General features: G+C 66.5%; 799 protein-coding genes, 3 tRNA genes, 3 rRNA genes, 27 pseudogenes and 1 riboswitch (1 of these 833 cut by a window edge). Of the genes and pseudogenes, 347 read left to right on the top strand and 485 right to left on the bottom strand.

Annotation, left to right across the window (positions count from 1 at the left end; all coding sequences use genetic code 11):
- Both ACPTTC_RS22960 and ACPTTC_RS22955 read right to left on the bottom strand, forming a co-directional pair.
- Positions 1–1,862: the 5' portion of a beta-glucosidase family protein gene (locus tag ACPTTC_RS22960; RefSeq protein WP_423394042.1), read on the bottom strand. The gene continues 490 nt to the left of window position 1, outside the view; only the first 1,862 of its 2,352 coding nucleotides appear in the window; it begins with the start codon at positions 1,860–1,862; its stop codon lies beyond the left edge, outside the window.
- 495 nt (positions 1,863–2,357) lie between these two features.
- The gene (locus tag ACPTTC_RS22955) at positions 2,358–3,365 is read right to left on the bottom strand and encodes a serine hydrolase domain-containing protein (RefSeq protein WP_423394041.1); all 1,008 of its coding nucleotides are present in this window, start codon (positions 3,363–3,365) and stop codon (positions 2,358–2,360) included.
- Between the two features lie 187 nt (positions 3,366–3,552).
- Between ACPTTC_RS22955 and ACPTTC_RS22950 the strand changes: the two genes are divergently transcribed.
- The 4 genes from ACPTTC_RS22950 to ACPTTC_RS22935 all read left to right on the top strand — a co-directional run bounded on the left by ACPTTC_RS22950 (position 3,553) and on the right by ACPTTC_RS22935 (position 9,306).
- Positions 3,553–5,559: a hypothetical protein gene (locus ACPTTC_RS22950; RefSeq protein WP_423394040.1), complete on the top strand. Its 2,007-nt coding sequence runs from the start codon at positions 3,553–3,555 to the stop codon at positions 5,557–5,559.
- Positions 5,553–6,593 carry an ATP-binding protein gene (locus tag ACPTTC_RS22945; RefSeq protein WP_423392066.1) on the top strand — a complete coding sequence of 347 codons (1,041 nt, stop codon included), beginning with the start codon at positions 5,553–5,555 and terminating at the stop codon, positions 6,591–6,593. The genes ACPTTC_RS22950 and ACPTTC_RS22945 overlap by 7 nt, the downstream gene beginning before the upstream one ends.
- Positions 6,586–8,496, top strand: a complete 1,911-nt coding sequence (locus ACPTTC_RS22940; protein ID WP_423394039.1) for a hypothetical protein — start codon at positions 6,586–6,588, stop codon at positions 8,494–8,496. Before ACPTTC_RS22945 ends, ACPTTC_RS22940 begins: the two co-directional genes overlap by 8 nt.
- A 207-nt stretch (positions 8,497–8,703) precedes the next feature.
- A complete protein-coding gene (locus ACPTTC_RS22935) occupies positions 8,704–9,306 on the top strand; it encodes a hypothetical protein (protein WP_423394038.1) in 603 nt (200 codons plus the stop codon).
- Positions 9,307–9,787: 481 nt separating this feature from the next.
- Here the strand turns inward: ACPTTC_RS22935 and ACPTTC_RS22930 are convergent, their stop codons facing one another.
- Positions 9,788–10,807 carry an IS110 family transposase gene (locus ACPTTC_RS22930; RefSeq protein WP_423394037.1) on the bottom strand — a complete coding sequence of 340 codons (1,020 nt, stop codon included), beginning with the start codon at positions 10,805–10,807 and terminating at the stop codon, positions 9,788–9,790.
- Between the two features lie 723 nt (positions 10,808–11,530).
- On the opposite strand from ACPTTC_RS22930, the gene ACPTTC_RS22925 reads away from it, so the two are divergent.
- Positions 11,531–11,839, top strand: a complete 309-nt coding sequence (locus ACPTTC_RS22925; RefSeq protein WP_175968728.1) for an ArsR/SmtB family transcription factor — start codon at positions 11,531–11,533, stop codon at positions 11,837–11,839.
- 82 nt (positions 11,840–11,921) lie between these two features.
- A complete protein-coding gene (locus ACPTTC_RS22920; protein WP_423394036.1) occupies positions 11,922–12,983 on the top strand; it encodes an alkene reductase in 1,062 nt (353 codons plus the stop codon).
- A 97-nt stretch (positions 12,984–13,080) separates the two neighbouring features.
- On the opposite strand, the gene ACPTTC_RS22915 is transcribed toward ACPTTC_RS22920, so the two are convergent.
- From ACPTTC_RS22915 to ACPTTC_RS22905, 3 genes are read right to left on the bottom strand one after another with little or no spacing between them, the layout of a single operon-like run.
- The gene (locus ACPTTC_RS22915; RefSeq protein WP_423394035.1) at positions 13,081–14,373 is read right to left on the bottom strand and encodes an MFS transporter; all 1,293 of its coding nucleotides are present in this window, start codon (positions 14,371–14,373) and stop codon (positions 13,081–13,083) included.
- Between the two features lie 14 nt (positions 14,374–14,387).
- Positions 14,388–15,560, bottom strand: coding sequence for a porin (locus ACPTTC_RS22910; protein ID WP_423394034.1), 1,173 nt, complete (start codon positions 15,558–15,560; stop codon positions 14,388–14,390).
- 60 nt (positions 15,561–15,620) lie between these two features.
- Positions 15,621–16,808, bottom strand: a complete 1,188-nt coding sequence (locus tag ACPTTC_RS22905) for a M20 aminoacylase family protein (protein ID WP_423394033.1) — start codon at positions 16,806–16,808, stop codon at positions 15,621–15,623.
- On the opposite strand from ACPTTC_RS22905, the gene ACPTTC_RS22900 reads away from it, so the two are divergent.
- Complete coding sequence (locus tag ACPTTC_RS22900) at positions 16,807–17,844, top strand: LysR family transcriptional regulator (protein WP_423394032.1); 1,038 nt, start codon at positions 16,807–16,809, stop codon at positions 17,842–17,844. The genes ACPTTC_RS22905 and ACPTTC_RS22900 overlap by 2 nt on opposite strands.
- A gap of 45 nt (positions 17,845–17,889) precedes the next feature.
- On the opposite strand, the gene ACPTTC_RS22895 is transcribed toward ACPTTC_RS22900, so the two are convergent.
- Positions 17,890–18,417, bottom strand: coding sequence for a GNAT family N-acetyltransferase (locus ACPTTC_RS22895; protein ID WP_423394031.1), 528 nt, complete (start codon positions 18,415–18,417; stop codon positions 17,890–17,892).
- Positions 18,418–18,504: 87 nt separating this feature from the next.
- On the opposite strand from ACPTTC_RS22895, the gene ACPTTC_RS22890 reads away from it, so the two are divergent.
- Genes ACPTTC_RS22890 through ACPTTC_RS22880 form a run of 3 tightly spaced genes read left to right on the top strand, consistent with a single transcriptional unit; the run spans position 18,505 to position 20,531 of the window.
- Positions 18,505–19,116 (top strand): LysE family translocator, encoded by a 612-nt coding sequence (locus ACPTTC_RS22890; RefSeq protein ID WP_423394030.1) that lies wholly within the window; start codon positions 18,505–18,507, stop codon positions 19,114–19,116.
- Positions 19,117–19,159: 43 nt separating this feature from the next.
- A complete protein-coding gene (locus ACPTTC_RS22885) occupies positions 19,160–19,525 on the top strand; it encodes a hypothetical protein (protein ID WP_423394029.1) in 366 nt (121 codons plus the stop codon).
- Positions 19,526–19,574: 49 nt separating this feature from the next.
- Entirely contained in the window at positions 19,575–20,531 is a 957-nt protein-coding gene (locus ACPTTC_RS22880; RefSeq protein ID WP_423394028.1) for an alpha/beta hydrolase family protein, read from the top strand.
- Here ACPTTC_RS22880 and ACPTTC_RS22875 read toward each other — a convergent pair.
- A complete protein-coding gene (locus tag ACPTTC_RS22875) occupies positions 20,528–21,448 on the bottom strand; it encodes a phosphatidylinositol-specific phospholipase C (protein WP_423394027.1) in 921 nt (306 codons plus the stop codon). The two genes, ACPTTC_RS22880 and ACPTTC_RS22875, sit on opposite strands and share 4 nt — an antisense overlap.
- 6 nt (positions 21,449–21,454) lie before the next feature.
- Here ACPTTC_RS22875 and ACPTTC_RS22870 point away from each other — a divergent pair, with 6 nt between their 5' ends.
- Entirely contained in the window at positions 21,455–22,477 is a 1,023-nt protein-coding gene (locus ACPTTC_RS22870) for a LacI family DNA-binding transcriptional regulator (RefSeq protein ID WP_423394026.1), read from the top strand.
- A gap of 32 nt (positions 22,478–22,509) precedes the next feature.
- Here ACPTTC_RS22870 and ACPTTC_RS22865 read toward each other — a convergent pair whose 3' ends face one another.
- From ACPTTC_RS22865 to ypfJ, 11 genes are all read right to left on the bottom strand, one after another.
- Positions 22,510–23,370, bottom strand: coding sequence for a carbohydrate ABC transporter permease (locus ACPTTC_RS22865; RefSeq protein WP_423394025.1), 861 nt, complete (start codon positions 23,368–23,370; stop codon positions 22,510–22,512).
- Complete coding sequence (locus ACPTTC_RS22860) at positions 23,367–24,236, bottom strand: carbohydrate ABC transporter permease (protein ID WP_226195757.1); 870 nt, start codon at positions 24,234–24,236, stop codon at positions 23,367–23,369. The genes ACPTTC_RS22865 and ACPTTC_RS22860 overlap by 4 nt, the downstream gene beginning before the upstream one ends.
- A 34-nt stretch (positions 24,237–24,270) precedes the next feature.
- A complete protein-coding gene (locus ACPTTC_RS22855) occupies positions 24,271–25,509 on the bottom strand; it encodes an ABC transporter substrate-binding protein (protein ID WP_423394024.1) in 1,239 nt (412 codons plus the stop codon).
- Positions 25,510–25,852: 343 nt separating this feature from the next.
- Positions 25,853–27,061: a porin gene (locus tag ACPTTC_RS22850; protein ID WP_423394023.1), complete on the bottom strand. Its 1,209-nt coding sequence runs from the start codon at positions 27,059–27,061 to the stop codon at positions 25,853–25,855.
- Between the two features lie 167 nt (positions 27,062–27,228).
- Positions 27,229–28,167, bottom strand: coding sequence for a helix-turn-helix domain-containing protein (locus ACPTTC_RS22845; RefSeq protein ID WP_423394022.1), 939 nt, complete (start codon positions 28,165–28,167; stop codon positions 27,229–27,231).
- A 63-nt stretch (positions 28,168–28,230) separates the two neighbouring features.
- Positions 28,231–28,818, bottom strand: a complete 588-nt coding sequence (locus tag ACPTTC_RS22840; RefSeq protein WP_423394021.1) for a DUF3156 family protein — start codon at positions 28,816–28,818, stop codon at positions 28,231–28,233.
- Positions 28,815–30,317, bottom strand: coding sequence for an APC family permease (locus ACPTTC_RS22835; protein ID WP_423394020.1), 1,503 nt, complete (start codon positions 30,315–30,317; stop codon positions 28,815–28,817). Before ACPTTC_RS22835 ends, ACPTTC_RS22840 begins: the two co-directional genes overlap by 4 nt.
- Positions 30,318–30,488: 171 nt before the next feature.
- Positions 30,489–31,829 (bottom strand): aspartate aminotransferase family protein, encoded by a 1,341-nt coding sequence (locus tag ACPTTC_RS22830; RefSeq protein ID WP_423394019.1) that lies wholly within the window; start codon positions 31,827–31,829, stop codon positions 30,489–30,491.
- Between the two features lie 72 nt (positions 31,830–31,901).
- Positions 31,902–33,404: an aldehyde dehydrogenase family protein gene (locus ACPTTC_RS22825; protein WP_423394018.1), complete on the bottom strand. Its 1,503-nt coding sequence runs from the start codon at positions 33,402–33,404 to the stop codon at positions 31,902–31,904.
- 320 nt (positions 33,405–33,724) lie between these two features.
- Positions 33,725–34,465, bottom strand: a complete 741-nt coding sequence (locus ACPTTC_RS22820) for a response regulator transcription factor (RefSeq protein ID WP_423394017.1) — start codon at positions 34,463–34,465, stop codon at positions 33,725–33,727.
- Between the two features lie 161 nt (positions 34,466–34,626).
- Entirely contained in the window at positions 34,627–35,508 is an 882-nt protein-coding gene (gene ypfJ, locus ACPTTC_RS22815) for a KPN_02809 family neutral zinc metallopeptidase (protein WP_423394016.1), read from the bottom strand.
- Between the two features lie 415 nt (positions 35,509–35,923).
- Between ypfJ and ACPTTC_RS22810 the strand changes: the two genes are divergently transcribed.
- From ACPTTC_RS22810 to ACPTTC_RS22790, 5 genes are all read left to right on the top strand, one after another.
- Positions 35,924–36,715 (top strand): SDR family NAD(P)-dependent oxidoreductase, encoded by a 792-nt coding sequence (locus ACPTTC_RS22810; protein WP_423394015.1) that lies wholly within the window; start codon positions 35,924–35,926, stop codon positions 36,713–36,715.
- Between the two features lie 197 nt (positions 36,716–36,912).
- On the top strand, positions 36,913–37,959 hold the full coding sequence (locus ACPTTC_RS22805; protein WP_423394014.1) for a LysR family transcriptional regulator: 1,047 nt from the start codon (positions 36,913–36,915) through the stop codon (positions 37,957–37,959).
- Positions 37,960–38,060: 101 nt separating this feature from the next.
- On the top strand, positions 38,061–38,753 hold the full coding sequence (locus ACPTTC_RS22800) for a hypothetical protein (protein ID WP_423394013.1): 693 nt from the start codon (positions 38,061–38,063) through the stop codon (positions 38,751–38,753).
- 78 nt (positions 38,754–38,831) lie between these two features.
- Positions 38,832–40,151, top strand: coding sequence for an MFS transporter (locus ACPTTC_RS22795; RefSeq protein ID WP_423394012.1), 1,320 nt, complete (start codon positions 38,832–38,834; stop codon positions 40,149–40,151).
- A gap of 49 nt (positions 40,152–40,200) precedes the next feature.
- Positions 40,201–40,902, top strand: a complete 702-nt coding sequence (locus tag ACPTTC_RS22790; RefSeq protein ID WP_423394011.1) for a DUF2848 domain-containing protein — start codon at positions 40,201–40,203, stop codon at positions 40,900–40,902.
- A 408-nt stretch (positions 40,903–41,310) separates the two neighbouring features.
- Here the strand turns inward: ACPTTC_RS22790 and ACPTTC_RS22785 are convergent, their stop codons facing one another.
- Together ACPTTC_RS22785 and ACPTTC_RS22780 are read right to left on the bottom strand one after the other, a co-directional pair.
- Complete coding sequence (locus ACPTTC_RS22785; RefSeq protein ID WP_423394010.1) at positions 41,311–42,702, bottom strand: RtcB family protein; 1,392 nt, start codon at positions 42,700–42,702, stop codon at positions 41,311–41,313.
- A 131-nt stretch (positions 42,703–42,833) separates the two neighbouring features.
- Positions 42,834–43,817, bottom strand: coding sequence for an NAD-dependent epimerase/dehydratase family protein (locus ACPTTC_RS22780; protein WP_423394009.1), 984 nt, complete (start codon positions 43,815–43,817; stop codon positions 42,834–42,836).
- 97 nt (positions 43,818–43,914) lie between these two features.
- Between ACPTTC_RS22780 and ACPTTC_RS22775 the strand changes: the two genes are divergently transcribed.
- Positions 43,915–44,817 (top strand): LysR family transcriptional regulator, encoded by a 903-nt coding sequence (locus ACPTTC_RS22775; protein ID WP_423394008.1) that lies wholly within the window; start codon positions 43,915–43,917, stop codon positions 44,815–44,817.
- A gap of 51 nt (positions 44,818–44,868) precedes the next feature.
- Here ACPTTC_RS22775 and ACPTTC_RS22770 read toward each other — a convergent pair whose 3' ends face one another.
- Positions 44,869–45,189, bottom strand: a complete 321-nt coding sequence (locus ACPTTC_RS22770; RefSeq protein WP_423394007.1) for a DUF7660 family protein — start codon at positions 45,187–45,189, stop codon at positions 44,869–44,871.
- A 57-nt stretch (positions 45,190–45,246) separates the two neighbouring features.
- Positions 45,247–46,119: a LysR family transcriptional regulator gene (locus ACPTTC_RS22765; RefSeq protein ID WP_423394006.1), complete on the bottom strand. Its 873-nt coding sequence runs from the start codon at positions 46,117–46,119 to the stop codon at positions 45,247–45,249.
- A gap of 169 nt (positions 46,120–46,288) precedes the next feature.
- On the opposite strand from ACPTTC_RS22765, the gene ACPTTC_RS22760 reads away from it, so the two are divergent.
- Entirely contained in the window at positions 46,289–47,749 is a 1,461-nt protein-coding gene (locus tag ACPTTC_RS22760) for an MFS transporter (RefSeq protein ID WP_423394005.1), read from the top strand.
- A gap of 75 nt (positions 47,750–47,824) precedes the next feature.
- Here ACPTTC_RS22760 and ACPTTC_RS22755 read toward each other — a convergent pair whose 3' ends face one another.
- Positions 47,825–48,022, bottom strand: coding sequence for an oxidoreductase-like domain-containing protein (locus tag ACPTTC_RS22755; RefSeq protein WP_423394004.1), 198 nt, complete (start codon positions 48,020–48,022; stop codon positions 47,825–47,827).
- Between the two features lie 212 nt (positions 48,023–48,234).
- Positions 48,235–48,657, bottom strand: a complete 423-nt coding sequence (locus ACPTTC_RS22750; protein WP_423394003.1) for a hypothetical protein — start codon at positions 48,655–48,657, stop codon at positions 48,235–48,237.
- 94 nt (positions 48,658–48,751) lie between these two features.
- On the opposite strand from ACPTTC_RS22750, the gene ACPTTC_RS22745 reads away from it, so the two are divergent.
- Complete coding sequence (locus ACPTTC_RS22745) at positions 48,752–49,174, top strand: RidA family protein (RefSeq protein ID WP_423394002.1); 423 nt, start codon at positions 48,752–48,754, stop codon at positions 49,172–49,174.
- A gap of 79 nt (positions 49,175–49,253) precedes the next feature.
- Here ACPTTC_RS22745 and creD read toward each other — a convergent pair whose 3' ends face one another.
- The 5 genes from creD to ACPTTC_RS22720 form a co-directional block, all read right to left on the bottom strand.
- On the bottom strand, positions 49,254–50,639 hold the full coding sequence (gene creD, locus ACPTTC_RS22740) for a cell envelope integrity protein CreD (RefSeq protein WP_423394001.1): 1,386 nt from the start codon (positions 50,637–50,639) through the stop codon (positions 49,254–49,256).
- A gap of 104 nt (positions 50,640–50,743) precedes the next feature.
- Positions 50,744–52,195 carry a two-component system sensor histidine kinase CreC gene (gene creC / locus ACPTTC_RS22735; protein ID WP_423394000.1) on the bottom strand — a complete coding sequence of 484 codons (1,452 nt, stop codon included), beginning with the start codon at positions 52,193–52,195 and terminating at the stop codon, positions 50,744–50,746.
- Between the two features lie 15 nt (positions 52,196–52,210).
- The gene (gene creB, locus ACPTTC_RS22730; protein WP_423393999.1) at positions 52,211–52,915 is read right to left on the bottom strand and encodes a two-component system response regulator CreB; all 705 of its coding nucleotides are present in this window, start codon (positions 52,913–52,915) and stop codon (positions 52,211–52,213) included.
- 79 nt (positions 52,916–52,994) lie between these two features.
- Entirely contained in the window at positions 52,995–53,708 is a 714-nt protein-coding gene (locus ACPTTC_RS22725) for an SDR family NAD(P)-dependent oxidoreductase (RefSeq protein ID WP_423393998.1), read from the bottom strand.
- A gap of 106 nt (positions 53,709–53,814) precedes the next feature.
- Complete coding sequence (locus ACPTTC_RS22720; RefSeq protein WP_423393997.1) at positions 53,815–54,723, bottom strand: sterol desaturase family protein; 909 nt, start codon at positions 54,721–54,723, stop codon at positions 53,815–53,817.
- Positions 54,724–55,230: 507 nt separating this feature from the next.
- Between ACPTTC_RS22720 and ACPTTC_RS22715 the strand changes: the two genes are divergently transcribed.
- From ACPTTC_RS22715 to ACPTTC_RS22685, 7 genes are all read left to right on the top strand, one after another.
- Positions 55,231–56,301 (top strand): hypothetical protein, encoded by a 1,071-nt coding sequence (locus ACPTTC_RS22715; RefSeq protein ID WP_423393996.1) that lies wholly within the window; start codon positions 55,231–55,233, stop codon positions 56,299–56,301.
- Between the two features lie 103 nt (positions 56,302–56,404).
- On the top strand, positions 56,405–56,701 hold the full coding sequence (locus ACPTTC_RS22710; protein ID WP_423395700.1) for an EF-hand domain-containing protein: 297 nt from the start codon (positions 56,405–56,407) through the stop codon (positions 56,699–56,701).
- Positions 56,702–56,744: 43 nt separating this feature from the next.
- On the top strand, positions 56,745–57,458 hold the full coding sequence (locus tag ACPTTC_RS22705) for a response regulator (RefSeq protein WP_034198023.1): 714 nt from the start codon (positions 56,745–56,747) through the stop codon (positions 57,456–57,458).
- Positions 57,458–58,804: an ATP-binding protein gene (locus ACPTTC_RS22700; RefSeq protein ID WP_423393995.1), complete on the top strand. Its 1,347-nt coding sequence runs from the start codon at positions 57,458–57,460 to the stop codon at positions 58,802–58,804. Before ACPTTC_RS22705 ends, ACPTTC_RS22700 begins: the two co-directional genes overlap by 1 nt.
- A 388-nt stretch (positions 58,805–59,192) precedes the next feature.
- On the top strand, positions 59,193–59,960 hold the full coding sequence (locus tag ACPTTC_RS22695) for a DUF4410 domain-containing protein (protein WP_423393994.1): 768 nt from the start codon (positions 59,193–59,195) through the stop codon (positions 59,958–59,960).
- 160 nt (positions 59,961–60,120) lie between these two features.
- Complete coding sequence (locus ACPTTC_RS22690; protein ID WP_175968772.1) at positions 60,121–60,813, top strand: dihydrodipicolinate reductase; 693 nt, start codon at positions 60,121–60,123, stop codon at positions 60,811–60,813.
- A 355-nt stretch (positions 60,814–61,168) separates the two neighbouring features.
- Entirely contained in the window at positions 61,169–61,651 is a 483-nt protein-coding gene (locus ACPTTC_RS22685) for a cupin domain-containing protein (RefSeq protein WP_423393993.1), read from the top strand.
- A 103-nt stretch (positions 61,652–61,754) separates the two neighbouring features.
- Here ACPTTC_RS22685 and ACPTTC_RS22680 read toward each other — a convergent pair whose 3' ends face one another.
- Together ACPTTC_RS22680 and ACPTTC_RS22675 are read right to left on the bottom strand one after the other, a co-directional pair.
- Positions 61,755–62,564, bottom strand: a complete 810-nt coding sequence (locus ACPTTC_RS22680) for an SDR family oxidoreductase (RefSeq protein WP_423393992.1) — start codon at positions 62,562–62,564, stop codon at positions 61,755–61,757.
- Complete coding sequence (locus tag ACPTTC_RS22675; protein ID WP_423393991.1) at positions 62,561–63,394, bottom strand: molybdenum cofactor biosynthesis F family protein; 834 nt, start codon at positions 63,392–63,394, stop codon at positions 62,561–62,563. The genes ACPTTC_RS22680 and ACPTTC_RS22675 overlap by 4 nt, the downstream gene beginning before the upstream one ends.
- Positions 63,395–63,564: 170 nt before the next feature.
- Between ACPTTC_RS22675 and ACPTTC_RS22670 the strand changes: the two genes are divergently transcribed.
- The 3 genes from ACPTTC_RS22670 (at position 63,565) to ACPTTC_RS22660 (ending at position 66,271) form a co-directional block, all read left to right on the top strand.
- Complete coding sequence (locus tag ACPTTC_RS22670; RefSeq protein WP_423393990.1) at positions 63,565–64,359, top strand: helix-turn-helix domain-containing protein; 795 nt, start codon at positions 63,565–63,567, stop codon at positions 64,357–64,359.
- A 198-nt stretch (positions 64,360–64,557) separates the two neighbouring features.
- The gene (locus ACPTTC_RS22665) at positions 64,558–65,526 is read left to right on the top strand and encodes a DMT family transporter (protein WP_423393989.1); all 969 of its coding nucleotides are present in this window, start codon (positions 64,558–64,560) and stop codon (positions 65,524–65,526) included.
- A gap of 196 nt (positions 65,527–65,722) precedes the next feature.
- Positions 65,723–66,271, top strand: coding sequence for a permease (locus ACPTTC_RS22660; protein WP_423393988.1), 549 nt, complete (start codon positions 65,723–65,725; stop codon positions 66,269–66,271).
- 96 nt (positions 66,272–66,367) lie between these two features.
- On the opposite strand, the gene ACPTTC_RS22655 is transcribed toward ACPTTC_RS22660, so the two are convergent.
- The gene (locus tag ACPTTC_RS22655) at positions 66,368–66,502 is read right to left on the bottom strand and encodes an entericidin A/B family lipoprotein (RefSeq protein WP_021158165.1); all 135 of its coding nucleotides are present in this window, start codon (positions 66,500–66,502) and stop codon (positions 66,368–66,370) included.
- Between the two features lie 231 nt (positions 66,503–66,733).
- Here ACPTTC_RS22655 and ACPTTC_RS22650 point away from each other — a divergent pair, with 231 nt between their 5' ends.
- Positions 66,734–68,029, top strand: coding sequence for an aspartate carbamoyltransferase (locus tag ACPTTC_RS22650; protein ID WP_423393987.1), 1,296 nt, complete (start codon positions 66,734–66,736; stop codon positions 68,027–68,029).
- 124 nt (positions 68,030–68,153) lie between these two features.
- On the opposite strand, the gene ACPTTC_RS22645 is transcribed toward ACPTTC_RS22650, so the two are convergent.
- Both ACPTTC_RS22645 and ACPTTC_RS22640 read right to left on the bottom strand, forming a co-directional pair.
- Positions 68,154–68,573, bottom strand: coding sequence for a type II toxin-antitoxin system VapC family toxin (locus ACPTTC_RS22645; RefSeq protein ID WP_175958197.1), 420 nt, complete (start codon positions 68,571–68,573; stop codon positions 68,154–68,156).
- Positions 68,570–68,809 carry a FitA-like ribbon-helix-helix domain-containing protein gene (locus ACPTTC_RS22640; protein ID WP_175968782.1) on the bottom strand — a complete coding sequence of 80 codons (240 nt, stop codon included), beginning with the start codon at positions 68,807–68,809 and terminating at the stop codon, positions 68,570–68,572. Before ACPTTC_RS22640 ends, ACPTTC_RS22645 begins: the two co-directional genes overlap by 4 nt.
- Positions 68,810–69,130: 321 nt before the next feature.
- Here ACPTTC_RS22640 and ACPTTC_RS22635 point away from each other — a divergent pair, with 321 nt between their 5' ends.
- The 3 genes from ACPTTC_RS22635 to ACPTTC_RS22625 are packed head-to-tail and all read left to right on the top strand — an operon-like array spanning position 69,131 to position 72,825.
- Complete coding sequence (locus ACPTTC_RS22635; RefSeq protein ID WP_423393986.1) at positions 69,131–71,374, top strand: TonB-dependent receptor; 2,244 nt, start codon at positions 69,131–69,133, stop codon at positions 71,372–71,374.
- Between the two features lie 3 nt (positions 71,375–71,377).
- A complete protein-coding gene (locus tag ACPTTC_RS22630; RefSeq protein WP_423393985.1) occupies positions 71,378–72,145 on the top strand; it encodes a tetratricopeptide repeat protein in 768 nt (255 codons plus the stop codon).
- Positions 72,142–72,825, top strand: coding sequence for a Fe2+-dependent dioxygenase (locus tag ACPTTC_RS22625; RefSeq protein WP_423393984.1), 684 nt, complete (start codon positions 72,142–72,144; stop codon positions 72,823–72,825). Before ACPTTC_RS22630 ends, ACPTTC_RS22625 begins: the two co-directional genes overlap by 4 nt.
- A gap of 78 nt (positions 72,826–72,903) precedes the next feature.
- On the opposite strand, the gene ACPTTC_RS22620 is transcribed toward ACPTTC_RS22625, so the two are convergent.
- Positions 72,904–73,326 (bottom strand): amino acid-binding protein, encoded by a 423-nt coding sequence (locus ACPTTC_RS22620; protein WP_096473850.1) that lies wholly within the window; start codon positions 73,324–73,326, stop codon positions 72,904–72,906.
- Between the two features lie 206 nt (positions 73,327–73,532).
- Here ACPTTC_RS22620 and ACPTTC_RS22615 point away from each other — a divergent pair, with 206 nt between their 5' ends.
- The 4 genes from ACPTTC_RS22615 (at position 73,533) to ACPTTC_RS22600 (ending at position 75,501) form a co-directional block, all read left to right on the top strand.
- Positions 73,533–73,772 (top strand): type II toxin-antitoxin system Phd/YefM family antitoxin, encoded by a 240-nt coding sequence (locus ACPTTC_RS22615; protein ID WP_175953344.1) that lies wholly within the window; start codon positions 73,533–73,535, stop codon positions 73,770–73,772.
- Positions 73,769–74,164, top strand: a complete 396-nt coding sequence (locus tag ACPTTC_RS22610; protein ID WP_423393983.1) for a type II toxin-antitoxin system VapC family toxin — start codon at positions 73,769–73,771, stop codon at positions 74,162–74,164. The genes ACPTTC_RS22615 and ACPTTC_RS22610 overlap by 4 nt, the downstream gene beginning before the upstream one ends.
- A 396-nt stretch (positions 74,165–74,560) precedes the next feature.
- Entirely contained in the window at positions 74,561–75,145 is a 585-nt protein-coding gene (locus ACPTTC_RS22605) for a nucleotidyltransferase family protein (protein ID WP_423393982.1), read from the top strand.
- Between the two features lie 209 nt (positions 75,146–75,354).
- Positions 75,355–75,501: a hypothetical protein gene (locus tag ACPTTC_RS22600; RefSeq protein WP_166896045.1), complete on the top strand. Its 147-nt coding sequence runs from the start codon at positions 75,355–75,357 to the stop codon at positions 75,499–75,501.
- A gap of 77 nt (positions 75,502–75,578) precedes the next feature.
- Here ACPTTC_RS22600 and ACPTTC_RS22595 read toward each other — a convergent pair whose 3' ends face one another.
- The 8 genes from ACPTTC_RS22595 to panE form a co-directional block, all read right to left on the bottom strand.
- The gene (locus tag ACPTTC_RS22595; RefSeq protein ID WP_226195798.1) at positions 75,579–76,337 is read right to left on the bottom strand and encodes an SDR family oxidoreductase; all 759 of its coding nucleotides are present in this window, start codon (positions 76,335–76,337) and stop codon (positions 75,579–75,581) included.
- Positions 76,334–77,881 carry an FGGY-family carbohydrate kinase gene (locus ACPTTC_RS22590; protein ID WP_423393981.1) on the bottom strand — a complete coding sequence of 516 codons (1,548 nt, stop codon included), beginning with the start codon at positions 77,879–77,881 and terminating at the stop codon, positions 76,334–76,336. Before ACPTTC_RS22590 ends, ACPTTC_RS22595 begins: the two co-directional genes overlap by 4 nt.
- A gap of 29 nt (positions 77,882–77,910) precedes the next feature.
- On the bottom strand, positions 77,911–78,999 hold the full coding sequence (locus ACPTTC_RS22585) for an alcohol dehydrogenase catalytic domain-containing protein (protein WP_423393980.1): 1,089 nt from the start codon (positions 78,997–78,999) through the stop codon (positions 77,911–77,913).
- Positions 79,000–79,045: 46 nt separating this feature from the next.
- Positions 79,046–80,059, bottom strand: coding sequence for an ABC transporter permease (locus ACPTTC_RS22580; RefSeq protein ID WP_423393979.1), 1,014 nt, complete (start codon positions 80,057–80,059; stop codon positions 79,046–79,048).
- Positions 80,046–81,566, bottom strand: a complete 1,521-nt coding sequence (locus tag ACPTTC_RS22575; RefSeq protein WP_423393978.1) for a sugar ABC transporter ATP-binding protein — start codon at positions 81,564–81,566, stop codon at positions 80,046–80,048. Before ACPTTC_RS22575 ends, ACPTTC_RS22580 begins: the two co-directional genes overlap by 14 nt.
- A gap of 62 nt (positions 81,567–81,628) precedes the next feature.
- Positions 81,629–82,567: a substrate-binding domain-containing protein gene (locus ACPTTC_RS22570; RefSeq protein WP_423393977.1), complete on the bottom strand. Its 939-nt coding sequence runs from the start codon at positions 82,565–82,567 to the stop codon at positions 81,629–81,631.
- A 118-nt stretch (positions 82,568–82,685) separates the two neighbouring features.
- The gene (locus ACPTTC_RS22565; RefSeq protein ID WP_423393976.1) at positions 82,686–83,645 is read right to left on the bottom strand and encodes an AraC family transcriptional regulator; all 960 of its coding nucleotides are present in this window, start codon (positions 83,643–83,645) and stop codon (positions 82,686–82,688) included.
- 233 nt (positions 83,646–83,878) lie between these two features.
- A complete protein-coding gene (gene panE / locus ACPTTC_RS22560) occupies positions 83,879–84,826 on the bottom strand; it encodes a 2-dehydropantoate 2-reductase (RefSeq protein WP_423393975.1) in 948 nt (315 codons plus the stop codon).
- Between the two features lie 251 nt (positions 84,827–85,077).
- Here panE and ACPTTC_RS22555 point away from each other — a divergent pair, with 251 nt between their 5' ends.
- Positions 85,078–86,631 carry a methyl-accepting chemotaxis protein gene (locus tag ACPTTC_RS22555; RefSeq protein WP_423393974.1) on the top strand — a complete coding sequence of 518 codons (1,554 nt, stop codon included), beginning with the start codon at positions 85,078–85,080 and terminating at the stop codon, positions 86,629–86,631.
- 213 nt (positions 86,632–86,844) lie between these two features.
- Here ACPTTC_RS22555 and ACPTTC_RS22550 read toward each other — a convergent pair.
- From ACPTTC_RS22550 to ACPTTC_RS22520, 7 genes and pseudogenes are all read right to left on the bottom strand, one after another.
- Positions 86,845–86,973: pseudogene (locus ACPTTC_RS22550) on the bottom strand (IS5/IS1182 family transposase); the annotation flags it as partial.
- A 324-nt stretch (positions 86,974–87,297) separates the two neighbouring features.
- Complete coding sequence (locus ACPTTC_RS22545; protein WP_423393973.1) at positions 87,298–87,666, bottom strand: hypothetical protein; 369 nt, start codon at positions 87,664–87,666, stop codon at positions 87,298–87,300.
- 70 nt (positions 87,667–87,736) lie between these two features.
- Positions 87,737–88,384, bottom strand: a complete 648-nt coding sequence (locus ACPTTC_RS22540) for a M35 family metallo-endopeptidase (RefSeq protein WP_423393972.1) — start codon at positions 88,382–88,384, stop codon at positions 87,737–87,739.
- 4 nt (positions 88,385–88,388) lie between these two features.
- A complete protein-coding gene (locus tag ACPTTC_RS22535) occupies positions 88,389–88,925 on the bottom strand; it encodes a PAAR domain-containing protein (RefSeq protein WP_423393971.1) in 537 nt (178 codons plus the stop codon).
- Between the two features lie 9 nt (positions 88,926–88,934).
- The gene (locus tag ACPTTC_RS22530; RefSeq protein WP_423393970.1) at positions 88,935–89,087 is read right to left on the bottom strand and encodes a hypothetical protein; all 153 of its coding nucleotides are present in this window, start codon (positions 89,085–89,087) and stop codon (positions 88,935–88,937) included.
- 4 nt (positions 89,088–89,091) lie between these two features.
- Positions 89,092–89,598: a hypothetical protein gene (locus ACPTTC_RS22525; protein WP_423393969.1), complete on the bottom strand. Its 507-nt coding sequence runs from the start codon at positions 89,596–89,598 to the stop codon at positions 89,092–89,094.
- 121 nt (positions 89,599–89,719) lie between these two features.
- The gene (locus ACPTTC_RS22520) at positions 89,720–90,388 is read right to left on the bottom strand and encodes a LuxR C-terminal-related transcriptional regulator (protein ID WP_423393968.1); all 669 of its coding nucleotides are present in this window, start codon (positions 90,386–90,388) and stop codon (positions 89,720–89,722) included.
- Between the two features lie 389 nt (positions 90,389–90,777).
- On the opposite strand from ACPTTC_RS22520, the gene ACPTTC_RS22515 reads away from it, so the two are divergent.
- The gene (locus ACPTTC_RS22515) at positions 90,778–91,272 is read left to right on the top strand and encodes a hypothetical protein (RefSeq protein WP_226195808.1); all 495 of its coding nucleotides are present in this window, start codon (positions 90,778–90,780) and stop codon (positions 91,270–91,272) included.
- Positions 91,273–91,299: 27 nt separating this feature from the next.
- Here the strand turns inward: ACPTTC_RS22515 and ACPTTC_RS22510 are convergent, their stop codons facing one another.
- The 7 genes from ACPTTC_RS22510 to ACPTTC_RS22480 form a co-directional block, all read right to left on the bottom strand.
- Positions 91,300–91,806, bottom strand: a complete 507-nt coding sequence (locus tag ACPTTC_RS22510) for a hypothetical protein (RefSeq protein ID WP_175968804.1) — start codon at positions 91,804–91,806, stop codon at positions 91,300–91,302.
- 132 nt (positions 91,807–91,938) lie between these two features.
- Positions 91,939–93,300 carry a sigma 54-interacting transcriptional regulator gene (locus ACPTTC_RS22505; protein ID WP_423395699.1) on the bottom strand — a complete coding sequence of 454 codons (1,362 nt, stop codon included), beginning with the start codon at positions 93,298–93,300 and terminating at the stop codon, positions 91,939–91,941.
- A 166-nt stretch (positions 93,301–93,466) separates the two neighbouring features.
- A complete protein-coding gene (locus ACPTTC_RS22500) occupies positions 93,467–94,051 on the bottom strand; it encodes a hypothetical protein (RefSeq protein ID WP_226195809.1) in 585 nt (194 codons plus the stop codon).
- Between the two features lie 156 nt (positions 94,052–94,207).
- Positions 94,208–95,884 (bottom strand): chemotaxis protein CheA, encoded by a 1,677-nt coding sequence (locus ACPTTC_RS22495; RefSeq protein ID WP_423393967.1) that lies wholly within the window; start codon positions 95,882–95,884, stop codon positions 94,208–94,210.
- 44 nt (positions 95,885–95,928) lie between these two features.
- Entirely contained in the window at positions 95,929–96,210 is a 282-nt protein-coding gene (locus tag ACPTTC_RS22490) for a hypothetical protein (RefSeq protein ID WP_423393966.1), read from the bottom strand.
- A gap of 74 nt (positions 96,211–96,284) precedes the next feature.
- A complete protein-coding gene (locus ACPTTC_RS22485; RefSeq protein WP_226195811.1) occupies positions 96,285–96,875 on the bottom strand; it encodes a hypothetical protein in 591 nt (196 codons plus the stop codon).
- Positions 96,876–96,986: 111 nt separating this feature from the next.
- Complete coding sequence (locus ACPTTC_RS22480; protein WP_423393965.1) at positions 96,987–97,310, bottom strand: hypothetical protein; 324 nt, start codon at positions 97,308–97,310, stop codon at positions 96,987–96,989.
- 1,424 nt (positions 97,311–98,734) lie between these two features.
- Between ACPTTC_RS22480 and ACPTTC_RS22475 the strand changes: the two genes are divergently transcribed.
- The 6 genes from ACPTTC_RS22475 (at position 98,735) to ACPTTC_RS22450 (ending at position 105,513) form a co-directional block, all read left to right on the top strand.
- On the top strand, positions 98,735–99,064 hold the full coding sequence (locus tag ACPTTC_RS22475; RefSeq protein WP_423393964.1) for a hypothetical protein: 330 nt from the start codon (positions 98,735–98,737) through the stop codon (positions 99,062–99,064).
- Between the two features lie 115 nt (positions 99,065–99,179).
- Entirely contained in the window at positions 99,180–99,404 is a 225-nt protein-coding gene (locus ACPTTC_RS22470; RefSeq protein WP_423393963.1) for a hypothetical protein, read from the top strand.
- Positions 99,397–100,404, top strand: a complete 1,008-nt coding sequence (locus ACPTTC_RS22465) for a UDP-glucuronic acid decarboxylase family protein (RefSeq protein ID WP_423393962.1) — start codon at positions 99,397–99,399, stop codon at positions 100,402–100,404. The genes ACPTTC_RS22470 and ACPTTC_RS22465 overlap by 8 nt, the downstream gene beginning before the upstream one ends.
- On the top strand, positions 100,401–101,390 hold the full coding sequence (galE, locus tag ACPTTC_RS22460) for a UDP-glucose 4-epimerase GalE (protein WP_423393961.1): 990 nt from the start codon (positions 100,401–100,403) through the stop codon (positions 101,388–101,390). Before ACPTTC_RS22465 ends, galE begins: the two co-directional genes overlap by 4 nt.
- Before the next feature lie 35 nt (positions 101,391–101,425).
- The gene (locus ACPTTC_RS22455) at positions 101,426–102,829 is read left to right on the top strand and encodes a UDP-glucose dehydrogenase family protein (RefSeq protein WP_423393960.1); all 1,404 of its coding nucleotides are present in this window, start codon (positions 101,426–101,428) and stop codon (positions 102,827–102,829) included.
- Between the two features lie 26 nt (positions 102,830–102,855).
- Positions 102,856–105,513, top strand: a complete 2,658-nt coding sequence (locus tag ACPTTC_RS22450) for a glycosyltransferase family 2 protein (RefSeq protein ID WP_423393959.1) — start codon at positions 102,856–102,858, stop codon at positions 105,511–105,513.
- 37 nt (positions 105,514–105,550) lie between these two features.
- Here ACPTTC_RS22450 and ACPTTC_RS22445 read toward each other — a convergent pair whose 3' ends face one another.
- The gene (locus ACPTTC_RS22445; RefSeq protein WP_226195819.1) at positions 105,551–106,474 is read right to left on the bottom strand and encodes an AraC family transcriptional regulator; all 924 of its coding nucleotides are present in this window, start codon (positions 106,472–106,474) and stop codon (positions 105,551–105,553) included.
- Positions 106,475–106,655: 181 nt separating this feature from the next.
- On the opposite strand from ACPTTC_RS22445, the gene ACPTTC_RS22440 reads away from it, so the two are divergent.
- Complete coding sequence (locus ACPTTC_RS22440; RefSeq protein ID WP_175953316.1) at positions 106,656–107,117, top strand: (2Fe-2S)-binding protein; 462 nt, start codon at positions 106,656–106,658, stop codon at positions 107,115–107,117.
- 2 nt (positions 107,118–107,119) lie between these two features.
- Positions 107,120–109,330 (top strand): molybdopterin cofactor-binding domain-containing protein, encoded by a 2,211-nt coding sequence (locus tag ACPTTC_RS22435; protein ID WP_423393958.1) that lies wholly within the window; start codon positions 107,120–107,122, stop codon positions 109,328–109,330.
- A 119-nt stretch (positions 109,331–109,449) separates the two neighbouring features.
- On the opposite strand, the gene ACPTTC_RS22430 is transcribed toward ACPTTC_RS22435, so the two are convergent.
- Positions 109,450–110,652 (bottom strand): Fic family protein, encoded by a 1,203-nt coding sequence (locus ACPTTC_RS22430; protein WP_423393957.1) that lies wholly within the window; start codon positions 110,650–110,652, stop codon positions 109,450–109,452.
- A 414-nt stretch (positions 110,653–111,066) separates the two neighbouring features.
- Here ACPTTC_RS22430 and ACPTTC_RS22425 point away from each other — a divergent pair, with 414 nt between their 5' ends.
- Entirely contained in the window at positions 111,067–111,465 is a 399-nt protein-coding gene (locus ACPTTC_RS22425) for a winged helix-turn-helix domain-containing protein (RefSeq protein WP_175968815.1), read from the top strand.
- A 491-nt stretch (positions 111,466–111,956) separates the two neighbouring features.
- A pseudogene (locus ACPTTC_RS22420) lies at positions 111,957–112,148 on the top strand (lytic transglycosylase); the annotation flags it as partial.
- A gap of 19 nt (positions 112,149–112,167) precedes the next feature.
- Here ACPTTC_RS22420 and asnB read toward each other — a convergent pair.
- Together asnB and ACPTTC_RS22410 are read right to left on the bottom strand one after the other, a co-directional pair.
- Positions 112,168–114,135, bottom strand: a complete 1,968-nt coding sequence (asnB, locus tag ACPTTC_RS22415) for an asparagine synthase (glutamine-hydrolyzing) (RefSeq protein ID WP_423393956.1) — start codon at positions 114,133–114,135, stop codon at positions 112,168–112,170.
- Positions 114,136–114,384: 249 nt separating this feature from the next.
- Entirely contained in the window at positions 114,385–115,218 is an 834-nt protein-coding gene (locus tag ACPTTC_RS22410; protein WP_423393955.1) for a helix-turn-helix transcriptional regulator, read from the bottom strand.
- Positions 115,219–115,502: 284 nt separating this feature from the next.
- Here ACPTTC_RS22410 and ACPTTC_RS22405 point away from each other — a divergent pair, with 284 nt between their 5' ends.
- Positions 115,503–116,411 (top strand): helix-turn-helix transcriptional regulator, encoded by a 909-nt coding sequence (locus ACPTTC_RS22405; RefSeq protein WP_423393954.1) that lies wholly within the window; start codon positions 115,503–115,505, stop codon positions 116,409–116,411.
- A gap of 126 nt (positions 116,412–116,537) precedes the next feature.
- Here the strand turns inward: ACPTTC_RS22405 and ACPTTC_RS22400 are convergent, their stop codons facing one another.
- Both ACPTTC_RS22400 and ACPTTC_RS22395 read right to left on the bottom strand, forming a co-directional pair.
- The gene (locus tag ACPTTC_RS22400; protein WP_423393953.1) at positions 116,538–118,184 is read right to left on the bottom strand and encodes an NRAMP family divalent metal transporter; all 1,647 of its coding nucleotides are present in this window, start codon (positions 118,182–118,184) and stop codon (positions 116,538–116,540) included.
- 116 nt (positions 118,185–118,300) lie between these two features.
- Positions 118,301–118,438: a hypothetical protein gene (locus ACPTTC_RS22395; protein WP_165765561.1), complete on the bottom strand. Its 138-nt coding sequence runs from the start codon at positions 118,436–118,438 to the stop codon at positions 118,301–118,303.
- A 1,081-nt stretch (positions 118,439–119,519) separates the two neighbouring features.
- Here ACPTTC_RS22395 and ACPTTC_RS22390 point away from each other — a divergent pair.
- Positions 119,520–119,789, top strand: coding sequence for a hypothetical protein (locus ACPTTC_RS22390; protein WP_423393952.1), 270 nt, complete (start codon positions 119,520–119,522; stop codon positions 119,787–119,789).
- A 118-nt stretch (positions 119,790–119,907) separates the two neighbouring features.
- Positions 119,908–121,395 (top strand): carbohydrate porin, encoded by a 1,488-nt coding sequence (locus ACPTTC_RS22385; protein WP_423393951.1) that lies wholly within the window; start codon positions 119,908–119,910, stop codon positions 121,393–121,395.
- Positions 121,396–121,491: 96 nt separating this feature from the next.
- On the opposite strand, the gene treA is transcribed toward ACPTTC_RS22385, so the two are convergent.
- Positions 121,492–123,258, bottom strand: a complete 1,767-nt coding sequence (treA, locus tag ACPTTC_RS22380; RefSeq protein WP_423393950.1) for an alpha,alpha-trehalase TreA — start codon at positions 123,256–123,258, stop codon at positions 121,492–121,494.
- A 136-nt stretch (positions 123,259–123,394) separates the two neighbouring features.
- Entirely contained in the window at positions 123,395–124,024 is a 630-nt protein-coding gene (locus tag ACPTTC_RS22375; protein WP_423393949.1) for a TetR/AcrR family transcriptional regulator, read from the bottom strand.
- A gap of 198 nt (positions 124,025–124,222) precedes the next feature.
- Between ACPTTC_RS22375 and ACPTTC_RS22370 the strand changes: the two are divergent.
- From ACPTTC_RS22370 to ACPTTC_RS22360, 3 genes and pseudogenes are all read left to right on the top strand, one after another.
- Positions 124,223–124,570: pseudogene (locus ACPTTC_RS22370) on the top strand (darcynin family protein); the annotation flags it as partial.
- Positions 124,571–124,596: 26 nt separating this feature from the next.
- Positions 124,597–125,985, top strand: a complete 1,389-nt coding sequence (locus tag ACPTTC_RS22365; RefSeq protein WP_423393948.1) for an MFS transporter — start codon at positions 124,597–124,599, stop codon at positions 125,983–125,985.
- Between the two features lie 365 nt (positions 125,986–126,350).
- Positions 126,351–127,565 carry a winged helix-turn-helix domain-containing protein gene (locus ACPTTC_RS22360; protein ID WP_423393947.1) on the top strand — a complete coding sequence of 405 codons (1,215 nt, stop codon included), beginning with the start codon at positions 126,351–126,353 and terminating at the stop codon, positions 127,563–127,565.
- A 51-nt stretch (positions 127,566–127,616) separates the two neighbouring features.
- Here ACPTTC_RS22360 and ACPTTC_RS22355 read toward each other — a convergent pair whose 3' ends face one another.
- Positions 127,617–127,835 (bottom strand): DUF1653 domain-containing protein, encoded by a 219-nt coding sequence (locus tag ACPTTC_RS22355; RefSeq protein ID WP_423393946.1) that lies wholly within the window; start codon positions 127,833–127,835, stop codon positions 127,617–127,619.
- 57 nt (positions 127,836–127,892) lie between these two features.
- Positions 127,893–128,336, bottom strand: a complete 444-nt coding sequence (locus ACPTTC_RS22350) for a GNAT family N-acetyltransferase (RefSeq protein ID WP_423393945.1) — start codon at positions 128,334–128,336, stop codon at positions 127,893–127,895.
- Positions 128,337–128,643: 307 nt separating this feature from the next.
- Here ACPTTC_RS22350 and ACPTTC_RS22345 point away from each other — a divergent pair, with 307 nt between their 5' ends.
- Positions 128,644–129,267, top strand: coding sequence for an HAD hydrolase-like protein (locus ACPTTC_RS22345; protein ID WP_423393944.1), 624 nt, complete (start codon positions 128,644–128,646; stop codon positions 129,265–129,267).
- A 392-nt stretch (positions 129,268–129,659) separates the two neighbouring features.
- Positions 129,660–130,229 carry a DUF4142 domain-containing protein gene (locus ACPTTC_RS22340; protein ID WP_423393943.1) on the top strand — a complete coding sequence of 190 codons (570 nt, stop codon included), beginning with the start codon at positions 129,660–129,662 and terminating at the stop codon, positions 130,227–130,229.
- 132 nt (positions 130,230–130,361) lie between these two features.
- Here ACPTTC_RS22340 and ACPTTC_RS22335 read toward each other — a convergent pair whose 3' ends face one another.
- Both ACPTTC_RS22335 and ACPTTC_RS22330 read right to left on the bottom strand, forming a co-directional pair.
- Positions 130,362–130,961, bottom strand: coding sequence for a GNAT family N-acetyltransferase (locus ACPTTC_RS22335; protein ID WP_423393942.1), 600 nt, complete (start codon positions 130,959–130,961; stop codon positions 130,362–130,364).
- Between the two features lie 57 nt (positions 130,962–131,018).
- On the bottom strand, positions 131,019–131,933 hold the full coding sequence (locus ACPTTC_RS22330; protein ID WP_423393941.1) for a LysR family transcriptional regulator: 915 nt from the start codon (positions 131,931–131,933) through the stop codon (positions 131,019–131,021).
- Positions 131,934–132,042: 109 nt separating this feature from the next.
- On the opposite strand from ACPTTC_RS22330, the gene lysA reads away from it, so the two are divergent.
- Positions 132,043–133,281: a diaminopimelate decarboxylase gene (gene lysA, locus ACPTTC_RS22325; protein ID WP_226195836.1), complete on the top strand. Its 1,239-nt coding sequence runs from the start codon at positions 132,043–132,045 to the stop codon at positions 133,279–133,281.
- A gap of 110 nt (positions 133,282–133,391) precedes the next feature.
- Here lysA and ACPTTC_RS22320 read toward each other — a convergent pair whose 3' ends face one another.
- Positions 133,392–134,279: a DMT family transporter gene (locus ACPTTC_RS22320; RefSeq protein ID WP_423393940.1), complete on the bottom strand. Its 888-nt coding sequence runs from the start codon at positions 134,277–134,279 to the stop codon at positions 133,392–133,394.
- Between the two features lie 126 nt (positions 134,280–134,405).
- Here ACPTTC_RS22320 and ACPTTC_RS22315 point away from each other — a divergent pair, with 126 nt between their 5' ends.
- Positions 134,406–135,884 carry a PLP-dependent aminotransferase family protein gene (locus ACPTTC_RS22315; protein ID WP_423393939.1) on the top strand — a complete coding sequence of 493 codons (1,479 nt, stop codon included), beginning with the start codon at positions 134,406–134,408 and terminating at the stop codon, positions 135,882–135,884.
- A gap of 65 nt (positions 135,885–135,949) precedes the next feature.
- Positions 135,950–136,426: a hypothetical protein gene (locus ACPTTC_RS22310; RefSeq protein WP_423393938.1), complete on the top strand. Its 477-nt coding sequence runs from the start codon at positions 135,950–135,952 to the stop codon at positions 136,424–136,426.
- A gap of 86 nt (positions 136,427–136,512) precedes the next feature.
- On the opposite strand, the gene ACPTTC_RS22305 is transcribed toward ACPTTC_RS22310, so the two are convergent.
- Both ACPTTC_RS22305 and ACPTTC_RS22300 read right to left on the bottom strand, forming a co-directional pair.
- Positions 136,513–137,946, bottom strand: a complete 1,434-nt coding sequence (locus ACPTTC_RS22305; protein WP_423393937.1) for a nicotinate phosphoribosyltransferase — start codon at positions 137,944–137,946, stop codon at positions 136,513–136,515.
- A 73-nt stretch (positions 137,947–138,019) separates the two neighbouring features.
- Positions 138,020–139,060 (bottom strand): bifunctional nicotinamide-nucleotide adenylyltransferase/Nudix hydroxylase, encoded by a 1,041-nt coding sequence (locus tag ACPTTC_RS22300; protein ID WP_175953291.1) that lies wholly within the window; start codon positions 139,058–139,060, stop codon positions 138,020–138,022.
- Between the two features lie 181 nt (positions 139,061–139,241).
- Between ACPTTC_RS22300 and ACPTTC_RS22295 the strand changes: the two genes are divergently transcribed.
- Both ACPTTC_RS22295 and ACPTTC_RS22290 read left to right on the top strand, forming a co-directional pair.
- On the top strand, positions 139,242–139,694 hold the full coding sequence (locus ACPTTC_RS22295) for a type II toxin-antitoxin system RatA family toxin (RefSeq protein WP_175968844.1): 453 nt from the start codon (positions 139,242–139,244) through the stop codon (positions 139,692–139,694).
- 211 nt (positions 139,695–139,905) lie between these two features.
- Positions 139,906–140,793, top strand: coding sequence for a DUF4261 domain-containing protein (locus ACPTTC_RS22290; RefSeq protein ID WP_423393936.1), 888 nt, complete (start codon positions 139,906–139,908; stop codon positions 140,791–140,793).
- Positions 140,794–140,900: 107 nt separating this feature from the next.
- On the opposite strand, the gene ACPTTC_RS22285 is transcribed toward ACPTTC_RS22290, so the two are convergent.
- The 6 genes from ACPTTC_RS22285 to ACPTTC_RS22260 are packed head-to-tail and all read right to left on the bottom strand — an operon-like array spanning position 140,901 to position 144,818.
- A complete protein-coding gene (locus tag ACPTTC_RS22285) occupies positions 140,901–141,287 on the bottom strand; it encodes a hypothetical protein (RefSeq protein ID WP_226195842.1) in 387 nt (128 codons plus the stop codon).
- 26 nt (positions 141,288–141,313) lie between these two features.
- Complete coding sequence (gene speD, locus ACPTTC_RS22280) at positions 141,314–141,697, bottom strand: adenosylmethionine decarboxylase (protein ID WP_423393935.1); 384 nt, start codon at positions 141,695–141,697, stop codon at positions 141,314–141,316.
- Positions 141,694–141,843 carry a hypothetical protein gene (locus ACPTTC_RS22275; protein WP_155291822.1) on the bottom strand — a complete coding sequence of 50 codons (150 nt, stop codon included), beginning with the start codon at positions 141,841–141,843 and terminating at the stop codon, positions 141,694–141,696. Before ACPTTC_RS22275 ends, speD begins: the two co-directional genes overlap by 4 nt.
- Positions 141,840–143,351, bottom strand: a complete 1,512-nt coding sequence (locus tag ACPTTC_RS22270; protein WP_423393934.1) for a DUF4178 domain-containing protein — start codon at positions 143,349–143,351, stop codon at positions 141,840–141,842. Before ACPTTC_RS22270 ends, ACPTTC_RS22275 begins: the two co-directional genes overlap by 4 nt.
- A 9-nt stretch (positions 143,352–143,360) precedes the next feature.
- Positions 143,361–144,404 carry an SPFH domain-containing protein gene (locus tag ACPTTC_RS22265; protein WP_423393933.1) on the bottom strand — a complete coding sequence of 348 codons (1,044 nt, stop codon included), beginning with the start codon at positions 144,402–144,404 and terminating at the stop codon, positions 143,361–143,363.
- 27 nt (positions 144,405–144,431) lie between these two features.
- Positions 144,432–144,818 carry a DUF350 domain-containing protein gene (locus tag ACPTTC_RS22260; RefSeq protein ID WP_011354425.1) on the bottom strand — a complete coding sequence of 129 codons (387 nt, stop codon included), beginning with the start codon at positions 144,816–144,818 and terminating at the stop codon, positions 144,432–144,434.
- Positions 144,819–144,954: 136 nt separating this feature from the next.
- Here ACPTTC_RS22260 and ACPTTC_RS22255 point away from each other — a divergent pair, with 136 nt between their 5' ends.
- The 6 genes from ACPTTC_RS22255 to ACPTTC_RS22230 all read left to right on the top strand — a co-directional run bounded on the left by ACPTTC_RS22255 (position 144,955) and on the right by ACPTTC_RS22230 (position 150,671).
- Entirely contained in the window at positions 144,955–146,469 is a 1,515-nt protein-coding gene (locus ACPTTC_RS22255; protein ID WP_423393932.1) for a polyamine aminopropyltransferase, read from the top strand.
- Complete coding sequence (locus tag ACPTTC_RS22250; RefSeq protein ID WP_423393931.1) at positions 146,469–148,088, top strand: NAD(P)-binding protein; 1,620 nt, start codon at positions 146,469–146,471, stop codon at positions 148,086–148,088. The genes ACPTTC_RS22255 and ACPTTC_RS22250 overlap by 1 nt, the downstream gene beginning before the upstream one ends.
- Before the next feature lie 124 nt (positions 148,089–148,212).
- Positions 148,213–148,965 carry an N-acetylmuramoyl-L-alanine amidase family protein gene (locus ACPTTC_RS22245; protein WP_423393930.1) on the top strand — a complete coding sequence of 251 codons (753 nt, stop codon included), beginning with the start codon at positions 148,213–148,215 and terminating at the stop codon, positions 148,963–148,965.
- A gap of 54 nt (positions 148,966–149,019) precedes the next feature.
- On the top strand, positions 149,020–149,409 hold the full coding sequence (locus ACPTTC_RS22240) for a lysozyme inhibitor LprI family protein (RefSeq protein WP_423393929.1): 390 nt from the start codon (positions 149,020–149,022) through the stop codon (positions 149,407–149,409).
- Between the two features lie 93 nt (positions 149,410–149,502).
- On the top strand, positions 149,503–150,081 hold the full coding sequence (locus ACPTTC_RS22235) for a hypothetical protein (protein ID WP_423393928.1): 579 nt from the start codon (positions 149,503–149,505) through the stop codon (positions 150,079–150,081).
- 65 nt (positions 150,082–150,146) lie between these two features.
- A complete protein-coding gene (locus ACPTTC_RS22230; protein WP_423393927.1) occupies positions 150,147–150,671 on the top strand; it encodes a GNAT family N-acetyltransferase in 525 nt (174 codons plus the stop codon).
- Here the strand turns inward: ACPTTC_RS22230 and ACPTTC_RS22225 are convergent.
- Positions 150,666–151,586 carry a LysR family transcriptional regulator gene (locus ACPTTC_RS22225; RefSeq protein ID WP_423395698.1) on the bottom strand — a complete coding sequence of 307 codons (921 nt, stop codon included), beginning with the start codon at positions 151,584–151,586 and terminating at the stop codon, positions 150,666–150,668. The two genes, ACPTTC_RS22230 and ACPTTC_RS22225, sit on opposite strands and share 6 nt — an antisense overlap.
- A 153-nt stretch (positions 151,587–151,739) precedes the next feature.
- Between ACPTTC_RS22225 and ACPTTC_RS22220 the strand changes: the two genes are divergently transcribed.
- On the top strand, positions 151,740–152,930 hold the full coding sequence (locus ACPTTC_RS22220) for an FAD-dependent oxidoreductase (RefSeq protein ID WP_423393926.1): 1,191 nt from the start codon (positions 151,740–151,742) through the stop codon (positions 152,928–152,930).
- 26 nt (positions 152,931–152,956) lie between these two features.
- On the opposite strand, the gene ACPTTC_RS22215 is transcribed toward ACPTTC_RS22220, so the two are convergent.
- The 3 genes from ACPTTC_RS22215 to ACPTTC_RS22205 all read right to left on the bottom strand — a co-directional run bounded on the left by ACPTTC_RS22215 (position 152,957) and on the right by ACPTTC_RS22205 (position 156,320).
- Complete coding sequence (locus ACPTTC_RS22215) at positions 152,957–154,303, bottom strand: glutamine synthetase family protein (RefSeq protein ID WP_423393925.1); 1,347 nt, start codon at positions 154,301–154,303, stop codon at positions 152,957–152,959.
- Positions 154,304–154,455: 152 nt separating this feature from the next.
- Positions 154,456–155,013 carry a helix-turn-helix domain-containing protein gene (locus ACPTTC_RS22210; protein ID WP_034180557.1) on the bottom strand — a complete coding sequence of 186 codons (558 nt, stop codon included), beginning with the start codon at positions 155,011–155,013 and terminating at the stop codon, positions 154,456–154,458.
- Positions 155,014–155,030: 17 nt separating this feature from the next.
- On the bottom strand, positions 155,031–156,320 hold the full coding sequence (locus tag ACPTTC_RS22205; protein WP_423393924.1) for an NAD(P)/FAD-dependent oxidoreductase: 1,290 nt from the start codon (positions 156,318–156,320) through the stop codon (positions 155,031–155,033).
- 703 nt (positions 156,321–157,023) lie between these two features.
- Here ACPTTC_RS22205 and ACPTTC_RS22200 point away from each other — a divergent pair.
- Together ACPTTC_RS22200 and ACPTTC_RS22195 are read left to right on the top strand one after the other, a co-directional pair.
- Positions 157,024–157,761, top strand: coding sequence for a sulfite exporter TauE/SafE family protein (locus ACPTTC_RS22200; RefSeq protein WP_423393923.1), 738 nt, complete (start codon positions 157,024–157,026; stop codon positions 157,759–157,761).
- A 298-nt stretch (positions 157,762–158,059) separates the two neighbouring features.
- A pseudogene (locus tag ACPTTC_RS22195) lies at positions 158,060–158,389 on the top strand (amino acid permease); the annotation flags it as partial.
- Positions 158,390–158,397: 8 nt separating this feature from the next.
- Here ACPTTC_RS22195 and ACPTTC_RS22190 read toward each other — a convergent pair.
- The 6 genes and pseudogenes from ACPTTC_RS22190 to ACPTTC_RS22165 form a co-directional block, all read right to left on the bottom strand.
- Positions 158,398–158,976, bottom strand: coding sequence for an NnrU family protein (locus tag ACPTTC_RS22190; RefSeq protein ID WP_175953274.1), 579 nt, complete (start codon positions 158,974–158,976; stop codon positions 158,398–158,400).
- A gap of 122 nt (positions 158,977–159,098) precedes the next feature.
- Complete coding sequence (locus ACPTTC_RS22185; protein WP_423395763.1) at positions 159,099–159,623, bottom strand: hypothetical protein; 525 nt, start codon at positions 159,621–159,623, stop codon at positions 159,099–159,101.
- 35 nt (positions 159,624–159,658) lie between these two features.
- Positions 159,659–159,823 (bottom strand): annotated as a pseudogene (locus ACPTTC_RS22180) (TfoX/Sxy family protein); the annotation flags it as partial.
- A gap of 95 nt (positions 159,824–159,918) precedes the next feature.
- A complete protein-coding gene (locus ACPTTC_RS22175) occupies positions 159,919–161,028 on the bottom strand; it encodes a malate/lactate/ureidoglycolate dehydrogenase (RefSeq protein ID WP_423393922.1) in 1,110 nt (369 codons plus the stop codon).
- A gap of 68 nt (positions 161,029–161,096) precedes the next feature.
- The gene (locus tag ACPTTC_RS22170) at positions 161,097–162,551 is read right to left on the bottom strand and encodes a M20 family metallopeptidase (RefSeq protein WP_423393921.1); all 1,455 of its coding nucleotides are present in this window, start codon (positions 162,549–162,551) and stop codon (positions 161,097–161,099) included.
- Positions 162,552–162,631: 80 nt separating this feature from the next.
- Positions 162,632–163,702 carry an NAD(P)H-dependent flavin oxidoreductase gene (locus tag ACPTTC_RS22165; protein WP_423393920.1) on the bottom strand — a complete coding sequence of 357 codons (1,071 nt, stop codon included), beginning with the start codon at positions 163,700–163,702 and terminating at the stop codon, positions 162,632–162,634.
- 431 nt (positions 163,703–164,133) lie between these two features.
- Between ACPTTC_RS22165 and adiC the strand changes: the two genes are divergently transcribed.
- Entirely contained in the window at positions 164,134–165,666 is a 1,533-nt protein-coding gene (adiC, locus tag ACPTTC_RS22160) for an arginine/agmatine antiporter (RefSeq protein WP_423393919.1), read from the top strand.
- A 3-nt stretch (positions 165,667–165,669) separates the two neighbouring features.
- A complete protein-coding gene (locus tag ACPTTC_RS22155) occupies positions 165,670–168,009 on the top strand; it encodes an Orn/Lys/Arg decarboxylase N-terminal domain-containing protein (RefSeq protein WP_423393918.1) in 2,340 nt (779 codons plus the stop codon).
- A 76-nt stretch (positions 168,010–168,085) separates the two neighbouring features.
- Here the strand turns inward: ACPTTC_RS22155 and ACPTTC_RS22150 are convergent, their stop codons facing one another.
- Entirely contained in the window at positions 168,086–168,838 is a 753-nt protein-coding gene (locus ACPTTC_RS22150) for a hypothetical protein (RefSeq protein ID WP_423393917.1), read from the bottom strand.
- A gap of 140 nt (positions 168,839–168,978) precedes the next feature.
- Positions 168,979–169,953, bottom strand: coding sequence for a transcriptional regulator FtrA (gene ftrA, locus ACPTTC_RS22145; RefSeq protein ID WP_226195886.1), 975 nt, complete (start codon positions 169,951–169,953; stop codon positions 168,979–168,981).
- A gap of 111 nt (positions 169,954–170,064) precedes the next feature.
- Here ftrA and ACPTTC_RS22140 point away from each other — a divergent pair, with 111 nt between their 5' ends.
- Together ACPTTC_RS22140 and ACPTTC_RS22135 are read left to right on the top strand one after the other, a co-directional pair.
- Positions 170,065–170,484: a rhodanese-like domain-containing protein gene (locus tag ACPTTC_RS22140; protein WP_423393916.1), complete on the top strand. Its 420-nt coding sequence runs from the start codon at positions 170,065–170,067 to the stop codon at positions 170,482–170,484.
- A gap of 101 nt (positions 170,485–170,585) precedes the next feature.
- Positions 170,586–170,912 (top strand): superinfection immunity protein, encoded by a 327-nt coding sequence (locus ACPTTC_RS22135; RefSeq protein ID WP_226195888.1) that lies wholly within the window; start codon positions 170,586–170,588, stop codon positions 170,910–170,912.
- A 15-nt stretch (positions 170,913–170,927) separates the two neighbouring features.
- Here ACPTTC_RS22135 and ACPTTC_RS22130 read toward each other — a convergent pair whose 3' ends face one another.
- The 7 genes from ACPTTC_RS22130 to ACPTTC_RS22100 form a co-directional block, all read right to left on the bottom strand.
- A complete protein-coding gene (locus tag ACPTTC_RS22130; protein WP_423393915.1) occupies positions 170,928–172,103 on the bottom strand; it encodes a cytochrome P450 in 1,176 nt (391 codons plus the stop codon).
- Positions 172,104–172,204: 101 nt separating this feature from the next.
- Entirely contained in the window at positions 172,205–172,471 is a 267-nt protein-coding gene (locus ACPTTC_RS22125; RefSeq protein ID WP_423393914.1) for a YodC family protein, read from the bottom strand.
- A gap of 339 nt (positions 172,472–172,810) precedes the next feature.
- Positions 172,811–173,671, bottom strand: a complete 861-nt coding sequence (locus ACPTTC_RS22120; RefSeq protein ID WP_423393913.1) for an isocitrate lyase/PEP mutase family protein — start codon at positions 173,669–173,671, stop codon at positions 172,811–172,813.
- A 171-nt stretch (positions 173,672–173,842) separates the two neighbouring features.
- Positions 173,843–175,510: an ankyrin repeat domain-containing protein gene (locus tag ACPTTC_RS22115; RefSeq protein WP_423393912.1), complete on the bottom strand. Its 1,668-nt coding sequence runs from the start codon at positions 175,508–175,510 to the stop codon at positions 173,843–173,845.
- Between the two features lie 195 nt (positions 175,511–175,705).
- Positions 175,706–176,131, bottom strand: a complete 426-nt coding sequence (locus tag ACPTTC_RS22110) for a GNAT family N-acetyltransferase (RefSeq protein WP_423393911.1) — start codon at positions 176,129–176,131, stop codon at positions 175,706–175,708.
- A gap of 55 nt (positions 176,132–176,186) precedes the next feature.
- A complete protein-coding gene (locus ACPTTC_RS22105) occupies positions 176,187–177,047 on the bottom strand; it encodes a MurR/RpiR family transcriptional regulator (protein WP_423393910.1) in 861 nt (286 codons plus the stop codon).
- 55 nt (positions 177,048–177,102) lie between these two features.
- On the bottom strand, positions 177,103–177,456 hold the full coding sequence (locus tag ACPTTC_RS22100) for a YgiW/YdeI family stress tolerance OB fold protein (RefSeq protein WP_301801215.1): 354 nt from the start codon (positions 177,454–177,456) through the stop codon (positions 177,103–177,105).
- Positions 177,457–177,688: 232 nt separating this feature from the next.
- On the opposite strand from ACPTTC_RS22100, the gene ACPTTC_RS22095 reads away from it, so the two are divergent.
- Both ACPTTC_RS22095 and ACPTTC_RS22090 read left to right on the top strand, forming a co-directional pair.
- Positions 177,689–178,351 carry a response regulator gene (locus tag ACPTTC_RS22095; RefSeq protein ID WP_423393909.1) on the top strand — a complete coding sequence of 221 codons (663 nt, stop codon included), beginning with the start codon at positions 177,689–177,691 and terminating at the stop codon, positions 178,349–178,351.
- A gap of 5 nt (positions 178,352–178,356) precedes the next feature.
- Positions 178,357–179,724: an ATP-binding protein gene (locus ACPTTC_RS22090; RefSeq protein WP_423393908.1), complete on the top strand. Its 1,368-nt coding sequence runs from the start codon at positions 178,357–178,359 to the stop codon at positions 179,722–179,724.
- A 145-nt stretch (positions 179,725–179,869) separates the two neighbouring features.
- Here the strand turns inward: ACPTTC_RS22090 and ACPTTC_RS22085 are convergent, their stop codons facing one another.
- Complete coding sequence (locus tag ACPTTC_RS22085) at positions 179,870–180,487, bottom strand: hypothetical protein (RefSeq protein WP_423393907.1); 618 nt, start codon at positions 180,485–180,487, stop codon at positions 179,870–179,872.
- Positions 180,488–180,552: 65 nt separating this feature from the next.
- On the opposite strand from ACPTTC_RS22085, the gene ACPTTC_RS22080 reads away from it, so the two are divergent.
- The gene (locus tag ACPTTC_RS22080; RefSeq protein WP_423393906.1) at positions 180,553–180,999 is read left to right on the top strand and encodes a MarR family winged helix-turn-helix transcriptional regulator; all 447 of its coding nucleotides are present in this window, start codon (positions 180,553–180,555) and stop codon (positions 180,997–180,999) included.
- 39 nt (positions 181,000–181,038) lie between these two features.
- Positions 181,039–181,407 carry an antibiotic biosynthesis monooxygenase family protein gene (locus ACPTTC_RS22075; protein ID WP_423393905.1) on the top strand — a complete coding sequence of 123 codons (369 nt, stop codon included), beginning with the start codon at positions 181,039–181,041 and terminating at the stop codon, positions 181,405–181,407.
- 401 nt (positions 181,408–181,808) lie between these two features.
- Here the strand turns inward: ACPTTC_RS22075 and ACPTTC_RS22070 are convergent, their stop codons facing one another.
- From ACPTTC_RS22070 to ACPTTC_RS22030, 9 genes are all read right to left on the bottom strand, one after another.
- On the bottom strand, positions 181,809–182,063 hold the full coding sequence (locus ACPTTC_RS22070; protein ID WP_080334425.1) for a PAAR domain-containing protein: 255 nt from the start codon (positions 182,061–182,063) through the stop codon (positions 181,809–181,811).
- Positions 182,064–182,094: 31 nt separating this feature from the next.
- A complete protein-coding gene (locus ACPTTC_RS22065) occupies positions 182,095–183,147 on the bottom strand; it encodes a hypothetical protein (protein WP_423393904.1) in 1,053 nt (350 codons plus the stop codon).
- On the bottom strand, positions 183,144–184,112 hold the full coding sequence (locus ACPTTC_RS22060; protein ID WP_423393903.1) for a hypothetical protein: 969 nt from the start codon (positions 184,110–184,112) through the stop codon (positions 183,144–183,146). Before ACPTTC_RS22060 ends, ACPTTC_RS22065 begins: the two co-directional genes overlap by 4 nt.
- The gene (locus ACPTTC_RS22055) at positions 184,102–184,404 is read right to left on the bottom strand and encodes a hypothetical protein (protein ID WP_423393902.1); all 303 of its coding nucleotides are present in this window, start codon (positions 184,402–184,404) and stop codon (positions 184,102–184,104) included. The genes ACPTTC_RS22060 and ACPTTC_RS22055 overlap by 11 nt, the downstream gene beginning before the upstream one ends.
- A 32-nt stretch (positions 184,405–184,436) precedes the next feature.
- The gene (locus ACPTTC_RS22050) at positions 184,437–185,405 is read right to left on the bottom strand and encodes a hypothetical protein (RefSeq protein ID WP_423393901.1); all 969 of its coding nucleotides are present in this window, start codon (positions 185,403–185,405) and stop codon (positions 184,437–184,439) included.
- A 78-nt stretch (positions 185,406–185,483) separates the two neighbouring features.
- Positions 185,484–186,455 (bottom strand): hypothetical protein, encoded by a 972-nt coding sequence (locus ACPTTC_RS22045; RefSeq protein ID WP_423393900.1) that lies wholly within the window; start codon positions 186,453–186,455, stop codon positions 185,484–185,486.
- The gene (locus ACPTTC_RS22040) at positions 186,445–188,994 is read right to left on the bottom strand and encodes a hypothetical protein (RefSeq protein WP_423393899.1); all 2,550 of its coding nucleotides are present in this window, start codon (positions 188,992–188,994) and stop codon (positions 186,445–186,447) included. Before ACPTTC_RS22040 ends, ACPTTC_RS22045 begins: the two co-directional genes overlap by 11 nt.
- Before the next feature lie 35 nt (positions 188,995–189,029).
- Positions 189,030–191,252 carry a type VI secretion system Vgr family protein gene (locus tag ACPTTC_RS22035; RefSeq protein ID WP_423393898.1) on the bottom strand — a complete coding sequence of 741 codons (2,223 nt, stop codon included), beginning with the start codon at positions 191,250–191,252 and terminating at the stop codon, positions 189,030–189,032.
- Between the two features lie 63 nt (positions 191,253–191,315).
- Complete coding sequence (locus tag ACPTTC_RS22030; RefSeq protein ID WP_423393897.1) at positions 191,316–191,999, bottom strand: TagK domain-containing protein; 684 nt, start codon at positions 191,997–191,999, stop codon at positions 191,316–191,318.
- Positions 192,000–192,536: 537 nt separating this feature from the next.
- Here ACPTTC_RS22030 and ACPTTC_RS22025 point away from each other — a divergent pair.
- Positions 192,537–193,740: pseudogene (locus ACPTTC_RS22025) on the top strand (IS3 family transposase); the annotation flags it as partial.
- 671 nt (positions 193,741–194,411) lie between these two features.
- On the top strand, positions 194,412–194,612 hold the full coding sequence (locus tag ACPTTC_RS22020) for a hypothetical protein (RefSeq protein WP_175953251.1): 201 nt from the start codon (positions 194,412–194,414) through the stop codon (positions 194,610–194,612).
- Positions 194,613–195,090: 478 nt separating this feature from the next.
- On the opposite strand, the gene blaPEN-bcc is transcribed toward ACPTTC_RS22020, so the two are convergent.
- On the bottom strand, positions 195,091–196,032 hold the full coding sequence (gene blaPEN-bcc / locus ACPTTC_RS22015) for a PEN family class A beta-lactamase, Bcc-type (RefSeq protein ID WP_423393896.1): 942 nt from the start codon (positions 196,030–196,032) through the stop codon (positions 195,091–195,093).
- Positions 196,033–196,160: 128 nt separating this feature from the next.
- Between blaPEN-bcc and penR the strand changes: the two genes are divergently transcribed.
- Complete coding sequence (penR, locus tag ACPTTC_RS22010) at positions 196,161–197,051, top strand: beta-lactamase transcriptional regulator PenR (protein ID WP_423393895.1); 891 nt, start codon at positions 196,161–196,163, stop codon at positions 197,049–197,051.
- Between the two features lie 495 nt (positions 197,052–197,546).
- On the opposite strand, the gene ACPTTC_RS22005 is transcribed toward penR, so the two are convergent.
- The 5 genes from ACPTTC_RS22005 to ACPTTC_RS21985 all read right to left on the bottom strand — a co-directional run bounded on the left by ACPTTC_RS22005 (position 197,547) and on the right by ACPTTC_RS21985 (position 210,900).
- Positions 197,547–197,798, bottom strand: coding sequence for a hypothetical protein (locus tag ACPTTC_RS22005; protein ID WP_011354368.1), 252 nt, complete (start codon positions 197,796–197,798; stop codon positions 197,547–197,549).
- 96 nt (positions 197,799–197,894) lie between these two features.
- Complete coding sequence (locus ACPTTC_RS22000) at positions 197,895–200,117, bottom strand: glycogen debranching N-terminal domain-containing protein (RefSeq protein ID WP_423393894.1); 2,223 nt, start codon at positions 200,115–200,117, stop codon at positions 197,895–197,897.
- Positions 200,118–200,267: 150 nt separating this feature from the next.
- Complete coding sequence (locus ACPTTC_RS21995; RefSeq protein ID WP_423393893.1) at positions 200,268–208,325, bottom strand: autotransporter-associated beta strand repeat-containing protein; 8,058 nt, start codon at positions 208,323–208,325, stop codon at positions 200,268–200,270.
- A gap of 640 nt (positions 208,326–208,965) precedes the next feature.
- Positions 208,966–209,625, bottom strand: a complete 660-nt coding sequence (locus ACPTTC_RS21990; protein WP_423393892.1) for a YdcF family protein — start codon at positions 209,623–209,625, stop codon at positions 208,966–208,968.
- Positions 209,626–209,859: 234 nt separating this feature from the next.
- A complete protein-coding gene (locus ACPTTC_RS21985) occupies positions 209,860–210,900 on the bottom strand; it encodes a rod shape-determining protein (RefSeq protein WP_089426971.1) in 1,041 nt (346 codons plus the stop codon).
- 270 nt (positions 210,901–211,170) lie between these two features.
- Between ACPTTC_RS21985 and ACPTTC_RS21980 the strand changes: the two genes are divergently transcribed.
- The gene (locus ACPTTC_RS21980; RefSeq protein ID WP_423393891.1) at positions 211,171–213,567 is read left to right on the top strand and encodes a patatin-like phospholipase family protein; all 2,397 of its coding nucleotides are present in this window, start codon (positions 211,171–211,173) and stop codon (positions 213,565–213,567) included.
- 57 nt (positions 213,568–213,624) lie between these two features.
- On the opposite strand, the gene ACPTTC_RS21975 is transcribed toward ACPTTC_RS21980, so the two are convergent.
- The 3 genes from ACPTTC_RS21975 to ACPTTC_RS21965 all read right to left on the bottom strand — a co-directional run bounded on the left by ACPTTC_RS21975 (position 213,625) and on the right by ACPTTC_RS21965 (position 216,463).
- Positions 213,625–214,248 carry an FMN-dependent NADH-azoreductase gene (locus tag ACPTTC_RS21975; protein ID WP_423393890.1) on the bottom strand — a complete coding sequence of 208 codons (624 nt, stop codon included), beginning with the start codon at positions 214,246–214,248 and terminating at the stop codon, positions 213,625–213,627.
- Positions 214,249–214,557: 309 nt separating this feature from the next.
- Entirely contained in the window at positions 214,558–215,688 is a 1,131-nt protein-coding gene (locus ACPTTC_RS21970; protein ID WP_175015217.1) for an ATP-binding protein, read from the bottom strand.
- Positions 215,689–215,752: 64 nt separating this feature from the next.
- On the bottom strand, positions 215,753–216,463 hold the full coding sequence (locus tag ACPTTC_RS21965) for a response regulator (RefSeq protein ID WP_166961862.1): 711 nt from the start codon (positions 216,461–216,463) through the stop codon (positions 215,753–215,755).
- Positions 216,464–216,682: 219 nt separating this feature from the next.
- Between ACPTTC_RS21965 and ACPTTC_RS21960 the strand changes: the two genes are divergently transcribed.
- Both ACPTTC_RS21960 and ACPTTC_RS21955 read left to right on the top strand, forming a co-directional pair.
- Positions 216,683–217,597 carry a glutaminase gene (locus ACPTTC_RS21960; protein ID WP_226195914.1) on the top strand — a complete coding sequence of 305 codons (915 nt, stop codon included), beginning with the start codon at positions 216,683–216,685 and terminating at the stop codon, positions 217,595–217,597.
- 109 nt (positions 217,598–217,706) lie between these two features.
- Positions 217,707–218,546 (top strand): hypothetical protein, encoded by an 840-nt coding sequence (locus ACPTTC_RS21955; RefSeq protein WP_423393889.1) that lies wholly within the window; start codon positions 217,707–217,709, stop codon positions 218,544–218,546.
- 99 nt (positions 218,547–218,645) lie between these two features.
- Here the strand turns inward: ACPTTC_RS21955 and ACPTTC_RS21950 are convergent, their stop codons facing one another.
- On the bottom strand, positions 218,646–219,101 hold the full coding sequence (locus ACPTTC_RS21950) for a hypothetical protein (protein ID WP_423393888.1): 456 nt from the start codon (positions 219,099–219,101) through the stop codon (positions 218,646–218,648).
- A 357-nt stretch (positions 219,102–219,458) separates the two neighbouring features.
- On the opposite strand from ACPTTC_RS21950, the gene ACPTTC_RS21945 reads away from it, so the two are divergent.
- A complete protein-coding gene (locus ACPTTC_RS21945) occupies positions 219,459–219,836 on the top strand; it encodes a cytochrome c (RefSeq protein WP_423393887.1) in 378 nt (125 codons plus the stop codon).
- 199 nt (positions 219,837–220,035) lie between these two features.
- On the opposite strand, the gene ACPTTC_RS21940 is transcribed toward ACPTTC_RS21945, so the two are convergent.
- Both ACPTTC_RS21940 and ACPTTC_RS21935 read right to left on the bottom strand, forming a co-directional pair.
- Positions 220,036–220,545 carry an AAA family ATPase gene (locus ACPTTC_RS21940; protein ID WP_423393886.1) on the bottom strand — a complete coding sequence of 170 codons (510 nt, stop codon included), beginning with the start codon at positions 220,543–220,545 and terminating at the stop codon, positions 220,036–220,038.
- Positions 220,546–220,605: 60 nt separating this feature from the next.
- Entirely contained in the window at positions 220,606–220,992 is a 387-nt protein-coding gene (locus tag ACPTTC_RS21935; protein ID WP_423395697.1) for a VOC family protein, read from the bottom strand.
- A gap of 334 nt (positions 220,993–221,326) precedes the next feature.
- Here ACPTTC_RS21935 and ACPTTC_RS21930 point away from each other — a divergent pair, with 334 nt between their 5' ends.
- The gene (locus ACPTTC_RS21930) at positions 221,327–221,962 is read left to right on the top strand and encodes a cysteine hydrolase family protein (RefSeq protein ID WP_423393885.1); all 636 of its coding nucleotides are present in this window, start codon (positions 221,327–221,329) and stop codon (positions 221,960–221,962) included.
- 63 nt (positions 221,963–222,025) lie between these two features.
- Here the strand turns inward: ACPTTC_RS21930 and ACPTTC_RS21925 are convergent, their stop codons facing one another.
- Entirely contained in the window at positions 222,026–222,700 is a 675-nt protein-coding gene (locus ACPTTC_RS21925) for a TetR/AcrR family transcriptional regulator (protein WP_423393884.1), read from the bottom strand.
- Between the two features lie 149 nt (positions 222,701–222,849).
- Between ACPTTC_RS21925 and ACPTTC_RS21920 the strand changes: the two genes are divergently transcribed.
- Both ACPTTC_RS21920 and ACPTTC_RS21915 read left to right on the top strand, forming a co-directional pair.
- Positions 222,850–224,379, top strand: a complete 1,530-nt coding sequence (locus tag ACPTTC_RS21920; RefSeq protein WP_423393883.1) for an FAD-dependent monooxygenase — start codon at positions 222,850–222,852, stop codon at positions 224,377–224,379.
- 91 nt (positions 224,380–224,470) lie between these two features.
- Positions 224,471–225,424: a fatty acid desaturase family protein gene (locus tag ACPTTC_RS21915; RefSeq protein ID WP_423393882.1), complete on the top strand. Its 954-nt coding sequence runs from the start codon at positions 224,471–224,473 to the stop codon at positions 225,422–225,424.
- Between the two features lie 16 nt (positions 225,425–225,440).
- Here the strand turns inward: ACPTTC_RS21915 and ACPTTC_RS21910 are convergent, their stop codons facing one another.
- The 3 genes from ACPTTC_RS21910 to ACPTTC_RS21900 are packed head-to-tail and all read right to left on the bottom strand — an operon-like array spanning position 225,441 to position 229,118.
- Entirely contained in the window at positions 225,441–226,577 is a 1,137-nt protein-coding gene (locus tag ACPTTC_RS21910; RefSeq protein ID WP_423393881.1) for a Rieske 2Fe-2S domain-containing protein, read from the bottom strand.
- Positions 226,578–226,581: 4 nt separating this feature from the next.
- Complete coding sequence (locus tag ACPTTC_RS21905) at positions 226,582–228,180, bottom strand: GH3 family domain-containing protein (protein ID WP_423393880.1); 1,599 nt, start codon at positions 228,178–228,180, stop codon at positions 226,582–226,584.
- On the bottom strand, positions 228,180–229,118 hold the full coding sequence (locus tag ACPTTC_RS21900) for a fatty acid desaturase family protein (RefSeq protein ID WP_423393879.1): 939 nt from the start codon (positions 229,116–229,118) through the stop codon (positions 228,180–228,182). Before ACPTTC_RS21900 ends, ACPTTC_RS21905 begins: the two co-directional genes overlap by 1 nt.
- Positions 229,119–229,213: 95 nt before the next feature.
- Here ACPTTC_RS21900 and ACPTTC_RS21895 point away from each other — a divergent pair, with 95 nt between their 5' ends.
- Both ACPTTC_RS21895 and ACPTTC_RS21890 read left to right on the top strand, forming a co-directional pair.
- Complete coding sequence (locus tag ACPTTC_RS21895; RefSeq protein ID WP_423393878.1) at positions 229,214–230,101, top strand: metal-dependent hydrolase; 888 nt, start codon at positions 229,214–229,216, stop codon at positions 230,099–230,101.
- Positions 230,098–230,997 (top strand): hypothetical protein, encoded by a 900-nt coding sequence (locus ACPTTC_RS21890; protein ID WP_423393877.1) that lies wholly within the window; start codon positions 230,098–230,100, stop codon positions 230,995–230,997. Before ACPTTC_RS21895 ends, ACPTTC_RS21890 begins: the two co-directional genes overlap by 4 nt.
- Here the strand turns inward: ACPTTC_RS21890 and ACPTTC_RS21885 are convergent.
- The gene (locus ACPTTC_RS21885) at positions 230,985–232,100 is read right to left on the bottom strand and encodes a hypothetical protein (protein WP_423393876.1); all 1,116 of its coding nucleotides are present in this window, start codon (positions 232,098–232,100) and stop codon (positions 230,985–230,987) included. The genes ACPTTC_RS21890 and ACPTTC_RS21885 overlap by 13 nt on opposite strands.
- A 7-nt stretch (positions 232,101–232,107) precedes the next feature.
- Entirely contained in the window at positions 232,108–232,818 is a 711-nt protein-coding gene (locus tag ACPTTC_RS21880) for a hypothetical protein (RefSeq protein WP_423393875.1), read from the bottom strand.
- A 61-nt stretch (positions 232,819–232,879) separates the two neighbouring features.
- On the opposite strand from ACPTTC_RS21880, the gene ACPTTC_RS21875 reads away from it, so the two are divergent.
- On the top strand, positions 232,880–234,340 hold the full coding sequence (locus tag ACPTTC_RS21875; protein ID WP_423393874.1) for a fatty acid desaturase family protein: 1,461 nt from the start codon (positions 232,880–232,882) through the stop codon (positions 234,338–234,340).
- Positions 234,341–234,388: 48 nt separating this feature from the next.
- On the opposite strand, the gene ACPTTC_RS21870 is transcribed toward ACPTTC_RS21875, so the two are convergent.
- The 3 genes from ACPTTC_RS21870 to ACPTTC_RS21860 all read right to left on the bottom strand — a co-directional run bounded on the left by ACPTTC_RS21870 (position 234,389) and on the right by ACPTTC_RS21860 (position 237,466).
- The gene (locus ACPTTC_RS21870; RefSeq protein WP_226195931.1) at positions 234,389–235,120 is read right to left on the bottom strand and encodes a ribonuclease T2; all 732 of its coding nucleotides are present in this window, start codon (positions 235,118–235,120) and stop codon (positions 234,389–234,391) included.
- Between the two features lie 267 nt (positions 235,121–235,387).
- Positions 235,388–235,966 (bottom strand): hypothetical protein, encoded by a 579-nt coding sequence (locus tag ACPTTC_RS21865; RefSeq protein WP_423393873.1) that lies wholly within the window; start codon positions 235,964–235,966, stop codon positions 235,388–235,390.
- A gap of 96 nt (positions 235,967–236,062) precedes the next feature.
- On the bottom strand, positions 236,063–237,466 hold the full coding sequence (locus tag ACPTTC_RS21860) for an HdeD family acid-resistance protein (RefSeq protein ID WP_423393872.1): 1,404 nt from the start codon (positions 237,464–237,466) through the stop codon (positions 236,063–236,065).
- Between the two features lie 342 nt (positions 237,467–237,808).
- Here ACPTTC_RS21860 and ACPTTC_RS21855 point away from each other — a divergent pair, with 342 nt between their 5' ends.
- The 9 genes from ACPTTC_RS21855 (at position 237,809) to ACPTTC_RS21815 (ending at position 247,672) form a co-directional block, all read left to right on the top strand.
- Positions 237,809–238,447, top strand: a complete 639-nt coding sequence (locus ACPTTC_RS21855; protein WP_423393871.1) for a hypothetical protein — start codon at positions 237,809–237,811, stop codon at positions 238,445–238,447.
- An 82-nt stretch (positions 238,448–238,529) separates the two neighbouring features.
- Positions 238,530–239,096, top strand: coding sequence for a helix-turn-helix domain-containing protein (locus ACPTTC_RS21850; protein WP_423393870.1), 567 nt, complete (start codon positions 238,530–238,532; stop codon positions 239,094–239,096).
- A gap of 116 nt (positions 239,097–239,212) precedes the next feature.
- The gene (locus ACPTTC_RS21845; protein WP_423393869.1) at positions 239,213–239,422 is read left to right on the top strand and encodes a hypothetical protein; all 210 of its coding nucleotides are present in this window, start codon (positions 239,213–239,215) and stop codon (positions 239,420–239,422) included.
- A 107-nt stretch (positions 239,423–239,529) separates the two neighbouring features.
- On the top strand, positions 239,530–240,105 hold the full coding sequence (locus ACPTTC_RS21840; protein ID WP_423393868.1) for an HD domain-containing protein: 576 nt from the start codon (positions 239,530–239,532) through the stop codon (positions 240,103–240,105).
- A 1,003-nt stretch (positions 240,106–241,108) separates the two neighbouring features.
- On the top strand, positions 241,109–241,867 hold the full coding sequence (locus tag ACPTTC_RS21835; protein WP_423393867.1) for a DUF3658 domain-containing protein: 759 nt from the start codon (positions 241,109–241,111) through the stop codon (positions 241,865–241,867).
- 44 nt (positions 241,868–241,911) lie between these two features.
- Positions 241,912–242,637: a DsbC family protein gene (locus ACPTTC_RS21830; protein ID WP_423393866.1), complete on the top strand. Its 726-nt coding sequence runs from the start codon at positions 241,912–241,914 to the stop codon at positions 242,635–242,637.
- A gap of 373 nt (positions 242,638–243,010) precedes the next feature.
- On the top strand, positions 243,011–244,204 hold the full coding sequence (locus ACPTTC_RS21825) for an efflux RND transporter periplasmic adaptor subunit (RefSeq protein ID WP_423393865.1): 1,194 nt from the start codon (positions 243,011–243,013) through the stop codon (positions 244,202–244,204).
- Positions 244,205–244,206: 2 nt separating this feature from the next.
- Positions 244,207–246,285, top strand: coding sequence for a MacB family efflux pump subunit (locus tag ACPTTC_RS21820; RefSeq protein WP_423393864.1), 2,079 nt, complete (start codon positions 244,207–244,209; stop codon positions 246,283–246,285).
- Between the two features lie 13 nt (positions 246,286–246,298).
- Complete coding sequence (locus ACPTTC_RS21815) at positions 246,299–247,672, top strand: efflux transporter outer membrane subunit (protein WP_423393863.1); 1,374 nt, start codon at positions 246,299–246,301, stop codon at positions 247,670–247,672.
- A 51-nt stretch (positions 247,673–247,723) separates the two neighbouring features.
- Here the strand turns inward: ACPTTC_RS21815 and ACPTTC_RS21810 are convergent, their stop codons facing one another.
- Positions 247,724–249,262 carry an MFS transporter gene (locus ACPTTC_RS21810; protein ID WP_423393862.1) on the bottom strand — a complete coding sequence of 513 codons (1,539 nt, stop codon included), beginning with the start codon at positions 249,260–249,262 and terminating at the stop codon, positions 247,724–247,726.
- 175 nt (positions 249,263–249,437) lie between these two features.
- Between ACPTTC_RS21810 and ACPTTC_RS21805 the strand changes: the two genes are divergently transcribed.
- Positions 249,438–250,367, top strand: a complete 930-nt coding sequence (locus ACPTTC_RS21805; RefSeq protein ID WP_423393861.1) for a LysR family transcriptional regulator — start codon at positions 249,438–249,440, stop codon at positions 250,365–250,367.
- Between the two features lie 30 nt (positions 250,368–250,397).
- Here the strand turns inward: ACPTTC_RS21805 and ACPTTC_RS21800 are convergent, their stop codons facing one another.
- The 6 genes from ACPTTC_RS21800 to ACPTTC_RS21775 form a co-directional block, all read right to left on the bottom strand.
- Positions 250,398–251,537 (bottom strand): enoyl-CoA hydratase/isomerase family protein, encoded by a 1,140-nt coding sequence (locus ACPTTC_RS21800; protein ID WP_423393860.1) that lies wholly within the window; start codon positions 251,535–251,537, stop codon positions 250,398–250,400.
- Complete coding sequence (locus tag ACPTTC_RS21795; protein ID WP_423395696.1) at positions 251,534–252,325, bottom strand: enoyl-CoA hydratase; 792 nt, start codon at positions 252,323–252,325, stop codon at positions 251,534–251,536. The genes ACPTTC_RS21800 and ACPTTC_RS21795 overlap by 4 nt, the downstream gene beginning before the upstream one ends.
- Positions 252,325–253,224 (bottom strand): 3-hydroxyisobutyrate dehydrogenase, encoded by a 900-nt coding sequence (gene mmsB / locus ACPTTC_RS21790; protein ID WP_011354325.1) that lies wholly within the window; start codon positions 253,222–253,224, stop codon positions 252,325–252,327. Before mmsB ends, ACPTTC_RS21795 begins: the two co-directional genes overlap by 1 nt.
- Before the next feature lie 18 nt (positions 253,225–253,242).
- Complete coding sequence (locus tag ACPTTC_RS21785) at positions 253,243–254,766, bottom strand: CoA-acylating methylmalonate-semialdehyde dehydrogenase (RefSeq protein ID WP_423393859.1); 1,524 nt, start codon at positions 254,764–254,766, stop codon at positions 253,243–253,245.
- Between the two features lie 101 nt (positions 254,767–254,867).
- Positions 254,868–256,574, bottom strand: a complete 1,707-nt coding sequence (locus ACPTTC_RS21780; RefSeq protein WP_423393858.1) for an AMP-binding protein — start codon at positions 256,572–256,574, stop codon at positions 254,868–254,870.
- Positions 256,575–256,779: 205 nt separating this feature from the next.
- The gene (locus ACPTTC_RS21775; RefSeq protein ID WP_175953212.1) at positions 256,780–257,913 is read right to left on the bottom strand and encodes an acyl-CoA dehydrogenase family protein; all 1,134 of its coding nucleotides are present in this window, start codon (positions 257,911–257,913) and stop codon (positions 256,780–256,782) included.
- A gap of 137 nt (positions 257,914–258,050) precedes the next feature.
- On the opposite strand from ACPTTC_RS21775, the gene ACPTTC_RS21770 reads away from it, so the two are divergent.
- From ACPTTC_RS21770 to ACPTTC_RS21760, 3 genes are all read left to right on the top strand, one after another.
- Positions 258,051–259,085, top strand: a complete 1,035-nt coding sequence (locus ACPTTC_RS21770) for an AraC family transcriptional regulator (protein WP_423393857.1) — start codon at positions 258,051–258,053, stop codon at positions 259,083–259,085.
- A 116-nt stretch (positions 259,086–259,201) separates the two neighbouring features.
- Positions 259,202–260,755 (top strand): NfeD family protein, encoded by a 1,554-nt coding sequence (locus tag ACPTTC_RS21765; protein WP_423393856.1) that lies wholly within the window; start codon positions 259,202–259,204, stop codon positions 260,753–260,755.
- Complete coding sequence (locus ACPTTC_RS21760; protein WP_226195965.1) at positions 260,752–261,525, top strand: slipin family protein; 774 nt, start codon at positions 260,752–260,754, stop codon at positions 261,523–261,525. The genes ACPTTC_RS21765 and ACPTTC_RS21760 overlap by 4 nt, the downstream gene beginning before the upstream one ends.
- 81 nt (positions 261,526–261,606) lie before the next feature.
- On the opposite strand, the gene ACPTTC_RS21755 is transcribed toward ACPTTC_RS21760, so the two are convergent.
- Complete coding sequence (locus tag ACPTTC_RS21755; protein WP_423393855.1) at positions 261,607–262,884, bottom strand: haloacid dehalogenase-like hydrolase; 1,278 nt, start codon at positions 262,882–262,884, stop codon at positions 261,607–261,609.
- 616 nt (positions 262,885–263,500) lie between these two features.
- On the opposite strand from ACPTTC_RS21755, the gene ACPTTC_RS21750 reads away from it, so the two are divergent.
- From ACPTTC_RS21750 to ACPTTC_RS21725, 6 genes are all read left to right on the top strand, one after another.
- On the top strand, positions 263,501–264,397 hold the full coding sequence (locus ACPTTC_RS21750) for a M24 family metallopeptidase (RefSeq protein WP_423393854.1): 897 nt from the start codon (positions 263,501–263,503) through the stop codon (positions 264,395–264,397).
- Positions 264,398–264,449: 52 nt separating this feature from the next.
- Positions 264,450–266,237, top strand: coding sequence for an SDR family oxidoreductase (locus ACPTTC_RS21745; protein ID WP_423393853.1), 1,788 nt, complete (start codon positions 264,450–264,452; stop codon positions 266,235–266,237).
- 30 nt (positions 266,238–266,267) lie between these two features.
- Positions 266,268–267,173, top strand: coding sequence for a metal-dependent hydrolase (locus tag ACPTTC_RS21740; protein ID WP_423393852.1), 906 nt, complete (start codon positions 266,268–266,270; stop codon positions 267,171–267,173).
- Positions 267,174–267,251: 78 nt separating this feature from the next.
- Positions 267,252–267,539, top strand: coding sequence for a hypothetical protein (locus ACPTTC_RS21735; RefSeq protein ID WP_423393851.1), 288 nt, complete (start codon positions 267,252–267,254; stop codon positions 267,537–267,539).
- Positions 267,540–267,790: 251 nt separating this feature from the next.
- Positions 267,791–268,168 (top strand): DUF2917 domain-containing protein, encoded by a 378-nt coding sequence (locus ACPTTC_RS21730; protein WP_423393850.1) that lies wholly within the window; start codon positions 267,791–267,793, stop codon positions 268,166–268,168.
- 327 nt (positions 268,169–268,495) lie between these two features.
- Positions 268,496–268,870, top strand: a complete 375-nt coding sequence (locus ACPTTC_RS21725; protein ID WP_423393849.1) for a DUF2917 domain-containing protein — start codon at positions 268,496–268,498, stop codon at positions 268,868–268,870.
- A gap of 160 nt (positions 268,871–269,030) precedes the next feature.
- On the opposite strand, the gene ACPTTC_RS21720 is transcribed toward ACPTTC_RS21725, so the two are convergent.
- Both ACPTTC_RS21720 and ACPTTC_RS21715 read right to left on the bottom strand, forming a co-directional pair.
- Positions 269,031–269,309, bottom strand: a complete 279-nt coding sequence (locus tag ACPTTC_RS21720; RefSeq protein ID WP_006480752.1) for a hypothetical protein — start codon at positions 269,307–269,309, stop codon at positions 269,031–269,033.
- Between the two features lie 238 nt (positions 269,310–269,547).
- Positions 269,548–269,961: a hypothetical protein gene (locus ACPTTC_RS21715; RefSeq protein WP_423393848.1), complete on the bottom strand. Its 414-nt coding sequence runs from the start codon at positions 269,959–269,961 to the stop codon at positions 269,548–269,550.
- Positions 269,962–270,104: 143 nt separating this feature from the next.
- Here ACPTTC_RS21715 and ACPTTC_RS21710 point away from each other — a divergent pair, with 143 nt between their 5' ends.
- Complete coding sequence (locus ACPTTC_RS21710; protein WP_175953199.1) at positions 270,105–271,406, top strand: NCS2 family permease; 1,302 nt, start codon at positions 270,105–270,107, stop codon at positions 271,404–271,406.
- A 500-nt stretch (positions 271,407–271,906) separates the two neighbouring features.
- On the opposite strand, the gene ACPTTC_RS21705 is transcribed toward ACPTTC_RS21710, so the two are convergent.
- Both ACPTTC_RS21705 and ACPTTC_RS21700 read right to left on the bottom strand, forming a co-directional pair.
- Positions 271,907–272,194: a DUF1488 domain-containing protein gene (locus ACPTTC_RS21705; protein WP_011354308.1), complete on the bottom strand. Its 288-nt coding sequence runs from the start codon at positions 272,192–272,194 to the stop codon at positions 271,907–271,909.
- Between the two features lie 240 nt (positions 272,195–272,434).
- Positions 272,435–272,710: a DUF2964 family protein gene (locus ACPTTC_RS21700; protein ID WP_240674446.1), complete on the bottom strand. Its 276-nt coding sequence runs from the start codon at positions 272,708–272,710 to the stop codon at positions 272,435–272,437.
- 339 nt (positions 272,711–273,049) lie between these two features.
- Here ACPTTC_RS21700 and ACPTTC_RS21695 point away from each other — a divergent pair, with 339 nt between their 5' ends.
- The 7 genes from ACPTTC_RS21695 (at position 273,050) to ACPTTC_RS21665 (ending at position 277,974) form a co-directional block, all read left to right on the top strand.
- Positions 273,050–274,954 carry a sigma-54-dependent Fis family transcriptional regulator gene (locus ACPTTC_RS21695; protein WP_423393847.1) on the top strand — a complete coding sequence of 635 codons (1,905 nt, stop codon included), beginning with the start codon at positions 273,050–273,052 and terminating at the stop codon, positions 274,952–274,954.
- Positions 274,955–275,042: 88 nt separating this feature from the next.
- On the top strand, positions 275,043–275,345 hold the full coding sequence (locus ACPTTC_RS21690) for a 2Fe-2S iron-sulfur cluster-binding protein (RefSeq protein WP_089426933.1): 303 nt from the start codon (positions 275,043–275,045) through the stop codon (positions 275,343–275,345).
- A gap of 27 nt (positions 275,346–275,372) precedes the next feature.
- On the top strand, positions 275,373–275,867 hold the full coding sequence (locus tag ACPTTC_RS21685) for an SRPBCC family protein (RefSeq protein WP_423393846.1): 495 nt from the start codon (positions 275,373–275,375) through the stop codon (positions 275,865–275,867).
- Between the two features lie 92 nt (positions 275,868–275,959).
- Entirely contained in the window at positions 275,960–276,337 is a 378-nt protein-coding gene (locus ACPTTC_RS21680; RefSeq protein ID WP_423393845.1) for a DUF2946 domain-containing protein, read from the top strand.
- A 257-nt stretch (positions 276,338–276,594) separates the two neighbouring features.
- Positions 276,595–277,041: a copper chaperone PCu(A)C gene (locus ACPTTC_RS21675; RefSeq protein ID WP_423393844.1), complete on the top strand. Its 447-nt coding sequence runs from the start codon at positions 276,595–276,597 to the stop codon at positions 277,039–277,041.
- Between the two features lie 31 nt (positions 277,042–277,072).
- Entirely contained in the window at positions 277,073–277,246 is a 174-nt protein-coding gene (locus tag ACPTTC_RS21670; RefSeq protein ID WP_423393843.1) for a hypothetical protein, read from the top strand.
- Between the two features lie 98 nt (positions 277,247–277,344).
- On the top strand, positions 277,345–277,974 hold the full coding sequence (locus ACPTTC_RS21665) for a LysE family translocator (RefSeq protein ID WP_423393842.1): 630 nt from the start codon (positions 277,345–277,347) through the stop codon (positions 277,972–277,974).
- A 51-nt stretch (positions 277,975–278,025) separates the two neighbouring features.
- Here ACPTTC_RS21665 and ACPTTC_RS21660 read toward each other — a convergent pair whose 3' ends face one another.
- Complete coding sequence (locus tag ACPTTC_RS21660) at positions 278,026–279,351, bottom strand: protein kinase (RefSeq protein ID WP_423393841.1); 1,326 nt, start codon at positions 279,349–279,351, stop codon at positions 278,026–278,028.
- Between the two features lie 146 nt (positions 279,352–279,497).
- Between ACPTTC_RS21660 and ACPTTC_RS21655 the strand changes: the two genes are divergently transcribed.
- Positions 279,498–279,582 (top strand) — tRNA-Leu (locus ACPTTC_RS21655).
- Positions 279,583–279,751: 169 nt separating this feature from the next.
- Here the strand turns inward: ACPTTC_RS21655 and ACPTTC_RS21650 are convergent.
- Positions 279,752–280,624: a LysR family transcriptional regulator gene (locus ACPTTC_RS21650; protein ID WP_175953189.1), complete on the bottom strand. Its 873-nt coding sequence runs from the start codon at positions 280,622–280,624 to the stop codon at positions 279,752–279,754.
- 139 nt (positions 280,625–280,763) lie between these two features.
- Here ACPTTC_RS21650 and ACPTTC_RS21645 point away from each other — a divergent pair, with 139 nt between their 5' ends.
- The gene (locus tag ACPTTC_RS21645; RefSeq protein WP_423393840.1) at positions 280,764–282,005 is read left to right on the top strand and encodes an MFS transporter; all 1,242 of its coding nucleotides are present in this window, start codon (positions 280,764–280,766) and stop codon (positions 282,003–282,005) included.
- A 147-nt stretch (positions 282,006–282,152) separates the two neighbouring features.
- Here the strand turns inward: ACPTTC_RS21645 and ACPTTC_RS21640 are convergent, their stop codons facing one another.
- From ACPTTC_RS21640 to ACPTTC_RS21620, 5 genes are all read right to left on the bottom strand, one after another.
- Entirely contained in the window at positions 282,153–282,959 is an 807-nt protein-coding gene (locus tag ACPTTC_RS21640; RefSeq protein ID WP_423393839.1) for an alpha/beta fold hydrolase, read from the bottom strand.
- Positions 282,960–283,049: 90 nt separating this feature from the next.
- Complete coding sequence (locus ACPTTC_RS21635; protein ID WP_226196010.1) at positions 283,050–284,267, bottom strand: pyridoxal phosphate-dependent aminotransferase; 1,218 nt, start codon at positions 284,265–284,267, stop codon at positions 283,050–283,052.
- Positions 284,264–284,908, bottom strand: a complete 645-nt coding sequence (locus ACPTTC_RS21630) for an RraA family protein (RefSeq protein WP_423393838.1) — start codon at positions 284,906–284,908, stop codon at positions 284,264–284,266. Before ACPTTC_RS21630 ends, ACPTTC_RS21635 begins: the two co-directional genes overlap by 4 nt.
- Positions 284,908–285,588 (bottom strand): RraA family protein, encoded by a 681-nt coding sequence (locus ACPTTC_RS21625; RefSeq protein ID WP_423393837.1) that lies wholly within the window; start codon positions 285,586–285,588, stop codon positions 284,908–284,910. The genes ACPTTC_RS21630 and ACPTTC_RS21625 overlap by 1 nt, the downstream gene beginning before the upstream one ends.
- A gap of 29 nt (positions 285,589–285,617) precedes the next feature.
- Positions 285,618–286,277, bottom strand: a complete 660-nt coding sequence (locus ACPTTC_RS21620) for an RraA family protein (RefSeq protein WP_423393836.1) — start codon at positions 286,275–286,277, stop codon at positions 285,618–285,620.
- Positions 286,278–286,476: 199 nt separating this feature from the next.
- Here ACPTTC_RS21620 and ACPTTC_RS21615 point away from each other — a divergent pair, with 199 nt between their 5' ends.
- Positions 286,477–287,409 (top strand): LysR substrate-binding domain-containing protein, encoded by a 933-nt coding sequence (locus tag ACPTTC_RS21615; RefSeq protein WP_423393835.1) that lies wholly within the window; start codon positions 286,477–286,479, stop codon positions 287,407–287,409.
- Positions 287,410–287,415: 6 nt separating this feature from the next.
- Here ACPTTC_RS21615 and ACPTTC_RS21610 read toward each other — a convergent pair whose 3' ends face one another.
- The 10 genes from ACPTTC_RS21610 to ACPTTC_RS21565 all read right to left on the bottom strand — a co-directional run bounded on the left by ACPTTC_RS21610 (position 287,416) and on the right by ACPTTC_RS21565 (position 308,282).
- Positions 287,416–288,663 (bottom strand): RhtX/FptX family siderophore transporter, encoded by a 1,248-nt coding sequence (locus tag ACPTTC_RS21610; protein WP_423393834.1) that lies wholly within the window; start codon positions 288,661–288,663, stop codon positions 287,416–287,418.
- Positions 288,664–288,685: 22 nt separating this feature from the next.
- Positions 288,686–290,197 carry a PepSY-associated TM helix domain-containing protein gene (locus ACPTTC_RS21605; protein WP_423393833.1) on the bottom strand — a complete coding sequence of 504 codons (1,512 nt, stop codon included), beginning with the start codon at positions 290,195–290,197 and terminating at the stop codon, positions 288,686–288,688.
- A 1-nt stretch (position 290,198) separates the two neighbouring features.
- On the bottom strand, positions 290,199–290,462 hold the full coding sequence (locus ACPTTC_RS21600) for a hypothetical protein (protein WP_175953185.1): 264 nt from the start codon (positions 290,460–290,462) through the stop codon (positions 290,199–290,201).
- Positions 290,462–292,687 (bottom strand): TonB-dependent siderophore receptor, encoded by a 2,226-nt coding sequence (locus ACPTTC_RS21595; protein ID WP_423393832.1) that lies wholly within the window; start codon positions 292,685–292,687, stop codon positions 290,462–290,464. The genes ACPTTC_RS21600 and ACPTTC_RS21595 overlap by 1 nt, the downstream gene beginning before the upstream one ends.
- Before the next feature lie 113 nt (positions 292,688–292,800).
- Entirely contained in the window at positions 292,801–294,582 is a 1,782-nt protein-coding gene (locus ACPTTC_RS21590; protein ID WP_423395695.1) for an ABC transporter ATP-binding protein, read from the bottom strand.
- Positions 294,582–296,303 carry an ABC transporter ATP-binding protein gene (locus tag ACPTTC_RS21585; protein WP_423393831.1) on the bottom strand — a complete coding sequence of 574 codons (1,722 nt, stop codon included), beginning with the start codon at positions 296,301–296,303 and terminating at the stop codon, positions 294,582–294,584. The genes ACPTTC_RS21590 and ACPTTC_RS21585 overlap by 1 nt, the downstream gene beginning before the upstream one ends.
- Positions 296,300–297,352 (bottom strand): Gfo/Idh/MocA family oxidoreductase, encoded by a 1,053-nt coding sequence (locus ACPTTC_RS21580; protein WP_423393830.1) that lies wholly within the window; start codon positions 297,350–297,352, stop codon positions 296,300–296,302. Before ACPTTC_RS21580 ends, ACPTTC_RS21585 begins: the two co-directional genes overlap by 4 nt.
- Entirely contained in the window at positions 297,349–302,823 is a 5,475-nt protein-coding gene (locus ACPTTC_RS21575) for an amino acid adenylation domain-containing protein (RefSeq protein WP_423393829.1), read from the bottom strand. The genes ACPTTC_RS21580 and ACPTTC_RS21575 overlap by 4 nt, the downstream gene beginning before the upstream one ends.
- The gene (locus ACPTTC_RS21570; RefSeq protein WP_423393828.1) at positions 302,820–307,217 is read right to left on the bottom strand and encodes an amino acid adenylation domain-containing protein; all 4,398 of its coding nucleotides are present in this window, start codon (positions 307,215–307,217) and stop codon (positions 302,820–302,822) included. The genes ACPTTC_RS21575 and ACPTTC_RS21570 overlap by 4 nt, the downstream gene beginning before the upstream one ends.
- 123 nt (positions 307,218–307,340) lie before the next feature.
- Positions 307,341–308,282: a helix-turn-helix transcriptional regulator gene (locus ACPTTC_RS21565; RefSeq protein WP_175953178.1), complete on the bottom strand. Its 942-nt coding sequence runs from the start codon at positions 308,280–308,282 to the stop codon at positions 307,341–307,343.
- 217 nt (positions 308,283–308,499) lie between these two features.
- Here ACPTTC_RS21565 and ACPTTC_RS21560 point away from each other — a divergent pair, with 217 nt between their 5' ends.
- The 4 genes from ACPTTC_RS21560 to ACPTTC_RS21545 are packed head-to-tail and all read left to right on the top strand — an operon-like array spanning position 308,500 to position 312,660.
- Positions 308,500–310,152, top strand: a complete 1,653-nt coding sequence (locus ACPTTC_RS21560) for a (2,3-dihydroxybenzoyl)adenylate synthase (RefSeq protein WP_423393827.1) — start codon at positions 308,500–308,502, stop codon at positions 310,150–310,152.
- The gene (locus tag ACPTTC_RS21555) at positions 310,149–310,922 is read left to right on the top strand and encodes a thioesterase II family protein (RefSeq protein WP_423393826.1); all 774 of its coding nucleotides are present in this window, start codon (positions 310,149–310,151) and stop codon (positions 310,920–310,922) included. The genes ACPTTC_RS21560 and ACPTTC_RS21555 overlap by 4 nt, the downstream gene beginning before the upstream one ends.
- Positions 310,919–311,224: an isochorismate lyase gene (locus tag ACPTTC_RS21550; protein ID WP_175953175.1), complete on the top strand. Its 306-nt coding sequence runs from the start codon at positions 310,919–310,921 to the stop codon at positions 311,222–311,224. Before ACPTTC_RS21555 ends, ACPTTC_RS21550 begins: the two co-directional genes overlap by 4 nt.
- Positions 311,221–312,660, top strand: coding sequence for an isochorismate synthase (locus tag ACPTTC_RS21545; RefSeq protein ID WP_423393825.1), 1,440 nt, complete (start codon positions 311,221–311,223; stop codon positions 312,658–312,660). Before ACPTTC_RS21550 ends, ACPTTC_RS21545 begins: the two co-directional genes overlap by 4 nt.
- A gap of 25 nt (positions 312,661–312,685) precedes the next feature.
- Here ACPTTC_RS21545 and ACPTTC_RS21540 read toward each other — a convergent pair whose 3' ends face one another.
- Positions 312,686–313,570 carry a LysR family transcriptional regulator gene (locus ACPTTC_RS21540; protein ID WP_423393824.1) on the bottom strand — a complete coding sequence of 295 codons (885 nt, stop codon included), beginning with the start codon at positions 313,568–313,570 and terminating at the stop codon, positions 312,686–312,688.
- A gap of 98 nt (positions 313,571–313,668) precedes the next feature.
- Here ACPTTC_RS21540 and ACPTTC_RS21535 point away from each other — a divergent pair, with 98 nt between their 5' ends.
- Entirely contained in the window at positions 313,669–314,970 is a 1,302-nt protein-coding gene (locus tag ACPTTC_RS21535) for an aspartate aminotransferase family protein (RefSeq protein WP_423393823.1), read from the top strand.
- 81 nt (positions 314,971–315,051) lie between these two features.
- Here the strand turns inward: ACPTTC_RS21535 and ACPTTC_RS21530 are convergent, their stop codons facing one another.
- Positions 315,052–315,801 carry an SDR family oxidoreductase gene (locus tag ACPTTC_RS21530; protein ID WP_423393822.1) on the bottom strand — a complete coding sequence of 250 codons (750 nt, stop codon included), beginning with the start codon at positions 315,799–315,801 and terminating at the stop codon, positions 315,052–315,054.
- A gap of 41 nt (positions 315,802–315,842) precedes the next feature.
- Here ACPTTC_RS21530 and ACPTTC_RS21525 point away from each other — a divergent pair, with 41 nt between their 5' ends.
- The 3 genes from ACPTTC_RS21525 to ACPTTC_RS21515 all read left to right on the top strand — a co-directional run bounded on the left by ACPTTC_RS21525 (position 315,843) and on the right by ACPTTC_RS21515 (position 318,284).
- Positions 315,843–316,820 carry an AraC family transcriptional regulator gene (locus ACPTTC_RS21525; protein ID WP_423393821.1) on the top strand — a complete coding sequence of 326 codons (978 nt, stop codon included), beginning with the start codon at positions 315,843–315,845 and terminating at the stop codon, positions 316,818–316,820.
- Between the two features lie 154 nt (positions 316,821–316,974).
- Entirely contained in the window at positions 316,975–317,832 is an 858-nt protein-coding gene (locus ACPTTC_RS21520; protein WP_423393820.1) for an AraC family transcriptional regulator, read from the top strand.
- Between the two features lie 44 nt (positions 317,833–317,876).
- A complete protein-coding gene (locus ACPTTC_RS21515; RefSeq protein WP_205785209.1) occupies positions 317,877–318,284 on the top strand; it encodes a DUF2000 domain-containing protein in 408 nt (135 codons plus the stop codon).
- 30 nt (positions 318,285–318,314) lie between these two features.
- Here ACPTTC_RS21515 and ACPTTC_RS21510 read toward each other — a convergent pair whose 3' ends face one another.
- From ACPTTC_RS21510 to ACPTTC_RS21495, 4 genes are all read right to left on the bottom strand, one after another.
- Positions 318,315–318,665 (bottom strand): VOC family protein, encoded by a 351-nt coding sequence (locus ACPTTC_RS21510; RefSeq protein WP_175971615.1) that lies wholly within the window; start codon positions 318,663–318,665, stop codon positions 318,315–318,317.
- Positions 318,666–318,733: 68 nt separating this feature from the next.
- On the bottom strand, positions 318,734–319,660 hold the full coding sequence (locus ACPTTC_RS21505; protein ID WP_423393819.1) for a DMT family transporter: 927 nt from the start codon (positions 319,658–319,660) through the stop codon (positions 318,734–318,736).
- 13 nt (positions 319,661–319,673) lie between these two features.
- Complete coding sequence (locus ACPTTC_RS21500; protein WP_423393818.1) at positions 319,674–320,660, bottom strand: 2OG-Fe(II) oxygenase; 987 nt, start codon at positions 320,658–320,660, stop codon at positions 319,674–319,676.
- A gap of 29 nt (positions 320,661–320,689) precedes the next feature.
- Entirely contained in the window at positions 320,690–321,670 is a 981-nt protein-coding gene (locus ACPTTC_RS21495; RefSeq protein WP_175971612.1) for a hypothetical protein, read from the bottom strand.
- A 132-nt stretch (positions 321,671–321,802) separates the two neighbouring features.
- On the opposite strand from ACPTTC_RS21495, the gene ACPTTC_RS21490 reads away from it, so the two are divergent.
- A complete protein-coding gene (locus ACPTTC_RS21490; protein ID WP_423393817.1) occupies positions 321,803–322,657 on the top strand; it encodes a LysR substrate-binding domain-containing protein in 855 nt (284 codons plus the stop codon).
- An 82-nt stretch (positions 322,658–322,739) separates the two neighbouring features.
- On the opposite strand, the gene ACPTTC_RS21485 is transcribed toward ACPTTC_RS21490, so the two are convergent.
- From ACPTTC_RS21485 to ACPTTC_RS21465, 5 genes are all read right to left on the bottom strand, one after another.
- The gene (locus tag ACPTTC_RS21485; protein ID WP_039366289.1) at positions 322,740–323,441 is read right to left on the bottom strand and encodes an ABC transporter ATP-binding protein; all 702 of its coding nucleotides are present in this window, start codon (positions 323,439–323,441) and stop codon (positions 322,740–322,742) included.
- A complete protein-coding gene (livG, locus tag ACPTTC_RS21480) occupies positions 323,441–324,214 on the bottom strand; it encodes a high-affinity branched-chain amino acid ABC transporter ATP-binding protein LivG (protein ID WP_423393816.1) in 774 nt (257 codons plus the stop codon). Before livG ends, ACPTTC_RS21485 begins: the two co-directional genes overlap by 1 nt.
- Entirely contained in the window at positions 324,211–325,482 is a 1,272-nt protein-coding gene (locus tag ACPTTC_RS21475) for a high-affinity branched-chain amino acid ABC transporter permease LivM (protein ID WP_423393815.1), read from the bottom strand. The genes livG and ACPTTC_RS21475 overlap by 4 nt, the downstream gene beginning before the upstream one ends.
- A gap of 11 nt (positions 325,483–325,493) precedes the next feature.
- A complete protein-coding gene (gene livH, locus ACPTTC_RS21470) occupies positions 325,494–326,420 on the bottom strand; it encodes a high-affinity branched-chain amino acid ABC transporter permease LivH (RefSeq protein ID WP_072441879.1) in 927 nt (308 codons plus the stop codon).
- A 184-nt stretch (positions 326,421–326,604) separates the two neighbouring features.
- The gene (locus tag ACPTTC_RS21465) at positions 326,605–327,723 is read right to left on the bottom strand and encodes a branched-chain amino acid ABC transporter substrate-binding protein (RefSeq protein WP_059584440.1); all 1,119 of its coding nucleotides are present in this window, start codon (positions 327,721–327,723) and stop codon (positions 326,605–326,607) included.
- A 981-nt stretch (positions 327,724–328,704) separates the two neighbouring features.
- Here ACPTTC_RS21465 and ACPTTC_RS21460 point away from each other — a divergent pair.
- The gene (locus ACPTTC_RS21460; RefSeq protein WP_423393814.1) at positions 328,705–329,160 is read left to right on the top strand and encodes a hypothetical protein; all 456 of its coding nucleotides are present in this window, start codon (positions 328,705–328,707) and stop codon (positions 329,158–329,160) included.
- Between the two features lie 93 nt (positions 329,161–329,253).
- Here the strand turns inward: ACPTTC_RS21460 and ACPTTC_RS21455 are convergent, their stop codons facing one another.
- Positions 329,254–329,472, bottom strand: coding sequence for a hypothetical protein (locus tag ACPTTC_RS21455; protein ID WP_175953161.1), 219 nt, complete (start codon positions 329,470–329,472; stop codon positions 329,254–329,256).
- 915 nt (positions 329,473–330,387) lie between these two features.
- Here ACPTTC_RS21455 and ACPTTC_RS21450 point away from each other — a divergent pair.
- Positions 330,388–333,675, top strand: a complete 3,288-nt coding sequence (locus ACPTTC_RS21450; RefSeq protein WP_423393813.1) for a metallophosphoesterase family protein — start codon at positions 330,388–330,390, stop codon at positions 333,673–333,675.
- 359 nt (positions 333,676–334,034) lie between these two features.
- Here the strand turns inward: ACPTTC_RS21450 and ACPTTC_RS21445 are convergent, their stop codons facing one another.
- From ACPTTC_RS21445 to ACPTTC_RS21365, 17 genes and pseudogenes are all read right to left on the bottom strand, one after another.
- Positions 334,035–334,493 (bottom strand): hypothetical protein, encoded by a 459-nt coding sequence (locus ACPTTC_RS21445; RefSeq protein ID WP_423393812.1) that lies wholly within the window; start codon positions 334,491–334,493, stop codon positions 334,035–334,037.
- 169 nt (positions 334,494–334,662) lie between these two features.
- Positions 334,663–334,947: a hypothetical protein gene (locus ACPTTC_RS21440; protein ID WP_423393811.1), complete on the bottom strand. Its 285-nt coding sequence runs from the start codon at positions 334,945–334,947 to the stop codon at positions 334,663–334,665.
- A gap of 1 nt (position 334,948) precedes the next feature.
- On the bottom strand, positions 334,949–335,101 hold the full coding sequence (locus ACPTTC_RS21435) for an RES domain-containing protein (protein WP_423393810.1): 153 nt from the start codon (positions 335,099–335,101) through the stop codon (positions 334,949–334,951).
- Positions 335,102–335,240: 139 nt separating this feature from the next.
- The gene (locus tag ACPTTC_RS21430) at positions 335,241–335,684 is read right to left on the bottom strand and encodes a hypothetical protein (protein WP_423393809.1); all 444 of its coding nucleotides are present in this window, start codon (positions 335,682–335,684) and stop codon (positions 335,241–335,243) included.
- A 79-nt stretch (positions 335,685–335,763) separates the two neighbouring features.
- Positions 335,764–336,582: an RHS repeat domain-containing protein gene (locus ACPTTC_RS21425; protein WP_423393808.1), complete on the bottom strand. Its 819-nt coding sequence runs from the start codon at positions 336,580–336,582 to the stop codon at positions 335,764–335,766.
- A gap of 67 nt (positions 336,583–336,649) precedes the next feature.
- Entirely contained in the window at positions 336,650–336,916 is a 267-nt protein-coding gene (locus ACPTTC_RS21420; protein WP_423393807.1) for a MafI family immunity protein, read from the bottom strand.
- Positions 336,917–337,020: 104 nt separating this feature from the next.
- Positions 337,021–337,800, bottom strand: a complete 780-nt coding sequence (locus tag ACPTTC_RS21415) for an RHS repeat-associated core domain-containing protein (protein ID WP_423393806.1) — start codon at positions 337,798–337,800, stop codon at positions 337,021–337,023.
- Positions 337,801–338,167: 367 nt separating this feature from the next.
- On the bottom strand, positions 338,168–338,656 hold the full coding sequence (gene comJ / locus ACPTTC_RS21410) for a competence protein ComJ (RefSeq protein WP_423393805.1): 489 nt from the start codon (positions 338,654–338,656) through the stop codon (positions 338,168–338,170).
- Positions 338,649–339,569 (bottom strand): annotated as a pseudogene (locus tag ACPTTC_RS21405) (RHS repeat-associated core domain-containing protein); the annotation flags it as partial. The pseudogene ACPTTC_RS21405 and the gene comJ, both read right to left, overlap by 8 nt.
- Positions 339,570–339,713: 144 nt before the next feature.
- A complete protein-coding gene (locus ACPTTC_RS21400) occupies positions 339,714–340,118 on the bottom strand; it encodes a barstar family protein (protein WP_423393804.1) in 405 nt (134 codons plus the stop codon).
- Between the two features lie 3 nt (positions 340,119–340,121).
- On the bottom strand, positions 340,122–344,420 hold the full coding sequence (locus tag ACPTTC_RS21395; RefSeq protein ID WP_423393803.1) for an RHS repeat-associated core domain-containing protein: 4,299 nt from the start codon (positions 344,418–344,420) through the stop codon (positions 340,122–340,124).
- On the bottom strand, positions 344,417–344,875 hold the full coding sequence (locus ACPTTC_RS21390; RefSeq protein ID WP_423393802.1) for a DcrB-related protein: 459 nt from the start codon (positions 344,873–344,875) through the stop codon (positions 344,417–344,419). Before ACPTTC_RS21390 ends, ACPTTC_RS21395 begins: the two co-directional genes overlap by 4 nt.
- A 13-nt stretch (positions 344,876–344,888) precedes the next feature.
- Positions 344,889–347,027, bottom strand: a complete 2,139-nt coding sequence (locus ACPTTC_RS21385) for a type VI secretion system Vgr family protein (RefSeq protein WP_423393801.1) — start codon at positions 347,025–347,027, stop codon at positions 344,889–344,891.
- A 21-nt stretch (positions 347,028–347,048) separates the two neighbouring features.
- Complete coding sequence (locus ACPTTC_RS21380) at positions 347,049–347,492, bottom strand: type VI secretion system baseplate subunit TssF (protein WP_423395694.1); 444 nt, start codon at positions 347,490–347,492, stop codon at positions 347,049–347,051.
- A gap of 157 nt (positions 347,493–347,649) precedes the next feature.
- Positions 347,650–348,159 (bottom strand): OmpA family protein, encoded by a 510-nt coding sequence (locus ACPTTC_RS21375; RefSeq protein WP_226196460.1) that lies wholly within the window; start codon positions 348,157–348,159, stop codon positions 347,650–347,652.
- An 87-nt stretch (positions 348,160–348,246) separates the two neighbouring features.
- Positions 348,247–349,515, bottom strand: coding sequence for a diguanylate cyclase domain-containing protein (locus ACPTTC_RS21370; RefSeq protein WP_423393800.1), 1,269 nt, complete (start codon positions 349,513–349,515; stop codon positions 348,247–348,249).
- Positions 349,512–350,216 carry a YfiR family protein gene (locus tag ACPTTC_RS21365; RefSeq protein WP_423393799.1) on the bottom strand — a complete coding sequence of 235 codons (705 nt, stop codon included), beginning with the start codon at positions 350,214–350,216 and terminating at the stop codon, positions 349,512–349,514. Before ACPTTC_RS21365 ends, ACPTTC_RS21370 begins: the two co-directional genes overlap by 4 nt.
- Before the next feature lie 307 nt (positions 350,217–350,523).
- Between ACPTTC_RS21365 and ACPTTC_RS21360 the strand changes: the two are divergent.
- Both ACPTTC_RS21360 and ACPTTC_RS21355 read left to right on the top strand, forming a co-directional pair.
- Positions 350,524–350,811 (top strand): annotated as a pseudogene (locus ACPTTC_RS21360) (GTP-binding protein); the annotation flags it as partial.
- 288 nt (positions 350,812–351,099) lie between these two features.
- On the top strand, positions 351,100–352,341 hold the full coding sequence (locus ACPTTC_RS21355) for an NAD(P)/FAD-dependent oxidoreductase (protein ID WP_423393798.1): 1,242 nt from the start codon (positions 351,100–351,102) through the stop codon (positions 352,339–352,341).
- A gap of 23 nt (positions 352,342–352,364) precedes the next feature.
- Here the strand turns inward: ACPTTC_RS21355 and ACPTTC_RS21350 are convergent, their stop codons facing one another.
- The 9 genes from ACPTTC_RS21350 to ACPTTC_RS21310 all read right to left on the bottom strand — a co-directional run bounded on the left by ACPTTC_RS21350 (position 352,365) and on the right by ACPTTC_RS21310 (position 361,545).
- Positions 352,365–353,120: a FadR/GntR family transcriptional regulator gene (locus ACPTTC_RS21350; RefSeq protein WP_175953151.1), complete on the bottom strand. Its 756-nt coding sequence runs from the start codon at positions 353,118–353,120 to the stop codon at positions 352,365–352,367.
- Between the two features lie 68 nt (positions 353,121–353,188).
- Entirely contained in the window at positions 353,189–354,079 is an 891-nt protein-coding gene (locus ACPTTC_RS21345) for an amidohydrolase family protein (protein ID WP_423393797.1), read from the bottom strand.
- A 60-nt stretch (positions 354,080–354,139) separates the two neighbouring features.
- A complete protein-coding gene (locus tag ACPTTC_RS21340) occupies positions 354,140–355,081 on the bottom strand; it encodes an ABC transporter substrate-binding protein (protein WP_011354234.1) in 942 nt (313 codons plus the stop codon).
- Between the two features lie 89 nt (positions 355,082–355,170).
- Entirely contained in the window at positions 355,171–356,208 is a 1,038-nt protein-coding gene (locus tag ACPTTC_RS21335) for an ABC transporter permease (protein ID WP_423393796.1), read from the bottom strand.
- Between the two features lie 16 nt (positions 356,209–356,224).
- The gene (locus tag ACPTTC_RS21330) at positions 356,225–357,763 is read right to left on the bottom strand and encodes a sugar ABC transporter ATP-binding protein (RefSeq protein ID WP_423393795.1); all 1,539 of its coding nucleotides are present in this window, start codon (positions 357,761–357,763) and stop codon (positions 356,225–356,227) included.
- 12 nt (positions 357,764–357,775) lie between these two features.
- Entirely contained in the window at positions 357,776–358,552 is a 777-nt protein-coding gene (locus ACPTTC_RS21325; RefSeq protein WP_423393794.1) for an SDR family oxidoreductase, read from the bottom strand.
- Between the two features lie 43 nt (positions 358,553–358,595).
- A complete protein-coding gene (locus tag ACPTTC_RS21320) occupies positions 358,596–359,873 on the bottom strand; it encodes an L-fuconate dehydratase (RefSeq protein ID WP_423393793.1) in 1,278 nt (425 codons plus the stop codon).
- A gap of 23 nt (positions 359,874–359,896) precedes the next feature.
- Positions 359,897–360,739 (bottom strand): ureidoglycolate lyase, encoded by an 843-nt coding sequence (locus ACPTTC_RS21315; RefSeq protein WP_089426870.1) that lies wholly within the window; start codon positions 360,737–360,739, stop codon positions 359,897–359,899.
- A gap of 41 nt (positions 360,740–360,780) precedes the next feature.
- Positions 360,781–361,545: an SDR family oxidoreductase gene (locus ACPTTC_RS21310; protein WP_423393792.1), complete on the bottom strand. Its 765-nt coding sequence runs from the start codon at positions 361,543–361,545 to the stop codon at positions 360,781–360,783.
- A gap of 660 nt (positions 361,546–362,205) precedes the next feature.
- Between ACPTTC_RS21310 and ACPTTC_RS21305 the strand changes: the two genes are divergently transcribed.
- The 3 genes from ACPTTC_RS21305 (at position 362,206) to ACPTTC_RS21295 (ending at position 364,161) form a co-directional block, all read left to right on the top strand.
- Positions 362,206–362,496: a DUF3331 domain-containing protein gene (locus ACPTTC_RS21305; RefSeq protein ID WP_175953142.1), complete on the top strand. Its 291-nt coding sequence runs from the start codon at positions 362,206–362,208 to the stop codon at positions 362,494–362,496.
- Between the two features lie 167 nt (positions 362,497–362,663).
- On the top strand, positions 362,664–363,650 hold the full coding sequence (locus tag ACPTTC_RS21300; RefSeq protein WP_423393791.1) for an oxidoreductase: 987 nt from the start codon (positions 362,664–362,666) through the stop codon (positions 363,648–363,650).
- 214 nt (positions 363,651–363,864) lie between these two features.
- Entirely contained in the window at positions 363,865–364,161 is a 297-nt protein-coding gene (locus ACPTTC_RS21295; protein WP_175953140.1) for a DUF4148 domain-containing protein, read from the top strand.
- Positions 364,162–364,363: 202 nt separating this feature from the next.
- Here ACPTTC_RS21295 and ACPTTC_RS21290 read toward each other — a convergent pair whose 3' ends face one another.
- From ACPTTC_RS21290 to ACPTTC_RS21265, 6 genes are all read right to left on the bottom strand, one after another.
- On the bottom strand, positions 364,364–365,563 hold the full coding sequence (locus ACPTTC_RS21290) for a TauD/TfdA family dioxygenase (RefSeq protein WP_423393790.1): 1,200 nt from the start codon (positions 365,561–365,563) through the stop codon (positions 364,364–364,366).
- A gap of 22 nt (positions 365,564–365,585) precedes the next feature.
- A complete protein-coding gene (locus tag ACPTTC_RS21285) occupies positions 365,586–366,542 on the bottom strand; it encodes an alpha/beta hydrolase (RefSeq protein WP_423393789.1) in 957 nt (318 codons plus the stop codon).
- Between the two features lie 33 nt (positions 366,543–366,575).
- Positions 366,576–367,064, bottom strand: a complete 489-nt coding sequence (locus ACPTTC_RS21280; RefSeq protein ID WP_423393788.1) for a thioesterase family protein — start codon at positions 367,062–367,064, stop codon at positions 366,576–366,578.
- A gap of 12 nt (positions 367,065–367,076) precedes the next feature.
- Positions 367,077–368,042, bottom strand: a complete 966-nt coding sequence (locus ACPTTC_RS21275; protein WP_226196130.1) for an L-carnitine dehydrogenase — start codon at positions 368,040–368,042, stop codon at positions 367,077–367,079.
- Positions 368,043–368,129: 87 nt separating this feature from the next.
- Complete coding sequence (locus ACPTTC_RS21270; protein ID WP_175953135.1) at positions 368,130–369,059, bottom strand: 3-keto-5-aminohexanoate cleavage protein; 930 nt, start codon at positions 369,057–369,059, stop codon at positions 368,130–368,132.
- 79 nt (positions 369,060–369,138) lie between these two features.
- Positions 369,139–370,092, bottom strand: a complete 954-nt coding sequence (locus tag ACPTTC_RS21265; protein ID WP_069260569.1) for a choline ABC transporter substrate-binding protein — start codon at positions 370,090–370,092, stop codon at positions 369,139–369,141.
- Between the two features lie 609 nt (positions 370,093–370,701).
- On the opposite strand from ACPTTC_RS21265, the gene ACPTTC_RS21260 reads away from it, so the two are divergent.
- A complete protein-coding gene (locus ACPTTC_RS21260) occupies positions 370,702–372,285 on the top strand; it encodes an isocitrate lyase (protein ID WP_175971580.1) in 1,584 nt (527 codons plus the stop codon).
- A 182-nt stretch (positions 372,286–372,467) separates the two neighbouring features.
- Here ACPTTC_RS21260 and ACPTTC_RS21255 read toward each other — a convergent pair whose 3' ends face one another.
- The 7 genes from ACPTTC_RS21255 to ACPTTC_RS21225 are packed head-to-tail and all read right to left on the bottom strand — an operon-like array spanning position 372,468 to position 377,973.
- Positions 372,468–373,973, bottom strand: a complete 1,506-nt coding sequence (locus ACPTTC_RS21255) for an aldehyde dehydrogenase family protein (RefSeq protein WP_423393787.1) — start codon at positions 373,971–373,973, stop codon at positions 372,468–372,470.
- 33 nt (positions 373,974–374,006) lie between these two features.
- Positions 374,007–374,549, bottom strand: coding sequence for a c-type cytochrome (locus ACPTTC_RS21250; protein ID WP_423395693.1), 543 nt, complete (start codon positions 374,547–374,549; stop codon positions 374,007–374,009).
- Positions 374,549–375,049, bottom strand: coding sequence for a c-type cytochrome (locus tag ACPTTC_RS21245; RefSeq protein ID WP_423393786.1), 501 nt, complete (start codon positions 375,047–375,049; stop codon positions 374,549–374,551). The genes ACPTTC_RS21250 and ACPTTC_RS21245 overlap by 1 nt, the downstream gene beginning before the upstream one ends.
- Positions 375,046–375,591, bottom strand: a complete 546-nt coding sequence (locus tag ACPTTC_RS21240; protein ID WP_423393785.1) for a methylamine dehydrogenase light chain — start codon at positions 375,589–375,591, stop codon at positions 375,046–375,048. Before ACPTTC_RS21240 ends, ACPTTC_RS21245 begins: the two co-directional genes overlap by 4 nt.
- Before the next feature lie 39 nt (positions 375,592–375,630).
- Positions 375,631–376,257: a methylamine dehydrogenase accessory protein MauD gene (mauD, locus tag ACPTTC_RS21235; RefSeq protein WP_423393784.1), complete on the bottom strand. Its 627-nt coding sequence runs from the start codon at positions 376,255–376,257 to the stop codon at positions 375,631–375,633.
- Positions 376,254–376,808, bottom strand: coding sequence for a MauE/DoxX family redox-associated membrane protein (locus ACPTTC_RS21230; protein WP_423393783.1), 555 nt, complete (start codon positions 376,806–376,808; stop codon positions 376,254–376,256). Before ACPTTC_RS21230 ends, mauD begins: the two co-directional genes overlap by 4 nt.
- Before the next feature lie 7 nt (positions 376,809–376,815).
- Positions 376,816–377,973, bottom strand: coding sequence for an amine dehydrogenase large subunit (locus tag ACPTTC_RS21225; protein WP_423393782.1), 1,158 nt, complete (start codon positions 377,971–377,973; stop codon positions 376,816–376,818).
- Positions 377,974–378,215: 242 nt separating this feature from the next.
- Between ACPTTC_RS21225 and ACPTTC_RS21220 the strand changes: the two genes are divergently transcribed.
- The 5 genes from ACPTTC_RS21220 to ACPTTC_RS21200 all read left to right on the top strand — a co-directional run bounded on the left by ACPTTC_RS21220 (position 378,216) and on the right by ACPTTC_RS21200 (position 384,390).
- Entirely contained in the window at positions 378,216–379,178 is a 963-nt protein-coding gene (locus ACPTTC_RS21220) for a helix-turn-helix domain-containing protein (protein ID WP_423393781.1), read from the top strand.
- 127 nt (positions 379,179–379,305) lie between these two features.
- Positions 379,306–380,250, top strand: coding sequence for a GlxA family transcriptional regulator (locus tag ACPTTC_RS21215; RefSeq protein ID WP_423395692.1), 945 nt, complete (start codon positions 379,306–379,308; stop codon positions 380,248–380,250).
- A 489-nt stretch (positions 380,251–380,739) separates the two neighbouring features.
- Positions 380,740–382,452: a M36 family metallopeptidase gene (locus tag ACPTTC_RS21210; protein WP_423393780.1), complete on the top strand. Its 1,713-nt coding sequence runs from the start codon at positions 380,740–380,742 to the stop codon at positions 382,450–382,452.
- 79 nt (positions 382,453–382,531) lie between these two features.
- A complete protein-coding gene (locus ACPTTC_RS21205; protein WP_423393779.1) occupies positions 382,532–383,785 on the top strand; it encodes a M20/M25/M40 family metallo-hydrolase in 1,254 nt (417 codons plus the stop codon).
- A 242-nt stretch (positions 383,786–384,027) separates the two neighbouring features.
- On the top strand, positions 384,028–384,390 hold the full coding sequence (locus ACPTTC_RS21200; protein WP_423393778.1) for a YbjQ family protein: 363 nt from the start codon (positions 384,028–384,030) through the stop codon (positions 384,388–384,390).
- Positions 384,391–384,403: 13 nt separating this feature from the next.
- Here the strand turns inward: ACPTTC_RS21200 and ACPTTC_RS21195 are convergent, their stop codons facing one another.
- From ACPTTC_RS21195 to betC, 5 genes are all read right to left on the bottom strand, one after another.
- Positions 384,404–385,654 (bottom strand): MFS transporter, encoded by a 1,251-nt coding sequence (locus ACPTTC_RS21195; RefSeq protein WP_423393777.1) that lies wholly within the window; start codon positions 385,652–385,654, stop codon positions 384,404–384,406.
- A gap of 227 nt (positions 385,655–385,881) precedes the next feature.
- Positions 385,882–387,294 carry a cysteine--tRNA ligase gene (cysS, locus tag ACPTTC_RS21190; protein ID WP_423393776.1) on the bottom strand — a complete coding sequence of 471 codons (1,413 nt, stop codon included), beginning with the start codon at positions 387,292–387,294 and terminating at the stop codon, positions 385,882–385,884.
- Between the two features lie 387 nt (positions 387,295–387,681).
- A complete protein-coding gene (locus tag ACPTTC_RS21185) occupies positions 387,682–388,821 on the bottom strand; it encodes a porin (RefSeq protein ID WP_423393775.1) in 1,140 nt (379 codons plus the stop codon).
- Between the two features lie 258 nt (positions 388,822–389,079).
- On the bottom strand, positions 389,080–390,045 hold the full coding sequence (gene choX / locus ACPTTC_RS21180) for a choline ABC transporter substrate-binding protein (RefSeq protein ID WP_423393774.1): 966 nt from the start codon (positions 390,043–390,045) through the stop codon (positions 389,080–389,082).
- A gap of 45 nt (positions 390,046–390,090) precedes the next feature.
- Positions 390,091–391,626, bottom strand: a complete 1,536-nt coding sequence (gene betC / locus ACPTTC_RS21175) for a choline-sulfatase (protein ID WP_423393773.1) — start codon at positions 391,624–391,626, stop codon at positions 390,091–390,093.
- 275 nt (positions 391,627–391,901) lie between these two features.
- On the opposite strand from betC, the gene ACPTTC_RS21170 reads away from it, so the two are divergent.
- Both ACPTTC_RS21170 and purU read left to right on the top strand, forming a co-directional pair.
- Positions 391,902–392,807, top strand: a complete 906-nt coding sequence (locus tag ACPTTC_RS21170) for a choline sulfate utilization transcriptional regulator (protein ID WP_423393772.1) — start codon at positions 391,902–391,904, stop codon at positions 392,805–392,807.
- A 169-nt stretch (positions 392,808–392,976) separates the two neighbouring features.
- The gene (purU, locus tag ACPTTC_RS21165) at positions 392,977–393,861 is read left to right on the top strand and encodes a formyltetrahydrofolate deformylase (protein WP_423393771.1); all 885 of its coding nucleotides are present in this window, start codon (positions 392,977–392,979) and stop codon (positions 393,859–393,861) included.
- Positions 393,862–393,880: 19 nt separating this feature from the next.
- On the opposite strand, the gene ACPTTC_RS21160 is transcribed toward purU, so the two are convergent.
- The 13 genes from ACPTTC_RS21160 to ACPTTC_RS21100 all read right to left on the bottom strand — a co-directional run bounded on the left by ACPTTC_RS21160 (position 393,881) and on the right by ACPTTC_RS21100 (position 410,175).
- Positions 393,881–394,873, bottom strand: coding sequence for a DMT family transporter (locus tag ACPTTC_RS21160; protein WP_423393770.1), 993 nt, complete (start codon positions 394,871–394,873; stop codon positions 393,881–393,883).
- A gap of 166 nt (positions 394,874–395,039) precedes the next feature.
- Positions 395,040–395,657 carry a TetR/AcrR family transcriptional regulator gene (locus tag ACPTTC_RS21155; protein ID WP_423393769.1) on the bottom strand — a complete coding sequence of 206 codons (618 nt, stop codon included), beginning with the start codon at positions 395,655–395,657 and terminating at the stop codon, positions 395,040–395,042.
- A 198-nt stretch (positions 395,658–395,855) separates the two neighbouring features.
- On the bottom strand, positions 395,856–397,511 hold the full coding sequence (locus ACPTTC_RS21150; protein ID WP_423393768.1) for an APC family permease: 1,656 nt from the start codon (positions 397,509–397,511) through the stop codon (positions 395,856–395,858).
- A gap of 225 nt (positions 397,512–397,736) precedes the next feature.
- On the bottom strand, positions 397,737–398,600 hold the full coding sequence (locus tag ACPTTC_RS21145; RefSeq protein ID WP_423393767.1) for a glycine betaine ABC transporter substrate-binding protein: 864 nt from the start codon (positions 398,598–398,600) through the stop codon (positions 397,737–397,739).
- A 133-nt stretch (positions 398,601–398,733) separates the two neighbouring features.
- Positions 398,734–399,882, bottom strand: a complete 1,149-nt coding sequence (locus ACPTTC_RS21140) for an FAD-binding oxidoreductase (protein WP_423393766.1) — start codon at positions 399,880–399,882, stop codon at positions 398,734–398,736.
- A 30-nt stretch (positions 399,883–399,912) separates the two neighbouring features.
- Positions 399,913–401,154, bottom strand: a complete 1,242-nt coding sequence (locus ACPTTC_RS21135; RefSeq protein WP_423393765.1) for an aromatic ring-hydroxylating oxygenase subunit alpha — start codon at positions 401,152–401,154, stop codon at positions 399,913–399,915.
- A gap of 52 nt (positions 401,155–401,206) precedes the next feature.
- Complete coding sequence (locus tag ACPTTC_RS21130) at positions 401,207–401,992, bottom strand: electron transfer flavoprotein subunit beta/FixA family protein (protein WP_423393764.1); 786 nt, start codon at positions 401,990–401,992, stop codon at positions 401,207–401,209.
- A complete protein-coding gene (locus tag ACPTTC_RS21125) occupies positions 401,989–403,158 on the bottom strand; it encodes an electron transfer flavoprotein subunit alpha/FixB family protein (RefSeq protein WP_423393763.1) in 1,170 nt (389 codons plus the stop codon). Before ACPTTC_RS21125 ends, ACPTTC_RS21130 begins: the two co-directional genes overlap by 4 nt.
- 4 nt (positions 403,159–403,162) lie before the next feature.
- Complete coding sequence (locus ACPTTC_RS21120; RefSeq protein WP_423393762.1) at positions 403,163–405,088, bottom strand: (Fe-S)-binding protein; 1,926 nt, start codon at positions 405,086–405,088, stop codon at positions 403,163–403,165.
- Positions 405,089–405,091: 3 nt separating this feature from the next.
- A complete protein-coding gene (locus ACPTTC_RS21115) occupies positions 405,092–407,155 on the bottom strand; it encodes an NADH:flavin oxidoreductase (protein ID WP_021160633.1) in 2,064 nt (687 codons plus the stop codon).
- A 68-nt stretch (positions 407,156–407,223) separates the two neighbouring features.
- A complete protein-coding gene (locus tag ACPTTC_RS21110; RefSeq protein ID WP_226196165.1) occupies positions 407,224–407,757 on the bottom strand; it encodes a DUF5943 domain-containing protein in 534 nt (177 codons plus the stop codon).
- Positions 407,758–407,897: 140 nt separating this feature from the next.
- Complete coding sequence (locus ACPTTC_RS21105) at positions 407,898–408,869, bottom strand: dipeptidase (protein ID WP_175953109.1); 972 nt, start codon at positions 408,867–408,869, stop codon at positions 407,898–407,900.
- Positions 408,870–408,900: 31 nt separating this feature from the next.
- Complete coding sequence (locus ACPTTC_RS21100) at positions 408,901–410,175, bottom strand: serine hydroxymethyltransferase (RefSeq protein WP_175953108.1); 1,275 nt, start codon at positions 410,173–410,175, stop codon at positions 408,901–408,903.
- Positions 410,176–410,623: 448 nt separating this feature from the next.
- On the opposite strand from ACPTTC_RS21100, the gene ACPTTC_RS21095 reads away from it, so the two are divergent.
- Positions 410,624–411,649: a GlxA family transcriptional regulator gene (locus ACPTTC_RS21095; RefSeq protein WP_423393761.1), complete on the top strand. Its 1,026-nt coding sequence runs from the start codon at positions 410,624–410,626 to the stop codon at positions 411,647–411,649.
- Positions 411,650–412,523: 874 nt separating this feature from the next.
- Positions 412,524–413,012, top strand: a complete 489-nt coding sequence (locus tag ACPTTC_RS21090; protein ID WP_423393760.1) for a hypothetical protein — start codon at positions 412,524–412,526, stop codon at positions 413,010–413,012.
- 764 nt (positions 413,013–413,776) lie between these two features.
- On the opposite strand, the gene ACPTTC_RS21085 is transcribed toward ACPTTC_RS21090, so the two are convergent.
- On the bottom strand, positions 413,777–415,189 hold the full coding sequence (locus ACPTTC_RS21085; RefSeq protein WP_423393759.1) for a discoidin domain-containing protein: 1,413 nt from the start codon (positions 415,187–415,189) through the stop codon (positions 413,777–413,779).
- A gap of 269 nt (positions 415,190–415,458) precedes the next feature.
- Between ACPTTC_RS21085 and ACPTTC_RS21080 the strand changes: the two genes are divergently transcribed.
- Both ACPTTC_RS21080 and ACPTTC_RS21075 read left to right on the top strand, forming a co-directional pair.
- Complete coding sequence (locus tag ACPTTC_RS21080) at positions 415,459–416,880, top strand: PLP-dependent aminotransferase family protein (protein WP_423393758.1); 1,422 nt, start codon at positions 415,459–415,461, stop codon at positions 416,878–416,880.
- Positions 416,881–417,143: 263 nt separating this feature from the next.
- The gene (locus ACPTTC_RS21075; protein WP_423395691.1) at positions 417,144–417,899 is read left to right on the top strand and encodes a hypothetical protein; all 756 of its coding nucleotides are present in this window, start codon (positions 417,144–417,146) and stop codon (positions 417,897–417,899) included.
- A 102-nt stretch (positions 417,900–418,001) separates the two neighbouring features.
- On the opposite strand, the gene fdhA is transcribed toward ACPTTC_RS21075, so the two are convergent.
- From fdhA to ACPTTC_RS21030, 9 genes are all read right to left on the bottom strand, one after another.
- Complete coding sequence (gene fdhA, locus ACPTTC_RS21070; RefSeq protein ID WP_059525191.1) at positions 418,002–419,198, bottom strand: formaldehyde dehydrogenase, glutathione-independent; 1,197 nt, start codon at positions 419,196–419,198, stop codon at positions 418,002–418,004.
- A 187-nt stretch (positions 419,199–419,385) separates the two neighbouring features.
- Entirely contained in the window at positions 419,386–420,318 is a 933-nt protein-coding gene (locus ACPTTC_RS21065; RefSeq protein ID WP_423393757.1) for an SDR family NAD(P)-dependent oxidoreductase, read from the bottom strand.
- Positions 420,315–421,505 carry an HlyD family efflux transporter periplasmic adaptor subunit gene (locus ACPTTC_RS21060; protein ID WP_423393756.1) on the bottom strand — a complete coding sequence of 397 codons (1,191 nt, stop codon included), beginning with the start codon at positions 421,503–421,505 and terminating at the stop codon, positions 420,315–420,317. The genes ACPTTC_RS21065 and ACPTTC_RS21060 overlap by 4 nt, the downstream gene beginning before the upstream one ends.
- On the bottom strand, positions 421,505–423,361 hold the full coding sequence (locus tag ACPTTC_RS21055; protein ID WP_423393755.1) for an efflux transporter outer membrane subunit: 1,857 nt from the start codon (positions 423,359–423,361) through the stop codon (positions 421,505–421,507). Before ACPTTC_RS21055 ends, ACPTTC_RS21060 begins: the two co-directional genes overlap by 1 nt.
- 8 nt (positions 423,362–423,369) lie before the next feature.
- A complete protein-coding gene (locus ACPTTC_RS21050; RefSeq protein WP_423393754.1) occupies positions 423,370–424,308 on the bottom strand; it encodes a glycosyltransferase family 2 protein in 939 nt (312 codons plus the stop codon).
- Positions 424,309–424,318: 10 nt separating this feature from the next.
- Positions 424,319–425,914, bottom strand: coding sequence for a DHA2 family efflux MFS transporter permease subunit (locus ACPTTC_RS21045; RefSeq protein WP_423393753.1), 1,596 nt, complete (start codon positions 425,912–425,914; stop codon positions 424,319–424,321).
- The gene (locus ACPTTC_RS21040) at positions 425,911–427,194 is read right to left on the bottom strand and encodes a glycosyltransferase (RefSeq protein ID WP_423393752.1); all 1,284 of its coding nucleotides are present in this window, start codon (positions 427,192–427,194) and stop codon (positions 425,911–425,913) included. The genes ACPTTC_RS21045 and ACPTTC_RS21040 overlap by 4 nt, the downstream gene beginning before the upstream one ends.
- A gap of 17 nt (positions 427,195–427,211) precedes the next feature.
- A complete protein-coding gene (locus ACPTTC_RS21035) occupies positions 427,212–427,781 on the bottom strand; it encodes a methyltransferase family protein (RefSeq protein ID WP_423393751.1) in 570 nt (189 codons plus the stop codon).
- A 67-nt stretch (positions 427,782–427,848) separates the two neighbouring features.
- Entirely contained in the window at positions 427,849–428,751 is a 903-nt protein-coding gene (locus ACPTTC_RS21030) for an alpha/beta fold hydrolase (RefSeq protein ID WP_226196189.1), read from the bottom strand.
- A gap of 722 nt (positions 428,752–429,473) precedes the next feature.
- Here ACPTTC_RS21030 and betI point away from each other — a divergent pair.
- From betI to betA, 3 genes are read left to right on the top strand one after another with little or no spacing between them, the layout of a single operon-like run.
- Positions 429,474–430,058 carry a transcriptional regulator BetI gene (gene betI, locus ACPTTC_RS21025; protein WP_226196190.1) on the top strand — a complete coding sequence of 195 codons (585 nt, stop codon included), beginning with the start codon at positions 429,474–429,476 and terminating at the stop codon, positions 430,056–430,058.
- 32 nt (positions 430,059–430,090) lie between these two features.
- Positions 430,091–431,560, top strand: a complete 1,470-nt coding sequence (gene betB / locus ACPTTC_RS21020) for a betaine-aldehyde dehydrogenase (RefSeq protein WP_175954620.1) — start codon at positions 430,091–430,093, stop codon at positions 431,558–431,560.
- 16 nt (positions 431,561–431,576) lie between these two features.
- Complete coding sequence (gene betA, locus ACPTTC_RS21015; RefSeq protein ID WP_423393750.1) at positions 431,577–433,277, top strand: choline dehydrogenase; 1,701 nt, start codon at positions 431,577–431,579, stop codon at positions 433,275–433,277.
- 82 nt (positions 433,278–433,359) lie between these two features.
- Here betA and ACPTTC_RS21010 read toward each other — a convergent pair whose 3' ends face one another.
- The 10 genes and pseudogenes from ACPTTC_RS21010 to ACPTTC_RS20965 all read right to left on the bottom strand — a co-directional run bounded on the left by ACPTTC_RS21010 (position 433,360) and on the right by ACPTTC_RS20965 (position 441,523).
- The gene (locus ACPTTC_RS21010) at positions 433,360–433,944 is read right to left on the bottom strand and encodes a dual specificity protein phosphatase family protein (RefSeq protein ID WP_423393749.1); all 585 of its coding nucleotides are present in this window, start codon (positions 433,942–433,944) and stop codon (positions 433,360–433,362) included.
- A 13-nt stretch (positions 433,945–433,957) separates the two neighbouring features.
- Positions 433,958–434,452 carry a hypothetical protein gene (locus ACPTTC_RS21005; RefSeq protein WP_423393748.1) on the bottom strand — a complete coding sequence of 165 codons (495 nt, stop codon included), beginning with the start codon at positions 434,450–434,452 and terminating at the stop codon, positions 433,958–433,960.
- Complete coding sequence (locus ACPTTC_RS21000) at positions 434,449–435,591, bottom strand: MGDG synthase family glycosyltransferase (protein ID WP_423393747.1); 1,143 nt, start codon at positions 435,589–435,591, stop codon at positions 434,449–434,451. The genes ACPTTC_RS21005 and ACPTTC_RS21000 overlap by 4 nt, the downstream gene beginning before the upstream one ends.
- 416 nt (positions 435,592–436,007) lie before the next feature.
- Positions 436,008–436,598, bottom strand: a pseudogene (locus tag ACPTTC_RS20995) (hypothetical protein); the annotation flags it as partial.
- 415 nt (positions 436,599–437,013) lie between these two features.
- Positions 437,014–437,160: a hypothetical protein gene (locus ACPTTC_RS20990; protein WP_423393746.1), complete on the bottom strand. Its 147-nt coding sequence runs from the start codon at positions 437,158–437,160 to the stop codon at positions 437,014–437,016.
- Between the two features lie 348 nt (positions 437,161–437,508).
- Complete coding sequence (locus ACPTTC_RS20985) at positions 437,509–437,952, bottom strand: T6SS immunity protein Tli3 family protein (RefSeq protein WP_423395690.1); 444 nt, start codon at positions 437,950–437,952, stop codon at positions 437,509–437,511.
- Complete coding sequence (locus ACPTTC_RS20980) at positions 437,924–438,139, bottom strand: hypothetical protein (RefSeq protein WP_423393745.1); 216 nt, start codon at positions 438,137–438,139, stop codon at positions 437,924–437,926. The genes ACPTTC_RS20985 and ACPTTC_RS20980 overlap by 29 nt, the downstream gene beginning before the upstream one ends.
- A gap of 5 nt (positions 438,140–438,144) precedes the next feature.
- Positions 438,145–438,873: a T6SS immunity protein Tli3 family protein gene (locus tag ACPTTC_RS20975; protein ID WP_423393744.1), complete on the bottom strand. Its 729-nt coding sequence runs from the start codon at positions 438,871–438,873 to the stop codon at positions 438,145–438,147.
- Positions 438,870–440,846 (bottom strand): T6SS effector phospholipase Tle3 domain-containing protein, encoded by a 1,977-nt coding sequence (locus tag ACPTTC_RS20970; protein ID WP_423393743.1) that lies wholly within the window; start codon positions 440,844–440,846, stop codon positions 438,870–438,872. Before ACPTTC_RS20970 ends, ACPTTC_RS20975 begins: the two co-directional genes overlap by 4 nt.
- Positions 440,843–441,523: pseudogene (locus tag ACPTTC_RS20965) on the bottom strand (DUF2345 domain-containing protein). The gene ACPTTC_RS20970 and the pseudogene ACPTTC_RS20965 overlap by 4 nt, the downstream one beginning before the upstream one ends.
- A 196-nt stretch (positions 441,524–441,719) precedes the next feature.
- Between ACPTTC_RS20965 and ACPTTC_RS20960 the strand changes: the two are divergent.
- Positions 441,720–441,917: a hypothetical protein gene (locus tag ACPTTC_RS20960; RefSeq protein ID WP_423393742.1), complete on the top strand. Its 198-nt coding sequence runs from the start codon at positions 441,720–441,722 to the stop codon at positions 441,915–441,917.
- 117 nt (positions 441,918–442,034) lie between these two features.
- Here the strand turns inward: ACPTTC_RS20960 and ACPTTC_RS20955 are convergent, their stop codons facing one another.
- The 7 genes from ACPTTC_RS20955 to ACPTTC_RS20925 form a co-directional block, all read right to left on the bottom strand.
- Entirely contained in the window at positions 442,035–443,156 is a 1,122-nt protein-coding gene (locus ACPTTC_RS20955) for a hypothetical protein (protein ID WP_423395689.1), read from the bottom strand.
- Positions 443,157–443,388: 232 nt separating this feature from the next.
- Entirely contained in the window at positions 443,389–443,658 is a 270-nt protein-coding gene (locus ACPTTC_RS20950) for a hypothetical protein (RefSeq protein ID WP_423393741.1), read from the bottom strand.
- A 182-nt stretch (positions 443,659–443,840) separates the two neighbouring features.
- A complete protein-coding gene (locus ACPTTC_RS20945; RefSeq protein ID WP_069260616.1) occupies positions 443,841–444,344 on the bottom strand; it encodes an activator protein in 504 nt (167 codons plus the stop codon).
- 121 nt (positions 444,345–444,465) lie between these two features.
- Positions 444,466–445,290, bottom strand: a complete 825-nt coding sequence (locus ACPTTC_RS20940) for an OmpW/AlkL family protein (protein ID WP_089462135.1) — start codon at positions 445,288–445,290, stop codon at positions 444,466–444,468.
- Between the two features lie 73 nt (positions 445,291–445,363).
- The gene (locus ACPTTC_RS20935; protein ID WP_423393740.1) at positions 445,364–446,617 is read right to left on the bottom strand and encodes a DUF2957 domain-containing protein; all 1,254 of its coding nucleotides are present in this window, start codon (positions 446,615–446,617) and stop codon (positions 445,364–445,366) included.
- A gap of 71 nt (positions 446,618–446,688) precedes the next feature.
- Positions 446,689–448,293 (bottom strand): DUF2957 domain-containing protein, encoded by a 1,605-nt coding sequence (locus ACPTTC_RS20930; RefSeq protein WP_423393739.1) that lies wholly within the window; start codon positions 448,291–448,293, stop codon positions 446,689–446,691.
- Between the two features lie 617 nt (positions 448,294–448,910).
- On the bottom strand, positions 448,911–449,207 hold the full coding sequence (locus ACPTTC_RS20925; RefSeq protein ID WP_423393738.1) for a cupin domain-containing protein: 297 nt from the start codon (positions 449,205–449,207) through the stop codon (positions 448,911–448,913).
- 435 nt (positions 449,208–449,642) lie between these two features.
- On the opposite strand from ACPTTC_RS20925, the gene ACPTTC_RS20920 reads away from it, so the two are divergent.
- The 4 genes from ACPTTC_RS20920 (at position 449,643) to ACPTTC_RS20905 (ending at position 453,346) form a co-directional block, all read left to right on the top strand.
- Positions 449,643–450,587: an ABC transporter ATP-binding protein gene (locus ACPTTC_RS20920; protein ID WP_423393737.1), complete on the top strand. Its 945-nt coding sequence runs from the start codon at positions 449,643–449,645 to the stop codon at positions 450,585–450,587.
- 3 nt (positions 450,588–450,590) lie between these two features.
- Positions 450,591–451,352 (top strand): ABC transporter permease, encoded by a 762-nt coding sequence (locus tag ACPTTC_RS20915; RefSeq protein WP_011354149.1) that lies wholly within the window; start codon positions 450,591–450,593, stop codon positions 451,350–451,352.
- A 160-nt stretch (positions 451,353–451,512) separates the two neighbouring features.
- Positions 451,513–452,934, top strand: coding sequence for an MFS transporter (locus tag ACPTTC_RS20910; protein ID WP_423393736.1), 1,422 nt, complete (start codon positions 451,513–451,515; stop codon positions 452,932–452,934).
- 97 nt (positions 452,935–453,031) lie between these two features.
- Entirely contained in the window at positions 453,032–453,346 is a 315-nt protein-coding gene (locus ACPTTC_RS20905; RefSeq protein ID WP_423393735.1) for a hypothetical protein, read from the top strand.
- A gap of 53 nt (positions 453,347–453,399) precedes the next feature.
- Here ACPTTC_RS20905 and ACPTTC_RS20900 read toward each other — a convergent pair whose 3' ends face one another.
- Positions 453,400–453,630 (bottom strand): hypothetical protein, encoded by a 231-nt coding sequence (locus ACPTTC_RS20900; RefSeq protein ID WP_027790668.1) that lies wholly within the window; start codon positions 453,628–453,630, stop codon positions 453,400–453,402.
- 212 nt (positions 453,631–453,842) lie between these two features.
- Here ACPTTC_RS20900 and ACPTTC_RS20895 point away from each other — a divergent pair, with 212 nt between their 5' ends.
- Positions 453,843–454,274, top strand: a complete 432-nt coding sequence (locus ACPTTC_RS20895; protein WP_175954645.1) for a YciI family protein — start codon at positions 453,843–453,845, stop codon at positions 454,272–454,274.
- 68 nt (positions 454,275–454,342) lie between these two features.
- Here the strand turns inward: ACPTTC_RS20895 and ACPTTC_RS20890 are convergent, their stop codons facing one another.
- Positions 454,343–454,939: a TetR/AcrR family transcriptional regulator gene (locus ACPTTC_RS20890; protein WP_423393734.1), complete on the bottom strand. Its 597-nt coding sequence runs from the start codon at positions 454,937–454,939 to the stop codon at positions 454,343–454,345.
- A 182-nt stretch (positions 454,940–455,121) separates the two neighbouring features.
- On the opposite strand from ACPTTC_RS20890, the gene ACPTTC_RS20885 reads away from it, so the two are divergent.
- From ACPTTC_RS20885 to ACPTTC_RS20855, 7 genes and pseudogenes are all read left to right on the top strand, one after another.
- Positions 455,122–455,892: an alpha/beta hydrolase gene (locus tag ACPTTC_RS20885; protein ID WP_175954649.1), complete on the top strand. Its 771-nt coding sequence runs from the start codon at positions 455,122–455,124 to the stop codon at positions 455,890–455,892.
- Positions 455,893–455,979: 87 nt separating this feature from the next.
- On the top strand, positions 455,980–456,786 hold the full coding sequence (locus tag ACPTTC_RS20880; protein WP_423393733.1) for a DinB family protein: 807 nt from the start codon (positions 455,980–455,982) through the stop codon (positions 456,784–456,786).
- Positions 456,783–457,523, top strand: a complete 741-nt coding sequence (locus ACPTTC_RS20875) for an alpha/beta fold hydrolase (protein ID WP_423393732.1) — start codon at positions 456,783–456,785, stop codon at positions 457,521–457,523. Before ACPTTC_RS20880 ends, ACPTTC_RS20875 begins: the two co-directional genes overlap by 4 nt.
- A gap of 109 nt (positions 457,524–457,632) precedes the next feature.
- Complete coding sequence (locus tag ACPTTC_RS20870) at positions 457,633–458,511, top strand: alpha/beta hydrolase (protein ID WP_423393731.1); 879 nt, start codon at positions 457,633–457,635, stop codon at positions 458,509–458,511.
- 10 nt (positions 458,512–458,521) lie between these two features.
- A pseudogene (locus tag ACPTTC_RS20865) lies at positions 458,522–458,673 on the top strand (LysR family transcriptional regulator); the annotation flags it as partial.
- Positions 458,674–458,805: 132 nt separating this feature from the next.
- Positions 458,806–459,132, top strand: a complete 327-nt coding sequence (locus ACPTTC_RS20860; RefSeq protein WP_423393730.1) for a carboxymuconolactone decarboxylase family protein — start codon at positions 458,806–458,808, stop codon at positions 459,130–459,132.
- A gap of 51 nt (positions 459,133–459,183) precedes the next feature.
- Positions 459,184–460,191: an aldo/keto reductase gene (locus ACPTTC_RS20855; protein ID WP_423393729.1), complete on the top strand. Its 1,008-nt coding sequence runs from the start codon at positions 459,184–459,186 to the stop codon at positions 460,189–460,191.
- Positions 460,192–460,288: 97 nt separating this feature from the next.
- Here ACPTTC_RS20855 and ACPTTC_RS20850 read toward each other — a convergent pair whose 3' ends face one another.
- A complete protein-coding gene (locus tag ACPTTC_RS20850) occupies positions 460,289–460,519 on the bottom strand; it encodes a hypothetical protein (protein WP_423393728.1) in 231 nt (76 codons plus the stop codon).
- 207 nt (positions 460,520–460,726) lie between these two features.
- Complete coding sequence (locus ACPTTC_RS20845; RefSeq protein ID WP_423393727.1) at positions 460,727–461,626, bottom strand: hypothetical protein; 900 nt, start codon at positions 461,624–461,626, stop codon at positions 460,727–460,729.
- A 78-nt stretch (positions 461,627–461,704) separates the two neighbouring features.
- Here ACPTTC_RS20845 and ACPTTC_RS20840 point away from each other — a divergent pair, with 78 nt between their 5' ends.
- Positions 461,705–462,043 (top strand): helix-turn-helix domain-containing protein, encoded by a 339-nt coding sequence (locus ACPTTC_RS20840; protein WP_011354126.1) that lies wholly within the window; start codon positions 461,705–461,707, stop codon positions 462,041–462,043.
- Positions 462,044–462,217: 174 nt separating this feature from the next.
- On the opposite strand, the gene ACPTTC_RS20835 is transcribed toward ACPTTC_RS20840, so the two are convergent.
- Positions 462,218–462,907: an alpha/beta fold hydrolase gene (locus ACPTTC_RS20835; RefSeq protein ID WP_423393726.1), complete on the bottom strand. Its 690-nt coding sequence runs from the start codon at positions 462,905–462,907 to the stop codon at positions 462,218–462,220.
- A 121-nt stretch (positions 462,908–463,028) separates the two neighbouring features.
- Between ACPTTC_RS20835 and ACPTTC_RS20830 the strand changes: the two genes are divergently transcribed.
- Complete coding sequence (locus tag ACPTTC_RS20830; protein WP_423393725.1) at positions 463,029–463,259, top strand: hypothetical protein; 231 nt, start codon at positions 463,029–463,031, stop codon at positions 463,257–463,259.
- Between the two features lie 34 nt (positions 463,260–463,293).
- Here the strand turns inward: ACPTTC_RS20830 and pbpC are convergent, their stop codons facing one another.
- Together pbpC and ACPTTC_RS20820 are read right to left on the bottom strand one after the other, a co-directional pair.
- Positions 463,294–465,708 carry a penicillin-binding protein 1C gene (gene pbpC, locus ACPTTC_RS20825; RefSeq protein WP_423393724.1) on the bottom strand — a complete coding sequence of 805 codons (2,415 nt, stop codon included), beginning with the start codon at positions 465,706–465,708 and terminating at the stop codon, positions 463,294–463,296.
- Between the two features lie 54 nt (positions 465,709–465,762).
- Positions 465,763–471,765, bottom strand: a complete 6,003-nt coding sequence (locus ACPTTC_RS20820) for an MG2 domain-containing protein (protein ID WP_423393723.1) — start codon at positions 471,763–471,765, stop codon at positions 465,763–465,765.
- 300 nt (positions 471,766–472,065) lie between these two features.
- On the opposite strand from ACPTTC_RS20820, the gene ACPTTC_RS20815 reads away from it, so the two are divergent.
- Positions 472,066–473,319, top strand: coding sequence for a lipoprotein-releasing ABC transporter permease subunit (locus ACPTTC_RS20815; RefSeq protein WP_423393722.1), 1,254 nt, complete (start codon positions 472,066–472,068; stop codon positions 473,317–473,319).
- Between the two features lie 39 nt (positions 473,320–473,358).
- Here ACPTTC_RS20815 and ACPTTC_RS20810 read toward each other — a convergent pair whose 3' ends face one another.
- Positions 473,359–474,171, bottom strand: coding sequence for a hypothetical protein (locus ACPTTC_RS20810; RefSeq protein WP_423393721.1), 813 nt, complete (start codon positions 474,169–474,171; stop codon positions 473,359–473,361).
- A gap of 592 nt (positions 474,172–474,763) precedes the next feature.
- On the opposite strand from ACPTTC_RS20810, the gene ACPTTC_RS20805 reads away from it, so the two are divergent.
- Positions 474,764–476,728, top strand: a complete 1,965-nt coding sequence (locus tag ACPTTC_RS20805) for a Xaa-Pro dipeptidyl-peptidase (RefSeq protein ID WP_423393720.1) — start codon at positions 474,764–474,766, stop codon at positions 476,726–476,728.
- A 100-nt stretch (positions 476,729–476,828) separates the two neighbouring features.
- On the opposite strand, the gene ACPTTC_RS20800 is transcribed toward ACPTTC_RS20805, so the two are convergent.
- Complete coding sequence (locus ACPTTC_RS20800) at positions 476,829–477,758, bottom strand: 2-hydroxyacid dehydrogenase (RefSeq protein ID WP_423393719.1); 930 nt, start codon at positions 477,756–477,758, stop codon at positions 476,829–476,831.
- Positions 477,759–477,922: 164 nt separating this feature from the next.
- Between ACPTTC_RS20800 and osmF the strand changes: the two genes are divergently transcribed.
- The 6 genes from osmF (at position 477,923) to ACPTTC_RS20770 (ending at position 483,040) form a co-directional block, all read left to right on the top strand.
- Complete coding sequence (osmF, locus tag ACPTTC_RS20795) at positions 477,923–478,846, top strand: glycine betaine ABC transporter substrate-binding protein OsmF (protein ID WP_423393718.1); 924 nt, start codon at positions 477,923–477,925, stop codon at positions 478,844–478,846.
- Positions 478,843–480,021 carry an ABC transporter permease gene (locus ACPTTC_RS20790; RefSeq protein WP_423393717.1) on the top strand — a complete coding sequence of 393 codons (1,179 nt, stop codon included), beginning with the start codon at positions 478,843–478,845 and terminating at the stop codon, positions 480,019–480,021. Before osmF ends, ACPTTC_RS20790 begins: the two co-directional genes overlap by 4 nt.
- Positions 480,018–480,956 (top strand): ABC transporter ATP-binding protein, encoded by a 939-nt coding sequence (locus tag ACPTTC_RS20785; RefSeq protein WP_175954676.1) that lies wholly within the window; start codon positions 480,018–480,020, stop codon positions 480,954–480,956. The genes ACPTTC_RS20790 and ACPTTC_RS20785 overlap by 4 nt, the downstream gene beginning before the upstream one ends.
- Entirely contained in the window at positions 480,953–481,729 is a 777-nt protein-coding gene (locus tag ACPTTC_RS20780; protein ID WP_423393716.1) for an ABC transporter permease, read from the top strand. Before ACPTTC_RS20785 ends, ACPTTC_RS20780 begins: the two co-directional genes overlap by 4 nt.
- A 219-nt stretch (positions 481,730–481,948) precedes the next feature.
- Positions 481,949–482,620, top strand: coding sequence for a lytic transglycosylase domain-containing protein (locus ACPTTC_RS20775; RefSeq protein ID WP_423393715.1), 672 nt, complete (start codon positions 481,949–481,951; stop codon positions 482,618–482,620).
- A gap of 21 nt (positions 482,621–482,641) precedes the next feature.
- On the top strand, positions 482,642–483,040 hold the full coding sequence (locus tag ACPTTC_RS20770; RefSeq protein ID WP_423393714.1) for a lysozyme inhibitor LprI family protein: 399 nt from the start codon (positions 482,642–482,644) through the stop codon (positions 483,038–483,040).
- A gap of 30 nt (positions 483,041–483,070) precedes the next feature.
- On the opposite strand, the gene ACPTTC_RS20765 is transcribed toward ACPTTC_RS20770, so the two are convergent.
- Positions 483,071–483,946: a LysR family transcriptional regulator gene (locus ACPTTC_RS20765; RefSeq protein ID WP_423395688.1), complete on the bottom strand. Its 876-nt coding sequence runs from the start codon at positions 483,944–483,946 to the stop codon at positions 483,071–483,073.
- A 171-nt stretch (positions 483,947–484,117) separates the two neighbouring features.
- Here ACPTTC_RS20765 and ACPTTC_RS20760 point away from each other — a divergent pair, with 171 nt between their 5' ends.
- Positions 484,118–485,191, top strand: coding sequence for an alkene reductase (locus ACPTTC_RS20760; protein ID WP_423393713.1), 1,074 nt, complete (start codon positions 484,118–484,120; stop codon positions 485,189–485,191).
- Between the two features lie 132 nt (positions 485,192–485,323).
- Here the strand turns inward: ACPTTC_RS20760 and ACPTTC_RS20755 are convergent, their stop codons facing one another.
- From ACPTTC_RS20755 to ACPTTC_RS20725, 7 genes are all read right to left on the bottom strand, one after another.
- On the bottom strand, positions 485,324–485,647 hold the full coding sequence (locus tag ACPTTC_RS20755; RefSeq protein WP_226196251.1) for a helix-turn-helix domain-containing protein: 324 nt from the start codon (positions 485,645–485,647) through the stop codon (positions 485,324–485,326).
- A 233-nt stretch (positions 485,648–485,880) separates the two neighbouring features.
- Positions 485,881–486,321, bottom strand: coding sequence for a dihydroneopterin aldolase (locus ACPTTC_RS20750; RefSeq protein ID WP_423393712.1), 441 nt, complete (start codon positions 486,319–486,321; stop codon positions 485,881–485,883).
- Complete coding sequence (locus tag ACPTTC_RS20745; RefSeq protein ID WP_423393711.1) at positions 486,318–486,950, bottom strand: sarcosine oxidase subunit gamma; 633 nt, start codon at positions 486,948–486,950, stop codon at positions 486,318–486,320. The genes ACPTTC_RS20750 and ACPTTC_RS20745 overlap by 4 nt, the downstream gene beginning before the upstream one ends.
- Positions 486,940–489,951: a sarcosine oxidase subunit alpha family protein gene (locus tag ACPTTC_RS20740; protein ID WP_423393710.1), complete on the bottom strand. Its 3,012-nt coding sequence runs from the start codon at positions 489,949–489,951 to the stop codon at positions 486,940–486,942. Before ACPTTC_RS20740 ends, ACPTTC_RS20745 begins: the two co-directional genes overlap by 11 nt.
- Positions 489,948–490,247, bottom strand: a complete 300-nt coding sequence (locus ACPTTC_RS20735; protein ID WP_069260676.1) for a sarcosine oxidase subunit delta — start codon at positions 490,245–490,247, stop codon at positions 489,948–489,950. The genes ACPTTC_RS20740 and ACPTTC_RS20735 overlap by 4 nt, the downstream gene beginning before the upstream one ends.
- Before the next feature lie 14 nt (positions 490,248–490,261).
- Positions 490,262–491,506: a sarcosine oxidase subunit beta family protein gene (locus tag ACPTTC_RS20730; protein WP_006480591.1), complete on the bottom strand. Its 1,245-nt coding sequence runs from the start codon at positions 491,504–491,506 to the stop codon at positions 490,262–490,264.
- Between the two features lie 16 nt (positions 491,507–491,522).
- Positions 491,523–492,908, bottom strand: coding sequence for an L-serine ammonia-lyase (locus ACPTTC_RS20725; protein ID WP_175954692.1), 1,386 nt, complete (start codon positions 492,906–492,908; stop codon positions 491,523–491,525).
- A 285-nt stretch (positions 492,909–493,193) separates the two neighbouring features.
- Here ACPTTC_RS20725 and ACPTTC_RS20720 point away from each other — a divergent pair, with 285 nt between their 5' ends.
- The 8 genes from ACPTTC_RS20720 (at position 493,194) to denD (ending at position 501,363) form a co-directional block, all read left to right on the top strand.
- Positions 493,194–494,267: a GlxA family transcriptional regulator gene (locus tag ACPTTC_RS20720; RefSeq protein WP_423393709.1), complete on the top strand. Its 1,074-nt coding sequence runs from the start codon at positions 493,194–493,196 to the stop codon at positions 494,265–494,267.
- Between the two features lie 201 nt (positions 494,268–494,468).
- Positions 494,469–495,173, top strand: coding sequence for a FadR/GntR family transcriptional regulator (locus ACPTTC_RS20715; RefSeq protein WP_046549676.1), 705 nt, complete (start codon positions 494,469–494,471; stop codon positions 495,171–495,173).
- 61 nt (positions 495,174–495,234) lie between these two features.
- Positions 495,235–496,125, top strand: coding sequence for an L-threonate dehydrogenase (gene ltnD / locus ACPTTC_RS20710; RefSeq protein ID WP_423393708.1), 891 nt, complete (start codon positions 495,235–495,237; stop codon positions 496,123–496,125).
- Between the two features lie 19 nt (positions 496,126–496,144).
- Positions 496,145–497,440 carry a 3-oxo-tetronate kinase gene (otnK, locus tag ACPTTC_RS20705; RefSeq protein ID WP_423393707.1) on the top strand — a complete coding sequence of 432 codons (1,296 nt, stop codon included), beginning with the start codon at positions 496,145–496,147 and terminating at the stop codon, positions 497,438–497,440.
- Complete coding sequence (locus ACPTTC_RS20700; RefSeq protein ID WP_423395687.1) at positions 497,440–498,078, top strand: aldolase; 639 nt, start codon at positions 497,440–497,442, stop codon at positions 498,076–498,078. The genes otnK and ACPTTC_RS20700 overlap by 1 nt, the downstream gene beginning before the upstream one ends.
- Positions 498,079–498,192: 114 nt before the next feature.
- Positions 498,193–499,518 (top strand): MFS transporter, encoded by a 1,326-nt coding sequence (locus ACPTTC_RS20695; protein WP_423393706.1) that lies wholly within the window; start codon positions 498,193–498,195, stop codon positions 499,516–499,518.
- Positions 499,519–499,586: 68 nt separating this feature from the next.
- Positions 499,587–500,363, top strand: a complete 777-nt coding sequence (gene otnI, locus ACPTTC_RS20690; protein WP_423393705.1) for a 2-oxo-tetronate isomerase — start codon at positions 499,587–499,589, stop codon at positions 500,361–500,363.
- 28 nt (positions 500,364–500,391) lie between these two features.
- Positions 500,392–501,363, top strand: a complete 972-nt coding sequence (denD, locus tag ACPTTC_RS20685) for a D-erythronate dehydrogenase (RefSeq protein ID WP_423393704.1) — start codon at positions 500,392–500,394, stop codon at positions 501,361–501,363.
- A 28-nt stretch (positions 501,364–501,391) separates the two neighbouring features.
- On the opposite strand, the gene ACPTTC_RS20680 is transcribed toward denD, so the two are convergent.
- From ACPTTC_RS20680 to ACPTTC_RS20670, 3 genes are all read right to left on the bottom strand, one after another.
- On the bottom strand, positions 501,392–502,480 hold the full coding sequence (locus ACPTTC_RS20680; RefSeq protein ID WP_423393703.1) for a lysylphosphatidylglycerol synthase domain-containing protein: 1,089 nt from the start codon (positions 502,478–502,480) through the stop codon (positions 501,392–501,394).
- On the bottom strand, positions 502,477–503,646 hold the full coding sequence (hpnI, locus tag ACPTTC_RS20675) for a bacteriohopanetetrol glucosamine biosynthesis glycosyltransferase HpnI (protein ID WP_423393702.1): 1,170 nt from the start codon (positions 503,644–503,646) through the stop codon (positions 502,477–502,479). Before hpnI ends, ACPTTC_RS20680 begins: the two co-directional genes overlap by 4 nt.
- Before the next feature lie 62 nt (positions 503,647–503,708).
- Positions 503,709–504,023, bottom strand: a complete 315-nt coding sequence (locus ACPTTC_RS20670) for a hypothetical protein (protein ID WP_423393701.1) — start codon at positions 504,021–504,023, stop codon at positions 503,709–503,711.
- 329 nt (positions 504,024–504,352) lie between these two features.
- Here ACPTTC_RS20670 and ACPTTC_RS20665 point away from each other — a divergent pair, with 329 nt between their 5' ends.
- From ACPTTC_RS20665 to ACPTTC_RS20650, 4 genes are all read left to right on the top strand, one after another.
- The gene (locus ACPTTC_RS20665) at positions 504,353–505,012 is read left to right on the top strand and encodes a response regulator (protein ID WP_423393700.1); all 660 of its coding nucleotides are present in this window, start codon (positions 504,353–504,355) and stop codon (positions 505,010–505,012) included.
- A 32-nt stretch (positions 505,013–505,044) separates the two neighbouring features.
- Positions 505,045–506,463 carry an ATP-binding protein gene (locus ACPTTC_RS20660; RefSeq protein ID WP_423393699.1) on the top strand — a complete coding sequence of 473 codons (1,419 nt, stop codon included), beginning with the start codon at positions 505,045–505,047 and terminating at the stop codon, positions 506,461–506,463.
- 70 nt (positions 506,464–506,533) lie between these two features.
- Positions 506,534–507,061: a cytochrome b gene (locus tag ACPTTC_RS20655; protein ID WP_175954718.1), complete on the top strand. Its 528-nt coding sequence runs from the start codon at positions 506,534–506,536 to the stop codon at positions 507,059–507,061.
- Positions 507,058–507,189 (top strand): hypothetical protein, encoded by a 132-nt coding sequence (locus tag ACPTTC_RS20650; protein ID WP_423393698.1) that lies wholly within the window; start codon positions 507,058–507,060, stop codon positions 507,187–507,189. Before ACPTTC_RS20655 ends, ACPTTC_RS20650 begins: the two co-directional genes overlap by 4 nt.
- 139 nt (positions 507,190–507,328) lie before the next feature.
- Here ACPTTC_RS20650 and ACPTTC_RS20645 read toward each other — a convergent pair whose 3' ends face one another.
- Complete coding sequence (locus tag ACPTTC_RS20645) at positions 507,329–507,604, bottom strand: DUF4148 domain-containing protein (protein WP_423393697.1); 276 nt, start codon at positions 507,602–507,604, stop codon at positions 507,329–507,331.
- A gap of 71 nt (positions 507,605–507,675) precedes the next feature.
- Positions 507,676–508,020, bottom strand: coding sequence for a DUF4148 domain-containing protein (locus ACPTTC_RS20640; RefSeq protein ID WP_423393696.1), 345 nt, complete (start codon positions 508,018–508,020; stop codon positions 507,676–507,678).
- 243 nt (positions 508,021–508,263) lie between these two features.
- On the opposite strand from ACPTTC_RS20640, the gene ACPTTC_RS20635 reads away from it, so the two are divergent.
- On the top strand, positions 508,264–508,953 hold the full coding sequence (locus tag ACPTTC_RS20635; RefSeq protein ID WP_423393695.1) for an aspartyl/asparaginyl beta-hydroxylase domain-containing protein: 690 nt from the start codon (positions 508,264–508,266) through the stop codon (positions 508,951–508,953).
- Between the two features lie 25 nt (positions 508,954–508,978).
- Here ACPTTC_RS20635 and ACPTTC_RS20630 read toward each other — a convergent pair whose 3' ends face one another.
- Positions 508,979–509,935: a LysR substrate-binding domain-containing protein gene (locus ACPTTC_RS20630; protein ID WP_423393694.1), complete on the bottom strand. Its 957-nt coding sequence runs from the start codon at positions 509,933–509,935 to the stop codon at positions 508,979–508,981.
- An 80-nt stretch (positions 509,936–510,015) separates the two neighbouring features.
- On the opposite strand from ACPTTC_RS20630, the gene ACPTTC_RS20625 reads away from it, so the two are divergent.
- Positions 510,016–510,414 (top strand): nuclear transport factor 2 family protein, encoded by a 399-nt coding sequence (locus tag ACPTTC_RS20625; RefSeq protein ID WP_423393693.1) that lies wholly within the window; start codon positions 510,016–510,018, stop codon positions 510,412–510,414.
- Positions 510,415–510,483: 69 nt separating this feature from the next.
- Here the strand turns inward: ACPTTC_RS20625 and ACPTTC_RS20620 are convergent, their stop codons facing one another.
- Positions 510,484–510,849: an ASCH domain-containing protein gene (locus ACPTTC_RS20620; RefSeq protein WP_423393692.1), complete on the bottom strand. Its 366-nt coding sequence runs from the start codon at positions 510,847–510,849 to the stop codon at positions 510,484–510,486.
- Between the two features lie 269 nt (positions 510,850–511,118).
- Here ACPTTC_RS20620 and ACPTTC_RS20615 point away from each other — a divergent pair, with 269 nt between their 5' ends.
- From ACPTTC_RS20615 to ACPTTC_RS20605, 3 genes are all read left to right on the top strand, one after another.
- Positions 511,119–511,388 (top strand): MoaD/ThiS family protein, encoded by a 270-nt coding sequence (locus ACPTTC_RS20615; RefSeq protein ID WP_423393691.1) that lies wholly within the window; start codon positions 511,119–511,121, stop codon positions 511,386–511,388.
- Between the two features lie 52 nt (positions 511,389–511,440).
- Positions 511,441–512,589, top strand: coding sequence for a WD40/YVTN/BNR-like repeat-containing protein (locus ACPTTC_RS20610; protein ID WP_423393690.1), 1,149 nt, complete (start codon positions 511,441–511,443; stop codon positions 512,587–512,589).
- 145 nt (positions 512,590–512,734) lie between these two features.
- Entirely contained in the window at positions 512,735–513,460 is a 726-nt protein-coding gene (locus ACPTTC_RS20605) for a hypothetical protein (protein ID WP_423393689.1), read from the top strand.
- A 52-nt stretch (positions 513,461–513,512) separates the two neighbouring features.
- On the opposite strand, the gene ACPTTC_RS20600 is transcribed toward ACPTTC_RS20605, so the two are convergent.
- Positions 513,513–514,436 (bottom strand): LysR substrate-binding domain-containing protein, encoded by a 924-nt coding sequence (locus tag ACPTTC_RS20600; RefSeq protein ID WP_423393688.1) that lies wholly within the window; start codon positions 514,434–514,436, stop codon positions 513,513–513,515.
- Positions 514,437–514,583: 147 nt separating this feature from the next.
- Between ACPTTC_RS20600 and ACPTTC_RS20595 the strand changes: the two genes are divergently transcribed.
- Complete coding sequence (locus ACPTTC_RS20595; RefSeq protein WP_423393687.1) at positions 514,584–515,009, top strand: PACE efflux transporter; 426 nt, start codon at positions 514,584–514,586, stop codon at positions 515,007–515,009.
- A gap of 61 nt (positions 515,010–515,070) precedes the next feature.
- Here ACPTTC_RS20595 and ACPTTC_RS20590 read toward each other — a convergent pair whose 3' ends face one another.
- From ACPTTC_RS20590 to ACPTTC_RS20560, 7 genes and pseudogenes are all read right to left on the bottom strand, one after another.
- Entirely contained in the window at positions 515,071–515,529 is a 459-nt protein-coding gene (locus tag ACPTTC_RS20590) for a hypothetical protein (protein ID WP_423393686.1), read from the bottom strand.
- On the bottom strand, positions 515,483–516,001 hold the full coding sequence (locus tag ACPTTC_RS20585; RefSeq protein ID WP_423395686.1) for a M35 family metallo-endopeptidase: 519 nt from the start codon (positions 515,999–516,001) through the stop codon (positions 515,483–515,485). The genes ACPTTC_RS20590 and ACPTTC_RS20585 overlap by 47 nt, the downstream gene beginning before the upstream one ends.
- A gap of 90 nt (positions 516,002–516,091) precedes the next feature.
- Positions 516,092–516,718: a trimeric intracellular cation channel family protein gene (locus tag ACPTTC_RS20580; protein WP_226196320.1), complete on the bottom strand. Its 627-nt coding sequence runs from the start codon at positions 516,716–516,718 to the stop codon at positions 516,092–516,094.
- Positions 516,719–517,017: 299 nt separating this feature from the next.
- Positions 517,018–517,965 carry a choline ABC transporter substrate-binding protein gene (locus ACPTTC_RS20575; RefSeq protein ID WP_175954746.1) on the bottom strand — a complete coding sequence of 316 codons (948 nt, stop codon included), beginning with the start codon at positions 517,963–517,965 and terminating at the stop codon, positions 517,018–517,020.
- Positions 517,966–518,063: 98 nt separating this feature from the next.
- On the bottom strand, positions 518,064–519,062 hold the full coding sequence (locus tag ACPTTC_RS20570; protein ID WP_423393685.1) for a GlxA family transcriptional regulator: 999 nt from the start codon (positions 519,060–519,062) through the stop codon (positions 518,064–518,066).
- Positions 519,063–519,168: 106 nt separating this feature from the next.
- Complete coding sequence (gene choW / locus ACPTTC_RS20565; RefSeq protein WP_174950511.1) at positions 519,169–520,065, bottom strand: choline ABC transporter permease subunit; 897 nt, start codon at positions 520,063–520,065, stop codon at positions 519,169–519,171.
- Positions 520,058–521,351, bottom strand: a pseudogene (locus ACPTTC_RS20560) (quaternary amine ABC transporter ATP-binding protein); the annotation flags it as partial. The pseudogene ACPTTC_RS20560 and the gene choW, both read right to left, overlap by 8 nt.
- A 482-nt stretch (positions 521,352–521,833) precedes the next feature.
- Between ACPTTC_RS20560 and ACPTTC_RS20555 the strand changes: the two are divergent.
- The 3 genes from ACPTTC_RS20555 to ACPTTC_RS20545 all read left to right on the top strand — a co-directional run bounded on the left by ACPTTC_RS20555 (position 521,834) and on the right by ACPTTC_RS20545 (position 527,370).
- On the top strand, positions 521,834–525,241 hold the full coding sequence (locus ACPTTC_RS20555) for a DUF2339 domain-containing protein (RefSeq protein WP_423393684.1): 3,408 nt from the start codon (positions 521,834–521,836) through the stop codon (positions 525,239–525,241).
- Positions 525,238–526,596 (top strand): DUF3999 domain-containing protein, encoded by a 1,359-nt coding sequence (locus ACPTTC_RS20550; protein WP_423393683.1) that lies wholly within the window; start codon positions 525,238–525,240, stop codon positions 526,594–526,596. Before ACPTTC_RS20555 ends, ACPTTC_RS20550 begins: the two co-directional genes overlap by 4 nt.
- Positions 526,597–526,722: 126 nt before the next feature.
- Entirely contained in the window at positions 526,723–527,370 is a 648-nt protein-coding gene (locus ACPTTC_RS20545) for a lytic transglycosylase domain-containing protein (RefSeq protein ID WP_423393682.1), read from the top strand.
- A gap of 8 nt (positions 527,371–527,378) precedes the next feature.
- Here the strand turns inward: ACPTTC_RS20545 and ACPTTC_RS20540 are convergent, their stop codons facing one another.
- The 3 genes from ACPTTC_RS20540 to ACPTTC_RS20530 all read right to left on the bottom strand — a co-directional run bounded on the left by ACPTTC_RS20540 (position 527,379) and on the right by ACPTTC_RS20530 (position 531,308).
- Entirely contained in the window at positions 527,379–528,077 is a 699-nt protein-coding gene (locus tag ACPTTC_RS20540) for a winged helix-turn-helix domain-containing protein (RefSeq protein ID WP_423393681.1), read from the bottom strand.
- 64 nt (positions 528,078–528,141) lie between these two features.
- A complete protein-coding gene (kdpB, locus tag ACPTTC_RS20535; protein ID WP_423395685.1) occupies positions 528,142–530,199 on the bottom strand; it encodes a potassium-transporting ATPase subunit KdpB in 2,058 nt (685 codons plus the stop codon).
- A 311-nt stretch (positions 530,200–530,510) separates the two neighbouring features.
- Positions 530,511–531,308 carry a GNAT family N-acetyltransferase gene (locus tag ACPTTC_RS20530; protein WP_423393680.1) on the bottom strand — a complete coding sequence of 266 codons (798 nt, stop codon included), beginning with the start codon at positions 531,306–531,308 and terminating at the stop codon, positions 530,511–530,513.
- 279 nt (positions 531,309–531,587) lie between these two features.
- Here ACPTTC_RS20530 and ACPTTC_RS20525 point away from each other — a divergent pair, with 279 nt between their 5' ends.
- The 11 genes from ACPTTC_RS20525 (at position 531,588) to ACPTTC_RS20475 (ending at position 552,288) form a co-directional block, all read left to right on the top strand.
- Positions 531,588–531,893: an NIPSNAP family protein gene (locus tag ACPTTC_RS20525; protein WP_423393679.1), complete on the top strand. Its 306-nt coding sequence runs from the start codon at positions 531,588–531,590 to the stop codon at positions 531,891–531,893.
- A 310-nt stretch (positions 531,894–532,203) separates the two neighbouring features.
- Positions 532,204–532,854, top strand: a complete 651-nt coding sequence (locus ACPTTC_RS20520) for an NADPH-dependent FMN reductase (protein WP_027790596.1) — start codon at positions 532,204–532,206, stop codon at positions 532,852–532,854.
- A 240-nt stretch (positions 532,855–533,094) separates the two neighbouring features.
- Positions 533,095–533,313: a hypothetical protein gene (locus ACPTTC_RS20515; RefSeq protein ID WP_043180681.1), complete on the top strand. Its 219-nt coding sequence runs from the start codon at positions 533,095–533,097 to the stop codon at positions 533,311–533,313.
- Between the two features lie 95 nt (positions 533,314–533,408).
- Positions 533,409–534,311, top strand: a complete 903-nt coding sequence (locus ACPTTC_RS20510; protein ID WP_423393678.1) for a ferritin-like domain-containing protein — start codon at positions 533,409–533,411, stop codon at positions 534,309–534,311.
- Positions 534,312–535,364: 1,053 nt separating this feature from the next.
- On the top strand, positions 535,365–545,108 hold the full coding sequence (locus ACPTTC_RS20505) for an ESPR-type extended signal peptide-containing protein (protein ID WP_423395684.1): 9,744 nt from the start codon (positions 535,365–535,367) through the stop codon (positions 545,106–545,108).
- A gap of 124 nt (positions 545,109–545,232) precedes the next feature.
- Positions 545,233–545,895, top strand: coding sequence for an OmpA family protein (locus tag ACPTTC_RS20500; protein ID WP_423393677.1), 663 nt, complete (start codon positions 545,233–545,235; stop codon positions 545,893–545,895).
- 402 nt (positions 545,896–546,297) lie between these two features.
- Positions 546,298–547,443, top strand: coding sequence for a DUF2827 domain-containing protein (locus ACPTTC_RS20495; protein ID WP_423393676.1), 1,146 nt, complete (start codon positions 546,298–546,300; stop codon positions 547,441–547,443).
- A 14-nt stretch (positions 547,444–547,457) separates the two neighbouring features.
- Positions 547,458–548,612, top strand: coding sequence for a DUF2827 domain-containing protein (locus ACPTTC_RS20490; RefSeq protein ID WP_423393675.1), 1,155 nt, complete (start codon positions 547,458–547,460; stop codon positions 548,610–548,612).
- A gap of 25 nt (positions 548,613–548,637) precedes the next feature.
- Positions 548,638–549,102, top strand: a complete 465-nt coding sequence (locus ACPTTC_RS20485) for a DUF4019 domain-containing protein (protein ID WP_423393674.1) — start codon at positions 548,638–548,640, stop codon at positions 549,100–549,102.
- Between the two features lie 31 nt (positions 549,103–549,133).
- A complete protein-coding gene (locus tag ACPTTC_RS20480) occupies positions 549,134–550,270 on the top strand; it encodes a DUF2827 family protein (protein ID WP_423393673.1) in 1,137 nt (378 codons plus the stop codon).
- Between the two features lie 26 nt (positions 550,271–550,296).
- Entirely contained in the window at positions 550,297–552,288 is a 1,992-nt protein-coding gene (locus tag ACPTTC_RS20475) for an FkbM family methyltransferase (protein ID WP_423393672.1), read from the top strand.
- A 98-nt stretch (positions 552,289–552,386) separates the two neighbouring features.
- On the opposite strand, the gene ACPTTC_RS20470 is transcribed toward ACPTTC_RS20475, so the two are convergent.
- From ACPTTC_RS20470 to ACPTTC_RS20415, 12 genes are all read right to left on the bottom strand, one after another.
- On the bottom strand, positions 552,387–552,803 hold the full coding sequence (locus ACPTTC_RS20470) for a hypothetical protein (RefSeq protein ID WP_423393671.1): 417 nt from the start codon (positions 552,801–552,803) through the stop codon (positions 552,387–552,389).
- A gap of 93 nt (positions 552,804–552,896) precedes the next feature.
- Positions 552,897–553,700, bottom strand: a complete 804-nt coding sequence (locus ACPTTC_RS20465; protein ID WP_226196352.1) for an EAL domain-containing protein — start codon at positions 553,698–553,700, stop codon at positions 552,897–552,899.
- A gap of 788 nt (positions 553,701–554,488) precedes the next feature.
- On the bottom strand, positions 554,489–555,631 hold the full coding sequence (locus tag ACPTTC_RS20460) for a DUF2827 domain-containing protein (RefSeq protein WP_423393670.1): 1,143 nt from the start codon (positions 555,629–555,631) through the stop codon (positions 554,489–554,491).
- Between the two features lie 370 nt (positions 555,632–556,001).
- A complete protein-coding gene (gene tssJ / locus ACPTTC_RS20455) occupies positions 556,002–556,511 on the bottom strand; it encodes a type VI secretion system lipoprotein TssJ (protein ID WP_423393669.1) in 510 nt (169 codons plus the stop codon).
- A gap of 17 nt (positions 556,512–556,528) precedes the next feature.
- Positions 556,529–558,382: a type VI secretion system baseplate subunit TssF gene (tssF, locus tag ACPTTC_RS20450; RefSeq protein WP_423393668.1), complete on the bottom strand. Its 1,854-nt coding sequence runs from the start codon at positions 558,380–558,382 to the stop codon at positions 556,529–556,531.
- On the bottom strand, positions 558,379–561,927 hold the full coding sequence (locus ACPTTC_RS20445) for an ImcF-related family protein (RefSeq protein WP_423393667.1): 3,549 nt from the start codon (positions 561,925–561,927) through the stop codon (positions 558,379–558,381). The genes tssF and ACPTTC_RS20445 overlap by 4 nt, the downstream gene beginning before the upstream one ends.
- Positions 561,893–563,125, bottom strand: a complete 1,233-nt coding sequence (locus ACPTTC_RS20440) for a hypothetical protein (protein ID WP_423393666.1) — start codon at positions 563,123–563,125, stop codon at positions 561,893–561,895. The genes ACPTTC_RS20445 and ACPTTC_RS20440 overlap by 35 nt, the downstream gene beginning before the upstream one ends.
- 95 nt (positions 563,126–563,220) lie before the next feature.
- The gene (locus ACPTTC_RS20435) at positions 563,221–563,481 is read right to left on the bottom strand and encodes a PAAR domain-containing protein (RefSeq protein ID WP_423393665.1); all 261 of its coding nucleotides are present in this window, start codon (positions 563,479–563,481) and stop codon (positions 563,221–563,223) included.
- Between the two features lie 239 nt (positions 563,482–563,720).
- On the bottom strand, positions 563,721–564,308 hold the full coding sequence (locus ACPTTC_RS20430) for a hypothetical protein (protein WP_423393664.1): 588 nt from the start codon (positions 564,306–564,308) through the stop codon (positions 563,721–563,723).
- A 32-nt stretch (positions 564,309–564,340) separates the two neighbouring features.
- Entirely contained in the window at positions 564,341–566,686 is a 2,346-nt protein-coding gene (locus ACPTTC_RS20425; protein WP_423393663.1) for a peptidase M23, read from the bottom strand.
- Between the two features lie 5 nt (positions 566,687–566,691).
- Positions 566,692–569,043 (bottom strand): type VI secretion system Vgr family protein, encoded by a 2,352-nt coding sequence (locus ACPTTC_RS20420; RefSeq protein WP_423395683.1) that lies wholly within the window; start codon positions 569,041–569,043, stop codon positions 566,692–566,694.
- Between the two features lie 53 nt (positions 569,044–569,096).
- Positions 569,097–569,372, bottom strand: coding sequence for a hypothetical protein (locus tag ACPTTC_RS20415; protein WP_423393662.1), 276 nt, complete (start codon positions 569,370–569,372; stop codon positions 569,097–569,099).
- Positions 569,373–569,464: 92 nt separating this feature from the next.
- Between ACPTTC_RS20415 and ACPTTC_RS20410 the strand changes: the two are divergent.
- Positions 569,465–570,778: pseudogene (locus ACPTTC_RS20410) on the top strand (galactosyl transferase GMA12/MNN10 domain protein).
- Between the two features lie 79 nt (positions 570,779–570,857).
- On the opposite strand, the gene ACPTTC_RS20405 reads toward ACPTTC_RS20410, so the two are convergent.
- From ACPTTC_RS20405 to ACPTTC_RS20380, 6 genes are all read right to left on the bottom strand, one after another.
- Positions 570,858–572,972 carry a phosphocholine-specific phospholipase C gene (locus ACPTTC_RS20405; RefSeq protein WP_423393661.1) on the bottom strand — a complete coding sequence of 705 codons (2,115 nt, stop codon included), beginning with the start codon at positions 572,970–572,972 and terminating at the stop codon, positions 570,858–570,860.
- A 42-nt stretch (positions 572,973–573,014) separates the two neighbouring features.
- On the bottom strand, positions 573,015–573,218 hold the full coding sequence (locus tag ACPTTC_RS20400; protein WP_226123890.1) for a hypothetical protein: 204 nt from the start codon (positions 573,216–573,218) through the stop codon (positions 573,015–573,017).
- 317 nt (positions 573,219–573,535) lie between these two features.
- A complete protein-coding gene (locus ACPTTC_RS20395) occupies positions 573,536–575,533 on the bottom strand; it encodes an acetyl-CoA carboxylase biotin carboxylase subunit (RefSeq protein ID WP_423393660.1) in 1,998 nt (665 codons plus the stop codon).
- Between the two features lie 45 nt (positions 575,534–575,578).
- Positions 575,579–576,364, bottom strand: coding sequence for an enoyl-CoA hydratase/isomerase family protein (locus ACPTTC_RS20390; protein ID WP_423393659.1), 786 nt, complete (start codon positions 576,362–576,364; stop codon positions 575,579–575,581).
- Positions 576,365–576,383: 19 nt separating this feature from the next.
- Positions 576,384–577,991, bottom strand: a complete 1,608-nt coding sequence (locus ACPTTC_RS20385; protein WP_423393658.1) for a carboxyl transferase domain-containing protein — start codon at positions 577,989–577,991, stop codon at positions 576,384–576,386.
- Positions 577,992–578,022: 31 nt separating this feature from the next.
- On the bottom strand, positions 578,023–579,204 hold the full coding sequence (locus ACPTTC_RS20380; protein ID WP_021163017.1) for an isovaleryl-CoA dehydrogenase: 1,182 nt from the start codon (positions 579,202–579,204) through the stop codon (positions 578,023–578,025).
- Between the two features lie 170 nt (positions 579,205–579,374).
- On the opposite strand from ACPTTC_RS20380, the gene ACPTTC_RS20375 reads away from it, so the two are divergent.
- Complete coding sequence (locus ACPTTC_RS20375) at positions 579,375–580,121, top strand: TetR/AcrR family transcriptional regulator (RefSeq protein WP_226196382.1); 747 nt, start codon at positions 579,375–579,377, stop codon at positions 580,119–580,121.
- Positions 580,122–580,209: 88 nt separating this feature from the next.
- On the opposite strand, the gene ACPTTC_RS20370 is transcribed toward ACPTTC_RS20375, so the two are convergent.
- Positions 580,210–580,656: a hypothetical protein gene (locus ACPTTC_RS20370; RefSeq protein ID WP_423393657.1), complete on the bottom strand. Its 447-nt coding sequence runs from the start codon at positions 580,654–580,656 to the stop codon at positions 580,210–580,212.
- A gap of 401 nt (positions 580,657–581,057) precedes the next feature.
- On the opposite strand from ACPTTC_RS20370, the gene ACPTTC_RS20365 reads away from it, so the two are divergent.
- Together ACPTTC_RS20365 and ACPTTC_RS20360 are read left to right on the top strand one after the other, a co-directional pair.
- Positions 581,058–583,232 (top strand): TonB-dependent siderophore receptor, encoded by a 2,175-nt coding sequence (locus ACPTTC_RS20365; RefSeq protein WP_423393656.1) that lies wholly within the window; start codon positions 581,058–581,060, stop codon positions 583,230–583,232.
- Positions 583,233–583,738: 506 nt separating this feature from the next.
- Positions 583,739–584,941, top strand: coding sequence for a multidrug effflux MFS transporter (locus ACPTTC_RS20360; RefSeq protein WP_423393655.1), 1,203 nt, complete (start codon positions 583,739–583,741; stop codon positions 584,939–584,941).
- A gap of 33 nt (positions 584,942–584,974) precedes the next feature.
- On the opposite strand, the gene ACPTTC_RS20355 is transcribed toward ACPTTC_RS20360, so the two are convergent.
- The 4 genes and pseudogenes from ACPTTC_RS20355 to ACPTTC_RS20340 form a co-directional block, all read right to left on the bottom strand.
- The gene (locus tag ACPTTC_RS20355; RefSeq protein ID WP_423393654.1) at positions 584,975–585,850 is read right to left on the bottom strand and encodes a LysR family transcriptional regulator; all 876 of its coding nucleotides are present in this window, start codon (positions 585,848–585,850) and stop codon (positions 584,975–584,977) included.
- A gap of 467 nt (positions 585,851–586,317) precedes the next feature.
- Positions 586,318–588,240 (bottom strand): SMP-30/gluconolactonase/LRE family protein, encoded by a 1,923-nt coding sequence (locus ACPTTC_RS20350; protein WP_423393653.1) that lies wholly within the window; start codon positions 588,238–588,240, stop codon positions 586,318–586,320.
- Between the two features lie 466 nt (positions 588,241–588,706).
- A pseudogene (locus ACPTTC_RS20345) lies at positions 588,707–588,838 on the bottom strand (aldehyde-activating protein); the annotation flags it as partial.
- Between the two features lie 157 nt (positions 588,839–588,995).
- Entirely contained in the window at positions 588,996–590,189 is a 1,194-nt protein-coding gene (locus ACPTTC_RS20340) for a porin (RefSeq protein ID WP_174917102.1), read from the bottom strand.
- A gap of 305 nt (positions 590,190–590,494) precedes the next feature.
- Here ACPTTC_RS20340 and ACPTTC_RS20335 point away from each other — a divergent pair, with 305 nt between their 5' ends.
- The 4 genes from ACPTTC_RS20335 to ACPTTC_RS20320 all read left to right on the top strand — a co-directional run bounded on the left by ACPTTC_RS20335 (position 590,495) and on the right by ACPTTC_RS20320 (position 593,186).
- Positions 590,495–591,127 (top strand): LysE family translocator, encoded by a 633-nt coding sequence (locus tag ACPTTC_RS20335; RefSeq protein WP_423393652.1) that lies wholly within the window; start codon positions 590,495–590,497, stop codon positions 591,125–591,127.
- A gap of 12 nt (positions 591,128–591,139) precedes the next feature.
- A complete protein-coding gene (locus ACPTTC_RS20330; RefSeq protein WP_423393651.1) occupies positions 591,140–591,676 on the top strand; it encodes a GNAT family N-acetyltransferase in 537 nt (178 codons plus the stop codon).
- Between the two features lie 110 nt (positions 591,677–591,786).
- Positions 591,787–592,521, top strand: coding sequence for a metallophosphoesterase family protein (locus tag ACPTTC_RS20325; RefSeq protein ID WP_423393650.1), 735 nt, complete (start codon positions 591,787–591,789; stop codon positions 592,519–592,521).
- A 53-nt stretch (positions 592,522–592,574) separates the two neighbouring features.
- Positions 592,575–593,186: an alpha/beta fold hydrolase gene (locus ACPTTC_RS20320; RefSeq protein ID WP_423393649.1), complete on the top strand. Its 612-nt coding sequence runs from the start codon at positions 592,575–592,577 to the stop codon at positions 593,184–593,186.
- A gap of 96 nt (positions 593,187–593,282) precedes the next feature.
- Here ACPTTC_RS20320 and ACPTTC_RS20315 read toward each other — a convergent pair whose 3' ends face one another.
- A complete protein-coding gene (locus tag ACPTTC_RS20315) occupies positions 593,283–594,605 on the bottom strand; it encodes an ATP-binding protein (protein WP_175971568.1) in 1,323 nt (440 codons plus the stop codon).
- The gene (locus ACPTTC_RS20310) at positions 594,602–595,342 is read right to left on the bottom strand and encodes a response regulator (RefSeq protein ID WP_175971567.1); all 741 of its coding nucleotides are present in this window, start codon (positions 595,340–595,342) and stop codon (positions 594,602–594,604) included. The genes ACPTTC_RS20315 and ACPTTC_RS20310 overlap by 4 nt, the downstream gene beginning before the upstream one ends.
- Positions 595,343–595,569: 227 nt before the next feature.
- Here ACPTTC_RS20310 and ACPTTC_RS20305 point away from each other — a divergent pair, with 227 nt between their 5' ends.
- The gene (locus ACPTTC_RS20305; protein WP_423393648.1) at positions 595,570–596,151 is read left to right on the top strand and encodes a thioredoxin family protein; all 582 of its coding nucleotides are present in this window, start codon (positions 595,570–595,572) and stop codon (positions 596,149–596,151) included.
- 55 nt (positions 596,152–596,206) lie between these two features.
- On the opposite strand, the gene ACPTTC_RS20300 is transcribed toward ACPTTC_RS20305, so the two are convergent.
- Positions 596,207–596,845 (bottom strand): FMN-binding negative transcriptional regulator, encoded by a 639-nt coding sequence (locus ACPTTC_RS20300; protein WP_423393647.1) that lies wholly within the window; start codon positions 596,843–596,845, stop codon positions 596,207–596,209.
- 123 nt (positions 596,846–596,968) lie between these two features.
- On the opposite strand from ACPTTC_RS20300, the gene ACPTTC_RS20295 reads away from it, so the two are divergent.
- Both ACPTTC_RS20295 and ACPTTC_RS20290 read left to right on the top strand, forming a co-directional pair.
- Positions 596,969–598,474, top strand: a complete 1,506-nt coding sequence (locus ACPTTC_RS20295; protein ID WP_423393646.1) for a PLP-dependent aminotransferase family protein — start codon at positions 596,969–596,971, stop codon at positions 598,472–598,474.
- A 124-nt stretch (positions 598,475–598,598) separates the two neighbouring features.
- Complete coding sequence (locus ACPTTC_RS20290) at positions 598,599–600,827, top strand: penicillin-binding protein 1A (protein WP_423393645.1); 2,229 nt, start codon at positions 598,599–598,601, stop codon at positions 600,825–600,827.
- A gap of 46 nt (positions 600,828–600,873) precedes the next feature.
- On the opposite strand, the gene ACPTTC_RS20285 is transcribed toward ACPTTC_RS20290, so the two are convergent.
- The 9 genes and pseudogenes from ACPTTC_RS20285 to ACPTTC_RS20245 all read right to left on the bottom strand — a co-directional run bounded on the left by ACPTTC_RS20285 (position 600,874) and on the right by ACPTTC_RS20245 (position 614,445).
- Positions 600,874–602,784: a WG repeat-containing protein gene (locus ACPTTC_RS20285; protein WP_423393644.1), complete on the bottom strand. Its 1,911-nt coding sequence runs from the start codon at positions 602,782–602,784 to the stop codon at positions 600,874–600,876.
- Positions 602,785–602,938: 154 nt separating this feature from the next.
- Positions 602,939–603,217, bottom strand: coding sequence for a hypothetical protein (locus ACPTTC_RS20280; RefSeq protein WP_423393643.1), 279 nt, complete (start codon positions 603,215–603,217; stop codon positions 602,939–602,941).
- A 17-nt stretch (positions 603,218–603,234) separates the two neighbouring features.
- Positions 603,235–603,582 (bottom strand): annotated as a pseudogene (locus ACPTTC_RS20275) (nucleoside hydrolase); the annotation flags it as partial.
- A gap of 3 nt (positions 603,583–603,585) precedes the next feature.
- On the bottom strand, positions 603,586–604,905 hold the full coding sequence (locus tag ACPTTC_RS20270; protein ID WP_423393642.1) for a hypothetical protein: 1,320 nt from the start codon (positions 604,903–604,905) through the stop codon (positions 603,586–603,588).
- Positions 604,906–605,293: 388 nt separating this feature from the next.
- Positions 605,294–606,721, bottom strand: coding sequence for an MFS transporter (locus tag ACPTTC_RS20265; protein WP_423393641.1), 1,428 nt, complete (start codon positions 606,719–606,721; stop codon positions 605,294–605,296).
- A 331-nt stretch (positions 606,722–607,052) separates the two neighbouring features.
- Entirely contained in the window at positions 607,053–607,583 is a 531-nt protein-coding gene (locus tag ACPTTC_RS20260; protein ID WP_423393640.1) for an imm11 family protein, read from the bottom strand.
- Between the two features lie 726 nt (positions 607,584–608,309).
- Positions 608,310–608,888 (bottom strand): hypothetical protein, encoded by a 579-nt coding sequence (locus tag ACPTTC_RS20255; protein WP_423393639.1) that lies wholly within the window; start codon positions 608,886–608,888, stop codon positions 608,310–608,312.
- Positions 608,889–609,113: 225 nt separating this feature from the next.
- Positions 609,114–609,800 (bottom strand): Imm43 family immunity protein, encoded by a 687-nt coding sequence (locus tag ACPTTC_RS20250; RefSeq protein WP_423393638.1) that lies wholly within the window; start codon positions 609,798–609,800, stop codon positions 609,114–609,116.
- Between the two features lie 7 nt (positions 609,801–609,807).
- Positions 609,808–614,445 (bottom strand): RHS repeat-associated core domain-containing protein, encoded by a 4,638-nt coding sequence (locus ACPTTC_RS20245; RefSeq protein ID WP_423393637.1) that lies wholly within the window; start codon positions 614,443–614,445, stop codon positions 609,808–609,810.
- Positions 614,446–614,912: 467 nt separating this feature from the next.
- On the opposite strand from ACPTTC_RS20245, the gene ACPTTC_RS20240 reads away from it, so the two are divergent.
- Positions 614,913–617,360: a DUF3772 domain-containing protein gene (locus ACPTTC_RS20240; RefSeq protein WP_423393636.1), complete on the top strand. Its 2,448-nt coding sequence runs from the start codon at positions 614,913–614,915 to the stop codon at positions 617,358–617,360.
- A 105-nt stretch (positions 617,361–617,465) separates the two neighbouring features.
- Here ACPTTC_RS20240 and ACPTTC_RS20235 read toward each other — a convergent pair whose 3' ends face one another.
- Positions 617,466–618,977 carry an aldehyde dehydrogenase family protein gene (locus ACPTTC_RS20235; RefSeq protein ID WP_226201439.1) on the bottom strand — a complete coding sequence of 504 codons (1,512 nt, stop codon included), beginning with the start codon at positions 618,975–618,977 and terminating at the stop codon, positions 617,466–617,468.
- Positions 618,978–619,612: 635 nt separating this feature from the next.
- On the opposite strand from ACPTTC_RS20235, the gene ACPTTC_RS20230 reads away from it, so the two are divergent.
- The 3 genes from ACPTTC_RS20230 to ACPTTC_RS20220 all read left to right on the top strand — a co-directional run bounded on the left by ACPTTC_RS20230 (position 619,613) and on the right by ACPTTC_RS20220 (position 623,396).
- Positions 619,613–621,193: an amino acid permease gene (locus ACPTTC_RS20230; RefSeq protein WP_423393635.1), complete on the top strand. Its 1,581-nt coding sequence runs from the start codon at positions 619,613–619,615 to the stop codon at positions 621,191–621,193.
- A gap of 143 nt (positions 621,194–621,336) precedes the next feature.
- Positions 621,337–622,605, top strand: coding sequence for an NAD(P)/FAD-dependent oxidoreductase (locus ACPTTC_RS20225; RefSeq protein ID WP_423393634.1), 1,269 nt, complete (start codon positions 621,337–621,339; stop codon positions 622,603–622,605).
- A gap of 116 nt (positions 622,606–622,721) precedes the next feature.
- Positions 622,722–623,396: a TetR family transcriptional regulator gene (locus ACPTTC_RS20220; protein ID WP_085042517.1), complete on the top strand. Its 675-nt coding sequence runs from the start codon at positions 622,722–622,724 to the stop codon at positions 623,394–623,396.
- A 75-nt stretch (positions 623,397–623,471) separates the two neighbouring features.
- Here ACPTTC_RS20220 and ACPTTC_RS20215 read toward each other — a convergent pair whose 3' ends face one another.
- Together ACPTTC_RS20215 and ACPTTC_RS20210 are read right to left on the bottom strand one after the other, a co-directional pair.
- Positions 623,472–625,259, bottom strand: a complete 1,788-nt coding sequence (locus tag ACPTTC_RS20215) for a phospholipase D-like domain-containing protein (RefSeq protein WP_423393633.1) — start codon at positions 625,257–625,259, stop codon at positions 623,472–623,474.
- 105 nt (positions 625,260–625,364) lie between these two features.
- On the bottom strand, positions 625,365–626,123 hold the full coding sequence (locus ACPTTC_RS20210) for a DeoR/GlpR family DNA-binding transcription regulator (RefSeq protein ID WP_175954879.1): 759 nt from the start codon (positions 626,121–626,123) through the stop codon (positions 625,365–625,367).
- Between the two features lie 208 nt (positions 626,124–626,331).
- On the opposite strand from ACPTTC_RS20210, the gene ACPTTC_RS20205 reads away from it, so the two are divergent.
- From ACPTTC_RS20205 to nadE, 3 genes are all read left to right on the top strand, one after another.
- Complete coding sequence (locus tag ACPTTC_RS20205; RefSeq protein ID WP_060083291.1) at positions 626,332–626,517, top strand: hypothetical protein; 186 nt, start codon at positions 626,332–626,334, stop codon at positions 626,515–626,517.
- Positions 626,518–626,697: 180 nt separating this feature from the next.
- Entirely contained in the window at positions 626,698–627,567 is an 870-nt protein-coding gene (locus tag ACPTTC_RS20200; RefSeq protein ID WP_423393632.1) for a DMT family transporter, read from the top strand.
- 241 nt (positions 627,568–627,808) lie between these two features.
- Positions 627,809–628,657, top strand: coding sequence for an ammonia-dependent NAD(+) synthetase (gene nadE, locus ACPTTC_RS20195; RefSeq protein ID WP_175971552.1), 849 nt, complete (start codon positions 627,809–627,811; stop codon positions 628,655–628,657).
- Positions 628,658–628,731: 74 nt separating this feature from the next.
- Here the strand turns inward: nadE and ACPTTC_RS20190 are convergent, their stop codons facing one another.
- From ACPTTC_RS20190 to ACPTTC_RS20180, 3 genes are all read right to left on the bottom strand, one after another.
- Positions 628,732–630,408 carry a S10 family peptidase gene (locus ACPTTC_RS20190; protein ID WP_423393631.1) on the bottom strand — a complete coding sequence of 559 codons (1,677 nt, stop codon included), beginning with the start codon at positions 630,406–630,408 and terminating at the stop codon, positions 628,732–628,734.
- 75 nt (positions 630,409–630,483) lie between these two features.
- Positions 630,484–632,079: a S53 family peptidase gene (locus tag ACPTTC_RS20185; RefSeq protein ID WP_423393630.1), complete on the bottom strand. Its 1,596-nt coding sequence runs from the start codon at positions 632,077–632,079 to the stop codon at positions 630,484–630,486.
- Between the two features lie 248 nt (positions 632,080–632,327).
- The gene (locus ACPTTC_RS20180; RefSeq protein ID WP_027790530.1) at positions 632,328–632,954 is read right to left on the bottom strand and encodes a LysE family translocator; all 627 of its coding nucleotides are present in this window, start codon (positions 632,952–632,954) and stop codon (positions 632,328–632,330) included.
- 134 nt (positions 632,955–633,088) lie between these two features.
- Between ACPTTC_RS20180 and ACPTTC_RS20175 the strand changes: the two genes are divergently transcribed.
- Complete coding sequence (locus tag ACPTTC_RS20175) at positions 633,089–633,553, top strand: Lrp/AsnC family transcriptional regulator (protein WP_011353982.1); 465 nt, start codon at positions 633,089–633,091, stop codon at positions 633,551–633,553.
- Between the two features lie 126 nt (positions 633,554–633,679).
- Here ACPTTC_RS20175 and ACPTTC_RS20170 read toward each other — a convergent pair whose 3' ends face one another.
- Positions 633,680–634,591: a LysR family transcriptional regulator gene (locus ACPTTC_RS20170; RefSeq protein WP_423395682.1), complete on the bottom strand. Its 912-nt coding sequence runs from the start codon at positions 634,589–634,591 to the stop codon at positions 633,680–633,682.
- Between the two features lie 139 nt (positions 634,592–634,730).
- On the opposite strand from ACPTTC_RS20170, the gene speB reads away from it, so the two are divergent.
- The gene (speB, locus tag ACPTTC_RS20165) at positions 634,731–635,687 is read left to right on the top strand and encodes an agmatinase (protein WP_175954891.1); all 957 of its coding nucleotides are present in this window, start codon (positions 634,731–634,733) and stop codon (positions 635,685–635,687) included.
- Between the two features lie 54 nt (positions 635,688–635,741).
- Positions 635,742–637,067, top strand: a complete 1,326-nt coding sequence (locus ACPTTC_RS20160) for an MFS transporter (protein ID WP_423393629.1) — start codon at positions 635,742–635,744, stop codon at positions 637,065–637,067.
- A 164-nt stretch (positions 637,068–637,231) separates the two neighbouring features.
- Here the strand turns inward: ACPTTC_RS20160 and ACPTTC_RS20155 are convergent, their stop codons facing one another.
- The 3 genes from ACPTTC_RS20155 to metE form a co-directional block, all read right to left on the bottom strand.
- A complete protein-coding gene (locus ACPTTC_RS20155; protein ID WP_423393628.1) occupies positions 637,232–637,459 on the bottom strand; it encodes an epoxyqueuosine reductase QueH in 228 nt (75 codons plus the stop codon).
- Positions 637,456–637,761: a hypothetical protein gene (locus tag ACPTTC_RS20150; protein WP_423393627.1), complete on the bottom strand. Its 306-nt coding sequence runs from the start codon at positions 637,759–637,761 to the stop codon at positions 637,456–637,458. The genes ACPTTC_RS20155 and ACPTTC_RS20150 overlap by 4 nt, the downstream gene beginning before the upstream one ends.
- A 188-nt stretch (positions 637,762–637,949) precedes the next feature.
- On the bottom strand, positions 637,950–640,244 hold the full coding sequence (gene metE, locus ACPTTC_RS20145) for a 5-methyltetrahydropteroyltriglutamate--homocysteine S-methyltransferase (RefSeq protein WP_423393626.1): 2,295 nt from the start codon (positions 640,242–640,244) through the stop codon (positions 637,950–637,952).
- 128 nt (positions 640,245–640,372) lie between these two features.
- Here metE and ACPTTC_RS20140 point away from each other — a divergent pair, with 128 nt between their 5' ends.
- A complete protein-coding gene (locus tag ACPTTC_RS20140) occupies positions 640,373–641,281 on the top strand; it encodes a LysR family transcriptional regulator (RefSeq protein WP_423393625.1) in 909 nt (302 codons plus the stop codon).
- Positions 641,282–641,303: 22 nt separating this feature from the next.
- Here the strand turns inward: ACPTTC_RS20140 and ACPTTC_RS20135 are convergent, their stop codons facing one another.
- Positions 641,304–642,026 (bottom strand): CbtA family protein, encoded by a 723-nt coding sequence (locus tag ACPTTC_RS20135; RefSeq protein WP_423393624.1) that lies wholly within the window; start codon positions 642,024–642,026, stop codon positions 641,304–641,306.
- 13 nt (positions 642,027–642,039) lie between these two features.
- Entirely contained in the window at positions 642,040–642,249 is a 210-nt protein-coding gene (locus ACPTTC_RS20130; RefSeq protein ID WP_011353973.1) for a CbtB domain-containing protein, read from the bottom strand.
- Between the two features lie 33 nt (positions 642,250–642,282).
- Positions 642,283–642,420: riboswitch (cobalamin riboswitch) on the bottom strand.
- Positions 642,421–642,469: 49 nt separating this feature from the next.
- Here ACPTTC_RS20130 and ACPTTC_RS20125 point away from each other — a divergent pair.
- The 3 genes from ACPTTC_RS20125 (at position 642,470) to ACPTTC_RS20115 (ending at position 645,893) form a co-directional block, all read left to right on the top strand.
- Positions 642,470–643,057, top strand: coding sequence for a histidine phosphatase family protein (locus ACPTTC_RS20125; RefSeq protein WP_423393623.1), 588 nt, complete (start codon positions 642,470–642,472; stop codon positions 643,055–643,057).
- A gap of 186 nt (positions 643,058–643,243) precedes the next feature.
- A complete protein-coding gene (locus tag ACPTTC_RS20120) occupies positions 643,244–644,836 on the top strand; it encodes an inorganic phosphate transporter (protein WP_423393622.1) in 1,593 nt (530 codons plus the stop codon).
- Between the two features lie 313 nt (positions 644,837–645,149).
- Complete coding sequence (locus tag ACPTTC_RS20115; protein ID WP_423393621.1) at positions 645,150–645,893, top strand: 2OG-Fe(II) oxygenase; 744 nt, start codon at positions 645,150–645,152, stop codon at positions 645,891–645,893.
- A gap of 276 nt (positions 645,894–646,169) precedes the next feature.
- Here the strand turns inward: ACPTTC_RS20115 and ACPTTC_RS20110 are convergent, their stop codons facing one another.
- Positions 646,170–647,594 carry a DHA2 family efflux MFS transporter permease subunit gene (locus ACPTTC_RS20110; RefSeq protein WP_423393620.1) on the bottom strand — a complete coding sequence of 475 codons (1,425 nt, stop codon included), beginning with the start codon at positions 647,592–647,594 and terminating at the stop codon, positions 646,170–646,172.
- A 578-nt stretch (positions 647,595–648,172) separates the two neighbouring features.
- On the opposite strand from ACPTTC_RS20110, the gene ACPTTC_RS20105 reads away from it, so the two are divergent.
- Both ACPTTC_RS20105 and ACPTTC_RS20100 read left to right on the top strand, forming a co-directional pair.
- Positions 648,173–649,087, top strand: coding sequence for an alpha/beta fold hydrolase (locus tag ACPTTC_RS20105; protein WP_423393619.1), 915 nt, complete (start codon positions 648,173–648,175; stop codon positions 649,085–649,087).
- A gap of 31 nt (positions 649,088–649,118) precedes the next feature.
- Positions 649,119–649,514 (top strand): hypothetical protein, encoded by a 396-nt coding sequence (locus ACPTTC_RS20100; protein ID WP_423393618.1) that lies wholly within the window; start codon positions 649,119–649,121, stop codon positions 649,512–649,514.
- Positions 649,515–649,563: 49 nt separating this feature from the next.
- On the opposite strand, the gene istB is transcribed toward ACPTTC_RS20100, so the two are convergent.
- Positions 649,564–650,430: an IS21-like element ISBcen28 family helper ATPase IstB gene (istB, locus tag ACPTTC_RS20095; RefSeq protein ID WP_124681121.1), complete on the bottom strand. Its 867-nt coding sequence runs from the start codon at positions 650,428–650,430 to the stop codon at positions 649,564–649,566.
- Complete coding sequence (gene istA, locus ACPTTC_RS20090; RefSeq protein ID WP_423391356.1) at positions 650,427–651,683, bottom strand: IS21-like element ISBcen28 family transposase; 1,257 nt, start codon at positions 651,681–651,683, stop codon at positions 650,427–650,429. Before istA ends, istB begins: the two co-directional genes overlap by 4 nt.
- On the opposite strand from istA, the gene ACPTTC_RS20085 reads away from it, so the two are divergent.
- Both ACPTTC_RS20085 and ACPTTC_RS20080 read left to right on the top strand, forming a co-directional pair.
- Positions 651,604–652,491: a sensor histidine kinase gene (locus ACPTTC_RS20085; RefSeq protein ID WP_423393617.1), complete on the top strand. Its 888-nt coding sequence runs from the start codon at positions 651,604–651,606 to the stop codon at positions 652,489–652,491. The two genes, istA and ACPTTC_RS20085, sit on opposite strands and share 80 nt — an antisense overlap.
- Complete coding sequence (locus ACPTTC_RS20080) at positions 652,488–653,219, top strand: LytR/AlgR family response regulator transcription factor (RefSeq protein ID WP_423393616.1); 732 nt, start codon at positions 652,488–652,490, stop codon at positions 653,217–653,219. Before ACPTTC_RS20085 ends, ACPTTC_RS20080 begins: the two co-directional genes overlap by 4 nt.
- A 475-nt stretch (positions 653,220–653,694) precedes the next feature.
- Here ACPTTC_RS20080 and rrf read toward each other — a convergent pair.
- The 12 genes from rrf to phnS all read right to left on the bottom strand — a co-directional run bounded on the left by rrf (position 653,695) and on the right by phnS (position 666,746).
- A 5S ribosomal RNA gene (gene rrf, locus ACPTTC_RS20075) occupies positions 653,695–653,807 on the bottom strand.
- Between the two features lie 189 nt (positions 653,808–653,996).
- Positions 653,997–656,878, bottom strand: a 23S ribosomal RNA gene (locus ACPTTC_RS20070).
- A gap of 293 nt (positions 656,879–657,171) precedes the next feature.
- Positions 657,172–657,247, bottom strand: a tRNA-Ala gene (locus tag ACPTTC_RS20065).
- Positions 657,248–657,284: 37 nt separating this feature from the next.
- Positions 657,285–657,361, bottom strand: a tRNA-Ile gene (locus ACPTTC_RS20060).
- A 64-nt stretch (positions 657,362–657,425) separates the two neighbouring features.
- Positions 657,426–658,958 (bottom strand): 16S ribosomal RNA (locus ACPTTC_RS20055).
- Together the 16S, 23S and 5S rRNA genes with 2 tRNA genes alongside form the textbook arrangement of a ribosomal RNA operon.
- Positions 658,959–659,460: 502 nt before the next feature.
- Positions 659,461–660,012: a phosphonate degradation HD-domain oxygenase gene (locus ACPTTC_RS20050; RefSeq protein WP_423393615.1), complete on the bottom strand. Its 552-nt coding sequence runs from the start codon at positions 660,010–660,012 to the stop codon at positions 659,461–659,463.
- A 4-nt stretch (positions 660,013–660,016) separates the two neighbouring features.
- Positions 660,017–661,471 carry a phosphonoacetaldehyde dehydrogenase gene (gene phnY, locus ACPTTC_RS20045; protein WP_423393614.1) on the bottom strand — a complete coding sequence of 485 codons (1,455 nt, stop codon included), beginning with the start codon at positions 661,469–661,471 and terminating at the stop codon, positions 660,017–660,019.
- On the bottom strand, positions 661,468–662,775 hold the full coding sequence (gene phnA / locus ACPTTC_RS20040; RefSeq protein WP_423393613.1) for a phosphonoacetate hydrolase: 1,308 nt from the start codon (positions 662,773–662,775) through the stop codon (positions 661,468–661,470). Before phnA ends, phnY begins: the two co-directional genes overlap by 4 nt.
- A complete protein-coding gene (phnV, locus tag ACPTTC_RS20035) occupies positions 662,772–663,632 on the bottom strand; it encodes a 2-aminoethylphosphonate ABC transport system, membrane component PhnV (protein ID WP_423393612.1) in 861 nt (286 codons plus the stop codon). The genes phnA and phnV overlap by 4 nt, the downstream gene beginning before the upstream one ends.
- A complete protein-coding gene (gene phnU / locus ACPTTC_RS20030) occupies positions 663,622–664,542 on the bottom strand; it encodes a 2-aminoethylphosphonate ABC transporter permease subunit (protein ID WP_423393611.1) in 921 nt (306 codons plus the stop codon). The genes phnV and phnU overlap by 11 nt, the downstream gene beginning before the upstream one ends.
- Positions 664,520–665,623 (bottom strand): 2-aminoethylphosphonate ABC transport system ATP-binding subunit PhnT, encoded by a 1,104-nt coding sequence (phnT, locus tag ACPTTC_RS20025; RefSeq protein ID WP_423393610.1) that lies wholly within the window; start codon positions 665,621–665,623, stop codon positions 664,520–664,522. The genes phnU and phnT overlap by 23 nt, the downstream gene beginning before the upstream one ends.
- 34 nt (positions 665,624–665,657) lie before the next feature.
- Positions 665,658–666,746 carry a 2-aminoethylphosphonate ABC transporter substrate-binding protein gene (phnS, locus tag ACPTTC_RS20020; protein WP_423393609.1) on the bottom strand — a complete coding sequence of 363 codons (1,089 nt, stop codon included), beginning with the start codon at positions 666,744–666,746 and terminating at the stop codon, positions 665,658–665,660.
- Between the two features lie 260 nt (positions 666,747–667,006).
- Between phnS and ACPTTC_RS20015 the strand changes: the two genes are divergently transcribed.
- The gene (locus ACPTTC_RS20015; RefSeq protein WP_423393608.1) at positions 667,007–668,116 is read left to right on the top strand and encodes a 2-aminoethylphosphonate--pyruvate transaminase; all 1,110 of its coding nucleotides are present in this window, start codon (positions 667,007–667,009) and stop codon (positions 668,114–668,116) included.
- A 106-nt stretch (positions 668,117–668,222) separates the two neighbouring features.
- Here ACPTTC_RS20015 and ACPTTC_RS20010 read toward each other — a convergent pair whose 3' ends face one another.
- From ACPTTC_RS20010 to aroQ, 3 genes are read right to left on the bottom strand one after another with little or no spacing between them, the layout of a single operon-like run.
- The gene (locus ACPTTC_RS20010; RefSeq protein ID WP_226197492.1) at positions 668,223–669,566 is read right to left on the bottom strand and encodes an MFS transporter; all 1,344 of its coding nucleotides are present in this window, start codon (positions 669,564–669,566) and stop codon (positions 668,223–668,225) included.
- Positions 669,567–669,597: 31 nt separating this feature from the next.
- Complete coding sequence (locus tag ACPTTC_RS20005) at positions 669,598–670,452, bottom strand: shikimate dehydrogenase (protein ID WP_423393607.1); 855 nt, start codon at positions 670,450–670,452, stop codon at positions 669,598–669,600.
- A complete protein-coding gene (gene aroQ / locus ACPTTC_RS20000) occupies positions 670,449–670,904 on the bottom strand; it encodes a type II 3-dehydroquinate dehydratase (RefSeq protein ID WP_175965002.1) in 456 nt (151 codons plus the stop codon). Before aroQ ends, ACPTTC_RS20005 begins: the two co-directional genes overlap by 4 nt.
- Positions 670,905–671,162: 258 nt before the next feature.
- Between aroQ and ACPTTC_RS19995 the strand changes: the two genes are divergently transcribed.
- Together ACPTTC_RS19995 and ACPTTC_RS19990 are read left to right on the top strand one after the other, a co-directional pair.
- Positions 671,163–673,055, top strand: coding sequence for a bifunctional sugar phosphate isomerase/epimerase/4-hydroxyphenylpyruvate dioxygenase family protein (locus tag ACPTTC_RS19995; RefSeq protein ID WP_423393606.1), 1,893 nt, complete (start codon positions 671,163–671,165; stop codon positions 673,053–673,055).
- A 264-nt stretch (positions 673,056–673,319) separates the two neighbouring features.
- Positions 673,320–673,583, top strand: coding sequence for a hypothetical protein (locus ACPTTC_RS19990; protein WP_174933418.1), 264 nt, complete (start codon positions 673,320–673,322; stop codon positions 673,581–673,583).
- A 78-nt stretch (positions 673,584–673,661) separates the two neighbouring features.
- Here the strand turns inward: ACPTTC_RS19990 and ACPTTC_RS19985 are convergent, their stop codons facing one another.
- Positions 673,662–674,456 carry an AraC family transcriptional regulator gene (locus ACPTTC_RS19985; protein ID WP_175952512.1) on the bottom strand — a complete coding sequence of 265 codons (795 nt, stop codon included), beginning with the start codon at positions 674,454–674,456 and terminating at the stop codon, positions 673,662–673,664.
- A gap of 668 nt (positions 674,457–675,124) precedes the next feature.
- Between ACPTTC_RS19985 and ACPTTC_RS19980 the strand changes: the two genes are divergently transcribed.
- Both ACPTTC_RS19980 and ACPTTC_RS19975 read left to right on the top strand, forming a co-directional pair.
- The gene (locus ACPTTC_RS19980; RefSeq protein ID WP_423393605.1) at positions 675,125–676,261 is read left to right on the top strand and encodes a branched-chain amino acid ABC transporter substrate-binding protein; all 1,137 of its coding nucleotides are present in this window, start codon (positions 675,125–675,127) and stop codon (positions 676,259–676,261) included.
- A 316-nt stretch (positions 676,262–676,577) separates the two neighbouring features.
- Positions 676,578–677,888, top strand: coding sequence for an MFS transporter (locus ACPTTC_RS19975; RefSeq protein WP_060224768.1), 1,311 nt, complete (start codon positions 676,578–676,580; stop codon positions 677,886–677,888).
- A gap of 105 nt (positions 677,889–677,993) precedes the next feature.
- On the opposite strand, the gene ACPTTC_RS19970 is transcribed toward ACPTTC_RS19975, so the two are convergent.
- The 4 genes from ACPTTC_RS19970 to garD form a co-directional block, all read right to left on the bottom strand.
- The gene (locus ACPTTC_RS19970; protein ID WP_006491342.1) at positions 677,994–678,431 is read right to left on the bottom strand and encodes a DoxX family protein; all 438 of its coding nucleotides are present in this window, start codon (positions 678,429–678,431) and stop codon (positions 677,994–677,996) included.
- Positions 678,432–678,623: 192 nt separating this feature from the next.
- Entirely contained in the window at positions 678,624–679,079 is a 456-nt protein-coding gene (locus ACPTTC_RS19965) for an RbsD/FucU family protein (protein ID WP_423393604.1), read from the bottom strand.
- A gap of 78 nt (positions 679,080–679,157) precedes the next feature.
- Positions 679,158–679,550 (bottom strand): nuclear transport factor 2 family protein, encoded by a 393-nt coding sequence (locus ACPTTC_RS19960; protein WP_226197486.1) that lies wholly within the window; start codon positions 679,548–679,550, stop codon positions 679,158–679,160.
- Positions 679,551–679,777: 227 nt separating this feature from the next.
- Positions 679,778–681,331: a galactarate dehydratase gene (garD, locus tag ACPTTC_RS19955; protein ID WP_423393603.1), complete on the bottom strand. Its 1,554-nt coding sequence runs from the start codon at positions 681,329–681,331 to the stop codon at positions 679,778–679,780.
- Positions 681,332–681,560: 229 nt separating this feature from the next.
- Here garD and kdgD point away from each other — a divergent pair, with 229 nt between their 5' ends.
- Positions 681,561–682,475: a 5-dehydro-4-deoxyglucarate dehydratase gene (gene kdgD / locus ACPTTC_RS19950; protein WP_175952518.1), complete on the top strand. Its 915-nt coding sequence runs from the start codon at positions 681,561–681,563 to the stop codon at positions 682,473–682,475.
- 181 nt (positions 682,476–682,656) lie between these two features.
- Here the strand turns inward: kdgD and ACPTTC_RS19945 are convergent, their stop codons facing one another.
- Together ACPTTC_RS19945 and ACPTTC_RS19940 are read right to left on the bottom strand one after the other, a co-directional pair.
- Positions 682,657–683,208 carry a hypothetical protein gene (locus tag ACPTTC_RS19945; protein WP_175965011.1) on the bottom strand — a complete coding sequence of 184 codons (552 nt, stop codon included), beginning with the start codon at positions 683,206–683,208 and terminating at the stop codon, positions 682,657–682,659.
- Between the two features lie 245 nt (positions 683,209–683,453).
- Positions 683,454–685,031 (bottom strand): aldehyde dehydrogenase (NADP(+)), encoded by a 1,578-nt coding sequence (locus ACPTTC_RS19940; protein WP_423393602.1) that lies wholly within the window; start codon positions 685,029–685,031, stop codon positions 683,454–683,456.
- A gap of 248 nt (positions 685,032–685,279) precedes the next feature.
- Between ACPTTC_RS19940 and ACPTTC_RS19935 the strand changes: the two genes are divergently transcribed.
- Positions 685,280–686,659 (top strand): MFS transporter, encoded by a 1,380-nt coding sequence (locus ACPTTC_RS19935; protein ID WP_423393601.1) that lies wholly within the window; start codon positions 685,280–685,282, stop codon positions 686,657–686,659.
- 78 nt (positions 686,660–686,737) lie between these two features.
- Here ACPTTC_RS19935 and ACPTTC_RS19930 read toward each other — a convergent pair whose 3' ends face one another.
- Both ACPTTC_RS19930 and ACPTTC_RS19925 read right to left on the bottom strand, forming a co-directional pair.
- The gene (locus ACPTTC_RS19930) at positions 686,738–687,463 is read right to left on the bottom strand and encodes a site-2 protease family protein (RefSeq protein ID WP_423393600.1); all 726 of its coding nucleotides are present in this window, start codon (positions 687,461–687,463) and stop codon (positions 686,738–686,740) included.
- Positions 687,460–688,413 carry a DUF2167 domain-containing protein gene (locus tag ACPTTC_RS19925; protein ID WP_423393599.1) on the bottom strand — a complete coding sequence of 318 codons (954 nt, stop codon included), beginning with the start codon at positions 688,411–688,413 and terminating at the stop codon, positions 687,460–687,462. Before ACPTTC_RS19925 ends, ACPTTC_RS19930 begins: the two co-directional genes overlap by 4 nt.
- A 196-nt stretch (positions 688,414–688,609) precedes the next feature.
- Between ACPTTC_RS19925 and ACPTTC_RS19920 the strand changes: the two genes are divergently transcribed.
- On the top strand, positions 688,610–689,458 hold the full coding sequence (locus tag ACPTTC_RS19920) for a helix-turn-helix domain-containing protein (protein ID WP_423393598.1): 849 nt from the start codon (positions 688,610–688,612) through the stop codon (positions 689,456–689,458).
- A gap of 6 nt (positions 689,459–689,464) precedes the next feature.
- Here ACPTTC_RS19920 and ACPTTC_RS19915 read toward each other — a convergent pair whose 3' ends face one another.
- Positions 689,465–690,091 carry a LysE family translocator gene (locus ACPTTC_RS19915; RefSeq protein WP_423393597.1) on the bottom strand — a complete coding sequence of 209 codons (627 nt, stop codon included), beginning with the start codon at positions 690,089–690,091 and terminating at the stop codon, positions 689,465–689,467.
- Positions 690,092–690,258: 167 nt separating this feature from the next.
- Here ACPTTC_RS19915 and ACPTTC_RS19910 point away from each other — a divergent pair, with 167 nt between their 5' ends.
- Positions 690,259–690,723 carry an Lrp/AsnC family transcriptional regulator gene (locus ACPTTC_RS19910; RefSeq protein WP_175965018.1) on the top strand — a complete coding sequence of 155 codons (465 nt, stop codon included), beginning with the start codon at positions 690,259–690,261 and terminating at the stop codon, positions 690,721–690,723.
- Here the strand turns inward: ACPTTC_RS19910 and ACPTTC_RS19905 are convergent.
- The 12 genes from ACPTTC_RS19905 to ACPTTC_RS19850 all read right to left on the bottom strand — a co-directional run bounded on the left by ACPTTC_RS19905 (position 690,720) and on the right by ACPTTC_RS19850 (position 702,083).
- Positions 690,720–692,090 (bottom strand): dihydroorotase, encoded by a 1,371-nt coding sequence (locus ACPTTC_RS19905; RefSeq protein WP_423393596.1) that lies wholly within the window; start codon positions 692,088–692,090, stop codon positions 690,720–690,722. The genes ACPTTC_RS19910 and ACPTTC_RS19905 overlap by 4 nt on opposite strands.
- A 3-nt stretch (positions 692,091–692,093) precedes the next feature.
- Entirely contained in the window at positions 692,094–692,654 is a 561-nt protein-coding gene (locus ACPTTC_RS19900; protein ID WP_175965020.1) for a carbonate dehydratase, read from the bottom strand.
- Positions 692,651–693,232: a 6-pyruvoyl trahydropterin synthase family protein gene (locus tag ACPTTC_RS19895; protein WP_423393595.1), complete on the bottom strand. Its 582-nt coding sequence runs from the start codon at positions 693,230–693,232 to the stop codon at positions 692,651–692,653. Before ACPTTC_RS19895 ends, ACPTTC_RS19900 begins: the two co-directional genes overlap by 4 nt.
- Positions 693,226–694,146 carry a GTP cyclohydrolase FolE2 gene (folE2, locus tag ACPTTC_RS19890; protein WP_423393594.1) on the bottom strand — a complete coding sequence of 307 codons (921 nt, stop codon included), beginning with the start codon at positions 694,144–694,146 and terminating at the stop codon, positions 693,226–693,228. The genes ACPTTC_RS19895 and folE2 overlap by 7 nt, the downstream gene beginning before the upstream one ends.
- A gap of 58 nt (positions 694,147–694,204) precedes the next feature.
- Entirely contained in the window at positions 694,205–695,413 is a 1,209-nt protein-coding gene (gene zigA / locus ACPTTC_RS19885) for a zinc metallochaperone GTPase ZigA (protein ID WP_423393593.1), read from the bottom strand.
- A gap of 69 nt (positions 695,414–695,482) precedes the next feature.
- A complete protein-coding gene (locus tag ACPTTC_RS19880; protein ID WP_423393592.1) occupies positions 695,483–695,665 on the bottom strand; it encodes a hypothetical protein in 183 nt (60 codons plus the stop codon).
- Between the two features lie 191 nt (positions 695,666–695,856).
- A complete protein-coding gene (locus ACPTTC_RS19875; RefSeq protein WP_423393591.1) occupies positions 695,857–697,068 on the bottom strand; it encodes an acyl-CoA dehydrogenase family protein in 1,212 nt (403 codons plus the stop codon).
- Positions 697,065–697,907 carry a hypothetical protein gene (locus ACPTTC_RS19870; RefSeq protein WP_423393590.1) on the bottom strand — a complete coding sequence of 281 codons (843 nt, stop codon included), beginning with the start codon at positions 697,905–697,907 and terminating at the stop codon, positions 697,065–697,067. The genes ACPTTC_RS19875 and ACPTTC_RS19870 overlap by 4 nt, the downstream gene beginning before the upstream one ends.
- A gap of 54 nt (positions 697,908–697,961) precedes the next feature.
- On the bottom strand, positions 697,962–698,618 hold the full coding sequence (locus ACPTTC_RS19865) for a methionine ABC transporter permease (RefSeq protein WP_423393589.1): 657 nt from the start codon (positions 698,616–698,618) through the stop codon (positions 697,962–697,964).
- Positions 698,611–699,798 (bottom strand): methionine ABC transporter ATP-binding protein, encoded by a 1,188-nt coding sequence (locus tag ACPTTC_RS19860; protein ID WP_423393588.1) that lies wholly within the window; start codon positions 699,796–699,798, stop codon positions 698,611–698,613. The genes ACPTTC_RS19865 and ACPTTC_RS19860 overlap by 8 nt, the downstream gene beginning before the upstream one ends.
- 18 nt (positions 699,799–699,816) lie before the next feature.
- Positions 699,817–701,241 (bottom strand): LLM class flavin-dependent oxidoreductase, encoded by a 1,425-nt coding sequence (locus tag ACPTTC_RS19855; RefSeq protein ID WP_423393587.1) that lies wholly within the window; start codon positions 701,239–701,241, stop codon positions 699,817–699,819.
- An 11-nt stretch (positions 701,242–701,252) separates the two neighbouring features.
- Positions 701,253–702,083 carry a MetQ/NlpA family ABC transporter substrate-binding protein gene (locus tag ACPTTC_RS19850; protein ID WP_175952535.1) on the bottom strand — a complete coding sequence of 277 codons (831 nt, stop codon included), beginning with the start codon at positions 702,081–702,083 and terminating at the stop codon, positions 701,253–701,255.
- Between the two features lie 423 nt (positions 702,084–702,506).
- Between ACPTTC_RS19850 and ACPTTC_RS19845 the strand changes: the two genes are divergently transcribed.
- From ACPTTC_RS19845 to ACPTTC_RS19825, 5 genes are all read left to right on the top strand, one after another.
- Positions 702,507–703,871: a 2-hydroxycarboxylate transporter family protein gene (locus ACPTTC_RS19845; protein WP_175952536.1), complete on the top strand. Its 1,365-nt coding sequence runs from the start codon at positions 702,507–702,509 to the stop codon at positions 703,869–703,871.
- 127 nt (positions 703,872–703,998) lie between these two features.
- Complete coding sequence (locus ACPTTC_RS19840) at positions 703,999–705,882, top strand: sensor histidine kinase (RefSeq protein WP_423393586.1); 1,884 nt, start codon at positions 703,999–704,001, stop codon at positions 705,880–705,882.
- Positions 705,872–707,233 (top strand): sigma-54-dependent transcriptional regulator, encoded by a 1,362-nt coding sequence (locus ACPTTC_RS19835; RefSeq protein WP_423393585.1) that lies wholly within the window; start codon positions 705,872–705,874, stop codon positions 707,231–707,233. The genes ACPTTC_RS19840 and ACPTTC_RS19835 overlap by 11 nt, the downstream gene beginning before the upstream one ends.
- Before the next feature lie 22 nt (positions 707,234–707,255).
- Positions 707,256–707,585, top strand: coding sequence for a DUF3579 domain-containing protein (locus ACPTTC_RS19830; RefSeq protein WP_423393584.1), 330 nt, complete (start codon positions 707,256–707,258; stop codon positions 707,583–707,585).
- A 263-nt stretch (positions 707,586–707,848) separates the two neighbouring features.
- Complete coding sequence (locus tag ACPTTC_RS19825) at positions 707,849–708,700, top strand: alpha/beta fold hydrolase (protein ID WP_166890034.1); 852 nt, start codon at positions 707,849–707,851, stop codon at positions 708,698–708,700.
- A gap of 181 nt (positions 708,701–708,881) precedes the next feature.
- On the opposite strand, the gene ACPTTC_RS19820 is transcribed toward ACPTTC_RS19825, so the two are convergent.
- A complete protein-coding gene (locus ACPTTC_RS19820; RefSeq protein ID WP_423393583.1) occupies positions 708,882–709,322 on the bottom strand; it encodes a PACE efflux transporter in 441 nt (146 codons plus the stop codon).
- Positions 709,323–709,421: 99 nt separating this feature from the next.
- Here ACPTTC_RS19820 and ACPTTC_RS19815 point away from each other — a divergent pair, with 99 nt between their 5' ends.
- Positions 709,422–710,312, top strand: coding sequence for a LysR family transcriptional regulator (locus ACPTTC_RS19815; protein ID WP_423393582.1), 891 nt, complete (start codon positions 709,422–709,424; stop codon positions 710,310–710,312).
- 65 nt (positions 710,313–710,377) lie between these two features.
- Here ACPTTC_RS19815 and ACPTTC_RS19810 read toward each other — a convergent pair whose 3' ends face one another.
- Positions 710,378–710,809 (bottom strand): Tautomerase enzyme, encoded by a 432-nt coding sequence (locus ACPTTC_RS19810; protein ID WP_175965037.1) that lies wholly within the window; start codon positions 710,807–710,809, stop codon positions 710,378–710,380.
- Between the two features lie 125 nt (positions 710,810–710,934).
- On the opposite strand from ACPTTC_RS19810, the gene ACPTTC_RS19805 reads away from it, so the two are divergent.
- The gene (locus tag ACPTTC_RS19805; RefSeq protein WP_423393581.1) at positions 710,935–711,531 is read left to right on the top strand and encodes a TetR/AcrR family transcriptional regulator; all 597 of its coding nucleotides are present in this window, start codon (positions 710,935–710,937) and stop codon (positions 711,529–711,531) included.
- 93 nt (positions 711,532–711,624) lie between these two features.
- Here ACPTTC_RS19805 and opcM read toward each other — a convergent pair whose 3' ends face one another.
- The 4 genes from opcM to ACPTTC_RS19785 are packed head-to-tail and all read right to left on the bottom strand — an operon-like array spanning position 711,625 to position 718,527.
- A complete protein-coding gene (gene opcM / locus ACPTTC_RS19800) occupies positions 711,625–713,160 on the bottom strand; it encodes a multidrug efflux transporter outer membrane subunit OpcM (protein ID WP_423393580.1) in 1,536 nt (511 codons plus the stop codon).
- Positions 713,161–713,170: 10 nt separating this feature from the next.
- Entirely contained in the window at positions 713,171–716,371 is a 3,201-nt protein-coding gene (ceoB, locus tag ACPTTC_RS19795; protein ID WP_226197459.1) for a multidrug efflux RND transporter permease subunit CeoB, read from the bottom strand.
- A gap of 45 nt (positions 716,372–716,416) precedes the next feature.
- Positions 716,417–717,634: a multidrug efflux RND transporter periplasmic adaptor subunit CeoA gene (gene ceoA / locus ACPTTC_RS19790; protein ID WP_423393579.1), complete on the bottom strand. Its 1,218-nt coding sequence runs from the start codon at positions 717,632–717,634 to the stop codon at positions 716,417–716,419.
- A gap of 32 nt (positions 717,635–717,666) precedes the next feature.
- Positions 717,667–718,527, bottom strand: coding sequence for an alpha/beta hydrolase (locus ACPTTC_RS19785; RefSeq protein ID WP_423393578.1), 861 nt, complete (start codon positions 718,525–718,527; stop codon positions 717,667–717,669).
- Between the two features lie 174 nt (positions 718,528–718,701).
- Here ACPTTC_RS19785 and ceoR point away from each other — a divergent pair, with 174 nt between their 5' ends.
- Both ceoR and ACPTTC_RS19775 read left to right on the top strand, forming a co-directional pair.
- Positions 718,702–719,706, top strand: coding sequence for a putative multidrug efflux transcriptional regulator CeoR (gene ceoR / locus ACPTTC_RS19780; RefSeq protein WP_226197458.1), 1,005 nt, complete (start codon positions 718,702–718,704; stop codon positions 719,704–719,706).
- Positions 719,707–720,173: 467 nt separating this feature from the next.
- Positions 720,174–720,467, top strand: coding sequence for a DUF4148 domain-containing protein (locus ACPTTC_RS19775; RefSeq protein WP_226197457.1), 294 nt, complete (start codon positions 720,174–720,176; stop codon positions 720,465–720,467).
- Positions 720,468–720,687: 220 nt separating this feature from the next.
- On the opposite strand, the pseudogene ACPTTC_RS19770 reads toward ACPTTC_RS19775, so the two are convergent.
- A pseudogene (locus ACPTTC_RS19770) lies at positions 720,688–720,792 on the bottom strand (hypothetical protein); the annotation flags it as partial.
- Between the two features lie 409 nt (positions 720,793–721,201).
- Between ACPTTC_RS19770 and ACPTTC_RS19765 the strand changes: the two are divergent.
- The 3 genes from ACPTTC_RS19765 (at position 721,202) to ACPTTC_RS19755 (ending at position 723,283) form a co-directional block, all read left to right on the top strand.
- Positions 721,202–721,762 carry a PAAR domain-containing protein gene (locus ACPTTC_RS19765; RefSeq protein ID WP_423393577.1) on the top strand — a complete coding sequence of 187 codons (561 nt, stop codon included), beginning with the start codon at positions 721,202–721,204 and terminating at the stop codon, positions 721,760–721,762.
- Between the two features lie 197 nt (positions 721,763–721,959).
- Positions 721,960–722,514: a M35 family metallo-endopeptidase gene (locus tag ACPTTC_RS19760; RefSeq protein ID WP_423393576.1), complete on the top strand. Its 555-nt coding sequence runs from the start codon at positions 721,960–721,962 to the stop codon at positions 722,512–722,514.
- A 13-nt stretch (positions 722,515–722,527) separates the two neighbouring features.
- On the top strand, positions 722,528–723,283 hold the full coding sequence (locus tag ACPTTC_RS19755) for a hypothetical protein (protein WP_423393575.1): 756 nt from the start codon (positions 722,528–722,530) through the stop codon (positions 723,281–723,283).
- 94 nt (positions 723,284–723,377) lie between these two features.
- On the opposite strand, the gene ACPTTC_RS19750 is transcribed toward ACPTTC_RS19755, so the two are convergent.
- The 3 genes from ACPTTC_RS19750 to selD all read right to left on the bottom strand — a co-directional run bounded on the left by ACPTTC_RS19750 (position 723,378) and on the right by selD (position 726,432).
- The gene (locus tag ACPTTC_RS19750) at positions 723,378–724,457 is read right to left on the bottom strand and encodes a purine-nucleoside phosphorylase (protein WP_423393574.1); all 1,080 of its coding nucleotides are present in this window, start codon (positions 724,455–724,457) and stop codon (positions 723,378–723,380) included.
- A gap of 247 nt (positions 724,458–724,704) precedes the next feature.
- Positions 724,705–725,295, bottom strand: a complete 591-nt coding sequence (locus ACPTTC_RS19745; protein WP_423393573.1) for a LysE family translocator — start codon at positions 725,293–725,295, stop codon at positions 724,705–724,707.
- Positions 725,296–725,367: 72 nt separating this feature from the next.
- The gene (gene selD, locus ACPTTC_RS19740; protein WP_423393572.1) at positions 725,368–726,432 is read right to left on the bottom strand and encodes a selenide, water dikinase SelD; all 1,065 of its coding nucleotides are present in this window, start codon (positions 726,430–726,432) and stop codon (positions 725,368–725,370) included.
- A gap of 114 nt (positions 726,433–726,546) precedes the next feature.
- Between selD and ACPTTC_RS19735 the strand changes: the two genes are divergently transcribed.
- On the top strand, positions 726,547–727,383 hold the full coding sequence (locus ACPTTC_RS19735; RefSeq protein ID WP_423393571.1) for an EamA family transporter: 837 nt from the start codon (positions 726,547–726,549) through the stop codon (positions 727,381–727,383).
- Positions 727,384–727,417: 34 nt separating this feature from the next.
- Here the strand turns inward: ACPTTC_RS19735 and ACPTTC_RS19730 are convergent, their stop codons facing one another.
- The gene (locus ACPTTC_RS19730; RefSeq protein ID WP_423393570.1) at positions 727,418–728,521 is read right to left on the bottom strand and encodes a porin; all 1,104 of its coding nucleotides are present in this window, start codon (positions 728,519–728,521) and stop codon (positions 727,418–727,420) included.
- A 349-nt stretch (positions 728,522–728,870) separates the two neighbouring features.
- Between ACPTTC_RS19730 and ACPTTC_RS19725 the strand changes: the two genes are divergently transcribed.
- Genes ACPTTC_RS19725 through ACPTTC_RS19715 form a run of 3 tightly spaced genes read left to right on the top strand, consistent with a single transcriptional unit; the run spans position 728,871 to position 732,075 of the window.
- Positions 728,871–729,770 (top strand): N-formylglutamate amidohydrolase, encoded by a 900-nt coding sequence (locus ACPTTC_RS19725; RefSeq protein WP_423393569.1) that lies wholly within the window; start codon positions 728,871–728,873, stop codon positions 729,768–729,770.
- Positions 729,767–730,540 carry an IclR family transcriptional regulator gene (locus tag ACPTTC_RS19720; RefSeq protein WP_423393568.1) on the top strand — a complete coding sequence of 258 codons (774 nt, stop codon included), beginning with the start codon at positions 729,767–729,769 and terminating at the stop codon, positions 730,538–730,540. Before ACPTTC_RS19725 ends, ACPTTC_RS19720 begins: the two co-directional genes overlap by 4 nt.
- Before the next feature lie 29 nt (positions 730,541–730,569).
- Entirely contained in the window at positions 730,570–732,075 is a 1,506-nt protein-coding gene (locus ACPTTC_RS19715; RefSeq protein ID WP_423393567.1) for an SLC13 family permease, read from the top strand.
- A gap of 120 nt (positions 732,076–732,195) precedes the next feature.
- On the opposite strand, the gene ACPTTC_RS19710 is transcribed toward ACPTTC_RS19715, so the two are convergent.
- On the bottom strand, positions 732,196–733,707 hold the full coding sequence (locus ACPTTC_RS19710; RefSeq protein WP_423393566.1) for a PLP-dependent aminotransferase family protein: 1,512 nt from the start codon (positions 733,705–733,707) through the stop codon (positions 732,196–732,198).
- A 120-nt stretch (positions 733,708–733,827) separates the two neighbouring features.
- Here ACPTTC_RS19710 and ACPTTC_RS19705 point away from each other — a divergent pair, with 120 nt between their 5' ends.
- Positions 733,828–735,117: a 4-aminobutyrate--2-oxoglutarate transaminase gene (locus ACPTTC_RS19705; RefSeq protein WP_423393565.1), complete on the top strand. Its 1,290-nt coding sequence runs from the start codon at positions 733,828–733,830 to the stop codon at positions 735,115–735,117.
- A 91-nt stretch (positions 735,118–735,208) separates the two neighbouring features.
- A complete protein-coding gene (gabD, locus tag ACPTTC_RS19700; protein ID WP_423393564.1) occupies positions 735,209–736,678 on the top strand; it encodes an NADP-dependent succinate-semialdehyde dehydrogenase in 1,470 nt (489 codons plus the stop codon).
- A 119-nt stretch (positions 736,679–736,797) separates the two neighbouring features.
- Here gabD and ACPTTC_RS19695 read toward each other — a convergent pair whose 3' ends face one another.
- Together ACPTTC_RS19695 and ACPTTC_RS19690 are read right to left on the bottom strand one after the other, a co-directional pair.
- Positions 736,798–738,342, bottom strand: a complete 1,545-nt coding sequence (locus tag ACPTTC_RS19695; protein WP_423393563.1) for a methyl-accepting chemotaxis protein — start codon at positions 738,340–738,342, stop codon at positions 736,798–736,800.
- A 414-nt stretch (positions 738,343–738,756) separates the two neighbouring features.
- Positions 738,757–740,301: a methyl-accepting chemotaxis protein gene (locus ACPTTC_RS19690; RefSeq protein ID WP_423393562.1), complete on the bottom strand. Its 1,545-nt coding sequence runs from the start codon at positions 740,299–740,301 to the stop codon at positions 738,757–738,759.
- Between the two features lie 311 nt (positions 740,302–740,612).
- Here ACPTTC_RS19690 and ACPTTC_RS19685 point away from each other — a divergent pair, with 311 nt between their 5' ends.
- Positions 740,613–741,470, top strand: coding sequence for a class I SAM-dependent methyltransferase (locus tag ACPTTC_RS19685; RefSeq protein WP_423393561.1), 858 nt, complete (start codon positions 740,613–740,615; stop codon positions 741,468–741,470).
- Entirely contained in the window at positions 741,467–742,027 is a 561-nt protein-coding gene (locus ACPTTC_RS19680; protein WP_423393560.1) for a GNAT family N-acetyltransferase, read from the top strand. Before ACPTTC_RS19685 ends, ACPTTC_RS19680 begins: the two co-directional genes overlap by 4 nt.
- A 196-nt stretch (positions 742,028–742,223) precedes the next feature.
- On the opposite strand, the gene pcaF is transcribed toward ACPTTC_RS19680, so the two are convergent.
- Positions 742,224–743,426, bottom strand: coding sequence for a 3-oxoadipyl-CoA thiolase (pcaF, locus tag ACPTTC_RS19675; RefSeq protein WP_175952576.1), 1,203 nt, complete (start codon positions 743,424–743,426; stop codon positions 742,224–742,226).
- Positions 743,427–743,614: 188 nt separating this feature from the next.
- On the opposite strand from pcaF, the gene ACPTTC_RS19670 reads away from it, so the two are divergent.
- Positions 743,615–744,442: an IclR family transcriptional regulator gene (locus ACPTTC_RS19670; RefSeq protein ID WP_413227024.1), complete on the top strand. Its 828-nt coding sequence runs from the start codon at positions 743,615–743,617 to the stop codon at positions 744,440–744,442.
- A gap of 271 nt (positions 744,443–744,713) precedes the next feature.
- Here the strand turns inward: ACPTTC_RS19670 and ACPTTC_RS19665 are convergent, their stop codons facing one another.
- Both ACPTTC_RS19665 and ACPTTC_RS19660 read right to left on the bottom strand, forming a co-directional pair.
- A complete protein-coding gene (locus tag ACPTTC_RS19665) occupies positions 744,714–745,829 on the bottom strand; it encodes a succinylglutamate desuccinylase/aspartoacylase family protein (protein WP_423393559.1) in 1,116 nt (371 codons plus the stop codon).
- A gap of 59 nt (positions 745,830–745,888) precedes the next feature.
- Positions 745,889–746,662, bottom strand: a complete 774-nt coding sequence (locus ACPTTC_RS19660; protein ID WP_423393558.1) for a transporter substrate-binding domain-containing protein — start codon at positions 746,660–746,662, stop codon at positions 745,889–745,891.
- 136 nt (positions 746,663–746,798) lie between these two features.
- Here ACPTTC_RS19660 and ACPTTC_RS19655 point away from each other — a divergent pair, with 136 nt between their 5' ends.
- Positions 746,799–747,719, top strand: coding sequence for a LysR family transcriptional regulator (locus ACPTTC_RS19655; protein ID WP_423393557.1), 921 nt, complete (start codon positions 746,799–746,801; stop codon positions 747,717–747,719).
- 46 nt (positions 747,720–747,765) lie between these two features.
- Here the strand turns inward: ACPTTC_RS19655 and ACPTTC_RS19650 are convergent.
- Both ACPTTC_RS19650 and ACPTTC_RS19645 read right to left on the bottom strand, forming a co-directional pair.
- Positions 747,766–749,096: pseudogene (locus tag ACPTTC_RS19650) on the bottom strand (MFS transporter).
- Between the two features lie 58 nt (positions 749,097–749,154).
- Positions 749,155–750,345 carry a M20 aminoacylase family protein gene (locus tag ACPTTC_RS19645; protein WP_423393556.1) on the bottom strand — a complete coding sequence of 397 codons (1,191 nt, stop codon included), beginning with the start codon at positions 750,343–750,345 and terminating at the stop codon, positions 749,155–749,157.
- 228 nt (positions 750,346–750,573) lie between these two features.
- Between ACPTTC_RS19645 and ACPTTC_RS19640 the strand changes: the two genes are divergently transcribed.
- The 3 genes from ACPTTC_RS19640 (at position 750,574) to ACPTTC_RS19630 (ending at position 752,905) form a co-directional block, all read left to right on the top strand.
- Positions 750,574–751,212 (top strand): TetR/AcrR family transcriptional regulator, encoded by a 639-nt coding sequence (locus ACPTTC_RS19640; protein ID WP_423393555.1) that lies wholly within the window; start codon positions 750,574–750,576, stop codon positions 751,210–751,212.
- A gap of 45 nt (positions 751,213–751,257) precedes the next feature.
- Complete coding sequence (locus ACPTTC_RS19635; RefSeq protein WP_423393554.1) at positions 751,258–752,241, top strand: MDR family oxidoreductase; 984 nt, start codon at positions 751,258–751,260, stop codon at positions 752,239–752,241.
- 85 nt (positions 752,242–752,326) lie between these two features.
- A complete protein-coding gene (locus tag ACPTTC_RS19630) occupies positions 752,327–752,905 on the top strand; it encodes a peroxidase-related enzyme (protein WP_423393553.1) in 579 nt (192 codons plus the stop codon).
- A 177-nt stretch (positions 752,906–753,082) separates the two neighbouring features.
- On the opposite strand, the gene ACPTTC_RS19625 is transcribed toward ACPTTC_RS19630, so the two are convergent.
- Positions 753,083–753,958, bottom strand: coding sequence for an SDR family NAD(P)-dependent oxidoreductase (locus tag ACPTTC_RS19625; RefSeq protein WP_423393552.1), 876 nt, complete (start codon positions 753,956–753,958; stop codon positions 753,083–753,085).
- Between the two features lie 173 nt (positions 753,959–754,131).
- Entirely contained in the window at positions 754,132–754,710 is a 579-nt protein-coding gene (locus ACPTTC_RS19620) for a TetR/AcrR family transcriptional regulator (RefSeq protein ID WP_423393551.1), read from the bottom strand.
- A 202-nt stretch (positions 754,711–754,912) separates the two neighbouring features.
- On the opposite strand from ACPTTC_RS19620, the gene zwf reads away from it, so the two are divergent.
- Positions 754,913–756,388: a glucose-6-phosphate dehydrogenase gene (gene zwf, locus ACPTTC_RS19615; RefSeq protein WP_175952588.1), complete on the top strand. Its 1,476-nt coding sequence runs from the start codon at positions 754,913–754,915 to the stop codon at positions 756,386–756,388.
- Between the two features lie 87 nt (positions 756,389–756,475).
- Here the strand turns inward: zwf and ACPTTC_RS19610 are convergent, their stop codons facing one another.
- Complete coding sequence (locus ACPTTC_RS19610; protein ID WP_423393550.1) at positions 756,476–757,417, bottom strand: LysR substrate-binding domain-containing protein; 942 nt, start codon at positions 757,415–757,417, stop codon at positions 756,476–756,478.
- 111 nt (positions 757,418–757,528) lie between these two features.
- Between ACPTTC_RS19610 and ACPTTC_RS19605 the strand changes: the two genes are divergently transcribed.
- From ACPTTC_RS19605 to ACPTTC_RS19580, 6 genes and pseudogenes are all read left to right on the top strand, one after another.
- Positions 757,529–758,731 (top strand): MFS transporter, encoded by a 1,203-nt coding sequence (locus tag ACPTTC_RS19605; protein ID WP_423393549.1) that lies wholly within the window; start codon positions 757,529–757,531, stop codon positions 758,729–758,731.
- 37 nt (positions 758,732–758,768) lie between these two features.
- Positions 758,769–758,957, top strand: a pseudogene (locus tag ACPTTC_RS19600) (hypothetical protein); the annotation flags it as partial.
- 255 nt (positions 758,958–759,212) lie between these two features.
- The gene (dkgB, locus tag ACPTTC_RS19595) at positions 759,213–760,019 is read left to right on the top strand and encodes a 2,5-didehydrogluconate reductase DkgB (RefSeq protein WP_423393548.1); all 807 of its coding nucleotides are present in this window, start codon (positions 759,213–759,215) and stop codon (positions 760,017–760,019) included.
- A 62-nt stretch (positions 760,020–760,081) separates the two neighbouring features.
- Positions 760,082–761,197 carry an alkene reductase gene (locus tag ACPTTC_RS19590; RefSeq protein WP_423393547.1) on the top strand — a complete coding sequence of 372 codons (1,116 nt, stop codon included), beginning with the start codon at positions 760,082–760,084 and terminating at the stop codon, positions 761,195–761,197.
- A gap of 22 nt (positions 761,198–761,219) precedes the next feature.
- Positions 761,220–762,221 carry an aldo/keto reductase gene (locus ACPTTC_RS19585; protein ID WP_423393546.1) on the top strand — a complete coding sequence of 334 codons (1,002 nt, stop codon included), beginning with the start codon at positions 761,220–761,222 and terminating at the stop codon, positions 762,219–762,221.
- Positions 762,222–762,380: 159 nt separating this feature from the next.
- Positions 762,381–762,911: a DUF3455 domain-containing protein gene (locus tag ACPTTC_RS19580; RefSeq protein ID WP_423393545.1), complete on the top strand. Its 531-nt coding sequence runs from the start codon at positions 762,381–762,383 to the stop codon at positions 762,909–762,911.
- A gap of 117 nt (positions 762,912–763,028) precedes the next feature.
- On the opposite strand, the gene ACPTTC_RS19575 is transcribed toward ACPTTC_RS19580, so the two are convergent.
- Complete coding sequence (locus ACPTTC_RS19575) at positions 763,029–763,694, bottom strand: O-methyltransferase (RefSeq protein ID WP_423393544.1); 666 nt, start codon at positions 763,692–763,694, stop codon at positions 763,029–763,031.
- A gap of 48 nt (positions 763,695–763,742) precedes the next feature.
- On the opposite strand from ACPTTC_RS19575, the gene ACPTTC_RS19570 reads away from it, so the two are divergent.
- The 3 genes from ACPTTC_RS19570 (at position 763,743) to ACPTTC_RS19560 (ending at position 767,142) form a co-directional block, all read left to right on the top strand.
- A complete protein-coding gene (locus ACPTTC_RS19570; protein ID WP_423393543.1) occupies positions 763,743–764,420 on the top strand; it encodes a TetR family transcriptional regulator in 678 nt (225 codons plus the stop codon).
- 528 nt (positions 764,421–764,948) lie between these two features.
- The gene (locus ACPTTC_RS19565; RefSeq protein WP_423393542.1) at positions 764,949–766,337 is read left to right on the top strand and encodes an NCS2 family permease; all 1,389 of its coding nucleotides are present in this window, start codon (positions 764,949–764,951) and stop codon (positions 766,335–766,337) included.
- A gap of 211 nt (positions 766,338–766,548) precedes the next feature.
- The gene (locus ACPTTC_RS19560; RefSeq protein ID WP_423393541.1) at positions 766,549–767,142 is read left to right on the top strand and encodes a hypothetical protein; all 594 of its coding nucleotides are present in this window, start codon (positions 766,549–766,551) and stop codon (positions 767,140–767,142) included.
- Between the two features lie 41 nt (positions 767,143–767,183).
- On the opposite strand, the pseudogene ACPTTC_RS19555 reads toward ACPTTC_RS19560, so the two are convergent.
- Positions 767,184–767,378 (bottom strand): annotated as a pseudogene (locus tag ACPTTC_RS19555) (hypothetical protein); the annotation flags it as partial.
- Between the two features lie 119 nt (positions 767,379–767,497).
- Here ACPTTC_RS19555 and ACPTTC_RS19550 point away from each other — a divergent pair.
- The 3 genes from ACPTTC_RS19550 (at position 767,498) to ACPTTC_RS19540 (ending at position 770,765) form a co-directional block, all read left to right on the top strand.
- Positions 767,498–768,418 (top strand): LysR substrate-binding domain-containing protein, encoded by a 921-nt coding sequence (locus ACPTTC_RS19550; protein WP_423393540.1) that lies wholly within the window; start codon positions 767,498–767,500, stop codon positions 768,416–768,418.
- 225 nt (positions 768,419–768,643) lie between these two features.
- Complete coding sequence (locus ACPTTC_RS19545; RefSeq protein WP_226197421.1) at positions 768,644–769,426, top strand: ABC transporter substrate-binding protein; 783 nt, start codon at positions 768,644–768,646, stop codon at positions 769,424–769,426.
- A 223-nt stretch (positions 769,427–769,649) separates the two neighbouring features.
- Positions 769,650–770,765 carry a succinylglutamate desuccinylase/aspartoacylase family protein gene (locus ACPTTC_RS19540; protein ID WP_175965082.1) on the top strand — a complete coding sequence of 372 codons (1,116 nt, stop codon included), beginning with the start codon at positions 769,650–769,652 and terminating at the stop codon, positions 770,763–770,765.
- 139 nt (positions 770,766–770,904) lie between these two features.
- On the opposite strand, the gene ACPTTC_RS19535 is transcribed toward ACPTTC_RS19540, so the two are convergent.
- Positions 770,905–771,711, bottom strand: coding sequence for a MetQ/NlpA family ABC transporter substrate-binding protein (locus ACPTTC_RS19535; RefSeq protein WP_226197419.1), 807 nt, complete (start codon positions 771,709–771,711; stop codon positions 770,905–770,907).
- 308 nt (positions 771,712–772,019) lie between these two features.
- On the opposite strand from ACPTTC_RS19535, the gene ACPTTC_RS19530 reads away from it, so the two are divergent.
- The 10 genes from ACPTTC_RS19530 (at position 772,020) to ACPTTC_RS19485 (ending at position 781,603) form a co-directional block, all read left to right on the top strand.
- A complete protein-coding gene (locus ACPTTC_RS19530) occupies positions 772,020–773,177 on the top strand; it encodes a porin (protein WP_423393539.1) in 1,158 nt (385 codons plus the stop codon).
- Positions 773,178–773,384: 207 nt separating this feature from the next.
- Positions 773,385–773,645, top strand: coding sequence for a DUF2866 domain-containing protein (locus tag ACPTTC_RS19525; RefSeq protein WP_011548992.1), 261 nt, complete (start codon positions 773,385–773,387; stop codon positions 773,643–773,645).
- Positions 773,646–773,769: 124 nt separating this feature from the next.
- A complete protein-coding gene (locus ACPTTC_RS19520; RefSeq protein WP_175965085.1) occupies positions 773,770–774,153 on the top strand; it encodes a DUF6232 family protein in 384 nt (127 codons plus the stop codon).
- Between the two features lie 210 nt (positions 774,154–774,363).
- A complete protein-coding gene (locus tag ACPTTC_RS19515) occupies positions 774,364–774,591 on the top strand; it encodes a hypothetical protein (protein ID WP_034181704.1) in 228 nt (75 codons plus the stop codon).
- A gap of 245 nt (positions 774,592–774,836) precedes the next feature.
- Positions 774,837–777,104, top strand: a complete 2,268-nt coding sequence (locus ACPTTC_RS19510; RefSeq protein ID WP_423393538.1) for a TonB-dependent hemoglobin/transferrin/lactoferrin family receptor — start codon at positions 774,837–774,839, stop codon at positions 777,102–777,104.
- A 49-nt stretch (positions 777,105–777,153) separates the two neighbouring features.
- Positions 777,154–778,245 carry a hemin-degrading factor gene (locus ACPTTC_RS19505; RefSeq protein WP_423393537.1) on the top strand — a complete coding sequence of 364 codons (1,092 nt, stop codon included), beginning with the start codon at positions 777,154–777,156 and terminating at the stop codon, positions 778,243–778,245.
- Positions 778,242–779,159 (top strand): heme/hemin ABC transporter substrate-binding protein, encoded by a 918-nt coding sequence (locus ACPTTC_RS19500; protein WP_423393536.1) that lies wholly within the window; start codon positions 778,242–778,244, stop codon positions 779,157–779,159. Before ACPTTC_RS19505 ends, ACPTTC_RS19500 begins: the two co-directional genes overlap by 4 nt.
- Positions 779,160–779,174: 15 nt before the next feature.
- Positions 779,175–780,263 (top strand): FecCD family ABC transporter permease, encoded by a 1,089-nt coding sequence (locus ACPTTC_RS19495; RefSeq protein WP_423393535.1) that lies wholly within the window; start codon positions 779,175–779,177, stop codon positions 780,261–780,263.
- A 19-nt stretch (positions 780,264–780,282) separates the two neighbouring features.
- Positions 780,283–781,104 carry a heme ABC transporter ATP-binding protein gene (locus tag ACPTTC_RS19490; RefSeq protein WP_423393534.1) on the top strand — a complete coding sequence of 274 codons (822 nt, stop codon included), beginning with the start codon at positions 780,283–780,285 and terminating at the stop codon, positions 781,102–781,104.
- Between the two features lie 112 nt (positions 781,105–781,216).
- Positions 781,217–781,603: a VOC family protein gene (locus tag ACPTTC_RS19485; protein ID WP_423393533.1), complete on the top strand. Its 387-nt coding sequence runs from the start codon at positions 781,217–781,219 to the stop codon at positions 781,601–781,603.
- A gap of 86 nt (positions 781,604–781,689) precedes the next feature.
- On the opposite strand, the gene ACPTTC_RS19480 is transcribed toward ACPTTC_RS19485, so the two are convergent.
- Both ACPTTC_RS19480 and ACPTTC_RS19475 read right to left on the bottom strand, forming a co-directional pair.
- Complete coding sequence (locus ACPTTC_RS19480; RefSeq protein ID WP_175952611.1) at positions 781,690–782,301, bottom strand: trimeric intracellular cation channel family protein; 612 nt, start codon at positions 782,299–782,301, stop codon at positions 781,690–781,692.
- Between the two features lie 8 nt (positions 782,302–782,309).
- Positions 782,310–784,430: a penicillin-binding protein 1A gene (locus tag ACPTTC_RS19475; RefSeq protein ID WP_423393532.1), complete on the bottom strand. Its 2,121-nt coding sequence runs from the start codon at positions 784,428–784,430 to the stop codon at positions 782,310–782,312.
- 238 nt (positions 784,431–784,668) lie between these two features.
- Here ACPTTC_RS19475 and ACPTTC_RS19470 point away from each other — a divergent pair, with 238 nt between their 5' ends.
- Positions 784,669–785,463 carry an aminoglycoside phosphotransferase family protein gene (locus ACPTTC_RS19470; RefSeq protein WP_423393531.1) on the top strand — a complete coding sequence of 265 codons (795 nt, stop codon included), beginning with the start codon at positions 784,669–784,671 and terminating at the stop codon, positions 785,461–785,463.
- Positions 785,464–785,778: 315 nt separating this feature from the next.
- Here ACPTTC_RS19470 and ACPTTC_RS19465 read toward each other — a convergent pair whose 3' ends face one another.
- Entirely contained in the window at positions 785,779–786,675 is an 897-nt protein-coding gene (locus ACPTTC_RS19465; RefSeq protein WP_423393530.1) for an AraC family transcriptional regulator, read from the bottom strand.
- Between the two features lie 73 nt (positions 786,676–786,748).
- On the opposite strand from ACPTTC_RS19465, the gene ACPTTC_RS19460 reads away from it, so the two are divergent.
- Positions 786,749–787,246 carry a hypothetical protein gene (locus ACPTTC_RS19460; protein WP_423393529.1) on the top strand — a complete coding sequence of 166 codons (498 nt, stop codon included), beginning with the start codon at positions 786,749–786,751 and terminating at the stop codon, positions 787,244–787,246.
- Positions 787,247–787,791: 545 nt separating this feature from the next.
- On the opposite strand, the gene ACPTTC_RS19455 is transcribed toward ACPTTC_RS19460, so the two are convergent.
- From ACPTTC_RS19455 to ACPTTC_RS19435, 5 genes are all read right to left on the bottom strand, one after another.
- Positions 787,792–788,628 carry a bifunctional allantoicase/(S)-ureidoglycine aminohydrolase gene (locus ACPTTC_RS19455; RefSeq protein ID WP_039349877.1) on the bottom strand — a complete coding sequence of 279 codons (837 nt, stop codon included), beginning with the start codon at positions 788,626–788,628 and terminating at the stop codon, positions 787,792–787,794.
- Positions 788,629–789,488: 860 nt separating this feature from the next.
- Complete coding sequence (locus tag ACPTTC_RS19450; protein ID WP_174942025.1) at positions 789,489–789,926, bottom strand: hypothetical protein; 438 nt, start codon at positions 789,924–789,926, stop codon at positions 789,489–789,491.
- A 378-nt stretch (positions 789,927–790,304) separates the two neighbouring features.
- Entirely contained in the window at positions 790,305–790,964 is a 660-nt protein-coding gene (locus ACPTTC_RS19445; protein ID WP_423393528.1) for a methyltransferase family protein, read from the bottom strand.
- Between the two features lie 162 nt (positions 790,965–791,126).
- Positions 791,127–791,291 carry a hypothetical protein gene (locus ACPTTC_RS19440; RefSeq protein WP_011353821.1) on the bottom strand — a complete coding sequence of 55 codons (165 nt, stop codon included), beginning with the start codon at positions 791,289–791,291 and terminating at the stop codon, positions 791,127–791,129.
- Positions 791,292–791,547: 256 nt separating this feature from the next.
- The gene (locus ACPTTC_RS19435; RefSeq protein ID WP_043181059.1) at positions 791,548–791,967 is read right to left on the bottom strand and encodes an HIT family protein; all 420 of its coding nucleotides are present in this window, start codon (positions 791,965–791,967) and stop codon (positions 791,548–791,550) included.
- Positions 791,968–792,229: 262 nt separating this feature from the next.
- On the opposite strand from ACPTTC_RS19435, the gene ACPTTC_RS19430 reads away from it, so the two are divergent.
- A complete protein-coding gene (locus ACPTTC_RS19430; RefSeq protein ID WP_423393527.1) occupies positions 792,230–793,630 on the top strand; it encodes a serine hydrolase domain-containing protein in 1,401 nt (466 codons plus the stop codon).
- A gap of 89 nt (positions 793,631–793,719) precedes the next feature.
- Here the strand turns inward: ACPTTC_RS19430 and ACPTTC_RS19425 are convergent, their stop codons facing one another.
- The 6 genes from ACPTTC_RS19425 to ACPTTC_RS19400 form a co-directional block, all read right to left on the bottom strand.
- Complete coding sequence (locus ACPTTC_RS19425) at positions 793,720–794,343, bottom strand: glutathione S-transferase family protein (RefSeq protein WP_423393526.1); 624 nt, start codon at positions 794,341–794,343, stop codon at positions 793,720–793,722.
- Positions 794,344–794,415: 72 nt separating this feature from the next.
- Positions 794,416–795,915, bottom strand: a complete 1,500-nt coding sequence (locus ACPTTC_RS19420; RefSeq protein WP_423393525.1) for a TIGR01777 family oxidoreductase — start codon at positions 795,913–795,915, stop codon at positions 794,416–794,418.
- Entirely contained in the window at positions 795,912–796,784 is an 873-nt protein-coding gene (locus ACPTTC_RS19415; protein ID WP_423393524.1) for a thiol-disulfide oxidoreductase DCC family protein, read from the bottom strand. Before ACPTTC_RS19415 ends, ACPTTC_RS19420 begins: the two co-directional genes overlap by 4 nt.
- A 100-nt stretch (positions 796,785–796,884) precedes the next feature.
- Complete coding sequence (locus tag ACPTTC_RS19410; protein ID WP_174942012.1) at positions 796,885–797,355, bottom strand: DUF2269 family protein; 471 nt, start codon at positions 797,353–797,355, stop codon at positions 796,885–796,887.
- A complete protein-coding gene (locus ACPTTC_RS19405; protein WP_423393523.1) occupies positions 797,352–798,659 on the bottom strand; it encodes an SDR family oxidoreductase in 1,308 nt (435 codons plus the stop codon). Before ACPTTC_RS19405 ends, ACPTTC_RS19410 begins: the two co-directional genes overlap by 4 nt.
- A gap of 87 nt (positions 798,660–798,746) precedes the next feature.
- Positions 798,747–799,280 (bottom strand): GbsR/MarR family transcriptional regulator, encoded by a 534-nt coding sequence (locus tag ACPTTC_RS19400; RefSeq protein ID WP_011353812.1) that lies wholly within the window; start codon positions 799,278–799,280, stop codon positions 798,747–798,749.
- A 164-nt stretch (positions 799,281–799,444) separates the two neighbouring features.
- On the opposite strand from ACPTTC_RS19400, the gene fabV reads away from it, so the two are divergent.
- Both fabV and ACPTTC_RS19390 read left to right on the top strand, forming a co-directional pair.
- The gene (fabV, locus tag ACPTTC_RS19395; protein WP_423393522.1) at positions 799,445–800,647 is read left to right on the top strand and encodes an enoyl-ACP reductase FabV; all 1,203 of its coding nucleotides are present in this window, start codon (positions 799,445–799,447) and stop codon (positions 800,645–800,647) included.
- 66 nt (positions 800,648–800,713) lie between these two features.
- Positions 800,714–800,956: pseudogene (locus ACPTTC_RS19390) on the top strand (TetR/AcrR family transcriptional regulator); the annotation flags it as partial.
- A gap of 34 nt (positions 800,957–800,990) precedes the next feature.
- On the opposite strand, the gene ACPTTC_RS19385 reads toward ACPTTC_RS19390, so the two are convergent.
- Positions 800,991–801,569: a hypothetical protein gene (locus tag ACPTTC_RS19385; protein WP_423393521.1), complete on the bottom strand. Its 579-nt coding sequence runs from the start codon at positions 801,567–801,569 to the stop codon at positions 800,991–800,993.
- Between the two features lie 285 nt (positions 801,570–801,854).
- Here ACPTTC_RS19385 and ACPTTC_RS19380 point away from each other — a divergent pair, with 285 nt between their 5' ends.
- Complete coding sequence (locus tag ACPTTC_RS19380; protein ID WP_423393520.1) at positions 801,855–802,784, top strand: DMT family transporter; 930 nt, start codon at positions 801,855–801,857, stop codon at positions 802,782–802,784.
- Between the two features lie 3 nt (positions 802,785–802,787).
- On the opposite strand, the gene ACPTTC_RS19375 is transcribed toward ACPTTC_RS19380, so the two are convergent.
- The gene (locus tag ACPTTC_RS19375) at positions 802,788–803,573 is read right to left on the bottom strand and encodes a YhfC family intramembrane metalloprotease (RefSeq protein WP_423393519.1); all 786 of its coding nucleotides are present in this window, start codon (positions 803,571–803,573) and stop codon (positions 802,788–802,790) included.
- Between the two features lie 11 nt (positions 803,574–803,584).
- The gene (locus ACPTTC_RS19370; RefSeq protein WP_423393518.1) at positions 803,585–804,115 is read right to left on the bottom strand and encodes a GNAT family N-acetyltransferase; all 531 of its coding nucleotides are present in this window, start codon (positions 804,113–804,115) and stop codon (positions 803,585–803,587) included.
- A 186-nt stretch (positions 804,116–804,301) separates the two neighbouring features.
- Here ACPTTC_RS19370 and ACPTTC_RS19365 point away from each other — a divergent pair.
- The 3 genes and pseudogenes from ACPTTC_RS19365 to ACPTTC_RS19355 form a co-directional block, all read left to right on the top strand.
- A pseudogene (locus tag ACPTTC_RS19365) lies at positions 804,302–804,409 on the top strand (polyketide cyclase); the annotation flags it as partial.
- A gap of 164 nt (positions 804,410–804,573) precedes the next feature.
- Complete coding sequence (locus ACPTTC_RS19360) at positions 804,574–805,050, top strand: SRPBCC family protein (RefSeq protein WP_423393517.1); 477 nt, start codon at positions 804,574–804,576, stop codon at positions 805,048–805,050.
- A 109-nt stretch (positions 805,051–805,159) separates the two neighbouring features.
- Entirely contained in the window at positions 805,160–805,798 is a 639-nt protein-coding gene (locus tag ACPTTC_RS19355; protein WP_423393516.1) for a 2-hydroxychromene-2-carboxylate isomerase, read from the top strand.
- A gap of 78 nt (positions 805,799–805,876) precedes the next feature.
- Here ACPTTC_RS19355 and ACPTTC_RS19350 read toward each other — a convergent pair.
- A pseudogene (locus tag ACPTTC_RS19350) lies at positions 805,877–805,972 on the bottom strand (LysR family transcriptional regulator); the annotation flags it as partial.
- Between ACPTTC_RS19350 and ACPTTC_RS19345 the strand changes: the two are divergent.
- Positions 805,959–806,400: pseudogene (locus tag ACPTTC_RS19345) on the top strand (MFS transporter); the annotation flags it as partial. The pseudogenes ACPTTC_RS19350 and ACPTTC_RS19345 sit on opposite strands and share 14 nt — an antisense overlap.
- Before the next feature lie 484 nt (positions 806,401–806,884).
- Positions 806,885–807,049: pseudogene (locus ACPTTC_RS19340) on the top strand (phosphoesterase); the annotation flags it as partial.
- Between the two features lie 103 nt (positions 807,050–807,152).
- Here ACPTTC_RS19340 and ACPTTC_RS19335 read toward each other — a convergent pair.
- The 3 genes from ACPTTC_RS19335 to ACPTTC_RS19325 form a co-directional block, all read right to left on the bottom strand.
- Entirely contained in the window at positions 807,153–807,812 is a 660-nt protein-coding gene (locus tag ACPTTC_RS19335) for a glutathione S-transferase family protein (protein WP_423395681.1), read from the bottom strand.
- Positions 807,813–807,938: 126 nt separating this feature from the next.
- Complete coding sequence (locus ACPTTC_RS19330; protein ID WP_423393515.1) at positions 807,939–809,009, bottom strand: rhodanese-like domain-containing protein; 1,071 nt, start codon at positions 809,007–809,009, stop codon at positions 807,939–807,941.
- A 151-nt stretch (positions 809,010–809,160) separates the two neighbouring features.
- On the bottom strand, positions 809,161–809,814 hold the full coding sequence (locus tag ACPTTC_RS19325) for a peroxiredoxin (protein WP_423393514.1): 654 nt from the start codon (positions 809,812–809,814) through the stop codon (positions 809,161–809,163).
- Between the two features lie 1,364 nt (positions 809,815–811,178).
- Between ACPTTC_RS19325 and ACPTTC_RS19320 the strand changes: the two genes are divergently transcribed.
- The gene (locus ACPTTC_RS19320) at positions 811,179–811,646 is read left to right on the top strand and encodes an avidin/streptavidin family protein (RefSeq protein ID WP_175952634.1); all 468 of its coding nucleotides are present in this window, start codon (positions 811,179–811,181) and stop codon (positions 811,644–811,646) included.
- Positions 811,647–812,000: 354 nt separating this feature from the next.
- Here the strand turns inward: ACPTTC_RS19320 and ACPTTC_RS19315 are convergent.
- A pseudogene (locus tag ACPTTC_RS19315) lies at positions 812,001–812,484 on the bottom strand (hypothetical protein); the annotation flags it as partial.
- Between the two features lie 235 nt (positions 812,485–812,719).
- Here ACPTTC_RS19315 and ACPTTC_RS19310 point away from each other — a divergent pair.
- The 4 genes from ACPTTC_RS19310 to ACPTTC_RS19295 all read left to right on the top strand — a co-directional run bounded on the left by ACPTTC_RS19310 (position 812,720) and on the right by ACPTTC_RS19295 (position 814,962).
- Positions 812,720–813,274 (top strand): tyrosine-type recombinase/integrase, encoded by a 555-nt coding sequence (locus tag ACPTTC_RS19310; protein WP_423393513.1) that lies wholly within the window; start codon positions 812,720–812,722, stop codon positions 813,272–813,274.
- Between the two features lie 53 nt (positions 813,275–813,327).
- Positions 813,328–813,633, top strand: coding sequence for a tyrosine-type recombinase/integrase (locus ACPTTC_RS19305; RefSeq protein WP_423393512.1), 306 nt, complete (start codon positions 813,328–813,330; stop codon positions 813,631–813,633).
- Between the two features lie 72 nt (positions 813,634–813,705).
- The gene (locus tag ACPTTC_RS19300) at positions 813,706–814,611 is read left to right on the top strand and encodes an HTH-type transcriptional regulator ArgP (RefSeq protein WP_226197388.1); all 906 of its coding nucleotides are present in this window, start codon (positions 813,706–813,708) and stop codon (positions 814,609–814,611) included.
- A gap of 138 nt (positions 814,612–814,749) precedes the next feature.
- Positions 814,750–814,962, top strand: coding sequence for a DUF1059 domain-containing protein (locus tag ACPTTC_RS19295; RefSeq protein WP_423393511.1), 213 nt, complete (start codon positions 814,750–814,752; stop codon positions 814,960–814,962).
- A 105-nt stretch (positions 814,963–815,067) separates the two neighbouring features.
- On the opposite strand, the gene ltaE is transcribed toward ACPTTC_RS19295, so the two are convergent.
- The 3 genes from ltaE to ACPTTC_RS19280 all read right to left on the bottom strand — a co-directional run bounded on the left by ltaE (position 815,068) and on the right by ACPTTC_RS19280 (position 817,118).
- The gene (ltaE, locus tag ACPTTC_RS19290; RefSeq protein ID WP_423393510.1) at positions 815,068–816,081 is read right to left on the bottom strand and encodes a low-specificity L-threonine aldolase; all 1,014 of its coding nucleotides are present in this window, start codon (positions 816,079–816,081) and stop codon (positions 815,068–815,070) included.
- A 166-nt stretch (positions 816,082–816,247) separates the two neighbouring features.
- Complete coding sequence (locus ACPTTC_RS19285; protein ID WP_423393509.1) at positions 816,248–816,778, bottom strand: hypothetical protein; 531 nt, start codon at positions 816,776–816,778, stop codon at positions 816,248–816,250.
- 13 nt (positions 816,779–816,791) lie between these two features.
- A complete protein-coding gene (locus ACPTTC_RS19280) occupies positions 816,792–817,118 on the bottom strand; it encodes a hypothetical protein (protein ID WP_174952206.1) in 327 nt (108 codons plus the stop codon).
- Between the two features lie 502 nt (positions 817,119–817,620).
- Here ACPTTC_RS19280 and ACPTTC_RS19275 point away from each other — a divergent pair.
- The 3 genes from ACPTTC_RS19275 to ACPTTC_RS19265 are packed head-to-tail and all read left to right on the top strand — an operon-like array spanning position 817,621 to position 820,222.
- Positions 817,621–819,033 carry a cytochrome ubiquinol oxidase subunit I gene (locus tag ACPTTC_RS19275; protein WP_175952640.1) on the top strand — a complete coding sequence of 471 codons (1,413 nt, stop codon included), beginning with the start codon at positions 817,621–817,623 and terminating at the stop codon, positions 819,031–819,033.
- 30 nt (positions 819,034–819,063) lie between these two features.
- On the top strand, positions 819,064–820,071 hold the full coding sequence (gene cydB, locus ACPTTC_RS19270) for a cytochrome d ubiquinol oxidase subunit II (RefSeq protein ID WP_423393508.1): 1,008 nt from the start codon (positions 819,064–819,066) through the stop codon (positions 820,069–820,071).
- A complete protein-coding gene (locus ACPTTC_RS19265; RefSeq protein WP_175965126.1) occupies positions 820,043–820,222 on the top strand; it encodes a hypothetical protein in 180 nt (59 codons plus the stop codon). The genes cydB and ACPTTC_RS19265 overlap by 29 nt, the downstream gene beginning before the upstream one ends.
- Before the next feature lie 99 nt (positions 820,223–820,321).
- On the opposite strand, the gene ACPTTC_RS19260 is transcribed toward ACPTTC_RS19265, so the two are convergent.
- Positions 820,322–820,936 (bottom strand): hypothetical protein, encoded by a 615-nt coding sequence (locus tag ACPTTC_RS19260; RefSeq protein ID WP_423393507.1) that lies wholly within the window; start codon positions 820,934–820,936, stop codon positions 820,322–820,324.
- A gap of 182 nt (positions 820,937–821,118) precedes the next feature.
- Between ACPTTC_RS19260 and ACPTTC_RS19255 the strand changes: the two genes are divergently transcribed.
- Entirely contained in the window at positions 821,119–822,024 is a 906-nt protein-coding gene (locus tag ACPTTC_RS19255; protein ID WP_423393506.1) for a LysR substrate-binding domain-containing protein, read from the top strand.
- A 294-nt stretch (positions 822,025–822,318) separates the two neighbouring features.
- On the opposite strand, the gene ACPTTC_RS19250 is transcribed toward ACPTTC_RS19255, so the two are convergent.
- From ACPTTC_RS19250 to ACPTTC_RS19225, 6 genes are all read right to left on the bottom strand, one after another.
- Complete coding sequence (locus ACPTTC_RS19250) at positions 822,319–822,510, bottom strand: YqaE/Pmp3 family membrane protein (protein WP_175952644.1); 192 nt, start codon at positions 822,508–822,510, stop codon at positions 822,319–822,321.
- A gap of 122 nt (positions 822,511–822,632) precedes the next feature.
- Positions 822,633–823,166 (bottom strand): TIGR00725 family protein, encoded by a 534-nt coding sequence (locus ACPTTC_RS19245; protein WP_423393505.1) that lies wholly within the window; start codon positions 823,164–823,166, stop codon positions 822,633–822,635.
- Complete coding sequence (locus ACPTTC_RS19240) at positions 823,159–823,992, bottom strand: ABC transporter permease (protein WP_423393504.1); 834 nt, start codon at positions 823,990–823,992, stop codon at positions 823,159–823,161. The genes ACPTTC_RS19245 and ACPTTC_RS19240 overlap by 8 nt, the downstream gene beginning before the upstream one ends.
- A gap of 10 nt (positions 823,993–824,002) precedes the next feature.
- Positions 824,003–825,091, bottom strand: coding sequence for an extracellular solute-binding protein (locus tag ACPTTC_RS19235; protein ID WP_423393503.1), 1,089 nt, complete (start codon positions 825,089–825,091; stop codon positions 824,003–824,005).
- A gap of 26 nt (positions 825,092–825,117) precedes the next feature.
- Positions 825,118–826,161 (bottom strand): ABC transporter ATP-binding protein, encoded by a 1,044-nt coding sequence (locus tag ACPTTC_RS19230; protein WP_423393502.1) that lies wholly within the window; start codon positions 826,159–826,161, stop codon positions 825,118–825,120.
- A 7-nt stretch (positions 826,162–826,168) separates the two neighbouring features.
- Positions 826,169–827,020 (bottom strand): ABC transporter permease, encoded by an 852-nt coding sequence (locus ACPTTC_RS19225; protein WP_423393501.1) that lies wholly within the window; start codon positions 827,018–827,020, stop codon positions 826,169–826,171.
- 161 nt (positions 827,021–827,181) lie between these two features.
- Here ACPTTC_RS19225 and ACPTTC_RS19220 point away from each other — a divergent pair, with 161 nt between their 5' ends.
- Entirely contained in the window at positions 827,182–828,078 is an 897-nt protein-coding gene (locus ACPTTC_RS19220) for a LysR substrate-binding domain-containing protein (protein ID WP_423393500.1), read from the top strand.
- A 91-nt stretch (positions 828,079–828,169) separates the two neighbouring features.
- On the opposite strand, the gene ACPTTC_RS19215 is transcribed toward ACPTTC_RS19220, so the two are convergent.
- On the bottom strand, positions 828,170–829,843 hold the full coding sequence (locus tag ACPTTC_RS19215; RefSeq protein ID WP_423393499.1) for an alkaline phosphatase family protein: 1,674 nt from the start codon (positions 829,841–829,843) through the stop codon (positions 828,170–828,172).
- Between the two features lie 321 nt (positions 829,844–830,164).
- Here ACPTTC_RS19215 and ACPTTC_RS19210 point away from each other — a divergent pair, with 321 nt between their 5' ends.
- Entirely contained in the window at positions 830,165–830,389 is a 225-nt protein-coding gene (locus tag ACPTTC_RS19210; RefSeq protein ID WP_027790361.1) for a hypothetical protein, read from the top strand.
- 59 nt (positions 830,390–830,448) lie between these two features.
- Here ACPTTC_RS19210 and ACPTTC_RS19205 read toward each other — a convergent pair whose 3' ends face one another.
- Positions 830,449–834,231, bottom strand: coding sequence for a DUF748 domain-containing protein (locus ACPTTC_RS19205; protein ID WP_423393498.1), 3,783 nt, complete (start codon positions 834,229–834,231; stop codon positions 830,449–830,451).
- A 148-nt stretch (positions 834,232–834,379) separates the two neighbouring features.
- Positions 834,380–835,816, bottom strand: a complete 1,437-nt coding sequence (locus ACPTTC_RS19200) for a DUF1254 domain-containing protein (protein WP_423393497.1) — start codon at positions 835,814–835,816, stop codon at positions 834,380–834,382.
- A gap of 709 nt (positions 835,817–836,525) precedes the next feature.
- Between ACPTTC_RS19200 and ACPTTC_RS19195 the strand changes: the two genes are divergently transcribed.
- Positions 836,526–839,615 (top strand): heavy metal translocating P-type ATPase, encoded by a 3,090-nt coding sequence (locus ACPTTC_RS19195; RefSeq protein WP_423393496.1) that lies wholly within the window; start codon positions 836,526–836,528, stop codon positions 839,613–839,615.
- Positions 839,616–839,757: 142 nt separating this feature from the next.
- Here ACPTTC_RS19195 and ACPTTC_RS19190 read toward each other — a convergent pair whose 3' ends face one another.
- From ACPTTC_RS19190 to ACPTTC_RS19175, 4 genes are all read right to left on the bottom strand, one after another.
- Positions 839,758–840,237, bottom strand: a complete 480-nt coding sequence (locus ACPTTC_RS19190) for a GNAT family N-acetyltransferase (protein WP_175965139.1) — start codon at positions 840,235–840,237, stop codon at positions 839,758–839,760.
- A gap of 157 nt (positions 840,238–840,394) precedes the next feature.
- Positions 840,395–840,550 carry a hypothetical protein gene (locus ACPTTC_RS19185; RefSeq protein ID WP_006481665.1) on the bottom strand — a complete coding sequence of 52 codons (156 nt, stop codon included), beginning with the start codon at positions 840,548–840,550 and terminating at the stop codon, positions 840,395–840,397.
- A 176-nt stretch (positions 840,551–840,726) separates the two neighbouring features.
- The gene (locus ACPTTC_RS19180; protein WP_423393495.1) at positions 840,727–842,121 is read right to left on the bottom strand and encodes a flagellar hook-length control protein FliK; all 1,395 of its coding nucleotides are present in this window, start codon (positions 842,119–842,121) and stop codon (positions 840,727–840,729) included.
- Positions 842,122–842,213: 92 nt separating this feature from the next.
- Positions 842,214–842,912, bottom strand: coding sequence for an MgtC/SapB family protein (locus ACPTTC_RS19175; RefSeq protein WP_423393494.1), 699 nt, complete (start codon positions 842,910–842,912; stop codon positions 842,214–842,216).
- Between the two features lie 114 nt (positions 842,913–843,026).
- Here ACPTTC_RS19175 and ACPTTC_RS19170 point away from each other — a divergent pair, with 114 nt between their 5' ends.
- Entirely contained in the window at positions 843,027–844,136 is a 1,110-nt protein-coding gene (locus ACPTTC_RS19170; RefSeq protein ID WP_423393493.1) for an AGE family epimerase/isomerase, read from the top strand.
- On the opposite strand, the gene ACPTTC_RS19165 is transcribed toward ACPTTC_RS19170, so the two are convergent.
- Positions 844,109–845,728: a methyl-accepting chemotaxis protein gene (locus ACPTTC_RS19165; RefSeq protein WP_423393492.1), complete on the bottom strand. Its 1,620-nt coding sequence runs from the start codon at positions 845,726–845,728 to the stop codon at positions 844,109–844,111. The genes ACPTTC_RS19170 and ACPTTC_RS19165 overlap by 28 nt on opposite strands.
- A gap of 270 nt (positions 845,729–845,998) precedes the next feature.
- Between ACPTTC_RS19165 and ACPTTC_RS19160 the strand changes: the two genes are divergently transcribed.
- Positions 845,999–846,442, top strand: a complete 444-nt coding sequence (locus ACPTTC_RS19160; RefSeq protein ID WP_011353771.1) for a PaaI family thioesterase — start codon at positions 845,999–846,001, stop codon at positions 846,440–846,442.
- Positions 846,443–846,526: 84 nt separating this feature from the next.
- Here ACPTTC_RS19160 and ACPTTC_RS19155 read toward each other — a convergent pair.
- The 7 genes and pseudogenes from ACPTTC_RS19155 to prpB all read right to left on the bottom strand — a co-directional run.
- Positions 846,527–846,733, bottom strand: a pseudogene (locus tag ACPTTC_RS19155) (type II toxin-antitoxin system RelE family toxin); the annotation flags it as partial.
- Positions 846,723–846,971: a type II toxin-antitoxin system Phd/YefM family antitoxin gene (locus tag ACPTTC_RS19150; RefSeq protein ID WP_226197371.1), complete on the bottom strand. Its 249-nt coding sequence runs from the start codon at positions 846,969–846,971 to the stop codon at positions 846,723–846,725. The pseudogene ACPTTC_RS19155 and the gene ACPTTC_RS19150, both read right to left, overlap by 11 nt.
- A gap of 118 nt (positions 846,972–847,089) precedes the next feature.
- Positions 847,090–848,142 (bottom strand): CaiB/BaiF CoA transferase family protein, encoded by a 1,053-nt coding sequence (locus tag ACPTTC_RS19145; RefSeq protein WP_423393491.1) that lies wholly within the window; start codon positions 848,140–848,142, stop codon positions 847,090–847,092.
- Positions 848,143–848,420: 278 nt separating this feature from the next.
- Entirely contained in the window at positions 848,421–849,611 is a 1,191-nt protein-coding gene (gene prpF / locus ACPTTC_RS19140; RefSeq protein WP_423393490.1) for a 2-methylaconitate cis-trans isomerase PrpF, read from the bottom strand.
- A 24-nt stretch (positions 849,612–849,635) separates the two neighbouring features.
- Entirely contained in the window at positions 849,636–852,230 is a 2,595-nt protein-coding gene (gene acnD, locus ACPTTC_RS19135) for a Fe/S-dependent 2-methylisocitrate dehydratase AcnD (protein ID WP_423393489.1), read from the bottom strand.
- 79 nt (positions 852,231–852,309) lie between these two features.
- Positions 852,310–853,482, bottom strand: coding sequence for a bifunctional 2-methylcitrate synthase/citrate synthase (gene prpC, locus ACPTTC_RS19130; RefSeq protein WP_031400290.1), 1,173 nt, complete (start codon positions 853,480–853,482; stop codon positions 852,310–852,312).
- Between the two features lie 212 nt (positions 853,483–853,694).
- Positions 853,695–854,588 carry a methylisocitrate lyase gene (gene prpB, locus ACPTTC_RS19125; RefSeq protein WP_423393488.1) on the bottom strand — a complete coding sequence of 298 codons (894 nt, stop codon included), beginning with the start codon at positions 854,586–854,588 and terminating at the stop codon, positions 853,695–853,697.
- Between the two features lie 170 nt (positions 854,589–854,758).
- Here prpB and prpR point away from each other — a divergent pair, with 170 nt between their 5' ends.
- Complete coding sequence (prpR, locus tag ACPTTC_RS19120; protein WP_423393487.1) at positions 854,759–856,750, top strand: propionate catabolism operon regulatory protein PrpR; 1,992 nt, start codon at positions 854,759–854,761, stop codon at positions 856,748–856,750.
- A gap of 22 nt (positions 856,751–856,772) precedes the next feature.
- On the opposite strand, the gene ACPTTC_RS19115 is transcribed toward prpR, so the two are convergent.
- A complete protein-coding gene (locus tag ACPTTC_RS19115; RefSeq protein ID WP_423393486.1) occupies positions 856,773–857,417 on the bottom strand; it encodes a CGNR zinc finger domain-containing protein in 645 nt (214 codons plus the stop codon).
- Positions 857,418–857,670: 253 nt separating this feature from the next.
- Between ACPTTC_RS19115 and ACPTTC_RS19110 the strand changes: the two genes are divergently transcribed.
- Positions 857,671–858,054, top strand: a complete 384-nt coding sequence (locus tag ACPTTC_RS19110; protein WP_226197364.1) for a VOC family protein — start codon at positions 857,671–857,673, stop codon at positions 858,052–858,054.
- 147 nt (positions 858,055–858,201) lie between these two features.
- Here ACPTTC_RS19110 and ACPTTC_RS19105 read toward each other — a convergent pair whose 3' ends face one another.
- Positions 858,202–859,050, bottom strand: coding sequence for an ureidoglycolate lyase (locus tag ACPTTC_RS19105; RefSeq protein WP_423393485.1), 849 nt, complete (start codon positions 859,048–859,050; stop codon positions 858,202–858,204).
- Between the two features lie 663 nt (positions 859,051–859,713).
- Between ACPTTC_RS19105 and ACPTTC_RS19100 the strand changes: the two genes are divergently transcribed.
- A complete protein-coding gene (locus ACPTTC_RS19100) occupies positions 859,714–860,535 on the top strand; it encodes an IclR family transcriptional regulator (protein ID WP_423393484.1) in 822 nt (273 codons plus the stop codon).
- A gap of 173 nt (positions 860,536–860,708) precedes the next feature.
- A complete protein-coding gene (locus ACPTTC_RS19095; RefSeq protein ID WP_034181621.1) occupies positions 860,709–861,260 on the top strand; it encodes a hypothetical protein in 552 nt (183 codons plus the stop codon).
- Between the two features lie 665 nt (positions 861,261–861,925).
- Here the strand turns inward: ACPTTC_RS19095 and ACPTTC_RS19090 are convergent.
- The 5 genes from ACPTTC_RS19090 to ACPTTC_RS19070 all read right to left on the bottom strand — a co-directional run bounded on the left by ACPTTC_RS19090 (position 861,926) and on the right by ACPTTC_RS19070 (position 867,684).
- Complete coding sequence (locus tag ACPTTC_RS19090) at positions 861,926–864,283, bottom strand: GNAT family N-acetyltransferase (RefSeq protein ID WP_423393483.1); 2,358 nt, start codon at positions 864,281–864,283, stop codon at positions 861,926–861,928.
- Between the two features lie 603 nt (positions 864,284–864,886).
- A complete protein-coding gene (locus ACPTTC_RS19085; protein WP_423393482.1) occupies positions 864,887–865,186 on the bottom strand; it encodes an H-NS family nucleoid-associated regulatory protein in 300 nt (99 codons plus the stop codon).
- A 103-nt stretch (positions 865,187–865,289) separates the two neighbouring features.
- Positions 865,290–865,562: a hypothetical protein gene (locus ACPTTC_RS19080; protein WP_226197358.1), complete on the bottom strand. Its 273-nt coding sequence runs from the start codon at positions 865,560–865,562 to the stop codon at positions 865,290–865,292.
- 61 nt (positions 865,563–865,623) lie between these two features.
- On the bottom strand, positions 865,624–866,151 hold the full coding sequence (locus ACPTTC_RS19075; protein ID WP_423393481.1) for a BON domain-containing protein: 528 nt from the start codon (positions 866,149–866,151) through the stop codon (positions 865,624–865,626).
- 54 nt (positions 866,152–866,205) lie between these two features.
- The gene (locus ACPTTC_RS19070) at positions 866,206–867,684 is read right to left on the bottom strand and encodes a sigma-54 interaction domain-containing protein (RefSeq protein ID WP_423393480.1); all 1,479 of its coding nucleotides are present in this window, start codon (positions 867,682–867,684) and stop codon (positions 866,206–866,208) included.
- Between the two features lie 317 nt (positions 867,685–868,001).
- Between ACPTTC_RS19070 and ACPTTC_RS19065 the strand changes: the two genes are divergently transcribed.
- Together ACPTTC_RS19065 and ACPTTC_RS19060 are read left to right on the top strand one after the other, a co-directional pair.
- Positions 868,002–869,405: a GntP family permease gene (locus tag ACPTTC_RS19065; RefSeq protein WP_423393479.1), complete on the top strand. Its 1,404-nt coding sequence runs from the start codon at positions 868,002–868,004 to the stop codon at positions 869,403–869,405.
- A 247-nt stretch (positions 869,406–869,652) separates the two neighbouring features.
- A complete protein-coding gene (locus ACPTTC_RS19060) occupies positions 869,653–869,916 on the top strand; it encodes a DUF4148 domain-containing protein (protein ID WP_423393478.1) in 264 nt (87 codons plus the stop codon).
- Positions 869,917–869,993: 77 nt separating this feature from the next.
- On the opposite strand, the gene ACPTTC_RS19055 is transcribed toward ACPTTC_RS19060, so the two are convergent.
- The 3 genes from ACPTTC_RS19055 to ACPTTC_RS19045 form a co-directional block, all read right to left on the bottom strand.
- A complete protein-coding gene (locus ACPTTC_RS19055; RefSeq protein ID WP_423393477.1) occupies positions 869,994–870,359 on the bottom strand; it encodes a 5-carboxymethyl-2-hydroxymuconate Delta-isomerase in 366 nt (121 codons plus the stop codon).
- Between the two features lie 74 nt (positions 870,360–870,433).
- Positions 870,434–872,029, bottom strand: a complete 1,596-nt coding sequence (locus tag ACPTTC_RS19050) for a thioredoxin family protein (RefSeq protein WP_423393476.1) — start codon at positions 872,027–872,029, stop codon at positions 870,434–870,436.
- Positions 872,030–872,301: 272 nt separating this feature from the next.
- Positions 872,302–872,802, bottom strand: a complete 501-nt coding sequence (locus ACPTTC_RS19045) for a GNAT family N-acetyltransferase (RefSeq protein ID WP_423393475.1) — start codon at positions 872,800–872,802, stop codon at positions 872,302–872,304.
- 332 nt (positions 872,803–873,134) lie between these two features.
- Here ACPTTC_RS19045 and ACPTTC_RS19040 point away from each other — a divergent pair.
- From ACPTTC_RS19040 to ACPTTC_RS19030, 3 genes and pseudogenes are all read left to right on the top strand, one after another.
- Positions 873,135–874,090 (top strand): annotated as a pseudogene (locus ACPTTC_RS19040) (phospholipase domain-containing protein); the annotation flags it as partial.
- A gap of 269 nt (positions 874,091–874,359) precedes the next feature.
- Positions 874,360–874,629, top strand: coding sequence for a hypothetical protein (locus tag ACPTTC_RS19035; protein ID WP_011353737.1), 270 nt, complete (start codon positions 874,360–874,362; stop codon positions 874,627–874,629).
- A gap of 159 nt (positions 874,630–874,788) precedes the next feature.
- Positions 874,789–875,784: a DedA family protein/thiosulfate sulfurtransferase GlpE gene (locus ACPTTC_RS19030; protein WP_226197351.1), complete on the top strand. Its 996-nt coding sequence runs from the start codon at positions 874,789–874,791 to the stop codon at positions 875,782–875,784.
- A 54-nt stretch (positions 875,785–875,838) separates the two neighbouring features.
- Here the strand turns inward: ACPTTC_RS19030 and ACPTTC_RS19025 are convergent, their stop codons facing one another.
- From ACPTTC_RS19025 to ACPTTC_RS18995, 7 genes are all read right to left on the bottom strand, one after another.
- Positions 875,839–877,299 (bottom strand): OprD family porin, encoded by a 1,461-nt coding sequence (locus tag ACPTTC_RS19025; protein ID WP_423393474.1) that lies wholly within the window; start codon positions 877,297–877,299, stop codon positions 875,839–875,841.
- A gap of 165 nt (positions 877,300–877,464) precedes the next feature.
- Entirely contained in the window at positions 877,465–878,484 is a 1,020-nt protein-coding gene (locus ACPTTC_RS19020; protein WP_226197349.1) for an ABC transporter ATP-binding protein, read from the bottom strand.
- A complete protein-coding gene (locus ACPTTC_RS19015; RefSeq protein WP_423393473.1) occupies positions 878,481–879,473 on the bottom strand; it encodes an ABC transporter ATP-binding protein in 993 nt (330 codons plus the stop codon). Before ACPTTC_RS19015 ends, ACPTTC_RS19020 begins: the two co-directional genes overlap by 4 nt.
- 1 nt (position 879,474) lies before the next feature.
- Entirely contained in the window at positions 879,475–880,377 is a 903-nt protein-coding gene (locus ACPTTC_RS19010; protein ID WP_175952682.1) for an ABC transporter permease, read from the bottom strand.
- Between the two features lie 13 nt (positions 880,378–880,390).
- Positions 880,391–881,329, bottom strand: a complete 939-nt coding sequence (locus ACPTTC_RS19005) for an ABC transporter permease subunit (protein ID WP_175952683.1) — start codon at positions 881,327–881,329, stop codon at positions 880,391–880,393.
- 11 nt (positions 881,330–881,340) lie between these two features.
- Positions 881,341–882,951: a peptide ABC transporter substrate-binding protein gene (locus tag ACPTTC_RS19000; protein ID WP_423393472.1), complete on the bottom strand. Its 1,611-nt coding sequence runs from the start codon at positions 882,949–882,951 to the stop codon at positions 881,341–881,343.
- A 179-nt stretch (positions 882,952–883,130) separates the two neighbouring features.
- Complete coding sequence (locus ACPTTC_RS18995; protein WP_175952685.1) at positions 883,131–883,712, bottom strand: cupin domain-containing protein; 582 nt, start codon at positions 883,710–883,712, stop codon at positions 883,131–883,133.
- 499 nt (positions 883,713–884,211) lie between these two features.
- Between ACPTTC_RS18995 and ACPTTC_RS18990 the strand changes: the two genes are divergently transcribed.
- Together ACPTTC_RS18990 and ACPTTC_RS18985 are read left to right on the top strand one after the other, a co-directional pair.
- The gene (locus tag ACPTTC_RS18990; protein ID WP_175965169.1) at positions 884,212–885,732 is read left to right on the top strand and encodes a peptide MFS transporter; all 1,521 of its coding nucleotides are present in this window, start codon (positions 884,212–884,214) and stop codon (positions 885,730–885,732) included.
- 116 nt (positions 885,733–885,848) lie between these two features.
- On the top strand, positions 885,849–886,055 hold the full coding sequence (locus tag ACPTTC_RS18985; protein WP_423393471.1) for a hypothetical protein: 207 nt from the start codon (positions 885,849–885,851) through the stop codon (positions 886,053–886,055).
- 46 nt (positions 886,056–886,101) lie between these two features.
- Here ACPTTC_RS18985 and ACPTTC_RS18980 read toward each other — a convergent pair whose 3' ends face one another.
- The 3 genes from ACPTTC_RS18980 to ACPTTC_RS18970 all read right to left on the bottom strand — a co-directional run bounded on the left by ACPTTC_RS18980 (position 886,102) and on the right by ACPTTC_RS18970 (position 888,833).
- Positions 886,102–887,223 (bottom strand): OpgC domain-containing protein, encoded by a 1,122-nt coding sequence (locus ACPTTC_RS18980; protein WP_423393470.1) that lies wholly within the window; start codon positions 887,221–887,223, stop codon positions 886,102–886,104.
- A gap of 397 nt (positions 887,224–887,620) precedes the next feature.
- A complete protein-coding gene (rarD, locus tag ACPTTC_RS18975; RefSeq protein WP_423393469.1) occupies positions 887,621–888,520 on the bottom strand; it encodes an EamA family transporter RarD in 900 nt (299 codons plus the stop codon).
- 16 nt (positions 888,521–888,536) lie between these two features.
- Positions 888,537–888,833: an acylphosphatase gene (locus ACPTTC_RS18970; RefSeq protein WP_175952690.1), complete on the bottom strand. Its 297-nt coding sequence runs from the start codon at positions 888,831–888,833 to the stop codon at positions 888,537–888,539.
- Positions 888,834–889,009: 176 nt separating this feature from the next.
- Between ACPTTC_RS18970 and hpnA the strand changes: the two genes are divergently transcribed.
- Together hpnA and ACPTTC_RS18960 are read left to right on the top strand one after the other, a co-directional pair.
- Positions 889,010–890,017, top strand: a complete 1,008-nt coding sequence (gene hpnA, locus ACPTTC_RS18965) for a hopanoid-associated sugar epimerase (protein WP_059780150.1) — start codon at positions 889,010–889,012, stop codon at positions 890,015–890,017.
- A gap of 107 nt (positions 890,018–890,124) precedes the next feature.
- Entirely contained in the window at positions 890,125–891,567 is a 1,443-nt protein-coding gene (locus ACPTTC_RS18960) for a phage tail protein (RefSeq protein WP_423393468.1), read from the top strand.
- Positions 891,568–891,670: 103 nt separating this feature from the next.
- Here ACPTTC_RS18960 and ACPTTC_RS18955 read toward each other — a convergent pair whose 3' ends face one another.
- Positions 891,671–892,858: a glycosyltransferase gene (locus tag ACPTTC_RS18955; RefSeq protein WP_423393467.1), complete on the bottom strand. Its 1,188-nt coding sequence runs from the start codon at positions 892,856–892,858 to the stop codon at positions 891,671–891,673.
- 402 nt (positions 892,859–893,260) lie between these two features.
- On the opposite strand from ACPTTC_RS18955, the gene ispH reads away from it, so the two are divergent.
- Positions 893,261–894,202, top strand: coding sequence for a 4-hydroxy-3-methylbut-2-enyl diphosphate reductase (gene ispH, locus ACPTTC_RS18950; protein WP_423393466.1), 942 nt, complete (start codon positions 893,261–893,263; stop codon positions 894,200–894,202).
- A gap of 12 nt (positions 894,203–894,214) precedes the next feature.
- Positions 894,215–895,375: an adenosyl-hopene transferase HpnH gene (hpnH, locus tag ACPTTC_RS18945; RefSeq protein WP_021158681.1), complete on the top strand. Its 1,161-nt coding sequence runs from the start codon at positions 894,215–894,217 to the stop codon at positions 895,373–895,375.
- A 246-nt stretch (positions 895,376–895,621) separates the two neighbouring features.
- On the opposite strand, the gene ACPTTC_RS18940 is transcribed toward hpnH, so the two are convergent.
- Positions 895,622–896,110: a hypothetical protein gene (locus tag ACPTTC_RS18940; RefSeq protein WP_423393465.1), complete on the bottom strand. Its 489-nt coding sequence runs from the start codon at positions 896,108–896,110 to the stop codon at positions 895,622–895,624.
- A gap of 223 nt (positions 896,111–896,333) precedes the next feature.
- Positions 896,334–896,711 carry a hypothetical protein gene (locus ACPTTC_RS18935; RefSeq protein ID WP_423393464.1) on the bottom strand — a complete coding sequence of 126 codons (378 nt, stop codon included), beginning with the start codon at positions 896,709–896,711 and terminating at the stop codon, positions 896,334–896,336.
- Positions 896,712–897,210: 499 nt separating this feature from the next.
- Here ACPTTC_RS18935 and ACPTTC_RS18930 point away from each other — a divergent pair, with 499 nt between their 5' ends.
- The 3 genes from ACPTTC_RS18930 to ACPTTC_RS18920 all read left to right on the top strand — a co-directional run bounded on the left by ACPTTC_RS18930 (position 897,211) and on the right by ACPTTC_RS18920 (position 899,516).
- Positions 897,211–897,564: a DOPA 4,5-dioxygenase family protein gene (locus ACPTTC_RS18930; protein ID WP_175952697.1), complete on the top strand. Its 354-nt coding sequence runs from the start codon at positions 897,211–897,213 to the stop codon at positions 897,562–897,564.
- A 117-nt stretch (positions 897,565–897,681) separates the two neighbouring features.
- The gene (locus ACPTTC_RS18925; protein ID WP_423393463.1) at positions 897,682–898,113 is read left to right on the top strand and encodes a nuclear transport factor 2 family protein; all 432 of its coding nucleotides are present in this window, start codon (positions 897,682–897,684) and stop codon (positions 898,111–898,113) included.
- Positions 898,110–899,516 carry an MFS transporter gene (locus ACPTTC_RS18920; protein ID WP_423393462.1) on the top strand — a complete coding sequence of 469 codons (1,407 nt, stop codon included), beginning with the start codon at positions 898,110–898,112 and terminating at the stop codon, positions 899,514–899,516. The genes ACPTTC_RS18925 and ACPTTC_RS18920 overlap by 4 nt, the downstream gene beginning before the upstream one ends.
- A gap of 58 nt (positions 899,517–899,574) precedes the next feature.
- On the opposite strand, the gene trhA is transcribed toward ACPTTC_RS18920, so the two are convergent.
- From trhA to ACPTTC_RS18905, 3 genes are all read right to left on the bottom strand, one after another.
- On the bottom strand, positions 899,575–900,195 hold the full coding sequence (gene trhA, locus ACPTTC_RS18915; protein WP_043181237.1) for a PAQR family membrane homeostasis protein TrhA: 621 nt from the start codon (positions 900,193–900,195) through the stop codon (positions 899,575–899,577).
- A 198-nt stretch (positions 900,196–900,393) separates the two neighbouring features.
- Complete coding sequence (locus ACPTTC_RS18910) at positions 900,394–900,600, bottom strand: YbdD/YjiX family protein (RefSeq protein ID WP_048246131.1); 207 nt, start codon at positions 900,598–900,600, stop codon at positions 900,394–900,396.
- Positions 900,601–900,612: 12 nt separating this feature from the next.
- Positions 900,613–902,691: a carbon starvation CstA family protein gene (locus ACPTTC_RS18905; RefSeq protein ID WP_226197333.1), complete on the bottom strand. Its 2,079-nt coding sequence runs from the start codon at positions 902,689–902,691 to the stop codon at positions 900,613–900,615.
- Positions 902,692–903,265: 574 nt separating this feature from the next.
- Between ACPTTC_RS18905 and ACPTTC_RS18900 the strand changes: the two genes are divergently transcribed.
- A complete protein-coding gene (locus tag ACPTTC_RS18900) occupies positions 903,266–904,000 on the top strand; it encodes a lysozyme inhibitor LprI family protein (RefSeq protein WP_423393461.1) in 735 nt (244 codons plus the stop codon).
- A gap of 318 nt (positions 904,001–904,318) precedes the next feature.
- On the opposite strand, the gene ACPTTC_RS18895 is transcribed toward ACPTTC_RS18900, so the two are convergent.
- A complete protein-coding gene (locus tag ACPTTC_RS18895; RefSeq protein WP_423393460.1) occupies positions 904,319–905,809 on the bottom strand; it encodes an alanine/glycine:cation symporter family protein in 1,491 nt (496 codons plus the stop codon).
- A gap of 325 nt (positions 905,810–906,134) precedes the next feature.
- Here ACPTTC_RS18895 and dapF point away from each other — a divergent pair, with 325 nt between their 5' ends.
- Positions 906,135–906,959: a diaminopimelate epimerase gene (gene dapF, locus ACPTTC_RS18890; protein ID WP_423393459.1), complete on the top strand. Its 825-nt coding sequence runs from the start codon at positions 906,135–906,137 to the stop codon at positions 906,957–906,959.
- 203 nt (positions 906,960–907,162) lie between these two features.
- Here dapF and ACPTTC_RS18885 read toward each other — a convergent pair whose 3' ends face one another.
- The 4 genes from ACPTTC_RS18885 to ACPTTC_RS18870 all read right to left on the bottom strand — a co-directional run bounded on the left by ACPTTC_RS18885 (position 907,163) and on the right by ACPTTC_RS18870 (position 911,472).
- On the bottom strand, positions 907,163–907,591 hold the full coding sequence (locus ACPTTC_RS18885) for a PRC-barrel domain-containing protein (RefSeq protein ID WP_175952703.1): 429 nt from the start codon (positions 907,589–907,591) through the stop codon (positions 907,163–907,165).
- 188 nt (positions 907,592–907,779) lie between these two features.
- The gene (locus ACPTTC_RS18880) at positions 907,780–908,754 is read right to left on the bottom strand and encodes a hypothetical protein (RefSeq protein WP_423393458.1); all 975 of its coding nucleotides are present in this window, start codon (positions 908,752–908,754) and stop codon (positions 907,780–907,782) included.
- A gap of 16 nt (positions 908,755–908,770) precedes the next feature.
- Positions 908,771–909,901 (bottom strand): 3-deoxy-7-phosphoheptulonate synthase, encoded by a 1,131-nt coding sequence (locus ACPTTC_RS18875; RefSeq protein WP_423393457.1) that lies wholly within the window; start codon positions 909,899–909,901, stop codon positions 908,771–908,773.
- 254 nt (positions 909,902–910,155) lie between these two features.
- A complete protein-coding gene (locus ACPTTC_RS18870; protein WP_423393456.1) occupies positions 910,156–911,472 on the bottom strand; it encodes a lipase family protein in 1,317 nt (438 codons plus the stop codon).
- A gap of 403 nt (positions 911,473–911,875) precedes the next feature.
- Between ACPTTC_RS18870 and ACPTTC_RS18865 the strand changes: the two genes are divergently transcribed.
- From ACPTTC_RS18865 to ACPTTC_RS18855, 3 genes are read left to right on the top strand one after another with little or no spacing between them, the layout of a single operon-like run.
- The gene (locus ACPTTC_RS18865; protein ID WP_423393455.1) at positions 911,876–912,430 is read left to right on the top strand and encodes a hypothetical protein; all 555 of its coding nucleotides are present in this window, start codon (positions 911,876–911,878) and stop codon (positions 912,428–912,430) included.
- Positions 912,431–912,459: 29 nt separating this feature from the next.
- Positions 912,460–912,882 (top strand): hypothetical protein, encoded by a 423-nt coding sequence (locus ACPTTC_RS18860; protein WP_423393454.1) that lies wholly within the window; start codon positions 912,460–912,462, stop codon positions 912,880–912,882.
- On the top strand, positions 912,882–914,147 hold the full coding sequence (locus tag ACPTTC_RS18855) for a hypothetical protein (protein ID WP_423393453.1): 1,266 nt from the start codon (positions 912,882–912,884) through the stop codon (positions 914,145–914,147). The genes ACPTTC_RS18860 and ACPTTC_RS18855 overlap by 1 nt, the downstream gene beginning before the upstream one ends.
- 90 nt (positions 914,148–914,237) lie before the next feature.
- Here the strand turns inward: ACPTTC_RS18855 and ACPTTC_RS18850 are convergent, their stop codons facing one another.
- Positions 914,238–914,945: a YceH family protein gene (locus ACPTTC_RS18850; RefSeq protein ID WP_423393452.1), complete on the bottom strand. Its 708-nt coding sequence runs from the start codon at positions 914,943–914,945 to the stop codon at positions 914,238–914,240.
- A 363-nt stretch (positions 914,946–915,308) separates the two neighbouring features.
- Here ACPTTC_RS18850 and ACPTTC_RS18845 point away from each other — a divergent pair, with 363 nt between their 5' ends.
- Complete coding sequence (locus tag ACPTTC_RS18845; protein ID WP_423393451.1) at positions 915,309–916,073, top strand: SDR family oxidoreductase; 765 nt, start codon at positions 915,309–915,311, stop codon at positions 916,071–916,073.
- A gap of 53 nt (positions 916,074–916,126) precedes the next feature.
- On the opposite strand, the gene ACPTTC_RS18840 is transcribed toward ACPTTC_RS18845, so the two are convergent.
- The 3 genes from ACPTTC_RS18840 to ACPTTC_RS18830 are packed head-to-tail and all read right to left on the bottom strand — an operon-like array spanning position 916,127 to position 918,560.
- Complete coding sequence (locus ACPTTC_RS18840) at positions 916,127–916,834, bottom strand: MOSC domain-containing protein (protein ID WP_423393450.1); 708 nt, start codon at positions 916,832–916,834, stop codon at positions 916,127–916,129.
- Positions 916,831–917,727: a dihydrodipicolinate synthase family protein gene (locus ACPTTC_RS18835; protein ID WP_423393449.1), complete on the bottom strand. Its 897-nt coding sequence runs from the start codon at positions 917,725–917,727 to the stop codon at positions 916,831–916,833. The genes ACPTTC_RS18840 and ACPTTC_RS18835 overlap by 4 nt, the downstream gene beginning before the upstream one ends.
- 50 nt (positions 917,728–917,777) lie before the next feature.
- The gene (locus ACPTTC_RS18830) at positions 917,778–918,560 is read right to left on the bottom strand and encodes an aldolase (protein WP_423393448.1); all 783 of its coding nucleotides are present in this window, start codon (positions 918,558–918,560) and stop codon (positions 917,778–917,780) included.
- Between the two features lie 134 nt (positions 918,561–918,694).
- Here ACPTTC_RS18830 and ACPTTC_RS18825 point away from each other — a divergent pair, with 134 nt between their 5' ends.
- Together ACPTTC_RS18825 and hutC are read left to right on the top strand one after the other, a co-directional pair.
- A complete protein-coding gene (locus ACPTTC_RS18825) occupies positions 918,695–919,237 on the top strand; it encodes a helix-turn-helix domain-containing protein (RefSeq protein WP_175952713.1) in 543 nt (180 codons plus the stop codon).
- Positions 919,238–919,267: 30 nt separating this feature from the next.
- Positions 919,268–920,005 carry a histidine utilization repressor gene (gene hutC, locus ACPTTC_RS18820; protein ID WP_175952714.1) on the top strand — a complete coding sequence of 246 codons (738 nt, stop codon included), beginning with the start codon at positions 919,268–919,270 and terminating at the stop codon, positions 920,003–920,005.
- A gap of 81 nt (positions 920,006–920,086) precedes the next feature.
- Here hutC and ACPTTC_RS18815 read toward each other — a convergent pair whose 3' ends face one another.
- Positions 920,087–920,935: a phytanoyl-CoA dioxygenase family protein gene (locus ACPTTC_RS18815; RefSeq protein WP_423393447.1), complete on the bottom strand. Its 849-nt coding sequence runs from the start codon at positions 920,933–920,935 to the stop codon at positions 920,087–920,089.
- A gap of 39 nt (positions 920,936–920,974) precedes the next feature.
- Complete coding sequence (locus ACPTTC_RS18810; protein WP_175965197.1) at positions 920,975–921,778, bottom strand: ABC transporter substrate-binding protein; 804 nt, start codon at positions 921,776–921,778, stop codon at positions 920,975–920,977.
- Between the two features lie 476 nt (positions 921,779–922,254).
- Between ACPTTC_RS18810 and ACPTTC_RS18805 the strand changes: the two genes are divergently transcribed.
- Positions 922,255–922,734, top strand: a complete 480-nt coding sequence (locus ACPTTC_RS18805; RefSeq protein WP_423393446.1) for a helix-turn-helix domain-containing protein — start codon at positions 922,255–922,257, stop codon at positions 922,732–922,734.
- The last annotated feature ends 12 nt before the right edge of the window (positions 922,735–922,746 follow it).

Genomic DNA, 922,746 nt, shown 5'->3' with positions numbered 1-922,746 from the left:
ATCTCTTTGCCCGTCATCACGCCAACATTCTCCAATTCGACGGTTATTGTCAGCTCCCCGTTACTGGCGAGCGTGTCATCAGAGAGCCTCATATCCTGGTACTTGAATTCGGTGTAACTGAGCCCAAAACCAAACGGGAATAATGGCGTTAACTGTTTGCGGTCGTAGTAACGGTAGCCAACGTAGATGCCCTCGCTATACAGATGGCGCGAATTTTCGCCAGGATAGGAAAGAAACGCGGGCGTCTCCTCAAGCGTATTCGGAACTGTTGTCGTGAGTTTCCCGCTGGGATTGACAACCCCAAACAAGATCTCGGCCACCGCTCTCCCCATCCCCTGACCGGCATAAAACGTGTCGAGTACGGCGCTGACGTGCGGCAACCACGGCATAATGACCGAATCGCTGTTTGCGAGAACAACGACAACGTTTTTCTGGACGCGTGAGACTTCGTACAACAGAGCTTCATGGGAAGCGAGGACAGAGAGGTTCTCACGGTCGCCGTTTTCACCGTCTTCACCAATTGGCGTGCTTATAAAAAGCACAGCGACGTCGGCTGCCTGTGCGAGTTCAACGGCTTCGCGTAATGCATGTTCGTTCGGAGCCGCGTTCGGCCCAGTGCCCATCGCGTAGGTGATGAAAAAATGGTCGCCCGCGACTTCGACTATCTCGTCGAGAGGCCTGTCAAGCATCCAAGGAGCGGTGGTGGCGCACCCGGACCCCTGAATGATGGGAGTAGTAGCCGGACCGCCGACTACGGCGACGCGTTTGAATCTGTCTGCGCGCAAAGGAAGGACGTCATTTTCATTCTTGAGCAGAACGATGCTTTCAGCCGCAATCTGTTGTGCAAGCCGATGATGGCTGAGGTAGTCTGCCTTGTAACCAGGCAGCTTGTTCGCTGTCGCCTTGGCCACGAGGTCAAGAGTCCGGGCAACCGCGCGATCAAGCACCTCCATTGGCACGATGCCCCTGTTCACGGCTTCCAGCAATTCATGCTTGTCAATAAAATGCTCGGGCATCGACAGGTCATTGCCCGCAAGTAGGGACGCTACACGATTTTTCGTTCCCCACCAGTCAGAAATGACTACGCCTTCATATCCCCACTCTTTCCTCAACACGCGGTCCAACAGCCACTGGTGCTCCGATGCCTGAATACCGTTGAGCCGGTTATATGAAGTCATCAACAGCCACGGGTCCGCCTTTTTGATTACTCGACGGAATGCGTCCAGATAGATTTCACGGAGAGCGCGTTCTTCTACCACAGAGTCCATGGTAGTTCGCTGGATTTCCGAGTTGTTGCAGGCAAAATGCTTCAGGCACGCCCCAACGCCTTTCGACTGAAGACCATTTATAAGTCCTGCGGCGAATTCGCCTGTCAGAAACGGATCCTCCGAGTAGTACTCGTAAGAGCGACCTGCGAGGGGCGTTCGCCGAATATTTATTCCTGGCCCAAGCAGAATGCTGACACCCATCTCTAGGCACTCCTCTGCCAATGCCTCCCCCATTCTTCGGGCAAGGTCGGGATCCCAGGAGCATGCGAGGCTGGAAGCGTTCGGGAAACAGGTCACGGGTCGGCTTTTGCCGAATGGGTATAGTCCCGGCGTTCTAGTTTGTTCGGCATCAGGATCCGGAACATCAGCTGCGCTGCGCCTTACATTCTCATAAAAATCTCGCCTTGACCACGACTGTCCTTGGTCAATCTGGGCCTCGATATATACAACGCCGTGAGTACCATCAGTCATGACAATGGACGGCACTTCAAGCCGAGCAATCGGGGCCGTCCGCCATAGCCCTTTCCCACCGAGCAGCGACACCTTTTCTTCTACGGTCGCTGAATTGATCACTACGTCTTTGTCGAAGGCCATTTCCGGGTCCTGTCTGAAGTCAATGTCGTTACCTCTATGTGACAGGAGTATCGATGACGGAAATTCATGTTGGTAGTCGGTCGTTGCGCGCCGACTTACGTTTTTTTGCATGTACGGGTTTGCACCATGTTTTGTTTGCATCCTCACAATGGGCACGAACGCGCAGGCGAGTATCCGAGCAGCAGGCTTCTGACCTCTTGTGATGCCGCACTTCGATTGGTGAAACCGCAGATGACAAACTCCTGGCGCTTGCACAACCAAAGTTGTAACCATCCATAGCGCACTGCAGCAATTCAGGAGCCCCTTATCCCACAAGGCTGAGAAGCTCCAGTCGTTTCAACTAAACTTGTGTCTACTGCCATCTGGACGTCAACTAAAGTCGTAACGCAGTGCGCGATTTCAACTAATCTTGTGCCGCAATCAGCGGTGGCCGAGGCCGGTGAAGAAAGAGAACCGTTTGGCTGCGACGACGGCGGGATGGCGGCCTGAGCGCACTCACAAACGCCCAATGCGTAGCCATTGAATAGCCGGATGATCGCCGGCGACCGCTTCCGGCACGACCGTATGTATAAGCCGCATCCCACGCGCCGAGTTTGCGAACCATACGACAGCATCCTTGGTTGTTCGATCGGCAAGAATGAACGCCCGGAATCCGGGGCTATTACCCCAATGAAAGAAACAATCCTGAACGGGTTCGAGACCCCAACCTAGCCCCCACGCAACGCAGAGATCAGGCGGGTTTTCGCCATACAAGTCTTCCGCATCGTCGCCTTGCCGCGTGTGGACGTGTGGCAAAAGCCACTGGTCGTAGCTCGTGCTCGTCAGTCCGCGGCCTTCCAGCACATGCTGGACAAACTCAAGATAGTCGGACGCTGTTGTCAGAAGGGACCACGAGGCCTGCGCCGTTCTAACGCGGCATTTTGGCACGGGCTCGCCCTCCCACTCATGCCCCTGCGCGTAGTTTGCCGAAAAGCGCTCCTGCCATTCCAAGCTCGAATGGCGCATTCCCAGTGGTTCGAACACGCTCTCACGCACGAGCGTCTCCAGCGAGCGTCCGGATACCGTTTCCATCGCTCGTTGCAGCCATGCGAATGCGCTGCTGCCGTAGCTGAATCGTTCGCCGGGGTTGAAATATGTCCGAAGCGGGGCCTTGTCGCGAACGATATTGGGGAGGCCGCTCGTATGCGTAAGAACATGGAGCGAGCTTATCTGCCGCGATCTCAAATCGTTCGGCACATACTCGCCGCAGATGTCGAATAGCGGCTGCCGCAGGTCCAGAAGCCCCTCCTCCGCTAACTGAAGGGCGACAAAGGAGACAACCGGTTTCGTGAGGGACGCTGCTTCAAAAACCGTCTGAGCATTTACGAGGGAGCGGTCATGCTCGCCCCGGATTCCGAAGTAGTATTCCGGGCCTCTCCTTCCTGAACGAAGCGTAGCAAGTGACACGCCGGCGATGGGCCCGGTAGCCGTCACTGTCGCGAGAAATTTGCCCAATTCGGTCATTTAATCTCCCTTCGAGCAATTGCGGAGACGGAAATTGTACAGACGGCAACTATGCTCAGGGAGTCGAAAACCGGTACTGGTTTCACAACTTTTCGACCTATGAGCCCATCGTCAACAAGTTGTGGCGCTATGCTCGATCTCAACTAATCTTGTGTCGTAATGGTCGACGCGATGGCGGAGGCGCGAGATGACACGGCGCTCACGGTTGCTGGCAAGCATTGCGGCAAAGGACGGCGAAGCTGAGCTGCCGGGCGACGTCGATCTGGAAAGCTGGCCTGCGGTCGACCCGCTGGCATTGCCTGCTGAGCGTACTGCCCTATATCTGCGGCGCGAGCGCGCGATTCGCCTTTACCTCGAGGGCGCAACCGACATTCAGATCAAAGCGGCATGCGGGATGGGCCGCGGTCAGGCTTATCGACTGCTGACCGAGCGCTGCCTCAAGCCGCATCCCGACGGACATATCTATGGCTGGCGGGGCCTGTTACCGCATGCCCGCGTGAAGGCCTACGAACGGACGGCGCCGCTTGCCCTCAACGCTTGGAGCGGCGGGGCCGTTGGCGCCCTGCAATGGGTGTTCGAGTCGCCCGCGGGGCGCGGATTCGAAGACATGCTGCGCGAACGCATTCTCGGCAAACGTCCTGCACTTGAGGCGTCGCGCCGGCCGCGCATGGCTATCTTTCGCTGGTTTCTCGCCGAACTGCGCGCACGCGGCTTCGAGCGCCGCGGCGAATGGCCGTTCAACGTCGAAAAGCGCGGATACGTGACGCTGGCCCGCTACATCGATCGCGTCCTCGCGGAGCATCCGGCACGGGCCCGCGAACTGGCCGGCGGGCCAGAAGCGACGCGCAAGGCGCGCGCCGGCGATGGCACGCGTCGGCCGCCGCTGGCCCCGTTCGAGCGCGTTGAATGCGATGCGCATAAGCTCGATGCCCGCATGGTGGTCATGCTACCGTCTCCGCACGGCGGCGCTGAACCGCGCATAATTCACCGCCTCTGGGTCATCGTGCTGGTCGAAGTGGCCTCGCGCGCGGTGCTCGGCTATCACCTCAGCCTGCGACGCGAGTGCTCCGCCGAAGACGTGCTGCGCGCAGTCCGCTGCGCCCTCACGCAGTGGACTCCGGGCGACCTGCAGTTCAGCGACGCCGCGTACGTACCGGGCGCCGGCCTGCCGTCGCATGTATTGCCGCAGCTCGCCGGCGCGTGCTGGAACGAATTCAGCGTCGACGGAGCGCTGGCCAACATCTGCGCGCGCGTCGAAAACGTGCTGCGCGACGTGGTCGACGCCAGAATCGTCAAGCCGCAGGATGCTGCAAGCTACAGCAGCCGGCGCAGCAAGGACGACCGGCCATTCGTAGAGTCGTTCTTCGGGCGCCTGGCGGCCGGTGGGTTTCACCGGCTCGCGACGACGACCGGCAGCGCGCCGAGCGACAGGCATGGTGCCGATCCCAACGCCGCGGCCGTGGCGACGCAGTTCCAGCTCGAGTACGCGGAGGAGTTGCTCGACACGCTGATTGCCAACTACAACGCCACGCCACACTCGGGACTGGGCTATCGCAGCCCGCTCGAGCAGCTCGCATGGTTATTGGAAACCGGCACGTGGACACCTCGCCAGGCCGATCCGAACGCAGTGCGTCGCCTAGTTGGCGTGCGCAAGCAGTGTACGTTGCTGGGTGGGGTCAAGACAGGGCGCCGGCCGCATTTCCATTTCGCCAATGCGCGGTATTCGGCCGAGTGGCTGTGCCTGCGCACTGACCTGCTCGGACAGGCCTTCTGGCTGCAGCTCGACAACGAGGACGATGCGCGTTTTGCGACGGTCTCGACACAGCGGGGCCTGTTTCTCGGCGTGGTCCGCGCTGCACCTCCGTGGCATCTGTCGCCGCATTCGCTGTACGTACGCACGGCGATCCGTTCCCTTGAAAAGCGCCGGCTGCTGCATCTGGCGACCCACGGCGACGCGGTTGAAGCTCTGATCCAGTATTGCGAGGCGTCGCCCGGTGGCAAATTGCCGGTCCACCCGGCCTATCTTGAGGCGCGGCGCATTCTGCAACTGAATGCGGAGCGGGTGGCCGCACAGTCGATGGTCAGCCTGGCCAAGCGCCCGGAAACACCGGCGACAAATGCTGAGGTGGCATCCGCCGCGCCTGCGCGCACCAGCGTGCCTTTGCCTCCGATGCGTCGAGCTCAGCAATGGTAACGCCCGCCGGAATCCGGGATCCGCTCGTGGCGGCCCACGTGCCGCGCGATCATCCGGTCGTGACGCGCGACTACTCGCTGTTCACGATCGCGATTCACGACATGGCCGAACGCATCGGCAGTTGGCTGGACGACCAGATCGACGGCGCGACCATTTTCGGGCCGTCGCGTTTCGGCAAGTCGAGTGCCGTCGATCACTGGCTGCAGCGGCTGCTGTCCGAGCGCCATGGAGGTTTCCTGCCGTTGGTGATCTGGAGCCACACGGATTCTGGCAGCAGTCAGGCTGTCGGCAGCTTTTACGCGCACCTGCTCGATGCGAGCGGCCACAGGCTCGCTCAGGCACGGCGCAGCCCGCTGGAACGGCAAACCATGCTGGTCGAGCGCTGGATCGAACTCGCCGCGCAAGGAGGCGGGCGCTTCCTGGTGCTGGTGATCGACGAAGCGCAGGGCATGAGCCAGCGCGAGTGGTTGTGGCTGGTCGAATTGCACAGCTTGCTTGAGAAGCAACGAATTCGGCTGTGCGTGTTTTCGATCGCGTCGCTGCAGTTCTTCGACGAACCGTTCGGCCTCGCGCTCGCGGGGAGCGCTCATGTCGCGGCGCGCTTCATGTTGGCCGCCGAGCCATTTCACTGCGTTCGGACGACCGATGAACTCGCCTATGTGATGCGCGGGTACGACGACAGCAGCGAATGGCCGCCCGGTTCGGGGAAGTCATTCACCGCAGGCTTGGCCCCACGCCCATGGGCTGGCGGGTTCCGAATGGAGCACCAGGCTGCCGCGCTGATGCAGGCGATGCTTGATACGCTGCCGCCGCGCTACGCGGGGCCGATCGACTTCCCGATGAAAACCGTCGCCCAGGCGTGCCGCCACGTGCTGCTGCGCATTGCTGGTGGCGCCGACGTTGACGCCGTGACGACCGCGGACGCGTGGGGCACGACCGTCCGCGACTGCGGCCACCGGGAACTGATGGCGCTCATCTCCGCCACGGCAATGTTGCGGGGCGCGCACGCGCGCCAGGAGGGCCCTCATGCCTGAGCCCAGCCTGACCTGGCATGCGGGCAGCGTGCTGCCCTACGCATCGCTTTGGCACACGGTCCTGCGTGCCTGCGCGCTCAACGCACTGCACCCGCGCGATCTGCCATCGACGCATACGCCCTCACCCAGGGCCGTGCACCTCCTGGATAATCACGCCAGCAACCTCGACCTCCACGCATTCGCCGATCAGCTCGGCGAGTCGCCCGCGGCCTTTCGGTGGGCAACACTTGGTCCGTTATCGTCGCCGCTGCGCGCCGCACTTGTTCAGGCGCGACCGCGCATCTGCTTGGCATGCCTGACGGCGGGATACCATTCCGCGCTGTTTTCCGTCGACCTGCTCGACAGATGTCCCATTCATGGCTCACCGCTGGTTGGGCGGTGCTACTGCGGCGCACCGTTTCATACGACGCTGCGATCCATTGCCGACTTCGGCACCGCCGGCGCCTGCCGATGCGGGCGGCTGCACTTCTTTACGCGTGAAACGTGCCGCCGGCCGACCTTGGCGCCGGAGAGGACGCACGCCTTTGATCCCGTGACGGTCTGGCTGGAAGCCCTTGCGAAATTGATCCGGCCGGGGCGGCTCGACGATGCATTGCTACGACAAGATCCCGATAGTGTGCGCTGGCTGGTCACCACCGCGCGCACGCTTGGCGTGACCTATCCCGCGTGCCTGCGCCCTGTCGCACCGTCAACCCCGGTCGTGCTGGTTCAGCTCGGGACACGTCCGGGCGGCGCCTCGACTCCAGCGCCGCCGCACCCGGAAGAGGAGCGGTCGTTGTACTGGCGAGCCTCGCCGACCACCACGGTGTACCGGGCGCTCGCGCGTCACGTTCGCCGGCATCTGGCGCCCGGCGGCAATCGATGGGTCGCCGGCTTCATTGGCTCCGGCGATCCGCTCGTGGTCGGCCAGCAGGTACGCGCATGTGAGCGCGCGCGACGGGCGTTTGCCGACATGGTCTGGGCGCACACGATCGAGGCCGAGGTCGAACGACGTCGCTGGCCGGACCGGCCGCCGCCGTACGGAGAGGTGGCTCGCTTTACCGCGCACGTGGTGGCCGGCAGCCCCGTGCGTGGGGGACAACATTTGGCAGCCCCTGCGCGGGCTTGGCTGGAGGGGCATGCGGCGCGCGTCAATCTGGCGACCATTTGGCAGGCTGCCGAAGACCGAGCGACGGCGGCCGCCTGTTCAGGCGTCGCCGCATGGGACACGATCACGGAGAATACGACGGGGTGCGAGCGCATCTGGCTCGCGCGCGTCCGGCCCGACGGCTTGCACTTTGCGGCGCCGGCGACGAGGCACTGGACACCGATGCAGTGCGCCGACAAGGCGACCCGTCGGATTCAATACGCCGCTCGTCGACAGGCGCGGCTCGAGGCAATGTGGGCAGCTTGCCGTGGTGCCTGCCTGAGCTGGTCGGAGGACGCCGGCTGGCATGTGATCGACGCGGTCGCCCCTGCGGACGACGACCTACGAAGGCGGCGCCTGCTGGGCGTGAAGGAAGGTCGGCCGTGGTGCTGGCTCTATCGCGCCGGGGATGGTCGATTCGTCGCCCGCTGGGATCAGGCTCGCTTGCAGGTGCTGGCCGGGACGCCGGCCGCGGCCATCGCATCGCTGCGACGTTACGCGCGCGATTACCGGCGGGTCTGCCAGGTCGATTTGCCCGTCTCCCGGCCAATCCCGCTGATCGAACCCGAACACATGGATCCCCACTTGACCGCGGACTACCGGTATTTCGTGGCGGTCATCCGCTACCAGAAAGGGTTTTGGCGGGACGCCGCGGTATTGGCGGACGCCGCCCGCTACCACCAGCGCACCCAAGCCTCACGCGGTGGGCCGCCCGGCGATTCGCCGTGGGTCGAATGGGGGCGCCAGCGGGGCGGCTGGAATCGCATGCGCCGATGAAACCATCACGATAGCTATATTTCAGGCTCAAACTCCGAGAATGGAGACATGGCTCGTGCGGACGAACTTGAGCGATGGTCACTGGTAACGTTTCGACTGACAATGGTTGCCATTTCAAACAGGCAACTTCGCCGACACTAAGCACGAATGGCAGCGTCCATGTGGACCGGGCTGCTATACACCGCTGGAAATAGACAGGGAGGAGCGATGAGGGTATTGCGCAGGTTGATTTCGATCTTAACGGTGGTCACAAGTTCAACAGCAACTGCCGCGACCGTCCAGCACTTCGATGCCGTAGGCATGTCCGTTCTTGTTCCAGACGATTGGGCAATTCGCGCGGACAATCCCAAACACTTGGTCGATGGACGGACGGTGGTGCAGTTTCATGCTCTTCATCTTCAATCGCAATCCCAATCCGTGACATGTGAGGTCAATCGCATTCCGTTGCCTCCGAACTTCGCCCGCTACCCCCAAAGGCAACTGGATGATGCGTATCTCCAGCACCCAATGACGCGTGACGATTGGCAACGCCGGATTCAGCAGACTGTCGGCGTATCAGCGCTCGATCTGGAATTCGGGCAAGGCAAGCTGGGCGGTGATGCGTCCTATTGGTCGGTCACGACTACCCGAACTATGGTCGGCAACGTGGCGCTGAACGTGAAGATCAAGACGTTCTTGAGCCAAACGCCGCACTACGCATGGAATGTTCAATGCGCCACCGGGAGTCTGACAATGGATGAGGCGCAATTGCTCTACCGAACCTATACGCCAACGTTTGAACGCATCTTTCAAAGCTTTCAACACGACTGATCTTCTTACTCGGCCTTTGCTATTCGCCGACGGCACCGATCGGAATGACCGGGATTTGTCTTCGACCGTCCGGTACGTTTGTCAGATGGATCGTTCGCGCCAACATTAGTTGAAATTTAGACACAACTTTAGTTGTGTGAGCGGCGACCGATCCGCGCGCTTGGCACGACGTCCGAAAATAAAGGGTAACATAGCCCTTTATATGAACGCCTCCCGTTTGCGAAGGGTTTTCGTGTGCTCTGACTACGACAGGATGGGTTGCAGCTTTATATCCGGGCTTGTTGCAGCCTGATACGCTGCGGCCCACCATGAAATCCGCTGACCCGCACCTCATTTACTTAGCGAGCTAGAAGCTCGACGGGCTATTCAGGTTTGGCGGGTCCCGGTCCGACCTGTCTTGTCATTACTTACGATTGCCAGCGCAACCTTTCGACGTATCACCCTGTAAAAGTTGATCCTCCTGCTACGCAACGCCGTTCGATCAAACCCGTTTCACACTCACGTAGCCCTTTTCGTACGGCCTGTCATGCGCCAGAATCGCCCAGATCGTGCGGGCTATCCTGTTCGCCTGCGCAACGATCGCCACATTCAGCGGTCGCCGCTTCCTGATCCCTTCAGCCCACGGACCTGGTTCCTTCGTGTGGCACAGCACTGCCCGGGCACCGTGAATCAGCAGCTTGCGCAGATACGTGTCGCCGCGCTTGCTGATTCCCAGCAACTGGACTTTGCCGCCCGAGCCCGTTTGCTTGGGCACCAGTCCGATCCAGGCTGCGAATTCACGCCCGGACCGAAACGTCTTCGCATCGCCCATCGTCGCGACGGCCGCTGTCGCCGTCAGGGGACCTACGCCCGGTATCGCCGCGATCGCCTTACATGCCTTGTCCTCTCTCATCCACATCTGTAAGCGCCGTTCGATGCCGGCAATCTGCTTATCCAGCTCCGCCAGCCCGTTCCACTGCTCGCGCAGCGTGTCGATCAGGATAGCCGGCAGACGATCGACCAGTCGCTCCAGTACGCCCGGTATCGCTTTGTCCAGCGCGGCTCGGCCTTTGCCCATCACTTCGCCGTACTCGGTCAGCAGGCCGCGCAGGCCGTTGATCTGCATCGTGCGGAACTTCACCAGTTGCTCGCGCATCCGGTGCAGACCCAGCACCGCCTGTTGCGTTTCCGTCTTCACCGCGACCGACCTTTCTGCGTGCTGCACGGCAAGCCAGATCGCTTTCGCATCGACCGCGTCGTTCTTGTTGCCCATCACGAACGCCTTCACGAATTTCCCCGGCATCAGCTTCACCTCATGGCCCATCGCCGTGAGCTTGCGGGCCCAGTACTGCGAGCCCCCACAGGCTTCCATCCCAATCAGGCAGGGAGCCCAATTCGCGAAATGCTCGAGGAATACAGCACGCTTCACCGGCTTGTTCACGATCTCGCCCGTCTCTGCGTCGATGTAATGGAGTTGCATCACGTTCTTTGCGATGTCCGCACCCACTGTCATCTGCTTCATGTCGGAGCCTCCGGTTTGCCAGGAAAACCTCTATGGTCTTCCATCTGGGCACTCTGATGCCGTCGGTCCGTGAGGCTCCGGCTTCCTGCCGGCTCCCACCGATCACGGGTGGGAGGCGTTCATATCATTTACTATGTTCCTCTTCATTTCTGGCGATTGAGCGCCACAACGTCGACGAGATGTCACGCGGTCCTGTAAGTCTGTCGTCGCCCGCAAAAGGGCCCATGTTGAGCCACCCGTGCAGTCGGCACCACGTTCGTCCGTGCTCCTCCCTTCGTCTTCTGTCACCCGCGGGGAGAGCGCCAACGTCAGGTCATTCAGCCGGCTCGCATTGAGTGGATTTCCGTCCCAATTAGAAAGCATTGTGAAAGAATATCGCTTTCCCGTGCCACATCGACCTAGTGCGCACATTAATTTAGCGATACCAATCAATTTCCTCGACGGGCAACTTTTGCACGCCCCTGCCGACTCTCGAGCCCTCTAACGCAGCAGGAAATAAAGTAGATTGATATCAATCAGTTACCTCAACTTGTCACATAGTGAAATACGAGGTGCGGTCTTTTTTGAACATTTCCGCCCCCTTCTCCGAAGTACGATCTTTTTTGTATGTCGACAGCTATCAACCCCATAGCCAGCAGTGCTTTCAAACATATCGTCGAATTCCGATATATGATTCGCCCATCGACGATACCCGTCTGCCCGACCGGAACATCTGCTCCACCCATGCCGACCGAAATCGACATCGACGCGATCCTGAAAGCGCTCTCGAACCCCGTGCGTCGGGAAATCCTCAACTGGCTGAAAACGCCGGGCGAGCATTTCCCGAACCAGGCGCTGCCGTACGAACACGGCGTCTGCGCGGGCCAGATCGACGCGCGCTGCGGGCTGTCGCAGTCGACCGTTTCCGCGCACCTCGCGACGCTGCAGCGCGCGGGGCTCGTGACGTCGACGCGGATCGGCCAGTGGGCGTTCTTCCAGCGCAACGAGGCCGTCATCGACGCATTTCACGACGCTTTGCGCCGCGATCTCTAGCCAACCGGCCGTATCGGCCACGCGGGCCCGCGTTGCGCATGACGCGACGGCGCGCCCGCCTTTCGTGAAGAGGTTATTTGCCATGCCCACCCTGTTCGATCCCGTCACCCTCGGCGACCTGACCCTGCCGAACCGCATCGTGATGGCGCCGCTCACCCGCTCCCGTGCCGGTGCGACGCGCGTGCCGAACGCACTGATGGCCCGCTACTACGCCGAGCGCGCAACGGCTGGCCTGATCATTACCGAGGCAACGTCGGTCACGCCGCAGGGCGTCGGCTACGCGGACACCCCCGGCATCTGGTCCGACGAGCAGGTCGAAGGCTGGAAACAGGTGACGCAGGCCGTGCATGCGGCCGGTGGGCGCATCGTGCTGCAGCTCTGGCACGTCGGCCGGATCTCCGACCCGATGTTCCTGAACGGCGACCTGCCGGTCGCACCGAGCGCGATCGCCGCGGGCGGCCACGTGAGCCTCGTGCGTCCGCAACGCCCGTACGTGACGCCGCGCGCACTCGAACTCGACGAAATCCCGGGCATCGTCGCCGCGTACCGCAAGGGTGCGGAGAACGCGAAGGCCGCCGGCTTCGACGGCGTCGAGATCCATGGCGCGAACGGCTACCTGCTCGACCAGTTCCTGCAGGACAGCACCAATCGCCGCACCGATGCGTACGGCGGCCCGGTCGAGAACCGCGCACGCCTGCTGCTCGAAGTGGTCGACGCCGCGATCGACGTGTGGGGCGCCGGCCGCGTCGGCGTGCACCTTGCACCGCGCGGCGACGCGCACACGATGGGCGATTCCGATCCGGCGGCCACGTTCGGCTATGTCGCACGCGAACTCGGCCGCCGCAAGATCGCGTTCATCTTCACGCGTGAGTCGTATTCGGGCGACCACCTGAGCCCGCGCCTGAAAGAAGCGTTCGGCGGCCCGCTGATCGCGAACGAGCAATTCACGCTCGACACCGCACAGGCCGCGCTTGCAAGCGGCAGCGCCGACGCGATCGCATGGGGCAAGCTGTTCATCGCGAACCCCGACCTGCCGCGCCGCCTCGAACTCGGTGCGCCGCTCAACGCGCCGGTGCCGGAAACGTTCTACGCGGAAGGCGAAACGGGTTATACCGATTACCCGGCGCTGAGCGACGCGGCCTGATCGCGCAGCAAGCCATGCACGACGAATGGACCGGCCTCGCCCGTCCGTTCGTCGTGCACACTTCCGGGCGGGCATGCAACACGTTCGCCCCTCCCGCTCACCGCTTGCCGTCCACGGCGGGCGCGTCCACGAACAACGCCAGACCGACCAGGCTCGCCGCGCTGCATCCCAGCACATACCACGCGGGCGCGTAAAAGCTGCCGGTCGCGCGCCACATCGCACCGACGATCAGTTGTGCGAACCCGCCGAAAATCGTCACGCCGAGCGCATAGATCATCCCGAGCGACATCGCCCGCACTTCGGGCCGAAATGCATCGAGAATCATCACGAAGCCGGCGGGACTCGACAGCGTCATCAAGCCGATCAGCACGATCACGACCGCGACCGCGGTGACCACCGACGGCCACAGGCTCATCGCGTAAAACGCCGGCAGTACGAGCACGGCCGACGCGACACACGTCACGCCCACCAGCCGCTTGCGACGCCGCACGCGATCCGCGAGCCGTCCCGCGAGCGGCGAACCGATCAGCAGCACGGCGCCCGCCGCGCAACCCGACAGCAACGACACCGACGCCGGCATGCCGACGGTCAGCGTCAGGAACGATGGCAGGAAAAACACGATCGTATAGGTGGTCGACGTGCCGCCGATCACGAGCAGCGTGCCGGCCACGACCTGCCGCCACGGAACACGCGAACGCTCGCGCGGTGCGCCGGCCGCCGCGTGCGGCAGCGTATCGTCGAGGTGACGCCGCAGATAGAAGCCGACCGGGCCGATCAGCAGACAGAGCACGAACGGTACGCGCCACCCCCACGCGTGCAGCGCTTCGGGCGGCAGCGCGCGCGACAGCGTCAGCGCGACGAACGCGCCGACGAGCGTCGCGCCGCCCTGGCTCGCCATCTGCCAGCTCACCCGCTCGCCGCGCCGGCCGGTGTCGCCCGACTCCATCAGCAGGGTCGTCGCGGCGCCGACTTCGCCCCCCGCCGAAAAGCCCTGCAGCAAGCGCCCGATGACGATCAATAGCGGCGCTGCGATGCCGATCTGCGCATAGGTCGGCGCGAAGCCGATGATTCCGGTGCCGAGCGCCATCAACGCGACCGTCAGCACGAGTGCAGGCTTGCGCCCGGCACGGTCCGCATAGGCGCCGATCGCGACGCTGCCGAGCGGCCGCGCGACGAACCCGACGCCGAACGTCGCCAGCGACAGCATCAGCGCGCCGACGTCGCTCGACGCGGGAAAGAACAGCTTGCCGATCAGGGCGGCAAAAAAACTGTAGACGGTGAAGTCGAAGAACTCGAGTCCGTTGCCGAGTGCGGCCGCAACGACCGTACGGCGCGTCACGCGCGGCGCGGCATCGACCGGTGCGGCGGCCGTGCGATTCAGGGTATGCATCGGAAAATCCCCGCTCAGAAGTTGTGGTACATGCCGAGCGACAGCGTCACGGGGGTCGTCCCGGTGCGTGGTGCGGTGCCGCCCGGCTCGGTCGGCAGCGGGTTGCCGTTCAGCAGCACGGTCGAGATGCCGTAGTTGCGGATGAACCCGGCACGCGCATAGAGGCCCGTGCGTTTCGACAGCAGGTAGTCGTAGCCGAGCATCGCGCCGAGCGCCGAGTCCTTGGCCGGCTGGCCGGCCGCGTCGCGTACGCCCGACGTGTCGCGATAGACGACCGACGCGCGAATCGCATTGACACCGAACGGCACGATCGCGCCGACCGTGTAGACGCGCGCGATGCCGTCGCCGGCCAGCTTCGGCGCGTACTGGTTGAACGATGCGGACAGCACGATCCGCCCCGTGTCGTAGACGGCGCCGAGCCCGTACAGGTCGTTGCGCACCGTGCTCGCCCCGTTGACGCCCCACACCTGGTTGTAGCTCGCGGCCAGATAGGTCGTGCCGTTGTACCACTGCAGCAGCGCGCCCTGCGCGGACGCCGCGGGCGCGCGCCCGGCAACGTTGCTCGGCGCATACATCAGCATCAGCGACGTGGTGCCCGCAACGATCGGCGTACGGTACGTGATGGCGTTGTCGACGCGCGCCGGCAATTGCGTCGCCCCTGGCCCGAGGTCCGAGTTGTAGCCGACGCCGCGACTCGTCTGCACGGCTGCCGCGCCCAGCCACGTATAGACCGAGTTCGTGCCCACCGTGCCGAATACGTCGATGAACAGCGGCAGCCCCGTGCCGATCTGCTTGCCGAGACGCAGCCGCCCGTAGCTGTCCGACGACAGGCCGACCCACGACTGCCGGTTGTAGGTCGACTGATTGTCCTGCTGCGCGCCGTTGTTCGCGAGAAAGCCGCTTTCGAGGTTGAACTCGGCGCGCCAGCCGCCACCGAGGTTCTCGCGGCCGAAGAAGCCGAATTTGGAGGTCCACTCGCCGCCGCTCTGCGTCTGCCACAGCGAACGGCCACCGACCGTCTGGTAGTTGATCCCCATGTCGACCGAGCCGTACAGCGCGACGCCCTCCGTCAGTCGTCCGTTGTACTCGGGCACTGCCGCCAGCAACACGTCCTGATAGGGCACGGCGCGCGCGTTGCCGGCGCCGAGCGCGAGACAGGCCGCACCAAGTGCAAATCGCTTTTTCATTCGTGATCCTTATCGTCAATTCAATTCATGTCCGGCCAGCGCTTCTTCTCTGCGCCGTGGTCAGCCTGCCTTCAGGAAGCGTTCGGCGATACCGGCGAAATAGGCCGCCCCCCAGCTCAGCGCGGAGTCGTTGAAGTCGTAACCCGGGTTGTGCACCGAACACCCGCCCCGCGAATCGACGCCGTTACCGATCAGCACGTAGCAGCCCGGTACGCATTCGGTCATCCACGAGAAATCCTCGCTGCCCATCACGCCGTCGGGTAACAGCGTGAGCGCGCCTTCGCCGGCCAGCGCCGCGATCGTCTCGACCGCGAGATCCGATGCCGCGCGGTCGTTGTCCACGACACGCGAGATCGATTGGTATTCGATCTGCGCGGTCATCCCGTAAGCCTGCGCGTGCGCGTCGACGATCCGGCGGATGCGCGCCTCGATTTCGTCGCGCGTGGCCGCATCGAGCGCACGCACGGACAACTGCAGCGTTGCGGTTTCCGGAATCACGTTCGGCGCGGTGCCCGCATGGAACGTGCCGACGGTCACGACGGCCGGTTTCAGCGGATCGACGTTGCGGGAGACGATCGATTGCAGCGCGGTCACGATTTGCGCGCCCGCGACGATCGGGTCGCTTGCGAACTGCGGCATCGCACCGTGCCCGCCCTTGCCCGTCAAGGTGATCGTCACCGAATCGGACGAGGCCATCATCGGCCCGTAGCGCAACGCGAAATGGCCGACCGGCACGCCCGGCGCGTTGTGCAGCGCATACACGCGTTCACACGGGAAACGTTCGAACAGGCCATCGTCGATCATCCGCTTTGCGCCACCGAGCCCTTCCTCGGCCGGCTGGAAAATCACGTTGAGCGTGCCGTCGAATCGGCCCTGTTCGGCGAGATAGTGCGCGGCGGCCAGCAAGATCGCCGTATGGCCGTCGTGTCCGCACGCGTGCATCGTGTGCGCAACCGTGCTCGCGTACGGCAGCCCCGTCGCCTCCTCGATCGGCAGCGCGTCCATGTCGGCGCGCAGGCCGAGCGTGCGCGCCGCCGCGCCGCGACGCAATTGGCCGACGACACCCGTGCCGCCCACGCCCGTCGTGACGTCGTACCCCCATGCGGCCAGCTGTTCGGCGACGAGCTGCGCGGTGCGGGTCTCGGCGAAACCGAGTTCCGGATGGGCGTGGATGTCGCGGCGGATCGCCACGAATCGGGACTCCGACTCGCGAATCGCCGCGAGTACGTGAGCAAGGTTCTGCGTCATGAATGGCTCCGTGGAATCGGCCGCCTCGCGACCGTCCCGACCAAGCATAGAGACGCGTTTCGGGTCAAAAAACTCACGAATTTTGATGCAGATAACTTTTGGTAATATCTTCCGCATCATGAAAATTCATCAATTGCGCGCGCTCGTCGCAGTCACGACGGCCGGCAGCATCAAGGCCGCGGCCCGGACCCTGCACGTCACGCAGCCGGCCATCAGCAAGGCGATCCAGGAACTGGAGAACGAGTTCGGCCTACCGCTCCTCGAGCGCAAGCCGTGGGGCGTCGTGCCGACACCGGAAGGCGACGCGCTGCTGGGGCGCGCGCAGGCTGTCGTGCGCGAGCTCGAACGGGCGAGCGAGGACATGGCGCACATGAAGGGGCTGCGAGATGGGCGGCTCGTGATCGGCTTCACACCGATCGTCGCGGTGACGGGCTTTGCCGAGGCCTACGCCGCGTTCCGCCGCCGCTGGCCGAACGTCGAGTGCGAACTGCGTGAACTGACGTTCAACCTGCTCTCGGAACAGTTGCGCAATCGCACGCTCGATCTCGCCTTCGTCGCCGTCACGGGCCCCATTGCCGAGTCGGTCGACATCAAGGCGATCCGCACGTTCGACACCGCGTTCGTCACCCGTGAGAACGGACGCTTTGCGGGCGCGACATCGCTCGACGCGCTGCGCGATGCGGAATGGATCCACGCCGATGCGAGCGACAACTTCCCCGCGTATATCCGTGACCTGCATGCGCACGCGGGCCTGCCCCCACCGCGCTGCATCACGCGCTGCACGTCGTATGCGCTGTTCTACAGCCTGATGATGACCAACGATGCGATTTTCTCGTGGACCCGGCTCTCGCTCGCGGAAACCGTGTTCGGCCAGAAGCTGACGCCGCTGCCGTTACCGATGTCGCCGCCACCGCTGCAGTTGTACCGGCTCACGCCGCCGGGGCTGCAACTGACGCGGCCCGCGGCCGACTTTCTTGCACACGTGGAAGCCGCATTCGCATCGCTGCCGCTTACCGGGAGCACGACATTGCGCTGACGCCGGACCGGGCTGCGGCCGGCACCGTGATTCGCCGGGCCTGCGTCAGCCCGGAACGCGCAACCGCATGAATACGCGCTGTGTCTCGTCGAGCCCGAGTGACACGTGATACGCGCGAATGGTACGCAGCATGTCGTCGAGCATCGCGTCGTCGAGCACCTCGAAACCCAGGCGCGCGTAGTACGGCGCATTCCACGGCGCATCGCGAAACGTCGACAGCACGAGCTGAGCGATGCCCTCCCGCGCCGCGCGCGCCGTCACCTGTTCGATCAGGCGCGCGCCGATCCGCTGTCCCGCATGCGACGGCGCGACATCCAGTTCTTCCAGATAAAGCCGCTGCGCATCGAGCAGCCGGTAAAACGCAAATCCGACACACGTGCCCTGCGGATCGACCGCGACATACGCGCGACCGTCGTCGATACGACCGAGCACGGCAGCCGCATCGGTCGGCTCGCCGTCGGCGATGTGGGTCATGCCGATGTCGCGGAACCGCTGCGCGGCGGCGACTTCCACGGCGGCCATCGCGGCCGCGTCTTCCCGCGTGGCGGGACGGATCAGGATCGATGCAGTCATGACGGCAATTCAGGCAGACAGTCTGGAACGGCCGTCACTATAATCGAAACCTCATACGTTTCGAACGCCCCACCCACGAGGTTCGTCATGACGTTGTCCGCGCTCGCCGTCTTCGCCATCACCCTGCTCGTCACCGCCGGCACGCCCGGCCCGAGCGTCGCCGCGCTGGTCGCACGCGTGCTCACGAACGGCGTGCGGGACGTGCTGCCGTTCCTCGCCGCGATGTGGCTCGGCGAGGCGCTGTGGCTCACACTCGCGGTCGCGGGGCTGTCCGCGTTCGTACGCACGTTCGAGACGGGGCTGATCGTGCTGAAGCTGCTCGGCGTCGCGTATCTGCTGTTCCTCGCGTGGAAGATGTGGGCCGCGCCGACGAAAACGGACGCCGACGCGTTGCCGCGCGGCCAGTCGCCGTGGCGCATGTTCGTCGCGGGCATGGCCGTCACGCTCGGCAATCCGAAGATCGCAGTGTTCTATCTCGCGCTGCTGCCGACCCTCGTCGATCTCACGCACGTCGGTGTGACCGCGTGGGCCGAACTGGTCGGCACGATGCTCGCGGTCCTGATCCTCGCCGACTGCTTCTGGTCGCTGCTTGCGTCACGCGCACGGGCGTTCCTGACGTCGGCGCGCGCCAAGCGGATTGCCAACCGCACGAGCGCGACCGCGATGGCTGGTGCGGCGGTAGCGATCGCGACACGCTGAACGGCGCCCCGCCGCACGCCACGGCATCGCCTGAGGGCCCGCCATGTCACAACTCGGCGCACTGCCTCCCGAACTCGCCGCCCAGTCGATTTCCCGTCGCGAAATCGTGCTCCCGCTCGCCGCCGCGCTCGCATGCATCGACTTCTGTGTACTGCATCGCATCCCGATCTACGGCTGGGAAGGCTGGGTTCTGACCGCCGACGGACGGGTCGGACACGGTAGCGCGCCGCAAGGCACCGTCTGCCTCGCAGACTGGCCGCTCGAGGACGCAGCCGAATTCTGCCGCCGCACGATGGTGTCCGACGCCGAGATGTGGCAGATCGAAAATCCCGGAACGACGGACACACTGCATTTCTGCATAACGATCGGCGGCACGCCCGAATCGCCGCGCCCGCGCGGCCGTACCTGACCCGCAAACCAGAACGAAAGTCCGCTCACCGCACCGGAGGGGAATCGACATGAAAACCTGGCTCCCGGCTGTCCTGCTCTGCCTGGCCACCACGGTCGCGCACGCGGCCGGTATCAAGTTCGTCAGCATCCCGGCCGATGCAGCCGGCCCCGAGCTGCGCGCGGCCATCTGGACGCCATGCGCGGCACCCGCGCAATCACTCACGATCGGCCCGTTCCTGCTGAAAGGGCAACGCAACTGTCCGACCGCCGGCGACAAGCTGCCGCTCGTCGTGATTTCGCACGGCCATGCCGGCACGTACCTCGGGCATCACGACCTCGCCGAAACGCTGGCCGACGCGGGCTACGTCGTCGCGGCGATCAACCATCCCGGCGACACGCATACCGACATGAGCCGCGCGGCCGACATTCGGGAGCTCGCCGAGCGGCCGGAGGACATCAAGCGTCTCGTCGACTACATGCTGGCAAACGGGCCCGACGCCGCGCATATCGACCCCGCGCGGATCGGCTTCTTCGGCTTTTCGCGCGGCGGCTATACGGGCCTCGTGCTGGCCGGCGCCAATCCGGATTTCGTCCATGCGCGGATCGCCTGCCCCGACCCGACCTGGCTGATCTGCAAGCAGATACGCGACCATGACCTGCCACCCCAACCGCTGACGCACGACCCGCGGATCAAGGCCTACGTGATCGCCGACCCGATGAACGAATTCCCGACCGCCGATTCGCTGAAGGACGTGCACGCGCCGATCCAGCTCTGGGGGTCCGAAGCCGGCGGCGACGGCGTGGAGCCGGAAACGGTCGCCGCGCTGGCCAGCATGCTGCCGCAACGACCGGAATTCCACGTCGTGCCGAATTCCGCGCATTTCGCGTTTCTCGCGCCGTGCCCCGAACAACTGGCGCACACCTCGTCTGACATCTGCACCGATGCGAACGGATTCGATCGCGCGGCATTCCACGAGACGCTCGACGCGAAGGCGCTCGCGTTCTTCAGCGCCAATCTCCGCTAACAGCGAAACGTCTTGCGCCAGACGCCCGGCTCAGGCGCATGGTCGTTGCACGCGATCAGCGCGCGCACCAGCGCCCAGTCGTCGTCATCGCAGAAGTCGAGCAGCATCGCGCCAACCAGGCCGCGCTGTTCGCGCAGCCGTTCGGCCAGCCGCGCATGAATGCCCCGCACCCTGCCGTCGCCGTGCGCGACCACCGACGGATTCGCCCCCATCCCGGTTCCGCTGCAGAAGTTGATCGCCCAGCGGCCGCTGTCCGGCGAAGGCAGGTTCGTCAGCAGCGCGTCGATCGCACGCCACTTCCAGCCGATCGACGCGGCCACCGGCACGCGATATTCATCCTGGATCACGAATCCGCCATCGGGATGGTCGATCGTGAACGTCGCGTTGTCGGGCCACGCGGTCAGGTCGATGCCGAGCGGCCGGCTGCTGCGAAAGCGGCGCAGCAGTACGATTGCGCCGCGCACGTCGCCGAGCGCGGGCAACGTGCCGCCGGCATGCCAGCGCAGCCGCGGTTGCCGCGCGCGATGCGCGTCGAACGTCGCATCGAAACTGCGCGTACACGCGTGCGCCGGCCATTCGTCCTTCACCGACATCACGATGCATTCGCGCGGATGCACTTCGAGAAAACGCGCACAGGTTGCCAGCACGTCGTCGAACGTCATGCCGAGCGCGATGCCGCCATGATGGATGTCGAATGCATCGCGCACGTGCCCGCAGCGGATGTCGAGCAGCCGCACGCCATGCGCGAGCTGCGCATCGAGCGGCGCACGCTGGGTGCGCACGAGCAAATCGTCGACGGTATACGCACAGGTGTCATGGCTGCCCGGTAGGGTCAGCGTATGCAGCAGCCGCGCATCGTCGAGCGCCGACATCCAGTCGGCGGGCGGCGTGCACGTATCGTGGCTCGAAGGGATCATGAATCGATGAATGACAAGGAAAGAAAGCCGTGGGTCACGGCGTCGGATGTCGCGGCGCGCGCCGGCGTGTCGCGCTCCGCGGTGTCGCGTGCATTCTCGCCGACGGCGAGCATCGCCCCGCAGACGCGTGAACGCGTGATGGCCGCCGCGCGCGCGCTCGGCTACCAGGTCAACCTGATCGCACGCGACATGATCACGCAGCGCAGCAGCATGATCGGCGTCGTGACGGCCGGGTTCGAGAATCCGTTTCGCGCGCGGTTGCTGTCGGACCTGATGGCCGCGCTCGGGCAGCGCGCGCTCACGCCGCTCGTGACCAATGCGGAAGACCCGCGCCAGGTCCGGCAATCGCTCGAACAGTTGCTCAGCTACCGGATCGCGGGCCTCGTAATGACGTCCGCGTCGCCGCCGCTGTCGGTCGCGCAGCAGTATCTCGAACACCGGATCCCGGTCGTGATGATCAACCGCGACGCGAACCTGCCGGGCGCGGACATCGTCGTCAGCGACAACGCGGCAGGCGCCGTCCATGCGGCGCAGCGGCTCGTGCGGGCCGGCGCGCGCCGGCTCGCGTTCGTCGGGCCGCGCGGCGCGAGCTACAGCGCGCAGTCGCGTGCCGCCGCGTTCGAACAGGCGATCGCGCGCGGCGACGTATTCGACGCAACGCTCGCGCACGTGCTCGACACGCCGTCCGACACCCATGCAAGCGGCATCGAAGCCGCGCGGCAACTGTTCGCGAACGCCAAGCGGCCCGACGGCGTGTTCTGCTCGTCGGACCTGCTCGCGCTCGGCGTGATCGACGTCGCACGCAGCGAATTCGGATTGCGCGTACCGGACGACGTGCGCGTGATCGGCTTCGACGACATCCCGGCCGCCGAATACGACGCGTATCGGCTCACGACGCTCCGGCAGGACACGCGCGGCCTTGCGCACGCGGCAGTCGACCTGCTCGCCGACCGGATGCAGGCGTTCGACGGCCCGTCGCGCACGCGCATCGTGCCGGTCACGCAGGTGGTGCGGGCCAGCTGCGCGTAACAAGGGGAGATCCGGCGCGGCGGCGCCGCGCGTCACTTCAGCCCGCCCGCGAACCCGCGCAACAGGTAGCGCTGCACATAGCCGGCCACGGCCAGCGTGGGCAGCGACGCCATCAGCCCCGCGCTCATCAGGTCGCCCCAGTCGATGCCGTTCTCCGTCACGTAGCCGGCAATCGCGAGCGGCAGCGTGAAACGGCTCGGCGTCGACACGAACAGCAGCGCGATCAGGAATTCGTTCCACGCGGCGATGAACACGAAGATCGCGGTCGCGATCAGCCCCGGCGCGCACAGCGGCAGCACGATCTGCACGAGCCGTCGCGCGAGCCCTGCGCCGTCGATGCAGGCCGCTTCCTCGTATTCGATCGGCACGTCGCGCACGAACGCGAGCAGCATCCAGATCGCCATCGGCAGCGCGTAGATCTGGTACGCGAGCATCAGGCCGAGCGTCGAATCGAGCAGGTGCAGCCGCTTCGCGAGCGCGAACAGCGGCACCGCGATCGTGATCGGCGGCATCAGCTTCAACGCGAGCACGAGTACCAGGAACAGCAGGTCGAGCCGCGCCGGAAACCGCAGCCGCACGAGCGCATACGCGGCCGGAAACGCGAACGCCAGCGCGAGCAGCGTCGTGCCGAAGCCGACCAGCAGCGAATTGAACAGCGGCGCGCCAATACCGTTGGACCATACCGATGCGAAATGCTCGAAGGTCGGCGCGGCCGGCCAGAGCCGCAACGGATGATCGAGGCGTTCGAGCGTCGGCATGAAGGCCGCGCCGGCCATCCACAGGCACGGCAGCAGCAACAGCGCGAGCGCGACGATACGCAGCACCCACGGTATCGCGCGACCGAGAGCGGCGCCCGTTCGTGCGCCCGTGATGCCTGCGGATTGCGCCGTCATGCGCGCCGCTTGCGAACCGTCTGCCATACATACCCCGAGACCAGCAGCGCGGACGCCGCGAGCATCAGCACCGACGCGGCGCTCGCCGGCCCGACGTTGAAGAAGCGGAAGCCCGTGTCATAGATATAGGTCGACAGCGTCTGCGTTGCGTTGCCGGGCCCGCCGCCCGTCAACGCATAGACCTTGTCGAACAGCTTGAACGTGTCGATCGAGCGCAGCAGCAGCGCGAGGCCGATCTGCGGCGCCGCGAGCGGCAGCGTGATGTCGCGCAGGCACTGCCACTCGCTCGCGCCGTCGGTGCGCGCGGCTTCGTACAGCTCCTGCGGAATCGATTGCAGCCCGGCGAGCACGATCAGGAACGCCATCGGCGTCCACTGCCACACGTCGACGAGCGCGAGCGACCACAGCGCGAGATGCGGATCGGACAGCCAGCGCACGCCTTCGATGCCGAACGCCGCGAGCAGCGCGTTCAGGAAGCCGTCGAAGTTGAGCCAGTTGCGCCAGATCGCCGAGCACACGAGCGTGGACAGCATCATCGGCAGGATCGCCAGCGGCAGCGCGATGCGCCGCCCCGGAAACGCGCGCACGAACAGCAGCGCGAGGCCGAAGCCCAGCGCGACTTCGGCGAGCGATGCCACGATCGTGAAGCGCAGCGTATTGCCGAAGCCGGCCGTGAACCCGTCGTCGCCGAGCACCGCGCGATAGTTCGCGAGCCCGGCAAACGCACGCCGGCCGGCCGAGTAGTCGACTTGGCAAAACGAGTCGATCAGCACCTGCGCGACCGGATACAGCGCGAGCGCGGCGAGCACCAGCAACGCGGGCCCGAGCAGCGCGACGAACGGCAGGCTGCGGCCGAAGGCTTTCATGCGCGGTGTCCCGGCGAGGGTTCGAGGCGCACCGTCACTTGCCGGCCACGGCCGTCGCCTGCGCGATCTTCTGCTGGGCCTGGCGCAGCGCGGCGTCGGGCGCGGCCTGCCCCGTCAGCGCGAGCTGCAGCTGGTCGCCGAGAATGCTCTCGACCTGCTGCCAGTCCTTCACGCGCGGCCGCGCCCGGCCCGCTTCGAGCGCCTTCAGCTGATCCGGATACCAGCGGTACTGGCGTACCAGCGCCGGATCGTTGAACACGCTGCGGCGGGTCGGCGGAATGCCGATGCCGGCGAGGCGCGTCTGCGTGTCGCGGTTGGTCAGGTACGCGAGGAAATCCTGCGCGAGCTTCGCGTGCGGCGCGTCCTTCGGAATGCCCATCTGCCAGATGCCGAGCATCGGCGCCGGGCCGGCGGTCTGCCCGGGCGGCGGCTGCAGCGCGATCTGCCCGACCACGCGCGACTGCTTCGGATCGTCGAGCGCCGGCACCCACGCCGGCCACACCTCGATCGACTGCGCGGCCGTGCCGCGCTGCAACGCATCGCGCACTTCCGCCGCGCCGTACACGTCGACGTCCTTCGGCGCAGACGCCTTCAGCGCGAGGAATGTCTTCAGCGCGGCCTGCGCTTCGCGCGAATCGATCGTCACGTTGCCGGCATGGTCGAACACGTCGCCGCCGTAGGCCCACAGGATCGGCAGGAAGCCCGTCACGACCGGGTTGCCCTTCGTGCCGCGGAACACGACGCCCGACACGCTCTTGTCCGCGCCGCCGACGGTCTGCGCGATCTTCAGCACGTCGTCCCAGTTGCGCGGCGGCTGCAGCTTGTACTTCGCGAGCAGGTCCTTGCGGTACGCGAACATCTCGACGTTGCCGACGATCGGCAGCGCGTACAGCGCACCGGCCGCGTTGCGGCCAAGCGCGACCGTGGACGGCACGAGATCGGCGTCCGCGAGCGACGCGGGCAGCGGCTTCAGCCAGCCGTTGCCGATGAATTCGGGCGCCCACGTGTCGTCCATCATCACGAGGTCGTACGCGCCGGTGCCTTCGCGCATCGACAGCTTGAGCTTCTGGTACAGGTTCGCGTTCGGCAGCTTGAGCAGTTCGATCTCGGTGCCCGGGTGCAGCTTGTTGAAGCCGGCGACGGCGTCGGCCAGCCCCTTGCCGTAGATGTCGTCGCGGCCCGCGATGACGAGATCCGCCGCGCAGGCGTGCGAGGCGGCGAAGGACAGCGCGATGGCGGCGGACAGTACGCGCAGGCGGCTCAGCAGGGTCATGTGGTCTCTCTCGATCGGCGTGTGTAGCGGGACAACCATGCGTTGCACACGTGTGCAACGCCGGCGACACGTCGGGTCGCCTGAAACGTCGCCATTGTTCACGTCGACCATGAAGGTATTGTGGCAAGCGGCAAGCCGGGCAACCCGAGATGCGTGTACGGTGCCGGACGGAGCGATCCGGTTCCTGATGACAATGGCGGGAAAGCCGCTCCCGACCTTCCGCGCCATCGCTTGCGATACGGGATTTCCGTCGATCTCGACCGTTCAGTTAAGCACACGGGCGATTTTTTTCAAGCATCGCTTTCCACCAGTTGACCGGCGCGCCGCTTCACGCCGCCGGCAATCAGAAGTTCACGCGGATCCCGGCCATCACCGCGAGTTGCCGGATCGAGTTGCTGTTCGCGAGCACCGGAATCTGCGCGTAGTTCACCGCGTTGCCGTCCGCATCGGTGCCGAGCCCCTTCCCGCTCACGATCTGGCCGATCGCGACCGCATACAGCGCCGTGCGCTTCGACAGGCTGTAGTTCGCACCGACGTTCACCTGGTGAAACCGCGTCGTGCCGCGCCCGTCGGTGTGCGCGGCGTTGAAGATATAGGCGACGCCGCCCTGCAGCGCGGGCGTGAACATGTACGTGGCGTTCAGTTCGCCGATATCGAACGTGAACGCCTGCGTGCGCGGCTGCGCGGTGGTCGAGAAATAACGGCTGTCGCCGAGGCGCGTATGCGTATAGGTGAGCGCGATCGTCGCCTCGCCGAACGTGACCGAACCGCCCGCGCCGAATGCGCGCATCGCGCCCGCATCCTGCAGCAGGCAGTACATCGCCCCCGGATTGCTGCACGCGAAATCGCCGATATAGCCGCTCGCGCCGCCGAGCGCCGCATCGAGCGGCTGGTGCAGGTCGAGGTAGCCGACCGAGAACGCGACCGGCGCACGCGTGTACGTCGCGGCCACCGCATAGCCGCGCTTCGCGGAGAAATCGCCGGCCTGCCCGCCGAAGCTGAACGTGCCGCCGAACGTGAAGCCGTTGAAGTCGGCGCTGGTGAACTTCACCGCGTTGTTGAAGTTGAATGCGGCGTTCAGGTTGTCGACGTCGCCGAGGTGCGCGCCGTACGGTGTCGCCCAGTTGTTGCTCGACACGTACGCACCGAGCATGTCGGTGTATGAGTCGTACTGACGGCCGAGACCGAGCGTGCCGATCCCGTCCTGCCGCAGCCCGACCCATGCCTGCCGGCTGAAGGCCGTGCCGCCCTGCAGTGCCTGCCCGCCCGCGGACAGGAACTGCTGCTCGAGCGTGAACACCGCATCGAGCCCGCCGCCAAGCGGCTCGGCGCCCTGGAAGCCGAAGCGCGACGGCACGAGGTTGCCGCCGCCCATCTGCCACGCATGGCCGCCGCCCGTGCTGCCGTCGGCGTGCGTGAACTGCTGGTTCGTCGAGTAGATGATGCCGGTGTCCACGGTGCCGTACAGCGTCACGCTGCCCGAAGTCTGCGCATGTGCGTGCATGCAACCCAGCGTAGCCGCGGCCGCGGCCAGTCGTCGTCCGATCTTCATGTCCCGCCCCTCTGTGGTCATCGATTCGCAGTGCAGATCGATGGGGTTATCGATATGGGTGACAGGACTCTATCCAGCGAAAATTCAGGACTGCTATCGCAAATCGGCAAACGGTGGCGCGCATTGCCCGCGACGGCGCCTGGCGGCGGCGTCGCGCGGCGCGTGCATCATGCGGGGCGCGTCGTCTGGGACGGCAACTCGCCGAACAGGTCGCGATACTCGCGCGCGAAATAGCCGAGATGCGTGAACCCCCAGCTCGCGGCGGCCTCGCCGACGCCGAGCTGCTGCACGGACGTCGTGCGCAGCATGCGCCGCACCGCGTTCAAGCGGATCGTGCGCAGGTAGCCGACCGGCGTGACGTCGGCCACGCGTTGAAAACTCGTTTGCAGCGTGCGGCGGCTGCAACGCAGCGCGCGGCACAGTTCGAGCACGGTGACGGGTTCTTCAGGGCGATCGCGCAGATGCTTCTCGCAACGGCTCACGATGTCGCTGTAAGTGGCGTGCGTGATGTCGCGACGCTCGACGCCGATGCCCTGCTCGAGCGCATCGAGGAACATGCCGAGCATCGCGTCGCGGAACATCTTGCGGGTGGCCGCATATTCGAGCTGGCCCGGATTGCGCTGCGCATCGTCGATCAGCGCCGACAGCCGCACGCCGAGCGCGACACCCTGCTCGTCGGACAGCCGTGTCACGTGGCGCAGCTTGCGCGCGCCGGATGTGCCGAATTCGGCTTCGCACAGCTCGTCGACCATGTCGGACGACGCGCTGATCCCGACCAGCCCCATCCCTTCCGGTGTGTGGAATTCGAAATCCTCGCCGGCGTGCAGCGCGAGCAGCGCATAGCCGTCGACGGGCTGGCCCTGGAACGTGCCCGCGAGCGGCACGGACAGCGGCACCGCGAGCGACGTGCGCCCGGCCGGCGCGAGCCCGGTTTGCGCGACACGCCGGTTGGTCGTTTCGCGAAAGAAGTGGAAATCGTCGTACAGCACCTGCGTGACGGTGCCCTTGAAGCGGCCCGGCGTCATCTGACGGTAGACCTGATGCCAGCCCGCGATCGCGAGCCCGTGATCGTGCACGTCTTCGTGTGAGCGTGACTGGAACAGCATCGGCATCTCCGGTAAAACCCCTAAACGCGGCAACCGGGTTCCCCCGGCGCGCAACGCCATAGCTTACCCGTGCAAAATCCTGCGTAGTGCGGTTTCGAACGCAAGACAGGCCGCCGACAGCGCGGCGGCCTGCTCGCCCGTCAGGCGGACGTAGCGGCGCAACGACGGCATCCGGTTCACGACCTCGCTGCCGCCGAACGGCACGATCGCGAGCGTCCAGCGGCCGTCGCGTGCATCGATCGTACAGTCGGTCAGGTGCAGCGGCCGCAGCGCGTCGGCCAGCGACGGCTCGGCGACCAGCGCGGCCACGGTGTCGACGAATCCGGGGCTGCATCCCCGCACGGCCATCGCATCGATGCCCGTGCGGCGCAGCCAGCCAGTCTGGCGCACCCGCGCACTGCCCTGCGCGGCCGGGCCGCACGCGGTTGCCGTCACCTTCACGCTGACCGTATGCATCAGGAACTGGCGATCGACGCGCTCATCCACGCTCACGCGCACGCCGTTCGGCAGCCGCGCCGTCAGACTGCCGCCCCCTTCGGCGTCGCGCTCGGCGCGCAGGTCGGCCAGCACGCGCGCGGCGATCGCGCCGGGCCGATGGCCGGGCGGCGGCGCATCGGGCGCTGCGCGGCAGCGGGCAAGCGCGAGCGTCACGATGCGACGTGCTCGTTGCGCAGCACTTCCTCGACCGGCACCGGCTTGAACGGATGCCGGCGCTGCACGACGAGCGTCCAGAACAGTGCGTACAGCGCGGTGAGCCCGAGCATCGCGCCGAACGGCACGTAGATGTCGCGCGCATTCATGCCGGGCGGCGTGATGTACCAGATCGCCAGGATGATGCCGACGCTCGATACGATCTGCGGCAGCGGGAACAGCGGCGAACGGTACGGGCGCGGCAGGTCCGGGCGGCGAATCCGCAGCATCACGACCGACGCGGTGACGAGCAGGTAGGCGGTGCCCCACGCGCAGGTCGCGGCGAGCACGAGGTGCAGGATGCTGTCGAGATTGCCGTTGATCAGCCACGCGTGGAAGATCGGCACGATCGCCGCCGCGACGATACCGACCACGGGCGTCTTGAAACGCGGATGCAGGTACGCGAAGCAGCGCGGCAGCGCCCCGTCGATCGCCATCCCGTACAGGATGCGCGGCAACCCGGCCATCAGCGTGTTGATCGTCGCGGCGCCCGCGCACAGGAACGCGATGCCGAACCACACGCGGCCGAAGGGCCCAAGCACCTGCAGCGCGAACGCGGGAATCGCGCCCGGCGTGTCGAGCAGGTGCGTGAGGCCGTCGGGGCTCACCGGCACGTTCGCGACCTGGCGGCGGATCGCCGCGCCGTACAGGAACATGCAGATCGCGACGCCGACGAGGCCGATCGACATCGCGCGCGGAATCGTCTTGCCCGGCGCCTTCATTTCCGGCGCGAGCGGCGTGACGAATTCGCAGCCGACGAACATGAACATCGCCATCCCGACCAGCGACAGCACGGCCGGAATCGATGTGCCGACCTCCGAGCCGCCGAACCAGCCGTCGAGATGGACGGCCGGCGCGGCCGCAAGGCCCAGAATCCCGAAGATCATCAGCGACAGCCACATGCCGGCCGTCAGGACGATCTCGAGCTTGCTGAACACCTTGATGCCGATGATGTTGGTGATCGCGAACGTGACGACGAGGCCGACGCCGACGAGCCAGGAACTGTTGTGCTTCTCGAGCGCGGCGTTCAGCGATTCGAAATTGACGAGCGCCATGATGCCGCTCAGGATCGTTTCCGCCGTACCGGCGAACACGTGCACGAGGAAATACGCGGAGATCGTGCCGGTGATCGCCCAGAAGCGGCCGAGCCCGCACGACAGGTAATCGTAAACCGAGCCGGCCGTCGGCAGCATCGCGGCGGCTTCCGAGAACGTGGTCGCCTGCGCCTGCATCATCACGAACGCGATGATCATCGCGACCGCGAACGCCCAGCCGCCCATCCCGAAGCCCGACGTCGCGGTGAGGATCACCGGGCTTGCCATGATGAGGCCGACGGCGCTCGCCAGTGCGGTCGGGAAACCGACCGCGCCCGCCTTCAGCGCCGTGCCGCCACCCGCTTCAGCCGGCGTGCCGGCGGGCGTGCCGCCCGCTGCGCCGGTAACTCCAGACCATCCCGACATCTTCGTCTCCTTCCTTTGTTGACCCGAACCCGCGCTTGCGCACCCGGGCCCCTTGTCGATCACACGTTGATCCGATGTCGAAAAAATACGCAGGCAAAATAATCCGGTCATAGCGCAAATCGGCAAACCGGCGGCGGCCGCGCCGCCCGCCGCCGGCGTGCCGTCACGCGATCACGCGAACGGCACGGCCTCGAAGCCCGCCGCGAGCGCATCGACGATCCGGTCGAGTTGCTCGCGCTGGATCACGAGCGGCGGCGACAGGATGATCTTCGTGCCGACCGGACGCACCAGCACGCCGTTCTCCCGCGCGACTTCCGCGACCGCGTTCGCATAGCCGGACAGCGGGTCGATCGGCTCGCGCGTGTCCTTGTTCGCGACGAGGTCGAGCGCGAGCATCAGCCCCTTGCCGCGCACCTCGCCGACCGCCGCGAAGCGTTCCGCGAACGGCTGCAGCGCTTCGAGCAGATACGCGCCCTGCTTCGCCGCGTTCGCCGGCAGGTCTTCCTTCACGACGATGTCGAGGCTTGCGATCGCGGCCGCGCATGCGACCGGGTGGCCCGCATAGGTGTAGCCGTGCATGATCGCGCCGCCGAAATCGGCGTTCGCGGCGAACGCGTCCTCGATCCGCGCGTTCACGACCGTCGCGCCGAGCGGCACGTAGCCCGACGAGATGCCCTTCGCGAGACACATGATGTCCGGGCGCACGCCCCAGCCGCGGCTGCCGAACAGGCTGCCGCTGCGGCCGAAACCCGTCACGACTTCGTCGGCGATCAGGAGTACGCCGTAACGGTCGCACACCTCGCGCACGAGCGGCCAGTAGTTGGCCGGCGGCACGATCACGCCGCCCGCGCCCTGAATCGGCTCCGCGATGAACGCGGCGACCGTGTCGGGGCTCTGGAACTGGATCTCGCGCTCCAGCATTTCCGCGCAGATCCGGCCGAGTTCCTCCGGATCCTGCGTGAACGGGTTGCGGTACAGCCACGGCGTCTCGACATGGAAGCAGCCCGGCAGGTTCGGCTCGTAGTTGCGGCGGAACACCGTGTTGCCGTTCACCGACGCGCCGCCGAAGTGCGTGCCGTGATAGCCCTGCTTCAGCGAGATGAACTTCGTGCGGTCGGCCTGGCCGCGCACCTTCCAGTACTGGCGCGCGATCTTCAGCGCGGTCTCGACCGAGTCGGAACCGCCCGAGCTATACAGCACGCGGCGCATGCCTTCCGGTTCGAGCATGTCGATCACCTTCTTCGACAGCTCTTCCGCGCGCGGATGCGAAATACCGTCGAACAACTGGAAGTACTCGAGCTCGTCGAGCTGGCGCGCGATCGCGTCCTTCACTTCCTGGCGGTTGTGGCCGACGTTCACGTTCCACAGGCCCGCGACGCCGTCGACGAGTTTCCGGCCCTGTTCGTCGAATACGTAGCAGCCGTCGCCGCGCACGATGCGGATCGGCTTGCGCTGCTTCATGTCGTTCGGGTGCAGCATCGGATGCCAGAATTTCGCTTCGTTGTAGCTCATTGCAGTCTCCCCTATCGGATCGGTTGAACCTCGATCGCCGAGGTTCGAGGTGGTCGTGGTTGGCGCAGCGCGTCAGTGCGCGATGCAGACGGATTTGGTTTCGGTGAAACCTTCGATCGCGTACTGGCCGAATTCGCGGCCGATGCCCGATTGCTTGTAGCCGCCGAACGGCATCGACGGGTCGAGCGGGATATGGCAGTTCACCCACACGGTGCCGGCCTCGATCTGCGGCACGAGGTTCATCACCCGCTTCAGGTCGTTGCTCCAGATGCTCGCGGCAAGGCCGTACGGCGACGCGTTCGCGAGGCGCACCGCGTCGGCCGCATCGTCGAACGGCACGACGACGATCACCGGGCCGAACACTTCGTCGCGCACGATCGCGCTGTCCGGATGCGGATCGGCGATCACGGCCGGCTTCACGTAGTAGCCGGGCAGGTCGTCGGCCGGGGTGCCGCCCGCGAGGAACGTGAGGCCCGCGCGGCGCGCGCCTTCGATGTGCTGGACGACCTTGTCGCGATGGTGCGCGGAGACGAGCGGGTTGATCTGCGCGGTCGTGTCGAGGCCCGCGCCGAGCTTCATCGACTGCGCGACGCCCGCGAGGCCGTCAGCGAGCTGCGCGAACTTGCTGCGATGCACATAAATGCGCGACGCGGCCGCGCACACCTGCCCCTGGTTGAAAAACGCGCCGGCGGCGACGCCGTCGAGCGCCTGCGCGACGTCGATGTCATCGAGCATCACGATCGGGTTCTTGCCGCCGAGCTCGAGCGAGAAACGCGTCATGTTCTGCACGGCCGCCGCGCCGACCTGCTTGCCGGTCGCGGTCGAGCCCGTGAACGAGATCTTCGCGATCGACGGGTGGCTCGCGAGCGCGGCGCCGCACACGCGGCCGCCGGTGACGACGTTGAACACACCGGGCGGCACCCCGGCTTCGCGCGCGAGTTCGGCCAGGCGCAACGCGGTGAGCGGCGTTTCCGGCGACGGCTTCAGCACGATCGTGCAGCCGGCGGCGAGCGCGGGAATCAGCTTCCACACCGCGATCATCAACGGGAAATTCCACGGCACGATCGCGGCGACCACGCCGACCGGCTCCTTGCGCGTATAGGCCGTATAGCGCGCGCCGGGCGGGAACGGGATCGACACGTCGAGCGTCTGGCCGGTGATCTTGGTCGCCCAGCCGGCCATGTAGCGCGCGTATTCGACGCTCGCGCCGACCTCGATCGCGCGCGACACGTGGATCGACTTGCCCTGGTTCAGCGTTTCGAGCTGCGCGAGCGTTTCGGCGTCGCGCTCGATCAGGTCGGCGAGTTTCAGCAGGATGCGTTCGCGGTCGGCCGGGCGCAGGCCGCTCCACACACGGGTGTCGAATGCGCGCTTCGCGCTGGCGACCGCGCGGTCGACGTCGTGTTCGTCGGCGTCCGCGACCGTCGCGAGCCGCTCGCCCGTCGCGGGGTCGTACACGTCGAGCCGCGCGGCCGCGTGTGCGGGCTGCATTTCACCGTCGATGAAGAGGCCGAAGTCGCGCGCAACGAAGGTGCGCACGGTGTCGCTGACAGCGACGAAATTCGTGGTGCTCATGGGCGTCTCGAGGATTGTCGTGGCTGGACCGCGTGCGTACGGGCACGCGGGCGTCGTTCCACTGTATCGACGAGGGATCGCGCCCGGTGAGCGCAAATTGGTAGCGCGTGGGCGCTGGGGGGGCGGGTTCGAACCCTGCGGGGACGGGGCACGCGCCGCGTCCGGAAACTGGCCCGGTATCGCACGGGCAGACAGGCCGGCGCGCTCGACCGGGGCGGGCATGTCCGCGCCGGTACGGGGTTAGCGCCCGGTTATTGCAAGGCTAGTTTCTGAAGCCATGCGCCACCGGTTCGAAATTCGAACCGCAATTATCCGATGAATTACAGGAACAGCGCCCCGACCAGTTCGGTGCGGTTCGACACGCCGAGCTTGCGGTACATGCGCATCAGGTGCGTCTTGACGGTCGGCTGGCCGAGCGCGAGATCGCGGGCGATCTCCTTGTTCGAGCGGCCGTCGCGCACGAGGCGCGCGATCTGCTCCTCGCGGTAGGTCAGCCGCTCCTCGCAGCCGATCCGGTGGATCCCGCGCCGCACGCGCAGCAGCGGGCTCAGCGCGGCTTCGACCACGGGCTGCAGCCGCGCGAGCGCATCGATCTCGCCGGGCGCGAACCGCCCGGCCGTGCGGTTGGCGGCCACACCGCCGCACGTTTCGCCCGCCCCAAAGCGCAGCAGCGAGAACGCACCGACCGTCCGCCCCGCGTCGCGCAGCCAGATCTCGACGACGTCGGCCACGTCGTGCCGCCGCAGGAAACGGGTCCAGTACGCGGACGCATCGCGTCTTTCGTCAGGCAGTTGGGATTCGAGCGTAACGACCGCGCGTTCGCCCGCCGCGCAGCGCGACGGATGCAGCGGATCGAGCATCCGGTAGCGCGCGACATAGGTGCGATGCATCGATTCCGGCATCCCGAACAGCTCGAAATCGGCCGGCTCGCCGCTCTGGTCGAGCCGGTAGAACACGATCGCTGAAGGGCTCGCGAACGCGTCGAACGCATCCACGCACGCGCGCAGCGCGCGTGGCCAGTCGGCGGCGGCCGGGTCGGCGGGAACGGATGAGGTCGGCATGGTGGAATCGGCGGGCGGGCGAACGGATCGAAGCTCGAAGTCCGGGCCAGCCTACCGGCGCCGAAAAGCGCCGGTGAGCACAAATCGGCAAATCGTCCCGGCCCGGCCGGCATCGCGGGTTCGGCCGGGACGATGCGGGCGCGCGACGGGGCGCGCCGCTTTCAGCGCGCGTTCGCGGCGAACGTGTCGCAGGCGCTCAGCTCGCCCGATTCCATCCCGCGCCGCAGCCAGTACACGCGCTGGTCGCTGGTGCCGTGCGTGAAGCTTTCCGGCACGACATAGCCCTGCCCTTGCTGCTGCAGCCGATCGTCGCCGATCGCGGCGGCCGCCTTCAGCCCCTGCTCGAAATCGCCGGGTTCCATCAGCCGCTGGTTCGCACGCTGCGCGTTGTTCGCCCACACGCCGGCGAAGCAGTCGGCCTGCAGTTCCATCCGCACCGACAGCGCGTTCGAGTGCGCCTGGCTCGCCCGACGGCGGGCGGCGTCGACCTTGTCGGAAATGCCGAGCAGGTTCTGCACGTGATGGCCGACTTCGTGCGCGATCACGTAAGCCTGCGCGAAATCGCCGCCCGCGCCGAAACGCTTGCGCAGTTCGTCGTAGAAACCGAGATCGATATACACCTTGCGGTCGCCCGGGCAGTAGAACGGCCCCATCGCGGTCTGGCCCGTGCCGCATGCGGTCGGCGTCGAGTTCGTGAACATCACGAGCGTCGGCGGCTGGTACTGCGCATGCAGCTGGGTATTGAACACGCCCGTCCATGTGCGCTCGATATTGCCGAGCACCTTGCGCGTGAACACCGCACTCGGTTCGTTCACCGCGGCACCCTGCCGCTGGCCCGGCGCGGGCTGCGCCTGCTGCTGGCGGCCCTGCAGCGCCGATGCGCCTTCGAGTATCACGCGCGGGTCGATCCCGAAAAAATATGACGCGGCGAACGCGACCACGATCGTACCGATGCCGATCGTCGCGCCACGCCCGCCGCCGAACCCGCCGGCGCCGCGGCGATCCTCGACGTTCGTGCTTTCCCTTTCGTCGTCCAGCCTCATTGCCGGCCCTCCCTGTTCTTGTCGATGGTCCGGCGCGCGAGCGCGCAACCGGGCAATAAGCTGTCGTGGCGCGATCCTCGGCCGATGCAACGCGCGCGTGGGGTGCGCGCTCATGCCGGGACCGCCGGCCTGCCGCTCCGCTCGCACGACGGAATCGGCCGGCCGATGCGCCGCAGCGCCGCAGCGCCGCTGCGTCGCTGCGCGGCCCGCCCGCGCTATTCTGCCGGGCTTTCGTGACTTATCGCAAAAATGTGGAGGATAGAGCGATTCGGCGCCGGACATCGTCAGCCTTTGCAAAATGGCCCGCTGCCGTCCCGGCCGTCCGGATGCCGCTCCCGTTCATCCTTTCGGCTGATACCGGCGCTCGCCGGCGCCGCCTAAAGTGACCGGAAACGACACCTTTCCGGAGCCCGACATGACACACCCGCAACCCCGCACGATCGCGATCACCGGCGCGGGCACCGGTATCGGCGCCGCGTGCGCGCGCCGCTTCGCCCGCCGCGGCGACCGCGTCGTGCTGATCGGCCGGCGTCGGGCGCCGCTCGATGCGCTGGCCGCCGAAACAGGCGGCCTCGCGCTGGCCGGCGACGCCGCGAGCACCGCCGACTGGGCCCGCTTCCTGCCGCGGATCGCCGAACGCTTCGGCCGCGTCGACTCACTCGTTGCATGCGCGGGCGGCCACGGGCTCGGCCGCGCGGACGAAACCGACGACGCGCAGTGGCGCGACGCGATGCACGCGAACCTCGACACCGCGTTCGTCAGCGCGCGCGCGTGCCTGCCCGACCTGATCGCGCAGCGCGGCAGCATCGTGCTGGTCGCGTCGATCGCCGCGCTCGCGGCCGGGCCCGGCGTGTGCGGCTATACGGTCGGCAAGCACGCGCTGCTCGGGCTCGCCCGGTCGCTTGCGCGCGACTACGGGCCGCACGGCGTGCGGGCGAATGCGGTATGCCCCGGCTGGGTCCGCACGCCGATGGCCGATGCGGAGATGGCGCCGCTGATGTCGGCGCACGGCGACACGCTCGACGGCGCGTATGCACGCGTCAGCGCCGACGTGCCGCTGCGGCGCGCGGCCGACCCGGACGAGATCGCGGCCGTGTGCGCGTTCCTCGCGTCGCCGGACGCATCGTTCGTGACCGGCGCGACGCTCGTCGCCGACGGCGGCGCAATGGTCGTCGACGTGCCGACGCTCGCGTTCGACAAGCTTTGATGCGCACGGGTGCGCCGCTCGCGTGACACGCGCGTCGCGGGCGGCGTTGCGTGCACGTGCCGCCCTCCACTGCCGGCCCCGCCCCCGCCCCCGCCGCACGTGCACCGCGCCGCCCGCTCGCTTCCCGCCGCCGAAAATCCGCTACCATCGACCGATCCCGCCGCCCCGTCCGGCACCGCCTCACTGTTCGAACGTCGATGAACATCCGGTTTCTTGAAACCTTCGTCTGGCTCGCGAAGCTGGAAAACTTCCGGCTCACGGCCGAAAAACTGCACACGACGCAGGCCGCCGTGTCGAGCCGCATCGCGTCGCTCGAGGAAGCGTTCGACGTGCGACTGTTCGATCGCAACACGCGCTCGGCCACGCTCACGCCCGCCGGGCGCCGCATGCTCGCGTACGCGGAGCGGATCGTGCGGCTCGACGGCGAAATGCGCCGCGACATCGATGCGGCGAGCGACGCGGGCCTGATCCGGATCGGCGTGATCGAATCGATCGTGCACAGCTGGTTCCCGGCGCTGATGGCGCAACTGCGCGAGCGCTATCCGCGCCTCGACGTCGAGATCACGAGCGACACGACGCTGCACCTGATCCGCCTGCTCAGCACCGACGGCGTCGACCTGATCCTGCAGACCGACCCGGTGCCGGGCCCCGATTTCACGAACCTGCCGCTGTGCGAATTCCCGGTACGCTGGGCGGCCAGCCCGCGCCTCGGGCTCGGCGGGCAGCCGCTCGACGCCGCGCGCCTGGCGGCATTCCCGATCATCAGCTTTTCGCGCCACTCGGGGCCGCACGCAACGATCGAGCGGCTGTTCGCGGCCGTCGAGCGGCCGGCCAGCATCAACTGCATCACGTCGGTCGCCGCGATGATCCGCCTCGTCGCCGACGGCTTCGGCGTGGCCGCGCTGCCGCCCGCGATCATCGGGCGCGAATTGCACGAAGGTACGCTCGAACTGCTCGACGTCGAACCCGACTTCCCCGCGCTGCCGCTCGTCGCGACCTACCGCAGCCAGGGCCTGCCGGTCGCCGCGCGCATCGCGGAACTGGCCAGCGAAGTCGCGCGCGCGATGTCGGCCGCCGCGCATCACGCAAAGTCGGTGGCGCCGGCCTCGCCCGATCGCACGGACAAACCGCCCGCCCGCGCCGCGACGCACACAAAAGCCGGCACGCCGGCGAAAACGAAGCGCACGACGCCATCCGCACCGCCCGCCACGCCCCCCGCGAAACGCCGCCCGCGCCGCTCATAAGAAAACCTGTTCACCGCGAATTTGTTTTCTTGTTGGACGGGCGCGGCCCGTCTTCGGGACACTGAGGTTCCTGACATCCCCCCGTCACGAGGAACCCCGCGATGACCCGCCTTTCCCTTCCGCACGGCCAGCTTTGCGTCTGGACGGATATCGACCCCGCATACGAAGCCGATTTCAACGCGTGGTACGACCGCGAGCACATGCAGGAACGTGTCGCGATCCCCGGCTTCACGCATGCGCGGCGCTTTCGCGCGACCGATCGCGGCCCACGCCAATACCTCGCGCTGTACGTGACGGACGCGCTCGACGTGTTCCATGGCGACGCATACCGGCGCGCGTTCACGCAGCAGACCGCATGGTCGCTCGCGAACTTCGAGCGCATGACGGGCACGCAACGACGCGTCGGAGAACTGACGATCGAGGCCGGTGACGGCGAAGGCGCGCATCTTGCGCTGTTCGTGTTGCCACCGGATCGCATCGATGTGCCGACGCTGCGCGAGCGCTTCGACGGCATCCTGCACGAACCGGGCATCCATGCCGCACGGCTCTTTTGCACCGCGCCCGAGCTGTCCGCGCCGATCGGCGCCGACGCGGCCGCGCGCCCGGCCGCCGATGCGCTCGTGCTGATCGAGGGCAGCGATGCGGCCGCGACGCGCCGCGTGGCCGCCTCGCTCGCCGGGCACGACGACGTGCGCACCTTCGACCTGCTGTGGCGCGCCGCCGCACCGCGGCATGCGGCACGCGGCGACGCCGAAACCGAGCCCGCTGCTGCTGCCGCCGCCCTGCCCGCCTGATCGCCCGCGCCGGCCGCACCGCAGGCGCGATGCACGCCAGCGAATCGGCCCGGCACTTGACCCCGTTCCCGCCACGACATGCCCGACACCATGAACACTCTCGCCCAGCCCGCCGCCCACGCGCCCCACCGCGTCCGCAACAGCCGACTCGCGACCGCGAGCATGATCGGCACGTCGCTCGAGTGGTACGACTTCACGATCTACAACACGCTCGCGGCACTCGTCTTCAATCACCTGTTCTTCCCGTCGGTCGATCCGCTGGCCGGCACGATCCTCGCGTTCTCGACCTATGCGGTCGGCTACGTATCGCGACCGCTCGGCGGTTTCGTGTTCGGCAATCTCGGCGACCGCATCGGCCGCCGCGCGGTGCTGATGCTCACGCTCGTGCTGATGGGCGTGACGACCGCGCTGATGGGCGCGCTGCCGACCTATGCGCAAGCCGGCATCCTGAGCCCGATCCTGCTCGTCGCGCTGCGCTTCGTGCAGGGCGTCGCGCTCGGCGGCGAATGGGCGGGCGCGGTGCTGCTGTCGGTCGAGCACGGCGACCAGAAGCGGCGCGGGCTGTCCGCGTCGTGGACGCAGATCGGCCCGTCGTTCGGCACGCTGCTCGGCACCGGCTGCATCGCGCTCGTGACGCTGTCGACCACATCGGGCGATTTCCTGTCGTGGGGCTGGCGCGTGCCGTTCGCGGCCAGCGCGCTGCTCGTCGTGTTCGGGTTCTGGCTGCGGCGCGGCGTCGATGAAACGCCGCAGTTCGAGCAACTCGCCGAATCGCACGCGACCGCCGAGGTGCCCGTCGCCGACGTGTTGAAGTTCCACTGGAAGCGCCTGCTGATCGCGGGCGGATCGCGGATCGGCTCGGACGTGCTGTATGCGCTGATCGTCGTGTTCACGCTCACCTACGTGACGACCGTGCTGCACCTGTCGCGCCCCGTCGCACTGACGGCCGTGATGATCGGCACGGCCTGCAACGCGCTCGCGGTGCCGTTCTTCGGCGCGCTGTCGGACCGCTTCGGCCGCCGGCCCGTGTATCTCGCCGGCGCGCTCGCCGGCATCGTGTGGGCGTTCGCGTTCTTCGCGCTGCTCGATTCGGCGCGCCCCGTCGCGATCGTCGCGGCCGTCGCGATCGGCCTCGTGATCCACGCGGTGATGTACGGCCCGCAGGGCGCGTTCGTGACCGAACAGTTCCCGACCCGCGTGCGCTATGCGGGCTCGTCGCTCGCGTACACGCTCGCCGGCATCGTCGGCGGCGGCTTCGCGCCGCTCGTGATCGCCACGCTGTTCCGGCAGACAGGCACGACGACGGCCGTATCGCTGTACGTGGCCGCCGCGCTCGTCGTCACGTCGGCCGCACTCCTCGTCGCACGCGAAACCGCACACGAGCCGCTCGCTGATTGAGCGTCGCCGCCAGCCGCTTCATTCCTTCGCACTTCAAACGGATACCCGCATGCCAACCCTGTCGTTCAACGTGATTTCCCGGCAACGCGCGCCGGCCACCGTCGACGTCGAGATCGAGCGCGTCGTGATCGCCGGCTGGGCCGGCCGCGATCCGGCCGCGATCCAGGCACATATCGACGAACTCGCGGCGCTCGGCGTTGCACCGCCGTCGACCACGCCCTGCTTCTATCGCGTGTCGGCCGCGCTGCTCACGCAGGCGCCGTCGATCGGCGTACTGGGTGCGCGCTCGGGCGGCGAAATCGAATGCGTGCTGGTCGACAGCCCGGCCGGCACGCTCGTGACCGTCGGCTCCGATCATACGGATCGCGAGGTCGAGGCCTACGGCGTTGCCGTGTCGAAGCAGGTATGCGCGAAGCCGCTCGGCCACGACGCGTGGCTTTACGCGGACGTCGCGAATCATTGGGATGCGATCGAGATGCGTTCGTGGCTGATCTCGCGCGATGGCGAGCGGTCGGCCTACCAGCACGGCACGGTGAGTGGCCTGCTGGCGCCCGAGGTGCTGTGGCAGCGCTTCGACGGCCGCCGCACGGTGCCCGCGCGCGGCGCGATGTATGGCGGCACGGTGGCGGTGCATGGCGCAATCGCGGCGATGGGCGACGGTGATGCGTTCGAGATGGAACTGCACGATCCGGTGCTCGGGCGCAGCCTTCGGCACCGCTATGCAGTGGAGGTGTTGCCGGTCGTGGCGTAACGAAGCACGAGGCGCGGAACACGGGTGCGACAGCGTTCTGTCGCCGCCCATGCCGCTGCTAGTAGGGCTGAAAACAGTGATAGTCCGGAAAGTCGAACTGCGAGTTGCCGCAATACAGGACGCCAACCAGGTTGGTACACCCGCTCAATGCGAACATCATGGCGCCCGCAACCGACACTTTCCATCCGAAATGCAGCATTGCGCCCCCGTTTTCGCTATTTCGACGTTGACCGCCATGATGCTCATCGGACGCGCCCCGGTATGTGGAAAATTGTTGCGCCGCGAGTGCGTCGGTTCGCCGTGACGCCTTCCCGTGCCCGGGCGCAGCCCGAGGCACGGCTAGACGAACGGTGTATCGCCGGCCCTGGCGCAAGCGACAGCGGCGGCCACGGAGCACGCCGCCGCCCGTCACGCCTTGAACGTGATCCATGGCTTCAGCCGGACCGCGCTGCGAATGAGGCCGGCCTGCTCCTGCGCATCGATCACGGGCCCGATCGGCTTGTAGGCTTCCGGCGCTTCCTCGATGCGGCGCTCGTCGCGCAGCGTGACGCAGCGCCACGTGCCCGGCGCCTGCTCCGTGCGCATCCGCCGCACCGCCTGGCGGCGCACGCTGCGACCGGCACCGTGGCTGCATGACCACAACCAGTCGGGATGGCCGAGCCCGGTCGCGAGAAACGACGCATCGCCCATCGATCCGGGAATCAGCGCGAGGTCGCCGTCGCGAGCGGGTGTCGCCCCCTTGCGATGGATGTTCATCCCGTGTTCGCGCAGCACGACGTTGTGCGGCACGTCGACCACGAGGGCCGAGCGGGTCTCGCCGGTGAGTTCCGCGAGTTCCTTGCGCACCATCTCGGCAAGCACGACACGGTTGAGCCACGCATAGCGCGCGGCTGTGCCCATCGCGACGAGGTATTCGCGTGCCAGCTCGCCGGAAAGGCCGTACAGGCCGCTTTCCGGATGCCTGACGCCTGCCGGCCACGCCGCGCGCGCCCGGTCCATCCAGCGCCGCCCGACGTAGAAACCGACATCGCGCGAACCGCTGTGGATCATCACGACGACATCGTCCTTCGCGAGTCCCGCACGGTAGGCCGCATGCCGATCGAACACCGCGTCGACCACCTGCAGTTCGACGAAATGATTGCCCGACCCGGGTGTGCCGAGGCAAGGATCGCGGAATACCTCGCGCGACCCGACGTGGGCATCCGGCGCATATTTCGCGCTGCCGTCGAACCGGTCGAGACCGATGCACGACGCCAGCTCGTCGATCAGCCGGTCGCGGTCGACGTGCTGCCAGAGCCCCTGCGGCGTGACGCGATCGACGAATGCCGCCGGGCCCGCATCGAACAGCGCGCGAAATGCGTCGCTGGCGACGGGCACGTCGCGCCGATCCGCGAGAATCGCGCGCGTCAGCCGCTCGACGAGCGCCGTCTCGTACGGCGCGAGCGCCGACCGCTTGAGGCCCGTGGTGACGAGACGCATCCCGCAATTGATATCGGTGCCGATCGCGGCGGGAATCACGAATGCGTCGTCGGTCGCGACGATCGAGCCGACGGGCGCGACGCCGCCCGGATGAAAATCGGGCGTCGCGCACGCCTTGCACACACCCTGATGGCCATCCGGCGAACGGACTGCCGCGAACGCGAGCAACTGCCGAACGGCCTTCTCCTCGAGCGGGAGCGAATCGGGCAACAGGACGGACGCCTGCGTCAGTTCATTGCGCAGGTGATAGATGCCGGCGTGATAGTCGACATGGATGCCTTGCCGTTGCAAGGCCTTTTTTAAGCGAGGAAAAGTAGACATCGCTGCTGAAAATGAAAAAGGTACGACGCGACCTCCGGCCTTGCGGCGGTCGTGGGTACCTTCCTGCAGCAGCGTCGAGGAAGGGAGCGCGGATCATAGCAGAACGCGATTGCGTTCGCGACCGCCGTTGCTCACTTGAGACACCCGAGCCCCGCCAGCGTCGCCTCCACCGCCGTGTCGAGCGGCGTCACCGGCTCACGGCCGAGCACCGCGGTCACCCGCGTGTTGTCGAGCCGGATCGGCTCGCGCCACAGGTAGCGCATTTCGAGCAATTCGCGCAGCGTCGTGACGAACGGCGCCGCGGCCCACACGAACCACCACGGGAACTTGCGTACCGTCGGGCGCAGCCCGTGCCGCTGCGCGACGCGCCGTACGGCCTCCGCCATCTGCGTGCCGTCCGCATCCCAATGTCCGCCGAGGTGAAAGCGCGCGAACGGTTCCAGCGTGTCGCGCCGCTCGATCAGCTCGACCATCGCGCGCGCGGCATCCGGCACATACGACCATTGATGCCCGATGCCGTCCCGCCCCGGCACGCTGATGGCCGCAACCGGCTGCCCGGCCTTGACGAACCCCGCCGCAAACCAGCTGTTGCCGGTGAGCTTCGGCCCGAAGAAATCGCCGGCGCGCACGATGATCGTGCGAACGCCCTGCGCGGCCGCATCCTGAAGCCGGCGCTCCAGTTCGACGCGGATCGCGCCCTTGCGCGTCGACGGATGCTGCGGCGCATCTTCGTACAGCACCGGAAACGCATCGGCGCCGTAGTTGTAAATCGTGCCCGGCAGCACGACGGTCGCCCGCTCCGCCTTCGCCGCCGCGATCGTGTTGTCGATCATCGGCAGCACCTGCCCGGCCCAGTTCCGGTAGCCCGGCGGATTCACCGAATGCACGATCACGCTGCAGCCGCGCGCGGCCCGGACGACCGCGTCGCGGTCCATCGCGTCGCCGCGCATCCATGCGATGCCGTCGCGCTCCACGACCTCGGCGTCGAGCCCGCGCTTGAGCGCACGCACCTGCCAGCCCGCATCGCGCAACTGCCGCGCGACTTCCCCGCCAATCCCGCCGCTCGCGCCGAGCACGAGTGCCTGTCGTTGCGTCCCGCCTGCGTGGGTCGTCATTGCGCTCTCCTTGAATGAACCGTGATGACCCACATTCTGGCGCGCCTTCTGCTATCAAGGAATTGCCTAACCTGATAGATCAGCTATACATTTATGTATGACCACCGATCTGAACTGGGAGCGCTACCGCACCTTCCTCGCCGTGCTGACGGAAGGCTCGCTGTCCGGCGCGGCGCGCGCACTCGGCATCACGCAGCCGACCGCCGGCCGCCATGTCGCGGCGCTCGAGGCCGCGTTCGGTCAGACGCTGTTCACGCGCTCACCGTCCGGCCTGCTGCCGACCGAGGCGGCGCTCGCGCTGCGCGGTCATGCAGAGGCGCTGCGTAGCGCGGCGGCCGCGTTCGAACGCGCGGCGGCGAGCCACGGCGCCGGCGTGCGCGGCATCGTGCGGATCTCGGCCAGCGACGTCATCGCCGTCGAAGTGCTGCCGCCGATTCTCGCGCAATTGCGGCGCGACCATCCGGGGCTCGTCATCGAACTGGTGCCGACCGACCGCATCCAGGACGTGCTGAACCGCGAGGCCGACATCGCGGTGCGGATGGCGCCGCCCGCGCAGGAGGCGCTCGTCGCGCGGCGCGTCGGCGCGATCGAAGTCGGGATGTATGCGCGCGACGACTACCTGGCGCGCAACGGGACGCCCGAGACGGTCGACGAACTCGCGCATCACGTGCTGATCGGCTTCGATACGATCACGCCGTTCATCCGTTCGGCGAGCCGCAGCATGCCGCAGTGGAAGCGGGATGCGTTCTCGCTACGCACCGACAGCAACCTCGCGCAGCTCGCGATGATCCGCGCCGGCTACGGGATCGGCTTCTGCCAGAGCGGGCTCGCGAAACGCGACGCGCGGCTCGTGCGCGTGCTGGCGGACAGGCTCGCGATGCAGTTGGAAACCTGGGTCGTGATGCACGAGGACCAGCGGTCGAGCCCGCGCTGCCGCGCGGTGTTCGACGCGCTGGCCGACGGGCTGCGTGCGTATGTGAATGGCGAAATCGTCGAATAGACGGTTCGGGGCGGCGGACACGAACGAAGCGAATGCATCGCCCGAGCGGCGCTATTCGTAGATTTTCCCGGCAAAGAGGATGTCCGCCATGCGCCGCCACGGATTGTCCGGCATGGCGTAAAAACGCAGCCCTTCCTCCGACGCTTCGGCCCAGTCGACCATCGCTTCCAGGTACTCGCCGATCGAGCGGTTTTCCCAGCCGAGCGCGGCACGCGCGTACGGCGACGGCGGCAGGTCGGCCTCGAGCTGCCGCTCCTTGTTCCAGTCGTGGCCGAGCACACGCAGGAAATGAATCAGCGAGCGTTCGTCGACCACGCGCTCCAGCGCATCCTGCAGCTTCGCGGCCATCTGGCGTTGCAGTTCGTCGTTCATTTTTGTCTCCTGGCGCGCCTCTCAGTTACGCGCTGCCGCATGTCGTGCGGCGCGGTTTTACATCAGCAATTGCCGCGACAGCACCTCGCGCGCCTGCGTGACGGTTTCGCGTTCGCCCGGCATCGGCGGCGTCAGCGAAAACACCGCGTCGGGCAGCGGCGGCAGACGAAATTTCGCGCCGAGCCGCATCATGCCCTCGCCGATCGCCGACGCGCACAGGCAGCCCACCCCGAGCCCCGCCGCCAGCATCGACTGCAGCCCGGCCACCCCCGACGCGCTGTGCACGAGCCGGTACGGCATGTGCTGCTCGTCGAGCGAGCGCACCGCGACCTGATGCATCATGCAGTCGTCCGGCAACAGCACGAGCGGCAGCGGCTCGGGCAACTGCTCGGCGAGCGCCGGCGACGCGACCCACGACAGCGGCTCGCGCCGCAGCACCCAGCGCGTATCGGCCGACGCCGGTCGGAACGGCCCGCTCGACAGGTTCATCACCACGCCTAGATCGACTTGCCCGCGCGCATGCGCCGCCTCGATATCCGCGCTCTTCATCGCGCTGACGTGCAGGCTCAGCTGCGGGTAGCACTCCCGCAGCCGCGCGAGCAGGCCCGCGACTTCGTTGGTCCGGTAGTAATCGGTGATCGCGACGCGCAGCTCGCCCTTGATCGCCTGCCCGCGCACTTCGTCGAACGCGGCCTCGTTCAGCGCGACGATGCGCCGCGCATGCTGCAGCAGCCGCGAACCGGCGGGCGTCGGCTCGACCCCGCGCTTGCTGCGCACGAACAGCGGCACGCCGGCGCGCGATTCGAGCTTGCGCACCTGCTCGCTGACCGTCGACTGCGACAGGTGCAGCAACGGCGCGGCGGCCGTCAGGCTGCCGGCGTCCGCGACCGCTGCGAAAGTACGCAACTGATCCAGGTCGAAACCGCGCATCGTCATTCTCCAACCATCGAGTTACCCGATGGATGCTACCACCAATTCCCGCTTTTCCGATTCGTCGACACCCACCAGAATGGGGGTCGATCGCCCGTCCACGGCCGAACCGGCGCGCCCGGCGTCGCGTCCGTCTGAACGTGGCACTCATTCTTTCGGATCTGCTTCCATGACGAACGACACCCTTGCTCCCTGCGTGCCGGCCGGCACGGCCGCCGCGGCGACGCCGCGCAGCCACCACGGCTGGGCGCTGGTGGTCCTGCTGGTTGGCGCGATTTTGCCGCCGCTCGACTACTTCATTGTGAATCTCGCGCTGCCGGCCATCCGTGACGGCATCGGCGCGCGCCCGGCCGAGCTGCAGCTGGTCGTGTCGGCGTACGCGTGCGCGAACGCAGTCGTGCAGATCACCGGCGGCCGGCTCGGCGACCTGTACGGCCGCAAGCGGATGTTCATGATCGGGATGGCCGGCTTCGTCGTCGCGTCGACGCTGTGCGGGCTCGCCGGCAGCGGCGTGGTGCTGGTTGGCGGCCGCGTGCTGCAGGGCCTGTTCGCCGCGATCCTCGCGCCGCAGGTGCTCGCGACGATCCGCAGCGTGTTCAGCCCGCAGGAGCAGGTGCGCGTGATGGGTTTCTATGGTTTCGTGTTCGGCCTTGCGGCCGTGATCGGCCAGCTCGGCGGCGGCGCGTTGATCAGCCTGCATCCGTTCGGGCTCGGCTGGCGCGCGATCTTCCTCGTCAACCTGCCGATCGGCATCCTGGCGCTGATCGGCAGCTGGCGCTTCATCCCGGAAAGCCGGCCGCCGAAAGGCCAGCGCATCGACGTGCCGGGCATGGCGCTGCTGTCGCTGCTCCTGCTGATGCTCGTCTACCCGCTCACGCACGGGCGCGAGGCCGGCTGGCCGCTGTGGATGGTCGCGTGCCTCGCCGGCGCGCCGCCCATGCTCGGCGCGTTGCTGGCGCTCGAGGCGCGCCGTCTCGCGGGCGGACACGATCCGCTGCTCGACGTGCGCCTGTTGCGCAACCCGGTCGTCGCGCTCGGGCTCGTGCTGGCGTTCCTGTTCTATACGCTGAGCGCGTTCTTCCTGAGCTACGGGATCTACCTGCAGGGCTGCCTGAACTGGTCGCCGCTCGCGTCGGGGCTCGCGATCCTGCCGCTCGGGCTCGGCTTCCTGTCGAGCCCGCTGCTGATGCCGCGCCTCGTCGGCCGGTTCGGCGGCTATCGCGTGCTCACGCTCGGTTTCGCGATGCTCGCGGCCGGCGTCGCGACGGCCGCCACGCTTGCGGGCGCCGCCGCGCCGGGCCCCGGGTTCTACGCGGGAATCGCGGCGATCGGGATCGGCCAGGGCCTCGTGCTGCCGTCGGTCGTGCGGATCGTGCTCGCGGAAGTCGACACGGCGCGCGCGGGCGTCGCATCCGGCATGGTCACCGCGATGCTGCAGATCGGCGCAGCCGTCGGCGCGGCCACGCTCGGCGGCGTGTTCTTCGCCCGGCTCGGTGCGCATCCGGCCGCGCTCGATTATGTGGAGGGCTTCAGGACGTCGATGTTCGCGCTGACGGCCGTGCTGCTCGGGTGCGTCGCGTTGTCGGCCATGCTCGGGCCGCTGCATCGGCGGCTGCATGCAGCAACGTAAGCGCGACGGGAATCGTCGCGACGGCAGGATCTGACGCGGAAACGGTGCGGCTGCGGCCGCTCGCCGGCATCCGGCTTACGCGTGATGCTTGCGTTGCGCCTGACGCGCCTCCCATTCGGCCAGCTCGACGCGATAGCGCGCGAGTGCTTCGTCGTAGAGATCGAAGACGCAAGGCGAGCAGCCGCTGTTGCAGCAGTCTTCCAGTTCGGGTTGGATGGGCGGGGTCGGACGGGGATCGTCGACGGACGGATCCGAAGAGGCGGTGTCGGGCACGGCGAAAATCGAATGAAGAGACGGGTTCAGTATAAGCGGATGCTGCACGGCATGCGTGGCGCACGGGCCATTCCATGCTGCGTCATATCCCCAGTATCGTCACCTGGTCGTGACGAATCCGGACCTCGCGCGTCCATGCGTCGATTCCGGCGATCACCTCGGCAAGCTCGGCGTAGCTCGCGTCCAGACGGTCGACGAAAGCCTGCCGCGAATCACGGAACACAGAACACAAAGCCGAGCCGGTCGAGTGCCGTCATTCGCTGCGCGGCGTCGCCGAGCAGTCTGCGCGTGTCGTCCAGCTCGCCGACGATCCGAAGCCAGTCCGGCATACCGATGCCGTTGAACGCGTCATGACCGTACTGCGGGATCTGTCGCGCGATCGCCGCTTCGAGCAGGCCGAAGACGTCCTCCCTGAAAAACAGCGATCCTTCATTCCAGCACTTGCGCGCATACGGCCCGCCCATGAGTTCGATGTAGGTGGTGCCCTCGATTTCCGCGAGATCCTTGATGATCCGGATATCGTCCATGGGGTGTCGTCGTTGCCGCCGTCGCGTCGCTGACGCGTCGCCGGGCGTTGATCCATAATGGCGCGATTGTCGGCGAACCCGGCGACGCTGTCGATGTCCCGCTTTCATTGCGTTTCCGGCAGGCGCTCGGCCCGGATCCATCGCGACGCCCGCTGCCCACCCTGCCGCCGCATCCGCCTCATCGCCCCACAGGAGCCGCACGATGGCTGAAGCCGTGAATCCGCCGGAAGTCTGGGCGCCGTTCGGCGCGTTCTCGATGGCCGTGATTCAGGGCGATGGCCGGATCGCGCATCTGAAGGGGCAAGTGGCGCTCGACCGCGACGGCCAGGTGATCGGCCACGGCGACATGCGCACGCAGGTGCGGCAGTCGCTCGACAACCTCCGCGCCGTGCTCGACGCGATCGGCGGACAGATGCAGGACGTGATCTCGCTCGTTCACTACGCGACCGACATCGATGCCTTCATGCAGGCAGGCGACATCCGCAGGACGTACTTCGCCGCGCCCTATCCCGTGACGACGACCGTCCAGGTCGAGCGTCTCTACCATCCCGACCTGCTGATCGAGATCGCCGCCGTTGCCGAGATTCCGCTGGCGCGGTTTCGCCGGCCTGCATCGCGTGCGTGAATCGGCGGCGCGATATCGCGCCGCATGACGCGCCGGTCGTGACGTTCCCGGCCGGCGCGCCTGCTCGCCACCCGCGCGCTTACTTCGCCTGCGCGCCCGGCTTCACGGCACCCGCCTTGTCGCCCAGCGGCTGCCACGCGGCACCGAGCGAATACCAGTCGACGCGGCGCGTGAGCGTCATGATGCCGGCAAGAATCGCGAACAGCAGCAACGAACCGAGCATCAGCGCGTTGTCTTCCGACAGCAGCAGCCCGTAGAGCGCCGCATACAGCACCGCGAGCAGCACTGCGAACACCGCGCCGCGCTTCACGCTGTGCAGCACGAACGACAGGTAGAACGCGAGCAACCCGATGCATGCGCCGCTCGCCACGAGATACGCATAAGCAAACTTGATGTGTTCGGACAGGCTCAGCAGCAGCAGGAAGAACAGCGCGAGCGACAGGCCGACCAGCGCGTACTGGATCGGGTGAATGCGCAGCCGCTTCACGAGTTCGTACATGAAGAAGCTCGCGAACGTGAGCATCACGAACAGCGCACCGTACTTCGTCGCTCGCTCGGCCTGCAGATACACGTTCACGGGTTCGATCACCGACACCGACGCCATTTCGATCGCCCCTGTCCCGTCGCCGGAGGCGATCTGCTCGCGCGCCTTCGTGTTGAACGACGTCACGCGCCAGTTGCCGGTGAAGCCGCGCGCATCGACCGTGCGGTTGTTCGGCAGGAACGCGCCGTCGAAACTCGGATGCGGCCACGTCGATTTCAGCGAGAAATCGTTCTGGTCGCCCACCGGCGCGAACGCGACGGAATCCGCGCCGCGCAGCGGCAAGTCGATGCTGAACGGCACGGCCGCCCCCGCGCTTGCGTCCGCCAGTGCCGCCAGATCGACGTTCGCGTGCACACCCTGGCGCAGGCCGTCCAGCCGCGTGCCCTGCTCGACGTCGAAGCGCGCGCCGCCGATGCGCAGGTCGGGTTGCGCGGTCAGCCCGCGAATGTCGCCGATGCCGATCGAAACATAAGCGTCGTCGACCTTGAAGCTCACATGGCCGTCGGCTTGCGGCAGCTTCTTCAGGTCCGGCAACGGCAGCGTGCCGGTCAACCGGCTCGCCAGCTCGTACACCAGCGCCTTGTGGATGCCGCGATAGCGGACGCTGGTCGTCAGTGTGCCGTCGACGTTCAGCGTCTTCGGAAACACGAGCAGGCGCTTCGTCTCGCTTCGCAGGCTCGTCTTGGCCGCGCCGCCGGCCGGCGAATCGTCGCGCACGCGCGTGACTTCCGTGTAGTGCACGACGAGCACGGGGCCCGCCACCGTCTGCGGCCCCGCATAGCTCGACCAGATGCTCTGCAGCGCATCCCTGCGATACGTGGCGCGTTCCTGCACGATGCTTTGCACCATCTGCAGGGGAATCAGGATCAGCAGCGCGAGAAACGCGGTGATCGCGAATTTGAACAACAGGACTCGATTCATGGCCGACGGGTACCGGAGTAAAAGGGTACGGTCAGCATGAGCGGCCCCGGTGAAGGGCGATTGAAGCCGGTGTGAAGCGAATGTGTGGCGAACGTGAAGCGCGCTCAGCCCGGCGACGGCAGCGTGAGCGTCGCGCACGCGCCGCCTTCGTCGCGGTTCGCGAGCGCGACCTGGCCACGGTGCAGCATCGCGACTTCGCGGACGAAACACAGCCCGAGGCCCGTGCTGCGATCCTGTCCGTCGGGGCGCGGCAGCGAATAGAAGCGCTCGAACACGCGCGCCAGCGCGTAGTCGGGCACGCCGGGGCCGTCGTCGGCCACGCGCACGACGGCGACCTGCGCCCTGCCCGCCGGCCGCCGTTCGAGCGCGATGCGGATCGTGCTGCCCCGCGGCGCAAAATCCAGCGCGTTGTCGAGCAGGTTGACGAGCGCCTGGCGCAGCAGGAACGGATCGCCCTCGACAACCGCCGGGGCGGCCGCGTCGTGCGCGTCGATCGCCAGGTTCACGCCGCGCTGCCGCGCGCGCGGCTCGAGATCGTCGACGAGCTGTTCGAGCACCGGCCGCAGCGCGACCGGCTCACGCACCGACAGGCGCTGCTTCTGCTCGACTTCGGCCAGCGCGAGCAGCTTGCGGATCATCTGTTCGAGGCGGCCGGCCTGGCGGCGGATGTTCTCGGTGAAGCGCCGGCGGTTCGCGACCGGCATCTCTTCCTGCAGCAGTTCGGCCGCGCCGCTGATCGCCGCCAGCGGGCTCTTCATCTCGTGCGTGAGCGTATGGATGTAGGTCTCGACGTACTGCCGGTCCTCCAGCCGCTGATGCATGCTTTCCACCGCGCGCCCGAGCTCGGCCAGTTCGCTCGCGCCCTGCAGCGGCATGTCGGCCCGCTCGCCCGCCGCGATCGCGCGTGCATAGCGCTGCAGGCGCCGCAGCCCGACCACCAGCCACCACGTGCAAGCCACGCCGATCAGGATCGCGCCGCCCATCAGCAGCGCGCCGTACAGCATGATCTTGCGCTGGCTGCGCGCGATGAACGGCGCGACCGTCTGGTTCGGCTTCGCGATCGTCAGCACGCCGATGATCTCGTTGCCGCGCCGGATCGGCGCCGCCACGTGCATCACGGTGCTGCTGTCGTCGTTCGGATCGCTGCGCGTGCTGCGCGCGCCGTACTCGCCGCGCAACGTCCGGTACACGTCGTTCCAGCGCGAATAGTCCTGCCCGACCGCCTTTCCGGACGAGTCGTAGCGCACGATGCCGTGCGCATCGGTGATGTAGAGACGGTAGCCGATCGCGTTCTTCTGCACGCCCCACACGTTCGCGCTGACCGGGCGTTCGTGCAGCTTCGAGAGCTGCCGCGCGAACGCGCCGTCGGCGATGTGGCCGTTCGCCATGTCGTCGGCGGCCAACGTCGCGAGCACCTGCGCGGTATCGACGAGCGTGTCCTCCATCGCCTCGCGCACGCCCGGCTTCACTTCCTGCACGAACACACGCAGCGTGATCAGCGCGGCCAGGCCGACGATCAGGAAAAAGCCGAAGAAGATGCGCAGGCCGATATGCATGGGCGGTGCCGGTCGTTACGGTTGCAGCGAATAACCCATCCCGCGATGCGTGCGGATCGGGTCGCGCTCGGGGTCGATCGCGCGCAGCTTCGCGCGCAACGTCTTGATGTGCGTGTCGACCGTGCGGTCGGCCGAATCGAATGCCTCGTGCCACACGAGGTCCATCAACTGTTCGCGCGAATAGATGCGCCCCGGATGGCGGATCAGCAGCGCCAGCAGCCCGAATTCGTAGCGCGTGAGGTCGAGTGCGTGGCCGAGCCACGACACGCGCGCGCCGTCGGTATCGAGTGTGAAACCCGGTGCGATGGCCGCAGCCGGCGCGGGTACGGGTGTCGCTTCGGGTGCGGCCGTCCGGTAGAAACGCCGCAGGATCACGCGCACCCGTGCCGCCAGCTCGCGCGGCGAAAACGGCTTGACCACGTAATCGTCGGCACCGATTTCGAGCCCGACGATCCGGTCGATTTCATCGTGCCGTGCAGTGAGGAAAATCACCGGCACGTCGGAGAACGTGCGCAGCCGCCGGCACACCTCGAAGCCGCTGAGATCCGGCAAGCCGACGTCGAGCACCACGAGATCGAAGCGCGTGTCGCGCAGGTGGTCGAGCGCCGCCTGCCCGAGCGTGCAATGGACGGTCTGCATGCCGTCGGTGCCGAGGGCGTAGATGATCGTGTCCGCGATCGCCACTTCATCTTCGACGATCAGGATATTGGGCTGATGCATGGTCTCAGGCTGGGCTCGCGCGTTTCCGGTGCGACATTGTACGCACGACCGACCGCGGCGCGAGCCCCTGCGCGTCGCGCTACGCCACGCGGCCCGTCACCGGAATCGACGCGCCGGTGATCGCCTGCGCGTCGGCCGACAGCAGGAACCCGATCGTCGCCGCGATCTGTTCCGGCCGGACCCAGCGCGTGAAATCCGCGTCCGGCATGTCCGCGCGGTTCGGCGGCGTATCGATGATGCTCGGCAGGATCGCGTTCACCGTCACGCCGCGGTCGAGCAGTTCGGCCGCCAGCGCCTCGGTGAGCCGCGCGACGCCGGCCTTCGCGGCCGCGTACGCGCCCATCCCCGCGCCGGCCTTGAACGCCGCGCCCGCGCCGATGTTGACGATGCGCCCGGACGGGTTCGCCAGCAGGTGCGGCAGCGCGGCCTTCGATGCGTTCAGCGCGGTCTTCACGTTCAGTTCGTACATGCGGTCCCACGTGGCGGCGTCGCCGTCGGCGATCGTCTGCCACACGAACGCGCCCGCGATGTTCAGCAGCGCATCGACCCGGCCGAATTCGCGCTGCACGGTATCGAGCGCCTGCGCGGCGGCCTGCGGATCGACGAGATCGATGCCGCCGATGCGCAGCGCATCGGCCGGCACGCCGGGCAGCGCCTGCGCCGCCGGGGCCGCGCCGCGGCCGATCAGCGCGACGCGTGCGCCGCGCTCGCCGAGCCACGCGGCCGTCGCGACGCCCAGATGGCCGAATCCGCCGGTGATCGCGACTGCCTTGCCTTTGAAATCGTGTTCCATCGATGTTTTCTCCTGGATCGAGGGTTGCTTGATGATGCGGGTTGCATGGGTCATGCCGGCCATGGCTTGCGTGCGAGACCGGCAATGCGCCACAGCGTAGCGCCGTTCACGCATCCGTGCGCACGGCGACGAGGCTGCGGCGGCGCAGTTCCTCCGTCGTTTCGCCCTGGTTGTCCGGGCGCCAGCCCGGCGGCAGCATCACGAAGCGGAGCGCGGTCCACGCGTCTCGGGCCGTGGCGATGTCGCGGGCCAGGCTCGCCCAGTGCTCGAGCTCGACGACGAACGGATTGCGCGAGCGGGTCGGTGTGACGAGACCGAAACGGCACGGTTCGTCGGCGCGTTCGGCGACATAAGTGCCGAACAGCCGGTCGAACACGACCAGCACGCCGCCGTAGTTCGCATCGAGATAGTCGAGGTTCGACGCGTGGTGCACGCGGTGCGCGGACGGCGTGTTGAACACGTATTCGAGCCAGCCGAGCTTCGGCATCCACGTGTTGTGCAGCCAGAACTGGTACATCAGGTTGAACGACAGGATCGCGAGCACGGCTTCCGGACGCACGCCGAGCCACACGAGCGGCGTGAAGAACATCGCGGCGCCGGCGATCTTGCCGGTCCAGCCGAGGCGAAATGCGGACGACAGCGTCAACTGGTTCGGCGAATGATGCACCGCATGGGTCGACCAGAAGAACCGCACGCGGTGCGACGCACGGTGATACCAGTAGTAGCAGAACTCCTGGCCGACGAACACGAGCAGCGCGAGCGCTGCGCTGTGGAGCGGGATCGTGAAGAGCCGGTGCGCCCACGCGAGGTCGAACAGGGGCGTGGCGAGCGACAGCGGCACCAGCGCGAGCAGCTTGCGGCCCGCGAGATCGGCGAGCGACAGCCACACCTCGTTCCAGTCGAACGGTTCGGGCCCGCGGGCGCGGCGCCAGGTGAGCACGGCCGCCTCGACGAGCGAGACGGCGACGATGAAGAGCGTGACGTAGTACGCGAGCTTTCCTGTAGTGGTGAGCATGATGGGCCTTTCCTTCGGTTGAGTCGGACGCGTCATCGGCTGCACGGGCTGCCGTCGCGTCGAATGGAACGCACTGTAGTGGGCGCGGTACGGAAAGGCCACGCGGGAAATATGTCGCCGTATGTCGCGGGGAAGGCGTCAAGTGGCGCGTGGCGGGCGCGGGCGCTTGCGGGCTGGCGCCGGGCCGGTTGGTGGCTGCGCGTGAGTGTGTCCGGCGGGAAATATGTCGCCGTATGTCGCCGCGACATACGTTCGCGCCGCGCACGACACGTTCGGCCCCCGCGCCACGGCACCGGCCCTCACGCGGCTGGATCGCCAACAGCCTTGCCCGGCGCGGCATGTCCGCGATCCGCGTGGCCGAGTTGCACATTCGTCGTACCTCGAAACAGCACGACACGTGTAACACCGCGACATCTTTTATGACGCGACGGGCGCGGGTCATCGCCTCTAAAGTTCGTCCCGTCGCCACGCCGCTGCGTGCCCCGAAACGAACCGCAAGGACACCCGATGAAAACCCGCTTCCTCGTCACCACCGCCGCCCTCGCCCTCGCCTGCGCACCGGCCTTCGCCGGCTGGACCGGCCACGGCACCGCGTACACGCCGCGCGGCACCTACAACGGCGCGCATGCCGGCTCGTGCGGCGGCGGCAGCTGCTCGCATGCGGGTGGCGTGATCGGCCCCGGCGGCGGTATCGCGACCAACACGGGCACCGTCACGCGCACCGCACCCGGCCAGTTCTCGAACAGCGGCACGGCCGTCGGCCCGAACGGACGCTCGGTCGAACACAGCGGCGACACGAGCTGCGCGGACGGCACCTGCTCGCACACCGGATCGCTGACGGGCTCGGACGGCCGCAGCGCAACGACGTCGGGCAATGTGACGCGCAACGGCCCGGGCCAGTACTCGTCGAGCGGCACGATCACGGGTTCGAACGGCAACACGGCCAGCCATACCGCATCGACGAATTGCTCAGGCTCGACCTGCTCGCGCTCGGGCACCGTGACGGGCACCGACGGCGGAACCGTCACGCATTCCGGCAGCGCGACGCGCGTGGCGCCGGGTGTCGTGACGACGTCGGGCGGCTCCACGGTCGTACACGGCGGCACGGTCTCGACCGGCGGCACAACGGTGATCCACGGCAGCACGACGGCAGGCGGCGCGGTCGTCGTCGCCGGCGGGACGGTGCCGGTGCCCGTCCCGATGCCGGTGTCCGTCGTGACGCCTCCGCCGGCCGCGGTGGTCGTGACGACCCCGCCACCCGTCGCAACGGTCGCTGTCGCGGCACCGGCGCCTGCACCGGCCGCAGTCGTGGTTACGCCCCCGCCCGCCGCCGTCGTCGTCGCGCCGCCTCCGAAGGTCGTACGTGTTGCGCCGCCGAAGGCTGTCGTCGTGACGCCCGCGCCGCGCGTCGTCTACGTCGCACCGCCGCCGCCGAAGGTCCTGTACCTCGCGCCGCCGCTGCCGCGCGCCGTCTACGTCGCCCCGCGCGCCGTGTATGTCGCTCACCCGCCGCGAGCCGTCATCTGGGTGCCCGCCCACTGGGCTGGCCGCGTGTGGGTGCCTGCGCACTGGGCGTAAGCCGGCGCCCCTTTACTTTGCTTCGTTTCGTTTTCCATCCGTTTCATCAACCACCCGGCCGGCGCAGACCGCTGGCCATGCAAGGAGAAACCCCATGAAGTCCATCAAGAAGCTGATTGCCGTCGTCGTTTTGTGTATCGTCACAGCAGCAGCGTCGGCCCAGCAGGTGCCGCCCGGCGCGGCAAACGGCGCGGCACGCGTCGAACGTGCGCTGATGCAGTTGCAGACCCGCTTCGCCAGCGCGAACACGACGCACGACGGCAAGCTCACCCGCGAGCAGGCCGCCGCGGGCATGCCGATGGTCGCGCAGCATTTCGACGAAATCGACACGCAGCACAACGGCTACGTCACGCTCGAGCAGCTCGCGGGTTTCATGCGCCAGCGCATGGCGGCCCGTTGAACCCGCACGACAGTCCGGCCGAGCACGCACCGGGAGGCAAGCGATGGAACAGTCCTGCAGGATCGTCGTGCTCGACGACGAAGCCGAGCTGCGCAACATGCTGCAGCGCTTCCTGACCGGCCACGGTTTCCAGGTTCGCGCGGTCGCCGACGGCAAGCGGCTCGACCGCCTGCTGCAGCGCGAACCGTACGACCTGCTGGTGCTCGATCTGATGATGGAGCCCGAGGACGGCCTGAGCGTGTGCCGCCGCCTGCGCGCCGAAGGCCAGACGTTGCCGATCCTGATGCTCACCGCGAAAGGCGACGCCGCGGACAAGGTCGTCGGCCTCGAGACGGGCGCCGACGACTACCTGGCGAAGCCGTTTCTCCCCGACGAACTCGTGGCCCGCGTCCGCGCGCTGCTGCGGCGGCAGAAGATGGCGGCCGGCGAGCCGACGGTCACGTCGCAGCGGTTGCGTTTCGGCGCATTCACGTTCGACGTCGGCCAGCAGACACTGATGCGCGACGGCACGCCCGTCGAGATCCATTCGGCGCAGATGCTGCTGTTGCACGCGCTCGGCTCGTCGCCGAACCGCGCGGTGAGCCGCGAGAACCTGCTCGCCCGCGCGCGCGGCCGTGACCATGCCGCACTCGACCGCAGCGTCGACGTGCAGATCCTGCGGCTGCGCCAGATCGTCGAGGACGATCCCGGCAAGCCGCGCTTCATCAAGACCGTCTGGGGCATCGGCTACATGCTGGTGGCCGGCATCGAGCCGTGATGTGCATCCCGCTGCCGCGCTCGCTGCTCGCGCGCAACATCGCGCTGCTGGTGGCGCTCGTCGCGCTGTCGCTCGCCTGTTCGCTCACCGTGCTGCTGCACTACGTGCAGCGCCCGCGCATCGAGCGGGCCTCGATCGTCTTCTCCGACTACGTGCAGTTGCTCGACCGCACGCTCGCCAGCCTGCCGCCCGACGCCGGCCGCGCGGTCATCGCGCAGTTCGGCGGCCAGGCCGCGCTGCCGCCCGCCGCGCCGCCGCAAGCACCGAACCTGGCGGCCTTCTTTCGCACCTGGCAGCGCGACGTGTTCATGCAGGCGCTCGAACGCCACCTGCCGCCCGACCTCCCGGCGCGCTGGCAATCGGGCGACGACGAGCGCCTGTGGATCCGCCTGCATGTGACCGGCTCGCCTGTCTGGGTGCCGCTGCCGATGGCCGCCGACGCGCAGGCGAGCGGCATCACGACGGCGCTCGTGCTGTCGGTCGGGCTGGCGCTGCTCGCGGCGCTGACCGGCTACCTGATCCAGCTCCACCTGAACCGGCCGCTCGACGCCCTGGCGCGCGCGGCGCAGCGCGTCAGCGCGGGCGAGCGCCCGCCGCCGCTGCCCACCGACGGCCCGACCGAAATCGCCGACGTGAGCCGCGCGTTCAACCAGATGGCCGACGCGCTGCAACAGGCGGAAGCGACCCGCTCGCTGATGCTGGCCGGCGTGTCGCACGACATCCGCACGCCGCTCACCAAGCTGCGCCTGGCGATCGCGATGGCGCTGCCGCGCGGCACGCACGACGCGCTCACCGCATCGTCCGAGCATTACCTGGACCAGATCGATACGATCCTGCAGCAATTCATGGACTACGCGGGCAGCGGCGAGCGCGAAGCGCCGCAAACCAGCGACCTGAACGCGCTGATCGGCCAGCTCGTCGCGGATTTCGCGGGGCTCGGCCACGCATTCGACTTCGACGAAGGCGAGGTGCCGGCGTTCGCGTTCCGTCCGATCAGCGTGATGCGGCTACTGATGAACCTGATGCAGAACGCGGTCGTCTACGGCCGGACGGGCCTCGGTGTGCGCACGTGGGCCGAACGCGGCATCGCGTATGCGGTGGTCAGCGATCGCGGTAGCGGCATCGGCGCGGCCGAACTCGAACGGCTCAAGGCGCCGTTCAGCCGGGGCTCGAACGCGCGCAGCCATGCGGGCGGCACGGGCCTCGGCCTCGCGATCGTCGAGCGGATCGCCCGCCAGCACGGCGGCTCGCTCACGTTCCGCGACCGCGACGGCGGCGGGCTGGAGGCCGTCGTCGCGTTGCCGCTCGATGCGTCGGCGGCGGTGCGGCGGTCGTTGTCGGCCTGACGGGCTGGGTGCGTGAGGACTTGTTTGCCTGGCTGCCTGGCTGCCTGGCTGCCTGTTTGCCTGTTTGCCTGTTCGCCTGTCCGCCTGTCCGCCTGTCCGCCTGACTGACTGACCGACTGGCTGACCGACTAGCTGACGGCTCGCCCGTTCGTTCGCCCGTCGGCATGGCGGCCTGCCTGCCGTGCATGTCCGCACACGGCGGCACGTGACATGCGCCGACATAATTCCTGCGTGGCGCATCGCGCCCGGCCTCCGCATACTTGCGCCTGCGTGTTGCGCAACGGCATGAAACCTCTCCCCAGCCAGCGATCACGCCCCGCTTCCGATCGTTCGCGTTCCTGAATGCCGCGACAGTATCGGCAACTTCATCCAGGCCACGGAGATCGACATGTTTTCTTCCCTTCGCGCACTTGCTGCCCATGCCAAACGTCTGACCAGTGTCGCGCTGATCGCCGGCACACTCGCGATGACCGGCTGCGCATCGACCGCGACCACGCCCATGAGCGCCGCGCCGGCAGCCCGCACGCAGCCGCAGGTTCGTGCGGACGTCATCTATGTGTCCCCGTTCGACGTGGACACGACCGACGTCAAGGTCGACGGCGGGATGATCGGCAAAATCGCGACCCTCGCAAGCGGATCGTCCGCCGACGTGCAGCGCCAGCAGAGCGCGCTGAAGACCCGCGAGCAGCTCGCCGACGCCCTCGTGCGCGAACTCCGGTCGCAAGGCATTCCCGCGCTGCGCGGCCCGGTGCCCGACGGGCGCGACGCACTGGTCGTCGAAGGCCGGTTCGAGTCGATCGACGCCGGCAATCGCCGCCGCCGCACGCTGATCGGGCTCGGCGCGGGCAAGAGCGAAGTGAAGGCATCGGTCACCGTGCTGTTCCAGCCGGCGCATGGCGCACCGCAGCCGCTCGGCACGTTCTCGTCCAGCGCGAACAGCGGCCACCTGCCCGGCATGGTGGAAACCGCCGGGGTCGGCGCGGCGGCCGGCCGCCTCGCGACGTCGGCAGCGGTTGGCGCCGGCCTGCATGGCGTGTCGGAAGTGAAGCACGACACGGTGGCGTCCGATACGGACCGCCTCGCACGCTCGATCGCAAAGCAACTCGCGACGCAGAACGCGGCGAATGCATGGCTGCCGACTGTGTCGGCCAGCTGACGCACCGGGCTGCCCACCTGCGAGGCCCGGCGGGCACGCACGCGGGCGGCCGGGCATAATGCTCGGGACCGCTCCGGCGCCCCGCGCGGCGACCGTGCCGTGCCACCCGACGGCCGGCGCCGCTCCCGTCCCGAATCCTGAACCTCAACCCGTCAATTCCATGCAAGTACTCGTCGTAGGAACCGGCAAGCTGGCCAGCGAGTTGCTCGACGCACACCGGCTCGACCCGGCAACCTGTCGCGTGATCCCCTGGTCCGACAGCGCGCGCAACGATGCGCAGCGCAGCGACGCCCGAACGATCGTCGTCCATGCCGGCTCCGGCCGCGAACTCCCCGCTGTGATCGCGTTCTGCGAGGCCACCGGATCGCCGCTCGTCGAGCTATCGACCGGCTCCGAGCTCGAAACCGGCTCGCACGCTTTCCCGGTCGTGCTGTGTCCGAACACGAACATCCTGATGCTCAAGTTCATGAGCATGCTGGAAACCAGCGGCCACCTGTTTCACGACTGCCGGATCAGCCTGACGGAGTCGCACCAGGCCGGCAAGACGTCCGTCCCCGGCACGGCCGTCGGGATCGGCCAGTCGCTCGGCGTGCGGCCGGAAGATATCCGCTCCGTGCGCGACCCGAACGTGCAGCGCAGCGAATTCGCGGTCGCCGACGATCAACTCGGCCGCCACGCGATTCACCGGATCCGCATCGACGACGGTGCGTGCAGCCTGCAGTTCGAATCGCGCGTGGTGGGTGCGACACCTTACGCGGACGGTGTGTCGCGCATCGTCGACGCCGTTCGGCAGAACGATCTCGAGCACCGCCGCTATTCGATCGTCGAGTTCATCCGCAACGGCTGGCTGTAGTCGCGGCGATACGCGGCGGACGATACCCACGCGCCGTATTGCAGACGTTTTTTGCGCAACGCAAGAAGCGGTTCGGTGCCGATTTCCGTGGATGTCGTCGATCCGCCCGATCGGCGACATCCGAGCCCCCCTGGATCCCGCCGACCGGCACCTGACGTGCCGCATGACCGGCGTCAGGATCACCCCAGCCGGCTTCGCCGCCACGGCCGGTCAAGAAATTCGACGCGCAATCGCCCTTCCGAATTCGCTGGTAAGTTATCGGCCGAGGTTCATTCGCCGAGATAGGGCGCGAATCACCGCCAACGTCGGCGCCTGAACCGCTACCCTCGACATCCCCCCGACAGGAGTGCAACCGATGACCCGCCCCGATTTCATCAAGCACTGGACCGAACTCGAAGAACCGGAAGCGCATTGCTATCGCGGCGATACCGAGCCGATGGCGCTGGATGCGCCGCTGTCCGCCAAGCTCGGCATCACGCGTATCGGCATTCATCACGTGAGGCTTCTGCCGGGCCGGCGAACCTCCTACCCACATGCCGAAAGCACCGAGCAGGAGTTTGTGTACGTGCTCGAAGGCAAGCCCGACGTCTGGATCGACGGCGTGCTTTACCCCGTTGTCGAAGGCGATTCCGTCGCGTTTCCGGCGGGCACCGGCATCTGCCACACCTTCATCAACAACACGAAGGACGAAGTCAGGCTGATGGTGATCGGTGAACGTCCGCGCGACGACAACCGCATCCGCTACCCGAAGAACGAGGCGTATGAGCTGACGCGCGCGGACCGCTGGGTGGACTGGCCCGACAGGCCGCTCGGGGACCATGACGGGACGCCGGACTGACGCACGCGAAGAGGCTCCCGACGGGACACGCCGAGCCCGCTGCGCGAACTCGCAGCGGACCGCCGGCGCCGCCCGGTTCCGCCGGCCAATGCCCGCTCCACCGTCACTCACCGCCAAGCACCGCCCCGCTCTCGGGCAACGTCGCTCCGCCATCGACGACGATCGTCTGCCCCGTGATGTATGCGGCATCCACCGAGGCGAGAAACAGCATCGCGTTCGCGATGTCTTCCGGCTCGCCCATCCGTGCGAGCGGAATGTCGCGCGCGATCTGCGCCGCGACCGACGCGTCGCCGAGATTGCCGGCCGCCGGCGTGCGGATCATGCCCGGCTCGACGCCGTTGACCGTCACGTTGCGGCGCGCGAGCTCCAGCGCCGCCGCACGAATGAAGCCGTTCACGCCGGCCTTCGACGCCGCGTAATGCGCGAGCCCCGGATACACGACGCGCGGCCCCGTCACCGACGACGTGACGAGCAGCCGGCCCGCTCCCGCGCGCTCGAACGCCGGCAACGCGGCCTGCGCGAGCCAGAACAGCGCCGACAGGTTGACCGACAGCGTCCGGTCGAGTGTCGGCTCGTCGATCTGCGTGAACGGCGTCAGCGGAAAATACGCGGCATTGTGGACGACGACATCGAGCCGGCCGCCGTCACGCTCGACCGCCGCGACCAGCGCGCCCAGTTCATCGCGGCGGGCGGCATCCACGCGATAGGCGCGCGCCTGGCCGCCCGTGCTCGCGAGCGCATCGGCCTGCGCGGCGGCAGCCTCGCCGTTCAGGTCGGCAAGCGCGACGAACGCGCCGGATTCCGCGAATCGGCGTGCGATCGCCGCGCCGATCCCCTGCGCGGCGCCCGTGACGAGCACGACACGCCCGCTGAAATCCGCGCGCAAGCGGCCGCTGCCCGGCGCGGCATTCATCGCTGCGCCTCACCGCCGAGCGGATGCACGGTGTCGTTCAGCACCTGCGCGTGGGCGCCGATCGGGAAGTTCGACAGCGTGCCGAAATCGCCGCCCTGGTAGCCGAAGATCTTGCCGTCTGTCTTGCGCTGCGCGAGGTCGATCAGCACGACGCCGAGCGTGGGCACCACCTTTTCGCGCCACACGAACAGATACAGTTCATCTGCAATCCTGAAGTAATGGCAGCGGTCGACGTCGGCCAGCCCGCCTTCGACACCCTGCAGGCATTGCCACGCGTAGAAATTCTCGTTCAGGTAGATGTGCTCGTAGCATTCGGTCGGGCTGTAGCGATACATCGTCCGCTTGCCGATCAGCTCGCGCGTGGGCCCGTGCAGCGGCCCCGGCTGCGTGTGGCCGCCGAGCGTGCCGTGCCGGAACCCGGCCTCGACGCCCGTCAGCGGCAGCCCGCGCGCCACCCGTGTGAACGCGTCGATGCGCGTGTCGGCTTCGGTCGGCAGCACGCCGACGACCGACGTCCATACCCCGTTGTCGAGATCGATCACGAGACTGACCGACGTCGCGCGGGCGGCCGAATCGATGTAGTCGACGAAGTACAGCCCGCCGCGCAGCCGCGTCACGCGGCACGGCTCGCGGCCGCCCGTGTCGGTCGCCGCGTCGCGCCACTGCAGCGCGCCGGGCTCGAACGTATAGACGCGCCACGCGCCGGATGCGTCGCCAAGCACAAGCGTACGCCCGGCGAGCGCGTCGACGGATGCGAGGATGTTCGCGCCTGGCGCGAAGCCGTCCGCGAGCGCGCCAACCTGAATGAATACCGGATCCTGTCGTTCCACCTGCCGTCTCCCGTGCAGCCTCAGGCCCGGCGGGCCGTGTACGCTGCTCATGTGCACATGGTGCGGGCTGCGCGCGCCGCGCGGTATCGGCCAAAAGGATGAAGGGCGCACGGCGCCGGAACGCGCTAAAGTGCACGAAATCCGCGCCGCGACCGGCGCGAGGAGCGCACATGCACCGCGTCACCCATTACCGACGGACCGGCGAAGGCATCGAGGCAATCAGCCTCGAATCCGATCGCGCGTTTCCGCGCCACGCGCACGACGAATTCGGGGTCGGCGTGATCGTCAGCGGCGCGCACCGGTCGTGGAGCGGCCGCGGGCAGGTCGACGCACTGGCCGGCGACGCGATCATGGTCAACCCGGGCGAGATGCACGACGGCTCGCCGATCGAGGCCGGCACGGGCCGGCGCTGGCGGATGCTGTACCTCGCACCCGCGCTGGTCGCGGGCGTCGCGGCGGAAGAAGGGCTCGGCGGCGTCGAACTGGCGCACCCGGCCGTGCGCGATGCGCGGCTCGCGGTTGCCGTCGGCCGGCTGCATGCACGTATCGTCGCGGGGGAATCCCCGCCGCTCGCCCGCGACGAAGCGCTCGTGATGCTCGTCGCCGGGCTGCTCGCCCGGCACGCGAGCCGCGCGCTACCGCCGGCGGGCGTCGCACCGGCGATCCGCATCGCCCGGGAACGGCTCGACGCAGCGCCGGCCGCCCCCGTTTCGCTCGCCGAGCTGGCCGACCTGAGCGGCGTCAGCCGCTTCCAGCTGCTGCGCGGGTTTGCCCGCGAACTCGGCATCACGCCGCACGCCTACCTGATCCAGTCGCGTGCGCGGCTGGCGCGCGCGCTGCTCGCCAGCGGCCTGCCGATCGCCGATGCCGCGGCCGAAGCCGGCTTTGCCGACCAGAGCCACCTGACACGTGCGTTCGCGCGCCAGTTCGGGATCACGCCGGGGCGGTTCACGCAGGCCGTTTGACGCCGCCGCCATCCGGCGGGACGCGCCGCCCGGCGCACCGACCTCGAAGGCAGCGGCCCCATCGACGGCAGCGGCAACTATCGCCCGCCCCGTTGGCACAAGCATGCCGAGTTGCGCGCACGCCGTATTCGACGCCCCGCCCGCACGCCGCAATTTCGTTCAAGACGCGCACGGCCGCCGTACGCGACGATGCGGCGCATGAAGACACGACTGATTGGCTATCTCTATCTCGCCGCCGCGATGGCGGGCGTCGGCAGCACCGTCATCGCGAGCCGCCTCGCGGCGGGCGGCCTGCCGCCGTTCGCGGCCACGGCGCTGCGCTTCCTGATCGCGACGCCGCTGCTGTTCGCGCTGATGCGTGCGCAGCGAATGCGCTGGCCGCGCCCGTCCACGCGCGACGCCGTACTGCTCGTCATCCAGGCGGCGGCGGGCGGTGTCGGTTACACGGTGCTGCTGATCTGCGGTACGAAGCTGTCGTCGCCGCTGGATGCGGGTGTGATGCTCGGCACGCTGCCCGCGATGTCGACGCTGATCGCGGCCGTCGTGCTGCGCGAGCAACAGACGCCGCGTGACTGGATGGCCGCCGCGCTGGCCACGGCCGGCGTGCTGTTCGTCACGTTCGCGCCCGGTCAGGCGCTGCCGTCGCTCCAGACGCTTGCCGGCGATGCGCTGGTGCTGGCCGCCGTCGCGTGCGAAGCCGTATTCATCCTGCTCAACCGGCGGCTGGCCGCACCGTTGCCGCCGCTGGCGCTGTCCACCGCGATGTCCGGCCTCGGCTTCGTGCTCGCCCTCGTACCAGCCGCGTTCGAATGGCACGCGGTGGCGACCGGCTGGACCGTGGGCGCCGTGTCGGCGATCGCCTACTACGCGCTGGTGCCGACCGTGCTCGGCTACCTGTGCTGGTATGCGGGTTCGGCGCGCACGAGCGGCACCGAGGCCGCGCTGTTCACGGCTGTCGCGCCGGTTTCGGCGGTGCTGTTCGCGGTCGCGCTGTTCGGCGAAACGCTCAACGGCACGCGGATCGCGGGCATCGCGCTCGTTGTCGCCGGCATGCTCGTCGGCGCGACGAGGCGGCGCGAACCGCCAGCCGAAGCGCGCGATACGCACCCGGCGAATCCGGGTCGGCCGGCCAGCGCCGCGCCCGCCGCGCAGGCCGCCGCCGACTGACTCGCGTTCATCGCGTCGTGGCGGAAACCGCGCGGCTGCGCGCCGCGTAGCTTGTCGATCCTCGCGGTCGCGCCATGCAGCCGGCGACTGTAGGAATGTGTCCGCGCACCGCAAAACCGTTGCGCACCACCCCGCGAGATGCAATATTCGCGTGGCCGGGATCTTTGACAACCATCGAACGACAATCCGCCACGCAATGAACAGGAAGGAAGCCAAAACAAGAATCGCGGTGCTGCTGTCCGCGGGAACGAGGAAGGCCGACGCACTGGCCGAACTGTCCGGACAGGGACTCAAGGATCGCGTGCTCGCGCACCTGATCGCGTCGCGCCCGGATCCCGAACGCTGCCGCCAGAACAAGCTGCACATCCGGATCCTGGTCGCGCTCGGCATCGCCCAGCTCGCGATCAGCCTCATGCTCGCGTACTACTTCTTCGCAACGGGCGCCCCCAACGGCCTCGTGCTGGTGTTCCTTGCGTTGACCGTCCCGCTGTCGCTGCTGTTCATCTGGGGCTTTGCGACCAACCGCGTCGGCGCGTACCACGCGTTCATCCTGCTGTCGCTGCTGCAGTTGCCGAAGACCATCGCCGAACTCGGACGCGATCCGTCGACCGCGCTGCCGAGCCTCGCGATCACGGTCCTGCTGGTGGGCTATGTCTGGTTCGTCCGCAACCGCCTGTTCCCCGACTACGGCTGGCTTACGCCGCGCAAGGTCGAAGGCCGTTACGCGTTCGTCGAGCGCGCCTGACGCCGCTGGCATCGAGCGTCGGCCGCAAAAAAAGCGCCGGGCCGCCCCGCAATCGCGGGACGGCCCGGCGCTTTCTGCATTCCGGAACCGGTCGGCTTACTTGGCTTTTTCAGCCGTATCGCTGATCGCCTGGCCGCCCTTCGAAATGTCCTGTCCCACGCCGGCGACCGTGTTGCAACCAGCGAGCGCGGCGGTCACCACCAGCAGCATTGCAGCAATCGTACGCGTCATTCTCATTCTCCTTGAAATCAACAAGCCCGACGGGCGAATCGTTTGCGGCGTGGCGCCCGGCAAGATGCAGGGCACGGGGCCTGACCTGATTATACGGAGACGGCCGCCGCGCGCCAGTCCGAACCCGCCGCATGTCACACGGCGCACAGCCGGTTCGCGCAGATTTTCCTTGACTTCAACGCGCCAGGAACTAATATACGCACCGCGTATATTTTCCGTCAGGAGCCGCCGATGACCGTTCCCCAGCAAGCCTTCCTCCGCGACGCCATGCGCCGCCTCAACATGACGCGTGAAGCGTTCGCCAATCGCATCGGCGTCAGCCGGCGCGCGCTGGACACCTGGCTGCTGCCCGACGACTCGCAGGAATCGCGCGGGATGCCCGAGATCGTCGAGCGCTTCGTGTCGGAAATCGTCGAGCGCTCGGTACCGGAAGGCGGCAGCTATACGCAAAGCGTAGATAACCAGGGGCTCGCCAAGCAGTTCTTTTTCGAAGGCAAGCCGCAACTGCTGTCGGTCGACCAGTTCTCGCGGGAATCGGTCGAAGCGCTGTTTCGCGTGGCCGACGTGATGCAGCCGATCGCGCGCCGCCACAAGATATCGCGCGTGCTGGAAGGCGCAGTGCTCGGCAACCTGTTCTTCGAGGCCAGCACGCGTACGCGCGTATCGTTCGGTGCCGCCTTCTGCCGGCTCGGCGGTTCCGTGTGCGACACGACGGGCTTCACGTTCTCGTCGATGGCCAAGGGCGAATCGATCTACGACACGAGCCGCGTGATGGCCGGCTACGTCGACGCACTCGTGATCCGCCATCCGGAGAAAGGCTCGGTGGCCGAGTTCGCGCGCGCGACCAACCTGCCCGTGATCAACGGCGGCGACGGCCCCGGCGAGCACCCGAGCCAGGCGCTGCTCGATCTCTATACGATCCAGCGCGAGTTCTCGCGGCTCGGCAAGATCGTCGACGGCGCGCACATCGCGCTGGTCGGCGACCTCAAATACGGCCGCACCGTGCACTCGCTCGTCAAGCTGCTCGCACTGTACCGCGGGCTCAAGTTCACGCTCGTGTCGCCGCCGACGCTCGAGATGCCGGCCTACATCGTCGATCAGATCGCGACGAACGGCCATGTGATCGAGCAGACGACCGACCTCGCGGCCGGCCTGCGCGGCGCGGACGTCGTGTATGCGACGCGGATCCAGAAGGAGCGCTTTACCGACGAGTCGTTCGAAGGCTACACACCGGATTTCCAGATCAACCAGGCGCTCGTCGATGCGGTGTGCAAACCGGACACGCTGATCATGCACCCGCTGCCGCGCGACAGCCGGCCCGGCGCGAACGACCTGTCGGTCGACCTGAACCGCGACCCGCGCCTCGCGATCTTCCGCCAGACCGACAACGGCATTCCGGTGCGGATGGCGATCTTCGCGGTACTGCTCGGCGTCGAGAACCTCGTCCAGCATTCGATGCGCGACGCGACGTGGCGCCCGCCGGCGTACCTCGGGCCGGAGGACGCGGTGTTTCACGGGGTCGATTGAGACCGAGTGATCGAGGCGCTGCCGGTCGGGCGCCTCCGGCTGGGCATCTCGCCCAACAAAAAGCGCGCCGCTTGCCCGGCGCGCTTTCATTTTCATGTGCGCCGAACGATTTGGCGACCGGCGATTACGCCGCCCACGGATCGATCACCCGAAGCCCCATCGCCTCGAACGGCGCGACGTCGCGCGTCGCGACGATCAAGCCGTTCGCCTCCGCTGTCGCGGCAATGTAGCCGTCGGCCGGCGCAATCGCGTTGCCCGCGGCGCGGGCCCGCGCGCGAATGCTCGCGTACGCCTTGCTTGCCGCATCGTCGAACGGCAGGATCCGGCTTCGAAACACCGGCATGACACGATGCTCGATGCTTTGATGCAGCCAGTCCCGCCTGCGCCCTGCCGGCAACATCGCGACACCGAACCGCATTTCGGCGAGGCTGATCGCGGCCAGAAACAGTGTTTCAACGTTCTGGGCGTCGAGCCACGCGATGACGGCCGCGCTCGGCTCACGCCGCAGCGGCTCGGAAATGACGTTGGTATCAACAAGGATCATTCGAAGCTCATCGGATCGGTTGGCGTCTTGTCGCGCGGGACGTCGAGATCGACACCGCCTGCCTCCTGCCCGATTTCCGCCAGCAGCGTGCCAAGCTTGAGACGCCCACCCGGCAGAACGGCCTGCTCGAGGATGTCGCGCACCTCGGCTTCGGTGCTGCGCCCATGCTGGGCCGCGCGGATCCGAAGGGCACGATGGACCTCGTCGGGCAAATTTCGAACGGTGATCACCGGCATGATGCACTCCATTAATATGCTTCCAATGCAGTCATATTAGCATTTTGCTGTCACATGGATTGCACCACGACGCGATCACTCTAACCCGCCCGACGGACCCGCCACACTCGGCCATTCGGCCGTCTCCCACGCCTCAACCGCGCCATAACCACCCCGCAACATTCGTCAACAATCCCCTTACAAACACAAACAAGAACGCTTCTCATTTACTTCGAAATTACATAGAATGCCGTCTGAAAACAAATCGTAATAATTCCCGGCGGCATGCACATTTCCGCAGCGCACCGCCCCCGGGGCCACACCGCGAGGTCGAAGCGCATCATGAAGTCACGTCCCGACGAGCTGAAGCTCGGCAAATTCACCACCCTGTGCGGCGTGCTCGCCGCGAGCCCGGCGTTCGCGGCGGACGGCACGCCGCCGCCTGCCCCGGCCGGCACCGAAGGCCATCTCGCACCGATCGAGGTCCAAGGCAAGGCCGAGCACAGCTACAAGGCCGACTTCTCCGCTTCCGCGAAATTCACCGCGCCGCTCGTCGACACGCCGAAATCCGTCACCGTGATCCCGCAGGAACTGATCCAGAACAGCGGCGCGTCGACGCTGACCGAAGCGCTGCGCACCGTGCCGGGCATCACGTTCGGCGCCGGCGAAGGCGGCAACCCGCTCGGCGATCGTCCGTTCATCCGCGGCTACGATACGCAGGGCAGCATGTTCGTCGACGGCATGCGCGACACGGGCGCGACGACCCGCGAGATCTTCAACACCGAGCGCATCGAGATCACCAAGGGTTCCGACGGCGCGTACGGCGGCCGCGGCGGCGCGGGCGGCAGCATCAACCTGATCACGAAAGCCCCGCACCTCGGCACCACCGCCGCCGCGAGCGCGGGCCTCGGCACCGACCGCTATCGCCGCTTCACCGCCGACGGCAACTGGCAGTTCGCCGATCACGCCGCGTTCCGCCTGAACCTGATGAGCCACAACAACGACGTCGCCGGCCGCGACGCGGTCAACAACGAGCGCTGGGGCGTCGCGCCGTCGATCGCATTCGGCCTCGGCACGTCGACGCGCGTCGTCGCGAGCTACTACCACCTGTCCACCGACGACCTGCCCGACGGCGGCATCCCGTACTACTACGGCTTCAATCTCCCGAAAGGCGTCGCCACCGACGGCCCGGCGCCCGTCGACCGCCACAACTTCTACGGCCTGACCAACCGCGACTTCCGCAAGACGACGTCGGACATCAGCACGCTCAAGATCGAGCACGACATCACGTCGTCGCTGACGATCCGCAACACCACGCGCTACACGGAATCGACGCAGGACTACATCTGGACGCAGCCCGACGACAGCCAGGGCAACGTGGTCAACGGCAAGGTCTGGCGGCGCGCGAACACCCGCAACAGCGCGATCAACAGCATCGCGAACCAGACCGAGCTGTTCGGCGAATTCCGCACCGGCCCGTTCAAGCACAGCTTCACGACCGGCATCGAGCTGTCGCGCGAATGGGGCAAGCGCGACACGTACAACGTCGCCGCCGCGAACGGCAAGATCTGCCAGAACGGCATCGGCGCGGCGTCGGGCTACAACTGCACGAGCCTGTGGTCGCCGAACCCCAATGACCCGTGGGCCGGCTCGATCACGCGCAACAACGACTATTCGCGTGCCCGCACCGTGACGAAGTCGATCTACGGCTTCGACACGATCGAGATCACGCCGCGCTGGCAGGTCAACGGCGGCGTACGCATCGACGACTACTCGACCCGCTTCACCGACACCCGGGCCAACGGCGGCAAGACCACCACGCGTGACGACACGCTCGTGAACTGGCAGGCCGGCCTCGTGTTCAAGCCCGCGCAGAACGGCAGCATCTATGCGTCGTACGCGACGTCGTCGACGCCGGCCGGCATGTTGCTCGGTGAAGGCAGCGAAACGCAGTCGCTCACGCCGGGCCGCGGCGGCGTCGGCTCGAACGCCGATCAGCTGTCGCCGGAGAAAAACCGCAGCATCGAGCTCGGCACGAAGTGGAACGTGCTGAACGACAAGCTCGCACTGACCGCCGCGCTGTTCCAGATCGACACGACGAACGCGCGCGTGACGCTGCCGAACAACCAGTATGCGATGGTCGGCAACAAGCGCGTGCAGGGGCTCGAACTCGGCGTCGCAGGCCAGATCACGAAGCAATGGCAGCTGTTCGGCGGCTATACGTACATGAAAAGCGAACTGCGCGACAACGGCAAGGACACGGCGAACAACGGCAACCAGTTCCCGAACACGCCGAAGCACAGCTTCACGATGTGGTCGAACTACGACGTGACGCCGAAGTTCACCGTCGGCGGCGGCGCGTTCTACATGTCGCAGGTATTCGGCGATACCGCGAACCAGCACGCGGTGCCGTCGTACTGGCGCTTCGATGCGATGGCGCAGTACCGGATCAACAAGAAGCTCGACCTGCAGCTGAACGTGAACAACCTGTTCAACCGCACCTACTTCGACCAGGCGTATCCGGCGCACTACGCGTCGATCGCACCGGGCCGCTCGGCGTTCGTCACGCTGAACGCGCGCTACTGATCGATGGAGGCCGTGTCGCTGAAGGCGCTCGCGTCGGTTTCGCCGCGCGAGTTCGCCGACATCCTGGCCGGGCCGCCCGAGCGCGCCGCCGCGTGGGTCGCGGCGGCGGCCGACCACGGCATCGTCGACGCACAGGCCGTCTACGGGCAATACCTGCTCGACGGGCATGGCGTCGCGCGCGATCCGGCGGCCGCGTTCAACTGGTTCCGGCACGCCGCGCGCGCCGGCCACGCGATGGCGATGAACATGCTCGGCCGCTGCTACGAATTCGGCTGGGGCACGGCCACGTGCGCGCCGGTCGCCGTGTACTGGTACCGGCTCGCCGCGCAGGCGGGGCTCGACTGGGGCATGTACAACTACGCGACGGCGCTCGCGCTCGGCAACGGCATCGACGAGAATCGCGTCGATGCGCTCGCCTGGTTCCAGCGCGCGGCCGCACTCGGCCATGCGAAATCGATCAACCTGATCGGCGGCTTCTACGAGGACGGCTGGGTCGTACCGATCGATCGCGACGCCGCGTTCGACCACTATCGCCGCGCCGCCGTGGCCGGCGATTTTCGCGGCCAGTTCAACCTTGCGCGGCTGCTCGCCGAGCGCGGGTGCATCGACGAAGCGCTCGCATGGCTCGCGCGCGTGCCGGCCACCGCTACCCCCGCATTCGTCGCAAAGATGCACGCGTATCTCGCGTCGTCGCCGATCGACGCATTTCGCGCGGCGGCGCTGCAGATGCAACCGGAACTGCAACCGCACTGCATGGAATCCACATCATGATGCTTCATATCCCCGGCGTGCTGACGAAGGCGCAGGTCGCGCAATGTCGCGAACGGCTCGATGCGGCCGAATGGGTCGACGGCAATGCGACGTCCGGCACGCAGTCGGCGCTCGCGAAACGCAACCGGCAATTGCCGGAAGGCTCGCCGGCCGCACGCGCGGTGGGCAACGCGATCCAGGACGCGCTCGCACGCAATCCGCTGTTCTTTTCGGCGGCGCTGCCGCTCAAGGTATTTCCGCCGCTGTTCAATCGCTACGAAGGCGGCGAGACGTTCGGCACGCACGTCGACAACGCGATCCGGCTGCTGCGCGGCACGGATTTCCGCGTGCGCAGCGACCTGTCGGCAACGCTGTTCCTCGAAGAACCCGATGCGTACGACGGCGGCGAGCTGTGTGTCGACGATACGTACGGCACGCATCGCGCGAAGCTGCCGGCGGGCGACCTCGTGCTGTATCCGGCGTCGAGCCTGCATCACGTCACGCCCGTGACGCGCGGCGAGCGCGTCGCGTCGTTCTTCTGGATCCAGAGCATGGTGCGCGACGACAGCGACCGCACGCTGCTGTTCCAGCTCGATACGCAGATTCAGCAGCTCTCCGCGGACAAAGGTGCGCACGACCCGGGCGTGATCGCGCTCACCGGGATCTATCACAACCTGCTGAGACGGTGGGCCGATACCTGAGCCATGTGGCGGGCTCCGCACCGTCCTGAAACGCGGCTCACTTCCGGCCAAGCCAGTCCACCGCCCAACGCGGCCGCCTCATGCCCGCTGCAGGATATCGATCGCCTTGTCTGCATCGTCCACCGAATCGACCGCGAAATACGCAATGAACTGGGAACCCAGCACGGCGGCCGAGACGCCACGGAGATTGATCGCGCCGTCCGCGAGCATCTGGGTCAGTTGCCCGATGATGCCCATTTGATCCAGACCCATTACGCGGACGGAGTGAACGCTCGGGGTGACGCTGAACCCCACCTGCGTGGCCGCGCGAATCACCGCGTCTCCCTGCAGCGGCGCGACAAACACGACGCCCTTGCCCGGCGCCTCCGATGTGCGGCGTGCGACGATGAACTGCAAATCCGCACCGGCAGTCCGCAGGGCGCCTAATACCGTCGCGAGGCCGCCCGGCTTGTCGTCGATGTTCGCCGCCCAGACATCGACACGTTCTACGCTCAGTTCCATGGCAGTCCCTCCCGCCCGAGATCCCCGATAGAAAAAATCTAGATCACGGCAAGCACGCGAGCAAGGCTGGCAGCGTCGTCCGCCCCCCCGGCATCGACACCCCCTGTCGCGCTTTGCATGCATCCGGTGACGCCTGACCGTCGCGACTTGCCTCCCGCCGCCGCACCGCCATAAAATGACTATCGTCACATGACCAGGTCCTTATCATGATGCCGCACGATCCCGTTTCGAAATCCGAGTTCAAGGCTCGCGCACTCGAATACTTCCGGCTCGTCGAGTCGTCGGGAGAAAGCCTGATCGTCACCGATCACGGCAAGCCGACGCTCGAGATCCGGCCGTATCACGCACGCGAGGCTCAGCCGTTGGACCTATTGCGCGGCTCGGTCATGCGCTACGACAATCCTCTCGATCCGATTGCGGAAGAGGATTGGGAGGCGTCGCGGTGATCGTGCTGGATACGCATGCATTGGTGTGGTGGGTGGCGGGCGATCCGTCGCTCAGCAAGAAAGCGCGAAGCGCGATCGATCGCGCGCGCAGCGAAGGCGCGCTCGCCGCATCGGCGATCTCCGCGTGGGAGATTGCGATGCTGGTGCGCAACGAGCGCCTCGCGCTGACGATGGATGTCGACGCGTGGCTCGCCACGGTCGCGCAGATCGACGGCATGCGCTTCTTGCCCGTCGATGCCGACATCGCCGCGAAGTCCACCGCGCTGCCCGGCACGTTCCACAAGGATCCGGCCGACCGCATGATCGTCGCTACCGCGCGGCGGCTCGGTGCACCGCTCGTCACCCGCGACGAAAAAATCCGCGCTTACGCGCACGTGAAGACGCTCTGGTAAGCGTCGCGTAGCCGCCGGCCAATCCAGACCGCACGCCCACGCCAACTCCGACATGTTGGCAATTCGTCTGACCAGATCGACCATCACTTGCAGGTACAACCGGGCACGCCCGCACTGCCGCGCGCAACCGCCACGTGCTGATCGCCGCGCTGACCGGCGCCGGCCTCACCCATTACCCGTCGGAATGGTGACATTGGTCGTTCGGAGACCGCTATTGGGCCGTCATGCGCGACCAATCGCACGCCATCTACGGCCCCGTCGAGGAAAACATGCTCGACGCAGCCGCGCGCTGACATGCTTTCCTACGAAACGCGCCCGCCTCGGTAACATCCTCACTTGTCGATCCCTGCCCGCTCACGCACAATCGCAGCACCTGCGTCACTCTCCCCCGCGCCGATGTCCTATGCGTCACTCGCCACCGGCGTCCTCCTCGCCGCCGGCCTCGGTCAACGCTTCGACCCGACCGGCCTGCACAGCAAGCTGCTCGCGTTGCTTCCCGACGGCACGCCGGTTGCGGTGGCGGCCGCCCGCCATCTCGCGGCGGCCACGGCCGACGTGATTGCCGTCGTGCGCCCCGGCGCCGAAAAACTCGCGATGCTGCTGAACGAAGCCGGGTGCCATGTCGTCTACGCACCCGACGCCATGCGCGGCATGGGCGCGAGCCTCGCGACCGGCGTACGCGCGACGCCCGACGCGAACGGCTGGCTGGTCGCGCTCGGCGACATGCCGTGGATCGCGGCATCCACCTACGAAACCGTCACGCGCGCGCTCGACGCCGACGACGCGTCGATCGTCGCGCCCGCGCATCGCGGCGTGCGCGGCCATCCGGTCGGGTTCGCCGCGCACCATTTTGACGCGCTCGCCACCCTCGACGGCGACACGGGCGCCCGCGCGCTGTTCGCCAGCGCCCCGGTCAGGCTGCTCGACGTTGATGATCCCGGCATCGTGCGCGACGTCGATACGCCGTCGGACTTGCGCTGACCGGGATCGCACGGAGCACGCGATGCAGCGCGCGGCCCGATCCGCGCGCTGCAGTTACCCGCACGAAAACCGCCCGTGCACGGATTGATTGCACCGACGACAGCCCCTCCGCCCCAACAATCCCGCTGCAAACGCACGCCCGATTGGCTATAACGGAGACGAGGCGCCCCCCGCCGCGCCACCGCCGTCACGCACTGCGCGAGTTCTCCATGACCGACCACACGACCCCGACGCCCGAGCCCCCGGCCGACCCGAACCGCGACCCGGAAGACGATCCGTTGTCGCCACCGTCGCCGGGCCATCATCACGACAACCCGCAGCAACCCGACGGCCCGCCGAGCAAGGATCCGGTCTAGCCGCAAGGCGGCTGCGCCGCGCATCCGCTTCGGGTTCCCGCCATGCGCCGTCGTCGCATGACGCCGTATAACGCCGCCTAGCGCGACGTGTACCCGCCGTCGATCGGCAGCGACACGCCGCTGACCATCGCGGCCGCATCGCTCAGCAGGAACAGGATCGGTTCGACGACCTCGTGCGGCTCCGCGAACCGCCCGAGCGGAATCGCGGCCAGCATCGGCGCACGCTTTTCCGGTTCGCTCCAGGCGAACTGTGCCATCGGCGTGAGCGTGACGGTCGGGTTCACGCTGTTCACGCGAATGCCGTGCGGTCCGAGTTCGATGCACAGCACGCGCGTGATCGCGTCCATCGCCGCCTTCGACGCGCAGTAACTCAGATGCGCGGGCAAGCCGACGAGCGCGGCCTGGCTCGATACGTTGACGATGCTGCCCCGCGCATGCGCGGCGCCGCGTCCGGCACGCGCGATCATGTTCCGTGCGACGGCCCGTGCAACGAGCGCCGCGCCGCGCGCATTGACGGCCATCACGCGATCGAAATGCGCGGCGCTCACGTCGAGCACCGATTCGAGTGATGCGATCCCCGCGCAATTCACGAGGCCGTCGAACGCATCGTGCGCGGCGAGCGCCGCGTCGATCGCCTGCTCGTCACCGCCGACATCGAGGCGCAACGTCTCGCACGCGGTCTCGCCGGCCAGCGCATCGAGCGCGGCCCTGTCGCGCCCGGCCGCGACGACCTGCGCGCCCGCCTGCGCCAGCGCGACCGCGCACGCGCGCCCGATCCCGCTCGACGCCCCCGTGACGAGCACCCGCGAACCGCCGAAATCGAATCGTGTCTTCATGATGACGTGTGCAACCCGTGCATGATCGGCTTGAGCGCCGGGTACAGCGCCGTGTAGCGCGCAAAGCGCGCCGCATACGCTTGCGTGCGTCCGGCATCGGGCCGTGCGCGCTCGACGAGCGTGACCCATCCGCCTTGCGCATCGTCGTGCGACACGAGCCCCGCCCCGACGCCCGCGAGCAAGGCCGCCCCCATCGCGGCTTCGACGTCCTGCTCGATCGTCCACACCGGGAAGCCCGTCACGTCCGCGATGATCTGCATCCATAGTGCCGAACGCGCGGCCCCGCCCACGACGATCAGCCGGTCGTCGAGCGCGGCCGCGCCGCGCCGGCCGGCCTCGATGTTGTGCCGCAATGCGAACGCGACGCCTTCGAGCACCGCGCGATACAGGTGCGCGCGCGTATGCGCGAGACTCAGCCCGACGAACGCACCGCTCGCCTTCGCGTCCCACACGGGGCTGCGCTCGCCCATCAGGTACGGCAGGAACAGCACGCCGTCGGCGCCCGGGGGCACGCTTTCGGCCGCTTCCTCGAGCAACACGTGCGGATCGCCGTGCGGCAGCAGCCGCGCCGCATCGATTTCCGCGTGACAGAACTGGTCGCGAAACCAGGCGACCGATGCGCCGGCCGTGATCGCGCCGCCGAATACGTACAGGTCGCGCTGCCCGTCGAACACATGCGGCATGCTGACGAGCCCGTGACGCGCATCGACGTGCCGGCTCACGTAGCCCCAGCACATGCTGGTGCCGATCATCGCGACATGCTGCCCTGCACGCGTCGCGCCGGCCGCGAAGGTCGCGACGGCCGCATCGACGCCGCCCGCGACGACGGGCGTGCCGGCCGGCAGCCCGAGCGGCTGCGTCCATTGCGACAGCAGCCCGCCGACGACATCCGTCGATTCGACGAGCCGCTCGGGCATCATCGTCGCCGGAATGCCGAGCATGTCGAGCGCGTCGTCGGACCACTCGCGGCGCGCGACGTCGTACACGCCACCGATATTGCCGGCCGAACTGTGATCGACCGCGATCTCGCCGGTCAGCAGATAGATCACGTACGCGTTCGGCGGCAGGAAGTAGCGCACGTCCGCCCACACGTCCGGCCGCTGGTCGCGCAGCCACAGCATCTTCGTGAAGCCGTAATAGCTGTCGACGCCGTTGCCCGTGATCACGCGCAGCCGCTCGACGTTCACGTTCGCGTTGACCCAGTCGACTTCCGCGGTCGCGCGCCGGTCCATCCAGATCAGGCACGGATGGAGCGGCCGCATGTCGATGTCCACCGGAATGCCCGAGCCGCCGTAGAGGCTGCTCACGCACACCGCGCGGATCGCATCGGCCGGCACGCCCTGCGCGCGCGCATCGCTCACGCAGCCGGCGATGCATTCGAGCACCGCGTCGAACCACACCTGCGGCCATTGCTCGGCCCATAGCGGGCGCGGCGTATCGGGCTGGTAGCCGGCCGAGCGCCGCGCGACGATCGCGCCGTGCCGGTCGACGAGCAGCGCCTTGGTGCTCTGCGTGCCGATATCGACGCCTATGACGTATTCCATGATGTCTCCGGTGAGGCGCACGCCGGCCGTCAGCGGGCCGGCTTCAGCAGCACCTTGATCGATTCGGGCGATTTCGCGACGCGGATCGCATCGTCCCAGTCCTCGAGCGCGAAATCGTGCGTGACGATGCCTTTCGACGTGACGAGCCCGCGCGCGAGCAGGTCGATCGCGATCGGATAGCAGTACGGCCCCAGGTGCGCACCGCGCACGTCGAGTTCCTTGCGATCGCCGATGATCGACCAGTCGACCGTTGCATCCTCGCCGAACACGCTGAATTCGACGAAGCGGCCGAGCTTGCGGATCAGGTCGAGCCCCTGGCTCACGCCGACCGGCGCGCCGGTCGTCTCGATGTAGACGTCGCAGCCGTAGCCGTCGGTGAGCGACCGGACGATCTCGCGCGCGTCGTCGCGCTTCGGGTTGATCGTCACGTCGGCGCCGTACTCGCGCGCGAGTTCGAGCCGTTCGTCGATCAGGTCGATCACGACGAGCTTCTTCGGCGTCTTCAGGTGCGCGACCTGGGTCATCATCAGCCCGAGCGGGCCCGCGCCCGCGATCACGACCACATCGTCGAGCTGGACGTCGCCCCGGTTCACCGTATGGATCGCGCACGACAGCGGCTCGATGATCGCGGCATCCTCGAGCGACACGCCGAGCGGAATCTTGTGGACGATCGCGGTCGGCGGAATGCGCATGTATTCAGCCATCCCGCCGTCGGCCACGTCGCGCTGGAAGCCGAAGATGTTGTGCACCTCGCACATCCAGTACTGCCCCGACTTGCAATAGCGGCACTTGCCGCACGGCACGATCTGCTCGGCGATCACGCGGTCGCCCAACGCCACGCCGAAATGCTCGTCCGCGCCGTCGCCGAGCGCTTCGACATGGCCGAAGAATTCGTGGCCGGGAATCACGGGCGCCTTTACCCACGGGCTCGGGCCGCCCCAGAACATCTTCGCGCCCGTATAGCACTTGCAGTCGCTCGCGCAGATCCCGCATGCGGCGATGCGGATCACGAGTTCGTTCGCGCCGGGGCGCGGCTTCGCGACCTGTTCGACGCGATAGTCCTCGGGGCCGTGGCAAACGACCGCGGTCATCCGCGGCGGGGCTTCGGGTGTCGTCATGGGTTGTCTCTTTCGTTGATGATCCGGATACCTGATGAATCGGTCGTTACCGCGACCGTTCGCGGCTGATATAGATCGCAAGCAGGATGATTCCGCCCTTGATCACGTTCTGCACATACGGGTTCACGCCGATCATGTTCAGCCCGTTGTTGAGCACGCCGAGCAGCAGCGCGCCGACCAGCGTGCCGAGGATCGCGCCGCGCCCGCCGGAGATCGACGTGCCGCCCATCACGACGGCGGCGATCGCGTCGAGCTCGAAGCCCACGCCGGCGTTCGGCTGACCGCTCATCAGCCGCCCGGTCAGCACGATCGCGGCGAGCGCCGACGTGAGCCCGGCCAGCGTGTAGACGATCAGCTTCACGCGTGCGACACGCACGCCGGTGAGCCACGTCGCCTGTTCGTTGCCGCCGATCGCATACACGTAGCGGCCGAACGGCATCCGGTCGAGCAGCAGCCATGCGATCGCGTACACCACCAGCATGATCAGCACCGGCGCCTGGATGCCGAGCACCTTGCCGCTACCGAAGAACGCGACCCAGTCGGGCAAGCCGTCGATCGGATAGCCGCCCGTGTAGATCAATGCCAGGCCGCGCGCGATGCCCATCGTCGCGAGCGTGACGATGATCGGCGGCATGCCCGCGAACGCGACGAACACGCCGTTCAGGATGCCGAAACCAAGGCCGACCGCGATGCCGATCGCGAGCGCGGCAACCGCGTTCACGCCCGCCACCATCAACCCGGCCGCCAGCGTGCCCGACAACGCCATCACCGAGCCGACCGACAGGTCGATGCCGCCGGTCAGGATCACGCAGGTCATGCCGACCGCGATGATCGCGTTGATCGACACCTGTCGCAGCACGTTTTCCAGGTTCGCGGCGGACAGGAAGCTCGGGCTCGCGATCATCATCGCGATGCACACGACGATCAGGCCGACGAGCGGATAGAACAGCGTCGAGCGCCGCAGCTGCGCCCACATCGCGCGCGGCGGCGGTGTGTCGCCGTTTCCGTCGGTCGCCGCGAACGTCGTGGAAGGCGTGGAAGAAGAATCAGGCAGGTTCATGGGTCGCTCCTCGCGTGCCGGCCGTGGCATAGGTCATGACCGTGTCGGGATCGATCTCGTCGCCTTCGAGCGTCGCCTCGATGCGGCCCTGCCGGAACACGGCGACGCGATCGCACATGCCGACGATTTCCGGCAACTCGGACGAGATCATGATGATGGCGTAGCCGCGCGCGGTGAGTTCGCGCATCAGCCCGTAGATTTCGGCTTTCGCGCCGACGTCGATGCCGCGCGTCGGCTCGTCGAAGATCAGCACCGACGTGTGATGGTTCAGCCAGCGCGCGATCACGACCTTCTGCTGATTGCCGCCGGACAGCGTCGCGACCTCGGTATGGATCGACGGCGCCTTTACGCCGACGCGCCGCATCACGTCATGCGTCGCGCGCGCCTCGCCGCGACGGTCGATCAACCAGCGCATCGACCGGTACTTGCCGAGGTTGTTCAGCGAGATGTTGTCGCGGATCGAAAACGACGTGACGAGTCCTTCCGTCTTGCGGCTTTCCGGCAGGATGCCGATACCCGCGCGCAGCGCGTCGGCCGGATCGGCGAGCTTCGCCGCCGCGCCGCGCACGCGCACGTCCTTGCGATGCGCACGCGTCGCGCCGATCACCGCGAGCGCGGTTTCCGTGCGGCCCGAGCCGACCAGCCCCGCGAAGCCAAGGATCTCGCCGGCATGCAGCGTGAAGCGGTTCACCGGGCCGCCGCGCTCGATCTGCAGTGCATCGACTTCCAGCAGCCTCGGCGCATCGGCCGCGCGCGCCGGCTTCGGCGGAAAGCTGCTTTCGATCCGGCGGCCGACCATCATCCGCACGAGCTGTTCGACGTCCGTGCGCGCGACGTCGGTCGTCGCCACGTACTGGCCGTCGCGCAGCACCGTGATGCGGTCGCACACCGCGAAAATCTCGTCGAGGTGATGAGAGATGAAGATCATCGCGACGCCCTGCCGCTTCAGCTCGCGCATGATCGCGAACAGGTGCTCGGCCTCGGCCGGCGTGAGCGTGGCGGTCGGCTCGTCGAGGATCAGGATGCGCGCGTCGAGCGACAGCGCCTTGCCGATCTCGACGAACTGTTGCTGCGCGACCGACAGCGCGCGGATCGGCGCATCGAGATCGATCGCCACGCCGAGCCGCGCGAAGATGCCGGCCGCCGCGCGGCGCATCCGCTTGCGGTCGCGTGCGCCCCAGCGGGTGCGCCACTCGCGGCCGAGGAACAGGTTGTCGACGGCGTCGAGGTGCGGGATCAGGCTGAATTCCTGGAACACGATGCCGACGCCCGCCGCGACCGCGTCGCGATAGTCCGCGAAATGGCGTGTGGCGCCATCGATCTCGATCGTGCCGGTATCCGGCTGATGAATGCCGCACAGGATCTTCATCAGCGTCGACTTGCCCGCGCCGTTCTCGCCGAGCAGCGCGTGGATCTCGCCGCGCGCGATCTCGAGATCAATGCCGGACAGCGCCTTCACGCCCGGAAAGCTTTTCGTGATGTGGCTGAGCCTGAGTATCGTGTCCATCGGCTTCTCCGTGCGAAGGGCGCCGGCCATGCCGCCGCCCTTCGCGTCGCATCGCACGTCGTTCACCAGCTGAAGCCCTTCGCGTTGCCGCGATCGACCACCTTCACGTCGACGGGAATCGCCTTCGGTACCGTCGCGCCCCACTTGCGCGCGATCGCGATGCCGAGCGCGATGCGCACCTGGTCGGCCGGGAACTGCGCGGTCGTCTCGATGAATTTCGAATTCGGCTTCTGGATCGCGGCGATTGCCTCGGGAGCGCCGTCGACGCTCGTCAGCTTGATGTCCTTGCCGGAACCCTCGATGGCCGCGAGCGCCCCCATCGAACCGCCGTCGTTCACGCTGAAGATGCCCTTCAGGTTCGGATGCGCGGAGATCAGGTTCTCCGTGACCGACAGCGCGGTCGCCCGCTCCTGCTTGCCGTTCTGCGTATCGACCAGCTTTACGTTCGGGTATTTCGCGAGCCCGGCCTTGCAGCCGCGCACGCGTTCGAGAATCGGCACGACCGGAATGCCGTCGAGGATCGCGACTTCGCCGCTGCCGCCGATCGCCTTCGCGAGGTAGTCGCACGACATCAGGCCCGCGTCGTAGTTCTTCGAGCCGACGAACGAATCGACCGGGCCGTTCGCGTTCGCATCGACGGCCACCACCACCGCGCCGGCCTTCTTCGCCTGCGTGATCGCCGATTGGATGCCGGTCGAATCGGTCGGGTTCACGAGCAGGATGTCGATCTTCTTCTGCAGCATGTCCTCGACGTCGCTCACCTGCTTGCTGACGTCGTGATGCGCGTCGGTGACGACGACCTGCGCGCCGATCGACGCAGCCGCATCGTTCAGCGCTTTCTGCATCGTCACGAAATACGGGTTGTTCAGCTCCTGGAACGTCATGCCGATCCGCAGCGGTGCAGCGTGCGCGGCGGCGGCGGGTAGCAAGGCCGCGAACGCGGCGAGGGCCGCGATCCGGGCGGCGCGGCTGAATGATGAAGCGTGCGATGCGTGCGTCATGACGGTGTCTCCATTTATGTGCAGCTTTTTCGTGGTTGGACGAGCCCCTCGCGACGTGAGCGGCGCGATCGGCTGGGTAAAACGGCGGGGGAAACTCAGGCGGCCAACGGCCCGGCGATCATCCGGGCTGCGGCGCGCGCGCGGGAACGCCGGGCGTGACGACGCGCGGCGGCAGCGGATTGCCGGTGGGCGCCGCGTGCAGCGCGAGCTCGCGGCTGCGCGCATTCAGCCGCTGCAGCGCGCGGAATTCGGACGGCGCCATCCCCTTCACCGCGCGGAACTGGCGGTTGAAGTTCGACACGTTGTTGAAGCCGGCCTGGAAGCAGATGTCGGTGATGCTCGCGTCGTCGGCGAGCAGCATCTGGCACGCGGACTCAATCCGCAGGCGATTCACGTACTGCACGAACGGCATGCCCGTCTGGCGGTGGAACGCACGCGAGAATGCGCTGACGCTCTGCCCGGTCAGTTGCGCGAGATCGGATTCCCGCAGCTCGGACGCGAGGTGCTTGCCGATGTAGGACAGCGCATGGCTGAGCCGCGTCGGCGTGACGTCGGCCTGGTCGTACGCGGGGCTCGCGAGCAGCGTGCGTTCGGCCGCCCCGCAAAGCCGTTCGAGGATCGTCATGAACAGCGCGATACGGCGCATGCCGCGCGCGGCCAGCAGTTCGTCGAACAGCGGCGCGATCGCGGCGCTGGTCGCCGCGTCGAAGCCGACCCCGCGCCGCGCATCGTCGAGCAGCGCCTGCGCGTCGCGGCATTCGGGAAATGCGTCCATGCAGTGGCGCACGAACGCCGGGTCGAACTGGATCACGAGATTGCGGCGCTCGACGGTTTCGCCTTCGGCCATGTCGCTGACCCAGTTGTGCGGCAGGTTCGGGCCGAGCAGCACGAGATGGCCGGGGCCGAACGAGCCGATGTGATCGCCGACGAAATATTTGCCGCGCGTCGCGACGATCAGGTGCAGTTCGAATTCGGGATGGAAGTGCCAGCGGATCGTGCGATACGGATAGCCGTGCGACCAGACCTTGAACGACTCGTCACGTCGCACGTCGACCACTTCCAGATCGGGGTGCATCATTGCTGGCGTCTCCATTCCCATGTCTCGCTGGCCGGTTCGTTGCGCGCGTGCGCCGCGTATTCCAGGCGGCGACGCGACCGGTCGCATGGGAAGCAATGTAGGTCGATCGGGCGCGCGGCTCCACCAACTTTACGCCTGATTTCCGATACTTTTTTGCGCGTTCCGACCAGATACGGCGCCGGACGGCAAATTTGTGCAGCGCGGAACGGCCGGGCGACCGCCCGGCCCGGGGCTTACGCGGCCGCGTGCTCGCGCGCCATGCGCACTTCGTATGCCTTCAGGTGGTTGTACGCGATCCGCAGCAGCGACAGCGCATCGGCCGCCTGCGGGTCGCGGCGCGCGAGCAGGTCGCCGATCACGTGATCGGCTTCGACGCGCGCATGGTTCTCGACGTCGCGCAGCATCGACGCGGTCAGCGGCGACGGCGTCAGCACCATCCGCTGCATCCGCTCGATGGAGGCCGGGTCGGGCCGGTGGCCGTTGTGCTCGGCAATCGCGCTGCATTCGCCGAGCATCGTCTCGAGCAGGCGGCGGCCGTCCGGCGCGGCGAGAATGTCGCCCACCGAGCCGCGGAACAGCGACGTGCTCGCGGCGAGCGTCGCGAGGAACACCCACTTTTCCCACATCCGCGCGACCACGTTGTCGCTGAGCGTCGCGTCGAAACCCGCACCGCCGAGCACCTCGGCCAGCGCCCGCACACGCGGCGACTCGCCGCCCGCGAGTTCGCCGAAGGTGACCCCGTGCGTGTCGTTGAGGTGCACGATGCGCTGCTCGCGATCGAGCGTCGCCGCGATCACGCACAGCCCGCCGAGCACCTGCGCGGCGCCGAACCGGTCGCGCAGCACGTCGAGATGACGCATCCCGTTGAGCATCGGCAGGATCAGCGTCTGCGGGCCGACGAACGGCGCGAACGACAGAATCGCGTCGTCGAGGCTGTACGCCTTGCAGCTCAGCAGCACGAGGTCGAACGGTGCGACGCCGGCACCCGCGTCGCCCGCGCGCACGGTCTGCACGTTCGCGAGTGTCAGGTCGCCGCGCGGGCTGCGGATCAGCAGCCCGTCGCGCGCCAGCGCGGCCGCACGGCCGTCCCGCACCAGGAACGTCACGTCGCGTCCCGCCGCGGCCAGCCGGCCGCCGAAATATCCGCCGACCGCGCCGGCCCCTACCACCAGAATTCGCATCGTTACCTCCTTTCGGTTTCATTCGCCGCCGAGCCGCCAAGCCGGACGTGCGGCGCACGCGCCATCGCCCCGTGAGTATAGCGACACCCGTTATGCATATGCATAGATACCCTTGTCGGCATCAAAGGCATGCGTCTACGGTATCGGTTCCTAGGGATAACCCGTCTACGGCGACGCACGTCGGGCGCCGACAAGACACTTATCCCGTCACGCCGTCAAGGCGAGCTTCCACGACCGACCGACCACACACCATGCGCAACCTTTCCCTGAATCAGAAACTCGCCTCGATGATCGTCATCCTCTGGCTCGGCTTGCTCGTGATCGCCGGGCTCGGCGCATGGCAGACGCGCACATCGATGATCACGGACCGCCGCGACCAGCTCGCGTCGCTGGTCGCTCAGGCTGCGAGCGTGGCCGACCATTACTACAAGCTGTCTCAGCAGAACGCGCTGCCGGAAGCCGACGCGAAGCAGAAGGCGCTCGAGGCGATCGCCGCGATGCGCTCCAGCGCCGACGGCTACATCTCCGTCAACGACTCGAAGCCGGTGATCGTCATGCATCCGATCAAGTCCGAGCTCAACGGCAAGGACGTGTCGAATTTCACCGATCCGAACGGCAAGCACCTGTTCGTCGAGATCGTGAAGGCCGGCAACATGGAAGGCGGCAAGGGCTTCGTCGAGTATCTGTGGCCGAAACCGGGCGCCGACAAGCCGCAGGAGAAAACCAGCGCGGTGCAGCGCTTCGCGCCGTGGGACTGGTATCTCGTGACCGGCATGTACATGAACGACGTGCGCTCGGCCGTGCTCGAAAGCGTCGGCCGCTGGCTCGCGATGACGACCGTGCTCGGCGGGATCGCGACCGCCGTGATGGTGCTGGTGCTGAAAAGCGTGCGCGCGAACCTCGGCGGCGAACTGGAAGTGGCGCTCGACGCCGCGCAACGCATCGCGCAGGGCGACCTGACCGCGCGCGTCATCGTGAAGCAAGACGATCGCGGCAGCCTGCTGCACGCGCTGCACACGATGCAGGTCGGGCTGATCGACATGGTGTCGCGTGTGCGGATGGGCACCGAGAACATCAACGTCGGCGCGAGCGAGATCGCGTCCGGCAACACGGACCTGTCGCAGCGCACCGAGGAACAGGCCGCCGCGCTCGTGCAGACCGCGTCGAGCATGGACCAGATGACCGCGAACGTGAAGCAGAACGCGGACAGCGCCGCGCAGGCCGCGTCGCTCGCCGGCCAGGCCGCGCAGGTCGCGACGCGCGGCAGCGCGGTGGTCGACGACGTCGTGCGCACGATGAACGAGATCACCGGCCGCTCGCACAAGATCGGCGACATCATCGGCGTGATCGACGGGATCGCGTTCCAGACCAACATCCTCGCGCTGAATGCGGCGGTCGAAGCCGCGCGGGCGGGCGAACAGGGCCGCGGCTTCGCGGTGGTCGCGGCCGAGGTACGCTCGCTCGCGCAACGCTCGGCGACGGCCGCGAAGGAGATCAAGTCGCTGATCGTGTCGTCGAACGAGACCGTCGAGCAAGGCGCGGCGCTCGTCACGCACGCGGGCGAGACGATGGCCGAGATCGTGCAGTCGGTGCGGCGCGTGAACGAGATCCTCGACGAGATCAGCCATGCGTCGCGCGAACAGAGCGCCGGGATCGAGCAGGTCAATCGCGCGGTGGGCGAGATGGACCAGGTGACGCAGCAGAACGCGGCCCTCGTCGAACAAGCAGCGGCCGCCGCGCATTCGCTGCGCGATCAGGCCGAGGCGTTGCGGGATGCGGTGACGCGGTTCGCGTTGCCGGCGTAGGACTTGAAAGCGTGCGGGCCCGGTTTTCCTGCGCGTGGCCCGCACGCTCGATCGGCATCGATCGGGATGTCCTCTTGTCTGCACGTCGAGCGCATCTATCAGCGCCCCGCAATATCAATTCGCTGCGCAGCACTTGTTGGGCAATCGGGCAGGAAGGAAATTTCCACGCGCCGCCCATTATCCACGTCGCCACGCATATAAACGCATGTGCTTGCCGAACAGTCCGTTGAGTCGCTTCAGCGCTTGATTGACCAGCAGCCGCAGTGGCCGCAACGGGTGATCGGCCGGCACGAAGTCTTTCAGTTTCACCGTCGTGAACAGCGGCTCTTGCATCTCGTCCATTCCACGCATCGCCCCCCTCCGACCAAGACCATGAACACGTTATCTCTAACGCACCGCCCGCAAAGCCCGTTTACATCGTTCCCAATTTCAACAGCCTGCCAGAACCTGTCCACCTGTTGACAACGTGTCGCCCACAACTGCAATGCGTCGTTTCATTGCTCGGCCCTCTCGGTAACGATGTTCGGTGCTGGGTGACGGGTTCCGATGTCTGGATGTTTGGGGAACCACCATCCACGCATTCTCTCAATCGTGGTCGGTGGCACTGGAAAAGCAGGAACAAGAAAGCCCGCATTGCGCGAGCTTGTGTTGGTGTCCCGTGGTAGGTCACTGCGTCTTCGGTACGGGGTTCAGGTTCGGGCAGCAGTGATTCGGGCACCCCGGACTAACGTTGACCTCGACGCGTCGCCCGGATTGACCAAACTTGTCCGGCTTGAAGGTTTTGCCAGCTAAGGCGCGATTCTCGCCGTGGATCGAATATTGATCCAAGACCGACATCACGCTTTCGGCTCGTCGCGTCGCAAGCTGTTGTGCGTCATGTTCGGTCCGTTCGGCCAACCCGTTCAACCACACGGTATCGATGATCGGAAAGCGCTTGTGCATGTCGATCGACCATTCGGACAACCGTGATAGCTCGGCCGGCGAAATTGCGCTCGAATCCGTATCGAACACAATGTCGATGTAGTGGGCGGGCATGTTCGATGCGTCGTCACATGTGGCGGATGCGTGTACGCAGGTCAACGCGAGCGCGGCGGCAACTGCGAATTTAGTCATCGCCATCGACAACGTACCCCGCAATGCTATCGGCGTTGTTAATTGCCAAGTCAGGATTCGACCGGCCCCAAGGCGCTAGAAACGGTGTGATGGTGTATTTGTCGTCAGTGGAAGACATGGTGTCGTGAAAATGCGTAGCTTCGTGGATGATAGTTGATACGTGAGAATCAGCGCCATCCGTCCACGGGCGCATCGTGCAAAATCGCGCGCTGATTGCAATCGTATGCGTTGCCGTGTCCGGCGCGCATACGTGAGCGGCTTCGTTTTCCGTCCCTCGCGGGTGAGGAGTGCAGCCTGTCGCCAGATCGCCCGCGCTGCCGCTACGGACGACATTGTGTTCGTTGAACCCACGTACCACGGCAAGCACTTTTGTTAGGCCGGTAAGTAGGCGCATGCGCGTGGTTTCGTCGTTACGACCGAACCACTTGGACACGCGATTTCTTTCATCCTGCGACCATCTTTGCAATGCGGTGATGCGTGCGCCTAGCTTCTCAACGGCCGTAACCTGCGCCGTCGCAAAGACGGCCCGAAATTCTGAGTTGGTCATGTTCTCGCAGATCGGTCGTAGGTCAACATCCGCGAACGTCTGCGATCCTGCAATGGTGTTCGTCGTCTCAGCGACGGTGGTTTGGTTCCCCATCCCCTTAATCCTCGATTACAAGCGTCAACGTCTGCGCGCGCTCGGTTCGCACACGCTCGGTACAACCCCGCCCATCGCTCACACCGGATGCAAGCACGTTTCCAGATCGATCTTTGATCCAATAGCGCACGTTACTTAACGGTTCCTTCGTTCGAACGTCGCGGATGACGAATTGATCGTCGTGGGTGCCGCGAGCGGGCGCGAACCGCTCGGGGGAGTATGCGACGTTACCGAAGTACGGCATCGCGTCATTGCGGCCGCCGTCCCCGCCAATGAAAAATGTGCATTCGGCACCTGCGATTAATCGGTTTTTCCCGCACGGACAAAGTACCGGGTCGCCTTCAACCGCAACGCATCGGTTAGATGAGATAACGCTGACAGCACTCCCGGCGATGGCGAACATACCTTCGCAATTTCCGCACGTCGCCCTATCGCCGTTTAACGCGGCGAGCCTGTCGCTAACGACGATGGACGACGTGCCTTCGACGACGATTCCGCCCGTCGTCGTCATGTCGCCAACTCTGATTACTCGTTTGCTCATGGTGTGTCCTCAATCGAAATCGGTAACGATCCATTCGCCGGATTCGGGATCGTAGATCGCGTATTGATCGACTGCGGCCCCGGTAATTGCAATCGTCGGTGGCTTGCATGTCAGTGCTTCGGCCTCTGCGTCGGCTATCTGCTCGGCCGTCCACGTGCGCATTGCGTCAATGCGTTGCGCCGAACCCGGATAACCCGGCGCGCTGATAGGCAATTTCGATTCGCTCGACCACGTCATCCGGAAATTGGATCGTGAAATGGTCGCGTTGATCGAGTGGCACGTCGAAGGAAGAAGCAAAGTAGACCCTCAGGGGGAGTCCAGCATCGGACACAACCAGACGCCCTCCGGTCGCCGCATAGGCATAGTTCACGGCGACTGACAATCGGCCTTGCTGCTCGATGAAATGACGGGTATCGACTTGCCGAAAGTCGATCGGCCAAAAATGGCCGTCGTTGCGCGTGAGCGCTCGGGAACCCATGACCGCATCAAGTGGAGAAAGGTAGGTGCAAATGAACGGATCACGCGTACAGATCATCCGCATGTTGCCGTTGTACGTCGGATCGATCACCTCAGGTGAATCGATCGGTGACGCGTGTAGCTGCTGCACCATCGTATAGAGCTTGATCGATGAATGAAGGAAGTACGGACATTCGGCATGTTCTCTTTGGGTCATAGGCTCGGATACCTTAGGCGTCGACTGACCGTAGACATTCGCCGGTAAGAATTTTCTTGTCTATAGGATCAGTACGATATTTATTCGCACTCCGACTCAATATGTGATCACGCAATGTTCATCAAGCGTCCCTCGACATGCCCGACGCCCCACCCAGCCCCAGCCCCGCCGCTCGCTGGATCAGCTCGACGTCGTTGCTCACGCCGAGCTTCTTCATCGCACTGATCTTCTGCGCGCTGACCGTCTGCTTGCCCTTGCTCAGGCGCTGCGCGATCGTCTTGATCGGCACCCCCGCCAGGTACAGGCGAATGACCTCGATCTCGCGCGCCGACAGCCTCACGGGCGCGTCGCCGCGCTCGCCGAATGCGTCGACCGCGCGCCTGACGAGCGGCGACCGGTAGCACCCGCCGCTATAGCTCGAATGAATGGACGTGACGATATGGCCGACCTCGTCGAACTTGCTGACGATGCTCACCCCGCCGATCGCGAGGATCGATCCGAAGATCAGCGGGTTCTCGTTCGCGACCAGCGCGACGATCCCGACGTTCGGACGCGTGCGCCGCAGCCAGCCGAACAGCGCGAGGCTGTCCATTTGCGCGTCTCCTCGGATCGCATAGTCGACCAGCACGACATCGCAGTCGACGCTGCCGAGCGTCGCGACCAGTTCGGCCACGCTCCGGTAGACCGCGACGATCTCGATCGAGCAGCCGCTCCCCGCGACCTGCTCGATGCCGGCCAGCGTCAACGGCCAGTCGTATGCGACAACGACGCGAACATTGAATTTCCTCATGCGCAGTTCCAGGTGGTTCATCGGCCGCGCGACGCGGAACGCGCACGGCCGGTTTGGCGTTGAAAGAACGTTCAGGCTATTTTTAGCCCGAACGTCGATTCTATGAAGCCACGCACGAACGGGATATCGGACGGCATCGGGATCGGCCGTCCGGGACGTAATACGAGTTTGATATTTGCGCCGGTTCGAGCGCCCGACACCGGACGGCCCGCCTCTGCGGACATCGGCCGGATGGCCAGCGTAGCGGGCCATGTGGGCCAAGCGGCCGGCCAGCAGGTAAAATCGACGCCTTTGCATACTGCGCCGGGCCACCGTCGGCGAGCGACGCGCCGATGCCGGCCGCGCGCCACCGCCCGTTTGCCGGCTGCCCGACCTCCCCCGCTTTCCTCATGACCGACTCCGACCTGCAATCCGACGACACCTCCATCCACGAAGACGGCCTCTGGCGCGACAGCGGCTGGACGGCCCGCATCATCAAGAACGAAGACGACGACGGCTGGGCCGTCGAGATGATCAAGGACGGCGAGTCCGAGCCCGCGCTCGTCGGGCCGTGGACCATGGGCCGCGACAAGAAGAACCCGAAGCCGATGGACGCGAACGCGTTCCGCACGCTCGTGAAGACCGCGACCGAAGTGCTGATGCGGCACGAGCAGCAGCGGCGCGCGATGCTGCACAAGGAGGTGACGGTTCAGGGCGACGACGGCCAGGATGTGTCGGTGACGCTCGACATCGTGCCGGACGAGTTCGAGCCGTACGCGCAGCTCAAGGCATTCGATCCGTATGGCGAGCTGCTGGCCGAAGCGAAGGTGTCGGCCGGATTCAAGCTCAGCAAGGCCGGCGCCGAGCGCTGGGTCGCCTCGGGCTTCGAGCGGCCGGCCTCCTGATCGCGCCCGGCGCGCCGGGCCGCGCGCTCAGGCGCCGGCGCCCTGCCGTGCGCGCCGCAGCCGGCGCGCCGCCAGCTTGCGCCGCACGAGCTGCTCGAACTGCTGCGTCGCGACCGCCGGATCGCGCGCGGCCAGCCCGAGCGCGTTGCGCACAAGCTGGATCGGCGTCAGCACGAGGCCCCACGGCACGCCCCACCAGCCGAACGCGGCCGAGGCAAGCAGCGCGACCGCCTGCTTCCTGCGGCCGCAACGCCGGCAGCACACATGGCGCCGCGTCGCCCAGCGCGTGACGAACAGCAGCGACACGACGCGATGCGACGCATGGACATCGACCGGCTGGTCGTCGCGACGGCAGATCGGGCACGGCCCGTAACGCCAGTCGTGCACGTACTCCCAGACCTTCGCGTCGGGCACCCGTTGCGCCTCGACGACGATCGGATGCGCTTGCGCGCACGCCGGACGGCAATAGCGGTGGCCGTCGATCGACCGCCCGCCGACCAGGAACGTCCTGCCGCAGTGACTGCACTCTGCCACGGTAACCTCGGATAAGCGTGATGCGCCGCGTGCCGGCCGCGCGTGCATTGCTGCACCGGCGATCCGGACGGGCCGTTTCCTGTCTTAACGGCCGGCGTCGCGCAGTCTTGAGCGGCTGTGCGCCGCGGCGCGTCAGCCGTGCAGCCCGTGCGCGGTCATCAGCCGATACAGCGTCGCGCGCGAGATGCCCAGCTCGGCCGCCACGTCCGCATGCTGGTGGCGGTGGCGCATCAGCGTTTCCTCGATCGCGTGCCGCTCGGCCTGCCGGCGCGCTTCCGCGAGCGTCGGCGGCCGCCGCGACGTGTACGGGTGCAGTTCGAGATCGGCGGCCGAGATCATCGGACCGTTCGTCATCACGACCGCGAACCGGATCCGGTTGATGAGCTCGCGCACGTTGCCGGGCCACGGATAGTTGTAGATCGCTTCGATCGCGCACGGCATGAAACCGCGAATCCGGTGCGAACTGTCACCGCGATAGCGCCGCAGCACGTGGTCGGCGAGCAGCATGATGTCGCGGCCGCGCACGCGCAGCGGCGGCTCGTCGATGCGCAGCACGCACAGGCGGTAGTACAGGTCGGCACGGAACCGCCCCGCCTGCATCGCGGCCTCGAGATCGACGTGGGTCGCCGACACGATCCGCACGTCCACCGGAATCGACGCGTGCCCGCCGAGCCGCTCGATCGCGCCTTCCTGCAGGAAGCGCAGCAGGCTCGCCTGGCTTTCGAACGGCATGTCGCCGATCTCGTCGAGAAACAGCGTGCCGCCGTGCGCGGCCTCGATCCGGCCGATCTTGCGCTGGTGCGCGCCCGTGAACGCGCCGCGCTCGTGGCCGAACAGTTCGGCCTGCAGCAGCGTCGACGGAATGGCCGCGCAGTTCACGGCGACGAATGGCGCCTCGGCGCGCGACGACTGCTGGTGGATCGCCGCCGCCGTCAGCTCCTTGCCTGTGCCGGATTCGCCGGCGATGAATACGGTGGCGTCCGTGTTCGCGACCTTGCGGATCGTCGCGAACAGCCGGCGCATGGCGTCGCACGCGCCGATCATCGTGCCGCCGAGGGGCGCCGCATCGCCGTCCGGGCAGCCGTCCGCGAGTTTCAACATCCCGTATGCATGGCCGACCAGATAGCCGATCGTCGTATAGGCGGTCGCACTGCGCACGTAGTCGAAGCAGCAATGGCGAATCAGGCGCGCGATGGTGAGATCCCGCAGCCGCTCATGGTCGGCGAGCGCGACCCAGCTGACGCGCGGATCGCGCAGCAGCGTCTCGAACGACATAGCGTCGGGCGACGCGAAGCTGCCGAAATCGATGATGCCTGCATGCTGACGGTTCGCCCTGACGAGATTCAGTGCGTCCGCAACGGTTTTCGCGCGCCACACGTCCCAGCCGCGCGACGCGAGACAGTCGACGAGCGCCGCATCGTGCTGCTGCGACAGATAGACGAGTGGCCGCGACGGTACGACAGGGTTGCGCCGGACGGCAACGAACGGCGCCATACCCGCCTCGCGTTCGAGATCCTGCGGGCCCGACACCCTGATCTGGCAGCAATAGTTCACGATGGCCTCGTCGCTTGGATGGGTGGTCGAAACGGCCGTTGCCTGATCGCGCAGGGCGGGGCATCGTGGTCCCGCGGCGCCGGGCCGTCCTCGGATTGACGTTTCCTTATCGGCAGAAAACGACGCGCTGCGTGTAGATTTGCGGCTCGACGACCGGCTTCGTGGAACCGTTGAGATCGTCACGATAGGCCCGGTAGGTCTTGCCGTTCACCGTCACTTCCGCCGCACGGGCCGTCTCGATCGAGTTGAGCCCGTTGCGCTGCCACCCGCTCACCTGATCCGCCGCGGTCACGCTCGACTCGCCGGCGATCTTCTGCGTGATCGCGCTGCCGTCGCTCCATGGCTGCGTCTGCATATCCTCGGCATGCTGCATCGCGCCGATCGTCTTGCCGGTCGGCGTCGGCCCGTTCTGCGCTTCGAACGGCGCGCCGCGGCCGTACACCGGCGATCGCCACGACGGTGCGTGACCTTCCTCCGGCATCATGTAGATCATCTGCGGATCGCCGATCATCACCATCGGCGCGCACGCCGTGTTGTCGGCACGACCGAGTGTCGTCAGCGCCTGCTCGACGCTCACTGCGTTCGCGGCGGTCTGCTCGCCCAGGATCACGAAGACCGCCGGGTTCTGGAATACCGCCTGCGCGGCGGCTTGCGCGCTGTACAACAACAGAGCGACGAAAAAGATCCTCATGATTGAGGCCTCCTTGCATCCTCGTCAGGCAAAAAGAGGTGTTGACCTCGGGGATGGGATCAACACCCGTCAAACAGGAAACGACCGTCGGGCTTCGGGTTCGAACGACGCCCGTGCGACCTGCGCTCCGGTCGCACGGGCGTCCGACCCGCGTGCTTACGACGACGTGCTCGTCGAAATGACCGCCGGCGCCGGCACGACCGGGGCAGCCGGGGCAGCCTGCTGGTCGACCGGTGCCGGCGGCAATCCTTGCGCCGGATCGGACAACGCCGGCATGGCGGCGGGCTGCGCAGCGGCTTCGTCCGGCACCTTCGCGTCGGCAGCCGGCATGTCGGCAGGCGCCGCGGCTGCGGCGGGCTGCGCGGCTTCCGGCGCGGGCGCTTCGGCGGCGACCGGAGCCGGTTCGACAGCCTTCGCATCGGCTGCCGGTGCGGGCATCGCGGTCTCGGCCGCGGGCGCCGCGACGACGGCGGCGGCCGGCGTCGTGTCCGCAGCCGGCGCGGCAGCGGCCTGCGCTGCGTCGTCAGTCGCGGCCGGCATCGGCTCCGGCGCCTTGTCGGCGACGGGCTGCACGGGCTCGGGGGCCTTGTCGGCCACTGCCGGCGCAGGCTCCGGTGCCTTGTCGGCGACTGCCGGTGCAGGCTCCGGCGCCTTGTCGGCCACTAGCGGCACGAGCTCCGGTGCCTTCGTGTCGGCGACCGGCTCGGCAGGTGCGGGCGATGCCTTGTCCGCAACTGCCGGTGCGGCGATCACGGCGGCAGCCGGTACGGCCGCGATCGCAGCCGCCGGTACGACCGATGCCGCGGGCGCGGCGGCGACAGCAGGCACGGCAGCCACCGCGGGCGCGGCTGCTGCGGCCGGTGCCGCGGCTGCAACGGCGGGGGCTGCGACGGCCGGTGCGGCTGCGACAGCCGGCGCCGCCACTGCCGGTGCGGCAGCTGCGACAGCCGGTGCGGCGACGGCCGGTGCTGCGGCAACCGGCGCCATCGACGGCACGGGCACCGGTACCGGCACCGACACGGGTGCCGCCTGCACCGAGGTCGTCGCCACCGGACGGGGTTGCGCCGGCGCCGGCGCGGCAGCGCCCAGCGGCGGCAAGCCCATGCGGTCGCGCACGATCGGATCGCGATACTTCACGTCGTCGGCAACCGTCGCTTCTGCGCTCGGCGCCACGTTCGAACGGGCGAGCGGCGCGGTCGTGCCCGGGCACAGGTGGCCGGTCGCTTCCACCGCACGCCGGTTCGCGTCGCTCTGGCAGAGCAGCGCGAGCGCCACGTCGGTCAGGCCCATCGCACGGAATTCACGTGCATCGAGACGCCGGACGCAGGCCTGGTCGACCAGCGTCGTGCCGCCCGTCGCGCCGAACCCCGGGAACGACACGCCGACGCTCACCGACCCCATGCAGGTATCGGACAGCGTGGTCGTGAGGCCCGGCGCCTGGATCGCGGGGTTGGTCTTGATCGTCTGCGTACCCGAGTAATTGACGTTTTCCGCCGACTGGGTGTTGTACGGGTTGGTGCCGGGCGCGCCGGATGACTGCAGCGACTGCGGCGTCACGTTCGTGCCGCCACTCGTGCTGGACGGCGTCGTCACGTTCACGTTCACGCTTGAATTGCCGCTGCTGTGAACCCCGCTGGAGCTGGTAGCGTTGCCGCCGCGCGAGCTCGTGGTGTTCGTGTTCGAGCTCATGCTCGAGCCGCCCCCCTGGCTGACTGCCGTCGACGACGTCGAGGACTGTGCGCTCGAAGTCGAATCGGCGGTTTGCGCTTGGGCGCCGATCGTGGTCATCGCGAACATCGCTGCGCATGCCACCTTGATCTTGTTGCTGTTCATTTCACTCTCCGGACGAGGTTTGACCTCCCACCCAGGCAACCGTACTAATTCCCCTGATTCCCTTCAGCTTTGCCTGCTTCCCCGAACTGTTTCCAGCCGTTACCCAGCTGGGACCATGAGCCGGCCGACATGCCCTGCCACTGCTGGGCGCCTGGTCCGCCGATGGCACTGCCCGAAGAAAGCGTTTGTTGTTCTGACGGTTTGGTTGTCTGGTCAGGGTTGTTTGACGTCTGCAAATTCGATTGCACGTCGTTGGCAATACGGTCAGCGCCATACGCCGTCAGAGACGCGAGCATCAGAGCGGCGGCAATCAGTTTCTGCTTCATGCCAACTCCTTACGTGACAACGATGTGGGGAAAAGAGACCAGCGTCGCTGTGAAACTGGTCCCCCCACACCTGACTAATGACTGCTTCCGGTCGCACTTGCACTGCCCTGGCTTCCGCCCGATGCGGACGGTGAGCCGGCCGAACCGGTACTCCAAACGGTCGACGAGTTGTAGTGATTCGAACCCGTGATCGCGCCTGACCCACCACTGCCGGTCAGCCCAGCGGCACCCGCGTTGGCAACGCCCTGGTCGTTCGCACTCGAAGCCGTGTAATGATTGGCACCAAGGACGATCGTGGCGCTCACCCCGCCCGACAACGCATTCGCGTTCTCGTTCGTGCTGCTGTTTCCACCGTACGAGCCTGCGGCACCGATACCGCCGCCTGCCGCGAACGCGCCCCCGTTCGTGCCCGAACCGCTGGCCGTCGAGGTCGTGTTGTGGAAGGCGGATGCCGTGCCGGCGGAACCAGCGGGTGTCACCGTACTGCCCGCGTTCGCGCCCGCCGTCGAAGTCGAATTGCTGGTATAGCTGCCGGAGCCGACCAGGACCGAACCGGAAACACCCGCCGCAACGGATTGCGTCTGGTTGGTCGTGGAGGAACCCGCTGCCAATGCAGCCGACGATAAGACGGTGAGCGCTGTCGCGAAAATGACTTTGGCTTTCATAGCAATTCCTTGCTGTGAGTAAGTTCGGCGGTGGCGGAGCCGGGTCAACCCCCATCGAGCGGAACCCGGCATCCGTACCGCCAGCCAATGACGAACGCTACGCGTCGCGGCTTAGTGGTGCGTCGTCCAGCCGATCGAACCGGCATTCGCGCCGCTGTCGCCACCCGCTTGCGCGCCACCGAAGCCGAAGCCGCTAACCGACGACGATTGGGTGTGGTTCGTGTACGAGATCGAACCGCTGCCCGGGCCACCGGCCACTGCGCCGGCTGCACCGAGTGCCGAGCCCGAATCGGTTGCGGTGAAATGGCCGAAGCCGGCAACGCCTGCCATCGTTTGGCCGCCGCTCGACGAGCTGCTGCTCGAAACAGTGCCGCTGCCAGCGAACGCTGCACCCGAAACCGCCAGAACTGCTGCTGCAATCAGAAGCTTCTTCATGGTCGACTCCAAAACGGCGTGGACGGAATGAGTCAGGAAGATCGCACGCCATCAACCTTCCTGACTTGAGCAATCCAAACAATTAAGGATCACTATCCAATCAATAAATCACGATGCCTTTTAAATTCGGCTTCCTGCTATTTTTTCAATACGAAGCTTAGCCTCGAGATTTTTAGTTATCGCAATTTTTTGGTAGGTGTTTTCTATTATTTTTATGAACATTTGACTTACACAGAAAACACCATTACCCGACATACCAAAGCGATGCTTACATCTTTCCGGCTTGCGATATTCGATAGCTCGCCGGACGGCATGCCGTAAATCGACATCCCATTCCGGAATCGAAATTCGCGAATATATTAACCACCGCAAAATGCAGCGCCGTTGAAAATACCCCCGTTACCCGGGCGACAACGGGCCTGCATTGCAGCCAGGTGGCATGTCTTCTCCCTGAGCTATCGACGAAAGGTCTTCCGGATAATCCGGCCGACGGGCGTTCGATCTAATCCGGCCGGCGCCGGCATGGGCCAGGCGCGATCGAAGCGACCTTGCACGGCCGAGGACGAATCGGCATCACGCTGTCCGGCACGAGCAGCATGATCCATCCGGGTGAACTGAATGAAAGCGAGTACCGCTGTCGCCCGACTGTCGTGCGGCGCGACAACCGCGCCAGCACGCGAAGCGCGCGGAGGGCAAGAAACCGGGACAGCGCAACCCGCGAAGCTGGCACAGCGTCGCGAGCGTCACCCCGGCCTTTCCGACTACCCCACTGATGCGCAAAGTATGCGCTGATCGAGCTACTGCTTATGGTCTTCATCGCCGTTTCCCCGACTGCTTATTGACGAGTTGGCCGCCCCACCTCTTCGTTACTTCGTGTCGACCGCCCGCCGGTGCGTCCAATACCGCAAGCAGCGTGCCACGTGATATTCCACCGCATATTGGGCTCGGCAAACGACCGCCACGGCGGCATGCAGCGCCTGGAACGACATTTTTTGTTTCAGGAATGTATCGCAATAACAGTTTGACGCCCTCGGCGATCGTTGAGCGCCGCGATGCAATGGCCGGATTTGACGGACGAATCCGGCCCGCAGGCCTGCGCGGGACGGCCGGATGAACGCGTGTTTCAAACTTGAGAAGCGCACATCCGCGCGGGGCGGGCAGCGCAGGCATTTCCGCTTGCAAACCGTGGATCGCGGCGTATGCGCCCCCCTCCCGGGCCATCACAAACGAGAATCGATTCGCCCGACACCTGGCCTCGGGAGCCCGACACCGCAACGTCCGGCAAGCCGTCTGCGCGCGTTTCCTCCGACGACCCGGACGAATTTGATTCATCCGTGAAAATACCGACAGGATCAGACGCCGCCCAAGCGTCGAAATGGGCCATGAAAAAGAAAACTCGCATGCCGGCGTAATAATTAAAACAAATGAAAACTCGTGCCCCTCCGGATCCGGCACATCACTTTTTCATTTTCATTCGCTACACCTTTCACGCACCGAATCACCCGATAAGCAGCGCACTCGGGAAACGTATTCAATCTTTTATCGAAGCATTTCTCATTGATGAAACATTTCCGATCAACACCATTTTGATGAAGCCACTGCCGCAAAAGCCTGATTTATCGCGCGTTTCGTCGTATCGAATCGCACCGATCCGGCAACGGGTCCGCCCGCTTTCCTGTCCCCACGATACACACATGAAACAGAAGCGCGCGAATCGCGCGGCCATCGCGCCATCGCGCCCGTGCGCATCGTGACGGCATCGTTCATGGCATGCCGATTGCCTGATGTCCGACTCTCACCGAGCGGCACGCCAGGGCACAAGATCAAGGCGGCGGCCCGCTCGTCAGTCAGCATGTCGGGGAACAGGCGATGAAGATCACCACCGATCGATCGACGCGTGCGTCGTTCAAGCATCAACGGGGTAGTCAGCGAAACCGGAGCGCCTGTCGCGGCGCTTCGTCGACCTCAGCACGTGCGAACCGGCGCTTGCCGACACGCTCCCCATGCAGCGGGATGGAACGCGTGCGCGCCGCCGTCGAACTGATCGACGTGGGGTTCCCGGAGCTGAACGACGAGGGGGAAAGCCATGAATGACAGGGTCGCGCTCGAGACGCGCGCCGGTCAGCGCGTCCTGGTGACGGGCGGCGCCGGCTTTCTCGGCAGCTACGTATGCGAACGCCTGGTCATGGAAGGCGCGTCCGTCACGTGCATCGACAGCCTGCTGACGGGACGCAAGCTCAACGTGGCCGACCTGAAAGCGTCCGGCCGCTTCGCGTTCGTGAAGGGCGACGTCTCGCTCGGCCTGCCGCAACTGCAGGTGGACGAAATCTGGAATCTCGCGTGCGCGGCATCGCCGCCCACTTACCAGATCGATCCCGTCCATACGATGCTGACCAACGTGCTCGGCATGAACCACTGCCTCGCGCTCGCGCGCAAGACGGGCGCACGCGTGTTCCAGGCGTCGACCAGCGAGATCTACGGCGACCCGGACGTGCATCCGCAGACGGAAACCTATCGCGGCAACGTGAACACGATCGGCCCGCGCGCGTGCTACGACGAAGGCAAGCGCGCGGCCGAGGCGCTGTGCTACGACTACTACCGCACGCACGGCATCGACGTGCGCGTCGCGCGCATCTTCAATACCTACGGCCCGCGGATGTCGCCGCGCGATGGCCGCGTCGTGTCGAACTTCATCGTCAGCGCACTCAACGGCACGCCGCTTGAGATCTACGGCGACGGCAGGCAGACGCGCTCGTTCTGCTTCGCCAGCGACCTGATCGACGGCTTCTTCTGCCTGATGAGCGCCGAGCGCAATATCGGCACGCCGGTCAACCTCGGCAATCCCGGCGAATTCACGATGATCGAGCTCGCGGAAAAAGTGCTCGCGATGACGGGCTCGAAATCGGACATCGTGTTCCGGCCGCTGCCGATCGACGATCCGCACCAGCGCAAGCCCGACATCTCGGTCGCGTCCGCCGAACTCGGCTGGCGGCCGGCCGTGGATCTCGACGAAGGCCTGCGTCGGACCGTCGACTATTTCAGCCGCGAACTGTGGCTCGAGCCGGTGTTGCGCCTGACCGGGGTCACGACATGAAAGTACTCGTGACCGGCGGAGCAGGCTATATCGGCAGCCATACCTGCAAGGCGCTCGCGGCAGCGGGACACGAACCGGTCGCCTATGACAATCTGTCGACCGGCCATCGCGACGCGGTTCGATGGGGACCACTCGTCACGGCCGACATTCTCGACCGCGACGCGCTGTCGAAGGCGTTCGCCGCGCATCGGCCCGACGTCGTGATCCATTTCGCCGCACTCGCCTACGTCGGCGATTCGGTGCTCGCGCCCGAGCGCTATTACACGGTCAACGTCACGGGCACCTGCATGCTGCTGAGCGCGATGCACGCGGCCGGCATCGGCCGGATCGTGATGTCGTCGTCGTGCGCGACGTACGGCATTCCGGACGTGCTGCCGATCTCGGAGCGCACGCCGCAACGGCCGATCAATCCGTACGGCTTCACGAAATACGCGATGGAACGGATGGCCGCCGATTTCGAGCGCGCATACGGGCTGAAGTGGGTCGCGCTGCGCTACTTCAACGCGGCAGGGGCGGATCCCGACGGCGAGATCGGCGAATGCCACGAACCGGAAACGCACGCGCTGCCGCTCGCGATCCACGCGGCGCTCGGTACCGGCAATGCGTTCCAGGTGATGGGCACCGACTACCCGACGCCCGACGGTTCGGCGATTCGCGACTACGTGCACGTCAGCGACCTCGCCGACGCGCATCTGAAAGCGACCGCCTATCTGTGCGGCGGCGGCCTCAGCGTCGCACTGAATCTCGGTACCGGCAAAGGAACGTCGGTGCTCGACGCGCTGCGCGCCGTCGAAGCCGTGACGGGCCGCCGCGTGCCGACGGTCACGGCCGCGCGCCGCCCGGGCGACCCGCCCGAGCTGTACGCCGACGCCACGCAGGCCGCGCGCGTGCTCGGCTGGCGGCCGCGTTTCACCGCGATCGAACCGATGGTCGAACACGCCGCGGCATGGTTTCAGAAAGAACTGCAATTCGCATCCGGCAAGTGAGCCAGTTTCCTTGTACGTCACTCAGGGGAATCATCATGAAGGTACGGATCGCCATCGTTGGCACGGGCTACGTCGGGCTGGTCAGCGGCGCGTGCTTTGCGGATCTCGGGCATGAGGTCGTCTGCATCGACAACAATCGCGGCAAGATCGACGCGCTGAACGACGGCCGCATGCCGATCTACGAACCGGGCCTCGACGCCGTCGTCGCACGCAACGTCGAACGCGGTACGCTGCGCTTCAGCAGCGACCTCGCGGCGAGCGTGTGCGATCGCGACGCAGTATTCATCGCGGTCGGCACGCCGACGCTGCCGGGCACCGACCAGGCGGACCTGCAGTACGTCGAGGCGGCCGCGCGCGCGATCGCGTCGAACCTCACCGGTTTCGCGGTCGTCGTGACGAAGTCGACGGTGCCGGTCGGCACCAACCGGATCGTCAAGCAGATCATCGAACGCTGCGCGCCGCACGGCATCGACGCGGCCATCGCATCGAATCCGGAGTTCCTGCGCGAAGGCTCGGCGATCGACGATTTCATGCACCCGGACCGCATCGTGTTCGGCGCCGAACACCCGCGTGCGATCGAGATCATGAAGGCCATCTATGCGCCGCTTGAAGCGGCCGGCCATCTGGTGCTCGCAACCGAGATCGAAACGGCCGAACTCGTGAAGTACGCGGCGAATGCGTTCCTCGCGGTGAAGATCAGTTACATCAACGAGATCTCGGACCTGTGCGAAGCCGTCGGCGCCGATGTCGAACTGGTCGCGAACGGCATGGGCCTCGACCACCGCATCGGCGCGTCGTTCCTGAAGGCCGGCCCCGGCTGGGGCGGCTCGTGCTTTCCGAAGGACACGCGCGCACTGAAGGCGACGGCGTCCGAACATGCGGTGCCGCTGCGCATCGTCAGTGCGGCGATCGAATCGAACACGCTGCGCAAGGAACAGATCCTGCGCCGCATCGAGAAAGCCTGCGGCGGCTCGATCAAGGACAAGCGCATCGCGGTGCTCGGCCTCACGTTCAAAGGCCAGACCGACGACGTGCGCGAAAGCCCGAGCATCGACGTGATCCAGTTGCTCGTGGGCGCGGGCGCGCATATCCGCGCATACGACCCAGCGCGTCCGCACGAAGCATCGCGGCTGCTGCCGCAGGTGTTCATGGAGGGCTCCGCGATCGACGCGGTGCGCAGCGCGGACGCCGTCGTCGTGATGACCGAATGGAAAGCGTTCGAGGCGCTCGATCTCGCCGACCTCGCGGATCACATGGCCGATCCCGTGATGCTCGACATGCGCAACCTGTTCAGCGAACGGCTGGCCGTCGACAGCGGCTTTCGCCGCTACGAACGCGTGGGCCGCTCGTGCGGCGAACGCACGCCGGCCGACCCGGCCCCGGAACACCAGCACGCCAGCGAGGACCCCCGGCCGCAGCGCGGCCTGCTTCAAGACTGATGGTCTGACCTCGACGGGAGAACACCATGAAGAAGCTGGTTGCGTCGCTTGCGGGCGGCCCTGAGCCGGATACCGCCGACACCGACACTACCGACGCCGACGCGGATCGCACCGCATCGCTGCATGCGGACGTCCCGCTCCTCGTCCCGCTGATGGACGGCGGGACCCGGATCGTATTCCACCTCCTCGCGCTGGGCTGGTTCGTCGCGCTGGGCATCTTCTGGCGCTGGTGGTTGCGCGACGAGCACTACGTCGACGCATTCCGCTTCGGCGTCAACTGCTTCGTGCTGTTCTGGACCACCTTCATCCCGGGCTACTTCATCTTCATCATCCGCTCGGCGGTCATGCCGAATCCCGCGCTGCCGGTGCCGCGCGACTGGCGCGTCGCGATGGTCGTCACCAAGGCGCCGTCCGAGCCGTTCGACATCGTCCGCACGACGCTGCTCGCGATGCTCGACCAGACCTACCCGCACGATACGTGGCTCGCCGATGAAGACCCGTCGCCCGAGACGCTCGACTGGTGCCGCGAGCACGGCGTATTCGTGTCGACGCGGCGCGGCATTGCCGCGTACCACCGGACGAGCTGGCCGCGCCGGACCCGGTGCAAGGAAGGCAATCTCGCGTACTTCTATGACATGGTCGGCTACGACCACTACGATTTCGTGTCCCAGCTCGACGCCGACCACGTGCCGACCCGCACCTATCTCGAGGAGATGCTGCGGCCGTTCGTCGACCCGGAAGTCGGCTACGTGTCGGCGCCGAGCATCTGCGACAGCAACGCGGCCGAGAGCTGGAGCGCACGCGGGCGCGTGAACGTCGAGGGGCCGCTGCACGGCACGATGCAGGCCGGCTATGCGGGCGGCCTCGCGCCGCTGTGCATCGGCTCGCACTACGCGGTGCGCTGCCGCGCGCTGCGCGAGATCGGCGGGCTCGGGCCCGAGCTCGCCGAGGATCACTCGACCACGATGATCTTCAATTCGAAGGGCTGGCGCGGCATGCATGCGCTGAACGCGATCGCGCACGGCGAGGGGCCGCGCACGTTCGGCGATCTGGCCACGCAGGAATTCCAGTGGTCCAAGAGCGTGATGATCATCATGCTGCGCTACACGCGCCACTATTTCATGGGGCTGCCGCTGAAGCTGAAGGCGCAGTTCCTGTTCTGCCAGCTGTGGTATCCGCTGTGCGCGCTCGCGATGGCCGCCAGCGTCGTGATCCCGGTCGTCGCGCTGCTCACCGGCCGCGTGTGGGCGCATGTCGACTTCCTCACGTATTTCACCTACGCGCTGCCGCTGTCCGTGCTGATCCTGTGCGTGGTGACCTGGGTCACGCGTTCGACCCGGTCGTGCCGCCCGCTGAACACGAAGCTGCTGTCGTGGGAAGGGCTGTCGTTCGTGTTCGCGCGCTGGCCGTGGGTCGTGCTCGGCTGCGCGTCGGCGGTGTTCGACTGCGTGCGCGGCAAGGAATTTCCGTTCAAGGTCACGCCGAAGGGCGGCACGATCGAACAGGACGCGCCGCTGCGCGTGGTCGCCCCGTATCTGCTGATCTCGCTGTTCTGCAGCCTGCCCGTCGTCACGGTCGAGAATCCGCGCAACGCCGCCGGCTTCTATCTGTTCTCGACGCTGACGAGCATCCTGTATCTCGTGATCGCCGCCGTCGTCACGGTGAATCACGGCAGGGAGCAAGGGCTCGCGTGGTCGGCGTTCAGGCAGATGTTCTTCAGCCGCCTGCCCGTGCGCAACGCGCTGTTCGTGATCGCGCTCGCGATGGTGCTGGCCGGCATCGGGCTGCGCGCGCCGAAAGGCTGGCAGGCGATGATGTGGCGCTCGGGTTTGCCGGCCGTGGTCGCGCCCGTGCCGGGCGAACCGGTGAAGCAGCCCGAACTCGGCGCATACGATCCCGAAAACACGCTCGCGGGCGACCGGGATCTCGCTTTCGACCATGTGTTCGTGTCGTGGAACGCGCCCGACATCCGCGCGGAAATCGACGCTGCGTACCGGAGCGCGCAGGCGCGCAACCGCTCGCTGATGCTGACCGTCGAGCCCTGGGCAGCCGGCAACACGCGGCCAGGCGCGCTGCTCAAGGATATCGTGCACGGGCGCTACGACGCGCAGATCGCGGCCACCTGCTCGGCACTCGCCGCGTTGAAGGGCCCGGTGTTCGTGCGCTGGGGTCACGAGATGGAGGCCGACACCGGACGCTATCCGTGGGCCATCGGCGATCCGTCCGCCTACGTGGATGCGTACCGGCGGGTCGTGACCACCTGCCGCACGATGACCGACCAGATCCGCTTCGTGTGGTCGCCGGCCGGCAACCGGAACCTTGACGACTATTTCCCGGGCCGCGGCTATGTGGACGACGTCGGCCTGTCCGTGTTCGACTGCCCGCGCTGCGCGATCTGGCCGGCCGGCGGCCACGCGTCCGCCGCGAGCATCCTGCGGACCAAGTACGAGCGGGTGACCGACTACGGGCTGCCGGTGATGGTGACGGAGCTCGGCATCGACGGGTCGAATGCGCGCAAGCGCGAGGAGCTCGATGAATTCCAGCGATCGCTGTGGCGCTATCCGCTGCTGAAGGCCGTGGTGTATTTCAACGCGGTCGATACGCCCGGCGCGTGGCCGGCGCACTACGTGCCGGACTGGCGGATCGCCCCCGCATTCCTGCAGACGACGGTGGTCGCCCGGTGAAACGCGCCGGGAGCGACGGCGCGTCAGCCGTGTGCCGTCAGCCGAGCAGCTCCTTCTTGCGCAACTGCACGACGTCGCGCATCGGCGGCGCGCCGAACAGCCGGCTGTATTCGCGGCTGAACTGCGACGCGCTTTCGTAGCCGACGACCGCGGCCACCGACCCGACATCGCCGCCCTGCCGCAGCAGCAGCCGGCGCGCCTCGTGCAGCCGCAGCTGCTTCTGGTACTGCAGCGGGCTGAGCGTCGTCACGTGCTTGAAATGGTGGTGCAGCGACGACACGCTCATGTTGACTGCCTGCGCGAGCGACTCGACGCGCATCGGCTCCGCGTAGTGATCGCGGATCCATTCGATCGCGCGCGCGATCCGGTGTGTCTGGCTGCCCGCGATCGCCATGTGCCGCAACCGCGTGCCCTGCCCGCTCGTCATCAGCCGGTACAGCAATTCCTTTTCGATCAGCGGCGCGACGACCGGAATGTCGGCCGGCGTATCGAGCAGCCGCAGCAGCCGCAGCGCGGCATCGAGCAGCGGCGGCGTCAGCTCGGCAAGCGCGATCCCCTCGCCTTCGGGGCCCGCGTCGGGCTCGGGCAGCCGCATCTCGGCCGCGAGCTCGACGATGCGCTGCGGATCGAGCCTCAGCGACAGGCACAGGTATGGTTCCTCCGGCGACGCGCGCGTCACGCGCGAGAGGATCGGCAAGTCGATCGACGTAATCAGGCAATTCTGCGTGTCGTATTCGTAAGCGTGGCCGGCCACGATCACGCGCTTCGCGCCCTGGCCCGCGATCACGAGCGCGGCACACGACACGGCGCAGCCGAGATCGACCGGACGCGTATGCCGATGCAGCATCAGGCCCGGCACGGCCGTCGAATGGGAGCCGTCCGCCGGCGCGAAACGGCTGATCAGCATCGCCAGCTCGCGCCGCCCGGATTCGCGCGACGCCACGATATCGGTCATGTCCATGACGCTTCCTCGGTAGATTTCCGCATGTCGCGGGAGCATAGCGAAACCACCCGGAACCTGCCGGGGATTTGCAGGATTGTTCAATAAATTTGCAGGATTGGGTAGACGCAAAAACCGGCTGCTCGCGCACACTCCCCGCTAACCGGGCGCATGCCGGGTTTTCCCCACGGAGACAATCAAAATGCCTACCTCGTTTGTCCTGAACGGCAAGAGCGTCACGCTCGACGCCGATCCGTCGATGCCCGTCCTCTGGGCCATTCGCGAACACGCGGGACTGACCGGCACGAAATTCGGCTGCGGCATGGCGCAGTGCGGCGCGTGCACCGTGCATCTCGAAGGACAGGCCGTCCGCTCGTGCGTGCTGCCGCTCGCCGGCATCGCGGGCAAGCACGTCACGACGATCGAAGGCCTGCAGAGCAAGCCCGCGCAGGCCGTGCAGGCCGCCTGGGTCAAGCTGCAGGTGCCGCAATGCGGCTACTGCCAGTCCGGCCAGATCATGTCGGCCACCGCGCTGCTCGAACAGAACCCGAAGCCGACCGACGCGGACATCGACGCCGCGATGAACGGCAACCTGTGCCGCTGTGCGACCTACGCCCGCATCCGGGCGGCGATCCACGACGCGGCCGCGACGCTGGGAGCCTGACCATGACGATCGAACTCGACAACCCCGGTTCGGTGCGTCCGTCGCGCCGCACGTTCCTGAAAGCCGCCGGCACCGCGGCCGCCGTCAGCCTGACCATCGGCTTCGAATGGGCCGGCCTCGGCCGCCGCGCGCTTGCGGCGACGGCACCTGCCGCCGACTTCGCGCCGAACGCGTTCCTGCGCATCACGCCCGACGGCACCGTCACGGTCATTGCAAAGCACGTCGAACTGGGCCAGGGCGCCTATACGGGCATCGCGACGATCGTCGCCGAGGAGCTCGACGCCGACTGGTCGCACGTGCGCGTCGAAAGCGCGCCGGCCGACGCGAAACGCTACGCGAACCTCGCGTTCGGCACGATGCAGGGCACGGGCGGCAGCTCGGCGATGGCGAACTCGTGGCAGCAACTGCGCGAAGCGGGCGGCAAGGCGCGCGCGATGCTGGTATCGGCCGCGGCGGCCCGCTGGAAGGTGCCGGCCGGCGAGCTGACGACGGCCAATGGCGTCGTCACGCATGCGAAGAGCGGCAAGACGGCCGCGTACGGCACGCTCGTCGCCGATGCGTCGAAGCTGCCGGTGCCCGACAAGGTCGCGCTGAAGCAGCCGGCCGATTTCAAGCTCATCGGTCACCGGATTCCGCGCGTCGATGCGTCGGCCAAATCGAACGGCACCGCGCATTTCACGCTCGATACCACCTTCCCCGGCATGCGCGTCGCGCTGCTGCAGCGCCCGCCGCGCTTCGGCGCGACGGTGAAGTCGTTCGACGCGACGGCGGCCAAGGCCGTGCCGGGCGTCGTCTCGGTCGTACAGGTGCCCGGTGGCGTCGCGGTCGTCGGGACCGGTTTCTGGGCCGCGAAGCAGGGCCGCGACGCGCTGAAGATCGAATGGGACGAAACGAACGCCGAAAAGCGCAGCTCGGACGAGATCATGCGCGAATACCGGCAGCTCGCCGACAAGCCGGGCACGTCGGCGCGCAAGGACGGCGATGCCGATGCGGCGATCACGGGCGCGGCGCGCAAGATCAGCGCGACGTACGAATTCCCGTATCTCGCGCACGCGCCGATGGAGCCGCTCGACGCGGTCGTCAAGCTGACGGCGAACAGCTGCGAAATCTGGGCCGGCGACCAGTTCCAGACGGTCGACCAGGCCAACGCGGCCCGGACGGCAGGCCTGACGCCCGAGCAGGTGCAGATCCATACGCTGTACGCGGGCGGCAGCTTCGGCCGGCGCGCGAACGCGTGGTCGGACTACGTGGTCGAGGCCGTGTCGATCGCGAAGGCGCTCGGCGCGGACGGCAAGCCCGTCAAGCTGCAATGGACGCGCGAGGACGACATCCAGGGCGGCTTCTATCGGCCGATGTACTTCCACAAGCTCGACGCGGGGCTGACCGCGGACGGCAAGCTGGTCGGCTGGCGCCACCGGATCGTCGGCCAGTCGATCCTCGCCGGCACGCCGTTCGAGGCATTCATGGTGAAGAACGGCGTGGATGCCACCTCGGTCGAGGGCGCGGCGAACCTGCCGTACGCGGTGCCGAACGTGTCGGTCGAGCTCACCACCGCCAAGGTCGGCGTGCCCGTGCTGTGGTGGCGCGTGGTCGGCAGTTCGCATACGGCCTACGCGGTCGAGGCGTTCATCGACGAAGCCGCGCACACGGCAGGCAAGGATCCGTACGCGTTCCGCCGCGACCTGCTCGCGAAGGAGCCGCGCATGCGCGCGGTGCTGGACCTGGCCGCGCAGAAGGCCGGCTGGGATCCGGCCAAGCCGCTGCCGAAGGGGCGCGGGCGCGGGATCGCGGTCGCCGAGGCGTTCAAGAGCTATGTCGCGCAGGTCGCCGAGGTGTCGGTCGATGCGGACGGCAAGGTGAAGGTCGAGCGCGTGGTGTGTGCGGTCGATTGCGGCATCGCGATCAATCCGGACATCGTCGCCGCGCAGATGGAGGGCGGCATCGGCTTCGGGCTCGGCGCGGTGATGCACAGCGCGATCACGTTGAAGGACGGCCAGGTCGAGCAGCGCAACTTCGACGGCTACCACGTGCTGCGGATGGCCGAGATGCCGAAAGTCGAGGTGCATATCGTGCCGTCGGCCGAAGCACCGACCGGGGTCGGCGAGCCGGGCGTCGCGCCGGTCGGGCCGGCGGTCGCGAACGCGATCTTCGCGGCGACGGGCAAGCGGCATTACGTGCTGCCGTTCGATTCGGCGGATAGCGCGAAGGCTTGAGGGTAGGCCGGAACGTCGGCGGCGAGGCGCAGACGCCTTGCGGCCGGCGTTTGTGATCACCTCGCGGAAGAGGTAACGCCGACTGGAGTCGAGGCACAATGGCGCCCCCAAGGGAACGCTCAGTCCAGCTCGACTTCAGGCCAGAGTCTCGGAAATAGAAAACGAAGGCCGCTCAGCGGCAATCCGAAAGACAGCTCACCGCGATGCGACGGCGAAGTCAGCAGTCCGAAATCCAGCAGCGAACGGACGATTCGGCGAGCCAGTACATCGCTCACACCCAGCATCTGGGCAAACTCCGCTCGCGTGACCGTTCGGCGCAGTGCCACGAACTCCATGGCCAGCGCCGCGGCTTCCGGTTTGATGACAGATTTTTCCGAACGGATGGTCCACGGATTGGCCTCCAGGTATCGCAGCAGATCCAGCAATCGCCCGGTCACCCCTTCGAACTCCGTCATATGCACCATGAAACCAACCTGGTCCTGACAGCAATCGAGAAAGAACCGGGCAAATTTGACCAGCCCCTCTTGGGATAGATTGCCCCGGCCGTCCAGATCGTTGCGCCTCGTCTGGTCGGCCTCGCTCAGCCTGGCGTAATACTGCTCATGTTCTCGCGCCAGCCCCCGAAGCGGCGACCAAAGACCATGAGTCAGGTCTGCGGCGCGCAGTCCGAGATGTGAATGCAGACGTGCCACCCGGCCGTTGCCGTCCATGAACGGGTGCACCCAGGTCAACCGATGATGCGAACAGGCAATACCGATCAGTTGATATTCCTTCGCACGAATGCGGCTATAACGTGTCGCCCAGGCCTGAAGCAACGTCTCGATCATCTCAGGCTCCGGTGCCAAATGACGCCTCACCGTCACATCCGAGCGGCGAAATTCGCCCGGAACGATTGCTTTCCCTTCATCGGTAAGTCGTTCATCGACAGGCAAACCAGAGAAGAAGCGATCGTGAATGGCCGAAATTCGCGTCGGCTCAAAGAGCGCGGCAACCGGAAGCGTTCGCCACTCCTCCTCGAGTGCCGCTTCCGTCGCGATATGCGCGACCGCGAAGCGCTGTTTCTTGCGCTCGACAATATCGGTCGAATAATCCCGATGCAGCGCAGCCTCGATCTTGGCAGGCGTCGTGTGCTGTCCTTCGATCTTGTTCGTGTAGTACGAATTCATGGCACGCAACTGCGGCACGAGCGCGACGGCCAGCGGGGTATCGCGTACGGCAAGCAACCGATGTGATGAGTCGACGAGCTCGGCGGCCTGCTCAAGCAGCGGATCGAGTACGCGATCCTCGGGAAACAGCGGTTCGAAGGTAGCGACTGTGGTCATGCTTCCCTGTCGGGTTCAATGTAGGGTTCCATGCCGGCAATTATAACCACTTATGTTACTGATTTTTATAAGCTTTTTACATTTTCGTGTCGGGTTGAATGTAGGGTTCCATGTCGGGTTCCACACCCAGCCGTGGCGACGTTCCACCGGCTCCGGTTCCCGCGTCGCCCGCCACGTTACGGCGGACGTAACGCCCGTAACGTCACCCGCCGATGCTACGTAACAATCCTTCACGGTTGTCCCGCCCCCTTTTCTCTCCGCCTCGCGTCTCCCGTTAAAAATTCTTTTAAATTCAAGGCTGCGCGCCGCCTGCAGCGATGCCGCCTCCTGCCGATCCCTGGCGATCCTGTCCCTGGCCCGGAAGTTGCAGCACAGGACCCGCAAACACTCCTTTATGGACATGCGAGGGCCACCATGGATTGCAAATACCTGTACATCGACAACATAAAAATCAACTTCGTGCGCCGCACGATCGAAATCGATAACAAGATCATTGATGTCACGCCGCGTGAATTCGACGTCGTCGAATTCCTGCTCGACAACATGAACAAGATCGTGCCGCGGCAGGCAATCCAGGAAGCCGTGTGGGGCCGTGAACTCGGCGTGTCGTCGCGCACGCTCGACACCCATATCTCGCGTATCCGCTCGAAGCTGCAACTCGATCACGACAAGAACCTGCGGATCATCCCGATCTACGCGGTCGGCTATCGTCTGGTGCTGTTCGGTGCGGCGATGACGCACGTCGAGCGTCACGACGCAGCGCCGATCCTGCGCACGGCGCCGCAGGCCGTGATGGCCGCCGACTACGCCTGACGATTCGCCGGCCCGCCGGCCACGCTCCCCCCACCGCGCTGCGCCGATCCGCAGCGCCTCGCGGCCCGCCCGTCGGGCGCGGCCTGCATGCCGCCCGGCCCGCCAGCCAGTCGCGACCCGACCGCCGCCTCCGGGCGGCGGTCGCTTTTGGATGCCGGCGTCCGCGCATCCTCGTGCATCCTCGTCCGTCACGCTTCGTCGCTTCCGCCCCGGCCACCGCCGTCGATGCCCGCGACGACGGATTCCGGCGTGACACACGACCATTGCCATCCCTACAATCGACCCAGCAGCCGCGCGCCCTCCGCGCCGACGGCCCTGGAGCGAACGGAATGACCCTGAAGATGCGCGATCCGCGAACCGTTGTCGCGTGCCTGTCCGCACTGGCGGCGCTCGCGTGCGCCGTGCCGTCCGTCACCCACGCGGCGAACGACGACGCGCTGCACGTCGCGTCGATAGCGCCGGGCAATCCGGATGAACGCGGCACCGGGCGCGACACGCCGCCCGCACGCCAGCGACGCGTGGATGCCGTCGCAACCACGCCGCCCGATCGCGCGCGCCGGCAAGCGTCGCCGGCAGCGTCCGCCGATCCGCCTTCCTGTCATGCCCGGCCCGTGATGACGATGTGCCGGGGCCTGCAATCGAGCGACGCGAAGCGGCACTGCATGCGCTGCCTCGACCCGTGATGCCGCGCAGCGTGCCCGCTTACGCGGCGCGCTGCGCCTCCAGCCACGCCTGGAACATCAGCACCGTCCATAACTGATGCTGCCAGTTCATCCGGCCGGTCACGTGCTGGCGCCACAGCCGCTCGACCGCGGCCGCATCGAAGAAGCCTTCGTCGCGCAACCGCGACGGCCGCAGCAGCGCTTCGGCCCAGTCGCGCAGCGAGCCACGCAGCCAGTGATCGACGGGCGCGCAGAAGCCCTGTTTCGGCCGGTCGATCAGCGCGGACGGCACATACCGGTCGAGCAGTCGACGCAGCAGCGCCTTCGACTGCCCTTCCGGCAAACGCACCGCCGCAGGCACGCGCCACGCGAATTCGACGACGTGATGGTCGAGGAACGGCATGCGCGTTTCGAGGCTCACGGCCATCGCCGCGCGATCGACTTTCGCGAGGATGTCGGTCGGCAGGTACGTGAGCGTATCGATCGCCATCGCCTGCTCGGCGAAGCTCAGGTGCGCGGGCCACGCGGATACGGTATCGAGCGGCGTCGCCGGCTCCTGCCCCGACAGCGCGAGGCGCTCGGGATGATGCACCGACGACATCAGCAACCGGTACAGCCCGATGCGGCTTTCGGCCGTCATCACGTGGCCGAGCTTGTGCAGGCGATCGCCGATGCGCGTCGCCGATTCGCGTGCCTCCACGCCGCCCCACGCCCCCTGTGCGACCGCCGCGAGCTGGTCCGCGTGATCGGGCCGCAACGCATGCAGCGCGGCAGCGATCCGCGCGCGCACGGCGCCGGGTACGCGATGCAGCTTGCGCCATAGCCGCGGCGTCAGGAAGTAGCGCGTATAGCCGCCGAACAGCTCGTCGCCGCCGTCGCCGGACAGGCTCACCTTCACGTGCCGGCGCGTCAGTTCCGACACGAGAAAGGTCGGGATCTGCGAAGCATCGGAGAACGGCTCGTCGTAGATCGACGGCAGCTTCGGCACGACGCCGAGCGCGTGGTCGGCCGTGACATAGAGCTCGGTATGGCGCGTGCCGAGATGACGCGCGACGGCCTTCGCGTAACCGGCCTCGTCGTAGCCGGCTTCATGGAAGCCGATCGTGAACGTGTCGACCGGCGTCGACGATTGCGCCTGCATCAGCGCGACGATCGTCGACGAATCGACGCCGCCCGACAGGAACGCGCCGAGCGGCACGTCGGCCTCCATCTGCCGCGCGACGGCCTGGCGCAGCACCACGTCGAGCTGGCTGACGGCCTCGTCCGCGTTGCCCTCGAACGGCTGCGCGCGACCGTCCTCGATCGCCTGTTCGAGCGTCCAGTACGCACGCAGGCGCGGCGTGTCGCGCGCGTGCTCGAACTGGATATACGTGCCGGGCGGCAGCTTGCGGATGCCGCGATAGATCGTGTGCGGCGCGGGCACGCTCGACTGGCGCAGGTACAGGCACAGCGCGTCGCGATCGATCGTGCCGTCGAAACCCGGATAGCCGCGCAGCGCCTTCAGCTCGGACGCGAACACGAGCGCGTCGCCGATCCGGCCGTAATAGAGCGGCTTCTCGCCGATCCGGTCGCGTGCGAGCGTCAGCACCCGCGATTCGCGATTCCACAGCGCGATCGAGAACATGCCGGTTGCGCGCCGCAACGTCCCTTCGACGCCCCACGCGACGATCGCCGCGACCAGCACCTCGCTGTCGGAATGGCCACGCCACGCCGGTGCGCGACCCGCGCGCTCGAGTTCGGCGCGCAGTTCGCGATGGTTGTAGATTTCGCCGTTGAAGACCATGACGTAGCGGCCGCACGCCGATGCCATCGGCTGTCGGCCGTGCACCGACAGGTCGACGATCGCGAGCCGCCGGTGGCCGAGCGCAATGCCGGCTTCCGGATCGACCCAGATCCCCTGCCCGTCCGGCCCGCGATGCGCGAGGCTTGCCGTCATGCGCGCGAGCGTGCCGCGCGCTGTCTCCTCATCGAAGGCGACGCTATTCAGAAAGCCGTCGATTCCGCACATTGATTTGTCCGCCCCTGTTGACCATTTTCGTCACGCATGGCGTAACCTCGCGGCCCGCCGTCCGGCGTGACGGTCGAGCCATCTTACGAAGAAATAATTCAGCAATAATTCATAGGTGAATGTCGCAATCACTCGAAAAAAACGCTGTCAAGCATCGTGTGCGCATCGCGACGGCGCCGCGGGCGCAACGGCCCGTCGGGCCGGCGACGATCATCGGGTCACGCGGAGAAAACGGGGGGGCTGATAGCGTCAGGACGGCATCCGGCGCGCCGCCAGATACGCAAGCTGCGCGCGGTTCTGCACGTTGAAGAGTTTTTCGAGCGAGCGGATGTGGTGGCCGACCTTGTGCAGCGACGTGCGCAGCGCGCTCGCGATCTCCTGGTCGGACAACCCGTGTACGAGACGGTCGAGCACCTGCTGTTGCTCGTCGCCGAGCGCGAAGCCGCGCATGCGTGCGATGCGCGCCTCGAGGAACGGCAACGCGACACGATGCACCGCGAGACTGACCGACAGCGCACCGCCGATCACGCGATCGTCGATCCATTCGGTGCCGTGCGTCTCCGACGTCACGTTCACCGTGACACGCAAATCGAGACGCGGCGCCGACAGGCCGAACAGCACGCCGCTGTTCATCGCATGCGCGCGCAGATGGCCGGCGAGCGCCAGCAACTTGCGGTCGCCGCTGCCCTGCGCGGTCGCCTCGATCTCGTCGAGCCGCCACGCGACCGGAAAGCCGCTCTGCCGAACCTGCGCGAACCGCGGGTCGCTGTCGTAGAGCATCCCTTCGACAAACGGCTGCATGAACGTTGCGGGCGCGAGGTCGCGCAGCAGATGCGCGCACAGGATGCGCCGCCCGATCATTTCGAAAGCGCCATAACCGAGTGTACTGAAACCGATTTGCCGCAATCGCGCGTGGCATTGCGCGAAATCGACTGGAGCCAGGTCGGTTTTACCGGATTCAATTTGAGTGCCGGTAAAAACGTCGTGCCCGATTGCCTGATATTCATTCGAATAAGCCGCAGCCGTTGCGATATCGGCCTGCGAAAACCACTCGACGCGTGGTGCGCCGTCAGCATAGGTCATGAGGAGCCCGCCCTTTCCCAATATGTGAAACTGCGCCCCGTCACGATCTGGTCTTTGCCTGATGGATTGTCTGGTCTTCGTTCTATGCGTGCGAATAGGAATCTTCCGCCGCCATTAGTATTACGGCATATTACGCGGACACAAGCATTTTTGTACAATGCCCTCGCGTTTCGTCAGGGATGACGATCGGCGCATATCACACCGATGCTCGACGCGCATCGCCGCGAATGCCGTACACGATACGGCCGCCGCCAGGCGATGCGCGTCGATTCCGAGGATGGCACATGTCCGACATTGCATTGCATGAAGAAGCGGTCGCCTCAACCTTGCCCCGCCCGTCGCACGGGCTGAACGCGTGCCCGGACGTGCCGCGGGAACGCCCCCCCGTGCAGGTCGTCTGGTGCGACGACGTGAAGCGCGGCGACATCATGCAGCCGCACGCGCCGAAGCTCGGCGTCGCCGATACGCTCGCGCACGCGCAGAGCACGGCCGAGCGCAGCCGCATCGTTACCAGCCTGCTGCATCTGACGGGCTTCGCGACGTTCGCGTACTTCGCGCTCGAATTCGCGCACGAGCAAGTCGAAAGTCTCTACCTGCACGAAGCCTTCACGCCGGCCACCTATCGCGGCGACTACGTGCGGCACAACCATCACGACATCGATCCGCGCACGCTCGGCGCGCGCGTATGCAACATGCCGATCGTGTGGGACCTGCAGCAGTTGCGCCGCGAACATCGCGAGCGCGGCGACGGCCCGCGCGTGACGCCGGCCGCGCTCGACGGCTTCCTGCAGACGATGCAGGACGACGGGATGTGCAGCGGCATCATGTATTCGATGGCCGTGCCCGGCACGCGGCTGCACGCATTCATGAGCTTCACCGCACCGCGCCGCACGCGCGAATGGATCACGCCGGCGACGATCGAGCAGGCGCTGTCGATCGGGCTGTCGGTGCACAAGTTCGCGTCCCCGCAGTTGATCTCGACGTCGCGCGAGCGCGCGGTCAACGGGCTCACGCCGTTCGAGCAGGAACTGCTGCTCGGCATCGCCGAAGGTGCCTCCGACAAGGAAATCGGCCGGCGCCTCGACACCAGCGCGCACAACGTCGACTATCACCTGCGCAAGCTGCGCAAGCGCTTCGGCGTCGCGAACCGGATCCAGCTCACGTACCTGACGTCGAAGCTCGAGCTGATCTGACCACCACACCGCCCGTGCGGCGTGCCGCGAACGGACGTGTAAACGCACATGCCGGCCACGGAGGCCGGCATGTGCGGATTGCAGCGCGGCGCCGGGTTCGGCGCCGCTTCGTGAAGGCGGCCTGCGTTACTTCAGCAGCGTCATCTGCACCACCTTGACGATCACGAGACCGACCGCGATCACGAGATAGCCGCGCAGCACGGCCATCCAGACCCGCGTCGCGAGCGTCATGTTCTGCGGCTCGAGCGTGTCGAGCGGCGGCATGCGCCACGTGTCGCGCAACGCGCGATCGACGGCCGGCTCGACCACGCGCTTGTTGCGGCGGATCAATACCGTGGCGAGATAGCCCGTGATCGCGAGCACGGTGCCGCCGACCAGCACGTCGACGATCGCTTCGCCGCTGATATCCGGATACATCACCGACGCCGTGAGGATGATCGACAGCAGCACGAGCACCCAGATCACCGCGCCCGTGAACACGTTGAGCTTCGTCGAGTTGACCCAGGGCCCAAGCACCTGGCGGTCATTGCACAGCACCAGCAGGAACACCGTCGCGCTCGGCAGCAGCACGCCCGCGAGCGTCTGCACGGCTTCGGTCAGCAGGCCGAGCGGGCTGCCCGGAATCAGCACGAGCGTGGCCGCGGCCGCGACGATGCCGAAATACACGAGATAGAAACCCTTCGCATCGGACACGCCGCGGTGCAGCGAGTGGCGGATCTTGAACACGTCGCCGATGGCATAGGCCGTCGACAGCGAGACGGCCGCCGCGCCGATGATGCACGCGTCGAGCAGCGCCACCGCGAACAGCGTCGCGCTCGTGCGGCCCGCATACCTCTCGAGGCCCACGATGATGCCGCCCGCATCGGTAAAGTTGCCGGCTTCCGGATGCCCGTTGAACAGCGCGGCGCTGAAACCGATCATGGCGACCGCACCGACCAGCACGAACACGATACCGATCCACAGGTCGGCCTTTTCATATTTCATGAAGCGCGGCGTGATGCGCTTGTCGATCACGTAGCTCTGCTGGAAGAACAACTGCCACGGCGCGACGGTCGTGCCGACGATGCCGATCACGAGCAGCATCACGTCAGACAGCTTCGCGTGCGCGGGCCAGTTCGGCACGAAGAAATCGCGCGTCATCTGTGCGACGGGCGGGTGGATCGACACGAGCACCGGCACCAGCAGCAGGCTCAGCACGCACAGCCCGATCGCGAACCGCTCGAAGCGCCGGAAATCGCCAGTACTCACCGCGGCCATGGTCAGCGCCGCGGCCACGCACACGCCGGCCACCTTTGGCAGCCCGAAGAAATCCAGCACGAACGTGATGCCGATGAACTCGGTGACGATGGTGAGCGCATTGAGCAGGAACAGGTCGATCACGCTGAACGCGCCCCAGAACTTGCCGAAGCGCTCGAAGATCAGGCGTGCGTGGCCGACGCCCGTGACCGCGCCGAGGCGCAGCACCATTTCCTGGTTCACGTACAGCACGGGTACGAGCAGCAGCAGCGTCCACAGCAGCGTCGTGCCGTAGTTCTGGCCGGCCTGCGTGTAGGTGCCGAATGCGCCGGCGTCGTTGTCGCCGACCATCACGATGAGGCCCGGGCCGATGATCGCGAGCAGCGTGCGCAGGCGAGCCCACCACGTGCCGCGCGAGCCGGTGTCGTGATGCGCGATCGTGCCGAGCGCACCGCGGATGTCGCCCAGGTGGGCTTCGTCGAGCACGGCGCTGCGTTCGGCGGCGATCGGTGAAGAAACGTTGGATGGCGTGGACATGATGTGTTCCGTACAGCGAATGGTTATCTGGTGAGCAGGCAATCTTGGAATGCGCGCGGGGCGACCGCTCGACGGCGGCCGCGTGTGCGCATGCCGAGACGCGCTCGGTGCGGCGTTCAGCGGATCAACGATTTCAGCTGGTTCAACAGGCGGGAGAACACCCGTGGACGGGCATCGAGCGTCAGCATCGCGTCGTAGTGGTTGCGCGATTCCGTGACGTGCGGGAGATTCGACAGCAGAAGGCCGAAGTTCATGATCTGGCTCCGTGCGGCGACGGCAGGCTGCCGGCCGCGTGTTGGGCGCGGGGCCAGTCCGGGGCCTGAACGGCGTGTCAGGCTAGTCGGCCGGATTGCCCCTGCGACCCGGGTTCAAAAGGGTCTGTGCGTACAACGGGCATAAGGGACAACTGTCACTGTCGTTCATGGCGACTCCTGTGCGGTGTTCCGGAGAACACGGTTGACCGCCGTCAGGCGTGCGGGCCGGCACGCGCGGGCCCCGCAAAGGCGTGCGCGAACGCGGCCGCCTGCCGGGCGGCGGTGAAACCGGACGGCGCATGCGAAGACGCATCACGCTAACCGGCGCGAATCAGGGTGCACGTAGGAATTTGCTGCGGAATACTGCTGCGCGCACCGTTTGCCTGGGAGACAAACGGCGGCTTCGATGAGGCGCGGACGTCGGTCGCTCAGGCGGAAATTTCGTTCGAAGATCGACTACTGCAGGCGTCCAAGGCGGCGGCCCCAAGAGTGAAGATGGCGGATTCTATGGACGGCCCGAAAGCGAAGTCAACCCCTCCCAACCCCATTTCCCGAAATAAATTTCCCACCTTGCGGCGCTGAAAGATTTGCCCTTGAAACGACGCGCCGAAACCTTTCAGCGCATCACGATACGGTCCAGGATCCGATGTGTCCGAACAACGGCGTGGCGCCCCGTCACCGTCTCGTCGTCCCGCCCTCGCGCCGCTGCCGCGCCCCGCCGCGCGCATAGCGACACGCACGCCACACACGGCGCCTTTTGCGCGTTTTTTACTTGCGCTGCAGCAAACGACCCGAATACAATCCGCCGCAATTCATCACAGGAGTCCCTCCGTGGACACATGCTCTAGTTGCAGTTCGATGCCGGTCCAGGCCGGCCAAGCCATCGCGAGATAGCAGCCAGACGCATGTCTTACGCCGCTCGCTCGCATTCGTCGGGTTAGCGCGCTTCCTCCCGGGCCGGCCATCGCCGGTTCGTCCGTTGCACGCTCCATTACGTTCCACCCTCCGATCGCAGGCCGCGTCACGCGCCCGCGCTCGATCACGTCGTCCGGCCCGAGCCGGACCGGACGGAGGCAGCGTCATGTTTCTTCAATCGTTCGCGGTCAGACTCAAGCGCATCGTGCATCTCGCATGCAACCGCTCATTCGTTTCCGGCCTCTCGCCGCTCGCCCACGCGTTCAGCAACTGGCGCGGTGCGGCGCTCGCCCACGTGCCGGCAGCGCCTCGCCCGCTCGACTGCCTGCTGTTCGCCGCGATGGCCGCCGCGGTCGCGCTCGTCGCGCTGCTGTGCTCGGCCGCGTCACGCCTCGGCTTCGCACAGGTGTGGCGCATCGGCGGCTGGCTGCCGTAAATCCCCATTGCGCCGCCGTGCCACGCGCCAGGTGCCACCGCGCGATCGTCTCGCCACGCATCCCGCATCACCTTTTCGTTTCGTCAGCCTAATTAATCAAACCGACAACGGAACCCACATGAAGCACTACCTCGAACCCGTCCCGCGCCAATTCCGCGTCCATGCACTCGCCACGCTGCTGCTGTCGCTCGCCGCCGCGCCCGCGTTCGCGCAATCGGCGCCGCCGGCAGCAGCCGAACCGACGGCCGGCGCCGGCGACGCCGCCGCGCCCGCACAACAGGCCGCCGATGCCGCCACGCCCGCCCCCACCGGCTTCCGGGAGCGCTCGAACCTGCTCGGCAACATGGGCGGCCTGCGCGACAGGCTCGGCGATCGCGGTATCACGCTGAGCCTGCAGGAAACCAGCGAGTATCTGTACAACACGTCGGGCGGCACGCATCGCGGCGGCGCGTACCAGGGGCTCACGCAATTCGGTTTCAACGTCGACACGGGCAAGGCGGTCGGCCTGCCGGGCGGCACGTTCAACGTGTCGGCGCTGCAGATTCACGGCACCAACCTCACACAGCGCTACCTGCAGACGCTGCAGACCGCGACCGGCATCGAGGCGAATTCGACCACGCGCCTGTGGGAACTCTGGTACCAGCAGTCGCTGCTCGACGGCATGGTCGACGTGAAGGTCGGCCAGCAGAGCGCCGACCAGGAATTCATGGTGAGCCAGAACGCGGCGACGTTCATGAACGCGACGTTCGGCTGGCCCGTGCTGCCGTCGACCGACCTGCCGGCCGGCGGCCCCGCGTATCCGCTGTCGTCGCTCGGCGTGCGGCTGCGCGTGAAGCCGGCCGACGCGTGGACCGCGATGGTCGGCGTGTTCGACGGCAACACGGCCGGACGCAGCGACGGCGATGCGCAGGTGCTGAACGCGCACGGCACCAACTTCAACCTGCGCAGCGGCGCGTTCGTGATCGGCGAAGTGCAGTACGCGCTGAACGCGCCGCCCGACGATCCGAAGGCGCCGCAGCCGGCCGGCCTGCCGGGCACGTACAAGCTTGGCTTCTGGTATCAGTCGCAGCATGCGAACGACCCGCGCGACGGCACCGACGGCCTGTCGCTCGCGAATCCGGAGAGCAACGGCATCGCCGCCACCCATCGCGGCAACTACGGCTTTTATGCGGTCGCGGACCAGATGGTGTGGCGGCCGTCGGCCGACAGCCCGCGCTCGGTCGGCGTGTTCGCGCGCGTGATGGGCGCGCCGGGCGATCGCAATATCGTCGATTTCGCCGCCAACGCCGGCGTGACGCTGAAGGCGCCGTTCAAGGGACGCGACAACGACGTCGCAGGCATCGCCGTCGGCTACGCGAAGATCGGCTCGCATGCGCGCGGCCTCGACGGCGACACCGGTGTCTACACGACGCCCGGCTATCCGGTACGCCGTGCGGAAACGGTCGTCGAGGCGACCTACCAGTACCAGGTCACGCCGTGGTGGCAACTGCAGGCCGACCTGCAGCACTTCTTCCGTCCGGGCGGCGGCATCCCGAACCCGAACGCGGCCGGTGCGCGCATCGGCGACGAAACGGTGGTCGGCGTGCGCACGACGATCACGTTCTAACGCAAGCCTGATGCAAACCCGGGCGGGACGGCCGCTTGCGCGGCAGTCCGGCCCGTGCGTTCTCGCGCGACGCAGGCGCGCGGCCCGCGCCGCGCTTCACTCGCCGTACAGCCCGAGCAGTTTCAGCGTGACGCCGTTGGTCCAGCCGAAACCGTCCTGCAGCGGATATTCGCCGCCCCCGCCGCCGCCCGTGCCGGCGCCTTCGACCACGTACTTCTCGACGAGCTTGCCTTCGGTCGCATACACATGCTTCACGTCGGACAGGAAGCGCGTGCCGATGTCCTTCGCGAGCGCCGGTTCGCCGTAGCGCCGCAGCCCGTCGATCGCGATCCACTGCAGCGGCGCCCAGCCGTTCGGCGCATCCCACTGCTGCCCCGTGTTCTCGGTGGTCGTCGCGAGGCCGCCCGGCTGCAGCAGCGTCTTGCGCACCTCGCGTGCGGTCGCCTTCGCGCGCTCGGGCCACGCAACACCCGCGAACAACGGATACAGCGCGGCGGCCGTCACGGCGTCGCGCGGCTTGCGCTGCTGCCAGTCGTAGTCGCCGTAGTAGCCGCGGCGGTTCCACAGATAGCGGTTGATCGCGGCCGCACGCCGAGCCGCGCGCGCTGAAAAATCGGTCACGCATGCGACATCGCGCGTGACCGCGCAGCCCTTCACGATCGTGGTTTCGAGATGGAACATCAGGCTGTTCAGGTCGACCGGCACGATCGACGTCGTGCGGATCGTCGCGAGCGTCTTGCCGTCGCCGAACCAGCGCGAGCTGTAGTCCCAGCCACTTTCGGCGCCCGCGCGCAGGTCGCGGTAGACCTCGTTCGCCGGACGCGCCGGCGCCGACTTCGCGGTCGTCACATCCTCGAGATACGACTCGTCGCGCGGGGTATCGCTCGCGTCCCAGTAGCGGTTCAGCACCGCGCCGTCGGGCATCGTGACCACATGGCGCGCGGCCTGCCCGCGCGGCGTCGTGGTTTCGCCCTGCATCCAGTACGCATGTTCCTTGCGCAGTTCCGGCAGGTATTTCCGATAGACGTTGTCGCCTTCGGCCTGCGCGGCGAGCGTCACCATGTACGCGAAGAACGGCGGTTGCGAGCGGCTCGCGTAGTACGTGCGGTTGCCGTTCGGGATGTGCCCCATCGTGTCGATCAGATGGGCGAAGTTGTCGAGCATGTTGTCGACGAGATCCTCGCGACCCGACACCTGCAGCCCGAGCATCGTGAAATAGGTATCCCAGTAGTAGCCTTCGCGGAAACGGCCACCCGGCACGACATACGGCTTCGGCAGCGGGATCAGCGAACTGTAGGGCGGCACCGTCGTGCTCGTGCGCGTGAGCTGCGGCCACAGCCAGTCGATGTGCTGGCGCAGCGTCTGGTTCGGCGGCGGCGTCACGCCGCTTTCGGGTGGCGGCGTGAAATGCTGGCCGACGAACGCCTTCAGCGAGAAGCCCGGCTGCGATTTCTGTTGCTGATACAACTGTACGATCGTCGCCGGATCGCTATCGGGCGTCGCGTCGACGAAGGTCTTCTGGTCGGGATAGATCTGCGCGGTCTGCACCGCGACGAACAGGTCGCCATAGAGCTGGCTCGGCGGCGGTAGCAGCGTGCCCGATGCGGGGACGGCAACCGCGGTCGCGGCAGGCGGAGCCGACTGGGCAGTTGCCTGCGCGGCGGCCTGGTTCGTGTTGTCGGCCTGTGCTGCGCAGCCCGCAACGGCAAGATACGCGACGGCCAATGCGGCGGCCCAGCGAAGACGCGGCAAGGGCGGCGGTGAGCGACGGGGCGGTAAATGCGTAGAGAAGCGGGCCGGGATGCGGGCCGAGAAGCAGGCTGAAAAGCGCGATGCGATCGATGCGGCACGACGTGACGTCATGACGTGTCCCCTCCTTTCGATGGTGAGTGGGTCGGCACGAGGTCTCGTTCGCGCGCGCGCTCGTCTGAATGGCCCTCGATCGATGCGCGTCGTTTTGTGGTGCGAGTAGGTCGGAATGTCGCACGAAACGTGCACATCAAGCAAGTTTCGATTCGCGCGACTCGCGCAAATAACCGCGCATGGCCCGCCACACGCGCGCGTCGAGCGCATCCGCATCGGTCTCGCCGCGCACGCCCGCCGCATCGACGATCCCTTTCACGATCGCGAGCAGATCGTGCGCGACGACGTCGGGCGCCGCGACGCGCGGCGCATCGCGCAGCCCGAGCGCATGCAGCAGCGTCGCGTGGATACGATCCGTGACGCGTGCGGTGCGCGCGCCGAGCGGCAGCCGCGCCTCCTCGAAATCGATCAGCCGCGCGAGCACGGGACGGCGCATCTGGTGCGCGACGGCCGCGCGTACCAGTGCGCGCAGCACGTCGTCGCATGACGACAGCGCGCCAGCCCGGTCGACGTCGTCGAGCAGATGCGCGCTCTCGCGCTCGACGAGCGCGGCCGTCAGCGCATCGCGATTCGGGAAGTACTGATAGAGCGAACCGATGCTCACGCCGGCCAGCGCCGCGACCGCGTTCGTCGTGTAGCCGTCGAAGCCGTCGCGCTCCAGAATGCGAGCGGCGGCCTCGACGATCGCGTCGACGGTGGCCAGCGAGCGACGCTGGCGCGGCGCCTTGCGAGGCGACAGCGGGATTCGTGAAGACGATTCGGCCATGGTCGGAATGCGAGTTTCGAATATGAGCAAACGCTCATATTCTAGAAACACCCTTCCGCCCCGGCAAACCGCAACCTCGCCCACCCTTGTTCATCGCCGTGAAGACGCGCCCCGAATGGCTCGGCGTCCCCATGCCGGAGCGCTTGCGGCCGCTGCGCGAATACAGCGCGCCGATCCGCGAAACGCGAGGCGAACACGCGTCGCTACGCCGCCGCGTTCTACGCGGCACGCGTGATCGATAGGTGTATCGGAGCCGAGCAGGATCACCGCGCATGGGAACGCGCGATCCCGGCGCGTCGAGAGACGACGCGCCGGGATCGGTGCTTCGACATCGCCGAGATCCTGCCGGGTGTCGAGAACGCACATGCGGCCAACGGCGACGCGGTCGCACCGTCTGCCGTCCAGGTGCATGCGGGATCCCGGCGCGATGCAAGCGCCGCGTTTCTACAGTCGTTCTTTTCTTGGCGTCCGCTAACAAAGACGACTGTTGCAACATGCGGAACACCTGTTGTCGTACGTGACTCAACGGTCACAATGTGGGCATAATGGCGTCTTTACCGCGCGCCCAGCCCATGTCGCCCGTCTTTCTAGCACCGCTCATCGTTGCCTGTGCGTTGTTCATGGAAAGCGTCGACGCGAACATCATCGTCACCGCCCTCCCCGCGATGGCGAGGGATTTCGGGCACAACCCCGTCACATTGAACATTGCGATCACGGCCTACGTGGTCGGGCTCGGCGTGTTCATTCCGATCTGCGGCTGGCTGGCCGACCGCTTCAGCGCACGCTCCGTGTTCCGCACCGCGATCGGCATCTTCGTCGTCGGCTCGCTGATGTGCGCGGCATCCAATTCCCTCGGCGTGCTCACGTTCGCGCGCTTCATCCAGGGCGTCGGCGGCGCGATGATGGTGCCCGTCGGCCGCATCATCATCTTCCGCGCCGTGCCGCGCTCGGATCTCGTGCGCGCGATGAACTACCTCGCGATTCCCGCACTGTTCGGGCCCACGGTCGGGCCGCTCGTCGGCGGCTTCATCACGACCTACCTGCACTGGCGGATGATCTTCTTCATCAACGTGCCGATCGGCATCTACGGAATCTACCTCGCGAGCAAGCACATCGCGAACACGCGCGAGCCCGATCCGGGCCCGCTCGACTGGTTCGGCTTCGTGCTGTCGGCCAGCGGCGCCGCGCTGCTGCTGATGGGGCTCACGCTGATCGACGGCTCGCTCACGTCGCGCTCGAACGCGCTCGTCATGTGCGTGACCGGCATCGCCCTGCTCGCGCTCTACGTGCCGTATGCGCGCCGCAAGGAGCGCCCGGTGCTCGACCTCAGCTTCCTCAAGATCCCCACCTATCACGCGAGTGTCGTCGGCGGGTCGCTGTTCCGTATCGGCCTCGGCGCGGTGCCGTTCCTGCTGCCGCTCGCGCTGCAGGAAGGGCTCGGCATGAGCGCGTTCCATTCGGGGCTCATCACGTGCGCGTCCGCGTTCGGCGGCGCCATGAGCCGCTCGACGGCCACCCACACGCTGCGCCGCTTCGGTTTCCGCACGGTGCTGATCTACAACGCGGCATTCGCGGGCCTCGCGATCGCCGCGTACGGCGTGTTCCATCCCGGCATGGCGACCTGGGCGATCTGGCTGATCGTGCTCGTCGGCGGCATCTTCCCCGCGCTGCAGTTCACGAGCCTGAATTCGATGATCTACGCGGACATCTCGCCGCGGGACGCCGGCCGCGCGACGAGCCTCGGCAGCGTCGTGCAGCAGATGTCGCTCGGCCTGGGCGTGACGGTCGCCGGCCTCGTGCTGCACATTTCGCACTGGCTGCAAGGTCATCAGAAGATGGTGTGGTCGGATTTCTGGCCCGCGTTCGTCGTGGTCGGGCTGTGCTCGTTCGCGTCGATTCCGATCACGCGGCGGCTGCCGCCCGGCGCCGGCGACGAAGTCGCGCGCGGCAAGCGGCAATAACGCGCCGACAGACGAACGGGAAAAGACGGAAGGGAACGCGGCTCGCGAAGCAAACCGGGCAATACAAAAAAATCAGCGGACATCCACACGGGGCCGGTGCACAGCCGCATGGATGTCCGCTCAGGGCTCCGGGTCTCCCGATGGGGGTTGAGAATCCCGGATTCGCTTCCTGCGTGCCATGGACATATGTGCGTCGGAAGCAAAATCGTTGCGCGCCTTTGTCGTCGCGCCATGAACTGCACTATAGGGAAACTTGCGAAACGTATCTGTCAACCATTGTCAGACACGTTGCATGGGCACGTCTCACGCGCGCGCCGCTTTCGCGCTAAAGTGGTTCCCGACCATCACTCCCGTCCGCCCTTCCGATGCTTACGCTCTCGCCCGCCGCCGCCCGCGCGCTGCATCTCGCCGCGCAGGGCTTGCTGACGCCGCCCCGCCGCAAGGCCACCAAATCCGACGTGCTCGACACGATCCGCCGGATGGCGCAGTTGCAGATCGACACCATCCACGTCGTCGCGCGCAGCCCGTATCTCGTGCTGTTCAGCCGTCTCGGCGATTTCTCGCCGCAGTGGCTCGACGAGCATCTCGCCGAGGCACGCCTGTTCGAATACTGGTCGCACGAAGCGTGCTTCCTGCCGATCGAGCAGTTCGGCCTGATGCGCTACAAGATGCTCGATCCGTCCGGAATGGGCTGGAAGTACGCGGCCGAGTGGCATGCGCAGAATCGTCCCGATATCGAGCGGCTGCTCGCGCGGATTCGCGCCGAAGGCCCGGTACGGTCGGCCGATTTCGCCCGCGAGGATGGCGTGAAAGGCAACGGCTGGTGGGATCGCAAGCCCGAGAAGCGTCACCTGGAAGTGCTGTTCACGACGGGCGACCTGATGGTGTCGGAACGCCGTAATTTCCAGCGCGTGTACGACGTGCGCGAGCGCGTGCTGCCCGACTGGGACGACGCGCGCGACCTGCCGCCGCGCCACGCCGTGCTGCCCGCGCTGCTCGACTACACGTGCCGCGCGCTCGGCGTCGTGCGCGCGGACTGGGTGGCCGACTACTATCGGCTGCCGCGCCGTTCGTACCGCGCGGAACTCGAGCAGCTCGCGAGCGCGGGCGAGCTGATCCCGGTGGCGATCGACGACTGGAAGGAGCCGGCCTACGTGCATCGCTCGCTCGAAGCGTGGCTGCCCGCCGCGGAGGCCGACACGCTGCGCTCGACGGTCACGACGCTGCTGTCGCCGTTCGACCCGGTCGTCTGGGACCGGCGGCGTGCATCGACGCTGTTCGGTTTCGATTACACGATCGAATGCTATACGCCCGGGCACAAGCGGCGTTACGGCTATTTCTGCCTGCCGGTGCTGCATCGCGGGCGGCTGGTCGGGCGCATCGACGCGAAGGCGCATCGCACGCTCGGCACGTTCGAACTGAAGGCCGTGCATGTCGAGCCGGGCGTGCGGTTCGGCACGGGGCTCGCGGCCGATGTCGCGAAGGCGGTGAAGAAGCTCGCGGCGTGGCACGGCACGCCGGAAGTCACGGTCGGGCAGCAGGCCCCGCCGGAGCTGGTAAAGGCGCTGGCCGGCGCGTAGACGTCCGCCCCGCCGGCTGGCACGGCGGCGGCGCGCGCCGCCGGCCGTCCATCAGTCGCGCAGCTTGCGGAAACGCGGCGTGCCGTCTTCGAGGTTCCCGTTGAACATCGCTTCCGGCCGTACCCACAGACCGCGTGCATGCGGCCACAGGTGTTCGTACACGACCACCGATTCCTCGGTTTCGGAATGGCGGGCAACGCCGATGTAGCGATACCGCCCGCCCTTGTAATGGCGATGCGTCGCGAGCTGTTCGGCTTCCTGTTCGGTCATGATGGGCTTCTCTTCGGCAAAAACGGAAAGCGCGTATTGTATGCGCTGCGCCGTGCGTCAGCGTTTCGCGTAGATGTCCGGGCGGCGGATCTCCATCACCCGCTCGGGGTTCGCCGACGGCCCGAAGCCGACCGGCCGGTACAGCGCGTGCGCATCGGACGTCACGAGCATGATGCGACGCAGCCCCTGCACCATCTCCTGCGCGAACACGTGGTCGATCAGCGCGCGACCGTAGCCGTTGCCGCGTTCGGCCGGCAGCACGAACACGTCGCACAGGTACGCGAACGTCGCGTGATCGGTCACGAGCCGCGCGAACCCGACGAGCCGGTCGCCCACGTAGGCGCCGAAGCACAACGAGCCCTCGATCGCACGCTCGACCACATCGCGCGGAATGCCCTGCGACCAGTACGCGTCGCGATGCAGGAAGTCGAAGATCGCGTCGACGTCGAGTTCGCGCTTGTCGGTGGAAAATCTCAGCGTAGCGGGGGCGGCAGCGGGCACGTCGGTCTCCGGTTGGCGTGGTGGAAGGCGAAGTGCCGACGATACCGCGCGGCGCGAGGGGCTACAAGCGTGACACGTATCGACTACATCCCGACGGACGGGCACCTGCTCGCCCGGCTCACGGAGCCCGCAACGCGCGATCTGCGTTGCAACGTTTCATCGGCAGCGGCCGGGCCGCCACGATCCGCGTGACCTCGCGCGTGCGCGGGTCGATTTCCAGGTCGAGGCATGCGCAACCGACCGTGCGGCCAACGGGCCTCGATTCGGTGACAATGTCGCCTGCCCAATGAACCCGCCACGCCGCTTCATGCCCTATCGCCTCATCGCATTCGACTTCGACGGCACGCTCGCCGATTCGCTCGACAGCTTTCTCGCGGCGCTGTCGGAAGCGTCGCGCATGCACGGCTTTCGCGACGCCACGCCCGAGTTGCGCCCGGCGCTGCGCGGCATGTCGGCGCGCGACATCATTCGCGCGCTCGACGTGCCGATGTGGAAAGTGCCGCGCGTCACGGTCGACATGCGCCGCCTGATGCGGCCGCGCGTCGCCCAAGTGGCGTTGTTCCCCGGCGTCGGCGAAACGTTCGACGCGCTCGCCGCGCGCGGCATCCGCATCGCGATCGCCACGTCGAATACCGAGGAGATCGTGCGTGACCGGCTCGGCCCGCGTGCCAGCAGCCGCGTCGAGTATTTCGCATGCGGCATTCCACTGTTCGGCAAGGCGCGTCGCCTGCGCGCGCTCGTTCGTGAGGCCGGCGTGCGCGCCGATGAAGTGCTGTACGTCGGCGATGAAATCCGCGACGCCGATGCGGCACGACGCGCGCGCATCGCATTCCAGGGTGTCGCGTGGGGCTACACCGCGCCGGACGCGTTGCAGGCGCATTGCGCGACACCGTTGCTGCCCCGCCTCGACGCATTGCTCGATCGCGTGTGACGCACCCGGTGCTTCGTGCGCTTCGTGCGCACGGCTCGATCCGCCGCTCGACGCGCACGACACCTCGGCACGACGACGAAATGCGGACGACACCCACGTGCATTCAGCACATCCCATGCACGCAAGAATTGCCGCCGTCGCACACGCAACAGGTACGCAATACCGGTCGTCACGCTTGCTCGGCGATTCGTCTTACCAACCGTTACACAAACCACAGCGCGGTTGCACCTGCGACCGTATCGCTCTCCTAGAATCGGTCGGGCCGGGCAACACTTCGACCGGCGCCGCGGCAGAGCGGCGGTCGAATCCGGCCCGGGCGCGCCCGGTCTCTCGCACAGCGACGGATCACATGATCCGTTTTTCAACCCGAGCCCCGATCGAAAGGAGGTCCCATGAACCGCTTTCCCCACATCTCGCGCCTTGCCTTGTCTGCCGCTGGCCTGCTTCTCGTCGCCGTGACGGCGACCGCGCAAACCGCACAACCGGCACCGAACGCACCGGCCGCCGCCGCGACGCGCATCCACGAAGCCGACCAGGCCTTCATCACGGACGGCACGAAAACCGTGTCGACGCAGCACGACGCGGCGCGCATCGCCGATTCGCGCACGTCGGACAGCCAGGTCAAGGCGTTCGCGCAACGCGTGTCGACCGACGATGAAAAGATCATCCAGGCCATGCGCGCGGCAAGCCCGCGCGGCGTCGACGTGCCGGCCAACGACCCCGACACTGCCGTGCTGGGCAGCATCAAGAACCTGCGCGGCGCCGAGTTCGACAAGGCGTATATCGAGCAGGTCGCGCTCGCCGGACAGCAGAAGGCCATCTCGGCATTCCAGGCCGAAATCGCGTCTGGCCGCGACACGAAGCTGAAGGAAGTGGCCCGCCAGTCGCTGCCGATCCTGCAGAAGCACTACGCCGACGCGCAGAAGCTCGCGGAACGCCACCACCTCGCATCGGCGCAGTAACGATGCAGCGCCGCGTCTCGTACGCGGCGCACCACTTTCTCGTGCGGTCGCGCAGTCGCCCCCCTGCCGGCTGCGCGATGCACGTCTGACCGCCCGATCCGCAAACACGCGCCACACATCACGCGTTACACGTTACGTCGCGAGCTTCGCCTTCAACCCGGTACGCACGTCAGGCCATTCTTCGTCGATGATGCTGAAGCGCACCGAATTGCGCTTGCGGCCGTCCGGCATGATCCGTTCGTGACGCACGATCCCCTCCTGCTTCGCGCCAAGCCGCAGAATCGCCGCGCGTGATTTCTCGTTCAGCTCGTCGGTCGTGAACTGCACGCGCACGCATTGCAGCACGTCGAACGCATGGCCCAGCAACAACCACTTCGCTTCGGTATTCGCACGCGTGCGCTGCGCCGATTCGCTAAGCCACGTATGACCGATCTCGAGCTTGCGATTCTTGCGGTCGATCTTCCAGAAACGCGTGCTGCCGATCACGCGGCCCGATGCACGATCGACGATCGTGAACGGCATCACGGTGCCGGCCGCGCGGCCCTGCAATGCCGTGTCGATGTACGCGTCGATCGTCTCCGCATCCGGCACGACCGTGACCTTCAGGTTCCACAACTGGCCGTCCGCGGCGGCATCGAGCAGCGCCTGCCGGTCGGATGCTTCGAGCGGCCGCAGTTCGACGCGCTCGCCGGTGAGGATCGGTTGTTCGACGGAAGATGAAGCGTCGGTCATGACGGGTTTCCGGAAAGTGAGGCCGATGGCGGCGAAACGCCCATCATACGGCGCAGTTCAACCGAGGAGCGCGGCCAACCGGCGGCGGATCGTCTTCGCCTCACTGCGCAGTGCGTCGGCAAACGCATCGACGAGCAGGCTCTTCGGCCGGTGCGCGGGCACGATCACGCTGACCCGGTACGGAAACGAGCGCGTAAGCGGCCGCACGTGCAGGTCGCGCCCGACGAAATCGAGCGCCGTCAGCGGATTGACGATCGCCGCACCGAGCCCCTGCCGCACGAACGCGCACACCGACACGGCCGACGGTGTTTCGACGACCGAGCGCGGCGCCACGCCGAGTTGCGCGAACGCCTCGTCGATCAGAATGCGGTACGGATCGTTCAGCGACAGGCTCACGAACGGGCGATCGGCGAGATCCGGCAGATCGATCGCATCCTGCGCGAGCAGCGGATGGCCGTCGGGCAGCACGCACACTTCGTCGACCTCGAGCAGCGGCGTGAGCACGGTGCCGGCCGGCGCGACGTCGTGCTCGGTCAGCCCGAGGTCGTAACGCTGCGCGGTCAGCCACTCTTCGAGCACCGGCGATTCCTGCGTCGCGACCGACACGCTGACGCCCGCGTGGGCCTCGTGAAAACGCCGGCACGCGCCGGGCAGGATCGCGTGCGAGAACGCCGGCAGCGCAATCACCGACAGCTGACCGTCACGAAACTCGCGCAGGCGCGCGGCGGTTGCCGCGACGCGTTCAAGCCCCACATACGCAAGCCGCACATCGTCGAACAGCGTGAGCGCGGCCATCGTCGGCCGCAGCCGGCCATGCGCGCGCTCGAACAGCGCGAAGCCGACGACCTGTTCCATGCGCGCAAGCTCGCGGCTGATCGTCGGTTGCGACGTATAGAGCATCTCGGCCGCGCGCGTCGTGCTGCCGGTGACCATCAGCGCGCGAAAGACCTCGATATGGCGGTGCGTGAGCATGATCTTCTATATCAGATATGAATCGAATGTTGATAAACAGGCATTTTACTGTATAGGCAATCAGGCGCATCATTCACCCTATCCGTTCATTCGACCCGATTCATCCGCCATGTCCCTCGATTCCCGCCAGCTCGCGACGCTCGCGCAGCAATACGGCACCCCGCTGTGGGTGTACGACGCCGACGTCATCCGCGACCGCATCGCCCAACTGCGTCAGTTCGACGTGATCCGCTATGCGCAGAAGGCGAACTCGAACGTCCATATCCTGAAGCTGATGCGCGAAGAAGGCGCATGTGTCGATGCCGTGTCGCTCGGCGAGATCGAGCGCAGCCTCGCGGCCGGGTTCAGCCCTGCCGGCGAGCCGGAAGGCGTCGTGTTCACGGCCGACCTGATCGACCGCCCGACGCTCGCGGCCGTGCTGAAGCACGGCGTGACCGTGAACGCCGGTTCGCTCGACATGCTCGCGCGCATCGGCGAGCACGCGCCCGGCCACCGCGTATGGCTGCGCGTCAACCCCGGGTTCGGCCACGGCCACAGCAACAAGACCAACACCGGCGGCCCGCAGAGCAAGCACGGCATCTGGATCGACGACGTGCCGCGCGCGATCGAGATCGTGCGCCGGTACGGGCTGAAGCTCGTCGGCATCCACATGCATATCGGCTCCGGCGTCGACTACGGCCACCTGTCGCAGGTGTGCGATGCGATGGTCGATCTCGTCACGTCGCTCGGCCATGACATCGACGCGATCTCGGCCGGCGGCGGCCTGTCGATTCCGTATCGCGACGGCGAGCCGCGCGTCGACGTCGGTCACTACTTCAGCCAGTGGGACGCCGCGCGCAAGCGGATCGAACGGCATCTCGGCCACCCGGTGCGCATCGAGATCGAGCCGGGCCGCTTCCTCGTCGCCGAAGCCGGCACGCTCGTCACCGAAGTGCAGGCCGTCAACCGCCGGCCGAAGCACGATTTCGTGCTGATCGACGCGGGCTTCAACGACCTGATGCGCCCGTCGATGTACGGCAGTTACCACGCGGTGTCGGTGCACACGCACGAAGGCGCACTGCCGGCCGGCCGGCCGCTCGTCGATCTCGCGATCGCGGGGCCGCTGTGCGAATCGGGCGACGTGTTCACGCAGGACGCGGGCGGCGTGGTCACGCACCGCAAGCTGGCGCAGCCGCAGATCGGCGACCTGCTGTTCCTGCATGATGCTGGCGCGTACGGCGCGTCGATGTCGTCGAACTACAACAGCCGGCCGCTCGCGCCGGAAGTGCTCGTCGATCGCGGTGTGCCGCGGCTGATCCGCCGCCGGCAGACGATCGACGAATTGCTCGCGCTCGAAACGTTCGAGTAACGCGCTTTCGTCGAGACGAAAGCCAACGGCCAGGCTTGCCGCTACCGGCAGCCTGGCCGTTTTGCCTTTCGGCGCACGGCCAGCCATATGGCGGCATGTGCACCGACGCGTCAGCTCGCCCGCTGCACGGGCGCCATCTTCGAAAAGTACTTCGCGCCCGCCACGCAGCCGACCACGACGGCCGTCACGACGACCATCGACGGTGGTACCGTCTCGTGCAGCAGCCCGGCCGCCAGCAGGAAGCCGAAGAACGGCTGCAGCAACTGCAACTGGCCGACGCCCGCGATCCCGCCGAGCGCGAGCCCGCGATACCAGAATACGAAGCCGATCAGCATGCTGAACAGCGACACGTACGCGAGCCCCCACAGCGCGGCGGCATCGACGCCGTCGAACGACGCGGGCCGGGTGAACCACGTGAGCGGCAGCATCAGCGGCAGCGACAGCACGAGCGCCCACGAAATCACCTGCCAGCCGCCGAGATCGCGCGACAGGCGCGCGCCTTCCGCATAGCCGAGCCCACACGCGACGATCGCGGCCAGCATCAGCGCATCGCCGGCCACCGACGCGTGGCCGCCGTTGCGCAGCGCAAACGCGGCCACCGCGCCGCTGCCGATGATCGAGAAGATCCAGAACGGCGGCCGCGGCCGTTCGCCGCCGCGCCATACGCCGAACAACGCCGTCGCGAGCGGCAGCAACCCGACGAACACGATCGCGTGCGCAGACGTCACATGCTTCAGCGCGAGCGCCGTCAGCAACGGGAAACCGACCACGACCCCGAGCGCGACGATCGCGAGCGACACGGCCTCGGCACGCGTCGGCCGCCGTTGCTTCAGCACGACGAGCAGCAGCAGGCCGAGCGCGCCGGCGATCGTCGCGCGCGCAAAGGTGAGGAACAGCGGGTCGAGCCCCTGCACCGCGACACGCGTCGCAGGCAGCGAGCCACTGAAGATGATCACGCCCAGCAGGCCGCTGAGCCATCCGTCGGTCGTCTTTTGCACGGGAAATCCTGAACGGGGAAAGGGGATCACCGATGATCCGCCGCCCGTGAAAAGCGCGTAAGCTACGGCCCAATACAATTCGGACAAACTGTACTGGACAACCGGCCGTACAGTTCACTCTTCGTCATGAGCCAGACCACCGCGCTTCCCGTTCCGCCCATTCAGTCGCGCACGCGCGTGGAAACCGTGATGGATACGTTGCGCGCACGAATCGCGAGCCGCGCGCTGGTGCCCGGCGCGCGCGTACCGTCGATCCGGATGATGGCGGACGCGCTTGGCGTGTCGAAATCGACCGTCGTCGATGCATACGAGCGGCTCGCGAGCGAAGGCGTGCTGGTCTCGCGGCGCGGCTCGGGTTTCTATGTGTCGGGACACGCGCCACCGCTCGCGCTCGCCGATCTCGGCCCGCGGCTCGATCGCGGGCTCGATCCGCTGTGGCTGTCGCGCCAGTCGCTCGAGGCAGCGCCCACCTCGGTGAAGCCCGGTTGCGGATGGCTGCCGCCGTCGTGGCTGCCGGACGAGAGCCTGCGCCGCGCGCTGCGCGCCGCGTCGCGCGACGAATCCGACGCGCTGACCGACTACGCGACGCCGCTCGGCCTGCCCGCGATGCGCCAGCAGCTCGCGTGGCGGCTCGCGCAGCACGGCATCCAGGCCGAACCCGCGCAGATCATGCTGACCGACGGCGGCTCGCACGCGCTCGATCTCGTCTGCCGCCTGCTGCTGGAGCCGGGCGACACGGTCGTGCTCGACGACCCGTGCTACTTCAACTTCCAGGCGCTGCTGCGCGCGCACCGTGCGCGGATCGTCAGCGTCCCGTACACGCCGAACGGCCCCGATCTCGCGCGCTTCGAGCAGGTGCTCGCCGAGCACCGGCCGCGCCTGTACATCACCAACGCGGCGCTGCACAACCCGACCGGCGCGACGCTCGCGGCGCCCGTCGCGCACCGGCTGCTGACGCTTGCGGCCGAGCACGGTCTGCTGATCGTCGAGGACGACATCTTCGCGGATTTCGAGAGCACGCCCGCGCCTCGCCTCGCGGCCTTCGACGGGCTGTCGCGGGTCGTGTCGATCGGCAGCTTCTCGAAGACGCTGTCGGCCGCGATCCGCTGCGGCTACGTCGCCGCGCGCCCGGAATGGATCGAGGCGCTCGTCGACCTGAAGCTCGCAACGTCGTTCGGCCATGGGCAGATCGGCGCGAACGTCGTACACCGGCTGCTCGTCGACGGCACGTACCGGCGCCACGTCGACAGCCTGCGCACGCGCCTCGCGGACGCGATGGGCGAAACGCTCCGACGCCTCACCCGCGCCGGGCTGAAGATCTGGACGGAGCCGCGCGGCGGCCTGTTCGTATGGGCGGAGTTGCCCGACGGGCTCGACGCCGCGCGTGTCGCGCGCCATGCGCTGGACCACGATGTGGTGCTCGCGCCCGGCAACGTGTTCAGCGCGTCGCACGGCGCGACGTCGTACCTGCGTTTCAACGTGTCGCGCTGCAAGGGGCCGGCGGTGTTCGATGCGATGGCGCGGGCGATGGAGGTCGTGCGTGTCGAAGAATGCAGTGGCATGCAGGCGGATGCGGGCGGACGTGTCCCCGCTCGGGAACACTGAAACCCAGCAATTAGGCAAACAATTACGAAATGGATCGGTACATTTTTCGACGACAGGATTCCGTGGTGACATTTCTTGCACGCGCGATATGCATCGCGATCTGGTCCTGCCTCGCGTTTTCGATGCCATCCACGGCTTGTACGGTTTCCGAAGACATGCTTGACAGCGTCCCGCTCAATTCCGACGCGATCCCTAACGAGGATCGCGTCAAGATTACAGAGATGGTCATTCGCGCGCGCCAATGGCCCGGCGCCGAAATTCGAGGCATCGTCACCGCCGGAGCCTACATCGGGGAAGTCAATCCACAGGGGCTGGCGCTGCGGCGAGCGGCACACCTGAAGGAATTCCTGATACAACTCGGTGTCAAGAGTGAGAACATCTGGTCGGATACCCACATCATCTCGAAACCGTATCCGAAAGACAGCGCCGGTTACGAAGGCTATCTTCAGATCGGTCTGACACTGGTGCCGCTTTGCAACGATGGATGTCGGCACTTGTGCGGCGATCCGCGCATCACGCCGACATCCAGAGCACTTCGCTGAGGCAGCCCGCCGCTAAAAGACCTCGCAATCGCGTCGTATCAGCGACGGCGTGACCCGAGCCTCTCGCTCCGCCTCCGCCTCCCGCATCACACCTCCCCCGCGTGCGCCCTCGCCCGCACTTCCGCGAACGACGTATCGACGAGCAGCCGTCCCGTATCGAACACCGTTTCGAGCGCGTCCTCCCATTCGCCCTCCAGCATCCGGTCGTCCCACGCGGCGGGCAACGTCGTCGTCCGATACTCGCCGGTGCGGAAACTGCGCAGCAGCGTGAGCCGCCCCTTCTTCGAGCGCTTGCCCTGATCGGTGACCGGATCCTTGCGGACGTCGTGCCACACGCCGCCGCGCCGGATCGCCGAGCACTTCATCGCGAAACGCTGCGTATCGCGGTTCACCTGCTGCAGCAGCGCGCCGCCCATGCCGAACACGACGTTGCCGGCCGCATAACCGGCGTCGTCGAGCGCGGAAAGAATCGCATCGATCGACAACTCGTCGACACCATCGCCCTGGATCACCCGCACGCGATTCAGCACACGCCGCCCCTTGCCGTTCACGGTCGAGCCGAACGATTCGTCGAGCGCGCGCACGGTCTGCAGCACGATCGACACGGGGTCGCCCGAATCGGGACGCACGACCAGTGTCGCGCCCGAATCGAGCACGGCCTGCCGAAGCTCGCCGCCCCACAGATCGAGCGCGGCGAACAGATCATAGGAGTCCGACACGACCGACACGATCGCACCGGGCAGGCCAAAGCGGCGAATCATGTTCCGGTACGCATCGGCTTCATGCTCGCGGCCCCACGACGTGATCGTGCTGTGCTCGGCCGCCGGCACCGAGTACGCGGCCATCGGCTCGCGATAGAAGCGGTTCGCGGCCAGCACGCCGAGCACCGTGTCCGAACCCATGAAGTTCACGAGGTGCGCCGCGCCGCCGATCGCGGCCGACTCCGCACTCGATACGCCGCGCGCGCCGAAGTCGTGCAGCTTGAACGGCAGTTGCGCGAGATCGTCGTCGGTCTTTTCGAGGAAGCGGCGGATCGTCTGCCGCAGGTGCCAGCTGCGCGTCGCGACCGTCACCGGATACCACACGCGCAGCAGCATCGTCTCGAGATACGACGCGAGCCAGAACACCTGCGGGTCGTCGCATTCGACCGTCATCAGCACGTTGTGCACCGGCACGACCGAGCCCTCGGGCACCGCGCGGATCTTCACCGGCAGGTAGCCATCGTAGCGTTCGACGATGTAGCGCCACCCCGCTTCGTTGAACGGCTCGCCGTGCACCGTGAAGAAGTCGCGCGCCTCGTCGATCATCGCGTGCGTGATCGGCTTGCACAGATATTCCTTCAGCAGCATCTGCAGGCCGAAGAACACCGTGCGGTCGTAGCGGCCGCCGCGCGATTCGACGTACGAGAACATCGCCGACGCGTCGGGCGGATATTGCAGGAAGTGGGACGCCTTGTACGAATCCGTGTTGAGGATCGGATTGGCGAGAACCGCGGCAAAGCCGCCGAGATCGTTTTGCATGGCTAGAGCTCCTCTAGGCCGTTGAAGTGCCGCCGCGTCTGTCGCGGCGGACGGAATGCGGGGAATCAGCGGATCACAGCTTCCCCAGGAAGTGATACGCGATGTCGAAGTGATCCTCGAACATCACGTTGCGCATCTGCGCGAATTCGTTGAGCGGCACCCAGCGCGCCTTGTCGGCGTCGTCGCTGCCCTTCACGCGCGGCAGCTCGCCGGTCGGGAAGTTGAACAGGCACGCGTGCGTGATCGTGCGGCCGCGCAGCGAACGCGTCGGGTGGTCGAATACCTGGCGATCCTTGATCGAGCCGCGCAGCACGGGCTCCGGCAGCTTCAGGCCGGTTTCTTCACGCAGCTCGCGGATACAGGCCGCGTCGAGCCGCTCGTCCTGGTTCACGAACCCGCCCGGCAGCGCCCACAGGCCGCGGCCCGGTTCGCTGCGGCGGCGCACGAGCAGGATATGGCCCGAATGCACGACCACCGCGTCGACCGTCACGAACGTGACGGGATAAGGCGCGGCCGCCCACGCCTTGCGATATCCGGCGATGAATTCGGCTTCCGACTTCAGCTGCGCGAATTCCGGCTGCGTGCGAAAACGCTCGAGCCAGCCGAACACGGGTTCCGGCACGGCCCACTGCACGAAGCTGTTCGGGCGTTCGGCGAAATACTGGTCGCGGATCTCGGTGGCGGAAATGTCTTCCGTCGCGTCGACATCGACGAGCTCCCATTGCGGGAACATCCGCAGGTAATACGACGTGGCGTCCTTCTCGTGGCCGATCAGCCCGACCTTGCGCTGCGCGATATCGCCGAGCGCGGACGCGACCGCGTCCTGCACCCAGCGCACCCAGTCGCCGTCGTTGTAGGTCGAATCCTGCAACGGCGCGATCGTGACGCGGTCGCGCTCGGACGCATCGAGCAGCGAAGCCAGCATCTGGCGACGCTCGTCGAACGAGAACGGATCCTTGATGGTGCGGGGCTTGTCGGTCGATCCGATCAGCACGCACACGCGCTCGGCCCGGCTCAGTGCCGACTTCAGCACGTTCAGGTGACCACGATGCGGAGGCTGGAAACGACCAATGAAAACGAGCGCGTCGAAGCGCCGGTTCTGTTGCGTACTCATGAGGCTCCCTCAAGAGAGTGAAACGCTTCGGGTCTTTCCCGAAGGGTTGAAACGAATCCTAGGGGAAATCCCGGGGTGCGTCAATCGAACCCATCCTCGACTTGACGAAGTCTGAAGCAATGCGCGTTATTGGCGGGTTACACTCGATTTCATCCCAATCCGCGCCATGGCGCCCGCCATCATGAGGATCTCAGTCAGCCGGACCGTCGGCGTCGATCGCAGACGCCTCTTCACGTGGTCGCAGGATTACGCGCGGCGGCTCGTGTGGGACAGCTTCCTCACCGACGCGTATCTGCTCGACGGCACGACGGCCGGCGTCGGCGTCGACGCGTTCTGCCGCAGCCAGTCGGGCGCGACGATGGTGTCACGCTACATCTCGTACCGTCCGCCGCAGGTCGCCGCCGTCGAGATGGTCGACGGGCCGAAAGTGCTCGAGCGCTTCAGCGGCAGCTGGAACTTCACCGAGCACACGCCCGGCACGACCGAGGTGAAATTCACGTACCACTTCCGCGCCCAGCCGGCCTGGCTGCGCTGGCTGCTCGAACCGCTGATCGGCGCGTTCTATCTCGTGCAGACGCGCCGGCGTCTCGACTCGTTCAAGCGCTGGGCCGAAGCCGAAGCGCTGCCGCACTGATCATCGCTGCCGCGGGCCACGCGGCGTGTCCGCGCCACCTCCTCCCCACGGTTTTCAACCGCGCCACCGCCGCGCCGCCGGACATTCACCGCGCATTTGCCAGATTCGCCGAACCCGGGGAAACTACGGGCGGCCGTCACCCTGACGGCGCGCCCCGACCGAGAGAACGGGGCACTCCTCCCTGAAACGGCTACGACACGAACTTAATCCGATGAGCCTGATATCCCGATTCTTTGGCCGCAACGAAGTACCCGAAAACCCCGTAGCGCTGGTCGCGGCACCCGACGTCGAGAATCCGCTGAGCGTGACGGTCGTCTTCGATGGCCCGCTGAAAGTTGACATCGCCGCACTGACGGCCGCGCTGCGCGCGTACCACCCGAGCATGGAGCAAGCGCGCGTCGAGACCGAGCCGACGCTGGAGCAGGTATTCGGGCTCGCCGGCTGGGGCAACCATGTCGTCCGGCTCGTCGGCTTCGACGCGCCCTATCCGTCCGAGGCGCTGGAAACGTGTGTCGCACCGGCCCACTACGGGCAGGACCTGAAGCAGCAGGTGCGGGCAAGTCGCAGCCACGTGATCCTCTACTACGCCGGGCACGAAGCGAATCCGCTCGACCAGTATGTCGCGCTGGCGGCCGTCGCCGGCGCGCTCGCCGAACAGAACGGCCTCGCGGTGCTGAACGAGCACGCGCACACGTCGCTGCCGGCCGGCGTCTTCAATGCGAAGGAACTCGGCGAGGAAAGCCTCGAAGTGCTGCGGGATATCCCGCTGAACCTGTTCTTCTGCGGCTTCGTGAAATACGAAGTCGAAGGCGTCGACGGCGTGTGGATGCGCACCTATGGCGCCGACGTGTTCGGCCTGCCCGATTTCGCCGCGCTCGCGGAAGGCCATCACGAGGGCGAACGTTACTCGGGCATCTTCAACAACGTGATGCATTACCTGCTGGAAAGCGGCGCGCGCATGCAGGCAGGCGAAACGATGCAGATCGGCACGGAAACGTTCATGAAGCTGCGTGAACCGCTCGAGCACGAGTACTACCTGCAGGGGCCGGCGCCCGTCCTGGTGGCCGAGCTGATTTCGGCGGACGAAATCAATCGCTGATTTCGCCCCGTCGCATCTTGCTGCACGGCGCACGGATTCAAGACTTCGCGAACCGCGTGCGCCGCTGCATGATCTGACGGCGGCGCGACGTTCGCGGCGGCCCGGCCCTAACGTGCGCCGACCCCGCGCAACGGGAACGTTTCCGCCCCCGCATCGCGGCGCAACGTGACCTCCGTACCGGTCAGCCATCCTGACGATTTCAGGATCGGGCGCGCGATCGCGTACAGGCGGTCGGCGCTCGTACCGTAGAAGTACAGGTAACCGTCGTTGCCGTCGCGATGCACTTCGGTCTCGCCCAGTTCGCCGGCGCCTGCCTGCTTCACCGCGCGATCCAGCCGTTGCTCCAGCGCGTGAAGGCGCGCGTTGTCCTTGTCGTAGTAATCGAAGTGAACCATCACGACCGGGCCGGGCGGCTTCGGCGGCACATCGGCGGCGGCATTGCCCGCCAGCAGCGCCCAGCCGAGCAACGCGGCAAATCGGATTCCGTTACGCATATCGGTCAAGAGAGTGAAATGCCCGCTCACGTCGGCGCGCCGCCGCGCGCAACCTGCTGCCGGACTTGCGCCTGCGTGCCGAGCGCGGCGGCGATCGCGTCGACGGCATCGGCCGCACGCGCCGCGCCGCACATGAACGCGTCGACGGCCGCGAAGCGATGCTCGGGCCACGTATGGATCGTGATGTGCGATTCGGCGAGCAGCACGACGCCCGTCACGCCATGCTCACCGCCGAAATGATGGAAATGCGCGCCGATCACGCGTGCGCCCGCCTGCCGTGCCGCTTCGACGAGAAGCGCCTCGAGGCGCGCGGCGTCGCGCAGCAGCGCCGCGTCGATGCCGGCCAGGTCGGCCAGCACGTGCGCACCGAACGTCGCGCGCGGTGGTGCGATCGCGTCGCGCACGGTCATTTGTGCGACCCGTACGACGAGTAGCCGCTGCGGGCCGACGAACTGCCCCAGCCGCTGCCGCCCGAACCGCTGCCGCCGATCGATGCGCAGCTGAACAGCGTGACGACGATCAGGCCGTAGATGCCATAGAGGATGTACCGGATCACGCGCTGCCCCCGTCCGACGCAAAGCTCTTCCACAGCCATTCAGGCAGCCACAGCACCAGCAGGCCGACCAGCACGTAGACGGAGCGGCCGCTGAACGAGAACAGCGAGCCCATGTTCAGGATCACGAGCAGCGCGCTGAACACGAGCGGCAGCGGCGCGAAACTGTGCGGGCCGTTCCGGCCGAACAGGCCCGTCGACGCAGCGGTGCCCGTTGCCGCCGCGGCCGTCGCGAGCGCCGGCGCGCCGAAGCGTTCGGCAAGCGTGCTGCCCGACAGCGGCCGCGCGCGCGACCAGACGATCTCCGCGTCGCTGCGCTCGCGCGTCAGCTTGTCCTTCTGCCAGCCGTAGTCGATGATCGACGTGCGATCGCCCACCTGCACGCGCCAGTTGAACGCACCGACCACGTAGACGACCTCCGAATCGTATTCCTCGCGCAGGCGGTAGGTCTTGCCGCCGTCGGTCACGTCGGACTCGCTACCGATCGTCGGCCATTGGTCGAGCACCTGCACGCGTTCCCAGCGCCCTTCGCTCTGCACGAGCCACAGGAACCCGCGCTTCGGGTTCAGCAACAGGTATTCGTCCCATGTCTCTTCGTCGTCCGGCACGCGGCAACGCATCATCCCGATCACCGTGTACTTCACGCCGTCGAACGTGCCGATCGCGCCGAGCTCCAGCGCACCCTTCACCGCGTCGAGCTTGCGCTGCGCCGCGAACACGGTCTGCTGCTCGGCCGTGCACTGCACGCCCGCATGGCAACTGCCGCACACCACGTAGTCGGCGACGTTCGGCGCATACGACAGCGGCGCGCCGCAGCTCGGGCACGCGAACGGCACCATCTCCGCGCCGCGCTTCTCGCGCGTATCGTTCTCGGTATCGCGCAGCCCGGTGAATGCGAGCGCATCGAATTCGAGCGCTTCGCCCGTGTAGACGGTCGGACTCCCGCCGTTCGAATCGGCGTCGGAATAGTCGTAGGTCGCGAATGCGTTGCCGGTGCGCAGGTCGACGACGCGCGCCTCCCAGCCGGCATCGACGCGGAACGGCAGCTCGCCGTCGCCGCCCGTGCAGCGCGCGGTGCGCACGTCCGACACGAGGAACGCGCGGCCGCCGTGGTCGATCCGCATGCCCGGTTCCAGCGTGCCGAACGCAGGCCACGCGCCGCCGGACGCATCGTCGGGCTCGCGCACCGTGATCGCATACTGGCCGGACGCATCCGACAGCCAGCCGAACGTGCCGTCGTCGAACACGACATACCATTCGCTCCACGCGCCGGCGTCGTAGGTCATCTGGATGCGCCCGAGCACCGTGAACGCACGCTTGCCGTAGCGGCCGGCCGTGCCGATCTGGATCGGCGACGCATCGTCGAGCACCGTGGCCAGTTCGCCGATACGTTCGACGTCGGTGCCGCGCTTGAGCAGCGTGCTGCGACAGGACGCGCAGACGGCCATCACCGCCGCCGCCGAGCGAAACTCGACCGGCGCGCCGCACTGGGGGCACGAGGTACTGAACATGCGCGACGCTTACCGGGTCAGCTTCGCGAGGATCTCAGCCTTCGCGCGCGAATATTCGTCTTCGGTCACGAGGCCCTTGTCGAACAGCGCCTTCAACTGTTCGAGCCGCTGCACGTAATCAGTGCCCTCCGCCGGCGCGGCAGCCACCGGCGCGGCGGCCGGGGGCGCGGGCGGTGCAGCCGGCGCCGCTTGCGCGGCACCCGCCATCTGGCCGGCCATCGCCTGCCCGATCGCCGCACCCGCGGCGAGCCCCGCGCCGATCCCGGCGATGCCGCCCGGGTTCTGCGCGGCGAGCGGAATCGCCTGCGCGGTCTGGTATTGCGTGGCGCGGGCAAGATCCCCGGCCATCCCCGCGCCGATCCGCAGGTCGAGCGCCTTCTGCAACTCCGCCGGCAGCGACACGTTCTCGACCGCGAACGCGTCGAGCGCCAGGCCGTAGCGCGTAAACACCGGCGCCAGCGCCTCGGCGACGCGCTGCGACAGTAGCGACTGGTTCGCGGCCATGTCGACGAACGGTACGTCGGCCGAGCCGAACGTGGTGCTCATCGCGGTGACCACCAGGTTGCGCAGTTGCTGTTCGAGTTCGTCGACCGTGTACTGCGCGCGCGTGCCGCTGACCTCGCGATAGAACGCGCCCGCGTCGACGATCCGGTACGAGTAGATGCCGAACGCACGCACCTGCACGAAGCCGAATTCGCGGTCGCGGATCGTCACCGGCTGCGCGGTGCCCCAGCGCCGGCCGAGCTGCAGCCGCGTGCTGAAGAAATAGACGTCCGACTTGAAAGGCGATTGAAAGAGTTTGTCCCAGTTCTTCAGGTACGTGAGCACCGGCAGTGTGTTCGTTTCCAGCGTGTACAGCCCCGCCTGGAAGATGTCGGCGACCTTGCCTTCATTAACGAAGATCGCGACCTGCGTTTCGCGCACGGTCAGCTTGCCGCCGTAGCGGATTTCCATGTCCTCCATCGGATAGCGCCAGGCCAGCACGCCGTCGGTGTCTTCGGTCCATTGCAGGACGTCGACGAACTGCTTGCGGATAAACGATCCCAGACTCATGTCGGTCTCCTCGAAACGCGTGGCGCGTCAGGTCAGGCAGGCGGCATTGATGATGCCGACGACGAGCGACGCGGTGCCCATCAGGCCGCCCATCGCGACGTTGCGATCCTCGATTGCATGATTCATGCCGGGCATCAGGCGCGTCAGCGCCGCATAGGTGATCAGTTGCACGGCCATCGCGCCGACGGCCCAGATCACGACTTCTCCGAGCGTGGAATTGTGCGCGATGCTGGATGCGAGCGTCAGGCAGAAGCCGATCAGCGCACCGCCGAACGACAGCGTCGCGGCCGCGTTGCCGTCGCGGATCAGCGCCAGTTCGTCGAACGGGGTGACCTTCAGGTACACTGCCGCGAACACGAGCAGCAGCACGAACGCCGACAATAAATGAACCGCATAGAGATAGGCACTATTCATTCTTTCCCTCGGATCTTGTGCTCGGTTCGCCGCCCCGTCGCCAGCCGGCTTGAGCGGGGCGAGCGGACGGACGGCCGCCCCGCAAAAGTCCGCGCCAGTATATCCACATTGCCGACCGCTGCACAACGGACGCACCATGCTGCATAAGCGCGCGCTCGTCCTGTCGATTCTCGTGCTCGCGTCGTGCGGGCTCGGCTACGAACTGATCAGCAGCGCGCTGTCCAGCTACCTGCTCGGCGATTCGATCCTGCAGTTCTCGTCGGTGATCGGCTGCTACCTGTTCGCGATGGGGATCGGCTCGTGGCTCGCGAAGTTCATCGAGGACGACGACGTGCTCGACCGCTTCGTCGACATCGAGCTGCTCGTCGGCCTGCTCGGCGGCGTGTCGGCCGCGCTGCTGTTTGCCGTGTTCGCGTGGCTCGCCGCGCCGTTCCGCGCGGCGCTCTATGCCCTGGTGCTGGCGCTCGGCCTGCTGATCGGGATGGAGATCCCGCTCGTGATGCGCGCGTTTCAGCAGCGGCGCCAGGCGTTCCGCCATACCGTCAGCGAAGTGCTGACCTTCGACTATCTCGGCTCGCTCGCCGTGTCGCTGATCTTCCCGCTGGTACTCGCGCCGCGTCTCGGCCTGTTGCGCACCAGCTTTCTGTTCGGGCTCCTGAACGCGTTCGTCGCGCTGTGGACGACGCACCTGTTCCGCGACGAGATCCGCAACGTGCGCGGCAAGCTGATGCGCGCGTCGCTCGTGATCGGCCTGCTCGTCGCCGGCTTCGCGCTGTCGGACCGCATCACGCACTGGGCCGAGCACGGCGTGTACGGCGACGAGACGATCTATTCGGAAACCACGCCGTACCAGCGCATCGTGCTCACGCAGTGGCACGACGACATGCGGCTGTACCTGAACGGCAACCTGCAGTTCTCGTCGCGCGACGAGCATCGCTATCACGAGGCGCTGATCCACCCGACGATCGAGGCGCTGCCGTGGGCTAAGCGCGTGCTCGTACTCGGCGGCGGCGACGGCCTCGCGGTGCGTGAACTGCTGAAGCACCGCAACCTCGAACAGATCACGCTCGTCGATCTCGATCCCGCGATGACGAAGCTGTTCTCGACGTCCGCACCGCTCGTCAAGCTGAACCAGGGCTCGCTGAAGGACCCGCGCGTACACGTGATCAACGACGATGCGGTGCGCTGGCTCGAATCGAATGCCGACGTGTACGACGCGATCGTCGTCGACTTCCCCGACCCGACCAACTTCGGGCTCGGCCGGCTGTATTCGGTGCCCGTGTTCCGGTTGCTCGCCCGCCACCTGTCGGAGAACGGCTACGCGGTGATCCAGTCGACGTCGCCGTATTTCGCGCCGCACGCGTACTGGACCATCATCGCGACGCTGCATGAAGCCGGGCTCAACACGTGGCCGTACCACTGCTACGTGCCGTCGTTCGGCGACTGGGGCTTCGTGATCGCTGGCAAGCGCCGCGACTTCACGGTGCCGACGCACTACTCGGTGCCAACGCGCTGGCTCGACGCGCAGACGGCCGTCGAGATGTTCCACTTCCCGGCCGACATGCCGGCGCTGCCGATGTCGCCGAACGAACTCAACGACCAGCCGCTCGTGCGCCGTTTCGACGACGACTGGAAACACGTGCTGCGCTGATGGACCGCCGCACGTTCCTCGTCGCGTCGGCGGCCGCGTCGCTCGCCGCCTGCGGGCGCACCGGCTGGATCGAGACGACGCCGCATGTCGACTACCCGGGCATGCGCGAAGGCCATGCGCTGCGCGACCATGCGACGCTGCCGCCGCCGTCCGGCTCGATCGAGACCGACATCGCGATCCTCGGCGCGGGCGCTGCCGGGCTGTCATGCGCGTGGCAGCTCGCGCGTGCGGGACACAAGCGCTTCACGGTGCTCGCGGGCCCCGAATTCGGCGGCAACGCGGCCGGCGGCCGCTTCGGCGATCTCGGCTATCCGAAAGGCGCGCACTACCTGCCGCTGCCATCACTCGAATCCGCGCATCTGCGCGACATGCTCGCCGATCTCGGCGTGATCGAATCGGCGCCGTTCTCCGCGCGCCCCGTGTACGACGAGCGCGTGCTCGTCCACGCGCCCGACGAACGGCTCTTCATCGCCGGGCAGTGGCAGGACGGCCTCGTGCCGACGGCCGGCCTCGGCGCCGACGAACTCGCGCAACAGGCACGCTTCTTCGCGTATACGGACGGGCTGCGCAGCGCGCGCGGCGCCGATGGCCGCAAGGTGTTCTGCATCCCGATCGCGGAATCGTCGCGCGACGCGCACTGGCGCGCGCTGGACCGGCGCTCGTTCCGCCAGTGGCTGCTCGACGAGGGCTACACCGCGAAGGCGCTGCACTGGTACCTGAATTATTGCTGCCGCGACGACTACGGCGCGGGATACGAGCACGTGTCTGCGTGGGCAGGCCTGCATTATTTCTCGTCGCGCGGCGGTCACGCCGGCGATGCGAGCGACGGCGCGGTGCTGACCTGGCCCGACGGGCTGCACACGATGGTGACGAAGCTGAGCGATTCGATCACCGCGCGCACCGGCTCGAACGCATGGTCGCGCGACGGCTTCGCCGTGCACGCGACCGAACGCGCAAGCGGCGTCGACGTGCTATGCGCGCGAATCGGCAACGACGGCGCGCTGTCGACGTTCGTGCTGAAGGCGCGGCGCGTCGTCAGCGCGATGCCGCTGTTCGTCGCGGCGCGCGTATTTCCGCAGCTTGCCGCGTACGGCTTCGATCCCGCGCGCGACCTGCCGCCGCGCGCGCCGTGGCTCGTGTCCAACTTCCTGCTCGACGGCATGCCGGCCGAAGCAGCCGGCGTGCCGCTCGCGTGGGACAACGTCGTCTACGACGGCCCAGGGCTCGGCTATGTCGTGTCGACGCACCAGCTGATTCGCATGTCGCCGCCGACGCGCTCGGTGTTCTCCGCGTACCAGGCGTTGAGCACGCAAACACCGGACGACACGCGCCGCTGGCTCGCGCAGGCCCAACCCGACGCGTTACGCGAACAGGCGGCGATCGACTTGCAGGCCGTCTACGGGCGCGATCTGTGGAAACACGCGACGGCGCTCGAGATCACCGTGCGTGGTCACGCGATGGCGACGCCCGATGTCGGCTTCCTGAGCCGGCCGGGGCTGCTCGCGCTGCGCGATGCCGACGGCCCGGTCGTGTTCGCGCATGCCGATCTGTCGGGGCTGTCGCTGTTCGAGGAAGCGTCGTACTGGGGCATGCTCGCCGCCCGGCGCGCGCTGGCCTGACGGTCGTCGTCCGTCATTGCGGCGCCACCGCCACCCGCTATAATCGCCCGACATTCCGACTGCCTTGAGCAGGCCGACGGTGCCGCACCGCCTGACGCGCCGTATGCCCTCCTCGACAACAACAATGACGAACCGAACCATCCGACGCCTTCACCCGTTCGTGCGCGCCGCCGCGCGCGTGCTCGCCTGCGCCCCGCTGCTCGGCGCGCCGCTGGCGCTCCATGCGGCCGGCACCGACACCGCACCCGCCTCCGGGCGCTACATCGTCGTCGACACCGGCCATACGCCGGCTCACCCGGGTTCCACCGGCGCGAGTGGCCGCGTCGAATACCTGTACAACCTCGACCTGTCCGCGGCGGTCGCCGAGAAACTCGTCGCGCATGGCGACCGCGTGCTGCGCACGTCGGCCGACGGCCGCGAGATCGCGCTCGACCAGCGATCGACGCAGGCGCCCGACGCGAACCTGTTCGTGTCGATCCATCACGACTCGATGCAGCAGCAGTTCATCGACGCAGGCCGCCAGCGCGAATTCCGCGGCTTCTCGGTGTTCGTGTCGGAACGCAATCCGCACTATGCGGAAAGCCTGCGTTGCGCGAAGGCGATCGCCGAGCGGCTGGTCGCGTCCGGCGAGCGGCCGTCGCTGTATCACGCGCAGCCGATCCGCGGCGAGAATCGCCCGCTGATCGACCCGCAACTCGGCATCCATCGCTTCGACGATCTCGTCGTGTTGCGCACCGCGCCGATTCCGGCCGTGCTCGTCGAAGCCGGCGTGATCGTCAATCCGGACGAGGAAGCGCGGCTTGCGCGACGCGAGACGATCCAGACGCTGTCCACTGCGATCGCGGGCGGCGTCGACGCGTGCACCGCGCCGAAATGAATGACGGCGTCCCCCGTCGGACTCAACGGTTTTCACCCAGTCAGGAGCATCACCATGAAAATGAAGAATCTGCTCGCATCCTGCGCGCTGCTCGCGCTTGCCGTTCCGTTCGCCGCGCACGCAGCCGGCTGCGCGAAGCCGCACAGCGCGTTCGACCAGGTGTACTGCAGCAGCACCCAGTTCTCGCAGACCGACCGTGACCTCAACGACGAGTACAGTCGCCTGCGCAAGCAACTAAGCATCGACCAGCAAGCGACGCTGAAGGCCGGCCAGCTCGCATGGCTGAAGCAACGCGACGCACAGTGCAGCGAGACGCGCAACAACGGCTATCTCGTGGATCTCCAGTGCGCGACCGACATGACGCAGTTGCGGCTGTCGTTCCTGCGCGAGCGTGAACGCGAGTGCACGAGCACCGGTTGCGCGACGTCGAAGCTCGGCGAGTAAGGGCTTCGCGCGAGCCGCGCCGCGACGCGTTTCGCGGCGCGGCGCTTCATGCCGTTGCGAACCCTCCGCCTCGGCACCGCGAAAGGAGCGGCGATGCGACAAGCATTCCCTGAAGTCCTCAACGATCTGGTCGACTACTTTCTCGTCGGCGATCTCCTGCTGCTGAAGCGCTTCAAGGAACGGCAGGGGCTGCCGGACGATGTCGCGACGGCGTTCACGACGAGCGACTGCGGCGATCGCGCCGTGCTCGAAGGCGTCGTCATTCCGCTGGCCGGCATCGAGAATCATCCGTATACGATCATCTTCACGCTGGATGACGCGACACCCGAACTGCTGAAGACGGGAAGCCGCCTGCAGCATCGGCGCGGCGGGTACGTGCTGCGCGTCGAACATCGTTCGGTCATGCTCTATACGTGGCGGATTCTCGAACGCTTCAACGACGCAACGGTCGATGCGCTGCTCGCGCGTTACCGCGAACCGGGCAGGCCCGTGATTGAAACCGACAACGGCTGGTATGGCGTCGAGATCCTCGGGGGCGAAGTGCCGCGCAACGGCTGGTTCGAGCCTGCGTTCGAATTCGTGCTGAAGAAAACCGACGTGCCGGGCGACGCATCGCAGGTGGATATCCACTACCGTTTTGCGATCGACGGCAGCCTGGATCCGGCGAATTGAAACCCGCGCGCGACGGCGCGGCACACGGCAACCGATCAGACGGAGCACACAGGACATCGAACACGATGAACATCGACATCCGCCCTGCCACGCCCGCCGATGCCCCGGCCATCGCCGCCATCCACGTCGCATCGTGGCAGGCCACCTACCCGGGCATCATGCCGGCCCCGTTCCTCGCCGGCCTGTCGGTCGAAAAGCGCACCGCTTCGTGGCGCCATGCGCTCGACGCCGGCCGGCCGCGCGTTGCGCTCGCGTTCGCGGAAAGCGGCCCGACCGGCTGGATCGCCTACGGTCCGACGCGCGACACCGACAAGGATCGCGCCTGGGGCGAAATCGAAGCGATCTACCTGCATCCGGCGCATTGCGGGCAACGCGTCGGCGCGGCGCTGGTCGACCATGCATGCGATGCACTGCATGACATGGGCCATGCGTGGGTGTCGCTCTGGGTGCTGGTCAAGAACCATCGTGCACGGGCGTTTTATGAACGCGAGGGTTTCGTTGCCGAAGACGACATCAAGACGTTCGAGATCGACGGTGCGCCGATCGAAGAAGTGCGTTACTGGCGCGCGTTGCCGAAACGAACGTCATGACGGCATCGCTTCCTCCACCGCAAGGCGCGCCTGCATCAACTGCAGCAACGCGCGGATCTTCGCGTTGACCGAATTGCGGCTCGAATAGGCGGCCAGCAGTTCGAGCGGCGCCGGCGTCATCTCCAGCGGCACGCGCACGAGCCGCCCGGCGGCCAGCTCGGCCGCGCATCTTCGTTCAACGAGAATCGCGAAGCCGATCCCGTTCACCGCCGCCAGCCCCGCCATCTCGCCGCTATTGACGCGATACCGGCTGGCGACCGGTATCTTGTGAATCCGCCCGTCGCCGTCGGCGAACTGCCACGGCTGCCCTTTCAGCGTGCTCAACGTCGTGATGCACGGCAATTGCCTGAGCTGCTCCGTCCGGGTCGGCATGCCCGTGCGTTCGATCAGCGACGGCGCCGCCACGACGACGCTCGGCAGGCTCACGAGCGGCCTGACGACGAACGCACTGTCGTCCAGCTTGCCTCGATTGACGATGATCGACAGGTCGATATCGTCGCGCAGTGTCGAGACCCCTGCGAAGCTCGTATCGCAGTCGATTTCGACACGCGGATGGCGGCGGGCGAATTCCGCGACGATCGGCCCGAGCATGCGCGGCCCGATTTCGCCGGGCACGCAGAGCTTCAGCACGCCGCGCAGTTCCGTCTGCTGCGAGGTCAGTTCGAACTCGGCGAGCGTCAGCGCATCGAGCATCGGTTTCGCGCGCTCGTGCAGCAGGCGCCCGGCCTCCGTCATGCGCAGGTGCCGCGTGCTGCGTTCCAGCAAGCGCACACCGAGCCTCGACTCCAGTTGCGCCACATGGCGGCTCACGTTGGAACCGGGTATCGACAGCACACGCGCAGCGCCGGCAAAGCTGCCTTCGTCGACGACCGACACGAACACGCGCACCGCGTTCAGATCCAGCTTGCTGCGCATCATTATCCCGTTTCAGGTATCAAAGATCGCCGCTTTTCACGGCTTATCCCGTCCGCGACCGTAATTTACGATGCGGATCCAGTCAAGGCGTGGCCGCCGACGCACGAACCCGCGACGACGCAAGCACACGCACGAACCTACGGGAGCATCAACATGGATATCGCCATTCTCGGCGCCGGCGTGGCCGGCATGAGCACCGCGCTTGCCCTTGCCGGGCAGGGACACCGGATACGGCTCTACGAACGCAGGCCGTCCGGGACGACGATGGGCGCCGGTGTCGTGTTATGGCCGAATGCCGGCTTCGTGCTCGAGCAACTCGGCCTCCTGCCGGACATCGCCGCGGTCAGCGGCCATCTGCACGCGATGCGGTGCATGGACCGGCACGGCACCCCCTTCAAACGTTTCGATATCGGCGAACTCGACCGCCACATGGGTTTCCCGACGCGCTCGATCCTGCGGCGCGACCTGCATGCCGTGCTGGCCCGGCATGTCGCCGCGCACGACATCGAAGTCTGCTTCGACTACTGCGCGACGGCCATCGACACGGGCACCGACGGCCGCACCGTCGTTCGCTTCGACAACGGCGCGACGATCGCCCCCGATCTCGTGATCGGCGCGGACGGCCGCATGAACTCCGTCGCGCGACGCCATGTGGTCGGCGACGCCACCCCCGTCTACCAGGGTTTCGTCAACTGGATCGGCGTGGCGCAGAGCGACGTGCCGCTGGTCGACGAAGTGTCGATATTCGACTACTGGGGCCAGCGCGAGCGATTCGGCATCGTCGCGGTGGACCGGCATCGCATGTACTGGGCGGCGGCCCGGGCCGAGGCCGATATCGACGACGACAACGACAGCAACAGCGACGCTGCGGCGCCGGATGATCCAGGCCCACTGCTGGAACGGCTCTTTGACGGCTGGCCGGCGCCCATCGCAGACGTGATGCGTGCGACGCCGCCGCACACGATCGCGAAGATCCGCGTGCACGATCTCGATCCGGTCGATGTATGGCATCGCGGAAATGTGCTGTTGATCGGCGATGCCGCGCACGCGCCACTCCCCACCTCCGGACAGGGTGCATGCCAGGCGCTCGAGGACGCATGGCATTTCGCGCGTTGCCTCGACGAGCATGGAAAAGGCAGCGACCTCAATGCCGCGCTCGTGTCGTTCACGGTGCGACGCAGCCGGAAAACCGCAGCGATCACGCTGCGCGCTCGCGAGTTCGCTCACCGGCTGTTCGGCAACGACACGCATGAAGCTGCCCGACAAGCCGATCCGGTCGCCGAGATCGAAGCGCTCGCGAACGCGTGGGGAGCGGGACTGCCGATGATGCAGGCACGGGACTGACAAGCCCCGCAAGCGATGGCATCCGATCACAAGAACCACCGATACTCCCGCGCGCCAATCTCGTTGCGAAAATCCAGTTCCTCCTGCCGCTTGTTCTCGCAATACACCATCACGAACTCGCTGCCGAGCCCTTCGCACACGGCCGCATGATCCCGCATCGACGCGACGGCCGACAGCATCTCCTTCGGAAAGTCGATCCCGCTGCCGCGATCCTCGTTGAGCGGCGCGATCGGCTCGAGCTTCGCCTCGAGCCCGTGCTCCATCCCGGCGAGAATCGCCGCGAGCACGAGGTACGGGTTCGCATCCGCGCTGGCGAGCCGGTGTTCGATCCGCAGGTTGCGCGCATCCGACTCGGGAATCCGGATGCATGCGTCGCGATCCTCGAAGCCCCAGCTCGCGCGGCTCGCCGCGTTCACCATCGACCCGTAACGCCGGAACGCGTTGTGATTCGGCGCGAACACGGGCATGCAATGCGGCAGCAGTGCGAGGCATCCGGCCACCGCATGCCGCAGCGGCCGCTGCGCGTCCGCCGCGAGCAGGTTGCGCCCCGCATCGTCGTAGAGGCTCACGTGCACGTGCATCCCGCTGCCCGGCGCATGCAGGTACGGCTTGCCCATGAAGCTCGCGCGATAACCGTGCTGCAAGGCGACGCCGCGCGTGCTGCGGCAGAACATCGCCGACCAGTCGGCCGCGCGCAGCCCGTCGTCGCAATGGCCGAAGTTGATCTCGAACTGGCCCGGCCCGAGTTCGGCAGTGATCACGGTCGCGTCGATTCCCTGCATGCACGCGACGTCGACCATCTCGTGCAACACGTCGGAGAAGCGCGACAGGCGCTCGATATGCATGTTCGGCTGATCGTCGCGATCATCGGACAGGCGGTCGCGCGGATACGTCGGCATCCCCTCTTCGAGCTGCGCGTCGAACAGGTAGAACTCGAGCTCGAACGCGACGACCGGCCGGATGCCGCGCCGCGCGAACCGCCTCAGCACGCGCGCGAGCACCTCGCGCGGCTCGAACTCGACCGGCGCGTCGGTGCCGTCCGTCGTGATCAGCATCTGGCCGAGCGGCTGCTTCTCCCAGGTCACCGGCTTCAGTGTGCCGGGGACCAGCCGGCGCACGGCGTCCGGGTCGCCGTCGTTGAAACAGTAGTCGCCGATCTTGTAGAGGCCGCCCTGCGTGCCGAGCAGGATGCAGTTCTGCGGCAGCTTCAGCAGCGCGCCGGCCGCCACCTTTTCGAGCGCATCGACCGGGTAGCGCTTGCCGTAGAAATGTCCGGGCAGGTCGAGGCAGATCAGGTCGACATAACGGATCTCCGGGTGCGCCTGCCGGAATGCGCGGACTTCAGCGACCAGCGCGGGAACGACGTCAGCCATGTCTCGTCCTTTCCATGTCTTGTATGGCGGTGCCGCAGCGCGGCGAACCGGATTCACGCGGCGCATTCGGCAACGAACGCCGCATTTAAATCAGTACTGCAAACAGGCTGCGTGGCGCGGCGGCCTGCAGCACCGCCCGCCCCGCCGACAACTCAGGTGAATACCCAGATCACGCGCGTCGGCGCATCGGTCAGGTTGGCATAGCGAAAGCGCTTGTGCGCGGGAAGCTGGAATGCGTCGTTCGGGCCGAGCGTGACGGGCGTATCGTCGCCGTCGATCCAGATCGTCAGTTCTCCTTCGAGCACGAAACCGCCCTGCTCGTCGCTGTCGTCGACGGGCCGCTCGCCGCTGCTCGCGCCCGGCGCGAGATGGCTTTCGAGGACCGAGAAGCGCGAGCGCATGTTCGGCGACACGAGGATGTCGGTAATGCCGGCCGCGTAATACACGGTGCGCCGCTCGTCGGGCCGCGTCACCCACGGCACGCTGCGCGGCTTGCTCAGGCTGTAGAAATAGGTGGTCGGCACGCCGAGCGCCTCGCCGATCGCGGTGAGATCCGCAACCGTCGGGCGCGACAGCCCGCGCTCGACCTGTGACAGAAAGCCGACCGAGCGGCCGATCCGTTCCGCGAGATCGTTGAGCGTGACCTTGCGATGCTTGCGCAGGTCGCGGATCAGGATCGCCAGGCTTTCTATCTCTTCCTGTTCATTCATGGTGGGTTCCGATGCAGTCAGACGGTATCGCGCAGACGGTACCAGGCCTTGCCGATCGCTTCCAGCGGCGCGGCGAGCCGGCCGCCGCCGGGGAAGCGCGGGTTGCGGATGCGCTGGTACTGTGCGAGCAGGCGTTCGTCGCCGAGCACCGCGTCGGCCACCGCGCGCGCACCGGCGAGCGTCGGCAGCACGCCGTGCCCCGAGAACCCCTGCAGCCAGAAACGCTGCCCGTGGCGGCCGATGTCCGGCGTGCGGCGCATGCTGATGTCGATATGGCCGCCCCACGCGTAATCGAGCGGCACGCCGACCAGTTGCGGAAACACGCGTTCGAGGTGCGGGCGCGTCGCCGCCGCGATATCGGCCGGAATGCCGCCGAGATACGTGCAGCCGCCGCCGAACAGCAGCCGGTTGTCGGGGCTCAGGCGGAAATAGTCGGGCACGAACTGGTTGTCGATCACGCAACTGTTCCGCGGCAGCAGCGAACGGGCGACATCGGGCGCGAGCGGCGCGGTCGCGACCTGGTACGTGCCGACCGGCAGCAACCGGCGCGCGAGATCGCGATCGAGCCGGTCGACATACGCGTTGCAGGCCAGCACCAGTACGTCAGCGCGCACTTCGCCGCGCGCCGTGCGGGCAACGTGACCGCCGGCCGTCTCGCGGCACTCGAGCACGCGACTCTGCTCGAAGATGCGGCCACCCGCGCGCTCGATCGTCTGCGCGAGGCCGAGCGCGAGCTTCAGCGGATTCAGGTGGCCGGCCTCGGGATCGTAGAGCGCCGCAAGATAACGCGTGCCGCCGATCCATTCGGGCATTTCAGCCTGGCCGATCACGCGCAGCCGGTCGTAGCCCCAGCGCTCGGCCGCTTCGTCGCGGGCCTGCGCGAGCATCGCGACACGCCGTGGCCGCACCGCTGCCCACAGGCTGCCGGGCCGGTAGTCGATATCGAAACCGTGCCTGGCCGGCAGTTCGCGCACCTCGGCCGCGGCCCAGCGCATGCTGTCCCACAGTAGGCGCGCGCCGTCGCGGCCGAGCGAATCCTCGAGCGGCTGCATGTCGCACGACCAGCCGAGCAGCGCCTGCCCGCCATTGCGGCCCGATGCGGCCCACGCGACGCGGCTCGCTTCGAGCACGACGACGCGCTTGCCGGCCAGCGCCAGGCGCAACGCCGTATGCAGCCCGCTGAAACCCGCGCCGACGACGAGCACGTCGGTGTCGATGCGTTCGTCCAGTTCCGGACGATGCGGGATCGGCGCCGGGTAGGTGCCGGCGTAGTAGCTTGCGACGTGACGGTCGGACTGCACGAACATGCGGACTTCCGTGAAAATTACGCCGTGAAATTTCATGAAAAATTAGCACGGCAATTTCACGGAGGCAAGCGGGTAAACCGCACCCCTGACGTTGAATGTTCGACGAACTAAAGTTACGCTCCTGTTAGCCGATTTCGGCGCTGCCTTCCAACATGCATGACCGTACGGTGCGCGACACACGCACCCCGACTGCGACATTCATTTGCTCCGCCGATACGGCGGAGCAACGGCAACGAAGCGCGGTCGCGTGGCTGCGATCGACACCCGGTCGCCTGTTCGCCCGCCGGCGCACATGTGTGTCCCCCAGGAAAAGGCGCTCCGATTCCGACGCGCCGGCACCGCGTGGCCGGAATCGACCCCGTCAACAGGAGCCGCGTCCCCGAGCCCCCGGGCGCCGGCTGCCCCCAACCCTGCCGGTACTTTCCCGCTGCTCATCAACCAGTCTATTTCGCGCGCATCGTTCGACAACCCGACATTGGCCGCGCGACGTCGTAAGGCCGCCCGTCCACCCGCCCGAGCCGTCATCGACCTTGGTCATGGGCGGTCCGGCACCGTCGCCCGCGCCGGCCAGGAAGGCCCGCAACGACACCGCAATCGCAAAGGTTCACGCCGCCTCCGGTCCTGCATTACCATCGTGCGTTCGCCCGAACCTGCCCGCTTCCGGCAGGCGAGGCCGTCACCTTCCGCTTCCGCTCTCGCTCCGATGCTCGCTCTCGTCATCCTCGCCGGCCTGTGGGCCGGACTGCAGAACACCCTCGCGGGCGGCGGCTCGTTCGTCACGCTGCCCGCGCTGATCGTGTCGGGCATGTCGCCGCTCTCGGCAAACATCACGTCGACGGTCGCGCTGTTTCCCGCGCAGGTCACGACCGGCTGGGCGAGCCGCAACATGGTGCGCGGCGTCGGCAAGCTGTCGTTTCGCGCGATGTTCTTCATCAGCGTGGTCGGCGGTGCGCTCGGCGGGTTGCTGTTGCTGAAGACCCCGTCGTCGATCTTCTCGCGCCTCATACCGTGGCTCGTGCTGTTCGCGACGATCGTGTTCGCGTGGGGCAGCTTCTTCCGCAAGCCGAGCGAAGGCACGGCCCACCTCGGCACCGTCCCCGCCGCGCTCTCGCAGTTCATGATCGCGATCTACGGCGGCTACTTCGGCGGCGGGCTCGGCTTCCTGATGATGGCCGTGCTGACGATGGCCGGGCTCTCGCCACGTCACGCGATGTCGACGAAAAACGCGCTCGCGGGCGTGATGAACGCATCGGCCGTCGTGCTGTTCCTCACGTCGCCGCACCTGCACTGGGGCAAGGCGCTCGCGCTCGGCGGCGGCGCGATCGTCGGCGGGCTGCTCGGCACATGGGCGCTGCATCGCGTGAACGAACGCGTGCTGCGGATCGGGATCGTCTGCATCGGCGCGGCGCTGACCGTCGGGTTGTTCGTCAAACCGATCTGACGCGAACGCGCCTGCCGCCGCTGCGGCAATTGATGAGCAAACGGCAAGGCGTCTTTCGCATATCTCGTTTGCCGTGACGACGGTGTCCGCCCACAATCCGGGGTTGTCGTCGTCATCGCTCTCTCGCGGGCGCCGACCGGCACTTCGCGGCCGCCATTCCGATTCACCGCCGGCGGCCCGGCACATCGCGTCACACACGCTCCCTCGACATCGGCGCCCTTTGCGGCGGCAGCACGCTTGCCGCCGCGCCGCCCGATGCGCTAACGGCCAACGGGCCAACAATAACTAGCGGCAGGAGATGCAGGACAACTCATTGAGGCAAAGCCTCAAGCAGCGGCACATCACGATGATCGCGCTTGGCGGCGTGATCGGCGCGGGCCTGTTCGTCGGCTCCGGCGCCATCATCGCGACCGCCGGCCCCGCGGCGATCCTGTCGTACCTGATCGGCGGCGTGATCGTCACGCTGGTCATGTTCATGCTCGGCGAAATGGCGTCGCGCAATCCCGACAGCGGGTCGTTCTCCACCTACGCAAGCAGCTATCTCGGCGAATGGGCCGGCTTCGCGGTCGGCTGGCTGTACTGGTTCAAGTCGATGATGACGATCACCGTCGAGGCGATCCTGCTCGGCTTGACCGCTCAGCCGAACGGCCGCACGCCGATCAGCCAGCCGTGCAGGAACCGCGCGAAGACGGCCCACACGACGAGCCCGGCCACGATCGCCACGACGTCGCCCGACAGCTTGCCCGCCGGATAGCGAACGCCGTCACGGCGGTCACGCGCGCGCCACACGACGAAATCGACGAGCGACCACACGAAGAACGCGCCGAACAACACGACGGCATGCAGCGTGCCGTTCGCGAGCAGGTGCGCGATCGCCCATACCGCGACGCCGGCCACCATCGGATGGCCGACGAGCGTCTTGATGCGGTTGCCGGGCACGTAGGACGCGGCGATCAGCACGAATGCGATCGCGGTCAGCATGCCGGTGAGGTGGCGCACGCCGACCGGCGACACCCACAGTAGCGTCGCGCCCTGGCGCGCGATGCCGTAACCCCAGACGATCAGCACGAAGCCGATGATCGACGCGATCGAATAGAGGCCCTTCCAGCCTTTCTCGCCGATCCGCTCGATCGTCGCTGACCGCCAGCCGTCCGCGACGATCCGGATCGAGTGCACACCGAGGAAGATCGCTAAACCGAGAATCAGGACGAGCATCGGCTGTCTCCGTCTGGAATGATGAGTGGGGAAGCGTCCCGCGCGGCGTACGATGCGCCGTTCGCGGGGCCGGCGGCGAGGCCGGCGCGGGTCGCACCAGGCACGGGTGCAACCCGCGCCGATCATAAACGCCGAGGCCGCCGTTGTGAAGCATGGGGGATGTGCGGTGCGGCAACGCGGATGATTTTGCGCACCCGTGTGGGCGCGCCGCCGGGTGCCCACCACCCGCCACGCGCGACGCGAATCGCCTCGACACGGCCGAGATCGAAAGAAAGGAAAGCGAAATTCCCGAAGTTTTCGCGTCGCTCGATCGGTATCAAGTTCGCTTGCGCTTTGCCGCTGGTTTCGCCGCTGGTTTCGCCGCTGGTTTCGCCGCTGGTTTCGCTGCCGGTTTCGCCGTCGGTTTCGCCGTCGGTTTCGCCGTCGGTTTCGCCGTCGGTTTCGCCGTCGGTTTCGCCGTCGGTTTCGCTGCCGGTTTCGCTGCCGGTTTCGCTGCCGGTTTCGCTGCCGGTTTCGCTGCTAGTTTCGCTACCGGTTTCGCTGTTCGCTTCGCCGCCGCTTTCCCTTCCGCCACCGGCCTCGCCACCGCCCGTGCCTTGCGCTTCGGCGGCCCCGCCAGCAACGCCGCGCGATACGCACTGCGGCACCAGTCGAACAGCGCGCCTGCGTCCTCGAGCACGTCGGCCGGCGTTTCGTAATAGCCTTCGAGCGACACCGTGCGCGTGGGCCGCTCGTACAAGAATGACCCCATCCCCGCCGCGACGAACGCCGGACGGTTCACGTCATCCACACGCAGGAACAGCGACCCGCGCGACATGAAGCCGAACATCACGCCGTCGAGCCGCATCGCCGCACCGCTGAAGAACCGCACGACCGTCACGTTGCCGAGCGGCGCGAGCTGATACGCGATCTCCTCACCGCGCGCCTTTTCCGATTGCCAGCTCATGCGGATGCCGTGCAGCGCTGCGTCCACGCATCGAGCTCGGCTACGTCGAAGCCGACCGCCGCCGCGCTCTCGCGAATCTGCCGCCACGTCGCGCGATCGACCGGAATGCCGCCGGCACCGCGTGCCGCGCGGCTGGCCTCTTCCGGCTCGCCCGGCACCTGCACCGGCGCGTCGCCGGCCTGCGGCGACGCCTTCGCCCATGCGACGAACGCATCGGCTTCGCGTTCCGCGTCGGCCGCATCGAACGCGTTCGGATCGATCAGCACCGACAGCATTCCGTTCACGATCGCGCTCGTCTTCTGCAACGTGTCGCCGTAGGTCGTGTGCCCGCCGACGAGCGCGCCGCCGAAAATCTCGCACATCGCCGCCAGCGCGTACCCTTTATGCATCCCGAACGGCAGCAGCGCACCGAACGGCTGCTCGTGCATCACGGCCGGATCGTCGGTCGGCTGGCCGCGATGGTCGATCAGCGAGCCGGCCGGCACGCGCTTGCCCTGGTTGTACGCGACGCGCGTCTTGCCGTACGCGATCGCGCTGGTCGCAAAATCGAGCAGCAGCGGCGGCCTGCCCGCACGCGGATACGCGGCGCAGAACGGGTTCGTGCCGAAGCGCGGATCGGTACCGTGCAGCGGCGCGACCAGCAGGTCGCCCGGCACGTTGACGAAATGGAACGATACGAGCCCCGCGCGCGCGCACTGCTCGGCCCAGTGCCCGATACGGCCGAGATGATGCACGTCGCGCAGCCCGATCGCGCAGATGCCCATGCGTCGCGCGCGGTCGATCCCTTCGACCATCGCCTCGAACGCGATCACCTGGCCGAAGCCGCGCCCGCCGTCGATCGTCAGCACCGCGCCGCCGTCGCGAACGATCGACGCGTGCCCGTTCAATTGCAACTGCCCTTCCCGCCACGACGCGACGTAGTTCGGAATCATCCCGATCCCGTGCGAATCGTGGCCCGCGAGATTCGCGCCGACCAGGTGATCGGCGACGAGCCTTGCCTCCCGCTCGCTGCTGCCGGCCTGTTCCCAGAGCGCCGCGACGAATGCATGCAGCGGTTCGGCCCGCATGCGCAGCGGTTCGGTATCGGGCGTCGGCAGTGCGGTCATCGGCAAGGCTCCGTCAGGTCGGGTCGGGCAGTTGTCACGCTAAGCGCTAAACACTCGGCACCAGGCGATCAGCGCGCGGTCGCGATCACGTCCGCGACCGCCGCCGTCAGCTTCTTCGCATACGGCACGTGCAGGAATTCGTTCGGGCCGTGCGCGTTCGACTTCGGCCCGAGCACGCCGCACACCATGAACTGGGCGGACGGGAAACCTTCCTGCAGCACGTTCATCAGCGGGATCGTGCCGCCGAGGCCCATGTACGCGCAGTCGGCGCCGAAGTGGCGGCGCGACGCGGCATCGAGCGACGATGCGAGCCACGGCGCGAGATCCGGCGCGCTCCACCCGGTCGCGGCGCCCGCGTCCGGCTTGAACGTGACCTTCGCGTTGTACGGCGGATCGAGTTCGAGCAGTGCCTTCAATTGCTGCACGGCCTGCGCGGCGTCGACGAGCGGCGGCAGGCGCAGCGACAGCTTGAACGCGGTGCGCGGACGCAGCACGTTGCCCGCATCGGCGAGCGCCGGCAGGCCGGCCGCGCCGGTGACCGACAGCGACGGACGCCACGTCGAATTCAGCAGCGCCTCGCGCGGATCGGTCGTGGTCGGCAGCACCGGCTTGCCATCCGCGCCGCAAGCCCACGGCAGCCCCTTCCACACGGCGTCGCCGAGAATCGCGGCGGCCGCGTCGGCTTCGCGCACGCGGCTGTCGGGAATCTCGCAATGGAACACGCCCGGCAGCAGGTTGCCGTTCTTCGCATCCTCGAGGCGCTCGAACAGCTGGCGCATCACGCGGAAGCTCGACGGCGCGATGCCGCCGAACACGCCCGAGTGCACACCTTCCTCGAGCACCTCGACCTGCAGGTCGCCGGACACGAGCCCGCGCAGCGACGTGGTGAGCCACATCTGGTCGTAGTTGCCGGCGCCCGAATCGAGGCAGACGACGAGCGACACCTGGCCGAGCCGGTCGCGCAGCGCATCGACGTACGGCAGCAGGTCGTAGCTGCCCGATTCCTCGCAGGTCTCGATCAGGCCGACGCAGCGCGGCCGCTCGATGCCCTGCTCGTCGAGCGCACCGAGCGCCGCGAGGCTCGCGTAGATCGCATAGCCGTCGTCCGCGCCGCCGCGGCCGTACAGCTTGCCGTTCTCGTACTTCGGCGTCCACGGGCCGAGGTCCGCGCGCCAGCCGTCGAATTCGGGCTGCTTGTCGAGGTGGCCGTACAGCAGGATCGTGTCGGTGCTGCCCGAACGCGTGGCGGGCGATTCGAAGAAGATCACCGGCGTGCGGCCGGGCAAACGCACGACCTCGAGCTTCAGGCCCTTCACGGGCTGACGCTCGGCCCACTGCGCGGCATCGGTGACGACGCGCTCGAGATAGCCGCGTTTCGCCCAGTCGGGGTCGAATGCGGGGCTCTTCGCGGGGATCGCGATGTAGTCGGTCAGGGCGTGGAGGATTTCATCGTTCCACTTGCGCTCGATGAAGGTAACGAGCTTGTCATGGTCGAGGACGGGGGTAGTGTCGACGGAGGTCATGGTGGGGGTGCCTGGATCGGGCTGACGAAAACCCAGATGATACGCCGATGCTCCCGCGCCAGCGCCCCCTTCCCGGTGGTTCAGACCGCCTGCGGGAACGCGTCGCGCAGCCCCGCCGCGCACGCGAGTGCGTCGCGCCACAGGCGTTGCGTCAGTTCGCCCGCATCCTCTTCACGCGCAAGCGCCGCGGCCTCGCCCGCCCACAGCAGCGAGAAGTCGTCGCGGCCTTGCCGCTCGAACGCGCCGCGCAGCGGATCGACCACCGCCGTCGCGAGCGGGAACGCCGGCGCGAGCGCGCTCATCGGCCCCTGCTCGCGCATGAAGCGCGTCAGCAGCCCGCGCGCGGGGCGGCCCGTGTACAGGTTGGTCATGCGCGTGCCGTCGTCGCGCGCGGCGCGCACCGCCGCGCGATGCAGCGCCGAACGGCCCGCTTGCGGCGTCAGCAGGTAGCCCGTGCCGATCTGCACGGCGCGCGCGCCGAGCGCGAACGCTGCCGCGATGCCGCGCCCGTCGACGATCGCGCCGGCCGCGATCACCGGGGCGCGCACCGCGTCGACGATCTGCGGCAGCAACGCGAACAGGCCCGGCTGCGCGTGGATGTCGTCGGTCAGGAACATCCCGCGATGGCCGCCGGCCTCCGCGCCCTGCGCAACGATCGCGTCGACGCCGCGCGCATCCAGCCAGCGCGCTTCCTCGACGGTCGTCGCGGACGACACCACCTGCGCGCCCGTGCGCCGCACGCGCTCGAGCAGCGTGTCGTGCGGCAACCCGAAATGGAAGCTGACGACGGCCGGCCGCAATGCCTCGACGACCGCGCACATCGCGTCGTCGAACGGCGCGCGGCCGGGGCCGCCCTTCACGTCGGCCGGATCGAGCCCGGCTTGCGCGTAGTAGCCGGCGAGCGCCGCGCGCCAGCGCGCGTCAACCTCGGCATCGGGCGCCGGCGGCGTATGGCAGAAGAAGTTCACGTTGAACGGCGCGGCCGTGCGCGCGCGGATCGCCGCGATCTCGTCGCGCAGTTGCTGCGGGCCGAGCGCCGCGCATGCGAGCGAGCCGAGCCCGCCGGCTTCGCACACCGCGATCGCGAGCGGGCTCAGCGAACCGACCATCGGGGCCTGGATCAGCGGCAAGCGGGAAGGCAGCGTCGTCATCGGAATCGTCCTCGGGGAAGAAGCGAAGCGTGCGCGCGCAGGCAGCGCGCATCAATTGCGCTCGATATTAACCGACAAACCCGCACCCCATTGCTGCGCCATTTACATCACAAATCGATTCAATCGATTCGGAGAAACGATTATTCACGGCAGCTTCGGCGCCGTGATCCCGGCGTCCGGATTCGAGACCGACAGAAACGCCTTCCAGCGTTGCCGCACGGACCACCTCCCCCCGCCTTCAAACGCCGATTTACCGGTTTCAATGACATTCATCAATCTTCAATTTATTAAATACCGGCGTTTACCCTTATTCGAAACCATCCAGGCGATAACATGAACACGTTAATTAAATCGACGATCCGCACCGGAATCGCCGACCGGCGCCCCGCCGCGCCACCTCAACCGCAACACGTCTCGTCAAGGAGCGTCGCATGTCCGATGCCAGCTCGTCCTCCTCCCGCTCCGCCGCCACGCCGGCAGCGACTTCCGCGCCGAAAATCGGCGTCATTCCCGCCACGCTGATGGTCGCAGGCAACATGATGGGCTCCGGCGTCTTCATGCTGCCGGCGAACCTCGCCGCCACCGGCGGCATCGCGATCTTCGGCTGGCTGATCACCGTCGTCGGCGCCGTGTCGCTCGCGCTGGTGTTCGCGAAGCTCGCGGCGATCGACCCGGCCGCCGGCGGCCCGTATGCGTATGCGCGCAAGTCGTTCGGCCCGTACATGGGCTACCAGACCAACCTGATCTACTGGCTCGCGAACGTGCTCGGCAACGTCGGCCTCGCCGTCGCGGGCCTCGGCTACCTCACGCATTTCTTCCCGGTCCTGAAGGACCCGCTCGTGTTCGCGCTCGCGCAGATCTTCGTGATCTGGCTGTTCACGTACGCGAACATCCTCGGGCCGAACGTCGTCGGCCGCGTGCAGTCGGTCACGACGGTCTTCGCGCTGGTGCCGATCCTCGGGATGGCCGTGTTCGGCTGGTTCTGGTTCAGCAAGGATGTGTATTTCGCCGGCTGGAACGTGTCCGGCACCAACAGCTTCAGCGCGATCGGCGCGACGCTGAACTTCACGCTGTGGGCGTTCATCGGCGTCGAGAGCGCATCGGTATCGGCCGGCGTCGTCGAGAACCCGTCGCGCAACGTGCCGATCGCGACCGTCGGCGGCGTCGTGCTCGCGGCCGTCTGCTACGTGCTCAGCTCGACCGTGATCATGGGGATGATCCCGAACAAGGCGCTGCTCGCATCGAGCGCGCCGTTCGCGGATGCCGCGCGGCTCGCGCTCGGCGACACCGCCGCGAACGCGGTCGCGCTGTGCGCCGCACTGGGCTGCCTCGGCTCGCTCGCGGGCTGGACGCTGCTGGTCGGGCAGACCGCGAAGGCGGCCGCCGACGACGGCCTGTTCGCCAGCGTGTTCGCCCGCGTGAACTCGAAGAACGTGCCGTCGGCCGGCCTTGCCATCGTCGCGCTGATCATGTCGGTGCAGGTGCTCGCGACGATGTCGCCGAGCGCCAGCGAGCAGTTCGGCAAGATCGCGTCGATCGCCGTGATCATGACGCTGCTGCCGTACATCTACTCGTGCATCGCGATCAAGGTGCTCGGCTACGGCAAGATGCCGTCGCATCAGTTCACGTTCTACACGATCGTCGGCCTGATCGGCGCCGTCTACGCGCTGTGGGCGATGGTCGGCTCCGACGGCCAGCAAACGCGCTGGTCGCTGATCTTCGTCGTCGCGACGATCGTCTTCTACGAGCTGTCGATCAACCGCCAGCGCGAGATCGAGGAAACCCATATCCATCCGGGCGGCCGCTCGCCGCGCTGGGTTCGCTATCTCGCGCTCGGCGTGACCATCGCCGCGCTCGCCGCCACCTTCTGGATCTCCGTGGGCCGTCACCAGGCCGACACCCTTCACGCGCGCTCGCCGGCCGTTGCCGCGAGCGTCCAGGCAACCCAGCAAACGGGGGAATGACACATGACCGCTTCCTTGACCCAACCGGCCTTCCGCCGCCTCGGCATGAAGGCGCTGCTCGTGCAGCACGACATCGATGAACGCACGGCCACCGGGCGCGCCGCAACGGCGCTTGCCGAGGAGCTGCGCACGCGGCTCGTCGACGTCGTGATCGCGACGTCCGCCGACGATGCGTGCGCGGTGGTCGCCGCCGATCCGGCGATCCAGTGCCTGCTGCTCAACTGGGAACTCGGCAACGATGCCGGGCACGCACCCGCGCAGGCCGTGCTCGACGCGATGCGCGCGCGCAACGCGACCGTGCCCGTGTTCCTGCTGGCGAGCCGCGCGAGCGCGTCCGCGATTCCGGTCGACGCGATGCGCAAGGCCGACGACTTCATCTGGATGCTGGAGGACACCACCGCGTTCATCGGCGGCCGGATCGTCGCCGCGATCGAGCGCTACCGCGAGACCGTGCTGCCGCCGATGTTCCGCGCGCTCGCACAGTTCTCGCGCGTGTACGAATATTCGTGGCACACGCCCGGCCACACCGGCGGCACCGCGTTCCTGAAATCGCCGGTCGGCCGCGCGTACTTCGAATTCTTCGGCGAATCGCTGTTCCGCTCCGACCTGTCGATCTCGGTCGGCGAACTCGGCTCGCTGCTCGACCACTCGGGCCCGATCGGCGAAAGCGAACGCTACGCGGCGCGCGTGTTCGGCGCGCATCGCACGTATCACGTGACGAACGGCTCGTCGATGTCGAACCGCGTGATCCTGATGGCGAGCGTCACGCGCAACCAGGTCGCGCTGTGCGACCGCAACTGCCACAAGTCGGCCGAGCACGCGATGACGATGTCGGGCGCGATTCCGACCTACCTGATTCCGTCGCGCAACCACTACGGGATCATCGGCCCGATCATGCCCGAGCGGCTGACGGCCGCCGCCGTGCGCCTCGCGATCGACGCGAACCCGCTCGTGCGCGGCCGCGACGGCATCGACCCGACGCCCGTGCATGCGCTGATCACGAACTCGACGTACGACGGCCTCTGCTACAACGTCGCGCGCGTCGAGGAGCTGCTCGGCCAGAGCGTCGATCGATTGCATTTCGACGAGGCGTGGTACGGCTACGCGCGCTTCAACCCGATCTACCGCGACCGTCACGCGATGCACGGCGATCCCGCGCAACACGACGCGAGCAAGCCGACCGTGTTCGCGACGCAATCGACGCACAAGCTGCTCGCCGCGCTGTCGCAGGCCTCGTTCATTCATGTCCGCGACGGCCGCAACCCGATCGAGCACGCACGCTTCAACGAGGCGTACATGATGCATGCGTCGACGTCGCCGAACTACGCGATCATCGCGTCGAACGACGTGAGCGCCGCGATGATGGACGGCCCCGGCGGCGAGGCGCTGACGACCGACGCGATCCGCGAGGCCGTCGCGTTCCGCCAGATGCTGGCGCGCCTGCATGCGGAATGCGCGGAGAACAACGACTGGTTCTTCAATGGCTGGCAGCCCGATAGCGTCGTCGATCGCAAGACGGGCCGACGCGTGCGCTTTCACGAAGCGGACGAGACGCTGCTCGCCACCGACCCGTCGTGCTGGGTGCTGCATCCGGGCGACACGTGGCACGGCTTCGGCGATATCGAGGACGACTACTGCATGCTCGACCCGATCAAGGTGTCGATCGTCACGCCGGGCGTCGCATCGCACGGCGGGTTGATGCCGGTCGGCATTCCGGCGTCGGTCGTCACCGCGTATCTCGACCGGCACGGGATCGTCGTCGAGAAGACGACCGACTTCACGATCCTGTTCCTGTTCTCGCTCGGCGTGACGAAGGGCAAGTGGGGCACGCTCGTCAACACGCTGCTCGACTTCAAGCGCGACTACGATGCGAACGCGCCGCTCGAACAGGCATTGCCCGAACTCGTCGCGCGCTATCCGCAACGCTACGGCAAGCTCGGCCTGCGCGACCTGTGCGACCTGATGTTCAGCGCGATGAGCGACCTGAAGACGACCGAGATGATGTCGCGCGGCTTCTCCACGCTGCCGAAGCCCGATTACAGCCCGGCCGAGGCGTTCGAGCACCTGGTGCACAACGACATCGAGATGCTGGAGCTCTCGGAGATGGAAGGCCGCACCGTCGCGACGGGCGTCGTGCCTTATCCGCCCGGCATTCCCCTGCTGATGCCCGGCGAGAACGCGGGGCCGGCCGACGGCCCGCTGCTCGGCTACCTGAAGGCGCTCGAGCAGTATGACCTGCGCTTCCCGGGCTTCACGCACGACACGCACGGTGTCGAAGTCGAGGATGGCGTGTACCGGATCGCGTGCATCAAGCAGAAGCCGCGCGATACCCGCACGCGCTGAGTGCACCGAGTGTGCACGGCGACGCCGCGCCGCCGCCCGGCGGCGGGCGTCGTCGCTCGCAGCCGGCGTCGGCCGTTCAGGCCGCCGGCTGCCCCTTCAGTTGGCCGACCCACTCGGCGAGTTGCGCCGCCCCCTCTTCGTCGAGCTTGCCATCGAGTTCGCCGTACCACGACGCGATCGCGTCGGCCGGCTGCGTGGCCTTCAGGATCTCGAGGCTCTTCTCCAGGAACGACGAGAAGAACGGAATGCCGCGCATGGAGAGGAAGGTCGAATCGGTGATGCGCACCTGCGCGTAGACGTCGCGCATCCAGACGAGATGCGGCAGCGCCTCGCGCAGGTGGCCGCTCTGCATCAATGCGGAAATGAAATTCACGCACGCGGCGACGTCGGACTGCTCGTGCGTGTCGTGATTGACCTGGGCAGCCTTCAGCAGCCACGCTTCGCCGCGCTCCACTTCGCCGCACATCACCGACGTCGTCGCGAGCTGCAGCGCGTTGTGCGCGCTCGGCTCCTGCTCGAACAGCTTGAGCCAGTACGGGAAGGCTTCCGGGTAGCGCGCCATCTCCGAGTACGCGAGCGCGCACAAGCGCGCCGCATCGGCCAGCCGCGCCACGTGCGGCATGGCGCCCGCGATCGCGTCCTTGGGCCGGCCCGCCTGGAACGCGGCCAGCGCGGGGGCGAGTTCGGGGGCGATGTCGGGCTCGCGCGACGCGCCCGGTTCGCCCGGTTCGCCCGGTTCGCCCGGTTCGCCAGCGTCTTGCGTCAACGGCGCAGGCGACGACGCTTCCGCGCGCGGTTTCTTTCCGAACAGCTTTCCCAGCAGGCCCATGATGGTGTCCTTGTCGTTTTCGTCGTGCCGCGTGAACGGCGCAAGCCGGTGACCACGCGACCGGCTTCTCTCAGTGATGCGCGATCTTACGCCACCGCGGCGTCACCCGAGGAAAGCGTCGACAGGAACCGGTACCGCGCTCAAGCGTCCCGCGTGCCTTCGCCGCGACTCATCCCGCGCCGGTACGCGGCCGGGCTCGTCGCCGCGACGCGCCGGAAATGCCGGCGCAGCGATTCCTCGGAACCGAACCCCGCTCGCGCCGCAACCTGCGCGAGCGACAACCCGGGATGGGCTTCGAGCATGTCCTTCGCGACGTTCACGCGTTCGCGGATCAGCCACGCGAGCGGCGACATTCCCGTCGCATCCGCGAACTGACGCTGCAGCGTGCGCGTGCTCATCGCGGCCTGCGCGGCAAGCGACGCGAGCGTGTGCGGCTCGGCCGCGTGCGCGCGCATCCAGTCGATCAGCTTCGCGAGCCGGTCGGTGCCGCCCGGCGCGACCGGGCGCGGCACGAACTGCGCCTGGCCGCCGTCACGATGCGGCGGCAGCACGAGGCGCTGCGCGACCCGGTTCGCGATCGCGCCGCCGTGATCGCGGCGCACGAGATGCAGCAGCATGTCGAGCCCCGCCGCCGATCCGGCCGATGTGATCACCTGCCCTTCGTCGACGTACAGCGCATCGGGATTCACGCGCAGCGCCGGATAGCGCGCCTGCAGTTTCTCCGCATAACGCCAGTGGGTCGTCACCGTGAGGCCGTCGAGCACGCCGGCCGCGGCCAGCACGAACACGCCCGAGCAGATCGAGCAGAGCCGCGCGCCGCGGCGATGCGCGGCCCGCAGTTTCTTCAGCAGCGGTTCCGGCGGCGGTTCGTCCGGATCACGCCAGCCGGGAATCACGATGGTATCGGCGCGATCGAGCGTCGCGAGCCGATACGGCGCGGCGACCGTGATGCCGCCCGCCGCGCGCACGGGCCCCGGCTCGCTCGCGCAGACCGCGAAGCGATACCAGTCGACCCCGAGCTCGGGGCGTTCGAGGGCGAACAGTTCGACCACGCAGCCGAATTCGAACGTGCAGAGGCGGTCGTAGGCGAGCGCGACGACGAGATGATTGTGCATGGCGTGATGTTACCGGAACTTGTCGATCGCGCCACTGCCGCGAAACCTGAGGAACCGCGATACTGCCCCTCATTCCACCGCGTTTTGCGCAACCTTCAGGAGAACTTTCCCATGTCCTACGTTACCGACGTGCCCGCCGCCGACAGCCCCGCCGCCCTCGCGCATTTCGAGGCATCGCTGCGCTTCGAGACCGATTGCTGGGACGTGCACGACGCGCTCGCGTCGGGTACGCCCGATTTCGTGCTGCTCGACGTACGCGGCCCCGACCAGTTCGCCGCCGGCCACGTACCCGGCGCGCGCAACCTGCCGCGCCGCAAGATCATCGAGAGCAAGCTCGCCGGCTATCCGGCCGGCACGCTGTTCGTCGTCTATTGCGCGGGCCCGCACTGCAACGGCGCCGCGCGCGCGGCGATCCGGCTCGCGCGCCTCGGCCGGCCGGTCAAGCTGATGATCGGCGGCGTAACGGGCTGGCTCGACGAAGGTTTCGAGCTGAGCAACGAAGTGCAGCCGGCAGACGCCGAAGCCGGCTGATCGTCATTAAAAGCGCAACAATCAATTGCCTGGGCGCGGCCTGCACGCAGACGGAAAAAGCGCGACAATCAGTCCCATTGCAGTTCGGATGGAGCAGCAACATGCAGAACGCAGTCCTGATTCAAGTGGCCGGTTCGGTCGCCGCGATCGCGATCTATTTCCTGCCGGCGGTCATTGCCGACCGGCGTGGCCGGCACGACAAGCTGACGGTTGCGATGTTCAACGCGCTGTTCGGGTGGACCGGCATCGGCTGGCTGATGACGCTGTACTGGGCCTGCCAGCCGAACCCGCGCACCGATGTCGCGCAGACGATCCTCGCGAAGCGCCGCGGTATCAGCATGCGAACCTTCTCGACCGGTCTCGTCGAACGCGTGCAACGCCGCGTCGCCGCCCAGGAACGATGGGCGGAGAAGCAAGGCTGCCGTTAAGTCCCTCTTTCCCCTTCACCGTGCCGCGTCGAACTTCGGCATCCTGACGTTGGTCGACGCACGGTAATGCCACGCCAGCCCGTCGTGCGGCGCTCCGCCGCCCGCACGCAGCCACGCCCCGAACGCCCCCGCCGTCACCGCCCGTGCGATCCGCTCGCCCGGGCAACCATGCGGCCCCGTGCCGAAGCCGAAATTCGGCCCGGCCGCGCGGTCAGGCATGAACCGGTGCGGATCGCGATGCACGGCCGGGTCGCGATTCGCCGCGGCAAGCACGACGAGAATCGCGTCACCGGCTTCGACGGTCACGCCTTCGATCGTCGTGCGCGATGCGACGAAGCGGCGCGTGTTCTGCACCGGGGAATCGAAGCGCCCGACTTCGGCAACGAATGCGTCGAGCGCGGCATCGTCCGGAACGCCGCGCGCCGCGCTCGCTCCCGCGTCCCCGTTCCACGCCACCAGGGTATTGCCGAGCCACGCGGCGGTCGCCTCGCAGGTCTGCGACAGCAGCCCGACCAGATTCGCGACCAGCGCGCCGCTCGCGTGCCAGCCCGACGCACGGGCCGCCTGCTGCACCGCGGCCACGAGCGTGCCGTCATGGGCCTGCGTGTGCGCGACGCGCTCCGTCATCCGGTCGAGCAGTTGCCGCGCAGCGTCGCTCGCGCGAGCCAGTGCTGGGGCATCCGACAACGGCGAAAGCGCGGCGACGAAGTCGACGACCCGCGCCGCGATATCGTCGAGCTGCGTCTCGTCGAAGCCGAGCAGATCGGCGACCGCGCAGACGGGCACCGTCATGCACCACGCGTTCAGTTCGCCGGCATCGCCCGGCGCCGGCAAGCGCCGCGCGGCAATCCGCGCGGCACGGTCGCCCAATGCAGCCGTGTCGATCGGCGCGAACGCCGTGCGCAGCGCCTGCTTCGGCACGTCGTGCCGCAACGCGCCGTCGTTCATGCGCACGAGCTCGCCGAACAGCGCGCCGGCCGTCGTGCCGCGCAACGCGGGCGGCACGGGTGCGTCCAGCGGGCGAACACGGCAGGCCGGATGGCCCAGCACGGCCGTCACGGCAGCCGCGCGGCTCGCGACCCACAGGCCGAGCGTGGCGTCGAACGCGAGCGGCGGCCCGTCGACGAGCGCCGCATAGTAGGAATAGGGATCGCGGTGCGTGACCGCTGCGATAGGATCGGTCGGGTTCATGCGGACAGTATCGGCGCAGCGCACCGCCGCATGTTTCGGGCCGACGTGAAATGTCGCGGCGCGGGTACCGGGCGCGGCTGCATCGCGACGACAGGTGCTTGTCAGGCAGCCGAGCGGCAGCGATGCGACTGCATGCGCATGCGTACGCGCCCGGCCGAAATCGCGCGCGGCTCGGGCACCACCGTGTCGTGAGGGAACATTTCCTGCCGGAATTCGCCGTTTTCGTCGAACCACTGGCAGATCAGCCAGTCGCCGTCGTCGAATACGACCGGCCCGGCATAGGTGATGGTCATGCGCGGCCCGCCCGTCTTCAGCGTCACGACATCGCCGACACGAAACCTGATGCGTTGATTTTCTCGGTTCGTCATCGCTCTCTCAACATTCTTATATATCGATATTACCGGCGGCTTACCAATCGTTCATTCGAACGTGCCGCAGATTATCAATCAAAAAACCAGCCGGCAACTCCCGCGTTCAAAAAACATCCTGAACGGGGAAATGCAACAATGCGCGGCATCGACCCGCACGGCGGGCGCCCGATCGCCCGATCCGGCGCGGCTTGCGCGCCGGCGAAGGTCGAACGGGATGAATGCGGAGAATAGACGATGTATTTTACGCCGTCACCGATGTTTAATCTTGACGCGAAATCGGTTGATTATAGTCAATTGAAAGTTTCAGCTGGAAACGATCCCACGGTTTATTTACACTTATTCTCCGAACAAAACCGGTGAATTATCGGGTGATGCAAACCAGCGGTTGATATCGCGCCCCGGTACGGCAGCTTGCGAAAACGTAAACGTGCCGTCCTGCGCCATCTCCTTCGCCGCGCGCAGGAATGCGCCGAGCGCGGCCCGCGCCAGCGCGCCGCCGACGCTCACGCGCTTCACGCCGAGCGCCGCCAGCGCGTCGAGGCTCAACAAGCCGCCCTGCAGCCCCATCACGACGTTCACGGGCGCGCCGACCGCCTGCGTCACCGCCGCGATTTCGTCCGCATCGGTGATACCCGGCGCGTACAGCACGTCGGCGCCCGCGTCGCGATAGGCGACGAGCCGCGCGATCGTGTCGGCGAGGTCGTGACGGCCATGCAGGTAGTTTTCGCATCGCGCAGTCAGCGTGAACGGGAACGGCAGCGCGCGTGCCGCGTCGACGGCGGCCGCGATACGCTCGATCGCCGCTTCGCGCGCATAGATCGGCGCGTCGGCGCGGCCCGTCGCATCCTCGATCGAGCCGCCGACCGCGCCGGCCTCGGCCGCGAGCCGGATCGTTTCGGCCACCGTGTCGGGCGCGTCGCCGAAGCCGTTCTCCAGATCGGCGCTCACGGGCAGGCCGCCCGCGGCGACGATCTCGACGATGTGATCGAGCATCGCGTCGCGGTCGATCGCATTGTCGGGCTGCCCCTTCGAAAACGCGTAGCCGGCACTCGTGGTCGCGAGCGCCTCGAAGCCGGCCATCGCGAGCAGGCGCGCGGTGCCGGCGTCCCACGGGTTCGGGATGATGAAGGCGCCGGGGCGCGCATGCAGTGCGCGGAAGGCTTCGGCTTGGCGGGCTTGCAGGTCGGAAAGGGTCATCGCGGACTCCGGAGGGAAGTTGACGACCGAGCTTACGCCGCTCGTGCACGCGACGTTTCAGCGTTCGCCGAAATGTCGTCGTGTGACTGGAAAACCCGGCACGCCGACTGTACGCCGGCAGCCGCCAACGAGCGGGCCGCCGTCGCCTACCCGTCGCCGGCCCACGGTCGTTCAGATCGATGCGCTCGGCCCGTCGTCGATGCCGAGCAACACGTCGGTCACGGCCTCCGAGAAGCGCATCGCGCGACCGTCGATCAGCACGCCGTCCGGATTCGACGGATCCCGCACGGCTTGCGGCACGCCGTGCGCGAGCAGCACCCGCGCGCAAGCCTCCCAGTCGGACGCACCGGCATGCTCCGGTTCGTTGACGGACGCCCAGGACAACGTGCCGAGCGCGTCGCTCCCGAACCCGTGCATGTCGCGCCAGCTCGCGCCGTGCGCGAGCAGGAACGCGAGCAAGTCCGCATCGCCGCGGAACACCGCGTGATTCAGCGCGCTCGCATCCCAGTCGCCGCCCCGCGCGGCGATCGGCCAGCCCAGTTCGACCATGACCTTCACGGCGTCGCCCGAACCCCACGCGGCGGCGTCCGGCAGCAACCGCAGCCGCTCGCCCGGCAGCGCACCGGGCAGGTCGGGATGGCGCGCCTGGATGCGCCGCGCTTCGTCGGCGTCGGCGCGCGCGCAGGCCGCCACGAACGCGTCCTGCGCATCGAGCGCCTCTTCCGCGCCGGCCGCACGCAACAACGCCGCGACGTCGGGCAGCCCGGTCTGCATCGCCAGCCGGTACGCACTGACGCCTGCCGGGGTCCGCGCGCCGGGATCGGCGCCGGCCGCCAGCAGCGCGGCGATGTGGCGCGCCGAGCAGCGCACGCCGATCGCCCGCAACAACGGCGCGCCCCAGGTTTGCGCCAGCCCTGCTCCGGGCGGCTCGTTCGGGTCGCCGCCATGCGCGAGCAGCAGTTCGAGCGCCTCTGCGTCACGCATGTCGAATGCACGCCGCAACGCATTCGTCCCGCCCACCCGCGCGCCGTGTTCGAGCAGCAGGCGCGTACAGGCCGGGTTCTCCACCGAGTGATACAGCGATTCGCCGTCGTTCGGATCGGCGCCGGCTTCCAGCAGCATGGCGGTGAGAACCGGATCGCGATTGACGCCCGCTGCGCCGTACAGGGCCGACAATGGCCCCGCTTCGTCGGGCTCGGCGAGCGAAGCCGGCGGAAAGCGGTTGCCGATCCGCTGGTTCGGATCGGCGCCGGCGTCGAGCAGAAGGCGCGCGCAGGCGCGCAGCCTGGCGGCAAACCCGGGAAGTTGCCCGAGCCGCGAATGCGTGACGGCGACCAGCGGCGGCAGCTTCAGCACGCCGCCGGCGCGCGCGATCCAGCCGGGATCGGCGGCCAGTGCCGCCTTCACCGCGTCGAGATCGCCGGCCGCGCATGCGACGGTCGGATCGGCCGCAACGAGATCGGGATGGTCGAGCAGCAATTGTGCGGCGACGCGCGGCCGGGGTGCGTCGAAGCCGCCGGTCACGTCGCCGCCGTACGCCAGGTCGAGCCAGCGCCGGATCAGCTGCGACCGCGGTTGCCCCGCCAGCGCATGCGTTTCGACGAATGCGCCGAGATCGGCCCATGAGGCAAAGCCGTACTCGCGCGCAATGCAGGATTGCGCGTCATGCAGGCGAAGCCCGAGCGCGAGCGCTTCGTCGTGCGTGCGGTTCGCGGCGGCGGGGAGAAACCGGACAAAGCGCGCGACGGCATCGGCGTCGCCTTGCCGGTACAGGCGCAACAATGCCTTGGCCTGCTTTTTCAGATGATCGGGATTGGCCTTGGGCGGCAGCTTTTTCATGCGAATCCTCGTGCAGTCATGGCCGAAGGTCCGCAATACCGCCAGCACAAAGGACAGGGGAAAGTGAATTTGCCGCGACAGGTGGGTTCAACCCTTTCCGCGGACCCGGAAGCGACCTGCATCGCTGCCCGGTATCCTAGGCGAGCGCCGGCGACCTCGTCAACCGCGCCACGCCACGCCACGCCGCGGCGAGGCTCAGCCCGCGAGCTGCTTCATCAGGAAAATGCGCGTATGTCCGACCGGATAATCCGGCAACTCGCCGAAGCGGACATAGCCGCGCTTCTCGTAGAACGGCCGCGCCTGGAAGTCGAAGGTGTCGAGCCACGCGCTATGGCAGCCGCGCGCGGCGGCTTCCGCCTCGGCCAGATCCATGATGCGCGTGCCCGCGCCCTGGCCGCGCGCGGCCTCGGGCACCACGAGCAGGTCGACATGCAGCCAGCCGTACGCCGTGCTGCCCCACAGGCCGCCCACCACCGCGCCGTCGCCATCGGTCACGACCACGGCCAGCGGACGGGCATCGTTCGGGCCAGCCTGGCTTTCGTTGAACCGGACGAGCGGCGCGACGATCTGCTTGCGCACGTTCGCGTCGCCCGCGTCCGTCACCTCGTATGTGAACGTCATCGGTTGAGTTCGCCTGAATCGAAAACAAGAAACGGTTGAAGCCGTGCGTACCGCGTCAAACGACGTAAGCACCCTTCGCGTGCAGTTCCGCTTCCGTGCGCTCGAGCGCGGCGACCGCATCGCTGCCTTCGAGCGCCAGCAACTGCGCGACCAGCGTTTCGGCGATCGCGTGCGCGGCCACCAGTGACGGGAAGAACGACGGGCTGTCGTGCGTGAAGATCAGTTGCGCATCCGCGTGCAGTGCGATCGGCGACACCGCGCTGTCGGTGATCGCGACGATCCGGCTGCCCTGCGCCTTCGCGGCCTGTGCGACGCGCGTCGCTTCCGCCGAATACGGTGCAAAGCTGACGACGACGGTCACGCTCTGCTTCGCGATCGTCCGCAGCTCCATTTCGAGCGAACCGGCGACGCCGTTGAGCAGCGACACGGTCGGACGGAACAGCCGATAGCCGTACACGAAGCCGAACGCAACCGGGTAGCACGAGCGAAACCCCGCGACATGCACGTGCGACGCCTTGCGGATCAGTTTCGCGGCATCGGCGAGCGCGTGCTCGTTCTGCGCGGCGGTGGCCGACAGATTGTGTTGTTGCGCGGCGAGCAGGTCGTGCGCGAGCGACGCCTTCGCGTCGGGCCGCACGAGCGAGCGCGCCCGCTGCGTGAGCGGCTCGGGGCGCGTGCGCACGCGTGCGACGCACAGGTCGCGCAGCTCGTTCCAGCCGGGGAAGCCGAATTGCTGCGCGAGCCGCACGAGCGATGCGGGCTGCACCTGTGCGCGCTGTGCGACCTTGCGCATCGACGAGGTGGCAACCTCGTCGGGATGATCGAGCAGGAAGGCGGCGCCCGCCTGGAATTGCGGGCTCAGCTCGGAAAATTGCGCCCGGATCCGGGACGCGAGTTCGTCGAAATTGGCGGCCATCTTGGTGGGTACGGGAACCGGTCGTCCATGGTATCACCGGCCCCGCGCGCACCGGTCAGCGCAGCACTTCGACGTGATCGGCGTCGACCTTCACGCTACCCGACCATTTGCGCTCGAATTCGCCGGTCACCTTCACTTCGTTCTTGTCGCTGACGGGCTGGCCGGCCGCCCACAGCTTGTGGTCGATCTCGACGCGGATCGTGCCGGTCGCATCGGCGAATTCGTAGTCCTCGCCGCCGACATGCTTGACGATGCGGCCCTGCAACTGCACGTGCTGGTCGTCCTTGCCGTTCGCGAGCAGTTCCTTCACGGTCGTCGGGGTCAGCGTGGACGGCCCCGTGTATTGCGCGTAGACGGCGGCGGGCAGCGTGGCGAGCGCAACCGTCAGGATTCTGGCCAGGTGTTTCATGATCGTGGTCCTCTTCTTCGATGTGGCGCCGCGCCCCGTTGAACGCGACGGCCCCAGATTACGGACCGTAAGATTAAGCAAACCTGAAGGCCGCACCGAAGCGACACGGTGCCGCATCGAACGCCCGCCAACGCCCGCCGCGCGCCGCCCGCATTTAAGGTGCGCCTAAGACACGGGCGCTTATCATGGGAACCCCGGGTGCCACGGCGCCCCGTTGAAGAGACACCAATTCATGCGCGTATTGCTCGTCGAGGACGATCCGCTGATCGGCAGCGGGCTCGAACAGGGCCTCAAACAGGAGGGCTTCGCGGTCGACTGGGTGAAGGACGGCGACGCCGCGTCGCTCGCGCTGCGCGCGACCGGCTACGGCCTGCTGCTGCTCGATCTCGGGCTGCCGAACCGCGACGGCCTGTCGGTGCTCGCCGCGCTGCGCCGCCGCGACGAAAACCTCCCCGCGATCATCATCACCGCGCGCGACGGCGTGCCCGACCGCATCGCAGGCCTCGACAGCGGTGCGGACGACTATCTCGTCAAGCCGTTCGAGCTCGACGAACTGCTCGCCCGTATCCGCGCCGTAAACCGCCGCCACGCGGGCCGCGCGCAGACGACGCTCGCGATCGGCCCGCTGCGGCTCGACCCCGTCAAGCACCTCGTCTGGCTCAACGACGACGAAGTGCCGCTGTCGCCGAAGGAGTTCGTGCTGCTGCACGAGCTGATGCGCGACCCGGGTGCGGTGATTTCGCGCGAGCAGTTCGAGGAGCGGCTGTACAGCTGGGGCGAGGAAATCGAGAGCAACGCCGTGCAAGTGCACATCCACAACCTGCGCAAGAAACTCGGCCACGACACGATCCGCACGGTGCGCGGCGTCGGCTACCGGATCGGTGACGGCCCGTGACGCGCATGCAACGCGCGATCGCGCGCTGGCGCAACGCATCGCTGCGGCGGCGCCTGCTGACGTGGCTGCTGCCGGCCGCATGCGTGATCGGCCTCGTCGCGAGCGCGGGCACCTACTGGGGCGCGCTGCGCGAGCTCGACGACCTGCTCGACGACCAGATGCGCAGCATGTCGAAGCAGATCGTCGTCGGTCCGAACGGCGAGCTGTCGTTCAGCAACCACGCCAATGGCAAGCACGGTTTCGAAGCGAGCGACCCCGACGCCGTACTGCTGCAGGTCTGGCGCAACGGCACGCTCGTGTATTCGACCGACCGCGATTCGAAACTGCCGCCGCCCGAGCAGAAGGGCATCGCAAGTGTCGACGTTGCCGGCCAGCCATGGCGCACCTATGTGACCCAGCGCGGCGGCACGACGATCCGGCTCGCGCAGGCACGCCATGCCCGATGGGAAGCGATCGCGGGCATCGCCGTGCACCTGCTGTGGCCCGTGTTCTCGATGCTGCCGCTGCTCGCGATCGGCCTGTGGTTCGGCATCGGCGCCGGGTTGCGGCCGCTGCGTACGATTGCATCCGGCCTCAAGCGCAGGAATGCGAACAATCTGGAACCGGTCGACGTCGGCTCGATGCCGAACGAAGTCCGACCGCTCGCCGAAGCGATCAACGACCTGCTCGCGCGCCTCGACCGCTCGTTCACGCTGCAGCGTCACTTCATCGCCGATGCCGCACACGAGTTGCGCACGCCGATCATGGGCCTGTCGATCCAGTCGCAATTGCTGCGGCGCGCGGCGACCGCCGAAGAACGCGAGCAGATCCTCGCGCAGATCCATGCAGGCACGACGCGCCTCGGCCACCTCGCCGAGCAGTTGCTGACGCTCGCTCGCCTCGAACCCGATGCGCAGGCGGCCGCCGCCGTGTCGGCCCCCGTCGATCTCGCCGCGCTGTGCCGGTCCGTAGTTTCGGATCGCACGCGCGTCGCCGACGCACACCGGATCGATCTCGGCGCGATCGTGTCGACGCCGGTGATGACGTCGGGCAATGCGGACACGCTGCGCGTACTGCTGAACAACCTCGTCGACAACGCGATCCGCTATGCGGGCGACGGCGCGCGTGTCGATGTGTCTGCACGCATCGACGGCGCGACGCCCGTGCTCGAAGTCGCCGACGACGGCCCGGGGATTCCGGAGGCCGAACGCACCGACGTGTGGGAGCGCTTCTATCGCGGCGCGGGCGCGCAGGCCGTCACGTCGTCGGGCAGCGGGCTCGGGCTGTCGATCGTCAAGCGGATCGCCGAACAGCATTGCGCAACGGTTGCGCTCGGCACCACGCGCGGCGGGCACGGGCTGACCGTCACGGTGCGCTTTCCGCTGCCGGCCTGACCCGCGCGCATCGCGCGGCTTGTCCACAGATTGTGTTGGCAAGCTTGTGGACAACCGTCCATTAACAGCACCAAGCCATTGATCGGAAAGGGTTTGCCAGGCGTGCGCGGCAAATGCGCCAGCGCGGGTCAATCACGCATCCCGCTCAGCTGTCGTTGACGATTCGCTCGATCCGCAGGCCGGTCGAGGTTTCGAGGATGCTGGCGTGACGCGTCACGACGCAAAACAGCCGGCCCTTGGGATAGTCATCCGGCTTTTGCCGGGTCCGATCCTCGGTGTGCACGACCACGGTTCCGTTGAGCGGATACGCACCGACGTGTTCACCCAGGAAATAGATCTGGCCGTTCAACTGGTAATAGCCATTCCCGAGGTACCAGAACGAATCGTTCCCCGTCGCGATCCGGTCAGTGCCCAGATAGATCCCGTCGCCCTTCCTGACGATCGCATAGAACAGCAAGCCGATTTGCGGTTCGATGACGGTGTAGTGATTGGCACGGATGTCGTCGAGCACCTTGTCGCGAACTTCGTCACTCAGGTAGGTGCTTTCGCCGAAATACTCGGTGTGATGGTAGGGCGGCGTACAGGCATGCGCACTCGTGCCGCATGCCACCGCCACCAACGGCACGGCGATCGCTTTCCGGATCGTTCTCACTGATTTCTCTCCAGGTTCTTTATTGTCGGACCGCCATCCGGCGCGGCAAATGTTACCGGTGCCGGATCGCGTCGCCAGTTTACCGAACCGCTCTCGTTCAGGAAGATGCATTCGCCAAATTGACAACCAGTTGTCCAATACGTAAAGTAGTTGTCAATTCATCCCGCGTATCGAACATGACGAAATCCGCGAAGTTGACCGCCGTCGCGCTGTCCGTATTCCGCTTGAACGGCCTGCTGATCGAATGGGGCAACACCTTTGCCGGGCCGCACGGCCTGACCAGCGCGCGCTGGCAGGTGCTGGGCGCCATCTCGCTGGCGCCGGAAGCCCCGAACATCCCGCAGATCGCCGACGCGATGGGCATCACGCGGCAGGCGGTGCTGAAACAGATCAACGTGCTGACCGACGAAGGGCTGGTTCAGTCGCTGCCCAACCCGGCGCACAAGCGCTCGCCCTTGTATGCGCTGACGCCTCGCGGCGAGGCGGCCTACCAGGCCGTGGTCGGGCAGTGGCAACAGCATGTCCGCGAGATCGCCGGCGACTTCAGTTCGGCTGACCTGGATGCGGCGATCCGCGTGCTGTCGGCGATGTCCCGCGCACATGGTGCCGATGCACCGACGTGAGCGCTCAGCCCCCCCTCACCCTCACCCGCAGGAGTTCCCATGCCTCATTTCAAGCCGCTGGATCCGGCGTTTCCGATCCAGCAACAGATCGCCATCGACGCGGAGCCGGTTGTCCTCGTCAACGTGTTCACGTTGGCCGCCGCCGACGAAGCGGACTTTCTCGCCGTGTGGAAGGACGACGCCGAATTCATGAAGCGGCAGCCGGGATTCATCTCGACCCAGTTGCATCGCGCGCTCGGCGACAGTCCGACTTATCTGAACTGCGCGATCTGGGAATCGACCGAAGCGTTTCGCGCGGCCTTCACGCATCCGGAGTTCGTCGCCAAGCTGTCGGCCTATCCGTCGTCCGCCGTCGCAAGCCCGCACCTGTTCCAGAAAGTCGGCGTCGCCGGTATCTGCACGGCGTGAGGGCATGACCTGCCCGGCGAAGCTTAAGAAAACGTCCTGGCGGCTGGTTGTCCGGTCCAGTAATCAATCGTCCCTGGCGGGCGGCCCGACCCGTTTGCAGAAGCACGTTGTACCCATCCCGGTTGGATGGCTGGATCGTCCCCGGCGGCAAATGCCCTATCCCCAAACACCGATGCGGCTGTTCGGCGTAGCCAAGTGCGTTGCTCTGATCATCGCGTCAAAGTAAGACGCGAAAGCGTGAAGAACTTTGCCTGCCGCCACACAAACGGTAGCCCCCCGCCCTGTCTACTATAGAGAGGCATGCGAACAGCGACAAACTGCGGTGACTCGGCGGACGCCGATGCGTCGCCCGGTGCATGTCTGCTTGGAAGTTGAATCATGGCGTGCTTTCCCTGTTCCGCTCAATCAAGCAACCAGCCGTTATCACCCTCGACCAGCGTGCCGCCGTGGCTGGTAGTGTCACCCTCGCGGGCGACCGCCCGGCCACCAAACGTGGTTACGCCCCCGGTGACGATGACAGCACCGCAACTCGTAGAGTCACCGACACAGGCCGCTTTTCTCCCCCCGACTGTCACGCCGTCCGTGCCGCTGATAACAGTCCCAGGTCCGTGCAATGGACAGACATGGCGATGGCCGACAAGCACAACGGGTCGCATGAAAATCTCCGATGGTGATATTGATCAGCCGTTACTTTCCAGCGGCGGCACTCTGTTCGCCCACGTACTTCCACTGGAAGCTGAAGGGGTCCACGCCCCGGTCCCCCGGCAGGTTCGGCAGTGAATCTCCTTCCTTGACGAACACTTCGTAATAGCCTCCGAGCCGTTCGATGCTCTTGCCCGTCGCGGCCCAATAGCCGGTCTTTGTCGCGTAGTCGCCCGGACGGGCGTACGGCAGCGCGGGGACCTGCGTACTGGCATCCACTTCGCCGAGGAATTCAATGTGCCGCCCCTCACGCGCTTCTTCATCGGTCGGCTTATAGACCCTGAAATAGAGGCGGTTCGACGGTGCGTTATCCGTGATCGAGTACCTCATCCTGCCCCTGCCCTGCGAATCCGGACGTTCCTGAGCCTTGCGGATCTCAGCCCAGTCGTGCTTCGGATGCCAGTAGACGATTTCATAAACGTGATTGCCTGGAAGGAACTGGGTGTTCACGATCACAAACTCACTAGGTATATCTGAAATCCATTGGCTTTTTGCTTTTAGGACACGAGGATTCGCCTCTCTCTCTTCATCCCTAGGGGCCGGCCTGATAGTCATAATGCCGTCATCCTTGGGTGGTGGAGCGGGATCGATGCGCTTGCCTTCTGAATACAATTGTATTCGGGGAACATTCGGTGCTGGCCCATCAGTCCATTTAAAGTCCCTGTCGCTCGAATTGATGTAAGACAGGTAATAATGGATTTCGACGTAGTTGCTGCCAAGCTTTCCGTCACGAAACCTGATCTGCGTAATCAGCGGATTCTTGACCCAACCAACGCGCTCATCCGGGACGACGTCGGTCTGGTTGGCACTTTGCTTGTCAGTCAAGGGACTGGTCGGTAACGGAAAGGCTTGCGATACTGGCGAGGCAAAGCAGGCCGACGCCGCTACAAGCCCCGCTGTCAGAACAACCACTCCGGTACCGCGCATCGTCCGATGGTGATGTCTCATCTTTCGTGCTCTTAATAGAAATGCGATTTCTTTGGTATACACCGGTTCACGATTGGGCATGAATACATCCTGGAAGTAATCTGCTGTCATTGCCCGCTAGCCTGACTGTGGTCGCCCACGTACTTCCACTGGAAGCTGAAGGGGTCCACGCCCCGGTCCCCCGGCAGGTTCGGCAGTGAATCCCCTTCCTTGGCGAACACTTCGTGATAGCCGCCGAGCCTTTCGATGCTCTTGCCCGTCGCGGCCCAATAGCCGGTCTTTGGCGCGTAGTCGCCCGGACGGGCGTACGGCAGCGCGGGGACCTGCGTACGGGCATCCACTTCGCCAAGGAATTCAATGTGCCGCCCCTCACGCGCTTCTTCATCGGTCGGCTTGTAGACCCTGAAATGGAGGCGGTTCGACGGCGCGTTATCCGTGATCGGATACATCATCCTGCCTTTGCCCGTATCGGTACGGTCCAGAACCTCGCGCACGTCGATCCAGTCGAGTTGCGTATGCCAGTAGACCATCTCGTAGACGTGTGTGCCAGGAAGGAACTGGCTGTTCATAATCACAAATTCACCGGGGCCATCTGAAGTCCATTTGCTTTCAGCCTTAACCTTGTTGGCGTACAGTTTTATTTCCTCATCCCGGGGAGCGGCGACATAAGGTTCAATGTCACGATGCTTAGGCGGGGCAGGCTTAATCTCCTTGCCCCCTGAATACAGCCGCATTGCAGGACCATCAGGTGTCGGTTTACCGGTCCACTTAACGTCCTGTTTACTTGGATTGATATAGGAAAGGTAGTACCGCATTTTAATACTGTCGTCACGTACGATTGCGTCATGGAATCTGATCTGCGTGATCAGCGGATTCTTGACCCAGGTTACCCGCTCATTCGGCACGACGCCCGTCTGGTTTCCACTTTGCTTGTCGGTCATAGAAATTTTCGTAGTTTGGTTCGAAGGCGGCACCGCGTGCTGTTCCGCAAGGGACGAGCAGCCGAGCAGCGCCACCATCCCCCAGATCGAAACAACGAGACGGGCACCGTTCATTGTCAGACGGTCAGGCTTCATCCTTCGCGCTCTCGATAAAAAATGCAATACTTTCGGTATTAGTTAATGCCTTGTTGGGCGTGAACTCGGCGAGTACCCGTGCCGCGCGTGCCCCATAGGTAGTCTGTCCGTTGTATCTATCAGGGTCATGTGCCCCGTTAACATCGACCTTCTGGTCCTTGGCATGAGCGGTATTCTGCAAATGCGCCACCTCGTGCAACCGGATTTCCATACAGTTCTGATCGACCGGATCCCTGTTATTAAAGCTTCGGAAGAATGAACCATACTGGCAAGCGATATTGACGTATTCCATCCGGAAGCCTGGATGGTGATAATGATCAGCCGTTACTTTCCGACGGCGGCACTCTGTTCGCCCACGTACTTCCACTGGAAGCTGAAGGGGTCCACGCCCCGGTCCCCCGGCAGGTTCGGCAGTGAATCCCCTTCCTTGACGAACACTTCGTAATAGCCTCCGAGCCGTTCGATGCTCTTGCCCGTCGCGGCCCAATAGCCGGTCTTTGGCGCGTAGTCGCCCGGACGGGCGTACGGCAGCGCGGGGACTTGCGTACTGGCATCCACCTCGCCAAGGAATTCAATGTGCCGCCCCTCACGCGCCTCTTCATCGGTCGGCTTATAGACCCTGAAATAGAGGCGGTTCGACGGCGCGTTATCGGTGATCGGATACATCATCCTGCCTTTGCCCGTATCGGTACGGTCCAGAACCTCGCGCACGTCGATCCAGTCGAGTTGCGTATGCCAGTAGACCATCTCGTAGACGTGCGTGCCGGTGAGAAACTGGCTATTCGCGATTACAAATTCGTCTGCAACCTCGCCTACCCATTTCTCCTTTGCCTTCATCACATAGGTAGATCGCTTTATATCTTCGTCCCGGGGAGCGGCGACATAAGGCTCAATGCCACTGTACTTAGGCGGGGCAGGCTTAATCTCCTTGCCCCCCGAATACAGCCGCATTGCAGGGCCATCCGGCGTAGGCTTGCCTGTTGTCTTAACGTCCCCATCGCTCGGATTTATGTATGTGGTGTAGTACCGTATTTTTACACTGTTATTACGCACAATTGCGTCATGAAACCTGATCTGCGTGATCAGCGGATTCTTGACCCAGGTTACCCGCTCATTCGGCACGACACCCGTCTGGTTTTCACTTTGCTTGTCGGTCATAGAAATTTTCGTAGTTTGGTTCGAAGGCGGCGTCGCTTGCTGTTCCGCAAGGGACGAGCAGCCGACCAGTGCGATCATCCCTCCAATCGAAATAATGGCGCGAACGCCGTTCATTGTCAGACGGTCAAGCTTCATCCTTCGCGCTCTCGATAAAAATGCAATACTTTCGGCATTAGCTAACGCCCTGTTGGGCGTGAACTCGGCGAGTACCCGTTACTTTCCAGCGGCGGCACTCTGTTCGCCCACGTACTTCCACTGGAAGCTGAAGGGGTCCACGCCCCGGTCCCCCGGCAGGTTCGGCAGTGAATCTCCTTCCTTGACGAACACTTCGTAATAGCCTCCGAGCCGTTCGATGCTCTTGCCCGTCGCAGCCCAATAGCCGGTCTTTGGCGCGTAGTCGCCCGGACGGGCGTACGGCAGCGCGGGGACCTGCGTACTGGCATCCACTTCGCCGAGGAATTCAATGTGCCGCCCCTCACGCGCTTCTTCATCGGTCGGCTTGTAGACCCTGAAATAGAGGCGGTTCGACGGCGCGTTATCCGTGATCGGATACATCATCCTGCCTTTGCCCGTATCGGTACGGTCCAGAACCTCGCGCACGTCGATCCAGTCGAGTTGCGTATGCCAGTAGACCATCTCGTAGACGTGCGTGCCGGTGAGAAACTGGCTATTCGCGATTACAAATTCACCCGGCCCATCTGAAGTCCATTTGCTTTTTGCTTTTACTACGCTAGCGTTCGCCTTTATCTCGTCATCTCTGGGGGGAGCCTTGAGAGCTATAATGCCGTCATCCTTACGCAGGGGCTCGGGATTAATGCGCTTGCCTTCTGAATACAACCGAATGACAGGATCATCCGGTGTCGGCATGTCAGTCCATTTAGCATCTTTCTCACTTGGATTGATGCATGAAAATCCGTACCGTATCTTGATGCTGCTGGCACGTACGATGGCGTCATGAAAACTAATCTGCGTAATCAGCGGACTCTTGACCCAGGTTACCCGCTCATCCGGCACGACACCCGTCTGGTTTCCACTTTGCTTGTCGGTCATAGAACTTTTCGTAGTTTGGTTCGAAGGCGGCGCCGCGTGCTGTTCCGCAAGGGACGAGCAGCCGAGCAGCGCCACCATCCCTCCAATCAAAATAATGGCGCGAACGCCGTTCATTGTCAGACGGTCAGGCTTCATCCTTCGCACTCTCGATAAAAAATGCAATACTTTCGGCATTAGCTAACGCCCTGTTGGGCGTGAACTCGGCGAGCACCCGTGCCGCGCGTGCTCCATAGGCAGTCTTTCCGTTGTATCCGTCAGGGTCATGTGCCCCGTTAACATCGACCTTCTGGTCCTTGGCATGAGCGGTATTCTGCAAATGCGCCACCTCGTGCAACTGGATTTCCATACGGTTCTGATCGACCGGATCCCTGTTATTAAAGCTTCGAAAGAATGGACCATACTGGCAAGCGATATTGACGTATTCCATCCGGAAGCCTGATTGGGCGGGCTTGAGTGCCTTGGCCGGATACACCCCCGGCTGCACATAGGCACCTGCTTCAAAACCCAGTGCGCCCTTGACCACCCGTTGCATGGATATATGGCGGAAGAACTCCCGCATGCCTTTCAGGTAGTTATGGACGTGATGCCCGGCAGGCGCGGCCGCAAGCTGGCCGTGCAACGTCTCCGGGGCAGCGATGTCATTGGGCGTTACGCCAAACCAGTATTCGAAGTTTGACCAGAGATCGTGATGGGCAACATTGTGAATCGTTTGCAGAGTCGCATATTCCCTGACGACTGGCGCCCGCGCCGAGGGCGCATCAGGCATGGCGGCATTGGCGTCCGCCCAGGGTTCGAGTTGTTTGAGGCGCTTCTCGATCAGCTTCAGGCAGGTTATCCAGCTCTGCCGGATTTCCAGTTCGAACGCCTCCTCGGACAGCGTTGCGTCCGTTGCGAGACATTCCCGCATCTGGGCCAGAAAGCCCACTGGGTGGAAATGCCAGTTCTTCGTATCCATCGGCGTGGATAGCGGCTTCATGGCATTGTTCACACCGTCCTGCTGTACCTTCGCGTCGCTCCAGAACTGCTGACGCTGAATATCCTGCAAGAACGCCTTGAGCTGGCTGTCGGATAATTGCGGAAGCGGCGGATGGCCACCTTGCTGAAGTTTGTCGTATCGCTTGCCGTTGTTACTGCTGTCCCATTCAGTGTGGAACCGGACAGCGGCGGTGCGCAAGATCGCGTCAACGCCATCCGCGTGAAGATCCTCGAGACTCAGGCTCGCAGAAGACTTGTGTGCGGCGGACAGGATTTTCTGCATGACCGCATCGTCGTCCTCAACGAAGCCGTCGTCTGTCGTGTTCAGTTCGCTATCCTCATAGGCCTGCCATCCCCGCGCTACCCAGTCGCTATCGGTAGTCAGCATCACCCACGCGTCGCGGACAAATTCCCGCCCATCGGCTGCTGCGCTCACTTGATCGGCGTACGCGTAGTAGGTGCTTCCATCCATGCCAAAGAGTTTGAAACATATCAATTCCTCAACTTGAGTTGGCACCGTTCCATCCACCCCGCAGGGGATCGCTCCAAAAAAGCAGGAGCCGGCTGGAAACACTTGCATGCTTGATGCGGATAATCTGCCTTCCCTTGAAAAAACATCTGTTGCCAGCGTCGCATTCCGCGTCAACCACACCTTCCCCATACCATCGCTTCTCTGTCCATCCGCATATTCCTGGTACGACGAACTTGGGTTGATAATGTTCAGCGGAACAAGCGGCTTCATCTGCCTCACCAACTTATTCTCACCCGTAAAAATCTCGAAGTGGAAGCTGTCCGCCACCGGGCCAAGATCGCCGTCCGTTATCCCGGCGTAACCGATCACCTGTCCGGCCCTGACCGGATATTCCATTGAGAAGGTGCGGTCCAACGGCATCCACCGCTTTTCCGTCGGATGACAGCAATACATGAATGAAATGGGGTAGCCCAGCCGGATTTTCTGCTCGGGCCTCAGTGGAGCGCCTGGCTCCACGTCCAGATACATGCGCTCGATCCATCCTTCGCCACTGTTGCGGGTATTGATGTCAGTAATCCTGATCTTGACCATGTGGTGCGCATCATCAATCACCGCGCTTACCGTTACTTCGTCGCCGCGCAACGCGGCAACCGGAACAATTGTATTGGTGGTCGTGAGAAACGGCGGCAGGACTGCCTTGTTCTGCAACTGCTTCTGCGGCAGCAGATTCGCGTAGAGCGAGTAGAAGTGCGCTCCGATGTATCTGGGGATGCTCGCGCTGACACCCTGCGAAACGCCCGCCACGGGCTGCATTTCACCGCCTCCTCTATTGACCTCGCACTCGTGCCGTATCAGTACAAAGCTGCTGCTGAACTGCCGGGGCGGTGACGGCTGCGGCTTGGCTTTCGACGCTGACGCCTTCACGGGTGCGGCCGCCTTGATCTGCCGGTCGAGTTCGCTGTCGATATAGTCCCGATCCAGTCGGAATGCGACGATGGTGCCGTCTGCGACCGCGCGCACCGGCTTTTTTCCGCTCAGGTGTACGCCGCCGTGCCAGAAGCGGTTGCGCCCTACCGGGAATACCCCTCCCGCGACGTGCTTCGCGAGATCAATATATTTGCGGGCAAGTGCTGGCGTACTCAGCGCGGCACTGGCTGATCGCGGGTAAGACGCTGGCTGCGGGGCGCTGTAATAGGGATCGTCTTCAAATGGGAAAGTCACAATCACGAGGCACGGTTCCTTGGTGGAATAAACGGCAGGCGTCAGCCTGAAATCGGGAAGTAGTCCGGTGTGAACGGGTCGCCCTTGTTCACGTCTGAGCGCATGTCCAGGGCATTCTTGACCCAGCCGGTATCGGTCTGGACCGGCCCCTTCAGCTTGATCCGGACTCCTTCAATCGTGACGCCCTCACCGTCGAGCGTGATCTTTCCGGCCGGGCCAATGATTTCAGCCTTGTCGCCCGCGTGTAGCTGGTAGATGCGGGTCTTGCGCTCAATAGCCTGTCCCGCTTCGATCTGGTGACGCCCCTGCACCTTGTGTTCGGCGTTGCCGCCAGTCGTGACCTGGAAGTTGGCCGCAATAGTGTCCTTGCGATTGTTGCCGGTTTCCTCGATTCGATCCTTGCCGATCTGGATGCGGTGATCGCGTCCAACCGAAAGAAACGCATCCTGGCCTATGGTGTGACGACGATCGACACCAATCTCGACCTGTTCGCCTCGGCCGACTTTTTCCGTACGATCGTTGTCAATCGTCACCGATTCGTCATGTCCGACCGTCTTCGCGCGATCATGTCCAACCGTAAGCGATTCATCGTTTTCAACTTCGGTTCGCATATCCCTTTCGGCATGGAACCATATTTCCTCCCTGCCTTTCCTGTCCTCGAACCGCAGCGCGTTGGCGGTTTCGTAGCCGCCTTTATCGGCGGAGCGCGTCAGCGTGCCGCTCTGGGTCGCATTGGCGGGCAACTCCCACGGCGGCATGTTGTGCGCGTTGTAGTGCCGCCCCGTCACAAATGGCCGGTCAGGGTCGCCGTTCTCGAAGTCCACTATCACTTCCGAGCCCACCCGCGGAATGCTGATGGTTCCGTAGTTGTTGCCTGCCCACGGATAGGAGACCCGCAGCCAGCAGGATGATGTCTGATCATGTACTGGCGAGCGGTCCCAGTGGAACTTCACCTTCACCCGGCCGTACTGGTCCGTGTAGATTTCGCTCCCGTCGGCCCCCGTAACAATGGCCGTCTGCGGGCCGGTTGTACGCGGCTTGCTGACCGTGCGCGGTGGACGGAAAACGGTCGTGGCCGGCTGCACTTCAAACTGTGTCCGAATCCGGTATTCGCCGGTATCGGTTGCCTCGTCGAGATCAGCCGCATCCAGCCGAGCCCGGATAACAAGGAATTCGCGGTTTGCATCGGCTTGCGGAAAACCCGCCAGCGTAAAAGTCGTCCCACACACGACGTTCCGCACATTCCCACCGCCCGTACCCCGCTCGCCCAGGGCACGCATTTCCTGCATGCGTATCCGTGCAAACTGCTCACCGGCCTTCAGTTCGGTGTAGTCGCCGGGCCACTCGTAACGTTCAAGCGTATTGTGCGAGGTGTTCTGCGGCAACTGAATCTGTGCCTCGAGATTTGCCCTTGGCCGGGTAAAGTCGAAATCGTTCGTGGTCCACTGACCTGACTGGATACGCGCAGTCGTATCAAAGTTGTCGATGTGCTCCATGTCAACCCTGCGGCCTGGCGGATAGTACGACAGCGTCTGATAGGCTTCACTGTCAACCGGCTTGTGCGCCCCTAACTGGTCCACCAGGACCATGCGATGCACGGTATCTGAATGCTCGAAGAACCAATAAATCCCGTTTTCTTCCATTAGACGCTGGATAAAATGAAAGTCGGTTTCGCCATACTGGACCTGATAGACCAGCTTCGGATAGGACTCGCTTAGCCGCATGTCCCACGAGTAGAGGCAGTGGTCGCTCAGCACTTCGTGAATGATTTCAATAACAGACTTATTCTGGAAAATCCTGTAATCCGAGCGTTTCTCAGCCAGCGCGATCCACGGTTGCAATTTAAGTCGATACCTACTCTGGCGGTTTGACTGCCCGGAAAAACTCACTGCCGTGATAATCCCGCTGATTTCGCGTAACCCGCGTCCGATGTTTGCTGCACCGGTCGCCCCTGGCATTCCACGGACAAAAGTGCCCATGCCGTCAAGCTGGATGGTGACGGTCAGTTCCTTCCCAATCATGTCGAGTGTATTGAGATTCGCCGCCTCTTCGTCACTCAATCCCGCGTCGAGCGAGGTTTTAACCTCCAAATCGTAGGTGTAGATTTTGGAAAGTTCTTCCTCGCCTTCGATCGCAACCAGTTGCAATACAGGTTCGCCATTGGGCGATAACGGAACGGCAGCCCCACTGATAGAGAGCGTTCGGGGCCGGCTGAATTTCTGCATGACCGGATATAGCTGCTGAACATCAAACGCGTTGGACATGGCGATTCCGACAATAAGATGGATCGTATTGGGCTACTCGGCGAACGTATGCAGACTGCCCCGTCAGGATGTTTCGCTATCAGGCAACAACCCGACCGGCAGGGACACGGGGCTATCCATTGCGACCATATGATGTTCACGTCGCGTCAGTTCGGGTGGCCGCTGGGCAGCACGGAGTGATGCGGCAGCAAGGAATTCGGCAGGCGCGAACAGACCCAGCACGTCGTTCCATTGCTCCGGTTCACAGAGGTCCGGTGCCCCACTGAGGTCGCCGAACAGCTGTTCAAGTTTGACCGGAGGCCTGAGTAGCTCCATGATCCCCTCGGGCTTGGCAACCGGCGTAACCGGTTGCGGTGGCAACTCCACCATAGTGAGCAAACCCAATCCCGGTTCAGCCTGCACGGGCAACGCAGATGGAGTGGCTTCCTGTGTATAAGAGATTGCCCGCTCGGCCAATGAAAGCGGATCATCGAGAAATCCAAGGTATTGACTGTACAGTGACGCAATAATATTTGCGTCCTCTACAGCAACGTTATTGTCATCGAGCTCGCGAAGGGCCCCGCTGCCACGAAGGGGCGCTGATGATCCAAGCAGGCCAAATACTGCCCCACCGCCGCATTCGTCACCAGTGGACAGCGCCCGAAATCCCCCGCGCATAACATTGTCTGCGACGTGAACAACCGTGCCGCCGTGATCCGTTGAATCGCCAAAGCGAGCGACATCCTTGTCTGAGGTATTGTCTTTCACGATTCATCTCCGTTGAACGGAATTTCTCCTGCGTCGAATTTACCGAACACATCATGAAAATCACATAAGACGCGTCCGAAATTGACAAAACCTGGCAAAAATCACAGGGTGTGATTTTTTGTTGAGACAATGGACATGCCCCGCGTATAAGTTGCACACACAACGTCTTTACAGCCGAGGCTGGCTCAAGCGGACAACGGCAAGTGACTTGCTGCCTCACACGAACCCAATCGGGCGACTCGGACATATTGCAACCTTCTGGACGCTCCTCCATCATGGCTTGCGCCGTCTGCCGAAGCAAATTCACACCAGCAGAACAACAACCAGCAGACCGAATCAACTACACGACAATTCGATATAAATACTACCCATATCAATAGGTATCCTCACTTCTTGAGATAACAAGACACACTGCCAGCACATCGGATTCAGTGCTGGACGCCTGGAGCAGCCCCCTGAAACGCCGGACACAGTCACCCACTTACAATAACGGGCAGGCATAAGACTGTGTCTTTGACTAACACCTGGCAGGAAGTGATGGAAGTGTTGACGGGCCCGGAGCGCCGGCGGCGCCGGACGGCGGAGCAGAAGCTGGCGATGGTTCGCGAGAGTTTCGAGCCGGGGAAATCGGTTTCGATGGTCGCGCGCCAGCACGGCGTGAATCCGAACCAGCTGTTCCACTGGCGCAAGCTGTATCAGGATGGGAGCCTGTCAGCGGTCAAAGCCGGCGAGGAAGTGGTTCCGGCCTCGGAACTGGCCGACGCGCTCAAGCAGATTCGTGAGCTGCAACGGATGCTCGGCAAGAAGACCATGGGGAACGAGATTCTCCGCGAAGCAGTCGAGTACGGCCGGGCAAAAAATGGATAGCGCACTCGCCCTCGCTGCCGGAGGACGACCAGTGAAACTGGTTTGTGAAGTTCTCGGCGTGTCGCGCTCGAACGTATCGGCACGACTGGCGCGTGCGGCGACGTGGCTCGATGGCCGTCAATCGAGGCAGACTGACGACGCGGTCGCTGTCGAGGAAATCCGCCGGGTCGTCGGCGATTTGCCCAGCTATGGCTATCGCCGGGTTTGGGGCATATTGCGCAACGAGCGCGTCGCGATTGGGCTAGTGCCGTTCAACGCCAAGCGCATCTATCGTGTCATGCGCACGCATGGGTTGCTGATGCAGCGCCGACCGATTCCGCCCCGCCCCCAACGTCGACACGACGGCAAGGTGGTCGTCGCGCGCAGCAATCAGCGGTGGTGCTCGGACGGCTTTGAGTTCCGCTGCGACAATGGCGAGCCACTGCACGTAACGTTCGCGCTGGATTGCTGTGGCCGTGAGGCGATGAGCTGGGCGGCCACGACGGCAGGCCACAGCGGTGACATTGTGCGCGACGTGATGCTGGCTGCAGTGGAAAATCGGTTTGGCAACGACTTGCATATCCCGTCCGAAATCGAGTGGCTGAGCGACAACGGTTCGGGCTACACGGCTGACGACACGCGCCGGTTCGCAGTGCCCATCGGCCTGAAGCCATTGACCACGCCGGTGTGCGGCCCGCAAAGTAACGGGATGGCCGAGAGCTTCGTGAAGACGATGAAGCGCGACTACGTCGCCTTCATGCCGACGCCGGACGCAGCGACTGCTGCACGCGATTTGGCCATCGCGTTCGAGCATTACAACGAGAAGCATTCCCATAGCGCGCTGAAACATCGCCCGCCTCGCGAGTTCCGGCGCTCGATGGATTCAGCAATCCTTAGTGTGATGCCGCGTCCGGTATTACAGGGGCAACTCCAGCGGGGTGTCATGTCAATTCGTCATGCGGGATGGGGGATCGTGTGGGAATGGCCTGAAGCAGCCACACCCCGTTTCGCCACATCGTCTATCTTGCCCGCCAGACAAGAGTTCGCTGCCACCGCCAAAGTTCTCCACAGAAAATGTTGGCAAGCTTGTGGATATCCTGCGCACCGCAACCCTAAGCCCTTGATCCGATGGACTTTGGCACGCGTGATGCAGACAAGCCCCCGGGGATGGCCATCGCATCCCCCGCGTCGCCGCACGACGCATCACAACGCCACGACGATGCACGCCGCAGTCGGTTCTCGCACGTGCCCGCCATGCGCGGCGCACTTACCCACAGATTTTGTTGGCAAGCTTGTGGATATCCTGCGCAAGCCTGCGCTAACCCGTTGATCGGACTACGGTTCATGCGCGGCGTCACGGTTGCGGCACCGTGCGGCCCGCGCACGCGCACAGGCGGACGATCCTCCGCAACAGCAGCGCATCGCCGTCGCCTTGACGCTCGCGCCTGCCTCGCGTCAAGATCACGCGAGCCGCACGCGGACGCGCATCGCCGACTTCGCGCGCCGGCTCGACGGCCCGGCCGTTCCGCCGGCGCCGCACCACGACACTTCACTCCGAGGAAGACCATGGAACACTTCACCGCGTGGCAACTGGTCGTCTCAATCGTGCTCGTCGCCGTCGTCATCTATCCGTACGTCCGCATCGTTCGGCGTACCGGGCATTCGGGCTGGTGGATCCTGACGATGTTCGTCCCGATCCTGAACTTCGTCATGTTGTGGGTGTTCGCGTTCGCACGCTGGCCCACCGTCGACGATCGGCAGCCCTGATCGTCGCCACCACGGCTGCGCGGCTTGTCCACAGATTTTGTTGGCAAGCATGTGGATAGCCTGCGCATACCGCGACCAAGCGCTTGATCCGAAAGACTTTGTCCGTGCCGCTTCAAATGCGGCACGCGGCCGGGAAAGCGCCGCTCGCACGCCCGTTCGCCACGTGACGGGGCGCCTTCCGCGCGTGCGAACCGGCTTGTCCACAGATTGTGTTGGCAAGCGTGTGGATAGCCTGCGCATACCGAGGCCAAGCGCTTGATCCGAAAGACTTTGTCCGCGCCGCTTCAAACGCGGCACGGCGGCCCGCGCCACGCCGGAGGCGGCCACGCGCGGGCTTGTCCACACTTTTTGTTGGCAAGCGTGTGGATATCCTGAGCATGCATGACCTAAGTCGTTGATCGCACAACGTTTGATCACGCAGGTCACGGCCGAGGCACGGCATGCATGCGGATCACACACGCACGCCGCGCCGCCCGCCTCAACCGAATGCGCGGACCACGATGCGTGCGACCGACGCGATCACGTCGTCCTTCGCGCGCGCATCGGCACGCGCCTGCGTGTAGTACACGGCCAGCGCGATCGGCGCACCCGACGGCGACCACGCGACACCCGCGTCGTTGGTGGTCCCGTAGTCGCCGGTGCCCGTCTTGTCGCCGACCGTCCACCCGGCCGGCACGCCCGCACGGAGTCGCTTGTCGCCGACCTTGTTGCCGCGCATCCACGCGACGAGCTGCGCACGCTGCGCGGCCGGCAGCGCGTCGCCAACCATCAGCACGCGCATGCTCGCGGCCATCGCGGCCGGCGTCGTCGTGTCGCGCGGGTCGCCGGGCAGCGCGGTATTCAGTTCGGTCTCCCATCGATCGAGCCGGAACGTGTCGTCGCCGATCGAGCGCGCGTAGGCCGTCACCGCCTGCGGGCCGCCGAGCAGCTTCATCAGCAGGTTCGCGGCCGAGTTGTCGCTGTACTGGATCGCGGCCTCGCACAGCGCGGCAACCGTCATGCCCTCACCGACATGCTGTTTCGACACCGGCGAATAGTTGACGAGGTCGGCCTGGATATACGTCACGCGCTGTTGCAGCAACGCGGGGCGCTCGACGCTCTGCGCCAGCACCGCCGCGCTCAGCATCGCCTTGAACGTGCTGCAGAACGGGAAGCGCTCGTTCTGGCGATGTGCTACGCGCCGGCCGCTTGCGATGTCGATCGCGCACACGCCGAGGCGGCCGCCCGCGCTGCGTTCGAGCGCCGCCAGCGCATCAACCGTCGCCGCGTCGAGCGGGGCCGCCCCGACCGCGGCGGCGGCCTCGCTCGACGACGGGTCCGGCGTAGCAGTCTGCCGCGACGCGCACGCGGCGACGGTCAGGGCGAGCGGCGCTGTCGCAGCGGCCAGCAACAAGGTTCGACGTTTCGATGAGTGGGTCATGTCGGTTGTCTCGTGGAGGAATGTGAGCGAAAGGGGGTTGAACGCGCCCGGCCGGCGAGACAGCACTATCGGGACTTTACGGTTGCCTGACAAGCAACGATAATTGAGCGCTGACAAAAGAAATCCTTATGACTAAGCTCCGCCCTCATCTTCCGCTCAATGCGCTGCGCGCGTTCGAATCGTCGGCGCGCCACCTGAACTTCACACGCGCCGGCCTCGAGCTGAGCGTGACCCAGGCCGCGGTCAGCCAGCAGGTGCGTTCGCTGGAGGAGCGGCTCGGCTGCACGCTGTTCACGCGGCTGCCGCGCGGCCTCGGGCTCACCGACGAGGGGCGCGCGCTGCTGCCCGTGCTGAGCGACGCATTCAGCCGCATCGAGACGGTGCTCAAGCAGTTCGACGGCGGGCGCTTCCGCGAGGTGCTGACGCTTGGCGTGGTCGGCACCTTTGCCATAGGCTGGCTAATGCCGCGCCTGAAACAGTTCAGCGATACGCACCCGTTCGTCGAGTTGCGGATGCGGACCAACAACAACGTCGTCGATCTCGCCGCCGAGGGCCTCGACTTCGCGATCCGCTTCGGAGAAGGCAACTGGCCGACCACGCGCAACGAGCGCCTGCTCGATGCGCCGCTGACCGCGCTGTGCGCGCCGGACATCGCGCGGCGCCTCGCACAACCGGCCGATCTCGCGAACGAAACGCTGCTGCGCTCGTACCGCACCGACGAATGGCACGGCTGGTTCGATGCCGCGCAGCTCGCGCCGTGGGCGGTCAACGGGCCCGTGTTCGATTCGTCGCGGCTGATGGTCGAGGCTGCGATGCAGGGCGCGGGCATCGCGCTTGCGCCGGCGTGCATGTTCGCGCGCGAACTGCAGCTCGGCCTGCTCGTGCGACCGCTCGACATCGACGTGCGCGCCGGCGGCTACTGGCTCACCTCGCTGAAGTCGAAGCCGCTCACGCCGGCGATGACACTCTTTCGCGACTGGATCGTGGCCGAAGCGGCCGCCACGGCGCCGGCCGAATGACGCGGCCCTGCTTGTCCACAGAAAGTGTTGGCAAGGATGTGGATATCCTGGGTACCCGGGACCTAAGCCCTTGATCGCGCACGAATTAGCGTGACGACTTAGACATCGGGCAGCCTGTATTCACGGGCTTCACGCGCCGGCCCCGGACGGCCCGATCCTCAACTGTCGCGACGCAATCGATTGCAAGTTGTCCACAGAATATGTTGGCAAGCCTGTGGATATCCCTCAGATGCGGCGCGTAACGCCCTGATGCAAAAGGGGATTCAATTCACGGACCTTGCGAGGTCAAGCCTGTGGCAGCGCCGGTGCTTTCGCACGGGCCTCGCCGCACCGGGCCCAGGGCCGGACGGTTCTCCACAGATTGTGTTGGCAAGCTTGTGGATATCCTGCGTATCGGCCGCCTAACTCATTGAGCGCACGGGGTTTTGTGCTTCGTCTGCAGAATCGGGCAGCGCCGGCGCGGCCCGTGCGGCGAGCGCCGGCGCCATCCGGGGATCAATGCCGGTCGAGCCCGCCGCGCAATTCGCTCGCCTTGTCGCGCAGCGCCTCGTAGCCCGAGCGCGCATGCTCGGGCAGGTCGGGATCGCCGATCAGCGCGCCGAGCGTTTCGATCAGGCTGAACAGGATGCCCTTCGCCGCGCCGACCGCGATGCTCTGCGATTCGATCGACTTGTGCAGGTGGTCGACCGCCGCTTCCAGATTCTCGAGCTTGTGCTCGCTGTCGTCGGGCCGGTTGTCGGTCGTCATCGTCTACCTCCGCCATTGTTCAAGGGTCATGTCACGATTCTATGCCGCTGCGCGCGAACGTGGCGCGACATCGCGCAACATTCGCGCCGCGCCGCGCTACAGCACCGCGACCACCTTCACCCCGCCCGGCTGCTCCGCCGACGCGACGACCTGGCCGTCGACGCGGCGGAACGTGAGCGACACGGTTTCGTCGCCGACGCGCAACGCGTCGATCCGCAGCCAGTCGACGCCTTCCGGCAGCGCCGGGCGCTCGACGCGCACCTCGTGGCGCGACGCATCGATGCTCACGCCGAGGCAGGCCTGCAGCATCATGAACGGCGCACCGGCCGCCCACGCCTGCGGCAGGCAAGCCACCGGATACGCGGTCGGCGGTTCGCCGCGCCGGCGCGGGAACCCGCAGAACAGTTCGGGCAGGCGCATCTCGAAGCTCACCGCCGCCTCGAACAGCGCGCGCAACAGGTTCACCGCGGCGGTCTTGTCCCCGTAGCGCGCCAGCCCGCGCGCGATCAGCGCATTGTCGTGCGGCCACACCGAACCGTTGTGATACGCCATCGGGTTGAAGCGCGGCTGGCCGGCCGCCAGCGTGCGGATGCCCCAGCCCGTCTGGAACAGCGTCGAGCCGAGCACGCCGGCGACCGCCGCGCCGCGCTCGGCGTCGGGCAGCCCGAACGCGAGCAGGTGGCCCGCGTTCGACGCGAACACGCGGCAGAGGTCGCCGTGACCATCGAGCGCGATGCCGTAGAAATCGCCTTCCGGCATCCAGAACAGCGCGTCGACCTGCTCGCGCAGCGTCTTCGCGCGCAACGCATAGCGGGTCGCATCGGCCGCGTGGCCACGCCGGTGCGAGCACACCGACATCGCATCGAGCGCCGCGCACGCATACGCCTGCACTTCGACGAGCGCGATCGGCCCATCCGGGAAGCGGCCGTCCGCGTGGAACACCGAATCGTGGCTGTCCTTCCAGCCCTGGTTCGCGAGGCCGCGCTCCGACGTGCGCTGATAATCAAGCAGTCCGTAAGGATTGCGGTCGCACTTGTCGATCACCCATTGCGCGGCGCGCTCGAGCGCGGGCCACAGCTCGTCGATCAGCGCATCGTCGCCGGTGCGCTCGACATACGCGCCCGCGAGCACGATGAACAGCGGCGTCGTGTCGACCCCGCCGTAGTACAGCGCGAACGGCACTTCACCCGTCGCGGCCATCTCGCTGCGGCGGAACTCGTGCATGATCTTGCCGGGCTCGGCATCGCGGAACGCGGAGGTCTCGCGCGCCTGATGCTCGGCCAGGAAGCGCAGCACGCCGCGCGCAAGCGACGGCTGCAGCCACAGCATCTGCAGCGACGTGATCACCGCGTCGCGGCCGAACGGCGTCGAGAACCATGGAATGCCCGCATACGGGTACGGCCCCGTGTCGAGCTGCGTCGTGAGCAGCCCGAGATCCGCGAGCGAGCGGTCGAGCCACGCGTCGAACAGCGGATTGCCGGTGTTCACGCGCGCCATCGATTCGCGCCGCGCGCGCATCTCGCGGTGCACGCCGACGAGCGCGGTGCGCAGCACGACGCGGCCACATCCCGGCCCTTCCGCATGCGCCGGGCCGAGCGTCGCATCGACGGTCAGGTAGATCGACACGCAGGCCTGCGCGGCGATCGTCAGCGTGTAGTCGGCACGATCGACCGACAGCGCATCGGGCGCCGGCGAGAAATGCACGGTCACGTTGCGCTCGACGCCGTCGAGGCCGTCATAGCGCAACCGCACCGCGCCCGCGTCGACGCGCGGCGCCGCCGCGGTGCCCCGCTTCGGGCGCTGCGTGCCGCGCACTTCGAACATGTCCTTGAAATCGGCCGCGAACGACAGCGACAGCGGCACCTCGGCTTCGCTCGCGCCGTAGTTCGTCAGCGTCAGCGCTTCGTAAAGCACGTCGCCCGCGAGCACACGCATCCGCTCGATATGGATCACGCCCTCCGGCGTTTCGCGGCCCCCGAGCGGCGGCAGCGGGCGGTTCGTCAGGTGCGCGGTGAACGACGCGTTGTCGGCGCTCGTCGCGCCCGACAGCAGCGACGGCGCACGGCCGCCGAAGGTCAGGCGCCACTTCGACAGCACGCGCATGTCGTCGACGAACAGGCCGTCGTCATGACCGCCGATGTCGCCGAGCGCGTCGCTGACCACGAACGCATCACCGGATTTCAGGACGTACTGGTTGTTGCGCGCCAGTCCCTGCGGATCGGCTTCGGGCGCGATGAATGCGGGGCCCGACGTCGGGTTCGGGGCAACAGGCGCGACTTGCGGCGCCTGGGTCGTCGTGGCTTCAGCGTGATTCGGCATCGATGCTCCTGTGTCGGGTCGCAACGCGCGGCGCGTCGCGTGTTTCGCACAGGATAGGACAGAACGGGGGACGCGCGCAGCGACGAGGCAGACGCGATGGCCTGCGACCTTGTCGTCGCCGCATGCCATCGCGCGCACGTCAGGCGCCGGTCAGAACTTCCACAGGATGTTGCCGAGAATCGCGTTGTCGCGCACGCCGCTGCCGTACTGGCCGCTGTACGTGAGGCCGAGCGTCAGGCGCTTCGTGATGTTCGCGTCGATGCCGGCCTCGAGCACGGCGCTGTCGCGGGCAATCGGCACGCCCGATACCTGGAACGACGTGCCGCCATTCGCGAACGTGAACGCCGACGACGGACTCACGTTGCCGAACGCATGCCGCCAGCCGACCGTCCCGCGCGCGGTGAACGTGCCGCTCGCGATCGAGCCGAGTTGCGACGCCGCGCGCAAGCCGAGGGTCGAGAAGCCGACGTGCGTCGTCTCGCCGCCGGCGCGCAGCGCGGCCGCGCCCCCGGTTTCCGTATAGCCGTCGGTATGCAGGTTCACATACGCGAGGCCCGCGAACGGTTCGATCGCCACGGGCCCGACCGGCAGCGCGTAGCCGATTTCGCCGAACACCTGCGCCGAATTCGCGTCGTAGCCGGCCGAATCGTGGTCGGAGAAGCCCGCGAAGCCCGGCGAACGGTCGCTGTTGATCCGGTACCACGTGTACGACGCGCCGCCGCGCACGCCGAGTGCGCCGTACTGCGCACCGCCGTACAGCGACAGGTAGTAGCTGTTCACCGACGCCGACGAACTCTGGTCGTTGTCGAGCGAGCTGTGCGTGACACCGGCGGCCAGGCCCGCACGCCACTTGTCGTTGAGCGCCATGTCGGCGCCGGCGATGAAGCCCGTCATGCTGCGGTTGATCGTCGACGCGTTGCCGTCGCCGGTGAGCCGGCTGCGGCCGCCGAACGCCTGCCCCCAAACGACCGGCTGGTAAGGTGTGCCGCCGTAGCAGCCGTCGCGCGAGCCGATCCGGCGTTCCGGCGGCAGCGTCGGGTCGACCGCACCAGCCGTGTTGTCGCCGCACAAGGCCGCGCCGCCCGACGACAGCGCGGCGAGCGGGCCGGATCCGGGCGCGAGGCCCTGGCGGACACGATCGGTCACTGCGTCGCGCACATAGCGGCTGTCGAGCAGCAGCATGCTCTTCAGGCTTGCCTGCAGTTCGCCGTCGAGCAGCCCGTAGGCGCGGCGCGCGGTCGCCGCGTCGGTCGTCACCACGGCGTCGTACAGCGGGTTGCCCGCGCCGAGCCCGCCGAGCGCGGCCGCGACGGAGCGCTGGTTCGGCGTCGTCGCGACGTCGGGCAGCGACGTGCCGTTCGCGACCAATTGCAGGTAAACGTGGTTCGGATCGTAGCTGAGCTTCGGCATCAGGAACGCGTAGTTCGCGCTCACCTGGCTGAACGCACCCTGCACGCCCGACGCGGCGGTCAGGATCGTGTAGGTCGTGCTCGGCTGGTAGCTGCCCTGGTTCGCGAGCACTTGCACGTTGCCGCCGTTCAGCGTCGCCGTGCCGCCCGCCGCGAGGCTGCCGCTTTGCTGCGGCGTGGCCGCGACCTGGAACGTCGAACCCGGCTGGAACGTGACGTTGCCGCCCACGTTCAGCGCCGCGCCCGGCTGCGACGCGGCCGCCGTCGCGCCGCCCTGCACCACGAGGCCGCCGATCGTGCCGGTGCCCGTGACCGTCGCGCCGCTCTGCACGGTCACGGTCGACTGGCCGAGCGAACCGTTGACGGCGAGCGTGCCCGCGCTGACCGTGGTCGGGCCGCTCAGCGTGCTGGTGCCCGTCAACGTCAGTTGCCCGCTGCCGGCCTGCGTCAGCGAACCGGCGCCCGAGATCGCACCGCCGAACGACGTGTTGTCCGAACGGTTGAAGATCAGCGCCCCCGCATCCGCGATGTTGCCCGCGAGGCTGCCCGTGGTACCGCCGCTGCCGATCTGCAGCGCGCCGCCGCTGATGGTCGTGCCGCCGGCATACGTGTTCGCGCCGGACAGGATCAGCGTGCCGCTGCCGCTCTTGGTCAGCGAGCCGCCGCCCGCCAGCGTGCCGCCGTAGGCGCCGCTGCCCGTGACCGTGAGGCCGCCCGTGCCGGTGTCGAGCGTGCCGCCCGCTGCCCCGCTCAGCGTGGGCAACGTCAACTGGGTATTGCCGAGTGCGATGCTGCCGCCGTTCAGCGTGAGCCCGCCCGTGCCGAGCGCACTGCCGTTGCCGAGCACCAGCGAGCCGCTGTTGAGCACCGTGCCGCCCTGGAAGGTGTTGCTGTTGTTCAGCGTCAGCGTGCTCTGGCCGTTCTTGACAAGACCGCCCGCGCCCGATACCACGCCCGACAGCGTCAGGTCCGCGGTGCCGCCGATCGTCGCGCCGGCATTCAGCGTCACCGGGTTCGCGACGGTCACCGCGGTCGTCGTGTCGATCGTGCTCGACGCGCCGACCGTCAACCCGCCGGTGCCGAGCGCGCCGTTGCTGCCGAGCACGAGCGTGCCGCCCGTGACCGTGGTGCCGCCCGCATACGTGTTGTTGCCCGACAGCGTCTGCGTGCCGGTGCCGCTCTTCACGAGGCCGCCGGCGCCGCCGAGCGTGCCGCCGAACGACGTGTTGCCCGAACCCGCGAGCGTCAGCGTATTCGTCCCGAGCGAAACGTTGCTGCCCGCGACGCCGGCCAGCCCGCCGATCGTCTGCGCGCCGGCGCCGTTGCCGAGCGTGAATCCCGTGCCCGCCGCGCCGAGATTGACGGTGGTCGCGTTCGACAGGCTGCCGCCCGAGCCGATCACCAGATTGCCCGCGTTGATCGTCGTCGCGCCGGTATAGGTGTTCGCGCCCGTCAGCGTCTCAGTGCCGCTGCCCTGCTTCACGATCCCGCCCGTGCCGCCGAGCGCGCCGCCGAAAGTCGCGTTCGTGCTGTCGCCGAACGTGAGCGTGTTGCTCCCAAGCGTGACGTTCGTGCCGCCGATGCCGGACAGCGAGCCGATCGTCTGGTTCGCCCCCGACGCGCCGATGTCGAGCGACGCGCCCGAGCCGGCCAGGTTCACCGCGCCCGTCGCCGCGAGACTGCCGCCCGCGCCGATCACCAGCTTACCGGCGTCGATCGTCGTGCCGCCGGTATAGCTGTTGGTCCCCGTCAGCGTCTGCGTGCCCGCGCCGACCTTCGTCAGCGAGCCGTTGCCCGTCAGCGTGCCGCCGAAGGTCGCGCTGCCGCCGCCGTTGCCGAGCGCCAGCGCGTTCGCGCCGAGATCGACCGTCGTACCGCCCGTGCCGGACAGCGCGCCGATCATCTGCGCCCCGCCGGCGCCGCTCAGGTCGAGCGTCGAACCGTTGCCGGTGAGGTTCACCGCACCCGTCGCCGCGAGACTGCCGCTCCCGCCGATCGCCAGCGTGCCGCCCGCGATCGTCGTCCCGCCCGTGTAGGTATTCGCGCCCGTCAACGTCTCCGTGCCCGCGCCCGCCTTCGTGATGCCGCCCGAGCCGCCGATTGCGCCACCGAACGTGCCGTTCGTGGTCCCGCCCAAAGTCAGCGAGTTGCCGCCCAGGTTCAGGTTCGACCCGCCCACGCCGTTCAGCGCGCCGATTGTCTGCGCGCCACTGGCCCCGCTGATGTCGAAGGTCGTGCCCAGGTTCGCGAGCGTCACCGTGCCGGTCGACGCAAGGCTGCCGTTGCCGCCGATCGCCAGCGTGCCGTTCGCGATCGTCGTGCCGCCCGTATAGGTGTTCGTGCCCGTCAGCGTTTCCGTGCCCGTGCCCTGCTTCGTGATCCCGCCCGAGCCCGTGATCGCGCCGCCGAAGGTCTGGTTCGTGCCGTCGCCGAACGTCAGGCCGTTGCCGCCCAGGGTCACATTCGACTCGCCCACGCCGCTCAATGCGCCGATCGTCTGGTTCCCATTCGCGCCGCTGATGTCGAACGTCGTACCCGAGTTCGCGAGCGTCACCGTACCCGTCGCCGCGAGGCTGCCGCTGCCGACGATCGCCAGCGTGCCCGCGTTGATCGTCGTCCCACCCGTGTAGGTGTTCGCCCCCGTCAGCGTTTCCGTGCCGCCGCCTTGCTTCGTGATCCCGCCCGAGCCTGCGATCACGCCGCCGAACGTGCCGTTCGTCGTCCCGCCGAGGGTCAGCGACTTGCCGCCGAGACTCACGTTCGATCCGCCCACGCCGTTCAGCACGCCGATCGTCTGGTTCCCGTTCGCGCCGCTGACGTCGAACGTCGTACCCGAGTTCGCGAGCGTCACCGTACCCGTCGCTGCGAGACTGCCGCTGCCGACGATCGACAGCGTGCCCGCGTTGATGGTCGTGCCACCCGTGTACGTGTTCGCCCCCGTCAGCGTTTCCGTGCCCGTGCCCGCCTTCGTGATCCCGCCCGTGCCCGCGATCGCGCCGCCGAAGGTCTGGTTCGTGCCGTCGCCGAACGTCAGCCCGTTACCGCCCAGGCTCACGTTCGACCCGCCCGCGCCGCTCAACGCGCCGATCGTCTGGTTCCCGTTCGCGCCGCTCAGGTCGAGCGTCGCGCCGTTGCCCGTCAGGCTCACCGCACCCGTCGACGCGAGACTGCCGCTGCCGCTGAGCGCCAACGTGCCGTTCGCGATCGTCGTGCCGCCCGTGTAGGTGTTCGCGCCCGTCAGCGTTTCCGTGCCGGTGCCCTGCTTCGTGATTCCGCCCGTGCCCGCAATCGCGCCGCCGAAGGTCTGGTTCGTGCCGTCGCCGAACGTCAGCCCGTTGCCGCCCAGGGTCACGTTCGACCCGCCCGCGCCGCTCAATGCGCCAATCGTCTGGTTCCCGTTCGCGCCGCTCAGGTCGAGCGTCGCGCCGATGCCCGTCAGGCTCACCGCGCCCGTCGACGCAAGGCTGCCGCTGCCGCTGAGCGCCAGCGTGCCGTTCGCGATCGTCGTCCCGCCCGTGTAGGTGTTCGCGCCCGTCAGCGTTTCCGTACCTGTGCCCTGCTTCGTGATCCCGCCCGTACCCGTAATCGCGCCGCCGAAGGTCTGGTTCGTCCCGTCGCCGAACGTCAGGCCGTTGCCGCCCAGGGTCACGTTCGACCCGCCCGCGCCGCTCAACGCGCCGATCGTCTGGTTCCCGTTCGCGCCGCTCAGGTCGAGCGTCGCGCCGTTGCCCGTCAGGCTCACCGCCCCCGTCGACGCAAGGCTGCCGCTCCCGCTGAGCGCCAGCGTGCCGTTCGCGATCGTCGTGCCGCCCGTGTAGGTGTTCGCGCCCGTTAGCGTTTCCGTGCCGCTGCCCTGCTTCGTGATCCCGCCCGTACCCGTGATCGCGCCGCCGAAGGTCTGGTTCGTGCCGTCGCCGAACGTCAGCCCGTTGCCGCCCAGCGTCACGTTCGACTCGCTCACGCCGCTCAATGCGCCGATCGTCTGATTCCCGTTCGCGCCGCTCAGGTCGAGCGTCGCGCCGTTGCCCGTCAGGCTCACCGCACCCGTCGACGCAAGACTGCCGCCGCCGCTGAGCGCCAGCGTGCCGTTCGCGATCGTCGTGCCGCCCGTATAGGTGTTCGCGCCCGTCAGCGTCTCCGTGCCGCTGCCCTGCTTCGTGATGCCGCCCGAGCCCGCGATCACGCCGCCAAACGTGCCGTTCGTCGTCCCGCCGAGGGTCAGCGATTTGCCGCCGAGACTCACGTTCGATCCGCCCACGCCGTTCAGCGCGCCGATCGTCTGGTTCCCATTCGCGCCGCTGACGTCGAACGTCGTACCCGAGTTCGCGAGCGTCACCGTACCCGTCGCCGCGAGACTGCCGTCCCCGACGATCGACAGCGTGCCCGCGTTGATCGTCGTCCCGCCCGTGTAGGTGTTCGCCCCCGTCAGCGTTTCCGTGCCCGTGCCCGCCTTCGTGATCCCGCCCGTACCGGTGATCGCACCGCCGAAGGTCTGGTTCGTGCCGTCGCCGAATGTCAGCCCGTTGCCGCCCAGGGTTACGTTCGACCCGCCCGCGCCGCTCAACGCGCCGATCGTCTGGTTCCCATTCGCGCCGCTGATGTCGAGCGTCGTACCCGAGTTCGCGAGCGTCACCGTACCCGTCGCCGCGAGACTGCCGCCCCCGACGATCGACAGCGTGCCCGCGTTGATGGTCGTGCCACCCGTGTAGGTGTTCGCGCCCGTCAGCGTTTCCGTGCCGCTGCCCTGCTTCGTGACCCCGCCCGTACCGGTGATCGCGCCGCCGAAGGTCTGGTTCGTGCCGTCGCCGAACGTCAGGCCGTTACCGCCCAGCGACACCGTCGAGCCGGCCCCGCCGCTCAACGCACCGATGATCTGATTGGTCCCCGCGCCGCTGATATCGAAGGTCGCGCCCGCGCCCGCCACGTTGACCGCGCCCGTTGCCGCGAGACTGCCGCCCACGCCGATCGCCAGCGTGCCGTTCGCGATCGTCGTGCCGCCCGTATAGGTGTTCGCCCCCGTCAGCGTTTCCGTGCCCGTGCCCGCTTTCGTGATCCCGCCCGTACCCGTGATCGCGCCGCCGAAGGTCTGGTTCGTGCCGTCGCCGAACGTCAGCCCGTTGCCGCCGAGGGTCACCGTCGAGCCGGCCACCCCGCTCAACGCGCCGATGGTCTGGTTCGTCCCCGCGCCGCTGATATCGAAGGCCGCGCCCGCGCCCGCCACGTTGACCGCGCCCGTCGCCGCGAGGCTGCCGCCGGCGCCAATCGACACGATCCCGCTGTTGATCGTCGTGCCGCCCGTATAGGTGTTCGCGCCGGTCAGGGTGGTCGTGCCCGGGCCGTTCTGCACCATTCCGCCCCCGCCCGAGATCGCGCCCGACAGCCCGAGATTGTTGCTGCCGCCGAGCGTCAGGGTCGTGCCGCCGTTGATCACGACGTTGTTGGCGACCGTCATGTTCGCGGTCGTGTCGAGCGTGCCCGCCCCGCCGACGGTCAGGGTGCCCGAGCCCAGCGCGCCGCCGTTGCCCAGCACGATCTCGCCGCTGTTCAGCCCGGTGCCGCCCGAATAGGTGTTCGCGCCCGACAGCGTGAGCGTGCCCGTACCGTTCTGCGTGAGGCCGCCGCTGCCGCTGATCGCCCCCGACAGCGCGAGATTGTTGCCGCCCTGCACCGTCAGCCCGCCCGCGCCGAGCGTCACGTCGTTGCTCAGGTTGACGCCGGAATTCGCGCTCTCGATCCCGCCGCCGTTGCTCGTGATGGTGCCGGTGCCGAGCCCCGCATTGTTGTCGATGCTCACCACGCCGCCATTCAGCGTGGCGTTCTGCGCACTCGACGCGCCGGTCGTGGTCCAGTTGCCGCTGTTGACCTGCAGGTTCTGGAAGTTGATGTAGTTGTTGTTGTTGATCGAGCCGGTCGCCGGGCCGCCGCCGTTCTGCCGCAGCACCAGCGTGTTGTTGCCGCCCGCGCCGCCGTCCACCGTGCCGGTGGCCGCGATGCCGATCGTGACCGCGCCGACCCCGAGGTTCAGCGCAACCCCGGTGCCGCCGTTCGCATTGACCGACGAGCCGGTGGTCGCGGTGAAGGTATTGACGCTGTTCCCCCCCATCGAGACGCTGCCGTTGATGGTGCCCGAGTTGGTGAAGGTATTGCCGGCCCCCGGCGTGCCGGATGCCTCGAACGCGACGCGGCCGTTGATCGTTCCACTGTTGTTGAAGTTGACCTGCGCGCCGCCGTAGGCGACCACGACCGGCGCGTCCGAGCCGATCAGGGTCGCGCCGATCAGGCCGTTCGAGCTGATGGTGCCGGTGTTGGTGATGTTGGTGGTGCCGCCCGTGCCGTTCTGCGCGGCGAGCGCCATCCCGGTCACGCCGGACAGCGCGACGCCCGTCGAGCCTTTCATCGTGCCGTTGTTGGTGATGGTGGTCGTGCTCGCCAGGTTGTTGCCGACCAGCGCGCCGCTCGACAGCACGCCGAGCCCGGTGCCGAGCGCGGACGGATCGATGGTGCCATTGTTGGTCAGCGTGGTGCCGCTGCCCTGCAGCGATAGCGCGGTGCCGCCAACGCCGAGCAGCACGCCGAGGCTCGCGCCGGCGTTGACCGTCACGTTCAGGTTGTTGCCGCTGTTCGAATAGCTGGGCGCAAGCGGATTCGCGACGCCCGAGCAGGACACGGTGGACCCCGCCGCACTACAGGCCGCATACGCCGGGACGATGCCCGCGCCGGACAGCGCCAGGAACACCCCGGTCGGCAACAGCAATCTCGGAAACGGCTCGCCGGCTTTTTTCGAACGCGCAAGATTCATGCTTTTCCTCGTTATTGGAATTGGCATTGCAATGAAATCGAACGGCCGGCAGCAGAAAATCACGGACGAAAGGATTCGCCCCGGCCGTCGCGACGCGACGTCGGTTGATTCTCGGATCAGTCTTTAATTGGCCCTTGAAGGCAGGTGTGAAACTAGGTTGACGACATGACGATGGCCCCTGTTTTTTTACGCAGCGACTTTCTGGTTGATTTGATTCCCGCCCCGCTTTTGTCAGACAAGGCTATATCAAAAAAACAGGGTTTTCCAGTCGATCTTTTTCTTTTTGGATCAGGGGAAAATTGGCGCGCATTTTTTACTTATTGGAGCGCTTAATACGTGAAATTTTGCATACCATCTGCCGGGAAATTTTAATTTCCCGAATAAACACAATCTCCACATCAGCGAGAAAATGATATTGCGCGACGATTATCACGATAATTTCTCGCGACGCAATACTTACGCCCCCGTCAAGCACCGTGGCAATATAATTCGCACCCGATCACTCGCCAGACCGGAATCGGTATGCCCCGGATTCGGCGGATCGCGGCAATTTCCGCCGCGCCTCGATCGGACAACCCGTGCCGCCATCGATTGCTTCGCAGCGAAAGCGTCGACACGGTCACGGGAAAAGCGCGCCCTGCTACGAAAACAGGCGCATCAGATAAAGCATCGGCCGGAACGAAACCGGCCGCGCATCGGGATTCGCCCACAGTCGCACCGCATACACCGCGTACGCCGGCACTTCGCGCCAGCTCGAGTAGACGTCGCGCAACTGGAAACGGCGCGGATACGCGGCGGAGATGTCCGCCCGCGCGATGCCGACGCGCTCGAACGCGAGGCGCGCCCGCGCGAGGTGGTAGTACTGGCTGACGATCAGCACGCGCGACACGCGGTGCGCCTGCAGGTACGCGAGCGTGTGCTGCGCGGTCGCGAGGGTGTTGTCGCCCTGGTCGTCGACCGTGATCCGGTCGGCCGGCACGCCGCGCGCCACGAGATAGTCGCGCATCGCGGTCGCCTCGTTTAGCCCGGGGCCGTCGATCGCGCCGCTGACGAGCAACGCCGGGCACTGCCCGGCGCGGTAGCAGCGCACGCCGACGTCGAGCCTGGCGGCAAGCACGGGCTTCGGCGCGCCGGTCTCGTCGAGCGCGTTGCCGAAGATCACGGCGACATCGGCCGCCTCGCTCGGCATCCGCATCCCGTACGCGACGAGCGCAACGGCCGCGACGATCCAGACGCAAGCGACGACGGCCAGCAAGCGGCCCAGGCGGGCAAACAAGCCCCGTTTGGTGTGGTTTCTCAAGGTTTTCGATCTCTCAGGTCGTCGGGCGTATCGGCTGGCCCGACCCCGGACGGGCGCGTAACGCTAGCACGTGGCGCGCTCGGGTGTCCACGCGACGAACCGATGCCGGACGACGGCCGGCCTACCGGCAAGTCGACCGGAGAAGCGTGCCCGGCGACGCGGGTACGCAACAGGGAGATCGAAAGAATGTCGATGCGTGCGCCGCTCGGCGACGCCCGCCCGGCACGGCCCGGATCAATCGACCTGGCACATCGTGAGCCGCCCCATCGCCTCGCCCGCGCCGCGCACGGCGCAGGTGGCCGGCTCGTCGGCGATCCGGGCGACGAGCCCCGTCTCGTCGTACAGCAGGCGCTCGAAATCCGCGAGCAGCGCACCGCCGCCCGTCAGCACCACGCCACGATTCGCGATGTCGGTCACGAGCTCGGCCGGCGCGTTCTCCAGCACCGACTTCACCGCGCCGATCACTTGCTTGAGCGGCGCGGCCAGCGCGTCCGCCACGTCGTGGTTGGACAGCTCGATCGAGCGCGGCAGGCCGTCGCCGACACCCCGCCCGACCGCGCGCGTCGACCTGCGCGGCACCGCGCTGGTGGCCGAGCCGATCGTCTGCTTGACGTGCTCGGCCGTCTGTTCGCCGAGCAGCACGCCATACAGGTTGCGCACATGGTTGACGATCGCCGCGTCGAACTGGTTGCCGCCCACGCGAATCGCTTCACGGTAGACGATGCCGCCGAGCGCGATCACCGCGACTTCGGTCGTCCCGCCGCCGATATCGACGACCATCGAGCCCACCGGCTCGGTCACCGGCAGGCCCGCGCCGAGCCCGGCCGCGAGCGATTCCTCGATCAGTTCGACCTCCGATACACCCGCGGCGAACGCGGCCTCGCGGAGCGCGCGGCGCTCGACGGCCGTCGCGTCGGACGGCACGCACAACGTGACCTCGACGCGGCGGCCGAAGCGCGAACGCGTGCGCGACATGTCGATGAAGCTGCGGATCATCTGCTCGGCTGCGTGCGCGTCGGCGATCACGCCGTGCCGCATCGGCCGCACGGCTTCGAGATGCCCCGGTTCGCGGCCGAGCAGCGCCTTCGCAAGCTCGCCGACGGCCTCGAGCGTCGGCCGCGCGTCGGTCGCACCGGCGCCGGCCTTGCGGAAGCAGACGACCGACGGCTGGTTCAGCACCACCCCGCGTTCATGCGTGTAAATCCGCGTACTCGCCGTTCCAGGATCGATCGCAACGGGTTGCGCAAACAACTTTCCGAACAGCGGTGTCGACATATCAAACCTTTGTAATCGAACAGGCCAGGGCAGCCGGGCCGCATTTCCGCGGCCCGTCCATGCCGCCCCATCACGAACTTAGCGGCAAATCGTTCCGATACTTTAGGCAATTCCGATGATTTTTTCGCGACTGAATTGTCAAAAATGCCGTTCCGGACGCATCCGGCTACGCAACAGCCTCTCGCATTGCGCCTGTAAAACACGGTAATCTCTCGGTCTTGCCTGCTCCCGGCAGGCCTCAGACGCCCGATCACGCCAGGTATTTCCACCATGACAGCGACCGTTTCCTTCCGCTGGGCGCGGTTGCGCCCGCTTTGCACGACGCTCGTCGCCTTCTGGTGCTGCACGGTCGCCGCGCAACCGCTGCCGGCCACCGGCTCCGCCGCCGCGGCCCCGGTCGCTGCCGCCAGCGCGCCGGCTGCGGCGCCCGCCGCAGCCGGGCACACCTGCGAAGCCGACGGCGGCCCGGCCGGCCGCCCGTCGATCGGCCTCGTGCTGTCCGGCGGCGGCGCACGCGGCTATGCGCACCTCGGGGTCCTCAAGGTGCTGGAGGACAACCGCATCCCGATCGACTGCATCGCCGGCACCAGCATGGGCGCCGTGGTCGGCGGCCTGTACGCGAGCGGGATGGCCGCCGGCGAGATGCAGCAGCGGCTGTCGGAGGTCAATCTCGCGGACATCGCGTTCGACGTGACGGAGCGCGCGGACCTGCCGCAAACCAGCCGGGAGGACGAGCGCCTGTACATCAACGGGCTGACGCTCGGTTTCGGCAAGAAAGGCGTGAAGGCGCCGGTCGGCCTCGTGCAGGGCAACCGGCTGCAGGCGCTGCTCGCGAGATGGACGGCCGCCGTGCCGACCAACCAGCCGTTCGACCGCCTGCCGATCCCGTTCCACGCGGTCGCGACCGACCTGCAGACGGGCCAGATGGTGGTGCTCGACCACGGCTCGCTGCCGCTCGCGATCCGCGCGAGCATGGCGATGCCGGGCCTGTTCGCGCCGGCCGAGATCAACGGGCGCGCGCTCGTGGACGGCGGGCTCGTCAGCAACCTGCCCGTCGACACCGCGCGGCAGATGGGCGCGAACGTCGTGATCGCGGTCGACATCGGCTCGCAACTGCGCCCGCTCGACGCGCTCGCGTCGCCCGCCGACGTGATGCAGCAGATGGTCGGCATCCTGATCCGCCAGAACGTGACCGCGCAGCGCAAGCAGCTCGACGCGCAGGACGTGCTGCTCACGCCGGACCTCGGCTCGCTCGCGTTCACCGATTTCCAGAACGCGAAGCAGGCGATCGCCGCCGGCGCGGCCGCCGCGACCGCGGCGCTGCCAAGGCTGCGACGCTTCGCGCTCACGCCGGAACAGTACGCGGCCTACCGGTCGGCGCACGCGCAGCCGCTGCCGCCGCCGATCCGGATCACGCGCATCGACATCAAGACCAGCGGCGGCGTGCCGAAGCGGGTCGTCAGCAACGCGCTGCACGTGAAGCCCGGCGACACCTACGATCCGGACACAGTCAGCCAGGATCTGCTCGGGCTCACGACGGGCGGCAACTTCGAGAGTGTCACGCAGCAGATCGTGAGCCACGGCGACGAAAACGTGCTCGAGATCAACGCGCGCGAAAAATACTGGGGGCCGAATTTCCTGCTGTTCGGGCTCGGCATGTCGAGCAGTTCGACCGACGAGGGCGGCTTCCGCCTGCACGTCGGCTACCGGCGGCCGTGGCTCACCGAATCGGGGCTCGAATTCCGCGCGGACACCACGATCGGCAGCGACCTGCAATCGGCGCGCATCGAGTTCCGCCAGCCGCTGTCGATGGCATACGGCGTCTATCTGTCGCCGTACGCCGAATACCAGCGCCGCTACGCGAACCTGTACGACGACAGCGGCAACGTGAAGATCACGCAGTACCTGATGCAGACCGCGCGCGCCGGGCTCGATCTCGGCCTGCCGATTGCGCGGCTCGGCGATTTCCGCATCGGTATCGGTTATGTGACCGGGCACGGCTCGCCGACCTACAACCTGCCGTTCGATGACGGCAGCGGCCAGACGCTGCTGTGGCCAAGCTTCACGTCGCAGGCGCTGACCGCGCGCGCGCGGCTCGTCATCGATCAGCTCGACGATCCGCTGTTCCCGCGCAAGGGCTATTTCACCGAACTGCGCGTCGAGCGCTCGCTGGTGTCGCACAACGGGGGGTCGGCGTCGGAGTTCGACGACGGCATCAACAACGCGCCCTACACCGAGATCTACGGCAAGGCGATGGTTGCGCAGCAGTTCGGCCGGCACAGCGTCAGCGCGACGATCGAAGGCGGCAAGAGCATCGGCGGCACCAACCTGATCAACGCGTTCAACTTCACGCTCGGCGGCTTTCAGCATCTGTCCGCGTATGCGGCCGACCAGCTGAACGGCAACGAGCTCGCGTATGCGCAGGTGACCTACATGAACCAGCTGATGACGTTCAACGCGTCGCCGATCAAGGCGCTGTCGGTGGGCGCCAGCGCGGAAGTCGGCAACGTCTGGTCGAGCGGCCAGCAGATCGGCGGCGGCGCGCTCAAGCAGAGCTACACGTTCTTCACGAGCCTGTCGACCGCATTCGGGCCCGTCTACATCGGCGTAGCGCTCGCGCCCAGCGGCCGCCGCAACTTCTACCTGCAGCTCGGCCGCACGTACTGAGCGTGCGCGGATGCCGTTTCGGCGGCATCCGCGTCTGCGTCGCGCCGCCCGCCCGGATCAGAACTCCGCCGCCATCGCGACCGCGCGGGCTTGCGCCCGCTCGATGCTGTCGCTTGCCCGCGCACTCCACGTGTGTTCGACGGTCAGGCTTCTGACCTCGCGCACGCCGATGAACCTCAACCAGAATTCGATGTAGTCGGCCTGATGCCGGAACCCGGGGTTGTCGGCGCCCGCGCCGGTTTCGCGGCTTTGCCCGCGAACATGGATCACCAGCGCGCGCGGAATCTCCAGCAGCGGCGCGTATGCGTTGCCGTCGAACGAAAACAGCATGTTCCGCTGGCTGACGAGATCGATCAGTTGCTTGAGCTTGTATGGATAGCCGAAATTCCACATCGGCACGCCGACGACGATCCGGTCCGCCTCCTGAAAACGCTTCACGAGCGACTGGATTCGCCGCCAGATCGACTGCTCGGCCTCATCCATCGGCGCGTTTGCGACGCCCTTGTACTTGGCGCCGATCGCGTCGCTGCCAAAATCCGGCAAGTCTTCTTCCCAGACATTCAGCGTATCGACGTCGATCGCGGCGCCCGTCTCCCGGTACGCATCGACAAAGGCATTGGCAACCGCGATCGAAGCCGACCTGGCGCCGCGAGGAGAAGACACGATATTCAAAAGCCGCATGATGGGTAACCCGGACAGGACTGCATGATCAACGGGGCAGCCGGCGTGGCGGCCCCGGCTTCACTGCTGCGTCGCGGGCCGCACGTCTTCATTGTCATGGATCGGCCCGCCCATATAGTTGCAATTGCAATCGTAATGCAAAGCGCGCACGCGCGGCAAACGAATCGTCACGCGATTGCCGTGCGGGAAGGAGTCGATACGGGAAAGGTACGGCGTGAATGGCCGGCGACGCGCTCGAATCCGGCGCGCGCGGCTGGGCGCCGTCGTGCTGTCGTGACTGTCGAGGCTCGACGCCCGTGCGGCGTCTCGCTAGACCGGCCAGCTGATCTCGAAGCGCGCGCCGCCGAGTTCGACGGGATCGACGACCGCGATCCGGCCGTTGTGCGCATGGAGCACCTGCCGCGTGATCGACAGGCCGAGGCCATAGCCGCCGGTGCGGCGGTCGAGGCGTACGAATGCGTCGAAGATCCGCTCGCGTTCGCTCTCCGGCACGCCGGGGCCGTCGTCCTCGACGAAGATCCCGATATTGCCGTGCACCAGCGAGATCCCGACGACGATCCGCGATTTCGCGTACTTGCTCGCGTTGCGCAACAGGTTGCGCATCGCATACGACATCAGCCGCCGGTCCATCTTCACGCGCAGATCCGACGCGATCGCGATGCGCGATTCGATCGCGCGCTCCGGATACAGCAGCTGCGCATCGTTGACCTGATGCTCGAACCACGCGACGGGGGCCGTCATCTCGAGGTTCGACTGCAGCGAGCTGTATTCGAGCCGCGCATACGTGAGGCTCATGTCGATCAGCTCTTCAAGCTCGGTCACGTCCTGCGCGATGCTCTCGAGCGCGCCCTGGTATTCGGCCGCGGAACCCGGTTCGCGCAGCATTTCGAGCGCGAAACGCACGCGCGCGAGCGGCGTGCGCAGCTCGTGCGAGATGCCGTTCGTCAGATCGCGCTGCGCGGCGATCAGCCGTTCCATGCGCATCGCGAGCGCATTCAGCGTCCGCGCGAGCGGGCCGATGATCACGCTGTGCGATTCGCGCGCGCGCGTGTTGAAGCGCCCGCCCGTGAAATCGATCGCGCGCTCGCGCACCATCACGAGATCCGACCACACGGGCCGCATCCACCGGTACGCCGCGAGCGCGGGTGCAGCGAACACGAACACGAGCACGATCCAGATGTCGCCGGGCAGCGAATCGAACGCATGCCACACGACCTGCGGCGACAATTCGACGCACAGCGCGAGCGCCGGCACGAGCGCGGTCAGCAGCACGAGGCCCAGCAGATGCAGGTAGGTGCGCACGTAAAGGCGCGACCAGCTCGGGATGCGATCGGCGCGCGTATCGGTCCACGCGCGGCGGAAATGCAGCCAGCGCCATTTGACGTAGCGCAGCGTCGGCAGCGGCGGCGCATCGGGGTGCGAACGGGTTCGTCGGATCATCTCGGCTCCCGGCCGGCGGGTGGAATGCCCGCGCGAAACGTGACGGCGTCGTACGAACGCCGCGTCATTCCCACGCGTGCTTGCTGAATTGATAGCCCTTGCTGCGGATCGTCTTGATCCGCTGCGGGTTGCTCGCGTCGTCGCGCAGCTTGCGGCGCAGCTTCGAGATGCGCCCGTCGATCGTGCGGTCGAGGCCGTCGAACTCGACGCCGCGCAACTGCAGCATCAGGTCGTCGCGGCTGACGACTTCGCCCGCGTGGCACACGAGCGCCCACAACAGGTCGAATTCGGCCGACGTCAGGTCGGGCGTGCTGCCGTCGGGCAGCACGACGGAGCGGTCGGTGCGGTCGATCGAGAACTTGCCGAACGCATAGCGCTCGGGCTGCGGCGCGGTGCTCTCGGCCGCGCGCGCGGGCGCACGGCGCAGTTGGGCCTTGATCCGCGCGAGCAGGATGCGCGGCTCGACCGGCTTGTGGACGTAGTCGTCCGCGCCGAACTCGAGGCCGAGCAGTTCGTCGAACGGCTCGTCGCGCGCCGTCACCATGATGATCACGCCGTCGTACTGCTTGCGCGCCTCGCGGCAGATTTCGAAGCCGTCCTTGCCCGGCAGGTTCACGTCGAGAATGACGAGATCGGGACGAATGGACAGGATCGCCGGCACCGCGGCGTCACCATGCAGCACAGTGTCGACTTCATAGTCGTTCTTGCGCAGGTAGCCGGCGATCAGCGTGGACAGGCGGGTGTCGTCTTCGACGAGCAGGATGCGAAAAGACATGGGCAGCGGTCGGGTCATCGGGGAAGCCGCGGCGGCGCCGGCCGGTGCCGGACGCCGGCCATTGGCCGAAACGTACCGCATGATACTGCGCCCGCAGACTGCCTGTTCAGAGGTCTTGAGAATAAGGGCGCGATATCGTCCGCGCTTGACGAATCGGCGCCGGGACGGTTCCATACGGGCTCGCTTGAATCCTGGCCGCTTACCTACCCGCCTGACTCGATGAATTACCAGACTATCCTCGAACGCATCCACACCGAACTCACCCCCTGGATTGGCCGGGGACGGGTTGCCGACTACATTCCCGAGCTCGCGAAAGTGCCCGCCGACAAGTTCGGGATGGCCGTCGTGACGCTGGACGGAAACGTTTGCACGGTGGGCGACGCATACGAGCGCTTCTCGATCCAGAGCATCTCGAAGCTGTTCGCGTGCACGCTCGCGTTCCAGCTGCTGGGCGACGCGCTGTGGGAGCGGGTCGGCCGCGAGCCGTCCGGCACCGCGTTCAATTCGCTGGTGCAGCTCGAAAGCGAGCGCGGCAAGCCGCGCAACCCGTTCATCAACGCCGGCGCGCTGGTCGTCACCGACGTGCTGTGCCGCCGCTTCGTGCGGGCCGAAACGGCGCTCGTCGAATTCGTGCGGCGGCTGATCGGCACGAACGACATCGACTACGATTCGCGCGTCGCGCAATCGGAGCTGCAGCACGCGGAGCGCAACCGCGCGATGGCGCACTTCATGGCGAGCTTCGGCAACATGCAGATGCCGCCCGACACGGTGATCGACGCGTACTGCCGCCAGTGCGCGATCACGATGAACTGCGTCGAGCTGGCGCGCGCCGCGCTGTTCCTTGCGAACGGCGGCGTCGCGCCGGTCACCGGCGAGCGGATCGTCGATTCGAGTTCCGCGAAAAGGCTGTCGGCGCTGATGCTGACCTGCGGCACCTACGATGCGGCCGGCGATTTCGTGTATCGCGTCGGGCTGCCCGCGAAAAGCGGCGTCGGCGGCGGGATCGTCGCGGTGCTGCCCGGCGAGATGGCCGTGTGCGTGTGGGCGCCGGGGCTCGATGCGAACGGGAACTCGCTGGCGGGGACGCTGGCGCTGGAATGGTTGACGACTTATTCGGGGCGATCGATTTTTTAGATGGCGAAGTCAGAATTGACTGATTCGATCGCATAAGTCGCGCCGTCGGCATTCCAAGCGACGTAGATACGCAGACCGCGGCGGAAACTGACCAAACGGAGACTCACGAATGGCGTTGTACGGAATATCGCCGTTGGCGATTCTGCTTTTGTTGACGCTTGCCGTCACCGCACCGCTCACACTGATCGTAATGGCCTTCGGGTTGAAGGGTAGCTTCCGCGCGCGCAAAGTCTGGAGACGCGGCGTCGTCTTTCTCTGCAGCCTGGTGTTCGTGCAAGTTGTCGCGCTTTTGAACAATCGTGCAATTTCCGACGGCTATGACCATGCGATAAGCGCCTGGTACACCCACCACGTCACACGAGCAACAGTATTTGACGGGATGACGTTCCCACCGGGCTCAACAGTTGTCCTGGATGTCAATGCGCCACATCCGGTCCGAAGCGGCACCGTCCCGTCGAACACGCCGCTTCTGGGTCTGACCGCGAGCGGGGACTTCGACGTGTCCCGTGCCGACGACAATACGAGCTACCTTGCTCGGGGGACGCTTGCCAAACCAGCCTTGCTCGGAGGAATCGAATGTGCTCCCGGCCCATTTACACAGGACAAGAAACACGCTCCCTTCGACTACGAAAAGCTTTTGGACACCGTGGAGTGTACGCTCGCCTCCAGATTCCGGCACCGCGAGCTTGATCTGCCTGCTGGAACCCACGTCAAAGCACTCGCTATCGACGGCACTGTCGCGGAGTCGATTTCAGGAGAGTTGCCCCGCTCGTGGAAGATTTTCGGCATTGAATGTGACGCAGGGCCATTTGAATTCGACACGTTCCAGCGATTTACCTGTATCTCGGCAGTCGACCAACTTGTGGGCCACTACGAACTGCCGCGCGGGGAAGAGATTATGGTGTCACGGGAGCAGGATGGAAGTCTTAAGCTCTATGGCAGACATTAAGGATGGTGCAAACGCCCCCATGTCAGTTCGTATCGTCGGAGCGACTGCACGCTGGCGTTTAGATGGTTGGCGGGCTATGCGGAGAGGTCGAGTTGTTAGTCATCGTTGCTGTCTGGCAAGGTCGTTCACGAGCATTCCCAACTTCTGGAAAATAGCGAGAAGTTCGTCCGTTGAATGAAATTCGGGACGCGGATAGGGTGGTCGGTGCGGCTCTGCGCCCGAATGCAATGCTGCCGCGTGCGCCAGCACGGCAAGCGTTCCTCGCTCCATTCCTGCATCGAATTGAATGGAGAAGTCGGTTTCGACGCTGCGTCGCCCCTGGAGGATGAATCGAAGCATCACGCCGGGCGACAGGTCATGCAATTGCAAGACCGTACCGGGGCCCGGGAGCTTGGAAAGGTGCATTCGGCCGCGCGCTGCCGCGACGATTTCAGCGGCTCGCACAGGCGACAGATGCGCTTCGAGTCGCAAAGGATGCTCGGCGCAAATCGCGTAGTATCGGGTAGCGGTCCCGCATCGGGTCACCAACGAAAGGAAATCCGGCGTGAAATTCATTGCTTGTTTCCGGCGGTACATCAACGGATGCCACGATTGTATATTGATCCTCGAATGGGAGCCGGATGACCGAATCTGGCCGATCCGCCGCGTCGACGATCGCGTACCACCCACCCGTCCCGGTGATACCGAAGGCATCCCATGCGCGTTCATATAGTCGTAGCGCAGGCACGCTGGCGCTGGAATGGTTGACGACTTATTCGGGAAGGTCGTTTTTTTGAGGCGGCAGAGTTGGGCGTGCCTCATCTGGCGCAATGCCGGCAGGTGAATATCGGCGCGCTCAATGGAGAACTCGCCATTCGGCAGCAATCGACCCCACCGAGACATGCACCGGTTCACACAACGAGACCACGAAAAATGAAAATAGTCCTCGTCGCTTCATTATTAGGAATGTCATTGCTTGCGCAAACATCACCCGCCTTCGCGGACAGCGACAACGGGAAAAAGATCTTCCTGGCGAGATGCGCCATGTGCCACGGAGCAGATGCCAGAGGAACAGGACCATTGGCCAATAAAAGCAACCCGCCCACGCCCGATCTTACGACGCCCGCCTTCAAAAAACGACTCAACGATTATCCGGGCGTTATTGTCTCGTCAGTAATACTTCGTCCAAACGGGGACCTGATTCCAAAAACGTTGCGAGAAAATGGCGTAAAACTGCCACCGCACCCCTGGACAGTCAAGGATTTTCGCGATTTGAATCAATACATGAGCGGATTGATTTTAAATAAATGAATACCGTGATGCGAGTTGGTATTGCCGGAATGCCGCCGGGATCACCCTGATCCTGACACGAGGCCACGAGCCGCGAGCATCCGGGCCCGGTTTTGCCCGCTGCCGATTTCGCGCACTGGGAATCGGCACGTTCCGCCGGCTCTGGCCCTTGCCGCTCAGCGGCCTGCACCGACCCGCAAGCGCCGACCCGATCGCACGATCATGCAGCCGTGCCGTGAGAATGGAACACGGTTGCGGACGCGAGTTCGATATCCGTCGGCACTTCGAATTCCTTTTCCATGAAGTCGAACATGGCAGGCGATACCTCGAACGAAAACGTTTCGCCCTGTTCCGTATTCCTGGTCAGGACACGACCGCGACGAATGTCATGCGGCGCGGTGACAAAGTGCAGTTCACTCGAAATGCCGGCGTCCCGGGCGCGTTCGGCAAACGCCGAACGATTTCGCGCCTTCATGAAACCGAGATCCAGAACGACGTTCCCGCCATTTTTCGCGATCTGTTCGGCCGTGCCCCAGATTTGACGCTCGCAACGCTGCACGCGCGCCATGAGCCAGTTCAATTCGATCGGGCTCGGAAGGTCCGGGCCGTACAGCTGCGCCATCCACTCGTCGATCGAGAAACGCGTCGCATCGGACGAGGCCGCGAGCGTCCGCGCGTAAGTCGACTTGCCGGCGCCTTGCGGCCCGAAAACGATAGGTACCACTGCCATGAAATCCCCTTCCTCGACGTCGAGCGCCGTCGTGGCGCCTTGTCATGGTTCTCGGCTCGCTCACTCGGCCGGCGCGAAATTCAGCTCGACGCCATTGCCTGCCGGATCGCGGAAGAAAATCTGGATCTGGCCGGTGAGCGGAACGTGGGCACGCGTGAACGCCACGTTGGCGTCGGTCAGATGACGCGCCATTTCGTCGGCGTCCGCACAGGAGAACGCAGCATGATCGAACGTATTGGCAACGTTTGACGGGCGCGACTCGCCCGGCCGCGCTTCCGACAGATGCAGCACGGCCTGCGTGCCCGCATACAACCAATACCCGAAGCGCTCGAACGGCGGACGAAACCCTTCCCGCAAGCCGACGATGTCGACGTAGAAATCGCGAAGCGAATCGAGTGTCTGCCGATCCGCCTGCAAATTGTAGTGACTGAATCCGGTAACTGGCATGACGTGTAGCTCGTGTTGGCGCAACGTGACAGGAAATGGCATCGCGCCGGGCATTGCCGCTTCGGGCACGCTCCGCACGAAAACGGCAGGTCGGCACTGGCGACCAATCGCGGCCGACCATCGACATGGGCATCGCACGACCGCGAACGACCGTGGGTCGATAAAGCGCACGCCAGTATATTGCGGCGGCGCAGGGACGTGGCGCCGGTTTGGCGGGGATGGCCGCGCGACGCGGCAAAACGCCCCTACGAAAATCGCATCGGCAAGCACCCCGATTTTCCGGTACAAATCGGGAACGCTGAAATTCCCCGCGCGCAATCGGAGACTCTCGTTCATGACTCGGCAAAACGCACCGGATATCGCAACGGCAACCCGCACGACTCCTGGCGACAACCCAGCCGCGCCGATTCCCGCCATCGTGCCGTCAAGCACCGCGCTGCTCGTCATGCATTACCAGACCGACATCCTCGGCCTCTTCCCGTCCGTCGCGCCCGGGTTGCTCGCCAATACGCGCCGGCTCTGCGATGCGGCCCGGGCAAGCGGCATCGGCGTCTGGTTCGCGAACCTCCGGTTCAGCCCCGGCTATCCGGAAATCAGCCCGCGCAACAAGAACGGCCAGGGCATCAAGCAGCTCGGCCTCTTCGTCGACGACGGCCCGTCGCCGGAACTCGGCCGGCAGCCCGACGAGCCGCTGATCGTTGCGCACCGCGCCAGCGTGTTCTTCGGCACCGATCTGCAGGCGCGGCTAGTTGAACAGGGTGTCGATTCGCTGATCATGGTCGGCATCGCGTCGACGGGCGTCATGCTGTCGTCGCTCGCCCACGCGAGCGACGCGGACTTCCGCCTGTACACGGTCAAGGACTGCTGTTACGACCCGGACCCGGTGGTCCACGAGCACCTGTTCTCCACCGCTTTCGAATCGCGCACGACGGTGCTGTCGCTCGCGGACGCGCTGCGGCTGATCGAGTAAACCAGCGTACGCGCGAGCGTGACAGGCCGGCGGCTTGACGCAAATCGGCCCGCGGCATAACACCTACCGGGCCGTTCCGATCCCTTTCAGGATGAGGTCGACGCCGGCCACGAACTGCTCGCGCTCGTCGTGCGCGGCCAGTTGCGCCGCCACCTTGCGCACGAACGGATAGTCCGCGGGATCGAGTTGCGTCCACCGGTCGGCGACGGCCGCAACGATCTCCGGCTGCGCCGGATCGCGCGGATGCAGGCGGGCGCCGGCCGCGTACTGGCCGGCCAGCCCGAAGATGTAGTGCATCAGCGCGGATGCCGCGTTGAATTGCGCGGGCTCCGGCACGCCCAGCGCCTGCAGGTGTCCGCCGACGCTTTCGAGAATCCGCAGCACCGCGTCCTGCCACGGCGCGCGGAACAACTGCGCGCCCACCCACGGATGTGCGCGGAACGCATCGAACAGACGCAACGCGACGCGACGGATCGCCTCCGCCGCATCGCCGTCAGGCGTCGTCGACTCGTCCGCCATCGCGTCCGCGATCACCCGATCCGCGGCCGCCGCGAGCAGGTCGTGCTTGTCGGCGACATGCCAGTAGATCGCGCCGCTTCCGGTCGCCAGGTGCGCGGCAAGCGTGCGAAACGTCAGTGCGCCTTCGCCGTCGTTGTCCAGGATGTCGATCGCGGCATCGACGATCCGCTCTTTCGACAGCGCGTCGGCGCGTCGCTCGGTTCGGTTCCGGGTTGTCATGCGCGGTAGCTTGACACACCTGGAACAACGTTCCAATATCTCGCAATGGAACGGCGTTCCACACTATTCCCATTCCTGGCGCACGCCCGCTGTCAGGTGCCGCCGTTCTTACCGACATCGGCCCGCCCTGGCCGGAAACCGAGCCCTCGATGACCCAGCCCGTCACCCATGATGTCCTGATTGCCGGCGCCGGCCCTGTCGGCCTCTTTCTCGCGTGCGAGTTGCGCGTTGCCGGCCTGTCGGTACTGGTGGTCGAGCAGGCCGGCGATCCGGCCTCTCCGCTGAAGCGGCTGCCGTTCGGCATGCGCGGCTTGTCGGCGCCCACCCTCGAAGCGTTCTATCGTCGTGGCCTGCTCGACGACATCACGATGCCGCCCGGTACATTCGACACCGCGCACTGGATGAAGCAATCGCGCCGTCCGGGCGGCCATTTCGCCGGCATCCCGTTCTTCCATGACCGCATCGATACATCCCGATGGCCGTACCGCCTGCCCGGCCCGGCCGGCACCACCATGCCGACCGAACTCGAACGCGTCGAAACCGCGTTGGCCGCCCGCGCGAGCGCGACGGGCGTCGAGATCCGGCGCGGCATCCGCGTCGACGGCTTCGACCAGTCGGACGATGACGATGCGGTCACGCTGCACGCAAGCGGCAACGCGTGGCGCGGACGCTGGCTCGTCGGCTGCGACGGCGGCCGCAGCACGGTCCGCAAGGCCGGCGGCTTCACGTTCGCCGGCACCGATCCCGAATTCACCGGCTACACGATCGAGGTCGAACTCGCCGATCCCGGCACGCTGGCGCCCGGCCGTCACTACACCGCCACCGGCATGTACACGTATACGCCGCCCGGCACCATCTCGATGGTCGAATTCGACGGCGGCGCGTTCCACCGGCGCGGGCCGGTCGCGCTCGACCATGCGCAGGCGGTGTTGCGTCGCGTGTCCGGCACCGGCGTCACGCTGACGGCGCTGCGGCTCGCCACCACGTGGACGGACCGCGCGCACCAGGCGCGCACCTATCGCAACGGCCGCGTGCTGCTCGCGGGCGACGCCGCGCACATCCACTCGCCGCTCGGCGGCCAGGGGCTCAACCTTGGGATCGGCGACGCGATGAATCTCGGCTGGAAGCTGGCCGCCACGATTCGCGGCGACGCGCCGGCCAGCCTGCTCGACAGCTATACGGACGAGCGGCATCCGGTGGGTGCCAGCGTACTCGACTGGTCGCGCGCGCAGGTCGCGTTGATGCGGCCGGCCCGGAGTTCGCGCGCGCTCGAGGCGATCGTCCGCGACCTGGTCGACACCCGCGACGGCGCGACTTACTTCGCCGAGCGTGTATGGGGGATGTCCGTTGTGTACGATCTCGGCGGCGGCCATCCGCTCGTGGGGCGCAGCGTTCCCGACTTCGAACTGGCCGACGGAACCCGGCTCGGCGAACACGTCACGCACGGCAAAGGTGTGCTGCTGGACTTCGATGGCGGAAGGCCGTTTCAGGCGCTCGCCAATCGCTGGCGCGACCGGATCGCCTATCTCGCCTGCGATGCGAAAGACCGGTTGGGATTGCGCGCCGTGCTCGTGCGGCCCGACGGTGTCGTCGCGTGGGCCGGTGACGATGCTGCAAACGCCGACGAAGCCGCTCACGCTGCAGCGCGATGGTTCGGCAAGCCCTGCGCCGCGCGTTGAATGCGGCCGCTCGTCGTCTGAGGAATCCGGTGTATATTGCCGACCGATACGCCTGCATGCGCGCCGTCGCCGGTGTGCCCGACCTCATCGAATGCCAACGCCATCCGCCCTGCCGACCCCTGCCGAACTGAACCGCACGCTGCCGTTCGCAGCCGGCGCGCGGCCGTGGCGGCTCGTCCGCTATGCGTGCATCGACTGGCTCGGCATCCTGCTGTGCTGGGCCGCGATCCGCTTCGTGCCGAATCCGTTCGTCCATGTCGCGGCCGTGTTGCTGATCGCGGGCCGGCTGCAGGCATTCGGCGTGATCCTGCACGATGCCTGCCATCTCCCGATGCGGCGCATGACGCTGCCGCTTGCGCTCGTCGAAGCGCTCGCCGGCTGGACGATCGGTTCGTCGATCGCCGCGATGCGCTATCACCACCTGCGCCATCACCGTGCGGTCGGCACCGCCGAGGACCCGTACCTGCACCGGCTGGCCGCGCGCGGCGGCTGGGTGCAGCGCGTGATGATGCTGCGCGGCGCGCTGCTACCGGTCTGGTGGCCGCTGCGCGCGCTGATGGCGCCGCTTGCGCTCGCGTGGCCCGCGTTCCGGCCGTGGTATGCGCGCGGCTTCATGCAGGACCGCTCGCGCCAGGATCTGCGCCGTCACCCTGAAGTCATCGCATGCGCGCGCGCCGACCTGCCGCATTGTGCGGGCTATCTGCTCGCGATTGCGGCCGTCGTGCACTGGGAGCTACCGTTCTTCACTTACTACGGACTGCCGTGGATCGTCGGCGGCATCATGAACGCGAACCGCGTGCTGCTCGAACACCAGCACGTCGAGATCGACGAACGCGCGCCGGAATCGATCTGGCAGATGACACGCACGATGACGTTCGGCTGGATCGGCAAGCTCGTGCTGTATCCGCGCAACATCGGCTATCACCAGGTGCATCACGCGTATCCGGCGCTCGCGCTCGAACATCTGCCGGCCGTGCACCGCTACCTGACGGACGGCGCCGCATTCGCGCCGCCCGCACCCGGCCAGGCCGGCTCCACACGCTAGCCGTCCTGCGTCGCGCCTACAGCTCGAAGCGCATCACCTTTTCGCCGCACTGCGCGGCCGGCAGCGGCTCGTCGCGCTTCACCGCATCGAGCAGCCGGTCGATCGCGACGTGCACGATGTCGGCGCGCACGTTATGCGGACGGAAGCCCGGCGCGTTGTCGAGGCCCTGCCGGTGCGCGCGCATGATCCGCACATCCTGCTGGATCACGAGATGCGTGTACAGGTTCAGCAGCGGACGCAGCGCGCGCAACATCCAGCGCGGCAGCCGGAAGCGATACGCGATGTACGTGTAGACGCGCGAGCGGCGCGCATCGATCGGCGTGATCTGGCTGACGATCAGGAAACCGGAACGTTCGCCCCACAGATAGTCGCAGCGCGTCACGTTCGGCGCGATGAAGCGGTCGACGTGCGCGAGCGGCACGCGATCGGGGTTCGTGAGCCAGTCGAGACAGAAGCCGATCTTGTCGTCGCCGTCGTGATACGTGACGGCGACGCTGTCCGGTGTCGTCGCGACCGTCGCTTCCATCGCGTGGCCACGGCTGCTGCGGAAGATCCCGTCGTGCACGAATACCGTATGCGGCACGTCCATGAAGTTCTGCGCGAGCATCGCGATGTCGCCGTCGAACGTGTTCACCATGAAGTACGACTGCCACGGCGCAACGTCGCAAAACGGCATCCGGAAAATCGCGCGCGCCGACGGATCGCCCGCGCCGAGATACACCCACACGAGCCCGTCGAGCAACTGCACGGGCAGCGTGCGCTGCCGGAACGGATAGCGGCCGGGCGCGCCGATCGGCTGCGTGCCGTCGATGCTCGGCACGTGGACGACCTGACCTTCGCCGTCGTAGCGCCAGCCGTGATATGGGCACACGAGCGTGTCGCGGTCGACCTTGCCGGCCGATAGCCGCGTGCCGCGATGCACGCACTGGTCGATCAGCGCGGCGACGCGGCCGTCGCGTTGCCGGAACAGCACGATGCCGGTATCGAGGATCCGCACGCCGAGCGGCTTGTCACGCGGGAGTTCGCGTTCGGTGCAGGCGACGAACCATTGCTCGTGCAGGCCGTCGGCCGGCGGTGCAGGCTCGCGCGAGCCCGCCGCATCGCGCGACGGGCAATCCTGCCCGCATCCGCGTGGTTCGATCATGTCGTTCATCGCGTCATTCATTCGTCATCGCAAGCAGCGCATCGGCCACCGGCAGCCGCGTCACGAGTGCGCACGGCTTCACGTCGCCCGCACGGATGCCGGCCCGTTCGGCCGCCTGTTGCAGCAGGTCGCCGAGCCGCTCCGGCGATCGGCCCAGCCGTCGCACGCGCAGCGTGCCGAGTTGGCCGAGGCGGCGTGCGTGCGCATAGTGGAACGCCTGCACCAGTCCGGTCTCGACGGCTGCACACATGGCGCCGGCCGCGTCGTCGCCGATTTCGCCAGCGACGCACAGCACGTAATGCGGCAGCCCTTCTTTCGCGACACACGGCACGATGCACGCGCCGACTTCGCCGTACTGCCCGCGCGCGCGATTCAGCGCATCGGCCGCAATCCGTTCATCGAGCTTCTCGCCGACGAGATCGGCGCTCGCCGCCGCGCGCCCGACGAACGCAATGCGCGGCGTGCGCGCGGTCATGCCGACCACGCGCACGCGATCGCCGAGCGCATAGCGATACAGCCCGCCGCCGGTGGTCAGCAGCACCTGTGCGTCGTCGCCGGGTCGCAGCCCTTCGACGTCGCACACGCTGCCGTCGTCGCGCACGAACTCGAGGTAGTGGCTGCCGATCGCGAGCGGGCAACCGTCACCGGCGCCGAACGGAATGCTCGCGACGCCTTCCGTCGCGAACAGCCCCTTCGGCAGCCATTGCACCTGCGGAAACCGCACGCGCAACGCGTCGGCGTAATGCTTGCTCGGGCCGTCCAGCCAGCAGCTCACGGCGGCCAGGCGCGGCCACAGTGCACGGCAATCGCCATTCCCGATCGCACCGCGCAGCGCCGAGCGGCGGTCGGCCGGCAACGCCGCCTCGACCCATGCGAGATCGCATGCGCCGTCGGCATCGTCGCGATCGAACAGCGGGCGCAGCACGCTCGTCAGGAAGGTCGGGCTCCATACGCTGATGAACGCGAGCGCTTCGTCCGCGACGAGCGCGCGCAGCGTCTCGCGCCGCCACGTCGCCGCGTTGCCGGTCAGCGGCGGCACGAGCAGCGTCGACGCGAGCGCGGCCGCGCTGCTGTCGCCGAGGTAGTCGAGATCGCTCGCCGAGCCGACCGGAATCCCATTGGGCGCGACGCCGGGCGCCTGCAGCGGCGGCGACATCGACCAGTACGCCCGCCCCTCGCCGAGCGCCGGACAAGCGCGATACATGTCGGCCAGCCATACGATCATCGCGGCCTGCAGTTCGCGCAGGAACGCGGGCGTATAAGGAATCCGCTTCTGGTGCGCGGTGCTGCCGCTGGTCCGTTCGAGGAACACCGGGCGCTCGGCGGTCAGCACCGGTTCCGTTTCGTGCGACACGCGATCGAGCCACGGCAGGAAATCGGCGGCCGCCTGCACGGGCACGCGCTCACGGAACTGCGCGGGGCCATCGATCCGGTCGAAGCCGAACCGGCGGCCGAACGCCGTATCGCGGTTCGCGGCGAGCAGCGCCATGAGCCGCCGCGCCTGCGCGTCGCCCGGCGCTTCGAGGCCGGCCTGCCAGCGATCGAGGTCCGGCCGCGCGGCGCGCGCGAACGTGCGCCATGCGTCGACCGGGCTGCGTACCGAAGCGTCCATCAGAAATAGGTCTTGTCGAGTTGCGCGAGATCGTCGGGCAGCCGGCGCGGCGGCACGAAGATCGTGAGCCAGCCGTACCACAGCGGCCGCGTCTCGCGCAGGTCCGACACCGCGTGCATGTCCTGCCAGCGCAGCGCGGGGCGGCGATGATGCGTGAGGTTGTAGTTGAAGTTCAGCAACAGCCAGCGCACCGGCGTCGGCGCGCGCATGTTGTACGTGCCTTCGACGACGTCGAGCGGCGTGCGCATGTGGTACACCCACTGCAGCGACGACCACGAGAACGCGAACGCGACATACGCGACCAGCACCGCCGACACCGACCAGTCGAGCAGCCAGCCGGCCAGCAGCCATGCACCGACTGCCGCGAGCGCTTCGTAGCGGATCCGTCGGAAGTCGGCCGTCGTGAATTCCTTGAAGGCGGCCGCGTAGGTGTTGTCGTCGCCGCGCGCGGCGAGCCGCTGCATCGTTCGGCCGGGCACCAGTGCGAGCACGAAGCTGCCGACGAAACCGCCGAGCCAGATGCCGCCGAGGATCGCGGCGTAGTATTCGATGCACTTGCGCAGCAGCGATTCGTCCGCGGTCGCGAAATCCGCCCGCTCGGCGCGCGTGCGGTTGCGCACGTGATGGCCGAGATGGTTCACGTGAATGAGCGTCGCGGCCGCGCCGAACATCGTGGACGCCCACCACATCATCATATAATTCGCGATCGGCCGGCGATGCCCGAACCCGTGGAAGGTTTCGTGCATCATCGAGAACACGCCCTGCATCACGAGGCAGAACGGCACGAGCGCGAGCCACTTGATTGCGCCAATGCCGGTATGCGAGAGCCAGGTGAGCGTGCCGGCCCACACCGCGCTCTGCAGCGCGAGCACGAGCAGGTTCGCACGATCGTAACGTCGGGTCTGCACGGCAGCGGCTGGCGCGCTCGGTCGGTTCATGGCTCGGAATGGCGGTTGTTTGCACGGGAGGATACAACAGATGCGTCAGCCGCCGGTAACGGCCCGCGCCCCGTCCCCGACGGGGCGGAACTAGCATGCGGCCGTTTCGCCGCGCGCCCGCCGACCACACCGCGTCGCGCATGCCGACCCGCGACGTGCGCTTCGCGATCGACGCACGCATTCCGCGCTTCTGGTATCGCGGCGCGTGCCATGTCACGCGCTTCTTCGACGCGTTTTCCGTGATGTTTCCGCTCGGCGAGCGCTTCTTCATCGAAAGCGTGCGGCCGTTTCGCGACCAGGTTGGCGGTGACACTGCGCTCGCGGCCGACGTCGATGCGTTCGTGCGGCAGGAAGCATCGCATATCCGCGTGCACCGGCTCTACAACGCGCGCCTCGCGTCGCAGCGGGTGCCGGTCGACGCGCTCGAAGCGCTGCTCGAAAAACGCCAGCGCAATGCCGCGCGGCAGGTATCGCCCGTCACGCGGCTCGCGCTGACCGCGTGCCTCGAGCACTACACGACGATCCTCGCGCACCGGCTGCTGAGCGACCCGGCGATCCTCGACGGCGCCGATCCGACGATGGCGGCCGTGTGGCGCTGGCATGCCATCGAGGAAACCGAGCACAAGACGGTCGCGTTCGACGTGTTCGCGGCGGCCATGCCGAACGCGGCGCGGCGCTATGTCGTGCGCTGCGCGGCCATGCTCGGGATCTCCGTCTACTTCGTGATCGACCTGATCTATTTCGTGCACCGCCTCGTCGCCGCCGACAGGCAGACCTGGAACCTGCGCGGCTGGCTGCAACTGCTGCGCTGGCTGTTCGTCGCGCCGGGCATCTTCACGCGCGTGATGCCGATGTGGCTGTGCTGGTTCTCGCCGCGCTTCCATCCCGATCGCCTCGACAGCGACGCGGCGCTGCGCGCGGCACGCGCCGCGCTCGCACCGTACCTGGCCGGCGCCGAACGCGAACCGGAGTCGCACGCATGACGCGCGCGCCGTGGACGCCCGACGGGTTCGACGACTGGCGGCGCCACTATCCGGCAACGCCGTTCGCGCGGGCCGCGGCGAACCTCGACCGGACCGATGCGTTCATCGACGGCTGGACGCGGCGCACCGCCCGCCTGCCGCTGACGACGACGGTCGTGCTCGTCGCCGGGCTGTATTCGGAATGGCTGCCCGGCTGCAATCGCGGCGCGCGGCAGACGCTCGGCGCGGCCGGCTATCGCGTGCTGACGGTGCCGGTGCGCTCCGCGCGCGGCGTGTTCGATCAGGGCGCGCATATCGGTTCGTACCTGCGCACGCACCTGCCGACCGGCGGCGAATTCGTCGCGCTCGCGCACAGCAAGGGCGGCATCGACACGCTCGCCGCACTCGTCGGCGATCCGGCGCTGGCCGCGCGTTGCGCGGGCCTCGCACTCATGCAGCCGCCGTGCGGCCCGTCCGCGATCGTCGATACGATCTTCCGACACGGCATCGCGCCGCATGCGGCCGCGCCGTGGCCTGACCGCATCGCACGCCGCATGCTGCGCACGCGCTGGGCCGACGCGGGCACGCGCGACATCAGCAGCCGGCGCGATCCGCGCGTCGGCGCCATGCTTGCCGCGCTGCCGCGCGACCTGCATCTCGTGCATGGCGTGAGCTGGTCCGTCGAGGCATCCACGCGCTTCGATTCGCATCACGGGCGGCTGAACGGGCATCGTCCCGGCTGCGCGCACGACGGACAGTTCTACCTCGAACACCAGGTGATGGCCGGCATCCCGCAGGTCTGCCTGCCGCGGCTCGACCACGGCCAGCCCGTGCTCGGCGGGCTCGGCTTCGACGCCGGGCGCTTCTGGCTCGCACTCGCCGACCTGCTGCACGTCACGCGCGCTCAGACCAGGTAGATCTCGAAGCCCGGCACGCGGCCGGCCAGCAGGCCGTCGATCGGTGCGGCCGGCTCGCCGGTCGACAGCGTATAGAGATCCATCGGCGTACGCGCCGCGTAGTAGCGCGCAAGCGCCGGCCGGAGCGGATCGCCGTCGTACAGGCACAACTGCATCAGCGCGTGACTGTTGCGCACGCGCAGCCACGCGGCATCGAGCAGCGCCGCGAACACGGACGGATCGCGGTCGCGCACCTGCAGGTGCGTCAGGTAGACGTCGCGCAACGGCTCGCCGGGCGCGGCGATACGCGGGCGGCGCAATGCGGGCGCGAGCGCATTGAATGCGGCACGGACCGCCTGCAGCGGCAACGGCAGCCGTTCGAGCACGATCCGTTTGATATCGCCGGCGTCCCACGGCGCGACGCAGCCGAGCAGGTTGTCGTGCGCATCGAGCGCCAGCAGGAACGCGCCGATGCCGAACGACGGCCACGTGTCGAGCCGCCGCGCGAATTCGTCCGCGGAGAATACGCCGCCAAACGGCTGGCAGCACGATTCGGCATCGAGAAACGCGCGCAGTGCGTCCGCATGATGCGGCTGCGCCTCGACGATCCGCACGCCCGGTACGCTGCGCGGCGCCGCCGACAGCCCGCGCTGCGCATAGATCGACACGTTCTCGTAGCCGTGCCAGTGCGCGAAACGCAGCCGGTTCTCGCGCCGCGATCGTGCCAACGACTGCACCGCGAGCCGGTTGTCGCGGATCATGCAGCAATACGCATGCTGCACGCCGGCGTCGGCGCGCAGCGTCGCGAGGCGTTCGCGCACCGAGTCGGTCCACTCGCGCGACAGCCGCCGGTCGGGCATCAGCCGCAGGTCGCCGAGATAGGCGACCGGCTGCGCGCGTTCGCCGAGATAGCCGTCGCGCACGACGAGGCTCGCGAGCCCCTTCAACGACGCGCGCTCGTCCTCCGCGAGCCAGACCTCGTGATGCGGCGCGTGGCAGCGATGCAGCGCGAAGTAGTCGGGCGCGCGATCGAAGCGCAGCGGCAGGCTTCCCTGCATCGCATGGCGGGACTGGAAATCGAGGATGCGCGCGTTGTCGGCCGGTTGCGCGAGTCGGATCCGCATGCGCGGCTCACCTGCCGTCGAACAGCCGGCGCGCGAGCGGCCGCAGGTTCGACGCCGACAGTTCGCACAGGCACACGAGCTCGTCGCCCTGCGCATAGCCGGGGTTGCGTGCGAGGAAATAGTCGACGTCGGCCAGCCGCCGGTGCGGGGCCGGCACCTCCGCGAGCGCGGGCGTGAGCCGGCCCTGCGGCGTGTCGAACGACAGCAGGCCGGTAGCGGCATCGTACGCGTGCCCGTAGCGGCTCGCGGCCAGGTAATCCATCAGGTCCTGCGTGGCCGGTGCGGTCAGGTTGTCGGCACGCGGCGCGTAGTCGCGCGCGAACGCGCGCAGGTAGCGATAGGTGCGATGCCCCTTGCAGATCAGGAACCAGTACAGTGGCACGGCGGGCGCCTGCCGCCACACGTCGCCCGCGTGGCGGAGCCACGCGAACGCGAGATGCTGCGTGCCCCAATGCGCGGGATCGATGATCGTATCGCCGGAAAAGATCACGCGGATCGATGCGTCGCGCCAGCGTGTCTCGTACTGCCTGAGCGTCGAGAAGCCCTGGATCGCGCCGCCGCCGTCGCGCAGCACGATGCAGTGTGTCTTGTCGCCGAGGTCGCGGTCGAACTGCGCACGGGCCGTGTCGCAATAGGACGCCGCATACAACGAGAACATCCGGTCGATGTCGTCCGGGCCCAGGGCCGTTCGTTCGACGGCGGTGGCACGCAACTCCATCGGCTCCTCCTGCAAGACTGAACAGCTTGCTATGATAGCCCGTCACCCGCCCGCTCCCGCCATGTCCCACGCCGTTTTCCGCCAGGATGCGAACGACGCGCCGATCGCCCGGCCATGGCGGCTGCTCGCCGCCTATCTCGTCGTGACGGGCGCGTTCTACGCATTCGTCACGCACCTGCCGCTCGGGCCGGTCACGCTCATTCCGGCGAGCGCGCTCGATCGCGCGGTTCCGCTGCTGCCCGGCACCGTGCCGCTCTACCTCAGCTACCTGCTCGCGATGCCCGCGCTCGTCTGGCTCGGGCACGGCCGTGCATGGCTGCTGCCGGCGTTCTTCGCCGGCGCGCTCGCGGCCGGCGTTTGCCTCGTGTGCCATCTGCTGCATCCGACCGCCGTCGCGTGGCCGCCCGCTCACGACGGCTGGATCGCGTGGCTGCAGCGAATCGATACGCCGCTTGCCGCATCGCCGAGCGGGCACGTCGCGCTGCCGGTCGCGATCGCGATCGTGCTGCTGGCGCTGCGGCAACGCTCAGCCGCGCTGTTCGCCGCGTGGAGCGTGCTGCTGATGGTGACGGTACTGACCACCGGCCAGCATCGCACCGCCGATGTCGCATGGGGCTGCACGACCGGTATCGCGGCCGGCACGTTCACGCTCGCGTTGCTGCGCATCGAGGTCGACCTGCGCACGATTGCGGCCGCGCTGCTCGAATGGGCGTGCATCGTCGTCGCGATCCGCGTGGCCGTCACGCTCGGCGCTTGGTACCTGTATGCGCTCGCGGTGCTCGTCGTCGCGACGCGGCAGCATGCGCTGTTCATCCTGTATCACGACGCGACCCACTATCACCTCACGCGCCGTCGCGGTTTCAACGACTTCCTGATCAACGTCGCAATCGGCGTGCCGGGGCTCGTACCCGTCGAGTTCTACCGGCCGCTGCATCTCGCGCATCACCGGCATCTCGGCACCGCGCAGGACCCGGAGCGCCGGTTTCTCTATCACGGCCAGCCGTGGCGGTTCCGGCCGCTCGACGCATGGCCGCTCGCGCGGCAATTGCTCGGCGATCTGTTCGTGCTGAACATGGTGCGCAACATGGCGGCATTCCGGCGCGCGGGCGGGCAGAACACGCGGCTCGGCCCGCCGTTCCAGGCGGCCCTGGCCGTATGGGCGGTGATCGTCGCGCTGCTCGTGTGGGCCTGTTCCGCGCGAACGATCCTGCTGGTCGCGGCGCTATGGTTCGCGCCGCTGCTCACGCTGTCGGTGCTGCTGCAGAAGATCCGCAGCATGGCCGAGCACAGCGGCGGCCCGCAGGCCACGCCCGGCTGGGCCGACTGGACGTATTCGTGGCGCACGGGCTGGATCGGCCGCGTGTTCGTGTGGCCGTATCACATCAACCTTCATCTGCAGCATCACCGGAATCCGGCGGTGCCGTGGCACGCGCTGCCCGACGTTATCGACGAACACGAGCCGCAGCTCGACGCACCGGAACTGGCCCGGCTGCTGTGGTCGGGCATCCCGCCGAAGCCGTGACCGGCGACGGCGTGCACGATATCGCGCGCCGTCGCCCCCCCTGCCCCGTTACTTCGCGATATACACGCCCGACGTCGGGCACGTGCCCTGCGTATTGCCGTCCGTCACGAGCGACGCGGCGCTCGGGAATTGCGCGGTCGCATTGGTCTTCACCGCGATCCACGCTTCGGTGAAGTAGCTGACGCCATTCGTCTTCGTGCACTTCAGCGACACTGCGCTGCGCGTATTGCTGCCGAATGCGCCTTCGAACGCCGACAGCAGCTGGTTACGCGTGACCGTCTTGCCCGCATTCGCCTGCAGGAACGTGTTGAACGACGTGTTGCCGAGCCGGCTGATCATGCCGGACGCCTGGTTCCAGTACGCATCGGGCGTCGCCGAGTTCGAGCAGGTGCCGTGCTTGAACCACTCGTGCTTGTCGAGGCACGACGCGACGCCCGGCATGTACGTCGACAGCGTGTTGCGGGTCGCGCTGCTGATCGGATACGCATCCATGCTGCACCACTGGTGCGCGTTGTCGAGGTCGATGTCGTTCTGCGGCACGCCGCAGTAGAACGGCTGGTTGCCGTCGTAGTTGTTCGGCCACAGGCCGTGCAGCGACAGGCTCGTCGCCGCGTACGTGCCGGCGAGGTTCGTGCATTCGGGCGTGTCGTGCGACGCGCAGAAGCCGGGCTCCCACGACGCGGCGAGCAACAGGTAGTCGTAGCTGGTCTGCGCGGCGGCGTGCAGTGAAACGGAAGCGACGGCGAGTGCGGCAGCGGCGCGGGCGAGCGTCTTGAGCATGGCGTTTCCTCGGAAAAGGCCTGCGGTCGCGGGATGCGCCGCAAGGTTGTCGAATGTCTGTCCGCGATTGTTGCCGACGCAACGTGGCACGAATGTGAAGGTGGACGAAAGAACGCGCGACGCGACGCAGGCCTCGCCGGTCGCCCGCACGCTGGGCAAGCCGGTGCGGATCAGGCCGGCCACGATCGTGAGCGACTGACCGGCCGGCACCGCCGCGGACGCCGCACTATCGACACCGGCTCGCGTACGCATGCGGCACGCCGCCCCTCACGATCCGGCGCCCAGCTGCGTGCACGCGCGTGTGATCGATTCGGGGCCTTCGAGCGCGAGGATCTGCCACACGCCGATGCTGACGCGCTGGCGCGCCGCCGTCGACGCATCGGCCAGCAACGCCTCGACGCGCGGTGCGGCGTCCGGCGCCTGCTGCTTCAGCGCCGCGTGATGTCGCGCGCGCGACGCCGGTTCCGATTCGTACACGTCGCACAGGCGCACCATGCCGGCGAGGCCGGCAAGGTCGTCGTCCTTGTCGATCGCACCCGGCACGACCGGTGCGAGCCCCTTGCGCTCCGCGGCCGGCAGCTTGTTGCGCGCGCCTTCGTCGATCGACGTGGCGGATGCCGGCGGCAGGCCGCCGATCGCCGCGACGATCCGGCTGCCTGCGGCGATCATGTCGCCCTGGCACTCGATCTTCTCGGCGGCCGCGACGTTCGAGCAGAACGACACCGACGTCCGGTACACGTCGTCGCTCATGCGCGGCACTTCGTCCACGCTCGCCTGCGCGAAGCCGGCGCTCGTCAGCGCCAGCGCGGTGGGAATCAGGATGCGGAATGCGCTCGTCTTGTTCATTGTTGTTTGCGTATGGGGGTTCTCGTGGCGGGCAACATCGCGCGACCGCGCGGTGGCAGCCGCAGTGACGCCGGGCCCGCGCCCGGCGGCACGCGATCACTTCATCGACGCAGCCTCCGATCCGCCGGGCGACAGCGCCGCGTTGTCCTGCTCGCGCCACGTGCGGCGCGACACCATGATCGCCTTCACGGCTGAGCGCGCGACCTTCCACCACGCGAACGGCCGCGGATCGGCGAGCATGCTGAGCGCGCGTGCATAGTCGAGCGTGAGCCCGGGGGTCCATGCCATCGTCACCGCGCGCTTGCGGATCTGCGCGGCGACCCACAGCTCCGGCGTGAGCAGCAACCGCACGAACGCGCCCCACCCGGCATGCGCGCCCTTCAACCGCCACACCGCACCGTCGAGCGCGGCTTCGAGCGCGTTCGATACCGTGCTCGAACAGTTGCGGTGCGTGAGGTTGTACGTCGCGTCCTGCCGGTACGACGACCAGAAAGCGTCCAGCTTCGCCGGATCGTAGTTGCGGATCCGCACGCGCACGGTCGACGGGCACCACGCCTTCGACTCGGTCGCGTAGTCGGGCTGGAACAGGCCCGGCACGTCGTTTTCGGGTGTCGCGCGCAGGATGCGCGTGAATTCGTCCGGAGAACGATCGATTTCGACACCCGGATACAGGCTGATATAGATGCCCTCGGGTGCCTCCAGCGCCGCGTGCCCGGTCGAGATCACGCCGTTCACGTCCACGGCCGCGATATAGCGGTCGATCACCGGATAGCGCTGCGCTTCGGCCTTCGACGTGCCGGTCGGCGTCCACACGTGCACGGTGAGCGCATGCTCGCCGTCGGCCGGCGGGCCGTCCCATTCGGACTGCGCGACATGCGGCCGGTCGCGCGTATCGTCGAGATCCGGCGCGAGCGCCGGCGCCGGCGATGCCGCGAACGCCGGATTGCGCGTCAGCCGCCGCACGCGCGCGGCGAGGCTCAGCATGTGCATCCCGCCGAACATCAGCAGCAGGCCGAGGCAGTACGGCACGGTGCCCACGTAGTGCGTCGGGTATGGCTGATAGAAGAAGATCGCCAGCAGGATCTCGACGACGCCCCATGCGAATGCGACGTTCCAGCGGCGATAGCGCACCATCCACGCTGCCGTGCACTGCAGCAGCCCGTCGACGAGAAATAGCGTGCCGAAGATCATCGACAGCAGGAAATGGCCGTGGTGATGCCCCGCGAACACGAGCCCGGCGGCAACCACGACCACGATCCCCTTCACGTAGCGCAGGATGCGCTGCCCGCCGACGCCGCTGCCGGCCACCGCGAGCGTTGCGAGCCCCTCGATCAGGAACAGCCACGCAAAGATCTGGATCGGGAAATGCAGCGCGCCGTCGAGCGCATCGACGAAGATCACGACGCCCGCGACGACCCATACCCAGCCGAGCACGGTCAGCCCGCGCCAGCGGGTGCGCAAGTATTCGATGCCCAGCAGCAGCAAGACCAGCCGTACCATCGCGCCCTCTCGTCATTTTTTCGGGAAACGCGCTGGTCACGCGTTTCCTGTCGTTTCGACCGCGCATCGTGCGACGCGCAAGCCGAAAGGCGGTAATTCGTACCGGCGCGTCATGCGTCTACATGACCGTTGGCGGCCGGGAGCCCCCGCACTGGCCGAATAATAAGATATGGCGAAGACGCTTGAAAGCGCGACGGTACGGTTATCGGCACCGCGCGGGCAGCGGTCGCCGACCGCTGCCATGGCAGATATCCCGTTCGACAACGCGCGGCGGATACGCGAGAATCCGGCTTCCGAGGGCGAAAGCCACTGAACCGAGCCGCACCAGACGGGACAACAACAATGAGCACATCGATCACGCGCCGGCGCCTGCTGGCCGCCGGCGTCGCCGCGAGCAGCCTTGCGCTGTCGGGCTGCTTCACGCCGAAGCTGTACAAGGACGACGCATACAGCGAATACGTATCCGGATTCATGATTTCCGAGGACGGCAAGAAACTGGTCGTGCTCGGCATGCGCTACCACTACATCTTCGATCTGCCGGCCCAATTGCGGCCGGTACTGCTGTCCGGCTACCGGAAATCGCTGCACACGACGTTCGCCGGCTTTCATGCGACCGGCGGCAGCGTCACCGGCCACTACCGGATCGTGTTGCCGAAGGACGCGTCGGACGACGATCGACAGGCGGCCGCCGCCGACGGATTCGTCGCCGAACCAGCCGGTCTCGTGCTCGAAGGCGACATCGACGGCAAACGCTACTCGACGGAAGGCTTCGCCGCGAAAGACAAAGGCGTCACGCAGCCGTTCAACAAGCAGTACTCGGTGTACATCCAGGAATCGCCGTCCGTCGTCGGCATGGGCCTGCGAATTCTCGCCACGCCGATCACCGTTGCGGCCGACGGCGTGCTCGTGCTGGGCGGCATCGTGCTCGTGCCGTTCGCGGCCATCGCGATCCACGCAAACGGCGGCCTTCGGATCATGTAACGGCGCGCGGTGCTCCTACCGTACCGACGTCGACAGCCCGCGGCACGCGAGCGCACACAACGACCGCAACCGGAGCATCGCCATGACCGCATCACTGCTTCACACGCCCCCGCTCGGCCCGCAACTCAAGCGCTGGCGCGCGCTGCATCGCGTCAAGCAAAGCCATGCGGCCGAACTGTTCGGCGTCGCGCAATCGACGATCTCGCGCTGGGAAGCCGGCATTCAGCAGATGTCGCCCGACGAGCGCGCGACCGCCGAGCGGTTGCTCGCCGCGCGCCTCGATTCCGCGGGCGACCACGCGCTCGCGCGGCTCATCGCGGGCAGCGCGGGCCGCATGCATCTCGTGTGCGACCTCACGCACCGCCTGCTCGCTTGTTCGCCCGCGCGCGCGGCCGAATTCTCGCAGCCGCTGTCGATGCTGCTCGGCGCGTCGCTGTGGCGCTACGCGACGCCGGAGATCGTCCGCATGGAAGCCGAGCTCGACACGCTCGGCTGGCACGACCATGCAGGGCCGCCGAGCGTCGAATTCGACACCGGCGCGAATGCGTCGCATGTCGTGCCGATCCGCGGCAGCGTGTGCCGATGGACACGGATGATGCTGTCGGACGGGTCGGCCGCGCGGCTCGTCGAGACGCTCCAGGATGCGTGATTGCGGGGTCGCGATGAAGAACCGCACGCCGGCAACGGCACGGCTGCTTCGACGTGTCCGGCACGCAACGCAAAAGATGCGAACGTAAAGGGCGGCACGCCCAGGGGACATGCCACATGCCGACGGATGTCATGCGAGAACTCGTGATCGTCGCGTTCATTGTCTATACGGGCGCCGCCGTGCTGGTCGCGCTTCGCTCGGGGGTGGCGAACGCCGGTGGCAGGCGCGTGGCGCGCCGCAGCCGCCCCTACCTGTTCACCCTGATCGTCGTTGTACAGACGGGCTTCTTCGCCCTGTTCTGCTGGGCCGGGCTTTTCGCGAGGTAGGCGCGCGACGAAGCGCCCCGATCCCGCACGCACCACGCATATTTCATGCGTGGACGAACCGCGCCCACCCGCACTACGCTTGGCGGCTCATCGCAAGGACGCCGACCATGACCCCCGATACGATCCACGCGCGGCTCGCTTTCCTGCGCGAAGCCGAACGCCTGAAGGATGTGCTGCGCAGCGGCTACACGTCGTCCGGGCGAGCGGAAAGCACGGCCGAGCACAGCTGGCGGCTGTGCCTGATGGCGCTCGTGTTCGCGGACGCGCTGCCCGGCATCGACACGCTGAAGCTGCTGAAGCTATGCGTCGTCCACGATCTCGGCGAGGCGCTGCACGGCGACATCCCCGCGATCGAACAGGCCGCGCACCCCAACAAAAGCGCGCACGAACGCGACGATCTGCTGACGCTGACCGCGCCGCTCGACGCCGCACCGCGCGACGAGATCGTCGCACTGTGGGATGAATACGAGGCGGCGGCTACGCCGGAAGCGCGCGCGGCAAAGGCGTTCGACAAGCTCGAAACGATCCTGCAGCACAACCAGGGCTGCAATCCGCCCGATTTCGACTACGCGTTCAATCTCGGCTATGGTCGCCGCTATACCGACGCCGCGCCGCTATTCAGCGCGATCCGCGAGATCGTCGACGCGGATACGCAATGCAGGATCGATGCACTTCGCAGGTAACCCTCGCGCAATCAAGCGAATACCGTCTGCCTGACTCCTACGCTGCCATCCAGAATCGCGGTGCCGCTGCACTCACCATACCAAACGCGAAATCGCTCCTTTTGTGCCAATGGTCGACATTGCGACAGCGACTCTCGCACATGTCTGTTGGCCGACGTGCATATTGGTCTCTAGAAACGCCAACCGATGACAAGCCGACGCACGGCACTTGAAGCCGGCCCCTTCATTCGCTGTCCAGACGCTTGAAAGACTTCGTCCCGCTCCATCAAGCTCTGCGACGCCCCTGAGTCAACGCCCCCTCTCAAATCATTGAAAGAAAAACAAAGAACACAAACCCAATCTCAATTTAATTTCACAAAATTAACACTTTAACAATCAGAAACAATTTATTAATCTCGAAAAAGTAATTAGTTGAAAAACCATCAATCTCAACCTAATCTAGCAAACACACAAACTAGAAAATGAAGGGACATAACAAATCCTTAATTCAAATTTCCTTTGCACTAGAAAGCCTTGAAATTTTCCACAACCCTCCATGAAGGAGATTTTGATGAATATCAAGCTGCGAATCTTGACAAGGAAGATCATCCGATCGACCGTGGCTGCCTCAGTCACCGCCCTTACTCTGCTCCATTCCGGCATTGCCACTGCGGATGGGCTTGCCAATAGAATTCTGGAGGGGCCAAATAGCTCCAATCAACGAGCATTTACAAACTGCTCGATCTCTTACACGATGTGCATCCAACGATACGGCAGCAGACCCGGCAGCAACTCCGGCATGACGAAATGTGCGGATTGTCTAAATAGATGCAATCGTTCAAATGGGTGGTGGCCGATGATAAACGGCTGCACCGTATAAACACCAAGTCTCTCGTCGCGGGTGCCCCACTCCAGCAACGACAAAATATCATTCGACAAACACCAATCACTCGCGGCGAGTTTGCCATTTTGTTAAAAATCACATAGCATCCTTAAAATCCAAACCTTACACCGAGGCATCTCCATGAGTTCCGAGACAAATCACACAAAAGTGCTCCATGTAACATTCTCCGAGGCTGCCTTTGATGCCGTTTCATCTGCAGCAGCAAGCGAAAACATTACAGGTTCATGCATTTTTATTAATGGGGACTGGCACTTCGGGCCACTCAAGAACCGTAGCATTCAAACGCTCTCCGCATGGTTTATCGAGCACTTTGGTTATACACCAAAAAATATACAAATCGATGAAGCCTTTACCGCAACCGACGAGTTCAATGAAATTTACACGTGGGTAGATGTGCTTTCATCCGACGAGTATGCGAATTTCCTGCACTGGATAAGCGTAAGCAGGCCACGACAATTTTCAATGATTTCGCGCAACATTCACGACATTCATTCTGCACCCTCAAATTCCGAGAATTTTATCGAATCCCTCGGTAACGCAGTTATAAAAGCGTCAAGCGAAATCGACCTTTACATTCAAGAATGGAATATATTGGTCAATGAGAATTCAGACTTCAGATTAATCAACCCAATCGGAAAAATTCAGTCCTTCACGTCATCAAGCTTTGACAAATACATCATCGATTCCGTGACGGCCGACTGGGAGCCCTCTCCGTTACCGGTACTTCGGATAATGGAAAATCTCCGTGCCGAACATCAGCAATTTCCGGGTGACATTTTTCTTTACCATCAACTTGAGAAACTCGTCGTGGACGGCGTCATAGCAAAACAGACTGACTCGGACATTACACAAACCCAGATACGATTAGTAACCCCATAGACCACTCTTTTGCACAATCATTCAGACTACGAAACTCAACCACTATGTCCGGAAATTCGAAATTGCAGGCGGCGTTGCTCCTGGCCGCCATCCTGGCCGCCATACATAGCAATTCATTCGCCGCTCAAGAAGAAGAAAAATTGAAGAAAATCCTGCAAGCGAAAATTCCAGAATTGAAAATAGAGGCCGTCAGCGAATCTCCAATCGTCGGTCTATACGAGGTAGTCGCTAGCTCTCGGGTTTTCTACAGCAATCCGACGGGCGCGTATGTCGTCATTGGAAATATAATCAACACTTCCAACCAAGAAAACCTTACAGAAACTCGATTCAATGAAATCAACAGCATAGTCGTCGCCGATCTTCCATTTAATTATGCAATAAAAATAAAAAATGGAAATGGCAAGCGAATAATCGCCACCTTCTTCGATCCGGATTGTTCATTTTGTAAAAAAATGAGCCCCACGCTAGACAGCATCCCAAACACAACCATTTATATTTTCCTGCACCCCACCCTTTCCGCCGACTCCGTTACAAAATCCGAGATGATTCTTTGTTCTGAAAACCCGTCACTGGCATGGAAACAGTGGGCACAAAGAGGAAAAATCGCTGTACCTCGCACACCATGTCGATCGAACGTCATCAATGAGCTTATCTCGTTGGGAAAGAAACTAAACATCAAGGGAACACCAACCACGTTCCTGCCATCCGGCGAAAGAGTCGAAGGATTTATTTCCGGAAAAGAATTAACTGCCAGAATTGATCGAATGTAACGACATCCATTTTCCGAGCTATTCTTCGTCGCAAAAAAGCTCGAAAACCGTTTTTCCTATCGCTCGTAGTCGACGAGCTAAAGCGCGCAACCACCGTCTCCACGCACTTGAGCTTGCTCACCAATTTCACTGATTGCACCGATGACAGCGCTCAGTATTCGATCCGGCAATGTCGTCGGCACAATTCGGCACAATTTCCACACGATTTGGCGTGATTTCCTCGCTTACCATGAGCGCCTGATTCGACTCGGCACGCCCGCGCGATGCGTACGCGGATTCCGTCGCGGGCAACCCGCCCGACATGCGACGCCAACCGAATCGTCCCGCCCGGCCGTACGCATCGCCGGCACCGCTTGATCCTCGCCGCACGCTCATGACTCAGAAGACCCATCGCCGCCGGCGCATCGTGCTGGCTTCCCTTGCCATCATCACCATCGCCGCCGGCGTCACGCTGAAGGCGTGCGCACCCGACAAGCATCCGCAATACCTGTCCGCGCCCGTCACGCGCGGCGATCTCGAGAACGCGGTGCTGGCAACCGGCGCGCTGCAGGCGTTCAAGCAGGTCGACGTCGGTGCGCAGGTATCGGGGCAGTTGAAGTCGCTGAAGGTCAAGCTCGGCGACAAGGTCAAGAAGGGCCAGTGGCTCGCCGAGATCGATCCCGTGATCTCGGAAAACGCGCTGCGTCAGGCGCGCGCCAGCGAGGATAGCCTGCGCGCGCAACAGCAATCGACCGCCGCGCAACTCACGCAAGCGGAACTCGCGTTCCGGCGCCAGCAGGCGATGCTGCCTGACGATGCGACGTCGCGCGAATCGTTCGAGGCCGCCCGCGCGACGCTCGACGTGCAGCGCGCGACGCTCGCGTCCCTCGCCGCGCAGATCCGCTCGGCCCGCATCCAGATCGAGACCGCGCAGGCCAACCTCGGCTACACGCGCATCGTCGCACCGATCGACGGAGAGGTCGTCGCGGTCGTCACGCAGGAAGGCCAGACCGTGATCGCGCAGCAACAGGCGCCGGTGATCCTGAAGCTCGCCGATCTCGACACGATGACCGTGAAGGCGCAGGTGTCGGAAGCCGACGTGATCCGCGTGAGCGCCGGCCAGACCGCGTATTTCACGATCCTCGGCGAACCGGACAAGCGCCACTATGGCAAGCTGCGCGCGATCGAGCCGGCGCCGCAAAACTACGCCGAAGCACAGAGCGCGCTCGGCGGCGGCGTGGGCGGCGGCACGAAGCCGAACTCGGCCGTGTTCTACAACGCGCTGTTCGAAGTGCCGAATCCCGAGCATCGGCTGCGCATCTCGATGACCGCGCAAGTCAACATCGTGCTCGGCAACGCGCGCAATGCGCTCAGCATTCCGGCGGCCGCGCTCGGCGAAAAACGCAAGGACGGCACCTACGCGGTGCGCGTGCTGCGCGCCGACGGCAGCACGGAAACGCGCAACGTCCGCATCGGTATCAACAACAACGTGCGCGTCGAAGTGCTGGCCGGCCTGAAGGACGGCGAGCGCGTCGTGATCGGCGAAGCGGCCGGGGACGACCATGCGCCGCTGTCGGACGTGGTGTGACGATGAGCCAGTCCCTGCTGAAACTCGCGGCCGTCACCCGACGATTTCCGGCCGGCGACAAGGATGTCGTTGTCCTGAACAATGTCAACCTGTCGATCCACGCGGGCGAGATCGTCGCGATCGTCGGCGCGTCGGGTTCCGGGAAGTCGACGCTGATGAACATCCTCGGCTGCCTCGATCACCCGAGCGAAGGCACCTACACGGTCGGCGGTCGCGACACGCACATGCTCGACAGCGACGAGCTCGCGCAGCTGCGCCGCGAGCACTTCGGCTTCGTGTTCCAGCGCTATCACCTGCTGCCGCACGTCGACGCGGTCGCGAACCTCGAAATGCCCGCGATCTATGCCGGCACGCCGCGCGCCGAGCGGCACGCACGCGCCCGCGAACTGCTCGCGCGCCTCGGGCTCGCGGATCGCGCGCACCATCGCCCCGGCCAACTGTCCGGCGGCCAGCAGCAGCGCGTGAGCATCGCGCGTGCGCTGATGAACGGTGGCCAGGTGATCCTCGCCGACGAACCGACCGGCGCGCTCGACACGAAAAGCGGCCAGGACGTGATCCGCATCCTGCACGAGCTGAACGCGCTCGGCCATACGATCGTCATCGTCACGCACGACAAGGCCGTCGCGCGCCATGCGAAGCGCATCATCGAGATCAGCGACGGCGAGATCGTCGCCGACCGGCCGAACCGGCACTATGCGGAAGCCCTCGCGGAAGCGGGCGCGGACGCAGCAGACGCTGAGGAAGCGACCGAAGCTGCAGCCGGCGAATCACCCGCACGCGGTCGCCACGACACGCCGCCGCCCGCAGCCGTCGACACCGATGCGCGCGCCGGCACCGACAACGACGCCGATACCGGCACCCGCACACGACGCTTCGCGGCCGGCTCCGGCCGCTTCGCCGAGGCCTGCCGGATGGCGTGGATCGCACTCGTGTCGCATCGGTTGCGCACGCTGCTGACGATGCTCGGCATCATCATCGGCATCACGTCGGTCGTGTCGATCGTCGCGATCGGCGAAGGCGCGAAGCGCTACATGCTCGACGAGATCGGCAGCATCGGCACGAACACGATCAACCTCTATCCGGGCACCGACTGGGGCGACAGCCGCGCCGACACGATCCAGACGCTCGTGCCCGCCGATGTCGCCGCGCTCGCCGAGCAGCCGTACGTCGACAGCGCGACGCCCGAAACGTCGCGCACGCTGCTGCTGCGCTACCGCAACGTCGACGTGAACGCGCTCGTGAGCGGCGTCGGCGACCGCTTCTTCCAGGCGCGCGGGATGCGTTTCGCGCTGGGTGTCGCGTTCGACGAGGACGTGGTACGCCGCCAGGCGCAGGTGGCCGTGATCGACCAGAACACGCGCCGCAAGCTGTTCGGCGCGATGCGCAACCCGATCGGCGAAGTGATCCTGGTCGACAACGTGCCTTGCGTCGTGATCGGCGTGACGGCCGACAAGAAGAGCGCGTTCGGCAGCGTGAAAAGCCTGAACGTGTGGGTGCCGTACACGACCGCGAGCGGGCGTCTCTTCGGGCAGCGCTATCTCGACAGCATCACCGTGCGCGTGCGTGACGGGCAGCCGAGCGCCGCCGCCGAGAAAAGCCTCGAAAAGCTGATGACGCAGCGCCACGGCCGCAAGGACTTCTTCACGTACAACATGGACAGCGTGGTGAAGACCGTCGAGAAGACCGGCCAGTCGCTCACCTTGCTGTTGTCGCTGATCGCCGTGATTTCGCTCGTCGTCGGCGGGATCGGCGTGATGAACATCATGCTGGTGTCGGTCACCGAGCGCACGCGCGAAATCGGCATCCGGATGGCGGTCGGCGCGCGCCAGTCCGACATCCTGCAGCAGTTCCTCGTCGAAGCCGTGCTCGTCTGCCTGCTCGGCGGCACGATCGGCATCGTGCTGTCGTTCGGGCTCGGCGCGCTGTTCTCGATGTTCGTCGCGCAGTGGAAGATGGTGTTCTCGGCCGGCGCGATCGTGACCGCGTTCGTCTGCTCGACGCTCACCGGTGTGATCTTCGGCTTCATGCCCGCGCGCAACGCGTCGCGGCTCGATCCGATCGATGCGCTCGCGCGCGACTGACGCAAGGCCTGCCATGACGCATTCCTCACCGCTTCACCGCCTGGGCGCATTCGCGTGCGCGGCCGCGCTGCTCGCCGGCTGCGCGGGTGCGCGCCATGAACCGCTGCCCGCCGTCGCGATGCCCGCGAACTGGGCAGCACCGGTCGCGGCTGGCGCGCCGGCCACGACGCGCGACTGGTGGCGCAGCTTCGGCGATCCGCAACTCGACGCGCTGATCGACGACGCGCTGCGCGCCAACAACGACCTCGCGATCGCGGCGATCCGCGTGTACCGCGCGCAACTGCAGGCCGGGCTCGCGGATACGAACCTGACGCCCACCGTATCGCTCGGCGCGAACGGCGCCGTGTCGCGCACGCTCGATACGCACCGGATGAGCCGGACGAGCGGCGTGACCGGCTCGCTCAGCTATGAAATCGACCTGTGGGGCCGGCTGGCCGCGCTGCGCGACGCCGCACGCTGGGAGGCCGACGCGACGGCCGCCGATCTCGAGGCCGCGCGGCTGTCGCTGATCGGCACGACCGCGTCGCTGTACTGGCAGATCGGCTATCTGAACCGGCAGATCGCGCTCGGCGACGCGAACATCGCGGATGCGGTCCGCACGCTCGCGATCGTCCGGTCGCGGCACGCGGCCGGTGCGGTGTCAGGGCTCGACCTTGCGCAGGCCGAACAGAGCCTCGCCGCGCAACGCGCCGCGCAGACGCAACTGATCCAGCAGCGCACCGAGAACCGCCACGCGCTCGCGATCCTGTTCGACCGGCCGCCTCAGCAACGCGCGGCGGAGCCGTCGGCACTGCCCGATGCGGCACCGCCGGACGTGGCGGCCGGCCTGCCGGCGAGCCTGCTCGGCCGGCGCCCCGACCTGCGCGCGGCGGAATTCCGGCTGCGCGAGTCGCTCGCGCAGGTCGACGCGACACGCACGAGCTTCTACCCGACCTTCACGCTGACCGGCCAGGCCGGCACGTCGAGCACGAGCCTCGAGCGCGTGCTCGCGAATCCGGTCGGCACGCTCGGGCTCGGCCTGGCACTGCCGTTCATCCAGTGGAACACGATGCAGTTGCAGATCAAGGTATCGAAGACACAGTACGAGGAAGCCGTGGTCGGATTCCGCCAGAAGCTCTACACGGCGCTCGCGGAAGTCGAGAACGCGCTGTCGGCGCGCGTGCAGCTCGAACGCGAAGCCGAACAGCGCGCGCTGTCGCTGGCCCAGGCGCAGCGCGCCGAGCGGCTTGCCGCCGCGCGCTTCGCGGCCGGCGCGACCGCCGTGCAGCCATGGCTCGACCAGCAGCGGCTGCTACGGGACGCACAAAGCGCCGACGCGCAAACGCGCCTGAACCGGCTCAACAACCAGATGACGCTGTACCGCGCGCTCGGCGGCGGGACGTCCTGACCGCGGCGCGCACCGGGCCGGCCGCGCCAGCCGTACCAGCCGCGCGCGGCATCATTCGCACACGGGCGCCCCGCGCCGCGCCGGTGCGAACGCCACCGCGCTCGCCGTCGCGAGCACGGCCACGCCCGCGGCGCCGTACATCATCACCCAGCCGAACCCGTGCACGAGCGCCGCGTGCAGCGCCGCGCCGGTCGGGTCGGCCTGCGCGAGCGCCGGTGCGATCTCGTGCAGCGCGTCGGTACGGCCGGATGCGATTTCCTGCGCGAGCCGGCGCAGCGCCGCGTCGCCGATCGTGCCCGCGATACCGGCCTTCAGGCTCGCGACGATTCCCGCGACCAGCACGAAGCCCATCGCCGCGATGTTCAGCGCGAGCGAGATCATCCGCGCGCTCATGTCGATACCCGACGCCATTCCGGCACGCGAGCTCGGCACCGCACCCGTGGTGGTATTGGTCACGGGCGTGTTCGTGAGCCCGAGCCCGATGCCGGCGATCACGCAGCCGGGCAGCATCGTGATCCAGCTTGCAGGGTCGGCCGCGCTGCCGATCCGCATCAGCGCGAAGCCCGCCGCGATCGTGAACAGGCCACCCGGGATCACGACGCCCGGCCCGTAGCGCAACGCGAGCCGTTCGCCGAGCGGCGGCGCGACCAGCGTCGGCAACGTGTACGCGAGCAACGCGAGGCCGGCCGTCACGCTGTCGTAGCCGAGCGCGACCTGGAACCAGATCGGCAGGTAGATCATGAACGGCCAGAAGCTGAAGTTCATCCCCATCGAACCGAAGATCGCGCCGGTGAACGCGCGAATCCGGAATACCGAGAAGTCGAACATCGGCCGCGCGCTGGCGCGTTCCGCGATGAAGAAGCCGGCCAGCGCCAGCATGGTCGCGCCGAGCACGCCGAGGCCGGCGGGGCTGGTCAGCCCGAGTTCCGCGCTTTGCGTGATGCTGAACGCCAGGCCGAACACCGCGAGCGACAGCGTGACGATGCCTGCCACGTCGAGCCGGCCCGCATGCGGATCGCGCGACTCCCGCACCGCGCCGCCGATCAGCACGAGCGCGATGGCCGCGAGCGGCGCATGAACGAGGAACACCCACGGCCAGCTTGCCAGCGCGACGATCGCGCCGCCGACGATCGGCCCGAAACCGAGCCCGATGCCGAACACGATCCCCCAGATCCCGAATGCGCGGCCACGCTCGCGGCCCTCGCGAAACTGGTGCGACAGCACCGCAATCTGGCAGATCAGCATCGCGCCGCCGCTGGCGCCCTGCAGCAGCCGGCCCGCGACGAGCACCGGCACGTTCGGCGCGAGCCCGCACAGCAGCGATGTCGCGCCGAACAGCACGGTGCCGATCACGTACACGCGCTTGCGGCCGAACCGGTCGGCGAGCGTGCCGGCCGCCATCAGCACGGTCGTGCACGCGATCGTGTACGCATTCATGATCCACTGCATGCCGTTGAAATCGCCATGCAACACGTGTTCGAGCGTCGGCAGGATCACCGGCACGCTCGAGATTTCAAGGCCGAACATCAGCGACGTGAGACAGACGGCCGCGAGTGCGACCGCATTCCTGCGGGAGTCGGATAGCGTCATGCGTATTGCGCCACGGCCCGGGAACGGGCCGCGCGCCTCCAGGTGAGAAGGATTCGCCGCGTGCGGCCGGCGACGCACGCTGGGCGGGAATCGGTACTATAGTGAGAATTTTCATCCCCATTGACGCACGCATTTCTCCAGACTGGGGAACTGCAGGACTCAATCACCTCCTCCCATGACCGACAGACTCGACGGCGTGACGACCTTCGTCCAGGTAGTGGAATCGGGCAGCTTTGCACTCGCCGCGGAGCGGCTCGACATGGCGCGCTCGGCCGTCGGCAAGGCGATCGCGCGGCTCGAGAAGCGGCTCGGCGCACGGCTGCTGCAGCGCACGACGCGCAGCCAGAGCCTGACCGACGACGGCCAGGCGTACTACGACCGCTGCGTGCGTGCGCTCGCGGAACTGGAAGCGGCCGAAGCCGACCTCGACTGCGGCCGCAACGAGCCGCGCGGCAAGCTGCGCCTGAGCGTGCCGCTTGCGTTCGGGCACCACTGCGTGACGCCCATCGTGCTCGATCTCGCGCGCACCTATCCGCATTTGCGGATCGACGTGTCGATCACCGACCGTTTCGTCGATCTCGTCGAGGAAGGCATCGACCTCGCGGTGCGCATCGGCACGCTTGCGGACAGCACGAGCCTCGCGGTGCGGCGGCTCGGCACGCAGTACGGCAGCCTGGGCGCGGCGCCGTCGTATCTCGCCCGCTACGGGATGCCGAAGACACTCGACGATCTGAAAGACCACCGGACGATCGCGTATTCACGTTCGGGCGTGATTCAACCGTGGGACTTGCGCGCGCCGGACGGCTCGACGGTGCGTGTCGACATGCCGCACCAGCTCAGTTTCGACGACGTGCAGGCGATTGCGGCGGCCGGCGCATCGGGGTTCGGGATCGCCTGGCTGCCGAGCTGGCTGCTCGATCACTACGTGAAGCGCGGCGAGATGACGGTCGTGCTCGATCGCTGCTTCGTCTGCGAAGGCGACATCCACGCGATCTGGCCGAAGACGCGCTACCTGCCGCGCAAGACGCGTTGCGTGATAGACGCGCTCGCGCAGGCGATTCCGCCGATGATCGAGCGCCGGGATGAGGTCAACGAGATGAAATGAAACCGACGCGCCGCGCGGCGCGTCGGGCCGTCACGCAGCGCCGAGATCGGCCAGCGGATGCGCGAACAGCTTCCACGGCGACGTCAGGAAATGCCGTACGCGTTCGGCGCGCAGTTCGACGAGCGACGCGGGCGCCCAGCGCGGCTTGCGATCCTTGTCGACGAGATGCGCGCGCACGCCTTCGCAGAAGTCGCCTTCCTCGATCGCGCGCGCGACGATGCCGAGCTCCATCCGGAACGATTCGGCCAGCGTCATCTGGCGGCCGCGCAGCAACGCCTCGCGTGTCACGCACAGCATCGTCGGCGAGTGGCCAGTAAGCGCTTCGAGCGTCGCCTGCAGCCATTGGCGGTGCTCGCGCGACAGCTCCTCGCGCGCAAGATCCTGCGTCAGCGTCGCGACGATCCGCTCGACGGTCGAACGCTTGTCGAAGTGACGCACGATCCACGGCATCTGGCTGTCGAGCGCCGCGTGCGGCACGACGTTGCACGGCGGCTCGAACACCTTGCGCAGCAACGCCAGCACATCGCCTTCCCACTTGACGCTTTCGATGCGCGTCTCGAACGTGTCGAGCCATGCGGACGGCACGCACAGATCGGCGAGCTTCGCGGTCAGCGCGTCGGCGCCCGACAGCATCGCGCCGGTCAGCCCGACGTACAGCTCGAGTTCGACCGGCATGCGCGACAGGAAATGCGTCGCGCCGACGTCGGGCACGAGGCCGATGCGCGTCTCCGGCATCGCGATCTTGCTGCGCTCGGTCGCGACGCGCAGCGCCGCGCCCTGCGCGAGGCCCATGCCGCCGCCCATCGTCACGCCGTCCATCAGCGCGACCACCGGCTTCGGGAACGTATGAATCGCGTAGTCGAGACGATATTCGTCGACGAAGAACGGCAGCCAGGTTTCGCGCTGCGCGACCATCCTGTACAGCGCGCGCACGTCGCCACCCGCGCAGAAGCCCTTCTCGCCGGCGCCGCGCAGCACGACCGCGACGATCTGGTCGTCGTCGCGGCAGCGCTCGAGGAGTGCGGCCAGCTCGCCGATCATCGCGTACGACAGCGCGTTGAGCGCGACCGGCCGGTTCAGCGTGATCAGCGCCACGCGATTCACCACGCGGAACTGCACCTCGGATGCGCGCTCCGCGAACGCGTCGTGATTCGTCACCGGCGCGCTCATCGTTGCGACTCTCCGTCGGTACGCCACTGCGGCGCGCGCTTGCCGAGAAACGCCGCCACGCCCTCGCGCGGATCGTTCGTATCGAACAGGTCGACGAAGCGCTCCCGTTCGACCGCGAGCGCCGCGCCGCGCGGCACGCCGCGACGCGCGAGGCCGATCAGCTCCTTGCTGTACGCGACCGCGTGCGGGCTCTGCCGCACGACGTTGCGCGCGAGCGCCAGCGCCGCATCGCGCGACGCGCCCGACTCCACGACGTCCTCGACGAGGCCGATCCGCAGCGCCGTAGCCGCATCGACACGCGCGCCGGTCAGGATGATCTTCTTCGCCCAGCCTTCGCCGACCAGCCAGGGCAGCGTCTGCGTGCCAAGGCCGCACGGCAGCAGGCCGACCGACGGCTCGGGCAGCGCCATCTGCGCATGCGTCTCCGCGATCCGCAGGTCGCACGCGAGCGCGCATTCGAGCCCGCCGCCCATCGCATAGCCGTTGATCGCCGCGATCGTCACGACGCGCGCGTCGTGCAGCGCCTCGAACGCCGCGCCGAAGCGCGACGCCATCGCGCGCGCAATCGCGCGGTCGCCTTCGGCGAACGTGTTCAGGTCGGCGCCCGCGCTGAAGAACTTCGGGCCGTCACCGGTGATCACCAGCGCGCGCACGCGCGGGCTCGCATTCAGTTCGGCGACGGTGTCCTGCAGTTGCCGAAGCCCGTCGGCGGTAAAGGCGTTCGCGGGCGGACGCTTGAGCGTCGCGCACGCGATCGCGCCATCGTCGACGTAGTCCAGTTCGATCATCACGCGTCCTTCTTCGTTGCCGGTTGGTACAGGCGGATCACCGCCGAGAAATCCAGCTGGCCGTCGCCGCGGCTGCTCATCGTCTGGTACAGCTGCTGCGCGAGCGCGCCGAGATAGACAGGCTGGCGGGCCTGCTTCGCCGCGTCGTTCGCGAGGCCGAGATCCTTCAGCATCAGGTCGGTGCCGAAGCCGCCCGAGTAGCCGCGCGACGACGGCGCGGTATCGATCACGCCCGGATACGGGTTGTACGTATCGGAACTCCAGCAGCGGCCCGTCGACGTGTTGACGATGCCGGCCAGCACCTTCGGGTCGATGCCGAGCGCAACGCCGAGCGACATCGCCTCCGACACGGCCGCCATCGAGATGCCGAGCACGAGGTTGTTGCAGACCTTCGCGACCTGCCCCATCCCCGTCGCGCCGCAGTGGACGATGTTCTTGCCCATGCCCGCGAGCACCGGCTTCACGCGCTCGAAATCCGCATCGCTGCCGCCGACCATGAAGGTCAGCGTGCCGGCCGCCGCGCCGCCCGTGCCGCCCGACACGGGCGCATCGACGAACGCGCCGCCGTGCTCGCGCACGAGCGCGCCGAACGCCTGTGCGCTCGCCGGGTCGATCGTGCTCGAATCGATCACGGTCGCGCCCGCGCCGAGGCCGGCGAGCACGCCGTTCTCGCCGGACAGCACCGAGCGCACGTGCGGCGCGGCCGGCAGCATCGTGATGACGAACGTCGCACCCGATGCCGCATCGCGCGGCGACGCGGCCACCTGTGCGCCGGCGTCCTGCAGCGCGCGCAATGCGTCGGCGCTCAGGTCGAACGCGTGCACTTCGTGGCCCGCTTTCAGCAGGTTCAGCGCCATCGGCGCGCCCATGTGGCCGAGGCCAATAAAACCGATTTTCATGTTCGTGTCCTCCGCCGCTCAGTGCAGCCGGATCGTCGTATTCACCGGGGCGGCCGTCGTGTCGTCGTCGAACCAGCGCGCGGTGACGGTCTTGGTCTGCGTGTAGAACTGCACGACCTGCTTGCCGTACGGGCCGAGATCGCCGAGCTTCGAGCCGCGCGAACCCGTGAAGCTGAAGAACGGCACGGGCACCGGAATCGGGATGTTGATGCCGACCTGGCCGATGTCGATTTCGCTCTGGAACTTGCGTGCAGCCGCGCCGCTCTGCGTGAACAGCCCCACGCCGTTGCCGAACGGGTTCGCGTTGACGAGCGCGATCGCGTCGTCGAGCGTGTCGGCTTCCATCACGACGAGCACCGGCCCGAAGATTTCATGCGTGTAGACCGACATGTTCGTCTTCACGCCCGAGAAGATCGTCGGGCCGACGAAGTTGCCCTGCTCGTAGCCGGGCACCTTCACATCGCGGCCGTCGAGTTCGAGCTTCGCGCCTTCCTTCACGCCTGCGTCGATCAGCGACAGGATGCGCTCCTTCGCCGCCTTCGACACGACCGGCCCGACGTCCGTGCCGGCTTCCGCGCCCGCATTCACCTTCAGCGCCTTCGCCTTCGCGACGATGTCCGGCAGCCAGTCGCGCGCGTTGCCGACGAGCACCGCGACCGACGTCGCCATGCAGCGCTGGCCGGCCGCGCCGAAGCCCGCGCCGACGAGCGCGTTGATCGCCTGCTCGCGGTTCGCATCGGGCAGCACGACCGCGTGGTTCTTCGCGCCCATCATCGACTGCACGCGCTTGCCGTGCGCGCTGCCGAGGTTGTACACGTGCGTGCCGACGGCAGTCGAGCCGACGAACGAGATCGCCTTCACGAGCGGATGCGTGCAGATCGCATCGACGACTTCCTTGCCGCCGTGCACGACGTTCAGCACCCCTTTCGGCACGCCGGCCTCGATCGCGAGCTCGACGAGCTCCATCGTCGACAGCGGATCCTGTTCCGACGGCTTCAGCACGAACGTGTTGCCGCACACGATCGCCATCGGGAACATCCACAGCGGAATCATCGCGGGGAAGTTGAACGGCGTGATGCCTGCGCACACGCCGAGCGGCTGGCGCAGCGTGTAGGTATCCACACCACCCGCGACGTTCTCCGCGAATTCGCCGAGCTGCAGCGAACCGATCGAGCAGGCGTGCTCGACCACTTCCAGGCCGCGGAAGATGTCGCCTTCGGCATCGGGAATCGTCTTGCCCTGCTCGGCCGTCAGCGTCTTCGCGATGCGCTGCTGGTTCGTGCGCACGAGATCCTGGAACTTCAGCATGATGCGCATGCGCGCGGCGATCGGCGTGTTCTTCCAGGTCGCATACGCGGTGTGCGCGGCCTGCACGGCCGCGTCGACTTCCGCGACGGTCGCGAACGGCACGCGTGCGAGCACCTGCTGCGTCGCCGGGTTGACGATGTCACGCCACTCGTTCGTGGCGGACTCGACGAAGGCGCCGTCGATCAGCAGCTTGACCATCGGCACGTCTTTCGAATTCGCGTTCATCGATCCCATCTCCTTGCAGAGGGCCGCGAAGCGCGATATCGCCGCGCGGCCGGTTCAATTCGGCTGCGGGCGGCCGCCGCGAATTGCGGCGTGCGCGGCCCGCGCTCACGTCACTTCAGTTCGGCGGCGAAATCCTCTTCCCAGTATTCGCCGGGCATCCGTTCGCTTGCGTCGTCGCCGCGCTCGATCTCGCGGCGGCGCAGCTCGACGCGGCGGATCTTCCCCGAGATCGTCTTCGGCAGCTCCGCGAACTGCAGGCGGCGAATCCGCTTGTACGGCGCGAGCTTCTCGCGCGAGAAGCGGAAAATCTCCAGCGCGAGTTCCGGGCTTTCCTCGTAGCCCTGCCGCAGCGCGACGAAGGTCTTCGGCACCGACAGCCGGACGGGGTCGGGGCTCGGCACGACGGCCGCCTCGGCGATCGCCGGATGCTCGATCAGCACGCTCTCGAGTTCGAACGGGCTCAGCCGGTAGTCGGACGACTTGAACACGTCGTCCGCGCGGCCGATATAGACGTAGTAACCGTCATCGCGGCGCATCGCGATGTCCGACGTGCGGTAGTGGCCGTCGCGCATCGCGTAGGCCGTCGCGTCCGGATTGTTCGCATAGCCTGTCATCAGCCCCACCGGGCGCGTCACGTCGGCGCCGATCGGCAGCGCGACCTCGCCTTCGGTCACGGGTGCGCCGTCCGGGTCGAGCAATTCGATCCGGTAGCCGGGCAGCGGCCGGCCCATCGAGCCCGCGACGACCGGCTGGCCCGGCGAGTTGCCGATCAGGCAGGTCGTCTCGGTCTGGCCGTAGCCGTCGCGAATCGTGATACCCCACGCCCTCTTCACACGCTCGATGATCTCGGGATTCAGCGGCTCGCCCGCGCCGACGATCTCGCGCAGCTTCACGTCGAACGATGCGAGCGGCTGCTGCACGAGCATGCGCCACACCGTCGGCGGCGCGCACAGTGTCGTCACCTGGTATTTGACGAGCGCATCGAGCACCACCTTCGGCTCGAAGCGCGCGTAGTTGAACGCGAACACGCACGCCTGCGCGTTCCACGGCGCGAAGAAGCAGCTCCACGCGTGCTTCGCCCAGCCCGGCGAGCTGATGTTCCAGTGGATGTCGCCCGGCTGCAGGCCGACCCAGTACATCGTCGACAGATGGCCGACCGGATAGGTGCGGTGCGTATGCTCGACGAGCTTCGGCTTCGACGTCGTGCCCGACGTGAAGTACAGCAGCATTGCTTCGTTCGACTGCGTGACGGCGTCGGGGCTGAATGCGGCGCTCGCCGCGTAGCCGTCGTTCATCGCGAGCCAGCCCGCGCGCGGCGCGCCGGCGACGATCCTCTGCGCGAGGCCGAGATCAGCCTGTTCGAATTTCGCGGTTTCGTTCTCGTCGACGATCGCGTATTTCGCGCCGCCGATTCGCACGCGGTCGCGTACGTCGTCGGGCGACAGTTGCGTGGTGGCAGGCAGCACGATCGCGCCGAGCTTCATCGCGGCGAGCATCGCGTCCCACAGCTCGACGCGGTTCGGCAGCATCAGCAGGATCCGGTCGCCGCGCACGACGCCGATCGAGCGCAGCCAGTTCGCGATCCGCGACGAACGCTCGGACATCTGCGCGAACGAATACGGATCACCCGTGCCGGTCGCGGCGTCGACGATCCACAGCGCGGGCTGGTCGTTGCCGCGCGCCATCGGGTCGAAGTAGTCGAGCGCCCAGTTGAACGCGTCGAGCACCGGCCACTCGAACTCGCGATACGCGGTGTCGTAGTCGGTGCGATGGCGCAGCAGAAAGTCGCGTGCGTCCAGGAATGCCTGTACCGTCATCGTTGTCTCCTGTCGACGAGCGTCAGCGCTTTGGCGCGCACGCTCGTCCCATGCCGTGGCAAGTCTCCATGCGTCGAACCGCGCATGCGCCGCAGCCCATGCCCGGTTGTCTCCGTTGCGGCGCACGGTCACGTCGTTGCGTGCCGCGTTCACCGCCCAGCCCTCGTGCCCTGCGTGATGCTTCTGTCGACGCAATCGTCGCGGCTCAAAGCTGCCGCGCGATCACCATCCGCTGCACTTCGCTGGTGCCTTCGTAAATCTGCGTGATGCGCGCGTCGCGATAGTGACGCTCGACTTCGTAATCGACCAGGTAGCCGTAGCCGCCGTGGATCTGGATCGCGTCCGAGCACACGCGCTCGGCCATCTCCGATGCGAACAGCTTCGCCTGCGATGCTTCCGACAGGCACGGCAGCCCGGCCGTGCGCAGCTTCGCCGCGTGATGCACGAGCAGGCGCGCGGCGTTGATCTGCACGGCCATGTCGGCGAGCTTCTGCTGGATCGCCTGGTGCTCGGCGATCGGCTTGCCGAACTGCACCCGCTCGCCCGCATAGCGGCGCGCCTTGTCGAACGCGGCGCGCGCGATGCCGAGCGCCTGCGCGGCGATGCCGATGCGGCCGCCTTCGAGATTCGACAGCGCGATCTTCAGCCCTTCGCCGCGATTGCCGAGCAGGTTTTCTTCCGGAATCGCGCAGTTCTCGAACGTGATCGGGCACGTATCCGACGCGCGGATGCCCATCTTCTTCTCGGGTTTGCCGACGATGAAGCCCGGCGTGTCGGTCGGCACCAGGAACGCGGAAATGCCGCGCTTGCCGGCTTCCGGGTCGGTCATGGCAAAAACGATCGCGACGCCGGCGCGCTGGCCGTTGGTCACGAACTGCTTCGCGCCGTTCAGCACCCATTTGCCGTCGCGCAGTTCCGCACGCGTGCGCAGGTTGTTCGCCTCGGAGCCGGCCTGCGGCTCGGTCAGGCAGAACGCGCCGATCACGCGGCCGGACGCCATCTCGGCCAGCCAGCGATCCTTCTGCGCCGGCGTGCCGAAGCCGAGGATCGGCCCGCAGCCGACCGAGTTGTGCACGCTCATCATCGTCGCGCACGCGGCGTCGCCGGCGGCGACCTCTTCCATCGCCAGCGCATAGGCCACGTAATCCGTATACGAGCCGCCCAGCTCCTGCGGCACGATCATCCCAAGCAGGCCGAGTTCGCCGAGCTGCGCGACGATCGCGTCGGGCAGGTGCGCATCGTGGTCCCATTGCGCCGCGTTCGGCGCCAGCATCTCGGTGGCAAACGCGCGCGCGGCGTCGCGGATCATCCGCTGGTCTTCGGTGTAAAGCTCGTCCATGGTGCTGCTGTCTCCCGCGGCCGCCGGGCGCGACCGTCCTTGCGTTTCGATGCAACAAGTGTAGGCAAGCAGGCGCAACTGTTCGATGCTCGCGTCGCTCATTTACACTGAGCGTTTTTGCCATACCGGCGGCACGGATGAAGCAGGAAGACAAGGGAACCGTCGCGATCAGCCTCGTCGCTTACAGCGTCGCGCTCGCGACCCGGCGCGGCGTCGCGGCCGAGCCGCTGCTCGCGCAAGCCGGCATCGCACCCGCGCTGCTCGGGCAGCCGCGTGCACGCGTGTCCGCGCAGCAATACGGCGCGCTGTGGAACGCGATCGCGCGCGCGCTCGACGACGAGTTTTTCGGGCAGGATCGCCACCCGATGCGCAGCGGCAGCTTCATCGCGATGAGCCAGGCGGCGCTGTCCGCGCGCGACGGCCTGCATGCGATGGCGCGCGCGGTGAATTTCATGCACTGCGTGCTCGACGACCTGCACGCGGAGCTCGACGTGAACCCGCAGCGCGTGCGGCTGCGCTTCGTGCACCGCAACAACGGCGCGACGCCCGCGATGTTCACGTACGCAACCTATTTCATCATCGTCTACGGGCTCACCTGCTGGCTGATCGGGCGGCGCATCCCGCTGCTGCACGCGAGCTTCCGCTGCGACACGCCGCCCGCCGACCACGAATACCCGTCGATGTTCTGTGACGACATGCGTTTCAACGAGCCCGATTCGTATGTCGATTTCGATCCCGAATTCGCGACGCTGCCGGTCGTGCAGAACGCGAAGACGCTGAAGACGTTCCTGCGCAACGCGCCGGCGAGCTTCATCGTCAAGTACCGCAACCCGAACGCGCTCGCGCAGCGCGTGCGCGCGGTGCTGCGCGGGATGCCGCCGGCTGCCTGGCCGGGCGCCGGCGGGATGGCCGCGCGGCTGCACGTGGCCGAGGCCACGCTGCGCCGCAAGCTGCACCAGGAAGGCCACGCATACCAGTCGATCAAGGACACGCTGCGGCGCGATCTCGCGTTCGAGGCGCTGGCCGACCCCGCGCGCACGATCGCCGACGTCGCGGCCGCGACCGGTTTCGCGGAGCCGAGCGCGTTCTACCGCGCGTTCCGCAAATGGAGCGGGCGCAGCCCGGCCGACTATCGCGACGAAGTGCTCGCGCGGGGCGGCGGCGCGAGCTGAAGCCGGCCGGCCGTCGTTTCGCGCTTTGTGTCGAAACCGCCTACTCTTTAAGTGTCGGGCTCACGCCCTTTCCGCCAGCCGGACGGCACGCGGCCGCGCGCCGCCCGGACGTCTCGATGCACTTTCACCGTCACGGGCCGTCGCCGGCGCCTGCCACGCCCGGCGGCCACCCACGTCACCCGCTGTCCGCGCGGGTCGCGCGCGCCGCGCTGTTCGCGGCGCTGCTCGTCGTATGTGCCGCGGTCGCCGCGCCATCGCCCGCCGAAGCGCCCGTCGCCCGCCCGGTGGTCGTGATCCCCATCAACGGCGCGATCGGGCCCGCCAGCGCCGATTTCATCGTGCGCTCGCTCGACCGCGCGGCCCGCCAGCATGCACCGCTCGCGATCCTGCAGCTCGACACGCCCGGCGGCCTCGACACGTCGATGCGGCAGATCATCAAGGCCATCCTGGGCTCGCCCGTGCCGGTCGCCGCGTTCGTCGCACCAGGCGGCGCGCGGGCCGCAAGCGCGGGCACCTATATCGTCTATGCCAGCCACTTCGCGGCAATGGCGCCCGGCACCAATCTCGGCGCGGCGTCGCCCGTGCAGTTCGGCATCGGCGGCGCCACGCCGCCTGGCGGGAACCCTGCGGCACCGCGGGCGCCGGCCGGCACCCCGGGGGCGTCGGGGGCGTCCGATGCGGCCGCCGCGCTGCCGACCGATACCCAATCGACCGAGATCCGCAAGGCAACGCAGGACGCCTCCGCCTATATCCGCGGCCTCGCGCAGTTGCGCGGGCGCAATGTCGAATGGGCCGAGCGCGCGGTGCGCGAGGCAGTGAGCCTGTCGGCGAACGAGGCGCGTGCGCAGCATGTGATCGACCTGATCGCACAGGACCCGGCCGACCTCGCTCGCCAGCTCGACGGCCATAGCGCGACGACCACCGCCGGCACGGTGCGGCTCGCAACCGCGCATGCGCCGCTCGTCGTGGTCGAGCCCGACTGGCGCAGCCGCTTCCTGGCGATCATCGCCGACCCGAACGTCGCGTTGATCCTGCTGACGATCGGCATCTACGGCCTCTTCTTCGAGTTCGCGAACCCCGGCTTCGTGCTGCCGGGCGTCGTCGGCACGATCTGCCTGCTGGTCGGGCTGTTCGCGATGCAGTTGCTGCCGATCAGCTATGCGGGCCTCGGCCTCGTGCTGCTCGGTCTCGGCTGCCTGGTCGCCGAGGCGTTCCTGCCGACCTTCGGCGTGCTCGGGTTCGGCGGCATCGTGTCGTTCACGATCGGCGCGCTGATGCTGATCGATACCGACGTGCCCGGCTACGGGATTCCGTGGCCCGTGATCGCGAGCCTCGCGCTCGGCGGCGGGCTGCTCGTCGCGGGCGTATCGAGCGTCGCGCTGCGCGCGCGCCGCCGCCCGGTCGTAACGGGTGCCGAGGCGATGGTCGGCAGCATCGGCGAAGTGCTCGACGACGGCCTGCTGGCCGACCAGCCGCACGGCGCGGCCGGGCCCGCACCGTCGGCCGCGGGCTGGGCTCGCGTGCACGGCGAGCGCTGGCGCGTCGCGAGCAGCGTGCCGCTCGCCGCCGGTTGCCGCGTGCGGGTCACCGGACGCCAGGGGCTGCTGCTCACCGTCGCCCCGCTGTACGACGTGCCGACGCAAGAACAACACCAGGGAGTCCCGTCATGATCGGTTATACGTTCGGCTTCAGCAGTGTCCTGATCGTCTTCTTCGTCGTGCTGGTCGCGTCGTCGATCCGCATCTTCCGCGAGTACGAGCGCGGCGTCGTGTTCATGCTCGGCCGCTTCTGGAAGGTGAAGGGGCCGGGGCTCGTGCTGATCATCCCGATCGTCCAGCAGGCCGTGCGGATGGACCTGCGCACCGTCGTGTTCGACGTGCCGCCGCAGGACGTGATCACGCGCGACAACGTGTCGGTGAAGGTGAATGCGGTCGTGTATTTCCGCGTGGTCGATCCGGAGAAGGCGGTGATCCAGGTCGCGCGCTTCTTCGACGCGACCAGCCAGCTCTCGCAGACGACGCTGCGTTCGGTGCTCGGCAAGCACGAGCTCGACGCGTTGCTCGCCGAGCGCGAGCAACTGAACGCCGACATCCAGAAGACGCTCGATGCACAAACGGATGCGTGGGGGATCAAGGTGTCGACGGTCGAGATCAAGCATGTCGACCTGAACGAGACGATGGTGCGCGCGATCGCGCGGCAGGCCGAGGCCGAGCGCGAACGGCGCGCGAAGGTGATTCATGCGGAAGGCGAACTGCAGGCGTCGGAGAAACTGCTGCAGGCCGCGCAGCGGCTCGCGCAGGAACCCCAGGCGATGCAGCTGCGCTACCTGCAGACGCTGACGACGATCGCCGCGGACAAGAACTCGACGATCGTGTTTCCGCTGCCGATCGATCTGCTGGGGGCGTTGCTGGATCGGTTGGGCCCGCCGCGCGCGCGCTGAGACGCGCGTTTTCCGGCCGGCGCGACGCCGCCGTCGATCCCGATCGACGCCGGGCCGCGACGGCCCGGCGTCCGGCGCACGTCAAGCGAGCAGCTTGCGCTCGGTCTTGCCGTACTTGATCGACTTCTCGTCCGGAATCATCAGGCCCGTGTGCTCGTCGCGGCCCTGCAGCAGGAAGCGCGCATCCGGCTTGCCGATCTGCTCGGCCGCGAGCTTGCTGTCCGCGCCGATCTCGCCCTTCTTCATCCGGTTGACGATCACGCCGGCCGCGGTGTCCTTGAAGTCGCGCAGCATCCACGCGTCGCCGTCGCTGTCGCCGAACACCAGCAGCGGGCCGTAGCCCTTCTTCGACTCGAGGACGTTGCGGATGCCCACCGTCTTGCCGGGCCCCCAGTTGAAATGCCAGCCGGCCGGATACGTGCTCGTGTACTTGCCGTCCTGCATGCCGAGGCGCAGGCCGATCACGTTCCCGGGCGGCACGCCGTAGCCATAGTTCGGATTGCCGGCGAACACGCGCACGACATCGTCGAGCGACGCGGTGCTCACGTACACGTCGATGCCGTTCGCGCGCAGCGTGTGCATCACCGCGCGGATTTCCTCATGAATGCGGATGCCGTGGAAATGCGTGTCGGCCACCACGCCGGCCTTCCCCGGCAGCGTCTTCGGGCTTTCGTAGCGGACCTTGCGCAGCGCGTCGCCGATACCGTAGTTGTTCGACGCTTCCGCCATCGCCTGCAGCTCGGCGGTCGTCATGTTCTTGTAGAAATAGATGATCCACTTGTAGCCGATCTCGAGCGGGTGCGTATCGCAGATCGCGTCGTACATGAAGTACAGCTTCGCGCGGAAATCCTTGAACTGATCGGTCTCGCGAATCTCGTCGAGGCTCATGTCGCCGCCGAATCCCTTGTAGTTCGCGTAGAGCCAGCGATAGTCGGATTCGACGTCGGCGGCGAGGTCTTCCATCGTCACCGGCTTGCCGTCGATCGTCGTGTAGTCCTTCATGAACGCGCCCTTCGGCACGTCCTTCCACATCACGTCGACGAATTCGCCCGGCGTCAGCTTGTACTGCAGATGGTTGATCTGGTACATCAGCAGCGCCTCTTCGCAGTCGTTCATGATGCACGTGTTGTCCCAGTCGAACACCGCGTACGGGCGGCGCTTTTCGTCGTAGTGCGCGCTCGCGACGCCATGCTGGTCGAGTACCGCCTGCAGGCGTGCGGCGTTGAACGGCGACCAGCGGCCCGGGTCCAGCGCATCCGGCGCGGTTGCGCGCTTCGCGTCGGCCGTGCCTGCCTTGAGCATCAGCGACGTCGCGGCGGTCGCCGCGACAAGGGTGTTCATGAACTTGCGGCGTTGCATGGTCTCTCTCCCTGGAAATGTCGAATCTCGAATCGGCTTCGGTCGCTACCCCGCGCGGCGCACCGCGTGCCGGCGGCTCATCGGCGCGGCGAAGCCGGGGCGGCTTCGAACCGGGGGCGAATGATGTGACGAAATTATTTCGGCAATTTGACAACGTCACATCGCGACACGACGGGGACTTGATCCGGCGCGACATGCCGGGCCGTCGCAAGGCGGCCGCACGCGTGGCCATCCGGGTCGACGCTGGGCCCGCCTGTCCGACCCCACCTCCGACCGGCACCCCGATCCGTGCGCGTGCGCGCCTGCGGCCGTCCGGCCAGGACCTCAGGAAACCTAGAGTATTCCCTCCATTTCGGCCCTTCATTAGGACAAATCCTCACCCCCGGAGGCTGGCGCGCCACGCCGAACCAGCTATTATCGTTACATCATTCAATGGCACATTAAATGCTGACTGAATAATTCGCACCGGGAACACCGGCGGATGCATTCCGGATCAGCACCCCGCTTTGCACAGGACCGGAGCGCGCTTTGCGCGGGACCGGCGTCAGTGCCGAAGCACCAACACCGGTCGACAAGCGCTGCAGCGCCCACTCCGGCCGACATAGGGAGACGCATCATGACCGACCATCCGCTGCCGGAAGTCCACCTCGACGAGCTGCCGCAATTCCGCGCGGTCCAGCAGCTTGCGTACCGCTGCGTCGAAACGGTCGGCGCGATGCTCTACCCCGGCATCACCGAAAAGGAAGCCGCGCGCCTGCTGACCGAATGGCTGCAGGACAACGGCGTGCACGACTGGCTGCACAAGCCGTTCGCGTGGTTCGGCGACCGCACCGCATTCGAGGGCTTCTCGGGCCTCAAGCACATGGGCGGCTTCAATCTCGCGTTCTTCCCGAGCAACCGGCAGCTCGAGACCGACATGCCGGTGATCCTCGACGTCGCACCGGTGCTCGACGGCATCGTCGCCGACGTCGGCTACGCGCACTGCCTCGGCCGCAACCCGATCCTCGAACAGTTGCAGGACGACCTGATGGACCACCGCGACATGATCGTGCGGCTCGTGAAGGAGCGCCGGTCGATGGCCGAGGTCGCGCAGGAGGTCGATGCGCTGTGCCGCCGCCAGGGTGTCGAGCCGCGCCACAAGGCCTATCCGTTCAAGGTGCTCGCGCATCGCGTCGCGAAGATCCACAAGCTGTCGAAACCGCGCTTCGTCGCACGCTTCGGGCTGAACGCGACGCGCAACCTGCTGCTCGACCAGGGCCGCGCGGCGAAACAGCAAGGCTGGTCGCCGCTGTGGTCGATCGACCGCCGCTCCGAGCATGCGCCCGTGCCGGGCCTGTGGGCGGTCGAGCCGCACCTCGGCTTCGCCGGCGTCGGCGCGAAATTCGAGGAGCTGCTCGTGATCACCGACGACGACGCGTACTGGCTCGACGAAGACCTGCCGCACGTGCGCCGCCGGCAGCGCCGCCAGGCCGAGCGTGCGCAGGCCGTCGCGACCGTGCAGGCCGCCGCCTGACGCCCGACCCGAACGCGCCCTTCCTCCCGAATCCCTGAACGACGGACTCACGATGCAGCCTCTTTCCGACGAAGCGCCGCTGGCCCTGTTCGAATCGGTCCATAGCGAAACGGCGGTCGCCTCCGGCGACCTGACGCTCGCGGTCAGGACCTGGGGCGACCCGGCCCGCTCGCCGGTCGTGCTCGTGCACGGCTATCCCGACGACAGCAGCGTCTGGCAGCACGTCGCGCCGCTGCTCGCACGCAAGCACTACGTGATCGCGTACGACGTGCGCGGTGCGGGCCTGTCCGGCGTGCCGACGCGCACGGCCGACTACCACCTCGCGAAGCTGACCGACGACTTCGTCGCGGTGATCGACGCGCTCTGCCCCGGACGCGCCGTGCACCTGATCGCGCACGACTGGGGCTCGATCCAGGGCTGGGAGTTCGTCACCGATTCGCGCCTCGCCGGCCGGATCGCGTCGTACACGTCGTGCTCGGGGCCGTGCCTCGACCACGTCGGCTTCTGGCTGCGCGAGCGCGTGCTGCACCCGACACCGGCGTCGCTCGCCAAGCTCGGCGGCCAGCTCGTGCGCTCGTGGTACGTGTACCTGTTCCACCTGCCGTTCATCCCCGAGCTCGGCTGGCGGCTGTGGCTCGGCCGCGCGTGGCCGCGCCTGCTGCGCCGGCTCGAGAAAACACCTGCCGCGCCGCGCCCGACGCAGGCCGACGACGGCGCGCGCGGCGTACGCCTCTATCGCGCGAACTTCATCCGCTGCCTGTTCACGCCGCGCGAACGCTACGCGCATGCGCCGGTGCAGACGATCGTGCCGCTCGGCGACAAATACGTGAGCCCCGCGCTGTCCGAGAACCTGTCGCGCTGGGTCCCGCAGTACTACCGCCGCGAGGTCGCGGCCGGCCACTGGCTGCCGCTCGCCGATCCGGCACGCTTCGCGGATCTCGCCGGGCAACTGATCGACGCGGTCGAATCGGGCAACGAACCGCCCGCGCTCGCGAAGGCACGCCGCCGCGCAACGAGCGGCCGCTTCAGCGGCAAGGTCGCGGTGGTGACGGGCGCGGGCAGCGGCATCGGCCGCTGCGCGGCGCTCGCGTTCGCCCGCGAAGGCGCGACGATCGTTGCGTGCGACATCGATCTCGCGAGCGCCGAACGCACCGCGCTGCTGATCGGGTTGACCGGCGCGCAAGCGCACGCGAAGCGCGTCGATGTCGGGTCCGCCGACGAAATGGAAGCGCTGGCGACGTGGGTCGGCAGCGAACTCGGCGGCGCGGACGTCGTGGTCAACAACGCGGGCATCGGCATGGCCGGCGGCATCCTCGACACGAGCACGCGCCACTGGGAACGCATCCTGCACGTGAACCTGTGGGGCGTGATCCACGGCTCGCGGCTGTTCGCGCAGCAGATGGCCGCACGCGGCACCGGCGGCCACATCGTCAACACCGCATCGGCCGCCGCGTTCGGTCCGTCGCGCGACCTGCCCGCGTATGCAACGACGAAAGCCGCCGTGCTGATGCTCAGCGAATGCATGCGCGCGGAACTTGCGGCACAAGGCATTGGCGTGACGGCCGTGTGCCCCGGCTTCGCGGAGACCGGCATCATGGCGTCGACGCAATACGCGGGCGCCAATGCACAGGACGAAGCGCGGCTGCGCAAGCGCGCGACGAAGCTGTACCAGATGCGCGGCCTGAAACCCGAAACCGTTGCGCAGGCAATGGTCGACGGCGTGCTGCGCAACCGCCCCGTCGTCGCGGTCGGCGGCGAGGCGCACGCGATGCGCTTCGTCGGCCGCTTCATGCCGTGGCTCGGCCGGATGATCGCCCGCGTCAGCATGGCATCGCATTGACGGCGCACGACGCCGCACAGGGAGACACAGATGACCGATACCGCCGACTATCACAAGATCAAGGCCCGGCACGTGAAGTTCGACTTCAGCGACACGCCGATCACCTGGGTGCCGAACGACCCGGGCAGCACCCACATCATCAACACGCTGAACCTGCTATTCCCGGAAGGCGAGCTGTGGTTCTGCCGCGTGTACAACAAGGCATTGCCGCTGATCACCGATGCGCGCCTGCGTGACGAGGCCGAAGGCTTCCTGCGGCAGGAAGCCGTGCATTCGCGTTCGCACGGCGGCGTGCTCAAGCACTACTACGACCGGCACGGGATCGACACGAAGCCGTTCACGCAGAAGCTCAACCGCCTCTTCACGCGCGTGCTCGGCGAACAGCCGCTCGGGCTGAAGATCGGCCACACGCGTTTCTGGCTGCGCCAGCAGCTCGCGGTGATCGCGTCGCTCGAGCATTTCTTCGGCTATCTCGGCAACTGGGTGCTCAACGCGCACGGGCTCGACGAAGGAAAGGCCGACCCGACGATGGTCGACTTGCTGCGCTGGCACGGTGCGGAGGAAGTCGAGCACCGCACGGTCGCGTTCGACATCTACCGGCACATGGGCGGCACCTATCCGGAGCGCTGCGTGCACATGGCGTTCGTGATCCTGCTGCTGCTCTACTACATCACGACGGGCGCGAAGTTCATGTACCGGCGCGACCCGGCCGCCGGCCGCTACCCGGGTTTCGTGCTCGCGTGGCGGCACGGCTCGCGGCGCGGGCACCTGCCGTCGTTCTGGAAGGTGATCGGCGCGGCGCTGCGCTATTTCAAGCCGAGCTATACGCCGCACCAGGAAGGCTCGACCGAACAGGCGCTAGCCTACCTCGCCCGCTCGCCGGCCGCGCAGGCGGCCGCGCACGGCGGCAACTGGGGCACGACGAAGGGCGCCTGAACGGGTTTCCTGCCGGTTCGGCGGGCGGCGCCCGCCGAAATGCGTACAATCGCGGCTTCATTTCCCGGAGGTGCCGCGATGGCCATGAAGAAAACCGATCTCGAAAAGAACAAGGCGCTCAAGCTGACGCACGCGATGAAGCAGTCGAACACCGCGCGTTTCGGCAAGGGCGCCGAAGAAGCGGTCAAGCTCGACCGCCGCGCGCAGCGCAAGCTCGACCAGGAACAGGGCCTCGTGCCGTTCGCCTGCAAGCTCAACGCCGAACTCGTCGAACAGCTCAAGGCCCGCGCGGCCACGCACCCGAAAGGGATGACGGGCCTGCTGTCCGAGCTGCTCGTGAACGGGCTCGCGCAACGCGACGCGTGACCGCCACGTGTCTCGAAATTTCCGTTGACATTGCTGCGCTGCCACGACACACTCGTTCGCATGCCTACGCTCAAGCCCGCCGCCATCGCGCATAAAAACCGAGTGAACGCCCACCCGCGGCGATCACCGGAGGCGCTTGTGCGTTAGCATCGAGATTCAGTTGCGCATGTCACAAGGCCTCGCCGGAAACGGATGAGGCCTTTTTGTTTTGGTGCGCGTCATCCCGCCCGGCTCAACGGATGGAGATGACGATGGACCAAGCAAGCCGGCTGGTTGTCTGCCCCGATCGGTGCCGCACCGATGCGATCGCACTGCCGCGGGTCGTGATGCAATTCACGGTCGCGCCGCGCAAGACGCTGACATGGTGCGCGCAAAACGATGCCGAGATCCGCGTGCACGACGCGACGCTGTGGGTCACGCGGCTCGGCAGCGTCGACGATTACTGGATCCGAACCGGCGACGTGCTGCGCGTGCGGCGCGGCGATCGCATCTGGATGAGCACCGACGACGACCGTCCGGCCGAAGCATCGATCACGACCGCCTACGCGATGCGACGCGGCGCGTGGCTGGCGCATGCGCTCGCGCGAATGCGCAGCTTGCTGCGCGAGCGATGTCGAAGTCATACATGACGAAAGCGCTGCTGCGCACTCGCTACGGAGATGCAGCCCGCGTCACGCGATGCGCGGCGCGCACGTCGATGCATCACGCTCGACTATCTCGAAAATTATCGTTGACAACATCGTTCCACGCAGACAAACTCGTTCGCATGCCTACGTATACGCTCATCGCCGTCGCGATTCATTTCTCGATGAACATTCGAAAGAATGGTTCACGGGAGGCGCGTGTGCGTTAGCAATCGAGCAGTACCGCATGTCACACCAGGCCTCACCGGAAACGGATGAGGCCTTTTTGTTCTGGTGCGCGTCATCCGTCCGGCTCACTGAATGGAGAAGACGATGGACCAGGCAAGCCCGCTGTTTGACCGTCCCGATCGGCGCCGCGCCGGCGCGATCGCGTTACCGACTGTCGTGATCCGTTTCGCGGTCGCGCCGCGTACGACGCTGACGTGGCGCGCGCCGCAGGACGCGGAGCTCCGCGCGCATGGTGCCGCGCTGTGGGTCACGCGCCCGCCGAGCGTCGACGACTATTGGGTGCAGCCCGGCGACGTGCTGCGCATCGCACGCGGCGAGCGCATCTGGCTCGGCACCGATGCCGGCCGGTCGGCGGAAGCGACGCTCACGACCGCATACGTGCGTCGCGGCGAGCGCTTCAGGCGCACGCTCGCGCAAATGCAACGTTTGCTCTTCGGGGCAGGGAGAACGAGCGGATGAGTGACGCGCCGTCAGGCACGCGAGGCGCGGAACGGCCGCGACCGGAAACGGACGCACCCGCGGCGTAACGCGCCGCAGGTGCGCATCGAATGACGCGGCACGCCGGTGCGTGCCGCGCGCGATCGCGCGCCGTGCGCAGCGACGGGATGCAGCAGGTGCATCAGGTGCTGGCGGCGAGACGCGGGCCCGTGCTCCGGGGAGTGGAATCGAGGTCGGGACGTTGCGCTGCCTGCGAGGTCACCCACGGATCGATGCCCTGCTTCTGCACCTCCTCGAGGAATGACACACGTGTACGCCAGTAATCCGCTTGTAATTTCGCATCGATGACGCGCTGTTCGGCAGCGAACAATTCCATGCGCGCCGTCACGAGCATCGACGCAGCGGTTTTTTCCGGCGTCGGGGCGTGTCGCATCGCCCAACGGCTGATCCAGTTCAACATGCTGACCTCCGTGATTACGGACGAACCCGCATCGGGCAATCGCAAGCGGCCGTGCCTGCCCGAACACGCAACGGCCTTGACCGCACCTCACCGCCCGGCCTGCACGGACTGCGACTCCCCCGCGTCGGCAATTACCGACCGGCGTGTGCATGTGCGGTGTATCTATCCTAGAAAGACTTGCCGGTTTATGCGATGGGGTCTTGCAATCTTTTACACAGAAACCACAGTCGCCCCCGCATCACGACATGACAGTTGCGGGCGGGACGGCTTCGGCGCACGATAGCCCGATATCTGCAACCGCCTGGACTGACGAATGGCCGCCGCACGCCGCGGCCGGGCATTCGTACCGGCCGAGCACGTGCGTTCCCGCGCACGCGCCGCCCGCCCCGCGTTCGTGCATTAGGCGGGCGCTCCGTTTCAGCCGGATGTCATCCCGCACCCGTCCCCCTCCCGCGCGATACGCCGCGCATGTCGTCGTGCACGCCGTTGCGCGCGCATCGGCCGGCGTCGTTCGCGCATCCCGCTCCCGCTTCAGCCATTTCTTCCGGCTCGTTCCGCCCGAACCGGTAAAATGCGCGCCTTCGTCGCGCGGCCGGGCTGCCTGACCGTTCGCGCGCAGGCAGCCGATCGATCTTTCGATCGTGCCCTCCAACTATATCGTCCGAGCTATCCGCGCTATTACAATCCGCCGATAGCCGGGCAATAGTGGCTGGTTACAGTAAGCCCGCCGCGCACTGCCTTTACAACAATTCGGCACAACAAGCAACACGACAACCCGACCGGAGAAACGCCTTCATGGAATCCATCAAGCGGTATTTCGGCTTCGCTGAAGCCGGCACCGACTTCCGCACCGAAATACTCGCGGGCGTCACCACGTTCCTGACGATGGCCTACATCATCTTCGTCAACCCCGCGATCCTCGGCGATGCCGGCATGCCGAAGGAATCCGTATTCGTCGCGACCTGCCTCGTCGCGGCGCTGGCGTCGCTCATCATGGGGCTGTACGCGAACTACCCGATCGCGTGTGCGCCCGGCATGGGCCTGAACGCGTATTTCGCGTATACGGTCGTCAAGGGGATGGGCTTCACGTGGCAGGCCGCGCTCGGCGCGGTGTTCATCTCCGGCTGCCTGTTCCTGCTCGTCACGCTGTTCCGCGTGCGCGAGGCGATCGTCAACGGCATTCCGAAATCGCTGCGGATCTCGATCACCGCGGGCATCGGCCTGTTCCTCGGCATCATCTCGCTGAAGACCTCGGGCGTGATCGTCGGCAACCCGGCCACGCTCGTCACGCTGGGCGACCTGCACAAGCACGACACGATCCTCGCGATCATCGGCTTCTTCACGATCGTCACGCTCGACCACCTGCGCGTGCGCGGCGCAATCCTGATCGGCATCATCGGCGTCACGATCCTGTCGTTCTTCTTCGGCGACAACCAGTTCCACGGCGTGTTCTCGGCGCCGCCGTCGATCGACGCGACGCTGTTCAAGCTCGACATCCGCGCCGCCCTGTCGACCGGCATCATCAACGTGATCCTCGTGTTCTTCCTCGTCGAGCTGTTCGACGCGACGGGCACGCTGATGGGTGTCGCGAACCGCGCGGGCCTGCTCGTCGAAGGCAAGATGAACCGCCTGAACAAGGCGCTGCTCGCCGACAGCACGGCGATCGTCGCGGGCTCGGTGCTCGGCACGTCGTCGACCACCGCGTACATCGAAAGCGCGTCGGGCGTGCAGGCCGGCGGCCGCACGGGCGTGACGGCGATCACCGTCGCGGTGCTGTTTCTCGCGTGCCTGTTCATCGCGCCGCTCGCCGGCGTCGTGCCGGCCTATGCAACGGCACCGGCGCTGCTGTACGTGTCGTGCCTGATGCTGCGCGAGATGGTCGAGGTGCCGTGGGACGATGCGACGGAAGCCGTGCCGGCCGCGCTGACCGCGCTGCTGATGCCGTTCACGTACTCGATCGCGAACGGCGTCGCGTTCGGCTTCATCGCTTACGGCGGCCTCAAGCTGCTGACGGGCCAGGCCCGCTCGGTCAAGCCGATCGTGTGGATCATCGCGGCCGTGTTCCTGTTCCGCTTCTTCTATCTCGGCAGCGAGTGACGGTGGCGCTTCGGCGCGATGCATGATGAAAAAACGCCACCTTCGGGTGGCGTTTTTGTTGTGCGTGCCGTGCCGCCTGGTCCGTGCGGACTACGGTGTCGCGACGCGACCCGGCGCCGCGACGATATCGACTTCACCTGGCGCGCCCTGACCGATCGCGTCGTCATCCGATCGAGCCGCCCCGTCGGCCATCGACATGCCGGCTGCGAGCAACCATGCGCCTGCCGGCAGACGGCGCGCCTTCCCCCATCCCGAACGATTCTCCACATGCGGCACCGTCTTTTTATTGTGTCGGAATTCGAATAATTTTCTCTGCGATCCTGACGAATCGAGATGCCGGTTCGTGGCGGCACACCCGCAGCCGGTCCGGTGCAGCCACAATCCGGTGCGGCCCGCATACGAAAATGCCGCCCGGCCCCGCCGAACGGCATCGCGTGAGGGGCAACGCCTTCGCGTGCGCAACGCTCAGCGATGCGCGCCGCAAGACGAGCGTCGTGTCATCAGCGCCAGTTGGCCTCGTAGAAACGGACGTAGCCGCTGCGCAGCGTCACGCACTGCGCGCGCGTCTCCGACAGCAGGCGCCGTGCGGCCGCCTCGATACGGTCGCGATGCTGGTCGAATGCGCCGACCATGTCCTCGAAGCGCGGCGATGCCGCGCCGAAGTGATCTTCCAGCGCCTCGGCGGTGATCTGGCATTGGACGCGCTCGCCATTGACCAACGCCGTGAACGCAAGCATCAGGTCGCGCCCCGAATACTCAGGTTTCTCGTTCGTGAAATGGATCTGCATGGGAGCCGCCTCGACCGGTAGAAAACGGATGACCGCGTCCGTCGTCCGCTACCTGCCGGACGAAGTGTACGCGGGCTCGCCGGCGGAGGCACGGCTCGCGGGGATAGGCGCGGACAATGCATGCCGGTTGCTTTCCACTTTAGACGGTTTCGCGCAGGAGACAAATTTTACGGCGTGCGTCGTTCCGACGCGCATTTCATCTGATCAGCGCGGCATCCGGCACCGTTTCGGAAACCGGCGTCAGTGAGGATCGGTCGGCCAGACGTTGAGCGCGATTGCAGCCGTCGTGGCGCCCACTGCAATCGCGGCCGCCCCGTATCGCACCGCATCGGTCAGATCGAACAGCAGCCCGTGGATCGCCACGGCGATGCCGCCCAGCATGATAAAAGTGGCGATGGCCGCCAGCACGACCCTCAGTTCCGTCCGAACCATGATGCGTCTCCCGAACGGATGCATGTCGCGTCGCATGCATGTTGCAATGCGGAACACGGCGCGTGCGTGCTCCATTTCCATCATTGCAGGCGGGCATTTAAAAGCAAGAGGATTTTGTTCGCGGTCGCGCGGCGTACGCGACGCTTGTATGATGATGCGTACCCGGATGGTTGCCGTTCGCACATCGATGGTGCGCCGCACGTGGCGACGGGAATCCGTGGGGGTGTTTCGGCGCGTGTGCGTGCGCCGGGAGACCGTCAATTTCAAGAAACATGGAGCCCAAGTAGACGCTCAAGCGCTCGCTGGGGCCGATTGCGGAGCATGGGGCATCAGTAGGCGCTGAAGCGCTAATTGCTGCCGACCGCGAAGCATGGGGCATCAGTAAGCGCTGAAGCGCTAACTGCTGCCGACAGGAGACAAGTCATGCCGCAACACTTCGTGCTGCCCGCCACCGCGGGTCGCAACGACCTGCTCGCGCAGGCGCATGCGCGTTCGACCGCAGTCGGCCTGCGCGCGCACGAACGCCCGGATTTCTCGCCACTGTCGCACATCGCGCTGCGCGAATTGCTCGACACGAACCACACGCTGTTCTCGCACGCCCGCCCGGTGATGGAGAACCTCCACGCGCAAATCGCCGACACGCAAAGCCTCGTGCTGCTGACAGACGCCGACGGCGTGATCCTGCACAGCATCGGCGACGCGGACTTCATCGAGAAAGCCAACCGCGTCGCGCTGTGTACCGGCGTCTCGTGGGCGGAAGGCGCGCGCGGCACCAACGCGATCGGCACCGCGCTCGCATCGGGCCAGGCCGTCGCGGTGCACGGCTCCGAACACTTCCTGCGCGCCAACCACATCCTCACCTGCTCGTGCGCGCCGATCTTCGACCCGTTCGGCCGCACGCTCGGCACGCTCGACGTCAGCGGCGATCCGCGCGGCTCGAGCCCGCATACGCTCGCGCTCGTGCGGATGTCCGCGCAACTGATCGAGAACCACTTGTTCGCGAACCAGTGCTCGGAAGCCTTGCGGCTGCGCTTCCATGCGCACGAGGAATGCGTCGATTCGCTGTTCGCCGGGCTCGTCGCATTCGGCCCCGACGGCGGGCTGATCGCCGCGAACCGCAGCGCGCAATTCCAGCTCGGCGCATCGTTCGACGCACTGCAACACCAGGCCAGCGACGCGCTGTTCGGCCTGCGCTTCGGCCAGCTCGCGCAGCAGGCGGCACGCGCGCCCGGTGCGATGTTCCGCCTCACGCTGTCGACCGGCGTACGCGTGCTGGCGCGCTGCGAATTCGCGGAAGCACACAAGACCACCGTCGCCGTCACGCCGCCCGCGCCCGCCGCGCGCGTGCGCACGCCGGACCCCGACGCGATCACGTTCGCGACGCTCGACACCGGCGACGCGCGCATGGCCGCCGTGCTCGAACGTGTCGCGAAGATCCGCGGGCGCGACCTGCCGCTGCTGATCCTCGGCCAGACCGGCACCGGCAAGGAATGGCTCGCCCGCGCCCTGCACCAGGCATCGCCGCGCGCGGACGGCCCGTTCGTCGCGGTCAACTGCGCAGCGCTGCCCGATTCGCTGATCGAGGCCGAGTTGTTCGGCTACGAAGACGGCGCGTTCACCGGCGCGCGCAAGCGCGGCAGCCCCGGCAAGATCGTGCAGGCCGACGGCGGCACGCTGTTTCTCGACGAAATCGGCGACATGCCGCTCGCGCAGCAGGTCCGGCTGATGCGCGTGCTGCAGGAACGCGCGGTGATGCCGCTCGGCGGGGCGCGCGCGGTGCCGGTCGACGTGCGCGTGGTCTGCGCGACCCATCGCGACCTGCGCGCGATGATCGCGGAAGGCACGTTCCGCGAAGACCTGTTCTACCGGATCAACGGGCTCGCGGTCACGCTGCCGGCGCTTGCCGCACGCACCGACCTGCCCGCGCTCGTCGAGCGGATTCTCGCGCGGCTCGCGCGCAGCGAACCGATGCCGCGCCGCATCGCGGCCGACGTGCTCGACGCGTTCACGCGCCATCGCTGGCCCGGCAACCTGCGCCAGATGACCAACGTGCTGCGCACGGCCGGCATGCTCGCCGAAGACGAAGCGGAAATCACGCTTGCCCATTTGCCCGACGATTTCTGGCTCGACTGCGACGACGCACCGGCTGCGCCGGCCGCCACATTGCCGGCCGCATCGGCCGGCACGCGCGAAGGAACGACGCTGCAAAGCCATCAGGCCGCGGTGATCGATGCCGTGCTCGCGCGACATGGCGGCAACGTGTCGGCCGCCGCGCGCGAACTCGGGCTCGCCCGCAATACCGTGTACCGGCACCTGCGCCGGCATTGACGCCAGCGGCCGGCCGGCGCCGGCCGCCCGCACGTTCGGGTATGCTTGGCGCGTTGTCGCCGAACCGCCGCCCGCCTCTGCCTCCGCCATGACCGATCCGGAACACCTCCCCCTCGTGCGCATCGAGCCGCTCGGCGCGACCTTCGACGCGCCCGATTCGCTCACGCTGCTCGAAGCCGCCGCGTTCGCGCACGTGTCGCTGCCGCGTTCGTGCCGCAACGGCACGTGCCGAAGCTGCCTTTGCCGGATCGTCAGCGGCAGCGTACGCTACACGATCGAATGGCCGGGGCTGAGCCGCGAGGAAAAGGCCGACGGCTATACGCTGCCGTGCGTGGCCGTCGCGACGTCGGACCTCGTACTCGACGTGCCCGACGCGGTCATGCTCGACTAGGGAAAGTGATCCTGTGTGGAGAACATCATGACCCAGCAAACCGATCGCATCGAAAAACAGGCCGTGCTCAACGCATCGCCCGACCGCGTGTGGGAAGCCGTCAGCAATTCCGGTGAATTCGGCCAATGGTTCGGCGTCACGTTCGACGGGCCGTTCGCGGCCGGCCAGCCGCTGTTCGGCCGCATTACGCCGACACGCGTCGACGACGACGTCGCCAAGGCGCAGGAGCCCTATGCGGGCACGGTGTTCGAGATCGTCGTCGACCGCCTCGAGCCGAAGCAGTTGTTTTCGTTTCGCTGGCACCCGTTCGCGATCGACCCGAATTATGACTACACGTCCGAGCCGATGACGCTCGTCACGTTCGCACTCGCCGCACAGGCCGGCGGCACGCTGCTCACGGTGACCGAAACGGGCTTCGACCAGTTGATCGAAACGCGCCGCGCGAAGGCGCGCGAGATGAACGATCAGGGCTGGGCCGCGCAGATGGCGCTGATCACGAAATACCTGGCGAAACACGCATAGCGCGCCGCCACGCCGCAGGTCCGCGCCGACATGCGAATCGGCGTGCGTGGCATAATCCGCTCCATCGTCGTCCAACCGCCGCCGCGCATCGCATGCTGAGTCGTCGCCTCCGGAAGATCGGCAGTCTGATCGGGATGCTCGCCATCCTGATGTCGGCGCTCGCGCCGACGATCTCGCAGGCACTGACGACGCAGCAGCGCGTCGATACGCTGCTGGCCGGCTACTGCACGGCCGCGCCGGCCACCGGCGAGCGCGCCGCCGACTCGTCGCAGAAGAGCCTGCAGGCCCACCTCCAGGCATGCGGCTATTGCAGCCTCCTGGCTCACACACCTGCACTGCCCGCGCCCGAACTGACGTTCGAGGCCAGCGTGCACGTCATTCAGCACCGCGAAGCGACCCGCTTCGAAAGCCTGCGCCGCGCGCTGCCGCTCACGGCCGCGCAGCCGCGCGCCCCTCCGATCGCGTCCTGATCCGTCGTCGACGCCCGTGATGCCGTCGCGCATCGCGTGGTTCGCGCACGCCCCCGGCGCGCGCGACGTGTCACGTTTCGAAGGACGATCATGTCTCACCGTATTGCGCGCGGCGTCGTGCCGTGCGCGCGGCTGGCTGCCTCCGGTTCGCACTGTCGCGCCGGCATTTGCTCGCAGGCGAATGTCCGGTCGCGCACGTTCGCGCCGGCCGCGTCGCCCCTCTTACCCTCTGCTTCCATCCATAAGGATAACCAACCATGAAACGCTCGATTCCGACCGGCCTGCTGTTCGCGCTGCTGGCACTGCAAGCTCCCGCCACGTTCGCCGCGCCGGCCGTACAGGCAGAAAACTGCTGGATCCGCGCGATGCCGGCAACCGTGCCGTCGTCCGGCTATTTCACGCTGAAGAACGACGGCGACGCGCCCGTCACGCTGACGGGCCTCGACACGCCCGCATACGGGATGGCCATGCTGCACGAAACGCAGACGAACGGCAGCACCGCGAAGATGGTTCACGTCGACGCCGTCGAAGTGCCCGCGCACGGCACGGTGACCTTCAAGCCGAAGAGCTATCACGTGATGCTGGAACAACCACGCGAAGCCGTCGCGCCCGGCGCGAAGGTGCCGTTCCGGCTGCATTTCGCGGACGGCTCGACGGTGTCCGTGACCTGCGACGCCAAGGCGCCGAACTACGCCGGCCAGTAACGCCACCCACCCTCGATCGAAGGAGATGCACATGAAACATCGCCTGCCGCTGGCCGACCTGATCGTCCGCTACCGGACGCCGCTGAACGTCGCCGTGATGATCGTCTGCGGGATCTGGGCCGGGTGGATCGCGTGGATGACGCGGCCCGCCGCGATCGATACGCCGCCGTCGATCCCCGCGTACTGCGGGCGCGACGCAAGCTGACGCGCACGACGGCACGGTTCCGGCGCAAGCCTGCGTCACTTATTGGCGTGGCATCATCGCTTCATCCCGACCGCCGGAACCGCCTCCTGGAGCGCCGCATGTCCATTCAGACCTCGATGCTGTTTGCCGCAGCCTATCTCGCCACGACGCTGTCGCCGGGGCCCAACGTGCTGCTCGTCATCCGCAACACGGTGCGCTACGGCTCGCGCGGCACGGCCGCGACGATCGCGGGCAACCTCGCGGCGCAAGGCGTGGTCGTGGTACTCGTCGCGCTCGGCGTCGGCGCGGTGCTGGCCGCGATGCCGCCGCTGTTCGTCGCGATGAAAGTGGTCGGCGCCGCGTACCTGATGTTCGTCGGTGTCCGGCAACTGCGCGGCGACCGCAAGGCCGCCGCTTCGCCCGGAGCGGCGGAGATCGCCGTGCCCGACCGCGGGAAACTGTTCCGCGAAGCGCTGTTCGTATCGGGCAGCAATCCGAAGACGATGATCTTCCTGTCGGCGTTCATGCCGCAGTTCATCGTGCACGACCGCCCGCTCGCGCTGCAGTTCGTCGTGATGTACGCGACGATCGCGGGCACCGTCGTGGTCGTTCACAGCATCTATTCGGCCGGCGTGCGCCGCTTCCATCGCGGCTTCGGCATGAGCCGCGCGGTGCATGCGCTCAAGCGCGCCAGCGGGCTGCTGTTCGTCGGGCTCGGGATCAAGCTGCTGACCGCGCGGCAGGTTTAACAAGCGTACGCACGTCAGTCGACGGATCGCCCGGCAGGCAGCTCATTCTCCTCAGACCTTCCACGCGGCCAGCGCGCCCACGATCTCGTCGAACGACGGCCGGGTGTCGATCTCCTCGCTCACGCAAGCCGCCGCGAGCGCTTCCAGCTCACGCACCCCGGCCCGCGTGTGCGGTGCGCAATGTGCGAGCAATTCGCCGAGCAGATGGCCGAACGCGCGAACTTCCAGCCGTTCGAGCCGGGCGCCATGCCGTACGTCGCTCGTGTCGTAGAACGATGCCGCACCGAAGTCGCCCAGCAGCGCACCGCCCTCGCCGTCGTGCAGGATGTTGTGCGCATACAGGTCGCCATGCATGATGCCGCGCGCGTGCAGATGGCGTGCGGCCGATGCGATGCCGTGCGCGATCCGCACGGTCTCTTCCGGCTCGAATCGCGCGTCGGCCGCATACACGTCGCGCGTGCAGGTTGCAAAGCTCGGCGGCCCGGCAAGGTTCGCGAGCGCCGGATCGACCAGTTCCATCACGAACCCGTGCGTACCGTCCGGATGACCGCGCACCTTGCCGATCACCGGGATCACGTTCGGGTGGCGGCCGGCATGCAGGCACGCGGCCATTTCACAGTCGGGCAGCCCGTCGCTCGTCACCGCGCCCTTGAACAGCTTGACCGCGACCGCTCGCGACGCATGATCGTCCGCGCGCCATTGCGCGCGGTAAATGACGCCCGACGCGCCTTCGCCCAGCTTCTGTTCGCATGAGAGCGACGCCCAGTCGACGTCCGCGACCTCCGGCCCGGCCGACGCCGCGGCTTCCGGCGCGGCGCTGAGCGGATTGCCGGAGTATGCGAGCCACGCGAGGCGCGGCAGGCGCGGCAACCAGTCGGGCAGTTGGTCCAGCCGGTTCGCCGACAGGCGCACCAGTTCGAGCGCACGGCACGCGGCCATTTCGGCAGGCAGCGCGCGCAGCCGGTTGCCCGCGAGCATCAGCTTCTGCAATCGCGAGCAGTCGCCGATCCCGGCGGGTAGCGCGTCGATCTCGTTGTCGGTCAGGATCAGCCAGCGCAGCGCACGCGGCAGCGATCCGCGCGGCACCGTGCGGATCCGGTTCGCCTTGAAGCCGATCATGTCGAGTTGAGCGCACGCGCCGAGCACGTCGGGGAAGGCGGTGAAGCGGTTGCCGGACGCGAACAGGATGCGCAGGCGATGCAGCAGCGGCAAGTCGTCCGGCAGCGCGGTGAGTGCGTTACCGGACAGGTCGAGCACTTCGAGCGTGTCGGCCAGATCGAAAATCTCGCGCGGAAACTCGGTCAGCCCGCACGCGAGCTTGAGTTGCCGGGCGCCCGACAGTTGTCCGGCCTGCAGTTGTTCGAGGGTGGTAGTCACGGGGAGAAAGCGGATGGCAGTAGCGATGGTCGTCGGACCGATCGTCCGAATTCTACCGGGATCGCTTTCGCGCACATCGAAACCCTGTCATACCCCCTTCACAAACGCGCAATGTGGCGCTAGAATTGCGCCCCTTGCAGTGCAGTGCCGACGTGGTGAAATTGGTAGACACGCTATCTTGAGGGGGTAGTGGCGAAAGCTGTGCGAGTTCGAGTCTCGCCGTCGGCACCAGATGCGGTTTCTCCGCGTTTCCAGCATTTTCAAAAACCCGCGACAGCGCATGGCCTCGCGGGTTTTTTGTTTTTATCGCGTTCGACGACACGATGCCGATGCAAGCCCGGCGCGCACCGGGAGATTCAAGCGCGGGACGGATCCGCCGCAAGCATCTCGGCGCCCCCCGCTAGGCCAGCAACAGAAAATTGCGAACGACCGCCGACGGCTCGTCGCATCGCGACGCAATGGCCAGCCTTGCACGAAGCGCATTACCGGCGAACGGCCGATAGACGACACCGGCAACCTGCACCTGCGTAATCGCCTTCGGCACGACAGACACGCCGAGCCCGGCAGCGACCAGCGTCACCGCGGACGCGATTTGCGGTGCGGGTTGCGCCATCCGCGGCTCGAATCCGGCGGCGTTGCATGCGGCGACGATGTCGTCGAACAGCGCGCTGCCGGCTTCCCGCGGCACCTGCACGAACGACTCGTCGGCCAGCTCGGCCAGATCGATGCGCCGACGCCGCGCCAGCCGGTGCGCCACGGGCAGCGCGACGAACATCGGTTCCTCGTCCCAGTCCGACACCCGCAACGTCGCGGCGGCACGGCGTTCCGGCCGCACGATCGCGACGTCGAGATGCCCGGCGTCCAGCGCCTCCAGCAGGACGCGCGACGTCGCCTCCTGCAACGTCAGCTCGGCCTCCGGAAACGCCTCCCTGAAGCGGCGGATCAGATCCGACACTTTCGAATTGAACGCCGCCGTCCCGGTGAAGCCCACCCGCAGATGCCCGGTTTCCCCGCGTGCGGCCCGCCTTGCCGCCCGCGCCGCCCGCTCGGCATCGTCGAGCACGCGGCGCGCCTCTTGCGCGAAGACCTCGCCCGCCAGCGTCAGCTCGGCACCGCGCGCGGTCCGCTTGAACAGTTCCACGCCGAGTTCGCTCTCGAGCGCCTTGATCTGCTGGCTCAACGGCGGCTGCCCGATGCCGAGCGTTTCGGCAGCCTTGGTGAAATTCGACGTGGCCGCCACGGCCAGAAAGTATCGGAGATGTCGGAGTTCCATTCGCCAGGTGACCTCACGGTGAGTCGGACCGGCTCTTCAGCCAGTGGTAAAACATATTGATACGGTTTCTTTCATATATTGGACATATACATGACGGTGCGCAAGAATTCAGGCATTCCGTCGCACATCGAGTGCACCCATGTCCTCCGCTTCGATTCCCCGATCCACGCCCGGCCCGCAGAACGCCGCGTCCGATGCGCTGCCTGCAGGCGTGTCCCCGCGCTCGGCCGCGTACAAGCGCATCGCGCTGGCGCTGTTCCTTGCCGGTTTTTCCACCTTCTCGCTGCTGTACTGCGTCCAGCCGCTGCTTCCCGCGTTCGCACGGGAGTTCCGGCTGGGCGCGGCATCGAGTTCGCTCTCGCTGTCGCTGTCGACCGGGATGCTGGCGGTCTCCATCCTGTGCGCCGGCGCACTGTCCGAACGCGTCGGACGACGCGGGCTGATGTTCGCGTCGATGACGCTGGCCGCGCTGTTCAATGTGCTCGCCGCGCTGTCGCCCAACTGGAACCTGCTGCTGGTCTGGCGTGCGCTCGAAGGTTTCGCGCTGGGCGGCGTCCCGGCGGTCGCGATGGCCTATCTCGCGGAAGAAATCGCGTCCGAGGGGCTCGGTTTCTCGATGGGTCTCTATGTCGGCGGGACCGCGTTCGGCGGCATGATCGGTCGGATCGGCATGAGCGCGCTGGAAGAACATTTCTCGTGGCGGACGGCGATGCTGACGATCGGCGTCATCGATCTCGTCGCGGCCATTGCCTTCGTGATGCTGCTGCCGCAATCGCGGCGCTTCGTGAAGCGCACCGATCTGACGCTGCGTCATCATCTTCGGCTGTGGAACGCGCAACTGCATCATGCCCGGCTCCCGTTCGTGTTCGCGATCGGCTTCCTGGTGATGGGCGCGTTCGTGACGATCTACAACTACGCGGGGTTCCGGCTCACGGCGGCCCCTTTCAACCTGAGCTCGACCGAGTGCGGCCTGATCTTCGGCGCCTACCTGTTCGGGATGGTGTCGTCATCGAGCGCCGGCGCGCTGGCCGACCGTCTCGGGCGCGCACCGGTGCTTGTCGGCGGCATTCTCGTATTCGCGGCGGGCCTCGCGCTGACGCTGTCGCACTCGCTCGCTGCGATCGTCGTCGGCATCGTGCTCGTCACGATCGGCTTCTTCGTCGCCCATGCGGTGGCGAGCGGCTGGGTCGGCTACCTCGCGGGATCCGCGAAGGGGCACGCTGCCTCGCTGTACCTGCTCGCGTACTATCTCGGATCGAGCGTGCTCGGCTCGGTCGGCGGGTCGTTCTGGCAGCACGGCGCGTGGGCAAGCGTCGCCGCGTATGTCGCGGTGTTGCTCGTCCTCGGACTGATGGCTGCGCGGCGATTGGCCCGCGCGTAATGGACGCGGCGGGCACCCCGCGTTTTCCAGTCAATCGCCGCCGGATTCGAGCACGTTCTGCGTGAGCACAACCGACGGAATCGTCGGCTCGAGCATCGTGCGGCGCGTCTGCGCATCCTCCCTTCTCCGGCCGAGCGCGAGCTCGCGTCAACCTCCGTTCGCATGGAATTCGGCGATGGCTTTCCACATCAATACCGGATTCGAATACATCGGGAAATGCCCGCAATCCGGGATTTCAGACAGCACGACACCCTGCGCCTCGATGGTTTTCAAGTACGACAGCGCTGCGTTCTGTTCGCCGTACATGAACATCCGCGGAAACGGCAGCGCGAGGAATTTGCGCATCAGGTCGCCGTTGTCGGACAGTTCGACCATCGAGCGGAAGATCCCACCGGCGGCTTCCGCGCGCACCTTGTGACGCAAGCTGGCCGCGTACAGCGCGCTCGCATACGCAGGTGCACGACAGGTTCGCTCGATGAAATCGTCGAAGAAGCGTTCGGCGCTGTCGCGCGGATGGTCGATGATCTGACGGCTCAGGAAGCAGTCCTCGGGCGCGATGTTCCCTTCGATATCGACAAAGCTGAGCACGCGCGCCGGATATCGGTGCGCGAGCATCAGCGCCGTCAGCCCGCCCATCGAATGTCCGACCAGATGGAATCGCTCGAAGCCCATGCGGCCGATCACGTTCAACGCCGTTTCGACCAGGAACGGAATCGTGATCCTCGACAGATCCGCGCACTGCGTTTCCCCGCAGCCCGGCGCGTCATAAGCAACGAAAGGCCGCTCGTCGAATGCGCGGTGGCGGACGATATCCGCGTAGTCTTCCTTCGTCGAGCCGAAGCCGTGAAGGAACACGATCGGCGTCTTGTCGCCGCCGCGATAGATGGCCGAAACATCCAGTGCGGTGTCGTCAATCGAGAACGAGAACCGCGACCGGGAAAATTCATCACTCATCGTCTTGATTCCCGAGTAAAGACGAGGTTGCGTCGGCGTCGATGCAATGCGGTCGATCGATGCCGAACAGCCAGCCCCGGACAACGACGCTCAGACCGACAGCGTCCGGCAGAAATCCTTGATGGCCGCGCACGCGCGCAGCAACGACGGGTCGTCCAGTGCGTACGCGATACGGATGTACGGGCCCAGCCCGAACGCACTGCCGTGCACGGTCGCGACGCCGGCTTCATCGAGCAATGCATTCACCACGTCCTCGTCGCTCGCCAGGCGCGTGCCGGCGTGTGTCGTCCTGCCGATCAGCGCTGCGCACGACGCGAACGCATAGAACGCACCCTGCGGGACGTCGCACCGCAATCCCGGCGCCTGGTCGAGCTGTTCGACGACGAGATTGCGACGGCGCTGGCATGCAGCGCGGGAGTGCGCGATGAAATCCTGCGGCCCGGTCAGCGCGGCCAATGCGGCGTGCTGCGAAATCGTCGACGCGCCGGACGTCTGCTGCCCCTGAAGCTTCTCCATCGCATCGATCAGCCAGCGCGGCCCGGCACCGAAACCGATGCGCCAGCCCGTCATCGCGTAAGCCTTGGACACGCCGTTCATCGTCAGCACACGTTCGCGCAGGCGCGGCTCGACCTGCGCGATCGTGAAGAACTCGATGCCGTCGAAAATCAGGTGCTCGTAGATATCGTCGGACAGCACCAGCACATGCGGATGCGCGAGCAGAACACCGGCAAGCGCCTGCAGTTCCGCGCGGCTGTACACGGCCCCCGTCGGATTGGACGGAGAGTTCAGGATCAGCCACCGCGTACGCGGCGTGATTGCCGCCTGCAGTGCATCCGGCGTGAGCTTGAAGCCGCTTTCCGCGCCGCAGGCGACGGCAACGGATCGGCCGCCGCAAAGCTGCACGATCTCCGGATAGCTGACCCAGTAAGGCGCCGGAACGATGACTTCGTCGCCTTCGTTCAGGGTCGCGGCCAGCGCATTGAAAATCACCTGCTTGCCGCCGCTGCAGACGAGCGTGTCGCGCCATTCCACGTCGAGCCCGTTCTCGCGCCGAAACTTGCCGGCGATCGCTTCGCGCAACGCGCGCAGCCCTGCCACCTGCGTATAGCGCGTGTGGCCCGCACGAATCGCCGCGATGCCGGCCTCGCGCACGTGCTCGGGCGTGTCGAAGTCCGGCTCGCCGGCGCTCAGCGAAATCACCGCGGCACCGCTGGCGCGCCGTGCGGCCACGCGGTCCATCACCTTGTAGGTAGCCGACGGGCGGGCCGCGGCCAGGAAGCGGTTCAGCGTGTCGATCGGCGCGTTCATTGCGCAGCCCTCCAGTTCGTCAGGCCCATCAGGTCCAGCGTGCTGCGGCCTGCGCGCAACGCGTCCATCATCCGCGCTTCCTTGTCGGCGCGCGCCTGCCCCTGGGTCAGCGTCCGTTCGACATGGGCCATCGGGATCACGAGGACGCCGTCATCGTCCGCGACGACCAGATCGCCGGCCGCGACCGGCGTGCCGGCAAAGCTGAGCGGCTGCCCGACCGAAGGCGCGCTCGCCTTGATCGTGCCGCGCATCGATATGCCGCGCGTGAATACCGGAAAGCGCCGCGCAACCAGCGCCGCGATGTCGCGCACGCCACCGTCGATAACCAGCCCCGCGACGCCGGCCGCCTCGGCTGCCACGGTCAATACTTCGCCCCAGTAGCCCGACACGAAGCCGCCGGTCGATACGACGAGCACACTGCCCCGCGGGACCTGCTCCATCGCGATGTGGATCGACAGGTTGTCGCCCGGCGAACATTCGAGCGGATAGGCCGGACCTGCGACCGACGCGCCCGGCCATACCGTGCGAATGGCGGGATCGACCGAACTGGTCGCGAGCCCCGACGCCTCGTGAAGCGTCGAGGTCCCGAGCGCACGGGCCTGGTCGAGCAGGTCTGCGCCGTAGGGGTTGATCGTGGACATCAGGCTTTCCTTTGCAGCGTGTGGTAGCCCAGCGCGGCGCGCGCTTCACGGAGCGTCTTGCCGAGTGCCAGCTGTTCGCGAATGCGCGATTCGGTTGCTTCGATCTGCCGAGCGACTTCGGCCACTTCGCGCGCACGGCCGCGCGGCACGATGACGACGCCGTTGGCATCCGCGACGACGATGTCGCGCGCCGCCACGCGCACGGTGCCGATCCCGACGGTGGCGTTCACCGCTTCGACCTGCACGCGATCCTTGCCGGTACGCATGAAACGCCCCGCCGTGAACAGCGGATATTTGTCGCGCAACGCTTTGTTCACGTCGCGACAGACACCGTCGATCACGGTGCCCGCGATGCCGCGCAGCCCCGCGTACTGGGTCATGATGTCGCCCCATACGGTGCAGTCGGTGCGGCCGTCGTTATCGATCACGACGATATCGCCTTCCGCAACGTCGTCGATAAAGTCGCCGACGGTGCCGGGCGGCACGCCGGCCGGCACGTACTTGACCGTGAACGCGGGGCCGACGACGACTTGCGGATAGTCGGTCAGCGGCATGACGCCCAGTGCCTGCCCGTGCAGACCCAGCTTGTCCATCGCGTCCGACACACCGGGCGTATCGAGGCCCGCGAACAACGCGGCCAGTTCCCGGTCTTCCGCTCGAGCCTTGCTCGGATTCGTCATATCCAATGCTCCAGATAAAAGATCGGCGCTCAGCGCACCGCAATTGCTTCGAATTCCTTGTCGTGCATCACTTCCGCGACCGGGCGGCCGGCGCGCACGGCGGCCACCATGCCGTCCTGCCGCTTCGCGATACGCTCGCCCAGATCGAGTACGTCCTCGATGTGCATCGCCGGCACGAAGACCGTGCCACAGCGGTCGGCGATCACGTAATCGTCCTGGTGCACGGTCACACCGGCCATCTGCACCGGCGTGCCGGAATCGACCTGAACCACACGGTTGCGCGCGCTGATCATCGTGACGCCGCGCCCGTAAACCGGGTAGCCGATCGATTCGCTGCCTTCGATGTCGCGGCTCGATCCGTCGATCACCGAACCGCGGATCCGCCTCGCGGTCGCCGCGTTGGCCAGGATGTCGCCCCAGCAGGAAATGCCGTCCGCGCCGCCGGCGATCACGAGCACGCGGTCGTCCGTGACAACGGCGTCGACGACCGGCGAAATGAGATGCACGGTCGGCCTGGCATCCGTCTTCGGACCGAGTTGAATGGTGCTGGCCCGCCCGACGACTTTTGGGCATGCCCACAGCGGGCGCAAACCGACCGTCGCACCGGGCAGGCCCAGAAAGTCCAGCGCATCCGACACGGTGTTCGTGTCGAGCGCGGCAAGGCGATCGAGAAAGGAAGGCTGATCCATCACGCGGGTCCCCGTTATCAAGTGGGGCAATCGTCGCCTCGGCAGCGTGGTATGTAAATTTCGTATTTCGTATCTGCCTGATACGATTTCAGGAATACGGAAGGTACGCCGTCGCCGGCTGGCGGCGGCGATAATGCCGTCGTCACGGAGGCTGCTCCGGTGACGGCATCGGCATCATTTCACCCTGGACGCACCCGCCATGAGCAATACGATCGACTACCGGCTGATCCGGCAGCTCTGGATGTTCCTCGCCGTCGCCGAGGAGCAGCATTTCGGACGGGCGGCGAAGCGGCTGAACATGTCGCAACCGCCACTGACCGAGCAGATCAAGGTGCTGGAACAGTCGCTGAAGATGCAGTTGTTCCATCGCTCGCGGCAGGGAACGCAGCTCAGCCCCGCGGGTGCGGCGATCCTGCCGGCCGTCAGGCAATTCGCAGAGCAGGCCGAGCGGCTGCAACGCGTGGTGCGTGAGGTCGCGGCCGGTCAGTCGGGCGTGCTGCACGTGGGTGCGATTACGTCCGCGATGCTCGATACGGTCCCGCCGTTGCTGGATGCGCTCAAGCGCGCGCATCCGGATTTGACCGTGTTCGTCAACGAGATCGACAGTGTCGACGCGATTCCCGCACTGGAAGCCGGCGAGCTCGATCTCGCCTTCGCGCGCGTCGACGGCGAAGTGGCGAACGGCATCGCGACGCTGCCGCTCGCGGAGGATCGCCTCGCCGTGGCGCTACCGAAGAAACATCCTCTTGCCGCGATGCCCAGCATACGGCTCCGATCGCTGATGGGCGAGCAACTGATCATGTCGGCGCGGCAAGTCAGCCCCGTCTACTTCGACATGCTGATATCGGTCTGCCGCACGCATGGCCTGACGCCGCGCGTCGTGCATGAAGTTCGATCGGTGACGTCGCAAATTGCGTACGTCGGTTGCGGTCAGGGCGTGGCGCTCGTGCCTGCTTCAATGCGCAAGCTGGCGCCGGAGAACGTGATCGTTCGCCCGCTGAAGGAAAAGGTCATGGTCGTGACGGCAGCAGCCGTATGGAACACCCAACGTCATCATCCGATGGTCGATGAAGCGCTCGACATGCTGAAAAAAAACCGTGCGCGCGTGAATCGCGCGGCACGGAATGCATGACGACGATCACGACGCCAGCGCATCGTCGACCTTCACCGCATACGCCGCCTCCCGCCGCCGCAACCGCAGCGCGATCAACGCGGCCAGCACCGCCAGCGCCACACTGGCCAGAAACCCGCCCGTATAACCGACCTTCGCGGTGAGCGACAGGATCGTCGACGACGCGATCAGCTCGCCGAGATCGCGCGTGCTCTGCACGGCCGTCACGTCGGTGCCGGCCTGGTCGCTGCCGCCCGCGAAGCGCATGCCGGCCGTCATGATCGACACCGACGTGATGCCGGTCGCCAGCGAGCCGAGTACCGTGCACAGCCATGCCCACGACGGCGACACCGGCAGCCACCCGCTCGCCTGTGCGAACCACAGCAGCGCGGCCGCGCCCGCACAGCTCACGCCGGCCGTAAACGCACGCCACAATCCGAGCCACCGGACGAGCCACGCGCCGCCGCCGCAACCAAGCACGACCGTCACGATGCCGCCGGCCATCCCGAGCTTCCCGATCGCGTCGAGCGACCAGCCCGCGTCGTTGAGAAACAGCTTCGACAGGCCGAAGCCCGATACGGCCGTCATCGCCGACAGCAGCGCGAGCGACAGCAGCGACCACGAACGCGGCCGCTTCGCGAAGCGCACGAGGCTTGCGTTGTGTTCGGCGTGCACGCGTGCGCGATCCGCATCGCGCGGCAGCACCCACAGTACGCACGCAAGGCTTGCGAGCGGCACGGCGGCCAGCGCGAGAAACGCGGCGCGCTGCCCGAACAGGCCGATCAGCGTCAACGTGCCGGCGCCGCCGCCGAAGAAGCCGATCATCACGCCCGCGATCTGGATCGCGTTGATCTTCGCGAGCGTGTCGCCGCGGAAGTGCTCGGCGGCCATCCCGTCGTTCGCGATGTCCTGCGTCGCGCTCGCGAGCGACGCGACGGCCAGCAGGCCGACCGCCCATCCGGCCGTCGCGACCGTCATGCCGATCTGCGCGAGGCTGCCGAGGCACAGCACGACGAGCGTCTGCATCGGCAGCATCCAGCTGCGCCGCCGGCCGATGCGCGGCGACCAGCGGTTGTCGACGACGGGCGCCCACAGGAATTTCACGACCCACGGCAAGCCGACGAGCGGCAGGAACGCCAGTGCGTGAAGCGGCGCGCCGTCGTGGCGCAGCAGGGTCGGCATCGCGTCCATCGCAATGCCGATCGGGATTCCCTGTGACAGGTAAAGCAGCGTGATCGTGATGACCAGGCGGCGATGTTCGAGCAGATCGCGCATCGGAGTCTCCAGTTGCATGACATTAAAAAGGTTCGACGCGGGCCGGCACGCGCGCGGTCCGCATCGCGCCGCGGCGCGGACGACGCGCGGCACGCAACAGCAATGCGCCGAATGCGACGAGTGCCGCGTCGATCGGCCAGTACACGGGTTCGCCCGCGCCGAGCAGCGCGATCGCGCAGTGCGTCACGCCGGCCAGCCCGTACGCGGCGCCGGCCGCGCGCATCAGCCTGCGCAGCCATGCCGCGCGATCGGCCACACCGGCCGCAAGCGCGACCGCACCGCCCCACACGGCCCAGAACAGCATCGCGAGCGCATGGTCGACGTGCACGCCGTCGGGTAACGCGCGCCCTGCGAACAGCAGCACGCCGCCCGCGAGCACGAGCCCGCCGCATATGCCGACGGCGATCGCCGCCAGCACGTTCGCGGCGCGATCCTGCTGCGCCCGCCGCCGCTCGATCCACAGATGCAGCCCCGTCGCGCACAGCGCGCACGCGGCGAGCCCCATCAGGAAATGCACGACGCGCAGCACGCCGTCCATCGCCCCCACCCAGCCGTATTGCGCGAAATGCAGCGGCTGCACCGCGATGAACGTACGCAGCCAGAAGCCGCGGCCGCGCGACGTGGCATCCGCGAGCCATTGCCCGTCCGCCGCGCGATACAGGTGCCGCTCGAACACCGCCGTACTCGGCAGGCCGGCGGTCGTACCGGCAATCTCGACGCGCGCGTTCGCGTCGCCCCAGCCATGCAGCACGACCGCTTCGGGTCGGAAATCCGCGATGCGCGCCGCGTCGCGCCGCAGCAGCGCATCGAGATCGGGCGGGCGTCGCCACGCGTCGCCAGTTGCGGCGGGCGGCGGCCCGCCGAGCAGTTCGGCGAATGCGCGCTGCGGCTGCCCCGGATAGGCGACGCCCGCGAGCGACACCGTGCCGAGCGCGCCGAGCCCCGACAACGCGCCCGTGAACGCGAACAACACGAGCCACGGGGAGCCCCACAGGCCGATCCACGCGTGCAGGTCGAACAGCGCGGCGCGCAGCCCTTTATCGCGCCGGATACGCGCCGCGTCGGGCCAGCGCCGGTGATGCACGACCAGGCCCGCGACGATGAGCACGAGCAGCACGATGCCCCACAGGCTCACGAAGATGCGCCCGGGAAAGCCCGCGAACAGCGTCTTGTGCAGCGTGACGAGCAACGCCGCGCGTGCGCCGTCGACCAGCCGCTCGCCCGTCGCCGGGTCGAGCGCCAGCGTGCACGCCTGGCGCGCGTCGCAGAAGCGGATCGCCGGATCGTCAGGTTGCGGCAGCACGATGCGCGCATCGCGCAACGAAACGCCGAGCGCCGCGGCACGCGCGACGAGCGCATCGAGCGGCAGCGACGGCCGCGCAACGGCGACCGGCGGCGGCCGCCACCAGCCCTGCATCGAATCGAATGCGAGACTCCACGTGCCGCTGAACAGCACGACGAACAGCACCACGCCGAACAGCGCACCGGCGCCGCGGTGCTGCGCGCGCCAGCGCGAACGCGACGAAGCGTCCATGTCAGCGCCCTCCCCAGAGCATCGCGCAGGGCACGAGCACCGCGAGCCATGCCCCCGCGCGCCACGCAGCCTGCCGCCGCCCGGGCGCGACGAGCACCCACAGCAGCGCGGCGACGCCCGCGGCGAGCGACAGCAGCACGGCCGCGTAGAGCCGGTTCAATCCGTCGGCCGGGTAATGACGGGCCAGCGTGACCGCCAGCGCGACCGAGCCCGGCAGCACGCCGCCGATCGCGAGCGCCGCCCGCGTACCCCAGCCGCCCGCCATCAGAACTGCCCGCGCACGGTCAGCATCACGTTGCGCGGTTCCCCGTAACGGTTGTTCCAGCCCGGGTTGCTCAGGCTCAGGTAGTACTTGCGGTCGAACAGGTTGTTGACGTTGACCGCCGCGCTCCAGTGCTTGTCGTAGCGGTAGCCGAGCCGCACGCTCGCGAGCGCGTAGCCGCCCTGGCTCATCGTGACGCCGTTCGCCTGCGCCGAGTAATTGCTCTGCACCTGCACGCCGCCGCCGATGCTCCAGCGCCGCTCCTGCCACGGCAGGTCGTAGTTGGTCCACAGCCGGAACAGGTGGCGCGGGTTCAGCAGCGGCGCGAACGACGCGCCCGCGTTCGCGAGGTTGTCCGCATAGCGCATCGTGTCGTACGTGTAGCTCGCCCACACGCTCCACCACGGCGTGATGCGGCCGTTCGCCTCGAACTCGAAGCCCTGGCTGCGCACGCTGCCGCCGTTCACGTAGTAGCAGTTCGGCCCCGCGCACGGATGCGCGAGATCGACCTGCGGGTTGTTGTCGAGATCGATGCGGAACGCCGCGAGCGACACGTTGAGCTTGCCGCCCGCCAGTTCACCCTTCACGCCCGTCTCGTAGGTGCGCCCCTTCACCGGCGTCAGGATGCCGCCGCCCCACATCGACTTGGTCTGCGGCTGGAACACCTCCGCGTAGCTCGCGTACCACGACCAGTCGCGCGCGAAATCCCAGATCAGCCCGCCGTACGGCGTGAACTGGTGGCCGGTGTTGTAGTGCGCGCCGAGGCTGTCCTGGTTCCACCAGCTCATGCGGCCGCCGAGCACGAGCGTGACGGGTTCCGCGAGCTTGATGCGGCCGAGCCCGTACACGCCCTTCTGCGAAACGTCGTTCTGCTGCGACTGCTGGTACGGGCCAACGTCCGGCTCGGGCACGCTGCTCGGGTTCCAGCGGTACACGTTCACCGGCGTGCCGGCCACGTTGCCCAGGAGTTGCGCCGACATCTGCCCGCTGCTGCTGTTCGCGTAGGTCACGCCGAACAACAGGTCGTGCGTGAGTCCGAATGCATGCACCGGGCCCTGCACGTTCGCATCGAGGCTGCGGCTGTAGCTGCTGAACTGGTACGCGCCGCCCGTCAGCGCGCCGCCCGCGCCGGTCGCCGGGTCGATCGCGCCATACGAGCCCGCGTATTTCAGGTCCGAGCGCACGCTCTGGTATTCGCCGCTGACCTTCGCCTTCCAGCCGGCGCCGAGCTTCTGCTCGAGCGACGCGAACGCGCGCGTCGTGTCCCAGTCGAAGTGGCCCCACGCGGTGTCGAGGAACGTCGAGCGCGACAGGCCGAGGCTCGACCCGTCGCGCGCCATCGGCACGCCGGACATGTCGGGCACCGACCGGGTCGTCTGGTATTGCGCGCCGAACGTGAGCAGCGTGTCGCGCGTCACGTCGACTTCCGTGATGCCGTAGATCGACCGCGTGTCCTGCTTGGCGTGGTCGTAGAAGAAATGGCGATCCTCGTAGGCGGCGACGAGCCGGCTGCGCACGGTGCCGGCCGCATTGAGCGGCCCGCCGATGTCGGCTTCCGCGCGATAGCGGTCCCAGCTGCCGACGCTCACGCTCGCGTTCGCGGAGAACTGGTACTGCGGCCGCTTGCGCACGAGGTTGACCGTCGCGGCCGGGTTGCCCGAGCCGTGCAGCAGGCCGTTCGCGCCGCGCAGGATTTCCACGCGCTCGTACACGGAGATGTCCTGCGGCGCGCTCGCCATGTCGCCGATCACGACCGGCACGCCGTCGAATTCGAACGAATCGACCTTGAAGCCGCGCACGAAATACGCGGTGGTGAGCAGCACGTAAGGCTGCACCGTCACGCCCGCCGACTGCTGCATCACTTCGTCGAGCGAGTACAGGTTCTGCTGGTCGATCCGCTCACGCGTCGTCACGCTGACCGACTGCGGAATCTCCCTCAGCGCAAGCGGCATCTTGCCGACCGTCGCGACCGACGGATCGTCGGCCACGCCGCGCGACGCGGTCACCGAAATCGCCTTCAGCTCGCCCGCGGCGGGCTTCACGGCGGTCGTTTCCTCCTTCCGGACTTCCGCGTCGGCCGCCGGCGCCGCATCCGCGAACGCCGCCGCCGGATGCGCGGCGATCAGCAGGCCCAGATACAGCGACTGGCGCCAGCACCCTCGCCGCAAACGGGCGACGCGCGCGCCCTTCGTCCTTGATCTCCCAGGTTCCAGCACCTCGTACCGCATTCACGCCCCCGTATTTGATAATCATTCTCATTATCAAATAGAACCGGCGGGCGCTTTTTCGATCGAGGGGCTTTTCCTATCGATCCCGGGCATGCCGGATCGCATTGTTCACGTCAGTGTTCGGATTCGGCCGGTCGCGCTTGCGCGTCCACGTCCACGTCCACGTCCGCTTCGGCGGCCGGTGGCGCGTCGGACGGCCGTCCGGCGCGGGCGAACGTCGCGTACCAGGCATCGGTCTCGACCAGTTGCGCGTGCGTGCCGGTCGCCCGCACCCGGCCCGCGTCGAGCACGACGATCGTGTCGGCGGCGGCCGCGAGCGCCGGCTGGTGCGTGACGACGATGCGCGTGCGCTGCCCGCGCAGCGCGACGAGACTGTCGCGCACGCGCCGCGCGCTCAGCTCGTCGAGGCTCGCGGTCGGCTCGTCGAACATCAGCACCGGCGCACGCGCCAGCAGCGCGCGCGCGAGGCACGCACGCTGGCGCTGCCCGCCCGACAGCAACTGGCCGCCCGGCCCCACGTCGGACTCGAGCCCGTCCGGCAAGCGCTCGGCGTCGCGCAGCAGGCCGACCGCGTCGAGCGCGGCGCGCAGTTCGGCGTCGGTCGCGTCCGGGCGGCCCATCCGCACATTCCACGCGAGGCTGCCGCGGAACAGCCCGTTGTCCTGGAACACGAGGTTGCGCGTCGCGGCGAGCGTCGCCTCGCTCAGGTGCCGCACATCGGAGCGGCCGAGCAGCACGCGCCCGGCGACGGGATCGTCGAGCCGTGCAAGCAGGCCCAGCAGCGTGCTCTTGCCCGCGCCCGTCGGGCCGACGATCGCGACGAAGCCGCCCGCCGGGCAATGCAGGTCGACGCCGTCGAGCAGCGTCGCGCCGCTGGCCGACCGGTAGCCGACGCGCACCGCGTCGACGCTCGCATCGTGTACCGGCGTGCCGCGCTCCGGGCTGTCGAAACGCGGCGCATGCAGTACCGCGAGCACGGTGTCGAGCGCGCGCCAGCCGCCGCGCAGCGCCTGGTCGAGCTGGGTGAGCTGCGCGAGCGGCTCGATGAAGCGAACGAGCAGCACGAGCACCGCCACGGCCGTCGCGGCGTCGAGCCGGCCGGCCGAGACGGCCCACGCGCCGCCGACCAGCATCGCGACGAACACGCCCTGCACCGCGCCCGCGAAACCGAGCTCGATCGGCAGCGAGCGTCGCATCAGCGCACGGGTGCGGCGATGCTGCTCGTCGAACGCGCGCTGCAGCGCCGCGCGCGCGTCACCTTCCTGGCCCGCGAAGCGCAACAGCCCCTGATGCGCGGCGAAGGCCTGAAGCTGCACGGCCATGTCGCGATCGCCGGACGCGCGGGCCTGTTCGAAGGCGAGCGTCCGTGTCCCGCCGCGTTCGAGCAGCGTGAACAACAACACGGCGGCGGCCGCGAGGCACAGCGCGATGCGCCAGTCGATCCACACGAGCCCCGCGACGACCGCGAGCGGCGTCACGACCGCGCCGATCAGCGGCCCGAGCAGGTGCGCCGGCATCCCCATCGCCTGCATGACCGGCCCGCGCAGCAGCCCGGCCGGATGACTGTCGCGCACCGTCTGCCACGACGCGATGCGCGGCAGGTGCCGCACGAGGCGTTCGACGAGACCGGCCGCGAGCGCGCCGCCCGCGCGATAGCCGCCGCGCTGCGCGACATACAGCACGAAGGCGTGGCAAAGGGTCAGCGCGCCGAGCGCGATCGTCCAGTGCAGCACGGCCGCAGGCGCGCCGGCGAACCATGCGCGGATCAACGGCACGAGCAGCAACCCGCAGGCGCCGTCGAGCAACGCGGCGGCCACCGCCCAGCCGACCCCGCGCCACAGCGCGCGGCGGGTTTCGGAGGGCAGGCACTGCAAACGTTTGAGCGTCTTCGTCATCATGCGGCCTCCCCGCCTGCGGCACCGCGTTCGCGCCATAGCCGCGCATACAACCCGCGCGCGGCCAGCAGCGCCGCATGCGTGCCGCGCTCGACGATGCGGCCGCGATCCATCACGAGAATCTGGTCCGCATGCCGGATCGCGTCGAGATCATGGCTGACGATCACGCGCGTGCGCGCGTCGCCGCGCAGCGCATTGCGCAACGCACGCCCGGTTTGCGGATCGAGCGCCGAGGCCGGTTCGTCGAGCAGCAGCAACGGCGCCGGCGACAACCACGCGCGCGCGATCGCCAGCCGCTGCAGTTCGCCGCCGGACAACCGCACGTCGCGCCCGCACACGCAGTCGTAGCCGCCCGGCAACGCGTCGATGCGTTCGTCGAGGCAGGCCGCGCGTGCGGCCGCGCGAATCGCGTCGCGATCGGCATCCGGCCGGTAAAGCGCAATGTTCGCGGCAATCGACACGTCGAGCGCGGCGGCCTGCTGGAACACCATCGCCACCTGTTCGCGCCGCGTATCCGACGCGAGCAGCCGCAGATCGGCGCCGCCGAGCCGCACCGTGCCGTGGTCCGGATCCATGAAGCGCGCGAGCAGCATCAGCAGCGTGCTCTTGCCCGCGCCCGACGGCCCGACGATCGCGGTGGTCGTGCCCGCCGCGATCGTCGCATCGATGTCGCGCAGGATCGACGTACCGTCGATGTCGACACGCACACCGCGCAGCTCGATCGACGCGTCGCGCGGCACCTGTGCGGCGCCATCGGCCGGCTCGGGCAGGCCCGGCTGGGCGAGCAACGCATCAAGGCGTGCAGCGGCCGCTCGCGCTTCGCGCAATGCGTCGGCGCCGTGGCCGAGCGCGCGCACCGGCGCGGCAACCGCCCAGATCAGCAGCGCGAACGCGCACAGTTCACCGACCGGCAAGCGGCCTGCCGTCAGCCCCATCGCACCGAGCATCACCCACGCGAGCAGGAACGGCGTGCCGAGCAGCACCTGCGTGCACGCACCGGGCCCGCCGACACGGCCGACCCACGCCGAAAACGCCTGTTCGAAGCGCCCGGTCGACTCCAGCGCGGCCGCCTCGATGCCGGCGCCCGGGTACTGCCGCACGAGCGCCGGGTTCTGCGCGAGCTGCGCGTAGTCGCCCATCAGCCCTTCGAGCGCCGCGTTGCGCGCCGCGACGGCCGGTGCGAACCGCGCCGAACGCATCCAGCGAAACAGGGCGACGCCCGCGACGAGCGGCACGAGCGCGAACGCGAGCAGCGCGGGATTCAGGTAACGCAGGCACGCGAGCGCCGCGCACGGCACGACGATCAGCTGCGTGACGTCGGCCGGCGCATGCGCGACGAGCTGGTGCAGCGCACGCACGTCCTGGTCGACGTGACGCGCGACGCGATCGCTGCCCGCACGCGCGAACCAGCCCAGCGGCAAGCGTTGCAGATGATCGGCGAGGCGCCTGCGCAAGCGATCGGCGAGATCGGCGTCGACACGGTGCGTCAGGTGCAGCGCGACCGTCTGGCCACCCAGCCAGCACCCGCCGGCCACCACGGCCGCGACGAGCCAGCCGCGCGCCGATGCGTCGAGCTGCGCCGCCGCGCGCCACGCGTCGGCGATCCGGCCGAGCGCGAGCCACGGCACGAGCGATGCGACACCCGCCAGCGCCTGCAGCACGACCGCCGCCACGAGCGGCGCCGCGAACGGCCGCAACATCGACAGCAACGGCCCCTTCATGCGGCACGCTCCAGCAGCATGCCGAGCGTGGACGCGCACGCGTCGCCCGGCGGCGGCTCCGGAAAACCGAGCTGCATCGTCAGTTGCTGCCAGACGCGCGTCACGTCGATGCTGCGCTGGTTGCACGCCTGCAGCCCTTCGCCCGACACGAGCCGATCGACCGCGCGCACGGCCGCCTGCGGCCAGCCGCGCGCATGAATCGCGCCCCACGTGTCGCGCGCATCGTCGCAGATCTGGATGCTCGGCATGTCGCTGCCCGCCGCGTCGCCGAAGATCGGGAACAGCCCGTTTTCGTCGATCTCCGGTTCGCGCAGCGCCGGCGCCCACCACAATGGGCCATGCGGCGACGCGAGTGTCCACGTGCCGGCATCGGTCGTCAGCGTGATGCCGAACAGCATGCTCATGCGGCCGTCGTCGGCGGCCGCCATCTCGTTGTGCACGCGCAGCGAGACCGGCGTTTCGGCCAGCACCATCGCACATTCGCGCATCGACGACAGGGCCGGCCCGATCGGTTCGACCGACCACGGGCCCACGCCCTGCAGCGCGGCCGCGAGCACGTCGAGCGCCGCGAAACTGGCCTGCACCGAGCACACGACATCCGCATGCACCGGCGCACTCGTCTCGCGCAGCCGCCGCGCGACGGCGATGAAGCGGGAGACGACCGGCAGGTTCGGATAGAAGCTGTTGAGCAGGCAGCGGCGGCCATGACGCGACGCGGTGCGCAGCACGCGATCCCATTCGCCGGGCAGCAGCGGATGCTCGATCACGACATCGATCCCGCGTTCGAGCAGCCGGCACGCGAGCGCGGCCCCGTCGGCGCCGCGCGCCGCGCCACCGACCGCGACGCATGCAACGCGGACGTCGTCGGGCAGCGCTTCCGGGCTGTCGAACACGGGCGCGCCGACGCGCGCGGCCAGCGCGGCGGTGCGCGCACTGCCTTGCCCCAGGATGCCCGCGACGCAATACGCATCGGACGCGGCGATGCCCGCCGCATAGAACTGGCCGAAGCGGGAGCCGGCCACGACGACCGGCAGCGGATGGACCTTCATTGCGCCTCCTTCAGGCGGGTGTCGACGAACGCGGCATTCAGGCAGTCGAAATGACCGCCGGGGATATCGACGGGCGTGATGCCGCCGAGCGCCTGCGCCGTCCAGTATTCGGTGAGCGCCGCGCGCTGCTGCGGAATCAGCGGGTTGCAGCGCTCCGGCACGAACAGCCGCAGCGCACCCGCGTAAGGCGCGTCGCCCGCCCAGTGGCTCGCCTGCACCGAATGCATGAAGAGCCGGTACAGCCGTTCGCGTTCGTCGAGCAGCGGATGCGCGACCTCGTCCTGCATCGACAATCCGGCGGCCGCGCGCAGCACGCGGCGGCGCAATGCGTCGAGCGGCTCGCAGCGATCGCCGAAAATCTCCAGCTGCGCCTGCAGGCTGCCGGGCGCGAGACGCGCGGGGTCGGCCTTCAATGCGTCGGCGAGCGCGTCGGCCAGCACATACGTTTCCGGAAACCCGAGCGCGTCGAGCGGCAGCCCGAGCGTCGCCGCGAAGTTGAACAGCACGAGCCGTTCGTCTTCGATCAGGTACGGAATCCGGTAGCTCGACACGATGTCGAGCGTGCGCACTTCGACGCCAAGCTGCACCAGCGACTTCGCCATTTCGAGCGCGACCAGCCCGCCCGAGCAGTAGCCGAGCACGTCGACCTCGCGCACGCCGGTGCGCCACAACGCATCGGCATAACGCCGGCCGAGCGTCGCGTTCAGGTGGCGCGCCGGCACATCGAGATAGTCCTGCGCGTCGCGCACCGCGAAGCCGAGCACCGGGCCGAGCCGCGCGAGCGCCGGCATGACCGGACGATACGCATGCACGGTGCCGAGCCCTTCGTGCACGATGACGCGCGGCACGCCGTCGCCCGGCGCCAGCGGAATCGGGCGCACGCCGGCGCGCACGCGGGGCGCAGGCGCGTGGATCACCGCCGATGCGTGAGTCGCGCGCGGGACGGCCGGCGACGGTGCGCCCGCCTGCGGCTCGCCCGCATCGCGCAGGCATTGCGCGAACGCAGCCGGCGTCGGTTGCGCGAGCACCCAGCGCAGCAGCCGGTCGAACGGATGCGCTTGTGCAAGCGGTTCCTCGCCACGCAGTCTCGACACGAGCTGCGCGATCAACAGCGAATCGCCGCCCGCGGCGAAGAAGTCCTGGTCCGGCGTGACGTTGCGCGTATCGAGCACGGCTTCCCACAAGCCGATCAGCCGCGCCAGCAGCGGATCGGCGGCAGTCTGCGCGCGTGCCGGTCGAGCGGCCGCCGGCTCCGGCTCGCGGATGTCGGCGATGCCGGCCAGCGTACGGCGGTCGACCTTGCCGTTCGCGGTCACGGGCAGACGGTCGAGCACACGCAATTGCGACGGCAGCATGTAGCCGGGCACGCGCTCGGCGACGAACGCCAGCAGCGCTTCCGGCGCGATGCGCGCCGCGCCGCGCTTCACGTGCGCGAGCAGGATGTCGTAACCGAGCACGTCGAGCGGCGTGCCGGGCGCCACGCAACCCAGCGCACGATCGCCCCCGTCCGACTGCAACCATTCGAGCCACTGCGCGCGCGGCACGAACAACCGCGCCGACTCGGCGCGCGCGTCGCTCGGCGTTTCCATCATCAGCCCCTGGCTGATGCTGATCTCCGGATGCTCGGTCGTCAGCTCCTGGATCACCCACCATGCATCGGCCGCCGACAGCGCACGCAGCCCGGCGACCAGCGCGACCGTGTCGCGCGCATTGTTCAGCGCGCCGGAGCTGATCATGACGTCGATCGAATGCGGCGCGATGCCCTGCGCGTCGAGCGGCGCATTCATGTCGAACCGCACGAACCGCATCCACGGATACGCGGCGAAGCGCTCGCGCGCCGCCGCGAGGAAATAGCTCGACACGTCGCTGAACAGGTAGTCGATCCGCACGCCCGCTTCGACCAGCGGCGCGAGCGCGTCGACGATCGTCCGCGTCGCCGCAGCCGTTCCCGCGCCGATCTCGAGGATTCGCCATGGCCGCTGCGGCTCGCGTGCGACGATCGCGCGGACGGCCTGCGCCATCCCGTCGTGCAGTGCGTGCGCATGTTCGCCGTCGCTGTACATCGCGTCGGCGATATACGATGCGCCCTCCGGGAACATCAGGCCGGCAGGCGACACGCTGCCGTCCACCTGCACGTCGATGCATCCCGCGCTGTCGCGGAAGTAGTCGACGAGGACGGCGGGCCACAGATCGGGCGGCGCCTCCTTCGCAAACGCGTCCCAGCATGCGTGCGCATCGGCGTGGCGGGCATCGGGCCGCAGACGCCAGCCGCCAGCTTCGGCATCCGCATGCAGCACGCCGTGCCTGTCGAGCATCGCGAGCCAGTGGCGCAGCAGATGCTGCCGAGCCGCCGGCACGCGCAACCGTTCGCACAACGTCGCAAAATCCGTCGCGGCATCCTCGGTCAGCGCGCCCGCCGTCACGATCCACGCGGCCAGCGACGCCACGCAGGCCGCTTCGAGCTGGGCGACCGACCGCGCCACGTCCATATGTGCAGGCCAGCGCGCGGCGTCGAACGCCATGCGCACGTGCTGCGCGATCTCGTGCAGCGCGTCGTCCTGCGCCAACGTCGACGGCTCCGCACCGTGCAGCGACGCGAAGCTCGCGAGCCTGCGCTCCGCGCCTTCGCCGAGCACGATCGTCGCGGCCGCGCCGACGAGCGGATGCGCGGTCAGCGCCGCATCGATCTCGGCTAGTTCGATCCGGTAGCCGCGGATCTTCACCTGATCGTCCTGCCGCCCGAGGAATTCGAGCGAACCGTCAGCGCGCACGCGGCCAAGATCGCCGGTGCGATAAAGCCTGCGCCCGTCGCGATGACGGATGAAGCGTTCAGCCGTTCGCACGGGATCGTTCGCGTAACCCGTTGCAAGCCCCACACCGCCGATATGAATCTCGCCCCGTACGCCGGGCGGGCATGGCCGGCCGAGCGCGTCGAGCACTTCCATCGTCTGCCCGGTCAGCGCGCGGCCGTACGGAATGCTGGCAAGCTGCGTGTCCGCCGGACAAATCGGATGCTCGATCGACCAGATCGATGCCTCGGTCGCGCCACCCAGGCTGAACAGCGCGCTGTCGGGCCAGCGCCGCCACCAGCGCGTGGGCAGCGTCACCGGAATCCAGTCGCCCGACCACAGCACGCGGCGCGGGCCCGGCACCTCGAGCGCCGGTTCGCCTTCGAGGTAGTCGATCAGCATCTGCCCTTGCGCGGGCACCGAGTTCCACAGCGTCACGCGGTGGCGCACGATCAGTTCGGCCCAGTGCGACGGATCGTTGCCGCGCGCCGGATCGGGCAGCACGACGCATGCGCCGCGCGCGGTCGCGCCGAAGAAGTCGTAGACGGACAGGTCGAAGCTCAGTTCGGCCAGGCCGAGCACCACGTCGCCGTCGCCGACTCGATGGCGCGCGCTGATGTCGGCAAGCGTGTTGCACACGGCCGCGTGGCTCAGCATCACGCCCTTCGGCTCGCCGGTGGAACCCGACGTATAGATCACGTACGCGAGCGCATCGCCGTCGATATCGCGCGCAGCGCGCGGTGGCCATTGCGGATCGACCGGCAACGCGTCGATATCGATGCGCACGCAACCATCATGTTCGAAGTCGAGCGCCTGCACGCTGACAACCGCACGCACCCGAGCATTGCGCAGGATCGCCTGTTGCCGCAGCGCCGGCTGGCGGCAGTCGACCGGCACGTACGCGGCACCCGCCTGGACGATCGCGAGCACGGCCGCGAGCTGGTTCGCGCACTTCGGCATCAGCACGGCAACGGTGTCGCCCAGGCCGACGCCGGCCTGTTCGAGTGCGGACCGCAGCGCCGCGGCGTGTTGCGCGACGTCGCGATACGTACGCGCCCCCTGCGCATCGATCACCACCGGCGCATCGGGCGTACGCAACGCCTGCGCGGCGAAGCCGGCCGCGATATGCGTGTCCGCATCCGGGTGGACATCGGCAACGGGTGCGTCGGACGGCAGCACGATGTCGCCCGCGCGCAACCACCATTCGGCATCGGCGGCGAGCCGGCCCAGCAGCGCGACGTACGCATCGAACATCGCCGCGGGCATCCGGTCCGGAAACAGGTCGTCGCGCACGTCCCAGCCGATTTCGAGCCCGCCGAACTGGTCGGTCACCTGGCAGTCGAGCCAGACCTGCGGCGTCTGACTGATCATGTAGCGCGGCAGCTCGGCGCGAGACGGGTGCTCGCCGAGCAGGCGGCCCACACTGCCGATGCCGCTCGTGAACACCACCGGCATCAGCGCCGCATCCTTGCCGCGCCGCCGCGCGAGTTCGCGCATCACGTCGACGCCGGTAAACGCGCGATGGTCGAGATCGTCGAACATCCGCGCGCCGATCGTGCGGGCGCGCTCGACGAAATCGCGCCCTTGCGTCGCGTCGACCGCGAGCAGGCTCAGGGCGGTGAAATCGCCGAGCACCGCGTCGATGCGCGGATGCACGGGCGGACGGTTCAGCACCGTCAGGTTCAGGCAAAACGCGGGCGACTGGCTCCAGCGGCCGACGACCTCGGCGAACGCGGCCAGCGCGACACTTGTCGCGCTCAGCCCGAAGCGGCTCGCGTGGCCGCTCAGCGCGGCCCATTGCGCACGATCGAGCCGCGCATGCCGGTGCGTGAAACGCGGCCGCGCGTCGGCACGCCTCGCGGGCACCACCGGCAGATCGGGGCGCGCCGGCAGATCGTCGATGCGCGCCAGCCACCACGCCTTGTCGCGCGCCTGATCGGCGCGCGTGCCGGCATGAGCTTCATTGACGACATAGTCGCGGAACGTCGCGTCGAGCGGCGCGGGCTGCCATTGCGGATCGTCGTAACGGCGCCGCCATTCGGCGAGCAGCAATTGCAGGCTCGCGTAGTCGATCAGCGTGAAATCGACGGACAGGTGCAGCACCGCGCCTTCCGGCCCGAGGCTCACTTCCGGCTGCAGCACCGGCCAGCGATCGAGCGCGTGCACCGCATGGTCGAGGCGCTCGCGCACGCTGCCTACATGCGCGTCGAATGCGTTCGCATCGGCATCGCGCAGGTCGTGCACCGTGAGCGGCTGCCACGGCACGTCGGGCAGCACGCGCTGCCATGCGTTGTCCTCGACGATCGCGCGCAGCATCGGATGCCGCGCGACGCACGCATTCCACGCCGCCTCGAAGCGCACGCAGTCGAGATTCGCGGGCTCGCCGTATTCGACGTACAGATGGCACGCATTGCCGCCGAACTCGAACGATTCATGCCGGCCAAGCACATACGCGGCCTGCACCGGCGTCAGCGCGAACCGCTCGTGCCGGCGCGCTGGATCGCTGCGCCACGCGCCGCCCTGCAGGAAGCGGACGAACGCGTCGCGTTCGGCCTTGATGCGCGCGGCCAGCTCCGCATCGAGCGCGCCGGCCGGCGCGCGATAGCGCAACTGGCCGCCGTCGTCGCACCACAGTTCGATCTGGCGTTCGCGGCAAAGATCGAGCACGTCATCGAAGCTCACAGCACGCCCTCCTCGATCGCGGCGACCGGCGCGCCGCCGTCGGCCTTCGACGCAGGCGCCGCCGATGCCGCCTCGTCGAGCTGCGCGGCGAGACCCGCGAGCGTCGGCTGCCGGTAGAATGCCGCCATCCCGATCCGCACGCCGAGCCGCTCGCGCAGTTGCGCAAGCAGGCGCGTCGCGAGCAGGCTGTCGCCGCCGAGCGCGAAGAACGTCGCGTCGCGCGCGTTCGCCGGGCGGCCAAGCGCGTGCTCCCAACACGCAAGCAGCGTCGCCTGCCGTTCGTCGGCCGGCACGAACGCATCGTGGGCGGCCGGCGCATCGCCGAGCGCTCGCGCAAGCGCGTCGCCTACCGCCCGTCGATCGATCTTGCCGTTCGCGTTGAGCGGCCAGCGCGCGATGCACCACAGCGCATCGGGACGCATCGCGTCGGGCAGCCGGTCGCGCAGCCAGTCGGCCAGCGCCGCTTGCGGGGCCGCTTCGCCGACACGGCGCGCGTCGATGCACGCAAAGGCGGTCGAGCGCCAGCTCCGGGAATCGTCCAGCGCAAAGCCGCATGCGTGTGCCGCCGACGCCAGCGCATCGTGCGCAAGCGGCCGCGGCAGCGACGCATCGCCCGTCACCCCCGCGACGAGCTCACGCAGCGGCGAATCGCGCAGCACGTCGGCGAGCAGCAAGTGGCCATGCTGCGCCAGCAACGCTGCTGCGATCCGGAACGTGTCGCGCGGATCGTCACGCAGGTGGGCCGCCGCGAAGCTGATCGCGTAATCGAACCGGCCGAGATGGCGCTCGGGCAGCAGGCCGTCCTGCATCGCCTGCAGCGTCGGCGTCGTGTGCACGAAGTACGCCTGCGCGTTGTGCAGCAGGCCTGGCGACGCGTCGAACAGCGTCACGTCGAAGCGCGGATCGTCAAGCACGCCGAGCCCCGCATCGAACCATTGCCCGGCACGCGCGTCGAGCACCGCGACCCGCACCGGCTCGGTGTGTGCGGCGGCCAGGGCCTGCAGCGCATCGCCGAACTGGCGCAGCGCGCGTGCGCCATCCGGCAGACGCGCCGCGAACGCGAGCGGCGCGATCCGCGGATCGAGCGGCACACGCCGCGCGGCGCCTTCAGGGTCTGCGGCGAGCACGCGCAGCGAGCCGGTCAGGTCGTCGAGATCGGCGGCATGCCAGCCGAGCAGATCGAGCGCGCCGTCGATCGAAATCGCTACGTCATCCTTTGCATGCCCATGCGCGCGCAACGACGGCGGCCAGCCCGTATCGCCGTCGAGCAGCCGATCGGCGACCGCGCGCGCGACGGCTGCTTCCGCGTGCACGGTATCGGGAAGGTCCGCTTCCGCGAGCGCGGGCGATGACGACGTGGCATCCGCTGCGCGATCGGCCGGCACGAACGCAGCCGCGATACGCGCGGCTTCGCCGCCGACGACGCTCGCGCACGCACCGTCGATCTGCGGATGCGCGGCCAGCGCCGCCTCGATCTCGCCCAGTTCGATCCGGTGCCCGCGCACCTTCACCTGGCGATCCTCGCGCCCCAGGAATTCGAGCGTGCCGTCGGGCCAGTAGCGGCCACGGTCGCCCGTGCGATACCAACGGCCCGACGCCTGCTGCACGAAACGCTGCGCGGTCAGCTCGGGATCGTTCCGGTAGCCGCGCGCGAGACTGTCGCCGCCAATCAGCAGTTCGCCCGGCACGTAATCCGGTACATCGCGGCCATCGGCGTCGACGACACGATAGGCCTGCCCCGGCAACGGCCGGCCATACGGAATCGAACGCCAGTGCGGCGGCACGTCGCGCACCGTCTGCACGTTCGACCAGATGCCGGCCTCGGTCGCACCGCCGAGCGCATGGAAAGCGCAGGCGTCGCCGCACCGTTCGCGCAGGCGCGCCGGCAGGTCGAGCGCGATCCAGTCGCCCGACAGCAGCGCCGCGCGCACGCTGCGGCACGCGTCGGCCGCAGCGGGCACCGCCAGCGCCATTTCCAGCAGCGCGGGCGCCGAATTCCACAGCGTCACGCGATGCTGCGCGATCAGCTCGATCCAGCGCGCCGCGTCGCGCGCGTCATCCTGGGTCGGCAGCACGAGCTCGGCGCCGGCGCCGAGCACGCCGAACAGGTCGTACACCGACAGGTCGAAATCGAGCGCCGATACCGCGAGCAAACGGTCTTGCGGATGCACGCCGAGCAGCGCATCGATCGCATCGATCGTGTTGAGCGCCGCCGCGTGCGTCATCTCGACACCCTTCGGCACGCCCGTCGAGCCGGACGTGTAGATCACGTAAGCGGTCGCCTGCGGCGCCACAGCGAGCGGCGCGGCCAGCGGTTCGTGCCGCATCAGCGCCGCGATGCCGAAATGCGGCAGCGGCGCATCGGCGAGCGTCGCGTCGCCGATCGCGGCCTTGACACCGGCCGCGCGCTCGATCAGCGCCTTGCGCGCGGGTGGCTGAGCGATATCGAGCGGCACGTAGCACGCGCCGGCGGCCAGCACGCCGAACACCGCGGCCACCTGTGCGGGCCCGCGCGGCAGGCTGATCTCGACGGCGTCGCCGCGACCGATGCCGGCCGCCCGCAGGCCGCCCGCGATCGCCAGCGCCTGCGCAGCCAGTTCGCCGCGCGTCACCACCTGCTCGCCGCAGCGCAATGCGACGGCCTCCGGCTCGCGCGCGGCCGATGCGAAGAAGTCGGCATGCAGCGTGCGCGGCCGCGCGGGCGCGGGCACCGCGTTGAGCGCATCGCGCACGCGCCGCTGCGCGGACGGCAGCTCGACCGCGATCGGCAGCCGCCAGTCGCGATCGCACAGCGCCTGCACGAGCGCGACATATGCGCCGAACATCGCATCGATCATGCCGTCGGGAAACAGGCCGTCGACGCTGTCCCACGCGAGCAGCGCGCCGTCCGGCACGCGATAGAGCTGATGATCGAGCCACACCTGCGGCGTCTGCGAAATCATGTCGTGCAGATCGCCGAACACGCGCGCGAACGCGTCGGGCACGAACGGCGCGTCGCCGAGATTGCACGAGAACACGACGGGCGCTGCGCGCGGCGCGCCCTGCCGGCGCGCGTCGCGCAGCACTTCGAGCGCCGGATAGGCAGCCTGTGCGATCGCGCCGTGCAGCCGCTGCTGGAACGCGCGCACCGTGTCGGCCGCGCTCGCGTCGGCGCGCATGTCGCATTCGACGAGCAGCAGCGTCGTGAAATCGGCGATCACGCGGCCGAGATCGGGCGCATCGCCGTGCCGGTCGAACAGCGGCACGTTGAGCAGGAACGCCTGCCGGCCGCTCCAGCGCGCGAGCACCGCGGCGAACGCCGCGCCGAACACCGACGACAGCGTGACGCCATGCTGCGCGGCCCGCGCCTGCAGGCGCGCGAGTTCGGCCGTGCTCAGCGTATGCGCGACGCGGCTGAAACGCGGCGCACGGATCGTTTCCGGCGCACGGGCAAGCGGCAATGCCGGCCCTTCCGGCAACGCGGCAAGCCGCGCCTGCCAGGCGTCGCGCGCCGCGGCCCGCGCGGCGCGCGTATCGGCCGCGCGACGCGCGAGCCAGGCCGGGAACCACGTCGACGGCGCATCGGGCAACGCCGAAGGCTCGGCATACGCGGCGCCGATCTCCTGCATCAGCAGCCGCACGCTGTCCACGTCGGCCGCGAGCAGGTCGACGCTCAGCCACACGCGATCCTCGCCGCCGGGCATCTGCACGAGCCCCATCATGAAGACCTGCGCGTGCTCGACGTCGAGACATTCGTGCGACCGGCGCGCGCGCAGCAACACCCATTCGGCTTGCGCATCGGCGGCCGTCCTGTCACGCCAGTCCGCATGCGCGAACACCGGCGCGTCCGGCGCCGCGACGATCTGCTGGCGACCACCGCTGAAGCGCGCGCGCAGCATCGGATGGCGCGCACGCACAAGTTGGCACGCCGCATCGAGACGAACGGGATCGATCGCGCGGCTGCGAAACTCGAGGAACGCGTGACAGCTCACGCCGCCGAGCACTTCTTCGTCGCTGCGGCCAAGCCAGTACGCCTGCTGGACCGCGGACAAGTCGAACGGCGCATGCACGTCGACCTCGGCAACCTCGGCCGCCCCGACGTCGGGCGCCGCGGGTGCGACGCGCGGCGCATTCGCGAGCAGCTCGGCCCACGCGCCGAGCGTCGGCGTGCGCGCGAGCGCATCGAACGTCAGCGCGTAGCCGAGGCGGTTCACCCGCGTCTGCAGATACATCAGCCGGATTGAATCGAGGCCGCAGCTCAGCAGGTCCTCGTCATCGTCGAGCGACGCGATTTCGCCGACGGGTTCGTCGAGCAGCTCGGCGATCATCGCGACGAGCTGCGAGCGAAAGGCTATGGGAGAAAAACGGGAAGGATCGGAATGATCGATGCTGGAATCGACAGCGGTCTGGCTCATGGGCACGCCTTGTATGGGTCGTTCGATGGCGGATCCGCGCGGCGGCGGCCACCCGTGAATGAGAATCTATCTCATTCACCCCCATGAGTCCGGTCGATTGCTTTAGGCTGCCGGTCAGTTGTTTTAGATTGCCGCGCGCGCCGTCCCGACGTCGTCGATCGCGTTCGAGGACGCACGAATATCGCTCGGCGAAATGCCGTAGCGCTTGCGGAACGCGATCGAGAAATGCGCGGGGCTGTAGCCCACGCGGTACGCCACGGTCGACACGTTCGCGTCCTCCGCGCACAGCATCGCGTGCGCGGTCCGCAGCCGGTATTCCTGCAGGTAGGCATACACGCTCGTGCCGAACACCTTGCGGAAGCCGGCCGTCAGCTTGCGCGAATTCATCCCCACCCGGCCCGCGAGCGCGTCGAGCGTCGGCGGCTGCTGGAGCTCGCGCGTCAGGATGTCGCTCGCCGCATACACGCGCTCGACATCCGACGACGTGACGCGCACGTCGGCCGGCGCGAACTGCCGCTGCGTTGCCAGCAGCTGCGCGCTCAGCGCGGTCAGCTCGAACGCCTTGGCCTTCAGGAAGTACTCACGCACCGCCCCCTCGAACGGGCAGGTCGCGATCTGCACCGCGAGCGCCTGCAGCGCCTTCGACGCCGGGCAGCTGACGATGCGCGGATCGCCGCCCGCCGGCGCGAGCATCTTCTCCGGCAACAGGCTCAGGTTGCGGTCGAGCGCATCGAGGCCGAGCTGCACGATCGTGTAGCGCAGCGGCGTGTCGCGGTCGTAGATCTGGTGCGTCGTGAATTCGCCATCGTTGGCGATCACGCACAGGCCCGGCCCCTTGATGCATTGCTCGGGTTGGCCCGGCACGCGGCAGCGCAACTGGCCGCTCTGCACGAGCACGAGCTTCAGCCCTTTTTCGAGCGGCTCCTCGTACCAGTCGCGGCTGTCCGAGCACAGCGTGCCGCTCATGAGTTTCATGCCCGCGTCGATGTGCACCACGCCCGGATGATTGCCGGGCACGAGCACCGGCGGGTGACGTCGTGACGATGCGAAGGAGGTCGAGCTCATCGGAGGTCCGTTGGTTAGGCGGCACGCGCGGCCCGGCGCGCGCCGGCGGCAACCGGCCGATTGTCCGGCCGGGCCGGGCGGGCGCCGCGCGACAGGCGCCCGATCGAATGAAATTGCCGCGATATCGAAAGAAACGACGCTATCGCGGCACTTGTTACAAATGATAATACCTCTCATTTACATTTGTTGACAACTTGCCGGAACCCAAGGTCCGCCCATGCAACCCTCCCTTCCCCCCGTGGCGCCGGCCCTCCCGGCCGACGCGCCCGACTGGCCCGACGACTTCGCGCGCCGTTATCGCGACGCCGGCTATTGGCAAGACACGACTTTCTTCGATGCGCTCGACGCGCAAGCGCAGCGCGATCCCGATGCGCTCGCCATCGTCGACGGCGCCTGCCGGCTCAGCTACCGCGACCTGCTCTCTCGCATCCGCCAGCTTGCGGGCGGCCTCGCGCGTCTCGGCCTGGCGCGTGGCGACGCGGTCGTCGTCCACCTGCCGAACGGCGCGCGCTTCATCGAGACGTGCTTCGCGCTGTTCCAGCTCGGCGTGCGGCCGGTGCTCGCCCTACCCGCTCACCGGCACTACGAGATCGGCGCGTTCTGCCGCTTTGCCGGCGCGCGTGCGTATCTGGGCGCGGCACGACTCGGCGAGTTCGACTGCCGGCCGCTCGCGGCCGCGTTGCAGGCCGACTGCCCGACGCTCGAGCACATCGTGATGGCCGGCGACAATCACGCGTTCACCCCATTCGACGCGCTGTACGACGCGCCGCCGCTGCGCGAATGCGCGGCACGTGCCGACGACATCGCATGCTTCCAACTGTCCGGCGGCACGACCGGTACGCCGAAGCTGATCCCGCGCCGCCATCGCGAATACCTGTACAACGTGCGCGCGTGCAGCGCCGCGAGCGGCTTCGACGCCGGCACCGTGTATCTCGCCGCGCTGCCGATGGCGCACAACTTCACGCTGTGCTGCCCCGGCACGATCGGCGCGCTGCTCGCGGGCGGCCGCGTGGTCGCGACCGGGCGGCCCGAGCCCGAACAGAGCTTCGCGCTGATCGCGCAGGAGCGCGTCACGCATACCGCGCTCGTGCCGCCGCTCGCGCTGCTGTGGCTCGACGAACAGCCGCAACGGCAGGCGGACCTGTCGAGCCTGCGCGTGCTGCAGGTCGGCGGCGCCCGATTGATGGACCACGCGGCCGCGCGCGTGACGCCCGTGCTCGGCTGCCAGCTGCAGCAGGTGTTCGGCATGGCCGAAGGGCTCATCTGCTGCACGCGGCTCGACGATTCGCCCGAACGGATCGCGCAGACCCAGGGCCGCCCGGTGTCGGACGGCGACGAAGTGCGCATCGTCGACGAAGCCGGCGAACCGGTCGCGCCCGGTGAAATCGGCGAACTGCAGGTGCGCGGCCCGTACACGATACGGGGCTACTACCGGCTCGCCGAGCACAACGCGACCGCGTTCACCGCCGACGGCTTCTATCGCAGCGGCGACCGCGTGCGGCGCACCGCGGACGGCGATCTCGTCGTCGAAGGCCGTGACAAGGACCAGATCAATCGCGGCGGCGAGAAGGTCTCCGCCGAGGAAGTGGAGAACCTGTTGCTCGCGCATCCGCAGGTGCACGACGCGGCGGTGGTCGCGATGCCCGACCCGCTGCTCGGCGAGCGCACCTGCGCGTTCGTCGTCGCCCGCGCGCCCGCGCCGTCCAGGCTGGTGCTGAAGCGCTACCTGCGCGACTGCGGGCTCGCGGCGTTCAAGATTCCCGATCGCATCGAGTTCATGCCGCGCTTCCCGGAAACGGGCATCGGCAAGACCAGCAAGAAATCGCTGCGCGACCTGCTGCGCCGCCAGTTGGAGGCGGCGGCCGCATGAGCGCACGACCGACCGATTCGATCTGGATCCGCGAACTGCGCCTGTCGCCGTGCCCGCGCGCGCAGCTCGTCTGCTTCCCGCATGCGGGCGGCACCGCGAATTTCTTTCGCGGCTGGCGTCGCGCGCTGCCGTGGGACATCGATCTGCTCGCGCTGCAGTATCCGGGCCGCGAGGAACGCTTCGGCGAGCCGTGCCTGGCGACGATCGACGCACTCGCCGGCCCCGCCGCCGACGCGCTGCAACGCTATGCCCACGCGCCGCTCGTGCTGTTCGGGCACAGCCTCGGCGCGGCGCTCGCGTACGAGGTGGCGGTGCGGCTCGAGGCGCGCGGCACGGCGCCGCTTTACCTGGCCGTGTCCGCGCTGCCGCCGCCGCATCGTCAGCGCCTGTCGGATCTGCACCTGCAATCCGACGAAGCGCTCGTGGCCGATGTCGCGCGGCTGTCCGGCGAGCACGCCGCGCTGCTCGCCGATCCGGAGATGCGCGCGATCTACCTGCCGATGATCCGCAGCGACTACCGCGCGATCGAGACGTATCGCCGCGACCGGCCGCCGCGGATCGACACGCCGCTCGGCGTGATGCTGCCGCTCGCCGATTCCGAGCTCGACAACGACGAAGCGCACGCGTGGCAGGACGTCGCGTCGCGCCCGATCCGCATCGAGACGTTCAGCGGCGACCACTTCTACCTGCGCCACCAATACCCGGCGGTGATCGCGCATCTGGTCGAACGGATCGGCCAATCCCTTCGTTACGGAAAGGAGTACACATGAAGAAACCGGACGCCTGCACGGGGCTGCCCGACATTCGCGAAGCCATCGATCGCCTGGACGCCGACATCATCGAAACGCTCGGCCGGCGCATGCAGTACGTGAAGGCTGCCTCGCGCTTCAAGCCCGACGAAGCGAGCATCGCCGCGCCCGAACGGGTGGCCGCGATGCTGCCCGACCGGCGCCGCTGGGCCGAGCAGGCGGGCCTCGACGCCGACTACGTCGAGACGCTGTTCTCGGGCCTGATCGCGTGGTACATCGCGCAGCAAACGCACTATTGGCGGCAACAACGGGGGCTCGCATGAACGCCGGCCTCCCGCTGCTGCACGACACGTTCGCCCGTGCGGCCCGCCGCGCCGCCGACACCGGCACGCCGACGCTCGCGTCGGTGTCGGTGCCGCTGCGCCCGCTCGACTTCTTCGACCTGATCGCCGCGTGGGACGACGGCGCCACGCCGTGGTTCTTCCACGCAGCCGGCGATACGTCCGTCACGCTGTTCGGCTGGGATTGCGCGCTCGAACTGAGCGCCACCGGCGACACGCGCTTCGCGCAGATCGATGCGCGCTGGCGCACGCTCGTTCGCGATGCCGTGACGGCCGGCCCGCAACCGCCGCGCCTCGTCGGCGGCTTCCGGTTCGATCCGCACGGCGCGCGCAGCGCGCACTGGGCGCCGTTTCCCGACGCCAGCATGACGGTGGCGAAGCTGCTGATCGTGTGCGAAGGCGATGCCCACTGGGCCGTCTGCCAGCACGTCGTCGCCGCGCACGACGATCCGGCCGCGCTCGCGCATGCGTGCCTCGCGCGCATCGAGTCGCTCGGCACGCTCGCCGCCACCCATGACGACGATGCCCCGCACCTGCTGCACACGCAGGCGTTGCAGGCCAGCGAATGGCAGCACGAAGTCCGGCGCGCGGTGGACGCGATCCACGGCGGCGCGTTCGGCAAGGTCGTGCTCGCGCGCGACGTGCTCGAACAATACGCGCGGCCCGTTGCCGTCGCGCCGCTGCTGCGCCGGTTGCGCAAGCGCGACGCGCATGCGCACCTGTTCGCGGTCCGCCGCGAAGGGGCCTGCTTCGTCGGCGCCACGCCGGAACGGCTCGCGCGTGTCGCGGCCGGCGACGTGCGCACCCATGCGCTGGCCGGGACGATCCGGCGCGGCGCCACGCCCGACGACGATCGCGCACTCGGCGCGGCCCTGATGGATTCCGCCAAGGAACGGCTCGAACACGCGCTCGTCGTCGATGCGATCCGCGCCGCGCTCACGCCGCTGTCACGCGCGCTCGACGTGCCCGAGCAGCCGTCGCTGCACCGGCTGCCGAGGCTGCAGCACCTGAGCACGCCGATCCGCGCGACGCTGAAGGCGGATGCGACGCTGCTGCAGGTCGTCGCGGCGCTGCATCCGACGCCGGCGGTGGCCGGCCATCCGCGCGCCGCGGCGCTCGACCACATCCGTGCGCACGAAGGCTTCGATCGCGGCTGGTATGCGGCGCCCGTCGGCTGGATCGACGCGCACGGCAACGGCGACTTCATCGTCGCGCTACGTTCAGCGCTGGTCGACGGGGGCGCCTGCCGGTTGTTCGCGGGCTGCGGCATCGTCGCCGATTCCGAGCCGGCCAACGAATATCAGGAAACCGAACTCAAGTTGTCGGGCATGCAGGCGGCGATCCGCGTGCGCGATGCGACGGCGAATGCCAATGCCGGTGACTCGGCCAAGGTGTCGGCCTCGTCGACGCTCGCGTGATGCTTCGGCGCGACGGCCGCGCGCATCACAACAGCGGCAGCGTGAGCCGGATATGCTCGGCGAACGCCACCGTCAGATGCGACGGCCGCTTGCGATCGAACTTCAGCGCAATGCCCACCGCCGGCAACGGCGGCAGGCGCGGATCGCCGGTGACGATCGCCAGGTCGGCCGGCACCGCCGTCTGCGTCATCACCGCGAACGCCTGCCCCGAACGCACCAGCGCGACCAGCCCCGCGAGGCTGCTGCTCGCATACGCGACGCGATAGTCGCGGCCGGCCCGATCCAGCGCCTCGCAGGCCGCGATGTGATCGAGCGTGTCGTGATCGGACAGCGCCAGCGGCAACGGATCGAAATGCGCGGGCTCGAGCCCCGGATAGCCGATCCAGACCAGTTGCTCGCGACGAATGATGTCGTCGTTCGCGCCGTCGTCCGGCAATGAAATCATCGCCAGGTCGACTGCGCGTTTCTCCAGCTGTTCCATCAGACGCGGCGTCGGCCCGCATACGACTTCGACGATCGCCTGTGGATGCTGGCTCGAAAACTGCCGCAGCAGCGCAGGCAGCCAGGCCTGCGCGTAATCGTCCGGGCACCCGAAGCGGATCGTTCCCGACAGCCCCGTGCCGCACAGGTCGGCCATCGCCTCGTCGTGCAGCCGCAGGATGCGGTGCGCATGCACGAGCAGCCGCTCGCCCGGATGGGTCAGCACCACGCCGCGCCCGGTGCGCTGAAACAGCGGCTGGTCGACGATCTCCTCGAGCCGCTTCATCTGCTGGCTGAGCGCGGACTGGGTCCGGCCGACACGCACGGCCGCGCGGCTGAGCGCGCGCACCTCGGCGATCACGACGAACGAGCGCAGCAGGTCGATTTCGAGCGAAAGCGCCAAGGTATTAGCTCCTTTTCTACCTTGCATAAGCACTATTCGTTTCCATCAAACCAGACGCGCGCCTAGACTGCAAGCGACCCCTGCCCTCTGCCCCCTGCCCCTTGCCTCTTGCCTGGAGACGCCCGATGTCCCTGAACGACGACCCGACCTTCTGGCGCAACGCCAGGCAGCACCTGGTCCGCTACGGCGGCACGTTCGAGCCGATGATCATCGAGCGCGCGAAAGGCAGCTTCGTGTACGACGCGGACGGCCGCGCAATCCTCGATTTCACGTCGGGCCAGATGAGCGCGGTGCTCGGCCACAGCCATCCGGAGATCGTGTCCGTGATCGGCGAATACGCGGGCAAGCTCGACCATCTGTTCAGCGGGATGCTGTCGCGGCCGGTCGTCGACCTCGCGACTCGCCTCGCCGACATCACTCCCGACGGGCTCGATCGTGCGCTGTTGCTCAGCACCGGCGCGGAATCGAACGAAGCGGCGATCCGGATGGCGAAGCTCGTCACCGGCAAGTACGAGATCGTCGGCTTCGCGCAGTCGTGGCACGGGATGACGGGCGCGGCCGCGTCGGCCACGTACAGCGCCGGCCGCAAGGGTGTCGGCCCGGCCGCCGTCGGCTCGTTCGCGATTCCGGCGCCGTTCGCGTACCGGCCGCGCTTCGAGCGCAACGGCACCGATGACTTCCTCGCCGAACTCGACTACGCATTCGACCTGATCGATCGCCAGTCGAGCGGCAACCTCGCGGCCTTCATCGCGGAGCCGATCCTCAGTTCGGGCGGGATCATCGAGTTGCCGGAAGGCTATATGGCGGCGCTCAAGCGCAAGTGCGAGGAACGCGGGATGCTGCTGATCCTCGACGAGGCGCAGACGGGCATCGGCCGCACCGGCACGATGTTCGCGTGCCAGCGCGACGGCGTGACGCCCGACATCCTGACGCTGTCGAAAACGCTCGGCGCCGGGCTGCCGCTCGCGGCGATCGTGACGTCCGCGGCGATCGAGGAACGCGCGCACGAACTCGGCTACCTGTTCTACACGACGCACGTGTCGGATCCGCTGCCCGCGGCCGTCGGCCTGCGCGTGCTGGACGTCGTGCAGCGCGACGGGCTCGTCGCCCGGGCGAACGTGATGGGCGACCGGCTGCGGCGCGGCCTGCTCGACCTGATGGAACGCTTCGACTGCATCGGCGACGTGCGCGGACGCGGGCTGCTGCTCGGCGTCGAAATCGTCAAGGATCGCCGCACGAAGGAGCCGGCGGACGGGCTCGGCGCGAAGATCACGCGCGAATGCATGCATCTCGGGCTCAGCATGAACATCGTGCAGTTGCCCGGCATGGGCGGCGTGTTCCGGATCGCGCCGCCGCTGACCGTCAGCGACGAAGAGATCGATCTCGGCGTGTCGCTGCTCGGTCAGGCGATCGAACGTGCGCTGTAACGGCGTGCGGTAACGCCGTTCCCCGCATCACACGATCCGGCGCACCGGTGCGACCGGCCGGCGCGACGGATTCCCGATCGATCAGCGCGTTTCGGCCGCCCACGCTACGGCATCGGCGCCGGCCGGAATACGCATCGGGCTCGACGGATCCGTCGCCGCGCGCCACACGGCGTCGGCCACGTCCCGCGCATGGGTGATCGGCCCCGACGCATCGAGCATCCTCGCGACGGCCTTTCCGACGAACGCCGCATAAGCCTCGTGCTCGAAGCCGTGCATGTGCGCACGCGCGTTGTCGCCGAAACGCGTGTCGGGCGCCCGGCCCGGCAGCACGAGATGCGCACGTACGCCGAACGGTTCGAGTTCGACCGCCATCGATTCGGTGTACGCATTGACCGCCGCCTTGCTGGCCCGATATGCGCCGACCAGCGGCAGTGCCTTCAGCGTGACGCTCGACGTAACGTTCACGATCACGCCGGCCCCGCGCTGGCGAAACTGCGGCAGCACGGCCTGCGTAACCGCAATCGTGCCGATCGTGTTGGTCTCGAGCAGCGCGCGCACCGTGTCGAGCGGCATCAGCTCGGCCGGCGCGGCCGCGCCGAAGCCCGCGTTGTTGACGAGCACGTCGATCGGGCCGGCCGCGTCGATCGCGGAGCGAATGCTGTCCGCGTTCGTCACGTCGAGCGCCAGCACGCGCAGGCGTTCCGACGGCGGCAGCACGTCCTCGCGCGGCGTGCGCATCGTCGCGACGACCTGCCAGTCGCGGGCCAGGAAATGGCGGGCAATCTCGAGGCCGAAGCCGGAGGAACAGCCGGTGATCAGTACGGTCTTCATGCGAACTCCTGAGGTGGGTGGGGCACGTGTCCGTACGATAGATGGCCGGGTCCGTATTCGCTACAATCGAAAATCCGCTTTTCTTTTGCGAGAGTCCGGCGATGATCGACCCGTTGACCGAAGTCGTGACGCTGCTGCAACCGGGCGCGCAGCACTCCAAGTCCGTTCATGGCGCGAGCCCCTGGTATATCAACCGCGCGGTCGCAGGCGAGCCGTTCTATTGTGCGATTCTCGACGGCGGGTGCCGGATCGCGATCGACGGACACGCGCCGATCGAGCTGCTGCCGGGCGATTTCGTGCTGATTCCGGCGGCCTACGGCGTCGCGATGTCGAGCCTCGAACCGCCGCCGCCGGGCGTCGAAACCGCGCCGCCGGTCGCGATCGGCAACGGCGAATACCGGATCGGCGATCCGGGCAACCCGGTCGACACGCGGATGATGGCCGGCAACTGCAGCTTCGGTTCGCCAGATGCAGCACTGCTGGTGTCGCTGCTGCCGCAATTCGTGCACGTGCGCGGCGAACCGCGGCTGACCACGCTCGTGCAACTGGTGCGCGACGAGTCGCGCGCGCATCGCCCCGCGCGCGAGATCGTGCTGGCACGCCTGCTGGAAGTGCTGCTGATCGAGGCATTGCGGTTCACGGCCGGCACGAACGCATCGCCCGGCCTCGTGCGCGGGCTCGCCGATAACCGACTCGCCGCCGCGATCCGTGGCATGCACGCGCGTCCCGCCTATCCGTGGACGGTCGTCGAACTCGCGAAGGAAGCGGCGCTGTCGCGCTCGACGTTCTTCGAACGCTTCAGCCGCGCGGTCGGCGTCGCGCCGATGGAATATCTGCTCACGTGGCGCATGGCGCTCGCGAAGGACCTGCTTCGCCGCAACGAAGGCCGCATCGCCGAGATCGCGGGGCGCGTCGGCTACAGTTCCGCGAGCACGTTCAGCGTCGCGTTCACGCGGCATGTCGGGCGGCCGCCCGCGCAATATGCGCGTGACGAGCAGGCGGTGGCGAACGGGGAATGAACCGCGCACGCACGCCATTGCGCGTCACGCGCTGCATGCAAGGGACTCGCGCCGCGGCCCGCCGGGTCGCCGGATCAAAGGGCGGCCCCTGCCGCCTGCATCACGCGACTTGCGTAAACTATCGGGCATGCCACAACGACGCGCGAGGTATCCGATGACGAAAACGGCAAAGGACATCGACACGCCCGACCACTGGCTCGTCGCTCGGCGCGATCAGGAAACCGGCATCGAAAGCCTGCACGCGCATTTCAACGGCCATGCGTACGATGCGCACGATCACGACGACGTGCTGGTCGGCTTCACCGAACAGGGCGTGCAGCAATTCCAGTGCCATCGGTCGGTGCATACGAGCGTGCCGGGCCGCGCGATCCTGATCGAGCCCGGCGCGCTGCACGACGGCCATGCGCCCGAAGCGGGCGGCTTCACCTACGGGATGCTGTACCTGCCGCAAGCGTGGGTCGAGCGCGCGGCGCGGCGGCTCGACCTGCCGGGCCTCGGCGGTGTCGAGGCCTCGTTCGGCCATACGCTCGTCGACGATCGCGGCCTCGTCGACGCGATCCGCCACGCGTTTCTCGCAATCCACGGCAACGAAGGCAAGCTCGCGCGCGACCAGACGCTCGACCGCCTGCTGATGCGGCTCGGCGGCGAACTGCGCGGCCCGCTCGTGCTGGAAAGCGCAGTCGTGCCGCCCGCGATCGCGCGCGTGCGCGACCTGCTGCATGCGCAGATGGACGGCAACATCGGGCTCGACGAACTCGCCAGCGTCGCCGGGATCGACCGGTTCCGGCTGACCCGGCTGTTCCAGCGTGCATTCGGCACGTCGCCGCACGCGTACCTGGTGCGCTTGAGGTTACGTGCCGCGCGGCGGCTGCTGGCGGCCGGGCGTACGCCCGCGCAGGCGGCCGCTGACGTCGGCTTCGCCGACCAGAGCCATCTGGGTCGCTGGTTTCGTCGCGCGTACCGGATCACCCCGGCCGCGTACCGGCAACTGTGCACAAACGTTCCAGACTGATCGCGCGCGGCATCCGATCATGAGTGCCCCAATGAGGAGCAAGCATGTTCGATACCAAGGTGGCACTGATCGTGCGCGACGATCTCGCGGCATGGCAGAAACTCAATGTCGTCGCATTTCTCGCGACAGGCGTCGCGGCCGAAGCGCCCGAAGCGCTCGGCGAGCCTTACGAGGATGCGGCGGGACGCCGCTACGGCCGCATGCTGGGCCAGCCGATGCTGGTGTTCGCGGCCGACCTGAACGGCCTGCAGGCCGCGCACCGGCAGGCGCTGTCGCGCGAGCTCACGATCGTGCCCTACGTGCACGCGATGTTTTCGACCGGGCACGACGCAGCCAACCGCGACGTATTTCGGGCCGGCGATGCGGAGAATCTCGACTTCGTCGGGCTGGCGCTGCACGGGCCGAAGAAGGCCGTCGACAAGGCCGTGAAGGGGCTGGCGCTGCATGCGTGAACGCCGCCTCAGCCGCCCCGCCGTTCCGTATCAGCGATGTGCGAGCACGTTGACGAGCTTGCCGAACGGATCGCGCACGTAGAAACGCCGGACACCCCACGGCTCGTCGGCCGGGCCGTATTCGACCGGAATCCCGGCCGCATTGACGCGTGCGAGCGCTTCATCGACGTCGTCGACCTCGATCGACAGATCGGGCGTCGGCGTGCCCGATCCGCCCTGCGATGCGAAGCTGATCTGCACGTCCATCTGCTCGGCATTGCCGTAGGTCGCGATCCAGCCGTGATCCATCAGCAGGTCGAGGCCGAAGATCCGCTGGTAGAAGCGTTTTGCGTCGTCGACTGACCGGGTGTCGATATTGGCGACGATCCGTTTGACTTTCATCGGGTTCCTTCGCGGGGCATGACAATCCCGCGACGCTACACCGGAATCGCGCGCGCAACCAGTGTGCGTCAGCGGCCGGCCGCCTCCATGTTCGCCCGCCGCGCCCGCGCGGGGGGCCGCTCGACCGGCTTGCCGGCCAGCCACACGCCAATCGCGACGACCACGATGCCGAGATAGGTCGTCAAGACGATGCGGTCGCCGAACATCCACGCGGCCCACACCAGCGTCACGGGCGGTTCGAGATAGACGAGGGTCGCCACGCGCGTCGCGGGCATGCGCTTGAGCAGCGCCCACAACGACAGGTAGGCGACGAAGGTCGAGAACACCGTCAGCCACACGACGGAGACCCACACGTTCGGCTGGGTCGGCACGTGCAGGTCGCCCGTGACGACCCCGCACGCCGCGAACAGCACGAGGCTCACGCAGCCCTGCACGAACAGCGGCAGGAACAGCCCGTCCTCGTTGCTGCGCGCGGCCGTCAGCGCACGGCGCCGCTGATAGATCGTCGCGATCGACAGCCCCAGCGCGGACACCAGCGGCAGCAGGTACATGACGAGCCCGACCGACCCGGCCGGCAGCGCATATTGCCCGCCGATCACGATCCCCACGCCGACGAAACCGACGACGAGCCCGGCCCACTGTCGCGCCCCGCTGCGCTCGCTGCCTCCGAGCGACGTCATCGCGGCCGTCATGAGCGGCTGCAACGCGGCGACGATCGCGGCGATGCCGGGCGGCAGGCCATGCTGAATCGCCACGTACACGCAGGCCAGATAGAGAAACTGCGACAGGAAGCCGATCACCGCGTGATAGCGAAGCTTCTCCCACGTCAGGCGCCCGAGCTGCCGGTTGAGGACGATCGCGAGACAAAGCGTGACGAGCAGGAACCGCCAGAACAGCAGGTTGAACGCGCCAGCCGTCTCCGCGCCGAGCTTGGCGCCGATGAAACCGGAACTCCACGACAACACGAAGACGAGCTGGAGCAGGAATAGCGGCATGGGGCGACGGCTCTCAGAAAGTTGCCGGGGACTGGCGCTGGTCTTCCAGGTCCTCGGGGCGAATCGGTTCGAGGCCGAGGCGGCGGTACTGCAGTTCGGCGTCGTCCCTGAGCGCGCGCTGCAGCGCCAGCCAGTTGACGACCGTGCGCGGGATGCCGTCGTCCGACGCGAGATGCCAGAACCCGTTGTCGTCCTCCCGCGTGTACGGGCAATGAAACGACAGCACCAGCGACATGCGGCGCCCCGACTCGACCGGTTCGACGCCATGGAACAGCTTGCTGCCATAGATGAGCAATGCGTCGCCCGCGTTGTCCAGATTCGCGGCCTTCACATGCCGGCGCTCGCGATCGTGGCGGTCGAACGTCTCCGCGGTCGATTCGTAGAACAGAAAGTTTCCGCCCTCGTAGTCGGATCGATCCGACAGCACGATGTTCAGCACGAAGCTGGTGCCGTCGGTGTGCCACATCCCCAGTTGTTCCTTGCCGTCGCGCCGGTCCGTCGGATAGTAGTAGTTGAACTGCGACCGCGCATTGACCATCGGATACGGAATCAGCGGCACGCCGGCCAAACGCGACACCCTCAGCAGGAACGCGCGGTCGCGCATCATGTCGTCGACGAACCGCGAGCGCTCCGTCACCGCACGCACGCGCTTCGAGATGATCCAGTTGCTGCTCGACGCGCTGCGCTCCAGCGCGCGACCGATCTCGCGCAACGCATGAACCGCTTCGCCGGAAAACAATCCGCGAAGATGGCACACCGCGTTGAGCGCATCCGAGCGCGTGCCGCGCATCGGCACATCACGATAGCCGAGATCGTCGAGATTGCGCCGGTATCGCACCTCGTAACCGTCGCGCAGGCATGCGCGGGTCCAGCGCATCGGTTCCGTCGCGGCGTCCAGCGTGCCGTCGACGTTCGCGCCGCCGGACAGGGACGTCTGCAGCGCAAGCCTCACCCGATCGAACCCTCGCGCAAACACCGGCAATGCATTTCCCTTGTTCATCGCGTGCCTCGCTGTCGTCGTTGCGGCATTCAGCCCTTGAACTGGGCGATCTGGTACACGACGCTGCCGTCGCCGCTGTGCAGTTCGTCGATCACGCGGCAATTGGCGTGGCTGTGGCGGACATGGCGGAATTGCTCCGGCGTGTATTTCAGGCAGACGTTGGTGATCAGATGTCCGTCGGCCCCGGCTTTCGATACAGGTTGCAGCGTGACCGCCACATGGAACTGGTCGCCGAGCAGATTGAGCCGGACGATCGACACATGGTGCTCGCCGAGCGGCTCGAAGCCCTGCTGCCGGCTGACGACTTCCGAAAACCGCACCATGTTCTCGTTCCGGTAGAAGTTGTAGATGGGCTCTTCCCGCCCCTCGACCAGCAACTGCATCTCCGACACGACGTAGGTCGACTTGCCGCCGAGATTGCGGATGAGCCGGCCGATCGTCACGGGCAGCTCGTTGCCCTCCTGGAAGCCGAGCATCGTGATGAACGTCACGTCCTGGCCCGCGTCGATGCGGTTCCATTGCACGTTCCGGTAATCGTCGGCGATGTAGTTGAAGCAGCCGGGCGTTTTCAGGAACGGCATGATCGCGTGCCGCATCGCATCTTCCGACGACTCGTTGATGTCGACGGCCGTGTAGCGCAGATGGTCCGGGCCGCCACCGCTGACGGCCTTCATGAGTTCGGTCGTCTTGACCGGCTCCGGCCCGAGCTCGATGTAATGCACATCGCGGCCGCGCGACAGCGTCGCGAGCCGCTCGCTCAACTTGCCGATCGCTTCGCGCAACGAACCGTTGCCGTCGCGGTCCGCGCACAGCGCGGGACTGCGCACGCCCAGCTCGTTCAGGTTCCGCATCAGCGAAAACACCTCGCGCCCGGCTTCCTTTCTCCTCGCATCATCGTCGCTGCGCTTCAGCGTCGAATACTTTTCGTGATTCTCGACCGTCCATACCGACTCGGCCTTCAACTTCCTGTCCCGCACCAATGCATCTACAACGAAATCATTGATCGACATGAATCGTTCCCCGGATACGTGCAACGCGCGACCGGCTGCCTGCCGTTGTCTGCCTGTTGACCGAGAATATGGGATGCCCAATAATTCCGTCAATCGACATTACCTGAATCACTGATTCGGAAAAACCAAATCATGCCGCGCACCCTGGACGTCGACCTGCTGCGTACCTTCCACGCCGTCGCGAAGCTCGGCCGCTTCAAGGATGCGGCCGCTCATGTGAATCGCAGCCCGTCGTCGGTCACGGCGCAGATTCAGAAGCTCGAGGAAATGGTCGCGCAGCGCCTGTTTACGCGAAACAACCAGGCCGTCGAACTCACGCAGTACGGCCACAAGCTGCTGAGCGACACCACCGAGTTTCTGCTGAGCCACGACCGGCTCGTCGAATCGCTGTCGCCGCAGATGCTGACCGGCAAGCTGCGGCTCGGCATCCCCGATTCGTACGCCGCGCACTTCATGGCGGAATTCCTGCCGCGCTTCGCCGCCGACCGCCCGCTGCTCGAGCTGACCGTCGAGGCGCGCTCCAGCGAAGAGCTGCAGTCGCTGTTCGCGCGCGGCCAGCTGGACATCACGATCGCCGTGGTGCAGAAAGTGCCGCCGCACGGCGAGCTGCTCAGCAAGACGCATCCGGTGTGGGTGGCCGCGCGGACCTTCAAGTTCAATCCCGAAGCGCCGCTGCCGATCGCCGTGCAATTGCAGGGCTGCCCGTACCGCGACACCGCGCTGAACGCGCTGAAGAAGGCGAAGATCGCGCACCGGATGCTGCTCGAAAGCGCCAGTTCGCCGGCGGTCGAAGCGTGTATCGCCAACGGCCTCGCGGTCGGCCTCATCGAACACGATCGCGTCTCCGGCAACCTGACAAGCCACGTCGCCGGGATCGTGCTGCCCGATCTTCCGCCGCACCTGATCACCATCCTGACGGACGACAGCAATCGCGCCGCGCTGCATCTGCGCGACGTACTGAAAAGCACGTTCAGGATCGGACTGTGAAGGCCAGGCCGCGAACCGGCCCGGCACGAGCAAGCGAAAGAAGAAGCGCCGCCGGCCCGTTGCAGGCCGGCGGCATCCGGCGTCAGCCGCCGAGGTAAGCCTGCTTGATCCGGTCGTTCGCGAGCAGGTTCGCGCCCGTATCCGCAAGCACCACGCGCCCCGTTTCGAGCACATACCCGCGATCGGCCACACCCAGCGCCTTGTTCGCGTTCTGCTCGACGAGGAACACCGTGACGCCTTCGTCGCGGATCGTGCGGATGATGTCGAAGATCTGCGCGATCACGAGCGGCGCGAGGCCGAGCGTCGGCTCGTCGAGCAGCAGCAAGCGCGGCTTGCTCATCAGCGCGCGGCCGATCGCGAGCATCTGCTGCTCGCCGCCCGACATCGTGCCGGCACGCTGCGTCGCGCGCTCCTTCAGGCGCGGAAACAGCTTGAACACGTGCTCGATGCCGTCGTCGATCTCGTGACGGCTCGCGAAGAAGCCGCCCATCTTCAGGTTCTCGAGCACCGTCAGGCTCGGGAACACGCGCCGCCCTTCCGGCGAGATCGCCATCCCCTGCCGCATGATCTGGTGCGTCGACATCGCGGTGATGTCCTTGCCCTCGAACAGCACGCGGCCCGACGACGCGCGCGGCGTGCCGCACACGGTCATCATCAGCGTCGTCTTGCCGGCGCCGTTGCTGCCGATCAGCGTGACGATCTCGCCCTTGTTCACCTCGATCGACACGCCCGCGAGCGCCTCGACCGCGCCGTAGTGCGTATGGACCTGTTCCAGCTTCAGCATCACTCTTCCCCCAGATACGCCTTGATCACGCGCGGGTCGTTGCGGACCGCTTCCGGCGTGCCGATCACGATCGGCCGGCCGTGCTCCATCACGAGGATGCGGTCGGACACACCCATCACGAGGCTCATGTCGTGCTCGATCAGCAGCACCGATACGCCGAACTCGCGGCGCAGCTTGTCGATCAGGTGCTGGAGTTCGATCTTCTCCTGCGGGTTGAGGCCGGCCGCCGGCTCGTCGAGCATCAAGAGGCGCGGCTCGGTGATCATGCAGCGCGCGATTTCCAGACGCCGCTGATGCCCGTACGACAGCGTGCCGGCCGGCCGGTTGGCGACCGCCTTCAACCCCATCCGGTCGAGCCACACGGCCGCGCGTTCGAGCGCTTCCTTCTCGGCGCGGCGATACGCGGGCGTCGCGAACAGGCCGGGCAGCAGCCCCGACTTCACCTTGCGGTGCTGCGCGACGAGCAGGTTCTCGACGACGGTCAGCGACTTGAACAAGCGAATGTTCTGGAACGTGCGCACCAAACCCTTCACCGCGATCTTGTGGCTCGGCAGCCCCGCGATCGGGTGACCGTCGAGTTCGACCGCGCCGCCCGTCGGCTTGTAGAACCCGCCGACGCAGTTGAACACCGTGGTCTTGCCCGCGCCGTTCGGCCCGATGATCGCGAACACCTCGTCGCGGCGCACGTCGAAATCGATGCCGTCCACCGCGAGCAACCCGCCGAAGCGCATCTGCAGCCCGGCGACCTTCAACAGTTCTGCATTCGCGCTCATTGCGGCAGCTCCACGTGGGGACGGCTCGCGGGCAGCAGGCCCTGCGGACGCCACATCATCATCAACACCATCACGAGACCGAAGATCAGCATCCGGTACTCGGCGAAGCCGCGTGCGACTTCCGGCAGCACGGTCAGCAGGATCGCCGCGAGAATCACGCCGAGCTGCGAACCCATCCCGCCGAGCACGACGATCGCGAGGATCAGCGCCGATTCGATGAAGGTGAACGATTCAGGATTCACGAGGCCCTGGCGCGCCGCGAAGAACGCGCCGCCGATACCCGCGAACGCCGCGCCGAGCGTGAACGCCGACAGCTTGATACGCGTCGGGTTCAGGCCCAGCGACCGGCACGCGATCTCGTCGTCGCGCAGCGCTTCCCACGCGCGGCCCATCGGCATGCGGATCAGGCGGCTCGTCACGAACAGCGTGAAGCCCACCAGCAGCAGCGCGATCAGGTACAGGAAGATCACCATGTGCTCGCCGCTGTATTCCAGCCCGATCAGTTCATGGAAGGTCTTCGCGCCTTCGACGCTCGCCGAGCGCGCCATCTCGAAGCCGAACACCGTCGGCTTCGCGATGCCCGAGATGCCGTCCGGGCCGCCGGTGAGGTCGGTCAGGTTGTTCGCGAGCAGGCGGATGATTTCGCCGAATCCGAGCGTGACGATCGCGAGATAGTCGCCGCGCAGGCGCAGCACCGGGAAGCCGAGCAGGAAGCCGAACGTCGCCGCCGCGATCGCGGCGAGCGGCAGGCATTCCCAGAACGACAGCCCGAAATACTGGTTGAGCATCGCGTACGTATAGCCGCCGACCGCGTAGAACCCGACATAGCCGAGATCGAGCAGCCCCGCGAAACCGACCACGATGTTCAGCCCGAGGCCGAGGATCACGTAGATCAGCGCGAGCGTCGCGACGTCCACCGCGCCGCGCGAACCGAAGAACGGCCACACGAGCCCGACCGCGAGCAGCACCCACACGACCACGCGCTGCTGCTGCGCGCCCATCGCGGGCAGCGCCGGCAGCTTCACCGCCGATTTCGCGCGCACGAGCCACGGCTTGAACAACTGGAACAGGAACACGGCCGCGACCGCGATCCACACCGGCCGCCAGTGCGGCGTGAGCACGACCTGGTAGCCGTCGAGCTTCAACTGCAGCCCGAGCACGGGGATCGTGAGGATCGCCGTCAGGAACGCGGCGGCCACGGCATTTTTCAGCGCCTGGCCGAACGATGCGTCGGCGGCCGGGCGGCGAACGGAAATGACTGTACTCATCTGCGTCTCCCTTAAACCTTTTCGATGTCCGACTTGCCGAGCAGGCCGGTCGGGCGGAAGAGCAGGATCAGCACGAGCAGGCCGAACGCGACGACGTCCTTGTACTCGGCCGGCATGTAGCCTGCGGCGAAGGTTTCCGCGAGGCCGAGCAGCACGCCGCCGAGCATCGCGCCCGGGATGCTGCCGATCCCGCCGAGCACCGCGGCGGTAAACGCCTTGATGCCCGCGACGAAGCCGATATACGGATTCAGCTTGCCGATCGTCAGCCCGATCAGCACGCCGCCGACGGCGGCCAGCATCGCGCCGAGCACGAACGTGAACGAGATCACGCGGTTCGTGTCGATGCCGAGCAGGTTCGCCATCTTCATGTCCTCGGCGCACGCGCGGCACGCCCGGCCCATCCGCGAATGCGAGATGAACAGCGTGAGCGCGATCATCAGCACGACCGTCACGCAGACGATCATCAGCCGCGAATACGGAATCGTCACGTCGAAGTCGCCGCCGAGGTGGATGTCGAACGCGCCGGAGATCAGCACCGGCACGGACACGTCGCGCGCGCCCTGGCCGATCTGCACGTAGTTCTGCAGGAAGATCGACATGCCGATCGCGGAGATCAGCGGCACCAGGCGCGGGCCGCCGCGCAGCGGCCGATACGCGACGCGCTCGACTGCGAAGCCGTACAGGCCGGTGACGATCACCGACACGATCAGGGCGGCGCCGAGCACGAGCGGCAGCGGATAACCGGCGGAAACGCCGATCGCGGTCAGGGTCACGAGGCCCACGTACGCGCCGATCATGTAGATCTCGCCGTGGGCGAAGTTGATCATGCCGATGATGCCGTAGACCATCGAATAGCCGATGGCGATCAACGCATAGATCGCACCCAGCGTCAGGCCGTTGACCAGTTGCTGGGCGAATTGCGGAAAGAAGTCAGTCATGTGCGGGAAGCTCCCGTTGGCGCTGGGTCGCATGCCGCCGCCGGATCACGGCGTTCGGCCGCGCGCAACGCACGGTGTCGTCTCGGGCCGCCCGCTGGCCGCGCACCGGGCGGATGCGCGGCCAATACGCACCCGCCCCGTCCGGGTCTCGGACGGGGCGGATTGCGCGGGCGGGTACTCCGTGTTACTTGGCGGCGGTCTTCGTCGCGTCCTTGTGCCACGTGTAGACGACGAACTTGAACGCCTTCAGGTCGCCCTGTGCGTCATACGCGACCTTGCCGATCGGCGTGTCGAACGTCGTCTTGTGCATGTACGCGGCAACCTTGGTCGGATCGGTCGTCTTCGCGCCCGCGATCGCGTCGGCGATGATCTTCACCGCTGCGTACGACGGCATCTGGAACGGGCCGTTCGGGTCGCGCTTCTTGTCCGCGAACGCCTTCACGAGCGCCGCGTTGGCCGGATCGGCCGAGAAGTCGGCCGGCAGCGTGACGAGCATGCCTTCCGAAGCCGGGCCGGCGATCGCCGTCACGTCCTTGTTGCCCACGCCTTCAGGGCCCATGAACGTGGCCTTCACGCCCTGCTCGCGCGCCTGGCGCATCAGCAGGCCCATTTCCGGGTGATAGCCGCCGAAGTAGACGAAATCGACGCCTTGCGACTTCAGCTTCGTGATGATCGCCGAGTAGTCGGAATCGCCGGCGTTGATGCCTTCGAACAGCACGACCGGGATCTTCGCGGCTTCGAGGTCCTTCTTCACCGACGACGCGATGCCCTGGCCGTACGACTGCTTGTCGTGCAGGACGGCGACCTTCTTCGGCTTCACGTTGTTGATGATGTAATGCGCGGCGGCCGGGCCTTGCTGGTCGTCGCGGCCGATCGTGCGGAAGATGAAGTGGCGTTTCTTGCCTTCGGTCAGCTGCGGCGCGGTGGCCGACGGCGTGACCATCACGATGCCTTCGTTCTCGTAGATGTCGGACGCGGGAATCGTCGAACCCGAGCACACGTGGCCGATCACGTACTTGATCTTCTGGCTGACGATCTTGTTGGCGACGGCGACGGCCTGCTTCGGCTCGCATGCGTCGTCCATCATCACCACTTCGAACTTGTTGCCGCCCGCGCCGCCTGCCGCGTTGATCTGCTCGATCGCGGTCAGCGCGCCGGCCTTCACCATGTCGCCATACTGGGCGACCGAGCCGCTCATCGGACCAGCGATGGCGATCTTCACGGTTTCCGCTTGCGCGGCGGCAGCGCCCGCGGCGAACAGCACGGCGGCGACGGAAATGGACGTAAGACGGGACAGCGTCATCTGGGAGCTCCTCGATGTTGTTTAGTCATACGGGCAAAGGCGGCATGACTTGCGCAATCGAACAGCACCCGGGGCGAGGACATGGGACACGCCCGAGACACATAGAAGACGGAACTCCAGCGGAATGTTGCGTAGCGGGGCCCGGCTCTTGCAGTCCCCGAAGGGGACGTCTGGTTCGGAAAGACATCGTGATGCGTCTTGCATTGCGCAAGCGTTTCGCCTGCCCCGCTTGCCAAATCGCTTGATCGGAGGGATGGTCCGACAGCCATTGGCAAGGCAGTCGAAATTATATGGGCGTTTTTAAATCGTCTGTCAAAAATGCCGGTCGAGTGAGGGAAAACACGTAGGGATCGGGTGGCGGTCGGTAGCGATGACGGCGCAACCTTGAGGGGTCGAGAACGTTTGCTGGTGGTGCAATTTGGTTGCTATCGGGGTGGTCTTTCTGGCGCCGCTCCTTGTCGGGATTGAGATCGGGTGATAGGCGATCTTGCACGGCTTGTGTCGAGGTGGGTAAAGGGTCGCATCCTCTCGCCTCAATCAACTGATGATTGGGTTAGTGGGCACCATTGCAGTGCGTTGGGCTGAGCGGCTCACGCCTTCTGTTTGCCGACGATTTTCGTCGATTAGAAAGGCTGTCGTTATTAATATGAAATAATACGAATTCGCCTCTGCAATCCAGCCAGCCTTCCTCCGAGCCGCGTCCGCCGCGCTTCGTAGTCGCTTCAGGGCCGCTTCGACGGCCGTCCGTTGCCCAGCCGCCAGCCAGTGATCTGCCGTTTTTTTTCAATGCACATCACCTGATTCGGATCGCTGATGAATCATCCCTTCCGTCTTTCTTCCGCCGCCGCGTTTGCGTGTGCGCTTTCTGTTTCTGCCGCCGATGCGTCGGGTCGAGATACGCTCGTCGATCGGTCGGCGGGTGCCAATGTGTTTCGCTCGGAGCGGCGTGCTGCTGCTCGTGATGATGGGCATGCGGCACGTATGAGCCGACGCCGCGTGCAGTATGCCGCGCCCGTGGAACGCAGTCCGTTCGATACGCCGGATACGCGGCCGCTGCGTGTGTCGGGCGATACGCTTGTGGCACCGCAGCCTTCGTCGGAACACGAACCCGATTGGGTCTTGCCCGCGAATCGCGTCGCGCTCGGTGCGGGTGGCAGCGATAGTCTTGGTCGCGCGTTGCCCGGATACGAGCAGCGCGAGCAGAACTGGAATGAGTATCTGCGGGCTAACGGATCGCGACCGGCCGGAAGTGGCGGCTCGTATGCGCCGGCTCGTCCGTACGATGCTGCACGTGGCCCGCATGGTGCGCCTAATCCGTTCGATCCGTCGGTGCCGCAGCCGGAGACGCGCACGTTCTACGACAACGGCGCGGGCACGCATTGCACGGCAACGGGCGGTGCGGGTACTTCGCGGTCGTCTTGCAATATCGCGTGGTGATGCGCTGGGGTGGGTGATACAGCTGATAGCCGTTGCCCTACCCGGCGCGCTGCGCGACGTCGCGCAGCGCGGCCGCATCCTGCGGCGTCGCTCTTACAACTGCGTGATGATCAGCCTGCCAGGCTCAATATCGATTCGCGCCTTTCGGCCCGGAACAAAACACGCATCGCTGATCAGCCACATTCCACCAATCTTCATGTACGGGTAAAACTTCTCCGGCTTTACGTACGTTTTCGGCGTACCCCACATTTCCTGGATCGTTACGAAACGTTCCGTCTTCGGTGGTCGTGCTTTATGATTCGGCTTAGCCATGGGCAACTCTCGGATAGTTGGCTGTGGTTAGCGGGTCGTGAGTGTTGGTAGCACTTGCGGCCCGCGCTCGTTTACCGCGGCGTTTTGATGGTTCGGATTCCTCCTTTGTTGGTGGTTCGGTGGGAATGGGGCTTCGACGTGTGGATCAGGACGTGCGACGTATCCATCCACGCGCGCGATCATCATCGCTGGACATTGCCTATTAGACAGTGTTCGTTGCTTGGGCGCACGTTAGCCGTTGGTTATAGGCATGCAACGAGGTCAGTGCTCATGGCCATTGCGAGCGCTGATGGCGAACGTCGATCTGTCACAGTGAGCGATTGATCAGAACTTGACGCTTCGAAACAGTTTGATTGGATCGGGCGCAATGTATAAGTTCGGCTCGATACGGATGCGACTGCTACCCAATCTTTATTGTCGTTCGGGGCACCGGAAATTGCTGCGGGTGATGTCCGATTTCGGCATCTCGCTCAGACTGCTATCAACCCAAACCGGTCCTTGGGCGCAAGGCGGTTCCGGAAGCTACAGCGGACGCTCTCGACAAGGTGGCATCCGCCGACTGAGGCAGCTGTGAGTGGAAATAACGGCGTTCCAACATCAGGGGATTGTATGGGGTCTTGTCGACGCGTTCGTCATCTGCGCGTTCGCACACCTCTCTCCATCGCCGCCCGTGACCGTATCGAATATGAGAACAGATCTCCCTGCTGGCTGCTTTGGTTCATCAACCGCAATTAATAGGCTCCGGTCGCAACCGGCGAAAAAGCCGCGAATCGAGGCGGAGCGGTTAAAATGCAACTCGGCGGGTTACCTACCGGCCCTATAGGCCGGACGGTGGTAGCCAAGGACGCCAGATGTTCGCGATCGGAAGCCGCTTCGCCGAGTCACCATAAAAATTTTCAATAGACGAAAACTCTTATGCAATTGCGCTGGCTTCACATTAGCGACCTTCACGCGGGGCAGGACACGCAAGACTGGCTGTGGCCAGGCTTACAAACACACTTCTTTGACGACCTCGAACGACTAATCCCCGCGATGGGTGGTCTCGATTTGGTCCTATTTTCAGGCGACCTTACTCAACGTGGATCCGAGAAGGACTTTAGTACCCTGCGTCTGATGCTCGACCGAATATGGAAGAAGTTCGACGCGATCGGCTGCCAGCCGCAACTTTTCATGGTACCGGGCAATCACGATCTGGTACGGCCGGATAGCGCAGACCCAGTGGCGGTTGCATTGCAAACTTGGTGGGAGAACGCAAATGTGAAGGATGCGTTCTGGAAATCTACTGACAACGTCTACAGAAAGTTCATCGACAAGACCTTCGCAGGTTATACCTCATTTCGTCAGGAGCTTTTGCGTGACGGATTTCCGCTGTGCCCTACCAACGATGGATTACTTCCGGGCGACTGCTCTCATGTATTTGTGAAGGATGGATTGCGGCTTGGTCTGGTTGGGCTCAACTCGACATTCTTGCAACTTGGCGGAGATTCAAAGCTTGATCTGGACGTTCGTCAGCTTCTCGCGGTAACAGATAACGACCCAGACATGTGGTGCCGTTCAAACCATGTCAATCTGCTGGTCACTCATCATCCGGCAAGTTGGCTGTCGGAATCAGCTATTCAGCATCTGCGGGCCGAAATTTACCCTCCTACGCGGTTCACGGCGCACCTTTTCGGGCACATGCATACCCCGGATTTCGAAGCTCTTGGGAAAGGAGGTAGCGCCGATCGCAAAATGATTCAGGCTGCTTCACTCTACGGTCTCCGCAAATACGACAACGGCAAACACGATCGAATTCACGGGTATAGTGGTGCGCGCCTTGAAGTCGGAGAGGACGACGGTCGCATCCTGATATGGCCGCGGATCGGAACAACCATAGCTTCAGGTTCGCGCAAGTTCGTTCCCGATAATTCATTTGATCTTTCAGAACAAAACAATTTCACGCTGCCTCTGGGACGAGTCGCCGGACCCACAAGCCTTGAGGTCGTTTCAGAGCCTGTCAGTTTCGGTACAGCAGAGCAGGAAGCGGCCCTTGCTGCGAGTAGCACTGTCTTCACTATCGCGAACCAGGTACTGAAGTCTTCCCCCCAGCACCATCACGTGCGCCGACTTGAGCAAGGAAAGCTACGAACCGCGCTCGACAGCCATCGAGTAGCATGGATATCGGCCGATTGGGGCTACGCCGTAGATGAGTTTATCGCGACTGTAATGTCGACGCTAACATCACCAATCACGCAGATACATCGGATCAATCTCAATGACTACCGGGATCGCGAAACGTTCTTGTCAAAATTCGCCACAGAAATAGGTTGCAGTTTCCAAGAATTTTGTAAGTCGATATCCGGCGTCGAACGCGTGCTTCTCGTACTCGACGATGCGCCAGTTTCACGACCGAGCGCTCCTGAGAGTGCGTCGTGGGAACTGGAGGTCGCGACGATTGTCGATGCAATCAGGGAATACTGCCCTAATAGCATTGTCATCCTGGTCTCCCGACAACTGCCTAGCCGTGGTGATTTTTCGCCGCTGGACCTGAAACCTCTCGATGAACCGGATGTTCAGAGCTACATCGCGAATCATCCTTTGGGCGGAAACAGCCGCTCTGGGCCCGATGACGTAGCGGATATCCTGCGTCTAACCGGCGGCTTACCGGTAGAAATAGATGGCATCCTAAGAGAACTGGAGTTCATTTCCCTACCCGAACTTATCGAACTCCGGCTGACCGCGCCAACGTCAGACTCGGCCTCGGGCTCAGGATCCGAAGGTTTGGTGCCGGTCATTAACGCACTGAAGGGCGCCGCCGATCCAGATATTGCTCGCGCGTTTGATCTTCTTGTTGCGCTGTCTGCTTTCCCTTATGGCGAGACCTTGGCTCGCATTAAGCGGTTCGATTCCCAACGACCTTTCTATCCATCTCAGGCAGCCATTCTCGCCGACCGGGGTCTTATCGAGTCGATCGCTCAACTGCCGGCACTTAAGATTCGCGCGGCAACTGATACGCCAAGTCCGAAGCTAGTAGCAAAGAAGGTCGTTCGGGAGGCTGTTGAGGCCTCCCTTATTTCTTCCGCGCTTGACCAAAGAGATATTCGGGCTGCGTCGTTGTACTTCGGCGATCGATGGCTGATTGGCGAACCGAAGAGCATCCGCACGGAAGATCTGGCCAAGGCGCTGGGTGGAGATGGAGGACTTGGTAACCCTCACGCGGTAATCAATTCTTTGCTACGGCGAGCCGTGGAAGCCCAGGATGCGAATCGGATCAAGCGCGTCGTCCAGCTTGCCAGGCTCTTTATAGCAAATATGGGAAGTGGAGATAATTATCGGAGCAGTGTCACAGCCTGTCAGGATTTTTTGAAACTAATACCGCTGGAGGGTACATACGAGGATGACATGAGTTATTTTCAATGGAATCTAGCGCGGTGTCACCGGATGCTCGGTAAGCGCGACGCTGCCATGCGGATCTTTGAGGGCCTAGAAACGACGAAATTTGAGCGACGCACGCGCCAGCGAATCCTGCTCAACTGGGCTCTTACTACGCAACACAGCGATCCCATTAAAGCAAAAGACCTCGCTGCGCAGACGGTCGCGTTGGGAAAGGCAACGCTTGCAGGCCTTCACGCACAAGCGCTTCTCCTTCAACTCAGCCCTGAGGTTGAAAATCGATTCGAGCAGCTCCGCACGCTTGAGCGACGCGCTCGATCGAAAAAGGCAGTTGTTGTTGCCAACAACATTGCCTTCTTCATCGCCACCAGCGGTAGAGCCTCCGCGAGCGAGAAACGCACGGAGTTGCGAGCAATTGCGGCAAGCGCGAAGCAGAATGGTGACCCGTACAGCGCGGCACGTGCAATTGTTTCGCTTGGATTGCACGCTTCGGGCCAGAAATCCACGTTGAGCCGTGACGAGCTATCTGGACTGATCGAAGCATACCATTACCTCTATAACGAGAGGATAAGTTCGCTTTTCAAGGAATGCCACGAAGGTCTATGGAAGTATTTTATGGACAGTGTCGACGTTGAGAATCTCCTTCGTCTTTTCCGGCACAGTTCATTTATTTGGCGTATTCATGGCATGGAAGCACTTGAAGCGCCTTACATTCGGGAGCTTTCGGATCTCGTCGCCAAGCATTCGAGGAAGGCTGCTGAGCTTGAGAGTGCAGAAGGCGCATATCTTCTGATGCGGGCCGAAAAATTGCAACGATTATCGTCGACATAGTCCTTCGGACGGTTGACGAAGCCGATACTCAAGTGACCGTAATGGCCGAGAAACAACATTCACCTTCACAAATCGAGTGACTGTTTAGCGGGCGAGCCGACGTTTGAACGTCCACTCGTCGCGACGGCCGAATGTCGCCTCATGGCCGAACTGGGGCAGAGCGAGGACAAAGGGGCACGGCGAACTTCCGGCAGGTCTGCTGTAGCCAAGGGCCCCACGCCTCTGTTACATAGCGGCTTCCGATTCCTGCTGCCGCTTCTTGAAGTGAAGCCTTTTAGCCCCTTTGGACTCTGCCGAACTGGCTTCCCGAGCTCCGGACTGAAACTGAATTGCGATCTCCGAGTACGCGACACCGAACCTCAGACTTGAGTCGCGTTGCGAGCCAAAAATTCGGTGCTTCTGAAGTTCCCCAGGCCAATGGAGTCAAATAGATCGACGGCCCCCTCCACTGAAACAGCACCTAGCTTTCTGAGTGCTGCATTGATTGCTCGTTCCCCAAGCGCGAGCCCCGGATCATCTGTTGAGGATTGACGGGGAGGTAGTATTAGCTCCCCTCGCTCCCAAACGGCTGATGATTGAGCACCCTCTCCTCCGAAATAGTCCGTTTCGACATACGCTATTTTTCCGGCCTTCGAAAAGGTGGAAAGCGCATCTGCCACCAAAGTAGATAGTCGTTCGAACGGCTGGACATGGCTTGTGGTTTTTCCGGCAACAATCGAGTCATACAGCAAATCAGTCAGAGGAATTAGCGCGAGACCCTGCAACATCCGCACTACGCGAGCCTCGCGATACTGAATTGCGAAGTCGGATAAAATCACTTCCTGTCCAAGGATTGCGTGAATACAGTGAGGCATAGCAATAAATTATCAGGTTAGCGGAGTCTGGATTCATTTCTACGCAGCCGAAAACGTGTCGAATTGTCGTTGACAAATGCAGCGTATCTACCTGACAAGTACGTTGACAACCGTCTATTACTCGCCTCGATCGTCAAGATGGCATACGCATTAGACATTCGCGCAGACGCTTAAGCAACTCTCGGTTGTCAACGCAATCAACGGGACGAATATTGTCGAGTGCCGGGACATTAGAGTTTATCCACTTTTTGGCAGACTTCGGACCAGCAACCCAATAGATCGTATAGGCAAGATCAAGTTGCCCATTTAGATCCTTGGCGAGATCTTGGACCTCCTGAAAATCCTTGAATTTTACAAAAAGATCAGAGAACTCCTTCCAGCCATCGTCACCCGCGTAGTACTGTTCGAGCCGAATCAACTCAGAATCCTCCAAAGGAAATCAGATTGGCACCATCCGGATTACGTGCCGACGGTGCGAGGATTCCATCATAGCCGTTCTGGCCAGCCCAATCCCCTAATTTGTGGGTGTATTCGTAACTGTTTCTGGGGATGTCTTCCGGCGAGAACGGCATATAGTTCCTTAATCGACCTCACGCCTTATCTGGAGAGGTAAGTTGAAAACCCCACCGGACGCTTACACCTCGACTCCCCCACGCCATCACCTCATTCTCCTCGCGCGTGCAACAGACGCTCAAGTTTACCACCCATCAATTATAACGAATTCAACTTATTCAAGTAAAAATCCGAATTACCTTTATACCTGTCACCCCTACCCTTCATACCTTCAAAAAACTCAACTGCAAGCCGCTTCATTTCAGAAACAAACTCTGACCGATCTACAACCACCTTCACCGTTTCATGAACGGTTACAGCAACAATCACCTTACTTCCCTGAATATCAAAACTCACCTCAATAGGCTGATCCTGAAAATAAGTTTTAAACCCCTCCCCTCTAGCAACGCACACTATACCTTCTGCCAAATACGCCCACAACTGATCAACACAATCCCACATCTCCTTATTAAAAATCTCAACCCCATTTATCGAAATCTCAATAGCACCCTCAATGTAGTCCGGATCAGGAATCTTCCCACTGAAATCATAAAAATTGACAAACTTCCTCTTAATCTTGAGATACGTCTTTGCAACTATCATTCCATCTACTCTTTATAGAATTGGCCAACTCTGCCGTTATTCAAACCAAGCACATAATCGGCACCATCGCATGTACCTTTTATCTGATACATACCCTGAGAGCACCCTTCGCTTCTAGCAAGCCGCTATTTTTCTTCATGACACTACCAATAGCATCACTGACATCACCAATAGATATCTTCGAATCGAAGAAACTTTTCTTAACTTTAACCGATCCATCCCAATACTCTGGATGATGACGCTCCAGTATATGTTTCATTCCGCTCTTCTCCAACTTGAAAGTCTCTGAGCCAAGACGGAAATTTCGTCTTCTGAAATATTTCAAATCGTTGACGACTTTCTGCGGGCGTGCAGCCTTTGTGGGTCCACATGACAATCCCCAAGGATCGATCCAAGAGATGGGATTCGGTGCGTATTGATAGAAATGGATCCCGCCGACCAACCCAATCGGATCTGGACTAATGAACCGCCCGATATCGGGATCGTAGTACCGAAACAGGTTGTAATGCAGCCCTGTCTCCCGATCCAGATACTCCCCTTGGAAACGCAGGTTCTGCGGCCTTGGTATATGGACAGATGTCGGCGTCGCCTCCTGCACCGCGCCCCATGCCGGCGTCGACCGCTGCGGCGCCCGCGCGATCCACTCCTCCTGCACGGCGTTACCCCAAACCTTGTAGCGGGCCTGCCAGATCAACTCTCCACCCGCGTCAGTCAGTTCCTCCGGCAACCCCGACACATCGTTGTGGAAATAGTAGACCGCATCCCGTGCATCGGCATCGTTAGCCGCCGGCTTGCCCTGATCGATCCGCGCAAGCGGCACATAACTATTGGCCTCGTACAAGTACGTCAGCGCTTCCTCACCCTGGCGATCGTGATACGTCTCCTGCACGAGCCGCATGCCGCCCCACTGGAAATCCGTACCTGCGTATTTGCAGCGCTCACGCCCGGATTGCAGCTACCAGTCGTCACTGGTCATTCGAAATTAAATTTCGCAAATAGGATAGAATTTTTCTCCCGAGAGGAGATCCGAAATTTTCGTTCAAGAAAACAATTTCACCATACTCCTCCCTCGACACACTAACATCATGCTCACAAATATAATTGCACAAAATATCTAAAGCCAAAGGTACTTCATTAAAATCAATATAACTCAAAGCAAATTTTATTTCATTCTCCGAGAGGCGGTTATTAAATCCTTCTCCAAGCAACCGCAATCTCTCTAAATTTTCCATTTATTTCGCCTCCGGCAAAATCGGAATAGGTCCACTGCCTGGGGATGCCGTCACCACCCGACCGATAGCGGGCTGATAAACTGTGCGAATTTTAACACCATCCCTCACTTCCCAAGACACCCCCGTGGCTGGTTCTCCCGCCTTAGTAAGAGCCCGCCAGTTCCTGTCTGGGCATGCCATTTAGTGCTCGGAGAATTAACAATACCACCAACCTCAGAAATAATCTTTTTTGCATCCCACGATTCTGGGAATATGGTTTTCCCGGGGTTGCCGGGCCACATATGCCCACCACTCGTAGGGCTATCACCATGAAGGATGTGTTTACTTGCTTTTGGATCACATCCAAACAATCCAAGCGGATCAATCCAGCTTATCGGATTCCCATTGGAGTATTGATATAGATTAGTCCCACCGGACAGGTCGATCGGGTCCGGGCTGATGTAACGCCCAATATCAGGATCATAGTACCGGAACAGGTTGTAATGCAGCCCCGTCTCGCGATCTAAATATTGCCCCTGGAAACGTAGATTCTGTGGCCTCGGCACAGGAGCCGGTCCAGATGCAGTCCCCTGAACTTCGCCCCATGCCGGCGTCGACCGCTGCGGCGCCCGCGCGATCCACTCCTCCGGCACCGCATTGCCCCAAACCTTGTAGCGGGCCTGCCAGACCAGATCTCCACCCGCGTCGGTCAGTTCCTCCGGCAACCCCGACACATCGTTGTGGAAATAGTAGACCGCATCCCGTGTATTGGCATCGTTAGCCGCCGGCTTGCCCTGATCGATCCGCGCAAGCGGCACATAGCTATTGGCCTCATACAAGTACGTCAGCGCTTCCTCACCCTGACGATCGTGATACGTCTCCTGCACGAGCTGCAGCCGTCCCACCGGAAATGCGTACTCGTGTACCACCGACACTTCGCCCCAAGACGGCGTTGCCCGCTGTGAAGCCAGCGCGACCCATACCTCCTGAACCGCGTTGCCCAGAATTCCGTGTTGAACCAAATCATTGGCATCTGGTGCATTCTGGTCGATCCGCGCCAGCCATACGTAACTGCCCGACTCGTACCAGTAGGTCAGCGCCTCTTCGCCGCTCCTGTCGTGTTACATCTCCTGTACAAGCCGCACGCCATCCCACAGACAATCCGTGCTCACGTATTCGCAGCGCTCGTACCCGGACTCTTTTGCTGTCAGTCGCTCCGGCAAGATCACTGCGAATTTGGTCCAGTTAGCCCAAGGAGCAACCGAATCTAAGTTATCTGTCAAACCTCCCTGCTACAAGCAGCTTGTCTTTCTTGCCCCCCCAAGGGTCATCACGCAAATACATTGCTTGCCGATGAACCGCTTCTGAGGCAAACGTGAATTTGTAGAAAACCTCTTCTCCTTCACAGACTTCGTAATACACATCGTAACAATCAAGTGGTAATGGCACCGTGATCTTAAATTTCTCTATCGCCGAGGCAACTTCGAGCGAATTGCGATCCTCAATACGAAAAGGCGCAACGATGCACCGTGCGGCTCGTTCATCCATCTCGAACTTGTCTACCACCTGCAAGTACACCTTTGCACCAAAGGCATCGTCGGGGAGCGGGTCGAAAATGAGGTAGTCGGCATACAGCACCGCACCTTGATCGATGTTACCCGTTCCCCATTGGCTCAAACCCTCATCGTACGGTCTAGACCGAACCAAAATTTGACTATGGGAGATCAACAGATCAACCGTTTGGCCGAGATTGTCACTCATCGTAAGTTTCCACCTTAACTCTTGTTCCGTCTGGTAAATCAGACAACGCATTACCGATACTGGATCCGGCACCCCGGTTGTCGCTCGGGTCAATATATCTCACGCTAGCACCGTTACCCCCCTCCTTGAACATCGCCATTGGCCACTCGTCGCGATCCATACCTGTTTTTGTTTTGACGCCAGACAGACTGAGCTTCCGATTAAGCTTTGCGCTACCTCTCTGAACGGTCACGATATCTGCGTGACCGTTGCCGATGGCATCGGAGATATGTCCGAATGTCTGCGGATATTCGGATCGTCTCAAACGGAGGGTGTAGTCATAGTTCTTTGCTTTAGCTTTGGCTAGGGTACAGCCAGCCCATCCCCATGGGTCGATCCACGTGATCGGACTCGGTGTATAGCGATATAGATTGTGCCCACCGTTCAGCCCGATCGGATCCGGATTGATAAACCGTCCGATATCCGGATCATAGAACCGGAAGGTGTTGTAGTGCAGGCCAGTTTCGCGGTCCAGGTACTGCCCTTGGAAACGCAAATTTTGCGGCCGCGGGACGTGAGCGCGCGTCGGCACGGTTGCCTGGACCTCGCCCCATGCAGGCATCGGTTGATTCCGCCTCCGTGCAATCCATTCCTCCGTTACCGCGTTGCCCCACACCTTATAGCGGGCTTGCCAGATCAACTCGCCGCCAGCGTCGGTCAATTCCTCCGGCATTCCCGACACATCGTTGTGAAAGTAGTAGACCTTGTCCCCTGCGTCAGCGTCGTTTGCCGCTGGCGTCCCTTGATCGATACGCTAGCGGCCTCCGTTTAGCTTGCGGATCCGCCGACCAAACGCGTCGTACTCGAACGTCGTCGCGACGCCGAGCCGGTTCTTCGTCACAACGGTCTTGAGTTGATGCCAGTCGTCATATTCGAAGTTCTGCTGTTACGCGCGAGATGGATCGAGCGCGCGGAAATCAGACCATGACAGCGTGTTAGAACTGCCGCAAAGCGCAGACAGTTGACCGCTATTGCCAATAGAGACGTAAAAGCCCGCATGCCCGTCCCTTGTTCGAGCTTAACTTTTAGTTTGAAAAACCAACAGCGTCTTCGTTCCAGATGCCGTCACATTCCGATCTCCCAATGAAATACATAAATCGGCAAGTATATTAGTCGCAATAGCAAAAGCGTTGGGTTCCGCTGTTTTCATACGATCTGAATTTGGCCAGAATATTGCGATTTTCTCATCCTCCAATTCATCCAAACCCGACCAAAGTGAATCAGCCAGAGCATCCCAACTCCGATTGCTTTGCAATGGTGGATCTAGCGGGCAATTGCTACGAATCGCATCGTAAAACTGATCCTTGGATGCAATTTCTGAAGGCAAAAAAATAACTCGCCAACCACCATGACTGCACTCTTCGGCAATATGTTTCGCTTCGACCGAATCGACCACATAAAGTCCTGGCTTATCCTTCATCATGAATCACCTGATCTGAACAAAAGCAGGATTTCCTGTATCGCCATAGTGTGTCCATGTGTAATACATCTCTCCTGTTTGACCGTTTACCACGATACGATTAGTACCCGCACCTGTAGTGCCAGGTGATGGTGCAACCCGATATTCCTTGTATGGAGACGTGGGGCCTTGATCTCCAGGTAAGTCCCCAGCCCAATTCTTAAACTGCGTGCCCCATTTCTTCGACAAAGGTCCAGTGGGCACTGTGCCAGTGTCGATGTGGCTCAAGGTATTCAACAACGCTGACTCTTCAGCTGCCGGCAACGATCCCGGGGCAATTCGCGCAATTGGATCTTTCGATGTCCCTGCCGTCGGACCGCACGTCAAACCCCATGGATCAATCCAAGCCAGCGGATTCGGCCCATATCGATACTGATTCAACCCGCCCGCCAACCCGATCGGGTCCGGTGTGATAAACCGACCGATGTCCGGATCGTAGAATCGAAAGGTGTTGTAGTGCAGCCCGGTTTCACGATCCAGATACTGCCCCTGGAAACGCAGATTCTGTGGTCGCGGCACGTGAGTTGGTGCCGGCGCCAACGCTTGCACATTTCCCCACTCCGGTGTTGGCAACTGCGGCGCCCGCGCGATCCACTCCTCCTGCACCGCGTTACCCCAAACCTTGTAGCGGGCCTGCCAGATCAACTCTCCGTCCGCGTCAGTCAGCTCCTCCGGCAACCCTGACACATCGTTGTGGAAATAGTAGACCGCATCCCGTGCATCGGCATCGTTAGCCGCCGGCTTGCCCTGATCGATCCGCGCAAGCGGCACATAACTATTGGCCTCGTACAAGTACGTCAGCGCTTCCTCACCCTGGCGATCGTGATACGTCTCCTGCACGAGCCGCATGCCGTCCCACAGGAAATCCGTACTCGCATAGCCGCCATTGAGCTTACGAATCCGACGGCCGAACGCGTCGTATTCGAAATGCGTCGTCGCGATGCCGAGACGGTCCTTCGTCACGACGGTCTTCAACTGACTCCAATCGTCGTATTCAAGAACCAGCTCTTTCGCAGGCCCGTGACCGCTCAGCTTGCGAACCAGCCGTCCATACGAGTCGTACTCGAAGCGCTTGTCCTCGAACATCTTGAGCCGGTTGTGCTCGACGTAGCCGCCCGGGTAATCGCTCGACACCAGGTTGGCCGCCGCGTCCCAGCGAAACACTTCCGACGGCAATCCCGGCCCCGCCGCCTGTTCAATCCGACCAGTCGGATCATATTGATAGCTCGTCGTGCCGTGACGCTGATCTCGCTTCTGGATCACGTCGCCCGCCGCATCGTATTGCCACTGCTTAGCAAGCAGATTGTCAGCCGCCCGTCCGCGCTGCGCAGCGTGCCGCGCACGACGCCCAACCGCGTCATATCCGAAATGACTGGTCAGCTTGCCCTGCGTTCGCAGCACTTCCCGATGCAGATCATCGCGCTCGATGTCGGCAACGGCAGCACCGTCAAAACGGATCTGGTGCACGTGTCCCGAGCCGTAATGCAGCCAATCGATCGTGCGCTCGCCCGAGATTGTGGTGCTGACACGGTTGCCAAGCTCGTCGTACGTATGCGCGAGCCAGCCGGTCGGCGTGTATTCCTCGAGAACCGCTCCGCGCGCGTCGTATTTCGAGCTGACCCGATTCTTCAGCGACGGGCCACGAGCGGCCAGCGTGTACAACTCGGCAGATGCGATTCGGCTCGCCTTGTCGTACAGGTACTCACAACGTTCACGCGCAGCTTGCTTCGCCGTCAGTCGCCCGATCGCGTCGCGCTCGTATCGCGTCTCGATCTGTCCATCTCGTACGATCGTGCCTTGGCCGCACACATCGTATTCGTACGTGCGCTTGTGGCCATCGAGGCCGATCTGCGCAGAAACCAGATCGCGACGGTCATACTGAAAGCGATACGCCTCGCGATTTTCGTTGGTCAAACTCGCGAGCCTGAACGCAGCGTCGTAACCGAACCGCACGACACGATTAGCCGCGTCCGTCCGTGACAGCAGCAAGCCGCGCGGATTGAGTTCGTAACGCGTGCTGCGCTGATTCGCGTCAACGACCTCGACCAGACGCCCGGCCGCATCGTATCGGAACATCTGACGCGCGCCATCGGCCGTTCCGATCCCCGTGACCCGCCCCATCGCATCCGCTTCGTACACGGTGGACTGGCCCGCCGCATCGGTCACACGCGCAAGCGCGCCACGTGCGTCATACCCAAACCGCGTGACCTTGCCGGAACAATCGGTATACGAAGTCAGCTGCGCACGACCATTCCACTCGAGGAACTTGTAACCACCCCGCGCATCGCGGATCGTATGCACCAGCCCGCGCTCGTCCCGGTGATATTCGGTCGCAAATCCCGCCGGATCGCGCGTCATCGTCAGGTTGCCGCGATCGTCGTAGCGGTAGATCCAGCGCGAATTGGCCGGATCGGTTTCCGCGACAGGCAGGTCGTAGTAAGCGTTCCACTCGGTCCGCTCAACCTGCCCGAGCGCGTCGATACGCTGCGTCTGGCGCCCCCGCTCGTCATATTCGAAGCGCGTCGTATGCCCGGCCGGATCGGTCGTACTGACCAACTGCCGCATCGCATTCCACTCGAGTTGCCAAACGTGGCCTTCCGCATCCGTATGGCTCGTCGGCTGCTGATCCTCGTTCCACGTCCACTGCGTCACGCGGCCGATCTGGTCGGTGATCGTCACCGTACGCTGCGCAAGATCCGCATTGAACGTGTACGCCTCGCCGTCATCGGTCCAGTGGCGCACGACACGCGCGTCGCGGCCGACGCCCTGCCACGCATAAAAGCACTGCAGGCCGCCGCGCAATGTGTGCTGGATCATCAGCCCGTGTTCGTAGGCGAAGCGTCGCCCGGTGTGGCCACTGCGATCGGTAACGGCCACCAGCTCGCCGGCATCGTTGTACGCATAACGCACCAGCGTGTCGGGTTGCTCACCGTCCACGCCACGCGTCAGCTCGATCGCGGCAATGCGTCGAGGGTGCGATTTATCGTAGGCCAGCGTCAGCATGCGCCCGGCGCTGTCGTGGAGCCGCGCAGGCCGCGCAACCTCACCAGCCGCCTCTTGCTCCACCTCAATCCAGTTGCCGTTGCGATCCTCGAGACGCCACAGCTTGAGCGTCTCGCTGTCCGCATCGGTGCGGGCACGGCCGAAATCACGATACAGCCCGTCGACCGTCTCGACCACGTAGTGCCCGCCGGCAGTACAGATCAGGTAAATGCCTTCGGGAACGCTGAAATGGCTCTCGCCCGGCGACACGGCCGGGAACACGATGTCGCGGCCCTGCTCGTCCCAATACGTGATCGACGTGACCTCACCATGCTCACGCGCAAGCCGCAGCTCAACGCTGATCGGCACGCTCCAGCCCGGCCCGAACAGGCTGTCAGCACGATCATCGTGACTGCTGTAAAAACGTCGCCACACGATCGGCAGCGGGCCGGGCAATGTGAAGTCGGTATCGTCCGTGCCATCGAGAAACTTGCCGCCGGTAATGACGTTGACCGGGTGACCGGCCGACGGCCTCGCCAAACTGCCTAGCCAAGTACCGAAGGCGCCGGCCGCAAAATTGATCGCGAGACAAGGCAGCTTGCCTTTCAGAAACTGCCCCCAGCTCATCTTCCCGCGGCCACACACCGCCAGCGCAATCCCGAGCGCCGCACCCAACCACCCGAGCCGGCTCGCCGACTTGACGTCCCTGACCCGCTGCGTGCCGCCGCCGATGAAAACGTTGTCGGAACCTTCGGCAATCGTCCCGTCGCAAGTCGTCTTGTCGCCGACCCGCGCGGCCGGGTGATCGTTGATGTAAACGCTCCCCGACCCGTCGGCAATCATCTGCGGCCCGGGATGATCCGTACACGCGACGGTATCGAGATCCCCCGGCCGCGCCGCGCGCGCAGCCGCCTTGTTATTGACATAAACGTTGCCCGAACCGCTGGCGATCTTGCCTTTGATCTCGGGCGGCGCGATCGAATTGGCCAGTGCCTTGGCGCCGTCGTCGATGGCTTCGTTCATGCCGCTCGCTTCCATCAACGCGCCCGAGCCGACCGCCACGCCCACGCCGATCGCGATCACCAGCGGCGTCGCCAGCCCTGCCGTGCCGATTTCGAGCGCGGCCAGGCCGACGAACACGAGCCCCTCCATCGCCTCCGCCACCAATGCGCCGACAACGGCGCCGCCGATCACCGACCCGACCGTGCCTGCAAGCTCACCCCAGAACGACGTGTGCTGGATCGGGTCTTCGAAGCGCGCGGCCGCGAAGTGTTCCGCGCTCACGACGCATCACCCGGGCCGAGCAGGGTCGGTCGAGCCGCGCGCGGCTGGAAACTGGCGAGCATGCGATCGGCGATCGCCTGCTGCTCGTCGGTCAGCGGTGCCGCGCTGGTCAACGTCATCACCAGCACGCGGCCGGCGTCGTCCGACGGAAACATGGTCTGCAGTTGATGCCAGAGCCGGCCATCCCGCTCGAGCGTGGAATCGATCTGGACGCCCGACCGGCCCGCCACCGTCACAGCCCGGCGCGCCTTCTCGGTCAGCATCTTCGCGTCGCGCGACGCTACTTCCCATTCACGCGCGACGAACGCATCGATACCTTCCCCGTCGCGCAGCCGCCCACGGGCGATCACGAGGTTGAGGCCGCCGGGGCCGGCGTTCATCACGAGGATGTTGACGGTGCGGTCGAGCGCCGCGTCCGGCAGTTCGAACGTGCCTTCGTGGATAGCGTAGTGCATGGTTTTTTTCGTGTTATTTGTTGAGATCGATGCGCTGGCCGTTGACCATCACGCCGTCGTCGGTCATCAGGATCACGGAGCCCTTGTGCTCGAGGCGAATGCCTTCGGGCGCGAGCGAAATCGAGCTGTCCTGCACCTTCAGCAGGATGCCGCGCTCGGCCACGTAGACCTGCGTGCCGCCGCCCCCGTCCTTGGCAGGCGTCGTCACCTCGACGGTGGTGGCGGTCGTACTGCGTTTCTCGGCGATCGTCTCGGTCAGGTTGCCCTGCGGAATCTGCTTTTCTTCGCTCCCGGTCGCCACCAGGACGGTACGCATCGGCCCGAGCACCTTGTGCGTCTCGTTGTTCTCGACGACGGTGTTCATGTCCTTCTGCGCGTGCATGAAGAATTCCTGCGCGCCGTTCGTGTCGGTCATGCGGATCTCGTTCGACCCCTGCCCCTTGTGCGTCTGGCTCTTGATCCCCATCGTCTGGCCGGCGGCCCCGTGGTACGGGTTGCCCTGCTCACCGTTGAACACGCGGCCCACGATCACGGGATTGTCCGGATCGCCCTGATTGAACGCGACGAGCACTTCCTGCTTGATCCGCGGAATGGCAGCCGCCCCCCAACCGTCACCCGCCCACGGCTGCGACACGCGCACCCACATCGAGTCGGAGCCGTCCTTCTTGCCACGCCGGTCCCACGGGAAGTTCACCTTCACGGCGCTCCCGTTGGTGTAGATTTCCTCGCCCTTGGGACCGACGACAATCGCCGACTGCGTGCCATGAATCACCGGTTTCGGCGTAGCACGCGGCGCACGATACGGAATCTTCTTCGGCAGCAACGCGAAGCTGTTGCGGTACGGCAATTTCGCGCTGTGCTGCGTGTAGTCGTTCACCGCCTCGTGACGCACGTGCAGGATCACGTATTCCTGGTTGTTCTCGAGGACCGGGTGATTCGCCACGTTGACGGCGCCGGCAGTAGTCATGCGCCACGCGTAGCCGCCGCCGGTATAGCGATGGGCCTGCGCCTCCTCGGCCTCCATCGCAAAACGCGCGTAGCGGTTGCCGTCGTCGCCGTGGTCGTACAGCGACTGGTGCTCGAACCGCTCGGTCGAGTCGAGCCGCGCGTGCTTGAGGTTCTGCGGGCCGGCTTCCACCAGCATCAGCGGCGACGACGGGTTCTGATGATTGAAATCGCGGAACGTGACCTTCCCCACGCCGAAGCGCCGGCCTTCGTGCAGCTGGTCGATGCCGCTGTCTTCGCTCGCCTCGGTGGCGGCGAACGGCACAGTTGCCAGCCCGTCGATCGGGCGGAACAGCAAATTCGTGTCGCCGATCACGAGAACATGCTTGTCCTTCTCGTAGCGATGCGTCCAGACCAGCCCTTCCTGCTCCATCAACCGCGCGCAGAAGTTGTAGTAGGACTCCTGGTACATCACCACGTATTCGAGCGGCTTCTGGCTCGTCCGGATGTCGAACACGAAATCGGAAAATCCGTGCTCCTGGAAAATCTCGGTGAGGATGTCCTGCGCGGTCTTGTTCTGGAAAATCCGGCAGTCGGTCGAGCGCGTCAGGAACCAGAACCACGGCACGGCCGTCAGGTGGTACTGCGTGACATTGCCGGGATTGCCGGCCCGGTCGAACGACGCGACGTAGCCGTCGAAATAGCGGTCGTTGTCGCCGGCACCCGATGCAACGACGCGTTCGAGCGTCGACAAGCGCGCCTGCTGATCGAACCGGATCTTGACCTGCTGGCCGATCAGGTCGTCGGGGCGCAGGTCGTGGCGGTGCGACAGCAGGTCGAGGTGGATTTCCGGCAACCGGTTCACGTATTCGTCGACCACGGCGGCGCTGACCAGCAGCACGTCCGGGCCGAGCGGCGTGTCGAGCGTGACGTAGCGATTGAGCTGGGTCAGGCGCGCGGGGTTGGCGGCGCCGTTGATTGCTTCGGCTACCGCGCCGGGCGTCTTGTCCATCAGCGAGAAGCCGGTTTGCGCGAGTTGCAGCGCACGCTGGACGGTGTCGACGTGCCCGGCCAGGCCCGCGAGCGGCCCGACGCTTCCGGCAACACTCGAGGCGACCGGGCCTGCCAGGCCGCCGAGCGCGCTCAAGGAGCCGAGCGCGCCGCCGCCCAAACCATTGGGAATACCCCCGTTCGGAGCGAAACTCATTCTTGTTCCTTGCGTGTGATCTCAGGTTCCGTGGGCCGGCTGGCCGGCCCGAAGCCCCGTTAATGTAGGACAATTTCCGACCGCGCGAAAGGCACCCAGCAAACGTTTCCGTTCGCGCCCCGAAAATCGAAAAAACCGGGGCAGCGGCTGGACGCCGGGGCACGGTTGGCCACGGCGCAGCGGCGCGCCGGTTTGCGCTGAAAACAGCACAATCTGCACGAAACTTGTGACAGGAACGTAGGGGGCGAAGCATCTCTCGAGCACGTGCGCGAGTCCGCCGAGACTGAAGCCGGCGAAATGCGGCTCGTCGACCACCCATCGCACTTCGAGCCCCTGCACGAACGCCGACGCAGGCTTGCGGGGCATCCAGCGCCGAACGCGCGCAGCCGACAACGAGACGAGCGCATCGAAGCACCGCCCGGCGTCGACCGAGGATTCCGCCCGGCGGGCGCAAAGCCGCGTCAGTTGGATCAGTCCCGGTCCGACGCTACGGAACAGGTCCGCGTCGGACGTCTGACGAACCGTGTCGACACTGACAACCGACCGTAGCGTGACATCCCGGTATCGGTGTTTTCAGCGACAGGGTGAGCAGTTCGCTTGTCGGCGGACGACGCACGCCCCCTCACCGCGGCGAAACCACGATCGCCGCCCGCCGATTCTGCGCCCGTCCGGCCGGCGTCCGGTTATCCCCTACCGGATCGCTCTTCCCTTTCCCGGCGATCGCAATGCGCTTCGGATCCAGCCCGACATCGACAAGCTCGATCGCCACGACCTCGGCCCGCCGTCTCGACAGTTCGAGGTCATAATCAACCGCCCCCTCCTGATCCGAGTACCCATAGACCCGTACCCCGTTAATCCCCGCCGACCTGAGCGTCCGCCCGATCCTTTCCACGATCCGCCGCACGTCGGGCTTGAGGTTATACCGATCGAAGTCGAACAAAATCGGCCCGGTCGAACCGAACTCGAACCCTGCTCCGGTTTCCTGGAAACCGGCCGACTTGAGCACCGTGACCTGCGTCTGCGTCAGGCCGCGGTGAAGCGGCGGCGCCTTGCAGCCCGCGAGCAGCATGCACAGCAACAGCGTGCTGCCGATGCCTATCCGCCCCATGCTCACAGGAAACGCGTTTTTCATCATCGCCCCCTTCGAGGGCGCCCGCATTGCGAGCGCATTTTTTCATTGAACCGCCGCGGCCTCGCCCGCAGCGGGAATCGACAACCATCAGGCCGACCCGACCACCCCTTCAGCCAACTGCCACGACCCCGGCCGCGCACGCTTGGCGCGGTACATCGCGGCATCCGCCGCACGCAGCAGGCCGCCTGCGTCCGACGCGTGATCGGGATACAGCGCAACGCCGGCACTCATCATGGTGGCCACCATGCGGCCGTCGGACAGCTCGATCGACGGCGCCATGCCGGACAGAATCTCGTCGGCGACACGACACACGCTGCCCGCTTCGCGCACCGCCGGCAGCATCACCGCGAATTCGTCGCCGCCCAGGCGCGCGACCAGATCGGTCTCGCGCACCTGCTTGCGCAGCCGCGCCGCGACGCCGATCAGCACCGCATCGCCGGCGTCGTGACCGAGACAGTCGTTGATCTCCTTGAAGCGGTCACAGTCGAGATACAGGATGGCGACGCGCTGGCCCGTCACTCCGGCTTCGCGAAGCGCCAGCGCGAGGCGCGACTCGAACTGCGTTCGGTTGGGCAGGCCCGTGAGCGCATCGTGCGTCGCCTTGTGTTCGAGCGACGCGTTCTCGTCACGCAGCGTGTTCTGCCAGCCTTCGAACTCGTCGAGCAACGCATTGAAATCGTCGCCGAGCTGGTTCAGTTCGGCGATTGCAACGGGCTCGACCCGCTGCGCGAACGCACGCTCGCGCCGCACGGCGTGTGCCACGCTGGCCAGCGCGCGCAGCGGTGAAACGATGTTGCGCAACAAGCGCTTCGAGCTGACGTACGCGCCGAGCACGCTGACCGCCAGGCAACCGAGAATACCGCCGACGCCACCGAGCAGGAAGCCGAAGAACTGATGCCCGCGGCCGCGCACGACGACGTGGCCGACGACGATGCCGTCATGCATCACCGGAACCGTCACGGGCCCGGGCAGCGCAAGGTCGGCGACGCCGCGCTCGAGCCGGGCGACCCCGTTTCCGGCGGGCAGTTGCCACGTCGCGAACGGTTGGCCCTTGCTGTCCGTGACCACCACCTGCGCGACGTCCTCGTCGCCGGCGATCAACCCGATCGCCTCGCTCGCCGCATCGTGGTCGCCGAACACGAGCGCCGCCTCGACCGTATAACCGAGCGAGCGCGCCAGCAGGTTCAGGTTGTTGCCGGCATACGCACGCAATGCGATCACGGCGACGACGATCAACGACACGGCGGCCATCGTGACGGCAACGAACGCAAGGCGCAGGTGCGCGCGACGCAACACGCTTTGCAGCGTCGGGCGCGCCACGCGCGAAGGGGAAAAGTGAGGCGCAAACCGTGTCATGGCGCCCCCTGCCGTCGCGCGAGATTGAGTACGTTCGGATGCACGCGCACACCGCTGCGCGCCACGGCGTCGAGATTGATGTCGAACGACACGCGTTCGCCGTCGATATTGAGGCAGAACATGCTGCCTGCGGTGCAGGACGGATCGTGTTCCGCGATCGTCAGGACCGGATGGCCGGCCACCGCGGCCCTCACACGCGTTCTCTCGTCGTTGCCCAGGGCGCCGAGATAGACGACGTCGCAGGCGATGCCGAGCGACGGATCGTCGAAGCGAACGCGCTGCACGTCGAGGAGCGTCGAGCCTGCCTGCAGCGTATCGGTCAGGCCGCGCGCGTAGTCGGGCCGGCCCGTCACGCACAAATGCAGGCGCACCGGCGTCGTCGGCCAGCGCGTGAAGCTGATGATGCCCAGCACGACCTGACGCACGGCGGAGTCATGTGACGAAACGGCGGAATCGGGAGGATCGGCAGGGCTCGCGGCGGCGACGATACGCACGGTGTCGGCCGCATCTTCCGCGTCTGCCTGCGCCCCGGCGAGTACCGCCGGGGCCGCACCCAATGCGCAAACGATTGCCAACAGCGCGTGGCGCAGCCAAGCGGTACGGCCGGATCGTACCGCCTTCCGTGCGGCGATGAGCGCCGCACCCATCGGCATCGTTGCAGTCGCAAGACTACCCGCCGCCGCGCACACTTTCGCATCCATGATGGCAACATCCGCTGGCGTTGCTCCGGCGCTGCCTCCTGCCTCCCTCCGTGCGCGAGCAGGCACCGTATCACGCGCACGATTGCTTCATCTTAGGTAAAAATTCGCATCACCAACCAGTGGGAAACACCCGCGAGAACGGTCTGAAAGTATGCGGAATCGGTACTCGCGTCAGCGGGTGTCGATGCAGCCTCGACGCCGGTGGATTGATCAGCGGATTGGACGCGCGTGCACATCAAACTTCATACGTTCTTCAGCGGCGTGCGGGATCGTTTTTCAGTGCGCGCCGTTTGCGCACGAGCATGAGCACGACGGCCGCGCTCACGAAACACACGCACGCGACGACGGTCACGACCATCACGAACACGACGACAGCGTGTCGTCGGTCGGTATCGAAGTCGATGCGGACGTCGATCTCGACGCGCTCGAAACGTGGCTCGGCGAACTGCGCCGCACCGATACCGCGAACCTGTTCCGGATGAAGGGCATGCTCGCCGTGCGGGGCCGCGCGCAGCACTACGTGCCGCAGAGTTTGCACGGCGTGATCGTACTGCGCGCCGCGCAAGCGTGGGGGTGCGAGCCGCACTCGTCACGTCGGCGTTCGAGATCGTGCCGGTGCTGACGATGGTCGTCGTGATGATCGAGTAACAGGCGACCGGGATCGCCGCTGACGACACGGTGTCGATCGTCGTGTGGAAAACGCCGAGAATGGCGGCCGTCGATACACGCGTGCCGGCACAGTGGGGCGCGCTGTTCTCGATGAATTGATGCGCGCCGTGCCCGCCGCGAGTATGCTTGTGCTTCGAACGCTCTCCAACTCCAACACGCGGCGGCACGGCGAACACGACACCGATGCTCCGCCAACCGTCATTCACCACCCTCGATGGATTTCGACGTCATCGTTCTCGGCGCAGGCATCGTCGGCGTCTGCGCAGCACTCCACCTGCAGGATCGCGGGCGCAAGGTCGCCCTCGTCGATCGCGGCGCGCCCGGCGAAGGCACGAGCTTCGGCAACGCGGGGCTGATCGAGCGCTCGTCGGTCGAACCGTATCCGTTCCCGCGCAGCCCGTTCACGCTGATGCGCTATGCGCTGAACCGCTCGACCGATCTCTACTGGCACAGCGCGTCGCTGCCGGCGTTCGCGCCATGGCTTGCACGTTTCTGGTGGGAATCGGCGCCGCTGCGTCACGCGGCGGCGTCGCGCGACATGCTGCCGCTGATCGAGCGCTGCATCGTCGAACACGACGCGCTGATCGCGCGGGCCGGCGCCGGCGAACTCATCCGCGCGAACGGCTGGCTGGAAGCGTTCCGCACGCCGGCCGCATTCGAACGCGGCGTGGCAGAGGCCGGACTCACCGCCCGCCGCCACGGGCTCGGCATCACGCCGCTCGATGCGGCCGCGCTGCTCGCGCACGAACCGAGCCTCGCGCCGGGCTTCTGTGGCGCGCTGCACTGGCTCGACCCGAAAAGCGTCGTCGATCCGTCCGCGCTCGTCAAAGCGTACGCACACCTGTTCGTGCAAGGCGGCGGCACGCTGCTGACCGGCGACGCGGCAAGCCTCGATGCGTTGTCGCCCGGCTGGCAGGTCAGGACGCAGGACGGCATGGCCGCCGCGCCGGCCGTGGTCGTCGCGCTCGGGCCGTGGTCCGACACGGTGTTCGGCAAGTTCGGCTACAAGATCCCGCTGCGCGAGAAGCGCGGCTATCACATGCACTACGCGCCGTCCGCGCGCGGCGTGCCGTCGGCGCCGATCGTCGATCGCGAATACGGTTACGTGATCGCACCGATGAAGCGCGGGCTGCGGCTGACGACCGGCGTCGAGATCGCGCGGCGCGGCGTGCCGCCGACCGGCGTGCAGCTCGAACGCGCGGAACGCATCGCGCGCCCCGTGTTCGGTTTCGGCGAACGGCTCGACCCGCAACCGTGGCTCGGCTTCCGGCCGTGCACGCCCGACATGCGTCCGGTGATCGGCCCCGCGCCCGCGCATCGCGGGCTATGGTTCGCGTTCGGGCACAACCATCACGGGCTGACGCTCGGCCCCGTCACGGGCCGCCTGCTGGCCGAGATGATGACGGGCGAAGCGCCGTTCACAGATCCGGCGCCGTATCGCGTGGATCGCTTCTGACCATGTAGGGCATCACGGCGCGCTCAATCGAGCGCGCGCCCGAAGATGCGGATCACTTCGTCAAGATGCTCGGCCATCGCGCGGCGTGCGGCGTCCGGATCGCGTGCGCGGATCGCATCGAGGATCGCGCGGTGCTCCAGTTCTGAGCGGTGCGGCATGTCGTCCGGCATGTACAGCGACTGCAGCCGCTGGAACATCAGGTCGTACTTGTGCGCGAGCAACTGCTTGATCATCAGCGCATACGCGGCGTTGTCGCTCGCCTCCGCGATGCGAATATGAAACAGCCGGTCGCCCGGATGCGTGAGCGAACCGCTGCGGTTGTCTTCCTGGTTACGCAGGAACGCCTCGTGGATCCCTTCGATCTGCTCGTCCGAGCCGTGCTTCGCGGCCAGCGACGCCGCTTCCGGCTCGATCAGCCGGCGCGCCTGCAGCAGCGCGAACGGCGGGATTTCGGTATCGAGGTCGAGTGCGATGCCGAGTTCGGGATCGATCTCGACGATCGTGAACGGCGCGGCTTTCGTATCGGGTTCGGGTGCCGCTGTGGCTTCGGGGTGGCGCACCTTCACGCCATCGCCGACGCGCACGCTCACGAGCCCGCTCACTTCGAGCGCGATCAGCGCCTCGCGCACCGACGTGCGCGATACGCCGAACTGTTCGGCGAGTTCGCGCTCGGGCGGCAGATAGCTGCCCGGCGGAAAATCGCCGGACGCGATCATCGCACTGAGCTTGTCGGCGATCTGCTGGTAGAGGCGGCGGTTCTGAATCGGCTGGATGGACATACGTTGAGGCTGGTGATCGGTTTCGTTCCGGACGGTCTGACGAATCGAACAGACCGTTCGCGCCTATTCTATATGCCGCGCTTCGCCACGCCCGGCACCGCATAGCAACGCGCGGCGGTGCCGCCCCACAGCGCGTTGCGCTCGGCCGCCGACAGCCGCGATTCGGCCCAGCGCTCGACGATCGACGCGACTTCGTCGTACGACGCGGCCAGCAGGCACACGGGCCAGTCCGACCCGAACATGAGCCGCTGCGGGCCGAACGCGTCGAGCGCCGCGTCGAGACACTGCTCGATATGCCGGACGTCCTTCCCGCGCAGGCCGCGCTTCCAGTCAGCTTCGGTCACGAGCCCCGACAGCTTGCACGCGACATGCGGCAGCGCGCCCAGCTCGCGCAACGCGGCGCGCCAGCGCGCGAGCGCGGTGTCGTCGCGCTCGAAGTCGGCGAGCGCGGGCTTGCCGACGTGATCGAGCACGAGCCAGTGCGCGTCGTGCCGCGCGCAGAACGCATGCACGTCCGGCAACTGGCGCTCGAACACGAGCACGTCGTACACGTAGCCGTTCGCCTGCAGCCAGGCGACGCCGCGATTGAAGCCCGGCTCCGCGACGAACGCGCCGGCATCGGCTTCGTCCTGCACCTGGTGACGGAAGCCGCGCAGCTTCGGGCTGCGCCATTCGGCGACACGCTCGGCAAGCTCCGGCGCGGCGAGATCCTCCCAGCCGACCACCGCCGCGATGCGCGCATCGTCGCGCGCGAGATCGAGCAGGAACGCCGTCTCGTCGCGCCCGGCGCGCGCCTGCACCGCGATCGACGCACCGATTGCCTGCGCGTGCATCAGCGGCCACAGCGCATCGGGCAGGTAGTCGCGCGCGAGCACCTCCATCCCGGCGCCGATCCACGGGTAGTCGGCGGCGCGATAGCGCCAGAAGTGCTGATGGGAATCGATACGCACTGCGCCCATGATGCCCTCGTGTTCGGTCGGCGCGGCGGCGGCGCGCGCCACCGCCGCCCGACGCAACGCTCAGTCGTACAACACCGCCGCGATCTTCGGATCGTCGATATTGGTCTTGTCGTACCAGTAGAAACCGGTATCGATGACCTTCGGCAGCTTCTCGCCCTTGATCGCCTTCACGGCTGCCTCGACCGTCTTGTAGCCGATTCCGATCGGGTTCTGCGTGATCGCGCCGGCCATCAGCCCGCTGCGGATCGCGTCCTTCTGCTGCTTGCCGGAATCGTACCCGACGATCACGACCTTGCGCTTCATCTCGCGCACGCCGTTGACCACGCCGATCGCCGAGCCTTCGTTGGTGCCGAACAGCCCCTTGAGCTTCGGATACGCCTGCAGGATCGACTTCGTCACCTCGGTCGACTTCAGCTGGTCGCCTTCGCCGTACTGAACGGTCACGACCTGCACCTTCGGATGCGCCGACTTCATGCGTTCGAGAAAGCCGTCGCGACGGTCGATGCCGGTGCGGCTCGTCTGGTCGTGCGCGACCACGGCCACCTCGCCTTCGTCGCCGATCAGCGCGGCAAGCTTGTCGGCCGCGAGCGACGCCGCGGCCTTGTTGTTGGTCGCGGCCGTCGTCACCGGAATGTCGCTGTCCACGCCCGAGTCGAACGCGATCACCGGGATCTTCTCGGCCTGCGCCTTCTTCAGCAGCGGCAGCGCGGCCTTGCTGTCGAGCGCCGCGAAACCGAGCGCGGCCGGCTTCTTCGCGATCGCGGCCGACAGCATGTCGATCTGCTTGTCGACCATCGCTTCGGTTTCGGGGCCTTCGAACGTTACCTTCACCTTGTAGTCCTTCGCGGCCTGCATCGCGCCCGCTTTCACGGCCTGCCAGAACTGATGCTGGAAGCCCTTCGAGATCAGCGGGATGTAGGTTTCCTGCGCCTGCGCGCCGGCCGTGACGCCGACGGCGAACGTCAGCCCGACGATCGCGTTCAACACCTTGCTCCTGATCACTTCGCGTCTCCTTTTTTCGTATCGACTGGAACGACTGGGACGCCGGCCGGAACCGGCGATGAAGCACATGCCTGCTCGAATGCGTCCGTTCAGCGGCGCCGCCGGCGCAGGATATCGACGTAGACGGCGAGGATGATGATCACGCCCGTCACGACCGTCTGCCATTCCTGCGCGACCGACATGATGCGCAGGCCGTTCGTCAGCACGCTCATGATGAACGCGCCGATGATCGTGCCGACGATGCTGCCCGCGCCACCCGACAGCGACGTGCCGCCGATCACGACGGCCGCGATCGCATCGAGCTCGTAGCCCTGCCCGAGCGCGGGCTGCGCGGAATTCAGCCGCGATGCGATCAGCAACCCGGCGATCCCGCACACCGCGCCGCTGAACGTGTAGACCGCGATCTTCCACGCATCGACGTTCACACCCGACAGCCGCAGCGCCTCCTCGTTGCTGCCGAGCGCGAACGTATAGCGGCCGAAGATCGTGCGGTTCAGCACGATCGACGCGCCGATCGCGACGAGGAACAGGATCAGCACCGCGTTCGGAATCGGCAGCGCCGGGATCAGGCTGCCGATCAGCGAATCCTGCGCGATCGACGTGAAGCCCGGCGTGTCGTTGAAGTAGATCGGCCGCGTGCCCGAGATCACGAGCGACAACCCCTTGAGCAGCATCATCATGCCTAGCGTCGCGATGAACGGCGGCACCTTCATCTTCGCGATCACGAAGCCCGATACGCAGCCCGACAGCGCGCCGAAGAACAGCGCGGCCAGGATCCCGAGCGGCAGCGGCATGCCCCAGTTCGTCAGCACGACGCCGGCCATCACCGCGCAAAACGTCATCAGCGTGCCGACCGACAGGTCGATGCCCGACGTGATGATCACGTAGGTACAGGCGACAGCCAGCACGCCGTTCACCGCGGTGGCCTGCAGGATCGCGACGAGGTTGTCGACCTCGAGGAAGTTCGGCGACGCGATGCTGAAGAACACGATCAGCAGCACGAGACTCGCGAACGCGAGCAGCTTCTGGCGCGCGGCCGGGTTGAAGAAGCGGGCTCGGAAGCCGGATGCGCCGGCCGGCGTGTCGCCGGAAGCGATAGGCGGAACGGGATGCGTATCGTTGGACATGATCGTAGGGGCTGAATCAGGACAATACGGTCGACTCGCGCTGCGTCGCGAGCTGCATGATCTTTTCCTGCGTGGCGTCGGCCGCGCGCAATTCGCCGGTCACGCGCCCTTCGCACATCACGAGAATCCGGTGGCTCATGCGCAGTACTTCCGGCAACTCCGACGAGATCATCACGATCGCCTTGCCGTCGGCGGCGAGCGCGTCGAGCAGCTTGTAGATCTCGCTTTTCGCGCCGACGTCGATGCCGCGCGTCGGCTCGTCGAAGAACAGGATGTCGCAGTCGCGCAGCAGCCACTTCGCGATCACGATCTTCTGCTGGTTGCCGCCCGACAGCAGCCGCGCCGGCTGCGTCACCGACGGCGTGCGGATCGCGAGCTGCCGCACATACGCCTGTGCGGTGTCGCGCAGCGCACGCGCGTCGAGAAACACGCCGCGGCGCACGAAGCGGCGCATGCTCGCCAGCGCGATGTTGTTCTGCACGTCCATCCCGACCGCAAGCCCGAAGTGCTTGCGATCCTCGGACAGGTAGCCGATGCCGTGCTTCACCGCATCGGCCGGCGCGCGGATCGTCACGGTCTTTCCGTGCACGCGGATCTCGCCCGCGTCGACCGGGTCCGCGCCGAACACCGCGCGCGCGACCTCGGTGCGGCCCGCCCCCATCAACCCGGCGAAGCCGAGAATCTCGCCGCGCCGCAGCGTGAAACCGACATCGCGAATCGCACGGCCGCGCGACAGCCCACGCACTTCGAGCGCGACGTCGTTCGCGGACGTATCGGGCGGCGTGCGCAATTCGGTTGCAAGCTGGCGTCCGACCATCATCGCGATGATCGCGTCCATCGACGTGTCCGCCATCGGCACGGTCGCGACATACTTGCCGTCGCGCATCACGGTCACGCGATCGGCGATCTGGCGCAGCTCGTCCATCTTGTGCGAGATGTAGACGATGCCGACGCCGTGCGCGCGCAGGTCGCCGATGATGCGGAACAGCTCGGCGATTTCCGCGTTGTTGAGCGCGGCGGTCGGCTCGTCCATGATCAGCACGCGCGAGTCGAACGACAGCGCCTTCGCGATCTCGACCATCTGCTGCTTCGCCACCGTCAGCCGTCCGACCGGCGTACGCGGGTCGAGATCGAGCCGCATCCGCGCGAAGATCGCGGCCGCGTCGCGGTTGAGTGCCGCTTCGTCGACGAACACGCCGAAGCGGCCGCGCGGCTCGCGGCCGATGAAGATGTTCTGCGCGACGCTCAGGTGATTCATCAGGTTCAGCTCCTGATGGATGATGCCGATCCCGAGCGCCTGCGCGGCGCGCGGATCGGCGATCTCCACCGCGCGGCCATCCATCCGGATCTCGCCGTCGTCGCGCGGGTAGACGCCCGCGAGAATCTTCATCAGCGTCGACTTGCCGGCGCCGTTCTCGCCCATCAGCGCATGCACTTCACCGGCACGCAGGTCGAAACGGCAATCGTCGAGCGCCTGCACGCCCGGGAAGCGCTTGCCGATACCGGTCAATGCGATCAACGGCGGCGCGGTGTTCGGGTTCAGGTCCGGTTGCATGGCGCACCGCCCTCAGCTGATCGCACGATCGAGATGCGTATAGCCGCCGTCGACGAACAGCCACTGGCCCGTCGTGTGCGATGCGCGCGCCGACAGCAGGAACACGGCCGTATCGGCGATTTCGTCGGCCGTCGTGAAGCGTTTGCCGAGCGGCACCTTGCCCGCGATGCCGGCCAGCTTCGCGTCGGGGTCGTCGAAGCCGGCAAGCCAGCTCCGGTAAAGCGGCGTCATCACCTCGGCCGGGATCACCGCGTTCACGCGCACGCCGTCGTCGCGCAGCGCGACGGCCCATTCGCGTGTCAAGGCGAGCTGAGCGCCCTTCGATGCGCAATAACCGCTCGTGTTGCCCTGCCCGGTGACGGCCGTCTTCGACGCAATGTTGACGATCGCGCCGCGCGTCGCCTTCAGGTGCGGCACGCAGTAGTGCGCCATCACGTAGTAGTGGATCAGGTTGCGTTCGAGCGACGCGACGAACGCGTCGCGACCGGCATCGAGGCCGATGCTGTCGTTGACGCCCGCGTTGTTGACCAGGCCGTCGAGTCGGCCGAAGCGCGCGATCGTTTCCGCAACCGCGTCGCGGCATTGCGCATCGTCCTGCAATTCGACCGAGATGCACGCGGCACGCGACTGCTTGCGCACGAGTGCGCGCCAGAACGCTTCGTCGGGCGCGTGGCGCGCGAACACCACCGGAATTGCGCCTTCTTCGGCAAGCCGCATCGAAATCGCGGCGCCGATGCCCGACGCGCCGCCGGTCACGATCACGACCTTGTGTTGCAGATTCAAATCCACTTCGCGTCTCCGTCGTTCATGTTGTCGGCACGCTCGACGCGTGTCAGCCGCGGAACCGGTATTGCTCCAGCGATTCGGGCTTCATCTCGATCGAGAATCCGGGCGCTGTCGGCGGCATGTACGCCGCGCCGCGCACGACGCACGGTTCGACGAAATGCTCGTGCAGATGATCGACGTACTCGGTCACGCGCCCTTCCTTCGTGCCGGCAATGCAGATGTAGTCGATCATCGACAGATGCTGCACGTACTCGCACAACCCGACGCCGCCCGCATGCGGGCACACGGGCAACCCGTACTTCGCGGCCATCAGCATCACCGCGAGAATCTCGTTCACGCCGCCGAGCCGGCACGCATCGATCTGCACGACGTCGATCGCGCCGCGCGCGATGAACTGCTTGAACAGCACGCGGTTCTGGCACATCTCGCCGGTCGCGACCTGCACGGGCGCGATCGCCTCGCGGATCTTGCGATGCCCTTCGACGTCGTCGGGGCTCGTCGGCTCCTCGATGAACCACGGCCGCGCGAACGCCAGCTCGCGCACCCAGTCGATCGCCTCGTCGACTTCCCACACCTGGTTCGCGTCGATCATCAGTTGGCGGTCCGGGCCGATCACCTCGCGCGCGATCGTCACGCGGCGGATGTCGTCTTCCAGGTTCGCGCCGACCTTCAGCTTCACGTACTCGAACCCGGCCTCGACGGCTTCGCGGCACAGCCGCCGCAGCTTGTCGTCGCTGTAGCCGAGCCAGCCGGCCGACGTCGTGTAGCACGGGTAGCCGTCGCGCTCGAGCAGTGCGATCCGTTCTGCCTTGCCAGGCACCTGCCGGCGCAGCAGGTCGAGCGCTTCATCCGGCGTCAGGCAATCGGTCAGGTAGCGGAAGTCGATCGCACGCACCAGTTCCTCCGGGCTCATGTCGGCGACGAGCCGCCACAGCGGCTTGCGTTCGGCTTTCGCCCACAGATCCCATACCGCATTGACGACGGCCCCCGTCGCCAGGTGAATCGCGCCCTTGTCGGGGCCGATCCAGCGCAACTGGCTGTCCGACGTGACGTGCCGCCAGAAGCGGCCCATGTCGGCGCGAATCCAGTCGAGGTCGAGGCCGACGACGAGGTGACGCATCGCGTCGATCGCCGCGCAGCAGATCTCGTTGCCGCGCCCGATGGTGAACGTGAGCCCGTGACCTTCGAGCCCGTCGCGGTCGGTTTCGAGCACGACGTAGGCTGCCGAATAATCGGGGTCCGGATTCATCGCATCGGAGCCGTCGAGCTGGCGCGAGGTCGGGAAGCGCACGTCGAGGACGCGCATCGATCGAATGATAGGCATGACGAATCGTCCGCGAAAGGAAATCAGGCCTGCACGGTGCGCTGGCGTTGCTCGCCGAGCCCGTCGATGCCGAGCGTGATCACCTGCCCGGCGCGCAGATAGACGGGCGGTTTCTGCCCGAGACCGACACCCGGCGGCGTGCCGGTCGAGATCACGTCGCCCGGCTGCAGGCTCATGAAACGGCTCAGGTAGCTGATCAGGTGCGGCACGCGGAACACCATCGTCGCGGTCGTGCCGTTCTGGTAGCGATGGCCGTCGACGTCGAGCCACAGCCGCAGCGCATGCGGATCGGGCACTTCGTCGGCCGTCACGAGCCACGGGCCGAGCGGCCCGAACGTGTCGTTGCCCTTGCCCTTGTCCCACGTGCCGCCGCGTTCGAGCTGGAATTCACGTTCCGACACGTCGTTCACGACGCAGTAGCCGGCGACGTGCGACAGCGCATCGGCTTCCGCGATATAGCGGCCGCCCTGGCCGATCACCACGCCGAGCTCGACTTCCCAGTCGGTCTTCTCCGAGCCGCGCGGAATCTCGACGTCGTCGTTCGGCCCCGAAATCGCACTCGTCCACTTGCCGAACACGACGGGCTCCTTCGGCACGTCCATCCCCGATTCGGCCGCGTGGTCGGAATAGTTGAGCCCGATGCAGATGAACTTGCCGACGCGACCGACGCACGCGCCAAGCCGCGGCGTGCCTTCGACGAGCGGCAGCGACGACGGCGGAATGTCGCGCAGCCGCGCAAGCGACGCCGGCGCCAGCACATCGCCGGCGATATCGTCGATCACGCCGGACAGGTCGCGAATGTGGCCCTGCGCATCGAGCAGGCCCGGTTTTTCATGGTGCTTGTCGCCAAATCTCAGCAGTTTCATGTCGTCTTGAGCGGAAACGGAACGTGAAGGGGAACGCGCGGTCAGTTCGACCAGCCGCCGTCGATCAGGTGAATCGCGCCGGTCGTAAACGACGCTTCGTCGGACGCGAGGTACAGCGCGAGCGCGGCCACTTCTTCCGCGCGGCCGATGCGGCCGATCGGCTGGCGCGCGACGAATGCCTGGCGCACCTCGTCGGTCGACACGTGGCGCGTGCGCGCCTGGTCCGCGATCCGCTGCTCCAGCGACGGCGATTCGATCGTGCCCGGGCAGATCGCGTTGCAGCGGATGCCCCGCTCGACGAAATCGGCGGCCACCGCCTTGGTCAGCCCGATCACGGCCGCCTTGGTCGTGCCGTAGACGAAGCGGTTGGGCACACCCTTCACGCTCGACGCGGCCGACGCCATGTTGATGATCGACGCGCCGCCAGCCTCGAGCATCGCGGGCAACAGCGCGCGGATCAGCCGGTACATCGACGTGACGTTCAGGTTCAGCGAGAACGCCCAGGCTTCGTCGTCGCAGTCGAGGATCGAGCCGTGGTGCACGAAGCCCGCGCAGTTGAACAGCACGTCGAACGCACGCTCGCGCGCGGCGAGCGCCGCGACGTCCTGCGCATCGGTGACGTCGAGCCGCCGCGTGGCGAGCCGGCCGCCCGCGCGTTCGGCGTCGGCCTCCAACCGCACGAGCGCGGCTTCGTTGATGTCGGTCGCCAGCACGTCGGCGCCCTCGCTCGCGAACCGCAGCGCGGTCGCGCGGCCGATGCCCTGCCCGGCCGCCGTCACCAGCGCGCGTTTGCCCTGCAATCTCATGAGCACCTCCCGAAAAATCCGGCCACCCGTCGGCCGATTGGCACAAAGGACTAAAGGTCCAACCAATCATAGGAAGGGATGGCGTGTTTGTCACGGAATCGGGATTCAGTATTTACCCGAGCGGCAAAATCGGGCGGTTGAGCAAGGATTCGGTGCTCGATGGCGCCAGGGGGCATGTCCAGCGACCCGCACAGCCTCGATACGGCGGGCCTTCCGGACGGTTTACCGCACACATCCCAGCGCGGCACCTCGTCAAACTGACAAAAAAGTCATGTTCACGTCAGGGTCTCAACGGGATGCGCGCGTCATCATGGCGACCGGACTGCGCTTCCGGTCCATCGCCACCCCGCCCGCGTCCGATCCCTGCGGGCACCTCCGTCCCCCGGCGATGGGCTCCGTGACTGGGCGAGCAGACACGGCGCGCAGGCCGATTTCCCGCCCCGGACTTCACGTCCGGGGCGTTTTTGTCTGTGGTTTCCAAGAAAATAAGCGTGGATTGTTTCTAAATCGGCAAAAGGTAATTTGAGCCAGACAGGATGTTTTTTCCGGTCACAGACGCTTACATTTAGCGCACCACTCATGGAAACCGCTACGGATTCGCCATCGGGTAGTGACATCCACTGCCAAGGCCGAAACCGCACGAGCTTTAGGAAACGGCAAATGAAGGCCTCCAAATCCCTGCCTGCGCTCGATCCCGCCGACGTCCACGTCGAAATCCTCGAACAGTCCGATACGCTGCTCGTCGTCCGCTGGGTCGAACCTGGCCGCTGTCACTATGGTGAACAGCGCTGGCGCCGCCGCTTCGCGCAACGCACCGGCACCTGCGCGCTGTCGCGCCAGGTCATCCACCGCGGCGACGAAGTCTTCCGGCCGGCCGAACGCCCGGCGCCCGCGAACGCGGCCGCGATGATTTCCGCCGCCGAAGTGCTCGCGCTGGCCGGCGGCAGGTAAATCCTGCCGGCCGCGCGTCGCGGCACGCGCCGCCACACGATGCGCCGGCCCTAGAAGCACCGGCCTAATTCCCCCGCTTGTCTGCCACGCCTGCGCGCACTATCGTTACACCATTCAATGTAATGATTACGCGCCGCGGCCGCCTGGTCGCGCCGATGGAGGCAGACATGCATGCATGGAGCGCGCGCCACGTCCCGGCGCAAGGCGGCAAGGTCGCAGTCGTGACCGGCGCCAACAGCGGGCTCGGCTGGCAGCTGGCGGAAACGCTGGCCGCGAAAGGCGCGACGGTCGTGATGGGCTGCCGCGATGCGGCCCGCGCCGCACAGGCGGCCGATGCGATCCGCCAGCTCCATCCCGATGCCCGCGTCGAAGTCGACGCGCTCGACCTCGCCGATCTCGCGTCGATCGCACGCTTCGCGGCCGAGGTGGCCGAACGCCACGGCCGCGTCGATATCCTCTGCAACAACGCCGGCGTGATGTTCCTGCCGCTGCGCCATACGCACGACGGCTTCGAGATGCAGTTCGGCACCAACCACCTCGGCCATTTCGCACTGACCGGCCACCTGCTGCCCGCGCTGCGCGCCGCGCGCCGCGCGCGGGTCGTGACGATGTCGAGCGGCCTCAACCGCGGCGGCCGGATCCGCGTCGACGACCTGCGCGCCGAGCACCGCTACAACCGTTATCTCGCCTATTGCGACAGCAAGCTCGCGAATCTCGTATTCGCGATCGAACTGCAGCGCCGTTTCGAGCGCGCGGCGTTCGCCGGGATCAGCGTGGCCGCGCACCCGGGCTACGCGGCGACCAACCTGCAGTTCGCCGGCCCGGCGATGGACAGCTCGCCCGCCCGTGCCGCGCTGATGCGTGCCGCGAACCGTTATCTCGCGCAACCGGCCGACCAGGGCGCGCTGCCCGCGATCCATGCCGCGACCTCGCCCGATCTCGCCGGCGGCGCCTATATCGGACCGTCCGGCTGGTTCGAGTCGCGCGGGCTGCCGGCGCCCGCGAGCGTGCCGCGTGCGGCGCGCGACGTGGCCTCGGCGGCACTGCTGTGGGAAGCATCGGAAGCCGCGACAGGCGTGCGCTTCCTCAGTTCGGGCGCGCCGGCCGGACGCTCGCCGGACCGGCCGTTCGACACGGCGGCCGAGGCGCGCTGAAACGCCCATCGCCGTCCGCAATAGTCTTCCCACTTGTTGCGCCAACCGAGAAGAAAGCTGGTTGAAAGACTAATTCGGCGCGTTACTGTTACCGCCCAGGAAACAATCTATCGTCAAAATCAGCGTTTACCCTGAACCTTCCGATGACTAAGATTTGATCAATCGCTTAAGACATGGTGTCGAGAGCGAACTCAATAAAACACCGGAGGTCATCATGAAATCGCTCGTTTCCGCAGTCGTTGCCGCTGCCGCCCTGTCCGCTTCGTTTGGCGCATTCGCCCAAAGCACCGTGACCCGCGCGCAAGTGAAGAACGAACTGGTCCAGCTCGAACAAGCCGGCTACAAGCCGGGCCTGTCGAGCCCGTACTACCCGAACGACATCCAGAGCGCAGAAGCGCGTGTTCATGGTGCCGACACCAGCGGCTACGGCGCGCAACCGGCTCCGGCCGTCCACTCGGGCGCCCCGGCAGCATCGTCGAACGCACGCGATTCGATCTTCTTCGGCCAGTAAGCCGATGCGCCCCCGGCGGGCGCCGCGCGTCGCGCGATGAAGCAGGAAAATCCGGACGAGCCCCCTTGCGGGGCTCGTCCTTTTTTATGAAACGCATACCTCCGCCGCCCGGCAACGGGTGGCTTCGCCCGGGCGCCTTGCGGCCGGGCGCTTTTTCATCTGCGAGGTAGGCGTGCGGGCATGATGAAGCCGGGCGCGCCCGTCAACGCGGCACAGCGGCCGCAGCGACCGCCGACCGCGACAACACCCGCCACCGCGACAGCAGCTCATCGCGATCGACGTAACAGCCCTGCAGGTGCCGGCGGCCCGTCGACGGATCGAACTCGGTACGCGCATGCAGCACGCGCCGGTTGTCGAACGCCCACATGTCGCCCGCCCGCAGCCGGCGCTGCACGCGAAAACGCGGCTCGCGCGCCAGCGCGAGGAACCGCCGGTACGCGCGATAGACGGCCGCGACCGAGCCGGCCGGCGCATCGAGCGGCCCGCGCAGGAAGTTCGCGACGCGCACCTCGGTGACATTGCCGCGCGCATCGAGCCCGATCACCGGCGCCGAGCAGCGGTAGTCGCTGTTCGCGCTCTTGTTCCAGAACTCGAACGGCGTCGACGCGAGTTGTTCAAAATCGTCCGGATGCTCGCGCCGCAACGCATCGGCAAGCGCGAAGCCGTCGAGGAACACGCTGTCGCCGCCGGTTGCGTCGTTCGCGAGGCAATGCAGGAACTGCACGCCCGGCTGCAATTCGCGGGTCGGCAGATCGGTATGCGGCGGCAGGTTCAGCGACGTATACGCATTGCTGTCCGGGCGCGGCTTCGATTCGACGTCGAACAGCACGCCGAAATTGCTCTCCCGGATCAGGCCGACACGGCGAGCGATCGGGTCGACACGGCCACGCTCGGCCGGCACGCCTTCGACGAGCGTCAGCCCCGTGCGTTGCAACGCGGCAAGCCACGCGAGCAATGCGCCGTCGTCCTCCATCACGTCGCGCCACGCGAACACGCCGATGGCCGTCGCATCGTCGCCGGCCCACACGTGCCGACCGTGCGCGGCCTGGCGCTCCGCGCGCGACGCGTCGTCGTATGCATGCGCGCGCAACCAGCCCGGCGACCACGCGCTGCGATGTCCGTCGTTCCACTCGACATGCAGCGCACCGTCGGTTTCGACGTGCACCGCGAGCGCGGAGAGATCGTCGCGCGCATCGGCGATCTCGAACACCTGTTCACGCGTGACGGCGTGCACGCACGCGGAACACGCGCAGTTGTCGCGCAGCCAGTCGAAATGAAACGGCGATCGTCGCGCGTCGCTCCATTCGATGTCCACCGCGCCGTCACCAATCGCCGCCGCCGCAATGGCCGCGTCCGCCGAAAACGTCCGCCAGTCCTCGATACGCTGTTGCGCTGCCTGCATCGTTGCCTCCCGGAAACGCCCGCTACGCGTGTGGTGCGAGCAGAAACCCGCCGACCGTCCGGTGCAGCCGCGCCGCCTGCGGACTCGTTCCGAGCGCGCGCCAGCAGCCGTGCACCAGCCCCTCTCCCATCCAGTAGTGCGCGACGCCGCCGGCCGCGCGAATCCGTTCGACGTACACGCGCGCATCGTCACGCAGCGGATCGTGCTCCGCGCCGACCGCGAGCACGGGCGGCAGGCCGTCGAAACGCGAAGCCGCGAGCGGCACCGATGCGCGCAGCAGCGGGTTGCCGTCTCGCAGCGCATCGGACAGGCCGCCTTCCCAGTACAGCGCGCGATAGCGATGGACGTCGTCGAGCGTCAGCATCGGCGCGTGCGCCTCCGTTTCGCGCGCGGGCGATTGCGGTTCGAATCCGAGCATCGGATAGACGAGCGCGATGCCGTCGACACCGCCTTCGCCCGCATCGCGCAACGCGGTGGCCGCGGCCGCCGCAAGCATGCCGCCCGCGCTGTCGCCCGCGAGCGTCAGCGGATGCACGCACGGCCCGAACGGCCAGCGTGCATCGCGCGCGGCGCGCGTGACCTCCAGACAATCTTCAAGCGCGGCCGGCGCGCGATGCTCGGGCGCGAGCCGGTAGTCGACCGCGATCACGTCGAGCCCCGTATCGGCCGCCAGTTGCGCGGTGATCAGCGCGTGACTGTCGAGCGAGCCGACGACGAAGCCGCCGCCATGAAAGAACAGCACCGTGCCGCGCGGCGCGCCGTGCGCGGACGTGTAGCGCCGCAACCCGATCGCGCGGCCGTCGGGCGCCTGCCAGACGGCGTCCTGCTGCACGATGTCGGCCGGTAGCGCAGCCGGGGTCCATTCGGCCGCGAAGCGGTCGTACAGGCGGCGCTGCTCGCCGGGCGAGCGCGCGGCCGCATCGGCCGGATACCACGCGTCGACGGCTGCAACGAACGTCGCGATTTCCGGTTCGAGCATCGTGTGCGCTCCGTGATTGACGATTCGCGCCGGCTAACGGCGCGGCGGCAGCGCGATCACGCGGCCCGCATACGCGGGCGCCGCGCAATCGCGCTGCAACGCATGCAGCTCGGCCACGCGTGCAGCCACGTCGTCGTCGAACGGCGCCGATTTCGCGCCATCGCGCGTATCGACGTGCAGCAGCATCTGCTCGCTCGCCGCGACCGCATCGTCGTGCCCGGCCGCGAACAGCTCGAGATACAGGTGCAGCCGCTTCGCGTCGTGCGCGAGCACGCGCGCGTCGACGCGCACCTGCGTGCCCTCCTTGATCTCGTGCAGGTAGTTCACGTGCGCTTCGAGCGTATAGACCGAGCGGCCCCGCTCGCGGCGCGCGGCGTCATCGAGGCCGATGCGATCCAGTAGCGCATCGGTCGCGAAGCTGAAGATCAGCAGATAGAACGCATCGCGCAGGTGGCCGTTGTAGTCGACCCATTCGGGCCGCACCGCGTCGCGGTAAATCGTCAGCGGGGTATCGCCGGTCATCGTCTCTCGTCCTCAGTCTTCGAATCGCATCCCGTGCCGCGCCTTCACCGCGGCGATCGACTTCAGCACCTCGGTGATGCACTCGTCGCGATAGCGTTCGAGTTCCTTGATGCTGCGCGTGCCCTGCTGTTCGGTCGTGCCTTCGACGACGCTGTCGATCAGCGCATCGGTCAGCGTAGGCGCAACCAGCTTCGTCCACGGCAATTCGAGCGCGGGGCCGAACTGCTGCATGAAGTGTCGCATGCCCGCGTCGCCGCCCGCGAGCGTGTAGGTCAGGAACGTGCCCATGAACGACCAGCGGATGCCCGCGCCGAAGCGGATCGCGTCGTCGATCTCGCCGGTCGTCGCGACGCCTTCGTTGACGAGGTGCAGCGCCTCGCGCCACAACGCTTCGAGCAGCCGGTCGGCGATGAAGCCCGGCACTTCCTTGCGCACGTGCAGCGGCCGCATGCCGAGCGTGCGATAGATCTCCATCGCGCCTTCGACCGCTTCCGGCGACGTGCGCGCGCCGCCGAGCACCTCGACGAGCGGCAGCAGGTAGACGGGATTGAAAGGATGGCCGACCACGCAGCGCTCCGGATGCGTCGCCCGCGCGTAGAAATCCGTCGGCAGCAGCCCCGACGTCGACGACGCGATGATCGCGTCGGGCTTCGCCGCGCGGCTGATCTGCTCGTGCAGTTCGAGCTTCAGCGCCTCGCGCTCGGGCGCACTTTCCTGGATGAAATCCGCATCGGCGACGCATTCCTCGATCGTCGCCACGAAACGCAGCCGCGCGGGATCGGCGCCCGGCGCGAGGCCGACGCGTTCGAGCGCAGGCCACGCGTTCGCGACGTTCGCGCGCAACCGTTCTTCCGCACCCGGCGCGGGGTCCCACACGACCACGTCGAGACCGTGCGCGAGCGCGCGGGAAATCCATCCGCTGCCGATCACGCCGGTGCCGATGGCGGCGAACGTCTTGATGTCGGTCTTCACAGCCATGTCAATGCATCCTTCAAATCAGGGGAAATCGGCGGGCGGCCGCGCCTGTGCGTGCCGCCGCGTCGTATCAATCAGTCGGGGAAAAACTCACGCAAACTCGGCGAGCGCACGGCGTTCGAGCGGACGCTCGCCGCGTGCGGGCAAGCCGAGCTTGCGGCGGCCTTCGGCCGGCGTCAGCACGCGGGCGCCGAGCCGCTCGACGATCTCGCGCGCGCGTTCGACGAGCGTGCCGTTGGTCGCATGCACGCCGCGATCGAGCCAGATGTTGTCTTCGAGGCCGACGCGCACGTGGCCGCCGAGCAGCATCGCCTGCGCGACCATCGGCATCTGCATGCGGCCGATTCCGAAGCCGGCCCAGTGCGCGCCCGGCGGCAGGTTGTCGACCATTGCCTTCATCGTGCCCGTGTCGGCCGGCGCGCCCCACGGAATGCCGAGGCACAGCTGGAACAGCGGCGGATCGTCGAGCAGCCCTTCCTTCAGCAACTGCTTCGCGAACCACAGATGGCCCGTGTCGAAGATCTCCAGTTCCGGCTTCACGCCGAGTTCCTGGATGCGCTTCGCGCCGGCGCGCAACTGCGCGGGCGTCGACACGTAGATGTAGTCGCCATCGCCGAAATTCAGCGTGCCGCAGTCGAGCGTGCAGATTTCGGGCAGCAGTTCCTCGACGTGCGCGAGGCGCGTGAGGCCGCCGACCAGGTCGGTGCCCTTGCCGAAACGCATCGGGTCCTCGCCGGGGCCGATCTCGAGATCGCCGCCCATGCCGGCCGTCAGGTTGATGATCACGTCGACGTCGGCCGAGCGGATGCGGTCGACCACTTCGCGATACAGGTTCGGGTCGCGGCTGCCGCGCCCCGTCTGCGGATCGCGCACGTGGCAGTGCGCCACCGTCGCACCGGCCTTCGCGGCCTCGATCGCGGCGGCCGCGATCTCCTTCGGCGTGACCGGAATCGCCGGATGCTTGCCGACCGTATCGCCCGCGCCGGTGACGGCGCAGGTGATGATGACTTCGTGGTTCATGCTGGTTGCCTCGCTTGAATCGGGTTGTGTCGCATTGCGGGGGTTTCGTCGGGGCGCACCAGTGGATGCGCGCGGGTCGTCACAGGCCGAGATACGCCTTCACGGCCGGCAGCCCGTCCTTGCCGTCGAACGTCTTGACGCCCGCGAGCCACGGATCGAGCACCTGCGGATTCTTCTTCAGGTACGCCTTCGCGGCTTCGGCCGGCTTCGTCTTGTTCATCACCGACTGCATCAACTGGTTCTCGAGCTGCGTCGAGAAGCGCAGGTTCGTGACGAGCTTGCCGGCATTCGGGCAGCGTGAAATGAAGTCGGGCGCGGTGAGCGTGTACACGCGCGCCTCGCCGTAGTTGGGCCCGAACGACGCATCGCCGCCGGAGAGATAGTTCATGCTGAGCTGGATGTTCATCGGATGCGGCTCCCACCCGAGGAAGACGACCCACTTCTTCTCGCGGATCGCGCGCTCGACCGTCACCAGCATGCCGGCCTCGCTCGATTCGACGAGCTTGAAGCCGCCGAGCCCGTACTGGTTCGTGTCGATCATCTTCTGGATCGTCGCGTTCGCGCTGCTGCCCGGCTCGATCCCGTAGATCTTGCCGTCGAGTTCCGCGCGGTGCTTCGCGATGTCCTCGAAGGTCTTCAGGCCGGCCTGGTATTCGTAGCTCGGCACCGCGAGCGTCGCCTTCGCGCCCGACAGGTTAGGCGGCTCGACGACGTTGATCGACTTGCTGTCGAGGAACGGCTGGAGTTGTTTCTGCTGCACGGGCCACCAGTAGCCGAGCGATATGTCGAGCTGCTTGCTCTTCAGGCCGGCGAACGAGATCGGCACCGACGCGATCGTCGTGGTCGGCTTGTAGCCGAGCGCCTCGAACACGGTCGACGCGAGCGCCGTGGTCGACGTGATGTCGGTCCAGCCGATATCCGCGAAACGCACGGTGCGGCAGGTCGCGGCATCCGTTTCGGCAAGCGCGGCGTGTGTGAACGCGCCGGTCGCCAGCACGGCCGCGGCAAGCGCGGCGATCTTCGTCGACTTCATGGTTCGTTTCCTCCCGGTGGGACTCGCGGCAGCCGGTGCGCGGGGTGTGCCCGGCCTGCATCGTGGGAGTAAAAGTAACGAGCCATATTGGCCGCGAGAAGACCGGCGGCGACCTGTTCTTGACTGTTTGCGACTATGAGTGGAAACCACTAGGTTTCCCGAGATGCTTGGTGGGCGGGGTTTTCGTGGGAAAGACAGATGGATTCAGCTTGTCCACATGCGGCGCGATATTTTCGACTCGGCCCGGACGAAACGGCGGGCCGGTGCGGCTTCGGCCCCGAGGCGCTCGCGCCGCCCCGACGAACGGGTGTCACGGGCACGTGTGAAGCTGGCCCGGTCTCCAGCAGCCGAAAGGGCATTTCGCATTGCGGAATCTACGCCGAATTCTCGCGCCGCAGCCTTTTCGTCGCTTGAAAACATGTTTTACATCGCAAAAACCGCAACGTATCTCATTGAAAAACAAGAGAAAATAATGTCTTATGTCTTATATAAGACATCGCCAAAAGCTCGACGGGCGGCGTTACTATTTGTCCATGCAGTTCGCTTCGACAGACGTAGCGGGCACGCTCAACCAGTTACTCAAACGCGCTTTGCTCCCAGGAGATTGACATGGCCCAGTATCAAGATGACATCAAGGCAGTTGCCGGTTTGAAAGAAAACCACGGCAGCGCGTGGAATGCGATCAACCCTGAGTACGCCGCCCGCATGCGTGCCCAGAACAAGTTCAAGACGGGCCTGGACATCGCCAAGTACACCGCGAAGATCATGCGCGCCGACATGGCCGCCTACGACGCCGACCCGACCAAGTACACGCAGTCGCTGGGTTGCTGGCACGGCTTCATCGGCCAGCAGAAGATGATCTCGATCAAGAAGCACTTCAACAGCACCGAACGCCGCTACCTGTACCTGTCCGGCTGGATGGTTGCCGCGCTGCGCTCGGAGTTCGGCCCGCTGCCGGACCAGTCGATGCACGAAAAGACCTCGGTCAGCGCGCTGATCCGCGAGCTGTACACGTTCCTGCGCCAGGCCGACGCCCGTGAACTGGGCGGCCTGTTCCGCGAGCTGGACGCCGCCAAGGATGCTGCCGCGAAGGCCGCGATCCAGGACAAGATCGACAACCACGTCACGCACGTCGTGCCGATCATCGCCGACATCGACGCCGGTTTCGGCAACGCGGAAGCCACGTACCTGCTGGCCAAGCAATTCATCGAAGCAGGCGCGTGCTGCATCCAGATCGAAAACCAGGTGTCCGACGAGAAGCAGTGCGGCCACCAGGACGGCAAGGTCACCGTGCCGCACGAGGATTTCCTCGCGAAGATCCGCGCGATCCGCTACGCGTTCCTGGAACTGGGCGTGGACGACGGCATCATCGTGGCCCGTACCGACTCGCTGGGCGCCGGCCTGACCAAGCAGATCGCCGTGACCAACACGCCGGGCGACCTGGGCGACCAATACAATTCCTTCCTCGACTGCGAAGAACTGTCGGCCGACCAACTGGGCAACGGTGACGTCGTCATCAAGCGCGACGGCAAGCTGCTGCGTCCGAAACGCCTGCCGAGCAACCTGTTCCAGTTCCGCGCCGGCACGGGCGAAGCGCGCTGCGTGCTGGATTGCGTCACCGCGCTGCAAAACGGCGCCGACCTGCTGTGGATCGAAACCGAAAAACCGCATATCGCACAGATCGGCGGCATGGTCAGCGAGATCCGCAAGGTCATCCCGAACGCGAAGCTGGTGTACAACAACAGCCCGTCGTTCAACTGGACGCTGAACTTCCGTCAGCAGGCGTACGACGCGATGAAGGCCGAGGGCAAGGACGTGTCCGCCTACGACCGTGCGCAGCTGATGAGCGTGGAATACGACGAGACGGAACTGGCCAAGCTGGCCGACGAGAAGATCCGCACGTTCCAGGCCGATGCATCGCGTGAAGCAGGCATCTTCCATCACCTGATCACGCTGCCGACGTACCACACCGCCGCGCTGTCGACCGACAACCTGGCCAAGGAATACTTCGGCGACCAAGGCATGCTGGGCTACGTGGCCGGCGTGCAGCGCAAGGAAATCCGTCAGGGTATCGCCTGCGTGAAGCACCAGAACATGTCCGGCTCGGACATCGGTGACGATCACAAGGAATACTTCAGCGGCGAAGCAGCGCTGAAGGCGGCAGGCAAGGACAACACGATGAACCAGTTCTGATACCGGTCATCGCCGAAGCGAAACGCCAACCCGGCCGGGTTGGCGTTTTTTTTGTCCGGCGGCACAACTTGCGGCGTGCTTCATTCTCGGGGTGGTGTTGGTTCGTGCGTGACGTGTTCGCATGCCGCCGCCGGATGCGCGCAATGCCGCACCACCGGCAGCGCGCGCACCCGCCGCGACGCTCATGCGTAGTTGATCATCACCGACTTGCTTTCCGTGTACTGGTCGATCACCGCGCGGCCGAGTTCGCGACCGAAGCCCGACTGCTTCATCCCGCCGAACGGCATCGCGTTGTCGAGCAGCGAGTGGCAGTTGACCCACACCGTGCCGGCCTCGATACGCGGGATCAGCTTGTGAATCGCGGAAAGATCGTTCGACCAGATGCTCGCGCCAAGGCCATAAGGCGTGTCGTTGGCGAGTTGCACGGCCGTCTCGATGTCGTCGAACGGCATCGCGACGAGCACCGGCCCGAAGATCTCCTCGCGCACGACGCGCATCGCCTGCGTCGTGTCGACCAGCACGGTCGGTTCGACGAAGAAGCCGGGGCCGTCGATCGCGCGGCCGCCCGCGGCAGCACGGGCGCCCTCGCCGAAGCCCGAGTCGATATAGCCGCACACGCGCTGGCGCTGCTTCGCCGAGACGAGCGGGCCGATCTGCGTCGACGGATCCATCCCCGGGCCGATCTTCAGGCTCGCGGCGATCTTCGCGACGCGCTCGATCACGTCGTCGAACACCTTCGCATGGACGTACGCGCGCGACCCGGCCGTGCACACCTGCCCCTGGTTGAAGAAGATCGCGTTCGCCACACCCAGGGCGGCCTTGTCGGGATCGGCGTCGGGCAGCACGATCACCGGCGACTTGCCGCCGAGTTCGAGCGACATCCGCGTCATGTTGTCGAGCGCCGCGTGGCCGATCGTCTTGCCCGTCTGCGTCGAGCCCGTAAACGCGATCTTGTCGATGCGCGGATCGCGCGACAGCGCGGCGCCGGCCGTGTGACCGTAACCGGTCACGATATTGACGACGCCGTCAGGAAACCCGGCCGCCTGAATCAGCTCGCCCAGCCGCAACGCGCTGAGCGGCGTATCTTCCGCAGGTTTCAACACCACGGTGCAGCCCGTGGCCAGCGCGGGAGCAAGCTTCCACGCGGCCATCAGCAGCGGGAAGTTCCACGGAATGATCGCGCCGACCACGCCGACGGGTTCCTTGCGCGTATAGGTGAAGATCTCGCTGTCCGGCATGTACGGCATGCCGGCGTCGATCACGCTGCCCTCGATCTTCGTCGTCCAGCCGGCCATGTAACGGAAGCACTGCGCGGCCATCGCGACATCGAGCCCCTGCGCCACCATCACGGGCTTGCCGTTGTCGAGCGACTCGATCTCGGCCAGCTCGCGCGCGTTCGCTTCGATCAGGTCGGCGAGCGCCAGCAGCAGGCGCTCACGGTCGGTGGTCTTCGCGGTGCGCCACGGCCCCGCGTCGAATGCGCGCCGCGCGGCGGCGACGGCCTGCTGCACGTCGTGCTCGTCTGCCTCGGGCACGCGCGCCAGCACAGTGCCGTCGGCCGGATTCACGACGTCGAGCTGACGGCCCGACGCCGCGTCGCGCCACTCGGCGCCGATCAGCATCTTCTTCGGCTTCGCGAGAAACGCGCGCGTGGCGTCGAGCAGCGGGAAATTGTCGTTCGTCTCCATCTTCGATCCTCCTCGATTTGCTGAATGGGTCAGTCAGTAGCGATCCGCGACGCCGTCGATCCCGCGTGCCTGCAACGCGCGAACGAGGCCGGCGCGCACGGTCGCGACGTCGGACAAGGCGGGGCGGCGGTGCGCGGCGACTTCGGCGGCCGTATAAGGCTTGAAGTCGCGCGGCAGCGCATCGCGGTTCATGGTCGCGAGTACCCAGTTGAGCACGTCGGCCAGATCCTGGTCCGATAGCGCCGAGTTCGACGCGCCGGGCACGCGCATCACGTACTCGCGCCCGGCCGGCAGATGCGTGAAATAGCCGAGCGAATTGGCGAGCGGCGGAACCTTGCCGGGGATACCACCGCCCGTCGCCGTGTGGCAGCCCATGCAGTTGAGCACCCAGTGCTGCCGCGCGAGCGCCGCGTCGGCCGCGCCGTCGGCATGTGCAGGCGCCGCGGCCAAACCGGCGACCATCCCGGCCAGCATCAGCAGCGACGACAGGCGATGCGACGCGCTACCGAGCCACGATGACACCGCGCGCCGCGTGCGCGGCGCGGCATCGCCAACACGGAACGCGCACGCGGGCATCACAGGCCAAGCCCCTTGACGACCACTTCGCGTTGCGCATGAACGGCCGTGCCATCCATCGCCTTCGCGCGCGCCACGCGAATATCCGCCGCCGTGAACGGTTTCGCATCGCCGTGCTGCACGTTGAGATCGAACACGACGTAGTTGAGTACGTGCGCGATATCGTCATCGCTCACGCTCGCAAACGACGGCATCTTGAAGTTGTAGTGCTTGTCGCGCACCTGGATCTCGCCGAACATCCCGTGCAGCAGCGTCGCGACCAGTTGCGCACGCCCCGGCTCGGCCGTCGCGTATTTGCCCGGATACTCGGTCAGCGGCGGCGCGAGGCCGTCCTGCCCCTTGCCGCCCGCCTGGTGACACACTGCGCACTGCGCGTCGAACAGGCTCTTGCCCGCCGGGTAATGCACGGTTTCCTGCGCGCCGGCGGCGCCTGCCACCGCGAATGCCGCCACGGCCGTCACGCACGCGCCGATGAACGTGCCTGCTTGCTTCCCTTTCATTGCTTTGCCGCTCCCAGCAGAACCGAAACCGAACAGTGGTAGTTCGAATTGTCGTTGGCCATGCACCAGTTGATGTCGTTGTTCAGCGACAGCTTGTACAGCGGCTTCTCGCGCTCGTTGCGGTTGCAGAAGCACTTGCCGCACGACGTCTTGCCGCAGCAATCGTTGTACGACACGATGTAGTCCGAACCGTCGTGGGGGTTGCGGCACGTGCCGATCCACGTGATCGGCGAAGGCGTCGTGCCCGGCGGGCAACTGCTCGACGTGCCGCCGCAGCAACTGCACAGCCAGCCGTCGATCGCGCAGTATTTCCAGTAGTCGCAGCTCATCGGATCGTCGCTTGCCCCCGATGCCGCGCCGCCGGACGCCGCCGACGCACCCGATGCCGCATCGGCCGCATAGGCGGTGCGATCGACGGGCAGCAGCGGCAGCATCGCCGATCCCACCAGCACCTTGCCGAGCTTCGCCATCGCGCTGCGCCGCGAACTGTGCTGCGCGACGCCGCGCGCCGACCGCTCGAACCATGAATCAAACAGGCCCATGTCGCTGTTCTCCGTTGACGTTGATAGAGGTTCGGCCGGTCATGCGTGCTGCGCATGCGGGTCGTGGCGGTGATCGCCGTGCACGAACTGCTGCAGCGATGCGACGCCGCGCTCCTTCGCTTCGAACAGGCTCTCGAGATGCTCGCGCGTGTTGACGAGCCCCTTCGCGCGCACCGTGCCGGTTTCGTCGAGCAGCACCGCATACGGCAGCTTGCCGATCTGGTATGCGAGGCCGAGCTCCTGGGACAGCACGTACGGGAAGCGCCCGAGATCGTGCTTGCGCGCGAAGCGCGTGTGTTCGTCGACATCGCCGTCGCTCGCGAGCACGATGTTCATCGGCGTCGCTTCGCTCGCCTGCAGTGACGGCAGCAGTGGCAGCAGCTTCTTGCAGACGGGACACGTCGGCGACAGGAAGAACAGCAGCGTTGCCTTGCCTGACGCATCGATACCGCCGACCTTCACCTGCGAGCCGCGAATGTCGGTCAGTTCGAACGTCGGCGCGATCGCGCCGACCGCCGGCCCCTTGTCGATCATCAATGCGCCGGCCGGCATGATGCGTTCGTACAGGATGCCGATCTGGCGCACCAGCGCGAGGCAGATCGCGCCGAGCGCGAGGACGGCCACCCACAGCAGGGCGGTGGAAACGGTGAGAGCGGTTTGCATCATGAATTCCTCAGGTGGGAAAGGCGCGGTACATTGGCGAGCAGCACGTCGACGGTGAGCAGCGCGCAGACGATCAGCAGCACGGAGAAGAACAGCGTCAGGTAGTCGAACCACACGACCGCGCGTGCGCCCGGTTCGACGAGCGCGGTCGAAGCCAGCGCGGCGAGCAGCAGCGCACGCCCGACGTGCAGCCAGCCGATGCCGAGCGGTGCGTCCGCGCGCGCCGCCGCAAAGCCGGAACAGCCGCAGTCGATGTCGGTGTGACCGCGCAGGAGATTGATCGCAATCGCTGCGGCGAAGGCCGCGAGCAACGCGATCAGGCCGATCGCGCCGGCCGTGCGCGTATCGGGAAACAGCAGCGCCGCGGCGCCGATGGCTTCCGCGAGCGGAATCGCGAACGCGACGGGCGCGGTCAGCGTATCGGGCAGCAGCCGGTAGCCGGCGAGCGCCTGACCGAACGCGGCGGGCCGGCGCATCTTCGCGAACGCGCCGAGCAGCACGACGACGGCAGCGCCGGCCTGCGCGCTGGTGGCAAGTACGGGATCGAGCGTCATCGCGGCCTCACGGGTTGACGAGCAGCGACGACGTGTTGCCGATCTGCTTCTCGATGTTCCGCAGCTTGCCGGTGCGCGCATCCATCACGACGAGGTCGGACGTCGCCGTCAGCCCGTAGAACAGCGGCTTGTCGTCCTCGCTGACCTGGATCGACACGAGCGGATCGACCTTCTGCTGCGCGAGATCCCAGCGCGCGACACGCTGCTTCGACTTCAGGTCGTACACCCACACCTGCGTGCCGGGATCCTTGTGCGAGCCGTCGCCGTCCTTGTGCATCAGCACGTAATAGCGGTTCTGCCTGGCCTGCACGGCCGTCTGCTGCATGCCGCCCGGGCGCCAGCCTTCGGCGCGCTCAGCATCCGTCAAGAGCGGCCACGGCTTGCCGAACGCGGGCTTGTCGCCGCTGAAATCCGCGCCGCGCACGTTGCCGCCGTACGTCGTGAACAGATAGCCGCCCTGGTAGCGCGACGCATTCACGAAGGCCGGATCCTTGTCGACGTCGATGAACGCATCCGACATCGTGCGCTTCGTTTCCTTGCCGTTCGCGTCGAGCGTGACGGTCAGCGCCTTGCCGCTTTCGCACAACGCGGTGAAGCGGTCGTTGCCCGACGGATATGCGAGCACGCAGGCCGCCGTGTCGATCTCCGACAGCACCTTGTTCGACACCGTGTCGATCACCGTCACCGACGCGGCCGGCGTGATGTTCGCGACGTACAACCGCTTGCCGTCCGCGCTGAACGCGGTGTTGTACGGCGACGGCACGTGCTGCGCATGCTTCGCCGGAATCACGATCTCGCCCGCGTGATCGAGCGTCGTGTTGTCGGTCAATTCAACGACATCGGTGCGCGTGCCGTGCGAGCCGCGCGAGAAGTAGGTCGTCGCAACGAAGCTCGTCCGGTGGTCGGGCGAAATCGCGAAGCCGGGGCCGAAGCCGCCGTCGATCTGGCCGAGCAGCTTCTTCGCATCGGCGTCGTACACGTAGATGCGCCCGTCGGTCATCGACGGCATCGAGATGTCGACGATGTAGACCTCGTGCGGATGCCACGGCGACATCTTCTGCACGACCAGTTCCTCGGGTTTTTCCGTCGCGGTCGCGCTGCCGGCCCATGCCGCCGCGAACGCCAGCGTCGCCGCAAGCACCGCGGTTCGTCGCCTTGTCCTCATGTCGCCTCCTGTGGGGGAATCACGTTATGTGGAGCGACTGTAGGTCGACAATAAATCCGCTCAGCACCCGGACCGGCACCGCGTGCGTGCCGATTCGGGATATTGGAAACCCGCCTGAAAGCCGCGTCGGCCGGAGGCTTCCGACCCTCTGAAAAATGCGCGCGGAATAGCGCCCCCTTGTTGCGCCGACCACGCGGTCGGTTTAATCTTGCGCGGTTCTGATCGACGCACCTGGAGGCGCTGTGTTCGTGTTTCACGAAAGGTTCGACAACGCGGACCGGCATGCCGAGGCACTGCGCGGCTGGAACCAGCGCTACGACCAGATCGGCGCCGGCGTGTATCGCAGCACGGTCAAGCATGCGGTGCTGGACGGCGTGCAGTTGTTCCAGGAAGCCGCCAACGTTCGCATCACCCAGCGCGGAAGATTGCCGCACGACCATACGGTGTTCGGCATGCCGCTCACGGGTTCGGGGGCGTTCGCATTCGGCGGCATGCGCATCGAACGCGGCACGATGGTGATGGCGCGCGGCGGTGCGCCGTTCGAGCTACATTCGCCCGACGACATGTCGCTGATCGGTGTCGTCGCCGATCGCGAACTGATCCTGCAGGTCGAGGACGCGGCCGACGTCCACGTCGACGAAGCCACATTGCGGCGTGGAGTCGTCGACATGCCCACCGCCGTGCTGATGCGCGCGAGCGTGCAGATCGCCACGCAACTCGAACATGTGCTGTCGGCGCCCGATACGTACCGTGACGCGCGCGCGCAGCGCGAACTGCGCGGCGAGATCGGCAACGTGCTCATCGATCTCCTTACGTACAGGATTCCAGAACCGTCGAACCGCCTCACGCACGCGTGCCGCGCCGACATCGTGCGCCGCGTGCACGACTACGTGATCGGCCATCCCGAAGCGCCGGTCGACGTGCTGAGCCTGTGCGCACAGTTGCGCGTGAGCCGGCGCACGATGCAGAACAGCTTCCAGTCGGTCGTGCAGACGAGCCCGCTGCACTACGTGCGCTCGCTGCGCCTGTCGCAAGTGCGGCGGATGCTGCTCGATACGAGGCAGGCCGAGCTGCCGATCAGCGACGCGGCCGCGCGCTGGGGCTTCATCCACCTCGGGCATTTCGCGAACGCGTACAAGGCGCAGTTCGGCGAGTTGCCGTCGACCACCGCGCGCCGGGCCGTGCGCGGCGCAAAAACGCGCTGAAGGCGCGCAAAACCCGCGATAATCTCCCGCTGACCGTTCGGCGCGCGCGAGCCGGCCACGGCGCCTACCTGTCCGCTCGCCGCCCCGCACGATGCGCGACGACCACCGGATCCCATCCCCTGCCCCGATGCCCGAGGATTTCCACTTCCTGCTGCTGCCCGGCTTCTCCGCGCTCGGCTTCATGTCCGCGGTCGAACCGCTGCGCGTCGCGAACCGCTTTCGCGCCGAGCTCTATCGCTGGCACGTGATCAGCGCCGACGGCGCGCCCGTCGCCGCGAGCAACGGCATTCCGGTCGCCGCCGAAGCCGCGTGCGCGGAGGTCGGCAACGTCGATACGGTGTTCGTCGTCGCGGGCTTCGATCCGCTCGTGTGCTACACGCGCGCGATCGGCGACTGGCTGCGCCGCCAGCACCGTCATGGTGCAACGCTCGGCGGCATCGACACGGGCAGCTTCGTGCTCGCGGAAGCCGGGGTGTTCGACGCGTCGCAACCGCTCACGCTGCACTGGGAAGCGCTGGCCGCATTCCGCGAACGCTACCCCGGCCTGAACGCGACGCAGGAGCTGTTCGAGATCGACGACCGGCGCATCACGTGCGCGGGCGGCACCGCGTCGATCGACATGATGCTCGACCTGATCGGGCGGCGGCACGGCGCCGATCTCGCAGCAGCGATCTCCGAGCAGTTCGTCGTCAGCCGGATCCGGCAGCGCTCCGACAGCCAGCGGCTCGAGATCGCCGCGCGCTACGGCGTGCACAACCGCAAGCTGATCCAGGTGATCGGCACGATGCAGCGGCACATGGAAAACCCGCTCGGGTCCGATGCGCTCGCACAAGAGGTATCGATTACGCGCCGCCAGCTCGAACGGCTGTTCAGCGCGACGCTGAACGACACGCCGACGCATTTCTACCTGAACCTGCGCCTCGATCGCGCACGCGAACTGCTGCAGCAGACCGACATGAGCATCACATCGGTTTGCGTCGCGTGCGGGTTCGAATCGCCGTCGCATTTCTCGCGCACGTATCGCACGCGATTCGGGTTGAGCCCGCGCAACGACCGGCGCGCGACACGCTGATCGTCGCCGGTTTCAAGCACAATCCAGCGCGGTATTGCACGTTCCGGCAGCGTTTCCCGCCGCTCGCTGAACAATTCAGGCGATTGATCGACGAACCGAAGCGGTCATCGAAAATAAATTGGAATGTCGCTGAAAATATTCTGTAACATACTAAAAAAAGTTAGATAGGTAGCCTAACGACATGCATGCTGCGTCCAGACGCGCATCGCACTACGCGGGCTATCAACCGATATCGATCCGATCCGAGGGGTATGACATGACGATGCTCGATTCGCCGTCGCCGCACCTGCCTGCCGTTCGCTTCTTCGTCCGCTCCCCCCGCTCTTCGCCCGCCTGTTTCTTTTCGACCTGACATTTAGCATTCCTTAGTCAGTCGACACCCCAACACCGCTGCGCCGCGCCGGTTCCATCGAATCGGCGCGCGGGCCGTGTCGTGCCTGCGCGCCACGAACGCGCGGGCGTGTCCAACCGTTGAGATGAGGATCACGTATGCAGACATCACGCAAAGCACTGCCGCTCGCCCTGGGTCTCGCGCTCGGTTTCGGCATCGTCGGCGGCACCGCGGCCGATACGAAAGTCTCGAATCCGCAAGCAACGAGCCTGCGCGAAAGCCTGACGCGCGGCGTCGCGCCGCCGGCCGCCAAGGCCGATACGGCCGCCGGGCAGTTTCGCCCCGACGGCGTCGCCGTCACGCTGTACAACCCCGCATATCGCGCGAAGAAAGCCGCCACGACGCCTGCCGCCACCGCGCGCGACTTCGTCGCGTCGCAGGCCACGCAGCTCGGGCTCGACACGACAGCGCTCGCGAGCCTCGTCGTCACGTCGGAGCGCAACGATGCCGACTTCACCGTCGTGCGCCTGCAGCAGCAGGCGGCCGGATTGCCCGTGTACGGCAGCGACATCGCGGTGACGGTCGCGAAGGATGGCCGCATCCTGTACGTCGCGAGCAACACGATCAACGGCGTGGTGGCGACGTCGCGCAAGTCGCAGGCCGTCGACCAGCAGCAGGCGCTCGACCGCGCACGCGCGTATCTCGGCGTGAGCGGCTTCACGAACCTCGATGCGCAGCTCGTCGCGTTCGTCGACAAGACGGGCACGCATACCGCATGGAAGGTGCGCGGCCGCCCGAACGACGGTCCGAAAGGCGACTGGGAACTGCTGATCGACTCGGGCAGCGGCGAAGTGCTGCGCGCCGAGGACAAGGCGTTCTACGCGACCGACGGCACGGGCTTCGTGTTCCGGCCCGATCCGCTATCGCCGACCAGGAGCAGCTACGGCAGCACCGGCTACAAGGACAGCAACGACGCCGATTCGTCGCAACTCACCGCGGCGCGCGTACGCGTGACGCTGAAGGATCTCGCGCAGTCGGGCGCACGCTACTCGCTGTCGGGCCCGTACGCGGTATGCGTCGATTTCGATGCGCCGCTCGACAAGGCGTGCCCCGTGCAGTCGACGCCCGCATTCGAGTTCACGCGCGGCAACCTGTTTTTCGAGGCCGTGAACGCGTACTACCACATCGACACGTTCCTGCGTTACGTGAACCAGACGCTCGGTATCAAGGCGCTGCCGTACCAGTACACGGGTGGCGTGCAGTACGACCCGCACGGCGAATCGGGCGACGACAACTCGTCGTACTCGTCGAGCAGCGGCCGACTGACCTTCGGTCAAGGCGGCGTCGACGATGCGGAGGATGCGGACGTCGTGATCCACGAACTCGGCCACGGCATCCACGACTGGGTGACGAACGGCGGGCTGTCGCAGCAGGAAGGGTTGTCCGAAGGCACCGGCGACTATCTCGCCGCCGCTTACAGCCGCGACTTCAACCAGTGGAGCCCGACGGATGCGCAGTACCACTGGGTCTACAACTGGGACGGCCACAACGAGTTCTGGGGCGGCCGCGTGACCAACTGGAACGTCGGGCGCACCTATGCGCAGGCGCGCGGCGCTGAGATCCATACGGCCGGCCAGTACTGGGCCTCGTGCAACCTCGTCGCACGCGACGCGATCGGTGCGCAGGCGATGGACAAGGCGTTCCTGAAAGGGTTGTCGATGACCAACAGCTCGACCAACCAGAAGGCCGCCGCGCAGGCCGTGCTGACCGCCGCATCCGCGCTCGGCTACAGCAACGCGCAACTCACCGCGATCGGCAATGCGTACAACCAGAGTTGCACGTACGGCGTGACCGTACCGAAGAAGTCGTAATTCCGCAGCAGGCGGGGGCGCATCGCACGGCCTGCGGCACGCCCTCTTCCCCGACATCGCCATCCTCACGAGATCGAACATGCCTACTCTGAAACTGAGCCGCCTGAGCGTCGCACTGGGCGGCATGCTGCTGACCGCCGCCGCACATGCGACGCCGGTGTGGATCACACTCGGTGACGCCGCGTTCCGCCAGCTGCAGCGGATCGACGCCGGCGCCGCCGCGCAAACCAGCACGACCCTCGACGCCGGCAAGACGGCTGACGGCGCGGCGCGCCGCGAAACCGTTCACGTCGTCGAAATCGACGATTCACGACTCGGCGAGCTCGCCCACGCCGTTCACCATACCCGCGGCCACGGGCCCGGCTATGTCGTGCACGACTCGTTCGACGAAGCGCGCCAGGCACTGCAGCCGTTGCCGCCGACGCTCGCGAAACAGGCCACCGCCGCCGTGTACAAGGTATCGAACGCGCCGCAGATCGGCACGTGGATCCAGCAGCTGCAAGCCAGCAACATCGTCGGCACGATCACGTCGCTGTCCGGCTTCACGAACCGCTACTACACGACGTCGCACGGTGTCGCCGCATCGGACTGGCTCGCACTGCAGTGGAAGCAGCTGGCGGGTTCGCGCGCCGACGTCACCGTCGAGCAGTTCGCGCACACGGGCTTTCCGCAGAAATCCGTAATCCTGACGATCCGTGGCAGCGATCCGGCCGCGGGCACCATCGTGCTGGGCGGCCACCTCGATTCGACGGTCGGCCGCACGACGGAGAACACGCGCTCGCCCGGCGCGGATGACGATGCGTCGGGTATCGCGAGCCTGACCGAAGCGCTGCGCGTGCTGCTGGCGAACAACTACAAGCCGAAGCGGACGATCAAGTTCGTCGGATACGCGGCCGAGGAAGCCGGGCTGCTCGGCTCGAAGGCGATCGCGAAGCAGTTCCGCGCGCAGAATGCGAACGTGGTCGGCGTGCTGCAGCTCGACATGACGAACTACAAGGGCGATCCGAAGGACATCTACCTGATCACCGACTACACGAATGCGGCGCAGAACACCTACCTGACGAATCTGGCGAAGACCTACCTGCCGGAACTCGCGATCGGCACGTCGCAGTGCGGGTATGCGTGCTCGGATCACGCATCGTGGAATGCGCAAGGGTATCCGGCGTCGTTCCCGTTCGAGGCCGACCAGAACGACAGCCCGTATATCCATACCGTGAACGACACGCTGGAGAATTCGGATCGCCAGGCGAACCACGCGCTGAAGTTCGGCAAGCTGGCGCTCGCCTATGCGGTCGATCTCGGCGGGGATGGCGGTACGGTCGCGAAACCCTGACGGCGCGTTGCCGCTCGTTCGTCCGTCGATCGGTGCGGAAATGAAGGAAGCGCGTGCGCGTCGTTCGCACACGCTTCCTTCCCGATGATGCCGGTCGGCGCCTCGTGGAGACGCATGCAAAAACGACCGCTACGGAAGCGTCACGGCGCGTAACGTGCCGCGCGATCGACTCGATCGAACCGGACACGCGCGCGCATCCGGATAGAATCGTCACTCGACCACTCCGCTACACGCCTCCCGCCATGACCGACACCTCCCGCTCCATCGACGACCTGTCGCCCGCTCGCGTCACGACCGCCTTCGACCTGCCCGGCCATACGACCGTTCGCTCGCTCGGCGTCGCACAGGGCATCATCGTGCGCTCGCGCTCGATCGTCGGCTCGTTCGGGGCATCGCTGCAGACGATCTTCGGCGGCAATATCACGCTGTATACGTCGCTGTGCGAGAAGGCTCGCCAGCAGGCATTCGACAAGATGCTCGACGATGCGCGCAAGCTCGGCGCGAACGCGATCGTCGCGATGCGCTACGACTCGACCGAGATCGGCGCGGGCGTGACGGAAGTCATCTGCTACGGCACGGCCGTGCGCGTGATGCAGGACGCGTGACGCCTGATGCGCGTCAGACGTCGCGCTCGAGCGACTTCATGTTCGTGAGCTGCGGAAACAGCCGCATCCAGGCGAGCGCAACCGCGATCGTCGCGGCGCCGCCGACGACGATCGCCGTCGGCGCGCCCCACCACGCGGCCGTCACGCCCGATTCGAATTCGCCGAGCTGATTCGACGTGCCGATGAACAGCGAATTGACCGCGCTCACGCGTCCGAGCATGTCGTCGGGCGTGCGAAGCTGCACGAGCGACAGGCGCACGACGACGCTGACCACGTCCGATGCGCCGAGTGCCGCCAGCGCGACGAGCGACAGCGCGAAGTGCCGCGACACGCCGAACACGATCGTCGCGATGCCGAACGCGATCACGCCGCCGAACATCGCACGGCCCGGCCGCCCTTTCAGCGGGAAACGCGTGAGCCACAGCGTGCCCGCGAGCGCACCGACCGCGGGCGCCGCACGCAGTGCACCGAGCCCCCATGGCCCGACCTGCAGGATGTCGCGCGCGTAGATCGGCAGCAGCGCGGTCGCGCCGCCGAACAGCACCGCGAACAGGTCGAGCGACAGTGCGCCAAGGATCGCCGGTTCGCGCCGGATGAATGCGATCCCGGAGAATACCGAGCGCAGCGTGACCGGCTCGCGTGCGGGCGGCGCACTGCGCAGCGGAATCGTGCCGCTCAGCATCGCCGCGATCGCGAACGCCGCGACGCTCGTGCCGAACGCGGCGGGCGCACCGACACCATAGAGCAGCCCGCCGAACGCAGGCCCGAGGATCTGCGCAGCCTGGTTGGCGGACGTCGACAGCGCGGTCGCACGCGGCAGGTCGGTGCGCGGCACGACAGCCGGCAGCAGCGACGACACCGACGGCGACTCGAACGCGCGGGCCGTGCCGACGATCGCGGCGAGCGCATACACGGCCGGCGCGGCCAGCCATCCTTGGGCAGCACCGAGCAGGAACACGCCGGCGGCCAGCGCCTCGACGCTCTGGCAGATCGTCGCGATGCGCCGGCGATCGTAGCGGTCGGCCACCTGCCCGACGACGAGCGTCAGCGCGAACATCGGCACGAACTGCGCGAGGCCGACGAGCCCGAGTGCGAACGCGCTATGCGTGAGCGCGTAGACATACCAGCCGACGGCGACCGACAGGATCTGGAAAGCCAGGGAAGACATCACGCGCGTGCCCCAGAAGCGCTGGAACGGGACGTGACGGAACAGGTTGGCGGGTAACGGGGACAAGGGGCTGGAGTCGGGCACGGAGTCGGTCATCGAGGTTTCGGCGGGCGGCGCTGCGCGCCGGTACCGTTCGGGAAACGACCGCGCGCGCCGCTGCGTGCGCGCGACAACGGTACGGACGCGGCCAAAGCGCGATGATATGCCAACCGCGGAGAACGGGCCGCGGGCACGGTTGCCGGCGATTCCGGCGGCCGTGTTGACCACGGCCGCCGGGCAGTGGCCCGGTTAAAGGATCCTCTGACGCAGGCGGCCCGCGAGCTTCATCGCGGCGCAACGCCCGTGTCGCTCGAGCCCATGACAACGCCGAACAGACGTTGGCCTTCCGGCGTGTCCTCGACCCGCCAGCCCTCGGCGCTCAACGCTTCCCGGATTCGGTCGGCTTGCGCCCAGTCCTGGTCCGCCCTCGCGCGCTCACGCTCACCAAGCCACGCACGGACGTATTCCGGAACGTCGAGCCCAACCGGCCTCCATTCGCGCAAATCGAGGCCAAGCACGGTGTCGAAGCTGTCCACGGTCGCTTTCAGGGTCGCGGGCGGCAGGTTGCTCCTGACCAGATCCCACAGCACCGCAAGCGCCCTGGGCAGGTTCAAGTCGTCGTTCACTTCGGCATCGAATCGCGCGACGAAATCTGCATCGATGCGCCCGCCGTCCGGCCAGCCGGCATAGAGGTGCCGCATTCGATTCAGCGCGGTATGCGCCGCGTCGAGCGACGCCCACGTGAAATGCAGCTTGCTTCGGTAATGGGCTGTCAGGCACAGGTAGCGGTACGCGAGCGGATCGACATTGCGGCTCTGCAAGGTCTGCAGACGGACGAAATCGCCGCTCGACTTCGACATCTTCGTATCGGCGTCGAGCGTCAGGAAGTGCCCGTGCATCCAGTAGTTCGCGAGATGCGTGCCGTGGGCCGCCCGCGTCTGCGCAATCTCGTTGCTGTGATGCACGGCGATATGATCCTCGCCGCCGCAATGGATATCGAACAACGTCCCGAGATACTTCGCCGACATCGCCGAGCATTCGATATGCCAGCCCGGAAAGCCGCGCCCCCACGGGCTGTCCCATTCCATTTGCCGCTTGACGCCGGCCGGGCTGAACTTCCACAACGCAAAATCCGTGATGCTCCGCTTCTCGCCCAGCGCCACGCGCTTGCCCGCCTGCAGCCCCGCGCGATCCAGCCGCGCGAGATAACCGTAGTCGTCCTGCCGGCTGGTGTCGAAGTAGAGGCCGTCGCTCGTCCGATAGACGTAGCCGGCCCGGTCGAGCGTATCGATGAACGCGATCTGTTCGGCGATGTGATCGGTGGCGCGGCACCAGACCGTCGGCTCGAGCAGGTGGAGCGCGCGCCAGTCCCGGACGAAAGCCTCGGTGTAGCGCCGGGCGATGGCCCACGCCGATTCGCCGGTCCGACGGCTCCCCTTCTCCATCTTGTCTTCGCCTTCGTCCGCATCCGAAGTCAGGTGGCCAACGTCGGTGATGTTGACGACATGCCGGACCGCATATCCGTTGCGCTCCAGGACGCGGCGCAGGAGGTCCTCGAACACGTAGGTTCTCAGGTTGCCGATGTGGGCATCGTCGTAGACCGTGGGGCCGCAGCAGTACATGCCGACCTGCCCGGCCCGGATTGGCGTGAAGGGGCGCACAGTACGCGACCAGGTGTCATACAGCGCAAGCGGCATCGAGTTTCTCCGTCCCGAAAGTGTCGGCCCAAAAACAAAAAGGCCGCCTGTTTTGCATCACAGGCGGCCGGAAGGCGATTGCTTGAACGTTCAGCGAGTTCGCTGGACGCAATGTCCCCCTGGCATGTTCTGACAACATGCGCGGATCAGAGAGGAGGGGGAAATGGCGCGATCAAGCATGCGGACGATGCTAGCGCCTATATACGGCAATGGTCAATACCATCGGACAGCCGCTCCCGATGACGACCCCGCGGCAGTCGCCACGCGGCCGGCACCGACCCATGCGGATCCGATGCACGGTTTCACCCGTCAAAAAAAAGCGCGAACCTCGGTTCGCGCCAAAGAGAGACCTCTCGCTGAAGACGTCGCCGTCCCACACCACCTCGCTCAGAACGAATGCCGCATCCCGATCCGCACGTCGGCCTGCGTCTGCGTCGTCGACGGCGTGAAGCTGTAGCCGACCACCGCATCGACGCCTTGCGACGCGCGCAGGTAATCGCCGGAGATGTACACGTCCGTGCGCTTCGACAGCAGGTAATGCAGGCCCGCCGTACCCTGGTTCCAGTGATGGCCTTCGAAGCGCGTGTGCTGGTAGCCGGCAATCAGGCTCAGCGCCGGCGTGAACTGGTACGAGCCGCCGCCTTCATACACCTGCATGTGCGACGACTGGCCAAAGCCCTTGATTGTCGTGTACGAGAAGTTGGCGTCGAGCGTCAGCTTGCCGATCGTGTAGCTCGAGCCGATGCCGAACGTGCCCTGGCTGTCGATGTCCATCGGCGTGTTCGCGAACAGGTCGGTGCGTGCGCCGGTCGCCGGATCGACGGTGACGGTCTGCTGGCCGAGGAACGTGTGCGTGCCGATCATCGCGTACGGGTCGAACGCATAGATGCCGTTCGGGTTGTTCAGGCGCGTGTACGCGGCGCCGATCGAGAAGTCGCCCTTCGTGAAGCTCGCGCCCGCGCTCCATGCGCTGTTGCGATGGAAGTTGCCCGCGACGTTGCCGAACGAGTACATCGCGCCGAACTTGAAGCCGCTGAGATCGTTCGACAGGAACTTCACCGAGTTCGGCAGGCGGTCGCCGTTGAAGCGGTCGAAGTCGCCCTGGTGGATCGCATAGCCGCTGCCCCACGCGGAGATGTTGTAGATCGACACGAGTTCGTTCGTGATGTCGAGCTGGTTGCCGAACGACAGCGTGCCCCAGTCGTTCTGCAGGCCGACATACGCCTGCCGGCCGAACTCCGCGCCGCCGAAGCCGAGCTGCCCGTTGCCGAGATGGAAGCCGCTCTCGAGGGTGAACACGGCCTTCAGGCCGCCGCCGAGATCTTCCGTGCCCTTGAGGCCGAAACGGTTCCCGTACGCGACGCCGTCGTCGAACTTGACCACGTGCGAGCCGCCCGTGTTGTTCACGTACGTGATGCCCGCGTCGAGAATCCCGTACAGCGTCACACTGCTCTGCGCATGCCCGATGGCGGGTACACAGGCCGCGCATGCAAGCGCGGCGGCTACGGCAACTTTCGTATGCTTCATTATCGACCACCCTCCCTGAACCGTTCGATGGAACGAACCTCGTTCCGGCGCGCGCCGCGATGCGCCGGTGGATTCGAATTCGGTACGCCTGATGGCTTCGGAATTTCGTTTTCCGCAATAACGCAGCCATTGGCGAAAAATACAAACCCATATTTCGCGTCACCCGTCTGAAGGCGACACCAAATGGTCACGATGCGACCGGTCGGGAAAACACGTAGACGGCGGCGCGGTAAAAACCGGCCGCCCGGAGGGAGCGAATCAGTGACCGTCGAGGGCCGCGCGCACGGCCGGCAGGCCCGGTGCGCCGGCCGCCGTCGTCACGCCGTCCAGCCAGCCGGCAACCAGCGCCGGGTCGGCCTTCAGCGCATGCTGCGCCGCGAGCGCGGGCGATGTCTTGTGGTCGAGCATGTCGGCGATCATCCGGTTCTCGACGTCGACGGAGAACGTCATCTGCCGGAACAGCCGCGCGAGGTTCGCGCACTGGCCGGCGAATCCGGCGCGCGTGACGGTGTTGACCGTCGCGCCGCCGTAGTTCGGGCCGAAATACGCATCACCGCCCGACAGGTAGGTCAGGTGGAACTTCGTGTTCATCAGGTGCGGCTCCCACGCGAGGAACACGATCCAGCGCTTGTCGCGCACCGCGCGCTCGACCTGCGTGAGCATGCCCGTCTCGCTCGATTCGACGAGCGACCAGTTCGCCGGGCCGAGCGCATGGTCGGACAGCAGCCGCTTGATGTTCTGGTTCGCGGGCGCGCCGGGCTCGATCCCGTAGATCTTGCCGCCGAAGCGGTCCGCGTAGCGCGCGAGATCGGCGAACGTATGCACGCCGGCGGCCGCCACGTAATCGGGCACCGCGAGCGTGAACTTCGCGCCGCTCAGGTTCGCGTGCAGCACATCGATCGATTTCTCGTCGACGAACGGCTTCACGAGCGGCGCCTGAGCGGGCATCCAGTTGCCGAGGAACACGTCGACCTGCCCTTTCTTGAGCCCCTGGTACGTGATCGGCACCGACAGGTTCGCCACGTCCTGCCGGTAGCCGAGCGCCTTCAGCACGACGCCCGCCATCGCGTTCGTCGCATCGATGTCGGTCCAGCCGGGCGCCGCCATCTTCACGTCGCTGCACGTCTGCGGGTCGGCCGCGTGCGCGGCCTGCGTCGTCATCAGGCACGCGGCCGCGGCGAGCGCCGTGCCGATCCGGATTGCTGCATTGCATTGCCGTTCCATCGTCCGCTTCCTCCGTCTTTCGTCAGTGATCGCGATGCGGGACGCTCAGCGCCCGACGCGCGGAAAACGCGCCATCGCCTCGAGCGTGTCGAGTTCGATGTGATTGCGCATGTAACGCTGGCTCGCGTCGGTGAACGGCTGCCAGTCCCACGCCTGGATACGGCCCTGTGTCGTCGCCGCGTAATGGAAGCGCCGGCGCCGCTGGCTCGCGCGCACCTGCCGGTCCAGCTCGGGCAGGTTCCAGCGCTGCGCGGCTTGCGCGCGAAACGCGGCGAGCACGTCGGCCGCTTCCGGCGTGCCGGCGAGGTTCGTCAGCTCACGCGGGTCGTCGCAGAGGTGGTAGAGCTGGTCGGGATCGGCCGGGCAATGCACGTACTTCCAGTCGCCGCTGCGGATCATCACGACCGGCGCAACCGCGCCTTCCGCGAGGTATTCGCCGAGCGCGACGTCGTGCGCCGGCGCGCCGTGCAGGTGCGGCACGAGGCTCGCGCCATCGACCGGGTCGGGCCAGCCGCCGGCCGGCGCGACGCCGGCCAGGTCGACGAGCGTCGGCAGCAGGTCCACGTGCGACACGGGCCCGCGCACGCGCGCGGCGCCGAAGCGGCCCGGCGCATGGACGATCAGCGGCACGCGGCAGCCGCCTTCGAAGAACGTCATCTTGTACCAGAGCCCGCGTTCGCCAAGCATGTCGCCGTGGTCGGACGTGACGATCACGATCGTATCGTCGGCGAATCCGCACTGTTCGAGCGCGGCCAGCACGCTGCCGAACTGCGCATCGACGTAGGACGTCGCACCGTAGTAGGCGCGGCGCGCGGCGCGGATCTGCGCGTCGGTCGGCGGCGTGCGGTCGTTCTCGCAGACGAAGCGCAGCCGCTGCGAATGCGGGTCGCTGTCGGCTGCATCGAGCCGCACGGCCGGCATGTCGATCTCGTCGTCGCTGTATTGATCCCAGTATTCCCGGGTGATCGCATACGGGTCGTGCGGATGGGTCAGCGACACGACCATGCAGAACGGCCGCGCATCGTGCCCGGCCGCCCGCTCGCGCGCGACGTCGTATAGCTTCTGCTTCGCCGCGAACGTGACTTCGTCATCGAAATCGAGCTGGTTCGTACGCACGCACGGGCCGGCCTCCAGCACCGAACTCATGTTGTGATACCAGCTCGGCCGCTCGGCCGGCCTGTCCCAGTCGGGCACCCAACCGAAATCGGCCGGATAGATGTCGGTCGTGAGCCGCTCCTCGAAGCCGTGCAACTGGTCGGGCCCGCAGAAATGCATCTTGCCGGACAGCATCGTCCGGTAGCCGCCCGCGCGCAGGTAGTGCGCGAACGTCAGCGTTTGCGCCGGCAATTCGGCGGCGTTATCGTAGGCGCCGATCCCCGACGGCAGCTTGCCCGTCAGCAGCGAGAAACGCGACGGCGCGCACAGCGGGCTCGCGCAGTATGCGGCGTCGAAGACGACGCCTTGCGCGGCGAGACGGTCCAGCGTCGGCGTGCGCGCGACGCGATTGCCGTAGGCCGGCAGCGCGAACGGCGTGAGCTGGTCGGCCATCAGGATCAGGATGTTGGGTGTCGGGTTCGTCATCGGCAGTCGTGGGGAAAACGGTGTTCGAATGGAACGGCGCGCCGCTCGCGCAGCGAGGCGTCCGGCATGACGGAAGCGGCTCGACGAAAGTGCCGCACGGGCGGGCCGCGCTGGCTAGAATCGCGGAATACGATGCGTGCCGCCCGTGACGCGGGCTGCAAAGCGCGCCGTGAAGCGCGCCGTAAAGCACGCATGCCGCACCGTCCGAAGCACTATCGCCCGCCCGAATTCGCGCGGGTAGGCGTCCGGCCCTTATGGGGCCATTAGAGAGACTTATGTCGAAATCCGAACCGTTACCGTCGATGCAGGCGCTGCGCGCGTTCGAATCGGCCGCCCGGCTCGCGAGCTTCACGGCCGCCGCGCGCGAGCTCGGCTCCACCCAGCCGGCCGTGAGCCAGCAAGTGTTCCAGCTCGAAGCCGAACTGGGCGTGCCGCTGTTCGAACGCAGCCCGCGCGGCGTCACGCTGACGGCCGACGGCCAGTGCCTGTACGAAGCCGTGCGGCTGAGCCTCGACACGCTGCGCGGCGCGACCGCGACCCTGCGTGCGCGCCGCGAGCACGGCGCACTCACGATCGTCACCGACTTCGGCTTCGCGACTTACTGGCTGATGCCGCGCCTGGCCGGGCTGAAGCGCGTGATGCCGGATGTCGACGTGCGTGTCGTCACGTCACAGGATTACGACGCGCAGCGCGACCATGGCGACATCGCAATCCTGTTCGGCGACGGCCACTGGCCGTCGTGCACCGCCGCACGACTCTTTCCGGAATCGGTCACGCCCGTGTGCTCACCCGCGTTCCGTGACGCGCACCCGCACGTCGCGCGGGCCGAGCACCTGCTCGCCCTACCGCTGCTGCACGTGCAGCCGACGCGCCCCGAGCGCTGGCTGTCGTGGTCCGGCTGGTTCGACGCGCACGGCCTCGATACGGCGGCGGCCGCGCGCGGCGTGACCTTCAACAGCTACGCGCTCGTGATCCACGCGGCGCTGCTCGGCGAAGGCGTCGCGCTCGGCTGGTCGCCGCTCGTCGACGAACTCGTCGCGTCCGGGCAACTCGTGGAGCTCGTCGACGCGCCGGTCGTCACATCGCGCGGCTACTTCCTGGTGCGGCCGCCGCAGCGGCCCGAGCCGGACGCAACCCACGTGTTCCGGCGCTGGCTGCTCGACGCATGCGCGAGCGCGTGACGGGCCCTGCCCGCCCCCGCGCGCTGGCGCGCCGATACCAGCCACACGGCGCGTTGGTTCTATCCGCCCCGAAATCGTCCTGATTTACTTGAGCCTCCCGCTACCCGCGCGGCGCGGCGCTTTCGTGCGCCGCCGCACGGCCGTGCGCCCATGCCACCCGAGGAGTCTCATGACCGCCGAGCACCGCCCCGATCAATTCGTCCTGACACTGTCGTGCCCGAGCGCGGCCGGCCAGGTCGCCGCCGTCGTCGGCTTTCTCGATCGCCATCGCTGCTACGTCGATGCGCTGAACGTGTTCGACGACGATCTCAGCAACCGCTTCTTCGTGCGCTGCGTCTTTCATCCGACGGATGAAACGCTGCAGATCGACGCGCTGCGCCACGAATTCGCGCCGATCGCGGCCGGCCTCGGCGGCGAGCAGGGCGACATGCAGTGGGCCATCCACGACGTGAACGCACGGCCCAAGGTGCTGATCATGGTGTCGAAGCTCGAGCACTGCCTCGCGGACTTGCTGTTCCGCTGGCGCATGGGCGAGCTGAAGATGGACATCGTCGGCATCGTGTCGAACCATCCCGACTTCGAGCCGCTCGCCGTGCAGCACGGGCTGCCGTTCCGTCACTTTCCGATCACCGCCGATACGAAGGCGCAGCAGGAAGCGCAGTGGCTCGACTTCTTCGAGTCGAGCGGCGCCGAACTCGTGATCCTCGCCCGCTACATGCAGGTGCTGTCGCGGGAGACGAGCGCAAAGCTCGCGAACCGCGCGATCAACATCCATCATTCGTTCCTGCCGGGCTTCAAGGGCGCGAAGCCGTATCACCAGGCGCATGCGCGCGGCGTGAAGCTGATCGGCGCGACCGCGCACTTCGTCACCGACGATCTCGACGAAGGCCCGATCATCGAGCAGGTGGTCGAACGCGTCGATCATGCGCTGCGCCCCGAGCAACTGCTCGCGGTGGGGCGCGACGTCGAATCGCTCACGCTCGCGCGCGCGGTGAAGGCGTTCATCGAGCGGCGGGTGTTTCTGAACGGTGACCGGACGGTGGTGTTTTCGTAACGCGCGAAGGACGCGACGCTCATGGGGTGACCGACGGCACGCGCGCGGGCGTCGTGCCGATGCGACGCGCCCTGCGCCGCAGGTACAGGTTGTTCAGGATCAGCGCCGTGCCCGTCAGGGCCGCGCCCGCGATCTGTGCATGATTGGGCACGACGCCCGTGAATGCGGAAACGGCGAATGCCGTGATGGGTACGATGTCCATGAACAGCACGCCGTTCATCGGCCCGAGAATCCGGTTGCCCGTCATCCAGAGCAGGATCGCGCCGAAACCGGCCACCGGCCCCATGTACACGAGATGCGGCAGCACCGCGTGCACGGCGGCGAGAGATGGCGCCGCAATCCGGTGCATGACGATCAGCGCCAGGTTGACCGCGACGATCGTGGTCAGCCCGAGCCACGTCGTGAAGGTCGTGTATTTCAGCGCCGACCAGCGGGTAAAGCGCGCCGCGCCGAACGTATAGACGACCCAACACAACGCGCCGACGACGATCAGCGCATTGGCCGCATAGTGCCGCGGTTCGTGCAGCGCGGCGATCACGTCGCCGCGCGTGATGACGAGGGCCACGCCGGTAAAGGACAGCACGACGAACAGGATCGACACCGGTGCGGGCGCGACACGCCGCAACAGGGCATTGAGCAGGAGCCCCATCATCGGCTGCGTGGCCATCATGATCGACGCGGTCAGCGCGCCTTCGTCGCCGGCCAGTTGCTGCCCCAGGAATACGAACGATCCGAATCCGCAAAAGCCGATCGACCCGAGCAGCCACGCGAGCGCCACGGGCTCGCCGGCCGACCGGAACGCACCGGGCCCTTCGACGATCCGCAGCAACGCGACGAAGCCCGTGCCCGCAATCAGATAGCGCAGCGACGTGAACGTAAAGGGATCGATGTACCGCAACGCATCGGTCATCACCGGAAACATCACGCCCATCAGGATCGTCGCGGCCATACAGGCCACGACGCCTTTCCCGTACGCGTTCACGCCGGGCACTGCGAGTGTTGGGTTATTCATGACCGATCATTCCCAAATTAATTGAAAAATGATGCCGGTGCGGCTGCGCGCAGCGGCAGTGTCGTGTCAACGTCCTTGCTATCCTTGCCTACCCTTCACGGTTGCGATGCGAGCATTCGGAATATCCCGAATTTGAAATCGATCATTCTCAAAATCGTCAAAAAAATCAGGCGAGCGCCCGCATCGCGATATCGACGATCGATGCCAGCTCCGCCTCCGACGCACTCGACTTGCCCAGCACGCGCATACCCTGGATCAGGCACAGCAGGAATCGGCCGACCTCTTCCGGATCGAGATGCCGATCGAAATCGCCGGCCTGCTGGCCGCGCGCGACGGCCAGACTGAATTGCGTGCCGATGCGCAGCAGGGTCGACTCGATGTACGGGCGCAGTGCGTCGTCGCCGGGCAGGAGTTCGACGGCCGAATTCGTGATGAAGCAGCCGCGCCGCTCCGACAGCCGCGCACCGATTTCCGTGTAGTACAGGAGCGCCTCCCGGAGTGCCTGCCGCGGCGGCAGATCGGCCGAGAGCCGCTCCTTGAGCCGTGCGATCGCGCCTTCCGCATAGCGGTCGAACGCGGCGACCAGCAGCCCGTGCTTGTCGCCGAACGTGCGGTACAGGCTGCCGCGGAAAACGCCGGTCGCCTCGCACAACGCGTCGATCGACGTCGCGTGATACCCCTGCTCCCAGAACACGCGTGCAGCGGCGTCGATCACCTCGTCGGTGTCGAATTCACGTGGGCGCCCCCTGTCACGGGCGCCGGAAGATGTCGAAGTCGGGCTCATGGATGTCGATATTAGAACCGATCGTTCTCAAAATCAAGCGGTCACGCGCTCCGTGAATGTGTCGCGCACGCCGGCATGAATGACGAAAGCCCGACCGCTTGCCAGCCGGTCGGGCTTTCTTCATTGGTTGCCGTGACATCGATCGCAGCGTCCGTGTGCGGTTTCCGGACGCTGCGCGCCGTTACACGGCCTGGTGCGTCACTTCACCCATGCAAAGTAATACGACAGCCAGATCGTCAGCCCCGCGCCGACCAGCGCCGCGTAAGGCATCAGGTTCAGCCACATCGCGCGCTTCGGCACCTCGAGCTCCATGTCGCGCTGCATCTGCGCGGGGAAGCGGCCGCGATCCTGCCAGTAGTGGCGGAACAGGAACACCGGCACGATCAGCAGCATCGCGATCAGCCCGTTGCGCAGCGTGCCTTCACCCTGCAGGTTCGCACCCGCGCCGACATAGACGAGGTTCGCGTAGCCGCAGATCGCGCCGCCGACGAGCAGCCACGTCGGGCAGCGGAACGGCCGATCCCAGTTGCCGCGATCCATCCGGTGGATCCAGCCCGACTGAAGATTCAGGAATACGAACAGCATGTAGCAGACGTTCGAGATCGACAGCACCGTCATGTAGTCCGACATCATCAGCAACACGAGGTTGAAGCCGAGATCGGTCCACATCGCGCGCGTGGGCGAGCCGTGCTCGTTCACGTGCGACAGGTACTTCGGCAGCCAGCCGTCGACCGATGCCTGGTACAGCGTGCGCGACGAGCCCATCATCGACGTCATCACGATCAGCAGGATCGACAGCATCAGCATCACGACGACCGCATTCGCGACCCACGCACCGCCGCCGACGATCTTCGCCATCGCGGCCGCGACGCCGGTGCCGTCGCCGATCGCCGGATCGAGCATCGCCTGCGTGCCGAGCGCACCCTGGAACGCCAGCGGCACGAGCGTCATCACGACGAGACAGAGCGCGCCCGACCAGAAGATCGCCTTAGCGGTGTCGCGACGCGGATCGCGGAATTCGCGCGTGTAGCAGACGGCCGTCTCGAAGCCGTACGACGCCCAGCCGGCCATGAACATCGCGCCGAGCGCCATCGTGACGCCCTGGCCGTTCCACGAACCGAACGTCGCGGCCGTGAGATTGCCGTGCGCGTCGTGACCGAGCGGCAGCAGCGGGAGCAGGTTCGACATCGGCACGTCGCCCGTGACGAACGGCACGATGCCGACGATCAACAGCGGCGTGAGCGACGCGATGCCGAGAATGCGCTGCGTGCGCGCAGCCTTCGATGCACCGCTGTGCTGAAGCTTGAAGGTAATGAGAAGCAGGATCGTCGCGATGATGAACGTCGCATTGATCCGCAGGGATAGACCCGGCTTGATGAACCCCAGATCCGCAACCTTGAGCTGCCAGTGCAGCACCGCCGCGTCGGCGGGAAAGAGACTCGTGAGCGCATAGCTCGCCGCGAGGCCGCAGCCGAGCGCGAGCATCGGCGACCACGCGAGCCAGTTGCACCACACGGAAACCGGGGCAATCAGCTTGCTGTAACGGACCCAGCCAATCGCGCCGTACACCGACGCGCCGCCCGATTTATGGGGAAATAGCCCGGATATTTCCGCATAAGTCGCGCTTTGAATCAGCCCCATCGTGATCGCGGCGATCCAGATCGCCCACGCGGGCTGGCCGATCGTCGCGCATACGCCACCGATCGTGAACAGCACGCCTGCCGGCACGCCGCTCGTCACCCAAAAAGCGTCTTTCCAAGTCAGGCCACGATGCAGCGTGTGGCCTGTCGAATCATGTGAGATGGTTGCTTCCACATCACTGGTGCTGTTCGCACGCAGTCCTGCCTGACTCATCCAATTCCTCCTCTCGATCAGCGTGAGCGCTTCAGCGCTTACTCTGGTCCGATGCAAAGCAGATGATTCCGCACAAGGGCCGTAGTGTAACAATTTACGGGGTTTTCTGCAGAATCAAGAAAATAATTCCGGGATATGACCGCATCGCAGTGCGATTATTTCGATATCCTTCCGATCAATCCCGGACTGTCTCGTCGTTGTTTTATTGCGTCGTATCGTCGCGGCTTATTGCACGCCTTCCGTCCACGCATTCACGCGGTCGGCATGCGCAGCAATCCATGCATCGGCGGCCGCATCGGGCTTCGAGCCGTTCTGGATCGCCAGCATCACGCTGTCGATTTCACCCGGCTTCCACTGGAATTTCTTCAGGAAGGCCACCACCGGCTTCGCCTTCGTTTCGAGCCCCGGATTCACGACGCTGTCGACGTGCTCCGCGCCGCCGAACACCTTTTTCGGATCCTCGAGGAAGCGCAGCTTCCACTTCGCGAACATCCAGTGCGGCGCCCAGCCCGTCACGATGACCGGCTTGTTCGCATTGACCGAACGCGACAGTTCGGCCGTCATCGCGCTGCCCGAGCTCGGCATCAGCGTGTAGTTCAGCCCGTAGCTCTTGATCGCGTCGTCGGTCTTGCGCATCACGCCGGCGCCGGCATCGATGCCAACGATCCGGCCGCCGAAGCTGCCCTTCTCCGCGTTCAGGTCGTCGATGCTCTTCGCCTTCACGTACGCGGGCACGATCAGGCCGATCTTCGCATCGGGAAAATTGGCACCGAGGTCGACGACCTTCGCCTTGTACTCGTCCCAGTACGAGCCGTGCGTGACCGGCAACCACGCGGACAGCGTTGCATCGAGATCGCCGCGCGCAACGCCCTGCCACATGATCCCGGCGGCGACCGGCACGAGCTGAACCTGGTAACCGAGCTTCTTCTCGATCACGCGCGCTGCAACGTTCGACGTCGCCACGCTGTCGTCCCAGCCTTCGACGTAGCCGATCTTCAGCGTGGGCTTCGTATCGGCGAGCGCCGACGCGCTCAGCGCCACCATTGCCGACAGTGCGCCGGTCCACAACATTTTTCCGAACAGCTTCATGGTCGATCTCCTTGATATGCGCCTGCGCGCGTTGCCTCTCTAGGTTCTTCAACCACAAATCCACGGTATCGTTGTTTTCCGACGGATGCTTGTCCGGACGCGACGCGCCCGGACAGCCGATGGCGCGATTTGACTACTTGTCGATCACGAGATCGGACAGCGGCTTACTGCAGCACAGCAGCACCATCCCCTGGTCGATCTCGCGCTGGCGGATGCCGCCGTTGTGCTTCATTTCAACCTGCCCCGACACGAGCTTCACCTTGCAGGTGCCGCACATGCCCTGCGTGCACGAGGCCGGCAGCCGCACGCCCGACTGGCGCGCCGCATCCAGCACGTGCTGCTCCGAGCCGCACGAAATCTCGCGATTGCTCTTTGCGAAGCTGACCGTGTACTGCTTCGTGTCGGTGTCCGTACCTTCGGCCGGCGGCGCGAGATCGGCGAGCAGCTCGTCGCTCGCGGTCTGCGCGAGCGTTTCGAACGAGAAGCTCTCCTCGTGATACTGCTTGCGATCGAAGCCGGCTTCGTCGAGCAGGTCGCGCACGGCCTTCATGTACGGCGCGGGGCCGCACGTGAAGATTTCGCGCTCCATGAAATCCGGTGCGATCAGCTTCAGCAGCGGCAGCGTCAGGAAACCCGTGACGCCCGGCCAGTTGGTGCGCGCGCCCAAGCGCTCGACGACGAACGACGTGCGGAAGTTCGTATGATTCGACGCGATCAGGTCGAGCTCGCGCGCGAAGATGATGTCGTCCGGCGTGCGCGCGCTGTGCACGAACAGGATGTCTCGATCCTCGGCGAGATCATGGTGCGCGCGGCTCATCGACATCAGCGGCGTGACGCCCGAGCCGGCCGACAGGAACAGGTATTTGCGCGCCGGGTGCCGCGCGCACGTGAATTCGCCGGCCGGGCCGAGCACGCGCACCGATGCGCCCGGCTGCAGGTTGTCGTGCAGCCAGTTCGACACCTTGCCGCCCGGCACGCGCTTGACCGTGATCGACACCGTGTGCGGGCGCGCGGGAGACGACGAGATCGTGTAGCAGCGGTTGATCGTTTCGCCGTCGATGTCGAGCTCGAGCGTCAGGAACTGCCCGGGTTCGAACGAGAACGAGCGGCCCTGCGGCGAACGGAAGAAGAAACTCTTCACGTCGTGCGTTTCCTGCCGCACGTGGCAGCACACCAGCGTTTCCTCGACGTCGCTCGTCCAGCGCTCGGGAAGGGCGTTCCAGAACGCCGGGCGCGTGACCCGGCTGTCCACCGGCTCGAATTGGGCCGCATCTCGCATCATGTGTAACTCCGCTTGCTGTTCCGCTGACGACTACGCGCCGGTTTTTTCGGCGAGCCGGCCGATGTACCAGGCCGAGAATTTTTCGACGAGACCTTCCGTGTACGGCGAATACGGACCCGGCTCGTACGCGCTGCTGGTCGCGCCGCGCTGCGAGAATTCGACGAGCGCGCGATCCTGGTCGTTGGTCGCGTTCCACACGGCCGTGAGGTTCTTCACGTCGTAGTCGATGCCTTCCTTCGCATCCTTGTTCACGAGCCACTTCGTGCGCACGAGCGTCTTGCCTGCCGACAGCGGGATCACCGAGAACGTCACGATGTGATCGCTCATGAAGTGATGCCACGAGTTCGGCTGCGTCCAGAACGACAGCCCGCCGAGATCGGCCTTGTCGAAACCGCCGAGCAGCTTCTTCGACGCGACCTTCGCATCGAGCGTCTGCGATTCGCCATGGCGATCGAGCGGCAGGCGCTGCGTGCGGAAACCCGTGACGTCGAGCAGCTTCTCGATCTCGGCGGACGGCAGGCCCATTTCGGCCCACTCCTTGCCGCGCCGCACGCATGTTTCCGCGAACGCGTCCATGCCTTCGGCGTTGGCGTCGGAACGCTGGTAGCCGAAGCCGTATTCGTACAGCGAGATGGTGAGCTCCGGATGGTTCGCGACGCAGTGATAGCACTCGCGGTTGTTCTCCATCGTGAGCTTCCAGTTGCCTTCCTCGATGATGTCGATCTGCGCGGCGATCTTCGTGTTCGGCAGATCGTGCGGCAGCAGGTACGGCTCCATCTCGGCGCGCAGCTGCGCGAAGTCGGCGGGCGGCTCGTCGGCGAGGCAGATGAAGATCAGGCCCGCCAGGTTCTCGACGTGCACCGACTTCAGGCTGTGCTTGCAGCGGTCGAACTTCTCGCCCATGTGCTCGGCGAACATCAGCTGGCCCGTCAGGTTGTAGGTCCAGCTGTGGTACGGGCACACGATGTTGCCGACCGAGCCCTTGTCTTCGTTGCACAGGCGCGCGCCGCGGTGACGGCACACGTTGTGGAACGCGCGGATCGCCATGTCGTCGTCGCGCACGATCAGGATCGAATCGCTCCCCAGTTCCACGGTCACGTAGTCGCCCGGCTCCGGAATATCCGGCTCGATCGCCACCTGGATCCAGTGCTGGCGGAAAATCGCCTCCATGTCGAGCGCGAAGATGTCCTCGCTCGTGTAGAACGGCGCTTCGAGGCTGTACCCTTCCTTGCGCCGCTCGATCAATGCACGAATGTCTGCCGTTACTTTCATCGTTTGCTCCGGATTCCTTGCATCCCTGGGTTCTTGCCGACAGGCATCAAAATCAGTAGTCGATGAGCTGATGCTCGCGCAAATACGCGAGGATCACTTGTGCTTTTTCGACCGAACTCCCTTCATTTACGACGTTGCCGCCACGGCTTTCGGTCGTCGTCGCGGACAGCATCCGGGCATGCCCGGAGCGCTTCTCGGCGGCGACCAGCTTTACGGGTTTACGCTCGACCGGGCCGACCGTCCACGCGGCCGCGTCGGTGTCCGTGCCGGGTGCCGCGAGCGCGGGCCGGATCGCGCCGGCGCGCAGCCGCGCATACGCATAGCGCGGCTCGGCATTGGCGAGCGGATGAACGGCGACGACGGCCGGCAGCGCCGCGTCGACGCGCCGCCTCAGCCCTTTCGGCAAAAATTGCCGGACGGCCACGCGGCCGCCTTCGACCGTCACGTCGACGGCCGAGCCGACCAGCGGATAACCCAGCGCTGCGGCGATGCGGTACGGGAGCATCCCGGTGTCGTACGCGCCTTCGGCGCGCGTGCCGGTCAGCACGAGGTCGTAGTCTTCGACGCGTGCGGCGAGCGCATGCACGGCGTCGTCGCCGTCTCGACAGGCCAGCACCTCGACCTCCCGGGCGCCGAGCGCCAGATATTCGGCAAGCGCCGCATTCGCGGGGTCGCCCGCATGGATCACGTCGAGCTGCGCGCGATGCCGCTCCGCGAGCTGGCGACCGGTTTCGAGCGCGGCGGCGTCGTTGCGGCTATAGCGCGCGACGCCGCTGACCGGATGGCGGCCGACGGACACGAGCACCGCAATGCGTTGCAACGGGCGGGGGGCGTTCATGCGGCAACTCCTTCCGGTTCACGGGTGCCGACTGCAGCCGGCGATTCGCCACGCGCGGCGCGCGCGGCCTGCACCTGTTCGATCAGCGCGGCGATCGTGCCCTGTGCGTCGCCGACGACCGTCAGGTTCGCGCGCTTCGCGATCGGCGCACTGCCGTCGAGGTTCACGGCGATCACGTGACGGCAATCCTTGATCCCCTGCAAGTGCTGCACCGCGCCCGAGATGCCGAACGCGATGTACACGCTCGCCTCGACCGTCTTGCCGGTCGCACCGACCTGCTTGTCGCGCGTGAAGTGGCCGTTGTCGACCGCGACGCGGCTCGCGCCGATCGCCGCGCCGAACGCGCCGGCCAGCCGCTCGAATGCGCCGATGTCGGACACGCCGTTGCCGGCCGACACGATGAAATCGGCTTCCTCGAGCGCGACCTGGGCCGCGTCGATCTCGTCGAGACCGAGATCGCGGTACGGCTGCGCGGCGTCATGCGCCGGGCGGATGAAGTCGGCGGCCAGGCGTTCGCCCGCGCCGAGGAACGGCAGCTTCGCGTCGACCACGTTCTGCGCGAGCAGGATCACGTCGGGCAGCGCACGGGTGGCAAACGCGCGCCCGGCCTGCGCATACGCACCGACATGCTTCGCGTCGATCTCGACGACGTGCGTCGCGACGCTCGCGCCGGCGGCCGCCGCGTAACGCCGGCCGAGATCGCCGTCGCCCGTCGCGTTGTCGGGCACGAACACGTGTTTCGGTGCGAGTGCGGCAACGCAGGCCTGCAGCGCTTGCAATTCGCTTTCAGGGTCGAACGTGCGTCGATCGAAACCGGAGAGTTCAAGCAGCTTGTCGACGCCCAACTCGGCCACGTCATCCTTCAGCTCGCCAAACGCGAGCAGCGCGACTTCGGTCTGCGCATCGGCGAGCAATGCGGCGGCAGCGATCGCCTGCCGCGAATGATCGTCGAGCGCGCCACGTTCACTGTGCGCGACCACCAGCATCACGTGCTTCGGATCCTGCACCGCGCGGCGCGGCTTCGCAGCCGCTGCGCCATGACCATGTGCGGACCCGTGCACGGCGTTCGCATCGGCGCTGCCTTCCTCGCCGAGCGTGATGCGCTTCAGGCCGGCGGCCGTGATGATGAACGGCCGGCGCGGATCGATTCGTTTGATCGTATTCATCGATTCACTCCAGCGAGGCGGCGACGAGTTCGGCCACGTCGAGCACGTCGGGGCGCGGGCCCACGACGCCTTCGAGCATCGCCGTGCAGTTCGGGCAGGCAACCGCGACCACGTCCGCACCGATCGTGCGTGCGTCCGCGATGCGGATGTCGGGAATGCGCTGCTTGCCGGGGATGTCGGTCAGCGGCGCACCGCCGCCACCGCCGCAGCAGCGGCCGCGCATGCCGTTGCGCTCCATCTCGACGACCTGGATGCCGATCGTCTTCAGCAGCTTGCGCGGCGCTTCCGTCTCGCCGTTGTAGCGGCCGAGATAGCACGGGTCGTGATACGTGGTGCGCTTCTCGCGCAGCGCTTCGACGGCCTTCGGCGCGATCTTGCCGCTGTCGGCCAGTTCGGCGAGATAGGTCGTGTGGTGCTTGACCGTCACGCGCAGCCCGAGCGCGCGGTATTCGTTGCGCAGGCTGTGCATCACGTGCGGATCGGCCGTCACGATCTGCCGGTACGACAGCGTGCCGAGCGTGCCGATCAGGCGCTTCGCCATCTGCTGGAACGTCGCTTCGTCGCCGAGCCGGCGTGCAACGTCGCCCGTATCGGTTTCGGTCGAGCCGAGCACCGCGTAGTCGACGCCCGCCTTGTTCAGCACCTTGACGAACGCGCGCAGCGTGCGCTGGTAGCGCATGTCGAACGCGCCTTCGCCCGCGACGAACAGCACGTCGACCGGCTTGCCGGGCTGCGCGACGGGCGCGCTCAGGTCGACCGACCAGTCGTAGCGCGCAGCCGTGTCGTAGCCGCCCATCGTGCCCGTCTCGCGCAGGTTCGCGAGCACTTCCTGGCCCTTGCCCGGCACCGAGCCATGCACGAGCGTGCGGTTGCGGCGCATGTCGACGATCGCGTCGACGTGCTCGATCAGCATCGGGCATTCCTGCACGCACGCGCGGCAGGTCGTGCACGACCACAGCGTCTGCTCTTCGATCAGGCCCGACACGATCGGGCCGTTCGGCTCGCCGCGATGCTGGCCGACCGCGAGGCCCGGCGACGGGCTGCCCGCGTACGCGGCATCGGTGCCACCGGCCATCCCGACGACGAGATCCTGGATCAGCTTCTTCGGATTCAGCGGCTGGCCCGACGCGAACGCGGGGCACGCGGCTTCGCACTTGCCGCACTGCACGCACGCATCGAAGCTCAGCAACTGGTTCCAGCGGAATTCGACCGGCTTCTCGACGCCGTACTCCTGATGCTCGATGTCCGGCAGCTTCAGCGCGGTCGGCGGCGTGGCCGTGCCGTTGCCCGTGAACGATTCGCGGGTGGCCGCGAAGCGCTCCTGGCGCGGGTGGAACGCCAGGTGCAGCAAGCCGGCGATCGCATGCTTCATCGGGCCGCCCTTGGCAGCGCCGACCGTCATCGTGAATGCACCGACACCGATCAGCACTGCGCAGAGCACCGCGAACGCACCCGACATCGCGCCGGTCGGCACCAGCATGAACAGCACGAGGCCGAGCGCGAACGAGCCGAGCAGCCAGGGCAGCGTATTCCACGGGCCGCGCGACAGGCGGGCCGGCACGTCCCTGGCCGCGCGCCGGCGCCACACGAACACCGCGCCGACCAGCATCGCGAGCGCCGCGAGGAAGATCAGCTTGTCGAGCCACGGCGAATAGATCGCGAGGCCGTAGTTGACGAACACCAGCGCGAGTGCGCCGATCGCGCCGCCCGCCGTCGCGACGTGCGTCTTCGCGATATACGGATCACGGGCGACCACATGGTGCAGGTCGACGAAGTAGCGCTTCGGGATCGCGAACAGGTTCGCGACGCCAAACGTGCCGGGCGCGGTGGCCCGGCCAAGACGCCAGTAGGACGAACGCTTCGCGACCGCGAACGCGAGCCCCGCCACCGACAGCCACAACAGGGCGGTAATGAGGAAGGACGGATTCATCGTTTAGAAATCCTTCACGAGACGCAGCGAGTCGTAGATCGCGCCGTGGACGTTGTGCATCGAGATGCAATCGCCGACACGGAACAGCAGGAAACGGCCGTTGCCGAGTTCTTCCGACAGGCACGGCTGCGGCTCGGCCGCGAACAGCGTGTGCGGATCGATCTGGCCGCGGTTCACCGATTCCGGCTTGAGCTTCCAGTACAGCTCGTCGTTCGGCGACGAACCGTTCTCGATCACGACCTGGTCGACCGCGCGCTCTTCCAGTTCTTCCGTGTACTCGTTGCGCAGCACGGCGATCAGCTTGCCGTCCTCTTCATAGACGCGATCGAGCATCGTGTTCGGCGTCGGGATCACGCCGAATGCGTACAGGCGACGATAGAAGATCGGGAACGTCGTGCCGCCGCAATCGTCGGCGACCTTCACGTCCGGCGTGACGACCTCGACCTTCGAGCCGCGGCTCGCCATGAAGTCGGCCACGCCGGCGCCCGCATGCGTGCTCACGCCGTCGAACAGCAGCACGTTCTGCTTCGGCTCGACCTTGCCGGTCAGGATGTCCCACGAACTGACGGCGAGCCCCTCGGCCACGCCCCAGCCCGGCACCTGCCACGTGAAGCTCGAACCGCCCGTCGCGAGCACGACGATGTCCGGCTTCTCGGCCATGATCATCTTCTCGTCGGCGGCCACGCCGAGACGGCGGTCGACACCCAGGCGCTTCGTTTCCATGTCGAACCAGCGGATGATCCCCGACATCTGTTCGCGCTGCGGCGCCTTCGCGGCGATCATCACCTGCCCGCCCACTTCGGCGTTCTTTTCGAATAGCACGACGTCGTGGCCGCGCAGCTTCGCGACACGCGCCGCCTCGAGGCCCGCCGGGCCGGCGCCGACCACCACCACCTTGCGCTTCGGGCCGCGCGACTTCTCGATGATGTGCGGCATCGTCGCTTCGCGCGAGGTCGCCGCGTTCTGGATACACAGCACGTCGAGGCCGTTGTACTGGCGGTCAATGCAGTAGTTCGCGCCGACGCACTGCTTGATTTCATCCTCGCGGCCATCGCGGATCTTGATCACCATGTGCGGATCGGCGATCTGCGCGCGCGTCATGCCGACCAGGTCGATCATGCCGGTCGCGAGCAGGCGCTCGGCCTGGCCCGCATCGCGAATGCTCTGCGCGTGCATCACCGGAATCTTCACGACCGACTTGATGCCCGCCGCGAGGTGCACGAACGGCTCCGGCGGCAGTGCCATCGGCGGCATGCAGTTGGCGATCGTGTTGTGCGTGTCGCCCCCCGAGCCGACCACGCTCAGGTAGTCGATCAGGCCCGTCTCCGACATCGCCTGCGCGATTTCCTTCAGCGCTTCGTGATCGAGGCCGTCCTCGTGGAATTCGTCGCCGCACATGCGCAGGCCGACGCAGAAATCCTTGCCGACCGCCTCGCGCACGGCCGTCAGCACTTCGATGCCGAAACGCAGCCGGTTCTCCAGGCTGCCGCCCCATTCGTCGGTGCGGTGGTTCGAACGCTTGCTCCAGAACTGGTCGATCAGGTGCTGGTGCGCGGCCGAGATTTCGATGCCGTCCATGCCGGCCGCTTTCACGCGTTTCGCCGCTGCCGCGAAATCGCCGATGATGCGGCGGATTTCCTCGATCTCGATGATCTTCGCGTTGCCGCGGTGCACCGGTTCGCGCACGCCCGACGGCGACATCAGGTGCGGCCAGTGCTCGCCGTGGAACGACGAGCGACGGCCCATGTGGGTCGCCTGGATCATGATCTTCGCGCCGTGCTTGTGCATCGTGTCGGCGAGGCGCGTGAGCGGATCGATGATCTTGTCGGTCGACAGGTTCACCGATTTCCACCAGCCCTGCGGGCTGTCGATCGACACCGGGCTCGACCCGCCGCAGATCGCAAGGCCCACGCCGCCCTTCGCCTTTTCTTCGTAGTAGCGGATATAGCGGTCGCCCGGCAGGCCGCCCGGCTCGGCATACACCTCCGCATGCGCGGTGCTGACGATCCGGTTGCGCAGCGTCAGCTGGTTAAGCTGCATGGGTTTGAACAGGTGGGGATAACGCATCGCTGGCGACCTCTGGCGTTCGAATGTCTCGTGTTGCGGGTGTTGTGGTGTAGCGGTGAATCAGTGCATCAGTGCGCGATCGGCGACACTTCGAAGACGCAGTGGTCGTGATGCTCGGCCGCGCACTGCACTTCCTTCGATTGCGCGCGCGGCGCGCCCTTGCCTTCCGGCGTCGTGTCGTTGACCCAGTCCATCGCGCCGGCGAACCAGCCCGCGAACATGTAGCAGAGCTTGCCTTCCTTGCCCGGCTGCTGAAGCACGAACGACGAGTGGCGCAACTCGATCCTGGCGCGCGCGCCGGCGGGATCGGCCTCGATGATCGAGAACAGGCCCCAACCGCGCTGCGACAGGCGCTTCAGGTAGTGCTCGAATACGGCCATGCCGGTCAGGCCGTGCAGCTTGGCTTCCTTGTCGCACCAGTGGTAGGCGGACTTGTAGCCGGCCTTGTAGAGAATCTCGGCATACGCTTCGACGCCGAGCGCTTCCTCGACGGCGACGTGGTTGTTCGTGAAGAAATGACGCGGCACGTACAGCATCGGCAGCGCGTCGGTGGTCCAGACGCCGGTATCGGGATCGACGTTGATCGGCAGTTGCGGTTGCATCGTGGTGACTCCGTGAGGAAATTGGCCGCGCGTCTCGGCGCGCAGGCACGACATCGTCCGCGTGCCCGCGCGGCTTGCGCGGGCACGTCCCGATTTCTTTTAATGTTGAATCGCTGGCGGCGGTTCGGCGTTCGCGGCGCTTATGCGCCCCACACGTCCTTGAACACGCGCACCCAGTTCTCGCCCATGATCTTGCGGATACGCGACTCCTTCCAGCCGTGGCGTTCCATCGCGGCCGTCAGGTTCGGGAATTCGCCGATCGTGCGGATGCCGTCCGGGTTGATCACCTTGCCGAAGTTCGTCAGCTGGCGATAGCGGCCCTTGTCATGCGTCAGCATGTCGAAGAATTCCTTCGCGAAATCCTGCGTGAAATCCGTGCCGATGCCGACCGCATCCTCGCCGATCAGGTTCACGACGTAGTCGATCGCCTCGATGTAGTCGTCGATGTTCGCTTCGATCCCGCGCTTGAGGAACGGCGCGAACATCGTCACGCCGACGAAGCCGCCCGCATCGGCGATCTCCTTCAGCTGTTCGTCGCTCTTGTTGCGCGGATGTTCCTTCAGGCCCGACGGCAGGCAGTGCGAATAGCAGACCGGCTTCTTCGAGAACGCGATCGCTTCCGACGACGTGTTGCCGCCCACGTGCGACAGGTCGACCATGATGCCCACACGGTTCATCTCGGTGATCACTTCGCGGCCGAAGTCCGACAGCCCGCCGTCGCGCTCGTAGCAACCGGTGCCGACCAGGTTCTGCGTGTTGTAGCAGAGCTGCACGACGCGCACGCCCATGTCGTGGAACGCCTCGATGTAGCCGAGGTTGTCCTCGAACGCGTGCGCGTTCTGGAAGCCGAGGATCACGCCGGTCTTGTCTTCCTTCTTCGCGCGGAAGATGTCTTCCGTCGTGCGCACCAGCGTCAGCAGTTCGCTGTTGTCGCGGATCTTCTTCTTCATCACGCCGATGTTGTCGACGGTCTTCGTGAAGTTCTCCCAGACCGACACCGTGCAGTTCGCGGCGGTGATGCCGCCCTTGCGCATGTCTTCGAACACCGGCTTCTCGAACTTCGAGATGTTCAGCCCGTCGATGATGATGCTGTCTTGATGCAGCGTGCTCATGTGTTACTCCAGTCTTGTCGGGTCGGTGGGATCAATAGATCGGGAAGCGTTCGCACAATGCGAAGATCTCGCGGCGCACACGCTGTTCGGTCGCGGGGTCGCCTTCCGGGTTCGCGCGCAGCGCATCGAACACTTCCAGGATCAGGCGGCCCACCTCGCGGAATTCCGCGACGCCAAAGCCGCGTGTCGTGCCGGCCGGCGTGCCGAGACGGATGCCCGACGTGACGGTCGGCTTCTCGGTGTCGAACGGAATGCCGTTCTTGTTGCAGGTGATGCCCGCACGCTCCAGCGCCTGTTCGACCGGCGCGCCCTTCAGGCCCTTCGGGCGCAGGTCGACCAGCAGCAGGTGGTTGTCGGTGCCGCCCGTGACGAGATCGACGCCGCCCGCCTTCAGCACTTCGCCGAGCGCCTGCGCGTTCGCGAGCACATTGTCGATGTAGGTCTTGAAGTCCGCATGCAGCACTTCGCCGAACGCGACCGCCTTGCCGGCGATCACGTGCATCAACGGGCCGCCCTGCAGTCCGGGGAACACGGCCGAGTTGATCTTCTTCGCGATCTCCTCGTCGTTGGTCAGCACGAAGCCGCCGCGCGGGCCGCGCAGCGTCTTGTGGGTGGTCGACGTGACGACGTGCGCATGCTCGACCGGGTTCGCGTGGCGGCCCGCGGCGATCACGCCGGCGATATGCGCCATGTCGACCATCAGCTTCGCGCCGACGCTGTCGGCGATCGCACGGAAGCGCGCGAAGTCGAGCGCACGCGGGTACGCCGAGAAGCCGGCGATGATCAGGTTCGGCTTGTGCTCGTGCGCCAGTGCTTCGACCTGGTCATAGTCGATCAGCATCGTGTCGCGGTTCACGCCGTACTGAACGGCGTTGAACCACTTGCCCGACAGCGCCGGCTTCGCACCGTGCGTCAGGTGGCCGCCCGCGTCGAGCGACATGCCGAGCACCGTGTCGCCCGGTTTGGCCAGCGCGAGCATCACCGAGCCGTTCGCCTGCGCGCCCGAGTGCGGCTGCACGTTCGCATAGCCGGCGTTGAAGATCTGCTTCACGCGCTCGATCGCCAGCGCCTCGACTTCGTCCGCGAACTCGCAGCCGCCGTAGTAGCGCTTGCCGGGATAGCCTTCCGCGTACTTGTTGGTCAGCACCGAGCCCTGCGCCTCGAGCACGGCGCGCGACACGATGTTTTCCGACGCGATCAGTTCGACCTGCGACTGCTGGCGCTCGAGTTCCTTCAGGATGGCGCTGCGCACCGGCGCGTCGCGCTCGGCAAGGGGCTGCGAGAAGAAAGGCTGGGTGTTCGACATAGTGCGTCCGTGACGAAGAATAAGGGGCTGAAACCGAAGCTCAAGGCCCGCCCTGCCTGGGTTTCCCGCTCGTCCCGTACAAGGCTGCCGACGGCTCTATTCTTGTCGTTCGGATTTTCGGCGGATTGATGAATTTAGACGCGTTCTTTGCCTTTTCCGCCATGCGCGTCCGTTTTATACAAGTAACCGGTCGTGCTTTTTTGGATGGCCGAGCAAACGGCCCCCAGCAGTTCACCTATGAACAGGCACGCCGGCGGTGCGATTGCCGCCCGGTCGGGGTGCAGCACGTCACGCATTCGGTGCAGTGCAACATGCTGCTTTGAGCCAGACAACGTATGGAGCTAGGGTTTAGCCGTATGGCACGCTTGTTGCGCTGGCTCACACAATACCGCTGCCCGACCCGTGCCCCCCGGGCGAAAAGCTATTAGAGATTCAAGGAACGCTCCCCATGTCGCCCGACCGCACAGCGTCGCTGTCCCACTTCGCGTTCATGCCATTACCGAACTTCACGATGATCGCGTTCACCAATGCGATCGAGGTGCTTCGGATGGCGAACTACCTGAGCGGCCAGCCGCTCTACCGCTGGTCGATCATCAGCCCGGATGGCGGCCCGGTCACCGCGAGCAACGGCCTGACGGTCGATACCGGCCCGGCCGAATGCGTCGGGCAGCCCGACATCGTGTTCGTGTGCGGCGGCGTCGACGTGCAGCGCGCGACCACGCCCGCCCATCTGTCGACGCTGCGCCGCTTCGCGCGCGCAGGCATCCCGCTCGGCAGCCTGTGCACCGGCACCTATGCGCTCGCTAAATCGGGGCTGCTCGCGGGCTACGCGTGCGCGATCCACTGGGAGAACATGTCGGCGCTGAAGGAAGAGTTTCCGGAAACGCGCTTCCTGAAGGAACTGTTCGTGATCGACCGCGACCGCATCACGTGCACGGGCGGCGTCGCGCCGCTCGACATGATGCTGAACCTGATCGCCGCGCGCGTGGGCACCGCGCGCGTCACGCAGATCGCCGAGCAGTTCATCGTCGAACACGTGCGCGATACGAGCGCGCAGCAACGCATGCCGCTCGTCGCGCGCCTGGGCTCCGCGAACAAGTCGCTGTTCGAAGTGATCTCGCTGATGGAGAACAACATCGAGGAGCCGCTGTCGCGCGAGGAGCTCGCGCGGCTCGCGAACATGTCGCAGCGGCAACTGCAGCGCCTGTTCCGCGAACACCTCGGCATGACGCCGACGCACTACTACCTGACGCTGCGGCTGCGCCGCGCGCGCGAGCTGCTGCTGCAGACCGACATGTCGATCATGCACATCACGATGGCGTGCGGCTTCCAGTCGGCTTGCCACTTCAGCAAGAGTTATCGCGACGCATTCGGCGTCGCGCCGACGCGGGAGCGCCGCAAGCAGGTCGCGCCGCTCGCGCAGGGCGCGGCCAGTGCCGGGCCGGTGTTTCCGGTGCATGCGGTCCATGCGTGACACGCGCGCTGCGCGGTAAATAATCATGCGGCCGTGAAGACCGATGCCGACGGATTGTAGAAGCGTGGTCGCAACCGCCATGCAGCGGTTGTAACTTTCTGCGCGACGCTTCTGAGGCACTTCACCTGACCGCATTACCGCTGTAGGACGATTCCCCGCCCTCCTGGTTCGCTGGGGTCAGTCGCCGAGGATCGGGGCCGATGTCGCGCCAGACAGTACCGTTCGTCCGAGCCCGGAATTTTCCCGGAGTAGAAACGCCGCTTCCAACACGTGATCTCGTCCGCTGCCACCCAGCGCGACAACAAGCGCAATCACGTCTGCCATGCGTTCGCGGTCCACTTGGAGTTACCGCCTTTCGGCCGCCGAGCGCGGCGCGAGCCGCGATTGAGCGAACAGGTTCGAGACGCCATCACGACCGCGTTGTAAGCACCGTCTGCCACGAATGATTCGTCGACGCGGCGCGGCACGGCCATTTCTCTGCCGTTGCAGTCGCTGTCGCTCCATTCGGCCGTACACGCTTTATGTTGAACCCCCAGTGCGTTTCGTCGGCGACCTATCAATCAAGTTGCATCCGCTTGTAGACAAGCAGCGTCGACAGCAAACGACCAAGTCCTGGATCGCAGCGCATCTTCCCGCTCGGTTTGCGAAGTTCAGCGCTCGATTGCGCTTTCATCCCTCCCCTCTTTATTGCGCGACTTCGAAGCATTTACGTTTCCATTGGATTACTAATAAAAATCATACTTGTCCAATATACAAACCAATCATTACCAGCGATCTTCGATAACTCGTCCATACATGATATTCCAGATCTCGCCATCACGAACGCGGACAGCATCACCGGCTACATTGCAAAATTTGACAAGACAATCAAATAATGAACAGAAATTCACTGAAATCCGGCTTTGCAGCCTACCTTCTCGCGCTGTCGTCAATGCTGTCTGGCGCTGCGACTGCATGTACAATAAGCGAAGAAGCGCTGGTGCAATTTCCATTCAACAAAACCACATTATCCAATGCAGATAGAGTGATGATAGCGAATAGCGCCATTGAGGCTAAAAAGTGGCCTGATGTGAAAATTAAAGCAATCGTAATTGCCGGTGCTTATATCCACGAAAAAGACATTGAGAAGCTAAAGGATGCACGCGCCGAGAATACGATATCTTATCTGCAAAAACTTGGCATCATCGCGGAAAATATTTTCGTCGACAAAAAGACATTTACCGATAAAATGATGGAGAAACTACCCGACGGAACAGTCAATATTCATCAGGTAATCGTGGAATTCACACCGATATGTAAAGGCAGCTGTGCATGGATGTGCAACGATCCCCGCGTTACACCACGAAGCAAAGCCATCAATTGACGACCATGGAACGGAGCGTCAGCGTATGCAAACGCTCTTATTCTGACGCCGACAGCATCGCGGGGTACGTCGTTGACATTGGCTAAATTGCTGACTGCCGCCGCGCTCGCGTTGAGTTGCGCACATATGGCATTCGCGTGCGATGGTCCGTCGAACTTGCCCGGCTGGGATTTTGACGTTCGATTCGACAATGACTCAAGCGACCTATCTATCGCCGAGCTGGCGAGGCTGTCAGTGTGGTCAGCCGATATGCGCAATCGCTTTCCTATTGTCGATGTGGTCTCGGTTGTCGGTTTGGCGGAACCGACGGAGAGAGACCCGAAAGCCCTTGCTCGACGACGTGCAGCGAATGTCAAAGCCGCATTGGATCAATTTTCGGTTCGAGGCGAACGAAATTCCGTTATCGCACGAATCTACAAATTGCCGTTTCCCTCCAGCAAGTTTGACGATACCGGGCGACGCGTCGAGATCACGTTCGGGCCCGGGTGTCCGAATCACTGCTGCCCGAACCTAAACCCGATACCCAGGACGCGTTGACGTAACACGAAGCGTTCGGACTTGCCCGCGCGAAGCGGTCCGTCTTCTTCTAACCTTTCCAGCACCTTCGCCTTCCCTCGTCCGGTCAGCCCATCGCCCGCGATTGACACACCGCACGCCCAGCGTTTTCCGAAAACATCAAGATTCCGGAATCTGCAACGTATCGGCGACCGCTCCAGCAGTGCCGACACTATGCAGCGACCCTGGCCACCGCTTCCAGCGCGCACTTACGACCCCCACACCTGCATTTCGTAAAGCGAGTAACCCCACTGCGTCGCGCGCTTCGTGCCGAGCATCCGCACGTAGCGGCCGCTTCCGTTGAGATTCGGCAGCGTGACGTGGTTATATGAAACGCCGTTGCTCGTCGAGTAGATCGTCGTCCAGTTGACGTTGTCGTTCGACGTCTGGATCTGGTAGACGAGCGCGCCCGCGTCCCAGTAGAGATCGACGTGATCGATATGCTTCGTCGCGCCGAGATCCACGGAGATCCATTGCGGATCGACGCCCGCCCCTTCCGGCGAATCCCAGCGCGTGCTCGTGGTGTTGCCGTCGAACGCCTTGTCGGGGGTGAGCGACGCGTTGTAGCTCGCCGACGCAGCCGCCGGATGTCCCTGCGACAGCAGCGTCGGCTGTGCGGCGGCCGGGCCGCCGTAGTAGCTCGAACCGAGCTTGGCCTTCGTCGTGTCGGCGTTCACGCCGAACTGCGACAGGCTCCAGCGCTGGCCGGTCGTCACGTCGCCGACGTAGAGCTGATAGCCACCCGCCGTCGTCGACGAGAAGAACACATAGTTGGTGCCGGTCACCGGCGCCGGATCCGAGTTGTTGCTCACGCAATCGTTGATCGGCAACGCGTTCGGCGTCGATGCCGGGTCCGCGGTCTTCGTATAGATCTGGTCGGCCTGGCCGCTGTCTTTCCAGCGTGCGTAGAACACCATGCCGTCCCCACGCACGATCGGGTAGTACGTCTGCAGTCCGGCCGGGTGATCGAACGTGGCGGTGGCGCCGGTCGCGAGCGTGCGCTTCATCAGCCCCATGTTCGCGCCCGTGCCGGTCGCGTAGTACACGGCGCTCGCATCAGGCGAAAGGTACGGCATCGAGTATTCGGCGCCGGCCGGCGCATTCGTCAGGCTCACGACCGACGTGAACACCGGGCCGGCGCTCGTGTACGACAGCGTGGCCTGCTTGACGTCGCCGTTCTGCTTGAACACGAGCGTCTTGCCGTCCGCGCTGAATTTCGGGTCCTCGTTGCGCGTGGCACCCGTGCTGTTGGTCAGGTTGACCGGCGGCGTGCCGGCGCCAAGCTGCAGCATGAACACGTTCCACGCGCCGTTGCTGATGCCCATGAATGCGAGCCACTTGCCGTCGGGGCTGAACACGCCGTTCATCGGATCGGTGATGCCCCACGTGCTCTTGCTCAGTTGCGTCAGCGTATGAGCCGAGAAGTCGTACAGGAACAGCTGGCTCGTGCCGTCGCCGTATTTGACGTAGCTGTGATAGACGAGCTTGCCGGTCAGGGCGGCGGGAAACGTCGTGTTCGGCTGGGCGGCGGGATTGCTGATGCAGGCGGCTTGTGCCGCGCCGCCGGACATACCGAGGGCGAGGCCGGCCATCAGGCCCGCGATGAGGGTCGTCGATTTCACGCTGGTTGATTCCGGGAAAGGTAAGGAGGACGCCGCGGAAAAGTCCCGCACCGGATGCGCGGGCGCTACGGATCCGCCGCGTGGCAGCGGGGTCTCCGTATCGATCGGACATCGGGAATGAAGCTTGCTCTAGGATGCCCGCTCGTCAGACGAAAGAAAAGGATCAGAGGCCACGCAAAACATGCGGATCAGCGCGTCGACGGGATTGCGCGCGACGGGTGCCGTGCTACTCTTTTTTCAGCGACGCCCCACGCGCCCGGAGGGCCGTCATGAAGCGATATGCGGCGCTGGCACAGACGATCGCCGAAGCCATCCGGCGCGGCGATCTGGCGGCCGGTGCGCGCATCCCCACCGTGCGCGCGGCCTGTCGCGCGTACGGCGTGAGCCCGTCCACCGTGTTTCGCGCGTACTACACGCTCGAAAGCGAGGGTCTGATCGTCGCGCGTGCACGGTCCGGTTATTTCGTTGCGAACCTCGAGGACAAGCACGTGCGGTTCGGCCATGAACCGCCGCGCAAGCCGGCCGCCCCGCCTACCGGCAACGACGATACGCTGTTCCGCCTGCTCGACTCCCTCAAATACGACGACATCGTTCCGCTCGGCTCGGCCTTCGCCAGCTATTCGCTGTTCCCGATGAGCAGCCTGTGGCGCGCGATGGCGTCGGCGGCCCGCAACATGGATCGCACGGCCCTGCTGTCCGGCGCGCCGCCCGGCCACGACGGGCTGCGCCGCCAGATCGCGCTGCGCTACCTGAATGCGGGCGGGGCGTTGCCGATGGACGAGATCGTCATCACGACCGGCGCGCTCGAAGCGCTGACGCTCTGCCTGCAGGCGCTGACGCGCCCGGGCGATATCGTCGCGATCGAGCGACCGGCATTCCACGCAGTCCTGGAGGCCGTGCAGCGCCTGCACCTGAAGGCCGTCGAGATTCCGGTCGACCCGCGCACCGGCCTCGATCTCGACGCGCTCGAGAAAGCGCTCGACACGCATCCGGTGCGCGCTTGCTGGTTCATGACGTCGTTCCACAACCCGACCGGCGCGACGCTGACCGACGAGCGCAAGCGCGCGCTGATCGACCTGCTCGCGGCACGCAACGTGCCGCTGATCGAGGACGACGTGTATGGCGAGCTGCATTTCGGGACGGTCCCCACGCGCCCCGCCAAACTGTACGACGACAGCGGGCTCGTCCTGCATTGCGGTTCGTTCTCGAAATGCCTCGCGCCCGGGTTCCGGATCGGCTGGGTCGCGGCCGGACGCTACGTGCGGCAAATCCGTCAGGCAAAAGGCGCGAGCGCGCCGGCGGCCGACGTGCCTGCGCAGATGGCGATTTCGAGCTACCTGCGCGACGGCGGCTACGACCGCTTCCTGCGCAAGCTGCGCCGCAATCTCGCTGCGCACCAGGCGCAGATGCTGGCGGCCGTGCGCGCCTATTTTCCCGCGGGTACCGAGGTGTTCGCGCCGCCCGGCGGGTATTTCCTGTGGATCGAACTGCCTCCGCGCGTGGATGCGATGCACCTGTTCGGCGATGCGATGGAAAGCGGCGTCAGCATTGCGCCGGGGCCGCTCTTTTCCGCGACCGGCGGATTCCGCCGTTATCTTCGGCTCAATTACGGCCGGCCGTGGACGCCGGCCGTCGAGCACGCGATGCAGACCATCGGGACGCTCGCAGCGCGGCAGCGGCAGGACGGATAGGTCGGATCCGACGAATCGCGACGGCCCGCCCGCGCCTTGCGTTTCACGCGCCGACGACCAAGAATGAAGCGGTAGGCCGCCACGGACGAACGTGTTCCGCGCACCCGACGTCACGGAGAACCTCATGAGCACCGCATGCGAACGACCGTCGACGACGCACGCTCCGCCGGATGCCTGCGCCAGCCGATCGGTTGCCTTGCCTGAAACGATCATGACGACTGGCGACCGTGCGCGTCGTTGACAGCGCCCGTCCGCTTGCCGCGATGCGAGTCCTGCCGAACCGCACAATTCGCGCGCGAGATGCGTGGCGCGCGATCCTGAGCGTGCGAGCCGAAGCGCGGCGCGCTGCCGGCTTCCGCTGCAGGGAATGCGGCTTCGTGGCCTTCCGCGCGCTCGAGCACTGCCCCGTCTGCGGCCGCTGGAACGGGCCGTTCGATTCGATCCGCGCCGCATCGAACGGCACGCATGCGGCGCACTCCTTTCACACGTGGTCATCGCGCATCGCGCGGGCGCTTCGCAACGCGGCATTCCGACGGCCGCACGCATCGACCGCGCCGATCCTGAGCCTCCTGACACTCGTTCTGCTGGTCGGCGGCTACGTGACGGTCGACCGGACATGCAAGGCCGATCCCGTTTGTCGCGGGTCGAATGAGTCGGGCGCGAGGGCGAGCCATGCCGGCCCGTACGCATCGAACGATCCCGTGCTGCCGGTCCTGCCGGCGCCCGTCTATCCGTTTCATTCGACCGACGGCACGCAGGCGCCAACCACCCGACAGGGCAGCCTGGATGTCAGCCAAGCCGGCGAACGGACGACAGTCGCGCAAGCCTCGCCGGCCATGCGTGCATCCGCCCGGTCGCACGGCACCGGCACGGTTCGCCTGGTGGACTTGAATGCCAGGCGTGGCGCCGGTGCCGCGCATCGCGCCCGCGCATTCCACCGTGTGAGCGGGCACACCGCGCATGCGCGACGCAACACCGCCGGCAATACGCAAATCGCGCAGCTCTATCGCGGCCACTGAGCGCGGCCCGCCCTGCTCCGCGCCTCCCCAGTAGAAACGGGCGGCCCGTTTCCGGCACCGCCCGTCTCGCATGACGCGTCGCGCGCGTCGAACGCTAGCGCATCACGCTGCCAGCAACCCGTGCGGGTCGATGACGAATTTGCGCGGCGCACCGCCGTCGAACTTCTTGTAGCCTTCCGGCGCCTGGTCGAGCGAAATCACTTCGACGTTGACGATCTTCGCGATCGGCAGCCGGTCGAACAGGATCGCCTGCATCAGGTTGCGGTTGTACTTCAGCACCGGCGTCTGGCCCGTGAAGAACGAGTGCGACTTCGCCCAGCCGAGGCCGAAGCGGATGCTCAGGCTGCCGTGCTGCGCAGCCTTGTCCTTCGCGCCCGGATCGTCCGTCACGTACAGGCCCGGGATGCCGATCGCGCCGGCCGGCCGCGTGATTTCCATCAGCGAGTTCAGCACCGTCGCGGGCGCTTCCTCCGCATGGCCCGACGAACCGTGGCCGTGCGCCTCGAAGCCGACGCAGTCGACCGCGCAGTCGATCTCGGGCACGCCGAGGATCTGCTCGATCTGCTCGCCGAGCGATGCGTCCTTCGACAGGTCGACCGTCTCGAAGCCCATCGCCCGCGCGTGCGCGAGGCGTTCCGCGTTCATGTCGCCGACGATCGTCACGGCCGCGCCGAGCAGGCGCGCCGAGGCGGCCGCCGCCATCCCGACCGGGCCCGCACCCGCGATATAGACTGTCGAGCCCGGCTTCACGCCCGCGCTCACCGCACCGTGATAACCGGTCGGCAAAATATCGGACAGGCAGGTCAGATCGCGGATCTTCGCCATCGCCTGATCACGATCGGGGAATTTCAGCAGGTTGAAATCCGCATACGGCACGAGCACGTACTCGGCCTGGCCACCGATCCAGCCGCCCATGTCGACGTAGCCGTACGCGCCGCCCGCACGCGACGGGTTCACGTTCAGGCACACGCCCGTATGCGTGTCCTTGCACATCGCGCAGCGGCCGCAGGCCACGTTGAACGGCACCGACACGAGATCGCCGAGCTTCAGCGTCTCGACGTCGCGACCGATCTCGACCACCTCGCCCGTGATCTCGTGACCGAGCACGAGGCCGACCGGCGCAGTCGTGCGGCCGCGCACCATGTGCTGGTCGGAGCCGCAGATGTTCGTGCTGACCACTTTCAGGATCACGCCGTGGCCGATCGCGCGGCCGCTCGGATCGACCATCTTCGGATAATCGATTTTCTGGACTTCGACCTGACCCGGTCCAAGATAGACGACACCTCGATTGCTGCTCATCGTATTGTCTCCATGTCTCGTTGGCTGGCGCTGCGGCGCGCCGGATCATGCGGCACACGCGCAACGTGCTGTTCGAGAGTAGTCCGGGAGACAGGGCCACCGACGTCTCAAACGCGACACGCGTTTGAACAACGCCGACATCGATGGCGGAAATGCGAAAGTCGCGCGGGAAGCCTTCGGGCAACCGTCATCCCTGAACCGAATAGCCGCCGTCCACGGGAATCACCGCGCCCGTCACGAAGTCGCACTCGGGGGAGCACAACGCGACGGCGATGCCGGCCAGGTCCCGCGGCTTGCCCCAGCGCCGTAAAGGGGTGCGCGCCAGGACACTGCGCTCGAGATCCGGAAACAGCCGTTTGGCCTCGGCAATCAGTTCGGTTTCGATCCATCCGGGCAGCAGCGTGTTGACCTGGATGTTGTCCGGCGCCCATTCGACGGCCCACGCCCGGCCCAACTGAACGATTCCGCCCTTGCTGGCCGCGTAGGCCGCACCGTAAGTGGTGCCGAACAGCGACAGCATCGAGCCGATATTGACGATCTTGCCGCCGCCGGCGCGCCGGAATGCGGGATGAATGGCCTGCGCGCAGAAATGGGCGCCGCTCAGGTTCGTATCGATGATGCGGTGCCACTCGTCGGCGCTCAGTTCATGCCCTGGCTTGCGGATATTCATTCCCGCGTTGTTCACGAGAATGTCCAGCCTGCCGAAATGCTGTTCCGCCTGCTCGACGGCCGCCACGCACGCGTCGCGCCGCGTGACGTCCGCCTGGACGAACAGGCCCCGCTCGGCGCCTGCCGGCAGCGACGCCAGCGCCGCGTCGCCCTTGACGGGATCGCGGCCGACGAGAACGACGCGCGCGCCGGCCTCGACCATGCCGCGCGCGATGCCGAGCCCGATGCCGCTCGCCCCTCCGGTAATGACGGCCACCTTGCCTGAAAGATCGAACACACGTGCCTCCGATTCGCGTTGCTGTCCCGATAGCGCGACAGCATAGCCCTGCGCGACACGGCGTTGCGCCGGTACGAAGCACGATATTTTCTGCCGTGAATCATGCTTTTTTCGAATCTTTCGGACATCGGCCGACCGGTGCCCGCGGCGCATCGCACAGCGGCGGACGATCAACCGCCGGCATTCTCGCGGATGATCGCCGCGGCGGCCGCATCGGCCTCGCTCGCGACGCCGTCGTGCACGCGCGTGCTGACGGCCGGCGTCGGCGGCTCGCTGTCGAGCGCGTGGCCGTTGCGGTCGTGCGTGTCGACCGTCGCGCGCATCGACAACCCGACGCGCAGCGGATGCGCGGCGAGATCGCGCGCGTCGAGCGCGATCACGACCGGCACGCGCTGCACGACCTTGATCCAGTTGCCGGCCGCGTTCTGCGACGGCAGCATCGAGAACGCGCTGCCGGTGCCCGCCGAGAAGCCCTGCACGCGGCCGCGGTAGGTCACGCGCGAGCCGTACAGATCCGACACGACTTCGACGGGCTGCCCGATGCGCATGTGGCGGATCTGCCCTTCCTTGAAATTCGCCTCGATCCACAGCTGGTTGAGCTGCACGACCGACATCAGCGGCACGCCGGGCCCGACCTGCTGGCCGACCTGCACCGAGCGCTGCCCGATCGTGCCGTCGACGGGCGCGACGATCGTCGTGCGCCTCAGGTTCCGGTAAGCAAGCTTGAACTGCGCGGCCGCCTGCACGACAGCCGGGCTTTCGTCGACGGGCAGTTTGGTGCCGAGCGCACGTGCCGCATCGAGCTGCGCCTGCGCGGCCGCGAGATTCGCCTGCGCGCCGGCCACCGCCGCGCGCGCACGCGCGAGTTCCTCGGGCGCGACGATCTCGACCGATGCGCCCGAGCGCGCCGCGAGCGCGCGCTGCGCGAGCGACAGGTCGGCGCGCCGCGCGTTCACGGCCTCGACGTACATCGTGTTCGAGATCTTCGCGTTCGCGACCTGCCGCACGGCCTGCGCGAGCTGCGCCTTCGCCTGCGCGAATGCGACGGACGCCTCGGTGTCGTCGAGCCGCACGAGCGTCTGCCCGGCGCGCACCGCCTGCGTATCGGCAACCAGCACGTCGGTGACGGTGCCCGGAACCTGCGCGGCGACCTGCACGATGCTGCCCGCGACATACGCGTCGTCGGTATCTTCGTAGTAGCGGTCGCTCAACAGCCAGTATGCGATCCACGCGAGCGCGGCCAGCAGCACGACCGCGAAGAACACGGCGAAGCGCTTGCGGCGCGTCGCGCGGCGCGCGTCGAGTGCCGGGTCGTTCAATGCGGCCGGCGGCGCGGCGGTATGGAGGTTGTCGTGGTGCATCAGTCGCTTTGCGTAACGATCAGACGATCGTGCTGGAACAGGGGAATCGGCGGCATGACCGACGGGCTCGGCACCGGATTCGCCACTGCGGTGTGCGCGAGAACGGGCGCACCGCGAGGCGTCGCGCCGACGGCTGGCATGTGCGCCGCGTCGTCGCGCCGTGCGGAACCCGGATTCGATGCAGCGACGCTCGGCGACACGGCCGCGCGCTCCGCACGGGTATCCGCCGACGGCCCCGGCACCGGCCGGCTCGCGATGGGTGTGGTCGCAGCAGCCACGGCAGCCGCCGTGGGCGGAGCAGCAGAAGCGCCTCGCTTCGCCGCCCCGCTACGCGCCCGATGCACGGCCGGCGCCTGTGCGACCGTTGCCCCTGCATCGAACCCGCCGCCCAGCGCGCCGATCAGCCCGACGCGCAGCGTCCGCTGCCGGCCGAGCAACGCGATCAACTGCGCGCGCTCGTCGATCAGCGTGAGATCCGCGACGTCGACATCCTTCTGCATCAGTACGCCGCGCCGGTGACGGTCGGTCGCGATCTCCACGATCTTCTGCGCGGCCGCGACCGCGTCCTGCTGCTGCGCGACGAGCGTCTGCGACGTCTGCAGCGACGTGACGAACTGCGCGACCTGCCCGAGCGCATCGTCGACGGTCTTGTTGTACAGCCCGATCGCGACATCGGCCTGCGCGACATCCGCGCCGAGCTTCGCCTTCAGCCGGCCGCGATCGAAGATCGGCAGCGAGATCGCCGGACCGATGGAGCCGGCGAGCGCGTCGCGCGAGAACAGCGACGCGGGCGTCAGCGCGAACACGCCGCCGAGCGCGACGAGGTTCACATCCGGATAAAACTGGGCGCGCGTCGAATCGGCATTCGCGAACGCGGCTTCGACGCGCAACCGCGCGGCGACGATGTCGGGCCGGCGCCCCAGGAGATCAGCCGGCAGCCGCGCCGGCAGCGCACCGCCCGCGAACGCGCCGACCCGCGGCCGCTGCAGCGCGAGCCCACGCTCGGGGCCACGGCCCGACAGCACGCCGAGCTGAAGTTGCGCGAGCTTGATCTGCTCGTCGTTCAGCGCGATCTGCGCGAGCAGCTTGCTGCGCTTGATCGATGCGTCGCTCGCGTCGTACGCGTTGTCGAGCCCGCGCGCGGTGCGCTCGCGCAGCACGGCCGTCACGCGCTGGCTGACCTTCAGCTTCTGCTGCAATAGATCCTGCGTCGCATACGCCTGGTCGAGCTGGCAGTACACGGTGACGATCGCGACCGCCAGCGTGAGCCGCACCTGCTCGGCCTCGACCCGCGCCGCTTCGCGCAGCGATATCAGGCTTTTCGTCGCGGCGCGGTTCTTGCCCCACAGGTCGAGCTGGTAGGTCAGCCCGACGAATACCGACGACGGCGAAGTGTTCGGATCGCCGAAGATCTCCACAGGTACGCGGTAGCCGCTAACCGATACGTCGGCGACGTCGTTGCCCGGCTTCGGCATCCGCGCACGGCTGACCGTTGCGCCGGCCGTGCCCGTCAACCCCGTCAACGAATCGAACTGCTGAAGCTGTGCCTGCGCGATCCTGAGCCGCGCCTGCGCGACCTGCAGATCGGGGTTGTTTTGCGACGCCTCGGCGACCAGCGCGTCGAGCTGCGGATCCTGCAACTGCTTCACCCAGTCGGGCGCGGGCCATGCGCCGTTCACGCCGGGGCCGGCCGTGTGCGCGAGTGCATCGTCGGCCGGCGCGTGCAACGACAGCGACGGCAGGAAGCCCGACGGCACGCATCCGCTCAACGCCAGCGACACCGCCGCGGCGACGATCATCCTCGAGCCGCCCTTCGCGCCGCGCGCCGGATCCGCGTTTCCATTCACACGCCGCATTGTGCCCCTCATCCCTGCTGAACGCGCTGCGCCCGCGCGGCCAGACGCGGGCGCGCGCGTTCGAGCGGGCCGAGCCGGCCGAACAGGCCGTCCGCGACGCCGAACAGGATGCCGGCGAGCTTCGCGCGCTTGTCGCGCTCGACGAGCGCGATCTGCACGACCTGCCACACGGTCAGCAGGTTCGGCACGATCGCCACCGGAAAGCGCAGCCCGTACTGCATCCCGAGCTGCACCGCGTTGCGCGCGCTGTAGTAGCGCCGTTGCCACGAGTGATTCATCGACGTCATTTCGAAAGGGCCGATCGCGTGACGCTGCTTTGCGCCGATCCGGTGCGGCAGCACCAGCGACGGCACGACATAGAGCGGCACGTTGCGCGACAGCGCGCGGAAACTGTACTCGGTATCGACGTGATCGATGAACAGCGTCTCGTCGAACCGGCCGAGCACGTCGAATGCGTCGCGCGACACGACGCACCCCGAGGAAATCAGGAACGCGCAGCGCTGCAACGGCGCGCCCGGCTCGATCCGCAAGCGGCGCAGCCCGATCCCGTTGGTCGACAGTTCGGGCAGGAAGCTGCGCGCATTCTCGTCGAAGATGCGCGGGCCGGCCAGGAACGCGCGCCCCGCAAGCCCTGCGCAGACATCGCGCATCGCGGGGAAATACGCAGCCGGCACCGACGAATCCTGGTCGAACAGCGCGACGGCATCGATGCGATCGCGAAACAGCACCGCAAGCCCCGCGTTGTACGCGCCCGCGATCCCGCCGCGATTGCCGTGATGCAGCAGCGTGATGCCTTCGCGCGCGCACAGCTCGCGGGCCCGTACATCGGGCTGCGGCGTGTTGTCGACGACGAGCAGCGCGTCGCACGCGTGCCGCCATGCGCCGAGTGCGTCGAGCTGCGCATCGCTCGGGTGATACAGGATCACGAGTGCGCCAAGTGTCGTCATGCTCCTCTCCTCAATGCCCGAACGACGCCGCCGCGCCGCGTTTCGGCCGCGTCAGCCACATCATTGCCGCGAGTGCGAGACACGTCATGCTCGCCATCCAGAACATGTCGTTGGTCGCCATCATGTAGGCCTGCTGCATCACGACCTGGTGCAGCGTCGTCAGCTCGCGCACGCCGTCCACGCCCATCGCGTTCAGCGTGTGCACGAAGCGCTGCGTGTTCGCCGACGCATGCGTGACGGATTGCGACACGACGTCGTAGTGATACGTCGCGCGGTTGTCCCACAGCGTCACGCTCATCGCGGTGCCGAACGCGGCCGACAGCGTGCGCAGGAAGTTCGACAGGCTCGACGCGGCGGCGAGCCGGTCGTCCGGAATGCGCGACAGCGTCGCGGCGGTCAGCGGGATGAAGAAGCACGGCAGCCCGATCCCCTGGATCAGCCCCGGCGCGGCGATCTGCGCGAACGTCATCTTCAGCGTGAAATGCGCATCCCACGCGAGCACGGCCGCGAACACGAGGAAGCCGAAGGTCGCGAGCACGCGCGCGTCGAAGCGATGCGCATGCAGCCCGACGAGGATCGAGAACACCAGCGCGAGCACGCCGAGCGATGCGGTGGCGAGCCCCGCGTGGAACGCGTTGTAGCCCATCACGGCCTGCATCCACAGCGGGAACACGACGCCGACCACCGAGAAGCTCATCATCCCGAGCGAGATGATCAGCACGCAGAACGAGAACGTGCGATCGCGGAACAGGCCGAGATCGACGACGGGATGCGCCTCGCCCGCCTCCCAGATCAGCAGCGACACGATCGAGAGCCCCGCGATCACCGCCAGCGCGACGATCAGCGGCGAGCCGAACCAGCCGCGATCGTGGCCGAGATCGAGCATCGCCTGCAGCGAGCCGACGCCGATCACGAGCAGCACGATGCCCGGCACGTCGATCGGGCCGGCCTCGCCGCGTTGCGCATCAGGCCGCAGCATCGCGGTGCAGACCGCGAACGAGAACAGCCCGATCGGCAAATTGATCAGGAAAATCCACGGCCACGAGAAATTGTCGACGATCCAGCCGCCGACCACCGGCCCGAAGATCGGCGCGAGCAGCACCGTCATCGCCCACAGCGCGAGCGCGATCGTGCGCTTGTCCGGCGGGAACGTGCGCAACAGGATCGTCTGCGACAGCGGCACCATCGGCCCCGAGCACAGCCCCTGCAGCGCGCGACAGATCACCAGCACGTGCAGGTCGCGCGCGAGCCCGCACAACAGCGACGTCAGCGTGAACAGCAGCACCGCGCCGACGAACAGCCGCAACTCGCCGACGCGGCGTGCGAGCCAGCCCGTCAACGGCACCGCGATAGCGGCCGCGACCGAATACGAGCTGATCACCCAGGTGCCCTGGCTGTTCGATACGCCGAGACTGCCGGAGATCGCCGGCACCGCGACGTTCGTCACGGTCGAGTCGAGCACCTCGATGAAGGTCGCGAGCGACAGCGCGAAGGTCAGCAGCGCCAGCCGGATGCCGCGCACCGGCTGCGCGGCCGGCTGGGGGGCCGGCGCGTCGAACGCGGACGGCGCGACGGGCCCGTCGTGAAGCGGCGACGCGGTGCTCATGCGCCGGCCACCGCGACGTCGGGCCGCATGGCTGACGGCCCGTGCGCCGGTGCGAACCGTTCGATGAAATCGGCGGCGGCATCGCAGCCGTCCCGCTCGGCCGCAAGCAGCGCGCGCGTGCGCGCCGCGTGGGCCGCGAACGAAGGTTCACCGAGCACGCGCGCGAGCGCCGCGCCGAGGCGCGCGCCGTCGATCGGGCCGTCGACGCGCACGCCGCACCCGCTCACGGCAACCCGCTGCGCGTTGTCGAACTGGTCGTGCGCGAACGGCGTGACGACCTGCGCGATCCCGGCTTCGAACGCGAGCGCCGCGGTGCCGATCCCGCCGTGATGCACGAGCGCACGGCAAAGCGGCAGCAGCGTGCGCATCGGCACGAAGTGACGCACGAGCAACCGCTCGCTGCTCCGTGCCGCATCATCCGGCGTCAGCAGGATGCCGCGCGCGCCGGTCGCACGCAGCGCGTCCGCCACCGCGCGCGCATAAGCCGCGTGATCGACAAGTGTCGAACCGGCCGTAAAAGCGACCGGCGGCTCGCCGGCCGACAGAAATGCGTCGAGTTCGACGTCATGGGCCGGCGCCGCGACATCGTTGAACAACGGAAAGCCGCTTTGCAGATGATTCGCGGGCCAGTCGCGCTGCGGCGGCGCGAACCAGCCGGGAAACAGGCACAGCACGCCGTCGGTCGAATGCAGCCAGCGGCCCAGCACGCGGCGCACGGGCGCGAGCCCGAGATCGCGGCGCACCGCGTTGAGTGCGGGGCCGCAGGTGCGATCGAGCACCTGGCGCTCGATCAGCGTCATCAGCGCCGCCTTCACGGGCAGCGGCCAGCGCGCGGGAATCGTCAGGCGCGGGTGCGTCGGCGGCGCATGCGCGGACAACAGCGTCGACGGCGACACCTGCACCGACACGTACGGCGTGCCGTGCAGTTCCTGCATGAAGCGCGCGGAGAACGCCCACAGCGTGCCGACGAGCACCGTATCGCGGTCGGTCAGCGCACGCAGCGCGTCGTAATGCGGGCGCAGCGTCGGCGCGATCACCTGCCACAGCGTGCGAAACGACGTGCGCGGATCCCACAGCGCGGGGTTCGCCATCGCGGCTTCGTAGTCGGCCTGCGTGCCGATCGGCACGAATGTGAACCCGCAACGGCGCACGGCCGCCTCGAACGGCGCGTGCGTACAGAACACCATGTCGTGACCGCGCGACGCGAGCGTACGCGCAACGCCGAGCAGCGGATGCACGTCGCCCGCCGAACCGATCGCGGTCACGATCATCTTCGCCATCGCGCGCCTCGCGGGGTTCAATAGAAGCCGGGAATCAGCGCCGCGACTTCGCGACGGTACTGCGTGTACGCCGGCCCGAAATACCCGGTCAGCCAGCTTTCCTCGACGCGCACCTTGTACGCGAGCGACGCGAACACGAGCAGTACGCCGATCGCGCCACGCCATTCGCCGCCGATCAGCGCCGCGCCGACGAGCGCGACCAGGCAGCCCGTGTAGATCGGGTGACGCACGAGCCCGTACGGCCCGGTGCGGACGAGTTCATGGTTTTCCTTCAGCGTGACCGACACGCTCCAGTTCGTGCCGAGGTGCAGCCGCGCCCACACCGAGAACAGCAGGCCGGCCACCAGCACCGCGAGCCCGCACTGTGCCTGCAGGCCGAAGCGCTGCCAGTCCGGCACGAGCGCCTGCCACGACGGATCGGGCAGGATGATCAGCGCGCCGCCGACGATCAGCGGAATCGACTGCAGCGTGCGCGAGCGCGACGCTTCCTTGCGCACGGTCGTCTTCACGCCTTGCGAAGAGGCGATCCAGTAGGCGAGCCACGCGGCCCACGGAACGACGATGGCGATGGTCTGAACGATATTCACGGCGGGCCTGCCTCGTTGGGATGGGAATTCGGGAGCGCCGCGCGTACCGGACGCACGGCGTTTTGCGTCACGACGACAGCGCGTGCATCGATGCGGGCACGCACGCCTGCGCGGCCGCAAGCGCGATGCCGGCGGCGCGCGACGACTCGCCGCAGAAAAAGTCGAGCAGCGCCGAACGCGTGTATTCGCGCTGCGCGCGGCCTTCGATGTCGAGGAAGTGGCCGGCGTCCGGCACCGTCGCGAACCGCGCGCGCGGCACGTGCGCGCCGAGCTGGCGCACGTCGGCAGGCGTCGTGTATTCGTCACGCTCGCCGTTCAGGAACAGCAGCTCGCAGCCGATGTTCGAGAACTCGCTGAAGTAGCGCTCGGGTTGCAGCGACAGGATCTGGTCGACGTGGAACGCGACCTGGTCCTGCTCGTCGCGCGGCAGGCGCGTGAGATACCGGTAGTTGTACAGCTTCATGATGCGCGGCAGATAGCGGCCGACGGTGTCGTTCAGCAACTGCGCGGCCTTCAGGTTCTCGCCGGCCGCGATGTGATCGCGGGCACGCGTCACGTAGTCGACCATCGCATCGTTCAGGAACGGCGAGAACGAGCAGATCGCCGCGCGCCGCACGCTCGGGCAGCCGCGTGCGAGCGCGAACAGTGACGCGACGCCGCCCCATGACACCGACACGAGGTACGCCGGCGCGAAACGCTCGACCAGGTACTGCAGGATCGCGGCCTCGTCGTCCTTCGTCAGGATGAAGCAGCCCGGGTTGTGCTGGCGCGACTGCCCCGCATACGGCAGGTCGAAGCAGATCGTGTTCATCCGCTCGCCGAGATACTGGACGGTCTGCCCGAACGACGCGGTCGTCGCGAGGGCGCCGTTGACGAGCATCGCCGTGTCGAACGCCGGGTCGAACACGTTCCGTTCGACGTAGACCTTCAGACCATTCGGCAGCGGGACCACGTGTTTTTCGGTCAGCATCGTCGTTCTCCGGTGGATGCGGCGTCTCGACGTCGCGGCATGCTGCAGGTGCGCAATGACTGCGCCGGGTGTTCGCGCGCACTCCGAATCGCGCTGTTGGCCAATGCACCGCGCCCATACCGGCGGCATCGATTCATTCCTCATGGTGCGGCGCCATACTAATACGGACAATATTACTGACTCAAGTCAGTCCAACGATACCCTCTACTCCATTAGGAAATTCGGCAAATTCAAATTATTCCCTCATTTTTTATGGTAAGCGGAATTCACCCGAGGGCGATCGCAATCGTTTGCGAGGAGATGGCAAATCCCTGGTCAATCGAAATATATTCATTTTAAATCAATGTGTTATAAATTTTCACTCACTCATTTAAAACGGATTTTCATGAATAAGTCGTGACGTCGGCTTGCGAGCCGACTTCCATGCCGGACCGAATATCACATAACTCAATATTCTTTCACTCCGTAATCGCTTCGACACCTGCAACGATTAGCCGGATTGATCGCTCACTTCACAAAGCGTTTTAAACAAACTCCAGCTTTTTTAATCATCTTTCAATTATTTTTCCGCACCTGCACAACCCGCGATCGGGGGTCTCGCTCGCCTGCCGGACACCCGCTGAAACCGTCAGACCCCGATTTTTTTGTTGATTGAACGTTCAATAAAAAACCGCTAAGCTCTCGACTTCCATGAACGGCCCGTCCGGGTGAAGGGAGTCGTGATGCCGAAAGTCGGAATGCGGGAGATTCGCCGCGCACAGTTGATCGACGCCACGCTGCGGTCGATCGACGAAACGGGGCTGCCCGGCACGACGCTCGCATCGGTCGCGCAGCGCGCGAACATCTCGACGGGCATCGTCAGCCACTACTTCGGCGACAAGGACGGCCTGCTCGAAGCGACGATGCGGCACGTGCTGCGCGACCTGTGGTCGGCCACCACGCGGCGCCGCGTGGCGGCACGCAAGGATCCGCGCTCGCGGCTGCGCGCGGTCGTCGCCGCAAACTTCGACGACACGCAGGTCAGCGCGCCCGTGATGAAGACGTGGCTCGCGTTCTGGTCGCAGAGCATGCACGACCCGATGCTCAAGCGTCTGCAGCACGTCAACACACGGCGCCTCCACTCGAACCTGTGCGCCGAATTCGCGAAGGCGTTGCCGCGCAAGCAAGCGCGCGAAGCCGCCAGCGGCCTCGCCGCGCTGATCGACGGCCTGTGGCTGCGCGGCGCACTCGCCGGCGGCCCGATCGACACCCGGGCTGCATTGAAGCTCGCCCACGATTACATCGACCTGCTGCTCGCGTCCGACTGACGCGTCACGCAGTCGCCCTCAAGGAGATCCTCATGTCCGTATTCGGTTTGCAGCGCCTCTACATCGGCGGCGGTTACGTCGACGCCACGAGCGGCAAGACTTTCGACACCTTCGATCCCGCCACCGGCGAGTTGCTCGCGCAGGTGCAGCAGGCCAGCGCGGCCGACGTCGACCGCGCGGTGGCGTCCGCACAGGAAGGCCAGCGTGAATGGGCCGCGATGACCGCGATGCAGCGCTCGCGCATCCTGCGCCGCGCGGTCGACCTGCTGCGCGAGCGCAACGACGAACTCGCGGCGCTCGAAACGCGCGACACCGGCAAGCCGATCGCCGAGACGCTCGCGGTCGACATCGTCACCGGCGCGGACGTGATCGAGTACTACGCGGGCCTCGCGACCGCGATCGAAGGGCTGCAGGTGCCGCTGCGCGCCGAGTCGTTCGTCTACACGCGCCGCGAGCCGCTCGGCGTGTGCGCGGGCATCGGCGCGTGGAACTACCCGATCCAGATCGCGTGCTGGAAAACGGCGCCCGCGCTCGCGGCCGGCAACGCGATGGTGTTCAAGCCGAGCGAAGTCACGCCGCTCACCGCGCTGAAGCTCGCGGAAATCTATACGGAAGCCGGCGTGCCGGCCGGCGTGTTCAACGTCGTGCAGGGCGACGGCTCAGTCGGCGCGCTGCTCACCGGCCACCCGGATATCGCGAAGGTGTCGTTCACCGGCGGCGTCGAAACCGGCAAGAAGGTGATGTCGCTGGCCGGCGCGTCGTCGCTGAAGGAAGTGACGATGGAACTCGGCGGCAAGTCGCCGCTGATCGTGTTCGACGATGCGGATCTCGACCGCGCGGCCGACATCGCGGTGACCGCCAACTTCTTCAGCTCGGGCCAGGTCTGCACGAACGGCACGCGCGTGTTCGTGCACCGCTCGATCAAGGATGCGTTCACGCAGCGCGTGCTCGAACGCGTGAAGCGCATCCGCGTCGGCAAGCCGACCGATGCCGACACCAACTTCGGCCCGCTCGTGTCGGCCGCGCAGCTCGACAAGGTGCTCGGCTTCATCGAGAGCGGCAAGGCCGAGGGCGCGAAGCTGCTCGCGGGCGGCACGCGCCTGACCGACGGCCACTTCGGCAGCGGCCAGTACGTCGCACCGACCGTGTTCGGGGATTGCCGCGACGACATGAAGATCGTCCGCGAGGAAATTTTCGGGCCGGTAATGAGCATCCTCGATTTCGAATCGGAGGACGAAGTGATCGCCCGCGCGAACGACACGCACTACGGCCTGGCCGCCGGCGTCGTGACCGAGAACCTGTCGCGCGCGCACCGCACGATCCATCGTCTCGAAGCCGGCATCTGCTGGATCAACACGTGGGGCGAATCGCCGGCCGAGATGCCGGTTGGCGGATACAAGCAATCCGGTGTCGGGCGCGAGAACGGCATCACCACGCTCGAGCACTACACTCGAATCAAGTCGGTGCAGGTCGAGCTCGGCCGCTACAACCCGGTGTTTTAAAGAAGGAGAATCCGTCATGACGACACGCGAATACGACTACATCATCTGCGGCGCCGGTTCCGCGGGCAACGTGCTCGCCACGCGCCTGACGGAAGATCCGGACGTCACGGTGCTGCTGCTCGAAGCGGGTGGCCCCGACTACCGCTTCGACTTCCGCACGCAGATGCCGGCCGCCCTCGCCTATCCGCTGCAGGGCCGCCGCTACAACTGGGCGTACGAAACCGACCCCGAGCCGCACATGGACAACCGCCGGATGGAATGCGGCCGCGGCAAGGGGCTCGGCGGCTCGTCGCTGATCAACGGGATGTGCTACATCCGCGGCAACGCGCTCGACTACGACAACTGGTCGACGCACAAGGGCCTCGAGAACTGGACCTACCTCGACTGCCTGCCGTACTTCAAGAAAGCCGAAACGCGCGACGTCGGCCCGAACGACTATCACGGCGGCAACGGCCCCGTGTCGGTCACGACCAGCAAGCCGGGCGTGAACCCGCTGTTCGAAGCGATGGTCGATGCCGGCGTGCAGGCCGGCTATCCGCGCACCGACGACCTGAACGGCTATCAGCAGGAAGGCTTCGGCCCGATGGATCGCACCGTCACGCCGAAGGGCCGCCGTGCCAGCACCGCGCGCGGCTACCTCGACCAGGCGAAGGCGCGGCCGAACCTCGAGATCGTCACGCACGCGCTCGCCGACCGCATCCTGTTCGACGGCAAGCGCGCGTCGGGCGTCACGTACCTGCGCGGCAGCGAACGCGCGACCGCGCAGGCGCGCCGCGAAGTGCTCGTGTGCAGCGGCGCGATCGCATCGCCGCAACTGCTGCAGCGCTCGGGCGTCGGCCCCGGCGCGTGGCTGAAGGAACTCGACATTCCCGTCGTGCTCGACCTGCCCGGTGTCGGCCAGAACCTGCAGGATCACCTGGAGATGTACATCCAGTACGAGTGCAAGGAGCCGGTATCGCTGTACCCGGCACTCAAGTGGTGGAACCAGCCGAAGATCGGCCTCGAATGGATGCTGAACGGCACCGGCCTCGGCGCGAGCAACCACTTCGAGGCGGGCGGCTTCATCCGCACGCGCGACGACGATCTGTGGCCGAACATCCAGTATCACTTCCTGCCCGTGGCGATCAACTACAACGGCTCGAACGCGATCGAGATGCACGGCTTCCAGGCACACGTCGGCTCGATGCGCTCGCCGAGCCGCGGTCGCGTGAAGCTGCGCTCGCGCGATCCGAACGCGCACCCGAGCATCCTGTTCAACTACATGGCCGAAGCACTCGACTGGCGCGAGTTCCGCGATGCGATCCGCGCGACGCGCGAGATCATGCGGCAGCCCGCGCTCGACCGCTATCGCGGCCGCGAGCTGAATCCGGGCGCCGACTGCAAGTCCGACAAGGAACTCGACGCGTTCGTGCGCGCCCGCGCGGAGACCGCGTTCCATCCGTCGTGCTCGTGCAAGATGGGTTACGACGATATGGCCGTGGTCGATGAAGAAGGGCGCGTGCACGGGCTCGACGGCCTGCGCGTCGTCGATGCGTCGATCATGCCGATCATCACGACCGGCAACCTCAATGCGCCGACGATCATGATCGCCGAGAAAATCGCCGACAGGATTCGCGGGCGCAAGGCGCTGGCGCGGGTGGAGGTGCCTTACTTCGTGGCGAACGGGGCGATGGCGAGGAATGTCGCGAAGGCGGTGCGGCAGCCGGAGACGGTTTGACGACGGCGGGCGTGCCGCCCGCTCACCGATACTGACGAAACGCCGCCGGCAGCGATTATCGGCGGCGTTTTTCATGCGTTCGTCAGCCGCTGTTCACTTCTCGCTTCAAACGCTCGACGTCCACGTGCATCAGGTAGTTCGTGATGTTCTTCCAGATCGGATGGAACCCGTAGCCGCCGTGCTGCAGTTCATCGAGCGCCTGCTCGCGCGTCCAGCCCTGGTACACCATCCGGTACAACGCCGACACGAGGCCGGTACGATCGGCGCCGTGCTGGCAGTGGATCAGCACCGGGCCGTCCTGGTCCGCCGTGCGCAGCGCCTTCAGCGCGGTGACCATGTCTTCGTCGCGAATGTCCCATGTGTTGATCCGGATGCGCTGCATCTTGATCTGCGTGCCGGCCAGGATGCTGTCGTCCGCGTGAAACGAACGGAAGCTGATGACCTTGCGGATGCCGAGCTTCTGCAGCTCCGGCACGTCCGAGCGCGACAGCTGGGCACTGCGATACAGCGTCGGCGTGATGCGGTGCAGGTTGTTCACATGCGCATCGGTCACGCCCTGCGCCCACTTGATCGGCCGGGCGGACACCTCGGAAGCCGGGTCCGCCTCGGCCGGCTGCACGAGTCCGGCAAGCGTGGCGGCGATCGCGGCAATGACGGCGATTTTCATGTCGGGTCAGGGCTCAGTAAAATGCGCGCTTGCGCTCGCGGGAAAGCATGAACAGCACGATCGCGGCGGCGCTCATCGTCCAGTAGTCCGTCGGGGCCACGCCCAGCCAGTGGATATGCCATGGCACGTTGGCCGGATTGAAGCGGGCCAGGCCGTAAGCCGGATTCAGCACGAACCACAGGAAATCCTCGGTCAGCCAGAACACCATGATGCACGCGATGATGCGGGCTTCGATGCGCCACGACCATCGTCCATTGAACACGGCCGGCAGGTGAAAGAACAGCGCGACGAACGGGAACACCCATGCGTGGTAGCCGGTCATCGGGCGCCCGCCCCAGAAGATGTCGAGCAGCCAGTGATGCTCGATGCGCCACGTCGGCAGGTTGGCGGCCCAGCCCGCGCTGCCTTCGATCTGGATCTCCACGTTCGCGAAGAAGTACGCGAGCAACATGACCCACGCGACGACGAACACCGTATGGCGCGTCGGCACAAAACGCGCGCCGCTCATGCGGCCGGCTCCAGGCCCAGCACGCGATCGAGCACGAAGCGGCCGGCGAGCGGCCGCCCGAGCGGCGCGAGACGGCGGCGCATGTCGGCGAGACGCTCCGGCGTCTGCAGCAACGCACGGATCCGGTAGACGAGCGCATCGTCGTCGATCGCCTTCAGCGCGACACCCTGTTCGAGCAGGAAATCCGCATTGCGCTCTTCCTGGCCCGGAATCGGCGAGTTGACGATCATCGGCAACTGCATCGCGAGACATTCCGACGTCGTCAGCCCGCCCGGCTTCGTGATCACGAGGTCGGCACAGGCCATCAGGCGTTCGACCTGCTGCGTGAAGCCCTGCGGAAACAGCCGGCCCGGATACCGCGCGGCCAGTGCCTGCAACGACGCCAGCATCGCCTTGTTCTTGCCCGCCAGCGCGATCAGCTGGAAGTCGGCATCCATCTCCAGCAGGCGCGCGGCCAGTACGTCGAGGCCGCCGAGGCCGGCGCCGCCGGACATCATCAGGAACGTCGGGCGCGCGGGATCGAGGCCGAATTCGGCCGCGCAGGCCGCGCGATCGAGCGGCTGGCCGAACGCCGGCATGATCGGAATGCCGCTGACGTGCACCGATTCCGGCGCCATGCCGCGCGCATGCATGCGCCACGCGATCTCGTCGTTGGCAGCGAAATAGCCGCGCATGTTCGGCACGACCCACATGCTGTGCAGGTCGAAATCGGTGACCTGCACCCACACCGGCGTGTCGACGCGCCCCTTGCGGATCTCGCGCGACAGCAGTTCAGCCGGCAGGAAGTGCGTGCAGATGATCGCGTCCGGGCGCTGCCGTTCGATCTCCGCGAGCAGGGTCCGGCAATTGAGCCGCTCGATCGCGCGCCGGATCTTCTGCGACGGCGCGGCGGGATCGACTTCGTCGGTCTTCTGGTACAGGTAGCCCCACAGCGCCGGCTGGCTGCTGACGAGCTTGATGTAGAGATCGGTGTAAAGCTTGCGAAAGCCGGTGGACACGAAATCCATCACGTCCAGGTGGGTGGCTTCGATGCCGGCGGGATGGTGGTCGGCGAACGCGCGGATCGCTTCGGCCGCGCGAGTATGGCCGGCGCCGGCGCTGACGCTCAGGAGGAGGATCTTCTTGCTTGGCTTTGACATCTGACTGACCGTTTCGATGAAGGGGGTCCGGAGGCGGGTTCGCAGCGGCGCGCTCACGCGGCGGCGGTTTGCGTCCGGTGTGCAACAAGCCTGGCCGATCTTCGGCGGTGCGGGCGGGCGGTTACAGCGAAGCGATCGCCCGCATCGACTGCGGAATCATACTGCGTTCGGTCGATGGCGCCTGGATCGGGGAGGCAGTCAGGCAGTCAGGCGGCCAGGAAAGATGGATGGCGTGGCATGCGACCAGTGGCCGGCATGGCGGCTCGGCGCGTCACCGGCTGACGCCCGCTCACGCGTGCGAACGGGGCTCGGCATTCGGCGCGAGCCACGTGCTCGTGCGCGATTGGTTTGGCATCCTCACATGTCGGTTCGGCAAAGGCGATGCATCGGCCGGCCGTGTCCCACGTGCTCCCGAATCAGGGTGTTGCGCCACCCTGCTTGCGCATCCGCTTCCCACGAATGATCGGGTTCCATCGCGACGTCAGGCTCATCGCGCCTTGCAGGCGTTCGAACGCGACGTCCTCTTTCGGCCCGAATCGGCTGACCGCCGGCCATGCAAGCACGTGATCGAGCCACGCCTGCCACTCGTCACCGTGAAAGCGGCGACCGACTTCTCGGACGGCGTCCGGTGCCGCGATCACGACGCCCGCCAGCAGGGAGTAGGCCCAGAAGCTGCCCGCACCGACGAGCTGATCGAGCCTGCACACGGGTAACGCCGCGAGCAGCCCGTCCACCGACGCGAGATCGGCGCGATGCGTGCGGATCGCCCGCGCCACGAGGTTGTGCTGACCGCCATACGCGGCAATGGACGTTCCGTTGCCGGCGGCGAGCACGGCCGAGAACGTCACGAGCGCAGCCATCTCGTCGATGCGCGATGCATCGTCGCGCGGCCCGCACGCGCGCAGCACGATCGCGTCGATGACGGCGCCAGGCAAGGCCGACGTTGCTCCACTCGCCGCCGCGACGACGGCCAGCCTTTCTCTCAGGCTCTTCGCAGGCGGCAAGCCGTCCTGCGCGCCCTTTTCATGTTCGGGACATTCGCAGTCGCCGCTCCCGTTATATTCGGCAGAGCGCCTGGAGTAGCCAAGCACTCACCAGGCCGGGCTCACCGATTGCACCGTCCAGATCGTGTTCGACCAGGTTGAGACCGGCATCCTCGATCGCCCCGCTCGTCGCGTGGCGGCTCTGTCGCGACAACCCGCTCGACCAGCCGTGCCGGATGCGTGCACCGGTTGTCTGTTCGGCCGACAGCAGTCTTTCCAGTGTGTCCGCGACGGAGTCTGATGGTGTCGAAATCGGGCGAAACAGGCAGGCTTGCGGCTTGAGCTACCTGAATGACGACGAACGCGATGACGTACCATCAGATCGACGGCGGCTTGCCATACTGGTATTCGGCAACATCTGGGACACTCCAGTTCATGCTCATGAGATTGTCATTCCGGTTCCGCTGGCGATGACCTCACTGCCACATTCGGTGCGGCAGCGGTTGAGTGCCCAAGGGCGGCCGCCTTCGCTGTAGCCTTCGCCGGATTCGACGATACGGTTGTCGCCGTGCTCGGGGCACGACACGATATCGTGATGCAGGGCGCACCTTGCAGCCGTCGAGGGTGAAGGTCAACGAGGCGGTTTTTGACGACGCCTCCGTGTGTGGTGGGGTCGCCAAGGCGAACGGGGATTTTCATCAGCAGGGGATCCGTGGGTTAAATGCATGCGTGGATACGGTTGCACGCGCCCCACGGCGAGACCGGAATTTCCGACGGCGATCGACGGCCTCCGACTCTCGCGCAGCGGTCATGGGTAGAAGCCAAGTGGAACCGCACAACCCGTCACGAACGTCAAGACAAGCATCGAGTACAAGATTTGCAGTCCTATTTTTCTCATTTAATTTTCTCCTTCGCTGAATGGTAGTCATGCGCTTCACGGTGTCGGAGGCGCGTCGGGATTTGTAGGTTTGAGCGAAGAATCGCAGGTGATTCGATCTTGGCCGGAGGGTGTCGAGGCTCCCCGAAGGTAGTTCGGGCGCTTGGATTCCGCAAAACTGGATCCTCTGATTCCTGGAGGATAAGGCTTGCTGAGATCGATTCCATAAACCATTGGGTACTCGCGCACATATGCTTCCGACTCGTCAGCGTAGTCGTTTTTCGCAACAAAAAGCCTTACATTCAAGACTGCGAATGTATACCGCTTCGAATCATCGAACGGTCTAACGCTATGATCTGCGTTGAGGATGCGGCCTTGAAAATTCTCGAAGCGACCTCGCCCCAGGTACTTTCGGATACCCATACGCGTGTCGTTGTAGTAGCTCTCTCCGTGATTGCAGTCCCGATAGCGTTCAAGTGTTAAAAACCGGTGATCGTCGATCCGGTAGATCGGTCTGCGGCGGTGAGTCGTATGGCAATTCCTTGAGCGTCGAACTCCTGAAATCGCTCAGTTTGAAGGTCGGTCGCTGCGGCTGCTGCGTTGCGCGGCCCTGCATCAGCACAATCGAGGCAATCACCGTCACGCGGTATATCACCGTAACTGGCTTCGCGAATGTCTTCTGATCCATTCGTCCTATTGCACCAACGGTGCATCGGGATTCGTCGGTTTGAGCGACGAATCGCACGTGATTCGATCTTGTCCGGAAGGTGTGAAAATTCCTCGAAGGAACTGAGGTCGTTTCGACTCAGCAAAGCTATCTCCCTTAACGCCAGCCGGGTATGGTCGACTCAAATCAATACCATTAATCATTGGATATTCCAAGACATACACATCATTTCCGGCGGATTTTTCCGCGATATATAACTTTTCTTTTGTTACGGCGAATGTATAGTTTTTTGAATCATCGAACGGTCTAAAGCTATGATCTGCGTAATCCCCGACGAGAAACGTCCGCCCACCATCTGTTGAGTACCAAAAAGGAACCACACAACCTTTCTCACCATTACCGCAAAATGCTCGCGGCGGATACGCCAGCGGCAAAACGATGTTCATTCCCGTTGGATCTGCGTTGATGATGCGGCCTTGAAAATTCTCGAAGCGACCTCGCCCCAGGTACTTTCGGATACCCATACGCGTGTCGTTGTAGTAGCTCTCTCCGTGATTGCAGTCCCGATAGCGTTCAAGTGTCACAAACCGGTGATCGTCGATCCGATAGATGGTCTGCGGCGGTGAGTCGTATGGCAATTCCTTGAGCGTCGAACTCCTGAAATCGCTCAGTTTGAAGGTCGGGCGCTGCGGCGGCTGCGTTGCGCATCCCGATGTCAATACGACCAGCGCTATCACAACCGAGAAGGACTTCATGCCGATCCCCCATACTGCTGCCGAACGAGACGCTCACCGTCCAGCCTGCTTTGCTCCTCGGCCACCGTGTCCCAATCGATGAGAGTCGGCCTGACGACAGTGTCTGGCACACCGCTCTCGAGGTACGGATCCGTACCCTGGGTCCAGTCAGCCAGTTTCATCAAGGACGTCCAGAAGGACGGCATCTCATAGGAATCACAGAATCCGACGGGAAGATCGTAGGCCACCACACGCGCCATGAATGCCTGATGCTGAGGCAGCGTGCTGTGATTGGTTGGCTCGGCCTTGTAGGTGTCACGTCGCTCAAGCATTTCATCCTGACTTTCAAGCCGGACCCCACGCCTGGACGTATAAATATCCTCCGTCGTCACGTTCAGCTTCGGTTCATAGATTGATCGATTGAAGCGGTAGTCCTTGTCGGCATAGCTACCGGTGTCTGGGTCATTCGGATTCACTTTCCACTCTCCCATTTGAGGAGCATCTGCACGAGACTCTTCAAAGTTCTTCATCTCGTCGGCCGTGACCGGCTGCGGTACCCGCTCGGCATTGATCGTGACCGTCTTGTCGGGATGCGGAACCGCCCAAAGCGTCAAGAGAGGGGGAATGATGTTCCGGTTGCCGTTCCAGAAGTCGCTCGGCTTTGCACCTGGAACCAGCTTATCCTCTGGCGTTGGCGGCAGCGTGCCGAACTTCTTTACGCCTGGCTCATCGCCGACCGGCGTACCGCGCGCCAGCATGCGCTGCTTGACGGTATCTCCCAAATCCTTGAGCAGTTCGTCATCCACACCTTGCCAGCCGATACTCTTCAGCGGTGCAGCCCCCATCACCCGATCATGCGGCGTGAAGTACACGTACAGTCGGCCATGATTGTCACGTTCGTGTATGCCGGACCGACGCTTGTTATCGGGCCGCCAGAAGTCCATGTCTTCGGACGCGCCACATTGAAGCTGCTGCATCTGCGCTTCGGTCATGACACGTTTGTCCCGCTTTATGCGCAACGCAATGTTCCGAAACGTATTGACACGAGCCGCCTCAGTCGGACGATCGGGGCCGCATGAAAGGGCGTCGGTGATCTTGTCGTCAAGTGCATAAGGCGAGTTCATCACGAACAGGGCATCCGGCGCGCGCGTCGTACATAGTGCAGTGGCCGCCATCGCGATCATGGTGCCCTGGCTGTGCGACATGACCGTCACGGTATCGCGCGGGCATTTGTCTCTGATCCTGTCGATCAGTTTCGCCAACCGTTGTGCCGCGTGTGCATAGTAGCTGCGCGGTGGTGCGTCCTGAAGCTGACGATCTGCCTCGGTATTCAGGGTTTCCATATCAAAACCGAGGACATGGCGTTTGAAGCCAGCGTCGCTCCACAACTGCTGGAGGTTGTTCGTACCGTTCTGAAATGGGCCGCCTCCCCAAAACCACGGTCCCGGCGGGGCATTACTCCCTAACCATGAACCGTTTTCATCTGTACAGTGGCGCGCCCAGAAATCGGCATCGTTCTGATTGCGCAACGGGACACGCCATTTGCGCTCGTTTCCAGAGGTTGCACTGTAGCCCCAGAAGAACCGGATTACAGGAGAATGTCCAACCCACTTCGGGTCAATCCGTCGCGGGATAGATCGATCCGTCGCTTTATCGAAAGCGATATATTTATTTTCTTTTAGTTTCGTACCTTCTGGGCGATTCAATCGTTCGTTCAATCCTTCACACAGTGCCTTCTCGGCCTCGTTATACCACTCCCCCGTCGAATTGACGCCATGCACGAAAATGATCACCCCCGGCATATGCGGCGGAATCCGGCACTCCGCCCGCACCTCGAAGCTGGTCGGCGTGTGATAGGACTCCCAAAAAGGTTGCCCAAGATGATCACGCTGCATCGGCACGATCCGGGTGGCGGTATGAAGCCGAAACGCCTCCGGAGCAGCGGCATTGTCGGCTGCCGCGTTATCGTCAGACGAAATGTTCCGTTCGGTCATGTATCAAGCCCCTCGTCTTTCTTCAGCAGCAGCTTGAGACCCTGCGCGACATCCTGTCGACTCAGCGAGGTTTCGCCTTTCTCGTCGGTAACGCCCTCGACGATCTGCCCATCCGCAAGCCGTATCCGGTATGCCCGGTTCGCCACCGGCCGGCCGGTGATGTGATCGGTCAGAATGAAGCGCTCGTCGTTTGGAATGCCGACCTGCCCGAATTTCGGCAGCGGGAGCGACAGCGCACCCGGCCCTTCCTTCTGAATCTCGATGATCTTCAGGATCAGGCAGCCGGCCCCGCCAATCTCCACATTGTCTCCCTGCACCTTGACGTAGGCCGACCCGCCTCCGCTCAGAACGACGCCATTGGCAGCATTCATGGTCGCGGTGCCATCGGCGCTCGTGATACGCATGTCCTTCTGGGCGACCAATTCCATCGCATCCGACTGCGCCTAAATCTGCACCTTCCCTCGCGCCGCATGGAGCCTCGCACCCATCTTGTGAGCAAACAGCGACAGGACGCCTCCAGCCGCGATCGCAACATTTCCGATCGCATTCACGCTGAACCTGGCCGACGTGGCCACGCTCACATCCTTGCCTGCAGAAACCATCACGCGGTCCGGTGTCGCCATACCGATGCCATGTGGCGCCGACAACGCAATGACGGCTTTCTTCAATCCCGTCAATTCGTCTTTCAACCATGCGTTCGCCGCCCGCAGGTCCGCGGTAAGTGGATTGATTCCGGTTGCTACTCAAGTGTGCAAAGCTCGTCACGATGCCGTGGACGGACCGTGCCGACTCAGGCTCACTCCAGCGGTCGCGAGGAGGAGGCTGAATGACGAACCTGCACGGCCTGTTCAAGAATTCGATCCGTGACAGATCGTGTTCGGGATCCGTAAACTGGATCGTGAATTTCGTCGGCTCACCTATGCCGGACGTACCATCAAACGCAAAGATATCCGCGAGCGCGGCACGCTTTGCCTGAGGCATATCGAGACGGTAGAACTGGTGAACGTCGATACCGCCACGCACGCCGGCATCGACAAGGACATTGCTCGTGGCCAAGGATTTTTCTCGTAGTCAAACATTTTTGAATTGATCCCGGCAAGACCTTAATCTACGAAACTAAAAAATCAAATAGAACCTGTTCGAAAATTCAATTAAACGAAGAACTGGAAGTCGGACAGAATCTGCGTGTCACTCGGGCTTCCTTTCAACCCCACCGAGCCGAACCATCCCACCACCCTGCTTGCGCATCCGCTTCCCACGAATGATCGGGTTCCATCGCGACGTCAGGCTCATCGCGCCTTGCAGGCGTTCGAACGCGACGTCCTCCTTCGGCCCGAATCGGCTGACCGCCGGCCATGCAAGCACGTGATCGAGCCACGCCTGCCACTCGTCGCCATGAAAGCGGCGACCGATTTCCCGGACGGCGTCCGGTGCTGCGATCACGATGCCCGCCAGCAGGGAGTAAGCCCAGAAGCTGCCCGCGCCGACGAGCTGATCGAGCCTGCACACGGATAACGCCGCGAGCAGCCCGTCCACCGACGCGAGATCGGCACGATGCGTGCGTATCGCCCGCGCCACGAGGTTGTGCTGACCGCCATACGCGGCAACGGACGTTCCGTTGCCGGCGGCGAGCACGGCCGAGAACGTCGCGAGCGCAGCCATCTCGTCGATGCGCGATGCATCGTCGCGCGGCCCGCACGCGCGCAGCACGATCGCGTCGATGACGGCGCCAGGCAGCGCCGACGTTTCTCCACTCGCCGCCGCGACGGCGGCCAGCCTGTCTCTCAGGTTCTTCACAGGCGGCAAGCCGTCCTGCGCGCCCTTTTCATGTTCAGTGCTTTCGCCGTCATCGCCCCCGTTGCCTTCGACACCGCCGGCAATTCGCTCGAGCGCGGCCCAACCGATATCGGGGTCGTCGAATGCGCAGGCATCGATCGCGCCGTGCGCGGTGTCGAACACGGCGCGCGAGCCGGGGCAGCTGCGTTCGGCTTCGGCGAGTTGCTGCATCGAAGGCACATGCGAGCACGCGCCGCGCGGGTCGGTCAGGTCGCATGCGCAGATGCCGCCGTCCGAGGCGATCCACGGCGCGAGCCGGTGAAGCATCGCCGTCGCTTCTCGGGACAGGCTCGCGCCAGCCCGCATGCGTATCGCGTGAGACGTGATGACGGTCGTGTCGTCAGCGTCACCCGCCTTCGTCGCGCACGCGGCAGCGTCGAGTCGGTCGATCAGGTACTGCAACCACGCGGCCGTGCGCAGCCGGTCAGGCGTCGCGCCGCGGGCATCTCCATACTTTGCTGGATCGGTAAGCATGGGTCTTCCGGGAGTATTCTGGCCAATTGGAATAGGGTTAATTCGGTCGAATCGGCTGGCGCGGTACGCCGTGCCGACCCGCAAGACCCCACGCGTCGGATCGCGACACGTGTGGTCAGCCTGTCGCCACGCTGATCCGGGCGACGGCTCGAAAACGTCTAAGAAGCGGAAATCCGCGTCCATCCCGCGCCGCCTTCGTGCGCGGCAAGCACGCCGCTTCGATCGGCGGCGCTTACTGAACGTGGGACTTCGGCGACATGATGACCGTGCCGTTCACCGTGCAATCCGGCGTCAGCACGGCGTGGTTGAACGTCGCCATACAGTTGATCGGACCGACCGCCCCCTTCTGGAGCGACGTGATGCCCGTCGCCGAAAACGGTTCTCCGTTCGGATTCATCGGCAAGCCATCTGCTCGCGAAACGCTCACTGCGAATGCGGGTGCGGCCGAAATCGCGGTAAATGCGACTACGGCAACCAGCGATGCAGTTGGACGAATCTTCATCTGTCCGGCCCTCTCTCTTGATGTATGGCGGCCTTACACGAGAAACGCGACCGCTCTGCCCATTGAATCCGGCCGTCGCGCCGATACACGCGACGGCACGGACCCATCGAAACCGCGAATACCCGCCGCACCTACCGCACGGCCCTCGCGCGCGGCGGGCATCCTGCTTCGATCCGCGACGCTTACTGCACGTGGAACTTCGGCGACGTCAGGACCGTGCCGCCCACCGTGCAATCCGGCGTCAGCACAGCGTTGTTGAACGTCAGCGACGAGTTCGAATCGCTCCACGCCGTCACGACCTTGCTCGGCCCGCAAGTGCCGAGCAGCGTCACGGTCACCTTCGCGTTATTGATCGACAGCTGTGTCGTGCTGTCAGCCTGCCCCGTCCACGGCGACGCGCTGCTCGCGCTTCCGGCGATGAGGCCGCAGGTCCCGCCGCCGGTGAACTGCGTCGACGTGATGTTGACGATGCCGGTCGACGTGATCGTGCCGTTGAAGGTCGCGGTACAGGAAGCGCTGATCGATCCCTTGCTGAGATTCGTGATCCCCGACGCCGAGAACGGCTCGCCATTCGGGTTCATCGGCTGGCCGTCGGCACGCGAAACGGTAACGGCGAAAGCAGGCGCGGCCGAAACCGCGGTGAAAGCCACTGCAGCAACAAGCGATACGATTTTGCGAATGCTCATTTGAACTGCCCCCTCTCTTCACAAATGGCGGCATGCCGCCAGGAACGCGACCTCCCGGCCGGAAGGGTCCGGCCAACCGGTCGCAGGAAGCCGCCGGCGCGCGTCATGCGCGCCGGACGGCTCAGAACTTGTAGGAAATCCCGACGAACGTGATCAGCGGATCGGCCTTCAGCCGCGTGCGCGTGGTGGCGAGCGTCGAGCCGTCGGCCGCCTTGATCACGAGCGACGAGTAGGTCTTCAACGGCATGTACGTCAGCGTTGCCGTGAGCCCCCAGTGCTTGTCGATTGCATAGCTCGCGCCGACGTTGTAGACCGGCGTGAACGACGACGACGCCTTGCCCTCCACTGACGTCGGCCCCGGCTTGCCTGCGCCGGCCGCGAGTACGCTGCCGAGGTTCTCGTTGATGTCCTTCGCGAAGTTGCCATTCAGCTCGATGTTGCTGAACCAGCTGTAGGCCACGCCGATCCCGACGAACGGCCGGAACCGCGCCGTCGGCGAATTGAAGTAGTACTGCAGAATGACCGTCGGGCTCCACTGCCGCGCGTTCTTCACCGCCGGCTGGTTCGCCGGATCGTCCATGTTGACGCTGCCGAGCGCGCCGGCCGGGCCGGGCGGCCGGATCGTGCCGTGCCCGGTCAGCGTGAACTCGGGCGGCACGCCGAGCACCGACGTGACCGCGATATGGTCGGTGAAGAAGTGCGTGAGCGTGAGGCCGACCGTATCGGCGTTGTTGACCGTCAGGCTCGTGCCCGGCGACGTGAACGACCCGGGCAGGCGCAGCGGCCCGTTGATCGGCATGCTCGCGAGATTCGTCGTCAGCCCGTTGGTCGAATCCTGCGGCATGATGTGCAGCCAGCCCAGCGTCGCGACGTTGTCGCCCGCCTGCTGGGCCGATGCGAGCGTCGACACGCCTGCGACGACACCCGCGACAATCAGCTTCTTCATGAAGTCTCCCCTCATTCTGTCCGGGCGCCGCGCACCTGCGCGCGGCGCCACCGTGTCTCCATCCTGGCGTGCGTCACTGCACGAATGCGCCGACCGTGAAGTACGGGTTGCTCGTATCGTTCATGTCGAGGAACCCGAATACGCCGCCGGTGAACACGAACTTGCCGGTCGCCGGCCCCGACGCCGCGTCCGCATGCACGGTCGTGACGACACCGGGCACCTTCTGCGTGTAGTCGAGGTTCAGCGCGCGCGTGAGTGCGGCCTGCGACGCATTGAACGGATCGAGCAGCGTGGCCTGCGCGCCGACGAGCGCGGTCGCGCGGTAGTTGAATGCGCTGTCGACACCCGTGTACTCGCCGTTCTGCGAGCCTTGCGCGATCGCCGTCTGCGGGCTCAGGAACGAGATGCCCGATTCGTCGTCCGCGCTCGGCGGGCCTTGCGTGAGGTCCGCGTTGGCAGCACCGGTGCGGATGAAGATCGGCACGAGCTGGTTGCGCAGCTTGCCGACGATCAGGATCCCCTTGCCGGCCTTCGCCGGATCGGCCGCGGCGAGCGTCGGCGGAATCTGCGGCAGGTAGTTGAGCGACTGGAACGCCGGCGCATCGGGCCGCAGCGTGAACGGCTGGTTCACGGTCGCGCTCGACGCGAGCGGCTGCCCGCCGTTCTTCTTGCCGAAGTTGTCGGTTTCGACGTAGCTGCCGTCCGCATTGATCGTCACCTGCTGGTCGAGCGCCACCGGCTGGAAGTTCTGCGACGGCACCTGGTGATAGCCGAGCTGGTTGTACTTGCCGGCGATCTTCGTCAGGTCGGTTTCCAGCGACGAGAAGCTGATGAACGGGTAGTACGGGAACGTCGTCTGCGCAATCTTGCCGACGCCGATCACGCCGTTGAACTGGATCGTCGCGCCGGGAATCGCGCCGCCCAGCACGCCTTCGCCGAGGAACAGCCGCGCGGGCCGGTTCGGGTCGAGGCTCGCGTTCTGCATCCGGAACGTGCACTGGTTCAGCTTCACCGTCGGCAGCCCCGTTTCGTCGCCGAGCGTGCCGTCGACCACGTTGGCCGGCGCCGTGTCGCGGGTCGGCTGCACGGTACCCGTGGTGCTCGGCACCGGCGATGCGAGATACGTCATCCGGTACGTCATCTTCGTCGTATCGAGCTGCACCTTCACGAGCTCGCCCGACCCCGATCCGCCGATGAACACCGTGTTGTAGTCGATCGTCTGCGGGCACAGCCGGACCACCGGCGCGGGCGGCGGGTCGCCGTCTCCGCCGCAGGCGGCCAGCACGGGCGCGAGCGACGCCGCGGCCATCCATTGTTTCAAATTCATAGGAATCCTCTTGAAATTCGATTCGCCGGCGGCGACGCGTGCGCCGCCGGTGTTACGTGTTCAGTGCAGGGTCACTGGACGAACGCGCCGACCGTGAAGAACGGGTTGACCTGGCTGTTGTTGACGACCATCGCGTAGACGTTGCCGGCCGTCACGATCCAGCCCTTGTCGCCCTTCTTGAAGATCGCCACGTTGCCGCTGGCGCCCTTCGCGTTGAAGTCGCTGTTGGCCGTGACCGCGATCTTGCCGGGCGATGCCTGCGTATAGTCCAGCCCGAACTGAGCCGTCTCCGACGACGTCTGCGGATCGATGAATGCCGCGGTATTGCCCTGGAAGAGCGTCGACGTGTAGTTCGCCGCGATGGTCGATACGGCGGTGCCATCGGTACAGTTGCCGGCAGACGGCGTGAAGTAATTGAAACTGGTGTTGAACACGCCCGGCAGGTCCGGATGCGGGATCATCGGGTCGAAGCTCGGTCGCGCAGCAGCCGCGTTGCTCGACGGCCCGTTGTTCGTCACCACACCGCACGCGGACGCGCTCGTCGCACCGATGAACCCGCCCTTCAGCACGTTGGCCGCAACCGGTTTGGAAGGCGCGAGCATCGAGATGCCGACTTCCGCATCGGCCACCGAACCGAACGGATTGCCCGGCGGGGCATACGCGTACCCTACACGGATCACCACCGGCACCAGTGCACCGTTCAGCTTGCCGACGATCATCACGCCATGGGCCTGGCTCGGCACGAGAAGCACGATCGGCTGCCCTTGGCCGGCCGACGGATACGGCTGCCCCGTCTGCGCATTGCTGACGAATACGTTGTCGGACGTGCCGTCCGCGTTCTTGCGCAACGTCCACGGCGTGCCGGTCGTCTGACACGAGTAGTCGCTGCCTTGCGTGATCGTGCACGAGCCGTCCGCATTGAGCGTCTGGTTCCAGTTCACGACGTCCGGCTGCCAGCCCTGCGGCGTGGTGGTCTGGAAGCCGGTGCCGGTCGGCGACAGGTGAATGCCGACTTCGTTGTATGCGCCGGCCACCTTCGTGAAATCCGTTTCCGTGTCGGTAAAGCCGATGAACGGATAGAAGTCGAACGTGCGCGACGGTACAGTACCGAGGAAGTAGCCCGGCACGACCTCGATCCCCTGGAACGCGATCGTCGCACCCGGAATCCCGCCGCCCACCACACCATTGCCGACGAACAGCATCGGCGGATCCGCGCGATTGATCGTCACCGAATACGTGCCGTCGCTCGTCGCGCCGCTGTCGAGCACGAATGCGCAGCGGTTCTGCTCGGCCGTCGGAAGATTGGTCGGATGATGGAATGCGCCGTTGATCGTCAGGCCGGCGCGCGTGTTGTTGATCTGCCCCGCCGACGTCGGCACCGACGAGTCGAGGAACTGCATCTGATAGGTGAGCTTCGTCGTGTCGAACTTCACCTTCACGTACTCGCCGCTGCCCGAACCGCCCGTATACGTCGTCGTGTAATCGAGCGCGTCCGGACACAGCTTCGTCACGACCGGCGGCGTCGTTTCAGCGCCGCTCGGCCCGCATGCGCTGCCCGAACATTGCGGCACATTGATCGGCCCCGGATCGTCGCCGCCGCCGCAACCGGCGACGAACGGCAAAGCGGCTACCGCGCACGACAGGATCGCCTTCCGCCATTCAGGAATGCAAATCATCAACCCCTCCTTTTCAGGTACGACAAGTCTCGTCCGGACAGGCTGCATGGCCCGCCGGTTGGTATCGCGCCGCAGCACGAACGCGCGGCGCATGACGATGCGCGCAAGACGGCCGCGATGCCGGTCAGGCAAATGCGGCACGCGCCGCGGCGGCAGGCAAGCGCTCTCCCGCGGCGCCGTCATGCGGCACGGCGCCGTCGGAACGATCGAAACGGGAAGTGGTTCGCCGCTACACGGCGATAGGGCAACGCAGGCATGCGATCTGCATCGCGCCTGCATTCAGCGAAAAAGCGGGAAACGGCAGTCCGACTGGCCCCGCGGATACGCGTCTCATCTATGGGTCTCCATCCGTACGCTTGATTCGTTATCGTGATGCGTCGTTTGTGGAGACTATGAGCGGACGATACCCACAAGTAAATGGATGCAGAGTTCCAAACGACCGAAACCGCGCAATCCTAGCGTTCATACGGTATTTGACAGATTTTCAAACAGCCTTCATTTTATTTGCTCAGACAAATACCCAAGCTGTATAACACGCGTTTGAACGGCGCCTGCCAATCCGCGCTTGGCCAAGCCAGTCGGGCCTGAGCCGCTCGCATGCATGTTGCGGCGCAACCTTACACATCGATGATCGCGAGCGTGCCGTGGCTGCCCGGCAGCACCGCGTGAAGGGTTCCGGCAAGCGCCAGGTACATCTGCCCGGCCTCGACCACGACCGTCTCGCCCCCGACCTCGAGCATCATCCGGCCGTCCAGCACCAGCAATCCCTCGTTGTAGTCGTGCACTTCCGCTTCATAAGCCTGCGCATCCATGCGCAGCACCTTGATCCTGGCCGGCCCGACCTCGCCGACGATCGTGGATGTCCACGCGACGGCCTGCGCCGCCGCCACGGTTTTGAAATCGATCAAAGCCATGTGCCCCGCTCCGCGAACGATGAGAGGGACGCATTATCGCGAGCGCCGCGCATGCCGTCCCGGTACGGCGCGGCGGCCTTCGGGCGGCACAGTCGGCCGGCCGGTCGCGCGGCGGCCGAGCCGAGACCCGATCGCTGCCCGATTCGCCGAAAACGGCGTAAATTGTTCGCGCATCGCAAATAAAGCGCCGCGTTATTCAGCAACACACGGTCAATTCGTGCAAATCCGGCACCGGCAACGCACGCCCTTTCCACGAGCATGCATTTCTATCTACCGATTGCTAATATGGCGGTCCCGCGATCCCGCACTACAACGCCGTTCGACATGACGCCCGTTCGCCATGCCGTCCCCGATCCCGGCCGCTTCGCGAGCGGCGGCGATGCCGGGCACGCGCGGCACACACCGTCGCGCCGGCCGGCCATGCCATCCGTGAGCATGCAACCGATCCTTTCCGTCTCCGATCTTTCCAAGACCTACGCGTCCGGCTTCCAGGCGCTGAAGCACGTGACCCTCGACATCCGCCCCGGCGAGATCTTCGCGCTGCTCGGCCCGAACGGCGCCGGCAAGACGACGCTGATCGGCTCGATCTGCGGCATCGTCACGCCGACCGAAGGGCGCGTGACGGTCGGCGGCCACGACATCCGCGATCAATACCGCGCGGCCCGTGAAATGATCGGCCTCGTGCCGCAGGAACTGACGACCGACGCGTTCGAAACCGTCTGGGCGACCGTGTCGTTCAGCCGCGGCCTGTTCGGCAAGGCGCCCAATCCCGCGCATATCGAGAAGACGCTGAAGGCGCTGTCGCTGTGGGACAAGCGCGACAACAAGCTGATGACGCTGTCGGGCGGCATGAAGCGCCGCGTGATGATCGCGAAGGCGCTGTCGCACGAGCCGCGCATCCTGTTCCTCGACGAACCGACGGCCGGCGTCGACGTCGAGCTGCGCCGCGACATGTGGAAGCTCGTCGATTCGCTGCGCGAGAGCGGCGTGACGATCCTGCTGACCACGCACTACATCGAGGAAGCCGAGGAAATGGCCGACCGGATCGGCATCATCCTCGGCGGCGAGCTCGTGCTCGTCGAGGAAAAGCATGAGCTGATGCGCAAGCTCGGCAAGAAGCAGCTCACCGTGCAGCTCGAGCACCCGCTCGCCGACGTACCGCCCACGCTCGCGCCGTTCGGGCTCGAACGCGCGGACGACGGCGCCGCGCTCGTCTACACGTACGACTCGCAGCGCGACGACGCGAGCATCGCGAAACTGATCAACGCGCTCGGCTCGGCCGGCATCGGCTTCCGCGACCTGCACACGACGCAGAGCTCGCTCGAGGATATTTTCGTCAGCCTGATCGACAACCGCCGCAACGGCATGCAAGGAGCCTGACGCATGAACCTGCATGGCATCCGCGCGATCTACCGCGCAGAAATGGCCCGCACCCGCCGCACGCTGATGCAGAGCATCATCGCGCCGGTGATCTCGACGTCGCTGTATTTCGTGGTGTTCGGCTCCGCGATCGGCTCGCGCATCAGCGACGTGAACGGCATCGGCTACGGCTCGTTCATCGTGCCGGGCCTCGTGATGCTGTCGCTGCTGTCGCAGAGCATCTCGAACGCGTCGTTCGGCATCTACTTCCCGCGCTTCACGGGCACGATCTACGAGATTCTCTCCGCACCCGTGTCGTACTGGGAGATCGTGATCGCGTATGTGGGCGCGGCCGCGTCGAAGTCGATCCTGCTCGGCGTGATCATCCTCGCCACGGCCGGCCTGTTCGTGCCGCTGCACATCCTGCATCCGTTCTGGATGGTGCTGTTCCTCGTGCTGACGGCGATCACGTTCAGCCTGTTCGGCTTCGTGATCGGCATCTGGGCCGACAGCTTCGAGAAGCTGCAACTCGTGCCGCTGCTGATCATCACGCCGCTCACGTTCCTCGGCGGCAGCTTCTATTCGGTCGACATGCTGCCGCCCGCGTGGCGCGTCGTCACGCTGTTCAACCCGATCGTCTACCTGGTCAGCGGCTTCCGCTGGTCGTTCTACGGCATCGCCGACGTGCACGTGGGCGTCAGCCTCGGCGCGACGTCGCTGTTCCTCGTCATCCTGCTGGCGATCGTCGCGTGGATGTTCCGCACCGGCTACAAGCTGAAGAACTGACGCAATACGGCGCCCCCCCGCGCCGCCGCCGATGACGCATTTGGGCAAGCAGGCGGCGCTTTTCCTCTGATATGGCATTTTGTGGTCGCGTCTACTGAAGATGAAGCATCGGGGCCGCGAAGCACGCGCTTCGCGGCCCCTTTTCATTTCAGAGGACGCCATGCCCGCCGCCACCGCTCCCGCCTCCGCCGCCGCCCGGCTCGAACGCCTGCCGTTCTCCGGCTATCACAAGCGGATCTTCTTCATCATCGCGATCGCGTTCTTCTTCGACTCGGTCGACCTCGGCACGATGACCTTCGTGCTCGGCTCGATCCGCAAGGAGTTCGGCCTGTCGACCGCGGCCGCCGGCCTCGTCGCGAGCGCGAGCTTCTTCGGGATGGTGCTCGGCGCGGCCGTCGCCGGCCTGCTCGCCGACCGCTTCGGCCGCCGGCCCGTGTTCCAGTGGAGCATGGTGCTGTGGGGCGCGGCCTCCTATCTCTGCTCGACCGCGCAGAGCGTCGACGCGCTGATCGTCTACCGCGTGCTGCTCGGGATCGGGATGGGGATGGAATTCCCGGTCGCGCAGACCTTGCTGTCCGAATTCGTGCCGACCGAGAAGCGCGGCCGCCTGATCGCGCTGATGGACGGCTTCTGGCCGCTCGGCTTCATCACGGCCGGCATCGTCGCGTACTTCGTGCTGCCACAGTTCGGCTGGCGCACCGTGTTCGCGCTGCTCGCGATTCCCGCCGTGTTCGTGCTCGTCGTGCGCCGCATCGTGCCGGAATCGCCGCGCTGGCTCGAGCATGCGGGCCGGCACGCGGAAGCCGACACGGTGATGCACACGATCGAGGCGAAGGTGATGCGCTCGGCCGGCGTCACCACGCTGCCGCCGCCGTCGCGGCTTGCCGAGCCGGTCGCCGCCCGCGGGCGCGGCGCGCTGCGCGAGATCTGGAGCGGCGTGTACCGGCGCCGCACGGTGATGGTGTGGCTGCTGTGGTTCTTCGCGCTGCTCGGCTTCTACGGCCTCACGTCGTGGCTCGGCGCGCTGCTGCAGCAGGCCGGCTTCGAAGTCACGAAATCGGTGTTCTACACGGTGCTGATCTCGCTCGGCGGCGTGCCGGGCTTCCTGTGCGCGGCGTGGCTCGTCGAGCGCTGGGGGCGCAAGCCGACCTGCATCGCGTCGCTGCTCGGCGGTGGCGCGATGGCATACGCATACGGCCAGAGCGCGCTGTACGGCGGCAGCATGGCGCTGCTGATCGGCACCGGCCTCGCGATGCAGTTCTTCCTGTTCGGGATGTGGGCCGCGCTGTACACGTACACGCCGGAGCTGTACGGCACCGGCGCGCGCGCGACGGGCTCGGGATTCGCATCGGCGATCGGGCGGGTCGGCTCGCTGATCGGGCCTTACGTGGTCGGTGTCGTGCTGCCCGTGTTCGGCCAGGGCGGCGTGTTCACGCTCGGCGCGCTGTCGTTCGTCGCGGCCGCACTCGCCGTGTGGACGCTCGGGATCGAAACGAAGGGGCTCGCGCTGGAACAGCTCGCTGCGGGCGATGAAGCGGGTGGCGGCGGCCGGTACGCGGCCGCGGCGGACAAGGTGTCCTGAGCGCCCGGTCAGCCTGGGTGTTCTTGGTGGCCGGGACGGCGTTCAGTGCCGTGCCCGGCTGGCCGCTGCTTGAACTGACAGGATTCGCGGCCAGCCCGTGCCGATCTTCACGAAGCATGTCCATCAATGGGATGCGCTGGTCGTGTATCTGCCGGCGTACCAGGCGCTGCTGTCGTCGGACATCCTGATGCGCTTCGGCGACGAAGCCGCCGCCGACCCGCTGCCGGCGTTCCTCGATTCGATCCGGCGCTCGGACTACCTGCCGTCGCTCGCACACCTGGCGAGTGCGGTGCGCCGGACCCAGGCGCTCGATCTCGACGTCATCCTGCCGATGCACAGCCCGGTGATCACGCACGACATCCCGCGCGTGCTCGGCGGCGCGATCGCGCATTGCGACGCCGCCGCCGCATAAGCCGCGGAGTCGGCAATCCGACGGCGGCGCAGCAGGTTTCGAGCAGGTCCCGGTCAGGCGCCGGCGACGACGAACTCTTCGGCCGCCTTGCGCTGCACCGCGGCCATCACCGCCAGTTCGCGCTTGCTGCGCGCGTCGCCGGACACGACACCCGTTGCGTTCTTCGCCTTCGCACCCAGCGGGAAAAAGACAAACGACGCTCCGGCCGGAGCCGCCGGCTCGGCGCGCAAGCGCTTGTTCAGGATTTTCAGGTACTTCTTCTTCGAGACTTCCTTAGCAGCCATGGCGTCCTCCGCGTGAACGTGGTGAGGATCAGCATACCAGTTTTGGCGACAGGCTCCGCTGCAAGGCCCGCCGGAGCGCAGTCAGCGAAAATTCATCGGACCCGATGTCGATTCGCGTCGCCGTCGCGCGTCGTGTTGTCGTAACCGATCGTCTTGCCGTCGGCACGGCCGGCGGCGCCCCCTCCCCTCATTCCATTCAAGGAGAGTCTGCCATGCGCGTCCTGGTAATCGTCAAGGCCACCGCCGATTCCGAATCCGGCCGGATGCCCGACCCTGAAATGATCGCCGCGATGGGCCGGTTCAACGAGGAACTGGCGCAAGCCGGCATCCTGCTTGCCGCCGACGGGTTGCATCCGAGCATGCGCGGCAAGCGCGTGCACTTCGCCGGCAAGAACCGCACCGTCATCGACGGCCCGTTCGCCGAGACGAAGGAACTCGTCGCCGGCTTCTGGCTGTGGCAGGTGAAATCGATGGAAGAAGCGGTCGAATGGGTGAAGCGCTGCCCGAACCCGATGCCGGGCGACTCCGACATCGAGATCCGCCCGCTGTTCGAGGCTGAAGACTTCAGCCCGGCCTTCACGGCCGAGTTGCAGGAGCAGAAAGCGCGGCAGCGCGCGCAAGCCGAGGCCGGGAAACACGCATAAGCCGGGCGACGCTCGACGGTTTCGCACGACCGTCGGGCGCCGCGTCTACCCGCTGGTGCGTGCGCGCCTCACGCGCGTTTGCGCAGCACCGCGAGCCGCTCGACCGCGCCGCCGGTCACGTCCCTGAACATTCCGGCATTGCCGTACGCCCGCGCGGCGAGCATCGCGCCATAGACCAGCGACACGAACGTCGCGGCCTCGGTCTGCACCGACACGCCCGGCTGCACGATGCCGTCCTTCATCCCTGCCTCGAGCACGCGCACCAGCCACGCGGCAAGGTCATCGAAATGCGCCTTCACCGCCCGCGCGACTTCGTCAGGCAGCGCCGGCAGTTCTGCGCCGAGCATGCCGGCGACGCAGAACGGCGCGCTGTCGTCCGTGATACAGCGTTCCCAGTAGCCGAGGTATGCGCGCATCTGCACCAGCGCGTCGGCGCCGCTCGATTCGAGCAGCGCCATGTCGGCATCGAAGTTCGCCTGCGACTGCTGCAGCACGGCGACCGCCAGATCCGCCTTCGTCGGAAAGTGGTGGTGAATGCTCGCCTTCCGGATGTCGATCGCGTCCGCAATGTCCGCATAGCTGAATCCGCTGTAGCCGCGCCGCATGATCAGTTGCCGCCCGGCTTCGAGAATGCGGGCCGCCGTGCTGTCACCCGTTACCGTCATATTTGCCTACCATCTAGTCGGACGAAAAACAGGGATAGTTTACCGCCCTGAGATAGTCTTTTCCAGCCGCAATTTCTCCTTGCTCCGCCGCCCTACCTACTAGTAGGATGACTCCATCGACAAACAAGACGCCTGTCGATATCCGACGGTTCCCTACCTTGTCTTTCTTCTGGAGAATGAAAATGAAGCGCTTGTCCCAAGTCCGCCAGATCGCGGCCGCTGTCGCGTTGTCCGCCGCCGCACTCGGCTCTCATGCGGCGGTCGCCGCCCCCGTCAAGAACGTCGTGCTGGTCCACGGCTACTTCGCCGACGGCTCGGGCTGGCAAGCCGTCTCGAACATCCTGACGCGCGACGGCTACAAGGTTGCCGTCGTGCAACAGCCGGAAACGTCGTTCGACGACGACGTGAAGGCGACCCGCCGCGTGGTCGACGCGCAGGACGGCCCGAGCATCCTCGTCGGCCACAGCTACGGCGGCGCGGTGATCACCGAGGCCGGCAACGACGACAAGGTCGCGGGCCTCGTCTACGTGGCCGCGTTCCAGCCCGACACCGGCGAAAGCCCGCTCGACCTGACCAAGAAGACGCCGCCCGCGACGAAGGCGATCAAGGCCACCGAAGACGGCCATCTGGTGTTCGACGAAGCGTCGTTCCACGCCGACTTCGCAGCCGACGTGCCGGCCGCCGAAGCGAAATTCATGGCGATCTCGCAAGTGACGCCGGCCGCGCAGTCGTTCGGCGTGCCGATCACGCACGCCGCCTGGCGGACGAAGCCGAGCTGGGCCGTGGTCGCCACGGCCGACCGCGCGATCAACCCCGAGCTCGAACGCTTCATGACGCAACGCGCCGGCAGCAAGACGATCGAACTCAAGTCGAGCCACGTCGCCTACCTCTCGCACCCGGCCGAAGTCGCGAAGCTGATCGAACAGGCTGCCAAGGGGGCCGGCAAGGAGTGAGGCAGCCCATCGCCCGAATCCCGCCGTTGACGCTGCCCGCCGAGTAACGTATCGTTTTGATACGTTACTCGGCGAGATCCCTCCGTCATGCATTCCCGCTTCGACCGTTTCCGCACCACCGCGCTCGGCGCCCAGCTCGAAGCGTTGATCGCGCAACCCGAGCGCTACGCCGAATTCGCGGCACTGTCGCGCGTGGGCGTCGCCGCGATCGGCGCGGTTCAGCACGAGATCGCGCACAAATTCCCCGAAATCGAAACCGACACGACCGCCCGCCAGTTCTGCGGCGCGATGGTCGCGGAAATCATGCGCCGTCACGGCCACGACGTCGTGCAGGCACGCGGACGGCTCGGCGGCACGCTGTTCAGCTATGGCGCGGTGTTCAGCGCGTATCCGCAGGCGCTGCCATTCGCTGATGTGGTCGCCGCGCTGGCGCGCCTGCCTGATCGGCTCGCCGCGTATGCCGCACACGTGCCGGCCGCGCTGTGGACACGCCGCCCCGACGGCACGGGCTTCTCGCTCGTCGAGCACGCGTGCCACCTGCGCGATCTCGACGCGGTGTTCGCCGAGCGCATCGACGCCGTGCGCACGCTCGAACTGCCGGTGATCGCATCCGTCGACGGCACCGCGCTCGCCGCGCAACGCGACTATCTCTCACAGCGGCTTGATGCTGCCGTCGCAGCATTCCGCACGGGGCGGGCCGCGCTATGTGAAACCGCGGCTGCGCTGGCGCCGTCGCAACTCGCACGCTGCGGGCTGCGCGACGGCATCCGCCGCATGTCGCTCGACGAACTCGTGCGCGAGCTGCTCGACCACGACCGCACGCATGTGCTCGAACTCGACGAACTGCTCGCCGAACTCGGATTGCCGCCCCTTCCTTCCACGCCCGCCCCATGACCCAGCCCACGCCCGTCGTCTTCATCCACGGTTTCATCGGCACGCTCGACGTGCGCGGATGGAGCGGCCCGCATCTCGCCCCCGACCTGCTCGGCTACGGCGCGCATCGCGCGGTACCGTTCGACGCGATCACGCTCGCCGCGCAGGTCGAGCATGTGCGACACACCATCGATACGCACTTCGGCGCGCAGCCGGTCGATATAGTCGGCCACTCGGTCGGCGGCGCGATCGCGATGCTGTTCGCGCACGCGCACCCCGAACGCGTGCGGCGGATCGTCAACGTCGAAGGCAACTTCACGCTCGACGATGCGTTCTGGTCGGCGTCGGTCGGCCGCATGACGCCCGCCGAAGCCGACGCGATGCTCGACGGCCTGCGCGCCGATCCGCCCGGCTGGCTGCGCGGCGCGATCGACGCGCCATCGCCGGGCCTGCTCGACGACGCCCGCCGCTGGCTCGCGCATCAGCCGGCATCGACGCTGCGCGCGATGGGCCGCTCGGTCGTCGCGACGACAGGCGAGCCCGGCTATCTGCGGCGGCTCGCACAGGTATTCGAGCGTCACCCGGTCTGGCTGATGGCCGGCGAACGCTCGCGCGCGGGCTGGCACGTGCCCGACTGGGCACTCGCCCGCTGCGCCGGCTTCGACACGATCGAACGCTGCGGACACCTGATCCCGGCCGAACGGCCCGATGCGTTTCGCACGGCACTCGAGCGCATCGTGTCCGCGCCGGCCGCCTGACAACCCGTAGGATTCGCCGAAATATGGTTGAAAGGCGCGGTTGCTAGAGTCGCCCGAACAGGGTTTCCCGGCGCCCGGCGCCGAACGGGGTCGACACATGCGAGGATCGATGAACCTGGCACGCGCCTTCTGGCTGCTTCTGCTGGTTGCCATTTCAAGCCCTGCCCTCGCATTCCATGCGCGAGTCGTCGCGATTCCCAGCGCCGCGATGAACGAGACGCTCAAGGCCACCGTCGTGCTGCCCGACGCTTATGCGCGCGGCGCCCGCGACGGCGACCGCTATCCGGTCGTCTATCTGCTGCACGGCTCGGGCGGCGACCACACCGACTGGACGTCGAACACGCGCATCGCCGCGCTGGCCGACCGCTATCACGTGATCCTCGTGATGCCCGACGGCGGGCACGAGAGCTGGTACATCGACAGCCCGTTCGATTCGGGCAGCCGCTACGAAACCTTCATCGGCGACGAAGTCGTGTCCTACGTCGATTCGCACTTCCGCACGATCGCGACGCAACGCGCCCGCGCGATCACCGGGCTCAGCATGGGCGGCTTCGGCGCGCTGCGCATTGCGCTCGACCGGCCCGACACGTTCGGCGCGGTCGGCAGCATCAGCGGCGCGGTCGATCCGCGCTGCTGCGAGGACGAGCCGGGCATCGACCATGTATTCGGCGACCCCGGCCGCCATCCGTCGTTCTGGAACCGCAACGTGATCGCCGCCAACGCCGGCGCGTTCGTGCGCGCGCATCTCGACCTGACGATCGATTGCGGCCGCGACGACACGTTCGTCGGCTCGAACCGCACGCTGCACGAACGGCTCGTCGCGCTCGGCGTGCCGCACGACTATGCGGAGCGGCCTGGCGGCCACACGTGGGATTACTGGGGGAATGCGATCCGCTACCAGATGCGGTTCTTCGCGACGTCGTTCCAGCACGGCGGCTATGCATACCATCCCGCGCCCCGTGCGCCGGGCATGACGCGCGCGGGCTGACGCGCGCTGTATCGCCGCGCCGCAAGTCGCCGCCGGCCGACTCGACAGCGTGCTTGAAGACGAGTGCCCGACTTTTCCGGCCATCACTTGTCGTACGCGAGCCGGCGGCAGTCGTCACGCGCGCGCGCGGTGATCGTCGATGCGCTGCGCTATCGCACATGAGTCGACGACGCGCCGCCGCTGCGCCGCGATTCATGAACCGGATCGATAAGTGCATGCGGATTGCCGGGGATTATCGATAGGCGCATCGGTGGCTACCATCGTCGGTGTTCCCCACGTTCCCCGGAGCCCTCGATGTCCGAACCGACTTCCGCCGCGCGCAAAGCGTTCGGCGCCATCGCCCCCGCCCTCGCCGACTACACCGACAACGTGCTGTTCGGCGATGTCTGGCAGCGCCCCGGCCTGTCGCCGCGCGATCGCAGCCTCGTCACGGTCGCAAGCCTCGTGTCGCTGTATCGCGTCAACGAACTGCCGTTCCATCTGAAGAAGGCGCTCGACAACGGCCTCACGCGCGACGAGCTGGTCGAAACGATCACGCACCTCGCGTTCTACTCGGGCTGGCCGACCGCAAGCTCGGCGCTGACGATCGCGCAGCGCGTGTTCGACGAAGCCGGCGCGTAAGCTCGGCCGCCCCTCATTCAACCGGCGGGCATGCGCCCGCATGGAGCCTGCATGGATTACCGCTATCTCGGGCGCAGCGCGCTCAAGGTGTCGCCGCTATGTCTCGGCGCAATGATGTTCGGCGGCGAGACCGACGAAGCGACGTCGTCACGGATCATCGACAAGGCGTTCGACCAGGGCGTCAATTTCATCGACACGGCCGACGTCTATCACGCCGGCCGCTCGGAAGAAGTCGTCGGCCGCGCGATTGCGCCGCGTCGCGACAGCTGGGTCGTCGCGACGAAGTTCGGCTATCCGGCCGGGCCGGACGCCGGGCCGAACCGGCAGGGCCAGTCGCGCAAATGGATCGTCGAATCGGTCGATGCGAGCCTGAAGCGGCTCGGCACCGACTACATCGACATCCTCTATTTCCATCGCGCGCTGACCGATGCGCCGCTCGATGAAGGCATGCGCGCGATCGCCGACCTGATCCGGCAAGGCAAGGTGCGCTACTTCGGGTTGTCGAACTTCAAGGGCTGGCGCATCGCCGAGGTCGTGCGGCTCGCCGACCAGCTCGGCATCGATCGCCCGGTCGCAAGCGAACCGCTGTACAACCTCGTCGATCGCACGGCCGAGGTCGAACAGCTTCCGGCCGCCGCGCACTACGGGATCGGCGTCGTGCCGTACAGCCCGCTCGCGCGCGGCGTGCTGACCGGCAAATATGCGGTGAATGCGCAGCCGCCCGCCGATTCGCGCGCCGGCCGCGGCGACCGGCGTATCCAGCAAACGGAATGGCGGCCCGAATCGTTGCACATCGCACAGCAGGTGGCCGCGCATGCGGCCGCGCGCGGCACGACGTCGGTTGCGTTCGCACTCGCGTGGGTCATGAAGAACCGCATCGTCAGTTCGACGATCGCGGGGCCGCGCACGGAAGCGCACTGGGACAGCTACATCGATGCGCTCACACTCGAACTCGGCCCGGACGACGAACGGTTCGTCGATTCGCTCGTGCCGCCCGGGCATGCATCGACGCACGGCTATACCGATCCCGGCTACCCGGTCGAAGGCCGCAAGGTCTGAAGTCGGAACGGGATGATTGAATGACATGCCGGGCGCGATGCCCGGCATGAAGATGAACGCGCGTCGCCCGACGCGCATTCACGTTGATGCTGCTCGATCAGTTGTCGTGCGTCGTGTCGGCGCTGACGATGCGATCGAAGCACTCCTGTGCACGCGCCAACTCGTCGAGTGCGCGATCGAGGCGCGACATCGCGCGTGCATATTCGGCCGACGAAACGTCGTCGTCGCTTTCGCCGCGCACGGCGCGAAAGGCCTGATCGACGTTGCGCGTGGCTTCGACGAAGCGTTGCGCGGCCCGGGCTTCCCGCGAACAGATGTGGGTCGACATCGACACTTCTCCCTCAGGATTGCAGTGTGAAGCACGCCGACGCTCAGTGTGCGTGGTGCGCATGTCGGCGGCGTGAACCACGACCCATCGATTGTCGACGCATCGGCCGCCGCGCAGCGCGCTTCGTGCCGATTGTCTCTCTGCGCTCGCCGCTCCGCTATGGCGAGATTGCAACACATTCTTGCGCGACCTGCTGCACGCGTTTCGTCACGCGCGCCCGATGCGCGGATGCGCGAGGCCCGCGAACGCGGCCGCCTCACCCGGCGACAGGTCGAACAGGTCGCCGGTGAGATCGCGCGGATGCTCGGCCGCCGGCCGATTGCGCAAGCGCGCCGCGTGCGTGGGCGCAACATACGCGGCCGCCGTTTCGATCGGCGGCACATCGAACAGATCGCGCGTGACGCCGCGCACGGCGTCGGTCGGCGAACGGCCGCGCAAGCGCGCGACGAGTTCGACGAAGCGATCGAAATCGCCCGCGCGCGTGGCCTTGTTCACCTCCGCGAGATCGCGCGCCTTCAACACGCACGGCTGCGCGAGCCGCACGAAATACGGTGCTTCGAGCTCGACCGACAGCGCGAGCGGATAGCTCTTGCCCGTCTGCTCCTTCGCGCGCCCGACGCAATCGACCACGGCCGCCCCCTGTGCGGCGCCGAGCGACTTGCCGGTGCTCACGCTGCGCAGGTGATCGGGAAACACGCGCAATTGCGTGCCGACCGTCAGCGCGGTGGATGACGCGCACACGAGCGCGTAGTGCTGTTCGCGGCGCCGGCCCGACGGCAACGTCGAGCGACTGGCGATGAACGTGTGTGGCGGCAACGGCCGCACCTGCCCGCTCGCGTCGACCCATGCATTCCACAGCAGCATGTCTTTCCGCTCGCCTGCGCGCGGGCGCGATGCGACCGGCGAAAACAGCGCGAGCAGCGAGCCGGTGCGATGCGCGGCGACTTGCGCGCTGCTGCCGAGCGGCTGGTTGATGCCCCACAGAAATCGCCCGCCCCCGAGCCGGCGCTCCCATTCCTTGCGGAGCACGACGGTCGGCAGTTCCTCGCCGGACTCGGCACCGATCTTGGTCCAGCAGAACGTGGGGGGGAGGTGTTTCAGTGTCATCAACTTTCTCGGGATACAGCCTCGCTGGTGACAGCAAGCCCATTCAACAGCCGTAACTGTATAGGTATAATGCATCACATGGAAGCCCCGGACCAAGATTTTCCCGTTCAAGACCTGTTGCGCCGCCTGATGGCAGATACACGCTCGTCCAGCGAAATAGCGCGACTCTCCGGGGTCAGCCAGCCGACCGTATCGCGCCTGAGGTTGTCGAACGGGCACCGGCTGCGCCGCAGCGCGCCATTCAATAAGCTATGCAGTTTCTACGGAGTCGATACCGGGCCGTCGCGCCGACAGTACAACGACCTGCTGCGCGACGCGATCGTCGACGCATGGGATGGGTCGGACGAGCATGGGCGCGCGCTGCTGGTCGTGATTCAGGGGTTGAAGGGGCTACAGGCGAAGGCGGATGATGGGTGATGGGGGTGTGCGGGACGCTGGGTGTCCGCCGCTGCGATTGCGATCGGCAGCGGCTATCTGCTAGTCGCTGATCCCGAAGTGCAAAAGCCAGCGCCCGTGCGCGGATGACAACGCAACATCCTGCCACGTGCACGCATGCCAGAACGGTCGTGGTGACCATTTCCCACGCCCGACTCAACCGCGCACCGTCTCCATCAACCACTCACGCGCAATCGCCGTACATAGCGACGCCCGCTCCAGAGTCGGGAAATGACCACATCCGTCAATCGCTTCGAATCGGGCGTGCGGCATCAAGCCGGCTATTCGACGGCCGACGTCGACGGGTACGAAACGGTCAGCGGCACCCCAGATGAGCAACGTTGGAACCCGGCTCGACGCAAGCGTCGACCAATGATCCGAGCGTGTCACCGTGGCATCGCACTGTCGGGCAAACAAATCCGCCCCGGCATCGCGGGCCATCTGCACGAACGCGGCACGCGACGTGCTGTCGTGTACCGGAATCGCCTGCTCGGCGAACGCTGCAATGACCCGCTCGCACTCTCCAGCGCGTATTCGCCGGCTGGTGGCGCGAGCGGCGTCCGGATCCGGATGAACGCTCGGCTGACAGTTCATCAGCCAAAGCCCCCGAACGCGGTCCGGCGCTCTCGCGAGCACCTCCATCGCGAGACATCCACCGTATGCCGTACCGGCAAGAATGAACGTACCGCTGGTCGATGCCAGGAGCTGCTCGGCACTCTCGGCGAATGTTGCATGCGCGAATATCTTCACGGTCGATGAAGCAAGATCCTTCAGCGCTTCGATCTGATCGGCATACATGCGGCCGTCGCACGGCATTGCTGGTAGAAAAATGAGGGGTGGCAACATCGGAATGATTCAGGCTGGCAGTTGATCGTGTTTCGAAACCATCCAACGTCATCTTGGCCGGCTTCAAGTTTCCGGGCCTAAGCGCATCGGCAACGACATGTACTGTGCAGAAGAATCCACGTTGAACGGCATGGCAGTCAATCTGGCCAGCGAAAAGGGATTGTCCGCTTCGGCGAGCTCTCAGGTCTTCATGATTGCCTACTTCACGGGGCTGTTCGGATTTCCGTACGCAGCCGGCGTAGTGGTGACCCACGCCGGCGTGAACTGGATGATCGCCGTCATCGTCGTCAACTTGCTGACGCTCACCCACACGAGTCTTCGCTGCGAAAACGCGCAGATCGCGGCACGCTGACCGCGAACGCGCGATACGGGTACAGATAAAGCACCTACTGCTCCAGCCCCACCACCAGCGGCCGCTGATCGCTACGCCCGTGATCGTCGACCACCCGCACCGTATAACTACCGGCCGTACCCGGCTGCCAGAACAGCGCATCGCCCGGCGCACTGCGCCCGACAAACGCGTCGTTGACGAACCAGTACAGCGCATGCGCGCTCGCATCGGCCGTCGCGTTGAATGCGATGCGCGTCTCCTCGGTGCGCTTCACGCGCATCGCATACGTACTGCCGCGCAGCGGCGACGTGATGCGCGGCGGGTCGCCCTCCACCTGCCCCGCGTCGCGGCAGTCCGCGTTCTGCGGCGGCCGCCGGCGCGGAATGCCGGCCTGCGTGAACACCTGCTGCAGATCCGACGGCCAGAACTCGAAGATCTCCGTATGCGTGCGCTTGCCGTCGTACGGCGGGCACGCGGCCTTCCCTGTCGCGTCGTCGATCACGACCGGCCGGTGCACGGTACTCACGCGAATCGGCGACGTGCCCGGAATGAACCACGTCCAGCCCTGCTGCGGGCACCACTCGTTCGGCAAATCGCCGCTCGCCAGGCAGATCCGCACGCGCTTCAGCTTCGGCGGCACCGCGCGCGGCGGCTCGACGAGCGTGCGCTCGGCATTCAGCGCATCGACGACCTGGAAGAACAGCGGTGCCGCCGCATCGACGCCGACGAACGCCGTATTGGTCGAGTTGTCGAAGTTGCCGACCCACACGACCAGCACGTACGGGCCGAACACGCCGGCCGTCCACGCATCGCGGAACGACCATGACGTGCCGGTCTTCCAGTAAACCGGCACGCTCGATGGCTGCGCGCCGCTGGTCTCGTCGGGGCGCAGATGCTGGCGCAGCATATCCATCGTCATGTAGCTCGCCTCGGCGCTGAGCAGGCGTCGGCCGGGCAACGCCGGTTGGTCCGCGCGCAGCCGCAGCGGCCGGAACTCGCCGCGATTCGCGAGCATCGCGTAGAGCGCCGCGAGATCCTGCATCGTCACTTCGCCGCCGCCCAGGACGAGCGCGAGCCCGTAGTGCTGCGCGCTCGCGAGCCGGCGCACGCCGGCTTCCTGCAGGAACCGGTACAAATCAGGCGACTTGAGCTGCGATGCGACCCACACGGCCGGCACGTTGCGGCTGCGGTTCAGCGCATCGGTCGCGGTGATCGGCCCGAGAAAATGGCCGTCGAAATTCTCCGGCGCATACGGGCCGAACGCGGTCGGCACGTCGCGCAGCACGGTCTGCGGGTGCAGCACGCCCTGGTCGAAGCCGAGCGCGTAGATGAACGGCTTGAGCGTCGAGCCCGGTGAACGCCGCGCGAGCGTGCCGTTCACCTGCCCGTCGATCGTGCGGTCGAAGAAGTTCGCGGAGCCGACGAGTGCCTTCACGCCCATGTCGCGCGTATCGACGAGAATCGCCGCCGCGTTGCGCACGCCGCGCGTGTCGTTGCGCGCGACATAGCGTGCGATCTGCCGTTCGAGCGTGTGCTGCAGGTCGAGATCGAGTGTCGTCACGAGCCGCGCGTCGGCATCGCTGTCGTGCGCCGCCGCGCTCGCGGCCGTGCGCCACGCGCTGCGTGCGGCGAGCGCCTGGTCGACCGCATGCGGCGCATCGAACGGCAGCGCGGACAGCGGCCGCATTGCCAGCGGCAACGCGAACAGCGGCTTGAACGATGCATCGCCCGGATGCTTCGTCAGCCAGCGCGCATACAGCCGGTTGCGCGATGCGGCCAGCGCGCGGTTGATTGCATCCTGCCCGCCGCGCACCCGCCGCGCCGGGTCCTGCGGAATCACCGCGAGCGCGAGCGCCTCGGGCAGCGTCAGCGCGTCGGGCATCCGGTCGAAATAGACGACGCTCGCGGTGCCCGCGCCTTCGACGTTGCGGCCGTACGGCGCATCGTTCAGATACGCTTCGAGGATCTGCCGTTTCGAATAGAAAAGCTCGAGCTGCACCGCGCGCGCAACCTGCTCGAGCTTGCCGGCCGGCGTGCGCGTATTCAGCCGCCACAGCGAGCGCGCGAGCTGCATCGTCAGCGTCGAGCCGCCCTGCGGATTGCCGCCGCGCACGTAGGTGATCCACGCGCCGCGCGCGAGCCCGTACGGATTGAAACCGGGATGCCACCAGAACCAGCGGTCCTCGTGCAGCATCACGGCTTCGACGAGTTGCGGCGACATCCGCTCGAGCGGCACCCACAGCCGGTAGCGGTCGTCCTTCGCGAGCGTGAGCCGCAGCAAGCGGCCCTGTGCGTCGACCACCGCGACCGACGACGGTTTCCAGTCCCGCAGCGGCGGATGCGGCCACAGCCGGCACGCGGCCAGCACGACGACCACGAGCAGCGCGCCGGCGATCCAGTTCTGCCAGCGATGCAACCAGCGGCCGGCGCCGTGCAGCACGCGCCGGAGCACCGAAACGTCGTCAGCCACGCGCGGGCGCTCCTCGCACCCGGCGCGGCCGGTAACGCCATTGCAACCTCATCGTCATCGCACGCGCTCCACCGTCAGCGTCGTACCGCCGGGCGCCTGTGCCTGCAAGCGGCGGTCGTACATCGACTCGCCGTATGCTGGCGGCGCGATGAAGCGGCCCGCGTTGCTCGCCTTGATCCGGTAGACGAACTCGCGCACGTCGGTCGTCGCAGTGCCGTAGATCACCACGCGATCCTCGCGCACGTCCGCGAACTGCGGCTGCCACGTGGAACCCTTCACGCCGATCGGCGAACGCCACGGTGCGTCGGCCACCGGCGCCGACGCGCCACCATCGCCACTGCTGTCGCCATCCGGTGTGTCGGTGACGGGCGGCGGTGCGATCACCGGATCGAAGCCGCCCGGCAACAGGTCGACGATCGCGACGTTGCCGACGCTCGCGTTGCCCGTCGCGCGGATCTTCAGGTGCACGTCGATCTCCTGGCCGACCGTGATCTTGTCGAGCGGCTTGCCGTCCGTGCCGGTGTAGTCGCGCACGATCTCCAGCCCGTTCTTGATCGCCTTCGTCGACGTGCCGCGGTCGTAGCCCGACTGGCTCGTGATCCACCACGCGGGCAGCGAGCTGCCGTTCACGAAATCGACGCGCGACGCACCGGCCGACCATGTGCCCGAGCGCACGAGGTTCGCCTGGATCGACGACACGTCCTTCGGCGCGGCGCCCGCGCGGACCTCGTCGATCGAGAGCTGGTCGAGCTGGCCCGCGCTCGATGCCGCGTACGCATCGAGCGCGAGGATCGTCATCGCCGACGACAGCGTGTTGTAGCGGTTGTCGACGAGCGGCGCGGCGAGGTTGTCCATCGCGCGCGGCGACAGCTTGCGCACGCGGTCGGGGAAGTGCTTCGCGATCAGGTACAGCACGCTCGCGTCGCGCGTCAGCGGATCGAGGTAGTAGCCGGTCACGTAGCCGCCGTCGGAGGCGCGCTTGCGCTCGAGCAGCGCCTGCGGGCCCGCGATCAGCGCCGCGGCCTCCTTGTCCTGCTTCAGCAGCTGGTACGACGCGGCGAGCCAAGCAGCCGCGAGATCGTTCTTCCAGTCGTTCGGATACGCATCCTGCAGCCGCTTCTGCACGGCCGCGAGACTGTTGGTCGTCACGTTGCCCTGGCGCGTCAGCAGATACACCGCGTACGCGCGCTGCCGCAGCAGGTCGAGCGAACCGAGCGAATCGTTCGCTGCAAGCTTCTGCAGATACGCGTTCCCCGCGTCGAGCATGTCCTTCGGCACCGCGATGCCGCGCTCGCGCGCGTCGAGCAGCACGTGCATCGCGTATGCGGACACGAACGGATCGGCGTCGGGCGTCGCGCTCCACAGGCCGAACCCGCCCTGCGCGTTCTGTCGGCTGCGCAGCACGCCGAGAAACTGCGCGATCGCCGCCGCGTTCGTCGCGTCGGCGCTGGCGTCGGTCGCATGCATCGCGCTCGTCAGCGCGCGCACCGACAGCCACTTCGCTGCGAACACGCGCGGCACGGCCGCGCTCACCAATTGCTCGCTGCAGTAGTGCTCGAAGTTGACGAGATACGACGACAACCCTTCGGAAAGCACGAGCGGCGCGGTCGAGATGCTCGCGTCGCGCGATGCATACGCGTCGTACATCGACCGCAGGTTCGGCACGCTTGCCTTCTTGCCTGGATCGAGGCGCGCGATGTCGAGCTGCGTGCGGAACGCGGCGGCCGGCCGCACCGATACGTCGACACGCTGCTGCGCGCCCTTCGCGCCATAGCGCGCGCCGAACGACAGCGAACCCGAGCCGAGCGTATCGGTCGCCTTCACGCGGAACATTGCGACACCCTCGTGCTGCGGCGCGAGCGCGACGTTCTGCGTGACCGGCCCGATCACCTGCAACTGCGGGCCTGTCTTCAGCGTGACCGCGACCGGCACCGGCTGGTTGCCGGCGCCCGTCAGGTTGTTCGCGACGCCGACACTGACGTCGGCCTCGTCGCCCGGCGCGAGCGTCGTCGGCACGTTCGGCGACAGCACGAAATCGCCGCGCACCGTCGTCGCGCCTTCGAACGTGCCGACCAGGTCCGGCGACACCGATACCGCCATCACGCGCAGCTTGCCGTTGAAATAGTCGGGCACGGTGTAGCTCAGGCGCGTGTCGCCGTTCACGTCGACGATCCCCGACCAGTAGACGACCGGTTTGTCGCGCTTGCGCTTGAACGGGTTCAGCTGGCGGCCGATCGCATCGTCGGCGTCGCCGCCGGGCGCGGCCATCGCCATCAGCTTCTCGAAGTCCGGCAGGATCAGGTCGAGGATCTGCGACGTGCCGACTTCGAGCATCCGCTTGCGGAAGAAGAACTTCAGCGGATCGCCGAGCTTGTAGCGCGCGACCTGCAGGATGCCCTCGTCGACCGCGAACACGACGACCTTCGCGGGCTTCGCCGAATGCACGGTGAAATTCACCGTGTCGCCGGGCTTCACGAGCGCGGGCGCATCGACCGACACCGCGTTGCGGCGCGCATCGAGGTTCACGGAGAACGGCACGACGCCGTAGCTCAGCGGGCTCATGAAGATTTCATCGGACGACGGATCGCGGATGTATTGCACGTTGATGTAGCCGTTGCCCTCGAAGCCGGCCGGCACCGTGATGTGCTGGATCGAGCTCGTCGTGTCCGCATGGAACCACGCGTGCGCATATACCTTGTCGCGCTCGATCGTGATCAGGCCGCTGCCCGCGTAAGGCGCGCGGATCGCGATCTCGACCTGCTCGCCCGGCTTGTAGTCGTGCTTCGCGAGGGTCACCTGCAGCTCCGCGTTGCGGTCGAGCGAGCGCGTGACGTTCGCATCGCCCGTGACCGAATACTCGATCCGGTTCACCGCCGCGCCGTCCGCGCCGCGGATCACGAGCGCGTAGCTGCCCGGCTTGTCGGTGCGCAGCGTGAAGTCGAGCCCGCCCGCCGGAATCGTCAGCGGCTTCTCGTCGACCGGCACTTCCTTCAGCCGCGAATCGTATTTGTACGCGCCGGAATCCTGCTTGGTCAGCACCGACACGTAGCGCTCCTCGACGAGCTGTGCGCGCAGGTCCTTCACGTCGATCGCCTTCGCGTTCGGATCGATCGCGACGAGCCGCACCGTGCGCGGGCTGCCACGCTTCACGTAGCCGAGATCGTCGACCGACTTGTAGCCGACGAGCCAGTCGTTGTTCGACACGAGCGTCTGCGCGTTCGCGGCGACGCTGCGGCCGCCTTCCGCTTCATAGGCCTTCGCCTGGAAGTAGAGCTGGTAGGTCGCGTCCGCGTACTTGTCGAGATCGAGATCGAACTCGGCATGGCCCTTGTCGTCGGTCGCGCCGTCCTGCAGCGTGGTCGTATAGCCCTCCTTCGCGCGGCGGGCATCGAAGAAGCGGTAGCCCTGCCAGCTGCGGAACGACGGCCACACCGGGCGCAGCGTCAGCGTCGCCGCGACGCGGCGCTTCTCGGCCGGCGTGCCGAACAGGTTCTGCGCATCGACGATCCCCTTCAGCCCCTTCGGCTTCACCCATCCTTCGACGACCTGCTGCGACAGCTTCGCGTCGACCTTCATCCGGTCGGGCAGGAACTCCTTCACCCGCACCGTCGTGCTACCGATCGGCTCGGCACCCGGCTGGCCGTCCTTGACGATGTAGAGGTTGACCGTCCACGTGCCGGTCGGCGCCGTTTCGGCCGTCGTATAGCCGAGCTCGGTGAAACCCGTCGCATCGACCGTCACCGGCTTGCGCTCGACGGTGATCCCGCGCGGATCGACGATCTCCGCCTGCAGCGGCACGCCGGCCGGGCTGCGCGCCCAGCTCGCCGCGCGCACGATCAGGCCGATATGGAACGGGTCGCCGGGCCGATACAGGCCGCGATCCGAGAACAGGTACGCGGACAGTTGCCCCTGGCCCGTCGCATTGCGCTCGCCGTCGACGTCGAAACGCGAGAAGTCGAGCTGGCGATCGCGGCCGGCCACCGGCAGGAACGACAGGTCGGTGTCCTTCTTCACGACATACAGCTGCGGGCGCTTCTCGCGGTCGAGCCCCTTGAACGCGGGGAAATGCACGATGCCGTCGGCGCCGGTCGTCTGCGTGAACAGCGCCTGGCCGTTCACCGCGAGCACCGACACGGTTGCGCCCGCAACCGGGCGGCCGTTGCGGATCGACTGGACGAACACGTCCTGGCTGCCGTCCAGCGCCTTCTTGACCAGCATCCCGAGATCGGTCACGACGATCAGGCGCGTGTCGCCGAGCGCGTTGTCGCTGTCGTCGCCGTTGCCGTTGCTGTCGCCCGAATCGGCGTTGTCCGACTGATCCTGGCTGCCGTCGCCGGACGATGCGTCGCTGTCCTTCGCATCGTCGGCTTTCTTCTTCTCGGCCGCCGGATCGTACTTCGTCAGGTGCAGCAGGAACACGCCGCGCTTGCCGCCCTTCAGGTACTGGCCGAGATCGATGCCTTCGTAATGCGCCTTGCCGGGGTCGCCCGCCGGGAACGCGCGCGTCTGCACGAAGCGCTCGACGATGTGATCCTCACTGAACGAATACGACAGCTCGGGCCGCGCGTACGTGCCGTTGTTGAAGCTCACGAGATGCTGGAGCTGGTCGGGCAGCACGCGGCCGATCTCGACCTTCATCCCCGGCAGGTTGCGCGACACGACCGACAGCCGCTTGCTGCCGCTCATCGACAGCAGCGAACCGTCGGCCATGAAGCGCAGCAGCTTCGGATAGTCGGGCACCGTGAACGCGGTCGTCACCGGCTCGCCGAGCAGGTAGCCGCCCGCCGATTTCAGGTCGCCCGCGAAACGCACGACGACGCGATCGCCCGGCGTCGCGTGATACTTGAAGCTTTGCAGCGTGGCGTAGTCGTTCTCGGTCGGCACGGCGTCGAGCGGCAGCGGCTTCGACTGCTTCAGCACCGCATCGCTGATGTCGGCCACGTTCCATTCGTACGGCGGATCGTCGTCCGACTGATCGACGCCCGGCTTGCGCTTCGGCAGCACCCACGCCTTGGCGCGCGCGGCCAGGTCGGCGCTACGCACGCCGTCGGACGCTTCCGCGACGAGCACCTGCTCGGGTTCGTAGCGCTCGTTGTCGACGAGCGTCGGCGCGATGTTGTCGATGGACAGGCTGTAGAGCCCCGGCACGTCGACCGAAGCATGCAGCACGTCCGGCGTGCCGTTGCCGCCGCGCGAACTCTTCACACCCTTGTCGACGTCGAGCCGCGCCACCAGCGGATCGCGCGGAATCTCGAGCGGCTGCGAGTAGACCCACGCGCTCGTCTTCATCTTGTCGTAGTTGACCGTATAGCGCAGCGGCGTCGAATTCTTGCCGTCGCGGCCGACCAGCACGAGGCCGATGCGCTTCTCGAACTCGGCCGGATCGACCGGGTAGTTGAAGCGCAGCTGCAGCAGCGCCTGCTTCTCCGCCGGATTGTCGGGGTTCTGGTAGAACTCATTGTTGCCGACCGTTGCGGCGAACGCCGGCAGGTCGAATGCGAAACGGTCGTCGTGCATCGTCACCTGCGGCGCGAACACCCGGTGCACCGCGAAACGCACCTCGACGTGCGCGCCGACCGGCCAGTCGGCCGCCGGCGTGAAGCGCAGCGTCTTGTCGTCGACCCACTCCCATGCGCCCTTCAGCGCGGGCGTCATCTCGATGCCGTCGCCGGCCGGCTTGCCGACCCGTTCGATCGGCGCCGCCGATTGCGCGAACACGACTTCGAGCGGATGCACGGTGATCTTCGGCTTGTCGGTGTCGTCCACCTCGTAGGTGGTGATCGCCGGCGCCTTCACGGTGAAGCTGACGGTTTCGGGCTCGGGCGGCTTCGGGCGATGCTTGAGCCAGTACCCGCCGTAGCCGAGCGCGGCCGCGAGCAACACGAGGCCGCCGGCATGCCACGGGCGGCGGCGCACGGCCGCGACGGTGATGCCCATCCACGCGGGCGCCGTCCACGACACGTCGCCGACCAGCGGCCGCAACGCGCAGCCGAGCAGCCACCAGACGAAGCCCGCCACGCGAATCGGCAGGAGCAACAGGAAGCGCAGCAAATCCATTGTTATTTCCTTGTCAAGGACATGCTGCCTGATGCGGCAACCTTCCCCGAGTTGTTATGGGTCTTGTGACGGCGCGGCCCGGTTGCGCCGTAATTGCTTGGTATGTTCGACCGGATGCTGGGCGCCATTATCGATCAGACCCGAAACGATGGAAACATCGCCGTGCCGGCGCGCAACGCGGCCGAATGACCGGCCGGTCGGGCGGATTTCGGCTCGCCGGCCGACCGCTGCGCGCGCTCGCGCCGCGTTCGCTAAAATGCGCGACCCGGCATGATTCGAATCGAAATGAAAGGAAACCGCTTGAAACTCCCGTTCGAATGGCAGATCGGGCTGCGCTATGCGCGCGGCGGCCGGCGCTCGGCCGGCGACGGCTTCGTGTCGTTCATCGCGGGCGCCGCGATGGCCGGCATCGCGCTCGGCGTCGCCGCACTGATCGTCGTCTTGTCGGTAATGAACGGCTTTCGCACCGAAGTGCGCGACCGAATGCTGTCGGTGCTCGCGCATGTTGAAATCTTCTCGCCGACCGGCGCGATGCCCGACTGGCGGCTCACCGCGCACGAATCGCTGCAGAATCCGGCGGTGCGCGCCGTCGCGCCCTATGTCGACGCGCAGGCGCTGCTGACGAACGCGGGCAGCGTGACGGGCGTCGCGCTGCGCGGCATTGATCCGGTGCTGGAGCCACGCGTATCCGAGATCGCGCGCAAGCTGAAGACCGGGCGGCTCGACGCACTCGTGCCGGGCGAGATGGGCATCGTGCTCGGCTCGGCGCTGGCCGACGCGCTGCACGTGAAGATCGGCGACCGCATCACGTTCTTCGCGCCCGGCAACACCGCGCGCATCGACGACGCGCTGCCGCGGTTTCGTCAGTTCAACGTGGTCGGCACGTTCGAGTCGGGCCACTACCAGTACGACAGCGCGCTCGCGTACATCCATCTCCGCGACGCGCAGACGCTGTTCAACGTGCGCGCACCGACCGGCATCCGGCTGCGCCTCGACGATCTGCAGCGCGCGCCGGAGATCGCGCTGGCGCTGTCGCGCACGCTGTCGGGCGACCTCTATATCCGCGACTGGACGCGACAGAACCGCACGTGGTTCGAAGCCGAGCGGCTGCAAAAGCGCATGCTGTCGCTGATCCTGATGCTGATCGTCGCGGTCGCCGCGTTCAACCTCGTGTCGTCGCTCGTGATGACCGTCACGCAGAAGCAGGGCGACATCGCGATCCTGCGCACGCTCGGCGCGCCGCCCGGGTCGATCATGAAGATCTTCGCGATCCAGGGGATGACGATCGGCCTCGCCGGCACGCTCGCGGGTGTCGCGCTAGGCTGCGCGATCGCGGTGAGCATCCCGTGGGTGCTGCCGGCGATCGAGCAGTTGCTCGGCATCCGCTTCCTGACGCCGTCGGTGTACTTCCTCAGTTCGCTGCCGTCGAAGCTCGCGGCGACCGACGTGATCGAGATCGCCGCGGCCGCGTTCCTGATGTCGTGCGTCGCGACGCTCTACCCGAGCTGGCGCGCCGCGCGGGTGCGGCCGGCCGAGGCGTTGCGCGACGAATAGGCGCGCAGCGGCCGGTGCCCGGCGCTGCGGGGCGCGTCGTCATGCGATCTCGTGGAAACCGATGCTGTTGCGGCCGTTCAGGATGTCCTCGAACGCCGCCCCGAAGCCGACGTCGATCAGGCCCGCGCGCCTGCCGTCGGTCTTCTGCCCCGAGTCGTCGACGAAGATCGCCGCGCCCGACGACAACTGACGGTCGGTATCCAGCAGCGCAAGCGTGCCGCGCGCGCTGCCGGCCGACGGGTCGAACTTCAGCGGCGTGCCGTCCTGCGTGGTGAAATGCCCACCGACCTCTTCGATCTTCTGGTTGCGCGCGACGGACGCGTTGATCTCCTTCATGAAGAGGAAGTCCGCGTCGGCGCGCTGGCTGGCCACCTTGCGATCGTCGTCCGTGAACGTCTCGCCCACGGCGGCCGCGCCCTGCCCGGCAAAGTCGACGGCCTGCTGGTGAAACTCGCGCGTCGCGAGCACGAGGCCCGCGTTCGCGTTCAGCGTCGACTCCACCCACGCGCGATCGCTTTCCGTCATCGTCTTCGACACGACCTTGATCCGGCCGTCGTCGGTCTTGAAGTCGAACTGCGCGTCCGCCAGGTCCGGGCGCTTCGCGATGATCTCGTGCATGCTCGTCGCGAGCTGGCTGGTGACGCCGCGCAGCTTCGTCGACAGGTCGCCCAGCATCGACATCTGCTTCATGCGCGCCGCCTGCATCGCTTCCTGGTCCAGCGCCCGGATGGTCATCGGCGTGTCCGGCGGTTTCCCGGTGGTCGCGTCCGTCTGTGGGCGCCCGTCGAGCGCCGCATCCTGCGCCATCTGCACGAGCGAAAGGCCGCTCGCTGCCGTGACTGAAATCGTCATGCCCTCTCTCTCCTTTCAATCTGTTTTTTACCGTTTACGGACAGATTTCCCGGAAATTTAGACCGATCGCATGTCGATCGCCCGGCGCGCCTGGAAACTTTGTTTGACTCAAACTAAAAAAGTTTGACACCGAGATTTCACTGAGATAAGTTTTGCGCAAGCTTCCGGAAAGCATTCCGGTCAGCGTCGCCGACTCGCGTCGCGCTTTCCTGCCGTTGCAGCACCGCCGTTCGCAACATCCCCGCCTCATCGCATCGCGCCGTTCCGTTTCATCTGAAACCTGAAGGAAGATCGGGTATGCCCGCATTTGATTCGCACTCCTGCGTTCATTTCGTACCGCCTGCCTCGCATCGACCGTGCGGCACGAACCAGCCGCCGCGCTGACGCTTTCCGTTCGGGGCGATGCCGTCGCCCCGACACCCGCCGGTTTGTGCGATGCGTGACGCGCGTCGACGCCGGCCGTGACACCCGGGCATCGCGCCCGGCGCTTTCGTAGGTGCCGTTCCGTTTCATCCGATGCAGCACCCGGCCGGGCCGCAGGGGGCATATCGCGGGCCGTCCGGTTCCAGACAATCACAACAAGAGGTCGACAATGGACATTCATCGAACCGGATTGCGTCGCGCGTGGCTTCCCGCGCTCGTTGCAGCCGCGACGCTCGCCGCATGCGGCGGCGACGACGGCGGCAGCGTGGCGGGCGTCTCCGCGCTCGCGCAGGGCCAACAGGAGGGGGCCGCCGCCTCGGCGGCCGACAAGCAATCGCTGGCATCACGCATTTCGCCGTCCGGCGTGCCGTACGCCAATCCGGCCAGCGGCGGCCGCTACCGGCCCGTGATCGCGAACGGCCAGGTGCAGCCGTCGCTGTCGGGCGGCACGATCGAGGAGAACGCGTGGGTCGACACGCCGGTCGATTCCGACGGCGACGGCACGCGCGACCGCATCCACGTGCGCATCGTGCGCCCAAGCGAAACCGCGAACGGCGCGCGCACGCCCGTCATCGTGCTCGCCAGCCCGTACTACGCGGGCCTCGCCGACAGCCCCGACCACAACGTCGACGTCGAACTCGACGGCACGCCGCACCCCGCCGCCAACGCACCGGCCGCCGCGGCCGCATCGACGTCCGCGCGCATCATGGCCGCCGCGCCGCAGGTGCGGCTGCAGCAGCAGGTCGAAGCGGCCGCCGCCGGGCGCTCGTGGATCGAGAGCTACTTCATCCCACGCGGCTTCACGATCGTCTACGCGGATTCGCTCGGCACCGCCGGCTCGGACGGTTGCCCGACGATCCTCACGCGCGACGAATCGGTCGCGATGGCATCGGTGATCCGCTGGCTCGGCCGCGACGCGACCGCGAAGGACGCGAACGGCAAGACGGTCGTCGCGAACTGGTCGACGGGCCACGTCGGCATGTACGGCGTGTCGTACGACGGCACGCTGCCGAAGATGGTCGCGAGCCTGCGCACGCGCGGGCTCGACGCGATCGTGCCGGTCGCCGGGCTGACGAACATGTACGGCTACTACCGCTCGGGCGGGCTCGTGCGTGCGCCGGAAGGCTATCAGGGCGAGGACGTCGACGTGTACATCAAGGCGCTGCTGACGAACGCGCATCCGGAGCGCTGCACGCACCTGATCGACGAAGCATTGCAGCAGGAAGACCGCAAGACCGGCGACTATTCGCCGTTCTGGGCCGCGCGCGACATTCCCACCGCATACGCGGTCGCGCCGGCGCTCGTCGCGCAGGGGCTGACCGACGACAACGTGCGCGTCGATCAGTCGACGTCGTGGCATCTCGCGATGCGACGCCAGGGCGTACCGACGCAGCTGTGGCTGCATCGCCTGAAGCACACCGACCCGACCCGCGTGCCGGCGATGGCCGATGCGTGGACCGCCGAAGTGAACCGCTGGTTTACGCGCTACCTGATCGGTTTCGACAACGGCGTCGAACGCGATCCGCGCGCGGTGATCGAGCAGGCGGACGGCACGCTGCTGAAGGAAGCGGACTGGGCCGCACGCCACGCCACGCCGGTCACGTATTTCGCGGGCGGCGACGGCGCGGGCACGGGCACGCTGCTGCGACTGCCGACCGGTGGCCCGCTCGCCCGTTTCACCGACGATGCACGCATCACCGCGCTCACGCTGGCGAACGCGCCGACGGGCGAGAACCGCAGCCGTTTCGAAACCGCGCCGCTCGCGGCCGCGACACGCCTGTCCGGCGCCGCGACCGCACGCGTGAGGCTGACCTTCACGGCGGTAGCCAACGTGACGGCCCTGCTGGTCGATCGCGCGCCGGACGGCACGGCCACGATCGTCACGCGTGCGTGGACCGACCCGCGCAACCGGTGGTCCGAGTGGCGCTCGGAGCCCGTGCTGCCCGGCATGCCGTACGACCTGAAGCTGACGTTCATGCCGCGTGACTACAAGCTGGAAGCCGGCCACCGGCTGGGGCTCGTCGTCCTGTCCAGCGACAACGAGGCCACGCTGCGGCCGACGCCGGGCACCGGGCTGACGCTTGACCCGGCCGGTACGTCGGTGACGGTGCCGCTGGCTTCGGCTTCGTCCTGATCGGGCGCCAGTGACGCACAGCGGACGGAGGCCGATGTCGTTGCGACGTCGGCCGCCGTCCGCACTGTCTTATATCCGGAAAACCTGACTCAAACGTGACTTAAACCGGCGTCAGCACCGGCTGCCCCGCGAAATGCCGCGCGGCGTTGTCGAGAAACTGCCGCACCGACCGATCGAGCGCCTCGGGCGACCAGCCGCCCATGTGCGGCGTCAGCACGACGCTGTCGAGATCCGTCAGCGCACGCGGCGGCTCGGGTTCGCCTTCGTACACGTCGAGCCCCGCGCCCGCGATGCGCCCTTCGCGCAACGCTTCCGCCAAAGCAGCGGTATCGACAACGCTGCCGCGCGACACGTTGACGACGAACCCGCCCGGGCCGAGCGCATCGAGCACCGCGCGATCGATCAGGTGCCGCGTGCCCGCGCCGCCCGGCGTCGCGACGATCAGGAAATCGGCCCACTGCGCGAGCGCGTCGACGCGGTCGAAATAGCGGTAGGGAACGTTCTTCTCCGACCGGTTGTGATAACCGATCTCGATATCGAAGCCCGCCGCGCGGCGCGCGCACTTCTCGCCGATCTTGCCGAGCCCGACGATGCCGAGCTTCTTGCCCGATACGTTCGGCGGCATCGGCAGCCCTTCGCGCCACACGCCCGCGCGGGTTTTCGCATCGAGCCGCACGACGCCGCGCACCGCCGCGAGCAGCAGCGCGAACGCGTGATCGGCGACGCAATCGTCGTTGGTGCCGGCGCCCGTCACGACCGTGACGCCGCGCGCCTTCGCATGCGCAACGTCGATGTGCTCGTAGCCGGCGCCGAGCGCGCTGACGAACGTGAGTTGCGGAAGACGATCGATCTCGGCGGCGGTGAGCCCCGTGCTGCCGTTGGTCAGCACCGCGCGTATCGTGCCGCCGTATTCGGCGATCGCGCGTTCGCGTTCTTCGGCAGTCGGGGCATAGCGCACGTCGAACGACGCGGCGATCTCGCGATGCGCGTCGCCGCGCAATGCGATGAGGACCAGCAGCTCGGGCTTCATGGCAGGAAGTGTCCGCAGGCGGGAATGGATTTCAGTGTAACAAGCCCGCGTGACGGATGCGGGTTATCCCCACGCGGGCTGTGGGCACGCCGCCGCGCACGGTTTGCCAAAGCCGGCTCAGTCAAGTAACTTTCGGCGTACGCCCCCGTCCTGGAGATTGGCTCATGAAGCTCGCCCTGCCCGCCCGGATCCTGGGCCTCGCATTCGCCGCCGCGCTCGTCGCGCCCGACGCGCACGCCGACACGCCCGTCGTGGTGTCGTCGAAGATCGACACCGAAGGCAACCTGCTCGGCAACCTCATTGCGCAGGTGCTGAAGGCCCACGGCATTCCGGTCACCGAAAAGATCGCGCTCGGCACGACGCCGATCGTGCGCAAGGCGCTCACGAGCGGCGAGATCGACATCTACCCCGAATACACGGGCAACGCCGCGTTCTTCTTCAACAAGGCCGACGATCCCGTGTGGAAGAGCGCAAGCCAGGGCTACGACACCGCGAAGAAGCTCGACTACGCGGCGAACCATCTCGTGTGGCTCGCCCCGGCGCCCGCGAACAACACATGGGGCGTCGCCGTGCTCGCGCCGGTCGCTCAGTCGCAGCATCTGAAGACCTTCTCCGATTTCGGCAAGTGGGTCGCGGGCGGCGGGAAGCTGAAACTCGCCGCGTCGGCCGAATTCGTGAACAGCGCGTCCGCGTTGCCTTCATTCGAGAAGGCGTACGGCTTCAAGCTGAAGCCCGAGCAGCTCGTCGTGCTGTCCGGCGGCGACACGGCCGCGACGATCAAGGCCGCCGCGAACCAGACCGACGGCGTGAACGCCGCGATGGTCTACGGCACCGACGGCGGCATCGCATCAAGCGGCCTCGCGGTGCTCGACGACGACAAGCACGTGCAGCCCGTCTATGCGCCGACGCCCGTGATCCGCGAAGCCGTGCTGAAAGCCCATCCGCAGATCGCCGACTACCTGAAGCCCGTGTTCGCGAGCCTCGACCTGAAGACGCTGCAGTCGCTGAACGCGCGTATCCAGATCAACGGCGAGCCGGCGGCCGGCGTCGCGAAAAGCTATCTGAAATCGAAGGGCTTCGTTAAATGACGGATCGCGCGGCGGCGTCCGCGCGGCGCGTGACACCCGACAAGGTCGGCATCCTGATCGGAATACTGACGATCGTCGCCGTGCTCGGCCTGCCGTTCGCGGTGCTGCGGCCGAACCGGATCGCGGCCGGCGCCGACCTGTCGGTGTTCGCCGCGCTGCCCGCCCTGCAAGGCGCCGTACTCGCCGCACTGTGGATCGCCGGCGCGCTGTGGGCAATGACGGCAAGCCGCCCCGCCTGGCGGCTCGTGGCCGGCTGCGCGTGGCTCGCCACGCTCGCGTACGCGGTCGGCGCGGCCGCGACGCACGTCGTCGCACCTGACGACACGCTCGCCCGCGTGTCGCCCTCCTCCGGCGTCTGGCTGTTGCTGTTCGCGTGGGCGGTGCTCGTCGCCGACGCACTCGCGCGGCTCGCATTCGGCCCGTGGCGGCGTCTCGCCGCGCTCGTCGTCGCGATAGCTGCGATTTCGGTGCCGCTCGCGAGCGGCTGGTGGGACGGCCTCTCGGTGATGCGCGAATACGCGGTGCGCAGCGACGATTTCTGGCGCGAGGCGATCCGGCACGTGTCGCTCGCGGGCGGCTCGGTGGCCGCCGCGCTCATCGCGGGCGTGCCGCTCGGCATCGCCTGCGCGCGCATCGCGGCGGTGCGTACCGTCGCGATGCCCGTGCTCAATGTCGTGCAGACGATCCCCAGCATCGCGATGTACGGGCTGATGATGGCGCCGCTCGGCTTGCTCGCCGCGCACGTGCCGCTCGCGGCCGCGCTGGGCATCCGCGGCATCGGCGTCGCGCCGGCCGTGCTCGCGCTGTTCCTGTATTCGCTGCTGCCGATTGCGTCGAGCGTCGCGGTCGGGCTCGGCCAGGTGCCGCCGCACGTCACGGAAGCGGCGCGCGCGATGGGCATGACGCGCGCGCAGCGGTTGCTGCGCGTCGATCTCGCGCTCGCGCTGCCGGTGATCCTGAGCGGCGTGCGCATCGTGCTCGTGCAGAACATCGGGCTGACCGCGGTCGCCGCGCTGATCGGGGGCGGCGGATTCGGCACCTTCATTTTCCAGGGGATCGGGCAATCGGCCGCCGATCTCGTGCTGCTGGGCGCGATCCCGACGATCGCGCTCGCGCTGGTGGCCGCCGTCATGTTCGAAGCCGCGACCACGCTCGCGAAGGGGCGTGCAGGATGATCGAGATCGAACGCGCGGGCAAACGCTTCGGCGATATCGTCGCCGTCGACGACGTATCGCTGACGATGCAGCGCGGCACCATCACCGCGCTCGTCGGCGCATCGGGCAGCGGCAAGTCGACGCTGCTGCGCATGATCAACCGACTGATCGCGCCCACCAGCGGCACGATCCGCATCGACGGTGTCGATACGGCCACCGTTGCGCCCGAACAGCTTCGCCGCGGCATCGGCTATGCGATCCAGGGGCACGGACTGTTTCCGCACTGGAGCGTCGCGCGCAACATCGCGACCGTGCCGCGCCTGCTCGGCTGGCCGGCCGATCGCATCGATGCGCGCGTGAACGAATTACTGGACCTGTTCCATCTCGCGCCGGCCGAGTTCGCGGACAAGCTGCCGCACGAACTGTCGGGCGGCCAGCAACAACGCGTCGGCGTGGCGCGTGCGCTCGCGGCCGAGCCCGCGATGCTGCTGATGGACGAGCCGTTCGGCGCGCTCGATCCGATCATCCGCAACAAGGCGCAGGACGACCTGTTCGCGCTGCAGCGCCGCCTCGGCATCACGGTCGTGATCGTCACGCACGATATCGAGGAAGCGCTGAAGCTCGGCGACACGATCGCGGTGATGGACGCCGGCCGGCTCTTGCAGGTCGCTTCGCCGGCCGAGATTCTCGGCAAGCCGGCGGCCGGCGTCGTCGAGCAGCTCGTCGCGGGCGTCGACCGGCCGCTGCGCCTGCTCGCGCTGACACCGATCGACGCGGTGGCCGAACCCGGTCATGCCGACGGCGAACCGATCGCCGCGACACGCACGCTGCGCGATGCGGTGTCCGAGCTGCTGTGGCGCGGTGTCGATGTGCTGCCGGTCGGAGATGGCGACGGCCACAACACGCGCCGCATCACGCTCGATGCGATCCGCGCGCACGCGAGGAAGCCCGCATGACGACGCACGGCGTGCGGCCTGCGCGTGCGGCGCTGCCCCGGCGGCTGCCGGCCTATGCGGCCCGCGCGGCCGCGCTCGCACTGCTGCTCGTGCTGCTGTTGCGCCCCGCGTGGCTGCAAGGCTTGTTCGCACCGTTCGCGGACAACGGCGCGCCGGTGATCTACGATCGCGCGAGCCTGCTCGACCTCACGCTCGCGCATCTCGGCACGGTCGCGCTGTCCAGCCTGATCGGCACGATCGTCGCGGTCGCGGCCGGCATCGCGGTCACGCGGCCGTGGGGCGCGGATTTCCTGCCGGTGGCGCGCAGCGTCGTCGATATCGGCCAGACCTTCCCGCCCGTCGCGGTGCTCGCGCTCGCGGTGCCGGCCGTCGGCTTCGGATTGAAACCCGTGCTGATTGCGCTCGTGCTGTATGGCCTCCTGCCCGTGTTCGAAAGCACGATCGCGGGGCTCGAGGACGTGCCGCGCGACGTCGTCGACGCCGCGCGCGGAATGGGGATGAGCGGCTGGCAGCAACTTGTGTCGGTCGAGCTGCCGCTCGCGTTTCCGGTGATCGTCAACGGGGTCCGGCTCGCGGTCGTGATCAATCTCGGCACCGCGACGATCGGCTCGACAGTCGCCGCGCGCGGGCTCGGCGACGTGATCATCGCGGGGTTGCAGACGTCGAATACCGCATTCGTGCTGCAGGGCGGCGTAATCGTCGGGTTGCTCGCGGTGCTCGTCAGCGATGCGATCGGCGCGATTGCACGGGTGGCGGCCGCACGGCGCGCGTAAGGTCTACGGCGCAGCACGCTTTATGCGTGTGTTAAAAAACGTCAGCGCGAGATTGCGCGGCGTTTATCTGGACTACGATGCGTGTCCGCGCAACGATCGCCCTATCGATTCGTTGCGCACCGAAACAAGCCTACATGTCGCTTTCATTCGAGCCGGCGTTCGACAACCCTTGGAGATTGGCCGATATACTATGCGCCTCTCATTTCCCCGCACTTCACCATGCGACGGTTTCTCTCGCTAATCGTGCTTTCGTTCGGCATCGCGCAACAGGCATCGGCGCAGCAAGCGCCCGCGCTGCCCGCGTCCGCGCCCGAAGCGATTGCATCGGCGCTGTCCGTCGCATCCGCGCCGCTCGCCGACGCCAACGATCAGCCGAACGAAGCAAACCGCCGCATCACGTCCTACCTGACGAAGAAGTTCGGCGTCGCCAAGGAACGGGCCGCGAAGCTCGCCGATATCGTGAGCGTGACGGCGACGAAATATTCGCTGCCTCCCGCACTCGTTTACGCCATCATTTCGATCGAATCGCGCTTCCAGGAAAAGGCACGCGGCCAGCATGGCGCGACCGGGCTGATGCAGGTCGTGCCGGCCGCGCACCGCGGCCTGCTGCGCAACGTGAAGGACCTGACCGAGCCGAACGCGAACGTCGAAGCCGGGTCGGCCATCCTGTCGGGCTATGTGAGGGCGGCAGGCGGCAACGTGCAGGCCGGGCTGAAGAGCTACGGCGGGTCGAACGCGTATGCGGCGAAGGTGATGCAGCGGGTCGATTCGTTCCGGTTCGTGCTCGAACCCGACGACGACGCGAAAGCCGCGAATCCCGCGAATGATGCGAAGGGCCGCATGATGCCGGTCAGCGAAAAGTCGAGCCCGACGTCGGTCCGCGGCAACTAGCCCGCTCTACGCCGGATCCGCATGCGCCACGCCACCCGCATCCTTGCCGTCGCCGCGCTGGCGATCGGCCACTCCTCCGCATTCGCCGCCGTCGACTGCGAGAAACACGCGCTGACGATGAACGACGTGCGGACCTGCGTACTCGGCCAGAACGATCAGGCCGTCGAGCGCGCGTACCAGTCGCTCGAGCGCAAGCTCAAGCAGCGCAACCCCGATGCCGCCAGCGCGCTCGCGAAGTCGCAGGCAAGCTGGACCCGCTTCGCCGACGACACTTGCGACTACGTGAAAGCCGCCAATCTGCAGCAAATGCTCCCGGAAGATGCGCGAATGAATTGCTGGATCGATTTCAGCCAGGCACGCGTGCGCATCCTGAAGAAATGGGAAGCGCAGCTGGACGCGCCGCAACCTGCGCAGCAGTGATCGACGGAAGGATGCGCGCGCAACCGCCCGTCACGCCTGCGCGAAACGCTCCCGCAAAAACTCGATGAAATGCTGCGTCTTCGCGGGCAGCAGCCGCGTTTCCGTCATCGCATAGACGGGAATCGGCTCGCCCTCCCATGCGGGCATCACGCGGCGCAACCGGCCGGCGGCCAGATCATCCGCGACGACCTCTTCCGACAGCACGATGATGCCCGCGTCGAGCGCGGCCAGGCGCCGCAGCATGCCGACGCTGTTTACCGCGAAACGGCTGCTCACCGGTACCGCGACGGTGCGCGTGCCGTCATGCAGCGTCCACGTGCCGGCCCTCGCCAGGCCGAGGCACGCGTGCCGCGCCAGGTCGTCCGGCGTGTGCGGCTCGCCCTCGCGCGCGAGATAGCCGGGCGACGCATACAGGTAGTTCCCGAGCGTAGCCAGCCGCCGTGCAATCAGTTGGGAATCGTCGGATTCGCCCATGCGGATCGCCACGTCGAACGGTTCGCTCACCAGATCGACACGCCGCGACGTCAGCTCGAAATCAAACGTCAGCTTCGGGTAGCGATTCGAGAACTCGACGATCAGCGGCGCCAGGTAGGTCACCGCGAAATCGACCGGAAACGATGCGCGCAGCACGCCCGTCGGTTCGGCCAGCAGATCGCCGAGCTGCTCGTGCGCGAGTCGCGCCTCGTCGACGATGCGCTTGCAGCGCTCGAAGTACAGCCGGCCGGCCTCGGTCAGCTCGATCCGGCGCGTCGTGCGATGCAGCAGCCGCAGCCCGATCGCCTTCTCCAGCGCGCCGATACGCCGCGACAGCGTCGAGTTCGGCATCCCCAGCGTCTCGGCCGCGCTGCGAAAGCCCTTCGCCTTCACGACTTCGACGAACAGCGCCATGTCGTTCAGCAGTTCCATGCTCATTGCCCCGCCAATGGATCAATGTTATCCAGATTACCCGGTTTATCCCGAAAAGGAAGCAATGGATGATAGCTGCGTGGAGGCAAGGCCTGCGCAACGATGCGCGGCCGGCGCCTGAACCGGCATCGTCCCGATGCCGCCGTCCCGAACTTCGAGGAGCAACGCATCATGAGCCAACTGTTCACCCCGGCCCGCGTGGGCCGCTACACACTGCAAAACCGCCTCGTCATGGCACCGATGACGCGCAGCCGCGCGGCCGTCGACGGCACGCCCGGCCAATGGGCCGCCGAATACTACGCGCAGCGCGCGAGCCTGGGCCTGATCGTCACCGAAGGCACGCAGCCTTCCGACGACGGGCAGGGCTATCTCACCACGCCCGGCATCTATACCGACGCGCACGTCGCCGGCTGGAAGACCATCAGCGACGCCGTGCATGCGCGCGGCAGCCGGCTGTTCATCCAGCTGATGCACGTCGGGCGCATGTCCCATCCGGACAATACGCCGCATCACCGGCAGGGTGTCGCGCCCTCGGCGATCGCACCGGGCGTGCAGATTTTCACGGTAAAGGGCATGCAGGACGTCCCCGTGCCGCGCGCGTTGACGACCGAGGAAGTGCGCGCGACCGTCGAGGACTTCCGCATCGCGGCGCGCCGCGCGATCGAGGCCGGCGCCGACGGCGTCGAGATCCACGGTGCGAACGGGTATCTCGTCCAGCAGTTCTTCGCGCCGAATACGAACACGCGCACCGACGCGTATGGCGGCTCGATCGAGAACCGCGCCCGCTTCGCGATCGAGGTCGCGACGGCGATCGCCGACGAGATCGGCGCCGACCGCACCGCGATCCGCCTGTCGCCCGGCGCCAAGCTCGGCGGCGTGGACGAAGGCGAGCAAGGGCCGGACCTGAACCGCTATCTGGCGACCGAACTCGACCGTCTCGGCCTCGCTTACCTGCACGTGATGTATCACGGTAATGAAGCGCTGCTGGCCGACCTGCGCAAGCGCTGGAGCGGCATGCTGATCCTGAACCGGCCGGGCCGCCCGCGCGACGCGATCGGCGACGACCTGAAGTCGGGCCTTGCCGATCTCGAAGCGTACGGCCAGATGGTGCTCGCGAATCCGGATTTCGTGACGCGGCTGAAGACGGGCGCGCCGATGAACGATGCGCAGCACGAGACGTTCTTCGGCGGCGATGCGCGCGGGTATCTGGACTATCCGACGCTGGATGGGGCGGCTGCGGCTTGACGCGACCGATCGGGGCGATCGCTGCGACACGCTGGAACGGGTGCCGCGGCGATCGCCCGCGGAACGCTCGACGTCAAAGCAGCGCGGTGTTCACCTTGGGCACCATCGGCGCGATGCGCAGGCGATGAACCATCAGGCACCCTCTCGCGACACGGTCGGATCGGGCGGCTCGGCCAATTCATGCAGCGCCTTGCGCGCCACGGGCACTTCGCGTTTCGGCACGACGAGCACATTAAGCCCCAGGCCGTCGAGCACCTTGAACAGTTTGTCGACGCCCACTGCCCGGCCGTTTTCGAGACGCGACAGCACGTCCTTGGAGACGCCGAGCATATCGGCCGCGTCATCGATCCGCATCTGGTTCTGCGCCCGCCGGTTGCGGACGAGCGCCCCCAGCGCCGCAAGATCCTGTGCCAGCGGATCAGGGGATGCAATCGGGCGGGGCAAGGTACGAGCCATAATTCCGGGATACCAGGAACAAAACGCTGCCAAATACGCACCGGCAGCATTGTTACGGAAATATCGGAGTTATAGGTCAGAACGCCGGAGGCAATCAATTGTTCGCATATCTCAGGAACAAAGATTGTCGTGCTCCCCTTGGATGCATAGTTCGCATATTTCAGGAACTATGCAAACGCGTGAGCCCCCCCGCGTGCCGACCTCCATCACCCCGCCAACCGCCTCTTTCCGCATCAAAACTGCCCCGCCGCGCCCGTCCACCTCAAATAATCCCCGCGCGTCCAGTCGAGCGACACGCCGACCCGTTTGGTGCCGGGCCGGATCTTCGGCTTGTACACCGACAGCGTCAGCGACTCGAGCGCCGGCCACTCGCGGAACGACAGCACCGCGAGATCGGCGACGAGCGTCTCGAGCAACCGCGTATGCGGCTTGTGCGCCAGGAACGCGGCAACACGCGCGCAATAGCCGTCGTAATCGATCCACTCGCCCTGCTCGCTCGGCTCGCACCGATAGCCGAGCCTTGCATCGATCACGATCGGCTGCGGCGCTTCATGCTCGTGCGCATGAATGCCGATCCGCGCGGGCACCTTCAGTTCGTCGACGAACACGCTCCAGCCGCGCCCGCGCAGGCGCGGCGCGTCGATCGCCACGAACGGTTCGTCGAACGGCTTCATGATGCCAGCGGCGCGGCCGCGTCGAGCATGATGCGCACGAAGTAGTCGGCGAAGCTGCGGCGCAAGACGATCTCGAACGCATCGTCACCGGTCGGGATCAGCACGATCGACGACTTGAAGTAGTGCGACTGCGCGCACTGGCCCGGCTTGAACGCACGCGGATGGAGATCGAGCGGGCAGCCGCGTGCGAGCACGTCGCGCACGCATTCGCCGCTGATCTCGACAACCGTATAGCCGCTACCGACGTCGACGGCCGCCGCATACGAACCCTGCACGGCCTCCGCGAGCTTCGCTTCGAGCACACCGGCCGGCACGGGCCCGTGCGAGCGCACGAGCCACTCGTCGGGGCCGAGCCACAGCACGTCGTACTCGGCGCCGCGCGCGACCGTGTTCGGCTGCGCGGGCGGCCGGCAGCCGACTACGCGCTCGAACGCGCTCACGAACGCCGGATCGCTCAACTCGCCGCGCACGTTGACGAGATCGAGGAACGGCCGCTCGCGCAGCGTGAACTTCTTCGAGGCGCGCGCCTGGTGCGGCTTCAGCACGTCGGCCGCGCCGACGAGCGGCGATTCAAGCGTCACGCCGCCCGCGCCCGCCACCTGCGTCTGGTTTCTGGTTTCATTCCACATGCTGGCGCACCCCTTCGGTATCGTAGAAAACCGGGCTCGAGATCTTCGCGGTGATGCGCTTGCCATTGGCCAGCGGAATCACGACGCTCTCGCCCATCTTGTTCAGGCCGCCCTTCACCACCGCGAGCGCGATCGAGCGCTTCAGGATCGGGCTGTAGTAGCTCGACGTCACGTGGCCGATCATCGGCGTCGGATCGACCGCCGACACCTGCGTGTCCTTCGCGACGATCTGCGCGCCTTCCGGCAGCACGAACTGTTCGTCCTCGGTCAGCAGCCCGACGAACTGCTTGCGGCCTTCCTTCGCAGTGTCCGAACGCGTGAGCGAACGCTTGCCGAGGAAATCCTTCGACTTCGCGACGAGCCCGCCCATCCCGAGGTCGTACGGCGTGACCGAACCGTCGGTATCCTGACCGACGATGATGTAGCCCTTCTCCGCGCGCAGCACGTGCATCGTCTCGGTGCCGTACGGCGTGATGTCGAACTCGGCGCCGGCCGCCATCAACGCTTCCCATACCGCGCGGCCCGCATTCGCCGGCACGTTCACTTCATAGGCGAGCTCGCCCGAGAAGCTGATCCGCATCACGCGCGCCTTCGCACCCGCGACGGTGCCGTTCCGGTAGCTCATGAACGGGAACGCCTCGTTGCCGAAGTCGATGTCCTGGCACACCTTCTGCACGACCTTGCGGCTCTTCGGGCCGACCACCGCGAACGTCGCCCAGTGGTCGGTAACCGACGAGAGCCGCACCTTCATGTCGGGCCATTCGGTCTGCAGCCAGCGCTCGAGCCACGTGAGCACGCGCGCCGCGCCGCCCGTCGTGGTCGTCATCATGAAATGCTGGTCGGCGAGGCGCACCGTCACGCCGTCGTCGAACACCATCCCGTTCTCGTCGAGCATCAGCCCGTAGCGGCACTTGCCCACTTCGAGCTTGTTCCACGGGTTCGTGTACATCCAGTTCAGCAGCTTCACTGCGTCCGGGCCCTGGATGTCGATCTTGCCGAGTGTCGACGCGTCGAGGATGCCGACGCTGTTGCGCACCGCGAGGCATTCGCGCTTCACGGCCGCATGGAGATCCTCGCCGTTCTTCGGGAAGTACCACGGCCGCTTCCAGTTGCCGACGTCCTCGAACAGCGCGCCGTGCTCGACGTGCCACTCGTGCACGCAGGTCTTGCGGATCGGATCGAGGAAATCGCCGAGCTCGCGGCCCGCGAACGTGCCGAACGACACCGGCGTGTAGTTCGGGCGGAACGTCGTCGTGCCCGTTTCCGGAATCGTCTTGCCGAGCGCCTGCGCGAGGATCGCCATCCCGTTGATGTTGCCGAGCTTGCCCTGGTCGGTGCCGAAGCCCATCGCCGTATAGCGCTTCACGTGCTCGACCGACTCGAAGCCTTCGCGCGCGGCCAGCAGGATGTCGGCGGCCGACACGTCGTTCTGGAAGTCGACGAACTGCTTCGGGCCGCGCGCCGCGGCTTCGCGGCTGCCGACGAGCCACAGCGGCTGCAGGGCGCCTTCGACCGTTTCCGCGACCTGCGGCGCGACCGCGCGCTGCGCAGCCGTAAAGCCTGCCGCCTTCGCGGCTTCCACACCCGCATCGACCGCGAGCCGCAGCGCACGCGCCAGGCCGAATTCGCCGGCCGCCGCGCCGATGCTCGCCTCCGCCTGCACGGGCTTGCCCGGCAGGAAGCACGCCTTCTCGTCGCTCCAGCAGGCCTTGCCGCCCGATTGCGCGAACAGGTGCAGCACCGGGCTGAAGCCGCCCGACATCGCGACGAGGTCGCACGGCAGCGTCTGCAGCTTGCCGCCCACCTGGCCGTTCGAGAGCGACGCGACGTCGACCGACGATACGCGCCACTTGCCCGATGCGCTCGTCACGACCGCGCCGCTCATCACCGTCACGCCCTGCCGCTTCGCGGCGACCGGCAGCGCGCCGTTCGACGATGCGCGCGAATCGACGACCGTCACCTTCGCGCCGCACGCCTTCAGGTCGAGCGCGGCCTGGTAGGCGCGATCGTTGTTCGTGAACACGACCGCGTTGCGGCCCGGCAGCACGCCGAAGCGATGCACGTAGGTGGACACCGCGCCGGCGAGCATCACGCCGGGCAGGTCGTTGTTGCCGAACACGATCGGACGCTCGTGCGCGCCGGTCGCGAGGATCACGCGCTTCGCGCGGACCTTCCACAGCAGCTCGCGCGTCCCCTTGCGCATCGACACCGGCAGATGATCGGTCAAACGCTGCGTGACCGTCACGAGGTTGTGGTCCTGGTAGCCGAACGCGGTGCTGCGCGACAGGATCGTCACGTCGGGCAGCCTGCGCAGCTCGGCCTCGATCTTCTCGACCCACTGCAGCGCGGGCTTCGCGTCGATCTCCGCACGGCACGACAGCAGGCTGCCGCCGAGCTCGCGCTGGTCGTCGACGAGAATCACGCGCGCGCCGGCCGTGGCCGCCGCATGCGCGGCCGCGAGGCCCGACGGGCCACCGCCGACCACGAGCACGTCGCAGTGCGCGTAGCACTTGTCGTAGCGATCGGCGTCGAGCGCTTCCGGCGCCTTGCCGAGGCCGGCTGCTTCGCGGATCTTCTCTTCGTACTTCGGCCACATCTTGCGCGGCCACATGAATGTCTTGTAGTAGAAGCCGGCCGGCAGGAAGCGCGAGAGCTTCTGGTTGATCGCGTACTTGTCGTTCTCCAGTGTCGGCTCCGCGTTCACGCTGGACGCGACGAGCCCCTGGTACAGCTCGATCTCGGTCGCGCGTGCGTTCGGCACCGTGTACGGGCCCGATTCGAGCTGCACGACGGCGTTCGGTTCCGCGACGTCGGCCGTCACGATCCCGCGCGGACGGTGGTACTTGAAGCTGCGCGCGACGAAGTGCACGCCGTTCGCGAGCAGCGCGGACGCGAGCGTGTCGCCCTGGAAGCCCTGATACGTGCGGCCGTTGAACGTGAACGTCAACGGAATCGCGCGATTGATGCGGCCACCGGTGCCGAGGCGGTCTTTCTGGCTCATTTGCTCGTGCCCTCTTCGTGTGCGTTGGCGGCAGCTTCACCGCCGAACTTTTCGTAGCCCTTGATATCGTAGGTCACCGTGTCGCGCGTGGCCTTGAACCAGCGGCGGCAGCCCTGCGCATGCAGCCATTGCTCCTTGTGCAGCCCGCGCTTGTTCTCGCGCATGAACACGTACTCGCCCCATTCGCGGTCGGTCATGTTCTCGTTGTTCACCGGGCGCACGATGTCGGCTTCACCGCCGCACGAGAACTCGGATTCGGCGCGCGGCCCGCACCACGGACATTCGATCAGCAACATGTTTTTCTCCTCGTTCAGTGCGCGACGGCGGCAGCGCCGTGCTCGTCGATCAGGTGGCCCGTATAGAAACGGTCGAGCGCGAACGGCGCGTTCAGCGGATGCGGTTCGTCGCGGGCGATCGTGTGCGCGAACACCCAGCCCGAGCCGGGCGTCGCCTTGAAGCCGCCGGTGCCCCAGCCGCAGTTGAAGTAGAGGCCTTTCACGTCGGTCTTGGTGATGATCGGGCACGCGTCCGGCGACACGTCGACGATGCCGCCCCACTGGCGGTTCATCCGCACGCGCGAGAACACCGGGAACATCTCGACGATCGCCTGCAGCGTGCTTTCGATGATGTGGAAGCTGCCGCGCTGGCCGAAGCCCGTGTACTGGTCGATGCCTGCGCCGATCACGAGGTCGCCCTTGTCGGACTGGCTGATGTACGCGTGCACCGCGTTCGACATGATCACCGAGTTGACGACCGGCTTGATCGGCTCGGACACCAGCGCCTGCAGCGGGTGGCTTTCGATCGGCAGGCGCACGCCGGCCATGTCGGCGAGCGTCGTCGTGTTGCCGGCTGCCACTACCGCGACCTTCTTCGCCTTGATGAAACCCTTCACCGTATCGACGCCGACCACCGCACCGCCTTCGCGGCGAATGCCCGTTACCTGGCAGTTCTGGATGATGTCGACACCCGCGCGGTCCGCGCCGCGCGCGAAGCCCCAGGCCACCGCGTCGTGGCGTGCAACGCCCGCGCGGCGCTGGATCGATGCGCCGAGCACCGGGTAGCGGCTGTTCAGGTTGATGGTCGGTTCGATTTCCTTGATCTGCGCGGGCGTCAGGAATTCGGCGTCGACGCCGTTGAGCCGGTTCGCGTTCACGCGGCGCTCGGTGTCACGCACGTCCTGAAGCGTGTGGGCCAGGTTCATCACGCCGCGCTGGCTGAACATCACGTTGTAGTTCAGGTCCTGCGACAGCCCTTCCCACAGCTTCATCGCCTTCTCGTACAGCGCGGCCGATTCGTCCCACAGATAGTTCGAGCGCACGATCGTCGTGTTGCGCGCGGTGTTGCCGCCGCCGATCCAGCCCTTCTCGAGGATCGCGACGTTCGTGATCCCGTGCTCCTTCGCGAGGTAGTACGCGGTCGCGAGGCCGTGGCCGCCGCCGCCGACGATCACGACGTCGTATTCCTTCTTCGGTTCCGGGCTCTTCCACTGCTTTTCCCAGTTCTCGTGATACGAGAGGCCGTTGCGGAACAGGCTGAATATCGAGTAGCGGCTCATGTTGGTGATCCTTCGTTTAGCATTCGATGACGTTCACGGCCAGTCCGCCGCGCGACGTTTCCTTGTATTTCGTCTTCATGTCGGCGCCCGTCTCGCGCATCGTCTTGATGACCGAATCGAGCGACACGTAGTGCTGGCCGTTGCCCTTGAGCGCCATGCGCGATGCGTTCAGCGCCTTGATCGCGCCCATCGCGTTGCGCTCGATGCACGGGATCTGCACGAGCCCGCCGACCGGGTCGCAGGTCATCCCGAGGTTGTGCTCCATGCCGATCTCGGCCGCGTTCTCGACCTGGTCGGGCGTGCCGCCCATCACCGCGGCAAGCGCGGCGGCGGCCATCGAGCACGCGACGCCCACTTCGCCCTGGCAACCGACTTCCGCGCCGGAGATCGACGCGGTTTCCTTGTAGATGATCCCGATCGCCGCAGCCGTCATCAGGAATTCGACGATGCCGGCTTCGTTCGAGCCCGGCACGAACTTCACGTAGTAGTGCAGCACCGCGGGAATCACGCCGGCCGCGCCGTTGGTCGGCGCGGTGACGACGCGCCCGCCCGCCGCGTTCTCCTCGTTGACGGCCATCGCGTACAGGTTGACCCAGTCGAGCATCGACAGCGGGTCGCGCAGCGACTCTTCCGAGCGCGCGCGCAGGCGGGCATTCAGCTCGGCCGCGCGGCGCTTCACGCGCATCGGGCCCGGCAGGTCGCCCTCGACCTTGCAGCCGCGCTCGACGCACGCGGCCATCGTGCGCCAGATCGCAAGCAGCCCGGCGCGCACTTCGTCGGCGGGACGCAGTGCGGATTCGTTGCGCATCATCAGCTCGGCGATCGACAGCCCGTGTTCGCGGCACTGGCGCATCAGGTCGTCGCCGGTGCGGAACGGATACGGCACCTCGACCGCCGCGCGCACGCCGTTCACGCGATCGCCGTCGCGGTTCACGACGAAGCCGCCGCCGACCGAGTAATACTCTTTCTCGACGAGCAACTGGCCGTGCTCGTCGAAGGCCTGGAAGCGCATGCCGTTCGGGTGCACGATGCTCGTGCCGCTCATCAGCTTGCGATAGAAGCCGATGTGCTCCTTTTCCTCGAAGCGGACGGTCTGCTTGCCGAGCAGCGACAGCGATTTCTCCGCGCGGATCGCGGCGAGCCGCGGCTCGATCAGGTCCGGATCGATCGTGTCGGGCAGGTGGCCCTCGAGACCGAGCAGCACGGCCTTGTCGGTGCCGTGGCCCTTGCCGGTCGCGCCGAGCGAGCCGTACAGCTCGACGCGCACGCGGCGCACGAAGCCGAGCAGGTTCGCGTCCTCCACGTGCGACGCGAAGCGACACGCGGCGATCATCGGGCCGACCGTATGCGAACTGGACGGGCCGATACCGATCTTGAACAGGTCGAACGCGCTGACGTTCATCTGGCTTCCTCTGGGTGGGACACACGTGAAATGACGTTGGCGCCAGTACATCAAAGCGTAAAATCGGCCGATAGAACAAAAACGGCATCGGCGTGGGATACCGCCGCCAAGCGCCGCTTCGGCGGCCCCGAAAATGCGTTTTGGCGATGGTTCGCGACGGAAAACCACAAGTCCGGCCGAAGCCGATCGGCGACGCTGGCTACATCCGCGCCGCCCCGGCAGCCGTACCCGCAACCCGAGTGAAACGAGTGAGACCGCCTGCCCGGCGTGACGAGATTGGCCGCGATGACACCCGACGTACCCGCTTCCCCCCTCGCAGAACCCGCGCCGCGGCGCATCCGCTTCGGCATCGTGCTGCTGCCGAACTTCACGCTGACGGCCTTTTCGGGCTTCGTCGACATGCTGCGGCTCTCGGCCGACGACGGCGACTACAGCAAGCCCGTGCGCTGCGCGTGGAGCGTGATCGGCGAGACCCTCGCGCCGGTGCGCGCGAGTTGCGGGATCCAGATCACGCCGTGGGAGACGTTCGACGCGGCCGAGCCGTTCGACTACGTGGTGGTGGTCGGCGGGCTGCTGCATTCGGGGCCGCAAGCCGGCCCCGAAACGCTCGACTTCATCCGCCGCACGGCGAAGGGCGGCGCGACGGTCGTCGGGATCTGCACCGGCGTGTTTACGCTGATGCGCGCCGGCGTGCTCGACGGCTACCGCACCTGCGTGAGCTGGTTCCACTACTGGGATTTCATCGAACGCTTTCCGAACGCGGATCCCGACCTCCTGATCGCCGACCGGCTGTTCGTGATCGACCGCCGCCGCATCACCTGTTCGGGCGGCCGCGCGTCGATCGACGTCGCCGCCGCGATCCTGCTGCGCCATTTCGATCATGCAACCGTGCAGAAGGCGCTGCGCATCCTGCTGGTCGGCGAGATGCAGAAGGGCAACGCGCCGCAGCCGCATCCGCCGGGGCTCGAGCCGGCGACGCATCCGAAGGTCAAGCGCGCGATTCTCCTGATGGAACAGCATGTCGGGCGTGCGCTGTCGCTCGACGAGCTCGCGAGCAAGCTCGATTTGTCGACACGGCAGCTCGAGCGCCTGTTCAAGGCCGAGACGGGCAAGAGCCCGCAGGTGTTCGCGAAGCAGGTGCGGCTGCGCACCGCCGCGTGGCTGCTGACGAGTTCGGACCGCACGGTGGCCGATATCGCGTCGAGCTGCGGATTCGCCGATGCGTCGCACCTCGGGCGCGAGTTCCGCAAGCAGTTCGGCGTGCCGCCGGCGACTTATCGGGAGCGCGGCGGCGAAGCGGCGGAAGTCGGCGCGGCGCCGGATGCGACGGTCGACCCCGTCGAGGACATCGCCGATTGACGGCCGAAGGCACCCGCACTTCACTTTCCAAGCCAGCCGACAAACTGCAAAGCGACATCCGCTCGCGCCGGTTTCAATTCGATTGGAACCGGTTTCAATCAACTTGACCGACGTTGAACAACATTGATTGAGGGTTATCCCGGATGCTGCGTTGCGCCCAAATTTGTATGATGACCACATAACCTGACAAACCAGAGCACCATGTTCGAGAAAATTCCCGCCCGTGCGATGAGCGACCATGTCGCGCAGCAACTGCTCAAGCAGATCGAAGTCGGCAGTTTCTCCGCCACCGGCAAGCTGCCGACGGAGGCCGTGCTCGCGCAGGAATTCGGCGTGAGCCGCACCGTGATTCGCGAGGCGATCTCGCGGCTGAAGAACGAAGGCGTGGTCGAGCCGCGCCAGGGCAGCGGCGTGTTCGTGAACCAGCACGGCGCGATCCGGCCGCTGCGGATCGACTACGCGGAGGCAGTCGAAGCCACCTCGCTGCCGCACCTGCTCGCGGTACGCCGCGCGATCGAGGCCGAGGTCGCGGCCGAAGCCGCGTTGAATCACACCGATGAAGACATGGCCGACATCGACGACGCACTGCGCAAGATCGACGATGCGGTGGCCGAAGGGCGCGACGGCGTCGCGGAAGACGTCGCGTTCCACCGCACGATCGCGGCCGTCACCGGCAACCCGTATTTCCTGAAGACGCTGCAGTTCCTGAACCAGTACCTCGAAGCCGGCGTGAAGGTCACGCGGCGCAACGAAGCGACGCGCGAGGACTTTTCGCGCCAGGTACGCGAGGAACACGCGGCGATCGCCGACGCGATCCGCGCGCGCGACCCGATGGCCGCACGCAACGCGGCGCGCACGCACATGTACAACGCCGCCCGCCGTCTCGCGGAAGCCGGCATCTGCTGAAGCCGGCGGCGCCTGCCGCCGTCGTTGTCCCGAACCTCTCCCGAATCGATCAAGGTTGACCATGTCACGAAATGTTGGAGTCATCGGCCTCGGCGCGATGGGCCTCGGCGTCGCCCGCTCGCTGCTGCGCGCCGGCCTGCGCGTGCACGCCTGTGACGTGCGCGACACCGTGCTGCAGGCGTTCGCCGCCGAAGGCGGCATCGCCTGCGCGACGCCGGCCGAACTCGGCGCGCAGTGCGACGTCGTCGTCACGCTCGTCGTCAATGCCGCGCAGACCGAAACGGTACTGTTCGGCGAGCGCGGCGCGGTCGCGGCGATGAAGCCCGGCAGCGTCGTGATCGCGAGCGCGACGGTCGCGCCCGAATTCGCGGTCGCGCTCGGCGCGCGCATCGAAGCCGCCGGCCTGCAGATGCTCGACGCGCCCGTGTCGGGCGGCGCCGCGCGCGCGGCGTCCGGAGAGATGACGATGATGACGTCGGGCCCGGCCGCCGCGTACGCGGGCTGCGAGGACGTGCTCGCGGCGATCGCCGGCAAGGTCTATCGCCTCGGCGATGCGCACGGCATCGGCTCGAAAGTGAAGATCATCAACCAGCTGCTGGCCGGCGTGCACATCGCGGCAGCGGCCGAGGCGATGGCGCTCGGCCTGCGCGAAGGCGTCGATGCCGATGCGCTGTACGACGTGATCACGCACAGCGCCGGCAATTCGTGGATGTTCGAGAACCGCGTGCCGCACATCCTGAACGGCGACTACACGCCGCTGTCGGCGGTCGACATCTTCGTGAAGGATCTCGGCCTCGTGCTGGATACCGCGCGCCGCAGCAAGTTCCCGCTGCCGCTGTCGGCCACCGCGCACCAGATGTTCATGAGCGCGTCGAGCGCCGGCCACGGCGGCGAGGACGATGCCGCCGTGATCAAGACGTTCCCCGGCATCACGCTGCCGCCCGCCCGCTGATTCGTACGACGCCCCTGCCATGACTGCTTCCGCTTCCCGTCCCCTGCTCGGCTGCATCGCCGACGATTTCACCGGCGCGACCGATCTCGCGAACATGCTCGTCAAGAGCGGCATGCGCACCGTGCAGACGATCGGCGTGCCTGCCGACGGCACCGCAGACACCACGCTCGACGCCGACGCGATCGTCGTCGCGCTGAAGTCGCGCACGATCCCCGCGGCCGACGCCGTCGCGCAATCGCTCGCCGCGTACGCATGGCTGCGCGCACAAGGCTGCCGGCAGTTCTTCTTCAAGTACTGCTCGACGTTCGACTCAACCGACGCGGGCAACATCGGGCCCGTCGCCGATGCGCTGCTCGACGCGGCCGGCGGCGGCTTCACGATCGCATGCCCGGCGTTCCCCGAGAACGGCCGCACGATCTATCGCGGCCACCTGTTCGTCGGCGACGCGCTGCTGAACGAATCGGGGATGGAGAACCATCCGCTCACGCCCATGAAGGACGCGAACCTCGTGCGCGTGCTGCAGCGGCAGACGAAGGCGCCGGTCGGCCTGATCCGCTACGACACGATCGCGCTGGGCGCGGCCGCCGTGCGCACGCGGATCGAGCAACTGCGCGCGGAAGGCGTGCGCTTCGCAATCGCCGACGCGCTGTCGGACCGCGATCTCTACGTGCTCGGCGAAGCGTGTGCGGCCCTGCCGCTCGTCACCGGCGGCTCGGGCATCGCGCTCGGCCTGCCGGCGAATTTCCGTCGCGCGGAGCAACTGCCCGAGCGCGACAACGCGGCGTCGCTGCCGCGCATCGACGGGCTGTCGGCCGTGCTCGCCGGCAGTGCATCGAAAGCAACCAACGCGCAGGTCGCCGCGTGGCGCGCGACGCGGCCGAGCTTCCGCGTCGATCCGCTCGCGGCTTCGCGCGGCGAGCCTGTCGTCGAAGAAGCGCTCGCGTTCGCACGCGCACACCTGCCGCAGCCGGTGCTGATCTACGCGACCGCGACGCCCGACGAAGTGAAGGCCGTACAGCAGGCGCTCGGCGTCGACGCGGCCAGCCAGCTCGTCGAAGCCACGCTCGCGGCGATCGCGCGGGGCCTGCGCGAACTCGGCGTGCGCAAGTTCGTCGTCGCCGGCGGCGAAACGTCCGGCGCGGTCGTGCAGGCGCTCGGCGTGAAGTCGCTGCAGATCGGCGCGCAGATCGACCCGGGCGTGCCGGCTACGGCCACCATCGACGCGCAGCCGCTCGGCCTCGCGCTCAAATCCGGCAACTTCGGCACCACGGACTTTTTCGACAAGGCGCTGCGCGCGCTGGACGGAGCCGCATGATGAGCGATGAAGCGAAACTGCGCGAAGAGATCTGCGTGGTGGGCGCGAGCCTGTATGCGCGCGGCCATGCAGTGGGCAGCGCCGGCAACATCAGCGCGCGCCTGCCCGACGGCTGGCTGATCACGCCGACCGATGCATGCCTCGGCCGGCTCGACCCGAACGACATCGCGAAAGTCGGCCTCGACGGCCAGCCCGTATCGGGCGGCAAGCCGTCGAAGACGCTCGCACTGCATCGCGGCATCTACGCGCGCAATGCCGAAGCGAACGGCGTCGTCCACACGCATTCGACGCATCTCGTCGCGCTGACGCTCGCGGGCGTGTGGCGCGACACCGACGTGCTGCCGCCGATCACGCCGTACTACGTGATGAAGGTCGGCCACATTCCGCTGATCCGCTACCGCCGCCCCGGCGATCCTGGCGTCGCGGCCGAAGTCTCGGCGCTCGCCGACCAGGTGCGCGGCGTGTTGCTCGACCGCCTCGGCCCGGTGATGTGGGGGCCGTCGGTGTCGCAGGCGTCATATGCGCTCGAGGAGCTCGAGGAAACGGCGCGGCTGTGGCTGATGACGCACCCGAAGCCCGAGCCGCTTACCGACGCGGCACTCGACGAACTGCGCGAGACCTTCGGCGCACGCTGGTAACGCGGCACGTCACGTACCGATTCCCATGCCCGCCGTGTGCGCGGGCCCTTCCGTCAGCACACACAAACGATCCGGCGGCGGTCGCGCCGCCGGCACACGATACAGGAGACGACGATGACTGCTCTCGACGCGGCCGCTGGCCGCTCGCCCGCCGCGCCCGCCCATGCCGCGGAACTCGACCGCACCTACAAGAAAGTGTTCTGGCGCATCGTGCCGTTCCTGATGCTCTGCTACGTGGTCGCATATCTCGACCGCGTGAACGTCGGCTTTGCGAAGCTGCAGATGTCGCAGGATCTCGCGTTCAGCGAAACCGTGTTCGGGCTCGGCGCCGGCATTTTCTTTCTGGGCTATTTTCTGTTCGAACTGCCAAGCAACCTGCTGATGCACCGCATCGGCGCGCGTATCTGGATCGCGCGAATCATGATCACGTGGGGCCTGCTGTCCGCGCTGTTCGCCTTCGTGCAGACGCCGACGCAGTTCTACGTGCTGCGCTTCCTGCTCGGCCTCGCGGAAGCCGGCTTCTATCCCGGCGTGATCCTGTACCTCACCTACTGGTTCCCGTCGCATCGCCGCGCGAAGATCATCGCGGTGTTCATGTCCGCGATTCCCGTGTCGGGCATCTTCGGCAACCCGCTGTCGGGCTGGATCATGGAGCGCTTCCACGGCGGCTCGGGCTTTCACGGGTGGCAATGGATGTTCATGATCGAAGCCGTGCCGGCCGTACTCGTCGGCATCGCGACGATCCTGTATCTCGACAACGGCATCCGCGGCGCGAAGTGGCTCGACGGGCGCGAGAAGCAGTTGCTGGAGGACGAGATCGCCGCGCAGCCGCAGGAACGGCAGCAGCACGGCCATTCGCTGAAGGCCGTGTTCTCGGACCCGCGCATGTGGTGGATGTCGCTGATCTACTTCGCGTTCGTCACGGGCCAGTACGGCCTCACGTTCTGGATGCCGACGCTCGTCAAATCGACCGGCATCACCGATACGCTGCAGATCGGCCTGCTGTCGGCGATTCCGTTCCTCGTCGCGATCGTCGTGATGAACCTGTTCGGCCACAGCTCGGACAAGCGCCGCGAACGCCGCTGGCACCTGATCGTGCCGGCACTGATGGGCGCGCTCGGGTTTGCGGTCGCCGCGTCGTACTCGCACAATACGGCGGTGTCGATCGTGTTCCTGTCGCTCGCGGCCGGCGGCGTGCTGACCTGCGCACCGCTGTTCTGGTCGCTGCCGACCGCGTTCCTCGCGGGCTCCGCGGCCGCGGCCGGGATCGCGATCATCAACTCGGTCGGCAACCTCGCCGGTTTCGCGAGCCCGTACGTGATCGGTTACCTGAAGGACGTCACGCACAGCATGGCGTCCGGCATGTACGTGCTGGCGGCCATGCTCGTGCTCGGCGCGATCGCCGTGTGGCTCACGCCCGCGAAACTCGTGAACCGCTGAGCCGCCGAGCCGCCATTCGAAGCGGGGCGCCGCACGCCCCGCCCCATTCATTCACAGGACCCGCTGCCATGCCACGCTTCGCCGCCAACCTCTCGATGATGTACACCGAGCACGCGTTCCTCGAACGCTTCGCCGCTGCCGCCTACGACGGCTTCAAGGCCGTCGAGTACCTGTTCCCGTACGACTTCGCCGCCGAGGATATCCGCGCGCGCCTCGACACGCACAACCTCGAACAGGCGCTGTTCAACGCGCCGCCGGGCGACTGGGCCGCGGGCGAACGCGGCATCGCGTCGCTGCCGGGCCGCGAGGACGAGTTCCGGCGCGGTATCGACCAGGCGCTCGACTATGCACGCGTGCTCGGCAACAAGAAGCTGCACGTGATGGCCGGCATGGTCGCGCCGGGCGCCGACCGTGCACGCCATCGCGACACCTACCTGTCGAACCTGCGGCATGCGGCGCAGGCCGCCGCCGCACACGGCGTCACGATCCTGATCGAGCCGATCAATCAGCGCGACATGCCCGGCTATTTCCTGAGCCGCCAGGATGACGCGCAGGCGATCTGCGCGGAAGTCGGCGCGCCGAACCTGAAGATCCAGTTCGACTGTTACCACTGCCAGATCGTCGAAGGCGATCTGGCGATGAAGCTCAAGCGCGATTTCGCGGGCATCGGCCACATCCAGATCGCGGGCGTGCCCGAGCGCCACGAGCCGGATATCGGCGAACTCAACTACCCGTACCTGTTCGAGCTGATCGACGCGCTCGGCTACGACGGCTGGATCGGCTGCGAATACCGCCCGAAGGCCGGCACGTCGGCCGGCCTCGGCTGGCTCAAGCCGTACCTGTGATTCCTGCATTCCCACGAGGATAAAGAACATGAAAGTACTGATCACCGGCGGCGCCGGCTTTCTCGGCCAGCGTCTCGCGCGCAAGCTGCTCGAGCGCGGCGAACTGGCCGGCCCCGACGGCCGCCGCGAGAAGATCGACGAGCTGGTGCTGCTCGACGTCGTCGCTGGCAGCGATTTCCGCGACGCACGCGTGACGTCGATCGTCGGCGACATCGCCGATCGCGCGGTGCTCGAAAGCGCGATCGACACGCACACCGGCGCGATCTTCCACCTCGCGGCGATCGTCAGCGGGCAGGCCGAAGCCGATTTCGATCTCGGCATGCGGATCAATCTCGACGCGTCGCGCACGCTGCTCGAAGTGTGCCGCGCGCGCGGCCACCAGCCGCGCGTCGTGTTCACGAGCTCCGTCGCGGTCTATGGCGGCACGCTGCCGGACATCGTGCAGGACGACACCGCGCTGAACCCGCAATCGTCGTACGGCGCCGAGAAGGCGATCGCCGAACTGCTGCTGTGCGACTACGCGCGGCGCGGCTTCGTCGATGGCCGTGTGCTGCGGTTGCCGACGATCAGCGTGCGGCCGGGCCGCCCGAACGCGGCTGCGTCGTCGTTCGCGAGCGGCATCATCCGCGAGCCGCTGAACGGTGAGGAAAGCGTGTGCCCGGTGCCGGGTTCGACGCGGCTGTGGCTGCTGTCGCCGCGCGGCGCGATCGAAGCGCTCGTCGCGGGCTGCGAGATCGATAGCGCGAAGCTCGGCAACAAACGCGTGATCAACCTGCCCGGCCTGTCGGTATCGGTCGACGAAATGATCGCGGCCCTGCGCGAAGTCGCGGGCGACGACGTCGTGAAGCTGATCCGCCATGTGCCGGACGAGCGCGTCGAGAAGATCGTCGGCAGCTGGCCGGGCCGCTGGGATACGTCGCGTGCGGAAGCGCTCGGGCTGACGGGCGATACGTCGTTCGCGGACGTGATCCGCAGCCATCTCGCCGACGAACGGCGCTGATGCCCGCGCCGCCGGCGCCCCGGTCGCGTCAACGCGGCCGGGCGGATTCCCCGATGGGCAACGGCGCGCGTTGCGTTCCGCCCGACCGGTTCGCCGAACCGGCCGCCCACTGCCACGCCAGCAGGCCCGGCAGATAAAACAGCAGGTCGCGCACGCGGCGGGCGCCGGCCAGCGCGAGACAGGTCGGCGGGTCGAACCCGAGCAGCCCGCCGATCAGCACGAACCCGCCCTCCTGTACGCCGAGGCCGCCCGGCATCAGGAACGCGATGCTGCTCACGAGCTGGATCAGCGCCTCGATCGCGAGCGCCTGCGCAAAGGTCGGCTCCGCACCGAGGAAATACAGCGCCAGCCAGATTTCCAGCGCGTAGCCCACGAACTGCAGCGTCTGCCAGATCGCGAGATAGCGCACGACGATGCCGGTCTTTCTCCAGATCATCCGGATCGACTGATCAGTGCGCGCCGATTCGCCGACCAGCGCCACCACCTTGCCGCTCGTGACGCGGTTGAGCACGCGCATCGCGCGTTCGAACGGCCGCGCATGCTGCACCAGCGCGAACAGCAGCAGCACCGGCACCAGCGCGGCCATGCCGATCGCGAGATTCGCGGCCACCCGCGCGGCGTCGGACGACACATGCTCGAGCACGTAGCCGATCGCAACCAGCGCGAACACGAGCTGACTGATCAGCGTCAGCTGCATGTCGGCGACGAGGCTGGCGACGGCGGTTGCCGGCCGCACGCCCGCCTGCCGCAGCAGGCCGAACGACACGATCTCGCCGCCGATCCGCGCGACCGGCAGCAAGCCGTTGATCGATTCGCGAATCCATACGAGCTTCAGCATCGTCGCGAACGACGGCCGGCGCGGGCCGCGGATCAGCATCCGCCAGTCCCACGCATTCGCCAGCATCGGCAGGATGTGGGCCAGTGCCGCGAGCAACAGCCCCGCGCCGGCGACCTGCAGGCGATGCAGGATTGCCAGCGGATGCTCGTGCCAGATCAGCCAGACGGCGAGCGCGAGGCCGCCCAGCGCCGCCACCTGTCCCACATGGCGCAGGCGGGCGTCGCCTCGCGCGGCGTTTCGCTCCGCAGCATCCACGCCGGGGTTCGTCCGTGCCGTCATGATTCGCTCGCGGGCGACAGCAGGCCTTCCCGGTCGACGCGAAAGCGCGTGCCGCGCCACACGACATGCGACGAGAAGAAGCTCGACACGAACACGAAGAACTGCAGGAGATCGACGAACGGCAGCCACAGCGCGCCGCGCAGGCCCGCGCCGGTCGCCCGGCTCGTTCTCAGCATCAGCAGCGCCCGCGCGCCGAGCGCCGAGGCCATCAGCCCGCACGTGGCGGTCGTGCCGCCGGAGAACAACAGCGCCAGCAGCGCCAGCGGCACCGGGTGCATCAACACCGAGCCGGCGTGACCGAGCCGGTCCGCCGCGCGGATCGTGCAGCTCCAGCGCAACTCGTGTGCGTACAGCTTCGCGAAGGTCTCCTCGACGCACGCATGCCCGACGACGAACGGCGGAATGACGACCTGCGCGCCCGCCTGCCGCACCGCCTCGCCCAGCGCATGATCCTCGGCAAGGTGATGCGCGAAACGCGTGAGCCCGCCGATGCGTTCGAGCGTCGCGCGCGTGATCGCAATCGTCTGGCCAAAGCATGGCCGTGCGCGCCCGATGAAGAGCCCGGTAATGACGCCCGGCAGGAAATGGTAGTTCGTCATCGCGACGGCGATACCGGGCCAGAAGCCCGGCGATGCGATACCGCGATACACGCTCGTCACGATGCCGACATCCGGCTGCTGCAGCGCGCCGACGACGGCGCGCAAATAATCGCGCTCGACCAGCACGTCGCTGTCGGCGAGACAGAGCACCGAATACTCCGCGTGTTCGAGCATGTTCACGAGATTGGCGATCTTGCGGTTCGGCCCGTACAGCCGCGCATCGGCGATGACCTTGATGTTCGCGTCAGGGTAGCGCGCACGCAGCGTCTCGACGGCCGCGAGGGCCTTGTCGTTCGCATCGTGCACGCCGAACAGGTGCTGGACCGGCCCCGGATAATTCTGCACGAAGAAGCTTTCGAGATGCTGTACGAGCTGCCACTCGTCGCCGTGCAGCGGCTTCGCGACGGTGACGCCCGGATAATCGCGCGGCTCGGCCGCCGCCCGGGAAAAGAACCGGCCGACCAGCACGCTGGCCGTCATCGTGTATGCAATGCCCAGTAGCACGCCCAGCCCGCAGACGATCGACATTGCCCCGGCCAGCGCGTGCAGCACATGCAGCAAAACCATGCTTCTCCCCAGTGGTGACCCATACGACCATGGCATCCGGTAGCCGCCGCGCGCACGCGGGTTCACCCGTGCGCGCCGCCGTATCGATTCCCGTGGAGCCGGATGTGAAGGACGACCAAGCGACGATACGCGCAATCAGATGACACAACTACCGTGCGGCGATCGATTCCTGTCACACACACGTAGCCGCACGCGAGCGCGGCCCGGAACGCGACATCGGCAAGCTTGCGGGCCGAAAGGATCGCGGTGGCGACCGCGATGACGACCCAGATGCGAAACGTCATCGTCGTGAAAAATGCTTCGGGTATGCGCCAGGCAAGCCACGACACCAGCACGAAACACTGAATGAACAGGCCGGCCAGCGCGGCGATCAGCAAGTGGGCGCGCCATCGCTCGATCGTCGAGGATGTCATGAGGAATGAATCTCCCGTACGGACGACTCGCGTCGATCGGCGATCGATTGGAAGGTCGCGGATTGACGGGCAAGCACGTGCGACTTGTGCCGGACATGCGTGACCCGGTTCGGGATCCGGGGAAGCGGAAAACAACCCGAGAACTGTTGTGGCCGATGGTAGCGGGATTGACTGCGGCAAACCTTAAGCCTTCTTCAGAATCGCGGGAAGCTTGATGCAGCACAATTACAATCCGTTGCACGGCATGCACGGTTGCACTCGTACAATCGCACCCACCTGCACCCGAATCGACCATGCGACTCCTCCTTGTTGAAGACGACGACCTGATCGGCAGCGGTCTCGAGATCAGCCTGAGCCAGGCCGGCTATCACGTCGACTGGTTGCGCGACGGTCACGCGGCCGCCGCGGCGCTCGCGACGACGCGCTTCGCGCTCGTCGTGCTCGATCTCGGCCTGCCGGGAAAATCGGGCACGGAACTGCTGCGTGCGCTGCGAAACGCGGGCGACACGGTCCCCGTGCTGGTGCTGACCGCGCGCGGCACGGTGGCCGACCGGGTTCGCGGCCTCGACGACGGCGCGGACGACTATCTCGCGAAACCGTTCGAGCTGACCGAGGTGCTCGCCCGCTGCCGTGCGCTTGTGCGCCGGTCGCAGGGCCGCGCCGGCGACGAAATCGTGTGGCGCGACATCACGATCGACCTGACCGCCCACACGGTGACACGCGACGCATCGCGCATCGCACTGACCTCGCGCGAGTGGGCCATTCTGGTTCAGCTCGTCAGCCACCCGGGCGCGCCGCAGTCGCGCGCGCGTCTCGAAGACACCCTGTACGGCTGGCAGGAAGGCATCGAAAGCAATGTAATCGAGGTCCATATTTCGAATCTGCGCAAGAAGCTCGGCGCGGAACTGATCCGCACCGTCCGCGGCATCGGCTACGTTGTCGACCTCGCATGATCTCCCGGTCGATACGGCGCAGAGTTTCATCGATGGCGCTCGGCTGCGTGACCGTCGTATGGCTCGTCGCCGTATTCGGCAGCTTCCGCTACGCGACACGCGAGATCGGCGAATGGGAAGACGCCCGCCTCGTCGAATATGCGTCGCTGCTGGTCGATCTGTCGCCCGCCGACCTCGAGCGCCTCGCCCGTGTTCCGCCGGACGCACGCGTCGAACTGGATCGCGGCAACGCAAGATCCGGCCCTGAAACCGATGGCGATCGCCTGCCGCGCGACGTCCTGTTCGAGGTGCGCGACGCGCGAGGTAACGTGGTCGCGTCGAGCCTCCCGGCCGAAGCGGCCGGATTGCCGGATATCCGCAACCCGCGCGGGATCCCGGAAACGATCGTCATTCACGATGCGCGCTGGCGCACGCACACGTTGCGCGACAACGCGTCGGGGCGCTGGATACGCGTGATGGAGATCACCAATACGCGCAGCGATCTGGCGACCGGCATCGCGCGCGGCATCGTCCTGCCGCTGGTCGCCGCACTCCCGGTGCTGGCGCTCCTCCTCTGGTACCTGATCGGGCGCGGTCTCGCGCCGTTGAAAACGCTGTCTGCGCTGATCGGCGCGCGCGACGCGCGATCGCTCGAGCCGCTCGGCATCGCCACCGTGCCGGACGAGGTGCGCACGCTGGTCGACGCGATCGACCGCCTGCTGGCCAGGCTGCGGCAATCGATCGTGCGCGAGCGCGCGTTCACGTCCGACGCCGCGCACGAACTCAAGACACCGCTGGCCGCGATCAAGGTCCAGGCCCAGGTGGCGATCGCGACCGACGATCCGGCTTGCAAGCAACTGGCGATGCAGCGGGTCGTTCAAGGCGTCGACCGCAGCGCGCGGCTCGCCGAGCAGTTGCTGCTGCTCGCGCGGCTCGACGAGTACGAGTGCATTCCGACGCACGCCGTCGTCGTTCGCGAACTCGTCGATGCCGCCGTCGATCGCCATCTCGCGAAGGCATCGGACAAGGCCATCGACCTCGTGGCCGGCACCGTGTCCGGACGGGCGATCGAGGCCGATCCGATCCTGATCGGCATCCTGCTCGACAACCTCGTCGACAACGCCATCAAGTACGGCCGTCAAGGCGGCCGCATCGAACTCGCCGTGCATGACGACGGCGCGCTGCAACGCATCGTCGTGCGCGACGACGGCCCGGGCGTCGCGCTCGACGAGCACGAGCGGCTCGGCGACCGCTTCTATCGCGGCAGCGGCGCGCAGTCGCCCGGCAGCGGACTCGGGCTATCGATCGTTACGCGCATCGCACAGTACTTCGGCGGCACCGTGCACTTCGGAACCGGCATCGGCGGCCAGGGCCTCGGCGTCGCGATTGCGCTGCCGTCGGCGGACGCGGGCGGATCGGTGCCGGCCGGCACACCCGACGACGGATCGTCGCGCGCGATGCCGCGCGCTTAACGTTTCGTTAAGGATGCGGCAGTAGAATCCACCCGACCCATACCGCCCCCGTCGTCCGCCAGGAGTCTTCATGCCCACGCCCGCCCGATATGACACCGTTGCACGCTTGCTTCACTGGCTGATCGTCGCACTCGTCGTCGCGCAGTATGCGATCGGCTGGACGATGCCCGACGTGCATCGCGATACGCAGCCCATCGGCCTGATCGCCGCGCACCTCCTCGTGGGAACCGCGCTGCTCGCCGCGATGGCTTGTCGCGTGCTGTGGCGCGCGACGCATCGCCCGCCCGCGAGCGACCTGCCGCCCGCAATGCGCGCGCTGTCGGGTGTCACGCATGTCGCGCTCTACGCGCTGCTGATCGCGGTGCCGCTGCTCGGCTGGATCAACGCGTCGTCGCGCGCATGGGGCGTGACGCTGTTCGGGATCGTGCCGTTGCCCGCGCTGTCGGCGGCCGGCTCCGGATTCGGCCACGCGATGGGCGACGTGCACGGCGTCCTCGCATGGGTGCTATTCGGCGGCATTTGCCTGCACGTCGCAGCCGCGCTGGCGCATCGCTTCGTGCTGCGCGATCAGGTCGTGCAGCGCATGATGCCCTGGTGATTGCCACGCTGACGGCACGGCATGCCATCGCGCGCATGAGCCGGGTTGCCGCCGAGGCCGATACCGTCTTCGTTGCGCTTCATCGCGCGAACGACGCGCCCGACGCTCGCATGCGGCTGACGAGATGATCGCGGCGCCGCGCGAAGCGGCGCGCGATGACGGGCAGCGCCACCGGCGCCCTTTTTCCGCGTCGAGCGGCACCAACGGCTGCCGTCCTGCCGTGCCGCGAACACGACGGCCTGAAGTCGCACAAGACCATATCGACACCTAGTTGCTGGTCTGCGCCGGCGTATCGGCGGCCGGTGCATGCGCTGCGGCAGCCGCCATCCGGGCCCGGTCCTGCTCGGCAAGCTTCGCTTGCGCCGCCTGGATGTCCGCCGGATACTCGCCTTCGTCACCCTTCGCCGGGTCGTACCCGGCTGCTTCCAGACGCATCAATTCGTCGCGCACCTGCGCGCGCGTCAGCGGCGCGGCCGATTGCGCGAAGGCCGACTGACCGACGATCGCGCCAATCATCATCAGTACTGCGATATAGGTTTTCATCATGAACTCCTTCAATGTTCCGTATCGATCAACCTTGTTGAATGCCCGACCTGCAAACGCAGGCGGTTGCGTCAGCTTCCGAAATAGATCGTGCAGAAGCTCGCGGGGCCAACACAGGCGGCAGACCCTTGGCGCGGCGACATCGTCGCCGGCTTGCCCGCTTCGGATGACGCGGCCGGATCGCTGCCGACCGCCGTGCTGGCCTGATGCTGCGGCATCTGTTCGACCTGCCGCTGGAACAGCGGGCTCACGTCCGGATACGACGTATCGGTCACGAAGCGCAGCCCGTTGTGTTCGGCATCGATCAGTTCCTGCCTGACCTGCGCGCGCGTCAATTCCTGTGCGGATGCTTGCGTCGCGATACCCGCAAGCGAAATCGCCGCCACCGCGGCGGCCACCAGCCAATGCGTGTTCATGTTCCACTCCTTGAGAAGTCAACGAGACGATGTGCTACACCCGTATGACGACGGAGCGTGTGCGTTTATTCCCGCGCGTCGCGCAGCCCGGATCACGCGGCTTCTCCGGCGCCGGGCATGCCCGGGATGGACGTTCATGAAACTGTCATTCTTTCGTCAGCCGGCGTAACCTGACGTAACGCAGCGCCCGCCGCGCTTCGGGCAGACTGACGTCGCCCTTTACGGATCGCCCCTCGATCGACCATGTCCGTCGCTTACGACTATGCAGCCAGCCTGCTGCGCACGCTGTACGACCGCCATATCGACGGCGGCGCAGTGCTCGACACGGCCGCGTTTCCCGACGCCGAGCGTTTCGTCCGAGCCTGGACCGACATCCAGGCAGAGGCATTCGCCGTGGCGCGCGACATGCCGCGCATCCCGCGCTTTCACGAGATCATGCGCGAGCAGTACGACATCTCGGCCAACGACGCACGCGACTGGCGGATGTTCATCATGCAGGCGTACGGCCAGCCGTTCCCGCGCAACCTGTCGCGCTGCCCGACCATCGCATCGATCGTTGCGGCGTCGCCTGACGTGCTGTCCGCATCGCTGTCGTTCCTTGCGCCCGGCAAGCACGTTCCACCGCATCGCGGGCCGTTTCGCGGCATCCTGCGCGGCTATCTCGTGCTGTCGATGCCGACGCGCGCGGACGGCACGCCGGCCGCCGTGCTGAAAATCGACGGCCACGAATACCGGCTCGAGGAAGGACGTTTCCTGCTGTGGGACGACACGTTCACGCACGAGGTGTGGAATGACAGCGACGCCGTGCGGATCGTGCTGCTGCTCGATATCCGCCGGCGCGGGATGCCGCGCCTGCTCACGTGGCTGTCGAATGCGGTGATCGGCGTCGTGCGGCTCGGGATCAGGATTCGCGGGCGGTCGATTCCGGTCTAGTGCGTGTGAGCGCCAAGGATTCCCGTCACGCCATGCGCGGCGAATCGTCCTGCGCCAGCTCCGTCAGGATCGACGTCAGCGCGCGAATCCTGGGTTGCGTCGCGCGCGGCGACGGGTACACGAGAAAATAGCCGAGACCGTTGTCCACGACGTCGCCGAAGGGGGCCACCAGCGTCCCGGCCGCGAGCCGGTCCCGGGCCATGCGCGGGTCGCCGATCGCCACGCCGTGCCCCTGCTCGGCGGCAGTGAGCGTCAACTCGAGCGTGTCCAGCACGAGCCCGGCTTCCGGATCGACCTCCGTCGCGCCGACGGCAGCGAGCCAGCAGCGCCACTCTTCATGCCCGCGGGCGGGATGCAGCAAGGTGGCCTGCGCAAGGTCGGCGATCGATTTCAACGAAGCGGCCAGCGTGCCCGTACACATCGGCGTCAGCCGCTCTGCAAACAGCGGAACCGACACCATGCCGGCCCAGTGCCCGGCCCCGCGCACGACGATCGCGTCGACGTCGGTTCCGGCGAAATCCGGCGTGTCGTCCGCCGACGTCTGGATACGCAGTTCGGTCCGCGGGAGCGCGCGATTGATCGCCGGGAGACGCGGCAGCAGCCAGCGAATCGCGAAGGTCGACGGCAACCGCAGCGTGAGAACCGGCGCGACGCCGCTATGCGCCTCCGCGTGACGTGCCAGTCGCGTCAGGACGTCGACGGCCACCGTCAGCAACGCGCCGCCGTCCGCGGTGAGCGCCAGCCCCGACGCTTGTCGCACGAACAGCGCGCACCTGTAATGCACTTCCAGTTGCTGCACCTGACGGCTCACCGCGCCCTGTGTCCTGCACAGGTGATCGGCGGCCCGGCTGAAGCTGCCCAGTTCGGCAGCGGCGACGAATGCCTGGAACGCCGTCAATGGCGGCAGCGCTCGCGTGAGTTCGGCAAGCGGGTATGCACGGGCCGCATGCCCGGGTTGCGGATTTTTCGATTGTTCGGACATCGCTGCATCGCTATCGTGGTTGCGCCCGGTCCGCATCGCTTGTCGCGGCCCGGCTCGTCAACAATCAGCGGAGAAAGAGAATGGTCTCGTCGTCGAAGGCACTATACACGCAGCAGGTCGACACCTACCTGAAGGCGCTCGAGCGCGGCGACGTCGAGTCGATCTGCGCGCTGTTCACGCCGGATGCACGGATTTTTTCTCCGTTTCTCGGCTGGATGCAGCCGAAGCCGTTCTTCGACAAGGTCGTTGCGGCATCCGGACAAAGCCGGATCACGGCGATCGACATCTGCGTCAGCGCGACCGGTGCACGACGGGCAACCGGTTACTTCGTCTACGACTGGGGGCTGAAGGACGGCACCGCCGTGCAATTCGAGTGCGTCGACGTGTTCGAGTTCGACATCAACGGGCTCGTCGAGCGCATGATCATCGTGTACGACACGCATCCGATCAGGGAAACGGTTGGCGACAAATATGCGTAGTACAACTGCCCGATAGCTGGGTGACGCACCTGTGCGTCGGCTCTGTCGCTCCCGGAAGAGGACGCGGTGTCACGACACATGACACTGCGCGACATCCAGCCGATAGACGCCGCGTTTCGCCGCGCACCGGAACGGCGGGTCGATCGCCCGTATGTTCGTCAACTCCCAGCACACGTATCCGGCACACCATTGCTTGCCTTGCGAGCGTGCTTCGTCGGGCGTCCAGTCGTGCACGCCCACGACGTCGACCAACGCGAGCGCAACGCCGTCCGGATCTTCCTGCCCGTCCTGGCGCAGATAGATCGTGTTCTGTACCAGCACGAGGTCGGTCAACGGGATGGCCGGCGGCGCCCAGGAGCGGATTTCGACCTGCTTGCGTCCCGCGAGAATGTCGTCGACGGCGGGCGTGACGATCGACAGGGCCAGTCGTGGCATGACGGATATTTCCTGCAGTCAATTGGCATTCGTTGCGTGGCCGTCAGGCGACCTCTCGGTCAGGACAGGCGTGCAGCCACGGTCGGGGCACGATTGTTGCGGATTCGCCGAATCCTGTCGACGGGCACGGCGATCGCGTTGTCCCGGCCGCTGTCTTTCGACCCCGTTATATCGCCCACGGCCTGCCGCCGACATTTGGCGCGGCCCTGAAACGCCCGGCGGATCGCCTAAACTACAGACCGTCCCCTCGCCTCTCTTCCGCCCCCGTCATGGCGCACCTCTTCTTCGCCGCGTCGATCCAGCGGCATATCGAAACGCCCGAGCGCGACGTCGATGCCCGCACGGTCGGTGAGGCATTCGACACCGTTTTCAGCGAGCTGCCGCGCCTGCGCGGCTATATCCTCGACGACCAGGGTTCGCTGCGAAAGCACCTGTCGGTCTTCGTCGACGGCCAGCCGATACGCGACCGGCAACGTCTGTCCGACTCGCTCGGGGACGCCAGCCGCGTTTATGTCGTGCAGGCGCTTTCGGGCGGGTAGGAAGGACGGATCTGCATTCGGGTTTTGCATGGCACGGCCAAGGACACGAGACATGAGCGATCGATTGCTAGTCGCAACCCGCAAGGGACTGTTCGTTCTGCAGCACGATGGCCACGGCGGCTGGTCGCTCGACGCGCCGCACTTCGCCGGCGAACCGGTCAGCATGACGCTGGCCGATCCGCGCGACGGCACGCTGTACGCCGCGCTCAATCTCGGCCATTTCGGCGTGAAGCTGCATCGCCGGCGGGCGGGCGCGTCCGACTGGGAAGAGTGCGCCGTGCCCGTCTACCCGCCGCAACCGGCCGACGACGCGCCAGGGCGCAACGATACCGGCGCGGCCACGAACGACGAGGACGATGCGCCGCCCGCGCCGCCGCGCTCCCCGTGGTCGCTTCAGCAGATCTGGTCGCTCGAAGCCGGCGGCGCCGACGAGCCGGGCGTGCTGTGGGCCGGCACGATTCCCGGCGGGCTGTTCCGCTCCGACGATTGCGGCCGTTCCTGGGCGCTCAACCGGGCATTGTGGGATCGCCCGGAGCGCGCCGAATGGGGCGGCGGCGGATACGATGCGCCGGGCATCCATTCGGTGATGGTCGATCCGCGCGACAGCCGGCACGTGACGATCGGCATCTCGTGCGGCGGCGTGTGGCAAACCACCGACGGCGGCGCGACATGGCGCGTGACCGCCGACGGCATGGAAGCCGACTACATGCCGCCCGAGCGGCGCGGCGAACCGAACATGCAGGACCCGCACCGCGTCGTGCAGTGCGCGGCCAACCCGGACGTGCTGTGGACGCAGCATCACTGCGCGATCTTCCGCTCGACCGACGGCGCCGAACACTGGAGGCGGATCGACGCGCAACCGTCGAGCTTCGGCTTCGCGGCAGCCGTGCACCCGCACGAACCGGACACCGCGTGGTTCGTGCCCGCCGTGAAGGACGCGTGCCGGATTCCGGTGGACGGGCGATTCGTCGTCACCCGCACGCGCGACGGCGGGCGCAGTTTCGAGCAATTCACGAACGGGTTGCCGAGCGCGCCGGCGTACGATCTCGTGTATCGGCACGGGCTCGCGATCGATGACACCGGCACGCACCTCGCGATGGGATCGACCACTGGCGGGTTATGGACGTCCGGTGACGGCGGCGAAAACTGGCAGTTGGTGTCGGCGCATTTGCCACCGGTTTATTGCGTCAGGTTCGGGTGACGGGGGGCGACAGCCCACTTCGGGGCGTCGAAGCCGATTCAAAGTGCAGTGGCCCGTTCGTCGCGGAACGGCGCATCCACAAGCAGTCCGATCGGGTCGCCGAATCGCTTACACTGCACGCCCGGCCTTTCATCACCCTGTCGCCATGCGATTTCTCCGGTCGTTTCCCGAGCGTTTCGACGCGGCGCCGCGCAGCCTGCGTGCGCTGCTTGCGTTCGCCGTCCTCGCCACCTCCGCCGCTGCACAGGGCGCCGTGCCACACACCGACGACGAGCCGTGCGGCAAGGTCGACGCCGGCTACGAACTCGACGACAGCATACAGGGTGCGTTCGGCTCGACCCAGCCCGTGACCGCCTGCGTCGACGTGCTGCGCGGGCAGCCCGACGGCCCGCGGCGCCTGCGTATCTTCGTCGACGGCAAGCGCGTGCTGACGAACGACGCGATCGCGATGGGGCCGGGCGACGGCGGCGTGATGGGCGATCCTTTTCAGGGGCTCGACGTCAGCCACGGTTCGCTGATCGTGCGGAACAATGGCGGCGGCGGCCCCTTACGCTGGGGCGAAACCTGGCGCGTGACGACGCGCAACGGCCAATGGATCGTCGCGGGATGGGACGAGGACAGTTGGAACTTCCGCTGGGACGGCGGCGGCGGCAGCGAATCCCATACGAGCGTCAACGCGTTGACGGGAGACGTACATAACAGCGACGCGCCGCTCCCTGGCGACGAAGCGCCCACGAAACGCGCAGCCCGCCGCACCTGCAAGCTGCCCGGCGTATGGCGCAGCCCGGCCGTCGCGCAGGTCGCGACGATACGCGACCGAAGCTGGGATTGCGACGCGACGCTCGCGAAGCCGATACGCATCGTGAAATGACCGGTGCGGCACCCGCCTGCGCGTGATGCGCGGTGCGAGCTTGCGTTCCCGCTCAGCCCCCTCCCCCCATCCGCCCCACCGCCTCCCGCGTCTGCGCAATCTCCGCCTCGAGCCAGTCCAGAAACGACCTGACCCGCGGTTCGCGCTCCCGCCCGGGCCGGCACAGCGCGACAAAACGCGCGCCCGCCATCCGCACCGACGGCTCGATCGGCGCCAATGCCCCGTGCGCGACATGTTCGGCAGCCAGCACGGAGCTGAGCAGCGCGATGCCCTGCCCATGCAGTACCGCCTGCAACGCGTAATGCTCGTCGTCGTAGTGGCGAAACACCGCGCGCTCGAGCCACGCTTCGCGTCCAGCCGCGCGACACCACGACGCCCAGTCGACCGACACCGGCAGCGGCGTATCCCACACGGTCTCGATCAGGTCGAGCGGCTCATCCGTGCGATGCGCGTCGAACCCGGCGGCCGCATACGCGCCGAAATACTCGTCGATCAGCGCAATCTCGTGCAGCGCCGGAAACGTGCGCGACGTCGCGCGAATCGCGAGATCGATCCGCGCATCGCGCTCGAGATCGGCGAGCGTATTGCCGGTTTCAACCTTGATGTGCAGTTGCGGATCGACACGACGAAACCGGCCGAGACGCGGAATCAGCCACATCGCGGCGAACGCGGGCGTGGTGGTCAGCACGAGCATGCGCTCGCCGGTCGCCTCGGGGCGCACCGCGTCGAGCCCGCGACTCAATGCGAGCAGTGCATCGTGACTCGCGCGAAACAGGCGCTCGCCTTCGTCAGTGAGCCTCACACCGCTCGCACCGCGCTCGAACAGCAGCACGCCGAGCCGGCTTTCGAGCGACTTGATCTGGTGCGACACGGCGGCCGGCGTCACGGACAGTTCGTCCGCGGCGGCCTTGAACGCGCCGAGCCGCGCCGACGACTCGAATACACGCAATGCAGTCAGGGGGATTTTCGAGAACACGGGGCCTCGCGGGCCGGATCGGGCCGGGTTGAATTCAATTGAATCCGGGTGAGATTAGGTGAATTGAAGCGGGCGTGCAACGCGAATAGCCTTGCGGGACGTCGCGGCACGGTGCCGCGGCGAGTGGCGTCCAACCGGAGCAACAACGTGCAAGGCCTACCGCGCAGGATCACGCAGGCGGTGCTCTACGAAGCGATCGCGATTTCCTGCATCTCGCCCGTGATCGCGGCGATCTTCAAGCAGGACCTCGTCTATTCGGGAGCGCTGTCGGCGACGATGTCGGCGATCGCGATGCTGTGGAACATGATCTTCAACGCGCTGTTCGAGCGCTGGGAAGCGTCGCGCCGGCAGCCGTCACGCACGCTCGGGCGGCGGATCCTGCACGCGACCGGATTCGAAGGTGGTCTGATCTTCATCCTGGTGCCCGTCGTGTCGTGGTGGCTCGGCATCTCGTGGCTCGACGCGTTCGTCGTCGACATCGGGCTGTTCGCGTTCTTCTTCTGTTACGCGTTCGTATTCCAGTGGATGTTCGATCGGGTGTTCGACGTACCGGCGGCGACGAAGGGGCAATGAGTAACGCGGCTCATATTGCAAGGAAAGGGCCTGGATATGCGCTGCCGCGCCACGAAACGCATCACCTGCTGATACAACAGTGGTTGGGACAGCCAGGGAGCAATGTTATTTCGGCACGTTTTGCGTTCTCATTGTCCTGAATACTCATGCGTTGATAGACATAACCATGAACAGCGTAGCGTTCCTGTTTCAATCCAAAATGCACCAGCAACCGTTGAGCGGACTCGGCTCGTCTGACAGACAGTTCGTCGGGTTCGATTTCTGCAGACTCGGCTACGCCGCTCACGGCCACACCTTCTCGAATGGGAAACTGCGACAGCATTTTCGATACCCAGCTTTCCAGTCTCTTCACTTGCTCTACACTCACCGCTGCAGAATTCTGCCCGAACATAAGATCGAAATTTTGTCCTGGCAAGCTCTCAACCCCATCGCAAGCATACGAAGGTCCAGCCACAAACAATAAGAATGCTCCGCTAATCAAGCCAGATAACATATGCCGAGATGCTGTCTGCATTTTCAATTGCCATATCCGGGTTATTTTGGCCCCATTCGGGCAGAAAGCGCGTGATTCCGTACTTTGGGTCGCCTGCCCCGAACGTATCCGTGAAGTGAGTACACTCGTGGATGATTGTCGACAACTTGGAAGTCGCTGCCCGGCTTCGGTCACGAATCGTGCAAAATTCTTCGTGGATGCTGATTGCGCGCGTTGCAGTGTCTGGACCACATACGTGTGCAACGGTGCCAACATTCTTGTTGGTCGGCAAGCATCCAAGCGATCGATCCAGATCGGGGTGAGCTCTCAGAAAGTTTCCCGGGCCTAGCGACCGCATAACTGCAAGGGTAGCCGTCAATCCCGTGACAAGGCGGTGGCGAATCCCGTGGTCGCTCGCGCCGAACCACGTCCAGACACGCCTACGCTCTTCCGGCGACCACTCGACCAACCTCTCGAGCCGCTCCTTCACCAGGTCGGCGCCCTCGTCGCACAGTTGCATCATCAGCCTTCTGAATTCCGCGTCGGAAGAGCCCTGAACACGAGGAAAACGCGCGTTCGATGTGCCGGCGACGGCGAAGGAGCCGAACGCTCACGCACCAGTGGCGATTTTCGGCAATTGCCAGCCGAAGCGCACCGCCGCCATCCGCACCGCAAAGCATGCAACACCGCCCAGCACGGCCGCGACGATCGGCGGACAACCGAGCCGCCTGCACGACACGACGCACACCGCGCCGAGCAGCGCCGCGCTCGCATAAATATCCGTGACCAGGACGACCGGCACCCGCGCGAGCAGGACATCGCGAACGACCCCGCCGCCACAGCCGGTCACGGCGCCCATCAGCGTCGCGATGAACGGGTGAACCCGGAATTCGAGCGCCTTCACCGCGCCCGCGACCGCGAACAACGCGAGGCCGGCCGCATCGAGCGTCGTGAGCAGCGACGGAGAAAACGCGGCGACCCGCTCATGAAACACGAACGCGAACAGACCTGAAGCGAACGCGAGCGCCGGATAGCGCCAGTCGCTCACAGCGCTCGGCGGCCGTGCGCCGATCAGCAGATCGCGGATTACGCCGCCGCCGAGCGCGACGACGAGCGACAACACCATGACCCCGAACAGGTCGAGTCCGGCACCGATCGCCGCATTGGCGCCCTCGATCGCGAACACCACCGTGCCCGCGAGATCGGCGGCAAGCACCACTTGCTCGATGCGCTTCATGCGAAAGCGCCGTCGGGGTGCTGCGTCGTTCGGTGGCGGCGGCCTGTGTCGACACAAGCGGACGTGTCGTTCAGCCGCCTGTCGTCTTCCTGTCGCCATCCGGATACATCACGCGTGTTGCGGATCATGGCCGCCTCCTCGATCGGGATCGAGCAGTCTAGCGCATCGGCCGCTTACCGACGGGTCGCGCGTGAAGCCAAACGCAAAAAGCCGGGGGAAGCAGGATGTGCACCCTGCTTCCCCCGGCTCGAAAGCTCGCCGGGCTTCCGATCAGGACCGCGAAGCCCGGCGCACCTCGCTCAATGCACGCCGAGATAAGCCTTCACCGCCGGCAGGCCCGGCTTGCCGTCGAGCGTCGTCACGCCCGCGAGCCACTTGTCGAGCGCCTGCGGGTTCGCCTTCAGCCACTCGGCCGCCGCCTTGTTCGGATCTTCCTTGTTCATGATCGGCACCATCACATGGTTCTCGATCGACGTCGTGAACTGCAGGTTCGACACGAACTTCGCGACGTTCGGGCAGCGCTGCGAGTAGTCGGGCGGCGTCGCCGTCAGCACCTTCGCTTCGCCGTAGTTCGGGCCGAACACGTCGTCGCCGCCGGTCAGGTAGTCGATCTTCATCTGCACGTTCATCGGATGCGGCTCCCAGCCGAGGAACACGATCCACTGCTTGTTGCGGATCGCGCGATTCACCTCGACCAGCATCCCGGCCTCGCTCGACTCGACCAGCTTGAACTTGCCGAGGCCGAACTGGTTGCCGTCGATCATCTTCTTGATCAGCGCATTGCCGTCGTTACCCGGTTCGATCCCGTAGAGCTTGCCGTTCAGCTTGTCCGCGTACTTTTGAATATCCGCGAACGACTTCAGGCCGCCCTGGTACACGTAGTCGGGCACCGCGAGCGTGTATTTCGCGCCGGTCAGGTTCGGCGTCGAGAGCACCTTGATCGTGCCGGCCTTCGTGAACGGCTGGATGATCGGGTCCATCGTCGGCGACCAGTAGCCGAGGAACACGTCGATCTGCTTGCTCTTGATGCCGGCGAACGTGATCGGCACCGAGGCGATCGTCTTCGTCGGGCTGTAGCCGAGCCCCTCCAGCATCGTCGACGCGAGGCCCGTGGTCGCCGCGATGTCGGACCAGCCGACGTCCGCGAAGCGCACGTTCTTGCACACGGGCGGATCGGCCGCATACACGGCCGACATCGGCGCGGTTACCCCGATCCCGCACACGGCTGCGATCAATAGGCGCTTCATCTTGCTTCTCCTCAAAGTGATGTCGTTTGCTTGAATGCGGGATCGTTTATTGAAGCCGCGCGCCGCGATCCCGGCGGCGGCGCGGACCATCGATTCGGTCAGCGCCCCGGCAACCGGCGCTCGTAGCTCGGCGCGTGGCCGAACTGCGCGCGGTAGGCCTTGCTGAAATGGCATGGCGAATGAAAACCGCAGACCGTCGTCACGCGCGCGATCGACGCGTCGGTCGTGCGCAGCAGGTCGCGCGCGCGCTTCAGGCGCAGCGTCAGGTAATAGTGGGTGGGCGACACGTTCAGGTACACCTTGAACATGCGCTGCAGATGCCGCTGCGACAACCGCACGAGCCGCGCGAGCTCCTCGAGCGACAGCGGCTCCTCGATGTTCGCCTCCATCAACCGCACGACCTCGATCAGCTCCGCCCGCGAGAAGCCGACGCGCGCATCGACCGGAATCGGCTGCGTATCGGTCGAGCTGCGGATGCGCTCGAGGATGAACTGCTCGGAAACCTGCGCGGCCAGCTGCTGCCCGAACCGCGTGCCGACCAGGTTCAGCATCAGGTCGAGCGGCGCGGTGCCACCGGTGCAGGTGAGCCGGTCGCGGTCGACGACGAACAATTCGTCGGCGAAGCCGACTTGCGGAAACTCGGCATGTAGCGCGGAGAGGTTCTCCCAGTGCACGGTGCAGCGATAGCCGTCGAGCAGCCCGCTCGACATCAGCGCATACGCGCCCGTGCAGATGCCGCCGAGCGGCAGGCCGCGTTCGGCGAGCGCCGCGAGCGTATCGCGCGCGCCTTCGTCGACCACGTCGCGGATGTGGATGCCGCCGCACACGATCATCACGTCGGGCAGGTTCGTGTAGTCGAGCGCCTGCGTGGGCCGTACCGCGATGCCGTTGCTGGCGCGCACCGGACTGCCGTCGAGCGAGTAGATCGACCACTGGTAGTGATCGGCTCGCCCGACGTAGTTCGCCATCCGAAGCACTTCGACGGCGCTCGAGAACGCGATCATCGAGAAGTGCGGCAGCGTCAGGAAGCCGAAATGGGCGAGGGACGAAACCGGTGAAACGCAGGCGGCGGGCGCGGCAGCGACGGCGGACGTCACATCGGTCTCCTGGCGAGGAGGTTGCAGGGGGCCAGCCCCGCGGCATATGCCGCGGAAGCCGTTGTTCATTGTTGGGTGAGCGGCCGGGGGCACCGGCCGCCGGAGGTCAGGCCTGTGCGGGGGCGGCCTTCACGCGAAACAGCTGCTTGAGGCCCGAGAACAGCGGCGCCTTCACGGTGCCCGGGGCACGGCCGAAGCTTTCGGTGATGCGGTCGAGAATGATCGCGAGCAGCACGACCGACAGACCGCTTTCGAAACCTAGGCCGATGTCGAGGCGCTGGATACTGGCGAGCACGTCGTTGCCGAGGCCGCCCGCGCCGACCATCGACGCGATGATCACCATCGACAGCGCCATCATGATCGTCTGGTTCACGCCCTGCATGATCGACGGCAGCGCATTCGGGAACTGCACCTTGTACAGCAGCTGCCACGGCGTGCAGCCGAAGGCCTGGCCGGCTTCGACGATCTCGCGGTTCACGTGGCGGATACCGAGGCTCGTCAGCCGCACCGCAGGCGGCATCGCGAAGATCACCGTCGACAGGATCCCCGGCACGCGGCCGAGACCGAACAGCATGGCAGCCGGAATCAGGTAGACGAACGCGGGCATCGTCTGCATCAGGTCGAGGATCGGGCGCACGATCGCGGCGACCCACTTGCTCTTCGCGGCCCAGATGCCCAGCGGAATGCCGAGCACGAGGCTGATGATCGTCGACGACAGCGTGAGGCCGAGCGTGATGACCGTCTGGTCCCAGAAGCCGGTCGCGAAGATCAGCAGCAGCGACGCGGTGGTGAACAGCGCGAAGCGCCAGCCCACCCGCCACAACCCGACGCCGATGAAGATGGCCATCATCATCCACATCGGGATCGCCTGCAGGCCGTGCTCGACGAATGCCGCGAGCCCCTCGATCGCCTGGCCGATCGTGTCGAACGTCTTGGCGTCGTGGTCGAGCAGATAGTGAACGGACTGGTCGACCCAGGTACCGAGCGGAATCATTTCAGACATGGGAACCTCGCGAACGCGTGATGGCCTTCAGGATGAGCGCACGATCGACCGAGCCGCAGTAGCAGCCGTCGTCGTCGACGACCGGCAGTGCATTCGGGCTCGCGACCACACGCGCGACGACATGTTCGAGCGACGCATCGCGCCGGATGCTTTCGATCGGCCGCACGGACGGCGTGGCCTGACCGATCGCATCGCGCGTGACGAAGCCGCGGATCTTGCGTTCGCCGTCGAGCACGAACGCGTATTCGGCGCTGCCGTTCAGCGATGCCGCGACGTTCGCGGCATCGCACTTCGACATGGTCGGCACGGCGCCCGTCTGCATCAGGTCGCCGGCCGTCAGGTAGCGGCTGGTGTCGATGCCGTCGAAGAACGCGCGCACGTAATCGTCGGCCGGGTTCGCGATGATGTCCTGCGGCGTGCCGACCTGCACGAGACGGCCGCCCTCCATGATCGCGATGCGGTTGCCGATGCGCAGTGCTTCCTCCAGATCGTGCGACACGAACATGATCGTGCGGCGCTGTTCCTTCTGCAGTTGCAGCAGCACATCCTGCATTTCCCGGCGCTTGAGCGGATCGAGTGCGGAGAACGCCTCGTCCATGATCATCAGCGACGGGTTCACGGCCAGCGCGCGGGCGAGGCCGACGCGCTGCTGCATGCCGCCCGACAGCTCGGACGGCAGCTTCTGCGAAAACGGCGCGAGGCCGACCTGCTCGAGCACTTCCATCGCGCGGCGCTCGCGTTCCTTCCTGCTGACGCCCGCGACTTCCAGGCCGAATGCGGCATTCGACACCACGGAGCGGTGCGGCATCAGCGCGAACGACTGGAACACCATGCTCATGTCCTTGCGGCGCAGCGCGGTGAGCGCCGAGCGGCGCGCCGACGCAACGTCGAGCCCGTCGATCATCACTTTGCCCGCGCTCGGGTCGACGAGGCGGTTCACGAGGCGGATCAGCGTGGATTTGCCGGAGCCGGACAGGCCCATCAGCACGAAAATTTCGCCTTCCTGCACATCGAAGGAAACGTTGTGCACGCCGACGACCTGGCCGGTGCGCTTGAGCACGTCATCCTTCGTCGCACCGGCGGCGAGCATGTCGAGCGCCTGCTGGGGGTTACTTCCAAATACCTTGCACAGACCTTCGACTACGACCTTGGGGGCATCCATCGAAACCTTCTCCTCGTGTAGCGGGGACTCACGCGTGTCACTCAACGTGCCTACATAGTTGCCAGAAAAAACCCCGACCTGCCGACGAATTACGACAAACGCTTGCGCAAATACGACACGGCCTCCAGCCCCGCCGGGCGGGCCGCAGCACGCGGCGGCACCCGATTGCGGCGGCGCAATACGCGCAAGGCCAACAACGGCGGGCATCGCGCGCCTGACTTGTGCGCAGCAGCGCGGCGCATATCGCGTCGCGCCTTGCGCCAATTCGCATCGGGCACGCGTCGCTTTACGACAATTTCACGTCCGATCGCGCGCCGATCTGCTCAGACGAAAGCGCATCGCCTCCACCCGTAAAAAGCATGACCGTGCAAAAAGCCGCGCGACGACACCGGACGGCGCATGCCGCGATACCGCGTCAACCCGGAAAATCCGCGACGACCGCTGTGATACATTCCCCGCCAACAGGCTGATCGCGACGCAGGCCGCCACGCGGCCACCGTGGTCAGCCGCGCATGCCGGTTCGCCTGCCGGCCATGCCGATACCGCCTCGATCGGCACACATCCGATCGCAGGCCGATAACGATACGAGAGAGGGAGCAAGGCGAAATGAACTGGGCTTTTACCGCAATCGGCTTCATCGTGGGCGGGATTGCCGCATTGATCGGGAATTTCTCCGCCGTCTACGGCGCACTGCTCGGCGCCGCGATCGGGTTCTGCCTCGACAACACGCGGCAACAGCGCAAGCGCAAGGCCAAGGGCGCGACACCCGACACGTTCGCGATGCAGGCACCTCCCGCCCAGCCGCCGGTTCCGCTGGCCGAGCGCGTCGCGCGCCTCGAAGCGACCGTCGAGACGCTGACGCGCGAAGTCGCGTCGCTGCGCGGCCAGCTCGCCGGCGCGAAGGCCGGTTCGGCCACGACTGACGCGGCAGTGCACACACCCACCGGCACGGCCGCTGCATCTGTCCCGCCATCCGCACCCGCCACGCCTGCGGCCGCCCTGCCGCCGCGCGCGCCTGCCCAGCCGGCCGCCGCACGCACCGCCGCACCGGCGACCGCATCGGCGCCGGTTCCCGCGCCGGTTCGCGCCGCCACGCCTGCGCCGACACCGGCCGCCGCGATCCGCGCGAGCGAAATGCCGGCCGCCCCGGCTCCCGCACCGTCGGCGCCCCCCTCACCGCCCAAGCCGCGCGAACCCGACATCGCCGAGCGCGCATTCCGCGCCGCGCGCGACTGGCTGCTCGGCGGCAACACGGTCGTGCGCGTCGGGATCATCGTGCTGTTCTTCGGCGTCGCGTTCCTGCTCAAGTACGCGGCCGACAACAACATGCTGCCGATCGAATTCCGCCTCGCGGGTACCGCGCTTGCCGCGGCCGCGCTGCTCGCGATCGGCTGGCGCGTGCGTGCGCGCCGCGCGGCGTACGGGCTCGTGCTGCAGGGAGGCGGTGTCGGCATCCTGTACCTGACGATCTTCGCCGCGACCAAGCTGTACGCGCTGCTGCCCGTCGGCGCCGCGTTCCCGCTGATGGTCGCGGTGTGCGCGCTGAGCGCGTTCCTCGCGGTGCGGCAGAACGCGCTGCCGCTCGCGTTCATGGGCACCGCGGGCGGCTTTCTCGCGCCGGTGCTGTTGTCGACCGGCCAGGGGAACCATGTCGCGCTGTTCAGCTACTACGCACTGCTGAACGCGGGCATCTTCGCGATCGCCTGGTTCAAGGCGTGGCGTCCGCTGAACCTGCTCGGCTTCGTGTTCACGTTCACGATCGGCTCGGCGTGGGGCGTGACGGCCTACCGCCCCGCGCTGTTCGCGAGCACCGAGCCGTTCCTCATCCTGTTCTTCCTGATGTATGTCGGCATCGCGCTGCTGTATGCGGTGAAGCGCGAGCTCGCGCTGCGGCACTACGTGGACGGCACGCTCGTGTTCGGCACGCCGATCGTCGCGACCGCGCTGCAGGCGTCGCTCGTGAAGGACATGCCGTTCGGGCTCGCGTGGAGCGCCGTCGCGCTGTCGGCGTTCTACGTCGCGGTCACCGCGTGGCTCGCGCGGCGCCGCGACCGCCTCGCGCTGCTGTTCGAATCCACGCTCGCGCTCGCGGTGATCTTCGCGACGCTGGCGGTGCCGCTCGCGTTCTCGGGCCCGACGACCAGCGCAGCGTGGGCGATCGAAGGCGCGGCCGTCGTCTGGCTCGGCGTGCGCGAGAAGCGCATGCTGCGGTTCGGCTTCGGCCTGCTGATGCAGGTTGCCGCGGCCGGCGCGTTCTTCACGAGCCTGCTCGGGCCGGCCGACGCCGCCGCGCTGCCGGTCCTCAACAGCCCGTACATCGCGATGCTGCTGATCGCGCTCGCCGGCCTGTTCACCGGCTGGTGGCTGCACGGGCGCGGCGAAGCGCGCGCGTGGCATGCATGGATGCCCGAGATCGGTGCCGCCGCCGCCGCGTGGGGGCTGCTGTGGTGGGTGAGCGGCGGCCTGCACGAGATCCTCGTGTACGCGAGCCGTCACGTCGACCTGCATGCCGACCGCTTCGTCGTCGATACGACTGCGCTGTTCGCGGCCGGCACCGCGTGGCTCGCGCATGTCGCGCGCCGCCGGCTCGCGTGGCCGCTCGCCGAATGGCCCGCACTCGCGCTGACGCCGGTGCTGGCGCTGCTCGCGCTGCGTGCGTTCGATGCACACGAAGCGCCGCTGTCGGGGATGGGCGCGTTCGCGTGGCCGGTCGCCGTCGGCGCGGGCCTTGCGCTGCTGTGGCGCCAGTCGCGCGGCACGACAGGCGCCGATTCCGCGACCGGCACGGCGCCCGGCGTCGCGCAATCCCTCTCGGCAGGCATCATCGCGCCGCTGCATACGCTGATGTTCTGGACCGTGTGCGGGCTGCTGTCGCTCGAAGGCTTCTGGCGCCTGCGCGCGTACGTGCCCGAAGGCGCGTGGAGCTGGAGCGCGTGGGCCTACGGCTTCGGCGCGCTGCTCCTGCTGGTGTCGGGCCCCGGCGCGCGGCTGCGCTGGCCCGTCGCGGCGTTTCCGCGTGCGTACCAGGTGTGGGGCGCGGCACCGCTCGCCGCGCTGCTGTGGCTGTGGAGCCTCGCCAGCGTGATCAGCGACGGCAACGCGGCGCCGCTTTTCTGGCTGCCGCTGCTCAACCCGCTCGACATCGCGCAGTGCCTGGTGTTCGTTGCGTTCGCCGTGTGGCTGCGCCGGCTGCGGACGCTCGGCATCGCGTGGCATCCGCGCGTCGTCGACTACGCGGCCATCGCCACCGTGTTCCTGTGGTTCAACGCACTGATGCTGCGCACGCTGCATCAGCGCTTCCACCTGGTCTACGACATCGATACCGTGCTGTCGTCGTTCGGCATCCAGCAGGTGTTCATGGTCGGCTGGAGCCTGTTTGCGTTCGCCGGGATGTGGCTGACGCGTCGCGACGGCATCGCCCGCGTGTGCGCGCTCGCGTCGCTGCCGCTCATCGTCGTGATGTGGGTGTGGACCTTCTACGCGAACTTCACGCAGGACGGCGGAAGCTGGGCGCGCGTGCCGCTCTTCAACCCGCTCGACCTCGTGCTGGTGGTGGTCTACGCGCTCGCCGCGTCGTGGTTCGTGCGCGCACGCAAGCTCGGCTGGTCGTTCGGCAAATATCGCGTCGAGCTGCTGAGTGCGGCCGGTGCGACCGCGTTCCTGTGGCTGAACGCGATCCTGCTGCGCACGCTGCATCACTGGGCCGGCGTCCCTTATGAACTCGGCGCGATGGCGGAATCGACGCTCGTGCAGGCGTCGGTGTCCGTGTACTGGACGCTCTGCGCGCTCGCGATCACGATCTGGGCCACACGCCGCGGGCTGCGTCCGCTGTGGTTCGTCGGCGCCGCGCTGCTCGCGCTCACGGTCGTCAAGCTGTTCCTGTTCGACCTGTCGCACGTCACCGGCATCGAGCGCATCGTGTCGTTCATCGGCATCGGCGTGCTGCTGCTGTTGATCGGCTATTTCTCGCCGCTGCCGCCGAAGGCCACCGCGCAGCAGGACAACAACGCATGAAACGACTCGCCGCCCTGCTCGGATTGAGCCTGCTCGCGTCGTTCGCGGCCGCCGACGGCACGCCGGGCGCCGGGCACGTCGCGCAGCGCTTCTCGCTCGACCTCGACGGCGCCGCCGCTTATTACCAGCTCACCCTGCCGCAGCCCGTCTACGCGGCGAGCCGGCGCGACGATCTCGGCGACGTGCGCATCTTCAACGGCGCGGGCGAGCCGGTGCCGTATTCGCTCGACGCACCCGCGGCGGCCGCGCCCACCGTCCCGCCGAAACGCACGCCGGTGCACTGGTTTCCGCTGCCGCCCGCCCGCACCGACAACGGCAACGCGGCGCTCGGCGTGACGGTCGGCCCGGACGGCGCGCTGCGCGCAGGCGTCGCCGCGCCGGTGCGCGCGAAGCACGGCGCGGATCTCGTCGACCTGTCGCATGCGGACGGCGACCTCGACGCACTGCTGGTGCACGTGGGCGACGACAGCTACCAGGGGCGTGTGGCCGTCGAAGCCAGCGACGACCTGCGTAGCTGGCGATCGCTCGGCAGCACGCAGTTGCTGAAGGTCGGCCACGGCGACGCCATGCTGGTGCAGGAACGCATCGCACTCGAAGGCGCGTCGCCGCGCTACCTGCGGCTCGACTGGCTCGACGGCGCGCCCGCGGTGACGTCGATCGACGTCGAGACGCACCCTAGCGATGCGCGCGGGACCGACACCGCGTCCGTCCCGCGCCAATGGCGCGACGCCGTGCGGGTGCGGGCCGGCGGCTCGCCCGGCGAATACCTGTTCGACACCGATGGCGCGTATCCGGTCGACCGCGTGCGGATCGACCTGCCGCAGCCGAACACCGTCGCGCGGGCGACACTGCAGAGCCGCGCCGACGCACAGGCGCCGTGGCGCGACGTCGCGGGCGCCGTGCTGTTCCGGCTGCAGGGCAAGGCCGGCGAGCAGCGCAATCCGCCGCTCGAATTCGCGGCGAATACGGATCGCGCGTGGCGGATCGTCGTCGACATGCGCAACGGCGGATTCGGCGGTGGCCAGCCGGCCGTCGCGATCGGCTGGCATCCGGCCTCGCTGACGTTCGTCGCGCGCGGCACGCCGCCGTTTACGCTCGGCGTCGGTGACGCGTCGCTCGCATCGTCGGCCGTGAGCCGCGACGCGTTGCTGGTCGGCATGGCGCCCGAAGTGCGGCCGGCGCGCGTCGGCCCGGCGTTGCCGGTATCGGCGGTCGCGCCGGCGTCGGCGGCCGATACGGACGCACCGCGCCGCTACGTGCTGTGGGGCGCGCTGGTCGTCGCGGTCGGTGTGCTCGGTACGATTGCATGGCGCCTCGCGAAAGGCGGTGGCGATGCACGCGGCCGCGACGAGTAACGACGCGCGGTCATGCGCACCCCGTCGCCCGTCTTTACGCGCCGTTTATCCCGCGTGCCGGTTTCTTTCGACGGTCGCAACGCATAACTGCGTACAGTCGTCGCATCGCAACCACGATGCGACGACATGCAGGAAACCTATCCATCGTATGACCCGCCGGCACCGCGACTGCGCGCGGCCCGGCCGCTGAAGCGGCTTCTGCTGCTATGCCCGATCGCACTGTCGCTGTCGATCGCCGTGCCCGCCCATGCCGACGACACGCCGGCGGCGCCGGTCGCCGCCAGTAGCCCCACCGAAGCGTCGCTCCCTCCCACCCTCGACACGATCGTCACGGCGCTGCGCAACCGCTTTCACGTCGCGTATGCCGACGCGCGCACGATCGCGCGCGCAGTGCAGACCGAATCGGATCGCTACGGGCTTGCACCGGCGCTGCTGCTCGCAATCATCGCGGTCGAGTCGGGCTTCGATCGCCACGCGGTCAGTGTCGCCGGCGCGCGCGGGTTGATGCAGGTGCTGCCCACCGCCCATCGCGATCTCGTCGCGCATGTCAAGGACCTGTCCGATCCGGCCACCAACGTGCGAATCGGCGCAGCCATCTTCCGCGGCTATCTCGACGATGCGGACGGCGACGTCGAAACCGCGCTCGTGCGCTACAACGGCGGCACGACGCGCTATGCACGGCGCGTCGCGCTGCGCGTGCAGCAATTCGATGCGCAGCTGCGCCGTTCGAACGACATGGCGAGCGACGAACCGCGGACGGACACTCCCCCCTGAGCGCGTCGCTACCGCGCACCGGCCAGCCGGTAGCCGACGCCTGTCTCCGTCACGATGTACGCGGGCCGCCTCGGATCCGGCTCCAGCTTGCGCCGCAGGTGGCCGACATACACGCGCAGGTAGTGCGGATCCCTGCCGTGCGTCGCGCCCCATACCTCGTTCAGCAGGCGCTCGTGCGTGAGCGGCTGGCCCGCATGATGCGCGAGCACGGCCAGCAAGCGGAATTCGATCGGACTGAGATGCACGCGCGCCCCGCCACGCAACACCTGGCGATCGCCGAGATCGACGGTCACGTCGCCGAAACGCACGCGGACCGCATCGAGGCGCCCGCCGCCGGCCTGCCGCCGCAGGTGCGCGCGAATTCGCGCGATCAATTCGGCCGCGCCGAACGGCTTCGTCAGATAGTCGTCCGCGCCGGCGTCGAGCGCGGCCACCTTGACGCTTTCCGCACTCGACGCCGACAGCACGATCAGCGGCGCGGCCGAGCACGCGCGCAGCGCACGGATCAGCGCGGTGCCGCCCATGTCGCGCAGGTTCGTGTCCGCGACGATCAGGTCGGGGCGGCGCGCGCCGACCACCGTCACGCCCGCCGCACCGGTCGCGGCCTCGCAGACGTGCATGTGTTCGGCCTTCAGCGCGACACGGACGAAATGCCGGATGAACCTGTCTTCGTCGACGATCGCGATGACGACGGTCGGTTCGCTCATCCGGCAGTGCCTTCGTCCGGCGCGTCATGCGCGCTCGCGCACGCCGCACGGTGCGCGTCCATGCTCAGGCCCATCCGCATGCCACCAGCACCACGTCGATCAGCTTGATGAACGGGAACGGCAGCAGCACGCCGCCCAGGCCGTACAGCAACAGGTTCCTGCGCAGCAGCGGCGCGGCGCCGAGCGGGCGATAGCGCACGCCCTTCAACGCGAGCGGGATCAGCGCGACGATGATCAGCGCGTTGAAGATCACCGCCGACAGGATCGCCGACGCCGGCGACGCGAGATGCATCACGTCGAGCACACGCAGTTGCGGATAGGTCGTCGCGAACGCGGCCGGGATGATCGCGAAATACTTCGCGATGTCGTTCGCGATCGAGAACGTCGTCAGCGAACCGCGCGTCATCAGCATCTGCTTGCCGATCTCGACGATCTCGATCAGCTTCGTCGGGTTCGAGTCGAGGTCGACCATGTTGCCGGCTTCCTTTGCCGCCTGCGTCCCGGTGTTCATCGCGACCGCCACGTCGGCCTGCGCGAGCGCCGGCGCGTCGTTGGTGCCGTCGCCCGTCATCGCGACGAGACGCCCGGCCGCCTGGTGCTCGCGGATCGTCGCGAGCTTGGTTTCCGGCGTCGCTTCCGCGAGGAAATCGTCGACCCCTGCTTCCGCCGCGATCGCCGCCGCCGTCAGCCGGTTGTCGCCCGTCACCATCACGGTCTTGATGCCCATCTTGCGCAGTTCCGCGAAGCGCTCCTTGATCCCGCCCTTCACGATGTCCTTCAGCTCGATCACGCCGAGCACGCGAGCGACACCGTCGATGCACTCCGCCACCGCGAGCGGCGTGCTGCCGCGACGCGCGATGTCGGTCACGACCGCGTCGACTTCGCGCGTGACGCGGCCACCGTGGGACTCGACGTAATGCCTGATCGCATCGGCCGCACCCTTGCGGATCTCGCGGCCGGGCAAGTCGACGCCGCTCATCCGCGTCTGCGCGCTGAACGACAGGAACACCGGATGCAGCGCCTGCAAGTCGCGCTCGCGCAGGTTGAAACGCTGCTTCGCAAGCACGACGATGCTGCGGCCTTCCGGTGTTTCATCGGCGAGCGACGACAGCTGCGCGGCATCGGCCAGCGCTTCCTCGGTCACGAACGGCGCGGGCACGAACGTCGATGCCTGGCGGTTGCCGAGCGTGATCGTGCCGGTCTTGTCGAGCAGCAGCACGTCGACGTCGCCGGCCGCTTCGACCGCACGGCCCGACGTCGCGATCACGTTCGCCTGCATCATCCGGCTCATCCCGGCCACGCCGATCGCGGACAGGAGGCCGCCGATCGTCGTCGGGATCAGGCACACGAGCAGCGCAACCAGTGCGGTGATCGTCACCACGTGGCCGGCCTTCACCGCGTCGACCGCGAACGTCGAGAACGGCAGCAAGGTGGCGGTTGCGAGCAGCATCACGATCGTCAACGCAACGAGCAGGATCGTCAGCGCGATTTCGTTCGGCGTCTTCTTGCGCTTCGCGCCCTCGACCATCGCGATCATCCGGTCGAGGAACGCCTCGCCCGGGTTCGCGGTGACCTTGACGACGATCCAGTCGGACAGCACGCGCGTGCCGCCCGTCACCGACGAGAAATCGCCGCCCGCCTCGCGGATCACCGGCGCGGATTCGCCGGTGATCGCCGATTCGTCGACCGACGCGACACCTTCGATCACGTCACCGTCGGCCGGGATCGTGTCGCCGGTTTCGACGAGCACGACGTCGCCTTTGCGCAGGTCGGTCGATGCCATCACTTCGACGGCCGCCTTCGCACGCGCCGCCGCGAGCTTTTTCGCGACCACGTTGTGTTTCGCACTGCGCAACGACGCGGCCTGCGCCTTCGAGCGCCCTTCCGCGAGCGCTTCGGCGAAGTTCGCGAACAGCACCGTGAACCACAGCCACAGCGCGATCGCGACGATGAAGCCGGCGGGCGCTTCGGCCTGGCCGAACAACGCGGCGATCCACAGGATCGTGGTCAGGATGCTGCCGACGTACACGCAGAACATCACCGGGTTGCGGAACTGCGTGCGCGGCGTGAGCTTGCGGAACGAATCGGCGATCGCCGGACGCACGAGCGCGGGATCGAACATCGAGCGCGCGGGCGTGCGCGCATGGCCCGGATGCTCGGGGCGCGGGCCTGTCACGGGCGAGAGAGACATGGCGGGTTTCCTTTACCGCCGCGCATGCTCGCGTGCGGCTTCCGTTTCCACGCAACCATCTTATGAAGGTTCGCGTGAAGATCGCGGCAAAGGATCGCGTCAGGGTATAAAAAGCGCGTAAACGTCCGTTTCGCCGCGGCGCGGCGGGGGTGTCTCAAGGGCCTTACACGAGCGGGAGCGCCACACTCCGCTCATCCGGCGTTTACGCGGCAAAGCAGGAAAACGAACCGGGGGCGCGGCGTTCAGCCGACCGTGTAGCGCCCGTGCTGACGCGGACGCCACGGCGACGAGCGGCAACTCGCGGCGCCGGCCGCGCGTCGTGCCGCCCAGCCTGCGCCACGCCGCCCGTGCAGGTCGCGCCGGGCCAGTGCGGCCACCCGCGCCGGCAACGCATGCGCGAGACGCCGCACGGCCGCCACGCGCGCGGCCATGCGCGACGCCGGCGATGCCGGCAACACGCGGCGCGCGGCCTGTGCGCCGGGCCGCTTGCAGAGGATCGCGCTGTCATAGCGCTTGCCGTCGAAGCGCATCACGTCGACGACGTCGAAACCCTGTGCGCCGTAGAACGCGAGCAGGTGCGAAGCGGGATGCGGCGTATCGAGCGCGAGCAGCGTGTAGCCGCGCAGCGCGGCCCACTGTTCGGCGAACGCCAGCAGCAACGCGCCGATCCCGCGGCTCTGGCAATCGGGGTCCACCGCCACCTGCCGCACGCTCGCAACGCCTTCGCGCCGGTACAGCGAGCACGCCGACGACGGATCGGTCGCATACAGCGTGGCCGTGCCGATCACGCGCCCGCCGCACACGGCGACGTAGCACTCGCCCGCTTCCGCGCGGCGACGCGTGACGTCCTCGCTCTGGTCGACGCACGTGCAGTTGAGTCCCATCGCACCGAGCCGCGCGAACGCGCGATGCAGCATCGGCGTGAGTTGCGCATAGCTGTCGAAGGCCGGATCGAAACGCCGCACGATCACCCGATCGGCGCACACGGAAGGCGGCGCGGCAGGTGTGTGTTCGGCGATCGCGTTCCAGGGTATCGACATTGCCTTGCTCCGTGGTTGGGATGCCCGAAGTCTATGAGCGCGCCGGCCGCCCTCGCAAGAAAAAATGTCGTAAAAGTTCGGGGAAATACGTGCGGGAGAGACGGTCGCGACCGTGCGTGCCACGCCGCCGTGTGCGCCGCGGCGAGCGCATGAAAGCGCACCGATCGTTGTTTGCGCAAGCAATGCGCGCAGCGGCCGGATCACGCGTCGGCGAGCGCCGTTGACACCGGCGGCGGCGCCTTCCAGACTCTCGGATTCCTTCCCTCACCGAGCGCGCTCATGGTCACCTGCTTCCTTCGCTACGTCATCGATCCGTACAAGCTCGACCAGTTCGAAGCGTACGGCAAGATGTGGATTCCGCTCGTCGAAAAGTTCGGCGGCACGCATCACGGCTACTTCCTGCCGTCCGAAGGGGCGAACGACATCGCGCTCGCCATGTTCTCGTTCCCGAGCCTCGCCGAATACGAGCGCTACCGCGAACGCTCGATGGACGATCCGGCCTGCCAGGCCGCGTTCCGCTACGCCGAGGAAACACGCTGCATCGTCAGCTACGAACGCAGCTTCTTCCGGCCGGTGTTCGCGTAACCGGCTACGTCCCGGCACATCGCGCCCCTTTTCCTGGCCGGGACGAAAAAAAGCCCCGCCTGCATCCGCGCGGCGGGGCCAACCCATGTCAGTAGAGACATCATGGAGGAGACGGGCCCATCTTATCGACCACGGCCCGCCGCCCCAACCAAGCATTTCTGCTATCGATCTGGGCGGCCGCGCACACGATTGCCCCTGCTGCCCGGCATATCGATAGAACGAAAAGTCGTTTTCAGAGTGGTGACGGGGTCGTTACCATCTGGTTTTAAGCCTGTGCTTAGCCGGGCAAGCCATCCCCAAGGAGCGCCCCTTGACTGCATTCGATCAACACCGCCGCCCGTTCGTCGTCGGCATTGGCGGTACCACCCGGGCAGCGTCGTCGACCGAACGCGCGCTGTCGTTCGCGTTGCGCGGCGCGCAGGCGGCCGGCGCACGCACGCGGCTGTTCGACGGCCCGTTCCTGCATACGCTGCCGCACTACGCCCCCGAACACAAAACGCTGACCGACGCGCAGCGCGAACTGATCGACGCCGTGCGCCAGGCCGACGCGATCATCATCGCGACGCCCGGCTATCACGGCGGGGTCTCCGGCCTCGTGAAGAACGCGCTCGACACGCTCGAGGAACTGCGCGCGGACGATCGCCCGTATCTCGACGGCCGTGCGGTCGGCCTGATCGTCACCGCCTACGGCTGGCAGGCGGCCGGCACCGTGCTGACGTCGCTGCGTTCGATCGTGCATGCGCTGCGCGGCTGGCCGACGCCGTTCGGCGCGACCGTGAACACGCTCGAAACGCGCTTCGACAGCGCCGACAGCTGCTCGGATCCGAAGGTCGTCGCGCAGCTCGAGACGGTCGGCACGCAGGCGGCCGAGTTCGCGCTCGCGTTCGCATCGCATCGCGCGGCCTCGCATGCGGCATCGGTCGATGCACTCGCGCCCGTGCTGAAGATCGCCAACCAGTAATCCCCGCCTTCCACCGCCCGCGCCCGGCCGACCCCGTTCGCCGGCGCGGGCGGTGCACATTCGGACGAACGGCCCGGCGCCGTGCACGCCGACGCCTCTCCCCGCCTGCCCTTCCCCGTGCCCCGTACCCCGTACCGATAACGATTCGGCCCGCTGCGTGATTTGCATTGGCCGAAAGATTGGTTCACGCCGCGGACGGGTTTTCGTACGCTGAACCTCCGAACTTTCTCCGCGCACGACATGAACCGTACGATCCGCTACAAGGGCTACGAAGTCGCCCCCGCCGCCGCCCGGTTGCCGAACGGGCTGTTCGCCGCCAACCTGACGATCGAAAAGGCGAGCGGCGGCCCGTCGCCGCGCGCCGTTTCGTTCGACGCGATTGATTTCTTCTTCGAGGAAGAGCACGCGCTGGCCTACGCGTCCCGCTGGGGCCGCCTCTGGGTCGACACGCACGCGTGACGCGCGCGTGGCCGGCGTGCGCATGGCCGCTCGAAAATACGCGTTTACGGAAGCTATGCAAGAATCTTTCGGTCCGTAATCGCATGACAACAGCCATGAGTGACACGCTGCAGGAAAAGCATGCAGCGGCAGATCACGCAATGCGCAACTGGACCTTCGAGAGGCAAGGTCCGGTCCGGATTGGTTCCGATGCGCACATGCAGATGTTCTGCCGCATGCTGCTCGACACACACAATCCGTACAAGCCGGCGGTGATCGACTGGCCGGCGCTCACGCCCGCCGAGCTCAAACGACTCACGTCGCTGCCGATCTGGGACATCGCGGTGCAGACCGAAGGCCGCGCATCGATCCGCGTGGCAACGTATGCGGCGACAATCGACGATCCGCTGCTGCGCCGCGCGCTCGAGATGGACGGCGGCGAGGAAGCGCGCCACAAGGTCGTGCTGTCGAAGCTCGTCGACGCATACGGCATCCGGCTCGCCCCCGAGCCGGCGTACCCTGCGCCGAAGGATCCCGAGTGGTGGTGGATCGTCACGGGCTTCAGCGAATGCATCGACAGCTTCTTCGCGTTCGGCCTGTTCCGTTCCGCACAGCGCTCCGGCTATTTCCCGCCCGAACTCGTCGACACCTTCGAGCCCGTGATCCAGGAAGAAGGCCGCCACATCCTGTTCTTCGTGAACTGGTATGCGTGGTACTGGCGCTCGCTCCCGTGGTGGCGCCGGCCGTGGTTCTTCGCGCGGGTCGCGGCCGTGTGGGTGCATTTGATCCGGGAGCGCATCGGCATCGCGCGCGGCATCGATTCCGACGGCGTCGCACGTGACGCGAACTTCCCGGCGACCGGCACCGCCGACATCGGCGACACGCTCAATCCGCGCGAGCTGATCGAACTGTGTCTCGCCGAGAACGACCGGCGGATGGCCGGCTACGACAAGCGTCTGCTGCGCCCGACGTTCGTGCCGCGCATGGCGCGGTTTGCCCTGCGGTTTCTGACGAAGTAAGGCAACTGCGTCGGGGCAAAAATCCGGTTCCTGGTTGTCCGGTCGGGCAACCGGGTAACGCCCCGCGACGATCGAAACACCGGGGCTGCCCTGCCCGCCGCCCGCTCGAGATTTCCCCGTCGCATGCGGTGTGGAACCTCACCGACCGCCATCGAGCCGCCGAATGCGGCGCACCTGACGCACTCATTCCCGCCCTTTTTTCTTCGGTACTTTGGCGCGCGCGGACAGATTGTCGCACCCGGGATTTGACGATTCCGGAACGTCGTCGCCGACGCCGGACAGCCTCTTTAACAACCTGTCGCGAACAGGCGCACCGCCGACGCAGGTCACGCCTGCCTGACGGATTCATTCCGTTTTCGCACCCCTTGCGATTATCCACATCGCCGAAATAGTCAATAGGACAAGTTTGAAAGATGAATGACGACGGTCCGACCTACCGCCCCGTAGCACTTTTTTACACATTCGGCGGGCCAACCGGCCCGGAATGCCCGCCACACGCACCATCGCTGCGGACGAGATGCGCAAATCAGCACAGACCGATGTTCGATGTTTTGAATTAAATTGATTTACGGATAATCATTAAAATCAATATAAAATCAACACTAAAATTCATAATTAACAAATTAACAAGGCGGCAACAACATTATCCATCAGCACACCGTCCAATATTACGCGAGTGAAAGAATTGATTATCTCGCAAACGTTTGCTATTTCATTAGTCTTACGAATAAGGGATCCAGATGTGTAGACCACCGCACAAAACTGCCGCAACCATATGATTTTTATGAAGAAATATGCAATGAGCCGGTAGACCACAAACCATACATTAAACATTCTTACAACTTTCAAATGCATTCCGAGTCAATGTGTCAAAAGTCGACGTATTAACCATTCTTTAACTTTCAAAACACTCCATTTATCACTTTTTATCAATCTAAAAAACCCTCCTCCAATAAACTCCGCCCATCAATTTTGAGATTCGCGCGAGCGCACGGAGTATTCCTCTAACGAAAGAGACCGGTGTGTGGCGTGCATATTTGGAGGTAGCTGGACATGAACCGCACATACCGCTCGATCTGGAACGAATCCCTCGGCGCGTGGGTCGCCGCATCGGAACATGACTCGGCACGGGGCAAGCCGAACAAGTCGGCCGTCGTAAAGGCCGTTGCGGCCGCGGTCCTCGTCGCGGGGGCGGCCGGCGGCAACGTCGCCTATGCGCAGTGTTCGACCTCGGGGTATAGCGCCGGGGGCGGTAATTCGACCAGCTCGACGTCGATCGCCGTCGGCTCCGGCTCCTTCGGGACCTGTGTCCCGGGCCAAAGCCCGACCGCGTCCGCCGGCGGCGCGATCGCCATCGGCGCAAACTCGTCGACCAACACGGTCGCCAGCGGGACGAACTCGACGGCATTCGGTACGGGCTCATCGGCCACCAACACCGCGTCTTCCGCATTCGGCCAAGGTACGTCGGCAACCGGTCAGTTCGCCACGGCCGTCGGCAGCGGCACGAAGGCAACCGGCAACTATGCGACTGCGATGGGTAGCACCAGCGCGGTCAACGGTACCCCGACTATCGCGTCCGGCGCAGGCTCGACCGCGCTCGGCAGCAACTCCACCGCGGGCGCACAAGCGGCCGCGCAGGATTCGATTTCGATCGGCGGCCAATCGTCGGTGACCTCGAGCGCAACGTCCGGCATCGCGATCGGCCGCGGTGCGACGACGAACGGCGCATACGGCATCGCGCAGGGCGATGGCGTCGTGTCCGGTGCAACCGGCCAGAACGTCGCGATCGGCTCGTCGGGCACGACCGCCAACAGCGGTTCCGCGAACGGCGGCGCCGTGGCGATCGGTCGCTCGCAGACCGCCAGCGGCGACGGCGCGGTCGCGCTCGGCACCAGCAACTCGGCAAGCGGCACCGGCGCTGTCACGCTCGGCAACGGCAACTCGGCGAACGGTACGGGCGCGGTTGCGCTCGGTAACAGCAGCACGGCAACCAATAGCTCCGTGGCGCTCGGCAGCTCGGCGTCGGCAACGGGCACCAACGGCTCGATCGCCATCGGCAATGCGTCGACAGCAAATGGCACCGGCGCGATCTCGCTCGGCAACTCCGGCAGCTTCGCCGCCAACTCGATCGCGAGCGGCACAGACGCACTCGCACTCGGCAACGGCTCGACGGCCAGCGGCGCCGCCGGTGCGGTCGCCGTAGGTGCCGCAGCCGTGGCGTCCGGTACGTACGGCACGGCAATCGGTTCCAATTCGACGGCAAGCGTCGCAAAATCGGTAGCCCTCGGCTACAACTCCCTGACAACCAGCGCGGCGACAACGACGTCCGGCGGCACCACCACCGTCAGCAGCGCCACGATCGGTGGCCAAACGTTCGGCAACTTCGCTGGCTCCGGCGCGGCAGGCGGCGTCGTCAGCGTCGGTACGGCTGGCAACGAGCGTCGCATCCAGAACGTTGCCGCGGGTCTCGTCACGGCGACCAGCACCGATGCGATCAACGGCAGCCAGCTCTACTCGGTCGCAAGCACGACGACGTCGAGCATCACGAGCCTGTCGACGTCGGCTTCGACCGGTTTGTCGTCGGCGAACAGCGCGATCTCGTCGCTGTCGACTTCGACGTCGACGGGTCTGTCGTCGGCAAACAGCTCGATCGGCTCGCTGTCCACCGGTCTCTCGTCGACCAATAGCTCGGTTACTTCGCTGTCGACTTCCACGTCGACGGGTTTGTCGTCGGCCACTAGCTCGATCGGCTCGCTGTCGACCGGTCTCTCGTCGACCAATAGCTCGGTTACTTCGCTGTCGACTTCCACGTCGACGGGTTTGTCGTCGGCCACTAGCTCGATCGGCTCGCTGTCCACCGGTCTCTCGTCGACCAACAGCTCGGTTACTTCGCTGTCGACTTCGACGTCGACGGGTCTCTCGTCGGCCACCAGCTCGATCGGATCGCTGTCCACCGGTCTCTCGTCGACCAACAGCTCGGTTACCTCGCTGTCGACTTCCACGTCGACGGGCCTGTCGTCGGCCACCAGCTCGATCGGATCGCTGTCGACCGGCCTTTCGTCGACCAACAGCTCGGTCACTTCGCTGTCGACTTCGACGTCGACCGGTCTGTCGTCGGCCACCAGCTCGATCGGCTCGTTGTCCACCGGTCTCTCGTCGACGAATAGCTCGGTCACTTCGCTGTCGACTTCGACGTCGACCGGTCTGTCGTCGGCCACCAGCTCGATCGGCTCGCTGTCGACCGGTCTCTCGTCGACCAATAGCTCGGTCACTTCGCTGTCGACTTCGACGTCGACCGGTCTGTCGTCGGCCACTAGCTCGATCGGCTCGCTGTCCACCGGTCTCTCGTCGACCAACAGCTCGGTTACCTCGCTGTCGACTTCCACGTCGACGGGCCTGTCGTCGGCCACCAGCTCGATCGGATCGCTGTCGACCGGCCTTTCGTCGACCAACAGCTCGGTCACTTCGCTGTCGACTTCCACGTCGACCGGTCTGTCGTCGGCCACCAGCTCGATCGGCTCGCTGTCGACCGGTCTCTCGTCGACCAATAGTTCGGTTACTTCGCTCTCGACTTCCACGTCGACGGGTTTGTCGTCGGCCACTAGCTCGATCGGCTCGCTCTCGACTGGCCTTTCGTCGACCAACAGCTCGGTTACTTCGCTTTCGACTTCCACGTCGACGGGTCTCTCGTCGGCCACCAGCTCGATCGGCTCGCTGTCGACCGGCCTTTCGTCGACCAACAGCTCGGTCACTTCGCTGTCGACTTCGACGTCGACCGGTCTGTCGTCGGCCACTAGCTCGATCGGCTCGCTGTCCACCGGTCTCTCGTCGACCAACAGCTCGGTTACCTCGCTGTCGACTTCCACGTCGACGGGCCTGTCGTCGGCCACCAGCTCGATCGGATCGCTGTCGACCGGCCTTTCGTCGACCAACAGCTCGGTCACTTCGCTGTCGACTTCGACGTCGACCGGTCTGTCGTCGGCCACCAGCTCGATCGGCTCGTTGTCCACCGGTCTCTCGTCGACGAATAGCTCGGTCACTTCGCTGTCGACTTCGACGTCGACCGGTCTGTCGTCGGCCACCAGCTCGATCGGCTCGCTGTCGACCGGTCTCTCGTCGACCAATAGCTCGGTCACTTCGCTGTCGACTTCGACGTCGACCGGTCTGTCGTCGGCCACTAGCTCGATCGGCTCGCTGTCCACCGGTCTCTCGTCGACCAACAGCTCGGTTACCTCGCTGTCGACTTCCACGTCGACGGGCCTGTCGTCGGCCACCAGCTCGATCGGATCGCTGTCGACCGGCCTTTCGTCGACCAACAGCTCGGTCACTTCGCTGTCGACTTCCACGTCGACCGGTCTGTCGTCGGCCACCAGCTCGATCGGCTCGCTGTCGACCGGTCTCTCGTCGACCAACAGCTCGGTCACTTCGCTGTCGACTTCCACGTCGACCGGTCTCTCGTCGGCCACCAGCTCGATCGGCTCGCTGTCGACCGGTCTCTCGTCGACCAATAGCTCGGTCACTTCGCTGTCGACTTCGACGTCGACGGGTCTGTCGTCGGCCACCAGCTCGATCGGATCGCTCTCGACGGGTCTTTCGTCGACCAATAGCTCGGTCACTTCGCTGTCGACTTCCACGTCGACGGGTCTCTCGTCGGCCACCAGCTCGATCGGCTCGCTGTCGACCGGCCTTTCGTCGACCAACAGCTCGGTCATCTCGCTGTCGACTTCCACGTCGACGGGTCTCTCGTCGGCCACCAGCTCGATCGGCTCGCTGTCCACCGGTCTCTCGTCGACCAACAGCTCGGTCACTTCGCTGTCGACTTCCACGTCGACCGGTCTCTCGTCGGCCACTAGCTCGATCGGCTCGCTGTCGACCGGTCTCTCGTCGACGAATAGCTCGGTCATCTCGCTGTCGACTTCCACGTCGACCGGTCTGTCGTCGGCCACCAGTTCGATCGGCTCGCTGTCGACCGGTCTCTCGTCGACGAACAGCTCGGTCATCTCGCTGTCGACTTCCACGTCGACCGGTCTGTCATCGGCCACCAGCTCGATCGGCTCGCTGTCCACCGGCCTGAGCACGATTACGACCAAGACGAACAACCTTGGCACCAGCACGGCGTCGGCACTCGGCGGCGGGTCCACGTACGACCCGACGACCGGGACGGTTTCCGCGCCGGCATACACGACCTACAACGCGAACGGCACGACGTCGACCGCCAACAGCGTCGGCTCGGCGATCAACAACATCAACAGCCAGGGCATCAAGTACTTCCACGCGAACTCGACCGGCGCCGACAGCACCGCGACCGGTGCCGACGCCGTCGCCATCGGCACCGGCGCCGTCGCCGGCACCGACAATTCCGTGGCGCTCGGCGCAAAATCGCAGACCGCCCCTGCCGTTGGTACGAGCAGCGCAACCGTCGGCGGCGTCACGTTCGGCGGATTCGCAGGCGCCTCGCCGGTTGGCACCGTTAGCGTCGGCAGCCCCAACAACGAGCGACAAATCACCAACGTCGCCGCTGGCCAGGTAACGCAGACCAGTACCGACGCGATCAACGGCAGCCAGCTCTATTCGGTCGCCCAACAGGTCGGTACCGCGACCAGCGCCATTTCGTCGCTGTCGACGGGCTTGAGCTCGACCAACAGTTCAGTGACCTCGCTGTCGACTTCGACGTCGACGGGTCTCTCGTCGGCCAATAGCTCGATCGATTCGCTGTCGACCTCCACGTCGACCGGCCTGTCGTCGGCTAACAGCTCGATCACGTCGCTGTCCACGTCGACCTCGACCGGCATCAGCTCGCTGTCCACGGGCCTGAGCTCGACCGACAGTTCGGTGACGTCGCTGTCGACTTCCACGTCGACTGGCCTGTCGTCGGCCAACAGTTCGATCACCTCATTGTCGACGTCGACCTCGACGGGTATCAATTCGCTGTCCACGGGCCTCAGCTCGACCGATAGCTCGGTGACGTCGCTGTCGACTTCCACGTCGACAGGTTTGTCGTCGGCCAACAGCTCCATCACGTCGCTGTCCACGTCGACTTCGACGGGCATCAGCTCGCTGTCCACGGGCCTCAGCTCGACCGACAGCTCGGTGACCTCGCTGTCGACTTCCACGTCGACGGGTCTGTCGTCGGCCAACAGCTCCATCACGTCGCTGTCCACGTCGACTTCGACGGGCATCAGCTCGCTGTCCACGGGCCTCAGCTCGACCGACAGCTCGGTGACCTCGCTGTCGACTTCCACGTCGACGGGTCTGTCGTCGGCTAACAGCTCGATCACGTCGCTGTCCACGTCGACCTCGACGGGGATCAATTCGCTGTCCACCGGCCTCAGCTCGACCGATAGCTCGGTGACCTCGCTGTCGACTTCCACGTCGACGGGTCTGTCGTCGGCCAACAGCTCGATCACGTCGCTGTCCACGTCGACTTCGACGGGCATCAGCTCGCTGTCCACCGGCCTCAGCTCGACCGACAGCTCGGTGACCTCGCTGTCGACGTCCACGTCGACCGGCCTGTCGTCGGCGAATAGCTCGATCACCTCGCTGTCGACCTCCACGTCGACTGGCCTGTCGTCGGCTAACAGTTCGATCACGTCACTGTCGACCTCGACCTCGACCGGAATCAGCTCGCTGTCCACCGGCCTCAGCTCGACCGATAGCTCGGTGACCTCGCTGTCGACTTCCACGTCGACGGGTCTGTCGTCGGCCACCAGTTCGATCACCTCGCTGTCGACCTCGACTTCGACCGGCATCAACTCGCTGTCCACCGGCCTGAGCTCGACCGACAGCTCGGTGACCTCGCTGTCGACGTCCACGTCGACCGGCCTGTCGTCGGCGAATAGCTCGATCACCTCGCTGTCGACCTCCACGTCGACTGGCCTGTCGTCGGCTAACAGTTCGATCACGTCACTGTCGACCTCGACCTCGACCGGAATCAGCTCGCTGTCCACCGGCCTCAGCTCGACCGATAGCTCGGTGACCTCGCTGTCGACTTCCACGTCGACGGGTCTGTCGTCGGCCAACAGCTCGATCACCTCGCTGTCGACCTCGACCTCGACCGGCATCAACTCGCTGTCCACCGGCCTGAGCTCGACCGACAGCTCGGTGACCTCGTTGTCGACTTCCACGTCGACGGGTCTCTCGTCGGCCACCAGCTCGATCACGTCGCTGTCGACGTCGACCTCGACGGGGATCAATTCGTTGTCCACCGGCCTGAGCTCGACCGACAGCTCGGTGACCTCGCTGTCGACCTCCACGTCGACGGGCCTCTCGTCGGCGACTAGCTCGATCACGTCGCTGTCGACCTCGACCTCGACCGGAATCAGCTCGCTGTCCACCGGCCTGAGCTCGACCGACAGCTCGGTGACCTCGCTGTCGACTTCCACGTCGACAGGTTTGTCGTCGGCCAACAGCTCCATCACGTCGCTGTCCACGTCGACTTCGACGGGCATCAGCTCGCTGTCCACGGGCCTCAGCTCGACCGACAGCTCGGTGACCTCGCTTTCGACTTCCACGTCGACGGGCCTCTCGTCGGCGACTAGCTCGATCACGTCGCTGTCGACCTCGACCTCGACCGGCATCAACTCGCTGTCCACCGGCCTGAGCTCGACCGATAGCTCGGTGACATCGCTGTCGACCTCCACGTCGACGGGCCTCTCGTCGGCCACCAGCTCGATCACCTCGCTGTCGACCTCGACCTCGACCGGCATCAACTCGCTGTCCACGGGCCTGAGCTCGACCGATAGCTCGGTGACCTCGCTGTCGACTTCCACGTCGACTGGCCTCTCGTCGGCGACTAGCTCGATCACGTCACTGTCGACCTCGACCTCGACCGGAATCAGCTCGCTGTCCACCGGCCTCAGCTCGACCGATAGCTCGGTGACCTCGCTGTCGACTTCCACGTCGACTGGCCTCTCGTCGGCGACTAGCTCGATCACGTCACTGTCGACGTCGACCTCGACGGGGATCAATTCGTTGTCCACGGGCCTGAGCTCGACCGACAGCTCGGTGACCTCGCTTTCGACCTCCACGTCGACGGGCCTCTCGTCGGCCACCAGCTCGATCACGTCACTGTCGACCTCGACCTCGACGGGGATCAATTCGCTGTCCACGGGCCTCAGCTCGACCGATAGCTCGGTGACGTCGCTGTCGACTTCAACCTCGACTGGCCTGTCGTCGGCCACCAGCTCGATCACATCGCTGTCGACCTCGACCTCGACGGGGATCAATTCGTTGTCCACCGGCCTGAGCTCGACCGACAGCTCGGTGACGTCGCTGTCGACCTCCACGTCGACTGGCCTCTCGTCGGCCACCAGCTCGATCACCTCGCTGTCGACCTCGACCTCGACCGGAATCAGCTCGCTGTCCACCGGCCTGAGCTCGACCGATAGCTCGGTGACCTCGCTGTCAACCTCCACGTCGACCGGCCTGTCATCGGCCACCAGCTCGATCACGTCACTGTCGACCTCGACCTCGACGGGGATCAATTCGTTGTCCACGGGCCTGAGCTCGACCGATAGCTCGGTGACCTCGCTGTCGACTTCCACGTCGACCGGTCTGTCGTCGGCCGCCAGCTCGATCACCTCGCTGTCCACCTCGACCTCGACCGGCATCAATTCGCTGTCCACGGGCCTCAGCTCGACCGACAGCACGGTGACCTCGTTGTCGACTTCCACATCGACGGGCCTCTCGTCGGCGAATAGCTCGATCACCTCGCTGTCCACCTCGACCTCGACGGGCCTCTCGTCGGCCACCAGCTCGATCACCTCGCTGTCTACCTCGACCTCGACGGGCCTGTCGTCGGCCAACAGCTCGATCACGTCACTGTCGACCTCGACCTCGACAGGCCTCTCGTCGGCCACCAGCTCGATCACGTCGCTGTCGACTTCGACCTCGACCGGCCTGTCCTCGGCGAACAGCTCGATCAGCTCGCTGTCGACTTCGACCTCGACCGGCCTCTCGTCGGCCAACAGCTCGATCACGTCGCTGTCCACGTCGACCTCGACCGGCATCAACTCGCTGTCCACCGGCCTGAGCAGCACGAACAGCACGATCCTGTCGCTGTCCACGTCGACCTCGACCGGCATCGGCTCGCTGTCCACCGGCCTGAGCAGCACGAACAGCTCGGTGACGTCGCTGTCGACCTCGACCTCGACCGCAATCAACGCCGCGAAGACGCACTACTACAGCGTCAACGACAACGGCGTGCAGCAAGGCAACTACGCCAACGACGGCGCAACGGGCACCAACGCCCTCGCGGCCGGCGTGAACGCCAGCGCGGCAGGCGCCAGCAGCGTCGCGGTCGGCGACGGCTCGAACGCGCAGTCGGCAGGCGCGGTCGCCATCGGCCAGAACGCATCGGCAACGGGCGGCAAGGCCGTGTCGATCGGTTCCGGCAACACGGCAAGCGGCGACGGCGCAGTCGCGATCGGCGACCCGAGCATCGCAACGGGTACCGGCGCGGTGGCGATGGGCGCGAACGACACGGCGACCGGCAACGGCGCAGTGGCGCTCGGCAACGCGAACACGGCCAACGGCGCCAGCGCGCTCGCACTCGGCAGCTCGAACCAGGCCACCGCCGACAACACGATCGCGCTCGGCAACCAGGCGACGGCCGGCGCCGTCGGCGCACAGGCTTACGGCTCGGCCGCGAAGGCAACCGCCGCCGACGCACTCGCCTTCGGCACGAACGCACAGGCCAACGTCGCCAACTCGGTCGCACTGGGCGCGAACTCGGTCACGAGCACCGCGAACCCGACGTCGAGCGCCACGATCGGCGGTGTCACGTACTTCTTCGCGGGCAGCTCGCCGGTCGGCGTGGTGAGCGTCGGCGCACCGGGCCAGGAACGCCAGATCACGAACGTCGCCGCCGGCCAGATCTCGGCCACGAGCACGGACGCGATCAACGGCAGCCAGCTCAACGCGACGAACAACGCGGTGAATGCGCTGTCGACGTCGACCGCGTCGAACGTCGCGTCGCTGTCGACGGGCATCAACTCGCTGTCCACGGGTCTCAGCTCAACGAACAGCAACCTCACGTCGCTGTCCACGTCGACCTCGACCGCGATCAACTCGCTGTCGACCGGCCTGAGCACGACGAACAGCAACGTCAATTCGCTGTCGACGTCGACCTCGACCGGCATCGGCTCGCTGTCCACCGGCCTGAGCACGACGAACAGCAACGTGGCGTCGCTGTCGACCGGCGTAACCAACATCAACAACCAGTTGAACCAGTTGTCGACGACGATCAACAACAACACGACGCGCACCGCCAACAACAACGGCATCGCGGCCGACATGAACGGCACGGGCAGCGATCACCCGACCGTCACCGCGGGTTCGAACTCGGTGGCGATCGGCGCGAACTCGACGGACGGCGGCCGCTCGAACGTGGTGTCGGTCGGCAGCGACACGCAGCAGCGCCAGATCACGAACGTCGCGCCGGGTACGCAAGGCACCGACGCGGTGAACGTGAACCAGCTGACGCAGGTGCAGACGACGCTGTCGACGGCACTGTCGGGCCAGCAGGCGCAGATCAACTCGCTGGGTTCGCAACTGCAGCAGACCGACCAGATGGCGAAGCAGGGTATCGCGGCCGTCGGCGCGATGGCGTCGATCCCGCAGATCGATCGCGACGCCAACTTCGGGATGGGCGTGGGCACGTCGACCTTCCTCGGCCAGAAGGCGATGGCGGTCAACATGCAGGCTCGCATCACGGAGAACCTGAAGGCGTCGATCAACGGCGGTTTCAGCGGCGGTCAGAAGGTGATCGGCGCCGGCATGCTGTACCAGTGGAAGTAACGCGTCGCGCCGCCAGGCCGCCCGGCTCGCCAGCCGGCCGGCCCGCGGCGGCCTCGACGGCCGGACGGGCCCGCCGCGCCACCCGTGGCGGGCTTCAGTCAACCCAAGCATTGAGGATGTAACCGTGAACAAACTCGCTCTTGCGCTCGCACTCTCCGCAACGGCCCTCGCCGCGTGCTCGACCGCATCCGGCCCGACCTTCAGCGCCTCCGAACTGCAACCACGCGACGGCGTGCGTACCTTCCAGGTGGACTGCCACGGCCTGCTGTCGGGCCCGCAGACCTGCATGAAGGCCGCCCGCAAGATTTGCGGCGAAGAGCCGGTGCGCGCCGTCGACTCGGCCCGTGCGCTGCGCGACAAATCCGATCCCGCGACGCTCGTGTTCCAGTGCGGCGCCGCGCCGGCCGAAGCGGCGTCGGCCGCCGCGCCGGCAGCCGCCGTCGTCGAACAGGTGAACCTGTCGGGCGACGCGCTGTTCGCGACCGACCACGCGACACTCGCCCCGACCGCGCGCGAATCGCTCGACCGGTTGCTGAGCGAGCGCGCAGACCGCACGTACTCGCAGGTGAGCGTCACCGGCTTTACGGATTCGGTGGGCAGCGACGACTACAACCTCGCGCTGTCGAAGCGCCGCGCCGAAGCCGTCGCGGCGTACCTGAAGGCGCACGGCCTGAAGACCGACTCGCTGACGGTCACGGGTCGCGGCAAGGCCGATCCGGTCGCGTCCAACGCGACGCCGGAAGGCCGCGCCAGCAACCGCCGCGTCGAAATCCGCCTGCAGCACTGAGCGGGGCGCCGCCGCGCGCGGCGGCCCGATCCGGCCGGCCGCCAGCGCCGCGCCGGGCTCGCACCCGACCTGCGCCGGACCGCCCGGGCGCCGCTTCGCCGGCGTCCGTTTCCGTTGGCCGGCGGCTATGTCAAAGTTCGTCACGTCCTGCCAAAACCGGTGGTTTCCGTGCCACAATCGCCGCAGACAGTCGCCGGGGCAGCCTGCCCGAATCGCACGCCGTGCCAGGCGTGCCCGACGACACGCCGGAAACCGGCTGCCGCCCTCGCGAACCAGGTCGCCCGATTCGCCCGCCGCGGCGTACCGGCGCACATGCAACCATGACAATCCACGGCGCGCCGCTTCCAGGCCAGACGCTCGACGCGATGCCCGGACGCACGACGCCGCAGAGGAAACCAACCGGTGACGGACATCAATGAAGCCGCCTCGGGCGGCACCCGCAGGCAACGGCCGGCGGTCGGCATCTCGCTGTTTGCGCGCGACGGCCAGGCGATCTGGGAAAACGGCATCCACCAGAACATCGCGTTCCTCGCGATGATGCTCAAACGCTCGGATCGTGTCGGCCCCGTCTACTTCCTGAACGGCGGCGACGCCAGCGCGCTGCCGGCCGGCCTCGAACTCGACGGCCTCGACATCCCGCTCGTGAAGCCCTCCGACGTCACGCACGAACTCGACGTCGTGATCGAAATGGGCGCACAGCTGCCGGTCGAGTGGCTCCGGCACATGAAGGCGCTCGGCAAGAAAATCGCCGCATTCTTCTGCGGGCACGTGTACGCCGGCCTATGCGAAACCCCGATCTTCGGCAAGCCGTCGGGGCACATCTTCAACGGCGCGCCGTTCGACGAAGTGTGGCTGCTGCCGCAATACGACAAGACCGCGGCGCCGATGCTGCAGACCATCCTGCGCGCGCCGGTCCACCTGATGCCGCACATCTGGTCGCCCTACTTCCTCGAGCGCCGCATCGCCGCGCTCGCCGCGGAAGGCGCGACGTTCGGCTATCGGCCGGGCCGCCGCCCGTGGCACCTGGCGACGCTCGAACCGAACATCTCGGTCGCCAAGTCCTGCCATTACCCGATGCTCGCGTGCGACGAGTTCTACCGGGCGCGCCCGGACGCGGTTCAGCACATGTTCGTCGTGAACTCGCTGCACATGAAGGAGCATCCGACCTTCGTGCACTTCGCGAACAGCCTCGATCTCGTGCGCCAGCACAAGGCAACCTTCGAGCCGCGTCTCGACCTGCCGGGCTTCATGGCGCGCCATGCGGACGCAGTCGTGTCGCACCACTGGGAAAACGGGCAGAACTACCTGTATTACGACGTGCTGTACGGTGGCTACCCGCTGATCCACAACTCGACGCTGATCGGCGACGCCGGCTACTACTACCCGGACTTCGATTCCGCCGCGGGCGGCCGGGCGCTGCTCGATGCGTGGCTGCACCACGACGAACGGCTCGATGACTACCGCGCGAAAGCCGACCGGCTGCTGCAGTCGGTCTCGATCGACAACCCCGCGAACCTCGACGCGTTCGTCTCGCGTCTGGTCGCCTGAACCGGAGCATACGCATGTCGGACTCCAATGCCCGTCAAGCGCCCGGCGAGGGCAAGCGTCTCGTCGTCGGCGTGTCGCTGTTCGTGCGCGGCGCCGGCCAGTCGCTGTGGGAAAACGGCATCTTCCAGAACTGCCTGCTGCTGATCCTGCTGCTGCGCCAGTCGCCGCTCGTCGCGGAAGCCGTGATGGTGAACGGCGGCGAACAGGTCGCCGATCCGCAGATGATGCTCGGCGAATGGGACGTGCCGCTGCTGTCGATGGACGAAGCGCTGCAGCGCTGCGACGTGCTGATCGAAATGAGCGCGCAGTTCGGCGCCGACTACCTGCGCGCGTTCCGCGAGCGCGGCGGCAAGGTCGTCACGATGCGGGTCGGCAACGACTACGTGATCGACATCGAACGCGCGATGTTCGACAAGCCGTCGGGTTTCCTGTTCTCGGGCGCGCCGTACGACGCCGTGTGGACGATTCCCGAATTCGAGCGCTCGTGCCTGCACTATTACCAGACGGGCCTGCGCGCGCCCGTCACGATCGTCCCGCACATCTGGCACCCGATGCTGTTCGACAAGGCGCGCGCGACGCTCGGCGCGGGGCTGTCGTACGGCTATCAGCCCGGCAAGCCGCGCTGGCGCGTGACGATGTTCGAGCCGAACATCTGCATGGTGAAGACGAGCGTCATCCCGATGCTGGTGGCCGAGGAAGCGTATCGGGCCAAGCCTGATTTCCTCGAGTTCGTGCGCGTGTGCAACACGCTGCACCTGAAGGAACATGCGACGTTCGTCCATTTCGCGAAGAGCCTCGACATCGTGAACCACGGGATCACGACGTTCGAAAGCCGCTATGCGGTGTACGAGTTCATGGCCGCGTACGGCGATGCGGTGGTGTCGCACACCTGGGAAAACGCGCAGAACTACCTGTACTACGAGCTGCTGTACGGCGACTATCCGCTGGTCCACAACTCGCCGTTCCTCGGCAAGGCCGGGTATTTCTATCCGGACTTCGACTGCCAGGCCGGCGGCCGCGCGCTGCTGAAGGCATTCGCCGAGCACGACGCCAACCTCGACGCCTATCGCGAGCAGTCGAAGCACGTGCTCAGTTCCGTCAGCATCTACAACCCCGAGAACGTCGCCGCCTATACGGACGCGATCGCCACCCTCTATCGCGACGCCTGACGCGCCGCCCATTCCGGACTCCGACATGAACGCACGCCCGACCCTCACCCGCGCCAAATGGCTGATCGGCTGCGCCGTCGCCTCGATCGCGATCGGCGCGCACGCGCAATCTACCGGCCCGTCGGCCGATGCGCTGCTCAGCGACTCGGCCGCGGTGCTCACGCAGCTCGACGCCGGCCAGTTCGGCGCGGTGTGGACCAACGCCGCCCCCTTCGTGAAGGCGCGCATCAAGCAGGACCAGTTCGTGGCCGACACGCAGCGTGCGCGCCAGAGCGTCGGCTCGGTCAGCCACCGCGACTGGATGCAGATCACGCGCATCCACTCCGTGAATGCCGCGACGACGCCCGACGGTTTCTATGCGAACGTCGCGTACACCACGACGCTGACGAGTGGCGAAACCATGTTCGAGAAGCTGAGCTTTCGCCTCGACGACGGCCAGTGGCACCTGACCGGCTACGTGCCGTACAAGTCGCCGAGCGGCACGCCGTAATCCGCGCCTCGTCCGCACCACGGAGCACCCGATGAAACTCAATGTCGCGATAACGATGAACGTGCAGCGCGACGCGACCCAGTCGATCTGGTACAACGGCGCGAACCAGCACTGCGTGTACCTGTACATGCTGCTGAAGCAGTCGCCGCTGATCGGCGAGGTCTGGCTCGCGCACGACGACGGCATCACCGACTATCCGCAAGCGCTGATGATGGACGCGTTCGGCGACGCGCTGCGGCCGCTGTCGGCCGTGGTCCACCAGACCGACCTGCTGATCGAGATGAACGCGTTCATCGATTCGACCCACACGGACGCCGTGCGCCGGCGCGGCGGCAAGTGCGTGTCGTACCGCTTCGGCAACGACTACGTGATCGCCGTCGAGACGATCAACTTCGAGAAGAACCCGTGGCGGCCGAACCCGAACCGCGTGCAGTTCGACGAGATCTGGACCAACCCGCAGCACATGCATACGTGCGCGGCGTATTTCCGGGCCGTCTATCGCGCGCCGGTGATCGAGCTGCCGCACATCTGGTCGCCGTATTTCATCGAACGCAGCCTCGACGCCGATCCTGACCTGAAGGCACGCTTCGGCTACCGCAACCACGGCACCGCGAAGCGCATCGCCTTCTTCGAACCGAACCTGAACGTCGTGAAGAGTTCGATCGTGCCGATGCTCGCCGCGAATGCGTGCTACGTCGAGCATCCGGAGCTCGTCGAGCACGTGTTCATGACCAACACGTTCGACAAGAAGGAAAACGTCGCCTTCAAGCATCTCGCGCTCGGGCTCGAGATGGTGCGCGACGGCAAGGCCACCGCCGACGTGCGCGCGCCGTTCGTCGCATGGGCCGCGCATCACACCGACATCGTCGTGTCCCATCACTGGGAAAACGGCCTGAACTACCTGCTGTACGACGCGCTTTACGGCAACTACCCGCTCGTGCACAACTCGCCGTTCCTGCGCGACGTCGGCTACTACTACCCGGACTTCGAGATCTTCGATGCGGCGCGCGCGATCGCGACCGCCGCGCAGACGCACGACGGGCGGCTCGACGACTATGCGGCCGCGGCCCGCCGCTGCCTGCACCAGGTCGACGCGCTCGCCGAGCACAACGTCCACGCGTATTCCGCGCAGATCCGGCAGCTGTTCGCCGGCCGCGCGCTCGGCTGATCGCCTTCTTCGCTCGCACCCCGCCCATGAATCAGACCGTCCGCAATTTTGTCGTGATCGATTCGATCCACGGCCCGTTCGTCATCAACCGGCACTGCGCGTTTCAGGCCGAAGCACTGATCAAGACCGGTCGACCGCATATCCAGGGCGAGCTAGACATGATCCTGCACGTGATCGACCAGTTGCCGGACGATGCGATCGCGGTGGACGGCGGCGCAAATGCGGGGCTCGTGTGCGTGCCGATCGCGCACCGGCTGCATGCGCGCGGCGGCCGCGTGTATGCGTTCGAGCCGCAGCGCACGCTGTTCCATGCGCTCGGCGGCACCGTCGCGCTCAACCAGCTCGACAACGTTCACCTGCTGAACATGGGGCTCGCCAGCGCCAACGGGACGATGAAAGTGCCCGACGTCGACTACGGACAGGACGCCGACTTCGGCCAGGTCTCGCTCGTCGACGGGCAGGCCGAGGGCGGCACGCCGACCCCCGTCGTGCGGCTCGACTCGCTCGGGCTGCCTCGGCTGGATTTCCTGAAGCTCGACATCGAAGGGATGGAGATCGACGCGCTGCGCGGCTCGCGCCGGCTGATCGAGACGCATCTGCCGTGGTGCTGGATCGAATACTGGAAAGTCGGCGAGGCGCCGATCATCGCCACGTTCGCCGGCCTCGACTACACGTTCTACCGCATCGACGGCCTGAACATGCTGTGTGTGCCGAACCCGCGCTGGGACCGGCAGAAGCTGATCATCTCGGGCGAACCGCTCGCCGTCGCGGCGCAGGCGGAACACGATACGGCGCCCCCGGCCGCGACAGCCGCAGCCGCAGCCGCAGCCGCCGACGCCGATGCGCCCGAAACGAGCTGGAATCTCGCACTCGACCACGAGTCGCGCTGCGAATGGGGCCATGCAATCGAACGCTGGCAGCGTGCGCGCGGCCGCGGGCTCGACGACGATGCGATCGCGCTGCAGCTCGCGTCGTGCTACGGCTTCGCCGGCGCACCCGAAGCCGGGCTCGCGGCGCTCGAACGCTTCGGCGATCCTGCCGCACTGCCCGACGCGACACGCGGGCGCATCGAACTCGCGCGCGCGGCGCTGCTGCTGCGCGCCGGCCGGCGCGACGAGGCCGCCCGTGCCACCATCGCCAGCGAAAACGTGCTGACGGCCGCGCAGTTCGGGCTGCCGACGGACCGGCTCTACCAGGGCCAGCCGCTGCAGGGCAAGCGGCTGCTGGTGCTCAGCTACGGCGGCGTCGGCGACCAGCTCCAGTACGCGCGCTACCTGCATGCGCTCGACACGCTCGGCTGCACGAGCGTGACCGTCGTCGTGCCTGACGCGCTGACGGGCCTGCTGCGTCACACGTTCCCCCACATCGAATTCATCGGCGCACACGGCGCCTGGGTCGACACGTCGCAACTCGCGCACGACTACTGGTGTTCGTTTCTGATGCTCGCCGCGCAGTTCGGCTACGCGCCGGCGCCCGCAGGCGCGGCGGCCGCGTACCTGTCTTGCCCGCCCGAGCACGCGGCCGCGTGGCGCGAGCGCGTGCAGCGCGACGGCCATGCCGCCGGCACGCGCCGCATCGGGCTCAACTGGCGCGGGCGCGAAGAAAGCGACACGCGCTTCCATCGCGCGGCCAGCCTGCTCGACCTCGCGCCGCTCACGCGGATGCATGGCCACGCCGCGTACTGCATCAATCGCGACCTGTCCGCGCAGTCCGAGCAATCGGCGCTGCCGGTGACGTTCCCGCATCACGCGATCGCTGACTTCAGCGACCTGGCGGCACTGATGCTCACGCTGGATGCCGTGGTGACCACCTGCACCGCACACATCCACCTCGCCGGCGCGCTCGGCGTGCCGGCCGTGCTGCTGCTCAGCCCGAAAGCCGATGCGCGCTGGGAAACGGGCTCGCGCACCGCGCTCTATCCGGGCATCCGGATCGTGCGCGCCGCGCACGTCGGGCAATGGGACGACGCGGTCGACCGCGCGATGGCGTTCGTGCTCGGCGGATTCGGCAAGGATTGATCGATGGGATGCGGATCGGGGCCGCTGCATGCGGATGATGTCGGCGCGGGCCGCGCATCTCGCGCTGTACGAGGGCCCGCGACTGGCGCGAACGGGCGCTAGACCAGCACCCGGTCGCCGCTCTGCGCGGCGAACGTACGGCCATGCCGCCGCCCTATCCGCGCGAGCACCGCGAAGCAATGCGCCACCCGCCGGCTGGCGCCGCCGGATTGCTTGACGAGGCTGTCGGAAACGCCACGCGCGATTGCCGAATCGTCGCCGCACGCGCCCGCGATGACGCCCGCGTAATAGTGGCGCGCCGCCAGCTCGCGGCCGTCGGCGTCGAACGGCTTCATTCGCTGAATGCGACGCGCAACGGCTTTCAGGCCGTCGAGATACGGCGCGACGTCGATCGGCACATCGGTCGATTCGGCGCCCAGTTGCCACAGCATGTCGGCCAGCTCGGCGATCGCGACGAGGTCGCGCGCACCGTTCGCCTGCGTGCCCGTTCCGGCTCCGGCCTTCGTCCCTGCCATGCTCGCGCCCCTTTGCGATTCGTCCCGGCCACGCGCCGGTCTCGCCCGACATCGGCGTGCATCATGCACGCCACCTCGCCTGTTCCCGCACCGTCACGCGGCGGCCGGCGACCGCCATGAAAAACGAATGCCCTGCGCCCAGGCGACGCCGGCATCCACGATGATCTGCCGGTCGACCTCGCTCTCCACGCCTTCAACGACGACGTGTCGCGCGCCTTCATGCGCGAACGCGATCAGCCGGCGGAACTGGTAGCGCCCGATCGCGTTGCGCTTGATCATCGACAGGATCGACCGGTCGAGCTTCACGATGTCGGGATTGCCGACCACCAGGTTGTTCAACGCGCTGAAGCCGACACCGAAATCGTCGATCGCGATGCGGCACCCGGCTTGCCGGAAGCGGTTCACGAACGATCGCCCCGCGACGGGATTCAACGGCCCCGTCTCCGTGATCTCGATCACCAGCCGCGCGGCGACCGACGGCTCGCGCTCGAGCCGCCTGAAGATGGCCAGCCACGCGTCGTCGACCACCGCGCTCGCCGCCGCCACATTGCAGCCGTAGACGGCAGCCGGATCCGCGCGCAGCGCGTCGATCGTCCGGCCGACCACGAGCCGGTCGAACCACCGCATCAGCCCGAGCGCCTCGAGGCGTGGCAGGAACGCGAGCGGCGGCAGCGCATCGCGCTCCCCCCACCGCAATCGCGCCAGGCATTCCTGGTACAGCACCCCACCCGACAGATCGGCCCGGCACACGGGCTCTTGCGCGAACCCGAGCCGGCTTTCCACGAAACTGCGTACCGACGCGAGGTCGGGATGATCGTCGGGGGCGCCGAACACGAGATCGATTTCGTCACGATTCGCTTCCCGATTCGCCTCCAGGCGAGCTTCGACCGCATTCATCCGGCGCTCCGGCAAATGGCGAGCCGCGTGTCGCGGCTCGACCTCAAGAAACATGCGGAGCAAGCCGACCATGACGCGCTCCGCTGCCTACCCGGCCCATCCTGTTATGTCGATCTTTTCCGGGAGCGTACTTTTCGCTTCGGCGCGCCGTCAAATTCGATATTTTTCAACGATATTCAGTTACTGGGAATACACCATGCATGCACGACACCGACTGTGCGACAGGCCACACTAACGCAAATTTCGGACCCCCGATTCAGATATCGTTTATTCTTTTTCGTCTAAACAACCGCACTCAACTCAATTCTTCCGAAATTTGCGGACCTCGAAATCGGAAAAATCTCAATTGATCAGATAAATACCGGCCCGCGAAGCATTGTCCGCGCCCACTGACAGGCCCGCCGCGGAAGCCTATCACCCGGTTTGCTTTTCACCGAAAAACGGCCGCCGCGCGTCATTCGATCACCGCAGCATTCAATTTTATCGTTTCAAACGAATTACTGGATTTCCAAACGGGAATCAAGCCACCTTGAATCAATAATATCAAGTTAATTCATATGATGATTATCAATTGAAACATGTTTAACAATCTTAAAGACTTGTTAACCTATAAAATAATTTCTGACGGACTTCCCTCGGAGCCGTCAGATTCGTGCCTTCAAAAACCGTCGAACCGATCGGGTTCGGCGGTTTCTTTTTTAACGGCATTATTTCGTCAGACATTAGGGCGGGACAATCCCGATAGCGGGATTCGGCGCGACGGTGTGCGCCGCGCGAAAAATCGGGCCTTATACGGCCGATGCGCCGATCAGATTCGCGAGCAGTGCGTCGTATTCGGCAACGAGCGCCGGATTCGCCGACGTATAGCGGCCGAGGATCTCGCGCTGGCGCCGCGTGTACGCTTCCCAGTCGTCATCGTGCGTATGCAGCGCGCGCAGCAGCGCATCGGCGCCCTGCTGCACATCGTTGTCCGGATAGTAGTAGCCGAGATCGGGCGCGAGGCTCGCGTTGTGCACGAGCGGATAGCCCTGCCAGCACACGTCGAAATAGAAATAGTTGAGCGGGTTCGACCATTGGTGCGACACGACGATATCGGTCAGGTCGGCCAGGAACAGCGGCGTATCGAAGCGTCCGACGAAGCTCGCCTTGCCCGCGCGCACGATGTCGAGGTAGTTCATCAGCATCACGAACTCGGGGCTGTCGTGCGCGAGACGGTCGGCGTTCGTCACGTGCGTGAAGCAGATCGCGTCGGGATCGCGGCGATACGCTTCGTCGATGATCAGCATCGGATACACGCAGAACTTCACCACGTCGTGGTTCGGCTCCATCACCGTCAGACGCTTGCCGGGCTCGCTGCGCGGCCGGTACTCGCCGCGCTCGGGCAGCGGCTGCGCGCGCGCACTCAGGAACATCGGATCCCACACGAACGGCACGACGCGCCCCGGGCAGCGGCGCAGCGACTGCAGGAACGGCAGCGACGAGGGCGCGATCTGCGGAATCGCCCACACCTCGTCGTAGCCGCGGTTGATGAACAACGAATCCCATAGCCGGCGGCCGAACAGCATCGACTCCATCACGTTGATGTACTCGACGCCGCAGCAGTAGCTGACGAGCTTCGCGCCGCGCGCCTTCAGGTGGGCCGTTTGCTCCCCGTTGATCTGGCCGCCGAGCTCGATCAGCACGTCGAGGGAATCCTTCATGTCGTCGAACGTGCGCGTGTCGAATACGCTGCGATCCCACGGCAACGCATCGGTGAGCGGCACATCGGTGGTGTTGACCAGCGTCACGCGGTAGCCGTGCGGCGACGCCATCAGCAGCTTCGCGAGAAACAGCGCGTTCTGCTTGATGCCGTTGATCCACAGGCTTTCGTCGGGCGCACGCAGTCCGATCGTGATACCGATGCGCAGGCCGTTCAGGACAGGAGACGTCATCGTCGGCGGGATGGGAGGTTGGATGGAAGTGGAATGAAGCAGTGTAGCGCGCGAAGCGCCGCCCGCGTCAAGCGGCGGCGCACGTCGGCGGCAATCGGGCATTCTAGCGGACCGCCGGCCCGGACACTGTCATGGATGGTCAGCGCGCGGCTGGCGCATGCAATGGCGCTTCCAAGGGCGGATGGGCCTGGTCGGGCGATCCAGCGCCGATCCCGCATGCGTTTCCCGCGGAGGAATGAGCACGCGGCCGCCGAGGCACAGGCGATGTTGACGGCCGGTGAGCGGTAACGCGAAGCGGGTTTCCGCTGTCGAGCCGATCGCCGTCAGGCATTCCAGTGCCGACGATCAAGCCCCCGAAACCACGCTCCCTTCATGGCGCCAACTCGATCCGATTGCCCGTCACGACCAGCTTGACGGGATCGGTCTTCTTCCACTGCGATTTCGGGATCACCAGCTGCCACTCGGCGCCCGCCAGGTCACGAAAGAATCCGGCGACACCGACAACGTGCGCATCGTCCGCCATTGGCGCAGACAGCTTCACCGTGGCGCCGGGCCCGAGCGTGGCCTCCATGCTGCCAAGCAGATCGGCCTTCGGCAACGCTCTATCGTCATCGAGCAACTGCGCGTAGCCCGCATTTTCGAAGACCTTTGCATCCTTCAACTGGTAGACGCGCACCACCACCGGTAACGATTGGTCTTGCTCGTTTTCGTTGAGGGCGGAACGGCTTTCGATCACCAGATTCATCTGCTTCACTTTCGCGACGAATACCGCGCGCGCCGTATCGACCGTCGTATCCTTCACCGACTGCCACATGCCGCAGCCGGACATCGACGCGACCGTCAGCACACCGACCACTACCCGCCGAATGCTGCGCATCATCCGATATGCTCCAGGCATCACAACCAGTCTCCCGTCTTGCTCGTGGACGGATAGCGCCGGATCGGACCGCCCACGCCTTCGTAAAGAACGAGCCGCACCGAAAAATGGCTACACGCGTAGCGGCCTACGAAGCGGCCGAGTACGTCGCCGAACAGCGCGACGTCGCCCGGTCCGACAAACCCCGACGGCTCGATCCCGACGTTCACGTTCACGATGCGGTCGACGCTCGCACCCACCCGTTCCGTTTCCTCGTCGAGCCACACGTAATGAATCGCCTCGATACGTCGCCGGTTATCGTCCTGTCGCGTCCAGTCGTACAACGACAGCGCGCCGCGTAGCCCGTTCGCGTCCAGCATGTTCAGTTCGCTCGCACCGGCCGCATTGAAGTGCGAGATCACCTGCCAGCCATAGTCGCCGCCGCGTGGGGGATACAGCGGCATCGTCGGAGCCGTCAGGTTGCGTACGCGCTCGACACCGTTAAAGGTCGAAGCAGGCGTGGCGATCATCGATTCACGCAGGGCCATGCGCGGCAACCGGCCATTGTTCGCCAGCACCCGAACCGCCACATCCCGGTCCAGCGAACTGCCCGGCTCGTCCCACGGCTGCCCTCCCAACGTTACGACCATCTCGGGCTGGCCGGTCACGCCGTACCGAATCGACGCGTGGTAGTAGCGATCCGGCGACTCGTGCCGCATCATTCCGCCACGATGTCGAAATTCCTTGATCGACCGATACGCGTATCGACTGGCGGTACGCGGATCGGTCGCCACGACCGACAGCGCGTCGTAGGGCTCGACGTGCTCGCCTGCCGACGCGGGAGGGAGCACTGGATAGTCGCGATCGTGTCGGTTGGGCCGGATTGCCTGTGCATCCAGCTCGAACAGGTTGATCACCGGCGTGCAGAACAACCGGATATTGTCCACGCCGAGCGTGGCGTCACCGGGTAGCCGATCCCGGATCACGATTTCGAATTCGACACACGTTTCGCCCGGCGGCACACTCGCGGCGTCGAAACCGCACATGTCGACGAAGTGGAACTTCTCGGGGAATGCGAAATATTCGAGCATCGTCTGCTCGCTATCGAGGTCGGCGTCGCGAGTGTCGTGATCGACTGGCCACAATCGCGTCTTTACGCCAAAGCCGGCCGGCTCGAATCTCATCGACTGATGCGGCTGCAGTTGCCCGTCGAGCATGCGCGGCATGCGCACGCCGATCGACTCGACCTGGCGCGTGAACACCGCGTACAGCGCGGATGCAGTCGGCCGGTCGCCATGCAGGTAAAGCCGGATACGCGACAGGTCGTCCCTCAGCCGCTGCTCGCGGTGCAGCAGGTCGAACGCGAGCCGAATCACCGTACGACCGTCCTCGCGCATGCGTGCGCCCGCCTCGCGCACGTTGAGCGGCAACAGCTTTACCGGCTGAGTGGTTCGATAAACGCATATCGTCCCGTCCGGCCCGACCGGTGTCGAACGAACCTGCAACCCGGTCGGCAACGTATCGAGAATCCGCGCCTCGCCGGCGCGGGGCACGCATTCGAGGATCGCCAGCGACGGAATCGTGCGACCTGCATGCGGCCACAGGTGGTCGATCAACGGATCGGTGATTTCCGGAAGCACGTCGTCGAGTTTCATGCGCAACCGGCTCATGAGGAACGCGAAGCCCTCGTAAGTCTGTTCGACACTGTCGTGGCGCGCGCCCTGCATCATCGTCATTCCCACACGACGGGCAGCTTGCGGGTGGTTCTTCGCGAATTCCCGCCCTGCTTCGCGCAGATAGCGCATTTCGGCGTCGAAGTAGCGCAGGTATGGATCGTCCTCCGCGCCGAAGCCGCCCTCTTCAGGCATCGACGGGGTGTTTTTGTCTTCACTCATGGCTGGAGATCCGGTGGCAGCGGCGGCAGGAGCGGCGGTGCGGACACGACACCCGCGTTGCCGACGACGAAAATACGATCGGGCATTCGGAATCCGCGCAGTTTCAGCAGGTCGATCGGCCCGGCGCCGACCTGCGTGCGCAGCACGTACGAAAGCGGCTCACCGTTCCCGGTGTTCCACGTGAGCCGATAGCGCGTGCTGTCGAGCTGCTTGACGTCCGCCTTGCTCAACAGACGCAGGAACGCCCAATCGCCGGTCGAATCGAAGGCCTGCCGTAGCCCAGCGTCGAGCGTCTGCCACGTGAGCCCCGCGTGCCCGTTCAGGCCATTGCCCGGCCATGCCAGCGGCGTCCAGCGCTCCTGCTGATTGAAATGGACGATCTGCTGGCCGTCGACCGACAGTTCCGAACGCGTTATCCCCGGTGTAGGGAGCGCCATCATTTCGAATTTCTCTCCCGCATCGCCCTGCAAATAAAGCTGCGCGCCAATCGTAGACAGCATCCGGACGGCGCTCAGGAATTTCGGGTCGAACTGCAATGCTTGCGGCGCAAACTCGCTCGGCATCCACTGATCGCCCTCCAGCTTCATCACACCGGCCAGTTGCGTGATGATGAAACGCGAAATCAATCCGGTATCCGGCCGCACATAGCGGCCAAGCTCAGCGAAGGACGCATCGGCCTGCGTATCGAAGAACGGGTAGCGGCCGCTCGTCGCCGCGGTGAAGGGCGCGGCAACGCTGGCTCGCCAAGCGTCGTTCAGGCTCGCTGCAGCCGGTTGCAGGATCGTCTGCCACGCGGACTCGAGCGGTTGCTTGAACACTCCGGCGCCAAAGCCCGCCCACGCCGTACCGAGGCTTGCGGCCGTCAGCGCCGCGTCGTCGCGTGCTTGCGACAACTCCGACAACCTCCCCTGGAACACTGCCTGCGCAAGCGAACGCGCCATCGTCTGCGCATCGGAACTACCCGAAATCTGCTGCAACTTCAGCCGCATCGTCGTCACTGCCGTCAGGTAGCGCGACAGGCTCACGCCGTTCAGCGCGATACCGGCCGGCGCGGCGCTCGTCCCCTTTTCAGCGGCCGGCGGTGAGCCCGTGTCGCCCATCAGCGCGAGCAGTGGGCCAAACGGCTTGTCGAGAGGATTGACAGCGGCCGCCCCCGACTGCTCGTCCGTGCCGATCAGATCTTGCGCCTTGCGCACCAGCGTGTCGGCCAGCGCCTGCGACGGGCGCCCCGCCTGCGCCTGATATTGCACGGATTTCATCAGCGCGATCAACGGCGACGTCTGCGCATCGGCAAGTCGGGACAGTTGTGCGACCGCCCCCCCGAGATTGGATGCCGGCTGCCACTGCATACTGTTGAGCATGCGCTGCCACGCGGCCGTGTACTCGCCAAAATAGCGCGCCGTCAACCGCTGCTTCAGTTCTTCCGCTGCACGCTTCTCGTCAACGATCGCGTTGGTTTGGATCACCCCCGGTGCGAGCGCATTGCCGATCGCCTGCGGCCCGGCCAATACCCAGTCACTGCTCACCTGGCGTTCACGGGATGCTTTGTCGATCGCCGTGGCGATCATCCCGTCCCATGCCGCGCGTGTATAGATTCCCGGTACAGTCTGCGACGCCGTGAACATCCCGGAGGCATCGGCACCGTTCAAAAGGGTTTCGAGCGACGCGTCGGCGTATTTATTCTTGACGTCGTCGAGAATACTTTGGTACACCCTGTCGTCGGCCGATGCGAGTCCCATTTGGGTAATCAGCATGCTACGGGTCGACGTCACCACACTATCGTCCATCGCAATCCGCCATTCTGGATGCGCCTTAAGATGATCCGCGTAAAACGCCGCGAGCCGCCGGCCGGTATCGTCGCGCTCGCCTGGCGGCATCTCGACGGGTCGCGACCACAACGCGACCAGCAGGCGCTTCAGAAACGCCGGATCGGCGCGCGACGGGTCGCCCAGCATCATGTAAGTCTTGAGCGCATTGTAGGTACTGCTGCGTATGTCCTGCGACTGAAGGCTGTCGGCACGTGCCTGGTCCGCGGCTTTCAGCAGGCCGCCGATCGTTTGCACGACGGGTATCTGCAAGTTACGGGTCGCCGCGATTCGGTATGGTTGCCAGAGATCACTCAGGATATCGTCATTGCGCGACAGTCCCGCGCGCAGATACCACGGTGCACCGTGCCGCTGCCGGTATTCGAGCTTTTCCATCAGTTGCTGTAGCGCGAGCTGCGCGCGCCAGGCAACTGCCGTCCGTGGCGGGGCGCCGACGGCAGCGTTTGCCGTCGCCCGCGCCTCACGCATGAGTTGCCGGTTGCCGATGAACGACGTGGTCATCCATACGCACCAAGCCATCGCGGCGAGGGTCGCGCACATCGCCAGCGCGTTGGCCCAGTAGAACCCCACGCGCCGACCGTTACATCGCCGAGTGGCGATTTCGAGCCACGCAGGCAACAACGCGGCGGGCTGCGGCGGGCACGCGACCGTTCCGTTGGGAACAATTGCAGCATTCGGCGTCGCACTCCCGCCCTCGGCAATCGGCACTGGCGTCGGCATGGTCACCGTCGTCGCGAATACGGGCGCGAACATCACACCCACCAGTTGCGCTCGCAGCCAGTGCGAAGCAAGCAGCACTTGCCAGTTCGTGACGATAGGTTCGCGCTGTTCGCCGATGTATCGCGAGATTTCCGCGAGATAAGTGACGTGCGCGGAAGCGGCACACAGTCGCACGCCGGCATCTGCCGTGCCACGCTCGATAGTCGCAAGCTGGTTGTGTAAAGCCATCGCCGCCGGCGCCTCCTTGCACGCCCGCTCCGGAATTGCCCCGATCGCTTCGAACGTCTCAGGGCTCCCGCCGTGCGCAGGCACCGCATGCAAGAAGGTAATCGGCGCGGCCCAACCCAGATCGCTCGCAAATGCAGCGAGCGTACGCGGCAGCTCGGTATCGCGCTCGTCAGTATCCGTGACCAGCACAACGCTATCGACCGGCCGTCGGCGCCGCAGCGTCCGGATTTGGCGGCGCCACTCGCTCGCGTCGATGCCGTCCGGTGCCGCGTGTACGAGAATCGCGTTGCCGATCGACATCGCACCCATGCGCTTGAGGCCCGGCGCGACTTTATCGATCAACGCGTCCGTCCCGCTCACCAACAGCCACGATGATCGGTATCGCCAGCGCCAGCCTTGCGACGCACGTAATTCGTCGAACATGCGTTGCAGACGTGTGTCGCGTTTGAGCGGTGTTTGCGCCTCCGCCGTGTCGCCGGTCTCCTTGCGAAACATCCGTCCGGCGACGGCGTATGCACCGATGAAAAACAGGCAGAGGTGAATCGCAATGAAGATAACCAGAGTGATGACGATGATGACCACCACCTGCATACGCGCCACCCCAGGCGCAAGATCGAACAGATCGCCTCGGCCCCACACGAGGCCGATCGCGAATGCGGCGACGATCAGCGCCGCGACGATCGTCCCCCAGAGCGGGACGCGTCCAGAGGGCGGAGACTGGGCAGCGGGAGCGGAGTCAAGCGGTCGCAAGGTCAGTTTCGGATCGGTCATGCTGAGCGTGTTCCGGCAACGAAGGTTCATTCCCGTGTGCACCGGGAAGAACGTGAACAATGGCGGACTGCACGCCATCGATGATTAGTTGCGGCGCGTCCGCCGCACCACATTCGGTAGCGGCTGCAACGGAGAGCCAGCCGCTGGCGCTACCAAAGTCGCCGACGATGTGGGCGAGGTCGCATTGGCAGTCGCTATTCGCAAGCGCATCCAGGTTCGCGATGCGCAGCCCCTGATTACAACGCTTGACCGCACGCGTGACCCATGCACGCGTCATGGCAGAAAAATCCGCGTTGCCCCATATCACGGCATTCGCGAGCCCGTACTCAATTTCATCGGCCCGCCCCTCGACGGGCCTATGCAGGGTTGCCATCACGGGCACATCGTCGGGCAGTCGATAGAAGCCCGCATCGAGCAGCATCGCGACACATCCCTCCGTACTGCCGGTCGGCGGATGTTTTTCGTGCCATGCCGTTGCAATCACGAGCAGCGGGCATGCGTCGCGGGCGTCGAGCCATGCGTCAGCCACCAGCAGTCCGTGCGAGGCAGGTACCGCCAACACGGTAAGCGGTGATAGCCCGGCCAATTGCACCGCGTCACGCACTTCCTGTTCGCGCAAAACTTCCTCGCCAGGCTCGGCCAGCACGCGCACCTTTGGCCAGTAAGCCGACTCATAGTGCGTGAGCGCGTGCAGACTCGCAGTGAGCGGTTCAAGCGCTTCGGCAATCCTGAGCGCAAGCTGAGTAATGGGTCGCTTTGGAGCCGTATCGACCACGGCACTGACCTCGCTCTCCTCAACCACATCGGCCAAGTCAGGTTCGTCGAATGTTTCCGGCGGGTCGTCGAAGCGGCAATGCTCGATGACACCCGAGCCCGAGCGGGGCTGCTGTTGCCGCGGCAAACGCACGCCAGCATGGATGGCCTGGGCAAGCGTCCGGTCGTTCAAGGGCAGGCAGTAGCCGACGCCGAGCACTCGAAGCGTCCGCTGCGCAAAACGGAGGCGCTCCGCCAGCCATCGGTCGCGATGGAGATTGCGGTGATATGCGCGAAACCACATGGCCTCATAGCGTGCACGCTCCATTGCGAAGAGCAAACCGAAAAAACCGTTCGGGATACCGACAATACAGAACCAGAACCACGGGCCGCCCGCGCGTTCACCCTTCGGCCATATCGGTAGGACAATGGCCACGCCTGCCATCGCGCAGGCCAGCCAGATACAGAACCACCATGGCCAGAAGCGGGGCCGGCGTGGATACGCGCTCGGGCGCCCTGCCCGGGAAAGATCGACTGGCATCAGTCGAAGTGGACGTTCGGCAACGACGAGATCAACCGACAACCACATGCGCAGCGATGACCGTCCAGCGCGAACAGCTTGCGGTCGCGATCCGGAAACTTGCCGGCACCCTCGTCAATGACGGTCTGGCCGTGCAGATCGCAGGTCGCGTCATCGCCCTTGCGGGCAAGCGGCCTGCCCATGAATTTGGTCCAAGGCGAGCCGCCAGTGACTTCGCCACCGTGTTCGAGTTTGTCGCCTTTACGGATGGGAGATTTCATAATCACCTCACAATCAGTTGTTAATTCTTACATTGCTACCTCGAGAACTGCGGATCCGACACTGGGTCGAACGACTTATCTTTCATCTCGTCTATATCGAAAACATCAAAATAAAAGAGACCAAAAACGAATATCGATCCATCACCAAAACCAATCATACAATCACATATACCACCACACACCACAATATTCTCGCACTCCAGACAGCCCCTCATATCGATCAAAAAAATCAACCAAGATTACTCACCGAAATTAAACAACCTCTCGCACAACTTAATATCAATTTCGACAATTTTTTTTGTTTTTATTTCAACCACATCAAGCTTTGAATCCTCTCCACACCGATGCCGATCCAACGATACATATTTCCCATCCAATGATATGACGGGCTTCATATCCGGTGATGCCTCCTCTTTCAACTTAGAGTCACTTACCGTAGTCCGATAGAATCCCGGCATTTCAATCAAATTCACATCACTTCCGACCTTCCCAACAACTGCCACAAAACTCAAAGGAGAAACAGCAACCGGCACCATTGAGGCATAAATTCCCGCTTTAACGTTTATATCCATCAGAAAGCCCACGTTTGGAGCGGCGCGCCGGACATGAACCGGCACACCAGCTTTGCAACGGCTTAACTCTCTGACAAGAACGTAATCAGTACCCGACACTATAATGGCCTCACCATCTGAACTAAGCGTCGCATCTATGGGTTCTTTGTCAATCAGGCAATGAAGACCGCCAACCATCGTTTGCATAGATAACTTGAAAGATTTCGCCGCGCCCGGCGTGCCGGCAGTTTGGCAAAAACCTTGAACCAAAGTCATCAGAAGGCCAATAAATACGACTATTTTTACGCTCAAAGGAGAACCTCTTTAATCATTCGCGTATATTTGATTCTTTTATCAATTCCATTTAACCAACCATTAATTGCCATAGTAACATCCTTTATTATCTCGACCTCCCTCTCGAGCTCTGCCGCTGTTTTTGGTATACAAAAACCATCCCGATCTATAGCACGAACAACCTTTGGTCTAAGGCAGGTTATATACCAAGCCCCGGAATCCAAGCAGTTCTCTGGTTCAGTGGCAACAATTTGAGGATCGTCGATGCGGGCCGGTATTTTTTTCATCAATGCACGATTCTTTTCTTTATATTGTGAATCACTCCACCATGAGGCAGTAAAACTCGATTGCCGAATCCATCCTCGATACAACCAATAGTCGGAGTAATTGCTGCGAAATGTAAGCTGCTTAAATCCGCGACCGCGAAATTTTTGAGCATCCTCTCTATCACAGTTCCCGAATCTCCAATCATAGGATGAGGCGATGACGCCACCTATTGAATTGTACTTAGTCAACCTGAAGTATGGATCATCCTCTCCAGGAATTTCTCCATACCAATGGCCAAGGTCTTTTTCGGACCGCACCGAAATAGGATTTACACGAACCCCGTAAATTGCGAATTCAGTTACCTTACCTACCATGCTTGACTCCTGCATAGTACAGAGAAAACCAGACTCCACCGCCCCCTGCCCCAAGAAATGCGATTGCTTCAGATAACTCTCAATACCATATTTTCTCAGAGAGAAATTCAGTGGTTTTCTATACTTTTCTCGAATTGCGCCCGCGTTGCCAGACATGTGAATGTCCGAGTAAAGCAATGCGAATTCCTCTTTGCTGAACCAAGTGGCTTTTCTGAAGTGTCGAATAAACGCCAGCGGATGAAAAAACCACAGCTTCTGCCCTGCCGGAAGCCCCGTTTTGTTCCAAAACTGAACTTCCTTCAGATACTTCATGAAATCGTTGTAGCCCTTGTCATTGCCGTGGTAGAAGCCGCCCTCGTCGAGCAGTCTCGCAAAGCGTTCCTCATTGCCTGTACTATCCCATTCACTCGGCGCATTGCAGACCAGGCCACACAATTGCTGCCGCACCAACGCGTTACCTTTTACGTAGGCCGAGAGTGCCTTCGCTTTGTGGGCTTCCGGCATTTCTCCTTCCGCCGCTGGCGTTTCATGGTCAGCGCCATCCTTCAGCAGCCTCTTCAGCGCCTCTACGTCGCACAGCCCATCGCTGCTGAACGGAGTATTGCCCTCGCTGACCTTCTGCCACCCCATAAAAGACAGAAAGTCCGCATCGGAGAATTTCTGGATACTTGAATCATTGATATCAACGTAGCCTGCCTTGTCTGCTGCCCAGTTGACCCGCATCCATGTCACACGGGCATCGGCCCCAAGGGTTGGGGACGGAGACAGGATGCGTCCAAACCGAAGCAGTTCGTAGCCGTCGCTCGGACATGACGAATAGAGCGCCGTAGCACGCTTGTATAGATCGTATTCGTAGTCCTTTTCCTCGACGGGACGCGGCGTGAGCAGCGTGCGCGTGCCGTCCTGCGCGACACTCCAGACGTTGGTGTATTTCGAACCGAGGCTGAAGTACGTCTCGACAAGCAACGGCAGGGTATTCGAACCCTCATGACCTGGCTTGAACGGGATTCCATGTAACTTGTTGTGGGCATCGGCTTTTTCAGGCAGACGGCGAAACTGGCTGCCCGCTGGAATAACGAAATACGCATGCCCCCACCAGTCCGTTTCAGTAGAAGCAGGAGGGGTAGGCGTGCTGTTACCCAGTTGCGTATGCCCGAAATACGCATCGAAATCTTCCGGCAGCATGAAGATTTCGAAATGCAAATGCGGCATGCCTTCATATTTTCCAAGCCAACCCAGCACGTCCTTGCGCCGGACCTTCTTGCCCTCACCCGAGACCGCCGGCGTCACCTGTCCCTTGCTCACCGGGCCAGTCGGCATGCGTAGGAACTCGTAAGGCAAATCCTTGGAATCCGAACCGTGCTCCTGATATTCCGCCAGCGGCAATAAATGCATGTAAAGAGAATAAAACGTCAGCGCACGGCAGTCGCCAGTCTCGGTTGTATGTTTGAGCAACACAAAACCCGTATGGCTCTTGCCGCTGTCAACCCCGTGCTGACACACCCGATAGGCAACCACCTCGCCATCGGCGATCGCATACACCTCGCCCTTCGTATCGGGCCGAAGATGCACACCACAGTGCCAGCGCCGATCGAAGGCGATCGGATAGATGCCGTGAGCGCATTCGAACTTGTCTACTGCGTCCATCATCGGATCCGGATTCGCCCCGGTCGGGGCCACGAAACCTGCTTCGGGCAAAAATGGCGGGCTGATGATCATTATCGTTACTGTGTATGGCTGTATCTGTCGTTGGGCTGGTAGTCGCTCACCGGCAGTTGCGGAAGATTGACGGACGTGTGGCGGGGGCCCTCGAACGTGAATGAGGCCGCCCTGATGCGGAATTCGCCGGGACAATTGAAGACAACGCTGCCGTTCTCGATGGTCATCGATGCACCGCCGCTGGCCACCATCGCCCTTGTCTTGGCGTTCACGAGCACATTCGCGCTGGCGCTCGACACATGCAATTGCTGATCGGAAAAGATATCCATGGGTGCGCCTTGTGCCTGCAACTCGATTTTCCCTTTTGAAAAAATCTTGATGCCCAGCCTGTGGGCGCACAGCGAGATCAGATCACCCGCCGCCATCCGCAGTCGCTTGACGATGCTCACGTCCATGTCCTGGCCCGCAGTGACGATCACGTTCTCGCCCGCCGAGTGCTGCGTCGATTTCGGTGTGACGAAAGCCATGCCGCCGGGAGCGCTCGCAAGCAGCCCCGCATTGCGAAGCTGATTCAGGCCATCGAACAGTACCGCCTGCGCCGCACGGTCCGCAGGGTCGGCCTTGGCTTGCGTCGTCGCTGCCGCGAGGTCCGTTACGCGCTGCAAAGCTGCCTTGAGCTGCGCGATAGCGGCAGGCATATCGAGGTGCGGCGTCTCAGACCCAGCCGCTGCATCCGCCGAGAAAAACAACCCCCTCGGCGCGCGCACCGTGCCCAAGTGCCGCGTGGTCAGTTCGAAGCCATCGCCGCGCTTGTTCTTCCCCCTGTCGACCAGATAGCCGAGGTTGAGCGACGACCGACCGAACACCGTTGCCAACCGAATGCCCTCGTGATTTTTCAAGTCTTCGAAGCGCAGTTTGTTGCCAAGCAACGGGGACCGGAACACGGCGCGGCTATACCAACCCTCCTTGCCATGCACCGGGTCCCGGCGGGCGTAGTCATGAACCGCCCCGGCAATCAGTAATCGATCGCAATTACCGTGTGTCGGGACGACGCGCACCTCCGTTCCGGGCAATAGCGGTATATGCAGGCCGCCCTCATACGACGCAGACGTACGCAGCAGGCGCAACGGCATGCTGTTCGTTCCACGCTTGCCGCTGTGCCGGGAGAACAGGAACTTGACGCGGTAGCGGCCGTATTCGTCCATCCACGCGTACGGTTCATCATCGCCCGACTCGATCACGCCGGTCAGCATGCCGGTGATCCATCGCCAGTGCTTTTCGGGCACATATTCCGGCCGGTAGGTCTGGTGCGCGGGGATCGCTTCGAACGTGTTGGCTACCGACTGGCTGCGACTGCCGGTCGTGACAAGCTTCGTGATCACAATCCCGTGCGGCGCCTCGGGCACCACGTCATTGGTGATCCGTACCACCATGCCGGGCATCATGCCAATCACGTTACTCGTGCCCGCGAGCCGCACCTGCCGCGTGAGCAGTTCATCACGCCGCACGTCAGCCAGCGCCTGCCCCTCTTCGACCGAATGGAAGTGCTCGATGCTGCGGTTCACGCTCCCATAAACTGAGCGGTCGTCGTGGGCCACGACCGATTCGACCTGCAACGGATCGTCGGGGGTGCGATAGTTGTGATCCCATTCGCGTATCGCCTGCGGCACCAGCGCGCGCGTGGCTTCCAACGTCAGGATCGCCTCGTGCCACCCCATCAGACCCGAGTGCGGCAGCAACGGCACTTCGAGCGCACGCACATAGCCTCGCGCCGTATTGCCGAACACCAGCGTATCGCGTTGCGGGCCGTCTTCTGTGCTCGCCTGTTTGAAGTAGTAGTAGACCCCGGCGCGCCGGCAATGCCGATCGATAAAGTTCGCCACCGTCTCTTCGTACATCACGGTTTGTTCGAACTTCCCGTCAAGCCCTTCCAGTTCGAACTCGATATCGAAGGACTCGAACAGATCGCGATCGACGATCACATCGGCGAGCAACTCACGCAAGGACCGGTCGAGAAACACGGCCGAGTCATGTACTGACTCGAGCAGCGCGAAGCGCGGCTTCAGATGCAGTCGATAGGTTGCCTCGTCACGCGTGGTCTTGATCCGCGTCCACTGCGTGACGATACCGTGCACAGTGCGTGCGGTATGACGCACGGGGTCGATCAACCCCGGCAGGGACGGCACCGATGCATGCTCGTCGATCATGAAGATCGCCGGCCGCCCAACGCAGGCTGCGCCCTCGATATGCTTGTCCGCAGACGTAACCGTGATGTCGGCTAGAAATGGCCTGTTCATCTCCTCCGTGAGCGTGAATTCGAACACGGAGAGCGCAGAGGCAAGCGTCGCGATCTCGAGATGAAGAGACTGGGTAACGATCCCGCTCGGGTGTTTGAGCACATCCTGAATGGTTTGCATGGTCACCGTCGCATGATGGGTTACATACATCGGCACGCCCATTCGCTATAACCTCAGGAATACGATGCCGGCAAATTTTCCCGAGTTAAGCAAATCGTCATAACAAAATCCATGAGACGAATACGAAATTCGTCTATAACAAAAATAAAATCCGCGAAGCGGTTATGTGATACTCCGGCGACCAGCCGCACCACCGGAATTGTCGGGGTATCGGCACTCAAACGGACAAGCAACGACCCCACCGCAACGCTGTTGGAAAAGAGGCCGGCAGAATGGAACGCGATACCGCGCAAGCGTTCCGGGCAATCCATGACGAACCGAAACAGCACGCACGGAAAAGCGTGCCCGGCCGCGATTCGGCGCTGAAAAGCACCCCGTGTATCACGTGTCGTCACCCACGGCCCAAGCGTCGGAGCACACGATGATCGTCCTCAGCCATTTCAATCACGACGCGCCCGCCAGCCTCGAGAATCACCGGCAGTAGGCGCATGGGTATCGTCACGAGTTCGTCGACGCGTCCGCGATGCCACGGGCGCTGCCATTGCGGCCGCTGCATCGCTACGAGTCCCTGCTCCATGTGTTGCGCGGCGCGCAACCCGACGAACTCGGGCCGCTGCTCAGCGAAGACGCGGCGATCGTCGAACCCATCGCGCTGGACCGCCTGATGAACGGGCGCGACATGCTGTTCGTCGACGCGTTCGCGCCGCCGCTGCCGCAAGTTGATGTGAAGATGTGACGCAACGCGGCGGCCGTGCGCGCGATCGTGATGCGGCTCGTGCAGCGGTACAAGCTTGGCAGCGACCCGCAGCTGCCGTCGGAACCCGCGCTGGTCGCGGATCTCGACACGCATCACTACATGCGCGGATCGACGGGCTGTATCCGGCCATACCGACCAGCCCCAACCTCGATCCGATGTGGAGCCGCGAACCGACGTTCTCGATCAGCATCGACGACAGCCGCACGATCCCGAACGAAAAGGCGCGACGCCCCGTTTCCGCGACACGCTCGTCGTATACGTCGATCGATGCCGCGCCGCCGGCCGGCCAATGTTCTCGTTTGATCACGACGCAGCCGAAACGCCGGACGAATCCGCCAAGCGCAGCGCCTGCAATCCCGGCCGCCCGATTGCACTGGTGACGCTCTACACGCCGAACATCGGCAGCTATGCACGCATCGCCAAACGGAATTTCCGGCACTACTGCGACGCGCACGGCTACACGCTTTACGTGCATCGCGACATCCCCGCCGAGATCGGACTGAACCCAACCGGCAACCGGCCAAGCCGTGGCTGCGGCATGCGTACCTGCAGCATCATGAATGGGTCGTGTGGCCCGACGCCGACGTACTGACCGCGGACCAGACGCAAGTGCTGGAGCCGCTGCTCGAAGGGCGCGACTGGATGCTCGTGCAGGATATCGGCCAGTGGGCGTTCAACTCGGGCGTGATGGCGCTCCGGCGCACCGAACGCAACGACGCAATGCTGCGCGACATGATCGCCGCGATCGCCGCGCTGCAGGACAGGTAGAGCGTCCATGCCAGCGATGGCGACCAACTGCATTTCATCCGCGCGATGGAGCGCGACGGGCAGTTGCATGGCGAAGGGGTGGCCGATCTCGTCGGCTTCGACACGCCATGGCTGTTTCGCCGCGCGGACAGCTAAATCGTGCATTACTACGGGATGTGGTCCGCGATGCGCGCGCTGATGATGGCGCACGACGACGGGCTGCTGCCTTGACGCCACCACCTCGACATCGATATCGCAAGCGCGTGCCGCCGGCCGGATTCAACCGGCCGGCGGCACGTGTCGGCTACGGTCAGATCGCCGTAATCGTCGGCGCCACGGCGGCCGGGTCGGTGATACTCGCCTTGCCGGTTTCGACATGCCCCGCGATGCGGCGCATCCAGCCCGCGTTCCCCGCCACCGTGAACTGCAAGTCATACCAGTGGCTGCTGCACGACAGATCCCAGTGCGCTTCGACGCGCTGCCCCGGCGGAATCGTCAGCGTGCGCGCCGCCCCGCCGTACGCGACATCGGTCGCCGTGACCGTGAGCGCGCTGGTGCCGGCATTGGCAAGCGTCACGTAGATGTCGCCGTTGGCGACGTCATAGCACGGCGTGATTTCCGGCTTCGCAGCCGCATCCGCGGCGGCGGCCCCCGCGAAGCGCCGGAAATAGCCGTTCGGGCCCCAGACGCTCACCAGGTAGTTGCCGTTCGCGTCGAGCGCCCACGTATCGGTCAGTTGCTTGCCCGCTTCGACCGTGTAGCGGCGCGGCATCGCGGTGGCGTCGCCGGTATAAACCCAGAAGTGCGCGCCTTGCGTGCCGGTATTCGCGAACGTCAGTGCGTAGCCTTGCGCCCCGAGCTGGCCGGTGACATGCAATTCGTACGGCAGCGCACGAGCCGGCCGCGTGCCGGGTTCCTGCGCCGTCACGACCTGCTGCGCGGTGCTGGCCGGCGCGGTCTGCGACGACGCCCGCGAGCATTGCAGGTCCGCCTGCGCGACATACGCCTGCGTGCTCGGCAAGGTCGGCACCGTGGCATCCGATTTCGAGAAGTCGAGCGCCGACGTCAGGTCGCCGCAGATCGCGCGGCGCCACGGCGAGATGTTCGTTTCCATCACGCCGAAACGCTTCTCGATGAATTGCAGCACCGACGTGTGATCGAAGACCTGCGAGCAGACGAAGCCGCCCTTCGACCACGGCGAGACGACGAACATCGGCACGCGCGGGCCGAGACCGTACGGCAGGTTGTCGGCGGTATACGTGCCGGTCTGCGTCTTGGTCACGACGTTGTGCCGCTCGAGCGACACGTCGACGGTGCTCATGCCGGAGCCCGGCAGCGTCGGCGCCTGCGGCGGCACGACATGGTCGAAGAAGCCGTCGTTCTCGTCGTACATGACGAGCAGGACGGTCTTGCTCCACACGTCCGGATTGGACGTCAGCGCATCGAGGATGTTCGACAGGTAGTAAGCGCCGTACAGCGGCGTGAACTTCGGATGTTCCGAATACGCGGCGGGCGGCAGCAGCCACGATACCTGCGGCAGCGCGTTCGCCTGCACGTCGGCTTTCAGTTGCGTGATCGAGCGTGTGCTCATCCCGCGTGTCTGCAGCGACGAACCGGCCGGCGCATTCACGAAGTTCTCGAAGCACGCCAGCATGTTCGTGCCGTAGTTGCCGGTGAAATTGTCGAACCCGGTGCCCTGCTGGTAGATCTGCCACGAGATGCCGGCCTGTTCGAGCCGCTCCGGGTAGGTCTTCCAGCTGAAGGGCGGCAACTGGATCTTGTCGAACTGGTTGTCGATGTAGTCGGTGTTGTCGAGCAGCGGGCCGCCGCCCGTGCCGAGCGGATCGACCATGCCCGTCATCAGGTACATGCGGTTCGGATGCGTGTTGCCGGGGATCGAGCAGAAGTAGTTGTCGCACACCGTGAACGCATCCGCGAGCGCGTAATGGAACGGGATGTCGTCGCGGACGTGATAGCCCATCGTCATGTTGGACTTCTGCACCGCCCATTGATCCGCGCGGCCGTTGTCGATCGCGCCGTGCGTCGTCGCCCACGTATGCGGCAGGCCGCCGATGCACTGCGCGTTGACGCCCGGGTTGGTCGTGTCGTAGCGGAACGGCGCAATCACGCTCGTCTTGTCTTCCTGCCGCGGCTGGAACCACACCGGCTTGCCGTTCGGCAGCGTGACCGGGAAGCGGTCGTTATAGCCGCGCACGCCGCTCAGGTGACCGAGGTAGTGGTCGAACGAGCGGTTTTCCTGCATGAACACGACGATGTGCTGGACATCCTGGATCGTGCCCGTCACGGTATTCGGCTCAATCGCCAGCGCCTTGCGGATCGATTCGGGAAGCAGTGCGGTGGCGGCGGTCGCGCCGGCGAGGCCGGCCGAGAACTTCAGAAAATCGCGTCGCGAATGAGTGGCCATGCTGGTTGCTCTTGATTGGATTTCTGGTGGAAACGACCGGGATCAGGAAGCGGGCGAGGAGGCAGGTGCGGTGAAACCGGGCGGGCAGTGCATCTGCGCGGTGGCGACCACGCCGCCGCCGCATGCGGCCTTCTGCTGCGCGACGGGTGCGGCGGGTGCGGTCAGGTCGTCGTTGCAGGCGCCGAGGAGTGCTGTCAGCGCGATCAGGCCAGCGACCGCGAAGGGCCGTAGGGCCGAGTTTCGCATAACGTCTCTCCGTGGATGTGAGGACGCGACACGGGCGCGGGTGCGCACCGGTCATGTCGACGGCGAGATGCTAATTTCAGCGTGTTACACGACAGTGTCGCGTAAGGAGGCGAGCTGCGTGCTCGCAGATGGCGGCACGTGTCAGGACGGAAAGATGAGCAAGCAACGTAATGCAATCGAAAGATTCGCATTGCTTCGTTTTTGCCGAGCGATCGAAGCAGGCCTGGCGCAGTACTGGCCGTGCAACGAATCGCGAAACGTCTTTGACGGGCCGGCAGCCGCGACAGCCGGCCCGCAACCAGCGAAACAGGCGACGCTCAGCCTTCCGCCATCATCAGCAACTGCGCGCCATCCGAGACCTGGTCGCCGACGCCGTACAGCACTTCCGCGACGACGCCCGCGCTCGGCGCGCCGATCGTGTGCTCCATCTTCATCGCTTCCATCACGATCAGCGGCGTGCCGGCTTCGACCTTCTGGCCGGGCTCGACCAGCACCGCGATCACCTTGCCGGGCATCGGCGCGGTCAGGCGGCCACCGCCCTGCTCCGCGTCACCCGCATGCGCGAGCAGGTTGCGCCATTCGAACGTCTCGGCGGCGCCCTGCGTAAACACATGGAACGTATCGCCGTCCGCATACACGCGGCCGCTGCTGCGCACGCCGCCGAGCGTCACGTCGAAATCGAGCGGCGTGGCGCCACGCGTCCACGCGAACGGTTGCGCAGCTGCACCGCCGGTCGCGAGGCGCGCAACCGCACCGTCGTCCTCGTAGGTGACCGTGACGTCCGCTTCGCGCTCGGCCGCATGCCATTCGAGCGTGCGGCGATAGCCGCCGTTCAGTCGCCAGTTGGGCAGCGCGTCCCACGGCGATGAACCCTGCGCGGCCGCGCCGCGTTCGCGTGCGAGCAACGCCGCGCAGGCGAGCGCGAGCGTCGCGCGCGGCGGCTCTTGCGGCGCGAACAGCGCGTCGTGGTTGCGCTCGATCAGGCCCGTATCGAGATTGGCCGTCGCGAACGGTTCGCACGCAACGATCCGCTGCAGGAACGCGGCGTTCGTGTGCAGGCCGACCACTTCACATGCACGCAGCGCGCGCAGCATCAGGCTCAGCGCTTCGGCACGGTCCGCGCCATGGACGATCAGCTTCGCGATCATCGGATCGTAGAACGGCGTGATCGCATCGCCTTCGCGCACGCCGCTGTCGACGCGCACCGATGCACCGATCGCGAACTCGACGCCTGCCGGCAACCGCAGGTGCTTCAACGTGCCCGTCGACGGCAGGAAGCCGCGCGCCGGGTTCTCCGCATAGAGACGCGCCTCGAGCGCGTGGCCCTGCACGTGTAGTTCGTCCTGCTTCAGCGGCAGCGGCTCGCCGGATGCGACGCGCAGTTGCCATTCGACGAGATCGAGCCCCGTGACCATCTCGGTGACCGGATGCTCGACCTGCAGCCGCGTGTTCATTTCCATGAAGTAGAACGCGTCGCCCGTCATGATGAATTCGACGGTGCCCGCGCCGACATAGCCGACCGCGCGCGCGGCCGCGACGGCCGCTTCGCCCATCGCGCGGCGCACGTCGTCCGGCAGCCCTGGCGCCGGCGCTTCTTCGAGCACCTTCTGGTGACGGCGCTGCACCGAGCAGTCGCGGTCGAACAGGTACACGGTATTGCCGTGCGTGTCGCCGAACACCTGCACCTCGACGTGGCGCGGGCGCGTCAGGTATTTCTCGATCAGCACGCGATCGTTGCCGAAACTGCTCGCGGCTTCGCGCTGGCACGACGCGAGCGCCGCCGGGAAATCGTCGGAGCGCTCGACCACGCGCATGCCCTTGCCGCCGCCACCCGCGCTGGCTTTCAGCAGCACCGGATAGCCGATCGCGTCGGCTTCGCGATGCAGGTTGGCCGCGTCCTGGTCGTCGCCGTGATAGCCGGGCACGAGCGGCACGGCGGCCGCGTGCATCAGCGCCTTCGCGGCGGCCTTCGAACCCATCGCCGCGATTGCGTCGACCGGCGGCCCGATGAAGACGATGCCGGCCGCTTCGCACGCATGCGCGAAATCTTCGTTCTCCGACAGGAAGCCGTAGCCGGGGTGGATCGCCTGCGCGCCGGTGGCGCGCGCCGCTTCGATGATGCGCTCGATGCGCAGGTAGCTGTCGGCCGCGGCCGAGCCGCCGATGTGCACGGCTTCGTCGCACGCGGCCACGTGTTTCGCGTTCGCGTCCGCGTCGGAATAGACGGCGACGCTCGCAATCCCGAGACGTTTGCACGTCGCGGCGACGCGGCACGCGATTTCGCCTCGGTTGGCGATCAGAATCTTGTCGAACATGGCTTCGGTGTCGTCCGGATAGAGTGGGTCACGCGCGCTGCGCAATCATTCACGCCACGACGGCGTGCGCTTTTCGAGGAAGGACGCGATCCCTTCGCGCGCTTCCGCGCCGGCGCGGGTTCGGGCGATCCAGTCGGCGGTCTGCTCGATCAGCGTCGCGTCGAGCGGGCGGCCGGCCACATCGGCGACGAGCCGCTTGCACGCCTTCACCGCGTCGGGGCCGTTCGCGACGAGCGTCGCGGCCAGCTTCGCGACCGTTTCGTCGAGCGCATCGGCCGGCACCGCGTCGTGAATGAAACCGAGCGACGCCGCGCGCGCGCTGTCGAACACCTCGGCCGTCGTGAAGTAGCGGCGCGCCGCGCGCTCGCCCATCGCACGCACGACGTACGGCGCGATCGTCGCGGGGATCAGCCCGAGTCGCGCTTCCGACAGGCAGAACTTCACGCCGTCGGCGGCAATCGCGATGTCGGCCGCCGCCACCAGGCCCACGCCGCCCGCGTATGCATCGCCATGCACGCGTGCGATCACCGGCTTGCCGCAGCGATGGATCGCCTCGAGCATCCGCGCGAGCTTGCGCGCATCGGCACGGTTCTCGTCGTCCGAGTAACCGGCCATCCTCTTCATCCAGTTCAGGTCCGCACCCGCGCAGAACGCCGCCCCTTCCGCGGCGAGCACGATCGCGCGCACGCCTGCGTGCGCGTCGAGCCATTCGAACGCGGTGGTGAGCTCGGCGATCGTCGTCTCGTTGAACGCATTGCGCACGTCGGGACGCGCGAGCGTGACGGTCGCCACCCGGCCGGCTTCACTGACCTTGATCGTTTCGTATCGCATCGTTCAGCCCTCCCGGCCGTTACATGCGGAACACGCCGAAGCGCGTCTCGTCGATCGGCGCGTTCATCGAAGCAGCGAGGCCGAGCCCGAGCACGTCACGCGTCTGCGCGGGGTCGATCACGCCGTCATCCCACAGCCGCGCGCTCGCGTAATACGGATGGCCCTGGCGCTCGTACTGGTCGCGGATCGGCTGCTTGAACGCATCCTCTTCCTCGGCGGACCACGAACCGCCCTTCGCCTCGATGCCGTCGCGGCGCACCGTCGCGAGCACCGACGCGGCCTGCTCGCCGCCCATCACCGAGATCCGCGCGTTCGGCCACATCCACAGGAAGCGCGGGCCGAATGCGCGGCCGCACATCCCGTAGTTGCCGGCGCCGAACGAGCCGCCGATGATCACCGTGAACTTCGGCACCTTCGCATTCGACACGGCCGTCACCATCTTCGCGCCGTGCCGCGCGATACCTTCGTTCTCGTACTTGCGCCCGACCATGAAGCCCGTGATGTTCTGCAGGAACACGAGCGGAATCTTGCGCTGGCAGCACAGCTCAATGAAATGCGCGCCCTTCACGGCCGATTCGGAGAACAGGATGCCGTTGTTCGCGACGATCCCGACCGGGTGGCCCCAGATGTGCGCGAAGCCCGTGACGAGCGTCGTGCCGAAGCGCGCCTTGAATTCGTCGAACTCGGAATCGTCGACGATGCGCGCGATCACCTCGCGCACGTCGAACGGCTTGCGCGTATCGACCGGAATCACGCCGTACAGGCTCTTTGCGTCGTGGCGCGGCGGCTTCGGCTCGCGCAGCGCCACCGGCGGCGCGATCTTCGGCGCGAGGTGATCGACGATGCTGCGCGCGATCGACAGCGCATGCGCGTCGTTCTGCGCGAGATGATCGGCCACGCCCGACAGGCGCGTATGCACGTCGCCGCCGCCGAGATCCTCGGCGCTCACTTCCTCGCCGGTCGCGGCCTTCACGAGCGGCGGGCCGCCGAGGAAAATCGTGCCCTGCTCCTTCACGATGATCGACTCGTCGCTCATCGCCGGCACGTACGCGCCGCCCGCCGTGCACGAACCCATCACGACGGCGATCTGCGCGATCCCCGCGGCGGACATCGTCGCCTGGTTGAAGAAGATGCGGCCGAAGTGGTCGCGATCGGGAAACACGTCGTCCTGGTTCGGCAGGTTCGCGCCGCCCGAATCGACGAGGTACACGCACGGCAGCCGGTTTTCCGCGGCGATCTCCTGCGCGCGCACGTGCTTCTTCACGGTAACCGGGTAGTAGGTGCCGCCCTTGACCGTCGCGTCGTTGCACACGATCACGCATTCGCGGCCGGCGATCCGGCCGATCCCGGTGATGATGCCCGCGCCCGGTGCGTCGTCGTTGTACATGCCGTTCGCCGCGAGCTGCGAGAACTCGAGGAACGGCGCGCCCGGATCGAGCAGTTGCGCGATGCGCTCGCGCGGCAGCAGCTTGCCGCGCGACAGGTGCTTGTCGCGCGCGGCCTGGCCGCCGCCCTGCGCGAGCTGTTCGATCTTCGCACGCAGGTCGGCGACGACCGCCTCGAGCGCGGCGGTATTCGCGCGGAAGTCTTCCGAGCGCGGGTTCAGTTTCGATTCGATGATCGGCATCGACGGGGCTCCGTTCGCGTGACGTGGGGCGTTACATCGTTTCCGCGAACAGCTCGCGGCCGATCAGCATCCGGCGGATCTCGCTCGTGCCGGCGCCGATCTCGTACAGCTTCGCATCGCGCCACAGGCGCCCGACCGGGTATTCGTTGATGTAGCCGTTGCCGCCGAGGATCTGGATCGCCTCGCCGGCCATCCATGTCGCCTTCTCGGCCGTGTAGAGGATCACGCCCGCGCAGTCCTTGCGCACCTGGCGAATGTGGTCGCTGCCCGCCGAATCGAGGTGGCGGCCGACCGCGTACAGATACGCGCGGCACGCCTGGAACGTGGTGTACATGTCGGCGACCTTGCCCTGGATCAGCTGGAATTCGCCGATCGCCTGGCCGAACTGCTTGCGGTCGTGGATATACGGCACCACCGCGTCGAGACACGCGGCCATGATGCCCGTCGGGCCGCCCGACAGCACGGCGCGCTCGTAGTCGAGGCCGCTCATCAGCACCTTCACGCCGCCGTTGAGCTGGCCGAGGATGTTCTCCTCCGGCACCTCGACGTCCTGGAACACCAGCTCGCCCGTGTGCGAGCCGCGCATGCCGAGCTTGTCGAGCTTCTGCGCGACCGAGAAGCCCTTCATCCCCTTCTCGACGATGAACGCGGTGATGCCGCGCGGGCCGGCTTCGAGGTCGGTCTTCGCGTAGACCACCAGCGTGTCGCAATCGGGGCCATTGGTGATCCACATCTTCGTGCCGTTCAGCACGTAGCGATCGCCGCGCTTGTCGGCGCGCAGCTTCATGCTGACGACGTCGGAGCCGGCGTTCGGCTCGCTCATCGCGAGCGCGCCGATGTGTTCGCCCGACACGAGCTTCGGCAGGTATTTCTGTTTCTGCGCCTCGGTGCCGTTGCGGTGGATCTGGTTCACGCACAGGTTCGAGTGCGCGCCGTACGACAGGCCGATCGACGCCGATGCGCGCGAGATCTCTTCCATCGCGACCATGTGCGCGGTGTAGCCCATGTTCGCGCCGCCGTATTCCTCGGCGACCGTCATGCCGAGCACGCCGAGATCGCCGAACTTCTTCCACAGATCCATCGGAAACTGGTCGGTGCGGTCGACCTCCGCCGCGCGCGGCGTGATTTCCTTCGCCGCGAACGTCGCGACGGCGTCGCGCAGCATCTCGATGTCTTCACCGAGCATGAATTGCACACCGGGCAGGTTGATCATGTCTCCTCCGTCTCCAGAAAGTGTGTGGCACCCACCGATTTCTGAGTTTCGCTCAAATCGAATGAATGCTCATATTCATTGACCAATACAGCGTAAATTTTGCACAGTTTCGCGCCTCGCCGGGTTGGGCGTCAATAGTTTTTTGAGTGACACTCAGATATCATGCCGAGATGACAGCCGCTACCGCCGACACCATGACCGCCACCGTCAAAGCCGACCGCGCCGACACGTCGCGCGCGCCCGCCGGGCGCAAATCCCAGCAACGCGTGCAGGACATTCTGCGCGCCGGCCGGGAAGTGTTCGCCGAAAAAGGTTACGAGCATGCGACGGCCGCCGAGATCGCGCAGCGCGTGGGCGTCTCGGAGGCGACTGTGTTCAGCTATTTCCGCGGCAAGCGCGAGCTGTGCGCGCGCGTCATCGCGGATTGGTACGACGAAAACATCGCCGCGTTCGAGCACGGGATGCCGCAGGACGCGTCGGTGCAGCAGCAGTTCGCGTTCATCGTGCGCACCCACCTGCGGCTGATGCTGGTGAACGGCACGGGCCTGTGCGCGCTGGTGCTGTCGGAAGGCCGCGCGAAGCAGCATGCGCTGAGCGACGAGCTCACCGCGCTGCAGCGCCGCTACACCGCGCCGCTGATGGATGTGCTCGCGCGCGGCCAGGCGGCCGGGCAGGTGCGCACCGACCTGCCGCTGAGCCTGTTGCGCTCGATGGTGTTCGGGCCGATCGAGCACGTGCTGTGGGATGCGATCCTCGGGCACCGCAAGCTCGATACGGAAACGACGGCCACGCAGCTCGTCGACATGCTGTGGGCCGCCGTGCAGCCGCCGGCGCCGGAACAGGCGGCGCTGGTGCGCTTCAGGAACGACGTGGCGGAAGCCGTGCGGCGGCTGGAAGGCGACAGCACGCGCGGGTGACGCGCGGCGGCTGGAAGGCGACAGCACGCGCGGGTGACGCGCGGCGGCCGGATGGCGGCGCCGCGGCACGATGGCCGCGGCGCGCCGGTCAGTTGGCGAGGCGGCAGTGCGCCAGCTTCAGGCCCGGCAGGACGGGCGCGTCGATATAGCCTTCGTTCACGCAGCTGAAGCGGAATGCGGCCGACGTGACGAACGGCTTGATCTCGCCGCCGGGGAATTTCGGCTTCAGCGCATCCTGGTCGGCCACGTCGAAATGCGTGTCGAACTGCTCGCCGTCGGCCGTCAGCGCGCCGAAATAGGTGCCGCCCGGGTCGCTGCCCATCCGGATCACGGCGCCGACGAACACCAGGCGCTTGCCGTCGTACTTCGTCTTCGCGGCGGCCATGTCCTGCGTATAGGCCTCGATGACGGCGCCGTAACGCGCGTCGATCGCGGGCTCGGTGTCCGATGCGGCGCTGGCGGTCTGGTGAACGCCCGCCAGCAGCGTGCAAGCCGCCAGCGCGGCCGCCGCGAACGGCGCGGAAATCTTCTTCATGGGTGGTCTCTCCCGTCTAGCGTGGTGGTTGAACTGATTGAAGCCCGGCGCTTGCGCCGGACAAATGCGCTTCCGTTGCTTTAGTCGTTCGAATGGCGGAACACGGCTGCGATCACTTCACCACCCGCATGGTCATGTGCGGTGCGCAGCGTCGCGCTGAACGCGACGTGACTGGAAGATGACATGGTGCGGCCCCCGGCTCTCTCATTGAATTTCACTGCGTCTGATTTTGGTCGCTACGGTAGCAGACGGCCGACAGCCCGGCAACCAGGGCCCGCGTGCCGCCGATCCTTTCATTACAATTGCAAATGATTCTCATTACATATACTATTCACCCCCTGGTCACGGTGGAACGCCGCGGCCCGCGCCACGATCCTTAGCACTCCATCCTGCATCGATTCATGCCACCCCGACGAACGCCCCACCGCGCCCGGACCCTGCGTCCGTGGCGCACGAGCCTGCCTGCCCTGATCACGCTTTGCGTCGCGAGCGGCACGCATGCCGATGCCGCCGAACCCGCCGCCTCGGCCTCCGCTTCCACGCCCTCGACGCCGGCCGCGCGCGCACTCCCGGCCATCAGCGTCAGCGCATCGGCAACCGCCGATCCAACGGTCGGCTATCAGCCGCGCACCACGAGCATCGCGGGCGGCGACAACCGTTCGATCAAGGAGATTCCGCAATCGGTCGCGGTGGTCAGCAGCAGCGTGATGCAGGACCAGCAGGCGCGCTCGCTCGACGACGTGCTCGGCAACATCAGCGGCGTCACCCAGACCAACACGCTCGGCGGCACGCGCGACGCGTTCACCAAGCGCGGCTTCGGGTCGAACAACGACGGCTCCGTGCTCGTCGACGGCGTGCGCACGCCGGTGCTGCACAGCTATCTTGCGACGATCGACCGCGTCGAAGTGCTGAAGGGCCCGGCGTCGCTGCTCTACGGGATGCAGGATCCGGGCGGCGTGATCAACCTCGTCACGCGCAAGCCGGAAGACACGTTCGGCGGCTCGGTCTCGGCCTCGCGCACGAGCCACGGCGGCAGCAGCGCGACGTTCGACCTCACGGGCCCGCTCGGCAAGCCGGGCCAGGTCGCGGGCGGCACGCTCGCGTTCCGGCTGACCGGCCAATACGACACGAGCCGCTACTGGCGCAGCTTCGGCCGCCAGCGCGATGCACTGATCGCGCCCGCGCTGTCGTGGCACGACGCGAACACGTCGGTCGACGTCAGCTATCAGTATGTCGACTACACGACGCCGTTCGATCGCGGTACCGTGCTCGTGAACGGCCAGCTCGACGATGCGCTGCGCTATCGCCGCTACGAGGAAGCGTGGTCGCAGAGCACCGGCATCCAGGAAACGCTGCGCGCGCGCATCGAGCACCGCTTCTCCGACGCGTGGCGCGTGCGCGCGACCTACGGCTGGGGCCGCGACCGCTACGCTCAATACATTACCCGCGCCACCGCGTTCAACGGCACGACCGGCGCACTGGCACGCTCGTCCGATGCGAATCTCGGGCGCAACGATTCCGACCAGATCGCGACGCTCGGCCTGCTCGGCAACGTGGCGCTCGCCGGGATGAACCACGCGATCTACTTCGGCGGCGAATACGAGCGCCAGCGCAGCTTCCGCGGCGACACGATCCGCGGCAAGGCGACCAAGGGCTTCAACCTTTACGATCCCGTGTACGACCTGCTCACGCCGGGCGGCACGCCCAACCCGAAGCAAAGCGATTCGCGCTCGGTGGTGCATGCGTATTCGCTGGTCGTGCAGGACTCGGTGAAGCTCACCGACCGGCTCACCGCGGTGGGCGGACTACGCTGGGAAAACTGGCAGCAGGAATCGGGGATGGGCCGGCCGTTCGTGTTCGCCGACCGCTCGCGCGGCAACGTATGGCTCCCGCAGTTCGGGCTCGCGTATGCGCTCACGCCGGCGCTGACCGCCTACGCGAACGTGAGCCGCTCGTTCAAGCCGAACGTCGCCACGAACGTCGCGGCGCCGCTCGCACCGGAATACGGCCGCGTGCTCGAGGCCGGGCTGAAGTTTAGCCTGAAGCCCGCGATCACCGGCACGCTCGCGGTCTACCAGATCGACAAGCGCAACGTCGCGGTCACGGTCAACGATCTGACGTCGACGATCGGCACCGCGCGCTCGCGCGGGATCGAGCTCGACGTCGCGGGGCAGATCACGCGCCATCTGAGCGTGATCGGCAGCTACGCTTATACGAATGCGAACGATCGCGACAGCAACACGCCGCTCGTCAACGTCGCGAGCCACACGGGCAGCCTCTTCGCGGTGTACGACACGGCGATCGCGAACCTGCCCGGCCGCTGGCGCTTCGGCGGCGGCGCACGTCTCGTCGGTGCACGCCCGGGCGACACCGCGAACAGCTTCACGCTGCCCGGCTACGTGACCGTCGACGCATTCGCAGCCTACGAAACGACGATCGGCAAGTTCCCGACGCGCTTGCAGCTCAACGTGAAGAACCTGCTCGACAAGACCTACTACCCGTCGAGCAACAACAACCTGATCATCGCGGTCGGCGAGCCACGGCTCGTCACGCTGACGACGACGGTGTCGTTCTGACGCTCTGACGTTCTGATGTTCTGATGCGTGCATGGGCTTGCCGGCAAGCGGCAGCCCATGCTCAAACCCGCATCAGTGGCCGCGCTCCACACTCCACCGCTCCCCCTCTCCTAAGCGCAGCGTCCCGGCCACTTCACGATCGCTCGATCGATCGCGGCAAACGCACACGCGGTGCCTCGAACAACAACGCGACGACAGCGCGGCGGCGAAACACCGCCCGACCATCCGGCGAACCCGGCGCCGCAGCGAAACGCGTCGTTGCTCGCCGCCAACACCCGCGCCGGAATCTGCTTGACCGGCGTCCTGCACGGCACCCGACGCAGTCCTCCACACACCTCCCCGGCACCCGCTTCGGCGTCCGCAAAAATGCATCCGAGCGATGCAATTCCGCCCGCACCCGAACCGCATCGCACGCCGTATGATCGGCCCGGCCTTTTCCCAAGGCTGTCCAAAGCGCGTCGCCCTCTCCATCCGTTCACGCGCTCCGCCACAATCACCCAGCGAACATGTCCAACTTCTCACTCATCCTCGTCGTCTCCCTGTTGAGCGCCTTTGGCCTGATCGCGTCCGACGTCTACCTGCCCGCGATGCCGTCGATGGCCCATGCGTTTTCGATCGCTGCATGGCAGATGCCGCAGACGGTATCGGCCTACCTGATCGCGCTCGCCTGTGCGCAGTTGTTCTACGGCCCCCTCTCCGATCGATGGGGACGCAAGCCGGTGCTGACGGTCGGCATCCTCGTGTACATCCTGGGCTCGCTCGGCTGCGCAAGCGCAGGCGGCTTCGCGAGCTTTCTCGGATGGCGCGTCGTCGAAGCGCTCGGCGCGGCGTCCGGCCTCGTCATCGGTCGCGCGATCATCGCCGACACGTGCGACAAGCACGCATCCGCGAAGGTCTACAGCATCGTGTATCCGCTCGTGTCGCTGTCTCCGGCGATCGCCCCCGCGATCGGCGGATATCTGGCCGCGTGGTTCGGGTGGCGCAGCAATTTCATTTTCGTCGCCGCGTTTGGCGGGGTCGCGCTCGTGCTCGTCCGGCGTCTTCTGAAGGAAACGCGGCCGGCCGTCACGCCGGGGCAACATCGCGCCGCGCCGCTGGCCGGCTTCGCCGATGTGCTCGGGGACCGCGCATTCATCCGTTACACGCTCGTCGTCTGCGCGATCTATTGCGCGTGGTTCGTCTACCTGACGCAATCGCCGTTCATCTTCGCCGGCCTCGGCCTGTCGGAACAGCAAAGCGGCTGGCTCTATCTGCCGCTGACCGCCGGCATCATTTCCGCCAACCTGCTCTCGCGCCGCATGCTCGACCGGATGTCTTACGACGCGATCGTCGCGGCCGGCATCGGCTGCTTCGTGGCCGGCGGCCTCGCGTTCGCCCTGTGCGAGTCGTCGCACGTCAAGGGCATCATCGCGATCGTCTTGCCGATGTTCCTCGTCAGCCTGTCGAACGGATCGTCGCTGTCGCTCGCCGTGTCGCGCGCCATCGCGAGCGAGCACGGGCGCGCGGCCACCGCGTCCGGGCTCGTCGGCTTCTTCCAGATCGGCAGCGCGTCGCTCGCGGCCACCGTGTCCAGCAGCCTGCTCGGTACCGGCAGCCACGTGCTGGCGACGGCCATCCCGTTCTTCGCGATCGTCGCGGCGGCTGCGATCGTGCCTCGCTGGTATGCCGCGCGACGCCCGCGCTCGATGCGCAAGACCCAGCCCCGTTGAGTACCCGGCCCCGCACCGGCAGGATCCCGGCCGCTATCGATAGCGGTCGAACGCAGCAGCGATCTCGGCGGTGACGGCCCGAACGCGCGCCGTCCGGTTCAGGTCCGTATGCGACACGAGCCAGACCTGATACGGCACGGCTCGCGACCTGTCGGGCCAGATTCGCACGAGCGAATCATCCTCTTGCGCCATATACACCGGCAGTTCGCCGACGCCGATGCCCGACCGGATCGCCGTCGCCAGCATCAGGCTCGAACTCACTTGCGCAACGATGCGCCCGCGTTCCATCGATTCGCCGCAGAGCGTGTCGCCCTGGTTCGACGTGATGGCGGGTTGGTAGACGACCAGGTCGTACCCTTCGAAAGCGGACCCGATCGCGGGCGCGCCATGTGCATCCAGATACTCGCGACTCGCGAACAACCCGACCTCCCACTCGGCCAGCTTCCGGCGGACGAGATCGGGGTTTTCCGGCATCACGGTTCGAATCGCGAGATCCGCATCACGCCGGGTCAGGTTGAGCACCTGCACCGACGTCGTCAGGACCACGTGTATCGCGGGGCATTTCCGTCGCAACGACCGTATCGCGGGCACGACGAAATCCATCGCAAGGGAATCGGTCGTCGTCACCCGGACCTCGCCTTCGAGCCGGTCGTCCGAGCCGTGAACACGGCGCTCGAAATCACTCGCCGCTTGCTCCATCGCTTCCGCAGCCTGCAGCGAATGCTCGCCGACCTGCGTCACGACATAGCCGGACGACGTCTTGAGAAACAGCTTCGCGCCCAGCGCCTTCTCGAGCGCCGCCAGGCGTCGCCCCACGGTGGCCTGATCGACATCGAGCACGGCCGCGGCTTCGCGCAGCGTCCCGGTGCGATGAACTGCCAGAAAAACGCGGGCATCGTCCCAGTTCATGGATAACGTTCTCTCTCGGTAAAGCGTGTGTGCATTCGTCGAGGGCAATTATACAAGCCGCTCCTCGACGCCCTGTGCCACATGATCAGTCATCCATATCAATATTCCGGTCAATTCTTCTGCCGAAACCGGAGCTGCCCGCCGGATGTCCCCCACGGCCCGGCGCTCCGAAGAAGGTCTAATGCAACGCTCGCCCCGATGACCGTTGCATCGATCGCGCCGCCCGCATCCTGCCGTCCAGTCAACAGCGCCTCGAATATCTCCCCTCCGATAGCGCGATTTTCCGTATCGAGTGCGCGCCGCCAGACCGGCTACGCATTCGCGACGCCGCAGCACCGCACGGCAACGCGACACACCCCCGCCAAAACGATTCCGGGAGATACGCCATGTCCGACCGGCACGCGCGCCGAGGCGCGCTCAAGACACTCGGCCGCGCGGCCGGCACCGCGCTGCTTGCCGCCACATGTTCACGGATGCCAGCGGTACACGATCATGCTCGTGCCGTTGTAGTTGTCCTTCGTGATCACGTATTCGCCGGTCGAGCGCAGGTACGCGCGGATCCCGTACATCGAGTCGACGTCGTTGCCGACGTCCATCGCCGACGTGTTCGAGTTGGTCAGCGTCGTGACGAGCGCGCCGGTATTGAGATCGAACACGTCGACGTTCGGCACGGTGTGCACGTAGCCGACGAACAGGTAGTGGCCGGCCGCCGCGATCGATTTCGGGTTCGCGCTGGTCAGGTTGATCACCGGGTTCGGCGCGGTCGTATTCCCGCTCTTCCAGCCGTGATAGACCTCGATGTGTCCGTTCATCGCGGTCCAGTCCCAATTGTTCGCGAGGCCCTGCGCGAGGATCATCGTGTCGCTGTCCGACTGGTAGACGATGCGCGTGGTCGGCGCCACGGTGCTTGGCACGGCCGTGGTGGTCGCCTTGCCCCATGACGGCTTGCCGGTCGCGTCGAAGCCCGTCATCGGGTAATGCGCAATCGCGTTGGAGCCGTTCAGCCCGGCCCACACGTCGCCGTTGCCGTCGATGTCGAAACCGGCCGTGACCTGCAGCGTCGTGTTGAACGGCTTGCCCGGCAGCGAGCCGGCCGGATTGGCGATATAGCCGGTCGCCGGCGTGAAGTAATAGAAGTTGAAGTTGCCGGGGTTCTGGCCCGACGCGACGAGAATCCGGTTGCCGCCGACCGTCACGAGCTGGCCGAAGTGCTGGCCGCGCTGGTAGTCGTTCATGTCGAGGCGCGGGTCCTTCGGATAGGTGAACGGATCGACCGTGTTCGCGACGAACGTGCCGCCCGCCGAGCCCGTATAGACGTTGTTGCCGCTGTAGAAGAACGCGCCGTCGGTGGCCGGGTCGGGCGCGGCAATCGCCTCGAAGTTCAGCGCCTGCAGCTTCCATTGCAGCGCGCCCGTCGGGCTGTACGAATGAAGGTCGGTGCTGCCGTTGCGCCCGAGATCCCAGCCGCCGCCCCACGCGTTGTTGAGCACGTAGAGGTTGCCGCCCGAATCCTTGCCGATGCCGACCACGCGCGTGAAGCGCTTGTCGCCGACCTGCCCCTTGATGCCCGAGGTCGTGTCGAGATAGCCGCCCTGCACGCCGAACGTGCCGATCTGCTGCGGCGACCCGGCAAGGCTGTAGATCTTGATGTTCATGTCCGGGCCCTGGTCGCCCACCAGCAACTGCCCCGTCGACGCATCGAAATACAACGCCGACGGCCGCGCGCCGGCCGCCATCTGGATCGTGTTCATCAGCGTGCCGGTCGCGCTGTACTGCACGACCGCGCCCGCGCTCATGCGCGCGACCCACAGGTTGCCCGCCGCATCGAGCGCCAGCGCGCCGGGCCCGGTCACGCCGATGTCGCGCTGCCACACACCGTCGGTCGTATAGACGCGCACGCGGTTGCCGTAGAAATCGCTCGCGTACAGCAGGTTGCCGGCCGTCGCGAGGCCGGTGATCACGTCCGGGTTCGGGAGGCCCGTCCATGTGCTGACCGGGATGCGCAGGTCGCGTTTGTTCGTGCTGCGATCGTAGCGGCCAACCGAACCGCTGCCGAAGGTGCGGTTGTAGCCGAGCGCGACGAAGATCGACGTCGCGTTGCCGGTGATCGCGCCGCCCTGGAATTCGTCGTGGATACCGATCGTGCCCATCGGCTGGCCGTTCTGGTAGAGCGCGACGCCGCCCGCATTCTCGTCCCAGCGCGACGCCGTGTAGATCACGCCCTCGGGCGCGACCCACATCGAGCGCGCCGCATTGCCGACGTGCTGGGCCAGCGTACCGTACGTGTTCGCGAGCCAGTCGGTCGAGTATTGCACCTGCGCGTGACTCGCCGGCGCCAGCATTGCCATGCACATTCCCAGCAACGCCGCCCGAATTTGTTTCATTGACATGAATAATGCTCCCGAACGTTCAATTGTCGATACTGTAAATTGCAGCGCATGAAATATTGATGATTCCAGCTAAAGCGCATTCGCCTTCATCCCGAATTATTTCACTCCGTTCTTTTTGCGGTCCGGGGCTGTTCCGTCAACGACGGCCAAACCCGAACACCGGGCCGCTACGGCCTGCCGGTCGCACGGTTTCGGTGCCTTTTCCCCGGCATTTTCTTCCGGATCGTCCAATGCGAATACGTCATTTTTTCTGAAACGCCCGCATTGCCTTTTTCATTCTCCGGAAATCAGCCAAATGATTACAAATCGAAATTTAAATGAAAGAGAAAAAATAATATCCGGCGCAATCGCGTTGCCGCGATTCAGCGCAGCGGGAGGAAGTGAGGAAGGAAGGGGAAAGAAGGCGGGATACGGCGAAAAAAACCGGACCGCGCGCCGGCCGTGCCGGCACGCGGCCCGCGATCGTTCAGCTCGCGTCGTCGAGCGTCCGGCCGTCCCAGCCGTCGAGGAATTTCGGCAGCGCGTCGACGACGTCGATCTCGCGGTGCCGGTAGAACAGGTGCATCGTCGGCCGCAGGTCGCCCGGCAACTGCCCGCCGCGCAGCGTCACGGTGACGGCTCCGCACAGGCGCGTCGCGGATTGCGATCGGCTCATGTCGTCTCCTCCAGGAAAGGAGGCGACAGGACAGGAGCATGCGTGCAACGTCGCCGGCATCGGCTGCTGGCAACGTTGCGCCTGCAACGATGGTGATGCGTCAGAACTTCTGGCGCAGGCCGAGGCTGACGATGGCCTGCGAGCGCGAATCGGACGAGTGGCCGTTCGCCTTGTCGGACACCGACGCCGTCGCGGCTACCGGCCGGCCCAGCGCGTCGAGCGTCATGCCCGACGCATGCTGGTACGCGCCGAGCAGGTACACGCTGGTGCGCTTCGACAGGTCGTAGACGGCGCCGAGCGTGACGTTGTGATACTGCGCGCGGTCGTCCACACCGTCGACATCGCTGCCGCGCGTGTAGCTGTAGCCCGCGAACAGCTGCGTCTGCGGGCGCACGTTCCAGCGCGTGAACACGCCCGCGACGTTGAACGTCGCGTGGCCCGTGAACAGCGACTGGCCGCCGCTGCGGTACTGCACGTTGCTGTAGTTCACGCCGACGACGGCCGGGCCGAAATCGTAGGTCGCGCCGGTCGCGATGATCTGCTGCGATTGCGCACTCGCATAGCCTTCGTTGATCGACGAGTTGAACAGCCCGTCATCGGTGCTCTGCCACTTGCCGGCCGTCGGGTCGGTCGCCCCCGTCTTGCTGTTGTCCGACCGCTCGTAACCGACGCCGACGCGCAGCGGGCCCGCCGCGTATGCCGCGCCGACGCTCCACGTGTTGCGCTGCTTCATGCTGCCCGGCTGGCTCCCAAAGCCGTACAACGCGCCGAACGTGAAGCCCGAGTAGTTGGCGCTCGTGTACTTGATCGAGCTGTCGACACGCGCGGTCTGGTCGAGGTCGTCGATGTCGCCCGGGTGCGCGCCGAAGCCGCCGATGTACGACGACGGGCCGACCGGGCTCACGAAGTCGTCGAGCGACGTGTACTGGCGGCCGAGCGTGACCGTACCGTAGCGGTCGCTGCCGAGGCCGACGAACGCCTGGCGGCCGAACTGGCGGCCACCCTGCCCCGACGTGCCGTTCGTGATGTCGAAGCCGTTCTCGAGGACGAACAGCGCGCGCATCCCGCCGCCGAGATCCTCGGAACCCTTGATGCCCCAGCGGCTGCCGGACAGATTGCCGGTCGTGAGCCCGACGTTCGAATGGCCGGTATACGCCCCCGCGGAGCCGACCCGTTCGTTGCTGCGATAGGTCACGCCCGCATCGACGATGCCGTACAGCGTGACGGAGCTTTGCGCGGCGGCGATGCCCGCGAGCGAGAGCAGCAGCGGGGCTGCGATCAGTTGCTTGTTCATGATTGTCGTGTCTCCGGGCGTTGAACCCGTTGTTCTGGCTGTCAGTTGCGAGTAGCGCGCGGGCGGCAAGATCCGCCGACGGTGCGAGGCCGGCGGCGTCCGCGCGCGACGACGCGGCGGGCATGCCCACTGCGGCCGCCATGGTAGATGGAACCGGTTTCGATCGAAAGCGCAATGATGAAAACAGTTTCTTGCCAAAATCGAGATAGTCGAGACGGCAGCCTTGTGCGCAGCGCGCCGCACCTGTACAGCCCCGACGTGCGCAGCCAATAATCGAACGCCCGCCATCCATCGGGAGTGCCTTCATGCATGAAACGACCCTGCTGACCTTCGCCGCCGTCGCGTTCGTCGGTATCGCGCCACCCGGCCCGACCGTGCTGCTCGGGCTGACCAACGGCTCGCGCTACGGCGTGCGCCGCGCGGCCTGCGGCTTCGCGGGTGCGATGCTGTCCGACTTCGCGCTGATCGTCGCGGTCGCCTTCGGCCTCGGCGCGCTGCTGACGGCGTCGGCGTTCTGGTTCTCGGTGGTGAAGTGGCTCGGCACCGCGTACCTCGCGTACGTGGGCATCCGGCTGCTGATGTCGAAGGGTTCGCTCGACATCGCCGCCGCGCACGGTGGCGCGGCATCCGGGCCCAACGCGTCGATCTTCGCGAAGCGTTTCCTCACCGCGGTGACGAACCCGAAGGGCTATCTGTTCTTCTCCGCCTTCCTGCCGCAGTTCCTGGATCCGTCCGCACCGCTCGCGCCGCAATACGTCGCGCTCGCGGTCACGTTCGCGCTGCTCGACGGTGTCGTGATGTTCGGCTGCGCGCTGCTCGGCGCGCGTGCGGTGCGGCTGCTGAAGCGCGCGGGGGCGCTGTGGCTCGAACGCACCTGCGGCGCGATGCTGCTTGCGCTCGCCGGGTCGCTGGCGCTGTACCGACGTCATGCGTCGTAGGGGCGGATTCCGATGAAAATCGCGACGCCGCCCCGCTCCGGCTATCCGGGCCTGTCGCTCCGCCAGCTCGAACGCGCGGACCTCGACGCGTGGTACGCGTACCTGTCGAACCCCGACGTCTTCCGCCATACGAGCTGGAACCTGCGCTCGCCCGACGACCTGTTGCCGCTGTTCGACGGCATCGAATCGACGGATCCCGACTCGATCCGCCGTCTCGCCGTGATCGACGCCGCATCGGGTGCACTCGCCGGGACGATCGGTCTGCATACCGTATCGACCGCGAACCGCTCGGCGGAAATCGCTTACGATCTCGCGCCGTCGCACTGGGGGCGCGGGATCGCGAGCGCGCTGTGTACGGCCGTCACAGAGTGGGCATTCGCCGACGGCGGCTTCATGCGCATGCAGGCCGTCGTGCTGACCGGCAACGAAGGCTCCGCGCGCGTGCTGCAGAAGTGCGGCTACCGCTACGAAGGGCTGTTGCGCGCATACAGGATGGTGCGTGGCACGCCGGGCGATTTCGCGATGTACGCGCGCCTCGCGACCGACTGACGCGCAACCCGCGGTTTCACGCCGAACACCCACCGCTTCGCACGCGCGCGCCATTGGACGGCCTGCGCCGAATTGGCGACAATCGCCGTTCCCCTCTTCGACGATCCGCCATGAAAATCGCCGCGCTGTCCGACATCCACGGCAACCTCGCCGCACTCGACGCGGTGCTCGACGACGTCCGCCGCCGCGGCGCCGACGTGATCGTCAACCTCGGCGACATCCTGTCCGGCGCACTCCATCCGGCCGAAACGGCCGACCGCCTGATCGCGCTCGACCTGCCGACCATCAAGGGCAATCACGAACGGCAACTGCTCACCGGCGATCGCGAGTCGATGCGGCTGTCGGATCGCTGGGCGCACGACACGCTGCGTGCCGATCATCTCGACTGGGTCGCCGCGCTGCCCGAACGCATGACGCTCGGCGACGACGTGCTGATGGTGCACGGCACGCCCGACAGCGACCTCGTCTATTTCCTCGAAACGGTCACCCCCGACGGCTGCCGTGCGGCCACGCCCGATGAAATCGCGCAGCGCGCGGGCGACGAACCGGCGTCGCTGATCCTGTGCGGCCATACGCACATTCCGCGGACGGCGAAGCTCGACGACGGCCGGCTGATCGTCAACCCGGGCAGCGTCGGGCTGCAGGCATACACCGACGACCTGCCGCATCCGCACCGCATCGAGACCGGCTCGCCGCATGCGCGCTACGCGATGGTGTCGCGCACGGCCGCCGGCTGGAACGTCGAGTTCCATGCGGTCGAATACGACTGGCACACGGCCGCGGCCACCGCGGCATCGCGCGGGCGCGACGACTGGACCGTCGCGCTGCGCACCGGCCGATGCTGATGCGCGCGGCTCCCCCTCCCGCTTCACTTCATTCACCTGAAAACCGCACCGCCATGCCTGCTCCATCGCAACTGCTCTTCCTGCCCGGCGCATCGGGCAGCACCGCCTTCTGGCAACCGCTCGCCGGCCTGCTGACGCATCCGGCCGAGCGCCGGATCGTCGGCTACCCGGGTTTCGGCGACACGCCGCGCGATCCGGCCGTCGACGATTTCGACAGCCTCGTGCGTCATGTTCTGGAAACGATCGACCGGCCGACCGCCGTGATTGCCCAATCGATGGGCGGCGTGATCGCGATGCGCGCGGCGCTCGACAAGCCCGCACTGATCACGCACCTCGTGCTGACGGTCACGTCCGGCGGACTCGACATGGCCGGGCTCGGTGCGCAGGACTGGCGCACCGGTTTCGCGCAAGCCAACCCGCAGCATCCCGACTGGTTCCTGACGCTCCATGCCGACCTGTCGCGGGACATCGGCCGCATCGCGCAGCCGACGCTGCTGCTGTGGGGCGACGACGATCCGATCAGCCCCGTCGCGGCCGGCCGGCGCCTGCTCGAACGGTTGCCCGATGCGCAGCTGCATGTCGTGCCCGGCGGCCGGCATGACCTCGCGGCCGTGCATGCGGCTACGCTCGCGCCGCTCGTCGATGCGCATCTTCAGCGCGTGTGACGCCGCGCGCTGCTGCTTCAACGCCAGCCTCGGTTTCGGATCAGGCTTCGACTTCGGCACCAACCTGAAACCGCGCCGCTCACGCGCCGCCTCCCGTCACCCCGCATTCCTCAGCGTGAGCCGCGCCTCGAGCCCGCCGCCGTCCGTCCGGTTGTTCAGCGTGAGCGTGCCGCCCATCGCGAGCGCGAGTTGCCGCGCGATCGCGAGGCCGAGCCCCGTGCCGCCCGTCTCGCGGTTGCGCGACGTCTCCACACGCCGGAACGGCTCGAACACCGCGTCGAGCTGATCGTCCGGAATACCGGGCCCGCGGTCGAGCACGGCGATCACCGCGCCGCCGTCCGGCCCGGCCTGCACGTCGATCTCGGCCGCGCCCGCGAATTTCAGCGCGTTGTCGACGAGGTTGCCGACGATACGGCGCAGCGCCTTCGGCCGCGTGACGAGCGCGAGCGGCGCGCGGCTGTGCAGCGCGACGTCCTGCCCCGCATCCGTGTAGTCGCACACGATGCTGTCGAGCAGCGCGTCGAGATCGATGCGGCGCGCGGCCTCCTCGGTGCCGTGCAGCGTCCGCGCGTACGCCACGCCCTCCTTCACCAGATGCTCCATCTCGAGCAGGTCCTGGCGCAGCTTCGCGCCCTGCGTGTCGTCGTCCATCATGTCGACGCGCAAGCGCATCCGCGTGATCGGCGTCTGCAGGTCGTGCGAGATCGACGCGAGGATCTGCATGCGCTCGGCCATGTACTGCGCGATGCGATCCTGCATCGCGTTGAACGCCCGGGCGGCGCGCGCGACTTCCGACGGCCCGCCCTCGTTCAGCCGCTCGCCCTTCAGGTCAGGGCCCAGTGCGTCGGCGGCCTGCGCGAGCTGCTTGAGCGGCCGCGTCGCGAGCCGCACCGCGAGCCAGCAGCACGCGGCCAGCACCGCGAGCTGCAATACGAGCACGACCGGCAGCCAGCCCGACAGCGGCACCGTCGACATCGGACGAATGTCGATCGTCAGCGGCGACCCGTCGGTCAGTCGCAGATGCACCTGCAGGTGTTCGCGGTCGCCGGGGATCGCGTTCGCGGTCAGCGGGTAGTCGCCGCCGATGCCATCGGAAATCGACCGCTCGACGCGCGCCGACAGCCGCGCCTCCGGCGGCGTGCCCGTATCGCCGGGCCCGAGGATGAACGCATAGCTGCGCCGGGCGAGGCGCGGCAGCCACGCGGCGCGCTCGGCCGGCGGCAGGTGGTCGAGCAGCGCGACCGAGCTCGCGACCTCGCGCTCGATGTAGCCCATCATCAGGTTGGTGGTCGCCTGGTCGCGCTCGGTCACCGTGAGCCAGAACGACAGCGTCTGCGCGAGCGCGAGGCCCACGCACAGGATCAACGCGAGCCGCGCGAACAGCGAGCGCGGCCAGTGCCACGGCATGCGCGCGCTCATGGCGTACCGTCGACGGCAGTCACGGCCGACGAGAACACATAGCCCTCGTTGCGCAGCGTCTTGATGTAGCGCGGTTCGCGCGCACCGTCGCGCAGGCGCTGGCGCAGCCGGCTCACGAGCAGGTCGATCGAGCGGTCGAACGGGTCGGACTGCCGCCCCTGCGTGAGATTGAGCAACTGGTCGCGCGTCAGCACGCGCTGCGGGTTGTCGAGGAACACGCGCAACAGCCGGTATTCGGCGCCGCTCAGCGCGACCAGCGTGCCTTCCGCGTCGAGCAGGTGGCGCCCGGTCGTGTCGAGCCGCCATTCGCCGAACGCGAGCATCTCCGCTGTTTCCGTCACCTGCATGCCGGGCGGCAGCATGCGCGCGCGCCGCAGCACCGAGCGGATCCGCGCGAGCAGCTCGCGCACCGCGAACGGCTTGGCCAGGTAGTCGTCGGCGCCCATCTCGAGGCCGATGATGCGGTCGGTTTCCTCGCCGCGTGCGGTCAGCATCAGCACCGGCACAGTACGGAACTTGCCCGCGCGCAGGTCGCGGCACAGGGCGAGGCCGTCCTCGCCGGGCAGCATCAGGTCGAGCACGATCAGGTCGGGGGCACCGTCGTCCAGAACGCTGCGCATCTCACGGCCGTTCGCGGCCAGCGACACGCGCATGCCGTTCTTCTCCAGGTAGTCCGCGAGCAGTTCGCGGATCGCGCGATCGTCGTCGACGATCAGCACGTGGTCGATCTTGTCCATGAGTCGTTGTCGGTGTCGAGGGATTCGGGCTGGCGATGTCCACTTTTATACCGCACGGCGGGCATGCGTTTGTATCCCAATGTATCGCGCCGCCGTGACGACACACAACATTGCACACGCGTGGCCCGCCGGACACATCGCAGATACGTCGGCGCCGCCTAATGGGGCCTGTCGAAACCCGTCCCGGCCACCGCCCCGAGCGGCGGCCTCCCGCTCAGGAGAACGCCATGCTGCCCCGACTCAAGATCGCCACCCTCGTTATCGCCCTTGCCGCCTCGGCCGGGCTCGCCGCCTTCGCGGGCACCCGCGACAACGCCGACATGCCGGCCGCGCAGGCCGGTACGGCGGCCCCCGATTTCACCGGCATCGACCGCTGGCACAACAGCACGCCGCTGACGCTCGGCCAGCTGCGCGGCAAGGTCGTGCTCGTCGATTTCTGGACGTACTCGTGCATCAACTGCATTCATACGATTCCGTACGTGAAGGAGTGGGACCGGAAGTATCGCGACCAGGGGCTCGTCGTGGTCGGCGTGCATACGCCCGAGTTTCCGTTCGAGCGCGACGCGGGCAACGTCGCCGATGCGATCAAGCGCTTCGGGATCCGGTATCCGGTCGCGCAGGACAACCGCTACGACACGTGGCGCGCGTACGGCAACCAGTACTGGCCCGCGCTGTACCTGATCGACGCGAACGGGAAGGTGATCTATACGCGCGATGGCGAAGGCGGGTACGACAAGACCGAGGCGGCGATCCGCGGTGCGCTCGCGCAGGCCGGTGAAGGCGCGAAGGGCATGACGCGCACGCAATGACGGGCCGGCGCGCGGGCGTGGCACTTGCCCGCGCGCGCCTGCCTGTCGCGAGCGTTCACCCGCGCTTCGCGTCGGCCGCCTCGATCATCGCCTCGCCGATCGCGAGGTTGCCGTTCGCGACCAGCGCGTCGCCCGCGCCGCGAATATCGGCCTCCTCCTTGTTCTGCCCGAGCTTGCGCTTGCCGACGAGCCGCGTGATCTCGATCTGCAGTCCGACGATCGACTGCAGCATCGCGTCGAGATAATCCTTCGGCGCGTCGCCCATCTTCCACGGCGCCGGCTGCGACGCCTCGTGCGTGCGCGTCAGCCGGGCGACCACTCCGCGCACGAACGTCTCGTCGTCGCGCACCGTGATGCGGCCGTGCGCATGCACGACCACGTAGTTCCACGTCGGCACCTGCCGGTGCGCCACATGTTTGCTCGGATACCAGGTCGGCGAGATGTATGCGTCGCCCGCGCGGAAGATCACGAGCACCTCGTCGCCGTTCGCGACGTCCTGCCAGACCGGATTCGCGCGCGCGACGTGCGCATGCAGCTCGTCGGGGCCACTGTCGCTCGGCAGCAGCTCGAACGGGATGTGGTTCGCGTCGAGCCCGCTCTTGCCGTGCGTGATCAGGCTGCCGAACGGATGCTGCACGATCAGCTCTCGCAGCGCGTCAGGATTGGTTTCGGCGAAATCGGCGGGGACGTACATGTCGGCTCCACGGTCATGCGGGGGTTGGAATGGATCAGGCGCTGGCCCGTCATGCGCCGATTGTGGCTCCAAACTGGTTTATGCTGTAGAGCCAGTTTGAAACATTTTCAGCAGACCAGAATCATGGCAAGAACGGCCCGGAACGTCGACATCCCGTCACTCGGCACGCTCGATCGTGCGGCCGGCGACCTGAGCCGCCAGCTCGCGCAGGCGCTGCGCGAAGCCGTGCGGCGCGGCGACGTCCGACCCGGCGACACGCTGCCGTCCACACGGCTGCTCGCCGCGTCGCTGCAGGTGGCGCGCGGCACCGTCGTCGATGCGTATGCGCAGCTCATCGCCGAAGGCTTTCTCGAATCGCGCGGCGGCGCGGGCACGCGGGTCGCGCATGCGCTAGCGGAGCCGCCCGTCAACGCCCCCGAGCCGCCCGCCCGGCGCCGCCCCCCGGCGCGCGCCGGCCTGCCCGAGCCTGCCGCCACGTTCGCGCGGATCGCCGGCGAATTCCGTCCGCTGCCGGCCATGCCGTTCGCGATCTCGGTGCCGATCGGGCTCACCGCACCCGACGACATCTGGCGCCGGCTCGGCAACCGGCTGCGCGCGCGCGGCCCCGGCGCGCCATCCGGCTATGCCGATCCGCAAGGCGCGCTGCCGCTGCGCGAAGCGATCGCCGACTACGTGCGCCGCTCGCGCTCGGTGCGCTGCGATGCGAGCCAGGTCGTGATCACGAGCGGCACGCAGCAGGGGCTGCATCTCGCAAGCCAGGTGCTGCTCGGCGCGGGCGATCAGGCATGGGTCGAGAATCCGGCCTATCGCGGCATCACCGCGCTGCTCGACAGCACCGGGCGGCGCGACGCGATGGTGCGGGTGCCGGTCGACGCCGACGGCATCGACGTCGAGGCCGGTATCCGTCTCGCGCCACACGCGCGGGTCGCATTCGTCACGCCGTCGCATCAGTATCCGCTCGGCATGCCGCTCAGCATGGCGCGGCGCAATGCGCTGCTCGCGTGGGCGCGCGCACGGCACGCATGGGTGGTCGAGGACGATTACGACAGCGAGCTGCGCTACGAAGGCCATCCATTCCCGTCGCTGCAGGGGCTCGCCCCCGATCGCGTGATCTACCTCGGCACGTTCAGCAAGATCCTGTTTCCGTCGCTTCGGCTCGGCTACGTGATCGCGCCCGACGATCTCGTGCCCGCATTCTGCGGCGCCCGCGTGCTGATGGATCGTCATGTGCCGACCGCCGACCAGCACGTGCTGGCCGCGTTCATTGTGGAAGGTCATCTCGACCGCCACATCCGCCGCGTGCGCGGCGTGTATGCGGAACAGCGCGCGCTGCTGATCGACACGCTCGGGGCGCGGCTGCCGCGCGAACGCGCGTGGGTGCAGCCGGGCGACCAGGGGATGCACGTCGTGCTGTGGCTCGCGGAAGGGATCGACGATCTCGACGTGGTCGAGCGCGCCGCGCAAGCCGGCGTCGCGGTGCGCGCGGTATCGCCGATGTTCGCGCCGGGCACGGCCCGCCCGGGGCTCGTGCTGGGCTTCGGCGGGTTCGGCCGCGCGCAGATGGAGGCGGCCGCGCAGCGGCTCGCGGATGTGGTTTCGTCAGCGGAATCGCGGCCGCGTGTGCCGTAATTGGTTGTCGGCAGGCAACAAACGTAATCGTCTGTAAATCCTGCAAGCAAACGGCCGTTTTCGCCGGCGTCGCACGGGTGCCGTTTGCTAGGATCGCGCCTCTTCCCTCCGCGCTCCTGCTGCCTTGAATCGCTTCGTGCCGCTTCTTCGAGACGCGTGGCGCCGTTGCCGCGCCCGCGTCGCACCGTTCGCCGCTGCCTGCCGCGCGCGCATCCGCGCGCTGGGCGCCGATGTGCTGCATGGCCTGCGTCATCCGACGCGCCGCGGCGTCGCGCTGACGCTCGCCGCGATCCCGGAGCTGGGCCTGCTGGTGCTGCTCGCATTCGTCCCGTTCACGCCGAGCATTGGCGACATCCGCAAGGCGCGCATCGACCGCCCCGCGCGCGTGCTGTCCGCCGACGGCCAGCTGATCGCCGAGTTCCGGCCCGTCAACCGCGAATGGGTACCGCTCAAGCAGATCTCGCCGCATATGGTCGACGCGCTGATCGCGACCGAGGACCACCGCTTCTACGCACATCACGGCATCGACGTGCGCCGCACGATCGCGGCCGGGCTGCATACGTTCTCCGGCGACCGCCAGGGCGGCTCGACGATCACGCAGCAGCTCGCGCGCAACCTGTATCCGGATGAAGTCGGCCGCGCGCCGACGCTCACGCGCAAGGTGAAGGAGCTGATCACCGCGTTCAAGATCGAGTCGGTGTACAGCAAGGACGAGATTCTCGAGACCTACCTGAACACCGTGCCGTTCCTGTACAACGCGTACGGCGTCGAAATGGCGGCGCGCACCTATTTCGGCAAGTCGGCCGACCAGCTCGACATCGTCGAAAGCGCGACGCTCGTCGGGATGCTGAAAGGCAACAGCTACTACAACCCGGTGCTGAATCCGGAACGCGCGGTACAGCGGCGCAACATCGTGCTCGACCGGATGGCGCAGATGCGCATGCTGACGCCGCAGCAGCTCGCAAAACTGCAGCGCCAGCCGCTGCGCGTCGACTTCGAGCCGCAGTCGGGGCAGCCCGGCCTCGCCCCGCACTTCGCGGTGCAGTTGCGCAAATGGCTGATCGCGTGGGCCGATCGCAACAACTATGATCTGTACTCCGACGGACTCGTCGTGCGCACGACGCTCGACGCACGACTGCAGGACATGGCGACGCAGGCGCTGACGCGGCAGACCGAACGGCTGCAGGCGATCGCCGACAGCGCGTGGCGCGGCCCGTCAGGCTGCGGGCTGCGCAACGACCTGTTCCGCGGATTCCTCCGCGAGACACCCGACTACCGGCAGGCACGCGACACGGGGCTGACCGACGTCGCGGCGCTGAAGCAGCTCGGCGCCAATCGGGAATTCATGCGCACGCTGTGCGAGCGCAAGACGCAGGTGCAGGCCGGTTTCGTCGCGATCGATCCGCGCAACGGCGCGATCCGCGCGTGGGTCGGCAGTCCCGATTTCGGCAGCGAGCCGTTCGATCACGTCTCGCAGGCGCGGCGCCAGCCCGGCTCGACATTCAAGCCGTTCGTCTATGGCGCCGCGTTCGCGGACGGCATGCGGCCGGGCGATACGTTCGTCGACCGCCCCGTCGCGATTCCGATCGACGGTAGTGCGGTCTGGCGCCCGACCGATGCCGAGCCGCCCACCGACGAGCCGATGACACTGCGCGATGCGCTCGCGCTATCGCGCAACCGTATCACCGCGCAGGTGATGCAGCACGAAGGCGCCGCGAAGGTGGCGCAGCTCGCGCGCGCAATGGGCGTGCGCGAGAGCCCGCTCGACGCGGTACCGTCGCTCGCACTCGGCACGAGCCCCGTCACGCTGAAGGAGATGGTGTCCGCGTACGGCACGATCGCGAACCGCGGCATGTACGTCGCGCCGCAGATGATCACGCGCATCGAGGATCGCGACGGCAAGGTGCTCGCCGCCTTCGGCAGCGCGCCGCCCGAACGTGCATTGCCGGAGCCTGCGGCACGGACGCTGGTCGACGTGATGCGCGACGTCGTCGATCGCGGCACCGGCGCCGACATCCGTTCGCGCTACGGAATCCGAGTCGACGTCGCCGGCAAGACGGGCACGACGCAGGACAACGCGGACGGCTGGTTCATCCTGATGCATCCGCAGCTCGTGGCCGGCGCATGGGTCGGCTTCGACGACGGCAGCGTGACGCTGCGCAGCGACTACTGGGGCGCAGGCGCGCACAGCGCACTGCCGATCGTCGGCACGTTCTACGATGCGGCGCTGCGCGCGAGGGCGATCGATCCGCACGCGCAATTCTCGCCGGACTTCCGGCCGCGCAGCGCGCCGGCGCCGCGACGACGCACGCCGCACCCGGGCCTGTTCGACTGGCTGAGGTTGTTCCGCTGACCTGGATGCCGGCGGGCCATGCCGGCATGCACGACAGCAGTCCGGCCTATCGACGCGTCGTCGTCGCGTGCCCGTCCGCGTACAGCCATACGGGCACGCCGTCGTCGCGCAATGCGGCCACCGGTTCGCCCAGGCTCCAGTTCTGCGCGACCGCGACACGGCGGACGAACCACGGCATCAGCATCGCGTGTCCGGCGCCGGCGTTGCGATCGTCGTCGAACAGCGCATCGTCGCCGATCCGCGTATAACGCGCCGGATGCAGCACGGTACCGTCCGCGCGAAGCACCGTCGCCCGCACGTCGTGGCCGCTCTCGTTCTCCACACAGGCCAGCCAGCCGTGATCGGCGCCCCAGAACAGGCCGGCCACGTCGTCGTAACGACCCTGCGCGACCGATGCGCCCGTCTCGAGATCGCAGACCGCGAGTTGCACCGGCTCGCCCGGCAGGACGCCGATCGCGTAACGCGTGAACAGTTCGCCCGGTACGGCTTCGTCATCGGGTAACCACGGCAGCGCCCCCATGTTGACGAAGTCGAACGGTGTCAGCACGCGGCCCTGCCCGTCGACAATCGCGCACCGCCCGTCGTCGCGCCGAACGATGTGGCGGATCGCGCCGAGCTCGGTCAGCATGTCCGTCCGTTCGTCGTCGGTCAGCCTGGCGACTTCCGCGTAATGCGGTTCGACGACGACCCGGCCCTTCGCATCGACGAGGCCGACGTGACCATCGCGCTGCGCGACGAAGGCACCGCATTCGGACGACCATTCGAGCGCGTCCCACTCGGGCGGCGCGCGCCATTGTCCGTCGCGCCCGATCAGCCCCCACCGCTCGCCTTCGGATACCGCCGCGACGGTGCCGCTCTCGAATTCATGCGCATCGTCGAAACGCGGCGGAATCACCCATGCACCGTGCGTGTCGACGAAGCCCCAGCGGCCGTCCAGGCTCGCGGATGCGAGCCCACCGGTGAAATCGCCGAAATCGTCGAGCGACGGTTCGAGCGCCCACGTGCCGTCCGTGCGCACGAGTCCGAACCGCTCGCCGACGCGCACGCATGCGACGTCGCCGCTGAAATCCCACACGGCGTCGAACGACGGTTCGCACACGATCCGCATCTCGTCGCCATCGGCATCGCCATCGGCGAACAGCAGGCCGACCTTCCCGTCGCGCGCGGCCCACAGCAACCGGCCGTCGCGCGCGCCGCTCGTCCACAGGCTCGTCCACTCGGGCGGCACGATCACGCGCCACGCGTCGTCGGTTTCACGCCGCACGCCCCACAGGCCGTTGCGTACGCGAAAGCTGAACGTGCCGTGGCCGAGCCAGTTGCCGTGCACCTCGCCGGCATCGAACATCTCGGCAAACATCACACCGCGCGGCGGCTCCTGACGGACGAAATAGTGATGCAACATGCAGCCGAACCCGAAGCCCCACGCCCAGTCGCGCCAGTCGGGTGGCGTATCGATCTCGAGCGCATCGCGCACGCCGTGCACGTCGCGAAAGTCCATGCAGTTCGCGACCCGCCACCACAGGCGCGTGCAGGCATCGCGTTCCTGGTCGATGTAGTCGTTCGGATCGCCGCCGTCGAACCACGACAACTCGTCGAGATTCGCGGAAAACCGCGGTGCGCCGTGCGCATCGCCGAGCGCGTCGATCGATTCGCCGAGATGACGCACGAGCGCATCGAACTGACGCGCGAGCGCCGGATCGTCACCGGGCAGCGGATACGCGACGACGAACGACGCGAGCCGGCTGAGTCGCGCATGCGCCGCACGCGCGTCGCTGGCGAGATTCGGCGTGCCGGCATCGCCGAACACGCGCTGATCGGTAATCGCATCGCTCGCGCCGCCATCGGCGAGCAGCACGCGCCACAGCAGCGGAAAGTGATTGTTGGATTCCGCGAGCGCGATCGTTCGCGCGTCGTCGCCGTCACCGGCCTGGAGATACAGCCATGATCGATTGCCCATCGGAAGGGTCGCCCTCGTCTTTGTTGTTGCTGTTTTCGTGTCGGCGCTCATTATAGGAGCGCGCGATGTCGAAGGCAGTTGCTGGTACCGCGCCCCGCGCCAGATTAATCCACCCGGACGAAGCAGAGCCGCCGCGCGCCGCGCACCATCGTCGTCATCGTTCAACGACGGTGGCGCCCGCGTGACCCACAGCGCAGTCGAGATCGCGAACCCGCTCTACCGCTAGGCGGAACTGCCGGACACCGGTGACTTGCCGGGCGTCGCCGAGCTGTTTCGGCACGCGCGCATCAAGATGCAGGAAGGTGCGCCAACGATCGGCGCGGATGAACTGCTCGCACTGCTCAGCGCAAGCGTCCAGCGTGACGCGTGCGGCACACCGCGCACGAAGCATGGGGTGAACATTCCGATCATCGAGATCGACGAAGCCGCGCATCGCGTGACTGCCCGCGTTCAGGGCAGCGTTGCGATGCGCTCGACGAGCGTCGCGTAGATGCGGTCCGCGTCGACCTCGTTGATCCACGTCGAATTCGCCGCTCGGCCGCTGCGCCCGTTCCAGTCGACGACCATCTCGCCAAGCGTCCACCGCCCGGTCGTCTCGACCATCATGTTCACCCTGCGTCCACCGAACAGCGTCGGATCGACGAGATAGCCGAGCGCGGTCGGGTCGTACATCGGCGCGTCTTCGACGCCGCGCCGCTTCTTGTTGTAGGCCAGTTCCGCATCCATGATGTCGGCGACGATCGCGCCGCAGCGGTTGCCGAGCGCACGGAACGGCGCGACGTGCGCCGGCGTGATCGGCGGTCAGTCCGCCGTGTCGCCGCCCTTCGGCACCTTCGACCACGCCTTGCGCCCCGGCAACGGCGACCACGCCGGCCGCGTCTTGCGTGCGCTGTCGATCACGACCAGGTAGCGGCCCGCGATCGGCGTGATGTCGCGGTCGCGACGCAACACCCACAGCGACTTGCCGGCCTCGACGCGCGCCTGGTAATCGTCGTCGAGCAGGCCATGACGGTCAAAGAACGTGTTCAACGACGCGGGAATCCGCACGCACCCTTTCGAGTGCCGTATGCCCAGCAGCGATTCGAGGCGATCGGGATCGGTCGCATGCATCTGGAAGCGCATCGGCGACACGCCGCCCTTGCCCCAGCCGCGCTCGCCGTCCACCCAGCCGAAGTCGTAGATGCGCATGTCGCGGCGGCCGTAGCCGCGAATGCCGTTCTCGTTCGTCGTGCCCTCCGCGCGGAAATCCATGTTGTCCGGCGAGTGATGGAACACGCCGAGCGGCGTCAGGAAATGGTCGTACTGGCCCGGCAGCCCGGTGCCGACCGGTGACGCGCCGATCATCATCCACGCGTTGGCCGGCGTCGCGCGGAAGTAGATGAACAACGCCTGTACGTTCGGTGAGCGGTCGACCATCGCGATGTATTCGCCCGCCAGGTTGCCGAGGTCCGCTTCGGCGAGCGCCTTCTGGAGCCGCTCGCCGTACGCGCGCTGCTCGCTTGCAGGCACGTTCAGGCGCCGCGTGACTTCCTGTGTGAAGCGCTTGCGCATGTCGACCGCGCGTGCCGTCGCATTTTTTGCCTCTTCTGCCGACAAGGGGGGATGCTGGCGCGGCGGTGTCGGCGCGGGTGCCTCTGCCTCGCTGGCGGGCGTGGCGGACGCGGCCGATGCAGGTGTGGCGGCGGATGCGGCGGAAGCAGCAGAAGCTGCGGAGGGCGCCGATGCGCCCGATGCCGGACTGGCAGGCTCCGCAGGATGTGCGTGTGATGCCGCAGGCGCGGGCTGGGCCGCCGACGCACCCGACGATGCACGCGCTGACGAAGCAGCATGCGCGCGAGAAGCCGCCGATGCGGGCGACTCGACTGATGAGGATGACGTAGCAGCGGGCAACGGTGCGTCGGACGCCGCAAAGGCTGGCCGCGCGACAAGCACGGAGATCGGCAGTGCCGCAACGAGCCAGAAACACGCAGCGGCAACACGAGCAAGACAACGCGGCTTCGCAAATCGCCGCGCTTGGCTGAAAAGCATCATACGTTCGAAGCCATCGGCCGATCCGGCCGCCGCATGCTGCTGTTGCGAGCGGCGCAGCTTCCGCGCGAGCCATCGACACATCCGGCGCATCGTATGCGCCCGGCGCCGACGCCTCTTCGCGGTGGAGCCGTTCGCTGTTGCAACGCGACCGGCCCGATGGCGGCTAATGAGTCGTCAGGCCCTTCATTTTACGCGTCCGCGCAAGAATCGGCAGGGGGGAACGGCGCGGTTTTGCGCTTCGTCACGCTTTGTTTCAACTCGTTTCCGCTCGCCGTTTCATTGCGTGGCAGGCTTGTGCGTTGGGCGCTCGAGATCGATACAGGGAGCCGTGTGCTTCACCAAGGCACGACCGCATCTTCAAATCGATTCGTATGCCGGATCATTTCCGATACGCGGTACACGCCGTACGCGCGATGCAATCACCATCGCATCGCACGCATGCCGCACGAACCATGCGACATGCGTGCGCGACCACCGATCACTTCGAGATGGTTTCGAGCGCAATGCCCTTCGTGCGCGGCCCCATGAGCCCGATCGCCGCCATCACGATCACCATCGCGCCCGCAATGAACGCGAACACGCCGAAGGTGCCGAAACCCTTCAGCACGGCCGCGATCACGAACGACGAGAAGATCGCCGAAAAGCGGCTCCACGAATAGACGAAGCCGACGGCCCGTGCGCGAATCGACGTCGGGAACAGTTCGGCCTGATACGCGTGGAAGCTGTACGACATGATGTTGCTGGCGAGCGTGAGGCCGATGCCGAGCACGATCAGGAACGCGCCCACCGTCGTCTGGCTGAACAGCAGCCCGCAGACGACGATCGCCGCCGCCATCGCGACGATCACCGACTTGCGCTCGAAGCGGTCGGCGATCACCAGGCCGATCAGCGGGCCGATCGGCGCGGCGAGTGCGATCACGCTCGAATACATCAGGCTCGACGTGATCGTGATGCCCTGCTTGATCAGCAGCGTCGGCACCCAGTTCGCGAAGCCGTAGAAACCGACCGTCTGGAACACGTTGAAGATCGTCATCATGATCGTGCGGCTGCGATACGGCTGCACCCACATGTCGCGGAAGCTGCCGCGCGGCGGCACCGGCTCGGCGGGCGCGAGCGGCGGCAGCGGCCGGCCGTATTCGGCTTCGACCTTCGCCTCGAGCGTGCGCATGATGCGATCGGCTTCGTCGACCCGGCCCTGCTGCGCGAGCCAGCGCGGGCTTTCCGGCAGTTCGCGGCGGATCCACCACACGAACAGCGCGCCGTGCGCACCGATCAGCACGACCCAGCGCCAGCCATCGAGGCCGAACGGGGCATGCGGCACGAGCAGGTATGCGAGGAACGCGACCACCGGCACCGCGACGAACCCGACCGCCTGCTCGCACGCGAATGCACGGCCGCGGATCTGCTTCGGCACGAGCTCGGAGATGTACGTGCCGATCGTCACCATCTCGACGCCGAGACCGAGCCCGACGACGAAGCGCCAGAAGTTCAGTCCGGCGGCGGTGTCCTGGAACGCCATCACGACGTTGGCCGCCGTGTACCACAGCAGCGACCACGTGAAGATCGCGCGGCGGCCGAAGCGGTCGGCGAGGAAGCCGCACGCGATCGTGCCGATGAAGAGCCCCGAGAACAGCGCCGCGATGAAGCTCGCGACGCCCGTGGTGCCGAACAGGCCGTGCGTCGTCGCGGAGAGGATTCCGCTTTTCACGAGGCCAGGGGCGACGTAGCCGCTATAGAGCAGGTCGTAGAGTTCGAAGAAGAAGCCGAGGCTCAGCAGGACGACGAGTTTCCAGACGGTGCGGGTGGGCGGCAGGCGGTCGAGCCGGGCCGAGATGGAGCCGGGGTCGATCGCCGCAGGGCGGGCGGCGCCCGCTGCGACGAGCGGGTCGGGCTGGGTGGATGCCATGGTGGCAAGTCTCCGGATTCTTGATTGTCTTGGCGCTACCAGTGGGGCGTTGGAGAGCGGCTTCGCGCATTTTAGCGAGGCGTGGGCCTGAGCACATCAACCGGCTGATGAGCGGTCGGGCGACAGGCGCACCGGAACGGCTGTGGTCCGGCCAGTTCCACTATCGCTGGCGAACGGGGCACTACGTCAAACAGGCTTGACCGCCGGCCAATCTGCGCTCTCCGCATCCGGAAATTCGACTCCCTTGATGCCACGCCTGTCAGCCTCGTCGCGAAAATCCTCGGAGCAGGTCAGCGAGTTGCTGCTCCAGGCATGGCCGGTCAGTTTGGCATCAACCGGCAGGTGGGATACCAGTAGTGAATCTGACTCCTTTCTTCGTCGCACGCAGTACAGCATCAGCCAGTTGATCCCCGACGATAATGTATGTTGGGGAGTCGTATTGCCGACCAATGCCATTGGCTGGAAACTCGGGGCGCAAGACCATCTTTTTGAAGCCGACCTTGGCGTCAGGAAATCCCGACACTTTCACCACTATCGGCTCGGAGGCGTCGTGATCAACCACGTCAACCTTCCTCGTCGGGTTGAGAAGGAAGTACGAGCCATCAATAGCCTCTCCGCTCGATCTAATATCTGCCGGGATGAACTGAACATCGTCGTCATTCACCAGTTCTTCAATCGCAACACGCACCGCTTCACTTACTAGCGGAATCAAGATGTCTGACCAGATGACGCCATAGTCTCGAATCTTTGACAGTCCCTTTTTGGGAAGCTCGAATAACAAGGGAACCGGGCTTACGAGGCGCTTTGCCGCCTGTAACTCGAAACGATCCACCTCATTTCTTGCCTCGTCGTAGAGTGCCATCCGACTTTCCGGATAGTCCGCCTCAGTGGTCCAGATTTTCGTCATACTTCCTCGCTCAGTTTGGACACGCCCACGGTCGATGGCTCTTGTTGAGCATCCGGTTCCCCGCTTTCAGCTCGATCCGTTCTCGCGCTACGATTCCGCGCAAAGCCTCGTTATATTGTGCGTGGCTCCAGCCCTGCTGCTTTCCTGTTGTCACAGCATCACTCATTTGCCTGGCCAAGTCCGTGCTTACATTGTTCGGATGGCGCCAATTGTGGATCGAACGAGTCGGATGAAGGCTCTAGTCCTCTGGGAGATAGTTTTTGTTGGCTTGAGATTGAAGGTCAAAGCCTGCAAGCGCAATAAGAGGGTGGTTCGCCGCTTCTGCATTCGAATCGTCGATCGTTACGACGAAAAGTGCACCATTTTTCCGAGAAACGAAGATCGCCTGCAATGACCAGGGTCATCGACATCATCGAAGAACTGGAGCCCGAACCTAGCCAGGTGGACCTCAGAGCATTTGATATACCACCAATCCGCAACTTTCGTCGGATTTTCCTTAAAGGCTTCATCCACGGAAGAGTAATGAGTTGTCTTTTTTGCGTATTCTTGGTTACCGTGATTGAAATTTGCACCACATCACCACCGTCTGTCAGGGTGCAATGAGGGTCATGATCAGGGTGCCCCATCACCAAGCCGCACAAAATGACAATCAGTTTTCTTAATAATTTCCAAAATTCAGAACTACTCGTCGACCATACGCATAAATGTCGCTCTTTGCGACTCCGAAAGAATCAGACCGAGGCCTTGTCCGAGTCGTGCAAGGAAGTCAGTTCGAATAGAGAAATCAGCGTTGTAGATTTTTTTACCGAATTCAACGACGAACAAATCACACCATATCTTGATAGATTTCACGAACTGTTCAGGCGTCGAGGCAAGTTCTTGTGGGCTCCATTTTCCCGATCCATGTCGAGCAAACAGCACGCTGCAATTTGAATCGCCCTGCATGGCAATGATCGGATCCCCGCTAAGTTGGCCGACGACGAACCATGAGGCGTGCCAGTCAGGGAGCGGTTTTCCCTGAGCGTCAACGCTGTACCCGATTTGTACCTGTGCGATGGACTGTGGTGTTCCGTACAACTTTAGGTCTTCAGCAGACCACGGAACTGATAGGTCTCCCCCGTTCAACGACACAATCCATTCCCAGAGTCCTCCGTTAATTTGGACGTTCTGGGGGAAATCCTCAGGCCCGGGCTGTCGACCTTGAGCGGACTGGCCTACGACGCCACGAATCAGATCCAGTGATTCGGTTTCATCGGACATCGCGCTTCCCTCTTCGACGCTTGGTTCATCATCGCTTGCCGATCTATCAGACGACCGGAGGTGGCATTCTGATCGTTTCATCGATGGCTTTCTTTCAAACTATTTAGGTATTCACCGCCACTTGGCCTGTTGGACAAGCTTGCCAATCAACAAATCCTCAATCGATGCCGTCGAATTCTCCAGATAATCGACACACATCGCATCCGCGATTCCATAAAGCAAGAATTACTGAATGAAAAGCAAAGGCTCACTTTCATCTGCCAAAAAACCAAGAAGATTATCCGGAGACGCCGACGCCCAATCAATCTCGTCAACCCCTCTGAATTCGACACCAGCAACAACCTTCCTTTTTATCGCTTCCCTTGCAAATTCCTCGGAACAAAAGATTGCATTTTGCGCCAAATCCAAATTTTTCACTTTAAAAAAATCAAACCCTACCCCATCCTTAAATTTGATCTTATCAACCACAAAACAATCCCCAAATTCATTCAATCCAATTATCGAAGATTTCTCCAGCACATCCTCTTTATAGACATCGGATCCAAATGATATTATATGATATTTCTTCTCCGAAATATCTCGCCCCTTCGAATCAACGATAGCTATAGGCCGCTCTTCCCGAATGGGAACAGAGAAATCATTCAGAATCTCCAAAAATCCCTGACTGACAATGTGAAACCTTGAATTGGCCCCACTCGACCTAATATCATAAGAAATTAGCTTGTCACGAGATATCAGAAACATTTCGCCCGAAAATATTTCCCCTGAAAAATCCCGATAGTCGTACCAAGGCTTCTCTCCATAATTGACAGCAAGCACATTTTCAACAAACTTATCGTAAACGACGCCCTGCATTGCACCAACCGGACAACCGCGCTCTTTTTTTTCGAGCAATGCGTAATAGTTCGACATATAAACCTCAATTTAAGCGAACCGGGCTCGCCCCCGGCGACATTAACAAAACCCGACTTGCATTTTGCAGCTGAGAAATTTTATCGCGCGCCTGTGTCGCATCAATAGCACCACGCTTGAAAGCGGACTCGATACGATCGACCTGCAAATTAATTCCAGCCGAATATATTGCATGCGAACCACAATGATAAAACTTTCGCTTCATCGATTTAGCCTTTTGCTCACTATCAGGCATGAGCAAACCATTCTCTTTCGAGTCGCGCTTTCCTTTCATTCCAATGTCGTCGAAAAATGTCTGATGCTTCCCCCATATTTCTTCCGGAATCAAATGATGCGCCTGCATGTGATCGCCAGTCACCCCACCAAGGTTGTAATTCAAAGTAGAACTACATAGTCCCCGGGAGTCGGTCCACTGGATAGGATTGGGTGCATATTGGAATAGGTTGATGCCACCTGCAAGGCCAATCGGATCCTCGCTGATGAACCGCCCCGTCTCCTGATCATAGTATCGATTCCGGTTATACCTCAGCCCCGTCTCCGCATCCTCCTGCTGCCCCTGAAACCGAATCGGGTTCCTCGGCGCGATGCCCGCCCGCTGCGATACCCGCGCAATCACCTCCCGTGCTTCACCCCAGGCCCGATACGACGCCTCCCACACTACCTCGCCGATCTCGTCCGTCATCAGCAACGGCGTACCGATCTGGTCACAGTGGTAGTAGAACAAATGCGCGTCCGACTGCCGTTCCGGCACACGTTGCAGCGGATCGTTCTCCGGCACATACGGCTCGCCATCGCTCCACACCGGCGTCTCAATCCCCGCGACCGGCTGAGCCGTCACATATTGGGCAAGCGGGGCGAACGATTTAGGCTCGTATACGTACTGCGTCGCACCGCCCTCGCTGCTTTCATAAGCAAGCTGATCACCATCCCAGCCGAACACCGTCCGCACACCGTCGACGTCCTTTCCGATCCGGCGCCCGAAAGGATCGTAGAAATACCGAGCCTCATGCCGCCGCTCAGACTCCTCGACGCGCGCGATTCTCAACCGGTTGAATCCATCCCACTCGTATTGCTGCCTACCCGTCGGCGAACGCTTCCCGATCAAATTCCCGCGCGCATCGTATTCGAAGTGCGTGCCGGCGTATTCCTTCAACAGATTGCCGAGCACCTTCGGCACTTCCGGCGGCAACGTGCTGTCCACGCTGTCCGGCACCACGGGACTCGCCTTCGCCAGCCCCGGCGTACGCGCGTGCCTGGGACTGCCTTGATCAACGATATTGCTCGCCGGGTCGAACGCAAAATGCTCCGCGCCGAGCGGCCCGATCGCCGCAATGAGGCGGCCGATCGGGTCATAGCGATAACTGATCAACCCCTTCCGGCTGTCCTCGATATGTTCGAGTTGTCCAACGGCATCGTACCGATAGCGACGCTCGGCCAGCGCTGCCGGTGCATTTGATCGCCGAACGGACTGCCGGGTAATCCGGCCGGCCGGATCGTATTGCGTTTGCTGCGCCAACTTGCTCGACAGCGTCCGCCCCGTTTCACGGTGCAGATCGTCACGCTCGAACTGGATTCGCTCCTCGCCATCGAGCACGAGCCCATGCACGTGACCGGAGCCGTAGGTCAACCAATCCAGCACATGCCCATCGGGTCGAACGGTCTTGATCCGCGTGCCGATTTCATCGTATTCGTGATGCCACACGTAGCTGCGCGATTCGCCAAACAGCCGGTAGGCGTGATGCTCGCGAATCAGATTACCGACCGGATCGAAGAACATCTGCATCCGGCTGTGACTGTTGCGCGCCTCGATGAGCCGACCGCTCGCGTCGTACGCAAACCGCTCCTCGCTGGCACCCGAGATCCGGCGTGCGATCCGGCCAGCCTGATCGAATTCAAGTTCCGTCACCTGCCCGGCCTCGTCGATCTTAACCGGCTGCAGCGTGCCCTCGTCGTAGCTGTACGTCGTCCGCTTGCCGTCGAAACCGATCTCCTCCAGCAAGCGCCCCGCAGAATCGTAGTGAAACTGATAGGTCGCGCGATTTGCGTCGGTCAATGCAGTCAAGCGACCGAGACGGTCATAGCGATATGAAAGCGTAAAGCCGAGCGCATCGACGCGGCTTGCCACACGCCCCGCCACGTCGTACGAATAGCGCGTGACGCGCTCCATCGGATCGGTTTGGGACAGCAACCGGCCTTCTGCATCATGCGTGAATCGAACGGTACCTGCCGCCGACGAGATCTCGCTCAACCCGCCATGCTTGCCGTACTGGTAGACCGTGGCATGACCCGCGGCGTCGATCGACTGCGCAAGTCTGCCGTCGCCATCGTATTTCCACTTCGTCACCTTGCCGGAGCAGTCGGTGTATTGCAGCAACTGCCCGGCGTCATCGTAGACGAGCGAAGTCGCACCGCCCTTGGCATCGATCGTCTTGATCGGCATTCCGCTGGCGTTGTACACGTACTTCGTCTCATGCCCGAGCGGATCCTTCTGCCCCACCAGATTGCCCGCGTCATCGTACGAACGTTCCCACACATACCCTTCAGGGTCCTTGAGTCGAACGAGCTGATCCTTGTCGTCGTATTCCATCGCGACAACCGCCCCGTCGACGCGATAATGCTTCGTCAGGTTCCCGCGCGCGTCGTAGTCCATCTCCTCGATGCCGCCGTCGCGATGAACGTGCATCACCAGGTTGTTGTCCTGGTCGCGCCGCATCCACTCCTCGGTCCCATCCGGATACGCGATCCGGTACATGTACCCGCGGATGTTGTAGTAGTACCGCGTGACGTTGCCCAGCGCGTCGGTCACATAGGTCAACCGGATGTTCGGATGCCACATTAGGCGAATGTCGTGACTGCCGTCATCGGCATATTCACGCACGCACTTTGCATTCGTATTGTCGTCGCGCTCGGCTCCCTCCCACTCGAGGTTCATGCCGCGGCCCGTGCGATCCGTGTAGCGGGTAATAAGATGGCGATGGTACGCATACTGACGCGCGTTACCGTAACGATCAGTTGCCCGAACCAGATCGCTGTGCTCGTCGTATTGGTACTGCGCGAGTGTCGTGCGCGTATTCGCGTCGATGATCTGCTCGATCGTTGCGATGCGCCCGCGGCTGTCGTGACGAAACGCGAGCGTATGCCCGGCCGAGCTGACGAGCCGCGCCAGTCGATTCGCGTCGTCGTAATCGAGCGCGATCGTATTTCCCGCGCGGTCCTTCTGCAATGCGAGGCGGAACGAATCGCCGCGCTTCTCGTAGACGTGAAGCAAATCGTGACCGTACGCGACAGTCACCCACGTGTCGTCGAGCCGGCTCAGCGTTACGCCTTCCACGCGGTCGTCGTGAACGGCACCTGCCGCGAGCGCCGGATATTCGATGTTGCGGCCCGTTGAATCGCTGTAGATCCACTTGCCGCCCCGAACATCGATACGCGTCATGTACGGCGACAGCCAGCGCGCCCCCAGCTCGCCGTCATCGTATCCGGCCAGCCGGGACCGATAGACCCGCATCCACACGACGGGCATCGCACCCGGCAATTCAAAATCGGCATGGGAAAACGTCTCGTCGCCGAACGAATAGCTGATCGAACCGCCCGACGCGCCGAGCCCGCACTCTTCGCAGTGGTCGACGCCGGCACCCTTCGCTTTCGCCTCCTTCTTCGTCGCGGCAATCGGCACCTGCGCCCGCCGGGCCTCTGCTTCCGTCGTGCCCTGCGACTTGATCGACGCGGCCCGCATCGCTTCACGCTTGTGCCGCAGCGCATTGATCAGCTTCAGCAGCAGCCACATCAGCTTGCCTTCGTCGCTGCCCTTCAGTTCGTTGATCTTGGCGACCACCACCGGCGCCAACGTGCGCAACGACACCGCAATCGAGCGAATCGGCGCGACGTACTCCTCGGGAACGAGCCCGGCCGCCGTGCTGCCGACGGAGTTGACGTTGCGCTTGCCCTTCGCCACCAGGGACTCGGACAGGTAACCCCACGCCCCCTTTACCTGGTCCGTGCTGAGCCATCCGCTCTTCTTCATCAACTGCCGGTATTCGGCGGCTTCCTGTTCGTTCTTCGTCGGATCGAACAGTTTGCCCGCCACCACCGCGTCGATGCCGTCGGCCAGACCCGTGAAGATCTCCTGCGCTTTCGCCGCGCAGTGATCGATCAGGTCGTTGACCACGGCCTGCAGCTTCGTCAGGAAGTCCTCGACCTCGGTCGAAAACGACGCCTGCACGTGCGTGACGACGATCGACACGATCGCGGCCCCGATGTCGCGCTTGTGAATCAGAAGCTGATTGCGGATCAGCGCCAGCAGCGGCCGAGCCGTGAGGCGCATCGGCGCCAGTACCGGTGGAAACGGAATCACGCCGATCAGGTTGATCGCCAGTCCGAGATAGTCGAGCAGCTCACCGCCACGCTTGCGGATGATCGAGACGATGTCGGTGAGCGCATCGGCCAGCGCCATGAGGTTGTTGAGGACCGGAATCATGCTGGCCACCGTCGCCAGCCGGTCGACGTTCACGTAGCCGTTCGTCACGCTGATCAGCCACGCGTTGAAGCCTTCGCCGGACGCCACGACGTCGTCCGGATGCACATCGGTCAGCCACGGGGTGGCCTGCTCATATTCCGCGCCCGGCGGGAGTTTTTGATCTGCCATGCTCTCAGGATTCTTTTCGTTGTTCGTTTTTCGGCTCGCGGAAGCCGTCCCCGGTTCATATATTGGACGTCATGCCAGCGAACCGCGGCATTGTACCGACGAATGGACGACTGGAAAATGAAAGGTCACGGCGCCCGACCCCGCACCTATAACGGGCTATCGCGCCCTATTTTTTGGCGCGACTTGCCCCGAATGGTATGTAAATTCGGTAACCATCTATCCGGCCGATCAGCGTCACCGAGTACCACGAACCGCGACCTTTCCAGCGGGGCACGATCAACGCAAGCCCGGCAGACCGGGCACAAGCCGCCAGATCGTGGCCCGCCGCCCCCACACGGCGCCCCGATTCCGCCCCCGCGGATTCAAACATCGCTCGTCGCCACACCCCGGTAACATGCTACCGGGCCAACCACCGGCTTCCGGGCGCCTTTCGGCGACCGGCATCGTCGGCAAATCGTAAGCATTCCATGTTCATACAACGACTATCCAACTACGCTCGCCGGATCGCACTGATCGCGCTGCTGCAGTTCGCCGCGATCGCGACCGCGTCGGCGTTTCCGGCGGCCGCATCGACCCCGAGCGCGAGCGGCGTCGGCGCGCCCGTCCCGGCCATCTCGCTGAACGACGCCGTCGCGCAGCTCAAGCAGATGCAGGCCGAACTGGACCGCATCAAGCAGCAGACCTCGACCACGTCCAACAGCAAGGAATTGGACGCGCTCAGCGACTCGACGCAGGAACTGAGCACCGACGTCGACAAACTGCAGAGCGATCTCGTCCCGCAGCGCGCGCAAATCCAGGCGCAACTCGACGTCCTGGGCCCGGCGCCTGCCGAGGGCGCCGCGCCGGAAGCGCCGGCTGTCGCGAAGCAACGGGCCACGCTGAACACGCGCAAGACACAGATCGATGCGGCGCTGAAGCAGGTCGCCGACCAGAAGACCAGCCTCACGAACCTGAACGAGCAGTTCGCGAAGCTGCATCGCGGCCTGCTGAAGAACCAGCTCGCGTTCCGTTCGGGCGGCATTTTCAGCGCGCAGTTCTGGCTGCCGCTGTTCCATCTTTCGCCGGACGACGCGCAGCGGCTCGGGGATTTCGACGACGAAATGCTCGACATGCTGCGCTCGTCGTGGGTGCCGGGACAAAAGGCGATCACCGTGCTGCTGCTGGTTGCCGCGTTCGCGGCATGGATGGGCGGCCGCCGGCTCATCGAGCGCGGGCTCGCGTGGTTCTGCGTGAACCGCCTGCCGGCCACCCGTTTGCGCCGCAGCGCGCTGGCGTTGTCGACCGCGTTTTCGACGCTGCTGGCAACTGCCATCGCCGTCCAGATCTTTTACCTCGCCGTCGCACGCCATTACGACCTCACGCCGGCGCTGAGCGATCTGTGGGACCAGTTCGCGAAGCTCGCCGCAACCTGCGCACTGATCGCCGGGCTCGGCCGTGCGCTGCTCTGCACGAAACATCCGTCATGGCGCCTGCCCGCGCTCGCCGATCCCGTCGCACGCGCGATGAAGCCGTTCCCCGGCATCCTGGCCGCGTTGCTGCTGATGTCCGGCACGCTCGAATCGATCAACCGGATCGTCGACACCAGCCTGTCGGTCACGCTGTTCGGCCGCGGGATCGTGTCGCTCGTCGTCGCGGTGACGGTCGGCGCGTCGCTGCTGCGCTCGAACCGCGCGCGTAGCCGGCTCGCGGCGGCCGGCGAGGCGCCCGAGCAGCGCTCGACGCTCGCCGGGCTGATCCACGCCGGCGTCACGCTGGCGATCGTCGCGACGCTGATCGCACTCCTGATCGGCTACATCACGGTCGCGCGCTTCATCACGTACGAGCTCGTGTGGTTCGAGATCGTGCTGTGCGCCACCTACATCCTGATCCAGCTGACGCGCGACGCGAGCGAAAGCCTGTTCTCGCCGGGCCTGTCGACGGGCCAGCAGATCAAGAACCTGTTCGCGCTCGAAGACCGGCACCTCGACCAGGCCCGCACGGTCCTGTCCGGTTTCGGCACGAGCCTGCTGATGCTGATCGCGGCCATTGCGCTGCTGACGGGCGGTTTCGGCACGACGCCGGGCGACCTGCTCGACAGTGCAGTCGCGATGATCGGCAGCCAGCGGCTGCAGAGCCTGAACATCATGCCCGACCGGATCATGAACGCCGTGATCGGCTTCGCGATCGGCTTCTACCTGCTGCGCTCGCTGCGCCGCTGGCTCGACAGCGAGTTCATGCCCGCGCTCGGCATGGATACCGGGATGCGCGTGTCGCTGATCACGCTGTTCACCAACGTCGGCTACGTGCTGCTCGTGCTGATGACGCTCGGGCTGCTCGGCGTCCGGTGGAACAACCTCGCGTGGATCGTCAGTGCGTTGTCGGTGGGTATCGGTTTCGGCCTGCAGGAGATCGTGAAGAATTTCGTGTCGGGGCTGATCCTGCTGACCGAACGCCCGGTGAAGGTCGGCGACATGATCAGCATCGCGGGCGTCGAGGGCGACATCCGCCGCATCAACGTGCGTGCGACCGAGATCCAGCTCAGCGACCGCTCGACCGTGATCGTGCCGAACTCGCAACTGATCTCGCAGAACCTGCGCAACGTGACGATGGGCAACAGCACGCAGGGCGTCGCGACGCTGGTGCTGACGTTCCCGCTGAACACCGATCCCGAGCAGGTGCGCGACCTGCTGCTCGACGCGTATCGCTCGCACGAGGCGATTCTCGAGAAGCCGGCGCCGTCGGTCACGTTCAGCCAGCTCACGCCGGACGGGATCACGCTGAGCGTGACGGGTTACGTATCGAGCCCGCGGATCGCCGGTTCGACGAAGAGCGATCTGCTGTTCGAAATCCTGAAGCAGTTGCGCGCGGCGGGGATCACGCTGTCGAGCCCGCAGATGCTGGTGGTGCAGAACATGCCGGCTGCGGGAGACGCATGACGCGACTCGCACGCCCGCCGTCGCGCAGATGAACGAAGGGCCGGCACCGCAACGCGGCAGCCGGCCCTTTCTACTTACACGCAGCGCCCGCCCGGGCGCTCCGCATCAAACGTCGAACTTCACCCCCTGCGCCAGCGGCAACTGCCGGCTGTAGTTGATCGTGTTCGTCGCGCGGCGCATATACGCCTTCCACGCATCCGAACCCGACTCGCGGCCGCCGCCCGTTTCCTTCTCGCCGCCGAACGCACCGCCGATCTCCGCGCCGCTCGTGCCGATGTTCACGTTGACGATCCCGCAGTCGCTGCCTGCTGCCGACATGAACTGCTCGGCCTCGCGCATGTCGTTCGTGAAGATCGCCGACGACAGCCCTTGCGGCACCGCGTTGTGCAGTTCGATCGCGTCGTCGAAGTTGTCGTAGACCATCACGTACAGGATCGGTGCGAACGTCTCGCGCTCGACCACCGCCGATTGCTTCGGCATCCGTACGATGGCCGGGCGCACGTAGTACGCATCCGCGTGACCGACGTCGACGCGCTCACCGCCCTTCACTTCGCCGCCCTGCTCGCGTGCATCGGCCAGCGCCTTCTGCATCGCGTCGAACGACGCGCGATCGACCAGCGGGCCGACCAGCGTGCCTTCCTCGAGCGGGTTGCCGACCTTCACCGACGCATAGGCCTTCTCGATACGCGGCAGCAGCTGTTCGACCAGGCTGCGATGCACGAACAGGCGGCGCAGCGTCGTGCAGCGCTGGCCAGCCGTGCCGACCGCCGCGAACGTGACCGCGCGCACGACGAGATCGAGATCGGCGCTCGGCGCGACGATCATCCCGTTGTTGCCGCCGAGTTCGAGGATGCCGCGCGCGAGACGCTGGCTCAGCACCTTCGCGACTTCCTGGCCCATCCGCACGCTGCCCGTTGCGCTGACCACCGGCACCTTCTTCGACGCCGTCAGCACCTCGCCGACATCGCGCATGCCGAGCACCAGCTGGCTCAGCTCCGCCGGCGCGACGCCCGGGTGGGTCTTCTCGAATTCACGGATCGCCTTCTGGAGCAGCACGTGGCACGCGATCGCGGTGAGCGGCGTCTTCTCGGACGGCTTCCACACGACCGAATCGCCGCACACGAATGCGAGCGCCGCGTTCCATGCCCACACGGCGACCGGGAAGTTGAACGCCGAGATCACGCCGCACACGCCGATCGGGTGCCACGTTTCCATCATCCGGTGGCCGGGGCGCTCGGAGGCGATCGTGAGGCCGTAAAGCTGACGCGACAGGCCGACCGCGAAATCGCAGATGTCGATCATTTCCTGCACTTCGCCGAGGCCTTCCGACGTGATCTTGCCGGCCTCGAGCGTGACGAGGCGGCCGAGCTCGGCCTTGTGCTCACGCAGCACGTTGCCGAACACGCGCACGAGTTCGCCGCGCACCGGCGCCGGCACCGTGCGCCACTTGAGGAATGCGTCGTGCGCGGCGTCGATCTTGCGCTCGGCGTCGGCGGGCGCGTCGACGGCCAGCGTCGCGAGCGTCGCGCCGTCGAGCGGCGAACGCGCGGTCAGCGCATTGCCTTTCCACTGGGCGAGATCGATATCGAGCGCGGCAAGAATGTCGTTGAATTGCATCACTTCCTCTTCAGGGACAGATTGATCGGTGCGGCGGCAGCGCCGCCCGCGTGATTCGATTGGAGCGCGTTCGCGCGCCCTGTGCAAGCGGATGCGCCGCGCGGCAGGCCCGGTGCGCCGCATGGCGCATCGCGCTGCGCCGCCGCCGGGAGCCCGCCGGACGGCGCGCTCCCGCCTCGCGGCGGCACGATCCATGAAGCACATTGTCGGCGGCCACAAGTCGGGCCGCTATTGATATTAACTCACGACTTCATTCCCAAAACGCAACACCTCGGCTGGCCGGACCGATCCATTCTCGTGCCGATATGGGACGTTTCCAACGCCCGCAGCCGGGCCATCGGACGCATCCCGACGCGATGCAAGTTGATGACAAAGCTGCATCACCCTGTTCGGAAATATCGTTTGCCGGCCCGTGCACCGGGCACACACAATCGTTGCGACGTCGAGGTGCAATGCACCCGGCGCGCCGCCGGCCGCCGTGACGGCTGCCGGACGACAGACGAAGGCGACACGCATCGCGGCCCGGTTCATCCGGCCCGTTTCAGCACCGCATTACCGCTGCCCGGCCGGCAGCCGGCAACGCATCGCGCTTCGTCACCGAAAAACAATCCCGGAGACAGCGCCCAGCGCCCGCCATGCATTCAGATGCCCGCCCCGATTCGCCCCGTCCGTCCGGCTCGCCGCCCGCGAAGCCATCCCTCCACCGTGCGCTGCAGGCCCGCCATCTACGGATGATCGCGATCGGCGGCTCGATCGGCACGGGCCTGTTCGTCGCGTCCGGCGCGTCGATCTCGCAGGCCGGCCCCGGCGGCGCGATGCTCGCGTACATGGTGATCGGCCTGATGGTGTACTTCCTGATGACGAGCCTCGGCGAGATGGCCGCGTTCATGCCCGTGTCGGGCTCGTTCGCAACCTATGGCGCGAAGTTCGTCGACGAAGGCTTCGGCTTCGCGCTCGGCTGGAACTACTGGTACAGCTGGGCCGTGACGCTGGCGGTGGAGCTCGTCGCCGCGCAGCTCGTGATGCATTACTGGTTCCCGCACGTGCCGGGCGTCTGGTGGAGCGCACTGTTCCTCACGTTGATCTTCGCGCTCAACGCGCTGTCGGTGCGCGGCTTCGGCGAAGCCGAATACTGGTTCGCGTTGATCAAGGTGCTGACGGTGCTCGCGTTCGTCGGGGTCGGCCTGCTGATGATCTTCGGGATCATGCAGGGCGGCCCGAGCGCGGGCTGGGGCAACTTCACGATCGGCGACGCACCGTTCGCCGGCGGCTGGGCGACGATGCTCGGCGTCGCGATGATCGCGGGCTTCTCGTTCCAGGGCACCGAAATGATCGGCGTCGCGGCCGGCGAATCGGAAAACCCGCGCACGACGATTCCGCGCGCGGTGAAGCAGATTTTCTGGCGCATCCTGCTGTTCTACGTGCTGGCGATCTTCGTGATCGGCGTGCTGATTCCCTATACCGACCCGAGCCTGCTGAAGAGCGACGTCACCGACATCGGCGTGAGCCCGTTCACGCTGGTATTCCGTCACGCGGGGCTCGCATTCGCGGCCGGCGTGATGAACGCGGTGATCCTGACGGCCGTACTGTCGGCCGGCAACTCGGGCATGTATGCATCGACGCGGATGCTCTACAACCTCGCGGTCGAAGGCCGCGCGCCGAAGATCTTCGCGAAGCTGTCGCGCGGCGGCGTGCCGCGCAACGCGCTGTATGCGACGACGGCCGTCGGCGCGCTGTGTTTCCTCACGTCGCTGTACGGCGACAAGACCGTGTACCTGTGGCTGCTGAACACGTCGGGCATGGCCGGCTTCATCACGTGGCTCGGCATCGCGGTCAGCCACTACCGGTTCCGCAAGGGCTTCCTGAAACAGGGCTACCGGCTCGACCAGCTGCCGTACCGGTCGAAGTGGTTTCCGTTCGGCCCGCTGTTCGCATTCGCGCTGTGCGCGGTCGTCGCGCTCGGCCAGGATTACCAGGCGTTCCTCTCCGACAAGATCGACTGGGTCGGCGTCGCCGCGACCTACATCGGCCTGCCGTTCTTCCTCGCGATCTGGCTCGGCTACGCGCTCGTACGCAAATGCCGCCTCGTGCGCTACGAAGACATGGAGATCGCGCCGTGGATCGAGCGCAACGCGACGCCCGCACCCGCGCCGCAGGCCGACGCCGGCTACGCGGGCTACGTCGCCCGCCCGGCCAACCCGACGCCGGGCGCCTGAGCGCGCGGATCGGCCCGGATCGCACCGGCCGCCCCCGAACGCGGCGGCCGACGCCCAGCCCCCATTCGACGCGGCGCGCACGTTCAGGCAAGATCGACGCGCGCCGCCTGTTTTTCCGCCGTTACGAGTCAACGAAAAATCGCATGCAGAACTTCTACGAAGCCACCGTTACCCGCCAGCCCTACCCGCAACTGACCGGCACGATCGACACGCAGGTCTGCATCGTCGGCGGCGGCCTCGCCGGCCTGTGCACGGCGCTCGGCCTCGTCGAGCGCGGCGTGCATGACGTCGTCGTGCTCGACAGCGAACGGGTCGGCTTCGGCGCGTCGGGCCGCAACGGCGGCTTCGTGTTCGGCGGCTACAGCCTCGATAACGCCGACCTGCTGCGCACGCTCGGCCGCGACGAAGGGCGCCGGCTGTACCGGCTCACCGTCGATGCGGTCGAGCTGATCCGCGCGCGGATCGCGCGCTACGGCATCGACTGCGACATCGTCGACCAGGGCGTGATGCTCGCGAACTGGTTCGACGATCCGTCCCGGCTCGACAGCGTGCGCACGCTGATGAAGGATGAACTCGGCGTCGACTGGGAACCCGTTTCGACGGACGCGCTGCGCAAGCGGCTGAAGACGCGGCGCTATTACGGCGGCCTGTTCGAGCCGAACGCCTTCCACTTCCATCCGCTCAAGTACGTGCTCGGCGTCGCGGCGGCCGCATCGCGCGGCGGCGCGCGCGTGTACGAACGCTCGGCTGCGCTCGGCATCGCGCGCGAAGGCGCCGGGTACATCGTGCGCACGGCGCAGGGCACGGTGCGCGCAAAAGATGTCGTGTTCGCCGGCGGCGGCTACGCGCGCGGCGTGTCGCCGCGTATCGAGCGCGCGGTGCTGCCGATCGCGACCTACGTGATCGCGACCGAACCGCTCGGCGCGCGCCTGCCCGACGCGATCGACGCGCCGTACGCGATCTACGACACGCGTTTCGCGTTCGACTATTACCGTCCGCTGAAGGACACGCGCATCCTGTGGGGCGGCCGGATCTCCGTGCTCGACCGCGGCCCCGACGCAATCGCGCGCCTGCTGCGGCGCGACCTGCTGCGCGTGTATCCGCAACTGGAAGGCGTGGAGGTCGAGTACGCATGGGGCGGGCTGATGAGCTACGCGCGGCACAAGATGCCGCAGATCGGCCGCGACGCGGACGGCGTGTGGCACGCGATCGCGTTCGGCGGCCACGGGATGGCGCCGACCACGGTGGCCGGCGAAGCGCTCGCGGCCGCGCTGGCCGAAGGCCGGCCGGTGCCGGAAGGTTTCAACGCGTTCGGGCTCACGCGCACGTTCGGGCTGGCCGGCCTCGCCGCCGCGCAGCTCACGTACACGGCGTACCAGGCCCGCGACGCGCTCGCCTCCTGCCGCCGCTGAGCGGGGGCCACGGTGGCCGAAACCGCCCCGCCGATTAGAGCGTCAGGTCGGCCGGGCGGGGATTTCCCGCATGCTAGAATGCCTTTTCCAAGCCGCCGAAGCCACAATAAAGTCACATGAAAGCAGGAAGCAAGGCCGCCACGTCCGACACCCGCGCGCTTCCGTCCGATGCGCGGCGCAAATACGATCCCGAGCAAACCAAGCGCAACATCCTCGACGTCGCCACGCAGGAATTCTCCGCGATGGGCCTCGCCGGCGCGCGCGTCGATGCCATCGCCGAGCGGACCAACACGACGAAGCGGATGCTCTACTACTACTTCGAAAGCAAGGAAGGCTTGTACGAGGCCGTGCTGGAGAAGGTGTACGGCGACATCCGCGCACTCGAGCAGGAACTGCACGTCGGTGACATGGAGCCGCGCGAGGGCATGCGCCGCCTCGTCGAATTCACGTTCGACTATCACGACAAGCATCGCGACTTCGTCCGCCTCGTGTCGATCGAGAACATCCACGGCGCGAAGTATCTCGAACAGCTCAAGTCGTTCAAGAACCGCAACGTCAGCATCATCAAGACGCTCGAGGAACTGGTCGAACGCGGCGCGGCGAGCGGCGCGTTCCGCCAGGACATCGACGCGTTCGACCTGCACCTGTTGATCAGCTCGTTCTGCTTCCACCGCGTATCGAACCGCTACACGTTCGGCGCCGCGTTCGGCCGCGACCCGTCGGCACCGCGCCTGCGCGCACGGCATCGCGACACGATCGCCGACGCCGTGCTGCGCTACGTCGCCGCATAAGCGGCGGCGTCAGCCGGTTTCGCGGCCAGTCTCACGCCGGGCGCGCCTCGACCGCGCCCGTCGTTCTCTCGTGCGTCAGTCTGTCGGCGCGGTCGACGCCAGCGCGATCCGCGCCTTCTCTTCCGGGCTTCCCGCCACGTAATACTTCTTCGCCCAGCTCGAATCGGGCGCAAGCGCGAGCCGCGCATGCGTGCCCGTGCCGGCGCCGTGCTGCTTTGCGCCGATCGCCAGCGCCCGCGCGCGATAGTGCTCGTACAGCCGCAGGAATTCCGCAAGATAGATCGCCGCGATCCGCTGGTCGCGGATCTCGAGCAGGTTCTCGTCGTTGTACTGCTCGGAATTGCGGCTCATGTTCGCCGAGCCCGTATAGACGACCGGATTCGCGCCCTCCGCATCGATCACGATGAACTTGTGATGGATCACGACGGGCGGAAAGGCCGGCGCCGGCTCCCCCGGAAACAACCGCAATTCCGGCTCGAAGCCCTGCGGCACGGTGGCCGGCGAGAAATACGCGGCATCGATCACGTCGTGGTTGTCGCGGCTGCGGTGATACAACTCGAGGTTCGCGAGCGTCGCGGCATCGAGCGTCTGGCCGGCCTGCTGCTCCGCATCGGCCTTCGTCGCGCTGCCGACGTTGATCTTGTTCACCAGCCCGAACATCATCAGGCCGCGGTCGCCGGCGGCGAAACACGCATCGCGCAACGCCGCGTCGGTCGGCATGAACAGGCAGAACGACACCGAATGCTTCGCGGCCGCGATCGCGGCGACGATCGTGTCGATCTCGGTGCGCTGCCCCGCCGGCTCCGGCGAAAACGCGAGCCGCACCTGCGCACTGCCGATCGTCATCGGTTCCGACCAGCCCGGCGACAGCCGCGCCGTCTCCGCGATCGACGGATTCCCGGCCAGCGCATGCGCGCGATCGTTGTACAGCGCGGCAAGCGCGGGCGAATCGAACGCGTGCAGCACGTTCGCCTGCTCCGTGAGCCCCTCGGTCGTGAAGTTCGCGGAACCGGTCAGCACGCGTGAGGGCACCGCATTCGACGACGCATCGGTCACGATGAACTTGTCGTGCATGATGTGCGTCTTGTCGCGCGGCGCGAGCGTCGCGAGACCCTGCAGCGCATCGACGGCCGGCTGGTTCGGCGAAGGCAGCGGCGGCTTGCCCTTGCGCGCCGTCGTGTGCGCGTCGTAGACGATCGCGAGCGACGCTTCGCCGTGCCGGCGTCCGAACGCTTCGAACGCCGGCAGCGCCCACAGCGTGTCGGTCAGGTGATAGACGGCCGACGCCGCGCGCGACGCGGGGTCGAGCATCTCCGCGAACACCTGCTCCATGTCGTTCGCGAGCCACGTGCGCAGCTTCAGCGCCTGCGCGTCGCTCGGCGCCGCATTCGGCGCGAGGCCCAGCGCCGCCACCTGCTTCGCGAAGGCCTGCGAGCTGACCACCGCGCGGTTGAACCACGTGCCGATGCCGTCCTCGATGTGCGCGGGCAACACGACGTCGCACACGCCGGCTTGCGCGTCGAGCACCTGCAGGTTCGCCGGCGTACCGACGACCGGATACACGTCATAGCGGAACGCCGCGCCGCGATCCTGCGGATCGATGCGCGCGTCCCACCACATGAATTTCTGGATCGGCGCCTGGTCGGTCGGCGCGTCGCCCTGCGTGTGCGCGGCCGGGCCGTCGAACGTCAGGCGGTTCGGCAGCCAGCTGTCCGGCGCGCGCGTCTTGCCGTCGGCCGACCAGAAGCCCGGCGTGCGCCGGATCGCGAAGCCGAGGAAATCGGCACGCGACGCCGCATCGGGCCAGTCGAAAGCCAGCAGGACCAGGGTGGGGGAAAGATAGCTGCGCACGCTGACGGTCATTCGTTGCTCCCTGGCCTTGCGGCCGGTCGAGGTGAATGAGTCAGTCTTGACGCCGGTTCTTCCCTGCGGATGACGGTTCGATGAACCTTGTATGTCGGACGCGCGTCAGTCGCACACGAGCAGTTCGATCCCGCGCGCGGTCAACGCGCGGCGCACGGCCTTGTCGGGTGCGCGTTCGGTCACCAGATAGCGGGCAGCAGCCGTGCCGTTGATGCGCACCGGCGTCACGCGGCCGAATTTCGAATGATCGGCGACGATGATCGCCATGCCCGCCGCCGCGATCATCCGGCTGCGCACTTCGGCCGCGAGTCGCGAGTAGTCGGTGCACTCGCCGTCGGGCGTGATCCCGCCGGCGCCCACGAACGCGAAATCGACGTGGTACTGCGCAAGCTGCTGGATCGTGTCGAGCCCGAACGTGGCGTCCTCGTCGTCGGACAGTTCGCCGCCGAGCAGCGTCACGCGGTTGCCGTTGCGCCGCGCGAGCACGAACGCGGTGCGCCAGTCGTTCGTGTAGACCGACAGCCGGTGCCGATCGGCGAGCGCCAGCGCAACCGCATGCGGCGTGCTGCCCGAATCGATCAGCACCGACGCATCGTCGGGCACGAATTCGGCCGCGCGCCGCCCGATCGTGCGCTTCGCTTCGGCGTTCGCGGCTTCGCGCTCGGACAGGCTCGGCTCGCGGCGATCCGCGGCCAGCGCGCCGCCATGCGTCATCACGAGCAGGCCGCGTGCGGCCAGTGCGTTCAGGTCGCGCCGCACGGTCTCGCGCGACACGTCGAGCGAGCGGACGAGCTCCGCGACCGACAATGCGCCCGACCGTCCGAGTTCCGACAGGATGAATTGATGACGTTGTTCCGCCAGCATCGCGTGTGCGCCCGAGGCGACTGGTAATGGGTAAGCCGCCCATTGTATTACGGCCGTTTGACCGGCATTTGACTGCGTCGGGAAACCCGCCGGGCCGCGTTTCCCGAAAGCGAAATTCTGTATTGCCTGACGCGCGCGAATCGGCGCGGCGCCGGTTGCTACACTCTGCGCTTCGCCGAACGACAGACCAAGCAAAGGGGCTCGCGCCATGTATCGCAAAGGCAGTGTGATCGAAATCCAGTTTCCGCCCGAACGTCTCAACGACGCGGCCGGCGATCCGTACTGGATCGACCTGACGCTCGACGAGGCCCGCCGGCTCTACGAACAGCTCGCCGCGCGCTTCGCGAACGACGCGCGCGCCAACCAGCCGCTCGACACGTTCTCGATCGACTGATCTCCGCGGCGTCACGCTCGCCCGCTCCGCATCCGGGGCGGCGCCCCGCCTTCCCCCGGCACCGACGGCCGCATGCGCGGCACGCGGCATGAGTGCAGGATTCGACAAGACGCCCGCATCGCTTCCCCCGATACTGGCCGACTTCACGATTCCGTCCGGCCGCGTCGCGGCCCGCCACGCATGCTTACCTCGATCGTCGCCGCCGCTTTCGTCGCCCTCTGGTCCACCGGCTTCATCGTTGCGCGGGCAATCAAACCCTACGCCGATCCCAACCTGTTCCTGCTCGCGCGTTTCGCGGGCACGGCCGCGCTGTTCGGCGGGGTGGCGCTCGTCGCGCGCGCACCGTGGCCGGCCCGCCGCGAATGGCCGCGCCACCTGATCGCGGGCGCACTGCTGCAGGGCATCTATCTCGGCGCGAGCTACTGGGCCGTCGCGCAAGGGTTGAACGCGGGCGTCATGGCGCTGCTCGGCGCGCTGCAGCCGCTCGCCACCGCCGTGCTCGCCGTCCCGCTGTTCAACGAGCGCCTGCCTGCCCGCGGCTGGTTCGGGATGGCGCTCGGGCTCGCCGGCGTCGCGCTCGTGCTGGCGCCGAAGGTCACGGGCGGTGTCGCGCCACCGCCGGGCGCCGCGCCGGCGTGGCTCGTCGTGGCCGTCTCGGTACTCGCGGTCGGGTCGATCACCGCCGGCTCGCTGTACCAGAAAGGCAAGCTCGCGCAGAGCGACCTGCGCACGGCGGTCGCCATCCAGAACTTCGGCGCGGCGATCGTCGCGGCCATCTTCGTCGCCGTGCTGCACGAGACGCGCTGGATCGGCGCGCCGGCGCTGTGGGTGTCGCTCGTATGGGGTGTCGTGTTCCTGTCCGGCGGCGCGGTCACGATGCTGATGTGGATGCTGCGGCGCGGCAATGCCGCGCGCGCGACGTCGCTGCTGTTCCTCGCGCCGCCGCTGGCCGCGCTGCAAGGCTACTGGCTGTTCGGCGAAACGCTCGCGGCGATCCAGCTCGCCGGCTTCGCGCTCGCGCTGGTGGGCGTCGTGCTCGCGCGGCGCTGACGCAACTGCCCATGTGCGCGGTCGCACGGCAGCCTGCACGCCGGCCGCCACGCGCATCGACTACCAGCCTCGCGAACGCCCGTTACGCCGCGGCCTGCACCCGCCCGGCGCACCGTGCACCACGGCGATGCAGCCCGTCTCGCCGAAGCAACGCGACATCGCCGGATCGCATGCCCGGCGCGGCGCCGCGGCGCGATTGCGCTTATGATGGGCGCCTTGATTTTGTTCCGGAACTTCCTTCATGACATCCGCCGATTTCGCCAGCCGCCAACGCGCGATCATTGCCGAACTGAACGTCGCCCCGCAATTCGACGCCGAGGCCGAGATTGCCCGCCGCGTCGAGTTCCTCGCGCAATACCTTCGTTCGACCGGCCTGCGGACCTACGTGCTCGGCATCAGCGGCGGCGTCGATTCGTCGACGGCCGGCCGGCTCGCGCAACTGGCGGTCGAGCGCCTGCGCGCCGACGACTACGACGCACGTTTCATCGCGATGCGCTTGCCGAACGGCGTGCAGAACGACGAAGACGATGCGCAGCGCGCACTCGCGTTCGTCCGCGCGGACGAGGAGCTGACCGTCAACGTGAAACCGGCCGCCGACGCGATGCTCGCCGCGCTGGCCGCGTCCGGCCATGCGTTCGAGACGCCGGCGCAGCAGGATTTCGTGCACGGCAACATCAAGGCGCGCGAGCGCATGATCGCGCAGTACGCGGTGGCCGGTGCACGGCGCGGCATCGTGATCGGCACCGATCACGCGGCCGAATCGTTGATGGGGTTCTTCACGAAATTCGGTGACGGCGGCGCGGACATCCTGCCGCTCGCGGGGCTGAACAAGCGTCGCGTGCGCGCGGTGGCCCGTGCGCTTGGCGGCGACGAACTGATCGTGATGAAGGTGCCGACTGCCGATCTCGAGGAACTGCGCCCGCTGCGCCCCGACGAGCACGCATACGGCGTGAGCTACGACGAGATCGACGACTTCCTCGAAGGCAAGCCGGTGAGCGACCACGTGTACGAGACGGTGCTGCGCTTCTACGACGCTTCGCGCCACAAGCGCGCGCTGCCGTACACGATGTTCGACTGGCCGGCTGCATAAGCGGCCGCCCAGACTGGAGAATACCGCCGCGCGCACCGTAACGGCTGCGCGCGGCGTCGTACCGGCGGGCAACGCTACGCGTGCCCGCCCGTCTTCTTCGCCTGCAGTGCGCGAATCCGCATCCGCGCACCCGTATCGCTGACCGTCGCGTCGTACATCGCCGCGAGATCGCGCTTGAGCGCGGTACGCGAGCCGCCGTCGAGATACACCATGTGCCCCGACGGATAGAAACGCGCGGACAGGTTCTGCCGCACCTTCTGATCCTCGAGCGGCATCTGCTGCAGGTCGATCACGGTCTGGTAGAAGGGCGTGACGAAATCGTAGAAGCCGTTCGCCGACAGCACCTTCAGGTCGACGTTCAGCGCCATCACCGCCGCGAGATCGCCGGCCGTATAGAGGATCACGTTCCCCTGCGCATCGATGCCCTGCTGCGCGCCGGTCGGGTCGATGTGGCTGAAATCCCAGTTCTGGAACGCCTGGTCGTTCAGGTCGGTGAACGCGGAATTCGACGTGAACTTCAGCTGCTCGTTCAGGTAGCTGTTCCACATCGCCGTATAGACGCCCGTCACGGCCGTCATCGTCGGATCGTTGCCGCCCGAGTTCGGGTCGATCTTGCCGGCGATACCCGACGAGATCCCGGTCACGCGGCCGTCGTACGAGCCGAGCGCGAGCCCCTGCGCATGCAGCAGCGTCGTCAGGAACAGCGAATTGCCGCGCGCGTCGTAGCCGGCGATGTTCAGACTCCACGATTGCAGCGTCGCCGTATCGATGCCCGTGTATTGCGACAGCTTCTGCACGGCCGCCGGGTCCGCATGCGGGACCGTGCGCAACGCGTTCAGGTAGTCGGTGCGCGCGAACTGCGCGACTTCCTCGACGAACGCGCCGAGATCCGTCGGCGCCGGCGTGACGCCGAGTTTCTTGTGATACCACGCATCGGCCGCCGCGGTCGGCAGCGCACCGACCGGGTTGCCGGCCTGCCGGTAGTCCAGGATCGACGACTGCAGCGTGACGCCGTTCAGGTCGACGCCGTCCTCATGCAGCTTGTACGCGAGCACGCAGCTGCGCGCGGTGCCGTACGATTCGCCGAACAGGTACTTCGGCGAATTCCAGCGGTTGTTCTTCGTCAAGTAGCGCTTGATGAACTGCTTCAGCGAATCCGCGTCCTGGTCGACGCCCCAGAAATTGCGATTCTTGTTCGGCGCGACGGCCGCCGAATAGCCGGTGCCGACCGGGTTGATGAACACCAGGTCGCTGTGGTCGATCATGCTGTCCGGGTTGTCCTCCATCTGGTACGGCGCAGGCGGCGTGAAGCCCGGCATCGACGTCTTGATGCGCTTCGGCGCGAACGAACCCAGCAGCACGAACACCGACGACGAGCCCGGCCCGCCGTTATAGAAGAAGGTCACGGGCCGCGTTTCCTCCTTCGCGCCGTCGGCCGTGAACGCGACGTAGAAGATCTTCGCGGCCGGCTGCGAACTGCTCGGGTCGACCGTCACGAGGTGGCCGGCCGTCGCCGTGTAGGCGATGCGCTTCCCGTCGATCAGGATCGTGTGATGCGTGATCGCGGCCGCCTCGGTCGTGTCGGTCACCGAATCGTCGGGGCCGTTGCCGTACGCGACCGGATCGAAGAACGGCTGGTCGCGCCCGTGGCTGAGCGCGACCGGATTGACGGTCGGCGGCACGCCATGCGAATTGTGGTCGCCGTGATGCAGCGGATACACGCCGCCGGAGGATGCGGAATCGATGCCCATCGTGCTGCTCCTGGAGGTGAGAAAAAGGCGCGGACAGGAAGCCCGCGCCATACGGAAAGACGTGAACCGCTGCCGTCAGCTCGACGGCTTGCGCGTCAGGACCGCCGCGAGCCGCGCGCCGTTCGGGCTGCCGAGGCCCGTGCACGCATCCCAGCCCTGCGCGGCCGCATACGTGCCGTTCGAACCCTGCGTGACGTCGCGCAGCGCGCCCGGATTCTTGTAGAGCACCGGGTTGACCCAGCCGGCGGTCGCACCGCTCGCCGCCGCATTGATCCGCGCGATCAGCGCGGCCCACAGGGGCGCGACCGCGCTCGTGCCGCCCATCACCGTGGCCGTGCCCGCGATCGACACTTCGTAGCCCGTCTGCGGCGACGCGTCGCCGGCAACGTCCGGCACGCCGCGCTTCGCGAGCGGTGCGCTGCGGCCGTCGGCGCGCGTGACGGTGAGCCCCTGCTGCCACGCCGGCAGGTCGAACAGCGTGCTGACGCCGCCCCCGCCCGCGCCGCCGCCGGCGGCCTCGTCGTTCCACGCGACCTCGCTACGGATGCCCTGCCCGGGCAGCGCGTCGAGCTGCGTGCCGCCGCAGCCGAGCACGTACGGGCTCGATGCCGGGAAGTCGACATGATCGGCGCCGTCCTGCAGACCGTCGCCCGAGCCGCTGTCGCCGGACGCCGCGCACACCGTGATGCCCTGCGCGGCCGCCGCCTGCAACACGCGGTCGAACGCCTGAGCGGACTGCGCCTGCCAGATCGCCTCCGGGCCGCCCCAGCTGATCGAGATCACCGACGGCTTGTTGGTCGTATCGTTGACGGCCGCGTTGACGGCCTGGATGAAGCCCGCGTCGCTGTTCGGCGCGAAGTACACGGCGATCTTCGCGGCCGGCGCGATCGCGCCGGCAATCTCGATGTCGAGCGCGACTTCGCCGTCCGGGCCGCTCGGGTCGCCGGTCGGCGTGTTGCGGCCGGTGCCGACGTTCACGTCGACGAGCGTCGGCGGCGTCGTGATGCCGAGCCCGCGGAAATACTGCTGGATATCGGCCGCACGGTAGCCGCCGCCGAGCTCGATGATCGCGATGCACTGCCCGGCGCCGTCGCCGGCCGGGAAGCCATACAGCGATGCCAGTTGGATCGGGGTGAACGTAACGCCCGCCGCGCCGCCGCGCGCCGGCTTGAACGGCGGTCGCAGCCGGAAGTGCGGCCGCGCCTGCGGACGGCTGTCGAGGCCGAGCACGGCCGTGACGGCATCGCCGAGATCGTCGGGCAGCGCGATCGGGCCCGAGCGGCCGCGATACTGGCCGATCGATTGATGCTCGAAGCGCTCGAGCTTGACGCCGAACACGGCTTCGAACTGCTGGATCGTGCCGGACAGCACGACGACGCTTTCGACGGGATCGACGCGGTCGACCGTCAACTGGTGGCGACGTGCGAAGTCCTCGGCCTTGCGAATGTCGTCGGGATTGGCGGAAAAGCGTTGCGCGAAGGTTTCGCGCGACACCGGTTTCGCTTGCGCGTCGCCGGTGGCGAGCTGGTGAAGCAGCGTATCGAGTTGCCCTTCTTCCTGCCGCCGCAACATGATCGTGACGTGGATGCGTTCTGCCGGATCGCACGGGCCGAGGCACTTGGACTCGGCGACGATTCGGGGTTCACGGTCGGCGTGAAGATGCCTTGCCATGTTCAGACCCTCCTTGGTACCGCGTTGCACGGAACAGCCAGGAAATCGGACAGGGCCGGCGGGAGACGGTTCCGTTCGTTCGGTCGGGTTCGCTCAACGCGAAGTAACAGGGAGTTTAGAACAGTCGGACGATTTGCGCGCACGCCGTTCTGCGACGGGGCGCAAGCCAGGGCCAGCGGTGCGCGCGGCTTCCATCGGGTGCGGCGACGCGCCGCGCGACCTGCGCAGGCGCGACGTCGCCTCGGTGCTCAGTCCATCGACAGGCGCAGCGCAAAGCCGATCAGCGCCGCGGAAAACGTCCAGCGCTGCACCGTCTGCGCGAGCGGATGCGCGCGCATCCACGCGGCGATCCGCGATGCGCCGAACACGCACGCGAGGTCGAAGCACACGCCGGCCGCCACCAGCAACGCGCCCAGCTCGAACATCTGCAACACGACCGGGCCGGCCTCGGGGCGCACGAACTGCGGCAGCAGCACCGAGCAGAACAGCAGCGCCTTCGGGTTCAGCAGGTTGGTGAGCAAACCCTTCACGAACGACTGGCGCAGCTCGCCCGCCGTCGCTGCCGCGTCGCCGTCGCCGAGCGCGAACACGGGCGAACGGAACACCTGGATCGCGACATACGCGAGATAGAGCGCGCCGCCGTAGCGGATCACTTCGTACAGCCACGGCGCGCTGCGGATTAGCGCCGCGACGCCGCAGGCGGACAGCGTCACGTGCGCGGTCCGCGCGAGCGACAGGCCGGCGGCGGCGGCCATCCCCGGCCGCACGCCGCGGCCGATGCTGGTCTGCAGCACCAGCGCCATGTCCGGCCCCGGCACCGCATAGATGGCCGCCAGCGCGGCGAGATAAATCAACAGCAAATGCGTGGAAATCATGGTCTGCCCCCCTCCTCTTACGGCGATATGTTGCCGCCAGCGGGCGAGGGATTATTGGCCATCTTTGGTCAATAATTGGCGATCTATAGGGGAATCCGCCACAATCATCGAATCTGCACCAGGAATCCGCCAACATGACCGAACTCGACAAAACCGACCGCGCCATCCTTGCCGCGGTGCAGCGCGACGGCCGCCTGCCGATCGCCCGCCTCGCCGACACCGTGGGCCTCTCCGAGACCCCTTGCGCACGGCGCCTGAAGCGCCTCGAAAACGACGGCTACATCGAGCGCTACCGCGCGCAGCTGTCGCGCCAGGCGCTCGGTTTCGGCGTCGTTGCATTCGTGCTCGTGCGGTTCGCGACGCACGACCGCAAGACCGCCGACCGCTTCGAGCGGGAGGTGCTCGGCATCGAGCGGATCCTGGCGTGCCACAACGTGGCGGGCACCGCCGACTATCTGTTGCAGGTCGTGGCGCGCGACCTCGACGACTACGGCACGTTCCTGCGCGAATCGCTGCGGATGCTGCCGGGCGTGACGTCGATCGAATCGGCGCTGTCGCTGCGCGAGGTCAAGCACGACGCGGGGTTGCCGGTGCCGTGATGCCGGCGGGCGGGCGATGCGCGCAAGCCGCACCCGACGCCCGATCCATCACTTCGACGCCGATCGATGCGGGCCGCGTCGGGCCGCGCCGCTGCAACACTCGTTCACAGTGTTGAGACCGGCGGCCTACGCGATGTCGGGCGGCTGGTGCGCGCGTTCGAGATCCTCGAGAAACGCATCCACGAGCGGATTGCCGCGCCCGTTGCGCGCGACGACCATGTGGAACGTCACGTCGTAGCGCAGTTGCTCCGGATTGAGCGGCGTGAGCAGCCCCTGCGCGACGTACGGCGCGGCAAAGTGCTGCGGCAGGTAGCCGAGGTGGTGGCCGGACAGGATCAGCAGCGCGACGGCCTCCATGTTGTCGGCCGTCGCGGTCACACGGTCGGGCGTCGTCGACATCTGCGCTTCGGGCAGCGGATACGAGCGCCACGCCCATTCGAAGCCCGCGACGTCGGCCGGCGTCAGCGCGCCGGCGCCGGCGAACAGCGGATGGCCGCGGCCGCAGTACGCAACCTGGCGCTCGATGAACAGCGGCGTGTAGTGCAGCGACGGCACCCGGTGCCAGAAATAGCCGACCGCGATCTGGATCTCGTCGCTCAGCAGTTTCTCCTCGAGATCGCCCGGCGCGCGCACGGAGATCGAGAAACGCACGGCCTCGTCGCGGGTGCGGAACGCGGCGATCGCCTCGGCGATCCGCGCGTTCTGGCTCACCGGCGTATGGCCGATCAGGCCGATATTCAGCGTGCCGACCAGCTGACGATCCATGTGCCGCGCGGCCATCCCGAATTCATCGAGCGCCGCGAGCAGCTTGCGGCTCATCGCGTGGAAGCGCTCACCCTTCGGCGTGAGCCGGAAACCGCTGCGGCCGCGCTCGCAGAGCCGGTAGCCGAGGCGCGTCTCGAGCGACGAAAGCTGCGCGCTGATCGTCGACTGCCCGACGTTCAGCACGGCCTGCGCGGCCGATACGCCGCCTGCGTCCGTGACCGCGAGAAACACGCGGATCAACCGCAGATCGAGGGTCGACAGATTCCCCAGCACACTCATCCCCTTCCATACATCGATGAAAATCGATGTTTACGTCGATATCTTCGCATTCTTCTTTGCCGGCGGAGCGCGTAAAACTGTGCGCCAAGCCGCGTCGCATGATACGGCAACCCCACATCGGAAGAGACAGCCCATGAACGACCACCCCCATTTCCAGCCGCTCGGCGGCAATGAAATGCCGCGCTGCGGCGGCATCGCGACGATGATGCGCCTGCCGCACGTGGCGAGCGCCGAAGGCCTCGACGCCTGTTTCGTCGGCGTGCCGTTCGATCTCGGCACCTCCAACCGCACCGGCGCACGCTTCGGCCCGCGCCAGATCCGCACCGAATCCGTGCTGCTGCGCCCGTACAACATGGCCACGCGCGCAGCCCCGTTCGATTCGCTGCAGATCGCCGACATCGGCGACGTCGCGATCAATCCGTACAACCTGCACGATTCCATCGCACGCATCGAAGCGGCGTACGACGCGATCCTCGAGCACGACTGCAAGCCGATCACGCTCGGCGGCGACCATACGATCGCGCTGCCGATCCTGCGCGCGATCCATCGCAAGCACGGCAAGGTTGCATTGATCCACGTCGATGCACACGCCGACGTGAACGACACGATGATGGGCGAAAAGATCGCGCACGGCACGCCGTTCCGCCGCGCGGTCGAGGAAGGCCTGCTGCACGGCGACAAGGTCACGCAGATCGGCCTGCGCGGCACCGGCTACGCGGCCGAGGATTTCGACTGGTGCCGCGAGCAGGGCTTCCGCGTCGTCCAGGCGGAGGAATGCTGGAACAAGTCGCTCGCGCCGCTGATGGAAGAAGTGCGCGAGCGCGTGGGCGATACGCCCGTCTACATCAGCTTCGACATCGACGGCATCGATCCGGCCTACGCGCCCGGCACCGGCACGCCGGAAATCGCGGGCCTCACGGTGCCGCAGGCGCTCGAGATCATTCGCGGCGCGAAGGGGCTGAACATCGTCGGCTGCGATCTCGTCGAAGTCGCGCCGCCGTACGACCCGTTCGGCACCACGGCGCTGCTCGGCGCGAACCTCGCGTACGAGCTGCTGTGCGTGCTGCCGGGCGTCGCGTACCGCGACTGATCCCCGCGCCGCCACCTATTCCAAATCAAAGGATTCAGAGGAGCACAAATCAAGATGGGGACTTCCGTCAAGCAACCCAAGCGGGCGGCGCTCGCGTCGTTCGTCGGCACCACGATCGAGTGGTACGACTTCTATAGCTACGCGACCGCCGCCGCCATCGTGTTCGGGCCGCTGTTCTTTCCCGGCGAAAACCGCTTCATCAGCCTGCTCGCATCGTTCGGCTCGTTCGCGGTCGGCTTCTTCGCACGGCCGCTCGGCGGCGTGATGTTCGGCTACCTCGGCGACCGCTTCGGCCGCAAGCGTTCGCTGCTCGCGACGCTGATGCTGATGGCCGTGTCGACGGTGGCGATCGGCCTGCTGCCGACCCATGCGCAAGCCGGCGTGATTGCACCGATCCTGCTCGTGCTGATGCGCGTGCTGCAAGGCATCGCGGTCGGCGGCGAATGGGGCGGCGCGGTGCTGCTCGCGGGCGAGCATGCACCGGAAGGCAAGCGCACGTTCTTCGCGTCGTTCGCGCAGCTCGGCAGCGCGAGCGGCCTGATCCTGTCGATGCTCGCGTTCGGCGCGATCAGCACGCTGTCGAAGGAAGACATGATGAGCTGGGGCTGGCGCGTGCCGTTCCTCGCGAGTTCCGTACTGCTGATCGTCGGCTTCGTGATCCGCGCGAGCGTGTCCGAATCGCCCGAGTTCGAGGAAGTCAAGAAGAGCGGCGACATCGCGCAAAAACCGCTGCGAGAAGCGCTCAAGTACTGGCCGCTGCTGCTGCTCGCCATCGGTGCGAACGTGTACGGCATCGCCGGCGTGTACTTCAGCAACATCTTCATGATCAGCTATGCGACGCAGTTCCTGTCGCTCGACCGGTCGATGGTGCTGCATTGCATGACGATCGTCGCCGTACTGCAGTTCGTCGTGCAGCTCGCGGCCGCGTTCCTCGCGCAGCGCTTCGGCACCACGCGCGTGCTGCTGATCACCGGCGCATGGGCCGCGATCGTCCCGTTCGTCATGCTGCCGCTCGTGCACATGGGCACGCCGCTGTCGATCACGATCGGCGTCGGCCTCGCGACGCTCGCGGAATCGGGCTACTACTCGGTGGTCGCGGGCTTCGTCAGCGGCATCTTCGTCGCACGCATCCGCTACACGGCGATCTCGATCGCGTACCAGGTGTGCGGCGCACTGGCCGGCGGCCTCACGCCGCTCGTCGCGACCATCATCGCGCAGAACACCGCGCCGCAATGGTGGCCGCTCGCGCTCCAGTACACGAGCGCCGCGATCCTGTCGTCGCTGTGCGTGTGGCTGATTTCGCGCCGCGTGAGCATCGACGATGCGGGCGCGCCGCGCAAGACGGCCGACACGTTGCCGCGCGCAGCTCGCACCGCGTAACGCACATAAACACCGGGCTGGCCGCGTCGCCCGCCCGCGTCTCATGCAAAAAAGCGGCCTTCGTCGAAGGCCGCTTCTTCTTTGCCCGACTCCAGCCGCCACGCGCCCGTCTTTCCGGCTACACCGTGCTCGGCCTTCCTCGCCGCCCTCCGGCGCGTCCGCGCCTAATACATCATGCCGCCCCGGATCGGTTCACAACCGTTCGACTTGCGCTGCAGGTTGGCGTCGCGTGGCGAATACGTGCATCCGCAGTACGCCTGCCGGTAGAACGTCTCGCGTTTGCGGATCTCGATCATGCGCGCCGAACCGCCGCCCGTGCGCCAGTTGTATTCCCCGTCCTCGCTGTAGCCACCGGGCCGCGACAGCGGTTTGCGTTTGTCGACGGTCGTCATGTTCGCTCCGTACCGAATACGGTATTCAGAATGACGGCGCGCATCGCGCCGTCCGCCTGCTCGGCGCGCGCTTGCGCCGCACCGAGATCCGGTGAATCGCGATCGGTATCAATCAGAGTCGCTTGTGCATCGTCGCTCGCGATCCATGCGCTGGCCATGTCACGCAGCATCGCCCGGTCGGTACGCAACAGCCGGCTCACGACCACCCGGCCGATTTCCTCGTAAATCGCCCAGCAATCGTCGCTGCCGTCCTCGAGCGCCTTCAGCAATCGGTCGATTGCGTCGTTCGCGGCCTGGCTCATGATGCGCTTCTCCCATCCGAATGAACAAGCCGGCCGGCGTCCGATCCTGCGCCGGCCCGCCCGCGATCGCCGCGCCGGATCATGATGCCGCGGTGACCGGAGTGGAAACGACGCGTCCCGGTGCCTGCCCGGAACGCTCTCGACCGGTGCGACATCCGCCGCCGGATCATCGATCCGCGCAGCACGTGTTATTGCACCTGGTTGCGCAGCGTCTTCGCGGCGGCGACCATGTTCGTCAGCGCCGGAATCACTTCCGCCCACTGGCGCGTCTTCAGGCCGCAGTCCGGGTTCACCCATAGCCGTTCCGCTGGAATCCGCTCAGCCGCCTTCTTCATCAGGCCGACGATGTGCTCCTGCGTCGGGATGTTTGGCGAGTGAATGTCGTACACGCCCGGCCCGATTTCGTTCGGATACTTGAAGGTGTCGAATGCGTCGAGCAGTTCCATGTCCGAGCGCGACGTCTCGATCGTGATCACGTCCGCATCCATGTCGGCGATCGACGCGATGATGTCGTTGAACTCCGAATAGCACATGTGCGTATGAATCTGCGTTTCGTCCTGCACGCCGTTCGCGGCGACGCGAAACGCTTCGACCGCCCACTTCAGGTACTCGCCCCACTGGGCGCGGCGCAGCGGCAGCCCTTCGCGCAGCGCAGCCTCGTCGATCTGGATCACGCGCACGCCGGCCCTCTCGAGATCGAGCACTTCCTCGCGGATCGCCAGCGCGAGCTGGTAGCACGACACCGAGCGCGGCTGGTCGTCGCGCACGAACGACCAGTTCAGGATCGTCACGGGGCCGGTCAACATGCCCTTCATCGGCTTGTTCGTCAGCGACTGCGCATACGTGATCCATTCGACCGTCATCGCCTTCGGACGGCTGATGTCGCCGAACAGGATCGGCGGCTTCACGCAACGCGAACCGTACGACTGCACCCAGCCGAACTGGCTGAACGCGTAGCCGTCGAGTTGCTCGCCAAAATATTCGACCATGTCGTTACGCTCGGCTTCGCCGTGCACGAGCACGTCGAGTTCGAGCGATTCCTGCTCGCGGACGCTGCGTTCGATCTCGGCCTGCATCGCCTTGCGGTAGCCGGCTTCATCCAGCGCGCCGGCCTTGAACCGGCTGCGGGCCTGACGGATTTCGCCGGTCTGCGGGAACGAGCCGATCGTCGTCGTCGGAAACGCCGGCAGGTTCAGGCGTGCCGACTGCTTCGGCGCGCGCTGCGGATAGGGGCTCACGCGGTTGCCGAGCTGCGCGTCCATCCGGGCGATCGCGGCCTTCACCGCCGGGTCGTTCACGCGCGGCGAGTTGCGACGCGAATGGATCGCGGCGGCGTTCGCGGCCAGCGCATCGGCCACCTTGTCACGGCCTTCGTTCAGTGCGGTCGCGAGCACCTTCAGCTCGTCGAGCTTCTGCAGCGCGAACGCGAGCCACGAGCGGATTTCCGCGTCGAGCTTCTCCTCGCTCGCGAGATCGACCGGCACGTGCAGCAGCGAGCACGACAGCGCAAGCCACAGGCGATCGCCCAGTTGCTTCGCGAGCGGCTCGAGCCAGTCGAGCGTCGCGTTCAGGTCCGTCTTCCAGATGTTGCGGCCGTTGATCGCGCCCACCGACAGCACCCGCTCGGCCGGCAGTTCACGTACCAGCGCGTCGACTTCGTCGCGTGCGTTGATCGCATCGACATGCAGGCCGTCGACCGGCAGCGAGCTCGCGAGCGCCAGATTGCTCTGCAACTGGCCGAAGTACGTCGCGAGCAGCACCTTGATCCGGCGCGTTTCGAGCGCCGCGTACGCGGTCTTGAATGCTTGCCGCCATTCGTCGTCGAGTTCGGTGACGAGGATCGGTTCGTCGACCTGTATCCATTCGACGCCCTGCGCGGTCAGCGTGTCGAGCAGCGCGCCGTACACCGGCAGCAGCTTCGGCAGCAGCGCGAGGCGGTCGGAATCGTCCTTCGCCTTGCCGAGCCACAGGTACGTGACGGGGCCGAGGATCACCGGCTTCGCGGCCACGCCCTGCGCCTGCGCTTCCGCCAGTTGCTGCAGCAGGCGCGACGGGTCGAGCGAGAAGTTCGTGTCCGCGTGGAACTCCGGCACGATGTAGTGGTAGTTCGTATCGAACCACTTCGTCATTTCACCGGCCGCGACACCACCGCAGCACGCGGCATGTTCTTCCGCCGACTGCGCCGAACGGCCGCGCGCGACGCGGAAATAGTTGTCGAGCACGTCGCCGTGGAAGCCTTGCACGCGCTTCGGCAAGTTGCCGAGCGTGAAGCTCATGTCGAGCACCTGGTCGTAGAACGCGAAGTCGCCGACCGGGGCCAGGCCCAGGTCGCGCTGGTCGTTCCAGTGACGCCGGCGCAGCTCGGCGCCGAGTGCCTTCAGCTCGTCGCGCGACGATTCGCCCTTCCAGTAGCGTTCGAGACCGAACTTGAGTTCGCGCTTCGCGCCGATGCGCGGAAAACCAAGGTTGTGGGTCGTGACCATGAGCTTCCGTCCAGAAGAGAAATTGAATGTCCGGTAGCCATGATAGGGATTTCAAATCATGAAATAAAATGGCATTATTTCATTCATCCATTAAAGTCATTCATGTTTCTGTTGCGCGAGCGAAATCCATGCTGGAACGATTCCATCTTGTCGTCATTCGTGAAGTCGAGCGCCAGGGCTCGCTGACTGCGGCCGCCAATACGCTGCACCTCACGCAATCGGCCCTCAGCCATACCGTCCGGAAAATCGAGCAGCAGCTCGGTACGCCGATCTGGAATCGGGAAGGTCGCGGCCTGCGGCTCACGCAGGGCGGGCAGTATCTGCTGAAGCTGGCGAACCGGCTGCTGCCGCAGTTCGAGCTCGCCGAGGAGCGGATGAAGCAGTACGCAAAGGGTGAGCGCGGCACGCTGCGCATCGGGATGGAGTGCCACCCGTGCTACCAGTGGCTCCTGAAGGTCGTGTCGCCGTACCTGTCGCGCTGGCCCGACGTCGACGTCGACGTGAAGCAGCGCTTCCAGTTCGGCGGCATCGGCGCGCTGTTCGGCTATGACATCGACGTGCTTGTGACGCCCGATCCGCTGAACAAGCCGGGCCTGCGCTTCGACCCGGTGTTCGACTACGAACAGGTGCTGGTGGTCGCCGATTCACACCGTTTTGCGAACGCCGAATACGTGACGCCGGAACAGCTCAACGACGAGGTCCTGATCACCTATCCTGTCGAAACCGATCGGCTCGACATCTACACCCAGTTCCTGACGCCGGCGGGAATCGTGCCGAAGCGGCACAAGTCGATCGAGACGACCGACATCATGCTGCAGATGGTGGCGAGCGAACGCGGCGTGGCCGCGCTGCCGAGATGGCTTGCCGACGAATACGCAGACCGGATGCCGGTCGTGCCGGTCAAGCTTGGCAAGAAGGGGATCGCGAAGCAGATCTTCCTCGGCATCCGTGAAGCGGATGAATCGATCGACTATCTGGCCGCGTTCGTCGCGCTGGCGCGCGAATCGACGAAGAGCGCGCCGCGCATGCTGCGCTAGGCGCCCCCCGTTGCCATGCGCGTCAGGCGGCGCGCATGCCGAAGCGTTCGCCGCGCTCGACCCATGCGCCGAACAGCAGGCCGATCGTCGTCCACATGATCACCTGCATGCCGATCGCCGCGGCGCGGAACTTCCACAGGACGACTGCCGGGAAGGCAGCCGGCACCTCGTTGATCGACGGCAGCCCGAGCTGCACGGCCGCGATGATCGCGATGAACACGAGCCCCGCGACGATCGACGCGTTCCATTGCCCGAGCTTCGCCAGCAGGTGGCGGCGCACGTTGACCGAGAACACCATCGTCGCGATCGAGATCGCGATCATCAGGAAAAACAAGCCCGTTCGATAGCCGATCGTGTCGGGGTCGCCGACCGACGGCGGATTGGCCGGGTACTTGATGTTCGGCACGATCACGAGCGCGATGAACGCCGCCAGCGCGAGCCACGCGGCCAGCGGCCGCGCCGGGAGGCGGCTGCCTCGGCCATAGGCATACGCAAAGACCAGCGAGAACAGCCCGCCGAAGGCCGCGCCGTACGTGACGACGCCGGTCAGCAAGCCGATGCCGGCCTGCGTGTGGCGGCTTACCAGCTCGGGTTCCGGCGCGTCGCCCTTGGCGGCGTCGAGTTTTTCTTCAAAGGAGATTGCCTGATCGACTTGCGGTTCGCCGACGATCTTGGCGAAACCGAACGTCAGGAGGCCTGCGGCGATGCCTGCGAGCATCCCGCGCATGAGCAGCTTTCCGACCATCGTGTACTCCGCGTCAGTGGCAGGGGAAGCCGAGCAGATGGCGGCCGTCGTGGACGAACTCGTGGACGTACATGCCCGGCACGAGCGACGTTGCCCCCTGTTCCGCGCCGACGAAATAAATCGCGAGCAACAGGATCAGGCCGACGAACACGGCCCACGGCAACAGTTCACGGACGGGGATGGGCGCCGGCACGACCGCCGGCTTCAGCACTGCTTCGCTCATGGATGCACCTCAGGGGAATCGCGCCCCGACAAATGTTGGATGGGTACGAAGGCAGGTCTGGCTTCCGGGATCATGGATCACCGGTTACAGTGGCGCGACCGCGCCGGAATTGAACCGGCTTCCGCGTTTCGTATCGGGCGAATTGTACGCGCGAACGTTCGCGTATTGAAGCGGCGCCAGGTGAACGAACACCCCCGTCCCGGATCATCCGAAAAACGACATGAACCAGCATGCCTCGCTGCGCCTGATCGCACACGCATCGACCCGGGCGATGCGTACCGGCGCGTTTCCCGACGACGATCCGCTCGACGCGCACGGGCTCGCCGAAGCCGCGGCGCGGCGCGACCGGTGGACAGGCATCACCGGCGCGCTCGTGCTGTGCAGCCCGGCCCGCTGTGCGGTGCAGACCGCCGATGCGCTCGGCCTGCATGCCGACATCGATGACGCACTGCGTGACATCGACTACCGAAACTGGCGCGGCAAGCGGCTGCACGACCTCGCGCGCGACTTTCCTGACGAACTGGGCGCGTGGATCGGCAATCCGTCCGCGTCGCCGCACGGCGGTGAATCGTTCGACGCAGCGATACGCCGCGTCGGCACATGGTTGAACGCGCTGCAACACCACCGCGACATCGTCGCCATCACGCACGCGCCGATCGTTCGCGCGGCCATCGCGCATGCGCTGCGGATGGATCCCGACGCGGCAACCCGCATCGACGTCGCACCGCTGTCGTGCACGACATTCGCCGCATCACCGCACGGATGGATGTTGATCGCCGACGACGATCGGCGCGACACCGCCACATAGCCTCCTGCCGTGTTGCGTTCGCGATATCGACCACGACACAAGCCGACGTGTCGTGTCGCAATCGCACTTGCATGGCAACGCTCACCTTACGTCACTGTAAGACACACCGTTCGCACTCCCTGCTGTCATCAAACTGACTGCTAGCCGAAGCTAGGATCGGACGCGGTTCCCTTACGAGACACCGTCATGAATCAACCTGCTTCGTCTGCCCCGAACAATTCGGGTTCCGTCGAGCGCACCAGGCAGCTCGGCTTGGCCGTCTTCCTGCTGGTGCTCGCGATCGGTGCGATCTATATCGCCACGCACCTGATCGACGATCTGTCGCCGATGCGCGAAGGATCGCTGTTCCCGTACCTGATGCTCGGCGCCGCGCTGCTGATCGCGCTCGGCTTCGAATTCGTCAACGGTTTCCACGACACCGCGAACGCGGTGGCCACCGTGATCTATACGCACTCGCTGACGCCGAACGTCGCGGTGATCTGGTCCGGCCTGTGGAACTTCCTCGGCGTGATGATCTCGAGCGGCGCCGTCGCGTTCGGCATCCTGCAACTGCTGCCGGTCGAGCTGATCCTGCAGGTCGGCAGCGGCGCGGGCTTCGCGATGGTGTTCGCGTTGCTGATCGCCGCGATCGTGTGGAACCTCGCGACCTGGTATTTCGGATTGCCGTCGTCGAGCTCGCATACGCTGATCGGGTCGATCATCGGCGTCGGGCTGATGAATCAGCTGATGCACGGGCCGTCCGGCACGAGCGGCGTCGACTGGGGCCAGGCGCTCGGCGTCGGCAAGTCGCTGCTGTTCTCGCCGATCGTCGGCTTCCTGTGCGCGGCGCTACTGCTGCTCGTGCTGAAAACCCTCGTGCGGATTCCCGAGCTGTACAAGGAGCCGCCGAAAGACCAGCCGCCGCCGTTCTGGATTCGTTGCCTGCTGATCCTGACCTGCACCGGCGTATCGTTCGCGCACGGCTCGAACGACGGGCAGAAAGGGATGGGCCTCATCATGCTGATCCTGATCGGCACGGTGCCGACCGCCTACGCGCTGAACAAGGCCGTCACGCCGGCCGAGACACAGACCTTCGTTGCGGTCGCGAACCAGGCAGCCGCGACGTTCGGGAAGTACACGAACGGCGTCGCACCGTCCGCGAACCCGCGCGCCGACGTCGAGCTTTACGTCCAGCATCGCGCACTGACGCCGGCCGTGATCCCCGCCGTTCAGCAGTTGTCCACGTCGCTCGCGACCGCGGTCGGCGCATCGGGCTCGATGGCGGCCGTGCCGCAGCGTGACGTCGACAACGTGCGCAACACGATGTATCTGGTGTCCGAAGCAATTCGCCTGATCGAGAAGTCCGGTCAACCCGCGTTCGCTGCCGACGACAAGCTCGCAATCGACAACTATCGCAAACAGCTCGACCACGCGACCAAGTTCATTCCGACGTGGGTGAAGGTTGCGGTCGCGATCGCACTCGGCCTCGGCACGATGGTCGGCTGGAAGCGCATCGTCGTGACCGTCGGCGAGAAAATCGGCAAGCAGCATTTGACGTACGGACAGGGCGCATCGGCCGAACTCGTCGCGATGCTCACGATCGGCGCGGCCGACGTGTACGGATTGCCCGTGTCGACGACGCACGTGCTGTCGTCGGGCGTCGCAGGCACGATGGCGGCGAACGGATCGGGCCTGCAATGGGGCACGGTGCGCAGCCTCGTGCTGGCGTGGGTGCTGACGCTGCCCGCGTCGATCGTACTTGCCGGCGGGCTCTATTGGCTGTTCCGGTCGGTGGCGTAAACGGTGATTCGGCGGGTGGCCGGCAGGAGCCGGCTATCCGCTGCAGAAGAATCGGCCCTCGCTTCTCCGCTTCTCCGCTTCTCCCATTCGACTCGTCGAGGCGCCCGGTGCGTCCATGCCGTCGCGAGCGCTCGCCCTCTGCCTTTCCCGAATTGAAGCGCAAGATCCGGAGCGCGTCGGTGCATGGACATCCGTAGACTGTGCTCATCAATATTTACCGTGGATTTACCGTGGACTCAACCGTGCGAACGACGTTGCCGAAGCATTTCGCGCGACTGCATGGCGCCCCATTGCTGACGAACAAGGTACGCCCGTGAACATTGCCGACCTGCAACCTGCCGTCGAATCGCTCGATATTGCGCAACGCGTCGACGCGATCGACTGGACGACTGTCGATGCCGATCTCGATCGCCACGGATGCGCGCGCGTGCCGCGCCTGATCTCGGCAAGCGAATGCGCGACGATCGCGTCGCTCTATCCGCGCGATGCGCTCTATCGCTCGCGCGTCGTGATGGCACGGCACGGGTTCGGGCGCGGCGAATACAAGTATTTCGCATACCCGCTCCCGGCGATCATCGCCGAGCTGCGTGCGACGACCTACCCGCATCTCGCGCCAATCGCGAATCGCTGGAACAAGGCGCTCGGGATCGACATCCGCTATCCGGCAGACCACGCGACCTTCCTCGATCGCTGCCACGCAGCGGGACAGACACGACCGACGCCGCTGATCCTGCAATACGGCGCCGACGACTACAACTGCCTCCATCAGGACCTGTATGGCGAGCACGTCTTTCCGCTCCAGATCGCGATCCTGTTGTCGGCGCCGGGCCTCGATTTCACCGGCGGGGAATTCGTGCTGACGGAACAGCGGCCACGCATGCAGTCGCGCGCGGAAGTGGTGCCGCTGACGCAAGGCGACGCCGTCATCTTCGCCGTGCACGGCAGGCCCGTGCAGGGAACGCGCGGCGTCTATCGCGTCAACCTGCGCCACGGCGTCAGCCGGATTCGGAGCGGCCATCGCCACACGGTCGGCATCATCTTCCATGACGCACAGTGACGGCGATCGGGACGAGCACGACGCTGTCATGCCATCCGTCACAGCGGCGGATTCGGGCGGGAAATGCTGCACATCCGACGTGCCGATCGCGCGCGATCGATCAGGACGCTTCGCGGATGGGCATCACGACGCGATCAGTTCATTCACCCGCTGTGACAGATGACCGTTTTCGCTTTCCTTCGGAGCATCGCCGCGCGACGGCTCGACGTTTCAGGTGAGTAACGTCGAGCCGAAACACTCACCTGCCGCAGCACAAAGTCGGCGGGAAACCCGGGCTTATCCGCGCGCGACATTTGCCCGCAGCCGGTCGCCCGCATCGGAGGCAAGACGTGCGTAGCCCGGCAACGTCAGCAACGCGAGCACGCCCGCCGCGACGAACGCCCAGCGGAAATCGTCAAGCACGTAGTGCATGCCGACCGCATCGCCACGCACCAACGCCGCGAGCCGCAGCGACAACGCACCGAACGCGATGCCCATCCCGATCGTCATCTGCTGAGCAGCGCTCCATAGCGTGCTGGCCGCGCTTGTCTGCTGAGCCGGGATATCCGCATAGGCCAGCGTCGCGAGCGTCGTGAACTGCATCGACCGCGTCAGTCCGTAGACGAATACGACGAACAGCGTGATCGCCAAGGGTGTCGATGCGGTCAGCCAGCCGCATGCGATCGTGAAGAGGCCGACTATCGTCACGTCGACGAGTGCGACGCGCCGGAAGCCGAAGCGGTCGAGAATCCACGACGTTCCCGCCTTCATCCCGAGATTGCCGAGCGCACTCGCGAGCAGCAGCAGGCCGGACTGGAACGGCGACAGCCCGAAACCGATCTGGAACAGCAGCGGCAGAAGGTACGGCACGGCATTGATGGCCATCCGTGTGATCGACCCGGTGATCACCGTCACCGAGAACGTCGGCACTTTCAATGTCGTGAAGTCGAGCAACGGATGTGCGCAACGTCGCGCATGCCACCACGCGGCAATGCCGAACAGCACGCTCGCGCCCACCAGGACGGCCGCACGCGTGAAGTGGACGTCCTGCTGGCCGGCTGCTTCGGTGCCGATCAGCAAGCAAGTCAGCGCGCCCCCAGCGAGCGCGAAGCCGCCCCAGTCGAGCGGCCGTTGCTCGTCGGCCCGCGTGTTCCGGACGATCAGCCAGGTGCAGACCAGTGCTGCAATCCCGAACGGGACGTTCAGCAGGAAGATCCATCGCCATGACGCATAGGTCGTGATGAAGCCGCCGATCGGCGGCCCGACGACGGGCGCGACGATGCCCGGCCACGTGATCGTCGCGATCGCACGCATTAGCTTCGCCTTCTCGGTGCTGCGAACGACGATCATGCGCCCGACCGGCACCATCATCGCTCCGCCTACGCCTTGCAGCAGGCGCGCAGCCGTGAACGTCACGACGCCCTCGGACAACCCGCACAGCACCGATGCACCGGTAAAGACGACGATTGCACTGGCGAACACCGTACGCGAGCCAAAGCGGTCCGCGATCCAGCCGCTGATCGGGATGAACACAGCCAGCGCCAGCATGTAGGCGGTCATCCCGAGGCTCAGCGCGTTCGGCCCGACGCCGAACGAGCGCGCCATTTGCGGCAGCGCGGTCGCGATCACGGTCGTGTCGAGGTACTCCATGAAGAACGTCGCGGCGACAAGATACGGCAAGAAGTCGGTCGTCCGACCACCTTGGGCAGGGCTGTCAGTCATGAACGATGCGGGAGACGGAATATGGGGACACCGACCACCCGCGGTTGCCTGGAAGCGCCGGGAATCGGGACGAATGGCGATATTACCCCGAAGGGCTTGCACCCCGCTCTGTCAGGCCTGTCTCGCGAATGGACTTTATGCGCATAGATTTCCATGACGATTTGTGGCTGAGTTCGCTGTGTGCGCCGATGATCACATCGGCGCAACGTGTTGACGGATCAGTGGATGGCCCAGGAGGTCTTTCGCCAAGATGTATTAATTGACAGCCATTTTCTGAAAACATCGCTCATCGTCGGCCGTTGCGGCACTGTCTATGGACGGATTGACGTTAATGAGCACTCGGTGGCGTGCCGATTGATGTGAGGTAAAGGAGCGCGTGCCGGGAGATATTGGCAGCAAAGAGCTGTAGATCGCTCGAGAACAACGGAGGCCCGAGCCGACGCATTCGACGCTATTCCGGTCCCGGCCTTTCGACCGCTCGCCCTTGCCAGCGGCCGTTGCTCCGAAATCACAATCGAGGCTTCGCGACAAGCGCTACGCTGGCCGCATCCAGTGTTACCCATCCGCAAGGACAGACGATGAAGAACGCGATGAAGGCCCTGGCCCGACTGGCAATGGTCGGCATGGCGACGGCCGTGCTCGGCCCGGATCCGGCACACGCGGCCACCGATGCGGCGATGGTGCCGGGCAAGATACAGATCGAGGTGGTTGGCGGTGGCCGCCCTCTGTTGATGATCCCCGGCCTGAACAGCAGCGCCGAGGTCTGGCGCGATACCTGCGAGGCGCTGCAGCCGCAGGTGCAATGCCTGCTGGTGCAGTTGCCGGGCTTTGCCGGTGCGGCGGCGGGTCCGCGCCCGGCCGATTTTCTGTCGGCCATGCGCGACGAGCTGCTGTCTTATCTGCACGCGCGGCACTTGCGGAAGGTGGCTGTGGTCGGTCACAGCCTGGGTGGTGTGCTGGCGATGCAACTGGCACTGAGGGCGCCCGAGGCTGTGGGCCCGCTCGTGATCGTCGATTCGCTGCCGTTCTATGCGGCGGTCATGGATCCGCGGGCGAATGCGCAGAACGTAGCGACGATGGCCGGGCAACTACGCCGAGGCCTGCTCACGGCCGACGACGCCAGCTTCCGGACGCGCAACGATGCCACTGCCAGAACGCTGACCCGCAGCGCCGATCACCTGCCCGAACTGCAGCGCTGGGGCCGCGACACCGACCGCGCGACAATGGCCGATGCGATGTACTCGATGCTTGTGCACGATCTGCGCGACGATATCGCCGTCATCCACGCCCCCGTGCTGGTGCTGGGCGCCTGGGCGGCCTACCAGCCGTTCGGAGGCACCGAAGCTTCTATCCGGGCGGTGTTTCAGGCCCAGTATGCGAAGCTGCAGGGCGTGCAGATCGCGATGAGCGCGTACGGCTACCATTTCCTGATGTGGGATGATCCGCGCTGGCTGCAGGACCAGGTGCGTACCTTCCTGGCCGCACATCCCTGACGCTGTACGACTCTTTACCCGCAGACCTGCCATGCCCGTGGACGCAACGACTTCCTCCCGCCGCTTCTGGTCGCTCAACGCACTGGCGTGGGCGGCCTACGGCTTGTTCGGACTGTGGGCGGGCAGCCGCTTCACCGACGGCGAAGTCGTCAGCGGTGCGGTGTTGATCAGCTCGAGTCTGGCAATTTCGTTGTGGCTGTGCAGCGGTGCGCTGCGCTCGATGGCGTTGCACCAGGGCTGGTGGAACGGCAGCCTGGGCAGCTTGGTGTTGAAGCTGACCGCCGGCGTGGTGGTCGGCACCAGCGTGGCGCAGGCAGTAACGGCGGCACTGCTGCTGCCGACGCTAGCCCTGCGCTGGGTGCAACTGCGAGGCGGACATGCCGACTATCAGTTGTCGTCGGTGCTGGTGTGTCAACGTCGGACGTAATTTCCCCAGAAGTGTCGAAGTAAAATTCCCCACCCTGTTCGGACGGTGATCAGCCGGCGATGTGATCGGATGAGCTCCTTCGCGGACGGCCCGGGCGCCGACGAACCGGTTCAGCGGACGGGTGATTCAGGGAAGATGGTCGGTTGCGCAGATGGTCGGGCAGCAGATCGGCGTGTTCTCGTAGGCGGTACGATGTGCCTTCAATCTGCACGACGATCGCGTGGTGCAGCAGCCGGTCGAGCAGCGCCGCGGCGACCACGCTGTCGCCGAACACTTCGCCCCATTCGCCGAAGCTGCGATTGGACGTCAGGATGATCGCGCAGCGCTCGTAGCAGGCGTTGACGAGCTGGAAGAACAGATTGCCGCCGTTGGAGCCGATCGGCAGGTAACCGATCTCGTCGACGATGAGCAGGCTGTTGCGTGCAAGGAAGCGCACGCGCTGCGCCAGGTTGCCCTCCCGCTCGGCCTTGGCCATCGAGTTCACGATCTCGGCCAGCGAGCCGAAGTAGACGCTCTTGCCGGCGCGCACGGCTTCCACGCCCAGCGCAATGGACAGGTGCGATTTGCCCGTGCCGGGCGGCCCAAGGAAGTGCACGGTCTGCCGTCGTTCGATGAACTCAAGTTGCGCAAGCGTCATGATGCGATCTCGGTCGAGGCTCGGCTGGAAGCTGAAGTCGTAACCGGCCAGCGTCTTGATCGTGCCGAGCCGCGCGGTCTGCAGCGCCATCCGGATGCGGCGGGTCTCGCGCGTCGTGAACTCCTCGCCCAGCAGCGTTTCCAACACTTCCAGCATCGAGCTGTCGCCTTGCTCGAAGCGATTCAGGGTGGCGTCCAGCGTTTCGAGCGCGCGCGGCATGCGCAAGCCGACGAGATAGCGCCGGATGCGTTCCAGTGTCGAGGCAGGCATGCCGCTCATGCGGTCCTCCCAGCATCTGCGAGGCGTCTTGCGACCTGGTCATAGAACGACAGAGGCCGGCGAGCTACGGCTACCGTTACCGATGGTGATGGGTGTCGTGCTGGCTGCTTGCGCTGATTTGCGCGCCGATGGCCGGGCAACAGCGAGGTTCGTCGCCGGCCTTCGAGCACGGGATGAACCGCCAGCAGTTCACCGTCTTCGTAGATGCGGATCTCGTGGGCCAGACTGTGGACGTCGAGCGTGCGCTTGCGTGTTCGATCGGGCACGCTGTAGTAGTTGCCGCCGACCGAGACGAGGCCTTCGTGACTCACGCGACGCTCGAGCCGGATCACGCCGTTGAAGGTGCCGGCCGGCAACGCCTGCAGTGCGGGACGCTCCTCACCGAAGTGCTGGGCGACGACGCGGTGCGTCGTGCCGTGCACGCGCACATTGGCCACCGTGTCGAGCCACTCGCGCAACTGTCGGTTCAAGTCGGCGAGATTCTGGAAACGACGCGCCAGGAAGAAGTCCTGCCGGATATAGCGGTACGGCCGCTCGACCTTGCCCTTGGTCTTGGCGCGATATGCCTTGCAGGCGCGCGGCGCGAAGCCGTAGTGCTGCGCAAACGCGACCAGCTTCGCGTTGTAGACGATGTGCTTCTCGACTTCGCCCAGCACGGCCGCCTTCATCCGGTCGTACAGAATCTCGCGCGGAGCGCCGCCGAGGTGCTCGAACGCATCCATGTGGCAGCGCAGGACGGTCTGCAGGTCCTGATGCTCGACGAAACGTCCCCAGAGATAGCGGCTGTGCCCAAGCACGATCGAGAATAGCCAGATCGAGCGTCGCTGGCCAGGCGCGTCGCCGAACTCGACATTGAAGTGGGCGAAATCCACCTGCGCTTGATGCCCGGCAGGCGTCTCGAAGCGCACCTCGAAGCCACGTTGGCGGGGCGGCCGGACCTCCCGAACCAGGTCGCCCAGTGCCGTGCGGCCACCGGTGTACCCCATGGCCCGAATCTCGCGCAGCAGTCGCTCGACGCTCAGGTCGGGAAACTCGCGCACACGTTCGGTGACGTAGTGGACGAACGGATCGACCACGCACGGTCGCGGTGCGCGCGGACCGTAACGCGGCGCCTGAACGCCATTCCTGATGTATTTACGAACGGTCTTGCGGTCCATACCCAGTCGAGTAGCGATGGCCGAAATACTCAGCCCTTGCCGATGCAATTCCAGAATCGTCATCACTTCCTCCAGCTCGACCACCGACACCCCCACGACGGATCTCCAGGGCGATATGGTCGGCGATCGACAGGACGGCGCCGCTACCGCGGCGCCATCAGATAAAAAACTGGGGAAAATTACTTCGACGAAAGTGGGGAGTATCTATCCGACGCTGACACTGGTGTACTGGATGAACACCGCGCTGGTTCTGCTGCTGTGGACGGGTCTGTGGGCTGGCCTGCACGGCCTGCGCCACGCCCGCCACAGCGAACTGGCTCGACTGCGCGCCGAGGCCGAGCGCAGCGCGCTGGAACGTGACGCATTGCGCGCTCGGCTTAACCCGCATTTCATGTTCAATGCCTTGAACAACCTGCGCGCGCTGATCCTGGAAGACCCCGAGCGTGCGCGCGATATGGCCACCCGTCTGTCCCGCACGTTGCGCCATGCGCTGGCCCACAACCGCAGCGAACAGGTAACGCTGGCCGAGGAACTCGCGGTGGTGGACGACTATCTGGCCATCGAGGCCATTCACTTCGAGCAGCGCTTGCGGGTGCGCAGGGACATCGCTGTCGGGGCCGGGCAGGCCCAGTTGCCGGCGATGGCGCTGCAGTTGCTGGTGGAGAACGCGATCAAGCATGGCATCGCCACTCGCCCGGGCGGTGGCGAAGTGCGTATCCGCGCCACGCTGGACGATGGCCTGCTGCGCCTGCAAGTAGACAATCCGATCGGCACGGGTAGCCCTGAAACCCATGGTCATGGTGTCGGCCTCGCCTACCTGCGCGCACAGCTAGGCACGCGCGGGCGCTTTGCCCTGCAGTCGGTGGAAGAGCGTATGCAGGCCATCGTGGAGATTCCGCAATGAGTGCACCGCTGCGCGTGTTGATCGTCGACGATGCGAGATTGGCGCGGCAGGAGCTGCGCACGTTGCTGTCGATGCTGCCATGGGTGGAATGCGTGGGTGAGGCCGATGACGTGCCGACTGCGCGCGATGCAATTGCCACGCTGGCACCGGACCTCGTGCTGCTGGATGTACAGATGCCTTCCGGCAGCGGCTTCGATGTACTGGAAGGGGTGGACACGGTGCCCGCCGTGGTGTTCGTCACCGCTTACGACACCTATGCCGTGCGCGCGTTCCAGGCCAACGCACTGGACTACCTGGTCAAGCCAGTGGAAGCGCCTCGCCTGCTGGAAGCGTTACAGCGCGCACGTCAGCACGAGGTAAAGGGAGTCGAGGAGCCAATGCCGCGCACGATGCTGGGCGCGCAGGATCAGGTGTTCGTGCGCGAAGGCGAACGCTGCTGGTTCGTGGCGGTGTCCGAGATCCGCAGGTTGGTGGTGGACGGCAACTACACGCGACTGTGGTTCCGCGACCAGAATGCGCTGCTGACGCGCAGCCTGAGCGCGCTGGAGGCGCGGCTACCGCCGGAACTGTTCTTCCGTGCGAACCGCAATACGCTGATCAACCTGCGGCGCATTCGTGGGGTCACGCCGAGCATCGGCGATGGCTATGACCTGACGCTGGATGACGGCAGCGAGGTGGAAGTGTCGCGACGGCAGGCGCGGGAACTACGCGAGCGGATGGCATTGTAGGAACTGCTGCAGTTTTGTGCTGACCGGGCTGGTCAGGTGCGGAAACCGGGGGGCCGGTCGGCGTGCCAAGCCCGCAGGCGAGTGTGCCTGCGCACGCGCATGGGCCGGCAGTCCAGCCGGGGACAATCGTACAGATGACGAGCCAGCAGTGCGGCGCGTACTCGGCGGTTGTTAGCGATGTCCTGCAAGAGTTCACCTTCGAGCAGCATCTGGTCGATGGCGTTGCCGAACAAAGAACCTCGCATCCGATATGTCGTGCTTGCGATACAGGTCTGCGAGTTTCATGCCCGCATCGGCCTCCGTCAGTCCCCGGTAATCTGCTCCTCGCTGAACCGCGACGGAGAGTTGCGGCTGAGATACGCGCAGGTCACGGGCGTTAGCCCGCCAACACGTCCGGCATGTGCTGCGCACGCCGTTCGCGCCGCTGAAATGCAAAAACCCCCGCCTTTTGGGCGGGGGTTTCTGGCTTAGGGGAGCCTGACGATTACCTACTTTCACACGGGAATCCGCACTATCATCGGCGTAGAGTCGTTTCACGGTCCTGTTCGGGATGGGAAGGGGTGGGACCGACTCGCTATGGTCATCAGGCAAAGAGGGTCGTTCTGCTGGCGTGGCCAACAGAACCAATCTGGGAAGAAGCAGTAATTTCGTTGGGTTGTGAGGTTGTATCTCACACATACGCGGTAGTTCAACCGCAGTACGTCGAGTGCTTCACATTCGACGTTCGACATTCGTAAAGCGCTGAAGCGCTAACGACTGTCGAAACAGACTTGTTATAGGATCAAGCCTTACGGGCAATTAGTATCAGTTAGCTGAACGCATTACTGCGCTTACACACCTGACCTATCAACGTCCTGGTCTCGAACGACCCTTCAAGGGGATCTAGTCCCCAGGGATATCTCATCTTAAGGCGAGTTTCCCGCTTAGATGCTTTCAGCGGTTATCTCTTCCGAACATAGCTACCCGGCGATGCCACTGGCGTGACAACCGGTACACCAGAGGTTCGTCCACTCCGGTCCTCTCGTACTAGGAGCAGCCCCCTTCAAATATCCAACGCCCACGGCAGATAGGGACCAAACTGTCTCACGACGTTTTAAACCCAGCTCACGTACCTCTTTAAATGGCGAACAGCCATACCCTTGGGACCGGCTACAGCCCCAGGATGAGATGAGCCGACATCGAGGTGCCAAACACCGCCGTCGATATGAACTCTTGGGCGGTATCAGCCTGTTATCCCCAGAGTACCTTTTATCCGTTGAGCGATGGCCCTTCCATACAGAACCACCGGATCACTATGACCTGCTTTCGCACCTGCTCGACTTGTCGGTCTCGCAGTTAAGCACGCTTATGCCATTGCACTATCAGCACGATTTCCGACCGTACCTAGCGTACCTTCGTACTCCTCCGTTACGCTTTGGGAGGAGACCGCCCCAGTCAAACTGCCTACCATGCACTGTCCCCGACCCGGATCACGGGCCAAGGTTAGAACCTCAAACAAACCAGGGTGGTATTTCAAGGACGGCTCCACCGAAACTAGCGTTCCGGTTTCATAGCCTCCCACCTATCCTACACAGATCGGTTCAAAGTCCAATGCAAAGCTACAGTAAAGGTTCATGGGGTCTTTCCGTCTAGCCGCGGGTAGATTGCATCATCACAAACACTTCAACTTCGCTGAGTCTCGGGAGGAGACAGTGTGGCCATCGTTACGCCATTCGTGCAGGTCGGAACTTACCCGACAAGGAATTTCGCTACCTTAGGACCGTTATAGTTACGGCCGCCGTTTACCGGGACTTCAATCAAGAGCTTGCACCCCATCATTTAATCTTCCGGCACCGGGCAGGCGTCACACCCTATACGTCCACTTTCGTGTTTGCAGAGTGCTGTGTTTTTATTAAACAGTCGCAGCCACCAGTTTATTGCAACCCCTTCACCCTTTGCGCGCAGGCGCATCAAGCTACAAGGGCGTACCTTATCCCGAAGTTACGGTACCAATTTGCCGAGTTCCTTCTCCCGAGTTCTCTCAAGCGCCTTAGAATACTCATCTCGCCCACCTGTGTCGGTTTGCGGTACGGTCATCGTTAGACTGAAGCTTAGAGGCTTTTCTTGGAACCACTTCCAATTGCTTCGCTCCCTAGGGAGCTCGCGCCACACCCTTGAATCCTGCGCCCGGATTTGCCTAAGCGCCTTCTCCAATGCAGCGACCGGGACTTCCAACACCCGGACAACCTTCCGCGATCCGTCCCCCCATCGCATCTAACAATGGTGCAGGAATATTGACCTGCTTCCCATCAGCTACGCATTTCTGCCTCGCCTTAGGGGCCGACTCACCCTACGCCGATGAACGTTGCGTAGGAAACCTTGGGCTTACGGCGAGGGGGCCTTTCACCCCCTTTATCGCTACTCATGTCAGCATTCGCACTTCCGATACCTCCAGCACGCTTTTCAACGCACCTTCGCAGGCTTACGGAACGCTCTCCTACCATGCGTGCTAAGCACGCATCCGCAGCTTCGGTATATAGCTTAGCCCCGTTACATCTTCCGCGCAGGACGACTCGATCAGTGAGCTATTACGCTTTCTTTAAAGGGTGGCTGCTTCTAAGCCAACCTCCTGACTGTTTTAGCCTTCCCACTTCGTTTCCCACTTAGCTATATTTGGGGACCTTAGCTGGCGGTCTGGGTTGTTTCCCTCTTGACACCGGACGTTAGCACCCGATGTCTGTCTCCCGTGATTGCACTCTTCGGTATTCGGAGTTTGCTATGGCGGGGTAATCTGCAATAGACCCCCCAACCATGACAGTGCTCTACCCCCGAAGGTGAGACACGAGGCACTACCTAAATAGTTTTCGGAGAGAACCAGCTATTTCCAAGTTTGTTTAGCCTTTCACCCCTATCCACAGCTCATCCCCTAACTTTTCAACGTTAGTGGGTTCGGACCTCCAGTACGTGTTACCGCACCTTCATCCTGGCCATGGATAGATCACTTGGTTTCGGGTCTACGCCCAGCAACTGAACGCCCTATTCGGACTCGCTTTCGCTACGCCTGCCCTATACGGTTAAGCTTGCTACTGAACGTAAGTCGCTGACCCATTATACAAAAGGTACGCCGTCACCCCTTTCGAGGCTCCGACTGTTTGTATGCATGCGGTTTCAGGATCTATTTCACTCCCCTCCCGGGGTTCTTTTCGCCTTTCCCTCACGGTACTGGTTCACTATCGGTCGATCACGAGTATTTAGCCTTGGAGGATGGTCCCCCCATCTTCAGACAGGATTTCACGTGTCCCGCCCTACTTGTCGCACACCTAGTTCTTTCATACTGTTTTCGCCTACAGGGCTATCACCTGCTATGGCCGCACTTTCCAGAGCGTTCGGCTAACAATACAAATAAAGAGTGCAAGGCTCATCCCATTTCGCTCGCCACTACTTTGGGAATCTCGGTTGATTTCTTTTCCTGCGGTTACTTAGATGTTTCAGTTCACCGCGTTCGCTTCACTAGACCTATGTATTCAGTCTAGGATGACCCAAAAGGGCCGGGTTTCCCCATTCGGACATCTACGGATCAAAGCTCGTTTGCCAGCTCCCCGTAGCTTTTCGCAGGCTACCGCGTCCTTCATCGCCTGTGATCGCCAAGGCATCCACCACATGCACTTGTTCGCTTGACCCTATAACGAGTCTGTCTCGTTACAGGTTGAGTTCTCGCGTTGTGCCGTATTCCAATTGAGTCAAACATAGAGTTCGAATCATCTTGAGATACATCGATACAATCACAACCCGGATAACTTCCACGTCCATCTCAAGACGCTTCCGCTATCCAAATTACTTACTTCTTCCAGATTGTTAAAGAACGACAGCCGATATGGTTTTACTCATATCACTCTGACTGGCTCAATCGCCAATGGCAAATGCTCGTCTCACACGTCACTTTCGTGTGATCCAAACGCTTCCCATTGAAGATTGGTGGAGGCAGACGGGATCGAACCGACGACCCCCTGCTTGCAAAGCAGGTGCTCTCCCAGCTGAGCTATGCCCCCATGAGTACAGATTGCCTCAGGTGTTACCGCCAGACAATGGTGGGTCTGGTTGGATTCGAACCAACGACCCCCGCCTTATCAAGACGGTGCTCTAACCGACTGAGCTACAGACCCCTGAGTCTGTCTTTAAATTTACAGCCGATAAGCGTGAGCGCTCAACTTCGCGAGATAGCTCTGGAAAGGAGGTGATCCAGCCGCACCTTCCGATACGGCTACCTTGTTACGACTTCACCCCAGTCATGAATCCTACCGTGGTGACCGTCCTCCTTGCGGTTAGACTAGCCACTTCTGGTAAAACCCACTCCCATGGTGTGACGGGCGGTGTGTACAAGACCCGGGAACGTATTCACCGCGGCATGCTGATCCGCGATTACTAGCGATTCCAGCTTCATGCACTCGAGTTGCAGAGTGCAATCCGGACTACGATCGGTTTTCTGGGATTAGCTCCCCCTCGCGGGTTGGCAACCCTCTGTTCCGACCATTGTATGACGTGTGAAGCCCTACCCATAAGGGCCATGAGGACTTGACGTCATCCCCACCTTCCTCCGGTTTGTCACCGGCAGTCTCCTTAGAGTGCTCTTGCGTAGCAACTAAGGACAAGGGTTGCGCTCGTTGCGGGACTTAACCCAACATCTCACGACACGAGCTGACGACAGCCATGCAGCACCTGTGCGCCGGTTCTCTTTCGAGCACTCCCACCTCTCAGCGGGATTCCGACCATGTCAAGGGTAGGTAAGGTTTTTCGCGTTGCATCGAATTAATCCACATCATCCACCGCTTGTGCGGGTCCCCGTCAATTCCTTTGAGTTTTAATCTTGCGACCGTACTCCCCAGGCGGTCAACTTCACGCGTTAGCTACGTTACTAAGGAAATGAATCCCCAACAACTAGTTGACATCGTTTAGGGCGTGGACTACCAGGGTATCTAATCCTGTTTGCTCCCCACGCTTTCGTGCATGAGCGTCAGTATTGGCCCAGGGGGCTGCCTTCGCCATCGGTATTCCTCCACATCTCTACGCATTTCACTGCTACACGTGGAATTCTACCCCCCTCTGCCATACTCTAGCCTGCCAGTCACCAATGCAGTTCCCAGGTTGAGCCCGGGGATTTCACATCGGTCTTAGCAAACCGCCTGCGCACGCTTTACGCCCAGTAATTCCGATTAACGCTTGCACCCTACGTATTACCGCGGCTGCTGGCACGTAGTTAGCCGGTGCTTATTCTTCCGGTACCGTCATCCCCCGACTGTATTAGAGCCAAGGATTTCTTTCCGGACAAAAGTGCTTTACAACCCGAAGGCCTTCTTCACACACGCGGCATTGCTGGATCAGGCTTTCGCCCATTGTCCAAAATTCCCCACTGCTGCCTCCCGTAGGAGTCTGGGCCGTGTCTCAGTCCCAGTGTGGCTGGTCGTCCTCTCAGACCAGCTACTGATCGTCGCCTTGGTAGGCCTTTACCCCACCAACTAGCTAATCAGCCATCGGCCAACCCTATAGCGCGAGGCCCGAAGGTCCCCCGCTTTCATCCGTAGATCGTATGCGGTATTAATCCGGCTTTCGCCGGGCTATCCCCCACTACAGGACATGTTCCGATGTATTACTCACCCGTTCGCCACTCGCCACCAGGTGCAAGCACCCGTGCTGCCGTTCGACTTGCATGTGTAAGGCATGCCGCCAGCGTTCAATCTGAGCCAGGATCAAACTCTTCAGTTTAAACCTGTTACTGTTTTCGGTTCTTTCGAACCGGTCGCTCACTCAAAGCTGACAGGAATATGAATTGCTTCATAAACCTGACTTACTTTAGTGTGAGACTCTTGATACTTTTGCTATCTGATCCGAGGATCAGCTCGCTTCCATCAAGCGCCCACACTTATCGGCTGTTAATTTTTAAAGAGCATTCTGCGAGGAACTTCGTGTTTCCCGGCAGCGCTGCGTTTTCAGCAGCAGAGAAGCGAGATTATGAACCGTGTTTCGCAGCTCGTCAACAACTTTTTAACACATCGTTGCGACTGCGGGGCTCAACTTCCAGGCCAGTTGCGCGCGCCAGACCGCCGCACACCACCAACCCTGCTTCTCTCTTCCGCGCCGCGTTTCCGTTAGCGCGAAAGAGGCGTGATTGTAGGCAGCTCGCTGCATTCATGCAAGGGGTTTCTCAAAAAATATAAGGCGCCGCGCGCTGCCGCGCGCGGCGCCTTATATAGAAGCAACGGAACCGTCAGTCCGCGCGCACCTGGCGCGCCACGATCTCCATATAGTGATCGAGATCCGGCGTGACCTTACCCTCTTCCTTCGCCGTATCGTCCCAGCGGCGCAGGCGCAGCGCGTCCTCCGCGAACGGGCGCTGCAGGAACGCCGCCGCCTCCTCCTCACTGAAAATGCCGCCCTGCAGCGCGAGGCTGCGCACCGAGTCCGGCGACAGGCTCTCGAAGTAGCCGGCGTCCGTGCGGCACAGGCAACGCTTCGCGTCGACGTGCAGCCGGATCGGCTCCAGCACCGCGTCGGAAAACAGCGGCCGCAGGAACGGCAGCACGTAATACTGATGCAGATCGTCGATCCCGCGCGCGCTTGGCGTCTCACCCTGACGATTCAGCAGATGCCCGAGGTCATGCAGGAACGCCGCCGCGACCAGCGCTTCGTCTGCCCCCGCCTCTTCCGCCAGCCATCCGCTCTGCAATGCATGCTCGAGCTGCGTGACCGGCTCCCCGCTATAGGCCACATGGCCATGTTCGCGATACAGCCCGTGGATCTCTTCCACCGTCAATGCCATTCATTCACTCCCAAGGCAGCGAAAACGTCTTCAGGTTCGTGAAGCTCTTCATCGCCTCCTGAACGCCTTCCTTGTAACCGAGCCCCGAATCCTTGATCCCGCCGAACGGCGACAGCTCGATCCGGTACCCGGGCACTTCCCATACGTTCACCGTGCCGACGTTCAGCTCGTTCACGAACCGCACGACCGCGGCCGTGCTGTCCGTACACACGCCCGACGACAGCCCGAACGCCGTCCCGTTGCTGATCCGGATCGCGTCGTCGATCGTGTCGAACGTGATCACCGGCGATACCGGGCCGAAGGTCTCCTCGCGCACGATCGTCATCGACGGATCGACGTTGTCGAGCACGGTCGGCGCATACAGCGCGCCGCGCCGCACGTTGCCGGTCAGCAGGCGCGCGCCCTGCGCGACCGCCTCCTCCACGCGCGCCTCGAACAGCCGCGCCGCTTCCTCGTCGATCACCGTGCCCATTTCATTCGCGGGATCGAACGGATCGCCGTACTTCCATGCACGCGTCTTCTCGACGAGCAATTCGGTGAACGCGGGTGCGATCGAGCGATGCACCAGTATCCGCTTGACGGCCGTGCAGCGCTGGCCCGAATTCCGGTACGAGCCGAGCACGGCCAGCGACGTCGCGCGTTCGAGATCGGCATCAGCGAGGACGATCAGCGGATCGTTACCGCCCAGTTCCAGCACGATGCGGCGGTAGCCGGCCCGTGCGGCAATCGCCTTGCCGATCGCCACGCCGCCCGTAAAGGTGATCAACGCCGCATGCGGGTGCGTGACGAGTTCGTCCGCGATCTCGCGCGGATCGCCGGTCAGCACCTGCAGCATCGGCTCCGGCAGTCCGGCCTCGTACAACAGATCGGCCAGGTAGAACGCCGACAGCGGCACCTTCTCAGACGGCTTCACGATCACGCGGTTGTTGGTCGCGATCGCCGGCGCAATCTTGTGCGCCACCTGGTTCATCGGATGATTGAACGGCGTGATCGCGACGATCACACCGTCGAGCGGCTGCCGCTGCGAGAACACGCGGCGCGCCTTGCCGTGGGGCGTCAGGTCGCACGAGAAACTCTGCGCGTCGTCACGCAGCGCCTCGACCGCCGCAAACTTCAACACGTCGGCAACGCGGCCGATCTCGTAGCGGGAGTCCTGTTTCGACAGCCCCGATTCGAGCGTAATCAGGTCGGACGCTTCCTCGGTGCGCTCGCGCAGCAGCGCGGCCGCACGCTCGAGGATCTGCGAACGCTCGTACCGCGTGAGCTTCGGCCGATACGCCATCGCGTAATCGAATGCCGCGCGCACATCGTCGACGCTCGCCAGCGGCGCCGTCCCGACGCGCGTGCCCGTGTAGGGGTCCATCACGTCGAGCGTGCGTTCGCGCGTCGCGCGCGTGCCGCACCAGCGCAGCACCTCTGCACGAAACGCCGGGTGATCGTGTCGGGGATGAGCCATCATGTCGCGACCCGGTTCAGCACGAAATCGAACACGTCGAAGTTGCGCGGGCGACGCGCAGGATCGGCAGGCACGATACGCCGGTTGAACAGCAGCGGTACTTCCTGCTCCGACACGCCGCCATGCGAACGTAGCGGCACCGTGAGGCCCGACAGGTCGTGTTCGCGCTCGCGCGTGCCGAGCGTCATGTCGCGGCGGCCAATCACGACGAGATCGCCGATCCGGTCGGCCGGCAGCTCGAAACGGGCGGCGGCTTCCGCGTTGTCGAGCACGAGCTCGACGCCGTCGAGGCCGCCGACCCGCCACATCGCCTCGGCCCGGTCGACGCCCGGTGCCAGGTAGAGGGTTGCAAACGAGCCGAGCGCGCCGTGATGCACGACGTACGGATCCGTGATCGGCAGGATCACGCGCGCAGCCTGCGCACCGTACCAGGCGTCGAATGCGTCCTGAAGGTAGATGACGTTCGGCCGGCCCGTCGCGGGATCGTGCTTCGCGTTCATCCCATGATCGGCGGTCAGCCCGATCGCCCAGCCGAGCGCGTCGAGCTGCGCGAGGTAGCCGTCCATCATCGCGTAGAACGCATTCGCACCGACACTGCCCGGCTCGCACTTGTGCTGCACGTAATCGGTGGTCGACAGGTACATCAGGTCAACCTGGCGCGTCTGCGCAAGCCGCACGCCGGCTGCGAACACGAATTCGGACAATGCCGCGCTGTAGACGTCCGGCGACGGCAGGCCGACCCAGTCGAGCACGTCGACGATCCCGTTTTCCGCGAGATTCGCCTGCGCGGCCTTCTCGGCCGAAAAGCAGATGCCGTTCAGCTGCCAGCCGAGCAACCGGCGCAGCTTGTCCTTCGCCGTCACGACGGCGACCCGCGCACCGGCGTCGGACGCCGCGGCAAGCAGCGTGCCGGCCCGCAAGTAGGCCGGGTCGTTCATCATGACTTCGGCGCCGCGCCCGCCGTCGGCGGCCGGATCCCAGAAGTAGTTGCCGCAGATCCCGTGGACCGACGGCGGCACGCCGCAGACGATCGACAGGTTGTTCGGGTTGGTGAAGGTCGGCACGACACAATCGGCGCGCCACGCCGTGCCTTCGGTGATCATCCGGCCGATGAACGGCGCGACGCCCGCTTCCACGGCCCGTTCGAGATAGTCGTACTCGCAGCCGTCGACGCAGACGACGACGGTCGGCTCGACCGGCAGCCGGTAGTGCCGGCCGTTGACGTCGACGGCGCGCCCTGCGAGACCCGTCGATGCGCCGGTTGCCGACGCTTCACCGGGTTGGCGCAATGCGAACGCGGCGTTCATGCTGCCACCCGCTTGCCGCGCGGCACGCGCGCAGCGATCAGCAGCAACGCCGCGAGCGACGCGCCGAGCATCAGCAGCGACAGCGCCGATGCCGGAAGGTAATATCCACGCTCCACTTGGCCGATCACGACGATCGGCACAGTGGCGAAGCCGGGCGGATACACCGTCAGCGTCGCGCCGAGCTCGCCGAGCGACAGCGCGAAGCCAAGTGCGAGGCTCGCGCGCAGCGCCGGCACGAGCTGCGGCAGCAGCACGCGGCGCAGCACCATCGCGGGCGGCGCACCAAGGCTCGCCGCCGCTTCGCGCAGCACGGTCAGCTCCGGACGCAGCGCGGCAGCCGCGCAGCGATAGCAGAACGGCAAAATCAGCGCGAGCTGCACGAGCACGACGATCGCTGCCGAACTCGACAGGTCGACCGGCTTCTGGTGATACGCAATCAGCACCGCGAGCCCGAGCACGACGCTCGGCACGCCGTTCGGCACCATCACGAGCGCGTCGACCACCGCGCCGAGGCCGCGCCGATCGCGCCCTTCGAGCGCCAGCGCGAGCCACAGCCCGAGGATCGTGCCAACCGCAGACACGCTGAAGCCGATTTCGAGGCTCGTCAGCAGCGCGTCGTATTCCGGCGACCCGAGCCGCTCGAACCAGCGCAGGCTGTAGCCAGCCGGCAGAATCGTGCCCGACCACTGCGTCGACACGCTCGACAGCGCGACGACGATGACGGGCAACACGAACAGCCAGAAGCACGCGAACGCGGCCAGCGCGAGCGCCGCGCGCGACGCATGCTTGAGCACCGTGTCACCCCAGCCGATCTGGTGGCGCGGCACGGCTTGCCCGATACGAAATTCAGCGGACATCGTTCCCTCCCGTCGCACGCCGGTTCACCCGGCGATAAACCGCATACAGCGCCAGCGACAGCGCGAGCATCACGACCGCGCCGGCCGACGCGGTCGGGAGGTCGAGGTCGACGGTCGCGCTGCTGTAGATCGCAACCGGCAGCGTCACGAGCCGCGCGCTGCCGAGCACGAGCAGAATCCCGAATTCGTTCAGCGTCAGCAGGAAGCACAGCACGGTGCCCGCGGCGATGCCCGGCCACGCGATCGGCAGCACGACGCGACGTGCAAGCATCCAGCCGGACGCACCGAGGCTGCGCGCGGCCTCGACCAGCCGCAGGTCGAGCGTCGCGAACGACGCGAGCGTCGGCCGCACGACGAACGGTGTATAGAACACGGTCTGCGCGAGGATCACGCCGCCGATGCCGAACAGGAAATCGAGCGGCGGATTCTCGAGATGGAACAGGTGCTGCAGCGCGATGCTGATCGAGCCTTGCGAGCCATACAGGAAGATCAACGTGAACGCGACGAGGAACGATGGGAACGCGACGTACAGTTCAAGGAAACGCGTGACGAGCGACGCGCCCGGAAACGGCTTGAAGAACAGCAGCGCAGCCAGCAGCACACCGAGCACCGACGCGGTGCCGGCGCTCGCGAACAGCACGCCGAGCGTCGTCAGCAGCACGTTGCGCGTGTCGGGATTGCCGAAGAAGGTACGGTAGGCGGCGAAACTCAGCCCGTGGTCGCCCGACACGCTCAGCAGCACGAGCCGCACCAGCGGATAGACGACGAGCGGGCCCAACAGGACGATCGCGAGCGCGGCCAGGTGCAGGTCGCCCATGCGCTTGCGGCGCCGCGCGACGGCGGCGTGCGCGGCGGCCGACGCGAGCACGTGCGGCGGCAGGCCGCCTTCAGGGCTCGATAAGGACGACATCGTCTGCCTCGCAATGCAGGGAAACGCGCGCACCGCGCTCGGGAGCCGCACCGCGGCCGCGTTGCATCGTCACGCGCACGGGTTCGTCGGGCGCCGCGTCGATCACGACCGCGATCGACAGGTCCGCGCCCTGCCATTCGACGGACGACACCGTGCCGTGCAGGCCGCCCGCGGCGAGCGGCATCACGGTCAGGCGCTCGGGGCGCACGCACGCGACCTTGCCGCGCACTTCGTGACGCGGATCGCCGAGCGGAAAGATCACGTGCGGCGGCAGCAGGTTTGCCGGGCCGAGATAGCGTGCGACGTAGCCGTCCTGCGGCGCGTCGTAAAGTTGCTGCGGCGTGCCGAGCTGCGCGATGTGGCCATCGCGCATCAGCAGCGCGCGATCGGACAGCACGAGCGCGTCGTCGCGGTCGTGCGTCACGCAGACGACGGTCAGGTTCGGCAGGCGCTCGTGCAGCGCCTTCAATTCGCTGCGCACCGACGCGCGCAGGTTGGCGTCGAGCGCCGACAGCGGCTCGTCGAGCAGCAGCACGTCCGGTTCGATCACGAGCGCGCGCGCCAGCGCGACGCGCTGCTGCATCCCGCCCGACAATTGTGCGGGCAGGTGATGGCCCGCATCGCCGAGTTGCACGAGCTTCAGCGCATCGGCGACGCGGCGCGTCACTTCCGGCGACGCCATGCCGCGTGCGCGCAGCCCGAATGCCACGTTCTCGAACACCGTCAGGTGCGGAAACAGCGCGTAATTCTGGAACAGCAGACCGAGATTGCGCTTGTGCGGCGGCGCATAGGTCAGGTCGCGTCCGGCAACGGTCAGCGTGCCGGTCAGGCCGTCGGCCTTCACGAACCCGGCGATGAAGCGCAGCAGCGTGGTCTTGCCGCAGCCGCTCTTGCCGAGCACGGTCAGAAATTCACCGGCACCGATCGACAGCGACAGATCTTCCAGCACCGTGCGTGCGCCGTAGCGCACACTCAGGTGTTCGATCTGCACGCCGCCCGGCGCGCCGGACCGCAGCGTCGCTCGCGGTTCGGCGGCGCCGAATGCGCCGGGATGGGTCAGGGCGGTTTCCACCGGGTTCATCCTCTTGCTCACAAATACAGGCGGCGCGCGCCGATCACTTCGGCTTGACGACGTCGAGCTGCTTGCCCGAGCTGCCGATCACATCCTTCTTCCAGCGCTCGATCCACACCGGCTTCTTCGCCATCACCTGGGTCCAGTCGACCGGGATCAGCTTCACGCCCGAGATCGCCTTCTTGACCGCTTCGCCGTTCTTGCCGGCCAGCGGCACGTCCGTGCGGCCCGGGATGCCATACATGTCCGGCACCTTCGACTGCACTTCCGTCGACATCAGGTAGTCGATCAGCTTCTTGCCGGCGTCCTGGTTCGGGCCGCTCTTGATCAGGCCGATGCCGTACGGGAGCTGGAACGTGGTCGGCTGGTCGCCTTCCTTTGCGGCCAGGAAGATCGGCTTGACGGACAGCGCGCCGTGCTCGGCATCGTCGAGGTCCATCTGCAGGTCGCCGTTCGCGACGCTGATTTCGTTACGCGACAGCAGCACGTTCAGATAGCCCGTGCCCTTCGTGTGGAACTTCACGCTCTGCGACAGCTTCCCGAGGTAGTCGAACGCCTTGTCTTCGCCCATCAGCGACGTCGTCAGGATCAGCACGGCCATCCCGTCGCCGGCCGTGGCCGGGTTCGAGTACGCGACCTTGCCGGCGTAGGCCGGCGACAACAGGTCGGCGAACGTCTTCGGCTGGTTCTTCACGACGTCCGGGTTGATCGCGAACGAGAAGTAGTTGTTCACGAACGTCGCCCACGTACCGTCTTCAGCCTTCGCGATGGCCGGCACGTTCTTGTAGTTCACGCTCTGGTACGGCTGCAGCAGGCCCATCTGGCCAGCTTGCTGAATGAACGGCGGCAGCGTGACGATCACGTCGGCCTTCGGGGAATTCTTCTCGATGTTCGCGCGGTTGACGACTTCGCCGCTGCCCGCCGTCACGATGTTGACCTTGACGCCTTCCTTCTTCTCGAAGGCCGGCAGCACATCGCGATAGAGGTTCTCGAGACCGTCTGCCGTATACAGCACGACCGCGCTCGCCGCGTGCGCGGGCAGCGCGGCGCCCATCAGACCGGCGACGCTGGCGGCCAGCGCCAGCTTGCGGAACGCGCCGGCAGCGGCGCGCGAGGGTTTCTGCTGTGTCATCTCACTTCTCCGTAGGCGGAACACCAAATGGCCGGGGCACGATCCGGCTCTCCTGTTATCTCCGGGCAGGGCCGATCGACGGCCTGCCTCGCCGCCGTGCTGAGGTTAGGTTTCGCACGGCAAGCGAAGGATCACAGCGTTCGATGACAAAGCCGTGACGAATGCCACAATTTCCAAAAAATGACACATTTTGCCAATATCATGCAAGTCCATGAAGAAATGCCGCCCGGCGTTTCTTCCGTCCTTTGCAAGGGAAAACCATGTCCGATCCGATTCTTCTCACGCCCGGCCCGCTCACCACGTCCGCCACAACCCGCCACGCAATGCAACACGACTGGGGCTCGTGGGATGCCGCTTTCAATCAGCTGACGGCCAGCGTCTGCGCGGACCTCGTCGCGATCGCGCACGGCGGCGCCGAGTACGTGTGCGTCCCGATGCAAGGTAGCGGCACGTTCTCGGTCGAAGCCGCGCTCGGCACGCTGGTGCCGCGCGACGGCGTCGTGCTGGTGCCCGACAACGGCGCGTACTGCGCGCGCATCCTGAAGATTCTCGGCCGGCTCGGGATCGAAGCGATCGCGTTGCCGTTCGGCGAGGACGCCGCCGTCGATCCGGCCGCGATCGAAGCCGCATTCGCGCGCGAGCCGCGCATCACGCACGTCGCGCAGGTGCACCTGGAGACGAGCGCCGGCATCCTGAACCCGCTCGACGACATCGCCGCCGTGTGCCGGCGCCACGGCAAGCGGCTGATCGTCGACGCAATGAGCTCGTTCGGCGCGCTGCCGATCAGGCTGGCGGGCAGCGGCATCGATGCGTTGATCTCGGCGAGCGGCAAATGCCTCGAAGGCGTGCCGGGGATGGGGTTCGCGATCGTGCGGCGCGATGCGCTCGACGCGAGCGAAGGCAATTCCCCGTCGCTCGCGCTCGATCTCCACGATCAGTACGCGTACCTGAGCAAGACGGGCCAGTGGCGCTTCACACCGCCGACGCACGTGATCGCCGCGCTGCGCGCCGCGCTCGACCAGTATCTCGCCGAAGGCGGCCAGCCGGCACGCGGCGCGCGCTATGCGGACAACTGCCGGACGCTGGTCGAATCGATGCACGCGCTCGGCTTCACGCCGTTCCTCGACGCGAGCGTGCAGGCGCCGGTGATCGTCACGTTCCACGCGCCCGACCACCCGGCCTACGATTTCCGCCGCTTCTACGACGCGGTGCGCGACGCGGGCTTCATCCTGTATCCGGGCAAGCTCACGCAGCTCGAGACGTTCCGCGTCGGCTGCATCGGCGCGATCGACTCGAACGATATCCGCCGTGCGGTCGCCGCGATCGCGCGGGCGGTCGAATCGCTCGGCATCGCGGTGCAGCGCGCATAAGCGCTGTACTACGCCAGCCGGCCCACCCGCCGGCGCGCGCAAGCAAAAAAGCCCGGCAGCCTTGCGGCTGCCGGGCTAACGCACCGGATGTGCGTGGAGTCGGGGCTTACAGCTCGATTCGCTTGATGTCGCCGACGACGAAGATGTAAGACGCCGCACCGATCAGCGCGATCACGCCGATGAACACGAGCGCGCCGACGAACGAACCGGTCGACGCGACGATGAAGCCGACCACGAGCGGCGTGATGATCCCGGCAAGGTTCGCCGCGAAGTTGAAGATGCCGCCCGTGACGCCGAGCAGGCCGTCCGGCGCGATGTCGGACACGAGCGTCCAGCCGAGTGCGGCCATCCCCTGCGCGAAGAACGCGACCGACATGATCGCGATCACGGCCTCGTTGCTCTGCACGTAGTTCGCGAGAATGATCGTCGATGCAAGCAACAGGCCCGCGATGATCGGCAGCTTGCGCGCGAGGTTCGCGGACTTGCCGCGACGCAGCAGCCAGTCGGAGAAGATCCCGCCGAACATCACGCCGACCGATGCGGCGATGAACGGCATCACCGCGAAGAAACCGATCTTCAGCCAGCCCATGTGGCGCTCGGTGGCGAGGTAGGTCGGGAACCAGGTCAGGAAAAACACGAGTGTCGAGTTGCCGGCGAACTGGCCGAGGCAGATACCCGCGAGCTGGCGCTTCTTCAGCAGCTTTCCGGCCATCGACCAGCTGAATGCCTTGCGCTCGCCCTTGACGCCTTTGTCACCGTCCTTGCGCACGCCGTGCACCAGGCCACCGCCCGCCTCGATATAGGCCAGCTCCGCCGAATTCGCGCCCGGATGGTTGCGCGGCTCGTGATAGAACTTCCACCAGACCAGACCGAACACGATCCCGACCGCACCGACGACCCAGAACAGCGAGCGCCAGCCGAACGCCCCCATCAGCGCGAACAGCACCGGGCTGAAGAACGCGAGGCCGATGTACTCGCCGACGGTGTAGGTACCCGTCGCCATCGCGCGCTCGCTCTGCGGGAACCACGTCGCGACGACGCGGCTGTTGGTCGGGAAGCACGGCGCCTCCGTGACGCCGAGGCCGAGACGGCACGCGAGCAGCGTCGCGACGCCGGGCACGAAACCTTGCAGGAACGTGCAAAGCGACCACAGCGTCATCGACCAGTAGTAGGTGATCTTGCTGCCGAAGCGGTCGAGGAACAGGCCGCCGGGCACCTGCATCGCGACGTACGTCCACGAGAACGCGGAGAACATGATGCCCATCACGGCCGCGTTGATGCCGAGCTCCTTGGTGAGCTGCGGCGCAGCCACCCCCAGCACGGTACGGTCGAGATAGTTGATCATCGTGCCGATCGCGAGCAGCGCGAGAATCTTGTAGCGCGCCGAGGTGCGCCGGACGGTGCCGGCCGCCTGCGCCGGCGCGGCGCTCGTATGGGTGGTGTGCTGCATGGTCGTCTCCTTGTCTCTCTTTCTTGGGGGGTCAGCGCGCGACGAGCGACTGAAAGTGATCGAACATCCGCTCGGCGTCAGGCGTGCGTCCGGTGAAGATCTCGAACGCGTCGACCGCCTGGTAGACGGCCATCCCGCCGCCCGGCAGCGTGGCGCAGCCGGCCGCGCGCGCGGCGTGGATCAGTTCGGTTTCGAGCGGGAAATACACGATGTCGGCCACCCACATGCCCGCGTGCAGCAGCTCGGCCGGCAGCGGCAGGCCCGGATGCTTGGCCATGCCGGTCGGCGTCGCGTGGATCAGGCCCGTCGCGGCGCGCATCGCGTCCGCGAGATCACCGCCTGGCGCGACCCGTGCCGCGGGGAAGCGCTGCTGCAGTTCGGCCGCGAGCGCGACGGCGCGCGCGCCGTCGACGTCGAAAATCGTCAGTGCGGCCGCGCCCATCTGCAACGCCGCATGCGCCACGGCCGCGCCCGCACCGCCCGCGCCGAGCTGGACGACGCGTTCGAGCGACGCGCCGGGCAGCCCGCGGCGGAACGATTTCGCGAAGCCCGACCAGTCGGTGTTGTGACCGATCCGCTTGCCGTCCTTGAACAGCACGGTATTCACCGCGCCGAGCGCACGCGCATCGTCCGACAGCGCGTCGAGGTGCTCGATCACGCGCTGCTTGCACGGGTGCGTGATGTTCAGGCCGTTGTAGCCCATCCGCTGCGCGGCATCGAGCAATTGCGGCAGTGCGTCGACGGTCACGCCGAGCGCGTCGAGATCGATGCGCCGGTAGACATAGCCGAACCCCTGGCGAAATCCTTCTTCCTCGTGCATCGCGGGCGACAGCGAGCCGCCGATGCCCTGGCCGATCAGGCCGATCAGAAACGACGGGCGGCTCATCGTGCGGCCCCCTGCGCGAACAGCGTCGCAAAACGCTGCAGCGCGAATACGTAGCCTTCGGTGCCACAGCCGCAGATCACGGCTTCGGCAATCGCCGACACGTAGGAATGGTGACGGAACGCCTCGCGGCGATGCACGTTCGAGATGTGCACTTCGATCACCGGCTTCGCGATCGCGGAAAGCGCATCGGCCAGCGCCACCGACGTATGCGTATAGGCAGCCGGGTTGATCACGATGCCGTGCGTGTCGTGACGCGCGGCATGCAGCCAGTCGATCAGCTGGTGCTCGGCGTTCGACTGGCGGAAGTCGATTTCCAGCCCGAGCGCCTCTCCCGCCGTGCGGCAGCGCTGCTCGAGATCGGCGAGCGTTTCCGCGCCGTAGATATGGGGCTCGCGCGTGCCCAGCAGATTCAGGTTCGGGCCGTTCAGCACCAGCACCTTGTGCTTGCTCATGGTGATTCTGCTCCTTAAACAGGGGCAGACCGCGACCGGCACCGCCCCGAAAACCATCGGAATTTGGCGCTAGTGTGCGCCCGCGAATCCGGGCTGTCTTTTCGGGTTTTCGCTAATTTGTACCAACTAGTTAGTTTGTACAATACGTATCACTAGCCTAGTAAATTCGGGATATGGCGTTCGCCGGGAATTCAACGACTGGTTCACTCAGGGCCGGTTCGACCGGCGCCATGCCCCGCTCATCCGCAGGATTCGCCCATGCAGCGCTCAATTGCCACCGTGTCACTGTCCGGCACGCTCGCCGAGAAACTCGCCGCCATCCAGGCCGCGGGCTTCGACGGCGTCGAAATCTTCGAAAACGACCTCGTCTACTTCGATGGATCGCCGGCCGACGTCCGGCGCATGGCCGCCGATCTCGGCCTCGACATCGTGCTGTTCCAGCCGTTTCGCGACTTCGAGGGCGTGAGCGCGGCCCAGCTCGCCCGCAACCTCGACCGGATCAAGCGCAAGTTCGACGTGATGCATGCGCTCGGCACCGACCGCATCCTGGTGTGCAGCAACGTGTCGGCCGACACGATCGCGGACGACGGGCTGCTCGTCGACCAACTCGGCGCGCTCGCCGAAGCCGCGCGGCAGGCCGGCGTGGTCGCCGCGTACGAAGCGCTCGCGTGGGGCCGCGTCGTGAAGCGGTACGGCCATGCGTGGAAACTCGTGAATGCCGTGAACAACCCGCACCTCGGCCTTGCGCTCGACAGCTTCCATACGCTGTCGCTCGACGATTCGCCGGACGCGATCGCCGACATCCCCGGCGACCGGATCGCGTTCGTGCAGATCGCCGATGCACCGAAGCTCGCGATGGACGTGCTCGAATGGAGCCGCCATTACCGCTCGTTCCCGGGCCAGGGCGACTTCGACCTCGCCCGCTTCACCGCGCGCGTGATCGAGTCGGGCTATACGGGGCCGCTGTCGCTCGAGATCTTCAACGACGGCTTCCGCGCGGCGCCGACCGCGATCACGGCCGCCGACGGCCATCGTTCGCTGCTCTATCTGGAAGAGCTGACGCGCGAACGGCTCGCTCGGGACGGCCGCGCGCCGGCCGCCAGCCAGCCGCTGTTCGCGCCGCCGGCGCCGCCCGCGCACGTCGGGTTCCAGTTCATCGAATTCGCGGTCGACGCGCAGGCGGCGGCGACCGTCGGCGAATGGCTCGGCCGGATGCGCTTCCGGCTCGCGGGCCGCCATCGCTCGAAGGACGTGACGCTGTTCCAGCACGGCGCCGCGTCGATCGTGCTGAACGCCGAGCGCGACTCGTTCGCCGATGCGTTCTTCCAGCAGCACGGGTTGTCACTGTGCGCATCGGCATTTCGCGTCGACGATGCGAAAGTGGCGTTCGAACGCGCGGCCGGCTTCGGCTATGCGCCGTTCTCCGGCCGTGTCGGGCCGAACGAGCGCGTGCTGCCGAGCGTGCAGGCGCCGGACGGCAGCCTCGAGTACTTCGTCGACGAAGCGCCGAACGCGCCGACGCTATACGAATCGGACTTCGTGCTGACCGACATCGACGGCCCGAGCGAAGTCGGCCCGCTGACCGGTATCGACCACGTGTGCCTCGCGTTGCCGGCCGACGCGCTCGATACGTGGATCCTGTTCTTCAAGACGGCATTCGGCTTCGAGGCCGAGCGCAGCTGGCTCGTGCCCGATCCGTACGGGCTGGTGCGCAGCCGCGCGGTGCGCAGCGCCGACGGTTCGGTGCGGATCGCGCTGAACGCGTCGGTCGACCGGCACACGGCGGTTGCCGAATCGCTCGACCGCTACCACGGCACGGGGCTGAACCACGTCGCGTTCCGCACGGACGACATCGTGAAGACGATCGCCGCGTTCGCGGCCGACGGCGTGCCGTTCCTGCGCATTCCGCCGAACTACTACGACGATCTCGCCGCGCGCTACGCACTGCCGGACGAGCTGATCGACACGCTGAGCGCGCACCACCTGCTGTACGACCGCGACGAGCACGGCGGCGAATTCCTGCACGCGTACACGGAACTGGTCGACAACCGCTTCTCGCTCGAGATCGTCGAGCGGCGCGGCAGATACGACGGCTACGGCGCGGCGAACGCGGCCGTGCGGCTCGCCGCCCAGGCACAGCGCAGGAAATAAGGGAAGGAAGCTGACAAGGATTTTGAGGCTGCTTCAAAGGGCCGCATCCCGCGCGCACCATCGTGGTGAATCGCGGGATCGCGCACCCGCCCGCGCGGCGGGCCGCGATCCTGCCGGAAACCGCCTTCCCTGTGGCGTTACATCCGGTAACCCGTACCGCAGCGCAGCATCCCGTCGCCCGCCATGGTTTTAAGAATCGCTTAAGTCTTCGACGGCACCATCCGCAACCAGTACCCGATGGTTATCTCGAAAAGGAGGAAAGCGATGAGCGCCGTAGAAGCACCCGCGGGCCGCCAGGCCGCGCCCCCTGCAAAGAAGACGATGCTGCGCCGCCTGCTCAGCCATCATGAAATCGCGACGCTGCTCGTGCTGCTGCACGCACCGATCGGCGCGAACGCCAAACCCGAACTGCCGGCGCTGCAGGAAGCCGGTCTCGTCGAGATGGTCAAGCTCGACGCCGATACGGCACCCAGCTTCCGGCTGACCGAAGACGGCACCGCCGTCCTGAAAGGGCTCGGCTACCGCTGAGCCGCCGTTCTCCCCCCTTTCCCGTTTTCCCGCATCACCCCGATCCCAGCGACTCGCCGGCCCTTTCGGCGTGTCGCATCACCCTGCCCGCTCCTGCAGCATCAACCGGTATTCCGTCGGCGTCACGCCGACCGTCGCCTTGAACTGACGCGTGAAGGCGCTGTGATCCGTGTAGCCGCATAGCGCGGCGACGTCGGTCACCTTGTCGTGCGTGACGAGCAGCGCGGTGGCCGCGTCGAGCCGTGCCTTCAGCAGCACCTGACGCGGCGTCAGGTGGAACACCTTATGGAAATAGCGCTCGAGCTGCGCGACCGACATCCCGGCCATCTGCGCGAGGTGCTTCAGGTTCAGCGGTTGCACGTAGTGATCCTGGATGTGCTGGACCACGTCGGCGAGCCGGCTGTACGCCGGGTGCGATCCCTCGTGGGCCTTCAGGTCGCGCGAGATGCCCGCGAGGCCGACCACCCTGCCCGCGGCGTCGCGCAGCGGCTCCTTGCAGGTCAGGCACCAGCCCGGCTGGCGCCCCGGATACAGGTGCAGCTCGAGCTGATCCATCAATTGCTGGCCGGCGTTGATCGTCGCCATGTCCTGCTCGAAATAGCTGCGGCCGAAGCGGCGCGGAAACACTTCGTCGGCCGTCTTGCCGAGCAGGTCGCGCTTGTCCTTGTAGCCGCAGCGCATCGCCAGCGTGCGATTCACGATCGCATAGCGGCCGCTCGCATCCTTCACGAAGAACGCGACGTCCGGCAGCGCATCGAACACCGGTTCGAGCAGGCGGAAGTGCACGAGCATCGCGCCGAAATCGGCGTTGTCGGGCTGGTAGCGCAACGTTTCGGACAGGCTCATGGGCGGTACGGCAAGCAAGGTCGTCATCCCGGCAACCGCGAAGCGAGTGGCAGATGGCGTCGATTATAGGAGCGCCCCTTCGATCGTGTCGCGCCGATCGCAAAGGCGGGCAAGTTGGCGGCAGCCGTCGCATCGCGCCGCCGACCGGCCGGCATCGTCACGCGACATGCGATGTTCGTTGCATGCGCAACCACTGTGCCGAGTATGCGGCGGCCGGCCGAGAATCCGCTTGCGTCAACGTGGCAACCATGCGTGCGCCGGTGCCGACATGCCGCGCGCGTACCGGCGCACGCGCATACCGCACCGCACGCCCGAACTCGGCAGCATAAAAATGTGGACGTGCAGCGTCTTGGCGCGTTTGCGCATTCGGCATGACGATTTCGGCATATATCAGGGTTATCGACGATATGCCGATATCGTCGCCGGCTGCGCATCGAACGCGCAAGACGCACGCATTTTCGCTATCTAGACTTCGCTTCACGGTCACGAGACGACCTCACGCCGCGGCAGCAATCGGCATGCATGGCCTGCGGCATCGGCCGTCATGTGCGCCGATTCCGGCACAGCCCGGGCAGCACGCGGCAAGCACGCAACGGCCCTCGCATCGGCCTGCCGACCGAACCGTCTCGCCCGGTTTACCGGCGCCGGCCCGCCAGCCGGCGGCGGCCCAACCACGCCATCAAGGGGAAGTGAAAGTGAAGCTGAAGGTATCGTACGTCGCGCTGGCCGCTGCCTGCGCACTGTCGGGCGCGCACGCCATTGCCGCCGACGTCGTCAAGATCGGTTTCGCCGCACCGCTGACCGGCCCGCAGTCGAACTACGGCACGGACATGCAGAAGGGCGTGCAGCTCGCGATCGCCGATTTCAACGCGACGCATCCGACGATCGGCGGCAAGCCCGTCACGTTCCAGCTCGACTCGCAGGACGACCAGGCCGACCCGCGCACGGGCACGACCGTCGCGCAGCGGCTGATCGACGACAACGTCCGCGGGATCATCGGGCACTTCAACTCGGGTACGAGCATTCCCGCGTCCGACCTGTACGATCGCGCGGGGCTGCCGCAGATCTCGATGGCGACGTCGCCGCAATACACCGCACGCGGCTACAAGACGACCTACCGGCTGCTGACGAGCGACGCGCAGGCGGGCCGCATCGTCGGCACGTATGCGGTGAAGACGCTGCACTTCAAGCGCATCGCGATCATCGACGACCGCACGGCCTATGGCCAGGGCATCGCCGACGAATTCGCGAAGGCCGTCGAAGCGGCAGGCGGCACGATCATCAAGCGCGACTTCACGAACGACAAGGCGCTCGATTTCTCCGCAATCCTGACCAACCTCAAGGGGATGAACCCGGACGCGATCTTCTACGGCGGCGGCGACGCACAATCGTCGCCGATGATCCGCAAGATGCGCCAGCTCGGGATGAAGTCGGCGTTCGTGACGGGCGAGATGTCACGTTCGCCGACGTTCCTGAAGGTCGGCGGCGACGCGGCCGAAGGCGCGATCGTCTACATGGGCGGGCTGCCGAAGGAAAAGATGCCCGGCTTTGCCGGCTACGCGGCACGCTACAAGGCGCGCTTCAACGAAGACGTGATCACCTACTCGCCGTACTCGTATGACGGCACGATCGCGCTGCTCACCGCGATGAAGGACGCGAACTCGACCGATCCGAAGGTGTACACGCCGTATCTCGGCAAGGTGTCGGTCAAGGGCGTGTCGGCCCCCAGCATCGCGTACGACACGAAGGGCGACCTGAAGGATGCGCCGGTGACGATCTACAAGGTCGAGCGCGGTGCGTTCAAGCCGGTCGATACGATCGCCGGCAACTGATACGCGAAACCCTGCCCCGCGCGGCGCGTCAGCGGCTCACCGGTCGCCCGCGCCGCGCGCGCTTCGGCTTCGCGGTCCGAAGCGTTCCTCGGCGCGCACCCGCGCGCGTGCATTTCGCGCTCCTGTAGAATCCCCCCACCCGCTTTGACGCTTCGTCTGCGCCGCGCCCCATCCCGGTGCGGCGGTGCGTGTTTCGTGCCTCACCCGGCACGCGGCACGCTTCGACGATGCCAGCCGCGCCTTGTCAGTCCATGCCGATAGCGGGCCCTGGAGACGCAGCACCGACAACAACATTCGAAAACCGATCGTCCTGACCATGCAAGCTTCCGAATTGAGCGGCGTGCCTCGCGCCGCTGAACGCGCGCTCACGCGCAGCGATTACAAGACCCTTGGCCTTGCCGCACTCGGCGGCGCCCTCGAGTTCTACGACTTCATCATCTTCGTGTTCTTCGCGCCGGCGATTGGGCAACTGTTCTTCCCGCACGACATTCCCGACTGGCTGCGCCAGTTGCAGACGTTCGGCATCTTCGCGGCCGGCTATCTCGCGCGCCCGCTCGGCGGCGTGATCATGGCGCACTTCGGCGACCTGTTCGGCCGCAAGCGGATGTTCACGCTGAGCGTGCTGATGATGTCCGTGCCGACGCTGCTGATGGGCCTGCTGCCGACCTACGACACGATCGGCATCCTCGCGCCGGTGTTGCTGCTGCTGTTCCGCGTGCTGCAGGGCGCGGCAGTGGGCGGCGAAGTGCCGGGCGCGTGGGTGTTCGTGTCCGAGCACGTGCCGTCGCGTCACATCGGCTACGCATGCGGCACGCTGACCGCGGGGCTGACCGCCGGCATCCTGCTCGGCTCGCTCGTCGCCGCCGGCATCAACAGCCGCTACTCGACCGCCGAAGTCGGCGCGTTCGCGTGGCGCATCCCGTTCCTGCTCGGCGGCGTGTTCGGCCTGTTCTCCGTGTACCTGCGCCGCTGGCTGCATGAGACGCCGGTGTTCGCCGAGATGAAGGCGAAGAAGGCACTCGCGGCCGAGATTCCGCTGAAAGCCGTGCTGCGCGACCATGGCCGCGCGGTGATCGTGTCGATGCTGCTCACGTGGATGCTGTCGGCCGCGATCGTCGTCGTGATCCTGATGACGCCCGCGCTGCTGCAGAAGCAGTTCCACCTGACGCCCGCGACCACGCTGTTCGCGAACAGCGTCGCGACGCTGTGCCTGACGGCCGGCTGCATCACCGCGGGTTCGCTCGCAGGCTGGATCGGCGCGAAGCGCGTGCTCGGTATCGGGGGCATCGGGCTGGCCGCGTGCTACTACCTGCTGTTCGCGCAGGTCGCGGCCGACGCGTCGACGCTGCCGCTCTACTACGGGATCGCGGGCTTCATGGTCGGCACGATCGGCGCGGTGCCGTTCGTGATGGTCAAGAGCTTCCCGGCCGTCGTGCGCTTCTCGGGCATCTCGTTCTCGTACAACGTCGCGTATGCGATCTTCGGCGGCCTCACGCCGGTGATCGTGTCGCTGATGATGAAGTCGAATCCGCTCGCGCCGGTCGTGTATGTCGCGGCGATCTGCGTGCTCGGCGCGATCGCCGTGCAGTTCTCGAAGGATGCGAAGGACGTGAAGGACGCACGCTGAACGTCGGCGCGCACGCGCCGGCCGGATGAACGAAGGGCCGGACCCGCCGCGTGCGGGTTCGGCCCTTTTGCCTGCTTTCAGCGCAACCGCGCGGATCGGCTCAATTCAGCGCAGCACGCCGTACGACGAACTCGGCCGGCGCAGCGCGTCGATGCTCGCGCCGCCGGCGCCGGTGACAAACAGCAGCAGGAAACCGCCGGCGATCGCGACGTTTTTCCAGAAGTGAATCACCATGTCGTGCTGGACGGCGGCGTTCGTCGCGTCCCAGAAATTGTGCCCGACCATCGCGGTCGCGATCGTGTAGACCGCCATCAGCAACGCGAGCGGCCGTACCTTGTAGCCGACGATCAGCAGCAGGCCGCCCAGCCCTTCGATCGCGACGACGATCGGCGCGACGACCTGTTGATAGGGCACGTTCATCCCGTGCAGATACGCGACGAAGTCGCTGTAGCCGAGCAGCTTCATGATGCCGCCCCACAAGAACAACGCCGCCAGCGCCAGGCGCGCGAAAAAAATGACGCCGGAATCGACGGTACGCGTCATGCCTCTCTCCTCGTATGCAATTCGGCCGGCCGCACGGATCGCGCCCGTAAAGCTCAGGGGCGCGCGGCCCTGCTGGGCCTGCGGCAAATGGGCCAGCATAGAGGGTCTTTCCGCGGTGTCCAAGAAAAAGGTTGTAGCAAATCTTTACACTGCCGCGGCGGCACCGGCAGCCCGGCGCGCTGAAAAACGCGTTTAGCCCGCGTCGCTCAACAACACGCCCTTCTTGAAGATGAAGCAGCCGTAGCCGCGCAGCTCGCCGGTGACGATCACCGCGTAGGCCTGCTGCGCGCGCTCGTAGAACGCGAACCGGTCGACGCCCGTCAGCGGCACCGCGCGCTCTTCCGCGCGGTCGATCTCGGCCTGCACCTCGCGCTGCACGGGCGGCACGGCCGCCGCATCGCCGACGACTTCCATCCGCCACGCGGGCGTGTCGACGAACGTGTCGAGCGGCAGCACGGACAGCACCGCGCGCACGACGCGCGCCGAATCGGCGCCGTCGATCCGCAACGCGCGGCCGACCACCGTGTGCTCCGCGACGGATTCCGCCGGGAAATTCGCGTCGCAGATCGCGATTTCGTCACCGTGGCCCATCGCGCGCAGCGTGTGCAGGATGTCGGCGTGCAGCAGCGGGTCGAGATTCTTCAGCATGTCGGCTTGTCTCCGGGATCAGGAACGAATGCGTAACGTTACCCGATCCCGGCGGCCGCCGCGCATGCGTCGCTCGCGTCACGACGCCGCGGCCGGCATTTCGTCGATGAAACCGGTGACCGACGCGAGGCGGCCCGACGCGTCGACGGTGCCGAAGTCCGAGCCCTTCACGATCGCCGCGCCGTCGGGCGACACGAGCGCCCACGAGAACCGCAGGTGCTGGCCGAACCCGTCGACGTCGGTCGTGCGGCGGAAGCGGAACGCGGGGAAGCGCGCCTGTACGGCCTCGATCATCGCGTCGATGCCGGCGTGGCCGTCACCGGACATCAGCGGATCGCGATAGGCTGCATCGCTCGCGTAGGTCGCATCGATCAGCGCGCGGCGGCGCGCGACGTCGGGTTCGTTCCAGGCGTCGATGTAGCGGTCGATCAGGTCGGCGTGAACGGACGAAGCGGATTGGGCGGTGTTCATGGCGAAGCTCCTTGTGTCGATGAGAGGACGATGTCGCGAACGTGGCGTGTTCCGTGTTCGCGTGCCGTCATCGTCGCCGGCCTCGCGCGGGCGGTCGATTACGTACGAGGTAAGGAATTCGACACATGAGGCGCGGCGCGTTGCGCTCGATCGCCGTTGCCGCCACATCGAAATGAAAACGGGCGCCCGAGGGCGCCCGCTTCGTCCGGCGGCAACGGCCGCGCGCGTCAGGTCACCGGCGCCGGATTGAACAGCGTCAGCGCATTCGCGAGCTTCCATTGCTCGGCCCACGTGCGGCGCTTGCCGCTCGCGACCTCGAGCATCAGCCGGAACAGTTCCCAGCCGGTCTCCTCGATCGTGGCCGCGCCGGTCGCGATCTGCCCCGCGTCGAGGTCCATCAGGTCGTGCCAGCGGCGCGCGAGGTCGCTGCGCGTCGCGACCTTGATCACCGGCACCTGCGCGAGGCCGTACGGCGTGCCGCGGCCAGTCGTGAAAATGTGCAGGTTCATCCCGGCCGCGAGCTGCAGCGTGCCGCAGATGAAGTCGCTCGCGGGCGTCGCCGCGTACAGCAGCCCCTTCTGCTTCGCGCGATCGCCGGGACGCACGACGCCGGAGATCGGCGCGCTGCCCGACTTCACGATCGAGCCCATCGCCTTCTCGACGATGTTCGACAGGCCGCCCTTCTTGTTGCCGGGCGTCGTGTTCGCGCTGCGGTCGACGCGACCGCGCTGCAGGTAGCGGTCGTACCAGTCCATCTCGCGGATGATCTCGCGCGCAACGTCCTCGTTCGCCGCGCGCGACGTAAGCTGCGCGACACCATCGCGCACTTCCGTCACCTCGGAGAACATGATGGTCGCGCCCGCGCGCACCAGCAGGTCGGCCGCGAAGCCGACGGCCGGGTTCGCGGTGAGCCCCGAGAACGCATCGCTGCCGCCGCACTGCACGCCCACGACGAGATCCGACGCAGGGCACGTCTCGCGGCGGCGGCGGTCGAGCCGCTCGAGATGCGATTCGGCCATCTTCATGATCGAGTCGATCATCGAGTTGAAGCCGACGTGCGCGGCGTCCTGCAGGCACACCACGCCGCCGTTGCCCGCCGCGCCGTCGGCCGCGACCGGAATCGTGCCGGGCGGCAGCAGCCGCTCGGGCTGCAACTTCTCGCAGCCGAGGCTCACGGTCATCACCTCGCCGCCGAAATTCGGATTCAGGCTGATGTTGCGCAGCGTGCGGATCGGGATGTCGGCGTCGGGCGCGTCGATCGCCACGCCGCAGCCGTACGTGTGCTCGAGCCCGACCACGTCGTCGACGTTCGGGTAGCGCGGCAGCAGCTCGGCCTTGATCCGCTTCACCGCGTGCTCGACCACGCCCGACACGCACTGCACGGTCGTCGTGATCGCGAGGATGTTGCGCGTGCCGACCGAGCCGTCGGCATTGCGAAAGCCCTCGAACGTATAGCCTTCGAGCGGCGGCAGCGGCGGTGCGGCGCGTGTCGCGAGCGGCAGGTCGTCGAGGCTCGGCGGCTCGGGCATGCGCATCGTGCGTTCGTTGACCCAGCTGCCGCGTCGCAGCTCGACCAGCGCGTAGCCGATCACCACGTTGTAGCGGACGATCGGGTCGCCGGCCGCGAGGTCGACCAGCGCAACCTTGTGCCCCTGCGGCACGCCTTCGCGCAGCGTCAGCCCGTCGGCGAAGGTCGCGCCCTCGGGCAAGCCGCCGTCGTTGACGACGATCGCGACGTTGTCGTCCGGATGCACGCGGATGTAGAGCGGGGAAGCAGTCATCGGAATTCCTGGGGACTATCGGCCATATTGTTAGTCATCATACGACATTCAACGCTGATCGGCGATGCTGCGTAAACCCTTATCCGGAAAGACCCTACTACTTACTTGCCAGCAAACCGCTTGCGTCACCTCTTTGCATGTTGTACGATGACATACAACGACATCGCCAATGTGGCCCGTATGCCGTTCCCGACGAACCCAGCACTCGCGCTAGACGGACGACCCAACCATGACCTCACCGCAAGAACTCAAACAGATCATCTCCCACGGCCTGCTGTCGTTTCCGCTGACGGATTTCGACGTCGACGGCAGCTTCCGCCCGTCCACCTATGCCGAGCGGCTGGAATGGCTCGCGCCGTACGGTGCGAGCGCACTGTTCGCGGCCGGCGGCACCGGTGAATTCTTCTCGCTCACGCAGCGCGAGTATTCGGACGTGATCCGTGTCGCGACGGAAACCTGCAAGGGCAAGGTGCCGATCCTCGCCGGCGCGGGCGGCGCGACGCGCGTCGCGATCGAATATGCGCAGGAGGCCGAGCGCCTCGGCGCAAGCGGCGTGCTGCTGATGCCGCATTACCTGACCGAAGCCAGCCAGGAAGGGATCGCCGACCACGTCGAGCAAGTGTGCCGCGCGCTGAAGATCGGCGTCGTGGTGTACAACCGCGCGAATTCGAAACTGAACGCCGACATGCTCGAGCGCCTCGCCGACCGTTGCCCGAACCTGATCGGCTTCAAGGACGGCGTGGGCGAAATCGAAAGCATGGTGACGATCCGCCGCCGCCTCGGCGACCGCTTCGCGTACCTCGGCGGCCTGCCGACGGCCGAAGTCTATGCCGCCGCATACAAGGCGCTCGGCGTGCCGGTGTATTCGTCGGCCGTGTTCAACTTCATCCCGAAGACGGCGATGGCATTCTACGAAGCGATCGCGAAGGACGACCACGCAACGGTCGGCCGCCTGATCGACGAGTTCTTCCTGCCGTACCTGAAGATCCGCAATCGCCGCGCGGGCTATGCGGTCAGCATCGTGAAGGCGGGCGCGAAGCTCGTCGGCCACGACGCGGGCCCCGTGCGTGCGCCGCTCGTCGACCTCACCGATGAAGAAGTCGCGCAGCTCGACGTGCTGATCAAGAAGATGGGCCCGCAGTAAGCGAGCATGGCCGGCGCGGCGCCTTCATCGGTGCCGCGGCCGGCTGCTTGTGCGGCGCGCGCCGGGTTGACCCTGTCGCACCGCTTGTATCGGCAACTGCGCACGCATCCACTCCGAAGCGTGCCGCCTCCGTCGGGACGCTCCGCCCGACGCCGCCCGCTTCGCGGGCCGGCCCTCCCCGTCACATCTGCGCGATGATCCCGACGATCCGGTAGCGCACGTTCCCCAGCTTGACCCGCGTCGCCTCGATCTGGTCCTGCGCGCCCGTACGCGCACGCGCCTTCGATTCGCCGTCGAGAATCTGCCCGAGCACGTCGCGGTCGACGACCGCATCGAAGAACCGGCCGACCGTGATCGTCGCCGACTGCTTCGCGGTCGCGAGCTGGCTGTTCGCCTGCGTCAGCGCTTCGGCGCGCAGGCCTTGGTCGCGTTCGTCGATGCTGCGCCGGTATTGGAGCGCGAACACCAGCGCTTCCATATCTTGCCGGAAACGTCGGACGGCCTGCCCGAACACGAGCGAATGCGCGTCGGCGCCCGTGACGAGCCGCCCCTGGTTGATCGTCACGTCGAATTCACTGCCGCCCAGGTCACGCTGGAATTCCAGCAGCGCATTCGCGAGCACGCGCCCTTCGCTGTACTGGCCGATCTGGGTGCGCACGGATTTCGCGACATCGCCGATCGCTTTCCACAATCCGGCCGCGAACAGGTGATCGCCACGCTTGTTGATGTTCATCGGAGGGTTCCCTCGTTGTCTTTTGTCGGTCTCTCAGGCTCGCCCGCGGACCGCGCGGTCCGGAGCTTCGCTACTGTAGGAGAAATTCCGGCGACGCGGAAGACGGCAAGATCGGCGGCACGAACGCTTGCCATGAAAAAAGGCGGAAGCGGCCCACCGGCCACTTCCGCCTTTTCGTTTGTCGCGACCGGCAAGCACCCAGGCTCACCGGTCGCAGTGGATCGCCCCTCAGTCGAGGCGCGCCATCACTCCGCCTTCCCGTCCCGCAGCCGCGGAATCGCGAGCGGATTGCGCTCCTGCAACCCTTCCGGCAGCAGATCGTCCGGGAAATCCTGGTAGCACACGGGCCGCAGGAACCGCTCGATCGCCGTCGCGCCCACCGACGTAACGGCCGGGTTCGACGTGGCCGGGAACGGCCCGCCGTGCACCATCGCGTCGCATACCTCGACACCCGTCGGGTAGCCGTTGACCAGCAGGCGGCCCGCGTTGCGTTCGAGGATCGGCAGCAGCCGGCGCGCGAGCGGCTTGTCGTCGGCGTCCATCTGCAGCGTGGCCGTCAGCTGGCCTTCGAGCGCTTCGAGCACGCGCGCGACTTCGTCGAGATCGCGGCAACGCACGATCAGCGACGACGGACCGAACACCTCGTGGCTGAACGCCGGCTCTGCCAGGAACGCCGGTGCGCCGACTTCGTACAGCGCGCCGCCGGCCTGGCAGTCGGTCTGCGCCGCCTCGCCCGCGCCGATCTCGCGCACGCCCGGCAGTTCGGCCAGCTTGCCGCGGCCGTTGCGATACGCATCGGCAATGCCGGGCGTGAGCATCACGCCGGCCGGCTTCTTCGCGAGCGCCTGCGCGGCGACCGTTTCGAAGCGGTCGAGATCGGGGCCGTCGATCGCGAGCACGAGGCCCGGGTTGGTACAGAACTGGCCGACGCCGAGCGTCAGCGAATCGACGAAGCCCGTCGCGATCGCGTCGCCGCGCGCGGCGAGCGCCGCCGGGAACAGCACGACGGGGTTGATGCTGCTCATTTCCGCGTAGACGGGAATCGGCTGCGGGCGGGCGTTCGCGAGTTGCACGAGCGCCATGCCGCCCTGCCGCGACCCCGTGAAACCGACCGCCTGGACCGCCGGATGGCTGACGAGCGCCGCGCCGGTCACGCGGCCGGGGCCGACCAGCAGCGAGAACACGCCCGCCGGCATCCCGGTTTTCGCGACGGCTGCGCGAATCGCGCGGCCGACCAGCTCGGACGTGCCGAGGTGCGCCTCGTGCGCCTTCACGATCACCGGGCAGCCGGCCGCGAGCGCCGACGCCGTATCGCCGCCGGCCACCGAGAACGCGAGCGGAAAATTGCTCGCACCGAACACGGCGACGGGCCCGAGCCCGACTTTCTGCAGCCGCAGGTCCGAACGCGGCAGCGGCGTGCGCGCCGGCTGCGCGGGATCGATCGACGCGGCGAGGAAACGCCCGTCGCGCACGACACGCGCGAACAGCCGGAGCTGGCCGACGGTGCGGCCGCGCTCGCCCTGCAACCGTGCGACGGGCAGGCCCGTTTCGGCGTGCGCGCGCTCGATCAGCGCATCGCCGAGCGCGACGATTTCATCGGCGATCGCTTCGAGAAACGCCGCGCGGGCCGCGAGCGGCTGCGCGCGGTACGTGTCGAACGCATCGCGCGCGAGTTCGCATGCGCGCTCGACGTCGGCCTGCGTCGCGACGCCGAACGTCGGCGCGTCGATCGGCGCGCCCTTCGTCGGGTCGAATGCGTGCAAGGTACCGGCCGAGCCGGCCACCGCGTCGGCGCCGATCAGCATCTCTCCAGTCAGTTGCATGGGGTGTGCTCCGTGGTTCGGGAATAGATGGCTCATTGTAGCTCAACAGATACGATGTCTGCGGACAACATCGCATCATTCTCGCCGCCTGCGAAGGCGTCGACGATACATTCGACCACCTTTCCCGGCCAGAAAATCACGACATTCCCACACTGTGACGCGATCCGCAAAGGGGAAAACCCGAAGTTTCTCAATCCGCGCATTAACAATAAACTTTCGGCTATGTCATACGACGACGTACGTTTAAAGTGACCAATCAGACCTCCCCTCGCGACCTTCCGCTCGACCTCGCGCGCACCGCGCGCCGGACCGCCGTGCGCTACTGGATCCTGGCGATGCTGTTCGTCGTCACGACGCTCAACTATGCGGACCGCGCGACGCTGTCGATCACCGGCACGCCGATCCGCAAGGCGTTCGGCATCGATCCGGTGACGATGGGCTACATTTTCTCGGCGTTCAGCTGGGCGTACGTGCTCGCGCAACTGCCGAGCGGCTGGCTGCTCGACCGCTTCGGCGCGCGGCGCGTGTATGCGGCCAGCATCTTCCTGTGGTCGGCGTTCACGCTGCTGCAGAGCACGATCGGCCTCGGCGGCAGCGCCGCGTTCGCGGTCGCCGCGCTGTTCGCGATGCGCTTCGCGGTCGGCATCGCCGAAGCGCCCGCGTTTCCGGCGAACGCGAAGGTCGTCGCGAGCTGGTTCCCGACCGCCGAGCGCGGCACGGCGTCGGCGGTGTTCAACTCGGCGCAGTATTTCGCGGCGGTCGTGTTCTCGCCGCTGATGGCGTGGCTCACGCATGCGTACGGCTGGCACCAGGTGTATCTGTGGCTCGGCCTCGCGGGCATCGCGCTCGCGTTCCTGTGGCTGCGGGTCGTGAAGGATCCTGCCGACCACCCGGGCGTGAACCGCGCGGAACTCGAGCACATCGAGCAAGGCGGCGGCCTGGTGCGCACCGCCGCGCGCAGCAGCAGCGGCGCGCGCGCCGAGGGCAGCCGCGTCGCCGGCTGGTACTACGTGCGCCAGCTGCTGTCGAACCGGATGCTGATCGGCGTGTACCTCGGCCAGTACTGCGTGAACGTGCTGACGTATTTCTTCCTCACGTGGTTTCCGATCTACCTCGTGCAGGCGCGCGGGATGTCGTTGCTGAAGGCCGGCTTCATGACGTCGCTGCCCGCGATCTGCGGATTCCTCGGCGGCGTGCTCGGCGGGATGTTGTCGGACGGGCTGATCCGCCGCGGCGTGTCGCTCACGCTCGCGCGCAAGATCCCGATCGTCGGCGGGATGGCGCTGTCGATGGTCATCATCGGCTGCAACTACGTCGACAGCGAAGTGCTGGTGATCGTGCTGATGGCCGTGTCGTTCTTCGGCAAGGGGATCGGCTCGCTCGGCTGGGCCGTCGTCGCGGATACCGCGCCGAAGGAAGCGATCGGCCTGTCGGGCAGCCTGTTCAACATGTTCGGCAACACGGCCGGCATCGTCGCGCCGATCGCGATCGGCTACCTCGTCGGCGCGAGCGGCTCGTTCAACGGCGCGCTCGTGTTCGTCGGGCTGAACGCGCTCGTCACCGTGTTCAGCTATCTCGTGATCGTGAAGGACATCAGGCGCGTCGAACTGCATCATCGCGACGCCTGACGTTCGGCTTCGATACAAAACAGCGGCGGCCGCGTGAAAACGGCCGCCGCTGTTGCATTCGACCTCAGGGATCCGCTGTCAGATCGACGAATGCGCGACGCGCAGCATGTCGTGCACGCCGGATGTCATCAGCGCGAGGAACGCGAGCAGGCCGACGTAGCAGAGCGCATAGGTCACCTTCGTCTCGATCGACGTCGCGTAGTACACGCGGTTCTCCGGTGCGTCGGGATCGTAGCGCCACGCACGCTTCAGCTGCGGCAGCGCGAGAATCGCCATCACGATCAGCAACGGGCTCGGACGATAGACGAACAGCGCGATCAGCACGGGCACGCCCGCGAGCCAGATGCGCGGCGACAGCACCGCGGTGATCCGCCCGCCGTCGAACGGCGACAGCGGAATCATGTTGAACAGGTTCAGGAAGAAGCCCGTGTACGACAGCGCGAGCAGCAGGTTGCTGTCGTAGTGGCGCGCGGCCGCGTAGCAGGCCAGCGCACCGAGCGTGCCGACGAACGGCCCGGCGAGCCCGACATACGCCTCGGTTTCCGCGTCGTGCGGCATCTCCTTCAACTGGATCCACGCGCCGACAAACGGGATGAAGGTCGGCAACCCGACGTCGAGCCCGCGCCGCTGCGCGGCGACGAAGTGGCCCGCCTCGTGCACCAGCAGCAGCGCGACGAAACCGGCCGCGAACCGCCAGCCGTAGAACAGCGCGTAGACCGCGATCGACGCCAGCATGGTGCCCGCCGACACGAGCACCTTGCCGAGCTTGAGGCCGCCGAAGATCAGCAGCAACAGCTTCGTCATTCCTTGCGCTCCGTGCCGGAGGCATCGGATGCGTCGGCGACAGCCGGCACCGCAGCCGGCTTCGGCTTGCGCCCGAAGAAGCGCTTCACCGCCGCGCCGCCGGCCAGCAGCGCGACCGCGCCGATCTTGAAGAACTTCACCGCGAACGCGCCGATCAGCGCGAGCAGGCCGAGCTTCTTCGCGCCGACGCCGACGATCAGCGCCGCGAGGCCGTACTCGGCGACGTGGTCGGTCGACTTGTTGAAATCGGCGTAGCGCTTGCCGTCGTTGAAGCTGATGTTCGACAGCAGTTCGTCGGCCGACGCCTTGTATTTCGGCAGATCGGCGAGCGTCGACGCCATCGTCAACGACAGGTAGCCGTCACGGCCGAGCACCAGCGTCCGGTAGTTCACGCCGTCGTTCCCGGCGTTCGGGGCCGCGCCTTTGTCGCGGATGATCGCGGACCACACGAGCCGGTGCGTGGCCGCATCGTAGGCGGGCGCCTTCGCCCAGCCGACCACCTCGGTTTCCGGCAGGCCGCGCTCCTTGCGCCCCGGGTTGTCTTCCTCGGTGCCGGCCTGCAGGCTCTTCAGCAGCTCGTCGGGCTTCCAGTCCTTCGCATCGTCGTCGCGGATATAGCCGCTCGGCTCGAACGACACGACCGAGATCCAGTCGGCGTCGGGATCGTCGGGCAGCACGAGGCCGACCAGCCTGGATTCGTCGATCGAGTTGCCCATCGAGCGCAGGTAGCGGCCGGCTTCGGCGGCCGGCACGAACGATTCGCCGGCTTTCAGCTTCAGCACGGCTTCGTGTTTCACATCGATGTCGGTCGGGCCCTTCACGACCGCGTCGTTGGCGGCCGCGGCGGCGGCCCGCATTTCCACCTGCGCGGCTTCGGTCTGCGCGTGGCTGGCGGTCGCGGCGAATGCAAGCGTCGCCACGCAGGCGAGCCGGACGGCGAGTTTTTTCATTATTGGATTCCCCTGGAATGCCTTGTCGTCAATATGCACGGCGTCGGCCCAGGCGTTTTCAATCGCGGGTCAGGCGTCGTCTCTCAGTTGGCACGGGGGCTATGGTAACGCAGCGCGGCGACACGCCCGGGGAACGGCGCGTTGCTTACGTCCCAGGTAATGCCCAAGGTGCGCGGGATTGCCTATCATCTGCTGCATGAACCCGACCGCCGCCCTCCATTCGCCCTCCCCGTCCGCCGGCCGCGCGCCCGGCATCGGCCCGCTGCTGCGCACCTGGCGGCAGCGCCGGCGCCTGAGCCAGATGGCGCTTGCGCTCGACGCGGAAGTCTCCGCGCGCCACCTGAGCTTCGTCGAATCGGGCCGCGCGCAGCCGAGCCGCGAAATGGTGCTGCATCTCGCGGAGCGTCTCGACGTGCCGCTGCGCGAACGCAATGCGCTGCTCGTCGCGGCCGGCTTCGCGCCGCTGTTTCGCGAACGGCCGTTTTCGGATCCGCAACTGGATGCCGCGCGCCATGCGGTCGAAGCCGTGCTGCGCGGCCACGAACCCTACCCGGCGCTCGCCGTCGACCGCCACTGGACGCTGCTCGCCGCGAACCGGATGCTCGGCGCGCTGGTCGCGCAGGCCGACCCCGCGCTGCTGCAGCCGCCCGTCAACGTGCTGCGCCTGAGCCTGCATCCGGACGGGCTCGCGTCGCAGATCGTCAACTGGCACGAATGGCGCGCGCACATCCTGCATCGCCTGCAGCGGCAGATCGATGCGAGCGGCGACCGCACGCTGCACACGCTGCGCGACGAACTCGCCGCGTATCCGGCGCCGGCCGGCCAGCCCGACGACACGCATGCGCGCACCGACTTCGCGGATATCGCCGTGCCGCTGCGGCTGCGCACGGCGGCCGGCGAACTGACGTTCTTCAGTACGACGACCGTGTTCGGCACGCCGGTCGACGTGACGCTGTCGGAACTCGCGATCGAGGCGTTCTTTCCGGCGAATCCGGAGACGGTGGACGCGATGCGGGCGCTGGCGGACGCGTTGCCGGCGCAATGACGGCCATCAGCGGCGCTCGAACGCCAGCTTGACACCGAGTGCCAGCAGAACCACACCGCTGATACGGTGCATGCGGGTCAGGATGCGCGGGTTACGGCGAATCGACGCCGACAGCAGGCCGGCGAACAGCGCGACCGGCCCCTTGACGAGAAACGTCAGGCCGGCGAACGTCGCGCCCAGCACGAACAGCGACAGCATCGGATGCGCGGCGCCCGCGGGGACGAACTGCGGCAGGAACGCCAGGTAGAAGAGCGCGACCTTCGGATTCGACATGTTGGACAGCGCGCCTTGCGCGAACGTGCGCCACCGCGATTCCGGCGCGCCGCGGCTGCTCGAGAGCGCGAGCTCGCCCGACGCACGCAGCAGCGTGATGCCGAGATACAGCAGGTACAGCGCACCGACCACCTTCAGCGTGGCGAACAACCATTCGGATGCCTGAAGAAGCGCGCCCAGCCCGAGCGTCGCGAGCATCGTGTGCACGAGCAGCCCGACGCTGACGCCCGCCGCCGTCACGAGGCCGGCGCGCGTGCCGCCGAACAGCGTGCGCGACATCACGAGCACCATGTCCTGGCCGGGCGTGACGATGATCAGAAGGGACGTGGCGATGAACGGCAGCCAGGATACGTGCAGCATGGGAGATCTCCTGAAGGGGGCGACCGGAACGGGAATCGCGCGCATCGCACAGGCCGGCCGGTCGTCAGATTATCGGCGCGTTGCGGTGGAGATTGGATGCGTATTTGGCTATTCGAAGTGCCGAATTTAGCGCTATTCTCTAGCATCCGCATTGATGGTAGTGAAAAATGCCAACCAGACTGGACGCAATCGACCGGCGCATTCTGCGCGCGCTGCAACAGAATTCGAACCAGACGAACGCCGAACTCGCGCAACAGGCCGGACTCTCGGCCACGCCTTGCCTGCGCCGCGTTCACCTGCTCGAAGAGCAGGGCGTGATCGACGCCTATGTCGCGCTGCTGAACCCCGCCGCCGTCGACCTGAGGTTCACGGCGTTCGTGCGTGTCACGCTGGAGCGCCAGGACAAGAAGACGGTCGAGCGCTTCGCACGCGAAATGGAGCAGGCGCCCGAAGTCCTCGAATGCCACCTGATGGCCGGCAGCTACGATTACCTGCTGCGCGTGATCGCGCGGGATCTCGACGACTATCAGCGTTTCCAGATGGAAACGCTCACCCAGATCGAAGGCGTACGCAACGTCGAAACCGAGATTCCGCTGAAGCGGATCAAGCAGACGGTGCGCCTGCCGATCTAGGCGTCCAGGAACGTGACAGCCTGCCCCGCCGGCTCCCCGCTCAACGCGCCGTCGCGCACGACGACCTGCCCGCGCACGACCGTATGCATGGGCCAGCCCGTGACCGCGCATCCGTCGTAAGGCGTCCAGCCGCTCACGCTGGCGATCCATTCGTCGCGGATGATGCGGCGCGCGCGCAAATCGACGATGCTGAAATCGGCGTCGTAACCCACCGCAATCCGCCCTTTCCCTTCGATGCCGAAAATGCGCGCCGGCCCGGCGCTGGTCAGGTCGACCAGCCGTTCGAGGCTCAGGCGGCCCGCATGCACATGATCGAGCATCAGCGGCAGCAGCGTCTGCACGCCGGTCATGCCGCTCGGCGACTGCGGATAGGGCCGGCGCTTTTCGTCGCGCGTATGCGGCGCGTGATCGCTGCCGATCACGTCGACCACGCCGTCGCGGACGGCCTGCCACAGTGCATCCTGATGATGCCGCTCGCGCACCGGCGGATTCATCTGCGCGAACGTGCCGAGCCGCTCGTAGCAATCGGGCGCGCACAGGCTCAGGTGATGCGGCGTGACCTCGACCGTCACGCGATGCCGGTGCCGCGCGAGGAACGCCATTTCCTCTGCGGTGGACACGTGCAGCACATGCAGCCGCCGGCCCGTCTCGGCAGCCAGCCCGACGATGCGCCGCGTCGCGGCCAGCGCGCTTTGCACGTCGCGCCAGTGCGGATGATCACGCACGTCGCCGCTAGCCTCCACGAGCGCCCGGCGCTCGCGCAGCCGCGCTTCGTCCTCCGCATGCACGGCCATGCGCCGCCGCCCGTTGCGCAGGATCCGGCGCAACACGGTTTCGTCGTCGGCCAGCAGATCGCCGAACGAACTGCCCATGAATACCTTCACGCCCGCGCAGCCCGGCAGCCGCTCAAGCACCGGCAGCCGCTCGGCGTTCGCGGCCGAGCCGCCGATGTAGAACGCGTAATCGCACCACGCACGGCCGCGCGCGAGATCCAGCTTCGCCTGCAGATCCTGCTCGCCCAGCGTCAGCGGATGCGTATTGGGCATCTCGAAGATCGTCGTGACACCGCCGAGCACGGCGCCGCGCGTACCGGCCTCGATGGTTTCCTTGTGCGTGAGGCCCGGTTCGCGGAAATGCACCTGGCTGTCGACGACGCCCGGCAGCACATGCAGCTCGCCGGCGTCGAGCCGCACGTCGGCGCTCCAGGTACCGTGCAACGCGCCCAGCGCGACGACGCGGCCATCCGCGCACGCGACGTCGATCCGCTCGGCGCCGTTGGGCGTCATCACCGTGCCGCCGTGCACGAGCAGGTCGGCGTGGCGACGCTTCGGCCCGTCGCTCCCTTCAGGTCGAATGCGTTCGTCCATGATTCAGAACTCGTTCTGGATGTGCTTGTAGCCCAGCACCAGCGCGTTGTTCGTGCGCGCGACGTCCTCGGAGAAGTCGCTCGCGTCGGCTGTCACCTGCGGCAACGCGGCAAGGTCGGTTTCCGGCCCGATGCGCTCGGTCGAGCGCACGTAGAAGCCCGGCGGCAGGCGGCAGCCGTCGACGACCGCGTTATAGCGCACCACGCAGCCGTCGTCGATGGTGCAGTTGAACAGCACGCTGTTGAAGCCGACAAACACGCCGTTGCCGACCTGGCACGGCCCGTGGACGATCGCGCGATGCGCGATCGACGTGTGCCGGCCGATGGTGACGCTCGCGCCCGACTTCGAATGAATCACCACGCCGTCCTGGATGTTCGAATGCGCGCCGATCACGATGGGGGCAATCCGTCCGTCCGGGTCCGTTTCGTCGGCGCGGATCACCGCGTACGGGCCGATGAACACGTTCTCCTCGACGATCACGCGCCCGCACAGGATGGCGGTCGGATCGACGAACGCGCTCGGGTGGATTTGCGGCAGGTCGCCGCGCGGGTTCTTTCTGATCATGAGGATTCCTGCTGAGAAAGGAGAGGGCCGCGCTTGAGCCGCTCGAACAGGCCCGGATCGCGCCATTGCGCGGAGATGGCCGGCGCGAACACGATGTCATCCAGGTCGATACGGCCCATGCGCGGGTTGAACGCATCGTCGCGAAAGCACTGCGCGTAGCCGGTCTCGGTCTCGTGAACGATGACCGAATGCAGCCGCACGTCGGCTTCGCCGTTCACCATGCGGGTGCACGACAGCGCCGCATCGACGAGGCGAAAGAACACGCGCGAGAACTGCTCGGCGCTCGGCGATACGGGCAGCATCACCCAGCGCTCGGAATGCCGGCGCATGCTCTCGAGATAGTCCGGCTCGTCATCCGACCACAGCGTCACAGCGTGATCGAACGCGTCGATCAGGTCGCGCACGTCGCCCTTGAGCAGCCCGAAGTCGTAGATCATCTGCCCGTGATCGAGCGCGTGCGCTTCGAGCACCAGCTCGACACGGTACGAATGACCGTGGATCGAATGCGAGCAGCGCCGCGTGCTGCAGCCGCGCACGATATGCGCGTTCTCGAACCGGAACAGCTTGCGGATCAGCATGCGTCGGCGTGTTCGCGAACCGGCGCGGCCCAGGCCACCGCGTCGTGCGGATGCAGGCTTTCCAGATGGCGCACGTGCACCCGCGGGTTCCGGTGGTGGCCATCCAGCGCGGCCTGGACCCGGCGCGCGGCATCCTCGACGAACATCAGGTTCCCGCCGTTCAGCACCGCGAACGCCTGCTCGTCCGCGCGCTTGACGGCCGTCTGCACCGGCGTGCCGAGCGCGTGCTCGATGCGATCGATCAGGTCGATCAGCCCCAGCGTCGCGCCGTCGGCGGGCAGCGCCACGCTGACGACGGCTTCGCTGCGCTGACTGTGCGGCGTGGCCGCCGTCGCGTGCCGTTTCAGCCATGCGGCGACTGCCGCCGGGTCCACGCGATCGTCGCGGCCGAACGCCGCCAGGAATGCCTGCTCGACCCAGTGCCGCGACAGCGCGGCCGAGCACGGGCACGTCGACGAATAGACGGACGTCACCTGCGCGCGCAGCGCGAACCTGGAATCCGTCAACGTCGCGTCGATGCGGACCGGATAGGCCTTCCACCCGGCCAGCCCGTCGGTCACGAGCGCCGCACGACGCGCCAGCAAGTCGAAGCGCAGCCGCAGCCGCGCACTGCGCGTGTCGCAGTCGCGATGGCTGTCGACCATCGCCTGCAGCAGACGCTGAAGGCCGGCCGGCGACAGCGCCGAGCCGTCGCCGAACCCGTCGAGCAGCCGGTACAGCCGCGACATGTGGATGCCCTTCACGTGCGGCGCGGGCAGATCGACCTGCACGTCGACGCGCGCATGCACGTCGCGACGGCAGCCGGGCTCGGCCACCGCAACGGGCAGGTCGATGCCCTGCATGCCGACCCATTCGAGCGGGCGGCCGCCCGGCGCGGCATCGGTCAGGGAAATATCGGGAAGGGGTGCGTTCATGCTCGGAATCCGGTGGAGCGCTTTCTCCATCCGGATCGATGCAGGAAGCGCGTTCAGGTCAGGGCCAGTCGTGAAACGGGTTGTCCCACGTGGTCCAGTGTTCGGGGCCGCTAGCCATCTCGGCGTCGGTCAGCAGACACGCGTCGAAGCGCGCGCGCAGCGCGGGCTCGTCCATGTCCATGCCGATCAGCACGAGTTCCTGCCGCGCATCGCCGACGTGCTCGTCCCAGCGTGCGCGGATCTGCGCGACGGCTTCCGCGTCCTGCGGCCAGCGCTCGGGCGGCACAGCCGCCCACCAGTAGCCGGCCGGCCCGTGCCGGGCGACCGCGCCGGCCTGCGACCACGAACCGGCGACGGTCGGGTGGGTGGCGAGCCAGAAGAATCCCTTCGAGCGGACGACGCCCGGCCATTCGCTTTCCACGAGATCGAAGAAACGCTGCGGATGGAACGGCCGGCGCGCACGATAGACGAAGCTTCGGATGCCGTACTCGTCGGTCTCCGGCGTGTGCGTGCCGCGCATCTCCTGCAGCCAGCCCGGCGCGCGCGACGCGGCTTCGAAATCGAACAGGCCCGTGTCGAGCACGCGCTCGAGCGGCACCTTGCCGAATTCGGCGATCTCGATCCGTGCGCGCGGGTTCAAGCCGCGCAGCAGCGCGACCAGCCGCTCGCGCGCGCTTGCGTCGATCAGGTCGATCTTGTTGATCACGATCACGTCGCAGAACTCGATCTGGTCGATCAGCAGATCGACGACCGTGCGCGCATCCTCGTCGCCCATCGATTCGCCGCGCGACTGCAGGCTGTCGCGCGACGCGTAGTCGCGCAGGAAATTGAACGCATCGACCACCGTCACCATCGTGTCGAGCCGCGCGACTTCGCCGAGGCTGCGGCCGTCCTCGCCTTCGAACGTGAACGTCTCGGCCACCGGCAGCGGCTCCGAGATGCCGGTCGACTCGATCACGAGCTGGTCGAACCGCCCTTCGCGCGCGAGCCGGTCGACCTCGATCAGCAGATCCTCGCGCAGCGTGCAGCAGATGCAGCCGTTGCTCATCTCGACCAGTTTCTCGTCGGTGCGCGACAGCCCCGCGCCGCCGTCGCGCACGAGCGCGGCGTCGATGTTGACCTCGGACATGTCGTTGACGATGACCGCGACGCGCCGGCCCTCGCGATTGTTGAGGATGTGGTTGAGCAGCGTCGTCTTGCCGGCGCCGAGGAAGCCGGACAGGACGGTCACGGGAAGCCGCGTGGACGGATGGAGTGCAGTACTCATCGGGCGATTCCGGAAGAGGACATTGAGGAGAGAATGATATATTGTATCGCAACGATATAACATATCATTTCAGGCGTCCAGCAGGCCGGTCACACGGCGGCGATTCGCGCTCCCGGCGGGGCCATCGATCATGTCCGGCGTATCGCGCAACGCGGGCGGGTCGGCGATCGTGATGCAGAGCCGCAACAACGGCACGGCGGAACAGACCGGCAGGGCGTTCTGGACCGTGCCGGCAGTGGGCTGCGGGGTCAAGTCGGTCGAGGAGTACTTCGACGCAAGCGGGATACGCGACGCGCGCTATTCGAACGAACGGGTGTCGTTCAAGCGCGCCGGCGTGGAGAGCAGCGCACCGCTGGCCAGCCGGCCTGCGGTCGCACCCGCACCCGTGGCCGTGCCGACGGCAGCCCCGCCGCCCGTCGACCAGTCACGGTGCGCGCGCTCACTTACGTATAGAGCGACGCCGGGGGCAACGCCCCGGCCAGTGCGAACCGGCCCACGTCGCGCAGCCGGTAGTCGAGCGGGTCGTGCAGCGTATGCGTGCGCGCGTTCCGCCAGAAGCGGTCGAGGCCGAGCGACGCGGCCGTCGCGCGTGCGCCGCATGCGTCGAACAGCGCCTCGCCGTTCTCGATCGCGGCGCGCTGCGCGACGATCTTCGCTTCCGATACGGCCAGCGCGACTTCGGCGCGCCCGTCCGCCGTCAGCGCGTCGTGCTGCGTCCATGCGCGCTGCAATGCGTCGGCCGCACGATCGGCGAGCGACGCGGCGGCGAGCGCCCGCACGCGCATGTCGCCGAAGCGCTGCAACGTATATGGATCGTCGCTCGCGCGCTCGACGTTCGCATGAATCCACGGCCGCCCGTGCTTCAGCACGTAGTCGCGGGCCTCGGCCAGCGCACCTTCCGCCAGCCCGACGAACAGGTTGGTCAGCACGAGCTGCGACACGAGCGTGCGCAGCGTCGCGCGCGGGGTCGGCGCGTTTTCCGAGCGGTGCAGCACTTCATCCGCCGCGAGCGTCACGCCGTCGAAGCGCACGCTGCCGCTATCGGTCTGGCGCTGGCCGATCGGATCCCAGTCTTCATTGACCGTGATCCCCGGACGATCGGTCGGCACGACGCCGAACACCGTGCGGCCGGTGTCCGGATCGTGCGCGGACACCGTCATGCGCTGCGAGCCGCGCGTGCCCGAGCAGAAGCCCTTCACGCCATCGAGCCGGTAGCCGCCGTCGGGCGTCGCCGTGGCCACGAGTCGCGTGTCGAGCGGATTGACCGCATTGCCCCACCACCATCGCTGCTCGACCGTGCCGCGCAGATAGCGCTCGCGCTGCGCGGCGTTGCCCCACACGTCGACGCTCACCACCTGCAGGCACTGGAATCCGACGAGATGCGCGAGCGCGCTGTCGACGCGCGCGATCTGCCGGATCGCGTCGTAGATCCCGGGCCATGCGGCTTCCTGCCCGCCGAACGCACGCGGCACCGCAAGCGTCAGCAGCCCCGCATCGGCGAGCCACTGCTTCTCTTGCGCCGCATGACCGCCCGCGCGGTCGCGCGCGGCGGCAGTGGCGCGCAACGCGTCGATCGCCCGGGCCAACCCGGCGCGGTCGAAGGCGGGTCCATCGGTATCGGGCGCGAAGGTCGCCGGGCCACGGGGATCGTTCATGCGACGGCTTCCTGCGCAACCGCCTCCCCCGACAGCGGCACGAGCGCGTCGAGCTTGCGGCCGGTCAGCCGCGACAGGATCTCGCGCCGCCAGTCGTCGTAGATCGCGCGGTATTCGGCGATATCCGCGCCGAACACGTGCGCGGTGTGCGCGTACTCGTCGTGCAGATAACCGTCGAGCCGCGCCTGCGTTTCCTCGTCGGCCGCGATCACGCGATCGATCAGCGCGTCGCGCTCGGCGGCCGGCAGCGCCTTCAACGTATCGAACCACCACTGGACGATCTGCACGCGATGCCATTCCTCGTCCGGCCGGATCCGGTTCTCGCCATGCTCGCGCATCGCGGAATCGCCGATGCGGCCGGTCTTTCGCTGAATCCACAGCTTCGCGAGGATGTGCAGTTCGTAATGCCATTCGAACGCGAGAAAGCCCGCGACGTCGCGCACCGCGATGTCGCCGATGCGCGCCCAGTGCACGGCGACGAGCCGGTCGACTTCCGGCAGCGGATCGCGCCCCGTCAGTTCGGTCACGCGTTCGCGGCCGATCACCGCGTGCGCGCCGTCATCGCCGAGCTGGCGCGACAGGATCAGCTGGAAATGCGGGTCGTCGCGGAACAGCGTATCGATCGCCTTTGCGACGACCTGCACGATGAACAGGTCGTGCGACGCCATCTTCGTGTAGTAGTCGGCGACGGCGGCCAGCTCGTCGTCATTGCGCGGCTCGCGCGGCGGTGTGGCGAGCTTGGCCGGGAAGTCTGGACGATGGCGTCGCGCCACGTCGAGAAACAGCGCCTCCTCGAATTGTCCGTTCCATTCGCGCGGCGCGCCGATGGGCAAGGTCATAGGGTTCTTTCTCTCAGGATCATGAATGAAGCGAGCGGACGCTTGTGGCGCCGCTCAGGTACGCCGGGTCACACGTCGGACCAGGCGGTCGCCCGTGATTTGCACGGCCGAGACGAGCGCGATCAGGATCACGATCACGGTCGCCATGACGGTGGTGTCGAAACGCTGGTAGCCGTAGCGGATCGCGAGATCGCCGAGGCCGCCCGCGCCGACGGCGCCCGCCATCGCGGTCGAGCCGATCAGCGCGACGACGGTAATGGTGAAGCCGCCGAGCATGCCGGGCAGCGCTTCGGGCAGCAGCACGTGCCAGACGATGTGGCGGCGCTTCGCGCCCATCGCGAGCGCGGCCTCGATCAGTCCGCGGTCGACTTCGCGCAGGCTCACCTCGGCGATCCGCGCGAAGAACGGGATCGCGGCGATCGACAGCGGCACGACGGCCGCCCAGACGCCGATCGTCGTGCCGATCAGCACGCGCGTGAACGGCAGCAGCGCGACCAGCAGGATCATGAACGGCGTCGAGCGGAACACGTTGACGAGCGCGCCGAGCACCGCATTCACGCCGCGCCGTTCGTAGATGCCGCCGGGCGCGGTCGTCACGAGGATCACCGCGAGCGGGATGCCGATCAGCGCGGCAATCGCGGCCGACGCGGCGACCATCGACAGCGTGTCGCGGATCGCGTCGAGCAGTTCGGGCCACCAGAGGTCAAACATAGCCGAGCACCTCCGCGTGATTCGCGTGGCGGCGCGCACGTTCGAGCAGCGCGGCAACCGCGCCGCCGCGAGCCGGCGATTGGCCGGCGTCATCCGCGCGCGGCGCTGCCGCGATCACGAGCCGCCCCTGCGCATGCCCCTGGATGCGCTCGATCCCGCCGTGCAGGAAACGCACCGAGCCGCCGAGCGCCGCCGCGAGCGCGCCGACATCCGGCTCGCCGCCACTCTCGCCCGTATAGCGGACGTCGAGCACGACCTGCGCGCCGTCGGGCAGCGCGGCCCGCTCGGGCAGCGGCTGCACGCGCGCGGCCAGTTCGGCCGGCAGGTCGTGCACGAGCGTGCTGAGCAGCGCGCGCGTCGCGCCGTGGCGCGGATCGCCGAACACGCGCCACACGGGGCCCGTTTCGACGACTTCGCCCTGTTCGATCACCGCAACCGTGTCGCACACCGCGCGGATCACTTCCATCTCGTGCGTGATCAGCACGATCGTCAGCCCGAGGCGGCGGTTGATGTCGGCGAGCAGCGCGAGGATCGACTGTGTCGTCTCCGGATCGAGCGCCGACGTCGCCTCGTCGCACAGCAGCACCTCCGGATCGTGCACGAGCGCGCGGGCAATGCCGACGCGCTGCTTCTGGCCGCCCGACAAGCTGACCGGATACGCGTCGCGCTTCGCGGCGAGGCCGACGAGCTCGAGCAGCGCCTCGACCTTGCGCACGCGCTCGGCCTTCGGCACGCCGGCGATCTTCAGCGGCAGCGCGACGTTCTCGAACACCGTCTTCGCGGACAGCAGGTTGAAATGCTGGAACACCATGCCGGTACGGCGCCGCAGCGCGACGAGCCCGTCCTCGTCGAGCGCGCCGACGTCGACGCCCTGCACGCGCACACGGCCCGAACTCGGCCGCTCGAGCCCGTTTACGAGCCGCAGCAGCGTCGACTTCCCGGCACCGCTGCGGCCGATGATCCCGAATACCTCGCCGCGCCGCACGTCGAGCGTCACGTCGCGCAACGCGGCGGCCTGGCCGCGCGGCGTCGCGAACACCTTGCCGACCTGCTCCAGCGTCACGGCCGCCGCGCCGGCCAAGTCGGCCGACGCGGCCGCTTCATCATGCGTCGCGGCAGCGGCGCCGGCGCGCGCGGCCGACGTGTCGATGAAACCCAACGTATCGAACAATTGCGTCATCACTTCGCCCCGTCAGGTTCACGCATGCGCGGGATGCGCAGCGGGATGGGCGGCGTCACGCGCGCGGGCCGGCCGGTGCTGTGCACCGGTGTGCCACGCGGGCAGGCGCGCACCCGCGCCGAACAGCTTCTCGCGCAGCGTCGGCGCGGGATCGTAGTCTTCCTTGTAGACGCCGCGGTTCTGCAGCTCGGGCACGACCCAGTCGACGAAATCCTCGAACGACTCGGGCATCACGGTGCGCGTCAGGTTGAAGCCGTCGATGCCGGTCTCGTCGATCCACGACTGCAGTTCGTCCGCGACCTGCGACGGCGAGCCGACGATCGGCGCATAGCGGCCGCCGAGCGACATCTGCTCGAGCATCCGACGTACGGTCCACGTGCCGGTCGTGCTCTTGCGCGAGATCGCGTCGACGGCCGACTGGATCGAATCGGTCTTCACGTACGAGATCGGCTCGTCGAGGCCGTACTTCGCGAAGTCGATGCCGGTCGAGCTCGCGAAATGCGCGAGGCCGGCTTCGGGGCTCGCGTAGCGCCGGTATTCGTCGAATTTCTCGCGCGCGAGCCGCTCGGTCTCGGCCGTCACGACGCTCACGCCCGCGAAGATCCGGATCGACGCCGGGTCGCGCCCCTGTCGTGCGGCGGCCGCGCGGATGTCGAGCGCCGCCGCGCGCGCGGCGGCCTTGCTTTGCCCGTTCACGAACACGCATTCCGCGTGACGGCCGGCGAACTCGACGCCGCGCGCGGATGAACCGGCCTGGTACAGCACCGGCGTGCGCTGCAGCGACGGCTCGCTCAGGTGAATCGCATCGAGCGAATAGAACGGCCCGTCGTGCTTCACGCGCCGCACCTTGCCCGGCTGCGCGAACACGCGCGCCTGCGCGTCGCGGATCACCGCGTCGTCGTCCCAGCTCTGTTCCCACAGCTTGTAGACGACATCCATGTAGTCGTCCGCGCGCTCGTAACGGTCGTCGTGGCCGATCTGCTGCGCGAGGCCCATCCCGCGCGCGGCACTGTCGAGATAGCCGGTGACGATGTTCCAGCCCACCCGCCCTTTCGTCAGGTGATCGAGCGTCGACATGCGGCGCGCGAACAGGTACGGCGGCTCGTAGGTCAGGTTCGCGGTCACGCCGAAGCCGAGATGGCGCGTGACCTGCGCCATCGCGGGCACCAGCAGCAGCGGGTCGTTGACGGGCACCTGCACCGATTCGCGCAGCGCGGCATCGGGGCCGCCGCCGAACACGTCGTACACGCCGACGATGTCCGCAAGGAAGATCCCGTCGAACTTGCCGCGTTCGAGCGTCTTCGCGAGGTCGGCCCAGTAGTCGAGATCGGTGTAGTGCGCGGAGCGGTCGCGCGGATGCGTCCACAGCCCGTGGTTGATGTGCCCGACGCAGTTCATGTTGAACGCGTTGAGCAGGATCTTCTTGCGGTTTGCCGTCGTCATGCCCGCCTCCGTCACCATGCGATCGCGTACAGCGAGCCGAACGCGTTGTCGAGCGCACGGCGCACGGCCGGCGACTGCTGGTAGATCGCGATGAACTTGCGGATGCGCGGATCGTTCACGCTGTCCGGCCGCACGACCCACTGGATCGCGAAGATCTTGTTCTCGGTGCCGTCGAACAGCAGCGCGCTGTTCGGGTCGGTCGTGCCGGCGAGCTTGATGAAGCTCGGGTAGCCCTGCGCGAGATCGACGTCGTCGAGCGAGCGCGCGAGCTGCGACGCCTCGAGCGGGATGATCTTCAGGTGCTTCGGGTTCGCGACGATATCGTGCGTCGTCGCGCGGTAGTCGGCGCCCGGCTTCAGCGTGATGAGCCCCGCGCGCTGCAGCAGCAACAGCCCGCGCCCGCCGTTCACCGGATCGTTCGCGATCGCGACCTTCGCGCCGTCCTTCAGCTCGCTGAAGCTTTTCACCTTCTTCGAATAGAGGCCGATCTTCATGATCGTGCCGGGTGCGATCGACACGAAGTTGTAGCCGCCCTGCCGGTTCGCGTTCTCGAGGAACGGGATGTGCTGGAAGTAGTTGACGTCGATATCCTTGTTCGCGAGCGCCGCGTTCGGCGTATTCCAGTCGGTGAATTCGACGATCTTCACGTCGAGCCCCTGCGCTTTCGCCTCCTTCGCGGCGACCTTCAGCGCTTCGATCTGCGGGCTGGTCGAGATGCCGACCTTCAGCGGCGCGGTGTCGGCGTGCGCGCCATCGAGCAGCGCGACGCCAAGCAGGGCGGCGGCCAGCAGACGCGCGACGCGGCCGGCGGAAAAGCGGGCGGAAAAAACGGCATGCAGCATGGAAACCACTCTCCTGTCCAAAGACGGTATCGACGGATGAGCGACGCCGCGGCGAACGCACGGGCGTTCTCCGGACCGAGGTCAAACGCGTCGGAAAAGGATCAGCCGATGATAGAGAGCGGCGCGAGGACGGTCTACGAAGCGATTGTGCGAAGAAAATCGCGGGCGGCGATATGGCGGGCGGCCGCACCGGATCGGGGGCCTGGCCCGGCGCCAGGCCGAAATCTCGGCCTGGGCGCCGGGCGAATTCCGAAATCTCGGCCAGCCGGTCGAGCGCCTCATTCAGCAGACGAAATAAACCCCTTGCAAATCAATGCATTAAAAATATTCCGGCCGGCCAGAATTTCTGGCACGGAGGTTGCGTAATAGACGGCACACGATGCCGCGAAGCGATGCAGGCATTCCAACATCAGGAGACACGTCTTGCAGACCTCTATCCATACCCCGCCCCATCCGGAGCCGGTTTCCGGCGCCGTCGCCCCCCCGCGCGAGCGCTTCTGGCCGGAAGGCTGGTGGAAACTGATGGAAATCCGCATCGGCATCATTCCGCTGCCCGTCTACTTCATCCTGCTCGCGCTGATCGTCGGCTTCTCGGTGACCGGCAAGGTGCCCGGCGAGATCTCGATGGCGATCGCGGTGCTTGCGTTCTTCGGCTTCACCTGCGCGGAACTGGGCAAGCGCCTGCCGCTGTTGCGCAACATCGGCGCGGCCGCGATCTTCGCGACCTTCGTGCCGTCGGCGCTCACGTACTACCACGTGCTGCCGAAGCCGGTGCTGAACCTCACCGTCGAATTCACGAAGTCGACCAACTTCCTGTACCTGTTCATCGCGTCGATCATCGTCGGCAGCATCCTGAGCATGGATCGCCGCGTGCTGATCCAGGGTTTCCTGAAGATCTTCATCCCGCTCGCGGCCGGCTCGGTCGCGGCGGCGATCGTCGGCACGGCGGTCGGCACCGCGCTCGGCCTCGGCGCGCGCCACACGCTGCTGTACATCGTCGTGCCGATCATGGCGGGCGGCGTCGGCGAAGGCGCGATTCCGCTGTCGATCGGCTATTCGGAACTGATGCACCTGCCGCAAGGCGAGATGTTCGCGATGGTGCTGCCGCCGGTGATGCTCGGCAGCCTGACCGCGATCATCCTGTCGGGCGCGCTCGACATGCTCGGCAAGCGCTTGCCGCACCTGACCGGCAACGGCCGCCTGCAGGTTGGCGAAAGCGGCGACATGACGCCGGAAAACGAAGAGATTCGCGGCCACGTCGACGTCACGCACATCGCGGGCGCCGGCATCACGGCCATCACGCTGTACCTGGTCGGCCTGATGGCGCACAAGCTGTTCGGCCTGCCCGCACCGGTCGCGATGCTGTTCCTCGCGGTGCTCGTGAAGCTCGCGCGCGCGGTGTCGCCGCCGCTGCAGGAAGGCGCGTTCGTCGTCTACAAGTTCTTCTCGACCGCCGTCACGTATCCGCTGCTGTTCGCGATCGGCGTCGCGATGACGCCGTGGGACAAGCTGACCGCCGCGTTCACGATCGTCAACGTCGTCACGATCGTGTCGACCGTCGCGACGCTGATGGGCACCGGTTTCGTGGTCGGCCGCCTGTTGAAGATGTACCCTATCGACACCGCAATCGTGAACGCCTGCCACAGCGGGCAAGGCGGCACCGGCGACGTCGCGATCCTGACTGCCGCGAACCGGATGCAACTGATGCCGTTCGCGCAGATCGCGACGCGTATCGGCGGCGCGATCGTCGTCACGGTCACGCTGATCCTGGTCGCACACTTCGGATGACGCGCCGCCGCGCGCACCGTCGCGCAGGCCGCTTCGCACGCGCCGCCGCCGGCCCAGCCGGCGCGCGGCGCGCGTCGTTCAGGGCGTCGTGTCGGGCGTCCCGCCGTGCGGACGGTTGCGGGCTTCGATGAGGGCGAACGTGCAGAAGAGCTTCAAGGGAATCCCGTGGTGGGGCTGGGCATCGGCCGGCGTGCTGTATATGTGCGTCGCAGCCGCGGCCGTCGATTTCGCGTGGGAACGCGCGATCGACGCGCTCGAGGAAGCCGGCGCGCACCGGCTCGACCTGTATGCGTCGAGCCTGAAAAGCGAACTCGGCCGCTTCGAGATCCTGCCCGGCCTGGTCGCGCGTCAGGACGGCGTGCGCACGATGCTGAAAGCCGCGCCGAACAGCGCCCCCGAGCTCGTGCACACGGTCGACACCTACCTCGAAGCCGTGAACCGCGACGCGGGCAGCGGCGCGGTCGACGTGATCGACCTGCAGGGCGACGTGATCGCCGCCAGCAACTGGAACGAGACGCTCAGCTTCGTCGGCACCAACGTGTCGTACCGGCCGTATTTCAAGGACGCGCTCGCGCGCGGCAGCGGCCGCTTCTTCGGCATCGGCACCAACACCGGCGTGCCGGGTGTCTACTTCGCCAGCGCGGTGCGCGACGACGGTGTGCCGATCGGCGTGGCCGCCGTCAAGATCAGCGTCGATCCGCTCGAATCGGCGTGGCGTGCGCCGGGCGTCGCCGCGATGGTCGTCGACAGCAACGGCGTGGTCGTGATCTCGACCGAACCCGCGTGGAAATTCACCGCGCTGCGCCCGATCACCGCGCAGCAGCAGCATGACATCCAGGCGTCACGGCAATACGCGGGCCGCACGGTCGACGCGCTGCCGTACCGCCGCATCGGCGACCGCAGCGCGGCCGCGTGGTTCGGCACCTTCCCCGATACGCGTCACAGCGGCCGCACCACGCGCTATCTCGTGATGTCGCGCCCGGCGCCGCAGGCCGGCGATTCGCTGATGGTGCTGCTCGACATCGCGGGCGCGCGGCGCCAGCAGCAGACGGCCTTCGTGTTCGTCACCGGCGCGTTCCTGATCGCCGTGCTGCTCGCCGGCTACGCGATCCAGCGCCGCCGGGCGATCGTCGCGCGGCTGAACGCGCAGGACGCGCTGCGGCGCGCGAACGACCAGCTCGAGCTGACCGTCGCGCAGCGCACGGCCGCGCTGACGGCCGCGAACGAACGGATGCAGCGCGAGATCGTCGAGCGCGAGCGCACCGAGCAGCGGCTGCGCGCATCGCAGCAGGAAGTCGTGCACGCGGGCAAGCTCGCGGTGCTCGGGCAGATGGCCGCCGGCCTCACGCACGAACTGAACCAGCCGCTCGTCGCGATCCGCACGCTGTGCGACAACGCGCGCACGTTCTTCGAGCGCGGCCAGCCGGCGCCGGCGCTCGCCAATCTCGAGCGAATCGGCAAGCTCGTCGACAGCATGGCCGTGCTCACCGGCGAGCTGAAGACCTTCGCGCGCAAGCCCGACGTCGAACGCGTCGCGGTCTCGCTGAACGAGGCCGTCGCGCATGCACGGCTCATCTACGACGCGCGGATCCGCGACGAAGGCGTGCGGCTCGACGTGAACATCGCGCCCGGCACCGCCGTGGCGGCCGAGTCGAGCCAGCTGCAGCAGGTGATCGTCAACCTGCTCGGCAACGCGCTCGACGCGGTGCACGACGCGCCCGTGCGCCGCATCGTCATCGAGGCCGCCGGGCCGGACGAAGCCGGCCGCGTGCGTTTCACCGTCGCCGACAGCGGCGCGGGCATCGCGCCCGAGGTGCTGCCGCACCTGTTCGAGCCGTTCGTCACGACCAAGCCGCGCGGCCAGGGCCTCGGGCTCGGCCTCGCGATCACGTCGCGCATCGTCGAGGCGTTCGGCGCGAAGATCGCCGCGACGAACCGCGACGAAGGCGGCGCGCAGTTCAGTATCGAATTCGCGGCGGCAACGCTGCAAAGGACAGAGCATGGAAGATGAGATTCGGGTGCTGGTCGTCGAGGACGATGAAAACGTCCGGATCGGCGTCGAGCAGGCGGTCGCGCTTGCCGGCTTCGCGGTCGATGCGTTCGCGTCGGCCGCCGACGCGCTGCATCACGTCGCGCCCGGTGCGCCGGTCGTGATCGTGTCGGACGTGCGGATGCCGGGCATCGACGGGCTGCAGCTGCTCGATCGCGTGATGGCCATCGACGCGCAGATCCCGGTCGTGCTGATCAGCGGCCATGCCGATATCTCGACGGCCGTCGGCGCGATGCAGGTCGGCGCGTACGACTTCATCGAGAAGCCGTTTTCGTCGGACGTGATCGCCGGGCGCGTCGCGCGCGCGGTCGAGAAGCGCCGCCTGACGCTCGAGGTGCAGGGCCTGCGCGCGGCGCTGAACAACTGGCAGGGCATCGAGGCGTTCGTGCTCGGCAAGTCGCCCGCGATGGCCGACGTGCGCAAGAAGATCCTGCGCCTCGCCGATACGTCGGTGTCGGTGCTGATCACCGGCGAAACGGGCACCGGCAAGGAACTGATCGCGCGCAGCCTGCACGACTTCGGCAGCCGGCGCGACGCGCATTTCGTCGCGCTGAACTGCGGCGGCCTGCCCGAGCAGGTGTTCGAGAGCGAACTGTTCGGCCATGAAGCCGGCGCGTTCACCGGCGCGATCAAGAAGCGCATCGGCAAGATCGAATGGGCGGACGGCGGCACGCTGTTCCTCGACGAGATCGAGACGATGCCGATTCCGCTGCAGGTCAAGATGCTGCGCGTGCTGCAGGAGCGCGTGGTCGAGCGGCTCGGCGCGAACGAGCTGATTCCGGTTGACTGCCGCGTGGTCACCGCGTCAAAGGCCGATCTCGCCGAGCTCGCGGCCGACGGTCGCTTTCGCGCGGACTTGCTGTATCGCCTCAACGTCGCGCAGATCGAGCTGCCGCCGCTGCGCGAGCGGCGCGAGGACGTGCCGCTGCTGTTCGAGCATTTCGTGCTCGCGGCCGCGCGGCGCTTCGGGCAGCCGGCGCCGGTCGTCACGGCTGCGCAGGTATCCGAACTGATGACGCACGCGTGGCCCGGCAACGTGCGCGAGCTGCAGAACGTGGCCGACCGCTTCGTGCTCGGGCTGACCGGCGACAGCCTGCTGTCGTCCGGCGGCACGCCGGCCGCGGGCGGCACGCTCGCGGAACAGCTCGCGTATTTCGAACGGATGCTGATCGAGGACATGCTGCAGCGTCACAACGGCAACGTCGCGGAGGCGAGCGAAGCGCTCGGGATGCCGAAGAAAACGCTCTATCACAAGCTGCGCAACCTGCGGATTCCCGCGCGCGGCGACGCGGCGGCCGATGGCGGCGAGTGACGCGAACGAGGACACGCACAGCATGGATCGCATCGAAGTCACCGAACAAGGCCGCATCACCGGCCACCTGATCCGCGGCGTCACGCGCGCGCGGAAAACCTTCCGCCCGAGCGACTGGCCCGAGCGCCTCGCGGGTGTCATCACGCTGTTCGTCGGCGAACGGCGGCCCGGCTATCCGTGCGCGCTGTCGCGGCTCGCGATGCCCGTCGTCGACGGCGGCGTCAAATGCCTGTTCGTGTCGGACGAACTGCGCACCGTCTGCGCGGACGCATTCGACTTCGCGATGCAGTTCGCGGCCGACAACGACCTCCCCGTCGAGCTTCAGAGCGCGCCCGCATTGACAGTGCGCTGACGCGCGGGCCGCTTTCGCGGCTCGCGTGCTTCCCGTTTTCCAAAGGTGCGATGCGCAGGCCGCCGCACGCCCTTTTTCGGCCATTCCGGCGCTGCGACTCACCGTTAGACGATTGAAAGCATCGACACCCGTCCCCTTCCGACAAGGGTTTCCGGCCGAACCATCAATAAAATTGATCGTCACGATGAAAATTATGCGTTTTCCTTGCAGGTCGCCGTGATGCATAGTTGCGTCGTGTTGACGCACCTTTGAGTCTTTCAGTCATGAACATGCGAATCGAGCCGTCCGTGCTCGCGAACCCCGACCTGCAATTTGCGACGCTTTCGTCAGGCATCAGCCTGCCGTATGTCGAGCGCGGCAGCGGTGCGCCGATGGTGTTCGTGCACGGCTCGCTGTGCGATTACCGCTACTGGGATCCGCAGCTCGCATCGCTGTCGGCCCACTACCGCTGCATCGCGCCGAGCCTCAGCCATTACTGGCCGGCCGTCGAAGCGGGCATCCAGGACGAGTTCAGCTGGCAGAACCACGTCGACGAGCTCGCCGAATTCATCGATGCGCTCGATCTCGGCCCCGTGCACCTGGTCGGCCACTCGCGCGGCGGCAGCGTCGCATTCAACGTGGCGCGCCAGCATCCGCACCTCGTCGAGTCGCTGACGCTCGCTGATCCGGGCGGCCCGCTGCAACAGCCGGGCGTGCGCGAAGCCGCGCTGCCGGCCGCCGCGATCGCGCTGCGCACGAAGGCCGTGAACCTGATCGGGCAAGGCGACGTCGAATCGGGCCTCGAGATGTTCGTCGATTCCGTGAGCCTGCCGGGCGCATGGAAGAAGAGCACGTCGCGTTTCCGCACGATGGCGATCGACAACGCGAGCACGCTGCCGAAGCAGTTGCGCGACCCGCTGCCCGCGTATTCGCAGCACACGGCCGGCGACATCGCGTGCCGCACGCTGCTGATCGACGGCCAGCGCAGCCCGAAGATGTTCCGCAACAACGTCGACACGCTGTCGCAGTGGATCGGCAACGCGCAACGGCAGACCGTCGCCGGTGCGTCGCACGGGATGAACGCCGCGAGCCCCGCCGTGTTCAACCGCTTCGTGCACGAGTTCGTCGCCGCGTAATTTCCCGGGCGGCGTTCGTTCCGCCCGGTTTTCCTGCTTCATTCGGAAACGGCGCGGCCCGCCCCGCATCGCTTTCCTGTCGCCCGCCGCACGTCACCGGCGCATCCGCCGCGCGGATCCAGACACCTCCGCACGATCCGCGTCCGCGTCTGGGTGCCGGACACCGGCGCGGCGCATCGCATCACGCCGCCGGCTCCGCCTTGCGCGTGACCGCATCGGGCAACCCGAACACGCTGTCGAACGCCCAGTTGTACGTGAACGTGAAGATCGGGAAGAACACGATCAGCACGGCGTCGTACAGGAACGCCTGCAGCAGCGACACGTCGAGCCACCACGCGATCAGCGGGATCAGGAACGTCACGAGCGCGACCTGGAAGCCGATCGCATGCAGCACGCGGCGACCAACCGTGCGCGTCGTCGCCGCACGCCGCCGCTCCCACGCCTCGAACGCGAGGTTGTACAGGAAATTGACGGTGACGCCCGTCGTCGAGATCATCACCCCCATCACACCGCTCGTCGCCACGCTCGCGCCGCTCAGCATGCCGAGCACCGACGAGGCGATCAGGATGCCGAGCACCTCGAACATCACGACGTAGACTATGCGTCTCTTCCACCCTTGCATGACCATCCACCTTCCATCGAACAAGGTGGCGAGACTATCAGCGGGTAGCACGTCCGCAAAAGTCAGGTCCTTTCAATTTTTCTGACAGGAAGCCCTCGCATGCTGACCAGCGACCACATCGACATGCTGCTGACCGTCATCGACAAAGGCTCGTTCTCGGCAGCCGCGCGCGCACTCGGCCGCACGCCGTCGGCGGTCAGCATGGCGATCGCGAACCTCGAGGCCGAACTCGGCCTCGTGCTGTTCGATCGCGGCACACGCGAACCGACGCCGACCGCCGCGATGGCCGCGCTGCTGCCCGACGCACGCTCGATCGCCGAGCAGTTGCAGGTGCTGCGCGCCCACGCGCAGCACCTGTCGGAAGGCGTCGAAGACACGCTGCGGCTCGGCGTCGCGGCCGAAATCGACCCGGCGCCCGTCGCCCGCGCGCTGATGGCGGTCGCCGCGAAGTATCCGGCGCTCGCGATCAGCATCGTCACGGCGCCGCAGGACGCGATCGTCGACGCGCTGCATCGCACCGCCATCGATCTCTGCGTGGCGTACTGCGGGCTCGACCTTCATCCTCAGGAGCAAATTCATGCGCTGTGGACCGAGACGCTCGTCGCGGTCGCCGCGCCGAGCCATCCGGCGATCGTCGAAGGCGCGCAACCCGAGGCGATCGAGCGGCTGTCGGGCTTTCGGCAGATCGTGATCGCCGATCCGGAGCGGCCGCTGACCGACATTCGGCCGCTGATCGGCAACCGCACGTGGAAGGTGACCGACATGGCGACCGCGATCGCACTGGTGAAGGCCGGTCATGGCTGGGCGAACCTGCCGGCCTCCGTGATCGGCCGATACATCGCCGACGGCGAACTCGCGCCGCTCGTGTTCGCGAACATCCGCAACGGGCTGCCGCTGCCGGTTTACCTGCGCCGGCCGAAACACACGGGGCTCGGCAAGGCGGCCAGCGAACTGGTCCGCGCGCTGCGGTCTGCCGGCGATGGAAAATGACCGGCGTGGTGGCGAACGCCGCCACGCCGTCGGTCAACGCATCCCGGCTTGACCGTTAGTTGCGGTTAATGCGATGCCACGGCCGCACTCTGGATCGAATCGACGAGCGCCGCGTTGTCGTAGCGTCGTCCGGCAATGCCCCATCCACCGTCGACCGCATGGACGACGTTCACCCAGACTTGCGCAGGCGTCAGCCGCCCGCCCGCACGGCGCAGCACGATCGCGGTCGCCCGTTCGACGAATTGGCGCTGCCGGTCGGGCGCCGCCAGCGCCACCGCGGGCAGCTTCAGCTCGACGAACGCGGCAGGCTCCGCGCGCCCGTGCACGAAGGTCCGGTGCCGCGGCAGCACGTTGAGCGTGCCCACCACGTTCGGCGCCAGGAACGCATTCCCGGTCAACCCCTCGACTTCCAGCAACGCATCGGTCAACTCGGCAAACACCGGCCCTTCGTCGTCCGGCGTGAAAACCCCTTCGGATACTGTCAGCGTAATCGGCATCGCACTTTCTCCTGGTCAGGTCATCGGTTGGGTGACGTGATATAAATATCAGTCACTCTCTATACAATAGACACTGATCACTCTCTTTGCAAGATAAAGAGTGATCGCTCTGAAGCGAGCCTGTCATGCGTTATACCGTCGAGCACAAGCACGAAACCCGCACGCGCATCCTCGATGCCGCGAGCCGCCTGTTCCGCCAGGAGGGGTATGGCGGTTCCGGCATCGGTCCGCTGACGAAGGCAGCGGGTGTCACCAACGGCGCGTTCTACGGCCATTTCAAGACGAAGGGCGAAGCATTCCGGCAGGTCGTCCTCGATGGCCTCGACCAGCTCCGGCAGGGTGTCGCGACGTTCAAGGCCGAGCACGGTGCGCGCTGGCGGCGCCCGTTCGTATCGTTCTACCTCGGCCCGCGGCGCACGTGCGAACTCGGCGAAAGCTGCGCGCTGCCCAGCCTGTCCCCGGAGGTGATGCGCGCCGACGACGAAACGCGCGACGCATACGCGCACGCGTTGCGACAGATCGTCGACGAAGTGTCGGCCGGGATGGACAACCCACCCGACGACGACCGCGCGATCGCGCTCCTTGCGCTGCTGTCGGGCGGGGTCACGCTCGCGCGCGCGGTGCGCGACCCCGAGCTGGCGCAGCGCATCGCCGATGCGGTCGGCCGGTACGCGGTGGCGATCGCCGAACGCACTGACGTGCAGCCCGAGCAACAGAAGTAACCAGCCGCCAACAAAAAACCCCGATCCGCGTCGCCACGGATCGGGGTGCTTCGATCGACCACTTGTTGCAACGGCCCGCCTCGGGCCGGCGCGTCAACGCGCGGCCACCTCCGCCTTGACGGACGCCGCATCGCCGACCGCCGTCGGCGCCGCCCCCCACCCGCCGCCCAACGCGCGGATCAGGTTCACGGTCGATACGGCCTGCGCACCGGTCAACTGGTTCGCCTGCAGTTGCGACTGGAGCACCGAGCGCTCGCTGTCGATCACGTCGAGATAGGCAACCTCGCCTTCCTGATACTGCGTGCGCGACAACGTCGCCGCACGGCGCGACGCATTGACGGCCGCATCCTGCGCGCGGATCTGATCGTCGAGCAGGCGCAGGTCGGCGAGATTGTCCTCGACCTCGCGGAACGCGACGAGCACCTGCTGCCGGTAGTTCGCGACCTGTTCGTCGTACTGCGCGCGCGCCTGCTGCACGCCGGCCGCACGGCGCCCGCCGTCGAACAGCGGCAGCGTCAGCGCGGTGCCGGCGAACGGCCCGAGCAGGAACGTGCGGCTCGACCACAGGAACAGGTTGCCGAGCGTCGACGCTTCATACCCGAACGCGCCCGTGATATCGAGCTTCGGGAAATACGCGGACTTCGCGAGGCCGATCCGCGCGTTCGCGGCCGCCATCGCACGCTCGGCCGCCGACACGTCCGGGCGGCGCTCGAGCAGTGCGGACGGCAGGCCCGGCGGAATCTTCACCGCGACCGGCACGATCGGCGTCTCCTTGAACCCGAAATCCGCCGGCGCCTTGCCGAGCAGGATCGCGAGCGCATGCTCGGACGCCGCACGCCGGCGCGCGACGCCGACCGCATCGGCCTGTGCGCTGGCCAGCTCGTTCTTCGCGCGCGACACGTCGAGTTCGCTGATGTCACCTTCGTTGAAGCGGCGCTGCACGAGCTTCAGTGCCTGCTCGCGCAGATCCACGGTGCGGCGGTACAGGTCCTGGTCCGCATCGAGCTGACGCAGTTCGAAGTAGTTCTGCGCGACGTCCGCCTGCAGCGCGAGCTGCACCGAACGGAACAGCGCTTCGCTCTGCGCCTGGTCGGCGCGCGACGCCTCGACGTTGCGGCCGACTCGGCCGAACAGGTCGGCTTCGTACGACACCGTGCCCTGTGCGCGCCACAGCGTCGCATTGGTCGGGCCGGTGCCCTGCGGCTGGAACTGCGACGCCGACGACAGCCCTTCGCGCGTCGGCCCGAAACCGGCGCCGACTTGCGGGAACCACTGCGAGCGCGCCGTACGCGTCGCCGCGCGCGCTTCCTCGACACGCGCGGCCGCGGCCTTCAGGTTCTGGTTCGCGGCAAGCGCCTGCGTCTCGAGCGAATCGAGCACCGGGTCGCCGAACACCTTCCACCATTCGCCGCGATGTTCGGCGTCCGACGGCTCGGCCGTCTTCCACGTGCCGGCCTGTTCGCCCGCGGCGAGCGTCGGCGCTTCCTTGAACGCGGCGGGCGTCGGCGCATCCGGGCGCTTGTAGTCGGGGCCCACCGCGCACGCGGCAAGCAGCGTCGCGAGCAGGGTGCTCGCGGCCGCCACCTTCGCGAAGCGCATCAGGCCATTCGTGTTGTGCATGTTGTCCATCGTCTTATCCTCAAGCATCCGAAGCCGGCACGCCCGGGGCCGTCACGCCGTAACCGGCCGAGTCCTTGCCCGCGACGTGAATCTTGCCGCCCGCGAGCGTGCGCAGCACGACGTAGAACACCGGCGTCAGCATCAGCCCGAACAGCGTCACGCCGAGCATCCCGAAGAACACCGCGACACCCATCGCATGGCGCATTTCCGAACCGGCACCCGTCGACGTGACGAGCGGCACCACGCCCATGATGAAGGCGATCGACGTCATCAGGATCGGGCGCAGCCGCAGCCGGCTTGCCTCGATCGCGGCCTCGAGCGGCGTCCTGCCGTCGTGTTCGAGTTCACGCGCGAATTCGACGATCAGGATCGCGTTCTTCGCCGACAGCCCCACCAGCACCATCAGGCCGATCTGCGTGAAGATGTTGTTGTCGCCCTGCGTGAGCCACACGCCCGTCAGCGCCGACAGAATGCTCATCGGCACGATCAGGATCACCGCGAGCGGCAGCGTCAGGCTTTCGTACAACGCAGCGAGCACGAGGAACACGAGCAGCACGCTGATCGGGAACACGTACATCGCCGAATCGCCGGCAAGAATCTGCTGGTACGTGAGGTCGGTCCATTCGAACCGCACGCCGCGCGGCAGCGTCTCGTGCGCAATGCGCTCGATCGCGGCCTGCGCCTGGCCCGACGAGAAGCCCGGTGCCGGGCCGCCGTTGATGTCGGCCGCCGTGTAGCCGTTGTAGCGCACGACCATTTCCGGGCCGAACGTCGGCGTCACCGTGACGAGCGACGACAGCGGCACCATCTCGCCCTTGTCGTTGCGCGTCTTCAGCTGCAGGATGTCGTCCGCGCGCTGGCGGAACGGCGCATCGGCCTGCACGCGCACCTGGTACACGCGCCCGAAGCGGTTGAAGTCGTTCACGTACAGCGAGCCGAGATACACCTGCATCGTGTTGAACACGTCGGTCACGGGCACGCCGAGCTGCTTCGCCTTCACGCGGTCGAGATCGACGTTCAGCTGCGGCACGTTGATCTGGTAGCTCGTGAACAACGGGCCGAGTTCAGGCGCCTGCTGCGCGCGCTTGATGAAGTCGTTGGATGCATCCGCAAGCCGCGCATAGCCGACCGCGCCGCGATCCTCGATCTGCATCTTGAAACCGCCGAGCGTACCGAGGCCGAGCACCGGCGGCGGCGGGAACACCGCGACGAACGAGTCCTTGATCGCGCCGTACTGCTGGTTCAGCGCGCCGGCGATCGCACCGGCCGACAGCGCCTTGCCGTGCCGTTCGGAGAACGGCTTCAGCGTGACGAACACGATGCCCGCGCTCGAGCTGTTCGTGAAGCCGTTCACCGACAGCCCCGGGAACGCCACCGCGCTCTCGACACCCGGCTGCTTCAGCGCGATCGAGCCCATGTCGCGGATCACCTTCTCGGTACGGTCGAGCGATGCGCCGTTCGGCAGCTGCGCGAACGCGATCAGGTACTCCTTGTCCTGCGCGGGCACGAAGCCGCCCGGCACGACCTTCGACACCAGCACGGTCGCGCCCACCAGCACGAGGTACACGCCGAGCATCAGCGTCTTGCGCGACAGCACGCCACGCACGCCGCGGCCATAGTTCTCCGCACCGCGATGGAACACCTTGTTGAAGCCGCGGAAGAAGCCGCCGAGCACGCGGTTCATCACGCGCGTGAGCCAGTCTTCCTTGTCGCCATGGCCCTTCAGCAGGATCGCGGACAGCGCCGGCGACAGCGTCAGCGAGTTGAACGCCGAGATCACCGTCGAGATCGCGATGGTCATCGCGAACTGCTTGTAGAACTGGCCGGTCAGGCCCGACATGAACGCGAGCGGCACGAACACGGCGACGAGCGTCAGCGCGATCGCGATGATCGGCCCGCTCACTTCCTGCATCGCCTTGTAGGTCGCCTGCCGCGCGTTCATCCCGCTTTCGATGTTGCGCTCGACGTTCTCGACCACCACGATCGCATCGTCGACCACGATCCCGATCGCGAGCACCATCCCGAACAACGACAACGCATTGATCGAATACCCGAACGCGAGCAGCAGCGAGAACGTGCCGATGATCGACACCGGCACCGCGATCAGCGGAATCAGCGACGCGCGCCAGGTCTGCAGGAACACGATCACGACGATCACGACCAGCGCGATCGCTTCGAGCAGCGTGTGCACGACCGCCTTGATCGACGAACGCACGAACTGCGTCGGGTCATAGACGATCTTGTAGTCGACGCCCGCCGGCATGTCCTGCTTGAGCTCGGCCATCGTCTTGCGCACTTCGTCCGAGATCTGCAGCGAGTTCGCGCCCGGCGACTGGTTGATCGCCATCGCGACGGCCGGCTTGTTGTCGAGCAGCGAGCGCAGCCCGTATTCCGACGCGTCGAGCTGGATCCGCGCGATGTCGCGCAGGTGCGTGACACCGCCGTCCGGCGTCGTCTTCACGACGATGTCGCCGAACTCGTCTTCCGTCTGCAGACGGCCGCGCGCATTCACCGACAACTGCAGCGGCGTGCCCGGCAGCGACGGCGATGCGCCGATCACGCCGGCCGCGACCTGCACGTTCTGCTCGCGGATCGCCTGCACGACGTCCTCGGCCGACAGCCCGCGCTGCGCGACCTTCTGCGGATCGAGCCACACGCGCATCGCGTAGTCGCCGGAACCCCACAGCTGCACCTGGCCGACGCCCTGGATCCGCGACAGGCGATCCTTCACGTTGATCAGCGCGTAGTTGCGCAGGTAGGTCATGTCGTAGCGGTTGTCCGGCGAGATCAGGTGGACCACCATCGTCAGCGTCGGCGAGCTCTTCACCGTCGTGATGCCGAGCCGCTGCACGTCTTCCGGCAGGCGCGGCAGCGCCTGGTTCACGCGGTTCTGCACGAGCTGCGTGGCCTTGTCCGGATCGGTGCCGAGCTTGAACGTGACGGTGATCGTCATGTTGCCGTCGCTGTTCGCCTGCGACTGCATGTAGAGCATGTCCTCGACGCCGTTGATCTGCTCTTCAAGCGGCGACGCGACCGTCTCGGCGATCACTTTCGGGTTCGCGCCCGGATACTGCGCCTTCACGATCACCGAAGGCGGCACGACTTCCGGATATTCCGAGATCGGCAGCAGGAACATCGCGATCACCCCGCCGAGCAGGATGATCACCGATAGGACTCCTGCAAAGATCGGTCGGTCGATAAAGAATTTTGAAATGTTCATGTGTGGCTCTGTCTGGTTGAACGCGGATATGAAGCGGCGGGCCGCTTACGAATCCGCCTTCGCCGGTGCGGCCGGCTTCGCGGTGCTCGCGAGCGGCGCGGACGGTGCGTCACCGCCCGTCATCGGGACCATGTGCGGCTTCACCTGTTCACCGGGGCGCACGCGCTGCGTACCGTTCACGACCACGCGATCGCCGGCGGAGAGCCCGCTCACGATCACGCGCTGGTTGCCGTGCTGCATCCCCTGCTGCACTTCGCGGTACGACACGCGGCCCTGCTGGTCGACGACGAACACGAACTTCTTGTCCTGGTCGGTGTTGATCGCCGCGTCGTCGACGAGCAGTGCCTCGTGCGGCGCGCTGCCGCCTACCTTCACACGCGCGTAGAGGCCCGGGACGAGCGCGCCGTCGGCGTTGTCGAAGCGCGCGCGCACGCGGATCGTGCCGGACGACGTATCGAGCCGGTTGTCGACCGAGTCGATCTCGCCGCTGCGCGAGTAGCCCGCTTCGTTCGCGAGACCGAGCTCGACCGGCACCTTGCGGCCACTGCGCGCACCGCTGATGTATTGCAGATAGGTCTGCTCGTCCGCGTCGAACGATGCGTAGATCGGCGACACCGACACCAGCGTCGTCAGCGGCGCGGCCGATGCACCGGCCGACACGACGTTGCCGAGCGTGATTTCCGCGCGCGACACGCGGCCCGACACCGGCGCGGTGATCCGCGTATAGCCGAGGTTGATGCGCGCCGTTTCCAGCGCCGCTTCGGCAGCCTTCAGGTTCGCCGCCGCCTCGCGCGCCGCATTCTGCTTCTCGTCGTAGTCGCGTTTCGCGATCGCGTTGTCGCCGATCAGCCGCTGCGCGCGCTGCCAGTCGGTCTGCGCGTAGCCGTTGCGCGCCTGCGCGGCCGCGAGCTGCGCAGCCGCACGATCGGTTTCGGCCTGGTACGGGCGCGGGTCGATCACGAACAGCACTTCGCCCTTCTTCACGAGCGCGCCGTCCTTGAAGTTCACCGCGACGATCGTGCCCGACACTTGCGGGCGCACGTCGACTTTCTCGACCGCTTCGAGGCGGCCCGAATAACTCTGCCAGTCGGTCACGGTCTGCGGCACGACGGTCGCGACGTCGACTTCGGGCAGCGGTGCTGCCGCTTTCTCCGGTGCGTTTGCGTTCACGCGCATCGCGCCGAACGTTCCGAGGCCGACGACGGCGAGCGTCACGATCGCCGCTGTCGCGATTCGGGAACGGGAGGTGCGTAGGATGGCCATGTGGATCTCCAGTAAACGTGGATTGGTTTTGGTTATTCGGAACGGTTCGGCTGGCGCGCCTGGAAGCGGCACTGGAAGAAGCGCACGGCTTCCTCGAATGCGGCTTCGTGCGTCGCGAGCGCGGCGTGCGTGATGTCCGGATAGCGGATCACCTGCGTGAGCACGCCCGACGAGATCAGGCAGCCCGCATATTTCTCCGCTTCGACGTGCAGCACGTCGTTCTGCGCGGTGACGACGAGCGTCGGCGGCAGCCCCGCGAGGCGCACCGATTCGAGCGGCGCCGCGTACGGGTGCATGCGCTGCGCGGCCTGCGGCAGATACGCGCGATAACATGCCGCGCATTCGCGCGCGGTGATGTCCGATGCAAGGCGCTCGGCGTCGCCGATGCGCGTCATGCTCGGGTCGAGCATCGGCCCGAACAGCGCCTGCGCGGCGATCGACACTTCGCCGCGGTCGCGTGCGATGAATGCCAGGCAGTTCGCGAGCTGGCCGCCCGCATCGTGACCCGCGACACCAATCTTCTTCGGGTTGCCGCCGAACGCGCGGGCGCGCGTCGCGGCCCACACGGCGGCGCGATACGCATCCTCCGGCGCGGCCGGAAAAGGAAAGGCCGGCGCGAGCGAATAATCGACCGACACGACGAGCGCTGGTAAGCGTTCTGCTAAAAAACGCGCGGCGAAATCGGCGTCTTCGAGCGAACCGCGGACGAAGCCGCCGCCGTGGAAATAAAGCACTACCGGCAACCCGGTTTTGTCCGGGCGGCGGTACAGGCGCAGCACGATGTCCTGCGCGTAGCCGGGAATTTCCACTTCGGCGACCGTCAGCGCCGCGCCCGCCGTGGCTGGCGCGGGCAAAGCGGCTTTCAGGAATTTGCTGAATTCAGAAGCGTCCATGACGATGCAGGATCCATTTCGAGATGGAACGAATTCTGGGTCCGGCAGACATTGGGATAAATGCCTATAATCCGGCAACACAATTCAACGCCCCCGAACAATCCGAGGCTGCGTTTACCCACGAGGTAGCGCAGCCTTGTCGTTCCGGAGGCTCATTAGATTGCGGAGGTTGTGATGGACCGGCTTCAGGCCATGCAGGTGTTTACTCGCGTCGTCGATACAAGCAGCTTCACCAAGGCAGCAGAAACGCTCAGCTTGCCGCGAGCGTCCGTCACGACGATCATCCAGAATCTCGAAGCATTCCTCGGTGTGCGGCTGATGCACCGGACCACCCGCCGGCTGTCGCTCACGCCGGACGGCGCCGCGTACTACGAACGATGCGTGCGGATCCTCGCGGACGTCGAGGAAACCGAGGCGAGCTTCCAGGCGAACAACCGGAAGCCGCACGGAAAGTTGCGTATCGACATGCCGGGTTCGATCGGACGGCTGCTCGTGATTCCGTCGCTGTGCGAATTTCATACGCGCTATCCGGACATCGACCTGCAGCTCGGCCTGTCCGACCGGCCGGTCGACCTGCTGCAGGAAGGGGTCGATTGCGTGATCCGCGTCGGCGCACTGCAGGACTCGTCGCTCGTCGCGCGCCGGGTCGGCCTGTTCGAATGCGTGACGGTCGCGTCGCCCGACTATCTCGAGCGCCACGGCGAGCCGCAGACGATCGACGACCTGAACCAGCACAAGGCCGTCAACTACTTCTCGAGCCGCACCGGCCGCACGATCGACTGGACGTTCCTGATCGAAGGCAAGGAAGTCGAGATGAAGATGGAAGGCATCGTGTCGGTGAACGACGCGGATGCGTACGTGACCTGCGGGCTCGAAGGCTTCGGGCTGATCCAGCCGCCGCTCTTCATGGTGCTGCCGCATCTGCGCGAAGGCCGGCTCAAGGAAGTGCTGCCCGGCGTCAAGCCGCTGCCGATGCCGATCTCGGTCGTGTATCCGCACAGCCGTCATCTGTCACCGAAAGTGCGCGTGTTTGTCGACTGGGTCGCCGAAGTGTTCGACCGCTGCCCGCTGCTGAGCGGCAAGGGCAGCCTCGACGCGACGTGCAGCAAGCGCACGTTCGAGGAAGCCGAGCGCGCACCGGCGCTCGACACGCCGGTCATCAACGAGTGGGTCGCGTAACGTCCGACCCGCGCGACTGAATCGCGCACCTGAACGACACGCGCGGGCTGCGAGGCCCGCGCGTTGCCCTGCCTCCGTGCCCCGTTTCCCGCCCGGCGCACCCGATCCTTCCCGAATCCGCAGCGAACCTTTGTGCGATGCGACGCAATCGTCCGCGTGCGTCGCCGCGCACCGTCGTCGCTCCCGTGCGAGGCCCGCTGCAAGCGGGTTCGAGCGATTTCCGCATAACCCTGCCGGGTGTACGGATGTCGATTGTTCCACTGACGCGACAATTCAATTCGCCTCCGCCGCATTTATCGCGACGGAACAGATACCTAGAGTAAACCCTGTCGCGCACCTCGTTGCGCATCGAACGGATCCCGCTTGATGGGACCGGAGTCAGCGCGCTGGCGCCAGCTCCGAAATGCCTTGCACGGGATCCGAGTCAGCGCTGAAGCGCTCACTCACATCGACACAGGAGTTTCGCCATGAACCGCCGCCATCTTCTCTCCGCCCTCGCCCTCACGCTCGCCGTGTCCGCACCGGCCTTCGCCGATTCGGGTACGCCGCATGCCGGCGACTACGGCAATACGTCGTGGTACTCGCAGCACTACGGCCCGCGCACGCGCGCCGAAGTCAGCGCGGAAGTCGAGCAAGCACGCAAGGACGGCACGCTCGCGTATCTGCGCAAGGCCAATTCGTATCCGCAAGGGCTCGAACTGGCACAAGGGGCGTATCGCTCGATGCCCGAAAGCAACCAGCTCGCCGGCGGAGGCCGGTAAACGCGCAACGCCGCGCAACGGGTTGCCCCGTGCGCGGCGTCGCGATTCCCCTATCGACGACTCGCCGAGTCAGTCAGTTGGATAGTGAATTGCAGGAGCACATGATGAACGATCAACTTCCTTCGCCGCTCGATCACTGGGACGACACCACGCCGGTGTGGACGCCGTTCCGTTCGGCCCCGCACGCACACTGATCGCCGGCTGGGTCGTCACCCGGCCTTTACCAGCGCGGCACCCCGTCGCGCCATTCGCCCCAGTGCGTCACGATGTCCTGAACGAGCGGATTGCCCGCGCGATACAGGTTTTCGGTCGCCGGGGCGAAGCCGTCTCCGAGCAGTGCCTGGGGCCCGCGAACGCTTGAGACACACAGCCGCAGCCGCGATCGCTGCGACACAATTTGTGACGTTAAACAAGCGAATTCCAGCGACTTGACCTTGGCCATGCGAGGCGCGTCGATTGACACAGGAAAAGTTGCCTGTTTGATCGCGTTTTACGTATTCGCGGGACCCCGATCAACCGTTCCGGGCAATGCGAGGCCGTCTCGATCTCGACTTCCGCCAGACCGCGTGTTTCGCAAAGAAATGCCTATTGGCTGGAGGAAGTGTGGGGCTTGTCGCGCCTTTATTCACACTTCCCAAGCTTCCTCCGTCGCCCCGATTCTTTTCGGCAACTCCATTGTCCGCACCGGGTACTTAGCATGAGCACTCCCAATGATGTTCATATGGAGAGCTCATATGACTGCGTCATCCAAAAGCGGCGAACGGAACGTCCACACACACCGAGCGGCCGTTCGAGACGGTGATCGAACGACGACTCGTGGCCGCGTCGTTGCCCACTCTTCCACGATATTCGACCATGGCAAGCATGTCGCGCTCAACGGAGATCGCGCGACATGCGGCAACTGCGAGGGAAGCTTCAGCATTTTCGGGACTGGCAAAGGATTGTTCGGGAACGGACGGGATGCCGTCGTCGACGGCGACCTGGTGATGTGCCCATGCGGAAGCAACCGTGTCATGGCCGGGCAGGATTCAAGCATTTTTCTTGCACACGGCCTCGGCTCCAGCCATCTGTCCACGGCCTCCCAAGCAGTTTCCTCCACCGGTGAGGTCTACGACGAGCAGTTTCAATTGATCGACCAGATCACCGGGCGCCCGTTAGCAAACGTCCGCTATCGCATTACTTCGGACACCAACCCTCACTCAACCATCCAGGGCATGACCGACGACGCCGGGCTGACGCGACGCGTCACCACCTTTGGCTACGGAAAGCTGCATCTGGACATCCAGGCACGTTGAATCTCGTGCGCCCGGGCATGCACCCCGCCACACGCCACGCCATCCCGCCTACATCAGGAAAACCGATGCCGCCTAGAAATTCCGATCCCGCGAATGACGAGGAATGGATCCGAGTCGCAACCGTACCGACCAATACGAAAACCGATTCCCGCGCCCCCACCTCACTATCACTCGACGGACCGCCGATATGTCCGAACATGACGGATTCAGCGTTCCGGAAGCGGATGCTTGAATTGCGAGACGATGCGGTTGCGATCACCCGGCAGCGCCAATTGGAAATGACGCGATGGTGGCCGTCCACGGAAGCACGCGTGATCGAATGGTTCGGCTCATCCCATGTCGATGTTCGACGCAGGCTGGCGTCGGGACTCGACGCGCTTGCCAGCGTGATGGCCGGCCTCGGCCCGGAAAACTTCGTTCGCACCGGCTCCGATGCCGACCGCGCGACAGGATGCCTTCCGAACATGAAGCATCTTGACGCCGAGGTTGCGCATGTTTGCCGTCCGGACACCGCGACACATACCATTGCCATCAATCTCCCGTTCTGCTCGCTACCCGAGCGATCGGCCGGCAATCTCTCCTCGCAGCAACTGACCATCGTTCACGAATGCGCCCATTTTGCTGACACGTTCGGTGCGGGCGACCATCCAGGGGCATACGGCCGCACGGCCTGTGCCCAGTTCGCGAGACATTATCCGGACATGGCGATCAGCAACGCAGACAACATCGCCTGGTTCATTCTGGCGCGTTAGATCGGAGCGACTCATGCGATATGCCATTGCCACACTGACTGCCGTCCTGTCACTCCCGATACAAGCCGATGCATGCAAGATCATGTTGACCGACAGCATGCAGTTACCGGTGAATTCGGTGGAAATCGGCAACAGCGACAGACTCTCCGTCGTCAGACACTACCTGTCCGCCAAGGAGTGGACGCGCGAGGGCACCTCAGTATCGATTGAGGCGACAGCCTACGATTGGGAAAAACAACCGGTTCAACTCGCACGACAACGCGGCGCACAGATGAAATCATTCCTCGTGCAACTCGGCATGGTGCCCGACGACATCCATGTCGGCGAGCGAATCGTGTCGCGCCGGAACGGCAAGCTCGATCCCGACGACGCAAAGCAGCTTTGGGTCCAGTTCGTTCCCAAGTGCCCGCCCGCAGGGTGCCAGAGCCTCTGCAATTCACCTGGCACACCGGGCGTCGCCAGTTATGCAGTGACACCCGAGACACCCGGCCCCCCGCCCGGCTCGAACCGCTTTACATGCGATGACGACAGAGAACCTGCACAGGCACGTTTCGTGACGTCCGAGCGCTGGACCGCTCGAACACGGAACCAAACGTTGTTTTTACTGGATGGCGACAAGAAGCCGCTGGCACGCATCTGCTATCGGATCAGCACCAGTGCAACGCAATACATCGGAATGACGGATGAGCGCGGTCAAACTGCAACCATGCAGCTATTGGGGCCTGAATATACGCGAATCGAACTCAAGCTCGCCCGGCCCACACGGTGATTTCCTGCGTCCGGTCGCTCCGGGCGACACAGCGTCACCCGGAGTTCTGCCACGCGCGGACGATCGAGCTGTTCCCACGCGTCGCTCGGTCAACTTACCGGCGCGGCACCCCGTCGCGCCATTCGCCCCAGTGCGTCACGATGTCCTGAACGAGCGGATTGCCCGCGCGGTACAGGTTTTCGGTCGCCGGGGCGAAGCCGCCCTGGTCCGCGTAGTTGAGCAGGTTGTCGGCACTCGTCTGCCCCGCATACGGCCGGTCGAAATCCGACCCGGTACGCAGCACCGCGACGCGCGACAGGTCGACCCGCTTCACGCTCGCCGCGCGCTTGAGCGCTTCATACGTCGCGTTGTCTTCCTGCGCGGTCATGCAGTACGTCCCCTTGCCGTCGGTCAGGATCTTCGTCCACTGGCGCGCGCGTTCGCCGATCAGTGTGCCCGAGAACCACGTGTTGCCCGACGACGTGTCGCACTGGATCACCGTCGGCGGCCGGTTCGCCGGCGCGTAGTTGAACTTCGCGCGTGCGGCCTGCGCCTGCGCGCTGTCGGCGAGCACGACGTTGCGCGACAGCGCGACCGCGGCGTCGGTCAGTTGCGGATTCAACTGGAACACTTCGGTGCGATAGTCGAGCGGCGGCTTGTCGTTCGGGCTCTTCGTGTTGATGCCCAGGAAGCCGGTATTCCAGCCGGCCGGAATCTCGCGTGCATCGAGTTCCCACTGCAGGCTGAAATCGACGAGGTACTTCGACCACGCGGCCGAACCGACCGTGCCTTGCGCGGGGTCGACGCCCGCGATGCCGGAGATCAGGAAGTACGTGCGGCGCAGATCGAAACGCTGCGAGAACGTGAGCGCCATGATCGTCGCCGACGCGTTCGCATAGCCCATGCCGGTCGTGACCACGCACACGTCCTGCTTGTTGCAATGCACGTTCGGGTAGTCGGGCGACAGACCGGGCACGGCAATGTCGCGCCACGGGCCGAGCCGGTCGAGCCAGGCCTGGCCCTCCGGACCGAACATCGTGATGATCATGACCTTGACCGGGCGGCCCTGTGCACCGGTCTCGGACAATGCAGTGTTGCCCGCGTTGTTGCCCTGGTTGTCCTGCGCGATCGACGGCGCGGTTGCGCAGGCTGCGAGCGAGAATGCGGCGGCGGAAAGAATGGAGCGAGTCAGCATCGGCGTTCCTTGTTTCGAGGATGTTGGGTGAGAACGGCTCTCGTAGACTGCGCGACGGAGTATAGAACGCGCGTGCCCGATGCGGAACCCGACTACGAAACGGCGCCGGTGCGTGGGTGCGGGTGTGGTGTGCGCGGAAATCGTGGCGGACATGCTCTCCGCACGACGACATACCGTCAGGAATACTATCCGGTTTATCGACACCGGCACGCCGATCGCCCCTGCATGCGCATCGCCCGGCGGACCGCTACAACCGCGCCAGCCCCGCCACCCCGTAACCCAGCACGACCAGCGCCGCGACCACATGGCTCGCCGCGAGGAGCCCCGGCGACTTCACGATCCGGCCGATCACGCCGCCGCCGAATGCGAACACGAGTTGCCCCGCGAGACTGCCCGCAAACACGCACGCGGCACCGAGCAGCCAGTGCCGATGCGCACCGGCGGCAGCCGTTGCATAGCCATAGAACAACAGGATCGTGAGCGGGTTCGCCAGCGTGACGAAGAACATCGATGCGAACGGGCGGCTGCCCGGCGGTCGAGCGTCGCCATCGAGCGTGCGGCGACGATCCCGCAGCGCCTGCCACAGCATCCGTGCCCCCATCGCGAGCAGCACGAGCGCACCGGCCAGACGAAACAGCGACAGATGCGCGGCGAGCGTGCTCGCGAGCATCGCGCCGAGCGTGAACGCGACGACCGCATAGCAGCCGTCGGCCGTCGCGACACCCACCGCCGCGCGCACGCCGCTCGCGGTGCCGGCGCGCATCCCGTAGTTCGCGATCATCAGTGCAACGGGCCCGACCGACAGCGCGATCATCAGCCCGAACAGGAAGTCGTTCATCGGTCGTCGATGTCTTCGATGAAAGGCATCGATTCCAGCGACCGAAAAATGATCCGGCGTGGCGCTTCGGCGTTACGCGACATCGACGCGCGCCGGCCCGTCCACCATCTCGCCGATCACGCCCGCGCGGTCGAAGCCGTCGGCACGAAAGCATGCGAGCACGTCGTCGACGGCATCGGGCGCGCACGCGACCAGCAAACCGCCCGACGTCTGCGGATCGGTCAGCAGCGCCTGCGCGACAGGCGGCAGCGTCGCGGCCAATCGCACGTCCGCGCCGTACGCGGCCCAGTTGCGACCCGACGCGCCGGTGAACACGCCATCCGCGACGAACGCCTCGACGCCCGCGAGCCACGGCAGCGACGCATAGTGCACGCGCGCGGTGAGGTGCGCGCCGCGCGCCAGTTCGAGCGTATGGCCGAGCAGCCCGAAGCCCGTGACGTCGGTCAGCGCATGCACGCCCGGCAGTGCGGCAAGCTCGGCGCCCGGCCGGTTCAGCTTGGTGGTCGTCGCGACCATCTGCGCATAACCCGCGGCATCGAGCTGGTTCTTTTTCAGCGCGGCCGACAGCACGCCGACGCCGAGCGGCTTGCCGAGCACCAGCACGTCGCCCGCGCGCGCCGCCGCATTGCGCTTCACGCGCGACGGATGCACGACGCCGATCGCCGCGAGCCCGTAGATCGGCTCGACCGAATCGATCGAATGGCCGCCGGCGACCGGAATGCCGGCGTCCGCGCACACCGATTCGCCGCCGCGCAGCACGGCCGCGATCGTCTCGTGCGGCAGCACGTTGATCGGCATGCCGACCAATGCGAGCGCGAGGATCGGCTTGCCGCCCATCGCATAGACGTCGGACAGCGCGTTGGTCGCGGCGATGCGGCCGAAGTCGAACGGATCGTCGACGATCGGCATGAAGAAGTCGGTGGTCGCGACGATCGCCTGCTCGTCGTTGAGGCGGTAGACGGCCGCATCATCGGACGTCTCGGTGCCGACCAGCAGATCCGGGAACAGCGCGGGCGGCGTCGCGCGCTTCAGCAGCTCGGACAGCACGCCCGGTGCAATCTTGCAGCCGCAGCCGCCGCCATGCGACAGGCTCGTGAGGCGCGGAACGGCAGGCTGGGCTTGAGTGGCTTCGGTCATTGTCGGCATCCGGTGAATAACAGCACTCCATTATCGACAATTCCATGCGAGCGCGCCCGATACCCACATAATGACGGCGCCCCTCCGCTCCCGCCCCTGTCCGCACCTTCGTTCATGGACCACCTCTTCATCGGCCTCGTGCTGTGCTCCGCATTGCTGCACGCCATCTGGAACGCCTTCCTCCACGTCAGCGAAGACCGGCTCGTCCAGCTCGGCACGATGTCCCTGCCGTATTTCGTGTTCGGCGTCGCCGGCGCCGCCCTGCTGCCCGCACCGGCGCCCGCCGCATGGCCGTATATCGCCGGGTCGGCCGCGCTCGAGGTTGCGTACTGCTTCACGCTGGCGCGCGCCTACCGCAGCGGCGAGTTCGGGCAGATCTACCCGATTGCGCGCGGGATCTCGCCGCTGCTCGTGTCGATGCTGGCGCTCGTATTCCTCCACGAACAGCCAACGCCGTTCGGCTTCGCAGGTATCGCGCTCGTGTCGTTCGGCATCATGTCGCTCGCGCTGCGGCGCGGCTTCCGGTTCTCCGGCGAAGGCGTGCCGTTTGCGCTGCTCACGGGCGTGTTCATCGCCGCGTATTCGATCTGCGACGGCATCGGCTCGCGCGTGTCCGGCAGCGCGCTCGGCTACATCGCGTGGGTGTACGTGCTGTGGAGCGTGCCGCAGTTCGTGCTGGTCTGCGCCGTGCGAGGCGGCCCGCGCGCGGTACTCGGCTCGCGCACCGCACTCGCGCAGGGCGCGATCGCCGGCACGATCTCGCTCGCGGCGTACGGGATCGTGATCCTCGCGTACCGGTACTTGCCGGTCGGGACGGTGTCGGCGCTGCGCGAAACGAGTTCGATCTTTGCCGTCGCGATCGGCTGGCTCGTGATGCGCGAGCGTCCCGGCGCGCAGCGGCTCGCCGCGTGCGCGCTGGTGGTCGCCGGCGCGGCGCTGATCCGGTTGTAAGCGGAAAGCGCCCCGCCCGCAGGCTGCTGCCGCGTCAGAACTTGTGGCGGATCCCCGTCACCGCGACGATCTGCGTGCGCGTGCTCGACGGATTCGAGATCCCTTCGATCGCGGCCACCGTGTTCGACGACGCACGCTGGTAGAACGCGTTCACGTAGATATCGGTGCGCTTCGACAGGAAATACTGCGCACCGACGCTAGTCTGCAGGTAGTGCGAGCTCGGCTTCGGCCCCTGCGACGCAAGCACCTGCGTATAGGTTTCGCCGAGCGCGAACTGCAGCGCGGGCGTCATCAGGTAGCGCACGCTGCCCTCGTAGTTGTTGAAGCGCATCGCGCCGCCCGTCTGCAGGTTGAACAGCGAGCTCGTGTACAGCAGCCCGAACGTCGCGGCCCCCCACGCATACGCGCCACCCGCGCCCCAGATCTGCTGGCGCGTCACGCCCTTGATGAACGTGTAGTAGTTGTCGGATGCCGCCGCGCCGGTGGTGTCGAGCGCCGGGTGATCGACGCGCACGTAGGCCGCGCCGAGCTGCAGCGGCCCGTTCTCGTAGCTCGTGCCGATACTCCACACGCGGTTTTGCGCGAACGACGTCGAGTTCGAGAAGCCGTACAGGCCGACCGCGCGCAGCCCGTACCAGGTGGGCGTCTGGTACTGCACCGAGTTGTTGGTGCGGAACGTGTTGTTCAGGTCGTCGGTATCGAACGGATGCAGCGCGTACTGCGTGAGCGCGGTGGTCGCGCCGATCTGCAGCGGCTCCAGCACTTCCTGCGCCGCGTTGTACTGGCGGCCCATCGTCAGCGTGCCCCAGCGGTCGTTCTCCAGCCCGACGTATGCCCGGCGACCGAACAGCCGGCCGCCCTGGCTCGCGGCGCCGCTCTCGATGTTGAAGCCGTTCTCGAGCCGGAACACCGCGCGCGTGCCGCCGCCGAGGTCCTCCTTGCCGAGCAGCCCGAAGCGCGTGCCCTGCTCGTTGCCGCCGGTCGCCTGCCACGCGGCGTGGCCGTTCTGGTTGTTCGTGTACGTGATCCCCGAATCGACCACGCCGTACAGCGTCACGCTCGACTGTGCGTGCGCGTGCATCGCACCGGCCGCCGTTGCGATACCCGCCAGCGCAACCACCATCCCTTTTCGCTTCATCTCCGACCCCTTTTATCGGTTGAATATGGAGAGCGATTTATTTCGCTCGAAACGAGTTTTATTGAATAAAACATCGTCTTATTTATTGTTGGATTTTGTGATTTGAAGCGTCAAGCGACGTCAAAAATCGTACGCGGGGGTCGAATTCACCTGAATCGCAAGGCGTTTCAAGGAATGAAACAAGCCCAATAATCACGGGCATGACAGGCCGATCAAGGCGCGCAATCCCGGTACTGCAAAAAGCCCTTGACCGCGATTTTCAGTCGTTGTGAAATATTGATACGTTGTTTTAATGATTAAAACATTCGAACGAGACGCCTCGAGAAACTAGGTAAAGAACCTGATCCCCATGCTGACGTTTAATTGCAACAACGCGACTGCCGGCGCATCGCCTGCCTATTTCGTCGCGACGCCGACGGTGCCGGCGCTGCCGATCGTCGTCGACTCGCCGCACAGCGGCATCGCGTATCCGCCGGACTTCGCAACCGTCGCACCCGACGACGCGATCCGCACGACGTGGGACGCGTACATCGACGAACTGTGGGCCGGCGCCCCTGCGCGCGGCGGCACGCTGCTCGGCGCGACGTTTCCGCGCGCGTACATCGATCCGAACCGTGCGGAAACCGATATCGACGCGACGCTGCTCGCCGAGCCGTGGCCCGAGCCGCTGTCGCCGCAGCCGTACACGCAGCGCGGGATGGGGCTGATCCGGCGCGACGCGCTGCCCGGCGTGCCGCTGTACGACCGCAAGCTGTCGCTCGCGGAGGTACGCCACCGGATCGACGCGTACTACCTGCCGTACCGCCGCGCGCTCGCCGGCATCGCCGAGCCGCTGCATGCGGCGCACGGCGCGCTGTGGCACATCGACTGCCATTCGATGAAGTCGCGCGGCAACGCGATGAACGTCGACGCGGGTGCGTTGCGGCCGGACGTCGTCGTCAGCGACCGGCGCGGCACGACCGCCGATCCGGCGTTCACCGAGTGGACCGCGCAATGGTTCGCCGGCGCCGGCTATCGCGTGCAGGTCAACGACCCGTATCAGGGCGGCGACCTGCTGACCGCACTCGCCGATCCCGCACGGCAGCGCCACGGCATCCAGATCGAATTCAACCGCGCGCTGTACATGGACGAGGCCGCATTCGCGAAACATGCAGGCTTCGCCACGCTGAAGCGCTCGGTCGACGCGTACCTCGACGCACTCGCCGATTACGTCCGCGCGCGCATCGCACCGCAGGGAGGCCCCGCATGACGACCTACATCGTCGACGCCGTCGACAGCGCGCTGAAGCTGCTGACCTACGTGGCCGAGCATCCGAACCTCGGCGTGACCGAGCTCGCATCGCAGCTCGGCATCAACAAGTCGCGCACGTACCGGATGCTGTGCACGCTTGAACTGCATCGCTTCGTCGTGCAGGACCCGCGCACGTCCACCTATGCGCTCGGCCCGCAGGCGTTCGTGATCGGCGTGGCCGCGTCGCAGCAGAACGCGCTCGTGCGCGCCGCGCACCGGCACATGCTCGCGCTCAACCAGGCGATCAACGAGACCATCGTGCTGCGCGTGCGCGAAGGGCTCGAATCGGTGTGCGTCGCGCGCTGCGAAACGACGCACGCAGTGCGCACCGTCGGCGCGGTCGGCAATCGCCGGCCGATCCATTTCGGCGCATCGGGCAAGGTGCTGCTCGCATTCGCGCCCGACGCGGTGCGCGACGAATATCTCGCGCAACTGCGCCGGGACGGGCAGGCCGACGACCCGGCGAAGCTCGCCGGCGAACTCGACGCGGTCGCGCGCAAGGGCTACGCGGTGAGCAGCGGCGAAGTGACGCCCGGCGCGGTCGGGATCGCCGTGCCGGTGCGCGACCTGACAGGCGCGACGGTCGCCTCCGTCAGCGTGACGGGGCCCGAGGTGCGCGTGAGCCACGCCGACATTCCCGACTATCTCGAACGCCTGCAGGCATGCAGCCTCGCCATTTCCGCCGAACTCGGCTACGTCCCGGCGCGCGCCGCGCTGCAACCGGCCTGACGGCCCGCTTCTTCTTCGACGAGGATTCGATGTCCGCCCCTTCCCCGAACCCGGCCGGCGCGCACGGCGCCGACACCCCCGCACTCGCGGCTGACGATCCGGCGGCCGGCGTTCCGGCCGCGCCCGCCGGTCACGCGCCGCATCCGCACGGCAAGATGCTGCATCCCGTCGTGATGATGCTGTGGGTGCTCGCCGCGGCGATTGCGCTCACGTGGGTCGTCGACTCGGGCCAGTTCGCGCGCGACGGCCGGCTCGTCGTGCCGGGCACCTATCACGTGGTGCCGAAGACCACCGCCCCCGCGACGCTCGTCGCGCCGGCCGTCAGTCACAGCACCTCCGCTCAAGCGCTGCCGGCAAGCCTCGTTTCGGCGTTCGTCGCGGTGCCGCAAGGGCTGCTGAAGAACGCGCCGCTGATCGTGATGGTGATGTTCGTCGGCGGGATGTTCGGGGTGATGCGCCGCACCGGCGTGGTCGACGCGGGCATCGACCGGCTGCTGCTGCTCACCGGCAACAACGCATACCTGCTGACACCGATGCTGATGATCCTGATCGGGCTCGGCAGTACGCTGCTCGGCTTCATCTCCGAGTACCTCGTGATCATTCCGATGGTGGTCGTGATCGCGCGGCGCCTGGGTCTCCCGGACCTGTTCGCGGTCGCACTCGTCGCGCTCGCCGCGAAGATCGGCTATATCGCGTCGGTCACGAACCCGCTCGCGCTGGCCGTCGCGCAGCCGCTCGTCGGCGTGCCGCTGTTCAGCGGCGTCGCGCTGCGCGCGGTCGTATTCGTCGTATTCCTGACGATCGGCATCCTGTACCTGCTGCGCTACGTGCGCAACACCGGCTATCGGGCCGGGCAGACCGCCGCGGGCCATGCCGCGCACGCGGCCGCGAAGCTGTCGCTGCGCCACAAGGCGACGCTGGCCGTGTTCGCCGCCGCCGTCGCGATGCTGATCTACGGCACGCGCGAGCTGAAGTGGGGCAACGTCGAGCTGGCGGCGTTCTACACGGCCGTGAGCATCGCGACGGCCATCATCGGCGGGCTCGATTCGCGCAGCGCGGCCGACGCGTTCGTCGACGGGATGAAGAACATGATGCTCGCCGCGCTGCTGATGGGGCTCGCCGCTTCCGTCGAACTGCTGCTGCAGAACAGCCTCGTGCTCGACACGCTGATCCACTTCTTCACGCGGCTCGCGGACGGGCAGTCGCCGGTGTGGGTCGCGAACGGGCTGATGGGCGTGCAGATGGTGCTCGACGTGTTCATTCCGTCGGTGTCGGGCAAGGCCGCGGTCAGCATGCCGATCATCGGGCCGATCGCGCAGCTCTCGGGCGTGAGCGGCCAGACGTCGGTGCTCGCGTTCGTGCTGGGCGGCGGATTGACGAACCTCGTCACGCCGACGTCCGGAATGCTGCTCGCGTACCTGGCCACGGCGCGCGTCGATTTCGGCGCGTGGATCCGCTTCGTGCTGCCGCTGTTCCTGACGCTGCTCGCGCTGTCGTGCGTCGTGCTGACGTTCGCGGTGTGGATCGGGTATTGAGATTCGCGGCAGGCAGTGCAGGACGCGCATGCTCTCCCGGCCATCGAGCGAGCATGACGCCGTCCGGCCTCGATGGCGGCGGCGACCATCGCCACGCAATGCCGCAACCGCAGGCGCCGTTCAGGCCACCTCGACCGCCTTGCCAAACGCCCGCTCGTCGATCGCCTCGGCGAGCGTCGCGAACGCGGTCGCGATCTCGTCCTCCGGCACGCACGCATAGCCGAGCAGCAACCCCGGTGCCGCACGTTCGCGGTCCGCGTAATACCCCGACAACGGCCGCACGACGATATTGCGTTCGAGCGCGGCCTGCGCGACCGCGCGATCGTCGACGCCTTCCGGCAACTGCGTGACCAGATGCAGCCCCGCATCGCTGCCGAGCGCGTGCAGCGTGTCACCGTAGCGTTGCGCGACCGCGTCGAGCAGCACCTCGCGGCGCTGCCCGTACAGCGTGCGCATCTTGCGGATATGCGACACGAAGTGCCCTTCCGCGATGAATTCGGCGAGCACCGCCTGCTGCAGCAGCTGCCCTTCGCGATACAGTTCGGCGCTCGCGGTCGCGAAGCTTTCCGCGAGCGGCTCGGGCGCGACCAGGTAACCGACCCGCAGCCCCGGGAACAGCGTCTTGCCGAAGCTGCCGACATAGATCACCTGCCCGGCGGTATCGAGCCCCTGCAGCGACGCGAGCGGCCGGCTGCCGTAGCGGAATTCGCTGTCGTAGTCGTCCTCGATGATCCAACAGCCGTGCTGGCGCGCGTATTCGAGCAGCATCCGCCGCCGCGCGAGACTCATCACCATCCCGAGCGGATACTGGTGCGACGGCGTGACGAGCATCAACTTCGGCGGCTCGGCGAGATCGGCGGCGCTCGGCGCGATCCCTTCGTCGTCGACCGGAATCGGCCGCGTCGTCAGCCCCGACACGTTCAGCACGCTGCGCACGCCCCAGTAGCACGGATCCTCGGTCCAGATCGCGTCGCCCGGATCGGTCAGCAGCCGCACCGCCAGGTCGATCGACTGGTGGATGCCGGTCGTGATCACGATCTGCTCGGGCGTGCAGCGCACCGAGCGCGACGTGCGCAGGTAGTCGGCCAGCGCCTCGCGCAGCAGTGCGAGGCCGCCGCCCGGCGCGTAGGTCAGCAGGTCGGGGCGCAGCCGCCGCCAGTATTTGTTGTGCAGCCGCGTCCACACACGCGCCGGAAATCGCGACACATCGGGCACGCCCGGCATGAACGCGCCGCCCTGCCGTTTCGACACGCCGGCCCCTTCGACGAGCCGCGTGCCGCGCGCGGACAGCCGCCGCACGGACGGCTGCACGAACGCCGGGCGAGTCGTGGCCGCGTCGGGCGGCGCGCCGACGATCTCGTCCGGCGCGCTGTCGGCGACGAACGTGCCGCGGCCGGTCGCCGAGTTCACATAGCCTTCGAGCGCAAGCTGTTCGTAAACCTGCGTGACCGTGTTGCGCGCGATCCCGAGCTCGGCGGCCAGCAGCCGCGACGACGGCACGCGCGTGCCGGCCGGCAGTTCGCGCGACAGGATCGCCTGTTGCAGCAGCCGGTGAAGCTGCCGGTAGATCGGCTGCTCGCCGCCGCGCACGAGGCGCTGCGCGAGCCAGTCCGACAACACGCTCGCGCGCATGATTGGCTCCTGAATATTTATTGAAATGGCTCTGATTGCCAGAGCCAAATGTGATTATAGTCGCCTCCATGGGCTGTCGAAGCGCCCGATTTTCTACTCACCGGACAGAACATCAAGGAGATGACCGTGAAGAATGCCGACCTGCAGGCCCGCAAGAACGCCGCCACCCCGCGCGGCGTCGGCGTGATGTGCGATTTCTACGCAGCCCGCGCCGAGAACGCGGAGCTGTGGGATGTCGAAGGCCGCCGTTTCATCGATTTCGCCGCCGGCATCGCGGTGCTGAACACCGGCCACCGCCACCCGAAGATCGTCAAGGCGATCGCGGATCAGCTGAACAACTTCACGCACACCGCTTACCAGATCGTCCCGTACGCGTCGTACGTCGAGCTGGCCGAGAGGATCAACGAACGTGCGCCGGGCGATTTCCCGAAGAAGACCGCGTTCTTCACGACCGGCGCCGAAGCCGTCGAGAACGCGATCAAGATCGCGCGCGCCGCCACCGGCCGCCCGGGCGTCATCGCGTTCTCGGGCGGCTTCCACGGCCGCACGATGATGGGCATGGCGCTGACCGGCAAGGTCGCCCCGTACAAGCTGAACTTCGGCCCGTTCCCGGGCGACGTGTTCCACGCCCCGTACCCGAACGCCGTGCACGGCGTGACGACCGCCGACTCGATCAAGGCGATCGAGATGCTGTTCAAGGCCGACATCGATCCGAAGCGCGTCGCCGCGATCATCTTCGAACCGGTCCAGGGCGAAGGCGGCTTCAACCCGGCGCCGGCCGAATTCGTGCGTGCGCTGCGCAAGATCTGTAACGAACACGGCATCCTGCTGATCGCCGACGAAGTGCAGACGGGCTTCGCGCGTACCGGCAAGCTGTTCGCGATGCAGCACTACGACGTGCTGGCCGACCTGATCACGATGGCGAAGAGCCTCGCGGGCGGCATGCCGCTGTCGGGCGTCGTCGGCCGTGCGGACGTGATGGACGCGGCAGCGCCCGGCGGCCTCGGCGGCACGTACGCGGGCAACCCGCTGGCCGTCGCCTCGGCACACGCGGTACTCGAGATCATCGACGAAGAGAAGCTGTGCGAACGCGCGACGCAACTCGGCGACGTGCTGAAGGCGAAGCTGAACGCGCTGCAGGCCGACGTGCCGCAGATCGCCGACGTGCGCGGCCCGGGCGCGATGATCGCGGTCGAGTTCCTGAAGCCGGGCTCGGGCGAGCCGGATGCGGAATTCACGAAGCGCGTGCAGGCGCGTGCGCTCGAGCGCGGCCTGCTGCTGCTCGTGTGCGGCGTGTACTCGAACGTCGTGCGCTTCCTGTTCCCGCTGACGATCCCGCAAGCCGTGTTCGACGAAGCGCTCGTGATCCTCGAGGAAGTGCTGAAGGAAACGGTCGGCGTGCCGGCCTGAGTTTCCGTCGACTTCTCCATTGAATGCGCCGCCGCCGTCTTTACGACGGCGGCGGCCGTTTCATCCGTCCTTTTCGAAGCAGGTGATTCACATGAACACGGTTCAGGAAACCCTGGCACTGAAAGACCCGTCGCTGTTCCGCCAGCAGGCGTACGTCAACGGCGAATGGCAAGGCGCGACGAACGGCGAGACGTTCGAGGTCCGCAACCCGGCAACGGGTGGCCTGCTCGGCACGGTGCCGGCGATGGGCGCGGCCGAGACGCGTCACGCGATCGAAGCCGCGAACGCCGCGTGGCCGGCATGGCGCAAGAAGACCGCGAAGGAACGCGCGGTCGTCCTGCGCAAGTGGCACGACCTGATGATGGAAAACGCCGACGACCTCGCGCTGATCCTCACCACCGAGCAGGGCAAGTCGCTGGCTGAAGCGAAAGGCGAGATCGGCTATGCCGCATCGTTCCTCGAGTGGTTCGCGGAAGAAGGCAAGCGCGTGTACGGCGACACGATCCCGACGCCGGCGAGCGACAAGCGCATCGTCGTGACGAAGGAAGCGATCGGCGTGTGCGCGGCGATCACGCCGTGGAACTTCCCGGCCGCGATGATCACGCGCAAGGTCGGCCCGGCACTTGCCGCAGGCTGCCCGATCGTCGTGAAGCCGGCCGAGGCGACGCCCTTCTCCGCGCTCGCGATGGCCGTGCTGGCCGAGCGCGCGGGCGTGCCGGCCGGCGTGTTCAGCGTCGTCACGGGCGACCCGAAGGCGATCGGCGGCGAACTGACGTCGAACCCGATCGTGCGCAAGCTGTCGTTCACCGGCTCGACGCCGGTTGGCCGCCTGCTGATGTCGCAATGCGCGGCGACGGTCAAGAAGGTGTCGCTGGAGCTCGGCGGCAATGCCCCGTTCATCGTGTTCGACGATGCCGACCTCGACGCCGCCGTGCAGGGCGCGATCGCGTCGAAGTACCGCAACAGCGGCCAGACCTGCGTGTGCACGAACCGCTTCTACGTCCATGAAGCCGTGTACGACCAGTTCGCGCAGAAGCTCGCGGCAGCCGTCGGCCAGCTGAAGGTGGGCCGCGGCACGGAGCCGGGCGTCACGCAGGGTCCGCTGATCAACGAAGCGGCCGTGTTGAAGGTCGAGACGCACATCGAGGACGCGCTCGCGAAGGGTGCGACCGTCGTGACGGGCGGCAAGCGCCACGCGCTCGGCCACGGCTTCTTCGAGCCGACCGTGCTGACAGGTGTCACGCCGGCGATGAAGGTCGCGAAGGAGGAGACGTTCGGGCCGCTCGCGCCGCTGTTCAAGTTCGGCAGCGACGATGAAGTGATCCGCCTCGCGAACGACACCGAGTTCGGCCTCGCCGCGTACTTCTACAGCCGCGACATCGGCCGCGTGTGGAAGGTCGCCGAAGCGCTCGAATACGGGATGGTCGGCGTGAACACGGGCCTGATCTCGAACGAAGTCGCACCGTTCGGCGGCGTGAAGCAATCGGGCCTCGGCCGCGAAGGCTCGCACTACGGCATCGACGACTACGTCGTGATCAAGTACCTCTGCCTCGCCGTCTGACGTAACGGTTCAGGGCCTGCCGCTTCGGCGACGGGCCCTGACCGCCCGGCCGGAACCGGGCGGTCCGACGCGGGCCGGCGCCCCTCTCCGTCGTGCCCGCGTCATCTCTTCCGCCGCGCTCACCGAAACACGTTCACCGCCTCCACCAGCCGCGTTGCCTGCTGCTTCAGGCTCTCCGATGCTGCCGTGCTCTGCTCGACCAGCGCCGCGTTCTGCTGCGTGATGTTGTCCAGATGCACCACCGCCTGGTCGACCTGCGCAACCCCCGTGCTCTGTTCAGCCGTCGACGAACTGATCTCCGCAATCAGATCCGACACGCGCTTCACCTGCGTGACGATATCCTCCATCGTCTTGCCCGCGCCGTCGACGATCCGTGCGCCCGATTCGACGCGCTCGACGCTCGCACCGATCAGCGTCTTGATCTCCTTTGCCGCATTCGCGCTGCGCTGCGCGAGCGCTCGCACCTCACCGGCAACCACCGCGAAGCCGCGCCCCTGATCGCCGGCCCGCGCGGCTTCGACCGCCGCGTTCAGCGCAAGGATGTTGGTCTGGAACGCGATGCCGTCGATCACGCCGATGATGTCCGAGATCTTCCGCGAGCTGGCCGTGATCTCGTTCATCGTCGCGACCACCTCGCTCACCGCCTCCCCACCACGCCCCGCCGCTTCGCTCGCGGACACCGACAACTGATTCGCCTGCAGCGCGGTTTCCGCATTGCTCGACACGGTCGCCGTCATCTCGGCCATCGACGCGGCCGTCTGCTGCACGCTCGTCGATGCCTGCTCGGTGCGCGCACTCAGGTCGTTGTTGCCCTGCGCGATCTCGTTGCTCGCGCGCTGCACGTTCAGCACCTGTTCACTGACGTCGTCGACGAGCCAGCGGAACATCAGCCCGAGCTGGTTGATCGTGCGCAGCGTCATGCCGATCTCGTCGACGCGGTTCATCCGCACGCCGCTACGGCTCTCGCCGGTCGCCACGCGCAACGCCTCGTCGCGCAACTGCATGAGCGGACGCGCAATCTGCGCATCGAGCCACAGCCCCGCAGCAGCCGCAGCGCCGGCCGTCACCGCCGCGAACGCCCCGAGCCCACCGCCGGCCAGCCCGCACGCCCACCCGCCGGCCACCACGACCGGCGCGAGCACGCACAACGACAGATGAAGCCGCGCGCGCACCGACATCGTCTGGAACAGCGACGTGAAACCGGCCACGCCCTTGCGGACGATCAGCCCCTTGTGAAAATGCCGGTTGCCGGCCTGCCCTTCGCGGAATTCCTTGTAGAGCGCCTCCGCAGCCGCGATCTCGTCGCGCGTCGCCTTCGTGCGCACCGACATGTAGCCCTTCGGCTCGCCGTTGCGCATCACCGGAATCGCGTTCGCGCGCACCCAGTAGTGATCGCCGTTCTTGCGGCGGTTCTTCACGAGCGCGGTCCACGGCTCGCCGCCCTTGAGCGTCGCCCACATGTCGGCGAACGCCTCCTTCGGCATGTCCGGGTGGCGCACCACGTTGTGCGGCTGACCTTCGATCTCTTCGGGGGAAAATCCGCTGACCTGGATGAATGCCGCGTTCGCGTAGGTAATGTAGCTGTTCGCGTCGGTGGTCGACATCAGCGTCGCGTCATCAGGAAAATCGAATTCGCGTTGCGTGACGGGCTGGTTGTTGCGCATGGTGTGGAGCTCCGGGTAACGGATCTTGCGTCCGCTTGTCGATTGATTCGCGACCCCGCGCATTTCGGTCTATCCGCATGCGCGTAGATCTGACACCTGCGCTTTCGGCACATTCCACGAAAACATGATGGTGTATTCGGGAAAATATGCATTAAAAATGCATAATCTTTCTTTTACCAAACAATTTGTTTATGGATGAAACTAAACACCAGACCAGGAAACGGTTTGACGGCCATTCGTCTGATCATTAAGCGCAATTTACCCAATATCAGGACGACGCATAAACGCAAAATATTCAATACGAATATTTCTCGTTTTGTGCATTTTGATTGAATGGAAAAACCTGAACGCGTATTGCACGCGTCAATCACGATGCATGGATCGGGCGCGCACATCGCGTGCGCGCCGCGACGATCAGCGGAACACGTTCACCGCATCCACGAGACGCGTCGCCTGCTGCTTCAGGCTCTCCGACGCCGCCGTGCTCTGCTCGACCAGCGCCGCGTTCTGCTGCGTGATGTTGTCCAGATGCACCACCGCCTGGTCGACCTGCGACACGCCGGTGCTCTGCTCGGCCGTTGACGAGCTGATCTCCGCGATCAGATCCGACACGCGCTTCACCTGCGCAACGATGTCCTCCATCGTCTTGCCCGCCTCGTCCACCCGCCGCGCGCCCGATTCGACGCGCTCGACGCTCGCGCCGATCAGCGTCTTGATCTCTTTCGCCGCATTCGCGCTGCGCTGCGCGAGCGCCCGCACCTCGCCGGCGACCACCGCGAAGCCGCGCCCCTGTTCGCCTGCGCGTGCCGCTTCCACGGCCGCGTTCAGCGCAAGGATGTTGGTCTGGAACGCGATGCCGTCGATCACGCCGATGATGTCGGCGATCTTGCGCGAGCTGGCGGTGATGTCGCTCATCGTCGTGACGACCTCACCCACCGCCTGCCCGCCGCGCCCCGCCGCCTCGCTGGCCGACATCGCGAGCCGGTTCGCCTGCAGCGCGGTCTCCGCGTTGCTGTCGACCGTCGCCGTCATCTCGGCCATCGATGCAGCCGTCTCCTGCACGCTCGACGCCGCCTGCTCGGTGCGCGCGCTCAGGTCGTTGTTACCCTGCGCGATCTCGTTGCTCGCGCGCTGCACGTTCAGCACCTGCTCGCTGACGTCGTCGACGAGCCAGCGGAACATCAGCCCGAGCTGGTTGATCGTGCGCAGCGTCATGCCGATCTCGTCGACGCGGTTCATCCGCACCCCGCGCCGGCTTTCACCGGTCGCGACGTTCAGCGCCTGCTCGTGCAGCCGCTTCAGCGGACGCACGATCTGCGCATCGAGCCACAAGCCGGCCGCCGCCGCCACGCCGACCGTCACGCCGGCAAACGCCGCGAGCCCACCGCCGGCCAGCCCGCACACCCAGCCCGCGCCGACGACCGCCGGCGCGAGCACGCACAGCGCCGAATGCACGCGCGCGCGCACCGACATCGTTTGCGACAGCGACGCGATGCGCAGCAGGCCCGTGCGGATCACCAGCCCCTTGTGGAACCGGCGCTGGCCGGCCTTGCCTTCGCGGAACGCGCGATACAGCGCATCGGCGGCCTCGGATTCGTCGTGCGGCGCCTTCGTGCGTACCGACATGTAGCCCTGCGGCTCGCCGTTGCGCATCACCGGAATCGCGTTCGCACGCACCCAGTAGTGATCGCCGTTCTTGCGGCGGTTCTTCACGAGCGCGGTCCACGGCTCGCCGCGCCTGAGCGTCGCCCACATGTCGGCAAACGCTTCGCGCGGCATGTCCGGGTGGCGCACCACGTTGTGCGGCTGGCCGACGAGTTCCTCGTTCGTGAAGCCGCTCACCTGCGCGAACGTCGTGTTGGCGTAGGTGATGATGCTGTCTGCGTCGGTCGTCGACATCAGCGTGACGTCGTCGGAAAAATCGAATTCCTGTTGGGTAACGGGCTGGTTATTGCGCATGCAAGGCTCCGAAAAGCGGATCTGTCGTCCGCGCCGCGCTGACTTCACGCTCAGTAGCCGAAAAACGGTTTATCGCTTTACGACAGTCTTCATCGTACTGTCGGCATATTGGGGAAAAACCTTACCCTTTCTTCGCATAAAATATTCAATTCGGCGGCCGCCATGATTTCGATCAAATAATCCGGAAATAATCGCGGCGCGTGTCCATCCGCATGTCACGCCACGCTGCACGGCATGTCATTGCCGTCAGCCGTTGCACGCGGCGAAACGATTCCGTCTATCCTGCTCCATTCAATCGGCATTCGAATTCGATGAAAAAGGCATTGCACGAACTGAATCGGCTGTCCTGGAATACGGCGACAGTCGCACATAACAGTCACAAGGGCGATCAGGCCGCGTTTTTCCGCGACGGCGGCTCGACACTCTTTCCGGAGGAACGCGAACTGCTCGGCGACATCCGCGGGCTGCGGCTCCTGCACCTGCAGTGCAACGCGGGGCAGGACACGCTGAGCCTCGTGCGCGACGGCGCGGATGCGACGGGAGTCGACATCTCCGACGAAGCCATCGCGTTCGCACGGCAACTGTCGACCGACGCGGGCCTGCCCGCGCGTTTCGAGCGCGCCGACGTGCTCGACTGGATGCCCGAGGCCGCCGCGCGCGGCGAGCGCTTCGATCGCGTGTTCACGTCGTACGGCGCGCTCTGCTGGCTGTCCGACCTGAACGCGTGGGCACGCGGGATCGCCGCACTGCTCGCGCCGGGCGGCCGTTTCGCGATGGTCGAGTTCCATCCGTTTGCGCTGGTTTTCGACGAACACTGGAAGCCGCACTACGACTATTTCAACGGCGACGCGACCGAAGAGCCGACAGGTGTCGGTGATTACGTCGCCGCATCCGGCACGGGGCTCGGCGCGCTGCACGACCATCCGGGCGTCGTCGACTTCGCGAACCCGCATCCGAGCTACGAGTTCATGTGGGGTATCGGCGAAGTCGTGAACGCGCTCTTATCGGCCGGGCTCGCGATCGACCGCCTGACCGAATATCCGTATGCGAACGGCTGGAAGGGCTTCGACGGCATGCGCGAGCTGGACGGCCGCCGGATGGTGCCGCCCGACGGCATGCCGCGCCTGCCGCTGATGTATGCGATCGCCGCGCATCGGGAGGCCGCATGACGCGCCGCACCGCCGCCGAACGCGACGCGCTTTCCGCCCGCCTGCTCACGCGCGACGATGTGCCGCTCGTGTGGACCATCGACCGGCGCGAGATCATCGAACACCTGTACGTGCTGCGCGACGGCGCGCTCCATCTCGTTCCCGACTTCTACGACGTCGCGGGCTGGCCCGACGGCGAAGCCGACCACTACACGCCGATCCTGCTCGACTGCCACGATCGCGGCGGCTGGTGCCTCGGCATGTTCGACGGTGCACGGCTCGTCGCGGCGGTCGTCGTCGACAGCGAGCCGCTCGGCCCGCACCGCGACATGCTGCAGCTGAAGTTCCTGCACGTGAGCCGCGACTGGCGCGGCTGCGGGCTCGGCGAGCAGCTCTACCGCGCGGCCCGCGAGCAGGCGCGCGCGATGGGCGCTGCACGCCTGTATGTGTCCGCCACGCCATCGCAGAACACGATCGACTTCTACCTGCGGCTCGGCTTCACGGTCAGCGCATCGCCCGACCCGGCGCTGTACGCGCTCGAGCCGGAAGACATTCATCTGGAAGGACCGACCGCCTGACGCACCGGCACGCGGGTGAAGAAGTGTTCGCGGACACCGGGATCGACGCGCGCGATGCGCGCCTCATGCGGTTGTCGCCGGCCGGTTAAGACGATGGGCGGCATGAGGATGCTCGTGCCGCCCATCGATTCGGAAACGGTAACGCGGTCAAGCAGCGAAGCAGGCCGTACCCGGCCGCTTCGCCACGAGACGCGGGTCAGACGCGTTCGATCGCGATCGCGATGCCCTGGCCGACGCCGATGCACATCGTGCACAGCGCGAAGCGGCCGTTCGTGCGATGCAGCTGATACATCGCGGTCGTCACGAGACGCGCGCCCGACGCGCCGAGCGGATGACCCAGTGCGATCGCGCCGCCGTTCGGGTTCACGCGCGGATCGTCATCGGCCACGCCGAGCATGCGCAGCACCGCGAGACCTTGCGATGCGAACGCCTCGTTCAGTTCGATCACGTCGAACTGGTCGATCGTCATCCCGAGCCGGGCGAGCAGCTTCTGCGTGGCCGGCGCGGGGCCGATGCCCATCACGCGCGGCGCGACGCCGGCCGTCGCGATCCCGAGCACGCGTGCGCGCGGCGTCAGGCCGAAGCGCTTCGCGGTGGCTTCGTTCGCGAGCAGCAACGCGGCGGCGCCGTCGTTGACGCCCGATGCGTTGCCGGCCGTCACCGAGCCGTCCGGGCGCACGACGCCCTTCAGCTTCGCCAGCGTTTCGAGCGACGTCTCGCGCGGATGCTCGTCGCGCGACACCACCACCGGATCGCCCTTCTTCTGCGGAATCGTGACCGCAACGATTTCCTCGGCGAGCGTGCCGTCCTGCTGCGCACGCGCGGCCTTCTGCTGGCTGCGCAGCGCGAACAGATCCTGGTCGGCGCGGCTGATGTTGTAGTCGACCGCGACGTTCTCGGCCGTCTCCGGCATCGAATCGACGCCATGCAGCTGTTTCATCAGCGGATTGACGAAGCGCCAGCCGATCGTCGTATCGTAGATGTCGGCCTGGCGCGCGAATGCACTCGCGGCCTTGCCCATCACGAACGGCGCGCGCGTCATGCTCTCGACGCCGCCCGCGACCATCAGCGCGGCCTCGCCGGACTTGATCGCACGCGCGGCCACGCCGACCGCATCCATCCCGGAACCGCACAAGCGGTTGATCGTGGAACCCGGCACGCCTTGCGGCAGCCCCGCGAGCAGCGCCGACATGCGCGCGACGTTGCGGTTGTCCTCGCCGGCCTGATTCGCGCAGCCGTAGATCACGTCGTCGATCGCCGTCCAGTCGACGTCGCGGTTGCGCTCGACGAGCGCCTTGAGCGGCACCGCGCCCAGATCGTCGGCGCGCACGCCGGACAGTGCACCGCCGTAACGCCCGATCGGCGTACGGATCGCATCACACAGAAAAGCTTCGGTCATCAGTGTCTCCGGTCCCAGGGCAGGCTGGGGAATGAACAGGGCGCGCCCCTTGCATTGCCCGCCGGGATGCGCTTAAATGTTCTATATACGAACATAAGATCGTGTATCGAACGTTCAACGCATCATAGGGAGTGCGGGGACGACCTGTCAAGCGCCCGCTCCGCCGTGCGGTTGGCGTGTCGGGCCCCATGCGCTATCTTCTCGGCTGCACGATATTCCACCCGCTCATGACAACCGAAGACACCCAGACGAAACCCGGCGACTCCTATGTGCAGTCGTTCGCGCGCGGCCTCGCGGTGATCCGCGCTTTCGATGCGGCACGCCCGGAGCAGACGCTCACCGAGGTCGCGTCGGCCACCGGCCTGACGCGTGCGGGCGCGCGCCGGATCCTGCTCACGCTGCAGACGCTCGGCTACGTCGAAGCCGACGGCCGGCTGTTCCGGCTCACGCCGAAGATCCTCGAGCTCGGCTTCGCGTACCTCACGTCGATGCCGTTCTGGAATCTCGCCGATCCGGTGATGGAGCAGTTGTCCGCGCAGATCCACGAGAGCTGCTCGGCGGCCGTGCTCGACCGCACCGAGATCGTCTACGTGCTGCGGGTGCCGACCCGCAAGATCATGACGATCAACCTGTCGATCGGCAGCCGGCTGCCCGCGTACTGCACGTCGATGGGCCGCGTGCTGCTGTCCGCGCTCGACGACGCCGCGCTCGACGAAACGCTCGCGCAAAGCGGCATCCGCGCGCATACGCCGCGCACGATCACCGACCTCGGCGAACTGAAGGCGGCGATCGCACAGGTGCGCCAGCAGGGCTGGGCCGTGGTCGACCAGGAACTCGAAGTGGGACTGATGTCGCTGTCCGCGCCGATCCGCAACCGGCGCGGGCAGATCATCGCGGCGATGAACATCAGCGGCAATGCGCAGCGGCATACCGCGAAGCAGATGGTGAAGGAGTTTCTCGGGCCGCTGCAGCAGGCCGCGCAGACGGTGTCGGAGCTGGTCGCGCGGCGCGGGTGAGCGAAGGGGCACGCGAGGTTGGCCGCGCCTGCACGGCGCTTCCCCCGCGAACCCGGCCAACGTCCGGCTCGATGGCCGTATCGGCGACGCCGCGATTCTCGAAAAAAGACGGGCGGCACCGGGCCGCCCGCTCAATACTCTGACTCTGTTGCAACGTTCTTCTCACGGAACACGGAGCAAACTCCGCGCGACACAATTTAGTGATGCGCGCAAACCCGGTCAATTTGACAAGAACGAAATTACGTCGCACACCGGTAGGACACCGCGCCGCTCATGCACCGAGCAACATTCCCTTGCGCACCGGCACCGTGCCCGTCACGCGGCCGAGCGGTGCACCCGCCGTCACGAATCGGATCGCGCGGCGCATGTAGAACACGCCGTCGGTGCCGCTCGAGATCGTCGTGATCGCGTCCGTCAACGGATCGACGATGTCGAACAGCGGATCGCCGGCGCGGATCGTCGCGCCGATCGCGGCGCGGTGCACGAGTATCCCGCTCACCGGCGCGTAGAACTGCTCGCTGCCCGCGAGCGGCGTGGCCGGCGCGGCAAGCGGCGGCAGCGGCGCGCGCGCGCCGTGCACCGCGCCGCGCCACACGAGATAGTCGACGAGCGCATCCGCGTCACGTTCCGCATGTTCGTACGTCACGTCGCGCTGGCCGCGGCACTCGACCGTCACGGCCACGGCGCCGGCCGCCATCGGCGTGCCTGCCGGCAAGTGCTGCCGCAATTGCGACCACAGCAGGTGATGCGCATCGTCGAACGCGTGCCCGCCCGAATCTTCGGCGAGCAGCGACACCTCCGCGCCGAGATAGCGCGCGAGCGGCTCGACTTCCGGCCATGCGGTGTCGCTCGTGTACACGTGCATCACCGCTTCCAGCGAACAATGCAGGTCGATCACCACATCGGCGTCGAGCGACAGTTTCAGCAGCGCCAGCTGCAGCGCATCGAATTCGGTGCGCGGCGCGATCTGGTCGAGCGCCGCGCCCACGCATTCGCGCACGATCGCGCGATTGCGTTCGCCGTCGTCGCCGAGGCGGTCGCGCGCACGAGCGGCGATCTCCGCGAGCGGCAGGAAGCCGCGATTGAAGTTGCGGCCGCTCGCAAGATCGAAACGGCCGATGAACTGCCCGAGCAGATGATGATTGAGGCCGACCGGGTTCGCGACCGGCACGAGCACGATCTCGGCCGCGAGCCGGCCTTCGGCATCGAGCTGCGCGAGCCGCTGCTTCAGCACGAACGCCGCGAGCATCGCGGGCGTCTCGTCCGCGTGCAGCGCGGCCTGCAGGTAGATCTTGCGGCCGGTGCCGACCGGCCCGAAATGAAAGCTCGTCAGCGTGCGCTGCGTGCCGATCGACGGCGACAGGAGCGGCGTGGTGCGAATCTGCATCGATGGTCTCGAACGGATGAAAACGGGGCAGCGGGTGAAAACGACGGTAAGCGCGGCGCTCAGTCGCCGTATGGGTTGAAGTCGAAATACTTCTTCGCGATCCGCTCGTACGTGCCGTCCTTCAGCATCGACGCAATCGCGCCGTCGATCGACGCCTTGAGCGCCGTATCCGACTGCCGCATGCCGATGCCGACACCGCGATCGCCCATGTCGAGCGGCGCGCCGACGAACGAGAAGCCCTTGCCCTTCGGCGTACGCAGGAAGCCGTAGTCGGCTTCCACGGTGCCGAGCAGCGCCGCATCGAGGCGGCCGTTTGCGAGATCGGCGAACACGTCGTCCTGGCTCTTGTACGGCACCACGCCGACGCCGGCCGGCGCCCAGTGCGCGAGCGCCCACGATTCGAACTGCGTGCCCGACTGCACGCCGACGTGCTTGCCCGCGAGCGACGCGGTGGTGCTGTCGACGCCGCTGCCGGGCCGGGCAACGACCCGCGACTTGAAGCGGAACAGCTTCGACGAGAACAGGATCTGCTTCTCGCGCTTCTCGGTGATCGCCATCGACGACAGGATCGCGTCGATCTTGCGCGCCTGCAGCGCGGGAATCATCCCCGAGAATTCGAGCTCGACCCACTGGCAGCGCAACTGCGCGCGGCGGCAGATCTCGTTGCCCAGATCGACGTCGAAGCCCTTCAGGCTGCCGTCGGGCGCCTTCGAATCCATCGGCGGATAGGTCGGATCGATGCCGAGGCGCACCGGGCGCGCATCGAGCGCGTGCGCGGCGCCGGCCGCAAGCGCAAGGCACAGGGAAACGAGCGGAATGAGGGTGCGTTTCATGGTCGACGAAGGGCGGGACGAGGGACAAACGGCGCGAGCCGGACTGTCTGTGATCGTAGTGCGCCCGCGCCCCCGCCGGAATCGCCCGCTGCCTTATCATGATCACATTTCCCGATCACCGGCCTCGCGCTTGCCCATGGCGTTCACGCTCTCCCAGCTCCGCATCTTCCAGGCCGTCGTCGAGCACGGCAGCCTGCGCGCCGCCGCGCGCGCGCTCGATCTCGCGCAGAGCGGCGTCACGCAGCAGCTGCAGAGCCTCGAGGCGACGCTCGGCGCGACGCTGTTCACGCGCACCAATCGCGGGATCGTGCCGACGGCCGTCGGCCAGCGGCTGCTCGCGCGCTCCGGTTCGATCCTCGGCGAATGCGAACAGGTCGAGCGGGAGATCCGGCAACTGAGCGGCGCGTACGAAGGCACCGTCACGCTCGGCCTCGTGGCCGAGCCGCTGATCGACGCGTTCGCGCCCGTGCTGAGCGCGTTCCGCGCGCGCTTCGACAAGGTCGACGTGCATCTGCGCACCGGCACGTCGCGGATGATGATCGGCTGGCTGCGGGAAAGCGCGGTCGATTTCGCGATCGCGCTCGTGGCGAAGCAGACCGACACGACCGATCTCGCGGTCACGCCGCTGCGGACATCGGCGCCGGTCGTCGTGTGCCGCAACGGGCATCCGGCGATGCATGCGCAATCGCTCGCCGAACTGGCCGACTACGCGTGGGTGTCGACGCGCTCGCCGAACCTGAGCGCCGACCCCGTCGTCAACCGCCTGCTCGCGTACTTCGACCTGCACGGCCTGCCGCCGCCGAAGATCCTCGCCACCGTCGAAGGGATGTTCGAGACGCTGCAGCTCGTCACGCAGACCGATTGCCTGTCGCTCGAAACCGAAGCCGTGACGCGGCACGGGCCGTTTGCCGGCGCGCTCGCGAAGGTGCCCGTGCGCGAACAGGCCGAATCGCAGGACATCTGTCTGCTGCAGCGCGCGGCCGTGCCGCTGACGCCGGCCGCGCAGGAACTCGCGACGATGCTCGCGTCGTACCTGAGGGTGGTGCGCGGGCGGTAAGCGCGTATCACCGCTTGCCGCCCGTCGTGCTGCGCCACGCTTTGCGTCAGTCGAGCGAATCCCGCGCCGTCTCGCGCAGCATCGCCACCGCGATCAGCGACAGCACCACGCACGCGGCCACGTAGCCGGCCGGCGCGAGCTTGCTGCCGGTCGTCTTGACAAGCCACGTCGCGATCAGTTGCGCGCTGCCGCCGAAGATCGTCACCGCGAGCGCATACGCGATCGAGATGCCCGTCGCGCGCACGTGGCGCGGCAGCGACTCGCACATCAGCGCCATCTCTGACGCCGAGCCGAGCGAATAGAACAGCAGCATCAGCGCGGTCAGCGGCAGGATCACCGACAACGTCGGGTGATGGTTCATCAGCCAGAACGCCGGGAACAGCAGCGCGACCAGCACGCCGCGGCCGACGAAGATCGGCAGGCGCCGGCTGCCCAGCCTGTCCGACAGCCAGCCGAACAGCGGGCACGTGACCAGCATCACGCAGCCCGACGCGACGCCGACGAACATCGACAGCTTCATCGGCAGGCCGAGCGTGTGGATCGCATAGGTCGGCATGTAGAACGTCAGGATGTAGGTCGACACCGTGCCGCCCATCACCGTGAGCATCAGCAGCAGCACCGTGCGCGCGTGCTTCGAGAACAACTCGCGCAGCACGCCGCGTTCGATGCCGTGATGGCTGTCGCCGGGCGCATCGTCGGCGAGCCGGCGGCGCAAGACCATGCCGACCGGCGCGATCAGCACGCCGACGAGGAACGGCAGCCGCCAGCCCCAGCTCTCCAGCGCGTCCTTGGTCATCGTGTTCGACAACAGCGCCGCGAAGCCCGAGCCCATCAGCGCGGCGCCGCCCTGCGTCGCGAGCTGCCAGCTCGCGCGGAACGCACGGCGCGACGTGCCGCCCTGTTCGAGCAGCGTCGACGTCGCCGCGCCGAATTCGCCGCCCTGCGAGAAGCCCTGCATCAGCCGCGCGAACACGACCAGCAGCGGCGCAGCCACGCCGACCTGCGCATAGGTCGGCGCGATCGCGATCAGGCCCGTGCCGAGCGCCATCAGCATGATCGTCAGGTTCAGCGCGGCCTTGCGCCCCTTGCGGTCCGCGTAGACACCGAGCACGACGCTACCGAGCGGCCGCGTGAAGAAGCCGGCCGCGAACGTCGCGACCGACAGCAGCAGCGACGTGGTCGGGTCGCTCGACGGGAAGAACAGCTTGCCGATCAACACCGCGAAGAACCCGTACACGGTGAAATCGAAAAATTCCAGCCAGTTGCCGATCACGGCCGCGGCGATCGCGCCGCGCCGCGTGACGGCCGGCGCGCCCGGCGTGCTGGTTTCGGCAGCCCCGTCGAAGCGGGGGGCAGCGCGAGATGGTCTTTCTGCATCGTTATCGTCTCCTCTCAATGCGGCCGGCAGCGCCGGCCGCTCGCCTCGCCGCCGGCCTCACCGCCCCAGGTAACGCTCAACGAGACGCGTCCAGTACGCCGCACCGATCGGCAGGTTGCGATCGTTGAAATCGTATTTCGGGTTGTGCACCATGCAGCCGTCCTCGCCTTCGCCGTTGCCGAGCCGCACGAACGAGCCCGGTCGCTGCTGCAGCATGAACGCGAAATCCTCGCTGCCCATCAGCAGATCGGTCTGCTCGACCACGTGCGCGTCGCCCACGAGCTCGCGCGCGACCTGCGCGGCGAAATCCGTTTCGGCATCCGAATTGACGACGACCGGATAGCCTTCGATGTACTCGACGTTCGCGGTCGCGCCATAGCTCGCGGCCTGCGTTTCGGCCAGCTCGGTGATGCGGCGCTTGAGCAGCGCACGCACGTCGGGGCTGAACGAGCGCACGCTGAGTTCAAGGCGCGCGCCGTTCGGGATCACGTTGTTCGCGGTGCCTGCGTGCATCGAGCCGACCGTGACGACCGCCGGCTGCGCGGGATCGACGTTGCGCGCGACGATCGTCTGCAGCGCCATCACGATGCTCGCCGCGACGACCACCGGGTCGACCGTCAGGTGCGGCCGCGCCGCGTGGCCGCCGACGCCTTCGATCGTGATGATCGCCTTGTCGCCGGCCGACATGAACGGGCCGCGCCGCGTGAGGAACACGCCGGGCGCCGCGCCCGGATGGTTGTGCATGCCGAACACGGCGTCGCACGGGAAGCGTTCGAACAGGCCGTCGTCGATCATCTTCTTCGCGCCGCTGTCGACGCCATGCTCTTCCGCCGGCTGGAAATACAGGTGCACGGTGCCGGAGAAGTTGCGTGTCTTCGCGAGGTGCTGCGCGGCGCCGAGCAGCATCGTCGTGTGGCCGTCGTGGCCGCAGGCGTGCATCTTGCCGTGCGTGCCGCTCGCATAGGGCAGCCCCGTCGCCTCGACGATCGGCAACGCGTCCATGTCGGCGCGGATACCGATGCTGCGCGTGCCGTCGCCCACGCGCAGCGTGCCGACCACCCCCGTCTTGCCGACCCCGCGCGTCACCTGCCAGCCCCACTGTTCGAGCTTGTCGGCGACGAGCGCGGCCGTGTCGTGCTCTTCGTACGCGAGTTCGGGGTGGTGATGGATGTGGTGACGGATCTCGCGCAACCCGCCGGCGGCGGGCATCAGATCCTCGACTTCGGTGAATCGGGTATCGGTGGTCATCAAGGGGCTCCTGCTGTGTGTCTGCGTGTCGGCCGCACGCGGACGGTGCGTGCGGGAAAGCGAGCCACTATAGCGAGCCGATATCGGTTCAATAAGATGCTGAATTTTTCACCGCAATAAGATTTTTTAATCAGGGTTAATACGGGTATGGCTTGCCGGATCGGCGATGCCCGGCGCGCTCAATACGCGACCCGTTGATTTTTGAGACGAACGGTCTATTATTCGCACATGGACGTTCGAACTGATCCGCCTCGCCGTCGCGGCAGGCCACCGAAACAGCACGAGGATCTCGTCGCCACGCGGGACATGCTGCTGCGCACGGGGCTGGAAATGCTCACCGAGAAAGGCTTTTCGGCCAGCGGGCTCGACGAGATCCTCGGTCGCGCCGGCGTGCCCAAGGGTTCCTTCTATCACTACTTCGACAGCAAGGAAGCGTTCGGTCTCGAACTGATCGACCGCTATGCCGACTTCTTCGCGCGCAAGCTGGACCGTCATTTCAGCGACCCGGCACGTTCGCCGCTGCAGCGCGTGCACGCGTTCGTCGACGATGCCCGGGACGCCATGGCCCGCTATGCCTACAGCCGCGGCTGCCTGATCGGCAACCTCGGGCAGGAAATGGGCGCGCTGCCCGAAAGTTTCCGCGCACGCCTGCGCATCACGTTCGAGGACTGGCAACGCCGCCTCGCCGAATGCCTGGCCGCCGCGCAGCAAGCCGGCGAACTGGCCAGTTCGGCCGATCCCGCCGAGCTGGCCGCATTCTTCTGGATCGGTTGGGAAGGCGCCGTGCTGCGCGCGAAGCTGGAGCGCAGCGACGGGCCACTGACGCTGTTCGCGCAGTTTTTCTTCGATGGACTGCCCCGCTGCTGAATTTTTTTGCCATTAACTAGACGATCGGTCTAGAAAGGAGGACACATGTTTCAAGGCATCGTGATCGACAGGCATGAAACCGGCCAGCAGGTCCGGCTCCAGACGCTGGACGACGCGCAGTTGCCCGCGGGCAACGTCACGGTACGCGTGGGCTATTCGACGCTGAATTACAAGGACGGGCTGGCGATCACCGGCAAGAGCCCGGTGGTCCGCACGTTCCCGATGGTGCCCGGCATCGATCTCGTTGGCGAAGTCGAAGCGAGCACGCACCCGGACTATCGTCCCGGCGACCCGGTCGTGCTCAACGGCTGGGGTGTCGGCGAAACGCACTGGGGCGGCCTCGCGCAGAAAGCCCGCGTCGATAGCGACTGGCTGGTGCCGCTGCCGTCCGCCTTTTCGCCGCAACAGGCGATGGCCATCGGCACGGCAGGCTACACCGCGATGCTGTGCGTGATGGCGCTGGAGCGGCATGGCGTGCGCCCGGAAGACGGCGAAATCGTGGTGACCGGCGCGGCAGGCGGCGTGGGCAGCGTCGCCACGGCCCTTCTCGCCAGGCTCGGATACCGCGTCGTCGCCGTGACGGGCCGCCCCGCCGACGCCGACTACCTGCGGCAGCTCGGCGCGGCGGAGATCCTGGAGCGGTCGACATTCAGCGAACCCGGCAGGCCGCTGGGCAAGGAACGATGGGCCGGTGCGGTCGACGTGGCAGGTAGCCACGTGCTCGCCAACGTGTGCGCGACCACGCGGTACCGCGGCGTCGTGACGGCCTGCGGCCTGGCCGCCGGCATGGATTTCCCCGCGACCGTCATGCCGTTCATCCTGCGCGGCGTCACGCTCGTCGGGATCGACAGCGTCATGTGCCCGCGCGCCGACCGCCTGGAAGCGTGGCGCCGGCTCGCGTCCGACCTCGACGTCGAGAAGCTGGGCGCGATCAGTCACCAGGTCGGCCTGGGCGACGTTATCCCGCTTGCAGGGGAATTGATCGACGGCAAGGTTCGCGTCCGCATCGTCGTCGACGTCAACGCGTGACGCCGCTGACGACCACCGGCGTATCTTCTTTAGGCCGGCGGCTCGCGCATCGAGCGCGCCCGCGCCACTTTATCCAGGAGACCTCATGACCGCCCCGAACACCGCCGCCATCAGCCGCTTTCCCGTGCCCGCGCTCGACGATCTGCCCGAGGACATTCGCGAACGCATCGCGGCCGTTCAGGAAAAGTCGGGCTTCATCCCGAACGTGTTCCTGACACTCGCGCATCGCCCCGACGAGTTTCGCGCATTCATGGCTTACCACGACGCGCTGATGGACAAACCGGGCAACCTGAGCAAGGCCGAGCGCGAGATGATCGTCGTGGCCACCAGCAGCGTGAACCAGTGCCAGTACTGCGTGATCGCGCACGGTGCGATCCTGCGCATTCGCGCGAAGGATCCGCTGATCGCCGACCAGGTCGCCACCAACTACCGCAAGGCCGACATCACCGCCCGGCAGAAGGCGATGCTCGACTTCGCGATAAAGGTGTCGCAGGCCGCGCATCAGGTTGGAGAAGCAGACTTCGACGCGCTCAACGCGCATGGTTTCGCCGAAGAAGACGTGTGGGACATCATGGCGATCTCGGCGTTCTTCGCCATGTCCAACCGCATCGCGAACGTGACGAACATGCGGCCGAATGCGGAGTTCTACGCGCTGGGACGCTGAGCGCCCTCGCCGTTCGCCGCGCGGACGGGACGCGGCGGCTCGTCGCGCGCGCCGATTGACGTCACGACAGCGCCCGTCGATCGCATCGGCGCGGCCGGCCGATGCCGGCGCGCCGGTGCACGCGCCGGCATCGGTCAGTTGCTCACGCGCACCCGACAGCAGCGCCAATGTCAGCGCTCACTCCAGCCCCTTCAGCACCTCGAGCCCGTCGGGCAGCTTCGCATCCGGAAACTGCGTCGACAGCGACGTGTCGCGCCACCGCGCGGCCTCTTCCGCGCGCTGCTTCTCCGCCTGCTCGCACACGAACAGCGCGTCGCCGCCGAGCAGCAAGCGCATCGGCACATCCTCGCGGCGCGACAGTTCGACGATCAGCGCGGCGATCCGCGCCGGATCGCCGACTTCGTGGCCGCCATACGCGCCGAGCAGTTCGAGAATCTTCCCGACCGACGGCCGATAGTCGGGCAGCAGACCGTCGACGCCGCGCTTCGCCTGCGCGGCCCAGTCGGTGCGCATCCCGCCCGGCTCGAGCGTGCAGACGCGCACGCCGAACGGCGCGACTTCCTTCGACAGCACGTCGCTGAACCCGCCGACCGCCCACTTCGCGGCCTGATACGCGGACAAGCCGGCCGTCGACGTGCGCCCGCCGACCGACGAAACCTGGAAGATGTGCCCCGCGCGCTGCGCGCGCATCGTCGGCAACACCGCACGCGTCAGGTTGATCACGCCGAACAGGTTCGTTTCGATCTGGTCGCGGAAATCGTCGGCGCCCATCTGCTCGAACGGGGCGGTATGGCCGTAGCCCGCGTTGTTCACCAGCACGTCGATGCGGCCGAACGCGTCGCGTGCCGCCGCGACGGCCCGCGCGGCCGCCGCTTCGTCGGTGACGTCGAGCGCGACCGGCAGCAATCGATCGCCATGACGCTCGGCCAGATCGGCCAGCCGCGCGGGATCGCGCGCGCCGGCCACCAGCCGGTCGCCCGCCGCCAGCACGGCTTCCGAAATTGCTCGCCCCAGGCCGCGCGCGGCCCCTGTTACCAGCCAGACTTTCGACATTTTCCACTCCTTGATCGTGGTGAAACCACAAAAATGAATGATTACTCACTCATTAATAACGACGATGCAGCGGTCGTTCATGACCGCCATCGCCCTGCCTGAAACCCGCCACTCGTCATCGCCGCGGCACGTGAGCGGAAACCGCACACGCCGCCTCGACGGCAACCGTTGACTTATACCGCGTGCAACACGGCCCACAACGCGCGAAACCCGGCCTCCCGGTACGCATCGGCCCGCGCCGGATCGCGCGCGATCGACTCCATCGCCGTTTCCGCGATCGACGTAAACAGCACTGCGCAGAACGCATACGCTTCGTCGGGTTTCAGCGCGACCGAAGCGGCGACCTGCTCGCGCAGCAACGCATTGATCCCGCCGAAGCCTTCGGCGCCGGCCGCGCGATGCGCATCGTCGATGCGCCCGCTCACGTTGAGTTGCTGCAGCGCGCGCCGCCCGTCCGGATCCGCGACGCCCCACGACACATAGCCGTTCCATGCATGCCGCACGGCCTGCTCGACCGGGGCGTGTTCCGGAAACCCGGCCATCATCGCTTCGCGCATCCCGGCCTTCAGGCTCAGATACAGCGCGTTCAGCAGCGCGTCCTTGGTCTCGAAGTACGTGAACACCGTGCCTTCCGCGACGCCGGCGAGCCGCGCGATGCGCGCGGTCGTCGCGGTGGCGCCGTCCTCGGCGAGCGCGCGTGCGGCCGCGGCAAGGATGGCTTCGTGCTTGTCGGGACTGCGCGGACGGGCCACGTTCGATACCTTTAATGAGTGAGTGCTCAATCATAATGGCGAGATCCTATGGAATGCAAGCGCTGTTACATCCGGGAGAACCCATACGCAATCCATCAAAACCGTGCACTATTAGCGTTTTCACGTACGGGTGCGTTCTCGTATCGGCGCCCGGTACCTCGACGTTCGTTTCATGTTCACCGTTTCAAACCGCGAACCTCCCATGACGAATCAGCCTACCCAGACCGGAGCCGACCGGCCCGTCGACATGATCATCTTCGGCGGCGGCGGCGACCTGGCCGCCCGCAAGCTGTTGCCCGCGCTGTACATGGCGCACCTGCACTGCAACCTTCCGCCCGAGACGCGCATCATCGCGGTCGGCCGCCGCGACTGGGGCATCGACGGCTATCGCAAGTTCATGGACGAGCAGTCACGCCCGTTCATCGACGAAAAGGCGTTCGACCCGCAGGCGTGGAGCCGTTTCCTCGACCTGTTCAAGTACGTGCTGATCGACGTGAACGCGCCGGACGACTACCTGCGGCTCGCGGAAGCGGCGCGCGGCGATGCGATCCGCGTGTTCTACCTGTCGACGTCGCCGGAGCTGTTCACCACCATCTGCGACAACCTGTCGGCCGCGCACCTCGTCGACAAGCATTCGCGCGTCGTCCTCGAAAAGCCGCTCGGCCACGATCTCGCGTCCGCGAAGGCGATCAACGATGCGGTCGGCAAGCACTTCGAGGAATCGCAGATCTATCGGATCGACCACTATCTCGGCAAGGAAACCGTGCAGAACCTGATGGTGCTGCGCTTCGGCAACCCGATCTTCGGGCCGCTGTGGCAGGCGCCGAGCATCCGCAGCGTGCAGATCACGGTGGCGGAGACGGTGGGCGTCGGCAGCCGCGCGGGCTTCTACGACCATACCGGCGCGCTGCGCGACATGGTGCAGAACCACCTGCTGCAGCTGCTGTGCATCGTCGCGATGGAACCGCCGGTGTCGCTCGACCCGGACGCAGTGCGCGACGAGAAGCTGAAAGTGCTGCGCTCGCTGCGGCCGATGGCGGTGGCCGACGTCGCGCGCGACACGGTGCGCGGCCAGTACACGGCCGGCGCGGTCGACGGCCAGCCGGTGAAGGGCTATCTCGAGGAAGACAACGTGCCGGCGGACAGCCGCGCGGAAACCTTCGTCGCGCTGCGCGCGCACATCAACAACTGGCGCTGGGCGAACGTGCCGTTCTTCCTGCGCACCGGCAAGCGGCTGCAGCGCCGCCAGTCGGAAATCGTGATCGAGTTCGCCGACATGCCGTTCTCGATCATCCCGACCGGCCCGCGCCACTACAGCAACCGTCTCGTGATCCAGCTCCAGCCGGAAGAGTCGATCCAGCTGCAGATGCTCGCGAAGGAACCGGGCAGCGGCATGAACATGGTGCCCGTGAGCCTGAACCTCGACCTGCAGCAGGCGATTCCGGAACGGCGCGCGGAAGCGTACGAACGGCTGCTGATCGACGTGATCCGCGGCCGCCTCACGCACTTCATGCGCCGCGACGAGCTCGAAGCCGCATGGTCGTGGGTCGAGCCGATCCTCGACGGCTGGAAGCAGCTCGGCGACCGGCCGCGCCTGTACACGGCCGGCACGTTCGGGCCCGCGGCTTCGTCGGCGCTGCTCGCGCGCGACGGGATGTCCTGGTCCGAAGAGGCGTAACCGCCATGCGACGGCGATCCGACGTACGGCACGCCGGATCGCGCGTCAGATCGCACGGGGCATGACCCGCCCCGTCGTTCCCGCCACCTACCGCGGCTCCATCCACGATGCAGCCTTGCGCCGCCCCGGCGCATCGTTGCCGCTGCCGCCCAGCGCCTCGATCAGGTAGTCGACGAACGACGCGATCCGCGACGAGATCGCGGTATTGCGGTAGTACACCGCGTGGATCGGCTGCTCGACCTCGAGCGTCTGGCGCGCGAGCACCTGCACGAGCCGGCCCGCCTCGCGATCCTGCGCCGTCATGAAATCCGACAGGCAGACGACGCCCGCGCCATCGAGCGCGAGCTGCCGCAGCGTCTCGCCGCTCGACGAGCGGATATCCGGCTCGATGCGGCGCGGCTCGCCGTCGGTGCCGAGGATCGGCCACACGTTCAGCGATTCGGGCTGCGTGAAGCCGAGCAGCGTGTGCTTGTCGAGATCCTCCACCTTGCGCGGCTGGCCGTGCGCGGCAACATATCCGGGACTCGCAAGGATGCGTATCCGGCTGGTGCCGACGCGCCGGCTGTGCAGCGTCGAATCCTTCAGCCGGCCGATCCGGAACGCGACGTCGGTGCGCCGCTCCAGCAGGTCGATGATGCCCTCGTTGCTGTTCAGCTCCAGCTCGACTTTCGGGAAGCGTTCGCGGTAGCCGCGCACGAGCGGCACGATCACGTGCAGCATGAACGGCGTCGCCGCATCCACGCGCAGCCGCCCCGACGGCATCTCGCGCCGCGCGAGCATCTGCTCTTCCGCCGTCTCGACCGATTCGATGATCGCGCGCGCGTCCTGCAGGAACGCGCGACCTTCCTCGGTCAGTTCGAGCCGGCGCGTGGTCCGGCGCAATAGCGTGGTCTTCAGCTTCTCCTCGAGCCGCCCGAGCGTGCGGCTCGTCGCCGACACCGTGAGGTCGAGCTGCTGCGCGGCCGCCGTGATCGAACCGGAATCGACCACGGCGGCAAAGGCCTGGAGTTCGTCGAGCGTAATCTTCATCGCTGCATTCTTGATTTCAAATCAAAACAATTTGGTTTATAAGCCCGTTTTTCAGCAAAAGTAAAGGCGGCACACTGCGCTCCATCCTCACCGGACCCTGGAGCACCCATCATGCCACTCGCCCTGCTTGCGCTGACCATCAGCGCATTCGCCATCGGTACCACCGAATTCGTGATCGTCGGGCTGATCCCGACGATCGGCGCCGACCTCGGCGTCAGCCTGCCGTCCGCCGGCCTGCTCGTCAGTCTTTACGCGCTGAGCGTCGCGATCGGCGCGCCGCTCCTCACCGCGCTCACCGGCCGCGTGCCGCGCAAGACACTCCTCGCCGCGCTGATGGCGCTATTCACCGTCGGCAACCTCGTCGCGTGGCAGGCGCCCGGCTACGAATCGCTGATCGTCGCGCGCATCCTCACCGGCCTCGCGCACGGCGTGTTCTTCTCGGTCGGCTCGATCATCGCGACCACGCTCGTACCGAAGGAAAAGGCCGCCAGCGCGATCGCGACGATGTTCAGCGGGATGACGGTCGCGTTCGTCGCCGGCATTCCGCTCGGCACCTTCATCGGCCAGCACTTCGGCTGGCGCGCGACCTTCCTGGTCGTCGCGCTGTTCGGCCTCGTCGCGTTCGTCGGCGCGGTCGCGTTCGTGCCGCGCGGGTTGCGGCAAACGGCGCCCGCGCCGCTCGCCCGCCAGTTCCGCGTGCTCGCGCAGCCGCGCCTGCTGCTGGTCTACGCAATGACGGCCGTCGGCTACGGCGGCTCGCTGATCGCGTTCACGTACATGGCACCGCTGCTCGAGCAGATCGCCGGCTTCACGCCGTCGCAAGTCAGCCTCGTACTCGTCGGCTACGGCGTGTCGGTCGCGTTCGGCAACGTGTGGGGCGGCAAGCTCGCGGATAGCGCCGGCCCCGTGAAGGCGCTCAAGCGGATCTTCCTGCTGCTCGCGATCGTGCTGCTCGCCCTCACCTTCACGATCCACTTCAAATGGCTCGCCGTGCTGACGATGCTTGCGTGGGGCGCGGTGGCGTTCGGCAACGTGCCGGGCCTGCAGGTGTACGTCGTCAAGCAGGCGCGGCACTTCGCGCCCGACGCCACCGACGTCGCGTCCGGTTTCAACATCGCCGCGTTCAACCTCGGCGTCGCGGGCGGCTCGGCACTCGGTGGCGTGATCGTCGCGCATGTCGGCATCGGCCATACGCCGTGGATCGCGGCAGCCGTCACGCTCGGCGCATTCGCGCTCACCGCGCTGAGCGGCCGGCTCGATCGCAGCGCGGGCCTGCCGGCGCGCACGGCCGAACCGGTTCAGCTCGCGCACTGAACGCCACCTCTTTGCAGGCGTTGGCACACATGACCGCATCGCCCTCGCGCTCGCCGTTCGCCGTTCGCCGTTCGCCGTTCGCCGTTCGCCGTTCGCCGGCAAGACGTTCGACGTGCGCTGCGACGGCCTCACCGCGCTCAACGCGTACGACGATGACGGCCGCCCCGTGGGCTACGAGATCACGGAAGGCCCCTGCTCGGGTGCGAAGGGCGAAGTCGCCTGCACGACGGCCGCCGCTCCGGCGTACCCGACCGCGCACACCACGCGACGCTCGCGCAGCGCGCCGACACGCTTGACCTCCGTGCGCTCCGGGTGCGCGACGTGCCGGTGTACGACTCCGCAGCGTAGAGCCCGTGTAAACCACGCCGGATACTTGATTTCAGATCAAATATTTTTGACTTGAAACGGCGTTTATCTCACCAATCCAAAACGCCAGAATGACTTTCATATCGAACCCGTTCCACTCTCCCAGGAGCACATGATGAGCAAGATTCCCGCATTCGGCCTCGGTACGTTCCGCCTGCAAGGCCAGGCTGTCATCGACTCGGTCCGCAACGGCCTCGAAGTCGGCTACCGCGCGATCGACACCGCGCAGATCTACGGCAACGAAGCCGAAGTCGGCGAAGCGATCGCCGCCTCGGGCGTGGCCCGCGAAGACCTGTTCCTCACGACCAAGATCTGGGTCGACAACTACGCGCCGGGCAAGCTCGTGCCGAGCCTCGAGGAAAGCCTGCGCAAGCTGCGCACCGACCATGTCGACCTGACGCTGATCCACTGGCCGGCCCCCGACAACGGCGTCGCGCTCGACACGTTCATGACCGCGCTCGCCGATGCGAAGGCGCAGGGCCTGACGCGCCGGATCGGCATCTCGAACTTCAACATCGCACTGACGAAGCAGGCGATCGCGGCCGTCGGCAAGGATGCAATCGCGACGAACCAGGTCGAGCTGAGCCCGTACCTGCAGAACCGCAAGCTCGTCGAGTTCCTGAACGCCGAAGGCATCCACGTGACGTCGTACATGACGCTCGCGTACGGCAAGGTGCTCGGCGATCCGGTGATCGGTGCGATCGCGCGGCGTCACGACGCGACGCCCGCGCAGGTTGCGCTCGCGTGGGCCTTGCAGCTCGGCTACTCGGTGATCCCGTCGTCGACGAAGCGCGAGAACCTCGCGAGCAACCTGCTCGCGCAGACGCTGCGCCTGACCGACGAAGACATGGCGCAGATCGCCGCGCTCGAACGCAACGGCCGCGAAGTCGATCCGGCCGGCCTCGCACCGGCGTGGGACTGAATGCGCCACGCCTCCTTTGATCCGCCGAGGCCCGCAGGCCGCGGCACCGACAGGACATCCCCATGACCCAGGACCCGCTTTTTCAACCGCTGCGACTCGGCGCGCTGACGCTGCCGAACCGCATCGTGATGCCGCCGATGACGCGCTCGCGCGCCAGCCAGCCCGGCGACGAAGCCAACGAACTGATGGCCGCGTATTACGCGCAGCGCGCGAGCGCCGGCCTGATCGTCAGCGAAGGCACCTATATCGCACCGCTCGGCAAGGGCTACGCGTGGACGCCCGGCATACACACGCCGTCGCAGGTGGCCGGCTGGCGCAAGGTGACGGACGCCGTGCATGCCGCGCACGGCCGCATCTTCGCGCAGCTGTGGCACGTCGGCCGGCTGAGCCACACGAGCCTGCTCGGCGGCCAACAGCCGGTGTCGTCGTCACCGCTGCAGGCGAAAGGCGTGAACGTGTTCGTGGCCGGTGAAGACGGCAGCACGCCGGGCTTCGTGCAGGCGTCCGAGCCGCGCGCGCTGACGATCGACGAGATCCGCGAGATCGTCGATCAGTACCGCGCCGCCGCGCGCCACGCGATCGAGGCCGGCTTCGACGGCGTCGAGCTGCACGGCGCGAACGGCTATCTCGTGAACCAGTTCATCGACTCGAATGCGAACACGCGCACCGACGCGTACGGCGGCTCGCTCGAAAACCGGCTGCGCTTCCTGCGCGAAGTCACGCAGGCGCTGATCGAAGGCACGGGCGACGCATCGCGCGTCGGCATCCGCCTCGCGCCATTGACGACGCTGAACGGCTGCGTCGACGACGATCCGGAAGCAACCTACCTCGCCGCTGCGACGCTGCTCGGCGAACTCGGCGTCGGCTACCTGCACATCGCGGAAGCCGACTGGGACGACGCGCCGCTGATGCCGGTCGAATTCAAGCAGCAACTGCGCGCCGCGTACCCGGGCGTGCTGATCTACGCCGGCGCGTACACCGCCGAGCGCGCGCGCGACGCGATCGCCGCCGGCTGGGCCGACCTCGTCGCGTTTGGCCGCCCGTTCGTCGCGAACCCCGACCTGCCCGAGCGGCTGCGCACCGGCGCGGCGCTCGCGCCGCACGACCGCACCACGCTGTTCGGCGGCGGCGAGCGCGGCCTGACCGACTATCCGACGCTGGCCCAGGCCGCGGCCTGAGCCGGCATACCCGAGACTGCTCATGAGAATCACGCTCCCTTCCCGCCTGGGTTTCGGCACCGCGCCGCTGGGCAACATGTACCGGGACATCCCGCACGAAGAGGCGCTGGCCACGGTCGATGCGGCGTGGGAAAGCGGTATCCGCTACTTCGACGCCGCGCCACTGTATGGCGCCGGCCTCGCCGAGCTGCGTCTCGGCGAAGCGCTTGCGGGCCGTCCGCGCGACGCGTATTCGCTCGGCACCAAGGTCGGCCGGCTCGTGCTCGACGAACACGAGGACGCATCGCAACGCGATCTCGGCGAAAAGGGCGGCCTGTTCCGCCACGGGCTGCCGAACAGGATCGTCTACGACTACACCGAAGACGGCACGCTGCGCTCGATCGACGCGAGCCTCGAGCGGCTGCGCACCGACCGGCTCGACACCGTGTGGATTCATGATCCGGCCGTCGATTTTCACGGCGACGCGTGGCGTGACGTGTTCGACGTCGCGATGTCGGGCGCGGCCCGGGCGCTCACGCGGCTGCGCGACGAGAAGGTGATCCGCGGCTGGGGCCTCGGCGTGAACCGCGTCGAGCCGTGCGAACTCGCGCTCGAACGCGCGGACCCCGACGGCTTCCTGCTCGCCGGGCGCTACACGCTGCTCGACCATGCAGGCGCGCTCGAACGGCTGATGCCGGAAAGCGCGGCGCGCGGGCTCGGCATCATCGTGGGCGGCCCGTACAACTCCGGCGTGCTGGCGGGCGGAACCCATTACGAGTATCAGCCGGCCACGCAGGCCATGCTCGACCGCGTTGCGCGCATCCGCCAGATCTGCGAACGATTCGGCGTCGATGTCCGCGCGGCGGCGCTGCAATTCTCGCTCGCGCACCCGGCCGTCGCGGCCGCGATCCCCGGCGCGAGCCGGCCCGATCGCATCGACGACAACCTGCGTCTCGCGGCGGTATCGATCCCGCCCGAACTGTGGGATGTGCTGAAGGCCGGGCACCTGATTGCCGCGCATGCACCAACGCCGGCAGGCGCGTAACGGCGCGCGGTTGCGTCGCAGCATGCGCCCGCGCAACCGCGCGCATTCGCGGCAGCTATCGTCGCGATTGCCATTTCCCGATTGCGGCCTGGACGATCGGCGTCTAGCCTTTACGGGATCGACTCCGCCCCGTGCCCCTGACCTGAAAGGACGCCCGCCATGCCAAGCCGCTCCCCCACATGCGACACGCTGCTGGCCATCGTAGCCGGCGTTTCATTTGCGGCCTGCACGGCGCCAGCGTATGCCGACGCCGGTCTCACGCCGCCCGAACCCGCGACGGCAGTGCTGTCGACCACCGCGACCGGCGTGCAGATCTATGCGTGCGAATACGATCACGACCATCGGCTCGCGTGGACATTCCAGCGCCCGGAGGCGATGCTGTTCGACGCGAGCGGCACGCTCGTCGTCCGGCACGGCGCGGGGCCGTCGTGGGAAGCGCTCGACGGCAGCCGCATCACCGGCAAGAAACTCGCGGAAGCGCCGAGCGCGCGCGCCGGCAGCATTGCGCAACTCCTGCTCGCCGCGACGCCGGCCGCAACGGCCACAACGGGCGCGACCGGCACGCTCGCCGGCGTGCGCTTCGTGCAGCGGCTCGATACCGTGGGCGGCACACCGCCGGATGCAGGGTGCTCGACCGAGCATGCAGTCGGTCGCTTCCCGTATTTCGCGCGCTACGTGTTCCTGAAATAACGCACGACGGCGCCCGACGCGCCGGGCACCGTCGCGGTGGTGTCCGACATGCGACGGATTGATCAGTCATCCTATCCTTGATGAGCGGATTCGACCGCCATCCAGGTCGCGCTGCGCTCAGCCGATCCGCATCGACAGCTCGACATCGCCGCCGAACGGAACCGACAGATAGCCGTTCTCCAGCGAGCGCACGTAAGCGAGATAGTCGGGGCTGTAGACGGCATTGTCGGCAACGACGAACGCGCCGGGCCGCAACCGCCGCTCGACGAGCGCAAGGACCTCGGGATACAGCGCCTTCGCGCCGTCGAGCAGCAACAGGTCGACCGAATCCGGTAGGTCGGCGGCCAGCGTACGCAGCGCATCGCCCTCGCGAATCTCCACGAGATCGGCAAGCCCTGCCGCAGTCAGGTTCGCCCGCGCCCGCACGACCTTCGACGGCTCGAATTCGCTCGTGATCAGCCGGCCCCCGCCGTTGTCGCGCAGCGCGGCCGCGAGATGCAGCGTCGAAATGCCGAACGACGTACCGAATTCGACGATCGACCGCGCGCCGCCGCTGCGCGCGAGCATGTACAGCAGCACGCCCGTCTCGCGGGACACGGCAAGCGGATAATCCTTCAGGCGCGCATACAGATCGGTGTAGTCGGTCTTGCTGCGCATCAGCCGCGCTTGCTCGTCGCGCGACAGGCTGGCGAAGTCCGGGCTCGTCGCGGGCGACGCGGCGTCGGCTTCGTCGAACAGGCGGGCCAGCAGCGAAGCCAGCGGGTCGAGCGTCAGGGTGGTCATGCGAATCTCCGGGTTCGGGTTGAGTGCGTCGTTGCACCCGATTAGAATATGACGAAGTATTCAGGTTTTACTATTCGCATTGGCACATCGCTCATGACCGACCGCCCGAACGCCCGGATTGCCACGCGCAAACAGCCTCAGCAGGCTCGCTCCACCCGGCTCGTCGAGGACGTCCTGCAGGCCGCTGTTCAGGTTTTGGCGAGCGAAGGCGCGCAGCGCTTCACGATGGCGCGGGTCGCCGAACGCGCCGGCGTGAGCGTCGGCTCGCTGTACCAGTACTTCCCGAACAAGGCGGCCGTGCTGGTCCGGCTGCAGCACGACGAGTGGCGGCAGACGGCCGAGATGCTGCGCGGGATGCTGGAGGATGTGAACCGGACGCCGCCCGAGCGGTTGCGCACGGCCGTTCACGCGTTCATCCGTTCGGAATGCGACGAGGCGCGGATGCGCATCGCGCTCGACGACGCAGCACCGCTCTATCGCGACGCGCCCGAGGCGCAGGAAGCCAAGGCGGCCGGCAACCGCATCTTCCAGGCGTTCATGCGGGAGGCGCTGCCCGATGCACCGGCGGCCACGCGCACGCTCGCGTGCGACCTGATCACCACCACGCTCACCACGGCCGGCAAGGCGTTTTCGGAAAGCGAGCGCTCGCCCGACGAAATCGACGCATATTCGAACGCGATGGCCGACATGTTCTGCGCCTATCTCGACCATCTCGCGCACAATTGATGCCGGGGCGACGACGAGAACCGCCCGCGCGCGATGGCGATGTCGTGCGAATGCAGGTTGCGCGCGGCGTCGAACGCCGTCGCCAGCCTCCGTTTCCACCAGCCTGCCCGGCCACAACGCAAGACATTTGTAATTTTCGATGCCTCCCCCGCTTCCCCCACCCCGTCGACCCCGCATTCAAATAATCGCCTTAACGGATTCGAACTAGGCGTATACACGCGTGTCGTCACGACGGAGCCCCGTTGCACGCCGATATAAGCGCTGAGACATGCGCTGCATGCTCTTCCCCCAATGGGACGTGATGGGTGGTTCGCCTAACCTTCGCTACGGCAAAGCACACGTGACGGGGTCAACACCATCACGCGTCGCACGACGCGACACCCTCGCGATCGTTTCGATTCGCACGTAACGACACGGATCACGCGTCATTCGTCCCCACGACGTTGCCGACAATCCCAACTAGATACGAGACACCCTGACGACGGTTCGCTACGGGCCGTTTCAGCATGCTGATAAAGGAGCAAGCTCATGAGTGATACCCCGGTGCAGCCGACGGTCGGCGTCGGCGCGGAAGAAACTGCCTTTGGCACCAAGGGAGTCATCGACCGGTACTTCGGCATTTCGTCGCGCGGCAGCACGCAGCGCCGCGAGATCATTGCCGGCGTCACGACCTTCCTCGCGATGGTCTATTCCGTGTTCGTCGTTCCCGGCATGTTCGGCAAGGCCGGCTTCGACACGAGTGCCGTGTTCGTCGCGGTCTGCCTCACCACCGCGTTCGGTTCGCTGCTGATGGGCCTGTGGGCGAAGCTGCCGATCGCGATCGGCTGCGCGATCTCGCTGACCGCGTTCACCGCGTTCGGCCTCGTGCTCGGCAAAGGGCTGTCGCCGACGGTCGCGCTCGGCGCCGTGTTCCTGATGGGTCTTGTGTTTACCGGCATTTCCGTCACCGGCGTGCGTTCGTGGATTTTGCGCAACCTGCCCGCGGGCGTCGCGCACGGCACCGGGATCGGCATCGGCCTGTTCCTGCTGCTGATCGCATCGAACGACGTCGGCCTCGTGATCAAGAACCCGGGCGCCGGCCTGCCGGTCTCGCTCGGCCAGATCACCGCGTTCCCGGTCATCATGTCGATCATCGGCCTCGCCGCGATCTTCGGCCTCGAAAAGCGTCGCGTGCCGGGCGGCATCCTGCTCGTCGTGATCGCGATTTCGCTGTTCGGCCTGATCTTCGATCCGAGCGTGAAGTACCACGGCATCTTCGCGCTGCCGTCGCTGAGCGCACCGGGCCATGCGTCGCTGATCGGCGCGATGGACATCAAGGGCGCGCTGTCGATGGCCGTGCTGCCGAGCGTGCTGGCGCTGGTGATGACCGCCGTGTTCGACGCGACCGGCACCATCCGCGCAGTCGCGGGCCAGGCCGGCCAGCTCGACGAGAACGGTCGCATCATCAACGGCGGCCGCGCGCTGACGGCCGACTCGCTCAGCTCGATCTTCTCCGGCTTCCTCGGCGGCGCGCCGGCGGCGGCCTACATCGAGTCGAGCGTCGGCGTGGCCGCCGGCGCGAAGACGGGCCTCGCGGCGGCCGTGGTCGGCCTGCTGTTCCTCGTCGTGATGTTCTTCTCGCCGCTCGCGGGCCTCGTGCCGTCGTACGCCACGGCACCGGCGCTGATGTACGTCGGCCTGCTGATGCTCGGCAGCGTGAGCAAGCTGCACATGGACGACATGGTCGATGCGATGTCGGGCCTCGTGTGCGCGGTGTTCATCGTGCTGACCGCGAACATCGTGACGGGCATCATGCTCGGCTTCTCGACGCTCGTGATCGGCCGCATCGCCAGCGGCGAATTCCGCAAGCTCAACGTCGGCACCGTGCTCATCGCGGCCGTGCTCGTCACGTTCTATCTCGGCGGCTGGGCGATCTGACCGCGAATCGTGCGCGACGTCGCCGGCAGAAGGACGGCGCGCATCGGGACGACATCGTCTCCTCCACCATCATCGTTGATGGTCTCCAGGCCTGGGAACGCAAGTTTCCGGGCTTTTTTTGTTGTTGCGCGCAGTGCGCGCGCATTGCGGAAACGGTGCGGCGCGAATCCGCACCCGGTGCTACGATCGCACTTTGCCTTCAGGAGCCCCCATGGACGCGCTCGGCATCGTCTCCGAATCGAGCACCCGGACTTCGGCGCACAAGCCGCCGTTCATCCCGTCGTTCGGTTTCCACGAAGTGCACGAATCGAGGCCGATCGATGCCGCGCCGGCGCGCATCATCGACACGGTCTCCACGCTCGACATGCGCACGGATCCGGTCGTCGATGCGCTGCTCAACGTCCGCGAATTCCCGGCAACCGTTGCCGCGTCGCTGCGCCACGGCACCCCGCGAGTCGAACGCGAACGCTTCGGCCTCCACGCATTCACGCCGCTGCATCGCGACGAAACGTCGCTGTCGCTCGGCCTGATCGGCCGCTTCTGGCGTCCCGACCTCGGCGTGCTGAAGATCGCCGACGCGGCGGCGTTCGTGCAGCACGACGACCCGCGCGATGCGAAGCTGGTGCTGTGCTTCGAAGTCGTCGGGCTCGCGTCGGGCGCGCACCTGCTGCGCACCGAAACCTTCGTGCATTGCCCGACCGCCCGCACGCGGCTGCTGTTCACGCCGTACTGGCTCGCGATCCGGATGGCGAGCGGCTGGATTCGACGCCGCACGCTGACGGCGGTCGAGATGGCGCTGGCGTAGCGACTGCCCCTGCCGATGGCCGATTCGCACCGGCCTGCGCATCAAAACAGCTTGATCACGACCAACCCGACGACGATTGCCGTCGCGACCACGACCGCACCTGCCGCCTGCCCGAGCCAGGGCGCCGGCGCGACGACGAGATCGTCGCGTTCCATGCGCCGCGGCGTACCGGCCAGCATCCCGTGCAGCACCGACAGCGCGACCACCGCGAACTTCACCGACAGCCACACCACACCCCGGCTCGCGATACGTCACCCCCGTGGTGCAAACCATGCGCACGCAACCGTCAGGATCGCTACAGAATGCCGCGATACCCCGTCGCCCGCCACAGAATCACGCTAACCAGACCCGACCGATGACCCGCATCCGCAACCCCCTGAACATCGCGCAGCTCCAGGCGTTTGTCTCCGCCGCGCATCTCAAGAGCCTGCGCGCCGCCGCGCGCGAACTCGGCGTCACGCAGCCCGCGATCACGCATACGATCCGCGAGCTCGAAACCGCGCTCAACGCGGAGCTGCTCGCGCGCAGCGTGCGCGGCGTCGAGCTGACCGCGTGCGGCCAGGCGCTGCTGCCGCGCGCCGAGCAGCTGCTCGGCGACATCCGCCGCACGGTCGAGGCCGTCGAGCAGGTGAAAGGCGAGATGTCGGGGCGCGTCGCGGTCGGCACGATGCCGTCGATCGCGCTGACCGCGCTGCCGCGCGCGGTGACGGCATTCCGCCAGTCGATGCCGAACGTCAGCCTGCATCTGGTGGAAGTGACGGTGCCCGACGCGCTCGCGCAGTTGCGCAACGGCACGCTCGACGTCGCTGCGATGCACCATGTGCCCGCGCTCGACCGCGACTTCACGCAATCGCCGCTGCTGTCGACCGAATTCTCCATCGTGATGCGCGAAGGCCACCCGCTTGCGCATGCGCGCCGGTTAGAGGAATTGCTCGACGCCGAATGGATCGTCACCGTCGGCGCCGAGCAGTTTCCGCACAGCGTGATGGTCGGGATGTTCGAGGCGCGCGGATTGCCGCTGCCGAAGCGCCTGCTGCGATCGCCGATGTCGTTCGCGGTGACGCTCGGGCTCGTCGCGCGCTCGGACGTGATCGGCTGCTTCACGCGCCCGCTCGCCGCGATGGTCGCGCCGCTCGGCATCCGCACGGCCGAACTCGACGAAAGCATGCCGCGCTTCGACCTGTCGATCATCTCGCGGCGCGACCTGCTGCCCACGCCCGCCGTCACGCAATTCGTCACGTGCCTGCAGCGCGCGGTCAACGAAACGCTCGGCTGAATCGTTCCTGTGTCTGAAACGGCGGCGCCCCCGCGCGCCGCCGCCGGGCCCGGTATCGGGGCTTGTCCTAGGCGCCCTGCCGGTATTTTGTCTTGATAATCTTGCGCACGTCGCACGCCCGCATCGGGTGGGCGAAACGGACAGCCTGTCGCGAAGCCGCGCCGGGCCGAAGGCTTACGGCGCGGCACAACCGCGCACCCATCGAACAAAACGAGGAGTCACCGAGTGAAAAAGATTCTTGCGGCTGTGACCGTAGCCCTGCTCGCCGTATCGGCAGGCAGCGCGTATGCGAAGGACTGGACGACCGTGCGGTTCGGCGTCGACGCGAGCTACCCGCCTTTCGAATCGAAAGGCGCTGACGGCAAGGTGGTCGGGTTCGACGTCGACCTCGGCAACGAAATCTGCCGCCGCATGAACGCGAAGTGCGTGTGGATCGAAAACGACTTCGACGGGATGATTCCGGCACTGAAGGCCCGCAAGTTCGACGGCGTGTTGTCGTCGATGTCGATGACGCCGGCGCGCGAGGAACAGATCGCGTTCTCGGCGAAACTGTTCAACACGCCGACGCGCCTCGTCACGAAGAAGGGCGCCGGCCTGATGCCGACGGCCGAATCGCTGAAGGGCAAGTCGGTCGGCGTCGAGCAGGGCACGATCCAGGAAACCTATGCGAAGACGTACTGGGCCTCGAAGGGCGTGAACGTCGTGCCTTACCAGAACCAGGACCAGGTCTACGCCGACCTGATCTCGGGCCGTCTGGACGGCGCGCTGCAGGACGCGGTGCAGGCTGAAATCGGCTTCCTGAAGACCCCGCGCGGCGCGAACTTCGATTTCGCCGGCAAGGACATCGACGATCCGAAGACGCTCGGCAACGGCGCCGGCATTGGCCTGCGCAAGGAAGACACCGACCTGAAGGCGAAGATCGACGGCGCGATCGCCGGCATGCGCAAGGACGGCACGTACGACAAGATCGCGAAGAAGTACTTCGATTTCGACGTCTACGGCAAGTAATCCGCCAGCGAAGGCACGCTTCGCTTCGGCACGAACGGGCTCCGCAAGGAGCCCGTTTTTTTGCGCGCGCGGCGCCGGCTGCGTTATTTTTTCCGCGCCAACCTGATGATTCTCAAAGAAAATCGACGTGCTCTGGCGCCGGTTTGATGGCGGCGAGGGGGCAACGTACAATCGATCCTCCACGCACACCGGATCATTCGCGGCTGCGCCGCACTCCCCCATCATGCAAACGCAGACCCATCCGCTGATTTCCCCCGCCGTCGGTACCGAACGCCACATCACGAGCTTTCACTACGGCCCGCGCGGCGGCAAGAAGGTCTATATCCAGTCGTCGCTGCATGCGGACGAACTGCCCGGCATGCTGGTCGCCACGCTGCTGCGCCGCAAGATCGCCGCGCTCGAGACGGCCGGCAAGCTGCGCGGCGAAGTCGTCATCGTGCCCGTGCCGAACCCGATCGGCCTGTCGCAACACGTGTTCGGCGATCACCTCGGCCGCTTCGAGCTCGGCTCGATGCAGAACTTCAACCGCAATTTCTACGATCTCGCCGCGCTCGTGCTGCCGCGCGTCGAAAGCCGCCTCACGCACGACGCGCAGCACAACCTCGTCGCCGTGCGCGCCGCGATGCGCGAAGCGCTCGACGAGCAGAAGCCGCGCACCGAGCTCGACTCGCAGCGCCTCGCGCTGCAGAAGCTGTCGTTCGACGCCGATATCGTGCTCGACCTGCACTGCGACAGCGACGCGGTGATGCACCTCTACACGAATCCTGATCTGTGGGCGGACGTCGAGCCGCTGTCGCGCTATCTCGACGCGCAGGCGTCGCTGCTCGCGCTGAATTCGGTCGGCAACCCGTTCGACGAGATCCACAGCTTCTGCTGGTCGGACCTGCGCAGCCGCTTCGGCGACCGCTTCCCGATCCCGAACGGCGCGATTTCCGTCACCGTCGAGCTGCGCAGCGAGCGCGACGTGTCGTACGAGTTCGCCGAAAAGGACGCGCAGGCGATCGTCGAATACCTGACCGAGCGCGGTGTCGTCGACGGCACGCCGGCGCCGCTGCCGCCGCTCGCGCATCCGGCCACGCCGCTCGCGGGCACCGATCCGCTCGTCGCGCCGGTGTCGGGCGTGATCGTGTTCCGCACGCCGGTCGGCGCGATGATCGAGGCCGGCCAGGCCGTGGCCGACATCGTCGATCCGCTGACCGATCGCGTCGTCACGCTGAAGAGCAGCGTGTCGGGTGTGCTGTACGCGCGCCAGATCGTGCGCTTCGCGACGGCCGGCATGGAAGTCGCGCGGATTGCCGGCGCAACCGCGATCCGCACGGGTTCGCTGCTGTCGGCCTGAGCGGCCGGCCCGCGCGCCGGAGAACGGCGCGCACCGCGCTCACCCGTGCGCACCAACGAAATCGCCCGCTTGCGCGGGCGATTTGCTTTCCGGAATACCCGGGCGAGCCATCCGGCCGGGCGGCGGCACGCGTGAGCGCTCAGAACGCCGGCACGATCGCGCCACCGAACTTCTGGTCGATGAACTTGCGCACGTCGTCCGATTCATAGGCCGCGACGAGCTTCTTCACCCACGGCTTGTCCTTGTCCTGTGCACGCACCGCGATCAGGTTTGCGTACGGCCCGCGCAGGTCCTCGATCGCGATCGCATCCTTCACCGGCGTGAGCCCCGCCTTCACCGCGTAGTCGGTGTTGATCGACGCGGCATCGAGATCAGGCAGCGCGCGCGGCAGCTGCGCGGCGTCGAGTTCGACGATCTTGATCTTCTTCGGGTTCTCGGCGACGTCGAGCGGCGTCGCGTTCACGCCGTTGGTGCCGGCGCCCGCCTTCAGCTTGATCACGCCGTACTTCTGCAACAGCAGCAGCGCGCGGTTGCCGTTCGACGGATCGTTCTGGATCCCGACCTTCGCGCCCGCCGGCAAGTCCTTCAGCGACTTGAGCTTCTTCGAGTAGAAGCCCATCGGCGCCGTGTACGTGAGCCCGACGTTGACGATCTTGTAGCCGCGCTGCTTGATCTGGCTGTCGAGGAACGGCTGGTGCTGGAAACCGTTCGCGTCGAGATCGCCGGAATCGAGCGCCGCGTTCGGCTGCACGTAGTCGTTGAACTCGATGACCTTGATCGCGAGGCCTTCACGCGCGGCGACCTTCGTCACCTCGGTCCAGATCTGCGCGTCGGGGCCGCTCATCGTGCCGATCTTCAGTGTTTGCGGGTCGGCGTGCGCGCCGGGCGCCGCGAATGCCAGCGCCGCGGCGAGTGCGCCGAGGCCGGTCAGGAATGAACGTCGCATGGTGTCCTCTCGTCCCGTGTCGTTTGTTGGAACACGGATCGTGGCATGGGGCCGGAACGCCGCCAACCAAGCTTATTTCATGTGCATATTCCCGCCCCGGATCGATTCTCAGCCGAATTCGGTATAACCCCCGATAGCGCAACCGGGCAGAATTCAGTGTCGCATCGACGCCACATATTCTTCATATGACAGTCGCTGTCATATTCATTACGTGGCCTCTCGATAAAGTTGCCGCCGGTCCGTGAAAGCGCCCAGAGAGAGCGCCGGAACCGCAACTGGACACGCCATTCATTCGCTCGGAGAATCCTTTGAACAAGAAACTGTTGACCATCGCCGCCCTGGCAGCAACGGCCGGCACGGCGCACGCACAAAGCAGCGTGACCCTGTACGGCGTCATCGATGCCGGTATCAGCTACGTGAACCACAGCAAGACCGCCAACGGCGGCACGGGCAAGCTGTTCAAGTACGACGACGGCGTTGCCCAGGGCAGCCGTTGGGGCCTGCGCGGCACCGAAGACCTCGGTGGCGGCCTGAAGGCGATCTTCGTGCTCGAAAACGGCTTCAACAGCGGCAACGGCACGCTTGGCCAGGGCGGCGCGATCTTCGGTCGCCAGGCTTACGTCGGCCTGAGCCAGTCGCAATACGGCACGGTCACGTTCGGCCGCCAGTACTCGTTCTCGACCGACATCCTCGGCTCGAACTACTCGACGGGCGGCAACACCGTCGCGGGTAACTACGCGTACCACGTGAACGACATCGACCAGCTCACGTCGAGCCGCATCAACAACGCCGTGAAGTTCCAGAGCGCGAACTACTCGGGCTTCACGTTCGGCGCGTTGTACGGCTTCTCGAACTCGACGGACTTCGCAGGCGCAGCGGCCACGACGTCGGGCACGACGACGACGGCAGGCTCGTCGCGCGCATACAGCTTCGGCCTGAACTACGCGAACGGCCCGCTGTCGGTCGGCGCAGCCTACACGGACATCCGTTTCCCGAGCCAGTCGACGCCGGCCTTCTCGACGACGATCGCGAACCTGAGCACGGGCAACGTCCGCGACCTGCGCACGTACGGCGTCGGCGGCCGCTACGTCTGGGGCCCGGCAACGGCATGGCTGCTGTGGACGCGTACGCAGTTCTCGACCGTTTCGGGCGCGGGCGGCACGTTCTACAACGCGTATGAAGCAGGCGCGAAGTACGCATTCACGCCGGCTCTGTCGGGCGGCCTCGGCTACACGTACACGAACGCAACGCAGAACGGCAACTCGTGGCACTGGAACCAGGTCAACGGTATCGCCGACTACGCACTCAGCAAGCGGACGGACGTGTACGGCCTGGTCGTGTACCAGCAGGCATCGGGCAAGGGCGTGCAAGCGCAGATCGGCTCGAGCACGAGCTACTTCAATACGTCGGGCACGGGTTCGAAGAACCAGATCGCCGCACGTATCGGTATCCGTCACAAGTTCTAAAGCATCCGCTTAACTCGCGGATCACGACGGCAAGAAGCGCCCCGCTCCACGCGGGGCGCTTTTTTATGTGCTTTTAAGTTTCGCTTAATTCTGGGCTGAGAGGATGCTCTCACCCCCCCTGTTGGCCGCCTGAGCATCGGCGGCTTTTTTTTTGAACCGCCGACGGCGCCGCCATCGATTGCCCACAAGACAGGATCGGAGGCCATGATGATCGAAGATACCGTTTTCAGCCATCTGCACGCGATTCTGACGTGCCAACACTCGCTGCCGGTCCAGAGCTGCCGCGTGTCGGTCGAAATGCAGCGCCCGTGGGGCCGGCCGTACCGGCTCGTCGAATGGACGATGCACCTCGACGCGCCCGCGCGGCGCCAGATCGTGCCGGCCGAATCGACCGACGAAGAGATCGCCGAAGTCGTCGCCTCGCACGTGCCGGGCCGGCTTTACGGCGACGGCCGCCTGCAGTTCTGAACGCCTTCCCGTTCCCCCCGCTTCCCGCATGTCGGCCACGCCGCACGAATCGTGCGGCAGTCGGTCTCGTTTGATGCTGCAACGAAACCTGCTACGCTGCGCGTTTTCGTCCACGCAACACACGATGGAAAACGCATTCAACGAACGTGGCGTGATGATCACGCGCAACGGCCTGTCGGCCGCCGGCCAGGTATTCGCACTGCGTGACATTCGCCAGGTCGATGTCGTCAAGATTCCGAAGAACCGCCTCGTGCCGTCGCTGATCTCGCTGATCGGCGTGGCAGCCGCCGTCGCAGGCGGCATCGCCGGATCGAGCGCCGTGCTCGTCGTCGGCGTGATGCTCGCCGTCGTCGGCTATCTGGCGTGGACCACGCAGGATGTCACGTACCGCCTGATGGTGGAGATGCCCGACGGCAAGCGCGAAGCGCTGTCGAGCGTCGACGTCGAGTTCGTCGAACGCGTCGCGCAGGTCGTGCGCGATGCGCAGGCCGCAACGACGGCCGGCTGATTCCGTTCGCCCTCCCCTGCACGCTTCGATTCGCGGTGTGCAGACGCGCGTGGCGCGTTTCGGCTCGCGGTGCATCGCTGCATCGGGCCGAAGCATCATCATCGAATCGCGTTCCCGCCGCATCCTCGCAAGGCCCGCACCTGCGCTGCGTACGCCGACCGCCTAGTATGGAAAGAGCGGCCCGCCGCCGCATCGTCCGAGGAGGTCGGCATGAACGTTCAATTGCTGTCCGGCATGCTTCGCGCGCAGGAACTGCTGCTCGTGTCGATGATCCGCGCGCTTCCCCTTGACGAACGCCGTGCGCTCGTCGACCTTTACACCGAACAAATCGCGTTCGCCGAACAGGCGGGCCTCGAAAGCCACAGCGATCGCGCGACGCACGATGCGTTCATCGCGCATGCGCGCAACCTGCTGATCCGCATCGAAGCGCTCGCCTAGCGCCGGCGCGCCGGCGCGCTTCTCGCCCATTTCCCGCCGCGGCTCGCCCGAGCCGCGCAGGTAAGCGCTCACCCCCACAGGCCGCTTTCCTTCCTTGTATTGATAATAATTCTCATTTACACTGGTAAAGTTATCAGTTTCCTTTCAATTCGCCGCTCGCCGCCTTCCGTGCGCGGGCGGGCCAGCCAGGTGAACGCGTCACCCAGCCAGCCTCCGGGCTTGTCATCATCAATGGGAGACCACCTGTGCATTGCTATACGCTGGCGCGGCGGCCGATCTGTGCCGCGCTGTTCGGCGCGTTCGGCCTGTCCGCCGCCTCGGCTCACGCCGATTCGACGCCGCAAGGCGCCATCCCGCCTTCCGCCATCCACGTCGCCGCATCCACGCGCGGCGATGCGGCGCTGCTCGACCCCGTGACGGTCACGGCCAACCGTACCGCCACGGCCGCGAGCCGCACGGCGGCGTCCGTCTCGGTGATCACCGACGAGGACCTGGAAGAACAGCAGGCCACCAACATCAAGGACGCATTGCGCTACGAGCCGGGCATCACCGTGCGCCGCACCGCGTACCGGCCCGGCAGCGCCGCGCTCGGCGGCGGCCGCGACGGCGATTCGAGCATCAACATCCGCGGCCTCGAAGGCAATCGCGTGCTGCTGATGGAAGACGGCATCCGCCTGCCGAACGCGTTTTCATTCGGGCCGCTCGAAGCGGGGCGCGGCGACTACGCCGATCTCGACACGCTCAAGCGCATCGAGATCCTGCGCGGGCCGGCCTCGGCACTCTACGGCAGCGACGGCCTGACCGGCGCGGTGAACTTCATCACGAAGGATCCGCGCGACCTGCTGTCGATCTACAACAAGCCCTACTACTTCTCGTTCCGGCCGAGCTACGACTCGGCCGATCGCAGCGTCGGCGCGACGGTATCGGCCGCGGGCGGCAACGATCGCGTGCAGGGAATGATCATCGCCGACGGCCGGCGCGGTCACGAAGTCGACACGCGCGGCAGCAACAACTCGGCGAGCACGCTGCGCACCACGTCGAACCCGCAGGACGTCTATTCGGAATCGCTGCTCGGCAAGCTCGTGCTGACGCCCACCGCGCGCGATACGATCAAGTTCACCGCCGAAACGGTGCAGCGCCGCGTGAGCACCGACGTGCTGTCGGCGATCAGCCCGCCGACCACGCTCGGCCTCACGACCTACGACCGGCTCGAGCGCAACCGCTTCAGCGTCGACTACGATTTCCGCGACGACGCATTCCGCTGGTTCCAGACCGCGCACGTTCAGTTCTACTATCAGGACGCGAAGCAGGACCAGTACGCGTTCGAGACGCGCGGCAGGGCGGCTTCGCGTTCGCGCGACAACCAGTACAAGGAGCGCACGTTCGGCGGCTCCGCATTCGCCGAAAGCGGCTTCGCGACCGGCCCGTTCGCGCACAAGCTGCTGTATGGCGTCGACGGCAGCGTGTCGCGCGTGACGAACCTGCGCGACGGCACGGTGCCGGGCGTCGGCGAAGCGTTCCCGAACAAGGCGTTCCCCGACACCGACTACACGCTGTTCGGCGCGTTCGTGCAAGACCAGATCGGCTACGGCCGCCTGCTTGTCACGCCGGGCCTGCGCTTCGACACGTACCGGCTGAGCCCGACCGGGAACGATCCGCTGTTCACCGGCAAGGCCGTGTCGACGAGCGCGAACGAACTGTCGCCGCGCGTCGCCGTGCTCTACGAGATCACACCCGCGGTCATTCCGTACGTGCAGTACGCGCACGGCTTCCGCGCGCCGACGCCCGACCAGGTGAACAGCAGCTTCTCGAACCCGGTGTACGGCTATACGTCGATCGGCAATCCGAACCTGAAGCCCGAGACGAGCGATACGTTCGAAGCCGGCCTGCGCGGCAAGGCCGGCACCGGCTACGGCGTCGTGCGCTACAGCGCCGCCGCGTTCACCGGCCGCTACCGCAACTTCATCTCGCGCACGACGATCGCCGGCAGCGGCCGGCCAACCGACCCGTCCGTGTTCCAGTACGTGAACTTCGCCGACGCGCGCATTCACGGCCTCGAAGGCCGCGCCGAATGGGTGATGCCGAACGGCGTCACGCTGAAGACGGCGATGGCGTTCACGAAGGGCTCGACGCAGAACGATGGCGCGGCCAGCCAGCCGCTCAACACCGTCAACCCGTTCTCGGCCGTGTTCGGCGTGCGCTACGAGCCGACCGAGCGCTGGTACGTGCAGACCGACCTGCTGTTCCAGGCCGCGAAACGCGGCAAGGACATCGACAAGTCCGACTGCTCGAACAAGGCGTGCTTCTCGCCACCGTCGTCGTTGGTCGTCGACCTGCGCGGCGGCTACCGCTTCAACAAGCACGTGAGCGCGACGATCGGCATCCGCAACCTGTTCGACCGCAAGTACTGGAACTGGTCGGACGTGCGCGGCATCGCGGCCGATTCGCAGGTGCTCGATGCCTATACGTCGTCCGGACGCACGGTCGCCGTCAGCATGAAAGTGGATTTCTGATGCGCGCCGCCCGCGCTGCCACCCCAACCGTTACATGAAGGAGTCCGACATGATGCAATCCGCCCTTCCCGGTCAACCGGCCACGCCGGCCCGCGCGGCCGCCGCGCTGCGCGACGCGTTCGTCAAGCTCAAGACCGAGCGCCAGCTGCGCAACCGCGACGTCGCGCAGGCGCTCGGCGTCAGCGAAGGCGAGGCGCTCGCCGCGTTCGTCGGCGAGCACGTCGTGCGGCTCGACGCGCGCTTTCCGGCGATGTTCGAGGAAATGCCGCGCCTCGGCCGCGTGATGGCGCTCACGCGCAACGACACGGCCGTCCACGAAAAGGATGGCGAATATGCGCAGATGAGCCATGACGGCCCCGTCGGCCTCGCGCTCGGCGATATCGACCTGCGCATCTTCTATCGCCACTGGGTGTCGGCGTTCGCCGTGCGCGACGAAACCGCGCACGGCCCGCTGAAGAGCCTGCAGTTCTTCGACGCACAGGGCCATGCGATCCACAAGGTCTACCTGCGCGCGCACAGCGACCACGCCGCGTACGACGCGTTCGTCGAGCGCTGGCGCGCGGCGACGCAGGAGCCGGGCCTCGAGGTCGCGCCCGCTGGGCCGAAAACACCCGAGCGCGCCGACACCGAGATCGACGTCGCGGGCTTTCGCGCCGCGTGGGACGCGATGACCGACACGCACCAGTTCTTCGGCATCACGCAGCGCTTCGGCGTGAGCCGCATGCAAGCGCTGCGCCTCGCCGATCCGCAATACGCGTATCCGGTCGAAACCGCGCATGCGCTGCGTCACGTGCTCCAGCAGGCGGCGCAGAGCGGCCAACCGATCATGGTATTCGTCGGCAACGCGGGAATGATCCAGATCCATACGGGCCCCGTCGCGAACGTGCGCGAGGTCGGCGCATGGATCAACGTGCTCGACCCGGGCTTCAACCTGCACGTGCGCGAGGACTTGATCGCCGCCGCGTGGGTTGTGAAGAAGCCGACGAGCGACGGCATCGTCACGTCGCTCGAGCTGTTCGACCGGCAGGGCGACCACGTCGCGCTGCTGTTTGGCGAACGCAAACCCGGCAAGGTGGAGCGCGACGACTGGCGCGCGCTCGTCGCAACGTTGCCGACCGCGGCACGCGGGGGCGCGCGGTGAGCGCGCGACCGTTCGATCCGCGCCGCCGCGCGGTGCTGGCGAGCGCGGCGGCCGGCGCGCTCGCGGGCGCGCTGCCCGGCAGCGTGCTCGCCCAGGGTGCGCAGGCCGCGCCGAAACGCGTGGTCGTGATCGGCGGCGCACTCGCGGAAACCGCTTTCGCGCTCGGCGGCGCCGAGACGCCGCGCTACCGGCTCGTCGGCGCCGACACGACCTGCACGTACCCCGACGCCGCAAAGCGGCTGCCGAAGGTCGGCTACCAGCGCGCGCTGTCGGCCGAGGGGCTGCTGTCGCTGCGGCCCGATCTCGTGCTCGCGTCGGCGGAAGCCGGCCCGCCCACCGCGATCGCACAGGTGAAAAGCGCCGGCGTCGCGGTGACCACGTTCGACGAACGCCACGACGTCGATTCGGTGCGCGCGAAGATCACGGGCGTCGCACAGGCGCTCGACGTGCGTGGCGCGGGTGCCGCGCTGCTGCAGCGTTTCGACCGCGACTGGCAGGCCGCGCGCGATGCGGTCGCTGCCCGTGCGCCCGGCGGCGCGCAGCCGCCGCGTGTGCTGTTCGTGCTGAACCACACCGGCAACCAGGCGCTCGTCGCCGGCCAGCGTACGGCCGCCGACGCGATGATCCGCTACGCGGGCGCGCGCAACGCGATGCAGGGCTTCGATCACTACACGCCGCTGACGACCGAGGCGCTGGCAGCCGCCGCGCCCGACGTCGTGCTGATCTCCGACGAAGGGCTCGCGGCCGTCGGCGGCCGCGCCGCGCTGCTCGCGACGCCCGGCTTCGGCGCGACACCGGCCGGCCGCGCGCAACGCGTGGTATCGCTCGACGCGCTGTTCCTGCTCGGTTTCGGCCCGCGCCTGCCGCTCGCCGTCACGACCCTGCACCGACGCCTGTCGGATGCGCTCGCCTGATTCCGGAATGCCCCGATGCCCGCTCACGCTTCGCCTTTCCCCGCCTCGTCGCCCGCGTCGCGCTCCGGCGCCGCGTGCATCGGCACGTCGCGCCGCTTCGCGCCGTTCGCGCTGGTTGCGCTCGCCTGCCTCGTGTGCGCGATGTCCGTCGTCGCCCTGTGCGTCGGCGCGTATCGCATTCCGCTCGCGCAAGCCTGGGCCGCGCTGACCGGCGATGCGGCCGCGCAGCAGGCGCGCGCGGTGCTGTTCGACATCCGCGCGCCGCGCGTCGCGCTTGCGTTGCTGGTCGGCGGCGGCTTCGGCGCGACCGGCGCCGCGATGCAGGCGCTGTTCCGCAATCCGCTCGCCGATCCGGGGCTCGTCGGCGTGTCGAGCGGCGCCGCGCTCGGCGCGACGACGATGATCGTGCTCGGCCCCGCGCTCCTTGCCGCACACGTGAACGCCGCCGCGTTGCCCGTTGCCGCATTCGTGGGCGCGCTCGCGGTCGCGGCGCTCGTCTACCGGCTCGCCGCATCGCGCGGCCGGCTCGCGCTGCCGCTGCTGCTGCTCGCCGGCATCGCGATCAACGCGCTGGCCGGCGCGGCGATCGGGCTCCTCACGTTCGTCGCCGATGACGCGCAATTGCGCTCGCTGACGTTCTGGAGCCTCGGCAGCCTCGGCGGCGCGCAATGGCCCGCGCTGGCGGCCGTCGCACCGTGCGTCGCGATCGGCTGCCTGCTGCTTGCGCGCGAACGCGACGCGCTGAACGCATTGCAACTCGGCGAAACCGAGGCGCTGCACCTCGGCGTGCCCGTGCAGCGGCTGAAGCGGCGCGTGCTCGTCGCGGTCGCGCTCGCGGTCGGCGCGCTGGTGTCGTGCGCGGGCATCATCGGCTTCATCGGGCTCGTCGCGCCGCATTGCGTGCGGCTCGCATGCGGCCCCGACCAACGCGTCGTGCTGCCCGGCGCCACGTTGCTCGGCGCGCTGCTGACGCTCGCCGCCGATCTCGCCGCGCGCACGGTTGCCGCGCCCGCGGAAATTCCGCTCGGCGTGCTGACCGCACTGCTCGGCGCACCGTTCTTTCTGGCGCTGCTGTGGAAGAGCCGCGGCGCGCTCGGCGGCTGACCCTTTTCTCACGACGACCATGCTGACCGCCCATCACCTCGACGTCGCCCGTCGGCACAACGCGATCCTGCGCGACCTGTCGCTGTCGATCGAACCCGGCCGCGTGACCGCGCTGCTCGGCCGCAACGGCGCGGGCAAGAGTACGCTGCTGAAGACCTTTGCCGGCGAACTCACCGGCGGCACCGCGCCGAACGGCGTGCGCGTGACCGGCGACATCACGCTGAACGGCGAGTCGCTCGCGCGCATCGACGCGCCGCGACTTGCGTGCCTGCGCGCGGTGCTGCCGCAGGCCGCGCAGCCTGCGTTTCCGTTCAGCGTCGACGAAATCGTGCTGCTCGGCCGTTATCCGCATGCACGCCGCAGCGGTGCAACGTCACGTCGCGATCGCGACATCGCGTGGTACGCGCTCGAACGCGCGGGCGCCGATGCACTCGTCGGCCGCGACGTCACGACGTTGTCGGGCGGCGAACTCGCGCGCGTGCAGTTCGCCCGTGTGCTCGCGCAGCTGTGGCCGGACAACGAAGCGACGGAAAGCGGCCCGCGCTACCTGCTGCTCGACGAGCCGACCGCCGCGCTCGATCTCTCGCATCAGCACCGCCTGCTCGAAACCGTACGCGCCGTTGCACGCGAATGGCAGCTCGGCGTGCTCGCGATCGTGCACGATCCGAACCTCGCCGCGCGGCACGCGGATACGATCGCGATGCTCGCCGACGGCACGATCGTCGCGCACGGCACGCCGCGCGACGTGATGACGCCGGCACATATCGCGCGGTGCTACGGATTCGCGGTGAAGATGGTGGAGACCGGCGACGGTGCGCCGCCGGTGATGGTGCCCGCTTAGCGCGTGTCGCGTGTCGCATGAGCGTTGCGCCGCGCGATGTCATGCATGACCGACAGCAACGACTTTCACGACACATCATTCGCGCCTCGCGCATCCCTTCAAGGAGACCCACGTGCCGCTTCCGATGACCCGCCTCATCCTGTACGTCCAGGACGTCGCGTCGCTCAAGACGTTCTACCAACGATATTTCGATCTGCCCGTCATTGAGGAAATCGAACACGAGTGGGTCGTGCTCGACGCAGGCGCCATCGAGCTCGCGCTGCATCTCGCCGGCCCGGCGTTCCGCCACGCGGTACCTGCTGATGCGGAAGCGCGTGCGCAAGCCAGTCACGTGAAGCTGGTGTTCTCGATCGGCCAGGACATCGGCGCGCATCGCGACCGGCTGGCCGGCAACGGCGTGACGGTGCGCGATCTCAAGCGCTATGACGGGTTCGCATACACGATGTACGACGGCATCGATCCGGAAGGCAACGTCTTCCAGGTGATGCAGGCGGAATGACGTTCGCTCCGGCCTGGGCGTTCACCGGAGCGCCGTGGCCGGCTTGATCCGTGCCCGCGTGCCGAGCGGGCGGCACGCGCTCCCGCTCAATGCCCGACGTCCGCCGCGCCGAACGTCCGCATCTTCCAGCCGAGCCGCACGGCGAGCATCCGCATCGTGAAGCCCGCCACGAGCGCGACCACCGTCGCGACCCCGGCATCGATGCCAAGGTGCTGCATCCCGACATACAGCGCCCCCGTCACGAACGCGACGCTCGCGTACAGCTCCTCGCGCAGGATCAGCGGCATCTCGTTGCACAGCAGGTCGCGCAGCATCCCGCCGCACGCGCCGGTGATCGCGCCGGCCAGCACGACGATGATCGGCGCGGTGCCCGTCGACGCGCCGATGTCGCAGCCGATGATCGTAAACGCCGCGAGGCCGATCGCGTCGACGGTGACGAACAGCGTCTTCATTCGCGCGACATGCCGTGCGACCCACGACGCGACGGTCGCGGCGACGAGCGTGATCACCAGGTACTCGGGATGCGCGATCCAGCCGAGCGGATAGTGGCCGAGCAGTACGTCGCGCACGGTACCGCCGCCGAGCGCCGTCACCGCGCCGACGAGCGCGAGCCCGAAGCGATCCATCCCGCGGCGCATGCCCATCAGCGCCCCCGACATCGCTTCCGCGACGATTGCAATCAGATAAAGCGTATGCATGGTGCGCGTCAGTCATCCGTCCGGAACAGGTCGAGCACACGTTCGCGCTCGGCCGCGTCGACCGCGGCAGGCATCGGCTCGGCAGGCTTGCCGTTGTTGCCCGGCGCGTCGGACGTATCGGCCGCCGCCGCCCCGCCGCACGCGAAGCGGCTGCGGATGTACGACGGCACGTCGGCCGTGCACGTGCCGCGCGTGTATTCGGCGTAGACGAAGTCGCCGTCGACGAGCACGACGTCCTGCGGCGAGGTTGCCTCGACCGGCGTACGCCCGTCGACGGCCGTCTTCATGTAGTCGAGCCAGACCGGCAGCGCGAGCGATGCGCCCGTCACACGCCCCATCGGGCGCGGCGTGTCGTAGCCGAGCCACGCGACCGCGACGATGCCCGACGAGTAACCGGCGAACCAGACGTCCTTCGAGCCGTTCGACGTGCCCGTCTTGCCGGCCGCGTCGTCGCGGCGCAGCGCCAGCGCGCCGCGCGCGGTGCCGGCCTTCACGACGTCGCGCAGCATGCTGTCCATCACGAACGCGTTGCGCGCCGATACGACGCGCTCGCCTGCCGGCGCCGTCGCCTCGTACATCGCGCCGCCGTGACGCTGCTTCACCGACAGGATCAGCCGCGGCTCCATCCGCGTGCCGCCGTTCGCGAACACGCTGTACGCGCTCGCCAGTTCGAGCGGCGTCACGGCGCCCGCGCCGAGCGCGAGCGGCAGCGACGCCGGATTGCGCTGCGCGTCGAAACCGAAGTGCACCGCGTGTTGCTGCACGTAGCGCGCATCGGTGGCCTGCATCAGGCTGACCGCAACGAGGTTCTTCGAGCGCATGAGCCCGCGCCGCACCGGAATGAAGCCCTCGTAGTTGTTGGCGAAATTGCGCGGGCGCCACGGCCGCGCGCCGGTTTCCTCATGGGTGAGCGTGCGTTGCGTATCGTCGACGAGCACGCCCGGGAAGTAGCCTTTCTCAAGCGCCGCCGAATAGACGAACGGCTTGAAGCTCGAGCCCGGCTGGCGATACGCCTGCAGCGCATGGTCGAACACGTTGCGGTTGAAATCCGCGCCGCCGACGAGCGCGAGCATGTCGCCCGTGGCCGCGTCGAGCGACACCAGTGCGCCTTCGAGCCCGTTGCGCGCATCGCGCTTCGCGCGCGGCTGGCGGCTCAGCGTGCGTTCGAGCGACGCTTCGGCCGCGCGCTGGTCGCGCATCGAGATCGTCGTCGTCACGTCGAGGCCGAGCGTGTAGGCGTCGTCGTGAAAACGCTCGACCATCATCCGGCGCGCGCGCTCGGCGACGTACGGCGCGGCGATGATCCCCGGCGGCGGCGTGGTCGCCAGCGCGATCGGCGCGTCGACGGCCGCGCGATACGTCGCGTCGTCGAGCTGGCCGAGCGCATGCATGCGGCCGAGCACGTAGTTGCGCCGCGCGGTCGCGCGTGCCGGATTGACGACCGGGTTGAACGCGGACGGCGCCTTCGGCAGCCCCGCGAGCACGGCCGCCTCGCCCGCGCTCAGCGCGTCGAGCGGCTTGCCGAAATACACGTTCGCGGCCGCCGCGAAACCGTAGGCCCGCTCGCCCAGGTAGATCTCGTTCATGTACAGCTCGAGCAGCTTGTCCTTGCTGTATTCGCGTTCGAGCTTGGTCGCCATCAGGATCTCGGCGAGCTTGCGGCTCAGCACCTTGTCGCGCGTCAGGTAGAAGTTGCGCGCGACCTGCATCGTGATCGTGCTGCCGCCCTGCCCCGGCTGCCCCGTCACGACGTTCGCGAACGTCGCGCGCGCGAGGCCGCCGAAATCGACCGCGCCGTGCTGGTAGAACTTCGCGTCCTCGGCCGCGAGCAGCGCCTGCCGCATCAGCGGCGGGATGCGTTCGAGCGGCACGAACTCGCGCCGCTCGACGCCGTATTCGGCCAGCAGGTCGCCGTCGCGCGAAAAGATCCGCAGCGGCAGCGCGGGACGATAGACGGCGAGGTGCTCGACGGACGGCAACTGCGTCCAGATGCGCTGGATCGTCCATGCGCCGATGCCCGCGCATGCGAGCGTCAGGCCGAGCAGCGCGCCCGCGAGCGTGCGCCACATGCGGCGACGGCGCGGCGGCGGCGCGGGTGGCGATGGCGGGGATGCGGTGTGGTCGGTCATGCCGGGCTCCTTCTTCGATGCTGTGACGGCCGCTGCGCGAGAGGCACCGACTGGTCACGAAAGGCGCGCATTGTCGAAGGGATGGCGCGAAACCGGAACATTCTTTAGCCAAAGTTTGGCTGGCTAAATTTTATTTAGGAAAGTGCAACGGAGCCGTTCACGTCGCATCTGCGACCGTGTGACACATCGTCAGGCGAACCGCGCTGCGCGCGATCCGATTCGGCTGTAGCATCGCGTGATGTTCGATCGATACCTTGCCCTGTGGGGCCTCGTTCCCGACGGCGGCCCTATCCTGACCGCGAGCGGCGGCCTGCTGCCTGTCGTCTGGCAGGGCCGGCCCGCGATGCTGAAGGTCGCTACGTGTGATGAAGAACGTCGTGGCAATGCGCTGATGACCTGGTGGAACGGGCAAGGCGTCGCGCAGGTGTGGCAGCACGACGGCGATGCTGTCCTGCTCGAACGGGCGCAGCCGGCACCGACGCTGGCCGGCTTTTCGGCATCGGGCCACGACGACGATGCGATGCGCATTGCGTGTGATGTCGTCGCGCGGCTGCATGCGTATCGTGCATCCGAGCCGCCTTCGGTCATGCCGCTGCACGACGGGTTCCATGCGCTGTTGTCGGACGCTTCAGGCAACGACGTGCTTCGTCGCTCTGCAACGGCCGCACGCCAGGTGCTGGCCGGCCCGCCCATCGACGAAGTCGTCCTGCACGGCGACATCCATCACGGCAACATCCTCCATTTCGGCGAACGCGGCTGGCTCGCGATCGATCCGAAAGGGCTGCGCGGCGATCGCGCGTTCGACTACGCGAACCTGTTCTGCAATCCCTCGCACGATATGGCGGTCGATCCCGTGCGCTTCGAGCGGCGTGTCACGCTCGTGGCCGATGCAGCGGAGCTGGACCGCCGCCGGCTGCTGCAGTGGATTCTCGCGTGGTCGGGTTTGTCGGCGGTGTGGTTGATCGAGGACGGGCTGCTACCCGATACGCGGTTGCAGGTCGCTGCGCTCGCGGCGACTGCGCTCGGCCTGTAGCAGTACGCGTCGCCCGTGAAAACAAGTTCGTCGCGAATTTACGAGGAACGTGGGGAAGACCGACGGCGGTCGGCCAGTTTGCGACATTCGACAACGCATCCTGGATGGGTGGCAATCCGCGTATCGGGGATCGGCACTTTCAAGGGGATCGGGATGGCGGATCGGGTAGCGCCACAGCTGGCTGATGAGCCCGTCGTTCGGATCGACGAGAGTCTCGCAATGACCGTAGCGGCATGAAAATGAGGCGATAGCGAAATCATTTTTGCTGACAGCTCGACGGAGCGAAGCGACCGCGTGGCGTCGTGGGCAGCGCCGTCATTCAGCGGGCGTGATGGATGGCTTCGCTTCTCGAGGTGCATGGCCGAAGTAGGCCTTGTAGGCACGACTGAAAGCGGCCTCCGACTCGTAACCAACCGACCTTCCAACCTCGCCCACGCGCGCGTCACCTTTCGCCAGCATGTCCCGGGCGACGCTCAAGCGCCATTCATTGCGGTAACGCAACGGAGACTTGCCGACGAGCGCATTGAAACGTTCGCAAAAATTGGAGCGGGACATGCCCGCCACGGCAGCGAGACCATCGATCGTCAAACCACGTGGCGACTGCTCATGGATGGCCTTCAACGCGCGGGCAATACGCTTATCCGCCAATCCGCCTAACCAGTTCGATGCATGACCATGATGAACCCAGGCACGCAACGCACGCACCACCACGAGATCGATCATGCGGGAGACCATCAAGGCGGATCCCGCCTCGTCATTGTCCGCCTCATGCAGAAGAAACTGCATGATGTTCGGCAGCCAGTCGCCTGTCTCCGCCTGGTGAAGGTGGATCATGACGGGTAACGTCAGAAGCAGATCCGGCTGGCTCGCCGGATCAAACCAGAAGTGGCAGACGACCACATTCGCCGGTTGGTCCAGGGCGGAAATGCGCAGGCCGTCAGGTCCGCGCGGCAACAAGAGCAGTTCGCCGGACCGAATCTCGGAAGCGTCAGCCTCATCGCCGGCAATTTGCACCATGCCTTCCATGACTGCGTACGCGTGCGCCGCCCGCGCCGACATGTCCAACTGCGCGAACGGCTGCAGCATCGACGAAAAGACGCGGTCGCCTGTCATGCGCATACGCGCAAGAACCTGAGACAGGAGATCACCGTTAGCCAGACCAGCCAGCGCCCGATCCGGAAAAATGGTCAAGTTTTTCCCAGGTTCAGTCATGTCAATTCGGGTTTCGTGAGCCTAAAGTAAGCGTCGACCACCAACGAAATCACGCAAGACAAGGATTGAAACCATGTTTGGAATTTCGCCGCTCGGCTGGATACACACTCTCGGCAGTCTACCCGCGATACCCATGGCCGTGTACATGTTCGCGCGCTACGGCAGGATCGTTCCGCGGTCAGTTGCCGGGAGGGTGTACTTCGTTACCATGTTGATTGGTTCTCTGACCGTGTTCGCCATAGCGCATCAAGGTGTCAGCTACATCATCGGAGTCGGAGCCGTCGTGCTGTTACTGGCTGGATATGGCGTTGCGTATCTGCCTCTGCCCGGTCGAGCCGGTATCTACCTGGAAACCTTCTGCCTGACGTTGACAGCATTCGTGCTGATGGTTCCCACGGTTACCGAAACGCTGAAGCGTGTGCCCGACGGACATCCGCTGGTCAGCGATCCGAAGTCGCCACTGCTTCTCGGTGCCCAAGCCGCGCTCCTCGTCGCGCTCGTTCTGGGGCTGATCGCTCAAGCGCTTTATCTTCGCAGGAAACCGCAGGCTACCCGTTCGGTGAAAATCTAGAGAAGGGGTGAGAAGCGACGCTTCCGTTGCCGTGTGAATGCAACAATAGATATGTACTCCGGATTATATCGACCTGATATTGATCCGACATCGGTGGGCTGATCGAAGCCGGTACAGGGTATCGAAAGAAGATCGCACCACCAATTCGGATCTTGCGCGCGTCAAGGCAAGCCGCGTGCACGCGAAGACAGTCGAGGTCAAGGCAAGTCACCTCGTGCTCATTTCGCATCCGGTAGAGGCCGCGAACCTGATCCTCGATGCGACCGCCGGCCAGCGTAACGCGGGCGCTGTCAGCATGCTTGCGACGCGTCCAGCCCGGTGTTCGGTCCAGTCAACCGCTCGGTGCGAACGGAGTTGGGATCGGCGTACTTCGCCACGTCGACAGTGGTATTTGTCAGGCGAGCGCACGCTAAACGACCGCTCCGGAGATCTACGCATGGCCGCTTCGGGTCGGCAAGCAACGTCCCCATAAACCCGCGAATATTCCCCAAAAAAACCGCCGCCCCCCCCCGGCGGGCTTTCACATCCAACTGCTTTAACGACGCTTAACGCGCCGGGTTCAGCAACAGGTTCATGTGACGGTTCACGTCCTTGTACAGCAGGTAACGGAAGCGCCCAGGTCCACCCGAATAGCACGCCTGCGGGCAGAATGCGCGCAGCCACATGAAGTCACCGGCTTCGACTTCGACCCAGTCCTGGTTCAGTCGATACACGGCCTTGCCTTCGAGCACATACAACCCGTGCTCCATCACGTGCGTTTCAGCGAACGGAATCACGCCGCCCGGCTCGAACGTCACGATGTTCACGTGCATGTCGTGGCGCATGTCGCTCATGTCGACGAAGCGCGTCGTCACCCAGGCACCGTTGGTGCCCGGCATCGGGATCGGCTCGACGTCCTGCTCGTTGGTCACGAAGGCTTCCGGCAGCGGAATGCCGTCGACGGCCTGGTAATGCTTGCGCACCCAGTGGAAACGCACCGCGGCATCGCTGACGTTGTGCAGCGTCCAGTCCGCGCCCGGCGGAATGAACGCGTAGCCACCCGGCTTCAGCACATGCTTCGTGCCCTGCAGCGTCAGCTCGGCTTCACCTTCGACGACGAACAGCACGGCTTCGGCGTTCTTGTCCTGCTCGGGCTTGTCGCTGCCGCCGCCCGGGTTCACTTCGACGATGTACTGCGAGAAGGTTTCGGCAAACCCCGACAGCGGGCGGGCGATCACCCACAGGCGCGTGTTCGTCCAGAACGGCAGCCAGCTCGTGACGATGTCGCGCATCACACCCTTCGGGATCACCGCGTACGCCTCGGTGAACATCGCGCGATCGGTCAGCAGATCGGTCTGCGGCGGGTGGCCGCCATGCGGCGCGTAATACGTTGTCTTAGACATAGTGCATCCAGGCAATGGGTTGGTCCGGCCCCGGGCACCAACGACATCGGGCGGCACACGCGCGCGCGGGGCACGCATGCGGCGGCGGGACGTCGTTGCCGGGCTGGCTTGATGGCGCATGCGCCTTCGTTCGGTCCGCCAGGCTTCGCGACGGGTTCGTCCGGTTCTTCGGACGCGGCGGCCCATGCTTGTGGGCCGGCGACCGGGCCGTGACGGTCGCGACCATGCGGCGAGGCGCGGCCAGCGGCACGGTGCGATGCCATACGCGAGCCTCGCCGACGATAGCGAAGTCGTTCGCAATCGACCAATTAAATGTTGCGATGGATTCCATTCGATTTCCCACTACCCACCGGCAACCGTGATGCACGGTGAGGGGGCGCGGCGCGACGGTCTGGATATCAGGGAAATCCTGACGGGCGGGGCAACGCGCACGTTCGCCGGGATGCAAGCGGCGCAAGCGAATGACCGCAGCCATTTCGGTCGCGCACGCGGGTTGCGATACATCCGGTTACGCAGATTGGCGTGCCCACGGCACCAAGCTGCACCGCGCCAATCATCTGCCGTCGTCAGACCGGAGAACGGGCCAGCGGGAATCGAACGAAACGCGAATGGTATCGACACTGCCCGGACGCATTCAGTCGCGAGAGTCGATGTAGTCGGAAAACGGGGAAAGGCTGCGAGGAGGGAAATTTGCCAGCCCGTCGATCGGGCATCGGGCTGCGGCCAAAGCGGCCGGAAAGGGTTCGCCGGTCTGGCCGGCGATGGCGGTCCGGCAAGCCGCCGGGCCGAATCTCGCGTCGGGTGCCGACGCCGTCGGCGCGCCGGTGCGCTGTTCGCGCACCGAGCCGCGCCAGCGGCGATCAGTCCCAGTCGCGGTGGTGACGATGCTTGCGGTGGCGATAGCCGCGATCGCCGTGGTCGCGTTCGTACGAGCTGCGCGACATGTTGCCGCCGAGCGCCGCGCCGGCGCCGCCGCCGACAGCCGCACCTAGCAGGCCGCCCGTGCGGCCGCCCATCGCGTTGCCCGCCGCGGTACCTGCGCCGCCGCCGAGGGCGCCGCCGATGATCGCGCCGGTGCGCTCGCGACGGTTCGACGTCACCGCGCCACCCGCGCCGCCGCCGATGGCACCGCCGATCACCGAGCCCGTGCTGCCGCCGAGCGCACCGCCGACCGCTGCGCCGGCTACCCCGCCGAGCGCGCCGCCAAGCGCGTTGTTCATGTCACCTGCCATGGCCGGCAGTGCAGTCGCGCCGGTCAACGCGGCGACGACGAGAGCGGGGGCGATTTTCTTCCACATTCCCGTATTCTTCCTTGTTCGCAATCTGGTTATTGAAGGTCCGCTCGGTACGACGATCTGAATCGATCGACGTCGGGTCAGGCATTGTGCCGAACCGCGGACCAATTCATTTCAATGAGCTTGCGGCGAAGAATAGCACCGGTCCCACATCCTTGCCGCGGACATTCTGGTAACAAGTTGTTTACGAACAAGCGACGTCGAACGCACGCAACGGGATGCCCGCAAACCCGCGCCGGCATTGGCTTCGCGGAGGATCCGGCACGGCTGGACGACAAGCCGGCCATGTGTGGCGTCGCACGTTTGCGACACACGTGGCAACACATCGGGAACGAATCGTGGGCGGAGCCCGAAACGACGGCGGGGAAGAAATGAAGGGGGTCAGTACACGCCGGGCAGCAGACGCCAAGTCCGCGCGCAATACGCGTCGTATTCGGCGCCGAATTGCGCACGCAGCAGCGCCTCTTCGGAGCGGATGCGCGCGACGAGCGGCACCATCGTCAGCGCGACGAGCAGCAAGCCGACGCCCGAGCGAAACGCCAGCGCCCAGCCGACCGAATTGACGAGCAGGCCGAGATAGCTCGGATTGCGGATGCGGCTGTAGATGCCGTCGGTCACGAGCGTATGGCCCGGCTGGATCGCGACGAGCCCGCTGAAGCGCTTGCCGAGCACGAATACGGGCCAGATGCGCAGCACGCCGCCCGCGACGTACAGCACGACACCGATCCAGCGCACCGCATCGCCGCCGAAGGTCCAGAAGTCGAGTCGGTCGGTCAGGGCAGGCAGGTACGCCAGCAGCAATCCGCTGATCCCGAACGCCGCGAGCACCCAGCGATTGTCGCGGTTCTCGCGCTCGCCGCTGCTCAGGTTGCCTTCGGTGAACAGCGCGGCGACGGCCATCGCGAGCGTCGCGACGACGACGACGGTCAGCGGTGGATGCGAGAAGAAGGCCGCGAACCCGCCGCTGCCGAGCACCGCGAGCCCGAGATAGACGAGCGTGGAGATGCCCGACAGGGCGGCGACCTTGCGGGTGACTGTCATGGCTGCCTCACCGGCATGCGGAATGCACTTTCCTGTGAAGTATAGGAACCGCGCGCACGCCGTGCAGCGCACCGCCGTCATGCGATACGCGAATCCGCGCGATTCTCGCGCGCAACGCGTTGGCGCTGACCGATGCGGCCCGCGCCGACGCCCGGTGCCGGATCAGCGGATGCGGAAGTTGCCGCCGATCCCGACGCTGACGGGCGGCGCGTAATACGCCGGCGCATAGCCGTAGTAGGCGGGCGCGGGCGCGTAGCCGTACGGCGGCGCGACGTAGCAGCCGGACAGGCCGCCGATCAGGGCAAGCGTGATGAGAAGTCTGGTCATGGCTCGATTCCCGGCGCGAAAGACGAATGGCACCTCGCGAAAGACTGGCCGCCGCAAACGGCGGCGGCCGGCACGAAGAGGCGATCCGCCCTTCCTGTCGCTCGATGATGCAATGCGCCGAGTCTAGCGCCGGGTTGGCCGGGCCGAGTTTCGCCGGCGGTTACACGTGTTACCTCGCATGACCGCTGAAACAGGCGATGGCGCGGCGGCCGGCCGGTGCGCCAGGCCGCGCCGTCGCCACGTGCAATCGCACGCGTTACACGAAGCGCGCGCGAATGCGCTGCGCAAGCGCTTCGAGCGTCGCGGCGTCGGCGATCTCGCGCGCATGCATCCGCAGCTCCGCGCCTTCCCAGCGCGGGATCACGTGGAAGTGCACGTGCGGCACCGTCTGGCCGGCTGCCGCGCCGTTGAACTGGCCGATGAACACGCCGTCCGGCTCGAGCGCCGCGCGCACCGCCGCCGCGACGCGCTGCGTCATGCGAATGCCGGCCGCGGCGGCGTCGCCGGACAACTCGAAGATCTGCGCGGCCGGCTCCTTCGGGATCACGAGCACGTGGCCGTCGGCCTGCGGCATCAGATCCATGATCGCGAGGGTCGCGTCGTCTTCCGCGACTTTCACGCACGGCAGTTCGCCGCGCAGGATTTTGGCGAACGGGTTGTTGTTGTCGTAGGACATGGCGTTTTCCGATAACGGTTGGACTGGGAGAGTAGGCAAGCGATGCCGCACGATTATCGGCCGACGGCGGGACCGATGCCAACTCGTTCGCCGTGCGATGGCGGCCGAATCGTTGCGCGGGACGTGGAAGGCATGACGCGTCACGCACCGGCCGCCGCACGGTCGCCATCGCGCGTCACGCCGCCGTGATTGCAACGCATCGCCCGAACCTGCGACACTGCCGGATCGCTGCCTGCCGGCATACCACCGAGGACGCTCGCGCATGACGATCCCCTTCAAGAAGCTGATCCTGCGCGGCGTCGCGCTCGCGGTCGTCGCCGCGGTCGGCTACACGGGCACCATGCTGGCCCGGCTCGCGCCGATCGCGACCGGCTATGCGGCGAAGACGCTGTGTTCCGGCGTGTACGTGTCGGGCCGCCCGGCCGCGTCCGTGATCGACGTCGACATCATGGCCGGCGTGCATCCGCTGCTGAAGCTGGTGCGCCCTTCGATCGACCCCGACCATCATCGCGCGACGGCGACCTTTGCCGGCTTCGCCGGACGTGAAGCCGACTTTCGACCCGGGCTCGGCTGCACGCTCGCGATCGGGCCGTCGCCCGGCGCGTTGCCGGCCGCGCTGCCGCCGCTCCCCGATCCGCCACCCGCGCAGCCGGCACCGGCCACGCCGCCGGCCGGCATCGACGCGCGGAAGCTGCGGGCCGCGCTCGACCGCGCATTCGACGAGCCCGATCCGGCGCGGCCGCGGCGCACGCGCGCGGTCGTCGTGATGTGGCGCGGCCAGGTGATCGCCGAACGCTATGCGCCCGGCTTCACGGCCGACACGCCGCTGCTCGGCTGGTCGATGACGAAGACCGTGACGGCCGCGCTGGTCGGCGTGCTCGTCGCCCAGCACAAGCTGTCGGCGAACGCGTCAGCCCTGCTGCCCGAATGGCGCGACAGCGGCGATCCGCGCGCGGCCATCACGCTCGACGAGCTGCTGCGGATGACGAGCGGCCTGCAATTCAACGAGAACTACGACGACGCGCTGTCCGACGTCGCGTTGATGCTGTACGAGCAGCCCGATACCGCGCGGTTTGCGTCGGCAAAGCCGCTCGCCGCGACACCCGGCACGCGGTGGTCCTACTCGAGCGGCACGAGCGCGATCATCGCGCGCGTGATGCGCGAAGCATTAGGCGGCAGCGAGGACGACTACCTCGCGTTTCCGCGCCGCGCGCTGTTCGCGCCGCTCGGGATGCGCAGCGCGGTGTTCGAGCCCGATGCATCCGGCACGCTCGTCAGTCCGTCGTACATGTATGCGAGCGCACGCGACTGGGCGCGCTTCGGGCAGTTGCTGCTGCAAGACGGCGTATGGGACGGGCAACGGCTGCTGCCGGAAGGCTGGGTGCGCTACCTGACGCGCGCGACGCCGCAGTCCGAGCGACAGGAGTACGGCGCGCAACTGTGGGTCAAGGTGCCGGAGCCGTTCAACGATCGCGATCCCCATGCGGTCGCAATGCCGGCCGACGCGTTTCATGCGGTCGGCCATGAAGGCCAGTTCGTGAGCGTGGTGCCGAGCCGGCAACTGGTGGTGGTGCGGCTCGGGCTGTCGCGGCCGGAATCCGCGTGGAATCACGAGGCGTTCCTCGCACGCGTGCTTGACGCGGTGCCGGCGCCCGGCGCATGACAATGGGCCCGCGGGCCCGTGCATGCCGTTCATGACGCGGACGCGGCGGCGATTGCCACGCCGCCGCGCCGCGCGCTACCTGCGAGACATCACGGGTTCGCGCTGCCCGCGTATTTCTGGAAACCTTCGCGCGTCGCGAGATGTTCGATATAGCGCGAGACCGCCGGGAAATCCGGGTGCTCGAACGGCGTGCCGAACCAGCGGTTCACCGACAGGCCGATCGGAATGTCCGCGAGCGTGAAGCCGTTGCCGGCCACGTACGCGCCGGTCGTTTCGAGCTGCGCGTTCAGCACCTGCATGTGCTTCGTCCAGCCCGCGATCGACTGCGCGATGCCGGCCGGATCCTGGTGATCGGGCGATTTCCGCACGAGGCCGAGGAACGCGCCCACCCACGAGCGGTTCAGGTCGGCACCCTGCCAGTCGATCCATTGATCGACCCGCGCGCGCGCCTGCGGCTCGGCCGGATACAGCGCGTCGCCGCCATAGCGGTTCGCGAGATAGCGGATGATCGTGTTCGATTCCCAGAGCACGAAATCGTCGTCCTTGATGACGGGCACGAGACCGTTCGGATTCAGCGCGAGATACGCCGGATCGTTGGTCGTACGAAAGCCCGCGCCCCAGTCTTCCTGTTCGAACGGCAGATTCAGCTCGGTGCACAGCCACAGCACCTTGCGAACGTTGATGGACGGGATCTTGCCGAGGATGTGCAGCATGCAGTCTCCTTGTGAGGTCGGATGCGGAGCGCCCGGGACGCACGACAGGTCGCGAACGCGTTCATGCCGAATTTATACACGACCACGCGGCACACGACAGGCCGTACGCGAAAAATCCGCATGCGGCCGATTCGTCAGGTCGCGCAGCGCATGCTCGGCCGTCGGGAACCGGAACATGAATCCGTCCTGATGCAGCCGCGCCGGCATCACGCGCTGCCCGTCCAGCAGCAGTTCGGCCATCTCGCCCATCGCGATGCGCAGCGGCGCGGCCGGCACATGCAACCAGGCCGGGCGGTGCAGCACCTTCGACACGACCTGCACGAACTCGCGCTGGGTCAACGGCGCGGGCGCGACCGCGTTGTAGACGCCGTGCATGCCCGGGTTCGCCATCGCCCGCGCGATGATCCGCAGCACGTCGTCCCGGTGGATCCAGCTCATCACCTGTGTGCCGTCGCCAAATCGCCCACCCATCCCGAAGTAATGCGGCAACAGCATCGGGCGCAGCGCGCCGCCGGGGCCGAACACGACGCCCAGTCGCAGCACCACCGAGCGAACGCCGTGGCGCGCGAGCGGCTGCGCGGACTGCTCCCACTGCCGGCACAGTTCGGACATGAAGCCGGTGCCGGCGCTGCTGCCTTCGTCGAGCCGCTCGTCGCCAGGACGCACGCCGTAGTAACCGATCGCCGATGCCTGGATCCACGTGCGCGGCTTGACCTCGGCGGTCTCGACCCAGCGCATCAGCGATTCCGTGACGCCAACACGGCTGGCAAGCAGCACCGCCTGCCGGCGCTTGCTCCAGCGCGCCCCGAGCACCGGCGCGCCCGCGAAATTGATGACCGTGTCGAAACGCTCGTGAGGCTGCAGTTGTTCGACGGACGTGACGCTGCGCACGCGGCCGTGAAACAGGTAGGCCGCGCGCAGCGGATCGCGCGCCAGCAACGTGACCGCATGCCCCGCATCGAGCAGCTGGTTCACGAGGGTTTCGCCGATGAAGCCGGTCCCGCCGGTCACGAGCACGTTCCCGGGCGGCTGCCCCGCGAACGGATTGGCGATCGGCGCGGAACGTGCGATCCGGCAGGCCGCCATCCCGTCGCGGATTCCCGATACCGTCACGCCGACGGCGAACAGGCTCAGCACCCAGCCTCGCCAGCCCAGATCGATCGCCTGCAGCGCGGTCGGCTCGTGCGCCCACGCAGCCAGTTGCATCGCGATCATGCCGAACAGCGCGCCGCCGTTGACGGCCAGCAGCGTATGCAACACGCGCTCGGTTGCCGGCAGCTTGCGGCTCTGATCTTCGACGACGAAATCCCACAGCGTCAGCACCACCTCGACGACGACCACCACCGCGATTGCCGCGACCCACGCGCCGTGAAAAGCGACGTTCGCGATCGACGCGAACACGAGGCCGTAGAGCACGGAACGCACCGCGTGAATCGCCAGCTCGAGCCGCGCGCGCGGGCTGTGCGGGAGATCCTGCGTGAGTTCGTGGTGATAGACCGTATCGAATGCGCCCATCGCACCCTGCACGATCAGCAGGTTGAGCGCCCAGTCGAAAGCAGGCAAGGTGTTCATTCGGTGTCCCTCCTCCACAGCCAGACGAGCGGCGGCACCATCGCGACGAGTGCCGCCGCATCGATCGCCACGTGGCCCGATACATGGGCCTGCATTGAAAACAGCATGTCCTGCGGCGCCCAGATCGACAGGCCGGCCAGCAGCCATCCCCACACTTCCCGCCGGCGCAGACGGTTGCCGAGGTGGACGAGCGCCAGCATCCAGACCGACGCGCACTGCACCGTCGCGCCGATCAGCGACATCCACCAGATCTGCTGCGCCCGCGCCGGTGCGGGCGCCGCGCCCGCCCAGAAATGCAGCTCGATGACGCGGTGATACGCGTCCAGCCATGGCGCGCCGGCAATCCACGGAACGGCCATGCCGACGAGCAGGTGTGCGATCGCCGCGCCATACATCCAGGTCACCACGATGCGGCGCGCCGCGTCACCCGCCGCACGATCCGCTGCGGGTGACGCGGCACGGCCGCGACCGCTACCGCACGTCGCCCGGTCGCACGGCCCGTCGGCGCGATAGCCGAGCCACCGCGACACCGCATGCCGGTTGCGCGCGAAGCGGCGATACAGCGGCGCCAGCGCACCGCGCACGGCCGGCGCGCGAAGCAGCCGGACGAGCCAGCGGCGCCCAGTCAGCGCATGGGCGGCCAGGATGCTGTCCACGCCGGTCAGCATGCGTCCGTCGGGCAGACGCGCGTGCAGCTCGCGATTCAGCGCGGGCAGATCGACGCCCAGCGGCGCGGGATCGAAACCCGGCTCGGCGATATCGACGAAAGCCAGCCGCCGGCGCGCGTCGCGGGCCCCGAGACGCTTGATCTCCGCAACGCATAACGGACATCGTCCGTCGAAGTACAGCACCAGTTCACTTGAGCTCATGATTCGCATTCCTTCTTTTTGTCTTTCGCAAGCTTCATGAATCGATCGACTGCTTTCCGCCATGCCGCATCGCCGCTTCCGTGCGGCGGCGGCAGCGCGCTTACATCGGCTTGAGCACCATCAGGAAGTAGACGGTCAGCATCGCGAAGAACGCCGGATAGCCGAGCAGTTCCCAGCGCTTCGCATAGCGCCAGTACCGTTCCGGCAGCGCGGCCGCGCCGTTCGCATGAGCGAGCTTCGCCATCGCCGCCAGTTCGACCTGCAGCCACACGACCGGCAGCCAGCACGCGCCGGCGATCGCATACAGCACGATCGACGCGACGAGCCACGGCGTATGCCATGGCCAGCCGGCCGTGTGCGCGAGCCAGAGCCCCGATGCCGGCTGGAAGATCACGGCCGGCGTCGTGAACCACCAGTCCGCGCGCACCACGAGCCGCGACACGGCCGCGATCGCGGGCACCGAGCGCGTGCGATTCGCGAAGAACAGGTAGAACGCGGTGCCGAACCCCGTGCCGACCAGCAGCACCGAGGACAGGATGTGAAGCGCCTTGATGACGAGATAGGTATTCATGCTTGTTCTTCTTCTGAAAAAAGGATCAACAGGATCGCGAGAATCGGCACGTTCTTGAGCACGGGGCCGAACGGTTCGGCGAGCAGGCCCGGCATCGTGACCGCGATGACCGCCGAATACGCGACGATCAGCGCAGCTTGCGCGACCCACAGGCGGCGCGACGGCGCGACGACGGTTGCGATGCCGAACGCGAAGTCCAGCGCGCTGGCCGCGTAGAGCGCGATCGACGCAGGCAGCCCGGTCAGGTGCGCGGGCGCGAGCAGCGCGAGGCTCGCGTGCAGCGGATGGATGAACGCGCTGGCGATGGCCGTCCAGATCCACACGATCGCAAGCGCGCCGCGCAGCAGCGGACGACGCCACATCGCAAGCGCGTCGCGACGCAGCGCGGCCGATTCCGCGCCGATGAAGCCGTCGATCCCGCGCGGCGGCCGGCCGAGCATCGCCGTGGCCGCAGCCGGATCGCCCGTGTTCCCGCTGCGCAGCATGGTCCACGTGTCACGCGTGAACATTGCGCCCGGCAGCGTGCCGAGCAGCACGGCCACCGCGCCGGCCAGCGGACCCGGCAATGCGATGCGGGCGGCCGGCGGAAACCCCAGTGCGGCGCGATAGCGGGCCAGCATCTCGCGGTATTCGATTTCGTCGGCGCCGACCACGTCGATCACCGCGCGGCCGGCCGTCGGCGCATCGACGCATCGCGCGACGACTTCGGCGAGATCGTCGACGTGCACGGGGCGCAGCCTCTGATGGCCACCCGCCGGCAGCACCTGCACCGGCAGGCTCGCGAGCATCCGGAACAGCCGCGCCGACGCGCCGGCCGTGCCATAGACGAGCGCGGGACGCACGATCCGGAAATCGATCGGCAGCGTCTGCAGGAAGCGGTCGGCTGCGTACTTGCTCGCGAAGTAGCGCGTATCGCCACGCTCGACGCCCAGCGCCGAGATCTGGATCACGCGCCGCACGCCGGCGCGGCAGCACGCGGTGAAGAGCGCACACGGCGCGGCACGATGCACGGCGTCGAGCGTCGCGCCGCGCCGATCGGCAAGGATGCCGACCGCATTGATCACCACGTCGACGCCCTCGAGCCGCGCGAGCCACGCGTCCGGGTCGACGTCGTGCGCGAAGTCGATCGCGACATCGGACGGACCGAGCGCATGACGCACGCCGCGCAGCACGCGGTGGCCGCCGGCTTCGAGCTGCGCGCACAGCGCCCGCCCGATGAAGCCGTTCGCGCCGCACACGAAGACGGTCATGCTGCGCGCCCCGGTGCGGCCATGCGGGCGGCTCGATGGCAAGACAGCGTCCATTTTCATCCTATATTTACAGTCATTTCTGTACAGACAGAAATAACAATCCCGAAAAAAGCGGGCTGCTGCCCGCACTGCGTGTCCCGCTTACTTCGACGGCTTGCGCCGGACCGTCTGGCTGATCTTCGCGCCGATGCCGAGCGCCTTCATCAGCGTATCGGGCTTGAGCCGCAGCATCTCGTCCGACCAGGTCGTGAGCGTTTCGACGAACTGCAGCGTGTCACGGATGCGCTGCTCGGTCTCGCGGCTCTCGTTCGCGATCTCCGGATTCGTCAGGCAATCGCGCAACACCGTGAGCGTCGGCTCGATCTCGCGCTGCCGCCGCCCTTCGACGATCAGCTTGAAGAGTTCCCAGATGTCGGTCGACGTCTCGAAGTGGTCGCGGCGGTCGCCCAGCACATGCACGACCTTCGCCAGCCGCCACGCCTGCAACTCCTTCAGGCTCGTGCTGACGTTGGAGCGCGCGACGTTGAGCGTCTCCGCGATCTCGTCGGCCGCGATCGGCCGGCCGGCCAGATAGAGCAGCGCGTGGATCTGCGAGACGGTGCGGTTGACGCCCCACCGCGAGCCCATTTCGCCCCAGTGGAGAATGAATCGTTCGGCAATCGGTGTGAGTTCCATGACGTGAAATTTAGGCATTTCAGTTATTTCTGTCAAGAGAGAAATAACCGGACGATCCGCCGGGTTCCGGCCGCACCCGCCCGCGATCTGCCGCATCCATTACAATGCGCGGGATTTTCCGAATTCAGGCCGTCCCAGCCTTTCTGACTAGAGTAGAGGTTTCCATGATCATCAAACCGCGCGTGCGTGGCTTCATCTGCGTGACGACTCATCCGGTCGGCTGCGAAGCCAACGTCAAGGAACAGATCGACTACGTGACTTCGCACGGCCCGATCGCCAACGGCCCGAAAAAGGTGCTCGTGATCGGCGCGTCGACCGGCTACGGCCTCGCCGCCCGGATCTCGGCCGCCTTCGGCTCGGACGCGGACACGCTCGGCGTGTTCTTCGAGCGTCCCGGCAGCGAGACGAAGCCCGGCACGGCCGGCTGGTACAACAGCGCCGCGTTCGAGAAATTCGCCGCCGAAAAGGGGCGCTATGCACGCAGCATCAACGGCGACGCATTCTCCGACAAGGTCAAGCAGGTCACGATCGACACCATCAAGCAGGATCTCGGCAAGGTCGATCTCGTCGTCTACAGCCTCGCGGCACCGCGCCGCACGCATCCGAAGACCGGCGAAACCATCAGCTCGACGCTCAAGCCGATCGGCAAGACGGTCACGTTCCGCGGCCTCGACACCGACAAGGAAGTGATCCGCGACGTCACGCTGGAGCCGGCGACGCAGGAAGAGATCGACGGCACCGTCGCCGTGATGGGCGGCGAGGACTGGCAGATGTGGATCGACGCGCTGGATGAAGCCGGCGTGCTGGCCGACGGCGCGAAGACCACCGCGTTCACGTATCTCGGCGAGCAGATCACGCACGACATCTACTGGAACGGCTCGATCGGCGAAGCGAAGAAGGATCTCGACAAGAAGGTGCTGTCGATCCGCGACAAGCTGGCCGCGCACGGCGGCGACGCGCGCGTGTCGGTGCTGAAGGCCGTCGTCACGCAGGCCAGCTCGGCGATCCCGATGATGCCGCTGTACCTGTCGCTGCTGTTCAAGACGATGAAGGAAAACGGCACGCACGAAGGCTGCATCGAGCAGGTGTACGGCCTGTTCAAGGACAGCCTGTACGGTGCGACGCCGCACGTCGACGAAGAAGGCCGCCTGCGCGCGGACTACAAGGAACTCGATCCGCAAGTTCAAGCGAAGGTCGTCGCGCAGTGGAACCACGTGACGAACGACAATCTGTACGAGCTGACCGACTTCACCGGCTACAAGACCGAGTTCCTGCGCCTGTTCGGCTTCGAGATCGCCGGCGTCGACTACGACGCGGACGTGAACCCGGACGTGAAGATCCCGGGCATCATCGACACCACCGTCTGACGGTACGGCCCGCCGCCCCCGCTGCACGCGCAGCGGGGGTGACGGGCTCGGGATTCCGGTGCGTCAGCGCGGCGCCGGTTCCATGCGCAGGGCCTCGCCATGTATCTCGATCGGCTGGAACCGATGGTGGCCGTGGAAGGCGCAACGCCAGCACGGACGCGTCGCGACGCGGTCTTCAGCCAGATGGTCGGCGCGCTCGTGCTGTCGCGCGCGATCGCCGGCACCGATCCGGCGCTGGCTGACGAGATCCTCGCCGCAGGGCGGGACGCGCTCACCGCCGAACGCGACGATCCGCTCGCGCCGGCATGACGGACAAGACGACGCGCGGGGCGCCCTTGCCGCGCTATTCAACCGCCCGCGCGGCCTCCCACAGCGGCTGCCCGCCGAGCGCCGCATGCCACGCATCGAAACGCGCGCGCCACGACTCGAACGGCTCCGCCAGCGGGTGGCGCGGATCGTCGCTGAGCGAATACGCCATCCCTTCGATCAACCAGCGCGGCTTGGTCGCGACGGCCAGGTTGCCGAGTACTTCCGCCTGCCGGTGATGGATCAGCTCGTGCGCGAGAAAGTAGGTCTGCCAGCCGCGCGGTGCGACGATCACGCCGAAATTCCCGAGCGTCAGCGCCGCGCGTTGGCCCAGGCCGAATGCATCCGCACACGCCCGCGTCGAGCAGAACACGACGCGCGGCGCCTCCTGGAATGCGCCAACGGCCGCCGCCGCGCGCGCATAGCCGTCGCGATAGAGCTGCCGCGCGTCGCCGAGCTTCGCGGCATCGTCCGTGCAGATATCGGCGCTCGGGCACGACACGCCGGGGACCAGCGCGGGTGCGACGACGCGCAACGGCTTGACGAGCGCATACGCGGCAATCGGCAGCGCAACGAGCAGGCCCGTGAGGGCGAAAGCGACATGCGAGCGTTTCATCGAGGCGGTGGTTCCGGGGCGTTCAGCTGTAGTTTGCCTGCGTGACTATAACGGACTGGCGATATCTCCGGCCCTGCTTGATTCATGGCCAACGCCCAATTGCCGGCTTGCGCTCGCCGCAACCCGGGGAGACATTCCGGCGCTTGCCATTGCGATCTGCCGCTTCGCCGGAACAAAGACCTTTTACGACTTAATAGCGCCTGAATAATATATTGGACGCATTACCGGGCGCACCGCATCCTTGCCCTCAACCGGCTCGCAACGGCCGCACGACAGGGACAGGACATGAACGGAAACGAACGGCTCGCCGGCATCGGCTACGGATTGCTCGCGGCGCTCGTCTGGGGCGGCTTTCCGGTCGTCACGCGTCTCGGTGTCACGCATTCGGCCCTCGATGCGTACGACATCGCGTTCATCCGTTTCGCCGTATCCGGCACGCTGCTGCTGCCCGTCCTGCTGCGCAACGGGCTCGGCGCGCTGCGCCCGGCGTCGGTCGCGCCGATGGTGATCGGCGCCGGCGCGCCCTACATCCTGACCGTCGCGGCGGCATTGAGCCATGCGCCGGTCGGCTACTTCGCGCTGACGCCCGGCAGCATGATCGCGTTCACGGCGATCCTCGGCCGGCAGGTCGCGCACGAGCGGCTGAGCGCCGCGCAGATCGCCGGCATCGTCACGATCCTGGCCGGCATCGCGCTGGCCGCGTCCGATGCGCTGCGCGGCGCGATCGGATTGCCGGCCCTCGTGCTGTTCATGCTCGGCGGCCTGCTGTGGGCCGTCTACAACGTCACGACGAAACGCGCCGGCTGCGGTGCGCTGCACGCGACGGCCGTCGTGGCGGTCGGCTCCGCGGTGCTCTACTGCCCGCTCTATCTGGCCGTACGCGGTGGCGCCGTGCTGCATGCGCCGATCGCTGCCATCGCGACGCAGGCGATCTACCAGGGCGTGCTGATGTCGGTACTGGCGCTCTACTGTTTCAGCCAGGCCGTCGTCGCGCTCGGCCCGGCGATCGGTGCGACCTTCGCCGCGCTGATGCCCCTGCTTGCCACGCTCGAGGCCATGCTGCTGCTCGACGAACGGCCGCATGCGGCGGCGCTGGCCGGCATCGCAATCGTCACGGCCGGCATGGCCCTGAGCCTCGTCAGCCGGTGGCGCACGGGCCATGCGCCGGCCATCCGGCGGCTGAACCCCACTGCGCATGGCCGAACCGGATCCTGACCATCAGGCGATGTGCCCCGTGCTCGCGTCGCCGGCACCCGTCGGCCGGCGGCTCCAGCGAATGCCCAGCAGCAGGAGCGCGACACTGGCTGCGAACAGGATCACCTCGATCAGCACCGTATCGACGTGCCAGTACCGCGTCAGCAGCACGGCGGCGAGGTCGAATACGAAATGGAGCGCGATCGCGTACGCCAGCCAGCGTTTCGTCCCGCGCACGAACGTCTGCAACACGATCAGCGACAGGCCGACATGCGCGGCCAGCGCGCTCGTGCGTTCGAGCAGCGCGAGAAACGGCGACGCCAGCGTCATGCCCGCGAACTGTGACCCGATCAGCGACTGCACGCCCTCGGGTACCACGACACCCGCGTGCGCGAGCAGATAGCCCGTGCCGAGCGCGAGAAACCCGACGCCGACCAGCATCATCGCCTCCAGCCCGCCGTGCCCGAGCCCGAGCATCACGGCCGCCGGCGCGTCATGCCGCTTCGGCAGCAGATAGCGGAACGCAACCCAGCGCCCGCATTCCTCGAAGAGCCCGGCCGTCAACGCCGCAAACACGAGCATCGGCAGGTGCCAGCGCGGGTCGTGCGCGAGCCAGCGGTACAGCGGAATCTGCCAGGACAGGCGCAATACCGGCTGGAACACGAAGAAGGTCAGCATCCCGTAGAAGAACACGCGCCACGGCACCTGCGTGCGGCGCCGCCACGCGGCCGCGAGCCACGCAGGCGCGAGCAGCGCGACGAGACCGGCCGCCAGCGTGACGAACACGAGCATCGGCGCAACGGAATGCATCGCGCGCCCGGCTACGCGAGTTGCTTGTGGAAATACGTCGTCGCGCAGAGCGTGCCGTCAGGCATCAGCGCGTAGTTCGGCACGACGCCGACGCGCTGCCAGCCGGCCCGCTCGTACAGCCGTTCGGCGTCGCCGCCCGTCACGGTATCGAGCACGAGCACGGTCTTGCCGGCGTCGCGCGCGGCCGTATCGGCCGCCGCCATCAGCCGTGCGGCGATGCCCTGCCGGCGCGCGTGCCGCGACACGAGCATCTTCGAGATGTCCGCGCGATGCGGCTGGTTCTCGGGCTGCGCGGTCACGACCTGCACGGTGCCGACGATCCGGCCGGCCGCGTCCTCGGCAACGAGCAGGATGCGCTCGCCGTTCGCGACGCCGTCGGCGACCTTCGTCCAGAACGCGACGGCAGTCGTCCGCTCGATCGGCAACATGAAGCTGACCGACGCGCCGCCCTCGACGCAATCGATCAGCACGTCGGCCAGCACATCGATACAGGTCTTCGCTTCGTCCGCGTCGACACGGCGGACGGTAACGGATTCGGTCATGCCATCTCCGGTAGTCAGTAGTCAGGTGGGCCGCACGCGCGGGTTCGGCGTGCGTCCGGATCGGAAGGAGCACCGGCCGATCGTCGCGGCTCGCGCAACGGCGGCGGGCTTGCGGCAACGCCGCACCCGGTCGGCGCGTGTTACCGCCCCATCATCCTACGCGATGAAAATTTCCGTTGCAGCGCCGTTCGGATGGCCGACGACGCCGCCGGCAGCCGCTACGAAGCGCGCGTGATGGATTCGGACGCCCCCACCCGCGAACGTCATGAAGCGCCCGGTTTTTTCGAGGGCTGAAACATCTGCATCACGCAACTCGGCGCCTTCGCGGCCGCGCTGCGCTGGGCGCGGCGGGTGCGCGGTCATTGCATGCCGCGTCGCGCGCGCCTAGGATTCCTGAAGGAAGCGTGACGACACGCCGGCCGCCGGCGCGCACCGTCGCGCGCTTCGCGGGAGGCAACATGTTGCACACGCACACGCATTCGACCCGGGTCAGCCGGCACCTGAACGCCCCGCGCGGCCGCGTCTACCGCGCACTGCTCGATCCGCACGCGGTCGAGCAATGGAAGGTGCCCGACGGCATGACGTGCCGCGTGCATGCGTACGACGCACGCGAAGGCGGCGCGCTGCGCGTGTCGCTGAGCTACGACGCGCCGTCGGCCGGCGCCGGCAAGACCACCGCGCGCACCGATACCTATCACGGCCGCTTCGTCACGCTCGTGCCGGACGAGCGGATCGTCGAGATCGACGTGTTCGAGACCGACGATCCGATGCTGCGCGGCGCGATGACGATCACGATCACGCTGTCCGACGAAGCGGGCGGCACGCGCGTGGAAGCCGTGCACGACGGTGTGCCGCCCGGTGTGCCGGCCACCGACAACGAAGCCGGCTGGCAAATGGCGCTGGCAAGGCTCGCGGCGCTGGTGGAGGCCACGTAGCGGCCGTCCGCGCCGGCGGCGGGCTAGCGATGCGGCAGCGCAAAACGCCGCCGCGTGCGACACTGGTCCGCACCCGCCCCATCCGGGCCCGTACGAGGAGACTCTCGCGATGAACGCCGCGCGCACCGCCACCTGGTATTTCGATTTCGTTTCCCCGTTCGCCTACCTGCAGCAGGAACAATTCAACCGGTTGCCGCCCGCCGCCGCGTTCGAGCCTCGGCCCATCGTGCTCGGCGCACTGCTCGCACACTGGGGCCAGAAAGCGCCGGCCGAGATCGCGGCGAAACGCGTCTTCACCTATCGCCACGCGCAATATCGCGCGGACAAGCTCGGCATCCCGTTCCGGATGCCGCCCGCGCACCCGTTCAATCCGATCAAGCCGCTGCGCCTCGCGATCGCGATGGGCAATTCGCCTGACGCGATCCGGCGGATCTTCCGGCATATCTGGCGAGACGGCCAGGATGTGTCGACGCCGGAAGGCTTCGCCGCGCTGTGCGAAGCCGTCGGCTTTCCGGAAGGCGTGACCGCCGTCGACGCCCAGTCGGTGAAGGACGCGCTGCGCTCGAACACCGACGATGCGATCGCGCACGGCGTATTCGGCGTGCCGACCTTCGAACTCGGCGGCGACCTGTTCTGGGGCGAGGATGCGACCGACATGTTCGCCGACTGCGCGACGTCGCGCGCGTGGCTCGATTCGCCCGAGGTGCGCCGCATCAGCGCGCTGCCCGAAGGCATCCGGCGCGGTTGAAGCGGCCGCGGCCGCCCGGCGCCGCTCGCGTCGGGTATGCGGGTAGGTCAGGTAGACGGGCAACGGCGCGGCCTGTCACTCGGGCGCGAGGTGCACGAGTTCGCCGCGCGCGAGGTGGTCGGCCAGCATCCATGACGAGCCGACGCACGCGCCCACCCCCCGCAGCGCAGCCGCGGGCGCCTTCGGCCTTGCAGGTGCGGCCGGGGCGCTGGACGCGCCGATTGCCGGACGCCTGGCCGACCATCATGGCCCCGAACGCGTCACGCGCATCGGCATCGGCATCGCGACGGTATGTTCGCGTCGATGGCCGCCGCGCCGTTGATGTCGCCGCATGCGCAGCTCGTGCTGCTCGCGGTCGCGACGATCGGCTTCGACCTGGGCGTGCAGGCCACGCTGATCGCGCACCAGGCGATCGTCACCGGATCGACCCGGCGTCGCGCAGCCGCCTCGATGCGGTGCTGTTCATCGGCATGTTCATCGGAATGGCGGCCGGCGCCGCGATCGGCAGTTTGTTGCTCGCGCAACTGGGCTGGAATGCGGTGACCGCGCTGGCCGTCGTCACCTCGCTGGCCGCGCTCGCCGTGCGGATCTGGCGCAACTGAATTTCCGCATCGCACACGCGTGGCGGGCAGGCCCACCGAGCTTGCCCGCCTTTTCTTTTATTTTCGATCAGCGCACGCATGCCGCTGCGCATGCCTGGCAGATTCGTGCGCATTCAGCATGAAAAACGTCCATTCCGCGTAAGATCCGCACCGGCTCGAACGAATGTCCAGTTCAACCCATTATTTTTCCGGCGGCCGTATGCATCGATGCGAAAACGCCGGACGATTCGATGCGCCCCGCCACGCGGCGCTCACCCATCCGGCCCCATCGCACGGCCCCGTTTTATCGGGGGATTCCCGGTATTTTTTCGCATTTTCTTCGAAATAACGGGTGACATACTTGCTCCCCGTTGCGCTCCGGTGCGAGCGCGCTTCCAGATCCTGCCGACCGCACGTCATGCCCTGCGGTCCACCGGGGTCGCACGACATGAACCATTTCGACACCACGATCCAGATCTTCGTCACCCGCATCACGTGCGGTCCGCTGATGCATCACGCGATCCGCTCGCGCTTCGCGCCGCAGGTGCTGGCGACGATCCGGCGCTTCCCCGCGCCGGCCTATACGCTCGCGTTCCTGCCGTGCTTCGAGCCGATCACGCAGTTCGACGCGTTGCCGACGCTTGCGCAGTCGGCCACCCACACGATGTAACGGGGAGACGCCACGATGCTGCCGCTGCTTACGTTCCGCCGTCGCCCCGGCACCCGCTGCCGGCCATGCGCGGCAACCGCGCGTCGCGCGACGGCCGCGCCGATCAGTCGCGATCAGGCGCACCCAGCGGAAAGAACGATCGAAACGGCCGCGCCTCGTCGACCGCGCGCGCGAACGACGGCCGCGCCAGCAGACGCTGGCGGTACGCAATCACGTTCGCGAACGACGGATCGATCCGGTGCGTCCAGTCAGCGTAGAACAGGAACGGCGCCGCGCCGCAGTCGGCGAGGCTGAAGCGGTCGCCGGCCGCCCATTCGCGATCGGCCATCTTCTTGTCCAGCCACGAATACGACGTCTCCAGCATCGCGCGTGCATCGGCAACCCCGCGCGCATCGCGCTCGGCTTCCGGACGCAACGCGTCGTGCACGACCTTCTGCTGCGGCGTCGACACGTAGTTGTCGAAGAAACGATCCATCACCCGCACCTCGAGCGCCGCATGCGGATCGTCGGGCAGCAGGCGCACAGGGCCCGGATGGTTCAGGCCGAGATACTCGATGATGATCGACGCCTCGATCACCGTGCGGCCGGCATCGACGAGCACCGGAAAGCGTTTCAGCGGCCACAGCGCGGCCAGTTCCTGCATCGGCTTCGGATCGTCGTGCGCGAGCACGCGATACTCGAACGGCGTGCCGTTCTCGTACAGCGCAGTCAGCACCTTCTGGCAGTAGGACGAAAAGGGGTGGGCGTACAGTGTCGGCATCATCGTGCGGTCTCTCAGGGGTTTCGGCGCCGCGAGATACGGCGCCACATGATCGGATACCTTCACGACGAACGGCACGCTGCCGTTTCGACAGCGATCCGGAATTTTTTTGTCGTGCGACTCGGGCCGTTACGACCGGCCGTCCATCACGACGCGCCCTTCGGCACGCCAGCGCAGCATCCCGCCGCCGAGATTAGCGACCGCGTCGAAGCCGGCCTTCCGCAGGATCACGGTCGCCTGTGCGGATCGCCCGCCGGCCCGGCACACGGTCACGACCGGCCGGTCGCGCGCAATCTCGCCGGCGCGCGCGGCCAGTTCGCCGAGCGGGATCAGCGTCGCACCGGGCAGATGGCCGAGCGGGCCTGTGAATTCATCCGGTTCGCGCACGTCGACGACCTGCACGGCCGGCAGATGATCCTCGAGCCATTGCGGATCGATTTCCCAGAATCCGGCGAACGTGTAGACGAGCGGCGCCCAGTCGGCTGTCGCCTGCGCATCGGGCGCGTGCGCGGCGACGCCGCACTGCAGGTTCGCCGGCACCGCGACGTCGATCTGGCGCGGATGCGCGAGCCCGAGGTTGCGCATGTAGCCCGCGAAATCGTCTTCGCTCAGATCGCCGCCGAGACGCGGATTGAAACGCCGCTCTTCCCCGACGCTCGTCACCGTGAGCCCGCGATAGTCGTGAGCCGGATACAGCAGGCACGCGGCCGGCAGCGTGAAGAGCCGGCCGTGCACCGCGCGATACAGCGCGCGCGGGTCGCCCTGCTGGAAGTCGGTGCGGCCCGTGCCGCGGATCAGCAGGCAATCGCCGGTAAACGCCATCGATTCGTCGTCGAGCACGAGGCTGATGCAGCCGCTCGTGTGGCCGGGCGTCGCGCGCACGGTCAGGTAGCGCGCGCCGAAGGTGCAGCGGTCGCCGTCGTTCAGGTAACGATCGGCGCCCTGCGCGCCGCTCGCGGCCGAGATCGCGATCGTGCTGCCCATGCGTTGCTTCAGCAGCCATGCGCCCGTCACATGATCCGCATGCACGTGCGTGTCGACGGTCGCGACGAGCCGCAGCCCGAGCTCGTCGAGCAGCGCCGCGTCGCGGCGCACCTGCTCGAACACGGGATCGATCAGCAGCGCTTCGCGCGACGCGCGGTCGGCGAGCAGGTACGTGTACGTCGACGATTGCGGGTCGAAGAGTTGCCGGAAGATCATCGCGAAGTCGCTCCGTCGCTGGTTGATGCTTGTTTGATGCGTGCTTCGTACGGACTTGATGCGCATTGCCCGGCCCGCGCCGCCGCTGTCGCTGTCGCGCGGGCCGCCCCGTCGTGGTTCTGCATGGCCGGCATCCGGCCCGCACGGCGCGTCAGCTCGGCTGCGTCACGTAGCGCAGGTACGGCTTGAGCGTCCGGAAGCCTTCCGGATACTTCTGCTTCGCAGCATCGTCCGACACCGACGTCGGAATGATGACATCGTCGCCGGGCTTCCAGTTCACCGGTGTCGCCACCGTATGCTTCGCGTTGAGCTGGAGCGCGTCGAGCAGGCGCAGTACCTCGTCGAAGTTGCGCCCCGCGCTCATCGGATAGACGAGCATCGCCTTGACCTTCTTGTCCGGCCCGATGACGAACACCGAGCGCACGGTCGCGTTGTCGACCGCCGTGCGCGGGCCGCCGCTCGCATGCGGATGAATCATGTCGTACAGTTTCGCGACCTTCAGTTCGTCGTCGCCGATCAGCGGATAGTTGACCGCATGCCCCTGCGTTTCAGCGATATCCGCCACCCACTTGCGATGATCACTGACCGGATCGATCGACAGCCCGATGATCTTCGTGTTGCGCTTGTCGAATTCCGGCTTGAGCCCGGCCATGTAGCCGAGTTCGGTCGTGCACACCGGCGTGAAATCCTTCGGATGGGAAAACAGGATGGCCCAGTGGTCGCCGATCCATTCATGAAAGCGGATCGTTCCCTCGGTGGTCTCCGCGGTGAAATCGGGCGCGTCCTCGCCTAGTCGAATCGACATGTTCGTCTCCATCAAGTGGGAATCGTCACGACGCCCGCGTCGCGGCTTGCGCGCGACGCGCGATCGTCCGCGCGCGAAGTGCCGGCATGGCACATGCCGGGTTCCGCGCGTTCCTATAGCGTAGGTCAAAATGCACGCGCCACCGGCGTGCGGCTTACCGTGGTCGATTCCGACGACGAATGCGGTGCAACCGGACGTTGCGCCGCACCCGGCCGCTTGTACGCACTGACTTACACGACCGGCGGCTCCCGCCTTGCGTTCACTGGAATTCCACCGACATGTCGATGACGATCGATCATCAAGGCTCGCTGCACCTCAAGAGCGCGGAGCCGTGCTGAGGCCCGGCCGGCGCGCTACCCGCCACCGCCGGTTCGACTTTATTTCCACACATAGGTCAATTTCTTGCCTACAGCTGCAGGACCGCGAAGGTTCGGAAACCAATGATGAAACGTTGGTTTTGCAGACACGGTAAAACGCCCATCGCCGACTAGCCAAACCTCATTCATCGGGTTAAACGCCCTGGTTGTGTCAATGAATCAAGCGGATCGGCCAGGCACGCGGGCAAAGCCGGGAAGAAGCACTGCTGTATCAAGCATTCGAAGATGGGGCACCATCGACTGCCATGCTAGCCGTACTGAGTTTGCGCACCCACGCCGTCGTCGCGATCTTCTCCGGCGGACGTAGCGTCGTCGCGATCCGCCGAATCACGGCGCAGCCCCGATGGGTTGTATTCAGAAACGCGCCCGGTGCTTCGATCTTCATCCCACGTCGACCAGATCTCACGCGGCCCAACGCTCGCCGACTTGCATCGTATTGCTGCGCCTCCAAAGTAAAAAAACGCGAGGCTTTCACCTAGCGGATTTCGTCTTCTATTGGTGCATCTGCCCCACGAGAAGGGACTGCACCTACGTGACATCAATGATCCAGCACATAATCAAAAAAGAATCGACAACAATTTCACTTAATTCACCACCCCCACGACGCCCGCAAAATTCAGCCCCGCATCACCACAAATCCAACATTTATTTAACCGGCAAATTCACCAAAATCAAATTTGCATTCTTGCAAATCCCCCTCGATCAACCTATTCTGAATTTCAAATTAACACCCCAGATAAAAATACACATTGAATAATCAAACATCCAAGACCATTCTCGCTTGATCAATTTTTCCCGCCATTGTTAACGGAAACGATCGCGCTAATAAATCACCCACTCGATCAAATCTCTTAAAGGGATGATTGCCGCCACCAGGAATCATCAGTCGAGCTCGCGCAATTATGTGTCGGATTGGGGGGTCAGGTTCACCACAGCGTGGTTGAGCCCGTATGCGGGATCCGCACAATCACACGAAAGGAAACCAAAATGAAGAAAACGCTCGCGTCGCTCGCTATCCTGGGGACGCTCACATCACCCTCATGGGCCGAAACAGCTCTCTCTCCCCCAACTTGCCAGAACCCGATCGGCTCGTGGCGCAATGAGCTGGGCTCAACCATGAAAATCGGCGCCGTTTCGGGAACGGGTGCCATTCAAGGCACGTATATTTCGCCTTCCGGAACAACAGGGCAGACTTTTGCGCTCTCCGGTTGGTACTATGCCGCGCCGCCTTCAAATAGCGGGCTTGATCAAGTTACGCTGCTTACTTTTTCCGTAAACTGGAACAATAGCTCAGCCAGCTACAACAGCATTACGACGTGGTCAGGACTTTGTCGAGTGACGAACGGCACGCCGACTATCACTGCGCTCTACTACTACGCAAACGCTTTCGCCCAGTTTTCGTGGAAGCACACCAATGTAGGGCAAGATGTTTTCACACCGAGCGGCTCACAGTAAGGAGGCCGCATTCCCTATTCCCGAACCCACCTCACGTGTCAGTGTCAGGACTTGAAACGAAAGCGCCCCGCTGCCGAAGAATCGGCGCGGGGGCGCGGGTTGAGCCGCTCACAAAAGAGCCCTGAGAACTTTCGCGCTCAGGGCTTCGGCATTCATTTCGTCAGGGCGAACGCCCGCCCAACAGATCCCGACAAATCCCGACAGACAGTTGTCGTTGTTGGTCGCGGCGCTCCCGCGATTCAGTACGCCTGTCGTGCGATTGTTGCGACACGAGTGTGCGGTCGCTCACGTATCCAGTGACGCGGTAAAGGATGCGCGGAATCTACGCGATCCGCTCTTGAAATGGACTCCGTTTCATCCCCGCAATCGCCGACACAATGTGTCGTACACCGATCCATCTACCGTATCCAACAGCGCGAGCATGTCGTGAAAGCGCCACGACCGGTTCAGCCGATACTCGTCGAGCGATACGCCGAGCGCGTGCGCGCCGACCAGCGTCATCGACCTGCCGCTCGCCGGAACCGGAACAGTCGGAACAGTCGGGACAAATGTGCCGCCCCTTCCTATCCGAAGCCGGCGGCGCAGCGATTCACCCCAACCCGCCGCAGTCGTCGCTTAGTTCGCATTCCAGAAAGACCAACGACCCGTTACGCCCGTCGAAGAACGGGATACGTTTCCGATACACACACCTTTCCGCTGCCCCCACATACATCGCACACGTGCGTTGACATCGTGACGGGACGCACGCGACGCCCGACGCCCGCCCCCCGCACTCGACGCACTGGTCGTTCACCCACTCATCCGGCAACCGGAGCGCAAACCGCTCGACGATGTCGATGGGTGTGGCGAATTCGGCCTGAAATTCTGAAATCGAAATCGTCCGGTTACAATGCCGATCGACCGGCGCGGACGGAAGGAAAGACGCGTTACCAAGGTCCATCCGAAAGCGCGGCGGCGTCTATTACCTCGATCTTCGTACGCCAGGCGGAGAAAGAATCCGCCGCTCTTGTGGGACTGCCGACCGGAAGGAAGCGGACGAGTATCACGACAAGCTGAAAGCGGAACGGTGACGCGTGCATAAGCTCGGGGAGCGGCGACGCTACGTCTGCGAAGAGGCCGTGGTGAGATACCTCAACGAGCACGCAACGAAGCGAAATGACGTCAACTTCGTGGGCCACCCAAGACACTTCGGCACGTATTTTCATGGGCGCCGCATCGACTCCCGGACGTCGGCCGAGATCATGGAAGCGCTTCCGGAAAAGTGTGGTCGCTGGCGTCCGGATAAGGCTGCCTCGGTAGCAACGCGAAACCGGTATCTTGCAACGATTCGCGGCATGCTCAACGCTGCCGCAAGGTGGGAGTGGATCGATCGAGCACCGATACTGAAGTGCACCAAAGCGTCCAGCAAGCGGATGCGCTGGATCACGAAAGAGGAGGCGCCGTGGCTACTTCGCGAACTCAATCGCGACTGGATGCGTGATGTTGCAGCCTTCGGGTTTGCGACCGGGCTTAGACAAGCCAACACTCTCGGCCTCGAATGGTCGCAACTCGATCTGGTGACTCGTCGCGCATGGATTCATCCAGATCAGGCGAAGGCGGGTAAGTCGATCGGCGTTCCACTGCACTGAACAGCGAGGCGATCGGACTCATCCGCAAGTGGATCGGCAAGCATCACCGGTTTGTGTTCGTCCGACACGGCAAGCGGATCACGTCGTGGGATCGAGAACAATGGCTCGCCGCATGTGCGCGGGCCAACGTCGAGAATTTTCGATTCCACGGTGTGCGGCACACTTGGGCTAGCTGGCGCGCTCAGCATGGCCCACCGCTCGAGCGACTGAAGGAACCGGGTGGAGGGTCGAGTGACGACATGGTTCTCCGGTATGCGCATCTCACGCCAGACCATCTGGCACAACATGTCGAATCGGTCACGGTTCGATCCCAAGGTGGGACCGATTGGCATGTCACACTTGATCACCCAGCGTCATGATCGGCCGCAACGTCATAACCAACAAGGCTTCATCGTTTTGAGTATCACAATCTGTCTCGGGCTATCTGATCCATGTCTCTGACGATCGATTCGAAGCAGGCCGCCGCGCTGCTGGCCGTCGCCGACACGGGCAGCTTCGAGCAGGCGGCCGTACGGCTGCACGTGACCGCATCCGCCGTCACGCAGCGGGTCCGCGCGCTGGAGGCCAGCCTCGGCACGCCGCTCGTGCTGCGCACGCGGCCGTGCCGCCCGACGGTGGCCGGCCAGCGCGTGCTGCAGCACCTGCGCCGTGTCGCGCTGCTGCAGGCCGACCTGCAAAGCACGCTCGCGACCGAGCGCGAATTGCCGATCTCCGTCACGATCGCGCTCAATTCCGACAGCCTCGGCACGTGGTTTCTGCCGGCGCTGACGTCGGTGCTCGCGGGCGAGCGCATCCTGTTCGAGTTGATCGTCGAGGATCAGGACCACACGTTCGCGCTGCTCGAAAGCGGGATGGCGGTCGGCTGCGTGACGACCGAGCCGAAGCCGATGCGCGGCTGCCTCGCGACGCCGCTCGGCACGATGCGCTACAGGCTGCTCGCGGCCGCCGCGTTCGCGGTGCGCTGGTTTCCGCGCGGGCTGAACCGCACGAGCGCGCGCAAGGCGCCCGTCGTCGCGTATTCGCGGCGCGACACGCTGCAGTCGTCGTTCCTGAAGGAGAAGTTCGGGTTGCCCGAGGGCGCGTACCCGTGCCACTACGTGCCGGGCACCCATTCGCACTTCGCGGCGGTGCGCCACGGGCTCGGCTACGCGATGGTGCCGGAGCCGCTGATCGGCAGCGCGCCGCTCGACGCGCAGGGGCTCGTCGATCTCGCGCCCGCGCATCCGACCGACGTCACGCTCTACTGGCACGCGTGGACCGTGCAGTCGCCGACGATGGCGTCATTGTCCGAGCGGGTCGTCGAAGCGGCGCGCCGGCTGCTCGCGCCGCTGCCGTGACGCGCGTTTGAGCGGCGCGGTACGCCTGACGGCGAGAATCCCCGCCGCGCCGCCTATACTTTTTTCATCGGCCTCGCGCGCGCGCCGCGCGGCCGATCACGCACACCCGGCCATTCCCTTTCCCGCAAGGAGAACATCATGTCTCGCCGCTACATCGATTGCCGCGAGTTTCCCAGCGCGATGCATTGCTCGGTCGCGATTTCCGCCGACTCCGACGACGAACTCCTGGAGGCCGCCGTGCAACACGCGGTGCTGGTGCACCAGCACGCCGACAGCGCCGAACTGCGCACGCAACTGCAAGCGCTGTTCCACGACGGCACACCGCCCGCCGACGCACCTCGCAAAGCGTAATCCGCCGGCTCGCCCGATATCGACAGACGGATTGCCCCGTCGCCTCTCCGCCTCCTGCTTTGCGCCACATCGGGCCGGCGCCCCCGCCGGCCGGCGCATTCCACCTTACGCGCGGCGCTGCGCGAAATACGTCCCGACCGCGTCGATAAACGTATCGATATCGGCGCGCGACACGTCGCAGTGCGTGACGAAGCGCGACGCGTACAGCATCTGCGTGAGGATCCCGCGCGCCTTGAGCCACGCCTCGAGCGGCGCGCAATCGGCTTCGGGGAATTGCGCGAACACCATGTTCGTCGCGTGCGACAGCACCTTCACAGAGTCGATGCGTGCGAGGCCCTCAGCGAGATGCGCGGCATTCGCGTGATCGTCCGCGAGCCGCTCGACGTTGTGGTCGAGCGCATACAGGCAGGCCGCCGCGAGAATGCCCGACTGGCGCATCGCGCCGCCGAGCACCTTGCGCCAGCGCTGCGCACGCTCGATCAGCACACGGTTGCCGACCAGCACCGAGCCGACGGGTGCGCCGAGCCCTTTCGAGAAGCAGATCGACACGCTGTCGAACGGCGCGCACAGCTCGGCGATCGAACGGCCCGACGCGACGGCCGCGTTGCACACGCGCGCGCCGTCGAGGTGGAGGGACAGCCCGCGGCTGCGCGCGAACGCGGTAGCTTCCTGCACATAGCCTTCCGGCAAGACCTGGCCGCCGATCGTGTTTTCGAGCGCGAGCAGGCGCGTGCGGGCGAAGTGATTGTCGATCGGCTTGATCGCCGCGGCGATCTTCGCGAGCGGCAGCGTGCCGTCCGGCGCGTTCTCGATCGGCTGCGGCTGGATGCTGCCCAGCACGGCCGCGCCGCCGCCTTCGTACTTGTAGGTGTGCGCGAGCTGGCCGACGATGTACTCGTCGCCACGCTCGCAATGGGCCATCAGTGCAGCCAGGTTGCTCTGCGTGCCGCTCGGGAAGAACAGGCCGGCTTCCTTGCCGGCCCGCTCCGCCATCACCGCCTGCAGGCGCAGCACGGTCGGGTCGTCACCCCATACGTCGTCGCCGGTTTCGGCGGCAGTCATCGCGGCCAGCATTGCCTGGCTCGGACGTGTCACGGTATCGCTGCGTAAATCGATCATCGCTGAGTCCTGGGTAAACGCGGACCGGAACCGATGCGTCCGGCCCTGCCGAAACGAGACTCAGAGTGTACGCAATTCATGCGGCGCGGTGTACCGACGGTCGATGCGCGCACGGCGCACTGGGCGCACCTGCGCGCCATGCCGCACGACACCGCCCCGCCCACCGTCAGTAGCGCGGCGGCGGCGGCTGAACGCCCGCCGGCGGCATCGGCGGCGCCGCGCGCGGTGCGCCGTCATATCCGCCACCGCCGCTCATCCCGCCCGGCACCGGCACGCGGTTGCCGGTCGCGTACATGCATTGCAGGTAGCCGTAGTCGTAGCGGCGCTGAATGTCGTAGGCCGAGCCTTGCGCCGCACCGGCGCCGACCACGCTGCCCGCGAGCAGCCCCGCGCCCGCGCCGACGGCCGCACCCGTGCCGCCGTTGAACGCCGCGCCTGCCGCCGCACCCAGTGCCGTGCCGACCGCCGCGCTGCCGACCGCGCTCGCGGTCGACGCCTGGCTCGCGCTCACGCCGCCCGATTGCTGGAACGCGTATTGACGGCAGTTCGCATCGTCGGCGCGGAACTGGTCGAACGACTTGCCGGTGCCGGGCAGCGCCATCACGCTCGGCCCGGTCGGGATGTACGCGCACGCGCCGAGCAGGCCGGCCAGCGCCAGCGCGGCCGGCACGCGCAAAGGTCGAAATACGGATTTCATCGTCGCGTCTCCGTCATTGCGGCCGCGCCGGCACCGATCGCCAGCCCGACTTGCAGGTCTTCACATACGGGTAGTAATGCTTCGACGCGTCGCAGTAGTACCAGACGTTCGCGTCGCCATCGTCCTGCGGCTGCCCCTTCTCGACGTACTCGGGCGGCGGCCCCGGATCGACGGGCACCGCGACGACGGGCGGCGGGTAGTAGTAAGGCGCAGGGACGACGGGGTAGTAATACGGGTAGCCGGGGCCGATATAGACCCCGACCCGGGCGGCATGCGCCACGCCGCCCGTCGCGATCGCCACTGCGGCCACCGCACCCAGTGCGAGCTTCAATCCATTCACGTCACGTTCTCCGGCTGGCGGTTCGTCGATGCGAACCCGACATACCGAACGCTACGCCGCGCGCGATCCGCCATCCATTACGGGCGCACGCGCCAATGTTGCGCGGCGTTACCAATGTGACAGACCCCATCGGCCACGGGCCGCTGGCGCGACCGGGCGCGTTACGCGATAACGCATTGCAACGGTTCGGCCGCGCACCGGCGCCGCACGGGGCGATGTCACGCGGCGTTTGCATCCGCGTCAAACCGTTCCGATGACGCGACGCGCCATATTGACGCACGTGCGTCAGACCGCCACGCCGCGACCGCACGCGCCGCAAGCGGCCTTCTTGATACGAATCAACGATTTATCCCGAAATCACGCGCGGCGGGCTGGACATCTGCGACGAGTTGGCGCATTTCGCGGCGCAACATCGCGGCCCATACTCCAGCCAACCCCGACGCCCGTCCGCCGGGGGCCGCCGGCACCCGCCGGCGGGTATCGTCAGCCTCGGTCAACTGGTATGGACACCGCTCTTTCGGCCCTCGATCTGGCCCGCCTGCAATTCGCGTTCACCGTCTCCTTTCACATCGTCTTCCCGGCGCTGAGCATCGGCCTCGCCAGCTTCATCGCCGTGCTCGAATATCGCTGGCTGAAAACCGGCAAGCAGTACTACAAGACCCTCTGCCTGTTCTGGTCGAAGATCTTCGCGGTCGCGTTCGGGATGGGCGTCGTCTCCGGCGTCGTGATGAGCTACCAGTTCGGCACGAACTGGTCGGGCTTCTCGAGCTTCGCCGGCGCGGTCACCGGGCCGCTGCTGATGTACGAGGTCATGACCGCATTCTTCCTCGAGGCCGGCTTCCTCGGCATCATGCTGTTCGGCTGGAACCGCGTGAGCCCGCGCGCGCACTTCGGCGCGACGCTGATGGTCGCGATCGGCACGCTGATCTCGACGTTCTGGATCCTCGCGTCGAACAGCTGGATGCAGACGCCGCAGGGCTTCGAGATCGTCGACGGCCGCGTCGTGCCGACCGACTGGTTCGCGATCATCTTCAACCCGTCGTTCCCGTATCGCCTGTTCCACATGGCGATCGCCGCGTTCATCGTCGCCGCGCTGGTCGTGGCCGCGACCGGTGCATGGCACCTGCTGAAGGGCCGCCGCGACAAGGGCGTGAAGAAGATGTTCTCGATGGCGCTGTGGCTGCTGCTCGTGCTCGCGCCGCTGCAGGCCGTGATCGGCGACCAGCACGGCATCAACACGCTGAAGCACCAGCCCGCGAAGATCGCCGCGATCGAAGGGCTGTGGGAAACCGAGAAGGGCGGCACGCCGCTCAACCTGTTCGGCATTCCGGACATGAAGGCGGAAACGACCCGCTACGCGGTGAAGGTGCCGCACCTTGGCAGCCTGATCCTCACGCACAGCTGGGACGGTGAGATCCGCGGCCTGAAGGAATTCCCGCCGGAAGACCGCCCGAATTCGACCGTCGTGTTCTGGAGCTTCCGGATCATGGTCGGCCTCGGCTTCGCGATGATCGGCCTCGCCGCGCTCGCGTGGCTCCTGCGCCGCCGCGGCCGCCTGTACGAATCGAAGGGGTTCCAGCGCTTCGCGCTCGTGATGGGCCCGACCGGCTTCGTGTCGCTGCTCGCGGGCTGGGTGACCACCGAAGCGGGCCGCCAGCCATGGGTCGTGTATGGCGTGATGCGCACCGCGCACGCCGTGTCGCCGCTGTCGGTACAGCAGGTCAGCCTGTCGATGATGACGTTCGTGATCGTGTACTTCCTCGTGTTCGGCACCGGCGTGTACTACATGCTGAAGCTGATGAAGGCCGGCCCCGCGCTGCCCGACGTGAAGCATGACGACACACCCGACACGCGCCCCGATCACACCGCGCGCCGCCCGATGTCGGCCGTCGACGAGCCGCTCGAGACCGTCTGAGCCCCACCCTTTCCGCACACGAGAAAACCTATGGACGTCACCGTAATCTGGGCCGCGATCATCGCATTGGGGCTCTTCATGTACGTCGTGCTCGACGGCTTCGACCTCGGCATCGGCATCGTCTTCCCGTTCTTCCCGGACGAGAAGGAACGCGACCTGATGATGAACACGGTCGCGCCCGTGTGGGACGGCAACGAGACGTGGCTCGTGCTCGGCGGCGCCGGGCTGTTCGCGGTGTTCCCGGTCGTCTATTCGACCGTGCTGTCCGCGCTGTACCTGCCGCTGATCTTCATGCTGGTGTGCCTGATCTTCCGCGGCGTGTCGTTCGAGATCCGCGCGAAGGCGCGGCGCACGAAGCAGCTGTGGGATCTCGCGTTCATCGGCGGCTCGGCCGGCGCGACGCTGTTCCAGGGGATCGCGCTCGGCGCGTTCCTGCAGGGCATCAACGTGAAGGACGGCGTGTTCGCGGGCAATGCCTTCGACTGGCTCACGCCGTTCAGCCTGCTGACCGGCCTCGGCCTGATCGTGACCTATGCGCTGCTCGGCTGCTGCTGGCTCGTCGCGAAGACGGAAGGCGACCTCCAGCGGCGCCTGCATCGCGTCGTATGGCCGCTGACGGTCGTGCTGCTCGGCTTCATCGCGGTCGTCAGCCTGTGGACGCCGCTGCAGGATCCGGCGATCGCGCAGCGCTGGTTCGATTCGGGGCTCTTCTGGCGCCTGCTGCCGGTGCCGTTCCTGGTCGCCGGGTGTGCGGTGTGGATGCGGCGCGCGGTGCGCAACCGGCATGACATGACCCCGTTCGTGCTTGCGCTGGCACTCGTGCTGCTCGGCTACGTCGGCCTGCTCGTCACGCTGTTCCCGTATGCGATTCCTCAGACGATGACGATCTGGGAAGCCGCGGCGCCGCGTTCCAGCCAGACCTTCACGCTGGTCGGCGCAGCGGTTATCCTCCCGATCATCATCGCCTACACGACGATGGGCTACTGGGTATTCCGAGGCAAGGTGCGCCATGAAGACCAGCATTACTACCACCACTGATTCCGCCGAACGCCCCGCCGCGGCGCCACGGTCGCGGATGCGCGGCTGGATGTGGTTCGTCGTCCTGTGGGCGGGCGGCGTGATCGGCGCCGTCACGCTCGGCTATGCGTTCAAGATCTTCATGAACCTGACGCTGTTTGCAGTGAAGTAGGCCTCACCCGCGTGGCACGCCGGGGCGCATCCCGGCGCTGCCACGCCGCCGGGGCGGGTCGCATGCCCCGGCTTTCGCACACCGAGCGGGCACTCCCGCTCACCGCTCGCACTTCGTCGTGCACATCGCCTTGTCCACTTCCGTGAAGAACGCCTGGTAGTACTCGGGCTCCAGGACGGTCTTGGTACGCGAATCGCCGGCACTGTCCCACACCGTGCGATCGAATCGTGCACGCACGATCGCCGCGTGCGCGTCCCGCCCCGCCCGAACCGTCACGATCGCGGCCACGCGTTCGTGATCGGGCTTCGTCGGCAGCATTCCGATACGCGCCTTCAGCGCACCACGCAACAGCTGACGCCATTTCGGGATCAGCGTGTCGCTGCGCCCCGCTTCCACCAGCCCCGAATCGCGATCGACCGTCACCGGCGCATAACCCTGTGCGCGCAGCACGCCGGCCACCGCGTCGAGCGCGCGCGCCTGCGTCGCATCCGCATAGCTGCGGTCGCTGAGCATGCGCAGCGTCTGCTGCTCGCGATCGGTCAGGTCGACCTCGGTCTGGCTGGAGCTGTAGCGCACCAGCGATCCGCCGCTGCCGATCTGGCGTTCGTTGTCCGGTTTCGTCGCGCATCCGGTCAGCGCCGCGAACAGTCCGGCACAGGCGAGCGCCAGCGCGCCGCGGCCGCATACGGGCGGCACTGCGGCCGAGCGGTGCATCGCGCGCCGCGCGGCGCGCCGGAGGCGAAGACGGTGGCGAATTCCGGTTGCTCGTGCATCGGGTGGCGATATGATCGTCATCGGGGCGTTCTCTCCTGTCGGCGCCATCATAGGGATGGCGCCCCAGTCGCCACAAACGACATTTTTTGACCCACTGTGTAGCTTTTCTTCGCGATCTCACGATGCGCCGATTGCCGCCCCTCAACGCGCTGCGCAGCTTCGAAGCTGCGGGCCGCCTGCAAAGCCTCACCCTCGCCGCCGACGAGCTGAACGTGACCCAGAGCGCAGTCGCGCAGCAGATCCGCGTGCTCGAATCGTTCTTCGGGCAGAAGCTGTTCGAGCGCGACGGGCGCGCGTTGCGGCTCACGCCGCGCGCGCGGCACTACCTCGTCGACGTCGCGAGCTGTCTCGGCCGGCTCGCGCAGGCGACGGGGCAGATGTTCGAACCCGTCGGCGGTCATCCGGTGCGGATCAACGCGTCGGTGTCATTCGCGCACGGATGGTTGCTCACGCAACTGGCCGTGTTCCAGACCGAGCATCCGAATATCGACGTGCAACTCGTCGCGACGCCCGACAACGAGCGCGACCAGTTCGACGAAACCTGCGACATCGTGGTTCGCCGTTATACGCCGGAGCTACGCCGCAAGGGATTCGTGTCGCGGCCGTTGCTCGCGACCGTCGCGGTGCCGGTGTGCGCGCCCGGCCACCCGGTGCTCGAACAGGCGCGTACGCCGGCCGATCTGCGCAACGCGCCGCTGCTGCATTACGCGGGCTTGCCGCAGGCGTGGCAATACTGGTTCCACCAAGCGGGCTCGGCCGTCACCGAGACGCTGCGCGGGCCGTTCTATCGCGAGTTCTTCCTGATGACCAAGGCTGCCGCGAGCGGGCTCGGCGTGTGCCTCGCGCCGCGCGCAGTGGTGCGCGACGACCTCGAACACGGGCGGCTCGTCGCACTGTTTCCGGAGGTCCACCTGGAAGGGCCGCCGTTTCATTGCCTGTATCGCGACGACGCCGATCCGTCGCTGCGCACCTTCGTCGACTGGCTGTTTGCGCGGGCGGAGGCGCTGGAGGGGGCGCCGCCGGGATAGCCGGCGAGGAGGAGAAAGCAGAATCCGATGAAGCAGCCCGAGGCGGATGCGTTGCCGACGACAGGACGGATGCGCCGTCACGTCCGGCTATGTGATGTGTTCTGCCGCAGGACGCCGGGCTTCAATCCCCGCATGCCGAAGATGCGATCCATCGTCTGCACCGTCCCGTCGCCCCGACCTTGTTCGAAATCCCGAATCGTCTTCGTCGACACGCCTGCGAGCCTGGCCATTTCCGCGCTCACGCGCCGCATCGTCTTCTTCAGACGACGCACGGATTCCCCTTTCCGCGATCTGTCACCGCCCGCGCAGCGCCGCCTCGATCTTCCGGTCGGTCTTGTACTGGCTCAGCGCATACACCGACCAGATCGCGGCCGGCAGCCAGCCGATGATCGTGATTTGCAGGATCAGGCAGATGATCCCGGCGATCGGGCGACCGATCGTGAAGAACTGGAACCACGGCAGCAGCAAGGCAAGCAGCAGGCGCATCTGAAATCCTCGCGAGGCGTCATTGAACGTTCGTGCATCGCCAATATGGCGCGTTGCCCGCGCCATTTCAAGTCCGCTGCAGACGATCGCCGGACGAGAAGCCTTAACCTCATGCCACCGGGCTAAGCCGAATCGGCCAGCCACCGCGCGACCCGCGCAACGAGCGGATCCGCTGCGTCGAAGCATTCGGCGCCGGCCACGCGCGGCGCGTCGCAAATCGCGAACACCGGCTTGCCCCACTGCAACCCGAGCGCGATCTCGGACAGCGTGCCGAGCCCGCCGCCAACCGCGATCAGGCACAGCGACGCACGCGCGACGAGTGCATTGCGCGTGATGCCGAGCCCGGTCGGCAGCGCGACGCTCAGGTAGGGATTCGCGAGCGTCGCATCGTCTTCCGGCAGCAGCCCGATCGCACATCCGCCGGCCGCATGCGCGCCGCGTGCGGCCGCCTCCATCACGCCCTGCTTGCCGCCGCCGACGAGCGCGACGCCCGTCGCCGCGAGCGCGTGCGCGATCCGTTCCGCGATCCGCATCTGCTCGTCGGTCGCCTCACGCGGACCGATCACGCCGACCGGCATGCGATGCCGCCGCGTGCCGCGCTGCCGCTGCGCGAGTTGCGCCAGCGCATCGCGCGCCGCGTCCGACCACTCATCCATGACGTCGTTGCCGTACAAGGCCTTCCCCCAATGCAAGAACGCAGGTGCAGATCGCCGTCAGCACGATCGACAGCACGGCCGCCTGCGAGAAATCGGTTTGCCCGTCCGACAGCTTCAGGTACATCAGCAGCGGCAGGATGTTGATCTGCGTGCCGGCCAGCGCGAGCGCCGTGCCGTAGGTGCCGAGCGCGATCGCCGTGACGAGGCACCACGCGGACGCGACCGACGGCCACAGTTCGCGCCACGCGACGTCGAGCCACGCGCGCCACGGCCGCGCGCCGAGCGTCAGCGCCGCCTCGAGCGGCCGCCGGTCGAGGTTCGCGAGCGCCGGGTAGATCATCAGCGCGACCCGCGGGATCAGGTAATACGCATACGCGACCGCCAGCCCCGGCATCGTGTAGATCGCGCCGCCCAGCACGTTCGGGTCCGCGCCCAGCGACGCCGCCAGCGTGGTGACGAAACCGGCGCGGCCGAACGCGAGGATGAAGCCGTAAGCGATCACCAGCCCGGAAAACGCGAGCGGCACGCCGAGCAGCGCGAGCGCCCAGTGGCGGCGGGCGGGCGACTGCCCCGCCAGCGCGAACGCGACCGGCACGCCGACACCGACCGACAGCGTGCCGGCGCCGACCGCCAGCGCGAGCGAACGTGCGATCGCATCGGCGACGAGCGGATCGCGCAACACTACAACGAACGCGCGGCCGCCGTCCGTGAAGGCCGAGCCGACCAGCGCGGCGAGCGGCAGCGCGAAGCACACCGCCAGCAATCCCGCCGCCGGCACCGCGCCGAAGCGGCGCAGCGCGCCGCGGTCCGCCAGGGAGGTCTTCATCGCGCGCGCCTCAGTTGCCGAGCGTCGCCTGCGACCAGAGCTGGTCGACCTCGGCCTTGCGTGCGGCCGCCTTCGCCACGTCGAGCGGACGCACCTGCGGCGCCTTCGGCAGCTTCGCCGCGACGTCCGGCGCGACCGGCGTGCCGGGCACGGCCGGCCGCACGAAGCCCTGCGCGAACAGCGCCTGCCCGACGTCGCTCATCACCAGGTTGAGCCAGAGTTGCGCGGCTGACGGGTTCGGGCCGTTCTTCACGAGGCTCATCGCATACGGCGCCGATACGCTGCCGTCCTGCGGAATCACGACGTCGGCCGCGTCGCCCATGCCGTCAACGTACTTCGCTTTCAGGCCATCGTTCTCGTAGCCGATCAGGATCGGAATCTCGCCCTTCACGAACTTCGCATACGGCGTCGTGCCCTCGACGCGCAGCACGTTGCCCGCGCGCTTCAGCTTGCCGAAGTATTCCGCGCCGGGCTTCGGGTTTTCGACGCTGCCGCCGTTCGCATACGCGGCCGCGAACACCGCGACCTGCCCTTGCCCGGTCGACCGCGGGTCGAGATAGACGACCGCGTTGCGGTATTCCGGCTTCAGCAGGTCGGACCACCGCTGCGGCACGTTCTTCACGAGCTTGCGGTTGACGAGGAACGCGATGTTCAGCGAGTGCACGGCGAACCAGCGGCCGTCCGCGGCGCGAAACACGTTCGGCAGCTTGTCGAAGTTCAGCGGCTTGAACGGTGCGACGACGTCCTTGCTCTCGGCATCGAGCGCCGACGCGGCGAAGTAGTACGCGGTATCGGCCTGCGGACGGCGGCGCGACTTGTCGAGTGCGACCACGGTCGCGGCCGAACCGATGTCGTTGTACGTGATCTCGACCTTCGGATAGCGCTTGCGGAACTCGGCGAACAGCGCCTTCCAGTTCGCCCATTCGGGGCCCGTGTCGAACGACACGACGAGCCCTTCGTCGGCGGCCTTCGCATACAGCGCGTCCTCGCCCGGATACAGCGGCGCGGCGAACGCCGGCGCGGCAGCCAGCGCCGCAAACGCGCAGAGCGCCAGCACGCCGGCGCGCATGGTCTTCACAAGAGGGTGGCCTGCAAGCATCGGGGATCTCCGTTGAATGAAAAGGGTCATTGGGCGGCCGGCGCGGCCGGCAGCACGAGCAGATGGCGCGGTTCGATCGCGATACGCCGTGTGGCCGGCACGCGACCTTCGCACAGCAGCGGGTCGGCCGAACCGGCGGGAATGAAGTCGTAGCGTTGCGTCGCGCCGAAGTAGCGCACTTCGCCCGCACAGCCGTCGATGCGGTTCACGCCCTGCTCCGGCGGATCGGCCTCCACGTGCTCGGGCCGCACCAGCACCTCGATCTCGGCACCCGGCCGATGCGCGCCGGTCTCGGCGCGCAGCGTCGCGAAACGCACATCGACCGTGTCGTGCGCGATCACGCGGCCGCGCAGCAGCGTCGAATGCCCGACGAAGCGCGCGACCTGCGCGGACGCGGGCCGCTCGTACAGGTCGCGCGGCGTGCCGACCTGCAGCACCCGCCCGCCGTCGACGATCGCGACGCGATCGGCCATGCTCAGCGCCTCGTCCTGATCGTGCGTGACAAGCAGCGTCGTCGCGCCGCACGCCCGCTGCAGCGCGCGGATTTCGTCGCGCAACTGATGGCGGATGCCGGCATCGAGCGCCGCCAGCGGCTCGTCGAGCAGCAGCAGCTTCGGTTCGATCACGAGCGCGCGCGCCAGCGCGACGCGCTGCTGCTGCCCGCCGGACAGCATCGCGATGCCGCGCTCCGCATGCGCCGCCAGGCCGACGCGCTCGAGCATTTCGCGCGCGCGCCGCCGCCGCGCGTCCGCCGCGACGCCGCGCATCCGCAGCCCGTACGCGACGTTGTCGGCCACCGACAGGTTCGGGAACAGCGCGTAGTGCTGAAACACCATGCCCACCTCGCGCCGCCACACCGGCACCCCCGCCATGTCGGCGCCGCCGATCGCGATGCGGCCGCGGCCGCCCTCGAGCAGGCCGGCCGCGAGCCGCAGCAGCGTGGACTTGCCGGAACCGCTGCGCCCCATCACCGCGAGCAGCTCGCCTTGCGCGGCGGACAGCGTGACGTCGTCGACGCCGTGTCGCGCGCCGGGATACTGGAAACTGACGTGTTCGAACTCGAGACTCATGACGGACTCACTTCATACGTTGCACGGTGCCGACCGACACGAGCGTCGCGAGCACGGCGAGGACGAGCAGCACGACGGTGGCCGCGCACGCCATCCCCGACGCGCCGTAGAACGCCTGCAGCAGCACGATCGGATAATTGCGGTAGCGAAAGCCGGCGATCAGGTTCGAGATCTGGAATTCGCCGATCGACAGCGCAGCCACCATCACGAGCCCCGAAAACAGGCTGTGCCGCAGGTTCGGCAGCACGATCGTGAAGAACTGGCGCAGCGGCGTCGCACCGAGCGTCGCCGCGCAGGCCTCGAGGCGGGCGAGCCCGAGGTGGCGCAGATCGCTGAGCAGCGTCTGCAGCAGGTACGGCAGCGTCAGCACCGCGTGGGCCGCGATCATCAGCGGCAGCGTGCCGAGCCATGGCAGCGTGTCGCCGCTGAAGATCGCGATGTAGCCGAAGCCGAGCGTCAGCGCGGGCACGGCCACCGGCATCAGCATCACGATGCGCGTCGCCATGCCGCGCCCGGCCTGCGCGCGGTGATGCAGCGCATAGGCGAGCGGCACGCCGATCAGCGCGTTGAGCGCGCAGCACGCCAGCGCCACCGTCAGGCTCACGCCGAATGCGCGCGTAAAGCTGCGATTGCCGGCCAGGTCGGCGAACCAGTGCCCGGTGAAACCGGTCGGCAGCAGCGTGTTCGTCCACGACTGGCCCACCGAGCCGACCAGCAGCAGCGCGATCGGCAGCAACAGGTAGACCCCGAATACCGCGACGAGCGCGTTCAGCACGAGACGTCCGGCGCTCGGACGCACGGGCCTGTTACGCGAAATCGGAACACCATCGGCCGGGGCCGGGGCGGTAGACGCAGGCATGGAAACACTCGCGGACAAGGGACGAAGACGCCGCGCAACGCCAGCCGGGCGGGGCTGTCACGCGTTTTACGGATGGCCGGAGTGTGCGGATCCGACATGGCATCGTCATGAAAAAAACGTACAAAGCCCGCATCGATCCGTGCGCCGAGGGAATAGTCGCGATGAAGCACCTGTATCCGAACGTCTCGGAACTTCACGCATTCACGTGTTCCGCGAAGTACCTGAATTTCTCCTACGCGGCCCGTGAACTCGGCCTGACGCCCAGCGCGGTCAGCCGGCAGATCGCGAATCTCGAGGCGCTGTTCGGCGTGAAGCTGTTCGTGCGCGAGGGGCGCAGCCTCGCGCTCACGCGCGCCGGGCAGGTGTACCACGCACGTGTCGCCGGCCCGCTGCGCGAGATCGGCAACGCGTCGATCGAACTGCTGAGCGCGCGCGAAAACGGCGACCTGCTGACGATCGCCAGCGTGCCGACGTTTACGACCAAGTGGCTCGTCCCGCGGCTGTCGCGCTTTCTGGCCGTCGCGCCGAGCGTCACGCTGAGCTTTCGCCGCCATCTCGCGCACGGAGACATTTTTCCGTTCGGGCTCGACGCGGCGATCCGCTACGGCGACGGCGCCTGGGAAGGGGTCCGAAGCGATTACCTGGACGGGCGAACCTTCGTGCCGGTCTGTGCCAGTGAATTCCGTGAGCGGCACGCGTTGCGCACCCCCGCCGACGCCGTCACGGCGCCACGCCTCGTGCACGAACAGGCGGAAATCGCGTGGTCCGCGTGGGCGGAACGCCATCGCGCGACGCAGATGAACGCGCTCACCGGGCCGCGCTTCGAACAGTATTCGGTGCTGATCCAGGCCGCGCAGGCGGGCCTCGGGCTCGCGCTCGTGCCGCATTTCCTGATCGCGGACAATCTCGCGGCCGGCACGCTCGTCGAACCGTTCGACGCGCCCGTCGAGGTCGACGCGCAGGGGCACTACCTGTGCTATGCGCCGGAGCGCCTTGAAACGAGCGAAGCGTTGCGGCACTTCAGGGAATGGATGCTGGACGAATGCGCGCGGGCGTAAGCCGGCCCGCATTCGTCATCCGACGGGACGCGCACCGCCGCGCGCCCAGCCTTGCCGGACATCGCCGGGCGGCGGCGTCCGGCTGTCGCCGTCAACGGCGGATACCGAGCCCCGGCAGCACCTCCGTGCCCTCGGCCACCACCGCATGCAGCAGGCGCGGGTTCGCACCGAGCAGCCCGAGGATCGTCGGCGCGACCTGCTTCGTGCCGACCGTGTCGGTCACCGTGCGTGCGCGATGCAGGCCCGGATACGACACGAGCAGGCCAAGGTGGCTGTCGTCCGGTGCGTTGCCGCCGTGCTCCTCGTCCTTCTTCGTGCTCGACGTGTAGATCACGCCCGGATTCGGCTGGACGATGATGTCCGGCGTGCGGCCGTTGGCCGGATCGCCGAAGCGCTCGGCGAGCGCCGCACCGTACAGGATGTCGGCCTGCGAGCCATCCGCGCAGATCCCCGGCGCGTTGCAGCCCAGGTTCGCCTTCAGCGTCTGCACCACGGCCGTGCGCTGGTTGCGGTCGCGCAGCCAGATCAGGCCGACGTCGTCGGTCTGCACGAAGCCCGTGTCGACCAGGCCGGAGCCATCGTTCAGGTTACCCGTCTTCGTGTTGTTCTGGCCGAAGTTGCCGTTCGGGTCGAGGTAGTTGTTCGTTTCGAGCAGCTTCGTCAGCGTGTCGCCGTTCTTCACGAGCTTCGTGTGATCGGTCGGCGACTGGCCGTGCTTCGACGTGACGATCACGGCCGTCGACGAATACAGGTTCGCCTGCTTCAGCGCCGTGACGATATGGCCGATCGAATTGTCGACGTACGTGATCGCGTTCGCGACCTGCCCGTTCGGCGTGAAGTTCGCGTCGAGATAGCCGCCGCCCGTCGCGACCGTCGCCTTCTGCGCGACGCTCAGCGTCTGGAAATTGGCGCCGAACAGCGTCGGCACCGGTGCGCGCTTCGTGCCCGTCGAGTCGCGGCCGTTGATCTGGTTGACCAGCGCCTGCACGTGCAGGTTGTCGAAGCGCGCGGTGTGCGAGTAGACATCCGTGTAGTTCGTGCCCGTGGCCGGGTCGATCGAGTTGATCTCGGTGCGCATCAGATCGTCGACGCCGGTGCCCGACGGCCCGTTCAGCCAGTCGTAGCCCCATGCGTGCTTGTCGGCCCACGCGGTGGTCGCGTTCGGGATGCCCGCCTTCACGGCCTCGAACACCGTGTTGGTCTTCACGTAGTTGTGCGGATAGACCGGCACGCACTTGCCGTTGACCTTCGCGTTCGGGATCGCCTGCGGGTTGAACGCGCCGCCGCCGTCCAGGTGGACGAGCGCGCCGCCGTTCTGGGCATCGATGCCGGTCGTCTCGTCGAACACGACGTTCCAGCCCTGCTTGCCCGAGCAACTCGTGTCGCCCGGCGCGTACAGGTTGCGGTCATACGACACGTCGTAGAACAGGCCGGCCGTCTTCGGCGAGCCGCCCGTCACGAGCGCGGCGAGGCCAGGGAACGAATCCGACAGGCCAGGCGTATAGGCATTCGTGTACGTCACGCCGCTCTTCGCGAGCACCGCGATGTTCGGGCACGTGTTCGCGCCGATGCAGCGCGCGAGATCCTGCTCGTGCAGGCCGTCGACGCTGATCAGCAGCACGTGCTTCACGACGCGGCTCGCGTGGTCGCGGTCCTCGCGCTGGCTGTCGCCGTCCTGCTGCGCCGCGTGCGCAACCGCGCCGGCAAGCGCCAGCGCGCCCGCCACCACCGCCACCAACCTCCGCTGCTTACCAAGGAAAGACATGATCACCCCACCTCATCGATTGACGTTGAACTGCGTGACTTGCCATCAGGCGCGCAAAATATCGCCGGATCGTGCGGCGATCGCATGAAGCGGGGCTTTCTGTTTTCTGTCAAACGTAACCAATCGCAAGTGACACGAAGCGGTCGCAAAGCAAGGTGACCTGGCGCACGCTGCAATGTGCGCGCTCACCTGCCGGCACTGCGCGGGGGCATCGGTCAAACCTTGCCTTGCGCAGCGTCACTTGCCGCATGATTTTTTTTCCGGCTTGGCGCGCGACTATTGGCGTGTGATAAAGGGTTTTCCCTGACCCGGAGCACGAGTATGTCGACCCTGGAAGCCCTCCGGTTCGTGCTGGACGATGCACGCACCCCCGAAATCATTCGCCACCACGTCGTCGACGCGTTGCAGTACGCGTTGCGCAACTACGGACAGGTGTTCACGGCGAAGGAAGTCGAATGGCTGGCGCAGTGGGACGACGCGCGTCTGCCGCTGGCCGCGAAGAAGGAACTGGGCAAGCGCGAGGAACCGGCGATCGCCGCACGCTGAAGGAAGCACGCCGCCGCGCCCGAACGGATGGCCGGACGCAGCGGCGGCGGATGGCCTGCTTACTGCAGGCCGAAGTCGACGCGGGTGGTCGCGCCCTTGTCCTCGATGCCCTTCGCATCGAGCTTCGGCGCGACGACGAACACGCGGCTCGAATCGATCTTCCCGTCGAGGTACTGGCGCACGGCCTGTGCGCGCTGCTGCGCGAGCGCACGCAGCGCGTTGTCGTCGGCCGGCGCATGTTCGGCGAGCGCCTTCTTCATGTCGGCGTCGGGCAGCGTCTTCTGCAGGCCGATCAGGTTGCGCGGCTTCTTGAAGTCGGCGGCCTTGTACGCGCGCGTCAGGTACTTGCTGTACTCGGCCGGCTCGACCTTCACCGACATCGGGTCGATGCTCTCGCCCTGCCCGACCACATCCTTCAGCTTCTGCTGGCGCACCAGCCGCTCGACGTACGCATCGCCGAGCCCGGACGTGTCCTTGGCCGGATCGACGCGGCCGATCAGGTCGAGGCGGATCGACGGCTTCTCGGTCAGCATCTTCACGACGGTGTCGAGCTTCTTCTGCTGCGCGTCGTCGAGCTGGTACGAGCCCGGCGCGAATTCGACGTAGCCGAGATCCTCGCCGCCGCTGCCGAACGCATGCGCAAGCAGCGAGAACGGCGACGTGACGGCCTTCGCGATCAGGTTCAGCACCGCGCGCCAGATCAGCCCGCCGACGCTGAACTCCGGATTCGACAGCGAGCCGGACACCGGCAGGTTCACGTCGATCTGGCCGCGCGTGTTCTTCAGCAGCGAGATCGCGAGCTTCACCGGGAGCTTGGTCGCCGTGTCGTTCTCCACATGGTCGCCGAACGTGAGCTGGTCGATGAAGATGTGGTTGTTCGCCTTCAGCTGGTCGTTCTCGAGCGCGTAATGCAGGTCGACGTTGAGCTTGCCCTTCGTGATCGGATAGCCCGCGTACTTCGCGGAGTACGGCGTCAGGTTGGTCAGCTCGATGTCGTGCGCGGTCGCGGTGAGGTCGAGCGCCGGCTTCTCGATCAGCGGATTCACCGACCCCTTGATCGAGATCGGCCCGTTGCCCGCGAGGTTCGCGGCGACGTCGACCGGCGCGGACGTCGTCGAATCCGTGCCGAACGCGCCGACCGTGCCCTTGATCGCGACGAGGTTCGCCGTGTAGTTCGGCTTGATGAAGTTGTCGGTATACGTGACGCGGCCGTTCTGCAGCAGCAGCTCGCCGAAATGCATCCGCACCGGGTTCTGCGGCGGCTGCGCGGCCTTCACGACCACCGTCGCCGACGCGGCGGCCGGCGCGGACGCCTGCTGCGCGGCCGCCGGCGCGGATGCGGCCTGCGGCGACAGCGGCACCGGCTCGCCCTTGCTCGCGTCACGCGTGAGCGATTGCGCGGGGCCCGATTCCTTCGCGACCACGTCCTTCAGATTCAGGCGCCCTTGCGCGTCGAGCAGCACGCGGCCGTAGAAGTTCGAGAACGTCACGCGCGCGGCGTCGACGTCGGTGCCCTTCTCGTCATAGTTCGCCTTCAGGTTCGTCAGCGCGAGCGAGCGCCAGCCCGCGAACGGGTCGGAGGTTGCCTTGTCGAGCATCCGCACGTCGACGAGCGCGACGTCGCCGCGATAGGTCGCACGCGGCGCGTCCTTCACCTGCGCGAACGTCAGGTTGCCCTGCGCGTTGAGCAGCGCGCTGGCGATCGTCGCGTTCAGTGCGCTGCCGAAGTACGGCTCGAACGCGGCCGCGTCGAGGCGGTTGCCGTTGATCTTCAGGCCGAGCTTCAGCGGCTGCGCGGTCACGTCGCCCGTCACGTTCAGCGAACCCTTGCGGTTCAGCGTCGCCTTCAGCTGCACGGGCAGCGGCTTGGTCAGGTCGTCGCTGATCTTCTGCACCGACAGGTCCAGCGGCTTGAGCGCCAGCTTCACCGGGCGCGGTGTCGTCAGGTCGGTGAAGTTCGCGGCCGCATCCTTCACGTTCAGCGCGTCGATCCGGTAATGCCACGACGGCGCGGCGGCCTCGGCCTTGCGTGCGACCGTGCGCTTCGGCACCGACGCCTGCGCGGGTTCGGCCAGCGCCGCGAGGTCGATCTTGCCGTCCTTCAGGCGCTGCACGTCGAGCGCGAGCCCGCTGGCGTCGACGCTCGCGATCTCCGCGGTGCGCGTGGCCACGTCGACCTTCGCGATCTTCGCGCTCGCGTCGGGCAGCACGATCGCGGGCGCCTTCGCGTCGGGCGTCGCGATCTTCAGCGACTTCAGGCTGACCGTGCTGTCGGCGACCTGCGCGGCGAGCGGCGTCTTGCCCCAGTCGGCCTTCGCGTTGACGGTCGCGCCGAGCGTGCCGTCGAGCACACGCGCACGGGTCGCTTCGCCGAGGTACGGCTGCAGCGCCGGCAGCGCGAGCGCGGCGACCGTCAGCTTGCTCTCGACCTGCTTCTCCGCGAGATTGAACGTGCCTTCGGCCGTCACGTCACCGCCCCGCGACAGCGACGTCGACAGCGTGTATTTCGCGGGCGTCTTGCCCTGCATCGAGAAGCCGTCGAGCGTCGCGGCGAGCTTCGTGAGCGACAGCGCGGTAGGCGTCGCCGGCACGCGGTCGTCCACGTTGACCGTGCCGCCGTCGATCGCGAAGTGACGGATCGTCAGGTCGAGCGGCGGCGCCTCCTTCGCGCCGGCTTCGGCCTTTGCGCCGCTGGCGGCCGTTTCGGCGGCGGCGGAAGCGGTCGCGGCGCCCGACGCCGCCAGCTTGCCCTCGGCAGCCTTCGGTGCGGCTGCCGGCTGCGCGGCGAGCTTCTCGACGTTCAGCACGCCCTGCTTGTCGCGCGACAGGTCGACCACCGGCTGGTCGATCCGGATCTCGTCGAAGTGCATCGCGTTGCGCAGCGGCTCGAGGCTGGCCGCCGCGACGTGCACGCCGCGCGCGGCGAACAGCGGCGCGGACGCGTGGTCGGTCACCTTCGCGTCGTTCAGGTCGACGGTGCCCGATACGCGCAGCGCGGGCGTCTCGCCGCTCATCACGAAATCGATCTTGAGGTCGCTGCTGAGCAGGCCGCTCGTCACGGCCACCGGCAGCTTCGCCGGCACGTACGAGATCAGCTTCGGCACGTCGAGGCCGTCGAATTTCAGCGCGATCTCCGATTCGCGCGACTCCGCGAACGGCTTGGTCTTGCCGTCGATCGCGATCGGGCTACCGTCGAAGCGCGCCCGCAGCTTCGGCTCGACGAAGATGTCGGTCTTCGATGCCAGCGTCGCGATGTACGGAATGCCGAGCGTCCAGTTGTCGACGACATGCTTTTCGTTCAGCAGGCGGTCGTCGAAATCGATCCGGCCGTTGTTGACCTGGATGTTCGATACCGAGAACTGCGTCGGCTTGCTTTCGGGTTTGGGCGACGGCGTCGAGAACTTCTCGATCAGGTCGGTGAAGTTGAAGCGCTGCGCGTCGTAGCGGACGATATGAAAGCGCGGCGAGTCGAGGCGGACTTCATTGACGATCGGCGCGCCGCGCAACAGCGACGACCACGACGGCCGCACGACGAGCTTCGCGATGTCGATGAAGTCGCCCTGCCCGCCCTTGTCGCCGAGATGGATGCCGTCGGCTTCGAGGTTCAGCGTGTACGGGTTCAGCGCGATGCGCTGGATCGTGGCGGGCCGGTCGAGCTGCTTGCTCAACTGCTGCTCGGCGATATGGCGGATCAGCGGTGGCGCCGCGAAGAACCCGAGCAGTCCGAATAAAACGAGGAAGATCAGCAGGCCGATGCCGATGCGCCGGGTCCGGCGCGAGCGTGCAACGCCACCGAGGGCATGGAGGGTCGATGATACGGTTTCTTTGTCTGCGCTTGCCATGCTTGAATGTCTCGGGATGGGATGCCGGGCCGCACCGGACAACCGGGCGGCCGCGCACGCTATCCCGAAAGTATAGGCTCAGGAGGTGACGGTACGGGGTTCGGGCGCCGTCGCGCCCGCCGGTCGGACAACGCCGCCGGTCATCCGTTCATTTCCGGACGACGACGGGCGGCATCCACGAGCCGTCGCTCGCCTGCGGCTTCGGCGCGTACAGGCGCAATGCGAGCGCGAAATCGGTGCGCGGCGCCGGCAGCCAGTTGGCCGCATGCGTGCCGCCCGGCGACGCCGACACGACGATGTCGATCGAGCCGTCGCGGTTGCGGCGCAGGCGGTCGCGATCGCCGAGCGAGCGGCGCGCCGATCCGACGTCGGGCAGCGCGCCGTTCGTCGTATAGGGCGTCAGCGTCCAGAACGCGCGCACCGGCGGCAGCGCGCCCGGCGCGAAATGCAGCGCATAGCGGTTCGCACCGTTCAGCGCATGACCGTCGCTGTCGACGCGGACGACCGCCAGCGTTTCGTCGTCGCGCGTCGCGGTGCCGAACTGCGTGTAGGCCGCGTACGCGCGCAGCGTGTAGTCCTGACCGTACTTGCCGGCCGTATCGCCGATCCAGCTCCAGCCGTTCGCGTTCAGCAGGTTCGACGGCGGGGTCGAGAGCCGCGCGCGCGCCTCGGCGACGCCGGCCGTCGCGGCCGCGAGGCGGTCACCCGTCCACAGCACCGGGTAGCCGGCCGACACGCCGATGTCGCCGAGCAGTTCCAGCGCGTGCGCGTCGTCGCCCGGTGCCGGGTTGTCCTGCAGCGCTTGCGCGAAGCGCGCGAAGAACGCCTTCGGATCGAGCGCCGCCACCTGCTCGGCCGGCGTGCCGCCGCCCACCGCTTCGGACGGCGCGCTGCCCGCATGGACCGCGACCGACGCGCCGCGCGCCGCGCCTGTATAGACAGACAGCGGCACCACCCGGATCGCACGCTGCAGTTTCTTCGCGTTCGTCAGGTCGCGCCCGCCGCTCGTCTGCAGCCGGACTTCGAGCCACGCGTTGGCCGACGGGACGTCGATCCGGACCGCGCCCTTCGGCAGCGTGCCCTGCCAGTCCTTCGCGGCGAAGGCAATCGTTTGCGATCGCGCGCCGCCGCGCGCCCCGCGTGCGGCCACGCTCGACGACGACCACAGCACGTTCGTCCACATGTCGAGTGCGCGCGCATCCCAGTAACGGCCGCGGGTGTCGGGCAGCGTGACGATCACGGGTTCGGCAGCGACGTCGAGCCAGCCGGTCGAGTCGAGCGTATCGACGCCCGGCAACGGCGGATTGACCGCGCCGACAGGCGGCAGCGCCTGCGCGTGGCGCAGCGTGTTGAGCGGCGCCTGCCCCGGTTGTGCGCCGTCGCCGCCCGTCGCCGCTTCCTTCGCGACGTCCATCAGCACGAGCGGATACGCGTAGACGTAGGAGTCGGCGACTTCCGCGCGCATCCAGCCGGTTTTCCGCTGGATCGCATCCGGTTGCGACGCGCACCCTGCTAGCAACGCCGCCATGGCCAGCGACGCGCACACGCGCCGCAGAGAAACTGATTCCTGCTGGTTTTCAATCATCGATTACTGGCCGAATATCGTTCTTTTCAGTCAACGCCTTGTTCGACTTGCGAATGGCGAAAACAAGGCACCCCAGCCTGCCCGGACAACCGTTTCGCTACGGTTCGTAACGGTGGGCGCTGATGTCAGGGCGGTATCATAGCGCCTCAGGGCATCCCCCAATATGCCGATTAGCTGGCCGCGCGTATTTGGGGGCCGATCAGGTCCGAAATCTTCCGCCGGATCTTCAGACAAATTGGGGTGCCATCGAGGCGGTTTCGGCCGGCTTCGGATCTGTCTCGGCGCCGATCGAGCCGGCATCCGGATGGATCAGTGGCGCCACTATTGACGCCATTCCGCACGGCAAGCGATTGGAAGATCCTCGAGCAAATGGGGCGCGAGCCCGCGATTCGACGATCTGTTCGAGGCCTGCGAGGCACACGTCGGACCGGCCCGCCAATCCGGTTCCAGCCACGCCATTTTCAAGAGACGGTGGCAACGCGCCCCTCGAGCGAACAGAACGTTCGCGGGCAGGCACTTGACGCCCGGCTTTCCGCCCGCAAGCCGGGCGGTCGCTTTTTCCAGTCCGTGGCACCCTGTGAACAGTCATGGCCTCGCGCCGATCCGCCCGCCTTGCATCGCATCGTCATGCACCGCTTGACCTTACCATCATGGGAATGTTGATACTGGAACCATTCGCGGCAAGAGCCGCGCATTCAGGGAATCCGACATGACTGAACCACTTGCCTCCGCAGCGCTGCATACGATCGCATTGAGCATCGACGGCATGCATTGCGGCGGCTGCACGGGCCGCGTGCAGCGGGCGCTGGCCGCGGTGCCGGGCGTCGTCGAAGCGACGGTCGACCTCGACACTCACACGGCGACCGTGACCGCGCAAGAAACGGTCGACGCCGCACAACTCATCGATGTTGTCAGCGCGGCCGGCTATCGCGCCGCCGTGCGTGCGCCGGTGCTCGAAGCCGCCACGGCAGCGCATGCCCATCCTGTCGAAGCGCAGCCCACGCCGATGGCTGCGGCCACTTCCATTGCCAGCCGGCAGCGTCCGGCCGACAGCACCGTCATCGAACTCGATATCGACGGGATGACCTGTGCATCGTGCGTGTCGCGCGTCGAGAAGGCGCTGGCGAAGGTGCCGGGCGTCACGCGTGCATCGGTCAACCTCGCGACCGAACGGGCCACCGTCGACGCCGCGGCGAACATTTCCGCCGCGCAACTGGTGGACACCGTCAAGCAGGCCGGCTACGGCGCGACGCCGACCGTAACGGATGCCGGCGTCGCCGCGTTCGCACCTTCGTCCCCTGCCGCGCCCGCCAGCATCGAACTCGATATCGACGGGATGACCTGTGCGTCCTGTGTGTCGCGCGTCGAAAAGGCACTGGTGAAGGTGCCGGGCGTCACACGCGCGTCGGTCAACCTCGCGACCGAACGGGCCACCGTCGACGCCGCGCCCGACGTGACCGCCGCCCGGCTCGCCGAAGCCGTGAAAGAAGCCGGCTATGGCGCGACGCCGGTTGCCGGCGGGGCAATCCCGCCGGTAGCCGCCACCGCCCCCGCCGATCTCGAACTCGACATCGGCGGGATGACCTGCGCGTCCTGCGCCGGCCGCGTCGAAAAGGCGCTGGCCGCCGTGCCGGGCGTCGCGCGCGCTTCCGTCAACCTCGCAACCGAGCGCGCATCGGTGCACGGCGCCGGCGCGCTCGATGCCGCCGCGCTGATCGCGGCCGTCACCACAGCCGGCTACCGCGCGTCACTCGCCGCCGCGTCTTCAGACGGTGCGACGACCGGCACTGCCACGCAACCGGCCAGCTCGCCGCAAGACCCCGACGCCCGCAAGCGCCGCGAAGCGATTCGCGAACGCAACCTCGTGATCGGGTCCGCCGTGCTGAGCGCGCCCCTTGTCGCACCGATGCTCGTCGCGCCGTTCGGCATCGACCTGATGCTGCACGGCTGGCTCCAGCTCGTGCTCGCCTCGATCGTCCAGTTCGGCTTCGGCGCGCGTTTCTATCGCGCCGCCTGGCATGCGGTGAAGGCGCGCACCGGCAACATGGATCTGCTCGTCGCGCTCGGCACGTCGGCCGCGTACGGGCTGAGCCTGTGGATGCTGCTGCGCGACCCCGCGCATCCCGGCCACCTGTATTTCGAGGCGTCGGCCGTCATCGTCACGCTGGTGCGCTTCGGCAAATGGCTCGAATCGCGCGCGAAGCGCCAGACCACCGACGCGATCCGCGCGCTGAACGCGCTGCGTCCCGACCGGGCGCGCGTCATCGAGCACGGCGTCGAGCGCGACGTGCCGCTGGCGCAGGTACGCGTCGGCACGAACGTCAGCATCCGCCCCGGCGAGCGCGTGCCCGTTGACGGCCGGATCGTGTCGGGCCGCTCGCACATCGACGAATCGCTGATCACCGGCGAAAGCCTGCCCGTGCCGAAGGACGATGGCGACGCCGTCACGGCCGGCTCGATCAACGGCGAAGGCGCGCTCGTCGTCGAAACCACCGCGATCGGCGCGGAAACGACGCTCGCGCGCATCATCCGCCTCGTTGAATCCGCGCAGGCCGAGAAGGCGCCGATCCAGCGGCTCGTCGATCGCGTGAGCGAGGTGTTCGTGCCGACGATCCTCGGCATCGCCTTGCTGACGCTGGTCGGCTGGCTGGTCGCCGGGGCCGGCACGGAAACCGCGATCCTCAACGCGGTCGCGGTGCTCGTCATCGCGTGCCCGTGCGCGCTCGGTCTCGCGACGCCCGCGGCGATCATGGCCGGCACGGGCGTCGCGGCCCGGCACGGCGTGCTGATCAAGGATGCGCAGGCGCTCGAACTCGCGCAGCGCACGACCGTGATCGCGTTCGACAAGACCGGCACGCTGACCGAAGGCAAGCCGTCCGTGACCGCGTTCGAAGCCGTCGGCGTGCCGCATGACGAAGCGCTCGCGCTCGCGGCGGCGGTGCAGCGCCGGAGCGACCATCCGCTCGCGCGCGCCGTCGTCGCCGCGCACGAAGCCGACCTGGCCGCACGCGGCGGTGCGGTGCCGTCGGCCGTCGCCGCCGAGGCGCGTGCGGTGGCCGGACGCGGCGTGGAAGCACGCGTCGGCGGCCAGTTGCTCGCGCTCGGCAGCACGCGCTGGCGCGACGAGCTCGGCATCGCGGTGCCGCCCGCGCTCGACGCCCGCGCGACGGAGCTCGAACGCGCGGGCAACACGATCTCGTGGCTGATGCGCGCCGATGCGCCGCGCGCGTTACTCGCGCTGATCGCTTTCGGCGACACCGTGAAGCCGGGCGCCCGCGACGCGATCGCGGCGCTGTCGGCGCGCGGCATCGCGAGCGTGCTCGTGACGGGCGACAACCGCGGCAGCGCGGCCGCCGTCGCGGCGACCCTCGGCATCGGCGAGGTGCATGCGCAGGTGCTGCCCGACGACAAGGCGCGCGTCGTCGCCGAGCTGAAGCGCACGCATGGCGGGATCGTCGCGATGGTCGGCGACGGGATCAACGATGCGCCCGCACTCGCCGCGGCCGATGTCGGCATCGCGATGGCGACCGGCACGGACGTCGCGATGCACACGGCCGGCATCACGCTGATGCGCGGCGACCCGGCGCTCGTCGCCGACGCGATCGACATCTCCCGGCGCACTTACCGGAAGATCCAGCAGAACCTGTTCTGGGCGTTCGTCTACAACCTGGTCGGCGTGCCGCTCGCGGCGCTCGGCTGGCTGAACCCGGTGATCGCGGGCGCGGCGATGGCGTTTTCCAGCGTCAGCGTCGTGACCAACGCACTGCTGTTGCGGAGATGGAAGGGGCGCGCGCGGTGACGTATGCCGGGTACGTATGCCGAACGGCCGGATGGCCGTTCGGCACTTTCGGCAAGCGGAAGTAGCGAGAGAGCGGACCGGTATTGGCCGATCGCGGCGAGTCGAATCGCCAGTACATGAGAACACGGGGCCGGCGGCCGCTTCAGTCCGAAATGACTGACTTGATCAAGGTCGTCGTGATCGGCGCGAAACCGCAAGCACGATACAGCGCGCGGGCCGCCGCGTTGTGATTGAACACCGACAGCCCGATCTCGGTGACGCCGTACCGGCGCGCCTCGGCGTCGAGCGCCTCGAGCGTGCGCGTGGCCCAGCCCTGGCGGCGCCGGGACGGGGCGATGTCGAGGTCGTAGATGAACAGCGTGCGGTTCGGCCCTTCGGGCACGATCGCGTACCAGAGGTCGCCCACCGCGTCGCCGCTGGCGCCGTCGATGAGCACCACGAGGGTCTGGCCGGAGGTACGCAGGCCGTCCGGCAGCAGCGTGTCGAAACAGGCGCGCGCCCGGTCAGCCGCGTCTTCGACAGCATTTTGTCCGGATGAAACGAGATCGTTCGCGTAGCCGTCGATGGCTCGCGTGCGGTACGCGTGGAATTCGCTGGCCGTCATCGGTCGCATCTGCAGCATGGCCCGGTCACCCTGAACGGAATCGAGCTTCCAGTGTAGCGGGACGGTCGCACCGGCGCGCGATGCGGCGGCGGAAAGCGGGCTGGCAGGTGCGGCGAGCGCCGCGCTGACAGCGAATCAGCGAATCAGCGAATCAGCGAATCAGCGAATCAGCGAATCAGCGACGGTACAGGACGATCGGCACGAGGTGCGCACGGCGCACGCGCTCGGCTTCGGCACGACGCGCAGCGTACGAGTATTCGGCGTCGAGCGGCAGGTGCGGGGACACGAAAAGGTCGTCGATCTTTTGCAGCAGGGCGAGGATGAAGCTCATGTGAGACTCCTGACAGATGTGGCTAGGGGTTTTCCCTTAGATTGACTCCATTCTAAGGGTTTTCCCTGAACTCTGCCAGCGCGCCGCATCAGTTTGCCGCGTGGACGCGACGGCCGATCGCCGAAACGTAACGGCGATCCTTGCGCCGTCGGGCTCCCAGGATAGGGTCGAAGCGATTAACGCGTACGGCGAGCACGCTTCGCGACGGCCGCCTCGCGATTCGCGTTGCGCTGAAGCCTGTCGACCTGCGACAGAAGCGCTTCGTGATGCTCCTCGAGCGTCATCAGCGTTGCCTGCTGCGTCGACAGATCGGCCGCGAGGCGATCGATCCGCTGCTGCTTCGTGGCTGCGTCCTGCTTCAGGTGCGCGATCTGCCGCGTCTGCATCACCAGCGCGACGAGCCCGGCCAGCACGACGACGGCCAGCGCCAGCAGCAGGCGGTTGACGCGGCGCATCTCGCGATCGGCCATGCGCGTCAGGCCGTCCACGTCGGCTTGCAGGGCGGCGAGCCGGTCGGTCAGCGGGCGCAGGTGTATATCCGGATCGAAGGCTGGCACGGCCGGTTGCGCGCGCTCCGCCGACGGCTTCGTGACAAAGGAGGCAGCGGAAGCCATCGGCTGCGTGACGGGGGATACGGTGGCGTCGGCACGCGGCGCGGTGTCATGGGTGTTCGCGGTGTTCGCGGTGTTCGCGGTGATTGCCGGCTTGGCCGGCTGCGTCGACATCTGCGGCTCGACCGTCGCCAACGGGTCCGGCGTCGTGCTCGCCCCGGCCGCCTCCGGCGCCGTGTCGACGCCCGTCACGACCGGCGCGGATTGCTCCGCTGTCACGTCGCTTGCACCGGCAGTCGCCCGGCGCTTGCCGCCCGACGACGCACGACGCTCCTTCACGGCGCCATCGGAAGATCGCCGATCGCGGGATTTAACGGCGGCAGCAGCAGCAGCCACAGCCTTCTCGACTTCACCGCCAGCCGCTTGAGATGCGGTCGCCTTCGCCGCAGCATCATCGGTTGCTTGCAGCTGGGTCGCCACCGTGCCGGCGCCATCGTCCGCAGGCACATCGGCGGCCTTCGTCACAGCGCCATCGGCCAAGGAAATATCGACAGCCTTCATCGCAGCGGCGCCAGAAGCCGGCACGACGCCGGCGTTCGCAACGTCCTCGCCTTCAAGCGCCGAAACGCCATGCGCCACCGTCGTGATTTCCCGGATCGCCGCACCGTCTGCTGGTTCCGCCTGTCCTGCCGCGGCCACACCTTCCGGCGCGCTGAACCCGTCCAGCGCGGCCTGCCGTCCGGAGGCCACATCGTCCGCGACATCGACGGCCGCGTCGAATTGCGAACCCGCTTCGTCACGCGCCACAGCCGGCGCGCGCTCACCCGGCTCGAGCACCGGATCGCCAAAAAGGTCGAGCGTCCGTTCGTCCCGCGACGCCTCACCGGCCGGGGCACTACCAGGCCGCGCCGTCGCCCTTGCGGATGTACTGCCCGCGGCGGCAGCCGAACGCTGACGAGAACGGGCCGACGAACGATTGGAACGGAAGCGGGAGCGAGGCGAGGAAACGGATTCGGTCATGGAAATCGGATGGCAGGGCCCGCGAGCGCGGAACCGGATGTCGAACGGAATCGGTGGCCGGCCATTGTCGCACGCCCCGCAACCGATTCAGCCTATTCGTCGCCCGACAACCCGTTCCCTTCTTCGAAACGCGTGACGCCCCGCAACGCGCGCAGCTTGTCGCAGATCGCCCGGTATTCGAGTTCCGACACGCGCGCGAGCGCGATGCGCACCTCGTCGTGCTCGCCCGTGTCGTCGGCGCGCTGCACGATGAACTGCTTCACACGCGCACTGTCGGGGCCGAGCGCCGCGTGCAGCGAATCGAAGTTCAGCGTGCCGCTCACGACCGTCAGCGCGAGCTGGCGCCGCTGGCGCACCGTGAAGTAGCGCCGCTCCAGCGGCTTGATGCCGGCCAGGATGATCAGGATGATGAGCGTCGCCGAAATCGACGCGACGTAGAGCCCGCCGCCCACCGCGAGGCCGATCGCGGCGACCGACCACAGGCTCGCGGCGGTCGTCAGCCCGCGCACGATCTCGCCGCGCAGCAGGATCGAGCCCGCGCCGAGGAAGCCGATGCCCGACACGACCTGCGCCGCGATCCGCGACGGATCGAGCACGATGTGCTCGTTACTGCCGAGCACGTCGGCGAACCCGAACGCCGACACGATCATGATCAGCGTCGAACCGACACAGACGAGCATGTGCGTGCGCAGGCCGGCCGCCCACGCCAGGCGCTCGCGCTCGAAGCCGATGACGCTGCCCAGCGCCGCCGCGAGAACGAGCCGCATCACGAGTTCCAGGTTGCTCAGCATGCGATTTATCTCCTTTTTTGGTGCCGGCCGTGCGGAATGTTTTATCCTTGGCCCCGGCCGCTCCGCTCCTCCGGGCCGCGCCGACACGTTTCGAACCCAGTGCTCAACCCCGTCATGTCCGTTTCCGACTCCGCTTCCGCCCAGGCCGCCCAGCTGCGCCACCACTTCGCGCACGTCGTCTTGCCGATCTGGCGGGGTTCAGGGTTCGACCACACGTTGCAGCTGCCGTTCGAGGCCGTCGATCCGGCCACCCACGCGCCGATGCCTGTCACCCGTTATCGCGCAATGGCCTGCGCGCGGCAACTGTTCGTGTTCGCGCAGGCCGGCGACACCGCGCACGCGGCCACGCTGTTCGACGCGCTGGGCCGGCACTTTCGCGACCCGCGCCACGGTGGCTGGAACTACAGCGTGGACGCGCAGGGCGCACCGCTCGACACGACCAAGGATCTCTATACGCACGCCTTCATCGTGTTCGCGTGCGCCGCGTGGTATGCGGCGTCGGGCGACGCCGCCGCGCGCCAGGCGGCCGAGGAGACCGCCGCGCTGATTCAGGACCGTTTCGCGCCGCGCCCCGGCGACGCGCTGCTCGATGCGGCGCGCCACGCCGATTTCTCGTCATCCGGCAGCGGGGCGCTGCAGAATCCGCTGATGCACCTGACCGAAGCCTGGCTCGCGGCGGCCGATGCATTCGGCGACGCGGCGTTCGACGATGCGCTCGCGCACACCGCGCAGGCCGTCGAGCGCACGTTCGTCGACCCGGCAACCGGCTGCGTGGCCGAGCTGCCGCTCGGCGCGGCCGACAACCGATTCGAGCCCGGCCATCAGTTCGAGTGGTTCTATCTGGTCGATGCGGCCGGCGCGCGGCTCGCGCAGACCGGGCTCCCCGGCGCGCTGGCGCGCGCGTTCGCGTTCGCGGAGCAATACGGCGTCGATGCGCAGACGGGCGGCGTCTGCGCGGCGCTCGACGCGCAAGGCGCGTGTATCGACGGCACACAGCGGATCTGGGCGCAGACCGAGTACCTGCGCGCGCTCGCGACGCACGGCGGCACGCCGGCCTCCGCGCCGCTCGCGCGGCAGATCGAACGCTTCGCCGCGCGCTTCCTGCATCCGCGCGGCTGGTTCGAGTGCAAGACGGCTGACGGGCAGGTGTCGCGCGCCGACATGCCGTCGACGACGCCCTACCACCTCGCGACCGCCTACGCGGCGCTGCCGGCCGGCGCGTAACCCGCGTCGGCGCGCGACGGCGCCGCGCGCTCGCCGCGTGCGGCGCGGCCATCGCCCAGTTCGAACACCGACACCGCCTGCATCAGGTGCGCGGTCTGGTCGTTCAGCGACGCGGCCGCCGCCGCGACCTCCTCCACCAGCGCCGCGTTCTGCTGCGTGAGCTGATCCATCTGCGTGACGGCCTGGTTCACCTGCTCGATCCCGACGCTCTGCTCGACCGACGCCGCCGTGATTTCGGACATCGTCTGCACGACGCGCGTGATCGACGCCGACACCGTTCGCATCGCGTCGCCGGCGCGCTCGACGAGTTCCGCGCCGCCGTTGATCTGCGCGACCGAATCCTCGATCAGCGCCTTGATCTCCTTCGCCGATTGCGCGCTGCGCTGCGCGAGCGAGCGCACTTCGCCCGCGACGACCGCGAAGCCGCGCCCTTGTTCGCCTGCGCGTGCGGCTTCCACCGCCGCATTCAGTGCAAGGATGTTGGTCTGGAACGCGATGCCGTCGATCACCGAGATGATCTCCGCGATCCGCCCCGAGCTTTGCGCGATACCGCGCATCCGGTCGATCACGCTGTCGACCACGCCGCCGCCGTGGCTCGTCGCCTCGAGCGCCGCGTCGGCCAGCGCGCTCGCCGCGCGCGCACTGTCGGTGTTCTGCCGGACGGTCGCCGTCAGTTCCTCCATGCTCGCGGCCGTTTCCTCGAGCGATGCGGCCTGGGTGCCCGTGCGCGCCGACAGGTCGGCGTTGCCGCCCGCGATCTCGCCCGCGCCGAGGTGGATCGCGTCAGACGCTTGACGCACCGTGCGCACGGTGCCCGCGATGCTCGTCTGCATCGCGGCGAGGCCGCGCAGCATCCGGTCGATCTCGAACACGCCGCCTGCCCGCACGACTTCATCGAGCCGGCCCTGCGCGATCCGCTCGAAATGGCGGCCGGCCTCTTCCAGCGGCGCGACGACCGCGCGCCGCGCGGCCGCGTAGATCGCCGCGCTCGCCGCGAGCATCGCCGCCAGCAGCACGATGCCGACCGACTTGAACCAGAGCATGCCACCGTCGATCGTGTCGAGCGCCGTGCGGCTCGATGCGCCGCCATAGTCGGTAAAACGGCGCAGCTCGGCGACGTAGGCGTCCTGGATGCTCTGCGTCGGCTGATCGAGGAATGCCTGGATGTTATCGGCGTCGAGGAACTGCACGAGTTCGCCCAGCGCGCCGCGCAGCGCGCGATAGCGCTCGGCGAGCGCCGCGACGCGCGCGCGGTTCGTATCGTCGACCGGCTGCGCGGCCGTCAGCGCGGCGAACGCCTTGTCCGCTTCCGCGAGCGAAACGCCCGCATGGCGAATGATGTCCTCGGGTTTCGGGCCGCCGCGCACCATCCGCGTGCCGGCGCGCGACAGGTTGATGCGCGCGTCGAGCAACTGCTGGGTCGCCTGGCTGGCCGCCTCGACCTGCGTGATCGCGACGTTCGACAGATCGTCGACCCCGCTGCGCGTCGATTTGAGCGCCCAGAAGCCGAGCGCCTCGATCGCGAACAGGAACAGGCAGAACACGGTCAACACGCCGAGCAGACCCGACGCGAGCTTGATTTTTCCAAACATGGGGGAGATTCCTGGAAAGCGGACGATGAGGCAATGCCCCGGCATTAGCGGCATTTCTTCGTCGGACTTTAGGTGCGGACGGCGGCGAAGTTCGCGTTGCCCGCGCATTCCCGTCGAATTGCCCGCAAACAGGGAAATCTACGGCATTCGACGCAATAATCGCGTCGCCTCGCGCCGGAAATTGCACGAAATGCGGACGAATTTCCTTGCTTATCCGCATCCCCCTTCCTAGAGTTCAGCGCAAGCGGGCGCTCATTTCGAGGAAAGTCGATGACCGACATCACGGACCACGCGCGCGGCGCATTGCGCGCGCAACCGTTCAGCATGCTGCTGGGCACGGAGCTGATGCACATCGGCGACAACGAAGTGTCGCTGTGCCTGCCCGTGCGCGAAGAACTGCGGCAGCAGCACGGTTTCGTGCACGGCGGCGTCATCAGCTACCTCGCGGACAATGCGCTGACGTTCGCCGGCGCGCTCGTGCTCGGCCCGCGCGTGATCACGGCGGAATACAAGATCAACTACCTGCGGCCGGCCGTGAACGGCACGCTCGTCGCCCGCGCGAAGCTCGTCTATGCGGGCCGGCACCAGGCGACCTGCCAGTGTCATGTGTTCGTCATCGACGGCGATCACGAGCGGCTCGTCGCGATCGCGCAGGGTACGATCAACCGCGTCGGCGACGGCAAGATGCCTGATGCGCCTGAGGAAACGGCGTGAGCGGCTACCCGGCCCGAGGTCAATGGGAGAAAAGGCGAACACGCAGCGCGTATCGCGCTAGCGTTTCCTTGGGGCGAGATGAACCGCATCGCGCACTTCGTACACGAGACGATAGCCGACACTGCGCAGCTCGATCTTGTAGCGGTCCGGATGACCGTGCAGCTTCGCCGAGGGAATACGACGATTCTCGAGCGGTTCGGCGAGTCTGGCCTTGAACTGATCGCGAACGGTGCGATCGAGCTTCTTCCACTCCTTCAACGCAGGTTCGAGAAAGGCGAGCTCAAAGGTCATTCAGCTTGACCTTGACGGTTTTCTCCTTGGCGTGCGAGTCAGCCAGCGCGTTGTCTTCGATATCTTCGAGACGTTCGACCATCGCCTCCCATGTCTTCGCCGGAATGCAATAGAACGCAGGCTCGTTGTGATTCAGGATCGCGACCGGGAAGCCCTCGCCCGCCGCAACGGTTCCCATCGGGTTCCGCTTCAGCTCCGAGACGCTCGCCGTCACACTGGCCAGGATGGTGTGGGGCATGTCCGCTCCTTTTTCGATTGAATTTCCATTGCACTTTATTTGGCACCATATTTAGCACGATTCCAGGTGCCATACCGGCCATGCCGAATTCGCTCCCGAGCCGTAAAGTTCGGCACGCCTACTCGGCCTCACCGCCCGCCAGCGGCAGAAACCGCGGCGCCACCCGCGCCCGCACGTTGCCGTTCTCATCCGTCCGATAGATCCCGCGTGCCGCGTTGTGCGGATGCACGGCCGCGTCGACCACGCTCAATACCGGCGCAAAACACGCGTCGGTGCCCTCCAGCAGCGCGCGCCAGTGCGCGGACGGCTGCTGCGCGAACACGTCGGCGAAACGCGCCTTCAGCGCGGGCCAGCGCGCGCGGTCATACTGCGACGCCGGATCGACGTCGGTGAGCCCGAGCCGGGCGACCAGCAGCGCATAGAACGGCGGTTCGAGCGCGCCGATCGTCACGCATTCGCCGTCCGCGCAGCGATACACATCGTAGAACGGTGCGTCGTGGAAGAGGCTCGGCTGTGCGCCGTCGAGCTGCCCGTTCGCGCGCGCCCACAGCGCAAGCGAACCGAGCATCGACACGATGTCGACGATCGCGCCGTCGACCACGCGCCCCGGCCCGCCGCCGCGCACATCGAACAGCGCGCAGACGATCCCGAACGCGAGCCCGAGCGCGCCGCCCGCATCGCCGACGACGGTCGGCGGCAGGCCCGGCCGGCCGTCGTTCGGTGCCGATAGCGACAGCAGCCCGGTCAACGCGACGTAGTTCAGGTCGTGCCCGGCCGCGGCCGCGAGCGGGCCGTGCTGGCCCCAGCCGGTCATCCGCCCGTACACGAGCTTCGGGTTGCGACGCGCGCAATCGTCGGGCCCGAGGCCGAGCCGCTCCATCACGCCGGGCCGCAGCCCCTCGATCAGCGCGTCGGCCTGCGCGATCAGGTCGAGCGCGGCGTCGCGGCCGGCCGTTGATTTCAGGTCGAGTTCGACGATCGTCTTGCCTTCACGCAGCAGGTCGCCGTCGCGGGCCTTCAACGCGTCCGGCGCGCTCGTGCGGCCGGACGGGCGTGCGACCAGCGTGATCCGCGCGCCCATCCCGGCGAGCATCCAGCCCGCGAGCGGGCCGGGGCCGAGGCCTTCGAATTCGACGATATGGATGCCGGAAAGCGGCGCATCGAGCGGCATGCGATTCTCCTGTCGACCAGCGTTAGCGCTTTAGCGCTTACGCTGGTCCCATGCTTCGCGGTCGACCAGCGTTAGCGCTTTAGCACTTACGCATGGTCCCATGCTTCGCGGTCGACCAGCGCCCGCGCTTCGGCACGCATTCCGGTCCCGTGCGTGGCGCAACGGATCGCGTCCGTCCCGCGCGCGTCAAACGAAAAATCCCTGCGCGGCGGAATCCGCTTTGCAGGGATCGGGGAAACCGGCGCGCATACCGGTTGGCGCGCCGGAACCGGCAAGCGTCAGAACGCATCCCCCGGCACCCTCACCCAGCCCTCCATCAGCACGCGCGCGCTGCGGCTCATGATCGCCTTCGTGACGGTCCACTCGCCGTTCTCGAGCTGCGCTTCCGCGCCGACGCGCAGCGTCCCCGACGGATGCCCGAAGCGCACCGCGTTGCGTTCGCCGCCGCCCGCCGCCAGGTTGACGAGCGTGCCGGGGATCGCCGCGGCCGTGCCGATCGCGACCGCCGCCGTGCCCATCATCGCGTGGTGCAGCTTGCCCATCGACATCGCGCGCACCAGCAGGTCGACGTCGCCCGCGTTCACGCGCTTGCCGCTCGATGCAACGTAATCGGCCGGCTTCGCGACGAACGCGATCTTCGGCGTGTGCTGTCGCGTCGCGATTTCATCGAGCGTGTCGATCAGGCCCATGCGCAGCGCGCCGTGCGCACGAATCGTCTCGAACTTCTCGAGCGCCTTCGCATCGCCGTTGATCGCGTCCTGCAGCTCGGTGCCCGTATAGCCGATCGCTTCCGCTTCGACGAAGATCGTCGGAATGCCCGCGTTGATCATCGTCGCCTTCAGCGTGCCGACGCCCGGCACCGCGAGCTCATCGACGAGGTTGCCGGTCGGGAACATCGACCCGCCCGCGCCCTCTTCCTCCGCGGCCGGGTCCATGAATTCGAGCTGCACCTCGGCGGCCGGGAAGGTGACGCCGTCCAGCTCGAAATCACCCGTCTCCTGCACCGCGCCGTTCGTCACCGGCACATGCGCGACGATCGTCTTGCCGATGTTCGCCTGCCAGATTCGCACGGTCGCGATGCCGTCGCGCGGCACGCGCGCCGGATCGACGAGCCCGCCGCCGATCGCGAACGGGCCGACTGCCGCAGACAGGTTGCCGCAGTTGCCGGTCCAGTCGACGAACGCCTTGTCGATCGAAACCTGCCCGAACAGGTAGTCGACGTCATGGCCGGGCCGCGTGCTCTTCGACACGATCACCGTCTTGCTGGTGGACGACGTCGCGCCGCCCATCCCGTCGATCTGCTTGCCGTACGGATCGGGGCTGCCGATCACGCGCAGCAGCAGCGCGTCGCGTGCGGCGCCCGGCGCCTGCGCGGCTTCCGGCAGATCCTGCAGCCGGAAGAACACGCCCTTGCTGGTGCCGCCGCGGATATAGGTCGCGGGAATCCTGATTTGAGGAATGTGAGCCATGTCTGTGTTCTCAAGTTGCGCGGGTCACGCCGCCTGCGACGATTCGAGGAAGTCCTGCGCGAAGCGCTGCAGCACGCCGCCCGCTTCGTAGATCGACACTTCCTCGGCCGTATCGAGCCGGCACGTCATCGGCACCTCGACGCGCTCGCCGTTCCTGCGGTGAATCACGAGCGTCAGGTCGGCGCGCGGCGTGCGCTCGCCGATCACGTCGAAGGTTTCGGTGCCGTCGATGCCGAGCGTCGTCCGGTTCGTGCCGGGCTTGAACTCGAGCGGCAGCACACCCATCCCGATCAGGTTCGTGCGGTGGATCCGCTCGAACCCTTCGGCGGCGATCGCCTCGACGCCCGCGAGCCGCACGCCCTTCGCGGCCCAGTCGCGCGAAGAGCCCTGGCCGTAGTCGGCGCCGGCCACGACGATCAGCGGCTGCTTGCGATTCATGTACGTCTCGATCGCTTCCCACATCCGCATGACCTTGCCTTCCGGCTCGACGCGCGCGAGCGAGCCCTTCTTCACCGCACCGTCGACCACCGCCATCTCGTTGATCAGCGTCGGGTTCGCGAAGGTCGCGCGCTGCGCCGTGAGGTGGTCTCCCCGGTGCGTCGCGTACGAGTTGAAATCTTCTTCCGGCAGGCCCATCTTCGCGAGGTATTCGCCGGCCGCGCTGTCCAGCAGGATCGCGTTCGACGGCGACAGGTGGTCGGTCGTGATGTTGTCGCCGAGCACCGCGAGCGGGCGCATCCCCTGCAGCGTGCGCTCGCCGGCCAGCGCCCCCTCCCAGTACGGCGGGCGGCGGATGTACGTGCTCCGCGGCCGCCAGTCGTACAGCGGCGCCGCGCGCTCGCCCGCATCGGCGCTGCGCGCGAACATCGGCTCGTAGACCTTGCGGAACTGCTCGGGCTTCACGCTCGACGCGACGATCGCATCGATCTCCTCGTCGGTCGGCCAGATGTCCTTCAGCGTGACGGGCTTGCCGTCCTGGTCGTGGCCGAGCACGTCCTTCTCGATGTCGAAGCGGATCGTGCCGGCGATCGCATACGCGACGACGAGCGGCGGCGACGCGAGGAACGCCTGCTTCGCATACGGGTGGATGCGGCCGTCGAAGTTGCGGTTGCCGGACAGCACGGCCGTCGCGTACAGGTCGCGATCGACGATCTCCTGCTGGATCTTCGGATCGAGCGCACCCGACATCCCGTTGCAGGTCGTGCACGCGAACGCGACGATGCCGAAGCCGAGCTTCTCGAGTTCCGGCAGCAGGTTCGCTTCTTCCAGATACAACTCGACCGCCTTCGAGCCGGGCGCGAGCGAGCTCTTCACCCACGGCTTGCGCGTGAGGCCGCGTGCGTTCGCGTTGCGCGCAAGCAAGGCCGCCGCGATCACGTTGCGCGGATTGCTGGTGTTCGTGCAGCTCGTGATCGCGGCGATGATCACCGCGCCGTCGGGCATCTGGCCCGCCTTCTCCTCCCACTCGCCGGCGATCCCGCGCGCGGCGAGGTCGGACGTCGGCAGCCGCTTGTGCGGATTCGACGGGCCGGCCATGTTGCGCACCACGCTCGACAGGTCGAACGTCAGCGTGCGCTCGTATTGCGCGTTGTCCAGCGTATCGGCCCACAGGCCCGCCACCTTCGCGTAGGTCTCGACGAGCTTCACCTGCTCGTCGCTGCGGCCGGTGAGGCGCAGGTAGTCGGTCGTCTGGCCGTCGATGAAGAACATCGCGGCCGTCGCGCCGTATTCGGGCGCCATGTTCGAGATCGTCGCGCGATCGCCGAGCGTGAGGCTCGCCGCTCCCGCACCGCGGAATTCGAGGTACGCGCCGACCACCTTCTCCTTGCGCAGGAACTCGGTCAGCGCGAGCACGATGTCGGTCGCGGTGATGCCGGGCTGGCGCTTGCCGGTCAGCTCGACGCCGACGATGTCGGGCAGGCGCATCCACGATGCGCGGCCGAGCATCACGTTCTCGGCTTCGAGCCCGCCGACGCCGATCGCGATCACGCCGAGCGCGTCGACGTGCGGCGTATGGCTGTCGGTGCCGACGCAGGTGTCGGGATACGCAACGCCGTCTTGCGCCTGGATCACCGGCGACATTTTCTCCAGATTGATCTGGTGCATGATGCCGTTGCCCGGCGGGATCACGTCGACGTTCTCGAACGCCTTCTTCGTCCACTCGATGAAGTGGAAGCGATCCTCGTTGCGGCGATCCTCGATCGCGCGGTTCTTCGCGAACGCGTCCGGATCGAAGCCGCCGCATTCGACGGCGAGCGAGTGGTCGACGATCAGCTGCACGGGCACGACCGGGTTCACCTTGGCCGGGTCGCCGCCGCCGTCGGCGATCGCGTCGCGCAGGCCGGCGAGATCGACGAGTGCGGTCTGCCCGAGGATGTCGTGGCACACGACGCGCGCCGGGAACCACGGGAAATCGCGGTCGCGCTTGCGCTCGACGATCTGCTTCAGCGAATCGGCGAGGATCGCCGGATCACAGCGGCGCACGAGGTTTTCGGCGAGCACGCGCGACGTGTACGGCAGCGTGTCGTAGGCGCCGGGCGCGATCGCTTCGACCGCGGCACGCGCGTCGAAATAGTCCAGCGACGTGCCGGGCAGGGGTTTGCGGTGGGCGGTATTCATGGTGTGGGGCGGGAAATCAGGGTATGACGTCCGGCGCGCGCCGGCGCCCGTCTCGCGGGGCCGGCGCGCGGCTGGCGGATCAGCGCTTCTCGATCGGCACGAACTGCAGGTCTTCCGGACCGGTGTAGTTCGCGCTCGGGCGGATGATCTTGTTGTCGATGCGCTGCTCGATGATGTGCGCGCTCCAGCCGGACGTGCGCGAGATCACGAACAGCGGCGTGAACATCGCGGTCGGCACGCCCATCATGTGATACGACACCGCGCTGAACCAGTCGAGGTTCGGGAACATCTTCTTCGCTTCCCACATCACCGATTCGAGGCGCTCGGCGATGTTGTACAGCTTCAGGTCGCCCGCTTCCTTCGACAGCTTGTGCGCGACGCCCTTGATCACCTTGTTGCGCGGATCGGAGATCGTGTAGACCGGGTGGCCGAAGCCGATCACGACTTCCTTGTTCTCGACGCGGCGGCGGATGTCGGCTTCGGCGTCGTCCGGCGAGCTGTAGCGGCTCTGGATTTCATACGCGACTTCGTTCGCGCCGCCATGCTTCGGCCCGCGCAGCGCGCCGATCGCGCCGGTGATCGCCGAGTAGATGTCCGAGCCCGTGCCCGCGATCACGCGGCCGGTGAACGTCGACGCGTTGAATTCGTGCTCGGCGTACAGGATCAGCGACGTGTGCATCGCCTCGACCCACGACTTCGACGGCGTCTTGCCGTGCAGCAGGTGCAGGAAGTGGCCGCCGATCGAGTCGTCGTCGGTTTCCGTCTCGATGCGCTTGCCGTTGTGCGAGAAGTGATACCAGTACAGCAGCATCGAGCCGAGCGATGCCATCAGGCGGTCGGCGATGTCGCGCGCGCCCGGCAGGTTGTGGTCGTCCTTCTCCGGCAGCACGGTGCCGAGCACCGACACGCCCGTGCGCATCACGTCCATCGGGTGCGCGGACGCCGGGATCTGCTCGAGCGCCGCCTTCAGCGCGTTCGGCAGGCCGCGCAGCGCGCGCAGCTTGGTCTTGTACGCGGCCAGCTCGGTCAGGTTCGGCAGCGTGCCGTGCACGAGCAGGTGCGCGATTTCCTCGAATTCGCACGATTCGGCGACGTCGAGAATGTCGTAGCCGCGATAGTGCAGGTCGTTGCCGGTCTTGCCGACCGTGCACAGCGCGGTGTTGCCGGCCGTCACGCCCGACAGCGCCACCGACTTCTTCGGCTTGAATGCGCCTGCGGCGGCCGGTGCAGCTGCGTCTTTCGTCTCGCTCATGTTTCCGTTCTCCAATGTGTATCGGGGGTATCAGCGGTCGGTTGAACCGGCGCCGCGGCGCCGGGCCCGACCGATGCAAAGCCGTCGGGCGGACTTGGCGCTTCAGCGCCTAGTGTGGCCCCATGCAAAGCTGTCGGCCAGACTTGGCGCTTCAGCGCCTAGTGCGGCCCCATGCAAAGCTCTCCGGAATCGTGTCCCGGCGCGCGGGCGCGTTACTTCTTGCCCTGCGCGAACAGCTCGTCGAGCTTGCGCTCGTATTCGTGATAGCCGAGGAAGTCGTACAGCTCGGCGCGCGTCTGCATCGTCGGCACGGCCGCCTTCTGCGTGCCGTCACGGCGCACCGTCTCGTAGAAATTCAGCGCGGCCTTGTTCATCGCGCGATATGCGCCGCAGCAGTACAGCGCGATGTCGACGTTCGCCTCGCGCAGCTCGTCGGTCGTGAAGAACGGCGTCGAACCGAACTCCGTCAGGTTCGCGAGGATCGGCACCTTCACGACGGCCTTGAAACGACGATAGTCGTCGAGCGTCTTCATCGCTTCCGGGAAGATCATGTCCGCACCGGCTTCGACATAGGCCACCGCGCGCTCGATCGCCGAATCGATGCCCTCGGCCGCGGCCGCGTCGGTGCGCGCCATGATCACGAACTGATCGTCGGTGCGCGCGTCGACCGCGGCCTTGACGCGATCGACCATTTCTTCGATCGGCACGACTTCCTTGCCCGGGCGGTGGCCGCAGCGCTTCTGGCCGACCTGGTCTTCCATGTGCACGGCCGCGACGCCGGCCTTGATGAACGAGCGGACCGTGCGCGCGATGTTGAATGCGCCGCCCCAGCCCGTGTCGATGTCGACGAGCAGCGGCAAGTCGGTCGCGTTGGTGATCCGGTTCGCGTCGATCAGCACGTCTTCCATCGTGCTGATGCCGAGGTCGGGAATCCCGAGCGAGTTCGCGGCGACGCCGCCACCCGACAGGTACACGGCCTTGAAGCCGACGGCCTGCGCCATCTTGGCGGCGTAGGCGGTGATCGCGCCGACCACCTGCAGCGGCTGCTCCGCCGCGACTGCCGCGCGGAATTTCGCGCCGGCGCTCTGAAGATGCGTATTGCTCATGAACGGCCTCCTGAAGGAATGACCATTAACAGCAAGGACCGGGCCAGCTCACGCAACGGCGCTAACTCACTGATTCTTAAGCACCCGGCACGGGCGAGGCAGCGCCTGATGATTTCAATTTAGCAATTTCATGTTTCAAAAATGAAATCACGCGCGCATAATCGACCGCCATGGACCTCTCCTCGACCAAGCCCGTCGGCCCGGCCGATCGCGCGGTGCGCCCGCGCATCTGGGCGATGGGCATCAGCCGCCTGCGCGATCTCTTCCGCGAAATCGCCGGCGAATTCGACGAACGCGCCGACGTGCGCATCGTCACGCGCGCCTATGAGGATGCGCTCAGCGCGATCGCCGAGGCCGGCACCGCGCGGCCCGACGTGATCGTCGCGGCCGGCTCGAACGGCGGCTTCCTGAAGACGCGTGCGCAGGTACCGGTGGTGGTCGTGTCGCCGACCGGCTTCGACGTGATGCAGGCGCTCGCACGCGCACGGCGCGACGCATCGCGGATCGCGCTCGTCAGCGCCGGGGAAACCCCGCCCGAAGTGCGCCGCTTCGTCGCCGCATACGGCCTCGACGTGCAGTTTGCGTCATATCAGTCCGCACAGGAAGCGGAAGCCTGCGTGCACGAGCTGCGCGACCGCGGCATCGAGACGATCGTGGGCCCCGGCCTCGTCACCGACCTCGCGGCCAGCGCCGGCATGGGCGCGGTGTTCCTGTATTCGCACGCATCGGTACGCAAGGCCGTCGATACCGCGCTCGAAGTCGCGTATGCGACGCATGCCGAAGCGTTCCGCCGCCAGCGGCTCGACAACCTGCTCCAGCACCTGCGCGACGGCGTGGTCGCGCTCGATGCGCGCGGCCGCGTCGAAGCGATCAACGAGCGGCTTGCGACGGCGCTCGGGGTCGAACCCGCGGCGGCCGTCGGCCGCGCGCTCGTCGACCTGCGGCCCGAGTTGCGCACGCTGCGCGGCGAGGATGGCGACGCGCTCGCGACCGTGCGCGGCGTGCGCTACGTCGTGCATCGCGGGCCGCTCGTCGATCGCGGCGTCACGTCGGGCAGCGTGCTGACGTTCCAGGAATCGCGCGCGGTCGAACGGCTCGATCGTGCGCTTCGTTCGCAGCCCACCACGCAGCAGTTCGCGGCGCGCTACGCGCTCGACGACGTGGTCGGCGCATCGGCGCCGATGGCGCGCGTGCGCGATCTCGTGCGCCGCTACGCGAAATCCGACGCGACCGTGCTCGTGCTCGGCGAAAGCGGCACCGGCAAGGAAATGATCGCGCAAAGCCTGCACGCGCTGTCCGCGCGGCGCAGCTACCCGTTCGTCGCGGTCAACTGCGGCGCGTTTCCGGAAGCGCTGCTCGAAAGCGAGTTGTTCGGCTATGAGGAAGGCGCGTTCACCGGTGCGCGGCGCGGCGGCAAGACCGGCCTGTTCGAAGCCGCCCATCGCGGCACGCTGTTTCTCGACGAAATCGGCGAAATGCCGCCGTCGCTGCAGAGCCGGCTGCTGCGCGCGCTGCAGGAGCGCGAGGTGATCCGCCTCGGCTCGACCGAGCCGATCCGCATCGACGTGCGCGTGATCGCCGCGACGCACCGTCCGCTGCTCGCGGCCGTCGAGGCCGGCACGTTCCGCGCGGATCTCTATTATCGGCTCAACATCCTGAACGTCGGCCTGCCGCCGCTGCGCGAGCGCGCGGCCGATATCCCGGCGCTCGCGGCCACGCTGCTCGTGCAAGCCGCGCGGCGCGAGCCGCGCCTCGCCGAACGCCTGCGCGACGCCGGCGATGCCGCGCGCGTGCTCGGTGCAACGCAGGCAACGCTCGCGCGCTACCGGTGGCCCGGCAACGTGCGCGAACTGCAGAACGTGATCGAGCGGATCGCGGTGGAGCTGGCCGAGGAAGTCGATGAAAACGATGCCGCCGCCGCATGCGCCGCGCTCGCTCCCGACGCGCTGCAGTCGATCGCACCCGAGCTGTTCGCGGCGCCGCCCGACGCGGCCGACAGCGACGATGCGCAGACGCTGCAGGCGCGCCGCCGCCGCGCGGAAGCTGACGAGATCCGCGCGGTGCTCGACGCGTGCGGCGGCGACCGCGACCGCGCGTGCGCGATGCTCGGCATCAGCAAGACGACGCTGTGGCGGAAGTTGTCGGCGAAGCAGGGCGGCTGACGCGCAGTGAACGGGCCGACCGTCAGTCGGCCTTGTGATAGTGGCGGTACGCCTTCGCGCGATTGCCGCACGACGACATCGAACACCAGCGGCGGCTGCCGTTCTTGCTGTCGTCGATGAACAGCCACTGGCAGGCGTCGTTCGCGCAACGCTTGACCTTCGCGAGCCGCGCACCGCCGAGCAGGTCGATCGCCGACCAAAGCACCGGGCTCAGCAGCCCCGCGAGCGTTGCGCCCGTATCCCCGATCCGCCACGCATAGCCTCCGTCGACGCGCGCCAGCGCAACGCGCGGCGACGCTTCCGCCAGGAAGCCGCCGAGCAGCGCGAGATCGTCCTCTTGCGGCTCGCGCCGCTCGGCCTGCGCATAAAAGAGCCGATACAGCGCCTCGCGCAATGCGAGCGCACGCACGAGCATCGCCGGCTCGCCTTCCTCCACGCCGCGCACGCGGCACTTGTCGGCCAGGCCGGCCGGCACGCCGGCCTGCTCGCGGCACCACGCCAGCAGGTCATCCATCGTTCCGAAGGTTTCCGTCGGCGGGTCGCTGCCACGCCAGTACAGCGTGTTCGCGAAATCGATGCTCAGGGTTTCGGGCGGCGCCGGAATCAGGCAGTCCGTCGTGACGGAAGGTTGCGTATCGCTCATGCCCGGATCGTATCTAACCACCATGCCGGTTGACAAGCCCTCGGACGCTTTCTAACATAACCTGCATGGTGGTTAAAGAGGTTTGCTGCACTGACGTCTCCCTTCAGTTCAAGGAGCCACAGATGATCGATCGCCTTTCCTGCGGAGTTATCCACAACGACCGAAACCGTGCGTTCTACGACAGCACGCTCGGCGCGCTCCGCTACAAGCGGCTGGCATGGTGCCTATAGGCGGGTTTGCCGCACTGACGTCCCCCTTCAGTTCAAGGAGCCAACAGATGATCGATCACCTTTCCTTCGGCGTCGCCCACATCGGCCGCAGCCGCGCGTTCTACGACAGCACGCTCGGCGCGCTCGGCTACAAGCGGCTGTACAGCGACGACGGCTCGATCGGGTACGGCGCGACCGAGCCGCAGCTGTGGTTGCAATATGCGCCTCGCCCCGTCGCCCCTGATCCCGACTCGGGGATGCACCTGTCGTTCAAGGCCGCTTCGCCCGTCGAGGTCGACGCGTTCTACCGCGCCGCGCTCGAGCACGGCGGCCAGGACAACGGCGGGCCCGGCAAGCGCGAGCACTACGGCCCCGGCTACTACGCGGCGTTCGTCGTCGATCCCGACGGGTATCGGCTGGAAGCGCATTGCGAACTCGACAACGTCGTGTGATCGAACCCGCGTACACCGCGTACAAACGGCAAGGGCCCGATTCCGCATTACGCGGATTCGGGCCCTTGGTTTTGACGCGTCAGCGTCAGCATCCGGTTTCCGGCGACCGCCTGCTGCGGTCGCTCAACGGGATCGCGGCTCGTTCGGTTAGTGTGCGCCGCGCGTGCGCTGCAACTGCTCGCCGAGCCCTTCGACGCCGAGGCGCACGATCTGGCCGGCCTTGAGGAATACCGGCGACGGCTTGATGCCCATGCCGACGCCCGGCGGCGTGCCGGTCGTGATCACGTCGCCCGGCTGCAGCGTCATGCAGCTCGACAGATAGGCGATCAGCTGCGCGACGGTGAACACCATCGTGTGCGTGTTGCCGTGCTGATAACGGTGGCCGTCGATTTCGAGCCACAGTTCGAGACGCTGCGGATCGGGCACCTCGTCGCGCGTGACGAGCCACGGACCGATCGGGCCGAACGTGTCGAAGCCCTTGCCCTTGTCCCACTGGCCGCCGCGCTCGAGCTGCCATTCGCGCTCGGACACGTCGTTGACGACGCAATAGCCCGCGACGTAATCGAGCGCGCGCGCTTCGTCGACGTCCTTGCAGGTCGCGCCGATCACGACGCCCAGCTCGACTTCCCAGTCGGTCTTGACCGAGCCCTTCGGGATGTCGATGCCGTCGTTCGGGCCGCAGATCGAACTCGTCCACTTGCCGAACACGACCGGCTCCTTCGGCACCGGCATGCCGGCTTCGGCCGCGTGATCGGCGTAGTTCAGACCGATGCCGATGAACTTGCCGACGTGCCCGATGCACGCGCCGATGCGCGGCTCGCCCGGCACGAGCGGCAGCGTGGCCGGATCGATCGCGCGCAACCGCGCGAGACCCGCGTCGGACAGCACGTCACCGGACAAGTCCGGCACATGCGCGGACAGGTCGCGAATCCGGCCGTCCGCGTCGAGAATCCCGGGCTTTTCCTGGCCGGACGGGCCATAGCGAAGCAGTTTCATCGTGGTCAACCTCTGTTGTCGAATGGGACAGGATTCCGGCCGACGCGGCCCTTCGCGGCCGCACGCCGGACTGATTGTCGATCGTCGATTGCGCGCGTCGGCGCCGCATCCGGCATGCCGTCGACACGCGAGGGTCGCGCGGGCGCAGCGATCGTGGCGCCGCACCGAAGTATGGCGCACATCGAACGGGCGGCCGCCGGTCTGCGCATCGGCGACGACGGCCCGGCACCCGCGACATGGTCCGGCCCGTACCGGCCGGCTTCATGCGCGGCCGCACCGTCGCTGGCCCGCCAACCTTTGTACCACCGGCCGTGCGCGATGAAATGACGCGCGACGGATACCGACTATTGGTGCGCCCGCGGACGCTGCGGCGCAGCATCGCGAATAGCGCCGCCGCCCGATTTCCTTTCGAACACCTTGAACCGGTGCCACCTGTTACAAATACCGGGTATTCGGGGCTTCCCTGTCATCCTGAAAATCAACTGATCCGTTCTTATCCGGTAACGATCGGTAAAAAGACGCTGCATTGCACACTAAATGTTTGTTGTTAAGCTCAAACGGCGGCCTTCGTTGCCACACGCGGGCTCGACACAAGCGGGTTGCAGAATTGGTCAGCGTGCGTCGCCAACCGACCGACGGCAATCCCCCAACCTCACACCGACAATGCAAACAACCAACGACCTGCTTCCCGGCTGCGACGCTCGGGAATCGATGGGCGCAATCGACCGCTATCGCGCGCCCGCGCTCGACAAGGGTCTCGACATTCTCGAACTCCTGTCGGAGCAGAAAGAAGGCCTCACCCGCACCGAAATCACGAAGGAACTCGGCCGTAACGCGAGCGAGATCTACCGAATGCTCGAACGCCTCGTCGCGCGCCGCTACGTGATGCGCTCGACCGGCGGCGACCGCTACACGCTCAGCCTCAAGCTGTTCTCGCTCGCGCACCGGCACCCGCCGATGAGCCGGCTCATTGCCGAGGCGTTGCCGCCGATGCAGCGTTTCGCCGACGCCTCCGAACAATCGTGCCACCTGTCCGTCTACGATCGCGGCAACCTGCTCGTGATCGCGCAGGTCGACGGGCCCGGCCCGTGGGGCGTGTCGGTCCGGCTCGGCTCGCGCGTCGGGCTCGCCGATACGGCATCGGGGCGCGTGATGCTGGCGTTCCAGGGTGCCGAGCAGCGCGCGCACATGCTCGTCGAGCACCGCAAGGTCAAGGGCGAAGCGCCGGTGAACGAGCAGGAACTCGCGTACGCGTGCCAGTCCATCCGGCAGGACGGTTACCTGCGCCAGGACAGCCGCCAGGCGTACGGCGTGACCGACCTGACCGCGCCCATCCTCGGGCCGTCCGGCCATGCGATCGCGGTGCTGACCTGCCCCTACATGCGCCGGATCGATACGCACTTGGCGCCGTCCGTCGACGCGGTCGTCGAAGGGTTGCGCGACACGGCCGCCCGTTTGTCGATGTGCCGCGACGAGACCTGCTGACGCTCAGGCTCGGCGGAGCGCACCGGGTATGGCGCCATTGCGCCGATCCCGGTCGCGCGCAACACCTGCGCGCGGCGCGACGCACGGTGCCATATCGTGCGCCCATGGCGCTACGCTAAAATAGCGGCCCTCTCAAAAACTACGGCGGCCGGTTGTCGCGGCCGTCGTGTCCGATGGATGTCATGGCCAAACTTCTGAACGATCAAGAATTCCAGCGTTTCTCCGAACTTCAGCAGAAGCAGGCAAGCTTCACGATCACGCCCGAAGAGGCGGACGAGCTGCGCGATATCGTCGCGCGCGCGCAAAAGAAGCGCGACGATCGCGCCGCCGCAATGCAGGCGATCGAGAACTACATCGAGCAGTTCGACATCACGCCCGACGAACTCTTCTCGCCCGAGCAGATCGGCGACGCGGCCCGCACCTACGGGCTCATCACGGCGACCAAGAAGGAACGCACGCTGCCGCCGTCGATCACGTTCAACGGCAAGCCGTACCAGTGGACCAAGACGCTTCCGGACGACGTGCGCGGCGCGCTGTTCGAAGCATTCACGTCCGGCGAATCGGTCAAGCGCTTCATCGCGATGCCGAAGGACACCGCGCGCTGTGCACTGACGATCGCCCGCCTCGAGCGCGAAACCGGCGCCGTCTATGCCGATCCGCACCTCGAGGAACTCGCGATTTCGCGCGACCAGGTGAACGACGCGGCATCGAAACTCGCTGCCTGAAGGTAGCCGCGGGCACGGTTCATGCGTGTCCGCCCCCTGCGTGACGCCGGCCTTGGCCGGCGCTGCGCTTGCGGGAACCGCGCGTCCGGATGCTCCCGAAAAGTCTCACCTTGGCATCCTGCAGGCGCTCACCCAAGCCTCCCGAAAAAGCTCACCCAGACTCCCGAAGACCCTCACCCGAGTCTCCCGGATGTTCTCACCGACACTTCCCGCAGATCCTCACCCATGCGCCCCGGAAAGGCTTCCCGATGCCTCCCGGAGACACTCACCGGCGCTTCCCGGGAAGGCTCACCGAGCGCTCCCGTATCGGCTCACCACCGCTATCCCGGAGAAGCTCACCGGCGGCTCCCGAAAAATCTCACCTTTTGGGCAAGTTCGAATTTTCGAGGGTGGAATGCGGCAGTCAATGCGTGCGGACACCTTGCGGAAAGCCGCGACGCGGGACGGATATCGCGGCGAGCGGTACGCGTCTCGCGGTGCCTGATCGGCGCCGTTTGCGCGTCGATATTTCCGTTGCGAACAGGCGCCGACACGTTCGCGGTTGCTTCGCTCGCCAGACAGGTTCGACTGCCCTGCATTCCTGTCTGAAACCATCCACAACGTGCCGGGAGGCGGAGGCATCGACTGCATGCAGCCTCTTCCGTGCGTCGCGCCGACGACACACGCTACGGCTGCAACTTCATCCTGAAGCCCACCACGCCCGGCTCCTCCGTCGTCGACACCGCAAACCCGCACGCCTTCGCCAGCGAGATCATCGCCGAGTTCTCGCGCAGCGCCTCGCCGATCATCCATGCGGTTCCGCGCGAGCGCGCGTAGTCGATGATGCGCGTCATCAACAGCCGGCCAAGCCCCTTGCCCTTCTGATCGGGTCGTACCGCGATCGCGAACTCCGCCGTCTCGTTGTCGGGATCGGCCACCGCACGCACCACCGCGAGCGTGTGGTCGCGCCCCGACACATCGGTGAACGACACGATGAACGCCATCTCACGGTCGTAATCGATCTGCGTCATGCGCGCGACCTGCGAATGATCGAAGCTGCGCACCGCACCGAAGAAACGCATCCGCAGATCGTCCGGTGTCATCGCGCCGAGCAGTTCGTTGTGCGCGGCCTCGTCCTCCGGACGGATCGGGCGGATCGTCACCGTCTCGCCGCGCCACTCGAGCGTCTGCTCGAGGTGACGCGGGTACGGCATGATCGCCAGCCGGCTGCGACCTGCCGCCAGCGTGATGCGCGGTGCGATCACCTGCGCGCGGTCGGACAGCACGCGCAGCGTGACCGACATCGCAACGACTTCGCGCACGTCGCAGACGACCTGCGACAGCGCCGTCAACGCGTCGAGCGTCGGCTCGATGGGCGTGCTGCGTGCATACGGCGAGCGCTCCATCACCGCGCGGGCGAGCACGGTGTTCAGCGGCGGCAAGCCATAGACGACGAACGGCGCCGATACGCCGTCCGCGGGCGGCACGGCATAGCGAAACACCGGGCCGAAGTTCGAATCGTCGTACATATCGACGGTGACATCGACGACTTTCCTCCCGGCCGGCTCGACGGCCGGCTCGCCCTGCAGGCCGAAATGGGACAGCCAGTGCAGCGCGGCTTCGCCGGTGATCTCATGCTGACCGGCTTCGACCATCCGGCGCGCATCGGCCTGCGCGGATGCAACGCACTCGGCCGGCTGCAGCGGCGTACCCTCCGGCGTTTGCATCAGCAGTTGCCGCCCGAGGTTGTAGTCGACGAGACGCGCATACGCGCGCGCGAGCCGCTTCGGCGTGGTATGCACGGGAATGCCGTTCGCGTGCAGTGCATCGCGCGTCGCCGCGTCGACCGCGCCGAAGAAACACGCGAGGATGCCGCGATGCGCGTACTGCCGTGATTCGATCAGCGCGTGCGCAACCGCATCGGCCGGCGCGCTGTGGGAAGTCGAATGGACGACGAACAGCGTGCCCGTTTGCGGGAACGGCGCGAGCGCCTTGAGCGCTGCGGCAAAATGCTCGGGGCGCGCATCGTCGCCCAGCGCCAGCGGATTGCCGGGTGACGCGAGATGCGGCAGCGCAGCCGACACGGCCGACGTGGCCGCGGGCGACCAGTCGGCCAGCACGTCGCGTACCTCGGCCACCGCATCGACCGCAAGTTTCGCGACACCCGCATCACTCGTCACGAGCGTGGCCGCGCCGCGCGCCGTGACGCGGCCGACGCCGAGCGTCTCGATCTCGTCGAGCAGATCGTCGAGCGCATCCACACGCACCATCCCCGCGCGCTGGAACGCCGCCGTATAGAGTGCGTCGCCGGGATCCGCGCGGCCGGTGCGCAATGCGAGCACCGGCTTGTTGCGTGCGGCCGCGCGCGCGGCCGACATGAACTTGCGCGCGGCGCGCACGGTATCGAGTTCGAGCAGGATCGCGCGCGTGCCGGGGTCGCTCGCGAGATAGTCGAGCACGTCACCCGCATCGACATCGGACTCGCCGCCGAGCGCGACGACATGCGAAAAGCCGAGGCCCCGTGCATCGGCCCAGCCGAGCACCGCGTTCGTCAGCGCATTCGATTGCGACACCCATGCGACGCCGCCCGATCGCGCCGTGTAGGCCGGCGCGCCGAAATGCGCATGCCGCGCAGGCGACAGCACGCCGAGGCTGCCCGGCCCGACGATACGGAGCACGAACGGCTTCGCCGCCTTCAGCGTGCGATCGAGCGCGGCGCGATCGGCGTCGGTGCGCGCCTCGCCGACGATCACCGCGGCGCGCGTGCCGAGCTCGCCGAGCTTGCGCACGATGCCGGCCCAGGTCGCGGGCGGCGTGCAGATCACGGCCACCGACGGCGGCGCGGGCAAGCGGTCGACATCGGAAACGACCGGATGCCCGTGCAGGTCACGATACTTCGGATTGACGGGCCACACGGGCCCCTCGAATGCACCTTCGAGCACGCGCGACCACACCATCGCGCCGATACTGCCCGCGCGCGACGACGCGCCGACGACCGCAACGGACTTGGGCTGGAACAACGCGTCGAGATGGCGAACGGTCACATCGGCTCCCTGCGGTAACGAAAGACGACCAGATCGGCATACGGCAAGGACAGGCCGTACGCCGATCGACGCGAACCCCAAGCATAGGCGAAGCGCATGCGGCTGCCTATATGCCGAACGGCCGACTGTTCGACCCACGTCAACGCTCGCACCATGGGCCTGCAACACGAGCACGGAAGCCATCGCCGCACGCAGGCCAAGCACATTCGCTCGGCGCACCCGGTGCAGGCATGCGGCGCGGCGCTTCGTCCGCTTCCTCAGAGGTGAGGATTTACAGGAGCCATGGTGAGTATCTTCGGGAAATGCCCGGCGCCACGCGCAAACACGCGAAAGGTGATCGGAATTCGCTGCACGCGTGCACCGCGAGAATGGCGCAGGCCAATGCGCATGTGCTGCGCAATTGCACGGCTGTTTACCGGAATTCGCCGCGATATGCCGTCGAATCGCAGCGAATACGCAAAACGTGATTCGTTAATTGCGCGGTGTCGCCGTTCAATACGCCATCGGGAATCGCGCCGGGAATGCACAAAAACAAAACGGTGCGACGGCCGCATGGCCGTTCGCACCGTCAGTCAGTACGCGAAAGGTGAGGTTTTTCGGGAGTCAGTCCTTGATCAGGAAACGTGCGCGGTTCTTGCCGAGCCACGTCGGCGCGCGCCCGCGGCCACTCCACGTTTCGCCCGTCTTCGGGTTCAGGTATTTCGGCGGCGACGTACGCTTCGGCTTTGCTCTGGCAGCGGCCGCGCTCACCGGACGAAACCCGAGCTCTTCCGGCGTGATGTCGTATTCCTCGATTTTCGCGCGGATATCGGCAATCGCATCGGCAATCGCCTTTTCGCGTTCCTTGTCGATCTTTTGCTGAAGCCGTTCGAGCTGCGCGGTCAGTTGCCTGTAGGTCGCCATATCGATGGGACTCCGTGAGTGTTATTCGTGAAAAATAGATGACTCTCAGCCAACAGTAAAACGCTTCGCCCGATCGTGGTTTCCTCGGCGGGTTATCTCGGGATCAATAACCGCTCTTCTTCTTGCACGCGAAGAGAAGATTTCGCGTGCCGTCATCACTCGATTGCTGCAGCACTTCGAAATCCCCGTTGCAGATCGCCCGGGCGTTGTCCGTGCAATTGCTCCAGTCGCTACCGGTGCATTGCACCTGGGTAGTCGGACGCCCGTCCGAAGTGAACAGCGGCGCGCTGCCGCCACACCCGCCGAGCCCTGCAACCAGAGCCAACACGATGGCCGCCCGAGGCCGCCGACAGACCGACGCAAGCATGTGTTTCATCGTTGTTCCCGTCAACCTTTTTTTGAATGTCGCGAGTATGCCATGCGCAGCCCTTCGGCCGTCAGTTCGGCGTACGGCCGGGTTGCCCGCGCGCCTTGTACGGCAAGCTCTTGCGTGGATCGTCGGTGATGCGAACGAACACCTGCTCGACGTCGGGAAGCGCCTCGAGTTCGCGCTGCAACGCCTGCCGATCAAACACCGTGTCGGCACATCCTTCGACATAGATGAAACGTCGCTGCACGGTGATCCACAGGCTCGTGCCATGCAGCCGATCGGAGCCGGCGAAGTGCGCCTTCACGGCGTCGGCGATCGGTGCGTCATACATATAAGAATTCGGCTTCGTGCAGCGATGCGCGAGCCAGCAGGTGGTGCCGCGTTCGGCGCGGTAATGCGCGTCGTCCGTCATCTCGGCCCGGGTCATCCACGGGCCGAGCGGCAACGGGCATTCGGCCACGTCCCGCGACAGCGCGATGAACGGATCGTTGTACCAGTTGCGCCGCGCCTCGGGCGCGTCGGTGTCGCCGGACTGCGCGAACGCGGAGGTCGCCAGCAATAGGGGCAGCCAAGCCGCGATGCCGATCCGTTTCATCGTGATCTCCTGTTCGATGCTTCGCGTCGAAGCGCGTCGGTTTTGCCGATCGGCTTACCGGTCGATGCCCAGCGCCGCCAGTTTCTTGTACAGCGTCGCGCGGCCGATCCCGATGCGCGCGGCCGCTTCCACCACCTTTCCGTCGCAGGCCGCGAGCGCATCGGTCAGGAACTGGCGCTCCCACGCCGCCAATGCATCGGCATACGAGGCGGCCGGCGCAGCAGGCACCTCGCCCACGCGCCGTTCGACCGGCGACGCGGCCAGCGGCCGAGCCGGTACGGCACTCTCCATCGATACGCGCACCGGCCCAAGGAACGGCGCGAGCGCACGCGCATCGATCACCGACCGGTCCGACAGCATCAGCGCGCGTTCGAGCGTATTGCGCAACTCGCGCACGTTGCCCGGCCACGGATACGCGCACAGCATCCGCAGCGCATCGTCGGTCAGCTCGCAATGGGCGGCGCGCCCGTGCTGCGCGGCCAGTTCCTCGAGCGTCGCGTAGACGAGCGCCGCGATGTCGGACGCGCGCTCGCGCAGCGGCGGCGCGTGGATCGTCAGCACGTTCAGCCGGTAATAGAGATCCGCGCGAAAACGCCCGGCCGCGACCAGCGCCGGCAGGTCGGCGCTGGTGGCAGCGATGATCCGGACGTCCGCGCGCACGATCCGGTTCGAGCCGACCGGCTCGAATTCCTTGTCCTGCAGCACGCGCAGCAGCTTGCCCTGCAGCGGCAGCGGCATGTCGCCGATCTCGTCGAGAAACAGCGTGCCGCGATCGGCCAGCTCGAACTTGCCGACGCGCCCCTTGCGATCGGCGCCCGTGTAGGCGCCGGGCGCCGCGCCGAAGAATTCGGTTTCGAGCAACGTGTCGGGAATCGCGGCGACGTTGACGGTCACGAGCGGCTGGAGCGCACGCGCCGACGCCGCGTGAATCGCATGCGCGAGCAGTTCCTTGCCGGTGCCCGTCTCGCCGAGCAGCAGCACCGGCGAATCGACCTGCGCGGCGCGGCGCGCCTGGCGCTTGGTTTCGAGGCTCGCGGCGCTCGTGCCGACGAAGCTCGCGAACGTGTATTTTGCGCGGCGCGCCTGCGCGAGCGAACGCTGCGTCGCGATCAGTTGCTGCTGAAGCTGTGCGTAGCGGGAGAAGATCGGCGTAAGCGTCTTCAACTGGTCGAACAGCGCGAAGCCGATCGCGCCGACCGTCTCGCCCGCCTCGTTCTTCAGCGGCAGGCGCGTGACGACGAGCGGCTCGCGGCCCGTCTCCATGATGTCGAGCAGGATCGGCTGCCCGGTCGAGACGACCTCGCGCATCAGGCTGTTCGGGATCACGGCCTCGCAGTCGAGGCCGACGGCCTGCTGCGGATCGGCGAAACCGAAGCGCGCCGCGTACCGCTCGTTCATCCACACGACGCGCGCATCGCGATCGACGACCACCGTGCCCGCACTCGAATCCTCGAAGGTCCGGAACAGCGACTCGGCGGCGCGCCGCAGCACGTCGCCGTAGTTGACGGGCAGGCGGGCCCAGTCGTTCATCATCGTGTCTTCGTCTCCGTGTATTTTCGACCGGTTGTCTCCAGAACGAGACGGATTATCTCACTCTGGAGACATGCCGCAAGGCGTTGTCCGGGAAAGCCCTGCCCGATTCCACGGGCTGGCCGGACGGCCATTTCGTCTCCGGATGGAGACGTTTTATGTAGAATCCTCAGACAACGACCGGTGCGGGCCCTCCGGTCTCCGGCGGACCCACGTCCGGCGGCGCAATCCGGCCGATGGCACGAAACCTGCACGAACCTGAGCCGGTCCGCGACGCGTCGCGCGATCGAACAACTATCAAAGCCATTAGGAGACTCCCCTTGTCTTTCGTGATCGTCCTCGCCGCGCTGGCGTTCCTGATGTACGCCGCGTATCGCGGCTACAGCGTGATCCTGTTCGCGCCGATCGCCGCACTCGGCGCGGTGCTCCTGACCGAACCCGCCGCCGTCGCACCGGTCTTCTCCGGCATCTTCATGGAGAAGATGGTCGGCTTCGTCAAACTGTATTTCCCGGTATTCATGCTCGGCGCCGTGTTCGGCAAGGTGATCGAACTGTCCGGGTTCTCCGAATCGATCGTTCATGCGGCGATCCGCTACATCGGCCGCTCGCGCGCGAATGCGGTGATCGTCGCGGTATGCGCGCTGCTCACCTATGGCGGCGTGTCGCTGTTCGTCGTGGTGTTCGCGGTGTATCCGTTCGCGGCCGAACTCTATCGCCAGAGCAACATTCCGAAGCGGCTGATGCCCGGCGCGATCGCGCTCGGCGCGTTCTCGTTCACGATGGATTCGCTGCCCGGCACGCCGCAGATCCAGAACATCATCCCGACCACGTTCTTCAAGACGACCGCCTGGGCCGCGCCGGCACTCGGCACGATCGGCTCGCTGTTCATCGTCGTCGTCGGCCTCTCTTATCTGGAATGGCGCCGCCGCTCGGCGATGGCGAAGGGCGAAGGCTACGGCACGTCCCTCGTCAACGAGCCGGAGCGCGTCGAGGCGACGTCGCTGCCGCACCCGGCGCTCGCGATCCTGCCGCTGATCCTCGTCGGCGTGTCGAACTTCCTGTTCACGAAGCTGATCCCGCAGTGGTACGGCGCCGCGTCGTACACGGTCGCGCCGGACGTGCTACCGGGCGTGCACACGCCGGTGACGACGTCGATCAAGACCGTCGTCGCGATCTGGTCGGTCGAGGCCGCGCTGCTGCTCGGCATCGTGCTGGTCGTACTGACCGCGTTCAATCGCGTCAGCGACCGCTTCGCGGCCGGCTCGAAAGCTGCCGTCGGCGGCGCATTGCTCGCCGCGATGAACACCGCGTCGGAATACGGCTTCGGCGGCGTGATCGCCGCGCTGCCGGGCTTCCTGGTCGTCGGCGATGCGCTGAAAAGCATCCCGAACCCGCTCGTCAACGCGGCCGTGTCGGTCAGCTCGCTCGCCGGTATTACCGGCTCGGCGTCGGGCGGCATGAGCATCGCGCTCGCCGCGATGTCGGACCTGTTCATCAAGGGTGCGCAGGCCGCCAATATCCCGCTCGACGTGCTGCACCGGGTCGTCGCGATGGCGAGCGGCGGCATGGACACGCTGCCGCACAACGGCGCGGTGATCACGCTGCTCGCGGTCACGGGCCTCACGCACCGCGAGTCGTATCGCGACATCTTCGCGGTCACGATCATCAAGACGCTCGCGGTGTTCTTCGTGATCGCCGTGTACTACACGACGGGGCTCGTGTAACACCCGCCCCAGCGGCCCACCTCCGGGCCGCTGTCCGCCGGCTGCGCACATGCGGCCGGCTTCTCCTCCGCTCCCCCCTTTTTTGCCGGGCGCCGTCCAGGCGCTCTCGCCGGCTCACGCATTGTTGTCCGCAGCAGAACACTACGTTGGGCGTAGCGGCATTTTTCACGAATCGAGCGAGGCCTACACTGCTTTCGACGGTCGCCGTATGCGATCGGCGCCGTCGAAAACCTGGAGGTATCCGCTCATGAATCCACTGATCCGCACCATCGCCCTGGCTGCCGCATTCGCCGCTCCCCTCGCCGCGTACGCGCAAGCCAACCAGCCGCTCACACGGGCCGAAGTTCATGCTGAAGTGGCTGCATTGAGAAAGGCCGGCTTCCAGCCGAGCGACTGGTTCTACCCGGCCAGCATTCAGGCCGCCGAGGCGAAGATCGCACGGCAGCAGGGTGCGCCGCGGGCCACGGGCGCCGGTTACGGCAATCGCGGCGCGTACGCCACGGGCCAATAGCCCGGTTTCGCATCCGCCGGCTGCGTGCGCGTCAGCGCCACGTTCCCGGCCCGCGCAGCGCGCACCGCGCCGCCCGCTCAGCGCGGCTCGATGCTCGCTTTCGCGTAGGACTCGCGTTCCAGTTCGAGTATTTCCGCGCACAGCTGCAGGTGCGTGCCGGGCGGCGCGACGACGTGCCGCTTCAGTTCCGCCAGCACCTGCTCCGACAGTTCGCGCTTGACGTCGGTCGTGCGGCCGCTCAGCACCGCGAGCTTCGCGTGGACGAACGCGCGCGGCGCGGACGACGTGCCGACCGCGAACGTATCGAACCGCAGCGCGCGGCTCTTGATGTCGCGTTCGTCGAAATGGCCAGACGCGGCAAGCGCGGCATTGAGCGCGCGCAGGGTCGCGCCGGCGTCGAACCCGTCGAGGTTCGCGGAATATTCGAGCGTCAGGTGGGGCATGGTGTCGGTGGCCTCGCTGGTATCGGGAAAAGCGCCGGACGGCATCCCGAAAGCCTGCGCAGCGCCACCGGATGCTATGCCTTGACCGGCTGGATCAGGCGCACGCAGGCGCTTGCCTGCGGATCGCCGGCGCGCAGTTTCCCACAGATGCCGTCGAACTGCTTCGCGATCGACCTGACCGATGCATCGTGTGCACCGCTGCCGCGCCAACGGTTCAACTGCGTGACGACCTTGGTCAGCGCGCGCAGGTTCGCGCCGTAGAACGCGTCGCGCGTCTTGTCGGCCTGCGCGAGCACGCTCGCGGCGATCCCTTCGATGCGCGCCGAATCGTCCGGCGCCAGTTCGACCGCATTCGCAAAATAGGTCGCGCCCCAGCGCAGTTTCGTCGCCGGCCCGCTCGCCGAGTCATATGCCTTGCGGTACCAGTCGAGCGCCGCGGCCTTGTCGCCGCGCGCCTTCGCATTCGCGGCCAGCCCGGACATGAAGTAGTACGGCGTGGACGAGCGCGGCAACTCGGCCTTCAGCAACGCATCCGACTCGTCGTACAGCCCTGCGTCGGTCAGCGTGTCCGCGCCTTCGCTGACGAGCGCCTGCCGCTCGTACGCATTCGCGGCGCCCTGCACCGACGTGGCGATCTGTTTGCGCGCGGCGTCGGCCAGTGCCGGCGCGGCCAGCGGTGCCCCCTTGCGTGCATCGCCGCGCGCGAGCAGTACGCGGCCGTGCAGCGCCATCAGCCGGTCGATCGACGACAGCGTCGTGTCGGTCGACAGGCGCGCAAGCGCCGTGTCGTACGCGCCGCGCAATTTCGCGCGCTGCGCGTCGTCCCCGCCGAGGTACGCGACCACGCGCGCGGGCGCCGCAACCAGCACGTCCGAATCGGCGCGCGACAACGCAGGATCCTGCAGCACCGTGCGCAATGAACCGGCAAGCGCCGCCTTGTCGAGCGCGCCGGCCTGCGCCGGATCGTCGGACGCGGCGACCACGGCCGACTTCAGCGCGAAGCGCGCCGATTCGGCCTTCGCACCGGCCGCCCGCGCGCGTTGCGCGAGCGACTGCAGCGTCTCGGCGACGCGATCCGCCGCCACCGGCAGCGCGCCGTCGGTATCCCACGAATAGTCGGCCAGCAGGCGCCATTCGTCCGGCGTCAGCGACGCGCCATTCTTCAGCGCGGTCGCGAGCGTCTGCCGCACCGGGTGCGCGGCCGTCATCCCGAGCGACAGCGCCTGCATGTAGCGATCGAGATCGGCTTCGCCCGGCAGCCGCGTCACTTCGGTGCCGTCGGGACGGAACAGGATCATCGTCGGATAACCGTGCACCTTGAAGCGCTCGCCGAGCTTCTGCGCGCTTTCGGTATCGCCGTCGAGATACACGGGCACGAAGAACGACGAGCGGGTCTTGAATGCCTGCTGGCTGAAGATCGTCGACTTCACCTGGTTGCACGACGGGCACCAGACCGCGCCCCAGTAGAGCAGCAGCGGCTTGCCGGTGCGCTTCGCCAACGCGAAGGCGGCGTCGACGTCGCCGTGCTGCCACGCGATGCCGGGCGGCAGGTGCGCGCCATCAGACGATGCGCTCGCCACCGGGGCGCCAGTGGGCGTAGCAGCGGCAAACGCCGCACCCGCGGCGGCGAGCAGGCAGGCGGCAGTCAGATTCCGGAGAGCGGTTTTCATCGAAGCGGGTCCGTTGAAAGAGACGGTTGCGGGAAGGCGCGGCGCGCGAAGCGATGGCTGTGAAGCAACCGCCATGAAGCGATGACGATGAAGCCAGCCGGCGTGCAACGCCGCGCAGGATCGTTACGGAAAAGCGCACGCCGGCCGAGGCGACCGGCAAATCGTTCAACGATATGACGGGCACGGCCGGGAGAAAACGAACGAATTCTCGAATGAATATGACGCGCGGCATCGCGGCCGCGCGTGCCGTCGGATACGCGTCGGCCGAGCCTTCACTGTCGCGCCTTGATCCGCGCCATGTGATACACGGACGCATGCACGCCGTCGCGCAATGCATAGCCCGGCGATTCACCCTCGATCCGGAAGCCATGCTTCTCGTAGAGCGCGTTCGCCGCGCGGTTGTCGGTGAACACGGTCAGCTCGAGACGCGTGATGTTCAGCCAGTTTTCCGCGAGGTCGATCGCGGCCGCGAGCAACCGGCTGCCGACGCCGCGCCCGTGATACGCCGCGTCGACCATCATGCCGAGCCCCGCCGCATGACGCCGGCGCGGATTCTGTTCGGGATGCAGGCCGAGATGGCCGACCACCGCGCCGTCGATTTCGGCGACGAGGCTCACGCCGTGCTCGCGTGCGCCTTCGAGCCGCTTCTGCCATTTCTCGAGCGACGGAAACGGATACTGCAACGTATTCGCGTACACCGCGGGATGCGCGGCGATCTGCCGGATCGCGTCGACGTCGCGCGTCTCGCTGTGCCGGATCGTGATGTCGGTCATGGGTGGGCCGGTTCCGAAAAGTCGCGCCAGTCGCGCGGACTGCGCACGTGCGCAGCAACAGATCGAGCTTATCCGATTTCACGCATTTGAAACACGGGTGTCATGCGATGCCGTTGCACCCGCAACGACACGCGATCGCGCCACGCCACCGCGAACAGGAAAAATCCGACCGATTCCGCACACTGCAATCGGTAATTCCCGACCCGCTTCCTTCGCGCATCGCTTTCCGATCGATCGTTGCGTACGCAACGTCACGCGCGCGACATGCGATGCCATGTCTTCATCCCGTCGCCGTCACGCCGCCTCCCTAGACTGGGCGCCGCCCAATCCGGCATGCACCGGGCCCGCGCGTGCCGATGTGGGGGATGTCGCCGTGGAGCCGCGGATCGGCGCGTACCGCCGCGCGGTGTGCGGCGACCTGACGAGCGCGTTCAACTTCCGCTCGCCGAACCACGAACCGCTGCCGACGCTCGCGGGCCATACGACGAAAAGCCAGGTGACGCGCTGAGCGCCGCGCAACAGGCCGCGCCGAAGATCGTGCCGCCGGCCGTGCCGTCGCTGCCCGCGCAGGCGACCGGCATGCGCCCGTCGCGCGCTGCCTTACGAACTGCATGCGAGCGCGCGTACCGATGCCGGCAACGGCACGGTCACACTGAAGTTCGCAAACACGGGACGCGCCGCCGCCGTGTTCCACGTCGATGACTCGCTGCAGCTCAACCGCCTGCCGCAGCGCTACGTCGTCGAACCGGGCAAGACACTGCACGGCGACTGGGCCGCGGGCGCCGACCATGGCGGTAAATATGACCTGTGGGTACTGTGCCCGAATGGCTGTCACCGCCGCTTCGCCGGCGACCTCGGCCGCCTGGCCGGTACACGCGCGCCGCATCCGGAAGTGCGCGTCGGCCATGCGGGCGCGAGCGGCAACCTCCATCCGCGGCTGCGCAACCACGGCGGCGGCACGGCGCGCTTCACCGTGAAGTCGAACCCGGTCTACGGGCCGCCGTCCGGCCGCGGCGCACACGACGATCGCGGTCATGGCCACGGCAACGAGGACGGCAACAGCCAGGGCCGCGGCCTCGATCACGGCACCGGTACCACGTGGACGGTCACGGTGCGCGCCGGGGACGGGGCCGAGCTGCACCGGAAACTCGACTCAACCGGCCACGGGTACGACTTCATCGTCATCGCGGACAGCGACGCAAGTTTCCCGCGCCGCGTCGCGCGCCGCGTCGAAACCGGCCGCCACTCGGTCAGCGACCCGGCGATGGGACTTGCCGAGCGCTTCTGATGCCGCCGCGGCGACCCGCGTTGCGCCACGCGTCGCCGCCCGGGCCGGCCCGGCCGCGAACGGCGGCCAGGCGCCGGCCGCGCTTGCGCCCGATCCGGCGCAAACGCCCGCCCCGCGCGGCTCAAACATCAGAAGGATCGATGCTTCAGCCCTCATTTCGCCCCACGAAAATGCTCCGAATTGCGGCCCGTTCGCGTTAAACTGCGTCAAGCTGTATTCAACAAAGACATCTTCACCACGACGGCATCCACGATACGAGGATAGGTTCGATGCGCACTACCGGCTCATCCGGGGCAATGACCCTGCTCACCGAACACGACCCGGCCGACGGCCGCGAATTGCGCTCGCTCCGGCTCGAAGCAACCGGCGACGGCAAGAGCGTGCTGCTGATCGAGATCGACGAACGCAAGCCCGGCATCCACCGCGAAGTCCGCTACGAGATCACGCCGGCCGAACTGATCGCGGCGATCCGCTCGCACGGCGCCGAGCTGCCCGGCGAAAACCACGGCGCAGCGTCGCTCGCCCGCACCTCCTCCTGATTGGATTTCGGACGGTGAGCCGCGCGCAGGTCGCCGGCTCACCGACATCCCCCTGCCGCCGTCAGGCGCTTTGCGTTATTCCCGCCGCTGACTTGAAAAAGGCCGATAATCGGCCCATCTGCGTGCCTTCCGCACGCTTTTCCTCTTCGGTCAGCCGTCATGCTCCTCCGCGACCTCGTCGCCCAATACGGGCCGCTTCTCGTCTTCGCCAACGTACTCGCGGCAGCCATCGGGCTGCCGGTGCCCGCGATGCCGACGCTCGTGCTGTTCGGCGCGATGTCCGCGATGCATCCGGCGATGATCGGCTCGCAACTGGTCACGGTGGTCGCGCTGTCGGTGCTCGGCGCACTGATCGGCGACACCGTGTGGTATCTCGCCGGCCGGCGCTTCGGCGGCACGACGCTGAAGACGATCTGCCGGCTGTCGCTGTCGCGCGACAGCTGCGTGAAGAAAACCGAGCGCTTCTTCGGCCGCTACGGCGTGCGCGTGCTCGCCGTCGCGCGCTTCATTCCGGGGCTGTCGCTCGTGTCGGTGCCGATGGCCGGCGCGTTCGGCACACGCTATCGCACGTTCGTCGGCTACGATGCGCTCGGCGCCGCGCTGTGGACGATCGTCGGGCTGGTGATCGGAATGATGTTCTATCGCCAGATCGACTGGCTGTTCGCCGGTGCGGGCCAGCTCGGCCGCGTGGCGCTGCTGGCGGCCGTCGCGGTGCTGGCGGTGTACGCGGCGATCCGCTGGATGCGCCGCCGCGCACTGATCCGCCAGCTCGCGAGCGCGCGAATCGGCGTCGACGAGCTCGACGCGATGCTGCGCGATACAGGCGCGCCGGTGGTCCTCGACGTGCGCTCGCCCGAGCACCGCAAGCTCGACCCGTTCACGATTCCCGGCGCGCAGTTCGCGGACGAACGCCAGATCGGCGACATCGTCGAGCGCTATCCGTTCACGCAGAAGTTCGTCGTGTACTGCTCGTGCCCGAACGAGTTCACGGCCGCGTTGATGGCGAAGCGCCTGCTCGACGCCGGCTTCACCGATGCGCTCGCGCTGCGCGGCGGCCTCGATGCATGGCGCGATACGGGCCGCCAGCTCACGTCGCTCATGGAAGACATGCCCGCTGCGAACGATCCGGTCGCGGGGCTGCACAAGCCGGCCTGATCGTTTCGATCGAAGGCCGGCCGTGCGAGGCGGGGGCGCATGCGCCCCCTGCGATCAGAACGCGTGCAGCGGCAGGTTCACGACCAGGCGGTACTCGGTGTTCGTCGCGTCCGAGTAGTGTGCCGAACCGGCGTGCCACATTGCGATGAACGTGACCTTCGTGTCCTTCAGCTTGCCGCTCTGGAACGTGTACGACGGGATGAAGCCGAACTCGTGGTGACGGCCCTGCACCGGCGCGCCGTTGCTCCAGTAGATGCTCGACTTGCTCGGGTCGTTCGCCGCGCCCGCGCTGCCGTCCGCCCCCCAGCCCGTGACGCCCCAGACCATCGCCTTGAAGCCCGGCAGGCCCGCTTCCTTGCCGTAGAACGTGTAACGCAGCTGCAGCGACTTTTCGTGCGGCGCGTTGTAGTCGACGTCCATCGAGTTGGTCAGGAAGATGCCGTTCGTTTCGTTCAGGTAGTCGAAGAACTGGTCGCCGAGCACCTGCTGGAAGCCGAGCAGCAGCTCGTGCGGGCCGTGCTGCGCGGCCAGCGACAGGCTGTACGCGTTGTTGTTGATCTTGCCTTGCAGCGCATCGCCCGTGTCGTGCGTCGAGTAGACGTTGCCGAAGCCCGTCCACTTGATCGTCTGCGGGCTGCCGATGCTGTGCTTCACCGACGCGTAGTACTGGTGCCACACGTCGTCAGCCTGGTTCGCGTACAGCGCGATTTCGCCGTTCGGCGAGTAATCCCACGTGCCGCCGACGTACGACAGGCGGTTGATGCGTGTGCCGCCGTATTGCGTCGTCAGGTTGGTGAGCGTCGTGTGACCGCGCGCGTCGGTCTTCGTGAAGCTGCCGGCCTCGAGCATCACGTTCTTGAATTCATTGCTGACGAGAGTCGCGCCGAGGAACGTCGGCGGCAGCGCGCGGTTGTCGTGCTGCTCCATGAACGGGTTGTCGACGGCCTGCAGACCGTACTTGACCACCGTGTTCGAGATGCGCGCCTTCACGTCGTAGATGCCGGGATAGGCCCATGCGAGCTGGTTGCCGCCACCGCCGCCCTTCGCGATGTGCACCATGCTGCCGGCGCCCTGGCCGCCGTCGAGTTTCAGCGCCGCATACAGCGACGCGTCGAAACCGATACCGATCAGGCCCGTCGTATAGCCCGACTCGAAGTTCGCCATCGCGCCCTGCACCCACGCGTGGCGATGCGGGCCGCCCTTGGCGTCGAGCACGTCCGCATAGTTGCGGAACAGGAAGTCGAGATGGCTGTCGGCAATGAAGCCCTTCGACTTCGACTGCGCCGACGGCTCATCGGGCGGCGTAACGGCCTGGGTTGCTTCGGCGTTGACAATGGCGTTCGGGGTCGTTGCCTGAGCAACGGTTGCGCCCGGCGCGGCCTGTGCGACCGTCAGCGGTGCGGGGGCCGCGTCGTCTGCGTGCGCGACGCCCGTCAGCGAGACACCGGCGAGTGCCGGCAACCCCCATGCGAGCAGCATTTTCGATGCCGTCCCGATCGTTTTCTGTTTTTTCATCGTCATTCTCGTCTTGTGTTGATATCGTCCACGCCGGTTGCGATCCGCTCCCGGCCCCCCGGCGCGCCCGGTTAAGGACGCGCCTGTACCCGCGGCGCGAAGATCGTTCGCGCCGCACCTACCCCTGTTGACCTGCCTTGGTTATGTTTGCTGCGTCACTTCAGCTCACGCCACACCCGCGCGGATGCACGCGACACGCGCGGCCGACCCCTGCCGAACTTCCGGCAGCGGCACGTCCTGCGCGCACGCTTCGATCGCGACCGGGCAGCGTGTGCGGAACGCGCAGCCGGACGGCGGGTTGAGCGGCGAGGGCATCTCGCCCGCCAGCAGCATCGGACGGCGAGCACGCTCGCGCGCCGGCTCCGGCGTCGGCGCCGCATCGAGCAGCGCCTTCGTGTACGGGTGCTGCGGCACGCCGTACACGTCATGCCGCGTGCCGAACTCCATCACGCGGCCGAGATACATCACGAGCACACGCTGGCTGATGGCCTTCACCACCGCCAGATCGTGCGCAACGAATAGATAGGACAACGACAGTTCGCGTTGAAGGTCGCGCAGCAGGTTCACGATCTGCGCCTGGATCGACACGTCGAGCGCCGATACGGGCTCGTCGCAGATCACGAGCTTCGGCTCGCCGATCAGCGCGCGTGCGATGCCGACGCGCTGGCACTGGCCGCCCGAAAACTCGTGCGGATAGCGCAGCAGGTGATGCGCGTTCAGGCCGACGCGTTCGAGCATCGCGACCACGCGGCGGCGCACTTCGGTGCGGCCGAGGCCGGCCTGGTGCGTGACGAGCGGCTCGGCGACGACCTGCTCGATCGTCATGCGCGGATCGAGCGACGCGAGCGGATCCTGGAAGATCATCTGCACTTCGCGCCGCATCGCGTTGCCGCGCAGGTGATCGGGCTCGACGGCTTCGCCGCGCCATTTCACGGCGCCGGCCGTCATCGGCACCAGGCCGATCAGCGCGCGCGCGAGCGTCGACTTCCCGCAGCCCGATTCGCCGACGAGCCCGACCGTCTCGCCGCGCTTCACGTCGAACGACACGCCGTCGACCGCGCGCAGCGTCCCCTTAGGCGACCACGGATAGCCGCCGAGCGGCACGCGAAAATGCACTTTCAGACCATCGACGGACAGCAGCGTGTCGTCCGTCGCGCCGGCTTGGCGGCGTTCATCGACGCTCATCGCAGACCTCCCGTCAGATCGGCCACCGGGCGGTGGCACGCGCGCACCGCGCCCACGGGGCCATAGGTTTCGAGCACAGGGCGCGCGGAGCCACAGCGTTCTTCCGCATACGTGCAGCGCTTCGCGAACGCGCAGCCGGCCGGCGCGGTGCCGGGCATCGGCGGATTGCCGGGAATCGCGACGAGCGGCGCATCGTCCGCGTCGGTCAGGCGCGGCAGCGCGTTGAGCAGGCCGATCGTGTACGGATGCGACGGCGCCGCGAAGATCGAATCGGCCGGCGCGTATTCGACCGTGCGGCCCGCATACATGACCATCACGTCGTCCGCGAGGCCGGCGACCACGCCCATGTCGTGCGTGATCAGCACGATCGCGGTGCCGCGCTCGCGGTTCAGCTCGCGCAGCAGGTCGATGATCTGTGCCTGCACGGTCACGTCGAGCGCGGTGGTCGGCTCGTCGGCAATCAGGATTTCCGGCTCGGACAGCAGCGCCATCGCGATCATCACGCGCTGGCGCATGCCGCCCGAGAACTCGTGCGGATACATGCGGATGCGGCGTGCCGCGTCGGGGATGCGCACCGATTCGAGCGCCTCGATCGCGCGCTTCGTGGCTTCCCTGCGCGACAGCTTGCGATGCAGCTGCAGCGTCTCGGTCATCTGCCGCTCGATCGTCAGGAACGGATTGAGCGACGTCATCGGATCCTGGAAGATCATCGCGATCCGGTCGCCGCGCACCTTGTTCAGCGCGCGCGTATCCATCTCGAGCAGGTTGTCGCCGCGATAGCGCGCAACGCCCGTCGTCGTGCCGTTGCCGGCCAGCAGGCCGAGCAGCGCCATCACGGTCTGGCTCTTGCCCGAGCCCGATTCGCCGACGATGCCGAGCGTCTTGCCGGCTTCGAGCGAAAACGACACGCCGCTCACGGCGTCGACCGGCGGTGCGTCCTTGCGCGTGAAGCGCACGCCGAGGTTGTCTACTTCCAGCAGTGCAGCCATTTCAGCGATCCTTCGGGTCGAGCGCGTCACGCAGGCCATCGCCGACGAAGTTCACGCAGTAAAGCGTCACGCACAGCATGACGGCCGGAGCCAGCAGCAGCCACGGCATCGATTCCAGTTTCTGCGCGCCGTCCTGGATCAGCACGCCCCAGCTCGTCATCGGCTCCTGCACGCCGAGGCCGAGGAACGACAGCACCGATTCGGTCAGCACGATGCCCGGCACCGAAACAGTTGCATACACAACGACCACGCCGAGCAGGTTCGGCACGATGTGACGCAGCACGATCGACGTCGGCGTCACGCCGATCGCGCGCGCCGCATCGACGAACTCGCGGCTGCGCAGCGACAGCGTCTGGCCGCGCACGACACGCGCCATGTCGATCCACGAGAACGCGCTGATGGTCAGCACGACCAGCATGAACGAGCGGCCGAACAAGGTCATCATCAGGATCGCGATCAGCAGGTACGGGATCGCGTACATCATGTCGACGATGCGCATCATCACGGAGTCGACGCGGCCGCCCGCGAAACCCGCGGTGGCGCCCCATGCGACGCCGAACAGGCCCGACACGAGCGTGCCGAGCAGGCCGACCTCGATCGACACGCGGCCGCCGATCAGCGTACGTACCAGCAGGTCGCGGCCGAGCTCGTCGGTGCCGAACCAGTGCTGGTTCGCCCAGGTCGGCGGCAGGCTGATCGAGCCCCAGTCGCTCGCGGCGGGATCGGCCGCGAGCAGCCACGGGCCGACAAAGCATGCGAGCGTGATCAGCGCGAGCAGCACGAGGCTGAACACGGCCGCGCGGTTGTGAAGGAAGCGCGCCATCGCAAGCGCGAGCGGCGAGCGCGAACGCGGCGGCGAGTCGGTCTGCACGGGCAGGCCGACGACGGGAGTAGTCGGAGTCATCGCTGTGCCTCGCTCAATAACGGATGCGCGGATCGAGCCACGCGTACGCGAGGTCGACCAGCAGGTTGAACAGCACCGCGCAGACGGTCGTCAGCACGACGAGGCCGAGCACCAGCGTGTAGTCGCGGTTGATGGCGCCGTTCACGACGAGCTGCCCGAGCCCCGGCAGCGCGAACACCGATTCGGTGACGACGGCCGCCGTGATCGACGAGATGCAGACCGTGCCGAACAGCGACACGACCGGCATCAGCGCGGGCTTCAGCGCGTGGCGCAGCACGATCGTCGAGCCCGGCAGGCCCTTCGCGCGCGCGGTGCGGATGTAATTGCTCGACAGCGTCTCGATCATCGAGCCGCGCATCACGCGTGCGAGCAGCGACATGTTGATGAAGGTCAGCAGCACGATCGGCAGCAGCCGGTACTGCCAGCCGCCGTCGCCCCAGCCGCCCGCCGGCAGCCAGCCGTTGCCGGCCGAGGTTTTCAGCAGGATCGCGAAGATCCACACGAGCACCGGGCCGAGCACGAACGGCGGCACGACGTTGCCGATGTTGCCGATCAGCATCACGACGCGGTCGATGAAGCTGTCGCGGCGCACGGCCGCGACGGTGCCGAGCAGCACGCCGAGCCCGATCGAGATCGGGATCGACACGCCGCCTACGCCGAGACTCACCGGCAGCGCCTTGCGCACGAGATCGTTCACGGACCAGTCGACATAGCGGAACGATGGACCGAGATCGCCGTGCAGCAGCGCGTTCAGGTACATCAGGTACTGCTTCCACAGCGGCTGGTCGAGGTGGTACTTCGCGTTCAGGTTCGCGAGCGTTGCCGCGGAAAGCTGCTTCTCCGTATCGAACGGGCCGCCGGGTGTGAAGTGCAGCAGCAGGTAGCAGACGGTGACGACCGCGAGGATCGTCGGCACCGCCCACAACGTGCGTCTCAGTGCGTAGGCCAGCATGATCGCTCCGCTCAGTGCTTGATCAGGTACATGTCCTGCGAAGCACGCATGTCGATCACGTTCTTCAGCGAGTAGCCGCCCACATACGGCTTCACGAGCCGGTCGGCCGAGTACTGGAACAGCGGCACCATCGGCGTGTCGTTCAGCGCGAGGTCGTGTGCCTGCGTGAGCAGCGCGGCACGCGCCTTGTCGTCGAGCTTCTGGTTGCCTTCGTCGACGAGCGCATCGGCCTGCTTGTTGCAGTAGCCGACGGTGTTCTGCGCGCTGCCGCAACGCAGCAGGTCGAAGAACGTCATCGCGTCGTTGTAATCGGCGAACCAGCCGTCGCGCGCGATCTGCACCTTGCCGTCATGCCGCTCCTTCATCAGCACCTTGAACTCGACGTTCTCGAGCTTGGTGTTGATGCCGAGCTTCGTGCGCCATTCCGACGCGGCGAACAGCGCAACCTTCTTGTGCAGGTCGTTGGTGTTGTAGGTCAGCGTAAACGACAGCGGCTTCGCATCCGAGTAGCCGGCCTGCTTCAGCAGGTTCTTCGCGTAGTCGACGCGCTTGGCCATCGGCCACGACGCCCAGTCCGGCGTGAACGGCTGCACGCCCTTCGTGCCGTTCGGCATCAGCCCGTACATCGGCTTTTCGCCGGCCTGCGTGAGCTTCGAGGTCAGCACGTCGCGATCGAGCACCATCGACAGCGCCTGGCGCACGCGCTTGTCCTTGAGCGCCGGATCGTTGTTGTTCAGGTAGTAGTAGTACGTCGCGAGCTGCAGGCCCTGGCGCAGTTCGCCGCCGAACTGCTTGCTGACCTGCTGGAAGATCCCCGACGGAATCGAGTAGCTGTAGTCGATCTGGCCGGCCTGGTACATGCGCATCGCGGTCTCGTCGCTCTCGATCGGCAGGTACGTGACCTTGTTGATCACGACCTTCGGCGCGTTCCAGTACTTCGCGTCCTTCGAGATCACGATACGGTTGTTCGGCTGCCAGTCGACCAACTGGAACGGGCCGTTGCTGACGATGTTCCCCGGGCGCGTCCACGCGTCGCCGAGCTTCGTCACCGTGTCCTTGTTCACCGGGGCGAGCGGCACCATCGCGGTCAGCTCCGGGAAGAACGCGACCGGCACGTCGGTCGTCACCTCGAGCGTGTACGGGTCGATCGCACGCACGCCGAGCGTCGACGGCGCGGCCTTGCCGGCGATGATGTCCTTCGAGTTCTTCACGAACTCGACGAGGATCGTGTATTTCGAGCCCGTCTTCGGATCGACGAGGCGCTGCCACGCATAGACGAAATCGGCGGCCGTCACCGGCTGGCCGTTGCTCCACTTCGCGTCGTGGCGAAGCTTGAAGATCCACGTCTGCGGCGTCTTTCGCTCCCACGACAGCGCGACGCCCGGCACGACCTGGCCGGCCGCATCGATGCGGGCCAGCCCTTCGAACAGGTCGAGGCCGATCGTGTTGCCGGTCCACGACTCGATGTGCGCGGGGTCGAGCGACTCGACTTCGGCGGGCACCTGTCGCGTCAGGTCCTGTTGAGGAGCGAGCGTGACGTACGACGGAACGGTAACGGCGTGGGCGGCAGGCGTCAGGGCGAGCGCGGCCAGCACGGCCGACATGGCATGCAAGGATTTCATCGTGGCGGTCTTGAGAAGGGTTGTTCGGTGAGCGTCGCGCGGCGGATGCCGCGGCTTACGCTTGAGACGCTGACGGGTGCAGCGATTGAGGAGGCCCGTGATTCTCGTATTGCATTTTAGTATTCCTTACGTTTCTTTCGACAGGCATTCCGTCTTCGAAACGAAGGAATACCTGTGCGTTAGAACAGCCTTGGCGTACCCACCCAGACCACCACCGACTCGATCTTCGCGGTGTTGACCCAGCTATGCGGGACCGTCGACTGATAATGCGAGCTGTCGCCGGCCTGCAGGACGAATGTCTTGCCTTCCAGCGTCAGCGACACTTCCCCTTCAATCACATACAGGAACTCCTCTCCTGCATGTGTCGTCACCTCAGACCGCTTCTGCCCCGGCGGCATCCTCACGAGGATCGCCTCCAGCTGGCGCCCTTCGGATACGTTCGTCAGCCTCGCGAACAGGTTCGCCGAATCGGCAAACCCGAAGAAGCGCAGCTGCTCGCCGCGGCAAACCGAGCGTTCCTCGCTCGGCGTATCCACAAAGTACTGCACCGTCACACCGAGCGCGTGCGCGATACCGGCCAACGATGTCAGCGACGGCGACGCGAGCCCGCGTTCGACTTGAGACAGAAACGGCTTCGAAATCCCCGCGGCGGTAGCGGTGTCGTCGAGCGTGCGCTTGAGTCGTTGGCGCAACGCGCGAATCTTGCTGCCCAGAGCGGCGGGAGCGTCTGCCGACCGCGAGTTTTCAGTGGGGGGAACCATAGCAGGCCGAAAAGTAGTCGTCAAAAAATGTTTGATGGAAAATAACTAAGTTAGAACGATATAGCTTAGTCTTCGGGTTCGCCCACGTCTTCGGTGTTGAGCCCGGTGCACTAAACGGGACACGAAGCGAGCGAAATGACGCGCTATCTTGCCAGACTCGCCGGCTTCACAGGCAAGCTGCAAGCGGCTCTCCGGGAATCTTCGGAGGGCCGGCACGAAAGCTTACAAATAGATGATGAGACGAATGTTCCTGAAAGCTGCTGCCGCATTGGGAGTTTCCCTAAGTGGCAGATACGTGACGCACCGGACCGGCAGCCGTTACCATGCGCGCGCCGGTCGGGGCCCCTCCCCGCCACACCAGGCGGAGTCAGACCCCGGCCCGGGCTAACCGCCCGACTGTTCCATCGCCAGCACGAAGCCTACCCGGCCCATTGTGCACCGGCGCCAGTTCGACCCCTAGACGACGCGCGATCCGTGCCGTCCGTTTCAAACGAGATTGATGATGCAACCACCTGTTTCACAAACCCGATCGTTTACGACGGTCTTCCTCATCGAAATGTGGGAGCGCTTCGGCTACTACGGCATGGCCGCGCTCCTGGTCCTCTTCATGGTCGACCGGCTCGGTTTCACCGACAGCCATGCGAACCTGACCTGGGGTGCGTTCACCGCACTCGTCTATGCGGCGCCGTCGATCGGCGGCTGGATCGGCGACAAGGTGCTCGGCGCCCGCCGCACGATGATCATCGGCGCGGCCGTGCTGTGCACCGGCTACCTGATGCTGTCGGTACCGAACGATCAGCTGACGTACATGTACGCGTCGCTCGGCGTGATCGTCGTCGGCAACGGCCTGTTCAAGGCCAACGCGGCCAACCTCGTGCGCCGTATCTATGAAGGCGACGACGCGCGCATCGACAGCGCATTCACGATCTACTACATGGCAGTCAACATCGGCTCGACGGTGTCGATGCTCGCGACGCCGTGGATCAAGGATCACTGGGGCTGGCACACCGCGTTCGCCGTCTGCTGCGGCGGCATGCTGCTCGCGATCCTCAACTTCATGCTGATGCATCGCACGCTCGCGCACGTCGGCTCGCTGCCGGACGAGCAGCCGATCCGCTGGAAGCGCCTCGGCGCGGTCGCGCTGGGCGGCGTCGGGCTCGCGCTGATCACGCTGTACGTGTTGCAGCACAAGCAGCTCGCGGTCGCCAGCGTGTGGACGGCAGCGTTCGCGATCCTCGCGATCTTCGCATACATGATCGCGAAGTCGGAGCGCTCGGAGCGCGCGGGCCTGATCGCGGCACTCGTGCTGATCGGCCAGGTGATCCTGTTCTTCATCTTCTACGTGCAGATGTCGACGTCGCTGACGCTGTTCGCGCTGCGCAACGTCGATCCGCGCTTCATGCTGTTCGGCACGACGCTGTTCACGTGGAGCGCCGCGCAGTTCCAGGCGCTGAACCCGATCTGGATCATGCTGCTGAGCCCGGTGCTCGTGTGGGTCTACAACGCCGTCGCGAAGGGCGGCCGTGACCTGCCGGTCGCCGCGAAATACGCGCTCGGCTTCGGCGCAGTGGCCGCAGGCTACCTGGTGTTCACGATCAGCGGCCGCTACGCGGTCGACGGCCGCGTGTCGTCGTGGTTCATGGTGTGGGGCTACGGCCTCTACTCGCTCGGCGAACTGCTGGTGAGCGGCCTCGGCCTCGCGATGATCGCCCGCTACGTGCCGGCGCGCATGAGCGGCTTCATGATGGGTGCGTACTTCGTCGCGACGGGTGTGTCGCAGTATCTGGGCAGCGTCGTCGCGAACTTCGCGCAGATGCCGTCGCACGAACTGCCGGCCACGGAATCGCTGCCGCTGTACCTGTCGCTGTTCGAGAAGCTCGGCTGGCTCGCCGCGATCGGCATGCTGCTCGCACTGCTGCTTCTGCCGCTGATGAACCGCCTGTCGCGTCAGCACCAGCGTTGTGCAGAAGAGCGCCGCGAAGAAGCGCTGCAGGCGCAGGGCGTCGCCGCGGCTCAGTAAGGACTATCCCTCGGCGTGCTGCGTGCACGCCACATTCTCCCGCCGGTTGCGCGATTGCGTCCTACACTGGTTGCAAGCAGTGCATCCGCCGAGATGCGCACTGGCGGGAGAAGACCATGAAAAGCAAGACCACGAGGATACTGAGGATACTGTCGGACATCCGGTACGCGCAGCGATGCACCGCACTGCGCGCCGCCCGGGCGGCAGCCGAAGCCGACGCGGTACTCGCGGAACGCGACGATCCGGCGCCCGACGAACGCGACGACGCCGAATCCGACGACACCACCGCCGTTCCCCGCTCCCGTATCGGCTCACCTCACTGACGCCGCGCGGCACACTCCGTGCCGCACGCGCCGCCTCCCGCGCCGCTCATGCGGCCGCGCTGCGCCACCGCGCGATCCACGTTCCCGAACCGGCCACGGCCATCATCAGCCCGAGCGCGCACGCGTCGGCCACGAGGCCCACGCCGACATGCCGCAGATCGGTACTGCGCACGACCGGGTGCAACAGCGAATCGATGACGAGCGAGATCGCCGCGCCCGCGACGAAGCAGATCAGCCCGCGCTGGCCCACGGCCACGACGGGCCGCACGCCCTGCGCGATCCGCGCGATCCAGCCGAAACGCACACAGTCGGCCATCAGCCACGCGATGGCCGCGAAGCTCACGACGCGCGGCAGCGCGAGATCGCGCTTGAACACGCCTTCCGGCAGCGGCAGCCCCGAGAACAGCTTGTAGCTCGCGCAGCCGAGCACGACCGCGCACGCGAGCCCGGTCGCAGCCGCCCCCCAGCGCCCGAGCGCGATGCGCCGGTAGAACGGCTGGCAGCGCGCGAGCACGCCGGCGACGAACATCAGTTGCCATGCGAACGGATTGAAACTCCAGCGGAATCCATCGGTATCCAGCAGTTCGGGGCCGAGCCAGCCCGCCGCGATCCACGACGCGATGCCAAGCGCGACGAGCAGCCACGGATGCCGGCGCGCGAACGGCACGAGCACCGGCGACGCGAGCGCGAACAGCACATACATCGGCAGCACCGACGCGAGATAGGGCTGGCGCTGGAACGTCAGCAGCTCGGCGAGGCCCGTGAGCGGCGAGGCGAGCATCACGCTGACGTCGTCGAGCGCGAGGTTCGGCGCATCGATCCCGTAGTGGTCGAGCACGGCCGACACGACGAGCATCAGCGTCGAGGTCGCGAGAAACGCGCGGTAGATCTGCATCGCGCGGCGCACGAACCGCTTTTGCGCGGCGCGGGCGCCGTGCCGCTCGGCGATCGCGCCATAGGCGCTCGCGGTCGCGAAGCCGCCGAGAAAGACGAAGACCTCGGCCGCGTCGCACAGCGCGAACGCATGCAGCGTGACGCGCGACAGCACGCTTGCGCCGATGTGATCGACGACGATCATCAACAGCACGATGCCGCGGAAGAAATCGACTTCGATCAGGCGGCCGCTGCGCGACGGCTGAATCGCGGCGGGCAGTCCACTCAACGACATGAGCGCACCTGCACGGCAACGGTGCGGCACGCACCGGAAAGTGAATCGGGGAGAAGGAGGCGAGCGTGATCAGCGGCGATACGCGTATGCCCGCATCGCGCCGACCCGGCCGGCCAGGCACGGAGATGACCGTTCATTGAAAGGCTGCATACGAAGGGAAATCGATCAGGCCAGTCTAATGGCCGATCCGGGGAGACCCTAAGTAACAAAGTGCAACCGAATCTTTTGTTCGATTACGGGCGCGAGCCTTGTGGGGCAAAGCAGGCGGCGTCGCCAGACTCGCGTCGGCGCAACGCCAGTTTGCGGCCAGCATCGATGTATCTGACCGCTGCGGCGCAGTGGTTTGGCGATGCACGACGCGGCACATGGCACGCGGCAGCCGCATCGCGATCGACGTTTATCTGCGCGCCGGCAGGCGCCGCATCAGCATGGCGCTATGCCACGCGGTCAGCGCAACGGCGACCCAGATCGGCCCATACGTCGCGAGCTTCGCGACGCTCAGCGTTTCGCCGAGCAGCAGCAGCGACACCGCGACGAGCAGCACCGGTTCGACGTAGCCGAGAATCCCGAACAGCGCCATCGGCAACATCCGGCTCGCCTTCAGGTAGCTCGCGAGCGCGAGCGTGCTGAGCACGCCGAGGCCCGGCAGCAGCGCAGCCCACAGCACCGGATGGTCGGCGACGCGCGTCGCGCTCGTCACGACCATCGCGAACGCGATCGGGCACAGCAGCACGATCTCGACCGCGAACGCGGCGAGCGAATCGGCGTTGATCCGCCGGCGCAGCACGAAATACGGCGGATAGCCGAGCGCGACGACGAGCGTCGGCCACGCGAATGCGCGCGTCGCCCACACTTCGTGCGCGACGCCGAGCGCGGCACACGCGACCGCCGCCCATTGCAGCGGATCGAGCCGTTCGTGATAGTAGAAACGGCCGACGAGCACCATCGTCAGCGGCAGCAGGAAATAGCCGAGCGACACTTCGAGCATGCGGCCGTGCAGCGGCGCCCACAGGAACAGCCACAACTGCACGCCGAGCAGCGCGGCGCTCACGGGCAGCGCAAGCAGCAGACGCCAGTCGCGCACGCTGCGCCGAAGGAGGTCGACGAGCGCGGGCAAGCGGTCGCGCAGCGCGATCAGCGCGAGCGCGCCCGGTGCGGTCCACAACACGCGCCACGCGAAGATGTCGAGCCCGGTGAGCGGCGCGAGCAGTTTCGCGTAGGCGGACATCAGCGCGAACAGCATCGACGCCGCCACCGACAGCATGAGGCCGCGCCCGGCCTCCGGATACCCCGTCATGATCGTTTCGCGCCGCTTACTGCTGCTGGAAGCGCTCGAAGCGCCGTTCGGTCTGGCGTTCCTCGAACGTCACTTCGGTCACGCGCGCGGCCGGCGGCCCGTGGCGCAGCCACGCGAGCATCCGGTCGATCTGCGCGCCGGGGCCCTGGATCATCGCCTCGACGCTGCCGTCCTCGAGATTCGCGACCCAGCCGCGCAGCTTCAGCGCATGCGCCTCGCGCACCGTCGCATGACGGAAGCCGACGCCCTGCACGACGCCGCGCACCCGCACGTAGTAGGTCTCGATCCGTTCGTCCAGTTCATTGCGGCTCATCGCGTCGCCCTCCCGTTGCATTCAAGCCCGGCATTGTAGTCGCGTCGGCCGCTTCGCACACGGGCCGGAGCCTGTTCGCCGCCGTCGCGGCCTTGCGTCGCCGCGCGCGCCGACCACGTACAATCTCGCCCGTGCTCAACCGCCGCGCCGCTCGCGCGCGGCCCTGAAGGAAACGCATGACTGATACCTCCCGCGATCTCGTTCTCGTCACCGGCGCGTCCGGTTTCGTCGGCTCGGCCGTCGCACGCATTGCGCAGCAGAAAGGCTATGCGGTGCGCGTGCTCGTGCGCCCGACCAGCCCGCGCACGAACGTGGCGGACCTCGACGCCGAGATCGTCACCGGCGACATGCGCGACGAGGCGTCGATGCGCGCCGCGCTGCGCGGCGTGCGCTACCTGCTGCACGTGGCGGCCGACTACCGGCTGTGGGCGCCCGATCCCGACGAGATCGAGCGCGCGAACCTCGAGGGCGCGGTCGCGACGATGCGCGCGGCGCGCGCGGAAGGCGTCGAGCGGATCGTCTACACGAGCAGCGTCGCGACGCTGAAGGTGACGAGCGCCGGCGATCCGTCCGACGAGAACCGGCCGCTCACGGCCGAGCAGGCGATCGGGGTCTACAAGCGCAGCAAGGTGCTCGCGGAACGCGCGGTCGAGCGGATGATCGCCGACGAAGGGCTGCCGGCCGTGATCGTCAATCCGTCGACGCCGATCGGCCCGCGCGACGTGAAGCCGACGCCGACCGGCCGCATCATCGTCGAGGCCGCGCTCGGCAAGATTCCCGCGTTCGTCGACACGGGGCTGAACCTCGTGCACGTCGACGACGTCGCGCACGGCCACTTCCTCGCGCTCGAGCGCGGCCGGATCGGCGAGCGCTACATCCTCGGCGGCGAGAACCTGCCGCTGCAGCAGATGCTCGCGGACATCGCGCAAATGACGGGCCGCAAGGCGCCGACGATCGCGCTGCCGCGCTGGCCGCTCTATCCGCTCGCGGTCGGCGCCGAAGCGGTCGCGAAATTCACGAAGAAGGAGCCGTTCGTCACCGTGGACGGGCTGCGGATGTCGAAGAACAAGATGTATTTCACGTCCGCGAAGGCCGAGCGCGAACTCGGCTACCGTGCGCGCCCGTACCGCGAAGGGCTGCGCGATGCGCTCGACTGGTTCGGCGCCGCAGGCTACCTGAAGTAGCACAAAGCGGCGTGCTTCACGCCGCTTTGCGCACTTTGTTACACGTCCCGCGCGGCCCGCCACCGCGCAGCGGGTAAAATCGCGGGTCTTACGCAGAGAAGACACGCATGAACCTGAACGATCAGATCGCTTCGCTCACCGTGGGCGTCGATCAGCTCCTCCACGATCACCACGCCGCGCAGCAGGCGGCCCGCAGCGCGGAAGCCTTCGCGCGCGCCGCGGCAGCGGAAGCCCAGGCCGCCGCGCAACGTCACGCCGCCGCGGAAGCCGAAGCGCAGGCCGCCGCACAACGCCATACGGCGGCAGCCGCCGACGCCGAAGCCGCGCAACAGCGCCACGCGGAAGCCACCGCCGCCGCCGAAGCCGCCGCCCACCGTCACACGGATGCCGCCGCGCAGGCCGAAGCCGCCGCGCAGCGCCATACGGAAGCCACCGCACTGACCGAAGCGCTCGCGCAACGTCACGCGGATGCCGAAGCCGCATCGCAACGTCACGCAGCGGCGATCGCCGAAGCAGAAGCCGCCGCGCAACGCCATCACGCCGCCGCGACCGAAGCCGAAGCGGCCGCGCAGCGCCATGCGGCCGCGACCGCCGAAGCCGAGGCCGCCGCGAAGCGTCACGCGCAAGCGACTGCCGAAGCCGAAGCGGCCACGCAGCGTCACACGGCCGCGATCGCCGAAGCCGAAGCCGCCGCGCAGCGCCACAAGGCTGCGATCGCGGAAGCCGAAGCGCTCGCGCAGCAGCACATGCAGGCGATCGCGGAAACGCAGGCCGCCGCACAGCGTCATGCCGACGCCACCGCCGAGGCCGAAGCCGTCACGCAACGCCATGCCGAAGCGATCGCGCAGGCCGAGGCGGCCGCGCAGCGCCACGCCGACGCCACCGCGCAGGCCGAGGCCGTCGCGCAGCGTCATACCGAGGCGATCGCGCAAGCCGAAGCGGCTGCGCAGCACCACGCGAAGGCCGTCGCCGACGCCGAGGCGCTGGTCGAGGCCGTCGTCAAGGAAACCGCGACCCACGCGGTCGCCGCCCCGGCCGTGGCAGCCGAAGTCGTCGAACCTGCGCCGGCCGACGCGCCGGCCGCGGAACCGGCCGTGATCGCGCCGGCGGCGGCCGAAACGGTGGATTCGACGGCCGATGCCGAAGCGGCCATCGTCGCGACGGCGCAAGCCGAAACACCGGTTGACGGCGAAGCCGACGCGGCCACCACCCCGGCCCCGTCGGACAAATCGACGCTGCACGTGTCGCGTCCGTCGCAGAACGAACTCACGCTGACCATCAACGGCGAATCGATCACGCTGCATCCGGAGCAGTTGGGGCAGCTGATCGAGGAACTCGCGCATGCGCGCGCGTCGATGCAGCCGGAGCCGCCGCCCGGCATCCCGGCCGGCTGGCGCTTCGTGACGACGAAGAATCCGATTATGGCCGTACAGAAGCAGACGAACGGCGACCGCCTGCTGGTGGCCCGCCACACGGGCTACGGCTGGGTGCCGTTCACGTTCTCGCCGGACGTCGTGGTCCAGATGTACATGATGCTGACGCAGCGCTAGGCACCGGCAGGCCGCACCGCCGAAAACGAAACAGCCCGACCGGTTTCCACCGATCGGGCTGTTTGCTTTCCGGCTGCCGGGAGGCACGCCTCCCGGGCAACGCTCAGCGATCCACCGGCGCCTGCACGCGCGCCTTCCACTGGCCGCCCTTGCCGCGCCAGTAACGCCACGCGGACGCGAACGTCGCACCGACGTAGAACAGCGCGACGAGCGGCAGCGCCGGCGCCCACAGCGGCGAGCGCCGGTAGTAGCGCAGCATCGGCGCATACGCGGCGCACATCGACGCCCACGCGAGCCACGCCGGCCATGCGCGCGCGCCGTACGCGAGCGCGGCTGCGGGCGGCACGAGATAGATGATCGTCATCCCGAGCAACGTGCCGGCCAGCAGCAGCGGCGAATAGTGCAGCTGCGTGAACGCCGTGCGCGCGATCATGTTCCAGATGTCGCGCCAGCTGTCGTACGGGCGCAGCGATACGCTGCGGTCGGCCAGGTCGAGCCGGATCGGATGGCGGCCTTCGCCGCGATGCTTGATCTGCGCGGCGAGGCTGCAGTCGTCGATCAGCGCGCCGCGGATCGACTCGATGCCGCCCGCTTCCTCGAGCGCCGTACGCTTGACGAGCATGCAGCCGCCCGCGGCGCCGGCTGTCCGGTTGCGCGGATTGTTAATCCACGAGAACGGGTAGAGCTTCGCGAAGAAGAACACGAACGCCGGGATCAGCGCCTTTTCCCAGAACGAATCGCAGCGCAGCCGCACCATCAGCGAGACGAGATCGCGGTGCTCGGCCTGCGCGCGCGTGACGAGTTGCGCGACCGCGTCGGGCGGGTGGCCGATGTCGGCATCCGTCAGCAACAGGTAGTCGGCCGCCAGGCCGAGCGTCTGCACCGCGGCGATCCCCTGCGACTGCGCCCACACCTTGCCCGACCAGCCGGCCGGCAGCGGCTTCGCGGCCAGCACCGTCAGCCGGTCGGCGCGGTTGATCGTGAGCGCGGCCGCCCGGGCCGCGTCGGCGGTACCGTCGTCGCTGTGGTCATCGACAATGATCAGATGAAAATCGCCCGGGTAATCCTGCTCGAGCAGCGAAGTCGCCGCCCGGGCGATCACGTCGGCCTCGTTGCGTGCCGGCACGACCGCGACGACGGCCGGCCAGCCGGCCTCGGCCGCGGCGCCGCGCGCCTCGGGCGGCAGCGGCCGCGCGGGCACCGCGCGCCAGAAGCCGCCGCGCGCGACGAGCAGCACGATCCAGATCATCAGCGACAGGCCGGACACCAGGAAAGCGAGCACCAGCATCATCGGCACGCCTCCTGTCGGGCGCCGGCATCGGCACAATCAATCGGGGTCAGGAACAAAACACCCGAAACCGCACGGGCGGCCGGGCAATACGCGTAAGAATCGACGGTCATCGAATGGCCTTGAAATGAGCGCGACGCCAGGCAGCCGGAGCGGCTGCCCGCGAAACCGCATAGTTTACTGGGTTCCGCGCGCGCCAGCGCCGACGCGGCTCTCCCGCAAATGCAACACGCCGGATACAGCACCGAAGCAAGGACTTGCCGATGAGGTTAAAATGCGCGATTAATTCGGGGTTCCGGGGCCTGGCCGGCCGGTTCGTTCCTGCCTTCATAACATCAAGCCGGGGCGAGCGAGCGAGTGCCAGCTCCTCGAACCCCGGCGTCTGTCGTCGGAGTTCGCTCACCTATGCGAGTCATCCTTGCCCAGCCTCGCGGCTTTTGTGCGGGGGTTGTCCGTGCGATCGAGATCGTCGATCGCGCGCTGCAACAGCACGGTGCGCCGGTCTATGTGCGTCATGAGATCGTGCATAACCGGCATGTCGTCGAAAATCTGCGTAATAAAGGGGCACGATTCGTTGAGGAACTCGACGAGGTGCCCCACGGCGCTGTCGCGATCTTCAGCGCGCACGGTGTCGCCCAGACGGTCGAGCTCGACGCGGAAACGCGCGGGCTCGACGTGCTCGACGCCACCTGCCCGCTCGTCACGAAAGTGCACGTGCAGGGTCGCCAATATGTCGCGGCGGGCCGCCGGCTGATCCTGATCGGCCATGCGGGCCACCCGGAAGTCGAGGGGACGATCGGCCAGATTCCGGCCGAGGTGATCCTCGTGCAGAGCGAAGCCGAAGTCGATACGCTGACGCTGCCTGTCGATACGCCGGTTGCGTACATCACGCAAACCACGCTGTCGGTCGACGATACGCGCGGCATCATCGAAGCGCTGCAGCGCCGGTTCACCGACCTCGTCGGCCCGGACACGCGCGACATCTGCTACGCGACGCAAAATCGCCAGGCCGCCGTGCGCGAACTGAGCGAGCAGGTCGACGTACTGCTCGTGGTCGGTGCGACGAACAGCTCGAACTCGAACCGCCTGCGCGAGATCGGCACCGAAAGCGGTGTGCCGAGCTACCTCGTCGCCGACGGTTCGGAAGTAAAGGCCGAATGGTTCGCGAATGCGAAGACCGTGGGCCTGACCGCCGGGGCGTCCGCGCCCGAGGAGATGGTCGAAGATGTAATCGGCGCGCTGCGCGCGCTGGGTCCCGTCGACGTCACGACGATGGCGGGCCGAGAGGAAAAAGTCGAATTCAAGCTGCCGGCGAAGCTCACGCAAGCCGTCGCCCGCGAAGTTTAAGGAGGACATCTCTTGTCTATTCCGCTGCTCCAGCAAGTCCGCGTCGGCGCGTACATCACGCGCCAACACCTGTCCGGCAACAAACGCTATCCGCTCGCGCTGATGCTCGAGCCGCTGTTCCGCTGCAACCTCGCGTGCAACGGCTGCGGCAAGATCGATTACCCGGACCCCATCCTGAACCAGCGCCTGTCCGTCCAGGAATGCCTGGAAGCGGTCGACGAGTGCGGCGCGCCGATCGTGTCGATCGCAGGCGGCGAGCCGCTGCTGCACAAGGAAATGCCGGAAATCGTCCGCGGCATCATGAAGCGCAAGAAGTTCGTCTACCTCTGCACGAACGCGCTGCTGATGGAAAAGAAGATGGACGACTACCAGCCGAGCCCGTACTTCGTCTGGTCGGTCCACCTCGACGGCGACGCGCAGATGCACGATCACTCGGTGTCGCAGGAAGGCGTGTACGACAAGGCGGTCGCGGCCATCAAGGAAGCGAAGCGCCGCGGCTTCCGCGTGAACATCAACTGCACGCTGTTCAACGATGCGATCCCCGAGCGCGTCGCGAAGTTCTTCGACACGCTCAAGCCGATCGGCGTCGACGGCATCACCGTGTCGCCGGGCTACGCGTACGAGCGCGCACCGGATCAGCAGCACTTCCTGAACCGCGACAAGACGAAGAACCTGTTCCGCGAAATCCTGAAGCGCGGCGAAGGCGGCAAGCGCTGGTCGTTCAGCCAGTCGTCGCTGTTCCTCGACTTCCTGGCCGGCAACCAGACGTACAAGTGCACGCCGTGGGGCAACCCGGCGCGTACGGTGTTCGGCTGGCAGAAGCCGTGCTACCTGGTCGGCGAAGGTTACGTGAAGACCTTCAAGGAACTGATGGAAGACACGAACTGGGACAACTACGGCGTCGGCAACTACGAGAAGTGCGCGGACTGCATGGTCCACTGCGGCTTCGAAGCGACCGCCGTGATGGACACGATGGCGCATCCGCTGAAGGCGTTCGCCGTGAGCCGCAAGGGCATCAAGACCGACGGCCCGTTTGCTCCGGACATTCCGATCGACAAGCAGCGTCCGGCCGAGTACGTGTTCTCGCGTCACGTCGAGATCAAGCTCGAGGAAATCCAGCGCGCCGGCAAGGGCAAGCTGCAAAAGCCGGCGAAGCCGGCAGCCGCCGCTTAAGCGCGTTTCGCCGCGCGGGGGCCATGCCTCCGCGACGGCGGGAAAAAATGAAGCGCCACGGAGTCCGCTCCGTGGCGCTTTTGTTTTGGGCCGTGGTTTTGCGTCGCGTTTCGCCGTCACCGCATGGCCGCGACGGCCCGTGCGATCGTCGAAACCGAAGCCGAAGTCGAAGCCGCGCGATTACAGCAGCCACGTCGGTGCGGCCGGCCCTGTCTCCTCCAACCTCCCTGCGAAACCGGTGCGACGCTACGCGGCCGTCGATTCGACCGCATGCCTGCGCATCTTCTCCGCCGCACTCGCGACGAGCGCCGGCTGGCCGCTCGACGCGAACGTGCAGACGTGCTCCCACAGCTCGGCCAGCCGATGCCGCGTGAGCGTCGCGACGCACGTGTCGTTCGCCGCGAGCACATGCTCGAGTACCGCGCATTCGTCGTCGCGCAGCGTCCATGCGCCGCTTTGCGCCGCGCGCGCCACGCCCGCATCGAGCGCACGCTCCGCGTCGACGCACAGGTCGATGTCCGCGTCCGCGCTCACCGCATCGTCGAGCGCCAGAAACACAAGGTAGACGCTCGTGCGCAAGCGCATCAGCAGCGCCTCGTTGCCATGCCCGCCGCGCAGCGCGACGAGCGCCATGTGGCATTTCAGCGAGATGTCGCGCGCATGCACGGGCGGCAACGGCAGCAGCCACTCGCGGGTCAGCGGCACGTGACGACGCTTCTTCCGGGCGCCCTTCATGACTGGCCCCCGCTTCCCAGCGCCTCGGCCGCCGCGACGGCCGGCCATGCGATGCGGCACGCAACGGCGTCACGGCGCGCATGGCGCGGGTGCTTCGCACGACGCCGCGCGCCGTGCCCAGCCTCGCGCCGCTGCGTCGCTCGCGCGTCCGGCAGCCGGTGCCGCGTGGATGCGCGCACGACGTCGGCAGATCCGATCGTGCAAGCCATGCTCGTCTCCCGCATCAGAACGTGTTCTCGCCCTTCAGGTAGTACGCGGTCTTCACGAAGAACGCCTTGACCGGATGGCCGCCCTGCACGTCGCGCGCGACGCGCGCTTCCATCTCGGCCCGCTCTTCGCGCGACCGGTCCGGCACCGGATTGTGGACACGTTCGAGCGCACGCTGCATCGCGAGCGGATAGTTCTGGTTGCCGGCCGACGTCGCGCGATAGCCGGCGCGCGTCATCTGCATCAGTTGCGCGTCGGTTTCGGCACGCGCGGCGGACCAGGTCGACAGGGCGGCATTCGGTGCGCCGTCCGGTGCGACCGGCTGCGCAAGGCTGACGGCGGGCAGCGCAACGAGTGCGCAGGAAAGTACGGCAACGGGAACGAGGGATCGCATAGTGGCCTCCAGTTGGTTGTCCCCGCATCGATCGGGTTAGACGATGCGTTGAAACCATCGTATGTCGCGCTGCATTCCGCTTGAATAGCCGATTCCGCAATTGATATTTTCGGCTTCGAAATCCGGTGCGCAAACCGCGTCCTGCGCGAATCCCGCCAAACAGGAATTTCTTTATTTCATTCAACGCCCTGATCGCATTGGTTCAGACGATCCGGAGCGGCGCACGCAGCGCTTTTTCAATTTCCGAAATGACGTGTTGCCGGTGCGATCGCGGCTCGTGCACCTGCCGGCAAGGCTTCCGGCGTGATATCGCGCGTGCGGATACCGGGTATCCCAAACCCCAGCCTGATCGAATCGAACGATTTTCGTGACTCAGGACAAATCATCGCATCCGGATTGCCGGATAGCGACACGACGCGCACGGCAAGGACGCGCGATAATCACGCATCGGCCGTTTCGCACGGCACCTCATGCACGCCCATTTTTATCGAGTCCTTCCATGGCTGCCCTCGACACCACCGCCATCCACAGTTGGCACGCGCACGTCTATTTCGATGCGGCCAGCCGCGACGCGGCCTGGGCATTTCGCCAGGTCGTCGACGAGCGGTTCGGCGCGGTCATCGAACTCGGCCGCTTTCACGAACGCCTCGTCGGCCCGCACCCGGCGTGGTCGTACCAGATCGCGTTCGACGCCGCACGCTTCGACGACATCGTGCCGTGGCTCGTGCTGAACCACGGCGCGCTCGATATCTTCCTGCATCCGAATACGAACGACGAACTGCGCGACCATCGCGATTGCGCGGTGTGGATCGGGAAGTCGTATGTGCTGAATCTCGACGCGCTGGCCGGATAAGGGCCGGCACGCAGGCACTGCACCGCAGGCGACATCCACGTTTCGGGCCGACGTGAAACGTCTCGCGGCGGCGCGCCCATACAGTGGGTTCCGTTATCGATGCTTCCGGAACCTGCCATGTCACACGCCAACGCCGATGCCCGGCATATTTATGAAAGCTGGCACGCGGCCGTGGTCGCGCGCGACGTCGATGCGCTGATGTCGCTGTATGCCGACGACGCGGTGCTCGAAACGCCGCTGATCGTCGTCACGCTGCCCGATCACGGCTCCGGCGTGCTGCACGGCAAGGCCGCGATCGGCGCATTCTTCGCGGCGGGCCTGCGCAATCCGGGCAACCGGCTCGGGCGCTGGTACCGCACCGGGCTGTTCCTCTCGAACGGCCGCCAGCTCACGTGGGAATATCCGCGTGCCACGCCGGACGGCGACCAGGTCGATCTCGTCGAGGTGATGGATCTGCGCGACGGGCTGATCGCGCATCATCGCGTGTACTGGGGATGGGTCGGCTTTCTCGCGCTGCGCGCCGCCACGCCGGCGCCCGACCGCGCATGACGGCCGCCGCGCCGAACCGCGCCGCGGCCCGCCGCGTGCTCGCCGCGACCTGCGTGAGCTACACGCTCGTGCTGCTCGACGCGTCCATCGTCAACGTCGCGCTCACCGACATCGCCCACACCTTCGGCAGCCGCGTGGCCGGCCTGCAGTGGATCGTGAACGCGTACACGCTCGCGTTCGCGAGCCTGCTGATGACGGGCGGCACGCTCGGCGACCGGCTCGGCGATCGCGACGTCTATATCGCGGGGCTCGCGGTGTTCGTCGCCGCGTCGGCGCTGTGCGGCGTCGCGCCGACCCTTCCGGCGCTCGCGATCGCCCGCGCGTTACAAGGCGTCGGCAGCGCGATGCTGGTGCCCTGCTCGCTCGCGCTGCTCAACCGCGCATTCCCCGAACCGGCCGCGCGCGCCTCGGCGATCAGCCTGTGGATGGGCTGCGGCGGTATCGCGATGGCGTCGGGCCCACTGATCGGCGGCCTGCTGATCCATCTGTTCGGGTGGCGCAGCCTCTTCTTCGTGAACCTACCGCTCGGGCTTGCCGGCATCTGGCTCGGCCGCACGGTCGCGCGCGCCGCCGGCGACGGGTCGCGGCAGTTCGACTGGGGCGGCCAGGCCACGGCCATCGTCGCGATCGCGGCGCTGATCGGCACGCTGATCGAAGGTCCGTCGCTCGGCTGGCGCTCGGCGCCGATCGTCGGTGGCGCGATCACGAGCGCAGTCGCGTGGAGCGCGTTCATCGCGATCGAAGCGCGGCGCCGCGAACCGATGCTGCCGCTCGCGTTCTTCCGCAACCGGCTGTTCGCCGGATCGACGTTCGTGTCGATGGCGTCGGCGTTCGTGTTCTACGGGCTGCTGTTCGTGCTCAGCCTGTTCTATCGGCAGATCCGCGGCGCGAGCCCGCTCGACACGGGGCTCGCATTCCTGCCGATGACCGCGATGGTCGCGCTCGGCGGACTGTGTTCCGGCAAGCTGGCCGCGCGCTTCGGCGCGCGCGGCTCGATGTGTGCGGCGTTCGCGCTCTATGCGGCCGGCGCGCTCGGCATGACGGGCATAAGTGCGGCGACGCCCGCGTGGCTCGCCGTCGCGCCGATGCTCGCGATCGGCTTTGCATCGGGATTCATCTCGCCGGCCGCGACATCGCCCGCGCTCGGGACAGTCGAACGGCACCGCGCCGGCGTGGCGGCGGCCGCGCTGAACGCAGCGCGCCAGAGTGGATCGGCGCTCGGCGTGGCGATCTTCGGTGCGTGCATCGCGACGCTGCAGCCGTTTCCGGCGGCGATGCGGGTGGCGCTCGGCATCGCGACCGGATTGTCGGCTCTCGCCGCGACGACGTGGTGGATCACGGCGCGGCCGACACCGGCAACCGGCGAACCGGCCGCGCCACTGCAAACCGCCACGCGCCGCTAGCGCATGCCGAGGCAGCCGCGCGGCGGCTCATCGCGTCGGGATCAGTGCGGCACGCCGCTCACGCGACATACATCGCGACACTGACGAACTGGCACAGGCTTCCGGCCAGCACGAACAGGTGCCAGATACCGTGCCCGTGGCGAATACGCTCGTCGTTGATGAAGAAGTAGATCCCCGCGCTGTAGATCAAGCCGCCGGCCACGAGCCACGCGGTACCGACCGGCGGCAACGCATGGATCAGCGGACGCACCGCGACGAGCGCGAGCCAGCCCATGGCCACGTACAGGATCATCGACAGCATGCGCGTACGCCGCCCGAGCGTCAGTTCCTGCACGATGCCGAACACGGCCAGCCCCCAGCTCACGCCGAACAGCGACCAGCCCCACGGGCCGCGCAGCGTGACCAGCGTAAACGGCGTGTAGCTGCCGGCGATCAGCAGGTAGATCGCCGAGTGGTCGCACTTCTGCAGGATGGCTTTCAGGCGCGGATTGCGCACGCTGTGGTACAGCGTCGAAATCGCATAGAGCAGGATCAGCATCGCGCCGTACACGCTGAAGCTCACGACCTTATACGGATCGCCTTCGAGCGCGCCCATCGTCACGAGCGCCACGAGACCCGCCACCGACAGCACCGCGCCGACGAGATGGGAAATGCTGTTGAAACGCTCACCGACATGCACGACGTGTTCTCCTGCGGGTCCATCGGGGAAAAAAGAAGCCCCTATGATACCGGCGGCCGAAGTTTGCCGTGCTGCGCCCGGGCAAACGGCACACGCGCGCCGCCGGCCCGCCCACGAAAAAAAAACGCCGCGACATCCGTCGCGGCGCTTCTGTTTCGATGACAGGCCCGAATCATCGGTCCATTTCGACGAACGGGCTCAGCAACACTTTCCTGCCCCCGACCCGTACCGCGCATTCTGACGCTCGCGGAAAAATTCCTCGTACGTCATCGGCTCGCGGTCCGGATGGGTGGCGCGCATGTGCGCGACGTAGGTGTCGTAGTCGGGCAGGCCGACCATCAGCCGCAACGCCTGCCCGAGGTAACGCCCCGCGCTGCGCAGGTCGCCGCCAAGATCGCTGAACATCGCGGCCTCCCCTTAACGTCCGCTGCCGAGCGCCTGCGCGGCCGGCATCGCTTCGTACGGCGTCTCGCGCACGGTCGGCTTCGACTCGCGGCGCGCGCGCAGCACGGCGATCACGCCGTACACCGCGATGCTCACCACGACGAAGATGAACAGGCCCGCCAGCGCCGCATCGATGTAGTCGTTGAAGATGATCCGCTTCATCTGCGCGATCGACTTCGCCGGCGCGAGCACCTTGCCCTCGTCCACCGCAGCCTGCAGCTTCGCGGCGTGCGCGAGGAAGCTGACCTTCGGGTTCGCGTCGAAAATCTTCTGCCAGCCGGCGGTCAGCGTGCAGATCAGCAGCCACACGGTCGGCACGATCGTCACCCACGCATAGCGCTCGCGCTTCATCTTGAACAGCACGACGGTGCCGAGCACCAGCGCGATCGCGGCGAGCATCTGGTTCGAGATGCCGAACAGCGGCCACAGCGTGTTGATGCCGCCGAGCGGATCGACCACGCCCTGGTACAGGAAGTAGCCCCACGCGGCCACGCACAGCGCGGTGGCGACCAGGTTCGCGGGCAGCGACTCGGTGCGCTTGAGCGCCGGGTGGAACGTGCCGAGCAGGTCCTGCAGCATGAAGCGGCCCGCGCGCGTGCCGGCGTCGACGGCCGTCAGGATGAACAGCGCCTCGAACAGGATCGCGAAGTGATACCAGAACGCCATCATCGCTTCGCCGCCGATCACCTGGTGCAGGATGTGCGCCATGCCGACGGCCAGCGTCGGCGCGCCGCCCGCGCGCGCGATGATCGTCGTTTCGCCGACGGCCTTCGCGGTCTGCGTCAGCATGTCGGGCGTCAGCACGAAGCCCCATTGCGTGACCGTGTTGGCCACCGCTTCCGGCGTCGAGCCGAGCACGGCGGCCGGTGCGTTCATCGCGAAGTAGATGCCCGGCTCGATCACGCACGCGGCGACCAGCGCCATGATCGCGACGAACGATTCCATCAGCATCGCGCCGTAACCGATGAAGCGCGCATTGGTTTCGTTGTCGATCAGCTTCGGCGTCGTGCCCGACGAGATCAGCGCATGGAAGCCCGACACGGCGCCGCACGCGATCGTGATGAACAGGAACGGGAACAGGTTGCCCGACCACACCGGGCCCGTGCCGTCGACGAACTTCGTCAGCGCGGGCATCTTCAGTTCCGGCGCGACGACCAGGATGCCGATCGCGAGGCCGAGGATCGTGCCGATCTTCAGGAACGTCGACAGGTAATCGCGCGGCGCGAGCAGCAGCCACACCGGCAGCACCGATGCGACGAAGCCGTAGCCGATCAGGATCCACGTGAGTTGCGTGCCCGTGAACGTGAACCATGCGGCGAGCGTCGGCGAATCGTGCACGTGCTGGCCGAACGCGATCGACGCCATCAGCAGCACGAAGCCGATGATCGACACTTCGCCGATGCGGCCCGGACGGATGTAGCGCGTATAGACGCCCATGAACAGCGCGATCGGAATCGTCGCGGCGACGGTGAACGTGCCCCACGGCGAATTGGTCAGCGCCTTCACGACGATCAGCGCGAGCACCGCGAGGATGATCACCATGATCAGGAACGCGCCGAACAGCGCGATCACGCCGGGCACCGTGCCGAGCTCCATCTTGACGAGGTCGCCGAGCGAGCGGCCGTCGCGGCGCGTCGAGATGAACAGCACGATGAAGTCCTGCACCGCGCCGGCGAACACGACGCCGGCCAGGATCCACAGCATGCCGGGCGTGTAGCCCATCTGCGCGGCGAGCACGGGCCCGACGAGCGGGCCGGCGCCGGCGATCGCGGCGAAGTGATGGCCGAACAGCACGTACTTGTTGGTCGGCACGTAGTCGAGGCCGTCGTTGTACTTGACGGCCGGCGTCATCCGCAGCCCGTCGAGCTGCATCACCTTGCTGGCGATGAAACGGCTGTAGAAGCGATACGCGATCAGATACACGCAGACTGCGGCGATCACGATCCAGAGGGCACTGACGCGCTCGCCGTGTGCGAGTGCGATCGTGCCGAACGCGAACGCGCCGAGCAGCGCGACCGCGATCCAGAGCAGGGTACTGGAAGCCCGATTCATGGCGTCTCCTGGTCTCCAATGTGGTTTTGATGGCATGCGGCAAAGTGGCCGCACACGCGTGACGTCGATGCGTCGCGCCGCGGCCTCGCAAAGGCCGTGGCGATGGGCCGTAGTATTCCGTGCGACGGGGGCAGCTTACAAGCGGATAACTACGTATGCGGAGCTACGTAGAATTACGTAGATGTGTGCGCAACGTTCGCACGGCGGCGTCGGGTTGCATGAATGTGCGCTCCTTGCCTGAAACGTCCGCCCATGTTCGCGATCGAGCCGATCGGCCCGTATCGGCGAGTGTCATTCGGGCCGCTCTCCCGGGCGAAGGCGAAAGCCGGGAGAACAACCGCTGGCAGGACATGCCCGCTTGCGATCCCTGGCGTGGCCATTGACACACGCTTCTGGCGCCGTCAGGTTGCTCCGATATGCTCGACGGCGCGCCAGGGGTGCGGGTACCGCGTATCTCCTTGCCGCACGCTTGCCCCGCTTTCCCGATGCTTTGAAAATTCCGCTCGCGAGCATTAAGATCCCTGGGTGCTCGAGGCCGGGCTATTCCGTTCTTGTTAACCTTTCGTCATCGGTTATGTATTCCGCTCGACTTGCCGTTTCGGCGCTCGCCGGTATCTGCGCGCTTTTCTCTGCGAACGCCCTGGCGGAGGCCACTCTGCATCTTGAAGTCGAGGCAGTTCACGTCGACGAAAATTCGCCGCGCGTGTCCTTGCTTGTGAAGATGACGGACACCGACGCCGACAAGGACAGCTACGGTCGAGTGACCAGGACGTCGCTACCTGCTCCCGGCAGTTGCGTTGCGCGGTTCGACGGTGACGAACAGCACGTGGTAGGGCCTTGTGCCGCGTTTCATGTCTGGGAAAACGGAAGCCCGGTAAAGGCGGTCAAAGTGCGCATTCTGGATACGCGTGGAGATCATGACTGGGTGGTGTTGACGTGGAATTCCATATTCGTACTTCCACCTTCGCAGCGATCGGTCAAAATGCTCGCGGGAGTCGCCAACGGTTGGTTCTCCAACAACCCGGACGAAATTTTCACGCTCGCCGACCCTCCTCCGTTTGATCCCGCGCGCCCCTACAACTGGCTCTATCAGCGCGCCGATCGGGCTCTCAACGATAACTACCGGCGCATTCTCTCCCGCTACGCAAAAAATAACGATGAGAATCGGGCTCGGGGTTTGCGTATCGAGGAGCGAGTTTGGGTCGACCACAAGGTGAGCGAGTGTCGCGACTCGGGCGAGCCCGAGCGATGCCGCTGGCTTGCGACTGAAGAACGTCTGGACACGATTCTCGAAGTCAACGACAACTAGAAATCTCGCCGCCACACAAAGACGTCTACTCGCGACCCAGAGGAGATTCCCAGGTCTCCCGGAGGCTGTCGCGAAATCGATCGGGCGGCGCCTTGCATTGTTTCCAGCCAATCACGCGGCACGCGAGCGGGACGAACGCCTGATGCACGTGTGCGTGCCGTTCATCGCGAATCTCGAGACAGGGAACGCGCCGGCCTGCCCGGCGCGGCACGATGTAAAACGGCCGGCAACAGAGTGCCGGCCACCGGTGCGCAACGAATGGATCTCGCGTCGCACGCGACCGCCCTCGCGGCCGGCCCGCCCCTGCGGGATGCCGCGCTACGACTGCCGTTCGGTCGTCACAACTGGCTCGGCCCGGCTGTCCAGCACGGCGCTCGCCGCCGCCGGCTTCTCCCAGAACGTCGCGTTCGCGATCCCGAGCGCGGCCGGATCGAACGACGGCTCGCGTCCCGCGCGCTTCTGCGCTTCGTAGTCGCGCAGCGCCTTGAGCGCCGGTTTCTGCAGCAGCAGGATCGCGACGATGTTGAGCCACGCCATCAACCCGACGCCGATGTCGCCCAGCGCCCACGCGACGCTCGCGCTCTTCACCGCGCCGTACAGCGTCGCGAGCAGGATCACCGCGCGCAGCACGAACGTGCCGGCGGCGCTGCTGCGCGCGCGGCTCAGGTACGCGACGTTGGTTTCCGCGATGTAGTAGTACGCAAGGATCGTGGTGAACGCGAAGAAGAACAGCGCCATCGCGACGAACGCCGCGCCGAAACCCGGCAGCACCGATTCGACGGCCATCTGCGTGTAGCCGGGGCCGGCCTCGATGCCGGCCGCGCCCGAGAACAGCGCGCGGCCGCCCGGCGCGACCACGTTGTACGCGCCGGTGATCAGGATCATGAAGCCCGTCGCCGAGCAGACGAACAGCGTATCGACATAGACGGAGAACGCCTGCACGAGCCCCTGCTGCGCCGGGTGCGTCACTTCGGCGGCCGCCGACGCGTGCGGGCCCGTGCCCTGCCCCGCTTCGTTCGAATAGACGCCGCGCTTCACGCCCCACTGGATCGCCATGCCGAGCACCGCGCCGAAGCCGGCCTCGAAGCCGAACGCACTTTCGAACACCAGCTTGACGACGCCCGGCAGGCGCTCGATGTCGAGCGCGATCACGACGCACGCGATCAGGATGTAGCCGAGCGCCATGAACGGCACGACGATCTCCGCGACGCGCGCGATCCGCTTCACGCCGCCGAAGATGATGAGCCCGAGCAGCAGCACGAGCACCGCGCCCGTGACGGGCTTCGCGATGCCGAAGGAATTCTCGATCGCGGACGAGATCCCGTTCGCCTGCACGCCCGGGAGCAGCAGTCCGCACGCGAGCACGGTGGCAATCGCGAACGCCACCGCATACCAGCGGACGCCGAGCCCCTTCTCGATGTAATACGCGGGGCCGCCGCGATACTGCCCTTCGCGCCGCACCTTGTAGATCTGCGACAGCGTCGATTCGACGAACGCGGTGCTCGCGCCGAGGAACGCGACGAGCCACATCCAGAACATCGCCCCGGGCCCGCCGAACGTGATGGCCGTCGCGACGCCCGCGATGTTGCCCGTGCCGACGCGCCCCGACAGCGACATCGCCAGCGCCTGGAACGACGACACGCCTTCCGCCGAAGCCTTGCTGCCGCGCATCAGGCGCAGCATCTCGACGAAATGGCGAACCTGCGCGAAGCGCGTGCGCAGCGAAAAGTACAGCCCCGCGGCAAGGCAGAGAAAGATGAGCGCGGGGCTCCAGATGACACCGTTGAGCGATTCGACGAGTTGTTCCATGAGGCGATTCTGTTGAAGGCGAGGATGGCGCGTGGCGGAGGGTCGGATCCGTCGCGTGACCGCGCGGCGTCACGACTACAGACAAATCCGAATTTATCTTTCATTTATATTACATGTCTTACGATCCGCTTCAACATTGGGGTGTCCCCCAAGTAGCGCGTGACGAACTCGGGCGGCGTTGCAACGACGTGATCGGCAATCGGGCTGCGCGTCGTGCGCCGGGCGCCGCGAATCTCACGGCGCGGCATGGCCCCGCGCCCGAACCGCCTTGATCCCGGCCCGCGCGCACCGTACAGTGATCGCCTGCCTCGATACCGGAACCGCCATGCCGATCGGATTTCAGAAAATGCACGCGAACGGCGACGACTTCGCGATCGTCGACCTGCGCGGTCAGGATCCAGCGCACGCGATCGATGGTGACCTCGTGCGGCGCATGGGCGACCGCCATCGCGGCATCGGCTTCAACCAGCTCGCGGTCGTGTCGGACTGCGACGACGCAGCGGCCCGCGTCGCGTTCTGGAACGCCGACGGCTCGCCGCTCGACACCTGCGGCAGCGCGACACGCGGCGTCGCATGGCTATTGATGCGGGAAACCGGCCTGTCGTCGCTCCTGCTGCGGACTCCCCGCGGGTATCTCGTGTGCTCGACGGAGGCGAGCGGCCTCATCACCGTCGAGATGGGCAGGCCGCTCACCGGCTGGCGGGACGTGCCGCTCGCCGAGGCGCTCGACACCCTCGCGCTGCCGCTGCCCGGCGCACCGGCCGCGTGCAACATGGGCAATCCGCATTGCACGTTCTTCGTCGACGACCTCCGCGCGATCGATGTCGCGGCGCTCGGCCCGGCCATCGAAACGGATCCGCTGTTTCCGCGGCAGACCAACGTGCATTTCGTTCAGGTCATCGATCGCACGCACATTCGCCTGCGCATCTGGGAGCGCGGCGGCGGCGTGCCGCTCGGTTCGGGATCGTGTTCGTGCGGGGCGGTGGTCAACGGCATCCGGCGCGGGCTGCTCGACGAAATCGTGCGGGTCGAGTGCGACGGCGGTGACGTCACCGTTCAATGGGACGGCACTGACAGCGTGTTCCTGAGCGGGCCGGTCGCGTTCGGGTTCGACGGGTTGTGGGTGGACGGGGAAGTGACGGCAAGCTGATCGCAGGCATTCGCGGTGCGGCGTGAATCACGATACCGATTCGCGCCGGATGCGCAGCGGCAACGCAGCCACATCGTCATCGATCGTCAACGTAATCCGTTCGCCGCCATGATGTGGTGCCCGGCCTCCAACGATCGCGCCGACGCGCGGGGCCATTCATCGCCCGCGATCGGCGTGGCCCGGCACGTGCCGGGCCGCATGCATCACTGCTTGTCGTCGAGCTTCTTCGGCTTCGGCGGCGACGGCACCTTCGCGTACTGGAACGCAGGCGTCGCCTTCAGCGCATCCTTCGTCGCACCCGGCAGGTAGATGTTGCCGTTGCGCACGTCGAGCGACGCGATCGGCACCGCGACGTCGTGCGCGGCCACGCCGAGGAAGCCGCCGGCCGACACGATCGCCGCCGACACCGAGCCGTCCGGTGCGACGATCAGGTCGCGCACGGTACCGACCTTCTGGTTGTCGTCGTTGTAGACGGCCTTGCCGAGCACGCTCTTCTTCACGCTCCAGCCTTCGAGCAGCGCCTGCGATTGCTCGACGGTCACGCTGATCGGCTGCGCACCCGCGATCTGCGCGTGCGCGCTGACGCTCGATGCGAGGACGGTTGCTGCGATGAGGGTCTTGTAGAAAGCCATGCTGTCATGTACTCCGGTGAATTGTTGTCGGTGTCGGCGGCCGGCCAAGCCGCCTCCATGCCTGCGCCGCGTGAAGCACCGCGGCTCGCGCACGGCGCATCGCACCGGCCCATGTTAGCGCCACTCGCGCAACGCTGCATCGGACGCGATGACGCAGCCCCCGCCACGCACGCCGCGCGACGGCGACATTACGGACACCGCAACGAATCGCGCACGCGGTCAAACTCCGGCAGGTAACGCGCGTAGTTTTCCTCCCGCGCGGTGTAGATCAGCACACAGGTCTTCGTGTCGCCGGACGTCACCACGGCCGCCTGGTGCACGATTTCATCGTTGAACGCCCCCTTGTGCTCGCACGTCATTGCGGGCCGGCCCGCTATCGTGCCGTGCTCCGCGTGCGACCATGCGATCGCGCTGCCACCGTCCTTGACCGCATCGACCATCTCGTCGCAGAAGCTCGACAGCGTATCGTCGCTCCTGTCGCCGATGACGAACTCGATCCCCGCCGACATCAGCCCGAACCTGAAACGCCGGATCCGGTAGGTCGCGTCGCCGCGATCCTCCGGCTGGTTCGCGACCCGCCATCCTGCCGGCAGATGCAGCTCCGCCGGCGCCGGATAGTCGCGCACGAGCCGCAGGTCGTTGTCGAAGTTCAACACGCCCGCGACACCCAGCGCCACGATCACCACGGCAATCGACAGCCAGACGCCGAGCAGCGTCAGCAGGCCGATGCCCGCCGCACGCCAGTTCGATTGCAGCGCGCCGCCGCCGGCCCGGTGCGCGTCCACGGCCGCGCGTTGCGCGTGCCGTGCGTAGAAAATCGTCCCGGCGAGACCGGCAACGACGACCGCATGCACGAGCGCGTGCGGCACCACCGAGGTTTCCGGTATCGCCACCGCCGCGTACAGCCCGATCGACACGAGCGTGACGAGTGCCGTGACGAGAATCTGCCGCCGCGCGAGCGCGCGGTGGCCGAGACGCCGCGCGTTCGCCGCGAGCAGGATGCCGCCGGCGAGCGGCGAGCCGAGCAATGCCGCCCAGCCGACGTCCGCCATCGTGTACAGCTTGCCGGGCGGTACCGGTGCCGGTGCCGTCGATGCCGTCATACCGGAAGCAGCGGGGTCGCCCGGAATGGCCGGTGCGTCGTCGGACGGGAAATCGCTCATGTCGGCATCGCCTGCGTCACGCGTTGCGCGACCGCGCGCGCCGTTGCCGCACGGCGTCGGCCAGCACGTCGAGCACCGGTTCCGTCTGGGTCCAGCTCAGGCATGCATCCGTGATCGATACGCCGTACTTCAGCGGCACGCCCGGCTTCAGGTCCTGGCGCCCGGCCTCGAGATGGCTCTCGACCATCACGCCGACGATTCGCTGCTCGCCCTGCGACAGTTGCCGCGCGAGATCCTGCGCAACGTCGATCTGACGATCGTGCGACTTGTTCGAGTTCGCATGCGAGCAGTCGACCATCACCTGCTCGCGCAAGCCGGCCTTGCGCAGCACCGCGCAGCTCGCCTCGACATGTTCGGCGTCGTAGTTCGGGCCGTTCTTGCCGCCGCGCAGGATCACGTGCGCGTCGTCGTTGCCGCGCGTCTCGAAGATCGCGGCCATCCCCATCTTCGTCATCCCCATGAACGCATGGCTCGCCGCCGCGGCGACGATCGCGTCGGACGCGACCTGCACGCCGCCGTCGGTGCCGTTCTTGAAGCCGATCGGGCAGCTCAGGCCCGACGCGAGCTGGCGATGGCTCTGGCTTTCGGTCGTGCGCGCGCCGATCGCACCCCACGCGATCAGGTCGGCGATGTATTGCGGGCTCAGCAGGTCGAGGAATTCGGTCGAAGCCGGCAAGCCCAGCGCATTGATGTCGAGCAGCAATTGCCGCGCGGCGCGCAGCCCTTCGTTGATGCGGAAGCTGCCGTCGAGACGCGGATCGTTGATGTAGCCCTTCCAGCCGACCGTCGTGCGCGGCTTCTCGAAGTAGACGCGCATCGTGATCAGCAGGTCGTCCTGCAGCGCATCGGCGGCCGCCTTCAGGCGGCGCGCGTAATCGAGCGCCTGGTCGTGATCGTGGATCGAGCACGGGCCGACGACAAGCAGCAGCCGGTCGTCACGGCCGTGCAGGATGTCGCCGATTGCGCGGCGCGTATCCTCGACGAGCGTCTGCGTGGCGGGCGGCACCGGCAGTTCGTCCAGCAGCAGCGCCGGCGAGATCAGCGGGCGCACGGCGCCGATGCGGACGTCGTCGATGCGCGTGGTGTCCTGCGTCGCGTCGGCGCTGCCTACCTCGCGATCGTGGGAAGGATTGTCGAGGTTCTGCATGGTGATTCTCCGGGGGACGTCTGGAATGATGGGCAGGCTCGATTATGGCACCCGGGCGGGACGGCGGCGGATTGCGGCGGGGGAGCGGGCGCGGCTGCATGACGGCCGCGCGACGGAGATCAAAAGGCGAAAGAAAAAAGGCGACCCGCGCAGGGTCGCCCGGCCAAGCGCCGCATCGCACGGCGGCGCTCCTTGCTTCTTGCACTGCAGCCGGCAAGGCTCGTTCGCAAGCCCGTTATCGGCGTGAACAGGCCCTAATGCAGCGTTTCGGGCGCCAGCGAATTGCTCGGCAGCAGCGACGTCAGCCAGCAATTGCTCGGCGCGGCTTTCCCGTTGAAACGGTCGTAGAGCCACGGCAGCATGCCGGCCACCCACGGCACGATCGCGCCCGCATGTTCGAGCGGATACTCGTTGTATGTGACCGGCGTGCCGCTCGCGCAGAACTTCTGCGCCAGTGCGCGCACGTCGTACGCCATCATCACGCCGTCGCCCACCTGGCTGCTGAACGTGCCATCCAGCGCGCCCGCCGTGCCCTGGCCGATGAACATCGGGATCGTCGGCGATGCGGCCAGCCCCGCATTCACCTTGTTCGCATACGTCACGTACACGGGAATGCTGTTGATGTCGTTCGCGTATTGCGGCTTGAACAGCGTGCCCCAGTGCAGCCCCGTGTACTTCGGCAGGATGTACGCGAGCGACTGGCTCTGGATGTCATTGAACACGGCGACGCCGGTATCGCTGAGATAGGGTGTGAGGTCGAAGCCGTAGCCGCGCGACAGCCCGGCCAGCGCGGCCGCGGCTACGCCGCCCCAGACGATGCTGCCGTCTACGTAGCGCAGGTTGTGCGCGGGATCGACCAGCACGCCGCCTTCCGCCGCGCCGACGAGTTGCCGGTTGATCTCGGGCGCATAGCTCGGCGCGAGCTGCGCGGCCCAGTTCGTCGCGATCGCACCGCCGGAATAGCCGATCATCGCCACCTTGCTAGACGGGTTCAGGCCGGTCGACGGCGTATTGAGCGCCGCGCGAATCGAATCGAGCGTGGTCATCCCGTATTCGGGGCCGGCGGCGAAGTCGGCCGTCTGGCCTTCCGTATCGGGCACGATGATGTTGTAGCCGAGCAGCAGCAGCGTCGACAGCGGAATCGATTCCGCGCTGTAGAGCAGCGTGCCGACGTTGATGACCTTCGTGACGTCGCGGTCGCCGGCGATCACCTGCGACGGCTCGTCGTACGGGTTCAGCGAATCGTAGGCCGACTGGTACGAGATCGCCTGGCCGTTGCCGACCTGGCTCCGGATCACGGACGTCACGTTGACGACCGGCTGGTTCAGCGCGTTTTGGGTGCGGTACAGCAACTGCTGCGCGGTCAGCGCGGTGGGAATGCCGGCCACGTGATAGGTGACGCTGCGCGTCTTGAGCACCGTGCCCGGTGGAATCGATGCCAACGGCGTGGCGCCGGTGTACGTGTAGAACGGGTCGGACACGGTCTGCGCGGCGGCGCTGGCCGGCGGTGTGGCGACGGCCAGCGCGGCGGACACGGCCGCCGCGGCCATCATGAAACGTCTGGAGGACATGGTTGGAGCCCCTGGGATAACCTGCTTGCATCGAAGGAAGTTCGGCGGTGTTGCAGACCATCGTGTGTACCGCTTCAAGACCGTTTCCGAGCCATCGACTGTCTCCTGTGAATGAGTAATCCGGCTTGTTCTGAATCCATCGTTTTAGTAGGAGTACAAACCGCATCAATTGAAGCACAACGCGCACGCACTCGATGGGCGTTTTCCCTTGTTTGAAGGTAAACGTCTAGACCCGCCGCCGCGCGATGCGAGGCGCACCGGCCGTTCGGCCGACTGTCCGTGTTTTGTCGAAGTGCCGTACGATCACGGCTGTCCGGTACCGAAGGCCGCACCGTGCGATGCCGGCCGCGCCGTGCACCGCTTGCCTGTAACCGATCGCTCCCTGCCCAACCGACACGCCACGATGACCGTCTCCGAACTGCTCCGCGCCATCCGCCAACCGTATGCCGACCTGCTCGCGAAAGCCGCTGCACAAGCGGCCGTGATCGTCGAACCGGCCTACCGGCGTGCCGACGGTACGCTCGCCGCCGAAGGGCCGCTCGCGTTGCCGTGCCGGGCCGACATCATCGCGACCGAAGGCGAATCGGCCGGCCAGCCGGCGAGGGTCGATTCCGCCACGCAGCTGGCGTTCGAGCCGTTGGCATTCGACCTCGAAACAGCGGCCGTGTCGATTCGCCCGTTCGTGTGGGACTGGGCCGCGATCGAGGCCGGCGGTCTCGACGAAGGCGCGGCCGTCGACGCGTTCAAGACGTGGTTCTTTGCGTGGTTCGATGGCGACGACGAAAACACGCCGGCCGAAGATGGCCTGCACGGGATCGTTCACTACCTGTCGGAACCGGTTCGCACGGAACAGGGGTGGCGCGTCGATACGGATCTCGGCTCCGCACCCGAGACGGCCGTCGAGGATCTACTGTTCCGGCTCGTCGATGCGGGCGCCACGCGGATCGTGCTCGGATAATGCCGTACTTCATTCTTCACCGGCCCATCATGAAAAAAACCTTTGCCGCCCTGCTGCTCTGCGCGTCGCTGCCCGCGTTCGCCACGGTCTCCACCGAGGTGTACTGCTTCAAATCGGACGGCGACAAACCCGTGCGCTTCGAGATGCGCACCTACTACGACGACGCCGTCAATTGGTCGGGTGGCATGGTCCGCTATGCGAAAGCAAAAACGGCCCTGCCGCTGGTGGTCGAGCACGTGGACGAGGAAGTGCTCGCCGAGGACCGACCGCACCAGTTCACGACGACCTGGGTCGAGATGGTCGACGGCAGGATCAATGGGCGGTACGAGATGATGTCGCAGGGCGCGATGATCTATTCGATGACCTATACCAGCGCGCGTACCGGCAAGCAGACCGCGTTCGGCAGGGCACTGGACGTCGACGCCTCCGAACAGACCGGGTGCCGCTGGTGATGCGCCCGCTGATCAGGATGATGCTCGCGCTGATCGCGCTGCGCGCGGGCTTCGCGGATGCCGCGCCGCGCACGGTCTACGAAGGAACGCTGCAAGGCGCCGGCGCCGTCGTGATGGAACTCGACGATCGCCCGGCTGCGGATGGTTCGATCTCGGGCCGCTACTTCTATGCGCAGTACGGCGTCGATATTCCGCTGCACGGCACGCCCGCGGAATTGATCGAACCGCTCGTGCGAACGCAGTTGCCGGACGATGCGCGCGTTCCATTGGGATTCAGCGAGCAAGCCAATTTCGATCATGCCGCCGCCACCTGGCAGGGCACGCGGGACAAGGCCGGCTATCGCGGCCAGTGGACCGACGCGCGCACCGGCAAGACGCGCAATTTCGCGCTGCGGCGCATCGCCGAATACGATCCCGACGCGGTTGCGCCCGGCTCCGTCGAAGCGATCACCAACCGCATCGCCGGCGGCGTCGGCAGCGGCATCGCAAGCGGCGTGGCCATCGACATGCGGCAGGCGCCCTATGCAACGCTGAAGCTCGCCGGGCACGCGCAGCCGGCCGGCCCCGAGGTCGGAGGCGCCACCGTCGCGTACCGGATGTGGCGCGATCCTCGCACGGAGCTCATGTATCCGCGCCTGAGCCGTCATCCCGATCCGGCAGTCATGGCGCGAGTCAACCGCTTGCTCGAACAGCAGCACTGGCAGAAGAATCTCGCCGCGCTCGAATGCGCGTCGACCCGCTATACCGACGACGAGCCGGCGGCCGGTTCGCTCGGCGGCTACGACGACGAACAGGTGACGGTCACGTGGCTGTCGCCTGCGGTACTCGGCATCGTGGAATCGGGCAGTACGTACTGCGGCGGCGCCCATCCGAACAATCACTACGATCCGGTCACGTTCGACCTGCTGCGCGGCACGTACCTCGACTGGAATCGCGTAATCGACGCGACTACGGCAGGCAAGGATGGCAACCCGGCAACGAGCCCCGCACTGGTGAGTTTCATCACGCGGCTGCGCGACAAGGGCGAATCCGGCACTCGTGCGACGGATGGAAGCGGCGATTCGATCGCGTGCGCCGACGTGTTCCCGGAATATCTGGCGTTCGAGTTCGATGCACCCGGCAAGCTGTCGTTCAGCGTCTCCGGCATCGGGCACGCGATGGGTGCGTGTCTCGGGCCGCAACTCGGCGCTTCGTTTGCGGCGCTCGCGCCGATCCTGAAGCCGGGCGGCTCGCGCTATCTCGTACCGGGCGTCAAGCTGAAGTAGCGCGGGAGTGTGTGCGATTTCCGCATCGCGCCCCGGCCCGGCCGCGTGGCGGCGGGGCCGGGCAATGCTCACGCACCGCAACCGCTCATGTCAGGACGCGTCGCCTTGCGCGTCGACGTCGATGCCCAGCTCGCTGGCCATCCGCTGAACCAGCGCACTTAGCCGCGCCACTTCATCCGCGAGGCGCTTCTGTTCGGCCTTCAGCGCTTCGAATTCCGAAGGCGGCACGGAATCGGCGCCGCCGGCATCCGCGCTCGCGAAGTCGGCCATGTTCACTTCGCCGCACATCAGGTGCATCCAGCGGTTCTCGCGCGCCCCCGGCGCACGCGGCAACCGGACGACGAGCGGCTGCGCGCGTGCCGCGAGCTCGTCGAGGAACGCCTCGACCGACGAAATATCCGCGAAACCGTGCAGGCGCGCGCTGTTCAGGCGCAGTTCGGCAGCCGTCTGCGGGCCGCGCAGCAGCAGGATCGTCAGCAACGCGATCGCCTGGCTCGGGATGCCGAGCACGCGGTTCATGTTGTGCTCGAAACGCGGCACACGGCTGCTGCTGCCTTCCATCACGAGGCTCAGGTGCTTCAGCCCGTCGAGCGCGGTCGTGACTTCATCCTCGCTGACGTTCATCACCGGCGCGCGCGCGGTTTTCTGGTTGCAGCCCGCGGTCAGCGCGTTCAGCGACAGCGGATAGGTGTCCGGCACCGTGTGCTGTTTCTCGACGAGCACACCGAGAATGCGGGCCTCGAGAGGCGTGAGTTCGCGAAGGGCGCGTGGCGTGGGCATATCCGGCGTGGTGTTCATGAGTGGCGTCGCAGCGTGCAGCAGGTGAAGGGAAACGGTCGCGGCCCGTCCGGCATCGCGCACGGGCGAGCCATATGATAGCTCGCGTCGCGTAGCCGGCACCGCGCGGCGTGCGGGCGCGCGCACTTGCCGCAGCAGGCGTTCGTCCAACCTATTGGCCGGCCGGTGCCGTGCGATGGATTCCGCCTCCCTGCACGCGGCGGCGTTTGCGCGACACGCAGGCGGGCGCTACGATATGCGTCACCCTGACGCCCGCGGCGGCGCGCGACCGCATTCGCACGCCACACCACGCATCGCCCGTCCCGCACGCGTTGCCGCCACGCATGTGCTCATCCCGTTCACCCCTTCGAACCACTCACCGCCATGACCGCATCCTCTTCCGCTCCGCACGTGCGCGCCATCGTCACCGGACACACGCGCGGCCTCGGCGCGTCGCTCGCCGAACAACTGCTGCTGGAAGGCGTCGCCGTGCTCGGCGTGTCGCGCAGCCGCCATCCGTCGCTCGCGTCGCAGGCGGGCGACCGTTTCGCCGAAATCGAACTCGACCTGTCGGACACGTCGGCCGTCGCGGCCTGGCTGGCGGGTGGCACACTGCGCCGCTTCGTCGACGGCGCGTCGCTCGTGCTGCTGTTCAACAACGCGGGCATCGTCGATCCGATCGGCCCGCTCGCTGCGCAAGACCCGGCAATCGTCGCGCGCGCGGTCGGCGTGAACGTCGCGGCACCGCTGATGCTGTCGGCCGCGCTCACGCAAGCGGTATCGGCCACGACGGAATGCCGGATCCTGCACGTGTCGAGCGGCGCGGCACGCAATGCGTACGCGGGCTGGAGCATCTATTGCGCGACCAAGGCGGCACTCGATCACCATGCGCGCGCCGTCGCGCTCGACGCGAACCGCGCGCTGCGGATCTGCAGCGTCGCGCCGGGCGTCGTCGATACGGGCATGCAGGCGACGATCCGCTCGACCAGCGAAGACAACTTCCCGATGCGCGAGAAATTCGACCAACTAAAGTCGAGCGGCGCGCTCGCGACGCCCGAGGCGGCCGCGCGACAGCTGATCGGCTATGCGCTGAGCGATGCGTTCGGCTCGGCGCCGACGGCGGACGTGCGGGAACTGCCGAGCCACTGAGCCACGGCCTGTTCACGCTGATAACGGGCTTGCGCTAGCCTCCACGCGGCCCGTCAACGCCCTTCGAGCCGCTTCGTCCAGTCTTCGACCTGCCGCTCCGCCCGGCGCTTTTCGAGCATCTTGCGCCAGCCGGACGGCAGTATCGGCACGTCGCACAGCGCATCGAGCGCGGCCATGTCGAGCGTGTGCCGGTACAGCACGTCGAGCACAGTCGACAGCGGCCATTGCGGATAGCCGCGCCGATGCAACGCCAGCACGTCGCCCGGCGCCACCCAGCCTTCCTGCAGCACGCGGTAGTACCAGCCCGTCCGGCCGCTCTGCTGCACGAGCGCGGCCATCCGCGGATGATCGAAACGCGTGTTCAGTTTCCAGCAGGGTTGCCGCGACTGCGACACCTGAAGCACGGCGCCCCCCAGCGTGAATTCGTCGCCGAGACACACGTCGCGCTCGGTCACGCCGTGCGTCGACAGGTTCTCGCCGAACGCGCCCGGATGCGCAAACACGTCGCGCGCGCCGATCTGTGCCGACCACCATGCATAGTGATCGTGCGCATAGTGGTGGACCGCCTTGTCGGGGCCGCCGTGATGCCGCGCATCGGCCTGCTCGTCGCCGGCAAAGCCGAGCGTGCCCAGCCACAGACGCGAGCCGACCGGCTGCTTGTCGATCGCGCTGGCGTGCGGCGTGCCGGCCAGCGGCCGGCTCTGGCCGACCCGCACCGCGCCGATGGCGACCGAAATCGCCGGCCATGCCGCATCGTTCATGTCGTCACACCGTCGGGCAGCGTTGCGAGCAAGCGTTCGAGTTCACGCGTGCGCGCGTCGCCGAGCGGCATCAGCGGCTTCCTCGGTTCGCCCGCATCGAAGCCGCGCAGGCGCAACCCGGCCTTCACGGTCACCGGCAACCCGCCGTTCACGATGAACTGCAGCAGCGGCAGCTGCGCATGAAAGACCGTCCTGGCGCGCGCCAGGTCGCCCGTGCGCATCGCGTCGAACAGCGCCAGCGGCAACGCCGCGTTCAGGTTCGGCGCGGCCGTGCACCATCCGGCTGCGCCCGCTGCGAGCGCGGCGAGCGCCATCGGATTGCTGCCGTTGTAGAACGGGATCGCGCCGTCGCTCAGCTGCGCGAGCCGGTGCATCCGCCCGATGTCGCCGGTGCTCTCCTTCACCATCGTCACGTTGTCGACGCTCCGGCAGATCGTCGCGATCAGGTCCGGCGACATGTCGACGCCGCTCGTCGCGGGGTTGTTGTACAGCATGATCGGGATGCCGATGGCGTCGCCGATCGCGCGATAGTGCGCGACGATCTCGTCGTTGGCGAGCTTCCAGTACGACACCGGCAGCACCATCACCGCATCGGCGCCGGCCTGTTCGGCGAAGCGCGCGCGGCGCACCGCGCCCGACGTGGTGAGATCGGAAATGCCGACGACGGTCGGCACGCGCCGGCGCACCGCGCGAATCGACGCGGTGGCGACTGCCTCCCATTCGGCGTCGGACAGGTACGCGCTTTCGCCGGTACTGCCCAGCGGCGCGATCGCGTGGACGCCGTCGGCAATCAGGCGCTCGATCAGCGCTTCGAGCGTTTTCAGGTCGATGGCGCCGTCGGCGGAGAACGGTGTAACCGGGTAGGCAATGATGCCTTTCAACAGGATGGACACGATATGTATTCCTCAATGATGATCTGACATGACCGTGGCGAATCGCCCGCTCATTCGATGCAGTCCTGGTGCGTACGCAACGCCCTGCGCGCGTAGTAGTCGAACGTCACCGCATCGCGCTTCGGCTTCGAAATCCAGTCGTGCGCTTCGCGCGCCAGCGCCGGCGGCACCGGCTTGATCTCGCCGGCCGACATCGCGAGCAGTTGCAGCTTCGCGGCCCGCTCGATCAGCAACGCGAGGATGCACGCTTCCTCGATCGTCTTGCCGACCACGAGCTGGCCGTGGTGCGACAGCAGGATCGCGCGCTTGCTGCCGAGCGCCTTCGAAATGATCTCGCCCTCCTCGTTGCCGACCGGCACACCGGGCCAGTCCTTCAGGAACGCGCAATCGTCGTACAGCGGGCAGGTATCCATGTGCGACACGACGAGCGGCTGCTCGAGCATCGACAGCGCCGCGACGTGCGCCGGATGCGTATGGATGATGCAGTTCACGTCCGGGCGCTCGCGGTAGATCCACGTATGGAACCGGTTGGCCGGATTCGGAATGCCTTCGCCATCGACGACGTCGAGATCCTCGTTCACGCGCAGCAGGTTCGCCGCCGAAATCTCGTCGAAACCGAGCCCGAGCCGCTGCGTGTAGTACGTGCCGGCGTCACCCGCGCGGCAGGTGATCTGCCCGGCCAGGCCCGAATCGTGGCCGGCGTCGAACAGGATCCGGCACGTGAGCGCGAGCTTCTGCCGCGCGGACCAGCCGCTGTCGCCCACCGCGTTGTCCAGGCGCCGCTCCGCCAGCGCGACGAGTGCCTCCTTCGTCAGATTCAGCGTTTCCGCCATGTTTACCTCCTGATTGGATCGGGTCGGTCGCGCCGTCCGCGGCCGCTTTCCCGGAGAAACATGACACACAATACACCACAGGACACTTTGTGTCATGCGTTACAATCGGTTTTTCGAAGGACACCTGGCGCCCCATGACGATTCGCCTGAAACTGCTCAGAAAACAGAAGGGCTGGACACTCGACGTGCTGGCCGACGAGACGGGCCTCACCAAGAGCTACCTGTCGAAAGTCGAGCGCGGCCTGAGCGTGCCGTCGATCGCGGTCGCGCTGAAGCTGTCGAAAGCGCTGAACGTCGACGTCGAGCAGCTGTTCTCGGAAAGCCACAACCGCGAGCTGATCACGGTCACGCGCGCGGGCGAGCGCACGGCGATGGGCGCGGCAGCCGACAGCCACGCGCATCGCTTCGAGAGCATCGCGGCCGGCGTCGCGCCGAAGAAGATGCTGCCGTTCGTCGTGCATCCGCCGCACGCATTCGTCGCGTCGACGTTCCGCGAGCACGAAGGCGAGGAGTTCCTGTTCGTGCACAAGGGGCGCGTCGAAATCGAATTCCCGAACGAGACGGTGCAACTCAAGACCGGCGATTCAGTCTATTTCAACGCACTCATCCCGCACCGCACGCGCAGCCTCGGCACCGCGCAGGCGGAGATCCTGGTCATCGTCAGTCACGACGACTAGCATCGTCACCTTTTCGCGCAAGGATCCCCGATGGTCACGAAGGCCACCGCACCGTTCCAGCAGATCAAGACGCTCGTTCGCCAGAACGTCGAATCGGGCGACTGGCGCCCCGGGGATCGCATCCCGTCCGAGCTCGATCTCGCCGCGCAGTTCGGCGTCGCACGCATGACGGTCAACCGCGCGCTGCGCGAGCTGACCGAGGAAGGCGTGCTGAAGCGCATCGCGGGCGTCGGCACCTTCGTCGCCGAGGTGAAGCCGCAGTCGAACCTGCTGATGATCGCGCACATCCGCGACGAAATCCGCGCGCGCGGGCACGAATATCGCTGCCGCGTGTTGAGCCGGTCGAGCGAACCCGCGTCTTTCGACGTCGCGGCCGCGTTCGGCCTGCCGGTCAACACGCCGGTGTTTCATGTGGTGTGCGTGCACGAGGAAAACGGCCGCCCGATCCAGCTCGAGGATCGCTACGTGAACCCGGCCGCCGCACCCGGCTTCATCGACCAGGATTTCCAGGTCGAGCCGCCGTCCGAGTACCTGTACAACAACGTGTCGCACGACGAACTGGAGATCGAGCACGTGGTCGATGCGTCGTTGCCGACCGGCGAACAGGCGCGGCTGCTCGACATGCGCGCCGACGAGCCGTGCCTCACGCTCACACGCCGAACCTGGACGAACGGGCAACCCGTCACGTTCGTGCACTTCCTGCATCCGGGCAACCGCTACCGGCTCGGCTCACGCTTCAAGCCGGGCGCCGGACGCCACCCGACCTGATCCTGTTCCCACGCATGCAAGCACACGGCGGCCGTTTCGTCAGAAAACGGCCGCCGCGCCCGTCATGCACGCCCGCCGGCGTCAGATCGCGCCGGCCTGCCCCGCGCCACGCGACCACACGACCGGAAACAGCGGGTGATCGAGCGGCGCGCCGTCGGGCAACTGCTCGGCGAGCCCCGGGAAATCGGGCGACGTCTTCCAGCGGCGCGGCGCATGACGGATATCGTCGCCGACGAAGCGGATCGAGAACGCGCGGCGGCGGTTCTGCGTACCGCCCGCCGCATGCAGCGTGAGCATCCGGAAGCACACCATGTCGCCGGGCTCGAGCGCCCAGCGACGGATCGGAAATGCCGCGCGATCGCCTTCGATGTCCGGCAGATCCGCGAGGCTGCCTTCCGGGAACCACTTCGCTTCCTTGTCCATGAACGTGCGCGGCATCAGCCACGGGCCGAGATGCGAGCCCGCGACGAATTCCAGCGTCGCTTCGAGCGGCACCGGATCGACCGGAATCCACATGCTGACGTTGTCGTCGCCTTCGATGTTGTAGTACGGCTGGTCCTGGTGCCACGGCGTGCGCTGCCGCGTGCCGGGCTCCTTCACGAGCAGGTGGTCGTGATGGAGCCGCACGTGTTCGGTGCCCATCAGCGCGGCGGCCACCGACGGCGCCGGCGAGCGCACGATGAAGTCGCGATACGCGTCGTTGTGCTGCCAGTTGCAGAAATCCTCGAAGAACCAGCCCGGATCGTCGGGCCGGCTCGCGACTTTCGCGCGCGCGCTCGGCCGTGCGAGATTCGCGTCGATGCCGGCGCGCAGCACGGCGACTTCGTCGGGCGAGAAGATGCCCTTGATGCAGACCGCGCCTTCCTCGCGGAACGCGGCGATCAGGTCGGGGGTCACGGCTTGCGCGACGCGGTCCTGGATACTCGTCATGGTGTGCCTGTCGATTGAATGAATCACGGGATCACGGAATCACGGTGCGGAAGTCAGCTGCTGCTTCGCGCCGTAGATGTCGAAGTCGAAGTATTTCGCGGCGATCTTCTGGTACGTGCCGTTCGCGCGGATCGCGACGATCGCGTCGTTCAGCCGCTTCTTCATCGCTTCATCGCCCTTGCGCACGCCCATTGCGACGCCGTAGCCGGTGATCCGCACGTCGGTCACGTCGGGGCCCGCGAACGCGTAGCCCTTGCCGCGCGGCGTCTTCAGGAACGAGTAGCCGGCCTGCGTCTTGTCCTGGAAGGTCGCGTCGAGGCGACCGTTGACGAGATCCTGGTACACCTGGTCCTGGTTCTGGTACGAGACGATCGTCACGCCCTTGGTCGCCCATTCGGCCTTCGCGTACGCCTCCTGCGTCGTGCCCTGGTCGATCCCGACGCGCTTGCCCGCGAGCGATGCGGCGTTCGGCAGCAGCTTCGAGCCGACCGGCGCGACGAGCGCGCCCGGCGACGCATACAGCTTGTTCGAGAAGTCGATCTGCTTGAGCCGCTCGTCGGTGGCCGTCATCGCGGACATGATCACGTCAAATTTGCGCGCGCGCAGCGCCGGAATCATCCCGTCGAAGCCCTGCTCGACCCATACGCACTTCGCATGCAGTTGCTCGCAGATCGCATTGCGCAGGTCGATGTCGAAGCCGGCGAGCGAACCATCGGGCTGCTTCGCCTCGAACGGCGGATACGTGGGGTCGATGCCCCAGCGGATCGTCGACGTGTCCTGCGCGAACGACACGAGCGGCGCGAACGCCAGCGCGGTAACGAGGAGCTTTGCAGTGCGGTTCATGGCGTGTCCTTGAAGGTCTCGACGCGGCGGGCAAGCGCCGGCGTCCGGTGGGGGGCGGTGCGCCGGAACGCGCGGCGCGGTGCGCGAAAGACAGGGACTTCGATGGAACTGCGATGCAGTCTAGACTGCTCAATTTCTGAGCGCAAGCGAGAACACGCGGGGACGAGGTGGAGTGAGGCCGGGCGGGGGCGAAAAGGAAGGGATGGTGTTTGAAATACGGCCACGTGGCAGGATTTTCGTGGTTTTTCGGTGTTTACCCTGCGCGACGCACGCCTGACACAGAGCGTGTTTTTCAGATATCCGCGGTGTAACGACCCTATACAGGCGATCGATGGAGAGTCTCCTCCGACGCGGCTTCGGCGGTATTGTCCATGCGACCTATACCGCATAAGCAATGACTCGGAGCCAATAGCTCATCCGGGAATGTAAGATATACTTTACATCAAAGGGCGCTAAACGTGCGCCGGGAGGTCGATATGCAACTCTATGAAATCGGTCAGGCCGTTGCAAAACGAAGGGCGGAACTCGACCTCACACAGGCCCAGCTTGCCAAGCTCGCCGGGCTGTCTCGGTTCACCGTCAACCAGCTCGAAGCCGGCAAGGTCAAGGATCTCGGGATCAACAAGCTGATCCCGTTGCTCAGCGTGCTCGGCATCGAACTCCTGGCGCTGCCGCGACAGGCTCACAACGGCCTCCACAAAGCCGTTGTGAGCGCGAACGTCAGCTACAAGGGCGAATTGACCGAGCGCTTGCTGGCCGACGCGTTGACCACCGGACACATTCCGGCAGGATACGAATCGCAGTTCTCCGTCATCCTCGACGAGGTGCCGCTGCCTGTCGTGGTGAAAGCGGCCGAGGAAGCCGCCGAACGCTCGGGCACCCCGCTCCGGACCATCTGGAAAAACCTCGCGGCTTGGTCGAAGGCGCTTCATCTCTATCGGGAGGTATGGGTTTGACCTCAGCACCTT

Source organism: Burkholderia mycopellens, from assembly GCF_964265025.1.
Taxonomy (GTDB): domain Bacteria; phylum Pseudomonadota; class Gammaproteobacteria; order Burkholderiales; family Burkholderiaceae; genus Burkholderia.
The sequence above is the reverse complement of the archived record's forward strand: the minus strand, read 5'-3'. Positions and strand labels throughout refer to the sequence as shown.

Coding starts and splice junctions, on each gene's coding strand:
- ACPTTC_RS20295 (WP_423393646.1), top strand. CDS start 596,969: ATGGCAAGAACGGCCCGGAACGTCGACATCCCGTCACTCGGCACGCTC.
- ACPTTC_RS20900 (WP_027790668.1), bottom strand. CDS start 453,630: ATGGCTGCTAAGGAAGTCTCGAAGAAGAAGTACCTGAAAATCCTGAAC.
- ACPTTC_RS21525 (WP_423393821.1), top strand. CDS start 315,843: ATGGCCGGGTCCGTATTCGCTACAATCGAAAATCCGCTTTTCTTTTGC.
- ACPTTC_RS21230 (WP_423393783.1), bottom strand. CDS start 376,808: ATGACGCTCGATCCCGTACTTGCCACCAGCGCGCAGGCCGGCGCTGCC.
- ACPTTC_RS19805 (WP_423393581.1), top strand. CDS start 710,935: ATGCGTTATACCGTCGAGCACAAGCACGAAACCCGCACGCGCATCCTC.
- ACPTTC_RS20200 (WP_423393632.1), top strand. CDS start 626,698: ATGCTTACCTCGATCGTCGCCGCCGCTTTCGTCGCCCTCTGGTCCACC.
- ACPTTC_RS21170 (WP_423393772.1), top strand. CDS start 391,902: ATGTCGAAATCCGAACCGTTACCGTCGATGCAGGCGCTGCGCGCGTTC.
- ACPTTC_RS20160 (WP_423393629.1), top strand. CDS start 635,742: ATGGGGACTTCCGTCAAGCAACCCAAGCGGGCGGCGCTCGCGTCGTTC.
- ACPTTC_RS22660 (WP_423393988.1), top strand. CDS start 65,723: ATGAACAGGAAGGAAGCCAAAACAAGAATCGCGGTGCTGCTGTCCGCG.
- ACPTTC_RS21865 (WP_423393873.1), bottom strand. CDS start 235,966: ATGAACAAGACGAGCGCATTCCGCATCCTGATTCCCACCGCGCTGGCG.
- ACPTTC_RS20280 (WP_423393643.1), bottom strand. CDS start 603,217: ATGCGCGGCTTCGTCGATCTCGATGATCGGAATGTTCACCCCATGCTT.
- ACPTTC_RS21900 (WP_423393879.1), bottom strand. CDS start 229,118: ATGAACCGACCGAGCGCGCCAGCCGCTGCCGTGCAGACCCGACGTTAC.
- ACPTTC_RS20630 (WP_423393694.1), bottom strand. CDS start 509,935: ATGTCCGAACAATCGAAAAATCCGCAACCCGGGCATGCGGCCCGTGCA.
- ltnD (WP_423393708.1), top strand. CDS start 495,235: ATGTCACGAAATGTTGGAGTCATCGGCCTCGGCGCGATGGGCCTCGGC.
- aroQ (WP_175965002.1), bottom strand. CDS start 670,904: ATGAGCAAGCACAAGGTGCTGGTGCTGAACGGCCCGAACCTGAATCTG.
- ACPTTC_RS18985 (WP_423393471.1), top strand. CDS start 885,849: ATGAAAAGCAAGACCACGAGGATACTGAGGATACTGTCGGACATCCGG.
- ACPTTC_RS21625 (WP_423393837.1), bottom strand. CDS start 285,588: ATGACGAATCCGAGCAAGGCTCGAGCGGAAGACCGGGAACTGGCCGCG.
- ACPTTC_RS20310 (WP_175971567.1), bottom strand. CDS start 595,342: ATGGACAAGATCGACCACGTGCTGATCGTCGACGACGATCGCGCGATC.
- ACPTTC_RS21105 (WP_175953109.1), bottom strand. CDS start 408,869: ATGAGCACGCTGCATCAAGACAGCATCATCATCGACGGGCTGAACATC.
- asnB (WP_423393956.1), bottom strand. CDS start 114,135: ATGTGCGGAATCGACGGCTTTCTGAATAGCGTCGCCTTCGATGAGGAG.
- ACPTTC_RS19150 (WP_226197371.1), bottom strand. CDS start 846,971: ATGCCCCACACCATCCTGGCCAGTGTGACGGCGAGCGTCTCGGAGCTG.
- ACPTTC_RS20580 (WP_226196320.1), bottom strand. CDS start 516,718: ATGAAGCGCATCGAGCAAGTGGTGCTTGCCGCCGATCTCGCGGGCACG.
- ACPTTC_RS19655 (WP_423393557.1), top strand. CDS start 746,799: ATGGCGTTCACGCTCTCCCAGCTCCGCATCTTCCAGGCCGTCGTCGAG.
- ACPTTC_RS21250 (WP_423395693.1), bottom strand. CDS start 374,549: ATGCCCGCGTGCGCGTTCCGTGTTGGCGATGCCGCGCCGCGCACGCGG.
- ACPTTC_RS21430 (WP_423393809.1), bottom strand. CDS start 335,684: ATGATAGTTGCAAAGACGTATCTCAAGATTAAGAGGAAGTTTGTCAAT.
- ACPTTC_RS20240 (WP_423393636.1), top strand. CDS start 614,913: ATGTTCATACAACGACTATCCAACTACGCTCGCCGGATCGCACTGATC.
- ACPTTC_RS21275 (WP_226196130.1), bottom strand. CDS start 368,042: ATGGCTGTGAAGACCGACATCAAGACGTTCGCCGCCATCGGCACCGGC.
- ACPTTC_RS20660 (WP_423393699.1), top strand. CDS start 505,045: ATGGCGCTCGGCTGCGTGACCGTCGTATGGCTCGTCGCCGTATTCGGC.
- ACPTTC_RS21955 (WP_423393889.1), top strand. CDS start 217,707: ATGGCGTTGTACGGAATATCGCCGTTGGCGATTCTGCTTTTGTTGACG.
- ACPTTC_RS19590 (WP_423393547.1), top strand. CDS start 760,082: ATGACCCAGGACCCGCTTTTTCAACCGCTGCGACTCGGCGCGCTGACG.
- ACPTTC_RS22670 (WP_423393990.1), top strand. CDS start 63,565: ATGCACCGCGTCACCCATTACCGACGGACCGGCGAAGGCATCGAGGCA.
- ACPTTC_RS20445 (WP_423393667.1), bottom strand. CDS start 561,927: ATGACCGATCCGAAACTGACCTTGCGACCGCTTGACTCCGCTCCCGCT.
- ACPTTC_RS22950 (WP_423394040.1), top strand. CDS start 3,553: ATGACACGGCGCTCACGGTTGCTGGCAAGCATTGCGGCAAAGGACGGC.
- ACPTTC_RS21485 (WP_039366289.1), bottom strand. CDS start 323,441: ATGCTGAAGCTGGAACAGGTCCATACGCACTACGGCGCGGTCGAGGCG.
- ACPTTC_RS20805 (WP_423393720.1), top strand. CDS start 474,764: ATGGACATTCATCGAACCGGATTGCGTCGCGCGTGGCTTCCCGCGCTC.
- ACPTTC_RS20545 (WP_423393682.1), top strand. CDS start 526,723: ATGCAGGAAACCTATCCATCGTATGACCCGCCGGCACCGCGACTGCGC.
- ACPTTC_RS19480 (WP_175952611.1), bottom strand. CDS start 782,301: ATGCATACGCTTTATCTGATTGCAATCGTCGCGGAAGCGATGTCGGGG.
- ACPTTC_RS22920 (WP_423394036.1), top strand. CDS start 11,922: ATGCCCACCCTGTTCGATCCCGTCACCCTCGGCGACCTGACCCTGCCG.
- ACPTTC_RS22240 (WP_423393929.1), top strand. CDS start 149,020: ATGAAAATGAAGAATCTGCTCGCATCCTGCGCGCTGCTCGCGCTTGCC.
- phnS (WP_423393609.1), bottom strand. CDS start 666,746: ATGACACAGCAGAAACCCTCGCGCGCCGCTGCCGGCGCGTTCCGCAAG.
- ACPTTC_RS19265 (WP_175965126.1), top strand. CDS start 820,043: ATGAAGACCAGCATTACTACCACCACTGATTCCGCCGAACGCCCCGCC.
- ACPTTC_RS21905 (WP_423393880.1), bottom strand. CDS start 228,180: ATGGACGCTTCGGTACGCAGCCCGGTCGACGCATGGCGCACGTTCGCG.
- ACPTTC_RS20105 (WP_423393619.1), top strand. CDS start 648,173: ATGAAGAACGCGATGAAGGCCCTGGCCCGACTGGCAATGGTCGGCATG.
- ACPTTC_RS19220 (WP_423393500.1), top strand. CDS start 827,182: ATGAAGCACCTGTATCCGAACGTCTCGGAACTTCACGCATTCACGTGT.
- ACPTTC_RS21975 (WP_423393890.1), bottom strand. CDS start 214,248: ATGCGGCTTTTGAATATCGTGTCTTCTCCTCGCGGCGCCAGGTCGGCT.
- ACPTTC_RS20895 (WP_175954645.1), top strand. CDS start 453,843: ATGCGCGTCCTGGTAATCGTCAAGGCCACCGCCGATTCCGAATCCGGC.
- ACPTTC_RS19710 (WP_423393566.1), bottom strand. CDS start 733,707: ATGCGCGCGAGCGTGTTGTCGGACTGGCTCGCGCAGCGCCTCGTGCGC.
- ACPTTC_RS19110 (WP_226197364.1), top strand. CDS start 857,671: ATGATCGATCACCTTTCCTTCGGCGTCGCCCACATCGGCCGCAGCCGC.
- livG (WP_423393816.1), bottom strand. CDS start 324,214: ATGAGCGCGAATGCAGAACTGTTGAAGGTCGCCGGGCTGCAGATGCGC.
- ACPTTC_RS18895 (WP_423393460.1), bottom strand. CDS start 905,809: ATGGAACAACTCGTCGAATCGCTCAACGGTGTCATCTGGAGCCCCGCG.
- ACPTTC_RS21290 (WP_423393790.1), bottom strand. CDS start 365,563: ATGCAGGCAGCGCAACAGCGTATCGAGGACTGGCGGACGTTTTCGGCG.
- ACPTTC_RS22825 (WP_423394018.1), bottom strand. CDS start 33,404: ATGAGCACCACGAATTTCGTCGCTGTCAGCGACACCGTGCGCACCTTC.
- ACPTTC_RS20330 (WP_423393651.1), top strand. CDS start 591,140: ATGAAAATCGCGACGCCGCCCCGCTCCGGCTATCCGGGCCTGTCGCTC.
- ACPTTC_RS21210 (WP_423393780.1), top strand. CDS start 380,740: ATGCAGACATCACGCAAAGCACTGCCGCTCGCCCTGGGTCTCGCGCTC.
- ACPTTC_RS20525 (WP_423393679.1), top strand. CDS start 531,588: ATGGTCACCTGCTTCCTTCGCTACGTCATCGATCCGTACAAGCTCGAC.
- ACPTTC_RS21710 (WP_175953199.1), top strand. CDS start 270,105: ATGGAATCCATCAAGCGGTATTTCGGCTTCGCTGAAGCCGGCACCGAC.
- ACPTTC_RS18870 (WP_423393456.1), bottom strand. CDS start 911,472: ATGTCCTCCAGACGTTTCATGATGGCCGCGGCGGCCGTGTCCGCCGCG.
- ACPTTC_RS22905 (WP_423394033.1), bottom strand. CDS start 16,808: ATGACGCAGAACCTTGCTCACGTACTCGCGGCGATTCGCGAGTCGGAG.
- ACPTTC_RS21590 (WP_423395695.1), bottom strand. CDS start 294,582: ATGACGAAGACGCTCAAACGTTTGCAGTGCCTGCCCTCCGAAACCCGC.
- denD (WP_423393704.1), top strand. CDS start 500,392: ATGAAAGTACTGATCACCGGCGGCGCCGGCTTTCTCGGCCAGCGTCTC.
- hutC (WP_175952714.1), top strand. CDS start 919,268: ATGGTCACGAAGGCCACCGCACCGTTCCAGCAGATCAAGACGCTCGTT.
- ACPTTC_RS21995 (WP_423393893.1), bottom strand. CDS start 208,325: ATGAATCTTGCGCGTTCGAAAAAAGCCGGCGAGCCGTTTCCGAGATTG.
- ACPTTC_RS20615 (WP_423393691.1), top strand. CDS start 511,119: ATGGCGCACCTCTTCTTCGCCGCGTCGATCCAGCGGCATATCGAAACG.
- ACPTTC_RS22630 (WP_423393985.1), top strand. CDS start 71,378: ATGGAGGCCGTGTCGCTGAAGGCGCTCGCGTCGGTTTCGCCGCGCGAG.
- ACPTTC_RS22425 (WP_175968815.1), top strand. CDS start 111,067: ATGGATTGCAAATACCTGTACATCGACAACATAAAAATCAACTTCGTG.
- ACPTTC_RS22790 (WP_423394011.1), top strand. CDS start 40,201: ATGCCAACCCTGTCGTTCAACGTGATTTCCCGGCAACGCGCGCCGGCC.
- ACPTTC_RS20265 (WP_423393641.1), bottom strand. CDS start 606,721: ATGGCATCCACCCAGCCCGACCCGCTCGTCGCAGCGGGCGCCGCCCGC.
- ACPTTC_RS20155 (WP_423393628.1), bottom strand. CDS start 637,459: ATGACGACCGTCGACAAACGCAAACCGCTGTCGCGGCCCGGTGGCTAC.
- ACPTTC_RS19870 (WP_423393590.1), bottom strand. CDS start 697,907: ATGACCTTGCCCATCGGCGCGCCGCGCGAATGGAACGGACAATTCGAG.
- ACPTTC_RS19225 (WP_423393501.1), bottom strand. CDS start 827,020: ATGCCTGCGTCTACCGCCCCGGCCCCGGCCGATGGTGTTCCGATTTCG.
- ACPTTC_RS20910 (WP_423393736.1), top strand. CDS start 451,513: ATGCCCGCCGCCACCGCTCCCGCCTCCGCCGCCGCCCGGCTCGAACGC.
- ACPTTC_RS18980 (WP_423393470.1), bottom strand. CDS start 887,223: ATGTCGTTGAGTGGACTGCCCGCCGCGATTCAGCCGTCGCGCAGCGGC.
- ACPTTC_RS19680 (WP_423393560.1), top strand. CDS start 741,467: ATGACGCGCCGCACCGCCGCCGAACGCGACGCGCTTTCCGCCCGCCTG.
- ACPTTC_RS19475 (WP_423393532.1), bottom strand. CDS start 784,430: ATGACCGACCACACCGCATCCCCGCCATCGCCACCCGCGCCGCCGCCG.
- ACPTTC_RS19865 (WP_423393589.1), bottom strand. CDS start 698,618: ATGTTTGACCTCTGGTGGCCCGAACTGCTCGACGCGATCCGCGACACG.
- ACPTTC_RS21910 (WP_423393881.1), bottom strand. CDS start 226,577: ATGAACGACATGATCGAACCACGCGGATGCGGGCAGGATTGCCCGTCG.
- ACPTTC_RS20750 (WP_423393712.1), bottom strand. CDS start 486,321: ATGAAGCCGTTCGACGAACCGTTCGTGGCGATCGACGCGCCGCGCCTG.
- ACPTTC_RS22120 (WP_423393913.1), bottom strand. CDS start 173,671: ATGACCCTTTCCGACCTGCAAGCCCGCCAAGCCGAAGCCTTCCGCGCA.
- ACPTTC_RS21450 (WP_423393813.1), top strand. CDS start 330,388: ATGCAATTGCGCTGGCTTCACATTAGCGACCTTCACGCGGGGCAGGAC.
- ACPTTC_RS18830 (WP_423393448.1), bottom strand. CDS start 918,560: ATGGCGGAAACGCTGAATCTGACGAAGGAGGCACTCGTCGCGCTGGCG.
- ACPTTC_RS21930 (WP_423393885.1), top strand. CDS start 221,327: ATGACTCGGCAAAACGCACCGGATATCGCAACGGCAACCCGCACGACT.
- ACPTTC_RS22720 (WP_423393997.1), bottom strand. CDS start 54,723: ATGCTCACCACTACAGGAAAGCTCGCGTACTACGTCACGCTCTTCATC.
- ACPTTC_RS21255 (WP_423393787.1), bottom strand. CDS start 373,973: ATGGAGACGAACGACAATTTCCCGCTGCTCGACGCCACGCGCGCGTTT.
- ACPTTC_RS20930 (WP_423393739.1), bottom strand. CDS start 448,293: ATGATTTGCATTCCTGAATGGCGGAAGGCGATCCTGTCGTGCGCGGTA.
- ACPTTC_RS21630 (WP_423393838.1), bottom strand. CDS start 284,908: ATGTCCACGATCAACCCCTACGGCGCAGACCTGCTCGACCAGGCCCGT.
- ACPTTC_RS19490 (WP_423393534.1), top strand. CDS start 780,283: ATGCTGACCGCCCATCACCTCGACGTCGCCCGTCGGCACAACGCGATC.
- ACPTTC_RS19400 (WP_011353812.1), bottom strand. CDS start 799,280: ATGGAACTCACACCGATTGCCGAACGATTCATTCTCCACTGGGGCGAA.
- prpR (WP_423393487.1), top strand. CDS start 854,759: ATGGACCTCTCCTCGACCAAGCCCGTCGGCCCGGCCGATCGCGCGGTG.
- ACPTTC_RS20765 (WP_423395688.1), bottom strand. CDS start 483,946: ATGGAACTGCTGAACGACATGGCGCTGTTCGTCGAAGTCGTGAAGGCG.
- ACPTTC_RS22765 (WP_423394006.1), bottom strand. CDS start 46,119: ATGCGCGGTTTCGACCTGGATCAGTTGCGTACTTTCGCAGCGGTCGCG.
- ACPTTC_RS20440 (WP_423393666.1), bottom strand. CDS start 563,125: ATGGCAGGCGTGGCCATTGTCCTACCGATATGGCCGAAGGGTGAACGC.
- ACPTTC_RS21425 (WP_423393808.1), bottom strand. CDS start 336,582: ATGCGGCTCGTGCAGGAGACGTATCACGATCGCCAGGGTGAGGAAGCG.
- ACPTTC_RS19105 (WP_423393485.1), bottom strand. CDS start 859,050: ATGAAACTGCTTCGCTATGGCCCGTCCGGCCAGGAAAAGCCCGGGATT.
- ACPTTC_RS18935 (WP_423393464.1), bottom strand. CDS start 896,711: ATGCGATCCCTCGTTCCCGTTGCCGTACTTTCCTGCGCACTCGTTGCG.
- ACPTTC_RS20085 (WP_423393617.1), top strand. CDS start 651,604: ATGGCCGAAATACTCAGCCCTTGCCGATGCAATTCCAGAATCGTCATC.
- ACPTTC_RS18825 (WP_175952713.1), top strand. CDS start 918,695: ATGACGATTCGCCTGAAACTGCTCAGAAAACAGAAGGGCTGGACACTC.
- ACPTTC_RS19295 (WP_423393511.1), top strand. CDS start 814,750: ATGTCTCGCCGCTACATCGATTGCCGCGAGTTTCCCAGCGCGATGCAT.
- ACPTTC_RS21870 (WP_226195931.1), bottom strand. CDS start 235,120: ATGCTCAAGACGCTCGCCCGCGCCGCTGCCGCACTCGCCGTCGCTTCC.
- phnU (WP_423393611.1), bottom strand. CDS start 664,542: ATGTCGTCCTTATCGAGCCCTGAAGGCGGCCTGCCGCCGCACGTGCTC.
- ACPTTC_RS21245 (WP_423393786.1), bottom strand. CDS start 375,049: ATGAAAGGGAAGCAAGCAGGCACGTTCATCGGCGCGTGCGTGACGGCC.
- ACPTTC_RS19070 (WP_423393480.1), bottom strand. CDS start 867,684: ATGATGAACGACTGGGCCCGCCTGCCCGTCAACTACGGCGACGTGCTG.
- ACPTTC_RS22900 (WP_423394032.1), top strand. CDS start 16,807: ATGAATGGCTCCGTGGAATCGGCCGCCTCGCGACCGTCCCGACCAAGC.
- ACPTTC_RS19050 (WP_423393476.1), bottom strand. CDS start 872,029: ATGAAAACCGCTCTCCGGAATCTGACTGCCGCCTGCCTGCTCGCCGCC.
- ACPTTC_RS19810 (WP_175965037.1), bottom strand. CDS start 710,809: ATGCCGATTACGCTGACAGTATCCGAAGGGGTTTTCACGCCGGACGAC.
- ACPTTC_RS21635 (WP_226196010.1), bottom strand. CDS start 284,267: ATGAACGCGCCGATCGACACGCTGAACCGCTTCCTGGCCGCGGCCCGC.
- ACPTTC_RS21100 (WP_175953108.1), bottom strand. CDS start 410,175: ATGTCGAACACCCAGCCTTTCTTCTCGCAGCCCCTTGCCGAGCGCGAC.
- ACPTTC_RS22895 (WP_423394031.1), bottom strand. CDS start 18,417: ATGACTGCATCGATCCTGATCCGTCCCGCCACGCGGGAAGACGCGGCC.
- ACPTTC_RS22570 (WP_423393977.1), bottom strand. CDS start 82,567: ATGACGCACGCATCGCACGCTTCATCATTCAGCCGCGCCGCCCGGATC.
- ACPTTC_RS19540 (WP_175965082.1), top strand. CDS start 769,650: ATGCAAACGCAGACCCATCCGCTGATTTCCCCCGCCGTCGGTACCGAA.
- ACPTTC_RS21950 (WP_423393888.1), bottom strand. CDS start 219,101: ATGAATTTCACGCCGGATTTCCTTTCGTTGGTGACCCGATGCGGGACC.
- ACPTTC_RS18850 (WP_423393452.1), bottom strand. CDS start 914,945: ATGAACACCACGCCGGATATGCCCACGCCACGCGCCCTTCGCGAACTC.
- ACPTTC_RS20010 (WP_226197492.1), bottom strand. CDS start 669,566: ATGCAGCACACCACCCATACGAGCGCCGCGCCGGCGCAGGCGGCCGGC.
- ACPTTC_RS20130 (WP_011353973.1), bottom strand. CDS start 642,249: ATGAGCGAAGCAGTGCTGAAGCCGGCGGTCGTGCCGGCGCCCATCCCC.
- ACPTTC_RS22955 (WP_423394041.1), bottom strand. CDS start 3,365: ATGACCGAATTGGGCAAATTTCTCGCGACAGTGACGGCTACCGGGCCC.
- ACPTTC_RS22165 (WP_423393920.1), bottom strand. CDS start 163,702: ATGACGACGCTGCCTTCCCGCTTGCCGCTGATCCAGGCCCCGATGGTC.
- ACPTTC_RS18815 (WP_423393447.1), bottom strand. CDS start 920,935: ATGACGAGTATCCAGGACCGCGTCGCGCAAGCCGTGACCCCCGACCTG.
- ACPTTC_RS21640 (WP_423393839.1), bottom strand. CDS start 282,959: ATGAGTGATGAATTTTCCCGGTCGCGGTTCTCGTTCTCGATTGACGAC.
- ACPTTC_RS19575 (WP_423393544.1), bottom strand. CDS start 763,694: ATGACCACCCTGACGCTCGACCCGCTGGCTTCGCTGCTGGCCCGCCTG.
- ACPTTC_RS22250 (WP_423393931.1), top strand. CDS start 146,469: ATGGACCGCCGCACGTTCCTCGTCGCGTCGGCGGCCGCGTCGCTCGCC.
- ACPTTC_RS22215 (WP_423393925.1), bottom strand. CDS start 154,303: ATGGCTGACGTCGTTCCCGCGCTGGTCGCTGAAGTCCGCGCATTCCGG.
- ACPTTC_RS19240 (WP_423393504.1), bottom strand. CDS start 823,992: ATGAAGACCTCCCTGGCGGACCGCGGCGCGCTGCGCCGCTTCGGCGCG.
- ACPTTC_RS18845 (WP_423393451.1), top strand. CDS start 915,309: ATGACCGCATCCTCTTCCGCTCCGCACGTGCGCGCCATCGTCACCGGA.
- ACPTTC_RS19815 (WP_423393582.1), top strand. CDS start 709,422: ATGCTGACCAGCGACCACATCGACATGCTGCTGACCGTCATCGACAAA.
- ACPTTC_RS22365 (WP_423393948.1), top strand. CDS start 124,597: ATGTCGCCCGTCTTTCTAGCACCGCTCATCGTTGCCTGTGCGTTGTTC.
- zwf (WP_175952588.1), top strand. CDS start 754,913: ATGACGAATCAGCCTACCCAGACCGGAGCCGACCGGCCCGTCGACATG.
- ACPTTC_RS20260 (WP_423393640.1), bottom strand. CDS start 607,583: ATGGCACTCTACGACGAGGCAAGAAATGAGGTGGATCGTTTCGAGTTA.
- ACPTTC_RS22095 (WP_423393909.1), top strand. CDS start 177,689: ATGCGCGTATTGCTCGTCGAGGACGATCCGCTGATCGGCAGCGGGCTC.
- ACPTTC_RS22190 (WP_175953274.1), bottom strand. CDS start 158,976: ATGCTCGTCCTGATTCTCGGTTTAGCGATCTTCCTCGGTGTGCACTCG.
- ACPTTC_RS21695 (WP_423393847.1), top strand. CDS start 273,050: ATGCCGCAACACTTCGTGCTGCCCGCCACCGCGGGTCGCAACGACCTG.
- ACPTTC_RS20185 (WP_423393630.1), bottom strand. CDS start 632,079: ATGGCAAGGCATCTTCACGCCGACCGTGAACCCCGAATCGTCGCCGAG.
- ACPTTC_RS19625 (WP_423393552.1), bottom strand. CDS start 753,958: ATGTCGAAAGTCTGGCTGGTAACAGGGGCCGCGCGCGGCCTGGGGCGA.
- ACPTTC_RS22330 (WP_423393941.1), bottom strand. CDS start 131,933: ATGCTCACGCACCGCCATATCGAGGTCTTTCGCGCGCTGATGGTCACC.
- ACPTTC_RS21465 (WP_059584440.1), bottom strand. CDS start 327,723: ATGACGCTGTCCCGTCTTACGTCCATTTCCGTCGCCGCCGTGCTGTTC.
- ACPTTC_RS18885 (WP_175952703.1), bottom strand. CDS start 907,591: ATGGCTTTCTACAAGACCCTCATCGCAGCAACCGTCCTCGCATCGAGC.
- ACPTTC_RS21110 (WP_226196165.1), bottom strand. CDS start 407,757: ATGCAACCGCAACTGCCGATCAACGTCGATCCCGATACCGGCGTCTGG.
- blaPEN-bcc (WP_423393896.1), bottom strand. CDS start 196,032: ATGACCCACTCATCGAAACGTCGAACCTTGTTGCTGGCCGCTGCGACA.
- ACPTTC_RS21605 (WP_423393833.1), bottom strand. CDS start 290,197: ATGGACGCTTCGTCGCGTTCGCGCTGGCGCGCGCAGCACCGCGGCGCC.
- ACPTTC_RS20175 (WP_011353982.1), top strand. CDS start 633,089: ATGACCGAACTCGACAAAACCGACCGCGCCATCCTTGCCGCGGTGCAG.
- ACPTTC_RS21040 (WP_423393752.1), bottom strand. CDS start 427,194: ATGGCGAAGATGATCGTGACCGCGATCGGTTCGGCGGGCGACGTGCAT.
- ACPTTC_RS22820 (WP_423394017.1), bottom strand. CDS start 34,465: ATGCCGACCTCATCCGTTCCCGCCGACCCGGCCGCCGCCGACTGGCCA.
- ACPTTC_RS20325 (WP_423393650.1), top strand. CDS start 591,787: ATGAAAATCGCCGCGCTGTCCGACATCCACGGCAACCTCGCCGCACTC.
- ypfJ (WP_423394016.1), bottom strand. CDS start 35,508: ATGAGGCTGGACGACGAAAGGGAAAGCACGAACGTCGAGGATCGCCGC.
- tssF (WP_423393668.1), bottom strand. CDS start 558,382: ATGAGTGAAGACAAAAACACCCCGTCGATGCCTGAAGAGGGCGGCTTC.
- ACPTTC_RS22855 (WP_423394024.1), bottom strand. CDS start 25,509: ATGACCCTGCTGAGCCGCCTGCGCGTACTGTCCGCCGCCATCGCGCTG.
- purU (WP_423393771.1), top strand. CDS start 392,977: ATGACCGCCGAGCACCGCCCCGATCAATTCGTCCTGACACTGTCGTGC.
- ACPTTC_RS20510 (WP_423393678.1), top strand. CDS start 533,409: ATGAGTGACACGCTGCAGGAAAAGCATGCAGCGGCAGATCACGCAATG.
- ACPTTC_RS22130 (WP_423393915.1), bottom strand. CDS start 172,103: ATGAACCCGACCGATCCTATCGCAGCGGTCACGCACCGCGATCCCTAT.
- ACPTTC_RS20695 (WP_423393706.1), top strand. CDS start 498,193: ATGACTGCTCTCGACGCGGCCGCTGGCCGCTCGCCCGCCGCGCCCGCC.
- ACPTTC_RS19695 (WP_423393563.1), bottom strand. CDS start 738,342: ATGCGCAACAACCAGCCCGTCACGCAACGCGAATTCGATTTTCCTGAT.
- ACPTTC_RS19360 (WP_423393517.1), top strand. CDS start 804,574: ATGTTGCACACGCACACGCATTCGACCCGGGTCAGCCGGCACCTGAAC.
- ACPTTC_RS21595 (WP_423393832.1), bottom strand. CDS start 292,687: ATGCGGTACGAGGTGCTGGAACCTGGGAGATCAAGGACGAAGGGCGCG.
- ceoA (WP_423393579.1), bottom strand. CDS start 717,634: ATGGCCATCCTACGCACCTCCCGTTCCCGAATCGCGACAGCGGCGATC.
- ACPTTC_RS21675 (WP_423393844.1), top strand. CDS start 276,595: ATGAAACGCTCGATTCCGACCGGCCTGCTGTTCGCGCTGCTGGCACTG.
- ACPTTC_RS22220 (WP_423393926.1), top strand. CDS start 151,740: ATGGATATCGCCATTCTCGGCGCCGGCGTGGCCGGCATGAGCACCGCG.
- ACPTTC_RS20610 (WP_423393690.1), top strand. CDS start 511,441: ATGAGCGATCGATTGCTAGTCGCAACCCGCAAGGGACTGTTCGTTCTG.
- ACPTTC_RS22080 (WP_423393906.1), top strand. CDS start 180,553: ATGACGAAATCCGCGAAGTTGACCGCCGTCGCGCTGTCCGTATTCCGC.
- ACPTTC_RS21335 (WP_423393796.1), bottom strand. CDS start 356,208: ATGTCCAACGATACGCATCCCGTTCCGCCTATCGCTTCCGGCGACACG.
- livH (WP_072441879.1), bottom strand. CDS start 326,420: ATGACTGACTTCTTTCCGCAATTCGCCCAGCAACTGGTCAACGGCCTG.
- ACPTTC_RS21555 (WP_423393826.1), top strand. CDS start 310,149: ATGAGCGCACGACCGACCGATTCGATCTGGATCCGCGAACTGCGCCTG.
- ACPTTC_RS19940 (WP_423393602.1), bottom strand. CDS start 685,031: ATGCAACTGACTGGAGAGATGCTGATCGGCGCCGACGCGGTGGCCGGC.
- ACPTTC_RS20435 (WP_423393665.1), bottom strand. CDS start 563,481: ATGAAATCTCCCATCCGTAAAGGCGACAAACTCGAACACGGTGGCGAA.
- ACPTTC_RS19170 (WP_423393493.1), top strand. CDS start 843,027: ATGTCCGTTTCCGACTCCGCTTCCGCCCAGGCCGCCCAGCTGCGCCAC.
- ACPTTC_RS20375 (WP_226196382.1), top strand. CDS start 579,375: ATGACAGCCGCTACCGCCGACACCATGACCGCCACCGTCAAAGCCGAC.
- ACPTTC_RS19075 (WP_423393481.1), bottom strand. CDS start 866,151: ATGAAACGGATCGGCATCGCGGCTTGGCTGCCCCTATTGCTGGCGACC.
- ACPTTC_RS19910 (WP_175965018.1), top strand. CDS start 690,259: ATGCCAACCAGACTGGACGCAATCGACCGGCGCATTCTGCGCGCGCTG.
- ACPTTC_RS20110 (WP_423393620.1), bottom strand. CDS start 647,594: ATGACTGACAGCCCTGCCCAAGGTGGTCGGACGACCGACTTCTTGCCG.
- ACPTTC_RS22705 (WP_034198023.1), top strand. CDS start 56,745: ATGGAACAGTCCTGCAGGATCGTCGTGCTCGACGACGAAGCCGAGCTG.
- ACPTTC_RS20125 (WP_423393623.1), top strand. CDS start 642,470: ATGAACCAGCATGCCTCGCTGCGCCTGATCGCACACGCATCGACCCGG.
- ACPTTC_RS19840 (WP_423393586.1), top strand. CDS start 703,999: ATGAGGGCGAACGTGCAGAAGAGCTTCAAGGGAATCCCGTGGTGGGGC.
- ACPTTC_RS20505 (WP_423395684.1), top strand. CDS start 535,365: ATGAACCGCACATACCGCTCGATCTGGAACGAATCCCTCGGCGCGTGG.
- ACPTTC_RS18910 (WP_048246131.1), bottom strand. CDS start 900,600: ATGTTCAGCGATCTTGGCGGCGACCTGCGCAGCGCGGGGCGTTACCTC.
- ACPTTC_RS21540 (WP_423393824.1), bottom strand. CDS start 313,570: ATGCAAGGTAGAAAAGGAGCTAATACCTTGGCGCTTTCGCTCGAAATC.
- ACPTTC_RS22555 (WP_423393974.1), top strand. CDS start 85,078: ATGCGCAACCTTTCCCTGAATCAGAAACTCGCCTCGATGATCGTCATC.
- ACPTTC_RS22585 (WP_423393980.1), bottom strand. CDS start 78,999: ATGACGACACCCGAAGCCCCGCCGCGGATGACCGCGGTCGTTTGCCAC.
- ACPTTC_RS21090 (WP_423393760.1), top strand. CDS start 412,524: ATGAACAGAAATTCACTGAAATCCGGCTTTGCAGCCTACCTTCTCGCG.
- ACPTTC_RS21320 (WP_423393793.1), bottom strand. CDS start 359,873: ATGCCTATCATTCGATCGATGCGCGTCCTCGACGTGCGCTTCCCGACC.
- ACPTTC_RS21565 (WP_175953178.1), bottom strand. CDS start 308,282: ATGAGCTCGACCTCCTTCGCATCGTCACGACGTCACCCGCCGGTGCTC.
- ACPTTC_RS20885 (WP_175954649.1), top strand. CDS start 455,122: ATGAAGCGCTTGTCCCAAGTCCGCCAGATCGCGGCCGCTGTCGCGTTG.
- ACPTTC_RS20120 (WP_423393622.1), top strand. CDS start 643,244: ATGAATCAACCTGCTTCGTCTGCCCCGAACAATTCGGGTTCCGTCGAG.
- ACPTTC_RS19260 (WP_423393507.1), bottom strand. CDS start 820,936: ATGCACCGCTCGGCCGCAGTGCCGCCCGTATGCGGCCGCGGCGCGCTG.
- ACPTTC_RS22910 (WP_423394034.1), bottom strand. CDS start 15,560: ATGAAAAAGCGATTTGCACTTGGTGCGGCCTGTCTCGCGCTCGGCGCC.
- ACPTTC_RS22775 (WP_423394008.1), top strand. CDS start 43,915: ATGACCACCGATCTGAACTGGGAGCGCTACCGCACCTTCCTCGCCGTG.
- ACPTTC_RS22530 (WP_423393970.1), bottom strand. CDS start 89,087: ATGCGCACGTGGACGGCCGAGCAGATAGCCGACGCAGAGGCCGAAGCA.
- opcM (WP_423393580.1), bottom strand. CDS start 713,160: ATGGACAACATGCACAACACGAATGGCCTGATGCGCTTCGCGAAGGTG.
- ACPTTC_RS20480 (WP_423393673.1), top strand. CDS start 549,134: ATGAAACTCAATGTCGCGATAACGATGAACGTGCAGCGCGACGCGACC.
- ACPTTC_RS19945 (WP_175965011.1), bottom strand. CDS start 683,208: ATGAACATCAACAAGCGTGGCGATCACCTGTTCGCGGCCGGATTGTGG.
- ACPTTC_RS19380 (WP_423393520.1), top strand. CDS start 801,855: ATGAACGGAAACGAACGGCTCGCCGGCATCGGCTACGGATTGCTCGCG.
- ACPTTC_RS21460 (WP_423393814.1), top strand. CDS start 328,705: ATGAGCCGACGCCGCGTGCAGTATGCCGCGCCCGTGGAACGCAGTCCG.
- ACPTTC_RS19960 (WP_226197486.1), bottom strand. CDS start 679,550: ATGAACACCGCCCAATCCGCTTCGTCCGTTCACGCCGACCTGATCGAC.
- ACPTTC_RS18930 (WP_175952697.1), top strand. CDS start 897,211: ATGGCTGCCCTCGACACCACCGCCATCCACAGTTGGCACGCGCACGTC.
- ACPTTC_RS21145 (WP_423393767.1), bottom strand. CDS start 398,600: ATGAAGCTGTTCGGAAAAATGTTGTGGACCGGCGCACTGTCGGCAATG.
- ACPTTC_RS19410 (WP_174942012.1), bottom strand. CDS start 797,355: ATGAATACCTATCTCGTCATCAAGGCGCTTCACATCCTGTCCTCGGTG.
- ACPTTC_RS22020 (WP_175953251.1), top strand. CDS start 194,412: ATGGAACACTTCACCGCGTGGCAACTGGTCGTCTCAATCGTGCTCGTC.
- ACPTTC_RS22210 (WP_034180557.1), bottom strand. CDS start 155,013: ATGAATGAACAGGAAGAGATAGAAAGCCTGGCGATCCTGATCCGCGAC.
- ACPTTC_RS22135 (WP_226195888.1), top strand. CDS start 170,586: ATGCAGAACGCAGTCCTGATTCAAGTGGCCGGTTCGGTCGCCGCGATC.
- ACPTTC_RS22050 (WP_423393901.1), bottom strand. CDS start 185,405: ATGAAGCTTGACCGTCTGACAATGAACGGCGTTCGCGCCATTATTTCG.
- ACPTTC_RS22500 (WP_226195809.1), bottom strand. CDS start 94,051: ATGAGGATCTTTTTCGTCGCTCTGTTGTTGTACAGCGCGCAAGCCGCC.
- ACPTTC_RS21925 (WP_423393884.1), bottom strand. CDS start 222,700: ATGACAACCCGGAACCGAACCGAGCGACGCGCCGACGCGCTGTCGAAA.
- speB (WP_175954891.1), top strand. CDS start 634,731: ATGAACGACCACCCCCATTTCCAGCCGCTCGGCGGCAATGAAATGCCG.
- ACPTTC_RS19455 (WP_039349877.1), bottom strand. CDS start 788,628: ATGTCTAAGACAACGTATTACGCGCCGCATGGCGGCCACCCGCCGCAG.
- ACPTTC_RS21285 (WP_423393789.1), bottom strand. CDS start 366,542: ATGCTCGAACCGGAAATCGCGACGTTCGTTGCAGCCGTCGACGCGTGG.
- ACPTTC_RS21195 (WP_423393777.1), bottom strand. CDS start 385,654: ATGACCGACTCCGTGCCCGACTCCAGCCCCTTGTCCCCGTTACCCGCC.
- ACPTTC_RS22290 (WP_423393936.1), top strand. CDS start 139,906: ATGAGCCTGATATCCCGATTCTTTGGCCGCAACGAAGTACCCGAAAAC.
- ACPTTC_RS20585 (WP_423395686.1), bottom strand. CDS start 516,001: ATGCAACTGTGCGACGAGGGCGCCGACCTGGTGAAGGAGCGGCTCGAG.
- ACPTTC_RS22860 (WP_226195757.1), bottom strand. CDS start 24,236: ATGAAAGCCTTCGGCCGCAGCCTGCCGTTCGTCGCGCTGCTCGGGCCC.
- ACPTTC_RS22035 (WP_423393898.1), bottom strand. CDS start 191,252: ATGTCCAACGCGTTTGATGTTCAGCAGCTATATCCGGTCATGCAGAAA.
- ACPTTC_RS20955 (WP_423395689.1), bottom strand. CDS start 443,156: ATGCTTACCGATCCAGCAAAGTATGGAGATGCCCGCGGCGCGACGCCT.
- ACPTTC_RS20770 (WP_423393714.1), top strand. CDS start 482,642: ATGCGCCACGCCACCCGCATCCTTGCCGTCGCCGCGCTGGCGATCGGC.
- ACPTTC_RS19355 (WP_423393516.1), top strand. CDS start 805,160: ATGAACGCCGCGCGCACCGCCACCTGGTATTTCGATTTCGTTTCCCCG.
- ACPTTC_RS22155 (WP_423393918.1), top strand. CDS start 165,670: ATGACCGCTTCCTTGACCCAACCGGCCTTCCGCCGCCTCGGCATGAAG.
- ACPTTC_RS21050 (WP_423393754.1), bottom strand. CDS start 424,308: ATGACGACACTTGGCGCACTCGTGATCCTGTATCACCCGAGCGATGCG.
- ACPTTC_RS22725 (WP_423393998.1), bottom strand. CDS start 53,708: ATGGAACACGATTTCAAAGGCAAGGCAGTCGCGATCACCGGCGGATTC.
- ACPTTC_RS21515 (WP_205785209.1), top strand. CDS start 317,877: ATGTTCGATACCAAGGTGGCACTGATCGTGCGCGACGATCTCGCGGCA.
- ACPTTC_RS21270 (WP_175953135.1), bottom strand. CDS start 369,059: ATGAACCACGAAGTCATCATCACCTGCGCCGTCACCGGCGCGGGCGAT.
- betI (WP_226196190.1), top strand. CDS start 429,474: ATGCCGAAAGTCGGAATGCGGGAGATTCGCCGCGCACAGTTGATCGAC.
- ACPTTC_RS21225 (WP_423393782.1), bottom strand. CDS start 377,973: ATGAGGACAAGGCGACGAACCGCGGTGCTTGCGGCGACGCTGGCGTTC.
- ACPTTC_RS19190 (WP_175965139.1), bottom strand. CDS start 840,237: ATGCTGCAGATGCGACCGATGACGGCCAGCGAATTCCACGCGTACCGC.
- ACPTTC_RS22505 (WP_423395699.1), bottom strand. CDS start 93,300: ATGGCGCCGTTCGTTGCCGTCCGGCGCAACCCTGTCGTACCGTCGCGG.
- ACPTTC_RS22605 (WP_423393982.1), top strand. CDS start 74,561: ATGTCCTATGCGTCACTCGCCACCGGCGTCCTCCTCGCCGCCGGCCTC.
- istB (WP_124681121.1), bottom strand. CDS start 650,430: ATGAGCGGCATGCCTGCCTCGACACTGGAACGCATCCGGCGCTATCTC.
- ACPTTC_RS19685 (WP_423393561.1), top strand. CDS start 740,613: ATGAAAAAGGCATTGCACGAACTGAATCGGCTGTCCTGGAATACGGCG.
- ACPTTC_RS20405 (WP_423393661.1), bottom strand. CDS start 572,972: ATGGCCACTCATTCGCGACGCGATTTTCTGAAGTTCTCGGCCGGCCTC.
- ACPTTC_RS21800 (WP_423393860.1), bottom strand. CDS start 251,537: ATGAGCGCGCCGGTGACGAATCACGACGCGTTCGCGGAGCGCGCATCC.
- ACPTTC_RS22375 (WP_423393949.1), bottom strand. CDS start 124,024: ATGGCCGAATCGTCTTCACGAATCCCGCTGTCGCCTCGCAAGGCGCCG.
- ACPTTC_RS22800 (WP_423394013.1), top strand. CDS start 38,061: ATGACCCGCCTTTCCCTTCCGCACGGCCAGCTTTGCGTCTGGACGGAT.
- ACPTTC_RS22875 (WP_423394027.1), bottom strand. CDS start 21,448: ATGATCCCTTCGAGCCACGATACGTGCACGCCGCCCGCCGACTGGATG.
- ACPTTC_RS22355 (WP_423393946.1), bottom strand. CDS start 127,835: ATGACCGAACAGGAAGCCGAACAGCTCGCGACGCATCGCCATTACAAG.
- creD (WP_423394001.1), bottom strand. CDS start 50,639: ATGAATCGAGTCCTGTTGTTCAAATTCGCGATCACCGCGTTTCTCGCG.
- ACPTTC_RS21150 (WP_423393768.1), bottom strand. CDS start 397,511: ATGAGTCAGGCAGGACTGCGTGCGAACAGCACCAGTGATGTGGAAGCA.
- ACPTTC_RS21490 (WP_423393817.1), top strand. CDS start 321,803: ATGCCGCGCACCCTGGACGTCGACCTGCTGCGTACCTTCCACGCCGTC.
- ACPTTC_RS20485 (WP_423393674.1), top strand. CDS start 548,638: ATGAACGCACGCCCGACCCTCACCCGCGCCAAATGGCTGATCGGCTGC.
- ACPTTC_RS21850 (WP_423393870.1), top strand. CDS start 238,530: ATGACCGCATCACTGCTTCACACGCCCCCGCTCGGCCCGCAACTCAAG.
- ACPTTC_RS22315 (WP_423393939.1), top strand. CDS start 134,406: ATGAGCCAGACCACCGCGCTTCCCGTTCCGCCCATTCAGTCGCGCACG.
- ACPTTC_RS20810 (WP_423393721.1), bottom strand. CDS start 474,171: ATGACGATTTCAGTCACGGCAGCGAGCGGCCTTTCGCTCGTGCAGATG.
- ACPTTC_RS21365 (WP_423393799.1), bottom strand. CDS start 350,216: ATGGATGCGAAAGTGTGCGCGGCGGCGGGTAGTCTTGCGACTGCAACG.
- ACPTTC_RS19045 (WP_423393475.1), bottom strand. CDS start 872,802: ATGACCGACATCACGATCCGGCACAGCGAGACGCGCGACGTCGACGCG.
- ACPTTC_RS21310 (WP_423393792.1), bottom strand. CDS start 361,545: ATGAGATTGCAGGGCAAACGCGCGCTGGTGACGGCGGCCGGGCAGGGC.
- ACPTTC_RS19255 (WP_423393506.1), top strand. CDS start 821,119: ATGCGCCGATTGCCGCCCCTCAACGCGCTGCGCAGCTTCGAAGCTGCG.
- ACPTTC_RS18925 (WP_423393463.1), top strand. CDS start 897,682: ATGTCACACGCCAACGCCGATGCCCGGCATATTTATGAAAGCTGGCAC.
- ACPTTC_RS22400 (WP_423393953.1), bottom strand. CDS start 118,184: ATGTCCACGCCATCCAACGTTTCTTCACCGATCGCCGCCGAACGCAGC.
- ACPTTC_RS22650 (WP_423393987.1), top strand. CDS start 66,734: ATGACCGTTCCCCAGCAAGCCTTCCTCCGCGACGCCATGCGCCGCCTC.
- ACPTTC_RS22595 (WP_226195798.1), bottom strand. CDS start 76,337: ATGAAGACACGATTCGATTTCGGCGGTTCGCGGGTGCTCGTCACGGGG.
- ACPTTC_RS20575 (WP_175954746.1), bottom strand. CDS start 517,965: ATGAAGCGCCTATTGATCGCAGCCGTGTGCGGGATCGGGGTAACCGCG.
- ACPTTC_RS19420 (WP_423393525.1), bottom strand. CDS start 795,915: ATGAACACCTTGCCTGCTTTCGACTGGGCGCTCAACCTGCTGATCGTG.
- ACPTTC_RS21280 (WP_423393788.1), bottom strand. CDS start 367,064: ATGACCGGCGATACCCCGCTGACGATTTACCGCGACGCGGTGCGGCCC.
- ACPTTC_RS21530 (WP_423393822.1), bottom strand. CDS start 315,801: ATGAAGACCGTACTGATCACCGGCTGTTCCTCCGGCTTCGGCCTCGAG.
- kdgD (WP_175952518.1), top strand. CDS start 681,561: ATGACCTCACCGCAAGAACTCAAACAGATCATCTCCCACGGCCTGCTG.
- ACPTTC_RS19975 (WP_060224768.1), top strand. CDS start 676,578: ATGCAAGCTTCCGAATTGAGCGGCGTGCCTCGCGCCGCTGAACGCGCG.
- ACPTTC_RS18940 (WP_423393465.1), bottom strand. CDS start 896,110: ATGAAGGGCGCCCGGAAGAAGCGTCGTCACGTGCCGCTGACCCGCGAG.
- ACPTTC_RS22785 (WP_423394010.1), bottom strand. CDS start 42,702: ATGTCTACTTTTCCTCGCTTAAAAAAGGCCTTGCAACGGCAAGGCATC.
- ACPTTC_RS20555 (WP_423393684.1), top strand. CDS start 521,834: ATGAACTGGGCTTTTACCGCAATCGGCTTCATCGTGGGCGGGATTGCC.
- ACPTTC_RS19820 (WP_423393583.1), bottom strand. CDS start 709,322: ATGCAAGGGTGGAAGAGACGCATAGTCTACGTCGTGATGTTCGAGGTG.
- ACPTTC_RS19875 (WP_423393591.1), bottom strand. CDS start 697,068: ATGAACGATCCCCGTGGCCCGGCGACCTTCGCGCCCGATACCGATGGA.
- ACPTTC_RS20190 (WP_423393631.1), bottom strand. CDS start 630,408: ATGGGCATCGATTCCGCATCCTCCGGCGGCGTGTATCCGCTGCATCAC.
- ACPTTC_RS22760 (WP_423394005.1), top strand. CDS start 46,289: ATGACGAACGACACCCTTGCTCCCTGCGTGCCGGCCGGCACGGCCGCC.
- ACPTTC_RS21375 (WP_226196460.1), bottom strand. CDS start 348,159: ATGAAAAACGCGTTTCCTGTGAGCATGGGGCGGATAGGCATCGGCAGC.
- ACPTTC_RS20475 (WP_423393672.1), top strand. CDS start 550,297: ATGAATCAGACCGTCCGCAATTTTGTCGTGATCGATTCGATCCACGGC.
- comJ (WP_423393805.1), bottom strand. CDS start 338,656: ATGAGTGACAATCTCGGCCAAACGGTTGATCTGTTGATCTCCCATAGT.
- penR (WP_423393895.1), top strand. CDS start 196,161: ATGACTAAGCTCCGCCCTCATCTTCCGCTCAATGCGCTGCGCGCGTTC.
- ACPTTC_RS19335 (WP_423395681.1), bottom strand. CDS start 807,812: ATGATGCCGACACTGTACGCCCACCCCTTTTCGTCCTACTGCCAGAAG.
- ACPTTC_RS19785 (WP_423393578.1), bottom strand. CDS start 718,527: ATGGACGCTTCTGAATTCAGCAAATTCCTGAAAGCCGCTTTGCCCGCG.
- ACPTTC_RS21820 (WP_423393864.1), top strand. CDS start 244,207: ATGAGCCAGTCCCTGCTGAAACTCGCGGCCGTCACCCGACGATTTCCG.
- ACPTTC_RS21935 (WP_423395697.1), bottom strand. CDS start 220,992: ATGCCAGTTACCGGATTCAGTCACTACAATTTGCAGGCGGATCGGCAG.
- ACPTTC_RS21665 (WP_423393842.1), top strand. CDS start 277,345: ATGTCCATTCAGACCTCGATGCTGTTTGCCGCAGCCTATCTCGCCACG.
- ACPTTC_RS20355 (WP_423393654.1), bottom strand. CDS start 585,850: ATGAACTGGGACGATGCCCGCGTTTTTCTGGCAGTTCATCGCACCGGG.
- ACPTTC_RS21160 (WP_423393770.1), bottom strand. CDS start 394,873: ATGAATAACCCAACACTCGCAGTGCCCGGCGTGAACGCGTACGGGAAA.
- ACPTTC_RS21880 (WP_423393875.1), bottom strand. CDS start 232,818: ATGGAGTTGCGTGCCACCGCCGTCGAACGAACGGCCCTGGGCCCGGAC.
- ACPTTC_RS22270 (WP_423393934.1), bottom strand. CDS start 143,351: ATGTTCAGTACCTCGTGCCCCCAGTGCGGCGCGCCGGTCGAGTTTCGC.
- ACPTTC_RS21080 (WP_423393758.1), top strand. CDS start 415,459: ATGAAGCGATATGCGGCGCTGGCACAGACGATCGCCGAAGCCATCCGG.
- ACPTTC_RS22470 (WP_423393963.1), top strand. CDS start 99,180: ATGAAGATCACCACCGATCGATCGACGCGTGCGTCGTTCAAGCATCAA.
- ACPTTC_RS20210 (WP_175954879.1), bottom strand. CDS start 626,123: ATGCTGGCGGAACAACGTCATCAATTCATCCTGTCGGAACTCGGACGG.
- ACPTTC_RS19095 (WP_034181621.1), top strand. CDS start 860,709: ATGGATGTCATGGCCAAACTTCTGAACGATCAAGAATTCCAGCGTTTC.
- ltaE (WP_423393510.1), bottom strand. CDS start 816,081: ATGATCGATTTACGCAGCGATACCGTGACACGTCCGAGCCAGGCAATG.
- ACPTTC_RS21155 (WP_423393769.1), bottom strand. CDS start 395,657: ATGAGCCCGACTTCGACATCTTCCGGCGCCCGTGACAGGGGGCGCCCA.
- ACPTTC_RS20080 (WP_423393616.1), top strand. CDS start 652,488: ATGAGTGCACCGCTGCGCGTGTTGATCGTCGACGATGCGAGATTGGCG.
- ACPTTC_RS19205 (WP_423393498.1), bottom strand. CDS start 834,231: ATGGCAAGCGCAGACAAAGAAACCGTATCATCGACCCTCCATGCCCTC.
- ACPTTC_RS19100 (WP_423393484.1), top strand. CDS start 859,714: ATGCAAACAACCAACGACCTGCTTCCCGGCTGCGACGCTCGGGAATCG.
- ACPTTC_RS20835 (WP_423393726.1), bottom strand. CDS start 462,907: ATGTTGCCACCCCTCATTTTTCTACCAGCAATGCCGTGCGACGGCCGC.
- ACPTTC_RS20855 (WP_423393729.1), top strand. CDS start 459,184: ATGGATTACCGCTATCTCGGGCGCAGCGCGCTCAAGGTGTCGCCGCTA.
- ACPTTC_RS21115 (WP_021160633.1), bottom strand. CDS start 407,155: ATGCGTTATCCCCACCTGTTCAAACCCATGCAGCTTAACCAGCTGACG.
- ACPTTC_RS19835 (WP_423393585.1), top strand. CDS start 705,872: ATGGAAGATGAGATTCGGGTGCTGGTCGTCGAGGACGATGAAAACGTC.
- ACPTTC_RS22075 (WP_423393905.1), top strand. CDS start 181,039: ATGCCTCATTTCAAGCCGCTGGATCCGGCGTTTCCGATCCAGCAACAG.
- ACPTTC_RS20760 (WP_423393713.1), top strand. CDS start 484,118: ATGAGCCAACTGTTCACCCCGGCCCGCGTGGGCCGCTACACACTGCAA.
- ACPTTC_RS20100 (WP_423393618.1), top strand. CDS start 649,119: ATGCCCGTGGACGCAACGACTTCCTCCCGCCGCTTCTGGTCGCTCAAC.
- ACPTTC_RS22930 (WP_423394037.1), bottom strand. CDS start 10,807: ATGAAGCAGATGACAGTGGGTGCGGACATCGCAAAGAACGTGATGCAA.
- ACPTTC_RS22255 (WP_423393932.1), top strand. CDS start 144,955: ATGCTGCATAAGCGCGCGCTCGTCCTGTCGATTCTCGTGCTCGCGTCG.
- ACPTTC_RS19300 (WP_226197388.1), top strand. CDS start 813,706: ATGTCTCTGACGATCGATTCGAAGCAGGCCGCCGCGCTGCTGGCCGTC.
- ACPTTC_RS22125 (WP_423393914.1), bottom strand. CDS start 172,471: ATGACGAACCGAGAAAATCAACGCATCAGGTTTCGTGTCGGCGATGTC.
- ACPTTC_RS21775 (WP_175953212.1), bottom strand. CDS start 257,913: ATGGACGAGCTTTACACCGAAGACCAGCGGATGATCCGCGACGCCGCG.
- ACPTTC_RS22340 (WP_423393943.1), top strand. CDS start 129,660: ATGAACCGCTTTCCCCACATCTCGCGCCTTGCCTTGTCTGCCGCTGGC.
- ACPTTC_RS20360 (WP_423393655.1), top strand. CDS start 583,739: ATGTCCAACTTCTCACTCATCCTCGTCGTCTCCCTGTTGAGCGCCTTT.
- ACPTTC_RS20530 (WP_423393680.1), bottom strand. CDS start 531,308: ATGTCGATACCCTGGAACGCGATCGCCGAACACACACCTGCCGCGCCG.
- ACPTTC_RS21200 (WP_423393778.1), top strand. CDS start 384,028: ATGACCGACACCTCCCGCTCCATCGACGACCTGTCGCCCGCTCGCGTC.
- ACPTTC_RS21915 (WP_423393882.1), top strand. CDS start 224,471: ATGCCAACGCCATCCGCCCTGCCGACCCCTGCCGAACTGAACCGCACG.
- ACPTTC_RS22940 (WP_423394039.1), top strand. CDS start 6,586: ATGCCTGAGCCCAGCCTGACCTGGCATGCGGGCAGCGTGCTGCCCTAC.
- ACPTTC_RS21545 (WP_423393825.1), top strand. CDS start 311,221: ATGAACGCCGGCCTCCCGCTGCTGCACGACACGTTCGCCCGTGCGGCC.
- ACPTTC_RS20400 (WP_226123890.1), bottom strand. CDS start 573,218: ATGCGAAACTCGGCCCTACGGCCCTTCGCGGTCGCTGGCCTGATCGCG.
- ACPTTC_RS20490 (WP_423393675.1), top strand. CDS start 547,458: ATGTCGGACTCCAATGCCCGTCAAGCGCCCGGCGAGGGCAAGCGTCTC.
- ACPTTC_RS20605 (WP_423393689.1), top strand. CDS start 512,735: ATGCGATTTCTCCGGTCGTTTCCCGAGCGTTTCGACGCGGCGCCGCGC.
- ACPTTC_RS20205 (WP_060083291.1), top strand. CDS start 626,332: ATGTATCGCAAAGGCAGTGTGATCGAAATCCAGTTTCCGCCCGAACGT.
- ACPTTC_RS19850 (WP_175952535.1), bottom strand. CDS start 702,083: ATGCTGCATGCCGTTTTTTCCGCCCGCTTTTCCGCCGGCCGCGTCGCG.
- ACPTTC_RS21700 (WP_240674446.1), bottom strand. CDS start 272,710: ATGATGGAAATGGAGCACGCACGCGCCGTGTTCCGCATTGCAACATGC.
- ACPTTC_RS22150 (WP_423393917.1), bottom strand. CDS start 168,838: ATGGGCCTGCTGGGAAAGCTGTTCGGAAAGAAACCGCGCGCGGAAGCG.
- ACPTTC_RS22750 (WP_423394003.1), bottom strand. CDS start 48,657: ATGAAAGCGGGACATCGACAGCGTCGCCGGGTTCGCCGACAATCGCGC.
- ACPTTC_RS21140 (WP_423393766.1), bottom strand. CDS start 399,882: ATGATGCGAGATGCGGCCCAATTCGAGCCGGTGGACAGCCGGGTCACG.
- ACPTTC_RS18860 (WP_423393454.1), top strand. CDS start 912,460: ATGAAAAAAACCTTTGCCGCCCTGCTGCTCTGCGCGTCGCTGCCCGCG.
- ACPTTC_RS19035 (WP_011353737.1), top strand. CDS start 874,360: ATGCGCACTACCGGCTCATCCGGGGCAATGACCCTGCTCACCGAACAC.
- ACPTTC_RS20215 (WP_423393633.1), bottom strand. CDS start 625,259: ATGACCGTCAGCGTGCGCAGCTATCTTTCCCCCACCCTGGTCCTGCTG.
- ACPTTC_RS22830 (WP_423394019.1), bottom strand. CDS start 31,829: ATGAGCTACAACGAAGCGAAATTCTGGCATCCGATGCTGCACCCGAAC.
- phnA (WP_423393613.1), bottom strand. CDS start 662,775: ATGAACGCCGCGTTCGCATTGCGCCAACCCGGTGAAGCGTCGGCAACC.
- ACPTTC_RS21205 (WP_423393779.1), top strand. CDS start 382,532: ATGCCTACTCTGAAACTGAGCCGCCTGAGCGTCGCACTGGGCGGCATG.
- ACPTTC_RS22385 (WP_423393951.1), top strand. CDS start 119,908: ATGAAGCACTACCTCGAACCCGTCCCGCGCCAATTCCGCGTCCATGCA.
- ACPTTC_RS21005 (WP_423393748.1), bottom strand. CDS start 434,452: ATGAGCGGCGCGCGTTTTGTGCCGACGCGCCATACGGTGTTCGTCGTC.
- ACPTTC_RS22520 (WP_423393968.1), bottom strand. CDS start 90,388: ATGAGGAAATTCAATGTTCGCGTCGTTGTCGCATACGACTGGCCGTTG.
- ACPTTC_RS21010 (WP_423393749.1), bottom strand. CDS start 433,944: ATGAAAATCGCCGTCATTGCCGCGATCGCCGCCACGCTTGCCGGACTC.
- ACPTTC_RS22480 (WP_423393965.1), bottom strand. CDS start 97,310: ATGAAGAAGCTTCTGATTGCAGCAGCAGTTCTGGCGGTTTCGGGTGCA.
- ACPTTC_RS20460 (WP_423393670.1), bottom strand. CDS start 555,631: ATGACGTCTCCTGTCCTGAACGGCCTGCGCATCGGTATCACGATCGGA.
- ACPTTC_RS19515 (WP_034181704.1), top strand. CDS start 774,364: ATGAACGTTCAATTGCTGTCCGGCATGCTTCGCGCGCAGGAACTGCTG.
- ACPTTC_RS21000 (WP_423393747.1), bottom strand. CDS start 435,591: ATGTCAAAGCCAAGCAAGAAGATCCTCCTCCTGAGCGTCAGCGCCGGC.
- ACPTTC_RS21615 (WP_423393835.1), top strand. CDS start 286,477: ATGAGCAATACGATCGACTACCGGCTGATCCGGCAGCTCTGGATGTTC.
- ACPTTC_RS20840 (WP_011354126.1), top strand. CDS start 461,705: ATGGAAGCCCCGGACCAAGATTTTCCCGTTCAAGACCTGTTGCGCCGC.
- ACPTTC_RS19985 (WP_175952512.1), bottom strand. CDS start 674,456: ATGACGACCTTGCTTGCCGTACCGCCCATGAGCCTGTCCGAAACGTTG.
- ACPTTC_RS20980 (WP_423393745.1), bottom strand. CDS start 438,139: ATGGATCAGAAGACATTCGCGAAGCCAGTTACGGTGATATACCGCGTG.
- ACPTTC_RS19715 (WP_423393567.1), top strand. CDS start 730,570: ATGTCCGCCCCTTCCCCGAACCCGGCCGGCGCGCACGGCGCCGACACC.
- ACPTTC_RS19630 (WP_423393553.1), top strand. CDS start 752,327: ATGACCGCCCCGAACACCGCCGCCATCAGCCGCTTTCCCGTGCCCGCG.
- ACPTTC_RS20790 (WP_423393717.1), top strand. CDS start 478,843: ATGACGGATCGCGCGGCGGCGTCCGCGCGGCGCGTGACACCCGACAAG.
- ACPTTC_RS21510 (WP_175971615.1), bottom strand. CDS start 318,665: ATGAAAGTCAAACGGATCGTCGCCAATATCGACACCCGGTCAGTCGAC.
- ACPTTC_RS21350 (WP_175953151.1), bottom strand. CDS start 353,120: ATGTCCATCCAGCCGATTCAGAACCGCCGCCTCTACCAGCAGATCGCC.
- ACPTTC_RS20890 (WP_423393734.1), bottom strand. CDS start 454,939: ATGACGGTAACGGGTGACAGCACGGCGGCCCGCATTCTCGAAGCCGGG.
- ACPTTC_RS19730 (WP_423393570.1), bottom strand. CDS start 728,521: ATGAAGCGAAAAGGGATGGTGGTTGCGCTGGCGGGTATCGCAACGGCG.
- ACPTTC_RS22495 (WP_423393967.1), bottom strand. CDS start 95,884: ATGAACAGCAACAAGATCAAGGTGGCATGCGCAGCGATGTTCGCGATG.
- ACPTTC_RS20870 (WP_423393731.1), top strand. CDS start 457,633: ATGAACCTGGCACGCGCCTTCTGGCTGCTTCTGCTGGTTGCCATTTCA.
- ACPTTC_RS22170 (WP_423393921.1), bottom strand. CDS start 162,551: ATGACCTCCGTCGACACTACCCCCGTCCTCGACCATGACAAGCTCGTT.
- ACPTTC_RS21685 (WP_423393846.1), top strand. CDS start 275,373: ATGACCCAGCAAACCGATCGCATCGAAAAACAGGCCGTGCTCAACGCA.
- ACPTTC_RS21305 (WP_175953142.1), top strand. CDS start 362,206: ATGAAGGCCTCCAAATCCCTGCCTGCGCTCGATCCCGCCGACGTCCAC.
- ACPTTC_RS19970 (WP_006491342.1), bottom strand. CDS start 678,431: ATGACGCGTACCGTCGATTCCGGCGTCATTTTTTTCGCGCGCCTGGCG.
- ACPTTC_RS21075 (WP_423395691.1), top strand. CDS start 417,144: ATGCGAGTCCTGCCGAACCGCACAATTCGCGCGCGAGATGCGTGGCGC.
- ACPTTC_RS20225 (WP_423393634.1), top strand. CDS start 621,337: ATGCAGAACTTCTACGAAGCCACCGTTACCCGCCAGCCCTACCCGCAA.
- ACPTTC_RS19635 (WP_423393554.1), top strand. CDS start 751,258: ATGTTTCAAGGCATCGTGATCGACAGGCATGAAACCGGCCAGCAGGTC.
- ACPTTC_RS21520 (WP_423393820.1), top strand. CDS start 316,975: ATGACGAAAACGGCAAAGGACATCGACACGCCCGACCACTGGCTCGTC.
- ACPTTC_RS19450 (WP_174942025.1), bottom strand. CDS start 789,926: ATGTGGAAGAAAATCGCCCCCGCTCTCGTCGTCGCCGCGTTGACCGGC.
- ACPTTC_RS22295 (WP_175968844.1), top strand. CDS start 139,242: ATGAGGATCTCAGTCAGCCGGACCGTCGGCGTCGATCGCAGACGCCTC.
- ACPTTC_RS19405 (WP_423393523.1), bottom strand. CDS start 798,659: ATGGACGCTGTCTTGCCATCGAGCCGCCCGCATGGCCGCACCGGGGCG.
- ACPTTC_RS20050 (WP_423393615.1), bottom strand. CDS start 660,012: ATGGCATTGACGGTGGAAGAGATCCACGGGCTGTATCGCGAACATGGC.
- ACPTTC_RS22945 (WP_423392066.1), top strand. CDS start 5,553: ATGGTAACGCCCGCCGGAATCCGGGATCCGCTCGTGGCGGCCCACGTG.
- ACPTTC_RS20250 (WP_423393638.1), bottom strand. CDS start 609,800: ATGTCGAACTATTACGCATTGCTCGAAAAAAAAGAGCGCGGTTGTCCG.
- kdpB (WP_423395685.1), bottom strand. CDS start 530,199: ATGTTCGATCCCGCGCTCGTGCGTCCGGCGATCGCCGATTCGTTCCGC.
- ACPTTC_RS19610 (WP_423393550.1), bottom strand. CDS start 757,417: ATGAAGATTACGCTCGACGAACTCCAGGCCTTTGCCGCCGTGGTCGAT.
- ACPTTC_RS19725 (WP_423393569.1), top strand. CDS start 728,871: ATGCTGACGTTTAATTGCAACAACGCGACTGCCGGCGCATCGCCTGCC.
- ACPTTC_RS21045 (WP_423393753.1), bottom strand. CDS start 425,914: ATGAGCACCGCGTCGCCGCTTCACGACGGGCCCGTCGCGCCGTCCGCG.
- treA (WP_423393950.1), bottom strand. CDS start 123,258: ATGACGTCACGTCGTGCCGCATCGATCGCATCGCGCTTTTCAGCCTGC.
- creC (WP_423394000.1), bottom strand. CDS start 52,195: ATGCATATCGGCCTGCGCATCTTCTTCGGCTTTTTCCTGATCGTCGGC.
- ACPTTC_RS20785 (WP_175954676.1), top strand. CDS start 480,018: ATGATCGAGATCGAACGCGCGGGCAAACGCTTCGGCGATATCGTCGCC.
- ACPTTC_RS18880 (WP_423393458.1), bottom strand. CDS start 908,754: ATGAGCGATTTCCCGTCCGACGACGCACCGGCCATTCCGGGCGACCCC.
- ACPTTC_RS22265 (WP_423393933.1), bottom strand. CDS start 144,404: ATGAGTCTGGGATCGTTTATCCGCAAGCAGTTCGTCGACGTCCTGCAA.
- ACPTTC_RS21060 (WP_423393756.1), bottom strand. CDS start 421,505: ATGCACCACGACAACCTCCATACCGCCGCGCCGCCGGCCGCATTGAAC.
- ACPTTC_RS22700 (WP_423393995.1), top strand. CDS start 57,458: ATGTGCATCCCGCTGCCGCGCTCGCTGCTCGCGCGCAACATCGCGCTG.
- ACPTTC_RS19055 (WP_423393477.1), bottom strand. CDS start 870,359: ATGCCCCACCTGACGCTCGAATATTCCGCGAACCTCGACGGGTTCGAC.
- ACPTTC_RS20420 (WP_423395683.1), bottom strand. CDS start 569,043: ATGCAAACCATTCAGGATGTGCTCAAACACCCGAGCGGGATCGTTACC.
- ACPTTC_RS21580 (WP_423393830.1), bottom strand. CDS start 297,352: ATGAAGGTCCATCCGCTGCCGGTCGTCGTGGCCGGCTCCCGCTTCGGC.
- ACPTTC_RS22810 (WP_423394015.1), top strand. CDS start 35,924: ATGACACACCCGCAACCCCGCACGATCGCGATCACCGGCGCGGGCACC.
- ACPTTC_RS19060 (WP_423393478.1), top strand. CDS start 869,653: ATGAATCCACTGATCCGCACCATCGCCCTGGCTGCCGCATTCGCCGCT.
- ceoR (WP_226197458.1), top strand. CDS start 718,702: ATGGACCGGCTTCAGGCCATGCAGGTGTTTACTCGCGTCGTCGATACA.
- ACPTTC_RS22645 (WP_175958197.1), bottom strand. CDS start 68,573: ATGATCCTTGTTGATACCAACGTCATTTCCGAGCCGCTGCGGCGTGAG.
- ACPTTC_RS19605 (WP_423393549.1), top strand. CDS start 757,529: ATGCCACTCGCCCTGCTTGCGCTGACCATCAGCGCATTCGCCATCGGT.
- ACPTTC_RS22850 (WP_423394023.1), bottom strand. CDS start 27,061: ATGAAGATCGGACGACGACTGGCCGCGGCCGCGGCTACGCTGGGTTGC.
- ACPTTC_RS19830 (WP_423393584.1), top strand. CDS start 707,256: ATGGATCGCATCGAAGTCACCGAACAAGGCCGCATCACCGGCCACCTG.
- ACPTTC_RS22055 (WP_423393902.1), bottom strand. CDS start 184,404: ATGGAATACGTCAATATCGCTTGCCAGTATGGTTCATTCTTCCGAAGC.
- ACPTTC_RS18995 (WP_175952685.1), bottom strand. CDS start 883,712: ATGGTTCCCCCCACTGAAAACTCGCGGTCGGCAGACGCTCCCGCCGCT.
- ACPTTC_RS19760 (WP_423393576.1), top strand. CDS start 721,960: ATGACGGATTCAGCGTTCCGGAAGCGGATGCTTGAATTGCGAGACGAT.
- ACPTTC_RS20370 (WP_423393657.1), bottom strand. CDS start 580,656: ATGAAGAAGATTTCCGCGCCGTTCGCGGCGGCCGCGCTGGCGGCTTGC.
- ACPTTC_RS21860 (WP_423393872.1), bottom strand. CDS start 237,466: ATGGTACGGCTGGTCTTGCTGCTGCTGGGCATCGAATACTTGCGCACC.
- ACPTTC_RS22885 (WP_423394029.1), top strand. CDS start 19,160: ATGTCACAACTCGGCGCACTGCCTCCCGAACTCGCCGCCCAGTCGATT.
- ACPTTC_RS20925 (WP_423393738.1), bottom strand. CDS start 449,207: ATGGCTTTGATCGATTTCAAAACCGTGGCGGCGGCGCAGGCCGTCGCG.
- osmF (WP_423393718.1), top strand. CDS start 477,923: ATGAAGCTCGCCCTGCCCGCCCGGATCCTGGGCCTCGCATTCGCCGCC.
- ACPTTC_RS22845 (WP_423394022.1), bottom strand. CDS start 28,167: ATGCTGTTCCAGTCACGCTCACACGAAGACGTGCACGATCACGGGCTC.
- ACPTTC_RS21745 (WP_423393853.1), top strand. CDS start 264,450: ATGCAGCCTCTTTCCGACGAAGCGCCGCTGGCCCTGTTCGAATCGGTC.
- ACPTTC_RS21770 (WP_423393857.1), top strand. CDS start 258,051: ATGAAGCAGGAAGACAAGGGAACCGTCGCGATCAGCCTCGTCGCTTAC.
- ACPTTC_RS19640 (WP_423393555.1), top strand. CDS start 750,574: ATGGACGTTCGAACTGATCCGCCTCGCCGTCGCGGCAGGCCACCGAAA.
- creB (WP_423393999.1), bottom strand. CDS start 52,915: ATGCATCAGCCCAATATCCTGATCGTCGAAGATGAAGTGGCGATCGCG.
- metE (WP_423393626.1), bottom strand. CDS start 640,244: ATGGTCACGACCCACAACCTTGGTTTTCCGCGCATCGGCGCGAAGCGC.
- ACPTTC_RS22620 (WP_096473850.1), bottom strand. CDS start 73,326: ATGGAACTGAGCGTAGAACGTGTCGATGTCTGGGCGGCGAACATCGAC.
- ACPTTC_RS21670 (WP_423393843.1), top strand. CDS start 277,073: ATGAAACATCGCCTGCCGCTGGCCGACCTGATCGTCCGCTACCGGACG.
- ACPTTC_RS22665 (WP_423393989.1), top strand. CDS start 64,558: ATGAAGACACGACTGATTGGCTATCTCTATCTCGCCGCCGCGATGGCG.
- ACPTTC_RS19025 (WP_423393474.1), bottom strand. CDS start 877,299: ATGAAAAAACAGAAAACGATCGGGACGGCATCGAAAATGCTGCTCGCA.
- ACPTTC_RS22225 (WP_423395698.1), bottom strand. CDS start 151,586: ATGCGCAGCAAGCTGGATCTGAACGCGGTGCGCGTGTTCGTGTCGGTC.
- ACPTTC_RS21690 (WP_089426933.1), top strand. CDS start 275,043: ATGACCGATCCGGAACACCTCCCCCTCGTGCGCATCGAGCCGCTCGGC.
- ACPTTC_RS20220 (WP_085042517.1), top strand. CDS start 622,722: ATGAAAGCAGGAAGCAAGGCCGCCACGTCCGACACCCGCGCGCTTCCG.
- ACPTTC_RS19670 (WP_413227024.1), top strand. CDS start 743,615: ATGCGCTATCTTCTCGGCTGCACGATATTCCACCCGCTCATGACAACC.
- ACPTTC_RS20390 (WP_423393659.1), bottom strand. CDS start 576,364: ATGCGATACGAAACGATCAAGGTCAGTGAAGCCGGCCGGGTGGCGACC.
- ACPTTC_RS21550 (WP_175953175.1), top strand. CDS start 310,919: ATGAAGAAACCGGACGCCTGCACGGGGCTGCCCGACATTCGCGAAGCC.
- ACPTTC_RS19570 (WP_423393543.1), top strand. CDS start 763,743: ATGACGAAGTATTCAGGTTTTACTATTCGCATTGGCACATCGCTCATG.
- ACPTTC_RS19145 (WP_423393491.1), bottom strand. CDS start 848,142: ATGCCGCTCGATGCGCCGCTTTCCGGCATCCATATCGTCGAATTCGAA.
- ACPTTC_RS20975 (WP_423393744.1), bottom strand. CDS start 438,873: ATGAAGTCCTTCTCGGTTGTGATAGCGCTGGTCGTATTGACATCGGGA.
- ACPTTC_RS19645 (WP_423393556.1), bottom strand. CDS start 750,345: ATGACCACCGATACCCGATTCACCGAAGTCGAGGATCTGATGCCCGCC.
- ACPTTC_RS19320 (WP_175952634.1), top strand. CDS start 811,179: ATGAAGAAAACGCTCGCGTCGCTCGCTATCCTGGGGACGCTCACATCA.
- ACPTTC_RS20920 (WP_423393737.1), top strand. CDS start 449,643: ATGCAACCGATCCTTTCCGTCTCCGATCTTTCCAAGACCTACGCGTCC.
- ACPTTC_RS20320 (WP_423393649.1), top strand. CDS start 592,575: ATGCCTGCTCCATCGCAACTGCTCTTCCTGCCCGGCGCATCGGGCAGC.
- ACPTTC_RS22070 (WP_080334425.1), bottom strand. CDS start 182,063: ATGCGACCCGTTGTGCTTGTCGGCCATCGCCATGTCTGTCCATTGCAC.
- ACPTTC_RS22515 (WP_226195808.1), top strand. CDS start 90,778: ATGACCGACTCCGACCTGCAATCCGACGACACCTCCATCCACGAAGAC.
- ACPTTC_RS19465 (WP_423393530.1), bottom strand. CDS start 786,675: ATGACTGAACCTGGGAAAAACTTGACCATTTTTCCGGATCGGGCGCTG.
- ACPTTC_RS19895 (WP_423393595.1), bottom strand. CDS start 693,232: ATGCTGATCCGCAAGCTGTTCCGGTTCGAGAACGCGCATATCGTGCGC.
- ACPTTC_RS19165 (WP_423393492.1), bottom strand. CDS start 845,728: ATGTTTGGAAAAATCAAGCTCGCGTCGGGTCTGCTCGGCGTGTTGACC.
- ACPTTC_RS20150 (WP_423393627.1), bottom strand. CDS start 637,761: ATGAGCCAGGCCGCGAACGACGCAATCGACCGATTGCTGAAGGCGCTC.
- ACPTTC_RS19665 (WP_423393559.1), bottom strand. CDS start 745,829: ATGCAGATTCGCACCACGCCGCTCCTGTCGCCGTCGATCGGCACGCAG.
- ACPTTC_RS21735 (WP_423393851.1), top strand. CDS start 267,252: ATGGCCATGAAGAAAACCGATCTCGAAAAGAACAAGGCGCTCAAGCTG.
- ACPTTC_RS21585 (WP_423393831.1), bottom strand. CDS start 296,303: ATGAAGGGGCCGTTGCTGTCGATGTTGCGGCCGTTCGCGGCGCCGCTC.
- ACPTTC_RS19520 (WP_175965085.1), top strand. CDS start 773,770: ATGGAAAACGCATTCAACGAACGTGGCGTGATGATCACGCGCAACGGC.
- prpF (WP_423393490.1), bottom strand. CDS start 849,611: ATGGCTCACATTCCTCAAATCAGGATTCCCGCGACCTATATCCGCGGC.
- ACPTTC_RS20285 (WP_423393644.1), bottom strand. CDS start 602,784: ATGGGCAATCGATCATGGCTGTATCTCCAGGCCGGTGACGGCGACGAC.
- ACPTTC_RS21965 (WP_166961862.1), bottom strand. CDS start 216,463: ATGTCTTTTCGCATCCTGCTCGTCGAAGACGACACCCGCCTGTCCACG.
- ACPTTC_RS19930 (WP_423393600.1), bottom strand. CDS start 687,463: ATGACGAAGCTGTTGCTGCTGATCTTCGGCGGCCTCAAGCTCGGCAAG.
- ACPTTC_RS22780 (WP_423394009.1), bottom strand. CDS start 43,817: ATGACGACCCACGCAGGCGGGACGCAACGACAGGCACTCGTGCTCGGC.
- ACPTTC_RS21970 (WP_175015217.1), bottom strand. CDS start 215,688: ATGATCCGACGAACCCGTTCGCACCCCGATGCGCCGCCGCTGCCGACG.
- ACPTTC_RS22745 (WP_423394002.1), top strand. CDS start 48,752: ATGGCTGAAGCCGTGAATCCGCCGGAAGTCTGGGCGCCGTTCGGCGCG.
- ACPTTC_RS22865 (WP_423394025.1), bottom strand. CDS start 23,370: ATGACGGCGCAATCCGCAGGCATCACGGGCGCACGAACGGGCGCCGCT.
- ACPTTC_RS20235 (WP_226201439.1), bottom strand. CDS start 618,977: ATGCAATTCAACGACATTCTTGCCGCGCTCGATATCGATCTCGCCCAG.
- acnD (WP_423393489.1), bottom strand. CDS start 852,230: ATGAATACCGCCCACCGCAAACCCCTGCCCGGCACGTCGCTGGACTAT.
- ACPTTC_RS21885 (WP_423393876.1), bottom strand. CDS start 232,100: ATGCGGATCCGACTCGCGCAACCGGCCGACAACGCGCGCATCCTCGAT.
- ACPTTC_RS22580 (WP_423393979.1), bottom strand. CDS start 80,059: ATGAACCTGCCTGATTCTTCTTCCACGCCTTCCACGACGTTCGCGGCG.
- ACPTTC_RS18805 (WP_423393446.1), top strand. CDS start 922,255: ATGCAACTCTATGAAATCGGTCAGGCCGTTGCAAAACGAAGGGCGGAA.
- ACPTTC_RS20745 (WP_423393711.1), bottom strand. CDS start 486,950: ATGTGGAATGAAACCAGAAACCAGACGCAGGTGGCGGGCGCGGGCGGC.
- ACPTTC_RS20730 (WP_006480591.1), bottom strand. CDS start 491,506: ATGAGCCGCTACTCGATATTCAGCCTGTTCCGCAACGGCCTCTCGTAT.
- ACPTTC_RS20270 (WP_423393642.1), bottom strand. CDS start 604,905: ATGCGCCGGATGTGTCGATGGCTCGCGCGGAAGCTGCGCCGCTCGCAA.
- ACPTTC_RS21125 (WP_423393763.1), bottom strand. CDS start 403,158: ATGAATACGATCAAACGAATCGATCCGCGCCGGCCGTTCATCATCACG.
- mmsB (WP_011354325.1), bottom strand. CDS start 253,224: ATGAAAATCGGTTTTATTGGCCTCGGCCACATGGGCGCGCCGATGGCG.
- phnT (WP_423393610.1), bottom strand. CDS start 665,623: ATGAACCCGGTGGAAACCGCCCTGACCCATCCCGGCGCATTCGGCGCC.
- ACPTTC_RS19000 (WP_423393472.1), bottom strand. CDS start 882,951: ATGAAATCCTTGCATGCCATGTCGGCCGTGCTGGCCGCGCTCGCCCTG.
- ACPTTC_RS20350 (WP_423393653.1), bottom strand. CDS start 588,240: ATGTCAATGAAACAAATTCGGGCGGCGTTGCTGGGAATGTGCATGGCA.
- ACPTTC_RS21815 (WP_423393863.1), top strand. CDS start 246,299: ATGACGCATTCCTCACCGCTTCACCGCCTGGGCGCATTCGCGTGCGCG.
- ceoB (WP_226197459.1), bottom strand. CDS start 716,371: ATGAACATTTCAAAATTCTTTATCGACCGACCGATCTTTGCAGGAGTC.
- ACPTTC_RS22260 (WP_011354425.1), bottom strand. CDS start 144,818: ATGAATAGTGCCTATCTCTATGCGGTTCATTTATTGTCGGCGTTCGTG.
- ACPTTC_RS22655 (WP_021158165.1), bottom strand. CDS start 66,502: ATGACGCGTACGATTGCTGCAATGCTGCTGGTGGTGACCGCCGCGCTC.
- ACPTTC_RS18875 (WP_423393457.1), bottom strand. CDS start 909,901: ATGCAGAACCTCGACAATCCTTCCCACGATCGCGAGGTAGGCAGCGCC.
- ACPTTC_RS20970 (WP_423393743.1), bottom strand. CDS start 440,846: ATGACCGAACGGAACATTTCGTCTGACGATAACGCGGCAGCCGACAAT.
- ACPTTC_RS19560 (WP_423393541.1), top strand. CDS start 766,549: ATGGACGCGCTCGGCATCGTCTCCGAATCGAGCACCCGGACTTCGGCG.
- adiC (WP_423393919.1), top strand. CDS start 164,134: ATGTCCGATGCCAGCTCGTCCTCCTCCCGCTCCGCCGCCACGCCGGCA.
- ACPTTC_RS20755 (WP_226196251.1), bottom strand. CDS start 485,647: ATGGCTCGTACCTTGCCCCGCCCGATTGCATCCCCTGATCCGCTGGCA.
- dapF (WP_423393459.1), top strand. CDS start 906,135: ATGCCGATCGGATTTCAGAAAATGCACGCGAACGGCGACGACTTCGCG.
- ACPTTC_RS22440 (WP_175953316.1), top strand. CDS start 106,656: ATGCCTACCTCGTTTGTCCTGAACGGCAAGAGCGTCACGCTCGACGCC.
- ACPTTC_RS19460 (WP_423393529.1), top strand. CDS start 786,749: ATGTTTGGAATTTCGCCGCTCGGCTGGATACACACTCTCGGCAGTCTA.
- ACPTTC_RS20425 (WP_423393663.1), bottom strand. CDS start 566,686: ATGATCATCAGCCCGCCATTTTTGCCCGAAGCAGGTTTCGTGGCCCCG.
- ACPTTC_RS20715 (WP_046549676.1), top strand. CDS start 494,469: ATGTTCGAGAAAATTCCCGCCCGTGCGATGAGCGACCATGTCGCGCAG.
- folE2 (WP_423393594.1), bottom strand. CDS start 694,146: ATGAACGCACCCCTTCCCGATATTTCCCTGACCGATGCCGCGCCGGGC.
- lysA (WP_226195836.1), top strand. CDS start 132,043: ATGTCCCTCGATTCCCGCCAGCTCGCGACGCTCGCGCAGCAATACGGC.
- ACPTTC_RS21755 (WP_423393855.1), bottom strand. CDS start 262,884: ATGCAACGCCGCAAGTTCATGAACACCCTTGTCGCGGCGACCGCCGCG.
- ACPTTC_RS20635 (WP_423393695.1), top strand. CDS start 508,264: ATGTCCGTCGCTTACGACTATGCAGCCAGCCTGCTGCGCACGCTGTAC.
- ACPTTC_RS19115 (WP_423393486.1), bottom strand. CDS start 857,417: ATGGTGGTTAGATACGATCCGGGCATGAGCGATACGCAACCTTCCGTC.
- ACPTTC_RS21845 (WP_423393869.1), top strand. CDS start 239,213: ATGCCGACGGATGTCATGCGAGAACTCGTGATCGTCGCGTTCATTGTC.
- ACPTTC_RS21895 (WP_423393878.1), top strand. CDS start 229,214: ATGCGGCCGTTTCGCCGCGCGCCCGCCGACCACACCGCGTCGCGCATG.
- ACPTTC_RS22485 (WP_226195811.1), bottom strand. CDS start 96,875: ATGAAAGCCAAAGTCATTTTCGCGACAGCGCTCACCGTCTTATCGTCG.
- ACPTTC_RS21135 (WP_423393765.1), bottom strand. CDS start 401,154: ATGAAAGTAACGGCAGACATTCGTGCATTGATCGAGCGGCGCAAGGAA.
- ACPTTC_RS20550 (WP_423393683.1), top strand. CDS start 525,238: ATGAAACGACTCGCCGCCCTGCTCGGATTGAGCCTGCTCGCGTCGTTC.
- ACPTTC_RS21455 (WP_175953161.1), bottom strand. CDS start 329,472: ATGGCTAAGCCGAATCATAAAGCACGACCACCGAAGACGGAACGTTTC.
- ACPTTC_RS21435 (WP_423393810.1), bottom strand. CDS start 335,101: ATGCCGTTCTCGCCGGAAGACATCCCCAGAAACAGTTACGAATACACC.
- ACPTTC_RS22635 (WP_423393986.1), top strand. CDS start 69,131: ATGAAGTCACGTCCCGACGAGCTGAAGCTCGGCAAATTCACCACCCTG.
- prpB (WP_423393488.1), bottom strand. CDS start 854,588: ATGAGCAATACGCATCTTCAGAGCGCCGGCGCGAAATTCCGCGCGGCA.
- ACPTTC_RS20340 (WP_174917102.1), bottom strand. CDS start 590,189: ATGAACAAGCAACTGATCGCAGCCCCGCTGCTGCTCTCGCTCGCGGGC.
- betC (WP_423393773.1), bottom strand. CDS start 391,626: ATGACGAACCCGACACCCAACATCCTGATCCTGATGGCCGACCAGCTC.
- ACPTTC_RS22430 (WP_423393957.1), bottom strand. CDS start 110,652: ATGACCACAGTCGCTACCTTCGAACCGCTGTTTCCCGAGGATCGCGTA.
- ACPTTC_RS19495 (WP_423393535.1), top strand. CDS start 779,175: ATGCCCGCTCACGCTTCGCCTTTCCCCGCCTCGTCGCCCGCGTCGCGC.
- ACPTTC_RS22525 (WP_423393969.1), bottom strand. CDS start 89,598: ATGACCCAAAGAGAACATGCCGAATGTCCGTACTTCCTTCATTCATCG.
- ACPTTC_RS22085 (WP_423393907.1), bottom strand. CDS start 180,487: ATGCATCTTCCTGAACGAGAGCGGTTCGGTAAACTGGCGACGCGATCC.
- ACPTTC_RS19330 (WP_423393515.1), bottom strand. CDS start 809,009: ATGATCTTCCGGCAACTCTTCGACCCGCAATCGTCGACGTACACGTAC.
- ACPTTC_RS18970 (WP_175952690.1), bottom strand. CDS start 888,833: ATGAGCCGCAATGAACTGGACGAACGGATCGAGACCTACTACGTGCGG.
- ACPTTC_RS21795 (WP_423395696.1), bottom strand. CDS start 252,325: ATGATCGAACTGGACTACGTCGACGATGGCGCGATCGCGTGCGCGACG.
- ACPTTC_RS21855 (WP_423393871.1), top strand. CDS start 237,809: ATGAGCACATCGATCACGCGCCGGCGCCTGCTGGCCGCCGGCGTCGCC.
- tssJ (WP_423393669.1), bottom strand. CDS start 556,511: ATGATGCGCAGCATTCGGCGGGTAGTGGTCGGTGTGCTGACGGTCGCG.
- ACPTTC_RS22060 (WP_423393903.1), bottom strand. CDS start 184,112: ATGAAGCCTGACCGTCTGACAATGAACGGTGCCCGTCTCGTTGTTTCG.
- ACPTTC_RS22565 (WP_423393976.1), bottom strand. CDS start 83,645: ATGATGCACCCCGATCTGGAAGTGGTCGACGTGCGACGTGACGAGTCG.
- otnK (WP_423393707.1), top strand. CDS start 496,145: ATGACTGCTTCCGCTTCCCGTCCCCTGCTCGGCTGCATCGCCGACGAT.
- ACPTTC_RS20735 (WP_069260676.1), bottom strand. CDS start 490,247: ATGTTGCTGATCGAATGTCCGTGGTGCGGGCCGCGCGCCGAATCCGAG.
- ACPTTC_RS22140 (WP_423393916.1), top strand. CDS start 170,065: ATGTCCTACGTTACCGACGTGCCCGCCGCCGACAGCCCCGCCGCCCTC.
- ACPTTC_RS22245 (WP_423393930.1), top strand. CDS start 148,213: ATGACGAACCGAACCATCCGACGCCTTCACCCGTTCGTGCGCGCCGCC.
- ACPTTC_RS20740 (WP_423393710.1), bottom strand. CDS start 489,951: ATGAGCCAGAAAGACCGCCTCGGCACCGGTGGCCGCATCAATCGCGCG.
- ACPTTC_RS19735 (WP_423393571.1), top strand. CDS start 726,547: ATGGACCACCTCTTCATCGGCCTCGTGCTGTGCTCCGCATTGCTGCAC.
- ACPTTC_RS19750 (WP_423393574.1), bottom strand. CDS start 724,457: ATGCTGACTCGCTCCATTCTTTCCGCCGCCGCATTCTCGCTCGCAGCC.
- ACPTTC_RS19720 (WP_423393568.1), top strand. CDS start 729,767: ATGACGACCTACATCGTCGACGCCGTCGACAGCGCGCTGAAGCTGCTG.
- ACPTTC_RS18840 (WP_423393450.1), bottom strand. CDS start 916,834: ATGAACGATGCGGCATGGCCGGCGATTTCGGTCGCCATCGGCGCGGTG.
- ACPTTC_RS20300 (WP_423393647.1), bottom strand. CDS start 596,845: ATGTACGTCCCCGCCGATTTCGCCGAAACCAATCCTGACGCGCTGCGA.
- hpnI (WP_423393702.1), bottom strand. CDS start 503,646: ATGGTTTTGCTGCATGTGCTGCACGCGCTGGCCGGGGCAATGTCGATC.
- ACPTTC_RS19965 (WP_423393604.1), bottom strand. CDS start 679,079: ATGCTGAAGAATCTCGACCCGCTGCTGCACGCCGACATCCTGCACACG.
- ACPTTC_RS21330 (WP_423393795.1), bottom strand. CDS start 357,763: ATGCAACCGGACCTGAACCCGAACACCGCGCCGCCGTTGATCGCATTG.
- ACPTTC_RS20140 (WP_423393625.1), top strand. CDS start 640,373: ATGCTGGAACGATTCCATCTTGTCGTCATTCGTGAAGTCGAGCGCCAG.
- ACPTTC_RS21475 (WP_423393815.1), bottom strand. CDS start 325,482: ATGAGTACAGTCATTTCCGTTCGCCGCCCGGCCGCCGACGCATCGTTC.
- ACPTTC_RS19660 (WP_423393558.1), bottom strand. CDS start 746,662: ATGAAACGCACCCTCATTCCGCTCGTTTCCCTGTGCCTTGCGCTTGCG.
- ACPTTC_RS20380 (WP_021163017.1), bottom strand. CDS start 579,204: ATGATCAACCTGCCCGGTGTGCAATTCATGCTCGGTGAAGACATCGAG.
- ACPTTC_RS22805 (WP_423394014.1), top strand. CDS start 36,913: ATGAACATCCGGTTTCTTGAAACCTTCGTCTGGCTCGCGAAGCTGGAA.
- ACPTTC_RS19215 (WP_423393499.1), bottom strand. CDS start 829,843: ATGTCTTTCCTTGGTAAGCAGCGGAGGTTGGTGGCGGTGGTGGCGGGC.
- ACPTTC_RS21560 (WP_423393827.1), top strand. CDS start 308,500: ATGCAACCCTCCCTTCCCCCCGTGGCGCCGGCCCTCCCGGCCGACGCG.
- ACPTTC_RS19325 (WP_423393514.1), bottom strand. CDS start 809,814: ATGTCGATTCGACTAGGCGAGGACGCGCCCGATTTCACCGCGGAGACC.
- ACPTTC_RS22090 (WP_423393908.1), top strand. CDS start 178,357: ATGCAACGCGCGATCGCGCGCTGGCGCAACGCATCGCTGCGGCGGCGC.
- ACPTTC_RS19505 (WP_423393537.1), top strand. CDS start 777,154: ATGATGCAATCCGCCCTTCCCGGTCAACCGGCCACGCCGGCCCGCGCG.
- ACPTTC_RS19585 (WP_423393546.1), top strand. CDS start 761,220: ATGAGAATCACGCTCCCTTCCCGCCTGGGTTTCGGCACCGCGCCGCTG.
- ACPTTC_RS21300 (WP_423393791.1), top strand. CDS start 362,664: ATGCATGCATGGAGCGCGCGCCACGTCCCGGCGCAAGGCGGCAAGGTC.
- ACPTTC_RS21805 (WP_423393861.1), top strand. CDS start 249,438: ATGACCGACAGACTCGACGGCGTGACGACCTTCGTCCAGGTAGTGGAA.
- ACPTTC_RS19160 (WP_011353771.1), top strand. CDS start 845,999: ATGACCGACATCACGGACCACGCGCGCGGCGCATTGCGCGCGCAACCG.
- ACPTTC_RS20515 (WP_043180681.1), top strand. CDS start 533,095: ATGAACCGTACGATCCGCTACAAGGGCTACGAAGTCGCCCCCGCCGCC.
- ACPTTC_RS19580 (WP_423393545.1), top strand. CDS start 762,381: ATGCCAAGCCGCTCCCCCACATGCGACACGCTGCTGGCCATCGTAGCC.
- ACPTTC_RS20720 (WP_423393709.1), top strand. CDS start 493,194: ATGACACCCGACGTACCCGCTTCCCCCCTCGCAGAACCCGCGCCGCGG.
- ACPTTC_RS19920 (WP_423393598.1), top strand. CDS start 688,610: ATGAACCCGACCGCCGCCCTCCATTCGCCCTCCCCGTCCGCCGGCCGC.
- ACPTTC_RS19430 (WP_423393527.1), top strand. CDS start 792,230: ATGACGATCCCCTTCAAGAAGCTGATCCTGCGCGGCGTCGCGCTCGCG.
- ACPTTC_RS19925 (WP_423393599.1), bottom strand. CDS start 688,413: ATGAAAAAACTCGCCGTCCGGCTCGCCTGCGTGGCGACGCTTGCATTC.
- phnY (WP_423393614.1), bottom strand. CDS start 661,471: ATGATGGCTCATCCCCGACACGATCACCCGGCGTTTCGTGCAGAGGTG.
- ACPTTC_RS22065 (WP_423393904.1), bottom strand. CDS start 183,147: ATGACAGCAGATTACTTCCAGGATGTATTCATGCCCAATCGTGAACCG.
- ACPTTC_RS21420 (WP_423393807.1), bottom strand. CDS start 336,916: ATGGAAAATTTAGAGAGATTGCGGTTGCTTGGAGAAGGATTTAATAAC.
- ACPTTC_RS20395 (WP_423393660.1), bottom strand. CDS start 575,533: ATGTTCGACAAGATTCTGATCGCCAACCGAGGCGAAATCGCGTGCCGC.
- zigA (WP_423393593.1), bottom strand. CDS start 695,413: ATGAGTACTGCACTCCATCCGTCCACGCGGCTTCCCGTGACCGTCCTG.
- fabV (WP_423393522.1), top strand. CDS start 799,445: ATGATCATCAAACCGCGCGTGCGTGGCTTCATCTGCGTGACGACTCAT.
- ACPTTC_RS19245 (WP_423393505.1), bottom strand. CDS start 823,166: ATGGATGAGTGGTCGGACGCGGCGCGCGATGCGCTGGCGCAACTCGCG.
- ACPTTC_RS20950 (WP_423393741.1), bottom strand. CDS start 443,658: ATGAAGATTCGTCCAACTGCATCGCTGGTTGCCGTAGTCGCATTTACC.
- ACPTTC_RS21785 (WP_423393859.1), bottom strand. CDS start 254,766: ATGGGATCGATGAACGCGAATTCGAAAGACGTGCCGATGGTCAAGCTG.
- ACPTTC_RS20935 (WP_423393740.1), bottom strand. CDS start 446,617: ATGAATTTGAAACAATGGATGGCCGCGGCGTCGCTCGCGCCCGTGCTG.
- ACPTTC_RS19385 (WP_423393521.1), bottom strand. CDS start 801,569: ATGAAACGCTCGCATGTCGCTTTCGCCCTCACGGGCCTGCTCGTTGCG.
- ACPTTC_RS18905 (WP_226197333.1), bottom strand. CDS start 902,691: ATGAATCGGGCTTCCAGTACCCTGCTCTGGATCGCGGTCGCGCTGCTC.
- ACPTTC_RS21840 (WP_423393868.1), top strand. CDS start 239,530: ATGACCCCCGATACGATCCACGCGCGGCTCGCTTTCCTGCGCGAAGCC.
- ACPTTC_RS22435 (WP_423393958.1), top strand. CDS start 107,120: ATGACGATCGAACTCGACAACCCCGGTTCGGTGCGTCCGTCGCGCCGC.
- panE (WP_423393975.1), bottom strand. CDS start 84,826: ATGCGAATTCTGGTGGTAGGGGCCGGCGCGGTCGGCGGATATTTCGGC.
- ACPTTC_RS22175 (WP_423393922.1), bottom strand. CDS start 161,028: ATGACCGCACTGCCGACGCCCGATACCGAACCGCTGCGCATGCGGGCC.
- ACPTTC_RS20850 (WP_423393728.1), bottom strand. CDS start 460,519: ATGTCGACCCACATCTGTTCGCGGGAAGCCCGGGCCGCGCAACGCTTC.
- ACPTTC_RS20465 (WP_226196352.1), bottom strand. CDS start 553,700: ATGAATGCGGTCGAAGCTCGCCTGGAGGCGAATCGGGAAGCGAATCGT.
- ACPTTC_RS22335 (WP_423393942.1), bottom strand. CDS start 130,961: ATGACCGACGCTTCATCTTCCGTCGAACAACCGATCCTCACCGGCGAG.
- ACPTTC_RS21130 (WP_423393764.1), bottom strand. CDS start 401,992: ATGAACGCCCCCCGCCCGTTGCAACGCATTGCGGTGCTCGTGTCCGTC.
- ACPTTC_RS22105 (WP_423393910.1), bottom strand. CDS start 177,047: ATGGCCGCCAATTTCGACGAACTCGCGTCCCGGATCCGGGCGCAATTT.
- ACPTTC_RS21650 (WP_175953189.1), bottom strand. CDS start 280,624: ATGGAACTCCGACATCTCCGATACTTTCTGGCCGTGGCGGCCACGTCG.
- ACPTTC_RS22615 (WP_175953344.1), top strand. CDS start 73,533: ATGATGCCGCACGATCCCGTTTCGAAATCCGAGTTCAAGGCTCGCGCA.
- ACPTTC_RS21810 (WP_423393862.1), bottom strand. CDS start 249,262: ATGACGCTATCCGACTCCCGCAGGAATGCGGTCGCACTCGCGGCCGTC.
- ACPTTC_RS21535 (WP_423393823.1), top strand. CDS start 313,669: ATGTCCCTGAACGACGACCCGACCTTCTGGCGCAACGCCAGGCAGCAC.
- ACPTTC_RS20945 (WP_069260616.1), bottom strand. CDS start 444,344: ATGAGCATTCGCAAAATCGTATCGCTTGTTGCTGCAGTGGCTTTCACC.
- ACPTTC_RS20875 (WP_423393732.1), top strand. CDS start 456,783: ATGACCCAGCCCACGCCCGTCGTCTTCATCCACGGTTTCATCGGCACG.
- ACPTTC_RS22235 (WP_423393928.1), top strand. CDS start 149,503: ATGCGACAAGCATTCCCTGAAGTCCTCAACGATCTGGTCGACTACTTT.
- dkgB (WP_423393548.1), top strand. CDS start 759,213: ATGAGCAAGATTCCCGCATTCGGCCTCGGTACGTTCCGCCTGCAAGGC.
- ACPTTC_RS21260 (WP_175971580.1), top strand. CDS start 370,702: ATGGCCCAGTATCAAGATGACATCAAGGCAGTTGCCGGTTTGAAAGAA.
- ACPTTC_RS22450 (WP_423393959.1), top strand. CDS start 102,856: ATGAAGAAGCTGGTTGCGTCGCTTGCGGGCGGCCCTGAGCCGGATACC.
- ACPTTC_RS19185 (WP_006481665.1), bottom strand. CDS start 840,550: ATGAGCTTCATCCTCGCCCTGCTGCAAAAGATCGACGACCTTTTCGTG.
- speD (WP_423393935.1), bottom strand. CDS start 141,697: ATGACCGTGCGCGACGCGATCGCACCACCGCGCGCGACGTTCGGTGCG.
- ACPTTC_RS20335 (WP_423393652.1), top strand. CDS start 590,495: ATGCATGAAACGACCCTGCTGACCTTCGCCGCCGTCGCGTTCGTCGGT.
- ACPTTC_RS21570 (WP_423393828.1), bottom strand. CDS start 307,217: ATGAGCCAGACCGCTGTCGATTCCAGCATCGATCATTCCGATCCTTCC.
- ACPTTC_RS22110 (WP_423393911.1), bottom strand. CDS start 176,131: ATGACGTTCACATACGAGGTGACGGACGCGGGCGACGCGAACGTGCGC.
- ACPTTC_RS22540 (WP_423393972.1), bottom strand. CDS start 88,384: ATGGGGAACCAAACCACCGTCGCTGAGACGACGAACACCATTGCAGGA.
- ACPTTC_RS21945 (WP_423393887.1), top strand. CDS start 219,459: ATGAAAATAGTCCTCGTCGCTTCATTATTAGGAATGTCATTGCTTGCG.
- ACPTTC_RS20645 (WP_423393697.1), bottom strand. CDS start 507,604: ATGAAAACCTATATCGCAGTACTGATGATGATTGGCGCGATCGTCGGT.
- ACPTTC_RS18990 (WP_175965169.1), top strand. CDS start 884,212: ATGATGCAACCACCTGTTTCACAAACCCGATCGTTTACGACGGTCTTC.
- ACPTTC_RS21500 (WP_423393818.1), bottom strand. CDS start 320,660: ATGAACAAGGGAAATGCATTGCCGGTGTTTGCGCGAGGGTTCGATCGG.
- ACPTTC_RS18855 (WP_423393453.1), top strand. CDS start 912,882: ATGCGCCCGCTGATCAGGATGATGCTCGCGCTGATCGCGCTGCGCGCG.
- ACPTTC_RS19285 (WP_423393509.1), bottom strand. CDS start 816,778: ATGAAATCCGTATTTCGACCTTTGCGCGTGCCGGCCGCGCTGGCGCTG.
- ACPTTC_RS20470 (WP_423393671.1), bottom strand. CDS start 552,803: ATGGCAGGGACGAAGGCCGGAGCCGGAACGGGCACGCAGGCGAACGGT.
- ACPTTC_RS19745 (WP_423393573.1), bottom strand. CDS start 725,295: ATGAACGACTTCCTGTTCGGGCTGATGATCGCGCTGTCGGTCGGGCCC.
- ACPTTC_RS21600 (WP_175953185.1), bottom strand. CDS start 290,462: ATGGCGGGCGGCTGGGGTACGCGGGCGGCGCTCGCGATCGGCGGCGTG.
- ACPTTC_RS21720 (WP_006480752.1), bottom strand. CDS start 269,309: ATGTTGAACTGGATCAGCCGTTGGGCGATGCGACACGCCCCGACGCCG.
- ACPTTC_RS22640 (WP_175968782.1), bottom strand. CDS start 68,809: ATGCCGGTGATCACCGTTCGAAATTTGCCCGACGAGGTCCATCGTGCC.
- ACPTTC_RS19180 (WP_423393495.1), bottom strand. CDS start 842,121: ATGACCGAATCCGTTTCCTCGCCTCGCTCCCGCTTCCGTTCCAATCGT.
- ACPTTC_RS21495 (WP_175971612.1), bottom strand. CDS start 321,670: ATGTCGATCAATGATTTCGTTGTAGATGCATTGGTGCGGGACAGGAAG.
- ACPTTC_RS19905 (WP_423393596.1), bottom strand. CDS start 692,090: ATGGACGAACGCATTCGACCTGAAGGGAGCGACGGGCCGAAGCGTCGC.
- betA (WP_423393750.1), top strand. CDS start 431,577: ATGACGACACGCGAATACGACTACATCATCTGCGGCGCCGGTTCCGCG.
- ftrA (WP_226195886.1), bottom strand. CDS start 169,953: ATGCACAATCATCTCGTCGTCGCGCTCGCCTACGACCGCCTCTGCACG.
- choX (WP_423393774.1), bottom strand. CDS start 390,045: ATGGAACGGCAATGCAATGCAGCAATCCGGATCGGCACGGCGCTCGCC.
- ACPTTC_RS20365 (WP_423393656.1), top strand. CDS start 581,058: ATGCCACCCCGACGAACGCCCCACCGCGCCCGGACCCTGCGTCCGTGG.
- ACPTTC_RS22390 (WP_423393952.1), top strand. CDS start 119,520: ATGTTTCTTCAATCGTTCGCGGTCAGACTCAAGCGCATCGTGCATCTC.
- ACPTTC_RS21370 (WP_423393800.1), bottom strand. CDS start 349,515: ATGACACGGTTTGCGCCTCACTTTTCCCCTTCGCGCGTGGCGCGCCCG.
- ACPTTC_RS22100 (WP_301801215.1), bottom strand. CDS start 177,456: ATGAAACACCTGGCCAGAATCCTGACGGTTGCGCTCGCCACGCTGCCC.
- ACPTTC_RS19765 (WP_423393577.1), top strand. CDS start 721,202: ATGACTGCGTCATCCAAAAGCGGCGAACGGAACGTCCACACACACCGA.
- ACPTTC_RS20315 (WP_175971568.1), bottom strand. CDS start 594,605: ATGAGCGCGCGCATGCCGTGGCACTGGCCGCGCTCGCTGTTCGCGCGG.
- ACPTTC_RS19690 (WP_423393562.1), bottom strand. CDS start 740,301: ATGCGCAATAACCAGCCCGTTACCCAACAGGAATTCGATTTTTCCGAC.
- ACPTTC_RS19080 (WP_226197358.1), bottom strand. CDS start 865,562: ATGAAACACATGCTTGCGTCGGTCTGTCGGCGGCCTCGGGCGGCCATC.
- ACPTTC_RS22890 (WP_423394030.1), top strand. CDS start 18,505: ATGACGTTGTCCGCGCTCGCCGTCTTCGCCATCACCCTGCTCGTCACC.
- choW (WP_174950511.1), bottom strand. CDS start 520,065: ATGTCTGAAATGATTCCGCTCGGTACCTGGGTCGACCAGTCCGTTCAC.
- ACPTTC_RS19195 (WP_423393496.1), top strand. CDS start 836,526: ATGACTGAACCACTTGCCTCCGCAGCGCTGCATACGATCGCATTGAGC.
- ACPTTC_RS20880 (WP_423393733.1), top strand. CDS start 455,980: ATGCATTCCCGCTTCGACCGTTTCCGCACCACCGCGCTCGGCGCCCAG.
- ACPTTC_RS19855 (WP_423393587.1), bottom strand. CDS start 701,241: ATGACGACGGCAAACCGCAAGAAGATCCTGCTCAACGCGTTCAACATG.
- betB (WP_175954620.1), top strand. CDS start 430,091: ATGTCCGTATTCGGTTTGCAGCGCCTCTACATCGGCGGCGGTTACGTC.
- ACPTTC_RS22925 (WP_175968728.1), top strand. CDS start 11,531: ATGCCGACCGAAATCGACATCGACGCGATCCTGAAAGCGCTCTCGAAC.
- ACPTTC_RS19440 (WP_011353821.1), bottom strand. CDS start 791,291: ATGACCAGACTTCTCATCACGCTTGCCCTGATCGGCGGCCTGTCCGGC.
- ACPTTC_RS20230 (WP_423393635.1), top strand. CDS start 619,613: ATGCATTCAGATGCCCGCCCCGATTCGCCCCGTCCGTCCGGCTCGCCG.
- ACPTTC_RS20915 (WP_011354149.1), top strand. CDS start 450,591: ATGAACCTGCATGGCATCCGCGCGATCTACCGCGCAGAAATGGCCCGC.
- ACPTTC_RS20800 (WP_423393719.1), bottom strand. CDS start 477,758: ATGAAGCCCGAGCTGCTGGTCCTCATCGCATTGCGCGGCGACGCGCAT.
- ACPTTC_RS22795 (WP_423394012.1), top strand. CDS start 38,832: ATGCCCGACACCATGAACACTCTCGCCCAGCCCGCCGCCCACGCGCCC.
- ACPTTC_RS22045 (WP_423393900.1), bottom strand. CDS start 186,455: ATGAAGCCTGACCGTCTGACAATGAACGGCGTTCGCGCCATTATTTTG.
- ACPTTC_RS21345 (WP_423393797.1), bottom strand. CDS start 354,079: ATGGGCGCAGTGCGTATCGATTCCCATCAGCACTTCTGGCGCTATCGC.
- ACPTTC_RS21875 (WP_423393874.1), top strand. CDS start 232,880: ATGTCCCACGCCGTTTTCCGCCAGGATGCGAACGACGCGCCGATCGCC.
- ACPTTC_RS21265 (WP_069260569.1), bottom strand. CDS start 370,092: ATGAAGTCGACGAAGATCGCCGCGCTTGCCGCGGCCGTGCTGGCGACC.
- ACPTTC_RS20135 (WP_423393624.1), bottom strand. CDS start 642,026: ATGGTCGGAAAGCTGCTCATGCGCGGGATGCTCGCAGGCATCGCCGCA.
- cydB (WP_423393508.1), top strand. CDS start 819,064: ATGGACGTCACCGTAATCTGGGCCGCGATCATCGCATTGGGGCTCTTC.
- ACPTTC_RS21185 (WP_423393775.1), bottom strand. CDS start 388,821: ATGAAGCATACGAAAGTTGCCGTAGCCGCCGCGCTTGCATGCGCGGCC.
- ACPTTC_RS22690 (WP_175968772.1), top strand. CDS start 60,121: ATGCAAGTACTCGTCGTAGGAACCGGCAAGCTGGCCAGCGAGTTGCTC.
- ispH (WP_423393466.1), top strand. CDS start 893,261: ATGCGAGTCATCCTTGCCCAGCCTCGCGGCTTTTGTGCGGGGGTTGTC.
- ACPTTC_RS18810 (WP_175965197.1), bottom strand. CDS start 921,778: ATGAACCGCACTGCAAAGCTCCTCGTTACCGCGCTGGCGTTCGCGCCG.
- ACPTTC_RS22685 (WP_423393993.1), top strand. CDS start 61,169: ATGACCCGCCCCGATTTCATCAAGCACTGGACCGAACTCGAAGAACCG.
- ACPTTC_RS19915 (WP_423393597.1), bottom strand. CDS start 690,091: ATGCTGCACGTATCCTGGCTGCCGTTCATCGCCACGTCCCTTCTGATC.
- ACPTTC_RS21505 (WP_423393819.1), bottom strand. CDS start 319,660: ATGCCGCTATTCCTGCTCCAGCTCGTCTTCGTGTTGTCGTGGAGTTCC.
- ACPTTC_RS21620 (WP_423393836.1), bottom strand. CDS start 286,277: ATGGATCAGCCTTCCTTTCTCGATCGCCTTGCCGCGCTCGACACGAAC.
- ACPTTC_RS21645 (WP_423393840.1), top strand. CDS start 280,764: ATGTCCTCCGCTTCGATTCCCCGATCCACGCCCGGCCCGCAGAACGCC.
- ACPTTC_RS21385 (WP_423393801.1), bottom strand. CDS start 347,027: ATGAGTTTCGCTCCGAACGGGGGTATTCCCAATGGTTTGGGCGGCGGC.
- ACPTTC_RS21725 (WP_423393849.1), top strand. CDS start 268,496: ATGGACCAGGCAAGCCCGCTGTTTGACCGTCCCGATCGGCGCCGCGCC.
- ACPTTC_RS20640 (WP_423393696.1), bottom strand. CDS start 508,020: ATGAACACGCATTGGCTGGTGGCCGCCGCGGTGGCGGCGATTTCGCTT.
- ACPTTC_RS19175 (WP_423393494.1), bottom strand. CDS start 842,912: ATGCTGAGCAACCTGGAACTCGTGATGCGGCTCGTTCTCGCGGCGGCG.
- ACPTTC_RS22880 (WP_423394028.1), top strand. CDS start 19,575: ATGAAAACCTGGCTCCCGGCTGTCCTGCTCTGCCTGGCCACCACGGTC.
- ACPTTC_RS21390 (WP_423393802.1), bottom strand. CDS start 344,875: ATGCACTACGCTATCCACGAAGGCACGTTCGAACTGCCGGACGCGGCG.
- ACPTTC_RS21400 (WP_423393804.1), bottom strand. CDS start 340,118: ATGATGAAGGATAAGCCAGGACTTTATGTGGTCGATTCGGTCGAAGCG.
- ACPTTC_RS21750 (WP_423393854.1), top strand. CDS start 263,501: ATGACCGACCATCCGCTGCCGGAAGTCCACCTCGACGAGCTGCCGCAA.
- ACPTTC_RS21680 (WP_423393845.1), top strand. CDS start 275,960: ATGCTGAGTCGTCGCCTCCGGAAGATCGGCAGTCTGATCGGGATGCTC.
- ACPTTC_RS20015 (WP_423393608.1), top strand. CDS start 667,007: ATGTCCGATCCGATTCTTCTCACGCCCGGCCCGCTCACCACGTCCGCC.
- ACPTTC_RS19230 (WP_423393502.1), bottom strand. CDS start 826,161: ATGAGTCTCGAGTTCGAACACGTCAGTTTCCAGTATCCCGGCGCGCGA.
- phnV (WP_423393612.1), bottom strand. CDS start 663,632: ATGTCCGCTGAATTTCGTATCGGGCAAGCCGTGCCGCGCCACCAGATC.
- ACPTTC_RS19250 (WP_175952644.1), bottom strand. CDS start 822,510: ATGCGCCTGCTGCTTGCCTTGCTGCTGCCGTGGTTCCAGTTCTTCACG.
- ACPTTC_RS19235 (WP_423393503.1), bottom strand. CDS start 825,091: ATGCTTGCAGGCCACCCTCTTGTGAAGACCATGCGCGCCGGCGTGCTG.
- ACPTTC_RS21095 (WP_423393761.1), top strand. CDS start 410,624: ATGTCGCCCGACCGCACAGCGTCGCTGTCCCACTTCGCGTTCATGCCA.
- ACPTTC_RS22360 (WP_423393947.1), top strand. CDS start 126,351: ATGCTTACGCTCTCGCCCGCCGCCGCCCGCGCGCTGCATCTCGCCGCG.
- galE (WP_423393961.1), top strand. CDS start 100,401: ATGAAAGTACTCGTGACCGGCGGAGCAGGCTATATCGGCAGCCATACC.
- ACPTTC_RS19445 (WP_423393528.1), bottom strand. CDS start 790,964: ATGACAGTCACCCGCAAGGTCGCCGCCCTGTCGGGCATCTCCACGCTC.
- ACPTTC_RS19030 (WP_226197351.1), top strand. CDS start 874,789: ATGCTCCTCCGCGACCTCGTCGCCCAATACGGGCCGCTTCTCGTCTTC.
- ACPTTC_RS20940 (WP_089462135.1), bottom strand. CDS start 445,290: ATGAAGAAGCTGATTGTCGCGGGTGTCGTCGCAGGCGTGTCGACGCTC.
- ACPTTC_RS21960 (WP_226195914.1), top strand. CDS start 216,683: ATGAATTACCAGACTATCCTCGAACGCATCCACACCGAACTCACCCCC.
- ACPTTC_RS20005 (WP_423393607.1), bottom strand. CDS start 670,452: ATGAGCCGCCCGTCGTTTCTGATCGGCCTGATCGGCCAGGGCATCGGC.
- ACPTTC_RS20620 (WP_423393692.1), bottom strand. CDS start 510,849: ATGCCACGACTGGCCCTGTCGATCGTCACGCCCGCCGTCGACGACATT.
- ACPTTC_RS19375 (WP_423393519.1), bottom strand. CDS start 803,573: ATGCATTCCGTTGCGCCGATGCTCGTGTTCGTCACGCTGGCGGCCGGT.
- ACPTTC_RS21890 (WP_423393877.1), top strand. CDS start 230,098: ATGACGCGCGCGCCGTGGACGCCCGACGGGTTCGACGACTGGCGGCGC.
- ACPTTC_RS22300 (WP_175953291.1), bottom strand. CDS start 139,060: ATGAGTACGCAACAGAACCGGCGCTTCGACGCGCTCGTTTTCATTGGT.
- ACPTTC_RS22405 (WP_423393954.1), top strand. CDS start 115,503: ATGTCCGACATTGCATTGCATGAAGAAGCGGTCGCCTCAACCTTGCCC.
- pcaF (WP_175952576.1), bottom strand. CDS start 743,426: ATGACCGAAGCTTTTCTGTGTGATGCGATCCGTACGCCGATCGGGCGT.
- ACPTTC_RS19755 (WP_423393575.1), top strand. CDS start 722,528: ATGCGATATGCCATTGCCACACTGACTGCCGTCCTGTCACTCCCGATA.
- ACPTTC_RS20665 (WP_423393700.1), top strand. CDS start 504,353: ATGCGACTCCTCCTTGTTGAAGACGACGACCTGATCGGCAGCGGTCTC.
- ACPTTC_RS21835 (WP_423393867.1), top strand. CDS start 241,109: ATGAGTTCCGAGACAAATCACACAAAAGTGCTCCATGTAACATTCTCC.
- ACPTTC_RS18900 (WP_423393461.1), top strand. CDS start 903,266: ATGTATTCCGCTCGACTTGCCGTTTCGGCGCTCGCCGGTATCTGCGCG.
- ACPTTC_RS21765 (WP_423393856.1), top strand. CDS start 259,202: ATGCACTTTCACCGTCACGGGCCGTCGCCGGCGCCTGCCACGCCCGGC.
- ACPTTC_RS21355 (WP_423393798.1), top strand. CDS start 351,100: ATGGATTTCGACGTCATCGTTCTCGGCGCAGGCATCGTCGGCGTCTGC.
- ACPTTC_RS19860 (WP_423393588.1), bottom strand. CDS start 699,798: ATGACGCAATTGTTCGATACGTTGGGTTTCATCGACACGTCGGCCGCG.
- ACPTTC_RS22715 (WP_423393996.1), top strand. CDS start 55,231: ATGAAAACCCGCTTCCTCGTCACCACCGCCGCCCTCGCCCTCGCCTGC.
- ACPTTC_RS22200 (WP_423393923.1), top strand. CDS start 157,024: ATGCTCGCTCTCGTCATCCTCGCCGGCCTGTGGGCCGGACTGCAGAAC.
- ACPTTC_RS19415 (WP_423393524.1), bottom strand. CDS start 796,784: ATGAGCTCAAGTGAACTGGTGCTGTACTTCGACGGACGATGTCCGTTA.
- ACPTTC_RS22475 (WP_423393964.1), top strand. CDS start 98,735: ATGAAAACTCGTGCCCCTCCGGATCCGGCACATCACTTTTTCATTTTC.
- ACPTTC_RS22410 (WP_423393955.1), bottom strand. CDS start 115,218: ATGACCTATGCTGACGGCGCACCACGCGTCGAGTGGTTTTCGCAGGCC.
- ACPTTC_RS22005 (WP_011354368.1), bottom strand. CDS start 197,798: ATGACGACCGACAACCGGCCCGACGACAGCGAGCACAAGCTCGAGAAT.
- ACPTTC_RS21610 (WP_423393834.1), bottom strand. CDS start 288,663: ATGCGCGATCTGCTCGAACATCGCCGCCTGGTCATCACGATCACGCTG.
- ACPTTC_RS19005 (WP_175952683.1), bottom strand. CDS start 881,329: ATGCTGGCCTACGCACTGAGACGCACGTTGTGGGCGGTGCCGACGATC.
- ACPTTC_RS19210 (WP_027790361.1), top strand. CDS start 830,165: ATGTCGACCCTGGAAGCCCTCCGGTTCGTGCTGGACGATGCACGCACC.
- ACPTTC_RS21295 (WP_175953140.1), top strand. CDS start 363,865: ATGAAATCGCTCGTTTCCGCAGTCGTTGCCGCTGCCGCCCTGTCCGCT.
- ACPTTC_RS22575 (WP_423393978.1), bottom strand. CDS start 81,566: ATGGACACGATACTCAGGCTCAGCCACATCACGAAAAGCTTTCCGGGC.
- rarD (WP_423393469.1), bottom strand. CDS start 888,520: ATGACGGGGTATCCGGAGGCCGGGCGCGGCCTCATGCTGTCGGTGGCG.
- gabD (WP_423393564.1), top strand. CDS start 735,209: ATGAACACGGTTCAGGAAACCCTGGCACTGAAAGACCCGTCGCTGTTC.
- ACPTTC_RS21730 (WP_423393850.1), top strand. CDS start 267,791: ATGGACCAAGCAAGCCGGCTGGTTGTCTGCCCCGATCGGTGCCGCACC.
- ACPTTC_RS21215 (WP_423395692.1), top strand. CDS start 379,306: ATGCCCGAGGATTTCCACTTCCTGCTGCTGCCCGGCTTCTCCGCGCTC.
- ACPTTC_RS18960 (WP_423393468.1), top strand. CDS start 890,125: ATGAACCTGAACGATCAGATCGCTTCGCTCACCGTGGGCGTCGATCAG.
- ACPTTC_RS20540 (WP_423393681.1), bottom strand. CDS start 528,077: ATGAGCGAACCGACCGTCGTCATCGCGATCGTCGACGAAGACAGGTTC.
- ACPTTC_RS20655 (WP_175954718.1), top strand. CDS start 506,534: ATGCCCACGCCCGCCCGATATGACACCGTTGCACGCTTGCTTCACTGG.
- ACPTTC_RS22680 (WP_423393992.1), bottom strand. CDS start 62,564: ATGAATGCCGCGCCGGGCAGCGGCCGCTTGCGCGCGGATTTCAGCGGG.
- ACPTTC_RS19275 (WP_175952640.1), top strand. CDS start 817,621: ATGGACACCGCTCTTTCGGCCCTCGATCTGGCCCGCCTGCAATTCGCG.
- ACPTTC_RS22230 (WP_423393927.1), top strand. CDS start 150,147: ATGAACATCGACATCCGCCCTGCCACGCCCGCCGATGCCCCGGCCATC.
- ACPTTC_RS22445 (WP_226195819.1), bottom strand. CDS start 106,474: ATGGACATGACCGATATCGTGGCGTCGCGCGAATCCGGGCGGCGCGAG.
- cysS (WP_423393776.1), bottom strand. CDS start 387,294: ATGCCGCTTGCGCTGTATGACACCTGGTCGCGTACTGTGCGCCCCTTC.
- ACPTTC_RS21980 (WP_423393891.1), top strand. CDS start 211,171: ATGACAGCGACCGTTTCCTTCCGCTGGGCGCGGTTGCGCCCGCTTTGC.
- ACPTTC_RS20625 (WP_423393693.1), top strand. CDS start 510,016: ATGGTCTCGTCGTCGAAGGCACTATACACGCAGCAGGTCGACACCTAC.
- ACPTTC_RS18920 (WP_423393462.1), top strand. CDS start 898,110: ATGACGGCCGCCGCGCCGAACCGCGCCGCGGCCCGCCGCGTGCTCGCC.
- selD (WP_423393572.1), bottom strand. CDS start 726,432: ATGACCGAAGCCACTCAAGCCCAGCCTGCCGTTCCGCGCCTCACGAGC.
- ACPTTC_RS21315 (WP_089426870.1), bottom strand. CDS start 360,739: ATGAAACTGCTGAGATTTGGCGACAAGCACCATGAAAAACCGGGCCTG.
- ACPTTC_RS22465 (WP_423393962.1), top strand. CDS start 99,397: ATGAATGACAGGGTCGCGCTCGAGACGCGCGCCGGTCAGCGCGTCCTG.
- ACPTTC_RS22490 (WP_423393966.1), bottom strand. CDS start 96,210: ATGAAGCAGAAACTGATTGCCGCCGCTCTGATGCTCGCGTCTCTGACG.
- ACPTTC_RS19015 (WP_423393473.1), bottom strand. CDS start 879,473: ATGGCTGCACTGCTGGAAGTAGACAACCTCGGCGTGCGCTTCACGCGC.
- ACPTTC_RS19435 (WP_043181059.1), bottom strand. CDS start 791,967: ATGTCCTACGACAACAACAACCCGTTCGCCAAAATCCTGCGCGGCGAA.
- ACPTTC_RS19425 (WP_423393526.1), bottom strand. CDS start 794,343: ATGCTGCACATCCTCGGCAAGATCCCGTCCATCAACGTTCGCAAGGTG.
- ACPTTC_RS22345 (WP_423393944.1), top strand. CDS start 128,644: ATGCCCTATCGCCTCATCGCATTCGACTTCGACGGCACGCTCGCCGAT.
- ACPTTC_RS22305 (WP_423393937.1), bottom strand. CDS start 137,946: ATGCAAAACGATCTCGGCGGCTTTGCCGCGGTTCTCGCCAATCCGATC.
- ACPTTC_RS20820 (WP_423393723.1), bottom strand. CDS start 471,765: ATGGATTTGCTGCGCTTCCTGTTGCTCCTGCCGATTCGCGTGGCGGGC.
- ACPTTC_RS21985 (WP_089426971.1), bottom strand. CDS start 210,900: ATGTCGACACCGCTGTTCGGAAAGTTGTTTGCGCAACCCGTTGCGATC.
- ACPTTC_RS22835 (WP_423394020.1), bottom strand. CDS start 30,317: ATGTCGGGATGGTCTGGAGTTACCGGCGCAGCGGGCGGCACGCCCGCC.
- ACPTTC_RS19470 (WP_423393531.1), top strand. CDS start 784,669: ATGTTCGATCGATACCTTGCCCTGTGGGGCCTCGTTCCCGACGGCGGC.
- ACPTTC_RS22600 (WP_166896045.1), top strand. CDS start 75,355: ATGACCGACCACACGACCCCGACGCCCGAGCCCCCGGCCGACCCGAAC.
- ACPTTC_RS22625 (WP_423393984.1), top strand. CDS start 72,142: ATGATGCTTCATATCCCCGGCGTGCTGACGAAGGCGCAGGTCGCGCAA.
- ACPTTC_RS22590 (WP_423393981.1), bottom strand. CDS start 77,881: ATGGAATACGTCATAGGCGTCGATATCGGCACGCAGAGCACCAAGGCG.
- ACPTTC_RS19705 (WP_423393565.1), top strand. CDS start 733,828: ATGACCGTGAAGAATGCCGACCTGCAGGCCCGCAAGAACGCCGCCACC.
- ACPTTC_RS21825 (WP_423393865.1), top strand. CDS start 243,011: ATGACTCAGAAGACCCATCGCCGCCGGCGCATCGTGCTGGCTTCCCTT.
- ACPTTC_RS21740 (WP_423393852.1), top strand. CDS start 266,268: ATGACCGATACCGCCGACTATCACAAGATCAAGGCCCGGCACGTGAAG.
- ACPTTC_RS21940 (WP_423393886.1), bottom strand. CDS start 220,545: ATGGCAGTGGTACCTATCGTTTTCGGGCCGCAAGGCGCCGGCAAGTCG.
- ACPTTC_RS22770 (WP_423394007.1), bottom strand. CDS start 45,189: ATGAACGACGAACTGCAACGCCAGATGGCCGCGAAGCTGCAGGATGCG.
- ACPTTC_RS20245 (WP_423393637.1), bottom strand. CDS start 614,445: ATGGCAGATCAAAAACTCCCGCCGGGCGCGGAATATGAGCAGGCCACC.
- ACPTTC_RS19565 (WP_423393542.1), top strand. CDS start 764,949: ATGAGTGATACCCCGGTGCAGCCGACGGTCGGCGTCGGCGCGGAAGAA.
- ACPTTC_RS20775 (WP_423393715.1), top strand. CDS start 481,949: ATGCGACGGTTTCTCTCGCTAATCGTGCTTTCGTTCGGCATCGCGCAA.
- ACPTTC_RS22915 (WP_423394035.1), bottom strand. CDS start 14,373: ATGCATACCCTGAATCGCACGGCCGCCGCACCGGTCGATGCCGCGCCG.
- ACPTTC_RS20255 (WP_423393639.1), bottom strand. CDS start 608,888: ATGTCCGATGAAACCGAATCACTGGATCTGATTCGTGGCGTCGTAGGC.
- ACPTTC_RS22870 (WP_423394026.1), top strand. CDS start 21,455: ATGAATGACAAGGAAAGAAAGCCGTGGGTCACGGCGTCGGATGTCGCG.
- ACPTTC_RS21240 (WP_423393785.1), bottom strand. CDS start 375,591: ATGGGCCTGTTTGATTCATGGTTCGAGCGGTCGGCGCGCGGCGTCGCG.
- ACPTTC_RS19990 (WP_174933418.1), top strand. CDS start 673,320: ATGAGCGCCGTAGAAGCACCCGCGGGCCGCCAGGCCGCGCCCCCTGCA.
- ACPTTC_RS19995 (WP_423393606.1), top strand. CDS start 671,163: ATGCAGCGCTCAATTGCCACCGTGTCACTGTCCGGCACGCTCGCCGAG.
- ACPTTC_RS19010 (WP_175952682.1), bottom strand. CDS start 880,377: ATGACTCCGACTACTCCCGTCGTCGGCCTGCCCGTGCAGACCGACTCG.
- ACPTTC_RS21120 (WP_423393762.1), bottom strand. CDS start 405,088: ATGAATCCGTCCTTCCTCATTACCGCCCTGTTGTGGCTGTCGGTGGCG.
- ACPTTC_RS20385 (WP_423393658.1), bottom strand. CDS start 577,991: ATGCCGATCATCGAATCGAAACTGAACCCGCGCTCGGAAGACTTCCGC.
- nadE (WP_175971552.1), top strand. CDS start 627,809: ATGACATCCGCCGATTTCGCCAGCCGCCAACGCGCGATCATTGCCGAA.
- ACPTTC_RS22205 (WP_423393924.1), bottom strand. CDS start 156,320: ATGTTCGTGCAGTCCGACCGTCACGTCGCAAGCTACTACGCCGGCACC.
- ACPTTC_RS22000 (WP_423393894.1), bottom strand. CDS start 200,117: ATGCCGAATCACGCTGAAGCCACGACGACCCAGGCGCCGCAAGTCGCG.
- ACPTTC_RS19085 (WP_423393482.1), bottom strand. CDS start 865,186: ATGGCGACCTACAGGCAACTGACCGCGCAGCTCGAACGGCTTCAGCAA.
- ACPTTC_RS20305 (WP_423393648.1), top strand. CDS start 595,570: ATGCTGCCCCGACTCAAGATCGCCACCCTCGTTATCGCCCTTGCCGCC.
- ACPTTC_RS19825 (WP_166890034.1), top strand. CDS start 707,849: ATGAACATGCGAATCGAGCCGTCCGTGCTCGCGAACCCCGACCTGCAA.
- ACPTTC_RS21705 (WP_011354308.1), bottom strand. CDS start 272,194: ATGCAGATCCATTTCACGAACGAGAAACCTGAGTATTCGGGGCGCGAC.
- ACPTTC_RS21920 (WP_423393883.1), top strand. CDS start 222,850: ATGACCCAGCCCGTCACCCATGATGTCCTGATTGCCGGCGCCGGCCCT.
- ACPTTC_RS20780 (WP_423393716.1), top strand. CDS start 480,953: ATGACGACGCACGGCGTGCGGCCTGCGCGTGCGGCGCTGCCCCGGCGG.
- ACPTTC_RS18955 (WP_423393467.1), bottom strand. CDS start 892,858: ATGATGCTGGTGCTCGCTTTCCTGGTGTCCGGCCTGTCGCTGATGATC.
- ACPTTC_RS19200 (WP_423393497.1), bottom strand. CDS start 835,816: ATGATTGAAAACCAGCAGGAATCAGTTTCTCTGCGGCGCGTGTGCGCG.
- ACPTTC_RS19550 (WP_423393540.1), top strand. CDS start 767,498: ATGACCCGCATCCGCAACCCCCTGAACATCGCGCAGCTCCAGGCGTTT.
- ACPTTC_RS21760 (WP_226195965.1), top strand. CDS start 260,752: ATGATCGGTTATACGTTCGGCTTCAGCAGTGTCCTGATCGTCTTCTTC.
- ACPTTC_RS22115 (WP_423393912.1), bottom strand. CDS start 175,510: ATGAAAAAGCTGCCGCCCAAGGCCAATCCCGATCATCTGAAAAAGCAG.
- ACPTTC_RS20845 (WP_423393727.1), bottom strand. CDS start 461,626: ATGACACTGAAACACCTCCCCCCCACGTTCTGCTGGACCAAGATCGGT.
- ACPTTC_RS22935 (WP_423394038.1), top strand. CDS start 8,704: ATGAGGGTATTGCGCAGGTTGATTTCGATCTTAACGGTGGTCACAAGT.
- ACPTTC_RS22285 (WP_226195842.1), bottom strand. CDS start 141,287: ATGCGTAACGGAATCCGATTTGCCGCGTTGCTCGGCTGGGCGCTGCTG.
- ACPTTC_RS21830 (WP_423393866.1), top strand. CDS start 241,912: ATGTCCGGAAATTCGAAATTGCAGGCGGCGTTGCTCCTGGCCGCCATC.
- ACPTTC_RS21055 (WP_423393755.1), bottom strand. CDS start 423,361: ATGCGGCGTGTGAATGGAAACGCGGATCCGGCGCGCGGCGCGAAGGGC.
- ACPTTC_RS19535 (WP_226197419.1), bottom strand. CDS start 771,711: ATGCGACGTTCATTCCTGACCGGCCTCGGCGCACTCGCCGCGGCGCTG.
- ACPTTC_RS20180 (WP_027790530.1), bottom strand. CDS start 632,954: ATGATTTCCACGCATTTGCTGTTGATTTATCTCGCCGCGCTGGCGGCC.
- ACPTTC_RS18865 (WP_423393455.1), top strand. CDS start 911,876: ATGACCGTCTCCGAACTGCTCCGCGCCATCCGCCAACCGTATGCCGAC.
- ACPTTC_RS22545 (WP_423393973.1), bottom strand. CDS start 87,666: ATGCCCGCCCACTACATCGACATTGTGTTCGATACGGATTCGAGCGCA.
- ACPTTC_RS19775 (WP_226197457.1), top strand. CDS start 720,174: ATGAACCGCCGCCATCTTCTCTCCGCCCTCGCCCTCACGCTCGCCGTG.
- hpnA (WP_059780150.1), top strand. CDS start 889,010: ATGACTGATACCTCCCGCGATCTCGTTCTCGTCACCGGCGCGTCCGGT.
- ACPTTC_RS22455 (WP_423393960.1), top strand. CDS start 101,426: ATGAAGGTACGGATCGCCATCGTTGGCACGGGCTACGTCGGGCTGGTC.
- ACPTTC_RS21030 (WP_226196189.1), bottom strand. CDS start 428,751: ATGCTGACCGAAAAACACGTGGTCCCGCTGCCGAATGGTCTGAAGGTC.
- ACPTTC_RS19900 (WP_175965020.1), bottom strand. CDS start 692,654: ATGATCAGAAAGAACCCGCGCGGCGACCTGCCGCAAATCCACCCGAGC.
- fdhA (WP_059525191.1), bottom strand. CDS start 419,198: ATGAGCAGCAATCGAGGTGTCGTCTATCTTGGACCGGGTCAGGTCGAA.
- otnI (WP_423393705.1), top strand. CDS start 499,587: ATGCCACGCTTCGCCGCCAACCTCTCGATGATGTACACCGAGCACGCG.
- ACPTTC_RS20860 (WP_423393730.1), top strand. CDS start 458,806: ATGTCCGAACCGACTTCCGCCGCGCGCAAAGCGTTCGGCGCCATCGCC.
- mauD (WP_423393784.1), bottom strand. CDS start 376,257: ATGATGCAAACCGCTCTCACCGTTTCCACCGCCCTGCTGTGGGTGGCC.
- ACPTTC_RS22395 (WP_165765561.1), bottom strand. CDS start 118,438: ATGAACTTCGGCCTTCTGCTGTCGAATCTCCCGCACGTCACGGAATCG.
- ACPTTC_RS20680 (WP_423393703.1), bottom strand. CDS start 502,480: ATGACGGCACGGACGAACCCCGGCGTGGATGCTGCGGAGCGAAACGCC.
- ACPTTC_RS20700 (WP_423395687.1), top strand. CDS start 497,440: ATGAGCGATGAAGCGAAACTGCGCGAAGAGATCTGCGTGGTGGGCGCG.
- ACPTTC_RS21780 (WP_423393858.1), bottom strand. CDS start 256,574: ATGACGGTACAGGCATTCCTGGACGCACGCGACTTTCTGCTGCGCCAT.
- ACPTTC_RS19525 (WP_011548992.1), top strand. CDS start 773,385: ATGATCGAAGATACCGTTTTCAGCCATCTGCACGCGATTCTGACGTGC.
- ACPTTC_RS22535 (WP_423393971.1), bottom strand. CDS start 88,925: ATGAGCAAACGAGTAATCAGAGTTGGCGACATGACGACGACGGGCGGA.
- ACPTTC_RS20430 (WP_423393664.1), bottom strand. CDS start 564,308: ATGACTTTGGTTCAAGGTTTTTGCCAAACTGCCGGCACGCCGGGCGCG.
- ACPTTC_RS19370 (WP_423393518.1), bottom strand. CDS start 804,115: ATGACCGAATCCGTTACCGTCCGCCGTGTCGACGCGGACGAAGCGAAG.
- ACPTTC_RS20725 (WP_175954692.1), bottom strand. CDS start 492,908: ATGAACGTCAGCGCGTTCGACCTGTTCAAGATCGGTATCGGCCCGTCC.
- garD (WP_423393603.1), bottom strand. CDS start 681,331: ATGACTGCTTCCCCGCTCTACATCCGCGTGCATCCGGACGACAACGTC.
- ACPTTC_RS19020 (WP_226197349.1), bottom strand. CDS start 878,484: ATGAGCGTCGATGAACGCCGCCAAGCCGGCGCGACGGACGACACGCTG.
- prpC (WP_031400290.1), bottom strand. CDS start 853,482: ATGAGCGAGACGAAAGACGCAGCTGCACCGGCCGCCGCAGGCGCATTC.
- ACPTTC_RS22695 (WP_423393994.1), top strand. CDS start 59,193: ATGTTTTCTTCCCTTCGCGCACTTGCTGCCCATGCCAAACGTCTGACC.